The organism is Micromonospora rifamycinica (assembly GCF_900090265.1).
In the GTDB taxonomy this organism is placed as follows: domain Bacteria; phylum Actinomycetota; class Actinomycetes; order Mycobacteriales; family Micromonosporaceae; genus Micromonospora; species Micromonospora rifamycinica.
In genome coordinates, this window is the sequence record NZ_LT607752.1 from 4,780,001 (window position 1) to 5,691,170 (window position 911,170).

Below are 911,170 nucleotides of genomic sequence, written 5' to 3' on the forward strand. Positions count from 1 at the left end.
TGTCAAGGGCGAACGGTGGATGCCTTGGCACCAGGAGCCGATGAAGGACGTGGGAGGCCGCGATAGGCCTGGGGGAGCTGTCAACCGAGCTGTGATCCCAGGGTGTCCGAATGGGGAAACCTGGCACCAGTCATGTGGTGTCACCTGCATCTGAACACATAGGGTGTATGGGGGGAACGCGGGGAAGTGAAACATCTCAGTACCCGTAGGAAGAGAAAACAAATAGTGATTCCGTGAGTAGTGGCGAGCGAAAGCGGATGTAGGCTAAACCGGTTGCGTGTGATACCTGTCAGGGGTTGCGTGGTCGGGGTTGTGGGACCCTGCTGAACAGGCTGACACTTGTTCGAGGAGTTATCAAGTTGGTGGCTAGCCGAACAGTCTGGAATGGCTGACCGTAGGCGGTGAGAGTCCGGTAGGTGAAAGTTGCTGACCTTCTGTGGGTGTTCCCGAGTAGCGGCGGACTCCTGAAATCTGCCGTGAATCTGCCAGGACCACCTGGTAAGCCTAAATACTTCCTGGTGACCGATAGCGGACGAGTACCGTGAGGGAATGGTGAAAAGTACCCCGGGAGGGGAGTGAAATAGTACCTGAAACCGTTCGCCTACAATCCGTCGGAGCCTTGCGGGGTGACGGCGTGCCTTTTGAAGAATGAGCCTGCGAGTTAGTGGCATGTGGCGAGGTTAACCCGTGTGGGGTAGCCGTAGCGAAAGCGAGTCTGAAGAGGGCGTTGTAGTCGCATGTTCTAGACCCGAAGCGGAGTGATCTAGCCATGGGCAGGCTGAAGCGCGGGTAAGACCGCGTGGAGGGCCGAACCCACCAACGTTGAAAAGTTGGGGGATGATCTGTGGTTAGGGGTGAAAGGCCAATCAAACTCCGTGATAGCTGGTTCTCCCCGAAATGCATTTAGGTGCAGCGTCGTGTGTTTCTTGCCGGAGGTAGAGCACTGGATGGTCTAGGGGGCCTACAAGCTTACCGAAATCAGCCAAACTCCGAATGCCGGTAAGTGAGAGCGCGGCAGTGAGACTGCGGGGGATAAGCTTCGTAGTCGAGAGGGAAACAGCCCAGATCACCAGCTAAGGCCCCTAAGCGTGTGCTAAGTGGAAAAGGATGTGGGGTCGCATAGACAACCAGGAGGTTGGCTTAGAAGCAGCCATCCTTTAAAGAGTGCGTAATAGCTCACTGGTCAAGTGGTTCCGCGCCGACAATGTAGCGGGGCTCAAGCACACCGCCGAAGCTGTGGCACTCACATGATACTTCGTCAGGCATTTTGGTGTCTGGTGCAGGTGTGTGGGTGGGTAGGGGAGCGTCGTGCCGGGGGTGAAGCAGCGGGGTGACCTAGTTGTGGACGCGGCACGAGTGAGAATGCAGGCATGAGTAGCGAAAGAAGGGTGAGAAACCCTTCCGCCGGATGACCAAGGGTTCCAGGGCCAGGCTAATCCGCCCTGGGTGAGTCGGGACCTAAGGCGAGGCCGAGAGGCGTAGTCGATGGACAACGGGTTGATATTCCCGTACCCGCGAAGGAGCGCCCGTGATGAACCTTGCTGTGCTAACCACCTGAACTGTTGGCGGTTTTCGGACCGAGAATGGGGAGGCTGGGAACCTGGTGGGTAGTAGTCAAGCGATGGGGTGACGCAGGAAGGTAGCTGAGCCCGGCCGGTGGTTGTGCCGGGGTAAGCGTGTAGGCCGTGCCGTAGGTAAATCCGCGGTACACAGGGCTGAGACGTGATGCCGAGCCGATTCAGGTGAAGTCAGTGATCCTATGCTGCCGAGAAAAGCCTCTAGCGAGTTCTTAGCGGCCCGTACCCCAAACCGACACAGGTGGTCAGGTAGAGAATACCGAGGCGATCGGGCGAACTGTGGTTAAGGAACTCGGCAAATTGCCCCCGTAACTTAGGGAGAAGGGGGGCCGGAGACGTGAAGCCCCGTGCGGGTGGAGCGTTGTATGGCCGCAGAGAGCAGGGGGAAGCGACTGTTTACTAAAAACACAGGTCCATGCGAAGAAGTAATTCGATGTATATGGACTGACGCCTGCCCGGTGCTGGAACGTTAAGGGGACCTGTTAGCTCCTTTTGGGGGCGAGGCGGAGAACTTAAGCGCCAGTAAACGGCGGTGGTAACTATAACCATCCTAAGGTAGCGAAATTCCTTGTCGGGTAAGTTCCGACCTGCACGAATGGCGTAACGACTTCCCCACTGTCTCAACCACAGGCCCGGCGAAATTGCAGTACGAGTAAAGATGCTCGTTACGCGCGGCAGGACGGAAAGACCCCGGGACCTTTACTATAGCTTGACATTGGTATCTGAATGGGCTTGTGTAGGATAGGTGGGAGCCGGTGAAACCTGTACGCCAGTATGGGTGGAGGCAATCTTGAAATACCACTCTGGTTGATTTGGGTATCTAACTTCGGACCGTTATCCGGTTCAGGGACAGTGTCTGGTGGGTAGTTTAACTGGGGCGGTTGCCTCCTAAAGGGTAACGGAGGCGCCCAAAGGTTCCCTCAGCCTGGTTGGCAATCAGGTGTTGAGTGCAAGTACACAAGGGAGCTTGACTGTGAGACTGACAGGTCGAGCAGGGACGAAAGTCGGGACTAGTGATCCGGCACTTGCGTGTGGAAGCGGTGTCGCTCAACGGATAAAAGGTACCCCGGGGATAACAGGCTGATCTTCCCCAAGAGTCCATATCGACGGGATGGTTTGGCACCTCGATGTCGGCTCGTCGCATCCTGGGGCTGTAGCAGGTCCCAAGGGTTGGGCTGTTCGCCCATTAAAGCGGTACGCGAGCTGGGTTTAGAACGTCGTGAGACAGTTCGGTCCCTATCCGCCGTGCGCGTAGGATACTTGAGAAGGGCTGTCCCTAGTACGAGAGGACCGGGACGGACGAACCTCTGGTGTGCCAGTTGTCCCGCCAGGGGCACGGCTGGTTAGCTACGTTCGGAAGGGATAACCGCTGAAAGCATCTAAGCGGGAAGCCTGCTTCAAGATGAGGTATCCCATCCCACTTTGTGGGGGTAAGGCCCCCAGCTAGACGACTGGGTTGATAGGCCGGAAATGTAAGCTCGGTAACGGGTTCAGTTGACCGGTACTAATAGGCCGAGGACTTGACAACAAGGCTGCTACGCGTCCACTGTGCAACTCTGAACAAATACCAGACAACCCCCCGCACGCTGGGTGTGGGTGTGTGTGTTGTTTGATATGTTCATAAGGTTACGGCGGTCATGGCGGAGGGGAAACGCCCGGTTACATTCCGAACCCGGAAGCTAAGCCCTCCAGCGCCGATGGTACTGCACTCGGGAGGGTGTGGGAGAGTAGGACACCGCCGGACAATCATTGTGGAATGCCCACCCCTCACGGGGGTGGGCATTCTGCATTTCCACTCCTGGTCCCGTGGAGGTTCACGTAGCCCGGCCGCGAGCGGCACCGCCCTCCCATGGATACGGCCGGCGTCGAGATCCCGCCGGCCAACCAGCTGCTCCGGCAGTCCGCGGTCCCGCCGGCCCGGCATCACACCGGCCCGGAACCCCGGCCGCCCATGCCAGCCCGCCCTGCCGGCCCGCGTTCGGTGAACCGCCCCGGGCAGCCGCCGTCACCTCGTACCGTCGATGCGGTACCGGTTTTTCCCGGCGTCCTCGCACCGTCCGGCGAAACGTGACGTGGGGTACGCCTCGTCCGCAATCGGAGCGGACCAGGCGGGGTACCTGCTGAGCGGAGAACCGGAACTGACCGTCGGAAGCGGCGGAGGCAGGAGTGGTCATGAAGATCGGAATCATCGGCTCGGGGCACATCGGCGGCACCCTCACCCGGCGGCTGCGGTCCCTCGGGCACGACGTCACCGTCACGAACTCGCGGGGGCCGGCCAGCCTGACCGACCTTGCCCAGGAGACCGGGGCGGTCGCCGGCACCCTGGAGCAGGCCGTCCAGGACGCGGAGCTGGTCGTGGTGGCGGTCCCGCTGCTCGTGGTGCCCGAGCTGCCGGCCCCGCTCTTCGACGGCAAGATCGTCGTGGACGCCGACAACTACTACCCGCAGCGCGACGGCGACATCGCCGAGCTGCTCGACCGCAGCCTCACCTCCAGCCGGTGGACCGCCGACCACCTCAAGGGTGCCCGGGTGGTGAAGACCTTCAACAACATCCAGGCCGCGCACCTGATGGACCGGGGGCGACCCGCCGGTGCCGGGGACCGGATCGCGTTGCCGGTGGCGGGTGACGATGCCGAGGCCAAGCAGCTGGTCATGCAGCTCGTCGACGCGCTGGGCTTCGACCCGGTGGACGCGGGCACCCTCGACGAGAGCTGGCGGCAGCAGCCCGACACCCCCGTCTACGGCACCGACCGGGACGCCGAGGGGGTCCGTCAGGGACTCGCCGAGGCCCGCCCCTGACCACCCGCGCAACCACCCCGACCGCCGCCGGGCGTCGGAATCCCGCCCGCGGTACGACCGGGCGTACCCGGAGAGCACAGAGCCCCGTCGGCGATCGGCCGGCGGGGCTCACGCGTGCGTCGGGACTCGGGGCGGGGCCGACCCCGGGTCGTGGCGGTCGGGCTCAGGAGGGTTTGGGACCGCAGACGAAGTTCGGTTCCGGGTCGTAGGTCCAGCTGAACTTCTCCCGCTTGACGACCTTGCCGTCCTTCTTGATGACCCGGTAGGCGTCCTGGCTGAAACCGTTGCTGCCGGCGGCGGCGATACACGTCGGGCCGGGCTCCAGGTGGACCGTCTTCGGCGTGGTGATGTTACGGCGTGGGCCGTACTCGGTCTTGACGCTGTCGTAGATCTTCGTGCTCCACATCGACACGGTGATCGTGTCCGAGGTGTACGCGGTGTCGATCAGCACCCCGTGCGGGGTGTTGTTACGGAACTTGAAGTCCAGGTCCGGCCAGAAGATGGTCGACTCGATCACCGCCGGGTAGCGGCTGAAGTAGAACGAGTGCGGCTTGTGCTCGACGTCCTGGAGACCGGCGTAGTAGCTGGCGTTGAAGAGCGTGGTGGTGAACTGCGAGACGCCGCCGCCGACCCCGGGGACCAGCTTGCCGCCGACGATCACCGGGGCGTCCTTGTAGCCCTGGGCGTAGCCGCGCTCACCGGTGTGCGCGTTGAGCGAGAAGGTCTCCCCCGGCTGCACGATCGTGCCGTCCACGTCCTTAGCGGCCTGGATGATGTTCTGGCTGCGCGGCGAGGAGAGGCCGCCGGGGAACTTGGTGGAGAAGGTGGAGACCCGTTCCTTGATGCCCAACTCGGCGAGCTTCGCCTCGGTCAGCTCCGGCTCGGCCGCCTTCAGCTCCCCGGTGACCGTCCGGCCGTCCGCCTTCGGCAGCACCGCGAGCAGGTCCCGGCCGAGGGCCGCCGAGTCGAGCTGCTGCCCGGCCCGGCCCGGCACCACCTTCGGCTTGCCACCGGAGATGGTCAGGCCGGCGTCCTTCGGCGTGGACTCGATCGCGGCCAGCTTGCTGCCGAGCGCCGTCCGGAGCCGCTTCACGTCGATCTTCGGGGTCAGCTTCCCCTCGTCGTCGGCCGAGAAGCGCAGCGCGCGGGCGATCGCCGCCGGCGGGACGCTGACCGACCCCTTGCTGGAGGTGATCGTGACCGGAGCGGCGACAGCCGGCTTCGCCAGCTCGGCGACCATCCGGTCCACCTCCTCCCGGGTGGTCGCGGGGTTCTTCTCCACCACCGGCACGGTCACCGGCTGCCCGGCCAGCCAACCCGCGCGGACCACCCGGGCGGACTGCTCCGCGTCCAGCGTCAGGCTCGGCTTCGGGTAGACCGGTTTCGGGGTGGTGCCGGTGAAGATGATCGCCGGCATCGTCATGTCCCGACCCTGGCTGCCGAGGACCGTCCGTAGCGCCGCGTCCAGCTTGGCGGCGTCCACGGTCACCACCGGCTCGACCGACCGGGAGCCGAACAGCCGGTCCACCGGGTGCGCCTGCGCGGAGGTGGCGGCGGCGACGGTGGCGTCCACGTCCACGGCCAGGCCGACGTCGGAGGGGTTGATCTCCGCCCGGTTCTCGCCCACCAGCACGGTCAGCGGGGCGTTCAACGCACCGGCCCGCTTCTCCAGCTCGGCCCGGAGCTCCTTTGCCGCCTCGGTGCGGCTGCGACCCCCCAGCTCGGTGCCGAGCACGCTGGTGCCGCGGGGGACGTCCCCGGCGTACGCCCAGGCGCCCGTGCCGACCATCCCGGCCAGCACCGCGGCGGTCACCCCACCGGCGAGCAGCACCCGCCCGCGTCGCCACCACGGCCTGCCGCCTGCCGGGCGGGGCGAGCCCGCGGCCCCGCCGGCCGTGGTGGGCTCCTCCTCGCCCGGCCAGCTCACCGCGGTGACCTGCACCGTGGGGCGGTCGTCGGAGACCTGGTTGTCGCCGTACAGCGTCACAGCCACCTCGATCGGACGTACCACGCGGGGGGTTGCGGCCCCCGGGGACACCTACGGTAGCCAACCGGACGGTCAGCCGACAGCGTGCGTCCGGCCATCCTCACCACCGCGTGTCGTCGCCGGTCACACGGTGTATGGCCGTTCGTGGCACGGTGTCCGGGTGGAGGGACCGGGCCGGCCGGCACGGGCGTGCGGGCGAGCCGTACGGGCGGTGGTGCCGTGCGGTGGGACACGGCCGGCCGTGTGTCACGAGGCGGGACGTGCCGAAGCCGGCCGGTACGGCGTTCCGTGGTTCAGGCGGCACGGCCCGGCGTGCTCCTGGCGGGTTCCGACAGCGCTGGTGGACGTGTTCACGAAGCGCGCCGGTCGGTGAACGGTCGGCTGACCAGGGCATCCCTGCCTCGTTGTCGATCGGCCGTTGGTGCGGAAATGACGACCGCTGCGCGTCTGGCCGATCCGTCGGGCTCTGCCATGCTCGTGATCATGAATATCCACGGGGGATCTTCGTCTGTTGCCATGCTCACAAGACGCTGGCAGGCGGCGATCACAGCGGTACTGATCATGCTCGGTCTGGCCTATCAGGCCGAGCCGGCCCGAGCGGCGGTCACGACCTTGACAGCGGCACAACTCAACACGGCGTTCAACGCCTACGGAGATGCCGGCAACCACTGGACCGGCGCCGACGGCACCACCTCGGTGGCCCTGCCGGACGGCCGGGTGATCTGGCTCTTCTCCGACACCTTCCTCGGTACGGTCAACACCGACGGCAGCCGTCCCGCCAACTCTCCGATGATCAACAATTCGGCGATCGTGCAGAGCGGCACCTCGCTCGGCGCGACCCTGACCGGCGGCAGCGCGGTCGCACCCACCGCGCTGGTCGTACCGGCACAGTCCGGAGAGTTCTTCTGGGTGGGGGACGCGGTCGTCGAGTCCGGCGAACTGCGGGTCATCTACAACCGCTACCGGCGCAGCGGCACCGGCGTCCTCGACTTCACCCTGACCGGGGTGTCGCTGGCCAGGTTCGCCCTCCCCGCCCTCACCCTGACCGCGGTGACCGACCTGCCGGTCGGCTCGGACGTCAACTGGGGCGCGGCGATCACGCCGGACGGGGCGTACACCTACATCTACGGCACCTCGACCGCCCCCGGGCGAATGAAGTTCGGCCATGTCGCCCGGGTCAGCACCGGGGCGCTCGACGGCCCCTGGCAGTTCTGGACCGGCACCACCTGGTCGGCGGACCGCACCACCGTCGCGCGGCTGCTCAGCGGGGTCGGCACCAGCTACTCGGTGCAGAAGGTGGGCAGTGAGTACGTCCTGGTCACCCACGAGAACAACCTGCTCTTCGACCCGCAGATCGTGGCCTACCGGGCCACCTCACCGACCGGTCCGTGGACCGGGCCGGTCCCGCTGTACCAGGCGCCGGAGATCACCGCCGGCGGGAAGAAGATCGTCTACGACGCGCGGCTGCACCCCGAACTCGCGACCACCGGCAAGCTGCTGATCTCGTACAACGTCAACAGCCTGGAGTTCGCGGACACGTTCGCCGACGCGCGGCTCTACCGGCCCCGGTTCGTGGACGTCAGTTGGCCACCGCCGTCGCCCGGCACCGGGCTGCCGGCCGCACCGACCGGTCTCACCGTCACCGGGCAGGACGACCACGCCGACCTGACCTGGGCGGCGGCCAGCGGAGTGACCTCCTACCGGGTCTACCAGCGGGACGTGACCGGCGGTCAGACCCACTTCGCCCGGCATGCGACCACCGCGACCACCACCAGCCGCCGCGCCGGACTGCTCATTCCCGGGCACCGTTACGAGTTCAAGGTGGCCGGAGTCAACAGCGCGGGTGAAGGACCGACCGGTGCGACCGTCTCGGTCACCCCGCAGAGCAGCGTGCCGGTGGCCGACGCGGTCCGGGGCGCCAACCGGGCCGACTCCGTCCCGGGCAGCTACCTGGTCCGGCTCAAGGAGGGCGCCGCCCAGCCGGAACGGGTGGCCAGCTACGCCGCGCAACTCGTCGCGCAGGCCGGCGGCACCCTGGGGCCGGTGCTGCCCCGGACGCTGCGTGGCTTCGGTGCGACGCTGACCCAGGCCCAGGCGGTGAACCTGGCCGCCCATCCGGACGTGCTGGACGTCGAGCAGAACGCCACCTACCGGGTCAGTGGCGAACAGGCCAATCCCTACTGGCACCTGGACCGGATCGACCAGCGGGAGGCGACTCCGGACAAGAGGTACGTCTATCCGAATGACGGAGCGGTGCGGGCGTACGTGGTGGACTCCGGGATCCGGGCGACCCACGAGGAGTTCGGCGGCCGGGTGGACACCGGCTTCAACGCCTTCGACGGAAGCACCAGTACGCCGGACTGCGGTAAAGGGCACGGGACGGCGGTGGCCAGTCTGCTCGGCGGAACCGACTACGGTGCGGCCAAGGCGGCAGGGCTGGTGCCGGTCAAGGTCTTCAACTGCACCACCACCGGTGAGACCGTTTCCGACACCCTCACCGTCGTGCGGGGGATCGACTGGGCGATGGGGGACGCCGAAGGCCGCCTGCCGGCGGTGATGAACCTCAGCCTCACCAGTGGTGCCGACCGGCCCTACGCGGACAGTCTCGACCACGCCACCCGGGCGGCGGCGGGCTCCGGCATCGTGGTCGTCGCCGCAGCAGGTAACCAGGGCGGAGACGCCTGCGACTACTCCCCGGCCCGGACCGGGAAGGACTCGGCGGTCATCACCGTCGGCGCCAGCGACATGGACGACTCCCGGCTCTCCACCAGCCAGGTGACCAGCAACCTCGGGCAGTGCGTCAACCTCTTCGCTCCGGGGGCGGACATCGTGGGAGCCGGGATCGGCGACGACCTGGACGTCTCGTACAACTTCGGCACCTCGATGGCGGCGCCCCTGGTCGCCGGTGCCGCCGCGATGCTGCTCCACGCCCACCCCGACTACGGTCCGGCCGACGTGAAGACGGCCCTGACCCGGGCGGCAACCGTCGGCAAGCTGTCCAATATCGGCACCTCACCGAACCTGTTGCTCTATGTGGAACGGCCGCCGACGGTCGCGCCGGCCGACCTCACCGCCACCGCCCGCGACGATGGCACCATCGCCCTGGACTGGGCACCGGTCGCCGACCAGAATCTGCACTACCTGGTCTCCCAGCGTGATGTCACCGCCGGGGAACCCGCCGCCACCCGCTGGCCGTCACCGGTCTTCGACGCCACCGACGCCGTCGCCCGCAACCTGATCGAGGGGCACCGGTACGAGTTCACCGTGGCGGCGGCGAACAGCGCCGGCACCGGGCCGGAGTCGAACGTCGCCGCCGCGACCACCCATCTGGCGGTGCCGGCGGCACCCACCGGCCTGGCGGCGTCCCCACAGGCCGACGGCTCGATCAGCCTGACCTGGAACTCTCTCGGCACCGACGTCTCGTACTGGGTCCACCAGCGGGACGTGACCACCGGCGAGACCGATTTCACCCGGCTCGACCTGCCGGTCACCGACTGCTGCACCCACACCGCCGGGTACCTCCTGCACGGGCACCAGTACGAGTTCAAGGTCAGTGGGCTCAACGCGGGCGGGGAGGGGCCGACCTCGACCCCGGTACGCGCGACCTCGACCTATCCGAAGCCGGCCCCACCGACCGGGCTGACCGCGGCCCCCGGTGCCGCCCAGGTGGTGCTGAACTGGACGGCGAGCACCACACCCAACGTCTGGTACCTGGTCAGACAGCGGGACGTCACCGCCGGGGAGACCGACTTCACCACCCTGGAGCTGCCGGTCACCACCTGCTGCACGTTCACCGCCGGCCTGCTGGCCAACGGGCACACCTACGAATTCACGGTGACCACGACCGGCCAGGGCGGGGAGTCGACACCGTCCAACCTGGCAACCGCCAAGCCGATGCCACCCCTGCCCCCTCAGGTCACCGGTCTGACCGCGACGCCCCGGTCCGACGGCGGGATCACCCTCACCTGGGCCGCACCGGCCGGCGACGACTTCTTCTACGACGTCTACCAGCGGGACGTCAGCGCCGGACAGGGCTTCAGCAAACTGCCGCTGCCGATTACGACCTGCTGCACGATGACCGCCGGCCTGCTGGTCCACCAGCACGTGTACGAGTTCAAGGTGGCGGCCACCAACGCGGCCGGCGTCGGGCCGCAGTCGACGGTGGCCGGCGCCACCTCCCGCTACACCGTGCCGGGCGCTCCGGCGAACCTGCGCGGGACCACCGGCGGGAACGGCACCGTCGATCTCGACTGGGACGCGCCGGGACCGGCGAGCAACCTCTACTGGATCTACCGGCGGGATGTCACGGCGGGGGAGGCGTTCGTCAAGCTGCCGTACCCGACCGAGGACACCCACGCCTCCATCGGTCTGCTGGTGCACAACCACGTGTACGAGTTCAGGGTGGCGGCGGAGAACCAGGGCGGCCAGGGGTCGAACTCGAACACGGTGCAGGTGACGGCCAGGGGCGGGCTGCCGGGTGCGCCGAGCGGATTGACCGCCGGCGCGGGGGACGGGAAGGTGACCCTGAGCTGGACAGCCAGCGCGACGTCCGGGGTCAGCTATCAGGTCTACCAACGGGACAGGACGCAGGGGCAGTCCTGGCAGAAGCTGCCGCTGCCGGTGACGGGCACCTCGTTGACGGCAAACTATCTGGTCAACGGGCACACCTACGAATTCAAGGTCGCCGCCTCGAACGTGTCGGGGGACAGCGTCGCCTCGAACGTGGCGAGTGCGCGGCCGATGCCGCCGACGCCGCAGGCGCCGACGGGTCTCACGGCGACGGCTGGCGATGCGAAGGTGACCCTGCGGTGGACGGCGAGTCCGACGGCGAACGTGTCGTACTGGATCGAGTCGCGGGCCAGCGGGGGTAACTGGACGACGCTGCCGGTGGCGGTGGGGTGTTGTGCGTACACGGTGAACCTGTTGTTCAACGGCACGACGTACGAGTTCCGGGTGCGGGCGACGAACCTCAGCGGCGACTCGACGGCCTCGAATGTGGCGAGTGCGCGGCCGATGCCGCCGACGCCGCAGGCGCCGACGGGTCTCACGGCGACGGCTGGCGATGCGAAGGTGACCCTGCGGTGGACGGCGAGTCCGACGGCGAACGTGTCGTACTGGATCGAGTCGCGGGCCAGCGGGGGTAACTGGACGAGACTGCCGGTGGCGGTGGGGTGTTGTGCGTACACGGTGAACCTGTTGTTCAACGGCACGACGTACGAGTTCCGGGTGCGGGCGACGAACCTCAGCGGCGACTCACCGGCCTCCAGCGTGGTGAGTGCGCGGCCGTGGCCGCCGCTCCCACAGGCCCCGACCACCCTGAAGGCCACGGTGGGGCAGAACTCGGTCCTCCTGACCTGGCTGGCCAGTCCGTCGCCGCGGGTCACCTACCGGGTGTACATGCGTAACGTCACCCGGGGCGCGGGATGGGGCACCGAAGCCGCCTACCTGACCGGCACCTCGGCCCACGTGCCGATGCTGACCGGCGGGAACCGGTACGAGTTCAAGGTCGTGGCGGAGAACGTCGCCGGCCAGAGCGCGGCCACCAACACCGTCAGTGTCCGCGTACACCATGTCTTCGCCACGGTCACCTGCACGGACTACTACGTCCCGATCAAGGATGTCCCGGTCGGCTGGACGTCGGTGAAGTCCAGTGCGCTCGGTGTGGCGGGCGGGGAGAACCAGCGGATCAGGGTGCAGCTGCGGGTCTGGAAGAACGATGTGCTGTGGACCTGGTCGGACTACTGGGTGACGACCGGGAGCGACGGATCCTGGGGTGTGCCGGTGAACGAGCACGAGAGTAACGGGGTCGCCGACTACGACCTCTTCGCCAGCGTCTACGGCCCGAACGGTGAGGACTGGGGCCGTGCCAGCGACTCCGACCATTGCGACGGGGGACGCGGCTAGGAGTGCCAGGTTCCGGTGCCGGTCGGCGGTTCGCGGAGGACCGTCGGCCGGCACCGGGTCCTTCCTGCGCCAGGCCCGGCGGCTGCGTGTGCGGCGTGACGGCCGGTGCCGCTGTGCGCCACGATCGTCACCCACAGACAACCCTCAGGCCAGCGTTATCAAAAGGTGATGTTTGTGAGCGTGTGTCTACCCAGGGTGGCGGAGCCGGGCTCGGCTGCTGCGTTCTGGGCGAATTGAGGGAGCTTGCCGGTCCATCGATGTTAACCGTCGGTAACATTCGGACATCCCCAAGATTTTTGCCCGTTACCCGCCGGTAGCAAGGGGTCTTGTGAGGTAGGTCGCTTCGCGGGAACATCCAATCCGCGTGCTGCAGCGGCCACCGGACCGGTGACAGCCTGCACGCGGCCACCGGCCCGGTGGCAACCGCAGCACCCTCCACCTCCTCCCGAACCGCGACCGCGTTCGGTGCTGACCCCTCGTCAAGGAGAACCCCGTGAGTGAAACGGAAGGCCGCCAGCTCGGCGGCGGGACACGGTGGCGTCGCTTCGCCGCGATGATGGTGCCGGCCACCGCGGTGGCCGGGGCGATCGTCTTCGGCATGTCCAACGGCGCGATCGCCGCGTCGTTCGCCGTCTCCGGACAGACCTTCAAGGTCGGTGCCACCAAGCTGGAGGGCACCGGCTTCAAGCAGTACGGCGGCTTCGTGAAGGAGAAGGACGGGACCGCGCACCCGGTGGCCGTCTCCGAGATCACCAACGCCAAGCTCTACGACCTCTGCCAGTCGGTGAAGGTGCCGGACATGCCGATCGTGCTCACCATCAACGCCGGTGGCGACGGCAAGCCGGCGACCGCCGAGGGCCTGCTCATCGACATGGACTCGCTCGGCGGTGACGCGGAGTTCACCAACATCAAGATCGGCCGGGACGCCACCGACCTGAACGCCGGGGCCACGCCGAAGTCCTTCGGCCAGAGCGCCGACAAGGTCGTCATCAAGGACCTGGAGCAGGTGGCCCGCTCCACCAGCGCCGGTGTCTTCACCCTCAACGGCCTCAAGTTGAAGATCAACGTAGGGGCCGCCGCCAAGGAGTGCTTCTGAGCTGAGGACCGGGCCCGTGGCGGCCACCCGCGACGGGCCCCGGCCCGGTACCACCCACGTCAGAATCGCCAGGAGGACACGTGACATCCGCCCACGAGCGGCCCGCCCCACAGAGCCGGATCGGCCAGGCCTGGCGTGCCTTCCGCCGGTGGCGGCGGTCGCGGCCGTTCTGGGGCGGCCTCCTCACCGCGCTGGCCGGTCTGGAGATCTTCGCCACCACCCAGATGAGTCTCGGTGGTCTGACCTTCCAGATGGGGCCGACCGGCTTCCTGTCCTGGCTGATCCCGGTCATCCTGGTCACCTGCGGGATGCTGATGTGGTTCACCCCGCAGCAGCGCCTCTTCTACGCTGTCATCGCGGCGGTGACGGCGGTCTATTCGCTGATCGGGGTCAACCTCGGCGGGTTCTTCATCGGGCTGCTCCTGGGCATGGTGGGAAGCGCGCTGGGCTTCGCCTGGGTTCCGGCCCGCGCCCCGGCATCCCCACCCGCCGGGAACGGCACCGCGGCGGACGAGGAAGCGGCCGAGGCGGAGCCCCTCGTCGACGAGCTGATGCCGCCGTGGCAGGAGGAGCACACCACCGGTCCACTGACCGACACGCTGCCCCCACCGCGCAATCCGCTCCGGGAGCCGGTCCGGGGTGACCGGGCGGGAGCCGCCGACACCACGCAGATCCTGCCGACCGTCGACCCGGGTGCCTACCGCCCGGACCATCGGGATCCGCGGTCGTACGCGATCCTGCTGGTGCTGACCATCACCGCCATGGCCGCGCTGCTCGCGGTCCGGGGAGCGCAGCCGGCGCTCGCGGAGCCGGCCTGCCCCGGGCCGACAAAGACCGCGACCGCACCCTCCGTCCGTCCGTCCGTCCCGGCCGGTCCCAGCCCCACGCCGTCCGAGACGCCCGACGGCAACCTGCTCACCGACATCCTCGACGGCATCACCGACCTGTTCACCGGCGACGACGACACCGCGCCGGCGGCGGCGTCCCCCACCCCCGAGCCCAGCGCCAGCAGGGCGGTCATCGGTTCCGGGGTCCGGCCGGGGCCGAGCGTGACCGCAACGGCCACCGGGTCGACCCCACCGTCCCCGACGGCGTCCGCCCGGCCCGGCCGGGGAACCTGCGGGAAGCCGGTGCCGCGCGCGGCCAAGCGGGTCGAGGTCGGCAAGCCCCTGCCGAGGATCGCCCCCGAGCAGGGGCAGCCGACGGTGGCCCGGCAGCCGTCCAAGCTGACCGGCACCAAGGTCACCATGACCGGGCTGCGGTTCGAGGGGATCGTCGACCTGCCGACCGCGGACGGCACGCTGACGACGCTGAAGTTCAGCATGGCCAAGGCGGTCACCGCCGACTTCACGCTGCTCGCCGACGGGCCGGCGGGCCGCCACCAGCGGTACGTCACCGACGAGCTGACGGTACGGGGCGACGTCGCGTTCTACGCCACCCGGTTCGTCGGCAAGCTGCTCGGCATCACGATCACGCTGACTCCGGACCTGCCGTTTCCCGACGGCATCCCGATCACCTCACCGGTCCCGATCACCTTCACCGACCCGGTGATCGACCTGGCCTTCGTCGAGTCCGACTCGCTGACCGCCCGACCCGCACTGGACCTGAGCCTCTCCTGACCTCACTCCACCCCCGGGTGCGTCGGGGGCGGGCATCCGCCCGCCCCCGACCACTGATCCCGAGCCGCCTCAGAGGCGGGCCAGCGCCCGGCGCAGCGGGTCGAGCCCGAGCGCGCCCAGGTCGAGCGCCTGCCGGTGGAACTCCCTGAGGTCGAAGTCGGCACCCCGGCGGGCCTTCGCGTCCTCCCGGGCCTGCAGCCAGATCCGCTCGCCCACCTTGTACGACGGCGCCTGCCCCGGCCAGCCCAGGTAGCGGTTCAGCTCGAACCGCAGGTTCTCCTCCGGCACCCGGCAGTGTGCCCGCATGAACTCCCAGCCCAGTTCCGGCGTCCAGCGCTCGCCCGGGTGGAACCCGAACGGGTTGTCCCTCGGGATCTCCAGCTCCAGGTGCATGCCGATGTCGATGATCACCCGGGCCGCCCGGAACGCCTGCCCGTCGAGCATGCCGAGCTTGTCGCCCGGGTCCTCCAGGTAGCCCAGATCGTCCATCAACCGCTCCGAGTAGAGCGCCCATCCCTCGCCGTGGCCGGACACCCAGCACAGCAGCCGCTGCCAGCGGTTGAGCAGCTCCGCCCGGACGGCGGTCTGGGCGACCTGGAGGTGGTGGCCGGGGACACCCTCGTGGTAGACCGTGGTCACCTCGCGCCAGGTGGAGAAGTCGGTGACCCCCTGCGGCACCGCCCACCACATCCGGCCCGGACGGGAGAAGTCCTCGCTCGGCCCGGTGTAGTAGATCGCCCCGTCGCTGGTCGGGGCGAGGCAGCACTCGATTCGACGGACCTGCTCGGGGATGTCGAAGTGGGTGCCGTGCAGCTCGCCGATCGCCTTGTCGGCCAGCGCCTGCATCCAGTCCCGGAACGCCTCCTTGCCCTGGATGGTCCGGGCCGGGTCGGCGTCCAGGACGGCCACCGCCTCGTCGACGCTGGCGCCCGGCCCGGCGATCCGCCCGGCGACCGTCCGCATCTCGGCCTCCAGCCGGGCCAGCTCCGCGAAGCCCCAGGCGTACGTCTCGTCCAGGTCGACCTTGGCACCGAGGAAGTACTGCGAGGCCAGTTCGTACCGTTCCCGGCCGGCGGCCTGCTTGTCCCGCCCCCGGGGGACCAGTTCGGTGCGCAGGAACTGGGCGAACTCCGCGGTCGCCGCGGTCGCCGCCGCCGCGCCCCGGCGCAGGTCGGCACCGAGCGTGCCGTCGGCGTCCAGCCGCTGCACCAGGCCGTGGAAGAAGTTGTCGCCGTGCGGGTCGGTCCACGTGTCGCACTGCTTGGCCACCTCGGTCAGCTGCACCTTGGAGCTGACCCGGCCGGTGGCGGCGGCCTCGCGCAGGGTGGTCTTGTAGCCCTCCAGCGCGCCGGCGAAGCGGTTGAGCCGCGCGGCGACGTCGGCCCGCTCCTGCTCACTCCCGGTGGGCATCAGGTCGAAGACCAGGCGGATCTCGTGCAGGCCGCTGGCGATGACGTTCACCTCGCTGGTCAGCTCGCCCGCGTCGTGCCGGGCCAGCTCCAGGCCGAGGCGTTCCTGCATGGCCTCCTTGGCGGTCCGTTCCGCCTCGGACTCCGGCGCGGTGGCGTCCAGCTCGGCGAGGGTACGGCGGGTCAGCTCGGCCCGTGCCTCGTAGCCGGCGGGGGAGAGGTCGTCGAGCTGGTCGTCGTAGCCGGTGATGCCGACGTAGGTGGCGCCGGTCGGGCTCAGCGGTGCCCAGTCGGCCACGTACCGGTTCGCGAGGTCATCGATTCGTCCCACGATGCGACCCTACGTGATCGTCGGGTCGGGTTGTCCACCGTCTTTGCCGGGCTCCGGGCGGCAGGTCACCGGGACGGGGGTCGATGGGGACGGATGGCTGGTGTGGCCGTGGACACGGTGGCCGGAATTCCGGCGACGTCGGCGTGCCGCTACGGCAGAGTGCAAGGGGTGACACGGCCTACCACTCCTGACCAGCCGGCGCTGCGTAGCTGGTTGCCGGGCTTCCTCGCCCTGGCGGCGATCTGGGGATCCAGCTTCCTGTTCATCAAGGTCGGCGTCGCCGAACTGCACCCCCTGCACCTCACCCTCTACCGGGTGGCGACCGGCGCGGCGACGCTGCTGGTGGTGTTGGTGCTGCTGCGGGACCGGCTGCCCGGCGGAGGCCGGGTCTGGGCGCACCTGGTGGTGGTCGCCACGTTCGGGGTGACCATCCCGTTCACCCTGTTCGGCTACGGCGAGCAACGGGTCGAGTCGATGCTCGCCGGCATCTGGAACGCCACCACACCGCTGTTCGTGCTGCCGCTGGCGGTGCTGGTGTTCCGTACCGAGCGGTTGACCGCGCGGGCCGCCGTCGGGCTCGGACTGGGCTTCCTCGGGGTGCTGGTGGTGCTCGGCGTCTGGGCGGGGGTGGGCGGGGCGCACTTCACCGGCCAGTTGATGTGTTTCGGCGCGGCGGCCTGTTACGGCGTGGCCATCCCGTACCAGAAGAGGTTCGTCGCCGGCAGCGCCCACTCCGGGCTGTCGCTCTCGACGGCGCAGCTGCTGGTGGCCACCGCCCAACTGGCGGTCGTCGGGCCGCTGGTGGCCGGAGCCCCACCGGCACCGGCCAGCCTGTCGGCGCCGGTGGTCGGCAGCGTGCTGGCGCTCGGTGCGCTCGGCACCGGGCTGGCCTTCGTGATCAACCTGCGCAACATCCGGGTGGTCGGGGCGAGCACCGCCGCCACGGTGACGTACCTGGTGCCGATCTTCGCGGTGCTGCTCGGCGCGCTGGTGCTCGGCGAGCGGCTGACCTGGCACCAGCCGGTCGGCGCGCTGGTCGTGCTGCTCGGCGTGGCGGTCGCGCAGGGCCTGGTCGGCCCCCGCCGGACGCGCGCCGCCGAAGCGCCGCCCGCCGACGCCGCCCCGCCCGCCACGGGGGCGGTGGCGGGAGCCGCCGTCCGCTGATCCGGCTCCGGCGGGGTCAGGCTCGGGCGCGGGTCCAGTCGACCAGGCGGTCCGCCGGCCAGGTGTTGACCACCCGGTCGGCGGGGACGCCGCACTGCGCGGCCCGGACGCAACCGAACCGCTGCCAGTCCAGTTGCCCGGGGGCGTGCGCGTCGGTGTCGATGGCGAACCGGCAACCGGCCTCCAGCGCGCGGCGGATCAGCCGCTTCGGGGGGTCCTGCCGCTCCGGCCGGGAGTTGATCTCCACGGCCACGTCGTGTTCGGCGCAGGCGGCGAAGACCGCGTCCGCGTCGAAGTCGCTCTCGGCGCGGGTCCGCGCCCGGTGCCCCTTGTCACCCGGGCCGGTCACCCCGGCCGGACGGGACGACACCATCCGCCCGGTGCAGTGGCCGAGGATGTCCAGGTGCGGGTTGGCGATCGCGGTGAGCATCCGCCGGGTCATCCGGGCACGTTCGTCGCGCAGGCCGCTGTGCACCGAGCCGACCACCACGTCGAGCCGGGCCAGCAGCTCCTCGTCCTGGTCGAGGGTGCCGTCGGCGAGGATGTCCACCTCGATCCCGGTGAGGATGCGGAACCCCCGGGGCAGCGCCGCGTTCACCGCCGCCACGTGGTCTAGCTGCCGGCGCAGCCGGTCGGCGGTGAGGCCCCGGGCCACCGTCAGCCGGGGCGAGTGGTCGGTCAGCACCACGTACTCGTGGCCGAGCTCGACAGCGGCGAGCGCCATCTCCTCGATCGGTGACCCGCCGTCGGACCAGTCCGAGTGGGTGTGGCAGTCGCCGCGCAGCGCGGCCCGCAGCGCACCGGCCGCCTCGTCGAGGTCGGTGCCCTCGGTGGCGACCAGCCGGCGCAGGTAGACCGGCTCCTCGCCGGCCAGCGACTCGGCGACGCACCGGGCGGTGACGTCACCGACGCCGGGCAGCGTGGTGAGGGTGCCGGCCCGGGTCCGCTCGGTCAGCTCCGCCGCCGGCAGCGCGGCGAGGGCCGCCGCCGCCGAGCGGAACGCGCGTACCCGGTAGGTGGCCTCGTTGGCCCGCTCCAGCAGGAACGCGATCCGGCGCAGGTCGGCGACGGGGTCTCTGGCGCTCATGCCTGGCAACCTACGCGCCCGCGCCGCCGGTCGGGTGACGACCGGCGGCGCGGGGATTGGCGGTGTGGGCCGGATCAGGAGTACGGCAGCCGTACCACCGACTGGTTGCCGATGCCGAGGGTGGACGGGTTGACGCCGATCGCCGACCACACCTCCACCCGGACCGTGCCCCGGGAGAGGTTGCCCAGCGTGCCGGCGGCGGAGAACAGGCCGGCGTTCTGGGTGTAGTGCTCGTAGCCGGGCACCGGATCGGTGGCGAAGTACCGGTACGTCTCCACCCGGTCGAAGGTTCCGTCCCCGGTGAGGTCGTAGGAGATCCGGGCCTGCACCCCGTTGCCGACCGACTGGCCGGCGTCGAGGAACAGGTCGAATCCGGTCTGGCCCCCGGTGTGGGTGAGGGTGAGGCCGGTGGCGGTGAAGACCACCGGGTTGGCCGGGGTGCCGTCGTGGTTGACGCCGCCGCTGCCGGGCACCGTGGCCGTCGCCGCGCTGCCGGCGGCCCCGAGTCCGCCCCCGGCCAGCAGGAACCGGGTCGGCGAGCCGGCCGGCGGGGTGGTCGGCGGCGGGGTCGGGCTGGTCGGGGTCGGCGACGGCCCGGTCGGCGTGGGGGTCGGGGTGGGCGAGGTGGTCGGCGTCGGGCTCGGGTTGGCGCCGCCGGCCGCGTTGCCGCCACTCCAGGTGTACGCCCCGCTGGTGGCGGTCTTCCCGGCGGCCACGGTGAGGCTGGTGCCGTCGGAGAACCGCACGGTCAGCGGCGCGGCGGTGATGTTGCTGGCCACGTAGGTGCGGACGCCGTTGCGGCTGAACACGGCGGCCAGCGGGTGGCTGGCGGTGACCGTGGTGTCGACCTGGCCGAGCGCGGCGAGGTTGCGGACCCAGTGGAAGGTGTGCGCCCGGCTCTCCCCCTCCTCCGGGGTGTAGCCGGGGTTGGCCCGCAGCTTGGCCAGCGCCGCGTCCGGGTCGCCGAGGGCGAGGAACTGCCAGTGGATGTCCTGCCACACGCTGGGTTCGCCGCCGTTGTTGCGGACCAGCTCGGCATAGTTCGCCCGGTTGTAGGCCGGTCGGTAGCCGAGGTAGAGGTGCCCGCCGGTGACCGGGAGCATGTTGATGCCCTGGATCATCTCCGGCTCGGCGCTGAACCAGGTCGCGTACGCCCCGCCGTCGCCCCAGACCATGCCGACGGTGGAGTGCCCGAACGTCTCCGGGTAGTTCTCGTCGTCGACGTCGAACCAGTACTCCTGGATCGCGGCGGCCTGGGTGGTGTACATGAACACGCCCGCGTCCCGGACGGCGGTGTTGCCGGTGGCCTGCCCCCACTGGATCAGCGCGTTGGCGAAGTTCATCCCCTCGGACGAGGACTCCTGGTTGTTGCCGGCGTTGAACGAGCCGTGCCCGGAGGCCCAGTCGTGCCCGGCGTAGATGTCGAAGTCCCGCAGGTAGGGGAAGCGGGTGTCGGAGCGCTGGTAGTTGTTGGCGTCCCGGATGAGCAGGTCGACCATGCCGCCGTACTGGCCCTGCGCGGCCCACGCCGGGTCGAACTTGGCCAGCGTCGCCGCCGCCGCGATGAAGTACCCGTAGTGGAAGTGGTGGTCGTTGAGTTCCTGGTCGGACCCGTACGACGCGGGGTAGCCGATCAGGGTGCCCCAGTTGCGGTCGTAGTAGAAGATCTTGGCGGTTTTGCCCGGGGTGGCGGTGAACCAGTCGGTCAGGGTGCCGCGGATGGCGCTCAGCGCCGCGTTACGGGTCTCGGTGTCGCCGACCTGGTCGGCGATCTCGGCGATCCGGGCGGCCCGGCCGAGGCCCTTGCCGGTCCAGTAGGTGTCGCCGCCGCGCTGGTCCATCGGGTTGCCCCGGACGGCGGCGAGCTGCTCCCTGAGCTGGGCGAGGTCGCTGCCGGATCCGGTGGCCACGGCGGGCACCTCGGGCAGCACCCCGTGGAACCTCATCGCGGTACGGAAGGAGGACACCCCGGTCAGCACCTTCATCCGACCGCGCGCCGACGGGTAGGTCTGGCTGAGCGGGGTGCTGCCGGCGAGCGCCTTCCACTGGTGCGGGTAGAGGCTGACCACGGTCTGGCCGGCGGTGCCCTCCCGGGCGGTGGTGGTGAACGAGTAGGTGGTGTTCACGGTGCTGGTCGCCGGGTCGTAGGTGTAGCCGACCCGGGTGCCGGTGACGTGCGCGTGGGCGTACCGGCCGTAGCTGGTGGCGAGGGTGGCGCGGGCGGTGGCGTCGGCGGTGGGCGGCAGCAGGGCGAGCGAGAAGTAGCCCTTGCCGGCCAGGGTGGAGGTGATCCGTCCGTTGGCGACGGTCCAGGTCGCGCCGGTCGGGGCGTACCCGACGTAGTCGTGGCCCCGGACGGTGAAGCCGATGGTGCCGCCGCTGTTGGACCAGACGGTGGCCGCGCCGCCGGTCGGGTTGATCTGGGCGTTTCCGCCACTGGCCTGGAAGTAGGCGAACGGCAGGCCGTGGCCGATGGTGGCGCGCAGGGTCCGGGCGCCGTCACTCCAGTACGGGGTGACCGTCCAGTCGGACCAGTCGTCGACCTTCACCACCGGTGCGCCGAGCGCGGCCACGCCGACCCGGATGTCCTCGGTGTAGGTGTACTTGAACTCGCCCACGCCGGTCGGGCTGCCGGTGACGGTGGCGGTGGACGGCGCCGAGAAGCCGAGCCCGTCGCTGAACGTCTGGTACGACAGCGGGTGGGCGTGCAGCGGTTCGCCGTAGGAGCAGTTGGTCTTCTTCCACAGCAGCGACGACCACCAGTCGTTGGTGGGGACCGGCCCGGCGGGGGCGTTGGCGGTGGCGTACTGGCGGGGGTTGGTGGACAGGTCGCCGCAGCCGACGGGGAGCGGGCCGACCGGGTCGGTGGTGTAGCTGCCGGCACCGACGCTGGCGGCCTCGGCGGGGGTGCCGGCGGTGCCGAGGGTGAGTCCGCCGACGAGGACGGTGATCGCGGTGGTGGTGGCGAGCACCCAGGGGGTACGGCGCCGGGGGACGGGAGGTGTCATCGGGCCTCCTCCGCGCGGGGCCGCCGGGACGACCAGCTACACGCGGTTCGTCGGAATTAGGGAGGATAGTTATTCCAGAGAGCGCTCTCTCATTCCGGGACGTTAACCGACGAGTAATACCTACGTCAATGCGTACCGCCGGTCAGCCGGCGTTCGACCCGCGGCCGGGCGCACGGGGGCAGCCGTGCTCCCGCTCCCAGGCGGTCACCGCCGCGACCGGCGACCGGTTGCCTTTGCTCCGCCAGGAGTCCAGGTACTTCGCCGGCCACACCACGCCCCGCCGGATCCACCAGTCGTCGTGCCCGGTGCACTTCGGCGACAGCCCGAAGTGCAGGTGACAGACGTTGTTGGCGTTACCCGTCCGACCCACCTCGCCGAGCTGCCGCCCGGCGGACACCCGGACGCCCGCGTCGATCCCCGCGCTGACCGCGCTCAGGTGCGAGCCGTAGTAGCGCACCCCGTCGTCGCCCAGCAGCGACACCGACAGGCCCCCGTTGTACGGACCCAGCGGTCCCTTCCGGTCGAACCGGTCCACCCGGCTGACCTCCAGGATCGTCCCGTCGGTGACCGCCACCACCGGCTCGCCGCAGTCGGCGAAGATGTCCGTGCCCGGGTAACCCGAGTGCGTCGGGTGGTAGGAGACGTTGCCCGCCCGTACCGGAAAGACCCGGCGCAGAGCGGCGGGGGCCGGGGTGGCCGACGGCGACCCGGTCGGGGCCGGCGTGGCCGAGGGCGAACCCGTCGGGGTCGCCGGCACCGTCGACCCGCCACTCGCCGTTGCCGTCGGATCGTCCCAGACCGGGGGCGCGACCGGTCGGTCCGTCCCGCAGCCACCCAGCAACGCCGCCACGAGCAGCAGGACGGGGTACGCCGGACGGGTGCGCCGTCGGTCGGGCCGGAGCGAGGACATTCGGCCATCCTGGCAGACGGCTACGGTGGAGGTCACACCGACAGCGGCCCCGGCCGACCCGCCGGCCCGGCCCGGCGTCGCCGGTGCGGCGCGGTCCGGTCGGCCGGAGGGGGAGCAGTGATCACGACGAACCAGCAACCCGGACCCCTGCCGCCCCGGCTCCCGTACGTCCCGTCGGGTCTCTTCCCCGCCGGGCCGCCCCGCCGGCCGACCTGGCGGGAACCGCACCCGGTCACCGGTGCGGCGGTGGCCGCGGGGGGCGCGCTCGCCGCCGCCTGGCTGGCACTCTTCGGCCTGCTCGGCCGGGACGTCAGCGGGTACGCCTGGTGGACGTTCGTCGCCGGCGCGCTGGCCTGGCTGGTCGCGCTGGCCCTGATCCGGTACGGCGACCGGGGGGCCGGCACCGGCGTCGCGATCGTCACCGCGGGTGGATGGAGCATCGCGTTCGCGGTCGTCGTCACGCGGTGGGCGGTGAGCGCGGACTGGCCGATGTGGTGACACCGTGTCATCGCACGGCTTCGTTTGCCGCACCATCTTGACGTACTCGCTGTGACTGGGGACGCTCTTGGTATGGCCTGGAACACCCCGCGGCTCGACTCCGAGCGGAGCCGCCGCCGCCTGCAGATTCTCGCCGAGCTGGCGGGAGCCCGCGCGGTACGCCAGCGGGAACGGCCGCAGCGGGAACGTACCGAGCGGCTGCGCCAGCTCATCGCCACCCGCCGCCGCGTCGCCGGCTGACGAATTTCCCGGATTGCCGGCCCTTCGGGGCGTTGACCGCTCGGCTGCCGACCCGACCGGTTAACGTGCACGCGTAACGAGTCGGCTGTGCCGAGGTCTTTTTTGGGGGAACCATGTCGTACTTCGCTGCCGCCGCAGTGCGCGTCGAGGGCGGCTGGAGTGCCGCCGAGGTGAACCTGCGCGGCGCCACCGACGTCGACGAGGTCGCCGACCGGCTGCGCGACGTCGCACCGGACGCCGAGGTGTCGCTGCTCTTCGTCGAGGCCGACGACGCGTACCTGGTGCTGCTGCGCCTCGACGAGGGGGAGGACCTGCGGGTCTTCGGCTCCGACTCGGCGTACGCGGAGGAGTCCCGGCTGGGCGCGCTGCTCGTCGGCGACCTCAAGACCTCGGTCACCGACCTCGACGACGTCGACGAGCCGCCGTCGACCACCGTCGGCGGGGGCGACGAGGAGAGCGGGCAGCAACCGGTCGTCGACCCGGAGGCCGACCCGGTGGGCGAGGCCGACATCCTCGCCGACCTGGGCGTCTCCGCCCAACGTCTGCTCAAGCTCTGCGCCCACGAGGGGATGCTCCCGGCCGACGTGACCGCCGAGGTGTGCCAGGTGCTCGGCTGCGCCGACGAGGTCGAGGAGCTGCGTGAGGTCTGACCGACCTCCCCCCTCCCCGGCCGCCCACGACCCGGCACGGCCGTCCGACCCCGACCCGGCCCCGCTGCCCGGTCCCGGCCCGGCGCGGCTGATCGACCCCGCCCCGGCTCTGCTACCCGACCCCGCCCCGGCTTCGCTCGCCGACCCCGGCCCGACCGATCGCCGTCAGCGGCACGAGCGGTGGATGCGCCGCGCGCTGGAGATCGCCGTCACCGGTCCCGAACCGCCCACAGGTGGCCCCGGTGACGGGACGACGCAGGACGACGTGCCGGTGGGCGCGGTCGTCTACGGCCCGGACGGCACCGAGCTGGCCGTCGGCCGCAACGAGCGGGAGCTGACCGGCGACCCCACCGCGCACGCCGAGGTGCTGGCGCTGCGCCGGGCCGCCGCCCGGTTGGGCCGGTGGCGGATGGACGACTGCACGCTGGTGGTGACGCTGGAGCCGTGCACGATGTGCGCGGGCGCGCTGGTGCTGGCCCGGATCTCCACAGTCGTCTTCGGGGCGTGGGAGCCCAAGACCGGGGCCGCCGGCTCGCTCTGGGACGTCCTGCGCGACCGTCGGCTCAACCACCGCCCCGAGGTCTACGCCGGGGTCCTGGAGACGGAGAACGCCGCCGTCCTGCGCGCCTTCTTCCGCTGACCCCGCGTCGGGCCGACGGGGCCGGGCGGGTCGGGTCGGGGTTGGTTGGGTTGGGGCGACGGGGCCGATGTCGCGGTATCGCCGGGGTGGGACACCGCAACATCGGCCCCGTCGAGCCGTCGAGCCGTCGAGCCGTCGAGCCGTCGGGGCGGCGGTCAGCGGGTGACGGCGGTGTCCAGGGCGATCTCCACCATCTGGCCGAAGGTCTGCTCGCGTTCCTGCGCGGTGGTCTTCTCGCCGGTCTTGATGTGGTCGCTGACCGTCAGCAGGGTCAGCGCGCGGGCCTTGAACCGGGCGGCGATCGTGTAGAGGGCGGCCGACTCCATCTCCACCGCCAGCACGCCGTAGTCGGCCAGGGTGTCGTACAGGTCCGGCCGGTCGGTGTAGAAGGCGTCGGCGGCGAGGATCGGGCCGACGTGCATGGTGACACCGCGCCGCTCGGCCACCTCGACCGAGGTGCGCAGCAGCCCGAAGTCGGCCACCGGGGCGTAGTCGATCAACCCGTCGAAGCGCATCCGGTTCATGTTCGAGTCGGTCGACGACCCGATCGCCGCGATGACGTCGCGCAGCCGGAGGTCCTCGGTGAGCGCGCCGCAGGAGCCGACCCGGATCAGGGTCTTCGCCCCGTACTCGTTGATCAGCTCGTGGGCGTAGATGGAGGCGGACGGCATGCCCATGCCGGAACCCTGGACGGAGACGTCCACGCCGTTCCACCGCCCGGTGAAGCCCAGCATGCCCCGCACCGTCGAGTAGCAGGTGGCGTCCTCGAGGTAGGTCTCCGCGATCCACTTGGCCCGCAGCGGGTCGCCCGGCATCAGGACCCGCTCGGCGATCTCGCCCGGCTTCGCGCCGATGTGCGTACTCATGGCAAAGATCCTGCCAGGCCGCCCGGAGCGATACCGGTGCGGCATCGGAACCGGGGTTCCTGTACCCTCGTCGGCGGTGGCGTGTCCGAGTGGCCTAAGGAGCACGCCTCGAAAGCGTGTGAGGGTTTACGCCCTCCGCGGGTTCAAATCCCGCCGCCACCGCTCGCGAACAGGCGAAACGCCCGGGCGATCCGTGAGGATCGCACCGGGCGTTTCGCTTGTGGCCCCAGTTCCGGTCTCGGTTGTCCGGGCCGGGTCGGCGGGTCGGCCCGGGGTGCCCTCGTGGCCGGGACTACCGGTGGTCGGTCAGCCGGTCCAGCACCGCGTAGACGGCGACGGCGGTGAGCATCGGGTTCACCGTCCCCGGCACCTGCCAGGCGAGCATGCCGAGCAGGGCGGAGACCGCCAGGATGACGAGAATCCGGAGCGGAAGGTCCGGTGCGGAGTACGGCGTTCCGGCGGGCTGACGTAGCCTCATCTGCGGATGTCCTTTCTGGTGGGAGATCCCAGACGGCACCCGTGGCAGCGGGTGCCGTCGCGCTTTCGGGCCTTCCTCAGCGCGACGGTCGACGTCTTGGGACCGTGCATATGCACGTGCATATGCACGTGCATATTGATGATAGGGCACCGGGCGTCACAGTGGGATCCCCCGTGCGTGATCGACACGAAGCAGGCCGGCGGAACCGGGGCGCGCCGGAACGCGCCGGCCCACCACGCGGGGTCACCCGGCCGGCGCGTGGGTGATCCGGTAGCTCGCGTCGAGCGCGTCCGACTCCAGCAGCACGGTGACCGGCCCGGCCGGCAGCGAGCAGGTGATCGTCCGCCCCACGGAGTAGCCGCTCGGGCCGCAGTAGCGGACGCCCTGGGCGTCGAAGACCGACAGCCGCGCATCGCCGGCACCGGCCGTCCGGGACCAGGTGAAACTCTGCCGGGCGGCGTGCTGGTCGGCCGGCACCGAGAGGCAGACCGCGAACCGGTCCGGGCCGGTGGTCACCGTGGACCCCGCCGCGTCGCCGGCCAGCACCGGGCAGGCCGGCGGGCCGTCCACCCGGGCCACCCCGAAGGTGTACGACGTGGAGGGGTAGCCGTCACGGGCACTGAGCAGCACCGAGTGCGGGGCCGGTCCGGTCAGCGCGCAGGCGTACTGACGTAACGAGTAGTAGTCGCACACCTCGTCGCCGGTCGCGTCGACCACGCTCATCTCCGGCGTGGTCGCCTCCGTCGCGTCCCCCGGCAGCAGCCCGACCACCCGCGCCCCGGCCGGGCTGGGCAGCCGCAGGCAGCGGTACTGCGCGGGGACCTCGAAGGTGCCCTGCTGCGGCGCGTCCCGCCAGCCGGTGTCGGAGACGGTCGGGCAGCCGGTGACCTGCCAGGGCAGCAGCGCGAAGGCGTGCTGGGCGTCGTTGTCGATCACCGTCCGGGTCATGCTGCCGTCGAGGACCAGGGTGTACCGCCCCGCCGCCGGCACCGCGCAGGAGATGCCGGTGCAGAGCTTGTGCCCGGTGCTGTCGTAGACGTTGCCGTACCGCCGGTAGTTGTCGTCGGTCATCGCCTTGACCCGGTAGGTGCCGGCGGCGGGCAGGTCGAGGATCCGGCACCGGATGCCACCCAGCGCCCCGGCGGGCGCGGCGTCGTACCCGCCGGGCGTGATCGTCGGGCAGCCGGCCGGGTCGGAGAGCCGGCGCACCTGCAACCGGTACGTCAGGTCGACGCTGTCGGTCTGCCACCAGCTCAGGTACGCGATCACCCGGTAGGTGCCGGTGGCGGGCAGCACACAGCCGTCCTCCTCCTCATCCGACGACCCGGTGCAGATCGCCGTGCCGGCGGAGTCGACCAGCCAGGCCCATGCGTCGTTGTACCTGTCGGGCGCGACGTAGGTGACCATCCGCTGGCCGGCGGTGCCGGTGAACGGCTGGCAGTTGGTCTGCACCTGGGAGGTCTGGTGCAGCCGGAGGGCGGCCTGGTCCCAGGAGGTGCCGGTGGTCGGCGCGCAGCCGTCGGTGTGGTCGAGACGGGTCACCGCCACCTGGTAGTCGATAGCGGTGCCGAAGTCGTTCCGGTTGAGCATCAGCAGCGTGTACGACCCGGCGGCCGGGACCGGGCAGCCCCGGCCGGGGTCGTACTCGGAGCAGACCTGGTCACCGGCGGCGTCGTACATCGTCCAGGCGAGGTACTGGTCGTGGTACTGGTTGAGCCGGACCAGCAGCGGACCGGCGGCCGGGGTGGTCACCACGTGGCAGCCGACCTCCTCCTGCTGGCTCACCGTCCCGCTGCCCACGGCCGCACCGGGATCACCGAACGGGGCCAGCGGCACGGCCGGGCAGCCGACCGGGTGCGACAGCCGGGGCATCCGCAGGGTGTACGCGCTGGCGGTGCCGTACTGCTCCCGGAGCAGGATCCGGTACGGGCCGCGCCGGTCCAGGGTGCACCGGTCGACGTACCGCACCTCGCACAGCGGCTGGAAGTCGGCGTCGAGGACCTGCCCCCGCACGTCGAACTCGCCACTCGGGTCGTACGTCCGCAGCACCGAGTGCACCGGCTGGTCGAAGCGGAAGCAGTGGGCCGCCGTGCCGGCCGCCAGGGTGCCGGTGACCCCGGGGGAGGCGAACGAGAAGAACGACTCGGGCAGTTCCCGACACGTCGACGGTGCCCGGGTGGACTCGACGGCCAGGGTGTAGTCGCCGCGGCCGGTGGGGTAGGGCAGCTTGACGGTGACCGTGTAGGTGCCGGCCGGGCCGAGCTGGCAGCTGTCCGAGTCGACGCCGAACCAGCAGACGTGCGCGCCGGCGGAGTCGGTGACCCAGCCCTGGGCGTGGTCGCCGCTGCCCCGGGTGAGCTGGGTGACCAGGATGTCCTGGTCGGCGGGGGTGGTGACCGTCCACCGGTGCTGCTGCGTGTCGACGATCGCCGCGCACGTCACCACGGTGCCCAGCGGCAGGACCCCGCCGCAGGTGCGCCCGGGGCGGGGCGCCTGCGGGGGCGCGGTGCGGGTGGAGGTGCGTACCGGCGGTTCGGTCTCCTCGGCCGCGGGCTTTCCGGGGGGTGCCGGACGCCCGACCGTCCTGCCCGGCGTGGTCGCCGCCGCCCCGGGGCGACCCGTCGCCGTTCCCGGTCCGACCGGTGCCGATCCGGCTCCGACCGGTGCCGTTCCCGGTGCGGCGGGCGCTGGTGCCGGCGCCGGCGCTGCCGGCCGTGCACCGGTCGCGGTGTCGCCGTTCGACGGGTTCGTCGTGGGGCCGGCCGCCAGGGTGGCCGCCGGTCCGATCAGGATGGTCGCGGCGACGGTGGCGACGACCGCCAGCCACCTCGCGCCCGGTCGGCGGTGCGGGCGTGTGGACAGCGTCGTTCTCACCATGACTCCCCGTGGGCTGCCGCGCCGCTGCGCGGGCGAGCAGATGATTCCACGGTGGTCGATCATGGGCCATCGGATACTCGGCTGGTCCGCCGGATTCTCGCCCGGTCCGCGACGTCGGCTCAGCAGGGGCCGTAGCCCTCGGCTCAGCAGGGACCGTAGCCCTCGTCGAAGAGGCGACGGGCCCAGTCGGCGTACCCGGCGATGATCTCCCGGACGGCGGTGCCGTCGTGCAGGAAGAGGTAGCCCCGCTCGCCGTCGCGGGCCAGCAGCCCGTCGAACCGGTACGTCCGCGGTGGCGCGTGCAGCCGGACCGCCGACGGGTAGCGGCTGAGCACCTCCCCGACCGGGGTGCCCACGGTGATCCCCTCCGGGGTGCTCATCGGGTCGTCGAGCCAGAGCAGCACCAGCCGGTCGTCGACGAAGATCGGGCTGGCCGTCCCGTGCCCGGCCAGCGTCGTACCGCAGGTGTCGGCGGCGGTACGGAGCATCCCGCGCCGGGTCAGCTCCGTCTCGCTGTCGCCGAACTCGGCCCCGGACAGGCCGTGCAGGCCGACCACCTGGCCGGGGCCGATCGGCCGCGCCGGGATGTCGGGTCCGGACGGATGGGTGCCGCTGCCCGATGCCGAGGCAGCTACCAGTAACGCCGCGAGCACGGCGAATTGTCGCAATTTCATAGAATCCCCCAGTCCACAACGGGACCGGGGCGTTCAGGTTGCTGGTCAGCCGGGAATTGCCGCTCCTCCCATTCCTCGGCCAACTCGTCCCAGTAGTCGGCGGTCAGCCCGCGCCGGCCGTGGGCCAACCAGCCGGCGGTGTTCCGCTCCAGGTGCAGGCCCAGCTCGGCGAACGGGTCGAGCCACCGCCCCGGCTCCGCGCCGAGCCGGACCAGCGCCGCGTTGATCGGCCACTCCCCACGCGGCAGCGTGAACGTGTGGTCGAAGCGCGGACCCCAGCTCAGCCGGCCGCCCAGCCAGACCGCCGAGGCCTGACGGCCGAGGCCGCCGGCGAACTCCGCCTCCAGGTACGCCACCGGACCGCGCCGGGACCAGCTGTCGAGCAGTGCGCCGAGGGCCGGCGAGAAGACCAGCTCGAACGGCTGCTCGGCGGTCGGCTCCTCGGGGTGGAAGTCCGGCAGCGCGCCGGTCAGCTCCTCGACCAGCTGCGGGGTCACCGGCAGCAACGCGAAATCCTGCCGCAGCGCCGCCAGCACCGCGTGATCCAGGTCGGCGATCTGCTCACGCAGCAACTCGACATCCGCGACGACCGCGCTGAGCTGGTAACTCATCCAATCCCCCCGCCGTCCACAGCCTGTGGATAGCACATGTGTACGACGGGTCCCGGGCCGCCGTGAGTGCCCGTACGGTACTGGTTCGGTGCGGCAATTCAGCCGATGCGCTCGGTCACCCGCGCGATGTCGACCCCTGGTCCATGCCGTCGACCAGATAGCGCGGACAGCCGTCCTCGGCCGCGTCGAGGGCATGGCGGAGCCGGCTCCAGAGGTAGGGCCGCAGGAGTGTCCGGGCCCGATCGGCGGGGAAGAAGCCAGATCCGCGCAGCTCCCCGTCCGCCGGGGTCGGTTCGGCATCGAGCAGCCCGCCGTCGAAGACGAACATCAAGCTGTCGTCCCAGGGGCCGTGTGGCGCGACCCAGTCCACGACCAGCAGGCGACCGACCCGCCGCCGGAGGCCCAGTTCTTCGTGCAGTTCCCGTTCGGCCGCCGACTGGGGTGCCTCGTTGGCCTCGACCATCCCGCCCGGAAGATCCCAGTCCGGCTTGTAGTCCGGATCGACCAGCAGGACGTCACCCCGTTCGTTGCGGAGCAGCACGTCTGCGCCGACCCGCTTCCGGGCCTGCTTCGCGTTGCCTTCCGCAAGGTACGCCTGCCAGGCGTCCGGATCGCGTTCGTAGAGCGGGCGCTGATCGGCCATGACAGCTATTGTGGGCGGGTCTCAGGCATTCGGCAGCGGGGTGGCCAACCAGTTCCTCTCCTGGAACGTCTGCTGGAGCCGGTCCAGCAGCGGCGGCACCTCCGCGCAACGGCGGACGTGCGAGCGCAGCAGCAGAGCGACCTGCCGCATGTGGTCGACGACTACCGCCGAACCGAGCCCGGTGCTCTGCTCCATCGCCTGGTGCACCACCGGGCAGGCTTCGTCGGCCCGCCCCTGGCCGATCATCGCGGCGGCGAGCAGCAGCCGAGCGAGCGCCTGACTACGCACCCGTCCGACAGGTTGTTCGTCAATGATGCCGTCAAGCACATCGACCGCTGCTGTCAGATCGCCGAGTCGGAGCAGGCAGCGGGCCACGTCGACCTGTAGCGAGTTGGCGTCGAACGGGCTGAACCACTCCGCGCGCGGGGCGTGGGGTGCGGTCAACGCCCGCTCGGCCTGCTGAAGCGCAGCGTGGCACTCATCGGTCCTGCCCGCCAATGCCAAGCCGCGCGCGTGGAGTGCGAACAACCGGGCACGGGTCGAGCCGGCGGTGCGATCGTCGGCGAGGACGTTCAGCCCGCTGACCGCGTGGGAGATCGCGGCTACCGCCTCGCCCTGATGACTGGCCAGGTGGCTCAGGCTTCCCCGGATCTGACCGGCGAGACCGGTTTCGCCGCTGCGTTCGGCCAGCCCCAGCGCGTCCCGGAAGTGACGGTCGGCCAGCCTCGGTGATCCGGAGTCGTGTGCCATCCACCCCGCCATCTCGTGCATCGAGGCGGCGACGGCGAATGCTCGGCGTGGCCAGGAACCGCCCTCTAACGCACGTTGGGAGAAACGGTCCAGGTGTGCCACGACGGTGGCGTACAGGTGCCTGCCCCCGATCTGCCGGTCGGCCGACCGAAGCGCTTGCAGCAGATGGGAGTCGGGCACCGCGTCGTCGCCGATGACGACCGATTCCGTCCTGGGCTGAGGAAGCCGGAACCAGAGCTGGGCAGCGGGCACCTGAAGCAGACGCGCCCAACGGACGAGCCGATCCAGGTGTACGACCGGTGCGCCGGTCTCCACCCGGCTGAGCTGCGCCTGAGTCAGTCCGAGCCAGCCGGCGACGATCGTCTGGGGCAGCGGTTGTCGACCGTGATAGGGATGGTGGCGGTAGGCGCGCAGTAGCCGCCCGAAATGTCGTTCGGTCAGGGCGCGGCGAACCGGCCCGTGCTCCCAGAACCTGCCCGGGACCTCCGGCGGAGCGACCAGCCGACCCCGCTCCGCCGTATGACAGGGCGCACACCTGCCGGTGTGGTTGTCCCGGGCGAGGCGACCACCGCACCGCGCGCAGCCGGTGGTCGTCGACGGCTCGGACACAGGTGGCTCCCCTCCGTAGGCGCTGGATCGGCCCATTCCACCTCCCCGGCCGATGAACGGTATGCGCCCCGCGCATACGTCGTCAGTCGGGTTCAGCGACGATCTCCCACAGCAGCGCGGCGAGCAGCTCCGGGTGGGAGAGCATCGGGTGGTGTCCGGTGGCCAGCTCCACGGTCCGTCCCGCCCGTGCCGCCTGGGCGCGCTGCACCTCGGGCGGGGTGGCCCGGTCCCCGGCGCAGACCACCGCCGTGGACGGGATCGACCGCCAGCCCGCGTACCGGGCAGGGGTGGTGAGCACGGCGGCGTCCTGTCGGACCAGCCGGGCCATGGCGCCCTCCACTGCCGCCGCATCACAGTCGTGCAGGAACAGCGGCGGGACCAGCCCGGCCCGGGCCGTGAACGTCCTGTCGGCGAAGAATTCCAGGTGGGGCGCAGGTCCGGCGGGCCCGAGATCGGCCAGGGACTCACCCACGTCGGGCAGGAACGAGCTGACGTAGACGAGATGCCGGACGTCCCCGGCGTCGGCCGCCGCAGTGGCGACCACCCCACCGTAGGAGTGGCCGACGAGGATCGTCGGCCCGCCGTCGCGCAGGACCCGGCGGGTCTCCTCGACGTCGTCGTCCAGCCCTGCCGGCCGCCGTGCGTCCGGCAGTTCGCCGCAGCTCGGTAGCCGCACCGCGACGCTCGTCGTCCCGCCGGCCGCGAGCAGCGCGTCGACCCGGGACCACCACCACGCCCCGTCGCGTACGCACGCCCCGTGCACGAAGACGATCCGCATCGCTGCCTCCTCACCGGGCGACCGGCCTGCCACCCCACCTGCGGTGACCCTAGAGACGGGGACGGGGCGCGGTACGCCCGTTCTGCCACGGGCATAGCGCAGCGGAACCGGGCGCTGCCGGCGGGCGGGCGTCCGGACGTCGCGGGAAACGACGGAGGGCCGGCTCCCGATCGGGGCCGGCCCTGTCGTTTTTCCTGCTCAGGCGAGCGGAGGATACGAGATTCGAACTCGTGAGGGTTTTATCCCAACACGCTTTCCAAGCGTGCGCCCTAGGCCTCTAGGCGAATCCTCCGCGAGCCAGGATACAGGTCCCCGCCGGCCCGGCCACCCCACCACCCCCCGAAGATCCACCAGGGGTCGGGTAGGGTGGTGCCTACCTCCCGTGCGGCGGTATCTCGTGAACCTCCCCAGGGCCGGAAGGCAGCAAGGATAAGCGAGCTCTGCCGGGTGCACGGGAGGCCTTTTCGTCTCCCCCCACCGGTACCGTACCTGCGGGTCTGGTCCGGGGTGGTGGGTGGTCACCCGCGCCCGACCGGCGCAGAATGGCTCGGTCGAGAGGAGGCGGGGCGAGTGACGCTGGCGCTCTACCGCAAGTACCGGCCGCGCACCTTCGCCGAGATCATCGGCCAGGAGCACGTCACCGAGCCGTTGTCGCAGGCGCTGCGCAGCGGGCGGCTCAACCACGCCTACCTCTTCTCCGGTCCCCGGGGCTGCGGCAAGACCTCCAGCGCCCGGATCCTGGCCCGCTCGCTCAACTGCGAGCAGGGTCCGACCCCGGAGCCGTGCGGGCAGTGCGACTCCTGCCGGTCGCTGGCCACCGACGGGTCCGGCTCGATCGACGTCATCGAGATCGACGCGGCCAGCCACGGCGGTGTCGACGACGCCCGTGAGCTGCGGGAGAAGGCCTTCTTCGCGCCGGCCCAGAGCCGCTTCAAGATCTATGTCATCGACGAGGCGCACATGGTCTCGTCGGCCGGCTTCAACGCGCTGCTCAAGCTGGTCGAGGAGCCGCCGGAGTACGTCAAGTTCATCTTCGCCACCACCGAGCCGGAGAAGGTCCTCGGCACGATCAAGTCGCGGACCCACCACTACCCGTTCCGGCTGATCCCGCCGAAGGTGCTCCGGCCGTACCTGGAGCAGCTCACCCAGGCCGAGGGGGTGAAGGTCGATCCGGCGGTCTTCCCGCTGGTGGTGCGCGCCGGGGGCGGCAGCGCCCGGGACAGCCTCTCCGTGCTCGACCAGCTCATCGCCGGTGCCGGCCCGGAGGGGGTCAGCTACCCCCGGGCCGCCGCGCTGCTCGGCGTCACCGATGCCGCGTTGATCGACGAGATGTGCGACGCGCTGGCCGCCGGGGACGGCGCGGCGGCGTACGCCACCGTCGACCGGGTGGCCGAGGCCGGGCACGACCCGCGCCGCTTCGCCGCCGACCTGCTCGAACGGCTCCGCGACCTGATCGTGCTCCAGCAGGTGCCGGACGCCGCCGGCAAGGGCCTGATCGACGGCCCGGCCGACCAGACCGAGCGGATGGCCGCGCAGGCCCAGCAGCTCGGCCCGGCCACCCTGTCCCGCTGCGCCGACATCGTGCACAACGGCCTGGTCGACATGCGCGGTACCACCGCGCCCCGGCTGCTGCTGGAGCTGATCTGCGCCCGGATGCTGCTCCCCGGGGCCGACGACTCCACCGGCGGCCTGCTCCAGCGCCTGGAACGGCTGGAGCGCCGGCTCACCCTGGGTGGCGGGGAACTGCCGCCGGCCCCCGCCGGCTCCGCACCCCCCACCACCTCCCCGGAGGTACGCCCCACGGCCCCCGCCCCGGGGGCGGCGGCCGCCGCGTCCGACCCGGTGACCGCCGGCCCGCCGGCGGCTGCCGGTGGGCTGACCGGGGCGGCCGCCGCCCGTGCCGCCGCCGCGGCGGCGGGTGCCCGGCCCACCTCGCCCGGCCCGCGTCCCGCTCCCGGCGATCCTGCCGGCACGGCGGACACCCGTCGGGATCCGGCCGCCGGCATTGGGGTAGGCGGTCCGGCTGCCGACGTTCCCGCCCGGGGTGGCCCGACCGGCCCGGCCTCCGCTCCTCCCGCCGGGTCGACGGGCTCCGGGGCGGCCGCTGCCGGCCCGACCGGCGCCGACCCGGCCTTCGCCGGCCCGACGGGCTCCGGGGCGGCCTCTGCAGGCCCGATGGGCTCCGACCCGGCCTCCGTCAGGCCGACCGGATCCGGTGGTCCCGCCGTCGGTCAGCCGGGTGTCGAAGCGCCGGTCCGCCGTTCGGTGCCGGCCTCGGCGGTGATGCCCGACCCGGCGACCCCGGAGCCGCCTCGGCCCGGTGCCGCCGCGCCCGGTGCCCTCGACGCGGTCGCGGTGCGCCGGGTGTGGCCCGAGATCGTGGCCAAGGTCAATCGGGTCAAGAAGCCGGCCGCTGCGCTGATGCGCGACGCGGTGGTCCGCGACGTGGACGGGGACGTCCTGGTGCTGACCGTCAAGTCGCCGGTGCTCGCGCAGATGATGGGCGCGCACACCTCGGTCCTGGCCGATGCGCTCTACGAGGAGTTCGGCGGTCGCTGGCAGATCCGCTGCGAAGTGGCCGGTGAGCGGGGCGGCTCCGCGCTCGGCGGCCCGGCCCGGCAGTCCGCCCCGCCCCGCCCGGCGGCCGTTCCGGGTGCCGACGCCGGTGGCCCGCCCCGTCCGGCGGCCGGTCCGGGCGCCGAAGCCGGTGGTCCGGGTGGTGCGGGCGGCCCGGCGGTTGCCGGCGGTGGTTCGGTGGGGCCGGCGGTTGTGGTGGGCGTCGGGGTGGAGCGGGGCGGTCCGGCCGGTGCCGCGTCGACCCCTGCTGCCGGGCGGGCGGATGCGGGCGAGCCCCGGTACTCCGGCGTGCCGGCAGCCGGGGAGGCCGCGTCGGGCACTGCTCCGGCTGAGGACGAGGAGGACTGGCCGGAGGCGGCCCGTCCGGGCGGGGCCACGGCCACCGCGACGGCGGCTCCCGCCGTACCGGAGCCGGCTCCTGCCGTGTCCAGGCCGGCTCCCGCCGTACCGCAGCCGGTCGGACCGCCGGCCAGCCCGGCACCGCCCGCGGCGGGTGCGTCCGGCGGGCCGAAGAGCAGTGCGATCGCGGCGGCCCGGGCGGCTGCGGCGGCGGCTGCCGCCGGCACCGCCAAGGGGCCGCGCTCCGCCCAGCCGGCCCGGAAGACGGCCGACGCGGACTGGGCCGGTGAGCCGCCGTACGACCCGGACTACGACGGGCCGGTGCGTGGCGGTGGCCGGGTCGCCCCGGCCGCCCCGGCCTACGAGGGGTTCGATCCGGGCGACGAGCCGCTGGACGAGGTGATCGACGAGCGGACCGCCCGGCAGTCCAGCGAGGAGCAGGCGGTGCAGCTGCTCCGGGAGGCGTTCGGCGCCGAGACGATCGACGAGGTGGACGCGCGCTGACGCGCCGTTCCCCGGACGGGACCACCGGCCGCCCCCGACTAGGCTGGGCGCGGCCGAGCAGACGAGTGCGAGAAGGAGCCCTCCGTGCGCCCAGGTGGACAGCCGAACATGCAGCAGATGCTGAAGCAGGCGCAGAAGATGCAGCAGCAGATCGCCAAGGCGCAGGCCGAGTTGGCCGAGGCCGAGCTGACCGGCACCGCCGGTGGCGGTCTGGTCACCGCGACCGTGTCCGGCTCCGGCGAGATCAAGAGCATCAGGATCGACCCGAAGGCGGTCGACCCGGAGGACGTCGAGACCCTGGAGGACCTGGTCGTCGCGGCCCTGCACAACGCGGCCGAGGCGGCGAAGGAGCTGACCGACCAGAAGATGGGTCCGGTGGCCGGCGGCATGGGCGGCCTCGGCCTGCCCGGATTCTGACCCGCGGATGTACGAGGGTGCCATCCAGGACCTGATCGACGAGCTGGGGCGGCTGCCGGGCGTCGGCCCGAAGAGTGCCCAGCGGATCGCCTTCCACGTCCTGTCGGCGGATCCGGCCGACGTCAACCGGCTGGCCGGCGCGCTGCGCAAGGTCAAGGACCTGGTCCGGTTCTGTACCACCTGCTTCAACGTCGCCGAGTCGGAACAGTGCCGGATCTGCCGCGATCCGCGCCGCACCGACGAGGTGATCTGCGTGGTCGAGGAGCCCAAGGACGTGGTGGCGATCGAGCGGACCGGTGAGTTCCGGGGCCGCTACCACGTGCTCGGCGGGGCGATCAACCCGCTGGAGGGGATCGGCCCGGACAACCTGCGCATCCGGGAGCTGATGAGCCGGCTCAGCGCGGGCACGATCCGCGAGCTGATCCTCGCCACCGACCCGAACACCGAGGGCGAGGCGACCGCGACGTACCTGGCGCTGATGGTCAAGCCGATGGGGATCGCGGTCACCCGGCTGGCCAGTGGCCTGCCGGTCGGCGGCGACCTGGAGTACGCCGACGAGATCACCCTGGGCCGGGCCTTCGAGGGGCGCCGCGCGGTCTGAAACCCCCTGCGCCCGGTGGGTGGTCCGGCGCTGCCCACCGTCGCCGGGTAGGTGGTCGCTGCGTTCCGCCGTCCCATGTTCGTGGAGAGTTTTTGCTGCTGGGGCGGCAACAACTCTCCACGATTCACTGCGACATGCCGCTGGCCGGCACCCACGGTGGGGTGCCGGCCAACGACGTCTTTCGAGGGTGCGGGGTGGGTCAGCTGTTCCAGTGCTGGGTGACGAGGTCGGCGGCCTGCTGTTCCCACTGGGCGTAGTGGTCGGGGTAGGCGGAGACCTGGACGGTCTGGGCGGCCTTGGTCAGGGGCATGTCCTGCCAGCCGTCGACCTGCTTGAGGCCCTTGAGGAACGCGGTGGTGGCGTACTCGGGGTCGGTGATCTGCTCGACGGTGCCCCAGCCGGAGGAGGGGCGCTGTTGGAACAGGCCCTGGGAGTCGTGGTCGTTGCGGTCGCCGAGGTGGCCGAGGTTCTCCAGCTTCGACTCCTGTAGGGCGGTGGCGATGGACACGACGGCGGCGCGTTCGTCCATGCCGGTCTTCTTGGTGGCGGCGATGATGGCCTTGACGTTGGCGGTCTGCTCGTCGTCGAGGTCGATGCGGGACTGCTCGCCCTGCACACCGTGCGGGATGAGCTTGTCCTTCGCGGACTTGTCGGCCTGGACGGTCGTGGTGCCGGCGGTGGGGGTGGTGGCGTGGGCGTGGGTGGTGGGGCCGGCGAGGATGCCGCCGGTGAAGGCGAGGCCGGCGATGCCGAGGGCGGTCTTGCGCAGGATGGTGGTGTTCATGGGGGGCTCCTTCGGGGGTCGACACCCTGGCTCCCGGCCGGCGGGGGTCGGGGTGCGCCGGTCCGGGGGGACTGGCGCGGCGGGTGTGGGCACCACGTCGGGCGCTCGTGCGGGGGTGGGGTGCGGGGGTGCGGCGGGGCCTGCCCGGGGGCGGCCTCTCGTGCCGAGTCAGGTGTAACGACCGGCGGCCCCGGGTCATTCCACCGGGGGTGACGGGACCTGCCAGGCGGGGGTGGGACCTGCCGGGTTGGGGATCCGCCGGCTGGGGAGCCGCCGGCGGGGGTGCTGCTGCGGTCGTACGCAGGGTGTAACGCCGTCGACCCGGCCGGGATTCCGACCCGTAGGTGCCGCCGGTCACCGGACACCGACCCCTCCGCGCTCGGAGCCGGCGAAAACCCCCGTGGGCAGCCGCCGGACCGGACATCCGGGGGTCTGTCGGGCACCCGGGTGGCCCGCGCGGAGCGGGGGAGGGGGCGGGGTGACGGTGGGTGAGCAGCGTCGGCAAGCCGTTTCGGATTATCCGCCGATTTCCCCACATCGCGCCGCAGCGTCGCTGTGACAGTCCCGTTTGTTGCGGGATCTGCCGGTGTCAGACAAAGCGGTTGGTGTCGGCTTGGTAGCGATTGCCTAACGGCCGTTCCGCTTCGGTGTGTCGTGTCATAGCCTCCCGCTCACGGACCGAGCCATGGACCGGCGTTGTTCAGGCGGATGACAGAGGTGAGAGATGCAGGCGAGAAGGCTAAGGACGGCCGTGAGCCTCGTGGCCGTTGCAGCCCTGGCGGTCGGCGCGGCCGGCTGTGCGGAGAGTGACCGCGGCGATGACAGCAGTGGCGAGGCCAAGACGGGCGGCACCTTCATCTTCGCCGGTGCCGGTGACCCGAAGAACTTCGACCCGATCTTCAACGACGACGGTGAGTCGTTCCGGCCGGTCCGGCAGATGTACGACACCCTGGTCCAGCACAAGCCCGGCACGGCCGACCTGGTAGGTGGCCTGGCCGAGAGCTGGGAGCACGACCCCGACGGCAAGGTCTGGACCTTCAAGCTCCGCCAGGGCGTGAAGTTCCACGACGGCACCCCCTTCAACGCCGCCGCGGTCTGCTACAACTTCGACCGCTGGTACAACATGAAGGGCGCCGCCGCCCAGTCGCAGATGATCTACTACCAGGACGTCTTCGGCGGGTTCGCCAAGAACGAGGCCGAGGGTGCCGGCGAGGCGCTCTACAACAAGTGTGAGGCCAAGGACGACGGCACCGCCGTGGTCACCCTCAACAAGTACAAGGGGGCGTTCCCCGGCGCCTTCGCGTTGACCGCGCTCTCGATCGCCAGCCCGGAGGCCCTCAAGAAGGGTGACGCCGACACGGTCAAGCAGAACGGCGACTCTTTCGAGTACAGCTCGTTCGCGACCACCACCCCGGTCGGCACCGGCCCGTTCACCTTCGGCGGCTGGGACAAGGCCAAGAACGAGATCACCCTGAACCGGAACCCCGACTACTGGGGCGAGAAGGCCAAGGTCGACAAGGTCATCATCAAGGTGATCAAGGACGAGAACACCCGTAAGCAGGAGCTGCGGGCCGGCACCGTCCAGGGCATCGACTTCCCGGCCCCGGCCGACCGCAAGGCGCTCTCCGGTGAGGGCTTCCAGGTCCTCGACCGCCCGGCCTTCAACATCCTCTACCTGGGCATCAACCAGAAGAACCCGAAGCTGAAGGACCTGCGGGTGCGGCAGGCGATCGCCTACGCCCTCAACCGCGAGCAGCTCGTCCAGACCAAGGGCCCGGGTGGCACCAAGGTCGCCGACGAGTTCATGCCGGACACCGTGCTCGGCTACGCCCCGGACGTGCAGAAGTACGAGCACAACCCGGACAAGGCCAAGCAGCTGCTCAAGGAGGCCGGCGCCGAGGGGCTGACCCTCAACTTCTACTACCCGCCGGACGTCTCCCGGCCGTACATGCCGAACCCGCAGGAGATCTTCACCGTTCTCGCCAACGACCTGCAGGCCGTCGGCATCAAGGTCAACGGTGTGCCGCGTCCGTGGAACGGTGGTTTCAAGGACGACGTGCAGCAGTTCGGCAAGCAGGACCTGCACATCCTCGGCTGGACCGGTGACTACAACGACCCGGGCAACTTCGTCGGCACCTTCTTCGGCCGGGGCAAGGTCGAGTTCGGCGACCAGGCCATGACCGAGATGTTCGACGCGATCGCCAAGGCCGACGGCACCGTCGACGAGGCGGGCAAGAAGGCGGCCTGGGAGCAGGTCAACCGGGACATCGCCGCCAAGTGGCTGCCGGCCGTGCCGGTCTGGCACGCCCCGCCGGCCATCGTCGTCACCAAGGACGTGCAGGGGATGATCGCCAGCCCGTTGACCGACGAGCGGTTCAACACGGTCAGCGTCAACAAGTGACGTCAGTCGGCTGACGCCGTAGGCGTGCATCGGCCCGGGTCGGGAGCAAGTGCCGACCCGGGCCGATGCCGCGACCATCGAGAGTCTGGTGTGTGAGAGATGTTGCGAGTCATAGTCCGCCGCCTGCTGCAGCTGGTGGTGACGCTGATAGCGCTGTCCGCGCTGATCTTCGTCTGGCTGCGGAACCTGCCCGGTGGGCCGGTCGAGGCGCTGCTCGGCGAGCGGGCCACCCCGGAACGCCGGGCGCTGCTGATCAAGGCGCTCGGCTACGACCAGCCGATCCTCGTGCAGTACGGCAAGTTCATGCAGCGGGTCCTCACCGGGGACCTGGGCAACTCGATCCGGACCGGTGACCCGGTCACCGACGTCATCGCCCGCGCCTTCCCGGCCACCATCGAACTGGCCGTCGCCGCCATGATCATCGCGGTCGGTCTGGGCGTGCCGCTGGGCTACCTCGCCGCCCGCTACCGGGGCCGTCTCCTCGACAACCTGACCATCGCCGGCACCCTGCTCGGCATCTCGATCCCCATCTTCTTCCTGGGCTACCTGCTCAAGGACGTACTCACCCAGGACATCCACTGGTTCCCGCCGTCCGGGCGGATCAGCACCGGGATGGACAACACCAGTGTGACCGGGTTCTACGTCCTGGACGGCCTGCTCACCCGGGAGTTCGACGCCAGCGCCGACGCGCTCTGGCACCTGATCCTGCCGGCGATCACGCTGGCCACCATCCCGCTGGCGGTGATCGTGCGGATCACCCGGGCCAGCGTGCTCGACGTGCTCAACGAGGACTACGTGCGGACCGCCGAGGCGAAGGGCCTGCGGCACCGCACCATCCGGGGCCGGCACATCCTGCGCAACGCCCTGCTGCCGGTGGTCACCACCATCGGCCTCCAGACCGGCGCGCTGCTCTCCGGTGCGGTGCTCACCGAGAAGGTCTACAACTGGGGCGGCCTCGGCACCCTGATCACCGACTCGATCAGCGGCGGCCGGGACTACCCGGTGCTCCAGGCGATCATCCTGCTCGCCGCGCTGGTCTTCGTGGTGGTCAACCTGCTGGTCGACCTCTCCTACGCCTTCATCGACCCGAGGGTGCGTGTGCGATGAGCGATCCGACCACCCGTCCCGGCGTGGGCAAGCCCCGCACCGGCGACAGCCCCGTCGACCACCCGGCCGGCACCCCCGCCGACCACCCGGCCGGCACCCCCGCCGACCACCCGGCCGGCACCCCCGCCGACCGGTCCGGCGGCAGTCCGGCCGAGCTGCGGGAGCGCAGCATCGGCCGGCTCGGCGACCGCAAGCGGGCCCGGCTCGACGAGCTGGCCCGGGCCACCGCGGACCAGGGCGGGGTCAGCCTCTACCGGGACGCGCTGCGCCGGTTGCGCCGCAACCCGGTGGCCATCGTCGGCTTCGTCATCGTCGGGCTGTTCGTGCTGGTGGCGCTCTTCGCCCCGCTGATCGCCCCGCACGACCCGGTGCAGCGCTTCGACGAGCTGACCCGGGACCTGACGGTGGACAGCATCCCGGGTGCCACCGCCGGGCACCCGTTCGGCTCGGATCCGCTCGGCCGGGACTTCCTCTCCCGGATGATCCACGGCAGCCGGCAGACCCTCTTCGTCGGCGTGCTCGCCACCCTGATCGGCCTGACCCTGGGCGTGCTGCTCGGCGCGGTCGCCGGGGCCTTCGGCGGTTGGGTCGACGTGGTGCTGATGCGGCTCACCGACGTGATGCTGGCGCTGCCCAGCCTGCTGCTGGCGATCACCCTGGTCGCGATGGCGAGCCGGTCGAGCCAGTGGACGGTCATCTTCGCGGTGGCCATCGTCAGCGTGCCGATCTTCGCCCGACTGCTACGCGGCTCGATGCTGGCCCAGCGGGAGAGCGACCACGTCCTCGCCGCGCGGGCGTTGGGCGTCAAGGAACGCAACATCGTGCTGCGGCACATGCTGCCCAACTCGTTGACCGCGGTGATCGTGCAGGCCACCCTGACCTTCGCGGTGGCGATCCTGGACGCGGCGGCGCTGTCCTTCCTCGGCCTCGGCGACCCGGACATCAACCGGGCCGAGTGGGGCCTGATGCTCGGTGTCGACGGCCAGCGCTACTTCGAGGTCCGCCCCGAGCTGGCCTACTACCCGGCGTTGGCGATCATCGTGGTCGCGCTCGGCTTCACCCTGCTCGGTGAGGCGATGCGCGAGGCGATCGACCCGAAGAACCGGCGGTGACGGCGGTGCGGCGGGCCGGGGTACGACCCGGACGACCGGCCGTACGGCGGGCCGGGGTGGCCGGTCGCCCCGGGCCGGGCGGGAGCCCGGCGGGCCGGCGACCGCGGTCGGGAGCGAACCACCAGCACAGTGAGGAAGTGACCCGATGAGCCTGCTCGACGTACGCGACCTGAGCGTGGTGTTCCAGCGGCGGGGCGAACGGCCGTTCACCGCGGTCGACCAGGTCAGTTTCACCGTGGAGCCGGGGCAGACCGTGGGCCTGGTCGGTGAGTCCGGCTGCGGCAAGAGCGTGACCAGCCTGGCGATCATGGGGCTGCTCCCCAAGCGGGGCAACCGGGTCACCGGCGAGGTGCTGTTCGAGGGCACCGACCTGCTCGGGCTCCGCCCGGACGACCTGCGGGACCGGCGGGGCCGGGACATCGGCATGATCTTCCAGGACCCGCTCTCCTCGCTGAACCCGGTCATCCCGATCGGGGTGCAGGTCGCCGAGGTGCTGGAACGGCACCGGGGAATGGACCGGCGCAAGGCGCTGCGGGAGGCCCGGGAGCTGCTCGACGCGGTCGGCATCCCGGACCCGGACCGCCGGCTGACGGAGTTCCCGCACCAGATCTCCGGCGGCATGCGGCAGCGCGCCCTGATCGCCATCGCGCTGGCCTGCAAGCCCCGGCTGCTCATCGCCGACGAGCCGACCACCGCGCTGGACGTGACCATCCAGGCGCAGATCCTCACCCTGCTCAAGCAGCTGGTGGACGAGACCGGCACCGCGCTCATCATGATCACCCACGATCTCGGGGTGGTGGCGGGCCTCTGCGACACGGTCAACGTGCTCTACGGCGGCAAGGTGGTGGAGCGGGCCGCCCGGCACGACCTGTTCGCCCGGCCCCGGCACCCGTACACGCACGGGTTGCTCAGCTCGGTGCCCCGGCTCGACTCGGTGCGGGGCGAACGGCTGCACGCGATCCGGGGCTCGGTGGCCGACAACATCCCGTGGGTCGAGGGCTGCGCCTTCGCACCCCGCTGCGACAACGTGGTGGACGCCTGCCTGGACGGCCCGCCACCGTTGGAGCCCACCGCCTCCGGCGGCGACCTGCGATGCAACAACCCCGTTTCGGAGGAGGTGGCGGTGCCGTGACCGAGCGGACCGGACCTGAGGACGACACCGTGGCCGAGCCGACGGCAGCCGCACCCGCCGCGACCGCGCCGACCGGAGCGCGGGAGGACACCGGAACCGGGCGGGCCGGGGCGGAGCGGCCGCTGATCGAGTTGCGCGACGTCAAGGTGCACTTCCCGATCAAGAGCGGCCTGCTCTTCGACCGTACCGTCGGATACGTCTACGCGGTCGACGGCGTGTCGTTGTCGATCAACGCGGGTGAGACGTACGGGCTGGTCGGCGAGTCGGGGTGCGGCAAGTCGACGCTCGGCCGGGGCCTGCTCCGGCTGGTCGAACCGACCGACGGCGAGATCGTCTTCGACGGCACCGACGTCCGGGCGCTCAAGGGCGAGGCGATGCGCCGGACCCGCCGCCGGATGCAGATGATCTTCCAGGACCCGTTGTCCAGCCTGGACCCCCGGCAGTCGGTGGAGTCGCTGCTGGTGGAGGGGCTCAAGGCGCACGGGCTGGCCGACGACAAGGAGGCGACCAGCCAGCGGCTGCGGGACACCCTGAAGGCGGTCGGCCTGCCCGCCTCGGCGTTGAGCAAGTATCCGCACGAGTTCTCCGGCGGGCAGCGGCAGCGGATCGGCATCGCCCGTGCGCTGGTGCTCGACCCGGATCTGATCGTCGCCGACGAACCCGTCTCCGCCCTGGACGTGTCGATCCAGGCCCAGGTGCTCAACCTGCTGGAGGACCTCCAGAACGAGCGCGGGCTGACGTACCTGATCATCGCGCACGACCTGGCGGTGGTCCGGCACATCGCCGACACGGTCGGGGTGATGTACCTGGGCGGGCTGGTGGAGGAGGCGACCAGCGACGACCTCTACCGGGAGCCGATGCACCCGTACACGAAGGCGCTGATGTCGGCGGTGCCGGTGCCGGATCCGCTGGTGGAGGACCGCCGGGAGCGGATCCTGCTCGCCGGTGACCTGCCGTCGCCGACCAACCCGCCGCCCGGCTGCCGGTTCCACACCCGGTGCCCGTGGGCGCAGCCGACCCGCTGCGCCGACGAGCGACCGGCGCTGCGCGAGGTGGTCGGCGGGCACCGGGTGGCCTGCCATTTCGCCGAGGACATCGCCGCCGGTCGGCTCCGCCCGCACGAGGTGGAGCCGGAGCTCGTCCGACCGGACGACGGCGGTGCGCCGGGTGACCCCGGGGAGCTGATCCCCACCCCCTGAGCACACGACGGGGGCCGCCTTCCCCGGGTCCGGGAAGGCGGCCCCCGTCGTCGTGTCCCGCCCGGTCGGCGCGGTGTCACCCGCGCCGACGGTGAGCACGGTGCCGGTCAGCCCTCGGGGCGGTGCAGCAGGGCGACCGCGACGGTGTGCACCGCGTCCAGGTCGGCCGGGTCGGCCAGCTTGGCGGTCCCGCCGGTCACCGCGTACCACTCGTCGGCGTCCTTGTACTGCACGGTGAGGGTGACCTGGCCGTCGGCGTACCGGGTGAGCAGGGTCAGCTCGCCGGTGACCACGCCCACCTCGTCGGTCATCACCCCGCCGGGGCCGGGGACCAGGTCGGCGGTCAGCTCCCGGGGCGTGCCGGTGCCGCCGGCGTCGGCGGTCATCCCCGCGCCGGGCACCCCGGCCGACGCGGCGGGTCTGCCGTCGGCGGTCATCCCGGCGGTGGTCGCCCCGGTCGCCGGTGCGGCCCGGTCGACCCCGCCCCCGTCCGCCCCGGAACCGCCCCCGGTGTCGGCGGCCGGCCCGGCGTCGCCGTCCGGACCGGTCGGTGTCACCGCTTGCTCGCCCATGTGCACCCCCCCAACATGTCGCTGATGGCGGCCTTCTCGGCGCTGGTCACCGTCAACCGCCAGTGGTGCTTCACCGCTACCCAGTGTTCCGCGTACGTGCACCAGTAGGCGCGGTTCGGCGGTTTCCACTGCGACGGGTCCTGGTCACCCTTGGACCGGTTGGAGCTGGCGGAGACCGCGAAGAGCTGCGGCCGGGTCAGGTCGTTGGCGAAGTCACCCCGCTTGGCGTCGTCCCACTCGTCGGCGCCGGAACGCCACGCGTTGGCCAGCGGCACCATGTGGTCGATGTCCACGTCGGAGGGGTCGGTGAAGGTCCGCCCGTCGTAGACGCTCTCCCACCGCCCACCGACGACGTTGCAGCCGGAGAGACGGATGTCCTTGCCGTCCCGCTGGAGCACGCTGTCCCGGACGTCGCAGTTCTTGCCGGTGTCCCGCCAGTGCGGGAAGCGGTTCCGGCTGTAGCCCTTCATCGAGCCGGCCTCGGCGACGGTCAACTCCGAGAGTTGCTCACCGACGTTGCCGGAGTTGGCGGGAGGGGCCTCCGGCTCCTCCACCGAGACGTCACAACCACCCACGCCGAGGGCGAGCAGCGCGGCAAGGGCCGCCGCCACCGCCGCGCGGCCTCCTGATCTGGTACGCACAGACGACACCTCTCCAGCTTGCGGGCTTCCGGCGATCCCGCACAGTACCCAAGCACGGTTTCCGCGTTTCGTGGCGTCTCCGGCCCGGCCCGGGCAGATTGGTACCCATGACCGCACCGGCTCACGCACTGCGCATCCGTACCCCGGCCGGGCGGGGGACACTGCTCGCCGCCATCCTCGCCTCGGGCATGGTCTTCCTGGACAGCACCGTGGTCAACGTGGCGCTTCCCCGGCTGGGTGCCGAACTCGACGCCACCGTGGCAGGTCTCCAGTGGACGGTCAACGGGTACGCCCTGATGCTGGCGGCCTTCGTCCTGCTCGGCGGGTCGCTGGGGGACCGGTTCGGCCGGCGGCGGATCTTCCTGATCGGAGTGGTCTGGTTCGCGGTCGCCTCGGTGCTCTGCGGGCTCGCCCAGGACACCAGCCAGCTGATCGCCGCGCGGTTCCTCCAGGGCGCGGGTGGCGCGCTGCTCACCCCGGGTTCGCTGGCGGTGCTCCAGGCGAGCTTCCACCCCGACGACCGGGGCCGGGCGATCGGCACCTGGTCCGGGCTGTCCGGCGTGTCCACCGCGCTCGGGCCGTTCGTCGGCGGTTGGCTGATCGACGCGCTCTCCTGGCGGTGGATCTTCTTCATCAACCTGCCGCTCGCGGTCGGCGTGCTGCTGGCGGCGGTGCGCTGGGTGCCGGAGAGCCGGGACGAGAACGTCTCGCGCAGCGCCGGTCGACGGTTCGACATCGCCGGTGCGCTGCTCGGCGCGGCGGCCCTGGGTGGGCTCACCTACGCCCTGATCGACGCCCCGGTACGCGGGGCCGGCTCCTGGCCGGTGCTGCTCGCCGCCGGTGCCGGTGTCCTCGCCGCGGTCTCCTTCGTGCTGCTGGAACGGCACCGGGGCGAGGGGGCGATGCTGCCCACCACGATCTTCGGCAGCCGGCTCTTCTCGGTGCTGAACGTCTTCACCGTGCTGGTCTACGCCGCGCTGAGCGGGTTCACCTTCTTCCTCTCCGTCTACCTGCAGAACGTCGTCGGCTGGTCGGCGCTGCGGACCGGGCTGGCCACCGTGCCGATGACGGTGCTGCTGCTGCTCGGTTCGGCGCGGGCCGGGGCGCTGTCGGCGCGGATCGGCCCCCGGCTGCTGCTGACCGTCGGCCCGGTCGTCGCCGCCGCCGGCCTGCTGCTGCTGCGCCGGGTCGGGCCGGGCGCGTCGTACTGGTGGGACGTGCTGCCCGGGGTGCTGCTGTTCGGGATCGGGCTGACCCTGGTGGTGGCGCCGCTGACCGCGTCGGTGCTGGCCGCCGTGGCGGACCGGTTCGCCGGGGTGGCCAGCGGCTTCAACAACGCCGCGTCGCGTACCGGCGGCCTGCTCGCGGTGGCCGCGCTGCCACTGCTGGTCGGCCTCTCCGGCACCGGCTACGAGCAGGCCGCCGCCCTCACCGGGGCGTTCCGGGGCGCGATGGCCTGGTGCGCCGGCCTGCTGCTCGGCGGCGCGCTGCTGGCGGCGCTGCTGGTCCACCGTCCGCCCCGCGCCGAGCCTGCCGCCTAGCCGGGCCTCCTGCCTAGCGGGTCTGCCGCCTAGCTGTGCCGGCAACTGCCGGCCCCCTGCGGGATCGCCGCCCCGCAGGGGGCTCTGGAGTCAGTGTCGGGCGCGGTTGGTGGCGCTGGTCACGGCCTTGATGGAGGCGGTGACGATGTTGGGGTCGGTGCCGACGCCCCAGACCGTCCGGCCGTTGATGTCGCACTCCACGTAGGCGGCGGCCCGGGCGTCGCCGCCGGAGGAGAGCGCGTGCTCGTGGTAGTCGAGCACCCGTACCGCCACCCCCACCGACTGGAGTGCGTTGACGTACGCGTCGATGGGGCCGTTGCCGATGGCGGTGAGCGTGCGCGCCGTGCCGTCCACGGTCACCTGGGCCTCGATCTCGACCTTGCCGTCGACCGTGGAGATCGTGTAGCCGGCCAGCGTCAGGACCGGGTCGACCTGGTGGTCGAGCAGGTAGTTGCGGGCGAAGATCTGCCACATGGTGCCCGGCTCGACCTCGCCACCGTCGTGGTCGGTGACCTGCTGGACGACGCCGGAGAACTCGATCTGGAGCCGGCGCGGCAGGTCGAGCTGGTGCTCGGACTTCATGATGTACGCCACGCCGCCCTTGCCGGACTGCGAGTTGACCCGGATGACCGCCTCGTAGGTGCGGCCCAGGTCCTTGGGGTCGACCGGCAGGTAGGGCACCCCCCAGGTGAAGTCGTCGATCGGCACCCCGGCGGCCTCGGCATCCCTGGCCAGCGCGTCGAGGCCCTTCTTGATGGCGTCCTGGTGGGAGCCGGAGAAGGCGGTGTAGACCAGATCCCCGGCGTACGGGTGGCGCTCGTGCACCGGCAGCTGGTTGCAGTACTCGACAGCCCGCTTGATCTCGTCGATGTTGGAGAAGTCGATCATCGGGTCGATGCCCTGGGAGAACAGGTTCAGGCCCAGGGTGACCAGGTCGACGTTGCCGGTGCGCTCGCCGTTGCCGAACAGGCAGCCCTCGATCCGGTCGGCGCCGGCCAGCAGGCCCAGCTCGGCGGCGGCCACCCCGGTGCCCCGGTCGTTGTGCGGGTGCAGGCTCAGCACCAGGCTGTCCCGGCGGGGCAGGTGCCGGTGCATCCACTCGATCGAGTCGGCGTACACGTTGGGGGTGGCCATCTCGACGGTCGCCGGCAGGTTGATGATCAGCTTGCGGTCCGGCGTCGGGTCGATCACCTCGATGACCTTGCCGCACACCTCCACCGCGTAGTCCAGCTCCGTGCCGGTGTACGACTCGGGCGAGTACTCGTAGTAGATGTCGGTGTCCGGGGTGTGGATCTCGGCGTACTTGCGGCAGAGCCGGGCGCCCTGGGTGGCGATGTCGGCGATGCCGTCGCGGTCCAGGCCGAAGACCACCCGCCGCTGGAGGGTGGAGGTGGAGTTGTAGAAGTGCACGATCGCCCGGCGGGCACCGCGCAGCGACTCGAAGGTCCGCTCGATCAGGTGCTCCCGGCACTGGGTGAGCACCTGGATGGTGACGTCTTCGGGGATCAGGTCCTGCTCGATGAGCTGCCGGACGAAGTCGAAGTCGGTCTGGCTGGCCGACGGGAAGCCGACCTCGATCTCCTTGTAGCCCATCTGCACCAGCAGCTGGAACATCCGGCGCTTGCGCTCCGGTGACATCGGGTCGATCAGCGCCTGGTTGCCGTCGCGCAGGTCGACGGCGCACCAGCGGGGGGCGGCCTCGACGTGCCGGGTGGGCCAGGTGCGGTCCGGCAGGTCGATCCGGAACTGCTGGTGGTAGGGCTGGTAGCGCTGGTACGGCATCCGGCTGGGACGTTGCCGGGCGATCGGGTCGGTCTCGACGTCGGTGAAAGGTTGAGCCATGACGGAGTGCTCCCGTGGGTCAGGTGGCGTCAGCATGCGAAGGTGTCGGCGCCGGGCGGCGGTGCCCGGACGGCTGCCGAGAAGTGGTTCGGATCTGCTGGACGGCGCGGTTCGACTCCGCGACGGGGTGCCGGCCGGTCAGGCCCCGTCGCGGCGACCAAGGAGAAGGTACGCCCGCCACATGACAGGGTGACCCTACGTGATGAGACGGGGGGTGGGAAGGCGGGTCCGGACTATGAGATGGGAATCGCACCCAGAGGTCTCCAGCCCTGGTCAGGATGTCCCCGGGCTGGGCGCGGACGCCGCCTGCTGCCCCAGCGGCTCGCCGGCCACCACCGGCCCGGCCAGCGGCACCGTGTCCGGAGCCGGGCCGGGCGGTCCGGCCAGGGTCAGCGTGCCCAGCGCCGCCCGGACGAAGGTGAGGGTGCCGTCCGGCGCGAAGCAGTAGATCCCGACGTCCAGCGGCGGGGTCAGCGAGGCGGCGGTGCTCTCCACCGCGTAGCACCTTCCGGGCACCCCGGCCGGTGCGGTCGCGGCCGAGACCGACAGCGCGGTACGCCGGTCGGTGAGCACCGCCAGCCAGTCGGTGAACGGGTGCTGCACCCGGGGATCCAGCCGGCGCGGCACCGCGTCGTCGCGGTCGCCCAGCCGTGCGCAGGTCGCCGGATCGGGACGGCCGGCCGAGGGCAGCGCGCACTGGAACAGCCCGGCCGGGGTGGCGGCGAGCGCGATGTCGGCCGTCCCGCCGAGCGCGCCCCCGGGCACGTCCACCCGCCAACTGCCGTCGTTCGCGCTGGTCACCGTGATGTCGCGGGTCGGTCCGCCGGTGCCGGACAGGGTGTACCGGGCGGTCAGGTGCCGGTCCCGGGCGGCGGCGGCCAGCGCGGCCAGCTCCTCCCGGGCGGTGTCTCCCGGGGCGGGGGCCGGATCGGAGACCGGCGCGGTCGGCGGCGCGCCCGGGCCGTCGGCGGCGCAGCCGGTCAGCAGCACCAGCAGCACCAGCAGCGCCGGCAGCACCGGTGGTAGCGGCAGCACCGGCCGGAACGGGGTCGGGACGCCGGTCGGCCGGCGGAGAAAACGACGCGGGCGGTCATGCACCGGGTCATTCTGCGCCGGGCGGCCGGGCGTCACCGCCCCGTGCGTGACGGGTACGCGCCGGCGTCACCGCCCCGCGCGTGACGGGTGCGCGCCGGTGTCACCGCCCCGGACGCGACGGGTGCGGGCCGGGTGCGGGCCGCTGCCGACCCCGCCTGCGACGCCGTCCAGATCGGCGACCTGCGCCGGATGGTGGGATCACCTGACCCGCACTCGCGTACCGCCCGATACCCTGGGGTGGTCTGACACGCGCCGCCGGACTTCAGCCGGCGGCGTCGGCACGCTCAGGGTCGTCGCTGGGAGGGAGTGCGCCGTCGTGGCACTCGTGGTGCAGAAGTACGGCGGGTCCTCCGTCGCCAACGCCGAGCGGATCAAGCGGGTGGCCGAGCGGATCGTCGCCGCCCGCAAGGCCGGCGACGACGTCGTGGTGGTGGTCTCCGCGATGGGCGACACCACCGACGAGCTGCTCGACCTGGCCAACCAGGTCAGCCCGCTGCCGCCGGGCCGTGAGCTGGACATGCTGCTCACCGCCGGGGAGCGGATCTCGATGGCGCTGCTGGCCATGGCGATCCACAACCTGGGGTACGAGGCCCGCTCGTTCACCGGTTCGCAGGCCGGTGTGATCACCACCTCGGCGCACGGCCGGGCGCGGATCATCGACGTCACCCCGGGCCGGCTCAAGGGAGCGCTCGACGAGGGCGCGGTGGTGATCGTGGCCGGCTTCCAGGGGGTCTCGCAGGACACCAAGGACGTCACCACGCTGGGCCGGGGCGGCTCGGACACCACCGCCGTGGCGCTCGCCGCCGCGCTGCACGCCGATGTCTGCGAGATCTACACCGACGTGGACGGCATCTTCACCGCCGACCCGCGGATCGTGCCGAACGCCCGGCACATCAAGCACATCACGTACGAGGAAATGCTGGAGCTGGCCGCCTGCGGCGCGAAGGTGCTGCACCTGCGCAGCGTCGAGTACGCGCGCCGCGCGGGGCTGCCGATCCACGTCCGTTCGTCATACTCGACCAACACCGGCACCATGGTCACCGGATCGATGGAGGACCTTCCCGTGGAACAGGCGCTGATCACCGGGGTTGCCCACGACCGCAGCGAGGCGAAGATCACGATCGTGGGGGTGCCCGACGAGCCGGGGGCCGCCGCCAGCATCTTCGACACCGTGGCCGGTGCCGAGATCAATATCGACATGATCGTGCAGAACGTCTCCACCGAGGGGACCGGCCGCACGGACATCTCGTTCACCCTGCCCAAGGCCGACGGGCCGACCGCGATGGCCGCGCTCAGCAAGATCCAGGAGCCGGTCAAGTTCAAGGGCCTGCTCTACGACGACCACGTCGGCAAGGTGTCGCTGATCGGCGCGGGTATGCGCTCGCACCCGGGTGTCGCGGCCGGTTTCTTCGCCGCCCTCGGCGCGGCCGGGGTGAACATCGAGATGATCTCCACGTCGGAGATCCGGGTCTCCGTCGTCTGCCGGGACACCGATCTCGACCGGGCGGTCCGGGCCATCCACGACCAGTTCGAGCTGGGCGGCGACGCCGAAGCCGTGGTGTACGCGGGGACCGGGCGGTAGCCCCGGTGGCGTCGCTGCCCACCCTGGCCGTGGTCGGGGCGACCGGGGCCGTCGGCACCGTGCTGTGTGACCTGCTCTCCTCCCGGCGCAACGTCTGGGGCGAGATCCGGCTGATCGCCTCGGCCCGCTCGGTCGGGCGCACGGTGCGCTGCCGGGGGGAGGAGCTGACCGTCGGCGCGCTCACCCCGGAGGCGTTCGACGGCGTCGACGTGGCGGTCTTCGACGTGCCCGACGAGGTGTCGGCGCACTGGGCGCCGATCGCGGTCGACCGGGGCGCGGTGGTGGTGGACAACTCCGGTGCCTTCCGGATGGAGCGGGACGTCCCGCTGGTGGTGCCCGAGATCAACCCGGACCAGGTGCGCCACCGGCCCCGGGGGATCCTCGCCAACGCCAACTGCACCACGCTGACCATGATCGTGGCGATCGCCCCGTTGCACCGCGAGTACGGCCTGCGTGAGCTGGTGCTCGCGTCCTACCAGGCGGTGTCGGGGGCGGGTCAGGCCGGGGTGGACGCGTTGCAGCGGCAGCTCGGCAAGGTCGCCGGGGACCGGGTGCTCGGCTCCCGACCCGGCGACGTCCGGCAGGCGGTCGGCGACGAGCTGGGGCCCTTCCCGGCGCCGCTGGCGTTGAACGTGGTGCCGTGGGCGGGTTCGCTGGTCGACCAGGGATGGTCCTCCGAGGAGATGAAGATCCGCAACGAGTCCCGCAAGATCCTCGGCCTGCCCGACCTGAAGGTCTCCGCCACCTGCGTACGGGTGCCGGTGGTCACCGGCCACTCGGTCGCGGTGCACGCGGTCTTCGGCGTCGAGGTGGACGCGGAGAGCGCCCGGGAGGCGCTGCGCAACGCCCCCGGCGTGATCCTGGTCGACGACCCGGCGGCCGGTGAGTTCCCGATGCCGATCGACGCGGTCGGCACCGACCCCTCCTGGGTCGGCCGGATCCGTCGCGCCGTCGACGACCCGCGCGCCCTCGACCTCTTCGTCACCGGCGACAACCTCCGCAAGGGGGCCGCCCTCAACACCGCCCAGATCGCCGAACTCGTCGTCCGGGACCGCTCCCGCTGACCGGCCCGCCGGTCCCTCGCGGTCACCGGGACGTGCCTGTCGCCCGCCGGTGCCCTGCCGTCACCGGGACCGGCCCGCCCGTGCCTGGCGCTCACCGGGACCGGCCCGCACCGCCTCACGGGGTGGCGAGGTGCACGGTGTCCCGCCCCCGGCTCTTGGCGGCATAGAGGGCCTGGTCGGCGCGGTGCAGGGTGCGGTCCGCCGGCTCGCCCGGGTGGGGGAGGGCCACCCCCACACTGATCGTCCGGCCGGTACGGCGGGCGGCCTCGACGAGCCGTCCGGCGATCCGGACCGCCTCGTCGGGGTGGCCCACCTGGATCACCGCGACGAACTCGTCGCCCCCGGTGCGGTACAGCTCGTCGCCGTGCCGCAGGGCCGCCTCCAGGGCGCGGGCCAGCCCCACCAGCAGCCGGTCCCCGGCCTGGTGACCGTAGGTGTCGTTGACCGTCTTGAAGCCGTCCACGTCGATGGCGAGCAGCGCGGTGCTGCCGGGGCTGGCCGCCGCGATCCGCCGCCCGAACGTGCCGGTGTGCGGCAGCCCGGTGAGTGGATCGAGGCTGGCCTGCTCGCGGAGCTGGGCCAGGGTGCGCAGCCGCTCCAACGCGCCCCACGCCTGGCCGGCGAGCAGCTCCATCAGGTTGACCGTGGTCGGGTCGGGGCGCAGCAGCCGGTCGTCGGCGACCAGCAGCACCCCGCCGCCGTCCGGCGGGCCGACCGGCACCGAGACCAGGGTGCGGACCCCGGCGCGGGCCAGGGCGGCATGCTCCTCGGTGGGCGGGCACCCCGCCTCGCCCAGCGTGTACGCCGCGCCGTACCGGTGTGCGCGTGCGACGAGCCGACCGAGCTGCTCGGCCGGTGCGTCGGCCAGGGCGGCCCGCACCCGCGACTCCAGCTCCCCGGGGGTGCCGGTGGGTGCGCCGAGCCGGGGACCGCGTCGACCGGCGAGCACCAGCACGGCGGCGGAGAGGGTGGAGACCTCGCGGGCGGCGGCGAGCGCGGCGGTCATCAGGTCCCAGTCGGTGGGGGCGGAGGTCATCGCGGTGGCGTGCCGGAGCAGCTTCTCGCTGCGGCTCTCGGCGGGTGGCCCGCCCATTGCGGTGATCCGGGCACCGAGGCGTTCGGCGACCCGCTCGGCGGTCTCCCGCCACGGGGCGAGCTCCACCGGCCCGCTCCACTGCAGGTCGAGTACGCCGACCGGTCGGCCCGCCGGGTCGCGTACCGGCACGCAGACCTCGGCGGTGACGTCCGGGCGCAGCGGCAGGTAGTCGGGGTCGGCGCCGACGTCGGCGACGGTGGCCCCCGCGCCGGAGGCGTACACCCGGCCGACGATGCCCGACTTGGGCGGGACGGCGGAGAAGACCTGCCAGGCGCCGGTCGCGGCGACACAGCGCAGCCGGTCGTGGACCTGGAGCAGGACGGCGACCGTGGCGGGGACGTACCGGGCGAGCGCGGTCACCGTCCACCGGCAGGCCTCGGCCGGGGTCGACGCCATCGGCAGCCGGACCGTGACGTCCCGGAGGACTCGCTCGTGATCCACGTTCTTCCCAGGTGCGCAGGACCCGGCGGATGCCGGGAGCTGCGACCAAGCGTACTCAGCAGGGAACGGACCGCCCATGACAAGATCATTTACGGTACGCGTGCCCCGGCCGCCGGTCGATAGCGTGGGAACCCGGGCGCGCGGGGAGGAGCCGGGGTGGAGTTGCTGTGGTACGTCGCCTACGGCTCGAACCTGCACGCCGCCCGGCTCGGCTACTACCTCGCCGGTGGCCGGCCGCCCGGCGGGCTGCGGTCGTACCCCGGCTGTCGGGACCGGCGACCACCGCGCCGGACCGTGCCGGTGCGGATTCCCGGCGGCGTCTACTTCGCCGGGGAGTCCCGGGCCTGGACCGGTGGGATGGCCTTTTACGACCCGGCGCTGCCCGGCGAAGCGGCGGCCCGGGGCTACCTGCTCAGCCGGGCACAGTTCGCCGACCTCGCCGCCCAGGAGATGTACCGCCCACCCGGCGACGACCTGCCCGCGCTCGACGTGGCGGTGGCCGACGGCCGGGCCGCCCTCGGGCCGGGACGCTACGAGACCCTGCTGCGGGTCGGCACCCGCGACGGGCTGCCGATGCTCACCTTCACCGCGCCGTGGCGGGCGGCCGACGTGACGTGGACCCCGCCCGCGCCGGTCTACCTGCGGATGATCGCCGACGGGCTGCGGGAGGCGCACGGCTGGTCGCCGGCCGGGACGGTCGACTACCTGGCCGACCGGCCGGGGATCGCCGGCCACTGGACCCGCCCCCGGCTGGCCGCCCTGCTCCACCCGGCGGGGGAGTGCGGGTCGGTGGAAGGGACGCCGCCGCCGGACGATCGCGTCGTCCATGATCGCCATTAAGGTCCCACTGCCGGGACTGGCGGACCGGTTTGCCGGCGCGACGCCTTTCGAGTCCACAGTTGACGGTCGGCACCGATAGCCTCGGCCCACTTTCCGCGGTCGGCGTCCTCCGACACCGGCCCGTGAACCTGTGGGGGTACGTGTGAAGAACAACAGGCTCGTCGGATTCACCGCAGCGCTCGCCGTCGCCGTCGGCTGCTCGCTCGCCGTCGCCGCGCCGGCCCAGGCCGCCACGCCGGCCGTGGAGATCACGAAGGTCTACTACGACTCCCCGGGCACCGACAACCGCTCCAACACCAGCCTGAACGCCGAGTACGTCAAGCTGACCAACCGGCGCAGCAGCACGCTCAACCTGAAGTCCTGGACGGTGCGCGACAAGTCCAACCACGTCTACACGTTCTCCGGCGACTTCCGGCTCGCCAAGGGCGCCAGCGTTTACCTCCACACCGGTAAGGGCACCAACACCGCCGCGCACCGGTACTGGGGCTCCGGGAACTACGTCTGGAACAACACCGGGGACACCGCCTACCTGCGCAACTCCGCCGGCAGCAGGATCGACTCCTGCAGCTGGGGGAGCAAGGGCAGCTACACGTACTGCTGACCACCGGGGCCGGTGACGGCCCGCACGGTACCCACGGTGACCGGAGCGTTGAGGGGCGTACTCCGGACATCGTCCGACCGTCCCGGGAAGGTGGCCGGCGACTCCTCGCACCGGGGGTCGCGGGCCGGTTCCCGGGGCGGTCGACCCGTCTCCACCTTCCGCCGACCCCGCCCGGGCCTCCCCGCCGGCCCTACCCGGGCCTCGGGCCTCCTCGCCGACCCCACCCTGGCCTCCCCGCCGGTCCTGCCCCGGGCCTGCGGGCCGGTGCGTATCGGTCGTTTCTGCCATGCTGGGCGGGTGACGGTGACCTGGCGACACCTACCCACTCCGGCCCGCGAGATCGCGGTGGCCGCCACCGAAGCGGTGGAGGCCGCACAGGCCCACGACGGCGCGACGTACGACCGGGCCGTGCTCCGGCTCGCCGGTGCCGACCGCGCCGGGCTGGTCCTCGGCGGGATGGTCCGGCTCCTGCTGGAACAGGCGCACCCCGACGGGCTCGACGGCAGCGACATCCGGCGGGTGCTGGAGCACTGCATCCGGTCGGCCGAGACCTGGCAGCCCGACGTCGATCCGCACGTCGTGCTGGTGCTGCTGGCCGGCGCGCTCGGGATCTACGATCCGGCTGACGGCGACGCCTCGCCCGATCCGGTGACCGTCGCCCGGCACGCCCCGCTGCTGGTGACCGACCTGCTCGAGGTGACCGGGATCCCGTTCGCCGGTTGTCTGGAGGCGGCGTTCAGCGAGGTGGCCCGCACCGAACGCCACGACGACTGACCGCAGGCCGGGCGGTACCGCCCGGCCGCTGCGGCGTCACCGCCGGGTCAGGGGCTGGCGGCGAGGAAGACGAACGCCGCGAGCAGCACCAGGTGCACCCCGCCCTGGAGGACGGTGGCCCGGCCCGGCACCACGGTCAGCACCCCGGTGACGACGGTCAGCGCCAGCAGGGTCAACTGGGTGCCGCCGAGGCCGAGCAGCAGCGGCCCGTCCAGCCAGATTGAGGCGAGCGCGATCGCCGGGATGGTCAGGCCGATGCTCGCCATCGCGGAGCCGAGCGCGAGGTTGAGACTGATCTGCACCCGGTCCCGCCGGGCCGCGCGGGCGGCGGCGAGGGTCTCCGGCAGGAGCACCAGCAGCGCGATGACCACCCCGACGAAGGCCTGCGGCAGGTTCGCCGCCGCGACCCCGGCCTCGATGGTCGGGGAGACGGTCTTCGCGTCGCCCACCACGGCGACCAGGGCGACCAGGAGCAGCACCAGACTCGTCACGGCGGTCCGCGTCGACGGCGGATCGGCGTGCCCGTCGCCGTCGGAGTCGGGCGCGCTGCCGTCACCGGTCACCGGGAGGAAGTAGTCCCGGTGCCGGCCGGTCTGCACCATCACGAACAGCCCGTACAGCGCGAGCGACGCCACGGCGGCGAAGGCGAGCTGGGCGGGGGAGAACTCCGGGCCGGTCTTGCTGGTGGTGAAGGTCGGCACCACCAGGCTCAGGGTGGCGAGGGTCGCCACCGTGGCCAGCGCCCCGCCGGTGCCCTCCGGGTTGAACACCGCCACCCGCCGCCGGAGCGCGCCGAGCAGCAGGGAGAGCCCGAGGATGCCGTTGCAGGTGATCATCACGGCGGCGAAGACGGTGTCCCGGGCCAGCGCCTGGGTCTTGTCGCCGCCACTGATCATCAGGGTGACGATCAGGGCGACCTCGATGACCGTCACCGCCACCGCGAGCACCAGTGAGCCGTACGGCTCACCGACCTTGTGCGCCACCACCTCGGCGTGGTGCACGGCCGCCAGCACCGCGCCGGCCAGGAAGGCGGCGACCACCGCGACCAGCGGACCCGGCAGTTCGCGGTTCCAGGTGACGAGCAGCAGCAGCACCGCGAGGACGGGCACCACCACCGTCCAGTCGGACATCCGGGGGCGGAGCAGCGCGGGCATGCCGTACACCTTGCCAGGAAAACCGGGTCGTCGCGCCGTGCCGGGCGGCGGACGCCGCCACGCGCGTGGTGGTCCGCGCGGTCACCGCCCCGGCTCGACCACCGCCGCCTCGCCCGGGACGCCCCGGTCGACCTCGACCGGCGGGTCACCCGGTCGCCGCCACGACCGGTAGTGCCGGAAGGCCATCGGCAAGCCCCGGGCGGCGTACGGGTCGGCGGCGTCCATCACCTGTAGGTGCAGGTGCGGCTGGGTGGAGTTCCCCGAGTTGCCGCAGTCGCCCAGCTCCTGCCCGACGTCGACCGGGTCGCCCACCGCCACCCGGACCGACCCGGCGCGCAGGTGGGCGAGCAGGACGTACCCCTGACGCCCGGCCAGCTCGACGATCACGTGGTTGCCGGCGACGGCGCCCGCGCCCCGGCGGACCCGGGCCGCCTGGGTCAGCGCGTAGGCCAGCAGCGTCGTCGGCGACCGCCGGGCCTCGTGGTCGACCTCCCCGTCGTGCACCGCGACCACCCGGCCGGCGGCGGGGGCGAGGACCGGCCGCCCGAAGGCGAGGAACCGCTGCGGCGGCTCGGTCGCCAGCAGCGTCCGCCAGTCCCGGACGGTCGCCGTCCGTCGCCCCCGCACCGCCACGAAATCCATCGCGTACGTGGTGGCGAAGAGGTCGGTGCCGTGGCTGGGCACCCGCCGGGCGGGGCTGTTCTGCACCAGCCAGGTGCCCCGGAACGGCAGGGCGAGCACGACCGGATCGGGGATCGACATCGGGCTCCTCCACGGGTGGGACGCCCACGGTACGACGCCACGGCCACCGGCATCCCGGGGGCGAATCCGGCCCGTTCGTGACGTTCCACATCGGCCGGACAATTCCTTCGGCGAAAACAGTACGCGCGTTCCGAATGGTCGGGCCGGTGCGGTGGCGTTCAGTCCATCACCCGACAGGCGGACGTATTGCCTGACGTAAATCAATAGATGATGCTCTCGATGGCGGGCAATCGCCATTTATCGAGAGGGTGCAGATGAACAATTCGCTCCGAAGAATCATTGCCCTGGTGGGCGTGGGTGTCGTACTGCCGTTCATGGCCGTGCCGGCCAACGCGGCAGCACCGAGACCGCTGAGCGTCGCGGCGGTGGCGGCCATGACGCCGGAACGACAGGCCACGGTGCTCGAACCGCTGCGGCTGGCGGCCGACGCCGTGGCCCAGGTCGGGCAGGGCACCCGGGCGGACATCTACACGCAGGTCGAGATGGCCGCCGACTACCGGTCGATCAACGTCTACCTGACCGACGTGCGGCAGGGACGCGCCTTCATCGCCGCGGTCCGCCGGGTCAACCCCAGGGTGGACACCCGGCTGATCAACGTGGTGCAGAGCAGGAAGTCCCGGCAGCAGCTCCGGCAGGAGATCACCGCCCTCACCGAGCGCACCGACCTGCCCTTCACCGTCGGCCTGGCGGGCAGCTCGGTCGACGGCAGCGTCATCGAACTCGCCGTGGACGACACCGAGGCCGCGCACGCCTACCTCGCCTCGCCGGCCGTCACGCAGCGGCGAGCCACCGCCGACGCCACCGAGATCCGCATCCGGCAGGCGCCGCCGTCGAAGCCGCTGAGCCGCTGGAACGACACCTCCCCGTTCTATGCGGGAGCAGCCCTCGGGCCGGCCTACGGGAGCGAGTCCTACTGCACCAGCGGCATCCCCGCCGTCAGCACCTGGGACGGCCGGCAGTGGCTGGTCACCGCCGGTCACTGTTACAACGTCGGCGACAACGTGTCGGCGGCCGGCGGCAATTACATCGGCCAGGTCAAGTACAAGCGGGCCGATCTCGACTCGCTATTCATCGAGGCGCCGACGAACCGGTACACCTGGGACGGCCTCGACGCGACCGGCTACTCCCGCTATCTCAACGGCGTACGCAATGTGGCGGTCGGCGATTTCCTCTGCCAGCTCGGATACAACTCGAAGGTCGTCTGCAACATCAGGACGGTGTACGCGGGCAATGCCAGCTGGGTCGTGAACGGCACCACCGTCTGGGGCAGCTACGGCGTACCGAACGCCGGCGGCATCGTCGGTCGCGGTGGCGACAGCGGCGGGCCGGTCATCTACCTCAACGACCCCAACTCCCGCCAGCTCAACGGCATCGTCAGCTACGGCTACGGCTGCAACGCGTCCGGGTGCACCACCGGGCTGGCCTGGGTCGACGTGTGGTCGATCTTCAACGGCTTCGCCATCAAACTGAACCCGTCCTGACCTGACCGACGGGGTCCGGCGGGCACGGGTGACCGTGCCGCCGTCGTCCCCGACCGGGCCGGGGCCACTCTCTGTTGCCGGGAGTGGCCCCTGACCGTCTCACCACGGCACCTTCCCGTCGTCGTCGAAGAACCCGCCGCTGGGGCACTCCCGCCCCAGCGTGGCCAGCCGCACCACCACCGCCGCGCCCTCGGCCGGCGTCCGGGACAGCTGAAAGGGCAGCCCCTTGGCGAAATCGGTGTCGCACGGGCCCGGTGCGATCGCGTTCACCAGGATCCCGTCCCCGGCCAGCGCCTTCGCATACTGCACGGTCAGCATATTCAACGCCGCCTTGGACACCGGATAACCCAGCGACGCCGGCATCCGGCTCAGATAGTGCGTCGCGTCGGTCATCCACGCCATCGACGACGTGCCACTGGACACGTTCACGATCCGCGCCCCGGCCGAGCGGCGCAGCAGCGGCAGCATCGCCTCGGTCACCGTCACCACCCCGAACAGGTTCGTCTCGAACACCTCACGGATGCCGTCCAGCCGGGCCGCCCCCGGTGCCTGCGCCGTCAGGTCACCGCCGAGCCCCGCGTTGTTGACCAGGATGTCCAGCCGGCCGAACCGGGCCCCGATCTCCTCCGCAGCAGCGGCGACCCCGGCCGGATCGGTCACGTCCAGCCGGACCGCCGACGCGCCCCCGATCGTCGCCGCCGCCTCCGCTCCCCGCTCCGGGTCCCGGGCACCGACCAGCACGGTGATCCCCAACTCGGCGAGGCCCTCGGCGACGGCCCGCCCGATCCCCTTGTTCGCCCCGGTCACCAGCGCGATGCGTGCTCCACTCATGCACCCAGCCCAGCACCGGCAGCGCCTGCGGACCAGGACCGAACCGATCCGTGGCGATACCTTGGCGGTATGGATGACGTCGAGACGCGCGAACTGCGTTACTTCGTCGCGGTCGCCGAGGAACTGCACTTCGGCCGCGCCGCACAGCGCCTCGGCATCGCCCAGCCACCCCTGTCCCGAGCGATCCGCCTGCTCGAACGCCGGATGGGCGTCACGCTGCTGGAACGCACCAGCCGCGCGGTCCACCTCACCCCGCCCGGCGAGGTGCTGCTCACCGAGGCCCGCAGCGCGCTCGACGCAGTCGAGGCGGCGATCCGGCGTACCCGAAAAGCCGCCCGAACCACCCCGCGCCTGACCCTGGCCCTCAAACCCGGCGGCGACGCCGGACTGCTGCGGACCATCCTCGACCGCTACGCGGCATCTCCCGACGCCGTCCCGGTCGACCTCGACTTCCGGGTCGGCGGACGCGCCGCCATGGTCCGCGACGGCCGCGCCGACCTCGCCCTGCTGCACCGGCCGCAGAACGACCTGACCGGCCTGGACAGCGACGACCTGCACACGGAGGACCAGGTCGTGCTGCTGCCCGAGGGCCACCGGCTCGCCGAACGCGCCACAGTATCGATGGCCGACCTGCACGGCGAGCCGATGCCCCGCTGGCCCGAAGCCCGCCCCGGCGTCACCGGCCACCCGGTCGCCGACGGCAACCAACTGCTGCACCTGATCCAGCTCGGCCGCCTGATCGCGGTCGTCCCGGAATCGGTAGGCGAGTACCTGCCCCCGGGCCTGATCAGCCGGCCCGTCCTGGACGCCGACCCGGCCACCCTGGTCCTCGCCTGGTCGCAGACCAGCACGTCGCGCGAGGTCGCCGCCTTCGTCCGCGCGGCGGTTGCAGCCTGACACCGGCTCACCGCCGCAGCAACGCGCAGCACCTGCCCGCCGGCCGCGCCCAGCACCATGGACCCGCTTTTACGTCACTGCTGTACATAAGCACTTGAGGGCACATCCATGGATCGGATGTGCCCTCTGACCTCTGTCGGGGTGGCCGGATTCGAACCGACGACCTCTTCGTCCCGAACGAAGCGCGCTACCAAGCTGCGCCACACCCCGAGGCGTGCGGTGAAATAGTAGCCCACCCGCTCCGCCGATCAAACTCGGTACCCCCCGGCCCCGGCCTCTCGGGGCCGGGGGTGTCTCTGATGGCCCTCCGTCGCCCGGTTCCGCCCTGCTGCCGACCGGGTCACCCCACCGGCTCCATGATCAGATTGCGATTTCGCGCAGTGTTGACGGCGTGTCGTCTGCATTTCGGCAATCTGATCATGGAGTGGGCGAGAAGGCGTAGCAGGGCAGGAGGCGGTGGGGGCAGCAGAGCAGGGGGTCAGCGGGGGGTGAGGGTGAGGATGCTGGCCTCGGGGGGGCAGGCGAAGCGGACCGGGGCGGTGGGGTGGGTGCCGAGGCCCGCCGAGACGTGCAGCCAGGAGTCGGAGCCGGGCCAGCGGTGCAGGCCCTTCGCCATCGACCGGGGCAGCCCGCAGTTGGTGACCAGCGCCCCGTAGCCGGGCACACAGACCTGGCCGCCGTGGGTGTGCCCGGCGAGCAGCAGGCCGAAGCCGTCGGCGGCCATCTGGTCGAGCAGGGCCGGTTCCGGGGCGTGGGCGAGCGCGATGGACAGGTCGGCGGTGGTCGGGACCGGGCCGGCCACCGCCGGGTAGTCGTCCTGCCCGATGTGCGGGTCGTCCACGCCGACCAGCTCGACGAGCCGGCCACCGGCCTTGATCGAGGTCCGGGCGTTGTTGAGGTCCGCCCAGCCGGCACCGGTGAGGACGTCGCGCAACTCCTCGTACGGCAGGGCCGCGCCCTCGGTGTACTCCCGGTCGGGCAGGAAGTAGGTGAACGGGTTCTTCAAGACCGGCCCGGTGTAGTCGTTGGAGCCGAAGACGAACGCGCCGGGGTAGTCGAGCAGCGGTTGCAGGGCGCGCAGCACCCCGGGCACCGCGTCGGGGTGGGCCATGTTGTCCCCGGTGACCACCACCAGGTCCGGGTCGAGGGCGGCCAGCGACGCCACCCACTGCTGCTTGCGCCGCTGGTCGGGCATCATGTGCAGGTCCGACAGGTGCAGCACGCGCAGCGGCTCGGCGTCGGCCGGGAGCACCGGCACGTCGAACCGGCGCAGGGTGAACATGTTGCGTTCGACGAGGGACGCGTACGCCAGGGTGGCCGCTCCGGCGGCGACGGTCCCGGCGGCGAGGCCGAATAGTGTGCGCTTTCGCATGCCGACCAGGGTAGTTTGACCGTCCATGAGCACGCTGAAGGACCGCCTGACCGCAGACATGCGCGCCGCTCTCAAGGCGCGCGACGAGCTGACCACCTCCACGTTGCGGATGGCCCTGGCCGCCGTCGGCAACGCCGAGGTCGCCGGCAAGGCCAAGCGCGAGCTCTCCGACGACGAGGTGCTCGCGGTGCTGACCAAGGAGGCGAAGAAGCGCCGGGAGGCGGCTGCCGCCTTCGCCGACGCCGGTCGCGCCGAGCAGGCCGAAAAGGAGACCGCCGAGGGTGCGGTGCTGGACCGCTACCTGCCGGCCCAGCTCTCCGGGCAGGAGCTGACGGAGCTGGTCGCGGGGGCGTTGGCCGCCGGCGGCTACACCGAGAAGTCTCAGATGGGCCCGGCGATGAAGGCGGCCCAGGCCGCGGTGGCCGGCCGGGCCGAGGGCGGTCGCGTCGCCGCCGAGGTACGCCGACAGCTCGGCCTCTGACACCGAGGATGTAGGAGTGGATCACCCGGCTGGTCTGACTCGGCCGCTGACAGCTCGGCGGTTCTGACACCCGTACCGCGGTTGGTCCTGTCGATCGGGTGCGGTGGATGTGCGACGGGCGGGCACCCCCGGTGGGGTGCCCGCCCGTCGGCGTCGGTGCGGGGTCAGTTACCCGGTGGGCGGCCCGGTGGGTTGCCGGGCGTGTTCCCGGGGGTGCTGCCGCCCCCGCTGCTCACCTCGATGGTGACCACGCCGCCCTTGATGGTGCGGCCGTCGGGGCTGGTGCCGGCGGCGGTGCCGGCCGGGCAGTCCGAGCTGACCTTGTTGTCGGAGACGACCACCGAGAAGCCGGCCTCCTTGAGTTCGCCCCGGGCGCTGTCCACCGACTGGCACTTGACGTTCGGGATGGAACGTTGGTCACCGTTTATGATCTTGCCGTTGGGCGGGGTGAACTCGATGCCGGGCTTGCCCTTCATGGCGTCCCGGAGCGTCTGGTAGACCGCCGGGTTGATGCCGGTGGGCGTGTCGTGGCCCATCTGCTGGGTGGTCTGCGCCCAGTCCGGGTCGGCCATGATGCCGGCGACCGCGAACTGCTTGGTCATCGCCACCAGGGACGAGGTCTTCTCGCCGTCGGTGGTGCCGGACTTGCCGGCCACCGGCTTGCCGACGATGCCCCGGACGTTGCGGGCGGTCGCCCCGGAGCACTTCGAGACCGACGAGCGGTCACCGAGCGGGCAGCGGGCCGCGTCCACGGCGGCCCGCGCCACCTCGGTGCTGATCCGCTGCTCGCAGCGCGGGTTGGCCACGTCGAGCTTGTTGCCCTCCGGATCCTTGATCTGCTGCACCGGGATCGGCTCGCAGAACTTCCCGTCGGCCGCCAGGGTGGCGTAGGCGTTCGCCAGCTCCAGCGGGGTGGTCAGGGAGACGCCCAGGGTGAACGCGCCCCACTGGTTGGCGCCGCCCTCCTTGGTGGCCCGGCGGGCGTCGTCGCTGCTACGGAAGGTGATGCCGAGCTTCTGCGCCGCCTTGATCACGTTCTCCGCGCCGACCTGCTGCTCCAGCGGGACGAAGTAGGTGTTGACCGAGTTGCCGAAGGCGGTCCACATGTTGTGCACGCCGGCCATGCTCGCCGAGGCGTTCTTGGGGCAGTAGAAGTGCGTCCCCGGGCAGGCGGCCGGTGAGCCCTGCTCGACGATGTACTCCGACTTGAACTCCGCCGGCGAGTTGATCTGGTAGGCGAGCGGGACGCCCTTCTCCAGCGCGGCCACCATGGTGAACATCTTGAACGTCGAGCCGGCCTGGTAGCCGGTGATGCCCTGACCGCCGCTGAGCAGCGGGTTCACCGTGTTGGGGTAGTTGCCCCGGATCTTCTTCTTGGCCTTCTTGGGGTCGCTGGAGAGCTTGTTCTGCGGCTTCTTCGGGTCATCGATCTTGAAGTTCCGGTTGACCGACAACGCCCGTACCCGACCGGTGCCGGGCTCGATCGCGGCGACCATCCGGGCGGCCTTGCTGTTCACCCCGAGGTTCTTGCGGACGGCCCGGTCGGCGCCGTTCTGCGCCTGCACGTCCAGCGTGGTGGTGATGGTGTAGCCGCCGCTCTTGAGCCGCCGCTCCCGGTCGTACGTGGTGGAGCCGAAGGTCTCCTGCCCGAGCCACCAGCGGTAGAAGTAGTCGCAGAAGAAGCCCCAGTCCTTCTGGTTGGTGGCGACGCAGCCGTTCGGGGTGCGCTTGTCCTTCACCACCAGCTTGACCGCCTTGGCGGCGTCCGCCTCCTGCTGGGTGATGGCGTTCGTCTTGACCATGTTGTCGATGACGTAGTTGCGTCGGTCGAGCGCCAGCGGGTAGCCGCTGCGGGTGGTCGGATCGTTGGTGGTCGGCGCCTTGACCATGCCGGCCAGCAGCGCCGCCTCCTCGATCTTGAGGTTCTTGGGGGACTTGCCGAAGTAGACCTGGCTGGCGGCGAAGATGCCGTACGCGCCGTTGCCGAAGGAGGCGAGGTTCAGGTAGCGGGTGAGGATCTCGTCCTTCGAGAACTCCTTGTCGACCTGGAGGGCCAGCTTCATCTCGCGCAGCTTGCGCTCGCTGGTGTCCTCGGTCGCGGCGACCACGTCCGCCGGGTGGGTGGCCGAGTAGGCGATGGCCAGCCGGACGTACTGCATGGTCAGCGTCGACGCGCCCTGCTGGGAGTTGGCGCCGGACTGGTTGTTGACGAAGGCCCGGGCGATGCCGTTCAGGTCCACGCCGTTGTGCTTGTAGAAGTCGTGGTCCTCGGCGGCGATGATCGCCTTCTGCATGAACGGGGAGATGTCCGCCAGCTTGACGTCGCGCCGGTTCTCGTCGTAGAGGGTCGCCAGCGGCGTCTTGCTGTCGTTGGCGAGCAGGTAGCTGATCTGTGGCGCGCGGGCCACGGTCAGCTCCTTGGGTAGTGCGCCGAACGTCTCGGCGCCGGCCTTGGCCGCCAGGCCGGACATCGCCACCGCGGGGAAGGCCGCCGCCGCCACCACCACACCGGCCAGCAGGCCGCAGATCAGTAGCGATGCGGCGTTGGTGAAGACATTGTGGTCACGTTTCCGCATCCAGGTCACCTCGACAGGGTACGCGAGTAGGGAACGAGGGGCGCCGGGGCGTTCTTTCCCCATTTCCTGCGTGCGCCGACCTCGTTGTGCTAAACGCACGACCCCCGGTGCGTGGTTGCGTGTGACCCGCGCCGAGTCTCCACCGATCGGTGGAGCCCGCGCAGCGTTTTCACGTACTTCGGCGGGGTAAGCGGCGGGCGATCGCCCGGGACGCCGGGACTGTCCGTAATGTTCAATTTGGCCGACAACGTTGCGTAATCGTGTGACTACAGAGCATGATGGTGGCGGCGACAGGGCCACACGTCGTCCGTGCCTCCTTGGGGAAGGAAGGGCCGGACGACCGGGGGGATCGACGGCTGGTCGCACGAGGTCGGTAGGTACTGCAAGGGGGGACGGGAACAGATGGGGATGATCACTGACTGGCCGTCGCTGGCGGCGTGTCAGAACGGGGATCCGGACGCGTTGTTCGTACAGGGCGCCGAGCAGAACGTGGCCAAGCGGATCTGCCGCAGCTGCCCGGTGCGGTACGAGTGCCTGGCCGACGCGCTCGACAACCGCATCGAGTTCGGCGTGTGGGGCGGCATGACCGAGCGGGAACGTCGCGCGCTGCTGCGCCGGCACCCACAGGTGGCGAGCTGGCGCAAGATGTTCGAGGCGGCGATGAAGAAGAACGCCAAGGACAAGCCCGGCAAGGACAAGATCCTGGTCACCGCCGCCGGCTGAGACGCCCACCGACCCGGTGGGTGGCCGGCCCGGTGGGCCGGTCACCGGTCAGGGCCGGCTGATCGCCGCGCCGATCGTCCGCAGCCCGTCGACGTCGTGCACGTCGGCGGGCTGCGCGGTCACCGACACCGTCGGCACCGCCGGGAACGCCTCGGTGAACCGCAGGGCCACCTGCTCCTCGCGGGCCGCCTGCTGGGCCAGGGCCGCGTGCGCCCGCAGCACGTCGACCACGGCGTCGTGCCCGCCCAACCCGGCCAGCCGGTCGGCCGCAGCCCGGCTGTCCGCCGCGTCCAGGGCCACCGCCGGCCGGTGCACCCGGTTGAGCACCAGCCCGGCCAGCGGCATCCGCTCCGCGCCCAACCGCCCGGCGAAGTAGGCCGCCTCCCGGACCGCGTCCGGCTCCGGCGTCGCCACCAGCAGGAACGCCGTCTCCCGGGCCTGCAGGATCCGGTACGTCTGCTCGGACCGCTGCCGAAAGCCGCCGAACATCGAGTCCAGGGCGGCGACGAAGCCGGAGAGATCGGTCAACAACTGCGCCCCGAGCACCTTCTGCACCACCCGGGAGAACATCCCGAAGCTGGCGGTGACGAAGCTGAACATGCTCCGCCCCCCGCTGCGGGCCGGGGCGAGCAGCAGCCGCAGCATCCGGCCGTCGAGGAAGCGGGAGAGCCGGGCCGGCGCGTCCAGGAAGTCCAGCGCCGACCGGGACGGCGGGGTGTCCACCACGATCAGGTCCCACTCGCCCCGGGCGTGCAGCTGGCCCAGCTTCTCCATCGCCATGTACTCCTGCGTGCCGGCGAAGGTCGAACTCATGGCCTGGTAGAACGGGTTGGCGAAGATCTCCGCCGCCTTCGCCGGGTCGGTGTGCTGGAGCACCACGTCGTCGAAGGTGCGCTTCATGTCCAGCATCATGGCGTGCAGCTCACCGCCGCCGGCCTCGACGTCGATCCCCTTGACCCGGCGGGGGGTGTTGTCCAGCTCGGTGAGGCCGAGCGACTGGGCCAGCCGGCGGGCCGGGTCGATGGTGAGCACCACCGTGCGCCGGCCGTGCCGCTCGGCCGCCCGCAGCGCCAACGCCGCCGCGGTGGTCGTCTTGCCCACCCCGCCGGCGCCACAGCAGACCACGATCCGCACGCCGGGGTCGGCGAGGATCTGGTCGACGTCCAGCACGGGCGCCGCGTCTTCGGAAGGCACCAAACGAGCGTATCGGGCCGGTGGGGTCCGTGCGTCCGTGCCGACGTGAGGTGTGCGTCAATCCGCCCGGCGGAGGATCTCGGCGAACGCCCTCAACCCGGCCGAGTCCACCCCGTCGGGCAGCAACGGCAGCTCGGTCAACGGCCGTCCGAGCTCCGCCAGGTCGGTCCGCAGGGAATCCTCCAGCTCCCGTCGGACCTGCTGGTCCCGGGCCTCGCCGGCCAGCCCGGCCACGGTCGCCGGGTCGGTCGGCAGCCCGGCGGCGGCCAGCCCGCGCTTCAGCTCCGCCCGGGTCACCTCCCGGCCGGTGGTCAGCGGCGGGCGGGCGGCGTTGACGATCACCCGGCCCACCGGGAAGCCGAGCTGGGTCAGCTCGGCGATGGCGTCCACCGTCTCCTGGACCGGCATCTCCTCCAGCAGCGTCACCACGTGCACCGCGGTCATCGGGGAACGCAACAGCGCGGACACCCCGTCGCTCTGGGTCTTGATCGGGCCGACCTTCGCCAGTCGGGCGGTCTCCGCGGTGACGTTGAGGAAGCGGCCGATCCGGCCGGTCGGCGGCGCGTCCAGCACCACCGCGTCGTACACCCGGCGCTGGCCGACGGTGCGGGTGGTGGCCTCCTTGACCTTGCCGGTGAGCAGCACGTCCCGCAGACCGGGCGCGATGGTGGTGGCGAAGTCGATCGCGCCGAGCTTGCGCAGCGCCCGGCCGGCCGCGCCGAGCTTGTAGAACATGTCGAGGTACTCCAGCAACGCCTCCTCGGCGTCCACGGCCAGGGCGCGCACCTCGCCGCCGCCCGGGGCGTCGGCGAGGTGACGCTCGGCGTACGGGAGGGGCTCGACCCCGAAGAGCTGGGCGATGCCCTGCCGCCCCTCCACCTCGACCAGCAGGGTGCGCCGGCCGTCGGTGGCCAGGGCGAGCGCCAGCGCCGCCGCCACGCTCGTCTTGCCCGTGCCGCCCTTGCCGGTCACCACGTGCAGGCGGGACGGCCACCCGGTGCCGGCCGGGTCGGCCGGCCGCTCAGCTGCTCGCACCGGTCGAGCCTATCCACCCCCCGGGGTCAGCCGACCTCGCAGACCCACCAACCCGTCTTCCGTACCACGGTGAACCGCAGCTGCTGCTCGGCGATCTTCTCGTCGGCGGTGGTCATGGTCAGCTTGGTGGAGACCGTGGCCCGGTCACCGTTCTGGTTGTCGACCGTCGGGGTGGACCAGCGGAACCGCGGGCTGGTGTAGGTGGTCGCGTACTTCTGCACCTCGGCCACCTTCGCGCTGATCTTCTGCTGGTCGCGTGCCTCCGCGCAGACGAAGTCGGCCGCCCTGCCGGCGTCCCGGTCCTGGTAGACGGCGGTGAGGAAGCCGTCGACCGCCACCGTCGGCTCCTTGGCGCCCGCACCGCTCTCGCGGTCGCGCAGGGCCAGGAAGGCGAGCGTCCCGCCGCCGCAGAGCACCACGGCCGCGGCCAGCGCGAGCGAGGCGACCAGCGCCCCGCGTCGCCGTGCCGGTGCCCGGTACGCCGGGTAGCCCGGCGGGGTGTCGGACGCGGAGCTGCGGGGGGTGGTCGTACCACCCTGGTCTGCTGGGTCGTGCCGCGACGCCGGGACGCCTGGCGATCCGCTCGGGCCACCGAACGGTGGTTGGGTCATGTGGTCCCCCGGGGAATGGGGCGCCGTCGCCGCCCCTGGCGACGACGCGGGTACGGGCGCGGCGGGCGACCCCTGATCGCCCGTCCGAGGCGCAAGGGTAGCGGTCGATGGGCGGCCCGTGGCGGACTGCTCACGACCCGCGAGGGAACGCGGTCAGCTTGCGGACCACGCGAGTGTCGCATATGTGACTTGAGGTGTTCGGCCGTGCGCGTCCCGTTGTCCCCCGCACCGGCGGGTCCTACGTTCGTCCGGGTGTGGGGGAGCGGATCGGGTCGGCGCCCGGTCCGGTCGGTCATTCACGGTACGAGGCCGGAGGCAGGTACATGCGCGACGCGGAGAACATCGCCCGAGCCCAGTTCTCACCGGGGGACCGGGGGAGGCGGGCCGGTTCGACCGGCGACGCGGACGGGCTGGGTGGTGGACTGCCGGTGAACGAGCGGTCCTACCGGCGTTGTGCCGAACCCGCCGAGGTGCTGCGGCTGCTCGGCCGCTCCGCCGAGCGGGGCCGCGACGACGACGACCCCGGCTACGTCATCCACCTGCCGATCCGGGTGGCCGACCTGACGGCGGCGACCGCCCTGGCCGGCACCGTGGCCACCTCGCTCGGTTTCCTGGTCGAGCTGGACGCCGGCGAGACGACCGTCTCCACCGTCGACGACCAGAACAACCGGCACCGGGTCTTCTGCGACCTGCTGCTGCCCGACCGGTCCCGCTGCCCCCAGCCGTACGACCACGCCGGGCAGTGTGGCGAGCTGCCGACCACCCCGGAGCAGCGTCCCGCGCCCCGGTCGTAGCCCGGACCGTAGGCTGTCGGTGGAACAGTCCTCGTCAGGCAAGGGAGCCCTCCACCGATGCAGAAGTGGGAATACGCCACGGTCCCGCTGCTGGTCCACGCGACCAAGCAGATCCTCGACAACTGGGGCGAGGACGGCTGGGAACTCGTCGCCGTGGTCCCCGGCCCGAACCCGGACCAGTTGGTCGCCTACCTCAAGCGCCCCAAGGGCTGAGGGTCCGACGATGAGCAACGGACCCCACGCCAAGCTCGCCGAGCTCGGCCTGACCCTGCCCGACGTGGTGCCGCCGGTGGCCAGCTACGTCCCGGCCGTGCAGTCCGGCCAGCACGTCTACGTCTCCGGCCAGCTGCCGGTGGCCGAGGGCAAGCTCCTCGCCACCGGCCAGGTCGGTGCGGGTGTCTCGCCCGAGCAGGCCAAGGATCTCGCCGAGCGGTGCGCGCTGAACGCCCTCGCCGCGGTCGACTCGCTGGTCGGCCTGGAGAACATCGTCAAGATCGTGAAGCTGACCGGTTTCGTGGCGTCCGCGCCGGGCTTCCACGGCCAGCCGGCCGTGATCAACGGGGCGTCCGACCTGCTCGGCGCGGTCTTCGGGGAGGCCGGGCGGCACGCCCGTTCCGCCGTCGGGGTGGCCGAGCTGCCGCTGGACGCCCCGGTCGAGGTCGAGCTGATCGTCGAGGTCGGCTGAGCCACCGAGCCGTCCCCCGTCGCGCCGCGCGGCAACGAGCCACCGTCGCGCCGCGCGGCAACGAGCCACCGTCGCGCCGCGCGGCAACGAGCCACCGTCGCGCCGCGCGGCACGAGCGGCTCGTTGCCGCGGTGCGTCGTTCCCTGGTCCGCCGGCCCGGTGGGCACCACGCCCCCGGGCCGGTCGGCCGGTGGAAAGCCGCGAACAGCCACGAACCGGATGCACCGACTCGGCAAGATCGCGGGGAGTGGCGGGCGGGGTCGTACGATCGCAGCCATGACCGGGCATGTGACGGCACCGCCGGCCGCGCTGGCCGACCGGCTGCCGGACTGGGTGACGTTGCTGCGTGCCCCCAACCCTGGGCCGATGACCCTGGAGGGGACCAACACCTGGCTGCTGCGCGCCCCCGGCGCGGAGCACGCCGTCGTCGTCGACCCGGGGCCGGCGGACGAGGCGCACCTGGCCGCCGTCGCGGCGTGCGGGCCGGTCGGGCTGGTGCTGATCACCCACGGGCACCCGGACCACACCGAGGGCGCCCCCCGGCTGAGCGAACTGCTCGGCGGGGCACCGGTACGCGCCGCCGACCCGGCGCACACCATCGGCGGTGCGCCGCTGACCGGGGCGGCACCGCTCGACGCGTCCGGCCTGACGGTCGACCTGGTGCCGACCCCCGGGCACACCGCCGACTCGCTCTGCTTCCTGGTGTCGTACGGCACCGAGCGGGTGGTGCTGACCGGGGACACCATCCTCGGCCGGGGCACCACCGTCGTCGCCCACCCCGACGGCGACCTCGGCGACTACCTGGCCAGCCTGGAACGGCTCGGCGCGTACCGGGGGACCGCGGCGCTGCCCGGGCACGGCCCGGCGCTGGCCGACTGCGGCGCGGCGGCCGATTTCTACCTGGCCCACCGCCGGGCCCGGCTCGACCAGGTGCGGGCCGCCGTCGCCGCGGGCGCCCGCACCGCGCCCGAGGTGGTGGCGACGGTCTACGCGGACGTCGACCGGTCGCTGTGGTGGGCCGCCGAGTGGTCGGTCCGCGCCCAACTGGAGTACCTGGGAGTGGAGCAGCCGTGACCTGCCCGGTGTGCGGCACGCTCGCCGTCCCCGGCGCGCGGTTCTGCCACAACTGCGGGGCGGCGTTGCCGGCCGCCGCCACCCTGCCGACCGCCGAGCGTCGGGTGGTCACCGTGCTCTTCGGTGACCTGTCCGAGTTCACCTCGTGGTCGGAGGACCTCGACCCGGAGCGGGTCGGCGCGGTCACCGACCGGGTGCTCGCCGCGCTCGCCGGTGCGGTCAAGACGTTCGGCGGGCACGTGGACAAGCTCACCGGCGACGGGATCATGGCGGTCTTCGGTGCCCCGGTGGCCCACGAGGACGACGCCGAGCGGGCCGTCCGGGCCGCCCTGTCGATGCAGCGGGCGGTCCGCCGGGTGCTCGACGACGAGCGCGGCGGCGGAGCGCCGCTCGGCCTGCGGGTCGGGCTGAACACCGGGGACGTGATCGCCGGCATCCAGGCCGCCATCGAGTACACGGTCATCGGGGACACCGTGAACACCGCCGCCCGGCTGGCCGACGCCGCCGCCGTCGGCGCGATCTACGCCGGTGCCCGGACCTCCTCGGCCACCCGGCACGTCGCCTCCTGGCGGGTGCTGCGCCCGCTGCGGCTCAAGGGCAAGCGCGAGCCGGTCGAGGCGTACGAGCTGCTGGGTCTGCTGGACGCCCCGGGCACCCGGTCGGGGCTCGGCGACGAGGCGCCCTTCGTCGGGCGGGAGACCGAGATCGGCCGGGTCGCCGGCCGGCTCGCCGAGGTGATCGACCGGGGCGAGCCCCGGGTGCTGCTGATGACCGCCGAGGCGGGGATCGGCAAGTCCCGGTTCGCCGCCGAGGTGGAGCGCCTCGCCGCCGGCTACGACGTCGGCGCGGGCCGGTACGCCGCCCACAGCGGCGCCCGGGTGCTCTCGGTCCGCTGTGCGGCCTTCGGCGAGCGACGTCGGCTGGCGCCCCTGGCCGACCTGGTCCGGGCCGCCGTCGGCCTGCCCAACGACACCTCCACGGCGCTCACCCGGCCGGCCGTGGAGGAGCGGCTGCGCCGGCTCGGCCAGCGCCTCGGCCGGCTGCGCGCCGACGCACCGCCGATCGGCGCCGACCAGCTGCTGGCCCTGCTCGGCTACGCCGAACTGCCCGCCGGCAGCCCGGGTGAACAGGGCGGATGGGGGGCCACCCCGCCGGCCGCCGACGCCGAGGCGGTGCCGGTGGCGGTGGCCGGGCTGCTCAGTGCCCTGGCCGCCGAGGCGCCGCTGGTGATCGTCGTCGACGACCTGCACGACGCCACCGCCGAGACCATCGACGCGCTCGGGGCCACCCTGTCCCGGCTCACCGGGCCGGTGCTGGTGATGCTGCTGGGCCGCCCGGAGCTGGTCCGGACCGCGGGGGCGTTGACCTGGATCGCCGACGCCGAGGTGCAGCCGCTGCCGCCGCTGCGCGGTGCGGACGCCTCCCGCCTGCTCACCAGCTACCTCAACGGCGGCCGGCTGCCCCAGGCCGACGCCGACCGGTTGCTCGCCACCGCCCAGGGCAACGCCTTCTACCTGGCCGAGCTGGTCACCCTGCTGCGGGAGCGGGGAGCGCTGACCGCCGGCCCGGACGGCGGCTGGCGGCTGGTGCCCGGCTCGCTGGGCAGCCGGCTGCTCTCCCGCGACCTCGCCGCCGTGCTGGCCGCCCGGATCGACGCCCTCCCGCCGGAGGCCCGTTCGGCCCTGCGGGACGCCGCCGTGGTCGGTGACGTGGTGCCGGCCGGCGCGTTGGAGGCGTTGCGCGAGCAACGGGCCGGGCGGGACGGCCGGCCCGCCGCGGTGGCCGCGGTCGAGCTGGAACGGGCCGTGGAGGAGCTGCTGCAACGCCGGATGCTGCACCGCACCCGCAGCGGCTTCGCGTTCGCCACCCCGCTGATGCGCGAGGCCGCCTACACCGGGGTGAGCAAGGCGGAGCTGGCCGAACGGCACGCCGCGCTGGCCCGCTGGGCCACCGAAGCGCCCGGCTCGTCGGTCGCCCCGCCGGGCGGGTTCACCGACGCGGCCCGGGACGACTTCGTGGCCGAGCAGGTCGAGCGGGCCGTCGCCCTCGCCGACGCGGTGAAGCTCCGCCCGGATTCGCCGGCCCGCACGGTCGCCCCGCTGGGGGTGGCCGCGCTGGGCCGGGCCGCCCGCCGGTCCCTCCAGGTCGGTGAGCCGGCGTTGGCCGTCGAGTACGCCGAACGCGCCGCCGAGCTGGCCCGCGAGGGGATGCCCCCGGCCGACCGGGTGGCGCACGCCCGCGCCCTGCTCCAGGTCGGCCGGGCCGGTGACGCGCTCGCCTTCGCCGAGAAGATCGCCGCCAACGCCGGTGACGACGCCGGCACCCGGGCCAGCGCCCTGCTGCTCGCCGGCCAGGCCCACCAGACCCTGGGCGACCAGGGCCGGGCGGTGGCCTGCTGGCAGGAGGCGTTGCAGGTGGCCACCGCCGGTGAGGTGACCAACCTGCGCGCCTCGGCGATGCGCCGGCTGGGGATGGCCGACTTCGTCGCCGGCCGGCTCGGGCAGGCCAGCAGCCGGCTCGCCGCCTCCTACCAGATCAGCCTGGCCGCGAAGGACCTGCGCGGGCAGGCCTGGGCGTTGCAGAACCTCGCCTGGGTCACCACCACCCGGGGTGACTTCGCCGGCACCGACGCGGTGCTCGGCCGGGCCGCCCGGCTCTTCGCCGAGTTGAAGGACCCGTACGGGCGGGCCTGGCTGCGCGGCACCACGGCCTTCGCCCGGCTGTTGGCCGGGCGGCTCGGGGAGGCCTGCCGGCTGGCCGGGATCTTCCTGCCGTTCGGGGAACGGGTCGGCGAAGCGTGGGCGGTGGGCACGTTGCGCGCGGTCGAGGCGTTCGCCGGGGCCGAGCTGGGCGAGGTGGCCGAGGCGGACCGGGCGGCCCGCCGGGCGTACCGGGACTTCGCGGCGGTCTCCGACGACTGGGGGCGTGGGTTCGCCCTGGTCGTCCGGGGGGTGGTGGCGCGCGGGCTGGGCGAGCCGGAGCACGCCGCCGACCTGTTCACCGACGCCCTGGCGTACGCCGGCCGGACCTCGCACCCGCTGCTCACCGGGATGGCCGGTACGCTGCGGGGCTTCGTGGCGTTGGACATGGGCGACTGCGAGACCGCCGAGCGGGACGCCCGCGCGGTGCTGACCGCCGTCGAACCGCACAACCCGCAGGCTCCGGCGCAGGCCGCGCCCCGGGTGCTGCTGGCCACCGCCCGGCTCGCCGCCGGGGATCCGGCCACCGCGGTCGGGTTGCTCGCCCCGGTGGCGACGACCGCCGCGAAGACGGCGACGCTGCTCTTCTCCCGCCGGCAGACGTTGGCCCGCTACGCGTCCGCGCTGCTCGCCCACGGCCAGTCGGAGCAGGCGTTGGACTGGGCGCGGCGGGCGGTCGCCGCCCCGGCGGAGGACGTCCGCAGTCAGGTGATCGGGGCGTGCGTGCTGGCCGAGGCGCTGGCTGTCGCCGGTCGTCCGGTCGAGGCGCTGGCCAGCGCGCAGGAGGCGGTGCGGCTGGCCTACGCGACCGAGCAGCGCAGTGAACGGGCCAGTGCCGATGCCCTGCGGGACCGGCTGGCCGCCGGGGTCTGACGGTGGTCGGGGCGGCCGTCGGGTGGGCGCGGGTCGGTGCGGGCAGGTCGGGGCGGTCGGTCGGGGCCGGAGGGCAGGTCTGTCGGTTCCGGTGATGTGCCCGTCGGTGGGGACGGTTAGCGTGTCACTTCACGCGACCGCCCCTCGGTGCCGGTCGTGCCGTCGGGGTGGGGGGACAGATGAGGTTGCCGCGTTCGGGTGCCGGCTGGACGATCGCGGTCTTCGGGGTGCTGGCGGTGCTGCTCGGCGCGCTCGGCCTGGTGTGGCCGGAGGCGCAGCTGCGGATGCTCGGCTTCGCGGTGCCGCAGACCCGGGCGGCCGGCGACTACACCGGCACGTTCCTCACCGCGTCCTCGATGGCCTCGTTCAACATGGGGGTCTACTACCTGCTCGCGGTGGCGACCGAGTGGCGGGCGTTCTACCGGTTCACGGTGGTCTTCCGGTTGGTCACCTTCACCGTCTTCACGTTGACCGTGCTGGCCGACGTGGCGCCGGACCGGTTCATCGGGGTGGCGCTCTGGGAGGGGGCGGGTGCGGTGGCGACCGCGCTCGGTCTGCGGTGGGACGCCCGTCGATCGGTGACCGTCGTCGCCGAGGGGGACGGTAGCGCTCCCATCTCTCCGGCGGGGTCGACGAAAGGCCAGGTCAGCGACGTTTCCGAGGATGCGGAGATCGGGTCGGCCGCTGCCGGCCCGGCCGCTCCCGCCGGTACGGACCGCTGAGCGGCCCGGCGGAACAGGTATTTTCGAGCCGTGACCGAGACCCCGCCCGGCGCCGCCAGGCTGCCCATTGTGCCCGGTCTGACCGACTTGCAGGTCTTTGCCCGTGGCGGGTACGCCACCGTCTACCGGGCCACCCAGATCTCCGTCGGTCGGGAGGTCGCCGTCAAGGTGGAGAACCGCACCCTGGACAACGAGCGTGACCAGGCCCGGTTCCTGCGGGAGGCGCGGGCGGCCGGTCGGATGTCGTCGCACCCGCACGTGGTGGACCTCTTCGACGTCGGGGTGACCGTCGACCGGCACCCGTACCTGATCATGGAGCTCTGCGACGGGTCGTACGCCGAACGGATGCGGACCTCGCCGCTCGACGCCTCCGAGACCCGCGACCTCGGCATCAAGATCGCGGATGCGTTGGCCCACTCGCACGCGGCCGGGGTGCTGCACCGCGACGTCAAGCCGGCCAACATCCTGCACTCGCACTTCAACTCGGCGGTGCTGGCCGACTTCGGGCTGGCGGTGCTGGCCGAGGCGCGGGACGCCTCGGTCACCCTGGAGGTGCTCACCCCGGCCTACGCGCCGCCGGAGATGTTCAACCACAGCCCGCCGTCGCCGGCCGTCGACGTGTACGCCCTCTGCGCCACCCTCTACGCGGTGATGACCGGCCGCCCCCCGCGCTGGCAGACCGAGCGCAACCCGAGCCTGGTCACCGTGCTGGAGATGTTCCACCAGCCGATCCCCGACCTGCCCGGGGTGCCGAACGAACTCGTCGACGTGCTCCGCGCCGGGATGTCCAACGACCCCGACGCCCGCCCCTCCGCGCTCGAACTGCGTGACCTGCTCACCGCGCTGCCCCTCGACCCGGCCCCCGCCCCGGTCAGCGGTGCGCCGGTCTCCGGCGGGCCGTCGGGCGGCGGTGGGCCGTACTCCCCCGGGTGGACCACCGGCCATCCCGGATGGACCACCGGCCAACCCGGGCGGACGACCGGCCAGCCCGCACCGCGCCCACCCGCCCAGGACGACCAGCCGACGGTGGCGCACGGCGAACGTCGGCGGCGGCGCTGGTTCTTCGGCGGGGCAGGGGTGCTCGCGCTGGCCGCCTCGGCGAGCGCCGGGGCCTGGGTCGCCGGTGGTGCGCCGCCGGTGGCCGGGCCAACCGCCTCCCCGACGACGGTCGGCTCGTCCAGCCCGGCCGCCCGCTGGGGAACCCTGCCCGGCTGCGCGGCCGACGGCACGGCCGCGACCCTGCCGCCGGGTGCCCGGTGCGCCCCGGTGCTGGAGTGTTTCGGCCCGGTGCGGCTGCGTGCCGACCGGGCGGAGGCTCCGCAGCTGTCCTGCGAGGGGCGGCACACCTGGGAGACGTACGTCGAGGGGCAGCTACCGGCCGCGCTGGCCGGAGCCGGGCACGCCGTGATCAGCGCCGACCCGACGGTCCGGGCGGTGTGCAACGCGCGGACGTTCCGGCTGACCAGCGGGATCGACTACACCAACGGCTGGCGGCTGGAGGTGTTGCCGCCCGCCGAGCAGGATCCCGACCGGACCTACCGCTGCCTCGCCGGGCGGGGGGTGGACGCGCTGGTCGCACCGACCCTCACTGGTCGCTGACCTCGCGCACCGACACTGACTGGTCGCTGACCTCGCGCACCGACACTGACTGGTCGCTGACCTCGCGCATCCGATTCAGCCGGCTGAGCACCGCGGCGGTGTCGAGCGCGTCCAGGGTGTCCGCGTCGAGGAACGAACCCGCCGCCAGTTGACCGGGGACGGGCACGGCGACCGGTGCCTCCCCGGGGTCGCGCTCGCGCAGCGCGGCCAGCGCGGTGCCGGTCACTGTCGCGAACACGACACCGAGCAGGGCCAGCCCCACCGTCAGGATGCCGGCCGGATGCCGGAAGGCCAGCACCACCAGCACCACGCCGGTTGCCAACGCGCCGACCGTCGCCACGGTCCGCGCGCCCGGTCTCAGGATTCGCCTCACCCGACAAGCATGGCCCGGATGGGCGCGCTGTCAATCCGTACGGCTCGGTGTGGTTGACCGTTCTGCCGACAGTGACGCCGTCGGGGTGGCGACACCGGCCGGCCGGGCGGCGGGGCGGGGATGGATACGAGCGGCTACTCTCGGTGTCCCCCAGGCTGTCCGTCAGCGAGGTGCGCCGATGAACGACACGTCCGCCCGCCACCGGGTCCGATCGGTCGCCACCACCCTGGCGGTGGCGCTGACCCTCACCCTGGCCGCCGCCGCGGGCTGCGACAACCGCCGCGAGCCGTCCCTGCCCTCGGTGCGCGACAAGCTGCGGGAGTCGCACATCGACGGTCAGTCGAAGATCAAGATCGGGGTGGCCACCACCGAGCCGCTGATGGGCGAGCTGCGCAACGGCGCACACGTCGGCTTCGACGTGGAGATCGCCCGCTACGTCGCCTCCTACCTCGGCTACGAGGGCGACCAGCGCATCGAGTGGGTCTCGGTCACCACCGAGGACCGGATCCCCGCCCTCCAGGGTGGCGTGGTCGACCTGGTGGTCTCCAGCTTCTCGATCACCGAGGAGCGGGAGAAGCTGGTCAGCTTCGCCGGGCCGTACTTCGTCACCACCCAGGAGGTGATGGTGCCGACCCGGCTCAAGGACAAGATCCGCACCATCGAGGACCTCCGTGAGCCGGCGTACAAGGTCTGCACCAGCGGTGGCTCCACCACCGAGGCCGAGCTGGCCAAGCACGACGTGAAAGCCCTGGTGGTCAAGGAGGTCGGCGACTGCGTCAAGGGCATCCGGGAGGGCCGCTACGACGCGGTCAGCTCCGACGAGACGATCCTCGCCGGTTTCCTGTCCCTCTACCCGACCGAGTTCGAGATCGTCGACATGCCCTTCGGCACCAGTGAACTGCTCGGCATCGGCGTGCCGATCGGTGACCCCGCCCTGCGTGACCTGGTGGCCTTCGCGCTCCAGAAGAGCTACCTTCAGGGGCGCAGCGGGATCAGCAGCCCGTGGCTCACCGCGTACAACCGGACCCTGGGCCCATGGCTGAAGGCGGAGAAGGCCCAGCCGCAGCCGCTGAACGTGCCGGACCTGGTCGACTTCGACGACAAGGCGCCGACCCGGTGACCGCCCCGGCCGTACCGCAGGAGCGGGGTGGCACCACCGTCGCGGTGCGTGACGGCTGGGATCCGGCGGTGGAGCGGCGGGCCCGGGCCAGCCAGTCGTTCTGGACGGCGGTGGTGGGGGTGCCCGCCATCTTCTCCGTGCTGCGCCTCGGCGTCGAGGCGGGCGGCGAACTCCAGACCACGCTGCTGCTGGTGGCGAACGTCGGGCCGGTGAACCTGCTGGCCGGCTTCCTCACCACCGCCGCCCGGCTGCTCTCCACCGGCCTGGTCGCGGTCTTCGCACTCGGCGCGGTGCTGCGGGTCAGCGTCGAACGGATGCCGCCCACCGTGCGTCGCCCGCTCTTCGTCCGCTGGGCGGACCTCACCCCGGCCTGGTTCGTGCTGGCCAGCTTCCTCACCGCCCTGGTCACCTGGCAGCTGCTCTACCTGCCCCTGCTGCTGCCGGCGTTCGTGGCCGCCTTCCAGCTCACCCCGGCGCGACTGCACGAGCACCCGCTGCCCCGGGTGCTGATCGTGGTGGCGCTGCTCGTCGGCTACGGCTGGCTGCTCGCCCCCACCCTGGTCGACGCGTGGCAGCAACGGGAACTGCTCGCCCTGACGCTGCTCGTCGTCCCGCCGCTGCTCGCGCTCACGGTGACCGGCCCGCTGCCCGGGGCGGTGATCCGGCCGCTCGCCTCGGTCACCGAGGCGGCGGTGCTGGCCATGCTGGTCTGGGCGGCGCTGCCGGTGATCACCACGCCGGTGCTGCCGCTCACCGTGACCACCGTGGAGTCGAGCCCCGGTGTCACCGAGGACGTCCGGGGGCACGTGGTCACCGTGGACGACGTCAACATGGTGCTGCTCCAGGAGCGGGGCGGCGTCCGCTACGTGCCGGTGGACGACGTCCGCGCCCAGGTGCTCTGCCCCAGTGAGGAGGAGCTGCCCCGGCACCGGCTGCGGATCCGGGACTACCACGTCGAGGACTCGCTGCTGGAGGGGCTGGGTCGGCGGGTGCGGCCGGTACACCGCACCGACGCTGCCTGCCGCGCGGTGAACTGACCCCCGGGTCAGTAGGACTTCTCCTGACCGAGTACGTGCTGGGCGACGAAGTTGAGGATCATCTCCCGGCTGACCGGGGCGATCCGACCGGCCCGCACCGCGCCGAGCAGCGTCGCCACGCCGTACTCGGTGGTCATGCCGGCCCCGCCGAGGGCCTGCACGGCGGTGTCCACGGCCAGTGCGGCGGCCTCCCCGGCGGCGTACTTGGCCATGTTGCCGGAGACCCCGGCCTCCAGGTCGCGGCCCGCGTCGTACAGGGTGGCCGCCTTGGCGATCATGAGCCGGGCCAGCTCCACCTGCACCGCCGCGTGCGCCAACGGATGGGACACCCCCTGGTGCGCGCCGATGCTGCGGCCACCCCAGACCTTGCGGGTGGCGGTGTAGTCGGTGGCCCGCTCGATGGCGTACCGGCCGGTGCCGACACCCATCGCGGCGACCGTGATCCGCTCCGGGTTCAGCCCGGCGAACAGCGCCGGCAGGCCGGCGTCCAGCGACCCGCCGACCAGCGCGTCGGCGGGCAGCCGGACGTCGTCCAGGTAGAGCAGGAACTGGTTCTCCGGGGAGACGATCTCCATGTCCAGCCGGGACCGGGTCAACCCGGCCGCATCGGTCGGCACCAGGAACAGCGCCGGCTTCAGCTTCCCGGTCGCCGCGTCCTCCGTCCGGGCGACCACCAGCACGTACTGCGCCTCGTCCACGCCGGAGATGTAGCACTTGCGGCCGGAGAGCAGCCAGTCGTCGCCGTCGCGGCGGGCCACCGTGCCGAGCCGGTGGAAGTTCGACCCGGCGTCCGGCTCGGTGATCGCGAAGACCACCTTCAGCGAGCCGTCGGCGAACCCGGGCAGGAAGCGCTTGCGCTGCTCCTCGGTGCCGTGCCGGTTGATCACGGTGGCGGCGATGGCCGGCGACACCACCAGCAGCAGCAGTGGGCAGCCGGCGGCGGCCAGCTCCTCGCAGACGATGGCCAGCTCGGTCAGGCCGCCACCGCCGCCGCCGTACTCGGTGGGGACGTTGACGCCCAGGTAGCCGAGCCGACCGGCCTCGTCCCACAGCTCAGTGGTGTGCCCGCCGGATTTCGCCTTCTCGACGAAGTAGGAGTGGCCGTACCGGCGGCCCAGCGCGCGGACGGCATCCCGGAGCTGGTCCTGCTCCGGGGTGAGGTCGAAGTTCATCAGGGTGCCTCCTCGGGATCGACCACGGCCAGCACCGCGCCCGTCTCGACCTGCCCACCGGCGGGCACCGGCAGGTCGGCGACCACACCGTCGGTCGGGGCGAGCACGGGGTGTTCCAACTTCATCGCCTCCAGGGTCAGCAGCAGGTCACCGGCGGCGACCCGCTGACCGACCCCGACGTGCACCCGGGCCACCGTGCCGGGCAGCGGTGCGAGCAGCGACCCGACCGCCAACGCCGCGCGGGGCAGCGGCAAGCGGGGCAGCCCGGTCAGCTCCGTCGCGCCGTCCGGGCCGTCCACGAAGACCACCGACCCCGCCCGGTGTACGCGGAACGCCCGCCGCACCCCGGCCACGTCGAGCAGCACCCGGTCCGGCGCCACCGTCACCAGCGCCACCACCGGCCCCGGTCCCGTGGTGGACGGGTCGTCCGGTGCGGCACCCGTGCCGTCGGGGGACGTCGGGCCGGGCTCGGCGACGGTCCGGTCGGGCTCGGTGACCGTCGGGTCCGTGGACCAGTCGGCGAGTGCGCCGGACCGGTCCAGCCGGTAGCGCACCTCGATCTCGTTCCCGGTCGCGGTGGCGTACCGGACGACCTGGGGGACGGCCGGCACGTTGCGCCAGCCCGAGGGGAGACCGGCGAGCACCGGGGCGGTGGCCCGTCGCGCGGCGGCGCAGGCCAGCGCGGCGGCCAGCGCCGCCTGCGGGAGGCGCTCGGGCGGCAGCAGCGGCGCGAAGACCCCGGGGTGCGCGGCCAGGAACCCGGTGTCAACCTGTGCCGACCCGAACTCGGGACTGCGCAGCACCCGGACCAGCAGGTCCCGGTTGGTGGCCACCCCGTGCAGCTCGGCGCGGGCCAGCGCCCCGGCGAGCAGCCGGGCCGCCTCCGCCCGGGTCGGCGCCCAGGCCACCAGCTTGGCCAGCATCGAGTCGTAGTGCACGCCCACCGTCGAACCGGTGTGCACCCCCGAGTCGAGCCGCAGGCCACGGGTCGGGGCGAACTCGCCGGCCACCCCGGGGACCGCGAACCGGTGCAGGGTGCCGGTGGCCGGGCGGAACCCCTGCGCCGGGTCCTCCGCGCAGAGCCGCACCTCGATGGCGTGACCGTCGGTGGGCGGGGTCGCCGGCACCGGCAGGGCACCACCCTCGGCGACCAGCAGTTGCAGCCGTACCAGGTCCAGCCCGGTGACCGCCTCGGTGACCGGATGCTCCACCTGGAGCCGGGTGTTCATCTCCAGGAAGAAGAACTCGCCCGTCGGGGCGAGCAGGAACTCCACCGTCCCCGCCCCGACGTAGCCGACCGCCCGCCCGGCGGCCACCGCCGCGGCGTGCAGCCGCTCCCGGACCCCGTCGGGCAGCACCGCAGGGGCCTCCTCGACGAGCTTCTGGTGCCGCCGCTGGATCGAGCAGTCCCGCTCACCGAGCGCCACGACCGTACCGGCGGTGTCGCCGAAGATCTGCACCTCGACGTGCCGGCCGTGCTCGACGTACCGCTCGACGAAGACCGTGCCGTCGCCGAACGCGGCGGCGGCCTCGCGGCGCGCGGATTCCACGGCCGCCGGCAGGTCGGCGGGGTCACGGACGAGGCGCATCCCCCGCCCGCCGCCCCCGGCGGACGCCTTGACCAGCACCGGAAAGTCGGTGATGTCGTCGTCGGTCCAGGAGGGCAGCATCGGCACCCCCGCCCCGGCCAGCAGTTCCTTCGCGGCGATCTTGTCGCCCATCGCCGCGATCGCCCCGGCCGGCGGGCCGACCCAGGTCAGGCCGGCGTCGGTCACCGCCGCCGCGAACCCGGCATCCTCGGCGAGGAAGCCGTAACCCGGGTGGATCGCGTCCGCGCCCGTGCGGCGGGCCGCGGCCAGGATCAGCTCGATCCGCAGGTACGTCTCGACCGGCGTGTTCCCCGGCAGGCGGACCGCCTCGTCGGCCTCGACCACGTACGGCGCGTCCACGTCGGCGTCGGAGTGCACGGCGACCGTCGCCACACCCAGCGCCCGGCAGGTGGCGAAGACCCGCCGGGCGATCTCCCCCCGGTTGGCCACCAGCAGTTTCCGAATCACCCGTGCCCCCTGGCTTTCGTTCGCGACTGCGGGACTCCGCTGCGCTGCGTTCCTCGCGCTCACGGGGCCTGCTCTTCGTTCGCGGCTGCGGGACTCCGCTGCGCTGCGTTCCTCGCGCTCACGGGCACTACATCCGGAAGACACCGAAGCTGTCGGCGCCCTTCACCGGTGCGTTGTGGATCGCCGACAGGCAGAGCCCGAGGACGGTACGGGTGTCCCGCGGGTCGATCACCCCGTCGTCGTAGAGCCGGCCGGAGAGGAACAGCGCCCCGGACTGCGACTCGATCTGCTGTTCGACCATCATCCGCATCGCCGCGTCGGAGTCCTCGTCGTAGTCCCGGCCCCGGGCGGCGGCGGCCTGCCGGGCGACGATCGACAGCACCCCGGCCAACTGCGCCGGCCCCATCACCGCCGACTTGGCGTTGGGCCAGGTGAACAGGAACCTCGGCTCGTACGCCCGGCCGCACATGCCGTAGTTGCCGGCCCCGTACGAGGCGCCCAGGTTGACCGTCAGGTGCGGCACCGTCGAGTTCGCCACCGCGTTGATCATCAGGGCGCCGTGCTTGATGATGCCGCGCTGCTCGTACTCGGTGCCGACCATGTAGCCGGTGGTGTTCTGGAGGAAGACCAGCGGGGTGTCGGTGGCGTTGGCGAGCTGGATGAACTGGGCCGCCTTCTGCGCCTCCGCGCTGAACAGCACCCCCCGGGCGTTCGCCAGCACGCCGACCGGGTAGCCGTGCAGCTCGCCCCAGCCGGTGACCAGGGCGGTGCCGTACGCCGGCTTGAACTCGTCGAACTCGCTGCCGTCGAGCACCCGGGCCAGCACCTCACGCGGGTCGAACGGCACCTTCAGGTCGGCGCTGACGATGCCGAGCAGCTCCTCCGGGTCGTGTCTCGGCGGGCGGGGGGCCGGGTCGCGCGGCGGCGGCCCCTGCTTGCGCCAGTTGAACCGGCGGACGCACCGTCGGGCCAGCCGGATGCCGTCCCGCTCGTCCTCGGCGAGGTGGTCGGCGAGGCCGGACGTGCCGGCGTGCATCGCCGCGCCGCCCAGCGACTCGTCGTCGGTGACCTCGCCGGTGGCCATCCGCACCAGCGGCGGCCCGGCGAGGTACACCTGTGACCGGTCCCGGATCATGATCACGTGGTCGGACATCCCCGGCACGTACGCGCCTCCGGCGGTGGCGTTGCCGAAGACCACGCTGACCGTGGGGATCCCGGCGGCGGAGAGCCGGGTCAGGTCGCGGAACACCCGGCCGCCCGGAATGAAGATCTCCGCCTGGGTGGGCAGGTCCGCACCGGCGCTCTCCACCAGGTTGACCATCGGGAGCCGGTTCGCCAGGGCGATCTCACCGGCCCGTCGGGTCTTCGCCAGCGACCACGGGTTCACCGCGCCGCCGCGTACCGTCGGATCGTTGGCGACGATCAGGCACTCCACACCCTCGACCACGCCGATGCCGGTGACCACGCTCGCCCCGACCGGGAAGTCGGTGCCGTACCCGGCGACCGGTGACAACTCCAGGAACGGGCTGTCCCGGTCCAGCAGCAGCTCGATCCGCTCCCGGGGCAGCAGCTTGCCGCGCCCGTGGTGCCGGGCCACGTACTTCTCCCCGCCGCCGGCCCGGGCCTGGTCGAGCGCGGCGTCCAACTCGGCGAGACGTTCCCGAAGCGCTTCCCGGTTGGCCACGAAGGCCGGCGCGGCCGGGTCGACCGCACTCTCCAGTGTCGTCATAGGCCCAGACCCTTCGCGATGATCTCGTTCATGATCTCGGTGGTGCCGCCGCCGATGCCGAGGATCCGGGCGTCCCGGTAGTGCCGCTCGACCTCGGCGTCACGCAGGTAGCCGAACCCGCCGTGCAGTTGCAGCGCCTGGTCCACCACCTGGTCGCAGGCGGCCACCGCGACGTTCTTCGCCATCGCCACCTCGGTCACCACCGGCTCGCCCGCCGCCACCCGGGCGGCCACCTGGTGCACGTAGGCGCGGGCCGCCTCGGCGCGGGTGTGCATCTCGGCCAGCCGGTGCCGGACCAGCTGCCGGCTGACCAGCGGACGGCCGAAGGTGGACCGGTCCCGGCACCAGCGGGTCGAAAGCTCCACGCAGCGCTGCGCGGTCGCGTACGCCTGGGTGGCCAGGGAGAGCCGCTCGGTGGCGAAGTTCTGCATGATCGCCAGGAAGCCGGTGTCCTCCTCGCCGATCCGGTTGGTCACCGGCACCCGCACGTCGACGAAGGACAGCTCGGCGGTGTCCGAGCAGTGCCAGCCGAGCTTGTCCAGCTTCCGGTCGACGGTGAACCCGGGGGTGCCCTTGTCGACCACCAGCAGGTGCAGCGACCCACTGCCGGGGAAGTCGCCGCAGACCGCCGTGGTGACGAAGTCGGCGCGTACCCCGCTGGTGACGTACGTCTTCGATCCGTTGACCAGGTAGTGGTCGCCGTCGCGGCGGGCGGTGGTGCGGATCGCGGCGACGTCCGAGCCGCCGTCCGGTTCGGTGATCGCCAGCGCGCCGATCAGCTCGCCCGCCAGCGTCGGCCGGACGTACCGGGTGACCAGGGGATCGTCGGCGGCGGACCGGTGCGCGGAGAGCCGGCCGCCGAGCGTCCCGCCGGTGCGCGCCCCGGCCGCCGCGACGATGTGCGGCAGCGCGATGCCGTGCGTGAACAGGGCGGCGACCAGCCCGGACGAGCCACCGGAGCGGATGATCTCCTCGGTGACCACGATCGCGTCGAGCAGGTCGCCGCCGCTGCCGCCGACCGACTCGGGGAAGCCGACGCCGAGCAGGCCGATCTTCGCGGCGGTGGCGTGCAGCGCGCGCGGCACCTCGCCGGCCCGTTCCCAGTCGGCCAGGTGCGGCAGCACCTCCCGGGTCACGAAGGCCCGGGTCAGCTCCCGCAACTGCCGCCGCTCGGGTGTGTCCACGATGGTCACCGGTCCGCCTCCCCGGCTGCCGGCGGGCCGGGGGTGAGGACGGCGGGCAGGTCGACGACGCGGGAACGGAGGAGTTCGCCGAGCGCCTTGGCCTGCGGGTCGAACCGGGTGGAGGCGGCCACCCCCGGCCCGAGCAGGCCCCGGATGACGAAGTTGACCGCCCGCAGGTTCGGCAGCTCGTACCGCTCGACGGTCGACGTGGCCGTCTCCGGCAGCAGGTCGGCCAGCCGCGCGACGGTCAGCCACTCCCGAAGCCACCCCCAGGTGGCGTCGCTGCGCGCCCAGACGCCGAGGTTGGCGTCGCCGCCCTTGTCGCCCGACCGTGCCCCGACCAGCTCGCCCAGCGGCCCGCGCCGGGTCGGCCCGGGTGCCGGTGCCGCCCACGCGGGCTCCGGCCCGGCCAGGGCCCGCTCTGCTGCCGGTGCCACGGTCCGTGACGGCGGGGGGACCGCCAGCCGGGTGCCGTCCGGCAGGACGGCCACGTGGGGCACGTCGGCCTGCGGCACGGCGTCGGTGGTGAACACCCCGTAGGGGGTGGCGTCACCGGGCAGGGTGGTCAGCGTGCAGCCCGGGTAGGAGGCCAGGGCCAGCTCCACCGCCGCCGCCGAGAACGCCCGCCCGGCCCGCGCCCGGTCACCGTCGCGCAGGTGTACGTGCAGCAGCGCGCTCGCCGTCTCGGTGTCGGCCGCGTCGGGATGGTCGGTACGGGCCAGGGTGAACTCCAGCCCGTCCGCGCCGACCGCCGCCTCGACCTGCCCCCGCACCAGGGCGGCCTTGGCCGGGATGTCCAGCCCGCAGAGCACGAAGGTCATCGAGTTGCGGAAGCCGCCCAGGTTGTTGACGCCCACCTTGAGGGTGGCCGGCGGCGGGGTGCCCCGCACCCCGTCCACCCGGACCCGGTCCGGTCCGTCCTGCCGCAGCCGTACCGTGTCCAGCCGGGTCACCACGTCCGGGCCGAGGTAGTCGGGGCCGGCCACCTCGTACAACAGTTGGGCGGTGACCGTTTCGACGGTGACCGCGCCGCCGGTGCCGGGGTGCTTGGTGAGCACCGACGAGCCGTCGGGATGGATCTCGGCGATCGGGAAACCGGGCCGGTGCCCGCCGTCGGGCAGCTCGGTGAAGAAGCTGAAGTTGCCGCCGGTGACCTGCGCCCCGCACTCGATCAGGTGCCCGGCGACGGTGGCTCCGGCCAGCCGGTCCAGGTCGTCGGGTCGCCAGCCGAACCGGGCGATGGCCGGCCCGACCGCCAGCGAGGCGTCGGTGACCCGCCCGGCGACCACCACGTCGGCTCCCGCGTCCAGGCAGGCGGCGATGCCGAACGCGCCGAGGTAGGCGTTGGCGGTGAGCGCGTCCGGCCGGGGCAGGGCGTCGCCCTCGACGTGCCCGACCCGGACGCCGAGGCCGAGCCGGTCGGCGAGCGCGCCGATCGCGGTGGCCAGCCCGGCGGGGTTCAGCCCGCCCGCGTTGGTGACGATCCGTACGCCCCGGTCCAGGGCGGTGCCGAGGCAGCCTTCGAGCTGGCGGAGGAAGGTCCTGGCATAGCCGAGGCCCGGGTCGCGCAGCCGGTCCCGGCCGAGGATCAGCATGGTCAGCTCGGCCAGGTAGTCGCCGGTCAGCACGTCCAGCTCACCGCCGTCGAGCATCTCCCGCCAGGCGGTGAACCGGTCGCCGTAGAAGCCGGAGGCGTTGCCGACCCGCAGGACGCCGGTCATGCGGCGGCCCCCGGGCGACCGGTGTGGCGGGTTGAGCCGGTGGGAGCGGGCGGGTCCGGTTCCGGGGTGAGCAGGGTGGCGAGCTGGCGCTTCCAGGTGTGCAGCAGGGCGGTGCGGCGGGCCGAGTCGTCGTTGAGCAGGTTGGCCACGCCGAGCCCGCGGAGCAGGTCGAGGGTGGCCTGCACCGCCTCCCGGACCCCGGGCCGGCGCTCGTCCACGTCGAGCAGCGCGACGGTGAGCCGGTGCATCTCCCGCCCCACCCGGGCCTCCAGCGGCACCAACGCGTCGCGTAGCTCCGGGTCGGTGCGGGCGGCCACCCACAGCTCCAGCGCGGCCACGAAGAGCGGCCCGGTGAAGGCGACGCCGAGCAGGTCGATCACCCGGTCGAGTCGCTGCGGCCCGACCGGCAGCGCCTCGGCCTCGATCCGCAGCTCCTCGGCGCGTCGCTCGGCGAGGTGGGCGACGGCGGCGGTGACCAGCGCCGCCCTGGTCGGGTAGTGGTGCAGCTGGGCACCGCGGGAGACCCCGGCCCGGGTGGCCACCACGGTCGTGGTGGTGCCCGACCAGCCGTACCGCACCAGACAGTCGACCGTCGCCTCCAACAGCCGGGCGCGGGTGGCACGGCTGCGCTCCTGCTGGGGGACGCGGGTCGATCCGGTGGCCATGGGGACAGCGTGCCGCCGCCGAAACAAACAGTCAAGCCTGACTTTTTCTGCCCGGTGTCCCGTCCCGGCGGTCCGCCGGTGTCCGGCCCGGTGCCCTGCCCGGGGATGCGGTCCGCTGGCCCCTGCGGCCCGCTGGCCGCCGGGCCGTCCGGTCGCCGGTCAGCGGCCGTCGCGGGGGGCGAAGGCGGTCAGCGCGTCGAGGTCACTGTGCCGGGAGCGCAGGTACTCGTCGGCCCAGGCAGCGGCCTCCGGATAGGTCGACCCGGTGGCGACCCGGGCGCACGCCGCGTCAACGTCGAACGTCGTCCGGCGCAGCTGTACCCCCGGGCCGAGCAACGCCCAGTACGCCCCCGGCCCGCCGTACGGCATGCCCACGCTGCCCGGATTGACCACCAGACGGCGGTCGACCAGCCGGGTGAACGGCATGTGGGTGTGCCCGCAGACCACGGTGTGCACCTGCGCCGGCAGCCCGGCGAACACCTCCGCCCAGCGGGCCGGCCGGGAGTCGACCAGCACCACCTCCGTGTCGTCCCGGGGCGTGGCATGGCAGAAGAGCACCGGGCCGAGGCCGACGACGGGGAGGGTGAGCGTCAGCGGCAGTCCGGCCAGCAGGGCCACCTGGTCGGCGCGGAGCTGGTCCGCCGCCCAGTTCGACACGTCGTGCTCCGACGGTCGGCCGGCGCGGGCCTGGACCAGCTCCCGGTCGGCGTTGCCGCGTACCCAGCGGACCCGGTCACCCAACCCGACCAGCACGTCCAGCACCTCGACCGGCTGCGGGCCGGCCGCCACGTCACCGGTCACCACGATCAGGTCGGCCGTGGCCACCTCCGGCTCGGCCAGCACCGCCTCCAGCGCGGGCAACGCACCGTGGACGTCGGAGAGCACCGCGACCCGTTCCAGCATCCGTCCACGGTCACCCGGCGGCACCGCGTTGTCGAGACATTCTGCGTCGGGCAGACACCGGGCCACCGGCGACCCGGCCGGTACGCGCACCGGCCCGGGACCGCCGGTCGCGGCGGCCTCGGGCCGGTGTTCACCTGGGTTCCCGGTCAGGCCCGGGGCCGGTACGTACGCGGGTGTCGGGTCAGACCCGGGCGCGGCGGGCGAGACGCTCCGGGTCGAGGATGATGATGCTCTTGCCGTCCAGGCGCAGCCAGCCACGGGAGGCGAAGTCGGCGAGCGCCTTGTTGACCGTCTCGCGGGAGGCGCCGACGAGCTGGGCGATCTCCTCCTGGGTCAGGTCGTGGGTCACCCGCAGCACGCCACCGTCGCGGGTGCCGAACCGGCCGGCCATCTGGAGCAGGTTCTTGGCGACCCGGCCCGGCACGTCGGTGAAGATCAGGTCGGCCAGCGAGTCGTTCGTCCGGCGCAGCCTGCGGGCCAGCACCCGGAGCAGTTGCTCGGCGATCTCGGGCCGGTTGTTGAGCCACGGGCGCAGGGCCTGCTTGCGCAGCCGTACCAGCCGGGTGTCGGTGACCGCGGTGGCGGTGGCCGTACGCGGACCGGGGTCGAAGAGCGACAGCTCGCCGACCATGTCCGACGGACCCATCACGGCGATCAGGTTCTGCCGGCCGTCGGCCGCCCGTCGCCCGACCTTGATCTTGCCTGACAGGAGGATGTAGAGACTGTCGCCGGGCTCGCCCTCGTTGAAGACGATCTCGCCCTTGCGGACGTCGATCGTCTCCATCTCCTTGGCGAGCGCCTCGGCAGCCTCCGGGTCGACACCCTGGAAGATCCCGCTGCGAGCCAGTACCTCATCCATCGCGCACCTCCGGTTGCGCGTTGCCGTCCCTCGGCCGGGTCCGCCGTCCGCTGATCCCTCGCGCGCCGCCAAGTCTAGGCGCATGTGAGGACGAATCAGAGCTGCACCCCTGGAAACTTGATCGTTGGGCGTAACCTCGGCGACCCGATCGGCCATTACCATCGTCCGCCCGAACCACCTGGTCACCGGTAGTCGGCGCCGCTGGTCGTAGGGTGTCCGGGTGCTGAGCGACCCGGTGCTGACCCACCGCCCCGAGGACGGACAGGACATCCCGCTCCTCGTCTGGCGGGCGCACCCGCCGCTGCGGGCGGTCAGCTCCGGCCCGCTCGGCGGCGGTGTGGGCGTCCGTCACTGGGTGGTCAACGCGACAGTGCCGATGTCGTACCGCCGGGACGACCCGGCGGCCCACCTGACCGCGCTCGCCGACCGGCTCGGCCTCGACGGGCCGGGGGTCGGCCTGCTCACCGGCGTGGACGTCGCCGAGGTGACCGCCCGGACCGACACCGGGGTACGGGCCTGGGCCACCGTCGGCCTCGGCATCCCCCTCTGGGCCGCCGCCCCCGACCCCGCCCATGCCCCGGCGCAGCGGGTCGGGACGGTCAACATCGTCGTCTACGTGCCGGCGGCGCTCGGGGACGCCGCCCTGGTGAACGCCGTCGCCACCGCGACCGAGGCGAAGTGCCAGGCGATCCGGGAACTGGGCCTGCCGGGCACCGGCACCCCCACCGACTCGGTGACCGTGCTCTGCCCGACCACCGGGCCGCCGCAGCCCTACGGCGGTCCCCGGTCCGCCTGGGGTGCCCCGCTCGCCCGCGCGGTCCACGCGGCGGTCCGGGCCGGCGGGTCGGAGCCCTGCGTCCCGTGGTCGCAGCGGCGGACGTGCTGAACTTCCGTCCGATCGGCCGTCGTCGGTCGATTACCCGCCCGGTAGCGTCGCGGGCGATGTACTCTGCCGCCTTCCCCCAGCCCCGTCCCCGCCGCCGCGCCGTGCTCGCCTCCGGTGCGCTGCTCGCCGTGCTCCTCGCCGGGTGCGCCCAGCACGACACCCCGGACCCGGTCTGGCGACCGGGCGGCGGCGGTGGTGCCAGCGGCTCCCCGGTGCCGACCACCGGGCCGGCCGGCAAGGACGAGGCGGTCACCCTGTCGGCCACCGGGGACATCGTGATGGGGATGGCACCGTCCCGGCTGCCCGCCAACGGCGGCAAGGGCTTCTTCGACGAGGTCAAGGGCGCGCTCAAGGCCGACCTGGTGATGGGCAACCTGGAGGAGCCGCTCACCACCGACACCGGCACCGGCAAGTGCGGCGCGAACGCCAGCAACTGCTACCAGTTCCGCGTCCCGCCGGAGTACGCCGGGCACCTCAAGGACGCCGGGTTCCAGCTGCTCAACCAGGCCAACAACCACGGCTACGACTTCGGCCCGCAGGGCTACGAGAACACCCGGCAGGCGCTGGAGAAACACGGTCTGAAGCACACCGGAGCGCCGGACCAGATCACCGTGGTCGAGGTCGGCGGGGTGAAGGTCGCGGTGGCCGGCTTCTCGTCGTACCCCTGGTCCAACAGCCTGGTCGACATCGACGCCGCCAAGGGGGTCGTCGAGAAGGCCGCCACCATGGCCGACCTGGTGGTGGTGCAGGTGCACATGGGTGGCGAGGGGTCGGACAAGACCCGGGTCCGCCCCGGCACCGAGATGTTCCTCGGCGAGAACCGGGGCGACCCGGTGAAGTTCTCCCACGCCATGATCGACGCGGGGGCCGACCTGATCGTCGGGCACGGCCCGCACGTACTGCGCGGGATGGAGTTCTACCAGGGCCGGCTGATCGCCTACAGCCTGGGGAACTTCGCCGGGGGCGCCCGCTCGCTCAACCCGACCGGCCGGCTCGGCTGGGGCGGGGTGCTGAAGGTCTCCCTCAAGCCGGACGGCAGCTTCGCCGGCGGTTCCTTCACCTCCACCCGGATGAGTTCGGTGGGCAAGCCGGGGCTGGACTCCGCCGACCAGGGGCTCGGCCTGGTCAAGCAGCTCAGCGGCAACGACTTCCCGCGTACCGGGGCGCGGTTCGACGGCAAGGGGAAGATCAGCCCGCCCGACGCCGGCTGACCGGGCGGCGTGGCCCGGCGGCGCGTCGGGGCGGCGACGTAGGCTGGCCGGCGTGACCATCAGCTCTCCCGGCCGGGGCGAGACGGACCTCGGCCGTACCCGGCGTGCCCGGCGGATCGGTCGGGCGTTGACCGAGGCGCACCCCGACGCCCACTGCGAACTCGACCACTCCACCGCGTTGGAGCTGGCCGTCGCCACGATCCTCTCCGCCCAGTGCACCGACAAGAAGGTCAACGAGGTCACCCCCAAGCTGTTCGCCCGCTACCCGACGGCGGCCGACTACGCCGGGGCGGACCGGGCCGAGCTGGAGGAGCTGATCCGGCCGACCGGTTTCTACCGCAACAAGACCGACTCGCTGATCAAGCTGGGTCAGGCCCTGACCGAGCGGTACGACGGCCGGGTTCCCGGCCGGCTGGCCGACCTGGTGACGCTGCCCGGGATCGGCCGCAAGACGGCCAACGTCATCCTGGGCAACGCCTTCGACGTGCCGGGGATCACCGTCGACACCCACTTCCAGCGGCTGGTGCAGCGCTGGGGGCTGACCGTCCAGACCGATCCGGTCAAGATCGAACACGAGATCGGGGCCATGTTCCCCAAGCGGGAGTGGACCATGCTCTCGCACCGGATCATCTTCCACGGCCGGCGGGTCTGCCACGCCCGCAAGCCCGCCTGCGGGGCGTGCACCCTGACCCGGCTCTGCCCGTCGTACGGGCTCGGGCCGACCGAGCCGGCCGCCGCCGCCAAGCTGCTCAAAGGTCCCCGCGCCCGGGAGCTGGCGGTCGCCGCCGGGGTCGACCCGGAGCTGGTGCCCGCCCAGGCCACCGTCGCGGAGGCACCGTGAGGCGTCGGCTCGCCGCGCTGGCCGTGCCGGTGCTGCTGGTCCTCGCCGGCTGCACCGCCACCACCGGCCCGCAGGACGCCGCCGCCGGTCCCGAGCGGGGGCGGCCCACCCGCCCGTCGCCGTTCGCCGACTGCGCCACCCTCACCGCCCCGCCGGCCACGCCCGTTGCGTCCGGGTCCGCCGGGGCCGGTGACGGCGGGGGTACGCCCGGCAGCCCGGCCCCGGCCGACGACGGCAGCCGCCTGCCCGAACTGGTGCTCTCCTGCTTCACCGGCGGTTCCCCGGTGGCGTTGCGCGACATCCGCGGCCCGGCCGTGATCAACGTGTGGGCCTCCTGGTGCCCGCCCTGCCGCAAGGAGCTGCCCGCGTTCCAGCGGCTCAGCGTCCGCGCCGCCGGTCAGCTCCAGGTGATCGGGGTGAACAGCCGGGACAGCCGGGACGGCGCGCAGGCCATCGGCGAGGACTTCGGCATCCGCTTCCCGGTGCTCTTCGACCAGGGCGAGGCCCTGCAACGCGAGCTGCGCCGCTCGGCTGTCCCGTTGACCCTGCTGGTCGACGCGCAGGGGCGGGTCCGGCACACCGACACGTCCGGCGCACTCGACGACGCCCGCCTCGCCGACCTGGTCCGCCGCCACCTCGGCCTGGCGGTGCCCGCGTGACCTCCCACCCCCGGGTGGCCCCCGGTCTCCGGCCCACGGCGTCGGCTTCCGGTTTCCGGCGCGCGGCGTCGGTCCCCGGTCTCCGGCCCGCAGTGTCGGTCGCCAAACCCAGGCGCGTGGCGTCGGCTCCCGTCGCCCGCCCGGAGCCGGGCCGGTGAATCCCCGTCCGCCGTCCTGGCTCGACCCGCTGGTGGACCGGCTCGGCACCGCGCGGGCCGAGGACTTCACCCGGCTGACCACCCCCGAGGAGGGTGGCCGGGAGAGCGCGGTGCTGGTGCTGCTCGGTGAACAGCCCGGCTCCGGCCCCGACGTGCTGGTCCTCCAGCGGGCCGCCACGCTGCGCAACCACGCCGGCCAACCGGCCTTCCCCGGCGGCGCGGCCGACCCGGGGGACGCCGACGCGCAGGCCACCGCGCTGCGCGAGGCGAACGAGGAGGTCGACCTCGACCCGGCCAGCGTGACCGTCCTCGCCGAGCTGCCCAGGCTGTGGATCCCGGTCAGCTCCTTCGTGGTCACCCCGGTGCTGGCCTGGTGGCACAGCCCGCACCCGGTGCACCCCCGCGAACCGGCCGAGGTCGCGCACGTCGCCCGGCTGCCCGTCGCCGAGCTGGTCGACCCGGCCAACCGGATGCGGGTCCGGCACGCCAGCGGTTGGATCGGGCCGGCCTTCTCCGTCCGCGGCATGCTGGTCTGGGGGTTCACCGCCGGGGTGCTGGACGCCCTGCTGGAGATGGGCGGCTGGGCCCGCCCGTGGCCCTGGTCGCGGGTGGTCGAGCTGCCGCCGACCGGGGCGACCCCGGCCCCCTCGGCCGGCACCGAGGAGGCCGACGAACTGGCCGGTCCCCGGACCTGACCGTCACGTTCCGCAGCCGCGGCGCCGTACCGGTGTCCGGTGCACGTACCCTTGACCGGTGTCGGCCGTGGATCTCGTTCTGCTCCTGCTCATGCTCGTGTTCGCGATCAGCGGATACCGTCAGGGCTTCGTCATCGGGGCGTTGTCGTTCTCCGGGTTCTTCCTGGGCGCGCTCATCGGCCTCCAGCTCGGGCCGATGCTGGCCCGCCAGTTCATCGACAGCGGGACGAGGGTGCTGGTCTCCCTGGTCGCCGTCTTCGGGCTCGCCGTCCTCGGTCAGGCGCTCGCCGGCTGGCTCGGCTCCCACCTGCGTCGCACGATCACCAACGACACCGCCAAGCGGGCCGACGACATCGGGGGCGCGTTCGTCTCGATCCTCGCGGTGATGCTGGTGGCCTGGCTGGTCGCCGTCCCGCTGGGCTCCTCGTCGCTGCCCTGGCTGGCCGCCTCGGTCAAGAACAGCGCCCTGTTGACCGTGGTCGACCGGGTCCTGCCGGACCAGGCACAGGAGCTGTCCACCGCGCTGCGGGACACCGTCGACACCAACGGGTTCCCCGACGTCTTCAACGGCCTGGGCCGTACCTCGGCGCGCCAGGTCGCCCCACCGGACCCGGCGCTGGCCGGCTCCCAGGTGGTGGCGAACAGCCAGCGGGCGGTGGTCAAGGTGCTGGGTTCCGCGCCGAGCTGCTCGCGCCGGATCGAGGGCTCCGGCTTCGTCTACGCCGACGACCGGGTGATGACCAACGCGCACGTGGTGGCCGGCACCCGCTCGGTCGCGGTCGAGCTGCGCGGCGAACGGTACGACGGCGAGGTGGTCGTCTACGACCCGGACCGCGACCTGGCCGTGCTGTACGTGCCGGGGCTGCCCGGCCCGTCCCTGCGCTTCGCCGCCGGGCAGGCCGGCAGCGGCGCGGACGCGATCGTGCTGGGCTTCCCCCTCGACGGCCCGTACGACGCCCGCCCGGCCCGGATCCGGGACGTGGACCGGATCGAGGGCCCGGACATCTACAACGCCAGCAAGGTGAACCGGGAGATCTACACGATCCGGGCGCTGGTCCGCAGCGGGAACTCCGGTGGCCCGCTGGTCTCCTCCAACGGCCTGGTGCTCGGGGTGATCTTCGCGGCGGCGGCGGACGACCCGAACACCGGGTTCGCGGTGACCGCCGAGGAGGCCCGACCGGTGGCGCTGGCCGGCGCGGAGCGTACCCGCGGGGTGGGCACCGGCGACTGCACCTGAGCCCCGCCGACGAGCCGACCGGGCGCGGGAGCCGGGCTCAGCCGGCGGCCGGGGCGGGGGCGGGCGGGGTGTCCCCGCCCGCCGGGGTGAGGCCCGGCAGCTTGGCCCGGCCCCAGGTCAGGGAGCGGTCGAGCACCGCCCGCGCCATGATCGCCACACAGGTGCCGCCGTTGACGAAGGACGCCACCACGTCGCTCGGGTGGTGCATGCCCCGGTACATCCGGGTCAGCGCCACCCCGAGCGGGACCAGCACCAACAGCGTCCACCAGGTGACCTTCCCGGCGGTGCTCCTCGCCCGCAGGGCCAGCAGCAGGGCGATGCCGACATAGAGGGCGACCGCCGCCGAGGTGTGGCCGGACGGGAAGCTCGACGTCGGCGGGGAGACGTCCATGTGCTCCACGGCGGGCCGACGCCGGTCGATGGCCATCGTGGTGAGCAGGAAGACCAGCGCCTGGGCGGTCACCGCCGCGCACAGGAACAGCGGCTCCCGCCAGCGGTGTAGCACCAGCCGCAGCACCAGCGCCACCAGCACGGTGACCGTGACGATCAACTGGGTGCTGGCCAGCGTGCTGAACACCAGCGAGACGTCGTTCCACCCGCTGGTGCGGTCGGCGGCCAACTCCCGGTTGACCGCGTCCTCCACCGTGAACGGCCAGACGTCCGGGAGCACCCGGGTCACCAGCAGCCCCAGCAGGACCATGGCGGAGAGCAGCAGGGACACCGGAAGGAGGACCCGCTTGGCGACCTGCGCGACGATGGTGGACATGGGCCGCCCAGTACCCCGGACGGCGGCCGGCTACGCGTGCGGGTCGACCAGTTCCGGCGCGACCCCGTCGACGGTGGTGCGGCCAGCGGGCAACCCGGCCTGCTCCCGCCAGGTCCGGAACGCCGCCGCGGTGGCCGCCACCACCGCGCCGCCCAGCAGCCAGCCGCCGAGCACGTCGCTGGCCCAGTGCACGCCCAGCGCCACCCGGCTCAGCCCGGTCACCCCGACGAGCAGCACGGCGACCGTCCAGAGCAGCAGCCGGCCCCCCGGGCGGCCCCGGGCGAACGGCAGGAACACGAGCAGCAGCACGCCCGCCGCGAGGGTCGCGTTCAGCGCGTGCCCGGAAGGGAACGAGAACCCGGCGGCCCGGGCCACCGGGTCGAGCAGCTCCGGCCGGTCCCGCCCGACCAGCAGTTTCAACAGCGCGCCGAGCGCCCCGCCGACGGCCATCGTGGTGACCACCCAGAGCGCCAGCCGCCGCGAGCCGCGACGCCACACCCACACCACCACGGCCAGCGCGGCGACCCGCAGCGGACCCGGTGAGAAGACGTGCGTCCACGCCTTCATCACCCGTACCCAGCCCGGATGGTCGGCAGCGAACCGGTGCAGGGCCGCGGTGACCGCCGCGTCCAGCTCGTGCAGCGGGGTCCACGACCCGACCACCAGCACCGCCAGCAACGCGAAGGGCACCAGCACCAGGAACGCCGCCACCGCCGCCAGGGTCAACCGCAGCCCGAGCGAACCGTCCCGGTCCAGGCGACGGTCCCGCCAGGACCGACCCGACGGGGACACCGAGGAACGCGGACCGGGGGAACTCATGCGGTCTGCTCTACCCACCCGTACGGGAAATCAGGCCCGCTTCAACGACCCCACAGCCGGAACCGGCGGACCATCAACGCCACCCCGATGACCAGGGCGACCGTCACGGCGACCCCGGTCCACAACCGGCGCGGGGCGGCGTCGTCCGCACCGCCGGCCGGCTGGGCCGTCCACCGGGTGTGCTGCCGGGGCGCGGTGAAGCCGAGCGGGTCGCTGCCGGTGCCGCCGGCCCGGGTGTCCGCGACGGAACCGGGGGCCGGGCCGAACCCGGCCACGCCGGGGGAGTCGTTGTCGTCCAACGGGTTGCGGTGGATCAGGGGCAGGTCGGCGGTGAGCGCGGCGACCGGGTCGACCATGCCGTACCCGAAGCGGTCGTCCCGGCCGGGGGGGCCGATGTCCTTCGCGGTGCCCAGCAGCCGGTTGACCACGTCGCCGGCGGACATGTCGGGGTAGCGGGAGCGGACCAGGGCGGCGGTCGCCGCGACCAGCGGCGCGGCGAAGCTGGTGCCCTGCACCCCCCAGTAGTTGCTCGGCGGGCGGGCCCCGACCAGGCCGGTCGCCGGGGCGGTCAGCGTGGTCGGGTGGCCGGTGATCGAACCGGACCAGAGGTTCTCGCTGTCGCGTTCCAGGCCGGCCACCGCGATCACCCCGGGCTCCCGCGCCGGATACCAGACCTTCGACGTGGTGGACGTGGCGACGTTGCCGGTGCAGGCGACCACCACCACGTCCCGGGCGAACGCGTAGTCCAGCGCGGCCGCCAGGGCCGGACTGTCACCGCTGCCGCCCAGCGACAGGTTGATCACGCGGGCGCCGTTGTCCACCGCCCAGCGCACCCCCCGGGCGACGATCATCGCGTCGTCGTAGCGGTTCTCGTCGTCGAGCACCCGGACCGGCAGGATCCGGGCGTCCGGGGCGAGCCCGACCACGCCCCGCCGGTCGTCGCCGCGCCCGGCGATCAGACTGGCCACCGTGGTGCCGTGCCCCACCGGGTCCGGCTCGTCCGTGCCGCCGGGGGAGACCAGGTCCATCCCCGGCAGCACCTGGCCGACCAGGTCGGGATGGCCACCGTCCACCCCGGAGTCGATCACCGCCACCGTGACACCGCGGCCGGTCGAGGTACGCCACGCGGTCGCCGCGTTCAACGTGTCGAGCTGGAACTGGTCGTCGCGGACCCGGTCGGCGCGGGCCTCCACCGGGGCGAAGTCGGGCTCGGACAGCGGACCGGCGGCGCGCGGCACGACCACCGTGGCCGGCTGGCCGGCGAGCACGGCCGGTCGGGCCGGCGTCCCGGCGACCGACGGCCGGTGCCCCGGGACGACCGACGGCGGGGCCGCCACGACAGCCGGGGCCGCGCCGAGCACGCTGACGGTGGTCGCCGCGACACCGAGCAGCGCCCGCCCGGCGAACCGGTGCAGCGCGGTCGGAGAGCCCTGCCGAACCCTTGTCACATCGTCAGCCATTCATCGCGCGGGACACCTGCTGCTCGGAGATTACCGGTTCCCCCTGCCGAGACGGCACGTTCCGACACACCCGGATCACGGCGGCGGCAGATGTGCCAGCTGCACGAGGCGTACGCCCTCGCGCCGGGTGACCAGCCGACCACGCCCCGCCGGCAACGGTCCCGGCCGCACCGCGCCGACCAACGGCCCCTCGTCCGGGCTGCCGCTCATCACCAGACCGGCGGTGGACAGCTCCCGCAACCGCTGCACGATCGGCTCGTACTGGGACCGGCCGGCGCCACCGCAGCGGCGGGCCAGCACCAGGTGCAGGCCGACGTCGCGCGCCTGGGGCAGGTGTTCCTCCAGCCCGTGCAGCGGGTTCGCCGGACCACTGGCCACCAGGTCGTAGTCGTCGACCAGGATGAACAGCTCCGGGCCGGACCACCAGGAGCGGTCGCGCAACTGCGCCGGGGTGACCCCCGACCCGGGCAGCCGGTCCCGCATGTAGCCGGCGACCGACTCGATCAGCTCGGTGGTGTGCGCCGCCGCCGTGCCGTACCCGATCAGGTGGTCGGTCTCGACGGTGCCGAGCAGGCTGCGCCGGTAGTCGACCAGGATCACCCGGGCCTGCTCCGGGGTGAACCGCTCGACGATCGAGGTGGCCAGCGCCCGCAGGAACGACGACTTGCCGCACTCGGCGTCGCCGAAGACCACGAAGTGCGGCTCGGTGGCGAAGTCGAGCAGCACCGGTCGCAGGTCGGCCTCGGCGATCCCGACCGGGAACGCCAGGCCGGTGCCGGCGGTACGGTCCAGCTCGGCGTAGGGCAGCACCGGCGGGAGCAACCGGACCCGGGGCGCGACCGGCCCCGACCAGGCAGCCCCGACCGCCTTCACCAACTCCGCCGGATCCCCGCCGGCGAGCTGCGGCAGGGCGGTGAGGAAGTGCAGGCTCTGCGCGGTGATCCCCCGCCCCGGCTGCTCCGGTACGCCGGCCGCCGCCGCCCGCTTCACCACCGAGTCGGACGGGTCACCCAGGCGCAGCTCCAGCCGGGAACCGAACAGGTCCCGGATGCCGGGCCGGAAGTCCAGCCAACGCACCGCGCTCGCCACCACGTGCACCCCGTACGACAGGCCCCGGGTGGCCAGGTCGGTGATCAGGGGTTCCAGGTCGTCGTACTCGCCCCGCAGGGTGGCCCAGCCGTCCACGACGAGGAACACGTCACCGAACGGGTCGTCGGTGGGCTGACCGGCGGCGGCGAGCGCCCGACGCCGCTCACGCCAGGCGGCCGTCGACTCCAGCCCCAGCTCGGTGAAGCGGCGTTCCCGCTCGGCGAGCAGGGTGGCGATCTCGCCCACGGTCCGCCGGACCACCGTCGGGTCGGCCCGGCCGGCGACCCCGCCCACGTGCGGCAGCTCCCGCAGCGCGGTCAACCCGCCGCCGCCGAAGTCCAGGCAGTAGACCTGCGCCTCGGCCGGGGTGTGGGTGAGCGCGAGCGCGCAGACCAGCGTCCGCAACGCCTGCGACTTGCCGCTCTGCGGAGCACCGACCACGGCCACGTGCCCGGCCGCGCCGCCGAGCGCCAACCACAGCAGGTCGCGGCGCTGCTCGTACGGCTTGTCGACGACCGCCACCGGCACCTGGAGACCACCGTGCAGCTCCGGATTGGCGAAGCACAGGCCACGCTGCGGGTCGACGACGGGTGGACCGAGCAGCTCGTCCAGGGTGGGCGCGTGCTCCAACGGCGGCAGCCACACCTGGTGGGCCGGCGGTCCCTGCCCGGCCAGCCGGCCGACCAGTGCGTCGAGCAGACTCTCGGCCTCCTCCTCGACGGCCGGTGGGGGCACCGCGACGGCCGGTTCCGGCACCGGCACGACATGGGTGGAGAAGGCGAGCAGCCGGGCCGCGCCGCCCGCCCCACCGGTGGCCGTCGCACCCCGGCGGCGGACCGGACCGGAGACGTACGCGGCCCGGAACCGGACCAGCGGGTCGGTGCCGGCGCGCAGGTAACCGTGCCCGGGGGAGCGCGGCAGCTCGTGGGCGTCCGGCACCCCGAGCACCGTGCGGGACTCCAGCGCCGAGAAGGTGCGCAACCCGATCCGGTACGACAGGTGGGTGTCCAGCCCGCGCAGCCGCCCCTCCTCCAGCCGCTGGCTGGCCAGCAGCAGGTGCACGCCGAGGGACCGGCCCAGCCGGCCGATCTGCACGAACAGGTCGATGAAGTCGGGCTTGGCCGACAGCAGCTCGGAGAACTCGTCGCAGACCAGCAGCAGCGACGGCAGCGGGGCGAGCGGGGCACCGGCCGTCCGGGCCCGTTCGTAGTCCCGCAGGCCGGCGAAGTTGCCGGCCCGGCGCAGCAGCTCCTGGCGGCGCATCAGCTCGCCGTTGATGGCGTCCACCATCCGGTCGACCAGCGGCAGTGCGTCGACCAGGTTGGTGATCACCGCGGCGGTGTGCGGCAGCCGGTCGAACGAGGCGAAGGTGGCCCCGCCCTTGAAGTCGACCAGGACGAAGTTGAGCTGCTCCGAGCTGTGCGTGGCGGCCAACGCCAGGACCAGGGTGCGCAGCAGCTCCGACTTGCCGGACCCGGTCGCCCCGATCAGCAGCCCGTGCGGGCCCATCCCGTCCTGCGCCGACTCCTTGAGGTCCAGCTCGACCGTGCCGCCGTCCGCGCCGACGCCGATCGGCACCCGCAGCCGGTCCCGGGGCGAGCGGGGCAGCCAGCCCTGGTCGGCGGTGAACCCCTCCGGATCGCCCAGCCCCAGCAGCTCGGGCAGGCCGGGTTCGGCCCCCGGGGCGGCCTCGGTGCCCCGGGCCGCGGCGGCGAGCCGCAACGGGGCGAGCCGCCGGGCGACCGCCTCGGCGTCGGCGACGGCCAGCCGGTCGGCGGTGCCCACCTCGGCGTGCCCCTCGGCCGACCAGGAGTGCAGCCGGCCGGCGCGGACCTCCAACAGCAGGGCGAAGCGGTCCAGCAGGCGCGGTGCCGGGGTGTCCAGGTCGAGCACGGTCACCGCGTCGATGCCGCCGTCGCCGGTCAGCTCGGTGGCGTCGGTCAGGTCACCGCCGTCGAGGAGCACCACCACGTGCGGGCCGTCGGTGGCCGGCCCGGCCGGGCTGAACCGGGAGCGGCTGGCGAGCACCTCGTCGAGGAGCCGTTCCAGCTCGACCGCGGAGCTGGTGACCAGCCGGACCGGGCCGAGCGCGTCGACCCTGCTCGGGTGGTGGGCGTGCGGCAGCCACTTCACCCACTCCCAGTGCCGACGCCGTTCCGGGCCGGCGCAGACGGCGACGAGCAGCTCGTCGGGGGCGTGGAAGACGGCGAGCTGGGTGACCATGGCGCGGGCCAGCGCCTGCGCGTCGGGCGATCCGGTGCCGCCGCTCTGCGCCGCCCCGCCGGTGCCGCCCGGCGGCCCGCCCCGGACGAAGACCCGGGCGAAGCTGCGCAGCGACAGCGCCACCGGCAGGTCCGGCACCACCGAGTACGCGTCGAGGAAGCGCCGCAGCGCCCCGGCGGTCATCGGCTCCAGCTCCTCCAGGGGGCGGGTGACCGGCGGGACCAGCGGGGTGGCCAGCGTCTGCGGCCCGACGGCGACCCGGGCCACGCCGAAGTCCGGGTCGCCGGGGCGACGTTCCCAGACCCGGTGACTGTCCACCGTCGACCAGAGCCGCCCCGGGTCGGGATGCCGGTAGTACAGCCCGGCCCGCTGCTGCCGGGCGGTCTGCCGGACCCGTCGCCGCAGCGCGGCCAGGTGCCGCAGGTACTCCCGGCGGGCGGCCATCATCTCCGACTTCTTCGGCGTGCCCGAGGCGCTCCCCCAGGAGGTCATCAGCATCGCCACCGAGGAGAGCCCGAACATCCCGCCGACCACGTACGAGTAGGCGCCGCCGCCCCGGCCGAACATCATCGCCATCGCCACCGTGCCACCCAGCATCGGCAGCACCATCAGCGCCTGCTGCCAGCGTCCGCCGGTGACCACCGGGATCTCCGGCGGACCCTCCACGGGCAGCTCGCCGACCGGGATCTCCGGCGCGGGCCGGCGCGGTGGCCGCTTGATGACGACAGTGGACAAAAAGCACCTCCCTGTGGCGCTCGGTAACCCGAACCTGGCTCATCGTAGGTAAAGTGCGCGTCGTCCGTCAGCCACCGCTCCCGAACGAGATGGAGTCCAGTCGATGACCATCGGGCTGGCCAGGGTCACCATCAGCGCCCCGGGGCGACGCGTCGACGTGGCCCTGCCGGAGCAGGTCCCGCTGGCCGAACTGCTGCCCGAGGTGCTGCGGCACGCCGGGGAGGGGCTGGCCGACGACGGCGAGCGGCACGGCGGCTGGGTGCTGCGGCGTACCGACGGCGCGGTGCTGTTGACCGCCCAGCCACTGCTGCCGCAGGGGGTGCGCGACGGCGAGGTGCTGCACCTGGTGCCCGCCCGGGACCAGTGGCCCGAGCTGGAGTACGACGACGTGGTCGAGGCCATCGCCGAGGGCGCCCGTCGACGGGGCGCCGCCTGGTCGCCGCCGGCCACCCGGGCCGCCGCGCTGGCCGGGGCCGGGGTGCCGCTCGCCGTGGGACTGCTCGCCGTGCTGCTGGCCGGGCCGGGGGAGACCGCCGGCTGGGCCGCCGGAGGCACGGTCGCGCTGCTGCTCACCCTCGCCGGCACGATCGCCTCCCGGGCGTACGGCGACGGCCCGACCGGGGCCACCCTCGGCGGCTACGCCCTGCCGTACGCCGCGGTGGCGGCCGCCCTCGCGGTCAGCTCCGGCGACCCGGTCGGGGTGTTCCGGCCGCTGCCCTGGCTCGGTGCGCCCGAACTCCTCGCCGGTGCGGTGGGGTTGCTCCTGGCCGCCGTGCTGGGGCTGTTCGGCGTCGCCACCCGGCTCCGGGTCTTCGTGGCCGGCGCGACGGCCGGCGCGGTGGGCGCGCTCGCCGGCCTGACCGGGCTGCTGCTCGCCCCGGCCGGCACCGCCGCCGTCCTGCTCTGCGTGCTGGTCTTCGCCCTCGGGGCGGTGCCGCTGCTGGCGATCCGGCTGGGCAAGGTGCCGCTGCCCCCGATCACCCTGCCCGACGGCCCGACGGGTGGCCCGGACGGGGTACGGGACCTACCGGACCGGGAGCGGGTGCACGCGGCGGTGGCCCGCAGCGAGGAGATGCTGACCGGGATGCTGATCGGGCACGCCGTGCTGGTCGTCGCCGCGGTGCTGGTGCTCGCCGCGAGCCGCGGGGTCGCCGGGCCGGTGCTGGTGGCGGTCGGCTCGGCGGTGCTGGTGCTACGTTCCCGGCTGTTCGTGGCCGTCCGGCACCGGGTGCCCCCGGTGACGGCCGGGCTGGCCGGGTTCGCGGTGCTCGGCGCGGTGCTCGCCGGCCGGGCCGGGGCGGCGGGGCTGCTGGCGTTGAGCGGGGGCGGACTGCTGCTCGCGCTGGTCGCCGTCACCGCCGGCACGTCGTACGCCCGGCGGCCGGTCTCGCCGTACCTCGGTCGGTTGGCCGACCTGACCGACACCGCGCTGGTGGTCTCGGTGGTGCCGGTGGCGTGCGCGGTGCTGGACCTCTACGACGCCGCCCGGGGCCTGCTGGGCTGACCGCCCCCGCCCGGTCGGTCCGGTGGGCGGGTGGCCGCCGCGCCCGGTCGGTCCGGTGGGCGGAATGGTCGAGCGGCCCGGACCGACGGGTCCGGGCCGCTCGGTGGAACGGGTGGTTCAGTGTCCGGTGCCGCCCTGCGCCTCGGCGTCGCGGGCGCGCTGGTAGGACGCCCGCACCTCGGCCTCGGCCTCGACCCGGCCGACCCAGGTCGCGCCCTCGACCGACTTGCCCGGTTCGAGGTCCTTGTAGACCTCGAAGAAGTGCTGGATCTCCAGCCGGTCGAACTCGCCCAGGTGGTGGATGTCGCGCAGGTGCTCCTGGCGGGGGTCCTCGTAGGGCACGCAGAGGACCTTGTCGTCGCCGCCCTTCTCGTCGGTCATCCGGAACATGCCGATGGTGCGGCAGCGGATCAGGCAGCCCGGGAAGGTGGGCTCGGGGACCAGCACCAGGGCGTCCAGCGGGTCGCCGTCCTCGCCGAGGGTGCCCTCGATGAAGCCGTAGTCGGCCGGGTACTGGGTCGACGTGAACAGGGTGCGGTCCAGCCGGATCCGGCCGGTCGCGTGGTCCACCTCGTACTTGTTGCGGTGACCCTTCGGGATCTCAACCGTGACGTCGAAATCCATCTCCCACGCTCCCTCGTCTGCCCACGCTGGCTGAACGGAACCACTGACGCCCCCGGAGCGGATGAATGGCCACCCGCCGGCTCCGGACGCCGCATAGTCTTCGGACCGAAGTAGTGTCACCCAGGCGAGTTCGGCGGCGGGAGGAGGGGGTCGTGGGGAGGGAAGATTCACACTACCGCCCGGAGGGGGTTGACGGGCGGGGATCGGGCCGGTCCGTGACCGGCGGGGCCACCGGCCGGGTCTCGGTGCCCGACGCGAGCGTTCCCCGTCGCCCCGACTCGGCTCCCGTGTCGCCGTCCGCCGCTCCGGCCTCGGGGCCGCCGCTCGTCGGTCCGGCCTCCGGGCCGCCGCCGGCCTGGCGACCGCCGTCCGCGACCACCGCTGGTCGGGCGGCCGTCGGGTCCGCCCCGGTCGCCGCGTCGCCGAACGGCGGTGGCCCGCCCCCGCCCGCCGCGCCCCTGTCCACCGCACCCCCGCCCGCCGCGCCGCCGCGCCGACGTCGGCGGTGGCTGCCGGTGCTGCTGGTCGCCGTGCTGCTGGTCGGCCTCGCCGGGGCGACGGTGGTCCTCCGCCCGGGTCCGGTCGCCGGCTGGCTGGGAGCGGAGGCCGGCACCCCGTCGGCCGCCGCACCGCCCCCCGAGCCCGCCCCCGCCCCGGTGCTCGCCGGCCCGGACGCCGCCGCGCCGCAGCCGACCGCCGCCGGGGTACGCGCCGCGGTGGAGCCGCTGACCAGCGCCGCCGCCCTGGGTAGCCGGGTCAACCTGTCGGTGGCCGACGTGGTCACCGGTGAGTCGTTGTACGCCAAGGGGGGCGACGACGCGACCGTCCCCGCGTCGGTCACCAAGCTCGCGACCGGGGTGACGGTGCTGAAGGCACGCGGTCCCGGCCACCGGATCGCGACCCGGGCGCTCGCCGGGGCGAACCCGGGCGAGGTGGTGCTGGTCGGCGGCGGCGACCCGACGCTGGCCGTCGACAAGAACGGCTTCTACCCCGGCGCGGCCCGGCTCGACACCCTCGCCGCGCAGGTCAAGCAGGCCCTCGGCGGCACCGCCCCGACCAGGGTGATGGTCGACTCCACGCTCTTCCCCGGCCCGGTCCACGGCCCCGGCTGGGACGCGGACATCCCGACCGGCGGGTTCGGTGCGTCGATCACCGCGCTGATGACCGACGGAGCACGCCGGGATCCGGTGCGGGCGCGGAAGAACTTCGCCGACTCCCACGGCGCGGCCGAGCGGTACGCCGAACCGGACCTGGCCGCCGGCCGCTCGTTCGCCCGGCTGCTCGGCCTGCCGCAGAGCGGGGTGGTCCGGGGCACCGCTCCGGCGGCCGGCGGCACGTCGGCGACCGGTGCACCCGCGCCCGGTACCGAGCTGGGCAGGGTCGAATCGCTGCCGATGGTCCGGCTGGTCGACCTCATGATCAGCGACAGCGACAACGTGATCGCCGAGGCCCTGGCCCGGCAGGTCGCCCTGGCCCGCAACCAGCAGGCCTCCTTCGGCGGCGGGGCGGCGGCGATGGACGAGGTGATCGGCGAGCTGGGTCTGCCGGCCGACGAGATCAGCCTCGCCGACGGCAGTGGGCTGTCCCGCAGCAACCGGATCAGCCCCTCGCTGCTCACCGACCTGATCGCGACGGCCGGCAACGGCACCCATCCGGAACTCACGGCGATCTTCGGCGGCCTCCCGGTGGCCGCCTGGTCGGGCACCCTCGGTACCCGGTACGAGTCGACGGCCACCGCCGCGGGGGCCGGCGTGGTCCGGGCCAAGACCGGCACGCTGACCGGGGTGCACGCCATCGCCGGCCTGGTGACCACCCGCGACGGCCGGCTGCTCACCTTCGCCGTGCTCACCGACCAGGCACCGGCGGGCGACCCGGAGGTCACGCGGGCGGCGCTGGACCGGATCGCCGGCGCCCTGGCCGGCTGCGGCTGCCGCTGACCTGACCGGCTGCGAGTGCCGCTGCCGGGCTGCCGTCGGGCGGCCGGGCACGAGGTGCCCCACCCCGCGCGACCGGCCGGGGTGTCGCGGCGCGGGTACGGTGGGTGCCATGGCGCAGTTCGTGGACTGGGATCTGGCCGCCGCCACCGCGGGGGCGCTGAGCAAGTCGGGCCCCCGCGTGTCGTACGCGGAGGCCACCGAGGTGGTCGGCGAACTACGCCGGCTCACCGACGAGGCGGCCGGGCACGTAGCCGACTACACGGGGCTGCGCGCCCAGGTGGATCATCCGCCGGTACGGGTGGTGGACCGGCGGGACTGGGCGGCCACCAACATCGCCGGCCTGCGTGAGGTGATCACCCCGCTGGTCAGCAGGCTCTCCGGGGACAAGCCGCCCGGCGTGCTCACCGAGGCGGTCGGCTCCCGGCTCACCGGGGTGCAGGCCGGCACCGTGCTGGCGTACCTGTCCGGCCGGGTGCTCGGCCAGTACGAGGTCTTCTCGGCCGACCCCGGGCAACTGCTGCTGGTCGCGCCGAACATCGTCGAGGTGGAACGGAAGCTGGGGGCCGACCCGCGGGACTTCCGGCTCTGGGTCTGCCTGCACGAGGTCACCCACCGCACCCAGTTCACCGCCGTACCGTGGATGCGGGCGTACTTCCTCGGCGAGGTGCAGGCGTTCGTGGACGCCTCACAGGGCACCGAGCACCTGGTCGAACGACTGCGCCGGGGGGTGTCCACGCTCTCCGACGCGGTGAAGGACCCGGACAGCCGCACCAGCGTGCTGGACATCGTGCAGACCCCGGCGCAGCGGGCCGTGCTGGACCGGCTCACCGCGCTGATGACCCTGCTGGAGGGGCACGCCGAGTTCGTGATGGACGGCGTCGGCCCGCAGGTCATCCCCAGCGTGGAGCGGATCCGGGCGGGGTTCGACCGACGTCGTGCGGCGGGCAATCCGCTGGAGAAGGCGATCCGCCGGCTGCTCGGCGTGGACGTCAAGATGCGCCAGTACGCCGAGGGCCGCAAGTTCGTGCACGGCGTGGTCGAGCAGGTCGGGATGGCCGGCTTCAACAAGATCTTCGGTTCGCCGCTGACCCTGCCCCGGCTGGACGAGCTGGGTGACCCGGCCGCCTGGGTGGCCCGGGTGCACGGGCCGACCGGCGCCACCCCGACCGCCGGCTGAGCGGTGGGCGGCCGGCGTACCCCCGCTGTCCCGGAGGTGGCCGGGGGGCGGCCCGGGGTGGCGCCCGCCCCGTCGGTGGCCGCCGTCCGGGTCGCGGTACGCCGCGCGCTGGCCGGGCTGCCCGCCGACGGACCGGTCCTGGTGGCCTGCTCGGGCGGGGCTGATTCGTTGGCTCTCGCCGTGGCCACCGCCTTCGTGACGGCCCGCCTGGGCCGGTCGGCGGGACTGGTGACCGTCGACCACGGGTTGCAGGCCGGGTCGGTCGAGCGGGCCGCCGCGGTCGCCGAGTGGGCCGGGCGGGTCGGGTTCGATCCGGCCGAGGCGGTGCCGGTGACGGTGGCCGGGCGTCCCGGTGGCCCCGAGGCGGCGGCCCGGCAGGCCCGCTACCAGGCGTTGACGGACGCCGCCCGACGGCACCGGGCCGTCGCCGTCCTGCTCGGGCACACCCGCGACGACCAGGCCGAGACGGTGCTGCTGGCGCTCGCCCGGGGCGCCGGCCCGCGTGGGTTGGCCGGGATGCCCACCCGGCGGGAGGTGGCCGGGGTGCCGCTGCTGCGCCCACTGCTCGACGTCACCCGCGAGCAGACCCGTGACGCGTGTGCGGCGCTGGGCCTGGTCCCCTGGCAGGATCCGCACAACACCGATCCGTCGTACGCCCGGGCACGGGTCCGCGCCGACGCGCTGCCGGCGCTGGTCGCCGCCCTCGGCCTGGGGGTGCGGGACAACCTGGCCCGGACGGCCCGGCTGCTGGCCGCCGACACCGCCGCGCTGGACGACCTGGCCGCCGCCGCCCTCGCCACCCCCCGGGCCGGATCCGACGGGTCCGCGTCCGACGCTTCCGCGCCGGACGGGTCTACGTTCGACGGTTCCGCGCTGGACGGTTCCGCGCTGGACGGTTCCGCGCTGGACGGTTCCGCGCTGGACGGTTCCGCGCTGGACGGTTCCGCGCGGGGCGGTCCGGCGCGCGACGGTTCCGCGCCGGACGGGTCCGGGGTGCGGGCAGGGGGCGGGCTGTCGGTCGCGGCGCTGGCCGGGCTGCCGGGTGCGGTACGTGGCCGGGTGCTGCACGCCTGGGCGCGGGAGCTGGGCGCCACCCCCGGCGCGCTGTCGCACCGGCACGTCGACGCGCTGGACGCGCTGGTCACCGCCTGGCGTGGCCAGGGGCCGACCGCCCTGCCGGGCGGCCGCCGGGTGGGTCGCCGCGACGGTCGGCTGCTGCCCGTCGACTGATCCCCGCCGACTCCCGGCGGCGTTCCCGGCCGGCGCGAGAGATCGGCCGGCGCGGGTGGTCGGCCGGTCCGGTGCGGTAGACATGGCGGGTGACGTACCCCCGGCGTGCCCTGTTCGCCCCGCACGGTGCCGTCTCGACCAGCCACCCGCTCGCGGCGGCCGCGGGCCTGGCCGTGCTGCGGCGCGGCGGCAACGCCGTCGACGCGGCGCTGGCCACCGCGATCACGTTGACGGTGGTGCAACCGCCGTCCAACGACATCGGCGGTGACCTGTTCGCCATCGTCTGGGACGGCGACCGGCTGCACGGCCTCGCCGCCGCCGGGCGGTCACCGGCCGCGTTGACCCGGGAGTTGGTGCTGACCGCCACCGCCGGGGTGCCGGTGGCGGCGGTGGACGCGCTCGGCGGCGCGCAGGCGGCCGGTCCGGCGATGCCCGCCCGGGGCTGGCTGCCGGTGACCGTGCCCGGTGCCCCGGCGGGCTGGCGGGACCTGCACGACCGGTTCGGTGTGCTGCCCTTCGCCGACCTGTTCACCGACGCGATCGGGTACGCCGACGACGGACATCCGGTCTCCGCCGGCACCGCCGCCACCTGGGCGCGGGCCGTGGCCCAGCCCACGCCGACCGACGCCGAGTACGCCGAGTTCAACCGGGTCTTCACGGTGGCGGGTCGGGCGCCGCGCCCCGGTGAGCACTGGCGCAACCCGGCGGCGGCCCGCACGCTGCGGCTGATCGCCCGGACCGGCGGGGACGCCTTCTACCGGGGCACCATCGCCGAAGCACTGGACCGGCACGCCGCCCGTACCGGCGGCTTCCTCACCGCCGCCGACCTGGCGGCCCACACCTCGACCTGGGTCGATCCGGTCAGCGTCCGCTACCGGGACCACGAGGTGTGGGAGCTGCCGCCGCCGGGGCAGGGGCTCGCCGCGCTGTCGGCGCTGGGCATCCTGGACGGCCTCGACCCGGCCGGTGACCCGGTTGAGCGGGTGCACCGGCAGGTGGAGGCGGTCAAGCTCGGCTTCGCCGACGCGCACGCGCACGTGGCCGACCCGGAGCGCGTCGACGTACCGACGGCCGGCCTGCTCGACCCGGGCTACCTGGCGGCCCGGCGGACGCTGCTCACCGACCGGGCCGGTGCCCCGGTGGCCGGCGACCCGGAGCGGGGCGGCACCGTCTATCTGTGCACGGCCGACGCCGACGGCCTGATGGTCAGCCTGATCCAGTCCACCTACCTGGGGTTCGGCTCCCGGGTGGTGCTGCCCGGGTACGGCTTCGCCCTGCAGAACCGGGGTACCGGGTTCCGGCTCGATCCGGGTCACCCCAACGTGGTCGGACCGGCCAAGCGGCCGTTCCACACGATCATCCCGGGCTTCCTGACCCGCGACGGCGCCCCGGTCGGCCCGTTCGGGGTGATGGGCGGGCACATGCAGCCGCAGGGCCACCTCCAGTGGGTCGCCGGGACCGTCGACGGCGGCCTCGACCCGCAGGCCGCCCTCGACGCCCCCCGTTGGTACTGGCACGCCGGCCGGACGCTGCTGGTCGAGCCGGCCCTGGCGGCCGTGCCCGGCCTGGTCGCCGGGTTGCGCGCCCGGGGCCACCAGGTGACCGTCGCGGCCGAGCCGTCGGTCTTCGGGTACGGGCAGGCGCTGCGGCGGGCTCCGGCCGGCGGCTGGGTGGTCGGCACGGAGCCCCGGGTCGACGGCGCGGCGGTGGGCTACTGACCTCCGACCGGGGACGCGGCGCGGGGGGTCAGCCGGCGGCGGGGACGCGGTCGCGGAAGGTGGTGCGGTAGCCCTGCGGGGTGGTGCCCACCCGGCGGGCGAAGTGGTGGCGCAGGGCGGCGGCGTCGGGGAAGCCCGAGTGGTCGGCCACACTCTCCACGCTGAGGTGGGTCTCCTCCAGCAGCCGCCGGGCCAGCAGCACCCGCTGGTTGGTCAGCCAGTCGTGCGGGGTGGTGCCGGTCTCGGCCCGGAACCGGCGGGCGAAGGTGCGCGGGGACATCCCGGCGCGGGCGGCCAGCTCGTCCACCGTGGTCGGCCGGTCCAGGTGCCCCACCAGCCAGCTCAGCACCGGTTCGAGGGTGGGGGCGTCGGGGGTGGCGGGGATCGGCGCCTCGACGTACTGGGACTGGCCGCCATCGCGGTGCGGGGGGACGACCATCCGGCGGGCCAGCCGGGTGGCGGTGCCCGAGCCGTGTTCCTGCCGGACCAGGTGCAGGCAGGCGTCGATGCCGGCGGCGGTGCCGGCGCTGGTCAGCACCGTTCCGTCGGCCACGTAGAGGCTGTTGCAGCGGACCCGGGCCGACGGGTGCCGGCGTTGCAGCTCGTCGGCGTATTTCCAGTGGGTGGTGCACTCCCGGCCGTCGAGCAGGCCGGCCGCGCCGAGCACGAAGGCCGCGGAGCAGACGCTGAACACGTAGGCCCCCCGGTCGGCGGCCCGGCGCAGCGCGGCCAGCACCGCCTCGGGGATCTCGCCGCCCCGGGTGTAGGCGGGGACGGCGACCAGGTCGGCCTCGTCGACGGGGGCGAGGTCGGCCTGCGGGGTGAGGCCGAAGCCGGACGCGGTACGGACCGGGCCGCCGTCGGCGGTGCAGACGGTGAACCGGTAGCCGGGGAAGCCGTCCTCGGTGCGGTCGGTGCCGAACACCTCGGTGAGTACGCCGAGCTCGAAGACGGCCACCCGGTCCAACGCGATGACGGCTACCGATCGAATCATGTGACGAGGGTAACCGCAGTGGTGGCAGAAAATCGAGGAGGTATGGCATTTCTGCCACTGTTCCGGTGCCCGTGGACGGCGGAAACTGGAGTCAGTCCGGTGCGCGCCGGCGGCGAAAACCACTCAGATGATCAGAAAGTGAGCGCCGCCATGGAGTTCCTGCTGCTTCTGCTCCTCCTCGCCGTGCTGGCCGCCGCCCCGGCGTCCGGCCTGACCGCCGACACCCGCGACTCCGCCGACTGGAAGCCCACTGACGAGGGGCGCCGCTGGCGATCCCGGGTCTGCTGACGTGATTGCTCCCGGTCTGTCGGAAAAACCCGTGGCGGGGCCGCGCCGAAAGGTGTGGCCCCGCCGACGGGAGCCGGCCGGCGTACGGCAGGCTAGGAGCATGGCTGACGGCTCCTGGTACGACGCCGACATCGATCACGTGATCATCTCCGAGGCGCAGATCCGCGAGAAGACCGCGGAGCTGGCCAAGCAGGTCTCGGCGGACTACGCCGGAGTCACCGACGGACTGCTGCTCGTCTGCGTGCTCAAGGGCGCGGTCATGTTCATGGCCGACTTCGCCCGCGCGCTGGGCCGCCAGGGTCCGCCCGTCGAGCTGGACTTCATGGCCATCTCCTCGTACGGCCAGGGCACCACCTCCTCCGGGGTGGTACGCATCCTGAAGGACCTGGACCGAGACATCGCCGGCCGGCACGTGGTGGTCGTCGAGGACATCGTCGACTCCGGCCTGACCCTGTCCTGGCTGCTGCGCTACCTGGAGTCCCGGTCGGCCGCCAGCGTCGAGGTGGTGGCCCTGTTCCGCAAGCCGGACGCGGTGAAGGTCACCGTCCCGGTGAAGTACGTGGGCTTCGACATCCCCACCGAGTTCGTGGTCGGCTACGGCCTCGACTTCGGCGAGCGCTACCGCGAACTGCCGTACGTGGGCGTGCTCAAGCCCGAGGTCTACGCCCGCGCCTGACCCGCCCGACCGGTCATCGAGCCGACGTACAGCGGGCTCCCAGCCAACCCGGCTACCGTGGGGTCCGGTGGCGTGGAGCAGTTCCGCGTCCGGCACCCCGACCCGCACGACCGGGCGGTCGGCGGGGTCGGTGCGCAGTTCCCGTCACGCCGGCTGAACCCGGTACGCCGTCCGTGGGGCTCCGGGCTGGCAGGCCCGCCATTGCGGGGGCTCGCAAGCTCGCTCCTCGCGCGCACGAGGTCACGAATGTGCCCGACTGCGGGGGCTCGCAAGCTCGCTCCTCGCGCGCACGAGGTCACGAATGTGCCCGACTGCGGGGCTCGCAAGCTCGCTCCTCGCGCGCACGAGGTCACGAATGTGCCCGACTGCGGGGCTCGCAAGCTCGCTCCTCGCGCGCACGGTGTACCGTCGAATGACCGCGGTGCGGCAGTTTGCGCGCCTCGGGGTCGAGGCCGGCCCGCACGGCGGCTCGACGCCGCCATCGGCGGCGACACCATTCAGACGGTCAGGACGTCGATCAGGAGGATGCGGGCGCCTCGGCGCTCGACAACAGCATGGAACGTACGCGTTTCTTCCGCCGACCGGTGGTCTGGATCATCCTGGTCATCCTCGGCGCCGTTGTGCTCAGTCAGCTGTTCACCGCTGGTCCCAGCTACCACCGGGTGGACACTTCCGTTGCGCTCGACCAACTGCACACCGCCAAGATCAACAAGGTCGTCTTCCAGGACAAGGAGCAGACGCTCCAGCTCAACCTGGCCGAGAAGACCAAGTTCGGCGACACCACGACCGACCGGATCGAGGCCCAGTTCCCGTACCAGGCCGGCGAGCAGGTCTGGAACGAGGTCCTCGAGGCCAAGGCGGCCAACCGGGTCACCGGCCCGGCCGACGCCAAGGTGTCGTCCGACAGCATCTGGGTGAGCCTGCTGGTCAACCTGCTGCCCATCGCGCTGCTCGTGCTCCTGCTGCTCTTCTTCATGTCGCAGATGCAGGGCGGCGGCTCCCGGGTGCTCAACTTCGGCAAGTCCAAGGCGAAGATGATCACCAAGGACACCCCGAAGACGACCTTCGCGGACGTGGCCGGGGCCGAGGAGGCCGTGGAGGAACTCCACGAGATCAAGGACTTCCTCCAGAACCCGGCCAAGTACCAGGCCCTGGGTGCCAAGATCCCGAAGGGCGTGCTGCTCTTCGGGCCGCCCGGTACCGGTAAGACGCTGCTGGCCCGCGCGGTCGCCGGCGAGGCCGGGGTGCCGTTCTACTCGATCTCCGGCTCCGACTTCGTCGAGATGTTCGTCGGTGTCGGCGCCAGCCGGGTCCGGGACCTCTTCGAGCAGGCCAAGGCGAACGCCCCGGCGATCGTCTTCGTCGACGAGATCGACGCCGTCGGCCGGCACCGTGGCGCCGGCATGGGCGGCGGTCACGACGAGCGCGAGCAGACCCTCAACCAGCTGCTCGTCGAGATGGACGGCTTCGACACCAAGGGCGGGGTCATCCTGATCGCCGCCACCAACCGGCCGGACATCCTCGACCCGGCGCTGCTGCGTCCGGGCCGGTTCGACCGGCAGATCCCGGTCGACGCCCCCGACATGGAGGGCCGCAAGGCGATCCTGCGGGTGCACGCCAAGGGCAAGCCGTTCACGCCCGACGTCGACCTCGACGCGGTCGCCCGGCGTACCCCCGGCTTCTCCGGGGCCGACCTGGCCAACGTGATCAACGAGTCGGCGCTGCTCACCGCCCGCAAGGAACAGCGGGCGATCAGCAACGACTCGCTGGAGGAGTCGATCGACCGGGTGATCGCCGGGCCGCAGCGCCGGACCCGGGTGATGAGCGACCAGGAGAAGAAGATCACCGCGTACCACGAGGGTGGGCACGCGCTGGTGGCCTGGGCACTGCCACACGCCGCACCGGTGCACAAGGTGACGATCCTGTCCCGGGGTCGCTCGCTGGGGCACACCCTGGTCCTGCCGACGGAGGACAAGTACACCCAGACCCGGGCCGAGATGATCGACACCCTGGCGTACGCGCTGGGTGGTCGGGCCGCCGAGGAACTCGTCTTCCACGAGCCCACCACCGGGGCCGGCAACGACATCGAGAAGGCAACCCAGCTGGCCCGCGCGATGATCACGCAGTACGGCATGAGCTCGAAGCTCGGCGCGATCAAGTACGGCACCAGCGGGGACGAGCCGTTCCTCGGCCGCAACATGGGCCACGAACGGGACTACTCCGACTCGGTGGCCGCCGAGATCGACGGCGAGATGCGGGCGCTGATCGAACTGGCCCACGACGAGGCCTGGGAGATCCTGGTGGAGTACCGGGACGTCCTGGACAACATGGTCCTGGAGCTGATGGAGAAGGAGACCCTCTCCACCGCCGACATGGCCCGGATCTGCTCCCGGGTGGTGAAGCGCCCGCCGATGGCCCCGTACAACGGCTTCGGCAAGCGCCTGCCCTCCACCGAGCCGCCGGTGCTCACCCCGGCCGAGAAGGAGAAGCTCACGGCGCAGGCGACGGCCGACGGCATCTCCGTCGGTGGCTCCTCGAACAACTCGGACGGTCTGCACTGAACACCGACGCCGCGGCCAGCCCCGACCAGTCGGGGCTGGCCGCCTCGTCCACCGAGCCCGGTGACGAGGCGCTCGACTACGTCGCCGCCCGACTGATCAGCGGAAAACTCAACGGCCGCCCGATCGAGGACACCATGGACCTCGGCCGGATCGAGAAGGCGGTCCGCGAGATCCTCATCGCGGTCGGGGAGGACCCCGACCGGGACGGCCTCCAGCAGACCCCGGCCCGGGTCGCCCGGGCGTACGCCGAACTCTTCGCCGGCCTCCGGGTCGACCCGGCCCAGGTGCTCAGCACCACCTTCGAGGCCAACCACGAGGAGCTGGTGCTGGTCCGGGACATCGACGTGATGAGCCTCTGCGAGCATCACCTGCTCCCGTTCCGGGGCAGCGCGCACATCGGCTACATTCCCGGCCCGGACGGCCGGATCACCGGCCTGTCCAAGCTGGCCCGGCTGGTCGAGGTCTTCGCCCGCCGCCCGCAGGTGCAGGAGCGGCTCACCGCACAGATCGCCGACCTGCTGATGAGCAAGCTGCAACCACGCGGTGTCATCGTGATACTGGACTGCGAGCACATGTGCATGGCGATGCGCGGCATCCAGAAGAGCGGCGCCAAGACCATCACCTCGGCGGTCCGCGGCGTGCTCCAGCACGACGCGAAGTCCCGCGCCGAGGCGATGTCGTTGATAATCCCCCGCTGATCCAACGCCCGACGTCGGCGCGGGGCAGCCACCGCGCCGGGTCAGCCGGTCAGCAGCGCCAGCATGAGCCCGGCGGCGGTCACCACCGCCGGCACCAGACAGGTCAGCAGCCCCAGCCGGGGCGTGCGGTCCCACCGGCCGTCGGCCCCCGGCGGGAACAGCCGCCCCACCCCCACCCAGCCGGCCGCGAACGCCACCGCCGGCATCGGCAGGCCCACCAGCAGCGCCGCCACACTCGCCGGCCCGGGGCCGGCAGCCAGGAACACCAGGAGCTGCACCACCGGTACGACCAGCGCCAGCGGGCCGTAGACCAGCAGGTTGCGCAGCCGGGGCGGCCAGCCCGCGGGACGCCGCGGACCGCGGGCCGCCAACGCCGCGTCGGCACCCGCCACCCACCCCTGCGCCGCCCGAAGACCGGTCAGCACCGCGGCCGGGCCACCCCCCATCGACCGGGCGGCCTCGGTCACCTCCGGTGGCGTGGGGACCAACGAGATCGCCGGTACGCCCAGGTCCCGCAGCCGGGCGTGCTGCGACGCCAGCCGGGCGCGTACCCCGGTCAACTCCGTGCGGGCCGTCTCCACGGCGTGGGACTGTGCGGCGGCGGCCGTCGCCGCTCCCCGGCGTACCCCGTCGAGCTGGCGGGCGGCGGCCAGGTAGTCGGTCCAGGCGGCGGCCACCGACGGAGCCGGCCCGCCACCGCCGCGCTGCCGGACCGGCACCGCCGTCACGGCGTCGTCGATGCTCATCCCCGGTCCTCCCCACGGCCGACCCGGCACGTCCCCGGCCGGCTCCTCCTGCGGTCGGTCATGGCTGGTCCTGGCCCGGATCTCCCCGTGGTCGGTGCCGGCTGGTCCTGGTCCCGGGCGGATCTTCCTGCCGTCGGCCCTGGCAGGTCCTTCCCGCTGCCGGTCATGGCTGGTCCTGACGGCGGTCGGCCGGGTCCGGTTCGGCCTCCGGCCGGTCGGGTCCGGGCTCGTCGGCGGCGGGGCGCGCCGGATCCGCCTCGTCGGCGAACGGCACCAGCACGGTGCCACGGTCGTCGGGGGAATCCCAGAGGACCACCCGGTCCGGCCGGGGACGCCACGGCACCGGTCGACCGAAGACCGGGGCGAGCTGGGCACCCGGTACGTCGACCGCGGCCACCGCGGCCAGCTTCCCGACCTCGCCGTCCGGCTCCACCAACCCGGCGAACGGTGGCACCGTCCGCCACCAGCCCAGCAGGTGCCGGCCCGCCGCCGGCCCCTCCCGCAACAGCGCCCGCAACCGGTCCGCTGGCAGCTCGGCCGCCGACGGCGCGTCCACCCCGAACACCACCAGGTAGGCGGGGCCGGCACCGTCGACCACAGCCGGCAACCCCGGACCGTCGACCATCGACACCCGCTGGCAGCCGGCCAGCTCGGCGGCGAGCGCGGCCGCCAGCGGGGTCGACCCCTCGTCCAGCGGGGCGATCACGAACTCCACGGTGCCCGGCAGGTGGTGCGCGGCGGTGCTCCGCGCCGCCGTCGCCAACAGCGAGGCCGCCGCCCGGCCCGGGCCGAGGACGGCCAGGTTCCGCCCCGCCACCGGACCCAGCGGCACCGCGACGGTCGTCCGGGCCACGTCCACCGCCCGCCCCAGCAGAGCCGCCGGGGCACCGGAGCGGCCAGCCACCGCCGCCCGCATCCGTGGATCGTTGCGGAGCAACGGTCGGGCCCAACCGGCGAACACCACCGGCGGTACGGCATCCTCCGGCCGGGCCGCGAACAGCCGGTGCCGCAGTTGCTCGACGACCTCCGGAGCATCGTGCGGGTCGGGGAACCGGACCAGCCGCTCGTGCCCACGCGTCGCGCCGCGCGGCCCACCGAGCCCGCCGGCGGTGTTCACCACCGCACTGCCCACCGCCAGGCCGGCGGCGGCGTCGTTGGTCGGCATCAACACGGGGCTGCCACCGGCGAGCGCCACCCGCACCGGGAACTGCCCCAGCACCGAGTCCCGGGGCGCCGGCCCCGCGCCGACGCCCAGGTCACCCGCTCCGGCCAGGACCAGATGGACACCGTACCCGCGCCCCGACCGGGCCAGCCCGTCCAGCCGGGCCAGCACCTCGGCGGCCACCGGATCGCGATCCGACAGCAGCAGCGAAAAGTTGTCGACGACGCAGACCACGCGCGGCAGTGTCTGGTGGTCGCGCAGCTCCGCGAAACGCTGACCGCCGCCCCGGGCCGCCGCCTCCTCCCGCCGGTGGATCTCCGCCGTCAACTGGTCGAACAGGTCCCGGACGTATTCCGGGTCGGCGGCCATTCCGGCCGCCCGGACCTGCGGCAGCCAGGACCGGTCCCGCTCGGTCTGGAGGAACTCCACGAACGACTCGCCGTCGCCCAGGTCCACCAGGTACAGGGCCAACTCGTCCGGGCCGTAGCGGGCGGTGAGGCCGAGCAGGGCGTTGGTCAGGAACGCCGACCGGTCCGCGTCCGACCGGCCGCTGACCAGCCAGTGCGGGGTCAACTCGGTGAACCCCACGGTGACCGGCCGGCCGCCGGCGTCCCCGACGGTGGTGGACAGGCCGTCGACCGACGTCGTCGTCCACAGCTCCGCGTCGGCGGGTGGCAGAAGCTCGGCGAGACCCAACCGGGAACCCGCCTCCACCCGATCGGCCAGCCGACGGCAGACCGCCCCGATCAGCTCCGGACCGGGATCGTCGTCCACCAGGACAGGACAGTTCAGACCCCCCGGCGCATCGGTGCCCGGCCCGCTGAACGAACTGCCCGGCGGATCCCCCAGCAGCGCGTACGAGGTGCGCAGCCGGACCGGCGTGGCCTGCGGCAACGGCGGCCGGTCGGCCACCGGCCAGCCGGCGACCACCAGATGCAGGCCAGCCCCCCGCCCCCGCTCGGCCAGTGCCACGATCCGGTCCAGGTCGCTCGCACCGGTGGACTCGGGCAGCCCGGCGATCACCAACAGCAGCGTCCGGTCATGTCGGCGGGGCCGGCCGGTTCCCGGAGAGACCCACTGCTCGGCCTCGGTGAGCACCGCCCGCAACCCGGCCACGTCGGTCGCCGGTGGCGGCAACAGACCAGCATCGGCCAGCGCGGCGAACGGGGCGAAGGTGCCGACGGTGAAGTCGACGCCCCGGGGGTCCGGCTGAGCGGTATCGTCGGTGCCCCGACTGTCCGGCTCGACGGAGGCGCCGGTGCGGGGCTCGGCAGGGGTGCCGGTGCCGGGGGTCTGATGGTCGGCGGGGGCGCCGGTGCTCCGGGTGTGGTGGTCGGCGGGGGCGCCGGTCTTCCTGGTGGGGGGCTCGGCGGAGGTGCCGTCGACGGCGCGCACCAGGAGGCAGCCGGCCGGGGTAGCCGCCAGCAGGCGTAGCAGCACGGCCCGCAGCAGGCCGACCACCCGGAGGTCCCGGACGTCAGCGTCGATCGTCAGATGTCCCGAGCCGAGCAGTGGCACCAGCGCCGGGAAACAGGCGTTCTCGAGCGCTGCCCCGGTGCCGATCCGGACGAAGGGCGGATTCTCCTCCCCACAGGGAGCGTCCGCCGCCAGGTTCTCCAGGTCGCTGCCGGCCCACCCCGGAGCGAGGAGCGCGGCAGCGGAGCGCAGCCGGTCCGCCAGCTCGTACTGGCGACGCTGGTCGGCAGGGGCCGGACGGATCTCGTCGAGGACCGCTGCGGCAGCGGCGGAGCTGGCAGCGGCGCGGCGGTGCAGGGCAGCGGCGCGGTTGGTACGAGCCCTCGGACCGGCCACCGCGTCCACCCCTCTTTCCGAGGTTGGAAACCTCCCCGACTGCAGACCGTATCCCAGCCGGGGCCGGTGTCCCGGGAAGCACGACGGCGATGCGCCGGGCTTGTCGCACATGGCGATGAATTCTCACCTCGCGAGGTTGTCCTGTCACGATCCGCAGCTTCCGGGGCATTGGGTACGGGGCGCACAGCCGATAGCCTCAGGGGGTGGAATCAGTGCAGCCCTCCGCCGGTTCCCAGGTGTCCCGTGTACCGGCGCAGCGGACCTCGCCGGACCAGCCGGCACCCCCGGTGCCGCTGCCGGCGCCGGTGCGTCCACCCCGTCGGCTCCGGACCGTCCTCACCGTCGTCGCCGGGGTGCTGGCGTTGCTCTGCGTGGGGGGCGGGGTGACCGGCTACCTGCTGTACGACCGAGCCACCACCCCCGACCGGAGCGCTCCCGATGTGGTGGTGGTCAGCTATCTGCAGGCCGTTCTAGTCGCTCGCGACGACAACAGAGCAAGGCTTTATACCTGCGGCGGCTCGTTGCCATCGATTGATGAATTTCGAAACCAGATGATGTACCGGGAACGACAGCTCGATGCCGTTTTCTCGATCAATATCGAGGATGTCCAAGTCACTATGACTGGTCGCTCGTCGGCCGTTGTGCGAGCAGTGGTCAGGCGGAGCGCCACGATCGATGGTGTGCAGCAGAGTTTGGCAGATACTTGGCGCTTCGCGGTTGCAGATCAGGAAGAAGGCTGGCGAGTCTGCACAGGCGAACGCGTCCAGTAGGAATCACTCGATCCACAGCAGATGGACTGGTACCTCCAGTGTGGTGGGCGGTTGCCCGCGCCAGGCCCACCGGTACCACTCCAGTTCCGGCGTGACCCGGACACAGATGTCGCCGTCCGCGCCCGAGTAGGACTCGGTCACCGCGCGAAGGTCACGGTGTTCGACGGAGTCCTCGACATGCACCACTCGACGGCCGCTGACGGCATCCGTCTCGAAGACAGGAGTTGGGGGGCGGTGTGTGGGTCCGTCCAGGGAAACCAGCCGGATGGCCTGTTCGCGTGTGGAGCCGGCGGCGGCAGCGGGCCGGTCGGCCAGGGTCTCCACCCAGACCCTCTCCACCGGGACTAGTGGCGCGAAGACCTCCACCTGGTCGGACTCCGCACGGTACCACTCGTGTTCGGGGATGATCGGCACGTACGTGCGGCTGCCCTGCACCACCCGTTCGTCAGCGCGTAGGTCCCCCCGCCAACCGAGGCCGGGCAGCCCGACGAGGACGCGACGGCCACGCAACTCGACCCGGCCGGTGGCGGGAACGATCTCGATCGGCCGTGGTGGCAGGGGTGCCCAGTCGGGCTGACCGGCGAAGGGGTCCGGCAGCGGTCCGGTCATCGTTTCGAGGGCCTCATGCCGACCCGTTCAGCGGTGCCCCGCGCTGACGCATGAAAGGCACCGGATTGATTCCACCAGCGAAGCTGCGGTCACTGTCTACGTGCACCTCGAAGTGCAGATGTGGGCCGGAGGAGTTCCCACTGCTGCCGACCAGTCCGATCACTTCTCCAGCCTTGACGAGTTGCCCAGGGACCACCCGGGGCTTTTCGATCATGTGACAGTAGCGGCTGATGTAACCGCCGGCGTGCAGGATGTCGACGAACCAGCCACATCCACCTTTTCCGGGGAAGCCGTCGACATCGCAGGTGCGGTTCCCGTCATGGTCCGGGTCGCAGCGGGCGACCAGCACCCGACCGGTGGCGGCCGCGTGGATCTCGGTTCGCTTGCGGGCACCGATGTCCACCCCGTTGTGCCGCGGCCGGCTGGCGGTACGGAACCCGGAGCCGACCCCGCCGTCGATCGGAGCGGTCCAGCCGGAAGCGGCGATGGCTCGCGCGGAAGCACGGTCGCATACCGAGCGGTCGGCGATCTGGACGGTCCGCGCGGCACCACCGGCGAGCGCGTTGACGATCTGACTGGCGATGTCCTCGTGCTTCGCGTAAGCATCGGGATAGGCGCTGATCTGCACCTTCTGGGCTGCCCGGGTGAGGGGCATCCGCTCCCAGCCGTCGACCTTCAGGAGCTTCTCGTAGAACTTGCGGGCGGCGTAGTCAGGGGACATCCGTTGTGCGACGCTGCCCCAGCCGGCGCGCTGCTGGAACAGGCCTACGGAGTCGTGGTCCGAACCGACGCCTTCGTTGGGGATTCCGCGGGAGCCGGCGACGGTACTGTTGGACAGGTTGCGCAGGGCCGACTCCTGCATCGCCGTGGCCACCGCGATCACCCAGCCTCGGGGCGGCACCCTCATATCCTGCCCGACTTTGATGATGACCGCCGCATTGCGCATCTGTGTTTGGCCGTAGGAGCCTAGTCGAGGAATATTTCCAGACAGGCGAACTTGATGATCTTCTTCGCAATTCGCCTCAGCGGCTATCAGGTCTTGACGGTCTACACTGAGAGTGGTTAGGAAAAAAGCAACAGTTCCTCCACCGCAGCAGAGAATTGACGCGAGTGCTGCCGAAACTCCGAGGGCGACACCAGCCCGGATTCGGCGACGAGGTTCCTCCTTGGTGCTCATCCTCGCTCCCAGTCTACGACATCCACCAACCATCGTCCGTGTGTCGCTACCAGCTCGAGGCGAAGTTTCCCGGCATCTAGTGGTATCAACACTTCAGTAAATGTTGAACTTCGTGGCCGAACCGCTGGTTCGCCAGTGATGCGGGCTTTGGGAACGTTGTCGGGGCCTGCGTCTGCGAGCTTCTCAATGAGATCCGGGGTTGAAATCGTGCTTAAATAATCGCGCCAACTTCTAGCCGGTCGTGTCTGATCTAACCAGAGTGCGGTGAATTTGGAAGCTGTTTGTGCTGGAGTTAGTTGACCGGAACCAGTGATCGGTGGCTCTGGAGTGAGCGTTGCTATAACCCCATCATCGCCTTCGCCGGGATCGACAGTCGTGATGGGGTCATCGGGTCTGTTAAAACCGTTGCTGAAATCATTTGGGCTGGCTACCAAGCGGGCCGCCCCGACCACGCCAAGAACCAGTACGGCGATTACGAGCCCTAGGCCGATCCGAGACCGGATAATTCGGGTGAAGAGGGCTTCAATTCCTCGTCGCATCGCTGTCACCTGGCCTCGGACCGTACGCGAGGAGTTGGCTTGACTGCCGCCGGAGCTGGTGCAGCGGAGTCGGGCCGGTAGACGACAAACGAGGGTGCTTCCTCCGGCACATCCGGCTCGGTCCAGGATGCCGCCGACCGCCGACGGGGGCGGGGTGCGACCGTGGGGCGGCCGCTTTCGCGCGGCGGCGAAGTCGGCTCGGTCTCCTCGGTGTGCTCCCGGCCGTCCGGCCGTTCCTGCGGGGCTGGTGAACCGACGGAGGAGTGGCTGGGATCCTCCCGTCGGGCCTCCGGTCGCAGCGTTGCCGGCTCCAGGGCCGCGCCCTGCCGCCGCGTGCTCTTCGGCTCGGCCGTGCCGCCGGGTTCGGCGACGTCCAGCCGGGCGGCGACCCGCATGTCCCGGAAGAACCGGCGGTGCCACGACCCAGCGGAGCCCACCGCCTCGCTGCTGTCCTTGCCGCCCAACTGGGTGATCCGGCGATACGGCCGAAGCAGGAGCCAACCGACCACACCGCAGAGCCATACCAGTACCACCTGGAGCCAGCCGGGCAGGGTGGGGGTGCTCATGATTAGGTCCACGGCGAACAGGTAGATCGCCGCTCCCGTACCGAAGATGGCGATGTTGAAGACGGCAGCGACCACGGCGTTCGCCAGCCGCCGCAGCCCGGCACTGGCCGGGCGGAGCAGTCCGATCGTGCCCAGGATCGGGGCCGCTATGACCGCCCATCGGAAGATCATGAAGCCGAGCAGGACCAGCAGGGATGCGGTGAGGTCGAACATGGCGAAGAGTAGCGAGGCGAGAACGGCAATGAACCCGGCACCAATTCGGTCCATGTCCCTCTTGCCTTGCAGGTATTCATATGCTTCAGGGTCTTCGACCTTGATCTGCTCCGAAACCTTCATCCATTGTTGCTTCTTCGCCTGAACCGTGGCTTCGCGGGTCGCTGGGTTGCTGCGAATCGACTTTGCTTCACCCCATGTCAAGGAGCGGGCGTCATACAAGGCGGGACCGTACTTCTTCGCGGTCTCGCTGTCGGCAGATCCAAGGACGCCACGTAGCCAGTTGCGATACAGCATGGTTTCCGTAGCTGTGTCACTTGCCCGAACGGCTGGAGGTCGAAGGTCCTTGCATCGGTCTGGATTCGGATCGATGCAACGGCCTGGTTCTGGGTCCTTTGCCTCTGGCCCGACCGCATCGTGCACAACGCCGAGCGAGGTAATGAGCGTGCCGTCGGCTATGTTGGCGGATTTGACCGGCCAGGCTGCAAGAGCGGTTACTGCCACCATGACGAGTAGTGCCCAGCCTGCAGTGGTCATTGCGCTGCTCATGTCTGATTGGCGGGATCGCCAGAGAAGGTACAGACCCACCACGCAGAGTGTCACGATTCCGAAGACACTAAAGACTTTTTCGTAGACTGCCTTGGTTGCCTTCTCTACGAGTGGATCTGCCCAACCCCACATCGAGCTTGGATCCCAGGCGCGTTCACGTAGTGCGTTCGAAGCACCTATGATGGCAGTAGCGAACATGAACTCACCGTTTGTTACTGTGGTGGTGAATTTATAGTCCGCATGAAGGACAGTGGCTCCGCACCCGAGATCATAGGTGTTATAGTCATATCCTGCATATCCGTAAAGGCTGTACCGCCCAGCAACGCCTCCAGTTGCCGAGCTGGAGGGTTCACTGGCGAACCAACCGGCAAGTCCGGAGTCAGGAGTGCTAGGTGTAGGCGGCTCCAGGCAAGCAGCTCTGTCGGAAGTTACGTCTTCGAGCTTCTTGACGCAGGTGCGGAAGTCGGCCTGCCACTCCTTGGTCGTACAGAGATCCGCGGCGGCCTGTGCCGTCGCGGGTGGCCGGGCGTACGCCGGTGTGGCCCCGATCACCGGCCAGGCGATCGTGGCACCGGCGAGTACGCCGAGTGCGAGGAGGAGCGCCGTGATCCGTGCCCGGGTCCTCGCCATAGTCACGCCTCCAGATCAGCCAGGACGGTCGGCAGTATCCCGGCGGCCTGGGCGACCGCGGCGGGGGTGGTGTCGAGGTGGTCGAGCAGCCCCTCGACGTACGACACGTCGACCCGGACCTTCTGCACCCGGCCGTCCACGTCGCGCATGACGAATTCGCGGAAGCCGAGCCGGGTGGCGGAGGTGGTGTCCACGGCGGACAGGGAGGCGAGGGTGGCCTCGTAACCGTCGTCGACCGGAACCCGGAGCAGCCGGAGCGCCTCGGAGGCGATCTCGGTGTCCTCGGCGATCCGGCCGACGAAGACGGTGGAGACGAGGTTCTGGACGTCGAGGCCGAGGATGTCCTTCGGGTTCTGCGAGGCGACCAGGGCGGCCAGGTTCCACTTGCGGGAGTCGCGGGCGAGCCGGACCAGGAAGGAGCGGCCGGAGCGCCAGCCTTCCATGAAGTGCGCCTCGTCGAGGCCGACGAGTTTGCGGGACGACATCGATCCGCCGTAGCAGCGGCGTACGGCGAGACGGTGCGCGGTGTGCAGCATCGGCAGGGCGAGTGCCTCCTCGGCCGACCAGTACTCGCGTTCGATCTTGAGGTCGGGCAGCCGGAGGCCGGCCATGGTGATCACGGTGAGCGCCGCCCCCGCGCCGAGCAGCCCCTCCGGCGGGCGGCCGAAGAAGAGCATGGCCAGGGGCATCTCGGCGGTGTCGAGCAGCAGGTGGGCCAGTTCCCGCCCGGCGTCGTCGTCGAGCCCCTGGAGGCAGGTGACCACGTCGTCCAGGGTGGAGGTCTCCTCGGCCGGCACCTGGCGTACCGCGTGCCGGAACAGGGTGGCGGTGGACGCCTCCCGGGCCACCTGCGGCGGGACCAGCATCATGCAGATGTCCTGCACCAGCATGCGCCGCTCGGCCCGGGCGTTGGAGACGGCGATCTCGAACTCCCGGTCGCCCGCCGCGCCGGTGCTGAACTCGCTGCGCAGCGGGGTGGGGATGAGCGCGTACGGGGCCAGCGTCCCCGGTTCCGAGCCGGTCAGGTTGAGCACCCGGGCGTAGGGCTTGAGCTCGGGCATGGCGCAGAGCCGGGCCAACGGGCCGGACGGGTCGAGCAGGGTGACCTGAACGCCCCGACGGGCCGCCAGGTAGCCGAGCGCGCCGAGCAGCGTCGACTTTCCACCGCCGGGTTCGGCGACGAACACGGCGAGCCCGGAGCGTTCGCGTACCTCCATCGGGAAGTGCAGGTCGAGGAAGACCGGCCGACGGCAGGTCCCGGCGGTACGCCCGATCAGGTCGCCCCGGCGGTCGCCGACGGTCGACGCCGCCTGGGGAAGCGCGGCGGCCAGCAACGGCACTGGCATCCGGCGGACGTAACCGGTGTTGGCGATCGGTTCGCCGGGGATGAACTCCCGGGCCAGCCAGTCCTGGTTCTTGGGGTGTTGCAGCGAGATGCGCAGTTCCCGGGAGTAGAGCTGGATGAGCCGGCGGGCCCGTTCCATGCACTCCTCGCGGGTCCGGCCGCCGACGGCGATCCGGTGCCAGCCGTGCGCCCGCGCGGAGTCCACCGGTAGGCCGGTGGTCATCTCGTCGCCGATCACCAGCGCCCGCTTGGCGAGCCGTTCCAGCTCCGGGGGGGCGTCGATGCCGTGCTCGGCGTAGTCGAGCTGCTGCGACCGGATCATGCGCAGCCGGTGTTCGAGGTTGCGGAAGGAGTCGCCCGAGCCGAGGATGTCGACCCGGGTGGAGATCTCCATCGGCCAGGGCAGCCGCTCGTGGAAGTGCAGCCAGGGCTCGTGTCGCTCGGGGATCTCCAGCGGCTCCATCCGGCCGACCGCGAGTACGGCGACGTGCCGCTCCTCGCCGGTCATCCGGTTGACCAGCTTGACCGTCGTGCCGTACGGGGTGCGGTAGCGCTCGACCTGTTCGGTGAGGGCGAGCAGGTCACCGCGTTCCCACCGGCCATTGGTCACCGGGGATAGCGTGCCGGGCGGGGCCATGCAGAGGGCGACCGAGCGGTAGAGCAGCCATTCCAGCTCCTGGGCGGTGACCCGCCGGCCGCGCATGCCGAAGCTGCCCAGCACCTCGTCGAACTGTTCGACGGTGCGGCCCAGTTTGCGGCGTTCCCCGTCGGCGGTGCCCTTGCCGAAGGCCCGCAGCAGCCGTTCGGTGAGGGAGTCGCCGAGGGAGCGGCGGGCGAAGGTGACCCCGAGGTAGGTCTGCCCCTCGGCGTGGTTGACCGACATCAGGTGCTGCTGGGCAGCGACCAGGTGGTCGGCCCAGCCGTGCGTGCCGGGGACGTCGGGCAGCGGTGACGCGGTGTGCGCGTCGATGGTGCGGGCCCACTCGTCGGCGGGGAACGGCCGGGTGGTGCGGCGCAGGTGCAGCCGGAAACCGGCCAGACCGGCGTACTGCTCGGAGATCGCCGAGAGCAGCGCCTCACGTTCGGCGTCCGGGCGGAACGCCCACCGGACCTCGGGGAGCCAGTACCAGGCGGTCACCGTGTTGGGGGTGAAGGTCAGGTGACCGGCGATCTCGGTGATCGCCAGTTCGATGGAGGGATCCCGGTCACCGAACTTGATCTTCGGTGGGCGTACCCGGACCGGTTTGGTCGGAGCGTTGCGGCGGCTCGCCGCGCGCTCCCGCGGCGTGACCAGGTCCCGGGGGCCGGGGTCGGTGCGCCCGGTCCGCTCGGGCTCGACGAGGTCGCGGGGGGCGGGCTCGGCGGCCAGCGCGCCCGCCGGGCCGGTCACGGCCTCCACCCGGATTGGTTCGACGGTCTCCGGCCAGGCCGCCGGTGCGGTCTCCACCGGGCCGGGCCGGGGCCGGGCGGTCAGGATCCCGTCCCGGTGGGCCTGGTCGGCACTCTCCCGCCGGGCCGTCTCGGCAGCCTTCCGCCGGTCCCGCTCGTCGGCGTCGCGCCGGGCGGCCTCGATGGCGTCGCGCCGGGCCGCTTCGATCGCCTCCCGGCGGGCGGCTTCGGCCGCCTCCCGGCGGGTCTGTTCGGCGGCGTCGCGGCGGGCTGCCTCGGCGGCGTCGCGGCGGGCGGCCTCGACGGCCTCCCGGCGGGTCTGTTCGGCGGCTTCCTGTTCGGCTGCTGCACGCCGGGCCTGCTCGGCCGCCGTGCGGCGGGCCGTCTCGGCGGCGTCGCGGCTGGCGGCTTCGGCGGCGTCGCGGCGGGCCTGTTCGGCGGCCTCGCGCCGGGTGCGGTCGGCGGCCTCCCTGGCCCGCTCGGTGGCCTCGCGGCGGGCCCGCTCGGCCGCCTCCCGGGCGGTCAGCGGCTCACCGGTGTCCCGGGGGAACAACTCGGCCGGGACGATCCGGCGGGGCGCCCGCTGCGGCTTCTCGGCGTTCCGGTCGGTGGTCGGCGTCGTGGCCAGCCGGTCGCCCTGCTGGTGCGGAACCCGGGTGCGGGCGGGCCGCTCGGTCGGCGGGGCCGCCTCGATGGCCGCCGGGGGCGCCTGCGCCTCGATGGCCGCCGGTGGGATCGGCCCTGTTGGTTGATGCGGGACGGGCGGGTGCTCCCGGCCGTTGCCGCGTCGCGTCGGGGTGCCCGGGGTCGGGGCGCCACCCGGGCGCGGGCCGCCGCCGAAGAGGTCGAGGAAGGGGGAGTCGATGTCGGTGCCGTCACCGATCAGCATCGGCGGGGCGGGGGCCGGCTCGACCGGGGGGGTGGCGCCACGACCGGGGGCGGGTCGGGGCGGCTGGAAGACGCCCACGCCGCCCTGACCCGGGCCGGTGAGCAGGGCCGGATCGTACGGCTCGTCGTCCGGCAGCTCCTCCTGGGGGTAGTCGAACGACCGCGCACGGTTACCGTGCGGGGCGCTGTGTCGTCCGGCCGGGAAACCCGGCGTGGAAGAGCGACTCATTCGACCGCCTCACCCATCTGGTCCGACTGCCCGATTCGGGTACGCCCGGTCATGCCAGTTCCTCCCGGATCCTGATCCGGCTGCCGACCAGGCGGGGATCCCGCAGCTCGGCGGCCGGTTCCCGGGTGCGTCGCCAGTCGGTGAGGGCGGTGCGGATGACCATCCGCGCCGGCCGGTCCGGGTCGACGTACCGGAAGATGAACGAGGTGCTCACGATGGCGAGGGCGATCTCCCAGGCGGGGAAGAGCTCGACCTGCAACGTGAACAGCCAGTGGATGAACATGTAGAGGGGCACGAGCAGCATGAACAGTCCGTACTGGGCGTACGGCAGGTGGACCGGAAGGGTGTAGCCGGGCGGCCCGAGGTAGACCAGGCGGGCCCGGTAGATGTCGTCGTCGGTGCGCAGCCGCATGTCTCGCCCGCGCCTATTCGAAGATCAGGTCGATCAGGTAGTCACCGATGAAGAAGAGTGTGGCCGCGCCGGCGATGAAGGCCAGCCCGACGATCGCGATCGCGGAGCTGGTGAGCACCTTGGAGATCTCGCCCCGGCTGGCCCGGCCGATGAAGATGACCCCGAGCACGGCGAGCAGGATGGGTGCGATCTTGCTGGCGAAGAAGGTGACGACACCGTTGGTGTCGATGCCCTTGGGGGCCGGTTCGGCGAGTGGCGCCGTCGCCAGGGTGTGCAGCACCTGCGCGACGCCGGACGACGTCGTCTCCACGAGCTGGTAGGCGATCACTGGAACCTCCCCATAACGCGGCCGGCGGTGCCGCGGTGGTGCAAAAGGTAAGCCTGGCGGGAATGTGCTCGATCTGGGCAGCGCGATTGACGCCCTGCTGGTTTCTCGCCACGCAGAGTGGCGAGATTTGGGGGGATTCTCCCGCTTTGGCCCTCCCTCCATGCTTCGCCGACTCTTGATGCTGGGCAATTCCACAGCGTACGGGCCGCCCCCCTTTGCGACAAGCCGCGAAGACTCGACCCGATTCTGCCCCGACGATCGATAGTACACCTGTGCCAATCAGCACGTCAGTGCCCGCGTGGAGCGGCCGGTGGGGGTCCGCTGGGCACGGCGGCGCGACCGGTACCGTCTAGTCGTGACCGATCTGGTACGGACGCGGAATCCGGTGGTGATGGGCGTCCTCAACGTCACGCCCGACTCTTTCTCCGACGGTGGTCGGTACGCCGATCTCGATGCCGCCGTCGCACACGGGGTGCGACTGCACGGCGAGGGCGCGCACCTGGTGGACGTGGGCGGCGAGTCCACCCGGCCGGGTGCCGACCGGGTCGACCCACGGACCGAGGCGGGCCGGGTGCTACCGGTGATCCGGGAACTCACCGCGGCCGGGGTGCCGGTCAGCATCGACACCACCCGGGCGTCGGTGGCCGAGGCGGCCGTCGCCGCCGGTGCCGTCGTGGTCAACGACGTCTCCGGTGGACTGGCCGATCCCGACATGGCCCGGGTGGCCCGTGACGCCGGCTGCCCCTGGGTGCTGATGCACTGGCGGGGGCACTCACGCGGGATGCGGGAACTGGCCAGCTACACCGACGTGGTCGTCGACGTCCGGACCGAACTCGCCCAGCGGGTCGACGACGCGCTGGCCGCCGGGGTGGCCGCCGACCGCCTCGTGATCGACCCCGGGCTCGGCTTCGCCAAGACCGCCGCGCACAACTGGGAACTCAGCGCCCGCCTGCCGGAGCTGCTCACCCTCGGGCTGCCACTGCTCTTCGGCGCCAGCCGCAAGTCCTACCTTGGCCGGCTGCTCGCCGACCCGGACGGCACCCCGCGGGACACCGACGGCCGGGCGGCCGCCACCGTCGCCACCAGCGTGCTCGCCGTCGCCGCCGGCGCCTGGGGGGTCCGCGTGCACGACGTCCGGGGCACCGTCGACGCGCTCGCCGTCTGGTCGGCCACCGGCCGCCCCCGGCTCGCCGCCCCCACCGGCACCCCCGGAGCGGATCCGACCGGCCGGGCCGTCGGACCGTCGGAGGCCGGCCGGGCCACCGGGGCGCTGGACCACGCCGGTTCGCCGAACGATGCCGGGTGGCCGGACCACACCGGGTCACCGGACAATGCCGGGCGGCCGGACAGCGCAGGGCGGCCCCCGCCGGACGGTGGGAACGACCCGGACCGGACCGTCCGGGGGAGGGCGGAGCGATGACCGACCGGATCACCCTGACCGGGCTGCGAGCCCGGGGCCGGCACGGCGTCTACGACTTCGAGCGGACGCAGGGCCAGGAGTTCGTGGTCGACGCCGTCCTCGAACTCGACCTCGCCCCGGCCGCCCGCTCCGACGAGGTGACCGACACCGTGCACTACGGCGAACTGGCGGAGCGGCTGGTCACGGTGCTCACCGGCGAGCCGGTCAACCTGATCGAGACGCTCGCCGACCGCCTGCTCGCGGTCTGTCTCGCCGAGCCGCTGGTCGCCGCGGCCACGATCACGGTGCACAAGCCCGAGGCCCCGATTCCGCACACCTTCGCCGACGTGGCGGTCACCCTGCGGCGTACCCGGTGACCAGGGCGGTGCTGTCGATCGGCAGCAACCTGGGCGACCGGCTGGGCCACCTGCGCGCCGCGGTGACCGGCCTCGGCGAGGCGGTGCTGGTCGTCTCCGGCGTCTACGAGACGCCCCCCTGGGGGGACGCCGAGCAGCCGGCGTACCTGAACGCGGCGGTCATGGTCGCCGACCCCGCCGCGGCCCCGCGCGACTGGTTGGCCCGTGCCCACGCCGCCGAGCGGTCCGCCGGCCGGACGCGTGACCCGGCCCGCCGGTTCGGGCCGCGTACCCTCGACGTGGACGTCGTGGCCGTCTGGGACGACGCCGGTCGACCGGTGCTCAGCGACGAGCCCGAGCTGATCCTGCCGCATCCCCGCGCCCACCAGCGCGCCTTCGTGCTCCGACCGTGGATCGACATCGACCCGCACGGCCGGCTGGCCGGGCACGGCTGGCTCACCGACCTGCTCAACGCCGAACCGGTCGCCGGGGACGCCCTCGAACTGACCCCGCGTCCCGATCTTTCGTTAGAGTCGGATGTATGAACCAGTGGAGCCGGCCGGCATGACGCAGCCCCGACCGCCCCGTGACCAGGAGCCGGACGGACCGAGGATGGGGCCCACCCGGTTCTCGACCCTGCTGGTCGCCGCGCTCGCCGCCGCCGCGGTGGCCTGGCTGCTGATCAGCAGCTTCTACTACAGCGGTACTCCCCGGCTGCCCTGGCTGCCGGTGGTCACCCTGGCGGCGCTCGCCGTGCTGGAGGCGTACGCGGCGGTCAACACCCGCAGCCGGATCGAGCGCAAGCCCGGCCGGGAACCGGTCAACCCGTTGCTGGTCGCCCGGTTCGTGGTGCTGGCCAAGGCGTCCGCGCTGGCCGGGGCGATCTTCCTCGGTTTCTACGCCGGGCTGACCGGCTGGCTCTTCGCCGAGCCGACCAACGCCGCGATCGAGGACCGGCCGGCCGCCGGGGCCGGCGCGCTCGCCTCCCTGGCGCTGGTCGCCGCCGCGCTCTGGCTCGAACGCTCCTGCCGGGTTCCCGAGTCCGAGGACGACGTCGACGACCGGCAGGACCGCCCCGGGCGCTGACCGAGGGGTTACGTCCGGCCCTGCGCGCAGGTACGGTGCCTGGCGACCGGAGAACAGTCAGCCGTCGCCGGGGACGGCCGGTCACCTGGGAGGCGCACCGCATGGTGTACGACGATCCGGGCCGGGCCGCATCGGCAGAGGTGCCCGGGGCCGCGGCGGAGAACGTCTTCGACGATCCGGCGCAGGGCGAACCGGGCCGGGACCGGCTCGGCGTGCACGTGGCCTGGGAACTGGTCCTGCTGGTGGCGCTCGCGGCGCTGGCGTACCTGCTCTGGCGGGAGGACCCCGACGCGCTGCGCGGGGACGGTCTGCGGCGGCTGCTCGTCGACGCGGTCGCGCTCGGTCTGCTGGTCGTGGCCGCCGGGCTGAGCCTGCGCACCGCCGCGGTGAACCTGGCCATCGGTCCGGTCGCCCTGGCTGCCGCGCTGCACTTCGCCGAGCAGGGCGACCGGGGCATGTCGACGGCGCTCGTCCCGGCCCTGGTCGCCGCCGCCCTGGGCGGGCTGGCCCTGGCCTGGACGGTGGTGGTGCTGCACGTCCCCGGCTGGGCGGCCAGCCTCGCCGCCGCCGCCGGGATGATCGTCTGGATCGAACGGTGGAAACTGCCGGTGGCGGTGCAGGCCGACTACGACCCCCGGCGCAACGCCTACTACCTCTTCGCCGGCTTCGCCGCGGTGGCCGTCCTGCTCGGAGCGTTCGGCGCGATCCGGACGGTGCGCCGGCTGGTCGGCCGGTTCCGTCCGGTCGCCGATCCGGCCCGGCGGCGCGGGATGGCCGCCGCCCTGGTGACCGCTGCCGCGTTGACCACCTCCACCGTGCTCGCCATGCTCGCCGGGGTGCTCGTCGCCGCCAACGGGACCGGGCCGGTGACACCGGGGTCGGGACTGGACTGGACGGTGCTCGCGGTGGGCGCGTCCCTGCTCGGCGGTACCAGCGCGTACGGCCGGCGCGGTGGCATCTTCGGTGCCCTGCTCGCGGTCGCGCTGGTGGTGACCTATCTGGCCTGGGCGGCCGAGACCGGTGCCGCGACCGACCGCTGGGCCGTCGGTGGGGTGGCGCTGGCCGCCGGCCTGCTGGTAACCCGGATGGTCGAGACGTACGGCCGGCCGCGTACCGCCCGGGGCGAGCCGGTCGAACTGCCGCCGGTGCGGGACGGGGCGATCAGCTCCGGTTGGTCGATGCCCCCGGCGGGTGAGGCGCGCAACTGGACCCCGGCGCTGCCGGAGCGGACGGCCGACACCGACACCCCGCCCGACCCCTGGGAGGCCCCCCGGTGGCAGCGTGACCCGCCCCGCTGGGACACCGGCGACCGGTGATCCGCCGCCGTCCGGTGGATGCCCGGGCGGGTCGGTCCGCGCCCCCGGCCGGGCCGCGCCCGGTGACCGGGCGGCGGGGACGCGGTGCGCCCGGGCGCGGACGACGGGCCGGGGAGGATCTCGCCGGTTAGGCTCGCGGGCATGACCGAGACTCCTTCCGCCGGCACCGGCCACACCTTCGACCAGCTCGACGTACTCTCCACCGAGGAGTTGCGGGAGCGGGCCTTCGCGCGGGCGCGGGAGCGACGCGACGTCGGGTTCTTCTGGTCGGTGCTGCGGCACCTGCCGAACGCCGACGAGGCCGCCGCCCTGGACGGGGCGCCGAACTCGGTCGGACCGACCATCGACGAGGCGGCGGCGTTGTGGCGGGAGCTGACCGGCCACGGTTACGAGGAGTCCGCGCCGCTGCTGCGGGCGGCGTTCATCGACTACCTGATGAAGCACTGACCGGCCGCGCCGCCGGTTGGCGGGAGAGGTTCGCCGGCCGGGACGGGTCGGGAACCTCCCGCCGCACGGCCCGCACCCGACGCCCCCGGACCGTGCGGGGCTACGGCACCGCCGCCGGCACCGGCACCGTCGCCGCACTCATCCTCGTCGGTGTCTGCGGCAGTCCCTGGTACGTCGGCTGGGCCGAGGACCACACCGACCCGAACTCCGCCGGTGGCTGGTACCTGCGGCTGCTCGCCTGGCCGGCCTGGCGGGTCGACCCGGCGGACCCGGACCACGGGGTGCTCGCCACCGACCTGCGGGCCATCCTGTTGCTGGTGTCCGCCGCGGCGCTGCTCTACCTGCTGCCGGTCGGCCAGGTGGCCCGGGTGCCGGGTTCGGCCAGCCAGTTCTTCTCCGGCTGGGCGGCGTACACCCTGGCCGGGGCGGCGGCCACCCTGCTGGCGGCGCTGCTCACCGCGGACGGCCCGCTCCAGGCCGCCTTCGAGACCACCGCCACCGGTGCCGGCTACGGCTTCTTCGCCGGCTGGATCATCGGCCTGGCCAGCCTGGGAGGCCGGGCCTGAGCCTGCCGGTCCCGATGCGCGGGCCGCCCGGGGGGCGATCCGTGCTGCCGCTGCCGGACCGGGCATCCGGACCCGGCCGGCACACCGACCCGGACGCCGACCGGCCGGCTAGCTGCCGGGCTGCCCGAGGTCGAGCACCCGGGCCCGGCTGAGCGTGCCGGCGGGGCGACCGTCGGCGGTGACCACGACCGCGTCCGTGCCGGCGGTCAGCATGGCGGCCAGCGCGTCGTACGCCGACCGGCCCAGCGGCAGCTCCGGCAGGGTGGCGTCGGTGACGGTGGCGTCGGCCTCCCCGTCGAGCACCTCCCGGGTGACCGGGGTGACCGCCAGCCGGCGGATGCCCCGGTCCGCGCCGACGAACTCCCGGACGAACGGCGAGGCGGGCGTGCCGAGCAGGGCCGCCGGGGTGTCGTACTGCTCCAGCCGCCCCCCTTCGGAGAGCACCGCGATCCGGTCACCCAACCGGACCGCCTCGTCCAGGTCGTGGGTGACCAGCACGATGGTCTTGCGGACCTCGGCTTGGAGCCGGAGGAACTCCTCCTGCAACCGGGTCCGCACGATCGGGTCGACGGCGGAGAACGGCTCGTCCATCAGGAGCACCACCGGGTCGGCGGCCAGTGCCCGGGCCACCCCGACCCGCTGCCGCTGCCCGCCGGAGAGCTCGTGCGGGTAGCGGCGTCCGAACTGGGCCGGGTCCAGCCCGACGAGCTCCAGCAGCTCGCCGCTGCGCCGTCGGATCCGCTCCTTCGGCCAGCCGAGCAGCCGGGGTACGGTGCCGACGTTGGTGGTCACCGTCTGGTGCGGGAACAGCCCCACGTTCTGGATCACGTAGCCGATGCGCCGTCGCAGTTTCACCGGGTCGACCCGGGTGATGTCCTCGTCGCCGAGCAGGATCCGGCCGCCGGTCGGCTCGATCAGCCGGTTGACCATCCGCAGCACTGTCGACTTGCCGCAGCCGGACGGGCCGATCAGCACCACCAGCTCGCCGGCGGTCACCTCCAGGCTCAGTTCGCGGACCGCCTCGGTGCCGTCCGGGTACCGCTTGCGGATGCCGTCCAGCCTGATCGAGGCGGCGCTGTGTCCTGCGTCGCCGGTGCCCCCGGGGGTAACGTCCACGTGTGTCCTTCCACCTGAGTTACCGGGCCGAGCCGGGTAATCCGTGGTTCTCCTGGCAGTACGTGCGGGACAACTCTGACACCATTCTCGCTGCGGTGCGCGAGCACGCCTCGTTGACCGGTCGGGCGGTGCTGCTCGCCGCCCTGGTCGCCCTGCCGCTGGCGGTGCTGGCCTACTGGTACCGGCGGCTGACCGGCCCGATTCTCGCACTGGCGGGGGTGCTGTACACGGTCCCCTCCCTGGCCCTGTTCGCGTTCATCGCCCCCTACCTGGGCATCGGCGCGGTGACCGTGCTGACCGTGGTGGTGCTGTACGCCCTGCTGGTGATCGTCCGCAACGCGGTGGCCGGGCTGAACCAGGTCCCCCCGGAGGTCCGCGACGCCGCCGAGGGCATGGGGTACGGCCGGTGGGCGCGGTTGTTCCGGGTCGACCTGCCGCTGGCCCTGCCCGGCATCCTCACCGGCGTACGACTGGCCACCGTCTCGACGGTGGCGCTGGTCACCGTCGGGGTGGTGATCGGTCGGGGCGGCCTGGGGCAGTTGATCTTCGCCGGGTTCCAGAACAACTTCTACAAGGCCCAGATCATGACGGGTACGGTGCTCTGCGTCCTGTTGGCCCTGGTGCTGGACCTGATCCTGGCCGGCGTGGGTCGCCTACTCACCCCCTGGCTAAGGAGCCGACCCCGATGACCCCCGCAGTGGCGAAGGGAACGGTCCGGTGAATCCGGTGCAGCAGGCGGTGGTCTGGCTCAACGATCCGCTGAACTGGACCAACCCGGGTGGCGTGCTGGACCGGATCGGGGAGCACCTGAGCATGTCCGCCGCGGCGGTGCTGCTGGGTTGCCTGGTGGCCTGGCCGGTCGGCCTCTGGCTGGGGCACTCGGGACGCGGCGGTGGCGCGGTCGTGCTGATCTCCAACCTGACCCTGTCCATCCCGACCCTGGCGCTGTTGACCATCCTGCCGTTGACCTTCCTCGGCTTCGGCCGTCCCTCGGTGGTGGTCGCGCTGGCCGTCTTCGCGGTGCCGCCGCTGCTGGCCAACGCGTACACCGGGGTGCGGCAGGCCGACCCGGAGGCCCGGGACGCGGCGCGCGGGATGGGGTTGTCCGGGTGGCAGGTGCTGCACCGGGTGGAGCTGCCACTGGCGGTGCCGTACCTGGCCGCCGGGTTCCGGACGGCTGCCGTGCAGGTGGTGGCGACGGCGGCGCTGGCGTCGTTCGTCAACGGCGGCGGCCTGGGGCAGATCATCCGGGCCGGCTTCGGGCTGGACATCGCGGCCGGTGGCGGGCAGATCATCGCCGGTGGGGTGCTGGTGGCCGGGCTGGCGCTGGCGGCGGAGGGGGTGTTGGCGCTGGTCGAGCGGGTGGTGACGCCGCGACCGCTGCGGCGAGCCCGCCCGGGGGCCGACCGCCGGGCGGCGGACGCCACGGCGGGAAATTGATCTGCCGCGTGACGATCAGGTGACGAAAGTCCCGCTGAGTTTGTCGGTCGGTCCTGGAGGATATTGGCTGGAACTTGCGGGCGGCGACCGTCGCCCGTCGGACACGCGGCCGGCCCTGTTCGGGCCGCGCCGGGACACGGAAGGCGGGCGCGATGCGCGCACGGACACGGCTGGCGGTAGGCGCGGTGGGCGCCCTGACCATGGCGGGTCTGTTGACCGGGTGCGGGGACGCCGGTTCGTCCGGCACCGACGCTCCGGAGCAGGGGGCGAGCGGCGCGGGCTGTGCCCCGGTCGCCGGTGAGCAGCTGGTCGTCCTCGACGACGACAAGAAGCTCCAGAACACTGACAACATCATCCCGGCGGTCAACGCCAAGGTGGCGAACCCGCAGCTCCTCGCCGCTCTGGACAAGGTCTCCGCCGCGCTGGACACGCCGAAGCTGATCGCCCTCAACAAGGCGGTCGACGTGGACCGCAAGACGCCGAAGTCGGCGGCCGAGGAGTTCGCCGCCACCACGGGCCTGACCACCGGCATCGCCAAGGGGCCGGGCGGGCCGATCGTCGTCGGGGCCGGCAACTTCTCCGAGAGCCAGACCCTGGCCGAGCTGTACAACATCGCCCTGACCGCGGCCGGCTACCAGGTCAAGGTGCAGCAGATCGGCAACCGCGAGCTGTACGGGCCGAGCCTAAAGAAGGGCGAGATCCAGGTCGTCCCGGAGTACGCGGCGACCATGGCCGAGTTCCTGAACACCAAGGCCAACGGCAAGGACGCCACCCCGGTCTCCTCGCCGGAGCTGGACAAGACGGTCAGCGCGCTGAAGTCCGAGGGCGACAAGGCGGGCCTGACCTTCGGCACCCCGTCCGCCGCCCAGGACCAGAACGCCTTCGCGGTGACCAAGGCGTTCGCCGACAAGTACGCCCTGAAGACCCTCTCCGACCTGGCCGCCAAGTGCTCCGGCAAGGAGACCGTGCTGGCCGGCCCGCCGGAGTGCCCGCAGCGGCCGAAGTGCCAGGCCGGTCTGGTCGAGGTCTACGACTTCAAGGCCGGTTCCTTCAGCTCGCTGGACGCCGGTGGTCCGCAGACCAAGAACGCGCTCAAGACCGGCACGGCCAGCGTCGGCCTGGTCTTCTCGTCCGACGGCGCGCTCGCGACCGGCTGAGCCTGTGCCCGGTCGCGGTCGGGGCGTTGCCTACCGACCGCGACCGGGGCGGTCCGGGGGTGGCCGGTCGTCCACGGTCGGCGGGGCGGTGCGATGGCCTGTCGACACGCCCGCCCCGGCCACGTCGTACCGGCTGAGATCGGGGCATTTCTGCCGTGGGACCGTTTCCACTCCGCTTACTTCTCGGTAGGCTGCACAGCCATGCCCTCCCCGGTGGTCTCCGAGAAGCGCAGTCCGCAGCTACTGACCGTGCTGTTCTGGGTCGGTGTGGCGTTCGCGCCGGTGGCCGCCCTGATCCTGCTGTTCGCCGACGGCAACGGTCCGCTCCGGTTCGCCGCGGTCCTGGCCATCGCCGCGGTGGTGCTGATCGGTCTGTCCATCGCGCTGCGGGCCGACGGCGGCACCCGGTCGTCCGGTGCCGAGGTGCAGGACGAGTTGGCGCAGCTCCGACGCGAGTTGCGTAGTGAGATCGTCGCCGCCGCCCAGCGGGGCAATCAGGCGTTGGACCAGTCCCAGCGGGCCGAGGAACAGGTCACCGCGTTACGGCGGCGGCTGGACGCGGCCACGGCCGTGATCGCCGCTCCCGACGGTGGCCCGCCGGTCGCCGACGAACGGGCCGGCGGGGCGGGCCGGGCCCGGATTCCGGCCGTCGAGCCGGAGCCGGAGGCCCCGGTCGGTCGTCGCCGGGCGGTCGCCGAGGAGGCCCCGGCGGACTGGGAACGGCCGGAGGCCGCCGAGCCCGCCGTGGCGGGCCGGAGCCGGGTCGCCGCCGACCCGGAGGCTGTCGCGCCGGCCGCCCGTCGGCACGCCCCGGAGCGCCCGGCCACCGGCCGGACCGGCGTGTACGGCGCGTCCACCCGGGAGCGTGGCACGGTGCCGTCGGCGGCCGGCTCGGCGGCGCGTCCCCTCGGGGTGGTGCGGCACACCGAGACCGTGCACGTCACCACCCGGCACACCGTCGTCGACGGGGCCGATCCGGCGGGCGGTGGCTACGGCGGGTACGCCGGCCGGTGGGCGGCCGGCTCGCCAGAGTCCTCCTGGACCGGCGGGGAGCCGGAGCGCTCCTGGTCGGGCCAGGTGGAGTCGGACGACCGGGGTTGGTCGACTCCGCCGGACGAGCGTGCCCGGCCGGCCCGCCCGGCGGCCCGCGACGAGCGGGCCTGGCCCGCCGCCGACCCGTCCTGGCGGGCGCCGGACGCCGACGGGCACTGGCGGGCGCAGGCCACTGACGCGCCGCCCTGGCGGGCGTCAGCCGCCGATCCCTCCCGCGGTGGTTCGACCGACGTCGGCCCTTCCCGGGGCGGGCGGGTCGACGACCGGCCGGAGCCGGCCCCGTCGGAGCGTCCCCCGGTCGGCGGGGAGACCGACGGCTGGCTCGGCGGCCGGGCCGGATGGACCGCCAGCGCCGAGCCGCCCTCGCGTACGGGATGGGCCGGGGACCGTGCCGAGCCGTCCCCGCATGCGGTCCGCGCCGGTGACCGGTGGGCCGAGGTCCGCGACGACGGGCACGCCCGGGAGCTGCGGGTCGGGGAGCGTCAGGCGGAGGTGCGTGCCGACGGTGCCGGCTACCACTACGCCGACCGCTGGGCCTCGGTCCGGCGAGAGGACCCGCACCGGGACGCGCCGCACCGGGACGCGCCGCACCGGGACGCGCCGCACCGAGACACGCCGGAGCGGGGCGGCGAACAGTGGGGTGCGGGCCGCCCGGCGCGGGACGAGCGTCCGGCGCTGCCGGCCGGTGGCGTTCCGGTACCGCAGCAGTGGCGGGAGGCGTCCCGTGGTCAGCGGCCCGCCGAGCAGTGGCCCGACCGGCCCGCCGAGCAGTGGCCCGCCCCGCCCACCGGTGAGTGGCCCGCCCCGCCGGCCGAGGAGTGGCCGGCGCGCACCGCCCAGGCCACCCCGCACCGGTCGGCGCGTGAGCCGGCCCAGGAGTGGCCGGCCCCGGCCGGGCAGCCGGCGGCGGAGCGGTCCGCGCGGGTGGCCCCGCCGACGCCGGACTGGCCCGCGCAGGCCGATGGTCAGCGGTGGGGAGGGCAGCCGACCGAGTCGCGGCGGGACCGGGCGCCGGTGGTGTCCTGGCGTACCCCGGAGCCGGAGCCGGATGACCGTCGGCAGTGGGACGGCGAGCAACGCTACGGCTATCCGCCGCAGGACGACGCCCCGCGCGCCGGTGGCCACTGGCGCTGACCGGTCGGCGGACCCGCGCCGCGCGGGATCCGGCGGTTCACTTGTCGATGTCGCCGACCACGAAGAACATCGAGCCGAGAATGGCGATCAGGTCGGGGACCAGGCAGCCGGGGAGCAGGGTGGCCAGCGCCTGCACGTTGGCGTACGACGCGGTGCGCAGCTTGAGCCGCCACGGCGTCTTCTCCCCCCGTGACACCAGGTAGTAGCCGTTGATCCCGAGCGGGTTCTCCGTCCAGGCGTAGGTGTGCCCCTCGGGGGCCTTGACCACCTTGGGCAGCCGGGTGTTCACCGGCCCGGTGAGCCGGTCCACCCGGTCGAGGCACTGATCGGCGAGGTCGAGCGAGGCGTACACCTGGTCGAGCAGCACCTCGAAGCGGGCGTGGCAGTCCCCGGCGGTGCGGGTGACCACCGGCACGTCGAGCTGGTCGTACGCCAGGTAGGGCTCGTCGCGGCGCAGGTCCAGGTCGAGTCCGGAGGCGCGGGCGACCGGCCCGGACGCCCCGAACGCGGCGGCGTCGGCGGCCGACAGCACCCCCACCCCGACGGTGCGGGCCAGGAAGATCTCGTTGCGTCGGATCAGGTTGTCCAGGTCGGGCATCCGGCGGCGTACCTCGGCGATGGCGGCGCGGGCCCGGCCGGTCCAGCCGGCGGGGACCTCCTCCTTGAGCCCGCCGACCCGGTTGAACATGTAGTGGATCCGGCCGCCGGAGACCTCCTCCATGACCGCCTGGATGGTCTCCCGCTCCCGGAACGCATAGAAGACCGGGGTGATCGCGCCGATCTCCAGCGGATAGGAGCCGAGGAACATCAGGTGGTTGAGCACCCGGTTCAGCTCGGCCAGCGCCATCCGCAGCCAGGTGGCCCGCTCGGGCACCTCCATGCCCATCAGCCGTTCCACGGCGAGCACCACGCCCAGCTCGTTGGAGAACGCCGACAGCCAGTCGTGCCGGTTGGCCAGCACGATGATCTGCCGGTAGTCGCGGACCTCGAACAGTTTCTCCGCGCCGCGGTGCATGTACCCGACGATCGGCTCGGCGGCGACCACCCGTTCCCCGTCGAGCACCAGCTTCAGCCGCAGCACGCCGTGCGTCGAGGGGTGCTGCGGGCCGATGTTGAGCACCATGTCGGTGCCGAGCTGCTCCCCGCCGGCCCCGGTGCCGACGGTCAGCTCGCGCAGTTCACCGGTGTCCGTGGTCATGCCGGTCATCGTGCCATGAGGGGGGCGACGGCGACGCCGACCGGCTGGAGCAGCCAGTGGTGCCCGCCGAGTCCGGCCGGGTCGGTCAGCTCGGCCACCGCCGACGCGGTGGCCAGCGCCCGCAGGTATCCGGCCGGGTCGGTGCCGGCCAGGCTCAGCGGCGGTCGGCCGCCGTCGGCCCCGAGCGCCCGCAGCGCCTCCCGCTGCGACACCAGGGTGTACGCACACCCGGCGACCCCGGCCCCGGCGGCGGCGACCGCGTCCACGGCGACGTGCGCGGTGATGTCACACGACCCGTCCGGCACCGGCGGCACCTGTCGTCCACCCCGGTACCCGGTCAACGTGCCGTCCACCGGCCGCGCCTGCCGCAGGTGCCCGTAGTCCACGGCCAGCGCCAGCCCCCGTGCCACCCGTCGTACGGCGTCCGCCCACGCCTCGTCCCGGCTCCGTCCGATCTCCACCCGGCCGACCGGGAGGTCCGGGTCGTCCGGTGTCCCCCCGGCCGTCGGGGGGTCGGGCCACCACCGGGCCAGCCAGGCGGCGTCCTGGCCGGTGACCCGGGGGCCGACGGACTCGACGCCGGTGCCGGGGTCCACCAGGCGGTAGCGGTGGGTGGACGTGGTGGCACCGGGGGCGGGGGCGGCCAGGTCCAGCGGGACGTTGTCGAGCCACTCGGTGGCGACGAGCAGACCGGTCAGCGGGTCCGGGAGCGTCGTCGTCCAGGCGACGTGCGGTGGGAGGGTCGGGGGGCGGGGGGCCAGTTCGACGGCGGTGAGGCGGAGACGCCGGACCAGCGGCACCGGCCCCGGGCCGGCCGGGCCGGTGTGGACCAGGGTGGCCAGGGTGTGCAGCAGTTCGCCCCGGCCGGCCCCGACGTCGACCACGTCGAACGGGGTGGGGAAGCCGAGGGCGGCGTCCAGGCGCGACACCAGCCGGTGCACCGCCGCCGCGAACGCGGGGGAGGCGTGCACGCTGGTCCGGAAGTGGTCGGCCGGTCCCGCGCCGGAGACGAAGAAGCCGTCCGGCCCGTACAGGGCGGCGTGCATGGCGTCCCGCCAGCGGATCGGGTTCGTCCCGGGTCGAGGGTCCGTCACCGGGCCGACCCTACGGTCTGCGGGCCGGGGACGGGTGGCACCGGGGTCGGTGACCTGCACACCGTGCCGTGGTGCGCCACCGGGCGGACGGGTGGTCGCGGTCGGTGAAGGTTTTCACACATCCTTGTTCGGGTTCCCTAGCCCCGGCGCATACTTGCCATCGACCGGTACCCCCTTTTCGAGGACTGGATCGTAGCCATGAGCGCACCGCTGCGCCCGCGTCCGGCCGCCCCCGCAGGGGCCGCCGTACCGCCGGCCCCTGTCGTACCCGGTGTCCCGTTCGTCCTTCCCCGGCGTCTCACCGTGGGCGTCGTCGGCGCCGGCCGGGTGGGTGCCGTGCTGGGGGCGGCGCTGGTCGCCGCCGGGCACCGGGTGGTCGCCGCCTCCGGTGTCTCCGGAGCCGCGACGGCCCGGATCGCGCTGCTGCTGCCGGAGGCCGTGAACCGGTCGCCTATCGCGGTCGCCCGGGACGCCACCGACCTGCTGGTGGTCGCCGTGCCGGACGACGCGCTGGCCGGGGTGGTCGCCGGGCTGGCCGACACCGGGGCGCTGCACCCCGGCCAGGTGGTCGCGCACACCTCCGGCGCGCACGGCCTGGCCGTGCTGGCCCCGGCCGTCGCCGTGGGTGCCCGGCCGCTGGCGCTGCACCCCGCGATGACCTTCACCGGTACGCCGGACGACCTGTCCCGGCTGGCCGGGATCTCGTACGGGGTGACCGCCCCGGCGGAGCTGAGGGCGGTGGCGGCCCGACTCGTGGCCGACCTGGGCGGGGTGCCGGAGTGGGTGGGCGAGACCGACCGGGTGCTCTACCACGCGGCCCTGGCCCACGGCGCGAACCACCTGGTGACCCTGGTCAACGAGGCGGCCGACCGGCTGCGGGACGCCGGTGTGACACAGCCGGAGAAGGTCCTCGCGCCGCTGCTGCGGGCGGCGTTGGAGAACGCGCTGCGGCTGGGCGACGACGCGCTCACCGGCCCGGTGTCGCGCGGTGACGCGGGCACCGTACGGCGGCACCTGGACCGGCTGGCGGAGGCCGCCCCGGAATCCGTCGCCCCCTACCTGGCGTTGGCCCGACGGAGCGCGGACCGGGCGATGGCGGCGGGCCGGCTGCGCCCGGTGGACGCCGGCTCGCTGCTGGACGTCCTGGCGGGCGTCCACCGCGAGGTGGCGGCGTGAGCCGGTGTTGCGAGCCCCGCAGTCGCGAAACGGAGGGCGGGGTGGTGAGCGCGAGGAGTGAGCCGGTGTTGCGAGCCCCGCAGTCGCGAAACGGAGGGTGACACGGTGACGGAGTTGGTGCACACACGGTCGGAGCTGGCGAAGGCCCGGACGGGGCTGACCGGCACGGTCGGCGTGGTGATGACGATGGGCGCGCTGCACCCGGGGCACGAGACCCTGATCCGGGCGGCCCGGGAGCGGGCGGACCACGTCCTGGTGACGATCTTCGTCAACCCGTTGCAGTTCGGCCCGAACGAGGACTTCGACAGGTACCCGCGCACCTTGGACGACGATCTCGCGGTGTGCCGGCGGGCCGGCGCGGACCTGGTGTTCGCCCCGTCCGTGACGGACATGTACCCGGGCGGGCAGCCCCTGGTCCGGATCGCCCCGGGGCGGCTCGGGGAGGAGCTGGAGGGGCAGAGCCGGCCCGGTTTCTTCCACGGGGTGCTGACCGTGGTGCTGAAGCTGCTCCAGCTGACCAGGCCCGATCTCACCTTCTTCGGGGAGAAGGACTACCAGCAGCTCACCCTGGTCCGCCGGATGGTCCGGGACCTGGACGTGCCGGTCGAGGTGGTCGGGGTGCCGACCGTACGGGAGCCGGACGGTCTGGCGCTGTCGAGCCGCAACCGCTACCTGTCGGCGGACGAGCGACGGGTGGCGCTGAGCCTGTCCGGCGCGTTGCGGGCCGGGGCGGCCGCCGCCGGGCGGGGTGCCGACGCCGGTGACGTGCTGGCGGCCGCGCACGTGGTGCTCGCCGAGGTGCCCGGCGTCGAGCTGGACTACCTGGTGCTCACCGATCCGGACCTGGAACCGGGGCCGGTCGCCGGGCCGGCCCGGCTGCTGATCGCGGCCTGGGTGGGCGGTACCCGCCTGATCGACAACCTGGCCATCCGGCTGGCCCCCCGCTCCTGACCACGCACATCACCATCCGAGAGGCACGCCGATGTTCCGGACCATGCTCAAGTCGAAGATCCACCGGGCGACGGTGACCCAGGCCGATCTGCACTACGTCGGTTCGGTGACGGTGGACCAGGACCTGCTCGACGCCGCCGACCTGCTCCCGGGTGAGCAGGTGGCGATCGTGGACGTGACCAACGGGGCCCGGCTGGAGACGTACGTGATCCCGGGGGAGCGGGGCAGCGGCGTGATCGGCATCAACGGCGCGGCGGCGCACCTGGTGCACCCGCAGGATCTGGTGATCCTGATCTCGTACGGTCAGATGGACGACGTGGAGGCCCGGACGTACCGGCCCCGGGTGGTCCACGTGGACGCCGACAACAGGGTGGTTGAGCTGGGCGGCGATCCGGCCGCGGCGGCTGTCGGGACGGCCGGCGACCCGGTGCCGAGTCCGCTCGCGGTCGTCGGCTGACCAGAATTCCGGTCTGTTACCGGAAGGTCATTTTTGGTTACCCTGGGCTGACCGTCGGATTGACGGTCGTCGGCTGGGGGAGGCCGCGTTGCGCCGTGCGATGAGGGTCCGCCGAGCGGTGACGCTCGTGGTCGCCGCCGTGGCGGCGGGAGCGGTCCTGTCGGCCTGCGGTGCCCCGGGGGGTCTCGACGGCGATCTCACCGACGACTGGGCGGCCCTGCCGACGGCCGGGCCGTTCACCCCCGTCGCGGGGGTGTGCCAGGTCGCCGACTTCACCGACACGGTCGCGCTGGCGGCGTACGCGCCGGTGGACTGCGCGGTGCCGCACCGGGTGGAGACGGTGCACGTGGGCGCGTTGCCGGGGGAGCGGGCGACCGCCCCGGCCACCGGTTCGCCCGAGTTGCGGGGCGCGTTCGCCGAGTGCGACACCCGGGCCGCCGGGTACCTGGGTGACGACTGGCGGGCGGGCCGGCTGCGGCTGGCGGTGGCGCTGCCGACGACGCCCGGCTGGGCGGCGGGTGCCCGCTGGTTCCGGTGCGACCTGAGCGAGGTGACCACGGTCGAGGCGGCGGCCACCGTCGTCACCCGGACGGGCAGCCTGCGGGACGCGTTGAAGGGGCCGTCCCCGCTGCGGTTGGGCTGCCAGCGGGCGAAGAGCGGCCGGGGCGCCGGGGTACAGGTGCTGGTGCCGGTGGAGTGTTCGGCCGTGCACGAGGCGGAGTTCGTGGGCGCCTGGAAGGCCCCCGATCGGCCGTACCCGGCGAAGGACGCCGACTGGCTGCCGCTGTACGCCGGCTGCCGTACCCTGCTGGGCCGCTACGTGGGTGTGCCGGACGATGTTGACCTGCGGTTCCGCAGCGGTGTGGTGGTGCGTCCCCCCGGTCCGGGCCGGTGGCGGGTCGGCGACCGGGGCGTCCGCTGCTACCTGTGGCTGAGCGACCGGACGGTGACCGCCTCGCTGAAGGGTGGTGGCCCGGCCGCCCTGCCGGTCCGGACGAAGTAGCGGACGGGGTAGTCGAAACCACTCGTCCCGCCCCCGCCGCCCGGGGTGAGAATCGTTCGGGTTGACTGTGGGTATGGAACTTCCGTCGACCGTCGAGTTGCCGGCCCTGCCCAGCCTGTTGGCTGCTCCCGCGCCCGGTTGGGTGGAGACCACCGACGTGATCGTGGTCGGCTCCGGGGTGGCCGGGCTGACCGCCGCACTGCACCTGCGCGAGGCGGGCCTGCACGTCACCGTGGTCACCAAGGTCAACATCGACGACGGCTCGACCCGCTGGGCACAGGGTGGGATCGCCGCCGTGCTCGATCCGGCCGACTCGCCCGCCGCCCACGCCCGGGACACCGAGGTCGCCGGGGTCGGGCTCTGCGATCCGGCGGCCGTCCGGCTGCTGGTGGAGGAGGGGCCGCTGCGGTTGCGGGAGCTGATGCGGATCGGCGCGGAGTTCGACCGCAACCCGGACGGTTCGCTGATGCTCACCCGGGAGGGCGGGCACCGGGCCGACCGGATCGTGCACGCCGGTGGCGACGCCACCGGCGCGGAGGTGCAGCGGGCGTTGCACGCGGCGGTCCGCCGGGATCCGTGGATCCGGCTGGTGGAGCACGCTCTGGTGCTGGATCTGCTGCGCGCCCCCGGTGCCGGTCCGGGCTCGCCCGGCCGGGCCTGCGGCATCACCCTGCACGTGCTGGGCGAGGGCAGCGAGGACGGCGTCGGCGCGCTGCTGGCCCGCGCGGTGGTGCTGGCCACCGGCGGGATGGGGCAGGTCTTCTCGGCCACCACCAACCCGGCGGTCTCCACCGGGGACGGCGTGGCGTTGGCGATGCGGGCCGGCGCGGCGGTCACCGACGTCGAGTTCGTGCAGTTCCATCCGACCGCGCTGATCGTGCCGGAGCAGGCCCGGGTGCCGGGCGCGGGCCTGGCCCAGCAGCCGCTGGTCTCCGAGGCGCTGCGCGGCGAGGGCGCCCACCTGGTCGACGCCGACGGCAAGCGGTTCATGCTCGGCCAGCACGAGCTGGCCGAGCTGGCCCCCCGCGACGTGGTGGCCAAGGGCATCCACCGGGTGCTGCTGGCCACCGGCGCGGATCACGTGTTTCTCGACGCCCGGCACCTCGGCGGCGACTTTCTGGCCGGGCGGTTCCCGACCATCGTCGCGTCCTGCCTGGCCATCGGGGTCGACCCGGCGACCGACCTGATCCCGGTCGCCCCGGCCGCCCACTACGCGTCCGGCGGCGTCCGTACCGACCTGCGCGGCCGGACCTCCATCCCCGGTCTGTACGCCTGCGGCGAGGTCGCCTGCACGGGTGTGCACGGTGCGAACCGGCTGGCCAGCAACTCGCTGCTGGAGGGGCTGGTCTTCTCCCGCCGGATCGCCGAGGACATCGCGGGCGGGCTGCCCGAGCAGGCGCAGCCGGCCGAGACCGGCGCCTGGGTGGGCGGCGGGGGCGGGGTGCTGCCCGCCGAGGGGGTGCCGGCGCTGCAACGGGCGATGACCCGGGGCGCGGGGGTGCTGCGGTCGGCGTCGACCCTGGCCGCGACCGCCGCCACCCTGACCGAGCTGGGCCGGGGGCTGGGTCGGCCGGGCACCGCCGGTTGGGAGGCGACGAACCTGGTCACCGTGGCGTCGACACTGGTCGCCGCCGCGTACGCCCGGCAGGAGACCCGGGGCTGTCACTGGCGGGAGGACTTCCCGACGGCCGACGAGCGGTGGCGCGGGCATCTCGTCGCGGCCGTCGGCCCCCGGGGCGAACTGACCGAGCGGTGGGAGGCACTGTCCTGACCACCCGGCAGCGGGGTTTGCGAGCCCCGCAGTGGCGAACGAGAGGATCACAGTGCAGGAATCGACGCGGCAGGCGCTGACGGCGGGTGGGCTGGACCCGGAGCGGGTACGGCGGGTGATCGTCGACGCGCTGACCGAGGACCTGGGGGCGGACTTCCTCGACGTCACCAGCGTCGCCACCATCGCGGCCGGGCAGACCGACACCGCCGACCTGGTGGCGCGGGCCGACGGGGTGGTGGCCGGGCTGGCGGTGGCCGCCGCGGTCTTCGAGCTGGTCGGCGAGGTGACCGCTGCGGAGCGTACCGTCGAGGTGTCGGTGGTGGCCCGCGACGGCGCGCGGGTGGCCCGCGGCGAGGTGCTGGCCACGGTGACCGGCCCGACCCGGTTGCTGCTCACCGCCGAGCGCACCGCGCTGAACCTGCTCTCCCGGATGTCCGGGGTGGCCACCCACACCCGGGCCTGGGCGGACGCCCTGGCCGGCACCAAGGCGACCGTGCTGGACACCCGCAAGACCACACCCGGCCTGCGGATGCTGGAGAAGTACGCGGTCCGGGCCGGCGGCGGCACCAACAAACGGATGGGCCTGTACGACGTCGCCATGATCAAGGACAACCACAAGCTGGCCGCCGGGGGCGTCGGGGCGGCCTTCCGGCGGGTTCGGCGGGCCTTCCCGGACGTGCCGGTGCAGGTGGAGGTGGACACCCCGGCCGAGGCGGTGGAGGCGGTCGAGGCCGGAGCCGACTTCCTGCTGCTGGACAACATGTCCCCGGCGACCCTGCGGGAGGTGGTCGCGGCGGTCGGCGACCGGGCCGAGCTGGAGGCGACCGGCGGGCTGACCCTGGAGGTGGCCGCCGAGTACGGGGCGACCGGGGTGGACTACCTCTCGGTGGGCGCGCTGACCCACTCGTCGCCCATCCTGGACATCGCCCTGGACCTGCGCGAGCGGTGAGCAGAGGGCCGACCGGGCGGGCCGGCGTCTAGGCTGCGAGCGTGCTGCTCTGCATCGACATCGGAAACACCAACACCGTGCTGGCGACCTTCGACGGCGACAAGCTGGTGCACTCGTGGCGGATCAAGACCGATGCCCGTTCGACGGCGGACGAGCTGGGTCTGATGTTCCGGGGGCTGCTGGCCGGCGACGCGGTGGAGATCACCGGGGTGGCCGCCTGCTCGACGGTGCCGGCGGCGCTGCGCTCGCTGCGGACCATGCTGGCCCGCTACTACGCCGATCTGCCGAGCGTGGTGGTCGAGCCGGGGGTCCGTACCGGCGTGCAGCTGGCGATCGACAACCCGAAGGAGGTGGGCGCGGACCGGGTGGTCAACACGCTGGCCGCGTACACCCTCTACGGCGGGCCGTCGATCGTGGTGGACTTCGGCACCACCACCAACTTCGACGTGATCAGCGGTCGGGGCGAGTTCCTCGGCGGGGCGTTCGCGCCGGGCATCGAGATCTCCTTCGACGCGCTGGCGGCCCGCGCCGCCCAGTTGCGCAAGGTGGAGGCGAACAAGCCGCGCTCGGTGATCGGCAAGAACACCGTGGAGTGCCTCCAGTCGGGCCTCTATTTCGGCTTCGCCGGGCAGGTCGACCGGATCGTCGAGCGGATGACCGAGGAGCTGGGCGAGGTCCGGGCGGTGATCGCCACCGGTGGGCTGGCCTCGGTGGTGATCGGTGAGTGCCGGACCATCACCCACCACGAGCCGATGATCACCCTGATCGGCCTGCGGATGGTCTACGAGCGCAACACCTGAGCGGCCGTCCGGGCCGCCCGGCTGCCGGTCGGCCCCGGGCCGGGGTGGGCTGGACCACGGTGGGCGGGTTATCCCGTAACGGCCGGCCGGGTGCGTGAGTACGCTCATGGGCTGACCCCGCCGAAACTCCCTTAGCCGAGGAAGCGTGCCGTGACCGAGCAGAGCGCCGTGCCAGTGGACCCCGCCGACGACCTTCCCGAGCAGATGAAGGTCCGCCGGGAGAAGCGGGACCGGATGCTCGCCGAGGGCGTCGAGCCCTACCCTGTCGGGTTCCTCCGGACCACCACCCTGGTCGAGGTCCGCGAGCGGTACGCCGACCTGCCCACCGACACCGCGACGGGGGACCGGGTCGCGGTCACCGGGCGGGTGATCTTCGTACGGAACACCGGCAAGCTCTGCTTCGCGACCCTGCGCGACGGCGACGGCACGGAGTTGCAGGCGATGCTCTCCCTGGACCGGGTGGGAGTGCAGCGGCTCGACGACTGGAAGCGCCTGGTCGACCTGGGCGACCACGTGGGTGTCACCGGCGAGGTGATCACCAGCCGGCGGGGCGAGCTGTCGGTGCTCGCCGACGAGTGGGCGGTGACCGCCAAGGCGTTGCGGCCGTTGCCGGTGGCGCACAAGCCGCTGAGTGAGGAGGCGAGGGTCCGGCAGCGTTACGTGGACCTGATCGTCCGCCCGCAGGCCCGGCAGATGGTCCGGACCCGGGCCGCGGCGGTACGCAGCCTGCGTGATTCGTTGCACGGCCAGGGATTCATCGAGGTCGAGACGCCGATGCTCCAGTTGCTGCACGGCGGCGCGGCGGCCCGCCCATTCGTGACCCACAGCAATGCGCTGGGTACGGATCTGTATCTTCGAATCGCGCCTGAACTGTTTCTCAAGCGCGCTGTGGTCGGCGGGGTCGACCGGGTGTTCGAGATCAACCGCAACTTCCGCAATGAGGGAGTCGACTCGTCGCACTCGCCGGAGTTCGCGATGCTGGAGACCTACCAGGCCTACGGCGACTACGACACGATGGCCGAGCTGACCCGCAATCTGGTACAGCAGGCGGCGGTGGCGGTCAGCGGCTCGACCACGGTGACCCACGCCGACGGCCGGGAGTTCGACCTGGGCGGCGAGTGGCGCTCGGTCACCCTCTTCGGGGTGCTTTCCGAGGCGCTCGGCGAGGAGGTCAGCGTCCGCACCGACCGGACCCGCCTGGTGGAGTACGCCGACAAGGTGGGGCTCGCGGTCGACCCGAAGTGGGGTCCGGGCAAGCTGGCCGAGGAGCTGTTCGAGGAACTGGTGGTGCCGAGCCTCCAGGCGCCGACCTTCGTGCGGGACTACCCGGAGGAGACCAGCCCGCTGACCCGGGCCCACCGCAGCGAGCCGGGGCTGGCCGAGAAGTGGGACCTCTACGTGCTCGGTTTCGAGCTGGGTACCGCGTACTCCGAGCTGGTGGACCCGGTGGTGCAGCGCGAGCGGCTGGTGGCCCAGGCGCAGCTCGCCGCCCGGGGGGACGACGAGGCCATGCGGCTGGACGAGGACTTTCTCCGGGCGATGGAGTACGGAATGCCGCCGGCCGGGGGTATGGGAATGGGAATCGACCGGCTCCTGATGGCGCTGACCGGCCTGGGAATTCGGGAAACCATCCTCTTCCCCTTGGTCCGCGCCGAGTAGCCGTCGGGGGACCTTTGCCGGGTCGTTACGGCATCCTATTGACGTGGCAAGCATCGGGCGGGTTATCGTGCTCCTATTGCAGGAGCACCCTGCTCGAAAGGAATGTGGGACGTGGCCAAGCAGATCATTCACAAGCTGGTCGATGACCTGGACGGCGGGGACGCGGACGAGACCGTCAAGTTCGCGCTCGACGGCGTTCAGTACGAGATCGACCTGTCGAACTCCAACGCCGACAAATTGCGGGATGTTTTCGCGCCCTACGTGGCCGCCGGCACCCGGGTCGGTCGGGGCGGCGTGGTCGTGGGCGGCCGGGCCGCCCGGGGCCGGGGCGGGGCGACCGCCGACCGCGAGCAGAACAAGGCGATCCGGTCCTGGGCCAAGAAGAACGGCAAGGACATCTCCGACCGGGGTCGCATCCCGCAGGAGATCGTCGACGAGTACCACGCGACCCGCTGAGCCGTCGGCGGCGAACCGACGCCGGGCCGGAGCATCCCTCCGGGCCGGCGTCGCCGTCTCCGGGCGGGAAGATCTCCGGGCGGGAAGGTCTCCGGGGCCGGGGGCGTTGTCCACAGCCGGTGGAGAGCTCGTCCACAGCCTGTGGACGACCCACGGGGGCACCGGAGGGCGGTCTGCGCCCCGGGTGAATTTCGCTCTGCGCGTACAGGCTGGGGTGCCGGAACACCTCCTGAGCGCGGATGGTTGGTCAAAACGACGTCGGAACGGCCCGGTACGAGGAGACACGACCTCAGCGGAGTCGGTCAGCGGCGATAGAGTAAGGAGGCACGGACGCCCGTCCCGGACGTCCGCGCACCGGCCCCGCCAAGATCTCGCAGTCGAGGCGCACGGCACGTGAGGAGCACGAGGGCATGTTCGAGCGGTTCACCGACCGAGCGCGACGGGTTGTCGTCCTGGCCCAAGAAGAGGCCCGGATGCTCAACCACAACTACATCGGTACGGAGCACATCCTGCTGGGCCTGATCCACGAGGGTGAGGGCGTCGCGGCCAAGGCCCTGGAGAGCCTCGGCATCTCCCTGGAGGGCGTCCGCCAGCAGGTCGAAGAGATCATCGGCCAGGGCCAGCAGGCGCCGAGCGGGCACATCCCGTTCACGCCCCGGGCCAAGAAGGTGCTGGAGCTGTCCCTGCGCGAGGCGCTGCAGCTCGGCCACAACTACATCGGCACCGAGCACATCCTGCTCGGGCTGATCCGCGAGGGCGAGGGCGTCGCCGCCCAGGTGCTGGTGAAGCTGGGCGCCGACCTCAACCGGGTCCGCCAGCAGGTGATCCAGCTCCTCTCCGGCTACCAGGGCAAGGAGCCGGCCGCCGCCGGCACCGCGCCGGGTGAGGCCGCCCCGTCGACCAGCCTCGTGCTGGACCAGTTCGGTCGTAACCTGACCCAGGCTGCCCGCGAGGGCAAGCTCGACCCGGTGATCGGGCGGGAGAAGGAGATCGAGCGGGTCATGCAGGTGCTGTCCCGCCGCACCAAGAACAACCCGGTCCTGATCGGCGAGCCCGGGGTCGGCAAGACCGCCGTGGTGGAGGGCCTGTCCCAGAAGATCATCAAGGGCGAGGTGCCCGAGACGCTGAAGGACAAGCAGCTCTACACCCTCGACCTCGGTGCCCTGGTCGCCGGCTCCCGGTACCGCGGTGACTTCGAGGAGCGCCTCAAGAAGGTGCTCAAGGAGATCCGCACCCGAGGCGACATCATCCTGTTCATCGACGAGATCCACACCCTGGTCGGCGCGGGCGCCGCCGAGGGCGCGATCGACGCGGCGAGCATCCTCAAGCCGATGCTGGCCCGGGGCGAGCTGCAGACCATCGGCGCGACCACCCTCGACGAGTACCGCAAGCACCTGGAGAAGGACGCCGCGCTCGAGCGCCGTTTCCAGCCGATCCAGGTGGGTGAGCCGTCGCTGGCGCACACCATCGAGATCCTGAAGGGCCTGCGGGACCGCTACGAGGCGCACCACCGGGTCTCGATCACGGATGCGGCCCTGGTGGCCGCCGCGACGCTGGCCGACCGGTACATCTCCGACCGCTTCCTGCCGGACAAGGCGATCGACCTGATCGACGAGGCCGGTGCCCGGATGCGGATCCGCCGGATGACCGCGCCGCCGGACCTGCGCGACTTCGACGAGCGGATCGCCCAGGTGCGCCGGGACAAGGAGTCCGCGATCGACGCGCAGGACTTCGAGCGGGCCGCCCAGCTGCGCGACAAGGAGAAGCAGCTCCTGGGGCAGAAGGCGCAGCGGGAGAAGGAGTGGAAGGCCGGTGACCTGGACGTCGTCAGCGAGGTCGACGACGAGCAGATCGCCGAGGTGCTCGGCAACTGGACCGGCATCCCGGTCTACAAGCTGACCGAGGAGGAGACCTCCCGGCTGCTGCGGATGGAAGACGAGCTGCACAAGCGCGTCATCGGCCAGGAGGACGCGGTCAAGGCGGTCTCGAAGGCGATCCGGCGTACCCGGGCCGGCCTGAAGGACCCGAAGCGGCCGTCCGGCTCGTTCATCTTCGCCGGCCCGTCCGGTGTCGGTAAGACCGAGCTGTCCAAGGCGCTCGCCGAGTTCCTGTTCGGCAGCGAGGACGCGCTGATCCAGCTGGACATGTCCGAGTTCCACGACCGGTACACGGTGTCCCGCCTGGTCGGTGCCCCTCCCGGCTACGTCGGTTACGACGAGGGCGGGCAGCTGACCGAGAAGGTCCGCCGTCGGCCGTTCTCGGTGGTGCTCTTCGACGAGATCGAGAAGGCCCACCCGGACGTGTTCAACACCCTGCTCCAGATCCTGGAGGACGGTCGGTTGACCGACGGTCAGGGCCGGATCGTGGACTTCAAGAACACGGTCATCATTCTGACCACCAACCTGGGCACCCGGGACGTGGCCAAGGCGGTGTCGCTGGGCTTCCAGCAGTCGGAGGACTCCGAGTCCACCTACGACCGGATGAAGCAGAAGGTCAACGACGAGCTGAAGCAGCACTTCCGGCCCGAGTTCCTGAACCGGATCGACGACACCATCGTCTTCCACCAGCTGCGCCAGAACGAGATCCTCTCGATCGTGGACATCATGATCCAGCGGATCGAGGGCCAGCTCCGCAACAAGGACATGGGCCTGGAGCTGACCGAAAACGCCAAGAAGTACCTGTCCAAGAAGGGCTTCGACCCGGTGCTGGGCGCCCGTCCGCTGCGTCGGACGATCCAGCGCGACATCGAGGACAACCTCTCCGAGCGGATCCTGTTCAACGACCTGACCCCGGGTCAGATCGTGGTGGTGGACTGCGAGGGAGACCCGGAGGACATCGACAAGTCGAAGCTGGTCTTCCACGGCTCCGACCGTCCGGCCGCGGTGCCGGACGCCGTTCCGGCCGACCTCGGTGGCACCGCCGCCGCAGGCGAGTAGGCAGGACAGAGCACCAGGGCGACGGCCCGGTGGCGCGAGCCACCGGGCCGTCGCCCGTTCGTTTATGCCGTGTGCCGTGCGGACCGTGCCGAGCCGGTGGTCGGTCGCACCGGTGGTCCGGCGGGCACGCCCGATCGCCGTCAACGGCACCCGCCGCCGGTGCCTGCGGGTCAGCCGGGGAGCGGCTGAACGGCGGGGCCGTCGCCGACGAGCCGGAAGTTCTCCTCGCCGACCGGTTCGACCAGGCCGTCCTTCACCAGCCCGGCCAGCGCCCGGGCCCGCTGCACGTCGTCGTGCCATACCTGGTCGAGCCGCTGGTGCGGCACCGGGCCGGTGGTGTCCCGGAGGACCTCCAGCAGCAGCCCCCGCACCTGACGGTCGGTGCCGGCGTACCGCTGGGTCTTGCGGGTCGGGCCGCTCGGCGCCACCTGACCGGAGGCCCGCCAGGCACAGACCGACTCGACCGGGCAGACCGGGCAGCGCGGGGAGCGGGCGGTGCAGACGATCGCGCCGAGTTCCATGAAGGCGGCGCTGGCCAGCGCGGCGGCACTCGGCTCGGTCGGCAGCAGCTCCGCACAGGCGACCAGGTCGGCCGGGGTGGTGGCCGGCCCGGCGTCCGGTTCCCCGGCGACGGCCCGGGAGACGACCCGCCGGACGTTCGTGTCGACCACCGGGTGCCGCTGACCGAACGCGAACGCGGCGACCGCCCGCGCCGTGTACGTCCCGACCCCGGGCAGCGCCAGCAACTGCTCCAACTGGTCGGGCACCCGCCCGCCGTGCCGTTCCACGATCGCCACCGCGCAGTCGCGCAGCCGTACCGCCCGGCGGGGGTAGCCGAGCCGGCCCCACATCCTGATCGCCTCGGCCTGGGTGTCGGCGGCGAGGGCGGCGGGATCGGGCCAGCGGGCGAGCCAGGCGTGCCAGGCGGGCAGGACCCGCACCACCGGCGTCTGCTGGAGCATGACCTCGCTGACCAGGATCGGCCAGGCCCCGATCCCCGGCACCCGCCAGGGCAGGTCACGGGCGTTCTGCACGTACCACCGGCTGACCAGGGTGGTGAAGGTCTGTTCAGTCATCGCGTCGACGATGATGTCACGCGACGACTTCCCGCTGGATGGGCGGGCCGGGCGGGGCGTCGCCGGGCCGTCGGGTGGATCGGGCAGAATGCCCGGATGAGCGAGCTCGCGATCACCGTCATCGGTCGGGACCGGCCCGGCATCGTGGCCGACGTCGCCGAGGTGCTCGCCGGGCTCGGCGCGAACCTCACCGACTCCACCATGACCCGGCTACGCGGTCACTTCGCCATGACGTTGATCTGTGTGGGTCCGGCCGCCGCCGAGGTCGAGGCCGCCCTGACACCGCTGGCCGCCGACGGTCAACTGCTGGCCACCGTACGCGCGGTCACTCCGGACGGCGCTGCGGCCCCGACGGGTGAGCCGTACGTGCTGGCGGTGCACGGCGCGGACCGGATGGGCATCGTGGCGGCGATGACCCGGGTGATCGCCGAGGCCGGCGGCAACGTGACGGACCTGAGCACCCGGCTGGCCGGCCCGCTCTACGTGGTGGTGGCCGAGGTGGACCTGCCTCCCGGCAGCGCCGCCGGGTTGACCGGCCGGCTCTCCGAGGTCGCCACCGACCTGGGCGTCGGGGTGTCCCTGCGCCCCGCCGACCCGGAGCTGCTGTGAACGCGAGGAGCGAAGCGGGTTTGCGAGCCCCGCAGTCGCTCACCGGGGGGAATCCGTGGAGCGCGAGGAGTGAGCCGGGTTTGCGAGCCCCGCAGTCGCCCACCAGGGGGAATCCGTGAGTGGGGCGCCGCCCGTGGGGCTCGGCGGCTGGACCCCGGCGGCGCTGGGCGTGCCGGGGGAGGTGCGCCGGGTGGTCTGTGCCCCCGAGCAGGTGCTGAGTCGGCCGGGGCCGGAGGTGGACCCGACGGCCGCGGAGACCGTCCGGCTCGCGGCCGACCTGGTGGCCACCATGCGGGTCTCGCCCGGGTGCGTGGGTCTGGCGGCGCCGCAGGTGGGGGTGGGCGCGCAGGTGTTCGCGGTGGACGTGACCGGCCATCCGAAGGCGGTGACGGTGCACGGCACGTTCGTGCTCTGCAACGCCCGGGTGGTGGAGGCGAGCCGGTGGAAGCCGGGCCGGGAGGGCTGCATGTCGGTGCCCGACCTGACCGGCGACGTGAAGCGGGCCAGCCGGCTGGTGGTCGAGGGGGCGTTGCCCGGTAGCGGTGCGCCGGTCCGGCTGGTCACCGACGGCTTCGAGGCCCGCGCCCTGCAACACGAGATCGACCACTGCGCCGGGCTGCTCTTCCTCGACCGGGTGGCCGGCGCGCACGCGGTCTACCAGCGCAAGGTCTACCTGTGATCCACCGGCCCGCGACGGTGACACCCGCGGTGCGGGGACGGCCCGGTGCGGGCGGGACGGACGACGACCGGCGGGGACGCGGTGCGCCGGCTGTGCCGGTTCCGCGTCGCGGTGCGCCGGCTGTGCCGGGTCGGGGTCGCGGTGGACGGTGGCGGCCGGACCGGGGCGTGCTCCGCTCGACCGTCGTGTGTGGAGTGTTGTTTGCGGCCCGGCGGTGGACGTCCGGCGAGTCGTGGTCGGTCCTCGTGCGTCGCGCCGCTACGGTGGGGGCATCATGCGTCTGACGGTCGGTCCCCTGCCATCCGCCGTGTACTGGCGGCGTCGTGCCGTCGTACTCGGAGCGGGGCTTCTGTTCTTGATTGTCCTGCTCTACTCGTGCACCAGGTCGGCGGACACCAGCACCACACCGGATGCCGGTGCCTCGTCGTCGGCTCCCGCGGCGGGTGGTCCGTCGCCGACGGCCTCCGGGTCCGCGTCGCCGCCGGGGCCGTCCGACGCGCCGGACTCGTCGGCCGGGCCGGGCACCGAGTCGGGTACGAGCACCACGCCGCCGGCCGATCCGCCCGCACCGCCGGTCAACCCGGCCGGGGTGGACGACGGCACCTGCACCGACAGCGAGATCGCGGTGACCCCGGTGGCGCTCCCGTCCGAGGTCCGGCGGGGTGCCCCGGTGGACCTCAGCCTCAAGGTCCGGAACAAGTCCGGGCGGACCTGCAGCCGGGACGTCGGCGCCGACGTGCAGGAGTTGTTCATCAAGTCCGGCGCGGAGAAGGTCTGGTCGTCGGACACCTGCGGCACCGGCAAGGGCTCCGACGTGCAGTCCTTCACCCCTGGTTTCGAACGCTCCTACCAACTCACCTGGAACGGCATGGACGCCAGCCGGTGCAGCCAGGGGGTGGCCTCGGGTCCACTGCCGCCGGCCGGCAACTACCAGGTCTTCGCCCGGGTGGGCACCAAGCTGAGTGAGCCGGTCAAGTTGGTCGTCGTCGGCTGACCCGCCCCGGTCGGGTCGACGACCCGTCGCCGGTCAGACGTAGCGTTCCAGGATGGATGCCTCGGCCAGCCGGGAGAGCCCTTCCCGGACGCCCCGGGCCCGCGCGTCACCGACCCCCTCGACGGCCTGGAGGTCCTCCACGGTGGCGCCGAGCAGCCGCTGGAGGCTGCCGAAGTGCAGCACCAGCCGGTCGACGATCGCCGCCGGCAGCCGGGGCACCTTGGCCAGCAGCCGGAACCCGCGCGGGCTGACCGCCGCGTCGAGCGCGTCGGAGGCGGCCGGGTAGCCGATCGCCTTGGCGACCGCGACCAGGTCGATCAGCTCGGTCGCGCCGAGCAGGTCCAGCTCGACCAGGGCCTCGTCGAGGGTGCGCGACTTGCGGCCGGTGGGCAGGTAGTCCCGGATGACCAGGGTACGGTCGGCGTCGACGCCGGCCATCAACTCGTCGAGCTGGAGGGCGAGCAGCCGGCCGTCGGTGCCCAGCTCGACCACGTACCCGGCGATCTCGTCGGCGATCCGGCGGACCATCTCCAGCCGCTGCACCACGGCGACCGCGTCCCGGACGGTGACCAGATCCTCGATCTCCAGCGCGGAGAGGGTGCCGGAGACCTCGTCGAGGCGGAGCTTGTAGCGCTCCAGCGTGGCCAGGGCCTGGTTGGCCCGGGAGAGGATCGCCGCCGAGTCGTCCAGCACGTGTCGCTGCCCGTTGACGTAGAGGCTGATGATCCGCATCGACTGGCTGACCGAGATGACCGGATAGCCGGTCTGCCGGGCCACCCGCTCGGCGGTGCGGTGCCGGGTGCCGGACTCCTCGGTGGGGATGGACGGGTCGGGCATCAGGTGCACGCCGGCCTGGACGATCCGGGTGCCGTCGCTGGAGAGCACCACCGCGCCGTCCATCTTGCACAGCTCCCGGACCCGGGTGGCGGAGAACTCGACGTCCATCGGGAAGCCGCCGGTGCAGATCCCGTCCACGACCTTGTCGTAGCCGAGGACGATCAGCGCACCCGTACGGCCGCGCAGGATGCGTTCGAGCCCGTCACGCAGCGCGGTGCCCGGTGCCATCAGGGCGAGATTGGCCCGCAGCGGATCACCGGCGCTGCCGGTCGCTCCGGTCACGCTCACGCTGATCGGACGGGCGGGCGAACCCACGGCTGCGGCGCGGGTGTGGGGCGTCGCGCCGGCAGGCTTGGCGGCGTCGCGGTCGGTCGGCACGTGCACAGTCTACGGACTGCCCTGCGGTGGGTGCTCCCGTGGTTACTGTGATGTGTCGCGGCGTCGGATTCTTCCCACCCGCCAGGCCGTGACGGACTTTGCTCGGTATGGCCCGATCGGTCCGTGCGCTTCGCCACCCGGATTCACTCCGCAGAGGCCCGGGCGACCGCCTGGAGCGCGGATCGCACGTCCGTGACCTCGGTCACCTGCATCCGGTCCGGGCCGGCACCGGTGCTGTCGGGGCCGCAACCGGGTGGCACCAGGGCCACCCGGAAGCCGAGCCGGGCCGCTTCGGCCAGCCGGCGGGGGACCGCGCCGACCCGGCGTACCTCACCGGTCAGCCCGACCTCGCCGATCGCCACCAGGTGCGGCGCGATGGCCAGGTTGAGCCCGCCGGAGGCGACCGCCAGGGCGACCGCGAGGTCGGCGGCCGGCTCGACCACCCGGATCCCGCCGACGGTGGCCGCGAAGACCTCCCGGTCGTGGAGGGTGAGCCGTTCCGTGCGGCGCTGGAGCACCGCCAGCACCATGGCCAGCCGGGCACTGTCGAGCCCGGACACGGTACGCCTCGGCGAGCCGGCCACCGTCGCCCCGATCAGCGCCTGCACCTCGGTCAGCAACGCCCGCCGCCCCTCCATCGCGACGGTGACACAGGTGCCCGGCACCGGCTCGGAGTAGCGGGTGAGGAAGAGCCCGGACGGGTCGGCCAGGCTGCTGATGCCCCCCTCGTGCATCTCGAAGCAGCCCACCTCGTCGGCCGCGCCGAACCGGTTCTTGACCCCCCGCACCATCCGTAGCGAGGAGTGCTTGTCGCCCTCGAAGTGCAGCACCACGTCGACCAGGTGCTCCAACACCCGGGGACCGGCCACCTGACCGTCCTTGGTGACGTGGCCGACCAGCACGGTGGCGATGCCGCGCTCCTTGGCGACCGCGACCAGGGCGGCGGTGACGGCCCGGACCTGGGTCACCCCGCCCTGCACCCCCTCGGTGCCGGTGGTGGAGATGGTCTGCACCGAGTCGAGGACCAGCAGGCCCGGCTTGACCGCGTCGAGGTGGCCCAGCACGGCGCTCAGGTCGCTCTCGGCGGCCAGCCAGAGCTGCTCGTGCAGGGCGCCCATCCGCTCGGCACGCAGCCGGACCTGGCTGACCGACTCCTCGCCGCTGACCACCAGCGACGGGCTGCCGGCGGTGGCCGCCCACTGCTGTGCGACGTCGAGCAGCAGGGTGGACTTGCCCACGCCCGGCTCGCCGGCCAGCAGGACCACCGCGCCGGGCACCAGCCCGCCGCCGAGGACCCGGTCGAGTTCGCTGACCCCGGTGGGACGGGCCCGGGCCGGCGCGGCGCTGATGGTGGCGATCGGCCGGGCCGGCTCGGCCGGCATCCGGGAGCTGACCACCCGGCCGGAGACGACCGGCCCGGTGACCGTGGACTCGACCACGGAACCCCACTCGCCGCACTCCGGGCAGCGCCCCACCCACTTGGGCGGTTGGTGGCCGCAGGCGTCGCACTCGTAGGCGGGACGGGGCTCACGGGCGGCCCGGCCCCGGGACACGCCGGACGCGCCGCGGGCGGGCGTGGATCGGGAGGTGGTCACCCCAGGACGCTAACCCCCACCGGTGACGAAAACACCGTCGGCGTGGTGGTCACCACGCCGACGGTGTCGTCGGTACACAGGATTGCCGCTGGTTCAGCCGCCGTGGCCGGAGGTGCCCTCCTGGCCGCTCTCCTCGCCGCCCTCGCGGTGCACGATCGGCGAGGCCGGGGCGCCCGGGCTCAGCGGCACGCCGACCGGGACCGGGGTGCTGACGGTACGACCGCCACCGAAGTCGAAGGTCAGGTCGACCTGCTGGCCGCTGCGCAGCTCCTCGTTCAACCCGACGAGCTGGAGGTGTCGCCCGCTCTGCACGTTGAGCAGGACGTAACCGAGCGCCGGGATCTCGATCCGGGCCGGCTCACCGGCCGGTGCGGACGGACCGCCACCCTCCGACGGCGAAGCGCCCTCCGACGGCGAAGCGCTGCCCGACGGGGAGGCACCCTCGGACGGGGAGGCGCTGCCGGACGGCGAAGCGCCCTCGGACGGGGAGGCGCTGCCCGACGGGGAGGCACCCTCCGACGGGGAGGCGGAGGCCGACGCGCCGGCCGTGCCGGTGAGCACGATCTGCCGGGCGCTGTCGGTGGTGACGGTGACGGTGACCGGATCCCGCGTGTCGTTGTAGATCACCGTGTTGATCGCGGCGTTCCCACCGGCGGCGAAGCCGTCCTCGCCGGGGTACTCGACGTAGAGGCCGCGCACCTTGTACGCGTTGTCCGGCGTCTGGACGTTGACGCCCTGGACCGACGGCTGCTTGTTGGCGGTCTCGGACACCTGGCCCGCCCCGCAGCCCGTCGCCAGCAGGGCGGTCGCCGCCAGGCCGGGCAGCAGCAGGGCGGCCCGCCGGGAACCCCTGATCGAGCGCGTCACGTCGGTCCTCCTCGTCACGATCCCCACCCGGTGCGGATCATCCCCCGGGCACGGGGTGGTCATACCCGCGCAGACCGCGCTCCAGGGTAGTTGGAGCTGATCGAGGGCCGCACACGGACCCGGTGCCGCCACCCGCGCGGGTGCCGGTCAGACCACCCGACCGCTCGCCACCAGCAGGACCACATCGATCAGGGCCACCACCAGCACGGCCCGGAAGGCGGCCACCGAGCGGCCCCCGCCCCGGGTGGCGCCGCGTCCCGCGTACCAGCCGACGGCCGGCACCGCGACGGCGGCCGCGACGGCCGACCAGCCGACCCACGACGGCGGCCCGGGTGGCCCGACGACCAGGGCGACGGTGGCGGCGAGCAGCAGCCCGGCGGCGGCCAGCCGGCTTCCGGTGGCACCGAGCAGGTGCGGCAGCCCGCGTACCCCGGTGCGGGCGTCGTCGGCCAGGTCGGGCAGCACGTTGGCGAAGTGCGCGCCGGCGCCCAGGCAGGCCCCCGCGACGACCAGCCAGACCGGCGGTGCGGGTGCCCCCGGCAGGGCGAGCACCACGAAGGCGGGCAGCGTGCCGAAGGAGACCGCGTACGGCAGCACCGAGACCGGGGTGGACTTCAACGGCCAGTCGTAGAGCAGCGCCGAGATCAGGCCGACGGTGTACCAGAACGCGGCGACCGGGTTGGTGGTCAGCGCCAGCAGCGGGGTGGCGAGCGCGGCCAGCCCGGCGGCCACCGCCACCGTACGGCGGCTCACCGCCCCGGCGGCGACCGGCTTGTCGGCCCGGCCCACCGTGGCGTCCCGCCCGGCGTCCACCGCGTCGTTGGTCCACCCGACGGCCAGCTGGCTGGCCAGCACGGTGAGTACCACGGCGACCGTCCCGGCCGGACGGTGGCCGACGCCGACGGCGAGCAGCCCGGCCACCGTGGTCACCGCCAGGCCGGGCTCCGGATGACTCGCCCTGACCAGCCCTAACACCCTCCGCGACATATGGGAAGTCTGGTCGTTACCGGCCGGTCGTGCCACGCTCGGTGCCATGCGTGACGGTGCGGTCTCCAGCGGTGTCCGGGTGCTGCCCCCCAACGACCCCCGCCAGTACGACGACCTGGCCGGGGAGTGGTGGCGGCCCGACGGCGCGTTCGCGATGCTGCACTGGCTGGCCCGCGCCCGCGCCGCCCTGGTGCCGCCGGCGGCCCGGCCCGACGCGGTGCTGGTCGACCTGGGCTGCGGTGCCGGGCTGATGGCCCCCCACCTGGCCGGCCGGGGCTACCGCCACGTCGGGGTGGACCTCACCCGGTCCGCCCTGGTGCAGGCGGCGGCGCACGGGGTGACAGTGCTCGCCGGTGACGCCACGGCGGTGCCGCTCGCGGACGGTTGCGCCGACGTGGTGGCGGCCGGCGAACTGCTGGAACACGTGCCGGACTGGCGGGCGACGGTCGCCGAGGCGTGCCGCCTGCTGCGCCCCGGTGGACTGCTCGTGCTGGACACCCTGAACGACACCGTGCTGGCCCGGCTGGTCGCGGTGGAGCTGGGCGAGCGGCTGCCCACCGTGCCCCGGGGCATCCACGACCCACGGTTGTTCGTGGACGACCGGGAGCTGGTCGCCGAGTGCGCCCGGCACGGCGTCGACCTGCGGGTGCGGGGCATCCGGCCGTCGCTGCCGGCAACGGTGGGCTGGCTGGTGCGACGCGGCACCGGCGGTGCCGGCCCCGGCGGGCGGGGACGGGCCCCCCGGATCCGGCCGACCTGGTCGACCGCGGTGCTCTACCAGGGCCGCGGCGTCCGGCGCGGGTAGCCGGCCAGCTTCGGGGTACCAGGAAGTCCCAGGAAGGGGAACGGATGACTGTGGACGCGGTGGCGGCGGCCCGCCGGTTGGCGCCGAGGTTCGCCGCGCGGGCGGCCGGACACGACCGGGACGGCACGTTCCCGGTCGACGACTTCGCCGACCTGCGGGCGTCGGGACTCTTCGGGCTGATGGTCCCGGCCGGGCTGGGTGGCGCGGAAGCCACCTTCGCCGGGTACGCGGCGGTCGCCACCGAGCTGGCCCGGGGCAACGGCGCGACCGCGCTGGTGTTCAACATGCACGCCTCGGTCACCGGCGCGCTCGGGGCGGTCACCGAGGAGTTGGCCGAGGCGTTGGGCGTACCGGACGAGGCGCTGGCCGCCCGGGACCGGCTGCTCCGGGCGGCGGCCGGGGGCGCCTGGTACGCGGTGGCGATGAGCGAACGCGGCGCGGGTGCCCGGTTGTCCCGGCTCAGCACGGTCTACGAACCGGTCGACGGCGGCTTTCGGATCAAGGGGAGCAAGACGTTCTGCTCCGGCGCCGGTCATGCCGACGGCTACCTGGTGGCCGCCCGCAGCGCCGCCGACCCGTCGGTGGTCTCCCAGTTCCTGGTGCCCGCCGGGGAGGGGGTGACGATGGAACCGACCTGGGACGCCCTGGGCATGCGGGCCACCTCCTCGCACGACCTGCACCTGGACGTGACCGTGCCGGCGGACCGGCTGCTCGGCGGGGTGGAGGGGTTGGCGCTGGTGGTCGCCCAGCTCATGCCGCACTGGCTGGTGGCCAGCTATGCCGCCGTCTACGTGGGGGTGGCCCGGTCGGCGGTGGACGCCGCCGCCGAGCACCTCAATGCCCGGGAGCTGGGTGGCCTGCCGGCGGTGCGTGCCCGGCTCGGCCGGGCGGACGCGGCGGTGGCGGCGGCGGAGCTCGTGGTGGCCGAGGCGGCCCGCCGGGTCGACGACGCCCCCGGCGACGCCGAGACGAACCGGTGGGTGTGGCGGGCGAAGCTGCTCGCCGGCAGTACGGCGGCAGAGGTGGCGGCGTCCATGCTGGAGGCGGCCGGCACCTCGGCGACGCGTCGGGGGCACCCGCTGGAACGGCTCTACCGGGACGCCCGCTGCGGCTCGCTGCACCCGGCGACGTCGGACGTGTGCGCCGACTGGCTCGGGGTGGCGGTGCTCGGGGGCGACCCGGACCGGGACGGAACGGCCCCTCGTTGGTGAGGGTGACGGAGGTCGGGGCGACCGCCGGACGGGCAGTGTGGACGAGAGGTGGGGACGGATGGCCGTGCCGTTGATCGCGGGGTTGGGGACGGCCCACCCGCCCGGCGCCAGCCAGGACGAGCTGTGGACGGGTCACTTCGCGAAGCACTTCTCGGGCACCACCCACGCGCTGGCCGAGCGGATCTTCGCCAACTCGGGGGTGTCCCGTCGGCAGGCGGCGGTCAACCCGCTGCTGGAGGACGTCTCCGACTGGCCGACCGAACGGCGGATGCGGCGCTACCAGGTGGAGGCGTTGCCGCTGGGCAAGGAGGCGGTGGGCCGGGCGTTGACCGCAGCCGGGCTCGCGGCGGGTGACCTGGGGCTGTTCGTGGTCTGTTCCTGCACCGGCTACGCCACCCCCGGGCTGGACATCCTGCTCGCCCGGGACCTGGGCATGGCCCCGGACACCCAACGGATGTTCGTCGGGCACATGGGCTGTTACGCCGCCCTGCCGGGGTTGGGTGCGGCGAGCGACTTCGTGGCGGCGCGGGGCCGGCCGGCGCTGCTGCTCTGCGCCGAACTGACCAGCCTGCACATCCAGCCCGCATCGGCCCGGATGGACACCCAGCAGATCATCTCGCACGCCCTCTTCTCCGACGCCGCGGTGGCCGCCGTGGTGGTCCCGGAGGCGGGGGCCGGCACGGCGGGGTACGCGCTGCGCGAGGTCGCCTCGGTCACCGACACCTCGACCGCCGACCACATGACCTGGGACGTCACCGACACCGGTTTCCGGATGGGCCTGTCGCCGAAGGTGCCGCAGGTGCTCTCGACGCACGTCCGGGGGCTGACCGCCGACCTGCTGGCCCGGCACGGCACGACGATCGACGAGGTGGACGGCTGGGCGGTGCATCCGGGCGGACCGCGCATCCTGCAGGTGGTGGAGCGGGAGCTGGCGCTGCCCGCCGACGCGCTGACGACCTCCCGGACGGTCCTCGACCAGCACGGCAACTGCTCGTCGCCGACGGTGCTGCTGATCCTGGACCGGTTGCTCCGGGCGGCGGTGCCGCCCCGCAGGATCGTGCTGCTCGCCTTCGGCCCGGGGCTCACCCTCTACGCCGCCCTGCTCGAACGCCGGTCCTGATCCGCCACGCCGGCCGCCCTGCGCCACGCGGCTTCCGTGGGTCGTGTCGGCCTCCGGAGGGGCCGTGCGGCAGGCTGCGCGGCCCCTGGAGGCCGTCGACGGGGCTGCGCGGGCTGTGTGCGTAGGCACCCGGTCGGGATGAAGTGCCTGGTCGGGGTGGCCGGGGTCGGCGCTGCGCCGCGCGTCGTCGCCGGCTCCTGGTTACCCTCGCCGGGTGGGGGTCGAGGTGGGCGGTGGGGACCGGCTGCGCGGTGCGGTACTGGCCGGCGCGGCCCTGGTCGCGCTGCTCACCGGCGGTTGGTGGTGGTCGGCGACCGCTCCGACGACCGCCCCCGCCGGGGCGGTACGGGCGGTGACGCCGAGGCCGTCGGCCGGTGTGGAGGCGACCCGACGGGTGGTGGTGGTCGACCTCCGGACCGGGCGGGTGCTGGAGTCGACGGAGCTGGCCGGTGGGTCCGGTGACCCGGACGTGGGCCTGCCGACGTTCACCGACACCCAGTGGCGGGAACGGATGACCCTGGGGTCCGGTGGCGTGCCGGTCCGCCGGGAGTCGGCGGCCGACGGCGCGCGGCACCTCCTCCAGTACCGCTGCTCGGGCGACGGGACACTGCTGGTCTCGGTCCTGCACGACGATCCGCCACACCGGCGACAGGCCGACTGCGACGGTGAGCTGGTCGCGTGGGAGCTGACCGGGCCGGACGGGCGTACCCGGTTGGAGTTCTCGGCGGTGGGGCCGGGGCCGGTGGAGCTGGAGGCGCAGGTCGTCGCGCTGCCCTGAGCGACGCCGTGGCGGGCCGGCCGGGTCAGCCGGCGAGCCGGGCCAGGTCTTCCCGGTAGTCGGCGGTGCCACCCAGCTCGGGCAGGACCCGGACCACCGTGCCGGCGCGGTCCACCAGCAACGCCGGGGCGGCACCGGGCCGGGCGGGCAGGTGCACCGCGGCGCGGAGTTCGCCGGTGGGGTCGGCGAGGGCGCGGACCCGGCCACCGACCGGTGGGGCGGGGGTGACCTCGCGTCCGCCGGCCACGCTGACCACCTGGACGCCATCGGGCGCGGCACCGGCGGCGGCGGCCAGCTGGGCGGCGCAGGCGCAGCTGTCCACCAAAATGATCATCGCGGGTAGCAGGCCGCGCAACGGCACCGGGGTCTGGTCGGCATCGACCAGGTCGAGCGCGGGCAGCGACCGCCCGACCAGCGGGACCGGCGTGGTCGACTGTGGCAGCACGGTGGGCCGGTCGGTGCCCCGGGACGACCGGGGCCAGGTGACGGTGACCAGGCCGGCGGCGGTGGCGAGCACCGCCACCAGGAGGATCAGCAGGGGTAGCCCGAGCGGTGGCCGGCCGTCCGGGTGCCCGGTCAGCCCCAGCCGTCGCCACCGGGCGGCCGAGGCGCGGCGGCGCAGCTCGCGTCGGAGCTGGGCGGCCTCGTCGGCGAGCGCGGACGCGTCGTCCGGCACGACCACCCGACCCCACTCCGGTGGGAGGCCGGGTAGGCCGTCGGATGGGCCGTGGCCCTCTGCGTCAGGCATGCCCATCGGACCCCCGGTGAGTGGTGCGGCGAGCGGTGTGCGGTGCCCCTCCAGCGTCCCGCACGTACCCTCCTGCCGCCAGACCTGGGCGGCCGGGACGCCGCCGGGCTACCATGGGAGGAGCGCATAGCCCGAGAAATCCACGCTCCGATCACCCGTGCCGGGGTGTCATCCGCTGCTCACGGAGCGTGTTTGAACCATTGGTTTGGCCGCCTGTCAAGCTGAAGAAAGACCTCTCACAGGGCCCCTGAGCTGCGCCAACGGTCAGGACGGCAGCGGGACATTGGTGCCTGAGCGTGTTACCCTAGACACAGCGAAAGGGGTTTCGAACCTATGGTTTTCAGCGTCGGCGAGACCGTTGTTTACCCCCACCACGGGGCCGCACTCATCGAGGCAATCGAGACTCGGGTCATCAAGGGCGAGCCCAGGGAGTACCTGGTCTTGAGGGTCGCGCAGGGTGACCTGACGGTTCGGGTGCCCGCCGAGAACGCCGAGATCGTGGGTGTGCGTGAGGTGGTCGGCGAAGAAGGCCTGGGCAAGGTCTTCGACGTGCTCCGCGCACCGCACACCGAGGAGCCGACCAACTGGTCGCGGCGTTACAAGGCGAATCTGGAGAAGCTGGCCTCCGGCAACCCGCTGAAGGTCGCCGAGGTCGTGCGTGACCTGTGGCGCCGGGAGCGGGAGCGGGGCCTCTCCGCGGGTGAGAAGCGCATGCTCGCCAAGGCCCGCGACATTCTCGTCGGCGAGGTCGCGCTGGCGGAGAAGAGCACCAAGGACGAGGCGGAGACGCTGCTCGACAAGGTCCTCACCGAGGCCTGATCCGACCGCATCGTCGTCCCGACCCTGTAGCGAAGATTCCCGAGGACCGCGACGTGACCGCGCAGCTCAATCCGCGCGGTGACGTCGCGGTCCTCGTTCCTGCGGCCGGTGCCGGGGTACGCCTCGGTCCGGGCGGCCCCAAGGCGCTGCGGCTGCTCGGCGGCGAGCCCCTGCTGGTGCACGCGGTACGCCGGATCGCCGCCGCGCCGTCGGTGCACACCGTGGTGGTGGCCGCGCCGGCCGCCGAGGTCGACGCGGTCCGGCGGCTGCTGGACCCGGTGGCCCCGGTCCTGGTCGTGGCGGGCGGCGCCGAACGGCAGGCGTCGGTGGCGAACGCCCTGGCCGCGGTGCCCCCCGGTCCGGCCATCGTGCTGGTGCACGACGCGGCCCGCGCGCTCACCCCGTCCGCGCTGGTGGAGGCGGTGGCGGCGGCGGTCCGGGCCGGTCACCAGGCGGTCATCCCGGTGCTGCCCGTGGTCGACACGATCAAGGAGGTGGACGCCGACGGCGTCGTCCTCGGCACCGTCGACCGGTCCGCCCTGCGGGCCGTGCAGACCCCGCAGGGGTTCCGTCGGGAGGTGCTGGCCGCCGCGCACGCCGCCGCCGGTGATCCGCTCACCGACGACGCCGGCCTGGTCGAGCAGCAGGGCGTGCCGGTGTTCTGCGTCCCCGGCTCCGAGTACGCGTTGAAGGTCACCCGCCCGTTCGATCTGACCCTGGCCGAGCAGCTGCTGGCCGCGGGGCATTGACGCGTACCCTCGATTCATGATCGTTCCCAGGGTCGCCGTCGGCACCGACATCCACGCCTTCGCCGCCGGCCGGCCGTGCTGGCTGGCCGGCCTGCACTGGCCCGGCGAGGACGGCCTGGCCGGGCACTCCGATGCCGACGTGGTCGCGCACGCCGCCTGCAACGCGTTGCTCTCCGCGGCCGGGCTCGGCGACCTCGGGGCGAACTTCGGGGTCGACGAGCCGGAGTGGGCCGCCGCCTCCGGGGTGACGCTGCTCACCGAGTCCGCCCGCCGGGTCCGCGCGGCCGGGTTCGCCATCGGCAACGTCTCGGTGCAGGTGGTCGGCAACCGGCCCCGGATCGGGCCGCGACGCGACGAGGCGCAGCAGGTGCTCTCCGCGGCGGTCGGCGCACCGGTCACCGTCACCGCGGCCACCAGCGACGGCCTCGGCTTCACCGGGCGCGGCGAGGGCCTGGCCGGCATCGCGGTGGCCCTGGTCTACGACGCGGCGGCCGGGTAGGGCCGCGATGACCGACGACGAATCGCCCCTCGACGGCTACCGGCAGCGGTCCCAACTGCTGGCCGAGCTGGGCCGTTACGACGAGGCCGCCGAGGAGCTGGGCTTCGCGCTCGCGCTGGCCCCGGCCGACCCGTCCGCGCTGACGTTGCTGGCCCGGCTGCACCTCGCCGCCGGTCGGCCCGGTGCGGCGATCGCCGCCGCCGGTGCGGCGATCGGCGGCCCGCCGGATCCGCCGGAAGCATCGGCGGCATTCGCCCCGCCGCCCCCATCCGGATCGCCAATACCGCCGGCCCCGGCGGCCCCGGCGGCCCCGTCGGAGCTGCCGGGCTCGCCGGGGGGATCGCAGCCGGTGGGACCGCCCGGCCCGCCGTCGAGCCGGCCCGGGCCGGCGGTCGGTTCCGGTCCGCCCGGGGAAGCCCCGGCGGTGGTGCCGACCGCCGCGCTGGTCATCCGGGCCATCGCCCTGGCCGACCTGGGGGAGTACGCCGAGTCGGCGCGTACCGCCGATCGGATTCTGGCGGCCGGGCCGACCGACGCGTACGCCCAGCGGAGCGCGGCGGCGATCCTGGCCGAGGCGCGCAACGGCCAGCCGGCGCTGGACGCGGCCTGGCGTGGGGTGGAGCTGGCCCCCGACGAGCCGCAGGCGCATCTGGTGCTGGCCCTGGTCGCCGGCCGGCTGGAGCTGTTCGACCTTGCCGAGCGGGCCTACCGGGAGGCGTTGCGGCTCGACCCGGAGCTGGCCGGGGCGCGGGACGACCCGGGGGTGCTCCGGCTGGAACGGCGTCGCTGGGTGCTGGCGCTGGAACAGGTCGCCGCGTTGGCGCCGGTGCACCCGACCCGGGCGGAGAAGGTGCCGGTCTGGGCCGGGCTGCGGCGGCTCGTCCTGATCGGCTGCGGCTGGTCGCTGGTGGCCAGTCTGCTGGTCGCGGTCCTGGCCGCCGGTGGGGCGGGGGCGAGCCGGCTGGTGGCGGTGCTGGCGGCGGCCGGGGGCGGTCTGCTGGCCTGGCGGCTGGCGAGGCAGGTCCCCGGGCTGGGCCGGGTGGTGCTGCCGGTGCTGCGCCGGGAGGACCGCCCGCTGGCGCTCGCGGTGTACGCGGTCCCGGCCGGGCCGGCCCTGCTCCTGTTCTTCGCCCTGGTGGGCAGCCCGTGGCCGCTGGTGGCCGCGATCGCCGTCGCGGTGCCGGCCACCATGGTCGCCGGCACCCGAGCGGGCGTCTCCTAGCGCCGCACCCGCCGACCGGGGCGGCACCGTCGGCGGGCTGGTCAGGGTGCCGGTCTGTCAGGGGCGGCGGTTCCAGGTCCAGGCGTAGCCTGGGTCCTCGCACTCCACGGCCGCGTCGCAGAGGTCGAGCGGGCGGAAGGTGTCGACCATGACGGCCAACTCGTCGAAGAAGTCGACGCCGATGGACCGCTCGGCCGCGCCCGGCTGTGGGCCGTGGGTGAAACCGGACGGGTGCAGCGAGATCGAGCCCTGCTCGATGCCGGAGCCGCGCCGGGCCTCGTAGTTGCCGCCGGTGTAGAAGAGCATCTCGTCGGAGTCGACGTTGTGGTGGTGGTACGGCACCGGGATGGCGTCCGGGTGGTAGTCGACCTTGCGGGGCACGAACGAGCAGATCACGAAGTTCGGCCCGGCGAAGGTCTGGTGCACCGGCGGCGGCTGGTGGAGGCGGCCGGTGATCGGCTCGAAGTCGTGGATGGAGAACGCCCACGGGTACTGGTGCCCGTCCCAGCCGACCACGTCGAACGGGTGGTGGGCGTAGACGTGCCGGGTCCAGGCGGTGCCGGTGGCCGTCCGGGCCCGGTGGCGGACCAGCACCTCGACCTCGGTGCCGTCGACCAGCAGGGGCGCGTCCGGCCCCCGGACGTCCCGCTCGCAGTACGGCGAGTGTTCCAGGAACTGGCCGCGCGCCGAGAGGTAGCGCTTGGGCGGGCCGATGTGCCCGGTGGCCTCGATGGTCAGCAGCCGGACCGGGGTGTCGCCGGTGGGGACCAGCCGGTGGACCGTCGAGGTGGGGATCACCGCGTAGTCGCCGGCGACCAGGTCGAGCGCGCCGAAGCTGGACTCCAGCCGCAGCGTGCCCGCCTCGACGTAGAGGCACTCGTCGCCGGTGGCGTTGCGGTAGAGCGGGGACGGCCGGTCGGCCAGCGCGTACCCGATCCGGACGTCGTCGTTGGCGAGCAGGTGACGCCGGCCGAGCACCGGGTCGGCCCCCGCGCCGTCGAGCTTGTGGGTGCGCAGGTGGCGCGGCTTGAGCGGAAGGTTCGGCAGCCGGGTGTACCCGGGTGGGGTGAACTCCTCGGCGGCGACGATCGCGGTCGGCGGGTACCGGTGGTAGAGCAGGGACGAGTCGGCGGAGAAGCCCTCCTGGCCCATCAGCTCCTCGGTGTAGAGGCTGCCGTCGGGCTGGCGGAACTGGGTGTGCCGCTTGCGGGGCACCTCGCCGACGCTGCGGTAGTACGGCATGTCGCCTCCCGTATTGTCCCGATATCCGGCCGGCGGCGTCCGGTAACCGGACGGCACTGTCCGTTCCTTGACAGCGTCCCGTAGATTCTTGTCTCGTGTCAACGCAGGTCCCCCGCCTCCTCGCCGGACTCGTCGACGACGCCGCCGTCTTCCCACCCGGTAGCGCGTCGCTGCCCGACGCGGTCGCCGCGCACCACGAACACCGCGTCTCCTGGTACGCCGACCTGGTGGGCCCGCTGCTGGTGCCCGCCTCCGCCGTCGCCGCCGGCGAGCTGGACGGCCTGGCCGGGGGCGTCGTGACCGGGCTGATCGGGGACACCGGCCTCGACCGGCTGCCCACCGCGCTGGCCCGCCTCGACGCCGCCGGCACCACCGTCCGGCAGGTCGAGGTGGCGGTCGCCCGCCGCGGCGAGGACCCCCGGCCCGGCCTGACCGCGCTGCACGACCTGGTCACCCGGCGCGACGACCTCGACTGGTACGCCGAACTGCCGCTCACCTTCGGGTTGACCAGCGCACTGGACACCCTCGCCGAGGCCCGCGCCACCGGCCTGCCGGTCGCCGCGAAGTTCCGCACCGGCGGGTTGGCCGCCGAACTCTTCCCCACCCCGGTCGAGCTGGCCGCGGTGATCTGCGCCTGCCGGGACCGGGGCCTGCCGTTCAAGCTGACCGCCGGGCTGCACCACGCGGTGCGCCACCTCGACCCGGAGACCGGCTTCACCCACCATGGCTTCGGTAACGTGCTGGCCGCCACCCTCGCCGCCGTCGACGGGGCCGAGGTGGACGAGGTGGCCGTCCTGCTCGCCGCCACCGACGCGGCACGGCTGGTCGAGCCGGTCCGGGCGGCCGGCGACGCCGACCGGCGGCTGTGGGGCGGGTTCGGCTCGTGCAGCGTCCGGGAACCACTGACCGATCTGATCCGGCTGGGGCTGGTGAACGGGGGATTCGACCGATGAGCTGGGTACCGGGCGTGGACGGGTCGCCGTACGGGGTGACCAACCTGCCGTACGGGGTGTTCCGGCACGACGGGCGACCGCCCCGGATCGGGGTACGCGTCGCCGATCTGGTGTTCGACCTGGCCGGCGCGGAGGCGGCGGGGCTGGTGCTCGCCGCCGGGGCGTTCGGCCGGTCCTCCCTCAACGACTTCATGGCGCTGGGCCGCCCGCAGTGGACCGCGGTCCGGCAGCGCCTCGTCGAGCTGCTCACCGACCCGGCACACCGGCCCGCCGTCGCGCCGCTGCTGGTGCCGCTGGCCGAGGTCGAGCTGCTGCTGCCGTTCGCGGTGGCCGACTACGTCGACTTCTACTCCTCGGAACACCACGCCGGCAACGTCGGGCAGATCTTCCGTCCCGGTCAGCCACCGCTGCTGCCGAACTGGCGGCACCTGCCGATCGGCTACCACGGCCGGGCCGGCACGGTGGTCGTCTCCGGCACCCCGATCGTCCGCCCGACCGGGCAGCGCCCCTCCGGCCAGGGTCCGACCGTCGGCCCGTCGGCACGCCTCGACATCGAGGCCGAGGTGGGCTTCGTGGTGGGGGTGCCGAGCACGCTGGGTGACCGGGTGTCCACCGCCGACTTCACCGACCACGTCTTCGGGGTGGTGCTGGTCAACGACTGGTCGGCCCGGGACATCCAGGCCTGGGAGTACCAGCCGCTCGGGCCGTTCCTCGGCAAGTCCTTCGCCACCTCCGTCTCCGCCTGGGTGACCCCGCTGGACGCCCTGGCCGACGCGTTCGTGCCGGCCCCGACGCAGGAGCCGCCGGTGCAGGACTACCTGCGACAGACCCCGCACCTGGGGCTCGACCTGCGACTGGCGGTCGAGTGGAACGGCGAGCGGGTCACCGAGCCGCCGTTCGCCGGCATGTACTGGACCCCGGCCCAGCAGTTGGCCCACCTGACCGTCAACGGTGCGTCCCTGCGCACCGGCGACCTGTACGCCTCGGGCACGGTCTCCGGCCCGGAACGTGGGCAGGTCGGCTCGTTCCTGGAACTGACCTGGGGCGGCGCCGAACCGGTGACCGTCGGCGGCGAAGCCCGCACCTTCCTGGCCGACGGGGACACGGTCACCCTGCGGGCCACCGCCCCCGGCCCGGACGGCACCACCGTCGCCCTCGGTGAGGTCACCGGGCGGATCCTGCCCGCCCGCTGACCACCGGTCCGGCCGGATTCCGGTCCGCCGGTCTGCTCGTTGGCCAGCCGTGCTGTCGGTCCGCTCGGGTCCGCCCGGCTCCGGCCCTACGGTCGGCGCCGGTTCGCGCCGGTCGCACCGGCTGTCCGATCGTCAGCGTCCCCTGCCGCGTTGGTTCCACCGATTCCGTCGACACACCCCGCGCCGCCCGCCTCCCGTCGGCGACGTGGGGTCTGCCGGCGTGGCACGACCCAGTGGACAGGAGGTACGAGCATGAACGATCTCGTCGGCGCGGTGTGGCGCACCAGTAGCCGCTCGAACGACCAGGGGCTCTGTGTGGAGGTGGCGGACAATCTCGCCCGTACCCGGGCAGTGGTCGGGGTACGCGACTCCAAGGACCCGTCGGGTCCGGCCCTGGTCATCGGCCCGCCGGGCTGGACGGCGTTCGTCGACGCCGTGCGGGAGGGGCTGTTCCGCCCCTGAGTGACCGGTCACCGGTGCCCCGCCCGGGGCGCCGGTGACGGAATTTTCGCCGACCGGCCCCCCGGGGACCGCTCACCCCCCGTACGGTGGACGACACGGGAGGTGTCATGTCGACGGTTGCGGTCACCGAGTTCGTCGAGGCGTCGGCCGTCGACGTGTGGGCACTCCTGACCGACCTGCCGGTCCGCGTCGACTGGCTCTGCACGGTCAGCGCCGTCGAGCTGCTCACCCCCGGGCGGCTCGCCCCGGGCACCGCCTGGCGGGAGACCCGCACCCGGCCGGACGGCGGCGACCAGCCGGAGGAGTTCGTCGTGCTGGCCGCCGAGCCGCCGCACCGGCTGGTGCTCAGCTCCCCCGGCATCGGGGTGGACTACCGGATCACCTGGACCCTGCGTGCCGTGCAGCGTCGCCGCCGGGGCCGTACCGCCGTCACCGTCGAGCACCGGGCGGTGCCGACCGCCCCGTACGGCCGGATGGTGGCGCTGCTCTTCGGCGGCCTGGCGGCCCGGACGGTGGAGGGCGCGATCCGGCGGGACCTGACCGCCCTGGCCGGCACCGTGCACCGTGTCGGCCGGGCCACCGCCGCCTGACCCGGATCCGGCGGTCGGCCCCGCGACTCCTCCACCCCCCGGTGGCGACCGGCCCGGGGGATTCGGGACGGCCGTCCACGCGACGCGGTGTGACCTGACCGGTCACCCGGAGAGAAGCCTGGGTAGGGTGCCGGGCGGAGGTGGGCATGGGATTCCCAGAAGGGCGACGGCGACCCGTGGTCGCGGTCGCCACGCTGCTCACCCTCGCGGTGGTCGTCGGCATCGGCTACCGGGTGCTCGCGCCCGCCGAGGTCAGCACGCCCGCCCGGGGCGCACCCCCGGCGGCGGGCACCCCGGCGATCGGGGTGGTGGGCCGGCTGCCGGTCGCGCCGTTGGTGGTCGCGGGACGGCTCCGGGTCTACGCCGCCGAGCGTCAGCTCTACGCCGACCAGCCCGCCGACGGCCGCAACCGGGTCACCCCGTTCTGGTCGTACCGGCGCTGGCCCGCCTCGCTCGACGGGGTGCTGGCGACCGGCACGACGGTGCTCAGCCGCTGGTCGGACGGGAAGCTGGTGGCGCTGGACGCGCTCACCGGCCGGGTCGCCTGGCGGGCCGACGGGCCGACGCCGGTCGACGCCCCACCCGCCCGACGCACCGGGGCGGCCACCGTCTGGGATCCGCGCGGGATCTCCGTCACCCCCGCCCCGGCGGGCCGGACCGTCCTGGTGGTCTCCGGGTCGGGTGGTCCGCGCGGTTACGACCTCGCCGACGGGCGGCCGCTCTGGCGGGTCGACGGCGACCGGGACTGCCGCACCGACCTGGGTACCACCGCCGCCGGGCAGGTCTTCTCCGTCGACTCCTGCGACGGCCGGACGGCGGTCGAGTTCCGGGACGGGGTCACCGGCACGGTCGCCACCCGCTGGCGACCACCGGACGCCCCCGCCCGGTTCACCGTCACCCCGGTCGGTTGCCTCACCCCCCGGTCGCAGTGCCGGGGGCTGCGCACCGACGACGGCTCCGGCGGCCGGGGCTGGCAGGTCGGCCCGGGTGCGCCGATGGCCGCCCCCGCGCTGGACGCCGCCGACACCACCCTGGTCGGCGAGCTGGCCGTCGGCGACGACGGCGGGGTGCTCAAGGGGTGGGAGGCGCGCAGCGGCAAGGAGCGCTGGCAGCGCGGCGACCTGGGGCCGGTCCGGGTCCTCGCCACCGAGGCCGGACGGCTCTACGTGCTGACCGAACGACGGGAACTGATCACCCTCGACCCGGTCACCGGCGCGCAGCGGTCCCGGTTCCCGATGACCCCCGGCCGGGACGGCATCGGTTGGAAACCCGGCCGGGCGTACGCGGCCGGCGGTTACGTCGCGGTGGAGCGGCTGCGGGAGCGCGCCGACCCGGACGACGACGACCAGGCGTACTTCCTGATGGCCGAGCCGGTGGTGCTCGCCGCGACCTGATCCCGGGCACCCGGCGAGCCCCGGCCCGACCGGCCGCCGGCCGGCACCCGGATCCGGCGAGCCCCGGCCCGCGCGTGGCCTGGCCGGGACCTGACCGGCGGCTCAGGACAGCGCGGCCTCGGCCGCGGCCAGGAAGGCGTCGTTCTCGGCCGGGGTGCCGATGGTGACCCGTACGCCGTCCCCGGCGAACGGCCGCACGATCACGCCGCGCGTCTCGCACGCCCGGCCGAACGCCACGGCACGCTCGCCCAGTGGCAACCAGACGAAGTTGGCCTGGCTGGTCGGCACGTCGGGGACGAGCTTGCGCAGCGCCTCGGTGACCCGGTCCCGCTCGGCGACGACCAGCGCGCAGCGTCGCTCCACCTCGTCGGCCTGGGCCAGCGCGGCCAGCGCGCCCGCCTGGGCGGCGGTGCTGGTGGAGAACGGGGTGACCACCTTGCGTACGGCGGCGGCCACCTCGGGGGCACCGACCAGCCAGCCGATCCGCAGCCCGGCCAGCCCCCACGCCTTGGACAGGGTGCGCAGCACCACCACGTTGGGCCGGTCCAGGTAGGTCAGGCCGTCCGGCACCGCCGGGTCGGTGACGAACTCCCGGTACGCCTCGTCGATGACGACCAGCACGTCGTCGCCCACGGCGTCGAGGAACCGGTCCAGCTCCGGCCGGTGCACCGCCGTGCCGGTGGGGTTGTTGGGGTTGCAGACCAGCACCATCCGGGTCCGGTCGGTCACCGCCGCGGCCATCGCCGCCAGGTCGTGCCCGTGGCCGGCGTCGTTGGGCACCCGCACGCTGCTCGCGCCGCTGGTCGCCGCGATGATCGGGTACGCCTCGAACGAGCGCCACGAGTAGAGCAGCTCGTCGCCGGGCAGGCAGGTGGCCCGGACCAGGTGCTCGGCCAGCGCCACCGACCCGCAGCCGGTGGCGACCCGGTCGGGGTCCACGCCGTACCGTTCGGCGAGCGCGGTGCGCAGCGCCACCACGCCCATGTCCGGGTAGCGGTGCGACCCGGTGACCGCCTCGGTGACCGCCTCGACCACCCCGGGCAGCGGCCCGTACGGCACCTCGTTGCTGGCCAGCTTGATCGCCTCGGCCAGGCCCAGCTCGCGGGCCAGGTCGGCGGGGCTGCGCCCGGGAACGTAGTTCGGCAGGGCGTCCAGGTCGGCGCGGGTCAGCCGCAGCGGGGGCTGGTGACGTCCGGTGTCGGTCATGCGGTGTCTCCCGGGGGTTCGGGGTCGGTGGGGGTGTCGGCGTGGTCGGAGCGCGGCACCCGCACCACGACCGTCTGGGCCCGCTTGTCGTGCAGCGCCTGGCGCAGCGGGTGGTCGAAGAGCGCGGAGACCGCGTCGACGAACTGGAGCAGCAGGCCGAAGCCGCAGCAGAACCAGAGCAGGGTGGGCATGCCCATGGTGCTCCACCGCCGGGTGGCCCGGCCGAAGCCGAGCGGCTGGTCGGCGTCGACCGGCACGGCCCGGATGCGCAGCAGCCGCTTGCCCAGGGTCTGCCCGCCGGCGGCCGTCGTCGGCACCTCGTAGGCGAACCAGAGCGCGGTCGCGATGACCAGGATGGCGATCTGGAGGCCGCCGGCCTGCTCACCGATGGCGGGCAGCCCCTCCCGGGAGGAGTCGCCGGCCATCGCCCGGCGGAGCGCCTCGCGCAGGTAGGGCGCGGTCTCCTCGAAGTACCGCCAGACGAACCAGCCGTTGACCACCGCGTTGAGCAGCAGGACGACGCCGAAGTCGACCAGCCGGGCGAGCAGCCGGGCGCCGTAGCCGGCCAGCGGCACGCCGTGCGGACGCGGCTCGGGCGGACGCCCCGGCCAGGTCGGGTACGGCCAGCCGGGCGGCGGCCCGCCGGGCTGTCCGACCCCGTGTCCCGGATACCCGGGCTGCCCGGTCCAGGGCTGTCCCGCGCCCGGCTGGCCGGTCCAGGGCTGCCCTGCTCCCGGCTGCCCCGCCCAGGGTTGTCCCGCTCCCGGCTGCCCGGAGGGCTGTCCGGCCCAGGGCTGGCCGGCAGTGCCCGCCGCTGCGCCCGGCGGCCGACCGGCCGTCGTCGGGCTGCCGGCGGCGGGGGAGGTCGGGGCGGGCGGCTCGGCGGCGGGCTCCGGCTCGGGCGGCGGCGGGCCGTCCGGCGGGGTGGCGTCGACCGGGATCGGGGCGCCGATCCAGCCCTCGCCGTCCCACCACCGTCGGGTGGTCGGGTCGGCCGGGTCGACGTGCCACCCTGGTTGCACGCTCACTGTCGCGCCCTGCGCTGTCCGGTACGGTCGCTCTGCTCGCTCACCCGGCAACCTTAACGACGACGGTGCCGGCGAACTTGTCGTGGAGGCACTGCTGCCACGGCTTGTCCCAGAGCTGCCACAGCCCGTCGAGGTAGCTGAAGACGGGAATGACCGCCCCGCCGATCTGGTAGACGGCCCACCGCTTGGCCGCCGCCGCGCGGGTCAGGGTGGCGGCCGGGTCGAGCGGCACCACCTGGATCTTCATCGCCCGCTTGCCGATGGTCTGCCCGGTCTTGAACATCATCTCGACCTGGTAGACGTAGCTCAGGGCGAACGCCACCACGAAGATCACGCCCTGCAGCACCAGCATCGGAATCAGGAAGTTGGTGAACGGGTCGGAGGTGGGCCGGCCGTCGGCCGTGGTGGTCAGGTCGGGCAGGACCATCTGGAAGAAGACGATGAGGGCCGGCACGATGAAGACCAGGCTGGCCGCGCCGACCACCAGCCCGTCGATGAGCAGGGCGAGCAGCCGGTCACCGAAGCTGGCCAGCGGCAGGCCGCGCGGCGACATCCCCGGGAAGCCGGGCGGCGGCGTGCCGGGTGCCGGCGGCGGGTACCCGGGCAGCCCGGCGTACGGGCCGGGCGGCGGCGGATAGCCGCCGGGGCGGGCGGCGTACGGGCCGGGTTGCGGCGGCACGGGGTACCCCTGCGGGTGCGGGCCGGCGGGCGGGGCGAAGCCGCCGGCGGCGGGCCCGGGCCCACCGGCCGGCGGTGTCAGGTAGCTCGGAGGTTGCGTCACGCGAGACAGTGTTACAAATTGCCGCGCGCTTCCTGCTCACGCTCGATGGCTTCGAACAGCGCCTTGAAGTTGCCCTTGCCGAAACCGAGCGAGCCGTGCCGCTCGATCAGCTCGAAGAAGACCGTCGGCCGGTCCTGCACCGGCTTGGTGAAGATCTGGAGCAGGTAGCCGTCCTCGTCCCGGTCGACCAGGATCTTGCGGGACTTCAGCTCCCCGATCGGCACCCGGACGTTGCCGATCCGGGCACGCAGCTCCGGGTCGTCGTAGTACGAGTCGGGGGTGTCGAGGAACTCGACGCCGGCCGCCCGCATCGCGTCGACGCTGGCCAGGATGTCGTTGGTGGCGACGGCGATGTGCTGCGCGCCGGGGCCCTGGTAGAACTCCAGGTACTCGTCGATCTGGGACTTCTTGCGGGCCACCGCCGGCTCGTTGAGCGGGAACTTCACCTTCCGGGTGCCGCTGGCGACGACCTTGCTCATCAGCGCCGAGTAGTCGGTGGCGATGTCGTCGCCGATGAACTCCGCCATGTTGGAGAAGCCCATCACCCGCTTGTAGAACTCCACCCACTCGTCCATCCGGCCGAGTTCGACGTTGCCGACCACGTGGTCGACGGCCTGGAAGAAGCGCTTCGGCTGGAGGCCGGCGGCGATCATCGGCTGCCGGTCGACGATCGGTCCCCGGGCCACGAAGCCGGGCAGGAACGGGCCGGTGTAGCGGGACCGGTCGACCAGGCTGTGCCGGGTGTCGCCGTACGCGGCGATGGTGGCCAGCCGGACCGTGCCGTGCGCGTCGGTCACGTCGTGCGGCCCGATCAGGCCGGTCGCGCCCTGGGCCACCGCGTGCGCGTAGGCGGCGTCGACGTCCGGCACCTCCAGCGCGATGTCGTCGACCCCGTCGGAGTGCTTCGCGACGTGCTCGGCGCCGGCCGCGTCGGGGCGGACCGCGCCGGTCAGCACGAACCGGGCCGAGCCGCTGGTCAGCACGTACTCGGCGTGGTCGCGGTAGCCCTGCTCCGGCCCCCGGTACGCCACGCAGGTCATGCCGAACGCGGTGGAGTAGTAGTGCGCGGCCTGCTTGGCGTTGCCGACCAGGAAGTGCACGTGGTCGAGGCCCTTGACCGGGAACGGGTCACGGGTGATGTCGTGGTCGACTGCGCCGACGAGCGTGTCGACGTCGATGTCCTCGGTCGACTGGGGTCGGTCGATCGCCTGGGTCACGGTGGCCTCCCTCGGTTGCGGCCGGCGTCGTGGGCCGGTGGTCCGTCAGCTCTTTCCGGAAGCATCGCGGGGGCGTGGCGGCTGGGCAACAGTCACCCTTTTCCCTGGTCAGGTTGCGCAATCGGTAGGGTGTACAGGCATGAGTGCTGGGCAGGGTGTACAGCTCGACGCGCTGGACGGCAGGCTGGTCCAGCTCCTCGCCGAGGAACCCCGGATCGGGGTGCTGGAATGCTCCCGCCGGCTCGGGGTGGCCCGGGGCACCGTCCAGGCCCGGCTGGACAAGCTCGTCGACCGGGGGGTCATCGGCGGGTTCGGCCCGGAGATCAGTCCGGCGGCGATCGGGTTCGCGGTGACCAGCTTCGTCACCCTGGAGATCAGCCAGCGGCACGGCCACGACACGGTGACCGCCCATCTGGCGGCGATCCCGGAGGTGCTGGAGGCGCACACCATCACCGGGGCGAGCGACCTGCTCTGCCGGATCGTGGCCCGCTCCAACACCGACCTCCAGCGGGTGATCGACCAGATCGTCTCGTCGGAGGCGATCCGGCGGGCCTCCACGATCATCGCGCTGGCCGAGCAGATCCCCTACCGCACCCTGCCGCTGCTGCGTTCCGCCGCCGGCTCCTGACCCATCTTTGCGCTGATATAGCGGCATCCGAAGGCTCTTTGGGAGCTATATCGGCGATGTTGTGATGCGTCCGATCTGCCCGACGGATGCGTCGTCGGCGGGGGAGAAAGCGGGGCGACACTCCGGCGCGGGGGCGGGACGGGCTGGTGAACGTCGCTACGGTGTGCGGTGTGAAGGGGCTCGGGGGGGTGCGGGGAGGGCTGCTGCTCGGGCTCGTCGTCGTGATCGCGCTCGCCGTCACCGGGGTGTGGAACCCCTTCCCCGGCGTGTGGGACTGGGTCGACCGCAGCGAACCGATCTCCGAGCCGGACGTGCTCTGGCAGCAGCGGATCGGCGGCACCCCGAAGAGCGTCACGATCGTCGGCGACACCGTCGTCGTCGAGCAGCGCACCCGGACCGAGGTCCGCAGCCTCGCCACCGGCGCTGCGCTCTGGGAGCGCAAGGCGGACTGGTCGGCGGTGGCCGGCGGTGACCGGGACGCCGTCGTCGCCGTGGGCAAGCTCCTGGTCAAGGGGTACGAGCTGCTCGACCCCACCACCGGGGCGGTACGGCGGCGCGACGGCGACGCGGTGGCCGTCTGGACGTACCGGAACATGCTGCTGGACGCCCGGTGCGTCGCCGCCACCGACTGCACCCTGAGCGCCTGGGATCCGCGTGGCACCCGCCCACTGTGGACGGCCTTCCTGCCCGGCGTCAGCAGCGGGCTCTTCGCCGACAACCCGGGCCTGCTCGGCACCCGGCGGCTCACCGCGCAGCGGATCGACGAGGCGGTGGCCGGGCCGGAGGCGGTGCCGCCGCTGCTCGGCTTCCCGGTGGACGGCCGGGTGCACGTGGTGGACACCGCCACCGGGCGGGTGGTGCAGAACGTCGAACCGGGCCGCGACGAGCGGTTGTCCGTGATCGGCGGCCGGATGCTGCGGATCACCGCCGTCTCCGTGGACGGCAGCTGCCAGTACGCCGTCTCCGGCCGGGATCCGGCCACCGGGCAGGAGGTGTGGCGGCGGACCGGGCTCAACCTGCGCACCGCCGACAGCGCCGGGTGCGTGCAGCGGGAGGACCCGCAGGGCGCCCGGAACGTGCTGACCGGGGTGGCCCCGGACGGCCGGGAGACGGTCCTCGACGGGTACGACGGCCGGCTGCTGCTGGTCGACGCGGAGGGGGAGAAGCTGCTCGCCGTGGACGACCGGTACGCCCTGGTGCGCAGCGCCGACAAGGAGTCGGTCATCGCCCGGGAGCTGGGCACCGGCAAGGCCCGCTGGACCCGCCCGGCCGGCGCGAAGGCGGGCGCGGCGCTCACCCCGTACGCGGCGGTGCTGACCGGGGACAAGCCGAGCCGGCTGGTCGCCGTGGACCCGCGTACCGGGCGGGAGCTGGTGGTGCTGCGGACCAGCGCCAACGCGCTCGCCGTCGGGCCGCACGGCATGGTCGTCGGCGAGGGCCGGGAGATCGGGTACGTCCGGTTCGGCGCGGGTGCCGGTGCGCCGCCGCCCGCCGCGCCACCGGCCGGCCCGGACGGTGCCGGCGGCCCCGGGCCGGGGCGTACCGGTGGTGCCGGCGAGGTCGCGGACAGCTGCGGACCGAAGCGGGAACTCTGCCCCGACGGCGACGGGTGAGAGCGGCGTCCCACGACCCACCCGGCGGGTGTCACCGATCGACCGGTCTGCCCTAGGCTTTTCCGTCATGAGCAGTGCCGCCGCGTTCTCGTACGCCCCCTTGCTGCCGACCGGTCCCGACCAGACGGAGTACCGCCTGGTCACCGACGAGGGCGTCGACGTCGTCCACGGGCCGGGGGGCCGCCGCTTCCTGACCGTGGAGCCGGCGGCGCTGACCGCGCTGACCGCCGAGGCGATGCACGACATCGCCCACTACCTGCGACCGGCGCACCTGGCCCAGCTCCGGTCGATCATCGACGACCCGGCGGCCTCGCCGAACGACCGGTTCGTCGCGCTGGACCTGCTGCGCAACGCCAACATCGCCGCCGGTGGGGTGCTGCCGATGTGTCAGGACACCGGCACCGCGATCGTGATGGGCAAGCGGGGCCGGCACGTGCTCACCGACGGCGCCGACGCCGAGGCCATCTCGCGCGGGGTCTACCAGGCGTACACCAGGCTCAACCTGCGGTACTCGCAGCTCGCCCCGCTGACCATGTGGGACGAGCGGAACACCGGAAGCAACCTGCCCGCCCAGGTCGACCTGTACGCCGAGGATCCGGACGGCCACCCGGACGCCTACAAGTTCCTGTTCATGGCCAAGGGTGGCGGCTCGGCCAACAAGTCCTACCTCTACCAGGAGACGAAGGCGCTGCTCAATCCGACCCGGATGATGCAGTTCCTGGAGGAGAAGCTGCGGCTGATCGGCACCTCGGCCTGCCCGCCGTACCATCTGGCGGTCGTGATCGGCGGCACCTCCGCCGAGTACGCCCTCAAGACCGCCAAGTACGCCTCGGCGAAGTACCTCGACACGTTGCCCACCGCCGGCTCGATGGCCGCGCACGGCTTCCGGGACCTGGAGCTGGAGGCCGAGGTGCTGGAGCTGACCCGCAACTTCGGCATCGGCGCGCAGTTCGGCGGCCGGTACTTCTGCCACGACGTGCGGGTGGTCCGGCTGCCCCGGCACGGCGCGTCCTGCCCGGTGGCGATCGCGGTGTCCTGCTCGGCCGACCGGCAGGCGGTCGCCAAGATCACCCCGTCGGGGGTGTGGCTGGAGCGCCTGGAGACCGACCCGGCCCGCTACCTGCCGGACGTCACCGACGAGACCCTGGACGCCTCCGACGTGGTGCGCGTCGACCTCAACCGGCCGATGGACGAGATCCGGGCCGAGTTGTCGAGGTACCCGGTGAAGACCCGGCTCTCGCTGACCGGCCCGCTGGTGGTGGCCCGGGACATCGCCCACGCCAAGATCGCCGAGCGGCTCGACGCGGGCGAGCCGATGCCGCAGTACCTGCGCGACCACGCGGTCTACTACGCCGGCCCGGCCAAGACCCCCGAGGGGTACGCCTCCGGATCGTTCGGCCCGACCACCGCCGGCCGGATGGACGCCTACGTGGCGAAGTTCCAGGCGGCCGGCGGCTCCCAGGTGATGCTGGCCAAGGGCAACCGCTCCGGCCAGGTGACCCGCTCCTGCCAGCAGCACGGCGGCTTCTACCTGGGCTCGATCGGCGGCCCGGCGGCCCGGCTCGCCCAGGACTGCATCCGGCACGTCGAAGTGCTGGAGTACGCCGAGCTGGGCATGGAGGCGGTCTGGAAGATCGAGGTGGAGGACTTCCCGGCCTTCATCGTGGTCGACGACAAGGGCAACGACTTCTTCGCCGAGGTCACCAAGCCGGTCCTGACCGTGGGCCGCCGCTGAGCGACGACACGTGCTGCTCAACTTTCTTAATCGATTCACCTCCTCTCCTGATGGTGTTAGCCTATTCGGGAGATCACGGAGGTTCCTTTGCCGCACGTAGATGTGGATGAAGCCACGGACAAGTACCTTGCCTTCGCCGCCAGTATTGCTGGGTTGACCAAAGGGGAGGTGGTGGCGCGACTGGTGTTACAGGCTCAGGCAGCGACTGCTCTCCCCCTCGGTGAGGGGGACAACGAGGAGCCCGCGTCCGTGCGGGTCTATGCCGACTACGCCGGCCACCGTACCTACGCGTCCTTCGTGCCCGGACCGGGACGGATCGATATCACCTCTGGTCCGCTGGCCGGGCAGTCTTTTCGGACCCCGAGCCAGGCGGCCCGGGAGATCGTCAGGCACTACAACCCCAACGTAAGCCCGCACCGGAACGGCTGGAGCTTCTTCTTCCTGGCGACCACCGGCGCACCGCTTCAGAGCCTCCGACACCGGGCAGTGTGAGGCAGTCGGATGGGGTCGCACATCTACGTGGACGAGACCAAAGAGCGAGGGTTCCTGCTCGTGGCGGCCACGCTGGATACCTCGTATCTCACGGCTGCTCGGGCCACCGTCGGCCGCCTGGTGTTCCGTGGACAGCGCAGTATCCACTTCTGTAAGGAACGGGACGAGCGGCGGCGGCAGATTCTCCGCGCTTTTCGAGATCTTCCTGTGGAGATCGTGATCTACGACGCCACGGCGTATCGGAATGTCAAACGTGCTCGTGACGCGTGCCTGCGCGGCCTCGTTTCCGATGCTGCCAAGGCGGCGGCCGAGCGGCTCGTACTGGACCTCGACGAGTCGTGTCTCGGCTCCGACAGGAGTCTCCTCGGACGCGAGTTGGGGGCGGTAGGCATGGCGGGTCGGCTCCGCTACGACCACCTTGATGCCCACGCGGATCATCTGCTCGCGATCCCGGACGCTGTGGCGTGGTCATGGGCCAAAGGTGGGCAGTGGCGTGCCATGGTCCGACGCATGATCGGGGAGGTGCGGAACGTGTGAGTTGCGCCGAAACGCGCGAAACCCGGCCCACCCACCGTCCGGAAGGCTGCCGGGTTCACTTCCTGCAGCTAATGCCGCAGACAACTGGATGGTAACTCAGCTGCAGGAGATTCGGCAAGTCGTCCCGACTTGCCTGTGGGTGTCCTGCGCACGGTGCCCACGCCTGAGGGGCCGGCCTCGTCGCGCCGCCTTTCGGCTGTCACACGTGCGCTACAGCATGCCCTGACCTTGGCCTAGGCGTCGTTCCTGCCCCAGTTGTCGAGTGCGACGATCGCCTCGCGCAGGGCGAACCCGCGATCGGTCAGCGCGTAGGCCCGGGTGTTGTGTCGAAGGGGCAGGCGGCACAGCACGCCGGCCGCTTCGAGTTCGCGTAGGCGTGTCGCGAGCATGTTCGTGGGCGCGCCGAGGTCGCGCTGCAGATCGCCGTAGCGTTGTGGCCCGTCGAGCAGCCGTTCCACGATGAGCAGCGCCCAGCGTGCTCCGACGATGTCGAGGGCTGCGGCGAGGTGGCTCACGCGGCCGGATCGGTGTCCGTCTTCATCCAGAACGGCGAGTAGTGGTAGCCGTCGGGGTCGTCGAATTGGCGCTGGTACATGAAGGGGTAGTCGTCGGTGTCACCGATCCGCCCGCCAGCGGCGCCGGCGCGGTCGATGAGCTCGTCGACCGCCTCGCGGCTGCCCAGGTCGAACGAGACAGTGACCTTCGAGGGCGTGTGAGGTCCGCCGATCAGTTCTTCGACTCCGCCGACGCTCGCGTACATCTCGCGGCTGCCGAGCATGACGTACTGCTCGGGAGCGATCGCGAAGCACGAGACGTTGTGGTCGGACATCTCGGCGTTGAGGGTCCAGCCGAGGGCGGTGTAGAAGGCGGTTGCGCGCTCGACGCTCTCGACCGGGCAGGTGATGAAGAGGCTCATGCGGGCCATGCTTGCAAAATGCAAGTGGTCCGTCAAGCGGCATCGTCCCGCACCAGGGTGGGTTGCTGTCTGCGTCTGACATTGACGGTCGGCTACCGCGTTCGGCATCAGGGTCCGCCTGCGCCGCGGTCATTGGGTCCTGCAGGTGCGTCGGCCTGTTCACCGCCCGGAGGACTGTCTAGTGTCGCTGGATGTTCCGGCCGACGTACCCGATTCGTACGGCGCGGCTCACCCTGCGCCCGGTCACGCTGGACGATCTCGATGACGTCTACTCATGGCAACGTCGACCGGACGTCTTCCGCTGGACGCTCGGCGAGCCGCGTACCCGCGAGGAGTCGCGGTCGTCGGTGCTCGCCATGGCGGGCGAGGACGCGCTCCGCGCCGAGGGGGACTGCTTGACCTTGGCTGTGGCCACCGACGCCGGGGTCATCGGCACGGTGGAGCTGGTCTGGCGCAGCCGGACCGACCGCACGGCTGAACTCGGGTACGTCTTCCATCCCGGCCACGGCGGTCGCGGGTTGGCCACGGAGGCCGCCGCGGCGTTGGTGAACTGGGGGTTCACCGGGTTCGGGCTGCACCGGGTCTACGCCCGGTGTCACGGGCGCAATGCTGCGTCCGCCCGGCTGATGGCCCGGCTCGGCATGCGTCAGGAGGCGCGCCACGTCGAAAGCTACCTGTTCCGAGGAGAGTGGGCCGACCAGATCGTCTACGCCATCCTGGCCAGCGAGTGGGCCCGACGCCCGTGACGTATGAGGTTGCCGCACACTGTGTGCGTTGCCGTACATTCGCCGTACAGTAGGTTCGGGAGCGGCACACGACCGGATGGAGTCTCCGATGAGCGCCAAGACCGAGCGCATCGAGGTGAGAGCGGACGAGGCCAGTAAGTCGCGAATCGCCGAGGCGGCCGAGATGCTCGGCGAACCGGTGTCGGCCTTCATGGTGCGTTCTGCCCGTGCGGAGGCGGACAAAGTACTCGCAAGGGCGGAGCGGACCATCATGCCTGCAGAGCAGTTCGACCTGCTCATCGCGGCACTCGACGAACCTGACGAGGCACCGGTGCTTACCGAGATCGCCAACCGTCCCCGGCGATTCCGGCGGGTGTGAGTTGTTCCTTTCCAGCCGACTCAAAGACCAACACCACCTCGCCCGGTTCGACTGTGGCGAGCCCTCGCTGAACACCTGGCTTGCCGAGCAGGCCCGCCGTGCTCAGCGCGCCGGGACGTCCCGCACCTATGTCTGGACCCCGGAGGGCAGCGACGACGTGGTGGCCTACTACTCGATCGCGCCGACGCAGGTCGAACGGGCCGGCTTGACCGGTGGCCAGGCGGGCGGTTTCAGCGTCATTCCGGCCTACCTGCTGACCCGGTTCGCCCTCAATCGCTCCATCCAGGGACAGCGACTCGGCGACGATCTTCTGCTGGACGCCGTAGAGGTCATCACCAGGGCGGCGAGTGCAGCCGGCGGTCGTCTGATCATTGTCGACGCGATCAACAGCCGGGTGGCGGCCTACTACCGGCAGCGGGGCTTTCAACCGGTCAAGGGCGACGCCCTGCGGCTGGTCATGAAGGTCGAGACCGCCAAGCGGGCACTGAGCACGGGCAAGATGACGGTGAGCGCCGGTGGCGGTCTGGGTGTGGCAGGAATCGTCCTGTCCACCCCGCGCGGTGAGGCGGCGTCGGTCGTCGCTTCGCCGGACGAACTGCGGGCGATCGCCAGCGAGCTGGAGAACCGCGCCGACCTCGCGGAACCCTTCACCATGGATTCCCTGCGACAGGCCATCAAGGTGGCGCTCGGCCGGGATCCCTTCAACGAGGTCTGAGAACTGGTTCCTCGTGCGCCGCCAGGCGGGCCTCGGTAGTCGTGATCGAGTGGCCACAAGGCGGGCGACCTTGAGACAGCGGGGAGGCGTACCGGGCGGGCTCGCGGAGGTCGCTGCAGCTCGCGTCGATGCTCCGAAGGTGCGCGAACGGCTGGTCGTAGCGATCGTGGCGGCTTACCAGAACGGCGTGCGGGGCGGTGAGATCGCCCGGGACGCTGGCTACAGCCCGAACAGATTCGGCGGATCCTGCGGGTCAGCCCAGGCAGTAATGCCTTCGGAGGGCGTAGAGCGCGGTCGTGCCCTCCCCTCGGTCCTGCTCGGCGACTCGGAGATCTTGCACGGCGACCACGATGTGCTGTCCCGTTGTGCCACTGCCGGCGTCCATCCATACCCGCACGCTTCCGTGTTCAGGTAGCTCACGCGGTCCCACCGCCAGAACCTCGGATCTTAGCATGGAGAGCTCCTCCTGTAGCGGGCTTCCTGATGCCAAATGCTAAACACTGGAGTTGGCATTACTTCAAGTAGTTGTTTGGCCTACTTGCTGGATGCATGGGTTGGCCTACTGTCTGGCCAGGGACGATGGCTCTGTGGCCAACTTGGAGTCAGCGGTACGGAAGCTGCGCGCGGCGCAGACCGGCGTGCCCCGCGCCGAGGAGCGGGCCGCCAAGCTCATCGCCGAAGCCCGCGCCCAGGTGAAAGCTGCGCGTGCCGAACTGGCCGAGGCGATCCGCGCCGCCGACCGGGACGGCACACGTCAGGTCGACATCGTGGCGGCCACCGGCTACAGCCGGGAGCGGATCCGGCAGATCATCCGCAACGCGGAAGACTGATTGTCTGGCCGTGAAGGTTTCGGGCCTGGGCTGGCACGTCCCGCCCGAGGTTGCCGGTAGCCCCGACGCCTAGAGCCTGTGTCGAAGGCGGGGGTCGCCAGCCGAAGATCGTGCTCGATCCTGGAAAGAGTGGCCTCCGGCGGTGGGTGACACCACTCTTTCCCTGATCGAGCACGATCTTGCTCGTCCGGTGACGGCGCGATCGTGCCCGCCCACCCGCTTTCTCGCGGGCATCCCTGCAGGTGGCCGCTGGCCGGGGCAGGATGGGACGGGTGACGACTCCAGAGGCAGCGGGCTACCGGATCGAACGCGACTCGATGGGCGAGGTGGAGGTGCCCGCCGAGGCGCTGTGGCGGGCGCAGACCCAGCGCGCGGTGCAGAACTTTCCGATCTCCGGCCGGGGTATCGAGCCGGCCCAGATCAAGGCACTGGCCCAGATCAAGGGGGCCGCCGCCCTGGTCAACGGAGAGCTGGGGGTGATCGGCGAGGACGTCGCCGAGGCGATCGCCACCGCCGCCGCGCACGTGGCCGACGGCGGGTACGACGACCAGTTCCCGATCGACGTGTTCCAGACCGGCTCGGGCACCTCGTCGAACATGAACACCAACGAGGTGATCGCCACCCTGGCCACCCGGGAGCTGGGCCGGGACGTGCACCCGAACGACGACGTGAACGCCTCGCAGTCCAGCAACGACGTCTTCCCGTCCTCGATCCACCTGGCCGCCACCCAGTTCGTGGTGGAGGACCTGCTGCCGTCGCTGCGGCACCTGGCGGAGGCGTTGGAGGCGAAGGCGGCCGAGTTCGAAACGGTGGTCAAGGCGGGGCGTACCCACCTGATGGACGCCACCCCGGTCACCCTGGGGCAGGAGTTCGGCGGGTACGCCGCGCAGGTCCGCTACGGGGTCGAGCGGTTGGAGTCGGCGCTGCCCCGGCTGGCCGAGCTGCCGTTGGGCGGCACCGCCGTGGGCACCGGCATCAACACCCCGCTCGGCTTCGCCGGCAAGGTGATCGACAGGCTGCGCGCGTCGACCGGGCTGCCGTTGACCGAGGCCCGCAACCACTTCGAGGCGCAGGGGGCGCGGGACGCGTTGGTCGAGACGTCCGGCCAGCTGCGTACCGTCGCGGTCGGGCTCTACAAGATCGCCAACGACGTACGCTGGATGGGGTCCGGCCCCCGGGCGGGCCTGCGGGAGCTGCGCATCCCCGACCTCCAGCCCGGCTCGTCGATCATGCCGGGCAAGGTGAACCCGGTGGTCGCCGAGGCGGTCCGGCAGGTCTGCGCCCAGGTGGTCGGCAACGACGCGGCGGTCGCCTTCGCCGGTTCGCAGGGCGACTTCGAGCTCAACGTGATGCTCCCGGTGATGGGCCGCAACCTGCTCGAATCGATCAAGCTGATCTCGGCGTCCAGTCGGCTGTTCGCCGACCGCCTGGTGGCCGGCCTGGTCGCGGACGCCGAGGTCTGCCTGGCGTACGCGGAAGGCTCGCCGTCGATCGTCACCCCGCTCAACCGCCACCTCGGGTACGACGAGGCCGCCTCGATCGCCAAGGAGGCGCTGGCGAAGCAGGTCTCGATCCGTGAGGTGGTGCTCTCCCGGGGGCACGTCGACTCCGGCAAGCTGACCGAGACCCAGCTCGACGAGGCCCTCGACCTGCTCCGGATGACCCACCCCTGACAGTGAGGTGACCGACCGGCGGGGCGTGGCGGTGTCGGGTGGGTACGACACCGCCACCGGCCCCACGCGGTCGGGACCGCCGGGTCACCGCTGCCCGGTGGGCGGGCGGGTGCGGGGTACCCAGGCGAGGAAGCGGGTGAACAGGGCCGCCGGATCGGGGCCGGTGTCCGGGCGCAGCCGGTACAGGTCGGCGGCGGCGTCGTGCAGCACGGCGCAGAGGTGGACGTGCAGGGCGGTGCGGTCGTGGGCGTACTCGGCGACGAGGGCGAGGCGGGCGGTGCCGCAGGGCCAGGGCGCGGCGCACACCCGGCACAGCCAGAGCGGACGCAGCGGCAGGTGCCGGCGCGGATGCCCGACACCATCCACCGGCCCGTCCGGGCTGGCTGGCCCACCTGGACCGGCGGGGCTGCCCGGGCTGGCCGGGCTGCCCAGGCTGGTTGGCAAAGCTGGACTGGCCGGGCTGACCGGATCGGTCGGGTTGGTCGGTGCGTTCACCAGCGGCCTCCGTTGGCCCGCCACTCCTGTGCCCGGGTCAGCCACCCGGTGCGACCGACCCGGGGGAACGACACGGTGGTGTCCTCCCACCCGGGAGCCGGCATGTCGGGGCTCGCGTCGGTGGCCGGTCCCGGCGCTTCGGGACGGCCAGCAGGGTCGGGGCGGTCGGGTGCGGGTGCTCGGCGTCGTCCGGTGAGTCGGAACATCAGGGCAAGCCGGTGTCGCCAGGTGGGCCGGGGCATCGCGTCGCCTCCATGAGGGGTCGGCTGGTCGTCTCCCCCGGCGACGGGACCACCGGCCGGGAGGCGAGCGGTCCCACCACGACACCGTCGCGCCCGGAGGGGTGGGGCGGTCGATGTCGCACTGCACAGTCTGCTGACGGGACCACTACCGTGTGAAGGCTCGTGTCGGCTTCCGGTGTGGTCCGATGTGGTGGAGGCGGCGGGCGTCCCCGGGTGTGGAGCGCTCCGGCTCAGGGGCGGCGGGCCGCCCTGCGGGCCCGGTAGGCGCTGACCGCGACCCGGTTGCCGCAGCCCGCCTCGCAGAACCGCCGGGACCGGTTCTTCGACAGGTCGACCAGCACGTTGGCGCATTCGGGACGGGCGCAGTGCCGCAGCCGGTCCAACTCGTCGCCGCGGACCAGGTCGGCGACGGCCATCGCCGCCTCCACGGCCATCCGGCTGGCCAGCGGGGCGTCCCGGGGTACGGCGTGCACGTGGTACGGCTGGTCGTCGTGCCGGATCAGCTGCGGCAGCGCCCGGTACTCCTGGAGCAGGTCGTTGACCACGGCCACGACGGTGTCCAGGTCGTCGTCCCAGAGGCGGCGCAGGCGCGGGCGCAGCGCCCGGACGGCCCGTAGCTCGGTCTCGGTGTGTTCGTGCCGGCCGCTGAACCGGTGGGTGGCGACGAACCGGTCCAGCGCGGCGATGTCCGGTAGCCCTTCCCGGGTCGCGCCGTCGGTGTTGACCAGGGCGGCCGCAGCAGTCAGTCCACACTCGGTGTCATGAGTGAAAAGCAACTTGACCCCTGTCGTCGCCGGCCGCTAGCGTCACCGGCGTAATGCTACTTTGCTGATGTCGTACCGGAGGAATCCCGATGCCGCACCGCTCCACCACCGGCGTCGGCCTGGCCCTCGCCCTGCTCTCCGCCGTCACCTTCGCCACCTCCGGCACCTTCGCCCGCTCCCTGATCGAGGCCGGTTGGTCCGCCGAGGCCGTCGTGGTGGCCCGGGTCGGTCTCGCCGCCCTGGTGCTGGCCCTGCCCGCGGCGCTCGCGTTGCGTGGCCGGGCGACGGTGCTGCGCCGCAACCTCGGCCCGGTAACCGTCTTCGGCCTGCTCGGCGTCGCGACCGCCCAGGCCTGCTTCTTCAACGCCGTCCGCTACCTGCCGGTCGGGGTGGCCCTGCTGCTGGAGTATCTCGGCATCGTCCTGGTGGTGGGCTGGATGTGGCTGGTGCACGGGCAGCGGCCCCGCCGGCTCACCGTGGCCGGTTCACTGGCCGCCCTGAGCGGGCTCGGCCTGGTGCTCGACCTGACCGGCACCGGCCGGCTCGACCCGGTCGGCGTGCTCTGGGGGCTCGGCGCGGCCGTCGGGCTGGCCGGCTACTTCGTCCTCGCCGGCCGGGTCGACCCCGACCTGCCCTCGGTCACCATGGCCAGCGGCGGGATGGCCGTCGGCGCGGCCGTGCTGGCGCTGCTCGGCCTGGTCGGGGTGCTGCCGTTGCGGGCGACCTTCGGTGCCGTCGACTTCGCCGGGCAGCGGACCAGCTGGCTCGTCCCGATCGCCGGGCTGTCGCTGGTCGCCGCGGTGGTGGCCTACCTGGCCGGGATCGCCGCGACCCGCGTTTTGGGTGCCCGGCTGTCGTCGTTCATCGGGCTGACCGAGGTGATGTTCGCGGTGCTCATCGCCTGGTTGGTGCTGGGGGAGCTGCCGGTGCCGGTGCAGCTCGCCGGGGGCGCGCTGATCGTCGCCGGGGTGGCCCTGGTCCGCCTCGACGAGCTGCGCGAGGGCCGCACCGGGCCGACGCCGACCCGGGTCGAGGACCCGGCACTGGCGGCATGCTCGGCGGGGTCGGGAAAGCCGACGTGAGAAGGTGTCGGACATGCTCAGCGTGGTGGTGTTCGACGCCGACGAGACCCTGATCGACCTGCGCCCGGCGGTCACCGGCGCCCTGGCGGCCGTCCTCGACGAGATGCGTCGCCGCACCCCGGTGGCGGCCGGGGTGACCCTCGCCGAGGTGGAGTCCGACTGGCAGGCGGTCTTCGGCTCGATGACCGCCGCCCCGGTGATGGAGATCCGGCGGGCGGCGCTGGCCCGGTCGCTCGACCGGGCCGGGCTGGTCGGTCAGCTCGACGAGTTCGCCGAACTCTTCTTCGCCCGGCGGTACGCGCTCAGCCACCCGTACCCTGACGTCCTGCCGGCGCTGGCCGCGTTGTGCGCCGACTTCACCCTCGGCTACGCCACCAACGGCAACAGCCGGGTCGAGCGCTGCGGCCTGCCCGACGTGTTCGCCTTCGCGCTGTACGCCCACGAGGGCGGCCTGCCCAAGAAGCCCGACCCGGCGTTCTACGCCGCGATCGTCGACGCCGCCGGAGTGCCGGCGGAGCGGATCGCGTACGTCGGCGACTCGATCGCCCACGACGTGCTCGGCCCCCGGCAGGCCGGGCTGCGCGGCATCTGGCTCAACCGGCACGGTCTGCCGCTCCCACCCGGGGTACGCCCCGACGCCGAGGTAGCGACACTCACCGATCTACCTGCGGCGCTGCGCAGCCTGCACCCGACGAATGCCTGATGCGGGACTAAATCCGACTTGTATCTGGCGGAATCGTCGCCGGTGCTATGGGATGGCTGCCACGTCCCTCAACGAGAGGATCTGATGTGGTGAGCAAGCGCTTCACCGCCGGAGCCGTCGCGACCGCGGCGGCCCTGGCACTTACGGTGACCGGCCTGACCGTCCCGGCGAACGCCGGGCCGACCACCAGCCGGACGTTCACCGTGGTGGCCGAGGACGGCGTCTCGGCGGACGCGGCGATCGCCGCGATCCGCGCCGCCGGTGGCACCGTCGTGTCCCGTACGGACGACGTCGGTCTGTACCAGGTCACCAGCGACCGGGCCGACTTCGCCGGCCGGGTCACCGCCGCCTCCGCGCTGGTCGGCGCGGCCGAGCAGCGGGCCATCGGTCGTAAGCCCAAGCTGGACCGGGTGGAGCAGGAGAACCTGCTGAACCGGACCAAGCAGGCCGTCAAGGCCAAGGGCAACGCCAACGGCAAGAAGCTGGACCCGCTCGACGACAAGCTCTGGGGCCTCGGCATGATCGGCGCCGACAAGGCGCGCAAGGTCATGCCGGGCGACAAGCGGGTCACCGTCGGCATCCTGGACACCGGGGTCGACGCCAGCCAGCCCGACCTCGCGCCCAACTTCAACTGGGCGCTGTCGCGCAACTTCGCCCCGGACATCGCCGACATCGACGGTCCCTGCGAGGTGGCGAGCTGCCTCGACCCGGTCGGCACCGACGACGGCGGGCACGGCACCCACGTCGCCGGCACCATCGGTGCCGCGGCCAACGGCTTCGGCCTGTCCGGCGTGGCCCCGAACGTCTCGCTGGTGGAGCTCAAGGGCGGCCAGGACTCCGGGTACTTCTTCCTCAACCCGGTCGTCAACGCCCTGGTGCACGCCGGCAAGTCCGGCCTCGACGTGGTGAACATGTCGTTCTACGTCGACCCGTGGCTCTACAACTGCACCGCCAACCCGGCCGACTCGCCCGAGTCGCAGGCCGAGCAGCGGGCGGTCATCAAGGCGATGAAGCGGGCCCTGAACTTCGCCCACAACAAGGGCGTCACCCTGGTCGGCTCGCTCGGCAACAACCACGAGGACCTCGGCGCACCCCGCACCGACGTGTCCAGCCCGGACTACGGCGCCGACCCGTACCCGCGCCCGATCGACAACGACAGCTGCTGGGACCTCCCGGTGGAGGGTCCGCACGTGATCGGCGTGTCCGCCGTCGGCCCGTCCGGCAAGAAGGCCGACTACTCCAACTACGGCACCGAGCAGATCTCGGTCGCCGCGCCGGGTGGCTGGTTCCGGGACGGCTTCGGCACCGACACGCACCGCACCGACGGCAACATGATCCTCTCCACGTACCCGAAGAAGGTGCTCCAGGAGGAGGGCTCGGTCGACGAGAACGGCAACGTCGTGCCGGGCTTCGAGAACTCGGTGCTCAAGCAGTGCACCACCGCCGGTGAGTGCGGCTACTACACCTACCTCCAGGGCACCTCGATGGCGTCGCCGCACGTCAGCGGGGTCGCCGCGCTGATCGTCAGCAAGTGGGGCAAGAAGGAGGGCAAGGACGGCTACGGCCTCGCACCGGCCAAGGTGGAGCAGCACCTCTACCGGACCGCCGCCGAGCACGCCTGCCCGGAGCCGCGCCTGCAGAGCTACGCCAACGAGGGCCGGTCGGCCGAGTTCGACGCGTACTGCGCCGGCTCGCTGAACTTCAACGGGTTCTACGGCTACGGCATCGTGGACGCGAACGCCGCGGTCCGCAGCCCGCTCAAGCCGAACGTCACCCCCTGACGCGTCGGCTCGACGACCCGGGCTGACACCCGACAGGTCAGCAGAGGCCCGGACGACCTCGGTCGTCCGGGCCTCTGCCTGTCCCGCGTAGCGCCGCGCAGGACGGGATGAGCGAGACCAAGGGGCCGATGTCGCGGTACGACCGCGTCAGGACAGGGCGGCGGCGATCGTGGCGGCGGCGGTGGTGACCTGCGGGCCGACCGTGTCGACCGGGAGCGGGGCCAGTGCGATCACCCCGACACTGGCCTCCAGGCCGGGCACCCCGAGCACCGGCGCGGCCACCCCGTACGCACCGGCCTGGAGCTCCCCGGCGGTGCTCACCGGCCCGGTGACGCCGGCCCGGCCGGCGAGGACGGCCCGCCCGGCGGCCCCGCGGTCGAGCGGGTGCCGGCTTCCCGGCCGGTACGCCACGTGGAACGACGTCCAGCTCGGCTCGACCACCGCCAGCGCCACCCCCTCGTCGCCTTCCACCACCGTCAGGTGCGCGGTCGCCCCGGTCTGTTCGGCGAGGCGGCGCAGCGCGGGCAGCGCGCCCTCGGCCAGCAGCGGCTGCGCCCGGCGGGCCAGGTGCAGCACGCCGACGCCGAGGCGCAGCCGACCGTCGTCGCCCCGGCGCAGCATCCCGTGCCCGGTCAACGCGCCGACCAGCCGGTAGACGGCGGCCCGGCCGATGCCGAGCCGGTGGGCGGCCTCGGTGACGGTCAATCCGGCCGGCGCATCGGCCACCAGGTGCAGCAGGCGCAGCCCTCGGTCCAGCGTCTGCGCCGTCTCCCCGCCCGCGGGTGCCGGTTCGCCCGCCGCCGTCGTCTCCACAGCAGGCAGCGTACGGCCCGGCTCGGGCCGACCCGGCGGAGTGCGGACAGCTACCCTGGTGAGGTGACGCTACGCTTGTATGACACCGCCACCCGATCGGTGCGGGACTTCGTCCCGCGGGAAGCCGGCAAGGTGGGGGTCTACCTGTGTGGTCTCACCCTCCAGGCGCCGCCACATATCGGCCATCTTCGCTCCGGGGTCAACTACGACGTGTTGCGGCGCTGGCTGACGGCCGCCGGCTTCGAGGTCACCTTCATCCGCAACGTGACCGACATCGACGACAAGATCCTCGTCAAGGCGCAGGAGCAGGGTCGTCCGTTCTGGTCGATCGCGTACGCCAACGAGCTGATCCTGGCCCGGTCCTACCGGGCGTTGAACGTGCTGCCGCCGACGTACGAGCCGCGGGCGACCGGGCACATCCCGGAGATGCACGAGCTGATCGCCCGGCTGATCGAGACCGGTCACGCCTACCCGGCCACCGACGGGTCCGGTGACGTCTACTTCGACGTGGCCTCCTGGCCGGCGTACGGTTCGCTGTCCGGGCAGTCGCCGGACGACATGCAGTCCGCCGGGGACGCCCCCGAGCGGGGCAAGCGGGATCCCCGGGACTTCGCGCTCTGGAAGGGCGTCAAGCCGGACGAACCGGCGGACGCGTACTGGCCGTCCCCGTGGGGTCGGGGCCGCCCCGGCTGGCACATCGAGTGCTCGGCGATGTGCCTGCGCTACCTCGGCGCGGAGTTCGACATCCACGGCGGTGGGCTCGACCTGACCTTCCCGCACCACGAGAACGAGATCGCCCAGTCGCAGGCCGCCGGGCTGCCGTTCGCCCGCTGGTGGGTGCACCACGGGCTGCTCAGCATCGGCGGGGCCAAGATGGGCAAGTCGCTGGGCAACGCCCTCGACCTGGGGTACGTCGACTCGCTCGGGGTACGCCCGGTGGAGCTGCGCTACTACTACGCGGCGGCGCACTACCGGTCCCGGATCGACTACTCGGAGGACGCGCTGCGCGAGGCGGCGGTGGCGTACCGGCGGATCGAGGGGTTCGTCCAGCGGGCCGCCGAGCGGGTCGGCGGCGGGCAGCTCGGGGAGTTGCCGGCCGCGTTCGTCGCCGCGATGGACGACGACCTCAACACCTCCGCCGCGCTCGCCGTCCTCCAGGCCACTCTGCGGGACGGCAACACGGCGCTGGCGAACGGCGACGATGTGACCGTCCGCACCACCCTCGCCGCCACCCGGGCGATGCTGGATATCCTCGGGGTGGACCCCCTCGACCCGGCCTGGACCTGTGGTGGTCGCGTCGACGACCTACGCGGTGTGGTGGACTCCCTGATCGCGTTGGCCCTCGAGCAGCGCGCCCAGGCCCGCGGCCGGCGGGACTGGGCCGCCGCGGACGCCGTACGCGACCAGCTCAAGCAGGCCGGTGTCGTGGTCGAGGACACCCCCCAGGGCCCCCGTTGGACTATTGGAGAGCAGGACTGATGGCCGGCAACTCGCAGCGCCGTGGCCGGCGACTGACGTCGAAGGCAGGTGCCCCCAAGGGCTCCGGCGGCAAGAACAGGGACTCCCTCGCGGGCCGGGGCAAGACCCTGCCCGCCGACGAGCGGCCCTGGCACAAGGCGTACTCGGGCACCGAGAAGCTGCCCCAGCGCACCGCCTGGAAGCAGGACAAGGAGCGCCGGGCGGCGGCCGAGGAGGGCCGGGCTCCCAAGATCGGCCAGCCCGGCACCAAGGACACCACCTGGGGCAGGGGCACCCGGGGCGTGGCCCCCGCCCGGGCCGGCGGCGGTGGCCGGGGAGGCGCGGGCGGCCGGGGAGGCGCGGGTGCGGGTCGTAGCGGCCCCCGGGTCGCGCCGGGGCGCAAGTCCAACCCGTCCCGGGACACTCCCGAGCTGCTGGTCGGCCGGAACCCCGTACTGGAGGCGCTGCGCGCCCAGGTGCCGGCGACCGCGCTCTACACCGCGCAGGGCATCGACGCCGACGACCGGATCAACGAGATCACCCGGACGGCCGCCGACAGGGGCATCGCCATCCTGGAGGTCAGCCGGGCCGAGCTGGACCGGATGACCGGTGGGGTGCTGCACCAGGGCGTCGGCCTCCAGGTGCCGCCGTTCGCCTACCGGCCCTTCGAGGACCTGCTGGACGCCGCACTGGAGCAGACCGCCCCGCTGCTGGTCGCGCTGGACGGGGTGACCGACCCGCGCAACCTGGGTGCGGTGATCCGCTCGGCTGCCGCGTTCGGCGCGCAGGGTGTGTTCGTACCGGAGCGTAGGGCCGCCGGGATCACCGCGACCGCCTGGCGGACCAGCGCCGGTGCGGCGGCGCGGGTGCCGGTCGCCCAGGTCACCAACCTGACCCGGTCGCTGAAGGCGTGTCAGGAGGCCGGCTTCATGGTGGTCGGCCTGGACGCCGACGGCGACACCGATCTGTACGACCTGGAGGCGGCCGTCGGTCCGCTGATCGTGGTGGTCGGCTCCGAAGGGCGCGGGCTGTCCCGGCTGGTCGGGGAGACCTGCGACCTGACCGTCAGCATCCCGATGATCTCGGAGGTGGAGTCGCTGAACGCCAGCGTGGCCGCCGCGGTCACCCTCGCCGAGGTGGCCCGCCGCCGCGCTGCGGAGGGCTGACCGGCACCCGCGCGGCCCGGCGACGAACCGGTCCGCGCGGGTGGACGACTAACCGGTCCGCGCGGGTGGACGACTAACCTGCCCGCGTAGCCGGCGACGAACCGGCCACGAGCCCGGTCGACGACGAACCGGAAAGGGGCGGCCCGCCGAAGCGGACCGCCCCTTTCGGACGGGTGGATCAGATCCGGTGGCCGGTGGCCGCGTTGAACACGTGGCTGCGGCCGGCCCGCGGCTTGACGAACACGGTGTCACCCATGTTCGGCATGGTCCGCCGGTCGGTGCGGACCACGAAGCGCTCCTCGTGGCCCTCCAGCGCGGCGTGGCCGTAGACGTTGGCGTCCGAGCCGAGGTCCTCGACCAGTTCGACGACGACGGGCATGCCGCCCTCGGTCGGGCTGACCAGGTCGCAGTCCTCCGGGCGGAAGCCGACGGTGACCCGGTTGTCGCCACCCTCGCTGCGGGCCGCCTCGACCTGCTCGCGGGTCAGCGGGATGTGCATCTCGGCGAAGGCCGCGCCCCGCTCGTTCAGCGAGACGGTCTTGATGTTCATGGCGGGGGAGCCCATGAAGCCGGCGACGAAGACATTGGCCGGGGTGTCGTAGAGCGCCCGCGGGGTGTCCACCTGCTGGAGGACGCCGTCGAGCATGACCGCCACCCGGTGCCCCATGGTCATGGCCTCGACCTGGTCGTGGGTGACGTAGACCGTGGTGATGCCGAGCTTCGCCTGGAGCGAGGCGATCTGGGTACGGGTCTGCACGCGGAGCTTGGCGTCGAGGTTCGACAGCGGCTCGTCCATGAGGAAGACCTGCGGCTCGCGGACGATCGCCCGCCCCATCGCGACCCGCTGGCGCTGACCGCCGGAGAGCGCCTTCGGCTTACGGCTGAGGTACTCCTCCAGCTGGAGCAGGCCCGCCGCCTCCTTGACCCGCCGGTCGATCTCGGCCTTGGGGGTCTTGCGCAGCTTGAGGGCGAACGCCATGTTCTCGTACACCGACATGTGCGGGTAGAGGGCGTAGTTCTGGAAGACCATCGCGATGTCGCGGGCCTTCGGCGGGAGGTGGGTGACGTCCCGGTCGTCGATGTAGATCGCGCCGTCGTCGACGTCCTCCAGGCCGGCGAGCATTCGCAGGCTGGTGGACTTGCCGCAGCCCGACGGACCGACCAGGACGAGGAACTCCCCGTCGCCGATCTGGAGGTCGAGCTGGTTGACCGCGGGGCGCTCGGTGCCCGGATATATCCGGGAGGCCTTCGCGTACGTGACCGTAGCCATGGTGGTGCGCTTCCTTTCACCGGCAGGAACGTGCCGGACGATCCGAGTGAAGGAGCTGTCGACGCCCTCGGCGTCGACCTACGGACCGCATCCGGGGCACGGCCGTGGCCGGACCCGGGTGTCATCCGTGTCACTGCACGGTAAACGGGATTTCCACCACTGCCAAGGTCGGATGCACCGAGTGGGACGGACGGCATACGCATTTCGGTCAGGCAGGCACGGCCGGGCATCAATCCCCTCGGTCGAGGGGGGTCCGCCTCACCGATTCGTCGGCGGTACGGGCGTGAAATTGACGTTTTCCATGCTCGGGGCCCCTGCCGGCCGGGATTTCCCGACGTCAGTCGCTATGCTGACCTCGCACCACGCGCCCCTGTAGCTCAGCTGGCCAGAGCACTCGCCTTGTAAGCGAGATGTCGCCGGTTCGATCCCGGCCGGGGGCTCCAATTCCACAGCACGGCCGCCACTGGCGTTGCCGCCTGTCGATCCGTCCTCAGCGGCCGGGCGTACGCTCCCGCCGCCGACATCCGGGCCGCTCCCGGAGTGTGTGACCGGACGGTCACTTCCGGTAGGCGAATCGGGCTGGTTGAGTGGGAGGACCCCACCCTACCGACTGGAACGGGCTGCCTCATGACTCGCACCGCCCCGCGTCGACTCGCTGCCGGTCTCACCGCCGGCCTGCTGGCGGCGACACTTGTCGCGCCCGGCGTCGCCATGGCCGCGCCGAGGACGGACAGCGCCCCGGCCTGCCTGATGCATCCGCTGCCCCTGCCGGCCGACGCGAGCCTGGCCTGGGCCGCGATGCTCGTCGACCCGGCCGGCCGGTTCATCGTCGGCACCGGCAGGCGGGTCACCGATCAGGGGCAGGAGTCGCTGCTGCTGCGGTGGGACGGCCCGCGCGTCACCGTGTTGACGAGATCACCCGGTCTGCTGGTGGCCGTCAACCGGCACGGCGTCCTGGTCGGCGACAGTTCCACCAGCACCGGCAACCGACCGTGGCGCTACCGGGACGGCCGGGTGGAGTGGCTGCCCCTGCCGCCGAACGGGATCGGCGGCTATGTCACGGCCGTCAACAGCCGAGGGGACATCGTCGGCTACGGCGGTTACCTGGAGGAGCCGGTGACCCTGCGCTGGCCGGTCGACCGGCCGGACACCGTCGAGGTTCTCGAGCCCGGCGGCATACCGGTGGCGATCCTCGACGACGGCACCATCGTCGGTGAGGTCCCCGCCGAGGAGGACCGCTCGTCGCACGATGCCGGGGCGCGTGCTGCCGCCGGGCGCGGGGTCACCCCGCCGCCCGTCGCCTGGGTGCGTCGTCCCGACGGGCAGGTGGACCGGCTCACCGCGCCCGGGGCCGTGAAGTCGACGGTGCGGGCGGCCCGGGGAAACTGGGCGGTCGGCCTTGTCGCCGACACGGCGGACGGTCAGTACTGGCGGATGGTGCGCTGGGACCTGCGCACCGGGGCGGCGACCCCGGTCAGACCGGGATTGATCGGCATGACGGGCGTCAACGCCGCCGGTAGCCTGCTCTCCTACTCGGAGGTCGATCACCTTGATCGCCGGGTGCCGCTGCGCAGCGTCGTCTCGGACCCGGTGAACCGCGTCGCCGCCGAGGCGATCGCCGACAACGGTCTGGTCGTCGGCAGGACCGCCGGCCTCCAGGTCACCTTTCCGGTCCGGTGGAGCGGCTGCTGAGCGTTCCGGATCTCCGCAGGGCCCACCGTCGCCGGCCGCGGCGGGACCACGCCGGTCGGTCAGGCTGGGTAGCCTGGTCGGCGCGGAACTGGGACGACGGGCGGGGGCCGATGAGTCGTGCGGTGGAGCAGTCGAACCGGGCCATGTTGCGCGCCCGGGACGCGATGGACCGGGCCTACGCCGAGCCGCTGGACATCCCGGCGCTGGCCCGGATCGCGCTGGTCTCCGAGGCGCACTTCATCCGCACCTTCCGGGCCACCTTCGGCGAGACCCCGCACCGCTACCTGCAACGACGTCGGGTGGAACGGGCGATGTCGATGCTGGTGGAGACCGACCGGGACGTCACCGGCATCTGTTTCGCCGTCGGGTTCAGCAGCCTCGGTTCGTTCAGCCGTACCTTCCGCCAGATCGTCGGCGAGTCGCCCAGCGAGTACCGCAGCCGCCGGTCGGCCGGTGGCACGCCGGTGCCGAGCTGCTTCGCCAAGGCCTGGACCAGACCCAGCAGTTTTGGATAAGCAGCAGGTCAGCGGCCTGGCATAGCGTTCACGGCATGACGATGAACGCGATCACCCGCTCCCAGCTGTACGTCCTCGACCAGGACGAGGCGCTCGACTTCTACGTCGGCAAGCTGGGTTTCGAGGTCAACACCGACCAGGATCTGGGCTTCATGCGGTGGCTGACGGTCAACGTCCCCGGCGACCCGCAGCGCGAGGTGCTGCTGGAGAAGCCCGGCCCGCCTGCTCTGGACCCGGCGACCGCCGAGCAGGTCAGGGAGCTGCTGACCAAGGGGGCGATCGGCGGCTGGCTGAGCATCACCACCGACGACGCCCGCAAGACGTACGAGGATCTCCTCGGTAAGGGGGTGGACATCACCGACGAGCCGACCGAACGTCCGTACGGTATCGACTTCGGCATCCGCGACCCGTTCGGCAACCGGATCCGGATCGGCCAGATGTTCCCCCGGGGCTGACCGGGTCACCGCCGCGACGGGAGCCCGGACGCCGGGCTACCGTCACCCGGTGACCACACCGCGCTTTCCCGACCTGCCGACGTGCGAGTTCGCCTTTCCCGGTCCCCTGCGTGACCGGCTGGTGGCCGCCGTGCTCAGCGGGGCGAAGACCGCGACCACCGGCCTGCTCCAGGACTACGAGCGTACCGGTGAGCCGCTGCCCGCGGTGGGTGACCGGAGCGTGGTGGTCGACTCCGCCGCCCGCCCGGTCGCGGTGATCGAGGTGACCGGGGTCCGGGTGGTCCGGCTCGGTGACGTCGACCTCGACCATGCCCGGGACGAGGGGGAGGGGTACGACTCGGTGGCGGCCTGGCGGGCCGGCCACGAGGGGTACTGGCACGGGCCGGACTACCTCGGCTGGATCGACGACCCCGGGTTCCGGGTGGACGACGACACGCTCGCCGTCGCCGAGCGCTTCCGCCTGGTCGGGTGAGGACGGTCAGCCGGCGGGTCGTTCCAGCTCGTCGCGGATGGCGAGGAAGTCCTCCTTGCGGTCGGGCTGCCTGGCGGGGGTGAGGAAGACCACCACGCCGGCGACCTGCGGGTCGGCCCAGGCGCAGGCGGTGAGGTGACCCTGGTCCGCGGTGCGTCCCCGCCCGCACCGGGCCTCGCCGCCGAACCGGCCGAACTCCACCGATTTCGGCTTGGGGATCCGGTACGGCTTGAGCAGCCGGGCCAGGGTGGCCTGCGGATCGGCGACCGTGCCCGAGACGGCGCTCACGACGATCGTCTCGGCGGTGGGTCGGCTGCGCCCGTACGTCGCCTCGACGGTGCTGGTGGCGGGGGTGGCCTCCCGGGTGAGCTCGTCGAGCCGGAACCGGGGCAGCCCGGCCGGCAGGGGGACGGCCGAGCGGGGCATCGCCAGCAGGGTGTCCGGGGTCTTCAGGGTCCGGGCCGGCGGGGTCGGGACGGGGGCCGCCGGCCGTTCGTCGTCGATCGCCGCGCAGCCGGTGGCCAGGACGGTGGCGGCCACCGCCGACAGCACGCCGGCCGCGCTGAGCGGGCGGCGCGGACCGGCGGGTCGACAGTTCGGCACAACGCTCCTCGCGGGATTCGGAGCGGGTAGGTTATCCGATCGACGCCGTCCGGCTGCCGGCTGCCGGCTGCCGCCGCTTCCTGCCGCCCGCCACCCCTTCTGCCCGCGCTGGCTGCCCGCTACCTGCGCCGCCTGCCTGCGGCCGGCCCGCTCTGCCGCCGGCCCGCTCTGCCGCCGCCCCGCTCTGCCGCCGGCCTGCTCTGCGGCCGGCCGGCGCGCTCAGCCGGTCGTGGTGGTCTGCAGCAGGAGGGTGGCCAGGTCGTGCGCGGCGGCCGGCGGTGGGGGGCCGCTCGGGCAGTCGGTCCAGTCGACGCTGTGCGTCCCGATGGTGAGCCGGTAGGCGAAGGTGTCCGCGCACGCAGCGTCGGGCGGGCTGTCGCGCTCCCGGGCGGCCGGGCCGGCGAGCGCCCGGAGCCGGTCGAGCTGTGTCGGCTCCAGCCGGCCGGTCCGTGTCGCGCCGGCCCGGTCGGTCGTGGTCCAGCGGCCGTCGGGCTCGACGGTCACCGTGTCGCGGTTGCCGGCGAAGCCGCCCGACCGGGTCAGGGTGATCCGCAGGGCGGCGGTGCCGTCGGTCGGGCCGCCGGCGGTGGGGGCGGTGCCGCTGACGCTCGGGCCGCCGACGCTCGGCTCGCCGGCGGTGGGGACGGGGCTGCCGGTGGTCGCGGCCGGTGAAGGCGCAGGTGAGTCCGGGTCCGCCGCTGAGCAGCCAGTCAGCAAACCGACGACGACGGCGACCGCGGCGAAGGCCGGACCCAGTGCTCTCATCCCTCTGGGACGCGCATCGACACCGTTCGGTTCCCTCAGTAGCACCCATCCCCCGTTCGGGCAGTGTCGTGTCATGGAACCGCTCCACCCCTTCTCTTTTCTTCGATGTATCGCTATATCTACATGCGTGACCACCCCCGTCACATCTTTCCCTTGCCAGGAGGGCACGTGAAAAGACCCCTCGCCGCCGTCAGCGCAGCTCTGCTCACCAGCGGATTGCTGACCTGCGTCGCCACCGCAGCGCAGGCGGCCCCGGCCGCCCCTGCCCCGGACACCGCCCCTGCCGCCCGCGCCGAGAGCCTGCTGCGCAGCAACCCCGGTGCCGTGCAGGGTGTCAGCGGAGAGGCCTACCGGGCCGTCCGTACCAAGGTCGACGCCAACGGTGCGGCGCACGTCCGCTACACCCGTACCTACCAGGGTCTGCGGGTGTACGGCGGTGACTTCGTCATCCACACCGCACCCGACGGCACCCTCGCCGGCACCTCGGTCGGTCTGGCCGCCCCGCTGACCCTCGGCACCACCGCCAAGATCAGCCCGGCGGCGGCCGCCGCGACGGCCCGCAAGGCGTTCTCCGGCAAGATCACCGAGGTGGGTACGCCGGAGCTCTTCGTCGACGCCACCTCCGGCAAGGGCCGACTCGCCTGGGAGACCGTGCTGTCCGGCTGGAAGGCCGACCAGCAGACCCCGTCGAAGCTGCACGTCATCACCGACGCCAGCACCGGCCGGGTCATCGGCGCGCACGACGAGATCGAGTCCGTGGTCGGCAGCGGCCAGGGCATCTACACCGGCTCGGTCAGCATCGACACCACGCTCTCCGGCAGCACGTACCAGATGATCGACCCGTCGCACGGCAACGGCCGTACCTGCGACATGAACAACGGCACCACCACCTGCACCACGTTCACCGACGCCGACAACGCCTGGGGCGACGGCACCAACGCCAACCGGCAGTCGGCCGGCGTCGACGCCCACTTCGGCGCGGCCAAGACGTTCGACTACTTCAAGAACGTGCACGGCCGCAACGGCATCTTCGGCAACGGCACGGGTGTGCCGAGCCGGGTCCACTACGGCCGCAACTACATCAACGCCTTCTGGGACGGCGCCCAGATGACCTACGGCGACGGCGCCAGCAACTCCCGGCCGCTGGTCTCCCTCGACGTGGCCGGCCACGAGATGAGCCACGGCGTCACCGAGGCCGTCTCCGGCCTGGTCTACTCCGGCGAGTCGGGCGGTCTCAACGAGGCCACCAGCGACATCTTCGGCAACATGGTCGAGTTCTACGCCGCCGCGCCCAGCGACCCGGGCGACTACCAGGTCGGCGAGAAGATCAACATCAACGGCAACGGCACCCCGCTGCGCTACATGTACAACCCGTCGCTGGACGGTTCGTCCGACTCGTGCTGGACCACCAGCACCAAGAACAAGGACGTGCACTACTCCTCCGGCGTCGGCAACCACTTCTTCTTCAACCTCGCCGAGGGCACCGGCGCGACGTCGTACGGCACCTCGCCGGTCTGCGGCTCCGCCCCGGCGGTCACCGGTATCGGCCGGGAGAAGGCCGAGAAGATCTGGTTCCGCGCCCTGGACGTGTACTTCACCTCCAACACGTCGTACGTCAACACCAGCACCCCGGCCAACACCGCCCGCGCGTACAGCCTCAAGGCGGCGACCGACCTGTACGGCAGCTGCTCCACCGAGTACAAGGCCGTCCAGGCGGCGTGGACCGCGGTCGCCGTCTCCGGCAGCGACGCCCCCTGCTCCTCGACCGGTAACGACTTCTCCGTCACGCTCTCCCCGACCTCCGGCTCGGTGACCGCGGGCGGTTCGGTCGCCACCACCGTCGCCACCGCGACCACCAGCGGCACCGCGCAGACCGTGACGTTCTCCGCGTCCGGCCTGCCGACCGGCGCGACCGCGACGTTCAGCCCGGCCTCGGTGACCTCGGGCGCGTCGTCGACCCTGACCATCGCCACCTCGGCCGGCACCCCGGCCGGCAGCTACCCGGTGACGGTCACCGGCACCGGCGCGGTGGCCCACTCGGCCAGCTACACGCTGGTCGTGAGCAGCGTCGGTGGCAGCTGCACCGCCGGCCAGCTCCTCGGTAACCCCGGCTTCGAGTCCGGCAACACGGTCTGGTCGGCCAGCACCAGCGTCATCGGGCAGCACGGGGCCAGCCAGCCCACCCACGGGGGCACCTGGGACGCCTGGCTGGGCGGCACCGGCGGCACCCTGACCGAGACGCTCTCCCAGACGGTGAGCGTGCCGGCGGGCTGCTCGACGTACAACTTCAGCTTCTGGCTGCACATCGACTCGCGGGAGGTCTCCAGCACCACCGCGTACGACAAGCTCACCGTGCAGGTGCTCAACTCCTCCGGCACCGTGCTGGCGACCCTGGCGACCTACTCGAACCTGAACAAGGCCACCGGGTACACCCAGCGCTCGTTCTCGCTGGCGGCGTACGCCGGCCAGAGCGTGACCCTCAAGTTCACCGGCACCGAGGACGCCTCGCTGCGGACGTCCTTCGTGGTCGACGACACCGCGCTCGACGTCTCCTGACCTGATCCCTGCGTCGGCGGGCCCGGCGGCCACCCCTCGTGGGTGGTCGCCGGGCCCGCGCCGTTATGGTCGCCGCACCGGTGACACGACGAGAGGGGTGCGACCGTGTCGGACGCGGAGTTGACCGTCGGGGTGACCGGCGCGGTGGCGACGGTGACGATCCGTAACCCCACCCGGCGCAACGCGATGACGCCGGCCATGTGGCGACGGCTGCCCGTGCTGCTGGACGGGCTGGAGGCCGACCCGGCGGTGCGCGCCCTGGTGCTCACCGGCGCCGACGGGGCGTTCTGCGCCGGTGCCGACCTCGGCGACCTCGACGAGCTGCTGGACGCCAACGGGGACGCGGGCATCGCGGTCGCCGCCGAGGAGCGGCTGGCCGCGTTCGCCAAGCCCACCGTCGCGGCGGTGCAGGGCCCCTGCGTCGGCGGTGGCTGCCTGCTCGCGGTCGCCTGCGACCTGCGGATCGCCGCCCCGGACGCCCGGTTCGGGGTGCCGCCGGCCCGCCTCGGCCTGGTCTACCCGGCACCCTCCACCCGGCGGCTGGCCCGCCTCGTCGGCCCGTCCACCGCCAAGTTCCTGATCTTCACCGCCGAGTTGATCGACGCCGACCGGGCGCTGCGGGTCGGCCTGGCCGACGAGGTGGCCGACGACCTGACCGGCCGGGTCGCCGCCATCACCGCCGCCGTCGCGGCCCGCTCCCAGCTCAGCATCGCCGCCGCCAAGGAGATCATCGACGACCGGGCCCAGCCGGCCCGGATCGCCTGGTGGCACCGGAAGGTACGGGACAGCGGCGAGGCCCGCGAGGGTATCGCGGCCCACCACGAACGCCGTCCCCCCGACTTCCCCTGGTCCCCGTCCGCCCCTCAGTGACCACCCCCAGCGACCTCACCCACCCACCCCACCCACCTCACGACACCTCACCCCACATTGCGGCTGCCTCACATCTCCTGCCCCGCTCCACCCTCCCGCCCGTTCCCGCCTCGCCGCCCTCCCGCTCCCCTTGGCGATCTTGGTGGCAAATGGCCCCCCTGGGGGCCGAAATCTTCCAAGATCTACCGGGGGGCGCCGGCGGGGGCAGGACCGGGGCGGGGTGGGGGCGGGGGCGGGGCAGGGGCCGTGAACTGCCGCGCTGGCGCAGGTGGGCTGCCGCACGGGCGGTGGTGCCGGGTGGATCGTGCCGGGTTACGAGCGGACCGACCAGACGGTGACGTCGACCGAGGGCGGCGTCGCCTGGTAGCGGTTGCGGTCGATCCGGACGTAGTTGACCACCGTCGGGTCGCCCGGGTCGGGCTGGCAGTAGGTGACCGGGGTGGGTTCGAGCTGTTCGAGGTCGATGCTCGCGTACCGCTGCGCCTTCGGGTTCCGGCACCCCTCGTAGCTGAGGTCGGTCGGGTCGTCGGTCCAGTCGTAGAGGGCGAGCTGGTGGTGCTGGGCCTGGAAGATCAGGGTGCCCGCGCCGGTGCCCTTCGCCAGTCGGGGCTTCGGCAGGAAGTAGACCGCATCGTCGGCGTGCAGGGTCCAGTGCGGTGCGCCCGGCGGAGGTACCCAGTCCGGCCCCGCCGGGCCCCTGGTCGGCGTCGGTCTGGCCGTGGGGTTCGGCGCGGGGCCGGTCGTCGGCCCGTCCGGGCCGGGGGCCGGCGTCGCCGGGGTGCCGGTGGGCGTCGCCCCGGACGGATCGGTGGTGGGTGTCGGCCCGGCCGGGGTCGACGTGACGCCGGGGCCGGCCGATGCGGCGTCGACGGAGGTCGTGGGGGAGGCGTTCCGCGCGTCCGGCGTGCGGTCCGTCGGCCAGGAGAGCAGGGCCACCGTACCGACGATCACCAGCAGCAGGACCGCGATCCCGGCCGGCAGCCGCCAGCGTCGCCAGCGGTGGCGCGGCGGCGGGGTCGACCCGGTGGCGGCGGCCGGTGCGTCGGGCGCGGGCGGGGTCGCCCCCGCCGGCAGGGCGGCGGACGCCGCCTGGGACGACCGTGGGTCGATCGCGCTGACCAGGGACAGCAGCCCGATCGCGCTCGCGGCGAAGGCACCGGCCAGGCCCACCAGGGCGTTCGCCTTGTCGACCCCCATCCGCCACGCCAGCACCGCCACCCCGACAGCGGCCACGGCGAGCAACGTGTAGGCCTTTCGCGGTCCCGTCATGGGCATCATGGTGGACGCGGACGGCGTGACCCGGTGTCGGGTAGGCGACCCGGCCCGGCCATCGCGCGACATCGGGACCTTCGGCTGACCGGGCCCAGCCCGGCCGGCGCGAGGACGGGACCTTCGGCCACCGTCGGAGGGGTCCTTGCGCCCCACCGCCGAGACGGCTGTCGATGGAAGCTGAGGGTGTCCGAGACGCCGCCCGAACCGCCGAGGTGAAACATGTCGACCGCCCTCGCCACCACGATCGACGCCCTGGTCGCCGACGGCCTCAAGGCCCTGGCCGACTACGACCGGTACGACCAGGAGCAGATCGACCACATCGTCCGGAAGGCGTCGGTGGCCGCGCTGGACCGGCACGCCTCCCTCGCCCAGCTCGCCGTCGCCGAGACCGGGCGGGGGGTGTTCGAGGACAAGGCGGTGAAGAACATCTTCGCCTGTGAGCACGTCACGCACAGCATGGCGAAGACCCGTACCGTCGGGGTGATCGCCCGGGACGAGATCAGCGGCATCGTCGAGATCGCCGACCCGGTGGGGGTGGTCGCCGGGATCACCCCGGTCACCAACCCCACCTCGACCACCATCTTCAAGGCGCTGCTGGCGCTCAAGACCCGCAACCCGATCATCTTCGCCTTCCACCCGGTGTGGCCCAGCGGTGCAGCGTCGAGGCCGCCCGCACGGTACGCGACGCGGCGGTCGCCGCCGGAGCGCCCGAGCACTGCGTGCAGTGGATCGAGGAGCCGTCGGTCGAGGCGACCACCGCGCTGATGCACCACCCCGGGGTCGCCACCATCCTCGCCACCGGCGGCAACGCCATGGTGCGGGCCGCGTACTCGGCGGGGAAGCCGGCGCTCGGCGTGGGCGCGGGCAACGTGCCGGCCTGGATCGAGGCGACCGCCAAGCTCAAGCGCGCGGTCAACGACATCGTGCTGTCCAAGTCGTTCGACAACGGCATGATCTGCGCCTCCGAGCAGGCCGTCATCCTCGACGCGGCGATCCACGACGCGGCCATCGACGAGTTCCGCACCCTGCACGCCCACCTGGCCACCCCGGCCGAGAAGGCCAAGCTGGAGGCCCTGCTCTTCCCCGCCGGCAAGCTCAACCCCGACGTGGTGGGCCGCACGGCCGCCTGGATCGCCGACGCCGCCGGGATCACCGTCGCCCCGGACACCTCGATCATCCTGGTCGCGGTCGACCGGGTCGGCCCCGACGAGCCGCTGACCAGGGAGAAGCTCTGCCCGGTGCTGGCCGTGCTGCGCGCCGACAGCCGCGAGCAGGGCCTGCGGTACGCCGAGCAGATGGTCGAGTTCCACGGGCTCGGGCACAGCGCGGTCATCCACACCGCCGACGAGGAACTGGTGGAGGAGTTCGGCCGCCGGGTGAAGGCCGTCCGGATCATCTGGAACTCGCCGGCCTCGCAGGGCGGCATCGGCGACATGTACAACGCGTTCCTGCCGTCGCTGACGCTGGGCTGCGGCAGCTACGGGCGTACCTCGGTGTCCGACAACGTGTCGGCGGTGAACCTGCTCAACATCAAGCGGATCGGCCGGCGGAACAACAACATGCAGTGGTTCAAGGTCCCGTCGAAGATCTTCTTCGAGGCGAACGCGATCCGCTACCTGGCCGAGATGCCCGACGTGCACCGGGTCACCGTGGTCACCGACGCCACCATGACCCGGCTCGGCTTCGTCGACCGGATCAACCGGGTGCTGCAACGTCGTCCCGGGCGGATCGCCCTGCAGATCATCGACGACGTGGAGCCCGAGCCGAGCGTCGAGACCGTCGACCGGGGGGCGGCGCTGATGCGGGCCTTCCGCCCCGACACCATCGTCGCCCTCGGCGGCGGCTCGGCGATGGACGCGGCCAAGGTGATGTGGCTGCGCTACGAGCACCCGGACGTGGTCTTCGACGACCTGCGGGAGAAGTTCTTCGACATCCGCAAGCGGGCCTTCACCTTCCCGACCCTCGGCGCGCTGGCCCGGCTGGTCTGCGTGCCGACCACGTCGGGCACGGGCGCCGAGGTGACCCCGTTCGCGGTGATCACCGACCACCGGACCGGCAAGAAGTACCCGCTCGCCGACTACGCGCTCACCCCGACCGTGGCGATCGTCGACCCGGTGCTGACCGCCAGCATGCCGGCCACCATCGCCGCCGACAGCGGCTTCGACGCGCTCACCCACGCCATCGAGGCGTACGTGTCGGTGTACGCGAACGACTTCACCGACGGGCCGGCCCTGCACGCCGTCCGGCTGATCTTCGCCAACCTGGAGCGGGCGGTGGTCGACGCCGACCCCGAGGCGCGGGAACGGATGCACAACGCGGGCACCATCGCCGGGATGGCGTTCGGCAGCGCGTTCCTCGGCATCGTGCACGCCATGTCGCACACCCTCGGCGCGACGTTCCACATCGCCCACGGTCGGACCAACGCGGTGCTGCTGCCGCACGTGATCCGCTACAACGGCACCGTCCCGGCGAAGCTGTCCGGCTGGCCGCGCTACGAGAGCTACCGGGCGCCGGAACGCTTCGCCGAGATCGCCGCCCAGCTCGGCCTGCCGGCCGGCACCCCGGCGGAGGGGGTGGCGTCGCTGGCCGACGCGGTGGAGCGGCTGCGTGACGCGGTCGGCATCGAACCGTCGTTCGCCGCGATCGGCGTCGACCGGGCGGCGTTCGAGGCGGCGCTGCCGCAGCAGGCCCTCAACGCCTACGAGGACCAGTGCGCCCCGGCGAACCCCCGGATGCCGATGCTCGACGACATGCAGCAGCTCATGCGGGCCGCCTACCACGGCACCGCACGCTGACCGGCCGGCCCGCCCGGCCCGGCACCCCGGTAGCCGGCCCGACCAGGCGGGCCGGCTACCGGGCGGTTCACTTCCCGGCGAGCAGCCCCCGGGGGCGGATCGAGCGGACCGGCTCGGCGGCGGCCCCCGCGGCCCGCAGGATGTGGTTGGCGGCGATGATCCCGGTCGCCGCCGACCGCTCCATCAACGCGCTGGGGAAGTCGGTGCCGATGCCGTCCCCGGCCAGGTAGAGGCCGTCGGCGTCGGTGCGTACCCCGGGACGGCCGGCGTGGCTGCCCGGGGTGAACGCCGGGGCCTGCGCCTCGACCCGGGCGCGCAGCTCACGCACCCGCAACCCACCGACCTCCGGCCAGAGCGCGGTCAACTCGACCCGCATCCGCTCGGCCAGTTCCTCCGCCGGCACCCCCTCGTCACAGGCGTACGCGTGCAGCTCCACCACCGCGCCACCGGTGCGCTGCGCCCAGCGGCGGGACTCGTTCTCCAGCCGGTGGTAGAGGGTCACCGAGTCCAGGGTGGGCTGTCGGGACACCCCGCTGAACACCGCCCGGTCGGCCCGGACGTCCCCGTCGAGCCAGTACCGCGCCACCGCGTACGGCGGGCCGGGCCGACCGAACGCGGGCATCCGGGCCACCAGCTCCGGTGCCGCCGCGACCAGGCCGGGGGAGGCGGCGACCAGCGCGGCCAGCGCGGGCGGGTCGACGGCCAGCACCACCTGCCCGGCGGAGTGGACGGTGCCGTCGACGGTGGTCACCCGCCAGCCGTCCGGTTCCCGGTCCAGCCGGCTGGCGGCGACGCCGGTGCACACCCGGCCGCCGTGCTGCTCCACGTGCCGGGTCAGCGGCTGCCAGATCGCCGTGGCGTAGTCCTCGTCGGGGCAGTCGAACGCCAACCCCTCCGGGTTGCCCAGCAGGTAGAAGTGGAACTGGGCGATCATCTCGGCGGCCGACATCTCGGTCTCGTGGTTGAAGAACGAGTGCGAGAAGACCTCGAACAGCATCGCCCGCGCCCGGTCCGGCAGCGTCAGCGAGGCGAGCAGCGCGTCGGCGGTGGTGTCGTCGAACTCGGCGTAGGTGCGTACCGGGTCGTAGCTGAGCAGCGGCAGCGCGGCGTCCCGGTCCATCGTGCGCAGGTCGGTCAGGCGCAGGCTGGGGCTGCGCAGCAGTAACGCCAGCAGGTTGGCCGGCGGGGCAGGGGGCAGCCTGCCGAACTCCTCGGTGGGCCACTGCGCGGACAGGATCGGGTAGCCGGGGATCGGCTTGAGGAAACCGAGCGTCGGATCGACCCGCCGCAGGATCGACCGCCAGTTGTAGTACTGCCGGAAGAACGCGTGGAAGCCGTGCTCGTTGACCTGGCTGCCGTCGGCGAGCGCCTCCGGCCACGCGCCGAGCCGGCCACCCAGCGTCGGCGCGGCCTCCAGCACGGTGACCTCCACCCCGCGTTCGGCGAGCACCACCGCCGCCGACATGCCGGCGATCCCGCCGCCCACCACCACGGCAGTGGTCGGCCGGGTCACCCGGGGGGCGCCACCACCGCCCGGGTCCACCTCGTGCTCGCGTACGCCGATGAGCCGACCCAGCTTCTGCGACAGCGCCATGTGCACCTTCCGACCCGAGGGGCCTCCAGTCTGCCCGACCAGGCGGAATCCGGCCCGGTCAGGAAGCCGCGCCCTCGCCGCCGGTGGGGTGTCCGGCGGCGAGCGGGGGACGGTCGGACGGGGGCCAGACGTACTCCAGGTCGGACGGCACGTCGCCGAACCGCGGGCGGTAGTGCTCCGGGTCCTTGCGCAGCAGCGCCGACCGGTGGCTGCGGTGCAGGTCGTCCCGGCCCAGCCAGGGCGGCAGCTCACCGGCGGCGGCCAGCTCGGCCTGGGTGCGTACCCGACCCGTGCCCCGGGCGGTGGTCAGGTCGGTGACCAGGGTCGCCGCGCAGGTGTCCGCCCGGCCCGCCGCCGCCCAGACCGCGCACACGTCCAGCCCGTACCGGGTCAGCGCCTCCTCGTAGCCGGCCCACATCCGCACCGCCGGGTGGTGACGCCAGCCGTATCCCGGCCGGGTCAGCCCGCGCAGCACCTGGAGCGCCTCCACCCGCTGCTTGCCCAGCCGCCGCTGGTCGAGGACCCGCGCGCTGGCCAGGAAATCCGGGTACGGCAGGAACGTCTGCACGACACCGCTCTACCCGCCGCCACGCGCACCATGCCTGACCGACCGTCCGCACCCCCCGGCGCGGTCACCCGCACCACCCCGACGCCGTCGCGGCGCGGTGACCAGGGCTGCGCCGGTGGCGACCGGCTGACTACCATCCGGGCATGGCCGAACCCCTGCGGGACCGGGCCCGGCGGGCGACCGGCTGGCGGCTGCGGATGAACGGCGACTCCCGTCCGCACTACGTGGTCTGCGGCGACGACCCGTTGACGTACTGGGTGGTCCGGGCGTTGCTCGGCACCGAGCTGGCCCACGGCCGGGTCCGGATCACCCTGGTCGTGCCGGAGCGCCGCCGCTCCGAAGGCCCCGACGGCCGGGACGTCGACGGGGTGCAGGTGGTCCGGGCCGACCGGCTCGACGAGGCCACCTTCCGCCGGGCCGGGCTGGCCGGCGCGGACGGGCTGGCCCTGCTGCACCAGGACGACGTGGGCAACATGCACGCCGCGCTCTGCGCCCAGGAGGTCGAACCGCAGCTGCGCCTGGTGGTCCGGATGTTCAACACCAGTCTCGCCAACGGCCTGCGGCAGCTCTTCCCCGACTCGGCGGTGCTCTCCGACGCCTCGATGGCCGCTCCGGCGTTCGTCGCCGCCGCCCTGGGCGAGGTCGCCCCGACCCACTTCCGGCACGGCGGCCGTACCCTCTACGTGGCCCGCCGCGACGACGTCCGCCCCGCCGACGTGGTCTGCGGGCTGGCCGTCACCACCGACCCGGAGCTGGTCCGGGTGCTGCCCGCCGACGAGTCCGCCGCCGACGTGGTGCTCGCCGAGGCGACCGGCCAGCCGGCTGGCACCGAGCTGGCGGCCCGTCGGCTGGTCCGTGCCCGGCGTCGCCGGCAGCCGCTGGCGGTGCTGCTCCGGGCGGTCCGCAGCTTCGCCACCCGCAAGATCGGTATCGCGGTGCTCACCCTGCTCGGGGTGATCGCGCTGCTCGGCTGGCTGAACGCCCGCGCGGTCGAGGTGAGCTGGACCGAGGCGCTCTACCTGACGCTGGTGACCACCCTGAGCGGTCAGGACCCGGACGTCGCCAAACCGGCCGCCGCCCAGATCATGCAGGTGGTGCTCAACCTGGCCGGGCTGGCGCTGATCCCGCTGATCACCGCCGTGGTGGTGGACGGCATCGTGAACGCCCGGCTGGCCCTGCACGCCGGCCGGATCCAGCCGGAGCGCACCGGACACGTGGTGGTCGTCGGGCTGGGCAACATCGGCACCCGGGTGATGGCCCAGTTGAACGACTTCGGTGTCGAGGTGGTGGCGATCGACCGGACGGCGGAGGCCCGCGGCGCGGCGCTGGCCCGACGGCTGGGCGTACCCCTGATCGTCGGGGACGCGGCCCGCGAGGAGACGCTGCGCTCGGCCTCGGTGGAGCACTGCCAGGCGCTGGTGGTGGTCTCCACCGACGACGGGGTGAACCTGCGGGCCGCGTTGAACGGCCGGGCGCTCAACCCGGAGCTGCGGGTGGTGCTGCGGCTGTTCGACGGTGACTTCGCCGAGCGGATCCAGCGGGCGTTCGGCATCGGCATCTCGCGCAGCGTGTCCTACCTGGCCGCCCCGTCGTTCGCCGCCGCCCTGCTGGACCGGGCGGTGATCGCCACCATCCCGGTCGACCGGCACGCCCTGCTGGTGGTCGAGGTGCCGGTGGTGGCCGGTGCCGCCCTGGACGGGCGTCCGCTCGCCGCGGTGGCCCGGCCCGGCGAGGTGCGCCTGCTGGCCCACTCCCGGGCCGGTCAGAAGACCGACTGGCGGGCCGACCCCCGGATGGTGATCAGCGCAGGGGACCGGCTGACCGTGGTGGCCCGCCGGGCCGGGCTGAGCGCCCTGCTCCGCGAGACCACCCCGCCCCCACCGCCGGCCGCCCCGCCGACGTCCACCGGCGTCCCGACGTCACGTGACCCGCAGGACTGACCGGCGGCGGCGCGGGGCGTACCAGAGCGCGCCGAGGGCGAGCACGCCGGAACCGGTCAGGACACGGGCGGGCGGCCGCGGCGGCGTCAGGAGCAGATGCTGAAGTTCGCGTAGGTGTACGAGAGGAGCTGCCACTCCAGGTCGGGGCCGAGGCTCATGTCCCACCTGCCGTCGGTGCGGCGACCGAAATAGATGACGTTGGTGCCGGCACCGTCGTAGGAGAACCACGACTCGTACACGCTGAGGCGGGTCGCCGCCTTGGTCAGGGTGGCGGAGCCGACGACACCGTCGCCGCGTAGGCCCCGGTCGCTCTGCCACCTCGTCGTGGCGGCGGTCGTGACCGGCCCGAACCGACAGTCGATTCCGGAGCGGTCGAGATAGCCGTCGGCCCACAGGATCATCTGCCACATGGCGACGACGTTGCTGTGCGGGCGCGTCGAGGCGGAGACGGGGCCCTCATCCGCCCAGTCGTCCGTCCAGGCCCCCGCGCCCGCGACGTACCCCTGGCTGACGGAAGCCGACGCGGGCGCTGCGGACATGGCGGGAGCGCCGAGCACGGCGACGACCACCGCCGTCGCGACGACCCTGATGCGCAGAAACATGGGCATCCCCTCTGACTGCCGGACGGGCTCCGCTGGACACAGGCTCGACGATTTCTCGTCCCCCGTCAGGCAGCCTTCCGTCGCCAGGAAGGCGGAAAGCGGACACTCGGCCCGGGGCAGGGTGGGCGCGGCCCGGCTAGGCGTCGGAGGTGAACGGGCGGTCCCGGCCGCGCAGCCGGGCCGGTAGCGGCAGGTCGTCCCAGGGGACGCGGCGCAGCAGCCGGTCCAGCAGCAGGCCCAGCAGCAGCCCAGCCACCGAGTCGGTCAACCAGTGCCAGCCCAGGTAGGTGGTGGTGCCGAGGACCACCAGCGGCGGCACCACCCGGACGGCGGTGACCAGCGGCCGGGGCATCCGCCGGTCGACGGTGCGCAGCAGCGGGGCGAGCAGCAGGGCGATCACCCCGTACCAGACGATCGCGTTGGCCACGTGCCCCGACGGGTACGACTGGGCGTAGCCGACCGGCAGGTCGTGCTGGAACAGCGGCAGGGTCTGCTCCGGCGGCAGGAACGGCTCCTTGACGCTGGCGGTGGGGGCCGGGCGGGCCGTCCACACCTTGAGCGGGCCGATGGTCAGCAGGGTGAGCCCGAAGGCGACCACCGGCGGCAGCAGCGGACGCACCGAGCGGAGCCGGACGGCCAACAGCACCCCCAGGGCGGCGGCCAGCAGGGTCAGCGGGCTGCCCTGGCCGAGCAGGTTGAGCACCCGGGCGATCCAGTACGCCGCGGTCGGCCGGTGCGCGTCCGCCCAGTCGACGACCGCCCGGTCGACGGCGAACAGGTGATCGGTGGCGAGGGCCACGGTCAGGCCGACCAGGGCGGCGAGCAGCAGCAGGTCGTACCACCAGCCGGCCGGGCGGACCGGCCTGAGCCGCGCCCGGCCGCGTACCGTCGTGGTGGTCTGCCGCACGCGATCACGCTACCCCGGCCGACCGCGGGGGCCGTGGTGGCGAGGGGCGTGGTCGGCCCTGGCATGGCCCGCACGGGTCGGTGGCGTGGCCGGCGGGGGCCGGTGGCGCGGCCCCGGTCGATGTGTGTCGAACCACGAAGGGGGGCGCCCGCCGGGGAGCACCCGGCACACTTGTCCCCGTGCGGATCACCTCGGCCCTCGTCGACCCGGCGCTGCTCGACCTTCCCTGGTCGACCCCGCTGGAGCAGTGGCCTGCCCGGCACCTGGTGGCGTTGCCGCAGGGCATCTCCCGGCACATCGTCCGGTTCGTCCGCCTGGGCGACTACGTGTACGCGGTCAAGGAGACCGGGGAGCGGGTCGCCGAACGCGAGTACGACCTGCTGCGGGCACTGGAACGGATCGACTTCCCGTCGGTGGAGGCGATCGCGATCGTGGCCGACCGGCAGGCCGACGACGGCACCCCGCTGGACCCGGTGCTGATCACCCGGCACCTCCAGTTCTCGCTGCCCTACCGGGCGCTGTTCTCCCGGACGCTGCGCCCGGAGACGATGGGCCGGCTGCTCGACGCCCTCGCCGTGCTGCTGGTCCGGATGCACCTGACCGGTTTCTTCTGGGGCGACTGCTCGCTGTCCAACACCCTGTTCCGGCGGGACGCCGGGGCGTTCGCCGCCTACCTGGTCGACGCCGAGACCGGTGCGCTGCACCGTTCGCTGTCCAACGGGCAGCGCGGCGAGGACCTGGAGATCGCCCGGGTCAACATCTTCGGCGAGGCGCTGGACCTCCAGGCGGCCGGGCTGCTGCACGAGTCGATCGACCCGGAGGTGGTCTGCGAGGAGGTCGTGCAGCGCTACGAACGGCTCTGGCACGAGATCACCTACGAGCAGCAGGTCGAGCGGGAGGCCCGGCACGACATCGAGGGCCGGATCCGCCGCCTCAACGAGCTGGGCTTCGACGTGGCCGAGGTGGCCCTGTCGACGGTCGACGACGGGCGGTACCTGGTGCGCCCGAAGGTCGTCGACGCCGGGTACCACACCCGGCGGCTGATCCGGCTCACCGGCCTGGACGCCGAGGAGAACCAGGCCCGCCGGCTCCTCAACGACCTGGACGCCTACCGGGTGGAGAGCGACCTGACCGACGAGCAGCAGGCGGCCCACCGCTGGCTGACCGAGGTCTTCGAGCCGGTCGTCCGGGCGGTCCCCGCCCACCTGCGGCACAAGCTGGAGCCGCAGGAGATCTTCGCGCAGATCATCGAGCACAAGTGGCTGCTCTCCGAGCGGGCCCGCCGGGACGTGGGGATGGGGCCGGCGGTGCAGTCCTACCTGTCCGAGGTGCTGGTGCACCGCCCCGACGAGCAGGCCGTCCTGGGCGTCGAGGTCCCGACCGGCTGATCTGCCCGCCCGCTGCGTCGAACGGGGTCAGTCGAGCCAGCTGCCGGCACGCATGACCCGGACCACGGTCAGCTCGTCGTCGAGCACCACCAGGTCGGCGCGCCGGCCGCTCTGGAGCGCGCCGACCCGGTCGCCGAGGCCGATGGCGCGGGCCGGGGTGGTGGCGACCATCCGTACCGCGTCGGTGATCGGGACGCCGGCGGTGACGGCGTGCCGCAGCGCCGCGTCCATGGTGAGGGTGCTGCCGGCGATCGCCCCGTTGCCGGCCAGCCGGGCCACCCCGTCGGCCACGGCGACCGGCTGGCCGCCCAGCTCGTAGTCGCCGTCGGGCATGCCGGCTGCGGCCATCGCGTCGGTGACCAGCGCGACCCGTTCCGGGCCGGCCACGGCGGTGACGAAGGTGAGCATCCCGTCGTGCAGGTGCACCCCGTCGGCGACCAGCTCACAGACCACGTTCGGGGCCTCCAGCAGGGCCACCACCGGGCCGGGCTCGCGGTGGTGCAGCGGGCGCATCCCGTTGAACAGGTGGGTGCCGACGCTCGCCCCCGCCGAGACGGCGGCCCGGGTCTGCTCCCAGGTGGCGTCGGTGTGGCCGACGGCGGCGACCACCCCGTGCGAGGTGAGCAGCTTGATGGCGTCCAGCGCGCCGGGACGCTCGGGGGCCAGGGTGACCATGCGTACCGTCCCGTCGCCGTCGGCGATGAGCCGGCCCAGCTCGTCGGTGGACGGGTCGCGGAGGAACTCCGGGTTCTGCGCCCCGCACCGGGCCGCCGACAGGTACGGCCCCTCGAAGTGGACGCCGGCCAGCACGCCCTCGCGGACCAGCGGCGCGAACGCGGCGGTGGCCGTCCGCATCAGCTCGAACGGGGAGCTGACCAGGCTGGCCAGCAGGGTGGTGGTGCCGTGGCGCAGGTGGAACGCGGCGGCCTCGCGGGCGGCGGCGGCGTCGCCGGTGGTGAAGGTGTGGCCGCCCCCGCCGTGGGTGTGCATGTCCACGAAGCCCGGCACGATCCAGTGCCCGTCGCGCTTGGCCGGGTACTCGGCGACGGCGGTGATCCGCTCGCCGTCCAGCTCCACGCACCCCTGCCGGATCACGCCGGTCGGGGTCACCACCTTGCCGGTCACCCGCTGGGTCATCGTCTCTCCAGACTGTCGAGGGCGAGCAGGGCCGCGCCGAGGCAACCGGCCTCGTCGCCCAGGGCCGCCGCGACCAGGCGCGGCTCCCGATGGAAGGTCATCCGTTCGTGCAGGGCGGCCCGGAGCGGGCCGAGCAGTTGCTCGCCGGCCCGGGCCAGGCCGCCGCCGATCACCATGGTGTCCACGTCGTAGAGGGCCTGCCCGGTGGCGAGCCCGTCGGCGAGCGCCTCGACGCTCTCCCGCCACACCCGGCCGGCCAGCTCCTCGCCGGCCGCCGCCCGCCCGGCCACGTCGGCCGCGCTCACCGCGCTGCGGGCCGGCGCGGTGTCGGCGGGGGCCGCCCCGGGACCGGTTCCGGCCGCCCCGGGTCGGGGGCCGTCGGCGAGTGCGGCGTAGCGGCGGGCGACGGCCGAGGCGGACGCGAGCGCCTCCAGGCAGCCGGTCCGGCCGCAGCCGCAGCGCGGCCCGTCGGGGCGTACCAGGATGTGGCCGATCTCGCCAGCCGCACCGTGCGCCCCCACGGCGGCCGACCCGGCGACCACGTGGGCGGCGGCGATGCCGGTGCCGATCGCGACGAAGAGCACGTGCCGGGCGTCCCGGCCGGCGCCGAGCCGGGCCTCGGCGATCCCGCCCACCCGCACGTCGTGGCCGAGCACCGCCGGCAGTCCGAGCCGCGTCGCCACCAGGTCCCGCAGCGGTACGTCCCGGAAGCCGACGTTCGCCGACCAGACCGCCACCCCGGCGGCCTCGTCGACCACCCCGGGCACGGCGACGCCACACGCCACCGGGGTCGCCCCGGCGGCACGCGCCCGGTCGGCCAGCCCTCCGGCGACCGCCAGGACGGTCGCCACCACGGCGTCCGGGCCGCGCCCGGCGTCGGTCGGGTGGCGTTCGGCGTGCGCCGTGCTGCCGTCCGGGCGGACCAGGGCGCACTTCATCCCGGTGCCGCCGACGTCCAGCGCGACGACGAGACGTTGGTCGTCGTCCGGCCCGTCGGTCACGCCAGCACCACGGAACGGGTCAGGTGCCGGGGCGCGTCCGGGTCGAGGCCGCGGCTGGTCGCCAGGGCCACCGCGAAGCGCTGGGCCAGGATCAGGTCGGCCATCGGGTCGACCGGGGTGCGGCCGGCCGCCCAGCTGCCCAGCACGGTGTGGCAGCCGTGGTGGCGGCTGTGCACGAACGCCGCCCCGGTGGCCGCCACGTCCTCCGGCAGTCCGTCGGGCAGCTCCCCGAACGCCCAGACCAGCCGGCCGGGTGCGGCGATCGAGATGGGACCGTGCCGGTAGTCCATCGCCGGGTACGCCTCGGCCCAGAAGGTGGCCGCCTCGCGGCACTTCAGCGCGGCCTCCTGGGCCAGCCCGACCGTCCAGCCCCGACCGAGGAAGGTGGCCTGGTCGACGCGGGCCGGGTCGAGCGGCAGCGGAGCCCGGACGGCCACCTCGGCGTCGGCGGCCAGCGCCTCGACGTTGTCGCCGAGGTGGCCGCGGAGCAGCGCCAGGGCGGTGGTGGCGAACCGGGTCTGCACCACCGAACGCTCGTCGGCGAAGGGCATCGGCACGGCCGTGCCGGCCAGCGCGACGGCGGGCGAGCCGGGGTCGCCGACGAGGACGGTGGTGGGTGTCCGACCGCGGTGCGCGGCGAGCAGGTCGAGAACCTCGGTGGTGGTGCCCGAGCGGGTGACCGCGATCAGCCGGTCGTAGCGGCGGTCGGCGGGGAACTCGCTGGCCTGGAAGGCGTCGGTCTCGCCGTGACCGGCCCGCTCGCGTAGCCCGGCGTACGCCATGGCCATGAACCACGACGTGCCGCAGCCGACGACGGCGACCCGCTCGCCGGGCCGGGGGAGGCCGCTGGCGACGGTGCCGGCGAGCCGGGCCGCCTCCCGCCAGCAGTCGGGTTGGCTGGCGATCTCCGCGTCGACGTACGCCATGGGGAACTCCTCGCACAGGGGAGGGAGGTGCGCAATACGGCTCATTACCACCGTCTTTCGCGCGTTATTCTGCGCGAAACGGGGTGGGTGTGGCAACCTGCCCCCGGATCGCGCAGAGCAGGGTTTTGCGCACCATCAGTTTCGCGCACTACTGTGCACGCCATCAATCACCGTTCGGGCAGAGTCATCGGAGGCCCCTCGTGGACCGGTACGCCAGGTGGAACGCTCTGCTCGAGATGCTCACCGGCAGTGGCCGGGTCAGCGTCGAGGAGGCCGCCGACCGGCTGGACGTCTCCCAGGCCACCATCCGCCGCGACTTCGACCAGCTCGCCCAGCAGCAGATGATCACCCGGACCCGGGGCGGCGCGGTCGCCAACGGTGTCTCCTACGACCTGCCGCTGCGCTACAAGACGGCCAAGCACTCGGCCGAGAAGCAGCGGATCGGCGCGGCCGCCGCCGCGCTCGTCTCCCCGGGCACCGTGGTCGGCCTCAACGGCGGCACCACCAGCACCGAGGTGGCCCGGGCCCTCGCCGTCCGGCCGGATCTGAACACCAACGCCGAGGGCGCCCAGCTCACCGTGGTCACCAACGCCCTGAACATCGCCAACGAACTGCTGGTCCGCTCCCGGATGAAGGTGGTGGTCGCCGGGGGTGTGGTGCGGCCGAAGTCGTTCGAGCTGGTCGGGCCGCTCGGTGGGGCGCTGCTGCGTGAGGTCACCCTGGACGTCGCCCTGTTGGGCGTGGACGCGCTCGATCCCCAGCTGGGTGCCGCCGCCCACCACGAGGGGGAGGCGGCGATGAACAACCTGATGGTGGCCCGGGCCAAGCGGGTGGTGATCATCGCGGACTCGTCGAAGCTCGGCGGCCACGCGTTCGCCCGGATCTGCCCGGTGGAGCGGGTGGAGACCCTGGTGACCGACTCCGGGGCGGCCCCGGAGCTGGTCGCTGCGTTCCGTGCCGCCGGAGTGGCCGTCATCTGCGCCTGAGTGACCCCTCGGTGCACCGTCGGTAGTAATCGAGCGCCGATGCATACCGGGTATTGCCACCCGGGGCATACCGAGTATGGTGACCGCTGTCATCAGCCACCATCGGGGGAGGCGCAGCTTGTCGGCTGTCCTGGAGATCGAAGGTCTACGTAAGACGTACAAGAGCCGCAGGCGTGGTGTCCGCAACGCGCTGGACGGCTTCGACATGCGGGTGGAGGCCGGTCAGGTGCACGGCTTCCTCGGCCCCAACGGGTCGGGCAAGACCACCACGCTACGCACCCTGCTCGGGCTGATCCGGCCGGACGGCGGGCGGATGGCGATCCTCGGCCACGAGGTGCCCGCCGCGCTGCCCACCGTCGCCGGCCAGGTCGGCGCGATCGTGGAGAGCCCGCAGTTCTTCCCGCACTTCTCCGCCCGGGACACCCTGTCCCTGCTGGCCGGGGCCGGCGACGTCCCCGCCGTCCGGGTCGACGAGGTGCTCGAACTGGTCGGGCTGCGGGACCGGGCCGGCGAGCGGGTCAAGACGTACTCGCTCGGCATGAAGCAGCGGCTCGCCGTCGCGTCCGCCCTGCTCAAGAACCCGAAGCTGCTGATCCTGGACGAGCCGGCCAACGGCCTCGACCCGGGCGGCATCCGGGAGATGCGTACCCTGATGCGTACCCTCGCCGAATCCGGGATGACGGTGGTGCTCTCCAGCCACATCCTCGGCGAGATCCAGCTCATCTGCGACGAGGTCACCATCATCTCGCTGGGCCGTCGGGTCGCCGCCGGCCCGGTGGAGCAGGTGCTCGCCCAGCACTCGCACGGCGGGGTACGGGTGCGGCTGGACGCCGCCGAGGACCTCGCCGCCGCGGCCGACCTGCTCGGCCGGGCCGGGGTCGCGGTCACCCGGCACCCCGACCACCTGATGCTGGCCGGCGTCGACAAGCCGGCCACGGTCAGCCGGCTCCTCGCCGAACAGCACCTGTACGTCAGCGAGCTGGCCCCGGTCTCGGTGGACCTGGAGAGCGTCTTCCTGGAGATCACCGCCACCGCGCCGGTCCCCGGCCAGCACCGCCAGGTCGACGAGTCCACGAAGGTCGGCGAGCCGGGCCACACCGGCGGCACCACGGGAGGGTGGGGCGCATGAGCCTGTACGTCACCGAACTGCGTCGGCTGGCCAAGCGTCGGCTCACCCGGGTCATGCTGGTCCTGCTGGTACTGGGCCTGGCCGGCATCGTCACCGCCTTCGGCTTCTCCAGCCACAAGCTCTCCCCGGCCGTGATCGCCGAGGCCCAGGCCGAGTCGGACGCGAACTTCCGGCAGGCCGTCCGGGACTGGGAGCGTTCGATCGCCGACTGCGAAGCGGCCAAGGCCCGTGGCGAGCAGACCGAGGACCGGTACGGCCCGAACTGCGGCCGGGACTGGCAGCCCACCCCGGACATGTTCGACCCGAAGTGGAACCTGCCCTACCAGTTCGACTTCCGGGCCGAGTTCGAGATTTTCATCGCCGTCTTCGCCGGGGCGGTGGCGCTCTTCGCCTTCCTGATCGGCGCCTCCTTCGTGGGTGCCGAGTGGAGCAGTGGCGGAATGATGAACCTGCTGCTGTGGCGGCCGAAACGGCTCGCCGTGCTCGGCACCAAACTGGCCGCCGTGTCGACCATGCTGACCGTGGTGACCGTGGTGCTCGGCGCACTGTGGACGCTGGCCTTCTGGCTGATCGGCACCTACCGGGGGACCACCGCGAAGGTCACCTCCGGGGTCTGGCAGTCCACCGGGATCAGCGGCCTGCGGGCGCTGGCGCTGATCCTCGCCGTCGGCGGGGTGGCCTTCGCGCTGGCCTCCCTGGGCCGGCACACCTCAATGGCGCTCGGCGTCGCCGTCGGCCTCGGGGTGATCAGCGAGATCGGCATCCGGATCGCCACGAGCATCGCCGGGGTCCGGTTCGGGGACCGTTGGGTGCTCTCCACCTACGCGCTGGCCTGGTTCCAGAAGCAGTGGACGCTGATCGACTACCGCTCCTGCGAGTTCGTCCAGGGCGAGTGCACGCCGAAGGAGATGCTGGTGACCTGGCAGGACTCGGCGTTGGTCTTCGGCCTCGGCACCGCGGTGGTGGTGGCTGCCGCGTTCTGGTTGATGCGTCGGCGCGACATCACCTGAGCCGGGCCACCCGGCACCGGATGCGGCGGGTCCGGCTCGACCGACGGTCGAGCCGGACCCGCCGTGCGTCGTCAGTGCCGGCCGACAGCCGTCGGGCGGAAGCGTCGCCCACCCTGGTTAAGCTGGGTTTCCCCGGCCGGCCCGCCCGGTCGTCCACCCTGCCGAGGAGCGCCATGCCGCCCGCCGACGCCATGCCGCCCGCCGACGCCATGCCGCCGGTCAACGCCGAGCCGCCCGCCAAGCCCGTGGCGTCCGCCAAGCCCGTGGCGTCCGCCAAGCCCGTGGCGTCCGCCAAGCCCGTGGCGTCCGCCGACGCCGAACTGTCCGCCGACGGCATGGCCCGGTCCGGGGCATCGCCGGAGCCGGTCGACGCGCCGCAGCAGGCGCCGTCGGTGCCGTCGCCCCGAGCGGCTCCGGACGACGAGCGGACCGGTGCGCGGGCGGCTCCGGCCGGTGCCGACGAGCTGACCGAACGGGAACAGCGGATCCTCGCCTTCGAACAGCAGTGGTGGCGGCACGCCGGGGCCAAGGAACAAGCCATCCGGGACACCTTCGGGCTCTCGGCGACCCGTTACTACCAGCTGCTCAACGGTCTACTGGATCGCCCCGCCGCGCTGGTCGCCGAGCCGCTGCTGATCGGCCGGCTTCGCCGCCTGCGCGCCTCCCGGACCCGCAACCGACGTCGCTGAGCCTTCCGCCCGAGCCCGCCGCCGGCACCATGGGTGAATCCGGGCCGACCGGCCGAGACGTCCGGCCGGACCGGCAGTCGCCGCCCAAAGGGGTGGACGGCCGTCCGTGCGGGCGGCAGACTGCGGCACGTGGCAGGCGCGGTACGGCTGGAGCCGGTGGACGAGGCGAACCTGGAGTCGTTGCTCTCCGTAGCGGCGGCCGAGGCTGAGCCGAGTGACGTCATGCCCCCGGTCGAGGCCCCCGCCGGCTGGTCGCACGCCCGCCGGGAGGCGTTTCGGAACTTCCACCGGGCCAGCTTCGACGGCCTGGACGGCCCGAGCCGCACGCTGATGTTCGCTGTGTGTGTCGGTGGCGAGGTGGTCGGCATGATCAGGATGACCCGCTGCGCCGCCCCCGGCGTGGTGGAGACGGGCATGTGGCTCGGCCGGTCGGCCCGGGGGCAGGGGCTCGGTGCCGCAGCCCTGCGGGAACTGCTGAACACCGCCGCCGCAGCCGGTATGCACTCCGTCGTCGCGGAGACCACCCCCGACAACGTGGGTGCTGTCTCGGTGCTGCGCAACTGTGGCGCGAAACTACGCGAAGAGGGCGGAAAGGTGCACGCGGAGATCTCTCTCGACGCGACCCCACCCGCCGTCGGCTGATCCGCCGCCCGCTCCGGAGCGATCGTCGCCACCCGGCCTCGCCGGGGCGATGACACGCGTCAGCGCAGTGGCACGCGTCAGCGCAGTGGCACGCGTCAGCGCAGTGGCACGCGTCAGCGCAGTGGGCAGAGCGGCATGCCGCTACGGCATACGGCGGCGCCATGCGGCGAGGACATCCGACGCGGCGGGCGCGGCGACGGCACCCCCAGCCGGGCAGGCGGGACCGGTAGCCGGGCAGATGATAGCGGCAGCCGCTGCAAAGGCAGACGGCAGCGGCAGCCGCGGCGACGGCCTCCGGATGAGGCGGCGTGTCGCGGACACTTGTGCTTCCCGCGACGAGTGCTATGCCCAGCAGTCATATTTATGCCTCTCAGGCATAACGCTCGCTGCCTGACTACTGGTGTGCGCCGACACGCCCGGACGGCACCCGAGCACCCGGCACCGGCACCCGAGCACCCGGCGCCCGAGCACCCGTCGACCCGCAGCCACCCGCCGTCCCGTCGGGCGGCCCGCGGTCAGCCCGCGTGTTTGTCGGCGTACGCGGCGAGCCAGGCGACCTGCGTGGGGTCCAGGGACGGGCGGACGCGACGGCGGGCGGTGGCGACGTGGGCGGCGGTGACCGTGGCGGCCGACAGGGACTCCCGCATCGCGGCCAGCGCCGCCTCCCGCACCAGCGCCGCGCAGTCCGCCGCCGAGAAGCCGCTCAGCTCCTCGCCGAGGGCCGGCAGGTCCACGTCCCCGGCGAGCGGTACGGCACGGGACGCGGCGCGCAGGATCTCCGTGCGGGCCGGGCCGTCCGGCGGCGGCACGTACACCAGCCGTTCCAGCCGGCCGGGGCGCAGCAGCGCCGGGTCGACCAGGTCCGGGCGGTTGGTCGCGCCGATCACCACCACGTTGCGCAGCGCCTCGACCCCGTCCAACTCGGTCAGCAGCGCGGCCACCACCCGGTCGGTGGTGCCGCCGTCGGTGGCCTGGCCGCGCACCGGGGCCAGCGCGTCCATCTCGTCGAGGAACACCAGCGTCGGCGCGGCCTCGCGGGCGCGGCGGAACAGCTCCCGGACCGCCCGTTCGCTCTCGCCGACCCACTTGGAGAGCAGTTCGGCACCCTTCACCGACAGCACGTTCGCCCGCCCGGTTCCGGCCAGGGCGGTCACCAGGTAGGTCTTGCCGCACCCCGGCGGCCCGTACAGCAGCACCCCCCGGGGCGGCTGCACCCCGAGCCGGGCGAAGGTGTCCGGGTAGGTCAGCGGCCAGAGCACCGACTCGGTGAGGGTCTGCTTCACCTCGCCGAGACCACCCACGTCGTCGAGGGTGACCGTGGCCAACTCCAGGGTGGAGGCCGCCATCGTGGTCGGCCGGACCACCTCCAGCGCCGCCGAGAAGTCGGCCATCGCCACGGTGGGCTGCTCGGCCGTCTTCTGCCGCAGCGCCGCCCGTACCCCGGCCTCCCGGACCAGCGCGGCCAGGTCGGCGGCGACGAACCCGGGCGTACGACCGGCCACCTCGTCCAGCCGGACGTCCGGGGCCAGCGGCACCTGCCGGGTCAGCACGGTCAACTGCTCACGGCGCAGCGCCGGATCGGGCAGCGGCACCGTGATCCGTAACGACAGCAGGTCGGGCGCGCGTAGCCCCGGGTCGACCGACTCCGGGCGCGAGGTGGTGCACACCACCGCCGTACCCGATCGGACGGCCCCGGCGACCACCTGCCGGAACACGGTGGCCAGCGGCCCGGCGTCCTCGGCCGGGGCCAGCGCCTCCACGTCGGTGACCAGCAGCACCCCCGGCCCGCCGTCGGCCAGCCCGGCGGCGGCCTCGCGGAGCCGGCGGGCCGCCGCGTCGTTGGTCAGCGCGGCGAGCTCCGGCGCCCACAGCGGACGTACCCGGGCACCGACCGCCTTGGCCACCGCCCGCACCAGTGCCGACTTGCCCGAGCCGGCCGGGCCGCTGAGCAGCACGCCGAGCGAGACCGTGGTGCCCAGCCGGCCCAGCACCTCCCGATGGTGGAAGCCCAGGTCCAACAGCTCGGTCAGCTCCTCGGCCTGGCCGCGCAACCCGGGCAGCTCGTCCACGTGCGGTACGTCGTCGTCCGCGGGTTCGTCGTCCGCTCCGGCAGCCGGCGGGCCACCGGCCACCGGCCCCGGACCCGTCGAGGCCCCCGCCGTCGAGGCGTCGGTGGTCCGGTCGCCGGACCGGGGACCGTCGGCCCCTGTGGTCGTCCCCCGGTGCGGCCGGGACGGGCCGGAGGAGCCGTGGGTGACCTGGCCGTGTTCCCAGCCGACCACGGTGTCCATGGTCACCAGGGCACCGGTCGCCGGTTCGGCGGCGACCACGGTGAGCAGGCTGCTCGTCCAGGCGTACCCGACGCTGTTGGCGAGGCTGCGTCGGGCGGCCTCGACCAGACCGCGTACCGACGCGTCGGGGAGGACGTCCTGGGGCAGCAGCGAGACGTCGTCGCCCTCGGTGACCATCTTGCCCAGCAGCGCGAGCCGGAGCATCTCCGGGGACACCGCGGCGAGCACCGGCACCGGGCCGCTCAGGGTCACCCGTCGGGCCGGGGTCAGCGGGACCGGGCCGACCGTCACCTGACCACCGTCACGGACCCCGAGATTACCCAGGGTGAGGTCATCGGCGTAGAGCAGCGCGGCGCTGGCGGTCGGCTCGGCGGGCGCGACGATCCCGGCGGTGACCCGTCGACCGGCCAGCCGCACCGGGTCACCGGGGCGCAGCGCCAGGGCGGTCAGCACCTCCGGGTGCAGCCGGACGATGCCGCGTCGGGCGTCCAGAGCGGCCGGGCGCAGGCTGGCGGTCAGGGTGAGGTCCGGTGCGGGCATCGCCCGACAGTAGCCGCCCGGTGCCGCCGGCACCCCTCAGCCGTTGTTGTCGAGCAGCGTCGGGTCGCGTCGGATCAGCTCGGCCAGCCGGGCCGCCGGGTCGACGCCGGGCATCTCCCGGGCCGGCGTCCATACCGGTGGCGTCCTGCCCGCCGGAGGCCAGCCGGGCGGCGGTGCGGCCGGAGGATCGGGGGCGGCCCGTACCTCGGCCCCGGCCCGCTCGTCGGCGGCGTCCGCACGCTCGACGCGTAGCGGGTACGTCCGCCCGGCGTACTCCACCCGCAACCCCACCGACAGGCCCGGCCATCCGGCGACCACCCGGCGGACCGCCTCGGCCACGGCCTCCACCGGGTCGACGTCGGCCGGTACGGCCACCGCCCCCGGCTGCCCGGCTGCCGGGCCGGTGGCCTCGAAGGCCACGGTCGGCGTGCCGTCGTCGACCTCCGCGCCCTGGTCGACCGACCGGCGGCGACGGGCCTCCTCACGGCGTGCCAGCCGGGCCAGTGTCTCGTCCAGACCACCTCTCATGACGTCCCCCTCTCCGAATGGAACGGTCCCGGGCGCCGATTCGTTCAGACGCCCTTCTCCCGCACCGCCCGGTCCAACGCCCGGTCCAGGACGACCAGCAGGGCGTCCCGCACCGACAGCCGGTCCCGGGCGTCGAACTGCACCAACGGCACGTGGTCGCCGATCGCCAGCGCCCACCGGATCGCCCCCAGCTCGTGGGTGAGCCGGCCGTCGAAAGCGTTCACCCCGACCACGAAGGGCAGGCCGGCCCGCTCGAAGAAGTCGATCGCCGGGTAGCAGTCGTCCAGCCGGGAGCTGTCCACCACCACCAGCGCGCCGAGCGCCCCCCGGGCGAGGTCGTCCCACATGAAACCGAAGCGGTGCTGACCGGGCGTGCCGAACAGGTACAGCTTCAGGCTCCGGTCGATGGTGACGCAGCCGAAGTCCATCGCCACCGTGGTGGTGGTCTTGGCGCTGCCCAGCCCGGGATCGTCCACCCCGATGCCGGCGCTGGTCATCTCGGCCTCGGTGGTCAGCGGGGCGATCTCGGAGATTGCCCCGACCGTGGTCGTCTTGCCCACCCCGAAACCACCGGCGATGAGAAGTTTGACCGGGATGGGTGGGGCGGCGCCCGCACCGGTCCGGGTGGTGGGGACCGGTGCGGTGGCCGCCGGGACCGCCGGCGGCCGGTACGGCGGTGGCGGTGGCGGGTGCTGAGCCGGGGTCGGAGGGCCGCCCACCGGCTGGCCGTAACGGGTGGAGGCACTGTTCGCGGCGAGCCCGCCGAGCGGGGCGACCGGCCATTCAGGAGATCGCACGGAGTCCATCAATCACTCGCAGGATGAGGTCGGGGTCAAATGCGTCGTCGACGGCGCCGACGTGCACGTCGAGGTGGCCGGCGGCCCGCAGGTCACCGACCAGCACCCGGGTCACGCCGAGTTGCAGCCGCATCCGGGCGGAGATCTCCGCGACCGAGATGGGTTCGCCGCACAGCGCGACGATCGCCTGCAACTCGGGCGCGAGCAGGGCCACGACGGCGGCCCGGCCCGGCTCGGACCGGGCGGTGACCTGGGTCTCCAGGCCGATCGCCGGGTCCGCGCCGGCCACCCGTCCGGCCGTCAGCACGAACGGGCGGGGGCTGCTGGTCGGCCGGTCGGCCTCCGGCTCGGGAGCGGGTGTCGCCGCCCCGCCCCCCGGCGGGGTCCGCAGGTAGGGGCGGACCCGGACCGACGGTTCGGGCTCCGATTCCTCGCCGGCGGCGTCCCGGGTCATTGCTGAACGGCGTTCTTCAGCTCGGCGATCAGTCTCGGTGTCAGCGCGCCGCCGGCCCGCCCGGCGAAGAGCGTCATCTCGTACGCGACGGTGCCCAGGTTGGCCGACCGGTCGGCGATCACGCCGAGGACCGAGCCGCTGCTGATGGCGGTGATCAGCAGGTAGCCGTCGGCCATGTCGACGATCACCCGGTTGAGCCCGCCGAGGGCGTACCAGCTCGCCGCGCCGCCGGCCAGGCTGGTCATGCCGGAGACGACGGCGGCGAGGCGTTCCGCGTTGGACCGGTCCTTGATCGACGACATGGCCATCAGCAGCCCGTCGGAGGAGACCGCGATGGCCTCCAGGACGCCGGCCGTGCTGGAGGTGAACGAGTCCAACAGCCAGTTGAAGGTGCGCGCCTCCGGGCTGAGATCACCGGCCGGGTGGTTCTGGTAGTCGACGTTCTCGTGTACGTGCGGGCTGGTCACCGTGTCGTTCCTTCTTCAGTGCGGCGGTCGGTGCGGACTTCGCGCAGAGCACGGGCGACGCCCGTCTCGAACGCGTTGATGAGATCGCGGACCTCGCCCGGATCTCCCGGGTGCTGGCTGGGTGGTTGCCGGGGCGGCGAGACGGTCAGGTTGGCACCCGGGATCCGCCGGGTCAGTCGGGGCGTCGCCGGTTCGGCGGGGTGGTCGGCGGCCGGTACGGCCTGTTCGGCCCGTTGTACCCCGGACTGGAACTGCTCGACGAGGGCACGGGCGGCGGCCGGGTCGGCGTGGGTGGCGTCCACCGGACCGACGACCGGGGCGGTGCGGGGCAGGCTCGCGCCGGGTACCCGCTGCCGGATACCGGTCAGCGGGGCCGGGGGAGCGGCCGGGGCGGTGCTGGCCGGCGGGGCAGCCCGGCCGGCCGGGACGGTGTCGGCCGGCAGGGCGGCCGTCCGGCTCGGGTCCGCGTCGACCGGGGCCACCGTGGCGGTTCCCCGGACCGGCAGGACGGGTGCGTCGGCCGGCTGCCCGGCGGGCCGGACCGGAAGACCGTCCGGACCGGCCGGCAGGGTCGGCTCCGGCGCGGCGGGCACGGTGCCGAAGGCGTCCCAGGGGCCGGTGGCCGCCATGCTCCGGGTCGCCTTGCCGACCAGCGTCGGGTCGAACCCGGGCAACGCCGCGGGATCGACCAGCGGCCGGGCCGGGCCGGCGTCGACCGTGACCGGTGTCCGACCGGTCCGCAGGGGGCTGTCGGGTTCGCCCGTCCCGACCGGGATGCCGACTCCGGGCCGGTCCCGCGACGGCAGCGCGGCGGGAGCGGTGGTCCCGGCCCGGTCCCGCGACGGGAGTACGGCGGGGGCGGTGGTCCCGGGCCGGTCGCGCGACGGCAGCGCGGCGCGGGCGACGGGTTCGCCGTGCCGGCCGCTCGTGGCCTGGACCAGGGCGGAGCCGGGGATCGTCAGGGTGGCGGTCACCCCGCCGCCGGGGGTCGCCGCGAGCTCCACCGTCCAGCCGTGCCGGCGGGCCAGCCGGCCGACCACGAAGAGCCCGAGCACCTCGGACGGGGCCAGGTCCAGCCGCTCCCGGCGGGTGAACCGGGCGTTCTCTTCGGCCAGCCGCTGCGCGCTCATGCCGATGCCCTGGTCGATCACGGCCAGCCGCGCGCCGTCGTCGGTCGGTTCGCCGGCCACGACGACCCGGGTGTGCGGCGGGGAGAAGATGGTGGCGTTCTCCATCAGCTCGGCCAGGGCCAGCACCAGGTCGCCGATGATCGCCGGTGCGGCGACCACCTGGGGTGGGACCTGCACGTCCACCCGGGTGTAGTCCTCGATCTCCCCGAGTGCCAGCCGGACCACGTCGGCCACCGGGACCGGTGCCACGTGCGCGTCGTCGCCCGTCGCGCCGGAGAGCACCACCAGGCTGCCCGCGTTGCGGCGCAACCGGCTGGAGATGTGGTCGAGCCGGTACAGGTGCTCCAGCCGGCCCGGTTCGGTCTCCTGCTGCTCCAGCCGGTCGATCAGGGCGATCTGCCGGCCGACCAGGTTCTGGGTACGCCGGCCCACGTGGCCGAACATCTGGGCCACGTTGCGCCGGCTCGCCACCTGCCGTTCCACCAGCCGGGCAGCGGTGTTCTGCACCCGTTCGAAGGCGCGGGCCAGGTCGCCGATCTCGTCCCGGGCGCCCACGTCGACGGGGTCGAGGCGTACCGGTGAGCTGGTTTCCGACTCGTCGTCGGCGACCCGGACCAACTCGGACTCGGCGACCCGGGCGACCCGGTCGGCGGAGCGGGTGAGCCGGGTGAGCGGCCGGGCCACCGCGCGACCGACGGCCATGGTGAGCAGGATGACCGCGATCAGGATCGTCACGATCAGCAACGTCACCCAGTACGCACCGGCGAGCGCCACCTGCCGGTCGGCGCGCACCTCGGCGGTGACGTCGGCGGCCAGCTTCTTCTCCACGAACTGACCCAGGGTGATCATCGAGGAGACGGTGGGGAAGAGGGTCGCCACGTCCAGCGAGCCGATCGCCGTGGCCGGGTCCAGGGCGCTCTGGTTGATGAAGTCCGGGCCGGTGCGGTTGGCCACCGCGACTTCCTCAAGGGTGAGCAGGTCGAGCTGCTCGGGGGTGACCAGAGCCTGGAGCCGGGCGCTCTCCTCGGAGAGGACGGCGAAGTTGGCCACGTAGGCGGTGACGGTCTGGGCGTTGGGCCGGGCGGCGACCAGCACGATCAGGGTGGCGCCGGCGCTGAGGCTCTCGCCGGTGCGCAGCAGACCGTCCAGGGCCAGCACCTGCCGCCCGGTGGGGGTGCGGGTGTCCGCGTTGAGCCGTAGTCGGAGCGAGTCGATCAGGGTGGTGTTCACCGGCCCGTACCCGGCCATGATCTGGTCCGGACCGGTCTGCCCGGCCACCGCGGCGGTGCGGAGGGCGGCCAGTTGCCGTACCCCGTCGAGGGCGGTGTCGACCTCCGCCGGCAGGTCGTCCCCGGCCTCGGCGCGCAGGTCGGCGATCCGGTCGTCCACCTCGGCGATCTTCTGCACCAGGTCGGTGCGCCCGACCTGGCCGAGCAGCAGACCGATGGCGAGCAGGCGTTCCTGCTGGAGGTGTTGGAGGATCGTGCCGACCCGGCTGGCGATCCGCACCCGGTCGGCGAGGTCGCCGGCCCGCTGGGCCACGGTCGCCCGGTCCCAGACCACCGGCACCGTGAGCCCGGTCATGCAGAGCAGCGGGACCAGGACCAGCAGGGCGAGCTTGCCCCGGATCCGCAGCCTACCGAGCAGCATCGAAGGGCCTCCACCGCTCGGGTCCGGCGCTCTGCCCCGCCGGCTGGAGCACCGGGACCGACCCGTCCGGTCGGCGGTCGGGCCGGGCCGGCGGCTCCCACGGGACAGCCTCGGTCGCCTCGGCCGGCCCGCCCGGGGCGGTGCGCCGACCCCCCGGGGTGTCACTCCGGCGGGACAGCCAGCCGCTGGCGGCGAACGCGACCAGGAGCAGCCCGGCCAGCCCGCCGGCACCGAGGATCAGCAGGCCGTCGCGGTCGAGCTGGTCGAGCCGCTGCCGGAGCACCCGGTCCAGCTCGTCGAGGATGACCGGCTGGAGTTCCCGGACCGCACTCTGGGCCTGGGTGCGGGCACCGGCGAGCTTGGTCAGGTCCAGCTCCTGGGTGCGGCCGGTGGGCCGGGACAGCGCGGCCAGCGCCTCGACCGCCCGCTGGTAGTTGTCCAGCGGGGTGAGCACCTCCGCGCCGATCGCGGCGCTCTCCGAGGTGTCGACCACCGTCTGGAGGTCGTCGACCAGGTCGCCTGCGGGTTGCAGGGCGGCGAACCGGAGGGCGGCCAGCTCCCCCACGGTGCGGGCCTGCTCGGCGGCGGGTCGCCGCTGGGCCAGGACGGCCAGGTCGACCAGCCGTCCGGTGGCGACCATCGCCTCGGGCATCTCCTCGCCGACGCCGTCCTGGAGGAAGTACGAGTCGGAACCCGGGTCGCGGATCAGGCCGGAGGTCTCCCGTACCTTGCCGTGCAGCGCGAGCAGCAGGTCGGTGACCTCGCCGTACGCCGTGAAGGCCGCCTCCGGGTCGGTGAGCGACCGGCTGGGCAGGCCCTCCAGTTTGGCCCGGAGCCCGGCCCACCGTTCGGTGCTGCGCAGCTCGCCGCCGATCCGGCTGTCGACCGTCGCGGCCTGCTCCACCGCCCGGTCCAGGGCGTCCCGGGAGACCGGGCGGCCGGCGACGGCGGCGCTCTGCGCGTCCATCAACGCCTCGGTGACCGGGCCGAGGGCGCGCAGGTACTCGACGCCGAGGCGTTCCCGTGCGGCCAGCTCGCGGTCGGCGTCCACCAGCCGGTGGCCCCGTACGACGAGGAACGCCACCGGCAGCAGCAGCGCGGTGGCGAGTAGCAGCGGCAACAGGCGGCCCGGTGTCCTGGGCCGTCGACGGACCCGCGAGGCGGGAACGGTCATGGTTGTCTCCTCCGGCGGCGGCGCAGGGGTTCGGGGATGGCGGGAAACTTCGGTCCCGTGCGTCGGACCGGAACCTAATCGAAGGTCGATGCCTGGCCGGAGCTCTGCACCCGTCAGTTTTGCGTCACTTCGAGTGATGTGACGCGACATCGACCTGCTCGCCACGCTGCGTACTGTTGTCGCGGTGACATGCTCGTTTCCATAGCGGTATCGCGCCTTTGGTGTGAATTCACGAATTCCGAATTCGGTCTAGGTGAACGCCGGGTGACCCTGTGCGGTTTGCCCTGTCGGGCCGACGATCGGCTGAGCGGGACGGACGTACGGCGGATCTCAGCCAACGCTCAGCTTGCGGGCCGTACCGTGAGCCGAATGACATCGCCGTTGTCGGTCGCGCGGATCCGTCGCGCCCTGCCCACCGGCCGCCGGGCGGTCGCCGCGTCGGTGGCCGTCGTCCTGGTGGCGGCGCTCGTCGGGTGGGCGGTGTGGCCGGACCGGCCGGGCTTCCGCACCGAGTCCACCATGCTGACCGTGCGCTCCGGGCCGACCGGCGACGAGCCCGTCGACCTGGACACCACCCTCTACCTGCCGCGGGACGCCTCGACCGACCGGAAGGTCCCGGCCGTGCTGCTTGCCCACGGCTTCGGTGGCACCAAGGACTCGGTCCGGGCCGACGCCGAGGACCTGGTGGGACAGGGCTACGCGGTGCTGACCTGGACGGCCCGGGGCTTCGGCCGCAGCGGCGGCCAGATCCACCTGGACAGCCCCGACCACGAGGTGCGCGACGCGCAACGGCTGCTGGACTGGCTGGCCGCCCGCCCCGAGGTGCGTACCGATGCCGCCGGTGACCCCCGGGTCGGGGTGGTCGGCGGCTCGTACGGCGGCGGCCTGGCACTGCTGCTGGCCGCGCAGGACCCCCGGGTCGACGCGATCGTCCCCATGATCACCTGGAACGACCTGTCCCGGGCCTTCCTGCCGGAGAGCACCGGCAAACCGGCCACCGAGGGCGTGTTCAAGAAGGGCTGGGCCGGCATCTTCTTCGGCGGCGGCGGCAACGCCGGTTCCGGACCGGCCGGCCTCTCCGGCGACACCGCCGCCGCCCAGCCGGAGGGTGCCCCCGCGTCGGCCGGTGCACCCAGCCCGCAGCCGGGCAACGGGCCGGGCAGCCGGTCGTCGCGTGCCCCGGGGGCCGCCGCCGACCCGTCCTGCGGCCGGTTCGCCGCCGACGTCTGCGCCGCGTACCTGCGGATCGCCACCACCGGTCGGGCCGACCAGGCGGCGGTGGACCTGCTGCGGCGCTCCTCCCCGGCCGACGTGCTGGGCCGGATCAAGGCCCCCGCCCTGCTGGTGCAGGGCGAGGCGGACACCCTCTTCCCGCTCACCGAGGCGGACGCCAACGCGCGCGGCATCGCCGCCGCCGGCACCCCGGTGCGGGTGGCCTGGTTCACCGGCGGCCACGACGGCGGCTCCGGGCCGACCAGCGACTCCGACCGGGTGAAGTACCTGACCGTGCAGTGGCTGGACCACTACGTCAAGGGCACCGGCGCGGCCCCCGGCGACGACTTCACGTTCTCCCGGATCGCCGGCTTCGACGCCCTCGACCGGGGCCTGGTCGCCACCGGTTACCGCACCGGCGACTACCCCGGGGTGACCGGGGACGCCCGGCGGGAGGTGCCGGTCGACGGGCCGGCGCAGCCGGTGGCCAACCCGCCCAACGGCAACCCGGCGGCGATCTCGGCGATCCCGTTCGCCGGGTCGCTCGGCTCCCTGCTCGACGGGGTGGCCGGTGACGTGCCCGGCCAGCACGCCCGGTTCGAGTCCGCGCCGCTGGCCGAGGCGGTGGACGTGGTGGGCGCACCCACCGTCACCGTCCGGGCCGCGTCGGCGACCGGCGAGGCGGTGCTCTTCGCCAAGCTCTACGACGTCGACCCGGCCGGCGCGGCGACGCTGCCCTCCGGGTTGGTCGCCCCGATCCGGTTGACCGGGCTGCCGGCCACCATCGACGCGGCGCGGCCGGTGCAGGTCACCCTGCCGGCGATCGTCCGGCGGGTTGAGGCCGGGCACCGGCTGCGGGTGGTGCTGGCCACCGCCGACCAGGCGTACACCACACCGGCCGCGCCGGCCGTCCACACGGTGGCGGTCGACGGCGCGGTGAGCCTGCCGACGGTCACCGCCACGCCGATCCCGACCACCGCCACCGTGTGGCGCTGGGGGCTGGCCGGCCTGCTGGCCGCGATCGTGGTCGGGCTCGCCGTGGTCGTCGCCGTGGTCCGCCGCCGGCAGCGTCGCCAGGACGACTCCGTCCACCCCGAGTACGCGGGCATCCCGCTGGCCGTCCGCGACCTGCGCAAGGAGTACGCGGACGGGTTCGTCGCGGTGTCCCGGGTGGACTTCGAGGTGCACCCCGGCCAGGTGATGGGGCTGCTCGGCCCGAACGGCGCCGGCAAGACCACCACCCTGCGGGTGCTGATGGGGCTGACCCAGCCGACCGCCGGGGAGATCTACGTCTTCGGGCACCGCCTGGTACCCGGCTCACCGGTGCTGTCGCGGATCGGCGCGCTGGTGGAGGGGCCCGGTTTCCTGCCGCACCTGTCCGGCCTGGAGAACCTGAAGGCGTACTGGCGGGCCACCGGACGGCCGTGGGTCGACGCGCACTTCGACGAGGCGTTGGAGATCGCCGGCCTGGGTGACTCGGTGCACCGGCGGACCAGGAAGTACAGCCACGGCATGCGGCAGCGGCTGGCCATCGCGCAGGCCATGCTGGGTTTGCCGGAGCTGCTGGTGCTCGACGAGCCGACCGACGGGCTGGACCCACCGCAGATCGCCGAGATGCGCCGGGTGCTCCAGCGCTACGCCACCGACGGCCGGGCGGTGCTGGTCTCCAGCCACCTGCTGGCCGAGGTGGAGCAGACCTGCACGCACGCGGTGGTGGTGAACAAGGGCCGGATCGTCGCCGCCGGCCCGGTCGAGGAGATCGTCGGCGAGTCGCCGAGCACCCTGTTCGAGGTGACCGACCATGCCGCCGCGCGGGCGGTGCTGAGCCGGCTCGACACGGTGCAGGTGGTGGCCGACGACGACGGTGGCGGGTTGGTGGTGGACACCAACGGGACGGCCCGCAGCGAGGTGGTGGCCGAGCTGGTCCGGGCCGGGATCGGGGTGGACCGGGTGGTGCCACGGCGTCGCCTGGAGGACGCGTTCCTCGCCCTGGTGGGCGAGAACTCTCGGGGAAGCGGTGACCGGTGATGACGGGTTCTGCGGCGGCTTCGGCGTCGGGCGCTGGCCCGAACGGCGGTGCGGTTCCGTCCGGTGCGGCGTCGGGCGGCGCGGCCCCGGACGGGAGCGCGACGAGGGCGTTCGGGCCGGGTGGGGCGGCGGCCGGGTACCGGCCGGGGGCGACCCTGCCGTTCGGGGCGGAGTTCCGCCGGCAGGCGTCGCGGCGGCGTACCCAGTTGGCGCTCGGGTTCATGGTGCTGCTGCCGCTGATCATCCTGGTGGCGTTCCAGTTCGATTCCGGGGACGACGACGGCGGTGGGCGTGGCGAGTTCTCCAGCCTCGCCGACCTGGCCACCTCGGGCGGGCTCAACTTCACCCTCTTCTCGATCCTGGTGTCGGCGTCGTTCCTGCTGGTCGTGGTGGTGGCGCTGTTCTGCGGTGACACGGTGGCCAGCGAGGCGAGCTGGGGCAGCCTGCGCTACCTGCTGGCGGTGCCGGTGCCCCGGGCGCGGCTGCTGACGGTGAAGCTGCTGGTGGCGCTGGCGTACTCGGGGCTGGCCCTGCTGCTGCTCGCCGGCACGGCCCTGCTCGCCGGCACCCTGCGCTATGGCTGGTCGCCGCTGACCAGCCAGGTCGCCGCCGAGCTGACCCCGACCGAGGGGCTGCTGCGGCTGCTGGCGGTGCTGGGCTACCTGGCGGTGGTGCTGCTGGTGGTGGCCGGGCTGGCGTTCCTGCTCTCGGTGCTCACGGATGCCGCGCTGGGCGCGGTCGGCGGCGCGGTGCTGCTGTGGATCCTGTCCAGCATCCTGGACCAGATCACCGCGCTGGGGGTGCTGCGCGACTTCCTGCCGACCCATTACAGCAGCGCCTGGCTGGGCCTGCTCTCCACCCCGATGCAGACCGACGACGTGGTGCGGGGTGCGATCTCGGCGATCAGCTACGCCACCCTGTTCTGGGGCCTGGCCTTCTGGCGCTTCACCCGCAAGGACGTCACCAGCTGACCCGCTGGCCGCCCTGCTCGCAGGCCCGCACCCGCAAGATCGTGCTGTATCCACGATGTAGTGGTCTGACCGCGACGGGATGCCACTGCATCCTGGATCGAGCACGATCATGTGGCGTTCTCCACGGCTGCCCGAGCGGTGGCGCTGTCGTGTGACCAGGACGGGGGCGGTGACGACGTGCGACCACCGCGCCCGGTGTCGGTCGGACACCGCCGGAGACGACTGCGGCGGGCGCGGAGCCGGGTCAGCCGGGGGTGGGGAGGGAGACGGTGACCACCAGGCCGCCCTCGGGGCGGGGGGTCGCCCGTACCGTGCCACCGTGCGCGCGGGCCACCGCCCGGACGATGGACAGCCCCAGGCCGAAGCCCCGCTGACCGGCGACCCGCTCCCGGTTGAGCCGGCGGAACGGCAGGAACATCGTCTCGATCTCGTAGCCGGGCACCACCGGCCCGCTGTTGCGGACCGTCAGGGTGGCCCGACCGTCGACCACGGCGGTGGCGACGGCGAGCCAGCCACCCTCGTCGACGTTGTGCCGGACGGCGTTCTCCACCAGGTTCTGGGTGAGCCGTTCCAGCAGGACCGGATCACCGACGGTGAGGGCCGGGGCCAGCTCACGGGTGACGCGCAGCGTGGTGGACCGGGCGGTCTGCTCCGCGACGTGCCCGGCGACCTCGGCGAGGTCCACGTCGGTGCGTTCGGCGAGTTCGTTCTCCGAGTCGGCGAGGGTGAGCAGCCCGTCGATCAGCCGCTCGTGGCGTTCGTTGACCGCCAGCAGGGTCTCGCCGAGCTGCCGCAGCTCGGGCGGGGCGTCCGAACGGGTGATCGCCAGCTCGACCAGGGACCGGTTGATCGCCAGCGGGGTACGCAGTTCGTGGGAGGCGTTGGCGACGAAGCGCCGTTGCCCGTCGAAGGAGCGGTCGAGCCGTTCGAGCATCAGGTCGAAGGTGTCGGCCAGCTCCTTCACCTCGTCGGTCGGACCGACCAGGGCGATCCGCTCGTGCAGCCCGCGGCCCGCGCCGTCCGCCCCGGCGATTCGGCGGGCCGTGCCGGTGATCTGCTGCAACGGCTGCAACGCCCGGCCGGCGACCAGCCAGCCGAAGGCGACCGCGGCGATGGTCACCACGGCCAGCGCCACCCCACCCTGGGTGAGCAGCGAGTCCAGGGCGTCCCGCCGGGCGTCGTCCTGCACCTGCCGGACGATGGTGCGCAGGTGTTCGGCCTGGCTGGTACTGATCTGGGTGCCCTGCGGCAGCGAGATCGACTCCTGGCCACCGCTGCCGCGCAGGTTGAACCCGAGCCCATGGGCGAGCCGCTGGTCGACCAGCACGTACGTCACGGCGAGCAGCACCGTGCCGGCGAGCAGGAACAGGCCGCCGTAGATGATGGTCAGCCTGGCCCGGATGGTCGCTTTCCTCATCGGATCTGGTACCCCACTCCGGGCACCGTCTCGATGACCGGCGGGTCACCGAGCTTGCGTCGCAGCTTCATCACGGTGACCCGCAGCACGTTGGTCATCGGGTCGATGTGCTCGTCCCAGGCCCGTTCGAGCAGGTCCTCGGCGGAGACCACCGCGCCGTCGGCGCGCAGCAGCTCGGCCAGCACGCTGAACTCCTTGCGGGACAGCGGCACGAAGTTCCCGTCCCGGGTGACCTGCAACCGGGACGGGTCCAGGACGATCCCGGCCCGGGTGAGCTGCGGCGGGGCCGCCGGCCGGGTGCGCCGGGTCAGCGCGTGCACCCGGGCGCTCAACTCGACGAACGCGAACGGCTTGGTGAGGTAGTCGTCGGCGCCGATGGCCAGGCCGGCGACCCGTTCCCGGACGGCGGCGGCGGCGGTCAGCATCAGGATCCGGGTGTCCCGCTCGGCCCGGACCAGCGCCCGGCACACGTCGTCGCCGTGCACCACCGGCAGGTCCCGGTCGAGCACCACCACGTCGTAGCCGTTGACGCCGATCCGTTCCAGGGCCGCGTCACCGTCGTACGCGACGTCGACCGCGAACGACTCCCGGCGGAGCCATTCGGCGATCGCGTCCGCGAGCAGCTTCTCGTCCTCGCACACCAGTACGCGCACCGTTACATCCTCGCCCACGCCGGGATAACCACCGCGTTAACGCCACCGCTTATGCCCTGGATACCGCCTCAGGAGTTGAGTTATCCCTAATGCCGGCTCTCTGCCGGCCGGAAGGGAGACCGACGATGCGACGAAATCCGCTGAGCCTGCTGCTGGCGCTGCCCGTGGTGGCGGCACTGGCCCTGAGCGGCTGCCAGTCCGACGGCGACGACGATCCCGGGGTGGCCACCGCCGGTGGCGGCGGCGCGGAGCCCTCGGTGTCCGCCGCCGGGCTGAGCGACGAGCAACGCCAGCTCAAGTTCACCGCGTGCCTGCGGGAACAGGGCCTCGACGTGCCGGACCCGCAGCCGGGGCAGAAGGGGCCCCGGTTCGACTCCGGGTCGGACATCGACCTGGGCAAGGTGCAGGCGGCGCTCCAGCAGTGCCGCGAGTACGCCCCCAACGGCGGGCAACCCCGGCAACTCGACGCCGAACAGACCGAGCAGGTCCGCAAGCTGGCCGGCTGCATGCGGGAGAACGGCGTGCCGGACTTCCCGGACCCCGCTGCCGACGGGCGTATCCAGCCCGGCAAGGCCAACATCGACCTGAAGGACCCGAAGGTGCGGGCCGCGTTCGACAAGTGCCGGGAGATCATGCCCAACCTCGGTGAACGCCGGAGGACGTCATGAGCACCACGGCCCGCCCCGCCGAGTCGACCGCCGCGGCACCCGACGAGCCACCGGCCCGGCGGCGACGCCCACGGGTCGGGGTCCTCCTCGGCGCGGTGGCGTTGCTCGTCGTGGCGGTGGCGGTCGTCGCGGTCACCTCCGCCTCCGACGGCCGGGCCGACCGGTCCGCCGCCGTCGACCGGCCGCCGGCGACCGCCACCGTGACCCGGCAGACCCTGGTCGACCGGGAGACCAAGAACGGCGAGCTGGGGTACGGCACCCCGCGTGCCCGGGAGAGCCGGCTGGCCGGGACGGTCACCTGGCTCGCCGCGGGTGGCGCGACGGTCAAGCGGGGCAAGGCGCTCTACCGGATCGACGACGAGCCGGTGGTGCTGCTCTACGGCGGCCTGCCCGCGTACCGGATGCTGCGCTCCGGGGTCAGCGGCACCGACGTCAAGCAGTTCGAGCAGAACCTCGCCGCGCTCGGGCACACCGGCTTCGACGTCGACGAGGACTTCACCTCGGCGACCGCCGACGCGGTCCGCGACTGGCAGGAGGACCTGGGCCTGCCGGAGACCGGCCAGGTCGAGCCGGCCCGGATCGTCTACGCCCCCGGCGAGGTCCGGGTGGAGAGCCACGGCGTGGAGGTGGGCGACACGGTCGGCGCGGGCAAGGTGGTGCTGTCCACCACCGGGACGGCCCGGCTGGTCACCTGCACCCTGGACGTCGAGGACCAGCGGCTGGCCCGCAAGGGCGCGGAGGTGACCATCACCCTGCCGGACGGCACCCGCAGCACGGGCCGGGTCGACACGGTCGAGACCGTGGTGCAGACGTCGGCGGCGTCCGGTAAGGACCCGGAGACCGAAACCAAGATCGAGGTCACCGTCACCGGGGACGACCCCAAGGTGCTGGCCGGCTACGACAAGGCGGCGGTGGATCTCGGGCTGATCGCCTCGGAACGCCCCGACGTGCTCTCCGTACCGGTCGCGGCGCTGCTCACCCTCGCCGAGGGCGGTTACGGGCTGCAGGTCGTGGAGGAGACCGGCACCCGGATCGTCGCGGTGCGTACCGGCCTCTTCGCGGCCGGTCGGGTGGAGGTCTCCGGCGAGGGGGTCACCGCGGGGCTGACCGTGGGGATGCCCGGTGACTGAACCGGCCCGGGTCGCCGGCCCCGACCACGTGGTCGAGCTGCGCGACGTCACGAAACGGTACGGCGACACGGTCGCCGCCCTCGGTGGGGTGTCGATGACCGTCGACCGGGGTGCCCTGGTGGCCATCGTCGGCCCGTCCGGGTCGGGGAAGTCCACCATGCTCAACGTGATCGGCACCCTGGACCGGCCCAGCTCGGGCGCGGTCCACATCGACGGGTACGACGCGGCGCGGTTGTCCGACCGGGAGCTGTCCGCGTTGCGGGCCAGCCGGATCGGCTTCGTGTTCCAGCAGTTCCACCTGGCTGCCGGCGTACCCCTGGTGGAGAACGTGGCGGACGGCCTGCTCTATGCCGGGGTGCCCCGGCGGGAGCGGCGGCGGCGGGCGGAGACGGCGCTGCGCCGGGTCGGCCTGGGCCACCGGCTGGACCACCGGCCGCACCAGCTCTCCGGCGGGGAGCGGCAGCGGGCGGCGATCGCGCGGGCGGTGGTCGGTGAACCGCCGCTGCTGCTGGCCGACGAACCGACCGGCAACCTCGACTCCAGCTCCGGCGCGGGGGTGATGGAGCTGCTGCACGAACTGCACGCGGCCGGCACCACCGTCGTGGTCATCACCCACGACCGGGAGATCGCGGCGAGTCTGCCCCGGCAGGTGCAGATGCGTGACGGGCTGATCGTGGCGGACTCCGCCGCGCCGACCGGGGGGGTGCTCCGATGACCACGAGCCCGGTGCGGTCGGTGCGGCAACAGGCCGACACCGGGCGGCCGGAGCGGCTGCGACCGGCCCGGATGAGCCCACGGGACGTGCTGCGGGTCGGCGGCGTGGGGCTGCGCACCCGGCCGCTGCGGGCGTTCCTGTCCGCTCTGGGCATCGCCATCGGCATCGCGGCGATGATCAGCGTGGTCGGCATCTCGTCGTCGTCCCGGGCCGACCTGGACCGGACGCTGGCCGCCCTCGGCACCAACCTGCTCACCGTCGCGCCGGGCAGCACCCTCTTCGGGGCCGACGCCCAGTTGCCGGTCGAGGCGGTCGGCATGATCAGCCGGATCGGCCCGGTACGCCAGGTGTCGGCCACCGCGCAACTGGCGGACACCCCGGTCTACCGGTCGGACCGCATTCCGGTGGCGGAGACCGGTGGGCTGGGCACCCAGGCGGTGGAGCTGGACCTGCTCGACACCGTCGGCGGCACACTGGCCAGCGGCACCTGGCTCAACGAGGCGACCGCGCAGTATCCGGCCACGGTGCTCGGGTCGGTCGCCGCGCAGCGGCTCGGCCTCGGCGCGGCCGGGCCGGACATCCAGGTGTACGTCGACGGGCGGTGGTTCACCGTGATCGGCATCCTGCGGCCGGTTCCGCTCGCCCCGGAACTCGACTCGTCGGCGCTGGTCGGCTGGTCGGCCGCGACCACCTACCTCGGCCTGGACGGGCATCCGACCCGGATCTACACCCGCTCGGTCGAGCAGCACGTCGAGGCGGTCCGGGCGGTGCTGGCGGCGACGGCCAACCCGGAGCAGTCCAACGAGATCCAGGTCTCCCGGCCGTCGGACGCGCTCGCCGCCCAGCAGGCCACCGACGAGGCGTTCACCGGCCTGCTGCTCGGGTTGGGCGCGGTGGCGTTGCTGGTCGGCGGGGTGGGGGTGGCCAACACCATGGTCATCTCGGTGATCGAGCGGCGGGCCGAGATCGGGCTGCGGCGGTCGCTGGGCGCGACCCGGGGGCAGATCCGGACCCAGTTCCTCGCCGAGTCGCTGCTGCTGTCCGCCCTGGGCGGGGTCGGCGGGGTGCTGCTCGGCGGCCTGGTCACCGCCGGTTACGCCAGCTCGCAGGGGTGGCCGACGGTGGTGCCGCTCTGGGTGGTGGCCGGCGGCATCGGGGCGACCATCGTCATCGGCGCGGTGGCCGGGCTCTACCCGGCGATCCGGGCCAGTCGGCTCTCGCCCACCGAGGCGCTCGCCGCCCCGTGACCCGCCCGGTCCGGCCCGGCACCGCCCGGCCGGTGACCTGCCGACGGACGACCACCGGCCCGCGCGTCACAACCCTCACCAGGGATGTGGCGCGCGGGCCGGGGTGGCCCGGCGGCCGTCGGGGACCACCCCGGCCGCCGGGCCACGGTCAGCGGGCCGGAGTCACCGGCGGCTGACCCGGATCAGCTCCCAGCCCCCCTTGGGGACGCCGGGCGTCGGGTCGGTACGCAGGTTCATCGGGTTCGCCATCCCGACGTAGAGCGTGGAACCGTCCACGATCATCGTGCGGACCCCCTGGTTGAGCGGGTTGCCGAAGCCGCCGGTGTCGACCGCGCGGGCGGGCCGGTTCGGCGCGTCGAACGCCCAGAGGTCGGAGCCGAAGGTGGGCGGGGTGGTGGTGGCACCGGCGGGCGGCGTCGGCATCTGCCCCTCCAGGGAGATGTACGCGAAGTCCATGGTGCCGATGTAGAGCCGGCCACCGGCCACCGCCATCTTCCAGGCGTACAGGTTGAACGGGTCGCCGAAGCCGGAGCCGCCGTAGACCGGGGTCACCCCGGTGGATGCCGGCGCCCAGGCGCCCACGCCGTTGTTCGCGGTCGGGTCGAAGGCCGGCAGCGTCGACTCGCCGTAGAGCGTCTCGATCCGTTCGTGCGACCCGCCGAGGTTCTGGCCCTGGAAGACGGCGAACGCCCGCTGGGTGTTCTGCACGGTGGCCTGGAGCTGCGCCTGGGTACGCGGCGGGTACACCGAGACGTGCAGGGCGGTCGCCTGCAGCGGCACGTGCATGGTGCCCCAGTACAGCCGGCCGCCGAAGGAGGCGAGCCCACCGAGGGCGTACGCCCGGCGGACCACCGGGTCCGGCTCGTACTCGGCCGCCGACCAGACCTGCTTCCAGTTCCCGGCGTCCTCCGGGTTGAGACCGGGTGCGCCGACGGCGAGCAGCGGGCTCATCCAGATGCTGGCCAGGTCGTTGACGTCGTCGGCCGGGGGCGGTGCCAGCGGGGTGCCGCTGTCGCCGGAGGCCGGGGCCACCGTGCTGACCGGGGACGGCGCGACCGCGCCCTCGACGATCGCCTTGGGCCAGGTGGAGACGTAGAGCCGGCCCTGGTGTTCGGTCAGGTCGGCGACCTGGGTGGGCAGGTCGGCGACCTCGGTGAAGGTGAACGGGCTGGTGCGGTCACCGGTCCAGCGCAGCACCTTGCCCGACTCGCCGCCGTTGATGCCCACGCCGACCCCGGCGTAGAGCACACCGCCGGCCACCACCCAGTGCCGGATGTTCTCGTACGCGGAGAGGTTGGTCGAGCCGAGGTACCGGCCGGTGACGCCGTCGAAGGCGAACACGTTCACCCCACCGACCACGCTCGGGCCGGCGAGCAGCACGACCCCCTGGTGGGAGGCGGCGCTGCGCAGCCCGGCCGTCGTGTTCAGCAGGTCGGCGTCCGCCGGGGAGGCCGACGTGATGTCGGCGGTGCGCTCGGTGAGCCGCTCGGTGGCCAGGTCGTAGGTGTAGACCTCGGGGGCACGGTGGTCGCCGAGGGTGGCCGGCCAGGCCGGGTTGTTCCGGGCCGGCTGGCTCTGGTTGAACTCGCAGACGTAGTCGTCGTTGAGGATCGGTTCCCGGACCTGGTAGCCCTTGGGCTTCAGGCAGAGCACGTTCGCCCCGGTGCCGAACCAGAGCCGGCGGCCGGCCTGGGCGAGGCCCCAGACGTACGACTGGTTGACCTTGGGCTGCCCCACGGCGCAGGGCGGTCCGGCCGGGTAGTCGACGCCGACCCCGGCGAAGCACTCGTCGGCGGCGGCCTTGGCGAGCAGGCGCACCGACTCGGGCGGGACGTCGGCGCCGGCCGGGGTGGGGAAGGCGGGCAACAGAATCAGGGCGGCCAATGCGGGTAGTAGTCGTCGGGGCAGCGGGTTTCGACGTTGCACGGTGGTCCTTTCCGGGAATGGCCGATCGGTGTGGCGGTGGCCGGGACGAGGTGGACCGGACCGCCTCCGACCAGCGGATGGATGATCGACGTCGGGCACGGGAATGCAGGTCAGGCCGATGATGTGCGTCGACTGACCGGAACGGGAATTGCCGGCACAGGGGCCGGGCCGGCGCGGCGGGATGGGGTGGGGGTGAGGCGGTGATCCGGAGAATGGTGCCGTGGTCCGGACCGATCTGCCGACGAGGTTAACGCATTTCAATGCCGCTCATTACGGTGAGACTTGTTAAGGATTATTGAACCGCCAGGATCGCTGGCCGACCGGGCCGGCGCGTCCCGGAATGCGCGTCGGGACGCCTCCGGCGGGCACAATGGAAATTGCTGATGCGTGGGACGCTTGAGGGTGTCCGGGGCATATCGTGCCAACTGGTCGCTGTCGCCGGAATTCGCCGTGGGCGGGGGGACGGGAGCTGATCCGGGCCGGTGACGGACGGCTCCGGGGCGGCCCGTTCCGGCACCCGGGCATCACCACTGCGAGCAGCGGGAACCCGGGCCGCGTCCGGGTGCCGTGCCGGTGGGGTGACGGAGTACGGCGCGGGCCCCCGGGCCGGGTCGGCGACATCGGCATCGGCAGCGCGCCCGCACCGGTCGGCCCGGTGGGTCTGCCGGGCCATCCCGGCGGGTTGCCGGGCGACCCCAACGAATTGTGTGCATGTTTATTTTCCATAAACACGGGCTATGAACTTGATGACAGTTAATGCAAATTTCTCAATCACTTCGTCAGGCGGTGGCACGGTGACGCGTCGCCGGGTGGTGGCGCGGTGGCGTCGGATGGCTCGGGGTGGCTCGAAGCGTCGTTCGGCGGTGCGGCCGGGGGATGGCGGCGTGGGTGCGGGCCGGGCGGGTGGACCGGGGGCCGGGGTGGATCGGGCCGGTCGGGCCGGTCGGGCACCCATGTCGAGCAGCTCGGCCGGCAGGTGGGGGCGGTGGGTCGGGGCGGGCCGTCAGGCCGGCGTGCGGTAAAGTTTTCTAGCGGGATGTTCCCAGTTACAAAGTTTTCACGAACTTCTATGCTCTGATGCCTCATGATGGATGGATCGATCCCCATCAATGGAGGTATCCCCATGAACGTGTCTCGGCTCGGCGGGCCGACACTGTCGCTGTACCGCATCGTCATCGGCCTGCTGTTCATGCTGCACGGCCTGTCCTCTGTCTTCGGGCTGTTCGGCGGCAACCCGATGACCGGCAAGGCCATCCCGGTCGGCACCTGGCCGGGCTGGTGGGCGGCGCTGATCCAACTGGTCTGCGGCGCGCTGGTGCTGGCCGGTCTGTTCACCAGGCCCGCCGCGCTGCTCGCGTCCGGCTCGATGGCGTACGCCTACTTCGTGGTGCACCAGCCGGACGGCCTGCTGCCGCTGCGCAACGGCGGTGAGCTGTCGGCGCTCTTCTGCTGGTCGTTCCTGCTGATCGCGGTGCTCGGCCCGGGTTCCTGGGCGCTCGACACGCTGCTCACCCGGCGGCGTGCCGACGCCCCGCCGGCCCCGGTGGCCGAGCACGAGCGCAACTCCGTGCCGGCCTGACCGACCGGTCCGCGCCGCCGGAGCCTCGACGAGGCGGCCCCGGCGGCGCCCCCGGTCAGGGGTGGTGGACCACGAGGGTGGCGTCCGTTCCGTCGGCGCGGTCGGGCGCTACTCCCGTCAGGGGTTGTAGGGGGCGTCGGTGTGGCTCACCTCGGTGAGCTTGGAGCCGGAGAGCTTGTAGACCGACGTCCGCTTGATGTTCAGCTCGGCCATCCCCCGGCCGGGGCCACGGGTCAACCAGACCACGGTGGCCCGGCCGTCGGCCACGGTGATCGACACGACCGGCGTCCGGTCGCCGAGGTCGGCCAACGCCCGGAACGTCGGCGTGCCGCCGCTGTTGCGCCACGCGGCCAACGTGTAGAAGGTGCCGGTGCCCCCGGAGTTGATCGCCACCGCGCCCACCGCGTCGTCCGCGCCGTCCCCGTCGAGGTCGCCGATGCCGCACGGCTTCTGCAGTGTGACGGTGGCACCGTCCTCGCCCGACCACTGCCCGTCGGCCAGTGGCAGGTAGTCCGGATAGCCGTTGTAGGGCACCTTGCTGCTGCCGAGTCGGGCCTGGGCGAGGTGGGCACAGGTCATCGGCTTCTTGGCCGGGGCGGCGGCGGGGGTGGTGCTGATCGCCGATGCGGTGGGGGAGGCGCTCTTCGGCTGTGGCGCGGGTGTCTCGCTGGTCGGACTCGCCTCGGGCGTGGTCGCGTTCAGCACCGAGGCGGTGGAGGGCTCGGCGGACGGGCCGACCGTGGGAGCCGCCCCGCTCTGCTCGGCCTGTCCACCCCCGCAGGCGGCGAGCAGGCAGAGCAGGGTGAGGGCCGTGAGGGCCGACGGGATCCGTCGCATGGTCGGGGGTCCTCTCTCGACGTCAGATGCCCGCACCGTACTGATCGATGGCAATACCGGTCATCGGCTCGACGGCCGGGCCGCACCGGCCTGTCGGAGCGGTGTCAGGGGCCGACCGGCGGGCCGGTGTACGGGTGTCCGGGATCGGTGGGCGCAACCGTCCTGAGCTGGAAACCTGCCCGTAACATCGGCCGCCGCCGTCGCTGCCGGGAGCGGATGGGCCGAGGGCTGGCTCACACCGTGGGAGCGGACTGGGCGATGGCGGCGAAGCTGCCTAGACTCGACCTCACAACTGCATACCTCATCCAGAGGGGCTGAGGGATACGGCCCGACGACGCCCCGGCAACCACCCCACGCGCTCATCGCTGAGCGTCCCGTGGGGCAGGTGCCAATTCCGTCCCCGCCGCAGGGTGCGATGTGGGGAAAGATGAGAGGAATCCGACATGACGTCGACGCTCGCCGCCCCCGGTATCGACACCACCGCCAGCCCCGCCCGCGCCCTGGTCTGCCGGGCCTGCTCCGCCCGCTACCCGCTCGCCGCGCAGCACGCCTGTTACGAGTGTTTCGGCCCACTGGAGGTCGACTACGACGCCGCCGCGCTGGCCGCCGTCACCCGGGAGCAGATCGAGGCCGGTCCGCAGAACATCTGGCGGTACGCCGCCCTGCTGCCCGCCGGCCAGGACCCGGCCACCCGGGTCACCCTCGACCCGGGGCTCACCCCGCTGGTCGCGGCCCCGCACCTCGCCGCCGAGCTGGGCATCAGCGCGCCGCTCTGGGTCAAGGACGACAGCGCCAACCCGACCCACTCGTTCAAGGACCGGGTCGTCTCGGTGGCGCTGACCGCCGCGCAGGCGCTCGGGTTCCGCCGGTTCGCCTGTGCCTCGACCGGTAACCTGGCCAACTCGGTGGCCGCCCACGCCGCCCGTGTCGGAGCGCCCTCGGTGGTCTTCATCCCCGGTGACCTGGAGCAGGGCAAGGTGATCACCACGGCCGTCTACGGCGGCGACCTGGTGGCCATCGACGGCTCGTACGACGACGTGAACCGGCTCTGCGGCGAGCTGGTGGAGACCGACGAGTTCGAGGACACCGCCTTCGTCAACGTCAACGTCCGGCCGTACTACGCCGAGGGCTCCAAGACCCTCGGGTACGAGGTGGCCGAGCAGCTCGGCTGGCGGATCCCGGCCCAGGTGGTCATCCCGATGGCCTCCGGCGAACTGCTCACCAAGATCGACAAGGCGTTCACCGAACTGGTCGAGATCGGCCTGGTCGAAGCGCCGGCCGGGGGCTGGAAGGTGTTCGGCGCCCAGTCGGCCGGCTGCAACCCGATCGCCACCGCCCTGCACGCCGACACCGACGTCATCACCCCGGTCCGGCCGACCGGCATCGCCAAGTCGCTCAACATCGGCGACCCGGCCGCCGGCCTGTACGCCCTGGAGGCGGTCCGGCGGACCGGTGGCTGGATGGAGTACGTCGACGACGACGAGATCCGCGCGGGCATCCGGCTGCTGGCCCGGACCACCGGCGTCTTCGCCGAGACGGCCGGCGGGGTGACCGTGGCGGTGCTGCGCAAGCTGGTCGAGTCCGGCCGGCTCGACCCGGCCGCCGAGACGGTCGTCTTCAACACCGGCGAGGGTCTGAAGACCATCGACGCGGTAGCGGGTCAGGTCGGCCCCACCCACCGGATCAAGCCGTCCCTGCGGGCCGCCCGCGACGCCGGTCTGCTCTCCTGAACCCCACGGAGTTGATCTTTGGGTGACCGGGTTTTCGCGGTGCGTGGCGAAAACCCGCCGGGAAGGACTTGACGGCAGGAACCGGACGGCGCAAGATGCTCCGTGCGGGAGGGCTTTCGCCGGAGACTTTTCAAGCCTTGCGACCCAACGCCGGAGGCGTTGTGCGAACGTCCCTCCCGACCAACCTCCGAAGGGGGCCAGCGGAAATCCGCTGGCCCCCTTCGCTCGTCAGCGCCGGCCGGACTGTGACACGCCCCTACTGATCTGGGCGTCATCTGTTGCATGATGGCGGGCATGACGGAGACCCCGCACCCGCTGTACGACAGGCACGCCGACACCCTGCACCGCGCGCTGACCGCGATCGCGGAACGCGGGTACTGGTCCGCCTACCCCGAATCGCCCAGCCCCCGGGTGTACGGCGAGACCGCCGCCGCCGACGGGAAGGCCGCCTTCGAGGCGTACCTCGGTGGTGACTTCCCGCTCGACCAGCCCGGCGCGGCCGACCGGGTGGCCACCGAGACGAGCCCGTTCGGGGTGGCCCTGGACGTGCGGTACCCGCACCCGGGCGCGGACGAGGCGGTCGCCGCCGCCTCCGCCGCCCTGCCCGCCTGGCGCGACGCCGGCCCGCAGGCCCGGGTGGGGGTCTGCCTGGAGATCCTCGACCGGCTGCACAAGCACATCTTCGAGCTGGCCAACGCGGTGCAGTTCACCAGCGGCCAGGCGTTCGTGATGGCCTTCCAGGCCGGCGGCGCGCACGCGCTGGACCGGGCGCTGGAGGCGCTCGCCTACGGGTACGCGGAGATGACCCGGCACCCCGCGACGGCGGGCTGGGAGAAGGCCGCCGGCAAGGGCGACCCACTGCGGATGACCAAGACGTTCCACGTGGTCCCGCGCGGGGTGGCGCTGGTGATCGGCTGCAACACCTTCCCGACCTGGAACTCGTACCCCGGGCTGTTCGCCTCGCTGGTCACCGGCAACCCGGTGGTCGTCAAGCCGCACCCGCGCGCGGTGCTGCCGCTGGCGATCACCGTCAGGTACGCCCGGGAGGTGCTCGCCGAGGCCGGCTTCGACCCCGACCTGGTGCTGCTCGCCCCCGAGGCACCCGGCGAGAAGCTGGCCTCGACCCTGGCCCTGCACCCGGCCGTGAAGATCGTCGACTTCACCGGCTCCACCGAGTACGGCGACTGGCTGGAGGCCAACGCCCGGCAGGCGGCCGTCTACACCGAGAAGGCCGGCCTCAACACCGTCGTGATCGACTCCACCGACGACTTCGCCGGGATGTGCCGCAACCTGGGCTTCACGCTGACCCTCTACAGCGGTCAGATGTGCACCACCTCGCAGAACATCCTGATCCCCGCCGCCGGCATCACCACCGACCAGGGGCACAAGAGCTTCGACGAGGTGGCCGCCGGCATCGCCGCCACCATCGGCAAGCTCACCGCCGACCCGGCCCGGGGCGTCGAGCTGACCGGCGCGATCGTCAACGACGGGGTGCTGGAGCGACTGGACGAGGTGACCAAGGTCGGCCAGCCGGTGCTGGAGTCGCGTACCGTCGCGCACCCCTCGCTGCCCGACGCGGTGATCCGGACGCCGACCATCGTCAAGCTCGCCGCCACCGACACCGAGGTCTACGGTCGGGAGTGGTTCGGGCCGATCTCCTTCGTCATCGCCACCGACTCCACCGCGCACAGCATCGAGATCATGCGGACGACGGTCGGCGGCTGCGGCGCGTTGACCGCCGCCGTCTACTCCACCGACGAGGCGGTGCTGGACGCCGTCGAGGCCGCCGCGATCGACGTCGGGGTGCACCTGTCGGCCAACCTCACCGGCGGGGTCTTCGTGAACCAGTCCGCCGCCTTCTCCGACTTCCACGGCAGCGGCGCGAACCCGGCCGCCAACGCCGCCCTCACCGACGGCGCCTACGTGGCGAACCGGTTCCGCATCGTCCAGTCCCGCCGCCCCGCCTGACCCTCCCGGCCCGCCCCCGCCCCCTCGACGCGGGGGCGGGCTCCCCGTCGTGCGCGCTCCCCGTCGTGCGCGCCGGCTCCGCGGTGTGCGCGGGGCTGCTCGGTGTGCGCGGGGCTGCTCGGTGATCAAGAGGTTTACGTCATGCGCGGGCTTTCAGGGTGACCTGAATCTCTTGATCACCGGGGCGGGCCGAGGTGGGCACGCAGCATGGGTGCCAGGCTCCTCGGTGATCAAGAGGTTTACGTCGTGGGCGGGTCTTCAGGGTGACCTGAATCTCTTGATCACCGGGGCGGGGTGGATTGGGCTCCTGGCCCGACGGCGGGCTGTTCGGTGATCAAGAGGTTTATGTCATGAGCGGGCCTTCGGATGACTTGAATCTCTTGATCGCGGAGGTGGGGTGGGGTGGGCTTGCGGGCTGTTTGGTGATCAAGAGGGTTACGTCGTGGGTGGGTCTTCGGGGTGACTTGAATCTCTTGATCACCGGGGCGGGGCAGAGCGGGGCAGGGCTGGGCGGGGCAGGGCTGGGTGGAGCGGGGCGGGGCAGGGCGGGGTGGGGCGGGGCGGGAGTGGGTGAGGAGGGGAAGAGGGCGGGGAGTCAGGCGGGGCGGCGCATCTGGAGTTCGCGTAGGGCGGGGAGTTTGGGGTGGGGGACGCGGACTCCCGTGTCGGTGAAGCCCAACCGGTGGTAGGCCCGGCAGGCCCGGTCGTTGCCGACCACCACTTCCAGCATGAGCTGCGGTCGGCCACAGGCACGGGACCAGGCGGCCACCTCGTCGATCAGCGCGCCGACCAGGCCGGTGCCGCGCCACGCGGGGGCCACGTAGACCGCGTAGACCAGGGTCAGGTCCGGCTCGTCGGGGGAGGCGGTCCCGCCGGCGTGGCCGACCAGTCGGCCCCCGGGGTCGGCGACGAACTGGGCGGTGTGACACCCCTGGGAGACGTACGCGATCCGGGCCGCGTACTGGGCGTGCGGGCGGGCGGCGGCCTCGGCCACGGTTTCCAGGAAGGCCAGCGGCGCGTCCGCGAGCATCTCCAGCCGCAGCGCCCGCATCCGGGCCGTGTCGTCCGGGCGCACCCGTCGCACGGGGGCCGTCCGGGTCGCCGGAGAGGCCGGGGCGGAGGTCATGCAGGCATGCATAGCGCAGTGATGGTTGGCGATGGGTGGCCGGGTCGATACCCGTCTGATTTAGCCCTATTTGTGGTCGTGCGCAGTCGTCACTCCTCGTGTAGCGTGCGATTTCGGTCACCGATTCAGCGGCCTTCACCGATCGCTGAAACGGGTGGTTCTCCGCTGTCGGCCAGCCGGCATCCCGGGGTTGTGGAACGCCGCGCAGAGTGAGGAAGTGCACCGTGGCACAGGGCACCGTCAAGTGGTTCAACTCCGAAAAGGGTTACGGCTTCATCGCCGTCGACGGCGGGCAGGACGTCTTCGTCCACTTCTCCGCCATCGAGATGGACGGCTACAAGGCGCTGGACGACGGTCAGCGGGTGGAGTTCGAGATCGCCCAGGGCCAGAAGGGTCCGCAGGCCGAACGGGTCCGCGTCATCGCCTGACCTGCCCCGGCGGTCCCATCGCCCGGATGTCGGTCCTGTCGGTGGACCGTCCGGTCCCACCTGTCGGGGCGTCCGCGGGACGGATGGCGGTGGGGGTGCGTGCCAGGAAAGATCGTGAACCGTCCAGGCGTCCCCGCTGAGGAGGGTTCATGTCCGACCAGTCACCTTCGGGTCCGCCCGACCCCGCTGCCGGGTCCTCGGGCGGGCCGTGGGGGTCGCCGTCCGGGCCGCCACCCTCGGGGCCGCCGCAATGGGGGCCGCCGCAATGGGGGCCGCCACCCTCGGGGTCGCCGCAATGGGGACCGGCCGGGACCGGCCCGCCGGCCTGGGCCTACCCGTACCCCGGCAACCCGCAGCCCTCCGCAGGGCCCCACCCGGGCTTCCCGCCGGGCGGTACCGGCGGTTTCCCGCCGGGTGGGGTCGGCTTTCCGCCGGGTGGCGGCTTTCCCCCGGGTGCGGGCGGTTTCCCGCCGTACGCCGGGGGCGGGGCCTGGGGTCCGCCGGACCCGCTGGTCAATCCGCCGTACGCCGGGCTGGACGGTTGGTTCGCCCGGTGCACCGGGGCGCTGCGCCGGGGGTGGCGGATCCTGCTTCCGCTGATGCTGCTCACCCAGGCCGTGCCGGCGGTGGCGGTGTCGCTCCTCTCGTTCGGCACCGGACCGGATGCCACGGAACTGCCCGCCGACGGCTCGATTCCGGAGGGCTACCTCACCGACCTGGCGGTCTACGGGGCCTCAGTGGCGCTGATCGCGCTGGCGTTCGGGGTGGTGCAGGGCATCGGCTGGGCGGGCGGTACCTGGGTGGTGACCCGGCAGGCCGCCGGCCAGCCGGCCGACCTGCCCGGCGCGCTGCGCTACGGTGCCCGCCGCTGCCTCGGACTGTGGGGCTGGATGGTGGTGATGGGCGTGCTCATCGGGGTCGGCTTCTGCTTCTGCCTGCTGCCCGGCATCTATCTCGCCCTCGCGCTCGCCCTCGCCGGCCCGGTCTACCTGTTCGAGGGGCAGAGCCCGATCGGGCGTTCGTTCCGCATGTTCCACGACCGGTTGGGCATGGTGCTCGGCCGGGTGTCGTTGGTCGCACTGGCGGTGTTCCTCGGCAGCGCGCTCGGTGCCGTGGTGGAGTCGGTCGGCACCCTGCCGTTCGGCACCGACCCGTTCACCGCGCCGGGCACCGCCGTGGGCGCGGTGGCGGTGATCCTGGTGAGCGCGGCGCTGGTGGCCCCGGTCTACCTGGTGCAGCTCGTGGGTCTGGTGGTGACGTACGCCGAGCAGCGGGCACAGGAGGGGCCGGTGAACGCCGCGCGACTGGTGGCGGAACTCGGCTGACCGGCCCCATCGTGCTTGCACTCGGCAGGGGAGAGTGCTAAACAAGTCATTGGCACTCGCATACGATGAGTGCCAATGGTCGGGGCGGTAGGGCCACGGTCACACCGACGTCTCGATGGCGTCGGGTGGCACGAGGCCGGTCGTCGCGGGCTGTCCGGCCCGACCGAGGAGGACGTCGTCGTCGCCAGGTGGCGACGTCCCCAAGGTGCGTACACCAGGCGGCCCGTCCGGGGCACAACACCCGGGTGGCCCGTGAGTGTCCAGGAGGACAACGCCGTATGGCCAAGATGATCGCGTTCGACGAAGAGGCTCGCCGCGGCCTCGAGCGGGGCATGAACCAGCTCGCCGACGCCGTGAAGGTGACCCTCGGCCCCAAGGGCCGCAACGTGGTGCTCGAGAAGAAGTGGGGCGCCCCCACCATCACCAACGATGGTGTGAGCATCGCCAAGGAGATCGAACTCGAGGACCCGTACGAGAAGATCGGCGCCGAGCTGGTCAAGGAGGTCGCCAAGAAGACCGACGACGTCGCCGGTGACGGCACGACGACGGCGACCGTCCTGGCCCAGGCCCTGGTGCGCGAGGGTCTGCGCAACGTGGCCGCCGGTGCCAACCCGATGGCCCTGAAGCGGGGCATCGAGACTGCCGTGGCCAGCGTCTCGGAGGAGCTGTCCAAGCTCGCCAAGGACGTCGAGACCAAGGAGCAGATCGCCTCCACCGCCTCCATCTCCGCCGGTGACAGCACCGTCGGTGAGATCATCGCCGAGGCGATGGACAAGGTCGGCAAGGAAGGCGTCATCACCGTCGAGGAGAGCAACACCTTCGGCCTGGAGCTCGAGCTCACCGAGGGCATGCGCTTCGACAAGGGTTACATCTCCGCGTACTTCATGACCGACCCGGAGCGTATGGAGGCCGTCTTCGACGACCCGTACCTCCTGATCGCCAACAGCAAGATCTCGTCGGTGAAGGACCTGCTCCCGATCCTGGAGAAGGTCATGCAGTCGGGCAAGCCGCTGCTGATCATCGCCGAGGACCTGGAGGGCGAGGCCCTCGCCACCCTGGTCGTCAACAAGGTCCGGGGCACCTTCAAGTCGGTCGCCGTCAAGGCGCCGGGCTTCGGTGACCGTCGCAAGGCCATGCTGACCGACATCGCCATCCTCACCGGTGGCCAGGTCATCAGCGAGGAGGTCGGCCTCAAGCTCGACGCCGCCAGCCTCGACATGCTGGGCCGCGCCCGCAAGGTCGTGGTCACCAAGGACGAGACCACCATCGTCGACGGTGCCGGCGACGCCGACCAGATCCAGGGCCGGGTCAACCAGATCCGGGCCGAGATCGACAAGAGCGACTCCGACTACGACCGCGAGAAGCTGCAGGAGCGGCTGGCCAAGCTGGCCGGTGGCGTTGCGGTGATCAAGGTCGGCGCGGCCACCGAGGTCGAGCTGAAGGAGCGCAAGCACCGCATCGAGGACGCCGTCCGCAACGCGAAGGCCGCCGTCGAGGAGGGCATCGTCCCGGGTGGTGGTGTCGCGCTGGTGCAGGCCGGCAAGACCGCCTTCGACAAGCTGGACCTGACCGGCGACGAGGCGACCGGCGCGCAGATCGTCAAGATCGCGCTGGACGCCCCGCTGCGGCAGATCGCCGTCAACGCCGGCCTCGAGGGTGGCGTGGTCGTCGAGCGCGTCCGCAACCTGGACGCCGGTCACGGCCTCAACGCCGCCAGCGGTGAGTACGTCGACCTGCTGGCCGCCGGCATCATCGACCCGGCCAAGGTGACCCGGTCGGCGCTGCAGAACGCCGCGTCGATCGCGGCGCTCTTCCTCACCACCGAGGCCGTCGTGGCGGACAAGCCGGAGAAGACCCCGGCCGCCCCGGCTGGCCCGGGTGGCGGGGACATGGACTTCTGAGTCCAGCTCCAACGCCGAGAGGGGCGGGCCGCGCAAGCGGTCCGCCCCTCTCCGTATCCATGGCCCGCTTCCCGCCCGGAGCAGGGGTGGTCAGGGCCGGGCCGCCCGGACCGCCGCGAACGCGTCGACCAGGCCGGCTCCGGTCGACGCCGCCGCCGGGCCGCAACTGAGGTCGGCGGGTCCGGCCGGCTGCGCGGTGTCCCGCAGGATGCCCCTGGTCCGGGCCAGGTCACCGACGAGCGCCGGGTTCGCCGACCACATCAACGCCACCACCCCCGCCACCTGCGGGGTGGCCATCGAGGTGCCGTCCAGGGTGGCGTAGCCGCCGCCGGGCATCGCGGACAGGATCCCCGCCCCGGGGGCGACCAGGTCGGGTTTGCCCGCCCCGCCAGCGGCGGGACCACGGCTGGAGAACTCGGTCACCGTCCGGTCGCGGCCGACCGCGCCCACCGTCAGCACGTCCGGGTACGGCGCGGGCGGGTCGACGATCGACCCGCAGTCCGGCCCGGTGTTGCCGGCGGCGGCCACCACCAGGATGCCGGCGGCCTCCAGCGCGGCCGTCGCCGGACGCAACGCACCCGGGTCGCAGCCCTCCACCGGTGGACACCCCCACGAGTTGGTGAGCACGTCCGGCGCCCGATCCGGTCGACCGTCGGTGAACGGGTCACCACCGGCCGGGAACGGGGCCAGCATGAACTGCAGGCAGTCCAGGTAGCGCGCCGGGCTGCCCAGGTTGCGGTCGAGGTTGACGCAGCCCACCCACTGCGCGCCCGGGGCCACCCCGATACCGTCGCGCCCCACCGCGCTGCCCGTGGTGTGGGTGCCGTGACCTCCGGTGTCGGTCGGGGCGCGGGTGTGGTCCCACGGGTCGTACCAGGAGTCGTCGCCGCCCCGGAAGCCGGCGGCCAGCGCCGGGTGGGTGCCGTCGACCCCGGAGTCCGAACTGCCGATCACGACCCCGGTGCCGGTGACACCCAACTCCGACCAGACCCGGTCGGCACCGAGCATCCGGATGTTCCACTCCGGGCCGGTCGGGGCGGGCTGGTCACCCCGGCTGGCCGGTGCCGGTGCGGGCAACGGCCGGAGCCGCTGGCTGACCAGCACCCGGGCCACCTCGGGCCGGGTGGAGAGCCAGGCCCGCACCGCCGGTCCGCCGTCGGTCTCGATCGCGTTGACCAGGTAGTACGGCGTCGGGTCGAGGCGTAGCCGGGTGAGGTCCCGGCGCAGCGCGCCCTGGGTGCGCTCGGCGGTGGCCACCAGCCGGCGGTGGACCTCGGCGGTCCGTGCCGCCCGGCCGGCGCGACCGGGCGTACCAGCGGGTAGGTCGGAGAGGTCGGCCTGCTCGCGGAGCACCACCAGCAGCCGCTCGCCGTACAGGCCGGGGCGGCCGGCGGTCACCTCCACCACGCCGACGGTGAGGAGCAGGACGGCCGCGCTCGACGCGGCGACCAGCCGGCCGGGGGCACGCCCGTGTGGCCGGGCGAGCAGCACCCCGTACCCGATGGCCAGGACGACCGCGACGGCGAGCCCGACGCCGGTCGCCACCGCGACCCAGTACGGCACGTCGCGGGTGGTGGCCAGCAGGATCGAGATCTCCTCCGGGTCGGTGAGGGCCAGTGGACCGAACACCGCCAGGCCGACCAGCCAGCGGACCGGCGCGGCCCCGGCCGGTGCGCCGGCCCGCCGGGCCGCCACCTGGCACGCGCCGAGCACGAAACCGAGCGGTGGCACGTACAGCAGCGCGGGAAGCTGGGCGCCGGACTGGCCGGTGCCGGCGACGAGCAGCAGCAGGACGATGCCGGCGACCAGGCCGCCGACCAGCACGGTACGGGCGGCCCGGGGCGGCCCGTCGCCGGTGAACGGGGACCAGAACCGGTCGCCCAGCAGCGCCCCGGCCAGCACGCCGAGCGCCGTCGCGGCGAGCCCGGCGAGCACCGTCTCCAGCAGCCCGCCGAGCGCGCCGAACCAGACCCACGGCACCAGTAGGGCCAGCCCGGCCGCCACCGCCAGCAGGGTGACCGCCCGGGGTCGGCCGGCACCGCCCGCCACCCCGCGCGGACCGTGCCCGGCCTGCCGGTCCGGCGTGAGCTGCGGGTCCGGGCCGGGCTGCGGGTGCGGGTGCGGGCCAAGCTGCCAGGGCGGGCCGGGGTGCCGGGTCGCGGTGGTCGGGGCGGGCAGGCGGGTGGCCAGCGCCGCGAGCAGAGCCGCCGTCGCGGCCAGCACCGCCAGGTACAGCTCGTGGTGCACCGGCGGAAGCGCCCGCAGGGAGCCGAGGGCGATCAGGGCGAGCCCGGCGCTGAGCCAACCGCGCCCGGCCGCCCGGACCCCGGCCGAGCGGGGCAGCAGGGCCAGCAGCACCGCGGGCAGGCCTGCCAGCAGGGCCGTGACCAGGCTGAGCACCGGCCAGAGCCACCCCCACCGGTCCCACCCGGCGGCCACCTGCAACTGCTCGACCGACCACCCGACCACCTGGAGCAGCGCGGCGAGGGCGACCGTCCAGCCACCGGCGAGCGCGGCGGCCACCACCGGCCACGGGCCGGGCGGACGGCCGGTGCCCGGCGGGAAGCCGTGACCCGGCGGAGGAGGTGCGTCGGCCAACATCCGGAAACAGTACGACGCGGCCCGTCCGGTGGGAGCGTTCGGCCCTGCCGCAGGTCACCGGCGGCCCCGGTGGCTCCGGTTGCGTCGCCCGGCCGGCCCGTCGCCCGGCGGCACCGCGCCGGTGGATCGGATCCCGGTCGCCTCCGAACCTGCTGTCCGTGGGTCCGGGCGGATACGGTGGACGGGTGCGTGACCCCAACGTGACCCGAGTCGCCGCCGGCCAGCTCTCTCCGGTGCGCCGTGCCGCGGACCTGCGCCGGCTCCGGGCCGAGCGGTTCGACGTGCTGGTCATCGGCGGTGGGGCGACCGGCGCGGGTGCCGCGCTCGATGCCGCCTCCCGGGGGCTCAAGGTCGCCCTGGTCGAGGCCCGCGACTTCGCCGCCGGCACGTCCAGCCGGTCCAGCAAGCTGATCCACGGCGGCCTGCGCTACCTGGAGCAGCTGGAGTTCCACCTGGTCCACGAGGCGTTGACCGAGCGGGGGCTGCTCGCCACCCGGCTCGCCCCGCACCTGGTCCGGCCGGTCCCGTTCCTGATCCCGCTCCCCGCCGGCAAGGGCCTGCGGGACCTGCCGGCCCGGCTGTTCCGGCGCTCCTACTACGGCGCCGGGGTGGCCGCCTACGACGCGTTCGCCGGGATCTTCGGCACCGGTCGGGGAATGCCGCTGCACCGGCACCTGAGCCGTGAGGGGGCCCGCCGGGTCTTCCCCAGCCTGCGCGCCGACGCGCTGGCCGGGGCGATCCGCTACTACGACGGCCAGGTCGACGACGCCCGGCTGGTGGTGACCCTGGCCCGTACCGCCGCCAGCATGGGCGCCACCGTGGTGAGCAGTGCCCGCGCCGTCGGGCTGGTGCGGCAGGCCCGGGAGGTCACCGGGGTCAGGGTCCGCGACCTGGAGGCCCCCGCCGGCTCCCCGGACGCCGAGTTCGAGGTACGCGCCCGTACCGTCATCGCCGCCACCGGCGTGTGGAGCGACGACATGTCCCGGATGCTCAACGACGTCGGGCTGCGCCCCGGCATCCGGGTCCGGGCCTCCAAGGGGGTGCATCTGGTGGTGCCCCGCTCGGCGATCACCGGTGAGACCGGGCTGATCGTGCGTACCGCGACGAGTGTGCTGTTCGTCATCCCCTGGGGCGGGCACTGGATCATCGGGACCACCGACACCGACTGGCAGCTGGACCGTTCCCACCCGGCCGCCTCCGCCCGGGACATCCGGTACCTGCTGGACCAGGTCAACACCGTGCTGGACCGTCCGTTGTCCAGCGCCGACATCGAGGGCGTCTACGCGGGGCTGCGCCCGCTGCTGGCCGGCGAGGCCGACTCCACCTCCAAGCTCTCCCGGGAGCACGCGGTCTTCGAGCCGATGCTCGGGCTGCTGCTGGTGGCCGGCGGCAAGTACACGACCTACCGGGTGATGGCCGCCGACGTGGTCGACCGGGCCGCCCACCGGCTCGGCGGCGTACGACCGTCGCGCACCGCCGACCTGCCGCTGCTCGGCGCGGACGGGTACGCCGCCATGTGGCGGGACCGCGCCGACCTGGCCCGCCGGCACGGGGTGCCGGTGGGTGTGGTCGAGCACCTGCTGGAGCGGTACGGCACGCTCACCCTGGAACTGCTGACGCTGATCGCCGCGGATCCGCTGCTCGCCTCGCCGCTGGCCGGCGCACCCGAGTACCTGGCCGCCGAGGTGACCTACGCCGCCCGCTCCGAGGGCGCGCTGCACCTGGAGGACGTGCTGACCCGGCGTACCCGGATCTCCTTCGAGACGAGCCACCGGGGGCTCGACTCGGCCGGGCACACGGCGGAGCTGATGGGCGCGGTGCTCGGTTGGGACGCGACCACCCGGGAGCGGGAGGTCGCGCACTACCGCGCCCGGGTCGAGGCGGAGCGGGAGTCCCAGCTCATGCCGGACGACGCGACCGCCGACGCGGCCCGGCTGGGTGCCCCCGACGTCCGGGGATTCGCCGCCGACCGGGGGGTGGACGGCGGCGCGGGTGGCCCGATCGAGCTGCCGACGCCCCTGCGCTGACCGGTCCGGGGTGGTCCCCGCTCACCGGCGGCGGGCCGGTCGGGGGTGCCCCCTTCGTCGCCGCCGGGCCGGTCGGAGGTGCCCCGGCCCACCCGTGCCGGGCCGGCCCCCGTGCCGGTGCCGGGCCGGTCGGTGGGTTCCGGACGGCATTGCGGTGGGATAGGTTCCGGCGCGTGGTTCCCCCTCAGTGGTCACGCGCGTCCGTCGTCCCCGCCCTCGTCGTCCTGACGATCGCCCTGGCCGGCTGCGCGATGGTCGACCGGGACGGCGGCTCCACAGCGGAGGGCGGCCGGGGGACGCCGTCCCCGGTGGCGACCGCCAACCGGGTCAGCCTGGTGCAGAAGCTCGGTGACGATGGTCCACTGCGGACGCTGACCATCGAACCGGACGGCCGGTGGGAGTGCGACGACTGCGCCGGAGACGGGGTCACCTCGACCGGTTTCCTGGACGTCGAGCAGGTGCAGCGGCTGCACGGGCTGCTCGCCGACCCGCGACTGGCCCAGGAGACCGACCAGGCGCGGCGGTACCGGGCGAGCTGCATCGACGCGCTGACGTCCAGCCTGGTCACCTCGACCGGGCTGATCACCTCGCAGGACTGCCCGGGTGAGGAGCGGCCGGCGGTGGCCGGGGAGATCCTGCTCCTGCTCACCCAGGCCACCCCGGCCGAACCCACCCGCTGAGCCGCCCCGCGTCCGCCGGTCCGCGCCGTCACCCCGCGTCCGCCGTCCGGCCCGCGCGGCGGTGGGCCGGCGGGCGGGGTCAGAGCACCTTGCCCGGGTTGAGCAGGCCGGTCGGGTCGAGCGCCGCCTTGATCGCCTGATGCACCCGCATGCCGACCGGGCCGACCTCCCGGGCCAGCCAGTCCCGCTTGAGCAGCCCGACGCCGTGTTCGCCGGTGCAGGTGCCGCCCAGCTCCAGGCCGAGCCGGATGATCTCGTCGAAGGCCCGCCGGCCCCGCGCCAGGCTCGCCGGGTCGGCCCGGTCCACCACGATGTTCGGGTGCAGGTTGCCGTCCCCGGCGTGGCCGACCACACCGATCGGCACCGCGCACTCGGCGGCGATCCGGTCCACCCCGTCCAGCAGCGTGGCGAGCGCGCCCCGGGGCACCGCCACGTCGTCGATGATCAGGCCACCGTTGCCGTCCGGGTAGGTGTCGGCGGCGAACCTCTCCATCGCCGGGTGGGCCAGCCGACGGGCCTGGAGCAGCGCCGCCGCCTCCACCGCGTCGGTGGCCGTGTAGACCTCCCCGGCACCGGCCGCCGTGCAGACCTCGGCGATCCGGGCCAGGTCGGCCGCCGCCCGGGGGCCGGTGTCGACGGCGGCGAGCAGCAGCGCACGGGCATCGGTCCGCAACCCCATCGGCCGGTACGTCTCGATCGCCCGCAGGTGCGTCCGGTCGAGCAGCTCCAGCAGGCTCGGGGTGAGCCCCCGGGCGGCGATCCCGGCCACCGCCGTCCCCGCCCCGGCGGTCGAGTCGAAGACCGCCACCATGGTCAGCGACTCCTCGGGCGTCGGCCGGAGCGCCACGGTGACCTCGGTGATCACGCCGAGGGTGCCCTCCGCGCCGACGAAGAGCCGGGTGAGGTCGTACCCGGCGACCCCCTTGGCGGTACGCCGACCGGTGCGCAGCACCTCGCCGGAGGCGAGCACCACCTCCAGCCCCAGCACGTACTCGGCGGTCACCCCGTACTTGACGCAGCACATGCCGCCGGCGTTGGTGGAGACGTTGCCGCCGATGGTGGAGGACTCCCAGGAGCCCGGGTCCGGCGGGTAGTACAGCCCGTGCCCGCGGACCGCCCCGGCCAGCGTGGCGTTCACCACGCCCGGCTGCACCACGGCGATCCGGGCCACCGGGTCGATCTCCCGGATCGTGGTCATCGCGACGGTGCTCAGCACGACCGCGCCGTCCACCGCGTTCGCCGCGCCGGCCAGGCCGGTCCGCGCCCCCTGCGGCACCACCGGTACGCCGTGCCGGGCCGCCGCCCGCACCACCGCCGCCACCTGTGCGGTGTCCCGGGGACGGACGACCACCAGCGGGGTGCCGGCGGCGCAGAGGTCCGCCTCGTCGCGGCGGTGCAGCCGGAGCAGGTCCGGGTCGGTGAGGACGGCCTCGTCGCCGAGGGCCGCCCGTAGGTCGTCGAGGAGGGGGGAGCCAACCATGCGGCCGAGGCTAACCGGCGGCTAGATTGGCCGCCATGCTCTACCTGGACCGGCCCGCCTGGCCGTGGCGCGGTCGGCTCTGGTCGCACCTGATCAGCGATGTCTCCCCGGCCGAGCTGCACGCCTTCGCCGAGATGCTCGGGGCGCCCCGGCGGGGTTTCGACCGGGACCACTACGACATCCCCGCCGACCGGTTCGCGGTGGCGGTGTGGCTCGGCGCCCGGGTGGTGCCCAGCCGGGAGATCGTCCGCCTGCTGTACGCCGCCGGCCTGCGCCGCCCGAAACACCTCGCCGGCTCCGGGGACCTCATCCGCCCCTGACGCCGGCCCGGGACGCGGGGCGGGCGGTCGGCGGGCAGCCTCGCCCTCGGCGCAGGGTCGCCAGCTCGCGGCGCAGGTTCGCGCGGGCGGGCGCCTCCCACCGGTCGGCCAACGGGGGCAGCCGGAAGAGGGCGGGCAACGCGAGCAGCCCGTCGAGGACCTTCGCCCGGCCGGCGCGGAAGTCCGGCTCGGGCACGTGGGAGTACTCGGCGCGGATCGCGGCGGTGTACCCGTCGTAGATCTCGGGGGGTGTGGCCAGGATCGCCAGGTCGGCGTCGCAGAGCAGGGCACCGTCGCGGTCCCCGGGGGTGACCGCGTGCCCCGCGGTGAGCAGCACCAGCCGACGGACCTCGGCCACCGTGGCGGCCGGCACCCCGAGGCCGGTGAGCAGGACGCCGGCCAGCTCGGCGCTGGCCCGTTCGTTGGCGTCCCCGGCGGCGCGCGGGTCGTACACGGCATCGTGCGTCCAGGCGGCGAGCGCGACCCGTTCCGGCCGGTCGGCGAGGTCGGCGTGCCGGTCCACCAGATCCAGCACCGCCCGCAGGTGGTGGGTGGTGTGGTAACGCCGGTGCGGCTCTGCCCAGCGGGCCAGCAGCGCGGCACCGGCGGCGGCCAGCGGCCGGTCGTCGGCGGCCCCGGCGGCCCCGGCGGCCCGTGCCGCCACCCGCCAACGGTCGATCAGCTCGGTCACCGGGACGATTCTGCCGCACCCGGGCGGGATGAACTGGCCCGGCGCGGGTAGTCCCCGCCATGGCCGTGGCCCGGGACCGACGACCGTCGCTGCGGCGTCGCGTCGGGCTGGGCGACGACCGGGACGACGTCGACTCCGCGCGGATCGCCGAGGCGATGGACTATCTGCGTCACCGGGGCCGGGCGACCCTGCACGACCGGTTGCACCAGGTCCGGATGGCGCTGGGCCTGGCCGTGCAGGCGGGGCTCGCCGCCGCCCTGGCCTGGATCGTGTCGCACCACCTGCTGGGCAATCCGCAGCCGGTCTTCGCGCCGATCTCGGCGGTGGGCACCCTGGCCGCCTCGGTGGGCCAGCGGCTGCGGCGGACCGTGGAGCTGATCGTCGGGGTGGCGGTCGGGGTGTTCCTCGGCGACGTCCTGATCTACTTCCTGGGCACCGGTGGTTGGCAACTCGGGCTGGTGGTGACCGCGGCCATCCTGCTCACCACCTTCTTCGGGGCGAGCGTGGCGGTGGTGATCCAGGCCGCCGCCACCGCCGTGCTGATCGTCACCCTGAGCCCGTCCACCGACGATCTGGAGCTGCCCCGGTTCGTCGACGCGTTCGTCGGCGGCGGCATCGCCCTGCTGGTCACGGCGATCCTGTTGCCGCTGAACCCGCTCCGGGTGATCAACCGGGCGGCCCGGCCCGCGTTGGACCTGCTCGCCGGCCAGCTCGACGCCTGCGCCCAGGCGCTGCGCGAGCGGGACCGGGCCGCCGCCCAGCGGGCGTTGGACCGGCTCCGGGAGAACAAGGAGGAACTGGCCACCCTGGCCGAGGCGATCGAGGGGGCGAAGGAGACCAGCACGCTCTCCCCGGCCCGGTGGCACCGGCGCAGCGAACTGACCCACTACGCCGAGGCGGCCGAGCCGATCGACCGGGCGATGCGCAACAGCGGCACCCTGATCCGGCGGTCGGTCACCATGATCGAGGACGGGGAGGCGGTGCCGGAGCCGATGCCGGACGCGGTGGCCCACCTGGCCGAGGCGGTTCGTCTGCTGCGGCACGAGTTCGCCGCCGGGGAGGAGCCGGAGCAGGCCCGGGAACGGTCCCTGCGCGCGGTCAGCGAGGCGGGTCGGGCGTACGACCAGGGGGTCGGGTTCTCCGGCAGCGTGGTGGTCGCACAGGTGCGGACCACCGCAAGCGACCTGCTGGTGGCGTCCGGCATCGACCAGGAGGAGGCCAACCGGCTGATCCGGCAGGCCTTCGGCGGCCAGGGTGCGCCGGACCGGGGACCGGCCGCGCCGGACTCCGCTGCGAAGACCCCGAGCGCCCCGCCGCTCGGCTGACGCTCCGCTGGCCCGGTGCGGTCCGGCCTGTTCCGGTCGGGTCGCCGACCGGCGGGGAGCCCTGCAGGTGGGAGAGCCCGGCCGAACGGGCCGGCGATGACTACGCTGATCCGCATGGCCGACACCCCGCCGCCCGCGCCCGCCGTACCCTCGCCGGAGGCCGCCGCGCCCGGGATGCCGCTGCGCCGCGTCGGCTGGCGGCGGGTCCTGGCGCTGGCCGGGGTGGTGCTGCTGATCGCGGCCTGCGCGGTCTACATGCTCTACACGCTCGGCTCCAACCTGGGCCTGGACGCGCTGCTGGTCGGGGTGACCGCGGCGATCCTGCCGGTGCCGGTCCTGGTGGCCTGCTTCCTCTGGCTCGACCGGTACGAGCCGGAGCCGCTGAAATACCTGATCTTCTGTTTCGCCTGGGGCGCGTTCGTCTCGACCGCCGCCTCGCTGACCGTCAACAACAGCTTCGCCGCCCTGTTCAAGGAGTGGGGGGTGTCGTCGTCGCTGACCGGGGTGCTGGTGGCCCCGTTCATCGAGGAGCTGACCAAGGCGCTCGGCCCGATCCTGCTGCTGATCTTCCGTCGCCGGGAGTGGTCCGGGATCACCGACGGCCTGGTCTACTGCGGGCTCTCCGCGGTCGGGTTCGCCATGGTGGAGAACATCCTCTACCTGGGCGGTCTCGGGTACGCCTCGGGTGTCGACCAGTGGGGGCCGGCGACCGGCGTCCGCAACGTGATCGTCATCTTCATCTCGCGGATCCTGTTCTTCGGCTTCGCCCACCCGCTGTTCACCTCGATGACCGGGGTGGGGCTGGGCATCGCCGCGCGGACCGCCGACCGGCGGGTCCGGGTGTTCGCCCCGATCGCCGGCCTGCTGCTGGCGATGATGCTGCACGGCACCTGGAACCTGATCCCGACGCTGGTGCAGGCCACCGGCCAGGCGGTGATCTTCTTCTACGGCATGGTCGCGGTGATGGTGCCGATCTTCTTCGGCATGGTCGGCTTCGCGGTCTGGCTGCGGGCCTGGGAGGGGCGGCTCACCGAGCGGACCCTGCCCGACTACGTGCGGGCGGGCTGGTTGAGCCCGCCCGAGGTGGCCGCCCTGGGCAGCCTGGGCCGTCGGCACGCCGCCCGGACCTGGGCGCGGCGGGTCGGTGGGGAAGCCGGGTTACGGGCGATGCGCGGTTACCAGTTCGCCGCGACCCGGTTGGCGTTGCTGCGCGACGGGATGCGGCGTGGCCTGGACCGTAAGCCCGCCGAGCGGGACCGCACGCTGCGGGAGGAGCGGCAGTTGCTGGAGACGATCGCGGCCTACCGGTCGTTCTTCGTCGGCCGGGATCCGCAGACGCCGGTGGGGGTCTGGGACGGGCAGCGCTACCACCTGCGGTTCCCGGACGGCACGCAGCGTGTGGTCGAGGCCCCGGACTCCCCGGTGGTGCCGATCCCGGTGGTGCTGGCCCCACCGCCTCCGCCGGCCCCGGCCGGCTACGGCCCGCCCGGGTGGTACGGCCACCGTCCCGCCGCCCCGTGGTCGCCCGGCCCGCATTACTGACCGCCGCCTCGTGGTCGCCCGGCCCGCATTACTGACCGCCGCCTCGTGGTCGCCCGGCCGGCACCGACCGGCGGGCGGCGCGGCGTACCCGGTGGTGGTGCGCGCCGCCCGGGTGCCCGCCGGGGTCAGCTCATCAGGCTGGTGAGGAAGTCGCCGAGGCCCTGGGCCATCGCCATCAGGGCGGCCCCGATCCCCTTGAACAGCTGCGCCGCCCCGTCCGGGCGGAACGCCATGAAGTAGATCAGGAAGGCGACGCTGCCCCAGAGCAGCACCTTCTTCACGAGAATCGGCATCGTCCCTCCCCAGGGCGTCCGGACGCCCCTGGCTTCCCGCCGGGAAGCAGGGCAAACCGGAAAGCCGGGGACGGGGACGGGCCGCCGGCCGGACGCGGTGGAGCCCGGCGTCCTACAGGTAGAGGCCGGTGTTACCGGTGGGCTCGTGCTCCACCCGCTCGGCGGCGACGGCGTGCACGTCCCGCTCGCGCAGCAGGACGTACCCCCGGCCGTGCAGTTCGACCTCGGAGCGGTCGTCGGGGTCGAAGAGCACCCGGTCGCCGGCCACGACGGCGCGGACGTGCGGTCCCACCCCCACGGCGGTGGCCCAGGCCAGCCGTTTGCCGACGGCGGCGGTGGCGGGGATGACGATGCCTGCGGTGGAGCGGCGTTCGCCCTCGCTGCCGTCCACCTTCACCAGCACCCGGTCGTGCAGCAGGCGGATCGGCAGGCCGGTGTCGAGGTTCGGGTCGACGGTCACGCCACGACGCTACCGTGTGGCCCGGGGGCGGCTACCCGGTGGTTGAGCCGATGCGGCTCGGGGCAATGTGTGGCGGAACTGCCCTACGGTGGCGGGCACATGGACGTACCCTGTCCGGACCGTCGTCGTGGGCGGCCCGGTGTCGTTTTCAGGAGGTGCGCTTGAGCCGCTTCGAGCGGGTACGCGGCCGGCTCCGCCGCGCGTACGAGTCCGGACGGGAGTCGGTCCGGGCGGGGCGTGCCGATCCGGCCGACGCCCCGGAGGGGGTCGGGGTGGCCACGCCGGCGTCGCCCGGCCCGGCGGCGGCGCCGTCGGCGACGGTGGTCGGGGCCGAGCCGCCGGCGGCCATGCACAACTCCACCTCCAGCCGGGACGACGCGGACGTGCCGCACGCGCTGCGGATCGCCGCCGCCTGGTCGTGGCGGCTGATCGTGATCGGCGTGGTCACCTGGGCGCTGCTCAGGATCGTCGGGACGATCAGCATCGTGATCATCCCGCTGGCGGTGGCGCTGCTGCTCTCCGCGCTGCTCGCCCCGGCGGTGGGTTGGCTGCTGCGGGTGCGGTTCCCCCGGTCGCTGGCGACGGGCGTGGTGATGGTCGGCGGCCTGGTCGCGGTCTTCGGCACGCTGACCCTGGTGGTCAACGAGTTCATCCAGGGTGTGCCGGAGCTGAGCGCGAAGTCGTCGCAGGGCGTGCGGCAGATCCAGGACTGGCTGAAGACCGGCCCGTTGCACCTGTCCGACAGCCAGCTCAACCGCTACATCGAAGAGGCGCAGGGCTGGATCAACGGCAACACCGAGAAGTTCACCAGCGGGGCGCTCGCCACCGCCGCCACCCTGGCCGAGGTGCTGACCGGCGCGGTCCTGGTGCTCTTCGCCACCTTCTTCTTCCTGCGCGACGGCAACCGGATCTGGCGTTTCCTGGTCCGCCTGCTGCCGGTCGCCGCCCGGTGGAAGGTCGACGACGCCGGCCGGGCGTCCTGGGCGACGCTCGGCGCCTACGTCCGGGCGACCGTGCTGGTGGCGTTCATCGACGCGGTGGGGATCGGCATCTTCCTGGTCGTCTTCGACATCCCGTTCGCCTTTCCGCTGGCCGCGCTGGTCTTCCTCGGCGCGTTCATCCCGATCGTCGGCGCGTTCCTCTCCGGGGTGGTGGCGGTGCTGGTGGCGCTGGTCGACAGCGGCCCGGTGACCGCCCTGATCATCCTCGGCGTGGTGATCGGGGTGCAGCAGGTCGAGGGGCACCTGCTGCAACCGTTGATCATGGGTCGGGCGGTGGCCATCCACCCGCTGGCGGTGATCATCGGGATCGCGGCCGGCGTGGTGCTCGCCGGCATCACCGGCGCGCTGGTCGCGGTGCCGCTGATCGCGGTGCTCAACACCGCCGTCCGCCGGCTGTCGGCCCGCAGCGTGCCGGACACCCCACCGGACGCCGTGGTGGTCGCCTCCCAGGCGCCCTGACCACGGCGGAAGGACCGGCCCGTCCGGTCACCCCACGACCCGCGGAAGCCGCCCGTTCCCCCTCGGGGGCGGGCGGCTTCCGGGTAGGTCACGCCTTGGCCAGGCGCTCCAACGCGCCCTGGGCCACCTCGGGGCGGGTGGTGTACCAGAACGGGGGCAGCGAACGGCGCAGGAACGGCCCGTAGCCGCGCGCCGTCTCCAGCCGCGAGTCGAGCACCGCCACCACCCCCCGGTCGCCGGTGGCCCGGATCAGCCGGCCCACCCCCTGGGCCAGCCGGACCGCCGCGATCGGCACGCTGACCGCCGAGAAGCCGGAGCCGCCGCCCGCGTCCACCGCCGCCGCGCGGGCCGCCGCCAGCGGCTCGTCGGGGCGCGGGAAGGGCAACCTGTCGATCACCACGAGCTGGCACGAGTCGCCGGGCACGTCCACCCCCTGCCAGAGCGACATCACCCCGAACAGGCAGCTCGACCGCTCCTCCCGGAACCGGCGGACCAGCAACGGCAACGCCTCCTCGCCCTGTAGCAGCACCGGCAGGTCGGTTTGCGCCCGGAGCAGCTCCGCGGCCTGCTGCGCTGCCCGCCGGGAGGAGAACAGCCCGAGGGTACGGCCACCGAGCGCGCCGACCAGCCGCAGCAACTCCGCACCGGCAGCCTCGGGTAGCCCGGAGACGCTGGGCCGGGGCAGGTGCGCGGCGACGTACAGGATGCCCTGGCGGGCGTAGTCGAAGGGTGAGCCGACGTCCAGCGACGTCCAGCCCGGCCCCGAGGTGGCCGGCACCATGCCGGTGGCGGGTCGGCTGCCCGGGGCGGCGGCCACCCCGCCGGTGCCCGGGTCGCCGGCGGCGGTCCCGGCCGCCGTCCCGCCGCCGAGCACACCGGTGGACCGGCCGGCGGCGGCGGTGGCCAGCGCGGCGGCGGCCGGGGACGGCGGGGCGGGCGGCGGCGCCTCCAGCCCGAGCGCCCGCGCCACCGTGTCGAACCGGCCGCCCAGCGCCAGCGTCGCCGAGGTGGCGACCACCGTGCGCTCGTCGTACAGGTGGGCGGCGAGGGTGCCGGCGACCGACAGCGGCGCGACCACCAGCGCCCGCCGGCTGCCGTTGTCCGGCTTCTCCACCCAGGCCACGTCGTGGTCGGCCTCCTCCAGCAGCCGCTGCGCGGTGGTCGACAGCTCGTCGAGCACCGACTTGGCCTGCTGCTTGCGGACCGGGTCCGGGTCGTCGGCCTTGACGTCGCCGATCGCGTCGAGGGCGGCCCGGGTGGCCGCGTCGAGCAGGGTGCAGGCCTCCCGCAACGGGCCGGGCAGGCCGCCGGTGAGCCGGCCGGACGGGGCCTCGGCCAGCCCGACGGCGAGCGCGTCGCCGGCCTCGGTGAGCCGGTCGGCGACGTCCGGCCGCAGCAACGGCCGGGCGCGGCGGGCGGACCGGTCGATCAGCTCCGGCACCAGCTCGGCCTGGGCCGCCGAGGAGACCCGGTCGGCCAGCTCGTGCGCCTCGTCGACGATCAGCAGCTTGTGCGGCGGGACGATGTGCCGACCGGCCAGCATGTCCACCGCGAGCAGGCTGTGGTTGGTGACCACGATGTCGGCCTCCCGGGCGCGGGCGCGGGAGGCCTCGGCGAAGCACTCCTGACCGAACGGGCAGCGGGACGCTCCCACGCACTCCCGGGCGGGCATCGAGGCCAGCCGCCACGCCTGGTCGTCGACGCCCGGGTCCAGCTCGTCCCGGTCGCCGGTGTCGGTCTTCTCGGCCCAGTCGCGCAGCCGCTGGATCTGCTTGCCCATCCGACCGGCCTCACCGAGCCACTTCGTCCCGCCCCCGGGCCGGGCGGCGGGGGCGTCGAAGAGGGTGTCCTCCGGTTCGTCCTCGGTGGAGTTGTCCAACCGGGCCAGGCAGAGGTAGTGGTGCCGGCCCTTGAGCACGGCGAAGGTGGGGCGGCGGCCGAGCAGCGGCTCGACCGCGTCGGCGAGCCGGGGCAGGTCGTGCTCGACCAGCTGGGACTGCAACGCCAGGGTGGCGGTGGAGACCACCACCGGGCCGTCCACGGTCAACGCCGGGGCCAGGTAGGCCAGCGACTTGCCGGTGCCGGTGCCGGCCTGCACCAACAGGTGCTCCCGGGCGGCCACGCTGCGCTCGATCGCCTCGGTCATCTGCTGCTGGCCCGGCCGGGCCGCGCCGCCGGGCACCGCGCCGACCGCCGCCGCGAGCAGTTCGGTGCCGCTCGGCCGGCCGCCACGCCGCCGTCCGGAGCGGGCCGAGGGGGTGCTGGGGCCGGCGGCGGTACGGGACGCAGTCACCGTGCGACGGTACCCGTCGCCGCCGACACGCCGCCCGCCGCTGCCCCCGCGTGGCGCGGTCACCGTGCGGATTGTCGTCACTGCTGACCGGTCACCTCCCTACGGCGACGGATGGGCGGAATCGGCTAGGGTGCGACTCATGCCGAGCGACACGGTCCGCGTGATCTACCGCAAGTACGACGGCAGCGCCCACCGTGACTACCCGGCCCGCCTGCTGACCGAGGACGACCTCGGGGTGTGGCTCGGGGTGACCGCCGGTACCGCGTCGGTCTACCACGGCCGACCCTCGGTGGAGCAGATCCCCTTCGTCCTGCTGGTGCCGCATCAGGCCTGGTGGACGGGCATGTTCAACCCGCCGCCGAGGACCAGCGAGGTCTACTGCGACATCACCACCCCGGCCCGCTGGGAGGGCGACGACACGGTCCACCTGATCGATCTCGACCTGGACGTGGTGCGTCGCCGGGCCACCGGCCTGGTGGAGTTGCGCGACGAGGACGAGTTCGCCGAGCACCGGGTGCGGTTCGGCTACCCGGACGAGGCGGTGGCGCAGGCCCGGGCGGCGGCGACCCGGCTGCTCACCGCCCTCGGCGACGGCACCGAACCGTTCGCCTCGGCGTACCGCACGTGGCTGGCCCTGGTGGTCTGACCCGACGGCCCGGGTGCGGCGGCGGGATCGGTCGGGGTCGGGGTCACCAGCGTGGCGGCCAGGTGGCGGCCGGGTCGAGGTCGGGCAGCCGGTGCAGCTTGTCCGGGTTGAGCTGGTTGAACAGGCCGCTGATCCGGCCGTCGTGCACGGCGAAGCCGGTGACCATCCGTAGCGGGCGGCCGTCGGGCGTGACCGTCTCCAGGTGCAGCCCGAGCACCCCGTCCACCAGCACCGGCTCGGCCCGGAGCCGCTGGCCGTAGCGGCCGGCCCGGGTGAAGAGGCCGAGCAGGAACCGGGCCACCGGGTCGGCCCCGACGACCGGTCGGCGGGCCGCCGGAAAGTGCCCCCCGCCGTCGCCGATCAGCACCACGTCCGGGGCGAGTACCCGCACCAGCGTGTCCAGGTCGCCCGACTCGGTCGCGGCGGCGAAGGCGGCGAGCACCTCGCGCTGCTCGGCCGGGCCGGCGGTGTGCCGGGGCGCGTCGGTGGCGGTGACCGCCCGACGGGCCCGGGAGGCGAGCTGGCGGGCCGCCTCGGGGGTGCTCGCCAGCACCTCGGCGACCCGGGCGAACGGCACCGCGAAGACGTCGTGCAGGACGAAGGCGACCCGCTGCTCGGGGGTGAGCCGTTCCAGGACGACCAGCAGCGCGGTGCCGAGCCGGTCGCGCCGGACCGCCCGGTCGGCCGGGTCGGGGGCGAAGCCGTCCGGCTCCGGCCCGCCGGCGCGCCACGGCGTGACCACCGGCTCCGGCAGCCACTGACCCGGGTACGTCTCCCGGCGGACCCGGGCCGAGCGCAGCACGTCGAGGCAGATCCGGGCGCAGGTGGTGGTGAGCCAGCCGCCCAGGTGCCGGATCTCGGCGCGGCTGCGCGGATCGGCGAGCGCCCCGGAGTACCGCAGCCAGGTCTCCTGGACGGCGTCCTCCGCCTCGCTGCGGCTGCCCAGCATCCGGTGGGCCAGCGCGGTCAACCGCCCGCGTTCGGCCTCGAACTCCGCCACCAGGTCCACCGTCACCACGATCCCTCCCGTTCGGCCGGTCCCCGACGGAACCGGATCCTCCCCGCCCACCGGACGGCGGGGCGCCCCGAAACGTGACATCCGAGCCGCGTCCCGTCCACCCCCCGGAGCCCGGGAGGCGGGGAGGGCGGGGGTGGGCGAGGATCGGGGAATGCGTGCAGACGAGGAGACGGAGATCGTCGTACCCGCTGGTGGGCCGGTACGGCGGTGGTTGCGGGTGGCGTCGGACGGTGGGCCGGTCGATCTCGGCGCGGTGGATCCCCGGTCCACCCCGGGCCTTCCGGCGGCGGGTGAGGGGAAGGAGCGCAAGCTCTGGGCGCGGCGGCAGGTCGAGCTGATCGGTGCCGGGCTGGCCCGGCAGCAGGAGATGCTCTTCGCCACCGCGGCGGCCGGGGCGCACGCGGCCCAGGCCTCGACCCCGACCAGGGGCGGTGCCGGGCTGGGCCGGGGTCGGCCGGGTCGGCTGCTGCTGGTGCTCCAGGCGATGGACTGCGGGGGCAAGGACGGCACGGTCAAGCGGGTGGCCGGGGCGATGAACCCGCTCGGCCTGCACATCCGGTCGTTCGGCCCGCCGACCCGGCAGGAGCTGCGGCACGATTTCCTGTGGCGGATCCGCCGGGCGTTGCCGCCACCCGGCTACGTCGGCGTCTTCAACCGCTCGCACTACGAGGACGTGCTGGTGGCCCGGGTCGACGCACTGGTGCCGGAGCGGACCTGGCGGTCCCGGTACGACCAGATCAACGCCTTCGAGCGGGAGCTGGTCGACGGGGGCGTGACAGTGGTGAAGGTGATGCTGCACATCTCCCCGCAGGAGCAGGCGCGGCGGTTGGCGCAGCGGCTGACCGACCCGACGAAGCACTGGAAGTACCAGCCGAGCGATCTCGACTCCCGGGCGCGGTGGGACGACTACCAGGCGGCGTACGCGGAGGCGCTGGGGCGGTGCGACACGGACGCCGCGCCCTGGTTCGTGGTGCCGGCGGACCGTAAGTGGTACCGGGACTGGGCGGTGGCGCACCTGCTGCGGGAGACGTTCGAGGGTCTTGATCTGGGGTATCCGGCTGCCGGTTTCGACGTGGAACGGGAGCTGCGGCGGTTGGCGAGTGGCGGCGGGGACGGCTGAGGTGAACGGCAGGTGAACGAGTGGTGAATCGGGTCTGACCGGGGGTAGGCCGGCGACGACCCGCCCCGGTGGGGTACCTAGCATGCTTCAGCGGACGCCCCCTGGGGCGGCGGCCACCCTTCTACCGACACGACGAGGTCCGTGCTGTGAAGTTTTCCTTCCGTCCCACCGAGGGCGCTTTCTACGAGCTCTTCACCAGGGCCGCGCAGAACCTGGTGAAGGGCACCGAGCTGCTCAACGAGCTGGCCCTGCCCGGCGTCGACGTGCAGTCGGTCAGCGAACGGCTGACCGAGGTCGAGCACGACAGCGACCAGATCACCCACGATCTCTACAAGAAGATCAACTCCACCTTCATCACGCCGTTCGACCGGGAGGACATCTACCGGTTGGGTTCGCTGCTCGACGACGTGATGGACCACCTGGAGGCGGTCGGCAACCTGCTCTACCTGTACGGCCTCACCAAGCTCCCGTCGCTGCCGCGCGAACTGCACGAGCTGGTCAACGTGCTCGACCTCCAGGCCAAGCTGACCGCCGAGGCGATGCCCCGGCTCAAGTCGATGAAGGACCTGGAGGACTACTGGATCGAGTGCAACCGGCTGGAGAACGACGGCGACCAGGCGTACCGGATGCTGCTGGTCCGGCTCTTCTCGGGCGAGTACGACGCGCTGACGGTGCTGAAGATGAAGGAGGTCGCCGACGAGCTGGAGGCCGCCTGCGACGCCTTCGAGCACGTGGCGAACACGGTCGAGACCATCGCGGTCAAGGAGTCCTGATCCTGTGAGTCCCGAACTCATCGCCGTGTTGGCGGTGATCGCGGTGGCCCTGGCGTTCGACTACACCAACGGCTTCCACGACGCCGCCAACGCGATCGCGACAAGCGTCTCCACCCGCGCCCTGACACCCCGGTTCGCCCTCGGGCTCGCCGCGGTGGGCAACTTCGTCGGCGCGCACTTCGGTGCCGGCGTGGCCAAGACCGTCGGCGACGGCCTGGTCACCCTCCCCACCGGCGTGGGCAGTCTCGGGGTGGTCTTCGCCGGGGTGCTCGGCGCGATCGCCTGGAACCTGATCACCTGGTACTTCGGCCTGCCGTCGTCGTCCTCGCACGCGCTGTTCGGCGGGCTGGTCGGGGCGACCCTGCTCTCCACCGGCGGTGTCGTGCAGTGGGTGACCATCGGCGAGAAGGTCATCCTGCCGATGGTGCTCTCGCCGATCATCGGCCTCACCCTCGGTTACCTGCTGATGCTGGCCATCCTCTGGACGTTCCGCAAGGGGCAGCCGGGCAAGCTCAACCGGGGCTTCCGCTGGGCGCAGACCGCCTCGGCGGCGGCCATGTCGGTCGGCCACGGCATGCAGGACGCCGCCAAGACCATGGGCATCGTGGTGCTGGCCCTCTACACCGGTGGCTTCCAGGACGACAAGACGCACATCCCGGGGTGGGTCTTCTGGACCTCGGCGACCATGCTGGCGCTCGGCACGTACGCCGGTGGTTGGCGGATCATCCGGACCCTCGGCCGCAAGATCATCGATCTGGGTCCGCCGGAGGGCTTCGCCGCCGAGACGGTAGCCAGTGCGGTGCTCTACTTCAACGCGCTGGTGCTGAAGGCCCCGATCTCCACCACCCACACGATCACCTCGGCGATCATGGGGGTGGGTGCCACCAAGCGGCTCTCCGCGGTCCGCTGGAACGTGGCCGGCAACATCGTGCTGGCCTGGATCATCACCTTCCCGGCCGCCGCGCTGATCGCCTGCCTGACCTACCTGGTGGTCCGCCCGCTGTTCTGAGCCGTGCCGGGAAGGGCACTCGGCACCGCCCCGCGCGGTCGCGCCGGTGCCCTTCCCGACAGCTCAGGAGTAGTCGACGCCGATCTGCGCCCGGATGTCGTCCAACAGCGCCATCACCTCCAGCGTGACCGCGTGCGGCACCAGGGGGCTCTCGGTCAGCCCGGCCGCCAGGCAGCGCTGCACCTCGGCGGCTTCGTACTGGTACCCGCCGCCGGCCGGGTCGTCGGTGAGCGTCTCGGGCTCGGCCCCGGCCCGGTGCAGCACCGCCGACCCGGGGCGGAAGAACGGCTCGGGCAGCTCGATCCGGCCGGTGCTGCCGGTGATCGCGGCGGTCAGCGGGGTCGCCCCGACCATCCCGCAGCCGAGCGTGGCGACCGCCCCCGAGTCGTACCCGAGGACGATGCCGGTGTTCTCGTCCACCCCCTCCGGGCTGAGCCTGGCCCAGGCCCGCACGTGCTGCGGGACGCCGAGCAGCAGGTGGGCCAGGCTGACCGGGTAGACGCCCAGGTCGAGCAGCGCGCCGCCGCCGAGCGCCGGATTGCGCATCCGGTGCTCAGGCGGGAACGGCCCGGCCACCCCGAAGTCGGCCCGGACGCCGGTCACCTCGCCGATCGCGCCCGCCCGGACCAGCTCGACCAGGCGCAGGATCAGCGGGTTGGTCCGCATCCACATGGCCTCCATCAGGAAGACCCCCCGGGACCGGGCCAGCTCGACCAGCTCGGTGCTGGTGGCCAGGTCGAGGGTGAACGGCTTCTCCAGCAGCACCGCCCGGCCGGCCTCCAGGCAGACCCGGGCGGCCTCGTGGTGGGCGGCGTGCGGGGTCGCCACGTAGATCGCGTCCAGCTCGTCGTCGGCCGCCAGCTCCGCCCACGAGCCGTGGGCGCGGGTGGCCCCGTAGCGGGCGGCGAACCGTTCGGCGCTCTCCGCCGTCCGCGAGCCGACCGCGACCAGCTCGGCCCCCGGCACCAGGCGTAGATCCTCGGCGAACCGGCCGGCGATGTGGCCGGTGGACAAAATCCCCCAACGTGTCATGCGTTCACGCTAACCCGCTGGCCCCGGCCTCCGGCGCGGTGGCCGGTCGGTCGGACGGGCCGTCCGACGGGACTAGGCTCGGCGCATGACGATCGACAGTCCCGGCTTCCCCGCCCCGCCGGCCCTGGTCGAGCACGCCCGTCGGTTCCTCGCCGAGGGCGGCGTCCCGGCGACCCCCCGGGTCGCGGCCACCGTGCTGCTGCTCCGCCCGGCCGGCACCGACTTCGAGGTGTACGTCATCCGCCGGGTCGCCGCGATGGCCTTCGGCGGGATGTACGCCTTCCCCGGTGGGGGCGTCGACCCGTCGGACTCGCAGGCGCACCTGGACTGGGCCGGTCCCGACCCGACGGCCTGGGCGGACCGGCTGGGAGTCGCGCCGCGGGACGCCCAGGCGGTGGTGTGCGCCGCCGCGCGGGAGGTCTTCGAGGAGGCCGGGGTGCTGCTGGCCGGTCCGGGCGACGACGCGGTGGTGGGGGACGTCAGCGGCGACGACTGGGAGGTCGCCCGGCAGGAGCTGGAGGCGCACCGGCGGGGCTTCGCCGGGCTGCTCGCCGGGCGGAAGCTCACCCTCCGGTCCGACCTGCTGCTGCCGTGGAGCCGGTGGATCACCCCGGACTTCGAGCCGCGGCGCTTCGACACGTACTTCTTCGTGGCCCTGCTGCCCGAGGGGCAGCGGACCCGGGACGTCTCCGGCGAGGCCGACCACACCCTGTGGATCCGCCCGGCGGACGCCCTGGCCCGGTCACGGGCCGGTGAGCTGACCATGCTCCCGCCGACACTGGTCACGCTGGCCGAGGTGGCCGCCGCCGGTGACCTGGCCGGGGTGGCCCGCGCCGCGGCGGGCCGGGACGCCAGCACGCCGGTGATACCCCGCCTGCACCTCCCCGAGGACGGCACCCCCCACTTCACCCTCACCTGACAGCACCCGCCCACCCGGCGGGATCCTGGGCGGGCGGTGGCCGGTGGGGCGGGGCAGGGGTCAGCCGAAGCGGCCGGTGATGTAGTCCTCGGTCTTCTTCTGCCCCGGGTTGCTGAAGATCTTCTGGGTGTTGTCGTACTCGATGAGCCGGCCGGGGTCGCCGGTCTTCTCGATCGAGAAGAAGGCGGTGCGGTCGGAGACCCGGGCCGCCTGCTGCATGTTGTGGGTGACGATGATGATGGTGAACTTGTCCTTGAGCTGGAACATCAGGTCCTCGATGGCCAGCGTCGAGATCGGGTCCAGCGCCGAGCAGGGCTCGTCCATCAGCACCACCTGCGGCTCGACGGCGATGGTCCGGGCGATGCACAGCCGCTGCTGCTGACCGCCGGACAGGCCCGCGCCGGGCTTGCCGAGACGGTCCTTGACCTCGTCCCACAGGTTCGCCGAGCGGAGCGCCTTCTCGGCCGCCTCGTCCAGGATGGACTTCCTGCGGACCCCGTTGAGCCGCAGCCCGGCCACCACGTTCTCGAAGATGCTCATGGTGGGGAACGGGTTGGGGCGCTGGAACACCATGCCGATCATGCGGCGGACGGCGGTCACGTCGACGTCCCGGTGGTAGACGTCCTGGCCGTCGATGGTCAGGCTGCCCTCGACCCGGGCCCCGGGCAGCACCTCGTGCATCCGGTTGATCGACCGCAGGAAGGTCGACTTGCCGCAGCCGGACGGGCCGATCAGGGCGGTGACCGTCTTCGGCTCGACCGTCAGGTTGATGTTCTCGATCGCCTTGAAACCGCCGTAGTAGGCGGTCACGTCGGTGGCGTCGATGCGCTTGGCCATGGTGGTACCTCCGGGGTTCATCGGCCGAGCCGGTTACGGCGGGCCAGCAGCTTCGCGGCGACGGTCAGGACGAGCACGAGGACGACCAGGGTCAGCGCCGCGGTCCAGGCCCGTGCCGGGGAGTACTTCGACGCCTCGCCGGCCTGCTGGTAGACGAAGAGGGCCAGCGACGACTGGTTGTTCTCGAACGGGTTGAAGTTGATCGCCGCGCCGCCGCCGGCGACGAGCAGCACCGGGGCGGTCTCCCCGGCGGCCCGCGCGATGGAGAGCATGATGCCGGTGACGATGCCGGGCAGCGCGGTGGGCAGCACCACCCGCAGGATGGTCTTCCACTTCGGCACGCCGAGCGCGTACGCCCCCTCGCGCAGCGGCGCGGGGACCAGCCGCAGCATCTCCTCGGTGGAGCGGACCACCGTCGGCAGCATCAGCACGGCCAACGCCAGCGCGGCGGCGAAACCGGAGAAGCCGGGGCGGCCGTCGTTGAACCACGGCGACACGATCAGCACCCAGAAGGCCAGCACGAACAGGCCGGTGACGATGGACGGGATGCCGGTCATCACGTCGACGAAGAACCGGATGGTGAAGGCGAACCGGCCCCGGCCGTACTCGACGATGTAGATCGCGCAGAGCACGCCGAGCGGGACGGTGATCGCGGTGGCGATGCCGACCTGCTCCAGGGTGCCGATGATGGCGTGGTAAGCACCGCCGTTGGCGTCCCGCGCCCCGATGTTGTTCATCGAGCTGCCGAAGAAGTCGCCGTCGAGCCGGGCGGTGCCCTTGCTGACCAGGGTCCAGACCACCGAGGCCAGCGGCAGCACGGCCAGCACCAGGGCGGAGTGGATCAGGGCGCTCCAGACCCGGTTGCGGGCCGACCTGCGGCCCTCCACCGCGTTCGCGGCGGCGAACAGACCGGCCAGGTAGAGCAGGGCGCCGAGCACCACGACCAGGACCGGGCCGCCGAGGTCGAGGCCGTAGACGAGGCCGACGGCGACCAGCAGGGCGAGCACCGCGAGGGCGGGGGCGGCGTACCCGGGCAGCCGCTTGGCGCGCAGGCTCTCCGGCTGGGCCGGCGGGCGGGAACGGTGGGAGGTGAGCGTGGTGGTCATGCGGCCGACTCCGTGAACTCGCGGCGGCGGTAGATGATCGCCCGCGCGGTGATGTTGACGATCAGCGTGATCGCGAAGAGCACCAGGCCGGAGGCGATGAGCGCGCCCCGGCCGGTCTCGTTGGCCTCCGCGAACCGGTTGGCGATGTTCGCCGCGATGCTGTTGCCGCCGTTGGCCAGGATGTTGAACGAGATGGCGTACGTCGAGCCGAGGGTCAGCGCGAGCGCGATGGTCTCGCCGAGCGCCCGGCCGAGGCCGAGCATGACGGCGGCGATGATGCCCGGCCGGCCGTACGGCAGGACCGCCGTGCGCAGCATCTCCCAGCGGGTGGCCCCCAGGGCGAGGGCGGCCTCCTCGTTGGCGGTCGGGGTCTGGAGGAACACCTCGCGGGAGAGCGAGGTGATGATCGGCAGCACCATGATCGCCAGGACGAGCGAGCCGAGCAGGATCGAGTTGCCGTACGGGCCGTCGCCGAAGATCGGGATCCAGCCGAAGTACCTGTTCAGCCAGGCGGACAGGTCGGCGACCGGCCCGACCAGGTAGTCCCGGCCCCACAGGCCGAACACCACGCTCGGCACGGCGGCCAGCAGGTCGATCACGAAGCCCAGCCCGGTGCCGAGCCGGCGCGGCGCGTAGTGGGACAGGTAGAGGGCGATGCCCAGCGCCACCGGCACCGCGATCAGCAGCGCCAGCAGGGCGGTGAGCACGGTGCCGAAGGCGAGCGCGCCGATGCCGAACGTGGGTGGGTCGTCGTTGGGGAACCAGCCCTCGAAGGTCCAGAAGTTCGCGCTGTTGGCCCGCAGCGCCGGGACGGCCTTGGCGATCAGGAAGACCGCGATGGCCGCGATGACGACCAGCACGGTGACGCCGGCCGCCAGGGTCACGCCGCGGAAGGCCCGTTCCGCGCCGAACGCCTGCGCCCGGGGCAGTCCGCCGCCTCCGCCCAGACCGTGGTCCTCGTCGGGGGTACGGGTGCTGACTGGTGCCTCGGCAACACGCGCCGAGGCACCGGCGGACCGCTCGTGACCCTGGGTCACGGGTTGCCCGCCGGTGCCGGCGTGTGCCGAGCGGGGAGGGGTTTCACCCATCTGCTCGCTCGCTTCGACTTGAGGGGTTGTCGCTCGGACGGGTCAGCCGAGGTTCTTGACCGCGGCCTCGACCTTGGTCCGGACCGAGTCGGGCAGCGGGGCGTAGCCCAGCTCCACCAGCTCGGCCTGGCCCTCGGCGCTGGCGGCGTGGCCCAGCAGGCCCTTGACCAGCGGCAGCTTGTCGGCGGCGAGGCCCTTGCTGCACACGATCTCGTAGGTCACCAGGACGATCGGGTAGGCCCCGGCCTCCTTGGTGGCGTAGTCGATCGACATCTTGAGGTCGTCGCCCTGGCCCTCGATCTTGGCCCCGGCGATGGTCTTGCCGGCCGACTCGGCGGTCAGCTCGGTGTACTCGCCGGCGCCGTTCTGCACCTTGGCCTTCTTGAGGCCGGAGTTCTCGGCGTACGACCACTCGACGTAGCTGATCGTGCCGTCGGTGCTCTTGACCTTGGCGGCCACCCCGTCGGACTTGGGGGCGCCGAGCCCGCCCGGGGCCTTCCACGCCTTGTTGTTGCCGAAGGTCCAGTCCGTCGCGGCGGTCTTGGACAGGTACTTGGTGAAGTTGTCGGTGGTGCCCGACTCGTCGGAGCGGTGCACCGTCTGGATCGTGGTGGCCGGCAGCGTGGCGTCCGGGTTGTCGGCCTTGATGGCCGGGTCGTTCCACTTGCTGACCTTGCCGGCGAAGATCTGCGCCAGGGTGGCCGGCTTGAGCTGGAGGTTGTCCAGGCCGCTGACGTTGTAGACCACCGCGACCGGGCCGATCACCATCGGCAGGTTGAGCGCCGCGCCGCCGGTGCACTTGGCGTCGGCCTGCGGCTGCTCCTCCGGCTTGAGGGCGGAGTCGGAGCCGGCGAAGTCGGCGGTGCCGGCGATGAACGCCTGGATGCCCGCGCCGGATCCGGAGGACTCGTAGTTGATCGTGGTGCCGGCGCACTTCTGCTGGTAGGCCTTGATCCACTCAGCCATGGCGTTCTTCTGCGCGGAGGAGCCCTGCGCGTTCAGGGTGCCCTTGCCGCAGTCCGCCGCGCTGGCCGAACCGGAGGCGGAGGTGCCGGCCGGCTCGTTGTTGTCCGAGCCGCAGGCGCTGAGGCCGAGGACCGCGGTAAGAGCGAGGCAGGCAATGGCGCCGTGCCGCTGGAGCTTCACCTGAGGGGTTTCCCTTCACGTCTTTGCTCAGGTCGCCCGGATGGGGCCCGAGTGCCGGCGCTGACCGGCTGACTCGAAAGCTAGAAGTGCCAGGTAGACGGTTTGCCGGTCGGAAGTGAACGGAGCATGAACAGCCCCGGCCGGGCAGGTGACCGCTGCCTGAGGAAGGGTTGTCCGTTAGGTGAACTGCCGTCCCAGTATCCGCATTAATGCGATATATCCGGGCAGTCGTTATCTCGGCGTGGCCCCGCCGTTACCACGCGGAGACCGCGCTGCTCCCGGCCCCGGCCGGTCGCCGGCCGGGGCGGCGTGGCCGGGGAGCGTCAGCCCAGGTGGTAGTTGACGTGCCCGCACCAGCGGGCGAAGCCGAGCCGTTCGTAGAGCGACACGGCGGCGGTGTTCGACTCGTCCACGTAGAGCATCACCCGGTCCAGCCCGCGCCGGTCCCGCAGGTAGGCCAGCCCGGCGGTGGTGAGCGCCCGGCCGAGGCCGCCGCCGTGCGCGGCCGGATCCACCCCCACCACGTAGACCTCGCCGATCCGGGCCGCGCCGGGCCGCTCGTGCACCTTGGTCCAGTGGAAGCCGAGCAGCCGACCGTCGGACGGGTCGACGGCGAGCAGGAAGCCGGCCGGGTCGAACCACGGCTCGGCCAGTCGGGTCCGCAGGTCGTCCATGGTCCACCGGCCCTGCTCGGGGTGCTCGGCGAAGGCGCGGGCGTTGAGCGCGAGCCAGTCGGCGTCGTCCTCGCCGGGGCGGAAGGAACGCAGTGTCACCCCGGTGGGCAGGCGGGGGGCCGGCACCGGCTCGGCCAGCGGCCGGCGGAACTGCCAGAGCACCCGGGCCCGGGTGAGGCCGAGGTCGACCGCGAGCGCCGCGGCGGACGGGTGGTCCCCGTGCGCCCAGGCCCGCACCGGGCCGGTGGCCGCCGCGAGCACACCCTGGGCCAGCGCCCGCCCGGTGCCCCGCCGTCGGAAGCCGGGGCGGACCACCAGCTCCACCCCCACCCCCGAGGCCGGGTCGGTGGTGTCCAGGTGGGCGTACCCGGTCAGGGTGCCGTCGGCGGCGTGGGCGGTCAGGTGCGCGGCGGGGGCCTGCGGGTCACGCAACCGCAGCAGGGTGTGCTCGTCGAACGGGTCGGCGCCGTCGGTGTCGCCCGCCAGCCGGGCCATGGCCAGCACCTCGGCGACCTCGGCCGGGGTGAGTCGGTCGGTACGGTCCACCTGGTCGGTCGTCGGCTCGGCGCTGCTCATCCCGCCACCGTAGTCGGCTCCGGCTCAGCTGGCCCCGTCGACCGGTAGCGCCGCCAGCCGGAACCGGCTGGTCAGGTCGGGCAGGATCCGGCGGAGGGCGTCCACCGTGCCCTGCCGGTCGCCACCGGCGTCGTGCATGAGCACGATCGCGCCGGGCCCGGTCTCCCCGGTGACCGTGGCGGTGATCTTGGCGGCTCCGGGGAGCTGCCAGTCGTTGGGGTCGACGGTCCAGTGCAGCGGGGTCATCCCCAGCCCCTCGGCGACCGACACCACCGGGTACGTCCAGGCTCCGCCGGGCTGCCGGAAGTAGCTGATCCGGGCGTCCGGCACGGCGGCGTGGATGGCCTCGTTGGTGCGGATCAGGTCGGCCCGGATCAGGGCGGGGGAGCGCTTGCCGAGCAGCACGTCGTGGTGCCACGAGTGGTTGCAGAGGGTGTGCCCGTCGGCCACGATCGCCCGGACCAGGTCCGGGTGGTCCTGGGCGTTCTCGCCGACCACGCAGAACGTCGCCTTGACACCGTACTCGCGGAGCGCGTCGAGCACCTGCGGTGTGTACGTCGGGTCCGGCCCGTCGTCGAAGGTCAGCGCGACCTCGCCGGAGCCGGTGCTGGCGTGGCTGCCGAACGGCCCGTCGCCGCCGCCGGCCTGTTGCGGGACGTCCGGGTCGGGGCCGGCGCCGTCCGGGTCAGCCGGTGGGGCGACCGGATCGGCGGGTTGATCGGCGTAATGGACGCCGTTGACCTGTGCCGACGTGCCGGTGGGTGGCCGGGAGTGGTCGGGGAGCATGCTGCGGCCGAGCGCGTACGCGGACCCGAGCAGGGCGGCCAGCACCAGGGTGACGACGCCGACGGTCCCGATGGTCCCGCCGGTCGACCGGGCGCGCATCAGTGCCGCCACCGGTCCGGATCGCGGGACGGCCCTCTCGTCGCCCCCGTGGTCAGTGCACGCACCGTCGCCCCTCTCACTCCTGCTGATTCCGGCATTAAGAATAGAACCGGCATCAGGAGCAAAAGGGGCGTATCGGAAATAGTCCTAGGTTGGTGTGACCGGGTGCGCGGGTCAGACCGGCAGCGGCGCGTGCTCGGCTTCCGGCAGCGACCGGGACGTCGGCGGGACCACGAACTTGTAGCCCACCTGGCGGACCGTGCCGATCATCGACTCGTACTCCGAGCCGAGCTTGGCCCGCAGCCGCCGCACGTGCACGTCGACCGTACGGGTGCCGCCGAAGTAGTCGTAGCCCCAGACCTCACGGAGCAACTGGTCTCGGGTGAACACCCGGCCCGGGTGCTGGGCGAGGAACTTCAGCAGCTCGAACTCCTTGTAGGTGAGATCGAGCGGCCGACCCTTGAGCTTCGCCGCGTAGGTGTCCGGGTCGATGTTCAGCTCGCCGGCCCGGATCGAGCCGCCGGCCCCGGAGGTGGCGTTGGTCAGCCGGCCCACCGCGAGCCGCAGCCGGGCCTCCACCTCGGCCGGGCCCGCGCCGGCCAGGATCACGTCGTCCACGCCCCAGTCGGCGTTGAGGGCGATCAGGCCGGCCTCGGTGACCACCGCCACCAGCGGCACGCCCAGGCCGGTGGCGTGCAGCATCCGGCAGGTGGCCCGGGCCTCGCTCAACTCCGATCGGGCGTCGACCAGCACCGCGTCCGGGCTGGGCCCGGACACCAGGGTGCGGACGTCACGCGGTGCGGTACGCACCGAGTGCGGCAACAGGTCGAGTGCCGGCAGCACCGCCGAGGGCTCACCTGCACGCGCGGTCACCAGCAGCAGGAGCTCCACACGATCACCTCCGTCCCGGCGGCTCTACGGCCGCACGCGACCAGCTGCCCCGACCGTGGGCGGGGCGCTGAGAACTTGCGTGGGTCCCGGCGTCGCTGACGGGCGGGTAACGGCTTGAGCGTAACCGATCGCCCGGCTGTCACCTCGGCGTCCTTTCCTGTTTGTCGGATCTGCCCGTGATCGCCGCTCAGGTTTTAACGTGGTGGAAACCGGAGCCGACGTGATCCCCGCCGGAGCGCGCCGGTCTGGCACGATCGGGGCGTGTTTCCCTCCACCTCGCCCGAGACCGGCCGTGACCCCTGGGTCGACGACGCCCCCGACGGCCCGGCCGGCGGTCCCGCACCCGGGCCGCGCCCGGCCCAGGACGACGACGCCGGGGGCCGACGCGAGCGCGGCCCACGCCGGTTCCGCAAGGGCGGGGCACCACGCCGCAGCGAGGACGAGGACGTCGAGCCGGACGAGGAGCCGATCGAGCCGGTCGAGGTCCGCCGGCCGCTCTCGCTGACCATCGCCGGCTTCGCCGCGCTGCTCGGCGTCGGTCTGGTGCTCGGCGCGCAGACCGCCGGCCCCGGGCACCGGCTGCCGTTCGCCCTGGTCGTCTTCGCGGTCCAGCTCTTCTTCGTGCTGGCCTGGACGATGGCCATGCGCCCGCCCGCCCTGCTGATGGTGGCGCTGACCAGCGTCGCGGTCGCCGCGGCGGCCGACGTCGCCGCCGTGCAGACCGACGTCGCCGGCCTGGCCCCGCTCGGCTTCGTGGCGCTGGGTGGCTTCCTGCTCGGCGTGGTCGGTCAGCTCGTCCGCCGGGTGGACCGGGTGCGGGTGACCGACTCGCTCGGCACCACCCTGCTGATCGTGGTCGGCGTGGTGGCGTTCGCCACCCTGATCACGCTGAGTCGGATTCCGGCCGGCACCCAGGCGATCACCGTCTGCCTGGTCGCCACCGGCGTCGCGCTCACCGTGGCCCGGCTCACCGACGCCGTGCTGGCCTGGCCGAGGCTGGCGCCGCAGGTGCCCCGGGGGGCCGCCGGGGTGGTCGTCGGCGCGATGGCCGGTACCCTCACCAGCGCCCTGCTCGGTAGCTACCTGGTCGGCTTCACCCCGACCAGTGCCGCGGTGATCGGGCTGGTCGCGGCGGCCACCGCCGTCCTGGCCGACCTCGCCGTCGGGTACGCCGAGGCGGGCCGGCTGATGGCCGGTGAGCCGCCCACCATGTGGATCGCCCGGCACATGCAGGGTCCGCTGGGCGGGTTCGCGTTGTCCGCTCCGGCGGCGTACGCGATGTGTGTGCTCTTCCTCTGACGATCCGCCCCGCGCGCCGGATGCGGCGGTTGGGCGCGGCGGCGCTCGGGTAGTAGCGGTGCGCCGCGACGGCGGCATCGATGACGGTACGTCGCGCGGACCGCGACGGCGAGGACGGTACGTCGCGGACCGCGACGGCGAGGACGGACGGAGACGGGTGTGGCGCAGACGTACGAGGAGCGGCCCCGGCGGCGCGGGCGCAGGTGGCTCGTCGTACTGGTCGTGCTGGTGCTGATCCTGGGCGGGCTGCTGGTGGTGGCCGACCGGGTGGCGGCCGGCCTGGCCGAGCGGGCGATCGCCGACCAGGTGCAGCAGGAGCTCACCAAGCAGGACGCCAGCTCCGCGCCGCCGCAGGTGGACGTGGGGGGTTTCCCGTTCCTCACCCAGGTGGTCGACGGGCGGTACGAGCGGATCTCCATCGTGCTGACCGACGTGCGGGGTTCGGTGGAGGGCAACACGGTCAGCCTGCCCCGGCTCGACGTGGACGCCCGCAACGTGCGCGCCTCGCTGGACACCATCCGGTCCGGTCAGGGCGAGGTGGTGGCCGAGACGGTGGCCGGCACCGGCACGGTCACCTACGACAGCCTGGCCAAGCTGCTGGACCGGCCGGGGCTCAAGCTCGGTGAGCAGAACGGCAAGCTGGCGGTGACCGCGCCGGTCGACATCCTCGGCCAGAAGCTCACCGTCACCGGCACCGCCGACGTGACGGTGGCCGAGGGCGGCAAGGTGGCGCTGAAGTTCAGCGACCTGAACGCCCAGGGGCTGCCGGCGGTGCCGCTGGCCCGCACCCTGCTGAACAACTACGCCCGCGGGATCTCGGTCGACGTGCCCCTGCCGGAGCTGCCGTTCCAGCTCAACGTGCGCAAGGTCGAACCGCGCCCGGAGGGGCTGACGGTGACCGCCGACGCCAGGGACGTCCCGATCAACTCGGCGGGCTGATCCGCCGTCGGGTGCTGAGCGCGCCCGGTAGCCGACGCGACGCGGCCCGGCCTGACGGGGCTTCCCGGCAGGTGGGGCCGCGTCTCGCATGGTGGTCGGCCCCTGGCACTCTCCGGGAGGGCTGGTAGGCTCCGTGACCATGGGGACGCACCTCACCAAACGGCGCGCGGTCGACCTGTGCCGCGTGGCCACCTGCCTGTGTCGCTCCGTCATCTGACGGCGGGGCTGTCTCCGGCCGCTTAGCGGCAACCGCACCCGAGCTCTCCTGATCTCCGGTGCCACCCTCCGAAAAAACGCCCGGCAGCGGCGCCGTCGCACGAACCCGTGATCCGTTCCTCTATGGGTCCTGCGCATGGTGCGACATCACCGATCTCCGCCCGCGCTGGCTCACCACCCATCCTCACCAGGGAGTGATCTGATGAGTCGCGACACCGCACTCGTTTCGGCCGAATGGGCCGAGAAGAACCTCGACGCCCCGGGCGTCGTCTTCGTCGAGGTCGACGAGGACACCTCCGCCTACGACACCGGTCACCTCGCCGGTGCCATCAAGCTGGACTGGAAGACCGACCTCCAGGACCAGGTCCGCCGGGACTTCGTCAACAAGTCCCAGTTCGAGGCGCTGCTCTCCGAGCGGGGCATCGGCAACGACGACGTCGTGGTCCTCTACGGCGGCAACAACAACTGGTTCGCCGCGTACGCGTACTGGTACTTCAAGCTGTACGGCCACCGCGACGTCAAGCTGCTCGACGGCGGTCGCAAGAAGTGGGAGCTGGACGCCCGTCCGCTGGTCAAGGACACGGTGACCCGCCCGGCCACCCGGTACGTCGCGCAGGAGCCGGACACCTCGATCCGGGCGTTCCGCGACGAGGTGGTCGCCGCGATCGGCACCAAGAACCTGGTCGACGTGCGCAGCCCCGACGAGTTCGCCGGCCGGCTGCTGGCCCCCGCCCACCTGCCGCAGGAGCAGGCGCAGCGGGCCGGGCACATCCCGACCGCGATCAGCGTGCCGTGGTCCAAGGCGGCCAACGAGGACGGCACCTTCAAGTCCGACGACGAGCTGCGCAAGATCTACGCCGACGCCGGGCTGGACGACGGCAAGGAGACCATCGCCTACTGCCGGATCGGCGAGCGCTCCTCGCACAGCTGGTTCGTCCTGCAGGAGCTGCTCGGCCACACCAACGTGAAGAACTACGACGGTTCGTGGACCGAGTACGGCTCGCTGGTCGGCGTGCCGGTGGCGCTCGGCGACGAGCCCGGGGAGGCCTGAGCCATGACCGCTCCCACCGCTTCCACCGCGGCCGGCTGCGCCGCCCCGGACCAGTCCGCGCCGCTGCCGGCCAGCCTGGACCTGGAGAAGGAAACCGTCATCACCGGGCAGGTGCTGGCCGCGTCGGGCGAGCCCGTGGCCGGCGCGTACGTCCGGCTGCTCGACTCGACCGGTGAGTTCACCGCCGAGGTCGTCACCTCCCCGGCCGGTCAGTTCCGGTTCTTCGCCGCGCCCGGTAGCTGGACCCTGCGGGCGCTGTCCCGGCACGGCAACGGCGACACCGCCGTGACCGCCAACCGGGGCATCAACGAGGTCTCCGTCACGGTGGCCTGACCCACGCTCTCGATCGGCCCGGGGCCGGTCACCCCACCCGGGGTGACCGGCCCCGGGCCGTCACCCCCGCCGCCCGCCGCCGTCACGCCGGTTGTCCGCCGCCCGGCGCCGTCACCCCCGCCGCCCGCCGCCCGGCAGTCGACCGGGAGGTCGCCCGGCCGGCGGCGTCACGAGGTGCAGCCGCCCTGGTGGCCGACCCGCCGGACGCAGCGGCGACGCCCACCGAGCCGCCGGTCACAGAAGACCTGATGCTGCGCTTCCGACCCGCCCTCCTCGGAGACGGTCGTCTCGCCGAGCACCAGCTCCGGCAGGAACGCCAGCGCCCGGCCGATCGCGCGGGCCAGCAGCCGCGCCGCCGGCAGGTCGTCGGCGGCGACAGTCAGGTGTACGACGTACCGCTCGCGCTCGGTCGTGGCGGTCACCGGTACACCACGCGCGGCCCGAACCGGGACTGCCAGTCGCGCAGCGCACCCTTGATCCGCGCGTTCTCCTCCCGGGTACGGGCCAGCTCGGCGTGCAGCACGGCCAGCTCGTCGGCGACCCGGTGCAGGAACCCGTCCACCTCGCCCGGGTCGAGCCCGTCGCGGGACCGCCCGAACCACTGCCGCCGCACCTGGGTCGGGCAGAGCGGCCGGTACGCCACCGTCCGGTGGTGCTGCCCACCGTTGCGCCGGCCCGCCGGCCCGGACCGCCCGGCGCCATGACCGTCGCCCCGGCCGCCCGGGGCCTGGTTGGTCGAGTGCCGGCTGTTCGAGGGCCTGTCGCTGCTGGGCTGGTTGGTGGAGGGCCTGTCGCTGCTGGGCTGGTTGGTGGAGGGCCGGTTGCTGCTGGGCTGGTTGGTTGGGGGTCGGCTGTTCAGGGGCCGGTTGGTGACGCGGTGCCGGGCGGAGGGCCGCCGGGCAACCGTGGGTCGCTCGGCCGGCGCGGGCCGTCCTGTTGTCGGGGGCCGGTCGGTTGCCGTCGACCGGGACCGGGGCCGGCGGAACAGCCGGAGGAACCTGCACACGATGGGACCACCTCTCCGCAGGGGCAGCGGGGATCGCGCTGCCGTGGAAGGCGGCCGGGGCGGGCGGGTTCCCTTCCGCTTCGGCACCCGCCCCGACCGGGGGAAGAGCCCAACTCGTTGCCACGCGAGGAGGCGCTCGCCGATTAACTTATGTGTGGAGGTGACCCTCGTCAAGATGGTGACCCAAGTTGACTTCCTCTTGTCTCGCGCATGTGTCTCGTGATCGAATCGGAGTGCCACGCGAGGAGTGCCATGCCTGCATTGCCTGACTACCTCAGAGTCTCTGATTCGATCATTTCGGACACGCGGAGTGGCCGACTCAAGCCGGGGGACAAGCTGCCCTCGATCGCTGAGCTGTGTGAGCTGCACCGGGTGAGCGCATCGACGATCCGGCAGGTCTTCATTCGGCTTGAAGCGCTTGGAGTGATCGACCGCCATCAGGGTAAGGGTGTCTACGTGACCGACCCGGCAACCTGGCTGCGGAAACCCTGATGCTGTTGGCGCTTCCCGGGGATCGCCTGCCACCCCCGGATGGCCGCATCCGGCTCGGAGGTTGATGATCCGGCTCAGTGTGATGCTCCGGATCGCCCGGTGTTCTGCCTGCCTGTGAGATCTTGGAAGATTTCGGCCCCCAGGGGGGCCATATTGCTCCAAGATCTTCTATGTCATCCACGCAAAGCCTTGAATCGGGCGTGCCGACTGAGCTGAACCACGCTCGGAAGTTGTGCGGCGGAAATCTGCCGGCTGGTCGAGGGTCGTCGCGGGGGACGCATTGCCCTCGAATTGCCGAGTTGTGCGAGCCGCGCCGGGTGAGCGTGTCAGCGATCCGGACGGTGTTCGTGCGCCGTGCGGCGCTGGAAGCGATCGACCGCCATCAGGGCAAGGGTGTCCATGTCACCGACCCCGCGACCTGGCTGCGGAGACCCTGACTGCGGAGACCCTGACGGCGGTCGACGCCTCCTCGGGTGTGCGATGTTCCTCCATGATCAACTCAACATCATGGTTGTAGTGGCATCCCTTCGCTCCGATGCCACTACAACCATGAAGTAGTGGTACCCGAGCCGCGAGCCGCCACGAACGGGTGTTCCCGGGTGGTCGGCGGAAGGTGGAGGGGCGGGCCGGCGGTCGGGGTGGCGGCCCCTTGTCAGTGGACATGGCGGTGGCCGCCGACCCCGGGCGGGGTCGACGGCCACCGTGTGGTGCGTCTCGGCCGGTCGGCTACCGTCTCGGCCGGTCGGCTACCGTCTCGGCCGGTCGGCTACCGTCTCGGCCGGTCGGCTACCGTCTCGGCCGGTCGGCTACCGTCTCGGCCGGTCGGCTACCGTCTCGGCCGGTCGGCTACCGTCTCGGCCGGTCGGCTACCGTCTCGGCCGGTCGGCTACCGTCTCGGCCGGTCGGCTACCGTCTCGGCCGGTCGGCTGTTGGCTCAGCCGGTCGGCTATCGGGTTAGCTGTCGGAGATGCGGGCTCCCGCGCAGGTGGACGTGGGTGCCAGGCGGAAGTCGAGGGTGCCGACGATGCCGGCCTCGACGACCGTCCGCTGGGCCTGGGGCACCCAGCCGTCCTTCGCCACGATCACCTCGTACCGCCCCTTCGGCAGCCACCAGGCGTAGCGGCCCTGACCGTCGGCGGTGAGCGTGACGCCGGTGGTCGACCCGACCAGGTTCAGCCGGATCGTGGCCGGGACGCCGACGGTCTGACCGCCGCAGGTCACCCCGGTCACCGTGCCCTGGATCTTGCCCCAGTTGTTCGGCGGCGAGACGTTCATCTCGACCCCCACCGCCGACACCGGGTAGGGCGTGTTGGAGGTGAAGCCCAGCTCACCCGAGTAGACCCCGGGCTGGTCCACCCCGGCCGCCGCCGTGGCGGTCAGCGTGACGGTGACCGTCTGGGACGCCCCCGGGGCCAGCGTGAAGCTGGCCGGTGCGGTGGACAACCACGGCAGGTCGGCGGCGTCCGAGCAGCCTTCCAGCCCGCCGAGCCGCTCGCTGTCCGCCGAGCCGACGAACGAACTGGGCGAACCACCGATCTTGTACGCCCCGCAGGCGGCGGCACCCCGGTACCTGCTGAACTGGGCGTTCGGCAGGTTCTTCCAGGCCCCGGCCACCGGGTCGAAGCCGACCGTCCGGTTGGTCACCGACGTCGAACCGGCCGTCACCCCGCCGGCCAGCACCAGCATGCCGCCGGCCGACGCGTACTGGGAGCCCCACAGCTCGACCGGGAGGTTGGGCAGCGCGCTCCAGGCGTCCGACGCCGGGTCGTACCGCCAGGCGTCGGTGTACTCGTCGGCGGCGACCCCGCCGGCACAGTAGACCTGTGCGCCGATCCCGCCGCACGACAGCCAGGAGACCGGGTGCGGGTAGGCCGCGCCGGCCCGGAACGTCCCGGTGCGCGGGTCGAACACCGTCACCTTGGCGGACTCCGTGCAGGTGGTGTCGACACAGCCGCCGACCAGGTAGACCTTGCCCCCGGCCACGGCGGTGCCGGCCGCAGCGGCGGGGGCCGGGTTGACCGCCCCGGGCAGGGTGCTCCACGCCCCGACGCCCGGGTCGAAGACGTCAACCGTCGGGTCGGCACCGGCACCGTCGCCCCAGCCGCCGAGCACGTACAGCTTGCCGCCGATCCCGACGGCGGACGGCTTGGACCGGGCGTGCGGCAGGTCGGGCAGCGCCGTCCAGACGCCGGTGGCCGGCTCGAACACCCAGGCCTTCCGCTCGTTGCCGGTGTCCCCACCGCCGCCGACCGAGTAGACCTTGCCGTCCAGGTTGGCCGCCGCGTTGTCGTAGATCGCGGCGGGCAGGTTGGCGATCCGGGTCCAGGCGTCGTCGGCCTGCGGCGCGGCGTCGGCGTTCCCGCCGCCGTACCGGACCCCGGTACGCCCGGTGCTGATCCCCTTGACCACCTGCTCCCGCAGCGGAGCGCCGGCGGTCGACAGTACCTCGAACCCGCCACCGCGTTCCAGCAGCTCCACGGTCGCCGGGGCGGAGCCGGTGTTGCGGACCGTCACCTTGGCGTTGCGGGTGCTGCCGTACGGCTGGTGGGCCTCGATCGTGGTGGTGCTGACGGTGAGCCGCCCCGCGGTCAGGGCCAGGTCGGCCCGGCGGGTGCTGTCGGCCACCACCGTCACCTGCTGGGTGACCGGGGTGTACGGCGGCTTGGCGGCGGTGAACGGGTGGGTGCCGGTCAGCCCGGAGAAGAGGTGGTAGAAGCCGTCCGGCAGGTTCGGGTCGTCCGGGGTGGCCGCCGAGACGGCCGTGTCGGTGGGCCGGTCCACACTGGTCACCGTCACCCCGTTGACCGGTGCGCCGGTGTTGCGGTCGGTGGTGTTGCCGACCACCAGACCACCCGGCACGGGGGTGCAGTCCCGGTTGACCAGCTGCACGTCGTCCACCTGCCACCACCAGGCGAAGGTGCCCTTGAACCGGAACCGCACCAGCGCGGCGGTCGCACCGGCCGCCGGGGTCAGCGGCACCTCCTCGACCCGGGGGCCACGGCGGCTCGCCGTCTGGTGCCAGACGTTCGTCCAGCTCGTCCCGGCGTCGGTGGAGACGTCCACGTCGGCGGTGTCGGTGATCCCGACCGCCCGCCAGTCGCTGCGGAAGCGCAGCAGCGGCGCGGCCGAGGCGGACAGGTCGACCGGCGGGGTGACCAGGTCGGTGTCCTGGGTGTTGCCGGTGCCGAGCTTGTCACTGTCGACGATCGCGAACCCGCCGGTGCCGCCGGTCAGGTTGCCCCGCGCGCCCGGGTCGTTGAAGACCCAGCCGCCCTTGTCGGTGCGGTTGCGCACCGTCCAGCCCTCCGGCGTGGTGGTGCCGTCGAAGCTCTGGGTCAGCAGCGGCGCGCTCAGGCTGCCGGTGTAGCCGGCGGCGGCACAGGCCGCCTCGACCGGGACCGGGATGTCGGCCGTGGCGCCCGTCGCGCCGACGGTCAGGTCCTTCGTCACCGTCCGGTAGCCCGGGTAGTTGGCGGTGACGGTGAGCTTGTAGTCGGAGTTGCCCGCCACGGTGAACGAGTACCGGCCGGTCACCGGGTCGGTGAAGACCGGTGCGCCGGGGCGGCCGGCGACCTCGATCCTGGCGTACAACGGCCAGCCGTGCCCGGAGCCGTCGGTGACCCGGCCGGAGACGGTGACCGTCGGCGTGGCCGTCAGGGCGAAGTCGCGGGTCACCGTGCCGTCCTCCGGGACGGTCACGGTGGCGGTCGCCGTGCGGAAGCCGTACGCGGAGACGGTCAGCGTGGTCTCGCCGGCCGGCACGGTCAGCGTGTACCGGCCGTCCGTGCCGGTGCCGACGCTGCGGGCGCCGACGGCGACGGTGGCGCCCGCCACCGGGTCGCCGGTCGCCGCGTCGGTCACCCGGCCGGCGACCTGCCCCACCGGCCCGCGCGGGGCCTGCCGGACCGCCTCGTACGCGTTGAGCCGACCCTCGCCGAAGACGTTGTTGTCGGCGGCGGTGCCCCCGCAGGTGGTCGCGTCGACGTCGGTCGCGGTGCGGTCGAGCAGCGTCTCGGTGCCGGCGACGTCCCCGCGCAGGCTGGGCGCGGCCGACCAGATCAGGGCGACCGTGCCGGCCACGTGCGGGGCGGCCATCGAGGTGCCGCTGAACGCCGCGTAGCTGTTGTCCGGCACGCTGGAGCGTACGTTGCTGCCGGGCGCGGCGATGTTCGGCTTCAGCCCGGCCGGGTCGGTGGCGTTCCCCCGGCCGGAGAAGCCGGAGATGGTGTTGTTCACGTCGTACGAGCCGACCGCGTAGGCGTTGGGGTTGTCCCCGGGGGAGCCGGCGCTGCCGCAGGCCGGGCCGTCGTTGCCGGCGGAGAAGACCGGGAACATCCCGGCGGCCCGCCAGGCGGCCACGGTCTGCTGGTACCACGGATCGCCGCCGTCGCCGCCCCACGAGTTGTTGACGATGTCGGGGCGCAGGTCGGGGCGGGGGTTCTGGCCGTTGAGGTCGGTCGGGGCGAGCACCCACTGACCGGCGGCCAGCAGCGAGGCGTCCGAGCAGCTGTTGGACTCGCAGCCCTTGGCGGCGATCCACTTCGCGCCGGGGGCGACCCCGACCTGGTTGGCCCCGTCGGCGCCGACCATGGTGCCCATGGTGTGCGTGCCGTGGTCGTTGTTGTCGCAGGGGGCGTCCTGTGGGCAGACCCCGGCCGGGTCGAACCAGTCGTAGTCGTGGTTGAAGCTGCCGCCACCGAGGTTGCCCCGGTAGGACCCGACCAGCGCCGGGTGGTCGTACTGCACGCCGCTGTCGATGTTGGCGACCACCAGGCCCTCACCCCGGTCGCCGAACTCGTCCCAGACCCGGGGTGCGCCGATGTTGGTCAGCCCCCACTCGACCGCGTCCGTGCCGGCGCGGGCGGCCGTGCTGCGGACCGGCCGGACCAGCGGGTAGCTGCGGGTCGGCGCGATCCGGTCGACCTCCGGCCGGGCGGCGATGGTGTCCAGCAGCGCCCGGTCCCCGGTCACCCGCAGCGCGTTGGCGATCCAGTACGCCGTGTAGGTCGCCTTCCGCTCGTCCAGCACCGCCCGCAGGCCCTGCTGGGTCCGCTCGGCGGTGGTGGTGAGCAGCCGGTGCACCTCACCGGCGCGGACGTCCGGGTCGGGCAGCCGGGCGGCCTGCGCGAGCGGGGCCTGCTCGCGCAGGTAGACCAGGAAGGTCCCGGTGCCGTCGGCGAGCCCGTCGAGGACCTGCCGGTCCACGGTGGCCCGGGGCGCGGCCGGCGCGGCCCCGGCGGGCAGTGCGGGCTGGGCGGTGAGGCCCAGCAGTCCGGCCGCGAGCGCGGCCACCAATCGCCACCGGGACGGTCGTCCGGTCGGTCGTCTGAGCACGTTTCCTCCCCACTGAGCGGACCCGATCGGTTCGGGTCCGGCCGCGTGTGCCGGGGTCGCGGCCACGCGGAGCGGCTGAGGAGGTGGCCGGTGGTGGGTGCTGGTCGACCAGCCCCGCGGCCGCTGTGCATCATGCTCAGCCGGGGAACCAAGCTGATCAATGGATCGGGTCGGTCAGTATTCGGTCAGTAACCTGACGCCATCCTGACCGTTAGGCTGGCATCCAGCCGCGTCGACACCTGTCGTGGGCAGACGGGAACGTCGGGAGCGGGCGGCAGGTGCGGTCCTGGGGAGGACGTGTGACCGGTGTCGACATCCCGTTCGTGGTCTGTGTCAGCGCCGACGTCTCCGTCCGGGAGCGGGTGGTCCGTCAGCTCGACGACCTGGGGCCGGTGGTGATCTGCGCCGACCTGGCCGAGCTGCGCGCCATGCTCTTTCCCGGCCCCGCGCTGCCGCCCGCCGCCGCGCCCCCGGCTGCCGCGCCACCCGGCCCCGCGCTGCCGGCCGCCGCGCCCCCCGGCTCGGTGCGCTGCGGCGATCTCGTCGTCGACCCGGCCGGTCACCTGGTCACCTGGCGGGGGGAGCCGTTGGCGCTGACCCGGCTGGAGCGGGAGCTGCTGGCCCGGCTGGCCGGTGACCCGGGGGTGGTCTGGAGCTACGAACGGATCTTCGGCTCGGTCTGGGGCGGGGCCTGGCTGGGCGACGCGGCGATCCTGCACTCGGCCGTCAAGCGGCTGCGCCGCAAGTTGCGCGCGGTGTCCGGCGGCCCCCAGGTGCAGACCGTGCGCGGGGTCGGCTACCGCCTCGCCACCCCGTGCGGCTGACGGGCGGCCGGCGCGGGCCGGTGCGGTGCCGGCGGTGCGGGCCGGCGCGGTGCGGGCCGCCGTGGTGTGGTGCGGGCCGGCGCGGTGCGGGCCGCCGTGGTGTGGTGCGGGCCGCCGTGGTGTGGTGCGGGTCGGTGCCGGCCGGTGCGGTGCGGGCCGACGGTGGGGCCGTGACACGATGAGCGGGTGAGCGGTGCCGTCCACCCGGGGTACGCCCCACCGACCGGTCCGTCCGCGCCGCGTCGCCGGCTGCCCTGGCTGCTGGCCGCGACGGTGGCCTGGGCGGTGCTGCTGGGCGTGCTCACCTGGTGGTCGGCGCGGGAGGACCCGCCGACCGTGCGCGAGCAGCGCACCCTCACCCAGGCCGGCCCGGTGGTGGACCGGGCGCTCGGTCGCCTGGTCGCGGCGGTCGGTGACGACGCCTGGGTGTTGACCGTCCCGGAGGTCGAGCGCGGTTGCCGGCTCACCCCGATGGCCGACGGCGCGACCCTCAGCCGGGGGCTGGACGTGCTGGTCGCCGAGGGCGGCGAGCGGGCGTTGCTGGAACGCGTCGCCGACCGGTTGCCGGCCGACTGGCGGGCCGGGGTACGGGCCGGTGCGTCAGGCCCCCGGCTGCGCGCCGACGCCGGGGAGTTCGTCGCCGTGCAGGGGCGGGTCACCAGCGGCGGCCGGGTCCGGTTCACCGCCGACACCGGCTGCCGCCCGGTCGGCGACGGCTACCCCGGGCCGTCGGCCGCCCCGAACGGTTCGAAGGTCCCCCCTGCCTCGTCGTTCCCCCCTGGCTCCCCTGCTACTTCTGCCTCCTCTGCCCCGGCCACCTCGTCGGCTGCGGCGTCAGGCTCGGCGGTACCTGCTGCCTCGGTCGAATCGATGTTGGACGGGGCGTTGCGGGCGTTGGGGCGCTCCGCGCGGTCCGCCCCGGAACCGGTGAGCGCCCCCTGCCCCGGGGGCGGCACGGCCCGTACCGTCGCGGTGTCGGCCGGCGACGCGCCGGTCGCGTTGACCGGCCTCCGCCCGCTGGCCGCCGGCTCCCCGGTGGTCGACCTCCCCGAGGTGTACGCCTACCGCAGCGGCCCGGCGACCGTGCTGGTCGACGGCACCGGCGCACAGGTACGCCTCTCCGCCTCCACCGGCTGCCCCGCCTGACCGAACGCCTCCACCCTGTCCCGCCTGCACCCCGTCACCTATGCGTGCCAACCCGCCACCGTGACTCGTGCGGCGACCTGAGGGCAGCCAAGATCGTGCTCGATCCACGATGTAGTGGCCTCGAAGCCATCGAGAGGCCACTACATCGTGGATCGAGCACGATCTAGCGGGGTGCGGGGTGCGGGGTGCGGGGTGCGGGGCGGGGCGGGGTGGGGCGGGGCGGGGTGGGGCTGGGTGGGGTGGGACTGTCGGGGTCAGAGCCGGCGGCGGTCGTCGTAGGGGGTGCGGCTGCGGCCCAGGGCGTCGACCCGGCCCCACCGGCCCGGGATGTCCAGCAGCTCGACCCGGCCCATCCCCTCCGGCACCATCGGGTCGATGATGAGGTGTTCGCCCTGCGGTTCGAGGCCGAGGAGCACCCGGAGCAGCAGCAGCGGGGTGCCGGCCGACCAGGCCTGCGGGCTGCACGCCGTCGGGTACTGCACCGGATAGTCGGTGAGGTCGCGCTCGTAACCGGCGAACGCCTCGGGCAGCCGGCCCTCGAAGAAGCGGGAGGCGGCGAGCATCGCCTCGCAGATCCGCCCGGCCTCCTCGCGGAAGCCGTACCGGCTCAGCCCCCAGGCGATGAAGGCGTTGTCGAACGGCCACACCGTGCCGACGTGGTAGCCGATCGGGTTGTAGCGGCCCTCGCCGGTGGCCAGGGTGCGTACCCCCCAGCCGGAGAAGAGCCGGGGGCCGAGCAGGTGCTCGGCGACCGCGGCGGCCCGGGGCTCGTCGACGATGCCGCTCCACAGCAGGTGGCCGATGTTGGAGGTGAGCGAGTCGACGTGCCGGCCGTCCGGATCGAGAGCGAGGGCGTAGTAGTTCTTCTCGGGGATCCAGAAGTCCCGGTTGAAGCGTTCCTTGAGCGCCGCCGCCTCCCGGTCCAGCCGGTCGGCGTACTCCGGGTCGTTCCAGAACAGCCGGGCCATCCGCGCGCCGCGCCGCTTGGCGTCGTAGGCGTACCCCTGGATCTCGCAGGTGGCCCGGGGGAAGCCGGGCAGCCGGCCGTCGGCGTAGGAGATGGCGTCCCAGGAGTCCTTCCAGCACTGGTTCTCCAGCCCGGTCTCCGGGTTGCGGCTGCGGTACCAGACGTAGCCGGTGCCGAGCAGGTCGCCGTAGGTGTCGATCCAGTGCAGCGCGGCCCGGGCCGGGGTTTCCAGCTGCTTGACCAGCGCGGCGTCGCCGGTCCAGCGCTCGTACTCGTCGAGCAGGATGACGAAGAGCGGGGTCGAGTCGGCCGCGCCGTAGTAGGGGGAGTGGGGCTGCTCCTCGAAGCCGGCGGTCTCGCCGTACCGTAGCTCGTGCAGGATCTTGCCGGGCTCCTCGTCGCGGAAGTCGTCGAGCCGGTAGCCCTGCAGCCCGGCGAGCATCGTGATCGTCGGCGGGACCAGCTCCGGCAGGAACGGCAGCACCTGCAACGAGGTGAGCATGCTGTCCCGCCCGAACAGGGTCATGAACCAGGGCAGCCCGGCGGCGAGCAGCCGGACGCCCAACGTGATCGACTCGTACCGGAGCGCCGCCAGGTCGTGCAGGCTCTGCTGGTACGCCCCGGCGAGCGGTTCGCAGTCGCAGCCGAGCTGCGGCGCCCGGGCGACCAGCTCCTCCTGCTCGTCGCGGATCATGGCCGGGCCGCGCGCGGCGCCCAACGCGGTGATCGCCCGCACGTCCTCGCCCCGGGCGCCGTGGATGACCGGTGTCACGGTCAGCCGGGTGCTCCACTCGGCGTGCGGCCCGACGACGACCGCCCAGGTCATCCCGGCCTGGTCGACGTGGGCGTCGGTGCTGCTGGTGACGGTGGCCTCCCGGTGGAAGGCGTCCCGGCGGTAGGTCAGCCGCAGCGCGTTCTCCCCCACGACGGCGCTGGTGCGGCCCTTCTTGGGCCGCTGGTGCTTGATCTCGAAGAGGTCGGCGAAGTCCGAGCCCATCTCCAGCCGCAGGTTGAACCGCATCTCCCGGCCGGAGTGGTTGAGCACGGTGAGTTCCTCGACGAGGTTGCCGCCGATCGACCGGCTGCGGATCACCGACACCTTGGCGTCGAGGTAGTGCGTCGGCTCGCCGGGGACCAGGAAGAAACGGGTCCGGTAGGAGTGCGCGTCGTCGACGGAGAGCGGGTGCAGGCGCTCCCCGTCGAGGGTGAGCAGCCAGGTGGAGAGGAACCGGGTGTCGAAGGAGAACATGCCGGTGGGGAAGTCGAAAGACGGTTCGACGTCGCCACTGCGGTCGCAGACCAGGAAGGTGTTGCCGTCGAGGATGCTGACCCGCTGTTGCATCATGCCCGTCCGGCCTGTTCACGGGCGGTCTCCCGGGGATCCCGTACCCCGGGCGGGGTGGGGAAGAAGCGCCGGAAGACCAGGAACAGCATCACGTTCCCGCGGAACGTGGACTCGTTGCGCAGCACCGCCGAGACGGCCTGCGCCCGGCCGGTGACCAGCCGCTCGAACAGGTCGGCGCTGCTGCTCCAGACCGCGTCCGCCGGGCCTCGGCTGCGCTCCACCGTCGCCGCGCCGGGGCTGAGCCGCACCAGCCAGTGCTCGGTGCGGTTGCCGGAGGCGAGATCGATCTGGAGCGTTCCGGTGACGGGGGCGCGCAGGACGGCCGGGGCATGCGACGGCAGTGCTGCGAAGAACTCCTCCGTCGCCTGGGTCACCCCAGAATGGTAGGAAAAATGCGAACAGGCAGGGGCGTTATCGGCGGCATGCCCGGTCGGTCGGCAGACGGGACGCCCGGCAGGTCAGTAGACCAGCGCCTGGGCTCCCTCGGCCGTCGCCTCCTCGACGAAGACGGCCGCACCGGCGATCCGGACGCCGGGCAGCACGTCGTCCGGGCCGATCTCCCGGCGGGCGGCACACTGCGTGCAGGCGGTCACCTGCCCGGTGGCGAGGACGACACCGAGCAGATCGGCCAGCGGCGCGGAGTGCGGCAGCGTGAACTGCTCGGCCCGGCCGGGCACGGCGAACCAGGTGGACTCACCGGTCAGCCAGAGCGACACCGGCACCCCGGCGGCGACGGCCGTGGCGGCCACCGTGAAGGCCTGCGCGCACCGCTCCGGGGCGTCCGCCCCGGCGGTGGCCTTGACGACGAGAGTGCGGCCCATGGAGCCCAGCATAGGATGACCACGATGGTCACCGAGATCGGGTTCGTCAGCCTGTTGGTCGCCGGCCTGGGCGCGCTCGCCGGTGGCCTGGTCTACCTGGCCGTACGCCTGTCGAGAGGTAAATGGTGACAACCGAGGTGAACCGGTGAGCGACGAGAATCCCCTTCAGCCGCCGTGGTTGAACGCGCCTCCGGTCGAGGAGTACCCGTACCAGGAGAGCCACGACCTGCGGGTCGGCCCGAAGCTGCACCCGTCGCTGGACGGTCTGCTGCCGTACGTCGGGGTGTGGCGTGGGCGGGGCCGGGGCGGTTTCCCCACCATCGAGGATTTCGACTACGCCCAGGAGATCCGGATCAGCCACGACGGCCGACCGTTCCTGTTCTACGAGTCGAGGGCCTGGCTGCTGGACGACGAGAGCCGCCCGGTCCGCCCGGCCGGGCGTGAGGTGGGCTGGTGGCGTCCGGTGCTGGACGGTGAGCGGGTCACCGACGAGCTGGAGGCCCTGATGACCACGCCGACCGGGATCATGGAGCTGCACATCGGCAAGCGCACCGGCACCCAGATCGAGTTCGCCACCGACGCGGTGGTGCGGACCGCCACCGCCAAGGAGGTGACGGCGGGCGCCCGGCTCTTCGGCATCGTCGAGGGGGCGTTGCTCTACGCGCAGGAGATGGCGGGCATGGGCCACAGCCTCTCCCCGCACCTGTCCGCCCGGCTGATCCGGGTCGCCGGCTGACCGGTCGAGCGGGGTGGCCCGCCGGTCAGGCGAAGCCCAGCAGCTCCTGGAGGCGGGAGGTGTGGGGGGCCGGTGGGCGGGGAGTGGCGTCGAGGGTCCTGACCTCGACCGGGCCGCGTACCGAGGAGGTCAGCCACACCCCGGCGGCGGCGTGCAGCCCGGCCGGGGTGACCAGGCGCTCGGCCCGGCCCAGGCCCAGCTCGGCGGCGTGGTCGAGCAGCCAGCCGGCGGTGGTGCCGGGCAGGACGCCGGTGGGACCGGCCGGCACGGTGCAGAGGGTGTCACCGTCCAGCCAGACGACGTTCGCGCTCGGTGCCTCCAGCACGTGGCCGTCGGCGGAGACCCACAGCACGTCGTCCACCCCGGTGCGGGCGGCCCAGCGGCGGGCGGCGCTGCTGGCGGCGTACGAGATGGACTTGACGCCGGCCGGCAGCCAGGCCAGTTCGGGGCGGGCGGTCGCCGGCACCCCGAGGGGCAGGGTGGCGACGGTGACCCCGGTGCGACGCAGGCGCTTCGCGGTGGCCGGCACCTCGGACAGGGTGGCGTAGACGGTGGGCAGCCCGCCGCCCTCCGGCCCCCGGGTGCAGACCAGCCGCAACGCGCCCTCGACCTCGGCCGGCCAGCCGGCGGCGATGCTGTCCAGCAGCTCCACCAGCGCCCCGTCGGCGGGGAGCGGGAGTTCCAGGGCGGCGGCCCCGGCCCGCAGCCGGGTCAGGTGGGCGGTGCGCAGCCAGGGGCGTCCGCCGCGCAGGTGCATGGTCTCGAAGAGCCCGTCGCCGTGCAGTACGCCGAGATCGTCCCCGCGCAGCACCGGCTCCGTCGCGGGGACGACGCCCCGGCCGAGCACGGCGATCCTCGACGCCACCATGACCGCCGAGCCTAGCGGTGTGCCCCCCGGCCCGGCGGTGGGCGGGCGGCGATCGGCGACCACCGAACTATGATCGGACGGTGTCCGAATCCTCCCTGGCGGAAATGCTCCGCTCCCGTGGGTTGCGGCTGACGGCGCAGCGGCAACTGGTCCTGCAGGCGGTGCTCGATCTGGGGCACGCCACACCGGAACAGGTGCACACCGCCGTCCGGGAGGTGGCCGCCGGGGTCAACATCACCACCATCTACCGCACGTTGGAGCTGCTGGAACGGCTCGGCCTGGTGACCCATACCCACCTGTCGCACGGCTCGCCGACCTATCACGCGGCCGGTGAGCACCAGCACATCCACCTGGTCTGCCGGGAGTGCGGCGCGGTCGACGAGATCGACCCGGAGCTGATGCGCCCGTTGGCCGACCGGCTCGCCTCGGAGCGGAGCTTCCGGGTGGACATCGGGCACGTGGCGCTCTTCGGCGTCTGTGGCAACTGCGAGGACGGGGAACCGACATGATCGACATCGCGGGAGCGGTGGCCGTCGAGGCGATCGACGAGGCCAGCCGGGACCAGCCGGACGCCGAGCACCGGGCGGCCGGGGTGCGGGGTGTCGCCGCGCACTACGGTGACCCGATGCGCGAGCAGCGCACCCTGGCCACCGCGGTCGGCCTGGTGGACCGTTCGCACCGGGGCGTCGTCGCCGTCGCCGGCCCGGAACGGATCGGCTGGCTGCACACCCTGACCAGTCAGCACCTCGCCGCGCTCGGCCCCGGCCAGGGCACCGAGCTGCTGGTGCTCAGCCCGCACGGGCACGTCGAGCAGCACGCGATGGTCGCCGAGGACGGCACCACCACCTGGCTGGACACCGAGCCGGGGATGACCGCCGGTCTGCTGACGTACCTGGAGAAGATGCGGTTCTTCAGCCAGGTGGAGCCCCGCGACGCCACCGCCGGCCACGCGCTGCTGTCGCTGGTCGGGCCGCAGGCCACCGACGCCGTGGCGAGCCTCGGCGTGACCGGGCTGGCCGCGCCCGAGGTGCTCGCGGTGCCGGGGCCGAAGTTCCGCTCCGGCGAGCTGCCCCCCCGACCCACCGTCTCCTACGACGTACGGCCGCTGCCCGGGGGCGGTTGGGCCCGTCGGGTGCCGCTCGGGGTGGACCTGCTGGTGCCCCGCCCGGCCCTGGACCAGGTGGCCGCGGGGCTGCGCGACCATGGGGTGCCGGCGGCCGGGCTGTGGGCGTACGAGGCGGTGCGGGTGGCCGCCCGCCGGGCCCGGGTGGGGGTGGACACCGACCACCGGACGATCCCCGCCGAGGCGGGCCTGATCTCCCCGGCGGTGCACCTGGACAAGGGGTGCTACCGGGGGCAGGAGACGGTGGCCCGGGTGCACAACCTGGGCCGGCCGCCGCGCCGGCTCGTCCTGCTGCACCTGGACGGGGTGACCACCGACCAGCTGCCGGCGGCCGGAACCCCGGTCACCCTGGACGGCCGGACGGTCGGTTTCGTCGGCACCGCCGTACACCACTTCGAGCTGGGTCAGGTCGCGCTCGCCGTGGTCAAGCGCAACCTCGCCGACGACGCCCGGCTGTCGGTGGGCGGGTCCACCGCCGCCATCGATCCGGAGTAGCCCTACCCGCCGGTGTTCCGGTCGGCCTCCGGCCCTGGGCTCGTCGGCCTCCGGCCCTGGGCTCGTCGGCCTCCGGCCCTGGGCTCGTCGGCCTCCGGCCCTGGGCTCGTCGGCCTCCGGCCCGAGGCTCGTCGGTCTCCGGCCCTGGGATCGCGGAGCAAGGATGCCCACGATTCACGCCATGGGCGGGAATTTCTCCGGGGTCAACCCGCACATCGTGCGGTTCTTCCTGCCGTGCTGGCGCTGCGCCATCGACCGCAGGGGCCGGGGCGGCTACCATCGCCGGCATGACGACAGGGACGTTGATCACGGTTGCCCCGACCGGCGCGGAGTCGGCCAAGGCGGAGGTGCCGGCGCTGCCGGTGACCCTCGACGAGTTGCTGGTGACCGCCAAGGAGTGCGAGGCGCTCGGCGCTTCCGTGATCCACGTCCACATCCGCGACGACCAGGCCCGGCCCACCCTCGACCAGGGGCGGCTGCGGGAGACGGTGGCGGCGCTGCGCGACGCCACCGACCTGATCGTGCAGCTCTCCTCCGGCGGCGCGGTGACCGACCCGGAGGCCGACCGGCTGGCCGTGCTGGACGCCGCGCCCGACATGGCCTCCTGCACCATGGGCACCGTCAACTTCGGCGACGACGTCTTCCTCAACCGGTGGGAGTTCATCGTCGACCTGCACACCCGGATGCAGGAGCGCGGCATCCTGCCCGAGTACGAGATCTTCGACCTCGGTCACCTGTCCGCCCTGTACCGCCTGCTCGACCGGCACGGCCTGCCGCACGGCGGCCACGTGCACGTCGACTTCGTGATGGGGGTGCCGGGCGGCATGCCGGGCACCACCGCCACCCTGGTCGCCGCCCAGCAGATGCTGCGCGACCTGCCGGCGGGCACCACCTTCTCGGCCACCGGGGTCGGCCGCAGCACCATCCCGGTGATGCTGGCCGCGCTCTCCACCGGCGGCCACCTCCGGGTCGGGATGGAGGACACCGTGACGTACGCCAAGGGGCGGCCGGTGGAGTCGAACATGCAGCTGGTGGCCCGGGCGACCGGTTTCGCGCAGCTCGCCCAGCGCCCCCCGCTGACCACCGCCGAGGCCCGTCGGCTGCTCGGCCGTTAGCCCGCCCGCCGGCCCCGCCGGGCGGTAAGCCGCGCTCGGCCCGGCGCTCCCTACGTCGTAGGCTGACGTCCCAGGTCACCCGGGTGTCGGGCGGATCGTCCGGCGTCGGTACCTTGCCAGGGTGGCCAAGACGTACGAGGGTGGCGAGGCGCTCGCCGAGGTGGTCCGGTCCGGGTTCGTGGAAGGCGTGCACCGTGGCTCGGTGGTGGTGCTCGACGGCTCCGGCGCTCCGGTCGCCGGTGCCGGGGACGGTACCGCGCCGGTCTTCCCACGGTCGGCCAGCAAACCGTTACAGACCCTCGGGATGCTCCGCGCCGGGCTGGCGCTGACCGATCCCGCCGACGTCGCGGTGGTCTCGGCCAGCCACGCCGGCGAGGAGTTCCACCTGGCCCGGGTGGCGGCCCTGCTGCGGTCCGCCGACCTTGATCCGGCGGCCCTGCACTGCCCGCCCGACCTGCCGTTCGGCGAGGCGGCCCGGGAGGCCGTGCTGCGGGCCGGCGGCGGCCCGAGCCGGTTGGCGATGAACTGCTCCGGGAAGCATGCCGGCATGCTGCTGACCTGCCTCGCGGCCGGCTGGCCGCTGGACGGGTACTGGCGGCCCGAGCACCCGTTGCAGCAGCGGCTGACCGCGACCATCGAGGAGTGCGCCGGTGAGCGGGTGGCGGCGGTCGGGGTGGACGGCTGCGGAGCGCCGGTGTCGGCGGTCTCGCTGACCGGGCTGGCGCGGGCGTACCTGCGACTGGTGACCGCCGGACCCGGGTGCGACGAGAGCAGGGTGGCGGACGCCATGCGGGCGTACCCGGAGGTGGTCGGCGGCACCGTGGCGGACGACACCCGGCTGATGCGGGGCGTACCCGGGATGCTGGCCAAGATCGGTGCGGAGGGGGTGTTCGCCGCGGCGCTGCCCGGCGTCGGCGCGGTGGCCCTCAAGATCGACGACGGGGCGACCCGGGCGCGGATGCCGGTGCTGGTCTCCGCGCTGCGCCGGCTCGGCGTGCGGGCGCCCATTCTCACCGAGTACGCCGAGTTTCCCCTGCTGGGTGGGGCGCTTCCGGTCGGCGGTGTGCGTCCCGTCTGGTGATGTCGGCCCGGTGCGCGCAGTAGGCTGCTCCGCCGCCCCGGTCTGCCCGGTGGCTGCTTTGCCGGCCCGGCGGTAGGGGGGCGTAGGGCCGGGGTCGGGGCGGTCAGGGCAGGAAGGCGCGGAGGGCCGCGGCGACCGGGGCGGGGCGTTCCAGCGGGACCAGGTGCGCGGCGTCGGGGATGTCGGGCAGGCGGACGGCCCCGGGTGCCTCGGCGGCGATCCGGTCGGCCAGCCGGATGATGTCCGGGATGTCGACGGCGCCGGCGGTGACGAGGACCGGTAGGCGCAGTTCGTCGAGCCGGCCGATGGCGGGTGGGTCGAGGTCGACGACGTCCACCGCGCTCAACGCCTGCTCGGCGGCGAGGGCACGCCGGTCCAGCTCCTCGGCGTAGGCGATGAACGCCGGGTCGAGATCCTCCGGGCGGCGGTGCGGGCCGACCACCCAGAACCGGACCTCACCGGCTGCGCTGGCCGCCAGGTCCTCCTCGTCGACCTCGCCGACCAGCCGGTCCCACAGCTCCTCGGTGTCCGGCGACCACTCGTGCCCGGAGACGGCGGTGCCGAACAGCGCCAGTGCCGAGACCCGCTGCGGGTACGCCAGCGCGGTGTCGATCGCCACCGCCCCGCCGAACGAGCAGCCGACCAGGGCGGCCCGTTCGACGTCCAGCGCGTCCAGCACCGCCACCACGTCGTCGTGGTGGGCGAAGGACCCCGGCGGAAGCGCCGAGTCCCCGTAGCCCCGCAGGTCCAGCGCGATCGTCCGGTGCCGGTCGGCGAGGGCGTCGCCCACCGCGCGCCACATCCGCCGGTCGGCGATTCCCGCGTGCAGCAGGAGCACCGGGGTGCCACTGCCGGCCTCGTCGTACCCGAGGGTGGTGCCGTTGACGGCGATCTCCTTGGTCACGCCGTGCAAGCTACGACCGGACATCCCGGTCCGCAACGCACTTTGACCCCTGTTACCTTGCTAACTCTGGCTAGCGTTTTGCTTGCTGGAGCTAGCAGCGCGGACTACCGTAGGGATATGGCCGCACCCAAGGATCTACCCGACGTCGGCGGATTCATCCGTGACCTGCGGCGGAACGCCAAGATCTCGCTCCGCCAGCTCGCCGAGCAGGCGGGGGTCAGCAACCCGTATCTCAGCCAGATCGAACGGGGCCTGCGCAAGCCCAGCGCCGAGGTGCTCCAGCAGCTCGCCAGCGCGTTGCGCGTCTCCACCCCGGCGATGTACCTGCGGGCGGGGCTGCTCGACGACAAGGAGGGCCAGGGTGTGCTCGCCGCGATCGCGGTGGACCCGGACCTGACGATGGCCCAGAAACAGTCGCTCAGTCAGATCTACGAGACCTTCCGCCGGGAGAACACCCGCCTGGCCGAGGCCACCGCCGCCACTCAGCCCGCCCCGGACCAACCGGCCCCGGCCGCCCCGACCGAGCCCGTCGGCACGGACCGCCCTGTCGTCACGGATCAGCCGGTCGTCACGGATGGGCCGGTGGGTACCGATCGGCCGGTCGGCACGGACCAGCCGGTGGTCACGGACCGGACGGCCGCCACGGCGGACCGGTCCGGGACGCCGGCCGGGCCGACGGAAGCGGCGGCCGTGGTCACCCCGGCCGCCACCGGCCCCACCACTGCGGAGGGCACCCCGACCGAGGCCGTCCTCGAATCGGTCGCCGTGACCGAGGCGGGCGGCGCATCCGCCCCCGGCACACCGGGCGGTACGCCCACGCCCGGCGGAGCGACCGGCACGCCCGCACCCGCCGGAACGGACACCGCGCCCGCCACCGCCCCCGGCACCCGCGCCACGGATGCCGCGCCCACGACCAGCAACAGCAGGGCCGCCGCGGCGGCCGAGGAGGAGTTGTCATGACCCAGCCGAAGACCAACCGCATCCCGGCCCCCGTCTACGCCGCTGCAGGCGCCGGTGAGCTGGCGTTCCAGCAGCTGCGCAAGCTGCCGACCGTGGTGACCGAGCTGGGCAACCGGGTCGTCGCCGACGGCACCAAGGTCGTCACCGAGCTGGGTGGCCGGGCCGTCGTCACCGGTGTCGAGCTGCGCCAGAAGGCCACCGAGACCTTCCGTACCGCCAACCTGACCGCCTCCGGCCTGCGCGACCGGGCCACCCCGGCCGAGCTGAACCTCGACAAGCTCCGCACCGAGCTGAGCCTGGACAAGCTGCGCACCGAGCTGGACCTGGACAAGCTCCGGGCCGAGCTGGACCTGGACAAGCTGCGCGGTGCCGCCACCCGCAACGCCGCCGTGGTGCTCGCCGGGGCGCACGCCGCCCAGGAGCGGGCGCTGGCCGCGTACGGCGCGTTGATCGCCCGGGGCGAGCGGGTGGTCGGTGCCGGGGTGCTGGAGGCCGCCGACACCGTCAACGCCGACATCGAGGCCACCGACGCCACCGTTGCGGCCGAGGTGCGGGCGGTGGCCGCCCCGGACCGGACGCCCACCCCGACCGAGGTGGCCCGGGCCGGCGCGGAGCACCCGCCCACCCCGGCCGACGTGGCCGAGGTCGTCGGGGCCAAGCCGGCCGCGGCCGGGACGACCCGCCGGCGGGCCACCAAGGCCGCCGCCAAGCCGACCGCCGCCGCCAAGGCTGCCGCCAAGCCGACCGCCGCCGGGACGGCGAAGGCGCCGAAGGCCACGAAGCGGACCCGCCCGACCGCCGAGTGACCAATGCCGACACCGGCCCCGGAGGCGTCCTGACGGACGTTTCCGGGGCCGTCGGCATATGCTGGCCGGCATGGCCATCGCCGCGCCGATCTTCGTCTTCGACGCCGTCTTCATCATCGACCGCGTCCTGCTCTTCTTCGCGCTCGTCGTGCAGGGCATCTCGCTGGTGCACGCGATCACCCAGCGGTCGGACGCCTTCGCGGCGATCGGTACCCTCCCCAAGGGGGGCTGGATCGCCATCCTGGCCGTCTGCCTGCTGCTCACCCTGCTCGGCTTCGGCGCGCTGAGCATCTTCGGGCTGATCGGCATCGCGGCCGGTCTGATCTACCTGCTCGACGTCCGGGTCGGGCTGCGTGACCTGCACGACGGCAAAGGGTTCTGGTGAGGGGTTTCCGCTGGCCGCCACCACCGGACGGCGGACCCCGCACCTGGGGGCCGGGCCCCGGCGCACCGCGTACCGGGCGACCCGCCCTGCCGGAGCCGGAGACCGAGCTGGTCGACACCCCGCACGGCGTGCAGTTGGAACGCCTGGTCACCGGCGTCGGTGAGCCGGTCACCGTGTTCGCCCACGGGTTCGGCAACGGCATCGCCACCACCCGCCCGTTCGGCAGCGCGGTCACCGGCCGTCGGGTCTTCTTCCAGTTCCGGGGGCACGGTCGCTCCGACGTGCCGCCCGGCCCGTGGAGCTACCTGGACCTGGCCCGTGACCTGCGGGCCGTGGCGGACCTCAGCGGCGCCACCCGGGCGTTCGGGGCCAGCCTGGGCGCGGGGGCGCTCTGCCGGCTGCTCGTCGAGAGCCCGGACCGGTTCGAGAAGCTGGTCTTCCTGCTGCCCGCCGTCCTCGACCGGCCGCGCGGCCCGATCGCGCAGCAGCGGCTGACCGACCTGCTGGACGCGGTGGCCGGGGGCGACGCCTCGGCGGTGGCGGACGTGGTCGCCCTGGAACTGCCGCCGTCGGTACGCAACACCCCGGCCGGCTGGTCCCACCTGCGCCAACGGCTCGACCAACTGCTCCGCGACGGGCTCGCCGCCGGCCTGGCCGACCTGGTGGAACAGTCCCCGCTGCCGGACGTCGCCGCCCTGGCCGGGGTCACCGCTCCGGCGTTGGTGATCGGCTGCGTCGGCGACGACCTGCACCCCACCCACATCGCCGCGGAGCTGGCCGCCGCGCTGCCGGCCGCCACCCTGCACGTGTACGACCGCCCCGGGTTCGCCTGGACCGACCGCGCCGACCTGCGGGAACGGATCTCGACCTTCCTCAACGACTAGGCCGTGTTCCGTAGCGGTTGGCGGCGTGGTGGTGGTCGCTAGGCCCGCGCCCGCCCGGTGCGGATCGCGGATCCCCGGGCCGGGATCCGGCCGACCGCCGTACCCGTGACGTGGTGACAGCGGATCACGTCTGGGCGGGTGTCCGTCCCCCCCCCGCCCTCGACCGGCCCTACTGCCGGCACCGTGTGTTGTCCGGGCGGCAGCTCCAACGACGACGCCGTGCGCTGTCCGGGCGGCAGGCCCACCGCGTCGGCACCCGACCGTACGGGTCGGCCCACCAGCTCACTCTGCCATCGGGATTGACGCCAACTCACTTCAGTTATAGCTTGTAACGGCAGTAAGTAGTCATCACTTTGATGGGAGTCCTCATGAACCGCGTGTCCACCGCCACCCTCACCGCGTTGCTGATCGGCGGCTCCGTCCTCACCGGTGGCGGCGTTCCCGCGCTGGCCGGCGGCGCGGCCATCAGCCACCCGCAGTCCGACCGGCACGACGACGCCCCCGGGGCGCAGGAGCGGGTGGTCCGCGCTTGGGTCCAGCTCTGGAACGGCGACTACGCGCTGGCCGGGCGCATCGTCTCGCCGGACGTCCGGGTCCGGGCCGCGCTGCTCGACGGTGGCGACGGCAGTGCCGTGCGGGGTCCGGCCGGCATGGTCGACCTGATCGGCCAGATCCGGGGTGCCTTCCCCGACCTCCGCTTCACCGTCGAGGTCGGCCCGATCGTCGACGGCGACCACGTGGTCGTGCGGTGGGTCGCCGACGGCACCTACGGTGGAGGCTTCCCCGGGGCGACCGCCGCGCCCGGCACCACGGTCCGCTTCACGGGCACCGACATCCTGCGGGTGCGGCACGGCCTGATCACCGACTACTGGCTCAACGCCGACACCCTGCTGCTCACCACCCAGCTTGGGGTGAAGGCCGGCTGACCGTCCGGCCGCGGCGCCGGCAGCACTCGGCCACGGCTGCCGTGGGTCAGTCCGACGACGGCAGGTGGGCGGCGCGCACGTCGTGCAGCCAACGCTCCACCGTGACCTCGTCCGGCCGGTCGGGCAGCGGGGTAGGGAGCCGCTCGAAGTCCCGTTCCGCCGCGGCGACCAGTTCCTCCGCCGCGCCCAGCGCACCCTCCGCGACCTGCTCGCCGAACGTCCGGAACCATCCCGGGTCGGCCAGCCGGATCTCCAGGAACCCGGTGGCGTAGAGCCTGCGCCCCTGGTGCAGCAGCCGGGCCAGGTGCCGGGCGTGCTTGGCCGAGCGGCGTCTCCCGTCCACCGTCGCGTCGCGGGTGGTCAGCTTGCGCAGCTGCTGGCTCGCGTACCCGAGGTAGGCGTCCCGGACGCGCGGCGCGCTGAGGAACGCCGACCGGATGGCGATCAGGCGCTCGCCGAACGGCGTCCGGGTCTCGTAGCAGTCGGCGGGAAGCCACATCAGCTCGGTGGCCGTCGGGTTGCCGCTCAGCGCCAGCCGGGCGTACTTGCCGGCCTCGTGCAGGGTGACGTCCGGGTCGGTGGTGACCACCGACTCCCGGGGTGGCCGCAGCCCGTGGAAGTCCACCGTCGGGGCGGCGAAGACGCCGATCCGGTCCACGTCGGAGCCGGGGCCGGCCAGCCCGTAGGCGACCGAGCCGACGATCCCGGAGAGCAGCAGGTGCATGCCGGGAGCATGCCGGACGGAACCGCTCCGCGAAACCGGACTTCGGTTGTCAGGTATCGCTGCCACCCTCGACGGTATGACGACGACACCGCTGGAAGGAAAGGTCGCGCTGGTGGCCGGCGCGACCCGGGGCGCGGGCCGGCAGATCGCGGTCCAGCTCGGCGCGGCCGGGGCGACGGTCTACGCCACCGGGCGCAGCAGCCGGGCCGGCCGCTCGGAGCTGGACCGCCCCGAGACCATCGAGGAGACCGCCGAGCTGGTCACCGCCGCCGGCGGCACCGGTATCGCGGTACGGGTCGACCACCTGGTGCCCGACCAGGTGCGTGACCTGGTGGCCCGGATCGACTCCGAACAGGGCCGGCTCGACGTGCTGGTCAACGACGTGTGGGGGGCCGACCCACTGATCACCTGGGACAAGCCGGTCTGGGAGCAACCGTTGGACGCCGGGTTCCACACCCTGCGGCTGGCGGTGGACACCCACATCGTCACCAGCCACTTCGCGCTGCCGTTGCTGATCCGCCGCCCCGGCGGGCTGGTCGTCGAGGTCGGCGACGGCACCCGGGCGTACAACGACACGCACTACCGGCTGTCGGTCTTCTACGACCTGGCGAAGGTGTCGGTGGCCCGGCTCGCGTACTGCTGGGGGCACGAGCTGAAGCCGCACGGGTGCACCGCGGTGGCGCTCACCCCCGGCTGGCTCCGCTCCGAGGCGATGCTGGAGCACTTCGGGGTGACCGAGGACCGGTGGCGCGACGGCGCGGCGCAGGACCCGCACTTCCTCATCTCGGAGACCCCGGCCTTCGTCGGGCGGGCGGTCGCCGCGCTGGCCGCCGCCGAGGACCGGGACCGCTGGAACCAGGCGTCCGTCTCGGCCGGCGAGCTGGCCCGGGTGTACGGCTTCACCGACCTCGACGGCAGCCGGCCGGACGCCTTCCGCTACCTCGCCGAGGTGGTCGACACGGACCGCCCCGCCGACGTCACCGGCTACCGCTGACGCCGTGTCGGCCCGGTCGCCTGACCGGTACGCCGTCAGTGGGGGGCGGGGTCCGGGCTGACGCCGTAGAGGGCCGCCGAGCGGGCCGCCGCGTCGACGAGGCGGGCGCGCAGCACGGCCGGTTCGAGCACCTCCACCTCGGGACCGAGGCCGAGCAGCTGCGCGTACGCCACCTCGACGGACTCGACGGGCAGCCGGGTCACCACCCACCCCTGCCCGTCGGGTACGCCGAGACCGGCCATCGCCTCCTCGTACGCGAAGGGGGTGTCGGCGAGGAAGCGGAGCCGGCGCAGGCCTTCGGGGCTGACCCGGATGGTGGCCCGTTCGGCGAGCATGCCCCGCAGGAACGCCCCGGCCTGCTCCCGCCAGTAGCCGCCCAGGTCGAAGCCGTCGTCCCGGACGAAGGTCGCCGGGTCGGCGGCGACGTGCAGCACCCGGTCCACCCGGTAGGTACGCATCGCCTCGCCGACCCGGCCCACGAGATACCAGGTGCCGCTCTTGAGCACCAGCCCGTACGGCTCGACCCGGCGGGCCACCTCCCGGTCGCCGCGCCGGTACCGCAGCTCGACCACCCCGTCCCGCCACACCGCGCGGGCCAGCTCGGACAGCCAGCGGGGCGGGGTGGCGTCGCGGAACCAGCCCGGCACGTCGAGGTGGAACCGCCGCCCGGTGCGGGCCGGCGCGTCGCGCAGGCTCGGCGGCAGCGCGGCGAGCACCTTCAGCTCGGCGGACGCCACCGCCTCGGCCAGCCCCAGGTCACCGGCGGGGCCGGGCAGCCCGGCGAGGAAGAGCGCCTCCGCCTCGTCCCGGGTCAGCCCGGTCAGCCGGGTCCGGTAGCCGCCGAGCAGCCGGTAGCCGCCGGAGCGGCCCCGGTCGGCGTAGACCGGCACCCCGGCGGCGGAGAGCGCCAGCACGTCCCGGTAGACGGTCCGCTCGGAGACCTCCAGCTCGCGGGCGAGTTCGGCGGCGGTCATCGTCTCCCGCGCCTGCAACAGCAGCACCAGGGAGATCAACCGGGCGGCGCGCACCACCGTATCCTGCCGCCCCGACCCACCGGCCGGCGCCATCGGGTGCCGGGCGGCGGTGGCCGGTGGCCAGTAGGCTCTGCGGTCGTGGACGGACCCCGTACCCTCGCCGCGCCGGTGACCGGCGCGGCCCGTCGCTTCTTCGGCGGCGTCGGCCTGCTGTTGCGCGGCCTCGGCCTGTATGTCCGCAGCCCGGGCCTGATGCTGCTCGGCGTGGTGCCGGCGCTGCTGTCCGCGGTGCTCTTCGTCGCCGCGTTCGCCACCCTGGTCTACTTCGTGGACGAGCTGGCGGCATGGGTGACCCCGTTCGCCGACGACTGGTCGGACACCCCGCGCAGCCTGGTCCGGGTGATCGCCGGGCTGGCCTTCCTGGGGCTGGGCGGGCTGTTGACCGTGGTCGGCTTCACCGCCGTCACCCTGGTCATCGGGGATCCGTTCTACGAGAAGATCTCCGAGCGGGTGGAGGACCGGCTCGGCGGCACCCCCGGCGCGGTGGAGGTGCCGTTCGGGGCGTCGCTGCGGCGCAGCATCGTCGATTCGCTGCGGCTGGTCGGGCTCTCGGTGCTGTTCGGCATCCCGCTCTTCGTGGCCGGGTTCATCCCGGTGGTCGGGCAGACCGTGGTGCCGGTGGTCGGCGCGGCGGTGGGTGGCTGGCTGCTCGCCGTGGAACTGGTCGGAGCGCCGTTCTCCCGGCGCGGGCTGCGGCTGCCGGACCGGCGGGCCCGGCTGAAGGCGGACCGGGCCACCTCGCTGGGCTTCGGCGTGGCGGTCTTCCTCTGTTTCCTGGTCCCGTTGGGCGCGGTGCTGGTGATGCCGGCGGCCGTCGCCGGGGCGGCGTTGCTCGCCCGTCGGTCGTTGGGGCAGCACATCGAGGAGAGCTGAGCGGCTGGTCAGCGTAGGTCGCGTAGGCAGGACCAGCCGGACGCCACCGGCCGGTAGCCGAGCCGTTCGTTGACGGCGAGCATCGGCGCGTTGGCCTCGTCGTTGGAGGTGTAGGCCGTCCGCACCCCGTTGCCGGCGGCCCGGTGCAGCGCGGTCTGTTTGGTCAGCCGGGCCAGTCCCCGACCCCGGTATTCCGGGCGGGTCGCGGTGAAGTCGGACCACATCCGGTCGCCGTCCCGCTTGACCAGGCTGAGCGCGACCAACGCGCCGTCCGTCTCGGCGACCGTGCTGGCGTCCCGGTCCAGCCCCGGGTTCTCCCAGGACGCGAACCGCCAGTAGGCGTAGCTGGTCGCGTCCACCGGCACGTCCCCCGGCTCGCCCGCGGCGGCAGCGACGTCGAGGAGATAGATCTGGTACGGGTCGAGCCCGGTGAGCGGGAGCAGCCGCACCCCGGCGGGCGGCTCGGGCAACGGTGGGGCCGGGCGCAGGTCGAGCGCCGAGTAGCGCAGCTCCCGGCTGGGGGTGAACCCGTGCCGCCGGGCGTACGACAGCGAGCCGGTCCGCACCCAGGTCCGCACCCGACGGATCCGGAGCGATTCGAGGTGGGCCAGCGCGGCGGCGAGCAGTGCGGTGCCGGTGCCCCGGCCCCGGTGCTCCGGGTGCACGTGCAGGAGGGAGACTTCCCCGAAGTCCGGCACGGAGGTCTCCGTGTTCCGGTATGCCGAGGCCCAGCCGACGATCTGGCCGTCCGCCTCGGCCACCCAGGCCGTCCACTTCTCCTCGGGTGGTGGCTGGGCGATCATCTGCCGGGTCGACGCGACCCCCCGTACCAGGTACGGATGGACCAGCGACCGCAGTGCCACCACCCCGGGCGCGTCGTCCGGTCGGGCGGTACGGATCAGCACCCGCGCCGCCCCGCCCCCGGCCGCTGCTTCCCGGCGGTGGGCGGCACGGCGGTGGGCGGCACGGTGGTGCAACGACACGACGGGGCAGGGTCAGCCATGCCCGCGAGGGTAGGCGTCGGTCGGAGCCGACTGCCACGGCTTTTCCTTGCCCCGCCGAAACAATGTAACTCTCGGTGACATCAGTCCTTGATGTCGAGGCCGATCACAATCAGTGATATCCATTCCACCCCTGTCACCTCACCCCCGCCACCTTTGCTCTGCTGCCCTGGGCGCGACACGCGATTGAACTGCTGTTTCAGGGTGGGCGGCGTGGGACGTCGTCGTTCCCATCGATCACTATGGGTGCCTGTCGCCTGCATGGCGGCAGAGCAAAGGGAGTGAGGGGGTGATGGTGAGGTCGGCGGCCTTGTTGCTCAAGGTGGTGGTTCGGGTCGGCCGGTGGGCTGGTGCCCGCCAGGCGGGCGCACCCGTCCCGGGGCTGGGCCCGCCACGTGAGCAAGGGGGTCAGGCGGACTGCCGGATCACCAGCTCGGTCGGCAGCACCACGACCCGCTCGACGTCCGCGCCGTCGGCGAGGGCCAGCAGCAGCCGGGTCATCTTCCGGCCCAGCTCGACGATCGGCTGCCGCACGGTGGTCAGCGGCGGCTCGGTGTAGGCGGCCGTCTCGATGTCGTCGAAGCCGATCACCGCGACGTCGTCGGGCACCCGCCGGCCCGCCTCGTGCAGCGCCCGCAGGGCGGCGTGCGCCATCAGGTCGGAGGCGGCGAAGACCGCGTCCAGATCGGGGTACGCGGCGAGCAGCCGACGCATCGCCGTGGTGCCCGACTCGCGGGTGAAGTCGCCGTACTCGATCATCTGGGGTAGGCCGGCGGCGACCACGGTGTCCCGGTAGCCGGCCAGCCGTTCGATGCCGGCGACCATGTCCTGTGGGCCGGCGATGGTGGCGATCCGGCGGCGACCGTTGTCGATCAGGTAGCGGGTGGCCGTGGCGACCCCGCCGACATGGTCCACGTCGATGTAGGGCACGTCGGCGGCGTCCAGCGGCCGACCGCTGCACACCACCGGTATCCCCAGCCGGGCGAGCCGGCCGGGGAGCGGGTCCTTGCCGTGCAGCGAGGCGAAGAGCACCCCGTCGACGTGCCGGCCGGTGGTGTAGCGGGCGACCCGGTCGTGCCCGGCGGGCGAGCCGGCCAGCATCAGCACGAGTTGCTTGTCGGCCGCCTCCAGCTCCTGGGCCGCACCCCGGATGATCCCGGGGAAGACCTGGTCGTCGGAGAAGACCCGGGTGGCGACCTCCGGCAGCACCAGGGCGACCGAGTCGGTCCGCTGGGTGACCAGGCTGCGGGCGGCCAGGTTCGGCACGTACCCCAGCTCGGCCACCGCCCGGCGGACCGCCTCCTGGATCGGCTCGGCGACCGTGGTGGAGCCGTTCACCACCCGGGAGACCGTCGCCCGGGACACGCCGGCCTGCCGGGCGACCGCCTCCAGGGTGGGCCGCTGCGCCGCCGTCATACCCGCTACCACCGCCTCGTCACAGCCCGTTCCGGGAGATCACCTCCTGGTACCACCGGGCGCTCGACTTCGGGGTGCGCCGCTGGTCCAGATAGTCGACGTGGACGATCCCGAACCGCTTCCGATAGCCCTCGGCCCACTCGAAGTTGTCCAGCAACGACCATACGAGATAGCCGCGCAGGTCCACCCCGCGGGAGATGGCCTCGTGCGCGGCCCGCAGGTGCCCGTCCAGGTAGGCGATCCGGTCGGCGTCGTCGATCCGGCCGTCCCCGTCCGGGAGCCGGGTGTCGTCGGGGAACGCGCCGCCGTTCTCGGTGATCATCAGCGGTAGCCCCGGGTAGTCGGTGGCGATCCGCTCCAGCAGCCGGGTCAACCCGGCCGGCTCGATCTGCCACCCCATCTCGGTCACCGGGCCGGCGGCCGGGAGGAACTCTACCGCGCCCTCGGTGCCCGGGTAGGCGCTGCTGCCGGCCCCGTCCGGGCGGCCCGCGACGTAGGTGGGGGAGTAGTAGTTGATCCCGAGCAGGTCCAGCGGCGCGGCGATGACCTTCTCGTCGCCCTCCCGGACGAACGTGGGCTCCACCATCCGGGCGACGTGTTCGAGCACGTCGGCCGGGTAGCCGGCCCCGGTCAGCGGGTCCAGGAAGATCCGGTTCTGGAGGCCGTCGACCAGGCGTACCGCGGCGGCGTCGGCGGCGCTGCCCGGGTCGGCCGGCGCGACGTCCGCCGGGTTGAGGGTGATCCCGATGGTCCGCGCGCCCGCCGCCCGCAGCGCCCGTGCCGCCAGGCCGTGCCCCAGCAACAGGTGGTGGACTGCCCGGAAGGCCGACCCGGCGTCCTGCTCGCCGGGGGCGTGCACCCCGTTGCCGTAACCCAGGTAGGCCGAGCACCACGGCTCGTTGAGCGTGGTCCAGGTGTGCACCCGGTCGCCGAGCCGCGCGTGCACGGCGAGCGCGTAGTCGGCGAAGTGCTCGGCGGTCTCCCGGCTGGTCCAGCCGCCCCGGTCCTGCAACGTCTGGGGCAGGTCCCAGTGGTAGAGCGTGATGATCGGGTCGATGCCCCGGTCGAGCAGCGCGTCGGTCAGCCGGTCGTAGAAGTCCAGGCCGCGCGGGTTGACCGGGCCGGTGCCGTCCGGCCGGATCCGGGGCCAGGCCACCGAGAAGCGGTACGCGGCCAGCCCCAGCTCGGCCATCAGCGCCACGTCGTCGGCGTACCGGTGGTAGTGGTCGCAGGCGACGTCACCGGTGTGCCCGGCGAACACCTTGCCCGGCGTGCGGCTGAAGGTGTCCCAGATGGAGTCGCCGCGGCCGTCGTCGCGGGCCGCCCCCTCGATCTGGTACGCGGCGGTCGCCGCGCCCCACACGAAGTTCTCCGGGAATCGACGTTCGCTCACGCGGTTTCCTCCTTCGTTCGCGCCGGTGGGGACGGCCCACCGGCACCGGCTTGACGCCGTGGCCGCACCCGGCCCGGTGCTCCGGTCGTCGGGCACAGCGTACGGCCAGCGAGGGTCGTTCCAGGGGCGGAGAGCGCTCCTCCGCCAGCGTCGTCGCTGGGCGGAACCGCTGTCAAGAGAGCGCTCTCTGAGAATCCGGCCGGACCTCGGCACCCCGACGGGAGCGGTCGTCCCCGGACGGGGCGACCGCTCCCCGTGCGCGGTTCGCCGTGCTACGTGGTGCGCGTGACGGTCAGCCGACGCGCAGGCCCTCCAGCAGGGAACGGTCCCCGGTCACCCCGAGGGTGTCGAAGCTGATCCGGCCCCAGAGCGCCAACAGCAGGTCGCTGGCCGAGCCCGTCACCTGCACCCGGGCGTGGTGGTCGTCGTGCCCGAAGACCGTGGCGGTGTCCAGCAGCGCCACCCCCTCGCCGCGCATCCGCAGGTACCAGTCCTGCGCGGCGTCGGCGGCGGTCAGGTGTACCACCCCCTGCCACTGCCCCGAGGCCCGCCGCCGGCCGGCCGGCAGCCAGGTGTCCAGCACCTCGCTGACCCCGTCGGCGGCGAGCTTCGCCTCGACCGGGTCACCGGCGGCGATGGCGAGCTGGGCGTCCCACCGGTGCACCGCGGTCTCGTGGGCCATCCGGCGCGGCCAGAAGCCGGCCTTCTTGGGCTGCGGCATCGGGTTCCAGGCCGGGGCCTCCGGGTCGAGCGTGTCGAAGAGCGTCATCAGCTGGTCGTACTGGTGCTGCCAGAGCTGGAGCGCGGACACCCCGGCGGGCAGCTCGGCGACGTGGTCGCGGCGGGCTGGCTGGGCGGTGTCCCCGGAGCCGACGAAGGAGTGCACCCAGTGGTAGACCCCGGCGAGGTGCAGGGTCAGGTCGGCCACCGTCCACCCCGGGCAGGACAGCACGGGTGTCTCCGGCGGGGCCTCGGCGACGGCCGCGGCGAACGCCGGGCCGTCGACCCGGAGCGCTCCGATCCAGAAGTCCTTCGTGGCGTGCAGTCTGCTCATCGCAAATCCTCCCCGGGGTGACCCGGCGACCAGTGGGTGCCGCGGCTACCCCTCAGCCTAGGGTGAAAGGCGTGTCGAACGTCTACGCCAAACCGACAACGGACGCCGAACCCGCCGATCCGGCCGTCCTGGCGGAATACACCACCCTCCGGCTCGGCGGCCCCGCCGCCCGCCTGGAGACCGCCACCAGCGCCGACGAGATCGTCGCCCGGGTCCGCGCCGCGCGCCGGCGCGACGAACCGGTGCTGGTCCTGGCCGGCGGCAGCAACGTGGTCGTCGGGGACGCCGGATTCCCCGGCACCGTCGTGCTGGTCCGGTCGCGGGGCCACACCGTGGTCGCCGAGGACCCCGACACCGTGACCGTCCGCGTCGAGGCCGGCGAGCCCTGGGACGACCTGGTCGCCACCGCCGTCGGCAACGGCTGGTCCGGCCTGGAGTGCCTCTCCGGCATCCCCGGCTCGGCCGGCGCCACCCCGATCCAGAACGTCGGCGCGTACGGGCAGGAGGTCGCCGAACGGATCACCGGCGTCCAGGTGTACGACCGGGCCGACGACCGGCTGACCACCATCGACGCGGCGGACTGCGGCTTCGCGTACCGGGGCAGCATCTTCAAGTACAGCGACCGGTGGGTGGTGCTCTCGGTCGACTTCCGGCTGGACCGCTCGCCACTGTCCGGGCCGGTGCGCTACGCCGAGCTGGCCCGCTCGCTCGGGGTGCAGGTCGGCGACCGGGTGCCGCTGGCCGCCGCCCGGGACACGGTGCTCGCGTTGCGCGCCGGCAAGGGCATGGTGCTCGACCCCGCCGACCCGGACACCTGGTCGGTCGGCTCGTTCTTCACCAATCCGGTCCTCGACCGGGCGGCGTACGAGCTGCTGCGCGAGCGCGCCGCCGACGTCGGGGAGCCGCCGTCCTGGCCCTGCCCGGGTGACCTGGTGAAGGTGAGCGCCGCCTGGCTGATCGACCGGGCCGGCTTCGCCAAGGGGCACCCGGGGCCGGGGGGCACCGCCATCTCCGGCAAGCACACCCTCGCCCTGACCAACCACGGGGGCCGTGCCCGCACCGCCGACCTGATCACCCTCGCCCGGGAGATCCGCGACGGCGTGCACGCCCGGTTCGGCGTCCCCCTGCACCCCGAGCCGGTGCTGGTGAACTGCGCCGTCTGACCCGCCGGTCAGCCGCTCAGCGGCCGACCCGGTGCACCTTGTGCTGGGCCGCCTGGGCCAGCGGGCGGACCACCAGCCGGTCCACGTTGACGTGGTGCGGGAGGGTGGCGCACCAGGCGATGCACTCCGCGACGTCCTCGGCCACCAGCGGCTGCGCCACCCCGGCGTAGGTGGCGTCGGCCTTCGCCGCGTCCCCGCCGAAGCGGTTCAGGCCGAACTCTTCGGTCCGGACCATCCCGGGATCGATCTCGACCACCCGGACGGGTCGACCGCACAGCTCCAGGCGCAGGGTGCCGGCCACCGCGGTCTGGGCGTGCTTGGCCGCGGTGTAGCCGCCGCCGCCCTCGTACACGGTCAGGCCGGCGGTGGACGAGACCACCACGACGGTCCCCGCGGCGGAGCGTTCCAGGGCCGGCAGCAGGGCCTGGGTGACCCGCAGCGTGCCGAGCACGTTCACGTCGTACATCCACTGCCAGTCGGCGATCGCGCCGGTCTCCACCGGGTCCAGCCCGCGCGCGCCACCGGCGTTGTTGACCAGCAGGGTGACCGGGCCGGGTGCCCCGGCGGCGGCCCGCGCCAGCCCGGCCACCGACTCGTCCGAGGTGACGTCGCAGGGCACCGCGGTGGCGCGGCCGCCGGCCGCCGTGATCTCGGCGACCAGGGCGGCGAGCCGGTCGGTGCGCCGGGCGGCGGCGAGCACGTGGAAACCCGCGGCGGCGAGCCGGCGGGCGGTGGCCGCGCCGATCCCGCTGGACGCCCCGGTGACGATCGCGACAGAGGTCATCAGGCCATTCTCGCCCCGCCGCGAGGTCCCGCCCCCAGGGTCCGGTGATGAGGTCCGTCACGCCCGCGACCCGGGGTGACGCATTTCCGAAGCCCGATGGGGAAGATGACACGCGGCGCGCGGGTTGACCGAGGAGCGCCGGTCGTGCGGGACGGCATCAACCGTGACAGAAGGAGCGGACGTGGCGGATCAGCACACCGGTGTCGGTCGTCAGCGAGGTGCCCTGCCGTGGCCCCGGCCCCGCCGGATCGCCACCCTGTCGGTGCACACCTCGCCGCTGCACCAACCGGGCACCGGCGACGCGGGCGGCATGAACGTCTACATCCTGGAGGTCGCCCGCCGGCTCGCCGAGGCGAACGTCGAGGTGGAGATCTTCACCCGGGCCACCTCCGGTGACCTGCCGCCGGTGGTGGAGATGGCCCCCGGGGTGCACGTCCGGCACGTCACCTCCGGCCCGCTGGAGGGGCTGACCAAGGAGGAGTTGCCCGGACAGCTCTGCGCCTTCACCGCCGGGGTGCTGCGGGCCGAGGCGGCCCGCCCACCGGGGCACTACGACCTGATCCACTCGCACTACTGGCTCTCCGGGCAGGTCGGCTGGCTGGCCAAGGAGCGCTGGGGGGTGCCGCTGGTGCACACCGCGCACACCCTGGCCAAGGTCAAGAACGCCCGGCTCGCCGCCGGTGACCGGCCGGAGCCGAAGGCCCGGGTGATCGGCGAGGAACAGGTGGTCGCCGAGGCCGACCGGCTGGTGGCGAACACCCGGGTGGAGGCGACCGACCTGATCGACCGGTACGCCGCCGACCCGGCCCGGGTCGCGGTCGTCGAGCCGGGGGTGGACCTGGACCGGTTCCGCCCCGCCGCCGGGGACCGGGTCGCCGCGTCCCACGCCGCCCGCCGCCGGCTGGGCCTGCCCACCAGCGGGTACGTCGTCGCGTTCGTCGGCCGGATCCAGCCGCTGAAGGCCCCCGACGTGCTGGTCCGCGCGGTCGCGGCGCTGCGGGAGCGGGATCCGGCGCTGGCCGACCAGGTGACCGTGGTGATCTGCGGTGGCCCCAGCGGCAGCGGCCTGGACCGGCCCACCTCGCTGATCGAGCTGGCCGGCTCGCTGGGCGTCGCCGACCGGGTGCGTTTCCTGCCCCCGCGTACCGGTGACGACCTGCCGGCCCTCTACCGGGCCGCCGACCTGGTGGCGGTGCCCTCGCACAACGAGTCGTTCGGCCTGGTGGCCCTGGAGGCGCAGGCCTGCGGCACCCCGGTGGTCGCCGCCGCGGTGGGTGGCCTGGTCACCGCGGTACGCGACCAGGTCAGCGGCGTGCTCGTGCACGGCCACGACCCCACCGACTGGGCTCGTGCGCTGGCCCGGCTGCTCCCCGACCGGGCCGGTCGGGAGGCGTTGGGGCGGGCCGCCGCCCGGCACGCGCAGGGGTTCTCCTGGGAACGCACCGTCTCCGGGCTGCTCGCCGTCTACGGCGAGGCGGTCACCGGGCACCGGGAGCGGCTGGCGGCCCGGCTGGCCGGGGGTCCGGCGCTCACCGGCTCGTGGTGACCCCGGCCACCCCGGCGTCGTCCGGTGGGCTCGCCAGCCCGCCCGTACAGTGGGTGCGATGAGCCCGAAGAGCGAGCTGGCGGCCCTGATCGAGTCGTTCTGCACCGAGCGGGAACTCGACTGGGAAGCCACCGGCGAGGGCTCGTACGCGGTCACCCTGCCCGGCACCCACAAGCTCAAGACGATCTGCAACCTCTTCGTCGGCGAGCACGCGCTGCGGATCGAGGCGTTCGTGATGCGCCAGCCCGACGAGCGGCGCGAGGAGCTGTGGTCGTGGCTGCTCCAGCGCAACGCCCGGATGTACGGGGTGGCGTTCTCGATCGACGCGGTCGGGGACGTCTACCTCACCGGCCGGGTCAACCCGTCCGGCGTCGACGCCGACGAGCTGGACCGGCTGTTCGGGGCGGTGCTCAGCTACGCCGACGAGTCCTTCGACACCATGCTGGAGATCGGCTTCGGCAGCTCCATCCGCCGGGAGTGGGAGTGGCGGGTCAAGCGGGGCGAGTCGACCGCCAACCTCGCCGCCTTCGCCCACCTCTTCGAGCCGTCCCCCGGAGGTTCGGACCGGTCCTGACGGGTATGCCGCACCGCTGCGGTGCGGCAGTGTGGAGACCCGCCGCAGGCCGAGGACGGACTGTCGAGGAGCGTGTGATGGCTCAGCGGAACAGCTCAGGTCGCGGTGCGACGGCGACCTCGACCACGCGTCGGACCGGCAACCGGACCCCGAACACGCCGGGCATCTCCGAGGCGGAGATCTCCCGGATGAAGGTCGAAGACCTTCGGGGCCAGTTGCGTCGGCGGGGGATCTCCGGGATCTCCGCGCTGCGCAAGCCGGAACTGGTGAAGACCCTCGTCCGGACGTTGCGTTCGGAGGTCCGGGGCGGCGGCGCGGCGCGGCGCAGCACCGGCCCGTCCGGTCGGGCGCCCACCCGCCGGAACACCGCCCGCACGAGCGCGGGCGCGACGACCGCCGCCGGCAGGGCCGCCCCGGCCCGCCGGAGCGCCGCGGCGCGGGCAAAGACGACCTCGGCGCGGGCCAAGGCGGCCCCGGCGCGGGCCAAGGCGGCCCCGGCGCGCAGGGCCGGCCCGGCGCGGTCGGCGGCGAAGGCGGCACCGGCGGCGCGGGCCACCCGCTCCCCGGGTGTCCGTACCGGGCGGTCCACCTCCCGGTCGGTCCGGTCGGCGCAGCTCATCTCCTCGCCGGCGGACCGGCCGGAGCGTCCCGGGCGCAGCCTGGTCACCACCAACCACCAGGTGATCCGGAACTGGGCCGCGGCCCGGGGGGCCAGGCCGGCGACCATCGCCGGCACCGAGCGCGACGGCCGGCCGGGGGTGCTCACCTTCGACATCCCGGGTTACCGGGAGAGCCGTCGGGTGCAGGTGGTGAGCTGGAACGACTGGTTCCGGACGTTCGACGGCCGCCGGCTCAACCTGATCTTCCAGGAGCAGTTGCGGGACGGCCGGCAGAGCAACTTCTTCCGGACCGAGTCACCCGATCGGGAAGACGGTTGAGGCGTTTACCGGAATGGCTGCCGGGTAGCCGCGTGTTGGCAGTCAGGTGACCCGGAACGGCGACACCCCAGCTCGGACCAGGGGTGTTGTGACCGGCGAAACAGTGCTCGCGGGTTGTATCCGGAAACCGGGCGAACTAACTTTATTGCACCGCGCCACGCTCGGAAACGTTCGGGGGAGCGGCGGATCGATCAGATCCGTGCACCGGGCGAGGCGCACATGGGTGGAGCACACCGTTGGGGGACGGTGCCACCCGGGAACCGGCGGCGCGAGCGGGCGACGCTTACGGGGGTGAGGGTCGCCCGCCGCCGCCGGGCAGGCGGTACGAGCGCCCACCGCGACGTTCCGGTCGACGGTGGGCGCTCGGCCGTTTTTTCCCGGCTTTGCCGGGTCTGCCACCCTGCCCTCTCGGGTCTGCCCTGCGGGGTGTCCCCGCTCCCCGTCGGCGTCAGCCGGGGGTGCGGGCCGGAGCCGGCGCGGGGGGTACGGTCACCGCGGCCTCGGCGGCCTGGGGGACCGGTGGCGCGATGTCGGTGACCGGCGCGGCGGAGCCGCGCAGCAGGCTCGCCCGGCGTTCCCGGGCCGGCCCGGAGAGCAGGTGGCCCAGCGCGGTCACCACGCCCAGCCCGGCGCAGCCCAGCCAGAGCGTGGCGTTGCCGGCGTGTTCCCGGACCAGCCCGCCGAGCACCGGGGCGATCGCGCCGGCCAGCTGCCAGGAGAGCGAGAAGACGCCCTGGTAGCGACCGCGCAGCTCGGCCGGGGAGAGTTCGGCGATCAGGGTGGCGTGGGACGGGGAGTTGAGCATCTCGCCGAGCGTCCAGATCAGCACGGCGAGCCCGAAGAACCAGGCGGCGTCGGCGAACGCGGTCAGCCCGAAGCCGACCCCCATCACCACCGCGGCGAGGGCGAGCACGTGGGACCGGCTCCGCCCCCGGATCAGCCGGGGGATGAAGAGCTGGCCCGCCACGATCAGCACGCCGTTGAGCGCGATCACCGCGCCGTAGGTGGCCGGGGAGAGCCCGGCGTCCCCCATCGCGATCGGCAGCATCGAGATGTGCTGGAGGAAGACCAGCGCGCCGAGCAGGTTGAGCACGACCAGCCCCAGGAACACCCGGTCGGCGGCGATGGTGCGCAGCGCGCCCGCCCGCGGCGGCCCGCCGGCCGGCTGCCTGGCCGGCCCGGTCGCCGGGGTACGGCGGGTCTCGCCGACCCGGACGAAGACGATCAGCGCGGCGACCAGGGTGGTGGCCGCGTCCACCACGAACAGCAGCAGGTAGCCGGCCTCGGCGGCCAGCCCGGCGAGCACGGCGGCGCAGGCGAAGCCCAGGTTGATCGCCCAGTAGTTCAGCGAGAAGGCCCGCAACCGGTCCCGCTCCGGCACCACGTCGATCATCATGGCCCCGAAGGTGGGGCGGGCCGCCTCGGCGAACGTACCCAGCAGCAACGCGCCCGCCGCCACCGCCCAGAGCGGCCGGGCGAAGCCGAGCGCGAGCATCATGGTGGCCGCGCCCAGGTGGGCGGTGAGCAGGGTGGGCCGCCGCCCCCACCGGTCGGCGAGGGTGCCGCCCACGGTGGTGCCCACCGCGCCGCCGACCCCCCACAGGCCGATCACCAGGCCGGCCTGGGCGGCGGAGAAGTCACGGGCCTGGGTCAGGTAGATGGCCAGGAAGATCAGCACGAAGGAGCCGAGCCGGTTGATCAGGGTGCCGGCCCAGAGGTACCAGAAGGCCCTCGGCAGCCCGCCGGTGGTCTCCCGGAACCAGCTTCCCACCCCGCGCACGCCCGTCCCCCGCTCCGGTAATGACCGTCTTCCTAGCAGCGCCTTACAACCTAGTTTCGGGGTCCGATCCCGGTCACCGGGTTTTCCACGTGGTGGTCGTCACCGGAACCGCCCGCGTGTCCCCGCGCCGGGTGCGGCAGGATGATCGGCATGACTGCGAGCGAGGGGCCCACCGTCGGGACGCTGGTCCTGCTGCGGCACGGCGAGAGCGACTGGAACGCGAAGAACCTCTTCACCGGCTGGGTCGACGTCGACCTGACGGCCAAGGGGGAGGCGGAGGCACGCCGGGGCGGCGAGTTGCTGCGTGAGCACGGCCTGCTGCCGGACGTGGTGCACACCAGCGTGATGCGCCGGGCGATCCGCACCGCCGAGCTGGCGCTCAACGCCGCCGACCGGCACTGGATCGCGGTGCGCCGGTCGTGGCGGCTCAACGAGCGGCACTACGGCGCCCTGCAGGGCAAGAACAAGAAGCAGACCCTGGACGAGTACGGCGAGGAGCAGTTCATGCTCTGGCGTCGCTCGTACGACACCCCGCCGCCGCCGATCGCCGACGACGACGAGTTCTCGCAGGTCGGTGACCCGCGGTACGCGCTGCTGCCGACCGACCTGATGCCGCGCACCGAGTGCCTCAAGGACGTCGTGGCGCGGATGCTCCCCTACTGGTACGACTCGATCGTGCCGGACATCCTCGCCGGCCGGACGGTGCTGGTGGCGGCGCACGGCAACTCGCTGCGCGCCCTGGTCAAGCACCTCGACCAGATCTCCGACTCCGCGATCGCCAAGCTGAACATTCCCACCGGCATCCCGCTGCGCTACGACCTCGACCCGCAGCTGCGCCCGATCACCCTGGGCGGCGCCTACCTCGACCCCGACGCCGCCAGGGAGGCCGCCGCCGCGGTCGCCAACCAGGGTCGCTGACCTGGCTGAAGGGCTCCCGGCCCGGCGGCGGTCGCCGGGCCGGGAGCCCTTCCCGTCGCCGGGCCGGGAGCATGGCCCCCTCGGCGGGCCGGGAGCACTGCCCCGTCGCCGGGCGGTGGGGGTCAGCTCGTGGCGGGGGCGGTCTCCCCGGTGATCAGGTAGACCACCCGCTCGCCGGCGTTGACCGCGTGGTCGGCGAACCGCTCATAGAAGCGGCCGAGCAGGGTGGCGTCGATGGCCGTCTCCACCCCGTACGGCCAGTCGTCGCCGAGCAGCACACCGAACAGGCTCTTGTGCAGGTCGTCCATCACGTCGTCGTCGCGGTCCAGCTCGGCGGCGATGTCGGCGTCGGGGGTGGCCAGCACCTTGCCGATCTTCTCGGCCATCCGGTCGGCGACCGAGGCCATGTCGGTGAAGACCGGCCGCAGCTCGGCCGGCACCGCCGGTGACGGGTGCCGGCGCAGCGCGGTCTTCGCCACGTGGTCGGCCAGGTCGCCCATCCGCTCCAGGTCGGCCGCCACGTGCAGGGCGGTGATCATCGCGCGCAGGTCGGAGGCGACCGGGGCCTGCCGGGCGAGCAGGTCGCAGACCCGCTCCTCGACGTGCTGGTAGAGGTTGTCGATCTCGGCGTCCCGCGCGATCACGGTCTCGGACGCTTCGCGGTCGGCGGTGAGCAGGCCGCGGGTGGCCTGGCGCATCGCGGCGCGCACCGCCTCCGCCATGTCCACCAGCAGTTGGCTGACAATCTGCAGGTCGGCCCGGAACTCGTCGCGCATCGTCACTTCCTGGGGTCGGTGCCGCCGGTGGCCACCAGGACCGTCGGCGTACGGGTTGAGCAGGTGCGGAACCCACCGTAGGCGGGCGCGACGGACCCGAGATGAACCCGGATGAACGGCACGGGGACCACGGGTGAACTTCTTCCGAAGCGAGTGTCTTTCGTCCCGTTCTGGGCGATAGCCAGGTTAACAATGACCCTACGATCGCCGGGTGGAATGGGCGGTGGCGATCGTGGTGGCTCTGGTGACCGGACTGGTCGCCGGGCTGCTGCTGCCGGGATCCGTCCGTGACCGGCTACGCCGGGCGGCGTCGGCCGGGGGCGAGAGCTCCCGCCGCAACATGGGGAGGCCTGCGATTCCCGACGACCAGTCCGGTGGGCTCAGCGGACTCGGCCGCAAGACCATCGACTCACTGCGCGCCGGCGTCGTGGTGCTCGGCCCGGACGACGTGCCGGTGCTGGTGAACCCGGCCGCGCGGGCGATGGGCCTGCTCCGAACCGGCGCCACCCCCGGCTCCATCGCGGCCCATCCGCTGATCCGTACCCTCGCCGGGCAGGTGCGGCGGACCGGGGTGCGCCGCGAGATCGAGCTCGACCTGCCCCGGGGCCGCGACAACGCGGGGGAGAACCCGCTCGGCGTGCACCTGCGGGCGATGGGCATCGGCGGCGGATACATCGCCGTCGAGGCCGCCGACGTCACCGAGTCGCACCGGCTGGCCCGGGTGCGGCGGGACTTCGTGGCCAACGTCAGCCACGAGCTGAAGACCCCGATCGGGGCGTTGCAGCTGCTCGGCGAGGCCCTGGTCGACGCCACCGAGCCGACCGACGGTGCCCCGGAACTCTCCGAGGACATGCTGGCCGCCCGCCGGTTCGCCGAGCGGATCCAGCACGAGTCCACCCGGCTCGGGCGGTTGGTGCAGGAGCTGCTGGAGCTGACCCGGCTCCAGGGCGCCGAGCCGCAACCCGCGCCGGAACCCGTCGCTGTCGACTGGGTGATCGCCGAGGTGCTCGACCGGACCCGCACCTCGGCCACCGCCCGCCGGATCCAGGTGGTGACCGAGGGGGAGCGCGGGCTGACCGCCTACGGCAGCGACAGCCAGCTCGCCACCGCCGTGTCCAACCTCGTGGAGAACGCGATCACCTACTCCGGCGAGGACACCGTCGTGCGGGTCACCGCCCGGGCGGACGCCGACCACGTCACGGTCTCGGTCACCGACCAGGGGATCGGGATCGCCCCCACCGACGTCGACCGGATCTTCGAGCGGTTCTACCGGGCCGACCAGGCCCGGTCCCGCGCCACCGGTGGCACCGGCCTCGGCCTGGCCATCGTCAAACACATCGCCAGCAACCATGGCGGCCGGGTGGAGGTGGCGAGCACGCTGGGAGGGGGGTCGACATTCACCCTCCGGCTACCCGCCAGCCCTCCGGACGACCTGGAGACGATACTGCCGTCCGCTGGTATCGAGCCCGGCCCGGCCGAACTGCGCCAGGCCTGACCGTAGGAAAGGAAACACCCCCTGTGAGCCGCGTACTGGTGGTCGAGGACGAGGAGTCGTTCTCCGACGCCTTGTCGTACATGCTCCGCAAGGAGGGTTTCGAGGTGTCCGTCGCCGCGACGGGCACCTCTGCCCTCACCGAGTTCGACCGGACCGGCGCGGACATCGTGCTGCTCGACCTGATGCTCCCGGAGATGTCCGGGACGGAGGTCTGCCGGCAGCTGCGACAGCGCTCGCACGTGCCGATCATCATGGTCACCGCCCGGGACAGCGAGATCGACAAGGTGGTCGGGCTGGAGATCGGCGCCGACGACTACGTCACCAAGCCGTACTCGCCCCGGGAGCTGGTGGCCCGGATCCGGGCCGTGCTGCGCCGGCAGAGCCCCGAGGTGACCGAGTCGGGAGCGCCGACGCTGGCCGCCGGCCCGGTCCGGATGGACATCGAACGGCACGTGGTGACCGTCGACGGGGCGGCCGTGCAGCTCCCGCTCAAGGAGTTCGAGCTGCTGGAGCTGCTGCTGCGCAACGCCGGCCGGGTGCTCACCCGGGGGCAGCTCATCGACCGGGTCTGGGGTGCCGACTACGTCGGCGACACCAAGACGCTGGACGTGCACGTCAAGCGGCTGCGTTCCAAGATCGAGCCGGAGCCGTCCGCCCCCCGGTTCATCGTCACCGTGCGGGGGCTGGGCTACAAGTTCGAGCCGTAGGCCGTCCGGTGCGCCGGGGCGACGGACCGTCGCCCCGGTTCACCCCTGGCCGCTGGCCGGGTGCGGGGCGATCTGGCCCTGGCGCAGCCGGGCCGCGCACAGCTCGGCCAGCTTCGCGTACGCGGGCTCGCCGATCAGCGCGGTCAGCTCCGGGGCGTACGACAGGTACATCGGCTCGGCGCCCACGTGCGCGTCGGTCGAGGAGGTGCACCACCAGTCCAGGTCGTGCCCGCCGGAGCCCCAGCCCCGCCGGTCGAACTCCGCCAGCGTCGAGACCAGCACCTTGGTGTCGTCGGGCCGGGTGGTCCACTCCTGGTCCCGACGGACCGGTAGCTGCCAGCAGACGTCCGGCTTGTACTCCAGCGGGTGCACCCCGTCGCGCAGCGCCTGGCCGTGCAGCGCGCAGCCGCCCCCACCGGGGAAGTCGGCGTCGTTGAGGAACACGCAGGGCGCGTCCTCGCCCCGGGTGGCGGTCCGCCGGGCCGGGTTCTTGCCGTCGATGGTGTCGGTCGCGGTCCAGTTCTTCGTACCCCGACGGAAGTGCTGCCAGGTCTGCGGGGTGAGCCGCTTGACCGCGGCCCGGACCCGCTTCTCGTCGTCGGTGTCGGTGAAGAACGCGCCGTGCGAGCAGCAGCCGTCGGCGGCCCGGCCGGCGACGATGCCGTGGCAGCCCCGACCGAAGATGCACGTCCAGCGGGACAGCAGCCAGGTGAGGTCGGCGCGGACCAGGTGCCGCCCGTCGGCCGGGTCGACGAATTCGATCCACTCCCGGGGGAAGTCCAGCGCCACCTCCCGGCTCCGCGGATCGCCGGGGTCGTCCACCAGCACGTGCAGCTCAACCTGGCTCGTCACCCGGACCAGGGTACGCGGGGCCGGTCGGCCGGGCCGGCGAGCCGGGGAAACGTCTTGGCCCTAGGGTCTTCTCATGCGGCTGGGTGTGCTCGACGTCGGTTCCAACACGGTCCATCTCCTCCTGGTCGACGCCCACCACGGCGCGCATCCGTGGGCGGCGCACTCCGAGAAGGTGGTGCTGCGGCTGGCCGAGCAGATCGGACCGGACGGCGCACTCACCCGGGCCGGGGCCGACGGGCTGGTCGAGGCGGTCGGCGCGGCCCGGGCGGCGGCCACCGCCCTGGCCGCCGACGACCTGCTGGCCTTCGCGACCAGCGCGGTGCGTGACGCCACCAACGCGGCCGAGGTGCTGACCCGGGTCCGGGAGGAGACCGGCGTACGGCTGGAGGTGCTCTCCGGTGCGGACGAGGCGCGGGCGACGTTCCTCGCGGTCCGGCGGTGGTTCGGCTGGTCGGCGGGGCGGCTGCTGGCGATGGACATCGGCGGCGGTTCGTTGGAGCTGGCCGCCGGCATCGACGAGGACCCGGAGGTGGCGGTGTCGCTGCCGCTGGGGGCCGGCCGGCTCAGCCGGGAGCGGCTGCACGTCGACCCGTCCGGGTCGACGCCACCCACCGCCGAGGCCGTGGAGGAGCTACGGGAGTACGTCGACGCGCAGCTCGACCCGGTGGTGGAGAAGCTGGCCGGGGTCGGCTGGGACCGCCCGGTGGCCAGCTCCAAGACGTTCCGGACGCTGGCCCGGCTGGCCGGGGCGGCACCCTCCTCGGCGGGCCTGTGGACCCGTCGCAGCCTCACCCGGACCGGGGTACGGCAGGTGCTGGGGTTCGTCCGGCACATCCCGCCGGCCCAGCTGCCCGAGCTGGAAGGGGTGAGCGCCGGCCGGGCGCACCAACTGCTGGCCGGCGCGGTGGTGGCCGAGGCGGTGCTGCGCCGGTTCGACCTGCCGGCGGTGGACATCTGCCCATGGGCGCTGCGTGAGGGCGTCATCCTCAGACGGTTGGATCAGCTCGTACCGATGTGACGTACGCCGGTGGTCGCGGGGCTTTTGCGGTTGCTCGTCCCGAAGCGTGGTGACACCCCGGGCTACCCTCGGGGGGTGACTTCCCGCGTCCCGGTGCTCCTGTCCAGTTCCTCGGTCTTCCCCGAACGGACCGCGGCGGCGTTCCAGCTCGCCGCGACGCTCGGCTACGACGGCGTCGAGGTGATGGTCTGGACCGACGCCGTCAGCCAGGACGCCGGCGCGCTGCGCGGGCTCGCCGCGCACTACGGCGTGCCGGTGCTCTCGGTGCACGCCCCCTGCCTGCTGGTCACCCAGCGGGTGTGGAGCCCCGACCCGTGGGAGCGGCTGCGGCGGGCCGCCGAGCTGGCCGACACGCTGGAGGCGCCGACGGTGGTGGTGCACCCGCCGTTCACCTGGCAGCGCGACTACGCCCGGCACTTCGCCGACGGGCTGGACACCGTCGCCACCCGGTTCGACGGGCTGCACTTCGCGGTGGAGAACATGTACCCGGTCCGGATGGCCGGACGGCAGTTCGTGCCGTACGCGCCCGGCTGGGATCCGACCGAGGTCGGCTACCCCGCGTACACCCTCGACCTGTCGCACTGCGCCGCCTCGCACAGCGACCCACTGGCGATGGCCGACCGGATGGGCGCCGGCCTGGCCCACGTCCACCTGGGCGACGGCACCGGCGAGGGCCGCGACGAGCACCTGGTCCCCGGCCGGGGCACCCAGCCCTGCGCCGAGCTGCTCCGCTCCCTGGCCGGGCGCGGCTTCACCGGCTCGGTCGCGGTGGAGGTCACCACCCGGGGCGCCAGGAGCCGTGGCGTCCGCGAGGCCGACCTCCGTGAGTCCCTCGCCTTCGCCCGCGCCCACCTCACCGCCACCACCCCCCTCAACGCCTGACCCGCACGCCCTCCCGGCTCCCCTTCCCCCTCCGCGCGCCCCCTGCGCCCCTGCCCTCGTCCCTCCGCGTGCCGCCTCCGCCGCCGGCCCGCTGCCGGCCCCCCGCTGCCGGCCTGCTGCCGGCCGGCTCCGGCCGGCCCGCCCCGGCCGGCCCGCCCCGGTGATCAAGAGGTTTGGGTCATGTGATCAAGAGGTTTGGGTCATCCGCCGCAGTGAATCTGACCTGAATCTCTTGATCAACGCCCCCGAATCAACGCCCCCGAGGGGAGGCCGTGGGGAGGGGTGGGGTGGGAGGTTCGGGGGTTGGGGGTGGGTCAGGGGACGGGGGTGAGGGTGGGTTGTTCGGCGGCGCGTTTGCGGGCGCGGTGGGCGGCCACGTGGGAGCGGGTGGCGCAGCGGTCCGAGCAGAACCGGCGGCAGCAGTTGGACGAGGTGTCCAGGTAGACGTTGCCGCAGCGGTCGTCGGCACAGACCCCGAACCGGGCGCTGCCGTACTCGCAGAGCCAGACCGACAGGCCCCACACCGCGCCGGCCAGGTACTCCGACGAGACCGAGGCGCCGCGGCTGGTCACGTGCATGTGCCAGTCGCTGGAGTCGTGGCCGGAGATGCGCGGTTGCACCGGGAACGCCTCCAGCATGGCGTTCAGTTCCGCCACCGCCTGGGCGTCGCGGCCCGAGGTGCCGTACTCGAAGACGTCCCGCAGCCGTTTCTGCGCCCGCCGGAAGACCGCCAGGTCCCGGTCGGCGACTTCGTCGCGCATCCAGGCGTTGTCGTCCGGGAAGAGGGCACGCAGGTCGTCGAGGTCGTCCAGCCGGGAGTTGACGAGGTCGACCCCGGTCCGGGCGTACGCGTCGAAGTTCACCCGACCAACGGTAGACGACTCACGGAACACGCGGCGCGTCGATGTAGTGCGGCACGAAGCGCGCGTAACCGTCGGTGATCAGACTTTCGCTCTCCCGGATGCCGACCCCGGCCGACTCGCCGTCGACGATCCAGCTTCCCAGCACCATGCGACCCCCGTCGAACTGCGGCAACGCCCGGAACTCCTGATAGCAGAAGCCTTCGTCGCCATAGATCCCCGGGTTGCTGATCTCGGTGTCGCCGGTGACGATGCGTACCGAGCCGCCCTCCCGGCCGAGCAGCGGCTTCGCCACGTACTCCGGCATGCCGCGCGGCGAGTCCAGGTAGGCCGGCAGCAGGTACTCGTGCCCCGGGAACAGCTCCCAGAGCACGGCCAGCAGCGCCTTGTTCGACAGCAGCAGCTTCCAGGCCGGCTCGATCCAGGTGGTCGGGGTGCCCGGGTCCAGCGCCGGGCGGCCGTACGGCTCGGCCAGCATCCACTCCCACGGGTAGAGCTTGAAGCAGGTGGTGACCGGCCGGTCGGCGGCGTCGACGAAGCGCCGGCCGTCCCAGCCGACGTGCTGGATCGGCAGCAGCGTCACGTCCAGCCCGGCCTGCCGGGCCGTCTCGGCCAGGTAGCCCGCGGTGATCTGGTCCTCGCCGGAATCCTCCTCGTTGGACCAGCACACGTGCACCCGCCGGTCGTGCAGGCCGGCGCCGATCTTCGCCCACGCCCCCACCAGGCGCTCGTGCAGGCTGTTCCACTGGTCCGCGTGCGGGCGGGTCTCCTCCAGCCAGTACCACTGCACGATGCTCGCCTCGACCAGCGCGGTCGGGGTGTCGGCGTTGTACTCCAGCAGCTTCGGCGGCCAGCAGCCGTCGTAGGCGAGATCGAACCGGCCGTACAGGGTGGGCGGACGTTCGTGCAGCGACCGGGCCACCGCCTGCGCCGCCCAGTCCGGGATGCCGAACTCGGCGTACCGGTGGCGGGCCACCACGTGCTCGGCGGCGGCCACCGACATCCGGTGCAGCTCCTCCGTCGCCTCCTCCAACCGCAGCACCTCGTCGAGGTCGAAGGCGTACGCGGCGGTCTCGTCCCAGTACGACATGATCTCGCCGTCGGGCAGCTCGGTGTCGACGTACACCAGGCCCTGGGTGCGGATCACGGCGTCGAAGTCCGGGCGGGGGGTGACCTGCTCCCGATGCACCGTCAGCCTCCGCAGGAGGCGAGGTGGGTGCCGAAGCCGCCACGTTCGGGCAGCACGCCGGCCCCCGGGTCTCCGGCGGCGGCCCGGGGCTGGACGCCGGCGGTCGGCACCCGCATGGCGAGCGCGACGGTGTCCCCACCGCCGACCGGGCCGAGGGCGCAGTCGTCATCGTCGTCGTCGGAGGTGAGATTACAGCCGGACAGGGCGAGCGCCAGGGCGGTGAGCGCCCCGAGCTGCACGGAGGCCGACCGCAGCCGGCGACGGGGGTGTCGTTCCACGTTCATGGTTGTAACCGATCGGTGCCATCCGCGCGCCCCCGGACCGGAGCCTGTGACGCGGTTGGAACCTGACCGGCGCGCCCCGATGTGGCGGTGGGCACCCGGCCCGGCGCGGACCGGCCGCCGCCGGGCGTCGTCGTGCCGACGGGCGTTACGCTCGGCTCATGCTCCGTTCCATCATCCTCGCCGCCGCCCGGTCATCCCAGGTCGAGCGGCTCGTCGCGACGGCCCCGCTCACCCGGGACGTCGTCCGCCGGTTCGTCGCCGGCACCGGCACCGACGACGCGCTGCGCGCGACCCGCGCACTCGTCGCCGACGGCCTCGCGGTCACCCTCGACTACCTCGGCGAGGACACCGTCACCGCAGAGCAGGCCGTCGCCACCCGGGACGAGTACCTCACCCTGCTGCGGGCGCTCGCCGCCGCCGGGCTGACCCCGGCCGCCGAGGTGAGCGTGAAGCTGTCCGCCCTCGGCCAGCGCTTCGACGAGCAACTGGCGTACGACAACGCGCGGGCGATCTGCGTGGCGGCCGACCAGGCGGGCACCACGGTCACCCTGGACATGGAGGACCACACCACCACCGACTCGACCCTGGACGCGCTGACCAAGCTGCGCAAGGACCACCCGTCGACCGGTGCGGTGCTCCAGGCCTACCTGCGGCGTACCGAGTCGGACTGCCGGGAGCTGGCCGGCGTGGGGTCGCGGGTGCGGCTGTGCAAGGGCGCGTACTCCGAGCCGGAGTCGGTGGCCTACCAGTCGGCCCGCGAGGTGGACAAGTCGTACGTGCGCTGTCTCAACGTGCTGATGTCCGGCGCCGGCTACCCGATGCTGGCCACCCACGATCCGCGCCTGATCGCCATCGGCGAGGACCGGGCCCGCTGGTTCGACCGGGGGCCGGGCGAGTTCGAGTTCCAGATGCTGTACGGCATCCGCCCCGACGAGCAGGCCCGACTGGCCGGCGAGGGCTACACGGTGCGTACCTACCTGCCGTACGGGGACGACTGGTACGGCTACCTGATGCGCCGCCTCGCCGAGCGGCCGGCGAACCTGGCGTTCTTCGGCCGGGCGCTGGCCTCGAAGAAGTGAGCTGGCGGGTGCCCGCCGGCCGGTGCCCGGCGGGTGCCCGCCCGCCGGTGAGCCGGGAACGGACCGATTTTTCGGACGTATGACGCACCCCAGCGGAAAAGGCCAGGTCACGACCGGGTGAACGCCGGCTCTCCCGGGATCAGTTGCCGGAAGGGATCGCGCAGGTCACAGACGTCCCGCTACCGTACTGGTAACACGCGCGTTGCCGGCCCGCACGGGAGCTCCGTCGGGTGGCGCGCGCCGGGCATGGGATGGGTCGGGTGAGCCATGGCCGGGTCGCAGTCCGCCGACGGTCGGTTGTCGGACGTCAGGTTCCTCACGGTCGCCGAGGTGGCCTCGGTGATGCGGGTGTCCAAGATGACGGTCTATCGCCTGGTGCACAGCGGTGAACTCACCGCGGTCCGGGTGGGCCGGTCGTTCCGGGTGCCCGAGCACGCGGTGCACGACTATCTGCGCGGGGCGTTCCAGGAGACCGCCTGACCCCGCCGAGGGTGACGTAACGGGCATCGACGGGGGCGCGTTGGTCCGGCTGACGCTCTGCGGCTACCCTGGAGCCGATCCTGACCGTCCGCCGGTGCGCCCCGCTGCCACCACGCTGGTCCAGGTCCGTTGTCCGCAAGCGGCCACCGGCGTCACCATCTCGACGCCGAGGGTCCGCCCCGAACGTTGCATTGAAAGGCTGTCGTATGGGCTCGGTGGTCAAGAAGCGCCGCAAGCGCATGGCTAAGAAGAAGCACCGCAAGCTGCTGCGCAAGACCCGCGTCCAGCGTCGCCGTCTCGGCAAGTGACCCGCCGCCGGGCCACCACCCGGCGCGCGGTGCCGCTTGCCAACTGTCGACCCTCGGAGGCTCAGGTGATCAGGCCGCGGACATCCCGGCTCGGTCCCTCCTGCCGGTCAGGGCGTGCGCGATGACCCCCGGAGGCACCTCAGGTGCCCCGGGGGTCGTCGTCGTGACCGGGGTCGGCCGCTACCTGGGCGCGCACGTCGCCGCCCGGCTCGCCACCGACCCCCGCATCGAACGGGTCATCGGCGTCGACCCGGTCACCCCCGGTCCCGAGATCACCGGCCTGCTCGACCGGGTCGAACGGATCCGTCTGGACCTCGACTCGCTCGGTGGGCTGCTGGCCGACCTGGACGTCGACGCCGTAGTCCACCTGGCCCTGGCGACCGCCCCCGACCCGCAGCACGGCGGCCGGCCGGCGATGAAGGAACAGAACGTCATCGGCACCATGCAGCTGCTCGCCGCCTGCCAGCGGGCACCCCGGCTGCGCAAACTCGTGGTCCGGTCGTCGACTGCCGCCTACGGGGCGTCCTTCCGCGACCCGGCGGTCTTCACCGAGGAGACCGAGCCGCGCGAGGTGCCGCGCGGCGGTTTCGGCCGCGACATCCTCGACATCGAGGGGTACGTGCGCGGCTTCCGTCGCCGTCGCCCCGACGTCACCGCGACCGTGCTGCGGTTCGCCCCGTTCATCGGCTCCACCGCCGACACCACGCTCACCCGCTACTTCTCCCGGCCGGTGGTGCCCACCGTCTTCGGCCGTGACCCCCGGCTCCAGTTCGTGCACTTCGACGACGCCCTGGAGGTGCTGCACCGGTCCGTCGCCGAGGACCACCCGGGGACGTACAACGTGGCCGGGCCGGGGGTGCTCTCGCTGTCCCAGGCGATCCGCCGGGCCGGTCGGGTGGCCGTGCCGGTGTGGGAGCCGGGCTTGTCGGGAGCCGCCGCGATCGCCCGCAACCTCGGGTTCGGCCGCTACGGCCTGGACCAGGTCGACCTGATCGTGCACGGCCGGGTGGTCGACACCAGCCGGCTGACCCGGGAGTACGGCTTCACCCCGCGCTCCACGGCCGTCGCGTTCGACGACTTCATCCGCGCCCACCACGGCGGGGTCGTGGTCGGCCGGGAGCAGCTCGCCGCGGCCGAGCAGGCGGTGCTGGAGAGCATCAGGCAGATCCGCTCCGCCGTCCGGGACCGCACGTGACCGAACAGAACGGCCACCGCCGGCTCACCGCGCCACCCGTGGCCACCCCACCGGCCCACGACGGGTCGACCCGCAACGGGTCGGCACCCGTTCCGCCGCCCGTGCCGGCCGCTGCCGGTCCCGCTGCCGTCGATCCGGCCGCTGCCGTCGATCCGGCCGCTGCCGTCGATCCGGCCGCTGCCGGGGAGGCCGTCGCGGACCGGCCCGGTGACGTGTGGGACCGGCGGGTCGCCACCGGTCTGGCGTTCCTGCGCCGCCGCCTCTCCGGTCAGTACGAGGTGGACGAGTTCGGGTTCGACCCGGAGCTGACCGGGGCGGTCTTCCACCCGCTGCTGCGACTGCTCTACCGCGACTGGTTCCGGACCGAGGTAACCGGCCTGGAGCACGTGCCCACCGACGGGGCCGGCCTGGTGGTCGGCAACCACTCCGGCACGGTGGCCCTGGACGCGTTGATCCTCTCCGCCGCCCTGCACGACCAGCATCCCGCCCGCCGCTACCTGCGGTTGCTCGGCGCGGACCTGGTCTTCCGAATGCCGGTGGTCTCCGAGCTGGCCCGCAAGACCGGCGGTACGGTCGCCTGCAACCCGGACGCCGAACGGCTGCTCGGCAACGGCGAGCTGGTCGGCGTCTTCCCGGAGGGCTTCAAGGGCATCGGCAAGCTCTACGCCGACCGCTACAAGCTGCAACGCTTCGGGCGGGGCGGTTTCGTCTCGGCGGCGCTGCGCACCGGCACCCCGATCGTCCCGGTCGCCATCGTCGGCGGCGAGGAGATCTACCCGATGCTGGCCGACATCAAGCCGCTGGCCAGGCTGCTCAAGCTGCCCTACTTCCCGGTGACGCCGACGTTCCCCTGGCTGGGGCCGCTGGGCATGGTGCCGCTGCCGAGCAAGTGGCTGATCGAGTTCTGTCCGCCGATCCCGACCGCCCACCTGACCGACTCGGCGGACGATCCTCTGGTCGTGTTCAACCTCGCCGACCAGGTCCGCGAGACCATCCAGCAGACCCTGCACCAGCTGCTCGAACGCCGCCCCGACCCGTTCGGCCCCTGACCGGCCCTCGGTCGGCCGCCCCGGGTGCCCGGGTCAGGCCGTGCGGCGGCGTCGGTGCAGCGCGAGGCCGGCGGAGACCGCGCCGGCCAGCAACCCGAGCGCGGCGGTCGACGGTACGGCGATCCGTGCCGCCCGGCGGCCGGTCCGGAAGTCACGCACCTCCCAGCCCCGTCGCCGGGCGGTCCGCAGCAGCGCGCCGTCCGGGTTGATCGCCACCGCCCGACCCACCGCGACGAGCATCGGCAGGTCGTTGCGGGAGTCGCTGTAGGCGGTGCAGCGGGCCAGGTCCAGCCCCTCGACCGCGGCGAGCCGGGTGACCGCCTCGGCCTTGGCCGGACCGTGCATCAGGTCTCCCACCAGCCGGCCGGTGTACGCCCCGTCGACGATCTCGGCGACCGTGCCGATCGCACCGGTCAGGCCGAGCCGGGCGGCGATCACCCGGCCGATCTCCACCGGCGCGGCGCTGACCAGCCAGACCCGCTGGCCGGCGTCGAGGTGGCGCTGGGCGAGCCGACGGGTGCCGGCCCAGATCCTCGGGGCCATCAACTCGTCGAAGATCTCTTCGGCGAGCCGTTCGACGTCGTCGACCCGCCAGCCCTCGACGAAGGCGAGCGCGGCCTGCCTGGCCCGCGACATGTCACCCGCGTGCTCGGTGGCCAGCAGCCGGAACCGGGCCTGCTGCCAGGCGAACCGGGCCAGGTCACCGGTGGTGACGTAGCTGCGGGCGGCCAGCCCGCGGGCGAACCAGTAGATCGACGCGCCCTGCATCATCGTGTTGTCGATGTCGAAGAACGCGGCGGTGCGGGCATCCGGGGGCACCGGTGGCGTCGTGACGTCCGCCCAACCGGCGGTGTGTCCGTGGACGTCGGTGCTGACGGTGACCCTGCGGTTGCTGGCCATCGCACCTCCCTCCGACGACGGGACGACCCTGCGGTATCGAGCCTAGTCCGGGGCGAACCCCGGTCGACCGGCCGAAGCGGGAAGTGTGGCGGGCGGCTCCACCGTCGGACGGGCGCGGGCGGGGCTCCCCGTCGCTCAGCGGCCGAGGGGGCAGGCGGCCGGGGTGGGGCCGAGGGCGTCGCTGCCGACCGGGGCGGGCAGCGCGCAGGTGATCGCGGCACGCAGCGCGTCGGAGCGCCGGCGGATCGTGTCGAGCAGGGCGAGAGACTGCCGGGTACGGTCCCGCTCGGCGGAACCGGCCCCGTCGAGCAGGCCACCGACGGCTCGGCGCTGCCCGGCGACGAAGGCGTTCACCGCGTCCAGCGCCGCCGGGTCGGCGTGCTGCGTGGCCGCGGTGGTGAGCAGCCGGACGCCCTGCCGGGTGTCGGTGTCCATGTCGTCGAGCACGGCGCTGAACCCGGTCGGGTCGTCGCGCAGGGTGGCCGCCTCGTCGAGCCGGGTCCGGGCGAAGTCGAGGAAGAGCTGCCCCCGGCTGACGTCCGAGCTGGCCAGGGCGAGCTGGGCCCGTTCGGTCGAGCGCTTCATGCCGTACAGGGCGTCGCCCGGGACCGCGTTCTCGCTGGCGGCGGAGATGCCGGAGACGGCGACCGCCCCGGCCGCGATGCCGACCAGGATGGCACCTCGGGCGCGGGCCCGTCGGGCGGTCACCCCGCCCAGCAGCGCACCCCGGGCGGTGGTCTTCGGGGCCGCCCCGGTGACCGGGTCGGCGGCGTCGTCCCGGTCGGCCGCGGCGACCAGCATGGCCCGCAGGCCGGCCCGGAACTCGGCGTCCACCTCGACGACGGGTCGTTCGGCGACGAGCCGACGTCCGACCGCGACGAGCGCGGTGAGCTGGGCGTCGGCGCGGGAGCGGACGTGGTGGCGTGGGCCGCCGTTGGCCTCGTCGAGAAGCTGGGCGAAGCGTACGGCCCGACGACGGGAGAAGAGGTCGCTGTCCACCGCAGGCACCCCCTCTCGCTGGTGACGGCCGGTCGGCCGCGGTGGTTCCCCACGACCGGTGGCGGCGTACGCCGTCGTACCCGGGTCATGGTCGGCGGCGCTGCTCCGGACCGGGACGGGTCCGGAGGCGCCGGACAACCACCGGTCGCATCCGGAGAAACGCTCCGCGCCGGGCAGCGGTTACGGGGCGGCCGGGGGCGAAATCACGAAGAGTGAGCATCGTCGCAGGTCAGGGCTGGAAACCGGCCGGCAGGAGCCGGGCCAGCGCCCGGACCGCCCGGTACTGCAAGGCCTTGATCGCGCCCTCGTTCTTGCCCATCGCGCGGGCCGTCTCGGCCACCGAGAGGCCCTGGAGGAAGCGGAGCACGATGCACTCCTGCTGTTCCGGGTTGAGCCGGGTGACGGCGGTGAGCAGCGCCACGTTGGTGATGTGCTCGACCACGGCCGCCTCGGGACTGCCCTCCGGCCCCCGGTCCTCCCGGTCGGCGTCGAGCACGTCGCCGGTGGTCACCTCCAGCCGGTAGCGACCGGACTTGAAGTGGTCGGCGACCAGGTTGCGGGCGATGGTGACCAGCCACGCGCCGAGGTCGCGGCCCTGCCAGGTGAAGCTGCCGATCCGCTTGAGGGCGCGGAGGAACGTGTCGGAGGTGAGGTCCTCGGCCAGTTGGCGGTTGCCGACCCGGAAGTAGACGAACCGGAAGACCGTGTCGACGTACCGGTCGTAGATCAGCCCGAAGGCCTCGGACTCGCCGGCCTGCGCCCGCTCGACCAGCATCCAGACCTCGGTGGCCGGGTCGGACGGGTCGGGGCGGCTGGGGAAGCCGGTGGGCGGGGTACCGGTGGGCGGTGGCCCGGTGGCGGGTGGGCCGGCGGCCGGCCCGTCGGCCGGAACCGCCGGGATCAGCGCGGTGCCGTCGGCCGGAACCGCCGGGATCAGCGCGGTGCCGTCGGCCGGAACCGCCGGGATCAGCTCGGTGTCGTCGGCCGGGACGACGGGGAGCAGGGTGGTGTCGGGCGGGTCGTCCCCGGTCGGTACGGCCGGGATCACGGCGGTGTCGTCGGCCGGGACGACCGGGATCACGGCGGTCTCGCCGCTGGTCGGGTCGGCCGGGGCGGGTGGCTCGCCGACCCGTCTGCTCTGCGTCGGCATGGTTGGCTGCCGGGCGGGCAGGGTCGTCCGGCCGCCCGGTGTGGCGTTGCCGCCCGGCGCGGTGGACCGGGGCGCCGCCTCGTTGTGGTGCGGGCGTGGGTGGATCCGACGGGAGGCCGGGTCCGGGCGGGGTGGGTCCGTCCGCTCGTTGACCGACGCCCGGGGCGCCGGTCCGGTCAGACCGGTGGGACGGTCCGCGTAGCCGAAGGCGGTCACCGGGCCTCCCCGGGGTGCGCCACGACCGGGACCGGGTGGCGGCGGGAGGCCGCCGCGCCGGGTCTGCCCCTGACGGGCAGGGCCGTGTGGGGGTGTGCCGACGCGCGGCAGTTCCCCTTGAGGTGCTGGTCCAATGCGCGCACAGGCACGGGGGCCTCCTCGGGCTGAGGGGTGTCGACTCACGGCAAATGGGGTGAGCCGACCCGAGTGATGATAGGGCCAACGTCACCCGCGCGTGGCAAGTCCGTTACACAGGGCCAAAGTATTTGCGTGCCCTGCGCACACCTGGCGGACCGGTTGTCCGTCGCCGTCGGTTGACTTTCACGTCGCGGCTTGCTGGGGGACGAATGACCAGTTCAGGGTGGGGTCTTCCGGGCGTCGGCGCGGCCGGTGACGGGTCCGGTCGACGGCGTTTCCCGGCCCCGCGCGGGGGTGTCGGGCGGTCGGTCGGCCGGGTCGGCGGGACGTCCCGGTTGACGCAGGGTGACCGTACGGTGTGCGGGTCTGGTCGGGCGGCCGGCGGCGTGTCAGACTCAGCCACCGCGCGGCGGCGGGTCGGCGCCCCGGCTCGGCCGTCCGGGGTGTGCCGCATCCGGGGACGGGCGAGACTGGGCGGGCGTGGTGCGAAGCTGTGCACCCGGTGCGCCCGGTATCCCACTCCAGCGCGCCCCCAGTCGCGGCCGAGCCCGGCCGCCCTCACCCGGAGGTCCCGATGTCCACTGACGCCCGGCTCGCCCTGATCACCCGGCCCGGTTGCCACCTGTGCGAGGACGCCAAGGCCGCCCTGGAGCGGGTGGCCGCGGTGACCGGTGACCGGTGGGTGGAGAAGGACGTCACCGGCGACGTCGAGCTGGAGCGCGAGTACGGCGACCGGCTGCCGGTGGTGCTGCTCGACGGCAAGGAGCACGGCTACTGGCGGGTGGAGGAGGAGCGGTTGCTGCGGGACCTGACCACGCCTCAGCTCTAGGGTGGCGCGGATCACCCTCGGTCAGCGGCTGCGCGCGATTGGTGAGCGAAGTCGGGATTGAGCAATAATCGCGCGGTGGCCCGCTGCGGTGCCCGATCGATCTTGTGGAATGGAGGATCCGGTGGAGGGGTGCCGCGAGTCGGCAAGATCGCGATTTGTGCACGTCTTCACAAGCGCCTACTCTGTAGTTCCAACGCGCCCTGCTAGCACGGCCGGTTCTCCCGGCCTCCGGCGGGGGTCCCCCACGGGCCGGGCACCGGAGTCGGCCGAGGATCGCACCGCACGGAGTCTCATGAGTCAGCACCGTCACCCAGGCGCGTCCGATCGCGCCGGTGCCGTACCGGCGCTCCCGGACCTCCCGGAGGCGACCGTCGCGCGGCTCCCCGAGTATCTCCGCGCCCTGCACAACCTGGCCGACGCCGGTCACGAGACGGTGTCCAGCGAGGGCCTGGCCGGTGCCGCGGGGGTCAACTCGGCCAAGCTCCGCAAGGATCTCTCACACCTCGGCTCGTACGGCACCCGGGGGGTCGGCTACGACGTCGCCCTGCTGGTCGACCAGATCGAGTTCGTGCTCGGGCTCACCCAGCGCCGGGCGGTCGCCCTGGTCGGGGTGGGTAATCTCGGTCACGCTCTGGCCGGCTACGACGGCTTCGCCAGCCGGGGTTTCCGGATCGCGGCGCTCTTCGACGCCGACGCCTCCCGGGTCGGCGAGATGATCAGCGGGCTGGCCGTGCGGCACATCGACGAACTGCCCCGGGTCGCCGCCGAGGAGGCGATCTCCATCGGCGTGATCGCCACCCCCGCCCCGGCCGCCCAGGCGGTGGCCGAGCAACTGGTCGCCGCCGGTGTCACGAGCATCCTCAACTTCGCGCCGTGCGTACTCTCGGTGCCGGACGGGGTCGACGTGCGCAAGGTGGACCTCGCCATCGAGCTGCAGATCCTGTCCTTCCACGAGCACCGCAAGGCGTCGTTGACCGCGTTGCCCGCCGCCGGCGGCTCCGCCCTCACCGCCCTGCCCGGCGGGCTCGTGACCCCCGACACCCAGGAGGCGATCGGCACGTGAAGCTGCTCGTCGTCGGCGCGTCCTACCGCACTGCTCCCGTGGTCACCCTGGAGCAGCTCGCGGTCTCCCCGGCCGACCTCACCCGAACCCTGGACCGGCTGGTCGCCCAGCCGTACGTCGCCGAGGCGGTGCTCGTCTCCACCTGTAACCGGGTGGAGGTGTACGCCGCGGTGTCCGGCTTCCACGGCGGCCTCGGCGACATCTGCGCCGTCCTCGCCGAGCAGGCCGGTGCCCCGCCCGCCGCGTTCGCCAGCCACCTCTACGTGCACTACGACTCGGCCGCCGTCGACCACGTCTTCCGGGTCGCCGCCGGGCTGGACTCCATGGTGGTCGGCGAGGCGCAGATCCTCGGCCAGCTCCGGGACGCCTACCACTGGGCCTCCGGCGCGGACACCGCCGGGCGGCTGCTGCACGAGCTGATGCAGCAGGCGCTGCGGGTCGGCAAGCGGGCGCACGCCGAGACCGACATCGACCGGGCCGGGCAGAGCGTCGTCACCGCCGCCCTGGACCTCACCGCCGAGCTGCTCGACGGCGACCTCGCCGGCCGGCCGGCCCTGGTGGTCGGCGCGGGCGCGATGGGCGCGCTGAGCGTGGCGACGCTGGCCCGTCGGGACGCCGGCCCGCTCACCGTCACCAACCGGGGGGCCGACCGGGCCGTCCGGCTGGCCGAGTCGTACGGGGCACACGCCGTGCCGCTGGCCGAACTCGTCCCCGCGCTCTCCACAGTGGACATCGTAGTGGCCGCCACCGCGGCCACCGAACCGGTCCTCACCGTCGACGTGGTGACCGGGGCGCTGGCCCGCCGTGACCCCGCCCGGGGGCCGCTCGTGCTACTCGACCTCGCCGTGCCCCGGGACGTCGCACCCGAGGTGGCCGCGCTGCCCGGCGTGGAGGTGATCGACATCGACCGGATGGCCACCCTGCTCGCCGGCGGCCCGGCCGCCGCGGACGCCGCCGAGGTCGGCCGGATCGTGGCCGCCGAGGTCGAGGCGTTCCTGAGCTGGCTGCGCGGGGCCGACGTGGCACCCACCGTGGCCGCCCTGCGCGGCCGGGCCGACGACGTGGTCAGCGCCGAGCTGCGCCGGCTCGCCCAGCGTCGCCCCGACCTCAGCGACGACCAGCGCGCCGAGGTCGCCCGGACCGTACACCGGGTGGTGCAGCGGCTGCTGCACCAGCCGACCGTCAAGGTCCGTCAGCTCGCCGCCGAGCCGGGCGGCGACCAGTACGCCGCACTGCTGCGCGAGCTGTTCGACCTGCAGGTGCCGCAGACCTCCGGGGTCGGCTCGGTGCCGGAGGTGGTGGAGACCGTCGACGGCCGCGCGTCGTTCGAGGTGGCCGGCGTCCCGACCACCGGCACCGACCAGCCGTCCAGCGGAGGTGAGCGATGAGCGGCCCCCTGCGCCTGGGCACCCGGGGCAGCGCCCTGGCCATGGCCCAGTCCGGCCACGTCGCCGCGGCGATCACCGCGGCAACCGGCCGCGCCGTCGAACTGGTCGAGGTGGTCACCGCCGGTGACCGCTCGTCCGCGCCGGTGCAGCGGCTCGGCGTCGGTGTCTTCGTCTCCGCGCTGCGCGACGCGTTGACCGCCGGCACCATCGACCTCGCCGTGCACTCGTACAAGGACCTGCCCACCGCCCAGGCGGACGGGTTGACCGTCGCGGCGGTGCCACCCCGGCAGGATCCGCGCGACGCGCTGGTCGCCACCGGTGGCCGTACCCTCGCCGAGCTGCCGCCCGGGGCCGTGGTCGGCACCGGCGCGCTGCGCCGCATCGCCCAGCTGCACGCCCTCGGCCTGCACCTGGAGGTCACCCCGATCCGGGGCAACGTCGACACCCGGCTCGGCCGGGTGCTCGGCCCGGACGCCGACCTCGACGCGGTCGTCCTGGCGCGGGCCGGACTGGCCCGGCTCGACCGGGCCGACGTGATCACCGAAACGCTCGACCCGATGCTGATGCTGCCCGCGCCCGCCCAGGGCGCGCTGGCGGTGGAGTGCCGGATCGACGACTCCGACCTGGTCGAGCTGCTCGCCGCACTCGATCACGCACCGTCCCGGGCCGCGGTCACCGCGGAGCGGGCGTTGCTGGCCACCCTGGAGGCCGGGTGCTCCGCCCCGGTCGCCGCCTATGCCGTCATCGCCGAAGGCGAGCCGACCGGCTCGGATGCCGAAGGCGATGTCGTCCACGAGATCTACCTGCGCGGGGCGGTGATCAGCCCGGACGGTTCCCGAGACCTCCGGCTGTCCCGCACCGGAACGCCCGCCGACGCGGCGGAGATCGGCAAGGCACTCGCCGCCGAACTCCTCGACCTCGGCGCCGACTCGATCCTCGGCCACGAAGGAACCACCGGCCCGAGGACCCAGCAATTTGGGAGCACAGAATGACCCGCACCCGTAAGCCCGTCGGCCGCATCGCGTTCGTCGGCGCCGGTCCCGGTGACCCGGGCCTGCTGACCCGCCGCGCCCACGACGCCCTGGTCGACGCCGACCAGGTGGTGTACGACCGGGGAGTCCCCGAGTCGCTGCTCGACGTCGTGCGCGCCCAGGCCCGGTCCGACGCCCAGTTCAGCCCCGCCGAGGGCGTGCCGGGCGACGTGGCCAAGATGCTCATCAGCGCGGCCCGCTCCGGGCTCAACGCGGTGCACCTGGTCGCCGGAGACCCGTTCGGCCACGACTCGGTGGTCAAGGAGGTGCAGGCGGTCGCGCGTACCGCCGCGCACTTCGAGGTGGTGCCGGGCGTCGGCCAGGCCGAGGGCGTCGCCACCTACGCCGGGGTGCCGCTGCCCGGGGTACGCACCGCCGCCGACGTCGAGGACGTCGGCACGCTGGACTTCGACGCGCTCGCCGCCGCCGTCGGCCGGGGGTCACTGGCCCTGGCGGTCGACGCCGGTGACCTGGCCGCCGTCCGGGACGGGCTGCTGGCCGCCGGGGTGGACGGCACCACCGGGGTCGGGGTGACCGGCGACGGCACCGGCGAGACGCAGTACACCACCACGTCGAGCGTGGACTCGTTCGTCGCGGCGGCACTCGGCTTCACCGGCCGGGTGGTGCTCACCGTCGGCGAGGGCGTCGGCCAGCGGGACAGGCTGAGCTGGTGGGAGAACCGCCCGCTGTACGGCTGGAAGGTGCTCGTCCCCCGGACCAAGGAGCAGGCCGGGGCGATGAGCGCCCGGCTGCGCGCGTACGGGGCGATCCCGTGCGAGGTGCCGACCATCGCGGTCGAGCCGCCACGGACCCCGGCCCAGATGGAGCGGGCGGTAAAGGGCCTGGTCGACGGCCGGTACGCCTGGGTGGTCTTCACCTCGGTCAACGCGGTCCGGGCGGTCTGGGAGAAGTTCGCCGAGCACGGTCTGGACGCCCGGCACTTCGGCGGCGTCAAGATCGCCTGTATCGGTGAGGCCACCGCCGAGGCGGTGCGCGCGTTCGGCATCCAGCCGGAGCTGATCCCCGCCGGGGAGCAGTCCTCCGAGGGGCTGCTGGCCGAGTTCTCCCCGCACGACGAGATCCTCGACCCGGTCGGTCGGGTACTGCTGCCGCGCGCCGACATCGCCACCGAGACGCTCGCCGCCGGGCTCACCGAACGCGGGTGGGAGGTCGACGACGTGACCGCCTACCGGACGGTCCGGGCCGCCCCGCCGCCCGCCGAGATCCGGGACGCGATCAAGTCGGGCGGATTCGACGCGGTGCTCTTCACCTCGTCCTCGACTGTACGCAACCTGGTAGGTATCGCCGGCAAGCCGCACGCGCGTACCGTGGTGGCGGTCATCGGTCCCAAGACGGCGGAGACCGCGACGGAGTTCGGCCTGCGGGTCGACGTGCAGCCGCCGCACGCCTCGGTGCCCGACCTGGTCGAGGCGCTCGCCGCCTACGCCGTCGAACTGCGCGAGAAGCTCGCCGCCATGCCGGCGAAGCAGCGTCGCGGTTCCAAGGTGCAGGGGCCGACCGCCCTGAGGTTCCGCTAGCCGCACTGGGAGGCCCAGCATGCCGTACCCCGAGATCCGGCCCCGCCGGCTGCGCCGTAGCGCGGCGGTGCGGCGGCTGGTCTCCGAGACCCGGGTCGACCCGGCCGAGCTGGTCGTGCCGATGTTCGTCAAGGAGGGGCTGACCGAGCCACGTCCCATCGCGTCGCTCCCGGGGGTGCTCCAGCACTCCCGGGACTCGCTGCGCAAGGCGGTCGTGGAGGCGGTCCGGGCCGGGGTGGGCGGAATCATGCTGTTCGGGGTGCCCGAGCGGCGGGATCCGACCGGCTCCGGCGGCATCGACCCGGCCGGCATCCTGAACGTCGCCATCCGCGACGTGGTGGCCGAGGTCGGGGACGCCACCGTGGTGATGAGCGACCTGTGTCTGGACGAGTTCACCTCGCACGGGCACTGCGGCCTGCTCACCCCCGACGGTGCGGTGGACAACGACGCCACCCTGGCCGCGTACGCCGAGATGGCGGTGGCCCAGGCGGACGCCGGGGTCGGCATGGTCGGCCCGTCCGGGATGATGGACGGCCAGGTCGGGGTGGTCCGCCGGGCGCTGGACGCCGCCGGTCACACCGACGTGGCGGTGCTGGCGTACGCGGCGAAGTACGCCTCCGCCTTCTACGGCCCGTTCCGCGACGCCGTCGAGTCGGCGCTCGACGGTGATCGGCGCACCTACCAGCAGGACCCGGCCAACCTGCGGGAGTCGCTGCGCGAGGTCGAGCTGGACGTGGCCGAGGGCGCCGACCTGGTGATGGTGAAGCCGGCCCTGCCCTACCTCGACGTGGTGGCGGCGGTCCGGGCCGCCGTCGATGTGCCGGTCGCCGCATACCAGGTCTCCGGCGAGTACGCGACTGTCGAGGCGGCTGCCGCGAACGGCTGGATCGACCGCGAGCGGGTGATGCTGGAGACGCTCACCTCGATCCGCCGGGCCGGCGCGCAGATCATCCTCACCTACTGGGCGGTCGAGGCCGCCGGCCTGCTCCGCCAGCGCCACTGATCCCCGGGGCGGGCTGCGTTCCACGACCGGCGTGGCCCACCCTCGTCCACGTCACCCGGGTTCTGCTCCCAGCCCTGCCACCCGCCCCTGGCTCGCGGCTCCTGGCCTCTGCTCCCGGCCTCTGCTCCCGGCTTCCGCCCCCGGCCTCTGCTCCCGGCTTCCGCCCCCGGCCTCTGCTCCCGGCTTCCGCCCCCTGGCCTCCGCGCCTCGGCCTTGGCCTGCGGTCCCCTGCCTTGGACCCGGTCCCCGCCCCCGCCTCGACCCCGGTCGACGACACCGCCCCGGCCGTGCCCCGGCCCGTGGCGACGCCGGCACCGGCGCCGACCTGAACCCGAACCGTCGGCGGGCTGCTGCTGCCGGCGATGCTGGTCCCATCGGCGGCGACCATCCGTTCGGCGGACAACCGCTCTAGTTACTCTCCGCATTTTATGGCTCTCCTCCCTCCATTCCCACTCGCACACTTTGCTCTGCTGCCACTGATGCGACACTCACTGTGAGTGTCTGTCGCGGATGAGGCAGCAGAGCAAAGCTTCGGTGGGGTAGTGGGGCGGAGTGGGGAGGCGCGTGTGTTTTAGCTGCTCAGAGCGCATTTGTGGATCTTGGCGGCGAGAGGGTTGTTCGGGCTGGCGTTGCTCGCAGTAATTGAGGCGATGGTGGGGTGAAGTAACTCCATGTGATCGAGTGGAGTCCGCGAAGCGTGGGGGTTTTCCACAGGTCGCGGCGTTGTCCACAGGTGACGACGGTGGGGTTGCGGCGAGGCCCGGCCGGGCGCGACGGTGGCGGCATGACCGACCCCGCGCTGCCACCCGCACCCGACGCTCACCCCACCCCGGCTGCCGGTCCGGCCCCCGCAGCCCCGCGCGCCCCCGCAGCCCCGCGCGCCCCTGCTGCCCCGCCCGGCCCCGTATCCCCGCCCGGCCCCGCTGCGGCCTCCCGTCCCGCTCCGGACAGGGAAAGGGACGAGCCGCCGACCTTCCCCGGCAGACCGTACGACCTGCCCTGGTCGGCCGGCGGGATCGTGCGGGCGATCCGGCGGCGTGCCGACGCGAGTCAACGGGAACTGGCGCGCTGGGCGGGGGTGCACCACGGCACGGTGGGGCGGATCGAGGCGGGTGTGCTCACCCCGAGCATCGCCCTGCTGCGTCGGATCATCGCGGTGGCCGGTTTCCAGCTGGCCGTGGTCGACGGGTCCGGTCGGGTGCTCACCCCGATGCGGGACAGCGACGACACCCGGGACGGTGCGGGCCGCCGCTACCCGTCGCACCTGGACACGATCCTCGACCCGGAACCCGGTGAGTGGTGGGCGGACGTCTACGGGCTCGCCCGGCCACCGGAGACGTTCTACCGCAACCGGGCCGTCCGGGACGCGATGCGCCGCCGGAGCCAGTGGGAGGTGCGGGTGGCGAAGTACCGCAACGTGCCACCCCCGCCCCGGGTGGTACGCCCGCAATGGTGACGGCCCGCCGGCCCGGCGGGGAAGCCGGGTCGACGGGCCGTCGGACGTGCGGGACCGTCAGTCGTCGTCGGTGATGGTGCCGGTCGCCACCGGATCGGCGAACCGTAGGTTCAGCGACCCGGCTACCGCGAACGCGATCTTCTCGTCCGACTCGCGCCGACGGTCACCGCGCACGGTCACCGGGAACGCCAGCGAGGTCTGGCCGGCGGGCAGGACCCGGCAGCCGATGTACGGGTCGAAGTCCAGCACGACCGTCGCGGTCAGCCCCACCGTGGCGGCGCAGAGCGTCGTCAGCTGGGACAGCGGGCGGGACACGGTGACCTGGAACGTCATCGTGCTGGTGCCCCGGTCACCCTCCACCACCGTGGCGTCGGCCACCCGCAGCGACGGCTGGCTGCGGAACCGGGCCACCTGCGGGTCGTGGTCGCTGGCCCCCCGGGTGCCGTCCCCGGTGAACTCCGCCGGCCAGTCCGCGTTGACGTGCGCCGCCCGGATCTGCACCAGGTCGGCGTGCAGCGCGTCGTTGACGAACAGGTTGTCCAGCGTCTGCGCCGACCCCTGGAAGCTGTACGAGTACGCCGCCGAGGGCACGTCGGCCACCAGGTCGTCCCAGAGGTTGCGCAGGCCGGCCCGGTAGAGCGGGCCGAGCTGATCCGACGGGGTCGGGTTCGCCCCGGTCGCGATCGGGTCGTCCGGGCGGGGGAAGACGTTCAGGTCCCCGCCGTACACCACCCGGGCGTCCGGGTCGGCCGCCTCGATCGCGGTGACGATCGCCGCCCCGTACGCGGCCTGCTCGGTGCGCTGCCCGACCCGGCTGTCCGGCCCGGACGAGTAGTGGTTGCTCAGCGCGTACAGCAGGTAGGACTCCGACCCGCCGGGCGTCGCCTTCACCACGAACTTGCCGAGCTGCGGTGCCCGGGTGAAGACGTTGTCGCCGTCCTTGCCGGTCGAGGTGTCGGTGTCGGCCGGCAGCACCGCGTTGAGCGCCTTCGGGTTCTGCACGTCCGCGTTGGACGCCAGCCCCGCCGACCGGTACCGCACGGTGGGCGCGGAGCCGAGCAGCGGGTCGGTGGCGGTCGCCCCGGCCAGCGACAGCCGGTCGGTGCGGTAGAGGAACGCCGAGGTGATGCCCCGGGCGTCCGCGCCGGTGCGGTCGTACGCCGCCGTGTAGGCGGGACCACCGGCGGCCCGGATCGCCAGCGCCAGGTCCTGGAGGGTGTCCGGCGCGCCGTCGGCGTTGTCGGTGGTGCCGCAGACCAGGCTGCCGCCGGAGACCGAGCAGATGTCCTGGTCCTCGGCCTCCTGCACCAGGATCAGATCCGGGGCGTGCAGGTCGGTGCGGATCTGCGCGGCCAGCTCCGACAGGTGCTCCCGGTAGTCGGCCTCGCTCGCCGGCACGTAGTCGAACGGCGGGGACACCCCCGGGCAGCCCGCGTTGCCGGTGAAGTCGCAGCCGTCGAACGGGTCGTCGCGGAAGTCGTACAGGTTCTCCACGTTGTAGGTCGCCACCGCGACCTCCCGGGCCCGGTCCGCCGGCCGCGGCGGGTTGTTCGCCGCCGGGTCCACCCCGGCGGTCAGGGCCAGCGACTCCGGCTGCACACTGAACTTGCTGAAGCCGTACGACACCGCGCCGAACGCGTCGGCGGTGAGGGTGTCGAAGGCACGGGCCGGCGGGAGGAGCGCCGTCGAGTTCCCGGCGGTGGCCTTCACACCGCCGCCGCCGAGCAGGATGCGCTGCCCGTTGCCGTTGTCGAAGACCTGCCCCGGCACGTCGTCCAGCGGGTGGGCGTCCCGGAAGACCCGGCGGGCGTACGGGTCGGCCCGCTTCAGCAGCGGGTCGTCCCGGTCGACCACCCACACCTCCGAGTCGGCGGTGGAGCCGAACACGTCCCGGGGACCGGTGACGCCGGAGCCGCTGCGGACCCGCAGCCGGGCACCCTCGTGCCGCTCCCAGAACCGGTCGGCCGCCGTCGCGTCGGCCGGCGGGAGCGCGTCGTCCACCGTCACGGCGGTGTTCACGTCCAGCCCGGTGTCGAGCCGGCGGACCAGCGAGGCACCGGAGAGCTGGGTCTGGTCGAAGTACTCCGACACCCGGCCGCGCAGCAGCACCTCGTCGCCGACGGTCGGCGCGTAGCCGCCGATCAGCGTGGTGAACGCGCCCATGAAGACGAAGATCCCGTCCGAGCTGAGTGGGTCGCCGTCCTCGGTGCCGGTGCGGCTCTGCAGGTAGAAGCCGTACTGGTCGGCGCCGGCCGAGGTACGGGTCAGCGACTTCTGGGTGATCACGCCCCGGACGTCGTACAGCAGCGGGCTGGTGCCGGTGCCGGAGGGCGGGGCGAGCGGCGACCGGTCGGTGCGCGGGTTCTCGTCGTCCCGGGTCTGGCCCTGCACCTGGCCGACCGACAGCACCCCGTTGGCCTGCACGGTGAGCGCACAGGTGGCGGTGCCGCCGTCGGCGTCCGTCGCGGTCACGGTGACCGTGTACGTGCCGGCGGGCAGGCCGGTGGCGGTGACCGTCGCGGTCGCCGTGCCTCCCGGCACGGTCGCCGGGGTGAACGCGGTACGGCTGACCGAGCCGCTCGCCGGGGCCGGGCTGACCGCGGTGACCGCCAGGTCGACGATCGTGTCGTCCGGGTCGGTGCCGGTGACCTCCCGGGTGCCGGTCGCGCCGGCCTCGACGGTCAACGCCCCGCCGCAGGTCAGGACGGCCGGCTGGTTCACCGGGCCGCCACCGTCGACGGTGTGCGCGCCCAGCCCGTCGACGGTGTCGGTGGCGTAGCCGGCCCACTGGGCGGCCGGGACGAACGCGTCCGACGGGTCGGTGTCACCGGCCGAGACCGACGGCAGCCGGCGCAGCGTGTTGTCGGCGGTGCTGGTCAGCCCGCTGCCCCACTCGGTGCCCGGGTCGACGCCGACCTGGCCGATCGCGTCGAGCACGGTGTCGCCGCGGCGCAGCACGATCGCGTCGTCGCCGTTGAACAGGCTCGCGCCGGTGGTCTGGTCGGCCTGGGCGAGGATCGCCGGTGCGGCCGAGGCGGCGGCGAAGACGAAGACGTCCCCGGCGGCGACGGTGCCGGTGAGGGCGATGGTGGTGGCCGTGGTGGACCCGTTGAAATAGAGCTGGAGCTGGTAGCCGCCGGCGGTCAGGTCGACCGCCGCGCCGGTGCCGTTGTACAGCTCGATCGCCTTGTTGTTCGACGAGCCTTCGACGTACTCGGAGATGAACAGGTCGGTGGGCGCGGCGGTGGCCGCGGTGGGAGCGACGCCGAGCACCGGTACGGCGACGGCGGCGACGGTGGCGAGCGCGGCGAATCTGCGGCGCAGGCGCATGGGGCCTCCACGATGGGTGGACGGGAACCAACGCACGTTAAGGTGCGCCGCTGGCCGCCGTCCATCCCCCGGGCGGCGCTGTGGTGAATTCACGACAGTGCCCGACGCGACCGTCCCCGGTGGCCCGACACGGCACCCCGCCGGCGGCCGGCGCGACGGGTCAGCGGTGGGCGTCGAGCCGGTGGACCAGTTCGGCCACGTCCACGCTGTACTCGCACCAGTCCCGGTCGGGTTGGTAACCCAGCTCGGCGTTCACCTTGAGCATCGCCTCGTTGGTCTGGGTGTTCCAGGTCTGCACCTCGGCCAGCTCCGGCTCGGCGGAGCGCAGCTCCAGCAGCATCCGCGCCTTGATCGCCCGGTCGATGCCGTAGCCCTGGTGGTCCCGCGTCACGATGGTGTCGTACTGGTCGGCGCGGGTGGGGTGCTGGACCGGCACCACCACCTCGGTCAGGCCGGCCACCGCTCCGGTGCGCTCGTGCAGGGCGAGCACGATGTACGGCTTCATCCCCCGGCGGTGCAGCGTGTCGAGGCTGTCCCGCAGCCGCTGCGGATCGTACGAGCTGGGGCGCAGGTCGCCGTCCTCGACGTCGCGCACCTCGGCCTTCGCCCGCGCGTACGCCTCGATCAGGTCGTCGGACGGCCCGCCCGGGTAGAACTCCAGGTGGTAGCCCGGGCCGACCCCGGCGGCCATCTCGGCGAGCGCCGTCCAGTCGACAGTGCCCAGGTCGAGCACGCTGCGGGTCTCGACGTACTCGCGGGTGAAGCCCAGCGACGAGTAGAAGCCGATCGCCGGGGTGTCGCCGACCACCTCGACCCCGAGCGACCGGAAGCCCTCCTGGTAGACCCGGCGGGCGGCGATCAGCACCAGCTCCCGGCCGAGCCCGGTCCGGCGCACCGTCGGGTGCACCAGCACCTCCAGCACGCCGATGTCGCCGAGCAGCAGCACGTGCACGTGACCGAGGATCGCACCGGGCACCCCGTCGGCCGGCTGGTCGGCCTGGGCCACCCAGGAGATACGTCGTTCGCCGGGCATCACCTCGGAGAGGTACTCCCGCAGCGAGTCCTCCCGCCAGGGCGGATCCTGCGGGAGGTCGACCGCGAGGACCGCGTTCAGCGTGTCCAGTACGGAGCCGATCTCGGCGGACGACGCGGTTCGAGGATCCCACTCGCGCACCATCACACGCCTAGCTTGCCGTCAACGGCTTCCCGGGGGAAGTGTCCGGTCCGGCAATGTATGCGAACGATCACCTCACGTACGGCTTGCGCGTCCGTACTCCTGGGCCTTGTCGAAGACGTCCTGGGCGTACCGGCGTACATCGTTGTAGGAGAGGATCGCGCCCCACCAGTCGCCGGGGATGGTCATGTTGCGGCCACCCTGGCAGAGGTAGTTGCCGGCGGCGAGCGCGGTGTCGTCCAGGTCGTGCGGATCCTTGCGGCCGTCGTTGTCGGCGTCCGCGCCGACCTGCTCCCAGGTGGTGGGGATGAACTGCATCGGCCCGATCGCCCGGTCGTAGACGGTGTCCCGGTCGAACAGCCCACCGTCGGTGTCCCGGATCAGGGAACGCCCGCCCTGGCCGTCGAGCGGATCACCGATGATCTCCGGTACGGCCCGGCCGTCCGGCCCGAGCGTCGCCCCGTTGGCCTGCCCGTGCCGGGACTCGACGTAGCCGATCGCGGCGAGCGTGGTCCAGCTCAACTGGCAGCTCCGGTTGGTCTGGGCGAGCACCAGCTCGGCGTAGCCGTACGCCTGCATGGCGATCGGGGAGATGCCCACCTTGCTGCCGGTGACCCGGGCCCAGTCGCCCAGCGCGTCGGCGGGACGGCCGCCGACGGTCGGGCCGGTCGGCCCGGTCGGCACTGTTCCGCCCGGCGGCAGGCTGCCCAGCGGCGGCGTGGGCACGGTCGCGCCCGGCACCACCGGCACCGGGGTCGCCCCGCCCGTCGGGGCGCCGGAACCGGCGGCGGTCTCGTCCACGGCGACCGGGCGGGGTGCCCGGACGGCGTTCGGCACCACCACCGCGCCGACCGCCGCGGTCGCCGCGACCAGCCCGAACAGGAACAGGCCGGGCAGGGTCAGCCGACCGCTCGGACGGCGGGACCACGCCCGGGTGGCCCGGGTCGCCGCCCCCACCGCCTGCCGGGGCGGCGGCAGCCGGACGGCGTGCGCGAACGGTATCCGTCGCCGCCGGCCCACCGCCGTGCCGCTGCCCGCCTCGGTCTTCGAGTCGGGCTCGCCGTCCGGGTCGGTCGCCGCTTGCGGCGGTGGCCGGTCCGCGGTGGGCTCCGGTTTTCCATCCGGGCCGGCCGCCGGGGCCGGTTGCGGTGTGTCGCCGGGCGTGGGGCCGCCCACCTGCGGTGTGTCGCCGGGCGTGGGGCCGCCCACCTGCGGGGCGTCGTCGGTCGGGGCGGCCGGCGGGACGGCGGGATCGCGCCGGGGCCGGCGGGGGCGGGGAATCCAGCCCCGACGCGGCGTGACGGGCGCATCCTCGGGCGGAGTCGCTGCCCGCAGGGGCCGTACCGTCGAATCTTCGCCGCTCACCACCGTTTGAGTATCACCCATGGCGGTCCAGGAGTCAGGTCCGGCCGTAGGGTGGAGACATGCCCCGGTACGAGTTCCGCTGCCGCGCCTGCGGCGACACCTTTGAGGTCAACCGACCGATGGCCGAGGCCGGTGCGCCGGCCGACTGCCCCCAGGGTCACGCCGACACGGTCAAGCTCCTGTCGGCGGTGTCGGTCACCGGCCGGGGTGCCGGCGTCGTGCCCGGGAGCGCCCCGGCCGCGCCCGCCGGTGGTGGCTGCTGCGGTGGTGGCTGCGGTTGCTGAACGGCCCCGGCCACCGGCCGATGTAACGGCACGGCGCACCGGTGCGCCGGAATCAGTGACCCCTTGGGTCTGATATCGCCCGACCGTTCTCACGATGCGTGACCGGTTGACCATAGGGCAGCATGAACCCGACGTCAGGGCGGAGGTGCCACGTATGTCGCCACGGATCCACCTCCCGAGCGGTTGGGTGACCTTCGTGTTCACCGACATCGAGGGTTCCACCCGGTTGGCCCAGCTGCTCGGGCCGGACTACCGCCCGGTGCTCTGGGAGCACCGCCGGCTGCTCCGCGACACCCTCGCCGAGACCGACGGCGCGGAGCTGCTGACCGAGGGGGACTCCTTCTTCCTCGCCTTCCCGGACGCGTCGGCGGCGCTCACCGCCTGCCTGACCGCGCAGCGGGCACTGTCCACCCACGACTGGCCCAACCCGGAGGCCGCGCCGAGGGTGCGGATGGGGCTGCACACCGGCTACGCCGAACCCCGCGACGGGGAGTACGCCAGCCCCGAGGTGCACCGGGCCGCCCGGGTGGCCGCCGCCGCACACGGCGGGCAGGTGCTCTGCTCGGCCTCGACCGCCCGGCTGGCCGACCCGCTGCCCGCCGGGGCCGCCCTGCTCGACCTGGGCCTGCACCGGCTCCGGGGCTTCGACGACCGGGAGCGGCTGTTCCAGCTCGTCGCGCCCGGGCTGGAACGGCAGTTCCCCCGCCCGCGTACCGCCCAGGCGTTGGCGCACAACCTGCCCACCCAGGTCACCTCGTTCGTCGGCCGGGAGACCGAACGGGTCGAGCTGGACCTGCTGACCCGCCGGCACCGGCTGGTCACGGTGGTCGGCGCGGGCGGCGCCGGCAAGACCCGGCTCGCCGTGGAGGTGGCGTCCGGCCAGGTGGAGGCGTACCCGGACGGGGTGTGGTTCGTCGACATCGCCACGGTGACCGACCCGGGGCTGGTGGCCTTCGCGATCGCCGCCGTCCTCGGGCCGCGTCCGGAACCGGGCCGCCCGATCGTGGACACCCTGGTCGAACACGCGGCCCTGCGCCGGATGCTGCTGGTCCTCGACACCTGTGACGCCCAGCCGGCCGCCTGCGCCGAGGTGATCTCCCGGCTGCTGGCCGGCGGCGTCGGGGTCCGGGTGCTGGCCACCAGCCGGGAGGCGTTCGGTCTTCCCGGGGAGCTGGTGTGGCGGATTCCGCCGCTGGCGGTCGACCCGCAGCCGGGCCGTACCGAGAGTGACGCGGTGGCGTTGCTGCTGGACCGTACGGCGGCGGCCCGGGGTGGTCGTCCGCCGGAATGGACGGAGGCCGCCGACCTGCGTCGGGTGGTGCAGCGGCTGGACGGGTTGCCGTTGGCGATCGAGCTGGCCGCGGCCCGGTTGCGGGTGCTGTCCGCCAGCCAGTTGGCCACCCGCCTCGACGACGTGCTGGGCACCCTCGACGCCGGTCGGGACGCTCCGGAGCCCCCCGCCGACCGGGGCTGGGCGGCCAACCAGCAGGACACCGTGGATCTGGTCGCCGCCGCCTCCGGCCAGACGCCGCCGAGCCCGGCGCACCGGGCGGTGCAGCGGTCCGCCACCGAACGGCACCTCACCATGCAGGCCACCGTCACCTGGTCGTACCGGACGTTGGGGCCCCGGGCGTCCCGACTGCTGCGCTGGTTGGCGGTCTTCTCCGGGCCGGTGGACCTGGCCACGGTGGAGTGGATGCTCGGCGACGACTCGCTCGACCCGCTGTCGGTGCTGGTGGACAAGTCGATGATGCTGGCCGAACGGCACGCCTCCGGCAGCACCTACCGGATGCTCGACCCGATTCGGGCGTACGCCGCGCGGCGGCTGGTCGAGACCGGCGAGGAACACGCCGCCCGGGACCGGCACGTGGCCTGGGCGCAGCACGCGCTGCACCGGGCGCACCTCGGGGCGGACGGCCGCCCGGTCACCCTGTCGCTGTACGCGTTGGACCCGCTCGCCGGTGAGCTGCGGGCGGCCCTGCGCTGGTCGGCGACCGGGGGCAGTGCCCGGGCCGGGCTGCGGCTGGCCCGCGGGCTGGACCAGTGGTGGCGGGAGCGGGGGCTGTCCCGGGAGGCCCGGCTGTGGCTGTTCCGGCTGTACGGGCGGATCGCCGAGACCGGCGAGGCGATTCCCGAGGCGGAGCTGGCGGCGGCGTACCACCTGCACTCGCTGCACGCCGGTGCGGACGGCGAGTTCGGCGAGGAGCTGCGGTTCTCCCAGCGGGCGGAGGCGGCGGCCCGGCAGGCGGGTGACGCGGGGCTGCTGGCCCGGGTGCTCGCCGGGCGGGCCGTTCCGTTGATCGACATGGGGCAGTTCGCCGAGGCGGAGCGGATCTGCCGGGAGGTCATCGACTGGGCCGACGAGCAGGGGGTCAGCGGGGACGCGCTGCTGGCCAGCTACAACCTCGCCGAGCTGCTGTGGCGGCGGGGCGCGTTGACGGAGGCGGCGGAGCTGCTCGGGGCGGTCCGGCTGGTGGAGGCCACCCGGCCGGTGGAGCGTGGTCGCCGGTCGGTGGACATGCTGCTCGGCATGGTGGCGCTGGCCCGGCGTGACCTGGTGGCCGCACACGATCACCTGCTGGTGGCGTTGCGGGCGCGGATGGGGCACGGCTACCACGGGCGGGCCTGCGACACGGTGAACGCGGTGGCGGTGCGGTGCGCGTTGGGTGGGGAGCCGCTGACGGCGGCCCGGCTCTTCGGCGCGGCCCAGGCCACCCGGGCCCGGCTGCGCGGCACCCCCGGCATCTTCGGGGCGTACTGGCTCGAACGGCAGGCCGACCTGCGGCGGGTCCTCGGCGACGCGGCCTTCGACGCCGCGTACGGCGAGGGCGGTGAGCTGGGCCTGGAGGAGGCGGCGGCGTTGGCGTTCGCGGTGGAGCACCCGGACATGGCCGCGGACTCGGTGCGGTTCCGGACGACCGGCCCGCTGATGCCCCGCCCCATGACGCCCCGCCCGATCAGCCGGCGGGACGCGGACCGTCGGGAGGAGTGGGCCTGACCCGCCGCGTCGCCCGCTGACCCGGAAACGGCGCGGCCGGTCAGGGGCTGGTCGGGCGAGCCGCAGCACCCGGCGGCCCGCCCGGTGGCGGCACTCCGGCGGGCGGGCCGGTCGGGGCCGGTGCGTCCGACGCGGTCAGCGGACCGTGCGGGTCGCCGAGGCGGCGCTCTCGTTCCACAGCCGGTCCAGGGCGGTCACCTGGTAGGTGTACGTCCGGCCCGGCTCGGCGGTGGCGTCCACCCAGGACTGCGACCGACCCGGCGCGGCCCGGACGGTGCCGACGAGATGCGCCGCGTCGGCCCGGTCACACGCGTCGACCCGGCCGGGGCCGTCGAAACGGTAGACCGCGTACGACGTGGCGGTGCCGAGTGGACCTCTCCCGTCGGCCGGTTGACGCCAGCGCAGCCGTACCCCGTCGGTGGTCCGCTCGGCCCCGGTGAGCGCCGGTCGCAGCAGCGGCCCGGCCGGCAGGTGCGGCATGGGTGGCACCAGTGCCGGGCGGGAGTAGTGCGCGGCGGCGTAGGCGCTCGTCGCGCCGAGCCGGTCGGCCCGCACCTGGACGGCGGAGAAGTGCACGTTGCCGAGCACCTCCGGGTAGGACCGGTTGAGTGTCAGGTGGTCGGACAGCTCCTGCGGGTTCATCCAGTACGTGCCGTAGGCCGGGTCACCGCTCTTGTAGTCCGCCTGGCCGATGTAGAGCTGCACCCGGGTGCCGCGCACCGTCTGCGCCCACCAGGGCACCAGCCGGGCGTAGTCGGCGGCCGGATACTGGCCGATGTACCAGTAGAGCTGCGGCACGATGTAGTCGATCCACTCCTGCTTGACCCACCTGCGGGTGTCGGCCGAGACGATGTCGTAGGACTGGCTGCCGGTGGTGTCCGAGCCGTCCGGGTCGGCGCTGGCGTTGCGCCAGATGCCGAACGGGCTCACCCCGAACTTCACCCACGGCTTGACCGCCCTGATCCGGGCGCCCATCTCCTGGATGAGCAGGTCGATGTTGTCGCGCCGCCAGGCGGCCCGGTCGGTGAACCCCCGGTGGTACGCGGCGAACGTGGCGTCGTCGGGCACCGGGTAGGTGCCGCTCGGATACGGGTAGAAGTAGTCGTCGAAGTGCACCCCGTCGATGTCGTACCGGGATACCGCGTCCATCATCGCGGTCTGCACGAACTCGCGTACCTCCGGGACGCCCGGGTCGTAGTAGAGCCGGCTGCCGGCGACACCGGCCGGCGGGTAGGCGAACGCCCACCCGGGGTGCTGCCGGGCCGGGTGGTCCGGGGCGAGCTGCCCGAGATCCGCGCCCGCGCCGCCGGGCGCCGGCATGGAGATCCGGTACGGGTTGAACCAGGCGTGGAACTCCAGGTTCCGCCGGTGCGACTCGGCGACCAGAAAGGCCAACGGATCCCAGCCCGGGTCCTGCCCCCGCACCCCGGTCAGGTACTCCGACCACGGCTCGTACCGGGACGGCCAGAATGCGTCGGCGGTCGGGCGGACCTGGACCACCACCGCGTTGTGGTGCAGCCGCTGCGCCAGGTCGAGCCAGCCCCGGTACTCGGCCTGCTGGGCGGCGACCCGGTCCGGGGCGGTCCGGGAACCCGCGCTCGGCCAGTCGATGTTCACCACCGACGAGATCCACATGGCCCGGAACTGCCGCTTCGGCACCGCCGGATCGACCTCGCACGCCACCGCGTCGGCCCCGCCGCTGATGGTGGCACCGGTTATGGCCCCGCTGGCTGTGGCCCCGCCGGAGGGGGTGGTCCCGCCCGCGCTGGCCGCCGCCACCGGACCAACACCACCAAGCCCCGCGACCAGCCCCAGCACCAGCCCGACCCCACCCAACCGACTCACCCGCATACCCCACACCCCTCCCTCATCTCCCCTCCCACCCCCACCCCCACCCCCCTTCCACCACCCCCCCGTGCGCCCCACTGGCCCCCTCTGTCGCCCCGGTGATCAAGAGGTTTGCGTCAACTTCAGGCGGAACGCATGACGCAAACCTCTTGATCACCGGGGCGAGGCGAGGCGAGGCGAGGCGGTGTGAGGCGGGGGTCGGGGTGGGTGGGGGATCGGTTGGGGTGGATGGGGTGCTGGTGGGAAATTTCCATATCCGGGTGGGTGGGCGCAAGGGGTGACCGGGAGGGGGCGGGTGACCGAAAGTGGTCAGGCTGGGGACTCAGGGTCAGGGAACCGTGGTGGGGGTGGGTGATTGGCGGGGGTTCGGGATGGGTAGCAACGCCCGGCACCGGCCCCAGCAGGGTGGTCGCGGTGGTGGGAGGGGTGAGCGCAGTGTCCGTGCTGCGAACCAAACCGATCAAGGACGTGGTTGCCCAGGGCAACGCCGACGGCAGTGACGGTGGCCCCGGCCTGAAACGGCGGCTGGGCGCACGGGACCTCACCGGATTCGGCATCGGCATCGTGATCGGCACCGGCATCTTCACCCTCACCGGCATCGAGGCGCGGGACAGCGCCGGGCCGGGCGTGGTGATCTCGTTCGCCATCGCCGGGGCGGTCGCCCTGCTCGCCGCGCTCTGCTACGCCGAGCTGGCGTCGAGTGTGCCGACCGCCGGCAGCGCCTACACCTACGCGTACGCCACGATGGGCGAGATCGTCGCCTGGATCATCGGCTGGGACCTGCTGCTGGAGTTCGCCCTCGGGGCGGCGGTGGTGGCCCGGGGCTGGTCCGGTTACCTGGCCGAGCTGTTCGGCCTGCCGAGCGCCTGGTTCGCCGAAGAGGGCAGCGTGGTCAACCTGGGCGCGATCGGCATCGTGCTGCTGCTCGGTGTGATCGCCATCGTCGGCATCCGCGAGTCGGCCCGGATCACCAACCTGCTGGTCGTGGTGAAGGTCGCGATCTGCGTCTTCGTCGTGGTCGCCGGGCTGTTCTTCGTGAAGGCCGCCAACCTCAGCCCGTTCATCCCGCCGGCCGAACCGGCCGGGGCCGGCGACGACGGGATCAAGCAGCCGGTCATCCAGGCGCTGTTCGGGCTGGAGCCGTCCATCTTCGGTTTCGTCGGGGTGCTCAGCGCCGCCGCGGTGGTCTTCTTCGCGTACACCGGGTTCGAGGCGGTGGCCAACCTGGGTGAGGAGACCCGGCGGCCCAAGCGGGACCTGACCCTGGGCCTGTTCGGCACCCTGTTGATCTCCACCGCGCTCTACATCGGCGTCTCGCTGGTCGTGGTCGGCATGGTGCCGTACGGCGAGATCGACCGGGGTGCTCCGATCGCCGCGGCCTTCAACGCGGTCGGCGCGAGCTGGGCCGGGGTGCTCGTCTCCATCGCCGCCGTCGCCGGCCTGACCAGCGTGATCCTGGTGGACCTGGTGGCCATGGGCCGGATCGGCTTCGCCATCTCCCGGGACGGCCTGCTCCCGCCCTCGGTCGCCCGGATCCACCCGCGCTGGGGCACCCCGTACCGGATCTCCGCGCTGATGACCGTGGCGGTGGCGCTGCTGGCCGGATTCCTGCCGCTGTCGGCGTTGGCCGACCTGGTGAGCGTCGGTGCGCTCTGCGCCTTCATGATCGTCTCGATCGCGGTGCCGATCCTGCGCCGTAAGCGCCCCGACCTCGAACGGCCGTTCCGGGTTCCGTTCTCCCCGGTGCTGCCGATCTTCACCGCGCTGGCCTGCCTCTACCTGACGCTCAACCTGTCGATCGAGACCTGGATCAGGTTCCTCATCTGGATGGCGCTCGGCGGGATCATCTACTTCTGCTACGGCTACCGCCACAACCGTCTCGCCACCGGCGAAGCCGTCGAGGACCGCGACTCGGAGCCCACACCGGCCTGACCACCGACCGGGTGCCGGCCCTGTCGTTCCGCCGGCCGGCACCCGAGTCGTCGACCCCGGATGCCGGTCAGGCCAGGGGGGCGAACCGCAGCACGTTCCAGGAGACCGCCGGCAGGCGTACGGCGCAGCGGTCGCCGTCGACCGTGCCGGTAGGGAGTTCCCGGGGGGTGACCCGGTCGGGCTCGGCCTCGGTGTTGACCCCCTCCGGGTCGTCCCCGGCGACGAGGCTGAGGTGCTGCACCGGGCGCAGCCCGGACAGGCCGCGCAGGTCGAGGTCGAGCGGGAGGTCGTCGGTGCCCCGGTTGACGGCGAACACGGTCAGCCCGCCGGACTCCTCGTCGTGCAATGCGACGGTGTCCAGCACCGGCACGTCGCCGTACCGCTTCGTCGGGTAGGTCGGCGAGACGGGCTCGGTGCGCAGCACGGTGCCCCTGGCGTACCGGGCGGTCAACGCGAACGGGTGGAAGATGGTCTGCCGCCAGGCCGGCCCGCCGGTGCGGGTCCGGATCGGGGCGATCACGTTGGCGAGCTGGGCCTGGGCGGCGACGCCGACCCGGTCGGCGTGCCGGAGCAGGGTGATCAGCAGGTCGCCGACGACCACCGCATCGACGGCGGTGTAGTCGTCCTCGAGCAGCGCCGGTGCCTCGACCCAGCCGCGTCCGTCCAGGTCGCCCTGGACGCGGGACTGGTACCAGACGTTCCACTCGTCGAAGGAGACCTTCAGCTTGCGGGTCTGCCGTAGCCGGGCGGCCACGTGGTCGGCGGTGGCGACCACCTCGCTGATGAAAGCGTCCATGTCGACGGCCGAGGCCAGCAGGCTGGCCCGGTCACCGTCGGTCGGGTCGTAGTAGGAGTGCGCGGAGATGTAGTCGACGTGCTCGTAGGTGTGTTCCAGCACGGTCGCCTCCCAGGAGGCGAAGGTGGGCATGCCCCGACCGGAGCTGCCGCAGGCGACCAGGCTGACCGAGGGGTCGATCAGCTTCATCGCCCGCGCGGTCTCGGCGGCGAGCCGGCCGTACTCCTCGGCGGTCTTGTGGCCGACCTGCCAGGGGCCGTCCAGCTCGTTGCCGAGGCACCACAGCCGGATCCCGTACGGCTGCTGGGCGCCGTGGGCGCGGCGCAGGTCGGACAGCCGGGTGCCGCCCGGGTGATTGGCGTACTCCAGCAGGTCGCACGCCTCCTGCACGCCCCGGGTGCCGAGGTTGACAGCCATCATCGGCTCGACCTGCGCGGCGGCGGCCCAGGCCATGAACTCGTCGAGGCCGAACGTGTTGGGCTCGATGGTCTTCCAGGCCAGGTCCAGCCGGCGGGGGCGGTCGTCGACCGGGCCGACGCCGTCCTCCCAGCGGTAGCCGGAGACGAAGTTGCCGCCGGGGTAGCGGACCATCGAGACGCCCAGCTCCCGGGTCAGCGCCAGCACGTCGCGGCGCAGGCCGAGCGGGTCGGCCTCGGGGTGGCCCGGCTCGTGGATGCCGCCGTACACGCAGCGGCCGAGGTGTTCGACGAAGGAGCCGAAGAGCCGTCGGTCCACGGCTCCGATCGCGAAGGCCGGGTCGATCGTCAACCGGGCTGTACGCACGGGGGTGCCACCTTTCCTCGACCTGCTCCGTGACGGCGGTCACGCCGCCACCCGTGTTTCTACAACGTTGTAACCAACGTTGTAAAGGCTCGTCGGGTGCGCGATAGAGTCCGGGGTCGGAGGCGGGAGGTGGCCGATCGTGCGGCACACACTGAAGGATGTGGCCGAACGGGCCGGGGTGTCGGTCAAGACCGTGTCGAACGTGGTCAACGGCTACCAGCACGTACGACCGGACACCCGCGCGCGGGTCGAGGCGGCCATCGCTGAACTCCGCTACCGGCCCAACCTGTCCGCCCGCAACCTGCGCAAGGGGCGTACCGGCGTGATCGCCCTCGCCGTCCCGGAGCTGGACATCCCGTACTTCGCCGAGCTGGCCCGGCACGTGGTCGCCGCCGCCGCCGACCACGGCTGGACCGTGCTCATCGACCAGACCGGCGGCGGCCCCGAGCGGGAACGGGTCGCCGCCGCCGGCATCGGCGACCACATGATCGACGGTCTGATCTTCAGCCCGCTGTCCCTGACCGCCGACGACCTCACCGGCCTGGACGGCATGCCGATGGTGTTGCTCGGTGAGCGGGCGGACCACGGCACCGCCGACCACGTGGTGATCGACAACGTGACCGCCGCCCAGGAGATGACCGCCCACCTGATCGGCCTCGGCCGTCGCCGGATCGCCGCCGTCGGCGCGCAGCACACCCCCGAGGGCGCCGGTGCCCGCCTCCGGCTGGCCGGCTACACCGCCGCCCTGACCGAGGCCGGTATCGGGTACGACGAACGCCTGGTCGCCGCCACCCCGGCCTGGCACCGCGCCGACGGGGCCGCCGCCACGCGTCACCTGCTCGCCTCCGGAGCCCGCCCGGACGCGGTCTTCTGCTTCAACGACACCCTCGCCCTCGGTGCGCTCCGCGCCCTGCACGAGGCCGGGCTCCGGATCCCCGCCGACGTGGCCGTCGCCGGCTTCGACGACATCGAGGACGGGCGGTTCAGCGTGCCCACCCTGACCACCGTCGCCCCGGACAAGGAACGGATCGCCCGGCTCGCGGTCGACCTGCTCGCCGGCCGGCTCGCCGGCGACCGGGACGCGCCCGCACGGGAACTCACCGCCCCGCACCGCCTGACCCCCCGCGAGAGCACCGGCTGACCCCGGGCCGCCGTTGCGTCGGAGCGGTCGGGTCGTCGGCACCGCCGACCGGTAGTCAGTCGAAGAAGCGGGCCAGGTGGGCCGGGGCGACCGGTGGCGCGTCGGCGGGCAGCGGGGTGAGGTCGGCGAAGATGGACGCGCCGTCGCAGCCGGCGTGCAGCGGATACCAGCGCGGGGTGCCCGGCGGGCGCTGCCCGCAGACCCCCTTGATCGTCTGTACGTCCAGCAGCCGGACGTGGGTCGGGTCGGCCACCGCGTTCACATGCCCCCACCAGGGGCTCATCACGTGCAGCACGCCGCCCGGCCGGAGTACCCGGTGACACTCGTCCAGCAGCGGCAGGAAGTCGATCAGGTGCTCCAGGATGTGCACGGTGAAGATGACGTCGACGCAGGCGTCGGCCAGCGGCAGCGACCCGGACAGGTCCGCCACCGCGTCCACCCCGGGGGCCGGGAAGATGTCCAGCCCCAGGTTCGTCGGGTACTGCTTCTGACCACCGCAGCCCAGGTCCACCACCACCGGATCCCGACCGGAGACCCGCACCCGCCCCCACACGCCGTACACCCCGGCCAGCCGACCGACCAGCTCACGGACCAGCCGCAACTGACCCGGCTCGGCCACCTCGCCGGCCAGGTGGGCGACCCCCCGGTCGAACCGCACCTCGACCGCGAGCCCGCGTAACCGCTCGTCGTGGCGGGCCTGCTCGGCCCAGGCCGCGTCGAGGAACCCGTCGAGCGCCCGCAGCCGTTCGGCCGAGGGCGGTGCCTGCGCCAACGCGACCATGGCCACCTCCCGCCGGCCGTTACCCGCTCTCCGGCCCGGCACACCACCCGATCGGGTGCACCGGCGTCCGCCGGGTCAGCCACCGGCACCGGCCGGGTCTCAGCCAGCGCCAGCCGGGTCAGCCGCCGGTACGTCGGGTGGGCCGGCCGACGGCCCGGATGCGCTGGCGGGGCGCGCCTGCCGCCTTCGGGCGCTTGAGGTGGTAGCGGTGCAGCTCGTTGTGGCCCGCCAGGGACGGGTCCTCACTCATCCCGACGAGTTCCCACCCCTGGTCGCCGGCCCGGTTCAGGTGGGCCAGCGCGGTGTCCCCGTAGGCGGTCACGTCGATCATCGATCCGTCCGGGCCGTACCAGACGAAGACGACCTCCCAGCTGAGGTCGGAGGCGGTCGGCTGGCGACGCCGCACCAGCAGCGCGTACTCCCACTTGAGCATGACCCATTGTCATCCCGCCGCTGCCGGACGGCGCGGATCAGTCCTCGGCGATCCGCCCGTCGGCGACCCGCAGCCGCCGGTCGACGCTGACCGCTTCGAGCATCCGCCGGTCGTGGGTGACCAGCAGCAGCGTCCCCGGATAGCCGGCCAACGCCGACTCCAACTGCTCGATGGCCGGCAGGTCGAGGTGGTTGGTCGGCTCGTCCAGCACCAGCAGGTTGACCCCCCGGCCCTGGAGCAGCGCCAGCGCCGCCCGGGTCCGTTCGCCCGGCGACAGCGTCGCCGCCGGCCGCAGCACGTGCGCGGCCCGCAGGCCGAACTTGGCCAGCAGCGTCCGCGCGTCCGCCGGCATCATCTCCGGTACGGCGGCCCCGAACGCCTCCAGCAGCGGCTGGTCGCCGAGGAACAGCCCCCGGGCCTGGTCGACCTCGCCGACCACCACCCCGGGGCCGAGCGCGGCGTGCCCGGCGTCGAGCGGCAGCCGACCCAGTAGCGCGCCGAGCAGGGTGGTCTTGCCGGAGCCGTTCGGGCCGGTGATCGCCACCCGGTCGGCCCAGCCGATCTGGAGGTGCACCGGCCCGAGGGTGAAGTCGCCCCGACGGACCACCGCGTCGCGCAGCGAGGCCACCACCGCACCGGCGCGGGGCGCGGCGGCGATCTCCATCCGTAGTTCCCACTCCTTGCGCGGCTCCTCGACCACGTCGAGGCGTTCGATCAGCCGTTCGGTCTGCTTGGCCTTGGCCGCCTGCTTCTCCGTCGACTCGGCCCGGAACTTCCGGCCGATCTTGTCGTTGTCGGTGGCCTTGCGGCGGGCGTTCTTGACGCCCTTCTCCATCCAGGCGCGCTGGGTGCGGGCGCGGGCCTCCAACGCGGCCCGGGTGTCGGCGTACTCCTCGAAGTCGGCGCGGGCGTGCCGGCGGGCCACCTCCCGCTCCTCCAGGTAGGCGCGGTAGCCGCCGCCGTAGTGCCGGGTCTGCTGCTGCGCCAGGTCGAGTTCGAGCACCCGGGTCACCGTCCGGGTGAGGAACTCCCGGTCGTGGCTGACCAGCACCGTCCCGGCGCGCAGCCCGGTGACGAACCGTTCCAGCCGGTCCAGGCCGGCCAGGTCCAGGTCGTTGGTGGGCTCGTCGAGCAGGAAGACGTCGTAGCGGCTGAGCAGCAGCGACGCCAGCCCGGCGCGGGCCGCCTGGCCGCCGGAGAGGGCGGTCATCGGGTGGTCCAGCTCGACGGTGAGCCCCAACTCGGCGGCGACCTGGGCGGCGCGTTCGTCGAGATCCGCGCCGCCGAGATCGAGCCACCGCTCCAGCGCCCCGGCGTACGCGTCGTCAGCCCCGGCCGTGCCCGCGGTGAGCGCGTCGGTGGCGGCGTCCAGGGCCGCCTGCGCGCCGGTCACCCCGGTCCGGCGGGCCAGGAAGTCGCGGACCGTTTCGCCCGTCCGCCGCTCCGGCTCCTGCGGCAGGTAGCCCACCGAGGCGCCCGGCGGGCTGACCGAGACGGTGCCCTCCTCCACGCCCTGCAACCCGGCCAGCGTACGCAGCAACGTCGACTTTCCCGCTCCGTTGACGCCCACCAACCCCACCACGTCACCGGGGGCGACCACCAGGTCGAGGTCACTGAAGAGCATCCGCTCCCCGTGCCCGGCGGCGAGTCCTTTGACGATCATCGTGGCGCTCATGAGGCCCCGAGCCTATCGCCCGCCGGTCCGGGTGCGGACGCCGCGCGGCCCGCCCTGCTGCCGTCCCGGCCACCGGCTCGCGGTCTGTGCTGACTGGGTCGTGGTCTGTGGCGGCCGGTTCGCGGCCTGTGCTGGCTGGGTCGTGGTGTGCGCCGGCTGGGTCGTGGTGTGTGGTGGCTGGGTCGTGGTGTGCGCCGGCTGGGTCGTGGTGTGCGCCGGCTGGGTCGTGGTGTGTGGTGGCTGGGTCGTGGTGTGCGCCGGCTGGGTCGTGGTGTGTGGTGGCTGGGTCGTGGTGTGCGCCGGCTGGGTCGTGGTGTGTGGTGGCTGGCCGGTTCGCGGTGGGTGGATGCGGTGGCCGTGGGATTCGGGTCGTGGCCGGCAGCCGACGGGCACGGTCGTCCGTGCTCCGGATTGTGGAGAGTTCTTGCGGCTATGGCGACAACAACTCTCCACAAACCCGCACACCGCCGCCTGTCACCTCTGCCGTCGGGTCTTCCGGGCCGGAAAGCCGGGTCGGTGGTCGGGGTCGGGTTGCCGGGTCGGTGGTCGGGGTGGGACTGGCCCGGGGGCGGTGGGTGGGCTCGATGGGTGGGGTGGGCTGGCGTGGGGTCGGTGGGCGGCACGGTGGCCGGGATCGGGCTGGCCGGTCCCGGTCGGCGAAAGGTGGGGGAGGGGCGGGAGGAACGGGGCGGGTGGGGCAAGGTGAGGGGGTGGGACTGACGTTGGCGGTGGACTGTGGGGGCGGCGGCATCAAAGGCTCGGTGCTGGACGGGGACGGCACCCTGCGGGCGCCGGTGATCCGGGTGGACACCCCGTACCCGTTGCCGCCTGAGCTGTTCGTCAAGACGCTGGTGGAGCTGGCCGGGCGGTTGCCCCGGGCGGACCGGGTCACGGTGGGGATGCCGGGCATGATCCGGCACGGGGTGGTGGTGGCGACACCGCACTACGTGACCCGGTCCGGGCCGCGCAGCCGGGTCGACCCGGACCTGCTCGCCGAGTGGTCCGGGTACGACGCCCGTCGGGCGGTCACCGAGGCCTTCGGGATGCCGGCGCTGGTGCTCAACGATGCCGAGGTGCACGGTGCCGGGGTGGTCGCCGGGACCGGCTGCGAGCTGGTGCTGACCCTGGGCACCGGGTTGGGCAGTGCGCTCTTCGACGGTGGGCGGCTCGCCCCGCACCTGGAGCTGTCGCACGCCCCGGTCCGCTGGGGCACCACCTACGACACGTACGTCGGGGAGCCGGAGCGGCGGCGGCTCGGCGACGCCTTCTGGTCCCGGCGGATCCGGCAGGTGGTGGACGGGTTGCGCCCGGTGTTCCGCTGGGACCGGCTCTATCTCGGCGGCGGCAACTCGCGGCTGATCCGCCCCGAGCAGGTGGCCCGGATGGGCGACGACGTGGTGATCGTGCCGAACACGGCCGGGATCGTCGGCGGTGTCCGGGCCTGGCAGTTGACCGGGGAACGGAACGACCCGGCCTCCTGAGCCACAAGTCCACCCCCAGGAACACTCGCGGTACGCCCGGTGTTGTGCCAGCGTCGGAGCAATGACGACGTGACGCGAGGGGGTGGGTCGGGATGGATCTTCTGGCGGAGTACCGGCGGGCGACCATGTACTTCGAGATGGGTGACCCGAGCGGAGCGGTCCGGCTGCTGGAGCCGATCGTGGCGGCCGAGCCCGGCAACTCCTCCGTGCGTCAGCTGCTGGCCCGGGCGTACTTCCAGACCGCCCAGCTCGGCCGCGCCGAGGAGCAGTTGCGGGAGCTGGTCGACCGCGACCCCAGCGACCACTACGCCCACCACGTGCTGGGTCGGACGCTGGAGCGGCTGAACCGCTACCCGGACGCGTTGCGGCACCTGCGCATCGCGGCGGCCATGCACTCGACCAATGACGACTACGTGACCGCGCTGCGCCGGGTGGAGAGCCGGGTCGGCAACGATCGCTGAGTCCCTGATCGCGCCGGGCCGGGGGAGGGCTTCTACCCTTCCCCCGGCCCGGTTCTGCGTCTCGTCCAGGCCAGGAACCTGTCGAACAGCTCCGCCGGGGCCGGGACGGCGTTCGGGTTGAGGGTGACCAGGTCGCCGGTAGCGTCGAACAGCCGCCCCGCCATGTAGACCGACAGCCCCACCCGGTCCCGCCGGTAGTCCCTGGTCAGCATCAGCCGGGCGGGCTGACACGGCCACGGCGCGGCACACACCCGGCACCGCCAGAGCGGCCGCATCGGTACGTGTGGCCGCACGGCCCCGCCGGGGCGGGCGTGGACCGGCGAGGCGTTCGAGCTTCGTTGCGTTTCGGTGCCGAACCGGTCACGCGGTCTGCTGGGACTGCTCCGGCTGAGGTCCATCGAATTCTCCGTGGCGTCGGCCACCAGCGCGTGGGCCGAGGGGGTCGCGGGGGACTGCTGTGACATCACCCCAGCGTGTTGGCCCGCTCGCCGCTTGTCAAGGTGCAAGGGTGCATTAGGCAAGGTGTAGTTCGGCTAGCTGCGGTTTGACCACTGGCGGTCTGGCTACTCTCGCGCCGTGCCACGCCACCTCTACGGGGCAGGCGAGATCACGACGCGGCTCGGCGTCAGCCGACAACGAGCGCGCCAGATCATCGACCGGCCCGACTTCCCCCAGCCGTACGACCGGCTCGGGATGGGTGCTGTGTGGCTCAAGGCAGAGGTCGAGGCGTGGATTCGTGAACACCGCCCCCACCTCGGCGAGGCAGACGACGAGGAACAGCCCGCCTGACTCCAGTACGCCGGGCAGCTATCTGGCTGACCACTCGTCACTGAGAGTGGCCAGCCCGCCCGGTAGCCTCCGTTCATGGGCCGGCATCTCATGGGCGCGTACGAGATCCGGATGAGGCTGGGCGTGAGCAGGCAACGCGTCGAGCAGTTGATGAAGCGCCCCGACTGGCCGAAGCCCTACGAGTCGCTCGCCACCGGTCGGATCTGGCGTACCGAGGACATCGAGGCCTGGATTCGCGAGCATCGGCCGAACCTGCCCGACGAAGCCTGAGCCTCGCTCCGACGCGTGCCGGCCTACGATGGGCCTGCCATGGCGGCTGCGCAGGTGGGGGAGGCGGGATGAAGCTCAAGCTGGACCTGCACGACATCTTCAACAAGGGTCACGACATCGACCGTGCCCTGCGCGGGATCATGGACGAGGCGGTGGCGAAGAAGGCCACCCTGGTCGAGATCATCCCCGGCAAGGGCTCCGGCCAGCTCAAGAAGAAGGTGCTGCGCTTCCTCGACCAGAAGGACGTCAAGCAGCTCTACCACCGGGTCGAGAAGGACTCCAAGAACTTCGGCCGCCTCTTCGTCCACTTCCGCTGGAAGTAGCGTGCCCTAGAAGGACCGGTACACCTCTCTGCGGTGGGCGATTCGCGCGACTGCTATCAGAACCTGGTCATCCAGGATCAGGTAGACGATCCGAAAATCACCTACCCGGATGCGCCACTTGGTATCGCCACCGGACAGCTTCACGCAGCCGGCGGGCCGAGGGTCAACTGCCAGCTGATCGATCGCGGAACCGATGCGGACCTGGGTGGAGCGGTCGAGCTTGGCCAGTTCGCGCGCCGCAGCATTGGTGAGCTCAACCTTCCATGTCACAGGTCGAGCTCCCGCTTGACCGCGCTCCAAGGCTGCGTCGACTCACCAGCACGCATCGACGCCAGTGCGTCGTCGCATGCCTGGGCGTCCTCCTCGTTGATCGCCTGTTCGATGATCTCGTCAAGCCGCGCGAGCTGCTCACGAGCCGAGGCGCGTAGAGCGTCCGTCCGGTTCGGGTTTCTGGCTATCCCTTCCAGATACTGTCTGATCTTCTCCAGCCCCTGCGGATCGAGCGCCGTCGGTGGCCCGATCGCCGCCACCCGCTGCCCCTGGCGGGTGAGGTAGACGACGTTGCCATTCTCAGCCGCCTCGACAGCTTCAGACGGCGGACCGGCATGAGGCGGAACCTCATACTCGAACGCGTGTGCGGCGGTCATGGAGGTCATGGTAACGCTGGACTGCCCCGGAGCCGGACAACCAGCTGAGGCGGTGTCGGCCGGAATCCATTAGAGGGTGACGCGGGCGGCTGGGTGACCCGTTCCCACATCAGCACTGTCAGAGGTCCAGGACGGCGACCGTTTCCCCGTCGCTCTGCTCGCCCGTCGGCCGGAAGCCCAGCTTCAGATAGAAGTCCTCCGGCCCGCCCTCCCGGGGCACCCAGGTGACGTACGCCCGGTTGCCGCCCCGGGCGCGGATCTCCGCGCACACCGCCTCGACGGCGAACCGACCGTAGCCCTTCCCCTGGGCGTCGGCCGCGATGTTGAGTCGCCAGAGGCCGGACCGGACGTCATCGGGGTTGTCGCCCCACGCGTAGTCGAGGAAGGCCATCAGGAAGCCGACCAGCCGGTCGCCGTCGAAGATCAGCCTCGGCCAGGCGATGTCCGGGAAGACGTACGCCTCGGCCAGGGACTTGACCACCGGTCCGACCAGATCCTCCTGGTCGGGGCGTACCGACAGCTTGAGCGCCGCCTCGTAGTTCTCCGGGGTGACCTTCTCCAGCCGCATCCTGCGGACCGTAGTCCGCCCCGCCGGTCCGGGCGACCGGTTATCCATGGCCACGGATGACCGACCGCCTCCGGCCACGTCGTCAGAGCGGGTAGGTGCGGGCGACCGCCAGCATCTCCGAGGTGTGCGAGCCGACCACCCCCACCCCCGCCGGCCGCTTCCGGAACCCCGGCAGCGCCTCCAGCCCGTCGCTGGCGTCCATCGCCCGCAACGCGACCTGCCCGGCCCGGGGTCGTACGGTCAGGGTGATCTCGACGCCCTCCGTAGGCGGGGCGTGGAAGACTATCCCGAAGCCCCACCGGTCCAGCGACGCCTCCTCGACGGTCAGTTGCCGTCCGACCGGCACCTCCCGGCCGGCCACCTCGGCCCGGGTCACCTCGGCGGTGTTCGCATCCACGTGCAGGGTGGCCAGCCGGACGGTGCGCTGGGGGAGCAGCCGCAGCCGCAGGGTGCGCAGCCCACCGGCGGTGGTGTCGGCGAGCACCTGCACCGTCGGCGCGGGCAGGTTCGCCGCCGGGGCCACCCCGGTAAATACCGACTCCCTACCCAGGCCGGGAAATGCTGCGCCCAGGTACTCGGTGAAGTGCGAACCGGCGTGTTCCTTGGTCCACGGCTGAGGTTCCCCCTCCCGGGTGATCCACTGCGCCTCGTTGGTGTCGGCGTCCAGGGCGTACATCAGGTGGGTGGGGACGGGGTGGTCGGCGTCGAAACGGTCGACCGCCAGGCCGACCCCGGCGAACACCGTGGCGGCGAGCGCGGCGGCGACGGCCGGCAGCGCGCCGAGCCGGCGCGCCCGGGCGGCGACCGGGCCGGGCTCGCCGCCGGGGGCCGGGTCGCGCTCGTCGCCGGCGACCGGGCCGCGCTGGCCGCCGGCCGCCGGGTGCAGCAGGTCGAGCACCGGCAGTGCGGCCAGCCCCAGCAGCACCGCGAACAGCGCCGCGACCCCGCCCATCGCCATCCCCAGCGCGGGGAAGAGCAGCACCACCGTGGGCAGCAGGATCACCACGGCGACCGCCCCGGCCAGGGTCACCGCGGCCACCGGCCACGGGCCGTCGATCCGGGTACGCAGCGCCACCAGGCCGGCGAGCGCGCCGGCCAGCGCCGGCAGGGTGGCCAGGTACGCCCCACCGGGCACCAGCGCCGCCAGCACCACTCCGAGCACGGCCAACCAGCCCAGCCCACCGACGGCCAGCGCCGCCGGGCCGACCCGGCGGCGGGCCAGCGCGTACCAGGCGAGCAGGATCGCGGCGGCGAGCGCCACCACCGCCAGCCGGTACCAGACCGGCCGGTACGGGTCGAGCAGCTCGGCGTAGCCGGGGCGCAGCGCGGTGATCCCCGCCCAGAGCAGTTGGGCGGCGACCGGGGCGGCCACGATCGGCACCAGCGCCAACCCGAACCCGGCGACCAGCCGGCCGGTGCGCCGGACCTGCCAGCCCAGCGTCAGCACCCCGAGCAGCGCCAGGGCGGCCAGCGGCCAGGTCAACCAGCCGGGGTAGCGGACCAGCCCGCCCGGCACCGGGAAGTAGGTGGCGTCGTGCCCGGACCGCAGCGCCGTCAGGTCGGTGCGGCCGAACTCCCGGGCCAGCCCGAGAGCGTTGTCACCGTGCATCTGGAGGCTGCCCCGGTCCAGCGCCGCCGGGGTGTCCAGCGGGGTGTGGTAGATCGCGCCCCCGTCGATGTACGCCGCGTTCAACCCGACGAAGTCGTGGTCGAGGAAGGCGGTGAAGTCGGTGTCGTTGGGCAGCGCCCGGTAGATCTCCACGGCGAACGAGGTGCCCACCGGGTGCGGTGCGCCCCGGCCGAAGGCGGCCACCAGCCCGGCGTTGTCCCGGGACGTCTCGAACATGATCACCGGCCCGGTGGAGCCCCGGGCCTCCAGGTTGAGCACCACCCCGCCGTCGGCGGCGAGCGGGTGGCTCGCCGCGAACGCCGCCGCCCCGCACAGGCACGCCTCCTCGGCGTCGGTCAGCACGAACACCACGTCGTTGCGGAGCCGGGGGCCGGCGGCCAGCGCGCGGGCCACCTCCAGCACGGTGGAGGTGCCGGCCGCGTCGTCGTTGCCACCCGGGCCGGTCTGCACCGAGTCGTAGTGCGCCACCAGGAAGACCCGGCCGGTGGAGGCGGTGCCGGGCAGCCTGGCCACCACGTTACGGACCCGGGCGACGGTGGCCCCGCCGGCCGCGCCGCTGAGCTGCCCGGCCTCCGGGGCGACGGTGTCCTGCACCTCGGTCTGAAGGCCCAGCCCCCGCAGCGCCCCGACCAGGTGCTCACGGACCTGGTCGTTGGCGGCGCTGCCGGCCGGGTGCGGGCGCTGCGCCACCGTCTGCACCGTCCGGTAGGCCCGTGCGGCGCTGAACTCGTCGGCCGGGGCGTCCGCCGGCCGGGGCGTCGGGGTGGCCAGGGTGACCAGCATCGCGGCACCCACCGCGACCAGCGCCAACAGGGCGGCCAGGGCGGCGAGCAGGCGACGCGGGGGCCGGGTCAGCGCCCGGTCGGCGGCGGAGGCGGGGGGTACGCCCACGGGGAACTCCTCGGAGGTGGTGCGGGGGTGGGCATCATCCTGCCCCGGCCGGGAAGGAGCGGGGGCGTACCGGGACCGAACCGTGACGCGCGGGGCTGACCGGACGCTCATCCGGTGGAGGCCCCACCCGGTGACGGCCTTGCCCGGGTACGCCCTGGACCGGGCGGACCGTGTTGTGTGCGACCGTTGTCTAATACAGGATCAGCAGGGCACTCGGAAGGAGCCCGACATCACCAGCGAACTCCCGCGTCTCGCGGCGGTGACCCGGTCGCACCGGGGGCCCGGCCTGGCCGGGCCCTCCGTCGCGCCGTACCCGCACGGCGGGCTCGGGCACAACCCCAACCTGCCGCCGGGCGAACGGCTGCGGGTGCTGCTGGTCGAGGACGACGAGGGCGACGCCTTCCTGGTCGGTGAGCTGCTCGCCGAGACCAACTCGATGATCGACCTGCTGGTCGCCACCAGCCTCAGCGAGGCCCGGCAGCGCATCGCCGGCGTCGACTGCGTCCTGCTCGACCTCGGGCTGCCCGACGCGCAGGGCCTCGACGGCCTGCGCCGGGTGCTGGAGATGTCCAGCGGGGCGGCGGTCTGCGTGCTGACCGGCCGCTCCGACGAGCACCTCGGCATCGTCGCGGTCGCCGAGGGCGCCCAGGACTACCTGGTCAAGGGCCAGGTCGACGGGGTGCTGCTGACCCGTGCCCTGCGGTACGCGGTGGAACGCAAGCGGGCCGACGAGAACGCCCGCCGGCTGCGCGAGGTCGAGCTGCGCCAGGCCGAGTCGGCCCGGCTGGAACGGGGCCTGCTGCCCCAGCCGCTGATGACCACCGACGAGGTGGCGGTGCACACCTTCTACCGACCGGGCCGGCACGCGGCGCTGATCGGCGGGGACTTCTTCGACGTGGTGCAGACCCGGCCGGACCGGGTCGACCTGATCGTCGGTGACGTCTGCGGGCACGGGGTGGACGAGGCGGCCCTCGGCGTCGAGCTGCGGGTGGCCTGGCGGGCGTTGATCCTGGCCGGGGTGCCCGACGACGAGGTGCTGCCCGCCCTGGAGCAGGTGCTGATGAGCGAGCGCCGGCTCCAGGAGATCTTCGCCACCGTCGCCACCGCCCGGCTCGACCTGGCCGCCAACCGGGCCACCGTCCGGCTGGCCGGTCACCCGCCGCCGCTGCTGCTGTCCGGCGGCAAGGTCGCGCCGGTCCCGGCCCGTGGGGGCCTGTTGCTCGGCGTACGACCCCGCCGTCCCGTCGCGTTCGATCTGGAGTTCGACACCGATGACTGGTCCCTGTTGATGTACACCGACGGCCTGATCGAGGGGCGGGTGGGTGACGGCGACGACCGGTTGGACGTCGACGGGCTCACCGGCCTGCTCCAGGAGCGGGCCAACCACGCCGTGCCGCTGTCCGAGCTGCCCGCCTGGCTGGTCGGTCGGGCCGAGCAGATCAACGGTGGGCCGCTCGCCGACGACGTGGCCATGCTGCTGGTCACCCGGGGCGGTGGCCGGTGAACACGTACCGCCGGGGGTGGACCCTGCGTCGTCGGGTGCTGGCGCTGCTGGCCGTGGTGGGCGTGCTGCTGGTCGGGCTGGCCGTGGCCGAGGCGGCGGTGGCGGCGAAGAACCGCGCCTACACCGACACGCTGCTCACCCGGACCGGCCCGCTGCGGGTGCAGGGGCAGGAGCTGCTCAACGTGCTGCTCGACCAGGAGACCGGCGTCCGTGGGTACGCGGTCAGCGGCAACCGCGCCGACCTGGCCCCGTACGAGCAGGGGGTGCGGCAGGAGCGCGACGTGGCCGCCACGATCGCCGACCTGGGCCGTGACTACCCGGCGATCGTGGATGCGCTGCGCACGGCGCAGCAGCAGGCGGCGGACTGGCGGCGGACGGTGGCCGAGCCGGTGATCGCGACGACCGGGAGCAGCGGCACGGCCGCCGGCCAGGCGTTGATCACCGCCCAGGCGCGGCAGCAGTTCGACGAGATCAGGGCGTCGGTGGGTGACCTCCAGACGGCGATCCTGGCCGAGCGGGAGAAGGGCGCCCGGGACATCGAGCGGACCGGCAACATGCTGGTGATGCTGCTGATCGTCGCGGCGGTGGTGGTGGTCGTCGCCGGCACCCTGATGCTGCTCTCCCTGGAGCGGATGGTGATCCGGCCGCTGACCGGCCTGGCCCAGCAGGTGCGGGAGGTCGCCGCCGGTGACTACCAGCACCACATCGCCGGGTCGGGGCCGCCGGAGTTCCGCCGGCTCGCCGACGACGTGGACGTGATGCGGCAGAAGATCGCCAAGGACCTGGCCGAGGTGCGGGCCGCCCGGGAGAACATCGAGTGGGTCAACAGCCAGTTGCAGAAGCAGGCCGAGGAGCTGACCCGCTCCAACCGTGACCTGGAGCAGTTCGCCTACGTCGCCTCGCACGACCTCCAGGAGCCGCTGCGCAAGGTGGCCAGCTTCTGCCAGCTGCTCCAGCGTCGGTACGCGGGGCAGCTCGACGAGCGGGCCGACCAGTACATCGCCTTCGCGGTGGACGGCGCGCAGCGGATGCAGCGCCTGATCAACGACCTGTTGGCGTTCTCCCGGATCGGCCGGCTCACCACCGGCTTCGTCGACGTCGACCTGAACCGGGTGATGGCCGACGTGGCCAGCCAGACCGAGCCGGGCCGCCAGTACGCCGACGCCGAGCTGACCTGGAGCGAGCTGCCGGTGATCCGCGGCGAGGAGCCGCTGCTCACCAACCTGCTGGTCAACCTGGTGAGCAACTCGGTGAAGTTCCGCCGGCCGGACGTCCCGCCGAAGGTGCGGGTCTCGGCCCGGCTGGTCGACGCCGAGTGGGAGATCACCTGCCAGGACAACGGCATCGGCATCGAGCCCGAGTTCGCCGACAAGATCTTCGTGATCTTCCAGCGGCTGCACGCCAAGGACGCCTACCCGGGCACCGGCATCGGCCTGGCCATCGTCAAGAAGATCGTCGAGTACCACGGCGGTCGGGTCTGGGTGGACACCGACCAGGCCGAGGGGACCGCGATCCGGTTCACCCTGCCGGCCCGGCCGGAGGACGTCGAGGCGGCGAAGGCGGCGGCCGCCACGGCCGACGCGACCGCCCCGACCGACGGGGACGGCACCACGACGACGGGGACGGACGACACGGCGACCACCGGCCCGGACGACACGGCGACGACCGACCGCCCGGTCGGGGAGTCGCCGGTGCCGGTCGGTGAGGCCGCCGGGGACGGGCCGACGGTCGGGCGGCAGCCGGCCAGCGGGCGACACGAGGACCCACCCGGCGGGCCGCCGGGGCAAGGCACCACGGGTGGTACGAAGGAGAGGGTCGGATGACCGCGCCGGCGGACGGCAAGAGCCCGATCGAGGTCCTGCTGGTCGAGGACGACCCGGGCGACGTGCTGATGACCCAGGAGGCGTTCGAGGAGCACAAGCTGCGCAACCGGCTGACCGTCGTCTCCGACGGCGCCGAGGCGCTGGCCTACCTGCGGCGCGAGGGCCGGTACGCGGACGCGGTGACCCCGGACCTGATCCTGCTCGACCTGAACCTGCCGCGCCGGGACGGCCGGGAGGTGCTGGAGGAGATCAAGAACGACGAGCAGCTGCGCCGCATCCCGGTGGTGGTGCTCACCACCTCCCAGGCCGACGAGGACATCCTGCGCAGCTACCAGCTGCACGCCAACGCCTACGTGACCAAGCCGGTGGACTTCGAGCGCTTCATCTCGGTGGTCCGGCAGATCGACGAGTTCTTCGTCAGCGTGGTCAAGCTGCCGCCGCGTGGCTGACCACCTGCTCGCCGACGTCGACACGCTGCTGCGGGAGACCGCGGCGGACGTGGTGTTGCCGCTGTTCCGCCGGCTCGACGACGCCGACGTCACCGAGAAGGCACCGGGTGACCTGGTCACCATCGCCGACCAGCGGGCCGAGGAGCGGATCTCGGCCGAGCTGCGCCGGCTGCTGCCGGGGTCGCTGGTCGTCGGCGAGGAGGCGGTGGCCGAGGACGGGTCGTTGCTGCGGCACCTGCGCGACGGCGGCGACGTCTGGGTGGTCGACCCGGTCGACGGCACCGGCAACTTCGCCGCCGGTCGCCGGCCGTTCGCGCTGATGGTGGCCCTGCTGCGGGCGGGTGAGCCGACCGCCTCGTGGGTGTTCGACCCGCTGGCCGCGACGATGGCCGTGGCCAGCGCCGGTGCCGGCACCCGGCTGGACGGCCGACCGGTGCGGGCCGCCGCCGCCGTCGCGCCCGGCCGGCTGCGCGGCACCGCGATGGTCCAGTACCTGCCGCAGGCCACCCGGGACCGGGTGGCGGCCGGTGAGGGCCGGATCGGGGAGCTGCTGCCCGGCCAGCACTGCGCCGGCCGGGAGTACCTCGACCTGCTCACCGGGGCGCAGCAGTTCGTCATGTTCTGGCGCACCCTGCCCTGGGACCATGCGCCCGGTGCGCTGCTGGTCCGCGAGGCGGGCGGGGTGGCCCGCCGGTTCGACGGCACCGAGTACCACCCGGCCGACGACGGCCGGGGGCTGCTGGTCGCCGTCGACGAGCAGACCTGGCACGAGGTGCGGGCCGCCCTGCTCGGCGACTGACGGCCGCCTCCCGCCGGACCGGCGGTGCAGCACCACGGTCGGGCCGGTGCTGCGGGTCGTGGTGCCGGCCGTTGCCCGCCCCGCCGGGTGGTGCGGCAGGCCGGTGGGGCATCGACGGACCGGACCCTCGGCGACCGGCTCGACACGCCGCGTCGAGCGTTGCCGTCCGGTGTCGTCACGGGCCGGGGCGCCGGGCCTGGTTGCGGTATCGTGACCGGCGGTCTCCGCCCCCAGGCCGCCAACCGGGGCCGGCGGGACCGCCGCCGGACCGGCCTGTCGCCGGGCGTCGGCGGCAGAGGGAAGGACACCCCCGTGCCCAGGACCAGCCTGACCCGGCCCCGCCTGCGGCGGCCGCTGACCGTGCTGCTCGCCGCGCTGGCGCTACTGCTCGGTGCCGGCGCGGTGCCCGCCTCGGCGGAGCCCGGCGAGGGCGGCACCAAGCAGCTCAAGGACGCGCTGACGGCGGCGGCGAAGGGGCACATCGAGGCCAAGGCCAAGCTGGACAGCTCCAAGCGGCGGCAGACCGAGCTGGCCGCCCAGCTGAAGGTGTTGGAGGGTCGGCTGGGTGAGCTGACCAACCAGGTGGGCGAGGTGGCCGCGCAGTCGTACCGGGTGGGCCGGCTGACGCCGACGTCGATGCTGCTCAACACGGCCAGCCCGGAGGCGTTCCTCAAGCGGGCGGCCGACCTCGACATGATGGCCCAGCGGGACGGCAAACAGCTCCGCGCGCTCGCCGAGGCGCGGCACGAGGCCGCCCAGGCCACCCTCGACATCAACGCCGAGGTCCGGGAGCAGCAGAAGCAGCTCGCCACGCTGGCCAAGAAGAAGCGGGACGCCGAGCGCGCCCTGGCCACGGTCAGCTCGGGCAGCAGCGCCGGTTTCAGCGGCGGGTCGAGTTCGGCGAAGCCGGCCCCGCGCAACTCCGACGGGTCGTGGCCCAGCGAGTCGTGTTCGGTGAACGACCCGACCACCTCCGGCTGCATCACCCCGCGCACCCTGCACGCCATGCAGCAGGCCAAGGCAGCCGGCTACAAGCGGTTCGTGTCCTGCCACCGCAGCGGCGGGGGCGGCGAGCACCCCAAGGGCCGGGCCTGCGACTTCTCGGCCGCCACCAGCGGCTTCAAGGACGAGACGGCCACCGGCGGGGACAAGGCGTACGGCGACAGCCTGGCCAACTACTTCAAGAACAACGCCAACCGGCTCGGCGTGCTCTACGTGATCTGGTACCGGCAGATCTGGATGCCGAACACCGGCTGGCGGGCGTACAGCGGGTCGGGCAGCCCGGCCGCCGACCACACAAACCATGTTCACCTTTCGATGTACTGACCGTCCGGCCCAGGTACGGGACGTAGCATCGCGACGGTGAGCAGCTCATCGTCCGACATCGTGACCGCGCCGACACCCTCCGCGTCGGTCCCCTCCCGTGCCCTGCCCAACGGGCTCGCCGCGTTCCTGGTCTTCTTCTCCAGTGGCGCGGTGCTGGTGCTGGAGACGGTTTCGTTGCGCCTGGTCGGCCCGTACGTCGGGGTGACCCTCCAGGTGACCAGTTCGGTGATCGGCATCGCGCTGGCCGCCATCGCGTACGGGGCCTGGTCGGGCGGCTGGCTGGCCGACCGGCGGGATCCGCGTGGCCTGCTCGCCCCGGCACTGATCCTGGCCGGCATCGCCGCCGCGGTCACCCTGCCGGTGGTCCGGTACGCCGGTGAGCTGCTGCGCGGCGGGGCGGTCAGCGGCATCCTGCTGCTCACCGCGTTGGCCGTGTTCGTGCCGGCGGCGTTGCTGTCGGCGGTCACCCCGCTGGTGGTGAAGCTGCAACTGGCCGACCTGCGGCGGACCGGCCAGGTGGTCGGGCGGCTCTCCGGCATCGGCACCCTCGGCGGCATCACCGCCACCCTGGCCACCGGGTTCGTGCTGGTGGCGGCGCTGCCCAGCACGGTCATCCTGATCGGGTTGGCGGCGTCGCTCGGCGTGGTCGGGTTGGCGCTCGGGGTCTACCTGCGCCGGCAGGAGTCCGCCGGGCTGCCCGGTCCGGCCCGGCTGAAGGCCACCCTGGCGGTACTCGGGCTGGTCGCGGCGGGGCTGAGCGCGGTCGCGCCGAACCCGTGCGACGTGGAGACCGCGTACCACTGCGCCCGGGTGGAGCGTGATCCGGACCGGGCCGGTGGCCGCACGCTCTATCTCAACTCGGCCCAGCACTCGTACGTCGACCTGGACGACCCGACGCACCTGGAGTACGAGTACACCCAGTGGATCGGCGCGGTCGCCGACGTGGCCGCCCCGAAGGGGCAGCGACTGGACGCGCTGCACCTGGGCGGAGGCGGGTTCACCATGCCCCGCTACCTGAGCGCCACCCGGCCGGGCACCGACAACGTGGTCTTCGAGATCGACGGTGAGCTGGTCGAGCTGGACCGGCGGGAGCTGGGCGTCCGGACCGGTCCGGGGCTGCGGGCGACGGTGGGGGACGCCCGGATGCTGGTCGGCGGGGAGCCGGCGGACAGCCGTGACCTGGTCGTCGGGGACGCCTTCGGGCACCTGGTGGTGCCCTGGCACCTGGCCACCCGGGAGATGGCGGCGGAGGTCGACCGGGTGCTCCGCCCCGGCGGGATCTACGTGCAGAACGTCATCGACTACCCGCCGGGCCGGTTCATCCGCTCGGAGCTGGCCACGGTGGCCGCCGAGTTCGACCACGTGGCGCTGGTCGCGCCACCGGAGGCGATCGCCGGGCAGCAGGGCAGCAACTTCCTCATCGTCGCCTCGGACGCCCCGCTGCCGCTGGACGCGCTGCGGACCCGGCTGGGCACGGTGGCGAAGATCCCGGATCTGCTCGCCGGCAGCGAGGTCACCCGGTTCGTGGACGGTGCCCTGGTGTTGACCGACGACTACGCTCCGGTGGACCAACTGCTCGCGACCGCCTGATCGGGTGACTTTCCTGACCGATTACGCCCAGCGAGGTGTAGCGGGGGCCTACCCGGGCAACTCGGTCGACCATGGGTGCAGGAGTGCGCAACGCCGCCCAGCTCCTCGGTGAGCGGTACCGGCTGATCGAGCAGCTCGGCGCGGGCGGGATGTCCGTGGTGTGGCGCGGCTACGACCAGGTGCTCGGCCGTCAGGTCGCGGTGAAGGTGCTCGCCTCCCGGCTGGCCACCGACCGGGCCTTCCGGCACCGGATCCGGATCGAGGCGCAGGCCGCCGCCCGGCTCTGCCACCCCAACATCACCAACGTGTACGACTACGGCGAGTCCGAGCAGGTCGGGCTGACCGTGCCGTACGTGGTGATGGAGCTGGTGGACGGCGGCCCGCTCACCGCGCGGCTCGGCCGCGACGGGCAGCTGCCCTGGCGGGAGGCGGTGACCATCGGGGCCGAGGTGACCTCGGCGCTGGCCACCGCGCACGCCCGGGGGGTGGTGCACCGGGACGTCACCCCGGGCAACGTCATGCTGACCGCCACCGGGGTGAAGGTGGTCGACTTCGGCATCTCCGCGCTGGTCGGGGAGAGCGAGAAGGGGCCGGACGGCACCCTGCTCGGCACCCCCGCCTACCTCGCCCCGGAACGCCTCGACAACGGCCAGGTCTCCCCGGCCACCGACGTGTACGCCGTCGGGCTGCTGCTCTACCGGATGCTCACCGGGCGGCTGCCCTGGCAGGCCAGCACCACCACCCAGATGCTGCGGGCGCACATGTACCACGACCCGGAGCCGATGCCGCCGGTGCGCGGGCTGCCCGACGAGGTGGTCGAGCTGGTCGGCCGCTGCCTGGCCAAGCGTCCCGAGGACCGGCCGGCGACGACCGAGGTGGCGCGTACCCTCGCCGGCGCGGCCGGGATGGTCGCGGCCGTGCCGGTGTCCCCGGCCCCCGGGCGGGGAGATCCGGCCCTGCTCGCCAACGCGGGCACCACGATCCTGCCCTGGTCGGCCGACACCGACGCGCTGCCCTTCTCGGGCCGGACCCGCAACCGCCGGGCCGCCGCGCGCCGCCGCCGGATCGAGGCCGGGGTGGTCGCGGTGGGTCTCGTCGCGGTGACCGCGGCGATCTGGGGGGTGACCTCGCGCAGCCCGGCCAGCGGCGGGGTCGACCGGCCCACCGAGGCCCGGATGGGGTTGGCCGAACCCACCCCGTGCGAGGTCGAGTACGCGCTGCGCAGCGACTCCGGCAGGGACTTCGCCGCCCAGCTCACGCTGACCAACACCGGCCCCCGGGAGCTGCGCGACTGGACGATGAGCTTCGCCTTCCCCGGCCAGCAGACCGTCACCACGACCACCCCGGGAGTACGCCAGGAGGGGCGCACGGTCCGGGTCACCCCGGCGGCCGGACGCGCCGCGCTGGCCCCGGGCGCGTCCGAGAAGGTCGCGCTGACCGGCCGGTACACCGGCGGCAACCCGCTGCCGCTGGAGTTCACCGTCGGCGAGTCGAGCTGCGGGGTGCGGGTCTCCGGGGTCGCCGGCAGCGCCCCGGTGGTGAAGCCGCCGACGGTGAAGAAGCCGGCGGCGAAGAAACCGGCGGTGAAGAAGCCGGCGAAGGCGTCCGGCAAGGGCGGTTCCGGCGGTGGGGCCGCCCCGGCGAAGCCCAAGCCGAAGGCCGAGAAGCCCGGCAAGGGGCCGGGGTCGGCCGCGGGCAAGGGGCCGGCGGGCAAGGGGCCGGGTGGGGCGGCGGGCAAGCCGGGGCGGTGACCGGGCGGGGCTGAGCCTCAGCGCAGGGCCGCGAACTGTTGCACCTGGGCGATCCCGCCCTCGACGACCAGGATGCTGCCCGGCCCCAGCAGGGTGTCCGGCTCGGCGTACCGGAAGGGCTCCCCGGCCGGTTTGGCGCCGACCACCATCACCCCGTACCGCTCCTGCAGGGCCAGCCCGTCGAGGCGGTGGCCGACCAGCGGCGGGGGGACCGGCACCTTGGCGATGGCGAAGTCGTCGCCGAACTCCATGAAGTCGAGCATCCGGCTGACGATCAGGTGGGCCACCCGTTCGCCGGTCTCCGCCTCGGGGAAGACCACGTGGTGGGCGCCGACCGAGGCCAGGATCTTGGCATGCTTCCGGGAGGTCGCCCGCGCCCAGATCTGCGGTACGCCCACCTCGGTCAACGCCAGCACGGTGAGCACGCTGGCCTCCACCGAGGCGCCGATGGCGACCACCACCCGGCGGAAGTCACCGATGCCGAGCTGCCGCAGCGCCTGTTCCTCGGTGGCGTCGGCCTGCACCACCCGGTCCAGCGAGGCCGACCAGCGTTGCACCCGTGCGGCGTCGTGGTCCACGGCGAGCACCTGGTGGCCGAGCCGGGCCAACGCCCCGGCCAGGTGGCAGCCGAACCGGCCCAGCCCGATCACGGCGATGTCGCCGCTGTCCTCGCTCCTAGCCGACAACGGGTTGCTCCTTCGGGTAGCGGTAGAGCCGACGTCGGGTGTTCAACGCGATCGCCGAGCCGAGGGTGAGCGGCCCGATCCGGCCGATGTACATCAGCACGGTCAGCACCAGCTGGCCCGACCAGGACAACCGCTCGGCGAGCCCGACGGTGAGGCCGGTGGTGCTGAACGCGGAGACCACCTCGAACACCGTGTCGTTGAACCGGACGCCGGTGGTGAGCACGGTCAGCCACAGCGTGCCGACGGTCACCAGCGCCACGCTGAGCAGCGTCACGGTCAGCGCCTGGCGCTGGCTGGCCACGGCGATCCGGCGGCGGCCCACGGTGACGTCGGGTTCGCCGCGCAGTTCGGCCCAGATGACGAATCCGAGCAGGAAGAACGTGGAGACCTTGATGCCACCGGCGGTGCTGGCGCTGCCGCCGCCGATGAACATCAGGGCGACGAGCAGGGGAAAACTCTCCTCGCTCAACGCCGACACGTTGATCACGTCGAAGCCGCCGGTACGGCTGAGCGCGATCTGGGTGAAGGCGGCGAGCAGCTTGCCGGCGGTGTCGTAGGTGCCGATGGTGAACGGGTTGGCCCACTCGGCGGCGAGCAGGCCGACGAACCCGGTGGCCAGCAGCGCCAGGGTGCCCCAGACGGTCAGCTTGGTGGCCACCGTCCAACGGGCCGGGCGACGCCGCTGCCGGAACGCCTCGAACAGGGCGGGGAAGCCCAGCCCGCCGACGACCGCGCCGAGGGCCAGCGGCAGCGTCACCCACGGGTCGCGGGCGAAGGCGACCAGGCCCTCGGAGTAGAGGCTGAACCCGCCGTTGTTGAACGCCTGGACCGAGTGGAACACCCCGGACCACAGCGCCCGGCCCGGCGGATAGTGGTAGGTCAGCCAGAGCCGTCCGGTGACCACGACGGTCATCACCAGTTCGCAGCCGAACACCGTGCCGGCGATGTGCATCAGCAGGCGGCGGATGTCGCCGATGCCGTAGTCGGTGGCCTCCGCCTGCACCAGCAGCCGGTTACGCAGCCCGAGCTGGCGGGTCACGGCCAGGCTGACCAGGGCCGCGCCGGTGAGGATACCGAGGCCGCCGACCTGGGTGAGCACGGTGATCATCACCAGCCCGAACCCGTTCCAGTAGTTCGGGGTGTCGGTGACGTTCATGCCGGTGACCGAGACCGCCGAGGTGGCGGTGAAGAGGGCGGTGACCAGCGGGGTGTAGTGGTGCGCGCTGGTGGCCCAGGGCAGCATCAGCAGGCCGGTGCCGATCACGATCGCCACCAGGAAACCGAACGGCACCAGCCGGACGGGGTGACGAAGGAACCGGCGCACCAGACAATCCTGTCGATTCCGGCGCGATCGGGCCGGTGAATCGCGTATCCCGGGTCGCCCCGGTTTTCCCGCCGGGTTTCCACCTGGCGGCCTTCCCGCCGGTCTCCCCGCAGGGTTCACCTGGCGGCCAGGCGACGGGCAACTGGCGGTCAGCCGCGCCCGGTCTGCTGTGAGCACCACTCGACACCCGCTGGGGCGTACCGGTGCTGGGCCGGAAGCCCATCGACCAAGGAGATCGCGTTGCGACGTACCCTTTCCGCCCTCGGTGTGGCCGGCGCGCTGCTCGCCGTGGCCGTCGCCGTCCCGGTGGCCGTGCCCGGCGCGGCCTCGGCCCGCGAGGACGACGCGGACCGCTCCGACCGTGCGGACCGGGCCACCCACCGGCCCGTGGTGATCGGCCACCGGGGGGCCAGCGGCTACCGCCCGGAGCACACCCTGGAGGCGTACCGGTTGGCGATCCGGATGGGGGCCGACTACATCGAGCCGGACCTGGTCTCCACCCGGGACCGGGTGCTGGTCGCCCGGCACGAGAACGAGATCTCCGGTACGACCGACGTGGCCGCCCGCCCCGAGTTCGCCGGCCGCAAGGCCACCAGGACCATCGACGGGGTGCCGGTCACCGGCTGGTTCACCGAGGACTTCACCCTGGCCGAGCTCAAGACGCTGCGGGCCAAGGAGCGGCTGCCCCAGGTGCGGGTGGCGAACACCGCCTTCGACGGCCGGTTCGAGGTGCCCACCTTCCAGGAGGTGCTGGACCTGGCCCGCGCCGAGTCGAAGGCCCGGGGCCGCACCATCGGCGTCTACCCGGAGACCAAGCACCCCAGCTACTTCGCCTCGATCGGGCTGCCGCTGGAGGAGCCGCTGGTCGCGGTGCTGCGCCGCAACAAGCTCACCCACCGTGGCGACCCGGTCTTCATCCAGTCCTTCGAGACCGCCAACCTGCGCAAGCTCGACAAGATGACCGACGTGCCGCTGGTCCAGCTCCTCGACGCCACCGGCCAGCCGTACGACTTCACCGCCGCCGGTGACCCGCGCACCTACCAGGACCTGGCGACCGCCGCCGGCCTGCGCGGGATCGCCCGGTACGCCGACGGGGTGGGCCTCAACAAGAACCTGATCGTCCCCCGGGACGCCACCGGCAAGCTGCTCGCCCCGACCAGGGTGATCCGCGACGCGCACCGGCACAACCTCGTGGTGCACGCCTGGACCTTCCGCGCCGAGAACCAGTTCCTCCCGGTCGACTTCCGGATCGGGGCCGACCCGAACGCCCGGGGCGACATCACCGCCGAGTACGAACTCTTCCTCGGCCTCGGCCTGGACGGCGTCTTCGCCGACCAGCCCGACACCGCCGTCGCCGCCCGCGCCGGCCTGGCCACCCGCTGACCGCTCGCGCCCGGTCGGGCGCCTGATCACCTCAATGTGGCCGGGGTAGCGGTATCCGGGTCGTCCGGACACCGCTACCCCGGCCCACAGGAGTCACTCCCGTCAGCTGGGCCTACAGTCGGGCCATGGGCATCGACGGGCCGTCGGCAGGAAGCTCCGGTAGGGTGCGTGCCGTCTACCCCGGCAGCTTCGACCCCTTCACCCCCGGGCATCTGGACGTGGTGGACCGGGCGCGCAGGCTCTTCGACGAGGTGGTCGTGCTCGTCGCGGTCAACAGCGCGAAGCATCCCGGCCTCGACGAACACCAGCGGGCCGCCGCCGTCCGGACGGGCCTGCCGGCGGGATGGACCTCCGTCACGGTCGCCGCCTGGCGCGGGTTGACGGCCGACTACTGCCTCCGCCACGGGGCGGCAGTAATCGTCCGGGGTGTGCGGAACACGACAGACCTCCAGGCCGAGTGCCGGCTCGCCGCGATGAACGAGTCACTGGGTGTCCCCACGGTTTTCCTGCCCGCCCAGCCCGAACTGGCGGCGATGTCGTCGACCGCCGCCCGCACGCTGGGGACGTCGCTGCCGCGATCGGGGTAGCGCGGACGTCGGGGTCCAGGCCGCCAGCGTGGTCGGGGTAGCCCGGGCGGGCGGTCCAGGTCGCCGGATTGTGGAGAGTTGTTGCCGCCCTGGCGACGATAACTCTCCACAATCCAGCGACTGAGCCGGTGGGGATCCGCCCGGACGGTCAACGGGTGCGGGGTGGCGCGGATGCAGGGTGGGTCAGGTCGTCGTGCAGCGCCTGGAGCCGGTCCCGGCAGCGCAGCACCAGGCCGGCGATCTCGTCGAAGGTCGCCGCGTCGACGCGGTTACCGTCGAGCCACAATGCGCGTACGGCCGTCCGGCCCTGCACGAGGTACGTCGCGGCCGCCTCGACCAGCCCGACGAACTCGGCACGGTGGGCCGGGGGAGCGAGGTGGGCGGCGCGTCGCGCCACCTGCACCGGCTCGCCGGGACCGGTGAAGATCGTGGGAAGGTCGCCGCCCTCAGCCTGACCGGTGCCGATGCTGGCGAGGAGGTACTCCAGCTCGGTCGCGGCCAGCGTCAGCCTGCCGACGGCCAGGACGGTCTCCTCGGTGAGTCGCCGCATCGGCCCACCCTAACGAACCGAACACCGGCGGTCGGCCCATCGACGATCCGCAAAGCCTGGCCGCTCTGCTGCTCACCGCCGGAGGTCCCCGGGTCACCGCGTTGCCGGGCGGTCGGGCTGCTACGTGGAGGGTTCGGCGACGTAGGTGCCCCGGCCGGGCTGACCGGTGATCAGCTCCCGGTCGTGCAGCAGTGACATCGCCCGATAGGCGGTATTCATGCTGACGTCATATTGGTCGGCGATCTGACGGGTCGAGGGCAGCTTGTCGCCCGGCTTCAGTTCACCGCTCTTGATCTTCGCAGTGAAGTCATTGGCGATCACCTTGTAGGGCGCAGGCGCAGTGGGCATGGTAAGGACTCCGGTTGGTTCGGCATCCCTGATCTTGCCCTACCTGCACAAGTAACTGCAACAAGTTGTCGACACCCCGGTAACTGGGGGTCGACTATCGCTAGATACTGGTGTAGGTTTTGGCTGTCTCGCTCCGGTTGGTTCGGCAGACCTCGGGGGCGGACACCAGGGGTTGGCTCCGGGGCCGTACCGCCGCACAGGGCTGCGGTCCCGACGCCGGTGACCCGGCCCGCGTCCCCTGTCCGCGGGCCGGGTCACCTTCCACGGCACCGAATGGAACGCGACCCGGAAGGTGACCCATGCACATCCTGCTGTCCCTGCTCCGCCGGCTGTCCGGTCGCCGCCCGTGGCGCGGCCGGGAACCTGGTGCGCAGCCCAGCGGGTCGGAACGACACTGGCCGGAGCGCCCGCCGAACGGCGGTTGGTACCGGTCGCGGGCGTGCCGGCCGCTGACCGCCGGAGAGGTCCGGCGACGACAGTTCCGGCTGGTCAAGCGGGGGCTCGATCCGGTGGAGGTGGACGCCTTCCTGCACCGGGTCGCCGCCGACCTGGCAACGGCGCGGCGCGACCTCGCCCTGACCCGGGAGGAGAACCAGCGGATCAAACAGGCGTTGCGCTCCTGGCGTACCCACTTCACCTCGGACGTGCGGTGGTGACCCGGGAGCGGTTCGTCGTCCACCTACCGGTGGCCGCCGACGACCTGGCCGCCGCCCAGGGACTCGCCCGCGCGATCACCCGGGCACTCGCCTCCCTGCCCGACGTCGACCCGGGCACCACCACCGTCTCCCACGAGGACGACCAGCCGACCACCACGGCGACTGCGCGCCCAACCGGCGGTGGCGGGGGGCGAGCGCAGCCGGCACCGGACAACCCGCCGGTTCGTCGTCCGGCGGTGGACGGTAGGTAGGGCACCGGGCGGGGCGCGGCCCCCCGTGTGGCCGCGCCCCGCCCGGTGCCGGTACCTGTGGATCAGCCGTTCAGCAGCTCGTACGCCGAGGCCGGTGCCGTCTGCACCTGGTCACCGCTCGGTGCGGCGAGGCTCGGCGCCTTGCCGAAGTCGTAGTAGCGGGTGACCACCGTGTGGGCCTTCGCCTTGCCTGCCGCCGGGACCTTCAGGGTCAGCGAACCGAGGTTGCCGTCCGCTCCGACGACCGCGGTGAACGGCACCTGCCTGGCAGCCGGGCCGAGCGCGGCCACGTCGACGTCGTCCACCGCCTGGGCCGCCTGGTCGCTCGCGGTCAGATCGATGAAGCCGGTGTACGTGCCGGAGCCCTTGTCCTGCACCGTTGACGCGCTCTCGATGAGCACGCCGGTGTTGCCCGGGTCGGCGCCCTCGTACACGAGGTTGTCCGCCTCGTCCTTGATCTTGGACGGGTCCAGCTTCATCCAGCGCTTCGGCAACTTCATCGCCTCGTGCAGGCCGTCGATGCCGGTCAGCTTCACCCGCATCCAGACCCGGTCGTCGATCACCCGCATCGACATGGTCATCGTGAAGGCGGGGTCGGTGCTCCGCTGCGAGAAGGTCAACTCCGTCGCCTCGGCGGCCGGGTCGACCACCCCGGAGACCTTGTCGGCACCCCCGGAGTGGGTGAACCGGAAGCGCGGGTCGTCGTCGTCCGGCACGGCGGCCAGCAGGGCGGTCTTGGGATCGGGCGAGGGGGACGTCGACGGAGCTGGCGGCGTCGCCCCGGCGGAACTCCGGTCGGGTACGGCGCAACCCGTGAGGAGGACGGTGGCGGTCAGCAGGGCGCTCCCGGTGGCTGCGACCCGCCGGATGCTCCCGGTGGTGCCGGTTCGCTGTGTCATGTCGTTGACTCACTTTCACTGCGCTGGCCGATTGCTGGCGAGATCCTGCATGGACAGCACCGCCGTACCGCTGCCGTTATGCTGCCGTCCGGCTGCCGTGCACTGCCGTGCCGCACGGCCGGGGGCGTCAGGAGCGGAAACCGCGTGTCAGAGCCGTTGCGTTTCCAGGTGCTCGGGCCGCAGCTCGCCTGGTGCGGGGAGCGGCTGGTCGATCTCGGTCCCGGAAAGCAGCGCGCCGTGCTGGCGGTCCTGCTCCTCTCCGCCGGTCGACCGGTGCCCACCTTCCAGATGATCGACGCGGTCTGGCCGGAGGACCCGCCCGCGAACGGACCCAACGTGGTGCAGAAGTACGTCGCGGGGTTACGCCGGGTGCTGGAGCCGGAACGGTCACCCCGGGCGCCCGGACAGGTGATCACCCGCACCGATGCCGGCTACCTGCTGCGGGTGGATCCGGCGGCGGTGGACGCGTTCCGTTTCGAACGGGGCGTACGGCAGGCGGAGCAGCACCGGGCTGCGGGCCGTACCGGTGAGGCGGCAGCCGAGCTGCGGGCGGCGCTGGAGCTGTGGCACGGCGAGCCGTTCGGCGGACTCACCGGCCCGGTGCTGGAGGCGGCCCGGCAGCGCCTGGTGGAGATCCGGGCCGGTGCGCTGGAGTCATGGGCTGAACTCCGACTGGACCAGGGGCGGCATCGGGAGCTGGTCGGTGAGCTGGTGGAACTGGTGGCCGAGTTCCCGGTGCGGGAGCGGCTGCGGCACCAGTTCATGTTGGCGCTGTACCGCAGCGGTCGGCAGGCCGAGGCGTTGGCGGCGTACCGCGAGATCGACGACCTGCTCCGGGAGGAACACGGCATCGAACCGGGGGAGGCGCTGCGCGACCTGCACCGACGAATCCTCCGCGCCGACCCGGCGCTCACTCCCCCCGCCGCCCGCAGCACCGACCCTTCCGGCACCGAGGCTCCCGGCACCGACCCTTCCGGCACCGACCCTTCCGGCACCGAGTCTCCTGGCCCTGGAGGTGATGGTGCGTGTGATGTCGGCGGCGGGCGGGCTGGCTGGCCGGCGGCGCGGGCCGAGGAGCCGCTACCGCCTGCTCCGGTGCCCCCGGTGGCGGACGGTCGGCCCGCCGGCAGCACGCCGGCGTCGTGGGCCGCCGCCCCACCGCTGCCTGGTCCGTCCCCACTGCCGCCGCCCTTCGCCCTGCGGCCCCCACATCTCGACACGCCGCACCGGCGTCGGCCCGGCCCCCGCGACCCGGTGCCGCGCTGGATGAGCAACACCGCCACAGCGGTCGGTACCGCGCTGGTGTTGCTCTCGTTCGGCTGCGTGACGTGGCTGGTGATCCTCGGGTACGCGATCTGGCGGCGCAGTTGGCGGCTGGCGGTGGCGGGCGTCGGATACCTCGCCGCGACCTCCTGGCTCGTGTACGACATCGCCCGGTTCGACCCTGCGGTGGAAGGGCCGGGGTGGCAGGCGTTCCTGGGCCTCAGCCTGGTGCTCCTCTGCTGGCCGGTGGGCGCCGGGCACGTGCTCCTGCTCAGCAGGCGGGTGTGGGGGGCGATCACCAACCGGGCCGCCGGCCTCCAGCTACGCGCCGAGGAGCAGCGGGTACGCCGCGAGCAGGCCCGCTACCTGCTGCACCACTACCCGGCCAGCCGGTACCAGTTCGCCATCGGCCGCCCCGACCTGTTCCGCACCTTCGACGACGGTGGTCTGATCGATGTCAACGCAGTCGCCGACCAGGTGCTCCTCACTCTTGCCGGATTGACTGAACGGCAGGGCCGCCAGGTGGCCATGGACCGGTGGCTCCGTGGGCCGTACGGGTCGATGGAGGAGTTGGCCGGGCGTTGCGCGCTGCCACTCGCGAGGACTGAAGCACTCCGTGACGTCCTGGTCTTCCTTCCGCCCGGCGTGCCTGCCTCCACCCCACCCGACAGGCCGGTGCCGACGGCGGATGGTTGACCGGTGGAAGGGTCGGTCAGGGCTGGTAGACATGTCGGATGAGTGGGGACCGGGTGGCGGTGCGGGAGCGGGCCGAGGCGGTGTTGCGCCGGCTGGCCGGTGAGCACGCCCGGCTGCGGGAGGACCAGTGGCGGGCGATCGAGGCGCTGGTGGTCGACCGGCGTCGGGTGCTCTGCGTGCAGCGCACCGGGTGGGGCAAGTCGGCGGTCTACTTCGTGGCCACCGCCCTGCTGCGTGAGCACGGTGAGCACGGGCCGACGGTCATCGTCTCGCCGCTGCTGGCGTTGATGCGCAACCAGGTGGAGGCGGCGGCCCGCGCCGGCATCCGGGCGCGCACCATCAACTCGGCCAACCTCGACGAGTGGGACGAGATCACCGCCGAGATCCACGCGGGCGCGGTGGACGTGCTGTTGATCAGCCCCGAGCGGCTCAACAACCCCGACTTCCGGGACACCGTGCTGCCGAGGCTGGCCGCCACCACCGGCCTGCTGGTGGTCGACGAGGCGCACTGCGTCTCCGACTGGGGGCACGACTTCCGGCCCGACTACCGCCGGCTGCGCACTTTCCTGGGCAACCTGCCGGAGCGGACGCCGGTGCTCGCCACCACCGCCACCGCCAACGAGCGGGTGACCCGGGACGTCGCCGAGCAACTCGGCACCGAACAGGATTCGGCGCCCGACCGGGCCGCGCGACGGGCCGACGTGCTGGTGCTGCGGGGCACGCTGGACCGGGAGTCGCTGCGGCTGGGCGTGCTCGACCTGCCCAGCCCGGCACACCGGCTGGCCTGGCTCGCCGACCACCTGGACGCGCTGCCCGGCTCCGGGATCGTCTACACGCTCACTGTGGCGGCGGCCACCGAGACCGCCGAGTTCCTCCGGGCGCGCGGCTGGTCGGTGGCCTCCTACACCGGCCAGGCCGAGGACGCCGACCGCCGCGCCGCCGAACAGGACCTCCTCGACAACAAGATCAAGGCGCTGGTGGCGACCAGCGCGCTCGGGATGGGGTTCGACAAGCCCGACCTCGGTTTCGTGGTGCACCTCGGTGCGCCGCCCTCGCCGATCGCCTACTACCAGCAGGTCGGCCGCGCCGGCCGGGCCGTCGAACACGCCGAGGTGCTGCTGCTGCCGGGGGTCGAGGACGCCGCCATCTGGCGCTACTTCGCCTCGCTGGCGTTCCCGCCCGAGGAGCAGGTGCGTGCCGTGCTGGCCGCCCTGCACACCGACCGGCCGCTCTCCACCCAGGCCCTGGAACCCATCGTCGACCTGCGGCGGACCCGCCTGGAGTTGATGCTCAAGGTGCTCGACGTCGACGGCGCGGTCCGCCGGGTGCGCGGCGGCTGGCTCGCCACCGGCGAGCCGTGGACCTACGACGAGGCCCGGCTGCGTCGGGTCGCCCAGGCCCGCACCGCCGAACAGCAGGCCATGCGCGAGTACGCCGGCACGACCGGCTGCCGGATGCGCTACCTGCGGGAATGCCTGGACGACAGCGGGGCGGACGACTGCGGCCGGTGCGACCGCTGCGCCACGCCGCTGTTCACCGCCGAGGTCTCCGGCCCCGCGTTGACCGCCGCGCAGAGCTTCCTCGGCCGTCCCGGGGTGCAGATCGCCCCCAAGAAGCTCTGGCCGACCGGGCTCGACGCGGTCGGCGTACCGCTGAAGGGGCGGATCCCGCCCACGGAGCAGGCGCTGCCCGGCCGGGCCGTGGGGCGGCTGTCCGACCTCGGCTGGGGTGGCCGGCTGCGCGGCCTGGTCGGCCCGGACACGGCCGACGGCCCGGTCCCCGACGACGTGGCGGCGGCTGTGGTGGAGGTGCTGAAGGCTTGGGCGCACGGTGACGACCCGTGGCCGCGCCGCCCGGCCGGTGTGGTCGCGGTCGGCTCCCGCAGCCACCCGGCCCTGGTCGCCTCGCTCGCCGAGCGGATCGCCACGGTCGGCCGGCTGCCGCTGCTCGGCGCGGTCACCCCGGTCGGCCCGGCCGGGGCCGGCGGGCCGCGCGGCAACAGCGCCCAGCGGGTACGCGCCCTGCACGACGCCTTCAGCCTCCCCGACGAGGTGGCCGGGGCGCTGGCCGGACTGGACGGCCCGGTACTGCTCGTCGACGACCTGGTCGACTCCGGCTGGACGATGACGATGGCGGCCCGCCTGCTGCGCCGGGCCGGCGCCCCCGACGTCCTCCCGCTCGCCCTCGCCCTCGCCGGCTGACCCCCTCGCCCTCGCCCGGCTGGCCCGCTCGCCCGGCTGGTCCGCTCGCCCGGCTGGTCCGCCCTCGCCGGCGGGCCGGTCCGCCGCCGGTCGAATCACCGCACCGCCGACCGCCGCGAAGTTCCCCGGCCGGCGGTAATGCGACCGGCGCCACGGTGACCGGCCGCTGCCCGGTCGCCGACGGCGGCGGCGGTACGGTGGGCGGATGGCCGACCAGCGATCCGTCACCCGGCCGGCCGACCCGGCGGACCAGGGTGCGTCGGCCGCCGACGAGGGTGCCGCCGTGCCGGCCGGACCCGCAGTGCCGGCCGGACCCGCCGTGTCGGCTGCCGGGGCACGAGCCCCGGCGCCGGTGGACCGCCGCGACTCGACCGACGACCGGGAGGCCCCGCAGCCCGCCGGGCGGGCGCTGTCCGGGGGACCGACATCCGCCGGGTGGGCGCTGTCCGGGGGGTCGACGTCCGCCGGGGCGCGGTCGGCGGGGCCGGCGGTCGGACCGGACCGGGCCACGCTGCGGCTGGCGCTGGTGGTCGGTGGACTGGCGCTGGCCGTCCTGCTCGGCTTCGGTCTCGGCCGGGCCGACGGAAGGCCGATCGACCGTACGGCGGCGACCGTCGGGACCGCCGCCGGGGACCACAGCCACGCTCCGGGCACCGGCGCGCACCAGCACGACGCCACTGCCGGGCAGCCGGCCGGCGACGGGGCCACCGGCCTGTCGGTCACCTCCGACGGCTACACGCTCACCCCGTCGGGCGGGGAGTTCGTCGCCGGGCGGGCGGGTGAACTGCGGTTCCAGATCCGGGACGCCCAGCGGCGACCGGTCACCCGGTTCGCGGTCGTGCACGACAAGCCGATGCACCTGATCGTGGTACGCCGCGACCTCACCGGATTCCAGCACCTGCACCCGACGATGGCCGCCGACGGCACCTGGTCGATCCCGCTGACCCTGCCGCAGCCGGGCGTCTGGCGGGCGTACACCGATTTCACCGTGGTCGCCGACGACGGGCGGCAGACCCCGGCGACGCTGGGCGTGGACCTGGTCGCACCGGGGGACTACGCACCCCGCCCGCTGCCCGCCCCGGCCACCCGCGCGAACGTGGCCGGGTTCACCGTCGACTACACGGGCACCCCACAGGTGGGTGCCGCCGTACCGCTGCGGTTCCAGGTCCGCGACGGGGCCGGGCGGCCCGCCGCCCTGGAGCGCTACCTCGGCGCGTACGGGCACCTGGTCGCCCTCCGCGAGGGCGATCTGGGCTACCTGCACGTGCACCCCGAACCCGGGCCGACCGGTGACACGGTGACCTTCTGGCTGACCGCGCCCGGCCCCGGCAGCTACCGGATGTATCTGGACTTCCAGGTGGCGGACGTGGTGCGGACCGCGGAGTTCACCCTGAGCGTCCGCTGACCCCGGCTCAGCCGGCCCGGCGGACCGGGCGGCGGGCCAGGTAACGCAGCAGATCCCGGATGTGGTGCTTCTCCTCGGCGGGCACCGACGGGTCGGCCAGCCGGTCGAGGATCACCCGGACGTCCGCCTCCACCGGGCCGTCGTCGGCGCGGCGGCGGGGCACCGGCCCCGAGTCGGGCAGGCCGAGCGCCCGGAAGGCCGCCGCCACCGGCAGATCGAGGGCGGCGCAGAAGCCGCGCACCTTGGCCAGCTCGGGGTAGTCCTGCCAGTCACCGGCGAGCCACCGGAAGACGGTGGACCGGCCGACACCGGTGTGGGCCGCGAGGTCGGTCACCGTCCAACCCCGCTCGTCACGGGCGTCGTCGATGGCCCGCCGCACGAAACGGGCGAACGCCATCTGTGGTGAGACCTCGGTCGAAGCCATGCCGGTGAGATCGTCCCCTCTCCGGGGAGGTCGGGTGTCCGGTGTGCCCTTCGAGGGTAGTACGACCGCCGGCCGGCGTGACTCCCCGACCGGCCGTCCAGGTCGACGACAGGCCCGTCGTGGGACCGCGCCGCAGGTGGCAGTCGTTCCGGGTGCGGTCGGCGAGCGGCGACGATTGCCGTCCGTCACCTAAAATCGACGGGTCACCGACCTGTCCCGGCAGTATCGACGGGTCACCGACCTGTCCCGGCAGTATCGACGGGTCACCGACCTGTCCCGGCAGCACCGAGGAGGAGCAGGATGGCCGAACCCGATCGTCCGGTGCCGCACCGCCCGGGTGCGGTCAGCCTCTTCTTCGTCGCCAAGGCGGGCGTGTTCGCCGTGGGCTTCTGGAGCTGGCTGCTGGTGCTGGTGACGACCGGTGACCGGGTGACCGGGGCGCACGTGCTGGCCGCCGCCGGCGCCGTCACCACCTCACTGGTGGGGGTGGTGCTCGGCGTCCGGTTGGCGCTGCAACGCAGCGCCGCGGCCCGGCACGCCGAACTCAAACGGCTCCTGGTCGACATCTCCTGGAACGCCTTCACCGCCGCCGGCAACGCCGAGACGTCCGGCACGGTGGTGCCGTTCCCCACGCTGTCCGGCGACGACGAGCGGGGCACCCGCGAACGGGTCTCCCCGGTGTTCGACCGGTCCACCGGGGAGCGGCCCGGCGGTCGGGGCGGCAACCGGCGTCGCTGAGCCCGGCCATTCCCGCCGGTCGGGGCGGCGGTCGACCCTGCTCCGGTCGGTCGGGGCGGCGGCCTGCCTTGCTCCTGCCGGCCGGGGCGGCGGTCGGCGTCGCTGAGCCGTGCCTCAGTGCCCGGCGGTCGGCGTGGGGTGGTCGGCCAGCAGGGTCGACAGGCGTGGGGTGACCTGCCACTGGTCGACCAGCTGCCGGTACTCGGCCGCCACCCCGTCGTCGCCCGGGTCGCCGGGTGCCCGCTGCGGGCGGGCGGTACCGCCGCCGGTGCCCGGGTCGCCGCCGGAGCCGTTACGGCGGGCGCGGATCAGCAGGTTCCGGGGGGTGTGCCGGGAGTCGACGAACTCGACCACCTCGGCCCGGTAGCCGTGCGTCCGCAGCAACCCGGCGCGCAGCGCGTCGGTGAGCACGTCGGCGAAGCGTTCCCGCAGGATGCCCTGCCGGGTCAGCAGTTCGTAGGGCGCCGGGGCCGGTCGGGCGCGCAACTGCGCCGCGAGGTCGTGGTGGCAGCACGGGGCGGCGAGGATCCAGCGGGCCTGCCAGCGCACCGCCCGGGCCAGCGCCTCGTCGGTGGCGGTGTCGCAGGCGTGCAGCGCGAGGACCAGGTCGGGGGCGGGCTCCACCACGGCGTCGGCGATGGTGCCGGCGACGAAGGACACCCGGTCGCCCCAGCCGAGGCGCTCGGCCAGCTCGGTGTTGCGCCGCCGCTGGTCCTCCCGGACGTCCACCCCGACGAGGTCCACGTCCAGCCCGCGGCCGGTCAGGTACCGGTACGCGGCGAAGGTCAGGTAGGCATTGCCGCAGCCCAGGTCGACCACGCGCAGTCGGCCGGTGAGGTCGTCGGGGAGAGTGGCGGCCAACGCGCGCAGGAAGGCGTCCACCTGTCGCCGTTTGGCGGCGCTGCCACCGATCTCCGCGAAGATCGGGTCTCCCGGGTCGAGGAGGTACTCCTTGGCCCGGTCGTGGCCCTCCGGCCCGGCCGCCGGACGGCTGGCCGCCGCCCGGTGCACCTGGGCGTCGCCGGACTTGGTCACCCGGAGCTGGAGGGTGGCCCTGGCGGTCTCCACGTGCCAGTTGCCGAACGGCTCGGCGAGCAGCGCGTCGACCGCCGCGTCGGCGTCCGGGCCGCCCGGCACCACGTTCTGGGTGTACGGCCGTACCCCGTCGGAGGTGGAGATCTGCAACCGGGTGCCGGCCTTGAGGGCGACCGGGCGGAGCTCGGCGCGTACCACGGAGGGACGTTGCCCCCGGCGTCGGCCGGCGGCGACGGCGCGGGTCAGGGCGGGGTCGAGCAGCAACGCCCGCACCTCGGTCAGGGCGACGTCCAACGGTTCCGGCATCCTGCCATCATCCTTCCCGCCCGACCGGTGCCGCGGCCGGGCCGTCCCCGGGTGTCCCGCGCCGCACCGGTGCCCACCCGCAGCATCCCGCTGCAAACCGCGACTCAGAGTGGCCTCAAGATCAGATTGCAGTTTTGCAGACGACACGCCGATGCAAGTACGCGAAATCGCAACCTGATCATGGTGCCCCCACCAGCAAGCGTCGTTCGGACGCCGACCGTCCCTCAAACTCCCGGGGTGACGTCGGTTGCTCGTGTCCGGGGGCCAGACGAGGGCCGACGGCCTCCGGCCTGGCTCCCGCCTCGCTCCGGACCTGGCTCCGGGCTTGGACGGTGGGGTGGCGTTCGTGCACACCGCCGACGTCCGCACCGGGTGCGAGCGAGACATCCCCCGGACCGTCAGCGCGGGCCGGGGGATGTCGGTGTTGCCTGTCAGTCGGCGGTGGCCTCGGCCGGCGTGTCCGTGCCGGAACCGCCGCCACGGCGACGCCGACGGCGACGGGGCCGGGTCGACTCGCCCTCGATGGCCGGCCCTGCGGCCGAGGTGGCCGTGCCGGTGGTGCCGGTGGTCGTGCCGGTGGTGCCGGTCGTCGTGCTGGCGGTGCCGGTGGTCGTGCCGGTGGTGCCGGTGGTCGTGCCGGTGGACTCCCCGCCGGTCACCGTGGTCGACTCGCCCGCGACCACCTCGCCGGCCCGGCGACGACGCCGGTGACGCGGGGTGCGGGTGCCCTCCTCGGCCGTCTCCACGGCTGCGGAGGGGGCATCCGGCGCGTCGGTGCCGGGGCGACCCCGACGCCGCTCGCCCCGACCGCCGCCGGTGCCCCGGCCGCCGCTGTCGCCACGACCGCGGCCCTCGCCGCGCCGGGAGCCCCGGCCACCGCCCTCACCCCGGCCGGACCGGCCACCCAGGTCCTCCTCGACCTCGGCGGAGAGCCCGGCGCGGGTCCGCTCGGCGGTCGGCAGGGTGCCCGTCATCTCGGGCGAGATGTCCAGGTCGGTGTAGAGGTGCGGGGAGGTGTGGTACGTCTCCGGCGGCTCGGGCATGTCCAGGCCGAGCGTCTTGTCGATGATCCGCCAGCGGGGCATGTCGTCCCAGTCGACGAAGGTGACCGCGACACCGGTCGCCCCGGCCCGGCCGGTACGGCCGATCCGGTGGGTGTAGGTGTCCTGGTCCTCGGGGCAGTCGTAGTTGATGACGTGGGTGACGCCGCTGACGTCGATGCCCCGGGCGGCCACGTCGGTGGCGACCAGGGTGTCGATCTTGCCGGCCCGGAACGCGCGCAGCGCCCGCTCCCGCGCGCCCTGACCCAGGTCACCGTGCACGGCGGCCACCGCGAAGCCCCGGAAGTCGAGATCCTCGGCGACCCGGTCGGCGGCCCGCTTGGTGCGGGTGAAGATCATGGTGAGCCCGCGTCCCTCGGCCTGGAGGATCCGCGCCACGATCTCGATCTTGTTCATCGAGTGGGTGCGGTACGCCAGCTGCTGGGTCTGCGGCGACGGGCCGGTCTCGGCGGTGTGCCCGGCGTGGATCGTCACCGGTCGGCGCAGGAACCGCCGGGAGAGGGTGACGATCGGGTCCGGCATGGTGGCCGAGAAGAGCATGGTCTGCCGGTCCTCCGGCAGCATCGCCAGGATCTTCTCGACGTCGTCGAGGAAGCCCAGGTCGAGCATCCGGTCGGCCTCGTCGAGCACCAGCGCGCGGACCCGGTCCAGCCGCAGGTGCTTCTGCTTCTGCAGGTCCATCAGCCGGCCCGGGGTGCCGACCAGGATCTCCACGCCCTTGCGCAGCGCGTCGATCTGCGGCTCGTACGCCACCCCTCCGTAGATCGGCAGCACCCGTACGCCCCGGGTGCGGCCGGCGGCGGCGAGGTCCTTGGCCACCTGGATGCCCAGCTCACGGGTGGGGACGACGACCAGTGCCTGCGGCACGCCGTCGCTGCCCTCGCCCGGTGCCAGCACCCGCTCCAGCAGCGGCACGCCGAAGCCGAGCGTCTTGCCGGTGCCGGTCGGCGCCTGGCCGATCATGTCGGTGCCCCGAAGCGCGATCGGGATGGCGTACTCCTGGATCGCGAAGGCACGGGTGATACCCGCTGTGGCCAGGGCCTCGACGGTTTCGGGCCGCGCGCCCAGCGCGGCGAAGGTGGGGGCCTCCGGACGGACCGGGGCGGTGGGGACCAGTTCCTGGCCCTCCAACTGATCGAGAATCTGTTCGCTCATCTGGATCTGGGGGTGCCCTCTCGTGGTGCGCCCCGTTTTGTCCTCAGGGCGCGTTCGGTATGGCGCGGGCCACGCGATCGGCGGCGGAGAATCGCCGCGCCGGACCGGGCCGCACGCGCGCCGCAGGCAGGACTTCGATCAGATCGGCGCCCACGGCAACTACCCCATCTTACCCGAGCAGGCCGGTGCACGCCCCTGACCTGGATGACCGGCTTTCGCCGGGGGTGATAAATGTGACCTGGGCCACTGCTGCCGGGCCGGGCGGGACTTCGCCCCGGGCGAGGGTGGCGGGGCTGGCGTTGGTCGGTCCGGCCTGCGGCGGGAGTGCCCGCCGCAGGGGCCGGACCGGCTCAGCGAACGGTGAAACCGACCGCGCGGGGGGACGCCTCGGCGATCTCGACGTAGGCGACCTTGCCGACCGGCACGATCACCCGTCGACCCTTCTCGTCGGTCAGGGACAGCGTCCCCTCGGCCGTGGCGAAGGCGTCGGTCACGATCTGCTCGATCTCGGCCGGCGACTGCGCGCTCTCCAGAACCAGCTCGCGCGGCGCGTACTGCACGCCGATCTTGACCTCCACTGTGCCTCCTCAGGTGGGCGAGATAGCCGCCGATCGGAAGGCTATCCGATCTCGGGGCCGGATGTTCAGGTCGACTCACCCTGGAGCGGGAAGCTCGCGATGCCCCGCCAGGACAGCGCCGCGACCAGCGCCTCCGCCTCGGCCTTCGGCACCTGCCGGCCACCGGCCAGCCAGAACTGGGCGGCGGTCTCGGCCGCCCCGACCAGACCGGAGGCGAGCAGCTCGGCGTGCGCCCGGCTGACCCCGGTGTCCGAGATGATGGTGTCGGTGATCGCCGCGATGCAGCCCTGCTCCACCCGCTCCACCCGCTGCCGGACCGCCGGGTCGTTGCGCAGGTCGGATTCGAAGACGAGCCGGAACGCCTCGCTCTCGTGGTCGACGAAGTCGAAGTACGCCCGCACCGATGCGCCGACCCGTTCCTTGTTGTCCTGGGTTCCGCGCATCGCGTCGTGCACCTTGGCGACGATGGCGTCACAGTGCGTGTCGAGCAGCGCCAGATACAGATCCATCTTTCCGGGGAAGTGCTGGTACAGCACCGGCTTGGAAACCCCGGCCCGCTCGGCGATGTCGTCCATCGCGGCGGCGTGGTACCCCTGCGCTACGAACACCTCCTGCGCTGCGGCGAGTAGCTGCTTACGGCGTGCTGAACGGGGTAGCCGGGTAGGCCGGCCGGTAGTCTGCGCACCGTTCCCCACAGCGGTCACGGGAACCTCCGAGTTTCGTCGTTCCAGCCGGCACTTTTACCCCGTACCGGTCAGGACACTCACCCGGCCCCGGAATTGGCCCGCCGCTGTAACTTATCGCCACTGTCACCACACGGTAGCCTCAGCGGGGGCGACCAAGGAGCGCGCGGTGAGTGAATCAGGGCAACCCGGTGCCGCCACCCCGGGAGAGCATGACGACGGTACGGGTCAGCAGGACGACCTGGCCCGTTCCGTCAGTGGGTGGGCGCCTGCGACCGGGTGGTCCGACGGGGCCGACGCCCCGGGTTACCGGGAGACCGGCTCACCGTGGAACCGGGCCGACCCCGCCGCGGGCTGGAGCGGGTCGCCCGCGCGGCACGGTGACCTGCCTGCACCGTTCGTCTCCCCGCCGGGCGGTGTGGACGCCCCGCGCAACGGCCGGGCACCCCGCAATGGTCACGACTCGGCACCGGATTTCCCGGCCCCTGCCCGTCGCCCGGTGAGCGCCCCACCCGGCGACCCCCGTCACCCCGCCGACGACCTGCGGACCGACGGCGACGACCGGCTCGTCGTCCCCGCCCAGCGGCCGATGCCGCCGACTGGGCAGCAGCACCACCCGGAGTCCGCCCGGCACTCCTCGGACGACCCCTCCGCGCCCGGCGGCGGGCGCTGGCCCGGGAGTGACCTGCCCTCCTCGGCCCCACCGGCGATGCAGGTCCCCCCGGTGGGCACGGCCGCCTCCGGATTCGAGGTGCCACCCGGTTTCCACGCCCCGGAGCGGGGCGCGGCCGAGTCGTCCCCGACCGGCGACCCCCGCGACTGGGACGGTCGCTTCCCGGCCGAGGGTGATCCGCCCGGCGGGGCCGACCGCTTCCCCCCGGGGGAGTCGACCGCCGACGCCCGGCCGGGTGCCGCCGAGCCGCCCGGCGGGAGCGGCGAATCCCGGGCCACCGAGCCGCGGGGTGTCGAGCCGCGGGGTGGGGACCGGCTGTCCGCCGAGCGTCGACCGGCCGCCCCCGGTGAGGAACCGGACTGGTCCGGCCCGAGTTGGAACCGGCCGAGCTGGGGCGGGACCTGGGCGCCCTCCTGGTCCCGGGACGAGGACCCGGCGGCCGGGCGACGTGGCCGGGCCGACCGGGCGGTGGAGTGGTCGGCCGAGCCGGCCCGCCCCTACGAACCGGTACGTGCCGAGCCGGCCCGCCCCTACCAGCCGGTACGCGCCGAGCCGGCCCGCCCGTACGAGCCGGTGCGCTCGGAGGTGCCCCGCCCGTATGAGCTGACCCGTTCCGAACCGGTCACCCCTCCCGCGTTGCCGGAGCCCACGCCGTCGGTGGCCGATCGGCCCGGCCGGGACGGGCCGACCGCTGACCGGGCGGCCCCGGGCCGCCCCGGTGCCGACCGCCCCGACCGGGATCGGCCGACGCGTGCCGGCCGTGACGACGAGCACCCGGATCCGGGCTGGCCCGCGCGTGTCGGCCGTGACGACGAGCCCGCCGAGTCGGGCTGGCCCGACCGTGCCGCCGACCGCCCCGAGTCGGGCTGGCCCGACCGTGCTGACGACCGCCCCGACCGGGATCGGCCGACGCGTACCGGCCGCGACGACGACCGCCCCGGGCGGGGCTGGCCCGCGCGTGCCGCTCGCGACGACGACCGGCCCGAGCGGGACTGGTCGGAGCGCGGCGGTCGACCGGAGCGGTCCGAACGGGACTGGTCCGATCGTGCCGGGGCGACCTGGTCCGACCGGGCCGACCGGGGTCGGGCGGGGCCGGGCTGGCCCGAGCGGGGCTGGTCCGAGCGGGCCGACGGCGACTGGTCCGACCGCTCGGAGGGGGACCGCGCCGAGGCCGACCGGGCGGAGCGGAGCTGGTCCGACCAGGCACAGCGGCCCGACCGTGACCGGTCGTCGGGTGTACAGCCCGCCCCGGAGCGCGTCCGCGCGGTGGACCGGGCTGCCGAACCGCCCCGGTGGACCACGGACCGTCCCACCGGCACACCATCCCCCGCGCTCTACGACGCGTCGGTCACCCCGCCGCCGCTGTCCCGCGACGAGTCGATCGGATCGCCACTGTCCCGCAACGATCCCGCCGCGCCGTCGTCGTCCCGTGTCGACCCGGCCGCGCCGCTGTCCCGTGTCGAGCCTGCCGGAGCGCCGTCGGCCCGCGACGAGCCGACCGGAGCGTCACCCTCCGGTGCCGGGCCGGTCGGGGCGCCGTCGGCGTCCGGCGGTGAGCGGAGCACCGGGCTGCCGGGCGTCGGCCGCGCCGACCAGCCGTTCCGGCTGCCCCGGGACGAACCCGCCGCGCGACCGGTCACCCCGCCGGCCGGCCGCGCCGATCAGCCGTTCCGGCTCCGGTCGGTGCCGGCCGAGCCGGTCAGCCCCGCCACCCCTCCCGGCCATCCGCCGGAGCCCCCCGTCGCCGCCCTCGGCACCCCCGCCATCGGCGGGCCGCGCCGGCTGGGCCAGATCCCGCCCGCGCCCGCACCGGTGGGCGTGCCCTCCTACGCGGCCCGCCGCTCCGCCCCCGACCCGCTGACCACGACCGAGCCGGTGGCGGACCAGCGGAGACCGGACCGGGGCACGGCGGTGCTGCCGCAGCGCGTCCCCGCCGAACCGGACGTGCCCGTCGTGCCGGAGCCGCCAGCCGTGGAGCCCCCCGCCGAGACCCCGGAACTCGCCCGCATCGCCACCCACCTGCGCCGGGACGACGAGCCCGCCCCGCTGCGGGAACGTCCCGAGGGCTTCGACGTCAACGCGATCCTGGACGCCGTACGCGAGGTGGCCGGTGTGCGGGACGCGGCGCTGCGTCGTACCCCGGCCGGGGCGCACAGCCTGCGGCTGGACCTGTCCGACGGGGCCGACCCGGCGGAGGTGAGCCGGCTGGTGGCCCGCCTGCTCCAGGAGCGGATGGGCCTCGCCGCGGCCCCGCAGAACCTGCCCGGTGAGCCGAGCGCCGCGGTGCCGCCACCGCTGCGCCGCCGTACCGGCGAACCGCGCCCGGGGGACGCGCGGGGCCGCGACGAGTCCGTCCCGTCGGCCCGCCGGGAGCCGAACCGTGGCGCACCGACCGGCCCCCGGCCGGTCGGTGCAGGTGAGCCGCCGGTCCCCGCCGGGGACCGGCCGGGCGGTGGTGCCGGGCCGCTGGCAGGGCAGCCGTCGGCCGGCCGGGAGGCCCTCACCGGCGGACCGGGCCGGGACGCCGAGGAAGCGCCGGCCGAGCAGTCGCCGACGGTGTCCGGGGTGCCCCGCCGACGTAGGCAGCCGACCGCCCACCGGGGTCGGGCCAGCGTGGAGGACGTCCCCGGCGCGCTGCTGCCGCCCACCGGGAGCCCGGCGACGCTCAACGCGTCGTACTCGGGCGGTGGGCAGATGACCACGACGGAGACCGCGCCCTCGCGACCGCTGGACACCGGCGGCGTGCCGGGGCCACGGGTGGTGATCGACCACGTCCAGGTCAGCACGTTCGGCCTGGACGCCAACGTCGAGGTACGCCTGCTCGCCGCCGGTGAGCCGGCGGCCGGGCACGCCACCGGACCGGCCGTGGACGGGTACGTGCTGCGGCTCTGCGCGGTGGCCGCCGCGGCGGCGGTGGACGAGCTGCTGCGGCACGCCGAGCGCACCGCCGAGCGGGGACGCTGCTTCGTCGAGCACGTCGCCGTGGTGCCGTTCGGCAACTGCGAGGTGGCGACCGTGGTGGTGCTGCTGGTCTGCGACGGCTGGGTGGAGCAGCTGGCGGGTTCGGCGCTGGTCGCCGGGGATCCGCGGCAGGCGGTGGTCCGGGCGACGCTGGCGGCGGTCAACCGTCGCCTCGAAGCGCTGCTCGCCTGAGCGGCACGTTGTCGGTACGGGGACGGGACGGGAACACTGCCGGTATGAAGCGCGCCGCCCTCTGGCCCGAGGAGCACCTGCCCCCGCACCGGCTGCCCCCACCCTGGCCCGGCCGGGCGGTACGGCTCGACGGCACGCTCACCTACGTGCGGGACACCCCGGCCACCGGGCCGGACGCGGAACCCGCGCTGTACGTGCACGGGTTGGGCGGCTCGTCACAGAACTGGACGGACCTCGCCGGCCTGCTCGCCGGCCGCCTCGACGGCCAGGCGATCGACCTGCCCGGCTTCGGTCGCAGCGAGCCGGGGCTGAGCTACACCATCCCGGCGTTCGCCGACCGGGTGGTGCGCTGGATCGAGCACTCCGGCCGGGGGCCGGTGCACCTGTTCGGCAACTCGTTGGGCGGGGCGGTCTCGGTGTACGTCGCCGGTCGCCGGCCGGACCTGGTGCGTACCCTGACCCTGATCTCGCCGGCCCTGCCGTTTTTGAACTTCGGCCGCTCGTTGCAGGGGCGGATGCTGCCGCTGCTGGCCATTCCGCGCGGGGAGCGGCTGGCCGCCTGGCGGCTGGCCCAGCTCGCCCCGGAGGTGATGGCACAGCAGGCGATGGAGGCGTGCGTGGCCGACCTCAGCCGGATCAGCGAGCAGCGCCGGCAGGAGGCGCTGGAGGAGATCCGGGTCCGTTACGAGGCGACCCACTACGCCGCCGCCTACGTGCGGACGTTCCGGGGGCTGGTGGCCAGTTTCCTGCGGTCGTACCTGCCGGGGCCGGGGTCGCTGTGGCGGATCGCCGCCGCGATCCGGGCGCCCACGCTGGTGGTGGGGGGCATGAAGGACCGGCTGGTGGACGTCCGGGTGGCCCCGCAGACGGCCCGGATCATCCCGGACAGCCGGTTGATGATGCTGGCCGGCGTCGGGCACGTGGCGCAGCTGGAGGTGCCGCGTACGGTGGCCCGCGCCGTGCTGCACCTGCTCGCCGAGGTGGCGGACGCGCCGCGGTCCGGCGGTGACGCGGAGTTGCGGCCCGACGTGGCAAGCTGACCCGAATGTCTGCGTTGCTGCGTAGTGGTCCGTGGTCGGTGCGCCTCGCCCGTCACCGGTCCGTCCTCTCCTGGTTCGCGTCCCTCGCCACCCGCCGGTGGCGTCCGGCGGCGCTGACGGCCGTGTTGCTGCTGGTCTCCGGTGGGCTGGCGGTCACCGCCGCTGCGGGGTCGGACGCCGGCCGCCTGGTCGCCCGGCCGGTGGCCACGTCGGGTGGTCCCGCCGGTGGCGTCGGATCCGCCGGTACCGGCTACGCCTCCGGGGTGGCCGGCGGCCCTGGTGACCTGGCTGTCGCCGGGCCGGGCGGCGGCTCCGGGCCGGTCGGCCCGGCCGGTGCGGCGACACCCGGTGCGCCGGCGGCGCAGGTGGCCGGTGGTGCGCAGGTGACCGGTGGTGCGGTCCCGACGACGACGGTGCCGGCGTTGGCGGTGTCCGGGCCGGTGCCGGCGAGCGGCCGGGGCACCCTCCGGTACGACGACCGGGCCGGGGTGACGCTGGGCCGGTCCGGCGGGGTGCAGCGGTACCGGGTGGCGGTGGAGAACGGCTCCGGCGAGGACGTCCGGGACTTCTCCGACCAGGTGCAGGCGGCGTTGGCCGGGCCGGGCAGCTGGGTGGACGGCGGCGGGTTGCGGCTGCGGCGGGTGCCGGGGAACGCGCCGTACGACTTCACCGTCCAGTTGGTGACCCGGAACACGGCGGCCCGACTGTGCCGGGCCGGGGGTGTGGACATCCGGGTCGGCGGTGTGCCGTACACGTCGTGCCGCGCGCCCGGCAAGGTGATCGTCAACCTGGACCGGTGGCGGTTGTCGGTGGCGCACTTCGTCCGGGCCGGGGTGCCGCTGGAGCGCTACCGGACGTACGTGGTGAACCACGAGGTGGGGCACCAGTTGGGGCATCGCCACGAGGACTGCCCGGGGCCGGGTCGGCCGGCGCCGGTGATGCAGCAGCAGTCGCTGTTCCTGGGGGGCTGCACGGCGAACCCGTGGCCCTACCTGAACGGCAGGCGGTACGCCGGCCCGGCCCGCTGAACCGTCCCGGTAGGGGGTGGTGGGGTTCGTCCCCCCGGCGGCGGCCCGGGGTACCCGGTGCGTCTTCCGACGGGTGGGACGGTTACCGACAACGTGAAACATCTTCTCGTAAGATGCGGCAATAGCGGGTATATGCCCGATTAGTCTGCCATGCTGGTCGGGTGAGCACCCCGACCGACTCCGCCGGCCACCCGGAGGCACCCGCCACCGAACGGCCCGACCCGTGGCACGGCGGGCCTGATGCCGACCCGTGGCACGGCGGGCCGTGCGCCCACCTGGAGGCCGGGCCGTGCGCCGACCCGTGGCACCGCGACCCGTGCGCCGACCGGGAGGTCGGGCCGTGGCGGGCCGACCCGCAGGCCGGGCCGGGGTGTGCCGGGCCGCGCCGCGCCGCCGCCCGGCACGGGAACCCGTACCGTCGGCGGCGGTTGCGGCGTCGTCGCCGGACCGTGCTGCTCGGCCTAGCCCTGGTCGGCCTCGGCGTGGGCGGGTTCGTCACGCTGCAGCCGGACGACCGGCCGGAGGACCCGGCGCGGGTCGCCGGGCGGTTGGCCGACGGGGCGGGCGGTGGCCGGCTGGCCGGCGGGGTGGCGGCGGAGCCGACCGGCGACCGCTATCCGCGCAGCGGCCCCGGCCGGTTCACCGCCGCCGACGGCCGCTCCGAGGTGGCCGGCTTCGACGGTCCGCTGTACCGCTACCGGGTCGAGGTGGAGCAGGGCAGCGGCCAGGACGTGGCCGGGTTCGCCGCCGCCGTGGACGCCACGCTGGGCGACCCGAACAGCTGGATCCGCTCCGGCGAACTGCGGTTCCAGCGGGTGCCGGAGGCCGTCGCCGCCGACTTCACCGTCTATCTGGCCACCCCGGCCACCTCGGAGCGGATGTGCGCCGAGGGCGGGCTGGACACCGAGGGCTACACCTCCTGCCGGCTGCCCGGCCGGGTGGTGATCAACCTGGCCCGCTGGATGGACGCGGTGCCGGACTACGGGGCGCCGCTGGCGGTCTACCGGACGTACGTGGTCAACCACGAGGTCGGCCACGAACTCGGCGAGGAGCACCAGGCCTGCCCCGGCCCCGGCGAGCCGGCCCCGGTGATGCAGCAGCAGACCTACGGGCTGGACGGCTGCGTGGCGAACGCCTGGCCGTACGTGGACGGCTCCCGCTACTCCGGCGACCTCGTCCCGGGTAGCTGAGATATTCCCGCTCCCGCATGTCGGACGGGGTGTCCCTGCTCATGGCCGAGGGGCCTCCCGGCGAGCGACAATGGCCCGGTTCGCCACCAGCCGATCCCGGGGAGTCCACCGTGTCGTTGCCCCCGCTCGTCGAACCCGCCGCCGAGCTGACCGTTGACGAGATCCGCCGCTACTCCCGCCACCTGATCATCCCCGACGTCGGGGTGCAGGGGCAGAAGCGGCTGAAGAACGCCCGGGTGCTCTGCGTCGGCGCCGGTGGTCTCGGCTCGCCGGCCCTGATGTACCTGGCCGCGGCGGGCGTCGGCACCCTCGGCATCATCGACTTCGACACCGTCGACGAGTCCAACCTCCAGCGCCAGATCATCCACGGCGTCTCCGACATCGGCCGGTCCAAGGCCGAGTCGGCAGCCGCGTCGATCCGCGAGATCAACCCGCTGGTCAACGTCGAGATCCACAACACCGCGCTGGACCGGGACAACGTCCGGGACATCTTCTCCGGCTACGACCTGATCGTCGACGGCACCGACAACTTCGCCACCCGCTACATGGTCAACGACGCGGCGGTGCTGCTCGGCAAGCCGTACGTCTGGGGGTCGATCTACCGCTTCGACGGCCAGGCGTCGGTCTTCTGGGCCGAGCACGGCCCCTGCTACCGCTGCCTCTACCCGGAGCCCCCGCCGCCGGGCATGGTGCCGTCCTGCGCCGAGGGCGGCGTGCTCGGCGTGCTCTGCGCGTCGATCGGCTCGATCCAGGTCAACGAGGCGATCAAGCTGCTCGCCGGGATCGGTGAGCCGCTGGTCGGCCGGCTGATGGTCTACGACGCGCTGGAGATGGAGTACCGCAAGATCAAGGTCCGCAAGGATCCGAACTGCGTGCTCTGCGGCGAGAACCCCACGGTCACCGACCTGCTGGAGGACTACGAGGACTTCTGCGGCGCGGTCTCCGAGGAGGCCCAGGAGGCGATCGTCGACTCGACCATCACCGCCGGCGAGCTGAAGGAGTGGCAGGACGCCGGCAAGGACATCTTCCTGGTCGACGTGCGGGAGCCCGCCGAGTACGAGATCGTCCGGATTCCCGGCTCCACCCTGATCCCCAAGGGCGAGATCATCTCCGGCGAGGCGCTGGCGAAGTTCCCGCAGGACCGGCAGGTCGTGCTGCACTGCAAGTCCGGGGTCCGCTCGGCCGAGGCGCTCGCCGCGCTGAAGGCGGCCGGGTTCCGCGACGCGGTGCACGTCCAGGGCGGGGTGCTCTCCTGGATCAAGCAGATCGATCCCTCGCTGCCCGCGTACTGAGGCCGGCGCCGGGGCAGGCGCTGCCCGCGTACTGAGGCCGGCGCTGCCCGGTTACCGACCGGCGACGGCGGGGCGCAACGGCGACGGGCCGGGGCCGGGGGCGGCGACGAACCGTCCCCGGCCCCGACCGATTCCCCGAGGCGGGATCGCCTTCGCGCCGGTAGCGTCTGCGGCGTGGTCGACTTGGATGCCGCGATCGGCTTCGTCGTGGCGCACGGTGACGCGGTGGACCGGGCCCGGCTGTCCCGGCTGCGCACCGGTGCGCCCGTACCCGATGAACTGCTCGACGCCGCTGAGGTGGGGCAGACCGCCGACGGCGGCTGGCCCGCCCTCCTCGGCGGCGACGTCCCGTCCGTGGACGCCACCTGCTTCCGCCTCAGCGAGCTGGACGATCTCGGGGCGCTCGGCCGACCGGCGGCCCGGCACGCGCTGGACTGGCTGGCCGCCCGGCAACTGCCCGACGGCGGCTGGGACGAGGACCCGCGGCTGGCCGGCAGCGCCCCCGAGTGGGCCACCCCGGGCGACCCGGAGGCCCGGCTCTACCTGACCGCCAATGCCGCCTTCTGGCTCAGCGTGGCCGGTCGGGACGCCCGTGCCGCCGGCCCGCTGGACCACCGCGTCGGCGGGGCGTACGCCGGGGTGGTGCAGGCGGCGGCGCAGGCCCTGGCCGGGCGGCTCGCCCCGGACGGCACCTGGCCGTCCTTCCTGGCCGCCGGCTGGCTCAGCGCGGCCGTGCTGCACCGTCAGCAGCTCTACTACGAGTCGGCCCGGATCCAGGCGGTGCTGGCCGAGCGGATGCCGGGGCTCTCCCCGGCCGACGTGGCCGCGCTGGCCGCCACGCTGCGCCGGGTCGAGGTGGGCGAGGAGCAGTGGGTGCTGGTGTCGGCCCGCAAGCGCCTCGCCGAGACCCAGCGCAGCGACGGCGGCTGGGACAGCGACGACGGCCACCAGTTCGACGTGCACACCACGCTCACCGCGATCCGCGCCTGCCGCCCGGTCGGGCCGGTCGCCCCGCCGGGGTCACCGGTCGCCCCGCCGGGGTCGCCGGTCCTCCCGCCGGGGTCACCGGTCGCCCCGCCGGGGTCGCCGGTGGTCCGGCGGCACCGGGTGGCCCCGCCGGCCGGCGACGAGGAGCCCGGCACCTGGTGACCCGGGGCGCGCGGGCGGCTCAGCGCAGGTGGCCGTCGCCGGTCACCACGTACTTGGTGGAGGTCAGCTCGGGCAGCCCCATCGGCCCCCGGGCGTGCAGCTTCTGGGTGGAGATGCCGATCTCCGCGCCGAAGCCGAACTCGCCGCCGTCGGTGAACCGGGTCGAGGCGTTCACCATCACCGCCGCCGCGTCCACCCGGGCCACGAACTCCCGGGCGGCGGACTGCGAGTCGGTGACGATCGCCTCGGTGTGGCCGGTGCCGTAGCGGCGGATGTGCGCCACCGCCGCGTCGAGCGAGTCGACCACGGCGACGGAGATGTCGGCCGAGAGGTACTCGGTGGCGAAGTCCTCGTCGGTGGCCGGCACCACGGCGGGGGAGTGGGCGGCGACCTCGGGGGAGCCGTGCACGGTCACCCCGGCCTCGGCGAACGCGGCCAGCACGACCGGCAGGAAGGTGTCGGCGACATCGGCGTGCACCAGCAGCGACTCGGCGGTGTTGCAGGTGGAGAGGCGCTGGGTCTTGGCGTTCAGCGTGATCGCCACCGCCTTGGCCGGGTCGGCGGCGGCGTCCACGTAGACGTGGCAGTTGCCCACCCCGGTCTCGATCACCGGCACCGTCGACTCCTCGACCACCGTCCGGATCAGCGACGCGCCGCCGCGCGGGATCAGCACGTCGACCAGGCCCCGGGCGCGCATCAGCTCCTTGACCGAGTCCCGCGAGCCGGCGTCGAGCAGCTGCACCGCGTCGGCGGGCAGCCCGGCCCCGGCCACCGCCTCGCGCAGCACCGTCACCAGCGCCGCGTTGGAGTGCGCGGCCGACGACGAGCCGCGCAGCAGGGCCGCGTTGCCGGACTTCAGGCAGATGCCGGCGGCGTCCACCGTCACGTTGGGGCGGGCCTCGTAGATGATGCCGACCACCCCGAACGGCACCCGGATCTGCCGTAGCTCCAGCCCGTTGGGCAGGGTCGAGCCGCGGACCACCTCGCCCACCGGGTCGGGCAGCGCCGCCATCTCGCGCAGCGCGTCGGCGATGCCCGCCACCCGGCTCGCGTCGAGCGCGAGCCGGTCCAGCACGGCCGCGCTCAGCCCGGCCTCCCGCCCGGCCGCCAGGTCCGCCTCGTTCGCGGTGAGGATCTCCGGTGTACGCGTCACCAGCGCGTCGGCCATCGCGACCAGCGCGCCGTCCTTGACGGTACGGGTGGCGACCGCGAGGGCCTCTGCCGCGTCCCGGGCCCGTCGGGCCTGCTCGACGACGCTCATTGCGTACTCCTTGGGAGGTCCGGAAGCGCCCGTGCCCCGGGCGCCTGATGTCACAGCAGTACCAGGTCGTCGCGGTGGACGACCTCGCGTTCGTACGCCGGGCCGAGCGCCGCGGCGAGTTCCCCGGTGGACCGGCCGAGCAGGCCGGGCAGCTCCACCGCGTCGTAGTTGACCAGCCCCCGGGCCACCGACGCGCCGTCGACGTCGACCAGGTCCACCGGATCCCCGGCGGTGAAGGTGCCGTCCACGGCGGTGATCCCGGCCGGCAGCAGCGACTTGCGCCGGCCCACCACGGCCTGCACCGCGCCCGGGTCGAGGTGCAGCCGGCCCCGGGGCGCGGTGGCGTGCGCCAGCCAGAACAGCCGGGCCGCCGGGCGTCGCCGGGCCGGGTGGAAGAACGTGCCCACCGGCGCGCCGGCCAGTGCGTCACCGGCCAGCGGGGCGGCGGTGAGCACCACCGGGATGCCGAAGCCGGTGGCGATCCGGGCGGCCTCCACCTTGGTGACCATGCCGCCGGTGCCGACGCCGGCTCGACCCGCGCCGCGGATGTCGATGCCGGCCAGGTCGGCCTCGCCGCGTACCTCGGTGATCCGGGTGCTGCCGGGGCGGGTCGGGCTCCCGGTCCAGAGCGCGTCGACGTCGGAGAGCAGGACCAGCAGGTCGGCGTCGACGAGGGCGGCGACCAGGGCGGCCAGCCGGTCGTTGTCGCCGAACCGGATCTCCTCGGTGGCGACCGTGTCGTTCTCGTTGACGATCGGCACCGCCCGCAGGTCGAGCAGCTTGCGCAGGGTCCGGTACGCGTTGCGGTAGTGCGTGCGCCGGGTCACGTCGTCGACGGTGAGCAGGACCTGTCCGACGGTGAGCCGGTGCCGGGCGAAGCCGGCCGCGTACCGGCCGATCAGCAGGCCCTGGCCGACGCTGGCGGCGGCCTGCTGGGTGGCCAGGTCCCGCGGGCGGCGGGGGAGCCCGAGCGGGGCGAGCCCGGCGGCGATCGCCCCGGAGGAGACCAGCACCACCTCGCGGCCGGCGGCGACGAGTGCGGCGAGGGCGTCCACCAGGGTGGCCACCCGGGCTTCGTCCAGGCCGCCGGTCGCGGTGGTCAGCGAGGACGAACCGATCTTGACGACGATCCGCCGGGCCTGGGTGACTGCTTCACGCACCCGCCCATTCTGCGTGGTCGGCCCCGACCGACCCCGCCGCGTTCCCATATCCTGGCCGGTCGGGACGCCTGAGGAGGCCGCTGGTGACACCTGAGGAGTACGTCGAGGCGGTGCTCGCGCTGGTCGAGCGGATTCCGCCGGGTCGGGTGATGTCCTACGGGGCGGTCGCCGACGCGCTCGCCGAACGGTCCGGGCGGGCCTCGGCCCGGCTGGTCGGCTCGATCATGGCCCGGCACGGGGCTGCGGTGCCCTGGTACCGGGTGGTGAACGCGGCGGGTCGGCTGCCACCCGGCCACGAGGTGCGGGCGCGGGCGCTGCTGCGGGCGGAGGGCTGCCCGCTGCGGGGTGCCGGGGTGGATCTGGATGCCGCCAAATGGTGGCCGGGTGAGGGGCGGTGACCAGGCGAGAACGTGAGTAACATTCGGCCGCATGGACGTGTCGCCGGCCGAGCCCGGCTCACCCCCCGCCGGCCCCCCACCGGCCGCTACCGGCGTGCCCGGGTCAACCGGCGCGGCGTTCCCCGCCGGCCCGCCGTCGGCCGGTGCGGCGTCCTCCGGCGTTCTGCCGCCGGTCGGTGCGGCGTCCTCCGGCGTTCTGCCGTCGGCTGGCGCGGTGTCTCCCGCCGCCCCGCCGTCGGCCGGCGCGGCCCTGCCGCGTCGGGTGCACGCCGGCTACGCGCTCGGCTCGCTGGCCACCGGGGCGTTCGGCACCGTGCCCGGGTTGCTGCTGCTGCCCTATCTGACCGACACCCTCGGGGTGGCCGCCGGGCTGGCCGCCCTGCTGGTGCTGCTGCCCAAGGCGTGGGACGTGCTGGTCAACCCGGTGGCCGGGCGGATCTCCGACCGGACCCGCTCCCCGCTGGGGCCGCGCCGGCCATGGCTGCTCGGTGCCGGGCTCGCCCTGGCGGTGCTCTTCGCCGCGATCTTCGCGGCCCCGTTCGGGGTCGGGCCGGCCGCCGGGGCGTACGTGGCCGTGGCCTTCCTCGCCACCGCCACCGCGTTCGCCTTCTTCCAGGTCCCGTACGTGGCGATGCCGGCCGAGCTGACCGACGACGCGGCGGAGCGTACCCGGCTGATGAGCTGGCGGGTCGCGGTGCTGGCGCTGGCCATCCTGATCTCCGGCGCGGTGGCCCCGATCGTGGTGACGGCGGGCGGCGAGGGGCTGGCCGGGCACCGCTGGATGGGGGTGTTCGTCGCCGCGCTGATCGCGCTCGGCGCGCTCGGCGCGTTCCTCGGCACCCGCTCGGCGGCGACCGGCACGGTGACCGCGACCGAGCCGACGCTGCGCGCCCAGCTCGCCGTGGTCGCCGCCGACCGCCCGTTCCGGGCGCTGCTGCTCTGCTTCGTGATCCAGTCCGCCGGGGTGGCGACGATCCTGGCCGGGGTCAGCTACTTCGCCGCCCAGATCCTGCGGGATCCGACCACCGGCCCGACCGTGCTGTTCGCCTGCTTCGTCGGGCCGGCGCTGCTGGTGATGCCGCTGTGGACCCGGCTCGGCGCGCGACTGGGCAAGAAGACCGCGCTGGTCGCCGCCTCGCTGCTGCTGGCCGCCGGCGCGGCGGTCCTGGTGGCCGCGCCGGTGCTGCCCGCCGCCGCCGTCTACGCGGTGGTCGCGCTGCTCGGGGTCGGGTACGCCGGCCAGCAGGTCTTCGCGCTCGCCCTGCTCCCCGACTGTGTGGCCGCCTCGACCGCGCGCACCGGCCGACGCCAGGCCGGCGTCTTCACCGGCCTCTGGACCGCCGGCGAAACCCTGGGTCTGGCCCTGGGCCCCGGCATCTACGGCCTGGCCCTGGCCCTGTCCGGCTACGTCTCCTCAGCCACCGGCACCGCCGCCCCCCAACCCCCCACCGCCCGCCTGGGCGTCCTCCTGGCCTTCACAGTCCTCCCAGCCCTCCTCATCGCCCCCGCCACCCTCCTCCTCCGCCCCCACCCCTACCTCCCCACCCCCACCCCTCCCACCCCCACCCCTCCCACCCCCACCCCTCCCACCCCCACCCGCCCCGTCGATCAAGGACTTGTGGCGGGGACGAAAGCCGCGAAAATCCACGGAAAGGCCACCACAAGTCCATGATCGACGAAACCGGGGTGCCTGCGGAGCGGGTGCTGGATGAGATTCGGCAGTTGCGGGCGGGGGATCGGCCGGTGCATGGGGGGCGGTTGTTCGCCTATGTGTACGACTCGGGGGTCGGGGGGCTTGATGCGTTGGCGGGGGCGGCCTATGCGGAGAGCGCGCATGTCAACGGGTTGGATCCGACGGCGTTCCCGTCTCTGCTGGCTATGGAGAACTGGCTGGTGGGGGCGGCCGGCGGGCTGCTCGGGGGTGGGCCGGGCAGCGCCGCACCGGACATGGTGGGCAGTGTCACCAGCGGCGGGACCGAGTCGCTGATCCTGGCCGTCAAGGCGGCCCGGGACGCCCGCCCGGAGCTGACCGCACCCCGGATCGTGGTGCCGGCCAGCGGGCACGCCGCCTTCGCCAAGGCCGCCCACCTGCTCCGGGTCGCCCTCGACACGGTCGCCGTCGACCCGGTGACCCTGCGCCCGTCGGTGGCCGACGTGGCCGCCGCGATCCGCCCGGAGACGGTGCTGGTGGCCTGCTCCGCCCCGTCGTACGCGCACGGGGTGGTCGATCCGGTCGCCGGGATCGCGCGGGTCGCGGCGGCAGCCGGGGTGCGCTGCCACGTGGACGCCTGCTTCGGCGGCTGGACCCTGCCCTACCTGCGTCGCCTCGGCGTGCCGGTGCCGCCGTTCGACTTCACCGTCGCCGGGGTCACCTCGATCTCCGTCGACCTGCACAAGTACGCGTACGCCCCGAAGGGCGTCTCGGTGCTGCTGCACCGGGACGCGACGCTGCGCGCCCCGCAGTTCTTCGCGTACGCCGACTGGCCCGGCTACACGATGGTCAACCCGGTGCTCGCCTCGACCCGCTCGGGTGGCCCGATCGCCGCCGCGTACGCCACCCTGCGGCACCTCGGCGACGACGGCTACCTGCGGCTCGCCGCGGCGACCCGGGAGGCGGTCGACGCCCTGGCCGCGGCCGTCCGTGGGGTCGACGGGTTGCGGCTGATGGCCGAGCCGGAGGCCACCGTGGTCTGCTTCACCGGCACCGATCCGGCGCTCGACCTCTTCGTGCTGGTCGACGAGCTGACCGCCCGGGGCTGGCACACCCAGCCCCAGCTCCGGTACGCCGACCTGCCCGCCAGCGTGCACCTCACGGTGACCGCCTCGGTGACGCCCCGGGTGGCCGAGTTCGGCCCGGACCTGGCCGCCGCGGTGGCCGCCGCCCGCCGGGCCGGGCCGGTCGAGCTGCCCGCCGAGCTGGTCGCCCTGGCCGGGTCGCTGACCCCGGAGGCGCTCACCCCGGAGCTGGTCGCCGGGCTCGCCGCCGGCCTGGGGCTCGGTGCCGGGCCGCCGGACCGGACGGCGGTGGTGAACACCCTGCTCGACGCCGCCCCCGCCGCGCTGCGGGAGCGCCTACTGGTGGAGTTCGTCAGTCTCCTGCAACACCCCACCTGGTAACCCACCCCACCCCACCCACCCACCCCACCCGGTTTAGCTCGGTGATCAAGAGGTCTGGGTCAACGTTCGGTGTGGAGGTGACACAAACCTCTTGATCACCGGGGCCAGCCGGGGCGCCGGAGGAGCGCCGGCCAGCGCGGGGGGCTACGTCGGGCGGCTACGTCGGGCGGCTGTGGTTGACTGTTCGTCGGGGAACGGGTGTGGTCGGACGGGACGGGAGGCGGTCGTGCAGGTGCCGGGAGTGCTCGGCGAGCCGATCCGGTTCGTCCTCAACTGGGGCCGCCGCTACTCGCTCTGGGTGTTCAACTTCGGCCTGGCCTGCTGCGCGATCGAGTTCATCGCCACCAGTATGGGCCGGCACGACTTCATCCGGCTGGGCGTGATCCCGTTCGCCCACGGCCCCCGGCAGGCCGACCTGATGGTGGTCTCCGGCACGGTGACCGACAAGATGGCCCCGGCGATCAAGCGGCTGTACGACCAGATGCCCGAGCCGAAGTACGTGATCTCCTTCGGCGCCTGCTCCAACTGCGGCGGCCCGTACTGGGACTCGTACTCGGTGACCAAGGGGGTGGACCAGCTCATCCCGGTCGACGTCTACGTGCCCGGCTGCCCGCCCCGGCCGGAGGCGCTGCTGCACGGCATCCTCCGCCTCCAGGAGCGGATCGCCGCCGAGCAGTCCGGCATCGGCGGCGTGGACCGCACCGACCCGCTGGCCCCACCCGCCGACGTCACGCCCGCCGACGGCGGCCCGCCGCGCCCGGTCGAGTCGCTCACCGCACCCCCGGTCCGCCCGCCGGCCGGCTGACTGGTCGCCCTGGTCACCGGTCCTCGGCCGGCTGACCGTTCCGCCCGGTCACCGACCCGCCCGAGGTGTCCCGGTCCCCGGCCGCCATCGGGAGCCGGGCGGCGATCCGGCGACGGCCACGGATCGCGGCCGACCGGTGCCGCGGACGAACCGACAGGATGATCTTCAATGTCGGCGGTCGTCGCTATCTTGCGGGGCATGATATCGATGCGAGCCACGGGGGCCGCTCTCCTTGCGGCGCTCGCCACCGCCACACTCCTGGCGGCTCCGGCCGCCGCCGCCACCGCCGGGTACACCGGGGTGGTCAGCGATCCCGACGGCGTGCCCGTCCCGAACGCCTGTTTCGCCGTACACACCTCACCCACCGACGTCGTCGCCGAGCACTGCACGGACGCCGACGGCCGGTACACCCTCCCCAGCCCGGGCGGCACCGCGACCTACAAGGTGCGGATGCACGCCGCCGGCCTGCGCACCGAGTGGTGGTACCACGCCCCCGACCATCTGAACGCGGACTCGGTCTACTTCCCCCCGGACGAGCTGATCGAACGGAACTTCACCCTCGGTCGCGGCTCGGCCGGCATCAGCGGCACGATCACCGACGAGAACGGCGTGGCCACCGACGCCACCGTCACGGTGTACGGGGTGGACTTCTACTACGAGGCCATCGCCTACACCTGGGACCTGGGCGCGGGCCGGTACGCCCTGCGCGACCTGCCGCCCGGCCGCTACCGGATCTCGGTGTCGGACAACGTGCGCGGCTTCCAGTGGGTGCCGGGGAAGGAGAGCCAGGAGGAGGGGACGGTGTTCACCCTGGCCGACGGGGACGCGCTGGTGGTGGACGAGAGCTTCCTGCCGATGGGCTCGGTCGAGGCGCGGGTCACCGACGCGGTGACCGGCCTGCCGGTGCCCCGGCCCTGCCTGAGCGTGCTGTCGACCGGTGGCAACGACGCGGACGCCTGTGGCGTCGACGGGGTGGTCCGGGTGCCCCGGGTCCGGCCCGGCTTCTGGAAGCTCTCCGTCACCGGCGGGGCGTCGTACTTCAGCCTCGACGAGACGCCGGACTACTACGAGATCACCCGGGGGCAGCTCACCCGGGTCGCGTTCCAGCTGCGTCCCGGTGCGGCGGTCACCACGTCCGTACTGGACGCGGCGACCGGCGAGCCGGCCGAGGACATCTGCGTCCGGACGGTCCGGCCGAGGGGCGGCGGCCAGTCCGCCCGGATGGGCAGCACCTGCGCCGGGGACGACGGCCGGCTGGCGATCGGCCCGTTCTCCACCGCGGAGACCTTCCAGCTCTACGCCTACCAGGCGGTCCACCCGTGGGTGCCGCCCACCAAGCGGTACGGGAGCCAGTGGGTCACCGCCGACGGGGGCAGCGGGGACCAGCGGGAGGCGCTGACCGTCACCCTGAAGCCGGGGCAGACGATCACCATTCCGACGATCCGGATGGACCCGCCGGGCAGCCTCACCGGCACGGTCCGCAACCCGGCCGGCGCGGCGGTCCCCGGGATCTGCACCTACCCGTTCGCCTTCCACCCCGGCCAGGGCTCGGCCTTCGGCGCGAACTGCACCAACGCGCAGGGCCGGTACACGATCACCGACCTGGGGCCGTACCGCTGGCCGGTGGAGTTCACCCCGCTGGCCAACACCGGGTACGCCTGGCAGTGGTCCGGGGACGTCGCGGACCGGTTCTCCGCCACGCTCACCCCGGTCACCGCCGGGGGCACCGCGACCATGGACGCCACGCTGGCCGCTGGTGGCGTGCTGGCCGGGCGGGTGACCGAGGGCACCGGCCCGGTGGACGCGGGCTACGTCTGGACGTACCACGCGCGGACGGGGGACATCGCCAGCCCGTCGTACGCCTATGTCTCAAGGGACGGCACCTTCAGCCTCCCCGGCCACCGCACCCAGGACGTCTACGTCGAGTACGCGGACACCGAACGGAGCTGCTGGTACGGCGCCCCGGGCCGTAACCCGATTCCGGTCGCGGTACGGGCCGGGGCGACCACCACCGTCACGGCCGACATGACCCGTACCTGCGCACGCGCGCCGCTGGTGGCGTCCCAGACGAGGGCGGCCGACAGCCTGCGCTGAGCGTCGGCCGGCCGGGTGGCCAGGTGGGTCCGTCCCGCCGTCCCGGGCCACCCGGCCGGCTGAACGCCCTCCCGGGCCACCCGGCCGGCCGAGCGCCCCGCTGGCGGGCGGGGATTAGCGTGCGCTTCATGACCGACTCTGCGGACAAGCGTTCCGCCTTCATCGTCGACGTGCTGACCGAGGAGTTCGGCGCGTCGATGGCGCTCGACCCGGCGGCGTTCCGCCGCAAGTTCCGCAAGATGGCCGCCTCGCCGTTCGCCTTCTACCGGGGCAGCGCCGCCCTGTTCTACGCCGACCAGCGCGGCGGGTTCGCCGACGACGCGTTCCTCGACGAGCGGACCAGCCGGGTGTGGATCCACGGCGACCTGCACGCGGAGAACTTCGGCACCTACATGAACGGCTCCGGGCACCTGGTGTTCAACGTCAACGACTTCGACGAGGCGTACGTCGGGCCGTTCTCCTGGGACCTCAAGCGGCTGGCCGCCAGCGTGGCGCTGCTCGGCTACGCCAAGGCGCTGTCGGACCGGGCGATCGGCGAGCTGGTCACCGGGTTCGCCCGGTCCTACCTGACCGAGCTGCGGGCCATCGCCGCCGGTGGGGACGACGCGATCGGCTCGATCACCCTGGACAACGCCGACGGGGTGCTGCGCCGGGTGCTCCAGCAGGCCCGGCTGAACACCCGGGTCGACCTGCTGGCCGCGCAGACCACCGTCGACAACTACGAGCGGCGGTTCGCCCTCGGCGACGGGGTGTACGAGATCGACGGGGAGACCCGGGAGCGGGTCTGCGCCGCGTTCACCGGGTACCTGGACACGCTGCCCGAGGCGACGGCCCGGCTGCGTCCGGTCGCCACCCAGATCAAGGACGTGGTGCTGCGCAAGGGGGTGGGCATCGGCTCGGCCGGGCTGCCGTCGTACAACCTGCTGCTGGAGGGGCACACCGAGGCCCTGGAGAACGACGTGGTCATCTACATGAAGCAGGCGCAGGTGCCGGCGGTGGCCCGGCACATCGACGACGAGCGGGTCCGGGGCTACTTCCGGCACCAGGGGCACCGGACGGCCGAGTCGCAACGGGCGTTGCAGGCGCACGCCGACCCGTGGCTGGGCTTCACCGAGCTGGACGGGGCCGGTCAGCTCGTCGCCGAGGTCTCCCCGTACGCCGCCGACCTGGACTGGTCGGACGTCAACGAGCCCGAGGAACTGGCCGGGGTGCTCGCCGACCTGGGCCGGGCGGTGGCGCGGATGCACTCGGTGGCCGACGACGAGTCCAGCCACGACCTGGTGGACTACTCCACCGAGGAGGCGATCGTCGCGGCGGTCGGCGACGACACCGACGGCTTCGTCGGGCACCTGGTCGAGTTCGCCCACCGGTACGGCGTGCAGGCCCGCACCGATCACCAGCTCTTCGTCGACCTGTTCCGCAACGGCCGGCTGCCCGGCATCTGAGCCGGCCCGGTGCGGCGCCCGGTGCACGTCGGGCGGTCGCCGGTCGACGTTCACCGGTCGAACTCCAGCACCACCTTGATGTCGTCGTCGGTGTGGGCGTACGCCTGGGCGTACGCCGACACCGGCACCCGGCGGGTGATCAGCGCGTTCAGCCAGGACTGGTCGGCCCGGGTGAGGGCCTGGGCGGCCGTCTCCCAGTGCCGCCGGTTGGCGTTGACCGAGCCGAAGACCACGTTGTTCTCCAGCACCAGCGCCCGGTTGAGCGCCCCGGCGTCGAAGTCGATGGTCCGGCCCCCGCTGGAGACGCCGGTGAGGCAGACGATCCCGGCCGGGCCGACCTTGCACATGGCGTCCAGCACCACCGTCGGCGCTCCGGTGCACTCGACCACCACGTCCGGCTCGAAGTCCAGGTCGTTCACCGGCACCGCGTGGTACGTCGCACCGAGCGCCCGGACCAGGTCCGGCTTCGGCCCGGTGGTGTTGCGGTCCAGCACGTGCACCGACAGCCCCCGCTGGACGGCCAGCAGGGCCGCCAGCAGCCCGATCGGCCCGGCGCCGGTGACCAGCACGGTCTGCGGTTTCCACTCGGCGCGGGTGCCGATCCGGGAGATGTGGTCCCACGCCTTCGCCACCACGCTGGCCGGTTCCAGCAGCATGCCGACCGGGGTGAGGACCGGGTCGAGCCCGACCGCGAACTTGGGCTGCACCCGCCAGCGGTCCCGGGCGAAACCGGAAAGCCCCTTGATCCCGTGCTCGGTGTACCGGCCGTTGCGGCACATGTCCCACTCGTCGACCGCGCAGTTCGGGCAGGGCACCGGGTCGGGGTGCCGGACGATGCCGGCCACCAGGTCGCCGGCTTGCAGGGTGCCGGACGGGTCCTCCAGCACCCGGCCGAGCGACTCGTGGCCGAGCACCAGCTCCCGCTGGCCGGGCGGGGCCTCGCCGTAGTCCCCGGAGATGATCTCCTGGTCGGTGCCGCAGATGCCGACGGCGAGCGCCTCGACCAGGATGGCGCCCTCCTCGGCCGCCGGCTCCGGCCAGTCCTGCACCAGCCGCAGCGAGTCGCGGACCCCGGGAGTCACCGTCACAGCGCGCACGGTCCCATCTTTCCCCGCCCCGCCCCGGCCCGCCCGGCAAAGCGGCAGATGCCGGGCCGCTCACCTCATCCAGGCACCCGTCGGGCGCGGACGACCGGACGGGCGCACCCGGGGCCGGGGTGGCGGCCATAGGATCGACCGCATGACTCCGGAAGAGGTCGGTCGGCGGGTGGTCGCGCTGCTCGCGCCGGTCGAGGCGACCGCGTCGGTGTCCGGTGGGCAGGCCCATGCCCGGGGCACCGTCGACGTACCCCCGACGGCCTGGGCGGACACGCTCCGCGCGGTCCGCGACGACGCCGAGCTGGCCTGTGACTTCTTCGACTGGCTCTCCGCGGTCGACGAGCTGGCCGGCGGCTTCGACATCGTGGTCCACCTCTGGTCGACCCGGCACCGGCACGGGGTGCTGCTGCGGACCCGGGTGCCCAGGGAGACCCCGACGGTGGCGTCGGTGGTCGACGTCTTCCCCGGGGCGGCCTGGCACGAGCGGGAGACCCACGAGATGTTCGGCGTGGATTTCTCCGGCCACCGGGGGTTGACCCCGCTGCTGCTTCCGCCGGAGTTCGAGGGTCACCCGTTGCGTAAGGAGTTCGTGCTCGCCTCCCGGGTGGCGAAGCCGTGGCCGGGGGCGAAGGAACCGGGCGAGTCGGAGGCCGGTGGGGGTCGCCGGGCGGTCCGCCCGCCCGGGGTGCCCGCCCCGGGCGAGTGGGGCACGGTGCCGGCCCCGGCCGGGCCGGTGACAGTGGGTGACGGGCCGCGCGGCGGTCCGGCCCGCACGCCCCGGGAGCGGCCGGCCCGGCCCGCGGGGGCCGCCCCGCCGCGTACCCCCGGCTCCGACGCGGCCGGCGACGGCCCGGCACGCGACGACCGGGGCGGCGACGAGGGGGGTACGGCCTGATGCCGACCTGGTTGGAGCTGGTGATCCGGATCGGCGGGGTGCTGGTCGCGTTCCTCACCCTGCCGCTGATCGTCGGCCAGGCCGAGCACAAGGTGATGGCGCACATGCAGGGCCGGCTCGGTCCGATGTACGCCGGGGGCTTCCACGGCTGGGCGCAGCTCGTCGCCGACGGGATCAAGTTCGTCCAGAAGGAGGACATCACCCCGCGCGAGGCGGACCGGGCGGTGTTCCGGCTGGCCCCGGTGGTGGCCCTGGTGCCCTACCTGCTGGTGCTGCTGGTGATCCCGCTCGGCCCGGGCGACCTGGTCGGGCAGCCGCTGGACATCGGCCTGTTCTTCGTGCTGGCGGTGGTCGGCGTCGGCGTGGTGGCGGTGCTGATGTCGGCGTGGGCCTCGGCCAACAAGTACAGCCTGCTCGGCGGGTTGCGCGGGGCGGCCCAGCTGCTCGGCTACGAGCTGCCGCTGGTGCTGGCCGCCGCCTCGGTGGCGATGGCGGCCGGGACGCTGAGCCTCGGCGGGATCGTCGAGGCGTGGCAGCCGTGGTGGCTGTTCTGGCAGGCCCCCGCGATGATCGTGTTTTTCGTGGCCGGGCTGGCCGAGATCCGCCGGCCCCCGTTCGACATGCCGGTCGCCGACTCGGAGCTGGTCTTCGGCTACATGACCGAGTACACCGGGCTGCGGTTCGCGTTCTTCCTGCTCGCCGAGTACGTCGGCATCGTGGTGATCGCCGCGCTGACCACCGTGCTCTTCCTCGGCGGCTGGCAGGGGCCGTTCGCCGACGCGCAGCTCGGCTGGTTGTGGACCCTGCTGAAGGTCTTCGCCGTGTCGTTCGTGATCATCTGGCTACGGGTGTCGTTCCCCCGGCTGCGGGAGGACCAGCTCCAGCGGCTGTGCTGGCTGGTCCTGGTGCCGGCGGCCCTGGCCCAGCTGGTCCTCACCGCCGCGGTGCGTCTCACCCTGAACTGAGCGTCGGCCCGGAGGGGCCCCGGGCGGGGCCCCTCCGGCGCGCTCACGGCGCGGCGTAGAGCAGGCGGTTGGGGGAGCCGGTCCCCGGGTTGACCACCTTGCCGGTGGTGGCCGCGCTGATCAGCGCGCTCTTGGCCGTGGCGAGGGTGGCCGACGGGTTGGTCTGCCGGTAGCGGGCCAGCCAACCGGTGACGTGCGGGGCCGCCATCGAGGTGCCGGACCAGCCGCTGGCCACGGCGGTGTTCGAGGCGATGCCGGCGGAGGTGATGTCCACCCCCGGGGCGAAGATGTCGACGCAGGTCCCGTAGCTGGAGAACGAGGCCCGGTTGTCGTTGATGTCGGTGGCCGCGACGGTGATCCCCCGGCTGGAGCGGGGCCCGTTGGTGCAGGCGTCGGTGTTGAAGTTGTTGGCGATGAAGACCGGGTACACCCCGTGGTCGATCAGGTTCTCGATCGAGGTGTTCGCGGAGGTGCCGTAGCCCTGGAGGCTGAAGTTCGCCACCGAGACGGTCGCGTGGTTGGTGGCCAGCCAGTCGACCCCCTCGATCAGGTCGGTGCTCCACCCGGAGTTGTCACACTGGAGGACGCGGACCGCCCGGATGGTCACCGACTTGGCGACCCCGTAGGTGCTCCCACCGATGGTGCCGGCGACGTGGGTGCCGTGGCCGTGGCAGTCGTTGGTGCCGTTGCCGTCGCCGACCGCGTCGTAGACCCCGGCGGCCCGGGTGCCGAAGTCGACGTGGGTGGCCCGGATACCGGAGTCGACCACGTAGGCGGTCACCCCGGAACCGGTCGTGGTGTAGCCGAAGCTGTTGCTCAGCGGCAGGTTGCGCTGGTCGATACGGTCCAGCCCCCACGACGGCGGGTTGCTCTGCACGGCCTGAATGGATCCGCCCCGGGCCTGGGCCCGGCCGGTCCGGGCGGTGGCCGGTGCGGTCAACTCCGGCCCGGTGGCGGTCAGCCCGCCGTGGATGCGGGTGTCCCGCTCCACGTACTGCACGGCCGGGTCGCTGCGGACGGCGGCGAGGGCGGCCGGCGGCAGCACCGCGGCGTACCCGTCGAGGACCTGGGTGTAGCGGTTCAGCACGGTGCCGCCGGCCCGCTCGGCGGCGGCGGCCGACTGGGAGGTGCGGGCGAGGCGGGCGGTGCGCTCGCCGCTGACCGGCTTGTCGTTAAGGACGACGATGTACCGGTCCGGCGCGGCCTCCTCGCCACCGGCCAGCAGCGGCGCGGGCGCGGCCCGTCCCGGGCCGGGGGTGCCCGGGGCCGCGACGGCGGCGTTGGTGGTGGTGGCGAGCGCGCCGACGAGAACACCGGCGAGTACGCCCAGACGTGCGGCTGTGCTACCCAGCTTGCGCAAGGCTCGTTCCTCTCGACAGGGGAGTCCACAGAGGGACCGTGCTGCCCGATGCCACCCGTGGATCACGGCACCGAACCCCCATAGTCGACCAGCTCATATTGACCACCGTGTTAACTCTTGAACACCCCACGTGAATGTGTGGCACCTCTCAGTGTCTGACGTGGGGGCTGTCGCGGTGGCCGCTGTGTGATGACCAGCCCCGCCGGCTGTACGAAGATCGACCGGCGCGCGACGGCGTCTCCTTTGGCGTTGAGCTGGTAACCCTCCAGCCAGACCCAGCCGTCGTAGGTCGGCCAGTCGAGCACGCGGATGACTCGGAAAGCGATCGGGTTGATGCACTGCACGCTTGCCGCTCGGGTCACGTGGAGTAGGTCGCCGGATCGGAGGTTGTTCGGTGGGATGGGGCCGTGCGTGCTCATCTGCCCTCACCCGGCCAGTGCCCCCGGTTGATCGGCACCCGGTGCCGGCCGCTGCATGGTAGTTCGCTGCCGCAGCGGCAGACGATCCGTTTCCGGTCGACGGACCACGCTGGCCGGTGCCTGCGGCGCAGTGTCAGCGCGACGGCGGTCAGATACTCGTCGTAGGTCACGTGCGTGGGCATGGCGTCTCCTCGGTGGGCTGTTTGAGTCACTCTAAGTGTTGTATTGACGTAAGCACAACAGTAGGGCAGCCTGACATCACCTAGCGTGCGGATGTGAGCAGTGAGAGCGGCTTCGATCCAGATGTCGCCACCTGGAAACAACTCGCGGACCGGCTGCGACAGGCCATCCGTTCAGGCAGGTTCGCCCCTGGTCAGCGAGTGCCCACCGAGCTGAGCCTCACCCAGGAGTTCCAGCTCAGCCGACTCACGGTCCGCCGCGCGCTCCAGCAGTTGCGAAGCGAGGGCCTGATCGTGGTCGTACAGAGTCGCGGAACCTTCGTCCGGGGAGAACAGGATCGCGTCGAAGTGATCCTGAGTAAAGGCGATCGGGCGCACTCACGGATGCCCGACCCCGAGGAGCGGCGCAGGCTCACCCTCCATGAGGGTGAGCCTGTCATCCTGGTGACCAGGGCGGACGGCACGGTGGAGAGTTACGGGGCGCACCGCGTGAGCATCGTGGTCGGATGAACGCGCGCCCCACCCACAGGTCGGGCGGGGCGCGCGTGGTCGGGGCGGTGGCTCAGCCGATCGGGGTGTGCTCCGGCGGCACCTGCTCGCCGGGCGGCGGGGGCGGCGGGGGAGTGCCGTCGCCGAACGGTCGGCCGCCGAGGGCCTCCCGCCCGTGCGGGCTGAGCCAGTTGACCAGGTCCGGGCCGAGCGGCACCACCCCGGTCGGGTTGATGTCCCGGTGCACCTCGTAGTAGTGCCGCTTGATGTGGTCGAAGTCGATGGTGTCGCCGAACCCGGGGGTGGCGAACAGGTCCCGGGCGTACGCCCACAGCACCGGCATCTCGCTCAGCTTCTGCCGGTTGCACTTGAAGTGACCGTGGTAGACCGGGTCGAAGCGGGCCAGCGTGGTGAACAGCCGCACGTCGGCCTCGGTGATGGTGTCGCCGACCAGGTAACGCTGGCCGGCCAGCCGGTCGCTGAGCCAGTCCAGCCGGTCGAACAACCGCCGGTACGCCTTCTCGTACGCCTCCTGCGAGCCGGCGAAGCCGCACCGGTAGACGCCGTTGTTGACGTCGGCGAAGACCACGGCGTTCACCTCGTCGATCTCGGCGCGCAGGTGCTCCGGGTAGAGCTGCGGGGCGCCCTCGCGGTGGTACGCCCCCCACTCGGTGGACAGGTCCAGGGTCATCTGCGCGTAGTCGTTGGTGACCACCTGCCCGGTCGGCACGTCGACGATCGCCGGCACGGTGATCCCCCGGTCGTAGTCGGGGTAGCGGGCGAAGAACGCCTCGGCCAGCCGCTCGATGCCGAGCACCGGGTCGCGCCCGCCCGGGTCCAGGTCGAACGTCCAGCTCCGGGCGTCGTGGGTGGGCCCGGCGACCGCCATCGGCAGCGCCTCCTCCAGCCCGAGCAGCCGCCGTACGATGATCATGCGGTTGGCCCACGGGCAGGCCCGGCTTACCACCAGGCGGTAGCGGTCCGGCTCGACGGGGTAGCCGTCCCGCCCGTCGGCGGTGATCCGGGTGGCGATGTAGCGCTGGTCCCGGGTGAACTCGCCGCCCGGCTCGACGTACTTGCCGCCGCTCTGGGTCGCCGTCGTGCCGTTGCTCTCCGCCATGGTGTCGCCCTTCGTCCGCTTCGGCTCCCATCATGGCGGTTCTTCCGCCCCGGGGCAGCACAACGGCGCCCGGGGCGGCTGGCTGGCCGGATCGGCGTGCCCGGGCGACGAGGACCGATGCGCCCAGCCTGACGCTCGACACGCCGCCGTACCCTCCCGGCGCGTCAACCAGCAGGTGAGGCGCCATGATCAAATTGCGATCTGAACATGCTTCCCCGGCGTGTCGTCCACATTTTCGTCATCTGATCAAGCTCGCCGCATGGACCGGGCGCACGCACTCGCGTGCACGGACCCAGGTGCACGCACTCGGGCGCTCGCCCCCGTTTGGGCCGGCCCGCGCCGGGAGCGACGCGCACCTCGACGCGCACCTCGACCGGCTGGCCCCGGGCGGTCCGCCTAGGCTGCCCACATGATCGACGTTGCGGCGGTGGCCCGGCGGTTCGTAGTCGACGTGTGGAACGCCGGCCGCGAGGAGTCGGCGTACGAGCTGGTGGCCGAGGAGTGCCCGGGGCTCGGCGGCACCGGCCCGGCGGCGGTGCTGGCCTGGCACCGGGACCGCCGGGCCGCCTTCCCCGACCTGCGCTACAAGCTGGTGGACGTGGTGGCGGCCGGGGACCGGGTGGCGCTGCGCTGGCGGGCCGCCGGCACCCAGGCGGGGCAGTTCGGCCCGGTGCCGCCGACCGGGCAGGTGGTCAGCTACTCCGGGGCGACGTTCCTGCGGTTCGACGCCGCCGGGCGGATCGTCGACGTGTGGAGCGTCAACGAGCTGTTCCAACTGCTGCAACAGTTGGGTGTGGAGATGCTGCCGCCGCTCACCGACGCCGGGGCGTGATCCGGGCGATCGACAGGTTCACCGGGAACGGCTCGCCGGTGTCGACGAACTTCGTCCACCGCCCGGTCTCCCGGTAGACCTCGTTCACCGCGTCGATCCGGTAGGTGTGCACGACCAGGCCGTCGTCCTCCACCTCGATCCGCCAGTAGAACGGGATGCCGGCCTGTGCGTAGAGGGTCGGCTTGAGCACCCGGTCGATGGAGCGGGTGCTGGGGGAGACGATCTCGACGGCCAGCACCACCTCGTGCGGCTCGTAGCGGGACGGTTCGCGGGCGGCGGCGGTGGACGTGGTCACCAGCACGTCGGGGATGAAGGAGCGGGTCCGGTTGATCCGCACCTCCACCGCCTGGGTCACGTCGTAGTCGTCGGGACACTCCTCTTCGAGCGCGACGCCAAGTCGCATCGCGATGGTCTGGTGGATGCGGGTGGGGGAGGGGGACACGAGCAGCACTCCATCGAGAAGTTCGCGGCGGCGGCCGTCCGCGGGCAGCGCGTCCAGATCGTCGGTCGTCCAGCCGCCCTCGGGCGGATAGTCGTTCTGCAACGCGGCAGTCATCGGTCGGTCCTTCCCGGTGCGTCGTTCTCCCCGCCCGTCAGGGTAACGCCGGCAAACGCCGGGTGGTGGTCGCGCACGCCGTGGCCACAGGGCAGGATGACCCCATGAGCGAGCGCGGCGGGCGAATCGGGGCGACACGGTGAGCGAGCGCGGCGGGCTTCCCGGCGAGGGGCTGGTGAAGGGGCTGGCGGTCACGTTGAAGACGATGACCCGCCGGTCGACCACCCAGCAGTACCCGGACGTCGCCCCCGAGCTGCCGCCCCGCTCCCGGGGCGTGATCGCGCTGCTGACCGAGAACTGCACGGTCTGCATGCTCTGCGCCCGGGAGTGCCCCGACTGGTGCATCTACATCGACTCGCACAAGGAGGAGGTGGCGGTGGCCGGCGCGGCCCGCCCCCGCCAGCGCAACGTCCTCGACAAGTTCGACATCGACTTCTCGCTCTGCATGTACTGCGGCATCTGCATCGAGGTCTGCCCGTTCGACGCCCTCTACTGGTCGCCGGAGTTCGAGTACGCCGAGTACGACATCAAGGACCTGCTGCACGACAAGGACCACCTCGGCCAGTGGATGGCCACGGTGCCGCCACCGCCCGCGCACGACCCGCACGGCGAGCCGGCCAAGGAGGAGACCACCGCCGCGCGCAAGTCCGCCGCCCCGACCAGCTCCGCGGCCCGCCCCACCGTGGTACGCCCCGAGCCCGCCCCCGCCACCCCCCGCGCCTCCGGCCCGGCCGCCCCGCGCACTGCCGGCCCGGCCGCCGCCCGCGACTCCGACCCGGCCGGGTCGGGCGTCGAACCGGCCGCCCCCGAGCCCGGCCCCGCCGACGACGGAGGTGCCCCCCGGTGACCGGTGCGGACGTGCTGCTGCTCGCCCTGGGCGCGGTGGCGGTCGGGTCGGGGGTGCTGGTGGTCGCCACGAAGCACCTGGTCCGGGCCGGCCTCTACCTGGTGCTCTGCCTGGGCGCGCTGGCCGGCGACTACCTGGTGCTCACCGCCGAGCTGGTCGCCTGGGTGCAGGTGCTGATCTACGTGGGCGCGGTGGTGGTGCTGCTGCTGTTCGCGGTGATGCTGACCCGGGCCCCGATCGGGGCCTCCGACGACCTGGACCGGCCGGGCTGGCCGGCGGCCCTGATCGGCGGCGGCGTCGGGTTGGGCCTGACCGCGCTGCTGGTCGACGCGTTCCGCTGGTCGACGGTGGACCTGCCGGCGGCGGGCACCGCCGAGGGCATCGGCGAGCAGGTGTTCCGCTCCTGGGTCCTGCCCTTCGAGGTGCTGTCGGTGCTGCTGCTGTCCGCCCTGGTCGGCGCGGTCGTCCTGTCCCGTCCCGACATCGGAGCTGGTGGCCGGTGAGCGCGAGGAGTGAGCCGGGTTTGCGAGCCCCGCAGTCGCGAACGAAAGACGGGCCGGTGAGCGCGAGGAGTGAGCCGGGTTTGCGAGCCCCGCAGTCGCGAACTGAGGTATTCCGGTGAGGCCGGTCATCCCCTATGTCACCGCCGCGCTGCTGTTCGGCCTGGGCGTCTACGGCGTGCTGCGGCGACGCAACGCGGTGCTGGTGCTGATGGCGGTGGAGCTGATGCTCAACGCGGTCAACCTGATCCTGGTCACCGCCGACACCACCGTGCGGGCGGTGCTGCCGCACTCCGGGCAGGTATTCGCGCTCTTCGTGATCGTGCTGGCCGCCGCCGAGATCGGTGTCGGGCTGGCCATCGTGCTCCAGCTCTACCGGCTGCGGGCCAGCGTCACCGTCGACGACGTGCCGCTGACCGAGCCGGCCGCCGACCTGGCCAGGTCCGGATCGTCCGTCGGCCGCCTCGGGGGCGGGCCGGGCGTGGACCGGGCCGCGTCGTCCGTCGACCGGGCCGGGGTCGGGCCGGGCGGCGAGCGGACTGGGGTCGACCGGTGACCGGGCTGCTCGGGGCGGCGCTGCCGGCCGTACCCATGGTCGCGGGGTTGCTGGGGTTGCTGCTGCCGCCGGCACCGCGTGGGGCGACCACCGGGGAGGGCGCGGCCCGGCGGGCGGCGGTCGGCCTCGGGGTGGCCGGCGCGGCCGGCGCGCTGCTGGTCGCGGTGCTGCTGCTGGTCCGGCTCGGCGACCCGGTGGAGACCAGCACGACCTGGATCGACCTGGGCGGGCTGCAGGTCACCCTCGGGGTACGGCTGGACGGCGTCGCCGGGCTGGTCGCGGTCGCGGTGGCGGCGGTGGCGCTGGCGGTGCAGGTCTACTCGGTGGCCTACCTGCGGCGCGGCCCGCACGACGACGTCGAGGTGGACCACCGTTACCCGCCCTACGCCGCGCAGATCAGCCTGTTCACCGCCGCGATGCTGCTGGTGGTGGTCAGCGGGGACCTGATCCTGCTGCTGGTCGGCTGGGAGGTGATGGGCCTCTGCTCGTACCTGCTGATCGCCCACGACCGGCGGCTGCCCGAGGCGCCGGCCGCCGCGATGAAGGCGTTCCTGGTCACCCGGGTGGGTGACGTCGGGTTCCTGCTCGGCATCGCGCTGCTCGGCGTCTCGGCGGGCAGCTTCCGGATCGCCGACGTGCTCGCCCACGACCATGCCACCGGCACCCTGACCGCCGCCTGCCTGCTGCTGCTCGCCGGGGTGGCGGGTAAGAGCGCCCAGTTCCCGCTGCACACCTGGCTGCCGGACGCGATGGCCGGCCCGACCCCGATCTCCGCACTGATCCACGCCGCGACCATGGTCGCCGCCGGGGTGTACGCGGTGACCCGGCTCTACCCGCTGTTCACCCGGGCGTCGGTGGCGCTGGCGGTGCTCGGGGTGCTCGCCTCGGTCACCCTGCTGCTCGGCGCGTTCGCGGCCACCGCCCAGGACGACCTGAAGCGGGTGCTCGCCTGGTCGACGGTCTCCCAGCTCGGCTACATGACCGGCGCGCTCGCCGTGGGCGCCCCGGCTGCCGCGCTGTTCCACCTGCTCACCCACGCCGCGTTCAAGGCGCTGCTGTTCCTGGCCGCCGGTGCGGTGATCCACGCCGTCGGCACCACCCTGCTGTCCCGGATGGGTGGGCTGCGCCGGAGCATGCCGGTCACCTTCTGGTGCACCCTGATCGGCCTGGGCGCGCTGGCCGGGGTGCCGCCGCTGTCCGGTTTCTGGAGCAAGGACGGCGTGCTCGCCGCCGCCGGGGCCGCCGCGCTCGACGGCACCGGTCCCGCCCCGGCGTGGGTCGGCTGGCTGGTCTGGCTGGCCGGTCTGCTCGGGGTGCTGCTGACCGCCGCGTACGCCACCCGGCTGCTGCTGCGCGCCTTCTTCGGTGCGCCCCGGCTGCCGCTGCTGCACCCGCACGACCCGCCGGCTCTGATGCGTTGGCCGGTGCTGCTGCTGGCCGTCCCGGCGGCGCTGCTCGGCCTGGCGGCGTTCTGGCCGCCGTTCGCCGACCGGCTGCGCGGCACCGCCGCCGACGTCGAGCTGGTCCACCTCGCCCCGGCGGTGCTGCTGCCGCTCGTGCTGCTGCTGGCCGGGGTGGGGCTGGCCTGGGCCGGCTGGCGGCGGGATCCGGCCGCCGACCCGGCGCGTGTGCTGGGTCCGCTGCGGCCGGTGTTCGCCCGCGCCTTCCGCCTCGACGACCTGCAACACACCCTGGTGGTACGCCCCACGACGGCGCTCGCCCGGGTGACGCGCACCGGCGACGAGGTGGGGGTGGACGGGCTGGTCGAGGGGATCGGCCGGGGCGCCACCACGCTGGGTGCCGGGCTGGCCGCGCTGCACCGGGCGGCGCTGCCCCGCGCGACGGCGGCGGTGCTGGCCGGCACCCTGCTGATCGGCCTGGCCGCCGCCCTGATCGGAATTTCCCTATGAGCGCGAGGAGTGCAGCGCAGCGGAGCCCCGCAGTCGCGAACGAGAGGTCGGTCCGGTGAGCGCGAGGAGTGCAGCGCAGCGGAGCCCCGCAGTCGCGAACGAAAGGTCAGTCCAGTGAGTGCGGGGCAGGTGCTTTTGGTCGCGGTGTTGGCGCTGCCGGCGGTGGGGGCGGCGCTGGTCGCCGTGGTCCCCGGGGAGCGGACGGCCCGGCTGCTGGGAACGGCGGTCGCCGGGTTGACCCTGGTCGGGGCGGTGCTGCTGGTGCTCGGCGACCACGGCTGGTTCGGCTACGGCCCGGCCCCCGCCGTGCAGCCCTGGCACGGGGTCGACCTGCCCTGGGTGCCCGGCCTCGACCTGCGTTTCCACCTCGGTGTGGACGGCATCTCCTGGCCGCTGGTGGTGCTCACCGCCCTGCTCACCCTGCTCTGCTGCGGCTACACGGTGCGCCGGGTGCCCGAGGGCGGTGGCAGCGGCCGGGCGCTGGTGGCGCTGCTGCTGGTGGTCGAGGTGGGCATCCTGGGCACCTTCCTGGCGCTCGACCTGGTGCTGTTCTTCGTCTTCTTCGAGATCGTCCTGCTGCCGATGTACGCGATCATCGCCGGCTGGGGTGGTACCGGTACGGCCGGCTCGTCGGCGCGGGACGCGGCCCGCGCGGCGGCCCGCAAGTTCGCCCTCTACACGCTCTTCGGCTCGGTGCTGCTGCTGGTCGGCGTGTTCGTGGTGGTGGCCGCCGCCGGCACCGCCGACATCGTGGCGCTGACCGGTGGGGCGGGGCTGTCCCGGGGCACCCAGTTGGCCGCGTTCACGCTGCTCGGGTTGGCGTTCGCGGTGAAGGCCCCGCTCTGGCCGCTGCACTCGTGGCTGCCCGACGCGCACACCCAGGCACCCACCGTCGGCAGTGTCGTGCTCGCCGGGGTGCTGCTCAAGATGGGCACGTACGGCCTGATCCGGGTGGCGGTCGGGGTGGCCCCGGAGGGCGCCCGCTGGGCCGCGCCGGTCCTCGGGGTGCTGGCCGTCGCGGCGATCCTGGTCGGCTCGCTGGTCTGCCTGGCCCAGGACGACCTGAAGCGGCTGATCGCCTATTCCAGCGTCGGGCACATGGGGTTCGTGCTGCTCGGGGTGGCGACGCTGACCGCCACCGGCATCCAGGCGGCGCTGATCGGCAACGTGGCGCACGGGGTGATCACCGGGCTGCTGTTCTTCCTCGCCGGGGCGGTCAAGGACCGGGCGCACACCGGGGCGCTGGCCGAGCTGTCCGGGCTGCGGGAGACCGCGCCCCGGCTGGCCGGGCTGCTCGGGTTCGCGGCGGTCGCCTCGCTCGGCCTGCCCGGGTTGGCGGGCTTCTGGGGTGAGGCGTTCGCCGTGGTCGCCGCCGTCGAGCGGGGTGGGCCGCTGTGGACCACGCTGGCGGTGCTGGCGGCGGTCGGCGGGGCGCTCACGGCCGCGTACTTCCTGCGGTTGTTGCGTCGGGTGACCCACGGTCGGCCGAGTCCCGTCGTCGGCCGGTTCGGCCCCGGCCTGGCCGGGGTGGAGCTGACCGCCTGGGTGCCGCTGGTCCTGCTCGCCCTCGCCGTCGGCCTGGTGCCCACCCTGGTGCTCGGCTACGCCACCGGCCCGGTGGACGCCCTGGTGGCGGTGGTCCGGTGACGTCCGCAGTCACGAACGGAGGTGGGCACCGGTGAGTGTCGTGCAGAGCGTCGACAATGTGGTGTTGCTGCCGGCGTACCTGGCGGCCGGCACCGCCGTACTCGTGCTGCTGGCCGATCTGCTGGTGGGCCGGGCCGGCGCGACGGTGGCCGTGGCCGGCGCGGGCGTCGCCGCCACCGGGGTCGGCGCGGTGGTGGTGGGCGCGGCCGGCACCCGGCGGACGTTCTGTGCCGGTGCCGACTGCTCGTGGGTGTTCGACGGCCGGGCGGCCCTGATCGCGGGGGTCTTCGCCCTGCTCACGCTCGGTGTCCTCGGGCTGTCCGGTCCACTGCTGCGCGGCGGTCCGACGCCGGTCGGCGAGTACTGCTTCCTGCTGGCCTGCTCGATGACCGGTGGCGTGGTGCTCGGCGCGGCCGGTGACCTGATCACCCTGATCGTCGCCCTGGAGACCCTGACCCTGCCGCTGTACGTGCTGGTGGGCCTGCGTCGGGGCAGCCTGGCCAGCGCCGAGGCGGCGGTCACCTTCTTCGTGGTGAGCGTGGTGGCGACGACGGTCACCCTGCTCGGCGCGGCCCTGCTCTACGCGGCGACCGGCGGCCTGCACCTGGACCGGCTGGGCGGGCTGCTGGCCGAGGCACCCGACCTGCCGCTGGTCCCGGCGGCGGTGGCGCTGGTGGTGCTCGGGCTGGCCTTCAAGGTGGCCGCGGTGCCGTTCCACGCCTGGGCGCCGGCCACCTACGACGGCGCTCCGCTGCCGGTGGCGGCGTACCTGTCCACCGCGTCGAAGCTGGGTGGGGTGGTGGCCCTGCTGGCGGTGGTGCAACGGGCACTGCCGGCCGAGGTGACCGGCCCGGTGCTGGCCCTGCTGGCGGTGCTCACCATGACCGTGGGCAACCTGGTGGCGCTGCGCCAGCGGCGTACCGTCCGGTTGCTCGCCTGGTCGTCGGTGGCCCAGGCCGGCTACATCCTGGCCCCGCTGGGGGCGCTGGCACTGGCCGCCGGCCGGGCCGGGGAGGCCCGGACCGGGGCGTACGCGGCCACGGTGACGTACGCGGTCTTCTTCGTGGTGGTGGAGCTGGCGGCGTTCGCGGCGCTGGTGGCGTTGCGCCCACCCGGGGCGGACGGCGGCACGGTGGCGGACCTGCGCGGGGCGGCCCGGCGGCGGCCCTGGGTCGGGGCGGCGCTGGCGCTGGCCCTGGTCGGGCTGGCCGGGCTGCCACCGGGGCTGGCGGGGCTGTTCGCCAAGGTGACGGTGGTCCGGGCGCTGCTGGACGGTGGAGCCGGCTGGCTGGCTCTGGTGGTGGCGCTGAACGCGGTGCTCGGCCTGGCCTACTACCTGCGCCTCGCCGCCACCCTGTACGCCGATCCGGCCCCGCCGCAGCCGTCCCCGACCCCCGCCCGAGAGCCGGCCGGTCGGGTGGCCTGGCCGGTCACCGTGGCGCTGGCCGGGGCGACCGCGCTGGCCGTGGTGATCGGTGTCGTCCCCCAGGTGGTGCTGGACCTCGCCGCCCGCTGACCTGGTGTCCCGGGTCGTCCCCGGTGTCCGGTCCGTCCAGCCGGTTCACAGCTTCTTTCAGGTCAACTGCCAGTCATGAGCAGGATGGTTGACGGGTACCGGTGACGTTGTACCGGTCAGCGGGTCCAGCGCGACCCGCGCACCGAAGGAGCGATCGTGCATCACAACCGTCTGAAGACCGCCGCGTTGCTGGGCCTGCTGACGTCGCTGATCCTCGCGGTCGGCTACTGGTTCGGCGGGAGCGGCGGCCTCGTCATCGCCGTCGTCGTCTCGTTGCTGATGAACGGTGTGACCTATTTCTTCTCCGACAAGCTGGCGTTGCGCTCGATGAAGGCGCAACCGGTCAGCGAGGCACAGTTCCCCGAGCTGTACCGGATGGTCCGCGAGCTGGCCACCGAGGCCGGGCAGCCGATGCCCCGGCTGTACGTCAGCCCCACTTCGCAGCCCAACGCGTTCGCCACCGGTCGTAACCCGGCGAACGCGGCGGTCTGCGTCACCCACGGGATCACCGAGATCCTGGACTACCGCGAGCTGCGCGGGGTGATCGGTCACGAGTTGTCCCACGTCTACAACCGGGACATCCTGATCTCCAGCGTGGCGGCTGGGCTGGCGGGCATCATCACCATGCTGGCGAACCTGGCGTTCTTCATCCCGCTCGGCAGCAACGACGAGGACGGCCCGAACCCGGCGGTGCTGCTGCTCACCATCATCCTCGGCCCGATCGCGGCCACCGTGATCCAGTTGGCGATCAGCCGGAGCCGGGAGTTCCAGGCGGACGCCTCGGGCGCGCAGCTCACCCGGGATCCGTTGGCCCTGGCCAGTGCCCTCCGCAAGATCCACCTGGGTACCCAGGCCCGGCCGTTGCCCGCGCAGGGTCAGCTCACCAGCACCGCGCACCTGATGATCGACAACCCGTTCAAGCGGGGTGGCGGCATCGCCGCGCTGTTCTCCACCCACCCCCGGATGGAGGAGCGGGTGGCCCGGCTGGAGCAGATGGCCCGCAACGCCGGCCCGGTGCAGTTCCAACGCTGACCGGGGCCTGCCGCCCTGCGACGAACGACACCGGCTGCGCCCGCGTCCACCCGGACGCGGGCGCAGCCGCCTCGTCGGCGGTGCCGGGGAACAGGGACAGGGTGCCGGGGAAGTGCGGTCAGTGGGCGGAACGGGTCGCCTGCGGGCCGGCGTCGACCGGCAGCCGGTCCGGGCGGGTCAGCAGCACCACGACCAGCAGCACCACCCCGGCCAGCAGGTACGCCACGGCGGGGCCGAACAGCGCGGCCGTCGCGCCGAGCACGAAGATCCCGCAGCCGGCGACGACGATGTTGGCGGCCACGATGGTCGCCTCCACCTGCCCCATCCGTTCCACCGGGGCCAGCCGGGCAAAGGTGGCCTGTGCGCCGATCAGCCACCCGCCACCCGCGCCGATCAGCGCGTTGGCGCAGGCCAACGCCCAGACCGGGGCGTGCGCGGCGACCAAAACGCCGGCCAGCAGCAGCGCCCCGGCCAGCGCGGCGACCATGGCGACCTGCCCGGCCAGCCGGCTCAGCCAGGCGCACCGCCCCACCACCAGCACGAAGACCGCGCCGCCCAGCGCCGACGAGGCCAGCACCACGGGCCGCCAGCCGCCACCGGCGAGGTCCGGGGCCAGCGTCTCGGGCAGCGCCCCGGAGAGCACCGTGCCGAGGGTGAGCAGGGCGATGCCGCGCAGCACCGGGTGGCCGGCGATGGTCCGGATGCCGGCGGTGGCCGGCGGGCGGCTGCGGTGCCGCTGCTGCCCGGTCGGCAGCCCGGCGAGCACCACCGCCGCGACCAGGAACGACACCAGGTCGATCAGGAGCGCCACCCGGGGGCCGAGCGCCACGGTGATGCTCGCCCCGGCGAGTAGGCCGGTCACCTGGCCGACCTGGTTGGCGAAGGCGGACAGGCCGAACAACGGCAGCCGGAGCGGGGCGTCCACCGCCTCGGCGGCGACCGCCACGTTGACGCTGGAGTAGGCGGCCCGGACCGCGCCGAGCAGCCCGGCGGCGACGATCGCCGGCACCGGCCGGGGCACCGCGAGGGGGACCGCGATCAGCACCGCGCCGGCCACCGAGAGCCAGACCAGCAGGGTCCGCCGGGCCGGCACGTCCAACCAGCCGCTGAACACGGTGGCGACCAGCAGGGCCGGCAGGGCCCGGGCGGCGTACACGGCGGCCGGGCCGAGGACCGACTGCGTCTGGTCGTACGCGAGCAGCAGCAGCGCGGCGAGCCCCACGAAGTCGCCCAGCTCGGAGATGCCCCGGGCGGTGACCAGCCGGGAGGCCACCGGATGGCGGAACAGGGCCAGGTAACCGGGTGTCGGCGCGAGCCGTTCGTCGGCGTCGGTCATCGGCTCGGCCGGACCTCCCTGCGGCGTGGGGGACGATGGAAAACGGCACATCTATCTGGCTCGATCAGCAAATTACCCTCTCGTCGCCACCGGATCAGCGGCCCGGGGTGTGAGTGAATCGACCATTCGCGGAGCGACCTGCGGCGTTAGGGTCTACGAGGTTCCGAGTCGTTACCTGATCGTCTCCTTGGAGGTGTCCCCGTGGCCGCACTGCGCCAGTACCTGGGCGTCTGGCGGATTCCCGGGGCACCGCTGCTGCTGCTCCTTGGCGTCGTCGGCCGGCTCGGCATCGGGATGACCCCGCTGGCGTTGCTGCTGGTCGTGGAGCAGGTGACCGGCCGGTACTCGCTGGCCGCCGTGGCCGGTGGCATCTACGCGCTGTCCGGTGCCGCGCTGAGCCCGGTCGCCGGCCGGATCGCCGACCGGGTCGGCCCCACCCCGGTGCTGCTGGTCACCGCCGTGGCGCACCCGCTGGCCCTGTTCGGGCTGCTCGGGGCGAGCCGTGCCGACGATGCCGACCTGCGTCTGATCTACCTGGCCGCCGGGCTGGCCGGGGCCACCTACCCGCCGTTGACCGCCGCGATCCGGGGGGCCTGGAACGAGCTGACCGGCTCGACCACCGGCCGCTACCAGTTGCGCAACACCGCGCTGGCCGCCGAGACGACGCTGTTCGAGGTGGTCTTCGTGCTCGGCCCACTGCTGGTGGCCGCCTTCGTCCTGCTGGCCGACGCCGCCGCCGCACTGCTCGGCGCGGCCGTCGTGACACTGGTCGGCACGGCCGGGGTGGCACTGGGTCGGGTGATGCGCGCCTGGCGGCCACACGCCCGGGAGCACCACGCCCGGGGGCTCGGCCCGCTGCGGGTGGGTGGCTTCCCGGCCCTGCTGGTCTGCGTGGCGAGCCTCGGCATCGCGTTCGGCGCGGCCGGGGTGATCGTGCCGGCGTTCGCCGGCAACCAGCCCACCGGCGACCCGGAGAGCCTGGCCGGTCTGCTGCTCGCCGTCTGGGGGGTGGGCAGCGCCGTGGGCGGCTTCTGGTTCGGGGTACGCCGCCCGGCGGCCAACATGACCCGCCAGTTCGCCTGGCTGCTCGCGGCGGTGGCCGGCACCCTGGCGATCTTCGCGGTGATGCCCGGCCCGGTGTCCCTCGGCATCGCCCTGGTGATCGGCGGGGCCACCATCGCCCCCGCGCTGACCCTGGAGAACACCCTGGTCGGGCGGATCACCCCGACCGGCATGCTGAACGAGGCGTACACCTGGGTGGTCACCATGTCGGTGGCGGCGAGCGCGGCCGGCGGCGCGGTCGCCGGCCTGATCGTCGACCATGCCGGCGGGGTGCCCTGGGCGTTCCTGTTCGCCGCCGGGGCGGTCGGCGTCGGGGCCGCCGTCGCGGCCCTGCCCGGCGGCCCGATCGCCCGCGCCGAGGCCGCCGCCACCCGCGCCGAACACCCCGTCACGGTCTGACCGCACCCGTCGGGGGTACGCGGTCCCGCCGTCTTCCGGGGTTGGCGTGTACGCCGAGCGGCCGTCCCCGTGAGGGGACGACCGCCCGGTCCGGTGGTGTCTGGGCTACCGGGTCAGCGGTAGTTGGTGAACTGGAGGGCCACCCCGAAGTCCTCGCCCTTGAGCAGCGTGATGACGGCCTGGAGGTCGTCCTTCTTCTTGCCGGTGACCCGGAGCTGGTCGCCCTGGATCTGCGCCTGGACGCCCTTCGGACCCTCGTCGCGGATCTTCTTGCTGATCGCCTTGGCCTTGTCCGACTCGATGCCCTGGATCACCTTGGCGTCGATCTTGAAGATCTTGCCCGAGCCCCGGGGCTCACCCGCGTCCAGGGACTTCAACGAGATGTTCCGCTTGACCAGCTTCTCCTTGAACACGTCGAGGGCGGCGGCGACCCGCTCCTCGGTCTCCGCCTGGAGGCTGATCGCCTCCTCTCCCGACCAGGAGATCTCGGCGCCGGTGCCACGGAAGTCGAACCGCTGGGCAAGCTCCTTCTCCGTCTGGCGGAGGGCGTTGTCGACCTCCTGCCGGTCGACCTTGCTCACGATGTCGAACGACGGGTTCGCTGCCATGCTGATGCTCCTGCTTGTCCGGCGGTCTGTCAGGGTCGTCGCCGGGCTGACCAGCCCCACGACCCTCTGACGGTACCCGGTTGCCACGCCCCCGGGGGTGACCGCTATCCTTGCTCCGCTGCCGCGTTACGGCGTGGTGGCACGCCCTGGCGGGTTGCCCGAGCGGCCAATGGGAGCGGACTGTAAATCCGTCGCGAAAGCTACAGAGGTTCGAATCCTCTACCCGCCACCAGGCATTGATAGAGCCCCTGACCAGTTGCTGGTCAGGGGCTCTATCAGCATGCCTTATCGGGTTCTGCGTGCGCCCGTCCCGGGGGTGTGCACCGACGGCGGGCGGCCGAGCCGGAGCAGGAAGTCGTCAGGGCCTGTGAGGGTGGGCAGACCACGGCGCGACACGTCAGCGCGGGCGGTAGACGACCGCGTGGGCGGTACCCGGCACCAGGCGGATCGTGGCGGCGATGCCACCGCGGTCATCGAGGTCGACGACCTCGCCTTCCGTGCTGATCCCGGCGAGGCTGAGGTCGTACATGACACCGTTGCGCCACAGTGCCGGGCGGGCGTAGTTGCTGGTGTTGTGGGACTTGGCCAGGATCTCCCCGCGGTTGTTGATGGCCAGCGGCTCGGTGGTGTTGCCGCCGAGGGTGCCGATGTCCAGGGCGCGGCCGTGCCGCCACAGGATGCCGCGCGGGTACTGGTCGGGCGAGAACTGCCAGCCGATCACCCAGCCGCTGTCGTTGAGGCCGTAGGTGTTGCTGCGGTTGAAGGGGCCGGCACCCAGGTCGGTGGTCCGGCGACCGTGCCACAGAGCGGCGTGGAAGCCGTCCGGCGACAGACTGACACCGCCGGAGACCTGGCCGCGGTCGTTGACGTCGGACACGTCGTCGAGAGGCAGGGGTTGGGTGCGGCCGTCCGTCCACAGGACGGGGCCTGCGGCGGCCTGACCGAGAACCTGGCCGCGGTTGTTGATCGCCACGGGCCGGATGTACAGGCCACCGAGCGGCCGGAAGATGCCGCGGTGCCAGACGTACGCGCCGGAGCCGTCGTCGCGGGCACCGACGACCTCACCACGGTCGTTGACGTCGATGGGGTTGAAGGCACCCAGGTTGATCATCCGACCCCGCTGCCAGAGGAAACCCTGGTGGACGCCGCTGGCGTCCTGGGCGCGGCCGATCACGTCACCGCGGTCGTTCATGGCGTGGGCGTAGCTGTCGTCACCGCCGAAAGTGCCGAGGTCCACCATGAGATAGCTGGGCGGAGCGCCAGGTGCGGCAGACGCGGCCATAGGAGGGGCGGGTGCGGCCATCAGGGCCACGGAGAGGAGCGCGGTGGCGAGCAGGGACGACATGGGACGGCACCCTCCGGATCGTCGGCCGGGCGAGAGGCGAACCGAGCCTAGGCCCGCCCTGCCGGTCCGGCGGCCTGTCGTCGTATGACCGACAGTCTTTTTTCCGCTACTCCGCGCGATTGCCGGGAGGGGTGGCGACCGGTTCACCACCGGTCGTCGCGAGCGACGGTGCGGACCGCTGCCGGGTGAGGATCACGCCGGTGAGGACCAGGGCTATCCCGGCCACGATCGCGGTCGTCACGGCCTCGCGGAGGACCACCCAGCCGAGGAGTACGGCGACGACGGGCAGCAGGTAGGTGACCACCGAGGCGGCGGTCGGCCCCTCGTCGTCGATGATGCGGTAGTTCAGCACGTAGGCGGCCCCGGTGCCGAGTACCCCGAGCACGAGCAGGCTCACCACCGCGTCGAGCCGCCATTGCGGCGACTCCAGCCCGGTGAACGGCAGCGCCGGGACCAGCAGCACGGTGGCCGCGCCGAGTTGAGCCGCCGACAGCAGGATCGGCGGGATTCCGCGTCCGGTCAGGAAGCGGCCCATGTAGACGTACCCGAGTCCGTAGCTGGCCGCTGCGGCCAGGCACGCGATGCCGCCCCAGCTGGCGATCTCGCTCGCGGACTCCCACGGCGAGAAGATGACCACGACGCCGAGGAAGCCGAGGGCGAAGCCGGCGGCCTTCTTCGCGGTGACGGCCCGGTCGACACCGACGAGGAACGCCAGTAACAGCGTCCACAGCGGGGTGGTGGCATTGAGCACCCCGGCCACGTTGGACCCGATCGTCTCCTCGGCGAGGCTGAACAGCAGATACGGTACGGCGTTGGCGACCAGGGCCGCGACGAACAGGTGACCCCAGAGCCGGCCTTGCCTCGGAAAGCGGAGCCCCCGGGACAGGGCGATCGGGGTCAGGACCAGGAAGCCGAGCAGGAGCCGGGCGAACACGATCTGCACGGGGTTGAAGCCCCGCAACGCGAGCTTGATCCAGAGGAAGCCGGAGCCCCAGAGCAACGCGAGAGCGGCTATCCGGGCGACACCGGCCCGGCTGATCCGCTGCCGGTCAGTCTTCAACGGGCACCTCGTAGTCCAAGCTGTTCGCATCGGCGCGCATACGGGTGTCCTCGGTCGGGGCAGCGAACATGTGGTGTCGTGCAGGGGCTTGAAGCGGTAGCCGTGCGATGGAGGACCACTCGTACATCTGCCGGTCCCGGTGCATGTCGATGACGTCGACATGGGCGATCCGGACGGAGGCGGGTCGGGCCTCGGCCGCCGTGGCGGCCTGGATATAGGGCGCTGCCGGACCGCTGGTGGTCAGGTAGGCGACGCTGATGTGCGGGCGGTACCGGCGAGGATCTTCGGGAACGTTGTCGTTGCCCAGGACGTGACCGAGGGCAGCCCGGGTGGTGGCGCGAAGCTCCTGGACGGCATCGGCGGGCGTCGCCGGCATGACGATGGCCTCGTCCGCGACGATGACTTCACTGAACTCGGTATCGACCGGCCCCAGGCGGGCAAGCCGCTTCCTGGCCTCCTCGATGATCGCGGCCAGAGTCTCGTCGGCCACCTCGTCGGTGAAGCCGATGCCCTGCATGGTGAGGTGCAACCACCGGTCAGGGATGAGAGTCAGGGCAGGTGCCGCGCTCAGCGCCGACCGGTAGGAGTCGGCCAGCCGGTACAGCTCGGGTTGGTTCTCGAAGGTGACGTGGAAAGCGAAGAAGCGCCTGCCCACGCGCCACCCGGGTCGCCACCACCAGTGGTTACGGACCCGATCGGCGTGCTGCCCGGGTGGAAGGTCGGCGAGCGCCACGGCGTACTCCTGTCAGGCGTCGGACGGCGCGTCCGGCGCGGCCCAATTGCGGCCTGCCTTGGTTCTTAAGTCGTCAGTGCGGCGATGTGCGCGGCTGTGGTGAGTCGCAGCAGTGCCACAGCCTTGTCGTCGTGAAGCTTGTTGCGTGGCCAGCGTCGTCCGTCCATGTCGTCTTCCTCGGCCTCGTGCACGGTCTCAACCAACCGTGCCGGGTGCTGGTTGGCAAGTGCGATCGCCGCTCGCCAGGTGGCAGGCGTCCGGTACTTGTCGATTCCGTCTGAGACGCCGTCGGTCATCGTCAGGACGACCGCGAAGTCACTGGCGGGCCACGTCGCCCGGACGGCGTGACGAGCGGCCTCCGGCTCTGCCTCGACGATCCAGTAGCCGCCAGCGCTGTTGCGGGCTCGTCTCTGCGCGTCGACCAGTGCGGCCCACTCGGCGGCGTGGTGAAAGCCGAATCCGCCTCGTTGCCGTATGGCTCTGTGCAGGTCCATGTGCTGGTCGAGCGCTACCTGTGCGAGCCGTTCGTCGCGGACCTGGTGGATCTCGCCGGTACGAGTGAGCAGGACGACGGGACTGTCTCCGAGAACCAGGACGTCGATGTCGTTTCCGCACCATCGGACGATGCTCACCGTCGTTGACGGCGAGGCGTAGGGTCGGAGACCGTGCAGGTCGCGGACGTGTTGGATCGTTTCGGCCAGCGCGTCGGCCAGGTCGGCATCGGGGTGCTCGGTGAGGAGCTGTTGGAGGTGCCGCCCGACCTGCTCGGCGAGCCACCCGCCGTCTCGGGTGCTCGCCTGAGGTTGAGACGCACCGTCGAGCACGATGACCGCATTGGACGTGGTGAAAATGCGGTCCTCGGTGGGGCGGTTCCGGCCGGGCCGCTCGGCGGTGACTACTTCTGGTCGTGGATTCGTGGCGGACATACGAGTTCGCTCCTGGTCACGGTGTCGCCGTCGTGTTCGCTGCGGACGACCATCGAGAAACGCTGAGTGCCGACGTGGGCGTAGAGGTCGGGCAGGTTGCGGGCGAGGTAGTCGATTGCGCCGACCGAGCCGAGCGCATGCACTCCCGCGACGATGAAGATGGTCTCTTCGTCGCTCAGGGCGAGGCGGCCGACGTAGGCGACATCGGCCCATCGTGGCGCGGCGGGGTCGTCCATCGGTGACTCGTAGACGCGGCTGCCGTCGCGTTCACGGATGGTCCACCGGCCGGTGTCGTCGGGCTCGAACGTCAGCGCGGGGTCGGACGCGATGGCCTGGGCGGTGACCGGTGACGACTTCGGCCCGCAGATCGCGGCGACATCGCCTCGGGGCTGCCAGTTGCCGTCCGGCGCAATGTGGAAGTGCTCCACCTGGAATGCCAGGTCGGCGAGGAGCTTCGTCAGTAGATCGGCGGCGCGGGTGTCTTCCGACGAGATCACCGGCAGCGCGCGGCCGGGTACCGCCCGCAGCGGCACGGCGACCGTCACCGGGCCGACACCGAAGAATGCCCGCTCGGCAGGGGGTGCGGTCTGCCGGATCTGGGTGATGCGTCCTCGGGTGAGCCCGAGTTCCTTGGCGATGGAGCTGAACGAGAGACCCTGGTCGGCCGCCGCCCGGTTGATCGCCTCGCGACGCAACCTTGCCAGCTCGACCGCTCGCTGCTGGTAGACGGACATGAGTTCGCCGGCGAGCTTGGCCTGCCGGAGCGGGTCGGCTTCACGCCGTACGCGCTCGAAGCCGTCGTCACGAGTCTCCACGTGCGAAGTTTAGGACCCCTTGACAGGCGTCGGCGGGCGAGTAACCTTGCTTACACCCGCTAAGCGCTCAAGCGGTTTCGGTGTGGAGCACTTGTTTAGAGGGGGTAAGCGTGGGAGCTGCGTTTCGTAGCTGCGGGCTTCAGCTCATGAGACCAGCGGCATCTGTCCAGAGCGCGAGCCTCCGACCTGGAGTCTGAGGCGATCTGGAACGCGTGGCACCGGTGCCGCTGGCACCAAGATCCGGGCCTGTCGGTCCCCCGTTACCTGTGGAGGTGTGATGTCCGGCACTCATCGTCGATGCGGTTGGTTCTCGTCCTGGCGGGCTCGAAGGCGTGCACCGTCGCGACCCGGCCGGCACAGCGCCCCGACGAGTCCGCCCAGGGCCGCTGCCCCGCCCGCGCCGTGGTGGTCGGTCGGGGTGACCCGAGAGCTGCCCACACTGCGGTGCGCTCCGCTGCTGACGGTCGGCCAGGCACGTCGGGGCAACGTCGGGCGGTGGCCGCGATGACCCGTACCGGAGGATCGGTCACCGCCACCACCCACCCACGGTGGTGTGCCCCCGAGCGCTGCGGTCATCTGGTCCCGCCGGTGGTGCCGCACCTGGCCCGCCGCCATCGTGGCCCGATGCTCCGGGTCGGCCGGAGTCGGGCGGCCGGCCTCGTCGCGACGTACCTCATCAGCGGGGCGGTCCCGGGTGCGCCGCTGGTGGCCGTGCACGTGGCGTGCCGGGCCGGCAACGCCTGGGCCGAGTTGTCCCTGGCCCAGGCCACCGAACTGGCCGGGCAGCTGGGTGACCTGCTGAGCCGGGCGGCCGACGACCCGGACGCCGACCGGACCCATCCCGACCCACAGGGGCACGACGGGCAGGGGGACGGCGGTGAGTGAGGTGGGGCGGCCGGTGGTCTGCCCGGCGTGGTGCCGGGGGTGCGGGCCGAACGACCCGATGCACCGGGGGTACCTCGCCACGGTGGGGCGGGAGCGGACCGGCTGGGTGAGCCTGCAACTGCTCGTCGACCGGTTCGTCCGGCGCGAGGCGGCGGTCAAGCTGGACGCGACCCGGTACGGCATGAACCAGACCGTGCTGCTGTCGCCCGGTCAGGTCGACCGGCTCGTCGAGGAGCTGGCCCAGGCGCGGCGGCTGATGCGGGCACCGGTCGGCAGGGCGGGGGAGGGGCGGTGAGCGGGGGCGGCCCGTAGCCCCGGGTGCCGGGGGCGTCGGCGAGGATCGCGGGCATGTCCAGCGACCGCTTCATGCGTATCCACAGCCCCGAGTTCCAGGCGATGGCCGCCCGGGTCCTGCGGGTCACCCAGCTCACGTCCCGGCTGAACAGCCTTCCGTTCGACGACGAAGCAGGCAAAGCGGAGTTGTTCGCGCAGATCCTCGGCCGACCGCTGCCGCCGAGGGTCACCATCTACCCGCCGTTCTACACCGACCACGGCCTGCGCCTGGAACTCGCCGAGCGGGTGTTCGTCAACCAGAACTGCACGTTCCTGGACTATGCCGGCATCCGGCTCGCCGAGGGTGTGCTGGTCGGCCCGAGGGTCACCTTCATCACCGGCGGTCACCCGGTCGATCCGCAGGAACGGCGGGAGTGGCTGACCGGTGCGCCCATCGACGTGGCCGAGAACGTGTGGATCGGGGCCGGCGCGACGATCCTGCCGGGCGTCAGCATCGGCCGGGACGCCGTGGTGGCGGCCGGCGCGGTGGTCGCCGACGACGTCCCGCCCGCCACCCTGGTCACCGGCCCCAAAGCGTCGGTACGCCGCCAGTGGTGATCCCCGGCCCGCCCCCGGTGTCGCCGGGTCGGGGGCGGGCCGGTCGCGTGGCCCGGCGACGTCGGCCCGGTCAGCGTCCGTCCCGGCCGGGTCGCGTCGCTGCCGGGGTGGCCTCGTGGCCGGGCATTCCGTGGGTACGCCGCCGCTGCTTCATCTCCGCCTCGTAGATATGCCGTCGGCCGCCGGCCAACGCGTCCCGGGCGTACCGCTCGATCTCCTGGAACGTGGCGTAGTAGCCGTCGTCGAACTCCTCCACGATCTGGAACGTCCACCGGCCGGGCAGCAGGTTGCGCCCCAGCAGCTCCCGCGCGACCCGGTCGGCCACCTCGTCGTGCCCGGCCCCGCGCAGCAGCTCCACCACCCGGTCCAGGGTGAGATCCGCGCCGCCGACGAGCTGGTGCGCCGAGTAGAGGTGCCCGCGCACCCGGTGGACCGCCTCCAACGCCTCGCTCAGCTTGCCCAGCGCCTCGACCGTGGCGTCGTCGACCCCCGCCGGCCGGGCGTGCTCCTCGTCCACCGCACCGTTCTGACCTGCCATAACCCCCGACATACCCCCAAACCACCCCGACTATCCCGCTCCGGCGCGGGTGGCCGTCCCCGTCAGTCGGCCAGCCGGAACGCCAGTTGCGTCTCCCAGGTGTTCCGGTCGGGGTTGTCGTCCGGGCCGCTGTGGTAGATCTCCAGCCGGCAACCCCAGCGCTCGCCCGCGTCGGTGTCGTGGGCGTCCCAGCGCATTCCGTGCTGCTCCGCCCACGCCAGGAACGCCCCGGTCACCGCCACCAGGTCGTCGGGGTCGCCGACGTGGGTGGTGGTGAGGTAGCGGCCGGCGGGGAGCACCTCGATGTGCATCGGCGCCTCGACGGCGACCTCGGCTCCGGCCGGCAGTGGCACCCCCGCCTCGATCTCCAGCTCACCGGCCATGTCGATCACGTGGTACCGGATGAAGTCCGGGCCGGGCGGGATGACCCCCTGGGCGGCCACCCACGCGATCAGCTCGGACAGGGTGCCGAAGAACCCGCCGATGGTCCGCATGGTGACCGACCGCCTGATCCCCACGTACGGCTGGGCGGCCCGCTCGACGATCACCGGCGTCACCGATGGCTGCGATGTCATGGATTTACGACACCATCCCGGTACGACAAACATGGGGCGCGGCCTTCTCCGGAGGTGTTTCGCCTGGTCGCGCCGGCTCGCCACCGTACGCGCGTTTTGTCGTTGATCTGGTGCGGAGTCCGTCGGCTCCCGACAGGCCGCTTCCGTACCCGCCGAAATGAGCTATGGTGATCGATGTGACGGTTCCGGGAGCGGTGGTTGCGGCCCTTCGGTGGGATGGTCGCCCGGCTACCTGGAAGGCGGCTCCGCGCCGCTAAAGATCGGGTTTGCGTCGATAGTGACATTGAGCGATTCGTGGAGGCTGTTACCCGTCCTGGTGCCGGTGATCTGGCACGGGGAGGTGACGGCGGTGGTCCGAACGGCGGAACCTGCCCGCTGCTCGGCCCAGCGCCGCTCTTCCCGCTTTTCTGGGTACCCGAGGTGTGGCACGATCGTGGAACCTCCACCATCCCCCGTGAACACTCTCTCGACAGGAGCAATCATGTCTGGTCGAAGGCTGGGCCGGCTGTTTGGCTCGCTCCTCGTGCTCGCCACCATCCTGGGTGGACTTGCCGTCAACGGCATCACCTCCGCCGACGGCAGCGCGCAGATGGCCGACGTCGTCTGGACCATGGGCAGCGCGCGCTAAGCCTCTACGTCGTCCCCGCTCCCGGTGCCCTGGGGGCGACGTCTCTCAGGGAGAGGGTGGCGGATGGCCAGTCGAGATCAGCGGCGTAAGTCCACCGAACGCGCCTGGTTCATCACCGCACCCCTGGCCCTGTTGGCCATCGTCTTCAGCACCGCGATCGGCGTCCTGCGCCCCGAATTCGGGGAGTGGGGCCTGGCGTTCGTTCTGTTCGTGGCGATGACGGGGATCAGCATCCCGGTGCTCAACGTCATCGTCCGGCGTCAGTCGGTCGGGGTGACGTTGACCGAGGTGCCCCTCGTCGTCGCGCTCTTCTTCCTGCCACCACTGATCGTGGTGTTGATCTATACGCTCTCCGTGCTGATCTGGAGCGCGTCGCACCGTTTCGCCCCGGCCAAGCTGTGGTTCAACGTGGCCAAGGCGGCGGCGGCCACCTCGCTGGCCGGGCTGCTCCTGCTGGCCCTGCCCCCGCTGGCCGGGGTCGGGCCGGGCACCTGGGGCATCCTCTTCCTCGCGGTCAACACGATCACCCTGGTCAGCCTGCTCTCGGTGGCCGGGGTGCACGTGCTGCTGCAGGGGTGGCAGGCCGGCCGGGAGGCGCTGCGCACCGCGCCCTCGGTCTTCCTCACCACCTCCATCAACGCCTCGGTCGGCCTGCTCGTCCTGATCGCCCTGAAGACCACCTGGTGGTCGGTGCTGCTGCTGGCCGCGTTGTTTGCGGCGCTATTCCAGGTCTACCGGTCGTACTCGCAGTTCTTCCGGCAGCACCGCACCCTCACCGGCATGTACGACCTCACCCGGCTGCTCACCAACAGCGCCGAGGGGGCGATCGCCGACATCCTCCTCGACCGGGTGCGCGGGCTGATGCAGGCCGAGTACGCCACCCTCTGGCTGCCCGCCCAGCGGCGGCACCCGGAGGTGCTGCTGACCGCCCGGGTGGACACCCCGGGCCTGCTCGACTTCGCGCCCACCCCGACGGTCTTCCGGGAACAGGCCCGCGAGCTGGGCAAGACCCTCTCCATCGGCCGGCTGCTCGGCGACGACACCGCCCTGCGCCGCGAGGTGGGCGCCAAACAGGTCAAGGACGCCATCGTGGTGCCGCTGCGCTCCGGCCAGGCGGTGATCGGCACCCTGGAGGTCACCAACCGGCTCAGCGACATCGGGCACTTCACCACCAGCGACATCCCCGTCTTCGAGACCGTGGCCGCGCACGCCGCCGTCGCCCTGGAGAATTCCCGGCTGGTCGACCGGCTGCGGCACGACGCCTACCACGACGCGCTGACCACGCTGCCCAACCGGCGACGGATCACCGCCGCGCTGGCCGAGGCGGTCAAGATCCGTGCCCCCGGCGAGGTGGTCGCCGTGCTGCTCTTCGACGTGGACGGGCTGCGCCAGGTCAACGAGTCGTTGGGGCACGCGGCGGGCGACAAGGTCCTCGTCGAGGTGGCCGAGCGGCTGCGCGCCTGCGCCCCGTCGTCCGCCCTGGTGGGTCGGGCCGGCGGCGACGAGTTCCTGGTCACCCTGCGGCTGGAGAACGCCGAGGCGGCGCTGGAGCTGGCCGCCCAGCTCCGGGAGCAGATCCGCGACGAGATCGTCTTCGACGCGCTCACCCTCGACGTGGACACCGCGGTCGGGGTGGCGGTGCACCCGGACCACGGCAGCGACGCCGCCGTACTGCTGCAACGGGTCGACCTGGCGGCCACCGCGGCCAAGGCGGTGCCGGGCAGCGTGCAGCTGTTCAATCCGGCGCTGGAGTCGCGGTCGCTGCGCCGGCTCGGGCTCGCCGGCGACCTGCGCCGCGCCCTCGACGAGGGCGAGCTGGAGGTCTACTTCCAGCCGAAGGTCACCCTGCGGGACCGCCGGCTGCTCGGGGTGGAGTGCCTCGCCCGCTGGGAGCACCCGGCGCACGGCACGGTCTCCCCGGAGGACTTCGTCGCGGTGGCCGAGCACACCGGCCAGCTGGGTCGGCTGACCGAGTTCGTCCTCCGCGAGGGGCTGCGGCGCAGCCGGGACTGGAGCCACACCGGGCAGCCGCTGGCGGTGGCGGTCAACATCGCCGCCCGCTCGCTGACCGACCGGCGCTTCCCGGACCGGGTGGGCGAGCTGCTGACCGAGTACGGCGTCCCGCCGCAGCTGCTCACCGTCGAGATCCCCGAGGCGGCGGTGCTGGACGGCACCGAGCGGCCGATCCCCACCCTGCGTCGGCTGCGGGACCTCGGGGTCCGGCTCGCGGTGGACGACTTCGGCACCGGTAACTCGTCGCTGGCCCAGCTGCGCCGGCTGCCGGTGCACGAGGTGAAGGTGGACCGGTCGTTCGTGCAGGGGATGGCGACCGATCCGGGCGACCTGGCGATCGTGAACGCGGTGGTGTCGCTCTCCCAGCAGTTCGGCCTGGCGGTGGTGGCCGAGGGGGTGGAGAGCGAGCTGACCCTCGAACTCCTCCAGGACATCGGCTGCGAGATCGGCCAGGGCTTCCTGTTCAGCCGGCCGCTGCCGTACGAGCGGCTGGAGGCCTGGTTCGGTGCCCAGGTGGACCAGGAGGCGACCGGGTCGGGAGTGCTCCCCAGGCTGCGTGCCGTGCTCTGAGCTGCGCTGATGCGGCACCCGGGGATCCGGTTTCACCCCCGGCGCGGTGCCGTGTAATGTATCCCCTGCGCGACGCCCTCCGGGGTGATCGGGTAGGCCCCCTTAGCTCAGTCGGCAGAGCGTCTCCATGGTAAGGAGAAGGTCTACGGTTCGATTCCGTAAGGGGGCTCAGAGGGTCCGGCTGGACCCGCCTGCGGCGGTGTAGCTCAGATGGCAGAGCAAGCGGCTCATAATCGCTGTGTCGCCGGTTCAAGTCCGGCCACCGCTACTCTCGTCCTCCGGGCTCATCCCCGGCGGCCGGTGGGACGGGCGCCACTGGCGCCCGCTTTGCATGTCCAGGCATCGTCCGCGTAGGCTGATGCGCTGTAGTTGATATCCGTAGCGAGGAAGGCACTCCGCCGTGGCGAAGGCGACCGATGTCCGGCCGAAGATCACTCTGGCGTGTGTGGAGTGCAAGGAGCGCAACTACATCACGCGCAAGAACCGCCGTAACGACCCCGACCGCATCGAGCTGAAGAAGTTCTGCCCCCGGGACGGCAAGCACACGATCCACCGCGAGACCCGCTGACCCTCGGCCGGCGACCGCCGGCCCGGTCCGCAGCGACCACCCGAACGCCGATCCGCACGGATGGCACGGCCGCAGAGCCGTCTGCCCGTACGGGTCGGCGTTCGCGCGTCCCGTGTAGGGTTCGGCGGCATGTCCCTGGACCCGTCCTTCGTCGGCCGGACGTATCCGCCGACCGCCCCCTACCAGGTGGGCCGAGAAAAGATCCGTGAGTTCGCCACCGCCATCGGCGCGACCGACCCGGCCCACCACGACCCGGCGGCGGCCCGCGCCCTCGGCCACCCGGACGTGGTCGCCCCGCCCACCTTTCCGATCGTGCTCACCATGGCCGCCAGCCGGCAGATCGTCGACGACCCGGCGCTCGGGGTCGACTACCGCCGGGTGGTCCACGGCGACCAGCGCTTCGCCTACACCCGCCCGGTGGTCGCCGGGGACGAGCTGGTCTGCGTGAACACCATCGAGGAGATCACCACCCGGAGCGGGCACGGCTTCCTGACCACCCGCACCGACGTGACCACCGTGGCCGGCGAGCCGGTGGTCGCCGTCTGGTCCAAGCTCGTCGTACGTGGGGAGTCCTGACGTGGAACTGTCGACCCGGACGTACCGGGTGACCCGGGCGGACCTGGTCCGCTACGCGGGCGCCTCGGGCGACTTCAACCCGATCCACTGGAACGACCGGACGGCCACCGCGGTGGGCCTGCCGGGGGTCATCGCCCACGGCATGTTCACCATGGCGCTGGTCGGCCGGGCGGTCGCCGAGTGGGCCGGAGCGCCCGACGCGGTGGTCGACTTCGGGGTGCGGTTCACCCGGCCGGTGGTCGTCCCGGACGACGACGAGGGTGCCGAGATCACCGTCGACGCGGTGGTCAAGGAGGTCACCGAGGCGGGACTGACCAGGCTCGATATCACCGCCCGGTGCGGCGATGAGAAGGTGCTCTCGCAGGCGCGGGCGACCGTCCGGACGGCCGGCTGACCGGTCGGCGGAAGCTGTCGGGCGGGACCGGTTGGGAAAGTCGGGGCGCTACCCGTACACTGGTCCGCCGTGGGGCAAGTAACCCCTGTTCGGCCTGTTGGGGCCGGATGGGGCGAGCGTTGCCGCACAGGGGTGTAGCTCAATTGGCAGAGCAGCGGTCTCCAAAACCGCAGGCTGCAGGTTCAAGTCCTGTCACCCCTGCGCCTCAGGCCTGACCGTTCCCGTGGGTCGCGCCGCCGCAAGGCGGCGTCCGGCCCGTGGTGGTGGCACCGGCGGGGTGGTTCCGAGGCGACTCGGGGCACTTCGTCCGGTCCGCCGGCCGCGGCCCGTCGCGGGACGGTTCGGCCCGGCCGGCGTGACCAACGCGCCGCGTGCGCCGCCCGGCGTACGAACCGACATCCCGCGACGGAGGGCGAAGTGGCCGACAACAAGCGGCGCGGCGAGGACGCCGGCGACGACGGTCTGCGCGACGAGCGTGACGAGGTCGTCGACGAGGTGACCGCCGACAGCGACGCCACCGACGACGACGCCACCGACGCGGACGAGCCGGTATCCCGGGGCGGCACCGCGACCCGGTCGCGGACCCGCGCGGGCGCGGCCGACAGCAAGCCGAAGACCCGGAACGAGACCGACCGGGTGGGGCCGTTCGCCCGCGTCGCGCGTTTCTTCCGCGAGGTGGTCGCCGAACTGCGTAAGGTCATCTGGCCGACCCGCAAGGAACTGCTGACCTACACGGCCGTGGTGGTCACCTTCGTCGCGGTGATGCTGACGATCGTGGGCCTTCTCGACTTCGCGTTCGCGAAGGGTGTGCTGTGGGTCTTCGGCAGCCCCAGCTGACCGGCCGACTGAGCCGATAGTGACGGAAGTGAGCAAGCGTGCCTGAGTACGACGAGACCGCCGAGACCACGGACGACCAGTCCACGGTCGCGACGGCGGCGAGTGACGAGTCGGTCGAGGCCGCCAGCGAGCCGGAGTTCCCGACCACCGAGCCGGAGCCCGACGAGGACTACGACCCGGTCGCCGAGCTGCGCCAGAAGCTGCGCTACGCGCCCGGCGACTGGTACGTGGTGCACTCGTACGCCGGCTACGAGAACAAGGTCAAGACCAACCTCGAGACCCGGATCATCTCCCTCGACATGGAGGAGTACATCTACCAGGTCGAGGTGCCGACCCGGGAAGAGGTCGAGGTCAAGAACGGCAAGCGTTCGCAGATCCAGGCCAAGGTCTTCCCCGGTTACATCCTGGTCCGGATGGAGCTGACCGCCGAGTCCTACTCGTGCGTGCGCAACACGCCGGGGGTCACCGGCTTCGTGGGGGCCACCGACCGGGCCGACCGGCCCGCGCCGCTGAGCCTCGACGAGGTGATCAAGTGGCTGGCCCCGGCGGTGGAGACCGAGCAGAAGAAGGCCAAGCCCGAGGTCCGGGTCCTCGACTTCGAGGTCGGTGACTCGGTCACCGTCACCGACGGCGCGTTCGCCTCGCTGCCGGCGACGATCAGCGAAATCAACGCCGATCAGCAGAAGCTCAAGGTGCTGGTGTCGATCTTCGGTCGGGAGACCCCGGTCGAGCTGAACTTCAACCAGGTCGCCAAGATCTGACGACGTTCCCCGTCGCCGGCGGTGGGCAGCGGCCCGCCGCCGGCGACGGCGTTTCCACCCCGCGTGGACCTCGGCGCAGAGGGTCACCGGGCGCTGCGCTACTCTTGAACGTCGCCGCTGTGGCACCGCGCTGACCGTGCGCGCCCATGGCCGGCACCTTTCCCAGTTCCAAGCCCCAGGAAGTGACATGCCTCCGAAGAAGAAGCTCGTCAAGACGTTCACGCTTCAGCTGAAGGCGGGCCAGGCGACTCCGGCCCCGCCGGTGGGCCCCGCGCTCGGTCAGCACGGCGTGAACATCATGGAGTTCTGCAAGTCCTACAACGCGCAGACCGAGTCCCAGCGGGGCGACATCGTCCCCGCCGAGATCAGCGTGTACGAGGACCGGTCCTTCACCTTCGTCCTCAAGACCCCGCCCGCCGCCCGGCTGCTGCTCAAGGCCGCCGGTGTGGAGAAGGGCTCCGGCGTGCCGCAGAGCCAGAAGGTCGGCTCGGTGAGCCAGGCCCAGGTGCGCGAGATCGCCGAGAAGAAGATGGTCGACCTCAACGCCAACGACATCGACCAGGCTGCGAAGATCATCGCCGGTACCGCCCGGTCGATGGGCATCGTCGTCAACGACTGACCCCGCGGTCGGTCCTCAAGATCAGTTCGTGGGAGGGCGCGCGTCGACCGCGGCCCGCCAGAGACCACAGGAGTAACCCGAGATGCAGCGCAGCAAGACGTACCGCAAGGCCGCCGAGGCCATCGACAAGTCCAAGCTCTACACCCCGGCCGAGGCGGTCAAGCTCGCCAAGGACACCACCAACGCCAAGTTCGACGCCACGGTCGAGGTCGCCATGCGCCTCGGCGTCGACCCCCGCAAGGCGGACCAGATGGTCCGTGGCGTGGTCAACCTGCCGCACGGCACCGGTAAGACCGCCCGCGTGATCGTCTTCGCCGCCGGTGCGAAGGCCGAGGAGGCCGTCGCCGCCGGTGCCGACGAGGTGGGCACGGACGAGCTGGTCGCCCGGATCCAGGGCGGCTGGCTGGACTTCGACGCGGCGATCGCCACGCCGGACCAGATGGCCAAGATCGGCCGGATCGCGCGGATCCTGGGCCCGCGCGGTCTGATGCCGAACCCGAAGACCGGCACGGTGACCATGGACGTCACCAAGGCCGTCTCGGACATCAAGGGCGGCAAGATCACCTTCCGGGTGGACAAGCACTCCAACCTGCACCTGATTATCGGCAAGGCCTCGTTCTCCGAGACCCAGCTGATCGACAACTACGCCGCGGTGCTCGACGAGGTCATCCGCGTCAAGCCGTCCGCCGCCAAGGGCAAGTACCTCAAGAAGGTCACCCTGGCCACCACGATGGGTCCGGGCGTCCCGGTCGACCCGAACGTGGTGAAGAACTTCCAGGAGACCGGCGTCGAGGGCTGAGCCCGGCTTCTCCCGCGAAGGTGCCCCGCCACGGACAGTGGCGGGGCACCTTCCGTCTGTCCGGATGTGGCAGGGTCGCCCCATGAGACTGGAGGACGTGCGGCTCCGCTACCGCCGGGGCGGCCCCTGGGTCCTGCGCGGCGTCACCGCCCGGCTCGACCCGGGCGAGGTGGCGGTGGTGCTCGGCCGCAACGGCGCGGGCAAGTCGACCCTGCTGCAACTCTGCGCGGGGGTGTTGCGGCCGGTCCGGGGCCGGGTGGTCGACCGCCCCCGGCACGTGGGTTGGGTGCCCGAGCGGTTCCCCGCCGACCAGCCCTTCACGGTCTCCCGCTACCTGGTCGGCATGGGCCGGGTCGCCGGCCTGGGCCGGGCCGACGCCGACCGGGCCGCCGACCGGTGGACCGACCGGCTGGGGCTGGCCGCGTTCCGCGGGGTCCGCCTGCCCGACCTGTCCAAGGGCACCGCGCAGAAGGTCGGCCTGGCCCAGGCGATGCTGCGCACCCCGGGCCTGCTGGTCCTCGACGAGCCCTGGGAGGGGCTGGACGCCGCCGCCCGGGGCCTGGTCCCGGAGCTGGTCGACGAGGTGCTGGCCGGCGGGGGAGCGGTGCTGGTCAGCGACCACCGGGGCGAGACGGTCCGGCTCCCCGACGCCCGGCACTGGGCGCTGGCCGACGGCGTGGTCACCGAGGAGCCGACCACCGCAGCGCCGTCCGTCGCGGTGGTCGAGGTCGCGGTGCCGGCCGCGCGGCTGGCCGGCACCGTCGCCCGGTTGCGCGCCGACGGCCACCACGTCCTGCGGGTACGCGAACCCGCCGCCCCGCCCCCGCGGGCGGCTGCGCCGCCGGTCCCCGCCCCGCCCTCGCGCGCGGCTGCGCTGCCGGTCCCCGTCCCCCCGTCGCCTCCGCAGGATCCGCTGCCGCCCGCCGCCCAGACGGGTGGTGACCCGGTACGGGACGACCGGCCGGGTGGTGATCCGGTGCGGGACGGTCGGCCGGGTGGTGACCCGGTGCGGGACAGCGGGCCGGGTGGTGGCCCGGTGCGGGACGGTCGGCCGGGGGAGGTGGCCCGGTGAGCGCGCTGGTCCGGATGCGGTTGGCCGGCTTCCTGCGTACCGGACGGGCGCTCGCGCCGCTGCTGGCCGGCCTGCTCGTCCTCGGCATCCTGTACGGCGGCGGCCGGGCCCGGCCTGCGGAGGGGTACGGCGTCTGCGCCGTGGTGCTCTTTCCGGTGCTGGCCTGGCAGACCAAGATCCTGCTGGACGTCGAGCCGGACGTGCAGCGCCGGATGGCCCAGGTCCTCCTCGGCCCGGCCCGGGAGCGGGCTGCCGGGCTGCTCGCGGCGGTGGTCGCCGGGGCGGGCACGGTGCTTGTGGCATTGGTCTTCCCATGGCTGGTCGGCGGGATGGCCGTGCCGGGTCCGGACGACCTGCCGCTGTCTGTCGCGCTCACCCTCGGGCTCTGGGCGCACCTGCTTGCTCTGCTGCCCGCCACAGCGGTGGGCGCACTCGCCAGCCGCGCCCTGACCCGCAGCGCAGGGTACGGCGTCGCGGTGCTCTCGGTGGCCGTGGTCGGCACCCTCGCGCTGGGCCTGCGTGACTCGGTGGCGCCGTGGCTCGTGCCGCCGGTGCTGGCGACCGCCCGGGCACTCGGCGGGCCCCTGTCCGCCGGAACCGCCCTGTTCCTCTCCGGCTGGGCCATCGCCTGGACGGGGCTGGCACTGGCCGGCTACGCCTGGCGGCGGCGGACCAACCCCTGACACCGACCTGGCCGACCCGGCAGGCGCCGGCCAACCACCTCGCCAAGCGCTCCCTGGTCCGGGTCGCCCGGTCCGGGCCAGGGACTGGGTCACCTGGCCATGCCACCGGTCGAGGCGTCTCGCCGGCCCGCCCCGACAGTCTCGGTCGTGCGCCCGTACCAAGGTCGTGCTGGATCCAGGATGTAGTGGTGTCCGCCGTCGATGAAGGCCACTACAACCATGAAGTTGTGCGATCTTGCCGGGGCGAGGTCGGGGGTGAGGGGTGCAGGGCGGGGTGGTGGCGGTGGTGGCGGGGGTGATTTGGCGTTGGGGGGCACGTCGCGTAACCTGGGCGGGTAGTTCCACCCAGAGACCGCTGGTCACCGTGCTCCGGCACGGTCGAAGGCTCCGCGACGACGGGCGACCCGCGCAGGGCGGTAAGCGTAATACGGTTCCTTTCCGTGGTCCGCCGACCACGATGATCGGCCGGCCCTCGCCCCGCGCGCCCTGCGCCGGGGCTTTTTCGTTGTCGTGACGCCTCCGATGTCGTCGCAGAGCCCCGTGCCGCGCGACGGCGACCAGCTCCGAGTAACGAGAGAGGAGGGACATGGCGGACAAGCCGATCCGGGCCGACAAGGCCACGGCCGTCGCTGAGCTGACCGAGAGCTTCCGTACCTCGGGCGCTGCGGTGCTCACCGAGTACCGTGGTCTGACGGTTTCCCAGCTCACCCAGCTGCGGCGCTCGCTCGGCAAGGAGACCACCTACACGGTCGCGAAGAACACGCTGGCCAAGCGTGCCGCGACCGAGGCGGGCATCTCCGGCCTCGACGAGCTGTTCACCGGTCCTACCGCGCTGACTTTCGTTTCGGGCGACGTCGTCGAGGCGGCGAAGGGTCTTCGCGACTTCGCGAAGGCCAACCCGAAGCTCGTCATCAAGGGCGGCGTCTTCGAGGGCCGGGCCATTTCCGCGGCCGAGGTCACGAAGCTCGCCGACCTGGAGTCCCGTGAGGTGCTGCTGGCCAAGCTGGCCGGCGCGATGAAGGGCAACCTGAGCAAGGCCGCGGCCCTGTTCCAGGCGCCGCTCTCCAAGGCCGCCCGTGCGGCGGCCGCCCTGGCGGACAAGAAGCGCGAGCAGGAGGGCGCCGAGGCGGCCTGAGGCCTTCCCGGCGCACCACGTTCTTAATTTTCATTGCGAGAAAGGACGCCAGACATGGCGAAGCTCAGCACCGACGAGCTGCTCGACGCGTTCAAGGAGATGACGCTGATCGAGCTCTCTGAGTTCGTGAAGCAGTTCGAGGAGACCTTCGAGGTCACCGCCGCCGCTCCGGTCGCGGTCGCCGCCGCCGGTGGCGCCGGTGGCGCCGCCGCTGCCCCGGCCGAGGAGGAGAAGGACGAGTTCGACGTCATCCTCGAGGCCGACGGTGGCAAGAAGATCCAGGTCATCAAGGTCGTGCGTGAGCTGACCGGCCTGGGCCTCAAGGAGGCCAAGGACGCGGTCGAGGCCGCGCCCAAGGCGATCCTGGAGAAGGTCAACAAGGACACCGCCGAGAAGGCGAAGGCCAAGCTCGAGGGCGAGGGCGCCAAGGTCACCCTCAAGTGACCTGAGGCCGGCCTCGGGTCGGCTTCGGCGCGTGCCCGGCTCGGGTGAGTTGTGGCACACCGCATCATGGCGGGCGGTGATCCGGGAACGGATCACCGCCCGTTGCGCTTGGTGACTCCGGGTATCAGTGGTGTGAGCAGGGTGTTCGCACTCGTGGTGCGACACGGTGGTCACGCCACGCATAGTCCGTCTGTGGGAAACCCAGCGGTCAGCCGGGATGAGGCTCTTGACGTGGCCCGACCTGCCAGGCACGCTGACACCAGCAAGACCTTCCGCGCTTGCGACGGCCACCTCTTGGGTATGGCAGCGGCAGCACCGTCAGCCGCTCCGACCCGAGCGGCCCGACAGGAACTCGCGTTCCGAGCGGCCCGGTTCGACCCCGGTTCAGGGGTGCCGAGGCACGTTCCGCGACGACCTGCGGGATGGGCTGGACAGCGGTTAGCCTCTCGGCTACACTGCTAGTTTGCGCTGCCTTCCGACGTGGCCCCTGCTCGGAAATGTCCGATTATGGATATTTTTGGTGGGGTCATTGGAGTGCACGCATACCAGCCGTTCTGCAGCACCGGTCCTCGGAAGGACGCATCTTGGCAGCTTCCCGCCCTGCGAAGACCAGTCGTACGTCGAGCGCTTTCGCTCCCCGCCGAGTTTCTTTCGGCAGGATCACCGAACACCTCGAGGTCCCCAACCTCCTCGCCATTCAGAACGAGTCCTTCGACTGGCTCGTCGGCAACGAGGCTTGGCAGGGCCGGTCGGCGGACGACCCGCACGCACGCTCGGGTCTCGCGGAGATCCTCGATGAGATCAGTCCCATTGAGGACTTCTCCGGCACCATGTCGCTCTCCTTCTCGGCGCCGCGCTTCGACGAGGTCAAGGCCTCGATCGAGGAGTGCAAGGAGAAGGACCTGACCTACTGCGCGCCGCTGTTCGTGACCGCGGAGTTCACCAACAACACCACCGGCGAGATCAAGAGCCAGACGGTGTTCATGGGTGACTTCCCGATGATGACGCCGAAGGGCACCTTCATCATCAACGGCACCGAGCGCGTCGTGACCAGCCAGCTCGTCCGCTCCTCCGGCGTGTACTTCGACAAGCAGCCGGACAAGACGTCCGACCGCGACCTGTCCAGCGTCAAGGTGATCCCGAGCCGGGGTGCCTGGCTGGAGTTCGACATCGACAAGCGCGACACCGTCGGTGTCCGGATCGACCGTAAGCGCCGTCAGGCCGTCACGGTCGTCCTCAAGGCCATCGGTTGGTCGGCCGAGCGCATCCGCGAGCGGTTCGGCTGGTCCGAGCTGATGATGACCACGCTCGAGAAGGACCACATCGCCGGTCAGGACGAGGCCCTACTCGACATCTACCGCAAGCTCCGCCCTGGCGAGCCGCCGACCCGGGAGAACGCCCAGACCCTGCTCGACAACCTCTTCTTCAACCCGAAGCGGTACGACGTCGCCAAGGTCGGTCGGTACAAGTTCAACAAGAAGCTCGGGCTGGACGTGCCGATCACCACCGGCACGCTCACCGAGGACGACATCGTCTCGACCGTCGAGTACCTCTGCCGGCTGCACGCCGGTGAGGAGGGCTACGAGGCGGACGACATCGACCACTTCGGCAACCGCCGGATCCGGACCGTGGGTGAGCTCATCCAGAACCAGGTCCGGGTCGGCCTGTCGCGGATGGAGCGGGTCGTCCGGGAGCGGATGACGACGCAGGACGTCGAGGCGATCACGCCGCAGACCCTGATCAACATCCGCCCGGTGGTGGCGGCGATCAAGGAGTTCTTCGGCACGTCGCAGCTGTCCCAGTTCATGGACCAGACCAACCCCCTGGCGGGGCTCACCCACCGGCGGCGGCTCAACGCCCTCGGCCCGGGTGGTCTGTCCCGGGAGCGGGCCGGCTTCGAGGTCCGGGACGTGCACCCGTCGCACTACGGCCGGATGTGCCCGATCGAGACGCCCGAAGGCCCGAACATCGGCCTGATCGGCAACCTGTCGACGTTCGCCCGGGTCAACCCGTTCGGGTTCATCGAGACGCCGTACCGCAAGGTCGTCGACGGCCGGGTCACCGACCAGGTCGACTACCTGACCGCGGACGACGAGGACCGGTTCGTCAAGGCCCAGGCCAACGCGCCGTTGAACGCCGACGGCACCTTCGCCGAGGACCGGGTCCTGTGTCGCCGTAAGGGTGGCGAGACCGAGGACGTGATCCCGAGCGCGGTCGACTACATGGACATCTCGCCGCGGCAGATGGTCTCCGTCGGCACCGCGATGATCCCGTTCCTGGAGCACGACGACGCCAACCGTGCCCTGATGGGCGCCAACATGCAGCGTCAGGCGGTGCCGCTGGTCAAGGCCGAGGCCCCGCTGGTCGGCACCGGCATGGAGTACCGCGCGGCCGTGGACGCCGGTGACGTCGTCGTCGCCGAGGTCGGCGGTGTGATCGAGGACCTCTGCGCCGACTACATCACCATCCACCAGGACGACGGCCACCGCCGCACGTACCTGCTGCACAAGTTCCGCCGCTCCAACTCCGGCTCCTGCGTCAACCAGAAGCCGGTGGTCTTCGAGGGCGACCGCGTCGAGGCCGGTCAGGTCATCGCCGACGGTCCGTGCACCGACGAGGGCGAGATGGCGCTCGGACGCAACCTGCTGGTGGCGTTCATGTGCTGGGAGGGCCACAACTACGAGGACGCGATCATCCTGTCGCAGCGCCTCGTGCAGCAGGACGTGCTCACCTCGATCCACATCGAGGAGCACGAGGTCGACGCCCGGGACACCAAGCTCGGCCCGGAGGAGATCACCCGCGACATCCCGAACGTCAGCGAGGAGATGCTCGCCGACCTCGACGAGCGCGGCATCATCCGGATCGGCGCCGAGGTCGTCCCCGGCGACATCCTGGTCGGCAAGGTCACGCCCAAGGGTGAGACCGAGCTGACCCCGGAGGAGCGACTGCTCCGGGCGATCTTCGGTGAGAAGGCGCGGGAGGTCCGGGACACCTCGCTGAAGGTGCCGCACGGCGAGACCGGCACGGTCATCGGGGTGCGTACCTTCTCCCGCGAGGACGGCGACGAGCTGCCGCCGGGCGTCAACGAGCTGGTCCGGGTCTACGTCGCCCAGAAGCGCAAGATCCAGGACGGCGACAAGCTCGCCGGCCGGCACGGCAACAAGGGCGTCATCTCGAAGATCCTGCCGATCGAGGACATGCCGTTCCTGGAGGACGGCACCCCGGTCGACATCGTGCTGAACCCGCTGGGTGTGCCTTCCCGGATGAACATCGGGCAGGTGCTGGAGACCCACCTCGGTTGGGTCGCCAAGACCGGTTGGAAGGTCGAGGGCGACGACGCCGAGTGGAAGCGCCAGCTCCGCTCGATCGACGCGCACGAGTCCGAGGGCGACACGAACGTGGCGACCCCGGTCTTCGACGGTGCCCGAGAGGAGGAGATCTCCGGTCTGCTCTCGTCGACCCTGCCCAACCGGGACGGCAACCAGCTGATCGGCTCCTCCGGCAAGGCGCGGCTGTTCGACGGCCGGTCCGGCGAGCCGCTGCCGGACCCGATCGCGGTCGGCTACATCTACATCCTGAAGCTCAACCACCTGGTCGACGACAAGATCCACGCCCGGTCGACCGGTCCGTACTCGATGATCACGCAGCAGCCGCTGGGTGGTAAGGCGCAGTTCGGTGGCCAGCGCTTCGGCGAGATGGAGTGCTGGGCGATGCAGGCGTACGGCGCCGCCTACGCCCTGCAGGAGTTGCTCACCATCAAGTCCGACGACGTCCTGGGCCGGGTCAAGGTCTACGAGGCGATCGTCAAGGGCGAGAACATCCCCGAGCCGGGCATCCCGGAGTCGTTCAAGGTGTTGCTCAAGGAGCTCCAGTCGCTGTGCCTGAACGTCGAGGTGCTCAGCAGCGACGGTGTCGCCCTGGAGATGCGCGAGACCGACGACGAGGTGTTCCGGGCCGCGGAGGAGCTGGGCATCGACCTGTCCCGGCGCGAGCCGAGCTCGGTCGAAGAGGTCTGAGGTGGCGGTTCGGGGCAGGGTGACCCGCTCTGGGCGGTCAGGCTTGATCCCGCCGCGGGTCACCCTGCCCCGAACCCCACTGGTTAGCTAGCAGTACAGACGACGACATAGGGGACATAGTGCTCGACGTCAACTTCTTCGACGAGCTGCGTATCGGCCTCGCGACCGCGGACGACATCCGCCAGTGGTCGCACGGTGAGGTCAAGAAGCCCGAGACCATCAACTACCGCACCCTCAAGCCGGAGAAGGACGGGCTCTTCTGCGAGAAGATCTTCGGCCCGCAGCGGGACTGGGAGTGCTACTGCGGTAAGTACAAGCGGGTCCGGTTCAAGGGCATCATCTGTGAGCGCTGCGGCGTCGAGGTGACCCGGTCCAAGGTCCGGCGTGAGCGGATGGGGCACATCGAGCTGGCCGCTCCGGTGACCCACATCTGGTACTTCAAGGGCGTGCCGAGCCGGCTGGGCTACCTGCTGGACCTCGCCCCGAAGGACCTCGAAAAGATCATCTACTTCGCCTCGTACGTCGTGACGAGCGTGGACGCCGAGGCGCGTCACCGTGACCTCTCGACCATCGAGAACGAGATCCTCGCCGAGAAGCGGCAGTCCGAGAACAGCCGCGACTCGGAGATCGAGAAGCGGGCCGCCAAGCTCGAGGCCGACCTGGCCGAGCTGGAGGCCGAGGGCGCCAAGGCGGACGTCCGGCGCAAGGTCAAGGAGGGCGGAGAGCGCGAGATGCGCCAGATCCGCGACCGGGCCCAGCGCGAGATCGACCGCCTCGACGAGGTCCTCGACACCTTCCGCAAGCTCGACTCCAAGCAGCTGGTCACCGACGAGCTGCTCTACCGTGAGCTGCGCGACCGGTTCGGCGAGTACTTCACCGGCGGCATGGGCGCCGAGGCGATCAAGGCGCTGGTCCAGAACATGGACCTCGACGCCGAGGCCGAGAACCTCCGCGAGACCATCCGGTCCGGCAAGGGCCAGCGCAAGATCCGGGCGCTCAAGCGGCTGAAGGTCGTCGCGGCGTTCCTGAACACCCGCAACTCGCCGCTCGGCATGGTGCTGGACTGCGTCCCGGTCATCCCGCCGGACCTGCGTCCGATGGTGCAGCTCGACGGTGGCCGGTTCGCCACCTCCGACCTGAACGACCTGTACCGCCGCGTGATCAACCGGAACAACCGCCTCAAGCGGCTGATCGACCTCGGTGCTCCCGAGATCATCGTCAACAACGAGAAGCGGATGCTCCAGGAGGCAGTCGACGCGCTGTTCGACAACGGCCGTCGTGGTCGTCCGGTCACCGGCCCGGGCAACCGGCCGCTGAAGTCGCTGTCCGACATGCTCAAGGGCAAGCAGGGCCGGTTCCGGCAGAACCTGCTGGGCAAGCGCGTCGACTACTCCGGCCGTTCGGTCATCGTGGTCGGCCCGAAGCTCAAGCTGCACCAGTGCGGCCTGCCCAAGCAGATGGCGCTGGAGCTGTTCAAGCCGTTCGTGATGAAGCGGCTGGTCGACCTCAACCACGCGCAGAACATCAAGTCCGCCAAGCGGATGGTCGAGCGGCAGCGGCCGGTCGTGTGGGACGTGCTGGAAGAGGTCATCGGCGAGCACCCGGTGCTGCTCAACCGGGCACCGACCCTGCACCGCCTGGGCATCCAGGCCTTCGAGCCGCAGCTGGTCGAGGGCAAGGCGATCCAGATCCACCCGCTGGTCTGCACCGCGTTCAACGCCGACTTCGACGGTGACCAGATGGCGGTGCACGTGCCGCTGTCCGCCGAGGCCCAGGCCGAGGCGCGGATCCTGATGCTGTCGTCGAACAACATCCTCAAGCCGGCCGACGGCAAGCCGGTCACCATGCCCACCCAGGACATGGTCATCGGTCTCTACCACCTCACCCACCTCATCCGGGGTGGCCAGGGCGAGGGCCGGGCGTTCAGCTCGGACGCCGAGGCGCGGATGGCCTTCGACGCTGGGGAGCTGCACCTGCAGACCCCGGTGAAGATCCGGCTGCGCGACGTGGTGGGGGTCGACAACGGCGCCGGTGCCGAGCCGTGGGTCGCGCCCGAGGGCTGGACCGAGGGCGACTCGGTGACCGTGGAGACCACGCTGGGCCGGGTCCTGTTCAACGAGACGCTGCCGCAGGGCTACCGCTTCGTGAACTACGAGATCCGCAAGGGCCAGCTCTCCGCGATCGTCAACGACCTCGCCGAGCGCTTCCCGAAGGTGGCCCTGGCGGCCACCCTGGACGGCCTCAAGGAGGCCGGCTTCCACTGGGCCACCTGGTCCGGCGTCACCATCGGCATGGAGGACGTCATCCCGCCGCCGCGCAAGCGGGAGATCCTGGAGCGGTACGAGAAGGAAGCCGACCGGATCGACAAGCAGTACCAGCGTGGTCTGATGACCGCCGAGGAGCGCCGTGGCGAGCTCATCGAGATCTGGACCAAGGCGACCAACGAGGTCGCCAAGGAGATGGACACCGCGCTGCCGCAGGAGAACCCGCTGTGGAAGATGATCAACTCGGGTGCCCGCGGTAACCTGCTCCAGCTCCGGCAGATCGCGGCGATCCGTGGTCTGGTGGCCAACCCGAAGGGCGAGATCATCCCGCGGCCGATCAAGGCCTCGTACCGGGAGGGTCTGTCCGTGCTGGAGTACTTCATCTCCACGCACGGCGCCCGTAAGGGGCTGGCCGACACCGCGCTGCGGACCGCCGACTCGGGTTACCTGACCCGTCGTCTGGTGGACGTCTCGCAGGACGTCATCATCCGCGAGGAGGACTGCGGCACCGACCGGGCGATCCCGATGCAGATCGGCGAGCGCCTGGAGGGTGGCCGGCTGGTCGTCCACGAGCACGCCGAGACCAGCGTGCACGCCCGGACCCTGGCCGACGACATCAAGGGGCCGGACGGCACCGTGGTGGCCCACCGGGGCCAGGACGTCAACTCCATCGGGGTCGACCAGATCGTCGCCGCCGGGGTGGAGACGATCCGGGTGCGCAGCGTGCTCACCTGCGAGTCGAAGCTGGGCGTCTGCGGTGCGTGCTACGGCCGCTCGCTGCCGACCGGCAAGACCGTGGACGTCGGCGAGGCGGTCGGCATCATCGCCGCCCAGTCGATCGGTGAGCCGGGTACCCAGCTGACGATGCGTACCTTCCACACCGGTGGTGTCGCGGGTGAGGACATCACCCAGGGTCTGCCGCGTGTCCAGGAGATCTTCGAGGCCCGGATCCCGAAGGGCAAGGCGCCCATCGCCGACACCCCGGGCCGGATCCGGATCGAGGACGGCGAGCGGTCCCGGAAGATCATCGTGGTGCCGGACGACGGCAGCGACGAGATCGTCTACGACAAGATCTCCAAGCGGGTCGGGCTGCGGACCCACGACGGGGACCACGTCGAGGTCGGCGAGAAGCTCACCGAGGGCACCATCGACCCGCACGAGCTGCTGCGCATCCTCGGCCCGCGCGCGGTCCAGGTCCACCTGACCCAGGAGGTCCAGGAGGTCTACCGCTCGCAGGGTGTGCTCATCCACGACAAGCACATCGAGATCATCATCCGCCAGATGCTCAAGCGGGTGACGGTCATCGACTCCGGCTCGACCGAGTTCCTGCCGGGCGTGCTGGTCGACCGGGCGCTGTTCGAGTCGGAGAACCGCCGGCTGGTCGGCGAGGGTGGCGAGCCCGCCGCCGGTCGTCCGGTGCTGATGGGCATCACCAAGGCCTCGCTGGCCACCGACTCCTGGCTCTCGGCGGCCTCCTTCCAGGAGACCACCCGGGTGCTGACCGACGCGGCGATCAACTCGCGCAGCGACTCGCTGGTCGGCCTCAAGGAGAACGTGATCATCGGTAAGCTCATCCCGGCCGGTACCGGCATCAGCAAGTACCGCAACGTCCGGGTCGAGCCGACCGAGGAGGCGAAGGCCAAGGTCTACTCGATGACCGGGTACCCCGAGACCGACTACGGCTTCGGGCCGGCCAGCGGGCAGGCTGTTCCGCTGGACGACTTCGACTTCGGGTCGTACCGCTAACAGGCAGCACCGACGACGGCCCCCGGCAGCACGCCGGGGGCCGTCGTCGTGTCCGAGGTTTGAGATGGCTGTCGGGCGGTGGTCCGGCGGGGAGTGCCCGGCGGCGGAGGCGGCCGGGCATGATGGTGGGTATGACGACCGCTCCGGGGCAGGCGCCGGTGACGCACCAGCCGCCACGTCATCCGCTCGATCCCGACCCGGTACGCGCGACCAAGGCGCGGGCCGTCTTCGCGCTCGGCCTGATCGGCGCGTTGACCGGGCTGTTCGTCGGTGGGGTGGTGCCCGCCACGGTCGCCCTGCAGTTGGCGCGGCAGGCCCGCCGCGAGGCGTACGCCTCCGGTGGTTTCCTCACCGGTGCGGCCTGGTTGCGGCGGGGGGAGCGGTTGGCCTGGATCGGGCTGGTGCTGGTCGCGGTCGCCCTGGTGACGTTGGTGGTGATCGGCGTGGTCCGGTTGGCCGGCTCCCCGTACGGGCAGGACTTCGCCCCGAACATGGACTGACCCGTCGGGGTGATGATCCGGCGGGGAGCACCCGCGGTGCGTGGCGACGGTAGCCTGGCCGGTGTCCGTCGGGTGACGGTGGACCCAGCTCGTGACAGGAGGACACCGTGACGGAACCGGCGTCGCCGGGCGGTGACCCGGACAGGCCGCCCGCCGGCTCCCCGGAGCCCGGCCCGGCCGGTTGGGCCCGTCCCGACCAGGGCTCCGGTGCTGCGGCCCGCCCCGATCCGTGGGCCGTCGACCCGTGGCGGTCGCCGTCGAGCCCCGGGCCGGGTCACCCCGCCGGCGTCCCGTCGGCTGCCGGCAGCGGTGGGTACGGCCGGCCGCCGGCCCCCGGTGTGGCCGCCGCCCCGCCCGGGGCCGCCGCTCCGCCCGGGGCCGCCGCTCCGCCCGGGGGCGGTCCGTATTCCGGGATGGGGGCCGGGGGAGGCCACCCGGCGGGGCCGCCTGGGTCGTACCCGGGGCAGGCGTCGGGGGCGCAGGGCTGGTCGGCCCCCTCCGGGTCGGTGCCCCCGCCACCACCGGACGCCCCCCGCGCCCCGAAGCGGGTGGACCCGGTTCCCGGTACGCCCTTCGGCGTGGTGTACCTGGACGTGCCGGCGGTCACCTCCGGCCCGGCGGTGGGCTCGTTGATCGCCGGGGTGGTGTCGATCCTGGTCTCCTTCCTGGTGATCTGCTTCGGCATCGGGGGCGCGCGACTCGGCGGGGCCTGGGCGGCCGGCGCGTTCACCGTGCCCGGGATGCTGGCCGGCGGGGCGGCGATCGTCGCCGGGCTGCTGGCCCGCCGGCAGGTCCGTCGGGCCGCGCCGCCACCGGCGGTACGGTTCACCGGCCGGGGCCTGGCGACGGCCGGGATTAGTTGCGGCGGGGTGGGGCTGCTGCTGAGCCTGTCCGGGCTGGGACTGGCGCTGCTGGTGCAGTTGGCGTGAGCCCGTCGCCCGGGGGTGACGGGCCGCGGCGCGCGGCAGCCGGTACACTGGAACACCTGAGAGGCCTGGCACGGGCGAGCAGGCACACGGTGCGACCGACGGGGAGCGACGAGACCCGGCGGACCGATCCGTTTTGACCTGTGCGGCTGTGGTAGGTACTCTTTTCCCCTGCGCCCTGGCATGCCTGGGCGGCTCGTGCGTGCGCGGGATTCGGATTGATCCGGAGATCGAGCGGCCGTACGACACAGTCGAAGACCCGGTGCGTGGTGTTCACGCGCCGGTGACAGAAGAAGCCGGTGCGCGCGTGAGCGACGGCACCGGGACCGTGGATCGGGCGACACACCCGACCGCGGGTGCCGGGATCTCCGCGAGGCGGTGCCGGTCGGAATGTAGGAGAGTCGACCATCAGGTCGGCTAACGAGCAGACGGCGCGGTCGCGTGACGCGGCCGAAGGGAGCGGAGAAACCCGGTGCCCACCATTCAGCAGCTGGTCCGAAAGGGCCGCCAGGCCAAGACGACCAAGACCAAGACCCCGGCGTTGAAGGGTTCCCCTCAGCGGCGCGGCGTGTGCACCCGTGTGTACACCACCACCCCCAAGAAGCCGAACTCGGCGCTCCGCAAGGTCGCTCGTGTCAAGCTCAGCAGCCAGATCGAGGTGACCGCCTACATCCCGGGCGTGGGTCACAACCTGCAGGAGCACTCGATCGTGCTCGTTCGCGGCGGCCGGGTGAAGGACCTCCCCGGCGTGCGTTACAAGATCGTCCGCGGTTCGCTGGACACCCAGGGTGTCCGCAACCGCAAGCAGGCGCGCAGCCGTTACGGCGCGAAGAAGGAGAAGAGCTGACATGCCGCGTAAGGGACCTGCTCCGCGGAAGCCGCTCGTCGCTGACCCGGTGTACAACTCGCCGCTGGTCACCCAGCTGGTCAACAAGATCCTGATGCGCGGTAAGCGTCAGCTCGCCGAGCGCATCGTGTACGCGGCCCTGGAGGGCTGCCGCGAGAAGAGCGGCACCGACCCGGTCGTCACCCTCAAGCGGGCGATGGACAACGTCAAGCCCACCCTGGAGGTGCGCAGCCGCCGGGTCGGTGGCGCCACCTACCAGGTGCCGGTCGAGGTCCGTCCGTCCCGGGCGACCACCCTCGGTCTGCGCTGGCTGGTGACGTACTCCAAGGCCCGTCGTGAGAAGACCATGATCGAGCGGCTGATGAACGAGCTGCTGGACGCGAGCAACGGTCTGGGCGCCGCCGTCAAGCGGCGCGAGGACACCCACAAGATGGCGGAGTCCAACAAGGCCTTCGCGCACTACCGCTGGTAACAGCCTGGTTCCGGCGCCGGACCGGCGCCGGGACCGCCATCGGTCGAGTCGAGACGACGATAAGTAGGGATTGAAGTGGCCGCCGCAGACGCGCTCGCCAACGTACGCAACATCGGCATCATGGCGCACATCGATGCCGGTAAGACCACGACCACCGAGCGGATCCTGTTCTACACCGGTATCACCTACAAGATCGGTGAGGTCCACGAGGGCGCTGCCGTCATGGACTGGATGGAGCAGGAGCAGGAGCGTGGCATCACGATCACCTCCGCTGCCACCAAGTGTGAGTGGAAGGGCCACACGATCCAGATCATCGACACGCCCGGTCACGTCGACTTCACGGTCGAGGTCGAGCGGTCGCTGCGGGTGCTGGACGGTGCGGTCGCGGTCTACGACGGCGTCGCCGGCGTCGAGCCGCAGACGGAGAACGTCTGGCGGCAGGCCGACAAGTACCACGTCCCGCGGATGTGCTTCGTCAACAAGCTCGACCGTACGGGCGCGGACTTCTTCCGCTGCGTGCAGATGATGATCGACCGGCTCAACGCCACCCCGCTGGTGCTCCAGATCCCGATCGGGCTCGAGGGCGACCACATCGGCGTCGTCGACCTGATCGGCATGCGTGCCCTCACCTGGCGCGGGGAGACCCAGAAGGGTGAGGACTACGCGATCGAGGAGGTGCCGGCCGAGCTGGCCGACGCCGCCGCCGAGTGGCGCGACAAGCTGCTGGAGACCCTGGCCGACGTCGACGACGCGGTGATGGAGAAGTACCTGGAGGGCGAGGAGATCTCCGTCGAGGAGATCAAGGCCGCCATCCGGCGGGCCACCATCGCCAGCAAGGCCAACCCGGTGCTCTGCGGCTCGGCGTTCAAGAACAAGGGCGTGCAGCCCATGCTCGACGCCGTGGTCGACTTCCTGCCGTCGCCGCTGGACGTCCCCGCGATCGAGGGCACCGCGACCGACGGCGAGACGCCGTTGCAGCGGAAGCCGTCGAAGGCGGAGCCGTTCTCCGGCCTGGCTTTCAAGATCCAGACCGACAAGCACCTCGGCAAGCTCACCTACGTCCGGGTCTACTCCGGCGTGGTCGAGACCGGCACCCAGGTGGTCAACTCCACCAAGGACCGCAAGGAGCGGGTCGGCAAGATCTACCAGATGCACGCCAACAAGCGGGAAGAGCGCGGCTCGGCCCAGGCTGGCGACATCATCGCGGTGCAGGGTCTCAAGCAGACCACCACCGGCGACACCCTGTGTGACCCGGCGAACCCGGTGATCCTGGAGTCGATGACCTTCCCCGAGCCGGTCATCGAGGTCGCGATCGAGCCGAAGACCAAGGCCGACCAGGAGAAGCTCAGCACCGCCATCCAGCGGCTGGCCGAGGAGGACCCGACCTTCCGCGTCAAGCTGGACGAGGAGACCGGCCAGACGGTCATCTCCGGCATGGGCGAGCTGCACCTGGACATCCTGGTCGACCGGATGCGCCGCGAGTTCAACGTCGAGGCGAACATCGGCAAGCCGCAGGTGGCGTACCGTGAGACGATCCGCCGCAAGGTGGACAAGGTCGAGTACACCCACAAGAAGCAGACCGGTGGTTCGGGCCAGTACGCCCGGGTCATCGTGAGCGTCGAGCCGCTGCCGCTGGACAACGACTCGCCGACCTACGAGTTCGCCAACGCGGTCAGCGGTGGTCGTATCCCGCGGGAGTTCATCCCGTCGGTCGACGCCGGCGCGCAGGACGCCATGCAGTACGGCATCCTGGCGGGCTTCCCGCTGGTCGGGGTCAAGCTGACCCTGCTCGACGGTCAGTACCACGACGTCGACTCGTCGGAAATGGCATTCAAGATCGCCGGTTCGATGGTGATGAAGGACGCGGCCCGCAAGGCCGACCCGGCATTGCTCGAGCCGATGATGGCCGTTGAGGTCACCACTCCTGAGGAGAACATGGGTGACGTCATCGGCGACCTCAACTCCCGCCGCGGGATCATCCAGGCGATGGAGGAGCGCAGCGGCGCCCGCATCGTGAAGGCTCTGGTGCCGTTGTCGGAGATGTTCGGCTACGTCGGCGACCTGCGGTCGAAGACCCAGGGCCGGGCTAGCTACAGCATGCAGTTCGACTCCTACGCCGAGGTGCCGCAGAGCGTGGCGAAGGAGATCATCGCCAAGGCGACGGGTGAGTGACGCTCACCTGCCGCTGATCCGGTGAGCCGGGGCCGGTCGCGGGTGGGAGTCCCGCCCGCGACCACCTCGGTCGGGTTGTGTGAATCCGGGCCTGTAGGCTTCATCGCCGCAGAACCCACCAAGCTCTCCGGCCGTCGGTCGGAAAGGCTGTCGACAGAGTCCTAAGCGCCGTCCGGCGCGCCGGGGCGAGAAGAACCAAGAAGTCCACAGGAGGACACCAGTGGCGAAGGCTAAGTTCGAGCGGACTAAGCCGCACGTCAACATCGGCACCATTGGTCACATCGACCACGGTAAGACGACGCTGACGGCGGCCATCACGAAGGTCCTGCACGACCAGTACCCGGACCTCAACCCGTACACGCCGTTCGACGAGATCGACAAGGCGCCGGAGGAGAAGGCCCGCGGCATCACGATCTCGATCGCGCACGTCGAGTACCAGACCGAGGCGCGGCACTACGCGCACGTCGACTGCCCCGGGCACGCCGACTACATCAAGAACATGATCACCGGTGCCGCCCAGATGGACGGCGCGATCCTGGTGGTCGCGGCGACCGACGGCCCGATGCCGCAGACCCGCGAGCACGTGCTGCTGGCCCGTCAGGTCGGTGTGCCGTACATCGTCGTGGCGCTCAACAAGAGCGACATGGTCGACGACGAGGAGCTCCTGGAGCTCGTCGAGCTCGAGGTGCGCGAGCTGCTGTCGGCGCAGGAGTACCCGGGTGACGACCTGCCGGTCGTCCGGGTCTCGGCGCTGCGGGCGCTCGAGGGTGACCCGGAGTGGACCGGTCGTCTGCTGGAGCTGATGAACGCGGTCGACACCGCGATCCCGCAGCCCGAGCGCGAGACCGAGAAGCCGTTCCTGATGCCGATCGAGGACGTCTTCACGATCACCGGTCGTGGCACGGTCGTCACCGGTCGCGCGGAGCGCGGCATCCTCAAGCCGAACGAGGAGGTGGAGATCGTCGGTATCCGCGAGAAGTCGCAGAAGACGGTCTGCACCGGTATCGAGATGTTCCGCAAGCTGCTCGACGAGGCCCGCGCGGGCGAGAACGTCGGTCTGCTGCTGCGGGGCATCAAGCGCGAGGACGTCGAGCGCGGCATGGTGGTCGTCAAGCCGGGCACCAGCACCCCGCACACGGAGTTCGAGGCGACGGTCTACATCCTCTCCAAGGAGGAGGGCGGCCGGCACACCCCGTTCTTCCAGAACTACCGTCCGCAGTTCTACTTCCGGACCACCGACGTCACCGGTGTCGTCACCCTCCCCGAGGGCACCGAGATGGTCATGCCGGGCGACAACACCACGATGGCCGTCAAGCTCATCCAGCCCATCGCGATGGAGGACAACCTCAAGTTCGCGATCCGCGAGGGTGGTCGTACGGTCGGCGCGGGTCGCGTCACCAAGATCATCAAGTGAACTAGGTAACCCCGATTAGCGTTGCCGCCGGTCGTGCGGCATACTGGTCAGGTTGCGTAACGACGGTTAGTCGCCCGTGTCCGGCGTAAGTTGGACCTCCGGGAAGACCAACAGTCGCGCGTAGGGTGGTTGATCGCCCCTGGCGGTCAACCACCCTCGCACGGCGTCCAGATCGCTGTGATGCGATCGGCGCCTTGACCCACCGCGTGGTCAGAGAGCCGCTCCGGAGTCCCGGGGCGGAGCCTGGTCCACGGGCGCGACACGCCCGACCGCGGGGGTCGGCGAAGTGGGCCTGTGCCAGCCGGTACAGGTGCCCGCAACACAGCGGCATCGAGAGAAGGAACAGAAGCCACCATGGCGGGACAGAAGATCCGCATCCGGCTCAAGGCCTATGACCACGAGGTCGTCGACTCCTCGGCGCGGAAGATCGTCGAGACGGTGACGCGCACCGGGGCGCAGGTCGCGGGCCCGGTGCCGCTGCCCACGGAGATCAACCGTTTCTGCGTCATCCGCTCGCCGCACAAGTACAAGGACTCGCGCGAGCACTTCGAGATGCGTACGCACAAGCGGCTGATCGACATCATCGACCCGACTCCGAAGACGGTCGACTCGCTCATGCGCCTCGACCTGCCGGCTGGCGTCGACATCGAGATCAAGCTGTAGGGACCGGACAAATGGACAGGCAAGTCAAGGGGATCCTGGGCGCCAAGCTCGGTATGACCCAGGTCTGGGACAACAACAAGGTTGTGCCGGTGACCGTGGTTCAGGCCGGCCCGTGCGTCGTCAGCCAGGTGCGTAGCGCCGAGAAGGACGGTTACTCCGCGGTCCAGCTCGCCTACGGCACGATCGACCCGCGCAAGGTCAAGAAGCCCGTCAGCGGGCACTACGCCAAGGCGGACGTGGCGCCGCGCCGGCACATGGTCGAGCTGCGCACCGCGAACGCGGCGGACTACTCGCTGGGCCAGGAGGTCACGGTCGAGGAGTTCCCGGCCGGCGTGACCATCGACGTCACCGGCAAGACCAAGGGCAAGGGCTACGCCGGCCCGATGAAGCGGCACGGCTTCCACGGCCTGCGCGCCAGTCACGGTGTCGAGCGCAAGCACCGCTCGCCGGGCGCCATCGGTGCCTGTGCGACCCCGGGTCGCGTCTTCAAGGGCACCCGGATGGCGGGTCGGATGGGTGGCGTGCGCTACACCGTCCAGAACCTGACCGTCCAGGCGGTCGACACCGAGAACAACCTCCTGCTCGTCCGTGGTGCCATCCCCGGCCCCAAGGGTGCGCTGGTCCTGGTCCGCACCGCGGCCAAGACGAAGGTGAAGAAGGGCGGTGTGGCCAAGTGACCACCGTTGACGTCCACAATGTCGAAGGTGCCAAGAGCGGCTCCGTCGAGCTGCCGGCCGACGTCTTCGACGTGCAGGCCAACATCGCGCTGATGCACCAGGTCGTGGTGGCGCAGCTCGCGGCGGCCCGCCAGGGCACCCACAAGGTCAAGACCCGCGGCGAGGTCGCCGGTGGCGGCAAGAAGCCGTACAAGCAGAAGGGCACCGGCCGGGCCCGGCAGGGCTCGATCCGCGCGCCGCAGTTCGCCGGTGGCGGTGTGGTGCACGGCCCCGTGCCGCGTGACTACAGCCAGCGGACCCCGAAGAAGATGAAGGCCGCCGCCCTGCGTGGCGCCCTCTCCGACCGGGCGCGTGCCGGCCAGCTGCACGTCGTCGAGGCGTTCGTCTCGGGCGAGAAGCCGTCGACCAAGGCGGCCCTGGCCACGCTGGCCAAGCTGACCGAGGCCCGCCGGGTGCTGGTCGTGCTGAGCAGCACCGACGAGCTGAACTGGGTGTCGCTGCGCAACGAGCCGCGGGTGCACCTGATCGAGTCCGGCCAGCTCAACACGTACGACGTGCTGGTGGCCGACGACGTGGTCTTCACCAAGGACGCCCTGGACGAGTTCCTGGGTGTGCCCGCGGAGGCCGGCCCCGCGGCCGAGTCCGCCGAGACCACCGAGGAGGGTGGCAAGTGAGCACGATCGCCGACCCGCGGGACGTCATCGTCGCGCCGGTCGTCTCGGAGAAGAGCTACAGCGAGCTGAACCGGAACTGGTACACCTTCCTGGTGCACCCGGACGCGAACAAGACCGAGATCAAGATCGCTATCCAGCAGATCTTCAACGTCCGCGTCCTGACGGTCAACACGCTCAACCGCCAGGGCAAGCGCAAGCGCACCAAGACCGGCTTCGGTCAGCGCAAGGCGACCAAGCGGGCGATCGTGAAGCTGGCTGACGGTGACCGTATCGAGGCCTTCGGCGGCCCGGTCAGCTGAGGGGTGTAGACAATGGCTATCCGTAAGTACAAGCCGACGACGCCGGGCCGACGCGGCTCCAGCGTCGCCGACTTCGCCGAGATCACCCGGTCCACGCCGGAGAAGTCCCTGCTGGCCCCGCTGCCGAAGAAGGGTGGGCGCAACGCCCACGGCCGGATCACCACCCGGCACCACGGCGGCGGCCACAAGCGGCAGTACCGCCTGATCGACTTCAAGCGGGTCGACAAGGACGGCGTGCCGGCGAAGGTCGCGCACATCGAGTACGACCCCAACCGGACCGCGCGCATCGCGCTGCTGCACTACGCCGACGGCGAGAAGCGCTACATCCTCGCGCCGAAGGACATGAAGCAGGGCGACCGGGTCGAGTCCGGTCCGGGCGCCGACATCAAGCCGGGCAACAACCTGCCGCTGCGCAACATCCCGGTCGGTACCACCATCCACAACGTGGAGCTGCGTCCGGGCGGCGGCGCCAAGCTGGCCCGCTCGGCCGGCGTCGGCATCCAGCTGCTCGGTCGGGAGGGCGCGTACGCGACCCTCCGGATGCCGTCCGGTGAGATCCGGCGGGTCGACGTGCGCTGCCGCGCCAGCGTCGGCGAGATCGGCAACGCCGACCAGTCGAACATCAACTGGGGCAAGGCCGGCCGGATGCGGTGGAAGGGCAAGCGCCCGACCGTCCGTGGTGTCGCGATGAACCCGGTCGACCACCCGCACGGTGGTGGTGAGGGTAAGACCTCCGGTGGTCGCCACCCGGTGAACCCGCAGGGTAAGCCCGAGGGCCGCACCCGTCGTAAGGGCCAGCCGAGCGACCGGCTGATCGTCCGCCGCCGCTACGCCACGCGTAAGCGCGGCTGAGGGAGATAGAGCATGCCTCGCAGCCTGAAGAAGGGCCCGTTCGTCGACGACCACCTGCTCAAGAAGGTGGAGACGCAGAACGACAAGGGCTCGAAGAACGTCATCAAGACCTGGTCGCGGCGCTCGACGATCATTCCCGAGATGCTCGGGCACACGATCGCCGTGCACGACGGACGCAAGCACGTCCCGGTGTTCGTGACCGAGGCCATGGTCGGGCACAAGCTCGGCGAGTTCGCGCTGACCCGCACCTTCAAGGGTCACGAGAAGGACGACCGGAAGAGCCGCCGGCGCTGAGCCGCGGGCATACGGATAGAGGAACAAGGGGTTACAGCGATGCCAGGAAAGGGCGACGCTCCGGTGCTTCCGGGCGCGCGGGCGGTTGCGCGACACGTGCGCATCTCGCCGATGAAGGCGCGCCGGGTGGTCAACCTCGTCCGCGGCCTGCCCGCGAAGGAGGCGCTCACGGTGCTGCAGTTCGCGCCGCAGGCGGCGAGTGAGCAGGTCTACAAGGTGCTCGCGAGCGCGATCGCCAACGCGGAGAACAACGAGCGGCTGGACCCCGACGCGCTGCTCGTCAGCGAGGCGTTCGTCGACGAGGGCCCGACCATGAAGCGGTTCCGGCCGCGGGCGCAGGGCCGGGCGTACCGGATCCGCAAGCGCACCTGCCACATCACCGTGGCGGTCGAGGCGGTCGCGCCGGCCGCGCCGAAGAAGTCCGCGGCGAAGAAGGCCGCCCCGGCGCAGCAGGCCGGGGCCGCGGCGACGGAGAGCAAGACGGAGGGCGCCGAGTAATGGGTCAGAAGGTTCACCCCACTGGATTCCGGCTCGGCATCTCGACCGACTGGAAGTCCCGCTGGTTCGCGGACAAGCTCTACAAGGACTACATCGGCGAGGATGTCAAGATCCGCCGGATGATGTCCAAGGGTCTTGAGCGGGCCGGCATCTCCAAGGTCGACATCGAGCGCACCCGGGACCGGGTCCGGGTCGACATCCACACCGCCCGGCCGGGCATCGTCATCGGCCGTAAGGGTGCGGAGGCCGACCGGATCCGCGGCGAGCTGGAGAAGCTCACCGGCAAGCAGGTGCAGCTGAACATCATCGAGGTGAAGAACCCCGAGTCGGACGCGCAGCTGGTCGCCCAGGGCGTCGCCGAGCAGCTCTCCAGCCGGGTCAGCTTCCGTCGGGCCATGCGCAAGTCCATGCAGTCGGCGATGAAGAACCCCGTCTGCAAGGGCATCCGGGTGCAGGTCTCGGGCCGTCTCGGCGGCGCCGAGATGAGCCGGACGGAGTTCTACCGCGAGGGTCGGGTTCCGCTGCACACGCTCCGGGCCAACATCGAGTACGGCTTCTTCGAGGCCCGTACCACCTTCGGCCGGATCGGCGTGAAGGTCTGGATCTACAAGGGCGACGCCGTGCCGGGCCGGGAGGCTCCGGCCGAGGCCGGTCCGTCCCGCCCGCGTCGCGGTGAGCGTGGCGACCGCCCCGAGCGCCCGCGTCGTGGCCGGTCGGGTTCGTCGGGTACGACCGCCGGTGGTACCGAGGCCGGCCGGGCCGCCGCGACCACCATCGCGCAGCAGGCCGAGACGCCGAGTGGCGACCCGGTCGACAGCTCCGCTGTCGCCGAGGCCGTCACCCAGCCGGCAGAAACGCAGCAGGAGGGCTGACAGATGCTGATGCCGCGCAAGCCCCCGAAGGGCTTCCGCAAGCCGCACCACCCGGACCGCCACGGCGCGTCCAAGGGCGGTAACCGGGTGGTGTTCGGCGAGTTCGGAATCCAGGCTCTCGAGCCGGCGTACGTGACCAACCGGCAGATCGAGTCGGCACGTATCGCCATGACCCGGCACATCAAGCGTGGTGGCAAGGTCTGGATCACGGTCTTCCCGGACCAGGCCCTCACCAAGAAGCCGGCCGAGACCCGGATGGGTTCCGGCAAGGGCTCGCCCGAGTGGTGGGTCGCGAACGTCAAGCCGGGGCGGATCCTCTTCGAGATGTCCTTCCCCAACGAGCAGGTCGCGCGAGAGGCTATGCGTCGCGCGGTCCACAAGCTCCCGATGAAGTGCCGCATTGTTACGCGCGAAGTGGGTGAATCCTGATGGCAGCGGGCGTCAAGCCTTCCGAGCTGCGTGAGCTCTCCGAGGAGGAGCTGGTCGCGAAGCTGCGCGAGGCCAAGGCGGAGCTGTTCAACCTCCGCGTGCAGGCCGCGACCGGTCAGCTGGACAACAACCGGCGGTTGCAGGTCATCCGTCGGGAGATCGCCCGGATCTACACGATCATGCGTGAGCGCGAGCTGGGTCTCTCGGCCGCGCCGACTGAGGTGACTGCATCATGAGCGAGACCGAGAACACCACCGCCACCGTGCGGGCCCGCCGTAAGGTCCGTGAGGGCCTGGTGGTCAGCGACAAGATGGACAAGACCGTCGTGGTCGAGGTCGAGGACCGGGTCAAGCACGCGCTGTACGGCAAGATCATGCGCCGTACCCGCAAGCTGAAGGTGCACGACGAGCAGAACGCCGCCGGCATCGGCGACCGGGTTTCGATCATGGAGACCCGGCCGCTGTCCGCCACCAAGCGTTGGCGGATCGTGGAGATCCTCGAGAAGGCCAAGTAGCGAAGGCTCGAGCTCGGCCGGTTTCGGTCGGGCGCAGGTTCCGCCAGGCTCCGGCCGCCCGCGAGGGCGGCCGGAGAACCGGCAGACATAGGAGATAGACGTGATTCAGCAGGAGTCGCGACTGCGCGTCGCCGACAACACGGGTGCCCGGGAGATCCTGTGCATCCGGGTTCTCGGTGGCTCCGGTCGGCGCTACGCGAGCATCGGCGACGTCATCGTGGCCACCGTCAAGGACGCGATCCCGGGTGCCGGTGTGAAGAAGGGCGACGTCGTCAAGGCCGTCGTCGTCCGCACCGCCAAGGAGAAGCGGCGGCCGGACGGCTCGTACATCCGTTTCGACGAGAACGCCGCCGTCATCATCAAGGACGGCGGGGACCCGCGCGGTACCCGTATCTTCGGCCCGGTGGGGCGGGAACTGCGGGACAAGCGGTTCATGAAGATCATTTCCCTCGCGCCGGAGGTGTTGTGACCGTGAAGGTCAAGAAGGGCGACACGGTCATCGTCATCGCCGGCAAGGACAAGGGTGCCAAGGGCAAGGTCATCGCGGCCTACCCGCGGCAGGACAAGGTCCTCGTCGAAGGCGTGAACCGGGTCAAGAAGCACACCCGTATCAGCACCACCCAGCGCGGCGCCAAGACCGGTGGCATCGTCACCCAGGAGGCCCCGATCCACGTCTCGAACGTGCAGGTCCTGGACTCCGACGGGAACCCGACCCGGGTCGGTTACCGGTTCGACGACAACGGCCAGAAGGTCCGCATCGCGCGTAGCACCGGTAAGGACCTGTGATGACCACGGCTACCGAAACCAAGACCCTGCCGCGTCTCAAGGAGCGGTACCGCAACGAGATCGTGGCCAAGCTGCAGGAGCAGCACAGCTACGGCAACCCCATGCAGGTGCCGCGGCTGGTCAAGATCGTCGTCAACATGGGTGTCGGCGAGGCCGCTCGCGACGCCAAGCTGATCGACGGCGCCGTCCGCGACCTGGCCACGATCACCGGCCAGAAGCCGCAGGTGCGGCGGGCCACCAAGTCGATCGCGCAGTTCAAGCTGCGTGAGGGCATGCCGATCGGCGCGAAGGTCACCCTGCGCGGCGACCGGATGTGGGAGTTCCTGGACCGGCTGCTGTCGATCGCGCTGCCGCGTATCCGCGACTTCCGCGGCCTGGACGGGCGCAAGCTCGACGGGCACGGCAACTACACGTTCGGCCTGACCGAGCAGTCGGTGTTCCACGAGATCGACCAGGACCGGATCGATCGCCAGCGGGGCATGGACATCACGGTGGTCACGACCGCCACGACCGACGACGAGGGCCGGGCGCTGCTCAAGCTCCTGGGCTTCCCGTTCAAGGAGAACTGAGATGGCCAAGAAGGCGCTGATCATCAAGGCGGCCGCGAAGCCGAAGTTCTCGGTTCGCGCGTACACCCGCTGCCAGCGGTGCGGGCGTCCGAAGGCGGTCTACCGCAAGTTCGGTCTCTGCCGGGTGTGCATCCGGGAGATGGCCCACCGCGGTGAGCTGCCCGGCGTGTCCAAGGCTTCCTGGTAATAGCCCGGCGCGCCTCGCGCGTCAGCTGAACTGTCTCTTCGCCGTAGGCCCCGGGCCGTGCCCGGGGAACCCCGGCGAGAAAGGTTGACGAATTTCATGACGATGACCGACCCGATCGCAGACATGCTCACGCGTCTGCGTAACGCCAACCAGGCGTACCACGACCGGGTGACGATGCCCTACTCGAAGATCAAGGCGAACATCGCCGAGGTCCTCAAGGCCGAGGGTTACATCGCCACCTGGTTGGTCGAGGAGCCCGAAGAGGGTGCCGTCGGCAAGCGACTGGTCGTCGAGCTGAAGTACGGCCAGAACCGGGAGCGGAGCCTGGCCGGCATCAAGCGCGTGTCCAAGCCCGGTCTCCGGGTGTACGCCAAGTCGGACGGGCTCCCGCGGGTGCTCGGCGGGCTGGGCGTGGCGATCATTTCGACGTCCCAGGGGCTGCTCACCGACCGGCAGGCCCGCAAGCGGAGCGTTGGCGGGGAAGTCCTCGCCTTCGTCTGGTAACGGGAGACAGGTAGAAATGTCGCGTATTGGACGTAAGTCGATCCCGGTGCCTTCCGGCGTCGACATCACGATCGAGGGCCAGACCGTCAAGGTCAAGGGTCCGAAGGGCGAGCTGTCGCACACGCTCGCCGAGCCGATCAGGGCGGAGCGGGGCGAGGACGGCCAGCTGCACGTCAACCGGCCGAACGACGAGCGCAAGGCCAAGGAGCTGCACGGCCTGAGCCGTACCCTGGTCGCCAACATGATCGTCGGGGTGACCGAGGGCTACCGCAAGAGCCTGGAGATCGCCGGCACCGGTTACCGGGTCACGGCCAAGGGCAAGGACCTCGAGTTCGCGCTCGGGTTCTCGCACCCGGTCCTGGTCCCCGCCCCGGACGGCATCACCTTCACGGTGGAGCGGCCGACCCTGTTCCACGTGGCCGGCATCGACAAGCAGCAGGTCGGTGAGGTCGCCGCCAACATCCGGAAGATCCGCCCGCCGGAGCCCTACAAGGGCAAGGGCGTCAAGTACCAGGGCGAGGTCATCCGCCGCAAGGCCGGAAAGGCAGGTAAGAAGTGAGCGCCACGCTGCTCAAGCGCCGCCGCGGCGTCGCCGCCAAGCGCGCCGTCGGCCGTGCGCGTCGACACTTCCGGGTCCGCAAGAACGTCAGCGGCACCGCCGAGCGCCCCCGTCTCGTGGTCACCCGCTCGCTGCGGCACATCGTCGCCCAGGTCGTCGACGACACCAAGGGTCACACCCTGGCGTCGGCCTCGACCCTGGACGCGTCGCTGCGCGGTGCGGAGGGCGACAAGAGCGCCCTGGCCGGCAAGGTCGGCAGCCTGCTCGCCGAGCGGGCCAAGGCCGCGGGTGTGTCCAAGGTCGTCTTCGACCGCGGTGGCAGCCGGTACGCGGGGCGGGTCGCCGCGCTGGCCGACGCCGCCCGCGAAGCCGGGCTCGAGTTCTAGAAACCCCGTCACGAGAGATAAGGAAGGCTGCTGATGCCAGGTCAACAGCGCCGTGGCGGCGGGTCCGGTGGCAACGAGGGTGGTCGCCGCGACAACCGCCGTGAGGGCGGCCGCGGAAACGCGCCCGTCGAGAAGACCCCGCACATCGAGCGGGTCGTCGCGATCAACCGCGTCGCCAAGGTCGTGAAGGGCGGTCGTCGCTTCAGCTTCACCGCCCTGGTGATCGTGGGCGACGGCGACGGCACGGTCGGCGTGGGCTACGGAAAGGCCAAGGAGGTGCCCGCGGCGATCGCCAAGGGTGTCGAGGAGGCCAAGAAGCACTTCTTCAAGGTGCCGCGGATCGGTCAGTCGATCCCGCACCCGATCCAGGGTGAGGCCGCCGCCGGCGTCGTGCTGCTCAAGCCGGCCTCCGCCGGTACGGGCGTCATCGCCGGTGGACCGGTGCGTGCCGTACTGGAGTGCGCGGGCATCCACGACGTGCTCTCCAAGAGCCTCGGCTCGTCCAACCCCATCAACATCGTGCACGCCACGGTGGCGGCGCTGAAGGGGCTCGAGTCCCCGGAGGCCGTCGCGGCCCGTCGTGGCCTGCCGGTCGAGGACGTCGCGCCGGCCGCCATGCTGGCGTCGCGGGCGGGGGTGGCGTCCTGATGGCACGTCTGAAGGTCACCCAGCTCCGGTCCGCGATCGGGCGGAAGCAGAACCAGCGGCACTCGCTGCGTTCGCTCGGCCTGAAGCGGATCAACGACGTGGTGGTCAAGGAGGACCGTCCCGAGATTCGGGGCATGATCTTCGCGGTCAGCCACCTCGTGAAGGTCGAGGAGGTCGAGTAATGACGATCAAGGTTCACCACCTGCGCCCCGCTCCGGGTGCCAAGACCGCGAAGACCCGGGTGGGTCGCGGTGAGGGCTCCAAGGGCAAGACCGCCGGTCGCGGCACCAAGGGCTCGAAGGCCCGTAAGAACATCTCGGCGGCGTTCGAGGGTGGGCAGATGCCCATCCACATGCGGCTGCCGAAGATGAAGGGCTTCAAGAACAAGTTCAAGGTCGTCTTCCAGGTGGTCAACCTGGACCGGCTCGCCGAACTGTTCCCCAACGGCGGCCAGGTCGGCCCGCTGGAGCTGGTCGAGGCCGGCGCGGTCCGCAAGGGCCACCCGGTCAAGGTGCTCGGGACCGGCGACCTCGGCGGCGTGACCCTCCAGGTGTCGGCGCAGGCGTTCAGCGCGTCGGCCAAGGAGAAGATCACCGCTGCCGGTGGCTCGGTCACCGAGCTGTAGGTCAGGCGATCCATGGCGCCCGCTCAGTTCTCTGTGACTGGGCGGGCGCCCTGGTCTACCCGGAGCGTGTGCGCCGGGTAATATCGGATTCGGTTTATGTAGCCGGGCACACCTGCCCGGAGCGGGATCGGGCTGTTAGAGTCCCTTCCCAGCCATGGATATCGGGCACTCGCCCGGCACCCACCCCGACCCGCCAGGGACCACCACCGGGCGGCCCGCGCGCAGGAGGAAGAAGTTGCTGTCCGCCTTTCTCAGTGCGTTCCGTACGCCTGACCTGCGCAAGAAGCTGCTGTTCACAGTAGGCATCATCGCGGTCTACCGGCTCGGCGCCACTCTGCCCAGCCCCGGCGTCTCGTACGGCAACGTGCAGAAGTGTCTCGACAGTCTGCAGGGCCAGAACACGGGCGTGCTCAACCTGCTCGACCTGTTCTCCGGCGGCGCGCTGTTGCAGCTCTCGGTCTTCGCGCTGGGCATCATGCCCTACATCACCGCGTCGATCATCCTGCAGCTGCTGACAGTGGTCATCCCCCGGCTGGAGCAGCTCCGCAAGGAGGGCCAGGCCGGCCAGGCAAAGATCACCCAGTACACCCGCTACCTGACCCTCGGCCTGGGCATCCTCCAGTCCTCGGCGTTCGTGGCGCTGGCCCGTTCCGGCCAGCTCTTCCAGAACCGCTGCGACCAGTTCCCGATCGTGCCCAAGGGCACCGGCATCCCGGACTGGCTGACGCTCGGCATCCTGGTCATGACGATGACCGCCGGTACCGGCATGGTGATGTGGCTCGGTGAGCTCATCACCGACCGCGGCGTCGGCAACGGCATGTCCGTCCTGATCTTCACCTCGATCGCGGCCCGGCTCCCCAGCGAGGGCTGGAAGATCAAGACCAACGAGGGTTGGGGCAAGTTCGCCCTGGTGCTCGCGCTGGTCCTGGTGGTCATCACCGCGGTCTGCTTCATCGAACAGGCACAGCGCCGGATCCCGGTGCAGTATGCCAAGCGGATGATCGGCCGGCGGATGTACGGCGGCACCTCCACCTACATCCCGCTGAAGGTGAACCAGGCCGGTGTCATCCCGGTCATCTTCGCCTCGTCGCTGCTCTACCTGCCGCAGCTGGCGCTCCAGTTCTTCGACCAGACCGACCCGGGCAAGACCCAGGCCTGGATCCAGAACAACATCGTGCAGGCCGACGCGCCGCTGCACATCGTGATCTACTTCCTGTTGATCATCTTCTTCACCTACTTCTACGTGTCGATCACGTTCAACCCGACCGAGGTCGCGGACAACATGAAGAAGTACGGCGGCTTCGTGCCGGGCATCCGCCCCGGCAAGCCGACCGCCGACTACCTCGACTTCATCCTCAGCCGGATCACCCTGCCGGGCGCGCTCTACCTGGGTATCGTGGCGGTCCTGCCGAACTTCTTCTTCATCTGGCTGAACAGCCAGCAGTTCCAGAACTTCCCGTTCGGCGGCACCGCTGTGCTCATCATGGTCGGCGTCGGTCTGGAGACCGTGAAGCAGATCGAGAGCCAACTCATGCAGCGGAACTACGAAGGGTTCCTGCGGTAGATGCGACTCGTTCTGGTTGGCCCGCCGGGCGCGGGCAAGGGCACACAGGCGGAGTTCGTCGCCGCACACCTCTCGGTGCCGAAGATCTCGACCGGTGACATCTTCCGGGCCAACGTCTCCCAGGGGACGCCGCTGGGGGTCGAGGCGAAGCGGTACATGGACGCCGGCAAGCTGGTCCCGGACGAGGTGACCATCAACATGGTCCGGGACCGGCTCGCCGAGCCGGACGCCTCCGAGGGGTTCCTGCTCGACGGGTTCCCGCGCACCACGCCGCAGGCCGCCGCGCTGGACAAGCTCCTCGCCGACCTGGGTACCGCGTTGGATCTGGTGCTCGAACTGGTGGTCGACGACGACGAGGTGATCCGGCGGCTCTCCGGCCGGCGTACCTGCCGGGGCTGCGGCAAGATCTGGCACGTCGAGTTCGACGCGACGACCAAGGACGGCATCTGCGACCGGTGCGGCGCCGAGCTGTTCCAACGCGACGACGACAAGCCGGAGACCATCGCGGCCCGGCTGCGCGAGTACGCCGAGAAGACCGCGCCGTTGGTGGACTACTACGGCGCCCAGAACAAGCTCGTCGGGATCGACGCCACCGGCCCGGTGGAGGACGTCACGGTGCGCGCGATCGACGCGCTGCGCTCGTACGGCGGCTGACTTCCCGGCGAGGCCCGGCGGATAGAGTGCGAACAGCGGGGTACGTCACGTGCCCCGCTGTTTCGCTGTGTGTCGGCAACGAAAGGTGACCGCTCCATGCGTCGTACCCAGCTGGACATCCAGCTGAAGACCCCTGAACAGATCGAGAAGATGCGGGCCGCCGGGCTGGTGGTCGCCGAGGCCCTGCGTCGGATGAGCGCGGCGGTCGCGCCCGGGGTCAGTACGGCCGACCTCGACGCCATCGCCGAGGCGACCATCCGGGAGGCCGGGGCGATCCCGTCCTTCAAGGGCTACCACGGTTTTCCCGCGTCGATCTGCTCGTCGGTCAACGAGCAGGTGGTGCACGCGATCCCGGCAGCCGACCAGGTGCTCCGCGAGGGCGATCTGATCTCGATCGACTGCGGCGCGGTGCTGGACGGCTGGCACGGCGACGCGGCGGTCACCGTCGGGGTCGGCGAGGTCGATCCGGCGCTGCTGAAGATGGCCGCGGTCGCCGAGGACGCCATGTGGGCCGGGATCGCCGCCGCCGCACGGGGGGCCGCCAACGGCCGGGGCCGGCTCACCGACATCTCGCACGCGGTCGAGACCGCGGTCCGCCGGGGCGGCCGGTACGGCATCGTCGACGGCTACGGCGGGCACGGCATCGGCACCGAGATGCACCAGGACCCGCACGTGCTCAACCACGGCCGCCCCGGCAAGGGGCCACGCCTGGTGCCCGGCATGGCGTTGGCGATCGAGCCCATGATCACGATGGGCTCGCCGCGTACCGTCGAACTGTCCGACGGGTGGACGGTGGTCACCCGGGACCGGTCGATGGCGGTGCACGTCGAGCACTCGATGGCGCTGTTGGAGGACGGGGTGTGGGTGCTGACCGCCTTCGACGGCGGCCGGGGCCGGCTCGGTGATCTGGTGACCGCCCGGCAACGGGCCGACTCGCCGGCCGGCTGACCCGCCGGTCGGCGCAGGTGGCTCCCCGGTGTCATGCTTGCCGGCATGGAGGGGCGGGAGCGGATGCGGGCGGCGGACACCGACCGGGAGGCGACGGCGGAACGCCTCCGGGTCGCCCTGGAGGAGGGTCGGCTCGACCTGCACGAGTACGACGAGCGCCTGCAGCAGACGTACGGGGCGAAGACCTACGCGGAGCTGGACGTTGTCCTGGCGGACCTGCCGGGACCGGCGTCCGCCCAGCGGTCCGCCCTGGCTCCGGCCGGACCCGGCCCGGGGGTGCCGCCGGGGCCGGTCGACCCGGATCCCACGGCGGTCGCCGGACAGCGGACGACACCCGGGCGGCCCGTGGACGGGGAGCTGGTGGGTGGGGAGTCGGCCGGAGCCGGCTCCGGGCGTTGGCTGGCCGAGGTGTGGGTGCCCTGGTTGCGGGTGGCGGCCATCCTCACCGTGGTCTGGGCGATCTCCGCGCTCGGCAGCCGGGACCTGCCGTTCTACTGGCCGGTCTGGGTGCTCGGCCCGTGGGGGGCGATGCTGGTCTTGCGTACCGTGGGTGGGTTCGGCACCGGGTCGGCCGGGCGGGACGCGGCCCGCCGGGAGCGGCTGCGGGCGGTCCGGGCGCGGCGTCGGGCGCGGCGTCGGCGCGGTCGGTGAGGCCGCGCGGTCGGGCTGGTGTGTCGCGGACCCGATGTCCGCTTTCGTCCTAGTGGGTGACGCCACGGGTGGCCGGTTTGGCGACAGCCCGTGGGCGGGCGTAGACTTTCAGATCGGCGCACAGCGTCCACTCCGGCATGCCCACCTCGCGCTTCGGTGGGAGCCCGGAGCCGCGGCTGGCGCGGGCACCCGATGACCATCGGAAGGCCCGTGTAAGACGTTGTGGGCCGTCCGGAGCAACCGACGTCAGGACAGCGGAGTACATGCCGAAAAAAGACGGAGCCATCGAGATCGAGGGTCGGGTCATCGAGCCTCTGCCGAACGCCATGTTCCGGGTGGAACTCGCGAACGGCCACAAGGTGCTGGCTCACATCAGCGGCAAGATGCGGCAGCACTACATCCGCATCCTGCCGGAGGACCGGGTCGTCGTCGAACTCTCGCCGTACGACCTGACCCGCGGGCGCATCGTCTACCGCTACAAGTAAGCCTGACGGCGGCCGGGAAGTCCCCGTGTCCGTCTTCGACGTCCGGAGTCGCGGTCACCGCGTCGCCGGGCCAGATGGGAAGTAAGGCAACCGTGAAGGTCAAGCCGAGCGTCAAGAGGATCTGCAACAAGTGCCGGGTTATCCGCCGGCACGGCCGGGTCATGGTGATCTGCAGCGACCCGCGCCACAAGCAGCGCCAGGGCTGATCCGATCCCGCCGTCCGTCACCACGGAGGGCGGCGGACCGGTCCGGGTCGCGTAGATCCGACGACACCACGTCACCAGCTCGTCCCAGCCGCGGAACGTACGCATGCGTATCTTCTCGTGGCCAACCCCCGGTCGGAGGCCGGGGCCCGCTCGGGCAGCGGCCGTTCGGTCCGGCGCACAACGCGCCGGAGACGGACGGTCGGTAGCGGGATGGGACGGGTCCACACCTCCGCCACACATCACGAGGAGTACGCCCGCACATGGCACGTCTAGTCGGCGTGGATCTCCCCCGCGAGAAGCGGATGGAGATCGCGCTCACCTACATCTTCGGGGTGGGTCGCACCCGCTCCCTGGAGACGCTCGCCGCCACCGGCATCTCGCCGGACAAGCGCGCTCGGGACCTCACGGACGAGGAGCTGGTCCAGCTCCGCGACCACATCGAGGCGAACTACAAGGTTGAAGGCGACCTGCGCCGCGAGGTCGCCGCTGACATCCGCCGCAAGGTCGAGATCGGCTGCTACGCCGGCATCCGGCACCGCCGGGGTCTGCCCGTGCGTGGCCAGCGGACCCGGACCAATGCCCGGACCCGCAAGGGCCCGAAGCGGACTGTCGCCGGCAAGAAGAAGCCCGGCAAGAAGTAGATTTTGACCGGAATCCGGGTCGATGTCGGTGCTGTGAAGACCGGATCGCGCGGCCCGTCCGGACAGTCAACTAGGAGCGCACAGACTTATGCCACCGAAGGCTCGTGCCGGAGCCGCTGTCAAGAAGGTCCGGCGCAAGGAACGCAAGAACGTCGCCCACGGGCAGGCGCACATCAAGAGCACGTTCAACAACACCATCGTGTCCATCACGGACCCGACCGGTGCGGTCATCTCCTGGGCCTCCGCCGGCCAGGTGGGCTTCAAGGGCTCCCGCAAGTCGACCCCGTTCGCCGCGCAGCTGGCCGCCGAGGCCGCCGCGCGTCGGGCGATGGAACACGGCATGCGCAAGGTCGACGTGTTCGTCAAGGGCCCCGGCTCCGGCCGGGAAACCGCCATCCGCTCCCTGCAGGCCGTCGGGCTGGAGGTCGGCCAGATCGCCGACGTCACCCCGCAGCCGCACAACGGGTGCCGTCCGCCGAAGCGTCGTCGGGTCTGAGAGGTTAGAGAGAGATGGCTCGTTACACCGGTGCTGACTGCCGCCGTTGCCGGCGGGAGAAGATGAAGCTGTTCCTCAAGGGCAGCAAGTGCGATGGCCCGAAGTGCCCGTTCGAGTCCCGGCCCTTCCCGCCCGGACAGCACGGCCGTGGCCGCACGAAGGAGACGGAGTACCTGCTCCAGCTCCGCGAGAAGCAGAAGGCCCGTCGTGTGTACGGCGTGCTGGAGAAGCAGTTCCGCGGTTACTACGAGGAGGCCGTGGCCAAGCAGGCCAAGACCGGTGAGGTCCTCCTGCAGATCCTCGAGTCGCGCCTCGACAACGTGGTCTACCGGGCCGGTTACGCGCACTCGCGGGACATGGCCCGCCAGCTTGTCAAGCACGGTCACTTCACCGTGAACGGCAAGAAGGTCGACATCCCGTCGTACCGCGTCAAGGAGCACGACATCATCGAGGTCCGGGGCAAGAGCAAGGAGCTCACCCCGTTCATCGTGGCGCAGGCCCAGGCCGGCTCGAAGACCGTCCCGGCGTGGCTGGAGGCGATCCCGAGCCAGATGAAGGTCCTGGTGCACTCGCTCCCGGCCCGTCAGGTGATCGACACCCAGGTCCAGGAGCAGCTGATCGTCGAGCTCTACTCCAAGTAGGGCCCGTTGCGGTGGCCCGTCCCGTCGGGCGGGCCACCGGAACAGTTCGTGTCGTGGGCGTCATATAGCGGGCGTCCCGGAAGAGAAGAGAAGAAATGCTCATCAGCCAGCGACCGTCTCTCTCCGAAGAGTCGATCAACGAGACCCGCTCCCGGTTCACCATCGAGCCGCTGGAGCCCGGCTTCGGCTACACCCTGGGCAACTCGCTGCGGCGTACGCTGCTGTCGTCCATCCCGGGTGCCGCGGTCACCTCGATCAAGATCGACGGTGTGCTGCACGAGTTCACCACGATCCCCGGGGTCAAGGAGGACGTGGTCGAGCTCGTCATGAACATCAAGGAGCTCTGCGTCAGCTCCGAGCACGACGAGCCGGTCAGCATGTACCTGCGCAAGCAGGGGCCGGGCGACGTCACCGCCGGTGACATCCAGCCCCCGGCCGGTGTCTCGGTGCACAACCCGGACCTCAAGCTCGCCACCCTCAACGGCAAGGGCCGGCTCGACATGGAGCTGACCGTCGAGCGGGGTCGCGGCTACGTGACGGCGGCGCAGAACAAGCAGGCCGGCGCCGAGATCGGCCGGATCCCGGTCGACTCGATCTACTCGCCGGTGCTGAAGGTGACGTACCGCGTCGAGGCGACCCGCGTCGAGCAGCGGACCGACTTCGACCGGCTGATCATCGACGTCGAGACCAAGCCGTCGATGGGTCCGCGCACCGCGCTGGCCTCCGCCGGTTCGACGCTGGTGGAGCTCTTCGGGCTGGCCCGGGAGCTGGACGAGACCGCCGAGGGCATCGACATCGGGCCGTCCCCGCAGGACGCCCAGCTGGCGGCGGACCTGGCCCTGCCGATCGAGGAGCTGGACCTCACCGTCCGCTCCTACAACTGCCTCAAGCGCGAGGGCATCAACTCCGTTGGTGAGCTGATCGGGCGTACCGAGGCCGACCTCCTCGACATCCGGAACTTCGGGCAGAAGTCGATCGACGAGGTCAAGATGAAGCTCGCCGGGATGGGTCTCGGGCTGAAGGACTCGGCCCCGAACTTCGACCCGGCACACGTCGTGGACGCCTTCGGCGAGGCCGACTACGACACCGACGACTATCGCGAGACCGAGCAGCTCTAGTCCGCGCTGCCGCCACACCTGAGGAGCACCAAGCATGCCCACGCCCACCAAGGGCCCCCGCCTCGGCGGCAGCCCCGCGCACGAGCGGCTGATGCTGGCCAACCTGGCCACCGCGCTGTTCCAGCACGGCAAGATCCAGACCACCGAGACGAAGGCCCGGCGGCTGCGTCCGCTGGCCGAGCAGCTCATCACCAAGGCCAAGCGGGGCGACCTCGCCTCCCGCCGCCGGGTGCTGGGCGTCGTCAAGGACAAGGACGTGGTCTACTCCCTGTTCGACCAGATCGCGCCCCGGTACGCCAACCGCAACGGTGGCTACACCCGGATCGTGAAGACCGGTCCGCGCAAGGGTGACGCCGCTCCGATGGCGATCATCGAGCTGGTCGAGGAGCTTCAGGTCGCCGAGCCCAAGGCGAACAAGAAGACCGCGGCCCGCAAGAGCGCCCAGCAGGACAAGGTCGAGGCGCTCGCCCCGGCCGAGGAGACCCCGGCGGCCCCGGCCGACCAGGACTCCGAGGCGCCGGTCTCGGCGTCCGGTGACACCGCCGCCGCCCGCGAGGACAGCGACGAGGCCACCGAGACCAACGAGGCCACCGAGAACAAGGCCTGAGCACCACGGCACCGTCGGGCCCGGCATCCCTTCCTGGGGTGCCGGGCCCGATGTCGTGAACGGGAGGTACGAGGTGGACGAGCGGACCCGGCTACGGCTGGACGTCTCGTACGACGGCACCGAATTCTCCGGCTGGGCGGCCCAGCCGACCCGGCGCACCGTCGCCGGTGTGCTGGTCGGGGCGCTGGACCTGGTGCTCGGGGCGGGCACGGTGACCGGGTTGACGGTAGCCGGCCGGACCGACGCCGGCGTGCACGCCACCGGCCAGGTCTGCCACCTCGACCTCCCGGCCACCGTCTGGCGGAAGCACCGGGAACGGCTGCTGCGCCGGCTGGCCCGGCTGCTCCCCGGTGACGTGCGGGTCCGGGCGATGACCGAGGCGCCCGTCGACTTCGACGCCCGCTTCTCGGCGACCTTCCGGCGGTACGAGTACCGGGTGACCGACGCCCCGTGGGGTGCCGAGCCGCTGCGCCGCCGGGACACCCTGGCCTGGCACCGACCACTGGACCCGGCCGTGTTGACCGCCGCGGCGGCCGGCCTGGTGGGGGAGCACGACTTCGCCGCGTACTGCCGGCGCAAGGAGAACGCCACCACGATCCGTGAGGTGACCCGGCTGGACTGGCGGCGTGACCCGGACGGCATCCTGGTCGCCACCGTGCAGGCCGACGCGTTCTGCCAGGCGATGGTGCGCAGCCTGGTGGGGGCGATGCTGACCGCCGGGGACGGCCGACGCCCGGTGGACTGGCCGGCGGGCCAGCTGGCCCGGCGGGAACGGTCGAGTGAGGTGACCGTCGCACCGGCGCACGGGTTGACGCTGGTCGCCGTCGGTTATCCGGAGGACCCGGCCGAGTACGCCGCCCGCGCCGACCGTACCCGCCGGCTGCGCCTGCCGGTGGAGTCCTAGGGTCCTGAGTCCTCGGTCCGTCGTCAGGGTGCCGGGTCCGGCTGGTGCCGCCGGCAGCTCCGTACCGACGGGTGACCAGCCCCACCCGGGCGGCCGATACGCTACCGGCGGGCGGCGGCGCTGCGCTGGCGTGCCGATTCGTAGAGCACGACGGTCGCGGCCGCCGCCGCGTTCAGGGAGCTGGCGGCCCCGGACATCGGCACCCGGACGAGGTGGTCGCAGGCCGCACGCCAGCCGACGCTGAGCCCGGTGGTCTCGTTGCCGATCAGGGTCAGCGTGGGCTGCGTGAAGTCGTACTCGGCGGCGGCCAGGGCGCCGCGCTCGTCGGCACCCACGATGCCGAGGCCGACGCCGACGCCGCGCACGTCGGCGACCCAGGACAGCACGCTCTGGTGTGCGGGCACCCGGACGACGGGCAGTGCGAACAGCGAGCCGGTGCTCGCCCGCACCGCCTTCGGGTCGTACACGTCGGCGGCATGGCCGGTGACGATGACGCCGGACGCGCCGAAGGCGTCGGCGGACCGGATGAGCGTCCCGATGTTGCCGGGGCTGGTGGGCCGGTCGAAGACGACGGTGAGCATGGTCGGCCCGGCCGGAATGCGGCGCAGGTCGTCCGCCGGCAGCGCGACCACGGCCAGCAGCTCCGGAACGGTGTCCGCCTTGCCGCCCAGCTCGTGCATCAGCTCACGGGACACCGCGAACTTCTCGGCCGGGACCGTGTCCAGGGCCTGGCGTGCCCAACCCGACAGCGGACCGTCGGCGTCGTGGAGCAGCTCCCGGATCTGCCAGCCGTGTTCGATCGCCATGGTGATCGGGCGTACGCCCTGCACGAGGAACTCGCCACGACGCTGCCGCTTGGTCCGGTTGCGGAGCAGCGCCTCCCACTGCTGGAACCGCGCGTTGCGGCCGCTCACCCGAACCCGCACCGGCGTCACCGCGTCCCCCGCCCGTCGGGGCCGGGGGTGTCCCGCCCGAGGCCCCGGCGGATCGCGATCTCCACAGGCGAGTACGCACCGTCGGCCCGTTCCAGGTCGTACGGCGCGGCCGGCAGCAGTGGCGGCTGGGCCATGAAGCGCGGCCGCGTCCCGTGGTGCGGTTGCGCCGCGTGCACCAGGAACGGGTGGCAGAGGAAGACGTCACCCGGGGATCCGGTGGCCAGGGCGAGTGGCCGGTGGTCGGACGCCGCCACCAACTCGGGCGCGAGGTCCAGCCCGCTCGCCCCGTCCTCCCCGTGCTTCGCCAACACCTTCGGCACGTCGAGGTGCGAGCCGACCCGGATCCGGGTCGGGGCGTCCTCCGCACCGACCTCGCTGAACAGGAACAGCATCAGCAGCGCCCGCCCCCGGGAGCGGACGTTCGTGAAATACCAGCTCGCCCCCTCGGGCAGGTAGCTGCCCTCGATGTGCCAGCCCGCGTCGTCCGGCTCGTCGGGGTGCGGGAAGCGCAACGGGAACGTGCCCAGTGAGTAGCGCGGCTCCCAGCGTCCCGCGCCGACGAGCAGGTCGTACGCGTGATGGAGGCACGGCGAGTTGGGTGCGGCGGCGAACGGCCCCTGCGCCATCCCGGGCACCCAGTGCACCGGCTTGTTCCAGGTGGCCGGGTCGTCCGGGTCGCAGCCGGTCTCCCGCCACAGCAGCCGCGCGCAGTCCGCGGCCACCCGCGGTGCGACGGCGCCCGCCACCTTCACGAAACCGTCGCGAAGGAACCGGGATACCAGTGTCGTGTCGTCCATGGCCCCATCGTGTGGCGGCGCCGGGCCCGGTCGCCCGACACTTTCCGCTCCGCATCCGTCGGGAGCGCCGCGACAGCGCCGGTCACGCTTCGGAGGCCCTGTCGCACCACACCACAGCTCACGTCCCGCCCGACTGTCGAAGGGAGCGAACGCATGCTGACCCGCATCGTCGACCGTCCCGCGTTCCGGCTCGTGGGGCACGCTGCCCGGGTTCCACTGATCCACCGGGGAGTCAACCCGTACATCCGGCAGCACGTCGCCGCGCTACCGGCGGAGGAGCATCTGCGCCTGAAGGCACTCGGCGACGTCGAGCCCGGTGGCCTGCTCGCTGTCTGCGACGACCTCGACGCCGACTACGACGAGGGCAGCGAGCTGACCTACCTGCACGGGGTCGCCGTGTCCCCGGGCACACCGGTCCCGGGCGACCTCGACGTGATCGAGGTCCCGGCGGGCCACTGGGTGGTCATCCGGGCCGTGGGGCGGGATCCGCAGGCCCTGCAGAAGACCTGGGCCACGGCCGCGACCGAGTGGTTCCCCTTCAACCCGTGGCGGCTGCGGCCGGGTCCGGAGATCGTCGCGGTGCCCGAGCCGACGGCCGACCTCAGCACCGCGATCCGCGAACTCTGGCTGCCCGTCGAGCCGGCGTAGCGGCCGGGTGGAACGTCCGGGTGCCGGCTCCGACGGCGGCAGACCGGGTGGCCATGCGGCGTACCGGCCCCGGCGGTGGTCAGTCGCCGGGCAGGTCGTCGGTGTCCGGGTCGTCGGAGCGGGGGCTCGCGGACGGGGTGGTGGTCTTCCGGTCCCCGGCACGCGGGCTGGCCGGGGCGGTGGTGGTCTTCGGGTCGGGCTGGTCCACGCTGACGCCGGCTGCCCGACGGTCCAGCACGCTCTTGTCGAGGTGCAGTTCGAGCAGGTCGTAGATGATCTCGCGGATACCGGGGTCGCCGGCCGGCACCGCGCCGCCGTCGTCCCGGGTGACCAGGCAGTAGGCCACGTAGTGGCCGCGTACCTGCCAGGCGACCCGGGCGGCGGCGGTGGCGATCGACTCGGTGCCGTCCCCGGCGGGCATGCCCCGGAACCGGCCCCGCCGGTCGTCGAGCAGCGGCCGGACACGGTCCCGGACGCGTTGCGCGGTCGCCAGGTCGGTCAGGTTGAGCAGGCCGGTGGTGACCAGGTGGTCGCCGTCGGGGGAGCGCAGCGTGGCCCGGACCACCTGGCTGCACCCGAGGGTGGTCAGTAGGTCGGCGATCTCGCCGGTGGCCGCGACGGCGCAACTGCCACTGGCGTGGGTCTTGAGCACCGGGTACTCGTGCCGGTCGGTGCCGATGACCAGCTTCTTGTCCGGGAAGACCTCCTTGACGGTCAGCGGCTGCCGATCGGTCTCCCGGGAGTCCAGCGGACCGGTGGCGGCGTCGTCCGGGCCGGCGGTGGTCGGGTAGCCGGTCGGGGCGGCCTGCCCGTTCTGGGTGGGATCGTCGGTGCCGGTGCGGTCGATGAGCAGGACGGCCCCGGCGAGCCCGCAGAGACCGAACAGCACCAGCACGGCGGCGCCCCCGACGACGACCTTCCAGAGCCGACCGCCCCGACCGTCGGCCGCGCGGCGGGACCGTGGTCCGGCCGGCCCGGACGGGGAGGCGTGGTCGTGGGTGGGCACCTGGACGGAGGAGCGGATCGGCACCGGGTCGGCGGCCGGGGGTGCCGGTCGGGTGGTCCGGGGCAGCGAGGGGACCGGGAAGCGGGACGGGGAGGGTCCAGCCGGCGCGGGCGGGACAGGCTGGAACAGCGGCAGGTCCGTCCCGGGCTGCGGGTTCTCCTCAAACGCGTCCTCAGGGGACTCATACCGATATACCATGTCGCCCAGAGTAGGGTTCATCGCCCCTTTAAGGGATAAAAACCGGAAAAGTGTGCATGGGCGCGTCGACCGGCACCGCACCGGCCGGCCCTGCTCCGGCCGGCGGCGGCTCCGCGGCGGGCCGGTGGAAGAATGCCCCGGTGACCGGCGACCACTACTTCACCGCGGAGCCCAGCGCCCCGGCCCGTCCCCACGAGGTCGAGTTCCACGTCGCCGGACGCGACTACGCACTCACCTCCGCCAGCGGCGTCTTCTCCGCCACCCGGCTCGACCCCGGCACCGCCGTCCTGCTGCGCAAGGCGGACCTGCCGACCGCCGGCACCGACGGCCACCTGCTCGACATCGGCTCCGGGTTCGGGCCGATCAGCTGCGTGCTGGCCGACCTCGCACCGGCCGCCACCGTCTGGGCGGTCGACGTCAACGAGCGGGCCCGCGCGTTGACCGCGGCCAACGCCGCCCGGATCGACGCCGCCGACCGGGTCCGCGCGGTCGCCCCGGCCGAGGTGCCGGCCGAGGTCACCTTCGCGCAGATCTGGTCCAACCCGCCGATCCACATCGGCAAGCCGGAGCTGCACGCGCTGCTGCGCCGCTGGCTGCCCCGGCTCGCCCCGGACGGCGTCGGCTGGCTGGTGGTGGCCCGGCACCTCGGTGGCGACTCGCTGCACCGCTGGCTGCTCGACGAGGGGTTCGCGGTCACCCGGCACGCCAGCCAGAAGGGCTACCGGGTGCTGCGGGTCACCCGGTAATCCGGTGTCGCCCGGCCCCGCGCCTCGGGCAGGATGCCGGCGTGGGATACGTGGACGTGGCAGCCGTGGGGCACATCCTTCCGGACGGTCGGGAGCTCTTCGCCGACGTGTCGTTCCGGGTCGGCGAGGGTGCCAAGGTCGCCCTGGTCGGGCCGAACGGCGCGGGCAAGACGACGCTGCTGCGGATGGTCGCCGGTGACCTGCCGGTACGCACCGGCACGATCGCCCGCTCCGGCGGGCTCGGCGTGATGCGGCAGTTCATCGGCATGATCGGTGACGAGTCGACGCTGGCCGACCTGGCCCTGTCCCTGGCCCCGCCGGCACTGCGCGACGCCGGCCGGCGGCTCGCCGACACCGAGCAGGCCATGCGGGCGGCCGAGCTGCGCGGCAAGTACAGCACCGCCGCCGGCAAGGCGCAGCTCGCGTACGCCGACGCGCTGGCCGCCTGGGGCGAGGCCGGCGGGTACGACGCCGAGGTGCTCTTCGACACCGTCACCACCACCGTGCTCGACCTGCCCTGGGAGGCGTCCCGGGACCGCCCGGTGCGGACCCTGTCGGGAGGGCAGCAGAAGCGCTTCGCCCTGGAGCTGCTGCTGCGCGGCACCGACGAGGTGCTGCTGCTCGACGAGCCGGACAACTTCCTCGACGTGCCCGGCAAACGCTGGCTGGAGCAGCGGCTGCGCGAGTCCGCCAAGTCGGTGCTGTACGTCTCGCACGACCGGGAGCTGCTGGCCCGCAGCGCCGACCGGGTGGTCGCCGTCGAGGGCGGTAGCGCCTGGGTGCACCCGGGCGGCTTCGCCAGCTGGCACGACGCCCGCACCGCCCGGCACGCCCGCCTCGACGAGCTGCGCCGCCGCTGGGACGAGGAGCACCAGAAGCTGCGGGAGCTGATGCTGATGTACAAGCAGAAGGCCGCGTACAACGACGGGCTGGCCTCCCGCTACCAGGCCGCGCAGACCCGGCTGCGCAAGTTCGAGGAGGCCGGGCCGCCGCCCGTACCGCCGAAGGACCAGGACATCCGGATGCGGCTGGCCGGCGGGCGGACCGGCAAGCGCGCGGTCATCTGCGAGCGGCTGGAGCTGGAGGGCCTGACCTACCCCTTCGACCTGGAGCTGTGGTACGGCGACCGGGTGGCGGTGCTCGGTGCCAACGGCACCGGCAAGTCGCACTTCCTGCGCCTGCTGGCCCGGGGCGGCACCGACCCGGACCCGGCCAACGGCCCGGTCGACGGGGCCGCCGCGCTCGCCCCGGTGGCCCACGGCGGGGCGGTCCGGCTCGGCGCGCGGGTCCGGCCGGGGCACTTCTCGCAGACCCACGACCGGCCGGAGCTGATGGCCAAGACCCTGGTCGAGGCGTTGTGGCGGGGCGACGAGCACCGGGAGGGGATGGACCGGCACGCGGCGATGGCGGCGCTCAGCCGCTACGAGCTGGCCGGTCAGGGCGACCAGCGCTTCGGCACCCTCTCCGGCGGTCAGCAGGCCCGGTTCCTGGTGCTGCTGCTGGAGCTGTCCGGGGCGACCCTGCTGCTGCTCGACGAGCCGACCGACAACCTCGACCTGGCCTCGGCCGAGGCGCTGGAGGCCGGGCTGACCGCGTTCGCCGGGACGGTGGTCGCGGTCACCCACGACCGCTGGTTCACCCGGTCGTTCGACCGGTTCGTGCTGTTCCGGTGCGACGGGGACGTGGTGGAGACCCCGGAACCGGTCTGGGACGTGGGCTGAGCCGGCCACGCGGAACGTGCGGTGACGACCACGCCCGGTCACCGGGCGTGGTCGTCGCCGGTCGGAGCCGGTCCGGCCGGCATAGGGTGGATCTCGTGACTGAGATGACCTACCGCCGGCTGGGCGACTCCGGGCTCGTGGTGTCCGTGGTCGGCATCGGCTGCAACAACTTCGGCCGCAAGCTCGACCTCGACGGCACCCGGGCGGTGGTCGACGCCGCGCTCGACGCCGGGATCACCCTCTTCGACACCGCCGACATCTACGGCGAGCCCCCGGGCGGCTCCGAGGAGCTGCTCGGGCAGGCCCTCAAGGGCCGCCGGGACGACGTGGTGCTGGCCACCAAGTTCGGCATGTCGATGGGCGGGCGCAACGGGCGCGACTTCGGGGTACGCGGCTCCCGGCGGTACGTGGTGCGGGCGGTCGAGGCGTCGCTGCGCCGGCTCGACACCGACCACATCGACCTCTACCAGCTGCACGAGCCCGACCCGGACACCCCGATCGACGAGACGCTCGCCGCGCTGGACGACCTGGTCCGCGCCGGCAAGGTCCGCTACCTGGGCAACTCCAACTTCTCCGGCTGGCAGATCGCCGACGCCGACTGGACGGCGAAGACCCGGGGGCTGACCCGGTTCGTCAGCGCGCAGAACCACTACAACCTGCTCCACCGGGACGCCGAGGTGGAGATCATCCCGGCCTGCGAGCGCTTCGGACTGGGCCTGCTGCCCTTCTTCCCGCTGGCCAACGGGCTGCTCACCGGCAAGTACCAGCGCGACACCGCCCCGCCCGCCGGCAGCCGCCTCGCCGGCGGTGGCCGGTACGCCGAACGGCTGGCCGCCGCCCGCTGGGACACCATCGAGGCGCTCGGGGCGTACGCGGCACAGCGGGGGCTCACCCTGCTCCAGGTGGCCATCGGCGGGCTGGCCGCCCGGCCGGCGGTGGCCTCCGTCATCGCCGGGGCGACCACGCCCGAGCAGGTGCGGGCGAACGCCTCCGCCGGCGGCTGGCAGCCCACCGACGCCGACCTCGACGCCCTGGACGCCCTGCTCTGACCGTCCGGTCGGCCCGGCCGCCGCGCCGCGTGGCACATCCAGGCGGGGCCGGTCGGAGGCTGACCCGACCGGGGCGGTTCCGGCCCGGTCCGGGGTTGACGCGCGTCGGCCCCGGACACCGGTGGTGTCCGGGGCCGATCGGTCGCCGGTGGATGGCGGGAACCGGTGCCGGGACGTCAGCCGCCCAGACCGGCCGGCTGTTCCCCGGGGCCGGGGTCGGCCCGGCGACGACGCCACAGCAGCGCCGCCGCGGCGACGACCACCACGAGTCCGCCGGCCAGCCACGGCCACCACCGGACCCCGGCCGGATCCGCCCGGTCCGCCGGGCGCGCGGCGGCGACCGGCGACGGCGACTGGGCCACCCGGGCCTGCACCTGGGCGGTCGCCGTGCTCTGGTACGGGGCGGGCGCGCTGACCGTCACCCGCCAGTCGCCGGGGGCCAGCAGCGGGCCGCTGCTGTAGAAGCCCTGCCCCTCGCCGGCCGGGGCGATCTGCACCGGACCGGCCGTCCGGCCACCCTCGCCCTCGGCCGTCACGGTGAGCCGGACCGGCTGGTCCAGCCGGTGCCCGTCGGCGTACACCGCCATCACGGTGACCCCGCCGGCACCGTCACCGGCCACGGTCAGCTTGACCTTCCCGCCGTGCGCCGCCGCCGGACCCGCCGGCAGGGCCACCAGGCCCGCCACGACCAGCGCGGCGGCGAGAGCTCTGAAGCTACGCATCGACGTCTCCTTCCGATGTGGAGGGGCCGCCCCCACCGTCGGTGTCGACGGTGGGAGCGGCCCCGTGGTGGTGCTCCTTACAGCGAACCGCCCTTGGCGATCCGGGTGGGGTCGGCACCGAGCCGGCCCGCCCCGTCGACCGACTTGTTGCTGTTCGCCTTGACGCCGGCCTTGGTGGCCGCGCCGCCGAGCCGGACGATCATGGCGTCGGCGTCCCGGACCAGCACGTCCCGGACATCGGTGTCGGTCACCACCGCGGTGTCGGTGGCCAACGCCTTGAAGGCGGTCAACTGCTGCACCGCCCGCTTGTCGTTGCCCGCCGCCTCGGACTCCCGCACCGCGTCCAGCTTGTTGGACAGCTGACGGTGCGCCTTGGTGGTGAGTCGTCCGGTGGCCTTGAACCGGTCCAGCAGGTTCTGCATGTCCCGGAACGAGGTGGTGACGAAGAACCGGACCGTCGAGGTGGTGGAGTTGCCCGCCTTGTCGGTCGCGGTCACCGTCAGCTCGTGCAGGCCGAGCGGCAGCTCGTACAGCGCCTGGAGGGTGCCGCTGGCGTACGCCCGACCGTCCAGCACGCCGGAGGTCGTCTTGATGCCGGAGGTCGGGTCGACCGCCTGCCACGAGATCCGGACGTCCTGGCTGTCACCGTAGAGCTGGCCGTCGGCGATGCCGGAGACCAGCAGCGTCGGCTTGGTGCCGTCGATCTTCACGACCGCCGACTTCAGCGCCTCGACGTTGCCGGCGGCGTCGGTGGCCCGGTACAGCAGCTCGTGCGTGCCGTCCCCGGTCACCTCGACCGGCGTGGTGTACGCCGTCCAGGCGCCGCCGTCGAGCGACCACTCCAGCTTCTTCACCCCGGAACCGGCGTCGGTGGAGGTGATCACCACCGGGACGGTGCCGTTGTGCCAGCCGTCGTCGTTGGCCGGGGCGAACGACGCCGAGCTGACCGGCGCGGTGGCGTCGATCTTCACGGCGACCTTCTTCGTCGCCTCCACGTTGCCGGCCGCGTCCGTCGAGCGGAACCGCACCTCGTGCGTGCCGTCCCCGGTGACCTGCACCGGCTCGGTGTACGCGGTCCAGGTGGTGGCCCCGTCGAGCTGGTACTCGGTGCTCGCCACCCCGCTACCGCCGGCCTCGTCGGCCGCCGCCAGCGTCACGGTGACCGGGCCGGTGTACCAGCCCTCGGTCGGGGTGCCGGAGACGGTGGCCGTGGTCACCGGGGCGGTCGTGTCGGCCGCCTTGGTGGAGAGCCGGAAGTAGTCGAACGAGGCCGTCTTCGAGGTGGCCGCGTTCGCGCCGAGGGTGAACAGACCGATCTTCGGGGTGGCCCCGACGGCGGCGTTCGTCACCGTCTCGAACGTGGTCCACTCCTGCCCGTCGGCCGAGTAGGACGCGGTGAAGGTGTCACCGGCCCGGGCCAGCCGCAGGTACCACACCGCCGAGGTCAGGTTGGAGACCTGCGGCTGCGGGTTCTGCGTCACCCCGGCGAGCTCGCCACGGAACTCGATCCGCCGCGACGGCGTCTGACCCGCCTGGTTGTCCACGATGAAGTCCAACTTGACGTAGTTGTCGTCGTCGGCGTGGACGATCAGACCGGCCTGCTGGTACTGCTCGGCCAGCGCGCTGCCGTCGACCTTCGTCTCCAGGGTCCAGTCGCCGCTCGGCGCGGTCTGGAGGATGAAGTTCGTCGGACCGGTGTTGCTGGTGCCGTAGATGTCACCCTTCGGCACGTCGATCTTCAGTGCGCCGTCGGCCACCCGGTAGGCGGCCGGGTCCTCCCGGAGCACCGCGTTCCACCGGCACTTGTCGAGCGTGGTGCCGGTGAACTCGTCCGACGGGACGACCGGGCCGGCCGGGGCGTCCGGCGAGACCAGGAACGACTCGAACACCGCGTCCACCACCGGGGCGGTGGTGCCGCCGTTGAGGGCGAGCAGACCGATCCGCGGGTTGGTGATGCCGGCCAGCGCGGCGGACCGGCCGACCGGGGTGAACGTGGCACCGTCGGTCGAGAACTGCGCGGTCAGGTTGGTGCCGTCGCTGATCAGCCGCAGCCAGATGGTGTCACCGGCCGGTGCGGCCACGGCGTCCGCCGCGTCGTTGCGGGGCGTCCCGGCGGTCTCCCGGATGAACTCCACCTTGCGCGACCCGCCGTAGAGCAGGTCCACCTTGGCGTAGTTGTCGTCGTCGCCGTAGATCAGCAGGCCGGCCTGCTGGTAGTCGGCGGTGACGGGCACGGTGACCTTCGTGGTGGCCTGCCAGGCCCCGCTGGGTGCGGGCTGGAGCACCAGGTTGGTCGCGTCGTTGCGGGAGCCGTACAGGTCACCCGAGGAGGTGGGCAGCCGCAGCGCGCCGCCGGAGACCGAGTAGAGCTGGTTCTCCCGGACCACCGACCAGCGGTCCTTGTCGAGGGTGTTGCCGGTGAACTCGTCCGACCGCGCTCCCAGGCAGGAGTTGGTCGGCGCGTCCACCTTGACCGGGACGGTCGCGTAGGACTTCGCGCCCCGCTTGTCCGTCACCGTCAGGGTGGCGGTGAAGGTGCCCGGGGTGGTGTAGGTGTGGGTGGCGTTCAGGGTCGTCGCCGTCCCGCCGTCACCGAAGTCCCAGGCGTACGTCAGCGGAGTGTCACCCTCGGTGTCGGTGGCCGTGCCGGTGAAGGTCACGGTGACCGGCGCGGTGCCGGTCGCCGGGGTGGCGGTGGCCGTCACCTGCGGCGGCGCGTTGTCGGTCACGCCCCGTCCGATGAAGTCCATCCAGTTGACGTTGAACAGCGAACCGGTGCCACCGGCCGGGTCCTTGGCGACGAAGTACAGCGCACCCTCCGCACCGGCCGTCACCGGCGCGGTCACGTCGACGAACTGCTGCCAGCCACCAGTGCTCGGCACGGTGGCGGTGGCCACCACCGGACCGTCGACGGCACCGGCGTGCACGTCGATCCGGCCGCCCTGGGCCTCGGAGGCCACCCGGAACCGGATCTGCTCGACCCCGGTCAGGTTGGCCGGGACGAGCGACCACCAGTCGCCGTCCTCGATGAAGCCGATGTTCTGGCCGCCACCGGCGGGGTCGGTGGTGGTCTCCTTCTGCACGCCCGGGTCACCGCCGCCGGTGCTGCCCGGGGCCCGCCCGGTGGCCGTGTAGTACTCGGCCTGCTTGCGCTTGGGCTGGAGGATCTCGATCGCCCGACCGGTCAGCGGGCCGGCGCCGCCGGTGCCGCCGTCGTCGGTGTAGGTGGCCTCGAAGACCGCGAAGACGTTGGCCTCCGCGCCGTGCCCGGACGCCAGCGAGGTCTGCACGGTGCCGGTGCAGCCGGTGTGCTGCTCCAGCGGGTGGGCGTGCTCGTCGTGGCCGAGCAGCACCTGCAGCTGCACCCGGTCACAGTCGACGGTGCCGTCCTCCGGGTCGGTCACCTTGATCGTGTACTTGACCTGGTCACCCCAGTCGAAGAAACCGCCGCTGGGCGGGAACTCGATGGTCACCGTCGGGGCGGTGTTGCCGACCGTCACCGGCACGTTCGCCACGGCGGTCCGGCCCTTGGGGTTGGTGACGGTGAGCTGCGCGGTGTAGTCGCCGGCCGTGGTGTAGGTGTGGGTGGGGTTCGCCTCGGTGGAGGTCTGCCCGTCGCCGAACTTCCACGCGTAGGTCAGCGTGCCGCCGTCCGGGTCACGCGACCCGGCGCTGGAGAACTTCACGGTCAGGGGCGCGGCCCCGGAGGTGGGGTCGGCGCTGGCCTCGGCGATCGGGGCGCGGTCACCGGCGGTGTAGTCGATCCGGTAGACCCCGGAGTCGTCGTTGTTGCCGCCGAAGCCGGTGCCCCACTCGATCATGTAGAGCGCGCCGTCCGGGCCGAACTCGAAGTCCATCGGGCGGATCATCGGCATGCCGGTGAGCAGCTGGTTGATGTCGATCAGCGTCTTGCCGTCCTGGCTGACCTGCATCGTGTACATCTTCGACTGGTTCCACTCGCCGAGCAGCGCCTTGCCGTCGTAGTACGCCGGCCACTTGCGGGTGGAGTTGCTGTCGGCGTCGTAGCGGTAGACCGGGCCGCCCATCGGGGCGCCACCGCCACCGATCTCGGGGAAGCGCGGGTCGCCGGCGTAGCCGTAGTCCACGGTCGCCGGGACGACCGGCGGGAGGTTGGTCAGGCCGGTGTTGTTGGGCGAGTCGTTGACCGGTGCGGCGCAGTCGAACTTCGCCCCGCTCGGCCCGGACGGGAAGGTGTAGTCGTTGTACGCCCGGTTGTTGCCGACGCAGTACGGCCAGCCGTAGTTGCCGGCCGTGGCGACGATGTTCCACTCCACCAGGCCCTCGGGGCCCCGGTTCGGGTTGGCCGCCGAGGCGTCCGGGCCGTAGTCGGCGACGTAGAGGGTGTCGGTCTTCTGGTCGACGCCGATCCGGAACGGGTTGCGGAAGCCCATACCGAAGATCTCGGGGCGGGTCTTCGCGGTGCCCGGGGCGAACAGGTTGCCCGCCGGGACGGTGTAGGTGCCGTCGTCCTCCGGGTGGATCCGGATCACCTTGCCGCGCAGGTCGTTGGTGTTGCCGGCGCTGCGCTGCGCGTCGTAGTCCTGCCGGCCGGCCCGCTCGTCGATCGGCGTGAAGGCGCTCGACTCGAACGGGTTGGTGTTGTCGCCGGTGGCCAGGTAGAGGTTGCCCTGCGAGTCGAAGGTCATGCTGCCGCCGGCGTGGCAGCAGGTGTTGCGCTGCGTGTCGACCTGCAGGACGACCTTCTCGGTGGCCTTGTCGATGGTGTCACCGTTGACGGTGAACCGGGACAGGTAGTTGCGCGGGGCGCCACCGGCCGGTGCGTAGTACAGGTAGATCCACTTGTTGGTGGCGAAGTCCGGGTCGAGGCGCAACCCGAGCAGGCCGTCCTCGTTGCCGGTGAAGACGTCCAGCCGGACGGCGGTGACCGTGTTGCCGGTGTCCGGCTTCACGATCTGCACCCGGCCGTCGCGCTCGGCGTAGAACACCCGGCCGTCCGGAGCGATGTCCAGCTCCATCGGGTTGTTGGTGTTGCTGTCGAGGGTGACCTTCTCGAAGTTCGCGGTCTTGGAGGCGCCGCAGTCGGCGTTCTCCACCCCGGCCGCGGTACGGATGCCGCCGAGCAGGTGGCTGAGGAACTCCGGCTCGGTGTACGACGCCTGGGTGTGGCCGCCGCCGGTGTACCAGGACCGGCCGCCGTCGTAGTCCTGGCACCAGGCGGTGGGGTGGTCGGCGCCCATCGCGCCGGCGCCCGGGCTGTAGGACTTCTCGTCCAGGCTGGCCAGCACGTGCACCTTGGAGCGCGGGTTGGTGCGGAAGTTGTACCACTCGTCGAAGCGGGACCAGCGGTCCGGCAGGTCGGCGGTGGACGGGTGCGCGTGGTCCTCGACCTTGACGGTGGCCTGCTGGTTGGCCGGGTGGCCGGAGAAGTACGCGCCGACCAGGTTGCCGTACCAGGCCCAGTCGTACTCGGTGTCCGAGGCGGCGTGCACGCCGGCGTAGCCGCCGCCGGCCTTGATGTAGCGCTCGAACGCGGCCTGCTGGGTGGCGTCGAGGACGTCACCGGTGGTGGAGAGCCAGATCACCGCCTGGTACTTGGCCAGGTTGGTGTCGTTGAAGGCGGCCCCGTCCTCGGTGGTGTCGACGGTGAACCCGTTGTCGGTGCCGAGCTTCTGGATCGCGGCGATGCCGGCCGGGATGGCGTCGTGCCGGAAGCCGGCGGTCTTGGAGAAGACCAGGACGGAGAACGGTTCGGCGGCTGCCGCCGCCGGTGCCGGGGCGGCCTGTGGCCGGGCCGCCGCGACGGGAGCGGCCTGGGCGGGGGTGCCGCCGATCAGACCGCTGGCGAGTAGGGAGAGGGCCAGTAGACCGGCGCCCAGTGGGCCGCGACGTGCGCGGCGATGGCGGGATGGAGACACTCCATGCTCCTTTTGTCCGTGCTGGACAGTGGTGGGGGCATGGGGACGACTCGCCGCAGACCGTCCCCGGTCGGATGGGTGCGGGCCCGCCGAGGTCCGCATCGGTGGCGATCAGGTGCCGGCCTCGTCGAGGCCGCGCACCGGAATAATGTCGATCGGTTGAACAAATTAGCGCCGCTGGATTGGTTTCCGGCAAGGCATGAGCATGTAACGATTCGGTATCGTCGACTCACCTTTCCGGCTTATGTGGAGAGAGGGGGCAAAAGACAGTCATCGATAGGCTTGGATCAATCTAACACCCCTTGGCGGATCAGCGGATCTGTCGTACGGTCACAGACACGTGACCCACGGGAGCCCGGTACACCGGGCTGAGAGGGGGGCTGAGAGCCCCCGACCGTCGAACCTGATCCGGATAATGCCGGCGCAGGGAGGAGAGTTGCCGTGCCGTCCCTCGGCCGACTGCACCTGATCACCGACACCCGACCCGGGTGCGACCCGCTCGCCGTCGTCCGGGCCGCCCTCCCGGTGGCCCGCGCCGAGCTGGTCGTCCAGGTCCGGGTCACCGACGGGACCACCGACCGGCAGGCCTACGACCTGGCCCGCCGGGTCCGCGCCCTCTGCCTGCCCTACCGGGCCACCTGCCTGGTCAACGACCGGCTGCACGTGGCCCTCGCGGTGGACGCCGACGGCGGCCACGTCGGCGCGGACGACCTGCCCGTGGCGGCGGCCCGCCGGGTCCTCGGCGTCGACGCCGTGCTCGGCGCGACCGCCCGGGAACCCGGCGGCGCGGCCCGGGCGGTGGCCGCCGGGGCCAGCTACCTGGGCGTCGGCCCGTGCCACCGGACCACCACCAAGACCGGCCTGCCCGACCCGATCGGCCCTGCCGGGGTACGCGCCGTCGCCGAGGCCGTCACCGTGCCGGTGATCGCCATCGGCGGGGTCACCGCCGCGACGGTGCCGGCGCTGCGGGCCGCCGGGGCGTACGGGGTGGCCGTGGTCGGGGCGCTCTCCACCGTCGCCGACCCGGGCCGGGCCACCGCCGGGCTGATCGCGGCGCTGACATGCTGACCGGGCCGGACGTCGCCGTGGTCGGGGCGGGACCGGTCGGGTTGGCGATCGCCTGGCGCTGCGCCGCCCGTGGCCTGCGGGTGGTCGTGCACGATCCGGCCCCCGGCTCCGGTGCGTCGCGGGTCGCCGCCGGCATGCTCGCCCCGGTCGCCGAGGCCTACTTCGGGGAACGGGAGCTGACCGGGCTGCTCGTCGACTCGGCCGCCCGCTGGCCGGGCTTCGCCGCCGACCTCACCGCCGTCGCCGGCACCGGCTTCGGCCACCGCACCGACGGAACCCTGGTCGTCGGGCTGACCGGGGACGACCTGGCCGAGGCGCGCCGACTCTGGACGTACCAGCAGGGGTTGGGACTGCCGATCAGCGCGCTGCGCCCGTCGCAGCTGCGGGACCGCGAGCCGGCGCTGACCCCCCGGCTGCGCGGCGGGGCGGTCGCCCCCGGCGACCACCAGGTCGACCCGCGCCGGCTGGTCGCCGCGCTGCGGGTCGCCGCCGAACGGGCCGGCGTGACCCTGCTCCCCGGCGCGGTGACCCGGCTGGCCGACCTGACCGCGCCGGTCGTCGTGGTCGCCGCCGGGTGCGGCGCCGCCGCGCTGACCGGGCTGCCGGTCCGCCCGGTCAAGGGCCAGGTGCTGCGGCTGCGCGCGCCCGACCACCGCCCGCCGTGCTTCCGGCACGTCATCCGGGGGTACGCCGACGGCGAGGCGGTCTACCTGGTCCCCCGGGACAGCGGCGAGGTGGTGGTCGGGGCGACCGTGGAGGAGCGCGCCGACACCGAAGTGACCACCGGGGCGGTGCTGCGGCTGCTCCGGGCCGCCGTCGACCTGGTCCCCGAACTCGCCGAGTACGAGCTGGTCGAGGCGACCGCCGGGCTGCGGCCCGGCACCCCGGACAACGCGCCGGTCCTCGGGCCACTGCCCGGCCGGCCCGGCGTGCTCGCCGCCACCGGCCACCACCGGCACGGCATCGTGCTCACCCCGGTCACCGCCGACCTGATCACCGAGCTGATCGTCACCGGCCGGCCGGACCCGCTGCTCACCCCCTTCACCGCCGACCGGTTCCACTGAGGAGGACACGTGCGACTGATCGTCAACGGCGTCGGCCGTGAACTGACCGGCGGCGCGACCGTCGCGGACCTGGTCGCCACGGTCACCGAGCAACGCCGCGGGCTCGCCGTCGCGGTCAACGGCGAGGTGGTCCCCCGGGGCGGCTGGCCGGCGACCCTGCTGCGCGACGGTGACCGGGTCGAGGTGCTCAGCGCCGCGCAGGGCGGGTGACCGGGATGCCCCTCACCATCGCCGGGCAGACCTTCACCTCGCGGCTCATCCTCGGCACCGGCGGCGCGGCCAACCTGCACGTGCTGGAGCAGGCGATCCGGGCCTCCGACACCGGACTGGTCACCCTGGCCCTGCGCCGGGTCGACACCGCGCCCGGCACCGCCGGGGGACTGCTCGACCTGCTCGACCGGTGTGCGGTACGGCTGCTGCCCAACACCGCCGGCTGCTACACCGCCGCCGACGCGGTGAAGGTGGCCCGGCTGGCCCGGGAGGCGTTCGACACCGACTGGGTCAAGCTGGAGGTGATCGGCGACGAACGCACCCTGCTCCCCGACGGGGTGGAGCTGCTGCGGGCGGCCGAGGAACTCGTCGCCGACGGCTTCGTCGTGCTGCCGTACACCTCCGACGACCCGGTGCTGGCCCGCCGGCTGGCCGACATCGGCTGCGCGGCGGTGATGCCGGCCGGTGCCCCGATCGGCTCCGGGCTGGGCGTGACCAACCCGCACCACATCCGGCTGATCCGGCAGAGCGTCGACGTGCCGGTGATCCTCGACGCCGGGATCGGCACCGCCTCCGACGCGGCGCTCGCCATGGAGCTGGGCTGCGACGGGGTGCTGCTGGCCAGCGCCGTCACCCGGGCCGCCGACCCGACGGCGATGGCCACCGCCATGCGGTACGCCGTCCGGGCCGGGCGGCTCGCGTACACCGCCGGTCGGATTCCCCGCCGCTTCCACGCCCTCGCCTCCACTCCCGACGACGGACGGCCGGACCTGTGAACCGCCCCCGCCACCACCGTCTCCCCTGCCCCTTCCCCTGCTTCCTCCACCGCCGCCGCCCCCGCCTCTGCCCCCACCGCCCGCCCGGGCCTGCGTCCCCGCCCTCTGCTGTGTCTACGCCTGTGCCTGTGCCTGCGCTCTCACCTGCGCTTGTGCCTGCTTTCGCGCCTGAGCCTGTGCCTGTGCTCGCGTCTGCGTCTGTGCTCGCGCCTGAGCCTGTGCCTGTGCTCGCGTCTGCGCCTGCGGCCGGGGCGGAGGCTAGTAGATCTTGGAAGAAATCGGCCCCTCAGGGGGCCACTTGCTTCCAAGATCTCTGTACTGGCACTGGCACTGGCACTGGCGTCGGCACCGGTGTCGGTGTCGGTGTCGGTGCAGAGGCCGGAGGGGGTGCCGTCGGGGGGTGGGTCGGTTGGTGACCGGGACGGTACGGACGGGTCCGGGGTCAGGGCGGGGTGACAGTCGGCCGTCGGGGGTGCTGCTGCTGACCGACCGACGGGCGGCGCGGACGGACCTCGTCAACGTGGTCGCGGGGGCGGTGCAGGGTGGAGTCCGCTGGGTGGTGCTACGGGAGAAGGACCTGCCCCGCGCCGAGCGGGTCGCCCTCGCCGTCGATCTACGGGCGGTCCTGGCCGGGACCGGCGGCACCCTGATCGTCGCCGGCCCCGACCCGCTCGACGACGGGTCCGGCGGCTCCGGCGGCTCCGACGGCTCCGACGGCTCCGGCGGCTCCCGCGGCTCCGACGGGTCCGACGGCTCCGACGGCTCCGGCGGCTCCGACGGCTCCGGCGGCTCCGACGGCTCCCGCGGCTCCGACGGCTCCGACGGGTCCGACGGCTCCGACGGCTCCAGCGGCTTCGGCGGCTCCGACGGGTCCGATGGCTTCGGCGGCTTCGGCGGCTCCGATGGCTTCGACTCGGCCGGCCCGGACTCGGCCGGCCCGGACTCGGCCGGCCCGGACTCGGCCGGCCCGGACTCGGCCGGTGCCGGTGCCGGTGCTGGTGCCGGTGGGGCAGTGCATCTGGCCGCGGCCGGGCCGTACCCGCCGCCGGCCGTGCGGCTCGTCGGCCGGTCCTGTCACGACCCGGCCGAGCTGGCCCGGCTCAGCACCGAGCACTACGTGACGCTCTCGCCGGTCTGGACCACCCGCAGCAAACCCGGCTACGGCCCACCCCTGCACCCGGACGGGCTGCGCCGGCTGGTCCGGCTCAGCCCGGTGCCCGTACTCGCGCTGGGTGGCATCGAGACCCCGCAGCAGGTGGCGGCCTGTGTCGAGGCGGGCGCGGTCGGGGTGGCGGTGCTCGGCGCGATCATGCGGGCCGCCGACCCGGCCGAGGTCGCGGCGACCCTCACCGGTGTCTTCGCCACGCGCCCGACGGACCGCACCCCGATCAGCGACACGTGGCCCGAGGAGGGGACATGACACCGACGACCGTGCTGACCATCGCCGGCTCCGACTCCGGCGGCGGCGCCGGCATCCAGGCCGACCTGAAGGTCTTCGCCGCCCTCGGCGCGTACGGCACCAGCGTGCTGACCGCCGTCACCGCGCAGAACACCCGGGGCGTGGACGCCGTGCTGCCGCTGCCCCCGCGCACCGTCACCGAGCAGCTCGACAGCGTGCTCGCCGACTTCGCGGTCCGGGCGGTGAAGACCGGGATGCTCGGCACCCCGGCGGTCGCCGACGTGGTGGCCGAGGCGGCGAAGGCGGGTCGGCTGCCGCACCTCGTCGTCGACCCGGTGCTCGTCGCCACCAGTGGACACCGGCTCGGGGTGGTGGCGGCGGTCGAGCGGCTGCTGCCGTACGCACGGGTGGCGACGCCGAACTGCGCGGAGGCCGCCGCCCTCACCGGACATCCGGTGACCACGGTCGGGGAGATGGTCGAGGCGGCGCGGGCGCTGACGGCCGGCGGCCCGGAGTTCGTGGTGGTCACCGGCGGCGACGTCGACGCGGACGGCGAGTCGGTCGACGTGCTGGCCGGCGGCGGGACGACCACCCTGCTCCGCGCGCCACGGGTGGACACCCGGCACAGCCACGGCACCGGCTGCTCGTTCTCGGCCGCCATCGCCGTCCGGCTGGCCGCCGGCGACCCGGTGCCGGTCGCGGTCGCCACCGCCAAGGAGTACGTCACCCGTGCGCTGACCGGCGGGCGGGGTTGGGAACTGGGCGCGGGACGCGGCCCGTTGGATCACTTCGGCTGGTCCCGATGACCGTCAGGGAGGCTGTCATGCAGGCACGTCGCAAGGTCTACGTCGAGGGATCCCGGCCGGACGTCCGGGTGCCGTTCGCCGAGGTGGAGCTGAGCGGGGACAATCCGCCGGTCCGCCTCTACGACACCTCCGGCCCCGGCTCGGACCCGGCGGTGGGGCTGCCGCCGCTGCGTGGTCCGTGGATCGCCGAGCGGGGCGACGTCGCGCCGAGCCGGGGCGCGGGCACCCCGCTGGCCGGCGTCGACGCCAAACGACCCACCCAGCTCTGGTACGCCCGCGCCGGGGTGGTCACTCCGGAGATGGAGTTCGTGGCGATCCGCGAGGGGCTGCCGCCGGAGCTGGTCCGGGACGAGATCGCCGCCGGGCGGGCGGTGCTGCCGCTCAACGTCAACCACCCCGAGTGCGAGCCGGCGATCATCGGCAAGGCGTTCCTGGTGAAGGTGAACGCCAACATCGGCACGTCGGCGGTGACCTCGTCGGTCGCCGAGGAGGTGGAGAAGCTGACCTGGGCCACCCGGTGGGGCGCGGACACCGTGATGGACCTGTCGACCGGCAAGCGGATCCACGAGACCCGGGAGGCGATCGTCCGCAACTCGCCGGTGCCGATCGGCACCGTGCCGATCTACCAGGCGCTGGAGAAGGTCGGTGGCGACCCGGTGAAGCTGAGCTGGGAGATGTTCCGGGAGACCGTCATCGAGCAGGCCGAGCAGGGCGTGGACTACATGACGGTGCACGCGGGGGTGCTGCTGCCGTACGTGCCGCTGGCGGTGGACCGGGTCACCGGGATCGTCTCCCGGGGCGGTTCGATCATGGCGGCCTGGTGCCTGGCGCACCACGAGGAGAACTTCCTCTACACCAACTTCCGGGAGCTGTGCGAGATCCTCGCCCGGTACGACGTGACCTTCTCGCTCGGCGACGGCCTGCGGCCCGGCTCGATCGCCGACGCCAACGACGAGGCCCAGTTCGCCGAGCTGCGCACCCTCGGTGAACTGACCAGGATCGCCTGGGAGTACGACGTGCAGGTGATGATCGAGGGTCCGGGCCACGTGCCGATGCACAAGATCAAGGAGAACGTGGACCTCCAGCAGGAGTGGTGCCACGAGGCCCCGTTCTACACCCTCGGCCCGCTGACCACGGACATCGCACCGGCGTACGACCACATCACCTCGGCGATCGGGGCCGCGATGATCGGCATGTTCGGCACCGCGATGCTGTGTTACGTCACCCCGAAGGAGCACCTCGGGCTGCCCGACCGGGACGACGTGAAGGCCGGCGTGATCGCGTACAAGATCGCGGCGCACGCGGCCGACCTGGCCAAGGGGCACCCCGGCGCGCAGGCCTGGGACGACGCGCTGTCGAAGGCGCGGTTCGAGTTCCGCTGGGAAGACCAGTTCAACCTGTCGCTGGACCCGGAGACCGCCCGCTCCTACCACGACGCGACGCTCCCGGCGGAGCCGGCGAAGACCGCGCACTTCTGCTCGATGTGCGGCCCGAAGTTCTGCTCCATGAAGATCACCCAGGAACTCAAGGAGTACGCCGCCCAGGGCATGCAGGGCAAGTCGGCCGAGTTCCGCTCCACCGGCAACCGCCTCTACCTCCCCCTGGCCTGACCCCGGCGCCCCCGCCCCGCCCTCCGCGCCCCCGCCCCGCCCTCCGCCGCCCCCCCGTGCTTCACCGCGGTGATCAAGAGGTTTGCGTCAACTTTGCGCCGGACCCTGACGTAAACCTCTTGATCATCGAAGCGAGGGCGAGGGCGTGGGCGTGGGCGGGCGTGGGCGCGGGCGCGGGGGAGGGGGCGCGGGAGGGGAGGGTGCGCGGGTGTGCGGGCTGGGGCGTCGGGTGGGTAGGGTCAGTCGCGATGGTGGCGGCCGCTGGTGCGTAGCGAGCGGCGGCCGCTCTCCCGTTCCGGTTCGTTGTCGGCCAGGGGCTTGCTCAGGCCGGCGACCCAGTCGACGTACTCGTCGTCAGGGGTCGCCTGCGCTGCGTCTCGGCCTTCCGCCTGCTCGGCCTCGGGCGGCCGGTTGCGCCGGAACAGCCCGCGCCGACCCTTGGTCTTTCCGGCTGCCTTCCGATCGTCGCTGCCAGCTGTCGTGTGATCGTCGCTGCCGGCAGGCGCGGGGGCGGCGGAATCCGAGCCGGCGGGAGGGCCGGCGGGATCCGGGGCGGCGGAGTTCGGGGCGGCGGGCTTCCTCTCCAGCGGGGTGTCGGCGGGGGAGCTGCCCGCCTCCCAGCGGAGGTTGACCGGTCCGGGGGTGTCCGTCCGTTCGGTGGTGTCCGGCTCCGGGAACGGCAGGACGGCCGGGGCCGGTACGGGGCGGCCGGCGTCGGTCGGTCCACCGGTGCCGCTCAGGTCCGGCAGTTGGTGGCGGGGGCGGGGCATGCCGTCGACCCCGCCCGGCGTGACGTGACGCAACCCGACGACGGGCGGTACCGGGCCGGCGGCGGGGCCACCGGTGGCCCGCGCACCGGGACGGGTGCTGTCCGGCTCGGCGCTGTCCAGGGTGGTGCTGTCCAGGGTGGTGCCGTCCGGCTCGGTGCTGTCCGGTGCTGCGGCACCGGAAAGCCCGGACCGGGTGGCGGCCGGCCGCCTCCCGCCGGTGTCGCCGACCTCGGTCGGCGAGGCAGGGGCGGATCGGGTGGCGGCCGGTCGTTCGCCCTCGGTGTCGCCGACCCCGGCTGCCGAGGTGGGGGCGGGTCGCGCGGTGGAACCGACCGGGGCGCCGGTGGTGGCGGCCCGGGTCCTCGGGGTCCGCTTCGGTCGGGACTTGGCGGCGGGGGCGGGTTCGTCCCCGGTGGCCGGTCCGGCGGCCAGCCCCTGCCCGGCACCGGTGCTCTCGGCCCGGGGCAGACTGCCCGGAGCCGGAGCCGGAGCCGGAGCCGGAGCCGGAGCCGGAGCCGGGCGGATCGTCGGTCGGTCGGTGACGGTGGCGGCGGGATCCGGCCAGTCCCAGTGGGCTGGGGTGCCACCCGATCCCGATGCGTCGGGGTCGGGGCTCTGGCCGACAGCACCGAGATCCACGGTGACCGGCTCGTCCGCCACGGTGCCGTCCCAGGCGGTCCCGACCGCCGTGGTTCCGGCCGGAACGGTCCTGTCCGGGGCGGTTCCGTCCGTCGTGGCCGGGGCCGGGCCGGGCACGGCGGGCAACGGCGCGAGGATGTCGGTCGGCTCGATCGCCCCGTCCGGGTCACCGGCGGCGGGGCGGGCGGGCAGCAGCGGCCAGCGCACCAGCGCGGCGGTGGTCGAGCCGAGCGCGCCGGTGACGACCGCGATCAGCGCGCCGTAGTACGGGCCGAGCTGGTAACGGTCCGCCGGGTCGCCGGGCCCTGCGGTCAGGTAGGCGAAGGCGAGCAGCACCGGGCCGGCCGCGCCGGTGGCCCCGCCGATCAGCGGGGCCTGGCCGCGCCGTCGGGCGAGCACCCCGGTCACCGCGCCGGCCACCAGCGCGACCACGGGCAGCAGCACCGTCGCCAGCCACCGCGCTTGGTCCGGGCCGAGCCAGGCCGGCTCCAGCACCCCCAGTCGTACGGTGCGCAGCGGCTCGGTGGACAGCACCCCCGGCGTGGCCGAGACCGCCGCGAGTAGCCAGACCGTGCCCGCCAGCAGGGCGACGTTCCAGCCCAGCGGGGGGCGGAGCAGGACGGCCGAGGCGGCAGTCGCGCCGAGCACCGCCCCGGCGACCGCACAGATGCCGGCCGCCCGGACCGGGTCGACGCCGCCGAGTTCGGCGGCCCGCGCGGGCTGCATGCAGAGCGGGGCGACGACCAGCGCGCCGAGCGCGGCGGCACCGGAGACCGCCAGGCGTACCGCGGTGGTCTCCGGTAGCCCCTCGCGGCGGGCGAGCCGGTCGGTGAGGACCGCGCCGACCACGGCGGCGGTCGCCGCGAACCAGCCGACCCAGGCGAGCTGGGCCAGCCACCGGTTGACGTCGGGGAAGTCGCCGGCGAGCCGGACGATGCCGAAGCCGTACGCGATGCCGAGCTGGCCGGCCCCGGCCAACATGCTCACCCCGAATGCGGTGAGCAGCAGTCTGCCCCACGTCCGAAAGGCCATGTCGGGCACGTTACGGCCCGGTGCGCCCGATCGCCACTGCGGCGCGGCGTGGCCGGGACCAGCTGTTACCCAAGCTCTACCAGCGACTACTTGAGTTCCACCAGACGGGCCAGGTAAGTCGTGTCCCCGACATTGGTGAGCATGTGGACGGCGCCCGGATCCCGGTAGACCACGCCGCCGGTGGGTTCGTCGGCGTCGATCCGGGTGCCGTCGATCGTCTGCACCACGTTCTTCGCACCCTCGATCGCGATCACCAGGTACGGGTGGTCGTGCCGGTGCAGCGGCTGCCGCTCGCCCGGGGCCAGCCGGATGTGCCAGACCCGCACCCGGTCGTTCTCGTAGACGATCTCCTGGCCGACCGGGCCGAGTTCGAGGTCGTGCGTCACGTCGGTCATCAGGATCCGTCCAGTTGGGGGAGCACTTCGGCGGCGATGAGCTCCAGCTGGTCGAGGTCGTCGAGGTCGATCAGCCGGAGGTGGACCCGGGTGGCGCCGACCGCCGCGAACTCGCCGATCCGGTCGACCAGCTGGGCGGGGGAGCCGACCACCGGGTCCTCGGGCGGCAGCGCGCTCTTGACGTGCAGCGGCGCGGCCCGGCGCTGGGCTTCGACGTCGGTCCGCCCGATCGCCACCACGATCCCGGCGGAGTACACCAGTGGCGCCCGTCCCGAGTCGGCCCGGCCGGCCCGGTCGCAGGCCTCCCGTACCCGGTCGTACGCCTGGGCGGTCTCCCCGACCGACGTGAACGGCACGTTGAACTCGTCGGCGTACCGGGCGGCCAGGTCGGGGGTGCGTTTCGGGCCGCGGCCCCCGACGATCACCGGTGGCCCCGGCTGCTGGACCGGTTTGGGCAGGGCCGGGGCGTCGACCAGCCGGTAGTACTCGCCGGCCCAGGTGTAGCTCTCGCCGACCGGGGTGCGCCACAGGCCGGTGACGATCTCCAGCTGCTCGGCGAGCCGGTCGAAGCGCTCGCCGACGCCGGGGAAGGGGATGCCGTACGCGGTGTGCTCCCGCTCGTACCAGCCGGCGCCGATGCCCAGCTCGACCCGGCCGCCGCTCATCTGGTCGACCTGGGCGACCATCACGGCCAGCGGGCCGGGCAGCCGGAAGGTGGCCGAGGTGACCAGGGTGCCCAGCCGGATGCGGGAGGTCTCGCGGGCGAGCGCGGCCAGGGTCAGCCAGGCGTCGGTGGGGCCGGGCAGCCCGGGTTCGTCGCTCATCGCCCGGTAGTGGTCGGCCCGGAGGAACCCGTCGAAGCCGCCGGCCTCGCAGAGCCGGGCGAACCGGAGCTGGTCGTCGTAGCTCGCGCCCCGGTGCGGCTCGGTGAAGACGGCCACCCGCACGGTCATCGTCCCTCCACCCCGGCCGCCGCCGGCAGGTCCCGTTCCATCAGCAGCTCGTGCAGGTCGGCACTGACCCGGGCGACGTCGGCGAGGTGCGCGTTGCGGCCGAGGGTGCGGGGGCGGGGGATGTCCACCTCGACGATCTTGCGGATCCGGCCGGGGCGGGGGCTGAGCACGACCACCCGGTCGGCCAGCAGCACCGCCTCGTCGATGGAGTGGGTGACGAAGACGACGGTCGCGCCGGTCTCCATGTGCACCCGTTGCAGCTCACCGGAGAGCTCCTCCCGGGTCAGCGCGTCCAGGGCGGAGAAGGGCTCGTCCATCAGCATCACCCGGGGCTGGCCGATCAGCGACCGGCACAGCGACACCCGCTGCTGCATGCCGCCGGAGAGTTCGTGCGGCAGCCGCTTCTCGAAGCCGGCCAGCCCGGAGAGTTCCAGCAGCTGCCGGGCGCGGTCGCGGTGCTTGGCCCGGCTCCAGCCGAAGATCTCGGCGGGCAGCAGCACGTTGTCGAGCACGGTGCGCCAGGGGAGCAGGGCGGGCTTCTGGAAGAGCATCGCGACGTCGCGGCGGGGCCGGGTGATCGGGCTGCCGGCGACGGTGATCTCGCCACCGGTGACCGGCAGCAGCCCGGCGATCATCCTGAGTAAGGTGGACTTGCCGCAGCCGGAGCGGCCGAGCACGGCGACGAACTCGCCCTCGGCCACGTCGAGATTGATCCCGCGCAGCGCCTCGACCCGCCCCGAACGGCCGTCGAAGGTACGCGACACATCGGACAGTCGGATCATCGCCGTCGGTCTCCCCTGAGTCGGCGGTCAGGAATCTGACAAGGGTATCCCCAGCGTGCTGGCTGGTCACCGTCCGGGGTGGAGTGCAGTTGTTTCCGTTCCGCAACCCGATCCGCCTGGTGTGGTGACGGTAAGTGTCTCGTACGCTGTGCCAGCGAAGAGTCCCTTCACGACGGCGGCATCGGTGCCCCCTCACGCCGGTTGCCGCCGGAACGACAACCCCCTCCGGGTACACCGCCCGGTCGGAAAGGACATGGTGCACAGATGACAAGGCTGACCCGCACGGTCGCCGCGGCCACCCTGGCCACCGCCCTCGCCCTGGTCTCCGCCTGCAGTGGCGGGTCCGACTCGGCGGACGCAAAGGCCGGCGACGGTACGTCGCTGGAAAAGGTGACCTACCTCACCTCGTTTGGTAACTTCGGCCGTGACTCGTACGCCTGGGTGGCGAAGGAGAAGGGCTTCTTCAAGGAGGCCGGCTTCGACGTGGAGATCAAGCCCGGTCAGGGCACCGGCGCGGTCATCCAGACCATCGTCGGCGGTCAGGCCGACTTCGGCCCGATCGACCTGACCGGTGGCCTGCTCCAGGTCGGCAACGGGGTGGCCAAGGACTTCGTGGCGGTGGCCGCGATCCAGCAGCGCACCATGGCCGCCATCGTCTCGGTCGAGGGCAAGAACATCGCCACGCCGAAGGACCTGGAGGGCAAGAAGCTCGCGGACACCCCCGGCTCCGTCGTGCGCAACCTCTTCCCGACGTACGCCCGGATGGCCGGGGTGGACTACAGCAAGGTGACCTGGGTCAACGGTGACGCGCAGGGGCTGATCGGCCAGCTCGCCGGCGGCCAGGTGGACGGCATCGGCCAGTTCGTCGTCGGGCAGCCGACCGTCGAGGCGGTCACCAAGAAGAAGCCGGTCGTGCTGCCGTACAGCAACGTGATGCAGGACCTCTACGGCAACGCGCTGATCACCTCCAGCAAGATCGCCAAGGAGAACCCGGAGAAGGTGAAGAAGTTCACCGCGGCGCTGCTCAAGGGTCTGGAGTACGCCCTGGCCAACCCGCAGGAGGCGGCCGAGCTGCTGAAGAAGAACGTCGACGCCACCAACCCGGCGGCCGCCGCCGCCGAGCTGCAGCTGATGGCCGGCTACGTCCGCTCCAGCAACTCCGGCACCGCCATCGGCACGTTGGACAGCGACCGGGTCGCCAAGAGCATCGCGATCCTCCAGGGTGCCGGCGCGCTCAAGTCGAACATCACCCCGGACCAGGTCATCGACTTCAACCTCGTGCCGAAGGCCTGACCGACACCGACGGTGCCACGGGGGTGCGACCCAGCGGGACGACCGGTGGGCGCACCCCCGTCGCGTGCCGGCCAGCGTGCCGGCAGGAGAGGAGGACCCTGTGACGGAGTCGATCCGGACCCGTCCCGTACCCGGGTCGGCCGGACCGCCGACCGCCGCGGGCGGCACCGCGCCGACCGTCCCCCCGGCGGCCGGCCGGTCACCCCGGTCCCGGATGCGTCCCGCGACGGTCGGTCTGCCGCTGCTCGGCCTGGTGGTCACGGTGGCCGTCTGGTGGGCGGTCACCTCCGGGCTGCACCTGGTACACCCGGCGTCCCTGCCGCCGCCGCAGGCGGTCTGGTCGTCGCTGACCGCATCCGCGGACGTACTCTTCCCGGCGCTGGGCACGACCACCCTGATGACGCTGCTCGGCTTCCTGCTCTCGACGGTCGCCGGGGTGCTGATCGGGATGGCGCTGGCCGCCTCCCGGCGGGTCGAACGGATGTTCGCCCCGCTGCTGGTGGCGGTCAACGCGGTGCCCAAGATCGCGCTGGGGCCGCTGCTGGTGGTCTCGGTCGGCTGGGGTGCCAAGCCGATCCTGACCATGGTGTTCCTGCTCTGCTTCTTCCCGATCGTGCTCTCCACCGCCACCGGGCTCACCACCACCCCGGCTGACCTGGCCGAACTGGCCCGGTCGCTGAACGCCTCCTGGTGGCAGTCGTTCCGCAAGGTGCGGTTCCCGGCCGCGTTGCCGCAGATCTTCGTCGGCCTGAAGGTGGCGATGCCGCTGGCCGCGATCGGCGCGGTGATCGGGGAGTTCTACTCCGACAAGCCGGGCCTGGGTTACCAGATCCTCCAGTACAACGGGGTCGGCGACACCGCCACGGCGTGGGCGGCGATCGTGCTGATCGCGACGATGAGCATCGTGCTCTACTCGGCGCTGTCGCTGGTCGAGCGGCTGGCCCTGCCCTGGGTCCGGGCCACCACCTCGGCCCGCTGACCCCGGGGACGCCCGGCCACGGAGCACCGACGGGCCGACCCCACCTCGGGGGTCGGCCCGTCGGTCACGGCGGACACCCGGGCCGCCCCCACGGTGGAGACACCGGGGGCGGCCCGGCCGGTCAGCGCGGAAAGTCCGGCCCGTGGGCGCGGCCCGTCAGCGCGGCGAGCCCGGCCCGTCAGCCGGCCAGCCGCCATCGGCCGCCCCGGGCCACCAGCGTGGTCAGCGCCTGCGGCATCAGGCCGGAGTGGTTGTCCGGGGTCATCCGGATCGGTCCGGACAGGCCGTCGAGCTGGGACGTCTCCAGGACGTCGCGGAGGCCGTCCCGGTTGACGCTGCCGGTCGGACCGCCGGCCCGCAGCGCGGAGTCGGCGATCAGCTGGACCGCGTCGGCGGCGAACGACGAGAGTCCGTTGTAGCCGCCGAACCGGGCGGTGTAGTCCTGGAACCACTGCCGGCGGGCGGCCTTGGCCGGGGTGGTGGCGATGACGTCGTCGATCACCATGGTCTGGGTGAAGATCAGGGTGGCCCGCTCGGTGGCCCGGCCGGAGCCGCCCAGGAACAGGTCGCCGGCGGCGGCGGCGTCGAAGAAGAGCGACCCGGCGTAGCCGGACTGGTCGGCGGCGGTGGCGGCGAGGGCGGCCTGCTCCGGCGGGGTCCAGATGATCAGGCCGGCGGGGTCGCGGTTGGCGAGCCGGCGGATCGGCTCGCCGAGTTCGGTGTCGGTGGTGCGGACCGCCTCGGCCCGGACCCGCTTGATGCCGACCTTGCGGAACTCGTCGTCCAACGCGGCCAGGCCCTCCCGGCCGTAGTCGTCCGCGCTGTGCAGGATGCCGACCTCGGTGATCCCGCGCCGGCGCAGCTCGACGGTGAGGGCGGCGGCGCTGTCGGCGGCGTTCGGCGCGAGCTTGAACACGTACCGGCGTTCAGGGGCCGGGCTGGCGACCGCCCCCGACGGGGCGAGCGCGATCGTCGGGATCTTCCGCTCGTTGATGGTGCGGACGGCGCCGACGGCGCACTCGTTGCAGCCACCCATGATGATGGCGTGGACCTTGGCGTCGTTGCTGAAGTCGCCGACGTTGCGCAGCGACTCGTTGACGTCGGACCGGTTGTCCTTGACCGTCAGTCTGACCTTCCGCTTGCCCAGTGCGCCGGAGGCGTTCAACTGGTCGACCTTCAGTTCCAGGGCGCGCTGGTACGCCTTGCCGACCGGCGCGGCGGCACCGGAGAGTTCGAGGTCGGCGCCGATGGTGATCGGGCTGTCGTCCTCCTCTGCCGCCCCGAACGAGCAGCCGGTGAGCGTGGTGGCCAGCACGGCCGATGCGAGCGCCACGATGGTCGCGGAGCGGATGGGGCTCAACTCAGTCCTCCATGTGCGGCGTGGGGCAGGCCCCTCACCGCCGCTAGTCCGTCCTCAGTGGAGAAACGGGATTGGGTGCCGTACGGTGTGCGCGAAAGCCTGCAAAACCTTGCCAATGCGGGGGCGCTGCGGTCAAGCGCGGAGCTGTCGGCGGTTTCGGGACGCGAATCTCACATCGTGGGGACATCAGATATTTACCGATGCTCACTCATCAGAGGCGAACGAACACTCTGGAGTGACATGCCCTGTTCAGGGGTGGCCTGCTAATGAGGGCAAAAGGCGACCGACGTGTCGGCCGACCGATTTCTGCCTCGTTGCCGACTTCCCAAACAGGATCTTCTCTGATGAAATCGCGGCCGTGCCGCGCATGGCGCTGTCCGTTGCACCAGGCGCGGGTCGGCGGGTCAGGCGTGTGGAAGATACGACGGAGGCGATGTCGTGAGCACCGGACCGACGGCCCTGCCCGAGCCAGGCGAAAGCGCCGGACCTGAACGGGGACGCCGACTGCCCCGGCTGCGGGACGCGCGCATTCGCTCCAAGCTCGCCCTCATTCTGGTCGTGCCGGTCGCCGCAGTCGTCCTGTTGGCAACAATGCGACTGGTGTCCACTACCGAGGGTGCTGTAGACGCTACTCAGATCCGGTCACTGACGGCACTGTCCATCGAGGTTTCCGCGCTGACGCAGGATCTGCACAAGGAACGGATGGCCGCCGCAGCTTTTCTGGCCAACCCCCAGCTGCGCCCGGACGACTACAACCTGCGGGTGCGGGCCACCGGTGAGCGGGTCAACAGCTACCGGGCCGAGCGCACCGACCTCGGCGAGGTGCCGACCGCCGTGCGGGACCGGCTCACCGTGATCGACGACCACCTGCGGACGCTCGACGCGACCCGCCAGGAGGTGCTCGACCGCCGGCAGATGCCGGTCGCCGAGGCCACCCTGCGGTACGGCGTGATCCTCACCGACCTGGTCTCGTACGGCGACACCCTGGCGCAGCTGTCCGGGCAGGAGAGCCTGGCGGACGCCCGCCGCGCGGTGGCCGCGTTCAGCCGGGCCAAGGCCGCCGTCGCCGAGGAGGAGGCGGTCGCCTACACCGCGCTGGTCGGTGGACGCCTGGACGAGGAGCAGTTCTCCTCCTTCGTGGCGACCCTGACCAGCCAGCAGGAGGCGCTGCTCGGCTTCTCCCTCGCCGCCGACCCCACCCAGCGGGCGCTGGTCGACGGCGCGGTCTCCGGGGACGCCGTCGGTCTGGCCGACCGGGTGGCCGCCGACATCACCCGCTCGGTCGGGCAGCGCAGTCCGGTCAGCGCGGGCGACGCCAGCGCCTCGATCGGCGCGGTCAACGACCTGATGCGGTGGACCGAGATCCAGCTCCAGGACACCCTGCTCGCCCGCTCCGAGCAGGCCCGCAGCGACGTGATCCAGCAGGCCGTCATCGAGTCGGTGCTGGTGCTGCTCACCCTGATCACGGCGATCACCCTCGCCGTGGTGCTGGCCCGCTCGCTGAACCACTCGCTGCGCCGGCTGCGCGAGGGTGCCCTGTCGGTGGCCAACCACGACCTGCCGGACGCGGTCAAGCGGCTGCAGAACATGGGCAGCGTCAGCGACGGCGGCGTGGAGGAGATCGTCCGGCAGGTACGGGATCCGATCCGGTTGACCAACCGGGACGAGGTCGGCCAGGTGGCGCTGGCCTTCAACGTGGTCCACCGGGAGGCCGTCCGGGTCGCCGCCGAGCAGGCGGCGCTGCGGACCAGCGTCTCGGCGATGTTCCTGAACCTGGCCCGGCGCAGTCAGACCCTGGTCGACAAGATGATCGGCGAGCTGGACGCGATCGAGCGCGGCGAGGAGGACCCGAAGCGGCTGGCCCAGCTCTTCGAACTCGACCACCTCGCCACCCGGATGCGCCGCAACGACGAGAACCTGCTGGTGCTGGCCGGTGCCGACTCGGCCGTACCGCGTCGCGACGACGCGTTGCTGGTCGACGTGCTGCGGGCCGCCCAGTCCGAGGTGGAGCTCTACAACCGGATCGAGTTCGGCACCGTCGACACCGACATCTCGGTCGCCGCCCACGCCGTCAACGACGTGGTACGGCTCGTCGCCGAGCTGCTGGACAACGCCACCCGCTTCTCCTCGCCGACCACCACCGTGGTCGCCGACGGCCGACGCATCCGCGACTACGTGCTGATCCAGATCGAGGACCGGGGACTGGGCCTGACCGACGAGCAGTTGGACTCGCTCAACCGTCGGCTCGCCGCGCCGCCCACCGTGGACGTGGCCGCCTTCCGGCTGATGGGTCTCGCCGTGGTCAGCCGGCTCGCCGGTCGCTACAGCATCCGGGTGGAGCTGCGCCGCAACGTCGAGGGCGGCACCGTGGCGCAGGTGACGCTGCCCAACGCCACCGTGGTGCTCCCCGCCCACCGGGGTCGGGACCAGGCGGTCAACCGGCCGCGCCAGCCGCTGGCGGTCGAGCAGCCCGCGCCCGCCACGACCGGTATCGGCAACGCCTTCGCCGGTGCCCGCAGCGCCGCGGCGACGTTGACCGACCAGTGGCGGACCACCCCGCCGGCGCCGGCCGCCTGGCAGTCGCCGGTGGACGCCCGGGACACCGCCCCGGCCGTGCAGTTCGGCGGCCCGGTCTCCGCGCCCCCGCTGACCCCCGTCTCCGCCCCCGCTGCCGACTCCGGGTTCTCCGCCTTCTCGGCCGGCAGCCCCACGGTGGCGAACCCGACCATCGACCCGCTGCCGAGGCGGGCCGCGCCGGCCGAGGCCACCCCGGTGCTCCCGGTCGGCCCGGTCGCCGGTGCGCTGGCCGCCCCCACCACCGCGGATTCCTACGGTGGCCCGGCGATGCCGTTCGCCGGCACCCCCGCCGCCGGTCCGTACGCGGGTGCCCCCGCCGCTGCTCCCTACGCGGGTGCCCCTGCCGCCGGTCCGTACGCGGGTGCCCCCGCTGCGGGTCCGTTCGCGGGTGCCCCCGCCGCCACCCCGTTCGCGGGTGCCCCCGCCGCCACCCCGTTCGCGGCACCGGCTGCGTCGTCGTACGCCGCCCCCGCCGCGCCGTACAGCCCTCCGGCGGCGTCGTACGCGCCGCCGACGCCGGCTGCGCCGGTGGTGGCCCGCCCGGACCGGCCGGCCGACTCGCCGATCTTCCGGGAGATGGAGGCGGTGTGGTTCCGGTCCCACGGGGACGACGCCACCGCGATCTTCACCCGGCCCCGCTTCGACGACGAGCCGCCCGCCGCACCGGCCCGGTCGAACGGCGCGGCCCGGCCGTCCCGCCCACCGCTGCCGACCCGGGTACCCGCCGCGCCCACCGCGGCCGGCACCCCGACCGTCACGCCCGCCCCGGCCCCTGCGGAGGCGCCCGCCGTGACCGTCCCCGACACGCCGGCCGCCACCGTGCCGCCGACATACGCCACCACCGACGCGCCGCCCGCGCCACCGCACGCCGCCACCGAGGCCCCGGCGGCCCCGGCCGGTGGCGACTCCGAGGCCTGGCGGACGGCGGCCGACGAGGGATGGTCCCGGGCCAGCCAGGCGGCCGAGCCCGCCAGCGCCGGCACCACCCGCTCGGGCCTGCCGAAGCGGGTGCCGCAGGCCCAGCTCGTGCCCGGCGGGATCGAGCCGAAGGGCGGCCGGGACCGCAGTCGCCGTACCCCCGACGAAGTACGCGGCCTGCTCTCGGCGTACCACCGCGGTGTGCAGCGCGGACGCACCGCGGGCGCGGACCTCAACAGCACCTCGACCAAGGAGACGAACCGATGAACAGGCCAGCTGCCATGCAGGACATGGGTTGGCTGCTCACCAACTTCGCCGACAGCGTGGCGGGCATCGCCCACGTGGTGGCGGTGTCCGCGGACGGGCTGCTGCTCGCCTCCTCGCGGGACCTGCCCACCGACCGGGCCGACCAGCTCGCCGCGATCACCTCCGGCGTGGTGAGTCTGACCGAGGGTGCCGCCCGGATGTTCAGCGCTGGCGGGGTGCTGCAGACAGTGATCGAGATGGACAGCGGTTACCTGTTCCTGATGTCGATCAGTGACGGCTCGTCGATGGCGGTGCTCGCGGCCCGCAGCTGCGACGTCGGCCAGGTCGGTTACGAGATGGCGTTGCTGGTCGAGCGGGTGGGCGCGGCGCTGGTGCCGCTGCCCCGGGACGCCGTGCGTTCGTAGCACGCCGGAGGGGTGGCCGGGCGCGACCGCGTCCGGCCGGGGACGAGGCGACCGGGGCGGACCCGGGCGGGAGGAGGTGATCGCGGCATGGACCCCCGACGGGATCCCCGTGGAGCACTGGTCCGTCCGTACGCGGTCACCCGGGGCCGCACCGAGCCGAGCCGGGACATCGCGCTGGAGGCGGTGCTCACCTCCAGCGCGACCCAGGTGGCCGAGTCCCGCTTCGCCGGGCACGACAAGTACCGCATCGCCACCGTCTGCGAGGGTCGGGCGCAGTCGCTGGCGGAGATCGCCGCGTACACCCGGATGCCGTTGGGCGTCGCCCGGGTGCTGGTCGCCGACCTGGTCGCCGACGGTCTGCTCACGCTACACACTGCCGCTCCCGCCGAGGGGTTCGAGGAGCGAATGGAAATCCTTGGAAGGGTGCTAAGTGGACTTCGCAGGCTATGACCCCGTCGGGTCGCGCCAGAGCCGGGGAATCGTCTCCGCGAAGATCGTGGTCGCGGGCGGCTTCGGCGTGGGCAAGACGACCCTGGTCGGAGCGATCTCCGAGATCACTCCGCTGACCACAGAGGCGTTGATGACCGCCGCGGGCGTCGGGATCGACGATCCGTCGAAGGTGCCCGGCAAGGAGACCACCACGGTCGCCATGGACTTCGGCCGGATCACCATGGCGCAGGACCTGATCCTGTACCTCTTCGGCACCCCCGGGCAGACCCGGTTCTGGTTCATGTGGGACGAGATCATCCGGGGGGCGGTGGGGGCCGCCGTCCTGGTGGACACCCGGCGGATCACCGACGCCTTCGCCCCGCTGGACTACTTCGAGAACCGCAAACTGCCGTACGTGGTCGCGCTGAACCGGTTCGACGGCTCGGACCTGTACGAGCCGGAGGAGGTCCGGGAAGCGCTCGCCATCTCGGCGGACGTGCCGCTGGTGATGTGCGACGCCCGGGACCGGGAGTCGGTCAAGCAGGTGCTGGTGACCGTGGTCGAGCACGCCATGCTCCGGCTCCAGGCCGAGCACGGCCGGGGCTTCCCGACCCCGGTGGGCTGAGCGCGGGCGGGTCGCCGGTGGTGACGGCGCAGGCCCCGGGCCGGGTCGTCACCACCGGCGACCCCGGCCGCCACCGTGCGCCGCCCGGGGTCAGCCGTGCCGGGCGCGGGGCCGGCCGCACTCTGCCCGGGGTCAGCCGTGCCGGGTCCGGGGCCGGCCGCACTCCGCCCGGGGCCGGCCTCACTCCACCCGGAGCCGGTAGCCGCGCTTGACGACGGTCTGCACCACCCGGGGTGCCCGCAGCCCCACCCGCAGCCGGGCCACCGCCATCTCCACCGCGTGCTCGTCGGCCCCCCGGGGCAGCGTGCGCAGCAGTTCGGTCCGGGACAGCACCCGGCCGGGCTGGGCGGCGAGCGCCCGTAGCACCGCCATCGGCGCGGGGGCCAGGGGCCGCAACTCCCCGTCGATGACGGCCGCGTGCCCGCGCAGGGTCAGCAGGTGCCCGGCCGCCTTGACGGTGAGGGTACGGCGCGGCAACTCGTCCACGATGGTGCGGACCAGTGCGCCGAGCCGCGCCCGGCTCGGCGCACTGACCGGCACCCCCCGGCGCACCAGCGGTTCGGCGGTGACCGCGCCGACGCAGCTGACCAGCACGTCCCCGCGCAGGGCGGCGAGCACCGTCTCGGTGCGGTCGCCCGCGGCGCGCAGCAGCGCCTCCGCCGCCGGGGCCGACGTGAAGGTGACGGCGTCGACCAGCCGGCCGGCGACCAGGTCGATCAGCCGGTGCAGCGGGGCCGGGTCGGTCGGCGGGGCCCACCGGTAGACGGGCACCTCGATCACGGTGGCTCCGGCGGCCTCCAGCGCCTCGGTGCACTTCGGCTGCCGGTCGCCGTGCAGCTGCATGGCGATCACCTGCCCGGCCACCCCACGCCGGCACAGGTGCTCGACCACCTCCTCGCAGCTCTCCGAGACGGGCGACCACTGGTCGTGCAGGCCGGCGGCGCGGATCGCGCCGCGCGCCTTGGGACCGCGGGCCACCACGTACGCCCGGGACAGCACGGCCTTCAACGGCTCGGCCAGCCCCCAGCCCTCGGCGGCCTCCAACCAGCCGCGCATCCCGATGCCGGTGTTGGCCATCAGCACGTCCGGTGGCCGGTCCAGGCAGGCCCGGGTGGCGTCCCGCAGATCGGTGTCGTCGGCCAGCGGCACGATCCGCAGGGCCGGGGCGAGCACCACCCGGGCACCGCGTCGTTCCAGCAACGCGGCCAGTTCGTCGCGTCGCCGGTCGGCGGTCACCCCGATGGTGAAGCCGGCCAGTTCGTCCCGCATCACTCCTCCTGTCGCAGCCGCACCTCGACCAGGCCGTCCCGGCAGCGGACGTCGTACCGGGGCAGGGTCACCCCGGGCAGGTCCAGGCAGAGCCCGGTTCGCAGGTCGTACACCTGCTTGTGCAGGGGGGAGGCGACGGTGGGCACCCCGCCCCGGCTGCCGACGATGCCCCGCGACATCACGTACGCGCCGCTGAGCGGATCGAGGTTGTCGACCGCGAACAGCTCGTCGTCGAGCCGGAAGAGCGCCACCTGCACCCCGTCGACCAGGGCGGCGACGCCCCGCTCGGGCTCCAGCCGGTCCAGTGGGCAGACCGGGGTCCAGCTGACGGTGGCCGTGTCGCTCATCGCCGTACCTCCGGCAGACCGAGGGCGACCGGCTGGCGGCGCCGGGCGGGCGTCCCGTCGGGTGGCGCGGCTCCCCCGGGTGGCGCGATGCCGACGGTGGCGCGGGCGTCGCGCGCCGGCACCGGCTGGCCGCGTTCCACCGCGAAGGTGATCGACGGGTCGGGCACGTCGGGGGCGTTGACGAAGGAGGTGAAGCGACGCAGCCGTTCCGGGTCGTCCAGCACGTCGCGCCACTCGTCGGAGTAGGACGTGACGTGCCGGGCCATCGCCGAGTCGAGTTCGGCGCAGAGCCCGAGCGAGTCGTCGACGATCACCGACCGGAGGTGCTCCAGCCCGCCGTCCATCGCCTCGATCCAGGCGGCGGTGCGTTGCAACCGGTCGGCGGTGCGGACGTAGAACATCAGGAACCGGTCGATCAGCGTGATCAGCTCGTCGGTGGACAGGTCGGTGGCGAACAGGTCGGCGTGCCGGGGGCGGAAGCCGCCGTTGCCGCCGAGGTAGAGGTTCCACCCGGTGTCGGTGGCGATGATGCCGAAGTCCTTGCTGCGGGCCTCGGCGCACTCCCGGGCACAGCCGGAGACCGCCGACTTGAGCTTGTGCGGGGCACGCAGTCCCCGGTAGCGCAGCTCCAGCGCGACGGCCAGGCCGACCGAGTCCTGGACCCCGTACCGGCACCAGGTCTCGCCGACGCAGGACTTCACCGTGCGCAGCGCCTTGCCGTACGCGTGGCCGGACTCGAAGCCGGCGTCGACCAGCCGCCGCCAGATCTGCGGCAACTGCTCGACCCGCGCGCCGAACAGGTCGATCCGCTGCCCGCCGGTGATCTTGGTGTAGAGCTGGAAGTCGCGGGCCACCTCCCCGATCACGATCAGCTTGTCCGGGGTGATCTCGCCCCCCGGAATCCGGGGCACCACCGAGTAGCTGCCGTCGCGTTGCAGGTTGGCCAGGAAGTGGTCGTTGGTGTCCTGCAACGACGCCTGCTCGCCGTCGAGCACGTGGCCGGCACCCAGCGAGGCGAGGATCGACGCCACCACCGGCTTGCAGACGTCGCAGCCGCGGCCCCGGCCGTGCTCGGCGACGAGCTGCGAGAACGTCCGGATGCCGCGCACCCGGACGATGTCGAACAGCTCCTGGCGGCTGGCGTCGAAGTGCTCACAGAGGGCGGTGGACTGCTGCACCCCGGCCGCGTCGAGCAGAGACTTGAGCATCGGCACGCAGGAGCCGCAGCTCGTCCCGGCCCGGGTGCACGCCTTCAGCGCCGGCACGTCGCACGCCCCGCCGGCGATCGCCGCGTCGATGTCGTCCCGGGTCACCGCGTTGCAGGAGCAGACCTGCGCCGCGCCGGGCAGCGCGGTCACCCCGCCGCCGCCCTCACCGGCCGGGGCGAGCAGCGCCAGCGGGGGAGCGGGCAGCGGCCCGCCGACACTGGCCCGCAGCGTCGGGTAGGCGCTCGCGTCCCCGACCAGCACCCCGCCGAGCAGCGTCCGCGCGTCGTCGGAGAGGACCAGCTTCGCGTACGAGCGGGTGGCCGGGTCGGTGAACGTGACGTCCAGGCAGCCCGGCGTGGTGCCGTGGGCGTCACCGAACGACGCCACGTCGACACCGAGGAGCTTGAGCTTGGTGGCGCTGTCCGCGCCCGGGAACGTGGCCGCGCCGCCGAGCAGCCGGTCGGCCACCACTTCGGCCATCGCGTACCCGGGGGCGACCAGCCCGTGGCAGGCGCCGTCGACGGCCGCGCACTCGCCGACCGCCCAGATCCGCTCGTCGTCGCTGCGGCAGCTCCCGTCGACCAGCACCCCGCCGCGCGGGCCGAGCGACAGCCCGGCGGCGCGGGCCAGCTCGTCGCGGGGACGGATGCCGGCGGCCACCACCACCAGGTCGGCGGCGACCGTGCCGCCGTCGGAGAGGTCCAGCGCGGCGACCGTGCCGTCCGGGCCGGGCCGCAGCGCGGTGGTGCCCACCCCGAGGTGGGTGGTGACGCCCAGCTCCTCGACGTAGCGCCGCAGCATCGCGCCGCCCGCCTCGTCGACCTGCACCGGCATCAGCCGGGGGGCGAACTCCACCACGTGGGTCCGCAGCCCCAGCAGCCGCAGCGCGTTGGCGGCCTCCAGACCGAGCAGGCCACCCCCGATCACCGCCCCGGTGGCCCGGCCGCGGGCGTGCGCCCGGATCGCCTCCAGGTCGTCCAGGGTGCGGTAGACGAAGACGCCGGGCAGGTCGGTGCCGGTCACCGGGGGCACGAACGGGTACGACCCGGTGGCCAGCACCAGCGCGTCGTACGGGTGCTCCCCGGCCGCGGTGGTCACCACCCGCCGGTCCCGGTCGATCCCGGTCACCGGGTCGCCGAGGCGCAGCTGCACCCCGTCGTCCGGGGTGTGCAGGTTCAGCTCGTCGGCGGTCACCCCGTCGAAGAACGCGGACAGCCGGACCCGGTCGTACGCCGGGCGGGGCTCCTCGGCGAGCACCGTCACCTGCCAGCGCCGGTCGTGGTCGCGGGCGCGCAGCGCCTCGACGAACCGCTGGCCGACCATGCCGTTGCCGACGACGACCAATCGTCCACCGGTCATCGGGTCACCTCCTCGTGGTGTCATCACGGTCATCGGGTCGTCCCCACCGAGTCCACCTCGGACAGCCAGTCGACGATCCCGCCGACGGCCTGCCGGCAGCCTCCGCAGCCGGTGCCCGCCCGGGTCGCGGCGACCACCTCGTCGACCGTCCGGGCACCGGCCCGCCAGCAGCGGACCAGGGTGCCCTTGTCGACGTCGTTGCACTGGCAGACGGTCGCCGCGTCCGGCATCAGCGCCGGGGAGGCGGCGGGCGTCGCGGGGGCGACCCCGAGCGACCGGCCGAGCAGCAGCGCCCGCCGGTCGGTGGGGACCGGGCCACCCCGGTCGAAGAGCTGCACGACCGTGCCGACCGACGGGTTGTCACCGAGCAGGATCGCCCCGGTCAGCCGGTCGTCGTCGATCCGCAGCCGGGCGTACGTCCCCCGGGCCGGGTCGGCGAAGGTCAACTCCTCACCCGGCCCGCCGGTCGGGTCGCCCATCGCGGCCAGGTCGATCCCGGCGGCCTTGAGCCGGGTCACCACCGGCCGGGGCCGGTAGCGGGCCGTGTCGTCCTCGCCGGTGAGCAGCCGGGCCACCACCCGGGCCTGGGCCCAGGCCGGGGCGACCAGGCCGGTCGGACCACCGGCGGGGCGGGCACAGTCGCCGATCGCCGAGATCGCCTCGTCACCGGTGCGCAGCCGGTCGTCGACCAGCACCCCCCGGTCGACGGCCAGTCCGGCGGCGGCGGCCAGCCCGGTATCGGGGCGGACCCCGCAGGAGAGCACCAGCAGGTCGGCGTCGAGGTGGGTGCCGTCGGCCAGGTGCAGCCGGACCCGGTCGGCGTCAGCGGCCAGCCCGGTGGCCGGCACGCCCAGCCGGCTGGTGACGCCGAGCCCGGCCAGGGTGTCGGCGAGCACCGCGCCGGCGGCCGGGTCGAGCTGCCGTTCCATCAGGTGCGGGTGGGGGTGGACCACGGTCACCGTCAGCCCCCGGGCGGCCAGCCCGCGGGCCGCCTCCAGGCCGAGCAGACCGCCACCGAGCACCAGTGCGGTGCGGGCGGTGCGGGCGGCGGCGAGAATGCGGCGGCAGTCGGCCAGGGTGCGGAAGACGGCCACCCGGGCCGGCAGGGCGGCCGGGTCGAGGCCGGGCAGCGGCGGCACCACGGCCCGGCTGCCGGTGGCGAGGACCAGGTGGTCGTAGTCGATCCGCTCGCCGTCGGTGGTGCGGACCGTCCGGGCCGCCCGGTCGACCGCTTCGGCTGCCACGCCGGTCCGCACGTCGGTGCCCTGCCCGGCGACCTCGGCCAGCTCCACGTCGGGCTCGTCGATCTTGCCGGCCAGCAGCGTGGAGAGCATGATCCGGTTGTACGCCCGGTGCGGTTCCGCCCCCAGCACGGTGACCTTCCGGTCGCCGTTGCGGGCGTGCAGCTCGGTGGCGAGCCGGGAACCGGCCATCCCGTACCCGACGATCACGATCCGCCCGGTCATGCCCGCTCCACCCGGACCGCGCAGATCTTGAACTCGGGCATCCCGGAGACCGGGTCGACGGCGTCGTTGGTGACCGAGTTGGCGCGGGCCGCCCCGGGCCAGTGGAACGGCGCGAAGACGGTGTCCGGCCGGATCGTCGGGCTGAGCCGGGCCGGTGCCAGCAGCTCACCCCGGCGGGAGGCGACCCGTACCTCGTCACCCTCGGCGACCCCGAGCCGGGCGGCCAGGTCGGGGTGCAGCTCGACGAAGCCCCGTGGGGCGGCCCGGCGCAGCGCGGCGACCCGCCGGGTCTGCGTGCCCGACTGGTACTGGGCCAGCACCCGCCCGGTGGTGAAGTGCAGCGGGTAGTCGGCGCAGACCTCCTCGGCCGCCGGCCGGTGCTGGACCGGATGGAACCGGGCCCGGCCGGACGGGGTGGGGAAGGTGTCGGCGAAGAGCCGGGGGGTGTCCGGCCCCTCCGGGTCGGGGCACGGCCAGAAGACGCCGTCGGACGACTCGATCCGGTCCCAGGTGACCCCGGCGTAGTCGGCGACGCCCCCGGCGGAGGCCCGCCGCAGCTCGGCGAAGACCACCCTCGGGTCGGTCGGGAAGCGGGCCGGGACGGTGCCGTCCGCCACCCCCGCCGGATCACCGCCGGTCGGGGCGGTCCCGTCCGGCATCCCCGCCGGACCGCTGCTCGTCGGCTCGCCGCCGGTCGGGCCGGCCGCGCCCCCCGGGGCGGGGTCGTCGAGGCGGGCGGCGAGGGCGGCGAGGACCGCCAGGTCGGTGCGGACGCCGGGGGGTGGCTCGCGCAGCGCGCGGCGACGCAGCACCCGACCCTCCAGGTTGGTCATCGTGCCGTCCTCCTCGGCCCACTGGGCGACCGGTAGCACCACGTCGGCCAGCTCGGCCGTCTCGGAACGCAGGAAGTCGGCCACCACCAGCAGGTCCAGCCCGCGCAGCCGGGACTCGACCCGGGCCGCCCGGGGCGCGGAGACCACCGGGTTGGAGCCGAAGACCAGCAGCGCGCGGGGACCGCCGGGGGTGCCGAGCGAATCGAGGAGCTGATAGGCCGGCACGCCGGGACCGGGCAGCTCGGCGGGGTCCACCCCCCAGACCGCGGCGACGTGGGCCCGGGCCGCCGGATCGTCGATCTTGCGGTAGCCGGGGAGCTGGTCGGCCTTCTGGCCGTGCTCGCGTCCACCCTGGCCGTTCCCCTGGCCGGTGAGGCAGCCGTACCCGGAGTAGGGGCGGCCGGGCAGACCGAGGGCGAGGGCGAGGTTGACGTACGCGCTGACCGTGTCGACGCCCTTGGCGTGCTGTTCGGCGCCCCGGGCGGTGAGGATGACCGCCGAGCCGGCGGTGCCGAGCGCGCGGGCGGTCTCCTCCAGGTCGGCCACCGGCACCCCGGAGAGCCGCTCCACCTCGGCCGGCCAGTACCCGGCGACGGTACGGCGTACCGCGTCGAAGCCCTCGGTGCGGGCGGCCACGTACTCCCGGTCGACCAGGCCCTCGGTGAGCGCGATGTGCAGCAGCGCGTTGGCGACCGCGAGGTCGGTGCCGGGCAGCGGTTGCAGGTGCAGGTCGGCCTGGCGGGCGGTGGCGGTCAGCCGGGGGTCGACCACGATCAGCCGGCCGCCCCGGGCCTGCTGGTCGGCCAGGTGCCGCATCAGCGGCGGCATGGTCTCGGCCGGGTTCGCGCCCACCAGCAGCAGGGTCTCCGTGCGGCCCAGGTCGGTCAGCGGGAAGGGCAGTCCCCGGTCGACGCCGAAGGCGCGCAGCCCGGCCGCGGCGGCCGAGGACATGCACCACCGGCCGTTGTAGTCGATGTGCCGGGTCCGCAGCGCCACCCGGGCGAACTTGCCGAGGGCGTACGCCTTCTCGTTGGTGAGCCCGCCGCCGCCGAAGACCGCGACCGCGTCGCGCCCGTGGTCACGTCGGACGGTGCGCAGCCCGGTGGCGATCCGGTCCAGCGCGACGTCCCAGTCGGCCGGGCGCAGTTCGCCGGACGGGTCGCGGACCAGGGGGGTGGTCAGCCGGTCGGGGTGGTCGAGCAGCTCGGCGGCGGTCCAGCCCTTCTGGCACAGCCCGCCCCGGTTGGTGGGGAACTCCCGGGGCCGGACCTCGATCCCGCCGCCCCCGTCGTCCCGCAGGACCATGCCGCACTGGAGGGCGCAGTACGGGCAGTGCGTCTCCGCCTCCCGGGGAGGTGGCCCCGTTCGCGTCGCGGCGCGTGCACCGTCTGTCATGTCGGGAAAGCGTGCCGCCGGGCGGTTTCCGACCCGCGTCCCTTCTGTTTCGGTCCTGTCAAGAGCGGCTCACACCGCACAGGGGAAACGTGTCGGCCGGCAGGGTCTATACTGTGAGACAGTTTTCCCATGATGTGAGAGGAGCTGAGCATGGACGTGACGGCGGCCTTCGATGCGGTGGCGGGCTCGTACGACCAGGCCCGTCGCCGGCTCGTCCCCTGCTTCGACGACTTCTACGCCGCCGCCGTCGAGGTGGCCGCCCCACCGCTGCGGGCCGCGCTCGCCGCCGGGCGTACCCCCGAGGTGCTCGACCTGGGCGCCGGCACCGGGCTGCTCTCGCTGCTGCTCACCGCCGCGCTGCCCGGCGTGCGGGTGACCCTGGTCGACGGGGCCGCGCGGATGCTCGCGGTGGCCGCCGAGGGGCTGGCCGCCCGGGGGGTGGCGCACCGCACCGTGCTGGCCGACCTGGCCGGCCCGCTCCCGCCCGGCCGGTACGACGCGGTGGTCTCCGCGCTGGCCGTGCACCACCTCGACGACGACGGCAAGCGGGCGCTCTACCGCCGGGCGGCCGACGCGCTGCGGCCCGGCGGGGTGTTCGTCAACGCCGAGCAGGTGGCCGGTCCCACCCCGGCCCTGGACCGCCGGTACGACGAGGTCTGGCTGGCGCAGACCGCCGCGCGCGGCTCGGACGACGCCGAGATCGCCGCCGCCCGGGAGCGGATGCGGCACGACCGTCCGGCGGCGGTGGCCGACCAGTGCCGTTGGCTGGCCGACGCCGGCCTGGTCGACGTGGACTGCTTCTACAAGGCGTGGCGGTTCGCCGTCTTCGGCGGCCACCGCCCGGTCGCCTGACCCGCCTGGCCGGGTTGCCCGCCCGGCTGTCTGGCCGCCCGCCTCGTCGGCTGGCCCACCCGTCCGGCTGGTCCGGGCGGGGAATGACCGGTGGTCATACCAGGGGTAGGATCGGTGGCATGACTGCGAAGGTGACTCTCTCGTTCTCGGACGAGACGATCGAGCAGGCCCGCCGGTTCGCCAAGCGGGAAGGTCTCTCCCTGTCCGCCTGGATGGACCAGGCCGCCCGGGAGAAGGCGCTACGGGAGGTCTTCACCGCCCACGCCGAGGCGGTCGGCCGGGCCGGGCTCGACCTGGAGTCCGCCGCCCTCGCCGACGCCCGCGAGGTGGGGATGGTCGCCGACGTGCTCTTCGGTGGTCGCCCACGTGCTGCGTAGGGGAGAGGTCTGGCGCATCGAGGGCGCCCGGGAACGGCTCGGGCTGGTGATCAGCTCCGACGTCTACAACTCCACCGACGTGCCGATCGTGATCGTCGCCGAGGTGGTCGAGACCGCGCTGCTGCGTGACTCTCCGCTCGCCGTGCCGATGGGCGCGAACGTGGTGATGCCCGACCGGCTGTCGGCGCCGATGAAGAAGTGGTTCACCGAGTGCGTGGACGTCGCCGACACCGAGACCATGCGCCGGGTCACCCGGGCGCTGCGTATCCTCCAGGAACTCTGACCGCCCGGCTGCCGCTCCGCCGGGCCGTTCGGCCGCCGTCCGGTCCGGCCGTCGTGTCGTCCGGCCGCTGCTCCGTCCGGTCGCCGGGCCGTTGCGTTCCGTGGGCCGTCTCACCACCGGATCCGGGCCGAGGTGCGATCTCCGTTTCCGGAACGACCCGGAGGAGGCACCCTCCGGGAAACCAGGCCTGCCTAGCGTTCGGCTCACCACGACCAGCAGGAGGAGTCGCCGTGAGCACGCTCGCCCGCAGCACCGCCGCCGATCCGCCGGCCACCGGCACCGACCCGCAGGCCCCGGCCGCCGACCCGCAGGCCCCGGCCATCGCCACCCACGGGACCATCGCGTCCGACGGGACCATCGCGTCCGACGGGACCATCGCGTCCGACGGGACCATCGCGTCCGACGGGACCATCGCGTCCGACGGGACCGCCGTGACCGGGGCGGCCATGACCGGGGCGGGTCGGCGGCACCGGATCGACGACTGGCGTCCCGAGGACCCCACCTTCTGGCGGACCACCGGAGCCCCGATCGCCCGACGCAACCTCTGGGTGTCGATCTTCGCCGAGCACGTCGGGTTCTCGGTGTGGAGCCTCTGGTCGGTCACCGTGCTCTTCCTCGGCCCAGCGTACGGCATCGACCCGGCCGGGAAGTTCCTGCTCACCGCCGTGCCGGCCGCGCTGGGGGCGGTGCTGCGGCTGCCGTACACCCTGGCGGTGGCCCGCTTCGGCGGGCGGAACTGGACGATAGTCAGCGCGCTGCTGCTGCTGGTACCGGCGGTGCCGATGGCGGTGCTGCTGGAGCCGGGGGTGTCGTACTCGACGCTGATGGTGCTGGCCTGCCTGACCGGGGTCGGCGGCGGCAACTTCGCCTCGTCGATGGCGAACATCAACCTGTTCTTCCCGGACCGGCTCAAGGGCCGGGCGCTCGGGCTCAACGCCGGTGGCGGCAACCTCGGCGTGCCGGCCGTGCAGCTGGTCGGGCTGGCGGTGCTGGCCACCGCCGGGGCGGCGTACCCCCGGTTGGTGCCGGCGGTCTACCTGCCGCTGATCGTGCTGGCCGCGCTCGCCGCGGCCCGCTGGCTGGACAACATCCCGGACGCCCACAACGAGCCCGGCGCGCTGCGCGAGGCCGCCCGCGACCGGCACACCTGGGTGATGTCGCTGCTCTACGTGGGCACCTTCGGCTCGTTCATCGGCTTCGGCTTCGCCTTCGGCCAGGTGCTCCAGCTCCAGTTCGCCGAGCGGTTCCCCACCCCGGTCGACGCGGCCTGGCTGACCTTCCTCGGGCCGCTGATCGGCTCGCTGATCCGGCCGCTCGGCGGGCAGCTCGCCGACCGGCTGGGCGGGGCGCGGGTGACCTTCTGGAACTTCGTCGCGATGGCCGCCGGGGCCGGGCTGGTGCTCTACGCCGCCCGGGAGCGGTCGTTCCCGCTCTACCTGGCCGGGTTCCTGGCGCTGTTCGTCTTCTCCGGCATCGGCAACGGGTCGACGTACAAGATGATCCCGGCGATCTTCCGGGTCCGGGCGGTGGCCGAGGCGGAGCTGACCGGCGACCCGGCCGCGGCGCAGCGCCGGGCGCGACGGCGCTCCGGGGCGCTGATCGGCATCGCCGGCGCGGTCGGCGCCTCGGGTGGGGTGCTGGTGAACGTGGCCTTCCGGCAGTCCTTCCTCACCTCGGGCAACGCGGACGCCGCCTACCTGGCCTTCATCGGCTGGTACGCGCTCTGTTTCGTGGTCACCTGGGCGGTCTACCTGCGGCCCGGCCCCGGGAAGCTGGTCGGTGTGTGACCCTCGTCATGCGGTGGAATCGTCGGCCACGCCGGCCGACCCCCCGTTTTGACCAGCCGCTGGGGTGCCGGGTATCGTTGCCTGCTGTTGTACGACATCCAGAGGCGTGCCGCTCAGGTACGCTTGGTCGTTCGTGCGCGCTGGTCCGGCCGGGAAGCCTCTGGTCACCTCGGCGCGCGACCCCAGACCGACGACGAGACAAGGTAGACCTGTGCGTACGTACAGCCCGAAGCCGGGTGAGATCGAGCGTCAGTGGCACGTTATCGACGCCTCTGATGTCGTGCTGGGCCGCCTGGCCACCCACGCCGCCACGCTGCTGCGCGGCAAGCACAAGCCGACTTTCGCGCCGCACGTCGACACGGGCGACTTCGTCGTCATCGTGAACGCGGGCAAGGTGGCGCTGACCGGCAACAAGCGGCAGACCAAGGTCGCCTACCGGCACTCCGGTTACCCGGGCGGCCTCAAGCAGGTCGGCTACGACGAGCTGCTGACCAAGCGGCCCGAGCGGGCCATCGAGCTGGCGGTTAAGGGGATGCTCCCGCACAACAAGCTCGGCCGTCAGCTGATCAAGAAGCTGAAGGTCTACGCCGGTGCCGAGCACCCGCACCTGGCGCAGCAGCCGGTGCCGTTCGAGATCAAGCAGATCGCGCAGTGAGCGAGGGCGAAGGAAACAGCATGACCGACATCATCGAGACCGAGGTCGCCCCCGAGGCCACCGAAGCGCCCGCGCCCGTCGCCCGCGCGCCGCATGGTGACCGGCCGATCCAGACCGTCGGCCGCCGCAAGGAGGCCATCGTCCGGGTCCGTATCGTCCCGGGCAGCGGCAAGATCACCTGCAACGGCCGCGACCTCGAGGCCTACTTCCCGAGCAAGGTGCACCAGCAGCTCATCAAGGACCCGCTGGTCACCGCCGAGAAGCCCGAGATGTTCGACGTCATCGCCAACCTGCGGGGCGGCGGCACCACCGGCCAGGCGGGTGCGCTGCGGCTGGCCATCGCCCGCGCGCTGATCGTCAGCGAGCCGGACGACCGCCCGGCCCTGAAGAAGGCCGGCTTCCTCACCCGGGACGCCCGGGTCAAGGAGAGCAAGAAGTACGGTCTCAAGAAGGCCCGTAAGGCTCCGCAGTACTCGAAGCGCTGATCACCAACGGCGCGTTGTACTTCTGACGAACGGCCGGGTCCGCCTCCCCTCCGCGGGAGGTGGCCCGGCCGTCGCGCTTTCTCCACTCATCGCAGTTGCACCGGAGGTTGGCGGGTATGGGGCGGTTGTTCGGCACGGACGGCGTACGCGGGCGGGCGAACGTCGATCTCACCCCGGAGTTGGCGCTCGCCGTGGCGGTGGCCGCCGCGCACACGCTGGCCGAGTCGGACCGCAGCCACCCGCCGCTGGCGGTGGTCGGGCGGGACACCCGGGCCAGCGGCGAGATGCTGGAGGCCGCCGTGGTCGCCGGCCTGACCAGCGCCGGAGCGAGCGTGGTCCGGGTCGGCGTGCTGCCCACCCCCGCCGTGGCGTTCCTGACCGCCGAGGCCAAGGCGGACCTGGGTGTGATGCTCTCCGCGTCGCACAACCCGATGCCGGACAACGGGATCAAGCTGTTCGCCGCCGGAGGGCACAAGCTGCCCGACGAGATCGAGCTGCGGATCGAGGCGGCCGTCGAGGCGAACGCCACCACGGCCTGGGACCGCCCGGTCGGCGCGGGGGTCGGCCGGGTGCACGACCTGCTCGACGGCGCCGACCACTACGTGCAGCACCTGGTCGGCACCGTGCCGCACCGCCTCGACGGCATCAAGGTCGTGGTCGACTGCGCCAACGGCGCCGCCGCCGAGGTCGCCCCGGTCGCCTACCGGGAGGCCGGCGCCGAGGTGATCGCGATCCACGCCGAGCCGGACGGCCTCAACATCAACGACGAGTGCGGTTCCAACCACCTCGACGGGCTGCGGGCCGCCGTGGTCGAGCACGGCGCGCACCTGGGCCTCGCCCACGACGGCGACGCCGACCGGTGCGTGGCGGTCGACGCCGACGGCGCGGAGGTCGACGGTGACGAGCTGATGGCGATCCTCGCCCTGGCCCTGCGGGACGCCGGCGAGCTGACCCGGGACACCCTGGTCGCCACCGTGATGAGCAACCTCGGCCTGCGGCTGGCCATGTCCGCGCAGGGCATCCGGCTGGTCGAGACCAAGGTCGGCGACCGGTACGTGTTGGAGGAGCTGCGCGCCTCCGGCCTCGCCCTCGGCGGCGAGCAGAGCGGCCACCTGGTGATGCCCGCGCACGCCACCACCGGGGACGGTGTCCTCACCGGCCTGCACCTGATGGCCCGGATGGCCGCCACCGGCCGCTCCCTGGCCGAGCTGGCCTCGGTGGTCACCAAGCTGCCCCAGGTGCTGATCAACGTGCCGGTCGGCGACCGGACGGTCGGGGCCGCCGCGCCCGCCGTGCGGGCCGAGGTCGAGCGGGCCGAGGCCGAGCTGGGGGAGACCGGCCGGGTGCTGCTCCGCCCGTCCGGCACCGAACCGCTGGTACGGGTGATGGTCGAGGCCGGCACCGAGGAGACGGCCCGGTCGGTGGCCGAGCGGATCGCCGAACACGTCCGTACCGCCAGCCCTGCCAGCTGAGCCGGCACCGGTCAGGCCTGCCGGTGCGGGTGTGCCGGTCGCCGGGTGATCGCCGCCGCGCGGTCCGCCGCCGTCGACGGGCGACCAGGGTGCCGGTCAGTGCGGGTCGGCCGGGGTGACCAGGGTGCTGGTCAGTGCTGGTCGGCCAGCGTGCGCAGCCGGGTGACCGCCTCGCTCAGCACCTCGGGACGCTTGCAGAAGGCGAACCGGACCAGCCGGCGACCGGCCTCGACGTCGTCGTAGAAGACCTGGGTGGGTACGCCGACCACGCCGCAGCGCTCCGGCAGGGAGCGGCAGAACTCCAGCCCGTCGCGACCGCCGAGACCGGTGATGTCGGCGGTGACGAAGTACGTCCCCTCCGGGGTGAGCACCGTGAAACCGGCGTCGGTCAGGCCGTCGATCAGCAGGTCCCGCTGCCGCTGGAGGGCGTCTCGGAAGCCGGTGTAGTAGTCGTCGGGCAGGGCCAGTGCCACGGCGACCGCCGGTTGCAGCGGTGCCGCGTTGACGAAGGTGAGGAACTGCTTGACCCGCAGCACCGCCGAGACCAGCGCGGCGGGGCCACTGACCCAGCCCACCTTCCACCCGGTGCAGGAGAACGTCTTGCCGGCCGACGAGATGCGCAGGGTGCGTTCCCGCATCCCGGGCAGGGTGGCCAGCGGTAGGTGAGCGGAGGCGGCGTCGGTGAAGACGAGGTGCTCGTACACCTCGTCGGTGACCGCGTACACGTCGTGCTCCCGACAGAGGTCGGCGACCAGCGCCAACTCCGGCGCGGTGAAGACCTTCCCGGTCGGGTTGTGCGGGGAGTTCAGCAGCACCAGCCGGGTACGCGGCCCGAACGCGGCCCGCAACTCGGCCGGGTCGAAGGCGTACCGGCCGTCGTCGCCGGGGCGCAACGTCACCGGTCGCCGTACCGCGCCGGCCAACGCGATCGACGCCGCGTACGAGTCGTAGTACGGCTCGAAGCAGACCACCTCGTCGCCCGCCTCGCAGAGCGCCAGGATGCTCGCGGCGACCGCCTCGGTGGCCCCGGCGGTGACGATCACCTCGCCGTCCGGGTCGTACGTCAGGCCGTGGAAACGGTGCTGGTGCTCGGCGACGGCCCGGCGCAGCACGGGGATCCCCGGACCGGGCGGGTACTGGTTCTGCCCGGAGCGCAGCGCCTCGGCGGCGGCGGCCAGCATCTCCGGCGGCCCGTCGGTGTCCGGGAAGCCCTGGCCCAGGTTGACCGCCCCGGTCCGGACGGCGAGCGCGGACATCTCGGCGAAGACGGTCGTCCCGAACGGGCGCATCCGGGCCACCAGCGGGTCGACATCGGTCGGCGTCGTCACGCCCGTCAGCCTACGGCTCGGGCACGCCCGGTTCCGCACGGCGCGGGGTCGCCATGTCCGGGACGGTCGCGGGGCTGCGCCCGCCCGGCGTGCCCCGGGCCGGTGGGCGGGTCAGCGGACCGGGCCGGCATGGCGTGGCACCGGTCAGCCGGCGGAACCCACCGTACGGTGTGCCCCGCCGGACCGCGGGTGGGCACGGCGACGGGCGTGGCCGGTCGGTGCGGCTGCGGTGGCCAATCGGGCTCGGGATCGTCGTAGTCGTAGTCGTCCCCGGTCGTCGACTCCGGCACGAGTTGACCCAGCAGCGCACCGCCCCCGCAGGCGCAGGCGCAGAAGCCCAGGACGAGCAGCACGACCACCGCCACCACGATCGCCACCACCTGACCGGTGGAACTCCGGCCGCCCGGCGGCGGGTACCCCGGGTGGGCGAACGGCGGCGGGTAACCCGGGGGCGGCCACCCGTGGCCGGGTAGTCCACCGGGCATCGCGCCGGGCCTGGTCGGGTCCACGCCGGCCCAGCCCACGGCAGGTGGCCTGCCGGGCATCCCGCCGGGCGGAACCGGGGCCATGCCCGCCCAGCCCCCGGCGGGCGTGCCGGGAGGAGCCGGGGCGGCCCGACCACCGGTCGACGGCGGCCCGGGCCATGGGTCGGGGGCCGCCCAGGGTGGTGGCACCGCGAGCGGATCCGGCGCAGGCCAGGCGGACGCGCCAGCCGCCGCGTCGGCGGGGGGCGGCGTGTCGCCGGCCGCGGGTGAGGGGTCGCCGGGTGGGGGCGCGTCGGACATGGTCGCTCCGGGGACGCGAGGGTGGGAAAGGGGGCGAGCGGGCCGTCCCTGGGCGTCCCAGGGTCGCCGAGAGACTGTCGTACGGTCGGGCGGTCCGCAAGCCCGCGTCGTCGAACGGGTGGGGCGGGCGTCCGGTTGTCGCCGGTCACCATCCGTTCGCTCAATTTCGGTGATTGTTTACCCGGCTTCTGCGCACGCGCGATGAGCGAAACTGGGTTAGGCTGCGGACCATGTGTGGAATCGTGGGTTACGCCGGCTCGCGCCCGGCGCTCGGCATCGTGCTCGACGGGCTGCGCCGGCTGGAGTACCGGGGGTACGACTCGGCCGGGGTCGCGATCGTGTGCGACGACGAGCTGCTCACCGAGAAGAAGGCCGGCAAGCTGGCCAACCTGGAGAAGGTGCTCTCCGAGCGGGCCGCCAGCAACCCGGAGGACTGCGCCGCCAGCCCGGTCGGCATCGGCGACGGCACCACCGGCATCGGGCACACCCGGTGGGCCACCCACGGCGGGCCGACCGACCGTAACGCCCACCCGCACGTGGCCCCCGACGGCCGGGTCGCCGTGATCCACAACGGCATCATCGAGAACTTCGCCAAGCTCCGCGCCGAGCTGGAGGACGACGGGGTCCAGTTCACCAGCGACACCGACACCGAGTGCGCCGCTCACCTGCTCGCCCGTGCGCTCGCCGAGCTGCGCGCGGCGGGTGGGACCGACGGCCCCCAGCTGCTCGCCGCCGGGATGCGGGTGGTGTGCCGACGGCTGGAGGGCGCCTTCACCCTGCTCGCCGTGGACGCCGCCGTCCCCGGTGCGGTGGTCGGCGCGCGGCGTAACTCGCCGCTGGTGGTCGGCCGGGGCGACGGGGAGAACTACCTGGCCAGCGACGTCGCGGCGTTCATCGAGCACACCCGCGAGGCGGTCGAGCTGGGCCAGGACCAGCTCGTCCTGATCACCGCCGACAGCATCGAGATCACCGACTTCGACGGGGAGCCGGCCACCGGCAAGGACTTCCACATCGACTGGGACTCGTCGGCCGCCGAGAAGGGCGGTTACGACTGGTTCATGCTCAAGGAGATCGAGGAGCAGCCGCAGGCCATCGCGGACACCCTGCTCGGCCGGCTCACCGAGACCGGGGAGATCGCCCTGGACGAGGTCCGCCTCAGCGACCAGGACCTGCGCGACGTCGACAAGATCTTCATCGTCGCCTGCGGCACCGCGTACCACTCCGGCATGGTCGCCAAGTACGCCATCGAGCACTGGACCCGGATCCCCTGCGAGGTGGAACTGGCCAGCGAGTTCCGCTACCGCGACCCGGTGCTCGACCGGTCCACCCTGATCGTGGTGATCTCGCAGTCCGGCGAGACGATGGACACCCTGATGGCGCTGCGGCACGCCAAGGAGCAGAAGGCCCGGGTGCTGGCCATCTGCAACACCAACGGCTCCACCATCCCGCGTGAGTCCGACGCGGTGCTCTACACCCACGGCGGCCCGGAGATCGCGGTCGCCTCCACCAAGGCGTTCCTCACCCAGCTGGTCGCCTGCTACCTGATCGGCCTGCACCTGGCCCAGGTACGCGGGATCAAGTTCGCCGACGAGGTCGGCGCGGTGGTGGCCCAGCTCCAGGAGATGCCGGACAAGCTGCGCGAGCTGCTCGGCCGGATCGAGCCGGTGCGGGAGCTGGCCCGGGAGCTGAAGTCCGAGCCGACGGTGCTCTTCATCGGCCGGCACGTCGGCTACCCGGTCGCCCTGGAGGGTGCGCTCAAGCTCAAGGAGCTGGCGTACATGCACGCCGAGGGGTTCGCCGCCGGTGAGCTGAAGCACGGGCCGATCGCCCTGATCGACAAGGGCACCCCGGTGATCTGCGTGGTGCCGTCGCCGGTCGGCCGGGGCATGCTGCACGACAAGGTCGTCTCGAACATCCAGGAGGTCCGGGCCCGGGGGGCACGGACCATCGTGATCGCCGAGGAGGGCGACCAGGCGGTCGTCCGCTACGCCGACCACCTGATCTACGTGCCGCGTACGCCCACCCTGCTCGCGCCGCTGGTCACCACCGTCCCCCTGCAGGTGCTCGCGGCCGAGATCGCCGCCGCCCGGGGGCACGACGTCGACCAGCCGCGCAACCTGGCGAAGTCGGTCACCGTCGAGTAGGACGCCGGTCATCGGCCGAGCACGATCCGGGCCATCCCGTCCAGGGCGGGGTTGCCGGGCTCCCAGTAGCCGGTGTGACCGTACCGGCCACTGGGGAAGGTCCGGCCGCCGAAGCCCGGATCGCTCGGGTCGTGCCCGAACCACAGCTGGTGGTCGTCCGGGCGGAGCAGCCAGGCGGCGCTGGCCAGCGGCGAGGTGGCCAGCACCGCCCGACCGGCCAGGTCGCGGGGCGGCTCGACCAGCGCGATCACGTCGTCGCGGGCGGTGCTGGCCCAGACCCGGTCCGGCGGTAGACCGAGCGCGTCGGCCCGGTCCACCCCGACGCCGGGTGAGCCGACGAAGGCCAACGCGTCGGCGGCCAGCCCGTGGTCCCGGGCGGCGCTGCCCACCACCAGCGAGCCGTAGCTGTGCCCGAGCACGGTCTGCCGGGCCGCCGGCCCGTCGTGGGTGGCGCGCAGCCCCTCCTGGAACCGGTGCAGCGCCGACCCGGCGTCCCGGGCCTGGGCCGGCGAGGAGGCCTCGGGCAGGAAGTCGGGGGCGTCGTAGTCCAGCCAGAGCACCGCCGCCGTCTCCTCGCCCGGGGCGATGGCGGTGCACCGGGCCTGGACCCGGGCGGCCCGGCCCAGTTCGCCGGGGACGTCGGCGAGGTCGCTGGTCATCCCCGGCACGTAGGTCAGCACCCGGGCGGCCCGGTCCGGGTTGCCCAGCGCGACGATCGCCCGCCCGTCGCCGGCCGGGTCGAGCCCGAGCAGGTAAGCCCTGGGCGTCCCCGTCGAGGCCAGCCGGCCGGCGAGCCGGTCCAGGACGGCCAGCGCCCGGTCGATCCGCCGTAGCGCGGCGCGCTCGCCCGGCCGGCGGGCCGACAGCGACCGCCGTTCGGCCAGCAGCGCCTCCCGGTGCCCCGCCAGCAGCAACCGGTTCGCCTGGTCCCGCGCCGCCGCCGGCACCCCGTCACGCGGCCCGGTCCGGGCCGGCTCGTGCAGCACCAGCCAACGCCGCTGGGCCGGGGTGAGGCCGGCCCACCAGGCGCGGACCGTCGCCGGGGTGGCGTCGTCGGCCGGTCGCCCGGGTGGCGGCGGCTCGACCCAGCCGGTACGGGCCGCCCCGGCCAGCTCGGTCAACCGGGCGGTGGCCTCCCGGTCGGCCGCGTCGGCCTGGGTGAGCGCCTCCCGCAGGGCCGCCGCCACCTGACCCACCGCCGCCGGGGAGACCGTCCCCGCCCCGGCGGGTCGTGGGTCGGGGTGGCCCGGCAGCGCGCCGGACTCCGGGCCGTGCCAGGCCTGCGGGGCCGCCCGTGCCCCGCCGTGCCGGTCGACCGCCACTCCGGTGCGGTCGGCGACCGCCACCGCCTCGGCGAGGCGGGCCTTCGCCACCCGGAGCCGACCGGCGAACTCGGCGAGCGCCTGCTCGGTCTCGACCAGCGCCGGCAGGATGGTCGTCAACTCCGCCCGCAGCCCGCCGAGCCGGACGTCGGCCGCCGTGGCCGCCGTGCCGCGCCAGCCCGTGCGTAGCGCCGCCGCCCGGTCGGCCAGCCCGGCCCGCCGCCGCCCGACGGGCGCGTCCACCCCGCGCCAGGCCACCCCCGCGGCGTCCCAGTCACCGGGGGAAGCGGTCCAGAGCTGGGCGTACCCGATCATCGGAGTCGGCCGACCAGCCGCCCGGCGGCCCGGTCGTCGGCCGCCGCGTACGCCTCGGCGGCGGCGCGCAGGGCGGCGCCGGTCTCCGCCACCCGGACGCCGAGCGCCCCGTGCCAGGCGTGCACCGCCGACTCCAGCCCGGCCAGCGCCGTGCCGGCCCGCCATCCCGGCGCGGACGGCACCAACCCGGGCCGGCCCATCAGCCCCTGCGCCAACGCGTGCGCCTCGTCGGCCAGCCCGCCGGCCGCGACCCGCAGCACCGACACGTCGACCTCCACCGGTTCGTTCGTCATCGCCCGCCTCCCGTGCCCACCTCGTCGGCCCCCACCGGTGACCGTGCCCCGACGCTAGGTGACCCGGCGGCTGCCGGCGCGGCCCTGTGGACGACGGGCGGCGGTCGTACCCGGGGGTCGTCCACAGGACTTGCCTGCCGCGCCGCCGATGGCTAACCTGCCGCCCCCACCGTCGGTAGGGTGATGCCGGCCAGGACGGGGGCGCGTCGACCGCGACGGGCGGGTCGTCCGGGTGATCGACGGGCCGTCGGTGCGGACGGACCGGCCGGCGGGAGGACGGGGGCGGGATGAAACCGGTGTGGCGGGTGGCGGACGTACGCGCGGCGGAGGCCGGTCTGATGTCCACCGTGGCGCCCGGGACGCTGATGCAGCGGGCGGCGGCGGGGCTGGCCCGGCGCTGCGCCCTGCTGCTCGCCGACCGGGGCGGGGTGTACGGCGCGCGGGTGCTGCTGCTGGTCGGCTCCGGCGACAACGGCGGCGACGCGCTGTACGCGGGCGAGCGGCTGGCCCGGCGCGGCGCGCAGGTCGCCGTGTTGCCGACCAGCCCCGGCCGGGCGCACGCCGAGGGCCTGGCCGCGCTGCGGGCCGCCGGGGGACGGTTGGTCGACGCCCCGCCCGCCGTGGTCGACCTGGTGCTCGACGGGATCGTCGGGATCGGGGGCACCGGCGGCCTGCGGGAGAATGCCGACCGGATCGTCGCCGACCTGCCCGCGCTGCGGGGTCGCGACGGCGGCCGGGCCACCGTGGTCGCGGTGGACGTGCCCAGCGGGGTGGCGGTGGACACCGGGGACGTGCCGACGGACGACACGGGTCGGCCCCGCGCCGTGCGGGCGGACGTCACGGTGGCGTTCGGCGCGCTGAAGCCGGCCCTGGTGGTCGGCCCGGCGGCCCCGCTCGCCGGTCAGGTGGAGCTGGTCGACATCGGGCTCGGTCCGTGGCTGCGCGGGGATCCCGCACTGCGGGTCACCGAGTGGTCGGACGTGCGGGCCTGGTGGCCCCGCGCCGGGGCGTCGGCGGAGAAGTACAGCCGGGGCGTGGTCGGGGTGGCCACCGGGTCGCGGACCTACCCGGGGGCGGCGGTGCTCTCGGTGGGTGGCGCGCTGGCCGGCCCCACCGGCCTGGTCCGGTACGCCGGTGGGGCCCGGGACGAGGTGGTCCGCCAGCACCCGTCGGCGATCGCCACCGACCGGGTGGCCGGGGCGGGCCGGGTGCAGGCCTGGGTCTGCGGCTCCGGCCTGGGCACCGACGAACAGGCCGGTGCGGAGCTGCGCGCGGTGCTGGCCGCGCCGGTGCCGGTGGTACTCGACGCGGACGCGCTGACCCTGCTGGTGGACGGCTCGCTCGCCGACCGGCTGCGCCACCGGGACGCCCCGATCGTGGTCACCCCGCACGACCGGGAGTTCACCCGGCTGTGCGGCGAGGAGCCGGGGGCCGACCGGGTCGCCGCCGCGCTGCGGCTGGCCGCCTGGATGAACGCGACGGTGCTGCTCAAGGGGGACCGCACGGTCGTCGGCACGCCGGACGGCCGGGCGTACGTCAACCCGACCGGCAGTCCCGCGCTGGCCACCGGGGGTACCGGGGACGTGCTGGCCGGGCTGCTCGGCGCGCTGCTCGCCGCCGGGTTGGCCCCGGAGCGGGCGGCGGCCGTCGCGGCGTATCTGCACGGGCTGGCCGGTCGGGAGGCGGCCCGGGGCGGCCCGGTGACCGCGCCGGACGTGGTGGCGGCGCTGCGCCCGGTGGTCGCTCCGCTGCTCTGACGGCATGGGTGCGGCGGTCGGGGTCGGCGTCCGGCGACCGGGTGATCACCGACGCCAGTAGGCTGGGCGCATGTGGCAGGCCGAGGTACGCGTCGATCTGGACGCGATCCGTGCGAACGTGACCCGGCTCCGGTCGGGCACCGGCGCCGAGCTGATGGCGGTGGTGAAGGCCGACGGGTACGGCCACGGCATGGTCCCGTCGGCGCGGGCCGCGCTCGACGCGGGGGCGGACTGGCTGGGGGTGTGCACCCTCGACGAGGCGTTGACCCTGCGCCGGGCCGGGATCACCGTGCCGGTGCTCGCCTGGCTGCTCACCCCGGGGCTGCCGCTGCACGAGGGGGTGGCGGCCGGGGTGGACCTGGCCGCCGCGAGCCTGGCCCAGCTCGACGAGATGGTCGAGGCGGGTCGGGTCGCCGACCGGCCGGCCCGGCTGCACCTGAAGATCGACACCGGGCTGTCCCGGGGCGGGGCCACCGTCGCCGACTGGCCCGCCCTGCTGGAGGCCGCCGCGAAGGCCCAGGCCGACGGCCTGGTCGAGGTGGTCGGCGTGTGGAGCCACTTCGTGTACGCGGACTCGCCCGGCCACCCCACCACCGACCGGCAGTTGGCGGTCTTCCACGAGGGGCTGGCCATGGCCGAGCGGGCCGGACTGCGCCCCCGGTACCGGCACCTGGCCAACTCGGCGGCCACCCTGACCCGGCCGGACACCCACTTCGACCTGGTCCGGCCCGGGCTCGCCGTGTACGGGCTGTCGCCGATCGCCGGGCAGCAGTTCGGGCTGCGCCGGGCGATGACCGCGCGGGCCCGGGTGATGCTCGCCAAGCGGGTTCCCGCCGGCACCGGTGTGTCGTACGGCCACACCTACACCACGGCCGAGGAGGCGAACCTGGCGGTGGTGCCGCTCGGCTACGCCGACGGGGTGCCCCGGCACGCCTCCAACGTCGGCCCGGTGCAGCTCGGCGGGAAGCGGCGGACCATCTCCGGCCGGGTCTGCATGGACCAGTTCGTCCTCGACTGCGGCGCCGACGAGGTGGCCGCCGGTGACGTGGCGACCCTCTTCGGCAGCGGCGACGACGGGATGCCGACCGCCGACGACTGGGCCGAGGCGGTCGGCACGATCAACTACGAGATCGTCACCCGGTTCGGCGGGGTCCGGGTGCCCCGGGTCTACGACGGCGAGCGACAGTGAGCGCGGTCAGCCGGTTCCGGGTGCCCCGGCCGAGGACCGCCGCCGGGCGGGTGGCCGGCGTGGTCGGGGCCGCGGTGGGGGTGGCCGCCGCCGGGCTGGCCGCCGGGGTGGCCACCGAGCGCGCCCTGGTCCGCCGGCTCAAGGCCGACCCCGCCGACCCGTACACCGGGGAGGACTTCGGCGCGCAGCGCTACGACGAGGCGTACCGGCTGCAGTTGCCGGACGGCACCGACATCCACGTCGAGGTGGTCGAGCCGACCCGACCGGTGCCGGGGCACCCGACGGTGGTGCTGGTGCACGGCTTCTGCCTGGACATGGGGACGTTCCACTTCCAGCGTCAGCTGCTGGCCGAGCGGGGCGACTACCGGATCGTCGCGTACGACCAGCCGGGGCACGGCCGGTCGGGCCGGTTGGAGACCGGCGAGTACGACCTCGCCGCGCTCGGCCACACCCTGCGCCGGGTGATCGACCGGACCGCCCCGGAGGGGCCGTTGGTGCTGGTCGGGCACTCGATGGGTGGGATGACCATCATGGCGTTCGCCGAGGCGTACCCGGAGCTGTTCGGTGACCGGGTGGTCGGCACGGTGCTGATGGCCACGTCGGGCGGGTTGCTCGCCGAGACGAAGCTGGTCGCCCCGGCCCTGCTCGGCCGGGTCGGCTCGCCGGTGCTGTTCATGATGAACAACGCCACCCGGTACGGCGGGATCGTGATCGACCGGGCCCGCAGGTCCACCTCCAACGTGGCCTGGCTGCTGACCCGCCGGTACGGCTTCGGCACCCCGAAACCGAGCCCGGCGCTGGTGTCGTACGTGGAGCGGATGAACTCCCGGACGTCGGCCGACACGGTGACCCGCTATCTGCGGACCCTGGCCACCCACTCCCGGTTCCCGGCGCTGGCCGCGCTGAGCGGCACGCCGGTGCTGGTCGTGGTGGGCGACAAGGACATGATCACGCCGGTGGTGCACTCGGACGAGATCGTCCGCCGGCTGCCGCACGCCGAGTATCTCAAGATCCAAGACAGTGGGCACGTGGTGATGCTGGAACACGCCGACGAGGTCAACGCCGCGCTGGAACGTTTCCTGGAGGCGCTGTGACGGTGCGCGTCACGTTGCCCACCGTCGAGGACACCCGGGACTTCGGCCGGCGGCTGGCCGCCGTGCTGCGCGCCGGTGACCTGCTGCTGCTCACCGGCCCGCTGGGGGCCGGCAAGACCGCGCTCACCCAGGGGCTCGGCACCGGCCTGGGGGTACGCGGCGACGTCACCTCGCCGACCTTCGTGATCGCCCGGGTGCACCGGCCGGATCCGGCGCGCGGCGGCGCGGTGGCCATGGTGCACGCCGACGCGTACCGGTTGGGCGACGCGACCGACCCGCGCGCCGAGATCGACGACCTGGACCTGGACGCCTCGGTGGACGACTCGGTGACCGTGGTCGAGTGGGGCGAGGGGCTGGTCGAGCAGCTCGTCGACGCCCACCTGCGGGTCCGCATCGACCGCCGCGACGACGACACCCGGGTGGTCGAGTTGGAGCCGGTGGGCGGGGACTGGGCGCGGCGGCTGGCCGCCCTGGGCTGAGGGGTGTCGTACCCGCTGCCTAGAGTTCCGGGGACTTCGTTGCGAAAGGTTGCCGATGCCCGACGACACCCCCACCCTCGACCTGCTGGCACTGCTGCCGCCGGCGTGGCGTGCCGTGCTCACCCCGCACCTGGATCCGGCCCGGACGGCGGCGCTGGCCGACTACGTCGCCCGCGAGTACGCCACCCAGACCGTCTTCCCGCCGGTGGAGGATCTCTTCTCCGCCTACCGGTTGTGCGAGCCCGAGCAGTGCCGGGTACTGATCCTCGGTCAGGACCCTTACCACAAGGCGGGGCAGGCGCACGGGCTGAGCTTCAGCGTCCGCGAGGGGGTGTCCGTGCCGCCGTCGCTGCGCAACGTCTTCAAGGAGCTGAGCGAGGACCTGGGGGTGCCCAAGCCGCGCAGCGGGAACCTGGACGGGTGGGCGGCACAGGGGGTGCTGCTGCTCAACGCGGTGCTCACCGTCCGGCAGGCCAGCCCGGGCTCGCACGGCAACAAGGGGTGGGAGGAGTTCACCGACGCGACCATCCGCGCCCTGGACGCCCGGGACGAGCCGGTGGTCTTCCTGCTCTGGGGCGGCTACGCCCGCAAGAAGGCGGCCCTGGTCACCAACCCCCGGCACGTGGTGCTGGAGGCGGGTCACCCGAGCCCGATGAACCCGCGTGGCTTCCTCGGCAGCCGCCCGTTCAGCGCCACCAACAAGGCCCTTGCCGATGCCGGTCTGCCCCCGATCGACTGGGAGCGCTCGGCCGGCTGATTCACCCGCCGCCTCACCCCTCACCACCCGCCGCCTCGCCACCCACCCCTCGCACCCCACCCCTCGCGCCCCACCCCTCGCGCCCCACCCCTCGCGCCCCACCCCTCGCCCCTCACTCCCCACCCTCTCGCCACCGCGCATCGCCGGCTGACGTCGGCGGTGTGCGGTGGCGGAGCCCCCGGCACGGGGCAGCAGCGTCGACGCCTACCGCCCGGTTCGCGCGCCGGGGCCGACGGCCGAGGCCGGGTCGTGGGCCGAGGTGGGGTCGTCGGTCGAATCGCGGTCGTCGGGTGTGGCGCGGTCGTCGGGTGTGGCGCGGTGGTCGGCCGAGCGGCGGCGGTGCCGGCGCAGCAGGGCGGCGGCCTGCGGGTCGGTCAGCTCCACCGTGACCAGCGGCACCACCCGGTAACTGTGCTCCCCGTGCCGTACCTCGATCGCTGCGGGAAGCTCGTCGCACATCTGGGCGCGGATATCGCCGTACCGGGTCGACCAGTAGTGCTCGCCCGGCTCCTCCGGGGCCAGGTACAGCCCGCCGAACTCACGCCACCGGGCGTTCCACCGCTGCCCGTAGGCGGCCTGCAGCCAGGCGGTGAACCGGGCGGAGTCGCGCCACCGCACAGCGATCTCGACCGCGTCGGCGGGGACCGGGGCACCCTGGAGCAGGGCGGCGGTGGCGCCGGTCAGCAGGTGGGGCAGGTCACCCAGCCGGTCCAGCAGCCGGTCCAGCCCGAGTTCGTCGATCCGGTCGGCGAGCGACCGCGTGGCGAGGGCGTCGATCCGGGCGTCGAGGTGGCTGTCCAGCTCCTCGACGGTCACGGTGAGCTGCCGACCCAGGGCGGCGAAGAGGCGTTCCACCAGCGGCATGCCCGGCACCCGTTCCCCGCGCTCGATCCGGGCCACCGCGCTCTGACTGGTCCCGGCCCGATCCGCCAGTTGCTGCTGGGTGAGCCGTTGGGCGCTGCGCTCCCAGCGCAGCATGGCGGCGATCTCCGTGGTGAGGCGACTACTCTCAGGCATCCCCGCATGATGCAGTGATGGGAGTGAGTGGTATGCCTGGCTGTCATATTTATGACGCACAGGCATACCACTGAACATCGGATATAACTTCCCGTCGCCCGTCGCCCGTCGCCCGTCGCCCGTCGCCCGTCGCCCGTCGCCCGTCGCCCGTCGCCCGTCGCCCGTCGCCCGGCGGGGACGGCGGCCGAGGGGCGGGGCGGGCTGTGACCGGGTGGCCCAGGTGGACGGCTAGGCTGGCTTACCGTGCTCGTACTGGTGGTGGACTCCTCGACTCCCGCGGTCACCGCGGCCCTGGCCGAGGTCACGGCGGACGGCGTCGCGCTGCGGGCGCACCGGTGCACGGTCGACGCCCGCGCCCACGGTGAACTGCTCGCCCCGCAGGTGGAGACGGTGCTCGCCGATGTCGGCGCGCGGCCAGCCGACCTCGGGGCGATCGTCGCCGGGCTCGGCCCCGGCCCTTTCACCGGGCTGCGGGTCGGGCTGGTCACCGCCGCCACCATGGGCCAGGTGCTCGGCATCCCCACCTACGGCGTCTGCTCCCTCGACGGTATCGGCCACCCGACCGCGACACCCGCGACCGTCGCCCCCGGGACCGAGGCATCCGGGACCGAGGCGCCCGGAACCGCGACACCCGCGACCGCCGCATCTTCGGCCACGGCACCCGCGACCGCCGCATCTTCGGCCACGACACCCGCGACCGCCGCATCTTCGACCGCGGCAGCCTCGACCGAGGCAGGCCCGGTGGCGCCCGGGGACGCTCCCGCCGGCCGGGCCACAGCGGGGGTGGGGCGGGTGCTGGTCGCGGCCGACGCCCGGCGGAAGGAGGTCTACTGGGCGGTCTACGACGAGAGCGGCCAGCGGATCGCCGGGCCGGCAGTGGACGCCCCGACGGTCGCCGCCGCCCAGGCTCGGGAGCTGGCGGTCACCGTGGCGGCCGGGGACGGCGCCCACCGCTACGCCGACGTGCTCGGGCTGCCGCTGCGCGTCGTACCCCGGTATCCGGACGCCGCCGCCCTGGTCGCCCTGGCCGCCGAACGGATCCGGGCGGGTGCCCCGGGTGAGGCGCTCACCCCGCTCTACCTGCGCCGGCCGGACGCGGTGGCGGCGACCAGCCGTAAGTCGGTGCTGCCGTGACGGTACGACTCGACCGGTTCCGCTGGTGGCACATCGGCGAGGTGCTGCTGATCGAGGCGGACCTGTTCGGCGCGGAGCAGTGGTCGCCGGCGATGTTCTGGAACGAACTGGCCAGCGGCCACCACTACCGGGTGGCCCTGGACGCCGACGGCTCGCTGGTGGGCTACGCGGGCCTCACCGTCGATCCGGCCGGTGAGTCGTGGGTGCAGAACATCGCGGTCCGCCGGGACGCCCAGCGGCGCGGGATCGGCCGGGCGCTGCTGGAGGACCTGCTGGCCGAGGCCGCCCGACGCGGGATCGACAGTGTCCTGCTGGAGGTGGCCGTCGACAACGCCCCCGCCCAACGGCTCTACGCGACGTACGGGTTCGAGCCGATCGGCGTACGACGGGGCTACTACCAACCGAGCAACACCGACGCGCTGGTCATGCGGCGCGACGCGGCACCGGTCGCAGACGGGACGGACCATGGGTGACGAACCGCTGATCCTCGGCATCGAGACCTCCTGCGACGAGACCGGGGTGGGCATCGTCCGTGGGCACACCCTGCTCGCCGACGCGCTGGCCTCCAGCGTGGACGAACACGCCCGGTTCGGTGGGGTGGTGCCGGAGGTGGCCAGCCGGGCACACCTGGAGGCCATCGTGCCGACCATGGACCGGGCGCTGCGCGAGGCGGGGGTGACCATCGCCGACATCGACGCGATCGCGGTCACCGCCGGCCCCGGTCTGGCCGGGGCACTGCTGGTAGGGGTGGCCGCCGCCAAGGGCTACGCGGTGGCCGCCGAGAAGCCGGTGTACGGGGTGAACCACCTGGCCGCGCACGTCGCGGTGGACACCCTGGAACACGGCCCGCTGCCGGCACCGGCGATCGCCATGCTGGTCTCCGGCGGGCACTCCTCGCTGCTGCTCGTCGACGATCTGGCCCGGGGGGTCACCCCGTTGGGCGCGACCATCGACGACGCGGCCGGGGAGGCGTTCGACAAGGTGGCCCGGCTGCTCGGGCTGCCGTTCCCGGGCGGCCCGTACATCGACCGGGAGGCGCGGGCCGGCGACCCGGCGTCGATCGGCTTCCCGCGCGGCCTCACCGCCGCCAGGGATCTCGCCGCCCACCGGTACGACTTCTCCTTCTCCGGGCTGAAGACGGCGGTGGCCCGCTGGGTGGAGGGCCGGCGGCGTGCCGGTGAGCCGGTGCCGGTGGCCGACGTGGCCGCCTCCTTCCAGGAGGCGGTCTGCGACGTGCTCACCGGCAAGGCGCTGGCCGCCTGTCGGGCGCACGGGGTGGACACCCTGGTCATCGGTGGGGGAGTGGCGGCCAACTCCCGGCTGCGGGCGATGGCCGAGCAGCGGGCGCAGCGGTACGGCATCCGGGTCCGGGTGCCCCGCCCGGGGCTGTGCACCGACAACGGGGCGATGGTCGCCGCGCTCGGGGCGCACCTGGTGGCGGCCGGGGTGGCACCGAGCCGGCTGGACCTGCCGGCCGACTCGGCACTGCCGCTGACCACTGTCAGCGTGTGACGGAGGGGAGCCGACATGATCGTCCGGATGTGGGAGGCGCGGGCAGAGGCGTACGGCGTCGCCGACCTGATCACCTGGGTGTGCGACACGGCGCTGCCCGAGTTCGAACACGACCCGCTGCACGTGTCCAGTGAGGTCTTCTCGTCCACCGACCACCGGGTGGTGGTCGTCTCGAAGTGGCGCAGCAGCCCCCGGGCGCTGCCGGAGCCACCGGCCATCCTGGTCGCCCGGCCCCCGCACTCCTGGGACTTCACCCAGGTCGACCGCTGACCGCACGCCGCCGGACAGCCGAACGGCCCGCCTGCGGTGAGGCCGGCGGGCCGTCGTCGCACGTGGAGGGTCAACTGCGGCGCATGACCCGCCAGGTGGCGTAACCGCCCGCGCCGAGCGCGAGCAGGAAGACCGCCCAGACCACTGTGGTGCTGACCCCGACCGACGGGCCGGAGGCGGCCCCGGCCTGGGCGGCGGCGACCAGCGAGTCGTTCTGCGCGGCCGGGATCGCGGCCGGCGGCATCTGCTGCCAGCGGACCAGCCCGGTGCTCTCCAGCATGGCCATGTGGTCGCCCACGAACTTGTTGGCCTCGTCGGCGAGCTTGCGTACGGTGTTGTCCCGGGTGCTGGCCCGTACCGCGCCGATCACCGGGAAGATCTTGCCGTGCGCCAGCCGGAGCCGGGTCACGAAGATCTGGTCGAACTGAGCGCCGGAGGCGTTCTGCATCTCGGTCAGCCACCCCTTCTGCTCGGTGGTGGGATCGGTCGGCAGCGTCGCGCCCAGCTTGTTGGCGGCCTGCACCACCAGCTCGTCGAGGACGCCGTGCTGACGGGCGATCTCCGCGCCGACCTCCCGTACCCGCGCGGACTGGCCCTTCTCGGCGGCCATCGTGCCGGCCGGCATCTCCCACAGGCCAGCCAACCGGACGCCGTTGAGCAGCGTCATGTCGGCGGCGTTCAACTGGACGCCGGGTGCGGCGACCGCCATGCCGGGTAGCACGACCAGACCAGCCAGGAAGGTGACGAGCAGCACCGCCACCCGGTGGGTCCGGTGCCCTCGCCGACGACGTACGGAATCCAGCGGTGCCATGCTGCGGTGCCTCCTCGATCCGGGCCGACCTGTCGCGCCGGGCAGCGAACCGCCCGGCTGCCCTCCGCCCACTGGTACGGACCGTCGGGCCGATCGGTTCATCCGGCCGGTCAACTCGCCCGGACGGGGCCGGACCGGGGCGGTGGGGACGGCCGGCGGGACGCCGCGCGGCGGCAGCTCAGCCCACGTCGAGGGGGTCGGCGAGGAGCCGTTCGAAGGCGAGTTCGGCCGCGCCGATCAGCGCCGCGTCGTCACCGAGCTTGGGGGTGCGCAGCCGGACGTGCTCCAGGCAGGCGGGCAACCCGGTCTCGTTGAGCCGGCTGCGGACCTGGGCGGCGGCGGCCAGGTAGAGGTCCCGCATGGTGCCGCCGAAGATGACCATCTCGGGGTTGAAGATGTTGACCAGGTTCGCCACCCCGAAACCGAGCCAGTCACCGGCGTGTCGTACCGCGGTCTGGGCGCGGGCGTCGCCCCGGTCGGCGGCGTCGAAGACGGCCAGCAGCGCCTCGCGGCCCCGGGCGTCGGACCGGCCGGCGGCCCGGAGCAGCCCGTACTCGCCGATCTGGGTCTCCCAGCAGCCCCGCGAGCCGCACTCGCAGGGGGTTCCGTCGCGCACCACCACCATGTGCCCGACCTCGCCGCCGTACCCGCCGTGACCGGTCAGCCGGCGGCCCCCGGCGATGATGCCGGCACCGACGCCGACGTCCCCGTAGAGGTAGATCACGTTGTCGCAGCCGGCGGCGACGCCCCGGGCGTGTTCGGCGAAGGCGGCGACGTCGGCCACGTTGCCGACGGTGACCGGCAACTCCACGCCCACCTCGGCGGCGAGCGCCGCGCCGATCGGCTCGTCCACCCATCCGGTGGTCGGGCCGAGCCGGACCAGCCCGTCGGCCTTGCGGACCATGCCGCAGACGGCGACGCCGGCACCGACGCAGATGGACCCGGCGGGCACCCGTTCCCGCATCTGTTTCAGCGCGCCGGCCAGCATCGGGGTGGTCTCCGCGGCGTCCAGGTCGCGCGGCCGGTCCAGTTCACGGCGGTCGAGCACCTCGCCGCCGAGTCCGACCCGCGCGGCCCGCAGCCGGTCCACCTCGATCGAGTACGCGTACGCGTAGACCCGGGCCGACTCGGGCCGGACGACCAGCGACGGTCGTCCGGCCCGGCCGGTCTCCTTCGGCGTCCCCTCGCTGACCAGCCCGGCGCCGGCCAGGTCGGCGGTGAGCGCGCCGATGGTGCTGCGGTTCAGCCCGAGGGCGGTGGTGAGTTCCGCGCGGGAGGTGGCGCCGTGCACGTGGACGTGCCGGAGCAGCGCCCCGAGGTTCTGCCGCCGGATCTCGTCCTGGCTCGGTCCTACCCGCATCGTCGCTGGCACCCCATGTCCCGCCGGTGGCGTCCGCGGATCAGCGGGTGCCGGAGGCGGCGGCCCGGCGGCGCGACAGCGCGTCCACGCTGGCGGCGAGGAGCAGCACCACGCCGGTGACCACGTACTTCACCCCGGCGCTGTAACCCATCAGGCCCATCCCGTTGTCGATGACGGCGACCACCGCGCCACCGAGTACGGCGTCGAGGACCCGGCCCTTGCCGCCGAAGAGGCTGGTGCCGCCGATCACCGCCGCGCCGACGGCGTAGAGCAGCACGTTGCTGCCGCCGGTGTTCGGGTCCACCGAGTTGGCCCGGCTCGCCGCGACGATGCCGCCGACGGCCGCCATGGACGAGCAGATCACGAAGACCGAGATCCGGATCCGGTCGACGTTGATGCCGGCCCGGCGGGCGGCCTCCTTGTTGCCGCCGACGGCGTAGACGTGCCGGCCGTAGCTGGTGCGCTGGAGCACGAAGGTCCAGACGATCAGCAGCACCGCGATGACCGGCACCACGATCGGCACGCCCTTGAGCGAGTTGATCAGGACGTTGCGGCTGCGCTCCTGGTTGAGGATGTAGACCGCGATGCCGAGGATCAGGGTCAGCCCGCCGATCCGGGCGAGCACCACCGCCATCGGGTCGGCGGTGAGGCCCCGGGCCAGCCGCTTGCGGTGCCGCAGCAGCTGCACGGCCGCGTACCCGCCGACCGCGATGGCGGCCAGCGCCCAGCCGAGGGTGGGCGGGAGGTTGCGGTTGGCGATGGCCACCAGCACCTCGTCGTTGACGGGGATGTTGGAGCCTCCGCTGATCAGCATCAGCACGATGCCCTGGAAGGCGAGGAACCCGGCCAGGGTGACCACGAAGGACGGGATGCCGATCTTGGCGACCAGGAAGCCGAGCACGGTGCCGATGAGCACGCCGGTGAGGATCGCGGCGAGCACGGCCACGTACCAGGGGTAGCCGGCCTTGGTGGCGACGTTGGCCAGGACGGCCGCGCAGACCCCGCTGGCGAAGCCGGCGGAGAGGTCGATCTCGCCGAGTAGCAGGACGAAGACCAGCCCCATGGCGATCAGGGTGACCGCCGCGCCCTGGGTGAACAGGTTGGCGAAGTTGCCGGCGGTGAGGAACGACGGCCGCATGACGGAGAAGACCGTGCAGAGCACGATCAGTCCGAGCACGGCCGGCAGCGCGCCGATGTCGCCGCCGCGTACCCGGCCCCAGTAGCCGCGGAGGTGGCTGCCGACGGTCGGCGACGGCGTGACCGCCGCCGGGCCTTCCTTGCGCACGGCGGTGGTGGTCATCGAACGCCTCCTGGAGTGGTGTCGGCGGGGGCCGCGCCGGTGCCGTTGCCGGCGGTGACCGGCTCGCCGGTGAGGCCGAGGTTGCCGGAGCGGCCGGCGGTGATCAGCTCGACGACCTGCGAGTGGGTGATGTCGGTGGTCTTCACCTGGGCGACCATCTGGCCGAGGTAGAGCGCGGCGATCCGGTCGGAGACCGCGAAGACGTCGTTCATGTTGTGCGAGATCAGGACCACGGCCAGGCCGTTGTCGGCCAGCCGGCGGACCAGTTCGAGGACCTGGGCGGTCTGTGCCACGCCCAGCGCGGCGGTCGGCTCGTCCAGGATGACCAGCTTGCTGTTCCAGAGCACCGCCTTGGCGATGGCGACGGTCTGCCGCTGGCCGCCGGAGAGGCTGGAGACGTGCTGGCGCAGCGACTTCACCGTCCGTACGGAGAGCCCGGCCAGGGTCTCCGCCGCCATCTGCTCCATGGTCGGCTCGTCGAGCACCAGCCCGCTGTGCTTCTCCCGGCCGAGGAACATGTTCTGCACGATGTCGAGGTTGTCGCAGAGCGCGAGGTCCTGGTAGACGACCTCGATGCCGAGCGTGGCGGCGTCCCGGGGGCTGTTGATGCTCACCGGGCGGCCGTCGAAGAGGAACTCGCCGGCGTCGGCCGGATAGATGCCACTGATGCACTTGACCAGGGTGGACTTGCCGGCGCCGTTGTCGCCGACCAGTGCGGTCACCTCTCCGGCGTGGGCGGCGAGGGCGACGTCGCGCAGGACCTGGACGGGACCGAAGCTCTTGTCGATCCCGCGCAGTTCCAGCAGGGGGGTCGCGGACACGGGGGTCTCCTTCGGACGGAGGGAAGGTCTCGGAGCCCGTCCGGCGGCGAGCGCCGCCCGGCACGAGGTTCCGTGCCGGGCGGCGTCGCGTCGACGGGGTACGACGCTCGTCGTACGGGTCAGCTGATGCCGTTCGCCGTGCAGAGCGCGGCGTACGCGCCGGTGCAGAGCTTGGCCTTGTCGACGTAGCCGTCGGCCACCACGTCCTTGACGGTCGACTTGTCGATCGCCTTCGGCTCCAGCAGGACGGACGGGACGTCCCGGCCGCTCTCCGGGTCCTTGACGGTCTGCCCGGTCTCCTTGCGCTCGCCCTTCGCCACGGCGATGGCCAGCTCGGCGGCCGCGTCGGCCTCCTTCTTGACGGCCTTGTAGACGGTCATGCACTGGTCACCGGCGAGGATGTTCTGCAGGCCGGTCACGTCGGCGTCCTGGCCGGTCACCGGGACCTTGCCGTTGAGCTTGTTCTTCTTCAGCACCGAGATGGCCGCGTTGCCCAGGCCGTCGTTGGCGGAGAGCACACCGTCGATCTTGCCGCCGGTCTGGGTGAGCATCTGCTCGAAGATCGTGGCACCCTGCGCCGGGTCCCAGTCCGGCACCGACTGGTCCGGGCCCTTGGTGTATTCCTTCGACTCGAACTTCGGCTTGAGCACCGAGTCGTAGCCGTTCTTGAACAGGGTGGCGTTGTTGTCGGTCGGCGAGCCGTTGAGGTAGGCGACCGTCGGGTTCTTGACGCCCTTCTCGGTCAGGCACTTCGCCAGGCCCTCGCCCTGGAGCTTGCCGACGGCCTCGTTGTCGAAGCTGACGTAGTACTGGGCCGAGCCGCCCAGGGTGAGCCGGTCGTAGTCGATCGTCGCGACACCCTGCGACTTCGCCTTGTCCAGCACGGCCTTGCCGGTGCCGGAGTCCAGGTTGACGATCATCAGGGTGGTGACCCCACCGGTGATCATCTGGTCGGCGATGGTCTGGAAGGCGTTCTTGTCGTTCTGGGCGTTCTGGATGTCCGATTCGACACCGGCGGCGTCGAACGCCTCCTTGAGGAACCTGCGGTCAGCGGTCTCCCAGCGGGCGGAGGACTTGCTGTCCGGCAGGATCACGCCGATCTTCGGCTTCTTGTCGGTGCTGCCGCCGGCCTCGTTGCTCTTGGAGTCGTCGCCACAGGCGGCCATGCTGCCGGTGGCCAGCAGGCCGACGGCGGCGAAGGTGAGGAAGCCCTTGCGCATGTCTGCACGGGTCCTTTCGAGGGTGGGGGAAGGAGTGGTCGGTGTTTTGTTGTGTCCGGCAACGTATTCCCGCTCACATCCCGGGCGCAAGGGTGCCGAGGTCAGAAGTTTGTTGGCGGCGGTAACAATTCAGCAACGCGGTTGTCACCTCCGGGACACCCGTCCGGTAATCACGCTTCGTGTCCGGTCCGCAACCGTCGCCCCTGGCCGGTCCGCGACCGCCGCCGCCCGGTCAGCCGGCGGCGATCCGGGCGGTGCCGGCCCCGCTCAGGGCGACCAGGTCGGCCGGGGCGAGTTCGAGCTGCAACCCCCGGCGGCCGGCCGAGACGTAGACGGTCCCGTGGGCCAGCGCGGAGACGTCCACCACCGTCGGCAACCGGCGTCGCTGACCGAGCGGGCTGATCCCACCCCGCACGTATCCGGTGCTCCGCTCGGCCACGGCCCGGTCGGCCAGCGCGGCCCGTTTGCCGCCCAGCGCCGCCGCCAGCGCCTTGAGGTCCAGCTCGCCGGTGACCGGGACGACCGCCACCGCCAGCGCCCCGTCCACCTCGACGACCAGCGTCTTGAACACCCGCTCCGGCGGCACCCCGAGCGCCGCCGCGACCAGTGCGCCGTAGTCGGGCGCGTCCGGGGAGACGTCGTACGGATGGGTGCGGTGCGCGATCTTCCGCTTGGTCAGCAGCGCCGTCGCCGCGGTGGCCCGTCCCGCCATGCCGGTCACGCTAGCCGGGCGCACCCTCATCCGCACCCGCGACCGGTCTGCCGATCAGCACCGTCGGCGCCCCGGCCACCCGGGTCAGCACCAGGCTGGCCGGGTTCTCCCCGGCCAGCCTGAGGTCCCGGCGCAGCTGTTCGGGCACCAGCGCCGAGCCCCGCTTGAGGATCTCCACCCGGCCGATCCGCCGCTCCCGCAGTAGCGCCCGCAGCCGCTTCAGCGAGAACGGCAACACGTCGACGATCTCCAGGCAGCGGCCGAACGGTGTCGGCCGCGGGGTGTCGGCGTACAGGTAGGCGATGCTCGGGTCGGCCAGGGTCGCGTCCAGCGTGCCGGCCAGCTCGGCGACCAGGTGTGCCCGGACCACCGCCGGATCCGGGTCGTACAGGTAGCGGCGCACCGGTCCGACCGTCGCCTCCGTGTCGCCCGCGCCGGTCAGCTGGTGGCTGCGCGTCGTCGGTTCGCCCGGGCCGCCCGGCGGGCGCTGCCGGGCGGCGGGCCGCTCCGACCGCAGCACGGTCGCCCGGCGGGGCACCCCGGCGAGCGGGCCACCCCAGAGGGCCGCCTCGACCAGGTCGCCGTCGACGCTGACCCACTCCGCTTCGGTCCCGGCCGGGATCCGCGCGTGGTCGAGGCCGGGGGCCACCTTGACCACCGTGTGCGGCACCCGCCCGGCCAGCCCGGTGACGAAGTCCCACGGTGGCGAGTAGGCGTCCGGTTCGAAGATCCGTCTCCCGGTGCCGGCCCGCCGGCGGGCCGGGTCGCAGAAGACGGCGTCGACCCGGGTCACGTCGAACGCGGTCGCGTCGCCGCACTCCACGGTGAACATCGCGGCCAGCCCGGCCGCCTCGGCGTTCGCGGCGGCCAGCGCGGCGGTGACCGGGTCGGCCTCCACCCCGTACACCCGGATTCCGGCGCGGGCGGCGGCGAGTGCGTCGGCGCCGAGGCCGCAGCCCAGGTCGGCGAGGGTGTGCACCCCGGCGGCGGCGAGCCGGGCGGCCCGCCGGTCGGCGACCACGCGGCGGGTGGCCTGCTCCAGGCCGGGGCGGGTGAGGAACATCCCGGCGGCCTCCGGGCCGAACTTGCCGACCGCCCGGCGGCGCAGCTCGGCCTGGGTCAGCGCGGCGGCGGCCAGCCCGGCCGGCACCCCGCGCGAGCGCAGCGCCGCCGCCGCGACCAGCGGGTCGCCGCCGGCCACCTCGGTCGCCGCGGCGAGCACGGCCGACCCCTCGGGGGTACGCAGGGCGGCGAACTGGTCCAGATCCACCCGCCCATTGTCCGCTCCGGTGCCGGACCGGGGCGACACGGGGAGGTGTCTCGTTGGCACTCTCCTTGACGGAGTGCTAGCCGAGGAATAACCTGCGATTAGCACTCTCACCCCGAGGGTGCCAGCGTCCGGGCCATCCGGTCCGGGTGCTGAACGCCAGGCGGACCGGCACCCGCGACGACGGCCCCGCCCGGTGGCATGTGGCAATTGACGCCGGTCGGACTCTCGGCCGGCAACGAAACCAAGTACCCCAGGAGGGTATGCCCGTGACTACCGCGACCAAGGTTGCGATCAAGCCGCTCGAGGACCGCATCGTGGTCCAGGCGAACGAGGCTGAGACCACCACGGCGTCGGGCATCGTGATCCCCGACACCGCCAAGGAGAAGCCGCAGGAGGGCACCGTCCTCGCCGTCGGCCCCGGCCGGATCGACGACAAGGGCAACCGCGTGCCGCTCGACGTCAAGGTCGGCGACACCGTTCTCTACTCGAAGTACGGCGGCACCGAGATCAAGTACGCCGGCGAGGAGTACCTGGTGCTCTCCGCCCGCGACGTTCTCGCGGTCATCGAGAAGTAACCAACCGATTCCAGTGTCGTCGCCCCGGTCCGGCTCGCCGGGCCGGGGCGACGTCGCTTCGAAGGGACATTCATGGCGAAGATCCTGAGCTTCTCGGACGACGCCCGGCACCTGCTGGAGCACGGTGTCAACGCCCTCGCGGACGCGGTCAAGGTCACCCTCGGCCCGCGCGGGCGCAACGTCGTCCTGGACAAGAAATTCGGTGCGCCCACGATCACCAACGATGGTGTGACCATCGCCAAGGAGATCGAGCTCACCAACCCGTACGAGAACCTCGGCGCGCAGCTGGTCAAGGAGGTGGCGACGAAGACCAACGACGTCGCCGGCGACGGGACCACCACCGCGACCGTGCTGGCCCAGGCGATGGTGCGCGAGGGCCTGCGCAACGTGGCCGCCGGGGCCAACCCGACCGGCCTCAAGCGGGGCGTCGACGCGGCGGCCACCAAGGTCTCCGAGGCGCTGCTCGGCCGGGCCGTGGAGGTGGCCGACAAGGAGTCGATCGCGCACGTCGCGACGATCTCCGCGCAGGACGCCACCATCGGCGCGCTGATCGCCGAGGCGATGGAGAAGGTCGGCCGTGACGGTGTCATCACCGTCGAGGAGGGCTCCACCCTCACCACCGAGCTGGAGGTGACCGAGGGTCTCCAGTTCGACAAGGGCTTCATCTCGCCGAACTTCGTCACCGACGCGGAGTCGCAGGAGTCGGTGCTGGACGACCCGTACATCCTCATCACCACGCAGAAGATCTCGGCGATCGAGGAGCTGCTGCCGCTGCTGGAGAAGGTCCTCCAGAACAGCAAGCCGCTGCTGATCGTCGCCGAGGACGTCGAGGGCCAGGCGCTGTCCACCCTGGTGGTCAACGCGCTCCGCAAGACCATCAAGGTCTGCGCGGTCAAGGCCCCCGGCTTCGGCGACCGGCGCAAGGCGATGCTCCAGGACATGGCGATCCTGACCGGAGCCGAGCTGGTCGCCCCGGAGCTGGGCTACCGGCTCGACCAGGTGGGCCTGGAGGCGCTCGGCACCGCCCGGCGGGTCGTGGTCGACAAGGAGAACACCACCGTCGTCGACGGCGGCGGCAAGTCCGCCGAGGTCACCGACCGGGTCGCCCAGATCCGCAAGGAGATCGAGGCGTCCGACTCCGACTGGGACCGGGAGAAGCTGGCCGAGCGGCTGGCCAAGCTCTCCGGTGGCATCGCGGTCATCAAGGCCGGCGCGGCGACCGAGGTCGAGATGAAGGAGCGCAAGCACCGCATCGAGGACGCGATCGCCGCGACCAAGGCCGCGGTCGAGGAGGGTACGGTCCCCGGCGGCGGTGCCGCGCTGGCCCAGATCCGCTCGGTGCTCGACGACGACCTCGGCCTGACCGGTGACGAGAAGGTCGGCGTCTCGATCGTGCGCAAGGCGCTGGTCGAGCCGCTGCGCTGGATCGCCCAGAACGCCGGCCACGACGGTTACGTGGTGGTGGAGAAGGTCGCCGGCCAGGACTGGGGCCACGGCCTCGACGCCGCCAAGGGCGAGTACGTCGACCTGGTGAAGTCCGGCATCATCGACCCGGTGAAGGTGACCCGCAACGCGGTCACCAACGCCGCGTCGATCGCCGGCCTGCTGCTGACCACCGAGAGCCTGGTGGTCGAGAAGCCGGAGCAGCCGGAGCCGGCCGCCGCCGGTGGGCACGGCCACGGCCACCAGCACGGCCCCGGTTTCTGACCCCGCGCCAGATCCGGTTCAGGGCGCACCGTCGTACGTCGGCGGTGCGCCCTGACGCATGCGGGGCACCTGCTTACGGAACGGTGACGTGGTTGGCGGCCGGGGCGGTCGATCGACGACACTTGCCCGATGAGCACCCCCCGCGGCTTCGCCGCGCTGGCCGGGGTCACCGCCGCCGTGGTGGCCATCGGTGTCGCCGAGCCGGTCGCCGTCCTCACCGGTCCGCGTTCCGCGCCGCTGATCGCGGTCGGCGGGGTGGTGGTCGACGTGGTGCCCGAGCCGCTCAAACAGTTCGCCATCGACGTCTTCGGCCGGTACGACAAGATCGCCCTGCTGGTCGGCACGGCGGTGCTGCTGGCGGCCTTCGCCGCCGGGATCGGCGTGCTGGCCGCGCGCCGGCTCGCCGTCGGGCTGGCCGGTATCGCGGCGTTCGCCGGTGTCGGTGCCGCCGCCGCGCTCACCCGGGCCGGCGCGGATGCCGCCGACGCGCTCCCCGCCCTGGTCGGCGGGGGGTTGGGCGGGCTGGTGCTCTGGGCCTTCGTGGCCGGTCCCTGGCAGCTCGACCCGTGGCCCTGGCAGCCGCCCACCCCGCTACCGGCCGCCCACCCCGGGCCGCTTCCGGCCGGCGGGCCGCCCGTCGGGTCGGAGCCGTCGGAGTCGACCGACCCGGAGTCCCGGCGGCGGTTCCTGCACGGGGCCGGCCTGCTCGCGGGCACGGCGACGGTGGTGGGGCTGGGTGGGCACTGGCTCGCCGGCCGGCGGGGTGTCTCGGCGGCCCGGGAGGCGGTCGCCCTGCCCACCCCGGCGGTGGCGGCGCCGCCGGTGCCGCCCGGCGCGGACCTGTCCCTGGCCCAGCTCGCCCCCTACACCACCCCGAACGGCGGGTTCTACCGGATCGACACGGCGCTGGTGGTGCCGCAGGTCGACCCGCAGACCTGGCGGTTGCGCATCCACGGTCGGGTGCGCAACCCGATCGAGCTGACCTTCGCCGAGTTGCTGGCCCGGCCGATGGTCGAGCGGTACGTGACCCTGGCCTGCGTCTCCAACGAGGTGGGCGGGGACCTGATCGGCAATGCCCGCTGGCTGGGGGTGCCGATCAGGGAGCTGCTGGACGAGGCCGAGCCGGAGGAGGGGGCCGACCAGGTGGTCGGCCGCTCGGTCGACGGTTGGACCTGCGGCACCCCGACGGCGGTGCTGCGCGACGGCCGGGACGCCCTGCTGGCGGTGGGGATGAACGGCGAGCCGCTGCCGGTCGAGCACGGGTTCCCGGTGCGGATGGTGGTGCCCGGCCTCTACGGGTACGTGTCGGCCTGCAAGTGGGTCACCGAGCTGGAGCTGACCAGCTTCGCCGACTTCGACGCGTACTGGGTGCCGCGGGGCTGGTCGGCGCAGGGGCCGGTGAAGACGCAGTCGAGGATCGACACCCCGCGTCCGCGCAACCGGCTGACCGCGGGTGAGGTGGTGGTGGCGGGGGTGGCCTGGGCACAGCACCGGGGGATCAGCCGGGTGGAGGTGCGGGTGGACGGCGGCGCCTGGCAGCAGGCGACCCTCGCCCCGGCGGTGTCGGTGGACACCTGGGTGCAGTGGTCGTGGCGGTGGCCGGCGACCCCGGGCGAGCACACCCTCCAGGTGCGGGCGACCGACCGGAACGGTGAGACCCAGACCGCGCTGGCCGCGCCGGTGGCCCCGGACGGGGCGACCGGCTGGCACCGGGTCACGGTCACCGTCCGCTGATTCTCCACCACCTGTCAGTCATCAAGCATGATCAATATGTTGATGGATGGAAAATCCTCCGCGGTATCGAGGGTTGAGGCTGTGGGAGCGCTCCCGTAACATCCCTGATGCGACTGTTAACGTTCACCTAACACCGACCACCACCAATGTGCACGTCCCGTCCCGTCAGGAGGATGTTTTATGTCCAGATCCAGATCGGCCAATGTCGGCCTGGTCTCGGCCGGTGTCGCAATGCTGGCATCGGCATCGATCGTCACCGCGTTGCCGGCGGGTGCCGCAGCGGCGGGTTGCTCGGTGAACTACACCGTGTCCTCCGAGTGGGGTGGCGGCTTCGGTGCCAACGTCGCGATCACCAACCTGGGCGACGCGCTGAGCAGCTGGACCCTGACCTGGTCCTTCGGCTCCGGGCAGTCGGTGACGCAGGCATGGAACGCCACCGTGACGCAGAGCGGCTCGGCGGTGACCGCCAAGAACGTCAGCTACAACGGCGCCATCCCGACCAACGGCTCGGTGTCGTTCGGCTTCAACGGCGCGTGGACGTCCAGCAACCCCGTCCCGACGAGCTTCGCGCTCAACGGGGTGGCCTGCAACGGGGGGACGAACCCGACCACCCCGCCTCCCACCACCCCGCCCCCCACGACCCCGCCGCCGACCACCCCGCCCCCCACCACCCCGCCGCCGACCACGCCCCCGCCGACCACCCCGCCGCCGACGGGCAACTGCTCCCTGCCGACGACCTACCGCTGGTCGTCGACCGGCCCGCTGGCGCAGCCGAAGTCCGGCTGGGCGTCGCTCAAGGACTTCACCATCGCCCCCTACCAGGGCAAGCAGCTGGTGTACGCCACCACCCACAGCAGCAGCGCCACCGGCGGCTGGGGTTCGATGAACTTCGGCCTGGTCGACAACCTCAACCAGCTCGCCACGGCCCCCCAGAACACCATGAGCCAGAGCACCGTCGCGCCGTCGCTGTTCTACTTCGCGCCGAAGAACATCTGGATCCTCGCCCACCAGTGGGGCCCGACGTCGTTCTCGTACCGCACGTCGACCAACCCGGCCAACGCCAACGGCTGGTCGGCCGCGCAGACCCTGTCGACCGCGAAGATCACCGACTCCGGCACCGGCGTGATCGACCAGACGATCATCGGCGACGACCAGAACATGTACCTGTTCTTCGCCGGTGACAACGGCAAGATCTACCGCCAGATCATGCCGATCGGGAACTTCCCGGGCAGCTTCGGCTCCAACTACACCACCATCATGAGCGACACCTCGGAGAACATCTTCGAGGCGCCGCAGGTCTACAAGGTCGCGGGCCGCAACCAGTACCTGATGATCATCGAGGCCAGGACCAGCGGCTGGGAGCGCTACTTCCGCTCGTTCACGGCGACCAGCCTGGGCGGCACCTGGACGCCGAACGCGACGACCTACAACAACCCGTTCGCGGGCAAGGCCAACAGCGGTGCCACCTGGACCAACGACATCAGCCACGGCGAGCTGCTGCGCACCAGCGCGGACCAGACCAACACGATCGACCCGTGCAACCTGCAGCTGCTGTACCAGGGCCGCGCCACGAACTCGGGCGGTGACTACGGCCTCCTGCCGTACCGGCCGGGTCTGCTGACCCTGCAGCGCTGACGGCGTGACGCAGGTGCGACCCCGCTGTTCCTGACCTCCGCGACCGGCGGCGAACGCCGCACCGGGTGAGCCGCACGACGGCTCGGAGCAGGATCGGGTGGCATGAAGGGGCGGGTCCGGCTGTGCCGGGCCCGCCCCGCTTCTCGTGCATGTCGGCCCGACGGCGGACCATGGGCCGGGAAACGACGAGGCCGCGCTCCGGAGATCGGAGTGCGGCCTCGTCGAGGTGTGCTGGGTCGGTCAGGCGATCTTGCGCTGGGCCGGCACGGCGGTCTTGTGCGGAGCGCCGAGGCGGGCCTCCATGCGGGCGATGTCGACCCGGGTCTGCCGGCGGTCGGCCAGGTCCTCCCAGCCGAGGGCGAGCAGCCGCAGCCGCTCCGACTCGCTGAGCCCGCCCCAGACGCCGTACGGCTCGCGGACGGACAGGGCGTGGGCGGCGCACTCGGCCCGGACCGGGCAACCCCCGCAGACGGACTTGGCGCTGGACTCCCGGCGCAGGCGGGACGACCCCCGCTCACCGTCCGGGTGGAAGAACTGGGCGCTGTCCCGGCCCCGGCAGGCACCGAGACGCTGCCAGTCCCACAGGTCGACGATGGGACCGGGCAGTCTGCGTACGTTCGACATCAGCACCCCTCCTCCCGCGCGGCACCGCGGAGATCCTCGTTGAACCGGCGTCCGGGCTGTGGTCCGCGCTGGCGTACCGCGCTTCCGGCGTGCAGCCTCGGTACCCGAACCCTCGCCGACTCACACGTGTTGAGATCGAAAAGCCGAACAGCTTGCGCCAGATGCCCCAAATGTCGGAAAAGTTCGGAGGATTGCCGGGAACCTCCTCCCCGGTGGAGCCCGTCATGGTCTGCTCGTGTCCGGAGAGGAGAACACCGTGCGTACCGTTCTCGTATGCGTTCGGACACCGATCGCCGCGCAGCAGTTGACCAACGCGGCGGCGCGACTCGGCCTGGCTTCGGTCGTCCGGACGGCTGTCTCCGATCCCGAGGCGATGCTGCGGCTCGCCGAGCGCCCGGTCGACGTGGTGCTCGCCGACACGGCGCTCACCCGGCCGGACAGCGCCGGCTTCGTCCGCCGGGTGCTCGCCCGCGCCCCGCAGGCCGCGGTGCTGCTGCTCGGCACCGAGGAGTCGGAGGCGGCGGCGGCCACCATCAACGCCGGTGCGCGGGGCCTGATCCAGGGCGCCGACCATGACCTGACCAGCGCGGTGGCCAAGGCCCTGCTGCTGCTCTCCGCGCCCGGCCGGCCCGCCCGGCACCGGGTCGCCGACCCGGCCCGGGACACCGCCGCGGTGGGCGCGCCACCCCGGCCCGCCGCCGGTCGACCGCCGGCAGCGGGCTGGTCGCCGCCGGCCGCCGAGGGGCCACCCGGAGCGCCTTCGGTGGTGCCCGTGCAGCGCGGGGACGACGAGGTCGAGGGGGAGCCGGACGCCGGCGCGGCCGAGCCGCCACCGACCGGCACCCTGCCGCGCCCGACCTCCGGCGCCCGTGGCGGCCGCAGCTCCGTCGGGCTGACCGAACGGGAACTCCAGGTGCTGCTCGGCATGGCCGAGGGCAAGAGCAACGCCGAGATCGGTCGGGAGCTGTTCGTCTCGGAGGACACCGTCAAGACACACGCCCGCCGGCTGTTCCGCAAGCTCGGTGCCCGCGACCGGGCGCACGCCGTGGCCGCCGGCTTCCGCGCCGGCCTGGTGGCCTGAACGCCCCTGCGACCGACCCGGCCCCGACCGGATGGCCGGCCCCGACCGGATGGCCGGCCCCGACCGGATGGCCGGCCCCGACCGGATGGCCGGCCCCGACCGGATGGCCGGCCCCGACCGGATGGCCAGCCCCGGTGCCGGCCCGTTCGCGGACCGGCCCGGTGGACGCGGTCCGGTGGGTCAGTCGTCCGGGTCGGCCTCGTCGCCGGTGGACTCGGTCAGCGTGTCGTGCACCCCGTCGGCGTAGCCCCGCGCGTAGTCCCAGGTGACGTAGTGGTCGGGGTCGGGGTCGTAGGCGGGCTCGTGCACCCGGGGCCGACCGGAGCTGAGCAGGTGCCGCAGGTTGCCCCGGAGCAGGTCCCAGTCGAAGTAGTGCGGCTCGCGGCAGTCCTCGCACTCGATGACCAGCCCACGGACCCCGATCGGGGCCAACAGGGCCTGGTAGATCTCCAGGTCGGCGAGGTCTTCCAGCACGTCCTGCCGCTCGACCTCGGTCAGCGGGTCGAGCGGGGCGTCGTCGCCCGGGTCGTCCAGCCCCGCAGCCGGATCGGCCGGGTCGCCGTTGAACGGGTCGATGGGCTCGTCGTGCACCCCCTCACCGTAGACCCAACGCCCGCGGCACGCGCCCCCCGGCGGTCGCGGGGGCCGCGCCGGCGTCGACCGGTCGCCGGCGAGGGCGGCCCAGGTCACTGGGTACGATGAGACGACTCGCCGTCACCCCGGCGTGCGCCGGTCGCCGCGTGCGCCGCCTCGCTGAATCCCGTTCGAGCAGCTCAGGGGAGCAATCGTGGAGAATTCGCCCAGCACCGATCTTCCGGCCGGCGTCGACAACGGCGAGTTTGCGGGCCATCTGCCGGAGCTGCCCGCCGGCTCGGCCCGGGTGGTGCCGCTCGGTCTGACCTTCGACGACGTGCTGCTCCAGCCGGGCGAGTCGGACGTGGTGCCCAGCCGGGTGAACACCCGCACCCGGCTCACCCGCAACGTCGAGCTGACCATCCCGCTGCTGTCCAGCGCGATGGACACCGTCACCGAGGCCCGGATGGCGATCGCCATGGCCCGCCAGGGCGGTATCGGCGTGCTGCACCGCAACCTCTCCCTGGAGGACCAGGCGCTCCAGGTCGACCTGGTCAAGCGCTCCGAGTCCGGCATGATCACCAACCCGGTGACGGCCAGCCCCGAGGACACCCTCCGCGAGGTCGACGAGCTGTGCGGTCGCTACCGCATCTCCGGCGTCCCGGTGGTCGACGGCGACGGCCAGCTGGTCGGCATCGTCACCAACCGGGACATGCGCTTCGTCTCCGACCCGACCACCCCGGTCCACGCGATCATGACCCGGACGCCCCTGGTCACCGCCCCGGTGGGGGTCAGCAAGGACGACGCGCTGGCGCTGCTGCGTCAGCACAAGGTCGAGAAGCTGCCGATCGTGGACGACTCGGGCCGGCTGCGCGGCCTGATCACCGTGAAGGACTTCACCAAGAGCGAGCAGTACCCGGAGGCGACCAAGGACGACGCCGGCCGGCTGCGGGTCGCCGCCGCCATCGGCGTGGGCGAGGACGCCTACAAGCGGGCCCGCACCCTGGTCGACGCGGGCGTCGACGTGCTGATCGTGGACACCGCGCACGGCCACCAGCGGGCCGTGCTGGACATGGTCCGCCGGCTCAAGGCCGACGTCACGATCGACATCGTGGGCGGCAACGTGGCCACCTATGCCGGGGCGAAGGCCCTGGTCGACGCCGGTGCCGACGGGGTCAAGGTCGGGGTCGGCCCGGGTGCCATCTGCACCACCCGGATCGTGGCCGGGGTCGGTGTGCCGCAGGTGACCGCGATCATGGAGGCGGCCCGCGCGGCCCGCCCGGCCGGTGTCCCGGTGATCGGTGACGGCGGCATCCAGTACTCCGGCGACATCGCCAAGGCCCTGGTGGCCGGCGCCGACACGGTGATGCTCGGCAGCCTGCTGGCCGGCTGCGAGGAGAGCCCCGGCGAGCTGATCTTCGTCAACGGTAAGCAGTTCAAGGCGTACCGGGGGATGGGGTCGCTGGGCGCGATGCAGTCCCGGGGCCAGGCCAAGTCGTACAGCAAGGACCGCTACTTCCAGCAGGACGTGCTCAGCGACGACAAGCTGGTCCCGGAGGGCGTGGAGGGCCAGGTGCCCTACCGGGGGCCGCTGTCCCGGGTGGCCCACCAGCTCGTCGGCGGGCTGCGGCTGGCGATGGGGTACGCCGGCGCGGAGAACATCGTCGACCTGCACCACCGGGGCCAGCTCATCCGGATCACCGCGGCCGGGCTCAAGGAGAGCCACCCGCACGACATCCAGATGACCGTCGAGGCGCCCAACTACCACACCCGCTGACCCACCACCCCCAACCATCTGGAGTCCCTCATGCGTGACGTGGTCGAGATCGGGCTGGGCAAGACCGCGCAGCGCGGTTACCACCTGGACGACATCGCCATCGTGCCCAGCCGGCGGACCAGGGACGTCGACGACGTCTCCACCGGCTGGCAGCTCGACGCCTACCAGTTCGACATCCCCTGTGTCGGTCACCCGTCGGACGCCACCATGAGCCCCGCCTCCGCGGTGCGGCTCGGCCAGCTCGGCGGCCTCGGCGTGCTCAACGTCGAGGGCCTCTGGACCCGTTACGAGAACCCGACCAAGGTGCTGGAGGAGCTGGCCGGGCTGGGCGAGGACGCCCGCGCGACCAAGCGGCTCCAGGAGGTCTACGCCGAGCCGATCCGCCCCGACCTGATCGCCGAGCGGGTCCGCGAGCTGCGGGCCGGTGACAGCACGGTGGCCGTCCGGGTCTCCCCGCAGCACACCCTGGCGCTGGCCCCGGTGATCCTGGACGCGGGCGTCGACATCCTGGTCATCCAGGGCACCATCGTCTCGGCCGAGCACGTCTCGACCACCGACGAACCGCTGAACCTCAAGGAGTTCATCGCCGACCTCGACCTTCCGGTGGTCGTCGGCGGTTGCACCGACTACAAGACGGCGCTGCACCTGATGCGGACCGGGGCGGCCGGGGTGATCGTCGGCATCGGCGGCGACGACTGGTCGACCACCGAGTCGGTGCTCGGCATCCGGGTGCCGATGGCCACCGCGATCGCCGACGCCGCCGCGGCCCGCCGCGACTACCTCGACGAGACGGGCGGACGCTACGTCCACCTGATCGCGGACGGCGACATCCAGACCTCCGGCGACATCGCCAAGGCGCTCGGCTGCGGCGCGGACGCGGTGATGCTCGGCGAACCGCTGTCGCTGTGCGAGGAGGCCCCGGCCGGCGGTGCCTGGTGGCACTCGGCGGCCAGCCACCCGTCGCTGCCGCGCGGCGCGTTCGAGGTGGCCGGCGAGTCGCTCGGTTCGATGGAGCGGCTGCTCTTCGGCCCGGCCGACGAGCCGGACGGCCAGCTCAACCTCTTCGGCGGGCTGCGTCGGGCGATGGCCAAGTGCGGCTACCGCGACCTGAAGGAGTTCCAGCGGGTCGGCCTGGTCCTGGACCGCTGATCCGCCCCGGTGACCGGCCGGTCCCGCCCGGGTCCGGCCGGCCGCCACAGGTCCCGCCCGCCGGTCCGCTGTTCGGGGTACGTGGGGCCGGAGCGCTCGGTAGGCTGCGCGCACGACGGGGTGGGCGAACGGGGGTGTGCAGGGTGGCCATGAGCCGGCACCGGCGCGGCCTCGCGCTGCTGGTGGCCGTGTCGCTGGCGCTGGCCGGCTGCACCGCCGACCGCAGGCCGGGGGCGGGCTCCCGGTCGACGCCGACGTCCAGCCCGAGCCCGACCCCCGGCCCGGCCGGCGTCGGTGACCCCTACTTCCCGACCGCCGGCAACAGCGGGTACGACGTCGACCGGTACACCCTCAGGGTCCGCTACGACCCGGCCACCGACGAGCTGCGCGGCACCACCACCGTGCGGGCCACCGCCACTGCCGAGCTGCCCCTGTTCCACCTCGACCTGGCCGGCCTGACGGTGCGGCGGGTGACCGTGGACGGCACGCCGGCCCGGCACGCCCGCGAGGGAGCCGAGCTGGTGGTCACCCCGGCCGCGCCGGTCCGCGCCGGGGCGGTCTTCACCGTCGAGGTCGGCTACGACGGTCGGCCGGTGCCGCTGCGCAACGAGACGATCGGTGAGGGCGGTTGGCTGCACACCGCCGACGGGGCGGTCGCGCTCGGCCAACCCGAGTCGGCGAGCACCTGGTTCCCGGTCAACGACCACCCCTCCGACAAGGCCACCTACGACGTCGAGATCACCGTGCCGCAGGGGCTGGTGGCGGTCGCCAACGGCGTGCCGCAGGGGCAGCGTCCGGCGGCCGGCGGCTGGACCACGTGGCGCTGGTCCGAGGCCACCCCGATGGCCAGCTACCTGAGCACGGTGGTGATCGGGAAGTACCGCACCACCACCGGCGAGCACCGGGGCAGACCGGTGTTCAGCGCGGTGGCCAGCAGCCTGCCCCGGGGGGCCGCCGACGCGTCGGTCGCCCGCACCCTGGAGGTCGCCGACCACCTGGAGAGCATCTTCGGGCGGTACCCGTTCGGGGCGTACGGCGGGGTGGTGGTCGACGAGCCCCGGATCCGGTACGCGCTGGAGACGCAGAGCCGGCCGGTCTACTCGGCCAACTTCTTCCGGGCCGGCGAGAACACCGGGGTGGTGGCGCACGAGCTGGCCCACCAGTGGTTCGGCGACAGCATCACGGTGGCCCGCTGGGAGGACATCTGGCTCAACGAGGGGCTGGCCACGTACGCCGAGTGGCTCTGGGCCGAGCACCAGGGCGGGGACACCACGCAGGCCGCCTTCGACCAGGAGTACGTCTCCTCCGACGACCAGCTCTGGCGGGTGCCGCCCGGTGCGCCCGGGGTGGCGAACCTGTTCAGCAGCTCGGTCTACCAGCGGGGTGCGATGACCGTGCACGCGCTGCGGGTGACGGTCGGCGACGACGCCTTCTTCCGCATCCTGCGGACCTGGGTGGCGGAGAAGCGTAACGGCAACGCCACCACCGCCGAGTTCGTGGCCACCGCCGAGCGGGTCTCCGGGCAGCAGCTCGACGACCTCTTCGCCGCCTGGCTGTACGGCACCGAACGCCCCCCGACCCCCACCCGGGCCGGCTGAGCCCGCCGCCCCGCGTCGGCCTGCCACCCTGCACCGGCCCGCCGCCCGGTGACCGCCGGGCCGGGTCGGGTGGCCGGACCGGTCAGTTCTTGACCCGCAGCTCGGGGTGGGCGTCCAGGTAGCTCTCGGCCCGGCCGGCCTTGAGTGCGGGCAGGAAGCCCTTACCGACCTTGGTGAGCTGCTCGCCCCGGTAGCTGCTGCCCTTGCCCACCCCGTCGCCGGGCAGCCCGACCAGGGTGATCCGGTCGGCGCTCAGCCCGCCCAGCGCGTACGCCAGGTCGACGATGCGCGGCCCGCCCGCGTAGACCAGGGTGTCGCCGAGCGCCGCCACCACCTGGTCCACCCGCTCGGGTTCGCGGGCCAGGTTCTCGCCGAGGATCTTGGCGGCCAGCGCCCGGAGGAGCTGCTGCTGGTGCCGCTGCCGGGCGTAGTCGCCGCCGGTGATGTAGCGCTGCCGGGCGTAGTCCAGCGCCTGCCAGCCGTTGAGGTGCCGCTCGCCCTTCTCGTAGACCATCTGCGGGCCGGTGTACCCGCCACCGCCGGGGGCCGGGTCGCGGTACCTGCCGTCCGGCCGGCGGTGCAGCGAGGGAACCCGCTGGTCGACGTAGAGGTCCACCCCGCCGAGGCTGTCGACCAGCCGGTCGAAGCCGTTGAAGGTGATCACCGCGCCGGCGTCGAAGCGCAGCCCGGTGTACCCGGCGACGGTGCTGCGCAGCAGCTCGTACCCCTGGGCGGCGCTGGGGTTCTTGGGCTTGCCCGGCACCCGGCTGCCGTAGCTCATCGCATGGGTGAGCTTCGTCCGACCGCCCCGGTAGCCCGACTTGGGGAACGCCGGGATGTCGACGACCAGGTCGCGGGGGAGCGAGAAGAGGTACGCCCGGTCCAGCCCGGCCGGCACGTGCAGGATCAGCACCGCGTCGCCGTGCGGTTCCCAACCGGGCACGCTGACCCGGGTGTCCACCCCGACCAGGAGCAGGTTGAGCGGGCCGGTGATGGCCGCGCCGGGGGGCGGGGTCGGGCTGGGGGTGGGGGTCGGCGTGGGGCTGGCGGTCGTGGCGACCGGCCCGGCCGTACGCCGTGGCCCGTCGTCGCGGACCTGCCGGGTCACCACCAGGGCGACCACCGCCACCAGTACGACACCGACCAGGGCGGCCAGCCCCCACACCCACCGCGGGCGTCCCGTTCCGGTTTCCTGAGTCATCGCTCGCCACCCCCGTCTGCACAACGCTCCGACCGGCCCTGCGGGTTGCGGTCGGCGACGGTCAGCATGATCGCGCGAAATCCGGCACTGGCGCGATGGCTACCCGCCGGTAATGATGCGTTCATGCGGTACGACGTGCTCGTCATCGGCTCCGGCTTCGGCGGCAGCGTCGCCGCGCTGCGGCTGGCCGAGAAGGGCTTCGCCGTCGGGGTGCTGGAGGCGGGTCGACGGTTCGCCGACGACGAGTTCCCGCAGACCTCCTGGCGGCTGCGCCGGTTCCTCTGGGCGCCCCGGCTCGGCTGTTACGGGCTGCAACGGATCACCCTGCTCCGCCCGGCCGACCGCAAGGCCGGCGGCGGCGTGCTGGTGCTCTCCGGGGCCGGGGTGGGCGGCGGCTCACTGGTCTACGCCAACACCCTCTACGAGCCGCCGGAGGCCTTCTACACCGACCCGCAGTGGCGCGACGTCACCGACTGGCGGGCCGAACTCGCCCCGCACTACGACCAGGCCAGCCGGATGCTCGGGGTGGCGAGATACCCCCGGCACACCGCGGCGGACCGGGCGATGCGGGCGGTGGCCGAGCGGATGGGGGTCGGGCACACCTTCGGGCCGACCCCGGTTGGGGTGCACCTGGGCCGTCCCGGCCAGCGGGTGGCGGACCCGTACTTCGGTGGCGCGGGGCCGGCTCGCACCGGCTGCACGCACTGCGGCTCGTGCCTGACCGGCTGTCGGCACGGTGCCAAGAACACCCTGGTCAAGAACTACCTGTGGCTGGCCGAACGGCTCGGCGCGCGGGTCCACCCGCTGACCACGGTCACCGCCGTCCAGCCGGCCGACGGTGGGGGCTACCGGGTGCACGCCGTACGCACCGGGGGCTGGTCGCGGCGTCGTCAGGTGTTCCACGCCGACCAGGTGGTCTTCGCGGCCGGTGCGCTCGGCACCCAGCGGCTGCTGCACGAGATGCGGCAGACCGGCGCGCTGCCCCACCTGTCGGAGCGCCTCGGCGCGTTGACCCGGACCAACTCGGAGGCGATCCTCGGCGCGTCGGTGGGCCGCCGGCAGGCCCGGCGGCGCGGCCTGGACTTCACCGACGGGGTGGCGATCACCAGCTCGTTCCACCCCGACCCGCAGACCCACGTCGAGCCGGTCCGCTACGGCCGGGGCGCCAACGCGATGGGGCTGCTCCAGTCGCTGCTGGTCGACGGCGGCCCGCACCGGTTCCGGCGCTGGCTGGGGGCGATCGTGCGGCAGCCACGGCTGGCCGTCCGGCTGCTCTCGGTACGCCGCTGGTCGGAGCGGACGGTGATCGCGCTGGTGATGCAGTCGGCGGACAACTCGCTGACCACCCACTGGCGGCGGGGCTGGCTGGGCCGGCGGCGGCTGGTCTCCGGCCCCGGGCACGGCGCACCCAGCCCGACCTGGATCCCGGCCGGCAACGAGGCGGTCCGGCTGCTCGCCGAGGAGATCGACGGCACCCCCGGCGGGGCGCTGACCGAGCCGTTCGACATCCCGCTGACCGCGCACATCCTCGGCGGGGCGGTGATCGGCGTCACCCCGGCCGACGGGGTGATCGACCCGTGGCACCGGGTGCACGGGCATCCGGGGCTGCACGTGGTCGACGGGGCGGCGGTCTCGGCCAACCTCGGGGTGAACCCGTCGCTGACGATCACCGCGCAGGCGGAACGGGCGATGTCGTACTGGCCGAACAAGGGTGAACCGGACCCCCGGCCGCCGCTCGGGTCGGCGTACACCCGGGTGGTGGCGGTGCCGCCGCGGCACCCGGCTGTCCCGGCGGACGCCCCCGGCGCGCTGCGCTCCGGTCCGCGGTGACGTGGCCCGGCTGGTCCGGGGCGGCCCGCGCCCGGGCCGGGGAGTGACTGTCGGTAGGCTTTGCGCGCATGAGCACGCCTCGCCCCGTCCTCGTGGTGGACTTCGGAGCCCAGTACGCCCAGCTCATCGCGCGCCGGGTGCGCGAGGCGAAGGTCTATTCGGAGATCGTCCCGCACTCCATGCCGGTCGCCGAGATGCTGGCGAAGGACCCGGCCGCGATCATCCTGTCCGGCGGCCCGTCCAGCGTCTACGCCCCGGACGCCCCGCAGATCGACGCCGGGCTGTTCGACGCGGGCGTGCCGGTCTTCGGCATCTGCTACGGCTTCCAGGCGATGGCCCAGGCGCTCGGCGGCACGGTCGCCCGGACCGGCAACCGGGAGTACGGCGGCACCCCGCTGCGGCCCCGGCTGCTCGACCCGGGGGTGCTGCTGCGGGACCTGCCGGCGGACCTGCCCGTCTGGATGAGCCACGGCGACGCGGTGACCGAGGCCCCGGCCGGTTTCACGGTGACCGCCGAGTCGGCGGGCGCCCCGGTCGCCGCCTTCGAGGACCTGGCCGGCCGCCGGGCCGGTGTGCAGTTCCACCCCGAGGTGGGGCACACCGCGCAGGGCCAGGAGATGCTGCGCCGTTTCCTCTACGACATCGCCGGCATCGAGCCCACCTGGACGCCGCAGGGCATCATCGACGAGCAGGTGGCCCGGATCCGCGCCCAGGTCGGCGACAAGGAGGTCATCTGCGGCCTGTCCGGCGGGGTCGACTCGGCGGTCGCCGCCGCGCTGGTCCACCGGGCGGTGGGGGACCAGCTCACCTGCGTCTTCGTCGACCACGGCCTGCTGCGCGCCGGTGAGGCCGAGCAGGTGGAGAAGGACTACGTGGCGGCCACCGGCATCAAGCTCAAGGTGGTCGACGCGGCCGACCGGTTCCTCGGCGCGCTGGCCGGGGTGACCGACCCCGAGCAGAAGCGGAAGATCATCGGCCGGGAGTTCATCCGGGTCTTCGAGGCCGCCGCCCGTGAGGTCGCCGCGCACGGCGACGTCGAGTTCCTGGTACAGGGCACCCTCTACCCGGACGTGGTGGAGTCCGGCGGCGGCACCGGCACCGCCAACATCAAGAGCCACCACAACGTCGGCGGCCTCCCGGACGACCTGAAGTTCGCCCTGGTCGAGCCGCTGCGCACGCTGTTCAAGGACGAGGTCCGGGCGCTCGGGCTCCAGCTGGGCCTGCCCGAGGCGATGGTCTGGCGGCACCCGTTCCCGGGGCCGGGCCTGGCCATCCGGATCATCGGCGCGGTCGACCGGGAGCGGCTGGCCCTGCTGCGTCAGGCCGACCTGATCGCCCGCGAGGAGCTGACGGCCGCCGGCCTGGACCGGGGCGTCTGGCAGTTCCCGGTGGTGCTCCTGGCCGACGTGCGCAGCGTCGGGGTGCAGGGTGACGGGCGCAGCTACGGGCATCCCGTGGTGCTGCGCCCGGTCTCCAGCGAGGACGCGATGACCGCCGACTGGTCCCGGCTGCCCTACGAGGTGGTGGCCCGGATCTCCACCCGGATCACCAACGAGGTCGCCGAGGTCAACCGGGTGGTCCTGGACGTGACCAGCAAGCCGCCGGGCACCATCGAGTGGGAGTGAGCCGGGCTCAGCCGGCCGTCGGCGGGGTCGTCGGCCCGCCCGGCTGGACCCCGGTGGTCGGGGCCGCCGGCTGCGGCCAGGTGGTGGCCGTCTCCGCCGGCTGCGGCCAGGCGGTCGGCGCGGCTTCCTGCGGCCAGGCGGTCGGAGCCGTCCCCTGCGGCCAGGTGGTCGGACCCGTCGGCGGCTGTGCCGCCGGGTCCGTCGGGTGCGGCCAGGCCGGTGCGCCGGCCGGCTCCTCGGGCATCAGGAACCACATGATCGGGTACGCCAGCGCGGCGAGACCGCCGGTGACCAGGGTCGCCACCGCGAACAGCACCCGGACCAGGGTGGGGTCGACGGCGAAGTAGCGGCCGAGGCCGCTGGCGACGCCGGCCACCATCCGGTCGGTGGTCGGCCTGCGGAGCTGCTTGTACGGGGCGTGGGAGGTGCTCGTCGAGGTCATGTCTCCACGGTCCGCGCCGGCCGCCCCGCCGACCTCGGTGACCGCCCGGAGGCTTACCCTGATCGGTCCCTGAGTAGCCAGCCCTGAGTCAGGAATCCGACTCTTTTCCGCGTCGGTAACGCGACCCGGGGAGAATTTGGCTCCGTGACCACCTTGCTGGAGCCGCTCCGCAGGATCGCGGCATATGCAGTCTGTGCAGATTCAGTCGGCCGAGTGTTGCTGGTCCGCGCATCGGAGCGCTCCGGCACCCCCGGCGTATGGTCCCTGCCCGGTGGGGCGGTAGACCATGGCGAGGACCCGAACCACACCGTCGTCCGGGAGACCGCCGCCGAGACGGGCCTCTCGGTCGCCGTCGCCGGCCTGGCGGACGTCCTGGCGGACATGCGCGCCCTGCCCGAGCGGCGCATCACCATCCACACCGACCGCCTGATCTACCAGGTCTCGGTGCGCGGCGGCACCCTCACCGACCGGGTGGACCGCTCCACCGACCTGGCCCGCTGGCACACCCTCGACGAGGCGCGGCAGCTGCCGTTGCGGGCCTTCACCGCCCGCGCCCTCGGGCTGCCGGCCTCCTCGGCCGACGTGGTCCCCGACGAGGCCCCCGAGTTCCCCTCCTTCTACGCCGTGCCCGGCCCGGACGGGCTGCACCGGGCGCAGCGCTTCGCCGCGTACGCGGTGGCCACCGACCCGGCGGGCCGGGTGCTGCTGACCCGGGTCTCCGACGGCTACCCGGGCGCGGGCTGCTGGCACCTGCCCGGCGGCGGCACCGACTACGGCGAGCAGCCGGGCGCGGCGCTGATCCGTGAGCTGGTCGAGGAGACCGGGCAGACCGGCCGGCTGGTCGAGCTGCTCGGGGTGGCCAGCCACCGGGACGCCGCCTCGCTCGGCCCCGAGGGCTACCCGATCGACTGGCACGGCGTACGGGCCTTCTACCGGGTGATGGTCGACCAGCCCGCCCCGCCGACCGTCACCGACGTGGGCGGCTCCACCTGTGAGGCCCGCTGGTTCGCCCGGGAGGAGCTGGGCGCCCTGCCCACCGACCGGCTCACCGAGGTCACCGCCGAGGCGGTGCAGGCCGCCCGCCTCACCTGACCTGACGGCTCCCGCACCTGACCCGACGCCCGGCCGGTGCCGAACCGGCCCCCGCCCTGGGCGGTGCCGAGCCGGTCGCCGCCCCGGCCGGTGGCCCGGGCGCCGCCGCGGTCGGTGGCCCGGTCGCCGCCCCGGTCGGCGACCGCCGGTCGCCTCCACGCCGTCCGATCCGGGCCGGCGACCGCTAGCCTCATGATCGACGGGGCGGCCGGGACGGGGAGCACGACATGCGGGAACGGCGACGGATCGCGGCGTACGGCCGGGGTGTGGACGACACCGGCCGGGTGCTGCTGGCACGCGGAGCGGCGGCCGACCCGTACCCGGGGATCTGGCGGCTGCCGGGCGCGGTCGTGCGGCATGCGGAGCACCCGGCCGACGCCGTGGCCCGCGGGTTCACCCACCGCGCCGGGCTGGACGTGACGGTGGGCGGGGTGCGCGCCGCGGTCGCCGACGTGACCGTGCACCGGGCCGGGGACGCCGAGGTGTCGATGCACACCGACCGGTTGGTCTTCGACGTCACGGTGCGGGACGACCGTCCGCGCTCCCGGGCGGGCGGGGACGCCGACGGGCTGGCCTGGTGCACCCCGGAGCAGGCGGCGGCGCTGCCGCTGCTGCCGTTCACCGCCGAACTGCTCGGCCTGCCGGTCACGTCGCCGCCCGTCGCCCCGCGGCCCTTCATCGCCCCGCCCGGCGAACCGCCGGCCGGGTCGGCGGAGGCGACAGCTCCACCGGTCGGGTCGGCGGGCGCGACGGTTGCGCCGACCCGACCGACGGATACGACAGATCTGGGCGGCGGATCGGCGGACGCGACGGAACCGGCACCCGGATCGGTCGATGCGCCGGATCCGGCCGGCCCGGCGGTTGACCGCAGGCAGCGGTTCGCCGCGTACGGCCTGGTCACCGCGCCCGACGAGCGGCTGTTGCTCACCCGGATCGCCCCCGGTTATCCGGGGGCCGGCAAGTGGCACCTGCCCGGCGGCGGCACCGATCACGGTGAGCGGCCGGTCGACGGGCTGTTACGGGAATTGGTCGAGGAGTCCGGTCAACTGGGTCGGGTCGATCGGCTGCTCCTGGTCGACAATCTCCACAATGCGGCCGCAATGGGTCCGGAGGGGCGACCGCTGGACTGGCACGGAGTGCGGGTGATCTACCGGGTGCTGGTCGACGAGCCCGGTGAGCCGGTGGTCACCGAGCAGCCGGGTGGATCGACGGCGAGCGCCGCATGGTTTGCATTTTCCCAGCTCAGTGGCCTTGATCTGACTGATGTCGCCATTCTGGCAACCGGACGTACGGTCGGATGACGGTCGCTCGACGAGCCGGTCGGGGCGGGCTCCGGTAAAGTCAGGCCTGCGGTTGGCGAAGAAAACAGGTGATGAAGCCCGAGATGGGAATAAGAGGGCGGTTCGCGCGGTTTAAGGGATATGGAACACCGCCGGCAGCTATCGCCAATCACCACGCCCCTGTGCAATGGTGTACTCCGCTTGAACGGCTGCCGGGCCAAGAGCGGTCCGGCACGAGACAGCCGGACACCCGCCCGCACGGGCGGCCAGCCGATCCGGTGATGGAGGAAATCGTGCCGAGAGCCCCATGGCGCCGGCGTCGTACGACCGACAGTCCGCGCCCCGCAGGACGTCGCTGGGCGGGCCGGTTGCGCCGCAGCAGCACATTCGCCCGCCAGGTTCTGCTGGTGCGGGTGGGGCGTCGCGACGGTGACCAGCTCAACGGTACCGACCTGGTCCTGCCCGAGCACCGCGTCGACCGTCAGCGTCGCCGGTACGGGTTCGACCGTCGGGGGATCGGCCTCGACCGCGCCGAGATCGAGGCGGTCGTGCCGGTCAGCCCGGCGCTCGCCCCGGCCACCCCGGTCGACGACGCGCCGGCGATGGCGGTCCCGCTGCTCCCCGGCGCGCGTACCCCCGCCCGCCGGATGAAGTTCGCGCTGGTCAACGCCTGCACCCTGGCCAGCCTGGTGCTCGGCATCAACGCCATCTTCGTCGCCATGAACGGCCAGGCCCGGATCGCGGCCCTGCTGCTGATCGCCTGTGTCGTCTTCGACGGTCTCGACGGCGCGCTGGCCCGCAAGTTCGGCGTGTCCAGCCCCTTCGGTGCGCAGATGGACTCGCTGGCCGACATGTGCTCCTTCGGCCTCGCCGCCCCGGTGGTGGTCTACGCCTCGCTGGCCGGGGCGGCCCCCACCGCCGCCGCGGCGGTCGCGGCGGCCCTCGTGGCGTCCTGCGCCGCGATCCGGCTCGCCCGGTTCAACGTCTCGCCCAAGGACGGCCGGTTCTTCTGCGGCGTGCCCACCACCATGGCGGCGGCGGTGCTCGCGCTCACCGTGGCCATCGGGCTGCCGCTGCCGGCGACCGTGCAGATCGGCGGGGTGGCGCTGCTGGCCTTCGCGATGGTCTCCAGCTTCCCGTACGCCAAGCTGGCCCGGCTGGTCAAGCTGCCGCCGTGGCTCTGGCTGGCCCCGGCCGTCGGCGCGCTGGTCGACATCCGGCTCACCTTCGCCCTCGTGGTGGTGGGCTACCTGGTCAGCGGGCCGCTGCTCTGGCTGCACCAGCGTCGGGCCGCCTGACCGTCCCCCGCTACGAACAGGGGCGCCGCGATCCGCGGCGCCCCTGTTCGCGTGGGTGTCGGCTCAGCTCCAGCGGGCGATGACCGTGGACCCGCCGACCACCTTGTCGCCCGGGCCGACCAGCGGCTCGGCGGCGTCGGCCGGCAGGTAGACGTCGGTACGGGAGCCGAACCGGATCAGCCCGAACCGCTCACCCCGGGCCAGCAGCGCCCCCACGGGTGCCCGCTGCACGATCCGGCGGGCGATCAGCCCGGTCCGCTGCGCCACCACCACGGTGCCGTGCGCGGTGTCCAGCACCGTGTAGGCGGCGACGTTGTGCTCGGCGTCCGGCTTCATCGCGTTGACGAAACCGCCGTCGGCGACGAAGTAGTCCACCACCTTGCCGGCCACCGGCGTGCGGTTGACGTGCACGTCCAGCACCGACAGGAAGACCGCGATCCGCAGCCACTCACCGTCGCCGAACCGCTCGTCGTGCAGCCGCTGCACCGACAGCACCCGGCCGTCCGCGGCGGCGACCACCGCCGAGGGGTCCTCCGGCACGTCCCGCTGCGGATCCCGGAAGAAGGCGGCCACCGGTGCGGCGGCGAGCGCCGGCACCAGCCACAGCTTCGACTTGGGCCGGACGACCCGGGCGACCGCCGCCAGACCCAGCGCGATGCCGGCCGCCGCGACCCCGTTCGAGTCGATGTGCATCCCTCGGGTCAGCGGCACGCTCGACGGCCGGTACGCCGGGGCGAGCTGGGCGGCCGAGGCGGCGCCGGCCGGGGTGAACCGCAGGTGGTGCACCCGTACCGGCGGGGAGTTACGCAGCACCAGGTCGGTGCGGACACCGTGCAGCACCCCGTACCGGTCGAGTTCGGCGGCGGACCCGTCGGTGCGGAACACCGGTGCGGCCACGCTCAGCACCGCGCCCCCGGTCAGGTACTTGGTGAGGCCGTCGATCGCGTCGCGGGTCTGCTCACCGGTGCCGGTGAACGGCTCGGCGGCGATGACCAGCTCGGCGGCGTCCGCCTCGACGAGGGAGTCGACCACCCGTACCCGGTCGGCGACCCAGCGGCCCTGGGCCGTCACGTGCTCGCGCAGCGCGGCGGCGTCGGTCGTCGGGGCGGGCACGACGGTCAGCGTGTCCCCGGGCAGCAGCGCGTCGATCGCCGCGGCGAGGACCGCGGCCCCGGGGGCCGCGCCCACCAGCAGGGCGGCCTTCGGGTCGTTGCGTCGGGCGAGTTCGGCGACGAGGGTACGGGCGGCACGCTCGCCGATGCGGACCGGACCGGTGGGACCGGAGGGGCGCACGGCGGGGGACTGGGTCATGTCGGGCGGACTCCTGACGGGGTAGGGACGGACGTCGCGGCGGGACCGCCTCGGGTGCGCCCCGGGCCGGGCGCCCCGGCGCAGCCACCGGCGGACCCGACAACAGGGCGGCCGGGCGGAGGCGGGATCTCCCCGGCCAGCATACGAGCCGGCGGACGCCACCCGCACCGGTGCGGGTGGCGTCCGCCGGCTCGTCCGTTCAGCGGGACGGCGGTGGCGGGTCCAGCCGGTCCGGGGTCGAACCCGGGCCGGTGGCCGGTGCGCCGGGGTCCGGCCGGGCCACCGCGTCACCCGCCGAGAGCCGACCGTCGCCCGGCCCGGGGGTCTCGTCTGCCTCGCCCCGGTCGTCCGGCCCGCCCGGCCGGTCGGGGCGGAAACTGTCGTGCAGCTCGGCCGTCTCCCGGCTGCCCAGGTGCAGCTCGGCCGTGTCCCGGGTGCCGGGGCTCGGCTCGGCCGTGTCCCGGGTGCCGAGGTGCAGCTCGGCCGTGGGGGAGCTGGTCGTGGGGGCGGCGTCGGCCGCGGGCTGCCGGTCCTGGTTGCGGGCCGACCGTACGGCCCCGACCAGTCCGAGCAGCCCGATCAGCACCAGCGCGCCGGCCAGGAACCAGCCCACCGCCGGCAGGGCCAACCCGAGGATCTGGGCCAGCAGCCACCAGAGGGCGAGCCCGACGAAGATCAGTCCGAACACGAACGAGACCAGATCGGTGCGGTGGGCCTTCACCGGGTCACCTCCAGGTTGCCCGCGTTGACCTGGACGGTGAGCCGCAGCGTGCCGCCACCGGGTCCGTCCTGCCCCAGGTCGGTGAGCTGCCGGGCCCGCCCCTCCAGGCCGGCGGTACGCCGTCCGAACACGGTGGCCTCCCCGGCCTTGACGTTGGTCACCGCGGTGACGTCCACGTTCGGCGGCACCACGATGAGGGCCTCGCCGAAGTTCACCACCACGGTGAGGTCGGTGTCCTGCTTGTCGAAGTCCACCGCGCGCAGGTCCAGGGTCGCGTCACCGAAACTGTTCTCGTAGCGGTCGGCGAGTTCCCGGTAACTGGTCGGCGCCCAGGTGACCGCCCCGTCGACGCCACGGACCCGGTCGTAGGACTCGGCGACGGTGGCGACGCCGAGGGCGGCAGCGGCGACCAGGCCGAGGGCGATCAGCCAGCGGGCCCGGCCGAACCAGGTGCCCACCAGCAGGCCGAGCCCGATGGTGGCGAGCACCGCGGCGAAGTAGCCGGCCGCGCCGATCGGGAAGACGTCGAGCAGGTCCAGGATGGCGACCACGCCGACGACCAGGAAGATCAGCGAGAAGGTCGCGGCACCCAGCGCCGACCGTTCCCGGGGCTTCTTCGGTGGCTTGACCCGGGGTGCGGGCCGTGCCACCGGTGCGCCTCCGCCGGCGTACGGGCCGTGCGGGGCGAACGGCGGTCGGTAACCCGCACCGGGTGACGGGGGGACCACCACCGGCGGGGTGGCCGGGCCACCCGGCTGTGGGGGGCGGGGCGGCCAGGTCGGCGTGTCCGCCCGGGGCGGGGTGATCTCCATCGGCCCGGCCGCGGGCCAGGCCGGCGGCGGAGCGGTGCGGGCCGGCGCGGGCCAGCCCGGCGACCCTTCGGCACGGGTCGCCGGCCACCCCGTCGGGGCACCGGTACGCCCCGACGGAAACGGCACGGCGGGCGCGGCCGGGGCGGGGGACGGGTAGCCGACCGGGGTGACCGGCCCGAATGGTGGGCCGCCCGGCCCGGCGGCCGGGACGGCGTCCCGGCTCTCCCGGTTGAGCAGCAGCGCGCCGCCGATGAGGATGGCCGCTCCCAGCAGCACCGCCCGGAACGCGTCGGTGACGATGTACCCGAAGCTGACCGCGACCAGGATGGTCAACACGATCACCGTGATCGGGGACATGCTCGACCGGCCCCGGCCGAGCATCGACTCCAGCGGCGAGGCGCTGTCGCCCTCGCCCGGGATGATCAGCCAGGCGGCCACGTAGACCAGGATGCCGACCCCGCCGAAGAACCCGAGCACGGCGAGCAGCACCCGCCACAGCACCGGGTCGGTGTTGGTGGCCCGGCCGATCGCCGCGCAGACCCCGGCGAGGTAGCGGCCGTCGCGGGGCCGGACCAGGCCGTACCGTGAGGTGAAGCCGGCACCGCCGGACGGCGGGGGATAGCCTCCGGGCGGTCTCGGCGCGTCGTCGCCCCCCGTGGGCGGCGTGGGCGCCGTCGGCGGTGGCCCGGCGGCGGAGCCGGGCGGTGGCGTGCCACCCGGTGCGGCCACCGGAGGGTACGGCGGCGGGGCGGGGTCCTCGGTCATGACTCGATCCTGCGGCGTCCCCGGGCCGAGTTGCCTCCGGAACCGACCCTGACCCCACCCTGAGATCCCGGCGGGCGGATGTCCGGGGCGTCCCCGTGGCCGGTGCCGTCCCCCACGTGTGACGATCGGAGCGGCACCGCACCGCACGGTGTCCGTCCGCCACCCACCGTGACCAGGGAGCCTCTGATCAGCGTCGTGACCCCGCCACCGCGTCTGTACCGGGCGCCCGAGCACCGGCTGGCCGCCGGTGTGGCCGCCGGCATCGCCGACCACCTCGGCATCTCGGTGCTGCGGGTCCGCGTCGCGTTCATGGTGCTGCTCGGGCTCAGCGGCCTGGGCCTGCTGTTGTACGCGGCGTTCTGGGCGGTGGTGCCGCTGCGGCCCGGGGACACCGCCTCCCCGCCCCGGCGCGATCCCGGGCAGCTCCTGCCGTTCGTGGCGATCGGCCTCGGTGTGCTGCTGGTCCAGGTGCTGGTCTTCGACTCGGTCGGCGCGGCGGGCACCGCCGGCTGGCTGGTGGCGATCATCGCGGTCGGGGCCGGGGTGATCTGGCACCAGTCCGCGCCGGAGCGTCGCCGGCAGTGGAGCGGGTCGATGCCGGTGCCGTGGCTCGGGGCGGTGGTGGAGGAGAGCGACCGACGGGCCTTCCTGCTCCGCTTCGCCGGCGGTGCGGTGCTGGTCGCCGTCGGCATCATCGGCGTCGCCGCGGTCTACTCCCCGGTGCAGAACCTCGACGCGGTGGTCAACGGTGTGATCTTCGCGCTGGTCGGGCTGGTCGGTGTCGGGGTGGTGGCCGCCCCGCTGCTGTGGCGCACCTGGAACCAGCTCCGTTCGGAGCGGGAGGGGCGCATCCGGGAGCAGGAGCGTGCCGAACTGGCCGCCATGGTGCACGACCAGGTGCTGCACACCCTCGCCCTGATCCAGCGCAACGCCAGCGACGTCAAGACGGTGCAGCGACTCGCCCGGGGTCAGGAGCGGTCGTTGCGCAACTGGCTCTACAAGCCGACCGCCTCACCGACCGAGCGGTTCGCGGCGGCGCTGGAACAGGCCGCCGCCGAGGTGGAGGACACCTTCGCGATCACCGTCGAGGCGGTGGTGGTGGGTGACCGGGAGACCGACGAGCGGGTCGGCGCGCTGGTGGCGGCGGCCCGGGAGGCGCTGGTCAACGCCGCCCGCCATGCCGGGGTGCAGACCGTGTCGCTCTATGCCGAGGTGGAGCCGGAGCAGGTGAGCGTCTTCGTCCGGGACCGGGGGAAGGGCTTCGACCCGGCTACCGTGGAGGATCACCGGCACGGGGTCCGGGGGTCGATCATCGGGCGGATGAAGCGGCACGGTGGCCGGGCGGAGATCCGTTCCGAGCCCGGGGAGGGCACGGAGGTCCGGTTGATGCTGCCCATCACCAACACCGGTACCGGCACCAACGCCGGCACGGGCACCGGCACCACGGCGGAAAGGGACAGCTGAGATGGCGGAGCAGTCGATGGATCCGGGCGCGGACGCCCCGGCCCGGGTGGAGCGGTTGCGGGTCTTCCTCGTCGACGACCACGCGATGTTCCGGGCCGGGGTCCGGGCCGAGCTGGGCCGGCACGTCGAGGTGGTGGGAGAGGCGAGCACGGTGGCCGAGGCGGTCACCCGGATCGCGGTGACCGGGCCGGACGTGGTGCTGCTCGACGTGCATATGCCCGACGGCGGCGGCCGGGCGGTGCTGGACGCGATGCGTCGCAGTCACCCGCAGGTGAAGTTCCTGGCGCTGAGCGTGTCCGACGCCGCCGAGGACGTGATCGGGCTGATCCGGGCGGGTGCCCGGGGGTACGTCACCAAGACCATCTCCCCGGACGAGCTGACCGACGCGATCCGCCGGGTCGCCGACGGGGACGCTGTGTTCAGCCCCCGGTTGGCCGGTTTCGTGTTGGACGCCTTCGCGGCCCGGCCGGACACCCCCGTCGCCGACCCCGAGCTGGACCAGCTCACCAACCGTGAGCGCGAGGTGCTGCGGCTGCTCGCCCGGGGGTACGCGTACAAGGAGATCGCCAAGGAGCTGTTTATCTCGATCAAGACGGTCGAGACGCACGTGTCCAACGTGCTGCGCAAGCTCCAGATGTCCAACCGGTACGAGCTGTCCCGCTGGGCGGCGGACCGACGACTCGTCTGACACCCCTCATTCCGGGAGTATCGCCCCAGGGGCTGACAAGAGATCAATTCGTGTCGGATAATGCCCCGTCGCCTTCGCGCGTGCGGTGCCCACGGCCCCGCGGGACGGCGACGCACGCCGGCCCGCCGGGAGCGGGCCGGCCCACCCCTGGGGAGAGGTGCACGGAACTGATGTTCGTTGAACGAGGACGACGCTGGGCGGGTCTCGCCGCGGCGCTCGTCACCGGTGGCGCGCTGGTGCTCGCCGTAGCCGGTCCGGCCGCCGCCGAGCCGACCGTCAAGGGTGTGGCGCGGGCGGTGCCGGGCACCAGCGTCACGCTGAAGCTGGACGGCCGGGCGCAGAAGACCTCGGCGCTGGCCCTGGAGCTGAAGGACGGCACGGTGCCGGTCTTCTGCATCGACTTCCACACCCCGGTGGCCCGCGACGGTGAGTATGCCGAGGGCACCTGGAGCCAGTCGGAGGTCAAGAACCTCGGCCGGGTGCAGTGGGTGCTCACCCACGGTTACCCCAACGCCGACCGGGCGAAGCTGCTCGCCGCCGCCGGGGCCACCCTGCCCGCCGGGCTGTCCGACACCCGGCGCGACACCCTGCTCTACTTCGGCACCCAGACGGCGGTCTGGCACTTCAGCGACGGCGTCGCCCTGGGCGAGTGGACGCGCGGGCTGACCGCCGCCGCCGAGTACGACGTGATCCGGCGGGTCCACGACTACCTGGTGCGCAACGCCACCGACCAGCCGGAGCCGAAGGCCGAGCTGAGCCTGGACCCGGCGTCCGCCACCGCGACCACCGGCGGGCGGGCCGGGCCGTTCACCGTGCACGGGCCGTCCGGGGAGATCGCGCTGAAGGTCGACGGTGGGACGGCCGTCGACGCCGACGGTCGTACGGTCGGCACGACCACCAACGGTGGCCGGTTCTGGCTGACCGCCACCGCCGCCGGCCGGGTCACGGTGACCGTCTCCGCGCCGGACTCGGTCTCCTTCGGGCGGGTCTTCCTCTTCTCCGGCGGCAAGAACGCCAAGCAGAAGCTGATCCTGGGCGGGAGCACCGGCACCTCGGTCACCGCCGCCGCGGCGGCGAGCTTCGCCGCCGCCCCCGCCTCGCCGTCGCCGTCGGCCACCCCGTCCGGGTCGCCGTCGCCGTCGCCCTCCCCGTCGGCCTCGGTGGAGTCGCCGTCGCCGTCCGCCCCGGCGGAGTCCTCGTCGCCGGCGAGTCCGGCCCCGTCGACCTCGCCGGCCAGCAACGGAGGCGGGCTGCCGTTGACCGGTTCGCCGATCGCGATGGCCGCCCTGGCCGGGCTGGCGCTGCTCGCCTTCGGCGCGGTGGCGGTGCTGCTGGTCCGCCGTCGCAAGGTCCGCTTCACGGTCTGACGTACCGGTACGGTCGGCCCCGGCACCCGGTGGTGTCGGGGCCGACCCGTTTCCGGCTCCCCGCGCCGGGTGTGCCGGGGTGTCCCCGCTGTCCCGGTAGCGCGGGCCGGAAGGGGGAGGGGCGGGGGACCGGAAGGTGCTGGCCGGCTGGCCGGCAGCCGTCTCCGCCCGGCCACGTCGGCATCATCCGGATGGGCAAAAACGGCCAACGCTCGGTGGACGTCGGGACGCCCCAACCGGGACGCGGGAAAGCTCACACCGCTCGTCCCCTGGTCGCGGCCTGTCGGAGCTGACTTGCTGTCTTTCCTGCTCAGAGCGGTACGACCAGGGCATCTCATGATCTTTTCTCAAGTATCGGCAACGCGGCACCCGATTAACGGCTTGATAACGGCACCTTCACGTCATGGGCCGGTTGGTGTCACAGTTGCAGCACCTCACCCTTGAAGCGAGGCGCCCCGCACGTCCCGCCTGCCACGCTGCCGTACCCGCGCGTGGTCGTCGGTCCTGCGCGGCGTCGCGTGTGAGAGGTGGGGTGGCCCGGCGGATCGGCCCCCCTGGGGTGTCCCGATTTCTCTGCGGTAAACCGGTGACCTGCGACAACGGGGTCGTCGGCGGCGTCACCCCCCATACGTGCGTGAAACCCACGACGGAACTGGTTAGAAAGAGGAGGCCCCTCGGAATGAGAGTCTCGAAGCGGGCAACCGGCGTCATCGCGGCCGGCATGGCCGCCGCGCTGGTCGCCAGCGGTTGCTCCAGCAGTGAGGGCGGCGGTGAGAGCGACTCCGGCGCGACCGCCGACGGTTCGATCACCATCCACGGCGTCCAGCCCGAGAACCCGCTGGTTCCGGCGAACACCACCGAGACCGGTGGCGGCAAGATCATCGACGACCTGTGGACCGGCCTGGTCGAGTACCCGAACGACGGTGGGGCTCCGCGTAACGCGCTGGCCGAGTCGATCGAGACCAAGGACTCCAAGGTCTTCACCATCAAGATCAAGAAGGGTACCAAGTTCCACGACGGTACCGAGGTGAAGGCGGAGAGCTTCGTCAAGGCCTGGAACTGGGCCGCCTACTCCCCGAACGGTGCGGCGAACGGCAGCTTCTTCGCTGACATCGCGGGCTACGACCAGGTGACCGCGGTGGACCCGGACGACGACGGCCCGAAGAAGGCCCCGGAGCCGGCCGCCAAGGAGATGTCCGGCCTCAAGGTCGTCGACGACCAGACCTTCGAGGTCACCCTGTCCGCCCCGACCGCGGTCTTCCCGACCAAGCTCGGCTACAGCGCGTTCATGCCGCTGCCGGACGTGTTCTTCACCCAGAAGCCCGAGGAGTTCGGCAAGAAGCCGATCGCCAACGGCCCGGTGAAGTTCGTGTCCTGGGAGGACAACGTCTCGATCAAGCTGACGCGGTTCGACGACTACAACCTGCGCGACAAGGTCAAGGTCAAGGACGTCAACGTCAAGCTGTACCAGGACGAGAACGCCGCCTACGCGGACCTGCTCTCGGGCAACCTGGACTTCCTGGAGTCGATCCCCACCTCGGCGCTGGCCGGCGAGAAGTACAAGGCCGACCTGGGTGCGCGGGCGCTGAACACGGTCACCCCGACGACCGCGTTCATCGCGTTCCCGATCTACGACAAGCGCTTCCAGGACCCGAAGCTGCGTCGTGCCGTCTCGCTGGCGATCAACCGGCAGGACATCTCGGACAAGATCTTCTTCGGCACCCGCAAGCCGGCCGACAGCTGGGCCAACCCGCTCACCCCGGGTGCCCCGGCCGGTAACTGCTCCTCCTGCAAGTTCGACCCGACGCAGGCGAAGCAGCTGCTGACCGAGGCCGGTGGCTTCACCGGCGAGATGGTCTTCTACTACAACGCCGACTCCAGCCACAAGGACTGGATGGAGGCCGTTGCCCAGCAGGTCAAGACCAACCTGGGTATCGAGGCGCGGGCCGAGGGTGTCCCCACCTTCGCGGTGTTCCGTCAGAACATCAACGCCCACAGCATGAAGGGCCCGTACCGCGCTGCCTGGCAGCAGGACTACCCGGACATCGAGAACTGGGTGAACCCGCTCTTCGTCAAGGGTGGCTCCTCCAACGACGGCCTCTACAGCAACCCCGAGGTCGACGCCGGCGCCAAGGCCGCCAGCGGCGCGCCGAGCCTGGAGGCCTCGCACCAGCAGTTCGCCGAGGTGCTCAAGAAGGTCGACGCTGACGTCCCGACCATCCCGATCTACTTCTACGGCCAGCAGTCCGGCCACTCGGAGAAGATCAAGAAGATGGAGCCGAACAACGTCGGTGAGCTGGACCTTTCCTCGGTCGAGCTCTGATCGATCCGCGCTGACCCCGGGTCGGGCCCGCCACATCCGGCGGGCCCGGCTCGGGGCAGTTCCGCGAGCAGGGTGTCACCACATCCGCCTCGCACGTCGTCGCCACCGTGTCGGCCGTCCGACGCGCCCCCTGTCTGGAGGACCACCCCATGGGCCGCTATCTCTTGAGACGGCTGCTCCAACTCGTGCCGGTGTTCATCGGCACCACATTCATGATCTACGCACTCGTCTGGGCCGTGCCGGGCGACCCTTTCGCGGGCAAATGCGGTGAGCGGAAGTGTCCGCAGGCCTACGTCGACTTCATGACGGAGAAGTACAGCCTCGACGAGAACGTGTTCGTCCAGTACGCGATCTACATGCAGAACCTCCTCAAGGGCGACTTCGGGCAGACGTACAGCGGCCAGTCGATCAACGACATCATCGCGACGGCGTACCCCAACACGATGAAGCTGGCCCTGGTCGCGCTGGTCATCGAGGCGGTCATCGGCCTCACCGCCGGCGTGCTGACCGGTCTGCGTCGCAACGGCTTCCTGGACAACCTGGTGCTGGTCTCCACGCTGTTCCTGATCGCACTGCCGGTCTTCGTGGTCGGTTTCGTGCTCCAGTGGCTCTTCGGCGTGCAGTGGGGCCTCGTCAAGCCGACCGTCTCCAGCGAGATGCTGCTCTCCGAACTGATCATCCCCGGCTTCGTGCTGGGTAGCGCGTCGACGGCGTACATCGCCCGGGTGGCGCGGACGAGCATCGCCGAGAACCGGCGGGCCGACTACGTGCGTACCGCGATCGCCAAGGGTCTGCCGATGCGCCGGGTGGTCGGGGTGCACCTGCTGCGCAACTCGCTGATCCCGGTGGTCACCCTGCTCGGCACCGACCTCGGTGCGCTGATGGGCGGTGCGATCGTCACCGAGGGCATCTTCGGCATCAACGGGATCGGCCGGCAGGTCTACCGGTCGATCGTCACCAAGGAGAGCGCTACCGTTGTCTCCATCGTGGTGGTGCTGGTGCTGGTCTACCTGCTGATGAACCTGCTGGTCGACCTGCTCTACGCCGCCCTGGACCCGAGGATCCGCTATGAGTGACCCCTCTACCGCCTCGATCGTCAGCACCCCCCGTGCCGAACAGCCCGGCCAGATCGGCGCCCCCGCGGACGCCGGTCTGCCGGAGAGCGCCCGCAAGGAGAAGCCCCGCGGTCTGCTCGGCGACGCCTGGCGCGACCTGCGCCGCAAGCCGCTGTTCTGGATCTCGGCCTTCTTCATCCTCCTGTTCATCGCGATGGCGGCCGTCCCGTCGCTGTTCAGCTCCGGCGACGCGGTGAACGGCACCCTCGACAACAGCCTGGGCAAGCCCTCCTCGACGGCCTGGTTCGGCTACGACGTGCAGGGCCGCGACGTCTACGCCCGGGTCATCTACGGCGCCCGCGCCTCCGTCGTGGTGGCGCTGCTGTCCGTGGCCGGCACGCTGCTCTTCGGTGGCCTGATGGGGGTCGTCTCCGGCTACCGCGGCGGCTGGGTGGACGCGCTGCTCTCCCGGATCGCCGACGTCTTCTTCGGCCTGCCGTTCGTACTCGGTGCGATCGTCATCCTGACCACGTTCAACGGGTCCGGGACGAGCAACAGCAAGTGGCAGATCATGGGCCTGGTGATCGCCTCGTTGGTGCTGCTGAGCTGGCCGGTCGTGATGCGACTGATGCGCTCCTCGGTGCTGTCCACCAAGGAGGCCGACTACATCATGGCGGCCCGCGCGCTGGGTGCGGGGACGGGCCGGATCATCCTCAAGCACCTGCTGCCGAACTGTCTGGCTCCGCTGCTGGTGTACGGGACGATCATGGTCGGCTCCTTCATCGGCGCCGAGGCGACGCTCTCCTTCCTGGGTGTCGGCCTGAAGAGCCCGGTGGTGTCCTGGGGCATCATGATCAGTGAGGCGCAGAACTACATCCGCGTCGCGCCCTACCTGCTCTTCTTCCCCGCCGCGTTCCTCGTCACCGCCGTGCTGAGCTTCGTCATGCTCGGTGAGGCCGTCCGCGAGGCCCTCGACCCGAAGCTCCGATAGGGGAACTGAGTTGTCCGAGATTCTCGTTTCCGAGCAGTCCGCGCCGGGCGCCGACGGACCCGGCCGCCCCTCGGGCCGACTGCTCGAGGTCGACGACCTGCGGGTGGAGTTCCGCACCCGGGACGGCGTCGCCAAGGTCATCAACGGGGTCACGTACCACGTCGACGCGGGGGAAACCCTCGCCGTGCTCGGCGAGTCCGGCTCCGGCAAGAGCGTCACCGCGCAGACCGTCATGGGCATCCTGGACATGCCGCCCGGCTTCGTCACGGGTGGTCAGGTCCGCTTCCACGGCAAGGACATGCTCACCATGTCCGCCGAGGAGCGTCGCCGCATCCGCGGCGAGGGCATCGCGATGATCTTCCAGGACTCGCTCTCCGCGTTGAACCCGGTCTTCACCGTCGGTTTCCAGATCGCCGAGCAGTTCCGGGTACGGCGCGGGATGAGCCGCTCGGACGCCAAGAAGCGGGCGATCGAGATGCTCGACCAGGTCAAGATCCCGAATGCCAAGGGCCGGTTCAGCAACTTCCCGCACCAGTTCTCCGGCGGTATGCGGCAGCGCGCGATGATCGCCATGTCGCTGGCGCTGGACCCGGAGGTGCTGATCGCGGACGAGCCGACCACCGCGCTGGACGTGACCGTGCAGGCCCAGATCATGGACCTGCTCGGCGAACTCCAGCGGGAGCGCCGGATGGGCATGGTCCTGATCACCCACGACCTCGGCGTGGTGGCCGACGTCGCGGACCGGATCGCGGTCATGTACGCCGGCCGGATCGTCGAGGAAGCCGACGTCTACGACCTGTACGCCAAGCCGGCGCACCCGTACACCCACGGCCTGCTCAACTCGATCCCCCGGCTCGACGAGAAGGGCCAGCAGCTCCGGACGATCAAGGGCCTGCCGCCGAACCTGATGAACATCCCGCCGGGCTGCCCGTTCAACCCGCGTTGCCCGATGGCGCAGCCGGTGTGCCGGGAGAAGCTCCCCCCGCTGCTGCAGATCCGCCCCGGCCGGGCCAGCGCCTGCCACTTCGCCGAGGAGCTGGTGAACCGTGACTGATCCCATCATCGAAGTCCGTGACCTGGTCAAGCACTACCCGGTCACCCGGGGCATCGTGCTCAAGAAGACCATCGGCCAGGTCAAGGCGGTCGACGGCGTCTCGTTCGAGCTGAAGGCCGGCGAGACGCTGGGCGTGGTCGGCGAGTCGGGCTGCGGCAAGTCGACGCTGAGCCGGGTCCTGATGAACCTGGAGAAGCCGACCTCCGGCAGCGTGTACTACAAGGGTCAGGACATCTCCAAGCTCTCCGGTGGCGCGCTGCGGCGGCTGCGCCGGCAGATCCAGCTGGTGATGCAGGACCCGTACACCTCGTTGAACCCGCGGATGACGGTCGGTGACCTGATCGGGGAGCCGTTCGAGATCCACCCGGAGGTGGCGCCGAAGGGCAGCCGCCGGGACAAGGTCCGGGAACTGCTCGACCTGGTGGGCCTCAACCCGGAGCACATCCACCGGTACCCGCACCAGTTCTCCGGTGGCCAGCGGCAGCGCATCGGCATCGCCCGCGCGCTCGCCCTGCGTCCCGAGGTGATCGTCTGCGACGAGCCGGTCTCCGCCCTGGACGTCTCGATCCAGGCCCAGGTGATGAACCTGCTGGAACAGCTCCAGAACGAGTTGGGCCTGTCCTACGTCTTCATCGCGCACGACCTGTCGGTGGTCCGGCACCTCTCCGACCGGGTCGCGGTGATGTACCTCGGCAAGATCGTGGAGATCGGCACCGAGGACGAGATCTACGAGCGGCCGACCCACCCGTACACCCAGGCGCTGCTGTCGGCGGTGCCGGTGCCGGACCCGACGCTGCGGGACAACAAGGCGATCATCCGGCTCACCGGTGACGTGCCGTCGCCGATCAGCCCGCCCTCGGGCTGCCGGTTCCGCACCCGGTGCTGGAAGGCGCAGGACCTCTGTGCCGAGCAGCCGCCGCTGCTGGAGATCCGCTCCGGCTCGGACCACCCGAGCGCCTGCCACTTCGCCGAGAAGCGCGAGATCGTCGCCACCCACGAGGCGTGAGACACCCGGGCCGCCTGCCACCGTCAGCCCGACGGTGGCAGGCGGTTCGTCATGCCCCGTCCCCGGAGGGCTACAGCGGTCCGCGCCCGGCCCGCAGCAGCAGCAGCGCGAGCTGGGTGCCGTCGGCCCCCAGTTCGCTGCGGAAGCGCTCCAGGATCTCCCGTTCCCGGGAGAGCACCAGCCGGGTGCCCCCGGAGGCCATCCGGGTCACCCCGACCTCCTGGGAGAGCGCCGCACGCTCCTGCCAGAGCGCGATGAGCGTACGGTCGATCTCGTCGATCCGTTGCCGGATCGCGACGATCCGTTCGGCCGCCGCCGTGTCACCGGTACCGGTGCGGGCCGCGACGTCGCCCGGATCGGCACCCGCCGGGCCGGCACCGATCGGGCCGACGTCACCTGGGCCGGCATCCACCGGGCCAGCCTCTCCCGGGCCGGTGCCGATCAGGCCGGCGTCTCCCGGGTCGGTGCCGATCGGGTCGGCCGGAGCCGGGTCGTCGTGCCGCGCGGGGACACCGCTGGACTCCACCACGTCAGTCATCATCGTCGTACCCCTCGGGTCTCGGGCCCGGTGTTCGGATCCCGGGACGAAAAAGCCCCGGGCTCTCCGAGCCCGGGGCTTTCGTAGGTCCTGTCGATCAGGCGCGACCCACGGCAGCCGGACTCCCGGTGCCGTAGTAAAAGTAGGAACGCCGATCGGACACGCCGTCGAGTATGCCGACCGGTGGCCGTTGCGCGCAAGCACATCCCGGCCACCGGTGGGAGGGATCCCTGGTCGGCGCGTACGCGCGATGACCAGGGATCCCTCCCGTCCGGTCAGCCGAGGCGGGTGATGCGGTCGGCCGCGGTGGGGGCCACCGGCTCCCCGGCGGCCAGGTACGCCACCAGGGCGTCCACGTCGAAGCCGGGCGCCGTGGTCCGACCCGCGCCGCCCGCCAGCTCGGAGAACCCGTCCCCGCCGTTGGCGAGGAAGTCGTTCGTGGTGACCCGGTAGCTGCCCGCCGGGTCGACCGGGGTGCCGTTGAGGGCCAGCGCGCTGACCCGGGAGCCGGCCGGGGCGGTGCTGTCGTACGAGTAGGTCAGCCCCGCCGACGGCTGGAGGATGCGCTGGGTGGTCTGCCCGTTGAAGCCGACGAACTGCTGCTCCAGCACGTTCTTGAGCTGAGTACCGGTGAACGTCTGGGTGACCACCAGGTTGTTGAACGGCTGCACGGTGAACGCCTCACCGTAGGTCACCTCACCCGGTGCCTCGCCACCGATCGACGCCCCGTACGACAGGGAGGCCCGGACGCCGCCGGGGTTCATCAGCGCGAGCTGCGCCCCGTCGCCCTTCGTGTACGCCAGCTGCGCGTCGGCGATCACGTCGCCCATCGGGCTCTCCCCGTTGGGCCGGGCGTCCCGGACGATGTCCGCGCTGATCTTCCCGACCACCCGGTTGGCGATCGGGGCGACCGCCGTGCGGTACTTGTCGGCCAGCGTCTTCGCGCCCGGGTCGACCAGGGCCGGGTTCTTGGCGAACACGCCCCCGGTCTGCTGCCAGGTGCCGTCGGCGTTGCGCACGCCGTTCTCCACGACCACGTTCTTCGCGGTGATGCCGGTGAACCGGCCGGTACGCCGGTCCAGCGAGTAGTCGATGTCGGTGACCAGCTGGCCGTTGTTGCCGGCGCTGGTGACCACGCTCGGCTTGCCCGAGGAGTTCGGCAGCGAGCAGGAGTAGAAGCGGTGGGTGTGCCCGGAGACCACCACGCCGAACTCCGGCCGCAGGCCCTTGACGATGTCGACGATCGGGCCGGAGAAGTTGGCGCAGTCGGAGACCCCCGGGGTGGTCGGCGGCGCGGACTGGGTGCCGCCCTCGTGCACCAGCAGGACCATCGCCTTGACCCCGAAGAGCTTGAGCACGGCGCCCCACTTGTTGGCGGTCTGCACCTCGTCGGCGAAGGTGACGTCCTTGATGCCGGCCGGATTGACGATGCCCGGGGTGCCCTCCAGGGTGACCCCGACGAAGCCGACCGGCACGCCGCCGACGAACTTCACGTCGATCGGGGGCAGGATCGGCAGCTTGGTCTTCTTGTTGATGGTGTTGGCGGCGAGGTAGGTGAACTTCGCCCCGGCGAAGCCGTCGCCGTCCTGGCAGCCGTCGACCGGGTGGCAGCCGCCCTTGTTGATCCGGAGCAGCTCCTTGACGCCCTCGTCGAACTCGTGGTTGCCGACCGAGCTGACGTCCAGGCCGATCTGGTCCATCAGCTCGATGGTGGGTTCGTCGTGGAACGCGGCGCTGACCAGTGGGGAGGCCCCGATCAGGTCACCGGCGCCGACGGTGGTGGTGACCCGGCCCTCGGCCTTGGCCTCGGCGCGCAGCTTCTTGAGCCAGGTGGCGAGGTACTCCACCCCACCGGCCGGGGTGCCGTTGACGGTGGCGCCACTGCCACCGGGCGGGTCGATCGCCCCGTGGAAGTCGTTGTAGCTGAGGAACTGGCCCTTGACCTCGCCACCGGTCGTGGTGGCGTACGAGACGGCGACCGGGGCGAGACCGGCCCCGAACGCGGCGTCGGCCGGCGGCGTGGTGGTGCGGCCGGTGCTGGGCAGGCTGGCCACGACAGCCAGGGCGAGGGCCGGCGCGGCGAGGTGACGCAGCACGGCCCGACCGCGCGAGCGCGGTTGACTCATGGTTGTTCTCCCAAGTCGTCTTCGGGGGAGCAGGTGGGGATTTCCCGCGTCATCGTCGCGCCTTGGGGACGAAGATGCCAGTGGGGCCACCGTGACAGCTTCGTCTCAGTCCGGGTCGGTGCCGCCGTCGGGCGGCGGCGGTGGCGCTCCGGCGGGTGGGCGGTGTCCCCGCGGGTCGCCGAACCAGGTCTCCACCGCGGCGAGCAGATCGTCGTCGCCGTCCGGGCCGCGCGCCCACGCGACGTAGCCGTCCGGTCGGACGAGCAGGGCGTCGGCGGGTGGCGCCGGTGCGTGGCCGGTGACGAATGCGATGCGGTCGCGCCACGGTTCGGTCAGTTCGGCGAGGCCACCGACGCCGGTGAGGTCGACCAGCAGCGGCCGGCCCGGCCGCAGGAGCTCGGCCAGCCGGGTGTCGCGGGAGCCGATCCGGAGCGCGAGGTCGGGAGCGAACCGTCCGGTCAGCGCATGGGGGGTGCCGGGGTGCATCCGGTAGCGGACGTCCGAGCCGGCCAACAGGTCGGCGAGTTGTCCGGTGACGACGGGGTTGTCCAGCAGTTCGGCGACGACCTGACGCAGGGCGGTGACCGCCGATCCGGGAGCCATGAGCGCCAACTGTGCCCGGGTCTGCATGGTGACCCGCTCGGCGGCGGGACGGCGCTCGGCCTGGTAGCTGTCGAGCAATCCGGATGGTGCCCAACCGTGCACCTGCGCGGCGAGTTTCCAGCCGAGGTTGGCCGCGTCCTGGAGCCCGAGGTTGAGGCCGGGTGCACCGACTGCGGGATGCACGTGGGCGGCATCTCCGGCGAGGAACACCCGGTCGCGTCGATACTGGTCCGCGACCCGGGCGTTAGCGGCGTACCTGCGGCGCAGCAGGTGCGGCCCCGCGGTGGCCGGCGCGGCGAGGGGCAGGTCCCGGCCGAGGACCCGGTGCAGGCTGGCGCGTACCTCCCCGATGCTGACCGGGATGTCGTCGGTGGCCGGGGGACCGTCCCACTCGATCACCGAGACCATCGACACGCCGGGTCCGTGCGGCACCACGACGTAGGCACCGCGCTCGGTGCGGTGCCAGGCGTACATGCCGATCCGGTCACCGTCGGGCAGCACGATCGTGGCGGTGGCGGTGTCGATCGACGAACCCGGCACGGTGACGTGCGCGGCGCGTGAGACGACGCTCGGATCGGTGGAACCGGAGAACGGCACACCGATCCCGTGGCGTACCTCGCTGCGGGCGCCGTCGCATCCGACGAGATACCTGGCGCGTACCTGGTAACCGCCGTCGGGCCCCTGCACCTGCACGGTCACCGCGGTGTCGTCCTGGTGCAGCTCCCGCAGTCGGTGCCCGCGTCGGACATCCACACCGAGATCGCGCGCCCACTGTTCCAGTGACGATTCGAGGCGTTCCTGAGGGATCTGCAGGCCGTACAGGGGGTTCTCGGCGATCCCGGACAGTTTCAAAGGCAGCGCGCCGAACAGGAACGCCGCGGCCGGTTGCGGCCGGTCGCCACGGCCACCGAGCGACCGGTACAACCCTCGGTGGTCGAGGAACCGGACCACCTGGCCGATCAGGGCGTTGGCCCGGTAGGCGGTGCTGCGCTCGGGCAACTGTTCGAGCACCACCGGCTGGACACCGGCGAGCACCAGTTCGGCGGCGAGCAGCAACCCGACCGGGCCGCCGCCGACGATCAGCACATCGACGTTCTCCTGGACATCGGCAAGCATGCCGGGCACCGTAGCGACGACCGGGCCGGCCGGTCGCCGCGACCCCTGATGATCCACGACAACGCCGGTGGGATAATGGGCAGGACACCGGGTCTGCGGTGAACCGGGTGGCGGGCTCGACGACCTTCCGGGTGTGCGTGGCGGGAAGTGTCCGGCCCACGGCATAGACTCGCCGGGCGATGCATCCTCTCTTCGACATCCCCGCGTCCCCCGCCGAGCCCGAGCCCGCGTCGGTCCCGCCGCGCCGCCCCGGCCCGGCCCGCCGTCTCGACCCGCAGGAACTGGTGGAGGGCCTGAACAGCCCGCAACGGGACGCGGTCACCCACGCCGGCTCGCCGCTGCTGATCGTGGCCGGGGCCGGCTCCGGCAAGACCCGGGTGCTCACCCACCGGATCGCCTACCTGCTCGCCGCGCGGGACGTCCACCCCGGCGAGATCATCGCGATCACCTTCACCAACAAGGCCGCCGGTGAGATGAAGGAGCGGGTGGCCCATCTGGTCGGGCCGCGCGCCCGGCTGATGTGGGTGTCGACGTTCCACTCCGCCTGTGTCCGCATCCTGCGGGCCGAGCACGAGCACGCCGGCCTCAAGTCGACCTTCTCCATCTACGACGCCGACGACTCCCGCCGGTTGATGCAGCTGGTCACCCGGGAGCTGGATCTCGACCCGAAGCGCTACCCGGCCCGAGGGCTGGCCGCCCAGGTGTCCAACCTCAAGAACGAGCTGGTCGATCCGGAGGAGTTCGCCGGCCGGGCCAAGGGGCCCAACGAGCGGGCGCTGGCCGAGGCGTACACCCTCTACCAGCGGCGGCTGCGCGAGTCGCACGCGTTGGACTTCGACGACCTGATCATGACGACGGTGCACCTGCTCCAGTCGCACCCGCACGTCGCGGAGAGCTACCGTCGCCGGTTCCGGCACGTCCTGGTCGACGAGTACCAGGACACCAACCACGCGCAGTACACCCTGATCAAGGAGCTGGTCGCCGGCACCGAGGGGATCGCGCCGGCCGAGCTGTGCGTGGTCGGCGACGCCGACCAGTCGATCTACGCGTTCCGGGGCGCGACGATCCGCAACATCCTGGAGTTCGAGCGGGACTTCACCGACGCCCGGACGATCCTGCTGGAGCAGAACTACCGTTCCACCCAGACCATCCTCAACGCGGCCAACGCGGTGATCGACCGGAACACCTCCCGCAAGCCCAAGCGGCTGTGGAGCGACGCCGGTGCGGGCGAGCAGATCGTCGGCTACGTCGCCGACACCGAGCACGCCGAGGCCGACTGGGTGGGCCGGGAGGTCGACCGGCTGGTCGACGCGGGGGAGACCCGCCCCGGTGACGTGGCCGTCTTCTACCGCACCAACGCCCAGTCCCGGGTCTTCGAGGAGGTGTTCATCCGGGTCGGCCTGCCCTACAAGGTGGTCGGCGGGGTGCGCTTCTACGAGCGCAAGGAGGTCCGGGACGCGCTGGCCTACCTGCGCGCGGTGGTCAACGAGGACGACACGGTCAGCCTCCGCCGGGTGCTGAACACCCCCCGCCGGGGCATCGGCGACCGGGCCGAGGCGTGCGTCGAGGCGCTCTCCGGCCGGGACCGGATCTCCTTCGGCGCGGCGCTGCGCCGGGCCCGGGAGGCGCCGGGCATCTCCACCCGGGCCGCCAACTCCATCGGTGAGTTCGTCGCGCTGCTCGACGGTGCCCGCGAGCTGGCCGAGGAGGGCACCCCGGAGGAGGTGCTGGAGGCGCTGCTGACCCGTTCGGGCTACCTGACCGAGCTGGAGGAGAGCCTCGACCCGCAGGACGCCGGCCGGGTCGACAACCTCCAGGAGCTGGTCAGCGTCGCCCGGGAGTACACCGAACGGATCGAGGCGCTGGGCGGCGAGGACGAGCGGGCCACCCTGGCCGGCTTCCTGGAGCAGGTGGCGCTGGTCGCCGACGCCGACCAGATCCCTGTCCAACCGGGCTCGTCACCTGACGACGCCGAGGCGGACGACGCCGTCCCTCACCAGGGCGTGGTCACCCTGATGACCCTGCACACCGCCAAGGGGCTGGAGTTCCCGGTGGTCTTCCTGACCGGCCTGGAGGACGGCGTCTTCCCGCACCTGCGCTCGCTGGGCGACACCCGGGAGCTGGAGGAGGAGCGCCGGCTGGCGTACGTGGGGATCACCCGGGCCCGGCAGCGGCTCTACCTCTCCCGGGCGGTGACCCGTTCGGCCTGGGGGCAGCCGTCCTACAACCCGCCGTCCCGGTTCCTGGAGGAGCTGCCGCCGGAGCTGGTCCGCTGGGAGCGCACCGAGGGCACGTACACCTCGTGGGCCGGTGGAGGCGGTGGCGTCGGCGGCCGGGCGGACCGTGCGCCCGGCGGGCGCGGCGGTTTCACCGGGGGTACGCCGAGAGCCGCCGAACTGGCGAAGCGACTCGGGGTGGACGCCAGCCGGCTGGCCACCGCCAGCGAGCTGCCACAGGGGCCGAAGGTATCGGCCGGCGACCGGGTCAACCACCAGCGCTACGGGCTGGGGCGGGTGCTCGCGGTGGAGGGGCACGGACCGAGCGCCCGGGCGCAGATCGACTTCGGCGACCAGACCATGTGGCTGGTGCTGCGGCACGCCCCGCTCGACAAGCTCTGATCGGTCGGCCCCGCCCCCGACCGGGCGGGGCCGACCACCTCGGCGGGCCGGCTCAGCAGGCCACGTCGATGCCCCGGGCGCGCAGGAACGGCGCCGGGTCGATCTGGTTCCACATCTGCCCCTGGTGCACCTCGAAGTGCAGGTGCGGGCCGGTGGAGTCGCCGGTGGAGCCCTCGTAGCCGATCACCTCGCCGACGCCGACGCGGTCCCCGACGGCGACCTTCACGCTGCTCTGGTGGGCGTAGTGGGTCAGGTAGCCGTTGCCGTGGTCGAGGAAGACCGAGATGCCGTAGCCGTCCCCCGCGTCCCCGGCCTTGACCACGGTGCCCGCCGCGGCGGCGTGGATCGGCGTGCCGGCCGGCATGGCGAAGTCGATGCCGGCGTGCAGCGCGCCGCCCCGTTGCCCGTAGCAGGAGGTGATCGCGGCACCGGCCATCGGGATCACCCAGGACGGCTTCGGCTTCGGCGTGGTCGCCTGCCTGGCGGTGACCTTCGGCTTCGCGGTGACCTTCGGCTTCGCGGCGGCCTTCCGGGTCGCCGTGGCCGTCGGGGTGGGGCTGGCGGTGGTGGGGGTCGGCCCGGCGGTGGGGCTGGCCGGGGTGGCCGACTCGCGGGCGGACCGGTCGGCGCGGGCGGCGGCCTCGGCCCGCTCCCGGGCGTCGAGCGCGACGGCCGCCGGTTCGGGGGCGCCGTCCCGGTCGAGGGTGGTGACCGTGGCGACCCCGGCCAGGCCGAGGCCGACCAGCGCGGCGACGCCGACGGCCAGGGTGCGTACGCCCCGCGGGTGACGCCGTCGGTGCCGGACCACGGCGGCCGAGATCCGGGCTCCGGGGCCGGTGCGGGTGGGCTTCTGGTCACGGGTGGTGCCGTCGTCCGGGCGGTTGTTGTCTTCCTGCACGGTGGACCTTCAACTACTCAGGGGGTTTCGGACCCGGACCATCCTGGGTGTCGAAGTGCGCCGGGCCGGGTAGGGGTACCAACTGGTAACCCGGGTGCCGCGGCGGCCTGTCCAGCTATGTCCCGCCCGGGGGGCGTCTGACCTGTTGCAGGGTAGGACCCTGACGTGCCCTCGGTCACACTGCGGCGTGTGACGCAGCAGACTTGGCCACAAACAGAACCGCCCGGATCCGTAGATCCGGGCGGTGAACAGGCGTTACCGAGCGTCAGGAAGCGGCTGCTTCGGTGTAGTACGCCTCGACTTGCAGCTTGATGTCCACTCCGCGCTCCTGGAGCCACGGCACCGGGTCGAGGGGCTGCCCCTTGACATGGACCTCCAGGTGCAGGTGGGCGCCGTACGAGTGACCGGTGTTGCCGACCAGGCCGAGCTGGTCACCGGCCTTGACCTGCTGGCCCTCGTGCACGCTCACCGCCGAGGAGTGCCCGTAGATGGCCTCGCTGCCGTCGGCGTGCTGCACGATCACCGCGTTGCCGTAGCCGCCGAACCAGCCGGCCTTGGTGACCGTGCCGGCGTGGATGGCCACGTACGGGGTGCCCTCCGGGGCGACCAGGTCGATGCCGGTGTGCAGCTTGCCCCACCGCACGCCGTACGGGGAGTTGAAGTCGTAGCCCTGCATGGGCAGCAGCCACGGGTCCTGCGCGGTGGTGCCCGCCTCGGCGCCCCGGGCGTCGCTCCGGGTGGCCCGGTCGGCGGCGTCGGCCCGCGCGGCGGCGTCCTGGCTGGTGATCGAGGCCTGTCGGAGCTCGTCGAGCACCGAGGGGCTGACGCTCTTGGCGTCCGGCATCGCCCCCGCGCCGAGCGCGACGATGCCGGCACCGACGAACGCGCTGGTGACGACCGCCGCGTAGCGGCTCCGTGGCGGGGTGGGTACACGGCGACGGCCGCGATATCTATCGGGCTCAGACGACAGGCGCTGGCGCACGCACACCCTCCGTTGTCGGGGATCCGATGCGATCTCCGTCCGTTCGGTGTTGCCGGTCGAACGGTCGGCGGTCGCGTCATCACCCGTCCGTGGACCTGATGACAACCGTGGACACGTTAGCCCTCCGCCGCTTCGGTCACAAGCGGCAGCGCCGGGGCGTCGATGCAAAATGTCCGCTTCCGTGCTGCATTGTCATAGCCCGAGGCACCGGACGGCCGTCCCTCTTCCTGCCCGTTCGTCGCGCACTGTGACCGTTCGGCGGAGGCGTCCGGCTTCCGGTCGACGCGCCCGGACGGTAGGCGTCCCGGCCCGGCTCCGGTGCCCCCGTGGGGTGGGTTACCGTTCGTTCAGCTGGTAGCCGCGAAGCCGGGAAAGGTGTGCGCCTGATGAGCTCTCGCATTCGGGTAGTCGTCGCGAAGCCGGGCCTCGACGGGCACGACCGGGGTGCCAAGGTGGTGGCCCGGGCGCTGCGCGACGCCGGCATGGAGGTCATCTACACCGGGCTGCACCAGACCCCGGAGCAGATCGTCGAGACCGCCATCCAGGAGGACGCCGACGCGGTCGGCCTCTCCGTGCTCTCCGGCGCACACATGACGCTCTTCCGCCGGGTGCTGGAACTGCTCGCCGAGCGCGACGCGCGGGACATCGTCGTCTTCGGTGGCGGCATCATCCCCGACGCCGACATCCCCGAGCTGGTGGAGCTCGGCGTCGCGAAGATCTTCACCCCGGGCGCCACCACCCAGGCGATCGTCGAGTGGGTCCGGGCCAACGTGGCGCAGCCGGTCTCCTGACGAGCCCGGGGCGTGCCCGCGTCCTACCGAATCGGTGGGGGTGCGGGTTCCGGGGCGTCGCCGCGCGGTCGCCCGGGGGGGCTGTGCCGGCGAATCCGGGCAGGGTGAAGGGCCGGACGCACCCCTCACACGCCCGGCCCTTCTATGCACGATGCCCCGCCGCCACCCCTCGACCGACAGGGCATCGGCCGCTCCCGTCTTCGCGCTGATCAGCGCTCCGACATCAGACTCAACGACGCCCGTACGGTGGGGTTACGCGTCACGCGGGACAACCTGTGGACGGTTCTGTGCCGTCGGCGAGTCGCCCACGGCGCGCTGTGCATTACCGCACACCGCGCACCCGCTCGGTTGCCGCCGGTGCCCACCTCGCTAGGCTGCGGCCAATGGCCTGTTTCAACTGATGACAGGCGTCAACGGAGTTTCACAACGCTGGCGGCGGCGCGACGGCGCGCCGCGGAGACGGGACGGGACGCGCAATCGTGGACCTGTACGAGTACCAGGGGCGGGACCTGTTCGAGCGGCACGGCTTGCCCGTGCTCGCCGGCGGCGTCGCCACGACCCCGGAGGAGGCCCGCGCGATCGCCGAACGCCTCGGCGGTCGGGTGGTCGTCAAGGCGCAGGTGAAGGTCGGTGGCCGAGGCAAGGCCGGCGGCGTCAAGCTGGCCGAGGGCGCCGACGAGACGGTGGCCAGGGCCACCGACATCCTCGGCATGGACATCAAGGGTCACACCGTCCACAAGGTCATGATCACGGTGACCGCGGACGTGGCCGAGGAGTACTACTTCTCCTACCTGCTCGACCGGGCGAACCGTACCTTCCTCTGCATCGCCAGCGTGGCCGGCGGCATGGACATCGAGCAGGTCGCCGCCGAGACCCCCGACAAGGTGGTCAAGGCCCCGATCGACGCGGTCGAGGGCGTCGACGAGGCGAAGGCCCGGGAGATCGTCGACGCGGCCGGTTTCCCGGCCGAGGTCGCCGACCAGGTGGTGTCGGTCGCGGTGGGGCTGTGGAAGGCGTTCGTCGCCGAGGACGCCACCCTGGTCGAGGTGAACCCGTTGGCCAAGACGGGTGACGGCACGCTGCTGCTGCTCGACGCCAAGATCACTCTGGACGAGAACGCCGGCTTCCGGCACCCGGACCACGAGGCCCTGGTCGACCAGGCCGCGGTGGACCCGCTGGAGCAGGCCGCCAAGGAGAAGGACCTCAACTACGTCAAGCTCGACGGCGAGGTCGGCATCATCGGCAACGGCGCGGGTCTGGTCATGTCCACCCTCGACGTGGTGGCCTACGCGGGTGAGCGGCACGGCAACGTCAAGCCGGCCAACTTCCTCGACATCGGCGGTGGCGCGAGCGCCGCGGTGATGGCCAACGGCCTGGAGATCGTGCTCTCCGACCCGTCGGTGCGCAGTGTCTTCGTCAACGTCTTCGGCGGCATCACCGCCTGCGACGAGGTCGCCAACGGCATCATCCAGGCGCTGGCCCTGTTGGAGGAGCGCGGCGAGAAGGTCACCAAGCCGCTCGTGGTCCGGCTCGACGGCAACAACGCGGAGGCCGGTCGGGCGATCCTCGACGGCGCCGAGAACCCGCTCGTGCAGCGGGTCGACACCATGGACGGCGCGGCCGAGCGGGCCGCCGAGCTGGCAGCTGCGGGGGTCTGACGATGGCGATCTGGCTGACCAAGGAGTCCAAGGTCATCGTGCAGGGGATGACCGGCTCCGAGGGTTCCAAGCACACCCGACGGATGCTCGCCGCCGGCACCTCGGTCGTCGGCGGGGTGAACCCGCGTAAGGCCGGTACCACCGTCGACTTCGACGGCACCGAGCTGCCGGTGTTCGCCTCCGTGGCGGACGCGATGCGGGAGACCGGGGCGGACGTCACGGTGATCTTCGTACCGCCGCAGTTCACCAAGGGGGCGGTGGTCGAGGCGATCGACGCCGGGATCCCGCTCGCCGTGGTGATCACCGAGGGCGTGCCGGTGCACGACACCGCCTCGTTCTGGGCGTACAACGTGGCCAAGGGCGAGCAGACCCGGATCATCGGGCCGAACTGCCCCGGCATCGCCTCGCCGGGCGCCGCCAACGCGGGCATCATCCCGGCCGACATCACCGGCACCGGCCGGATCGGCCTGGTCAGCAAGAGCGGCACGCTGACCTACCAGATGATGTACGAGCTGCGCGACATCGGCTTCTCCACCTGCGTCGGCATCGGCGGTGACCCGATCATCGGGACCACCCACATCGACGCCCTCGCCGCGTTCGAGGCCGACCCGGACACCGACGCGATCGTGATGATCGGCGAGATCGGCGGCGACGCCGAGGAGCGGGCCGCCGACTTCATCAAGGACAACGTCACCAAGCCGGTGGTCGGCTACATCGCCGGCTTCACCGCGCCCCCCGGCAAGACCATGGGGCACGCCGGCGCGATCATCTCCGGCTCGGCGGGCACCGCGGAGGCCAAGCAGCAGGCGCTGGAGGCGGTCGGCGTCAAGGTCGGCAAGACCCCGACCGAGACCGCCAGGCTGATGCGGGAGCTGATGTCCGGCCGCTGAGCCGCCGACCACACCGCCCGGCCGAACCGGCCACCCCGACCGGCCGGGCGGCCCGACGGTGACCGGGCTGTCCGCCCGGCCGGGGTCGGGCACACCACCGAGGCCGGTCCGGGACCGGGGCGCACCATCGAGGGGGCCGACCGTCGACGGTCGGCCCTCAGTCGTTCCAGAGCGGGTACGTCCCGCTGGCCCGCCAGATCGCCGTACCGATGATGTTGATCACGCCGAACGCGATGGCCAGGTAGCCGAGGACCGGCGACTGGCCGTACCGCTTGGCGTCCCGGATCGACAGGTAGCCGAAGATGATGCCCAGGATGCCGCAGCAGATCAGGCCGAGGACGATGCCGAGCACCCCCCAGAGCGTGGTGCGGTCCCGCCCGGCCGCAGCCGGCGGCGGGGGAGGTGGGTACGAGGCGTTCACGGCTTCCTCCGGGCGATCGGTGCCACGACTTCGGTCATGTCCCTGCGCCGAGGCTAGACCGGATCGGCGGCCGGGGTCGGTGGATCACGGAACTCGCCGGCTCCGCGCGGCCCGGACGGGCAGCCGCCACCGGGCTAACGTGCCAGAGTAGACCCGATGTCCCCGACCACCCCTGATCAGCCACGCCGTCCCGCCGGTGTCCGTGCCGGCGGGCGGCCGCCCGGTCGTGCCGGCGGGCCGCCCCGGGTGTCCGCCGCCCGCGCGCCGGAGCGGTCCGGGCGTTCCCGGGCACCGCTGCCGGTCGCCGCCGGGGTGGCCGCCGCCGGAGCCGCCGTCACCTCCTACCTGCCGGTGGCGCTGGTGCTGGGGTCGGCCCAGCTCAGCGAGGACGCCGGCTCGGTGCCGGGTGCGCTGCGCGCCGGGCTGGCCGGATGGCTGCTCGGCCACGGGGTGCCGTTGCAGACCACCGCCGGCCCGCTCGGTCTCGTCCCGCTGACGCTCGCCGTGTTCGCGTTCTGGCGGCTGTGCCGGGCCGGGGTGCACGCCAGCCGGGCGGTGGGCGCCCGGGGTGGCCGGTCCCCCCGGCAGGCGGTCGCCGTCGCGGTCGCCGTCGGCACCGGGTACGCCCTGCTCGGCGTGCTGGCCGCGCTGCTGGTCGACGATGCCGGCCTGCGGGTGTCCCCGCTGCGGGCCGGGTCGACCCTGCTGTTCTTCGGCACGCTGGCCGCCCTGCTCGGGGCGGCGCGCACCACCGGGGTGGCCGCCGTGGTCGCGGCCCGTGCGCCCGCGGTGCTGCGCGAGGGCGTCCGCACCGGCCTGGTCACGGGTCTGCTACTGCTCGGGGCCGGGGCCGGGGCGGCCGGGTTGGCGGTGGTGAGCGCCGGGGGAGACGCCGCCGACCTGATCGGGGCCTACCGGACCGGGGTCGCCGGCCAGGCCGGGATCACCCTGGTCAGCCTCGCCTACGTGCCGAACGCCGCCGTCTGGTCGACCGCCTACCTGCTCGGTCCCGGGTTCGCCGTCGGCACCGACACGGCGGTACGGCTCAGCGAGGTCTCCGTCGGGTCGTTGCCGGCCGTGCCGCTGCTCGCCGGGCTGCCCAGTGGCCCGGTCGACGGGCTCGGGGCGGCGCTGCTGGCGGTGCCGGTGCTGGCCGGCATGGCGGCCGGTTGGCTGCTCGGCCGCCGACTACTCCGCCCGGACGCCGCGGACGGCCCCACCGCAGGCTGGGCGGCGCTGCTCGGCCCGGCGGCGCTCGCCGGCCCGGTGGCCGGCCTGGTCCTCGGACTGGCCGCGGCGGCCTCCGGTGGCCCGCTCGGTGGCGGCCGGCTGGCCGAGATCGGCCCGGTGCCCTGGCAGGTGGCGGCGGTGGCGGCCTCTGTGGTCACGGTCGGCGCGCTACTCGGGGCCGCCGCCGCCAAGGCGCTCGACCGCCCCTCGACCGCGCCCCGCCCACCCGCCCGGCCACGGCCACCCGTCGGCCGCCCCCGGCCGCCCCAGGACCGGCCCGGCGCGACCGGGGACAGGCTCCCCCCGACCGGGGACCGACGCCACCCGCCCGGGGACCGACCGGCACGCCCGGTGCCCGACTGAGCGGCCCGCCGGCCGGCTGAGTCGCCGCGCCCGATGTCCGGCTGGGCGGCCGAGTCGCCACGCCCGTGTCCCGCTGGGCGGCCGAGTCACAGCGCCCGGTGCGAGACCCTCGACCGGGCCGATCCGTGCACCGACCCACCGTGGTCTCGCGGCGCCCTCACCGTGGTCCCGCAGCGCCGGCCGATACGGCGAGGGGCGCCCCGGACGGTGCCGGGACGCCCCTCGATGTCGCGCCCGGTCAGGGCGAGGTGGGCAGCGTGAAGGAGCCGACGATATTGAGGAGCACCAGCAGGAGGCCCAGCCCGACCGCCACCGCGCCGCAGATCAGACCGGCCTTGGCCTGGCCGCCGTTGCTGGCCAGACCCTGGTTCGCCTTCTGCATGCCCAGCCAGCCGGTGACCGCCGCGCCGATGCCGACCGGGATGCCCAGGAAGGCGCAGCAGACCAGCGGGATCGAGGCGATACCGAGGATCAACGACACCAGGCCCAGGGTGTTCTGCTGCCCCTGGGGCGCCGGGTAGCCGGCCCCCGGGTACGAGGCCGCGCCGTACGGTTGCGGCCCGTACGGGTCCTTTCCGACGGGCTGGCCGTACGGGTCGGGTTGGCCGTACGGCTGGCCCGACGTGGGCTGGGGGCCGTACGGGTCGTGCGGCTGTTGCCCGTATGGCGCCGGCGGCTGTTGCCCGTACGGAGCCGGCGGCTGCTGACCGTACGGCGCCGGCGGCTGCTGACCGTACGGCGCCGGCGGCGCGGCGTACGGGTCCTGCGGCTGGCCCGGGGCAGGCTGCTGCCCGTACGGGTCGTGCGGGGGCTGCTGGCCGTACGGGTCCTGGCCGGGGTTTCCGGGCTGCATGGCGGGTGCTCCTCAGTCGTGGTCCGTCAGTAGCTGCTCGTGCTGGTGCTGCCGTCGATTGCGCCCATCACACCACCGAAGATGCAGCAGAGCAGCACGATGACGAGCCAGACCCCACCGATGATGAAGGCCAGCTTCGACCACTTCTTGGATTCCCGGGCGGCGGCCTCGGCGCCCGCGTAGTCGCCCTGCTGGAGGGCCGGGTTGACCTTCGAGGCGTTGATGATGGCGGGGATGGCCAGCGGCCAGAAGAAGAAGATGGCCACGATCGACGCGGTCATGTTGTTGTTGATCGGCTGCTGCGGGTTGGGGTAGCCGGGCTGCATCGTGGTGCTCCTCGTTAACGTCGGTACGGCGTCCGTACCTGATCATTGGTAAGAGTGCGGCGGCCGGACGTGGCCCGGCCACCGGGCGACCGGCAGCGTATCGTGCCGGAGCGACATGCGTGATCACCCGAAACGTCGCTGCCCGCCAGATGGGCGTCCCGACCTGCCCGCTAGGGTGGCCCGGTGACCGAGCCCGCGTCCGTCGCCCGCCTCGTCGTCCTCGTCTCCGGCTCCGGCAGCAACCTCCAGGCGCTGCTGGACGCCGCCGCCGACCCCGCCTACGGTGCCCGGGTGGTGGCCGTCGGCGCCGACCGGGACGGCATCGCCGGCCTGGACCGGGCCGCTGCGGCCGGGGTTCCGACCTTCGTCGAGCGGGTGAAGGACCACCCGACCCGCGCGGACTGGGACGGCGCCCTCACCGCCCGGGTCGCCGCGCACCGGCCCGACCTGGTCATCTCCGCCGGCTTCCTCAAGCTGGTCGGGCCGGAGTTCCTGGCGGCCTTCGGCGACCGCTACCTGAACACGCACAACACCCTGTTGCCGGCGTTCCCCGGCATCCACGGTCCCCGGGACGCGCTGGCCTACGGCGTCAAGATCACCGGGGCCACCCTCTTCTTCGTCGACGCCGGGATGGACACCGGCCCGATCGTCGCGCAGGTCGCCGTGCCGGTCCGCGACGACGACGACGAGGAGACGCTCACCGAGCGCATCAAGGAAGCCGAGCGCCGCCAGCTCGTCGAGCAGGTCGGTCGGCTGGTTCGTGCAGGTTGGACGATCACCGGAAGAAAGGTCACCGTTCCGTGAGTGCCCCGCAGGACTCCCGCCGCCCGATCAGGCGGGCGCTGGTCAGCGTCTACGACAAGAGTGGCCTGGTCGAGCTGGCCCGTGCGCTGCACGAGGCCGGGGTGGAGATCGTCTCGACCGGTTCCACCGCGTCGACGATCTCCGGCGCGGGCGTGCCGGTGACCCCGGTCGAGCAGGTGACCGGCTTCCCCGAGATCCTCGACGGCCGGGTCAAGACCCTGCACCCCAAGATCCACGGCGGTCTCCTGGCCGACCTGCGCAGGGACGCGCACGCCGCCCAGCTCGACGAGCACGGCATCGCCGGGATCGACGTCCTGGTCTCCAACCTCTACCCGTTCCAGGCCACCGTCGCCTCCGGCGCGTCGCCGGACGAGTGCGTCGAGCAGATCGACATCGGCGGGCCGGCGATGGTCCGGGCCGCCGCCAAGAACCACGCCTCGGTCGCCGTGGTGACCGACCCGGCCGCGTACCCGACGCTGGTCGCCGCGCTGGCCGAGGGCGGGTTCACGCTGGCCCAGCGCCGGGCGCTCGCCGCCCGCGCGTTCGCCGACATCGCCGAGTACGACGTGGCGGTCGCCGACTGGTTCGCCACCACCCTGGCCCCGGCCGCCGAGGGCTGGCCGGACTTCGCCGGGCTGGCCCTGCGCCGGCAGGCGACGCTGCGCTACGGCGAGAACCCGCACCAGGGCGCGGCCGTCTACGCCGACCCGGCCAGCCCGGCCGGGCTGGCCCAGGCCGAGCAACTGCACGGCAAGGAGATGTCCTACAACAACTACGTCGACGCGGACGCCGCCTGGCGGGCCGCGAACGACTTCCCCGACCAGCCGGCGGTGGCGATCATCAAGCACGCCAACCCGTGCGGCATCGCCGTCGGCGCGGACGTCGCCGAGGCGCACCGCAGGGCGCACGCCTGCGACCCGGTCTCCGCCTTCGGCGGCGTGATCGCCGTCAACCGGCCGGTCTCGGTGGAGCTGGCCGGGCAGGTCTCGGAGATCTTCACCGAGGTGCTGGTGGCACCGGAGTTCGAGCCCGGCGCGGTGGAGATCCTCCAGGGCAAGAAGAACATCCGGCTGCTGCGCGCCCCGGCCTTCGCCCCGCTGCCGGCCGAGTGGCGGCAGGTCACCGGCGGCGTCCTGGTGCAGCAGCGGGACCAGCTCGACGCCGCGGGCGACGACCCGGCCAACTGGAAGCTCGCCACCGGCGAGGCGGCCGACGAGGCGACCCTGCGGGACCTGGCCCTGGCCTGGCGGGCGGTCCGCGCCGTCAAGAGCAACGCGATCCTGCTGGCGAAGGACGGTGCCTCGGTCGGGGTCGGGATGGGCCAGGTCAACCGGGTCGACTCGGCCCGGCTGGCGGTCAGCCGGGCCGGTGCGGAGCGCGCCCGGGGCGCCGTCGCCGCCTCCGACGCCTTCTTCCCGTTCGCCGACGGCGCGCAGATCCTGATCGACGCCGGGGTGAAGGCGATCGTCCAGCCCGGCGGCTCGATCCGCGACGAGGAAGTTGTCGCCGCCTGCCAGCAGGCCGGCGTCACGATGTACCTGACCGCCACCCGCCACTTCTTCCACTGATCCACCCCGGTCGGACGGGCCGCCACCGCCCGACCCGGCGCACCGCCTGCGTGACCACCTACGGCCGAGCGGCACCCCTGGTGTGCTCGGCCGCAGGTGTGTCCGCCAGCGGCGAACCGACGCCCCGGTCACCGCCCGGGCCGGCCCAGGTGTGTCCGCCCGCGGCGACCGTCGGTCAGCCCCCGTCCCGCGGCTCACGCAGGGCGGCGAAGTGGCAGGCGCTGGGGTGCGGGTCGGCGGGGCGGGGGACGGTCGGGGGGTCCTCGCGGGCGCAGATCTCCTCGGCCTTCCAGCAGCGGGTGCGGAAGTGGCAGCCCGACGGCGGGTCGGCCGGGCTGGGCACGTCGCCGGTCAGCCGGATGATGCCGGTGGCGTCGCGCGCGTCCGGGTCGGGCACCGGCACCGCCGACAGCAGCGCCTGGGTGTACGGGTGGGTGGCCCGTTCGTAGACCTCCTCCTCGGTGCCGGTCTCGACGATCCGGCCCAGGTACATCACCGCCACCCGGTCGCAGATGTGCCGGACCACCGACAGGTCGTGCGCGATGAAGACGTAGGAGAGCCCGAACTCGTCCTGGAGCTGCTCCAACAGGTTGATCACCTGGGCCTGGATCGAGACGTCCAGGGCGGAGACCGGCTCGTCGCAGACGATCACCTCGGGACGCAGGGCGAGCGCGCGGGCGATGCCGATGCGCTGCCGCTGGCCGCCGGAGAACTGGTGCGGGTACCGGTTGACGTGTTCGGGGTTGAGCCCGACCACGTCCAGCAGCTCCTGGACCCGGCCGCGCTTGCTGCCCTTCGGGGCGGCGTCCGGGTGGATGTCGAACGGCTCCCCGATGATGTCGCCCACCGTCATCCGCGGGTTCAGCGACGTGTACGGGTCCTGCATCACCATCTGCATGTTGCGCCGCAGCCGGCGCAGCTCGCCCCCGGAGGCGGAGAGCAGGTCCCGGCCCTCCAGGGTGGCCCGGCCGGAGGTCGGTGTCTCCAGCCGCATCAGCACCCGGGCGAGGGTCGACTTGCCGCACCCGGACTCGCCGACGATGCCGAGCGTCTCGCCCCGGCGCAGCGTGAAGCTGACCCCGTCGACGGCCCGCACCGCGCCGACCTGCCGGGGGAAGAGCACGCCCCGGGTGATCGGGAAGTGTTTGACCAGCTCGTCGACGGCGAGGATGGTCTCCCCCCGGACCTTGGCGGGGCTAGCGTGCCCGGTCATCGTGCACCTCCTGGGCGAAGTGGCACGCGCTGGTCCGGCCGTCGGCGAGCACCAGGTCGTCCGGCACCACGTCCACGCAGACCTGCCGGGCGTACGGGCAGCGCGGGTGGAACGGGCAGCCGGTGGGGATCCGCATCAGGTTCGGTGGCAGTCCCCGGATGGTGGCCAGTTCCCGGCCGCGCACGTCCAGCCGGGGGATCGAGGCCAGCAGCCCCTTGGTGTACGGGTGGGCGGGCGCCCGGTACAGCGCGCGGACGTCGGCGTGCTCGACGATCCGGCCGGCGTACATGACGGCGATCCGGTCCGCCACGCCGGCCACCACGCCCAGGTCGTGGGTGATCAGGATCATCGCCATGTCGAGGTCGCGCCGCAGGTCGGCCAGCAGGTCCATGATCTGGGCCTGCACGGTGACGTCGAGGGCGGTGGTCGGCTCGTCGGCGATCAGCACCTTCGGGTCCAGCGCCAGCGCCATGGCGATCATGACCCGTTGCCGCATGCCGCCGGAGAACTGGTGCGGATGGTCGCCGAGCCGGCCGGCCGCCCCGGGGATCCGCACCAGGTCCATCAGCTCGACGGTCCGCCGTCGGGCGTCGGCGCGGGACATCCCGTCCCGGTGCCGCAGCGTCTCGCCGATCTGCCAGCCGACCGGGAAGACCGGGTTCAACGCCGACAGGGCGTCCTGGAAGATGATCGCGATCTCCTTGCCGCGCACCTGTCGGCGCTGTTCCTCGGGCAGGGTGAGCAGGTCGCGGCCCCGGTAGCGGATCTGACCGGAACGGATCACCGCCGGCGGGGTGTCCAGGATGCCCATGATCGCCTGGGCGGTGACCGACTTTCCGGAGCCGGACTCGCCGAGTACGGCCAGCGTCTCGCCCGGATCCAGGTGGTAGGAGACCCCGTTGATCACCCTGGCCACCCCCTCACCGGTGCGGAACTCGACGTGCAGGTCCCGTACCTCCAGCAGGTGACCGCCGGGCGGGGTGGGGGAGGCCGGCGTGGGCCGGGCCGCGGAACCGGTCACCATGGCCGCCTCTCACCCGCGACCGCGGGACACACCGCGCCCGGCCGGGGCGCGCGGGGGACTCGTCCTCCGCCCACGGTGGTGGTCACGGCGCTCACCGGAGCTTCGGGTCGAAGGCGTCACGGATGGCGTCGCCCAGCATGATGAAGGCCAGCACGGTCAGCGCGAGGAAGGCGGACGGGACGACCAGCGGAACGGCCGACTCGCGCATGTGCACCCGGCCGGCGTCGATCTCGATGCCCCAGGAGATGGTGGGGGCCTTCAGGCCGATGCCGAGGAAGCTCAGGGTCGCCTCGGCGGCGATGAACGACCCGAGCGCGATGGTCAGCACCACGATCGCCGGGGCGAGCGCGTTGGGCAGGATGTGCCGCCACATGATCCGCCCGTGGCCTGCGCCGAGCATCCGGGCGGCGGCCACGTAGTCCTGCTCCTTGGCGGTGATCACCGAGGAGCGGACCACCCGGGCGGCGGTGGTCCAGCCGAGCACCGCCAACACGAAGATCACCGCGAACAGCCGGACCGTGTCGCTGCCGGTGCTGACCCGCTTGAGCAGCACGATCGCGGCGAGCAGCAGCGGGATGCCGAGCACGATGTCGATCACCCGGGAGAGCACCGCGTCGACCCAGCGGCCGAAGTACCCGGCCAGCATCCCGACCACCAGCGCGATGATCCCGGTGAGCAGCGCGGAGAGCGCGCCGACCAGCAGCGAGGCGCGGGCCCCGTAGACGGCCCGGGCGTACGTGTCGCAGCCCTGGAAGTCGTACCCGAAGACGGCCCCGCCGGACGCGGCGGCGTGCTGGCGGGAGAGCACGCAGTCGCGCGGGTCGTTCGCGGTGAACAGCGACGGCACGGCGGCCATCGCGGCGACCAGCACGACCAGCACCAGACTGATCCAGAAGACCGGCTTGCGGCGCAGGTCGCGCCAGGCGTCCCCGGCCAGGCTGCGGGGCTTCTGGGGTACGCCCACCCGGTCGGGGGTGCCGGGCTCGCCGGAGACCCCCCGTCGGGCGGACTGGTCCTCCGTCGCCGCCACCGTCTCGAAGTCGCTCATGCCGGCACCCCGTCGCGTTCACTCATAGCGGATCCTCGGGTCGAGGACGGCGTACAGCACGTCCACCATCAGGTTGGCGACCAGGTAGACCACGACGAGGACGCTGACGATGCCCACCACCAGCGGGCCGTCCTCGGTGCGGATGCCCCGGAACAGGTTGAAGCCCACCCCCGGGATGTTGAACACGCCCTCGGTGATGATCGCGCCGCTCATCAGGTTGCCCAGTTCGACGCCGAGGAAGGTGATCACGGGGATGAGCGAGTTGCGCAGCACGTGCACCCCGATGATCCGGCGCCGGGCCAGGCCCTTGGACCGGGCGGTGCGGACGTAGTCGGCGCGCAGGTTCTCGGCGACCGAGGTGCGGGTCAGCCGCAGCGCGGTGGCCAGCGACAGCGAGCCGAGCACGATGCCGGGCAGCAGCAGGGCGTACAGGTCGGGGTCGGCCCCGGCGGTGGGTGGGAAGACCGCCCACCGGACGCCGAGCAGGTACTGCGCGAGCGGGGCCAGCACGATGGTGGGGATGCCCAGCACCAGCAGGGTGAGCACCAGCGTGGCGTTGTCGAAGACGCCGGTCCGGCGGATGCCGGCGAGCACCCCGGCGGTGACCCCGAACAGGATCGTCACCGCCATCGCGATCACGGCGAGCTTGACGGTGACCGGCCAGGCGGCGGCGAGGACGTCCCCGATCGACCGGCCGGTCAGCGACTGCCCGAGGTCACCCTGGAGCAGGTTTTTGAGGTAGTCGAGGTAGCGGTAGAAGAAGCCGCCGACGCCGGTCCGGTCGAGGTGGAACTTCTCCGTCAGGTACGCCCGCTGGGCCGGGGTGACCGGCCGTTCGCCGGCCAGCGCCTGGATCGGGTCGCCCTGGCCGGCGAACATCAGGGCGTACACGATCAGCGTGGTCCCGAAGAAGGCGAGGACCATCTGGAGCAGACGCCGCAGAACGAAGCGGAACATACTGTGCAGTCTTGCCCAAAAGTAGCGGAGACGGAGGCGGGTCGGGCCACCGTCCACCGATGACCCGACCCGTCGCCCCCGCCGACGGCTCCGCTGCCGCCGACGCGCCGGACGGCCGACGGCTCCGCTGCCGCCGACGCGCCCGGACGTGCCGGCGGCCCGCTCGCCGCCGACGTCCTCACGGACTCAGCTGACCGCCTCGATCTTCAGCAGGTCGACCCGGTCGAAGAGGTCCATCTGGACGTTCTTCACCTTGGTCGAGTGGCCGAAGTTGTTCTGGCCGTAGCGCAGCGGGATCACCGGCATGTCCTTGGCCAGCAGGTCCTCGGCCGCCTGGTACTTGGCGATCGCGGCCTCCTCGTTCGGCGCCTTGGCACCCTCGGCGAGGAGCTTGTCGAACTCGGGGTTGCTGTAGCCGTAGTAGTTCGACGAGCCGTTGGTGCTGTACAGCGGGCCGAGGTAGTTCTCCATCGACGGGTAGTCCATCACCCAGCCCATCCGGAACAGGCCCACCGGCTGCTTCGCCTTGACCTTGGTCAGCAGGTCGGCGAACTTGGGCTCGGCGGTGCCGACGCACTCCACGCCCAGGTTGGCCTTGAGCTGGTTGCAGGTCGCGTCGATCCAGTCCTTGTGCCCGCCGTCGCCGTTGTACGACAGCTCGATCTTCTTCGGGCCGCCGGCCGCCTCGTACGCCGCCTTCGCCCTGGTCGGGTCGAACTCGCCGGCCGCGCCGATGGTGTTCTCCCGGTAGCCCGCGACCACCGGCGAGACGAACGAGCGGGCCGGCTGCTGCGAGTCCTTGAAGATCGACTTGGTGATCTCGTCCCGGTCGATCGCCATCGAGATCGCCTTGCGCACCTCGGGCTTGCTGAACTCCTTCTGGAAGGTCGGGAAGGCCAGCACCTGCAACGACGAGGCGGGGCTCTGCCGGAACCGGTCACCCAGGTCGGTGCCGGCGGTGGACAGGTTCTCGGTCGGGATCGTCTTGATCACGTCGAGGTTGTCCGACAGCACGTCCGCGTACGCGGCGGTGAGCTGCTGGTAGATCCGGAACTCGACCCCGCCCACCTTCGGCCGCTCGCCGGGGAAGGCGTCGTAGCGCTCCACCTCGACCTTGGCGTCGTGCTGCCAGGAGCCCTTCATCCGGAACGGGCCCTGCCCGATCGGGGCCTGCTCGTAGCCCTCCCGCAGCACGCCCGGCCCGGAGAAGGCGGCCTTGGGCAGCGGGTAGAAGGCGGTGTAGCCGAGCATCGTCTTGAACTCGCTGTACGGCTCGGTCAGCGTGACGGTGAAGGTGAGGTCGTCGACCTTCTTCAGCCCGGACAACCGCTCGGCCTGCGCCTTCTCACCCTGGAGGTCGGCGTACCCGGCGATCTTCTCGAAGAAGTAGCTGGAGTTCTGCCCGTTCGGGGCGTACGCGCCGTAGTTCCAGGCGTCGAGGTAGTTGTCGGCGGTGACCTTCTCGCCGTTGTGGAAGGTGTAGCCGTCCTTGAGCTTCACCGTCCAGACCTTGTTGTCCGACGAGCTGACCGACTCGGCGGCCACCTCGTACGGCTTGTTGGCCTCGTCGTAGTCGACCAGCGGGCTGAACAGGGCGGCGAGCACCTGCGAGCCGCTGGTCTCGTTGGTGTTGGTCGGCACCAGGTGCTGCGGCTCGGCGATCTCGATCCGCACGGCCGCGTCGGGGTCGGACTGGCCGGAACCACTACCGCCGCCCGAGCCGCAGGCCGCCAGGCCCAGGGTCACCGCGAGCGGGAGGGCGGTCCAGGCAGCGAGCCTGCGTACACGCATGGGGGTCTCCTCATCTCATCACGAAGCGCAGCCGTACCCGACGCTGGGTCACTCTGAGCAACGTTCGGCAACGGTAGGTCAGGGTCGGTCCATCGACAACGCGCGGGTTGCGAACGAGTAACGGATCGCGCCTGCGCCACTTGTCGCCGGCGCTCTCCGCTGGTAGTGACTTCGGCCTGATCTGCTGCTCATGGTGGGTGTGCTCGGGGGTTCTCCGTGGGGTGGTGTGGTCGGACGGGTGCTGCCGTCCGGTAGGGGCACCGGTCGTCCGCTTCGTGTCCGATGCGGTGCCACCCTCCGGCGCGGGTGGTGACCCGCTCCACAATCTGTTACTCAGAGTGACCAACGGCACGTCACGGAACGTCACGGTTCCCCGTCGCCGGTCCGCCGTCCGCGCGCCATGAGACGATCAGGTCGTGACGGCGATCATCCTGGACGGCAAGGCGACCGCAGCCCAGATCAAGGAAGAACTGCGGGTACGGGTCAAGGCGTTGGCTGAGCGGGGGGTCACCCCCGGCCTGGGCACCGTCCTGGTCGGGGCGGACCCCGGCTCGGAGGCGTACGTCAACGGCAAGCACCGCGACTGCGCCGAGGTGGGCATCGCCTCGATCCGCCGGGAGCTGCCCGCCGACGCCACCCAGCAGCAGCTCGACGACGTGCTCGCCGAGCTGAACGCCGACCCGGGCTGCCACGGCTACATCGTCCAGCTGCCGCTGCCGGCGCACCTGGACACCCAGCGTGCCCTGGAGCTGATCGACCCCGACAAGGACGCCGACGGCCTGCACCCGGTCAACCTGGGCCGGCTGGTGCTCGGCTACGACGGCCCGCTGCCCTGCACCCCACGCGGCATCGTCGAGCTGCTCCGCCGGTACGACGTGCCGCTGCGCGGCGCCAACGTCGCCCTCGTCGGCCGGGGCAACACCGTCGGCCGACCGCTCGGCCTGCTGCTCAACCGGCGCAGCGAGAACGCCACCGTCACCCTCTGCCACACCGGCACCCTGGACCTCGCCGCGCACACCCGCGCCGCCGACATCGTCGTCGTCGCCGCCGGGGTACCCGGCCTGCTCACCGCCGACATGGTCACCCCGGGCACCACCGTGGTGGACGTCGGCATCACCCGGGTGATCGGCGACGACGGCAAGGGCCGCTACACCGGCGACGTGGACCCGGAGGTGGCCCAGGTCGCCGGTCGGCTGGCGCCGATGCCGGGCGGCGTCGGGCCGATGACCCGGGCCATGCTGCTCACCAACGTCGTCGAACGCGCCGAGCGGGGCTGAGTCGACCGGTCAGGCCCGGACCACCCGCGCAGGGCGGAGCGCGACGCGGCGGGGCCGGTCCGTCCGAGCCGGCCTGCGCCGGTGGGCCACCCTGGAAGACTCCGCTGCTCGGCGGTGTCCACGGTGGTGCCGTCCGGCCGTTCCGCCCCGGGGAACCGTGCGGTGGTGACGTTGGCCCCATCCCGGGGATGCTCGCCGCCCCTGGCCTGAACAGTGCCAGGTTGACTGTTACGGTCTGGAAAACCGACTGGTAGCAGGGAGTGGGACGACCATGGGTAAGAAGGTCACTGTCGTCGGGGCCGGCTTCTACGGCTCCACCACCGCACAGCGCCTGGCCGAGTACGACGTCTTCGACACCGTCGTCATCACCGACATCGTGGAGGGCAAGCCGGCGGGCCTCGCGCTGGACCTCAACCAGTCCCGCGCCATCGAGGGCTTCGAGACCACGATCGTCGGCGTCACCACCGGCCCCAACGGCGAGGGCTACGAGGCCATCGAAGGCTCGGACGTCGTGGTGATCACCGCCGGTCTGCCCCGCAAGCCGGGCATGAGCCGGATGGACCTGCTGGGGACCAACGCCAAGATCGTGCGGCAGGTCGCCGAGAACGTCGCCAAGTACGCCCCGAACGCCGTCGTCATCGTGGTGTCCAACCCGCTCGACGAGATGACCGCGCTGGCCCAGCTCGCCACCCAGTTCCCCAAGAACCGGGTGCTCGGCCAGGCCGGCATGCTCGACACCGCCCGGTTCACCAACTTCGTCGCCGAGGCCCTGGACGTGCCGGTGAGGTCGGTGACGACGCTCACCCTCGGCTCGCACGGTGACACGATGGTGCCGGTGCCGTCCAAGAGCACGGTCGACGGCAAGCCGCTGCGCGAGGCCATGCCGGCCGCGCAGATCGAGGAACTGGTCGTCAAGACCCGCAACGGCGGCGCCGAGGTCGTCGCGCTGCTCAAGACCGGCTCGGCGTACTTCGCCCCGTCGGCCGCCGCTGCCCGGATGGCGAGGGCGGTCGCCGAGGACTCCGGTGCGGTCATGCCGGTCTGCGCCTGGGTGGACGGCGAGTTCGGCATCTCCGGGGTCTACCTGGGTGTCGAGGCCGAGATCGGCGCGGAGGGCGTCAAGCGGGTCGTCGAGACCGAGCTGGACGCCGACGAGCTGGCCAGCCTCAAGGAGGCCGCCGAGGCCGTCCGCGCCAAGCAGGCCGACGTAGCCAACATGTGATCCGCTGAACCATCCGCCGCAGGGGCGGGACGGCTTCCGCCGTCCCGCCCCGGTGATCGCCCCCCGCCCCGGTGATCGCCCCCCGCCCCGGTGATCGCCCCCCGCCCCGGTGATGTCGCCTCGCCCGGGGTGATCGCCCCCCGGCCCCGGTGAGTGCCCCCCCGCCCCGGTGATGTCGCCTCGCCCGGGGTGATCGCCCCCCGGCCCCGGTGATCAAGAGCTTTCGGTCAAGAGACCGCCCTGACGCGACCAAAACTTCTTGATCACCGCCGGAACCGGGGCGCTGACGGCGGTGATCAAGAGGTTCAGGTCAGGAGATCGGCCTGGCGTGACCTGAACCTCTTGATCACCCGGGGCGGGGCGCGATCACCGGGGGCGGGGCGCGATCACCCGGGGCGAGGCGCGATCAGTGGGGCGAGGCGCGATCAGTGGGGCGGGGCGCTTCGGGGCGGGGCGGTGCTGATCAGCGTCGGGGCGGCGTGGGGGCGGGCGGGGAGAACGAGGGGTGGACGACGGGGGAGTGGGGAGCGGGTGGGGGGTGAAGGGGTGGGTGAGGTGGGGGGTGGCCAGGAGGGTGGGGGTGCCGGCGAGCTGGTCGAGCAGGGTGGTGCGCGAGTGGCGGGCGGTCGCCGGGTCCGCCTCGTGGGCGTACGCCAGGTCCGGGTCGACCAGCTGCACCACGTGCACCAGCAGGTCGCCGGTGAACAGCACCCGCTCGTCGCCGGTGTCGAGCAGCACGGACTGGTGGCCCGGGGTGTGCCCGGGGGTGGGCAGCAGTCGTACCCCGGGGGTGAGGGCGGTGTCGCCGTCGACCAGGCGGAGCTGGCCGGTGGCGCGTAACGGGGCGATCAGCCCGGCCGGCAGCCCGGGGTTGATGCTCTCCACGGCGGCCAGCTCGGATCGCTGGAGCAGGTAGGCGGCGTTGCGGAAGTAGGGGCGGCCCGGGGTGCCGGTGACCGCCCAGCCGATGTGGTCGCTGTGCAGGTGGGTGAGGACCACGGTGTGCACGTCCGCCGGGTCGATGCCGGCGGCGGCCAGTTCGGCCGGCAACCGGCCGGGGACCGGTGCCCAGCTCGCGGCGGGGGAGCCGGCCGGTCCGATACCGGCGTCGACCAGGGTGACCGGCCCGTCCCCGACGCGCAGGGCAAAGGCGCGGAACGGCAGCCACCACCCGCCGTCGGCGGTGACCGAGCCGGGTTCGCGCCGGTCCGCCTCGTGCCAGTGTGCGGCGGTCGCCCCGGGGAATGCCTCTGCCCGGGGCTGGAAGAATGGTCCCTCACCGTCGGTGAGGGCGGTGACCGTGATAGACCCGAGGATGCGGCTCAGTGGCATCCGGTGATGGTGCCAGGGTCCGCCGTGGCCCGGGCGGTGGTTCCGGCCGTCCGGGGCTGCCGGGTCGAGGCCGGCTCGGTGTCGCGAACCGGTTTCCAGTACGCTCGTACTGCTAGAGCACGTGTCCCCCGAGAGGAGCGCCGGCCGATGGCGAAGATCAAGGTAAACAACCCGGTCGTGGAGCTCGACGGCGACGAGATGACCCGGATCATCTGGAAGCAGATCCGGGAGCAGTTGATCCTGCCCTACCTCGACGTCGACCTGCACTACTACGACCTGTCGATCCAGCACCGGGACGCCACCGACGACCAGGTGACCATCGACGCCGCGAACGCCATCGCCGAGCACGGCGTCGGCGTCAAGTGCGCGACCATCACCCCGGACGAGGCCCGGGTGGAGGAGTTCGGCCTCAAGAAGATGTGGCGGTCGCCGAACGGCACCATCCGCAACATCCTCGGCGGCGTCGTCTTCCGCGAGCCGATCATCATGTCCAACGTGCCGCGGCTGGTCCCCGGCTGGACCAAGCCGATCATCATCGGCCGGCACGCCCACGGTGACCAGTACAAGGCCACCGACTTCGTGGTCCCCGGGCCAGGCACCGTCACCATCAGCTACACCCCGGCCGACGGCGGCGCCCCGATGGAGCTGGAGGTCGCCAACTTCCCGGGCGGCGGCATCGCCATGGGCATGTACAACTACGACGAGTCGATCCGGGACTTCGCCCGCGCCTCGTTCCGGTACGGCCTGGACCGGGGCTACCCGGTCTACCTGTCCACCAAGAACACCATCCTCAAGGCGTACGACGGCCGGTTCAAGGATCTCTTCGCCGAGGTGTTCGAGACCGAGTTCGCCAGCGAGTTCGCCGCCGCCGGCATCACCTACGAGCACCGGCTCATCGACGACATGGTCGCCGCCGCGCTCAAGTGGGAGGGCGGCTACGTCTGGGCCTGCAAGAACTACGACGGCGACGTGCAGTCCGACACCGTCGCGCAGGGCTTCGGCTCGCTCGGCCTGATGACCTCCGTGCTGCTCTCCCCGGACGGCCGTACCGTCGAGGCGGAGGCCGCGCACGGCACGGTCACCCGGCACTACCGGCAGTACCAGAAGGGCGAGAAGACCTCGACCAACCCGATCGCGTCGATCTACGCCTGGACCCGGGGCCTGGCCCACCGGGGCAAGCTGGACGGCACCCCGGCGGTCACCGAGTTCGCCGACACCCTGGAGCAGGTCATCGTCGACACCGTCGAGAGCGGCAAGATGACCAAGGACCTCGCGCTGCTCATCTCGCGGGACGCCCCGTGGCAGACCACCGACGAGTTCATGAACACCCTCGACGAGAACCTGGCGCGCAAGCTCGGCGCCTGACCCTCGCCCGCATCCACGGAACCCGCCGGCAGTCCGCCGGCGGGTTCCGTCGTACCACCCCCGGGGTCCGAGGCGTCGCTGCCAAGGATCCGGGGGTCAGCCGGCGCGTAGGAGTTCGGCGGCCCGCTCGGGGGCGATGTCGTTGATGAACACACCCATCCCCGACTCGGAGCCGGCCAGGTACTTGAGCTTGTCCCTGGCCCGGCGCACGGTGAACAACTGCAGGTGCAGGTGGCCCAGTCCCCGGTCGATCCGTACCGGTGCCTGGTGCCAGGCCGAGATGTACGGCATCGGCAGGTCGAACAGCCCGTCGAAGCGGCGCAGCACGTCCAGGTAGAGCGGGCCGAAGGCGTCCCGTTCGGCGTCGTCGAGCGCCGGGATGTCCGGCACCGGCCGGTGCGGTGCGACGTGCACCTCGAACGGCCAGCGGGCCGCCGCCGGGACGAACGCCGTCCAGTGGTCGTTGGCCGCGACCACCCGGTCGCCGGTGGCCCGTTCGGTGGCGAGCACGTCGGCGTAGAGGTTGCCCCCGCCGGTACGGTCAGCGTGCCGGCGTGCCGCCGCCAGCAGTGACCGGGTGCGTGGCGTGACGAACGGGTACGCGTAGATCTGGCCGTGCGGGTGGTGCAGGGTGACCCCGATCTCCACCCCCCGGTTCTCGAAGCAGAACACCTGTTCCACGCCGGGCAGCGCGCCGACGGCCTCGGTCCGGTCGGCCAGCGCGTCCAGGACCAGCCGGACCCGCCGGGGGGAGAGGCTGGCGAAGGAGGCCTGGTGGTCGTCGGTGAAGCAGACCACCTCGCAGCGGCCCTGACCGGGGCGGACCGGGGTGAACCCGGTGATCTCGGCCGGTTCGTCGGCGATCCGTTGGCTCAGCGCGGGGAACCGGTTCTCGAAGACCGCCACGTCGTAGTCGGGCGCGGGGATCTCGCTGTGCCGGTCGCCGCGGGACGGGCACAGCGGGCACTGGTCGGCCGGGGGGAGGAAGGTCCTGGTCTGCCGGTGCACCGCCACCGCCACCCACTCGTCGGTGAGCGGGTCGTACCGGAGCTGGGAGGCCGGTGGGGGCGGGGGGAGTTCCCGCTGGTCCGGTTGGTCCCGGACGGCGTCGTCCCGCTCGTCGAAGTAGATCAGCTCGCGGCCGTCGGCCAGCTCGATCGCCGTACGCTTCACCGCGTCGTCTCCTGCCCGGCCGCCCGGCCCGTGCCTGTCACGATCACCAACTCGCCCACCTTCTCGTCGATCACCTGGCGCGCTTGCGGGGCCAGCCGGTCGTCGCTGACCAGCACGTCGGCGGCGCCCAGGCCGACGATGGAGGAGATGCCCACGGTGCCCCACTTGGTGTGGTCGGCGAGGACGACCAGCCGGTCGGCGGCCTCCACCAGGGCCCGGTCGGTCTCCGCCTCCATCAGGTTGGGGGTGGTGAAGCCGGCCCGCTCGGTGATCCCGTGGACGCCGAGGAAGAGCAGGTCCAGGTGGAGCGAGCGGATGGCCTCGACGGCCAGCGGCCCGACGAGCGCGTCGGACGGGGTGCGTACCCCGCCGGTCAGCACCACGGTCTGGTCGGGGCGGCCGGCGGTGTGCAGGATCTCGGCCACCGGCAGCGAGTTGGTCACCACGGTCAGCCCCGGCACGTCGACCAGGCGGCGGGCCAGCTCGGCGGTGGTGGTGCCGGCGGAGAGGGCGATCGCGGCACCCGGGCGGACCAGGCCGGCGGCGTGGCCGGCGATGGCGGCCTTCTCGGCGGACTGCCGGACGGACTTGGCGTGGAAGCCCGGCTCGTCGGTCGAGCCGGTGGCGGTGGCGCCGCCGTGCACCTTGGCCAGCAGCCCCTGCTCGTGCAGGGTGTCCAGGTCACGCCGGATGGTCATGTCGGAGACACCGAACTCGGCGGCCAGCTCGGTGACCCGTACGCCACCGGCGGCCCGGACCCGGTCGAGGATGGTGGCCTGCCGCTGCCGCGCCAGCATCCGCCGCACCTCCCCGGTCCCCGCACCTGCACGCGCTCGAACGTGTTCCAACAAGATTGAACACTAGCGCGCAGCAGGCAACGGTGGAAGTGGAAACCCCGGGATCAGGCGGACGGCAGGCGCGGCTCCACCCACCCGGTCTCGGTGAGGTGGTTCAGCACCGCCTGCACCGCCTCCTCGATGCTCTGGTCGGTGGTGTCGACCACCAGGTCGGCATCGGTCGGGGCCTCGTACGGGTCGTCGATCCCGGTCATCCCGGTGAGCAGGCCGGCGCGGGCACGGGCGTACAGGCCCTTGCGGTCGCGCTGCTCGCAGACCTCCAGCGGGGTGGCCACGTGCACCAGCAGGAAGCCCGCCCCGGCCGACCGGGCCATCTCCCGGACGGCGGCCCGCGCCTGGGCGTACGGGGCGATCGGGCAGCAGATGCCCACCCCCCGGTGCCGGGCGATCTCGGCCGCCACCCAGCCGATCCGCCGGACGTTGGCGTCCCGGTCGGCCCGGCTGAAGGTCAATCCGGCCGACAGTTCCCGGCGCACCACGTCGCCGTCGAGCAGGGTGATCGTCCGCTCGCCCTGCTCGCGGAGCAGGTCGGCCAGGCCCCGGGCGATGGTCGACTTGCCGGAACCGGAGAGCCCGGTCAGGAAGACCACCAGCCCCCGGTGCCGGCGCGGCGGGCGGGCCCGGGCGAGTTCCTTGGCCACCGCCGGCGGGGTGTGCCACTCGGGCAGCGGGAACCCCCGGTCGAGCAGGTCGTCGATCTCCGCCTCGCTGAGCGCCAGCTTGCGGTTGCGCGGCGGGATGTCGTCCCGCCAGCGCCACTGGCCGTCCCGGCTGTCGTAGGCCAGCTCGCGGGGGACCAGCACCCGCAGCCCGGCCCCGGAGAGCATCCCGCCGGTGGACAGCAGGTGGGTGACCCCGTAGGCGGCGGAGATCCGGGCCCGCAGCAGGGCGTCGCTGATCTCGTCGGTACGGCGCGGCAGCGGCACCGCGACCAGGGTCGCCGGGGGCATCCGGTCCCGGGCGGCGAAGACGCTGCGGACCAGGGCCTCGGTGGGCAGCCCGCCCGCGCCGTCCTCACCGACCGGGATCATCACCAGCAGGTGTGCGCCGAGGGTACGGGCCGCGTGCGCGATCTGGGCGAGCTGCGGCCGGTGCAGCGGCCGGTCGGCGATCACCCCGAGCACCCGGCCCGGGGGCAGCAGCGGGCGTACCTCCTCCGGGCCGCGCCGGAGCCGCTGGAACGGGCCGTGCCCGCCGTCACCGAGCCGGCGGACCGGGCCACCCAACCCGGCCACGCCGTCGCGGACGGGCCAGACGTCGGTCACCTCCAGCGCGGCCACCGGGGCACCCTCGCCGTCGGTGAGCACCAGCGTCCGGCGGCCCGGATCGGCCGGGTCCAGCCCGTCGGCGACCGGGGTGGGCACCTGGAGGGTCACCGGCACCGGCCAGGACGTGCCGTCGTCCAACCGGCCACGCCGCTGCAACGACACCAGGTCGGCGCGGGTCATGAAGCCGGCCAGCGGGGTGTACGCCCCACTCAGCAGCAACTCCAGATCGGCCAGCTCACCGGGGCGTGGCGCGTACGCGGGAGCATCCCGTAGCACGTCCTCGGGCAGCACTGAACCGTTGCTCATCCGTACCCCTCACTCGCCGGCCGGCTCACAGTTTCTCAGCCGGCCGGCGATCGGTCGAGAGCGCCACTCCACCCCCCGGCCCGGAAGTGGATCAACGGTTGGTGTGCCGGTCGCCCGACAGGGCTGGTCAGCCGCCCGCGACCAGGGGCGCGGCCCCGAACGAGACGGCGAACCGTGCACACCAGATCGTGACGCTGGTCAGCCCGGTGAGGTCGGTGCCGGCCGGAATGGCGTACGCCTGGTCGCCCCGGTTGCCCTTGAGCCGGCCCAACTCCACCCGGCGACCGTCGTCGAAGACGCCCCAGCCGGCCCGGCTGGTGTGCACCGGCCGGTCGGTCAGCCAGACCTTCAGATCGGGGCCGTTGGAGGTGTCCAGCCCGACCAGCTCCAACCGGTGCCGGCCGTCGGTGGTCCGGACGATCCGGGCATCGCCCGAGGTGTCGTGCTTGTGGCTGACGAACGCCCCCCGGCTGACCACCACCGGCCGGCCGGTGGTGGGGCTGCCGGCGGGGGTCGGTTCCCCCGGGACGGGCGGCACGGTGCCGGTGGGCGTGACACCGGCGGGCGCGGTGCCGGTGGGCGTGCCACCGGTCGGGGCGGCGTCCACCGCGGAGAGCTGTTCGTCGACCCGGTTGTCGGTGACCACCTTCCAGGGCTGGAACCAGTAGAGGCCGAAGGCGGCGCCGACACCGAGGACGGCGACGGCGACCCAGGTCAGCGGGGCACGGAACAGACGACGGGACATGCGGCCCAGTCTCGCCGGACCACGGCGGCCGGGCACCGGCCGGCGGCGTTACGAAAGCCTTACCGCCGTCGGACATCCACGATCCATAGCTCGTTCATAGGTCGTTCACATCGACTTTCCGGTCCGGTCACCTTAGCTGCCGGCGACCCTTCCGCGACCAGAGAGCACCCACCGCATGCGACCACGATTCCCCCGCCGGACCCCCGGATCCGATCCGTCCACCGTCGCCGAACCCTCCGCCGGAGGGCATCGCGAGTCGTCGCCCCCTCCCGGCGACACCGACCACGCCGGCCACGCCCTCCGGGCACCGAGCAAACTGCACGCGTTCAACCGGTACGAGATCAAGTACCTGGTCGAGACGACGAAGGTGCCGGCGTTGCGGGCCGCACTCGCCGCCCGGATGACGCCCGACGCGCACGGCGGTGACGGTGGCTACGGCGTCTGGAGCGTCTACTACGACACCACCGACCTGCGTTTCTACTGGGAGAAGATCGAAGGACTGAAGTTCCGTCGCAAGCTGCGGGTACGCCACTACGGCGACCGCTCCGGCGTGACCGACGACGGGACCGTGCACGTCGAGATCAAGCAGCGGGTCAACCGGGTCACCCAGAAGCGCCGGATCGCCGTGCCCTACCGGGTGGCCCGCCAACTCTGCGACGAGCGCGTCATGATCGGACACGATCCCTCCCAGCGCGGTTTCGTCGAGGAGGTGCTGGGACTCGTCTCCGGCCTCGACCTGCGTCCGGTGGCGATGACCGGCTACCAGCGTGAGGCGTTCGTCGGCCAGGCGGCCGACCTGGGCCTGCGGGTCACCCTCGACCACCGGGTACGCGGCCGGGACCGCGACTTCCACCTCGGCGCGGACGCCGAGAACCGCCTGATCATTCCGGCCTCGAAGTCGATCGTCGAGGTCAAGGCGAACGAACGGGTTCCGTACTGGCTCACCGACCTGGCCGGCCGGGCCGAGCTGTCGGTGGTGCGGGTCTCCAAGTACTGCCAGAGCGTCGAGGCGTTCGGTCGCGTGCCGCGCTCGATCTTCCACGTCCAGGATGCCGATCCCGCCGCCGACCTGGTGGCCCCCACCCCGAGAAACGAGGCCTGAACCCCGATGGACATCACGTTCCAGGACCTGTCCGGCACCTTCAGCACGGGCGACATCGCCCTCACGCTGTCGTTGTCCTTTCTGCTCAGCGCTATGATCGGCTGGGTCTACCGGGCCACCCACCGCAACGTGTCGTACAGCCAGTCGTACGTCCAGACGCTGATCATCCTGGGCATGCTGATCTCGCTGATCATGCTGGTGGTGGGCTCCAACATCGCGCGGGCCTTCGCCCTGGTCGGCGCGCTGTCGGTGGTGCGGTTCCGCAACGCCATCAAGGAGACCCGCGACGTCGGCTTCATCTTCCTGGTGATGGGCGTCGGGATGGCCTGCGGCACCCGGTTCTACAGCCTGGCCGTCGCCGCCGCCGTGGCGATCAGCCTGATCATCGTGGTGATGTACCGGTTCAACTGGTTCGCGCTCAACGTGCAGCGGCAGGTCGTCAAGGTCCAGGTCCCGGCCGGCGGCAACCACACCGCTGACATCCAGGACGTGCTGGTCCGGTACACCACCGAGTTCGAACTGGTCAGCATGGAGACGATCCGGGCCGGTGCGCTCACCGAGATGACGTACACGGTCCGGTTGAAGAAGGGCGGCGAGCCGGGCGACCTGATCAGCGCGCTCAGCGAGCGGACCTCGGGCCAACGGGTGACGGTGCTGACCGGCTACGACCAGACGGACCTGTGATGGCGCGCTCCCTGCGTACCCGGTCGGTGCTGCCGCCCCGGCTGCGTCGTCGGCTGCCGGTCCGGGTGCGGCAGAACTGGAAGCTGCTCACCACCTGCGCGGCCTTCCTCGCCGTGCTGACCCTGGTGCTGGGGACGGAACGGATCCGCCCCTACGTGACCAGCACCGGGGACTCCGGGGGCGACGTGGTGAGCGTGGACATCCCCGGCACCGTCGACCTCTTCGACGCCGGTCGCGCGCACGAGATCTCGCTGACGTTCCGGAACGCGGACTACGAGCGGATGCTCGACGTCTACTGGAAGGAGGGCGAGAAGGGGTACGTCGAGGCCGACCTGACCGTCGACGGGACCACGATCCCCAGCGTGGGCATCCGACTCAAGGGCAACTCGACGCTCGGCCAGCTCAGTTGGAAGGGTGAGACGCGGCCCTCCGGGGGCCGGGGTGAGGACGGCGGTGGGGCGCGACCGGGCGGCGGGTTCCCGGGCGGGCGACCCGACGGCGGGCCGCCGCAGGGCGCCAGGTTCCCCGGCGGCGGGATGCCGGACGGCGCTGCTCCCGGCGCTCAGCAGCCCGGAGCGGGCGAGCAGGCCGGCGGCGGTCAGCAGGCGGGTGGTGGTCAGCAGGCGGGTGGTGGTCAGCAGGCCGGCGGCGGTCAGTTCCCCGGTGGGATGACCCGGACGGGGTTGAAGGCCGAGGAGCCGGAGACGTTGCCGTGGCTGCTCAGCTTCGACGAGTTCGTCGACGGCCGGCGCTACCAGGGGCACCGGGAGGTGGCCGTCCGGGTGGGCGGCATGGGCGGCGGTTCGACGGTGCTCAACGAGGCCCTGTCGCTGTCGCTGCTCGACGCCACGGGTGAGGCCGCGCAGCGGTACGCGTACTCCTCGTTCAGCGTCAACGACCGGCCCACCACCGCCCGGCTGCTGGTCGAGCACCCGGACGAGCACTTCGCCGATCAGATGGACGGCACCGGGGTGCTCTACAAGTCGCTGGCCAGCGGCAGCTTCACCGACCAGGGCGACGACCCGACCGAGTACGCCGACGACTTCAAGCAGATCACCATGAAGGGCAGTCAGGACCTGCAACCGGTGATCAACCTGATCCGGTGGGTGACGTCGGCCAGCGACGAGGAGTTCGCCGCGCACCTCGCCGACAAAGTCGACGTGGCGTCCTTCGCCCGGTACGTCGCGTTGCAGAACCTGCTGCTCAACTTCGACGACATGGCCGGCCCGGGCAAGAACTACTACCTCTGGTACGACCTGGGGACGAAGAAGTTCAGCGTGATCAGCTGGGACCACAACCTGACCTTCAGCGGCAACGCCAGCCAGGGCCCGCACGACAGCGGCGGGTTGGGCACGGGCCGGGGCGTCCCCGGCGCGGCCGGTCCCGACGGCGCGGGCCAGGCAGCACCGGGCGGGACCGGTCAGCAGCCCGGTCGGCCCGCAGGCCAGGCCGGACAGCCGGCGGGGCCGGACGCCCGGGACACGGAGAACGGGGATGGTCCGCGCGGCGGGATGATGACGGGTCACCAGCTCAAGGAGCGCTTCCTCGCCAGTGCCGCCTTCACGGGGACCTACGAGGACGCCTACCGGGAGCTGTACCAGCAGGTGTACGGCAGCGGGAAGGCGGCCGGGTCGCTCACCGCCATCAGCACGGTGCTCAAGGGCGTCGAGGGGGCGGACGACGCCACCGTCGACGCCGACGCGGCCCGGCTGCGTACCCTCATCGGCCAGCGGACCGAGGCCCTGGCCAAGCACGAGGTCATCGCCCGGGGCTGAACCCGGTGGGACGCGGGACCTGCGGGCCCGCGTCCCACCGCCGACCTCAGGGATGTCCCCGGGCGATTCCGGATGCCCCCCAGGGTGGCGGCTCCCTAGGCTGGCGGGCGTGACACTGATCGCGACCGAGTCGCTGACCAAGACGTACGGAGGCCGGGTCACCGCGTTGGCCGACCTCACCGTCGCGGTCGAGCCGGGGATCATCGGACTGGTCGGCGCGAACGGCGCCGGCAAGTCGACCCTGATAAAGATCCTGCTGGGCCTGCTCCCGCCGACCAGCGGACGGGTCTCCGTGCTCGACCTCGACCCCACCACCGACCCGGCGGCGGTCCGCGCCCGGGTCGGCTACATGCCCGAACACGAGGCGCTCCCGCCCGACCTCTCCGCCGCCGAACTCGTCACCCACCTCGGGCAGATGAGCGGGCTGCCCCGGACGGTGGCCCGCGAGCGCGCCTCCGAGACGCTGCGCCACGTCGGCCTCTACGAGGAGCGGTACCGGCCGGTGGGCGGCTACTCCACCGGGATGAAGCAGCGGGTCAAGCTCGCCCAGGCGCTGGTGCACGATCCGGACCTGCTGCTGCTCGACGAGCCCACCAACGGGCTCGACCCCGCCGGCCGGGACGCCATGCTGGCCCTGGTCCACCGGATCGGCACCGAGTTCGGCATCTCCGTCCTGGTCTGCTCGCACCTGCTGGGCGAGGTGGAGCGGATCTGCGACACCCTGATCGCCATCGACGGCGGCCGGCTGCTGCGCGCCGACCGGATCGACGCGATGACCTCGGCCACCGACGTGCTCGCCGTCGAGGTCAGCGAGGGCACCGACGAGTTGGCCGGCCGGCTCGCCGCGCTCGACCTGCCGGTGACCCGGGACGGCCGGATGCTGCTCGTCCCGCTCGTCGACGAGCGCACCTACGACCTGATCCTCGGCGCGGTCGCCGAGCTGGACCTGCCGCTGCACCGGCTGGACCAGCGCCGGCACCGGGTGGCCGAACTCTTCGCCCCGAGGGAGCCCAGCAATGCCTGAGCCGACCGGCGTCATCCACGACATCGGCTACCAGCGCTACACCGGCCCGAGGCTGGGCCGCCGGCACGTCTTCGGCGCGCTCTACCTGCACGGCCTGCGGACCGTCTTCGGGTTGGGCCGCAGCGCCAAGGCGAAGATCTTCCCCTGGCTGGTGGTCGGCATCGTGACCGTGGTGGCCGCCGGCGTCACCGCCGTGCGCAGCCAGCTCGGCCAGGTGGTGATGACGTACGCCCAGTTCGCCGACTCGATGAGCTGGCTGGTCATCTTCTTCGTCGCGGTGGCCGCCCCCGAGCTGGTCTCCCGGGACCTGCGCAGCGGCGTGCTCCCGCTGTACTTCTCCCGGCCGCTGCCGCGCGACGACTACGCGCTGGCCAAGCTGCTCTCCCTGATCAGCGCGATCTGGCTGCTGCTGGGCGGGCCGCAGCTGGTGATGTTCCTGGGGGCGGCGTTCACCACCCCCGACGGCCTGCGCGGCACCTGGAACGAGCTGCTGGACCTGCTGCCCGGGTTGCTCTACGCCGGGCTGTGGGCGGTGGTCTTCGCCTCGATCGGCCTGTTGATCGCCTCGCTCACCGGCAAGCGGGCGTTCGCCGCCGGGGGGATCGTGGCGGTCTTCCTGATGACCACCCCGGTCGTCGGCGTGCTGTCGATCCTGCCGTCCCGCGCGGTCAACGAGCTGGCCTTCCTCGCCTCGCCGTCGACACTGGTCGGTGGAGTGGGCACCTGGGCGCTCGGCGACCTGCTGGTGCCCGCCGACCAGGGCGGCGGAATCCCGATCGGGAGCTTCGGCCCGGTCTACGCGATCGTCGCCGTGCTGCTGGTCTCCGCCTGCACCGCCCTGCTGCTGCTGCGATACCGGAAGGTGGCCGCCCGATGACCACACTCGACACCGACGCCCGGCCGGCGGTCACCACCAGCACCCTGGATCTCGCCGGGGTCTCCCGCTGGTACGGCAACGTGGTGGCGGTCAACGACGTCACCATGCGGCTCGGCCCCGGGGTGACCGGCCTGCTCGGCCCGAACGGCGCGGGTAAGACCACCCTGCTGCACATGATGGCCGGCTTCCTCGCCCCCTCCCGGGGCACGCTCACCCTCGACGGCGAGTCCACCTGGCGCAACCCGGCCGTCTACCGCCGGCTCGGGCTGGTCAGCGAGCGCGAGGCGGTGCACTCCTTCCTCACCGCCAAGGAGTTCGTGCTGGCCAGCGCCAAGCTGCACCGGCTGACCGATCCGGAGGCCGCGACCCGCCGGGCGATCGAGCTGGTCGAGATGACCGACGCGCAGGACCGCCGGATCGGCACCTACTCCAAGGGGATGCGGCAGCGCACCCGGGTGGCCGCCGCGCTGGTGCACGACCCGCAGGTGCTGCTGCTCGACGAGCCGTTCAACGGGATGGACCCGCGCCAGCGGCTGCACATGATGGGCCTGCTGCACTCCCTCGGTGACGCCGGGCGGACGATCTTGTTCAGCTCGCACATCCTGGAGGAGGTCGAGCAGGTCTCCGGCACGGTGCAGGTGATGGTGGCGGGCCGGCTGGCCGCCTCCGGCGACTTCCGGACCATCCGCCGGCTGATGACCAACCGGCCGCACGTCTTCGCGGTCCGCTCCACCGACGACCGGGCGCTGGCCGTGGCGCTGATGGCCGACCCGTCGGTCGCCGGCGTCGAGCTGGACAAGACCGGCCTGACCGTACGCGCCGGCGACTACGGCGCGTTCACCCGGGCGCTGCCCAGGATCGCGCTCGCCCGGCAGATCCGGGTCCGGCAGTTGACCCCCGAGGACGAGTCCCTGGAGAGCGTCTTCTCCTACCTGGTGGAGGCCTGATGTCGACCGTTTCCTGGATCACCGCGCGCGGACTCTTCGGCCGTCGCCGGTTCCTCATGCTGCTGCCGCTGCCGGCGGTGCTGGTGCTGCTCGCCGTCCTCTGCCGGTCGCTCGGGGTGGACCCGGGCGAGTGGGCGCCGCCGGTGCTGGTCGGCCTCGGCCTGGCCGTGGTGCTGCCGGTGGTGGCGCTCATCGTCGGCACCGGCGTGCTGGGCGCGGAGATCGACGACGGCACGGTGGTGCACATCCTGACCAAGCCGCTGCCACGCTGGCAGATCGTGCTGCCGAAGCTCGCGGTGGCCGCCGGGGTCAGCGCGGTCACCGTCGCCGTGCCGCTCTACGTCGCGGGCGTGCTGGCCGACTCGGTACGCCTCGGTCTGGCCCTCGTCGTCGCCTCGGCGGTCGGCGCGCTGGCCTACTCGGCGCTGTTCCTGGCGCTCAGCCTGGTCACCCGGCGGCCGGTGCTGCTCGGCCTGGTCTACGTGCTGATCTGGGAGGGGCTGCTGGGCAACTTCGTCAGCGGCACCAGGGTGCTGTCGATCCAGCAGTGGGTGATCGCCCTGGCCGACCGGATGGCCCCCACCGCGCTGCTGTCGACCACCGTGTCGGTGCCGGTCGCGCTGGTGCTGACCGCCCTGGTGAGCGTCGGCTTCACCGTGCTGGCGATCGACCGGCTCCGCTCCTTCAGCATCGCCGGCGAAACCAGCTGACCGACCCGTCGGGGTGGCGGTGTCCGCACGGGCACCGCCACCCCGACGTCGGCGGGTGGCCGCCGACGGTCAGAAGGCGCTGGCGATGACGAGTTCGGGGGTGCGGTCGGGGAGCAGGTCGAGGGTGGTGATCCGGCCGGCGGCGCGCACGTCGTCGGCGATCAGGGTGAGCTGGTCGAGCAGGGCGGCCGGCCCCAGCGCCTCGGCCAGCGGGATCTCCGCCCGCATCGACAGCTTGCGGTCGGACTTGGCCCGCCGGACCTGGGCCAGGGCGTCCCCGGCCAGCCGGAGCAGGGCCGGGTCACCGGTGCCGGTGATCGCCCGGTCCACCTCGTAGGTGGTGGGCCAGGTGGCCCGGTGCACCGAGCCGTACCGCCACCACGACCAGACCTCCTCGGTCACGTACGGCAGCACCGGGGCGAAGAGCCGTAGCTGCACCGACAGGGCGGTGGCCAGCGCCGCACGGGCCGAGTCGGCCCCCGGCCCGGTCCCGTAGGCGCGTTCCTTCACCAACTCGATGTAGTCGTCGCAGAACCGCCAGAAGAACGCCTCGGTGGCCTGCAACGCGGCGGTGTGGTCGTACCCGTCGAAGGCGGTGGTGGCGGCGGTGACCACGGTGGAGAGTTCGGCGAGCATGGCGGTGTCCAGTGGGGCGGTGGCGGGGGCGCGCAGCGCGTCGGCGGCGCCCAGCCCGAGCGCGAACTTCGACGCGTTGAGCAGCTTGGTGGCCAGCCGCCGGCCCACCCGGATCTGCGCCGGGTCGAAGGCCAGGTCCATGCCGGGCCGACCGTTGGCCGCCCAGTAGCGGACCGCGTCCGAGCCGTGCTGCTCCAGCAGCGCCATCGGGGTGACCACGTTCCCCTTGGACTTGGACATCTTCTTGCGGTCCGGGTCGAGGATCCAGCCGGAGAGCACCGCGTCCCGCCAGGGCAGCACCCCGTGTTCCAGGTGGGCGCGGACCACGGTGGCGAAGAGCCAGGTCCGGATGATCTCCTGCCCCTGCGGACGCAGGTCCATCGGGAAGACCCGGTCGAACAGCTCCGGGTCGGTCTCCCAGCCGCCGACGATCTGCGGGGTCAACGACGAGGTGGCCCAGGTGTCCAGCACGTCCGGGTCGCCGACGAAACCGCCGGGCACGCCGCGCTGCGACTCGTCGTAGCCGGGCGGCGGTTCGCTGGACGGGTCGATCGGCAACGACGCCTCGTGGGGTGTGAGAGGGTTGGCGTGGTCCGGCTCGCCAACGGCGTCGAGCCGGTACCACACCGGCACCGGCACCCCGAAGAAGCGCTGCCGGCTGACCAGCCAGTCGCCGGTCAGCCCACCCACCCAGTGCGCGTAGCGGTGCGCCATGTGCTCCGGCACCCAGCGCAGCTCGTCGCCCCGGGCCAGCAGCTCCGCCCGCAGCCCGGCGTCCCGCCCGCCGTTGCGCAGATACCACTGCCGGGTCGAGACGATCTCCAGCGGCCGGTCGCCACGCTCGTAGAACTTCACCGGGTGGGTGATCTCGCGCGGCTCGCCGACCAGGTCGCCGGTCTCCCGCAGCAGCTCCACCAGGGTCCGCCGGGCGGCGTTGACCGGCTGCCCGGCCAGCGCCGCGTAGGGTGCGGCCGGCACGCCGGCCGGTGGCTCGGCCAGCAGCCGACCGTCCCGGCCGATCACCACCCGGGTCTCCAGGGTGAGGTCCCGCCACCAGGTCACGTCGGTCAGGTCACCGAACGTGCAGACCATCGCGACGCCGGTGCCCTTGCCCGGGTCCGCCAGCGGATGCGCCCGCACCGGCACCTCGACCCCGAACACGGGGGTACGCACGGTCGCGCCCACCAGATCGGCGTACCGCTCGTCGTCCGGGTGGCAGACCAGCGCCACGCAGGCCGGCAGCAGCTCAGGCCGGGTGGTGTCGATCAGCACCTCCCGCCCGCCCGGCCCGGCGAACCGCAGCCGGTGGTACGCCCCCGGGCGCTCCCGGTCCTCCAGCTCCGCCTGCGCCACGGCGGTGCCGAAGCCGACGTCCCAGAGCGTCGGCGCCTCCGCCTGGTACGCCTCGCCCCGGGCCAGGTTGCGCAGGAACATCCGCTGCGAGGTGGCCCGGGCGGCCCGCCCGATCGTGGTGTACGTCAGCGACCAGTCCACCGACAGCCCGAGCCGCCGCCAGAGCGCCTCGAAGACCTGCTCGTCGTCGGCGGTCAACCGCTCGCACAGCTCGACGAAGTTGCGGCGGGAGACCGGGGTCGGCTCCCGGCGGCGGGCCTCGGTGACCGGGGCGTCGGGCGGCTGCCACGCCGGGTCGTACGGCAGGGACGGGTCACAGCGCACCCCGTGGACGTTCTGCACCCGGCGTTCGGTGGGCAGGCCGTTGTCGTCCCAGCCCATCGGGTAGAACACGTTGCGGCCCCGCATCCGTTGGAACCGGGCCACCGTGTCGGTGTGCGTGTACGAGAAGACGTGCCCCATGTGCAGCTCGCCGGAGACCGTCGGCGGCGGGGTGTCGATGGAGTACACGTCGTCGCCCCGGCCCCGGCGACCCGGCGTCCCGGCGGTCGCCCCGCGACCCGCTACGGTCGCCCCCGCCCGGTCGAACGCGTACGTGCCCTCCTCCTGCCAGCGACGCGCCCAGCGCTCCTCGATGCCGTCCAGGGTGGGACGTTCGGGAACACCGGCGCGGGCCGTCCTCGCCGTGTCAGTCATCGGTCGATCGTAGGCAGCCACCGACCGCCCGCCCACCGGCTTTACCCGGTGTGGTCGGACGGGTCCTGTCGGGTGGGCGTCCCTACCGGCGGGAGGAGGTGGTCGGCGGGGCGAGCAGCGGCCCCTTGGTGGCGATCTGGAAGTCGAGCCCGGTGCGGTCGTTGACCCGGTCGAGGATCACCGAGACCGCCGCGTAGGTGTTCTTCTCGTTCGGGTTGGTGCAGGGGCCCTCGCCGGGGTCGCCGTTGTTGAGGATGCCCAGCGCCCGCCCGTCGGACTCGGTGAACAGCGGGCCGCCGCTGTCGCCCGGCCGGGCGCAGACCCGCACGTCGATGCCGCCGCTGGTCTTGCCGATGACCTCGCCGCAGCGGGTGCCCGGCAGGTAGCCGGCCCCGGCCCCGGAGTCGACGTACTGCTCGCCGGCCTTCGGGGTGTACGCCGATCCGGTGGCGCAGACCACCCAGCCGGCCTGCACCGAGGCGTACGGCGTGACACCGGTGACCGGCACGTCCCGGCTACCCTTGCCGGCGCAGGCCGGATTGTCGGCCACGCACCAGTAGTTGACCAGGCTGGGCGTGCTGCCGACGCTGCGCCTCGGGTACGCCCACCGGGTCGCCGCACCCTCGGCGTACGGCAGGATCGAGTAGTCGTAGGGGAAGTCGTTCTCGGCCAGCACCGGGTTGGTCGACTCGACGCCCACCGGCACCTTCGGCCCCAGGAACTGGTGCCAGGTGTCGTCCACGCGCTGGTGCCGGCCGCCGACCACGCAGTGCCCGGCGGTCAGCACGTAGTACCGCCCGGACTTCGCCCGGACGTTGAACCCGCTGGTGCAGCCGCCGACGCTGCCGTCGTCGCGGGGTACGTCCAGCCGGATGCCGCCGCGCATCGGCGGCTGCGGGCAGTAGCGCGGGTCGCACGCCTTGGGGATCGTGGCGCCGTCGAGGCGGGCCTGGGCCCGGACCGGCACCCCGGCCGAGCCGAGCGCACCGGCCAGCCGGGCGTCGTCGGCCGGCACCGCGTCGCCGGTGAGCACCAGCACCGTGTTGGCCCGCTCGTCGACCAGCACGTCCCGACCGGCGGTGACGCCCAGCGTGCCGGCCAGCCGGGTCGCCGCCGCGTCGAGGTCACGCCGCGAGTGGCGGACCGGGACGACGGTGACGTGCCGGGCGTCCGGCAGCCCGGCGACCGCCGCGGCGACCGGCGTCGGATCGGTGGCGGCGATGGTGAGCACCCCGCCGCCCGCCTGGTCCAGCCACATCCCCGCGTACGAACCGGGGAAGCGGGCGGCGAGCGTGTCGGCCAGCGGCGCGGACAACTCCTGGAGGGCGAGTCGGCGGGCGGCCTCGCCCGGGGTGACCCGGTAGCGACCGCTCAGGTAGCCCACCGAGGCGGGCGCGGCCTGCGCCACCTGCGCCGCCGGACGGGTCACCACCGGCGCCGGGGGCGGGGCGGCCGACGCCGCGGCCCGCCCGGCGGTGCCGGCGCGGGTCGCCGCCGGAACCTCCGCGGCGACCGGGACCGACCCGGCGGACCAGGCCCCGCCGGTCGAGCCGGTGGCGACGGCCGGGCCGGCGGGCCTACCGACGGCCAGTGCCACCCCCGACGTTCCCACCGTGCCCAGCGCCAACGCCGCTGCCAGCACCGCTCGCCCACGAATCCGCACGCCGCAACCTCCCCGTATGCCCGGCGATCCGACCGGCCCTGCCCGGCCGCCCCGGGTGTACCGGGAGGTGGACGGGGTGCGGCCGATCGACGAGAGCCGAGTCTAACCGCCGTCGGGGCTCCCGGACGCCCCGCCCGGGCGCCCTCAGACCAGCGAGTCGCGCCACTGCCGGTGCAGCGCGGCGTACCGGCCGTCGGTGGCGGCCAGCCGGGCCGGCGGGCCGTCCTCGACGATCCGTCCGCAGTCGACGACCAGCACCCGGTCGGCGGTCTCCACGGTGGAGAGCCGGTGTGCGATCACCAGCGCCGTCCGGTCCCGCAGCACGGTGGCCAACGCCCGCTGGACGAGCCGCTCGGTCGGCACGTCGAGCGACGACGTGGCCTCGTCCAGGATCAGCACCCGGGGGTCGGCCAGGAACGCGCGGGCGAACGCGACGAGCTGTCGTTGCCCGGCGGAGAGCCGGCCACCGCGCCGGTGCACCTCGGTGTCGTACCCGTCGGGCAGGGCGGCGATGAAGTCGTGCGCCCCGATCGCCCGCGCCGCCGCCTGCACCGCCGCGTCGGTGGCGTCCGGCCGGCCGAACCGGATGTTCTCCGCCACCGAGCCGCCGAACAGGTGGTTCTCCTGGGTCACCAGCACCACCGCGCGCCGCAGGTCGGCGTCGGCCACCTCCCGCAGGTCGACGCCGTCCAGCTCGATCGTGCCGTCGTCCGGGTCGTGGAAACGGGCGAGCAGCTTCGCCACCGTCGACTTGCCCGCGCCGGTCGGGCCGATCAGGGCCACCGTCTGCCCGGCCGGCACGACCAGGTCCAGCCCGGCCAGGATCGGCGTCTGCGGCCGGTAGCCGAAGGAGACCGAGCGGAAGGTCACCGCGCCCCGCCCCGGCCCGGCCGGCAACGGCACCGGCGACGTCGGTTCGGGCACCCCGGGCCGCTCGTCGAGCACCCCGGCCAGCTTCTCCAGGGCGGCGGTCGCCGACTGCAGGGAGTTGTAGAACTGGCTCAGCTCCTGCATCGGCTCGAAGAACCGGCGCAGGTAGAGCAGGAACGCGGCGAGCACCCCCACGTCGGTGTCACCGCCCAGCACCCGCCAGCCGCCGTACCCGAGCACCGACGCCACGGTGACGTTGCCGATCACCTTGATCCCCGGCGAGTAGGTGGCGATCAGCCGGAACCCGTGCAGGCTGGCCTGCCGGAACTCGTCGTTGACCGCCACGAAGATCTGCTGGTTGCGCGGCTCGCGGCGGAACGCCTGCACCGCCCGGATACCGCGCAGCGACTCCACGAAGTGGACGATCACCAGGGCCATCGCCTCCCGACTGCGCCGGTAGGCGTGCGCCGAGGAGCGGGCGAACCAGCGGGACAGCCAGAACAGGAAGGGGAACGCCAGCAGGGTCACCGCCGCCAGCGGCAGGTCCAGCCAGAGCAGGATGGCGGCGACCGACAGCACCGACAGCGCGGCGGCGACCAGGGTGTCGATCCCGCCGTCGACCAGCTCGGCGATGGAGTCCACGTCACTGGTGAGCCGGGACACCACCCGACCCGAGGTGTAGCGCTCGTGGAAGCCGACGGAGAGGGTCAGCAGGTGGCCGTACACCCGCTGGCGGAGCTGGAGCAGGACGGCCTGGCCGATCCGGGCGGAGCGGACGAGGTAGCCGCGGCGGGCGGCGTACTCGGTGACGGCCGCGACGGTGAACGCGCCGGCGACGGCGGCCAGCGGACCCGGGTCACCGGCCCGCAGCGGCGGCACCGCCCTGTCGATACCGAGCATGACCAGGTACGGCCCGGCCATCGCGGCGGTGTTCTGGGCGAGCAGCAGGGCCACCGCCACACCGAGCGGTCGGCGGTGCGGGCGGAGCAGGTCCCGCAGCAGCGCCCGACTGCGCCGACGCAGGCGGGCCACCGCCTCGGGCGAGTCGTCCTCGGCGTGGCTGCGGTCGGCGTCCGGATCGGTGGCCAGCCCCCGCCAGTGGGACAGCGCGGCGGTGGTCCGTTCGTCGCCCCCGGCGGTGCCGTGCTGCCGGTGCGGGTGGTCGCCGCCTCCGGCGGTGCCGTGCTGCCCGTGCGGGTGGGGGCTCACGAGCGCACCAGGCCCGGCGTCGCCGACGGGTCGGCGGCGAGCACCGCCCGGTACGCCGGCACCGTGGCCAGCAGCTCGGAGTGCCGGCCGACGGCGGTGATCCGACCACCGTCGAGCAGCGCCACCCGGTCGGCCAGCGCCACGGTCGACGGCCGGTGCACCACCAGCAGCGCGGTCGTGTCCCGCAGCACCCGGCGCAGCGCCGCCTCGACCAGCGCCTCGGTCTGCACGTCCAGCGCGGAGAGCGGGTCGTCCAGGACCAGCAGCGCCGGTCGTCCGAGCACCGCCCGCGCCAGCGCCAGCCGCTGCCGCTGCCCGCCGGAGAGCGACAGGCCCTGCTCGCCCACCCGGGTCGCCAACCCCCACGGCAGGTCGTACGCGAAATCGGCCTGGGCCAGCGTCAACGCTGCCCGGACCTCGTCGGCGTCGGCATCCGGCCGGCCCAGGGTGAGGTTCTCCCACACCGACATGGAGAACAGGGTGGGCTCCTCGAAGGCCACCCCGACCAGCCGGCGCAGCGAGTCCAGGCGTACCGCCCGTAGGTCGTGCCCGTCCAGGGTGATCCGGCCGTCGGTCACGTCGTGCAGCCGGGGCACCAGGGAGAGCAGGGTGCTCTTGCCGCAGCCGGTCGCCCCGACCAGGGCCAGCGTCTCGCCCGGCTCGACGGTCAGCTCGATCTCCCGCAGCACCGGCCCGGCGCTGCCCGGGTAGCCGAAGGACACCCGCTCGAAGCGGAGCCGCCCGCGCACCTGCGACCGGGCCAGCGGTACGGCGTCCGGGGCGTCCACGATCGACGGCGGGGTGTCCAGCACCTCCTGGATCCGGTCCGCCGCGGTCGCCGCCTCCTGCCCGTTGGCGATGATCCAGCCGAGCGACTGCACCGGCCAGATCAGCATGAGCTGGAGGCTGACGAAGGCGACCAGCTCGCCGATGGTGAGCGCGTCCCGGGCGACCAGCGTCGCCCCGCCGACCAGCACCGCGCCCAGGGTCAGGTTGGGCACCAGGTCGAACAGTGCCGAGGCGCGCGACTGGAGGACGCCCTTGCCGACCCCGGTGTCGTGCAGCGTGCGGGTCCGCCGGGCGAACCGGTCGGCCAGCTCCGGCCCCCGCCCGTAGGCCTTCACGGTGCGCAACCCCTGCGCGGTCTCCTCGACCAGGGTGGCCACGTCGCCCTGCTGGTCCTGCATCCGCCGGGAGGCCGCGTGGTAGCGCCGCCCGAACCGGCGGCTGATCACGAACAGCGGCACCGCGCTGGCCGCCACCAGCAGGCCCAGCGGCCCGTGCAACCGGACCAGCAGGATCACCACGGCGACGTAGGTGACCAGGTTGAGCACCAGGAAGAGCAGGCCGAAGGAGAGGAACCGGCGGAGCACCGAGAGGTCGCTGGTGGCCCGGGACAGCAGCTGCCCGGACTGCCAACGGTCGTGGAAACCGACCGGCAGCCGTTGCAGGTGGGCGTAGAGGTCGGCGCGGATGGTGGCCTCCATGCCGACCGAGGAGGAGGACTGGCTCCACCGGCGGATGAAGATCAGCACCGCCTCGACCAGCCCGAGCAGCAGGGCCAGCCCGCCGAGCCGCACCAGCCCGGCCGGGTCGTGCCGGGCGACCGGCCCGTCCACCACCCGCTGCACCACCAGCGGTACGGCGAGACCCGCGCCGGTGGCGGCAAACGCGGCCAGCAGGAGCAGGGCGTACGCGGGGACGTACGGGCGCAGGTAGCGGCGCAGCCGCCAGAGGTTGCGCAGCGGCCGGACCCGGCCGTCCGCCCTCGGGGCCGGGTCGCCGTCACGCTGCGCAGGCACTACCCGACGGTAGCGTCGATCCGCGTCGATGCGGTTGTCAGGTTGCCGTCAGCCGGCGCTCGTGACCGAGCAACCACGCCTTCACCGCCAGCCCGTACCGGTAGCCGCCCAGGGTTCCGTCGGTGCGCAGCACCCGGTGACAGGGGACGAAGAGGGCGGCGGCGTTGCGGGCGCAGGCCGCGGCGGCCGCCCGGACCGCGGCGGGTCGGCCGGCCAGCGCGGCGTAGGCGGTGTAGGTGACCGGCTCGCCGGGGTCGACGTCGCGCAACACGTCCCAGGCGTGGGTCAGGAACACCCCGCTGCTGTGCTGCGTCACCGGCACCTTGTCGATCGCGGTCAGCTCCCCGTCGAGATAGGCGTGCACGGCGGCGGTCACCGGGCCGAGGTCGGCGTGCGGTCGCAGCGGGCCGCGCAGGGTCGGGTGCACCAGCGGCAGCAGGCTCTCCGGCGCGGCGGTGAAACCGGCGGCCCGGACCGCGCCGTCCGGGTCGACCAGCACGCTGAGCGGGCCGGTCGGGGTGTCGATGGTGGTGGTGTCGATGGTCGTCATGCCGCTCTCCAGAGTCTGATCACCGCGTACGACCGCCAGGGTCGCCAGCGGTCCGCGTACGTGTCGAGGAGGGTGGGGGAGTCGGGCAGGCCGAGGGCGGCGGCGCCCCGGCGTACCGCCAGGTCGGTGGGGAGCAGCACGTCGGGGTCGCCGAGCGCCCGCATGGCCAGGTAGCCGGCCGTCCACGGGCCGATCCCGGGCAGCGCGGTCAACCGTCGTACGGTCTCCGCCCGGTCCCCGCCCGGGTCCAGGTCCAGCTCACCGGCGGCGACCGCCCGGGCCAGCGCCCGGATCGTCTCCCGCCGCGCGACCGGCATCCCGAACGCCGCGTCCGGCAACCCCAGCACCTCCTCCGCCCCCGGGAACCCCCGCAACCCCCCGCCCGCCCGGCTCGCCCGGCTCGCCTCCCCTGCCTCCCCCGCCTCCCCCGCCCCGCCCGGCTCGCCCGCTCTGCCGGCCCCGCCCGGCTCGCCCCGGTGATCAAGAGGTTTGCGTCGTGCGGGAGCGCTCTCCGTGACCGAATCCTCTTGATCACCGGGGTCAGCGGCGGGGGTGGGGCCGGGGGTGGGGTCGGGGGTGGGGTCGGGGGTGGAGGTAGGAGCAGGGAGGTGGGTGAGGAGGGTGGTGAGGGTGGTGGTGGCGGCGCGGAGGGAGATCTGTTGGCCGATGACGGCACGTAGGACCATCTCGAAACCGTCCACCGCCCGGGGGAGTCGGATGCCGGGCTCGGCGGCGACGGTCCGGGCGAGGGCCGGATCGGCGGCCAGCGTCTGGTCGGCCGCCGAGGGGTCGGCGTCCAGGTCGAACAGGCGACGGCAGCGGGCCACCGCCGGAGCCAGGTCACGCAGGTCGGCCAGCCTCAGCGTCGCCGCGACGTACCCGGTGGTCGGGGTCAGCGCGATCTCCGCCGGGCCGTGCGGCAACCGCAACCCCCGGCGGTACGTCCCGTCGCGTACCTCCTCCACGCCGGGCAGCGCCCGGTCGCCCAGGAACTCCAGTAGCGCGGCGGCGTGCAGCGGCGGCCGGTACGCCAGCCGGAGCGTGATCGTGCCCGGCCCGCCCTGTCGGCCCGGCCCGCCCGGCGTCGGCCGGCTGCCCCGGGCGGCGCGCAGCTGTGACGGCACGGTGCCGTACACCTCGCGGACGGTCTCGTTGAACTGCCGCACGCTGCCGAACCCGGCCGCGAACGCCACCTCCGCCAGGCCCAGCCCGGTGGTCTCGATCAGCGTCCGGGCGGTCTGGGCGCGTTGCGCGCGGGCCAGCGCCAACGGCCCGGCACCCAACTCCGCCCGGAGCATCCGGTGCAGGTGCCGCTCGGTGTAGCCCAGCCGGGCGGCCAGCCCCGGCACGCCCTCCCGGTCGACCACCCCGTCGGCGATCAGCCGCATGGCCCGACCCACCACGTCGGCCCGGACGTCCCACAGCGGTGAGCCGGGTGCGGCGTCCGGCCGGCACCGGCGGCAGGCCCGCAGCCCGGCCCCCTGCGCGGCGGCCGCCGACGGGAAGAACCGGACGTTGGGCCGCTTCGGCGTCATCGCCGGGCAGGACGGCCGGCAGTAGATCCCGGTCGAGGTGACGCCGGTGTAGAACCAGCCGTCGAAGCGCTGGTCGCGGCTGTCCACGGCGCGGTAGCACCGTTCGAAGTCCAACTCCACGCCACCGATCATGCCCGCAGCTCACCGGCGGTGGCTCGCGGGAATCGGACCTGAGCGTGCGGGTGGCGGGGCCTCCCCACCCCGGACGGTCCCGGGGTGGGGAGGCCGTTGGGTCAGCGCGCGGGTACCGGGGCTGCCGCGGCCGTCCGGCCGGTCGCGGGGGCCTGGTCGACGGGCGATGCGGTGCGTGCGGGGGCCGGTGCGGTGACCGGGCCGGTCCGCGGCCCGTCGACGCGCGGCGCGGGCGAGGCGGGGACGGGCGAGGCCGGGATGGGTGAGGCCGGGATGGGCGAGGCGGGGATGGGTGACGCCGGGATGGGCGAGGCGGGGATGGCGGTCGAGGCCGGCTTGCCCGGCGATCCGGGGACGGTGCTCCGGGCCGGTACGGGTGGCGGCGGGGCACTGTGGCGACCGGTGCGGGCGTCCTGGTCGACGGGGGGTGCGGTCACCCCTGCCGGGGCGGGTGCGGCGGGTGGCCCGCTCGGCGTCGAGGCCGGTGCGGCCGGCGGGGCGTCCCCGCTGCTGGTGGCGGCCATCGCGAGCGGGGTGGCGATCAGCATGGCGGCGAGGACCCCCGCCGCGCTCATCGTGATCGTGGCGCGGCGGCGGGACCGGGCCCGGCGTTCCGCGCGGTTCAACTGGTCGTGCACTGTCGGTGCCTCCTCGGCGAGGTCGGAGAGGGTGGTGCGGATGAGGTTCTCGAGGGGCGTGGTCACCGCCGTACCTCCAGCAGTTCGATGTCCGGCAGGAGTTGCCGCAGCCGGGCCACGGCCCGGTGGGTGCGGCTGCGCACGGTCCCGACCGAGCAGCCGAGCGCGGCGGCCACCTGGGTCTCGGTCAGGTCCTCGTAGTAGCGCAGGACCACGACCGTGCGCTGGGCCGCCGGCAGGGCGCGCAGCGCGGCCCGCATCGCCAGCCGTACGTCGGTGCCGCCGAACAGGTCCGGCCCGGCCCGGTCGTCGCCGCCGGTGAGCAACGTCTCCCGGTACCGGCGCAGTCGCCGCCACCAGCTGACCTGCTCCCGGTACATGACCGTGCGCAGGTAGCCTTCCGGATCGGTGTGGCGCAGATCACGCCAGCGCGGAATGGTCTTGGCCAGCGCCGACTGGAACAGGTCCTCGGCGGCGTGCCGGTCCCCGGTGAGCAGGTACGCGACCCGCATCAGGGCCGGTGCCCGGCTGGCCACGAACTCGGCCAGCCGGGCTCGATCGTCCTCGTCCACCCACCCTCCCCGTCGTTGTCTGTCACCGATACAGACGCCCCGGGCCACTCCGCCTATCCCGGCAGCCGGGGACGTTTCCGGTTCGGAAAGTGTCGGTAGTGGTCGGTAGCGTCCCGGCACCAACTCCAGAAAGGGTGCGGCGATGGCGAGCATGACCGGGCGGGGCGACCCTCGGTCAGGGCGGGGGCAGCTGGACGACGCCGCCGCGCAGGGCCTCTACGACCGGATGCGGGTGGTCGCGCCGGCCGCCTTCGGCGCGATCGAGCGGGACCGGGCCGACGATCCGGCGCGGCCGTTCGCCGACACCGCCTGCGGCCGGCTGGCCGGCTCGCTCGACGGGGCCGGCCTGCGGGCGCTGGGCATGTGGGCGCACCACTGGTGCATGCGGTTCTACGATGACGACACCCGGGTCGGTCGACGGCTGGTCCGGGAGATCGCCGGCCGGCGCGGGCTGGGCTGGACGCCCGACGAGGTGCGGTGGATGCTCGGCGAGTCCGAGCGGGCCGGGCCGGCGGCGCGGGAACGACTCACCCTGCCGCTCGCGGCGGCCGGCGAGCTGCCCGGCGCGGTGGACGGCAGAGCGGCGGACACCGGAGCGCTCGACGGCGGCACGGTGGACGGCAGAGCGGCGGACGGCGCGGTGCCCGACGACGGCGCGGCGGACAGCGGGGCGGGCTGGCGGCTCGCCGGCTGAGCTGTCCCGACGGGGCTGCCTGCCGGGTGCCGGTGGCCGACGGCGTAAGCTGGCCCGTCGTGAGTCTCACCATCGGCATCGTCGGCCTGCCCAACGTCGGCAAGAGCACCCTGTTCAACGCGCTGACCAAGAACGACGTGCTCGCGGCGAACTACCCGTTCGCCACCATCGAGCCCAACGTCGGGGTGGTGGGGCTGCCGGACGCGCGGCTCGACAAGCTCGCCGAGATCTTCTCGTCGCAGAAGGTGCTGCCCGCGCCGGTGTCGTTCGTCGACATCGCCGGTCTGGTGCGGGGCGCGTCGAAGGGACAGGGCCGGGGCAATGCGTTCCTGGCGAACATCCGGGACGCCTCGGCCATCTGTCAGGTGGTGCGGGCCTTCTCCGACCCGAACGTGGTACACGTCGACGGCAAGGTCTCGCCCGCCGACGACATCGAGACGATCAACACCGAGCTGATCCTGGCCGACCTGCAGACCCTGGAGAAGGCGCTGCCCCGGCTGGAGAAGGAGGCCAAGCTCCGCAAGGACCGGGCCGCCGCCGTGGCCGCCGCGAAGCAGGCCGTCGAGGTGCTCGACGGCGGCACCACCCTGTACGCCGGGGCCGCCGCCGCCAAGATCGAGCTGGAGCACCTGCGGGAGCTGCACCTGCTCACCACCAAGCCGTTCCTGTACGTCTTCAACGTCGACGAGGCCGAGCTGGGCAACGCCGGGTTCCTCGACGAGCTGCGCGCCCTGGTGGCTCCCGCCGAGGCCGTCTTCATGGACGCCAAGATCGAATCCGAGCTGGTCGACCTGCCCGAGGACGAGGCCCGCGAGCTGCTGGAGTCGATCGGGCAGTCCGAGCCGGGGCTGGACCAGCTCGTCCGGGTCGGCTTCCGCACGCTCGGGCTCCAGACGTACCTGACGGCGGGGCCGAAGGAGGCGCGGGCCTGGACCGTGCCGGTCGGCGCGACCGCCCCGGAAGCCGCCGGGGTGATCCACAGTGACTTCCAGCGCGGCTTCATCAAGGCCGAGGTGGTCTCCTACGACGACCTGGTCACGGCCGGTTCGATGGCGGCGGCGAAGGCCGCCGGCAAGGTCCGGATCGAGGGCAAGGAGTACGTCATGCAGGACGGGGACGTGGTGGAGTTCAGGTTTAATGTCTAGTTCCGGTTCAACGTGCAGCGGGCCGGCCCGCCGGTAATACCGTGGTGTGGTCACGACATGGCGAAGACGAGGAAGGTCACGATCACGCTTCCGGTCGAGCTGCTGGAAAGCATGAAGACGCACACCGACAACGTCTCCGGCTGGGAGCCGCGTCGGGCGGCCCCGGCGCCCGAACCGCGTTGTCAGGTCGATTGACCGGATCTACGGTGGTCCGATGCTGATCCGAGACGCCGAGGACGGCGACTGGCCCGCGATCTACCCCTTCTTCAGCGAGATCGTGGCGCAGGGGCGCACGTACGCGTTCCCCGAGAACCTGTCGCTGGAGCAGGGTCGCGGGTGGTGGATGGAGTCCCCGCCGGGGTGCACCGTCGTCGCGGTGGACGGGTCGACCGTTCTCGGAAGCGCGAAGATGGGCCCGAACCGGCCCGGTCGGGGCGCACATGTGGCGACGGCCAGTTTCATGGTCGATCCACGGCATGCCGGCCGTGGTGTCGGTCGTGCTCTCGCTGAGCACGTCGTCGACCGGGCGCGGGCCACCGGTTACCGGAGCATCCAGTTCAACGCGGTCGTCGAGACGAACGAGGTCGCGGTGCGGCTGTGGCGTTCGCTGGGCTTCGAGGTGCTCGCCACCGTCCCGGAGGCGTTCGACCACCCCGAGCACGGCCTGGTGGGGCTGCACGTGATGTTCCTGGATCTGGGGTCGACCGGCCGCGCCGTCGAGCGGTGACGGAACGCGGTGGGGTTCCGCGTCGACGTCCGACCCTCCCGGTACGGTCGCGCCATGGTCACGACGTTGACGCCCGCCCTCCCGGACGGCCGCAGCGGCGGGCGCATCGGCGGCGCACCGCCGGTGGCGATCGAGTCCGATCCGGTGCTGGCGACGCACCGCTACCTCCTCACGCTCCCCGCGGACTGCGCGTCCTGGACAGGTGGTCGTGAGGTGTCGGTGCTGCTGCGCGAAGGGTTCGAGATCACCGACGACGATCTCGAATATCCGGGCATGGCGATGCGGGCCGTCCTGCACCGGCCGTCGCCACGGGGCTCGCGTACGGAGCTCGGCTGGCCCGGGCTGCGCTGCGCCGCGTTGACGGAGTGCGACGGCGACGTCGTTCCGTTCGTGCGCCTCGGCACCGAACCGGTGCTCATCCAGAACGAACCGGGTTACGCGGACGCGGTGCTCGCCGACGGGCACGTTTTCCTCTTCCAGATCGACGAGGAAGGGTGGCCGGTGGCCGGCGAACTGGCGGACATGGTCGACTCGTACCTCTGGGGATACGGCTCGGTGTACTTCTACGGCACGCCGCGCGACGACGGCACCGTGGACGAGGTCGTAGCCGGGTTCATCGACTTCTGACCACCGCCCCGGTGACCTGCCGGGCCGGGTGGCGACGCACCGCCCGACCTCGGGCAGCGGGCCGGGGCGGTGCTGGCCTACCGTGGCTGCGTGACCCTGCGACTGGCACCGATGACCGACGAGCAGTACCTCCGTTACCGGGAGCGCGCCGAGGAGGAGTACGCGCGGAACATCGCGGCCTCCGGGGCGATGCCGCTGCCGGACGCGCAGGAGAAGGCCCGGCAGGACTACCGGAACCTGCTGCCCGACGGGTTGGCCACCGAGGGCCACCGGCTGTGGACGGCGTACGCCGACACCGACGAGGTCGGCATGCTCTGGCTGCACCTGGAGCAGAAGTCCGACGGCCTGCACGCCTTCGGCTACGACTTCGAGGTACGCGAGGAGCTGCGTCGCCGGGGCTACGGCCGGGCGATGATCGAGGCCGCCGAACGGGTGTGCCGGGAGTTGGGCGTGGTCGCCATCGGGCTGAGCGTGTTCGGGTTCAATACCGGCGCGCGGGCGCTCTACGAGCAGATGGGGTTCGAGGTCACCGCCATCCGGATGACCAAGCGGTTGTAGCGCGGCGGGCCGGTCAGCCGGCGCGCAGCGCGTCGTCCACGCCGGTCTCCCGGCGGCCGAGGTGCACCGGGTCACGCCCGGACAGCAGGTCGAGCGCGGCCTTGACGCACGCGCCGTACTCGCGGGTGGAGCTGATCCACCACGTCCGGTCGTCCGCGCGGGCGGTGTCGTCGCCCACCCCGCTGGCGTCGATGCCGAGCCGCCGGCACACCGCGACGGCGCGGGGCAGGTGGAAGGACTGCGTCACGACGGTGGCCCGGTCCACCCCGAAGATCCGCTTGGCGCGGGCGCAGGAGTCGTAGGTGTCGAAGCCGGCGTAGTCGAGCACCACCCGTTCCGCCGGCACGCCGTGGGCGAGCAGCCAGCGCCGCATCGCGGTGGGCTCGTCGTAGCCCGGGTGCATGTTGTCGCCGGAGAGCAGGATGGCGTGCACCCGGCCGGCGGCGAGCAGCCGGCGTGCGATCTCCAGGCGGGCGGTGAGGAACGGCGACGGTGTGCCGTCGGACTCCACCATGGTGCCCAGCACCAGGGCGACCGGTGTCTCGGGGACGTCCTGCTCGGCGAAGAGGTGCCCGTCGGCGTCGGCCCGGATCCAGGCGACGCTCGCCACGGTGGCACCGGTCAGCAGCACCGTGCCGACGAGGGCCGTCACGACGGCGCGGCGGAGCCAGCGGGCTCGCCGGCCGTCGGGACGGCGCAGTCGTCGGACCACAGTGGAGAGGCTGCTCCGCATGCGGACGAGTATCGCAGGGCCGCCGGTCGCCGGGCTCAGCCGGAGCGGACCGGTGTGAGGAACCGGGCCAGTCGGGCGAGTCCGTCCTCGCCGTGGCCGGCGGTGACGGCCCGCGCGATGACCGACCGGGCGGCGCGCAGCACCGCGGAGTCGATCCCGTGGGTGTCGGCGGTCTCGATGACGTGGGTGATGCCCGAGTGGGCCGAGGCGACGGTGGACAGGTCGCCGGGGAACCGCTCCTCGGTGAGCTGGTCGGCGAAGCGGGTCGTCATCTCGCCGAGCATCGGGGCGATGCCGGCGGCGTACCGGGCGAACGACCGGGGGTCGATGCCCTCGGCCGAGGCCAGGGCGAAGGCGTGGGTGAGTCCGCTGACCGCGGTGCCGAACAGGTCGAGCAGCGCCATGTCGTACGCCGCCGCCGCGCCCGGGTCGGCGCCGAGGTGGGCGGGGGTACCGCCGAAGGTCGCCAGGGCGGGCAGGGCGGCGTCGAAGGCGGGTCGGTCGCCGCACCACAGCGTGATGGCGGCCGGTGTGCCGATCGTCGGGGTCGGGGTCAGGATGGCGCCCTTCACCAGGTGGACGCGGTGGCCGTCGGCCCAGTCCGACAGCCTGCGGGCCTCGTCCGGCCGGCTGGTGGTGACGTCGACGACCGTCCGTCCGGCCCAGTCGTCGTGGCCGGCCAGCACGCTGTCGACGGCCGCCGGGTTCCGCAGGCAGGTGATCACGAGGGTGGCGGCCCGGACCGCCCCGGTGACGGTCGGCGCGGCCGTCGCGCCGCGCGCGACCAGGGCTTCGGCCCGGTCCGGGGTACGGTTCCAGACGGTCGTCGGAACCCCGGCGGAGATCAGGGTGGCGGCGAGCGCCCGGCCCATCGGACCCAGGCCGAGCACCGCCACCGGGTCGCGGTACGTGAGTTGTGGATCGCTCATGCCGAGGACGCTAGACCTTCACGTTGACGTGAAAGTCAAGTCCGCGGTCTGCTGTCCGCATGCGAATCGGTGAACTGGCCCGGCGGGCCGGGGTGAGCACCCGCGCCCTGCGCTACTACGAGGAACAGGGCCTGCTGCGGCCCGACCGGCGGCCGAGCGGCTACCGCGACTACGGCGAGCAGGCCGTGACCACCGTGCGGCACATCCGGTTGCTGCTCTCGGCCGGGCTCGGCACGGCGGTGATCGCCGAGATCCTGCCCTGCGTGCCGGACGACACCACGGTGCTCGCCCCGACCTGTCCCGAACTCCTCGACGGCCTGGCCGAGGAGCGGGCGCGGATCACCGCGTCGATGCAGCGGCTGGCCGCGGCCCGGGACATCCTCGACGCCCTGATCGCCACCGGGGCTCCTCCCGCCGACCGGCAGCCGGCCGCCCTGGCCGCCCCGGCCGCCACGGCCGCCCCGGCCGGTGCTGCCGGGCGGGGCGCGGGTCAGGAGATGTAGTGCAGGATCACGTTGTGCACGTGGTGGCTCTTCTGCGCGCCCCGGAACTCCACCTCGTAGGTGTGGGTGCCGACGTGCACCGCGATCGAGCCGGTGGAGAAGAACTCCCCGCCCCATGACTTGTTGCTCACCACGCTCACGCTGGTGATCTTCGAGTACGGGATGCTGGTGATCGCGTACCGCTTGCCCACGAAGGAGCGGTCCTGGATGATCACGCGCCGGTCGGTCAGGCCGATGAACCCGGTGCCGGTGCCGACGGCGTCGTAGACGGCGATGATCTGTTCCCCGTCGAGCAGTCCACTCTGGATCTGCTGGAACTGCTCCTTGCGGTCGTACGTCACATTTGCCATGGATCCCACGGTAGGAGGTGCCCGCCAGCCTCCGCAGTTCCCCGTCGGTTGGTCCGGTCGACTAGTCTCGCCATGCCTGGCCGGACGCGGGCGACGGGGGAGGGCGGCGGCGTGACCAGCGAACATTCCAAGACACAACCCGGCGACGAGCCGCAGGGGCAGTCGACGTCGACCGGTGACGGGGAAGCGGCCCCGACCGGTGCCGGGGAGGCGGCCCCGACCGGTGCCGGGGAGGCGGCCCCGACCGGTGCCGGGGAGGCGGCCCCGACCGGTGCCGGGGAGGCGGCCCCGACCGGTGACGGAGAGGCGGCCCCGACCCCTCCCGCACGCCCCGCCGCCGTCGGGGACTGGGAGCCGTGGCCGCAGCGGTCGGCCGACCGGGGCCGGCTGAACCGGCTGGCCGTCGTCACCCTCGTCCTCGGCCTGCTCGGCGGCGTGCTCGCCCTGGTCACCGCCGGGTTCGCGCTGCGCCGGATCCGGCGCGACGGCGAGCGGGGGAAGGGCCTGGTGGTCGCCGGGCTGGTGTTGTGCGGTGGGTGGCTGCTGGCCGGGCTGGTGGCGTGGGGCGTCACCTGGACGGGCTCCGCGCCGGACACCGGGCTGCGCGCCCTGCGGGTGGGCGACTGCTTCCGGGTTCCCACCGGGGCCACCGCCAGCCGGACCGCGCCCGAGCAGGTCACCCGGGTGCCGTGTGACACCCCGCACCAGGCCGAGTACGTCGACGACTTCCCCGCGTACGAACGGTCCGCCGACGAGCGGTACCCCGGTGCGGCGGTGCTCTCCCAGCGGGCGGAGGCGCTGTGCCGGCAGCGGCAGCGCAGCTACGTCGTGGATCCGCTGGGGCTGCCCGCCGAGGTGCGGTTGAGCTGGTACCTGCCGACCCGGGTCGACTGGTCCACCGATCCCACGATCACCTGTTACCTGACCGCGCCGGAGGCCCTGTCCCGGCCGCTGCGGATGGACGGCACGGTGCTCGACCCGGCCCAGCTCGGCTACCTGCTGGCCACCCGGGACTGGGTCGAGACCCGGGCCGCGCTGGTGGCACAGGCGCCGGCGGCTCCCCCGGCCACCCTGCGGGACGCGGTCCGGCGGGCCGAGACGACGCACACGGACATGTGGTTCCGGCTGCGCCGGGAGCCCTGGCCGGAGCCGGTGCGGCCGGCGATGGAACGGATGCTCACCGAGATGGAGCAGGCCGAGCCGGCCTGGCGGAACGCCGACGGGGAACCCGACCGGGGCAAGCTTCTCCAGATCGTGGCGCAGGCCGGGCAGCACCCCGACCCGGCCACCGAGCTGGCGGTACGCCAGGCGCTGGGACTGCCCACCGCGCAGGGCGAGCCGATGCGGTGACGAGCCCGCTCAGCCGATACGGTGACCGGTGCGCTCAGCCGACGCGGTGACGAGCGCGCTCGGCGGGCACGGTGACCGGTGCGCTCAGCCGACGCGGTGACGAGCGCGCTCGGCGGGCACGGTGACCGGTGCGACAGCCGACGCGGTGACGAGCGCGCTCGGCGGGCACGGTGACCGGTGCGACAGCCGGCGCGGCGACCGGGGTCAGTCCTCCGTCACCGTGCGGTACGCGTCCTCGATCCGGGCGGCGAGGAGCACCTCACCCTCGGTGAGCGGCTCGCCGTCGCCGTGGCCGACCCGGATGCGCGTCTCGGTGTCCCGCCGGCTGATGTCCGGCCGCAGCCGCAGCGCGTCGGCGACCACCTTGATGCGTTCGGTCAGCGCCGCGTGCTGGGAGTCGTCCATGACCAGGGTGCGGCGGATCTGCTCACCCTCGCGGGTCCACCCGTGCAGGAGCGTGAGGGCGTCAGTGAGATAATCGTGCTTGGCTCGGCTGGTGAACAGCACGCGCATCACCGCACCTCCCAGGCGCCGTTGCCGGCTTGTGGCCAAATCGTCGCCGTCCCGTGTCCTCGTGGTGCTAACAGTCTGTCGACCCGATGGCGGTGTGTCCACGCCCACACTTCCGTCTCTTATTGGCCTACCGGTCGGCCACGGTACCCAAACCGACGATTGATCTGGCACGCTGGATGCCCGTGCAGACCGAACGGCGTAGCGGTAACGGACAGACCGACCGGCGCGAGCCGCGGGTGGTCGTGGGCGCGGCGATCATCTCCGCCGGGCGGGTGCTGGCCTGTGCCCGCACCGCACCGCCCGAGGTCGCCGGCATGTTCGAGTTCCCCGGCGGCAAGGTCGAGCCCGGGGAGAGCGAGACGGCCGCGCTGATCCGCGAGTGCGCCGAGGAGCTGGCCGTCCGGGTCGAGATCGGCGAGCGGGTCGGCCGGGACGTCCGGATGGCCCACGGCCGTTCGGTGCTCAAGGTGTACGCCGCCCGCCTGCTGCACGGTGACCAGCCCCGCGCGCTGGAACACTCCGCGATGCGCTGGCTCACCGCCGGTGAGCTGCACAGCGTCACCTGGCTCCCGGCCGATGCCCCCATCGTCGCCGCCCTCGGCCCGCTGCTGGCCTCCGACTGACCGGTATCGGACACCCGGCTGGGAAACGCCGACGGGGGCCGACGGCTCTCGCCGTGGCCCCCGTCGCGTGTCGTGCCGCCCGGCGCCGGTCGCGCTGGGTCAGTGCCGTGCTACCTCGTTGCCCGACCCCGTCGTGCTCTACCTCAGTGCCCGTCGCCGTGGCTCGTCGGCTTGTCGTCCTGGCTCGGGTGGGCGAAGTTGAGGTGCTCCGGCGGCAACGGGAAGGTCACGTCGTCACCGAACGGCGACGGGGCCGCCGCCCGGTCGAAGGTCAACTCGGTCAGCGGGAGCCGCCCCCGGTCGTCGACCGCCGGCATGGTCGGGTGCGGGACCTCGCGGTGCCAGTTCACACCCTGCTGCGCCTGGGCCTCCGCAGCCGGGTCGCCGGAGCCTCCGGCGTGCGAGTGGACTCCGGTCTGACGAGTTCCGCTGTGCACCACGGACCCCTTTCCCGCGCTGTTCGCGGTGCTCTGGGGCGTCTCACCCCGACGGAAGATCTTGCTACCGAGCCATACCAGGGGATCGTACCTGCGGTCGACGACCCGCTCCTTCATGGGGATGATCCCGTTGTCGGTGATCTTGATGTGCTCGGGGCAGACCTCGGTGCAGCACTTGGTGATGTTGCAGAAGCCGAGACCCTGCTCCTGCTGCGCGTACTGCTTGCGGTCGGTCTTCGCGTCCAGCGGGTGCATGTCCAGCTCGGCGGCCCGGATGAAGAACCGCGGGCCGGAGAAGGCCGGCTTGTTCTCCTCGTGATCGCGGATCACGTGGCAGACGTTCTGGCACAGGAAGCACTCGATGCACTTGCGGAACTCCTGCGAGCGCTCCACGTCGACCTGCTGCATCCGGTACTCGCCCGGGGCCAGGTCGGCCGGCGGGGCGAAGGCCGGCGTCTCCCGGGCCTTCTCGTAGTTGAACGAGACGTCCGTGACCAGGTCCCGGATCACCGGGAAGGTCCGCAACGGGGTGACCGTGACCGTCTCGGACTCCTCGAACGTCGACATCCGGGTCATGCAGCTCAGCCGGGGCTTGCCGTTGATCTCCATCGAGCAGGAGCCGCACTTGCCGGCCTTGCAGTTCCACCGGCAGGCCAGGTCCGGCGCGTCGGTGGCCTGGAGCCGGTGGATGACGTCAAGGACGACCTCGCCCTCGTTCACCTCGACCGAGTAGTCCTGGAGGTCACCGCCGGTCTCGTCGCCCCGCCAGATGCGGAACTCCCTCTTGCTTCCCATCAGTTCGCCTCCTCGCCGACGACGTCGAGGTCGGCCAGCTCCTCGTCGGTCAGATACTTGGCCAGCTCGGTCCGGTCGAAGAGGCCGATCAGCTCGGCCCGCATCGTCGGCAGCGGCTTGTGCTCCAGCCGGACGGTGTCGCCGTCCAGGGAGCAGACCAGGTTGACCCGACGCCAGGCCGGGTCCATGGTCGGGAAGTCCTCCCGGGTGTGCCCGCCGCGCGACTCCTGGCGCTCCAGCGCCGCCTTCGCGGTGCACTCCGAGACGACCAGCATGTTGCGCAGGTCCAACGCCAGGTGCCAGCCCGGGTTGTAGCGCCGGCCACCGACCGCGCTCACCTTCGCCACCCGCTCCCGCAGCTCGGTCAGCCTGCGCAGGGCGTCGACCAGCTCGCCCTCCCGGCGGATGATCCCTACCAGATCCCCCATCACCGCCTGGAGGTCCTGCTGGAGGGTGTACGGGCTCTCCCCGGTATCCCGCTGCAACGGCGCCAACGCCGTCTCCACGGCGGTCTCCACCGCACCCACCGGCACCTTCGGCCGCGCGGTCAGCTGATCGGTGTACGACGCCGCGTGCCCGCCGGCCCGCTTGCCGAAGACCAGCAGGTCGGACAGCGAGTTGCCACCCAACCGGTTGGAGCCGTGCATGCCACCGGAGACCTCACCGGCGGCGAACAGCCCCTGCACGGTGCCGTGCGCCGCGCCGGAGTCCGGGTCCACCTCGACGCCGCCCATCACGTAGTGACAGGTCGGCCCGACCTCCATCGGCTCGGCGGTGATGTCGACGTCGGCCAGCTCCTTGAACTGGTGGTACATCGACGGCAGTCGGCGACGGATCTCCTCGGCCGAACGCCGGGAGGCGATGTCCAGGTAGACGCCGCCGGCCGGCGTACCCCGACCGGCCTTGACCTCGCTGTTGATCGCGCGGGCGACCTCGTCGCGGGGGAGCAGCTCCGGCGGACGCCGGTTGTTGTCCGGGTCGGTGTACCAGCGGTCCGCCTCCTCCTCGGTCTCCGCGTACTGCTTGCGGAAGACGTCGGGGACGTAGTCGAACATGAACCGCTTGCCGTCGGAGTTCTTCAGCACGCCGCCGTCGCCCCGCACCGACTCGGTGACCAGGATGCCCTTCACCGAGGGCGGCCAGACCATGCCGGTCGGGTGGAACTGGAGGAACTCCATGTTGATCAGCGTGGCCCCGGCCCGCAGGGCCAGCGCGTGCCCGTCCCCGGTGTACTCCCACGAGTTCGAGGTGACCTTGTAGGACCGGCCGACGCCACCGGTGGCCAGCACCACCGCCGGGGCCTCGAACAGGATGAACTCGCCGGACTCCCGGTAGTAGCCGAACGCCCCGGCCACCCGGTCCCCGTCGAGCAGCAGCTCGGTGATGGTGGTCTCGGAGAACACCTTGATCCGCGCCTCGTAGTCGCCGAGGTCGCGCTTGTCCTCCTGCTGGAGGGAGACGATCTTCTGCTGGAGGGTGCGGATCAGCTCCAGACCGGTGCGGTCACCGACGTGCGCCAGCCGGGGGTACTCGTGACCGCCGAAGTTGCGCTGGGAGATCTTCCCGTCCTTGGTCCGGTCGAAGAGCGCGCCGTACGTCTCCAGCTCCCAGATCCGCTGCGGCGACTCCTTCGCGTGCAGCTCGGCCATCCGGAAGTTGTTGAGGAACTTGCCGCCGCGCATGGTGTCGCGGAAGTGCACCTGCCAGTTGTCCCGGCTGTTCACGTTCCCCATCGCGGCCGCCGCGCCGCCCTCGGCCATCACGGTGTGCGCCTTGCCGAAGAGCGACTTGGAGATGATCGCGGTCTTCTTGCCGGCGAGCCGGGCCTCGATCGCCGCGCGCAGGCCGGCGCCGCCGGCCCCGATCACGACGACGTCGTAGTGGTGTCGTTCGATGCGAGTGGTAGTGGTCATGTCGCGCGCCCTCTAGTTGATGAACCGCAGGTCGTCGAACCATCCGGCGGCGACGGCCATCACGTAGAAGTCGGTGAGGGCCAGCGTGCCGAGGGTGATCCAGGCGAGCTGCATGTGCCGGGTGTTGAGCTTGGACACGAACGTCCAGGCGCGGTAACGCACCGGGTGCGCGGAGAAGTGCTTCAGCCGGCCGCCGATGATGTGCCGACAGGAGTGGCAGGAGATGGTGTACGCCCAGAGCATCACCACGTTGAGCAGCAGGATGACGTTGCCCAGCCCGAAGCCGAAGCCCTCCGGTGAGTGGAAGGCCAGCACCGCGTCCCAGGTGTTGATCAGCGAGATGATCGCGGCGGCGTAGAAGAAGTAGCGGTGCAGGTTCTGCCCGAGCAGCGGGAACCGGGTCTCCCCGGAGTAGGACCTGTGCCCGTCGGGAACCGCGCAGGCCGGCGGCGACAGCCAGAACGACCGGTAGTACGCCTTGCGGTAGTAGTAGCAGGTGAGCCGGAACAGCAGCAGGAACGGCAGGGTCAGCGCCGCGTCCGGGATGATCCACCAGCCGGGCAGGAAGCTGCCGAAGTGCGACGATCCCTCGACACACCGGTCGGTCACACAGGGGGAGTAGAACGGCGTCAGGTAGTGGTACTGCTCCACCCAGTACCACTTGTGCATGAAAACCCGGACGGTCGCGTACGCCACCCAGGCGGTGAGCCCGACGACGGTGATCAGGGGGGCGAACCACCAGCGGTCGGTTCGCAACGTCTTCGCCGTGATGGCGGCGCGCGCCCGCGCCCCCCGCGGCTTCGTTGCCGTTGATGTCATTCGAGTTGTCTTCCTGACGGGACGGGCCCTCGCGGGCGGCGGTTCACGTTCCGTGCGGTCAGCGGACCGGCCGGACCGTGTCCACTGCCACGTCTTGCGGCACGCAGGCGACCGCGCCGGGACATCGGCGCAGCTAAGTGACACACGTTACGCCGATCTCCACGGTCGGGCCGCGCAACGCAGTGTCCCGTGTGTCCCGCACCTTGGAAAGCCCCGCGCCACGATCAGTTCCGGCCGGCACCGCGGGGCGGCCGGACCGGTGCCCCGGCGGTGACCGCTCAGCCCGAGGCGCCGCCGGTGAAGTTCCACGAGGCCAGCCGCAGCGGCGGCGCCTCCCACCAGCCGCCGTCGGTCCGGTCCGGCTGGCGGACCGGCGACCGGCCGAGCCCCAGCACCGCACCCGGCCCCAACGCCCGTGGGTACGCCTCGGTGAACCGGAGGTTCCGGACCGCCCGGGTCGGCACGCCGTCCTCCACCAGCCACACCCCGTTACGGGTCAACCCGGTGATCACCAGACTCTTCGGGTCCAGCACCCGGGTGTACCAGAAGTCGCTGACCAGCAGCCCCCGGGCCATCGGCGCGACCAGCGCGGCGGTGTCCGCATCGGCCACCGCCCCGGTGCCGTCGCCGGTCGGGGCGGGACCGGCGTCGCCCGCCCCGGCCCGGCCGAGCAGGCGCACGGTACGCGGGACCGGGCCGAAGGTGGACCCGCCCGGGGCACCGTGGCCGGTCGACGTGGCGCCCGCCCCGGCGGCGCTGCGCCGGTCGTGGGCCACCGCCAGGGTGGTGCCCGCCTCGACCAGGGTGAGTGCCCGGCACGGGGTGCCCTCCAGGTCGAACGGCATCGCGCCGCCGTACGTCGGGTCGTCGACCAGGGTCACCGCCGGATCGAACTGGGCGGTGCCGGGGCGGGCGAACGACTGACCTTCGGCGTGCCGCTTGCCGTTGAAGCCGTACCAGGCGAGGTTCTGCAACAGGTCGGCCACGGCGGCCGGTTCGAGGACCACCTCGTACCGGCCCGGTGGCAGCTCGACCGGGTCGGCGGCGGCCCGCGCCTTGGCCGCCGCCCGCCGGCCGAGGGCCGCGCCGTCCAGCCCGTCGAGGCGGCCGGCGCAGATCCGGGCCACCCCGTCCGCGCCGTCCGCCCGGGCGATGCCGTCCATCGCCGCCTCGGTGGTCCGCCCCTGCGCCGACTGTCCGAGCGAGTTGGCGAACGCCCCCGACCGGTACGAGGTACGGCAGTAGCCGGCCGCCTCCAGCCCGCCCACCGCGTCGACGAAGGCCCGGACCCGCTCGGCGCGGGCCGCCGGCTCGGCGGTGGCGGTGGCCTCGTCGAGCAGGCCGTTGGAGTGCACCGCCGACGGTGGGGTCAACCCCGGCCAGGCCGGGTCGGGTGGGCAGAGCCGGGCCGCGGCGAGGGTGCGCCCGACCAGGGCGCGCAGCCCGTCCGCGTCGACCAGGCTGCCGCCCCCGGCGGCCGTCCGGCCGTCGACGTGCACCCGCAGCCGGACCCGCACCCCGGACTCGGCGACGTTCTGGTGGATGAACGAGTTGGCGAACCGGGTCAGCGCCAGCTCGTGCCGGACGACGGTCACCTCGGCCTGGGCCGACGGACCGGCGACCTGGTGGACCAGCTCCACCACCCGGGCGGCGACGTCCAGCTCGGTCGCGCCGGTGTCCCCCGGGCCGGTCATGCGCGGACCCCCACCCGGACGCCCCGGAACCGGGCCGGCGCGGCCGGATGGCCGGTGTGCCCGATCTGGCCGGGCTGGCCCTTTCCGCAGTTCGGGGTGCCCCACGGGACGATCTCGGAGGAGAGCATGTCCATCGACCGCCAGAACAGCGGCCCGATGCCGGTGTAGGTGGGGTTGCGCAGCATCCGGCCCCGCCGGCCGTTGCGCACCTCCCAGGCGATCTCACAGCCGAACTGGAAGTTGAGCCGCCGGTCGTCGATCGACCAGGACCGGTTGACGTCCATCAGCACCCCGTCGTCGGTGGCCGCGATGATCTCGTCGAGGGTGTGCGGGCCGGGCTCCAGGCCCACGTTGGTCATCCGCACCATCGGCAGCCGGGCCCACCCGTCGGCCCGGACGCTGCCGCCGTGGTCCAGGCCGGCGACGGCGGCCGAGTCCCGGCCGGCGAGCACCCCGACCCAGCGGCCCTCGCGTACCGCGTCGCGTTTGACCGCCGGGGAGCCCTCGTCGTCGAAGCCGAAGCTGCCCAGCGCCCCGGGGATCGTGGGGTCGATGGTGATGTTCATCAGCTCGGAGCCGTAGCGCAGCGACCCGAGCCGGGCCAGGTCGAGCCAGGAGGTGCCGGCGAACGCCGCCTCCCAGCCGAGGATCCGGTCCAGCTCGATGGCGTGCCCGACCGACTCGTGGATCTGCAACGCGAGCTGCTCGTCGCCGAGGATCAGGTCGGTCTCGCCGGCCGGGCACTCGGGCGCGGTGAGCAGCGCCCGGGACTCGTCGGCGATCCGGGCGGCGTGCCCGGTCAGGTCCAGCGACTCGACCAGCTCCCAGCCGGTGGTGCCGTACTGGCCCCGGTAGCTCGGCCAGGAACGGCGCTGCGTCTCGTGTTCGCCGATCGAGGTGGCCGAGATGCCGCCGCCGCACTCACGGATGTGCTGGTCGATGCGGTGCCCCTCGCTGGAGACGAACCACTTGCGGGTGTCCCAGATCTGGTAGAGCCCCTCGGCCAGGTCGGCCCCCTGCCCCCGGGCCGCCCCGGTGGCCCGGACCAGCAGGTCGCCCTTGTCGGACAGCGCCACGCCCAGCGGATCGACCGCGCAGCCGGACGCCCAGCTCGCCACCGTCGGCTCGGCCGGGGTCAGCGTGATCGGTGGACCGGGCACCCGGGCGCTCGCGGCGGCGACCTCCGCGGCCCGCCGGCCGGCCGCCCGCGCCGCCGCGTCGGACAGCTCGGGTACGGCGTGGAAGCCCCACCCGGACCCGACCAGCGCGCGTACGCCCAGGCCGAGGCTCTCGTCCTGGGTCAGCTCCTCGATCTCGCCGTTGCGCGCGGACATCGACTCGTAGCGCAGGTGCATCACCCGGGCGTCGGCGTACCGGGCGCCCGCGTCGAGGGCGGCCTGGACGGCGGCGGACGCCGCATCGAACTCGGTCATGGACCGACCCTAGGCCAGTCCACCGACATCCGTCAGGGCACCAGATCCTCGGGCCGGATCGTGGCCCGCACCGGCTCGAGTAGGTGCAGGGCCTCGCCCCGTTTGGTGGCGGAGTGTTCCGTGTAGTGGCGTCCCCGCCGACGGTAGGGGCGTAGCGCGCCGGTTCCCTGCTCCACCAGCAGATACCACCCGATGCCGGCGGCCGCGTAGTAGTGCATCTTGAGGACCTTGTCGGTGGACGCGTTGCTCGGCGAGATGATCTCGCAGACGAGGTGTACCTCGTCCGCCTCGATCATCGGCTCGTCCAGATTCACGGGGTCGGTGATGACGAGGTCGGGGATGGGGATGCGGCCGGGGCGAAGCCGGACGTTCACCGCCTCCAGCAGTTCCAGACCGGCCTGCTCGGCCGCCGGTTCGAGTATGTTGCCCAGTCTGCGCGAGATGCGCTGGTGGCGGGGGGTGGGGGCAGGGGTCACGTGGAGGCTCCCGTCGAAGAGTTCGACGCGTTGAGATGTCTCGTCGAGGGAGAGGTACTCCTCTTCGGTCCACGGTCCGTCGTGGCCGAACACCGCTGCGGTCATGGTCGGTCACCTCCACCTCGTGTCGTCCGGCATCCTCCGTCGGGCACCAGGGCCATGCTCGCACCCCTGGTGCGACCGGCGGGCGACGACACCGCACGACGACGCGGGCCGCGACGGTCCGGGCCGGTTCGGACGGGGCGGTCGAGGGTGCGCGGCGGAGTCATCGACTCGCTACGCTGTGGTCCGGCGCCAGCTCGCTGTCCGTAGCTTATTTTCAGCCTCGGCTGTTTGTTGTAGGTTCCCTACAACCCGAGGGAGGCGGTCGTGGACAGTCCGCAAGCAGCGCCGCCCGGCCCGCCGGACACCGGCCCGGCCGTGCCGGAGCCGCGCGGTGGCGACGACCCGTACCTGCGGGTGGACGACCTACGGGTACGGTTCGACACGGCCGACGGCGTGGTGCGCGCGGTCGACGGGGTGTCCTTCGCCGTGCCGCGCGGCCGGACGCTCGGCATCGTCGGTGAGTCGGGCTCCGGCAAGAGCGTCACCGCCCTGGCCGTGCTCGGCCTGCACGACCCCCGGCGGAGCACCGTCACCGGCGGGATCGCCGTCGGCGGCCGGCAACTCGTCGGCCTGGCCGAGGAGCAGGTACGCCGGCTGCGTGGCCGGGACCTGGCGATGATCTTCCAGGACCCGCTCTCCGCGCTGCACCCCTACTACAGCGTGGGGCGGCAGATCGCCGAGGCGTACCGGGTACACCACCCCCGGACGGGGCGGCGGGCGGCACGGACCCGGGCGGTGGAGATGCTCGACCGGGTGGGCATCCCGCAGCCGGCCCGCCGCTACGACCAGTACCCGCACGAGTTCTCCGGCGGCATGCGGCAGCGGGCGATGATCGCGATGGCGCTGGTCAACGACCCGGCCCTGGTCATCGCCGACGAGCCGACCACCGCGCTGGACGTGACGGTGCAGGCCCAGATCCTCGACCTGCTCGCCGACCTCCAGGCCGAGTTCCGCACCGCGATCGTGCTGATCACCCACGATCTGGGGGTGGTCGCCCAGGTCGCCGACGACGTGCTGGTCATGTACGCCGGGCGGGTGGTCGAGCAGGGCAGCGCGGCGCAGGTGCTCCGCCGGCCGCAGCACCCGTACACCTGGGGGTTGCTCTCCAGCGTGCCGTCGCTGCACGGCGACCCGGACGCGGACCTGGTGCCCATCCCCGGCAACCCGCCCTCGCTGATCGACGTGCCGTCCGGCTGCGCGTTCCACCCGCGTTGCCGGTACGCAGGCGACCGCTCCCGCACGGTGGTGCCGGCGCTCGGCCCGGCGGGCGCGGGCGGCCACCTGGTCGCCTGCCACCTTCCCGCCGACGACCGCGCCGCCCTCTCCCACCAGGCCGTTCCCGGGGCGGGGGTGTCCCGGTGAGCACGACGGACGTGCCGCGGTCGCGAGCGGAGGGCGGGCCGGTGAGCGCCGCTGAGCCGTTGTTGCGGGTACGGGGTTTGACCAAGCACTTCCCGGTCCGCACCGGCCTGCGGTCCCGGGGGCTGGTGCGGGCGGTCGACGGGCTGGACTTCGAGGTGCGGCCCGGTGAGACGCTGGGGCTGGTGGGGGAGTCCGGCTGCGGCAAGAGCACCACCGGCCGGCTGCTGGTCCGGCTGCTGGAGCCGACCGCCGGGACGATCGAGTTCGCCGGCCGGGACATCACCCACGCCCGCCGTCGTGAGCTGCGCCCGCTACGGCAGGACCTCCAGATCATCTTCCAGGACCCGTACGCCTCGCTGAACCCCCGGCACACCGTCGGGCGGATCGTGGCGATGCCGTTGCAGGTCAACGGGATCGACCCGCCCGGCGGGGTGAAGCAGCGGGTCCGCGAGCTGCTGGAGCTGGTCGGGCTCAACCCCGAGCACTACAACCGCTATCCGCACGAGTTCTCCGGCGGGCAGCGGCAGCGGGTCGGGATCGCCCGCGCGCTGGCTTTGCGGCCGAAGCTGATCGTCGCCGACGAGCCGGTCTCCGCGCTGGACGTCTCGATCCAGGCGCAGGTGGTGAACCTGCTGCGGGACCTGCAACGCGACCTCGGGCTGGCGTTCGTGTTCATCGCGCACGACCTGGCCGTGGTGCGGCACTTCTGCCAGCGGGTGGCGGTGATGTACCTGGGCCGGATCGTGGAGATCGGGGACCGGGAGGACGTCTACCGGCGGCCCCGGCACCCGTACACCCGGGCGTTGCTGTCGGCGGTCCCGGAGGTGGCGGCGTCGGGTCGGGCCGGGCGGATCCGGCTGACCGGGGACGTGCCGACGCCGTTGGATCCACCGTCGGGCTGCCGGTTCCGTACCCGGTGTCCCCGGGCGCAGAACGTCTGCGCCCGGGAGGAACCGGCGCTGGTGGTCGACGCCGGGGGTCGGCACGCCACCGCCTGCCACTTCCCGGAGACCGGACCGCCGACGGCCGGGCGGGGTGCCGTGGCGGCTGCCGGCACGGGCCGGGTCGGCGACGACGACGGAGAGGTGGCGGGATGAGCGTGTCCCCGGTCGACCCGACGACGCTGGCCGGAGCCGGAGCCGGAGCCGGGGTCGGGGCCGGGGTCGGAGCGGCAGGCGGCGGGCCGGAGAGCGGCGGGCCGGCGGCCGGTGCGGATATCGTCGGGCGGTCGCCCGGCCGGCTCGCCTGGACCCGGCTGCGGCGCGACCGGACCGGGATGGTCAGCGGCGGCATGCTGGTCTTCTTCGTGCTGGTGGCGCTCGCCGTCCCGCTGATCGAGTGGGCGTACGGGACCGGCCCCCGGGAGCAGTTCCAGTCCCGGCTGGACGGCTTCGGCATGCCGCTGGGCTATGCCGGCGGGGTGACCGGGGAGCACTGGTTCGGGCTGGAGCCGGGGCTGGGGCGGGACATCTTCATCCGGATGGTGCACGGGCTGCGCACCTCGCTCTTCATCGCCTTCGTGGCGGCGGTGGTCACGGCGACGATCGGTGTCGTGTTGGGCACCGTCGCCGGCTACCTGGGCGGCTGGGTGGACGCGGTGGTCAACTGGGTCACCGACCTGACCCTGGCGATGCCGTTCCTGATCATCGCGTTGGCGTTGACCCCGACCGTCGCGCTGCGCTTCTACGGCCAGCGGGAGGAGGTGCCGGCGGCGTTCCAGGTCGGGGTGCTGATCGCCGTCTTCGCGCTGTTCGGCTGGACGAGCACCGCCCGGCTGGTGCGGGGGCAGGTGATCGCGTTGCGCGAGCGGGAGTTCGTGGACGCGGCGCGGGCCAGCGGCGCGGGGCTGGGGCACATGCTGTTCCGGCAACTGCTGCCGAACCTCTGGGCGCCGATCCTGGTGTCCTTCTCGCTGGCGGTGCCGGCCTACATCACCGGCGAGGCGGCGCTGTCGTTCATCGGGGTCGGGCTGACCGACGCCACCCCGAGCTTCGGCCGGATGATCTACCGCAGCCTGGACTACCTCCAGACCGACCCGGCGTACGTCTTCTTCCCCGGCGTCACGATCTTCGCGCTCGTGTTCGCCTTCAACCTCTTCGGTGACGCGCTACGCGACGCGCTCGACCCGAAGTCGTCCCGGTAGGAGGTGCGGCGGTGGCGCGGTTCCTGCTCAAACGGCTCTTCTCCGCGACGTTGACGCTCTTCGCGGTCAGCGTGCTGAGCTTCCTGATGTTCTTCGCCCTGCCCCGGGATCCGGTCAGCGGCATGTGCCCCAAGAACTGCAACCCGGAACGGCTGGAGCGGGTCCGCCAGGAGCTGGGCCTGAGCGATCCGCTGCTCAGCCAGTACGCCGGCTACATGAAGGGCATCGTGACCGGCCGGGACCTCGGCAGCGCCCAGGGTGGCCGGTGTGACGCGCCCTGCCTGGGCTGGTCGTACGTCGCCAACGAGGCGGTCAGCGACACCGTCGCCCGGGTGCTGCCGGTGACGGTGAGCATCGTCGTCCCGGCGGCGGTGCTCTGGCTGCTGATCGGGGTCGGCCTGGGCATGCTCTCGGCGCTGCGCCGGGGCAGCTGGCTGGACCGGGCGGCGATCGGCTTCTCGCTGGCCGGGGCCTCGTTGCAGCTCTACTTCGTCGGTGCGGTGCTGCTGCTGGTGTTCGTCTACACGCTGCGCTGGCTGCCGGTGCCGAGCTACACACCGCTGCTGGACGACCCGGTGCGCTGGGCCAGTGGGCTGGTGCTGGCCTGGCTGTCGCTGGCGTTCCTGTTCTCGGCGATCTACGCCCGGCTGTCCCGGGCGCAGATGCTGGAGACGCTGTCGGAGGACTTCGTCCGGACCGCGCGGGCCAAGGGCCTGGCCAGACGCACGGTGTACGGCCGGCACGCGCTGCGCGCGGCGATCACGCCGGTGGTCACCATCGCCGGGCTGGACGTCGGCGGCGCGCTCGGCGGAACGGTGATCACCGAGACGACCTTCGGCCTCAACGGCCTGGGGCGCACGGCGGTCGACGCGGTCCGCGCCGGTGACCTGCCCACCATCATGGCCACCGTGCTGATCGCGGCGGTCTTCGTGGTGCTGGCGAACGTGCTGGTGGATCTGCTGTACGCGGCCATCGACCCCCGGGTGCGGCTGCGCTGAGCCGGCGGCCGGTCGGCCGGTTGCTCCGGTACCGCGGACGCCGGCCCGTCGGGCGGCAAGAGTTGTCGATATCTGTTAGACAGTCCGAAGTTTTTCTTCTTGACGGTCCTCGGGGCGTCGGCGTTCACCGCCCGACCGTGACGGGGTGGAGGAGGTAGGGATGCGACCACGCGCAGCAGCCGCCGCAGGCGGCGCGATCGCCCTGGTGGTGGCGTTGGCCGCCTGTTCGGAGAACACGGGCGGGGGCACCACCGTGGACACCGGCCGGCAGCAGACCGGGGTGATCGCCACCGATCCGAAGGACTCGCAGGGGCCCGCCGCCGAGGTGGCCGGCGCGGCGAAGGGCGGCACCTTCACCGTCATCCGGGAGACGCCGATCTCGCATCTGGACCCGCAGCGGACGTACTCGTTCGCCGGTCTGATGGCCAACCCGCTCTTCGCCCGCTACCTGACCACCTGGAAGGACGACGGCAAGGGCGGCCTGGTGCTGGTCGGTGACCTGGCGCAGACCCCCGGCAACAACGTGAACAGCGACTGCCGGGTGTGGGAGTTCACCATCAAGGACGGGGTGAAGTTCGAGGACGGCAGCCCGATCACGTCCAGGGAGATCGCCTACGGCATCGCCCGCTCCTTCGACCCCGACCTGACCGGCGGCCCCACCTACCTCCAGGAGTGGCTCGCCGACACCCCGCAGTACGACACGAAGTGGGACTTCCGGAAGAACAAGGGGTCGCTGCCGCCGGGGTTGACCATTCCGGACCTGAAGACGCTGCGGTTCGAGTTCGCCAAGCCCCGGTGTGACCTGCCGTTCGCGGTCTCGCTGCCGACCACCGCGCCGCTGCGGCCGGACCGGGACACCGGGGTCAACCTGGACCAGAAGCCGTTCTCCTCCGGGCCGTACAAGATCGCCAAGAACCAGGCGGGCGTGCAGCTCACCCTGGACCGCAACCCGCACTGGGACGCCGCCACCGACCCGGTCCGCCACCAGTACCCGGACCGGTTCGTCTGGACCTTCGGGCCGACCGCCGACGCGGCCGTCAACCGGGTGATCGCCGACAACGGCGCCGACCAGAGCGCGCTGGCCTGGAACTACGTGCCGGCCTCGCTGGTCGCCCGGGTCGCCCAGGACCAGGCGCTCAAGGCGCGCAGCGTGCTGTCCCCGACACCGAGCGCCAACCAGCTCGTCATCAACAACCAGCGGGTCACCGACCTGGCCGTCCGCCGGGCGCTCAACTACGCCGTCGACCGCGACGGCCTGGTCAAGGCGCTGGGTGGGCAGACCGTCGCCCAGCCGATGACCACCCTGATGCCGCCGTCCACCATCGGCTACCAGGCGTACGACGCCTATCCGGCCGGCGCCAACGGCGACGTCGACAAGGCCAGGGAGCTGCTCGCCGGCAAGACCCCGGAGCTGGTCCTCGGGGTGGCCGACAGCACCACCGAACAGCAGATCGGCACCCAGCTCAAGGCCAACCTGGAACGCGCCGGCTTCAAGATCACGGTGCGCAACATCCCGGACGACGCGAAGCTCGACGAGATCAAGAAGAAGAACAACCCCTGGGACCTCTACATCGGCAACTGGGCCGCCGACTGGCCCAGCGGCGCGTCGATCCTGCCGGTGCTCTACGACGGCCGCACCATCAGGGCCGAGGGCAACAGCAACCAGGCGTACTTCAACGACCCGGCGGTCAACGCCGAGATCGACCGGATCCAGGCCATGCCCCCGGCCGACCAGGGGCCGGAGTGGGGCAAGCTCGACCGGCGGATCATGACGGAGTACGCCCCCGTGGTGCCGCTCTTCGTCGACGTGGCCTACACGGTGCACGGCTCGAAGGCCGGCGGCGTCTTCATCTCCAGCGTCTTCGGCTACCCCTCCTTCGTCAACGCCCACGTCAAGCAGTGACGTCACCCTGAGCTGGATCGGGGCTCCCTCCCGGCCCGCGTCGGGAGGGAGCCCGTCAGCTCGTGGGCGCGCGGCGCGGTACCGGCCGCGCCCGTAGCCGCTGGTACGACTCGTACGAGTGGTGCGATCGGCACCATGAGCGAGCCCGCCGCTGAACTGCCGATCCCCGATGCCCGCGACAGCCTGGCGGACGTCGTCTCCCGCGCCCACTACGCCGGGTGGATCACCTGCGTCACCCGGCGTGGGCAGCGACTGACCGCCATCGTCCCCGCCCCGTCCCCGCCCGAGATCGTGCTGGATCCAGGATGTAGTGGGCTTCCGGCGACTCCGAGGCCACTACATCCTGGATCCGGTATGACCTTGGGTGACTCGGGTGACGACTCCGGTGTACGGGTGGGCTCCATCGGCGGGCTGGGCTCTACCGCCCGGGAGCCTTCGCGCTCGTCCCCGGCCTCTGTCGGTGCTTCGGCCGCCCGTTCGGCAACTGGCTGGCCTGATCCACCCCGTGGGGCCGATGGTGCGGTGTCCGCGTGCCGGGGCACCGCACCATCGGCTCCTTACCTTTCCGGCATGACGCGGACGCCGCCCAGACTGGCAGGACGATTTCCAAGGTTTCTGAGAAGAACGCCGGGAAAATGGTCACCCGTGGCGCACCGCCCCGCCTCCGGAGACCCGGCCGGCACCGCCACCCGTGCCGACGGTCAGCCAAAGACGTATATCGATTGACCCCCCGGTGGGTCGGTCGGGACAGTTCGGGGTATGGATCCGATCTCGCGAGCCAACCGGACCGCCTGGGAACTGGCCCACCAGGAGCGGGTCTGGGCCGACGGCGAGATGCTGGCCGAGGCGGCGGCCGGCGGCACCCTCGTCGCCAGCGAACGCGCGCTGCTCCGGGACATCCTGGCGGCCCGACCGCTGGTGGTGCACCCACAGAGCGGCAACGGTCAGGACGACATCGCCCTGGTCCGGGCCGGTGCCCGGATGGTGGTCGGGGTCGACTACAGCGAGAACGCGATCACCGGCGCGCGGGGCCGCGCCGACGCCCTCGGTGCCGCCTGCCACTACCTGGTCGGGACGGTCCCCGGGGTGCCGCTGCGCGACGGCTGCGTCGATCTCGTCTACACCGGCAAGGGCGCGCTGATCTGGATGCCCGACATCGACGCCTGGGCCGCGGAGCTGGCCCGGCTGCTGCGCCCTGGTGGCCACCTGTTCGTCCACGACGGGCATCCGGCCACCGACCTGTGGACCTGGGACCTGGACGAGCCGCGCATCCGCCCCGACCGTAGCTACTTCGGCCGCTCGTTCGTCTGCGCCGACGACAGTTTCCCGGCCCACGGGGCGGTGATGTTCCAGTGGACGCTCGGCCGGATCGTCACCGCCGTGGTCGACGCCGGCCTGGAGGTCCGGCAGCTCGCCGAGTACGCGGAGCCGTTCTGGCGGATGGGTGACGTCGACGCGGCGGCCTTCCATGGCCGCCTGCCGAACGCGTTCGCCCTGCTGGCCCGCCGCCCCGCCGGGGAGTGAGCTGGCCGTCGTCCCGCCGGGGAGTGAGCTGGCCGTCGTCCCGCCGGGGAGTGAGCTGGCCGTCGTCCCGCCGGGGAGTGAGCTGGCCGTCGTCCCGCCGGGGAGTGAGCCCGTCCACCGCCCGCTGAGCCAGGCTGCCGGCCCGACGGGCGGTGAGTGGTCCGCACCATGGCCCGGCCCGCCCGGGGACTCGGCTCAGCCCAGGTGGGTGCGGAGGAAGTCGAGTTCCAGGCGGAGCAGGCGTTCGGACAGGCCACCCGCCGCCAGGTGGGTCGCCCCGGTCAACGGCAGCACCGCGTGCGGCCGGCCGGTGGACAGCAGCGCCGCCGACAGCCGCAGCGTGTGCGCGGCCACCACGTTGTCGTCGACCATCCCGTGCACCAGCAGCAGCGGACGCGCCGGCTCACCGGGGTACAGCGGCTCCGCCGCCAGCTCCACCAGCGAGTGGTGGCCGTACACGTCGATGCCGTCGTCGGGCAGGCCCAGGTAACGCTCGGTGTACGCGGTGTCGTACAGCGCCCAGTCGGTGACCGGGGCACCGGCGATACCGCACCGGAACAGCTCCGGATGCCGCAGCACCGCCAGACCGGCCAGCCAGCCGCCGAACGACCACCCCCGGACCGCCACCCGGTCCAGGTCCAGGTCGGGATGTTTGCCGGCGAGCGCGGTCAGCGCGTCCACCTGGTCGGTCAGGATCACATCGGCCAGCCGCCGGTGGATCGCCTTCTCGAACGACGGCGCCACGCCCGGCGTACCCCGGTTGTCGACGGTGACCACGGCGAACCCGTTGTCGGCCCACCACTGCCGCTCCAGCCAGGCCGACCGGGCGGCCACCACCTCCTGGTGACCCGGACCGCCGTAGACGTCGAGCAGCACCGGCAACCGGGTGCCCTTGACGTGCTCGGTGGGGTAGAGCACCGCCGTCGGTAACCGCCGGTCGGTCACCCGGACCAGCATCGGCCGGGGCGCGGACGACGGGGTGGCCGCCAGCGACCGCAGCCGGGCCACCTCCCGGTCACCGCGCCACACCGACCAGACCGTCCCCGCCTCGTCCAGCGACGCCGTGCCGACCACCAGCGTGTCCCCGCCGACGATCGCCGTGTGCCAGCCCGGGGCGCTGCTCATCCGGCGGGTGTCCACCCCGCCGCCGATCACCGTGCGGACCCGGTAGAGGTGCCGCTGGCTCGGTTCGCCCTCGCTCGCCTCGACCAGCAGGTCGGCCGGGCCGGAACCGGTGGGCAGCCGGCCCACCACCCGCCGCACGTAGAGCGAGGGCGGGGTGAGCAGGGTGCCGTCGGCGAAGAGGCAGCGGGCGTCGTACCCGTCATGGGCCAGCTCGCCGCCGACCAGCACCCGGCCGTCCGGCAGGTGCGCCGGGGTGCCCGGGATCGGCTCCACCCAGCGCGGGTCGGCCAGCTCGGCGTGCACCTGGGTCTCGCCGGTACGCGGGTCCACCGCCAGCACCAGGCCGTGCTGCTGCGACCGGCGCAGCACGGTGATCAGCGGGTTGCCGTCGGCCCAGTCGGCCGAGGCCAGGTAGGGGTAGGTCTCCCGGTCCCAGTGCACGTCGACCCAGCCGTCGTCCAGGTCGAGCAGGTGCAGGCTGACCTCGGCGTTCGGGCCGCCGGCCCGGGGGTACGCGACGACGGTCGGCGGGGTCGCCGGGTCCGCCGGGTCGTGCAGGTGCCACCGGGGCAGCCGCGACTCGTCGACCCGGGCGGCGAGCACCATCCGCCCGTCCGGCGCCCACCAGTAGCCCCGGAACCGGCCGAACTCCTCCGCCGCGACGTGCTCGGCGAGGCCCCAGCTGACCCGGCCGTCCTCGCCGGCCAGCAGGGTGTCGGTGCCGTCCGGGTCGATCACCCGCAGCTCGCCCCGGCGCACCCCTGCGGCGGCGTCGGTGACGTACGCCAGCCGCTGCCCGGTGGGGTCGGGGCGCGGGTCGACCACCGGGCCGACGGTGGTCACCTCGATCACGTCGCCGTGCACCAGGTCGGCCCGGAACAGCCGTCCGGCCAGCGCGAACACGGCCACCCGGCCCGCGCCGTCCAGGGCGTACGAGCCGATGCCGGCGGCGCTGAGCCGGCGTCGTTCGCGCAGCGTCCGCTCGCCCGGGGCCAGCGCCACCGGCTCGGCGTCCTCGCCGAGCAGCACGGCCGGGTCGGCGATCAGCCGCTCCTCGCCGGAGGCGGTTTCCAACGCCCAGAGCGCGTCGGCCGGGTCCTCCGGGCCGCCGGAGCGCAGGAAGACCACCCGGGAACCGTCGTCGGCCACGGAAACGGCACGCGGCGCCCCGTGGCTGAACCGACGGGTACGGGCGGCCAGCTCGGGAAAGTCCACAACCCGGATCGTAGAGCGGTGTCGGGCGTGATGTGGCCGACCTGCCTGGACGCGTACGCCCCGGGGCACCCGGACCGCCGGTTAGAGTGACCGTCGTGACGACGCTGCCCGACCGACGCCTGCTGCTGGTCCACGCGCACCCCGACGACGAGTCCATCGGCACCGGGTCGACGATGGCGCACTACGCCGCCGCCGGTGCCCACGTCACGCTGGTGACCTGCACTCTCGGCGAGGAGGGCGAGATCCACGTGCCGGCGCTGGCGCAGCTCGCCGCCGCCGAGGCCGACCAGCTCGGCGGGTTCCGGATCGGGGAGCTGACCGCCGCCTGTGCCGCGCTCGGCGTCAGCGACCACCGCTTCCTCGGCGGCGCGGGCCGCTACCGGGACTCGGGCATGATGGGCATGCCCACCAACGGGCACCCGCGGGCGTTCTGGGCCGCCGACCTCGACGAGGCCGCCGGTCAGCTGCTGGACGTGATCCGGGAGGTCCGGCCGCAGGTCATGGTCACGTACGACCCGAACGGCTTCTACGGGCACCCGGACCACATCCAGGCGCACCGGGTGGCGATGCGGGCGCACGAGCTGGCCACCGCGGAGGGCGTCGCCCCGGCCAAGGTCTACTGGACGGCGCTGCCGCGTACCGTCCTGGAGGCCGGGATGAGCCACTTGACCGCCTCGTCGGACAACCCGTTCGACGGTGTCGACAGCATCGACGACCTGCCCTTCGGCACCCCGGACGACCAGATCGCGGCCCGGATCGACGGCACCGGGCAGCATGCCGCCAAGGAGGCGGCGATGCGGGCACACGCCACCCAGATCCCGGCCGACTCGTGGCTCTACGCGATCGCCGGGAACTTCGGTGCGGAGTTCATGGGGGTGGAGTACTTCACCCTGGCGGTGGGGGAGCGGGGGCCGGGCGGCGGGCCGAACGGCTGGGAGGACGACCTCTTCGCCGGCATCGACGTCACCGCCCCGCAGTGGGCCGTCCGGCTGCCGGAACAGCCCGGCCACGACCTCGCCGACCCGGCGTCGGCCGGGGACGGGCCGCAGCGGGCCGCCGCGACGGCCGGGCTCCGGTGACCCTGCCCGCCACGCCGGTGCCGGTCGTCGAGGAGGAGCCCGCCGCCGAGGCCCCGCCACCCGGCCGGGTCCGCCGGCTGCTCGACGTCGTGCTGCGGGTCGTCGGTGGGCTGGTGGCGGTGGCCGGTGGGGTGCTCACCGCGCTGATCGCCCTGCTGCTGTCCACCGTCCGGGTCGGCGGTCAGTTGATCGGGGTGTCGGTGGTGGTCACCATCGCCGGGGCGGTCGCGGTGAGCTGGTTCGCGTACGCCACGGTCGGCCGCCGGTGGGCGGTGGCGTTGCCGGCGCTGCCGTGGTTCGTGCTGATGGCGGTGGCGGCGGTCCGCACCGACGAGGGTGACCTGCTGGTCGCCGGGGAGAACTGGGTCGGGCTGGCGATGATCACCACCGGGGCGATGACCTTCGCGGTGATGGCGTTCCGGCAGATCCTCAGCCCGCAGCCGCGCCGGCACGACGGGTGATGACGACACTCGGTCGGCGGTGGTAGATATTCCTGCCAGGAGACCCGCCGACCGGGCGGGCGGTACGGCGGGAGGCGTGTGATGACGCAGCGGTGGCGGGCGGTCGGGGTACTCGCGGCGGCCCTGTTCGCGGTCAACGTGGTGGCCCGGCTGATCATCAAACTCGGCTTCGACGGCAACGACACCGCCGCCGACCGGGTCTCGCTGGGGATGTTCGTCGTGGTCGGGCTGATCCTGGCCGGGGTGGTGTTCACCTGGGGTAAGGCTGTTCCGGCGGCGCGGTGGGGTGCCGACGCGTCCGCCGCGGTGGCCGTGGCGCTGCTGCTGACGGTGCTCGTCGGCCCGTTGCTGGTCGGGAACGACCCGTTCGGCGGGGGTGCGGGGCTGTTCTTCGCCCAGATCTGGCTCTACCTCGTCGCCGCGGCGGCCGGCGTGGCGCTCGGCTACCTGGTGCTGATCACGCTCGGCCGGGACCACCGCTCGCAGCAGCTGCGGCGGTACGCCGAGCGCAACGTGGGCAAGCCGCGCCGGGTGGTCCGGCGCTGACCGCCGCTCACGGCGACGGGCCGGGTCAGGCCGACGGGGCGACCCGGGTCAGGTAGGTGTGGTGGGTGGTGAAACCGAGCTTGCGGTAGAGCGACACCGCCTCGGTGTTGCGCTGCTCCACCTGGAGGAAGGCGTGGGTGGCGCCCTCGGCCGCACCCCAGCCGGCCAGCTCCCGGACCACCCGGGCGGCCAGCCCCTGCCGGCGTGCCGACGGGGCCACCTCGATCAGGCTGAGCCCCAGCCAGCGGCCCTGCCCGGTGACCGTGCCCCGGGCCGTGGCGACCAGCGCGCCGTCGGCGTACACCTGGGCGAAGCGGACCCGGTCCACGGCGGTGAGGACGTGCCGGGCGGCGGCCGGCAGGCCACCCTTGCGGCCGGCGGCGACCGCGAGCCACTCCTCGGACGGCGCGTCGGCCAGGGTGACCGGCGGGCCGTCGGCCGGGGTGGGTTCCGGCGGTCGCAGGGTGGTCAGCGGGACGGTCTGGACCAGGGTCAGCGGCCGGGCCGTCCAGCTCCGGGCGTCGAGCTCGGCGCCGACCGGCACGGCCAGCGGCAACGGCGTGTTGACGAGGGCGGGCTGGCCGCGCTCGGCGTACCAGCGTTCGATCGCGTCCACGGCCGCCGGCAGCGGACGGTCCGGGTCGCCGACCGGCAGCGCCGAGTTGGCCCGCCCGGTCCAGCCGTCGGCGGAGCGCAGCAGCCAGTCGCCGAGCCGGCCGCGGACCGGTGCGGGCCACGCCTCGTCGGCCGCCAGTTCCAGCTCGACCACGGCGGTGGCGGTGGGCCGCCGGGTGGGGGGCACCCGTTTGGCCCGGTGCACCTCGGCCACCGGCACCCGGACCCGACCCTGGGCGGTAGCGATGGTGAGATGGGTCTCGCTCAGCTCCACCAGCTCGCCGAGGGCGTCCGAGAAGAGGGGCCGGCCCTCACGAATCCCCACAATGCGGCGAACCACGATCCGGTGTCCCACATCCTGCTGTCTGAGCACGATCGACCTCCTCCCCGGCGAGATACTAGGCTCTTAGCGTCGCGGGTGATCGCGACGAGTCTTGCGGAGGAGAAGACCGGTGACCTACATCATCGCCGAGCCGTGCGTGGATGTGCTCGACAAGGCATGCATCGAGGAATGCCCGGTCGACTGCATTTACGAGGGCAACCGGATGCTCTACATCCACCCCGACGAGTGCGTCGACTGTGGTGCCTGTGAGCCGGTCTGCCCGGTGGAGGCCATCTTCTACGAGGACGACGTCCCGGAGCAGTGGAAGGACTACACCGGGGCCAACTACGAGTTCTTCGAGGACCTGGGCTCGCCGGGCGGCGCATCGAAGATCGGCAAGGTGGACAAGGACGCCACCTTCGTCGTCGGCCAACCGCCGCGCGGCGAGGACAGCTGAACCGGCCGGTGGCGCCGGGGCCGACGGTCGGGTCCGCGCCGGGGCCGACGGTCGGCTCCGCCGCGGTGTCGGCCCGGTTGCCCGAGTTCACCTGGGACGCCCTGGACGCCGCGGCCACCCTGGCCGCGGCGCACCCGGACGGCCTGATCAACCTGTCCATGGGTACGCCGGTCGATCCGGTGCCCCCGGTGATCCGGCAGGCGCTGGCGGACGCTTCCGACGCGCCGGGCTACCCGCTGACGGCGGGCAGCCCGGCGCTGCGGGACGCCATCGCGGGCTGGGTGGGCCGGGCCTGCGGTGCCGGCGTCGACGGGCTCGGGGTGCTGCCGACGATCGGCTCCAAGGAGCTGGTCGCCTGGCTGCCCACCCTGCTCGGGATCGGTCCCGGTGACGTGGTCGTGGTGCCCTCGATCGCCTATCCGACATATTCCGACGGGGCCGCGCTGGCCGGCGCGACCGTCGTCCGCGCCGACTCGCTGACCGCGGTCGGCCCCACCTCCCGGGTACGCCTGGTCTGGGTCAACTCGCCCGGCAACCCGACCGGTCGGGTGCTGCCCGCCGCCCACCTGCGCAAGGTGGTCGACTGGGCGCGGGAACGCGGCGCCGTGGTGGCCAGTGACGAGTGCTACCTGCCGCTGGGTTGGACGGCCGACGCCACGCCGGTGTCGGTGCTCGCGCCGCAGGTGTGCGGCGGGTCGTACGACTCGGTGCTGGCGGTCCACTCGCTGTCCAAGCGGTCCAACCTGGCCGGCTACCGGGCCGGGTTCGTCGCCGGGGATCCGGCGCTCGTCGCCGAGCTGCTCAAGATCCGCAAACACGCCGGCATGATCGTCCCGGCCCCGGTGCAGGCCGCGATGGTGGCCGCGCTCGGTGACCAGACGCACGCCGACGAGCAGCGGGAACGCTACCGGGCGCGGCGGGCGACGCTGCTCGCCGCGTTCACCGGGGCGGGGTTCCGGCTGGACCACTCCGAGGCGGGCCTCTACCTCTGGCTCACCCGCGACGAGGACTGCTGGCGCACCGTCGACTGGCTGGCCCGGCGGGGTGTCCTGGTCGCCGCCGGCGCTTTCTACGGCCCGGCCGGGCAGCGGCACGTCCGGGTGGCGCTGACCGGCTCCGACGCCCACGTCGCCGCGGTCGCCCAGCGGCTCGCCCAGCCGTAGGGCGAAGCGGTGGGGGGCGACGTGGGCCGGCTCCGGGCCGCCGTGGTGGGCACCGGCCTGATCGGCGGTTCGATCCTGCTGCGGCTGCACGAGGCCGGCCTGCGGGTGGTCGGCTGGGATCCGGATCCGGCGACCCGGGCCGCCGGCCGCCGACGGGGGCTGACCTTCCCCGACGACCTGGCCGACGCCGTCCGGGACCGGGACGTGGTGTTCCTCGGCGGCCCGCTGCCGAGTCTGCCGCAGACCCTGCTCACCGTGGCCGGGCTGACCGACGACCGGTGTGTCGTCACCGACGTGGGCAGCACCAAGGCTGCGGTCGCCGAGTTCGCCGGGGCGCACGGGCTGACCGGCCGGTTCGTCCCCGGTCATCCGATGGCCGGCGCGGAGCGGGCCGGGCTCACCGCCGCGCTGGCCGGGCTCTTCGTCGACGCGGCCTGGGTGCTCTGCCCGAGCGTCGACGGGCTGGGGCCGTTCCGGTCGCTGGTGGGGCTCGTCGTCGACGTCTTCCACGCGCATGCCGTACCGATGTCGCCGGGGGTGCACGACTCCGTCGTCGCGCTCTCCTCGCACGTGCCGCACCTGCTGGCCGGCAGCCTGGCCGGGGCCGCCGCCGACTCGGCGGTGCGCGACGCGGTGGTCCGGCTGGCGGCGGGCAGTTTCCGTGACGGCACCCGGGTCGCCACCACCCCGGCCCGGCGCACCGCCGACATGCTGCTGGCCAACCGGGCGCAGGTGCTCCGGCAACTGGCCGAGGTGCGGGCCGCGCTCGACGGCCTGGCCGAGGCGGTCCGCGCCGACGACCTGCCCACGCTGGTGGACCGCTACGAGCGGGCGGCGGCGGTACGCCGGCCCCGGCCGGAAAGCGCGCCACCCGTGCGCCGGGAGTTCGCGCTCGACGGCGACCCGGCCGACGAGCTGGCGTTCGTACGGTCGATCGGCGAGTCGGGCGGGCACCTCACCGGGTGCACCGTGGCGGGAGGGCGGGTGACGTACACCGGTGTGCGCCCCGCCGACGCCCCGGCCTGACCGCGCGGAAACCGGCGGCGGCCCGGTCGCGCCGTTAGGGTGGGTGCGTGGCGGACGGACCGGTGGTGGCGGTACGCGGCGAGGCGTACCGGGAGGTGGCACCCGAGCTGGCCCGGTTCGAGGTGACCGCGACGGCCCGGGAACGGGACCGTCAGGTCGCCCTGACCCGGCTCGCCGAGCGGGCCGCCGCCGTCCGGGTGCTGCTCGACGAGCACGAGCCGGCGGTGGACCGCCGGGAGGCCGGTGAGCTGCGGGTACGCCCCGAGACCAACAGGTCCGGCGAGCGGGTCGTCGGCTACCTGGGCAGCGTCTCGACCACCGTCACCGTCACCGACTTCGGCACCCTCGCCGAGCTGATGCTGCGACTGGCCGAGCTGGACCAGGTCGAGGTCGCCGGCCCATGGTGGTCACTGCGTCCGGACAGCCCGGTCCACCGCGACGCCCGGCACGCGGCGATCACCGACGCGCTGCGCCGGGCCCGGGAGCACGCCGAGGCACTCGGTGCCCGGGTGACCGCGCTGGTGGAGCTGGCCGACACCGACGAGGGCTTCGGCGGGGGCGGGGCGATGTACGCCCGCCAGGACCGGATGGCCGGCTCGCCGGAGCTGGAACTCGACCCCCGTCCGCAGCCGGTGCACGCGGTGGTGCGGGCCCGGTTCACCATCAGCGAGCCGGACCTGGCCTGATGCCCGGGGCGCGTCCGTTCTCCGTCGACGACCTGGTGGCCCGGGCACGGTCGCTGGCCGACGCCGGCCCCCGGCAGCTGCTGGGGATCGCCGGTGCGCCCGGCGCGGGCAAGTCCACCCTGGCCGAGCGGGTCGTCGCGGCGGTCGGCCCGACCGCCCGGCTGGTGCCGATGGACGGCTTCCACCTCGCCCAGGCGGAGCTGGTCCGGCTGGGCCGGGCCGACCGCAAGGGCGCGGTGGACACCTTCGACGCCAACGGGTACGTGTCGTTGCTGCGCCGGTTGCACCGGTTGGAACCGACCGCCGTGTACGCGCCGCTGTTCCGCCGTGACCTGGAGGAGCCGGTGGCCGGGGCGGTGGAGGTGCCGCCCTCGGTCCGGCTGGTGGTGACCGAGGGCAACTACCTGCTGCTCGACGATCCGCCCTGGGACGAGGTGCGGTCGCTGTTGCACGAGGCATGGTTCCTCGACCTGGACGTCGAGCTGCGGCTGCGCCGGTTGGTGGCGCGGCACGTCGCGTACGGGCGGTCGCCGGAGGCGGCGCAGGCCTGGGCGTACGGCAGCGACGAGGCGAACGCCGCCCTGGTGGCGGGCACCGCCGGCCGGGCCGACCTGGTGATCCGGTCAACCGACCCGGGGTGACGGGATGCCACGCCGCAGCAGCCGGGCCGCCACGGTCCGTTCCCGGTGGAACTCCAGCGCCTCCGGGTAGCCGCTGTGGTTGCGGATCGGCGGGTCGGCGACCTCGCCCCCGCTGGGGTGCAGGGCCTCCGGGTCGCTCACCGGCACGTCCCGTTCCCCGGCGTCGACCTGCCAGCCGAGCGGGTCGGTGCCGCGCCAGAAGTTGGTCCACGCGACGTAGCCGGAGGGCCAGGTCAGGGCGTCGGCGAGCACCCGGAGCCGGTCCGGCCCGAAGTAGGCCGGGAAGATCCGTCCGTAGAGCCGGGTGAGCTGGCAGCCGTAGGACAGGAACCAGATCCGCCGCCGCCACCGGGTGGGCAGTTGGAGCAGCATCGCCGCGCAGAGCACGGTGCCCTGGCTGTGCCCGGAGAGGATCACCCCGTCCATCCTGCGCGGGTCGGGCTCGGCCAGCGCGAGGATGCCGGCGACCCGGGTCTGCAGCTCGGGGACGGCCCGCTCGGCGTAGCTGGGCGGGGCGAGCGGATGGGCGGCGCGGGGCCAGAACGTGCCGATGTCCCAGAGCACCCCGACGCTGCGCCGGACGGTGTCGTTGCGGTAGACCAGCATGCCCAGGCCGGCGACCACCAGGGGGAGCCAGCCCAGCATGGTGTCGCCGAGGTCGGCGGCGGCGTGCACCAGACCCGCCCAGCCGGACGCCCCGGCCGGCGCGGGCCGGGTACGGCTGAGCATCGCCACGCAGGAGAGGGCGACCAGCACCGCCGAGACGGTGGCGTAGCAGCCGGTCAGCCGTACCGCGTGCTCGCCGACCAGGCGGTGCAGCGCGCGGTAGGTGCTGACGTCCCGGCAGCGCCGCAGGTCGTGTGCGGAGACGGCCTGCCCGTCGGTGGTGAGGCGGGCGTACTCGACGCGGCGCAGCCGGTGCAGGATCACCCCGGCGTGGATCAGCGTGCCGATCAGGGCGGCCGTGGTGACGGTGCAGGCCAGCCCGGCCCAGAGCGCCGGCAGCGGCGGCACGATCGGCGAGTAGCCGCTGGGCGAGGAGGGGCCGTTGAGCCGGTCGGTGATCCAGTAGTGCAGGCCGGCGCAGTAGGCGATGGCCATCATCCACCCGAAGCCGGCGATCACCGCGGCCCCCCGGCCGCCCCAGGCCATGGCGGTGTGCCCGGCGGCCGGTCGCCGGTCGACGTCGGCGCGGGGCAGCAGCAGGCCGGTCGCGGCGAGCGCGATGGTCGCCGTGGCGAGCAGCCAGATCCGCAGCCCGTCGGGGGCGGCGGGGAGGCCGGGCAGCCGGCCGTCGAGCCAGGCCGTCCCGAGGGGGAGCAGTACGCCGGCGGCGGCGGGGGCGAGCAGGGCGCGGCGCCCGGACCGGGCGACCGCGCCGATGGCGATCAGCAGCAGCACCTGGTAGGTGGCGAGCCAGGCGACGATGCCGTCGTAGCCGGGCAGGGAGCGGTCGGCGAGGCAACCGGCGGGGGTCGGGTCCAGGGTGCAGCCGGCCGGTGGGCGGAACTGCGCCAACGGGGGGCCGGCGGGGCCGTCCGGCAGCAGCAGGAGGGTGAAGGTGCCGGCCAGGGCGAGGCCGGTGAGCACCCCGACGGCGAGGCTCCACCGGCCGAGCGGGGTGGCGCCGCTGCGCCGGGTCAGCCAGGGCCGTCCCACCGCCACCACCGCGATCGCCACGACCGCGACCAGGGCCGCGACGGTGGGGACGGCGATCATGGCCCGGACCCCCCGGGGCGGGTCCATCACCAGCACCGCGCCGACGGGCACCGCGGCGGCGAGGGCCACGCCGACACACAGGTGCAGGACGGCGGCGCGGCGCAGCTGGCCCTCCCCGCACCAGAAGGTGGGGTCCTGGAGGGGGTTCGCCAGGGGCGTCGGCCCGGCGGGGCGTTCCCCGTCGTCCGGCACCGGGTGGCGCGGGCGGGGCTCGGCGGGCATCTCGGCCTCGTACTGGTAGGTGCGCCAGGCGACGACCCCGAGCACCAGCAGGACGGCCAGCGGCAGCAGCAGGCCGACGGCGAGCGCACGGGCGTCGGTGTGCCACCAGCCCTGGCCGAGGAACTCCCACGGGCCGGGCAGTTGCCGCAGGCACGCCTGGTCGACGCACTGCCAGGCGATCAGGTCGACGCCGATGCCGGTGGCGGCGATCACCAGCGTGCCGGTGAGGCTGAGGCAGAACAGCCGGATCAGCCAGGCGGTGATGCCGGAGCGGCTGCCCCAGCGTTCGGTGTCCGGGTCGGACGGGATGCCGGGGCGGGCGTGCAGGGCGACGTTGGCCAGGGTGAACGGCAGCAGGAACGTCCACAGCGCCCGTTCGACGTCGCGCGCGGTCCGCGCCCCCGAGGTCAACTGCCCCCAGCTGTACGCCTCCACCACGACCGGGTCGTCCGGGGTGGAGGTGGCGGCGCGGTAGAAGCCGGTGACGTCACCGCCGGAGACCCGTCGGGGCGGCGGGCCGGCACCGGTGGTGTCGGGGGGCAGCCCGAGGATCTGGTCGGGCGGGGTGTTGGACACGCCATGCACCCGAAGTTCGAGTACCCGCTCGGCCATCGGTGCTCCCTGGTGACGTATTCACTACCCAGAGTGCATCGATTTTCTCGGTTCGCCCACCGATTTCGGTATCGTTTTCGCAGCTCAAGGCATTTATTCCAGGGTGCGGATCACCCGGGCGGGGTTACCCACGGCGACCACGTTGGGTGGTAGGTCGCGGGTGACCACCGCGCCCGCGCCGACCACGGTGTTCTCGCCGACGGTCACCCCGGCGAGAACGATCACCCCACCGCCGAGCCAGACGTTGTCGCCGATGGTGATCGGTCGGGCCGCCTCCCAGCCGGCCCGGCGGGGTTCCGGCTCGACGGGATGGGTGGCGGTGAGCAGCTGCACGTTCGGTCCGATCTGGACGTCGACGCCGATGGTGATCCGTGCGACGTCGAGCAGCACGGCGTTGAAGTTCACGAAGCTGCGGGCACCGAGATGGACCTGCCAGCCGTAGTCGCAGTGCAGCGGTGGGCGGATCCAGGCGTCCTCGCCGAGTGTGCCGAGCAGCTCGCGCAGGGCGGCGAGTCGACCGTCCGGGTCGTCGGCGCTGCTGCGGTTGAAGCGTTCGGTGAGTCGGGCGGCGCGGTCCAGGTCGGCGGTGATCTCGGGATCGTCGGCGCGGTACGGCTCGCCGGCGAGCATGCGTTCCCTCATGGACGTCACCGGCTGATCGTCGCCGATCGGCAGGTCCGATGCGGTGACGACGGGGTGGTGTCTCGACAATGTGGTCGGAAGGTCATCATCCGGACTTCTTTTTGCATACCGAGTATGCAATTCTAGGGCGTCGATATGACTCCTGTCATGGAGACGTCCCAGAAGGAGGGATCCGTTGCACAGAACCAGAAGAACCGCCACCGGCGGCCTCGTGCTCGCCCTGGCCCTCGGCCTACCGGCGACGAGCGCGGCGGCCGCGCCCGGCACGCCGGCCATGCCCCGGTCGGCCGCGCCGGCCGTGGGCTCCACCACGGTCACCCTGATCACCGGTGACCAGGTCACCGTCACCCGCGCCGGAGGGACCGCCATCCGCCCCGGCGCCGGCCGGGAACACCAGCAGTTCCTGGTCCGCCGGGAACGCGGCCACCTCTCCGTGGTGCCCCGCGACGCGGTGCCGCTGGTGCGCTCGGGGCAGGTCGACCGGCGACTGTTCGACGTCACCGGCCTGATCGCCGCCCGCTACGACGACGCCCACCGCGACAACCTGCCGCTGCTGGTGTCGTACCGCGAGGGGCAGGCCCGGCGCGGCGCGGCCGTGCTGCCGGGCACCCGGGTGACCCGCGACCTGCCGGCGATCCGGGGCGCGGCCCTGACCGCCGGCAAGTCCTCGGCCGGCACGGTCTGGTCGACGCTCACCGACCGTGCCGGCGGTGCCCGGCTCGACGCGGCAGGGGGCGTCGAGCGGATCTGGCTGGACGGCCGCCGCACGGTCTCCCTCGACCACAGCGTGCCCCAGATCGGCGCACCCACCGCCTGGGCGGCCGGCTGGACCGGCAAGGGGGTGAGCGTCGCGGTGCTCGACACCGGTGTCGACGCCACCCACCCCGACCTGGCCGGCAAGGTGGCCGAGGCGCGCAACTTCAGCGACACGCCGGACCAGAAGGACACCGTCGGGCACGGCACCCACGTGGCGTCCACCATCGCCGGCAGCGGTGCCGCCTCCGGCGGGAAGTACCGGGGCGTCGCGCCGGACGCGACGCTGCTCGACGGCAAGGTCTGCGAGGAGTTCGGCTGTGCCGAGTCGGCGATCCTGGCCGGCATGCAGTGGGCCACCGTCGACAAGAAGGCCGCCGTGGTCAACATGAGCCTCGGCGGCGGGGACACCCCCGAGGTCGACCCGCTGGAGGAGGCCGTCCAGACGCTGACCGCCCAGACCGGCAGCCTCTTCGTCATCGCCGCCGGCAACGACGGCCGGGACGGCTCGGTCGGCTCACCGGGCAGCGCCGACGCCGCACTCACCGTCGGCGCGGTCGACCGGGACGACGAACTCGCCGACTTCTCCAGCCGGGGCCCCCGGGTCGGCGACGACGCGCTCAAGCCCGACATCACCGCCCCCGGCGTCGACATCGTGGCCGCCCGCTCCGCCGACGGCCAGATCGGCGACCCGGTGGGGACGCAGTACGTCGCGCTCTCCGGCACCTCGATGGCCACCCCGCACGTCGCCGGCTCGGTGGCGTTGCTGGCCCAGCAGCACCCCGGCTGGAAGGCCGGGCAGCTCAAGGCGACCCTGATGGCCGCCGCCAAGCCGCACCCCACGCAGACCAGCTACGAGCAGGGCGCCGGTCGGGTGGACCTGACCCGGGCCATCACCGAGCAGGTCACCACCGACCCGGTCAGCGTCTCGTTCGGCCGGACCCTGTGGCCGCACGGCGACGACGCCCCGGTCACCCGGACGGTCGCCTGGCGCAACGGCGGCGCCACGCCGCTCACCCTCGACCTGACCGTCGAGGTCAAGGGGCCGGGCGGGGCCGCCGCGCCGGCCGGCATGTTCACCCTCGGCGTCGACCGGATCACCGTCCCGGCGGGCGGCCGGGCCGAGACCACCGTCACCGCGGACACCCGGCTCGGCGTCGACGGCTACTGGACCGGCCGGGTGGTGGCCCGCTCCGGCGGCACCGTCGCGGTGACCCCGCTGGCCGTGCACCGGGAGGTGGAGAGCTACCCCGTGACGCTCACCCACCTCGACCGCAGCGGCAAGCCGGGCGGCGACTACTCGACGAGCCTGGTCGACCTCGCCGACGGCGACGTGCGCGACGTGTTCGAGGCCGACGGCGTCGTCGAACTCCGGCTCCCCAAGGGCCGGTACGGCCTGAGCAGCGTCTTCTTCGAGCCGGGACCGGACGAGGAGTCGGGTGGGCTGGGCATGCTCGCCCAACCGGAGCTGGTGGTCGACGGCGACACGGCGGTCACCGTCGACCTGCGGAAGGCCAAGCCGGTACGGATGACCGTCCCGCAGGCCGACGCCACCGTCGCCCTGGTCGACATCAGCGCCAACTACCTGCTGCCCGACGACGGCAGTTACGGGTTCGGCATCGTCTCCTTCGACACCTTCGACGGGCTGTCCACCGGGCAGCTCGGCCCGGCGGTGTCGGACGACGAGTTCGTCGCCACCTTCAACAGCCAGTGGGCCGACACGGAGGCCGAGTCCAGCCCCTACCTGTACGCGCTGGGCGAGGTCGTGCCGGGCAAGCTGCCCAGCGGGCTGGTGCGCGACTACCGGCGGGGCGACCTGGCCACGGTGGTGCACACGTTCCGTGACCCGTACCCGAAGATGACGGCCGAACGGATGGTCTTCCCGGACAGCGGCCACAACCTCGGCGGCTGGGCGGTCGTCCTGCCGACCGACCTGCCCGGCCAGCGCACCGAGCACTACAGCACCAGGGGCGTGCGCTGGGAGTCCGAGCTGGACTTCGGCGTCCGTGACCCGGAGGCGGGCTGGCTCGACGTCCAGGCGGTCCTGGTGGGCCTGCCCACGAAGTACCCGGCCGGTCGCCGGACCACCGAGACCTGGGGGGCCGCGCCGCTCGGGCCGTCGCTGCCCGCCCCACGCTGGCCGGGGGACGGTGTCACCCGGCTCGGGGACACCATCATGGTGAGTGTGGCGCTGCACAGCGACGCGGCCGGGCACCCCGGCGGGTCGCTGACCGACAGCGCCCGTACCGCCCTGTGGCGCAACGGCAAGCTGGTGGCGGAGCTCGACAACCCGGGGTACGGCGAGTTCACCGTGCCGGCCGGGGCCGCCGACTACCAGCTGACCGTCGGGGCCGGGCGGGACCTCACCGACCTCGGCACCGAGGTGGAGGCGAGCTGGACCTTCCGCTCCGGGCACGTGGCCGGTGACACGCCGAAGCGGCTGCCGCTGTCGGAGATCCGCTTCACCCCGCGGCTGAGGGCCGACAACACCGCCCCGGCCGGTCGGGTCTTCGCCGTCCCGGTGCAGGTGCGGCGGCAGCCGGACACCGGCACCGCCAAGCTGGTGAAGCTCGGCGTGGACGTGTCGTACGACGGCGGGAAGACCTGGCGGCGGGCGACCGTGGTGAAGGTGCCGGGCCAGGGCACGGTGGCGCTGGTCGACCACCCGGCCGGTGCCGGGTACGTGTCCCTGCGGGCGACCGCCCGGGACGCCGACGGCAACACCGCGAGCACCCGGATCATCCAGGCCTACCGCCTGAGGTGAACCGACGTCCGGGCCCGCGACGGTCTCGTCGCGGGCCCGGACCCGTGCGCCCACCGACGGTGCGACCCGGCCCCGCGGTCGGTGGGCGGGGCGGCTCAGTCGGCGGGGGCCGGGGCGGCTCAGTCGTTGGCGTGCAGGGCGGCGTTCAGGGTGATGCCCCGACCGGTGCGCGGCTTCGCCTCCAGCGCGCCGGTGACCGAGTTGCGCCAGAACAGCAGCCCGTCGACACCGGACAGTTCCCGGGCCTTGACCACCCGGCCGTCCGGCAGGGTGATCTTCGAGGCGGCGGTCAGGTAGCAGCCGGCCTCCACCACACAGTCGTCGCCGAGCGAGATGCCGACCCCGGCGTTCGCGCCGACCAGGCTCCGCTCGCCGATCCGGACCCGGTCGGTGCCGCCCCCGGAGAGGGTGCCCATGATCGACGCGCCGCCGCCGATGTCGGAGCCGTCGCCGACCACCACGCCCTGCACGATCCGGCCCTCGACCATCGAGGTGCCCAGCGTGCCGGCGTTGAAGTTGACGAAGCCCTCGTGCATCACGGTGGTGCCGGTGGCCAGGTGGGCGCCGAGCCGGACCCGGTCGGCGTCGGCGATCCGCACCCCGGCGGGGACCACGTAGTCGGTCATCCGGGGGAACTTGTCCACCCCGTACACCGCCAGGTGGCGGCCGGCGGCCCGCTCGATCACCCGTAGCTCGTCCACCCGCTCCGGCGGGCACGGGCCGGCCGAGGTCCAGGCCACGTTCGCCAGTTTGCCGAAGATGCCGTCGAGGTTCAGCTCGTTGGGCCGCACCAGGCGGTGGGAGAGCAGGTGCAGCCGCAGGTACGCGTCGGCGGCGTCCTTGATCGGCTCGTCCAGCGCGCCGATCACGGTGACCACCTGCACCGTACGCAGGCCGGGCAGGGACCGCTCGCCGACCGCGCCCGGCGGCAGGTCGAGCACGTCGGCCTGGTCCTCGCCGGGGACCAGCGGCAACTCGCCCAGCCCCAGCTTGCCGGTCGGGTACCAGGTGTCGAGCACCTGCTCGGCGGCGGTCACGGTGGCCAGGCCGATACCCCAGGCGGATTCCGACGTCACTGTTCTACCCTCTCGTTCGCGGCTGCGGGCTCACCCCTCGTGCCCACCGTTCAGGACGGTACCGTGCGAACCATGGAGAACCCGCTTACCCCCGAGGTCCTGGCCGACCCGGTGGCGCTCACCCGTGCCCTGGTCGACATCGAGTCCGTGTCCCTCGACGAGAAGGCCATCGCCGACTGCGTCGAGGAGGTCCTGCGCCGGGTGCCGCACCTGAGCACCTTCCGGCACGGCAACACGGTGATGGCGCGTACGGACCTCGGTCGGGGCTCCCGGGTGGTGCTCGCCGGGCACCTGGACACGGTGCCGCACAACGACAACTTCCCGTCGACCATGCGCGGGGACCTGATGTACGGCTGCGGCACCTCCGACATGAAGTCCGGGGTGGCCTTCGCGCTGCACCTGGCGGTGACCCTGCCCGACCCCCGGTACGACGTGACGTACTTCTTCTACGAGGCCGAGGAGATCGAGTCGCGGTACAACGGGCTCACCCTGGTCGCCGAGGCGCACCCGGAATGGCTCCAGGCCGACTTCGCGGTGCTGCTGGAGCCGACGTACGGCATCGTCGAGGCCGGTTGCCAGGGCACCATGCGGGCGGTCGTCAGCACCCACGGGGAACGCGCCCACGCGGCCCGGTCCTGGCACGGGGTCAACGCCATCCACGGTGCGGGCGAGGTGCTGCGTCGGCTCGCGACCTACCAGGCGCGGCGGGTCACCATCGACGGTTGCGACTACCGCGAGGGCCTGAACGCGGTACGGATCCAGGGCGGGGTGGCCGGCAACGTGGTGCCCGACCGCTGCGACATCGAGGTCAACTACCGGTACGCCCCGGACCGTGACCCGGCGGCGGCCGAGGCGCACCTGCGGGAGGTGCTGGACGGTTTCGAGCTGACGGTCACCGACGCGGCGGCCGGTGCGCGTCCCGGGCTCGACGCGCCGGTGGCGCAGGAGTTCCTGGCGGCGGTGGGCGCGGCCCCGATCGGCAAGCTGGGCTGGACCGACGTGGCCCGCTTCGCGGCGATGGGCATCCCGGCGCTGAACTTCGGCCCGGGCGACCCCAACCTGGCCCACCACCGCGACGAGCACGTCGAGCTGACCAAGATCCGCGACGGCGCCGCCACCCTCCACCGCTGGCTCACCCCGGCCTGACCCAACCACCCCCCACCCCCCAACCCCCACCCCCGCCTCCCGCCGCCGCACCCCGCGCCGAGCCCGGTGATCAAGAGGTTCAGGTCACCCGGGGGCTCGCGGATGACGTAAACCTCTTGATCACCGGCCGGTGCGGCGGATGGCGGGCGGGGAAGGGGTCGGGGACGGGTTGGGGGTCAGGCGGGGGTGAGGTGGGAGGTGTCGGGTTCGGCGGCGGGGTCGAGGGGCTGGGCGGCGGGCTCTGCCGGCACCTCGAGCTGCCGGGCACGCCGGCGCTCGGCCACCACCTCGTTGATCCGTCGCTGCATCTGCCGGCGGATCCGCATCCGCTCGTTGTTGCTGATCACGCTTGCTCCTCCCCCGAAGGCGCGCGCCGGGCCATACCCGGTATGTGAATAGTAAGACGTACGGGCGACAGAATTAGTTGCCCAAGATCGCGAACTTTTTCCTCGGCCCGCCGGCCGCCACCGGCGTGACGTGCGCCTCCACTACGGTGGCTGTCATGAGTCAGAGCAACGGGCGGCAGTCGGGCCGCGATCCGGAGCGGCACCGGGGAGCGGTCACGCTGCGCCGGGGCGCGATCCCCACCAGCACCGCTGACCAGCGGTTGTTGGACTCCCGGGGGCGTGGCGACTGGAAGACCAAGGACGCCTGGCGGGCGCTGCGGATCCTCTCCGAGTTCGTCGAGGGGTTCGACACGCTGGCCGATCTGCCCTCCGCGGTGAGCGTCTTCGGCTCCGCGCGTAGTAAACCCGACAGTCCGGAGTGCCGGTTGGCCGAGGAGTTGGGTGCCGCCCTCGCCCGGGCCGGTTACGCCGTCATCACCGGCGGTGGTCCCGGCGTGATGGAGGCGGCCAACCGGGGTGCCCGTGAGGCCGGTGGCCTCTCCGTCGGGCTGGGCATCGAACTCCCCTTCGAGCAGGGGCTCAACGACTGGGTCGACCTGGCCATCGACTTCCGCTACTTCTTCGCCCGCAAGACCATGTTCGTCAAGTACGCCCAGGCGTTCGTCGTGCTGCCGGGCGGCTTCGGCACCATGGACGAGCTGTTCGAGGCGCTCACCCTGGTGCAGACCGGCAAGGTGACCCGCTTCCCGGTGGTGCTCATGGGCACCGACTACTGGCGCGGGCTGCTCGACTGGCTGCGGGACAGCATGGCCGCCGAGGGCAAGATCGGCCCGGTGGACCTGGAGCTGATCTGCCTCACCGACGACGTCGACGCGGCGGTGCGGCACATCGTCGCCGCCGAGGCGGCGCTCGCCACCGACCAGGAGGAGGTCCGCGAGGAGGCGGTGGCCCGGACCGCCGCCGACCAGCAGGCCGCCCGCCGGGCCGCCGACGCCGGCGCGCCTACCGGCGGTCCGGGCCGGTCCGCCGGCGTGGGTGCCGGCGACCCGGGACCGGACGACACCGGGGCCGGCGGCCCGGGTCGGGGCGACGCCGACGGACGGGAGGGCTGAGGCGATGGCGGCGATCTGTGTCTTCTGCGCGTCCTCCCGTACGCTCGACCAGCGCTGGCTGGACCTGGCGGCCGAGACTGGGGCGGAGCTGGCCCGGCGCGGGCACACGCTGGTCAGCGGTGGTGGCTGCGTCGGGATGATGGGCGCGCTCGCGGACGGGGCGCGGGCGGCCGGCGGGCGCACCGTCGGGGTGATCCCGCAGGCGCTGATCGACCTGGAGGTCTCCGACCGGGACGCCGACGAACTGCTGGTCACCGACAGTATGGCCAGCCGCAAGACCCTCATGATCGACAAGTCGGACGCGTTCCTCACCCTGCCCGGCGGCCTCGGCACCCTGGACGAGCTGTTCGAGGTCTGGACCACCGCCACGCTGGCCATGCACGCCAAGCCGATGGTGCTGGTCGACACCGACGGCTTCTACCGGCCGCTGCTCGACTGGCTCGCCACGATCACCGACCAGACCTTCCTCAAGCCCGCCGGTCTGGAGCTGCTCACGGTCGCCCCGACCGTCGCCACCGCGCTGGACACGCTGGAGTCGCGGCTGCCCTGATCCCCGGGGACCGGTCCGGGGGTGTGTCGTACCGACATGGTGGGATGTGGGGGTGCAGGGGTACCGGCTGGTGCGCCGACCTGCCGGACCTGGCCCCGACGACGGGCGGTCCGCCGCGGACGTCCGGGGGGACGGCCGGCACGGCGGGGCGACCGGGGGGCCGGGCCGGGCCGGGCCGGACGTCGAGGGGGAGCCGCGGCCCGGGGGGTCGACGGATGACGCCGCGCGCCCCGACGCGACCCGTACCCCGAGCCACCGGGCACCCGGCCGGGCGGGTCCGGGTCGGACGCGCAGCGGCGGGCGTGACGACCAGGCGTCAGCCGGAGCCGTCGGACGGGCCGGTGGCCGGCGGCGCGATCCGCTCCAGGACGAAGTGGTGGCGCACACCGACGGGCCGATGCTGGTCCTCGGGGGGCCGGGCACCGGCAAGACCGGCACCCTGGTCGAGGCGGTCGCCGCCCGGGTCGCCGAGGGGGTCGACCCGGAACGCCTGCTGGTGCTCACCTTCGGCCGTCGGCAGGCCACCGGGCTGCGGCACCGGATCGAGGCCCGGATCGCCGCCGACGGCCACCGGGTGCTGCGGGAACCGCTGGTACGCACCTTCCCGGCGTACGCCTTCGGGCTGCTGCGCCGGGCCGCCGCCGAGCGGGGTGAACCGTCCCCCCGGCTGCTCACCGGCCCCGAACAGGATCTGATCATCCGCGAGCTGCTGGACGTCGTGGGCACCGCACCCGACGACGACCCGGTCGGCTGGCCGGACGACCTGCTCCCCGCCCTGCGTACCCGGGCGTTCGCCGCCCAGCTCCGCGACCTGCTGATGCGGGCCGCCGAGCGGGGGGTCGGCCCGGTCGAGCTGGCCCGGCTGGGGGAGAAGCTGGGCCGCGCCGACTGGCCGGCCGCCGCCCGGTTCCTCCGCGAGTACGTCGCCGTCCTCGCCCTGCGCGACGTCGGCAACCGGGGTTCCGTGGCGTACGACCCGGCCGAGCTGGTGCGCGCCGCCACCGGGATGCTCCTCGACGATCCGGAGCTGCTGGCGGCCGAGCGCCGCCGACTGGCCCACGTCTACGTCGACGAGCTGGCCGACACCGACCCGGCCCAGCAGGACCTGCTGGCCGTCCTGGCCGACGGCGGCCGGCCCCTGGTCGCCTTCGCCGACCCGGACTCCTCCACCTACGCCTTCCGGGGCGCCGACCCGGCCGTGGTGGCCGCCTTCCCGCACCGGTTCCGGACGGCCTCCGGGGCACCGGCGGCGCAGGTCACCCTCACCACCTCCTACCGGGCCGGCGCGGTGCTGCTGGGCGCGACCGGCCGGCTGGCCCGGCGGCTGCGCGGCCCGGCCGGGCACCGGCGGCTGCGCCCACTGCCCGACGCGCCGCCCGGCAGCGTCGAGGTGCGTACCTTCCGCTCGGCCACCAGCGAGGCCGCCTGGCTGGCCCACGCGCTGCGCTCCGCCCACCTGCTCGACGGGGTGCCCTGGTCGGCGATGGCGGTGCTGGTCCGCTCGACGCACCTGCACCTGCCCTCGTTGCGCCGGGCGTTGCACACCGCCGGGGTGCCCACCGTCGTGCACGGCGAGGACCTGCCCCTGCACCTGCAACCGGCGGTGGCCCCGCTGCTGCTCCTGCTGCGCTGCGCGCTCGAACCGGCCCGGCTGGACGAGGAGTCCGCGATCGCCCTGCTGCACTCCCCGCTGGGCGGGGCCGATCCGCTCGCCGAGCGGCGGTTGCGGCAGGGGCTGCGGGCGCTCGCGCTGGCCCGCGGCGACCGGCGGCCCTCCGGCGAGCTGATCGTCGAGGCGCTGGCCGACCCGGCGGAGCTGGCCGGCATCGAACGGCGCTGGGTCGCACCGGCCCGTACCGTGGCGGAGCTGCTGGCCACCGCGCGGACGGCCGCGGCCGTGCCCGGCGCGACCGCCGAGGACGTGCTCTGGGCGGTGTGGAGCGCCAGCGGCCTGGCCGAACGGTGGGCCGGGGCGATCACCCGTGGGCAGGAGGCCACCGGCGAGCACGAGACCGCCCAGCGCTGGCGGGCCGAGGCCGCCGACCGGGACCTCGACGCGGTGCTGGTGCTCTTCGACGCGGCGGCCCGGTTCGTCGACCGGTTACCCGGCGCCCGGACGGAGGTCTTCCTCGACCACGTGCTCGGCCAGGACCTGCCGGCGGACACCCTGGCCGCCAGCGCCGACCGGGGCGAGGCGGTCCGCCTGCTCACCGCACACGCCGCCAAGGGGCTGGAATGGGACCTGGTCGCGGTGGCCGGCGTGCAGGAGGGCGTCTGGCCCGACCTGCGGCTGCGCGGCAGCCTGCTCGGCTCGGAGCGGCTCGTCGACGTGCTGGTCGGCCGGGCGGACGGCACCGGTGTCCGGGCCGGTCTGGTCGGGCAGACCTCCGCGCTGCTCGACGAGGAACGTCGGCTGTTCCACGTCGCGGTGACCCGGGCCCGGCGCCGGCTGCTGGTCACCGCCGTCGCGTCGGCGGCCGTCGGCGGCGACGACCACGAGGAGCAGCCCAGCCGTTTCCTGCACGAACTCGGCGTCCCCGACCAGGACGGCAACGCCCCCGCCGCACATGGCCCCACCGGCAACGCCCCCACCCCACCCACCCCCGATGGCAGCCCCACCCCCACCCCACCCACCCCCACCCCACCCACCCCCACCCCACCCATCCCCACCACCCCGCCCGTCGCCGTCGGTGTGGGCGACCAGAGATCTTGGCGGGAAACGGCCCCCGGAGGGGCACTTTCCCTCCAAGATCCGCTGGCTGCCCACGGCGGCGGGGTCGGTGGGGGCGATAGGCCGGCTGAGGTGCTGTCCGGAGGGCCGGGGGAGCACCCGTCCGGAGGGCCGGCTGGGGAGCTGTGCCGGGGGGCCGGGCCGGGGGAGGAGTCGTCCCGGGAGCTTCCGGTCGGGCGGGTGCCCCGGGCACTGACCCTGTCCGCGCTGGTGGCGGAGCTGCGTACCGCGATCGTCCAACCGGGGGCGTCGGTGGCCCGGCGGCGCGCGGCGGCGGCCGAGCTGGCCCGGCTGGCCGCCGCCGGCATCCCGGGCGCGCACCCCGACGACTGGTGGGGGTTGCGCGGTCTCTCCGACGACCGGCCCCTGGTGGACGAGGGCGAGGCCGTCCGGGTCACCCCGTCGGGGATGGAGAGCGCCCTGCGGTGCAGCTTGCGCTGGCTGCTCGAACGGCACGGCGGCAGTGGACCGGCCAGCGCCGCCCAGGGGGTCGGCAACCTGGTGCACGCCGCCGCGATGCTGGCCGAGGACGCCAGCGCCGACCGGACCGCCCTGCTGGAGTACGTGGCCGCCCGGTTCGACGCGATCGAGCTGGCCGCCCGCTGGATGGTCGGCCCGGAACGGGAACGCGCCGAGGCCATGGTGGACAAGCTCCTGCGCTGGCTGGCCGGCAACCCGCGCCGGCTGCTCGCCATCGAGCACGAGTTCGCGGTCCGCCTCGACGACCCGACCCGCCCGGTCGAGCTGACCGGACGGGTGGACCGGTTGGAGGTCGACGCCGACGGCCGGCTCGTGGTGATCGACCTCAAGACGGGCAAGTCGACGACGGTCACCGAGCGGGAGGTGGCGGAGCATCCGCAGCTCGGGGCGTACCAGGCGGCGGTGGAGGCGGGCGGGTTCGCCGAGTTCGGCGACGAGGCCGGGGGCGCGGCGCTGGTGCAGCTCGGCACCGGCGCGCGGGACGCCCGCGAGCAGACCCAGGCCGCCGCCGGGCAGGGCCCCGAGGCCGGCTGGGCCACCGCCCTGGTCCGGCGCACCGCCGATACGATGGCCGCCTCGACCTTCGCCGCCGTCGCCAACGCGAAGTGCCGGGTCTGCCCGGTGCGGACCAGCTGCCCCGTCTCCGGTCAGGGCCGGCAGGTCGTCGAGCCGCCGGCCGCCGGCGACCAGCGGGCGGGTGAGCAGTGAACGTGCCGGTCGTGCCACCGACGGCCGGGCGGCCGGCGTCACGGTGCGGGACGAGGGGGCAGCGGTGACCCAGCCGACCCTGTTCGGCACCGGCACCCCCGCGCCGCGTGCCGCCGACGCCGGCCCGCGCTACACGCCGGTGGAGCTGGCCCGGCTGCTCCGGCTGCCCGCCCCGACCACCGAACAGGCCGCGATCATCTCGGCACCGGTCGCCCCGCTGCTGGTGGTGGCGGGCGCCGGGTCGGGCAAGACCGAGACGATGGCCGCCCGGGTGGTGTGGCTGGTCGCCAACTCGTACGTCCGTCCGGAGCAGATCCTCGGGCTGACCTTCACCCGGAAGGCGGCCGGCGAACTGGCGCACCGGGTGCGTACCCGGCTCGACCAGCTCGTCCGGCGGCTCGGCCGGCGCTCCCGCAACCCGCTGGACGATCCGCTGGCCGGTGAGCCCACCGTCGCCACCTACCACTCGTACGCGGGGCGGATCGTCGCCGAGCACGGGCTGCGGGCCGGCTACGAACCGACCACCCGGCTGCTCACCGAGGCGTCCCGCTGGCAGCTCGTCGACCTGCTGGTGCGCAACTACGACGGCGACATGTCCGAGGTCGACCGGATGCCCAGCACCGTCACCGACGCGGTGCTGGCCCTGGCCGGCGAGCTGGACGAGCACCTGGTCGACCCGGACGAGCTGGCCGCCTGGACGGGCCGGTTCTTCGCCGAGGTGCAGGCCCATCCCGGCCGGGTCTACGCCGACGTCCGCAAGGCGCTCCAGCTCCAGCGGACCCGGCTGAAGCTGCTGCCCCTGGTGCGGGCGTACACCCGGCGCAAGGACGACTTCGAGGCGATGGACTTCGCCGACCAGCTCGCCCGCGCCGCCCGGGTGGCCCGGGACCACCCGGCGGTCGGCGCGGTCGAGCGGGACCGCTACCGGGTGGTGCTGCTCGACGAGTACCAGGACACCAGCCACGCCCAGGTGGTGCTGCTCAACCACCTGTTCGGCGGCGGCCATTCGGTCACCGCGGTCGGCGACCCCTGCCAGTCGATCTACGGTTGGCGCGGGGCCAGCGCCGGCACGCTGGACCGGTTCCCCACCGACTTCGCCCGCGCTGACGGCACCCCCGCCGGGTCGGTGACCCTCACCACCAGCTGGCGTAACCGGCCGGAGATCCTCGGCGTGGCCAACGCGCTGTCGGTGCCGCTGCGGGCCGCCGGCGCCCGGGTGCCGGAGCTGCACGCCGCGCTGAGCGTCCGGGATCCGATCCCGCACCGTAGCCCGCGCGGGCGGGCCGCCGGCACCGTGCACTGCGCGCTGCTGCCCACCTACGTCGACGAGGCGGACTGGATCGCCGACAGCGTGCTCGCCGCCTGGCGGGGGGCGGCCCGGATGCCGGGCGCGCTGCCCGAGCACATCCCGGTGCCGCAGCGCCCCGCCACCGCCGTGCTGGTCCGGCTGCGCAGCCAGATCCCGGCGATCGAGGCGGCGCTGCGGGCGCGGGGGCTGCCGGTCGAGGTGGTCGGTCTGGGCGGGCTGCTGGACACCCCCGAGGTACGGGACGTGGTCTGCACCCTGCGGGTGCTCGCCGACCCGACCGACGGCGCGTCGCTGCTGCGCCTGCTGACCGGGGCGCGCTGGCGGATCGGGCCGCGTGACCTGGTGGCCCTGCACCGGCGGGCCCGGGTCATCGCCCGGTCCCGCCGGGAGCTGACCGGCGACGACGGGCCGGAGATCGTGGTGGACACCCTCGACGAGGCGACCCTGGTGGAGGCGCTGGCCGACCTGGGGCCGGCGCAGGCGTACTCGGCGGAGGGGTATGCACGGCTGCGGTCGTACGGGATGGAACTGGCCCTGCTGCGGTACCGGCTGGACCAGACGCTGCCGGAGCTGATCGCGGACGTCGAACGCACCATCGGCCTGGACGTCGAGGTGGCGGTCCGGGCCGGCCGGGACGGCACCGGCGACGCCGGGCTGGCCCGGGGGCACCTGGACGCGCTCGGTGACGTGGCGGCCCGGTTCAGCGGCGAGACCCCGGCGGCGACGCTGGCCGGTTTCCTGGCCTACCTGGCCGCCGCCGAGGACGAGGAGCGCGGGCTCTCCCCGGGGGAGGTCGAGGTGGTGGCGGGTGCGGTGCAGGTGCTCACCGCGCACGCGGCCAAGGGCCTGGAATGGGACGTCGTCGCGGTCGCCGGGCTGACCCGGGGCGGCTGGCCCGGCCAGGTCCGCAACTCCGACCACTGGCTGGGCGGGCTGGGGGTGCTGCCCTTCCCGCTGCGCGGCGACGCCGACGGGCTGCCCGTGCTCGACCTCACCGAGGTGGCCGACCAGCGCGGGGTGGCCCGGTCGATGGCCGACTTCACCGACGCCTGGCGGGCGCACGACGAGCGCGAGGAGCGCCGGCTGGCGTACGTGGCGGTGACCCGGCCCCGCCGGCTGCTGCTCTGCTCCGGCTACTGGTGGGGCGAGGGGACCAAGCGGTTCCGGGGGCCGTCGGTGCTGCTCCGCGAGGTGTACGACGCGTGTCTGGCGGGTGGGGACGGGCTGCTGGTCGACGAGTGGGCGCCCGAGCCGGCCGGTGACGCGGTCAACCCGACCACCGAGCTGGTGCTACGGGCCGACTGGCCGGCCGACCCGCTCGGGCCGCGACGACCGGCCCTGACCGAGGCGGCGGCGCTGGTCCGCCGCTACCTCGCCGACCCCGACGCGGCCCGCCGGGAGGCCACGACCGATCTCGGGGAGGCCGGCGGGGCGGCCGCCACCGGCTTCGACGCGGCCGGGCGGGAGGCCGCCACCGATCACGACGGGGCCGGCGGGGAGGCCGTCACCGATCCCGACGCGGCCGGGCGCGCAGCCGGGCCGGAGGCGGTGGATCCGGAGCCGGTGCGGTGGCGGCGGGAGGCGGACCTGCTCCTGGCCGAGCGGGCGGAGCTGCTGCGGCGGGCCGAGGCGGTCGAGGTGCTGCTGCCCGACCATCTGTCGGTGACCCAACTGGTGGCGCTGCGCCGGGATCCGGCCACGCTGGCCCGTACGCTGCGCCGACCGATGCCCGGCCCACCCAGCCCGTACGCCCGGCGGGGCACGGCGTTCCACGCCTGGCTGGAGACCCGGTTCGGAGCCGACCGGCTGCTCGACCTGGACGAGTTGCCGGGTGCCGCCGACGCTGACGCCGCACCCGACGCGGCGCTGGCCGAGCTGCAGGAGCGCTTCCTGGCCAGCGAGTGGGCCGACCGGGTGCCGGTGGAGGTGGAGGTGCCGTTCGCCACGGTGCTGGGCGGTGTGGTGGTCCGGGGCCGGATGGACGCCGTCTTCGCCCGTCCCGGCGGGCGGTACGACGTGGTCGACTGGAAGACCGGGCGACAGCCGACCGCCGGGGAGGCCGAGGTGGCCGCGGTGCAGCTGGCCGTGTACCGGCTGGCCTGGGCAGAGCTGGCCGGGGTGCCGGTGGACCGGGTGGGGGCCGCCTTCCACTACGTCCGGGACGGGGTGACGGTGCGGCCGGCCGACCTGCTGGACGCCGACGGGCTGACCGCGATCATCGCCGGGTTGCCGGAAAATCCGGTGGGGGGTGGCGTGGCGGAAGATCCGTGGTAGGTTGTTCTTGTTGCAGTTTTGGTTTCCAGAGACTCTGTGTGCGCCTGGCGGATTGTGGCCCCAGGCGCTCTTTGTTGTGTCCGGAGTTCTCCGGGCGGGGCGACCAAAAACAACAGGCGATTCGCGCATCCCGCGCGGAGCGCTCCTCTTCGGGTCCGCGAGGTGCGGGCTCGACGTTCCGTCAAGGAGACGAAACAGATGGCAATTGGCACCGTCAAGTGGTTCAACGCTGACAAGGGCTTCGGCTTCATCACCCCGGACGGCGGCGGCGCTGACGTCTTCGCCCACTTCTCGGCGATCCAGTCCTCCGGCTACCGGAGCCTGGACGAGAACCAGCGGGTCGAGTTCGAGGTGACCCAGGGCCAGAAGGGCCCGCAGGCGGAGAACATCCGCCCGCTCTGATCTTCGGATCGTCCGGTAACACCCACCGGGTCCACCGGACCCGGTGACGGGCCGGTCCGCCGCGCCGCCCCCCGCTCCGGCGGGACGCGGCGTGCTGCGGCGGACCGGCCCGTAACCCATCGGTTCGTGCTTGTGAGTCCCGACGGCCAGTCCGTCGGAGACCGCGCCGGCTCTCGGCGCCCTCCCTCGACACGTGCCGCGTCGAGGAAGGCATTCCGCATGACCATGACCGTTCCCACCTTCGCCGCGACCGGCCTCGCGCCGGCGCTGCTCGCCGAGCTGACCGCGCAGGGCATCACCGAGCCGTTCCCGATCCAGACGGCCACCCTGCCCGACTCGTTGGCCGGTCGGGACGTGCTCGGCCGGGGGCGCACCGGCTCGGGCAAGACCCTCGCCTTCGGGCTCCCGCTGCTGCACCGCACCGCCGGCCAGCGGGCCCGCCCCGGCCGCCCGCTCGCCCTGGTGCTGGTCCCCACCCGGGAACTGGCCGCCCAGGTCACCACGGCCCTGACCCCGTACGCCCGGGCGCTGGGGTTGCGCTGCGCCACCGTGGTCGGTGGCCTCTCCCTCCAGCGGCAGGCGGACGCGCTGCGCGTCGGCGCCGAGGTGCTGGTCGCCACCCCCGGCCGGCTGCACGACCTGATCAACCGGGGTGACGCCCGGCTCGACCAGGTCGCCATCACCGTGCTCGACGAGGCCGACCAGATGGCCGACATGGGCTTCCTGCCGCAGGTGACCAAGCTGCTGGAGCAGGTCGCCCCGAACGGCCAGCGGATGCTCTTCTCGGCGACCCTGGACGGCGGGGTGGACCGGCTGGTCCGCCGGTTCCTCAGCAACCCGGTGTCGCACTCGGTGGACCCGGGCACCGCCACGGTGACCGCGATGACCCACCACGTGCTGCACGTCGACGCGGCGGACAAGCCCACCGCGCTCACCCAGATCGCCGCCCGCGAGGGCCGCACCATCCTGTTCATGGCGACCAAGCACCGCGCCGACCGGATGGCCCGGCAACTGCTCGCCAAGGGCGTACGCGCGGCGGCGCTGCACGGCGGGAAGTCCCAGCCGCAGCGCACCCGGATCCTGGAGCAGTTCCGGACCGGGCAGGTCACCGCGCTGGTCGCCACCGACGTGGCGGCCCGGGGCATCCACGTCGACGGGTTGGACATGGTGGTCAACGTGGACCCGCCCACCGAGGCGAAGGACTACCTGCACCGCGGTGGCCGGACCGCCCGTGCCGGGGAGGCCGGCCAGGTGGTCACCCTGGTCCTGCCCGAGCAGCGTCGGGACGTCTCCCGGCTGATGAGCGTGGCCGGCATCAAGCCGCAGTCCACCCAGGTACGCCTCGGCGACGGGGCGCTGGCCCGGGTGACCGGCGCGCGTGAGCCGTCCGGCGTGCCGGTGACCATCGTCGCCCCGGCCCCCGCTCCGGCCGCCCGCCCGCGGGCCGCCGTCGGTGGCGGTAACGGTGGCGAGGGCGGCCGGTCGCACCGGGCGTCGGGCCGCTCCCGTCGGCCGCGTCGCCCCCGTACCGCCTGACCGACGCACCGTCCCCCCGGCGGCCGACACCGAACGCCTGGACCGACCCGACGGGACCGCTGGTGTGGTGTCGGCGTGCTGCCGGTGCCGCACCGTCGTCCGGTCGGGTCGGTCCCGTTGCGGGGTCGTCACCTCGTGCCGACCGGGAGTGGGTGGCCGCGCGCCCCGTCGGTCGGGAGCGGATCCCGGCCGTCGGATGGACGCTGCGGGGTCGTCGGAAGACCCTCGGTGATCATGCTGGCTGATGGGTCGGTTTGCCGGCTCGATTGCGTCCGATCGGTGACTGTTCCACCGGGTGCGGCTGGTCGAAGCTAGCTGCCGGGGGAAAGAACCGGCCGGCACGGCCGGGCACGGGAGGGGTGACCATGGCGGGGGACGCCGATTCGGGGGCGGGGCGCGAGCTGCTGGTGGTGTTCGCCGTGGCGGGTGCCGGGCTCCTGCTCGCCATGGTCGCGGCGTTCGCGCCCTGGCACCCGAGGCCGGGACGGGCCGCCCCGGCCGGGTTGGTCGAGCTGCACACCCCTGACGAGGTACGCCCGTCCACGGTCGAGCTGACCGTGGGTTGAGTCGGGCCGGCGGTCCGGGCGGCCGTCCGAGCGTCGGATCCTGGGGGGTCGACGGTCGGACGGCCACCCGGGTGGCCGCCGTCCACGGGTCAACGGGCCGCGGTCTGCTCCCGGTGGACCAGCAGGTCGGTCAGCGTGGTCCGGTCGACCACCACGGCGATCGCGCCGTCCACCGCGAGCCATACGTCGCGCAGGCCGGCAGCCACCCCGTGGTAGCCGGCGTCCTCGGCGGGCAGTCCGCGGACGGTGGTCAGTGAGCCGCCGACGGCGCGCAGCACGTCCCCGACGCTGATCTGCGCGGCGGGGCGGGTCAGCGCGTAGCCGCCCTCGGTGCCCCGGTGGCTGAGCAGCAGACCGGCACGGCGCAGGTCGAGCAGGATGCCCTGGAGGAAGCTCAGCGGGATGCCCTGCGCCTGCGCCAGGCTCGCCGCCTTCACCAGGTCCCCACCCACCCCACCGTCGGGGCGGCCGGTCCCGTCGTCGGGGCCGGCGTGCCCGCCGCCGGAGGCGGCGACGGCGAGCATGGCCCGGAGCGCATAGTCGCTGCGCGCGGAGATGTACACGTCACTGACCAGCCTGGTCCAGGACGCCCCAGCGGCGGCGGATCGCCCGGTCCGCCGCCCCGAACGCGGCGTCGACCACCAGCCCGACCACCAGGATGACGATCATCGTGGCGAGCAGCCAGGGTGCGTCGGACAGTTCCCGGGAGTAGGTGAGCTGGGCGCCCAGCGACGTCTGGGAGATGCCGACCACCAGCAGCTCACCGGCCATCAGGCTGCGCCAGGAGAAGGCCCAGCCCTGCTTGAGCCCGGCGACGATGGCGGGCAGCGCGGCCGGCGCGATGACGTACCGGTAGAGGTTCAGCCCCCGGGCGCCGAGGTTGCGGCCGGCCCGGACCAGCAGCGGCGGCACGTAGTCGACCCCGCTGATCACCCCGTTGGCGATGGACGGCGCGGCACCGAGCACCACCACGAAGAAGATCGCCTTCTCGCTCAGCTCGAACAGCAGGATGGCCAGCGGGAACCAGGCGATCGACGGCATCGTCTGCAATGCGGTGATCATCGAGCCGATCGCCGCCCGGAGCACCGTGAACCGGGCCACCGCCAGGCCGACCAGCAGGCCGACCGCGACGGAGAAGAGATAGCCGAGCGCCGCCCGTTGCAGCGTGGTGGCGAGCCCGTCCCAGAGCTGCCGGCCGCTGGCCTGCCGGACCAGCTCCTCGGCGACGGTGACCGGGCCGGGCAGCGAGTACGGCGGCTTCCACCCGCTCCAGACCACCAGCTGCCACAGGCCGATGGCGATGCCGAGCGCGGCGAGCTTGGGCCAGGTGGACGCCCAGAGCCGGGCACCCCGGGAGACCTCCTTCTCCTGGCCGGCGATCTCCAGCGCGTCCAGCCCGGAGATCTCCGCGTCGGTGCGGGCCGCGCCGGTCAGGGTGTCATTTGCCATGGCGGCCCACCTCGGTACGGAGTCGGTCGGTGACCTCGGAGGCGATCGCGGCCACCTCGGGGGAGTCGATGCGCCGGGGACGGGCCACGTTCACCTCCGTGGACCAGATGATCCGGCCGGGTCGGCTGCTGAGCAGGATGATCCGGTCGGCGAGCCGGGCCGCCTCCCGGACGTTGTGGGTCACGAACAGCACGGTGAGCTGCCGCTCGGTCCAGATGCGTTCCAGCTCGTCGTGCAGGATGTCCCGGGTCATCGCGTCGAGCGCGCCGAACGGCTCGTCCATCAGCAGCACCGGGGTGTCCAGGGCGAGGGTGCGGGCCAGGGCGACCCGCTGCCGCATGCCGCCGGAGAGCTGGTGCGGCCGTTTGCGCCCGAAGTCGGACAGGTGGACGGTGCTCAGCAGCTCCGCCACCCGTTCCCGACGCTCGGCCCGGGGCAGCCCGCGCAGCTTCAACGGGACCTCGACGTTGGCCTCGACGGTCAGCCACGGGAAGAGCGCCGGCTCCTGGAACATCAGGCCGGGGTTCGCGTCGTCGGCCACCGTGATGGTGCCGCCCTGCGCCCGGTCCAGCCCGGCGACCAGGTTAAGCAGCGTGCTCTTGCCGCAGCCGGACGCGCCGACGAGGCAGACGAACTCGCCCGGACGGACGTCCAGGCTCACCCCGTCCAGGGCGAGGACGGCGTTCGTCCCGCGCCCGTACACCTTGGTCACCCCGGAGAGCGCGACCGCGGCGGTCGCGCTCTGCGGGGTCGTCGTGGTCGACGTCACGGCTGGGTGACCTCGGCCTGGCCCTGGGTCCTGAGCACCTCGTTGAGGTACTTCAGGTCGTACAGCCCGTCGAGGTCGACCGGCTGGGTCAGCTGCACCGCGACGGCGTGGTCCAGCCCGGTCTTGAGCGAGGACGCGATGGGGTCGTTGGTGAACAGCAGGGTCGGCCACGCCTGCTTGATCAGCTTGAGGTCCAGCGGCTTACCGGTGATCTTGCCGATGTGGTCGGAGATCGCCTGCTGGGCCTCGTCCGGCTTGGCGTTGACGAAGTCGTTCGCCGCGACCTGCGCCTCGACCAGCTTCTTCACCGTCTCGGGGTGGGCCTTGAGGAACTTGGTGGAGACGATCAGGTTGGTGATGACGAACTTCTTGTCGGGCCAGAGGTCCCGCTCGTCGACGAGGACCTTGCCGCCGGCGTTGACCAGCCGGGAGACGAACGGCTCGGGCACCCACGCGCCGTCGATCGTGCCGCTGGAGAAGGTCTCCACCGTCTGGGCGTTCTCCTGCGGGACGATCTTGACGTCGCCGCCGCCCTCCTTGGTGGTCTTCAGGCCCTTCTCCTGGAGCCAGTAGCGGATGGCCACGTCCTGGGTGTTGCCGAGCTGCGGGGTGGCGATCTTCTTGCCGCGCAGCTGCTCGACCGAGGTGATCTCCGGCTTGACCACCAGGGCGACCCCGCCGGAGGCGGCGCCGGAGATGACCCGGACGGCCTCGCCCTTGGACTTGGAGAAGGCGTTCACCGTCGGGTTCGGCCCGATGTACGTGGCGTCGAGCGCGCCGGAGAAGATCGCCTCCACGGCGGCCGGGCCGGCGTTGAACGTCTTGGTGTCGAGCTTGACGTCGCTGCCGAGCTTCTCGGCGAAGATGCCCTTCTCGACACCGACCACGGCCGGCGCGTGGGTGATGTTGGGGAAGTAGCCCAGCCGCAGGGTGACCGGGCCGGAATCGCCGCCACCGGCGCTGTCGTCGTCACCGCACGCCGCGGTGGTCCCCATCGTGGCCGCGCCGATGACGGCGAGGGTGGCGAGGGAGACCAACCGACGGAAGGGGAGCCGTCTCATCGTCCATCCAATCCGCAGTATTCCTATTTAGTTGGTAGGAAGAGTGGGGCAGGGGTCCGGCAGCGTCAAGAACAGTCCACATCGTGGGATTAACAGTCCCGGATATTGCCGGCTTACCCCTTCTCTTGGGGGTTTTCGGGCTCATCGCCGCACACCCGTCGACACCCGGAGCGGCCGCCGCACACCCCCGGCACCCTTGGCGACCCGAGGACGGCCGTGTCGCCGGTGGCGACACGCTAGGGTCGATCACGTGCCGACCCGGAGAGCGAAGATTCCCACGACGAAGTACCCGGTCGAGCGGTTCACCCTCGACAACGGCCTACGGGTGGTCCTCACCCCGGACCGCAGCGCCCCGGTGATCGGGGTGGCGGTCGTCTACGACGTCGGCATCCGCTCCGAGCCGCAGGGCCGCACCGGCTTCGCCCACCTCTTCGAGCACCTGATGTTCCAGGGCTCGGAGAACCTGGAGAAGCTGGCCCACTTCCGGCACGTCCAGGGTGCCGGCGGCACCTTCAACGGCTCCACCCACCTGGACTACACCGACTACTACGAGACGCTGCCCGCCAACGCCCTGGAACGGGCGCTGTTCCTGGAGGCCGACCGGATGCGCGGCCCCCGGCTGACCGAGGAGAACCTGCGCAACCAGGTCGACGTGGTCAAGGAGGAGATCCGGGTCAACGTGCTCAACCGGCCGTACGGCGGGTTCCCCTGGCTGACCCTGCCGCCGGTCATGTTCGACACCTTCCCCAACGCGCACGACGGCTACGGATCCTTCGACGACCTGGAGTCCGCCACCGTCGCCGACGCCGCCGACTTCTTCCGCCGCTACTACGCCAGCGGCAACGCCGTGCTCGCGGTCAGTGGGGACGTCGACGTCGCGGAGGCGACCGCCCTGGTCGAACGGCACTTCGGTGACGTGCCGGCCCGGCCGGCCCCGGAACGCCCCGACTTCACCGAGCCCGACCTGACCGCCGAGCGGCGCACCTCGTACACCGATCGGCTGGCGCCGCTGCCGGCGGTGGCCTCGGCGTGGCGGGTGCCCGATCCGGTCGGCGACTTCACCGGCTACCTCGCCTACGCGGTCCTCGCCGAGGTGCTGACCGACGGGGAGGCGTCCCGGCTGGTCGAGCGGCTGGTCCAGCGGGACCGCAGCGTCACCGGCCTCGGCGGCTACCTCGGTTTCATGGGTGACCCGTTCGACGTCCGCGACCCCACCGCGCTGCTGTTCCAGGCGCACCTGCCGCCCGGCGGCGACGTGGACAAGGTGCTGCGCACGGTCGACGAGGAGCTGGACCGGCTGGCCACCGACGGGCTGACCGACGGCGAACTGGCCCGCACCCAGGCGCGGATGGCTACCCACCTGCTGCGGGACACCGACGCGGTGCTCGGCCGGGCGCTGCGGATGGCGGTGCTGGAACAGCAGCGCGGCGAGCCGGGCCTGCTCAACGAGCTGCCCCGGCTGGTCGGCGAGGTCACCGAGGCGCAGGTCCGCGCCGCCGCCGCCACGCTGCGCCCGGACCGCCGCGCCTCCATCGAGATCATCCCCGGAGGTGCCCGGTGAGCGCGTTGACCCCTACCGTCCGGGCGCTGCCGGCGCTCGGACCGACCCGGCGGCTCAAGCTGCCCAGGCAGGCCGAGCGGCGGCTCGGTAACGGGCTGACCGTGATCGCGGTACGCCGGCCCGCGGTGCCCCTGGTCGAGCTGCGGCTGTGGCTGCCGTTCGGCCGGACCCACCTGGCCCGCAGCGCGATCCTCGCCGAGACGCTGCTCGCCGGCACCGCCACCCTCACCGCCACCCGGATCGCCGCCGAGCTGCAGAAGGTCGGCGGCGGGCTCTCCGCCGGGGTCGATCCGGACCGGCTGATGGTCTCCGGCGCGGGGCTGGTCACCGGGCTGGACCGGATGCTGGAGATCCTGGCCGACGTGCTGACCGGGGCCAGCTACCCGGCCGACTGGGTGCAGACCGAACGGGACCGGCTGGTGGACCGGATCCAGGTGGCGCAGAGCCAGCCGGCCCAGGTGGTGCGTACCGCGCTGCTCCGGCGGATCTACGGCCGGCACCCGTACGCGGTCCAGACGCCGGAGCCGGAGCAGGTCCGCGCAGTCCGTCCGGCGGCGCTGCGCCGGTTGCACGCCGACCGGGTGCACCCGGCCGAGGCGGTGCTGGTGCTGGTCGGCGACGTCCAGCCGGAGCGCGCGTTGGACGCTGCGGAGAAGGCCCTGACCGGCTGGACCGGGGACAGCCGGGGGGCCGACCTGCCGCCCGCGCCGCCGCTGGAACCGGGGCCGCTGCTGCTGGTGGACCGGCCGGGTTCGGTGCAGTCGTCGCTGCGGATCGCGTTGCCGGCGGTGCCCCGCACCCATCCGGACCACGCCGCGCTGCAACTGGCGAACCTGATCTTCGGGGGCTACTTCTCGTCCCGCTGGACGGAGAACATCCGGGAGGACAAGGGCTACACCTACGGCCCGCACTCGTCGGTCGAGCACTCGGTGGCCGGGTCGGTGCTGGTCGCCGGGGCCGAGGTGGCCACCGAGGCGACCGGCCCGGCCCTGCTGGAGACGACGTACGAGCTGGGTCGGCTGGCGTCGCTGCCGCCCGGCCCGGAGGAGCTGGAGCAGGCCCGCCAGTACGCCCTGGGCACCCTTCAGCTCGGCATCTCCACCCAGGCCGGGCTGGCCGCGTTGACCAGTGCGTACGCCGGCAACGGGTTGCGGCTGGACTTCATCGCCGAGCATGCGGCCCGACTGGCGAAGGCCACCGTGGACGACGTCGCCGAGGCGGCGGCCCGGTACCTCGCCCCGGCAGGGGCGGTCGTGGTGGTGCTCGGGGACGCCGAGCGGGTCGCCGGTCCGTTGGCCGCCCTCACCGCGGTGCGTACGGAGTCGGCGTGAGCGGTGAGACCGCTCCGCCGCTGGCCCGTTCCACGCTGGACCGGGCCGCGCACCGGCGTACCGACCCGCAGTGGTTGGCGCAGGCCTGGCAGCGGGCCCGGGTGCTGGTCCTGGACTCGACCAGGGAGGGGCGGGCGCTCGTCCGGGCCGACGTGAACCCGCCGGTGCTGGTGTTCCGCGACGCCGCCCAGGTCGAGGCGCCGGGACAGGTCGGGTCGCCGGGGCAGGTCGGGTCGCCCGGCGAGGCGTACCCGCTCTTTCTCGGGGTGGAGCCCGACGGTGTGCCGGTGTTCGCGGTGGACGCCCCGCTGCCCGAGCTGCCGGACACCCGGGCGGCCCACCTGCGGGAGATCGGCCATCTGCTCGGTGACCGGGACGCCGGGATCTTCACCACCGCGCTCGCCCTGGTCAACTGGCATCTGGGGCATGGTTGGTCACCGCGGACCGGGAAGCGGACCGAGGTCGACGAGGGCGGCTGGTCGCGGGTGGACGCGGACGGCCACCGGGCGTGGCCGCGTACCGACCCGGCGATGATCGTCCTGGTGCACGACGGGGTGGACGGTCCGGAGGGTCGCTGCCTGCTGGGCAACAACGCCACCTGGCCGCGTACCCCGGGGCAGCGGCGTTTCTCCTGCCTCGCCGGCTATGTCGAGCCGGGGGAGTCGGTGGAGGCGGCCGTGCTGCGTGAGGTCCGCGAGGAGGTCGGCGTCGGGGTCGAGCGGATCCGGTACGCGGGCAGCCAGGCCTGGCCGTTTCCCGGTTCGCTGATGCTGGGCTACCTGGCCGAGGCGGACCCGGGGGAGCCGGTGCGGCTCGATCCGACGGAGATCGCGTACGCCCGCTGGTTCACCCGGCGGGAGATCGGCGCGGTGCTGGCCGGACGGGCGGTGGATGCGGGGGACGGTGACCGGGTGCTCCTGCCGCCGCCGTCGTCGATCGCCCTGTTCCTGGTCCACCGCTGGCTCGACGGTCACTGCTGACCGCGCCCGACCGGGGGTGTCCTCCGGTCGGGCCTGACCACGTTGTGCTCCGGTCGGGCCGGACCGGGACGGTGCGGGACCGCCGGCGGTCCCGCCGACGGCCCCGCGCGGTCGCCGGATCAGTCCAGTGCGAACTGTCCGTTCTTCGTGCCCTCGATGAAGCCGAGCCAGCCGGCCCGGGGGAAGAGCAGGATCGGGCCGCCCGGGTCCTTGCTGTCCCGCAGCGCCACCGCCGCCGCCGCGGTGCGCAGCTGGGCGACCTCGACGCAGTTGGAGGTCTGGCTGCGGGTGCTCTTGTGCCAGCGGGCGTCGGCGGGCACGGTCTCCTGGATCTCGTTCATGACTCTGCTCCTGGTTTCTGGAACTGCTTCGACGAAACGAGCGGCGGTCGCCCGGCCCTGACGGCAGGTGGGTGTCACCGATCCGTCAGACGCCCGGTTTGTCGGCGGCGCTGGGCCGGCGCTGCTGTCGGACCCGGGGCCGCTGTGGACGAGGTCGCCGTCTCGGTCAGCCGTCCCGTCGCCGTGAAGAGCCAGGTAAGGGTGTCCGATGCGGAGAGCGCCGCCGAGCACAACCACTCAAATGCCACTTTATATCGATTTACCGTGGTTGCCTCGGTCGACATGACGTCGATGAAGCCTCCTTCGATCGCCAGCGTCTCCGGATCCTGGGCGTCGGCGAACCGGTAGAGCGAGAACGCCGTCGGCGGCAGGTAGAACTCCCCGATCCGGGTGTCCCGGAGCAGCAGGTGCAGCGTCACGTTCGGCAGGATGGCCAGCTCACAGAGGTGGGCGAGCTGGTCCCGCAGCACGTCGGGCGGGCAGGCCCGCCGACCCAGCGCGGCCTCCTCCAGCACCGCCGTGTACTCCGGACCGTCCGCGCGGTCGAGCAGGGACTGCCGGGCGCGGCGGGCCTTGACCTCGGTCTCCGGGTCGTGTCCGGCGGACGGCCCGGCCGACTCCGTGGCGGCGGCGTTGGCCGAGACGATCCGCAGCCGGGCGTACCCCTCGGTCTGCAACAACCCCGGCACCAGCACCGGGTTGTACTCCCGGATCTGGGCGCAGCCGGCCTCCAGCTCGGTCCAGCCCAACTGCTGCTGGGTCATCACCGGATACGACCTGCGCCAGGCGCGCATGTCGCCGGCCTCCTCGGTGATGACGAGCAGCTCGTCCCGCAGGGCGGCGCCGGCCCCGTAGAGGTCGAGCAGGATGCCGACGTCCTCCGGGTCGGGGCGGCTGCGGCCGTTCTCCAGGCGGGAGAGCTTCGACGCCGACGCCCAGCCGATCCGCTCGATCACCTGGTCACCGGTGAGTTCCGCCGCCTCGCGCAGCCGGCGCAGTTCATTGCCGAGCCTGCGTCGCCGCAGGATCGGGCTCGGTACGGCAGGAGGCACGATGTCCTCGATTCCGTCGACCGCCGCAGGACGCGACGGTAACTGTATGAAATTCGCCCCCCACGGTCAGTATGGACGGCGCGACCGGAGTCGGAGGTCCCGACGAGGGCGTGTCTTGCGACAAAAAGAGGACTGTGGAACCTGCCCACCGGGCACCGGGGACGATGCCGTCCCACCCGGCGGCAGTTCCCCCGTACGCGCCCCACCCGGGCGCCACTCCCGCCGGAGGGAACCCCATGCACACCGTCCTGCGCCGCCCCGACTTCCGTCTGCTCTTCGTCGCGCTGCTGGCCAGCATGGCGGCCGAGTCGATGCTGCTGCTCGCCCTCGCCATCTGGGTCAAGGATCTGACCGGCTCCGACGGGCTGGCCGGCGCGACCATCTTCGCGATCATCGCGCCGATGGTCCTTGCCCCGCTGGTCGGCTGGGTCGTCGACCGGTACCGTCGCCGACCGTTCTTCGTGGTCGCCAACCTCGGCACGGCACTGCTGCTCAGTCCGCTGTTCGCGGTCCGCGACCGGGATGACGTCTGGATCGTCTACCTGGTGGCGGCCTGCTACGGGTTGTCCTACCTGACACTGCACGCCACCCTGAACGGACTGCTCCGCCAGCTCGTGCCGAGCGAGCTGCTGGCCGACGCGAACGGGGCGTTGCAGACCGTGCGGCAGGGCCTGCGCCTCGGTGGTCCGCTGGCCGGCGCGGCCCTGTACGCGGCGGTCGGTGGCTGGCTGCTCACCAGCCTGGCGATGACCGGGTTCGTGGTCGCCGCCGCCGTGGTGGGCCTGCTCCGGGTGACCGAGCACCCGCCCGCCGCCGCCACCCTGCGCTGGCCCGCCGAGCTGGCCGCCGGGCTGCGTCACCTGACCCGCGAGGCGGCCCTGCGCCGGGCGCTGCTCGGGTACGGGCTGGGCTCGCTCGTGATGGGCTTCACCGAATCGCTGATCTTCGCGTACGTCGACCAGGGGCTGGACCGCGACGCCGCCTTCGTCGGGGTGCTGATCACCGTGCAGGGGGTCGGCGGCCTGGCCGGCGGTCTGCTCTCGCCGACGGTCGTCCGCCGGGTGGGTGAGCTGGGGGCGCTCGCCGCCGGGGTGACCCTCTTCGGCCCGGCCGCCCTGGCCCTGGCCTGGCCGGATCTGCGGCTCGGCGTGCTGGCGCTGCTGCTGGCCGGGCTGTCCCTGCCGTTGACCATGGTCGGGCTGAGCACGCTGGTCCAGCGGCGTACCCCGCCGGGGCTGCTCGGCCGGGTCACCGCGGCCTCCGAGGCGCTGGTCAGCGGCCCGCAGGCGGTCTCCATCGGCACCGGGGCGCTGCTCGTCGGTGCGATCGACTACCGGCTGCTCTTCGTCCTCGTCGGGGTGGTCACCACACTCGCCGGTCTCTGGCTCTGGCAGGGCCGTCGGCTGACCCCGCCGACGGCCGTCCTGCCCGTCCCGCCGAACGCCGTCCCGCCGAACGCCGTCCCGCCGAACGCCGTCCCGCCGACGGCCGTCCCGCCGACCCCGCCGACCCCGGCGACCGCCGTCCCGCCCGCCCCGGCGGTCCACGTCCCGGCCCCCGCCGGCCGCTGTCCGACCCCGCGGTCGACCGGATCCCCGGCCGGTGACCCCGACGCCGCGCGGGCGGCCCGACCGGTGGGTTGGACCGCCCGCGCGGTGGGCCGGTAGGGTCAGCCGGTGAGTGCGGCCAGGTGCTGCTTGACCTGGACGATGGACGGGTTGGTCAGCGCGCTGCCGTCGGCGAAGCGCAGGGTCGGGACGGTCTGGTTGCCGCCGTTGACGCTCATCACGAAGTCCGCCGCCTGCGGGTCCTGCTCGATGTCGACCACCTCGTATCCGATACCTTCCCGGTCCAGCTGTGACCTCAGCCGGTGGCAGTAGCCGCACCACGGGGTCGAATACATGGTCAACATCGTCGGTCCTCCAGGGGTCGCCGCATCGGCCCGGTCAGGCCAGGCTAACCGCTACAACATCAGCCGGAGCTGAGATGATTCCTGGCTGTGGGGGATCACTCGGGGGTGGAGGCGGTGCTCAGCGGGCTGGATCCGGACCAACGGTCGGCGGTCACCGCGCCGGCCGGCCCGGTCTGCGTGCTGGCCGGTGCCGGCACCGGCAAGACCCGCGCGGTGACCTCCCGGATCGCCCACCGGGTGCTGACCGGCGAGATCGTCGGCCGGCACGTGCTGGCGGTCACCTTCACCGCGCGGGCCGCCGCCGAGATGCGCAACCGGCTGGCCCTGATCGGGGTGCCGGGAGTGCAGGCGCGGACGTTCCACGCCGCGGCCCTGCGCCAGGTGCGGTACTTCGCCCCCCGGCTGCTGTCCGGGCGGGCCATGCCGGAGCTGCTGGACAGCAAGGTCCGAATGGTCACCCTGGCGGCCGCCAAGGTGGGCCTGCGGGCCGACCGGGCCGCCGCCCGGGATCTGGCCGGCGAGATCGAGTGGGCCAAGTCGTCACTGGTCGAGCCGGGGGAGTACCCGGTCGCCGCCGCCAAGGCGCTGCGCGAGACGCCCCACGACCCGGCCCGGGTGGCCGAGGTCTTCACCGCGTACGAACGGCTGAAACGGTCCTCCGGGGTGATCGACTTCGAGGACCTGCTGCGGGCCGCGGTCTGGGGCATCGAGGAGCACCGGGACGTGGCCGAGCAGGTACGGAGCCAGTACCGGCACTTCGTCGTCGACGAGTACCAGGACGTCAACCCGCTCCAGCAACGGCTGCTCGACGTCTGGCTGGGGGGCCGGGACGACGTGACGGTGGTCGGTGACGCCAGCCAGACCATCTACTCGTTCACCGGGGCCACCTCGGCGTACCTGATCGACTTCCCGCGCCGGCACCGGGACGCGACAGTGGTCCGACTGGTCCGTGACTACCGGTCCACCCCGCAGGTGGTCGGGCTGGCCAACGCGGTGATCGGCCAGGCCCGGGGCACCGAGGCGCGGCTGCGGCTGGAGCTGCACGGCCAGCGCCCGCCCGGCCCCGAACCGGACCTGCGGATCTTCACCGACGAGCCGGCCGAGGCGAACGCGGTGGCGGCCCGCTGCCGGACCCTGATCGAGGGGGGCACCCCGGCGCGGGAGATCGCTGTGCTGTTCCGCACCAACGCCCAGTCCGAGGCGTACGAGAAGGCGCTGACCGAGGTCGGCGTGCCGTACGTGGTGCAGGGGGCGGAACGGTTCTTCGAGCGGGCCGAGGTGCGCCAGGCGATGGTGGCGTTGCGGGCCGCCACCCGGTCGATCCCGGGCGAGACCCCGGTGCCGGTCGCGGCCCGGGAGGCGCTGACCGCCATCGGGTGGGCGCCCGACACGCCCCCGCCGGGTGGCGCGGCCCGGGAGCGTTGGGAGGCGCTCGCCGCCCTGGTCCAGCTCGCCGAGGAGTACGCGGCCACCCCCGAGGTGCTGCCGATCGGCGAGGCGGCGGCGGTGGAGCGCCCGGCGACCCTCACGGGCTTCACCGACGAGCTGGCCCGGCGGGCCGCCCAGCAGCACGTGCCGACCGTGGACGGGGTGACCCTGGCCTCCCTGCACGCGGCCAAGGGGCTGGAGTGGGACGCGGTGTTCCTGGTCGGCCTGGCCGAGGGCACCCTGCCCACCTCGTACGCCCGGACCCCGGAGCAGGTGGAGGAGGAGCGGCGGCTGCTCTACGTCGGGATCACCCGGGCCCGGCAGTGGCTCTGGCTGTCGTACGCCTCGGCCCGCTCGCCGGGTGGCCGGTCCCGTCGCCCGTCGCGGTTCCTGCCCCAGCTGGACCGGACCGGGGGCGGCGAACGGGCCGGCGCGGCCCGGGCGGGTGGTGCGGCCGGGGTGAAACGGGCGGTGGAGCGCCGCCGCAGCCAGGTGGTCTCCTGTCGGATCTGCGGCGCGACCCTGCTCGCCGGGGCGGACCGCAAGCTGGGGCGCTGCCCGAGCTGCCCCTCCGACATCGACGAGAACCTGTACGAGCGGCTCTGCGACTGGCGGGCCCGGGTGGCCGGGACGCAACGGGTGCCGGCGTACGTGGTGTTCACCGACGCCACCCTGGTAGCGCTGGCCGAACGGCGTCCGGCGCGGATGGAGGAGCTGATCGCGATCGCCGGCATCGGCCCCCGCAAACTCGGCCTCTACGGCGAGGCGGTGCTGGCGTTGGTGGCCGGTGCCGCGGTGGAGGACATCGGTCCGGAAAAAACTTCCCCAATCTCGTCGTAAATTCGTTTGCTCTCGCCCCGGGGCGAGGAATAGCCTCAGAACGCACCTCGGGAGCAGCGCCGTTTCGGCTGCTCACGGGGTTGGTCCCAGTCGGCACGAGGAACGTTGAGGGAGGTGGCACCCGTGGAGATCTTCACCTATGAGCGTCCGGCGGCGATGCCAGCTGCCCACGCTCCGCTGTCGGCTGTTCGGGTGGCCCCGGCTGCTCCGCGACCGTCGGCTCCGCAGGTGCACCAGGTCTCGGTTCAGGCCGAGCTGAACCTGACTGTTGTGCCCACTGCGGGAGTCGAGGGGACCAGTGGCTTCACGGGTCTGGGCATTGATGTCGCTACGAAGCGCATGGATGTCCGCGGCGTTCCACCTCGAGGGAGACCGGTCTGATCTTCAGACCACCGGCTCACCTCGAGGCCGCGGAACCCGCTCACCGGGATCCGCGGCCTCAGTTTTTTGCCCGTCGAAGTACGTCGGAATGCGATCCATGAGATCGAAGTGAGAGAGAGGTGACCGGGAGATGAGTCTGGCGTTGGCCCCCCTCGATGTGAGCGTCGAGCTGGAGGCGAACCTTCCCTGCCGGAAGTTCGACCCCGACCTGTGGTTCTCCGACTCGCCCACCGACCTGGAGCTGGCCAAGTCGCTCTGCGGGGACTGCCCGCTGCGCGTCGAGTGCCTGGCCGGTGCGGTCGAGCGGGCCGAGCCCTGGGGCGTCTGGGGCGGCGAGATCTTCGAGCGTGGCGCGGTCGTCCCGCGCAAGCGGCCCCGTGGCCGTCCGCGCAAGGAGGACCTCGCCCGGGACGCGGCCCTTCAGGTCGAGGCCGAGGCGCGACTGGCGGCCAGTGGTGTGGCCACCTCGCGTAACGCGGTCCGGTTGGCAGCCTGACACCTACCCGATCCGTTCCACCCACCCGCCGACGGTCGTCGGCCACGAGAAAGTTGACGTTGATGCTGCACCTGCCGAACGTGACCGAGATGCAACTACTCCACGAAGCGTTGTCCCGGGCTCGAATGCGCCGGCCTCAGGCCGGTCGTACCACCACGAGCACTGAGGCGCACCGCTCCGCCCGTACCGTCGCGATGGAGAGCCGCAGCCAGTCGGCTCGCGACCTGGGCGTTCTCTAGACCACCACCGACAGACGGGGGCGGTGACCGGAAATCCGGTCACCGCCCCCGCGTGCGTCAGTGGTCAGGCCCCCGCGTGCGTCAGTGGTCAGGCCACCGGTGCGAAACCGGGCAGCCACCGTTCCAGGATGCCCCGGTACGGCGCCTTCGCCTCCAGCTGGCAGAGCACCCCGATCGAGCCCAGCGTCACCCGGTGGATGAGCAGGTAGGACGGGGGCAGGTTGAGCTGCCGGCTGAGCTGGAAGGCGGGTGACTTCGGGCTGGCCAGCCGGGTCGCCTCGGCGCGGAGCCAGGCCCGGGTGAACCGGAACTCCTCCTGGGCCACCGGGTCGAGCATGGGACGGATGTAGTCCAGCAGCGCCGTGGCGTCGATCGGCTCGGTCGGCTTGACGAAGCCCTCCTCGCGCAACCCGGCGACGACCGCGTCGGCGTCACCGCGCAACGACAGCCCGAGCAGCCGGCCGATCGGCTCCGGGGTGCCCTCGGGCATCCGGGCGACCGCCCCGAAGTCGATGACGCCGAGCCGGCCGTCCGGCAGCAACCGGAAGTTCCCCGGGTGCGGGTCGGCGTGCAGCAGCCCGGCCCGTGGTGGGGCGGACAGGTGCAGGGTCGCCATCAACCGGCCGGCGGTGTTGCGCTGCTCCTCGGTGCCCTCCCGGATGATGTCCGCCAGCGGAGTCCCCTCGATCCACTCGGTGACCAGCACCCGGGGCGACGCGGAGAGCACCGCCGGGATGAAGATCTCCGGGTCGTCGACGTACGCTGCGGCGAAGGCGCGCTGCGACTCGGCCTCCAGCTCGTAGTCCAGCTCCTCGGTGATCCGTTCCCGCAGCTCGGCCAGGAGCGGCTTGACGTCCAGGCCCGGTTGGATGGCCCGGAACATCCCGCCGAGCCGGGAGAGCTGCTTGAGGTCGGCGAGCAGGGCGTCCCCGGCACCCGGATACTGGATCTTGACGGCGGCCGTCCGGGACACCCCGGTCTCCGGGTCGCGCCACACCGCCCGGTGCACCTGCCCGATGCTGGCCGCCGCGGCCGGGGTGTCGTCGAACTCCACGAACCGGTCCCGCCAGTCCGGCCCGAGCTGCTCCGCGAGCACCTTGTGCACGCTGGCCACCGGCAGCGGCGGGGCGGCCTCCTGGAGCTTCGTCAGGGCCTGCCGGTAGGGGGCGGCGATCTCGTCCGGCAACGCCGCCTCGAACACCGACAGCGCCTGGCCGAACTTCATCGCCCCGCCCTTGAGCTGCCCGAGGACGCTGAAGAGCTGCTCGGCGGTGCGTTGTTGGATCTCGGCGGAGATGACGTCGGAGGCGATGCCGGTGACGCGCTTTCCCATTCCGAGGACGGTCCGACCGGCGAAGCCGAGCGGCAGAGCGGCGAGCTTGGCGGTCCGGGACACGGCGCGGCGCGGGATGTCGGTCACCCGGCCATTGTTACCGACTTCGAGCCCTTGTTGCTGCTCGGCGGCCGGGCTGGTGGCCGCATCCCGCCTTCCGCGCCCCCCCGGGCCGGCTCGCCGGCGCTGTCCGGCGGTCACCGGCGGCGGCCGGGGTCGGCGCAGGAGCACCCGGGGTGTGGGGCCCAGGCCCGGCGACGGAACCGGCCGGCGGGCCCGATCTCCACGGCGCAGCCCACCGTCTCCGGGGTGCCGCCGTCGAGCTGGGCCAGCACCTCGGCGACGGCGTAACCCACGGCGGTGAGCAGGGTGGCCGTGCCGCAGGACTGGTCGGCTGTGCCGGTGGCGAGCTGGGCGGCCAGGCCGGGCCAGCCCGGATCCCGCTCGGTGCGGTGCAGGTCCAGACAGTTCAGGCAGGGGCCGACCGGCGGCCGGACCAGCGGGCCGACCACCGGCACCCCTTCCCGGAGGGTGAGCAGCAGGTGCGGTTGGCGACGCCGGGCGTACCCGCTGGCGAGCAGGCCCGCCGGCCGGTCCGCGCCGACCTGCACCACCAGGTCGACCCGGCGTCGGTCGACCGGGCCGGTCCGGGTGCCGGGGGCGACCCGGTCGACGGCGGCCCGGATCGCGGTGGCCAGCGGCCGCCCCACCTCGGTCGCGGCCAGCCCGGTCCCCACCAGGTCGCCGGGGTGGACCGGGCCGGTCAGCTCGGCGGCCACGTGACCGACGCCGGCCTGGGCCAGGGCCACGGCGACGGGCGCGCCGAGCCGGCCCGCCCCGGCCACCACCACCCGGGCGCCGCGTCGTCGGCGGAGCACCTGGGCCGGGGTGCCGGGCCGGGCGGCCGGCGCGGTCAGGGCGAGTGCCCCGGCCTCCGCGGCGAGCCGGGCGCGGTCCGGGCCGGTGAGGTCACGGGGAAGCAGGGTGTGCGCCGGTACGACGAGCCCGGCGGCGTGCAGCGTGTCGATCAGCCCGCGCGCCTGGCCGGGGTCGACCCGGGCTGCTGCCGCGTCCGCCAGGACGACGCGTTCGCTACGGGTGCCGTCGAGCAGGTCGAGCAGCCGGGTGATGCCGGTGCCGGTCACCTCCAGCAGCACGGCCCGGCCCGGGGTGAGCCCCAGTTGCAGGGTGTGCCGGTCACGCCAGAGCCGGGTCAGCCCGGGCAACAGGGCCGGGCGGAGCAACGTCGACCGGGCGGGTGCGGGGTGGGGCGGGCTCATGACAACAAATCGTGATCGAATCCCTGCGGTCCGTCGATCGTTGTCCACAGGTATGCAGCGCCAGATCCAGCGTTGTCCACAAGAACCGGCGAGTTATCCACAGACTACCGCCAGTGATGTCGCCTAGCTGACAGGCAGGTGGTCGCCCGCGAGCTGACCGGCGCTGTGGTCCCCTCAGCGGGCAGGTGCTGTGGTCACCCACGGCGGGCAGGTGGGTGGTCACCCGCGGTTGGGCGGGCGCTCTGGTCGGCTGCGGCAGGTCGGTGTGCGAGTCACCCACGGTGGGTCGGCGCGGGCGGGCCGACGCCCGGCGGTGGTCCGGCGTCGCCGGGCCGGACGCGCGGGAGGGGCGGCCGCGCCGGCCGCCCCTCCCGAGTCGCACCCGGACGGGTCAGACCTTGGCCTTGCCCAGGATGCGGTTCACTGTTGTGCCGCACACCGGACACTTGCCCTTGGCCATGTTCATCCCGGTCTTCGAGACCTCCACGTGCCCCTCGAAGTCCCGCTTCTCCTTGCACTTGACGCAGTAACCGTTGTAGGTCTGGGCCTGGTCGGCCACGGTAGCCTCCTCGTCTCGTCCGCCGGGCACGTCGGCCCGACGGTTCTCCCGACGGCGGGCCACGCGGGGCGCCGGCGTCGGGTCCTTCTCCGCGGCCACGCACGTGACCGCCGGTTGGCGGACCCTACCCAGCTCTGGGCGGTTCCATGTCAGCTGTACATCGACACTGTGAGCAAGTCGACGTCGAGAGTGTGCATCCCGAAATAGGCGGGATAAGTGAGTTTGCCGGGGACACGCCGTGTGGAACCCTGCCCGGGGTCACCCGGACGGGGTGCGGAGGCCCCGTCCGGGCCGCTCACCCACCGTGGAGATCACGTCCGGTGGACGCGGCGACGGTCGCCACGAAGGGTGACGACTGCCGAAGCTCATGGTCATCACCAGTTTTTTTCGGACTCCTCACCACCAAACACCATTTTCCGGGCGCGAGTCGGGGTGTTGACTCTTGCGGACCCCTGGTCAGTACGCATTAGCTTTCCCTCGTGGCAGGAAACCACGGCTGCGCGGCCCACTGATGGTGGCGGCGCGGAAGCCGGTCGTCGAGGTACGGCGCAGTCAGCGCCGGCGACGCACGGTGTCCGCCTACCGGGACGGCGAGCGGGTCGTGGTCCTCATCCCGGACCAGTTCTCCCGGGCCGAGGAGAGCGAGTGGGTCGACCGGATGCTGGCCCGGCTCGCCGCCCGCGAGGGCCGGTTGAGCCGCAGCGACACCGAGCTGCTCGACCGGGCGCTCCGGCTGATCGGCCTGTACCTGTCCGACCAGGGCGGCGACGCCCTGCCGGCCAGCGTCCGCTGGGTCACCAACCAGAACGGCCGCTGGGGTTCCTGCACCCCTGCCGACCGGACCATCCGGATCTCGCACCGGCTCCAGGACATGCCCGACTGGGTGCTCGACTACGTGCTGCTGCACGAGTTGGCGCACCTCATCGTGCCGAGCCACAACGCCCGCTTCTGGGAGCTGGTCGGCCGGTACGCCAAGACCGAGCGCGCCCGGGGCTACCTGGAGGGGGTCGCCGCCGCCTCCGCCGTCCCGGTCGCCGGTTGACCGCCCCCACTTCGGCCCACAGGAGTCGATCATCGGCACCAGGCGCACTACAGTCGGAGAATGGTCCGACGGGTGGTGGTGGCGTTGCTCGCGCCGGTGGCCTGGTCACCGCCCGGCGTCGAGCTGATGCGCTGGCGTACCGCGCTGGCCGAGGACGTGGTGGACCTGCTCGCCACCCTCGCCGAGGTGGAGACCGCGCTCGTGGTGACCCCGGCCGACCGCTGGCTGGCCGACGCGGTGCGCTGGCCCGACACCCCCGTGTACGAGGTGCCCGAGCCCACCGTCAACGCCACGCTGGCCGCCCTCGACGGGTACGACCAGGCCGCCGTGGTCGCCGCCGACGCCCCCGACCTGCCGGGACTCACCCTCGGCAAGCTGCTCCGGCCGCTGACCAGTCGACCCGTCGCCGTCGCCCCCGTCGAGGGCGGCCCGGGGCTGCTCGGCGTGGCGTGCCGGTTACCCGTACCCGCGTGGTTGCCGGCGCTGGACCTGGACGTCGCCGGGCCGGCGGACCTGCGTCGCGCGGCGTCCGCCCCGGCCGACGTGGCGGTCACCCCCGGCTGGCACCGACTGCGCGGCCCGGCCGACCTGGCCGCCCTGGACCCGGCCGTCGAGGGCTGGGAGGCGACCCGCGCCCTGCTGACCGGCCAGCGCACCTGACCGGCCAGCGCACCTGACCGGTCACCACACCTGGCCGGCCCGCGGCCAGCGGGCCTGAGTGGCTACCGGGTCTGCGTGGTCCCGGGCTGGGCCGGACGGCGGGGCCGAGCCGGCCAACGGCGACCGGCCGGCCCCCGGGAGTCGGGTGGGCCGGCCGGCGTGCCGGATGGTCCGCAGCGGTCAGGGCCGGTCGGGTTCGCCGTCGGTGTCGTCGGGGCGGGGGCGGCTGCCCGGTGCCTGCTCCTCGGGACCGCCGGGGGCGGTGAAGTCGAAGGTGGCCAGCTCGTCGTCGAGATCCGCCGAGGTGGTCGCGAACGCCACCGGGTCGGCGAAGTCGGCGTCCGAGGGGAGCAGGTCGGGATGTCCCCAGACCGCGTCCCGCCCGGCGATGCCCCGGTGCTCGGTCAGCGCGGCCCACAGCGCCGCCGCCTCCCGCAGCCGGCGCGGGCGCAGCTCCAGGCCGACCAGGGCGGCGAAGGTCTGTTCGGCGGGCCCGCCGGCCGCCCGACGGCGCCGGAACGCCTCACCGAGCCGGACCACGTTGGGCAGCCGGTCGGCGGCGGCGCTGTCGACCACGTGGCAGACCCAGCCCTCGACCAGCGCCAGCGCCGTCTCCAGCCGGGCCAGGGAGGCCTTCTGCGCCGGGGTGTCCTCCGGGGTGAAGATCCCCTCCAGGGCGATCGCCTGCATCGACTCCGGGTCGGTCGGGTCGACCCGGCCCATCGCCTCCTCGATCGCCTCCCGGTTGACCCGGATGCCGGCCGCGTAGTTCTCGACCGCGGTCAGCACGTGCCCGCGCAGCCACGGGACGTGCTCGAAGAGCCGCTGGTGGGCCGCCTCGCGCAGGGCGACGTAGAGGCGTACCTCGTCCTCGGGCAGCTCCAGACCCTCGCCGTACACCCGGATGTTGGCCGGGATCAGCGCGGCGGTGCCGGCCGGGCCGAGCGGCAGGCCGATGTCACCGGCGGAGAGCACCTCGGCGGCGAGCTGGCCGAGGGCCTGGCCGAGCTGGCCGCCGAAGAGCGCCCCGCCCAGGGTGGCGACCATCGACTGCATCGGGCCGAGCTGGGCGCGGGCCTCCGGCGGGACGAGGTCGCCCATCGCGCCGACCATCCGGCTGGCCACCGGGTCGCAGAGCTTGCGCCAGACGTCCAGCGTCTTGAAGATCCACTCGTTGCGGTTCCAGGCCAGGGAGGTGCGGATGCCGGTCGGCCAGGCCGACGCCGGCTCCAGCCAGAGGTCGGCCAGCCGCAGCGCCTCCTCCACGGCGTGCCGCTCGTACGGCGAGGCCATCGGGTCGCCCGTGGCGGCGAGCTGGCTGGCGGCCACCTGGCGGGCCAGGTCCCAGTTGACCGGCCCGCTGCCCGGCGCGGAGAGCAGGTGCTGCAACTGCGACATGAACTGCTGCATCTGCGCGGGATCGTTGGGGTCTGGTGGTTGCCCACCCGGGAGCGCGAAACCGAACGGAATATCAGGCACGACGTCTACGGTACGCGCGCCGCGCCCCTGGTAGCCGCCACTGGCGTTGCGCTGAGGGCGAAGTCCGCCGCAGCGCGCCGACCCCGCCGCCAACGGTCGGTACGCTCTGCCGCATGCGACGTCGCGGCGTGACCGTACTCCTCGGTGCTGTGCTCACCACCCTGCTGAGCATCGGCGTGCTCGGCGCACCCATCCCGTACGTGGTGCTCGGCCCGGGGCCGACGGTGAACACCCTCGGCACCTCCGACGGCCGGGAGGTGATCCAGGTCAGCGGCCGGGAGACGTCCACCTCCGCCGGTCAGCTCCGGATGACCACGGTCGGCGTGCAGCCGACGGTGAAGCTGCGCGCCGCGATCGCCGGCTGGCTGTCGAAGGACGAGGCGGTGGTGCCCCGGGAGCTGGTCTACCCGCCGGGGGAGTCGCAGGAGGAGGTCGAGAAGCGCAACGCCGAGGACTTCCAGAACTCGCAGAGCAGCGCGGAGACCGCCGCCCTGGTCAAGCTCGGCTACCCGGTCGAGGTGGTGGCGAAGGAGGTGGCCGCCGACGGGCCGGCGGCCGGCGCCCTGAAGGCCGGTGACGTGGTCACCACCGTCGACGGCGCGCAGGTCACCTCCGCGACCCGGCTGGTCGAGCTGGTCCGGGGCAAGCCCGCCGGCAGCCGGCTGACCATCGGGTACGTCCGCGACGGCACCCCCGGGACCGCCACCGTGACCAGCCGGGAGTCCGACGGCCGTCCCCGGATCGGGGTGGTCCCGGACCAGCGGCAGCCGCACCCGTTCACCCTGAAGATCGACCTGAAGGACATCGGTGGTCCGAGCGCCGGGCTGATGTTCGCCCTCGGCATCATCGACAAGATCAAGCCGGAGGATCTCACCGGCGGGAAGATCATCGCCGGCACCGGCACCATCGACGACGAGGGTCAGGTCGGCCCGATCGGCGGCATCGCCCAGAAGCTGGTCGGCGCGAAGAAGGCCGGCGCCAAGGCGTTCCTGGTCCCCGCCGACAACTGCGCCGAGGCGGTCCGCAACCCCCAGCCCGGGCTCCCCATGCTCAGGGTCGCCTCGCTGGACGACGCATTGACCGCGTTGGACACGCTGCGCGCCGGTGGCGAGCCGACCCGCTGCTGAGAGCGGGCACGCCGGACCGACCGGGCGCGACCTGACCCGACACCTCCAGGAACACCCCGTACTCTGGGTGCCTGTCCGGAGCCGATCACATCGAGCGTGCGGAGCCAAACAGTGGTCATGCGCAGCAGCCCCCTGCCGAGGATGAGTCGGCGCGGACGCGTCACCATCGGGGTCCTGGTCGGGGTGTTCCTCTTGTTCACCCTGCTCGGCTGGGGGGTGCAGGCGTGGACCGACTGGCTCTGGTTCGACGAGGTCCGCTACACCCAGGTCTTCACCGGTGTGCTGCTGACCCGGGTGCTGCTCTTCCTCACCGTCGGGCTGGGCCTGGCCGCCTTCGTGGGCGGCAACCTCTGGTTGGCGTACCGGTTGCGGCCCAAGCTGCGCCCGCACTCGCTGGAGCAGGCCACCCTGGAGCGGTACCGGGTGCTGATCACGCCCCGGATCGGCACCTGGATCAGCCTGACCGCCGTGGTGCTCGGCCTGTTCGCCGGGCTCTCCGCGCAGGGCCGCTGGACCCAGTGGCTGCTGTTCCGCAACGGCGGTGACTTCGGCGTCAAGGACCCGGAGTTCGGCATCGACGTCGGCTTCTACGTCTTCCAGTTGCCGTTCTGGCGCTACCTGCTCGGGGTCGGCTTCACCGCGGTGGTGCTGGCCCTGATCGGCGCGCTGGCCGTGCACTACGTCTTCGGCGGGGTGCGCCTGCAGGGCGTCGGCGACCGGATGACCGGGGCCGCCCGGGCCCACCTGAGCACGCTGGTCGCGGTCTTCGTCCTGCTCAAGGCGGTCGCGTACGTGCTGGACCGGCGGGCCATGCTGCTGGAGTACAACGAGGGCGCCAAGCTGTACGGCGCGGGCTACGCCGACGTCAACGCGCTGCTGCCGGCGAAGGAGATCCTGGCGTACATCTCGGTGGTGGTGGCGATCGCCATCATCGTGTTCTCCAACGCGGTGATGCGGAACCTGGTCTGGCCGGGCATCTCGCTGGCCCTGCTCGGGGTCTCGGCCGTGGCGATCGGCGGCATCTACCCCTGGGCGGTGCAGACCTTCGAGGTCAAGCCGAGCGCCCGGGACAAGGAGGCGCCGTACATCCAGCGCAGCATCGACGCCACCCGCGCCGCGTTCGACATATCCGAGGTGCAGACCAAGGGGTACGCGGCCAGCAACCTGGTGCCACCGGCCAGCCTGGCCACCGACACCTCGGTGGTGCCGAACGTCCGGCTGCTCGACCCGCAGCTGGTCTCCGAGACGTACACCCAGCTCCAGCAGGTCCGCGGGTTCTACGACTTCGGCCCCAAGCTGGACATCGACCGGTACTCGGTGGAGAACAAGACCTCCGACTACGTGGTCGGGGTCCGCGAGATCAACTACGGCGAGCTGACCGACCAGCAGAACAACTGGATCAACCGGCACACCGTCTACACCCACGGCTACGGCCTGGTCGCGGCCCCGGCCAACCAGGTGGTCTGCGGCGGGCAACCGTACTTCGTCTCCGGCTTCCTCGGCGAGAAGGCGCAGGAGGCCTGCTCCTCGCAGGCCGAGCAGATCCCGGCCAGCCAGCCGCGGATCTACTACGGCGAGCGGATGCAGCCCGACGACTACGCCATCGTCGGCCAGACCAGCGCGGACAAGGACGTGGAGTTCGACCGGCCCACCCCGACCACCGGCGGCGAGCAGTACTACACCTACACCGGCGAGGGCGGCGTCGAGATCGGCTCGTTCACCCGGCGGCTGCTCTACTCGATCAAGGAGCAGGAGACGAACTTCCTGCTCTCCGAGGCGGTCAACGACAACTCCAAGCTGCTCTACGTGCGTAACCCCCGGGACCGGGTGGAGAAGGTCGCCCCGTTCCTCACCCTGGACGGCGACCCGTACCCGGCGGTGGTGGGCGGCAAGATCCAGTGGATCATCGACGGCTACACCACGGCGGCGACCTACCCGTACGCCGAGCGGATCAACCTCCAGCAGGAGACCACCGACGAGCTGACCAACCGGGGCACGTTCCAGCTCGCCCGGGAGAACGTCAACTACATGCGCAACTCGGTGAAGGCCACCGTCGACGCGTACGACGGCACCGTCCGGCTCTACGAGTTCGACGACGGCGACCCGGTGCTCAAGGCGTGGAACAAGGCGTTCGGCGGCGACCTGGTGCTGCCCAAGAGCGCGATCCCGGCCGACCTGGCGGCGCACTTCCGCTACCCGGCCGACATGTTCAAGGTGCAGCGCAACCTGCTCACCAAGTTCCACGTCACCAACCCCGGCGACTTCTACTCCGGCCAGGACTTCTGGCAGGTGCCCAACGTGCCGGACGCGCCGGACAGCGGCCAGAAGCAGCCGCCGTACTACCTGTTCACCCAGTTCCCCAACCAGGACGCCCCCCGGTTCCAGCTCACCTCGGCGGTCACCCCGAACGGCCGGCAGAACCTCGCCGCGCTGATCTCCGGGTCGTACGTCGACGGGCAGCCGAAGCTGGAGGTGCTGGAGCTGCCGGACCAGACCCGGATCTCCGGCCCGGTGCAGGTGCACCAGCAGATGACCAACAACGCCACCATCCGGACCGAGCTGAACCTGCTCTCCTCCAACCAGGCGCAGGTGCAGTACGGCAACCTGCTCTCCCTGCCGTTCGCCGACGGGATGCTGTACGTCGAGCCGGTCTACGTCAAGAGCAACCAGCAGGACGCGTACCCGCTGTTGCAGAAGGTGCTCCTGTCGTACGGCGACGGCGGCTCGTACGTGGTGCTGGCCAACAACGTCACCGACGGCATCAAGCAGCTCGTCGAACAGGGCAAGCGGGCCGGGCAGGGGAGCACTCCGCCACCGTCGAGCGGCGGCACCCCGCCCACCCCGCCCCCGTCGGCGTCGCCCTCACCCTCGGCCTCGCCCGGGGCGAGCAGCCCGCCGCCCAGCGGCGACCTGGCCGCCGCCACCCAGCGGGTCCAGGCGGCGATCGCTGAGGTCAAGGCCGCCCAGGCTTCCGGTGACTTCGAGCGGTACGGCCGGGCGCTGAAGGCGCTGGACGACGCGATCAACGCTTTCCAGCAGGCCCAGCAGGGCAACCCGCCCAGCGGCAACCCACCCGCCACCCCGTCACCGTCCGCTGGCGGCTGACCCGCCCGTTGCGCTGTCGACGGAGCCACGATCCGGACCCCGGGTCGTGGCTCCGCGCCGTTCCGGCCCCGTTTTGCGGCTCGGGGGGGCGGTAGGCTACGGTTAACCAGTCGACGCGGGGTGGAGCAGCTCGGTAGCTCGCTGGGCTCATAACCCAGAGGTCGCAGGTTCAAATCCTGTCCCCGCTACTGTGGAGAAATGGTCCCGGAGTTCATCTCCGGGGCCTTTTCTCGTTTCCGGGCTCTTCTCGTTTCTCCCGCCGGTTTCCTGTCCACGGGGTCACGGCCGGCGCTCGGGTGCTCCGGTCCTCCGGTGCCTCCGCCGGTCGCCGGTCACCGGCCGGTCGGCACGGGACCGTCGTGCACCGCGCTGAGCTGGGCGGATGCCGGATCGAGGACCCCGCTGATCTCCGCCGCGGCGATGGGCTAGGCTTATCTAGCCGACGCGGGGTGGAGCAGCTCGGTAGCTCGCTGGGCTCATAACCCAGAGGTCGCAGGTTCAAATCCTGTCCCCGCTACTGCCCAAGAGGTCCCGGAGTTCATCTCCGGGGCCTCTCGTCGTTCGTACCCCGCCGGCCCCGCCTCCGGGCACCCGGGCGCGGGTGGGGCGGTCGGTGCTTCGGGGTGCCGGACTTGCGCTCCTCGGTCAGGATGAGGGCATGTCTACTGGGATCAACATGTCAACTCCGACCAAGTGGTGGGGCCGGCTGGCCGCGGTGTTCGGCGCGGTGGTTCTCTCGGTCTTCGTTCCGGTGGCCGCCTGGGCGTCCACCGGCACCGGTGAGCTGGTGGTGGAGGCCGCCCGGCGCCGGTCGAGGGGCGGCGGGTTCGGGGTCTTCGGGCTGCTCTGCTGCCTGGTGGTGGTCGGCGGGATCGTCCTCCTGGTGGTCCTGCTGACCCGGAACCGCCGTAACCGCCCGCCGCGCTGATCCGTCACCTGCGGCCGGGGACACGGTGACCGTCACCCGGCCCGACGGCACGGCTCGTCCGCCCCGGCACCTGCCCGTCACCGGGCCAGGGCCGCCTGGGCGCGGGCCATGAACTGCGCCGTCGCCGCTCGCGCCCCGGAGCGCCCCGCGCGGATGCTCCGGGCCGCGTCGGCGAGCAGGGTGCGTACCTCGCCGTGCCCCTTCGGGGGTGGCGCGGGGGCCGGGCCGACCTGCTGGTGCAGCGCCTCGCCGAGGGCGGCGACCCGCTTGGCCAGCGGATCGTCGAGGGTCTGGACGACCGCCTGGCGGACCGTCAGGCTGGCCGGCAGGCCCCGCTCGGTGCCGAGGAGCCGGCCCGCCTCGATGCTGCCGGTGAGGAAGTTGACCACGTTGGCCACCACCCCGGCGTGCCGGGTGCCGCGGAACCCGGCCCAGTACATCGACGCCCGGTCCCACTGGGCCGCCCGGGGGCCGGGAAAGCCGACCATCGCCAACTCGTCGTCGGAGTAGCGCTGGAGTTCGGGAAACTGGTGTGACCAGGCGAACGACGCGGCGGTGTGCCCGGTGACCACCAACTGCCGGGCCGGCTCACCGCTGTCGGCCCGGTCGACCAGGGCGGCGGCCGGAGTGGCCTGCTGGCTGCGCGCCCGCTCCCAGAACTCGAACCAGTCGAGCAGCGCCGCCGAGCCGAACCCCAGCTGACGGCCCTGGTAGAACCGGGTGCCCAACCCGCGTAGCCAGAGCCACAGTGCCCCGTGGTCCCCGGACGGGTCCATCGAGCCGGCCACCCGGCCGCTGCCGGCCCGGGTCACCCCGGCCGCCCAGCTCAGATAGTCGGCCCAGGTCATCGAGGTGGTCGGTTCGGGGATGCCGAGCCGGCGGAGCAGGTCCCGGTTGAACACCACGGCGGGGTGGGTCTGCCCGGCCGGCACCCCGTAGACCCGGCCGTCGATCGTGCCGTAGTCCGTCAGGCCGGGGGGCAGCGTGTCCAGGTCGATCCGGCCGTCGTCGACGTAGCCGCCGAGATCCAGGACGATGCCGCGCTGGGCGTACTCGCCGAGCATCGAGTCGTCGATCTGGAACAGGTCGGGCACGTTGCCGCCGCCGGCCTGGGTGGCGAGCCGGTCGTAGTAGCCGCCCTGGCTCTGCCAGGTCACCCTGAAGGTGACCAGCGGGTTCCGGGCCGAGTACAGCCGCAGGGCCTGCTCGGTGGCCTCCGCCCGCCGGGTGCCGCCGTACCAGAAGACCGACAGCTCCACCGGGCCGTCCCGGGCCGGCGTCTCCTCCCCGCCGCCGCACCCGCTGAGCCCGCCGGTCGCCAGCACCGGCAGCCCGAGCAGCCCGCCGAGCAGTCGCCGCCGGGCCGGGTCGGCACCGCGCCGGGGGAGCGGGGAACGCGCAACGGACAACGGGTGCTCCTGGGGACGGGTGGGCCGGTGGCCGGATCATTCACGCAGGTGGCGCGGGCGGGTGTCAACGGCTGGCCGGGCCGTCGCGCGCCGGCCGCCGGGTGGGCGCACCGGACGACCCGGTACCCGTGGTGTACTAGGGCGCGTGGAACTTCTGCACTCGGGCAAGGTCCGGGACGTCTACGCCGACGGCGACGACCTGATCCTGGTCGCCTCGGACCGGATCTCCGTCTACGACGTGGTCCTGCCCACCCCGATCCCGGACAAGGGCCGGCTGCTCACCGCCCTGTCGCTGTGGTGGTTCGGGCAGCTCGCCGACCTGGTGCCGCACCACGTCGTCTCGGCCACCGACGTGCCCGCCGAGTTCGCCGGGCGGGCGATCCGCTGCCGCCGGCTGGACATGGTGCCCGTCGAGTGCGTCGCCCGTGGCTACCTCACCGGAGGCGGCCTCAAGGAGTACGAGCGCACCGGCGCGGTCTCCGGCGTGCCGCTGCCGCGTGGCCTGGTCGAGGCGTCGATCCTGCCGGAGCCGATCTTCACCCCGTCGACCAAGGCCCCGGCGGGGCAGCACGACGAGCCGATGACCTTCGCCGAGGTGGTGGACAAGGTGGGGGCGGAGACCGCCGAACGGCTGCGCCAGATCACCCTGGACGTCTACCGCCGGGGCGCGGAGCTCGCCGCCGACCGGGGGATCCTGGTCGCCGACACCAAGATCGAGCTGGGCTGGACGCCGGACGGCACCCTGATGCTCGGCGACGAGGTGCTCACCTCCGACTCGTCGCGGTACTGGCCCGCCGAGTCCTACCAGCCGGGCCGCACCCAGTTCTCCTACGACAAGCAGTACGTCCGGGACTGGGCGACCAACAGCGGCTGGGACAAGCTCTCCCCCGCCCCCGAGGTCCCGGCCGAGGTGGTCGAGGCGACCCGGGCGCGTTACGTCGACGTCTACGAGCGGCTGACCGGCGAACGCTGGTCCTGACCCGTCGCCGGCCGGACCACCCCACGGTGGCGCAGAGTCGCCGTCGGCCGGCGGCGGGCGGGTTACGCTGCGACGGTGAGCCGGCGTGAGCGGTACCGGGACGAGCTGCGGGCGGCCGGCCCGGCGCGCTGGCCGGCGTTCCTGCGGGACCACTCGGGGCTGCCCGGACCCCGGGCCGACCTCGAACTCGCCCAGGCCGTCGCCGACGAGGGCGAGCCGGCCACCTTCGATCGGCTGATCGGCACCGACGACGAGTACCTGGTGCTCTGCGGGGTGCTCGGCCTCGGCCGGCTGCTGGCCGGCCAGACCCGGGCGCGGGCCAGCACCGGCATCGAGGCACGGCTGCGCGGTCACGCCACCGACCCCCGCTGGCGGGTCCGCGAGGCGGTGGCCATGGCGTTGCAGCGGCTCGGTGACGCGGACCTGCCGCGCCTGCTCGACCTCGGCACGGCGTGGGTCGCGGACCCGCACCCGCTGATCCGTCGGGCCGCCGTCGCGGCGGTGTGTGAACCACGCCTGCTGACCGCCCCGACGGCCGCCGCCCGCGCCGTCGCACTCTGCGAACGGGCGACGGCGGGCCTGGCCGCGCTGCCGGCCGACCGGCGTCGCGGCGCCGACGTCCGAGCGTTGCGCCAGGCGTTGGGCTACTGCTGGAGCGTCGCGGTGGCCGCCGACCCGAAGGTCGGCCTGCCGGCGTTCCAGGCCCTGGCCGCCGTCGATGACGCCGACGTGGCCTGGATCGTCCGCGAGAACAGCCGGAAGAAGCGCCTCGCCACGCTGCTCACCGGTGCTGGGGCGGGCACCCGGGCTCAGCCGACCCGGAAACCGGTCCGCGGGTCGGCCGCTGCGCCCGCGCGGTAGGCGGCGAGCGCCGGCCGGTCCGAGTCGATGACCCAGTCGCCGGAGCCCTTCTGGTTGAAGTAGACGAAACCGAGCAGGTCAGAACGTTTTCGGATGGCGGTGAAGAGTTCGTCGACCGCCCGGCGGCGCATCGCGCCCGGCTCGGACCCGGTCTCCACGATCAGCAGCGGCCGGTCGGTGAACCTGCGGACCTGTGTGATGGTGGGGCCGAAGAGACCGTCGAAGGTCTGCTCCCCGCGCCGGGTGAAGTAGCCGTCGATGCCGACCCAGTCGACGTACGCGTCGCCGGGATACAGCGGGGCGAGCTTCACCGACGGGACCGGGTTGACCACGTTCGGGGTCCAGGCCCAGATCACGTTCGTGGCGTCGGCCTGGGCGAAGACGGCGTGGATGTGCCGCCAGGCGGCGACGAAATCCCTGGCCCGGTTGTCGTGCGCGCCCCAGGAGTACCAGTGGCCGTTCATCTCGTGCGCGACGGTGAGCGCCACCGGCAGGTTGAGCCGGCGCACCGCGACGGCGAACTCCACCAGGTACGGATCGTGCCGCCCGGCGGCGATGTCCTTCAGCTTCACCGTGAACGGTTCCCAGCGGACGATCGGCAGTGCGCCGTACCGGTGGACCCGGCGGACCTCGGCGGCGGCGAACTCGTCGTCGAAGCTCTCGTAGATGGTGACGATGTTGGGTTTCCGGCCGACCAGGTCGGCGAACCGGTCGACCCGGCTCATGTCCTGCGGCGCCCCGTTCAACGCCACCCCGAGGTACCGCCCCGCCGGCCGGGTCAGCGGGCGGACGTCGTACGCCGGGGGCGGGCCGGTGGGCGGGGCCGCGACGCTGGGGGCGGTGGCGAGCCGGGCCGGGCGGCTGACCGGGCCGGGGGCGAGCGCGGCGTAGCCGAACACCCCGATCACGAAGATCGTCATGACGGTGAACAGCTGGCGGGAGGTCACCGGGAACCCTCCGGGCGGACGTCCCGTGTCGGCCGCACCAGCAGCGCCTGCAACGCGACGGTCAGGTAGAACGTGCCCCCGAGGAAGGCCGGGGCGAAGGTCGGCAGGTCGTCGGTGATCATCCGGTGGGCGGCCAGCCCGGTCCACAGCGCGCCGCTGCCCGCCGTGCAGACGGCCATCCCCCACCACAGCCGGGCCGTCCTGTTCTTGGGTGCCGTGCCGCCGGTGGGTTGCCAGCCCATGCTCTGCCCGCGCAGCAGGTCCCAGATCGCGAAGGCGTGCGACCAGCCGTAGATCATCTTGACGGTCCACGCCTCCACCCGGTAGGCGCACCGGTGCCAGAGCGGGAAGACCACCAGGTTGTAGACCAGGCTGGGCACGATCCACAGGTAGTTCGCGGGGGCCACCGACTCCGGGAACCGGGCCAGCAGCACGATCGGCACCAGCGGCCCGACGAAGGTGAACAGCGCCGTGTGCAGGTAGTAGCAGAACCCGGAGAGGTACGACAGCCGGGTGCGCAGCCGCATCCGGGTGTTCCAGAACTTCGTCGACCCGAGCAGGCTCATCGAGCCGGCGCACCAGCGGTACTGCTGGGTGAAGAACGAGTTGACGTCGGCCGGGCACAGGCCGGTGGCCAGCGGCACCGGCAGGTAGCGCAACCGCCAGCCACGCCGCCGCATGTCGAACCCGGTGTGGACGTCCTCCGAGTGCTCGATCAGGGTGGAACCGCCGATCGCGTCGAGCGCCTCCCGGCGGTAGAGCGCGCAACTCCCCACGCAGATCGCCGCCTCGTGCCGCTGCCGGGACACCTGCACCACCCGGTAGAACAGCTCCTGCACCGCACCGGCCCCGCGCTCCAGCCACCCCTGCCCGGCGTGCACCCGGAAGTACTGCGGGGACTGCACGATCCCGAGATCCGGCTCGGTGGCCAGATAGGGCACCAGCTCGTCGAGGATGTCGTGCCGGGGGGTGAAGTCGGCGTCCAGCACCAGGATGTACTCGCCCAGTGTGCGCTGGTACGCGTACCGCATGTTGCCGGCCTTCTTGTACCAGCCCCGGTTGGGGCGGCGTTGGTAGACGAAGCCGAAGGCGAGCGCCATCGCCTCCCGCTCGTCGGTGGCCGAGTCGTCGAGCACGTAGACGTGCACCCGGCCCGGGTAGTGGTCGACCATCCGGCTGACGTGCTCCCAGGTGTTGCGCAGCACCTCGGTCGCCTCGCCGCAGACCGGCAGGAAGACGTCGACCGACGGGTGCACGGGCGGCCGGAAGTCCCGGACCAGCCGCCGGTGCCGGTCCAGGTCGAACCCGGGCGTGCCGAGGTTCACCCAGGTCGAGACCAGGTAGTAGAGCACGGTGAAGCCGAACAGCGGCAGCAGCAGGAGCAGCCAGGGAGCCATCCGGACGAACAGCACCTGGCTGACGAGCAGCCCGCCGAAGCTGACGGACGAGGTGAGCATCAACACCGGCAACCGGCGGTGGCGGTAGGCGGCCTTCTCGTCGTCGTCCGGTGGCAGCGGCAGCGACGGATCGACGGTCGCCGGGCGGCCCGGCGTCGCCGGTGCCACCGCCCGCCGCGCCACCGTTTCCCGGGGAGCCGCTACCGCGGCGGCTTCCCGTGGGGCCGGTACCGCGACGCCCTCGCGTCGCGGCGGTGTCGCGACCGGCTCCCGTCGCGGCGGTGCCGCCGCCGGCCCACGGGGGGCGGGTACCGCCGGACGGAGGAACTCCGTGGTCTCGTCGGTGCGGCCGGTGCCGGCCCGGGTGCTCACTTCGTCCCCTCGGGCCTACGCACCAGCAGGGCGATGCTGAAGCCCCGGACCCGCCAGGTGCGCGCGACGGCGTACGGCTTGAGCGCGGCCTCCTTGGCCGGCCCGATCCGCTGCACCGGATCGTCGAGCGCTCCCTTGCGGACGATCCACACCCGCTCCGGGCGGCCCAGGCACACCGGGACGTCCCGGTCGGCGCACTCCTGCGCGCCCAGGGTGCCCTGCCGGCGGGCCGGCACGGTCATCAGCGCGTCCCGGGGCCGCCAGCTCTCGTCGACGTACCGGTTCACCGCGTCCCGGCTGGTGCGCTGGTCACCGGCGTCGAACGGGCCGTACACCAGGGTGTCGCCGGGGGCCGCGTGTGCCCGCAGCACGGCGGCGATCTCGCTGGTGCCCTGGCCGTGGCCGGTGACACCACGGATCTCCACCTGCACCGGGACGCCGAGCAGCCCGACCGCCAGCACCGCGGCGGTGCCCCGCAGCAGCGAACTGCGACGCAGCGCCAGCGAGGCGACCAGCACCCAGGCCGGCACCGTGAACAGCAGGTAGCGCGGCAACCAGAGCGGGACGAGCCGGGCGGCGACCAGCAGGCCGAGGGTGGGCAGCACCAGCCAGGCGGTGGCCACCGCCGACCGCTGCCGCATCGACATGCCGAGGAAGGCCAGGGCGAGCACCGCGCCCGCGAGCAGCGGCCCGCCGAACAGCGCCTCGGGCGTGTCGGCCAGCCGGTCCGGGGTGACCGGTGGAATCCAGGTGATCTGGGTACCGGTCTGCCGGCCGCCCAGCCAGAGCACCGGCAGGGCGGGCAGCACACCGGCCGTCGCCGCGCCGAGCCAGCCGAAGAAGGTCCGCCGCCGGTCCGCCGCCCGCCAGGCGATCAGCGCGTGTGCGGCGAGCAGCAGCAACCCGACCAGGTGCAGCAGCCCGAGCAACGCCACCGCGGCGGCGTAGCCCAGGTAGCGGACGAACCGGGGACGTTCCAGCAGCCGGAGCAGCAGCAGGGTGGCCAGTGCGGCGGCGCACACCGCGAAGGCGTACGGGCGGGCCTCCTGCGCGTACCGGGAGGTGGTCGGCAGCACCGCGAACAGCACCCCGGCGACCAGCCCGACCCGCAGCCCACCGATCCGCAGGCCGATCGCGGCGACCAGCCCGGCCGCCGCCGCCATGGCCAGCAGCGAGGGCGTCCGCAGCGCGACGTCGGAGCTGCCGGCCAGCGCCACCCAGCCGCGCAGCAGCAGGTAGTACGCGCCGAGGGAGGCGTCGACGTTGCGCAGCACCGCCACGAAGTCGTCGGTCCCGACGGTGACCATGCCCCAGGTGGCCAGCTCGTCCTCCCACAGGCCGGGCCGGTTGATCCCGATCCCGCCGAGGACACCGACGACCGCCACCGGCAGCAGCCGGGCGAGCTGCCGCAGCCAGGGCGCGTCCAGCGGCTCCGGTGGGGCCGGCCGGTCGGCCTCGGTGGGCTGCCAGGGGGCGGCCGGCTCGGGCGGCGCGTCGCGGACCCGGACGATCAGGGCGGTCGGCGCATCGCTCTTCGCGCCGCCCCCGGGAGGTGGGTTCCCGGTCACCGGGCGGCGACGACCGCGTCGTCCGGAGCGGTCTCCGGCGCACCCGCAAGGGTCGGACAGGGGGAGACGGTCAGCATGCGTACGTGGCCCCGCTCGGTCGTGGAAGGGACGGACCGGAACGTCGTCGGCATCCGGCCGAAGGGTACCGGTGGGCCGCCGTCGACCCGGCCCCCGCGCGAGGGGGTGCGGGCCGGCTCGGGGGCCGGGTCAGATGGTGAAGGTGGCCTCGCGGACGGAGGCGGCCACCTTGCGCACCTCGTCCGCGCGGTCCAGGGGAGCGGTCATCCGGAGCACCAGCTGCCGGTCGATCGCGTCCTCCGGCACGCTGCGCCAGTAGGAGAGGTAGACCAGGCCGTACCGGGGCGCACCGTCCACCCGGGAGGTCTCCGCCCAGGTGGTGAACTCGCCACTGCGTACCCACTGCAACCCCCATGCCTCTTCCTGCCGGCGCAGCGCGGTGCGCCGCTCGTCGGTGCAGAGCCGGGGGCACTGCCGCACGACCAGGTCGCCCCCGATGATCGACCCGTCGGCGGCCGGGACGCCGCACCGGTAGTGCGCCGAACCGCTGGTGCGGCCGGCTTCGGTGCAGCTCCACCCGGTGGGCACCCGGAAGCTGAAGTCCACCCCGGCCAGGCCGCTGATCTCCCGGGTCGGGTCGGTGCCGGCGAAGGTGGGCGCGGCGGTCGGCCAGCCCCCGCCGACCGGTGGTTCCACGCCCGGCTGGCGCGGCGGTGTTTCCGGCAGGCCCAGGTCGGCGCTCGGGGTCGGCGCGGCGGTGCCGGCGACGCCGCCGCGGCCGCCCTCCGACCAGCGCGCGACGCCGAACCCCCCGGCCGCGCCGACCACCGCCGCGACCAGCACGACCAGTGCGACCAGCGCCGACCAGACGCCGGTACGACCCCGGGCGCGCGGCCCGGCCGGCGGATACCCGGCTGGCGGTCCGGCCGGCGTGGGGCGCGCCCCGGCCGGCGGGTGCGGATAGGGCGCCGCCTGGTGCGGGCCGGACCGCTGCGCAAGCGGCATCCCCCGGGGCGGTGCGGGCGGTTGCGGGACGGGCTGCGGCGGGGTCGGGGGCGTGCCGGCCGGTGTTGCGGTGGCCGGTGCGGCGGTGCCGGCGGTGGCCGGGCCGGCGGCGGGGGTGGCAGCCGCCACACCCGGGCCGACGGTCGGGGGAGGGGACGTGTCGCCGCCGGGCCGCCCGGTCGGCGGGTCGGCCGCCGGCCCCGCGCCGTCCGTCGGGCGCACCGGGGCGGTCACGCCGGGCGCACCGACCGGCTGCTGCCCGGCCCCGACCGGCGGCGGCTGCCCGGCCGGGGTGAGCCGCTGGCCGAGGGCGAGGAAGACGTGTGCGGCACCGGCACCCTGGTCGGCGGCGCAGGCCACCCAGGGCACCGGGCCGGTGTGGTTGGCTCCGGTGATCGGCAGGCCGTCCGAACGGGCCAGCGTGTTCGCCGCCGCGGCGAACGCCTCCCGCCAGCCGCCCTCGGCGGCGGCCGGCGCGAGCACGGCCACGGTGAACAGCCGCTCGGCGGTGTCCCGCGCGGCCCAGACCTCACCCAGCTCGCAGAAGCTCAACTTCCGGTGCAGCGCGTACGGACCGACTGTCTGCATGTGGCATCCCCCCGACCGATCGTATCGGTCGCAGCGGCGTGGACCGATCGACCGGCGGGTCGCCGGGCGGTCAGTCGACCCAGTCGAGCGTGCGGGCGACCGCCTTGCGCCACCGGCCCAGTTCCCGCTCCCGGTGGGCCGGGTCCATCCGGGACTCCCACTGTGCGTCGGAGCGCCACTGGGCGCGCAGGGTGGCCAGGTCCGGCCAGAAACCGACCGCCAGACCGGCCGCGTACGCCGCGCCGAGGCAGGTGGTCTCGGTGATCCGGGAGCGAACCACCGGCACCGCCAACACGTCGGCGAGGACCTGCATCAGCAGCCCGTTCGCGGTCATCCCACCGTCCACCCGCAACCGGCGCAGTGCCACGTCGGAGTCGGCGTTCATCGCGTCGACCACCTCCCGGGTCTGCCAGGCGGACGCCTCCAGCGCCGCCCGCGCCAGGTGCCCCTTGGTGATGTAGCCGGTCAGCCCGGCGATCACCCCCCGGGCGTCCTGCCGCCAGTGCGGCGCGAACAGCCCGGAGAAGGCCGGCACCACGTAGCAGCCGCCGTTGTCGTCCACGGTGGCCGCCAGCTCCTCGATCTCGGCGGCCGAGGAGATCAGCCCGAGGTTGTCCCGCAGCCACTGCACCAGCGAGCCGGTCACCGCGATCGCCCCCTCCAGGGCGTACGCGGCCGGCTGGCCGTCGATCCGGTAGGCCACCGTGGTCAGCAGGCCGTGGCTGGACGGCACCGGGCTGGCACCGGTGTTGAGCAGCAGGAAGCTGCCGGTGCCGTAGGTGCACTTCGCCTCGCCGGGCTGGAAGCAGGTCTGCCCGAACAGGGCGGCCTGCTGGTCGCCGAGCGCGCTGGCCACCGGCACCCCGGCGAGCACCCCGTGGGCGGTCCCGTAGACCTCCGCCGAGCTGCGGATCTGCGGCAGCATCGCGGCCGGGATGCGGAGCGCGTCGAGCAGCTCCCGGTCCCAGTCGAGGGTCTCCAGGCTCATCAGCATGGTCCGGCTGGCGTTGGTCACGTCGGTGACGTGCCGGCCGGTCAGGTTCCAGATCAGCCAGCTGTCCATGGTGCCGAAGAGCACCTCGCCCCGCTCGGCGCGTCCGCGCAGCCCGTCGACGTCGTCCAGCAGCCAGCTCAGCTTCGGGCCGGCGAAGTAGGTGGCCAGGGTGAGGCCGGTGCGCTCGCGCAGCCTCTCCTCGCCGTACGACGTGGCCAGCTCGCGCAGCAGCGGACCGGTGCGGGTGTCCTGCCAGACGACGGCGTTGGCGACCGGGCGGCCGGTGACCCGGTCCCAGACCACGGTGGTCTCCCGCTGGTTGGTGATGCCGACGGCGGCCAGCCCCTCCGGGCCGGTGCCGGCTTCGGCCAGCGCGTCGCGGACCACCTGCTCGACGTTGGTCCAGATCTCTGCGGCGTCGTGCTCCACCCAGCCGGGCCGGGGGAAGATCTGCCGGTGCTCGCGTTGGGCGACGGCGACGATCTCACCGGCCCGGTCGAAGACGATGCACCGCGACGAGGTGGTGCCCTGGTCGATGGCGGCGACGTACTCTCCGGTCATCCCGGCACCGTACCCGGCGGGTACGCCCCGGAGCACCGCCGCGGCTCCGTACGATCTCCAGACGTGCGCGACATCGCCGTGTTCAGTGGAACCGCCCACCCCGACCTCGCCGCCGAGATCTGCTCCCACCTCGGGGTGCCGCTGCACCCGGTGCGGGTGTCCCGGTTCGCCAACGACTGCCTGGAGGTGCAGTTGCAGGCGAACTGCCGGGAGCGGGACGTCTTCCTGATCCAGCCGCTGGTGCCGCCGGTGCAGGAGCACCTGGTCGAGCTGCTGCTCATGATCGACGCGGCCCGGGGCGCGTCGGCCGGGCGGATCACCGTGGTGCTGCCGCACTACGCGTACGCCCGGTCGGACAAGAAGGACGCGCCGCGCATCTCCATCGGCGCGCGGCTGGTGGCCGACCTGCTCACCTCGGCCGGCGCGCAGCGGGTGCTGGCGATGACCCTGCACTCGCCGCAGGTGCACGGCTTCTTCAGCGTCCCGGTCGACCACCTGCACGCGCTGCGGGAGCTGGCCGCCCACTTCCGGGGACGTGACCTGGGTAACACGGTGGTGGTCTCGCCGGACCTGGGCAACGCCAAGGAGGCGGCGGCGTTCGCCCGGATGCTCGGCACCCCGGTCGCGGCCGGGGCCAAGCAGCGGTTCAGCGACGACCGGGTCACCATCAGCACGGTGATCGGCGAGGTGGACGACCGGGACGTGATCGTGCTGGACGACGAGATCGCCAAGGGCAGCACGGTGATCGAGCTGATCGCCCACCTGCGGGAGCGCAACGTCCGGTCGATCCGGCTGGCCTGCACCCACGGCCTGTTCTCCAGCGGCGCGTTGGCCCGGCTCAGCGCCACCGACGGGGTGTGCGAGATCGTCTGCACCAACACGGTGCCGATCCCGCAGGACAAGCGGGTGCCCAAGCTGGAGGTGCTCTCGGTGGCCCCGGCGCTGGCCGAGGCGATGCGTCGGATCCACAACGGCGAGTCGGTCAGCGCCCTGTTCGGCTGACCGGACGCCCGCCCGGCGGCCTGCCCCTTGCCGCCGGCCCGGTCGCCGCCTGATCAGTCGCCCCGGCCCGGTCGGTGCCGGCCCGGTCGGTGCCGGCCCGGTCGGTGCCGGCCCGGTCGGTGCCGGCCCGGTCGGTGGCGGATCAGTCGGTGGCGGTGGCGCTGATCCGGACCGTGGTGCCGGCGGCGCCGCTCTCGACCTCCATCGCGTCGCTGAGCTCCCGGGCCAGCCAGAGGCCCCAGCCGCCGGCGGTGTCCGGGGCGGGCCGGCTGCGGTCGTGGAGCTGGCGCTCGCTCAGGCCGTGACCGTGGTCGGACACCTCGCAGACCAGCTCGCCGGGGCGTCGCCAGAGTCGCAGCCAGCCCCGGCCGCCGCCGTGCCGGACGGCGTTGGTGATCAGCTCGTTGACCGCGAGCACGAAGTCGTCGAGCCGCTGCCCCACCAGCCCGGCGGCGTGCGCGCAGGAGCTGACCGAGTGTCTCAGCTCGGTCACCTGTGCCTGGTCGAACGCCTCGGCGATGAGAAGGGAAGGTTCGATGGGCACCACCGTACGCGGTGTGGGAAGCTCTGCGTTCGTCATGGGCCCTGTCCCGACAGCGATCTCGGAGTTTCGCGGTATTTCTACCGTACGTCAGGGTTGTTGACGCGGCAGCGGGCGGTCCGGCAGCCGACCGGGGCCGTTGTGGCATCGTGACGGCCATGCCGTCGTCCCCGCCGGGTGGTTTCGAGGTCCCGCTCTGGCGCTCCGTCGCGGTCTTCCGCTTCGCCTCGCTGGTCTACGTCGGCCTGCTGGTCCTGCGGGACGCCGACCGGTACGCCCACCCGATCGCCGCCGGCGGCGTGCTGCTGGTGATGCTGGCCTGGTCCGGGGTGACCGCGGTCGGCTACGCCCGGCCGGCGAACCGGGGCTGGCCGCTGCTCTCGGCCGACCTCGGTGTGGTGCTGCTGATTCTGGCCGTCACCCCGTGGGTGGTGGGCCGTCCGGCGCTGGCGGCCGGGGTGCCGGCCCTGGCCGTGGCCTGGCTGGCCGGGCCGGTGCTGGCCTGGGCGGTCTCCGGCGGGCGGCGACGCGGCACGGTGGCCGCCCTGCTGGTCGGCGGCACCGACCTGGTCACCCGGGGCCGGTTCGCCCCGTCCTCGCTGACCGGGGTGATCCTGCTGCTGCTCGCCGGTGCGGTGGTGGGGCACGTGGCCCGGTTGGCGGCGACCACCGAGGACCGGTTGCAGCGGGCGGTGGAGCTGGAGGCGGCCACCCGGGAACGGGAGCGGCTGGCCCGGGACATCCACGACTCGGTGCTCCAGGTGCTGGCGCTGGTCCAGCGGCGCGGCGCGCACCTGGACGGCGAGGCCGGTGAGCTGGCCCGGCTCGCCGGCCAGCAGGAGGCGGCGCTGCGCGCGTTGATCTCCGGGGTGCCGCCGGCCTCCGCCGCCGACCCGGTCGGCGAGCTGGACCTGCGCTCCCTGCTCACCGGCTACGCCTCGGCGGAGGTGCAGGTCTCCGCCCCGGCGACCCCGGTGCCGCTGCCCCTGCCGGTGGCCCGGGAGGTGGCCGCCGCGACGGCGGCGGCGCTGGACAACGTGCGGCGGCACGCCGACGGGCGGGCCTGGGTGCTGGTCGAGGACGAGGGGGAGGCGGTGACCGTGTCGGTGCGCGACGCCGGTCCGGGTATTCCGGCGGGCCGGCTGGTCGAGGCGGCCCGGCAGGGCCGGTTGGGGGTGGCCCAGGCCATCCGGGGTCGGATGACCGACCTGGGCGGCGAGGCCCGGATCGTCTCGACGCCGGGGGAGGGCACCGAGATCGAGCTGGTGGTGCCGAGGAGGGGCCGATGAGCGAGGGACCGACGACCGGGGTACGGGTGATGGTGGTCGACGACCACCCGATGTGGCGGGAGGGGGTGGCCCGCGACCTCACCGAGGCCGGGCATCTGGTGGTGGCGACCAGCGGTGAGGGCCGCCAGGCGGTCCGGGTGGCCGCCGCGGCCCGGCCCGACCTGGTGGTGCTCGACCTCCAGTTACCGGACGTCTCCGGGGTGGCGGTGATCCACGGACTGCGGGCCGCGCTGCCCCGGGTGCGGGTGCTGATGCTGTCGGCCAGCGGCGAGCAGCAGGGCGTGCTGGACGCGGTGAAGGCCGGGGCCACCGGCTACCTGCTGAAGTCGGCGGCCCCGGCGGAGTTCCTGGACGCGGTGCGCCGGACCGCCGCCGGGGAGCCGGTGTTCACCCCCGGCCTGGCCGGTCTGGTGCTGGGCGAGTACCGGCGGCTCGCCGCCGGCCCCCCGGCCGCCGGCCCCGGCGACGGCGGGGCCGGCACGGCACCCCGGCTCACCGAACGGGAGACCGAGGTGCTGCGGCTGGTGGCCAAGGGGCTGTCCTACAAGCAGATCGCCGGCCGGCTCGGGTTGTCCCACCGCACCGTGCAGAACCACGTGCAGAACACCCTGGGCAAGCTCCAGCTGCACAACCGGGTGGAGCTGACCCGGTACGCGATCGAGCAGGGCCTCGACGGCTGAGGTCAGTGCGCCCCGGGCGGGCGGGTCTCGTGGATGGCCAGCTCCTCGGCGCTCGCGCCGCCGCCGGCCGCGCCCGCGTCGTACGCGATGCTGTCGGTCTCCTGGTCGGTGCGGGCGCCCTCGTCCGGTTCGACCAGGCGGCCCACCTGCGCGTCGGCGACCGTGCCGAGCTGACCGTGGTCGTAGATCGAGACCGGGGAGTTCGGGTCCGAGGTCGGCCCCGGGTCCAGCACGTCGGCGTCGAGCTGGGCCTGGGCGGCGGCCTCCTCGTTCTCCGCCTCGGCGGCGATGTCCGGGTCGACCGGTCCGGCCAGCGGGTCGTCGGCCCGCCGCTCGTACTGCTCGCGGTCGAGCTTGTAGTCCAGCGACTCCCCGTCGAGCTGCTCCTCGGCGGTGGTGCCGAAATCGTCGACGGCCACCGGGGTGCGGTCCCCGGGCAGCTGCGCCGGGTCCGGACCGTCCGCCTCGCGGCCGGTCAGGACGTCGTCGTGGGCGGTGGAGTCGTCGTCGGCGGTGTCGGGCAGGCCGAGCGCCTCGGGGTCGGACACGGGGGTCGGGAACTCGTCGTCGCGCATGGCTGAGCACTACCCACTGCCACGGCCCGGGTAACCGGGTCCAGCCTCCCGGATCGGGACGAAGGCACCGAAATCAGTCGCGGTACCCGGGTGACTCGTCCTCGGCGTGCAGCACACACCAGATCACCTTGCCGTCCGGGAGCGGGGTGCTGCCCCAGCATCGGGCCACCGTGTCGATCAGCAGCAGCCCCCGGCCGCCGGCCGAGGTGAGCGGTGCCGGCCCCGCGTACCAGGGCTGCCGTGGGCTGTGGTCCCGGACGGCCAGGTGCAGGGTGCCGTCCGCCGGGGCCAGCCGCAGCGTCATCGGGGTGCCGGCGTGCGCCACCACGTTGTTGACCAGCTCGGTGACCGCGATACAGGCCGGCTCGGTCAGCTCCGGCACCCCCCACCGGTCGCAGCCGTCGGTGACCAGTTGCCGTGCCCGGCGTGCCGCCCCGACCGTCGGCGTGAACTCCTCGGTCAGCACCGCCGCCATCGGCTTGCGGGCCAACGCGGCCAGTGCCTCGTCCGCGGTGCGGAAGACCGCCAGCTCACCCGCGGCCACCCCGGTGACCGCCCCGGCCGGGTCGATCACCAGCAGCTCGGCGGCGGGCCAGTCGACCACCTCCTGCCGTACCCCGGCCAACAGCCGGCCGACGGTCGGTCCAGCGCCCCGCAGCCCGGCCAGGTCGACCACGATCGGACCGGGCCGGTCGACGAGGCGGGCGAGCAGCGCGTCGCGCACCCCGTCGAGATCCGTCGGGGCCAGCTCCCCGCTGAGCCGGACCAGCGCCGAGGTGTCGTCGGCCACTACCCGGCAGCCCGCCCCGGCCGGGCGGACCGTCGCGGCGGAGCCGGGCCGGGCCGGCGGCCGGTCAGCGACGCTCACCGTCGTTCCCCTCGTCGCGGCCGCAGGCGGACGGCCGCCGTGGGGCACCGGGCGACGCCGGGCCGGGCGAGGGGGTACGTCGTCGCGGTGTCGGTCCCGCCGGCCACCGTGGCGGCCCCGGCGGGGATGCGGGTCATCGGCATCTCTGCCCGGTACCCCCGAGCGGGCCGGGTCATACCGGGGCGGGACCACGGATCGCGGTGGAGCGTCACCGCCCACACCCGGCCCGACCAGCGCTGACCGGTTCCGATCTGCGAGGTTTCGGGGTGTAGGCCCGAGGTTAATGGGACGCTCTGACCGGACCATCCCTCGCAGATCGCATGGAGGTGCACCATGCGCGTCGGCCTCGTCTGCGCGCACGCCGGGCCGTCCCGGCCCGCGGAAGGACCACCCGTCGGCACCCACGAGCACGTCGCGCGGGTCGCCGGGGAACTGGCCGTGCGTGGCCACGACGTCCGGGTGTACGAGCGCCGCGACGACCCGGCCCTGCCGGCGAGCGCGGAGATCGACGGCTACCGGGTGGAACGGGTGCCCGTCGGCCCGGCCCGGCCCGCCGGCACCGCCGAGCTGGTCGGGTACGTCTCCGAGTTCGGCCGCTGGCTGGCCGACCGCTGGGTCGGGGAGTGGACGCCGGAGGTGGTGCACGGGCACTACTGGGTCGGTGGCCTGGCCGCCGCGCACGCGGTCCGCGAGACGGACATCCCGGTGGTGCAGACCTTCCACTCGCTCGGCATCGAGCAACGACGCCACCTCGGCCGGGAGTACGACGGCCCCGGTGAGCGGATACCGCTGGAACGGGCGCTCACCCGGGCGGTGGACATGGCCGTCGCCCAGTGCAGCGACGAGGTCGACGAGCTGACCCGGATGGGGTTGCGACGCGCCTCGGTGGCGATGGTGCCGACCGGGGTGGACATCGAGCGGTTCCACCCCGACGGCGAGGCGGCCCCCCGGGACCAGCGGGCCCGGATCCTCTCCGTCGGCGGGCTCTCCGCCGGGCACGGCCAGGACGACCTGATCCGGGCGATGCGGCTGGTCGGCGACGCGGAGTTGGTGATCGCCGGTGGACCGCCACCGGACCAGTTGGCCACCCACGCCGAGGCCCGGCGGCTGCGCGAGCTGGCCGAGCGCGCCGGGGTGGGCGACCAGGTCACCCTGGTCGGTGCGGTGCCGCACGACCAGTTGGCGACCTGGTACCGCTCCGCCGACGTGGTGGCCTGCACCCCGCACTACGCGTCCGCCGGTCGGGTCTCCCTGGAGGCGATGGCCTGCGGGATACCGGTGGTCGGCTACGCCATGGGCGGGATCGCCGACGCGGTGGTCGACGAGGTCACCGGCCGGCTGGTCCCGCCGGGCGACATCCGGACGCTCGGGATGACGCTGCGGCGGCTGCTCGCCGACAACGCCGGACGGTTCGCGTACGGGCACGCGGCGGTGGACCGGGTCCGGTGCAGCTACACCTGGGAACGGACGGCGGGTGCCCTGGAGCGGCTCTACGAGCGGGTGGTGGGCCGGCGGGCACCGGCCGAGGTGCCCGTCGAGGTGCCCGACACGGTGCCGGTCGACACCGACACCCCGGTCGAGGGGACGACCGCCGGCCCGGTCGGCGTCTGAGCGGTCCGCCCGGCCCGCGGTGTTCGGCCGGGCGGGGTGGCCGCTGGGCGCGGGGCCGGCCTACGACCGGCGGTTGGCTGCGGCGGTACGCGGGCCGGCCAGGTGCGCCGGTCGGTCGGGTGCGGGGACGACACCCACCATGACGCGTTCCGGCGCCCGGGTCACCGCCTGGTGGTGGTGCTGGGGCGCGGCGTACCGGGTGAGCCCGATCACCGAGGCGAGGGTGATCAGGAAGCCGACGGCGGCCAGCCATTCCCGGCCCGGCCAGATCTTGTCGTCCAGCAGGAGCAGCCCGACGATCGCGGCGGGCACTGCCCCGGCGGCGTCCATCGCGGCGACGGCCGCCGTGGTCGAACCGCGCTGCATCGCCAGGCCGAGCAGCAGCTGACCCACCAGCGAGTGGACGATCAGCAGGTAGAGCAGCGGATCACGGACGAACGCCTCGGCCGACGGGGCGGAGGCGAGCGGTCGGGCGGCCACCGCGGCGGCGGAGAACGCCAATCCGGCCAGTGAGCCGAGGGCCACCGAACCGGGCGCCCCGTGCAGCCGTACCGCGAAGAAGCCGAGCAGCCCGATCCCGCCGAGGGCCGCCGTCAGGGCGATCAGGCCGGCGGTGCCGAGCCCCTTGGAGGGGGCCGGTTGGGCGGAGAGCACCAGCGCGGTGATCCCGGCGAAGAGCAGCACCAGCAGCGCCACCTCGGCGGCGGGCAGCCGCCACTTGAGCACCACCACCCCGAGCAGCGCGGTCACCCCCAGCCCGGCCGCCACGCTCGCCTGGACCAGGAACAACGGCAGATCCCGGCGGGCCAGGAAGGCCAGCACGAAACCGATGACCTGGCAGAGTAGCCCGACCAGGTACGTCCGGTGCCCGGCCAGCCGCAGCAGCAGACCCGGGTCGAAGGTGTGGTGCACGGTCGTCCGGGCGGCGGCGACCGACTGGAGCATGTTGGCGAAGCCGTACGCGACGATCATCGCCGCGAGGAAGCACCAACCGGAGGACACCACCTGGCGAGGATAAGGGGTTGCGTGGGTTCAGCGCGCGGTTGGCCGACCCAGCCGGGACAGGACGTCGGTGTGCAGCAGCCCGTTGGTGGCGATCGCGCTGATCTCGCCGGATGCCGTCCCACCAGGGGCGGGAACCCCCTCGCGGGTGGTCACGGTACCCCCGGCGGCGGTGACGATCGGCACCAACGCGGCGACGTCCCAGAGCGAGAGTTCCGGCTCCACCATCACGTCCAGTGCCCCCTCGGCCAGCAACATGTAGCCGTAGAAGTCGCCGTACGCGCGGCTGCGCCAGGTGTCCCGCATCAACTGGAGCACCGCGTCCAGCCGGCCGGCCGCCTCCCAGCCGGTCAGCGAGGAGTAGCAGAAGCTGGCGTCGGCGAGGTCGCCCACCCCGGAGACCCGGATCGGCTCGCCGGAGGAGGCGTCCGGGCCGGCGTACGCGCCCATGCCGGAGGCGCCCCACCAGCGCCGGCCCAGGGCAGGGGCGGAGACCAGGCCGGCCACCGGCCGGTCCCCTTCCAGCAGGGCGATCAGGGTCGCCCATACGGGTACCCCCCGGACGAAGTTCTTGGTGCCGTCGATGGGGTCGATCACCCAGCGCCGGTCGTCCGGGCCGGTCGCCGGCTGTTCGCCGTACTCCTCGCCGAGCAGCCCGTCGCCGGGCCGGTGGGTGGCCAGCAACGCCCGGATCGCCCGCTCCACCGAGGTGTCCGCGTCGGAGACGGGAGTGAGGTCCGGTTTGGCGGTCACCCGCAGATCCAGCGCCCGGAACCGGGCCATGGAGATGGCGTCGGCAGCATCCGCGAGCCGATGAGCAAGATCGATGTCCGCCGCATACCCCGTCACCCCGAAACCCTAACCCCCCACCTCTCCTACACCCCCGCCCCTCCCCTCCCACCCCCGTCTTTCCCGCCCACCCCCACCTCCCGCCCCTCTCCCGCCCCCACCCCCTCTTCCGCCCCTCCTGCCCCTCCGCCCCTCCTGCCCCTCCGCCCCTCCCCGGTGATCAAGAGGTTCAAGTCACCGGCAAGCGCGCCCCCCACCCCAAACCTCTTGATCACCGACCGCCAACGTGGTCTCGCCCGTCTGCCCGGCTGATGGGTCCGGTGATCAAGAGGTTTGGGGCATCGGGTGGCCGGTGGGGTGACGCGAACCTCTTGATCACCGGGGTGGGTCGACTACGTGCGGAGCGTCGGGGTGGGGGGTGCGGGGGAGGGGGCGGGGTCAGGAGCCGGCGAGGGGGTCGCCGGGGTTGCGCTCGGGCTCGCGGGGGTCGCCGTCGCCGGACCGGGAGGCCAGCAGCCGACGGTACGAGGCCAGCCGGCGTTGGTCAGCCTTGCCGGTGGCCACCCACGCGTCCAGCGCGCAGTCCGCCTCGTCCGGGGTGTGCGGGCAGTTCGGTGGGCAGTCCACCGTCCCCTCCACCAGATCGGGGAAGCCGTGCAGCAGGCTCTCGGCCGAGACGTGGGCCAGCCCGAAGCTGCGGACCCCTGGGGTGTCCACGATCCAGCCGGGGTCGCCGTCGGCGTCCGGGGTCCGGGGCAGCCGCAACGCCACCGCGCTGGTCGAGGTGTGCCGGCCCCGGCCGATCGCGCTGACCACGCCGACCGTCCGCAGCGCGTCCGGCACCAGCCGGTTGACCAGCGTCGACTTGCCGACCCCGGAGTGTCCCACCAGCACCGACACCCGGCCGGCGAGCAGGGTGCGCAGCGCGTCCAGGTCGGAGTCCGGCCGGACCAGCACGTACGGCAGCTCCAGCTCGGCGTAGTAGCCGACCACCTGGTCCGGGCCGGCCAGGTCGGCCTTGGTCAGGCAGAGCAGCGGCTCGATACCGGCGTCGTACGCGGCGACCAGGCAGCGGTCGATGAATCCGGTCCGGGGCGGCGGGTCGGCCAGCGCGCTGACGATCACGAGCTGGTCGGCGTTGGCGACCACCACCCGTTCGTGCCGCCCCTCGGCGGTGTTCTCGTCGTCGTCGGCGGTGCGCCGCAGCGCCGAGCGCCGTTCGACGATCCGGACGATCCGGGCCAGCGCCCCGTCCGCGCCGGACACGTCGCCGACCAGGCTCACCCGGTCGCCGACCACCACCGACTTGCGGCCCAGCTCGCGCGCCCGCATGGCGGTGACCGCGCCGTCGTCGGGGGTGTCCGGGAGCACGCAGGTGTACCGGCCCCGGTCGACGGCGATCACGAACCCGTCCACCGCGTCGTCGTGCCGGGGGCGGGTCCGGGTACGCGGACGCGAGGACCGGCCGGGCCGGATCCGTACGTCGTCCTCGTCGTACTCCCGTCGTCTGGTCGTCAGGACCTGCCCCCTCCGCCGTCAGCTCTCGCCGGTCACCATCGCCGACCATAGTGCCGGGAACTCCGGCATGGTCTTCGAGGTGCACGCCACGTCGTCCACCTCGATGCCGCCGACGACGAGCCCGGCGACCGCGGCGGCGTGTGCCATCCGGTGGTCGGCGTAGGTGCGGAAGGCACCCCCGCGCAGGGGCCGGGGCCGGATCTCCAGCCCGTCGGCGGTCTCGGTGAGGTCGGCCCCGAGGGCGGTGAACCCACGGGCCAGGGCGGCGAGCCGGTCGGTCTCGTGCCCCCGGATGTGCCCGACCCCGGTGAAGGTGGACGGCGAGTCGGCCAGCAGGGCCAGGGCGGTCAGCACCGGGGTCAGCTCGCTGACGTCGGACAGGTCGGCGGACAGGCCGTGCACGGTGCCGGTGCCGCGGACGGTGAGCCCGGCGGTGGTCAGGGTCACCTCGCCGCCCATCCGGTGCAGCAGGGAGCGGAGCTGCTCGACCGGCTGGACGCTGCTGTGCGGCCACCCCTGCAACGTCACCTCACCGCCGGTGAGCAGGGCGGCGGCGAAGAACGGCACCGCGCCGGAGAGGTCGGGCTCGATCTCCCAGCTCCGGCCGGCGAGCGGTCCCGGCTCGACCACCCAGAGATCGGCGACGCTGTCGTCGACGGCCGCCCCGGCGGCCCGCAGCATCTGCACCGTCATCCGCAGGTGCGGCGCGGACGGCACCGGCGGCCCCTCGTGCCGGACCACCACGCCCCGGTCGAAGCGTGCCCCGGCGAGCAGCAGGCCGGAGACGAGCTGACTGGAGGCGGAGGCGTCGATCACCACCTCGCCGCCGGTGACCCGGCCGCCGCCCTGCACCACCAGGGGCAGGCTGCCGGTGGCCGGCGTGTCGATCCGGACGCCGAGGGAACGCAGCGCGCCGATCAGCGGGCCGAGCGGCCGGACCCGGGCCTGCGGGTCGCCGTCGAAGGTGACCCGGCCCTCGGTGAGGCCGGCGACCGGCGGGACGAACCGCATCACCGTGCCGGCGAGCCCCACGTCGACGTGGGCCGGGCCGACCAGCCGGTGCGGCCGGACCAGCCAACGCTCGTCGTCGGAGACCGACACGTGCGCGCCCATCGCGCGCAGCCCGCCCGCCATCAACTCGGTGTCCCGGGCGCGCAGCGGCCCATGCAGCGTCGACGGGCCGCCGGCCAGGGCGCTGAGCACCAGGGCGCGGGCGGTCATCGACTTGGAGCCGGGCAGGCGGAGCGTCGCCGTCACCGGGTCACTGGCGGTCGGTGCGGTCCAGGGCTGTTGCGCACGGGTGGCGGTCAGGTTTCCCACGGTCACATTCTGCCAACCCGGCGGGGGCGTCGGGTCGGCCGTCGGTCGACTCCCGGCTGTCGGGACAGCCGCCGGTGGCGCGGCGGGTTACCGTGGGCGCCATGTGCGGCAGGTACGCGACGACCCGGAGCGCCGGGGACCTGAGCGCCGTCTTCGAGGCGTCGGACGACACCGACGGCGGGCTCCGGCCCGACCACAACGTCGCGCCGACCGACCCGGTGCCGGTGGTCCGGGTCGACCCGGACCGGGGGCGGGTGCTCTCGGTGGGCCGCTGGGGGCTGGTGCCGCACTGGGCGACGTCGGCCGCCGGAGCCGCCCGCATGATCAACGCGCGGGTCGAGACGGTCGCCACCAGCCGGGCGTACGCCGTGCCGTTCGCCCGCCGCCGCTGCCTGGTCCCGGCCGACGGCTGGTACGAGTGGGTGCGCCGGCGCGACGGTGGCAAGCAGCCGTACTTCATGACCCCGCGCGACGGGTCGGTGCTGGCGCTGGCCGGTATCTGGTCGGGCCGGGAGTCGCTGACCTTCAGCGTGCTCACCACGGCGGCGGTGGGCGAGCTGGCCGAGGTGCACGACCGGATGCCGCTGCTGCTGCCCGCCGACCGGTGGGCGGACTGGCTGGCGCCGGCCGACGATCCGGCGGCGCTGCTCGTCCCCCCGTCGCCGGGGTGGCTGGCCGGGCTGGAGATCCGGCCGGTCGGTCGGGCGGTGGGCGACGTCCGTAACGACGGTCCCGGGCTGACCGAGCGGGTGGCGGTGGACCGGGAACGCTCCCACGGGGAGAGCGCCCTGTTCTGATCGCAATAGGTGACATTGGCGCGCACGAATTAGCCGAGTTGTAGATGAAAAGTCGCTCGGACCTTTCGTCATCTTTCCGGCACACCTCTTGTCCCGGTAGCCGACAGTGCGATAGAACACAGCGCTGGCACTGAGAGCGTCTTCGCGCGGTGCGAACGACGCCGGTCGATCTTGCCGGTCCCACGGGGGAGGTGGGTGTCATGACCCGGGCGCGTATGCCCCGACCACACGAGGTGGCCGCCGCACGACGAGATCCGCGACTGCTGCGGGCACTGCGGGACCGCCGTTCCGACGAAGCCTGGCGTACCAGGGGAACCTGTCAGAGCGTGGATCCGGAGACGTTCTTTCCGGCACCCAACGAACCGGCCGACGCGGCGGTCGAGCTGTGCCGAAGCTGTGACGTCCAGGGATCCTGCCTGGCCTGGGCACTGGAGGTGGGCGACACCCACGGGGTGTGGGGCGGCACCACGCCCCGCGAGCGCCGGGCGATGCTGGTCGCCTGGCGCGGCGAGGTCGAGTCCGACCCCGACGCCGCCGACGCCGCCGGCCCACCGGTACGGGACCGCCTCCTCACCCTGGTGCCGTTGAGCTGAGCCCTGGCGTCGTCGAGCCGGCCCCTGGCGTCGTCGAGCCGGCCCCTGGTGCTGTCGAGCCGGCCCCTGGTGCCGTTGAAGCGACCTCTGGCGCGGTCGAGCTGAGCGCTGCGCCGGGGGCGGCGCAGAATGACCGGGTGCCGCACCTCGCGCAGTTCGACACCCCCCGTGGCCCGGCCCGGATCGACACCGACCTGCCGGTGGGGCCACCGGTGTCCCTGCTCGTGCTCGGTCACGGGGCGGGCGGGTCGGTGGACGCGCCCGACCTGCTGGCCCTGCGGGACACCGCCTGCGCCGCCGGGGTGCTGGTGGCCCGGATGACCCAGCCCTACCGGGTGGCCGGTCGCCGGGCGCCGGCCCCCGCGCCGCACCTGGACGAGGCGTGGACGGCGGCCCTGACCGTGCTGCGCAACCGGCATCCGGACGTACCGCTGCTGGTCGGTGGGCGGTCCAGCGGTGCCCGGGTGGCCTGCCGGACGGCACGTACGGTGGGCGCGGTCGGGGTGGTCGCGCTGGCCTTCCCGCTGCACCCGCCCGGCCGCCCGGAGCGGTCCCGGGCCGACGAGTTGGCCACCGGGCTGCCGACGCTGGTCGTCAACGGCGACCGGGATCCGTTCGGGGTGCCCACCGCCGGTGGCCCGGTCGAGGTGGTGGTCCGCCGTGGCGAACGTCACGACCTGCGCCAGGATCCGAGCGGGGTGGCCGGCGCGGTGCTCGCCTGGCTGCGCGACCGCCGGTGGGCGCGCTGACCGGTTCCGACCCCTGGGCGGGCCGGCCGGCCTCCGCACGCCGGGCGGCCGACCGGCGCTGCGCCAGGGTCGGCCGGCGCTGCGTCGTGGGTCGGCCGGCGCGCTGGCCACCCGTTTCCGCCCCGGCGGAGCCGTCGTTGCATCCGATGGTGTCGGCCTTCCGGTTCGGGTGGTCGGGACCGTCCCTCCCAGGCCCTTCCTGGTCCCAGCTCCCCGGTAGCCGACCGGTCGGGCCGGGACCAGGAGCGGGGGCCGGTGGAATGCCCGGCCCACGGGCGGGCGTTACGACTCCCGGACGAGCAATCTGGCGAGGGGGGTGTGACCGGTGCCGACCGAGACACGGAGCCGGGAGCGTGACGAGCGGGGCGCGCGGCGGCTCAGACGGCTACTGGACGGCCCGGACTGGCCGGCGGTGGGGGACGGCGCCGCGGCGGTGAGCACCGGCACACCCGGCGGAACCGAAGCTGCGGACCGGTTCGTCCGCGTATCCTCGGCGGGACAGCATCCGACGCGAGGGGATGTGCGGTTGACCACCGAGAAGACGGACGAGCGCAGGGCCCGCTTCGAGCGGGACGCAATGCCCTTCGTCGATCAGCTCTACGCTGCCGGGCTGCGGATGACGCGGAACCCGGCCGATGCCGAGGATCTGGTCCAGGAGACGTACCTGAAGGCGTACGCCGCCTTCCACCAGTTCGAGCAGGGTACCAACCTGAAGGCCTGGCTCTACCGGATCCTGACCAACACCTACATCAACTCCTACCGCAAGCGGCAGCGGCAGCCCATCCAGGCGCCGACCGAGGAGATCACCGACTGGCAGCTCGCCGAGGCCGAGTCGCACACCTCCAGCGGGTTGCGGTCGGCGGAGACCGAGGCGCTGGACCGGCTGCCGGACAGCGACGTCAAGGACGCGCTCCAGCAGCTGCCGGAGGAGTTCCGCCTGGCGGTCTACCTCACCGACGTCGAGGGCTTCTCGTACAAGGAGGTCGCCGACATCATGGGCACGCCGATCGGCACCGTGATGTCGCGGCTGCACCGCGGACGTCGTAATCTGCGCAAGCTGCTTGAGCGGTACGCCGCCGAGCGCGGGTTCAGCGCCGCCCAGCCCGCGAAGGGCTCCACCGCCGCTGCCAGCCGGGAGGTGTGACGTGAGCTGTGGGAAGCCGCACGAGACGGACTGCCGGGAAGTGCTCGCCGAGGTCTACCTCTACCTGGACCTGGAGTGTGCCGAGGAGCGGCGCTCGCTGATCCGCTACCACCTGGACGAGTGCGGGCCGTGCCTGCGGGAGTACGGCATCGAGCAGGAGGTGCGGGCGTTGGTGGCGCGGTGCTGCGGCAACGAGACCGCCCCCGACCAGCTGCGGGAGCGGCTGCGGGTGCGCCTCACCGAGCTGGTGGTCTTCGAGGCCAGCGAGTCGCGCGAACTCGCCGAGTAGGGCACGTGACGACGGTGGCCCGGGTCGGTTCGACCCGGGCCACCGGCCTGTCCGGCTCCGGGCCGGACCTGGTGTCGCGACGGATGCCCGTCGGGAGACTCAGGAGTTGGGGCGCTTGCCGTGGTTCGCGCTGCTCTTCTTGCGGGCCTTCTTCTTGCGGGCCTTCTTCGCCATGCTGACCTCCTCGTGATCGGTCCGACCCCTGCCGCGGCGACCCTCGGCACCGGTGCCGCCGCCGGTCCGCCCGGCGTCGGGGTCCGACCCGATGATGCTAGTGCGACCGCCCCCTGCCACCGCGCCGGGGCGGCGACGGTACCCCGGTCGGTGCGCGGACACCGGTGGATCCGGTGCCGCGCTCACCGCGCCCGGGTCCGCACTCCGCTGTCGCGCTCCCTGCCCGTGCGGGGCCGGCACGTGATTGGATACCGACGCAGACACACCCGGTGGAGAGGGAGGGCCGTGATGGCCGAGGAGATCCGCGCCGAGATGGTGGCCAACGTGTGGAAGGTCGTGGCGTCGACCGGGGACAGCGTGTCGGAGGGGGACACGCTGGTGATCCTGGAGTCGATGAAGATGGAGATCCCGGTCCTCGCCGAGTCCGACGGCGTGGTCGAGCAGCTCGCGGTCAACGAGGGCGACGTGGTGCAGGACGGTGACCTGATCGCGGTGATCGGTTGATCCCCGGCGACCGGTCGGCCGGGCTGCTGGTCCGGCGGGCGGTGCCGGCCGAGTTCGCGGCGGTGGCCCGGCTGACCGTCGCCGCGTACGAGGCCGACGGCCAGCTCAAGGGCGAGAACGGCTACGGGGTGACGCTGGCCGACGTGGCGACCCGGGCGGCGGAGGGTGAGGTCCTGGTCGCCGTCGACCGGACGACCGGGGTGGTGCTCGGCTCGGTCACCTTCGTGCTGCCCGGCAGCCCGTACGCGGAGTTGTCCGCGCCGGGCGAGGCGGAGTTCCGGATGCTGGCGGTGGACCCGGCCGCCCAGGGGCGGGGTGCGGGTGTGGCGCTGGTCCGGGCCTGCCTGTCCCGGGCCGCCGCACAGGGCTGCTCGGCGGTGGTCATCTGCGTCCGTAGCGGGCTCGCCGAGGCCGCCCACCGGTTGTACGCGGGGCTCGGCTTCGCCCGCACCCCGGACCGGGACTGGTCGCCGCTGCCGGGCGTCGACCTGCTCGCCCTGCGCTACGACCTGACCGGCGGGCCGGCCTGACCGGCGGGCCGGCCTGACCGGCGGGCCGACCTGACCCGTCCGCCCCGGGGCACGCCGGCCGGTGCCGGTCTAGTCGTCGAAGCCGGCCAGCAGCTCGTCGGCCACCTCAAGGGCGATCGCCTTGCGTTCGTCGTCGGAGATGTCCGGATTCCGGACGGCGAACCAGCTGCTGTGCACGGCGAACAGGAGCAGGGCGGCCCGGATCTGGGCGCGGGGCGAGTCGTCGCCGAGGCAGATGGCGTCGGCCAGCCGGTACATCCGTTCCCGCATCTGCTGGCCGGCGGTGAGGCTCTTGAGCACCGTCTGGTTCTGCTCGAAGAAGCGCATCACCGGGGGCTGCCCGGCGGCGAACATCGTGTCGGCGTACTGGCTGACCAGGGCACGTCGGGTGGCCCGGGTGGCCGGTTGCCCGTGCGCCCAGTCGATCAGCTCGTCCATTCGGTACAGCCGGTCCTCGACGTAGCTGTTGACGATCTCCTCTTTGCTCTTGAAGTGGTAGTAGAGGGCGGCCTTGGTCACGCCGAGCCGTTCGGCGATCTCCCGCAGCGAGGTCTTCTCGTAGCCCTGCTCGGTGAAGAGCTCCAGTGCGACGGCCCGGATGCGCTCCCGTGTGCCGCCTGTGCTCTGACTCACCTGCACCACCCAACTCACTTGACGGGCCACTGCTGCCCAACTTACCGTGCGGCTAGTAAGGTGACTAGCCGGGCGGCAAGTAAGTGTGACAGATCTCCGGGGGAGCTTACCCATGACTCAGGAAACTCAGGCGACGGCGAAACCCAACATCAGGGTGGTGCTGTTCGGTCTGATGATCGCGATGATGCTCGCGATGCTCGACAACATGATCGTCAGCACGGCCCTGCCGCGGATCGTCAGCGAGTTCGGCGGCGTCAACCACTTCACCTGGGTGGTCACCGCGTACGTGCTGGGCACCACGGTCTCCACCCCGATCTGGGGCAAGCTGGGTGACCTGTACGGCCGCAAGGCGGTCTTCCTGACCTCGGTGGTCATCTTCCTGATCGGGTCGATGCTCTGCGGGATGTCCGGTTCGGAGCTGCTGGGCGGCACCGGCAACGGGATGGTCGAGCTGATCGCGTTCCGCGCCCTCCAGGGCCTCGGCGCGGGTGGCCTGATGGTCGGCGTGATGGCGATCATCGGCGACCTGGTGCCACCCCGGGAGCGGGGGCGTTACCAGGGCATGATCGCCGGGATCATGGCGGTCGCCATGGTGGCCGGCCCGCTGGTCGGCGGCTTCATCACCGACAACCTCTCCTGGCGCTGGGCGTTCTACGTCAACCTGCCGCTCGGCGGCCTGGCGCTGCTGATCCTGGCCACCACCATGCACCTGCCGAAGTACCGGACCGAGCACAAGATCGACTGGCTGGGTGCGGCCTTGCTCTCCGTCGGCATCACCGCCATCGTGCTGGTCACCACCTGGGGCGGCAACGAGTACGACTGGACCTCCCCGCAGATCCTCGGGCTCGCCGTGCTGGCGCTGGTCAGCCTGCTCGTCTTCGGCCTGGTCGAGCGGCGGGTCGTCGAGCCGATCCTGCCGCTGGGCCTGTTCGCCAACCGCAACTTCACGCTGATCTCGGCGATCGCCTTCCTGCTCGGCTTCGCGATGTTCGGCGCGATGAACTTCCTGCCGCTCTACCAGCAGACCGTGCAGGGGGCGTCGGCCACCAACAGCGGCCTGCTCCTGCTCCCGCTGATGTTCGGGATGCTGGTGGTCTCCCTGGTGGTCGGCCGGGCCATCACCAAGACCGGTCGCTACCGGATGTACCCGATCGCCGGCGGCGTGCTGATGGCCGCCGGGATGGCGCTGCTGTCCCGGCTGGAGGTCGACACCGGCAAGGTCGAGACGTCGCTGTACATGCTGGTCCTCGGGGCCGGCATGGGCTTCCTGATGCAGACCTCGATGCTGATCGCGCAGAACAGCGTGGAGCAGAAGGACCTCGGCGCGGCCAGCGGCGCGGCCACCTTCTTCCGGTCGATCGGTGGCTCGTTCGGCATCTCGCTGTTCGGCGCCATCTTCGCCAACCGGCTCGCCGGCTCGACCGCCGGCGGCGCCTTCGGTGGCGGCACCGGCGAGGGCCGGGGGCTGGATCTGGAGAAGCTCGGGGAGTTGCCGGCGCAGGCCCGCGCGGCGGTGCTCGGTGGCCTCTCCGACGCCATCTCACACGTCTTCTTCTGGGCGATGATCATCACGATCGCGGTGCCGGTGCTCGCCTGGTTCATCAGGGAGATCCCGCTCCGTACGGCGAACGACGTCCCGGCGGCGGACGCCACGCCCGAGGAGAAGGCCGAGGTCGCCCTCGGTAAGGCCCCGGTCTGACCGACCCACCCCACCGACCCGTTCGTCGCGGCCGGTCCGCTCCCAGCCGGGGGTGGACCGGCCGCGCGCCGTTCCCGACCCCACCCACTCCATGATCGACTCGCCTGGGCCGATGTGGCGGCGTTCCGGCGCGGCGGATACCGCTACCTCGCCTCCCGAGAGTGGATCATGCGGCGCGGCGACGGCGCAGCACGGCGGTGAGGCGACGCCAGGCGCGGGCCAGCCGACCGCGCCGGCCGGGCCGGGCCGGCGCGACGAGCAACCGGTGGGCCAGCGCGGTGGTGGTCGGATCCACGGCCGGGGTGGCCAGCGCCAGGTGGGCCAGGGAGACGGCGATCGGCACCGGCCGGCCCTGCGCGACGGCCGCCACGTCGGCGAGGCGCTCGGCCACCAGCCCGGCCACGTCGGCGCGTACCTCCGGGTCCACCCAGGCGGCGGTGACCAGCGCGAACAGCGCCGCCTCGGTGATCCAGTCCTCGACGCCCCAGATCAGTTCGACCAGCACCCGGCGGCGGGTCGAGCTGGCCCACGCCTCGTCGGTGCGGTGGTGCAGCAGGCCGAGGCAGGCCCAGACCTGCACGCAGCGCACCCAGAGCGACGGATCCTGGCCGGTGAGCACCCGGCCCAGCGCGGTGGGCGGCGCCTCGGGCGGGTGCACCAGCAGGCCGAGTAGGTCGGTCAGCTCCAGGGTGGCCAGCCCGACCGCCGCGTCGTACGCGGCCGGCGGGTGCGGCCACGCCGGGTGGGCGAGCTGGCGTACCCGGTCGGCGGCGGCGGTGGACGGGGTCGGCAGGGTGGGTGCGGCGGTGGTGCCGTCGTAGCGCCAGAGCCGGCACTCGGTGGCCCGGCGCGGCTCCCGCGGATCCGGGTCGGCGACCCCGGTCACCTCGACGTAGAGGCCGGGCACGGCGGCGGTGACGGTCCGCATCGCGCTCGGCGGCTCCAGCGTGTCGAGGTGGACCGCCGCGTCGGGGAGGCCGTCGGCGGCGAGCGCCCGGCGCAGCGCGTCGACCATGGCGCCGGTGGCCGGGGTGACCTGACCCAGCCAGGGGCGGCTGCGGCAGGATTCGGCGAGGTCGGTGTGCTCGTGGCTGTCGTCGGGGTGGTCCCGGGTGAAGTCGGCCAGGGCGACCAGGTGGCCGACGTCGCCGTCGCGCAGGAAACGCAGCCGGTGCGCGGTGTGCACCGCGCAGTCGAAGGTCGGGTCGCGGGCCAGCGCCCGGTCGATCCAGGCGAGGGCCTGGTCGAGCCGGCCGTGGTCGGCCAGGGTGCCGGCGATGTCCGCGTAGACGGCGAGGTCGTCGGGGTCGTGCCCGACGGCCCGTTCCAGCGCGGCCAGGGCCTCCCGGGTCCGGCCGGCGCTGCGGTACGCGTACCCGAGCCAGACCTCGCCGAGCTTGGACGGCGCGAGGCGTACCCCCCGGCTGGCCCAGGTGACCGCCAGGGTGACCTCGCCGAGCCGCCGGGCCAGCGCGGACGCCGCGCCGAGCAGGAGGGCGTGCCGGGGGTACGCGGCGACCGCGTGCCGGGCGAGGGTGAGGTAGGGCTGTAGCGGCGCCCGCCCGATCCGGGGTACCGGGTCCGGCGCGGCGGCGCAGACCTGCATCAGGATCCGGGCGCACCGGTCCGGATCGAGCCGGCCGGCGAGGTCGGGATCGGTCACCCAGGGCACCCCGGCCCAGTCGACGCCGGGCGCGTGACCGGTGGCGGCGACCAGCAGGTCGAGCCCCTCGGCCGGGCGGCCGGCGGCGGCGAGCAGATGGGCGCGGGCGACCACGGCCCCGACGTGTGCGCGCTGGCCGAGCGGGAAGAGGTCGAGGTCCCCGCCGGAGGCGGCGGCGATCCGGGTGAGCGTCTCGTGCGTGTCGGGCAGGGTCGGTGCCAGCACCAGCGCGGCGGCGAGGTGGTCGGCGGCGTGGGTCAGGTCGCCCTCGTCGAGGGCGAGCCGGGCGAGGGCGAGTTCCTCCGCCGCGGTCAGCGCGGGTGGCTCCTCCGACACGTCGGCCTCTCGCTCGCAGGGGGTTGCCAGGGCTGGGCAAGCGTAGGGGATGCCGGCAACATGTGTGGATCTTCTGCGCGTTACTGCTCACATGGATGGTGAGGGCGACTGGATCGTGCAAGAATGAACACGGATTGCGCGTCGATCGCGCAGCGAGAGGAGTCCCCGTGACACAGCCAGGGGCCGGGATGGCCGCCGACATCGACGAGCAGCCCGCCGGTTACGCCCGCCTGCTCTCTGCCGGGCCCGCCGGGGAGATCGCCCGGGTCGCGGCGGTCGTCGCGCGCCGCCGCCCCCGGCACGTGGTGTTCACCGCCCGGGGCACCTCGGACCACGCCGCCCTCTACGGGGCCTACCTCACCGAGATCCGGCTCGGACTGCCCGCCGGCCTCGCCTCGCCCAGCGCGGTCACCGTCTACGGCGCCCGCCCCGACCTGTCCGGGGCGCTGGTGGTCGGGGTCAGCCAGAGCGGCGGCTCACCCGACCTCACCGAGGTGCTGCGTACCGCCCGCGAGGCCGGGGCGCTCACCCTGGCGGTCACCAACGCCCCCGACTCGCCGCTGGCCCGGGCCGCCGAGCTGAGCGTGGACATCGCCGCCGGGCACGAGCGGGCGGTCGCCGCCACCAAGACGTACACCGCCGAGCTGCTCGCCCTGCTGCTGCTGGTGGAGGGGATCCGGGCCGGCGACGGTGTGCTGCCGACCGACCAGCGGGCCGCCCTGGAGCGCCTGCCCGAGCTGGCCGGGCGCACCCTGGCCGACCCCACCCCGACCCAGCTCGCCCCGCGCTACCGGTTCGCCGGTCAGCTCGTCACCACCGGCCGGGGGTACGCCTACCCGACCGCCCGGGAGGCGGCGCTGAAGCTGATGGAGACCAGCTACCTGCCGGCGCTCGCCTTCTCCGGCGCCGATCTGCTGCACGGTCCGCTGGCGATGACCGACCCGGACGTCCCGGTGCTGGCCGTGGTCGGCTCCGGCCCCGGTGGCCGGTCGATGGGCGAGGTGCTGCCCCGGCTCGGCGAGCGGCGGGCCGACGTGGTGGTGGTCGGCTCGGCCGAGGTCGAGGGGGCCACCCGGATGGCGGTGCCCGAGGTCGACGAGCGGTACGCCCCGCTGCTGGACATCCTGCCCCTGCAGCGCCTCGCGCTGGCCCTGGCGCTGGCCCGGGGTGAGGACCCGGACGCCCCGCGCGGCCTGAAGAAGGTCACCGCGACGATGTGACGGGTCGGCCAGCGGGACGGGACACCGGCGGCCGTGGCACGCTGTGTCCGTGTCCACGCTGCGCGACCTCGCCGAGGAGCACACCAAGCTCCGCCCGGCCGACATCGACCACCTGCACCGGATCGCCGGCGACTGGCAGTTGCTGTCCGACCTGTCCTTCGCCGACCTGCTGCTGTGGGTGCCGGTGGACGACGACGGCACGTTCCTCTGCGTCGCCCAGGTCCGCCCGACGACCGCCCCGACGGCCTACCTGGACGACCAGGTGGGGCGGATCGTGGGCGGGCCGGAGGTGGCCCACCTGGAGGTGGCGTACCGGCAGGGCCGGATCTGGCGGGAGGGCGACCCGGTCTGGTACGGCGACGTGCCGGCCCGGCACGAGGCGATCCCGGTCCGGCTGCGCACCGCCGAGGGGGAGGCCGGCGAGGTGATCGCGGTGGTCGGCCGGGACACCAACCTGTCCACCGCCCGCACCCCCAGCCAGCTGGAGCTGAACTACCTCACCACCGCCGACGACCTGGCCCAGATGATCGCCGACGGCACCTTCCCGCCGCCCCGGCACCCGGGCGAGACGACCTCCGCGCCCCGGGTCGGCGACGGGCTGGTCCGCCTCGACGCGGACGGCAAGGTCACCTACGCCAGCCCGAACGCGCAGTCGGCGTACCGCCGGTTGGGTTACGCCTCCCACCTGGTGGGCGAGGACCTGGCCAAGCTGCACCGCCGGCTGGCCAGCGACCCGCTGGACGGCACCGAGGCGGCCAACGGCATCCTCGCCGCGCTGCGCGGCGAGGGGCCGCCGCGCCGGGAGATCGACGCCCGGGGGGCGACCATGCTGACCCGGGCACTGCCGCTGATGCCCGCCGGGGTGCCGATCGGCGCGCTGGTCCTGGTCCGCGACATCACCGAGGTACGCCGCCGCGACCGGGCCCTGATCACCAAGGACGCCACCATCCGGGAGATCCACCACCGGGTGAAGAACAACCTCCAGACCGTCGCCGCGCTGCTGCGCCTGCAGGCCCGCCGGGTGTCGATGCCGGAGGCCCGGGTCGCCCTGGAGGAGTCGGTACGCCGGGTCGCCTCCATCGCCCTGGTGCACGAGACGCTCTCCATGTCCAGCGACGAGGCGGTCGAGTTCGACGGGATCGTCGACCGGGTGGCGAGCGCGGCGACCGAGGTGGCCGCGACCGAGGTGAGCGTCGGGATGCGCCGGACCGGCAGTTTCGGGGTGCTGCCCGCCGAGATCGCCACCTCGCTGGTGATGGTGCTCAACGAGCTGCTGCTCAACGCGGTCGAGCACGGCTTCCCACCGGTCGAGGAGGGCGGCGAGGCGGCCGAGCCGGACGTCCGGCCGGAGGTGGTCGTCTCGGCGCACCGGCAGCGCAAGCAGTTGCACGTCTCGGTGACCGACAACGGGCGCGGGCTGCCGGCCGAGTTCGACGCCGACCGGGGCGGGCGGCTCGGGCTCCAGATCGTCCGGGCGCTGGTCACCGGGGAGCTGCGCGGCAGCATCGAGCTGCGCCCCGGTCCGACCGGCGGCACCGAGGCGGTGCTGGTGCTCCCGCTGGCCAAGGTCTGAGCCGGGCCGTCCGACGGCCCGGTTGCCTGCCGGTGACGCCGGGATGAATGTGAGTGGATTGACGTGTGATCTGCGGTCCGATACGCCTTTCAGGCGATTCGCGGGCATTGACACCTTGCGGCCGACTGAATAGTTTTCTAGCTTCACCACCAAGCAGACACGGCCAGTTCACCGTGCCCGGCTTCCCTGGACGCGTCCGGCGACATCCCGCTCGCCCTGTCGGGGGAGTGCGTGCGGCCGGCGGACGGGGGAGACGAAGCGATGACCTCACCACCTGCGGTCGATCCGGCTGCGGTGCTGTCGCCGACCGCGGAGTTCCGGGTTCCGCGCCAGGTCTCGAAGTGGACCCCCCGCAAACCCTCCGACGCGACGCACCGGCCCGCGTACGCCCCGGTGCCGCTGCCGCCGACCGACGCCGAGCTGGTCTCGTACCGCAAGCGGCGGCTGGCCGCCCTGATGGTGCCGTCGCTGGTCAGCTTCGGCTGCCTGATCACCAGCCAACTGCTCTTCGTCCGGCTCACCCCGTGGCTCTGGCTGCTCGCCCCGCTCCTGTTCTTCACCATCGCCTACTACCTCGTCTCGCTGGCGGTCAACCTCTTCACCCCGGGCTTCGACCTGGCCCGCCACCAGGAGCTGGTCCGCACCTGGCGACCGGCCCGCTACCCGAGCGTCGACGTCTTCCTGCCGGTCTGCGGCGAGCCCGCGCACGTGCTGCGCAACACCTGGGAGCACGTCCGGGCGATGGGCCGCCACTACCGGGGCGAGGTGACCGTCTACGTGCTCGACGACTCGCCCAACGAGGCGATGGAACGGATGGCGCTCGCCTTCGGCTTCGTCTACCAGCGGCGACCCAACCGGGGCTGGTTCAAGAAGGCCGGCAACATGCGGTACGCCTTCGAACGCACCATGAGCGACTTCATCCTGGTGCTGGACGCCGACTTCGTCCCCCGTGCGGACATGCTCGACCAGATGCTGCCCTGGTTCGACGCCGAGCCGCGGGCGGGCATCGTGCAGTCGCCGCAGTACTTCCGGGTGCACCTGGGGCAGACCTGGGTGGAGCGCGGGGCCGGCGCGGTGCAGGAGCTGTTCTACCGGTCGGTGCAGGTGTCCCGGCAGGCCCACGACTCGGCGATCTGCGTGGGTAGCTGCGCCGTCTACCGCCGCGACGCGCTGTTCTCCATCGGCGGGTCCACCCTCATCGAGCACTCCGAGGACGTGCACACCGGCTTCGACCTGCGGATGAAGGGGTGGAACCTGCGTTACATCCCGGTGGTGCTGGCTGCCGGGTTGTGCCCGTCGGACGTGGACTCGTTCTTCACCCAGCAGTACCGCTGGTGCGCCGGTTCGATGAGCCTGCTCGGGTCGCGGAAGTTCTGGTCGACGAAGCTGCGGCTGCGGGCCCGGCTCAGCTACGTCTCCGGGTTCTGCTACTACCTGCACACCGGGCTGTTCACCTTCGTCGCGCCGGTCATCCCGGTGCTGATGCTGACCGCGTTCGCGCACCGGATCGCGCTCGCCAACTACCTGCTGATCCTGCCCAGCGTGGTCTACAACATGGTCATCTTCCCGCTCTGGCACCGCAGCCGCTACGGCCTGGAGAGCTGGACGGTCAAGATGATCTACGGCTGGGCGCACGCCTTCGCCATCATCGACATCGTCCGGGGCCGGCGGATGGGCTGGCAGCCCACCGGCGGCACCGCCAAGAAGAGCAAGACCCGGCGGCTGTGGACCGGCATGACGGTCTGGACCGCCGGCACCGGGCTGGTCTGGGCCGGCGTCGCCGGCTGGCGGATGCTCGTCGAACCGGAACCGTGGATCTTCGTACCGGCCCTGCTCAGCGCCGTGTTCTACCTGGCCGTCGTCGGGCAGGCGCTGCTGGTCGACCCGGCACGCGACGTCGAGGTCGTGCGGTGAGGACGAAATACTTGGTCACCTTCCTGCTGGTGCTCGCGCTGGCCTTCACCGAGTTCGCTGTGCTGCGCCGGGTCGACATCACGGTCGCCGGGGCGGTCGGCGGACCGGGCGGGGCCGCCGCCGAGGAGCCGGTCCCGGCGTACGACGTCACCGCGCTGAAGGCACCGAAGGGCAGGTACCTCGGCGTCACCGTGGCCGGCGGCGCGGAGATGGAGCTGGTGCGCAAGTTCGCCGCGGAGACCGGCAAGCCCCCGAACCTGGTGGCGATCTTCGAGAGCTTCGACGACAGGTTCGCCGCCAGCGAGGTCCGTGAGCTGCACAACTACGGCGCGCTGGCGGTGATCCGCTGGGAGCCGTACGACGTGCCGCTGCGGGACATCGCCGCCGGTAAGCACGACGCGTACGTCAAGGAGTTCGCCGCCGCCGTCCGCACCCTCAACCTGCCGATCGCCCTCACCTTCGCCCACGAGATGAACGGGCACTGGTACTCCTGGGGGACGAAGCAGACCAGGGCCGCCGAGTACGTCGCCGCCTGGCGGCACCTGCACGACATCTTCACCCAGCAGGGCGCCACCAACGTGATCTGGACCTGGACCCCGAACGTCGTCAACTACCTGCGCAAGGTCAGCATCAGGGCGCTCTACCCCGGGGACGAATACGTCGACTGGGTCGGCATGGACGGCTACTACACCAACCGGGGGCCCAAGACGTTCCAGGACCTCTTCGTCCCGACGATCACCCAGATCCGCACCTTCACCCGGCGTCCGCTGCTGATCGTGGAGACCGGGGCCGAACCGAGCAGCCGGCGGCCCGCCCAGATCACCGACCTGCTCACCAACGTGGCCCGGCGCAAGGACCTGCTGGGGGTGGCGTACTTCAACATCAACGGCTCCGGGAAGTGGAACATCGACCGGGACGACGCGGCGCTGCGCGCGTTCCGCCGCTCCGCCGCGAAGGACACCTTCGGCTTCGACATCCGGACCGCGAAGTGACCGCGCCGACGATCCAGTGGACCGGGCGGGCCGACCCGGCGGAGGTCACCGGCCGGGCCGTGCCGGTGCGGGCCGGGGGCCGGGGCGGCTGGTGGGCGCTGCTGCCGACCGTCGTCGCGCTCGGCCTCGGCTGGTGGCGGCTGGACGCCCGGGACCTGTGGAACGACGAACTGGTCACCTGGCACGTCACGTCGCTGTCGGTCGAGCAGTTCCGGATGCTGGTCGGCAACATCGACCTGGTGCACGCCGGCTACTACCTGGTCATGTCGGCGCTGACCACGGTGACCGGGGACTCGACGACCGCCCTGCGGCTGCCCTCGGTACTCGCGGTCGGGCTCACCGCCGGGCTGGTCACCCTGATCGGGCGGCGACTCTTCGACACCCCGGTCGGGGTGCTGGCCGGGCTGGTCCTCGCCCTGCTGCCCACCGTCTCCCGGTACGCCCAGGAGGCCCGGTCGTACGCGCTGGTCACCCTGGCGGCGGTGGCGGCCACCTGGCTCTTCCTGCGCGCGGTGGACCGGCCGACCCGGGGCCGCTGGTGGGCGTACGGCGTGCTGCTGGTGCTGGTCGGCTGGCTGCACTTCGTCGCGCTGCTGGTGCTGCCCGCGCACCTGTTCCACCTGTGGCGGTCGGTGCGCGGCGAGGAACCGCGCTGGCGGTGGGCGGCGTCCACCGCGATCGCCGGGCTGTTCGTCCTGCCGGTGCTGATCCTCGGCAGCCGGCAGTCCGGGCAGATCTCCTGGGTGGAGAACGACGCCGACGCCGTGCTCCGCTTCCTGGCCAACCTCACCGGCACCACGGCCGTGCTGGCGCTGGTCGCGGCGCTCGCCGTCCTCGCGGTGGCGGTGGCCGGGGCCGACCGGCGGGCCACGGTGCTGATGCTGCTGGTCTGGGCGGTGCTGCCCCCGGTCGCCGGCTACCTCACCGCCGGCACGCTGCACCTCTTCCTGGCCCGGTACTTCCTGTTCACCGTCCCGGCGTGGGCGCTGCTCGCCGCGTTCGCGGTCTGCCGCACCGCGCGGCTGGCCACCCGGGAACGGTTGCCGGCGGCCTGGCTGGCCGGGGCGCTGGTGCTGCTGCCGGTGCTGGCCTGGCAGACCCTGCCGGCCCAGGAGCGGGTGCGGTCCAACGAGGCCGACGGGCAGCCCCGCTACCTCGACGCGGTGCGCTACCTGGGGACTCAGGTCGAGCCGGGCGACGGGGTGGCGTACAACGACGGGTTCGGCGGCTCCAGTGACGTGGCCCGCAAGGCCACCGACTACGGCCTGCGCGACCAGGCGCGTCCCCGGGACGTCTTCGTGGCCGTGCCGGCCCGGCAGACCGGTTGGCTGACCGCCCGCGAGTGCCGGGAACCGCTGCCCTGCCTCGGCGACACCCGGCGGATCTGGCTGGTGGAGACCGGGCACCTCGACGACCCGCTGGCCGGTCTGCCGCCGGCCCGGGAGGCGCTGCTGCGGCAGCGTTTCCTGATCCGGCACGTCGAGCGGTTCGACCGGGTCCGGGTGGTCCTGCTGGAGCGCAAGCCGGCCTGACCGGTGACCGTGCCGCTCAGCCCCGGCGGACGAGCAGCGCCACGGTCACCCCCGGCCGGGGCCGGACCTCGTCGACACTGAAGCCGGCCCGCAGCGCCTCGCCTCTCGCCCCGGGCACCGCGGCGAGCGGATCGTCACGTCGCCCGGCTACCACCAGCCAGACCCGGTCGACGCCGGCCAGGCACTCGGCGGGTCGGGCGCACTCGCCGACCCACAGGTCGGCCCGCTCCCGTCGTCCCTCGGTGACCAGGACGTCCCGGGGGTGGACCCCGCCGGCCGGGTCACCGGCCGTCCGGGCCAGGTGGTAGTCGACCCCCAGGTCGAGGAAGAGCCAGCCGTCGCGGGGGGCGTAGACCACCGCGTCACCGGGCCGCTGGCCGGCGGCGATCACCGCCGCCGCCCCCCGGTAGTCGACGGTGGCGCTGCGCGGCCAGCCGTGACCGTGCCGTACCGCGGCCTGGTCCGGCAGTCCGAGCAGCCCGGCCAGCGCCACCACCGCCAGCCCCGCACCGGCCGCCGGCCGCCACCCCGTCGGCGGCGGCCCGGTCGGCACCGGCCCCGGCGGCGGCCCAGGCGGTCCCGGCGTCGGCCGCAGCGGCCCCGGCGGGCCGGGCGAGGGTCGGGCCGCCGGGGTCGGCCCGGCCAGGGCGGCACCGGCGAGCAGGCAGCCGAAGGGCACCGTGAAGAACAGGTAGCGCGGCACCCACAGCGGGACGGCCAGCGCGGCGACGAAGAGCAGCAGTACCGGCAGCAGCGCACCGGCCCCGGGCAGCAGGCCGCGCCGTCCCGCCCGGGCCGCCCCGAGCGCGGCGAGCCCGACCAGCATCCCGCCCACTACACCGCTCTGCGCCAGTCCGCCGGGCAGGGCCGCCAGGTCCGCCGGTCGGGCCGGGGCGATCCAGTCGAGTTGGTGCGACCGCTGTCCCGCCGCGGTGACCAGCAGCGGTGTCAGCAGCAGGGCGGCGACCAGCACGGCCAGCGCCCAGCCGGCCGACCGGCGGTCCCGCCACCGCCCGCCCGGGGTGCCCCCGCCGGGCTGGCCCGGCTCGGCTGTCCCGCCCGGGCGGGCGGGGTCGGCGGCCGGTCGGCCGGTCAGCACCGCCACGGCGTGCGCGGCGACCAGGCCCAGGGCGAGCAGGTGCGCCAGGCCGAGACCGGCCACCGCCGCCGCGTAACCGGCCCAGCGCCACCGGCCCGGGCGGTCCAGCGCGCGGACCAGCAGCACGGTGGCCAGCACGGCGAGGAGGGTGACCAGCGCGTACGGCCGGGCCTCCTGCGCGTACCGGGAGGTGCCCGGGAGGACGGCGAAGAGCAGGCCGGCGAGCAGGCCGGCAGCCGACCCGAACAACCGTCGACCGAGTACGGCGGTGAGGCCGGCCGCCGCCGCCATGGCCAGCACCGAGGGCAGCCGCAGCGCCGCCTCGGAGTCGCCGGCCAGCCCCGTCCAGGCGTGCACCGACAGGTAGTACGGGCCGCTCGCCGCGTCGATGGTGCGGGTGAGCCGCAGCAGGTCCCCGATCGGTCGGGTGGCCGCGCTCCAGGTGGCCAGCTCGTCGCGCCAGAGCTGGGCCCGGCCGATCCCGTAGCCGCCGAGGAGCAGGGTGGCCAGCAGCGGAACCAGCCAGACCAGTACCCGCGACAATACCGACGAATAACTTTTTCCGGACATTGCGCCCACTGATCGAGGATTCCACACCGAGTGGCGACGGTCACGGCGGGGATGCGGCCCGTGATGTGGGATGCCGCACCTAGTCATTGGCCGGTCTCCGGTGGGTGTGGGAGCATAGGCCCATGACCGCCGCTGTCGTCCGCCGCTTCGTGGCCCGCCGCCACGTCGACTACGGCCGCGTACGCAGCGCGCTCTGTCCGGCCTACTGACGACGCCCGACCCATCCGTCTCGGGCGCGCACTCCGCGCCGGCCGTTCCGACACCGTTGTCCTCGGCCCTCCCCGGGCCCAGCCGCCGCGCCCGCGCTCCCACGAGGCACCGCAGAGACAACGGAGGACGCCGCGATGGCGGTCAGCAGCACCCCGGCCCGCCCCGGGAACCCGACGCCCACCGCCGGCCCCGTCACCCGTGCCCCCCGACGTCCCCGTGGCGAAGGACAGTGGGCACTCGGGCACCGTGAGCCGCTCAACCCCAACGAGCGGATCAAGAAGGACGACGACCCGCTGAACGTGCGGGCCCGGATCGAGAACATCTACGCCCACGGCGGGTTCGCCTCCATCGACCCGCAGGACCTGCGCGGCCGGTTCCGCTGGTGGGGCCTCTACACCCAGCGCAAGGCCGGCATCGACGGCGGGCGCACCGCCGTGCTGGAGCCGCACGAGCTGGAGGACGAGTTCTTCATGCTCCGGGTCCGGGTCGACGGCGGTCAGCTCTCGCTGGCCCAGCTCCGGGTGATCGCCGACATCTCCCGGGAGTTCGCCCGGGACACCGCCGACATCACCGACCGGCAGAACATCCAGTACCACTGGATCCGGGTCGAGGACATGCCGGAGATCTGGCGTCGGCTGGAGTCGGTCGGCCTGCAGACCACCGAGGCCTGCGGCGACTGCCCCCGGATCGTGCTCGGCAGCCCGGTCGCCGGGGTGTCCGAGGACGAGGTGCTCGACCCGACCCCGGCGCTCGACGAGATCGTCCGCCGGTACGTCGGCGACAAGGCGTACTCGAACCTGCCCCGCAAGTTCAAGACCACCATCTCCTGGCTGGTCGACACCCCGTACGAGGCGAACGACATCGCCTTCCTCGGGGTCGAGCACCCGGAGCACGGCCCCGGCTTCGACGTCTGGGTCGGCGGCGGCCTCTCCACCAACCCGATGCTGGCCAAGCGGCTCGGCGTCTGGGTGCCGCTGGCCGAGGTGCCGGACGTCTGGGCGGGCGTGGTCGGCATCTTCCGCGACTACGGCTACCGCCGGCTGCGCAACCGGGCCCGGTTGAAGTTCCTGGTCGCCGACTGGGGCGTGGCGAAGTTCCGCGAGGTGCTGGAGAAGGAGTACCTCGGGCGCACCCTGCTCGACGGCCCCGCCCCGCAACTGCCCGACAAGCCGGTCGACCACATCGGCGTGCACCGGCAGCGCGACGGGCGTCACTACGTCGGGGCCGCCCCGGTGGTCGGGCGGGTCTCCGGCGGGCAGCTCGCCAAGCTCGCCGACGTGGTCGAGGCGCACGGCAGCGACCGGGTGCGGCTCACCCCGTACCAGAAGCTGCTGGTGCTGGACGTGCCGTCGGAGCGGACCGAGTCCCTGGTCGACGAGCTGCGCGGGATCGGTCTGGAGGCCCGGCCGTCGGCGTGGCGGCGCGGCACCATGGCCTGCACCGGGATCGAGTTCTGCAAGCTGGCCATCGTCGAGACCAAGGCGCGCGGCGAGGAACTGGTCGCCCGGTTGGAGGAGCGGCTGCGCGACTTCGACGCGGACATCTCCATCCACCTCAACGGCTGCCCGAACGCCTGCGCCCGGACCCAGGTCGCCGACATCGGCCTCAAGGGTCAGCTGGTGGTCGGCCCGGACGGCCGGCAGGTGGAGGGCTTCCAGGTGCACCTGGGCGGCGGGCTGGGCATGGCCCAGGGACAGACCGCCGGGTTCGGCCGCAAGCTGCGCGGCCTGAAGACCACCGCCGACGAGCTTCCCGAGTACGTGGAACGACTGGCCCGCCGCTACCTGGCCGGCCGGACCGAGGGCGAGACGTTCGCCAACTGGGTGATCAGGGTCGACGAGGAGGAACTCCGATGAGCGAAACCCGATCCGCGCCGCTGCACTGCCCGTACTGCGGCGAAGAGGACCTGCGACCGAACGAGGCCGGACACGGCGCCTGGGAGTGCCACGCCTGCGCCCGGGTCTTCACCGTGAAGTTCAACGGCCTGCTCAGCCGGGCGGTGGCCCGATGACCGGCCTGCTCTCCGCCACCGATCTGGGTCTGGTCGGCCCCGGCGGGCCGGTGTCGGCCGATCCGGCCCGCCGGGACCGGGCCGAGCTGCGGGCGTTGGCCGAGCGGGCCGGCCGTGAGCTGGAGGGCGCTCCGGCGCTGGAGATCGCCCGCTGGGCGGCCGACACCTTCGGCGACCGGCTCTGCGTGACCAGCTCGATGGCCGACGCCGTGCTCGCCCACCTGGTGTCCCGGGTGGCTCCCGGCGTGGACGTGGTCTTCCTGGACACCGGGCTGCACTTCCCGGAGACGCTGCGGGTCCGCGACGAGGTGGCCCGCCGGCTGCCGGTGAACGTCCGGTCGATCCGACCCCGGCAGACCGTCGGCCAGCAGGACGGCGAGTACGGCCCCCGGCTGTTCAACCGCTCGCCGGACGACTGCTGCCAGCTCCGCAAGGTCGAGCCGCTGGAGCGCGCCCTGTCCGGGTACGACGCCTGGGCCGCCGGGCTGCGTCGGGACGAGTCGCCGACCCGGGCGAACACGCCGGTGGTCACCTTCGACCCCCGGCGCGGCAAGGTGAAGGTGAACCCGATCGCCGCCTGGTCCCAGGCCGACGTGGACTCCTACATCTCCCGCTACGACATCCCGGTCAACGAGCTGCTCAGCCGGGGCTACGGCTCGATCGGCTGCTGGCCCTGCACCCGTCGGACCAAGGCGGGGGAGGACCCGCGCGCCGGCCGGTGGGCCATGTTCGAGAAGACCGAGTGCGGTCTGCACGTCTGACCGGGCCGGAACACGTCCCGGCGACCGGCGCGGTGACTGCCGTACCGGCCGCCGGGCCGGCGCTACCCGGCTCCGGCGTGCCGGTGGTGCCCGACTGCGGCGGGTCGGTGGCACCCGACTCCGGCGTGCCGGCGCTGCCCCGTTCCGGCGTGCCGGTGGTGCTGGTGGCGCACGGCAGCCGGGATCCGCGCGCGGCGGCGGCGACCCGGGCGCTGGCCCGGGCCGTCGAGGCGGCCCGTCCCGGTACGCCGGTGCTGCCCAGTTGGCTGGACCACACCGATCCGGGGCCGACGGAGGTGCTGCGGGGGCTGGCCGCCACCGGTCACCGTACGGCGGTGGTGGTGCCGTTGCTGCTCACCGCCGCGTACCACCGGCGGGTGGACGTCCCGGCGGCGGTGGCAGCCGCCCGGGAGGCCGCGCCGGAGCTGACGGTACGGGTGACCGACGTGCTCGGACCGGCCGACGGCACGGTGGACGCCGGGCTGCTGGCCGGGCTGGGGCACCGGCTGGCCGAGGCGGGGCCGGGACACGTCGACGCGCTGGTGCTGGCGGCGGCGGGGACCAGGGACGCGCGGGCGCGTGGTTCGGTGGGGCGGGTCGCCGCCGCCCTCTCCGCCGGGTTCGGGGTGCCCTGCACGGTGGCGTACGCCTCGGCCGCCCCGCCGGTGGCCGGGGTGGCGGTGACCCGGTGGCGCGCGGCGGGCGCCCGGCGGGTGGCGGTGTGCGCCTACTTCCTCGCGCCGGGGCTCTTCCACGACGCGGTGGTGACGGCGGCCCGGCGGGCGGGTGCGGTGGCCGTCAGTGCTCCGCTGAACGACTCGCCGGACCTCGTGGACCTGGTGCTGCGGCGGGTCGACGTGACGGTCGGCGACAACCGGGAGTAACCGGGCCAGTATTACTGTGCGTGAATGTTTCGCCACGCGTACCGGTCGGGTTGCGGTAACGGTGAGTAGGGAATGCGGAACGCCCCGGCAGGGTGGACCCGGCCGGGGCGAACAGCGTGTGGGATCGGTTTTTCAGGCGGAGTGAGCGCGCAGCACCCGGAGACCGCCACGGCGCTTGACCGCGCGGCGCTCCTCTTCGCTCATCCCGCCCCAGACGCCGGCGTCCTGACCGGACTCCAGTGCCCACTGGAGGCACTGGTCGGTCACGGAGCAGCGCCGGCAGACGGCCTTGGCCTGCTCGACCTGCAGGACAGCCGGACCGGACGTCCCGATCGGGAAGAACAGCTCCGGGTCCTCGTCGCGGCAGACGGCATTGTGACGCCAGTCCATGGCGGCAACACTCCTCATTCTGGATGGGCGGCAGATAACGCTGGTGCTTTTCTTATATCCGTCCGCAGTGCCAATCGTGACGGTTCGCGTACGACTATTCAGCATTGCGTGAGCAGACTCGTTCAGCGCCTGGGCCTGCTGGAACAGCTCGGCCCGCCGAGCGTATCCAGGCAATGTCCCGGTAACTCAAGTTCGCTTGTGAATACTTTCACGAACGAACGCGATGTCAAGGGGTGACGCGCGGAAAAACTCCGCTCGGTGAGCAAGCTCACGACCCTTTTGTCCGTTTTCCGGGCTTCCCCGTTACCCGGCGTACCACAGTCGAGGATCAATATAGTACAGTCCGCGTGACATTGCTGACATTTCCGGCACTACCTCCTCGGTGTGGCGGCCACCGCGCCGCGCGGTGTCCCGACCGCTCGACCTAGGGCGTTACCCGAGACCTAACAGATTACTCTCAGTGCGCCGGAAACGGAGGTGAATCTGACTTTGTGTCGCTCGCCGAGGTAGTCCCCGTCCAGCTGGAAGGCCTGCGGACGGGCCGAGACCAGCGTGAACTCCTCCAGATCGTGCAGTCGGAGCACCTGCTTGCCGTGCGGGTCGGGGTGTCGGGACAGGAGCTGGGTCACTGTGCGTGTGGTGCTGGCGACGCGTAGCTGACGAAGTGCCAGCACGTCCAGCCCGAGATCGAACGACGCCTCCGGGTTCGGGTTGACCTCCCGGTCGCCCAGGTACGTCCACGGCGCGGTGTTCTGGATGATCACCGTGCCCAGCTCACCCTCGGCCGGCTCGCCGGGCCGCTCCAGGCTGATCGCCGGATGACGGCGGTGCGCGCCGAGGAAGTAGTGGCTCAGGGTGGACCGGAAGTAGAGCGACGGTGACGACACCCGCCCCCGCCGCCGGGCCTGCTCCACCCGGTTGATCACCGCGGCATCCAGGCCGAAGCCGGCGCAGAAGGTGAAGTAGCGGTCGTCGGCCCGGCCCAGCCCGATCGTCCGGGACCGGCCCAGCCGCAACCCCTCCAGGATCATGCTGGTGCCGTCCGCCCACTCCCGGGGCAGGCCGAGGGCGCGGGCGAAGACGTTGGTCGAGCCGCCCGGCACGGTGGCCAGCGCCGGCAGCCGATCCGCCGGGGAACCACCGGTGCGGATCGTCGGTGGCTCGGCGGTCATCAAACCGTTGACCACCTCGTTGACCGTGCCGTCACCACCCAGGGTGACCACCAGGTCGACGCCCTCCTGGGCGGCCTCCCGGGCCAGGTCGGTGGCGTGACCCCGGCGACGGGTGTACCGCACCGACAGGTCTACTTGGCTGCGCAGTGCCCGGACCAGGACGTCCCGGCTGCGTTCGCTGGTGGTGGTGGCCTTCGGATTGACCACCAGGACGGCCCGCATGGCCGGCACTTTACGTGATGGGGCAGCGGTATCGTGGCCCGCGTGACGATCGACTCCGCGCCGGTTCCCGACACCCTGCGGTGGGCGGTACGCCTGCTGCGGGCCGAAGCGGTCGCCCTGGCGCTGCTCTCCGGATGGCTGGTCTGGGCCGACCTCACCGCCACCAAGACCGACCTCGTCTCGGCACTCTTCGTGACCGGCTTCGCCGTCGCCGGTGCCGTCGCCCTCTGGGCGCTGGGCGGGGCGCTGACCCGCCGTCGGGCCGGTGCCCGGGCCCCGGCGATGGTGCTGGAGCTGATGCTGCTGCCGGTCGGCTGGTTCATGGTCTCCGGCGGGCTGGGCTGGCTCGGCGTACCCCTGATGGCGCTCGGCCTCGGTGTCTGCGCGCTGCTGGTCAGCCCGCCCACCACCCGGGCGCTGGGCTTCGACTGACCCTCGGCCACCGGCCCGGGACGGCCGGGCGGCCGGGGGTCAGTAACCGGCGGAGCGGCGGGTCAGCAGCGAGATGGTGGCCCGCCCGTCGGCCGATTCGGCCGCCGCCGAGGTGGTCAGCGCGGTGAGCACCTTCCAGGCGAACGAGGACTCGCCCGGCAGGGCCGCGCCGCGCACGGTGGGCACCGTCACCTCGACGGTCAGCGCGTCCTCGGTGACCGAGAAACGGCACTCCAGCTCGGCGTCGCGGGTGGCGATGGCGAGCAGCATGGCGCACGCCTCGTCGACCGCGATCCGCAGATCCTCGATCTCGTCGAGAGCGAACTGGAGGCGGGCCGCGAGCCCCGCCGTGGCGGTGCGCAGCACGCCCAGGTAGCCGCCGTCGGCGGGCACGGTGAGGTGCACGACGTCGTCGTCGGTCGCTGGCTGGCCGGTCAGTTGAGTCACGCCTCATCCCCCCGGTCCGGGACTCTACCCGGCCGGGCCGACACGTGCGTGGCCGCCGTCACCCCGCGCCCGGCGAGGCCGCGCAGGGCCGCTCCACTGAGCCGGTACGGCACCCACTCGGTCATCGGATCGGCGTCGACCGAGGCGTAGAACCGGGCGGCCGGATTCCAGTGGATCATGGACCAGTCCAGCCGCTGGTAGCCGCGCTCCACACAGATCCCGGCGAGCGCGGCGAGCAGCGCCCGGCCCGCCCCGGTGCCCCGATGGGCCGGGCGGACGTACAGGTCCTCCAGGTAGATGCCGTGCACACCGGCCCAGGTGGAGAAGTTGAGGAACCACAGCGCGAAGCCGACCGGCCGGTCGTCGTCGTCCACCGCGACGTGACCGAACAGCGCCGGAGCCGGACCGAACAGTGCCCGGTCGAGCTGCGCCACGGTGAGCAGGCACTGGTCGGCGGCCCGCTCGTAGTCGGCCAGTTCGTGCACCATCGTGACGACGGCCGGCACGTCCCCGGGACGTGCCGGCCGGATCGCCGGTGCCGTGGCGGGCAGGGTCACGCCTGCTTGGTCTCCCAGAAGATCTTGGAGATCTCGTCGATCTTCTGAAGCAGCTCGTCGGCCTTGGCCGGGTCGGTCGCGCCCTTGGCGCCGGCCGCGCCGGCGGCCTTGGTGGCCTCGTTGAAGAGCTGGTGCAGGTGCGGGTACTTCTCGAAGTGCGCCGGCTTGAAGTAGTCGGTCCAGAGCACCCACAGGTGGTGCTTGACCAGGTCGGCGCGCTGCTCCTTGATCAGGATGGCCCGGGTGCGGAACTCCGGGTCGGTGTTCGCCTGGTACTTCTCGCAGATCATTTTGACCGACTCGGCCTCGATCCGGGCCTGGGCCGGGTCGTACACGCCGCACGGCAGGTCGCAGTGGGCGCTGGCGGTCACACGGGGCGAGAGGATGCGGGCAAGTCGCATCAGGGTCCTCCATGGGATGTTTGCGATGATCCGAGACGACACTACTCCTGAGGACGTCCCCGGCAGGGGCGGAGGGGAAACCTCGTGACGGTCGGCGGGCCCGGTTCCATCCCACGGCTGTGTGCCCCGGTCACCGCCGTCGGCGTCGTCGGCCCGTCCATGTCGCCGACGCTGCGCCACGGCGACGCCGTGCTGGTCCGCCGGGGTGGCCGACCGGTCCGCCCCGGCGACGTGGTGGTGGCCGTTTTCCGCAGCCGCCCGGAGCTGCTGGTGGTCAAGCGCGCGATCCGTCGGCAGGACGACGGGTGGTGGTTGCGCGGTGACAACGAGTTCGGCACCGACGACTCCCGGGCGTACGGGGTGGCCGACGTGCTGGGTCGGGTGGTGTTCCGCTACTGGCCCCGCCCCGGCCGGCTGCCGGTGTCGATATGACCCTCCTCACATGCGGCACCGGTGGGCTGACTATGCTCGGGAGGTGCCCGGGTGACCCCCGTACCGCGTACCCGCGTGTCGCCGCTCCGCCTCACCTCGCGCCATCGCGCCGGCCGCTCCGTCTGCTTCGACAGATCCTGGAGTCACCATGTCCGCATCCACAGTGGATTCCGCCGATCCCGTCTTCCGACTGCACCGCGGCGGCAAGCTGGCCGTCACCTCGACGGTGCCGCTGACCACCCGGGAGGACCTGTCCCTCGCGTACACCCCGGGGGTGGCCCGGGTGTGCGAGGCGATCGCCGCCGACCCGGTCCTGGTCGACGACTACACCTGGGTGTCGCACACCGTCGCGGTCGTCACCGACGGCTCCGCCGTGCTCGGCCTCGGCAACATCGGCCCGCGCGCGGCGCTGCCGGTGATGGAGGGCAAGGCGGTGCTGTTCAAACAGTTCGCCGACGTGGACGCGGTGCCGATCTGCCTGGACACCCAGGACGTCGACGAGATCGTGGCCACGGTGCGCGCCCTCGGCCCGTCGTTCGGCGGGATCAACCTGGAGGACATCAGCGCCCCCCGCTGCTTCGAGGTGGAACGGCAGCTCGACGAGGCGCTGCCCATCCCGGTCTTCCACGACGACCAGCACGGCACCGCGATCGTGGTGCTCGCCGCGCTCCGCAACGCGGCCACCCTGCTCCACCGCAAGCTCGGCGACCTGCGGGTGACGGTCAGCGGGGCCGGTGCCGCCGGGATCGCGGTCACCCGCATGCTGGTCGCCGGGGGAGTGGACCCGGAGCAGGTGGTGGTCTGCGACTCCCGGGGCATCATCGGCCGGCACCGGTCCGATCTGACCGAGACCAAGGCGCACCTGGCCGGGACCACCAACGCCCAGGGCCGCCGGGGCGACGTCACCGAGGCGCTGCGCGGCGCGGACGTGCTGATCGGCGTCTCCGGCGGGCGGATCGACGAGGCGGCGGTCGCCGGGATGGCCCCCGGGGGGATCGTCTTCGCCCTGGCCAACCCGACCCCGGAGGTGGACCCGGCGGTGGCCGCCCGGTACGCGGCGGTGGTCGCCACCGGGCGCAGCGACCATCCCAACCAGATCAACAATGTGCTCGCCTTCCCCGGGGTGTTCCGGGGCGCGCTGGACGCCCGGGCCACCCGGATCACCGACGGGATGAAGGTGGCCGCCGCCGACGCGATCGCCGGGGTGGTCGCCGGGTCGCTCAGCGCGGACGCCGTCGTGCCGTCCCCGCTCGACCCCCGGGTCGCCCCGGCGGTGGCGGCGGCGGTCGCCGGAGCCGCCCGCCACGACGGCGTGGCCCGCGCCTGAGCCGGCGGGTGGCGCGTCGCCGGCCGGCTGTGCGCCACCCGCTCCGGTCGGCGGCGGATCGGCGTCGCCAGCCGGGCAGTGGACGGCCGGAACCCTTCATGAACGATCGTTCCGCTGTTACGGTGCGGATCATGCGTGCCGCCTATGCCTCCCGGTTCGACGCCGACAACCCGCTCGCCGCGCTCACCGTCGGCGACCGTCCCGAGCCCGCCCACCCGGACGACGGCTGGGTGACGGTGCAGGTCCGGGCCAGCTCGCTCAACCACCACGACCTGTGGTCGCTGCGCGGGGTGGGGCTCGCCGACGGCCAGCTGCCGATGATCCTCGGCTGCGACGCGGTCGGCACCGACCCGGACGGCAACGAGGTGGTCGTCTACCCGGTGCTGCCCACCCCGGGCGACCCGCGCGGCGTCTCCATCCTCTCCGAGCACTACCAGGGCACCCTCGCCGAGCGGGTGGCCGTACCCCGGATGAACCTGCTGCCGCTGCCGACCGGCCTGTCGGCGACCGACGCGGCCTGCCTGCCGACCGCCTGGCTCACCGCCTGGCGGATGCTCACCACCCGCGGCCGGGTCGCCGACGGCGAGTCGGTGCTGGTGCAGGGGGCCGGCGGCGGCGTCGCCACCGCGGCGGTCGCGCTCGGCGTGGCCCTGGGCAAGCGGGTGTACGCCACCAGCCGCGACGCCGGCAAGCGGGAGCGCATCGCCGCGCTGGGGGCGACCGCGGTGGAGCCCGGCGCCCGGCTGCCGGAGCGGGTCGACGTGGTGATCGAGACGATCGGCGCGGCCACCTTCGACCACTCGTTGAAGTCGGCCGCTCCGCTGGCCCGGATCGTGGTCGCCGGGGCGACCTCCGGGCACCTGCCGGCGGTGAACCTGCGGCGGGTCTTCGCCATGCAGCTGGAGATCCTCGGCACCTCGATGGGCACCCCGGACGAGCTGACCGAGCTGCTCGCGTTCTGCGCCGAGCACGAGGTGCGCCCGGTGGTGGACAGCGTGGTCCCGTTCAGCCGGGTGGCCGACGCCTTCGCCCGGCTGCACTCCGGTGGGGTCTTCGGCAAGGTCGTCGTCGACCACACCGCCTGACCAGGGGTCAGAGCCGGTCGTCGAGGGTGGCGATGTCACCCCGGGCCGCCGAGGCGGGGAGCCGGCCCTTGGCGGCCTCGTCGCCGTAGAGGGACCAGCGGAGGAACTCGATCGTGGTGTCGGAGACCACCCGCAGGGCCGCCCCGTCGCCGAGCAGCGCGCGGCCGTGGTCGCCCCGGGGCAGGCTGAGCATCGCCTTCGGCCAGGGCACCGCGTCGTAGGCGGCCTTGCCGGCGGCGTAGTCGACCACCTCGTCGGCCCGGCCGTGCACGAAGAGCTGCGGTGCGGCGGTCCCGGCGAAGGCGGTGCCCACCCCCAGCCCCGTCCCGGCGAGCACCACCCCGGCGCGCAGCCGCTCGTCCCGCCCGGTGGTGAACAGGCCGATGGTGGTCACCCCGCCGGCCGAATGCCCCGCCGCCGCCACCCGGTCGGTGGCGAGCCGGCCACGCAGCGGGTCACCGGCCCGCGCGTCCAACGCCAGCACCTTGTCCAGCACGTACGACACGTCGGCGGGCTGGTTGAGCACGTCGAGGACGCTGCCGTCGGTGCCCTTGCCGGTGTGCGGGAAGGTCGGCGCGGCCACCACGAAACCGGCCGCCGCCCAGCGGGTCAGCAGCGCCTGGTAGTCGGCCGGCCGGCCGTCCAGGCCGTGGCTGAACGCCACCACCGGGAACCGTCCGGTGGCCACTGTCGCGTCGCGCTGCGCCGCCGCACCGGCGTCGCCCCGGGCCGGGTACCAGAGGGTCACCGGCAGCGGGCGGTCGCCGCCCCGGTTCAGCTTGAGCTGTCGTACGCCGACCGCGAACGCCTCGGCCGGCGCGGTGCCGGCGGGCACGCGCGGAGCCGGCGTGGTGGCCTTCGGTGGCGTCGGCGGTGCCGCGGTGGGGGCGGGAGCCGGCGTCGAGCAGCCGGCGAGGCCGCCGACGAGCAGCGCGGCGGTCAGCAGGACCGGGGTACGGCGACGGAACATGAATCCGATTGTGCCCGGCCGGGCGGCGGTCACGGACCCGGGCCGGCCAGCCGGTCGTCGAAGGTGGTGACGCCGGGTTGGGCGGCGTCGGCGCGCAGCCGGCGGCCGGCGTCCCGGTCGTCGTAGAGGGTCCAGCGGAGGAAGTCGGTGGTGGCGGCGAGGACCTGGTCGAAGCCGGGCCGGCCCGGGGTCAGGTAATCTCCGTGGCCCTGCCCGAGCAGGCCGAGGAACGCCTTCGGGCCGGTCGCCCGCCGGTAGCCGGCCTGCCCGACGGTCAACGGCACCACCGGGTCGGCGGTGCCGTGCACGAAGAGCAGCGGGGCGGCCGGGCCGGCGAAGGCCCCGGCCAGCCCGCCCCCGGCGATGATCACACCGGAGCGCAGCCGGGCCGGGTGGCCGGAGGTGAACATGCCGGCGGTCGTGAAGCCGCCCGCCGAGTGGCCGGTCGCGGCGAACCGGCCGACGTCCAGGTGCCCGGCCAGCGGGTCACCGGCGCGGGCGTCCAGCCGGACCAGGTGCCGGATCAGCCGCCAGGCGTCGGCGGGCTGGTTGCGGACGTCGGCGCGGCTGAACCGGGTCGCCCGCCGGCTGGTGTACGGGTAGGCCGGCGCGGCCACCACGAACCCGGCGGCGGCCCACCGGGTGGCCAGTGCGGCGTGCAACTCGGGCAGGCTGAGCAGGCCGTGGCTGTGCACCACCACCGGGAACCGGCCCGGGGCGACCCTGCCGCGTTCGGTCGGGTACCACAGCGTCACCGGCAGCGGGCGCGGCCCGGTCGGGTCGACGGTGAGGGTACGGACCGCGACCGGCCGGGCCTGGTCCGGGGCGTGCCGGGCCGGCGGCGGCTCGGTGGCGGCGGTGGCCGGGGCGCAGCCGGCGAGCGACGCGGCCAGCAGCACGACGCACAGCCGCCTCACCCCCATCCCCCGACGGTAGGTGGTCGGTGGCCCGTCCCGGCCCGGCCGTCCGGACCGGTGGTGGTCACCACCCCGGTCGGTCCGCCTCCACCGGTCAGTCCCCGCCGGACAGCACCGCACGGGCCTGCCGGGCGATCTCCCGTTCCTCGTCGGTGCCGACCACGCAGACGCTGACCGCCGCGCCGGCCGGGGAGATCACCCGGTCGCCGGTGCCGGCGTTGCGCTCCGGGTCGACGGCGATGCCGAGCCGGTCCAGCCCGGCCAGGGCGGCGGCCCGCACCTCGGGGGAGTGCTCACCCACCCCGGCGGTGAAGGTGATCGCGTCCGCCCCGCCCAGCAGCGCGTGGTACGCCCCGACGTAGCCGGTGATCCGCCGGCAGTAGACGTCGAAGGCGAGGACGGCGGCGGGATCCCCGGCGGCCCGGCGGGACTGCACCTCCCGCATGTCGTTGGCCCCGGTCAGCCCGAGCAGCCCGCTGCGGTGGTTGAGCAGGTCGTCGATCTCGTCGACGCCCAGCCCGCCCTCGCGGCGCAGGTGGAAGATCACCGTCGGGTCGAGGTCCCCGCTGCGGGTGCCCATCACCAGCCCCTCCAGCGGCGACATCCCCATCGAGGTGGCCACGCTGCGGCCACCGTCCACCGCGCAGGCGCTCGCCCCGTTGCCCAGGTGCAGGCTGATCGTGCGCAGCCGGTGGTACGGCCGGTCGAGCAGCTCGGCGGTGCGCCGCGACACGTACCCGTGGGAGGTGCCGTGGAAGCCGTACCGCCGGATGTCGTGGCGGCGGGCGGTCTCCAGGTCGATGGCGTAGGTGGCGGCGGCCTCGGGCAGGGTGTGGTGGAACGCGGTGTCGAAGACCGCCACCTGGGCGACGTCCGGCAGCAGTTCCCGGGTGACCTCGATGCCGGCCAGGTTGGCCGGGTTGTGCAGCGGGGCCAGCGGCACCAGCTCCCCGATGGCGGCGAAGACCGCGTCGTCGATCCGGACCGGCGCGCTGAACCGCCGGCCGCCGTGCACCACCCGGTGCCCCACGGCGGTCAGCCCGGTCAGGTCGAGCCGGCCGAGGACGTCCCGGACGGCGGTGGCGTGGTCGGCCGGTCCCCGGCCCGGCTCACCGACCCGCTCGACGGTGCCGGAGTCGACGGTCGACCCTCCGGCGTAGAGCCGGTACTTGACCGACGACGATCCGCAGTTGAGCACCAGCACCCGGTCGGTCACGACCCCTCCTCCGGCGATCCGGCCGCCTGGATGGCGGTGATCGCCACCGTGTTGACGATGTCGGCGACCTTCGCGCCCCGGGACAGGTCGTTGACCGGCCGGCGCAGGCCCTGCATCACCGGCCCGACGGCCACCGCCCCCGCCGACCGCTGCACCGCCTTGTAGGTGTTGTTGCCGGTGTTGAGGTCCGGGAAGACGAACACGGTGGCCCGGCCGGCGACCGTGCTCTGCGGTAGCTTCGTCGCCGCGACCTGCGGATCGATCGCCGCGTCGTACTGGATCGGCCCCTCGACCAGCAGGTCGGGCCGGCGCTCGCGGACCAGCCTGGTGGCGGCGGCGACCTTCTCCACGTCGGCTCCCGCGCCGGAGTCCCCGGTCGAGTACGACAGCATCGCCACCCGGGGTTCGATGCCGAACCGGGCCGCCGTGTCGGCCGAGGAGATGGCGATGTCGGCGAGCTGGGCAGCGTCCGGGTCGGGGTTGACCGCGCAGTCGCCGTAGACGAGCACCCGGTCGGCGAGCAGCATGAAGAAGACGCTCGACGCCACCGAGACGCCCGGCACGGTACGGATGATCTCGAAGGCGGGGCGGATGGTGGCGGCGGTGGTGTGGGTGGCCCCGGAGACCATCCCGTCGGCGTGCCCGGTGGCCACCATCATGGTGCCGAAGTAGTTGGGCTGGGCCACGATGTCGTGCGCGATCTCGGCGGTGACGCCCCGGTGGGCGCGCAGCGCCGCGTACCGGATGGCGAACTCGTCCCGCCAGGCGCTGCCGGCCGGGTCGACCACCTGCGCGCCGGTCAGGTCGATGCCCAGCTCACGGGTGCGGCGGGCCACGTCGTCCGGGCGGCCGAGCAGGATCAGGTCGGCCACCCCCCGGCGGAGCAGGATCTCGGTCGCCCGCAGGATGCGCTCGTCGGTGCCCTCCGGCAGCACAAGCCGGCGGCGGTCGGCGCGGGCCCGGTCGATCAGGTCGTACTCGAACATCAGCGGGGTGACCCGCTCGGAGCGGCTGACCCGCAGCCGGCGGGCCAGGTCGACGGTGTCCACGTGACCCTCGAACGCGCCGAGGGCGGCCTCCACCTTGCGCGGGTTGGCCGGGCCGGGCCGGCCCTCGATGTGGCTGGACGCCTCGACCGTGGCGTAGCTGTCGCTGGTCACCGAGAGCACGGCGAAGCCGGTGTTGAGCCGTTCGACCAGGCGCATGACCCGGGGGTCGGGCTGCTCGCCGAGGGTGAGCACCACCCCGGCCAGCGAGACCTGACCGGCGACGTGCGCGGTGCTCGCCGCGACCAGCAGGTCGGCCCGGTCGCCAGGGGTGATCACCAGCGCCCCCTCGGTCAGGTGGTCGAGCAGGATCGGCACGTGTGCCGCGCCGACCACGTAGTCGAGCACGTCCCGGCCGAGGGCGGCGTCGTCCCCGGCGAGCAGGGTGGCGTCGAGGGCCGCCGCCACCTCGGCCACCGTCGGCGCGGACACGCTCGGCACCTCCGGGATGGCGTACGCGGGGACCGGCAGCTCCGGCAGGGTCAGCGCCCCGGTCACCCGGTTGGCGATCACCGCCAGCACCGTCGCGCCCAGGTCGGCCAGATCGTGGTACGCCCCGCGTGCCGCCGCCGTGACGGCCTCCGGCTGTTGCCCGAAGCCGTCCACCACCGGCACCACCACGCTGCCGAACTCGGTGGCCAGCCGGGCGTTGAAGGCCAGCTCCCGGGGGCCGGCGGTGTCCCCGCCGTCGGTGAAGTCGCTGCCCACCACGATCACCGCCGGGCAGCGTCGTTCCACCGCCCGGTACCGCTCGACGATCCGGGAGATCAGCTCCTCCCGTCGTCCGTCGGCTACCAGGGCCGCCGCCTCGGCGTACGTCACGCCGGTCAGGTCGGCCTCGGGCAGCTCGATCCGGTAGCGGTCGTGCAGCAGGGCGAGGATCGGGTCGGGGCCGGTGTCGGAGACCAGCGGCCGGAACACGCCGATCCGTTCGACCTGCCGGGAGAGGAGTTCCGCGAGGCCGAGGGCGATGGTCGACTTACCCCCGCCGGACCCCACGCTGGTCAGGTAGACGCTGCGGGCCACGCCCCCACCCTAGAAGATCAGGTCGCGCCCCGCCCGGGACCTTCGCCCCGAACCGGCCCGGCCCGACGGTGCCGGCCCGGTGCGGGCCAGACGGTGCCGGTCCGGTGCGACCCGACGGTGCCGGTCCGGTGTGCGTCAGCGCGACGGCGAGCGTCCGCCAGTGCGACCCGAGTCTCATTAGTGGGACGGGCTAGGAGCTGAGTGATCCTCGTGCCTAGACTCGCATCCCATGGCTGCCGACCGTCTGAGCAGGAAAAATGCACACTCCGGGAAATCGAAGCCGGCAGGTGCAATCGGCGGTCAGTCTGCTGCTGATCCACATTGTATCGACGGCGTGACGGAATTCGATGGGCCGACCGTGGTGATCAGCCGCGCCGACGGCCCCACCGCGACGATCGCCGCCGTCACCCCACCGACCCCGGTCTTCGTCGACCCCAGCGGCCGACGCCACTCCCGGCTGCGCTGGTTCGCGTACGCCCTCGGGCTGGTGGGCCTGATCTACACCGGGCTGGTGGGCGTCAGCTTCGCGGGCGGCATCGCGCCGCACGCGGTGCTCCCCTTCGTCGACGAGGTGGCGCAGCCCGAACGGTCGCCGGCACCGTCGGCCGAGGCGACCACCCGCGCTCCCGCCACCACTCCCGCCGCCACCGCCGTCGCGCCGCCGACCGTCGCCTCCCGGACGCCGGGGGTGGGCACCCCGGCCGCCGTCCCGGTCACCCCGTCCACGGTCCGCTCCACCGGCACCCCGTCGCCGTCCCCGAGCGCCAGCCGGTCGCCGAGCCGCAGCCCGGCCACCGGATCGGCCTCGCCCCGGCCGACCCGGCCCGTCCCGACGACCACGACGCCGCCGGCACCGGAGCCGACGGACGAGCCGCCGACCCTGCCCGACCCGGTGCCCGGCGCGGGCGACGGCGGACGCGTCGATGGGTGAGGCGCCCGTCCGGGCGGCCCGCCGCCGCGTGGTCGGGTCGGCCCGCCGCCGCCGGGCGGTGCCACCACCGAGCTGGATCCTGCTCGGCACGGTGCTGTCGCTGCTGGCCGGCGTGCTGCTCGTCGGCGCGTACGCCAACGCGTCCTTCGCTCCGGACCGCCGGCAGAGCACCGGCGGGCAGCGGGAGGTGCCCACCTCGGTGGTGACCGGGGGGCCGATCATCAGCGCCAGCAGCGAGATGGTCCGCTCCTACCGGCTGCCGCCGCGCACCATCGCGTTGACCTTCGACGACGGCCCCGACCCGGTCTGGACCCGCGAGGTGCTGCGGGTCCTGGACACCCACCAGGTCAAGGGGACGTTCTTCGTGCTGGGGTCGCAGGTCGCCCGGCACCCCGGGGTGGCCCGGGAACTGGCCGACGGCGGGCACCAGCTCGGTGTGCACACCTTCACCCACCCCGACCTCGCCGAGCTGCCCGGATGGCGGCAGCGGCTGGAGTACGCCCAGACCCAGCTCGCCGTGGCCAGCGCCACCGGCCTGCGGACCTCGCTGGTGCGGTTCCCCTACTCCTCGCACCCGGGGGCGATCGACAACCGGGACTGGCCGGTGCTCACCGCCGCCGGTGACCTGGGCTACCTGACGTTCCTCAACGACACCGACAGCCAGGACTGGTCGCTGCCCGGGGTGGACCGGATCATCGAGAACGCCGCCCCGGAGGGCGACTCCGGCGCGGTCACCCTCTGGCACGACGCCGGTGGCGACCGCTCACAGACCGTCGCCGCCCTCGACCGGTTCATCCCGATGATGAAGCAGCGGGGATACCGGTTCGTCACCGCCACGGAGGGGCTGAACCTCGCCTTCGCCGCCGCCGGGGTGGACCACCGGGTGGACGCCGCCGTGCCCGCCTCCGCCGCCGACCGGTGGCGCGGCCGGATGCTGATCTGGGCGGTGCAGGGCGCCGACGACATGCTGACCGTGTTCGGCGGGCTCTTCGTCGTCGTCGGCCTGCTCACCGTCGGCCGTACGTTCGTGCTGTTCGTGCTGGCCGGGCGGCACGCCCGCCGTCGACGGCGCAGGGACTGGAGCTGGGGGCCACCGGTCACCGCCCCGGTCTCGGTGATCGTCCCGGCCTACAACGAGAAGGAGGGGATCGCCGCCGCGGTCCGCTCGCTGGCCGGTGGCGACCACCCGGGCGGGATCGAGGTGGTCGTCGTCGACGACGGCTCCACCGACGGCACCGCCGACATCGTGGACGCGCTCGGCCTGCCCAACGTCCGGGTCGTCCGCAAGCCCAACGGCGGCAAGCCCAGCGCCCTGAACACCGGTCTGGCGCTGGCCCGCCACGACCTGGTCGTGATGGTCGACGGGGACACCGTCTTCGAGCCCGACGCGGTCCGCCGGCTGGTGCAGCCCTTCGCCGACCCACAGGTGGGCGCGGTGGCCGGCAACGTCAAGGTCGGCAACCGGCGCAGCCTGATCGCCAAGTGGCAGCACATCGAGTACGTCATCGGGTTCAACCTGGACCGGCGGCTCTACGAGACGCTGCGCTGCATGTCGACGGTGCCGGGCGCGATCGGCGGGTTCCGGCGGGAGGCGCTGCGCTACGCCGGGGGGATGACCGACGACACCCTGGCCGAGGACACCGACATCACCATCGCCCTGGGCCGGGCCGGCTGGAAGGTGGTCTACGAGGAGACCGCCCGCGCCTGGACGGAGGCCCCGGCGACCATCGGTCAGCTCTGGAAGCAGCGCTACCGGTGGAGCTACGGCACCATGCAGGCGATGTGGAAGCACCGCCGCTCGGTGTTCGACCGGGGTGCGTCCGGCCGGTTCACCCGGCGGTGCATGTTCTTCCTCAGCCTCTTCGGGGTGCTGCTGCCCCTGCTCGCGCCGGTGATCGACCTGCTGGCCCTGTACGGCCTGTTCTTCCTCGACCGTAAGGCCACGGCGGTGGCCTGGCTGGCCATGCTCGGGGTGCAGACCGCCACCGCCGTGGTGGCGTTCCGGCTGGACCGGGAGAAGCTGGGGGTGCTCTGGGTGCTGCCCCTGCAACAGTTCGTCTACCGGCAGCTGATGTACCTGGTGCTGGTCCAGTCGGTGGTCACCGCGGTGACCGGGGGCCGGCTGGGCTGGCAGAAGCTCCGTCGCACCGGCCTGGAACCGGCCGTCCGCAGCGGCTGACCCGTCGGGGGGTTTCCGTGGGCGGTCCCGGCCGCTGGGTAGGCCGTGGGCGGTCCCGGCCGGCGGTACGCCCGACGGTACGCCGTGGGCGGTCCCGGCCGACGGTACGCGGTGGGCGGTGCCGGGCCGTGGGCGGTACCGGGCGGTGGGTACGCCGTGGGCGGTCCCGGCCGACGGTACGCGGTGGGCGGTGCCGGGCCGTGGGCGGTACCGGGCGGTGGGTAGGCCGTGGGCGGTGCTGGGCGGTAGGCCGTGGGCGGTCCCGGCCGACGGTACGCCCGGCCGGGATCAGTCCTCGTCGAGGTCGTCGAGGCGGGCCAGCCAGGTGGCGAAACGCTCGACCGGCGTCTCGAACTCGGGGTTGAGGTCGACGAAGTCGCGCAGCCGCTCGCCGAGCCACTCCAGGGTGACCTGCTCGTCACCCCGCCGCTGCACCAGTTCCTCGATCCCACGATCGGTGAAGTACATCGTGCCTCCTCACTGCTGAGTTCCGGGCCTCGGGCCAACCCGGAAATGGACATGATCCCTCCCGCTCGGGATTGCTTCGCCACCCGGGTGGCGAAGCAATCCCGAGCGGTCACCCTGCACCACCCGCCACGTCCACCGCGCAGCGGGTTCGGCCCTTTCGGGGAGAGTTGTTGTCGCTGGGGCGACAACAACTCTCCCCGAAACTGTGGTCCGTGCCGACCGCCCCACGGGGGAGCCTCGCCCGGTGCGGTGCGGTGCGGTGCGGTGCGGTGCGGTGCGGTGCGGCAGTGCGGCGGTGTGCCGGTGCGGGGTGGTGCGGTGCGGGGTGGTGCGGTGCGGCGGTGCAGGGCAGGACAGGGCGGTGTGGGGCGGTGCGGCAGTGCGGCGGTGTGCCGGTGCGGTGCGGCGGTGCAGGGTGGTGCGGTGCGGGGTGGTGCGGTGCGGCGGTGCAGGGCAGGACAGGGCGGTGTGGGGCGGTGCGGCCAGGGCGGGGTGGTGCGGGCAGGGCGGTGCGGCCAGGCCAGGGTGGGGCGGCACGGGACGGCCCGCGCCCCCGGGGAGGGGCGCGGGCCGGGTGGATCGAGTCGGGACGGTCGCGGTCAGGGGCGGGGGAGGGCGGCGTCGATCAGCGCGGTCTGCTCCACCTCGTGCATCTTGGCCGAGCCGACCGCCGGGGCGGCGGCGGCGGGCCGGGAGATGCGGCGCAGCCGGACGTCGGCCAGGTGCTCCAGCAGGTTGAGCGCGACGAAGCTCCACGCCCCCTGGTTGGCCGGCTCCTCCTGCACCCAGGCGAAGTCCTCCGCGTTGGGGTACGCCGCCAGCGCGGCCCGGATCTCCTGCACCGGCAGCGGGTAGAGCTGTTCGAGCCGGACGATCGCGGTGTCGGTGACCCCCCGCTCCTGCCGAGCCTGGAAGAGGTCGTAGTAGACCTTGCCGGAGCAGAGCAGCACCCGCTTGACCTGCTCGGGCGCGGGCGCGGCGGTGTCGGCGAGCACCGGGGCGAAGGTGCCGGTGGTGAAGTCCTCCACCGGGCTGACGCAGAGCTTGTGCCGCAGCAGCGACTTCGGCGTGAAGACCACCAGTGGCTTGCGCTTCGGCGACAGGGCCTGGCGACGCAGCAGGTGGAAGTAGTTGGCCGGGGTGGTCGGGATGGCCACCCGCATGTTGTCCTCGGCGCACATCTGGAGGAACCGCTCGGGGCGGCCGGAGGTGTGGTCCGGACCCTGTCCCTCGTGGCCGTGCGGCAGCAGCAGGGTGACCGCGGAGCGCTGGCCCCACTTCACCTCGCCGGACGAGATGAACTCGTCGATCACCGACTGGGCGCCGTTGACGAAGTCGCCGAACTGGGCCTCCCAGCAGACCAGCGCGTTGACGTTCTCCACCGAGTAGCCGTACTCGAAGCCCATCGCGGCGTACTCGCTGAGCAGCGAGTCGTGCACGAAGAACCGGGACCGCTCGCCGTCGGCGGTGAGCGACTTGAGCGGGAGGTGGTCCTCGCCGGTCTTCGCGTCGACGATCGAGGCGTGCCGCTGGACGAAGGTGCCCCGGCGGGAGTCCTGACCGGCGAGCCGGACGGTGATCCCGTCGTGCAGCAGCGAGCCGAACGCGATGATCTCGCCGTACCCCCAGTCGATGTTGCCCTCGACGGACATCTTGGCCCGCCGGTCGAGCAACTGCTGGATCCGCTTGTGCGGGGTGAAGCCCTCGGGCAGGTTGACGTGCGCCTCGCCGATCGCCTTGACCACGGCGGCGTCGGTGGCGGTCTCCACCTGCGGCTCCGGCTGGTCCTCGCGGCTCGGCCGGCTCACCTGGCGGGGGGTGGTGGCGGCGTCCCGGGTGGCTTTGAAGACCCGCTCCAGCTGCGCCTGGTAGTCGCGGAGCAGCTCCTCGGCGTCCTCGACGGTGATGTCGCCCCGGCCGATCAGCTCCTCGGTGTAGAGCTTGCGGACCGAACGCTTCGAGTCAATGATCTTGTACATCTGGGGGTTGGACATCGACGGGTCGTCGCCCTCGTTGTGCCCGCGCCGGCGGTAGCAGACCATGTCGATCACGACGTCCTTGTTGAACGCCTGCCGGTACTCGAAGGCCAGCCGGGCGACCCGCACGACGGTCTCCGGGTCGTCGCCGTTGACGTGGAAGATCGGTGCCTGGATCATCCGGGCCACGTCGGTGCTGTAGAGGCTGGACCGGCTGTACTCGGGCGCGGTGGTGAAACCGACCTGGTTGTTGACCACCACGTGAACGGTGCCGCCGGTGCGGTAGCCGCGCAGCTGGGAGAGGTTGAGCGTCTCGGCGACCACGCCCTGGCCGGCGAAGGCGGCGTCACCGTGCACCGCCAGCGGCAGCACGGTGTAGCCCTCCAGCTTGAGGTCGATCCGGTCCTGCTTGGCCCGGACGATCCCCTCCAGCACCGGGTCCACCGCCTCCAGGTGCGACGGGTTCGCCACCACCGAGACCTTGACCGAGTGGTCGCCGCCCGGGGTGGTGAACTTGCCGTTCTGGCCGAGGTGGTACTTCACGTCGCCGGAACCCTGGGTGGAGCGCGGGTCGAGGTGGCCCTCGAACTCCGAGAAGATCTTCTCGTACGGCTTGCCGACGATGTTGGCCAGCACGTTGAGCCGGCCCCGGTGGGCCATGCCGATGACGACCTCGTCCAGCCCGTCCTCGGCGGACGCCTCCAGCACCTCGCCGAGCAGCGGGATCAGCGACTCGCCGCCCTCCAGCGAGAACCGCTTCTGGCCGACGTACTTGGTCTGCAGGAAGGTCTCGAAGGCCTCGGCGGCGTTGAGTCGGTTGAGCACGTGCTTCTGCTCGTCGGCGGCCGGCTTCTCGTAGCGGCGCTCGATCCGCTCCTGGATCCAGCGGCGCTCCTCCGGGTCCTGGATGTGCATGTACTCGATGCCGAGCCGCCGGCAGTACGAGTCGCGCAGCACGCCGAGGATCTCGCGCAGCTTCATCCGCTGCTTGCCGGCGAAGCCGTTGACCGGGAAGGTGCGGTCCAGGTCCCACAGGGTCAGCCCGTGCTGGAGGACGTCCAGGTCGGGGTGCTTGCGGATGGCGAACTCCAGCGGGTCGGTGTCGGCCATCAGGTGGCCCCGGACCCGGTAGGCGTGGATCAGCTCGTGCACCCGCGCGGTCTTGTTGATCTGGCCCTCGGAGTCGACGGCCACGTCCCGTACCCAGCGCACCGGCTCGTACGGGATGCGCAACGAGGTGAAGATCTGGTCGTAGAAGCCGCGCTCGCCGAGCATCAGCTCGTGCATGACCTTGAGGAACTCGCCGGACTGCGCGCCCTGGATGATCCGGTGGTCGTAGGTGCTGGTCAGTGTGATGATCTTGCTGACCGCCAGCTCGGCCAGGGTCGCCTCGCTCATCCCCTGGTACGGCGCGGGGTACTCCATCGCGCCGACCCCGATGATCGCGCTCTGCCCCTGCATCAGCCGGGGGATGGAGTGGACCGTGCCGATGCCGCCCGGGTTGGTCAGCGAGATCGTCGTGCCGGCGTAGTCCTCCATGGTCAGCTCGTTACGGCGGGCCCGCCGGACCACGTCCTCGTACGCCTGCCAGAACTGCCGGAAGTCCATCTGCTCGCAGCCCTTGATGGACGGCACCACCAGGTTGCGGGTGCCGTCGGGCTTGGTCAGGTCGATGGCGATGCCCAGGTTGACGTGCTCCGGGCGGACCATCGCCGGCTTGCCGTCGACCTCGGCGAAGGAGTTGTTCAGCTCCGGGTGCTCCACCACGGCCCGGATCAGCGCGTACCCGATCAGGTGGGTGAAGCTGACCTTGCCGCCGCGCCCCCGGGCGAGGTGGTTGTTGATCACGATGCGGTTGTCGACCAGCAGCTTGGCCGGGACGGCGCGCACGCTGGTGGCGGTCGGGACCGAGAGCGAGGCGTCCATGTTCTGCACGATCCGGGCGGCGACCCCCCGCAGCGGCGTGGTGCCGGCGGCGCTGGCCGTCGGGGCCTTCGCCGCAGGCTTGGCCGGGGCGGGCTTGGCGGTCGTGGCCGGCTTCGCGGTCGCGGCGGGCTTCGCGCTGGTGGCCGGCTTGGCCGGGGCGGCCTTCGTGGTCGTGGTCGCCTTCGTGGTCGCGGTCGGCTTGGCGCCGGCCGCCGGTGCGGCCGGCTGCTCCGGGGCGGCGGCCGGCTGCTGCGGCTCGGCCGGCTCCGGTGTGGCGGCCGGCGTGCCCCTACCCTCGGCCGGGCGCGGGGTCGTGGTGCCGGGGCGGTAGTCGGCGAAGAAGTCGTGCCAGGCCGAGTCGACGCTCGATGGGTCGGCGAGGTAGCGCTGGTACATCTCCTCGACGATCCACTCGTTCGGGCCGAAACCCGCCAGTGGGTTCTCCTGCGAAGTCTGCTGGGTCGACACGGCCGGTAATCGCCTCTTTCACGCGGGTTTGTGTGTCACGCGGTGTCCGCCGTCGTCCGGAAGTGCGCGTGGGCGGGGGACGGCTCCCAGGCTACGCCGTGAGATTACGGTAGGCATTTCCACCTCCATGGGGTGGCCGGATTCACAGAAGATGCCAGAAGTCAATCACCTCTTCGTGTCCTGTCGACTCCGGGGCGGAGCGGGGTCCGGGATGCCGGACCGGCGCCGGGTCGGCCGGCGGCACCCCGGACACCCGCGGCACCCCGGACAGCGGCCGGCCCGGCGCGACAGTCGTCACGCCGGGCCGGCACGGTCCGCGGGCGGGTCGGGTCAGGAGATGTCCCGCCGCCGCATGGTGAGCGTGCCGATCGCGCCGGCCACCACCGCGTACCCGATCAGGACCACCGCACCCGCCCAGCGCGGCGGGTTGCCCGGGATCTCGGTCCCGCTGACCATCAGCGACGACGCCAGCGACGGCACCAGCACCTGGAGGTCGTTGATCCAGTCGCCCCACCGGGCGGCCAGGATGCTGATCGCGATGGCCGCGCCGACCGCGCCGCCCAGGTAGAGCAGGATGCCGGTGACGGTGGCGCCGATCTGGCTGCGGATCAGCACCCCGATCCCGACGCCGAGCACCGACCAGAGCAGGTAGGCCAGGCCGTTGAGCGCGGTGGCCCGCCAGACCGCGCCGCTGCCGAGCTGGGATCCCAGGTCGACGCTGTTCATCACCAGGGCACCGAAGGGCAGGTTGAACAGGGTGGTGACCAGCCAGAACAGCACGGCCAGAATGGCCGCGGCGGCCAGCTTGGCCAGCATCACCGCGGTGCGGTGCGGCACGGTGAGGAAAGTGGTGGTGACCGTCTGGTGGAAGAACTCGCTGGTCACCACGATGATGCCGAGCAGCATCACGATCATCAGACCGAAGAACTGCCCGTTGGTGTAGACGTTGGCGGCGAGGCTGTCCACCGACTGCGCGGCCTGGATCTGGTCGGCCTGGTCGGCCGGCACGTCACCGAAGTTGTTGCTGGCCAGCGCGTCGGTCTGCAACCAGTTGATCAGGGCGGTCAGCGCCCACAACGGCAGCGTGATCAGCCCGAAGATCCACCAGGTGCTGGTGGTACGGATCTTCAGCAGCTCGGATCGGACCAGGTTCATCGGATGCCCGCCTTCCCGGCCGTCAGCTCCAGGAAGACCCGTTCCAGGTCGGGCCGTTCCGGGGTCAGTTCGTGCAGCTCGACCTTCGCGGCCAGCGCGGCCCGGCCGATCGCCGGGGCCTCCAGCCCGCTGACCAGCAGCACGCCGTGCTCGTCGGTCTCCACCGTCGCGGACTGCTCGCGCAGCGCCACGGCCAACTCCTCGGCCTGCGGAGTGCGTACCCGCACCCGGCCGCCCTGCGCCATCGAGCCGAGCACCTGCTCCACCGGCCCCTGCCGGATCAGCTTGCCGGCCGCGATGATCACCACGTCGTCGGCGAGGAGCTGCATCTCGGAGAGCAGGTGGCTGGAGACCAGCACCGTGCGCCCCTCGTGGGCCAGCCCCTTGAGGAAGCCCCGCATCCAGCGGATGCCCTCCGGGTCGAGACCGTTGGCCGGCTCGTCGAGGATCAGCACCCGGGGGTCACCGAGCATCGCGGCGGCGATACCGAGCCGCTGCTTCATGCCCAGCGAGTAGCCCTTGAACTTGCGCTTCGCCGCCGGGGTGAGCCCGACCAGGGCCAACGCCTCGTCGGCCCGGCTCCTGGGCAGACCGGCCGCCGCGCAGATCACCCGCAGGTGGTTGATGCCGGTACGGCCCTTGTGCGCGCTGGACGCCTCCAGCACCGCGCCCACGTGCCGCAGCGGGTCGGTCAGGTCGGCGTACCGCCGGCCGCCGATGGTCGCCGTCCCACCGGACGGGGTGACCAGGTTCAGCAGCATCCGCAGGGTGGTCGTCTTGCCTGCCCCGTTCGGGCCGAGGAAGCCGGTCACCCGACCGGGCTCGACCGTGAAGGACAGGTTGTCGACCGCCCGTACGTTCTTGTACTGCTTGGTCAACCCGGACACGACGATCTGGCCGGTGCTGGGGCTCCACTGCCCGTCGGACATCGTTCTCCTCCCGTGCGGCGGCGCGTCGCGCGCCGCATCCTGCGGCGCCGTTGCGGAACGCGCCGCTGCCAGCCTGGCTGGTCAGGTCAAGTTACGCCATCAGCCCCGGTCGGTAGGTCCTACTCCGCCTCAGGCAGGAGCGGGTCGTCCTCAGGGACGAGGCGTGGGCGGCAGCGCGACCCAGGTGGCGCGGGCCCGGCCGAGCAGCCGGCCGGCGTCGTCGTGGAGGCTGGTGTGCACCACCGCCAGGCGTCCCTCGGCGCTGACCACCGCCCCGGTGACCACGCACTCCTCACCCGGCCCGGGCAGCACGTCGAGGGTCACCGCGATCCGGCCCAGCACGTACGGCCGGCCGGGAGCGATCACCGCCCAGCCGCCGGGGCAGTCCAGCGCCGCCCAGACCGTCGGCGCGGTCACCCGCGGCGGTGTGCGCCACGCCGCGGCCGTCCGGCCGTCCGGCAGCCGGCCGGGGAAGATCCGCAGGCCGTCCGGGTGCTCCGGGCCGCAGACGTAACAGCCGGGGAAGGGGTGGTCGCGCAGGCCCGGGTAGCCGGCCGAGGCGGCGCGTGCGGTCGCCGGGTCGACCGGGGGGACCGGGGCGGGCGGGTCGCCGGCCGGGCGCACCTCGGCGACCAGCTGCCCGTCCGGGTCGTACACGTCGCCGTCGGTGAGGGTGAGCGGGGTGTCCAGCGGCGGCGGGCGACGCAGCGTCACCTCGACGGGCCGGTCCGGGTCGTACGCCCCGGCGAAGACTCCGGCGCTCCAGCCGCCGTTGCCCGAGCCGGGCGGCCCGTTGTACCGGGATTCGACGATCATCGCCCCTCCACTGCCTCATCGTCCGGCCCCGGGACGGCCGGACGCCCGCAGGCAGCCTCGCATGTGCCCACGCAGGTCACCGTGGGGGGCCGGTCCGCCGACCGGCGTTCACCGGATCGACACCCGTCCCCGGGCACCCGGCAACCCGGGGCACCTACACAGGTCCCATGGCTGTTCTGCATGCCGCTGGCGCACCCCTGACGACCAGTGGATACACCCTGCTGATCGCCGACGACCCGACCCAGGTCGCGGCCGCGCAACGCCTGCGCCACGAGGTGTTCGCCACCGAACTCGGCGCGACCCTGCGCCCGGGCGTCGCCGGACTCGACGCCGACGACCTCGACGTCCACTGCGACCACCTGATCGTCCGGGAGGAGCGCACCGGCGCGGTGGTCGGCACCTACCGGCTGCTGCCACCGGGCCGGACCGACCGCCGGTACGCCGCCGGTGAGTTCGACCTGACCGCGCTGGACCCGCTGCGCGACCTGCTGGTCGAGACGGGTCGCTCCTGCGTCCACCCGGACCACCGCTCCGGCGCGGTGATCAACCTGATGTGGGCCGGGCTGACCCGCTACCTGCACCTGCGCGGCTCCAACTGGCTCGGCGGCTGCGCCTCGGTGCCGGTCGACGACGGCGGCCGGGCCGCCGCCGAGGCGTGGGCGCTGGCCCGGGCCGGGCAGCTCGCGCCGCCGTTGCTGCGGGTCCGCCCGCTGCGGCCCTGGTTCGCCGAGCCGGGCGCGGCGGCTGCGGAGACCGCCGTCGGGGATTCCGCCGGTCGGGCGCGGATCCCGTCCCTGCTGCGCGGTTACCTGCGGCTGGGCGCGTGGATCGCCGGTGAGCCGGCGTACGACCCGGATTTCCGCTGCGCGGACTTCTACGTGCTCTTCTCGCTGGACCGGATGAACCCGCGCTACCTGCGGCACTTCCTGGGCGGGGCGGCGCGGTGAGCGCCGAGTTGTGGCGGCCGACCGCCGGCTGTGGCCCGGCCTGCCTGCCCGGGGTCCGGCGGGCGCAGGTGTCGCCGGCCCGCCGGGTGGCCCGGTTGCTGGGGGTGCTCGGCATGGTGCTGGTCGGGGCCGGCGTGGTCGTCCTGCTGCCGGTGCTGCCGGCGGCGGAGCGGGCGGCGGTGGTCCGGAGCTGGGCGCGGGGGACCGCCGGGGCGCTCGGGGTGCGGCTGGCGGTGCGCGGGCGGCTGCCCCGGCGACGGGCGCTGCTGGTCGCCAACCACGTCTCCTGGCTGGACATCCTCGCGGTGCTGGCGGTCGCGCCGGCCCGGCTGCTGGCCAAGCGGGAGGTCCGGCGCTGGCCGGTGCTGGGGCTGCTGGCCCGTGCCGGCGGCGCGCTCTTCGTCGACCGGTCGCGGCCCCGGGAGCTGCCGCACACGGTGGCCCGGATCGCGGCCACCCTGCGGGCCGGTCACCCGGTCGCCGTCTTCCCCGAGGGTACGACCTGGTGCGGCGTCGCGCCGTCGGCCGACTGCCGGCCGCGCCGGGGGTTCCGCCCGGCGGTCTTCCAGGCGGCGATCGACGCCGGGGCACCGGTGGTGCCGCTGCGGATCAGCTACCGCTCTGCTACCACCGGGGCGACGACCACCACCGCCGCCTTCCTCGGCGACGAGACCCTGTGGCGCTCGGTACGGCGGGTGCTGGCCGCCCGGGACCTGGTGGTCGACGTCGCGGTGACCGCCGCCCTGCACCCCGCCCCCGGCGCGGACCGCCGGTTGCTGGCCCGGACCGCCGAGTCGGCCGTGCACCTGCTCCCGCCCCGCCTGATCCCCGGCCGCCCCACCCTGGCCGTAGTCGGCCCGGTGGGCGTGCCCGGTTCGGTGTCCGCGCCGGCCGCCGGGGCGGGCCTCGGCCTGGCCGCCTGAGGGTCGGCGGGGTGCGGCGTGCCGTCGAGGCGGGTGGTGGTGATCGTCCGTCCGTAGGCGAAACGGGCCGCCAGGTGCGGGGACGACCCTGGCCACTCCGCCGCGCGGGGTGACCCTGACAGGTCTGCCTCCGAGTCAGGTATGACGCTGCGGCATGAATATGACGGACAGGAATACTCGTCCGCCGGATAGGACCCTCTGCTGAATGCGGGTCGGGTCGCCGGACGGAACACGCAAGGGACCACCCGGCAGCGTGCCGGGAGGTCCCTTCAGCGTCGGTCGGTCAGTGCCGCTTGGCGAACCCGACGAAGGACCGCCAGGTCTCCGGATCGAAGGCGAGCACCGGGCCGGACGGGTCCTTGCTGTCGCGGACAGCCACGATGCCAGCCAGGTTGTCGGCCACCTCGACGCAGTCGCCACCGTTGCTGCCACTCTTGGTGCTCTTGCGCCACTGCGCGCCGGTCAGGTCCATGCTCTTGCCGCTTCTCTCAGGAGTTCCACGGATCGCCCTCGGGGTAGAGCCTCGCTGCGAATGCGCTCCCAACGTCGTTCAAGGGTACCAAGCTGCGATGGCTGCTCAATGATCTGCGCATGTGCCTGGCTGTCTACATGCGCCACTCGTGTGCCGTCGGAGAGGTCGGCGATGGTGAAGGGTCCATTCAGCCCCGGGTACGCCGTTGTCTCGCGCGGCACGATGTGGAACTCAACGCTCGGCAGGTCGGCGCACTCACTCAGATGGGCGAGCTGGGCTGCCATGACTGATCGGTCTGTGGTGATGGGGCGATCAAGCACGGCTTGATCCACTACTGTCACGAGCAGGGGTGCGCGTTCACGGGTCAGGATCGCTTGTCGGGCCATGCGGGCGGAGACCAGGTCGTCCACCTCGGAGGGTGTCAGTGCCTCCCAGGCCAGCGTCGCTCGCGCGTACGCCTCGGTCTGGAGCAGGCCGGGTATCCAGGCGAGTTGGAAGGCGCGCAATGCGACGGCCTCGCGCTCCACGTCGACCCACCGACGGAACCACGCCGGTTCTCGCCGCTTGAGTACGTCCGGCCACAGGTGTTCCACCTCGCGTTCGAGGATCGATGCGACCTGGGCGCGGTGGCGTGTCTGCGGGATACGTCCGGGGTTCGCCCACTTGGCTGCTGTCTTCGGGTCGACGCCGATCTGAGCTGCGAGGCTATCTGCCGTCTGGCCCGTCGCCGCCATCGCCTCGACCACCGCGTGGTTCATCCGCTGCCTTCCTGAAACGTTCTGAACGTCTACAGAAGATATTGCAACGCTGTGTGATGATTCCGCAACCCTGGGCAAGGTGGGTGGAGAACGGCGCGGTCGGTGGAGGTGGAGTCCGGTGGCCGCGTACGTCGGGGCTGGTTCCACACCGTGGGGTGTCGGGGCCGGCTTCGCGGGGGGACGCTCCTCTCCCTCACGAGGAGCGTCCTCCCTTTCCTGTCGCGCGAGGAGGTCGACATGGTGGGTCCGGTGACATGGTGGAGGGCGAGCGGGGCCGGCGGGGCGTCGCCTGGCCGGGTGTCCGGGGACTGGCCTTCGTTCGGGGCCGCCGGGCCGGGGGTGTGGTGATGGTGGTCCGTCCGCCGGTTCCGCACGTGGCCATGCGTCCGTTGTGGCGGTGTCGTAACTGTGGTCGGGAGTGGCCGTGCCAGCCGGCCAAGCTCGCCTTGCTCACCGAGTACCGGGGTGACCGGATGTCGTTGCTGATCTATCTCGGAACCCTGATGCACGAGGCGACGAACCAGCTCGCCCAGCTCCATCCGGAGCATCCGCCGACCGGGATGACCGAGCGTTTCCTGTCCTGGGCCAGGGCACGGGGCTGACCGGCGCCGGCCCGCTGCGCACCCGGTCGGTGTGGTGGCCGGCGGGGTGCGCGGGTTGGACGGGTTCACGACTCACGACAGTCTTGTTCTATCGCGATGTATCGCGTTACGATTCCTCCGTGCAGTGGCGCGGCCGTCGGCCGCGACCCATCGAGGGGAGTCGCCATGACCAACTGGACGGTCGACAGACCACAGCAAATCACCATCGAGGAGCCGGTCGCCCGACTCGACGTACGACTGGTCACCGGTCGGCTCAACGTGGTCGGCACCGACGGCCCGGCCCGGGTCGACGTCACCCGGGTCAGCAGCCGGCCGGTCATCGTCGAACACCGCGACGGCGTGCTCCGGGTCGGCCACGAGCGCCACCCCCGCTGGCCCGGCTTCCTCTGGTGGCTCGGCCAGCTCGGTCGCCGGTTCCGGGCCGAGGTGTCCATCGCCGTCCCGGCCGACATCCTGGTCAACCTCAACCTGGTCGACGGCGCGCTGGTCGCCTCCGGGCTGGTCAACGACACCAACGTCAACGTCACCTCCGGGCAGATCACCCTGATGGGCCTGGCCGGGCGCACCAACGCGCGGATCGTCTCCGGCCCGGTCGAGGCGCTCGGGGTCACCGGTGACCTCACCCTGGACACGGTCTCCGGTGAGGTGACCCTCGCCGAGAGCTCGGCGGGCCGGGTGCACGCCAACACCATCTCCGGGGCGATCACCTGCGACCTGGACAACCCCCGGCGCAGCGAGATCCGGCTCAGCACCATCTCCGGGCCGATCACCGTACGGGTCCGCGAGGACAGCGACCTCGCCGTCCACCTGCACACCGCCTCCGGCCGGATCACCAGCGGCTTCCCCCAGATCTCCGGCGGGATCGGCGCCGGCCCGGTCAAGGACAGCCACGGGGTGCTCGGCGCGGGCGCGGGTAAGCTCTGGGCGTCCGCGACCTCCGGCAGCATCGCGCTGCTCGCCCGGCCGGTGGACGACGACCTGGAGGAGCTGCCGTGACCGCCGTGTTCAGTCACGGGCGGCTCCGGCTCTATCTGCTCCGGCTGCTCGACGACGGCCCCAAGCACGGTTACGAGCTGATCCGGCTGCTGGAGGAGCGCTTCCTCGGCCTCTACGTCCCCAGCGCCGGCACCATCTACCCCCGGCTGCAGCGGCTGGAGGCCGACGGCCTGGTCACCCACACCGCCGCCGGGGGCCGCAAGGTCTACGAGATCACCGGGGCGGGCCGGGCCGAGCTGCGCCAGCGCGCCGACGAGGTGAGCACCCTGGAATCCGACATCACCGCCTCGGTGGAGGATCTCTCCGCCCTGGCCGGGGAGATCCAGACCGAGGTACGCGGCTCGGTGCGCGACCTCAAACGCGAACTGCGCGAGGCCACCCGGCAGACCCGGCAGACCCGTTGGGACCGGTCGGCCCCCACCCCGCAGCCCCACCCGGCGACCCCCACCCCGCCGTCGCGCCCGGCGAGCCCCGCCGACTCCCCGCTGCTGGCGGAGTTCGACCGGCGACTGGCCGAGTTCACTGTCGAGGTCGGGTCGCTGGTCCGGGCCGGACGGCTCAGCGACACCCAGCTCCGTACCGCGATCCGGGTTCTCGACGGCGCGTTGGACGGGCTGAGCCGGCTGCTGCGCTGACGGCCACCCGTCGCGGGCACCGCCCCGGTCGCCGGCCACGACCGGGGCGCCGGACAGCTTCACAGGAATTTTGCAGGAACCGTCCAGCGCCGCCGCAGCGACGTCACGGATGATGGCCAGCATGGCCGCTACCCAAACCGAGGCGCGACTGCTCGTCGTCGAGGACGATCCCAACATCCTCGAACTGCTTTCTGCCAGCCTCCGCTTCGCGGGGTTCGACGTGGCGACCGCCACCAACGGCAGCGCGGCCCTGCACGCGGCCAAGGACCACCGCCCCGACCTGGTGGTGCTCGACGTGATGCTGCCCGACCTCGACGGCTTCGAGGTCATCCGGATGCTCCGCGAGGGCGGCACGCGTACCCCGGTGGTGTTCCTGACCGCCCGGGACGCCACCGACGACAAGATCCGTGGGCTGACCCTGGGTGGCGACGACTACGTCACCAAGCCGTTCAGCCTGGAGGAGCTGACCGCCCGGATCCGGGCGGTGCTGCGGCGTACGGCCACCGGCGAGCACGCCCCGTCCCGGCTCACCTTCGCCGACCTGGAGCTGGACGAGGAGACCCACGAGGTGCACCGGGCCGGCCAGCGGGTGCAGCTCTCGCCGACCGAGTTCAAGCTGCTGCGCTACCTGATGCTCAACGCCAACCGGGTGCTGTCCAAGGCGCAGATCCTCGACCACGTGTGGAACTACGACTTCCGGGGCGACGACAACATCGTCGAGTCCTACATCTCCTACCTGCGCCGCAAGGTGGACAACACCCAGCCCCGCCTGATCCACACCCTGCGTGGCGTCGGCTACGTCCTGCGCAAGCCGGCGGCGTGAGCCCGCTCGACGAGGCGAAGGGGCGGATCCGGAGCGTCCCGCTGCGGGTGAAGCTGGTCGCGGCGGTCCTCACCCTCGTCGCCGTCGCGCTGGTGGTGATCAGCTCGCTGACCACGTACTTCCTGCGTGAATACCTGATCGGGCAGGTCGATGGGGAGTTGCAGTCGGCCAGCGTCCAGGTCGGTCGGCAGCTGCCCAACCTGGAGGCCGGGCTGGTCAGGGCCACCCTGCCCACCGACTACGTCGTGGCGCTCGGCGACGGGGGCAGCTCCCGGTTCATCGGTTACGACCCGGCCCTCGAACCGGACGACCTGCCACCGATCCCCGCCGACGTGGCCGGTTTCCGCAGCGCGGAGGGCGAACCGTTCACGGTCCGGTCCCAGGACGGCCGGGAACGGTGGCGGATGCTCTACCGGGAACTGCCCGACGGTCGGGTGCTCGCCGTCGGGCAGCACCTCACCGACGTCGACCTGGCCGTCAAGCGGCTGATCTGGATAGACATGCTGGTCGGCGGGGCGGTGCTGATCCTGCTCGCCTCGATCGGCGCGGCCATCGTGCGGACCAGCCTGAAACCGCTGGTGGAGATCGAACGGACCGCCGCCGCGATCGCCGGTGGTGACCTGACCCGTCGGGTGCCCGACCCGGAGGAGGGGCAGGAGTGCGCCACCTCCGAGCTGGGCCGGCTCTCCCGGGCGTTGAACGCGATGCTGGCCCAGATCGAGGCCGCCTTCACCGCCCGCGCCGCCTCCGAGATGGCGGCCCGGACGGCGGAGGCCGGTGCCCGGGACGCGGCCGACGCGGCGATGGCGTCCGAGGCCCGCGCCCGGCGGTCGGAGGAGCGGATGCGGCAGTTCGTCGCGGACGCCTCGCACGAGCTGCGGACCCCGCTGACCACCATCCGGGGCTTCGCCGAGCTGTACCGGCAGGGTGCGGCCCGTGCCCCGGAGCAGACCGCCGACCTGCTGCGCCGCATCGAGGACGAGGCGTCCCGGATGGGGCTGCTGGTGGAAGACCTGCTGCTGCTCGCCCGGCTGGACCGGGAGCGTCCGCTGTCGCTCGCCCCGGTGGAGCTGCCGGTGCTCGCCTCCGACGCGGTCGAGGCGGCCCGGGTGGTCGCCCCGCAACGGCGCATCGAACTGGAGATCGCCCCGGGATCCGGCCCGCTGGTGGTGCACGCCGACGACGCCCGGCTGCGGCAGGTGATCGGCAACCTGATGACCAACGCGCTGACCCACACCCCACCGGAGGCGTCGGTGACCCTGCGGCTGCGGTCGGAGACCGGGCACCTGGCCGTGATCGAGGTGGCGGACACCGGGCCGGGGCTCGCCCCGGAGCAGGCCGAGCGGGTCTTCGAGCGGTTCTACCGGGCCGACGCGGCCCGGACCCGGCGGGCCAGCGGAATCACCAGCACCGGCCTGGGGCTGGCCATCGTCGCCGCGCTGGTCACCGCGCACCAGGGCACGGTGGAGGTGGACGAGACGCCGGGCGGCGGGGCCACCTTCCGGGTCCGGCTGCCGCTGCTGCCCGAGCCCGACGGTGACGCCGAGTGAGGTTCCGCCGGCAGCGGTGTGACTTTCAGAAAACTTCCAGGCAGGATCCAGGCTGGTGACAGTGCCGCGGGGAAAACTAGGGTCATGACCGAGTTCGAGACCGACCCGCAGCGTCGGCCGGCTGCCACCGACGCCGAGCCGTCGCACCCCTCCGCCGAGCCGTCCCGCGCCGCGCGCGGCGAGTCCGACACCACCCCCACCACCGCCGGCACCGAGCAGGCCGGCAGCGGATCGCCGTACGCGCCGCCGCAGTCGTCGTCGCCGTACGCGCCGCCCGCGTACCCGCAGTCCTCGTACCAGCCGGGTGGCCAGGGCTACCGGCCCGGCTATCCGGCGTCCACCGGCTACCCGGGTTACCCGCAGGCGGGTCAGTACCCGTCAACCGGTCACCCTCAGCCCGGCCAGCAGCAGCCCGGCTCCGGGTGGTCCGCCGGGCAGTCCGGCCAGCACCACCCCGGCACGTCGGGTCAGCCGGGTGCCGGCACGTCGTCCGCGGGTTACCCGGGTCAGCCCGGTGCCGGCACGTCGTCCGCGGGTTACCCGGGTCAGCCGGGTGCCGGCGGCACCGGGCAGCCGGGCGTCGGTTACCCGGGCCAGCACGGTCAGCCGTCCGCCGGGTATCCCGGGTCGGCCGGTCCCGGCGGCCCGCAGCACCCCGGCCAGCACCAGCCGTGGGCTCCCGCCCCCGCGCCGCAGGCCGGCAGGGTGGCCAAGTTCGTCGGCGCCGGGGTGGCGGTCTTCGCCCTGATGCTCGGCTCCGGTGTGGCCGGCGGCGCGCTGGCCCTGGCGGTGGACGGCGACCGGGGCGGCATCACCCGCACCTACTCCGCCGCGCCGGTGATCAACAGCGCCGATCTTCCCAAGATCGCGGCGTCGGTCCAGGACAGCGTCGTCTCGATCATCACCGACAACGGTGAGGGGTCGGGCGTGATCCTCAGCTCCGACGGCTTCGTGCTGACCAACAACCACGTGGTCGCCTCCGCCTCCGGGGACGCCGTCCGGGTGGTCTTCGCCAACGGCAAGTCCGCCCCGGCCAAGATCGTCGGTACCGATCCGAAGACCGACCTCGCGGTGGTCCAGACCAGCGGCATCAGCGACCTCAAGGCGGCGAAGTTCGGCGACAGCGACGCCATGCAGGTGGGTGACCAGGTGCTCGCCCTGGGCAGCCCGCTCGGCCTCCAGGGTTCGGTGACGGCCGGCATCCTCAGCGCCCGGGACCGCACCATCCAGGCCGGCAGCGGCAACAGCCCGCAGCAGTCCCCGCAGGGCGGTGCCAGCTCGATCGCCGGCCTGCTCCAGACCGACGCCCCGATCAACCCGGGCAACTCCGGCGGCGCGCTGGTCAACACCCGGGGCGAGGTGATCGGCATCAACACCGCCATCGCCACCGCCGGGCAGGGCAGCACCGGCAACATCGGGGTCGGCTTCGCCATCCCGAGCAACAAGGCCAAGGACGTCGCCGAGAAGCTCCAACGGGGCGAGAAGATCAGCCACCCGTCCCTCGGCGTCAGCGTCAACGCGGCCGAGGACGGCGGAGCCCTGGTCGCCGCCGTCACCGGGGGCAGCGCCGCCGAGAAGGCCGGTATCCAGCGGGGCGACGTGATCACCAAGTTCGGGGACAAGGTGATCAACGACTCCAACGATCTGGTCGGCGCGGTGCAGGCCGGCAAGGTGGGCGACCGGGTCCAGGTGACCTACAAGCGAAATGGTGCCGAGGCGACGGCAACCGTAACGCTCGCCGAAACGTCATAGCCATCAGACCTGCCTCCTCCGGGGCGGCGGGCGGCGGAGCCAAGGGGGTTGGCTCCACCGCCCGCCGCCCTTCTTCCTGCCCGGGGTGCCCCACCCCGGCCGGGCGCGTTTGACCGCCGGGTCGACGGGAAATCGCCGCCGGTCCCGCTTCACCGGGACGACGGGAGGATCCGTGACCGTGACCCACCGCCTGTCGGAGCGGCCGCCGCCGGAGCGACCGTTGCGGATAGCGATGCTGGTTCCGCCGTGGCTTTCGGTGCCGCCACCCGGGTACGGCGGGCTCGAACAGGTGGTGCACGGACTGGTGGACGCGCTCGTCGGGCACGGCCACGAGGTGACCCTCTTCGGCGCCGGACGGCAGCACGGGACGGCTGCCGAGTACGTCTGGACGATCGACGAGCTGCAGTACGACCGGCTGGGCGAGTCACTGCCCGAACTGGCCCACCTGGCGCGCGTCCGGCAGTTGATCTCCGCTGCCGACTTCGACGTGATCCACGACCACACCACGATCGGGCCGCTGATCGCCGGTCGGCGCGCGGTGCCCACCGTGGCCACCGTGCACGGCAACCCGGTCGGGGAGTACGGGGCGGTGCTCGGCGACACCGACCACGGGGTGGGCCTGGTGGCGATCTCGCACGCCCAACGCCGGGCCAACCCCGGCCTGCCCTGGGTGGGCACCGTGCACAACGCCCTCGACGGCCGGGACGTGCCGGCCAAGCGGGAACCCGGTCGCGGCCCGGTGCTCTGGCTGGCCCGGTTCAGCCCGGACAAGGGTCCGGACCTGGCGATCCGGGCGTGCCGGGCGGCCGGGTTGCCGCTCACCCTGGCGGGCAAGTGCAACGAGCCCGCCGAGCGCCAGCACTTCGCCGAGGCGGTCCAGCCGATGCTGGGTGAGGACGTCAACGTGATCCTGAACGCGGACCGGGAGGCGACGCTGCGGCTGCTGGTCGACGCCCGGTGCCTGATCATGCCGATCCAGTGGGAGGAGCCCTTCGGCATGGTGATGGTGGAGGCCATGGCGACCGGCACGCCGGTGGTGGCGCTGCGCCGGGGGGCGGTGCCGGAGGTGGTGGTCGACGGGGTGACCGGGCTGATCTGTGACGGTGCCGAGGAGCTGCCGGCGGCACTGCGCGAGGTGGATCGGCTCGACCCGGCGGCCTGCGTCGCGCACGTCGCCGAGAACTTCTCCACCGAGCGGATGGCGCGCGGCTACGAGGCGATCTACCGGGCCGTGGCGCACTCGGCCCGCCGCCCCCACCACACCACCGGGTCCGTCCCGTTGCGCACCCGCTGACCGACCGCCGGGCGGCCGGAGGAGCACCCGGGCCGGTGGGCGCACTCGGGCCGGTGGGCGCACCCGGGCCGGTGGGCGCACCCGGGCCGGTGGGCGCACCCGGGCCGGCGGGCGGCCGGTGACGGCAGCGCCACGGCCGGCGGGTCGACCCGGGTGGCGTGGGGGGTCAGGTGGTGGTCGCGGCGAGGTCCCGGGCGGCGGATTCGAGCTGACGGCCGTACGTCGCGGTGATGCCGCCCTCGTCGACCCGCCGGGTGACCTTCTCCCGGAGCGCGACCGCCTGGGCGGGCACGTCCGGGCTCCCCGCGGCGGCGGCGCGGGTCAGGTTGGCCAGTACGTTGCGCAGGTCGATGCCGACGTCCTCGCGGATCTCACCGGTGCGGACCCCGTCGTCGACCAGCCGGCGCATCCGGTCGGCCGCCTCGGTCAGCCCACCGGCGCCCTGCCCGCCGTCCGGGGGCGACGTGGTGCGGGGTGGCGTGGGCGTGCCGGTGGCCCGGCGGGGCGCCGGTGGCGGGGTGGGGTCCGCCGGTGGCTGGGTGCGCGGTGGCGGCGGTTCGGTCGTCGGGCTCTCGGTGGGCCGGGCGACCGGCGGGGTGTGGGTTCCCGGCTCCAGGAGCGGGGCGAGCAGCAGGACCGCCGCGACCGTGAACACGACCAGCGCACCCACCGCCACCAGCGGCCGCCGCGACGGTGGCAACTCCGGCTCGGGGGGCGGGCCGCCGTCACCGGCACCGCCCGCGCGGCCGGTGGGCCGACCGCCGCCCACCACCCCGACACCCGCCGTCGCGTTGCCCGTGGCCCGGTCGCCGGCACCGCCGGCCCCCGCGACACCGCCGCGCCCCGCCCCGGCACCGGCTGTCGTGCCGGCACCGGAGCCGGCCGCCGGCACGGCACCGGCGTCCGCCGCGACCCGGGCGGTGGCGGTGGTCCGGGCGCCCGTGCCGGCTGCCGCGGCCCCCGGCGCGCCGGGTGGACCGGCGAGCGCCGGCAGGCTGACCGTCGGGGAGAGCATGGTGGCCGCCTGCGGGTCGCCCGGCAGCAGTTGGTCGCGGAGCGCGGTGGCGACCTGGTGCGCGGTCGGCCGTTCGTGCGGATCCCGGGCCAGGCAGCGCAGGCAGACGTCGACCACCAGCGGCGGCAGCCCCGGTACGCCGTCCAGCGACAGCGGTGTCTCGTCGGTGATCGCGGCGGCGAGCTGTTCCCAGGTCTCCGCCGGGTAGGGCGGCTGGCCGGTCAGCGTCTCGTAGAGCAGCACCCCGAGGGAGTAGACGTCGGTCGACGGCTGGGCCGGTGCGCCGTCCAACCGCTCCGGTGCCACGTACGCCGGGGTGCCGAAGGTGCCCCCGTCCTCGTCGTCGTCGGGGGTGCCGACCTGGGTGGCGATGCCGAAGTCCAGCACCTTCGCGCCGACCCGGGTCATCATGACGTTCGCCGGGGTGATGTCCCGGTGCACGATGCCCAGCCGGTGCGCCGCCGCCAGCGCCTCGGCCACCTGGGCACCCACCTCGACCGCCTCCGGCCAGGGCAGCGGCCCCTCGGAGAGCCGGTGCTCCAGCTCCTCACCGGTGAGCAGCTCCATCACCACGAACGAGGTGATCTCGCCGTCCGGGGCGAGCGCCTCGCCGTAGTCGTGCACCGCTGTCACGTGCGGGTGGACCAGTTGCGCGGCGGAACGTGCCTCCTCGCGGACCATGTCGCGGAACCGGGCGTCGGCGGCCAGCGACGGCGCGAGCACCTTGACCGCGACGACCCGGTCGAGCACCTCGTCGCGGGCCCGCCAGATCACCGACATCCCGCCGGCCCCGATCCTGTCGAGGAGCCGGTACCTGCGGGCCAGCAACCTACCGGCGTTCAGGGTTGCCATCAGTGTTCGCACCTGCCTGAGGGTCGGGGTGGTGTCAGGTTGCGGGAATGTGTCCTCACTGTCAACGGTTGTCCAGTTGCCCGGTGACCCTGTGCGACGGCGTGTGTTCCCACCGCCACGCGGCGGCGGTCCGGGTCGGCGGCCAGCGGCTGCGCCGCAGGTGCGGGCGGCGGCGTGCCAGGATGAACGGCATGAGTGGCGGTCCGGTGGCGTTCGTGCTCGGCGGCGGGGGAGTGCTCGGCGCGGTCGAGGTGGGCATGCTGCGCGCCCTCTTCCGGGCCCGGATCCGCCCCGACGTCGTGCTCGGCACCTCGATCGGCGCGGTCAACGGCGCGCTGGTCGCCGCCGACCCGTCCGAGGCGGTCACCGACCGGCTGGTCCGGCTCTGGGCCTCCCCGGAGGCGAGCGAGGTGTACGGCGACTCGGTGGCCCGGCAGCTGCGCCGGTTCGCCGCCCGTACCCACCTGCACTCGCCCCGGCCGCTGCGCAAGCTGTTGGAGGGCGAGCTGGGCGCGGACACCACATTCGCCGACCTGAAAGTCCCGTTCCGCTGCTGTGCGGCCAACATCGAGCGGGCCGCCGAGCACTGGTTCCACACCGGACCGCTGGTGCCGGCGGTGCTCGCGTCGGCCTCGGTGCCCGGTCTGCTGCCCCCGGCCCAGATCGACGGCCAGCACTACATCGACGGCGGGATCGTCAACTCGATCCCGATCGGCGAGGCGGTGGCGGTCGGCGCGACGCAGATCTTCGTCCTCCAGGTGGGGCGGATCGAGCGGGAGCTGACGCCGCCCCGACGGCCCTGGGAGATCGCCCAGGTCGCGTTCGAGATCGCCCGCCGGCACCGGTTCGCCCGGGAGCTGGCCGCGCTGCCCGAGGGGGTACGGGTGCACGTGCTGCCGACCGGTGGGCTGGAGCCGCGCGACGACAGCCCCTGGGCGTACCGGGACATGGCGGCCGTGGGGCGGCGGATCAGCCGCGCCTACACCGCGTCCCGGGCGTACCTGGCGACGCTGGACCGTTGATGCCGTTGCCCCCACGCTGGGTACGCCGGCTGCTGTTCGCCCCCGCTGTGGTCCTGCTCGCGGTCACGGTGCTGACCACCGTGCCGGTGTGGGCGCTGCTCGCGCTCGCCGTGTCGCCGTTCGTGCCGGGCCGGCTGCGCCCGCTGCGGCTGCTCTGGATCGGCTGCGTCTACCTGGTCTGGGATGCCGCCGCGCTGGTCGCGCTCTTCGTGCTCTGGCTGGCCTCCGGGTTCGGCCGGTGGAAGCGGTCGCCGGCCTTCCAACGGGCGCACTACGTGCTCGCCGGCTGGTTCCTCCGGGCGCTGTTCTGGCAGGCCCGTTGGACGCTGCGGCTGAGCATCGACGTGGTCGGCACCGACCCGGACACCGCGCTGCCCGGCCGGCCGGAGCTGGTGCTCTGCCGGCACGCCGGCCCGGGTGACTCGTTCATCCTGATCCACTCGCTGGTCAACTGGTTCCAGCGGGAGCCCCGGATCGTGCTCAAGGAGGCACTCCAGTGGGATCCGGCGATCGACGTCCTGCTCAACCGGCTGCCCAACCGCTTCATCGCCGCCGGTGACGGTCGGGATGCGGCGGTCCGGCAGATCGGCCACCTCGCCACCGGCCTGGACGACGACGACGCCTTCGTGATCTTCCCGGAGGGCGGCAACTTCACCCCCGGCCGGCGGGTACGGGCCATCGACCGGCTCCGCGCGCTCGGCCTGGAGCGGATGGCGGTGCGCGCCGAGCGGATGCAGCACGTGCTCGCCCCGCAGCCCGGCGGGGTGCTCGCCGCCCTGGACGCCGCCCCCGAGGCCGGGGTGATCTTCGTGGCGCACACCGGTCTGGACCGGATGCTCACCGTCGCCGACGTCTGGCGCGAGCTGCCGATGGACAAACGGATCGTGATGCGCTTCTGGTCGGTGCCGCCGGAGGACGTCCCGACCGGCCGGCAGGAGCGCATCGACTGGCTCTTCGACTGGTGGGACCGGATCGACAGGTGGATCGCCGCCAACCGGGACGGGGTGACCACCGGATGAACGTAGCGTCACGGTCAACCGGTTCGACGCCAATCCCACGTAGGGTGCGCAGGTGGACCAGATCTGCGTGGTGACGACGGTGGTGGACTCGCGCTCCGTCGCGGACCTCATGGCGGCCGCCGCGGTGGCCGGGCGACTGGCCGCCTGTGCGCAGGTCGGCGGCCAGGTCGACAGCACGTACTGGTGGCGGGCCGGGGTGGAGACCAGCACCGAGTGGTCGGTGCAGTTCAAGACCGCCCCCGACCGGGCCACGGCGCTGGTCGGCCAGATCCGCGCCAACCATCCGTACGAGGTGCCCGAGATCCTGGTCACCCGGGTGGAGAGCGGCGACCCGGCGTACGCGCTCTGGGTGCACGAGAACACCCGTACCTAGGTACGGGCACTCTGGCCTGCGGTTGCGGCCCACCGGCAGGATGGCCGCGTGGAGAACACCGGTTACCCCTGCCCCCGCTGCGGTGCGCCCGCCGAGCTGACCCGGGGGTGTGCCCGCTGCGGGCTCGGGCCGTACCCGCCCGCCGCCGAGGTGGTCCGGTTGGACCGGGAGATCGTCACCCTCGGCCGTGAGGTCGAGCGCGCCCGGGAGGCGTACCAGGGGCTCGGCACGCGGCTGCTCGCGGCGCAGCGCCGCCGGGCGGAACTGGCGGCCGGCATCCGCCGCGAGATCCCCGCCCCGACCCCGGTCGGCGCGGCTGCCCGCCCGGCCGTGCCGACCACCCAGACTGCCCACCCCGCCGGGCCGGCCGCGCACCCCGCCTATCCGGTGCCGTCGGTGCGTCGGGCCGGGAGTGGCGCGGCCGGTGGGACCGTGCCGCCGGCCGGGTTCGGAGCCCCGCCCGCGGCGGGGGAGACGCCGGGTCGGCCGGAGGCCTCGACCCGGACGATCCAGTGGCTGCTGTTCGTCCTCGGTGGCCTCCTGCTCGGTACGGCGGCGGTGGTCTTCACCGCGGTCGCCTGGGCGGCGGTGGGGGTGGGCGGACGGGCGCTGATCCTGGCCGCGTTCACCGTCCTCGCCCTGGCGCTGCCGCTGGTGGCGAGGTGGCGTGGCCTGCGCGGCACCGCCGAGACGTTCGCCGCGGTGGGTCTGCTGCTGGTGGTCCTCGACGGGTACGCCGCCTGGTCGGTGAACCTGCTGGGCACCGCCGACTGGCCGGGCACCCGCTACGCCGCCCTGGTCGGCGGGGTCAGCGCGGCGGTCGCCGCCGGATACGCCCTGCTCAGCCGGCTCACCGTGCCGTGGTTCGCGGCGTTGCTCGTGGTCCAGCCGGTGCTGCCGCTGGCGGCGGCCCAGGCCCGGCCCGGTGCCACCGGCTGGACGCTGGTGTTCCTCGGGGTGGCGCTGCTCGACCTCGCGGTGGTGGCCGCGCTGCGCCGCCGCTCGCCGGTGCCCGCCGCGGCGGGCACGGGGGGAGAGGTGGTGGTGCCCGCCGGGGGGTCGGGCACCACCACCGCCCCGGGGGCCGGCGGAGCGGTGGGAGCGGTGGCCGGTGGGGGACCGGCCGTCGGTGGGGAACCAGCCGTCGGGCCGGCCGGGTCCACCGCCGCGCTCGCCGGCCGGGTGCTCGGCTGGCTCGGCTTCGGCGCGGCGGTGACGGTCGCCGCGAGTTGCGCGCTGGTGCCGCTGGCGCTGGGCCGGGCCGGCGGCCAGCCGCTCCTCGCCGGCCTGCCGCTGCTCCTCGTCGGTCTGGTCCTGGCCGGCGCGGCACGGGTCGCCGGTGCCCGGGTGTTCCAGCAGATCACCGCCGGCTTGCTGGTGCCGTTGCTGGCGGTCGCGCTGCTGCGGCCGGTGGGTGAGCTGCGGGCCGGGTTCCTACTGCTCGCCGTGGGCCTGGTGGCGGCCGTCCTGGCCGGTGCCGTCCGGATGCTGCCGCAGCGGCACCGCAGCGGTCCCCGGATCGGCGCGCTGCTGGTCGCGGCCGGGGCGGCCCAGGTCGTCGTGCTCGCCACCGGGGGCGTCGCGGCGCTCGCGGTGGACCGGTCGCTGCCCGCGTGGCGGGGTGCCGCAGCCGGCCCCGACCTGGCCTGGGGCTGGCAGCTCCCGTTCGCCGTGCTGCTCACCGTCACCGCCGGGATCCTGCTGCTGCCGAGGGCGGCCCGTCCGGTGACCGTGTTGCTGGGGGTGGCGGTCACCGCCATGGCGTTGCCGGCGGTGACGGTCACCCCGTGGCCGGCGACCCTCGCGGTCGACCTGGCCGTCGGTGCGGCGCTGCTGCCGGTCGCGGTGCTGCGCGGCCGGCGTACCGCGACCGTGCTGGTCGGTGCCGGAGGCGCGGCGGCGCTGCTCGGGCACGGGCTGCTGGTGGCGGCGGCCGACCCGGTGGGGCTGCTGGTGGCGCTCGGGGTGGTGCTGGTCGTCGGGCTGGCGGTGGCGCTGCCCGGCCGCCCGGTGAACGCCGCCGCGCGCCGGGTCGCCGGGCTCGCGCTGGCGGTCGGGCTGCTCACCGTGCCGGCCGGTGCGGCGGTTGCGCTGCGGGCCGCCGGGTCACCGCCGTGGTGGCAGCTGCGGGCCGGGCTCGTCGCCGCCGTGCTGCTGCTGGTCCCGCTGCTCGCGCTGCGTCGCCGCCGACCCGACCTCGACGGGTACGCCGGCACCGCGCTCGCCCTGGCGCTCGCCGCCGTGGTGCTGCCGACGGCCGTTCCCGGTGGGGAGCCGGTGGCGCTCTACGCCGCTCTGGCGCTGGTCGCGGTGGCGCTGGCCGACCGGGGTACCGAGCCGGTGACCCCGGGGCGGGTGGTCGGCGTCGGGCTGGCCGGGTGCGCCGTGCTCGCCGCCGCCCCGGTGACCCTGACCGCGCTGTTCGCCCCCTACGGTGGGCCGGTCCGCCCGTGGGCGGGGGCGCCGACGGGGGACGGACCGGCCGCCGCCCCGGTGGTCGGGGTGGCGCTGCTGGTCCTCGCCCTCACCGCCGCGCTGGTCACCCACCGGAACACCGGTGGCCGGTCCGGTCCGGCCGTCGCCACGCTGCCGTTCGCGGCGGCGGCGCTGCCGGTACTGCTGCTCGGCACGCCCGTCGGCTGGCCGCTGGTGCCGGCGGTGGCGCTGCTCGTCGGGGTCGCCGCCCTGCTCACCGCCGCGCTCGGCGGCCCGGGTACGCCGGTGACCACCCCGGTCGGTCTGCTGTGGACCGCCGCCGGTCTGCTCGGGCTGTTCGCCACCCGGGCCGGCACGCTGGCCGGGCTGGCCCTGCTGGTGACCGCGGCGGCCGTCGTCGGCGCGGTCGGCCGGTGGGCCGGGGTGCGGCTGCTCGGCTGCCTGACCACTGTCGCGGCGGCCACCTGCTTCGCGCTCACCGCGACGCTGGCCGCCGGCCTGCCCCTGCGGACGGCCGGTCTCCCGGTGCTCGGGGTGGCGGTGGCGGTGCTCCTCGGCGCCCCTCTGCTGACCCGGCGCGGGCCGCTGACCGTACGGGCGTTGGAGGCGGCGGCGCAGGCGGTGGCCGTGCTCGCCCTGCTGCTCACCATCGGCGCGATCCGGCACGCGGCGGTGATCTGCGTGCTCTGGGGGGCCGCCGCCGCGCTGCGGGTGCTGTACCCGGGCCAGTCGACCGGCGGCCGGTGGGTCATGGGTGCGGTGGCCGGTGGCAGTGAGCTGCTCGGGGCGTGGCTGCTGCTGGTCAGCGGCGAGGTGGTGCTGCTGGAGGCGTACACCCTGCCGGCGGCCGGGTTGACGCTGGTCGCCGGCCTGCTGGCGCTGCGTGCCCGACCCGGGTTGACCAGCTGGCTCGCGCTCGGCCCCGCGCTCGCCGCCGGTCTGCTGCCCAGCCTGGTGTCGGTGCTGGTGGCCCCGGACCCGCAGCCCTGGCGGCGGCTGCTGCTCGGCGCGGCGGCCCTGGGGGTGGTGCTGGTCGGGGCGGTGCGGCGCTGGCAGGCCCCGGTGGTGCTGGGCGGCGGCAGCCTCGTCCTGCTCGCGCTGCACGAGCTGGTCCGGGGCTGGGACCTGCTGCCCCGCTGGATCTACCTGGCCGTCGGCGGGCTGACGCTGATCACCCTCGCGGCCACCTACGAGCGACGTCGGCGCGACGTGACCCGGCTGCGGGCGGCGGTGGGCCGGATGAGTTGACCCGGCCACCGGTAGGGTCGTGCCAAGGCAGCGCCTGCCCACCGCCGAGCCGGCGCGGGCGCTGGTCGGGCCGGCGGTGGCGGCCCGGCAGAGCGACGAGATCCCCCGGAGCGCGCGATGAGATTCGAGATCAGCAAGGTGCTGGACGCCATCGAGGGGCGGGTCTGCACCGACCCGTCCCTGGCCCGAGCCGTCCTGGACCTGGCCGAGGTGATCCGCTACCAGGACCTCGACGGGGGCCGTCCGGCGAGCCTGCTGCGGCTCGGCATGGTGATCGACGCGCTCTCCCGCGAGCTGGCCGAGGACAGCGTCCCGGTCTACGCGGTCGTGCACCGGGCGCTGCTCTCCGACGCCGACCTCACCTCCAACGAGCGGATGGTGGTCCGTCGCTGGGCCGACGACGGCCTGGTCGAGGTGCTCGACAACCCCGGTGACCGGATGCTGGAGGTGGCCGACCTGCTCGGTCTCCCGGTCGTCAGCCGGGTCCGGTGGGACGGCCTGCGCGGTCGGTTCCCGTGGCTGGTGGAGCAGCCGGGGCGGGTGGTCGCCCCGGTGCCCGGTGCCGGCGGTCCGGCCTTCGTCGCCCACGTCGGCGGCGGGCACACCCCGGTCGAGGGCGACCGCTCCCCGACCGGCGGGCAGTTGCTGGCCCGGCAGTGGCGCTGCCCCGAGCCGGGGTGCGCGCTGTTCGGCGGCGGCGGTGGCGGTGGCGCGTTCGCCGACCTGGCCCGGGTGGACCGCGCCCCGGCCGGTCAGCCGCCGCCGGCCCTGCGCAACGGTGTGCCGACCTGCCCCCGGCACGGGGTCCGGCTCTCCGACGCCGGCCCCCGGCCGCGCAGCGAGGTGCTGGCGATCCGGATCGGCGGCCTGATCCGCCGCCGCTTCGTGCTGACCGAGGACCAGCCGGTGACGGTCGGCCGGGCACCCGAGGAGTCCGGCGGCGTGATGCTCGGCCAGTGGCTCAACGACGAGGCGCGACGCTGGATCAGCCGGGCCCACGTCCGGTTCGAGCTGCGGGTCGGCGAGGTGATCGTCACCGACGTCAGCACCAACGGCTCCGGCATCCGGCCGAACGGCTCGATGACCGAGGCGGAGCGGGTCGCGTTGGCCCCGAAGCAGTCCCGGGTGCTCGGCGGCGCGGACATGGTGGAGCTTTATCCCGGGGTGCAGATCGGCCGGGCCCGCGAACTGCCCACCGGCGCGGCGTTCACCCCGACGTCGGTGATGGCCGAGGCCCCCACCATGGCGATGCGGCTGCCGCGTAACTGACCGGCACCGCTGCCGGGGGTGCGCCCCCGGCACGTGTCCGGAGCCCCGCCACCGTCACCGCCCCTGCCCGTCGGGCGGCGGCGTCCCACCGGGCGCGGGTCCAGTAGGGGTAACACCACCCCGGAATCGGGGGCTGACAGGATTGTCCGACGCGGTCGATGTGGCGAGGATTGGTCACGGAGGGTGGCACACCGAGTGCTTCCCGCGTACCGGAGGGCGACATCAGATGAGTTCTTCGACGTTGGCAGCGTCGACCGCCCGGCGGGGCAGCGACTACGCGCGCCTGTCCCGCCGGGTCGCCGAGGCGGGGCTGTTGGATCGGCGTCCCAGCCGGTACGCGGTCCGCATCGTCGGAACCCTGGGCGCTTTCCTGGCCGGCTGGGTCCTGGTGGCAATGGTCGGCGATTCGTGGTGGCAGCTGGCGACGGCGGTCGTGATGGCGGTGGCCACCACCCAGGTGGCGTTCCTCGGCCACGACGCCGGGCACCGGCAGATGTTCCGCCGCCGCGGTCCCAGCGAGGCGGCCGGCCTGATCGCCGGCAATCTCGCCGTGGGCCTCAGCTACGGCTGGTGGGTGGACAAGCACAACCGGCACCACGCCAACCCGAACCACGCCGACGACGATCCGGACGTCGGCGCAGGCGTGCTGGTCTGGACGGACGAACAGGTGATGGCGACCCGGGGCCTCGGCCGGTGGATGGCCCGCCGGCAGGCATGGCTGTTCTTCCCGCTGCTCCTGCTGGAGGGGCTGGCGCTGCACGTGGCGAGCATCCGGGCGCTGACCGACCGCGGGCCGGACGGTAGCTGGCGGGTGCCGATGCGGCACCGGGTCGTGGAGGCGCTGCTGCTGGTGGTGCACACCGTCGGCTACGTCGGCCTGCTGCTGGCGGTGATGTCACCGGGGAAGGCGCTGGTCTTCGCCACCATCCACCAGGCGCTCTGGGGGCTCTACATGGGGTGCGCGTTCGCCCCCAACCACAAGGGCATGCTGATGCCGACCGACGAGGACGACCTCGACTACCTGCGCAAGCAGGTGCTGACGTCGCGCAACGTGGCGGGCGGCCGGCTCGTCGACCTGGCACTGGGCGGCCTCAACTACCAGATCGAGCACCACCTGTTCCCGAACATGCCCCGGGGCAACCTGCGCCGGGCCCGGCCGCTGGTCCAGGCGTACTGCGCCGAGCAGGGCATCCCGTACGCGGAGACCGGGCTGATCGACTCGTACCGGCAGGGGCTGGCGCACCTGCACGCCGTGGGGCGACCGCTGCGCGAGGGCTGAGCCCGGGGACGTCGGCGGAAGGGCGCCGGGACCACCGCGGTCCCGGCGCCCCTCCCGTGGTACGGGGTCAGCCGGCCAGCACCGCGGCGAGCTGCGCCACCGCGTGGTCGATCTCGTCGGCGGTGATCACCAGCGGCGGGGCCAGCCGGATGGTCGAGCCGTGGGTGTCCTTGGCGAGCACCCCCCGCTCCATCAGCCGCTCACAGGCCTGCCGGCCGGTCATCAACGCCGGGTCGATGTCCACCCCGGCCCACAGCCCGCGTACCCGCACCGCCACCAGACCCTTGCCGAGCAGCCCTTCCAGCCCGGCCCGCAACCGTTCCCCCAGCTCGGCGGAGCGGCGCTGGAACTCGCCGGTGGCCAGCAGCCGGACCACCCCGGTGCCGACCGCGCAGGCGAGCGGGTTGCCGCCGAACGTGGAGCCGTGCTGGCCCGGCTTGAGCACGCCGAGCACGTCGGCGTCCGCGGCCACCGCGGAGACCGGCACGATGCCGCCGCCGAGCGCCTTGCCCAGCAGGTACATGTCCGGCACGACGCCCTCGTGGTCGCAGGCGAAGGTACGCCCGGTGCGGCCCAGGCCGGACTGGATCTCGTCGGCGACGAACAGCACGTTCCGCTCGGTGCAGACCCGGCGTACGCCCGGCAGGTAGCCCTCCGGCGGCAGCACGACCCCCTGCTCGCCCTGGATCGGCTCCAGCAGCACGGCGACGGTGTTCCCGTCGATCGCCGCCTCCAGCGCCGCCAGGTCCCCGTAGGGGACCACGGTGAACCCGGGGGTGTACGGCCCGAAGTCGGCGCGGGCGTCCTCATCGGTGGAGAAGCTGACGACGGTGGTGGTCCGACCGTGGAAGTTACCCTCGGCGACGATGATGTTCGCCCGCCCCGGGGCGACCCCCTTGACCTGGTAGCCCCACTTGCGGGCCACCTTGATGCCGGTCTCCACCGCCTCGGCGCCGGTGTTCATCGGCAGCACCAGCTCCTTGCCGCAGAGCGTGGCCAGCTCCCGGCAGAAGTCGGCGAACTGGTCGTGGATGAACGCCCGGCTGGTCAGGGTGAGCCGGTCGAGCTGCTCGTGGGCGGCCCGGATCAGTTCCGGGTGCCGGTGGCCGAAGTTCAGCGCCGAGTAGCCGGCGAGGCAGTCCAGGTAGCGGCGGCCGTCGACGTCGGTGAGCCAGGAGCCCTCGGCGGAGGAGATCACCACCGGCAGCGGGTGGTAGTTGTGCGCGGTGTACCGCTCCGCGTCCCGGACGGCGGACGGGGTCCGCAGCATGTCGTCGATCACTGGCTCGCCTTTCCCTGACGGAGTCGCAACGTGCAGCACTTCGGTCCGCCGCCGGCCTTGCGCAGCTCGGACAGGTCGACACCGATGGTCTGGTAGCCCCGGTCGCGCAGCTGCGCGGCCAGCCCGGTGGCCTGCGCGGGCAGCACCACGTGCCGGCCGTCGCCGACCGCGTTGAGGCCCAGCACCTCGGCGTCGGCCATGTTGGCGTGGACCGCGTCCGGGAACAGCCGACGCAGCACCGCGCGGCTGCCGGGGGAGAACGCCTCCGGCAGGTACGCCACGGTCCGCTCGTCGAGCACGGTCAGCGCGGTGTCCAGGTGGTAGAAGCGCGGGTCGACCAGTTGCAGGGTGATCACCGGATAGCCGAAGACCTCCTGCAGTTGGGCGTGCGAGGCGTGCGCGGTGCGGAACCCGGTGCCGGCGAGCAGGCGGTCGCCGACCAGCAGCACGTCGCCCTCGCCCTCGTTGACGTGCTTCGGGTCGTACACCTCGAAGCCGGCGGCCTCGAACCAGGCCCGGTAGGCGGGGGCCTCGTCGGCGCGCTGCGGGTCGCGGAACTGCACCGCCATCGCCCGGTCCCCGATGACCGTGCCGCCGTTGGCGGCGAAGACCATGTCCGGCAGGCCGGCGACCGGGTCGATCAGCTCGACGGTGTGGCCGAGGTCGAGGTAGGTGCGGCGGAGCTGCTCCCACTGCCGGACCGCCAGCGCGGTGTCGACCGGCGCGGTCGGGTCCATCCACGGGTTGATGGCGTAGTCGACGGCGAAGTACGTCGGCCGGCACATCAGGAAGCGCTGGCTGGTGGCGTCCATCGGCATTGTCCTGCTCCCGGGTTCGGGCGCGCCCGGCCTCCGTGGCCCACGGGCTGGCGCCGTGGCTCAACGGTATGCGGGCCGGGGGTACGACAACCACCGCCGACACTTGCGTCCGGCGGTGGTTCGTTGCGTCTGGGCGGTCACTGGTGGCGATCCGTTGCGTGGAGCACGCGCGAAGGGGCCGCCACCCCGGCGGAGGTGACGGCCCCTGTACGCATCGGTGGCGGCGAACCGCTGCCCCCGAACGAGTGGGTGCCCGGCTGGTGAACCACCAGACTGGTCGGGCGGTGCCGGCGAGCCGGCTGGTCCAACATCGCCGGCGAACCGCCGGCGAGATCAAATGTGCCCTCAGAACCGGTCCACAAACTGTGAGTCAAGCCACTCGCGGAACCGGGCCACCCAGTCGCCGTCCGTGGTCGGCCAGTCGAACTGCCCGGTGAAGGCGAGCACCCCCAGCACCACCGCGGTCAGGCCGACCAGCACGCCGAGCAGCGCGTCCGTGGTGCCGGCCACGTGCCGCCGCCGGGTCGCGACCAGGCCCAGCACCGCGAAGACCGCACCGAGCGCGCCGAGCGCGATGCCGTACCCGGCCAGGGTGCCGGTGAGCACGAACGCCGCACCCACCACCGAGACGACCAGGCCGAGGGTGGCGAGCAGGCTGGTCCGCGCCTTCGGACCGGCCGCCACCGGGGGCTCCGGGCGGGCCTCGTCGGCGGCCACCCGGTCCCGGTCGGCGGGGCGGGCGGCGACAACGGCCGGTGCAACGACACCGGCGGGTGCGGCGGGCGTCGTCCGGTCCCGGTCGGTCAGGCGGTCGGCGTCCACCGGGCGCGGTGCGGTCCGGACCGGAGCGGTGTCGGCGACCCGGATCGGGTCGGTCGGCGTACGCGGCTCGTCGTCGACGGGTGCGGGCCGGGTGGCAGCGGCGGCGCTACGGGTGCCGTCGACGGCGCTGCGGGCGGTCGCCGCCCGCGCCAGCGCGGCGCGCTCCGCCGCCCGCTGCTCCGCGTCGCCGTCGCGCTGGCCGTCGGTGCGTCGCGCCACGTCGGCGTCGCGCTGGCCGTCGGCGGCCGGCGACCCGCTGCGGTACGTCGTCCGGTCGCCGTCCCGGTCCGTCACCACCGGCTGGCCGTCGCGCGCGTCGACCACCCCGTCACCGTTGCTGTCCTGCGCCGTACGACGCCGCAGGAGCGAAGGAACGTTCACCACCACACCTCCTTGTCGATGCGTGCAGCCCTCGGAAGGGTCGGTGGCCGCCACGCGGGAACGACCGGTATGTACCCCGTGCGCCGATCGACCACACGCCGACCATCGGGGGTGGTCGGCCGTGGTGGTGTGAGCCCGGTGGCCGGCGACCTCGACCGGCCCACCCGGACCCGTCACGTCGGGCAGGTTCGCCCATGCGGGCTACGTCCTGTCGGCGACGAACGTTCCTCGGGCGTGAACGGTGACGACCAGGCCGCGTTCGCGCAGCTCACGCATTGCCATCCGGACGGTTCCCCGGGCGACGCCGTACGTCTGCTGCAGGTGCAGTTCGCTGGGCAACGGCTGGCCGGGGCGCAGCTTGCCCTCTTCGATCTCCCTGGCGAGCACGTCCGCCAACTGCCGGTAGAGCGGCACGTTGTTCAGCGGGCTCGTCATGGGCGGAGCGTAAACACGCACAGGATCTATACGTGTTCAGGGATGTCCAGCCTATAGACGTCTAGAAACTAGACGTACATGGACTGTACATTTGTCGTGCCCCGCACGAAGGCGGCCCCCGACCAGCGATTGCGCCGCTGGCCGGGGGCCTTGATCGCCGAGCTAGGAGGCGACCATGAGCACCCTACCTACCCTGGCCACCTGCGGAGACCCTGCGACGGTCCGGATCGAGCTGTACACGCCCGGCTCCTTGGACGCCTGTGCGTACACCTGCGCGGCGCACACCGTCCGCGCGAGCGCAGCGGTCGCCCAAGCCGGTCTGGCGGCCCACGTGACGGGTATGGCACCGGACATGAAACGGTCCTGCGGTGACGTGTTCGTCTACCCGACCGGTGCCCTTGGCGGCGCTCCGGCCGACCTGACGCACCCGCACTGGTGCAACCGGGACGACTGCGAACGTCGGGGTCGGCACCGTTCCCGCATCCTCCGCTCGGACACCAACCGACCAGAAGCATTCATCGTCGGCGTGGCCCTGGTGCAGGCCCTTCACCCGGCTGCCGAGCCGACGGTGCGCTTGACGAGCGTGGAGGGCGGCGCGGAAACGAGCCTGGTCCTGTCGGTCGGGCAGTCGCGGGTCCTGCGGTACCGGCTGGCCAATCTGCTCGACATGGCCAGGGCGGGACGCAACGGGGGGCGCTGGGCGTAGTCCACCCGGTAGGGGGCCGCCCGAACCCGGTGTTCCGCGACGCCTGACTACCCTTGGTACCCGTGCCAGAGGGACACACCATCCACCGCCTGGCGGCCCGGCACGCCGAGCTGTTCGCCGGGGACAAGGTCACCGCCAGCAGCCCGCAGGGCCGCTTCACCGAGGGCGCCGCCGTGCTCTCCGGCACCGTCCTCGACGGCACCGAGGCGTACGGCAAGCACCTGCTGCACCACCACGCCGATGAGCGCACCCTGCACGTCCACCTCGGCCTGTACGGCAGGTTCACCGACGGGGACGGCGAGCCGCCCGTACCGGTGGGGCAGATCCGGTTGCGGCTGGCCAGCGACCGGCACTGGCTCGACCTGCGCGGACCCACCGCCTGCGAACTGCTCACCCCGCCCGAGGTGGCGGCGCTGCGCGACCGGCTCGGCCCGGACCCGCTGCGCGCCGACGCCGACCCCGACCGGGCGTACGCCCGCATCCGGCGCAGCCCCACCCCGCTCGCCGCGCTGCTGCTGGACCAGTCGGTGGTGGCCGGAACCGGCCTGATCTTCGTGACCGAGGCGCTGTTCCGGGCCGGCCTGCGGCCGACGCTGCCCGGCCGGCAGTTGACCCCGGCGGGCTGGGTGGCGCTCTGGGCCGACCTGGTGGCGCTGATGACCCTGGCGGTGGGCAGCGGCCGGATCGACACCGTCCGCGACGCCCACCTGCCCGAGGCGATGGGCCGCCCCGCCCGCGTCGACCGGCACGGCGGCGAGGTGTACGTCTACCGCCGCCCCGGCGAACCCTGCCACGTCTGCGGCAGCCCGGTCAGCCGGGGCGCGCTGGCGGGTCGCAACCTCTACTGGTGCCCCACCTGCCAACCCTGACCCCGGCCGGGGCGGCTACGGGCCGTCGACCAGCCAGCTGGCCACCTCGACCTGGTTGGTGAAGACCTTGTCGCCGTCCAGGCTCCACGCGAGGCAGTGCGCGACCGTCCAGTCGGCCACCCGTTCCCGGTCCAGCCCGAGCGCGCCGGTGATCCGGTCCAGCCGCCGCCGTACCCCCGCCGGGGAGTGCCCCAGCTCGACGCCGCGCACGATCGGCACCACCGCGAACTCCCGCTCACCCAGCAACGGCTTCGGGTCGATCACCAGCCACGGTTCGCGGGTGGCCCGCAGCACGTTGCCGGCGTGCATGTCCTGATTGACCAGGACCTGCTCGCCCTGGGTGTCGACCAGCCGGTCGAGCCGGTCGAGCGCCGCGTCGACCAGCCGCCGCCCGTACGGCCGGCCGGCCCGTTCCCACCGCTCGGGTAGCCGGTGCCGCCAGCCGGCGGCCTCCTCGGCGAGCGGGGTGAACGGCCCGGCCGCCCGCCGCCACAGCCGGGGCAGCAGCGCGGCGACCACGTCCACCGCCTCGTCGGCGGGCAGCTCGTGCAGCGGCGAGCCGGGTCGGCACCGCTCCACCAGCAGCGCCCGCCGCCGCGGGTCGTGGGCGAGCAACCGGACCGCGGCCTCGCCGTCCCAGTACGCCAGCGCGTCTGCCTCGTGCCTGCTGTCCGGGTCGGGGTACTGCAACTTCAGCACCGCCGCTGTGCCGTCGGGCAGCTCGGCCGGCATCGCCAGCGAGGCGAACGCGTACGGGAAGGGCTCGCCGAGCCGCAGCGACCACTGCCGCGCGCACTCGTCCCGCCACCGGGGCAGGGTGGCCAGCCACTCCCGCCCCTCCGGCGTCTGCCGCACCCACGACAACCCGGCCGGAATCTCCACCGCCCCATTGTGGCGACCGTGGAGAGTTGTTGCTGCCCTGGCGACAACAACTCTCCACACAGAACGCGACGACCGGATGCGCCGGGGCTGGTCAGGGGTGCCAGCCAGCGGCGGTGAGGGCGGCGCGGAGCTGGGCCGCCACCTCGTCGGGGCGGTGGCGGACGTCGAACGCGGTGAACCGCAGGATCCGGTCCCCGGAGATCCACACCCCGTTCTGCCGGCGCAGGTCCGCCGCCCACTGCCGGACGTCCATGTGGTGTGCCCCGTCGACCTCGACGTGCAGCCCCCACCGCCGCCAGTAGGCGTCCAGGTAGCGGGTCCGCCCGTCGGCGTCGAGTCGCCGTTCCTGCAGCTCGGGCCGGGGCAGCCCGTACCGGCGACAGAGCCGGACCAGGTCGATCTCGGACAGCGCCTCCGCGCCGCCGGCCAGGTCGGCGACGGTGTGCCGGATCAGAGTCGACCGGCGCAGGCGGGGCAGTCGACGGGACACCGCGTCGAGTTCCCCGGGGGTGACCCGGCGCTGCTGGCAGCCGGCCGCCAGCACCGCCTGGGCGTCGTCGTCGCTGCGCATCCACTGAGCCGCGTCGATCAGCGAGCGGGCCATCGTGGTGCGGTCCGGCCGCCCCCGTTGCCGGTCCTCGTCGCCCAGGTGCCGGGTCCGTCGTACCCGCACCGCCGGCATGCCGAGCGGCAGCCGGCGCAGCAGGTCGGGAGCCTGCCGTTGGTACGGGATCAGCACGTCCACCGCCTCGTGCCGCCACCGCCCGCGCAGGCCCCCCGCCTGGGCCGCCGCGAGACCGGCCAGGACGGCGTCGGCACCGGCGGCCAGCACCGCCACCCAGCGCGACTGGTCGATAGTCACCGGGCCACCGCCGACCCGCAGGATGCCCCGGCACACCCGCTCCCAGCGGCCGGTGGCCAGCAGGTGGCGGACCCGGGAAGGGGTGAGTTCGGCGGTGGCCTGCGCCCAGCTCACCACCCCGGCCTGCGTGAAGAGCAGCCAGTCGAGGGCGGCATCGTCGTCGCCGGGCATCCGCATCCGACGAGCAGACCATGCTTTGTGGAGAGTTGTTGTCGCCCCAGCGACAACAACTCTCCACAAAGGGACGCGTGCCGACGCACCGTCACGCGATGGTGCGGCGTGCGGCGCACGGTGGAGCGGTATGGCGCGCCTTGCGCGGCGGTGCGGCGCAGAGCGGGGCGGGGCGGCGCGGGTGGTCGGTGGGGGTGGGCGGTAGGCGGTGCGGGTCAGCGGTCGAGGGCGTCGACGGCCTTGCGGGCGGCGATCAGCACCGGATCCCAGACCGGGGCGTACGGCGGGGCGTAGCCGAGATCGAGGGCGGTCATCTCGTCCACCGTCATCTCGTTCCACAGCGCCACGGCCAGCGCGTCGATCCGCTTCGCCGCCTCCGAACGGCCGACGATCTGTGCGCCGAGCAACCGGCCGGTGGGCCGCTCGGCGATCAGCTTCACCGTCATCGGTTGGGCCCCCGGGTAGTAGCCGGCCCGGTTCGTCGACTCGGCGATCACCGAGACGAACTCGAACCCGGCCGCCCGGGCGTCCCGTTCCCGCAGCCCGGTACGCCCCACCTCCAGGTCGCAGACCTTCGTCACGGCGGTGCCGATCACCCCGGGGAAGGTGGCGTACCCGCCGCCGATGTTGATCCCGGCGACCCGGCCCTGCTTGTTGGCGTGGGTGCCGAGGGGGACGTGCACCGACATGCCGGTGACCCGGTGCAGGGTCTCCACGCAGTCGCCGGCCGCCCAGACGTCGGGCACCCCGACCACCCGCATCCGCCGGTCCACCAGCACCCCGCCGGTCTTGCCGAGCGGGAGGCCGGCGGTGGCGGCGAGCGCGGTGTTGGGGCGTACCCCCAGGCCGAGGACCACGACGTCGGCCGGCACCGGGCCGGCGGAGGTGACCACCGCGGACACCCGACCGTCGCGCTGCTCGACCCCGCTGACCGTGACGCCGGTACGGATCTCGACGCCCAGCCCGCGCATCGCCTCGGCGACCAGGCGGGCCATGTCCTCGTCGACCGTGGCCATCGGCTGCTCGCCCCGCTCGACCAGGGTGACGGCGAGCCCGCGCTGGATCAGCGCCTCGGCCATCTCCACCCCGATGTAGCCGCCGCCGACCACCACCGCCCGGCGGGGCTCGGGGGTGCCGTCGAGCCAGGCCCGCAACCCCGCCGCGTCGTCCAGCGTCTGGATGCCGAAGATGCCGTCGACGTCGTCGTCCGCCCAGTCCGGCAGGTTGGGGACCGCGCCGGTGGCGTACATCAGGGTGTCGAACCGTTCGCGGACCTCGCCGCCGTCGTCGAGCCGGCGGGCGGTGACCTCCCGCCGGTCGAGGTCGATGCCGGTGACCTCGGTGCGCAGCCGCACGTCGATGGCGAAGTCGTCGCGAAAGGTGGCCGGGTCGCGGGCGATCAGCGCGTCCCGCTCCTCGACCAGCCCACTGATCCAGTACGGGATGCCGCACGCCGAGTACGACGTGAAGTGTCCCCGCTCGAACGCCATGATCTCCAGGTCGTCGACGCCCCGGCGACGACGGGCCTGGGAGGCCGCCGCCATCCCGGCGGCGTCCCCTCCGACGACGATCAGCCGCTCTGCCACGACGCCCACTCTTCCACGCACCGGCCGTCCCCGGGCGGCCCACCGACACCCCGGCCACTGTCGGGTCGGCCCGCACCACGACGGTCACCGACACCCCGGCGACTGTCGGGTCGGTCCGCACCACGACGGTCACCGACACCCCGGCGACTGTCGGGTCGGTCCGCACCACGACGGTCACCGACACCCCGGCGACTGTCGGGTCGGTCCGCACCACGACGGTCACCGACACCCCGGCGACTGTCGGGTCGGTCCGCACCACGACGGTCACCGACACGCCGGTCGCCGGAACGACGACCGGCGTCGGGTCGGCCGGCCCGACGGCGGCCAGTCCCGGGCCGGTCAGCCACGGGTCTGCCGGGCGACCTCGGCGACCACGTCCTCCAGCCGGCCCGACCGGGCGAACACGGCCCGCTGCCGGGCGGCCCCGGTGCCGTGCCGACGCAGCCCGGCCAGCAGGTCGGTCACCTCGGCCAGGTCGTCGTGCGCCACCAGCGCCGGGCGGACCCGCTCGACCAGCCGGTCCACCAGCTCCCAGGCCGGGCACAGCTCACCGTTGGCCAGGTCGACGCCGTCGCCCTCCAGCCCGTCGTGGGCGGCCCGCCAGTGCGCGGCGACCAGCAGGTGGTGGTCGGTGTTGACCGCCGGGCGGCCCGCCGCCACGTCCGCCATGGCGGTGGCTACCAACGCCCGGACCAGGGCGGCCACCAGCACCGCGTCGTCGACCGACGGGCAGACGTCGCCGATCCGGACCTCCACCGTCGGGTACTTCGCCGACAGCCGGGCGTACCAGTAGAGCATCCCCTCGTCGAGCATCACCCCACTGGAGATCAACTGCCGGATCAGCCGCTCGTAGTGCTCGTGGGACTCCAGGTAGGGGGTGGGCGCCACCGACGGCCAGCGTTCCCACTCGACGGACCGCCAGCTCGCGTACCCGGTGTCGACGCCCTCCGAGAACGGCGAGTTGGTGGTCATCGCGTGCAGCACCGGCAGCCACGGCCGGATGTGGTTGAGCACCTGCACCCCGGTGTCCGGGTCGGGGACACCCACGTGCACGTGCATGCCGTTGTTGCCGGGGCCGGGCACCAGCAGCCGGAACCGCTCGATCATCCGGTCGAAGCGGGGCTTGTCGACCACCGCCGGCACCGGTCCCGCCGCCGGCCCCGTCCCGATGGCCAGCACCCGGACGCCGGCCCGCTCGGCGGCGTCGGCCAGCGCGCCGCGCAGCACGCCCAGCGAGTGCCGGATCGACGCCAGCTCCAACCCCGGCGGGCTGCCGATCTCGATCTGGCTGGTCTGGAACTCCCGCTCCACCTGCCCGCGCAGCTCGGCCGGCACCTGCTCCATGACCAGGTCGACGGCGGGCACCGCGGCACCGGTGTGCGGATCGACCAGGAGGAACTCCTCCTCCACCCCCACCGTGAGCCGGTCGACCCCGGTCCGCTCCGGAGTCACCTCCCCGGCCGCCACCCCACTGGTCATCGCCATCACCGTCCGTCCGTCCGTCCCGGCCGCGGCGGGTCCGCTGCGGTCCTGCCCGGCCCATTACCCGCGGTGTCCGGCGGAGAAAACGCGACACGGCGAGCCGTCGCGCCGGATGCTTACCATGGCCCGGTCCGCCGACCGGTGCCGTGCCGCACCCCCGCCCCGGCCGGGGCGGGTCGGGGCGGCGAGGGAGGGAGGCCAGGTGACCCCGACGACGGTGGCCCGGGAGGCGTCCCCGCTGCCCGTCCGGCCCGGCCAGCCCGTCCGGCCGCCCGCGCCGGACTGGCGGCGGCAGGTGCCGAGGATGTTCGCGTCGCTGCTGTGGTTCGTCGCCGCGATCTGCGCGCTGGCGGCGGTGAGCAGCGCGGCCAACGCCGAGTTCCAGCCGGTCCGCAGCACCATCGACACGTTGCTGGTGCCGGCCCCCGCCAACCTGGCGTACGCCGTCTTCCTCGGCACCCTCGCCGCGGCGGTGCTGCGTCGCAAGCGGCTGGCGTACTGGGTGCTGGTCGTCTACCTCATCCTCAGCCTGGTCGTCGGCGTGCTGACCGGCCTGCTGCTGGTGACCGTCGGCGCGGACCGGCTCACCGACGACGCCGGCCGACGGCTGTTCACCCTGGTCGAGACCGTCGGCGTCTGGGTGGGGATCGGCTTCGCCGCCGTCGCGCTGGCGCTGCTGCGGGCCGCCCGACGGGAGTTCTACGCCCGGGTCCGCAGCGGCAGCACCCGACGCGCCCTCGGGGTGTTCTTCGGCCTCGCCACGGCGGCCGTCGGGCTGGGCTACCTGCTGCTCACCGCCGTGCCCGGCAGCCTGCACAGCTGGCTGGACCGGGTCGGGTACGCCATCGAGAAGGTCTTCGGCGGCGCGATCACCCTGGACGTCACCCGGCAGGGTCAGGCCCCCGGCTGGGTCAACCTGCTGCTCGGCGGGATGGGCGCGGTGGCCTTCCTGGCCGGCCTGTTCACCCTGCTGCGCTCGCAGCGCGCCGCCGCCGTGCTGCACCCCGACGAGGAGCAGCGGATCCGGGAGCTGCTGGCCCGCTACGGCGACCGGGATTCGCTCGGCTACTTCGCCACCCGGCGGGACAAGGCGGCGATCTTCTCGGCCAGCGGGAAGGCGGCGCTGACCTACCGGGTGGTCAACGGGGTGAGCCTGGCCAGCGGCGACCCGGTCGGCGACCCGGAGGCGTGGGGCCCGGCGATCACCGCCTGGCTGGACCAGGCCCGGGAGTACGCCTGGACCCCGGCGGTGATGGGGGCCAGCGAGATCGGCGCGCGGGCCTACCACCGGCACGGGCTGAAGGTGCTGCAACTGGGCGACGAGGCGATTCTGCTGGCCCGGGAGTTCGACCTGGGCGGGCGGGACATGCGGCCGGTCCGGCAGGCGGTGCACCGGGCCGAGCGGGCCGGGTACACCGCCGCCGTCCGCCGGCACGCCGACATCCCGCCGGCCGACCTGGCTGACCTCGCCGCGCTGGCTACCCGCTGGCGGGACACCGAACACGAGCGCGGCTTCTCGATGGCGCTGGGCCGGCTCGGCGACCCGGCCGACGGCGACTGTGTGCTGGTCGAGGCCAGGGACGGCAGCGGCCGGGTGCGGGCGCTGCTGTCGCTGAGCCCGTGGGGGGCCGACGGGTTGTCGCTGGACCTGATGCGCCGGGACCGCACCGCCGACAACGGGGTCACCGAGTTCATGGTGGCCGCGCTGCTCGGTGCCGCCCCCCGGCTGGGCGTCGAGCGGGTGTCGTTGAACTTCGCCGTGTTCCGGTCGGTCTTCGAGCAGGGCGCGCGGATCGGCGCCGGCCCGGTGATCCGGTTGTGGCGGCGTACCCTGCTGTTCTTTTCCCGCTGGTGGCAGTTGGAGTCGCTGTACCTGTCCAACGCCAAGTACCAGCCGCACTGGACGCCCCGCTACCTGTGCTTCGGCGAGCGGCGGGAGCTGGCCCGGGTGGGGCTGGCCGCCGCGGTCGCGGAGGGCTTCCTGGCGTTGCCCGGTGGCCGGCCGTCCCCGCTGCACGGGGTGCCCCCGGCCGGGGGCGGGGTGGGTTTCGTGCCGCCGGACGCCGGTGCGGTGCAGGCGGTCAGCCCGGAACCGGCCCGCGAGCAGCTTCCCGAGCAGGTCCGGGTCCGGCGGGCGAAGCTGGACCGGCTGCGGGCACAGGGCGTCGAGGCGTACCCGGTGGGGTGGCCGCGGACCGACGACTGCGCGGCGGTGCGGCGGCGGCACGCCGGGCTGGCCCCGGACACCGGGACCGGGGAGACGGTCTCGGTGGCCGGGCGGGTGCTGCTGGTCCGCGACCACGGCCGGATCTGCTTCGTCACCGTCCGTGACGGCAGCGGCGACCTGCAACTGGTGCTGGAGAAGGAGCTGGACCGGTGGCGGGCCACCGTCGACATCGGTGACCACGTCGGCGCGACCGGCGAGGTGTACGCCACCCGGCGCGGCGAGGTGTCGGTCCGGGTGGCCGACTGGCGGCTCACCGCCAAGTGCCTGCGCCCGCTGCCGGACAAGCACCACGGCCTGGCCGACCCGGAGGCGCGGGTCCGCCGCCGCTACCTGGACCTGGCGATCAACCCGCAGGCGCGGGAGCTGCTGCGGGCGCGCAGCGCCACCCTGACCAGCCTGCGGCGGACCCTGGTGTCGCGGGACTTCCTGGAGGTGGAGACGCCGATCCTGCAACGGGTGCACGGCGGTGCCAACGCCCGCCCGTTCGTCACCCACAGCAACGCCTACGACCTGCGGTTGACCCTGCGGATCGCCCCCGAGCTGTATCTCAAGCGGCTCGCGGTGGGCGGTGTCGAGCGGGTCTACGAGCTGGGCCGGGTGTTCCGCAACGAGGGCGTCGACTTCAGCCACAACCCGGAGTTCACCGTGCTGGAGGCGTACCAGGCGTACGCCGACTACCACGACATGCGGGAGCTGGCCCGGGAGTTGATCGTGGCGGCGGGGGTGGCGGTGCACGGCGCTCCGCTGGCCCGTCGACCCGACACCGGTGAGCTGGTGGACATCGGCGGGCCGTGGCCGGTGCACACCGTGCACGGGGCGGTCTCCGCCGCGCTGGGCGAGGAGGTCACGGTCGACACCGACGTCGCCGCCCTGCGCCGCCTCGCCGATGCGGCCCGGGTGCCGTACGACCCGGCCTGGCAGCGCGCCGAGCTGCTGTCGGAGCTGTACGAGCGGCTCGTCGAGGCGGCCACCGACCTGCCCACCTTCTATCTGGACTTCCCGACCGAGGTCTCGCCGCTGACCCGCCAGCACCGGGCCGATCCCCGGTTGGCCGAGCGGTGGGACCTGGTGGCGTTCGGGATGGAGCTGGGCACCGCGTACTCGGAGCTGGTCGACCCGACCGAGCAGCGACGGCGGTTGACCGCCCAGTCGCTGAAGGCGGCCGGCGGTGACCCGGAGGCGATGGAGCTGGACGAGGACTTCCTCACCGCGCTGGAGTACGCGATGCCGCCGACCGGTGGTCTGGGGCTGGGCGTGGACCGGCTGGTGATGCTGCTGACCGGCCGGTCCATCCGGGAGACCCTGCCGTTCCCGATGGTCCGCGAGTCCTCGTGAGCCGCCCCCGCCCGCACTCTGACCCGGACCCGGCGTCCGGGTCGGCGGGCCGTGCGGGCGACGGGCACCGGGCCGCCCGGACCGGGGCGGCGGTGGCGTTGCTGGCGGCGGCGGTCTGCTACGCCTCCTGGCTGCTCGCCCCGGTGCTCAATCCGGGGCTGCGGCCGGTGCGGAGCTACCTGAGCGAGCTGGCCGCGCGGGACCAGCCGTACCACCTGTTCTTCCAGCTCGGCGACGTGGTGACCGGGCTCTGTGCGGTGGTGGCCGGGGTGCTGCTGGGCCGGGTGGCCCGGGAGGTGCCCCGGGTGGCCCGCTGGGGGCTGGTGGTCTTCGGGGTGGCGACCGCCGTGGACGGCGGCTGGACCACGATGGACTGCGCCCCGTCGGTGGACGCCCGCTGCGCGCGGCTGGAGGAGCTGGGTGAGCTGTCCTGGCGGCACCAGGCGCACACCGTCACCTCGTCGGTGGCGGTGGCCGGGGCGTTGCTCTCCCTGGTGGCGCTGCTCGCCGTGCTGCGCGGCCCGGCCCGCCGCCGGACCGGCCTGGTGGTGGCGGTGGTGCTGGCGGTCGGCACGGTCGGGACGCTGGTCGCCTCGGTCCACCCGGGGTACGGGCTGGGCCTGTGGCAGCGGACCCAGCTGGCCGGGCTGTCCGGCTGGCTGCTGCTGGCCGCCGCCGTCGCCCTCCGGGGGACCGGCTCCCGCCCGGAGCGGTCCCGGTGACCGGCCCACCCGCCGACCGGCCCGCCGCCGGCGCCGACCGGGCGGTCCGGCCCGCGGCCCACGACGACCGGGCGGCCCGGGCCGGCGGGCCGGGGGTGCTGCTCTGCCCGGGGATGGGGGAGGGGGCGTCGACCTGGGACCGGCTGGTCCCGCTGCTGACCGCCGCCGGCTGCCGGGTACGCCGGCTGGACCGGCCGGACGACGGCCGGGTGCCCACCCTCACCACCGAGCTGGGCCGGATCGACGTGGCCGTCGCCGAGCTGGGCCGGATCGACGTGGCCGTCGCGGGGCTGGGCCGGCCGGTGCTGGTGGCGCACTCGGCGGCGGCGTTGCCCGCCGAGGCGTACGCCCGGCGGCATCCGGGCCGGCTGGCCGGGCTGGTGCTGGTGGATCCGAGCCTGGTGGATCCGGGCGGGGCGACGCGGTGGGGGTGGTGGTCGGCGCGGTCGGCCGGCGCGGCGGCGGCGCTCGCCCCGGTGCTGGCCGGAGGGCTCGACCGGTCCGGGCTGGCCCGTCGGTGCGGCCCGTGGGCGTGGCGGCGGGCGGTGCACCGGATGAGCGTCCGGCCGCCCGACCCGGCGTCGGCGGTGCCGTGGGGTTCGGGGGCGGTGCTGGTGGGGGCGTTGACGCAGTGGCTGGCGCATTCGGCGGTGGCGGCGGAGCTGCTGGCGTTGCGGGCGGTGACACCCGCGCCGGTGCTCCCGGTGCGGGTGCTGACCGCGCTCGGCGACGTGACCACCCCGGCGGGCCGGGCGGCGTGGCGGGTCGGGCACGCCCGGTTGGCGGCGAGCTTCCCGGCCGGTCGGCAGGAGGTGTTCCGGGATGCCCGGCACCTGGTGCACGTGGACCAGCCGGCGGTGGTGGCCGCCGCGGTCGCGGCCGTCCGGCGTGACAGCGGGTCCTAGTCTGGGGCGCGTGTCGGGGCTGCGGGTGGTGACGGGTCTGTGGGCGTACGCGCTCGTCGGGCTGACGTTGCTCGCGGACCGGCCGGGCGACCTGCTGGCCGGGGCGGCGGTGGTGGCCGCGCTGCTGCTGGTCGCCCTGCTGGCGGCCCGGCCCCGGCCGGCGGTCGGGTCGGGCGGCGGTCGGCGGCAGGCGGTCGGGTTACGGGCCCGGCGTCGGGACGTGCCCCGCCAGGTCGATCCGGACGCGCCGGGTCGGCCGCGTCCCCGGGCACCCGGGGGTTCCCCGCCGGTCGGCTGGTCCCCGGTCGCGGGCTGATTCCGCGCCCCGCCGACCCCCGACCGGTTCCGTCGTCATCCGTCGCACTGTGGAGCACCGGCAGCCCTGACGGGCGGCCGGCAGCCGTCCCGTGCGGACCACCGGAATTCGGCCCGAGGGGTTTCATCATGCTCGCCTTCTCACCTGTGCACGACGCGGCCGCCGCCGCGGGTTCCGTCGTCGGCTGGCTCGCCGAGCTGCTGACGCCGCTGGCCGGCGGGGCCGCCACCGCCGCCGCGATCGTCGCCTTCACCATCGTCGTCCGCCTGTTGATCTCACCGCTCACCGTCGCCCAGGTCCGCGCGGAGCGGCGTCGCGCGGCGCTCGCCCCGCAGCTGCGCCAGCTCCAGCAGCGGTACGCGGGCGACCCGGCGACGTTGCAGTCGGAGGTGTTCGCGCTCTACCGCCGGGCCGGGGCGTCGCCGGTGGCGGGGTGCCTGCCGGCGCTGCTCCAGGCACCGTTCTTCCTGGTCATGTACCGGCTCTTCGGCACCGGTGACGGTGCCGTCGGGCTGCTCGACGCGCGGTTGGCCGGGGTGCCGCTGGGCTGGCACCTGGGCGACGGGTTGTCGCCGTCGGTGCTGCTGGTCTTCGGGGTGCTGCTGGCGACCCTGGCCGGCCTGGCCACGGTGCTGTCCCGGCGGGCGGCGGCGTCGGCCGCCGTCCCGGGTGACCAGTCGGGGGCGGCACTGCTGGCCCGGGTGCTGCCGCTGCTGCCGTACGGCACGGTGCTGCTGGCGTTGGTGGTGCCGTTGGCGGCGGTGCTCTACCTGGTCACCACGACCGGGTGGACGGTCGCCGAGCACGTGCTGCTGCGCCGGCCGCTACCGGAACCGGTCGAAGCCATCGACGAGCGTTGACAAGTGCGGGGACGGGAGCGTAGAAAACCGCTCAGAGAGCGCTCTCTAAGCTCCCGTCCCCGATGGAGAGGCACCCCCGATGAACGCTGTCCCGGCGGCTCCGGTCGCCCCCACCGCCCCGCGCCGGTCCCGTCGCCGGCTCGCCCTGGCGGTCACCCTCGCCGCCGCCACCGCGCTGACCGGCGTCTCGGTCGCCGCGCAGGCCGCCGTCCCGACGCCGCCGTCGGGGTGGAGCCTGGTGTGGAGCGACGACTTCACCGGCGCGGCCGGCACCCTGCCGTCCTCGGCCAACTGGATCGTCGACACCGGCACCAGCTACCCCGGCGGCCCGGCCAACTGGGGCACCGGCGAGATCCAGACGTACACCGGCAGCACCGCCAACCTGGCCCACGACGGGTCCGGCAACCTGCGGATCACCCCGCTGCGCGACTCCGGCGGCCGGTGGACCTCGGCCCGGATCGAGACGGTCCGCACCGACTTCAAGCCGCCGGCCGGCGGGGTGCTGGCGATCGAGGGGCGGATCCAGATGCCCAACGTCACCGGCGCGCAGGCGGCCGGCTACTGGCCGGCGTTCTGGGCGCTCGGCTCGCCGTACCGGGGCAACTACCAGAACTGGCCGGGCATCGGTGAGATCGACGTGATGGAGAACGTCAACGGGCTCAACCAGGTGTGGGGCGCGCTGCACTGCGGAGTCGCCCCGGGCGGGCCGTGCAACGAGTTCAGCGGGCTGGGCGCCACCCGGGTCTGCCCCGGCAGCGCCTGCCAGGCCGCCTTCCACACCTACCGCACCGAGTGGGACACCTCGGTCAGCCCGCAGCAACTGCGCTGGTACGTCGACGGGCAGCTGTTCCACACCGTCACCCAGACCCAGGTCGGGGCCAGCTACTGGGCGCAGATGACCGGCCACGGCGGCTACTTCCTGCTGCTCAACGTGGCGATGGGCGGCTCCTTCCCGGACGGCGTGGCAGGTGCCGTCACGCCGACCGGCTCGACCGTCTCCGGCCGGCCGATGGTGGTCGACTACGTCGCGGTCTACCGCCGGGGTGGCGGGTCCACCCCGACGCCGACCCCCACCACGCCGGCCCCGACCACGCCGCCCCCGTCGGGCACCGTGGACGCCTACTCGACGATCCAGGCCGAGGCGTTCTCGGCGCAGAACGGGGTGGCCGTCGAGACGTGCGCCGAGGGCGGGCAGAACATCGCCGCGCTGCGCAACGGCGACTGGGCCCGCTACGACAACGTGGACTTCGGCACCAGCGGGCCGCGCGACTTCCTGGCCCGGGTGGCCTCCGGCGCGGCGGGCGGGGTGAGCGGCCTGGTCGAGGTGCGGCTGGACAGCCCGACCGGCACCCCGATCGGCAGCTTCGCGCTGGCCAACACCGGAGGCTGGCAGAGCTGGCGGTCGGTGCCCGGCAACGTGTCGGCGGTGACCGGCCGGCACAGCGTCTACCTCACCTTCAGCAGCGGCCAGCCGGCCGACTTCGTCAACGTCAACTGGTTCACCTTCCGCCGCTGACCGGGCGGTGCGGGGTCCGTGCCGGGGTGCGCGGACCCCGCACCCATGCGCCGGGCCGGCTCGCGCCCCGGCGACCGCCCGTGCCGGGGTGGTCGGGAGGCGGCGGGGAGCGGGCGGCCGGAACGGGCTCTGGACATTAACAGTTAAGAGTCTTAATAATGAGCGCGGACGTGGACGACCGTGGATCGGTTCCCCGGTCGTCCCGGCGGTCCCACCCCCGGACCGCGCCCCCGGCCCGCGCAGGCGGACCGGTCGCACCCCCCGCCCCGGTCCCTGGAGGCCACCCGTGAGACTCCGCTCCCCCCGCGCGGCCACCCTCGCCGCCGCGCTCGCCGCAGCCCTGGTCACCGGCACGATCGTGGCCCCGCCGGCCGCGTCCGCCGCCACCGCCGCCTTCGTCCGCACCGCCAGCTGGAGCAGCGGGTACGAGGCGAAGTTCACCGTCACCAACGACACCTCGACCGCCGTCAGCTCGTGGAACGTCCAGTTCGACCTGCCGTCCGGCAGCACCGTCGGCTCGTTCTGGGACGCCCGGCTCAGCAGCTCCGGCCAGCACGTCACCGCCCTCAACCAGAGCTGGAACGGCAGCCTCGCGCCGGGTGCCAGCACCACCTTCGGCTTCGTCGTCGCGGGCACCGGCGACCCGGTCAACTGCACGGTCAACGGCGCGGCCTGCACCGGCGGCGGCCCCGGCAACCCGACCGGCCCGGCCACCCCGGGCGGACTGCGGGTCACCGGCACCACCGCGTCGTCGGCCACGCTGGCCTGGAACGCCGTCTCCGGCACGGTCACCGGCTACCGGGTCTACGAGGGCGGCACGGTGAAGGCCACCGTCACCGGCACCTCGACCACCGTCTCCGGGCTGGCCGCCTGCTCCACGCACAGCTGGACCGTCACGGCGTACAACGCGGCCGGCGAGTCGGCGAAGTCGTCCCCGGTGTCGGCCACCACCACCGGCTGCACCGGCGGCACCGGCACGATGGCCGCCGCCCCCTACCTCTACCCGGGCTGGGGTGACCCGCCCGCGCCGGCCACCGTGATGGGGGCGACCGGGGTGAAGTGGTTCACCATCGCGTTCGTGCTCTCCGGCGGTGGCTGCACCCCGGCCTGGGACGGCTCCGGGCCGCTCACCGGGGGCGCGCACGCCAGCACCATCGCCGCGATCCGGGCGGCCGGCGGCGACGTCATCCCGTCGTTCGGCGGCTGGAGCGGCAACAAGCTCGGCCCGAACTGCGCGTCGGCCAGTGCGCTCGCCGGGGCGTACCAGCAGGTGATCAACGCGTACGGCCTGAAGGCGATCGACGTCGACATCGAGAACAGCGACGAGTTCGAGAACGAGGTGGTGCAGGACCGCATCCTCGGCGCGCTGAAGATCGTCAAGCAGAACAACCCGGGGATCAGGACGATCGTCACCTTCGGTACCTCGACCACCGGGCCGTCGTACTACGGCACCCGGCTGATCAACCAGGCCGCCGCGCTCGGCGCGAACATCGACACCTTCACCATCATGCCTTTCGACTTCGGCGGCGGGGCGAACATGTACCAGAACACCGTCAACGCCGCCGAAGGGCTGAAGACCACGCTGAAGTCGGCGTTCGGCTGGTCGGACGCGACCGCGTACGCGCACATGGGCATCAGCGGCATGAACGGGCTCTCCGACCAGCAGGAGCTGACCTCGCCGGCCACCTGGACCCAGATCCGGGACTGGGCCAAGGCGCGGGGGCTGTCCCGCTTCACCTTCTGGTCGGTCAACCGGGACCGCCCGTGCCCGGGGGGCGGGGTGGTCGCCAACTGCTCCGGCATCGCCCAGAACCTGTGGGAGTTCACCTCGATCACCGCGCGGTACTGAGCACCACCGCCCGGTGGGGCCGGCCGGTCCGGGCCTCCCGGGCGGGCCGGCTCCCGGTCAGCGGCCGGTGGTCACCGACCGCCGGTCGTCCCGGTCGCGTCGGGAGCGGATCTTCCTGGCCGCCCAGCTCCCGATCATGACGGCGAAGACCGCGAAGATGGCGTAGTTGAACCAGTCGCTGTACTTCTCCACGTCCTGCCAGCGCGAACCCAGGGTGTAGCCGAGGCCGACGACCAGTGCGTTCCACACCCCGCTGCCGAGCGTGGTGAGCAGCACGAACTCGCCCATCGGCATCCGGTTCGCGCCGGCCGGGACGGAGACCAGGCTGCGTACCACCGGCACCAGCCGGCCGATCAGCACCGCCCACCGGCCGTGCCGCTCGAACCAGCGGTCGGCCTTTTCCAGGTCGTCCCGGTCGACCAGCGGGATGCGGTCCAGCCAGTGCTTGAGCCGCTCCTCGCCGATCGCCGCGCCGAGCCAGTAGAGCACCAGCGCGCCGACCAGCGAACCGACCGTGGCGGCGGCGACGATCACCACCAGGTTGAACCGGCCCTCGGCGGCGAGGTAGCCCGCCATCGCCAGCACGATCTCGCTGGGGATCGGCGGGATGATGCTCTCCAACGCCACCAGGAAGGCGACGCCGACCGCCCCGAGGGAGTCGATGACGCTCGCCACCCAACCGGTCAGCCCGGTGAACTTGTTCGGGTCGACGTCCTGGGCGAGAGCCATTGTCGTCCTTTCCACGGGGCCGGTGGGATCGGACAGTGTTACCCGCCGGGCCGCCGCTCACACCTGGTCGTGGGCGATCCCACCCGCCGACGCCCGGCCTGCTGACCCGGCCGACCCCGGGCGCGGCCGGACCGTCCCCGACTGATCCGGGGGTCAGTCCGTCGGGTGCAGCGCCGGATCCGCCGGCCCCTGCCGCCAGCCGGTGAACCGGACGGTCAACCCGCCCCGGGAGGGCGAGCAGCAGAACGGCCCGGCCAGCGCGACCACGTCCGGGGCGAGCGGGGCGAGCCGGACCAGCCGCCACGGCGTACCGGCGGTGCGCGCCCGGACGGTCAGCGCGTCGCCGTCCCGGCTGACCCGCACGGTCACCTCGTGCCCGCTCCAGTCCGGCACCGGGGCCACCGACCAGTCCGAGACCTCCCGGGTGACCACCGCGCCGACCTGCGGCAACCCGTCGCTGATCTCCACCCCGGCCTTCACCCAGTTCCGTTCGTCCACCCGGACCAGCACCCCGGCCTGGTCGAACTGCGCCGTGTAGTCCAGCACGAAGGTCACCTCGACCGCGGTGTCGACGGGGAACCCGGCGAGCAGCGCCGACCCGTCGTCGTGGACGAAGCCGTAGCCGGTGTGCCGCCACAGGTCGCTCTCCGCCCCCGGCTCCACCAGCAGGCCACCGTCGTCGGTCCGCTCCACCCGCACGGGTGGGTGCAGCCACCGGCCCTCGTCCCAGTCCACCACGCGGGCGCCCACCGTCGGATGATCAGCCATGCCGGCACCGTACCCCGGCCGGCGGCGCGGGGGCGGTGACCCGGATGCCCGGCGCGGGAGGGTGACCCGGTGCCCGCCTGTGGGGAGGGTGACCCGGGCGCCCGCTGCGGGAGGCGGTGACCCGGATGCCCGGCGCGGCCACCGGAGGAGGGTTCGCGTTTGCGGGGCGGGCGGATCGGAGACATTAGGCCGGCATGGGTGACAGGTGGTACTCCGAGGCCGTCGTCTACTGCCTCGACGTCGACACGTACGCGGACTCCGACGGTGACGGGATCGGTGACTTCCGGGGCCTGATCGGGCGACTCGACTACCTGGCGCGGCTGGGGGTGACCTGCCTCTGGCTCAACCCGATCCATCCCTCGCCCAACCAGGACGACGGCTACGACGCGACCGACTTCTACAACGTCGACCCGCGACTGGGAACCCTCGGTGACTTCGCCGAACTGCTGCACCAGGCCCGGAACCGGGGCATCCGGGTGATCATCGATTTGGTGGTCAACCACACCTCCGACCAGCACCCGTGGTTCCAGTCCGCCCGCTCCTCGCCCGACTCGCCGTACCGTGACTGGTACGTCTGGGCCGACCACGAGCCGGCGGACCGGCACCAGGGCATGGTCTTCCCGGGTGAACAGCACGAGACGTGGAGCTACGACCGGACCGCCAAGGCGTGGTACTACCACCGCTTCTACCGGTTCCAGCCGGACCTGAACATCGAGAACCCGAAGGTCCGCGCCGAGATCAAGAAGATCACCTCGTTCTGGCTCCAGCTCGGTGTCTCCGGGTTCCGGATGGACGCCGTGCCGTTCATCATCGAGCAGACCGAACCGGGCAACCCGAACGCGCCCAAGGACTTCGACTTCCTCACCGACCTGCGCCAGCACGTGCAGTGGCGACGCGGCGACGCGGTGCTGCTGGCCGAGGCGAACGTCGAGCCCGACCAGCTCCCGGTCTACTTCGGCGACGGCAGCGGCTCGGGCAACCGGATCCACATGCTCTTCGACTTCATGCTCAACGGCCGGCTCATGCTCGCCCTCGCTCGGGAGGACCCGGAGGCGATCATCGACGCGCTGCGCGACACCCCGAAGCTGCCCACCGGCGGCCAGTGGGCCACCTTCCTGCGCAACCACGACGAGATCGACCTGTCCCGGCTCACCGCCGACCAGCGCAACGACGTGCTGGCGAAGTTCGGCCCGGACGAGAACATGCAGCTCTACGGCCGGGGCATCCGCCGGCGGCTCGCCCCGATGCTCGGCAACGACAGGCGGCACATCGAGCTGGCGTACGCGCTCCAGTTCTCGCTGCGCGGCACGCCGGTGCTGCGCTACGGCGAGGAGATCGGGATGGGGGAGAACCTCGCGCTCGACGGGCGGGATGCGATCCGTACCCCGATGCAGTGGTCGTACAAGGAGAACGCCGGCTTCTCCACGGCGGACCCGGAGAAGCTGATCCGCCCGGTGATCGACCAGGGTGACTTCGGCTATCAGAAGGTCAACGTCACCGCCCAACGGGGCGACGCGACGTCGCTGCTGGCGTGGTTCGAGCGGATGATCCGGACGCTGCGGGAGGCCCCGGAGATCGGCTCCGGCTCGACCTCGCACATCGACGTGCCGATGCCGGCCGGGGTGCTCGCACACCGCGCCGACGGCCCCACCGGCACGATGGTCTTTCTGCACAACCTCGGCACCGAGGACGTCGAGGTGGATCTGAGCAGCGTGGCCCCCGAGGCGGACCTGCCGATCGACGTCCTCACCGACCGGGGTTACGGCGACGTGGGCAAGCTGGACAGCCTCAAGCTGGCCGGGCACGGCTACCGCTGGATCCGGCTCTGCCGCTCCACCGGCTACTGACCCGCCACCACTGACCCGCACCCGTCGCCGGCCGGCAGCGTCGCCGGCCGGCGACGGGTCCGTCCGGGCCGCCGTTGCGTTAAGCTCCTCCGATCGAGCCACAAGTTACCGGGAGGTAATCGTGTCGGAGGAGACCCGCGTCGCCATCGTGACCGGAGCCGCGCGCGGCATCGGCGCGGCCACCGCCCGGCGGTTGGCCGCCGACGGCATGGCTGTCGCCGTGGTCGACATCGAGGAGTCGGCGACCGGGCAGACGGTGGACGCGATCACCGCCGCTGGCGGCCGGGCGCTCGGGGTCGGCGCGGACGTCGCCGACCGGGCCCAGGTGGAGGCCGCCGTCGCGCGGGTCGCCAACGAGCTGGGCGAGCCGACCGTCCTGGTCAACAACGCCGGGGTGCTGCGGGACAACCTGCTGTTCAAGATGACCGACGCCGACTGGGACACCGTGCTGGGCGTGCACCTGCGCGGTGCGTTCCTGTTCAGCCAGGCCACTCAGCGGCACATGGTGGAGCAGAAGTACGGCCGGATCGTCAACCTTTCCAGCACCTCCGCGCTGGGCAACCGGGGCCAGGCCAACTACGCGGCGGCGAAGGCGGGCCTCCAGGGCTTCACCAAGACCCTCGCTATCGAGCTGGGGCCGTTCGGGGTCACCGTCAACGCGGTCGCCCCCGGCTTCATCGTCACCGACATGACCGCCGCCACCGCCGCCCGGATGAAGGTCGACTTCGACGCCCTCCAGAAGCACGCCGCCGCCGAGATCCCGGTCCGCCGCCCCGGCCGACCGGAGGACGTCGCGCACACCATCTCGTTCCTGGCCAGCGAGGGCGCGTCCTTCGTCTCCGGGCAGGTCATCTACGTCGCCGGCGGGCCGAAGGACTGACCAGCCCGCCTGTCGCCTGTCGCCTGTCGCCTGCCGCCTTGGGGGCCTCAGGCGTGGGGGCGGGTGGCGGCGCGGGTACGCCAGAGCCAGAGCAGCCCCAGCACCGGCAACACCAGCGGAATGTAGCCGTACCCGCTGCCGAAGCCGGACCAGACCGTCTCGTCGGGGAAGAGTTCGGCGTCGACCAGGCTGAGCACTCCGACGCCGACCACCCCCACCAGCTCCACCGAGCAGCAGACCAGCGCGACCCGGCGGCCGGCGTGCCCGGCGCGGGCCAGCCCGACCGCTGCCACGATGTAGATCACCGCAGCCATCGCCGAGAGCAGGTACGCCACCGGCGCCTCGTCGAACTTCGTGGCGATCTGCAGCCCGGCCCGGGAGGTGGCGGCGATGGCGAACAGGATGTAGACGGCGATCAGCAGCCGACCTGGTCCCGCGTTGGTGGCGGGGTGCGCCGTCCGGGTGTCAGCCACCGGCGACCTCCCAGGTCTGTTGCAGCCGGACCACGACCACCGGCAGGACCAGGCAGACCGCGCAGACGATCGCCGACCCCCACCGGGTCGGCTCCATCCGGGCCAGCACCCAGGCCAGCGGAGGCAGGCAGACCAGCGTCACCAGGTATCCGAAGAACGCGCCCGGCTCGCCGGCCCGCTCACCCCCGGCGACGGCGACCAGGGCCAGCACGGTCAGCACCAGCAGCGCCACCTCCAGCAGGCCCAGGCCGACGGACTGCGCGAGGTCCGGCGGCCGGTGCCGGACCGCCGCCACCAGAGCCCAGAGCGCGAGTACGAGCGACAGGACGATCGTCACCGTGGCGGGGACGCCGTCCACCGGCGAACCGGCCGACGCCGCACCGGTCATCGCGGACGTCCGATGGGTGTGTCGTTCACCGGCACAGCCTACTGACCGCCACGGCACGCCCGGACGGCCATGTCGGCTGCGGCCTGCGGTACGGCGCGTCGGCTGCGGCCCGCTGGGTGGCGTGCATCGCTGCGGCCCGTGGTGCGGCGTGCATCGCTGCGGCCCGCTGGGCGGGCGACTAGCGTGGGCGTCGGCCACGGGCTCCCGTGGCCGACGACGACACCGGGGGTTCCTCGTGCTGCGGTTCGGCCTGTTCGGCACCGGTCACTGGGCGGCGCAGACGCACGGCACCGGGCTGGCCGCGCATCCGCGCGCCGAGGTGGTGGGCGTCTGGGGGCGCAACCCGGAACGGGCCGCCGCGTTGGCCGCCCGGCACGGCGTACCGGCGTTCGACGACGTCGACGCGCTGCTCGACGCCTGTGACGCGGTGGCCGTGGCGCTGCCCCCGGACGTGCAGGCCGAGATCGCCGTCCGGGCCGCCACCGCCGGCCGGCACCTGCTGCTGGACAAGCCCCTGGCGCTGGCGACCGCCGACGCCGACCGGGTCGTCGCCGCCGCGCAGGCCGCCGGGGTGGCCTCGGTCGTCTTCTTCACCCAGCGGTTCCTGCCCAACATCGACGCTTTTCTCGCCGCCACCGCCGCGGCCGGCGGTTGGCAGCACGCCCGTGCCGTCCAGCTCGCCTCGATCTACCAGCCCGGCAATCCGTACGCCGACTCCGCCTGGCGGCGGGAGCAGGGCGCGCTGTGGGACCTCGGCCCGCACGCGTTGTCGATCGTCCTGCCGGTGCTCGGCCGGGTCACCCGGGTGGCGGCGGTGGACGGCCCCCGGGGCCTGGTGCACCTGCTGCTCACCCACGACGGCGGTGCGACCAGCGCACTGTCGCTGACCCTGGACGCGCCACCGGCGGCGGTCACCCGGGACTACACCTTCTACGGCGAGAACGGCACCAGTTCCGTCCCACCGGGCGACGGCAGCGCGCTGGCCGCGTTCGGCACCGCCGTCGACCAGCTCCTGGCGCAGGTCGACGCGGGTACCCGGGACCACCGGTGCGACGTCCGGTTCGGCCGGGAGGTGGTGGCCGTCCTGGCGGCGGCGGAGACCGCCCGCGCCGAGGCCCGCACCGTCGACGTCTGACCCGGCCCGCCGAGGTCGGTGCCGCCGGCCGGGTCGCCCCGCCTACCGGCCGCCCGCGCTGTCCGCCTCCCGGCCGTCCGTGGTCAGGTGAGGGTGCCGAGGGCCTCGTGCAGCGCGGCCGGGTCGTCGAACCGCTCGACGGGCAGGGTACGCAGCGCCTGGAGCAGTTCGGTGCTCGCGCCGTTCTCCTGCCCCCAGCGGACCAGGTCCTCCCGGGAGACCGGATAGTCGAGTCCGGCCAGGTACTCCTGCAACCGCATCCCGGTGCCGCTCATGACCGTCCGGCTACCCGTTCCGGTCGCCGCCACACCGCCGACACCGAACGGCACGGGAATGGGCGGCCCCGGACCGGGATCGGGGCGGCCCGGGTCGGGACCGTCCGGGTCGGGGCGGCGGTTCGGGCGGGACCTCCGGGTCGGGCGGCGGGGTCGGGATCGTCCGGGGCGGCGGGACGGTCCGGTCCGGGCGGCGTTTGTCCGCCGACGCTGCCGGGTAGCCCCGCCCATGCTGGTACAGCGGCTCGGTACGCCGGGCGACTTCGACCCGCTGCTGAGCCGGGTCCGGGGCGCCCGTGTGGTCATGATCGGCGAGGCGACGCACGGCAGCCACGACTACTACCGGTTACGCGAGCAGCTCACCCGGCGGCTCGTCGCCGAGCAGGGGGTCGACTTCGTGGCGGTGGAGGGGGACTGGCCGGCCTGTGACCGGGTGCACCGGTCGGTGGTCGGCGCACCCGGCGGGGCACCGGACCCGCGTACCGCACTGGGGTGTTTCACCCGGTGGCCGACCTGGATGTGGGCCAACGCCGAGGTGGACCGGTTCTGCCGCTGGCTGCGGGCGTGGAACCTGCAACGTCCCGAGGGGGAGCGGACCGGCTTCCACGGGCTGGACGTCTACAGCCTCGGGGAGTCCATGCAGGCGATCTTCGACTATCTCGGCGAGGAGGACCCGGCCGCGATGGAGGCGGCGCAGGACGCGTACCGGTGCTTCGAGCCGTACGGCGGGCGGGTCGAGGAGTACGGCGCGGCCAGCCGGTTCGTCTCGGCGCGCTGCGAGGAGGAGGTGGTCCGGCTGCTGGCGCGTACCCGGGCGCATGTCCTCTCGGACGGCCCGGAGGCCTTCGCGGCCTGGCAGAACGCGGAGGTGGTGGCCGGTGCGGAACGGTACTACCGGGCGATGGTGCACGGCGGGCCGGATTCCTGGAACGTGCGGGACATCCACATGGCGGACACCCTGGACCGGTTGCTGGACCGCTACGGCCCGGGAGCACGTGGGATCGTCTGGGCGCACAACACCCACATCGGGGACGCCCGCGCCACCGACATGGCCGGCGACGGGATGGTCAACATCGGGCAGCTGGCCCGGGAGCGGTGGGGCCGGGACGCGGTGGCGTTGATCGGCCTCGGCGGCTACCGGGGGACGGTGATCGCGGCCCCGCACTGGGGTTCACCGGCCGAGGTGATGACGGTTCCGCCGGCCCGGGAGGGTTCGGTGGAACACCGGCTGCACGAGTTGCTGCCGGAGCGGGCGGTGCTCGTCTTCGGGGGTGCCGACCAGCCCGCCTGGTTCACCGGTGTGGCCGACCACCGGGCCATCGGGGTGGTCTACGACCCGGCCGCCGAGCGCTGGGGCAACTACGTGCCCACCCGGCTGGCCGACCGCTACGACGCCTTCGTCTGGTGCGACGACTCCACCGCCCTGCACCCGCTCCCTGCCGTGACCACCGTCGGCGAGCTGGAAACCTACCCCTCCGGCCTCTGACCACCCCACGCACCGCCCGGACCCCACCCTGCTGGCCGGACCCCACCCTGCTGGTGGATCATGGGGTTGTGGTGCCCGGTCGGTGGGTTTCTGCCACCATTGTCCGGCACCACAACCCCATGATCGACAGAGGGCGGGTGGGGGTCAGGCGTTGACGGGGTGCTTGTCGAGGTGGGCGCGGAGGCCTTCGCCCTCGATGTCGACGTTGGGCAGGGCCCGGTCGAGCCAGCGGGGGAGCCACCAGGCCCGGGTGTTGAGCAGCGACATCACCGCGGGCACGATGGTCATCCGGACCACGAAGGCGTCGATGGCGACACCGACCGCCAGCGCGAAGCCCATCGACTTGATCACCGGGTCGTCGAGGAACACGAAACCGCCGAAGACCGACATCATGATCAGCGCGGCGGCGGTGACCACCCGCGCCCCGTGCCCCATCCCGTTGATGGTGGCCTGCCGGGCGGTGTCCCCGTGCACGAAGTCCTCCCGCATCCGGGAGACCAGGAAGACCTCGTAGTCCATGGCCAGGCCGAACAGGATGCCGATCAGCAGGATCGGCAGGAAGCTGATCAGCGGGGCCGGGCTGTCCAGGCCGACCAGACTGGCCAGGTGGCCCTGCTGGAACACCGCGACGGTGATGCCGAAGGTGGCGGCGACGGTGAGCAGGAAGCCCAGGGCGGCCTTCACCGGCACCAGGATCGACCGGAAGACCAGCATCAGCAGCAGGATCGACAACCCCACCACCAGCAGCAGGTAGACCGGCATCGCGTCGGCGAGCTTCTCGGACACGTCGATGCCGATCGCGGTCACACCGGTCAGCAGCACCTCGGCGTTACCGACCGAGCCCACCCGGTCCCGGATGTCGTGGACCAGGGTCTCGGTGGCGGCGTCGGTCGGACCGCTCTTCGGGATCACCCCGATCAGCGCCGTGCGCCCGGACGGGTCGAGCTGCGGCGGAGCCACCGCCAACACCCCTTCGGTCCGCTGGACCAGCGCCGTGACCTGCGGCACCGCGGTCGCGGTGTCCTGCGGGGAATCCGAGGTGACCACCACGGCGAGCCGGCCGGTGAACCCCGGACCGAAGCCCTCCCGGATCAGGTCGGCGCTGGTCCGGGCCGGGCTGCCCACCGGGGCGGTGCTGGCGTCCGGCAGGGCGATCCGCATGTCCTGGGCCGGCAGGGCGAGCAGCCCCAGGCCGAGCAGGCCGACCAGGATGACCGGGACGCGCAGCCGGGTCACCCAGTGAGCCCAGCGGAAACCGAAACCGGAGCGGTCCTCGGCTGCCGGCGCAGCCCGGTGGGCGGCCCCGGTCGCCTCGGTGACCTCGGTCGCCCCGGTGGTCTCGGTCGCCCCGGCGGCGGGCGCGTCCCCGGCCCTGCGCAGCTTGCGGGGGAGCACCCGGCGGCCGGCGAAACCGAGCAGCGCCGGAGCCAGGGTGACCGCCACCAGCACCGCCACGCTGACCGTGCCGGCGGCGGCCAGACCCATCACGGTGAGGAACGGGATGCCGACGACGGCGAGGCCGGCGAGCGCGATGACCACGGTGGCGCCGGCGAAGAGGACGGCGGAACCGGCGGTGCCGACGGCCCGGCCGACCGCCTCCTCGGGGGTGAGTCCTTCGAGCAGGTGCTGCCGGTGCCGGGAGGTGATGAACAGCGAGTAGTCGATGCCGACAGCCAGACCCAGCATCAGGGCCAGGATGGGCGCGGTGCTGGTCAGCTCCACTGCGCCGCTGAGGGCGAACAGCCCGGCCATGCCGACCCCGACGCCGATCAGCGCGTTCAGCATGGTCATCCCGGCGGCGACCAGCGAGCCGAAGGTGATGATCAGGACGATCGCGGCGACCAGCACACCCAGCGCCTCGGTCGAGCCGACCTCCGGCTCGGCGTTGAGCACCTCACCGCCGGGGGCGATCTGCCAGCCCTGCGCCTCGGCCTTCGCGCCGACCTTCTCGTACGCCTCGCGCTGGTCGGCGGTGACGTCGTCGCCGCCGGTGGCGAACTGCACCTGGATCAGCGCGAACCGGCCGTTGGGGGTGATCGCCTGGGACTGGTACGGGTCGACCGCGCCGACGACGCCGGGCAGCGTCGCCGCCTCCTGGACGACCTCCTTGACCACGGCCTGCCCCTCGGGGGTGGTCAGCTGGCCGTCCGCGGGGGCCTTCACCGCGATGGTGCCGGTGGCGCCGCTGGCCGCCGGGAACCGCTCGGCGAGCAGGTCCAGCGCCTGCTGCGACTCGGTGCCGGGCATGGTGAAGTTGCTGGCCGTCGGTCCCTTCAGGGTGGCGGCGGCGATGCCGAGGCCGACGAGTACGACGAGCCAGACGGCGACGACGAGTCGCCGGCGGCGCAACGATGCCCGGCCTAGCCGGTACAGCAGGGTCGCCATCAGATCCTTGTCCTCAATCCTGGTGTTGGTGGTCGGGAGTTGGCGGTGGTGGCGGCGGTGCGGGAGTCACGAGGACCCGCTGGGCGACGGCCAGCAGGGCGGGACGCAGTTCGTCGTCGGCGATGTCGGCGAACGCGCCGCACCCCTCGGCGATGCCGGCGAGCAGCACCAGCGCGGCGACCCGCGCGTCCTGCCCGCCGTCGGGGCCGGTCATCGCCTCGATCAGCCGTTCCGAGATGCGCTGGATGTGGGCGAAGGCGGGCTGGGCGAGCAGCTCCGGGAACTCTCCGCGGAGCAGCGTGATCTCGCCCCGGAACCGCACCGCGAGGTCGACGAAGCCCTCCGCCGCCGCCCGCTGCGCCGCCGCCCCGGACAGTGCCGAGATCCGCTCGTCCAGCTCGCAGAGCGCCGAGATGGGCCCGGCCATCAGCTCGGCGAGCAGGGTCTCCTTGCCGGCGAAGTGGTAGAGCACCGCCGCCTTGGAACAGCCCACCTCGCGGGCGATGTCCTGCAACGAGGTGCCCTTGTAACCGGTCACCGCGAACCGTCGGGCCGCCGCGGCGAGGATCTCGCCGTGGGTGCGGGGGGCGCGTCGGATCATGCGTTCCAGCATGCCTGACCGATCGGTCAGACACTGACCGATCGGTCAGAGAAAGAGCGTGGCGTTCACCACAGACCCGCCTCCGCGCCCGGTGGACCGTCCGCGCCGCACACCGTGCTCCGGGGACCGCCGGCCTCCCGGAGTCGCGGCGGGGACCTCACGGCCTGTCGGGCCTCACGGCCGGTCGTGCCCGCGGTCGTAGGTGGCCCGTGCCTCGCTGATCGCCGCGCGGTGCCGCTGCGCCCAGGCGGTCAGGGCCAGCAGCGGCTCGTACAACTCCATCGCCATCGGGGTGGCCCGGTACTCGACCTTCGGCGGCACGGTCGGATAGGCCCGGCGGTGCAGCAGTCCGTCCCGTTCCAGGTTACGCAGGGTGAGGGTGAGCATCCGTCGGCTGATCCCCTCCACCCGCCGCTCCAACTCGGAGAAGCGGACCGGTCCCGGGGAGGCGGCCAGCAGGATGCCGATGCTCCACTTGCCGCCCACCCGGTCCAGCGCCTCCCGCAGCGTGCAGCCGTCCTCCCGCCCGCCGACGGCGCAGCCGTCGCCGCTGGCTTCCGCGTCGGTGTGGCCGTCGCCGCTGGCTTCCGCGTCGGTGTGGCCGTCGCCGCTGTCCGCCGCGTCGGCGCAGCCGTCGCCGTGTTCCTGGGACACGAGGCTCCTCCTTCCGCCGGTGCCATCGTCACAGACGAACGTCGGGGCGACGGATCCGTGGGTCGCCCGGGTCGGGGTTGCGCCGGGCCGGTGCGGCCGGGAGGGTGGACGGATGGCCGGGGCACAGGAGACGCGGGACGGGGTCGGCCTGACCAACCTGGGTCAGCCCCTGCTCGCCGGGGGCGAGGTGACCAAGCGGGACCTGGTCGACTACCTGGACGCCGTGCGCGACCGCATCCTGCCCGGCCTGCGCGACCGGCCGCTGTCGGTGGTCCGGCTGCTGCGCGGGCAGGAGCCGTTCATGCAGAAGAACCTGCCGACGTACACCCCGGAGTGGGTACGCCGTACCGCGATCTGGGCCGAGACCTCCCACCGCCAGGTGTCGTACGCGCTCTGCGACGACCGGCGCACCCTGCTCTGGTTCGCCAACCAGCGGGCCGTCGAGTACCACCCGGCGCTGGTCACCGCGACCCACCCGGAGCAGCCCACCCATCTCGTGCTCGACCTCGACCCGCCCGAGGGGGACGCCTTCCCGGCGGTGGCCCGGGTCGCCGGGGCGGTGCGTCGGGCACTCGCCGACGTCGGGCTGGCCGGCGCGGTGAAGACCAGCGGCGGCAAGGGGCTGCACATCTTCGTCCCGGTGCACCCCGACACCAGCGCCGAGGAGGTGGCCGCCGCCACCCGGGCGCTCGCCGTGCACACCGAACGCCTCGATCCGGAATCCGCCACCACGGCGTTCATCCGCGAGGACCGGGGTGGGCGGGTGTTCGTCGACCCGACCCGGTCCGGCGGGGCGACCGTGGTGGCCGCGTACAGCCCCCGGCTGCGCCCCGGGCTGCCGGTGTCGTTCCCGGTGGCCTGGGACGACCTCGACGCCGTCACCCCCGGCGACTTCACCGTACGGACCGTCCCCGCGCTGCTCGGCGAGCGGGATCCGTGGGCCGGGGCGATGCCCGCGCCGCAGCGGCTCCCGGCCGACCTGGTGGCCGAGGGGCGTACCATCCCGGTGCCCCGGGTGCAGGCGATGCACGAGGGGAAACGCCGCGCCAAGGCCCGCCGCGAGACCGGCCACTGACGGCCCGCCGCCCGGCCGCCGACGGTCCTGCCCCGCCTGCCGCCCGGCCGCCGACGGTCCTGCCCCCGCCTGCCGCCCGGCCGCTGAGGGTCCTGCCCCGCCTGCCGCTGAGGGTCCTGCCGGCGGCTGACGGCCGGACGCAGCCGGATACACGACGAAGGCCGCTGATCGGGTTTCCCCTGGTCAGCGGCCTTCTCGTGCTGGTCGTCCGTGGTGCCCCCGGCAGGATTCGAACCTGCGCCCCCGCCTCCGGAGGGCGGTGCTCTATCCCCTGAGCTACGGGGGCTCAGCGACCTGAGAAGAGTAGCAAACCCCTCCGGGATCACCGAATCGCCACCCGGCTCCCACCGGCACACCCCGCTGACCTGCGTGATCATGGCAGCGGGCAGGTCGGGGCCGACCGCGACGACCGTCGGCGGCGGATCGCCACCGGCAGCCGGACCGGTCAGACTGGTCACCGCCCGTGCCGGTCGGGACGGCTGGTCGCCGGCCGCGGGCAGCGCCGCCACCCGGTGGCCGGGCGGGTGGTCAGGCGGCGGCCAGGGCGCGACCGCAGCTCGGCAGCGGGTGCAGGGCGATGCGCCGGGGGAGCCGGCGCGGCCATTCGTTGCGGGGCCAGGAGCCGTCCACGATCAGGTGCACCGGGTGCTGGTCGGCGCCGCTGAGCCGGAACACGAAGTCGCGGGGCAGCGGCGGGTCCACGCTCGGTGTGGTCACCATGAACCGGACCCGGCCCCGGGACGACACCGCCGAGACGACCTCGGCGGCCGGCATGGTGCCCCGCAGCCGTACCCGGCCGATCCAGTAGACCTCCGCGTCGTGTTCCTGGGCGGCCCGGGTGATGGCCGGGTACTCGCCGCGTACCCAGCGCTCGACCGCGCCGACGCAGAGCCCGCAGGCCCGTTCGCGCGGCTCCCGGGGGCCGAGCCCCCAGGCCCGCAGGTACGCCCCGACCATGCCGGCGTCGATCGTCAGGTCGAAGCGGCGCTGGATCAGCGCGGCCAGGCTCTGCCGCGTCCACAGCTCCTCGTCCAGCCCGAACTCGTCGGGGTGGACGCCCCGCAGTACGTCGATCAGTTCGAGTTCCTGTTCCCGGCTGAGCGCTCCCGACTCGCCCTGCCGGTGTCCGCGACGGGCGGCTGCCACCGCTCCGTCACCGCCGATGGTGTGGCGTCGGCACCAACTGGTGACCGAGCGCCGCGCGTCTCTGAGTGCAACCCCCACGTCCTGCGCAACGAGCACGAATCACAACTGGTCACGATATGTAGGTAGAAAAGTCTCTTAGGTATTCAAAGGTGCGACGCACGCTAAAAACGCAAAACACCCATAACTCTCATTAGGTGTCAGGGCGTGCGTGCCGACTCCGGGGGAGGGCGCGGGGAAGGTCTGGGGCAGGCCCGCGGACGCGCGCAGGCCCGCGGACGCGCGCAGGCCCGCGGACGCGCGCAGGCCCGCGGACGCGCGCAGGCCCGCGGACGCGCGCAGGCCCGCGTCCGCCGGAGCGGGACGCGGGCCTCTCCCGGCACGCACGGGGGGCGGGTCAGCCGCCCAGGCGCTTCAGGGCGTTCTGCAGGTTGGTCAGGTCGGTCTGCTGGGTGTTCTTCATGGTCTGCGCCACCGTGCGGACGTCGTCGTCGCCACCGGCGTCGAGGATGCCCTGGATCATGTGGATGCCGCCGAGATGGTGCTTGATCATCATCTGGAGGAAGAGGACGTCCAGCTCGCGCCCCTGGGCGACGCGTAGCTTCGCCATCTCCTCCGGGGTCGCCATGCCCGGCATCAGACCGTTTTCGATCTTGCCGGTGCCGTCCGGCATCCAGGCCATTCGGGGCTGGTCGCCGGTCGGGTCGAGCCCCCACGACCGCAGCCAGGTCTGCATGGTGCCGATCTCGCCCTGCTGGCCGGTGGCGATGTCGCCACCGATCTGGCGTACCTCCGGGTCGGTGCCCCGGTCGAAGGCGATCAGCCCCATCTCCACCGCCTGGGCGTGGTGGGTGGTCATGTCCCGGGCGAAGCCCGCCTCCGCGGAGTCGTTACCCGGCCGGGTCAACGTCGGGGTCAGCAGGCCGCCCGCGTACCCGAGGAGGAGGCCGACCACGACGGCTGCGGCCAGGGCGAGCACGCCGTAGCGGCCGGCGGGCCGCCGGTCACCGGAACCGGTGACCGAGGGCTCGGCCGACGGGGTGCTGGTCGTCACGGAGGCGGTCATCGCCACGTCCTCACTGGGTGGGGGGCTGCTGCTGTTGCTGCGGGACGTTGTCGCGCGGGGCCGTGCCGGTGGCCGTGATGCCCTGGCCGCAGTTGGCGTTCGGACCCTCGACCGAGGCGTTCACCCGCAGCGTCTTGATGAACTCGTCGATCCGGCTGTCGTCGGCGTTGTCGACCTTGAGCTGGTAGCCCCACGCCTGGAGCGAGATCGGCTTGTCCAGCCCCTCGAACGGGCTGAGCATCGCCTTCTCCACGCCCTGCACCTTGCTCCGGAGCTTGCTGACCTGGTCGGCCGGCAGGTCGGGGCGGTAGGTGACCCAGACGGTGCCGTGCTCCAGGCTGTGCACCGCGTGCTCGTTGGCGATCGGGGCGTCGTAGACGTCACCCATGCAGTTCTGCCACGCCGGGTTGTGCGGGCCGGCGACCGGCGGGAGGACGTCGTACTTGATCGCGCCCTGCTGGTGCTGACCGCCCTGGACGAGCTTGGGGTCCTTCTCCCGGAAGTCGACGATGCCGTCGATGTCGGCGGCCCGCTGCTCCCAGGACTTGGAACCCTGGAAGGCGGCGTACGCGCCGTAGCCGATGATCGAGACGGCGAGCACACCCACGGCGACGAACAGGGCGATCGGACCCCAGGAACGGCCCTGGCTGACCTTCACCGGGGTGATCGGCTTGCGGGGGCCCTTGCCGCCCGACGTCTGCCGGGGTGCGGCGGACTTGGCTGCCCCGGGCTTGGCGCCGGACGCGGGCCGGCCCGCCGCCGGCTTCTTGCCGGTGCTGACCACGGTCGGACGGCGCTCAGGGCCGCCCGGGGTGCTGATGCTCATCGTGCCTCGTCAGGTCGGTCGGTCAGGGGATCTGGCGGGCCGGGTGACGCTCAGGGTCGCCGCCGAGTGCCCGAGTCTACCCCCGATAACATGGTTCGGTGACTCCCGCAGAACTCGCCGAGGTCGTCCTCTCCGCAGCCCACGCCGTTTTCACCGAGCGCGGGCTCGACCCCGCCGCGCTTCCGGGGCGTACGACGGTGGAGCGACCGCGTAACCCCGACCACGGCGACTACGCCTCGACGCTGGCCCTCCAGCTCAGCAAGAAGGTCGGCGTCCCGCCCCGGGAGCTGGCCGCCGCGCTGGCCGGGCAGCTCGGCCGGGCGGCCGGGGTCAAGTCGGTGGAGATCGCCGGCCCCGGGTTCCTCAACATCCGGCTCGACGCCGCCGCCGCCGGCCAGCTCGCCCGGGTGATCGTCGAGGCCGGCGGGGAGTACGGCCGCAGCGACCGGCTCGCCGGCCAGCGGATCAACCTGGAGTTCGTCTCGGCCAACCCGACCGGCCCGGTGCACATCGGCGGGGTCCGCTGGGCCGCCGTCGGCGACGCGCTCAGCCGGCTGCTGCGGGCCGCCGGCGCCGAGGTCGGCACCGAGTACTACTTCAACGACGCCGGGTCGCAGATCGACCGGTTCGCCCGGTCGCTGCTCTGCGCGGCGAAGGGCGAGCCGGCCCCCGAGGACGGCTACGGCGGGGCGTACATCGCCGAGATCGCCGAGCAGGTCCGGGCGGTCCGGCCGGACGTGCTCGACCTGCCCGACGGCGAGGCCCAGGAGGTTTTCCGGGTCGAGGGCGTGACGCTGATGTTCGCCGAGATCAAGTCGTCGCTGCGTGGCTTCGGGGTGGAGTTCGACACCTACTTCAACGAGAAGGACCTGCACGACCGGGGCGAGCTGGCCCTGGCCCTGGACCGGCTGCGCACGCAGGGCCACCTGTACGAGGCCGACGGGGCGACCTGGCTGCGCACCACCGACTTCGGTGACGACAAGGACCGGGTGCTGCGCAAGTCCAACGGCGAGTGGACGTACTTCGCCGCCGACTGCGCCTACTACCTGGACAAGCGGGAGCGCGGCTTCGAGCGGGTCGTGATCATGCTGGGCGCCGACCACCACGGCTACCTCGGACGGATGAAGGCGATGTCCGCCTGCTTCGGCGACGACCCGGCGGTCAACCTGGAGATCCTCATCGGCCAGCTGGTCAACCTGGTCCGCGACGGCGTGCCGGTACGGATGAGCAAGCGGGCCGGCACCGTGGTCACCCTGGAGGACCTGGTCGACGCGATCGGGGTGGACGCGGCCCGCTACGCGCTGGCCCGCTACTCCAGCGACTCCCCGATCGACATCGACGTCGAGTTGTGGACCCGGGCCACCCGCGACAACCCGGTCTACTACGTGCAGTACGTCGCCGCCCGGACGGCCAGCGTCGGCCGCAACGCCGCCGAGGTCGGCCTGGGCCGGGGCGACGGGGCCGGGTTCGACCCCGGGCTGCTCGACCACGACAAGGAGAACGAGCTGCTCAAGGCGCTCGCCGAGTTCCCCGCCGTGGTCGCCGCCGCCGCCGAGCTGCGCGAGCCGCACCGGGTGGCCCGCTACCTGGAGGACCTGGCCGGGGCGTACCACCGGTTCTACGACAACTGCCGGATCCTGCCGCGCGGCGACGAGGAGGTCACCGACCTGCACCGGGCCCGGCTCTGGCTCAACGACGCCACCCGCACGGTGATCGCCAACGGGCTGCGCCTGCTCGGCGTCTCCGCCCCGGAGAGGATGTAGCCCTGATGCGTACCCGAGGAACGGGCCTGCGTCCGCAGGTCGACGGCGCGGGCCGGCGGTCGCCGCGCCCCCGGGGCGGCGGTCGCTGATGCGCGCCCACGAAGCCGGTGCGATGCACGGCGACATCGGGGACCGGGGGCCGGGCTGGCTGCGGCCCCCGGCCGACGTGAACGCCCTGGTCCCGCAGCTCTGGCCGCGCCAGGTGGAGCGCGGCGTGGACGGCGCGCTGACCGTCGCGGGGCTCGACGTGCGCGAGCTGGCCGCCGGGTACGGTACCCCGGCGTACGTCCTCGACGAGGACGACCTGCGCTCGCGCGCCCGGGACTTCCGGGCCGCCTTCCCCGACGTGGACGTCTACTACGCCGGCAAGGCGTTCCTCTGCCGGGCGGTGGTCCGGATGATCGCCGAGGAGGGGCTGCACCTGGACGTCTGCTCCGGGGGCGAGCTGGCCACCGCGCTGTCGGCCGGGATGCCGGCGGAGCGGATCGGCTTCCACGGCAACAACAAGTCGGTCGCCGAGCTGACCCGGGCGCTGGACGCCGGGGTGGGCCGGATCATCCTCGACTCGTTCACCGAGATCGACCGGCTGACCGCGCTGGCCCGGGAGCGCGGGGTCCGCCCCGGCGTGCTGATCCGGGTCACCGTCGGGGTGGAGGCGCACACCCACGAGTTCATCGCCACCGCCCACGAGGACCAGAAGTTCGGCTTCTCGCTGGCCGGCGGGGCCGCCGCCGCAGCCGCCTTCACGGTCCTCGACGAGGGCGTGCTGGACCTGCGCGGGCTGCACTCGCACATCGGCTCGCAGATCTTCGACACCAGTGGTTTCGAGGTCTCCGCCCGCCGGGTGCTCGCCCTGCAGGCGCAGATCCGCGACGCGCGTGGGGTGGAGCTGCCCGAGCTGGACCTGGGCGGCGGCTTCGGCATCGCGTACACCACCCAGGACGACCCGGCCACCCCGGACGAGCTGGCCAAGCGGCTCCGCAAGATCGTCGACTCGGAGTGCGCGGCGGAGAACCTGGCCGTCCCGCACCTGTCGATCGAGCCGGGCCGGGCCATCGTCGGCCCCGCCGTGTTCACCCTGTACACGGTCGGCACCGTCAAGGACGTCGACGGGCTGCGGACGTACGTCAGCGTGGACGGCGGGATGAGCGACAACATCCGGACCGCCCTCTACGACGCGTCCTACTCGGCGACGCTGGCCGACCGGGCCTCGACCGCCGAGCCGCTGCTGGCCCGCGTGGTGGGAAAGCACTGTGAGTCCGGGGACATCGTGGTGAAGGATGAATTCCTGCCCGCCGACGTGCAGCCCGGAGATCTTGTCGCGGTCCCCGGCACGGGGGCGTACTGCCGCAGCATGGCCAGCAACTACAACCACGTGCCCCGCCCCCCGGTGGTCGCGGTGCGTGACGGCCGAGCCCGGCTGATCGTTCGACGGGAAACCGAAGAAGACCTGCTCGCCTTGGATGTGGGATGACGTCACCTGTGCGCTTGGCCCTGCTCGGCTGTGGAACGGTGGGCAGCGAGGTGGTCCGGCTGCTGCACACGCAGGCCGCCGACCTGGCCGCCCGGATCGGCGCTCCGCTGGAGATCGCCGGCATCGCCGTCCGCCGGGTCGGCCGGGACCGGGGTGACCTCCCCGTCGACCCGGCGCTGTTCACCACCGACCCGCTCGGCCTGATCAAACGCGACGACGTGGACGTGGTCGTCGAGGTGGTCGGCGGCATCGAGCCGGCGCGGAGCTGGCTGGTGGAGGCGCTACGCGCCGGTAAGAGCGTGGTCACCGCCAACAAGGCGCTGCTCGCCGAGGACGGGGCGGCCCTGCACGACGCGGCGGCCGAGGGCGGGGCCGACCTCTACTACGAGGCGTCCGTGGCCGGGGCGATCCCGCTGCTGCGCCCGCTGCGCGAGTCGCTGCACGGCGACCGGATCAACCGGGTCACCGGCATCGTCAACGGCACCACCAACTTCATCCTCTCCGCGATGGACGCCACCGGCGCCGGCTTCGCCGAGGCGCTCGACGAGGCGACCGAGCTGGGGTACGCCGAGGCCGACCCGACCGCCGACGTGGAGGGCTTCGACGCCGCCGCCAAGGCCGCCATCCTGGCCTCGCTCGCCTTCCACACCCGGGTCACCGCCGCCGACGTGCACCGCGAGGGCATCACCGAGGTCACCGTCGCCGACATGGCCAGCGCCAAGGCGATGGGCTGCACCATCAAGCTGCTCTGCATCGCCGCCCGGGGCACCGACGCGGCCGGCGGGGAGACGGTCAGCGTCCGGGTGCACCCCGCGATGATCCCGCTGACCCACCCGCTGGCCAGCGTCGGCGACGCGTTCAACGCGGTCTTCGTCGAGGCCGAGGCGGCCGGGCAGTTGATGTTCTACGGCCGGGGGGCGGGCGGGGCGCCGACCGCCAGCGCGGTCCTCGGCGACGTGGTGGCGGTGGCCCGCAACCGGCTCGCCGGGGCGTACGCGGCCAGCGAGTCCGCCTACGCCGACCTGTCGGTCCGGCCGATGGGCGAGGCGCTGACCCGCTACCACATCAGCCTCGACGTGGTCGACCGCCCGGGTGTGCTCCAGGCGGTGGCCGGGGTGTTCGCCCGGCACGACGTCTCCATCGCCACCGTCCGGCAGGGGCCGGCCGGGGGCGGCCCGGCGGGGCGGGGCGAGGACGCCGACCTGGTGATCGTCACCCACGTCGCCCCGGACGCCGCGCTCGCCGCGACGGTAGGGGAGCTGCGCGGGCTGGACATCGTCCGCTCGGTGGCCAGCGTGCTGCGGGTCGAGGGCGGGGCGTGACCCGGCGTCTCGCCTGATGGTTATCAGTGGGTGTGCCGGGGCCCGGTCGGCGAGGCTGGTCCAGGCTGGCAGGGGCTCCGGCACGGCCGGGGCGGCAGAGGCGAGGAGAGCGACATGTGGCGGGGCCTGATCGAGACCTACCGGGACCGGCTGCCGGTCACCGACGCCACGCCCGTGGTCACCCTGCACGAGGGGAACACCCCGCTGCTGCCCGCGCCGGCGCTCTCCGCCCGGCTCGGCGCCGACGTCTACCTCAAGGTCGAGGGGGCCAACCCGACCGGGTCGTTCAAGGACCGGGGCATGACGGTCGCCGTGTCCAAGGCCGTCGAGGCCGGCGACAAGGCGATCATCTGCGCCTCCACCGGCAACACCAGCGCCTCCGCCGCCGCGTACGCGGCCCGCGCCGGGATCACCTGCGCGGTGCTGGTGCCGCAGGGCAAGATCGCGCTGGGCAAGCTGGCCCAGGCGCTGGTGCACGGGGCCAAGCTGCTCCAGGTGCAGGGCAACTTCGACGACTGCCTCGCGCTGGCCTCGAAGCTCGCCCAGGACTTCCCGGTGGCCCTGGTCAACTCGGTCAACCCGGACCGGCTGCACGGCCAGAAGACGGCCGCCTTCGAGATCGTCGAGGCGCTCGGTGACGCCCCCGACATCCACTGCCTGCCGGTCGGCAACGCCGGCAACATCTCCGCCTACTGGATGGGCTACTCGGAGGACCTGCGGGCCGGCAACGCCACCCGCGCCCCGAGGATGTTCGGCTTCCAGGCCGCCGGGGCGGCCCCCATCGTCAGCGGCCAGGTGGTGCCGGAGCCGTCGACCATCGCCACCGCCATCCGGATCGGCAACCCGGCGAGCTGGACCAAGGCCCTCGACGCCCGGGACGCCTCGCAGGGGCTGATCGCCGCGGTGACCGACCGGGAGATCCTCGCCGCCTACCGGCTGCTGGCCCGGGAGGTGGGGGTCTTCGTCGAGCTGGGCAGCGCGGCCAGCGTGGCGGGCCTGCTCCAGCAGGGGGCCGAGGGCCGGGTGCCCGCCGGGGCGACGGTGGTCTGCACGGTCACCGGCCACGGCCTGAAGGACCCGGAGTGGGCGATCTCCACCGCGCCCGCCCCGATCACCATCGCCAACGACGCCCTGACCGCCGCCCGCTCCCTCGACCTGGCCTGATCCCGATCCCGGCCGGGGCGGCGGTGCCGGCCGGCGTGCCGTCCCCGTCGACCCGGCCGGCGGGTGACCACCCCGTTACGGGTGGGGGAGACCGGGTCGGGCAGACTTTCCTACGCCTGTCCCCTCTCCCAGGAGTGAGCCACGCCGATGTCGCTGCTCGCCAGATCAAGCCTCGCCAACCGGGGGCTCGTCGCCCTCATCGCGGTGGTGACCGCGGCGTTCGGGGCGTTCACCGTCCCCTCGCTCAAGCAGCAGCTCCTGCCGTCGCTGGAGTTCCCCGGGGCGTTCGTCGTCGCGGTCTACCCGGGCGCGTCGCCGGAGATCGTCGAGGCGCAGGTCACCGAGCCGATCGAGAACAGCCTCCAGGGCATCGCCGGGCTGGAGAAGGTCACCTCCACCTCGCGCGAGGGGTCCGCGACGATCGCCGTGGAGTTCGCCTTCGGCACCGACATCGACGACGCGGCCAACAAGATGCAGACCGCGCTGAGCCGCGTCGACGCGCAGCTCCCGGCCGACGTCGACCCGCAGGTCCTCACCGGCAGCACCGACGACCTGCCGGCGGTGGTGCTGGCCGCCACCGGTGGCGGTGACGAGCGGGCGCTCGCCGAGCGGCTGCGCGCCACCGTCGTACCCGAGCTGGAGGGGATCGACGGCGTCCGCACGGTCGCCGTGACCGGCACCCGCGAGCAGGTCGTGACGATCGTGCCGGACCCGGCGAAGTTCGCCGCCGCGAAGCTGACCCCGACCGCGATCGCCACCGCGCTGAAGACCAACGGCATCGCCGTCCCGGCCGGCGCGGTCGTCGACGGCACCAGCACGCTGCCGGTGCAGGTGGGAGCCCCGGTCACCACCCTCGACCAGTTGCGCGGCATCGCGCTCACCCCGAGCGCGCCGAAGGCCCCGGCGGTCCGGCTCGGCGACGTGGCGACGGTGGAGCAGCAGCTCGCCCCGGCCACCGCGATCACCCGCACCAACGGTAAGGAGAGCATCGGGATCCAGGTCACGGCGGCCCAGGACGGCAACGCCGTACGCGTCTCGCACGACATCCGGGACCGGCTCGACGACCTGCGGTCCGCCTCCGGTGCCGAGTTGACCATCGTGTTCGACCAGGCCCCGTTCGTGGAGAAGTCGATCGAGAGCCTGACCACCGAGGGACTGCTCGGCCTGCTGATGGCGGTCGTGGTGATCCTGGTCTTCCTGCTCTCGGTCCGCTCCACCCTGGTCACCGCGGTCTCCATCCCGCTGTCGGTGGTGGTGGCGCTGCTCGCCCTCTGGATCGGCGACTACTCGCTCAACCTGCTCACCCTGGGCGCGTTGACCATCGCGGTCGGGCGGGTGGTCGACGACTCGATCGTGGTGTTGGAGAACATCAAACGCCACCTGGAGTACGGTGAGCCGAAACAGGACGCCATCGTCACCGCCGTCCGCGAGGTGGCCGGGGCGGTCACCGCGTCGACCCTCACCACGGTGGCGGTGTTCGCGCCGATCGCCCTGGTGGGTGGCTTCGTCGGGCAGCTCTTCGCGCCCTTCGCGATCACCGTCACGGTGGCCCTGCTCGCCTCGCTGCTGGTGTCGCTGACGGTGATCCCGGTGCTGGCGTACTGGTTCCTCAAGCCGCCGCGCGACGGGGCGGACGAGGCGGTGCGCCGGGCCGCCGAGGCCAAGGAGCTGCGCAGCCCGTTGCAGCGGGCGTACCTGCCGGCGATCGGGTTCGCCACCCGGAGCCGCCGAACCCGGTGGATCACCGTGGCGGTGGGCATCCTGCTGCTGTTCGGCACGTTCGGGCTGGCCCAGAAGCTGGAGACCAACTTCCTGGACGACTCCGGCCAGGACACCCTCAACATCAGCCAGAAGCTGCCGGCCGGGGCGGGGCTGGCCGCCACCGACCAGGCGGCCCGCCTGGTGGAGGGGGTGCTGGGGCGTACCGACGGGGTCGAGTCGTACCAGGTGAGCGCGGGCGGCAACGACCAGCCGTGGCTGGCCGGCGGCGGCAACAACACCGCCCAGTGGTCGGTCGCGCTGGACGGTGACACCGACGCCAAGGAGATGCGGCAGGTCCTGCGCGGGGAGTTCGACCGGCTCGGTGCCGCCGCCGGGGAGCTGAGCTTCGGCACCGGGCAGGGTGCCACCTCGGGCAACCAGCTGGAGGTGGTGGTCAAGGCCGCCGACACCGACACCCTGAACCGGGCCGCCGAGCAGGTCCGGGCCGCGATGGCCGGCATTTCCGGGGTCGAGGACGTGGCCACCAGCCTCTCCGAGCGGGTGCCCCGGGTCGACGTCACCGTCGACCGGTTGGCCGCGGCCCGGGTGGGGCTCAGTGAGGCGGCGGTCGGACAGCTCGTGTCGCAGGCGTACCGGGGCAGTCCGCTGGGCCGGGTGACGCTCGACGGCGGTCAGCAGGACGTGGTGCTCCGTACCACCGCCACCCCGCCGACGACCGAGGAGCAGTTGCGGGCGCTGCCGGTGGGTCCGGTGAAGCTGGACGACATCGCCGACGTGAGCCGGGGGGAGGGGCCGCAGCAGGTCACCCGGATCGACGGTGAGCGCAGCGTGTCGGTGACCGGGACGGCCACCGGCTCGAACCTCGGCGCGACCACCGCGGAGCTCAAGAAGCGGCTGGCCGACGTGGACGTGCCGGGGGCGACGGTCGCCGTGGGCGGGGCCAGTGCCCAGCAGGAGGACGCCTTCGGTGACCTGGGCCTGGCCGTGCTGGCCGCGATCGCGATCGTCTTCCTGATCATGGTGGCGACGTTCCGGAGCATCACCCAGGCGCTGATCCTGCTGATCTCCATCCCGTTCGCGGCGACCGGCGCGATCGGTCTGCTGCTGGCCACCGGGACGCCGTTGGGCGTGCCCGCGCTGATCGGCGTGCTCATGCTGGTCGGCATCGTGGTGACCAACGCGATCGTGCTGCTGGACCTGGTCAACCAGTACCGGGCGCAGGGGATGGGCGTCACCGAGGCGGTGGTCGAGGGCGGTCGGCGGCGTCTGCGACCGATCCTGATGACCGCGGTGGCCACCATCTTCGCGTTGCTGCCGATGGCCCTCGGGCTCACCGGGGAGGGTGGCTTCATCTCCCAGCCGCTCGCGGTGGTGGTGATCGGCGGCCTGCTCAGCTCCACCCTGCTCACCCTGGTCCTGGTGCCGACCCTCTACACGATGGTGGAGCGCACCAAGGAGTCGCTGCGGGCGCGGCGGGCCGCCCGGCGGGGCGACGCCCCCGCCGACGGTGACCCGACCGGCACCCCCGACGACCGGGACGCCGAGGTCCCGGTCCCGGTGGGTGCCCCGGCCGCCGGGGCGTCGGCCGAGGCACCGGGCCGCCCGGCCCCCTCCGCGGCGCTGGTGGACGGCACCGACCAGTTCGAGGTGCTGCGGCTGCCGAAGAGCCGCCGGTCGCCGCTCCCGCCGGCCGAGTAACCTCCGCCGTCGCGCGTGCCGCGCCCCCGGTCCGGGTGTCCCCGGCCGGGGGCGCGTCGCGTCGGGGTCGGGACATCGGGCCTATCGGCGGGTACGGTCAGCCCGTGGATATCGACTTTCCGTCATCGTCGTCCCACCCTGGGTGATGGCGCGCGAGGCGGGGCCGGCCGGTCCCGACGGCGGACGGTGGAGCCGGCGGCGGGTGCTGGGCGGCGGGGCGCTGCTGGCCGGGGGCGTCGCCCTGGGGGCCGCCGGGATGTCGCAGGGCACCTGGCTCGCCGACCGGCACCTGCCGTTGTCCACCGGCCCGGCCAGCGCCACCGTCGGCAACCGGCGGCAGGACGTCGGCTCGGGCGGGCTCCAGGTGGTCTGGCACGTACCGACCACCGAGCGGCTGGTCGCGCTCACCTTCGACGACGGGCCGCTGCCGCAGTGGACCCCGACGGTGCTGGACACCCTCGACCGGTACGCGGTGCCGGCGACCTTCTTCCTGGTCGGTAGCCGGGTACACCGGCACGCCGACCTGATCCGGGGTCGGCTGGCCCGGCACGAGGTCGGCAACCACAGCTGGCGGCACCGGGACCTGGCCAGGCTGGCCGCCGCCGCCGTGCACGACGACCTGCGCCGCTCGCACGACGCCATCGCCGAGGTCACCGGGGTGCCGCCCCGGCTGGCCCGGCCGCCGTACGGGCACCTGGGCGGTGGGGTGCTGCACGCCGCCGTACGCCTCGACTACCGCATCGTGCTCTGGTCGTTGCAGATGGTGGAGGGCGAGTTCCCGGACGACCCGGCCGGCCACGCCCGGCGGATCGTGGCCGACGTGGTGCCGGGCACCATCCTGCTGGCCCACGACGCCGGCCCGGCGAACCGGCAGGTGGCGTTGCGCGGTCTGGGCGAGATGATCACCGGGCTACGGTCCCGCGGCTATACCTTCGTCACGGTCTCCCAGCTCCTGGGCCGCATGACCGCCCCCCGACCGGGCGGGTAGGGTCCGGGCACGTGTCGTCTCCGCTCTCGGTCCTGGTCCGCAACCGGGACTTCCGCAACCTCTTCCTGGCTGAGCTGGTCGTCTTCGGTGCCGACTGGTTCGTCATGGTGCCGCTGCTGGTGCTGTTGCCGGAGCTGACCGGCAGCGGGGTGTGGGGTGCCCTGGTGCTGGCGCTGGACACCGGGGTGCTGGCGTTGCTGCTGCCGTACACCGGGACCATCGCCGACCGGTTCGACCGCCGGAAGGTCATGATGGCCGCGAACGGCCTGACGCTGCTCGGCGTGCTGCTGCTGCTCGGCGTCCGGAGCGCCGGTACGGCCTGGCTGGCCATGGTGGCGATCAGCCTGGTGGCGGTCGGCAAGGCGTTCTACTCGCCGTCGGCGCAGGCCGCCCTGCCCAACGTGCTCGACCCCGCCGACCTGGCCGCGGGCAACGCCGTGGCCGGGTCCGCCTGGGGGACGATGACGGTGGTCGGCGCGTCCCTCGGCGGCGTGTTGAGCGCGGCGGTCGGGCCGTACGCCTGCTTCTGGGTGGGGGCGGTCGGCCTGGTGCTGGCGGCGGGCCTGGCCGCCCGGATCCGCCGCCCGTTGCAGGCGGCCCGGGAACCCGACCGGGCGGTGCCGCGCACCTGGGCGGCGATCGGCGAGGCGTTGGGTCACATCCGGCACCGGCCGAGGGTGCTGGCGCTGGTGACGGTGAAGTCGGCGGTGGGGCTGGGCAACGGCGTGCTGACCGTCTTCCCCCTGCTGGCCGCCCTGTACGGGGTGGGTCCGGTCGGCACCGGGCTGCTCTTCGCGGCACGTGGGGCGGGGGCGCTGGTCGGGCCGATCCTGATGCGTCGGGTGCTGACCAACCGGGCCTGGCTGCTGCCCGGTCTGGCGCTGTCGATGTCGCTGTACGGGCTGGCCTATCTGGGCGCGGCGGTGACGCCCTGGTTCCCGCTGGTGGTGGTGCTGGTCTTCGTGGCCCACTTCGGTGGTGGCAGCAACTGGGTGCTGTCGAACTTCGCGCTCCAGGGTGAGGTGCCCGACCGGCTGCGGGGCCGGGTGTTCGCCACCGACATGATGCTGGCGACCCTGGCGATCTCGGTCAGCCAGCTGGTGGTCGCCGGCGTGGTCGACCGGGTGGACGAGCGGCTGGTGCTGGCCGGCTGCGGCCTGGTCACCCTGGTGTACGCGGTCGGTTGGCGGATCGCGACCCGCCGGCTCTCGCTCACCGACCCGGTCACCGGCACCGACCCGCTGCCCGCCCGCTGACCGCCGGCCGGGACTCAGTCGGCGCGGTCGGCCTGCGGCGGCGTCCAGGCCCCCCACGGTCGGCCGGGTACGGGGGCCGGGGTGCGGCCGACGAACACGGCGGCGGCGATGAGCCCCAGGCCGACGGGGTAGCCGAGCCAGCGGACCACGTTGACGGTGAGGTTCATCAGCTCGAACTGCCGCATCCCGCCGGAGAGGGAGCGCGACCGGAGCAGCTCCGGCAGCGCGGTCACCCAGGCGGCGCCGAGCAGCTCCAGCAACAGCAGGATGACGGCCCCGGCGAGCAGCAACGACCGGACCCGGCCCGGCAGCCGGCGGCGGGCGGTGGCGGCGAGCACCACGATGCCGAGCAGGGTCAGCAGCACGGGCAGGTGGCCCAGCAACTGGGTGAGCCGGTAACCGAACATGTCCATCCGTCCTCCCGACCGGGGTGGGGTCGGCGTCAGGCTAACCGAGGTGATCCAGTCCCACCGTCCGGGCGAGCGGACGCGACGTCGGCCCCTGGCCCTAGCATGGGTCGGTGCCGACGACTTTCGCCTCCGGGCCGGTGCGGGTGCGGGTGCCCGCGACCAGTGCCAACCTGGGCCCCGGGTTCGACGCCCTCGGGCTGGCCCTCGCCCTGCACGACGACGTGGCCGCCGAGGTGGTCCCGGCCGGCGTCCGGGTGACGGTGGCCGGCGAGGGCGCCGGTGAGTTGCCGCCGGACGACCGGCACCTGGTGGTGGTCGCCATGCGGGCCGCCTTCGAGCAGCTCGGTGGGCAGCCGCCGGGGCTGGCGCTGGAGTGCGTCAACCGCATCCCGCAGGCCCGCGGCCTGGGCTCCTCCTCGGCGGCGATCGTGGCCGGGGTGCTGCTGGCCCGCGCGTTGGTCACCGACGGCGAACGGCGGCTCGACGACGACGCGGTGCTCCGGCTGGCGGCCGGGATCGAGGGGCACCCGGACAACGTCGCCCCCTGCCTGCTGGGCGGGTTCACCATCGCCTGGACCGAGCCGGCCGGCGGTCGGGCGGTCTCGCTGCCGGTCGCGGCCGGGGTACGGCCCACGGTCTTCGTGCCGGCCGGGCGGGGGCTGACGGCCACCGCGCGGGCGGCGCTGCCGTCGACGGTGCCGCATCCGGACGCGGCGTCGAACGCGGGCCGGTCGGCGTTGCTGGTGCACGCGTTGACCACCGAGCCGGCGTTGCTGCTGCCGGCCACCGTCGACCGGCTGCACCAGGATTACCGCGCGGCGGGAATGCCGGCGACCGCGGCCCTGGTTGGTGAGCTGCGTGCGGCTGGTGTGGCCGCCGTGGTCAGTGGGGCGGGACCGACGGTGCTGGCGTTCGACGCGCCGCCCGAGGGGTTCACCCCGGGAACAGAATGGGAAGTCTGGCGGTTGCCGGTAGAGGTGCGCGGAGCGACGGTCGCACGGGGTAGACTTGGACACGCCGAGCGGGGCCCTGTTGCCGCAGGTCGGAAGAGTTGATTACGCTCTAGACTCAGCACAGCCGCGAAGCACGCGATCTCTCTGCGGGTCGGCGCACCCCGAAGCTCTCGGCGGTCAGCCCGTCACCCCTGCCAAAGGCCCACGCCGCACCGCAGTTTCCGCAGGTCGCCGCAGACGGCGAGACCTGCTCACCGACGTTGGTGAGTTGGGAAACCGCCCGGCTGCTGTGCCACAGACTCCCGCGACGCGTCATGCGAGGCGGGTGCACCGAGGCCGCCCGGCCACCTTGCTTGTCGATCCCGGGCAGTCCCGGCCTATCGAGGGAAGGAATCCATTGAGCGACACCACCGACGTGACGTCGGATGTTTCCAACGTCGCTGGCGATGCCACCACCGCCGCCCCCGCCCGCCGTCGGCGCAGCGGCACCGGCCTGTCGGCGATGCTGCTGCCGGAGCTGCAAAGCCTGGCCGCGTCGCTCGGCATCTCCGGGACGGCTCGCATGCGTAAGGGCGAGTTGATCAGCGCGATCTCCGAGCGGCAGCAGGGCGGCGCCGCGACCGGCACCCCTCGACCGCGGGCCGAGGTGGCCGCCGCGGCTGCCCCCGTCCGGGAGGAGGTGCGCGCCGAGGTCGCCCCGGAGCGGGTGACCGAGCCGGCGGCGACCCCTGCCGTCACCGGCGAGACCGAGGGCCGGACCAGGACCCGGCGCAGCCGGGCCAGCACCGCCGAGGCGCGACCGGTCGCCGAGGCGCGGCCCGTCGAGGCCCGTACCGAGGAGCCGCCGGTCGAGACCGGTGAGCGCCCCGAGCGGGCCGAGGGACGCGGCGGTCGGGACCGTGGCGAGCGGGCCGGCGGCGACCGGGCCGAGCGCGGCGAGCGGGCCGGCGGCGACCGGGCCGAGCGGACGGACGGCGACCGGGCCGGTCGCGCCGGCAACGAGCGGTCCGGTGGCGACCGGGCCGAGCGGTCCGGTAACGAGCGGTCCGGCGCTGACCGGGCCGAGCGGGCCGGCAACGAGCGGTCCGACCGGGCCGAGCGGGCCGACCGTAACGACCGGGCCGAGCGGTCCGACCGTAACGACCGGGGTGACCGGGGTGACCGGGTCAGCGACCGGGGTCAGCGCGACAACCGGGACGACTCGGACGACGACGGCGAGGGTGGCGGCCGGCGCGGCCGGCGCAGCCGGTTCCGGGACCGTCGGCGTGGCCGGGGTGACCGGGTCGAGGGCGGCAACGACAACGGTGGTGGCCGCGAGCCGCAGGTCGGCGAGGACGACGTGCTGGTGCCGGTCGCCGGCATCATCGACGTGCTCGACAACTACGCCTTCGTCCGGACCACCGGCTACCTGGCCGGCCCGAACGACGTCTACGTCTCGATGTCCCAGATCAAGAAGCACGGTCTGCGCCGCGGTGACGCGATCACCGGTGCCGTCCGGGCCGCCCGGGACAGCGGCGGCAGTGGCGACCAGCGGCGGGACAAGTACAACCCACTGGTCCGGCTGGACACCATCAACGGCATGGAGCCGGAGGAGGCCCGTCGCCGGCCGGAGTTCTACAAGCTCACGCCGCTCTACCCGCAGGAACGGCTGCGGCTGGAGACCGAGCCGCACATCCTCACCACCCGGGTGATCGACCTGGTGATGCCCATCGGCAAGGGGCAGCGCGCGTTGATCGTGTCGCCGCCCAAGGCGGGCAAGACGATGGTGCTCCAGGCCATCGCGAACGCCATCACCCGGAACAACCCGGAGTGCCACCTGATGGTGGTGCTGGTGGACGAGCGGCCGGAAGAGGTCACCGACATGCAGCGGTCGGTGAAGGGCGAGGTCATCGCGGCCACGTTCGACCGTCCGCCGCAGGACCACACCACGATCGCCGAGTTGGCGATCGAGCGGGCCAAGCGCCTCGTCGAGCTGGGCCACGACGTGGTCGTCCTGCTCGACTCGGTGACCCGGCTCGGTCGGTCGTACAACCTGGCGGCGCCGGCCTCCGGCCGGATCATGTCCGGTGGTATCGACTCCACGGCGCTCTACCCGCCGAAGCGGTTCCTGGGCGCGGCCCGCAACATCGAGAACGGCGGCTCGCTGACCATCCTCGCCACCGCGCTGGTGGAGACCGGGTCCATGGCGGACACGGTCATCTTCGAGGAGTTCAAGGGCACCGGCAACGCCGAGCTGAAGCTGGACCGGAAGATCGCCGACAAGCGGGTCTTCCCGGCGATCGACATCAACCCCTCCGGCACGCGCAAGGAGGAGGTCCTGTTCGCGCCGGAGGAGCTGGCGATCATCCACAAGCTCCGCAAGGTGCTGCACTCGCTGGATTCGCAGGCCGCGCTGGATCTGCTGATCGACCGGCTCAAGCAGTCCCGCACCAACATCGAGTTCCTGATGCAGATCGCCAAGTCGACGCCGGGGGAGTGACCCCACCCGGATGAGACCGCCACGAAGGGCACGGCCGCTGCGGCCGTGCCCTTCGTCGTACCCGGAACTGCTGTTGTGGGGAAATTCCACCATAGAACTTTTTTTCAATGGGATTCCTGCTCTTGAAAATCCTGTGCGCGGCCGGGTTGACTGGGACACACGGGTTCGCGGTCATCCGGCCGGGGCGCGATCACCGAGGGCGGCGGGAGAGACCTGGGGAGGCGTCCGCCGCCCGGCTGCCCCGTCGGGCGGGCTCCTGAAACTGGGGGAGGAGCCCGCCCGTTCCCGCCCGGTCGCCGCGCCCGGCCCACCGCCCGGTGGCCGCGCCCGGCCCATGGCGCCCTGTCCGCCGCGCCCGGCCGCTCGCGCCGGTCTCCGCGCCGGGTGAGGAATGCGGGTCGGGAGCGGCGGGAATGCGACCCGGTGAGCGGGCGTTACCACTGCCGGACCGATCGTGTGGCCCGCCCGTCGGGCCGGCTCACGCCCATGGCACACTGGTCAATCGGCCACCGGTTCCGGTTCACGCCCGAGTCCGTCGCGCACCAGGCGGCGGGGGATCAGCGGCGACCCGGCGACCACCTGACGAAAGGACCGAGGCGACATGAAGCCCAACATCCACCCCGAATACGTGACCACCGAGGTCAAGTGCTCGTGCGGCAGCTCCTTCACCACCCGCAGCACCGCCAAGGGTGGCGCGATCAGCGTCGAGACCTGCAGCGCCTGCCACCCGTTCTACACCGGTAAGCAGCGCGTCCTCGACACCGCCGGCCGGGTCGCCAAGTTCCAGCAGAAGTACGCCAAGGTTCAGGCGAAGAAGGCCAAGTAGCTTCACCGACGACGCCCGTGTCCGGCCCCGTGCCGGACGCGGGCGTTCGTCCGTTCCGCCTACTTTCGCCGTCCTGTGACCTGCCGTCCCGTACCCGTCGAAGGAGTATCCCGTATGAGCAGCGAGCGCCTGGCCGCCCTCCTCGACGAGTACGCCGAGCTGGAGAAGCGGCTGGCCGACCCGGCCATCCACGCCGACCAGAACACCGCCCGTCGGGTCGGCCGCCGCTATGCCGAGCTGGTCCCACTGCACAAGGCCGCAGGCGAACTGGAGCAGGCCCGGGCGGATCTGGTCGCGGCCCGGGAGCTGGCCGCCGAGGAACCGGCCTTCGCCGAGGAGGCGGAGTCGATCGCGGCGACCCTGCCGGTGCTCGAGGAACGGCTGGCGGAGCTGCTGATCCCCCGGGATCCGCACGACGCCAAGGACGTGATCATCGAGATCAAGGCCGGTGAGGGCGGGGAGGAGTCGGCGCTCTTCGCCGGGGACCTGCTGCGGATGTACACCAGGTACGCCGAGCGGCACGGCTGGCTGACCGAGGTGATCGACGCGCAGGACTCCGACCTCGGCGGGGTCAAGGACGTCTCGTTGGCGATCAAGACCAGGGGAGTCCCGGACGCCGGCAACGGGGTCTGGTCCCGGCTCAAGTGGGAGGGCGGCGTGCACCGGGTGCAGCGAGTCCCGGTCACCGAGTCGCAGGGGCGCATCCACACCAGCGCGGCCGGCGTGCTGGTGCTGCCCGAGGCCGAGGAGGTCGACGTCACCATCGACCCGAACGACCTGCGGATCGACGTGTTCCGGTCGTCCGGGCCGGGTGGGCAGTCGGTGAACACCACCGACTCGGCGGTCCGGATCACCCACCTGCCGACCGGCGTGGTGGTCTCCTGCCAGAACGAGAAGTCCCAGTTGCAGAACCGGGAGCAGGCGATGCGGATCCTGCGGGCCAGGCTGCTGGCGGTGGCCCAGGAGCAGGCCGACGCCGCCGCCTCGGACGCCCGCAAGGCGCAGGTCCGCACCGTGGACCGCTCGGAGCGGATCCGCACCTACAACTTCCCGCAGAACCGGATCACCGACCACCGGATCGGCTACACGGCGTACAACCTCGACCTGGCCCTCGCCGGGGAGCTGGACGGCGTCCTGGACGCCCTCACCGAGGCCGATCGCGCCGCCCGGCTCGCCGGCGACACCGAACTGACCCGCCACTGACCCGGGGCCGGGGGCGGGTCAGCAGACGCGGGGGCGGGTCTTGGCCCGCAGCATCTCCCGGTCGGCGATCTCGAACGCGGTGCCGAGGGCGTCGCGCACCGCGGTGCCGCCACCGCCGCCGTGGACCTCGGCGAAACCGATGCTCACCCCGACCGGGGTGCCGGGCACCAGCGACTCCCAGTCCTCGGTACGCACGGCCGCGTCGATCCGGCGGGCCACCTCGGCGGCCTCGGTCATGCCGGCCCCGGAGAGCACCACCACGAACTCGTCGCCGCCGTAGCGGGCCACGACGTCGCCGCGGCGCATCACCCGGTTGATCACCCCGGCGATGCGTTGCAGCACCAGGTCGCCGGAGTGGTGGCCGTGGGTGGTGTTGACCGCCTTGAAGCCGTCCAGGTCGCAGACGCCGATCACCACCCGCTCGCCCCGGGACACCACCGAGGCGACGTGCCGCTCCAACTGACGCCGGTTGGCCAGGCCGGTCAGCGGGTCGGTCAGCGCCTCGCCCTCGTAGCGGGCCGCCTCCCGGCGCATCTCCTCGTGGTCGATCCGGGCCGCGATGCCGTCGATGTAGACGTCCCGCAGCCGGTCGTTGCGCTGTGCGGCCAGCCGGAACGCCCGCCGGTCGGCGCGGTGCGCGGCGGCGTGGTCACCGGCCCGGGAGAGGGCGATGCTGCGCAGCCGGGACGCCTCCGCCGCACCGAGCGTCTCGGCCGACACCCGGGCCGAGTCCAGCCGGGTGATCGCCTCGATCGGGCGTTCGTCGGCGACCGCCAGGCACACGTGGCCGAGCTGGCGCATGTCCCGGGCCCGGGCGCTGTCACCGCCGTAGCCGAGCAGCCGGGCCGGTTCCGGGCCGACCGGGGCCGGGTCACCGAGCGCGGCCCGGCGGACGGCCGCGTAGCCGTACGCGGCGAGACTGCTCGGGCGCAGCCGGTCGGCCCGGCCGTCGGCGGTGAACCGGGACAGGTCGGCCGCGATGTCGCGGAGCACCCGCAGGCAGCCGTCGCTGTCGCCGTTGTGGTCCAGCGCGACGGCGTTGCGCAGCCGGATGCCCGGTGCGGCGAAGGTCTCCTCCGGGATGCCGGCGGCGGCGCCGTGCTGGCGGGCCCGTTCGATAGCGCCCAGCGCGTAGCCGTGGAAGCTGAGGTAGGAGTACGCCATCGCCAGGTCGTGCCAGCCCCAGGCGGTGTCCCGGTCGCGGTCCTCCGCCGCGCCGAGCGCGCGGGCCGCCCGGACCAGGTGGGTGACGCACCGGTCCAGCGCGCCCTGGTGGTGCGCGGCCAGCGCCGCCAACGCGTTGAGGTGCCCGTGCAGGTAGGGCTCGGGGAGGTCCCGGACGGCGCCGGAGGCGTCCTCGATGGCCCGGGTGAACTCGGCGGTCCGGCCGAGGTTGATCAGCGCGCAGAGCCGCTGCACCAGGGCGTCGGCCCTGGTGTACGGGTCGGTGGAGGTGCGCAGCACCCGGTCGAGCACCACGATCGCCTCGGCCGAGCGGCTGGCCTCCTGGAGGTGGCGGGCGTGCGTCAGGGCGTCAACCTGGTCGTCGACCCGGTCGAGCCACCCCACCTGGCGAACCTCCTGTCGGCGCGCGATCGGACGATCCGTGTCACCACCGGGACGGCGCGGTGACCTACCCGCACGTGTACGGCCGGCGACGCCTCATGATTATGTCGTGACCTCACTTCCACGCCACCCGTCCGAAGGGACAGAACGCGAGCGGCCCTCGCCGGTGGTGGCCCGTGCCGCCCGTACCCTCGCCGCCGCCGGGGTGGCCTCGGCCCGTTCCGAGGCGGAGCAGCTCGCCGCGTACGTGCTGGAGGTGCCCCGGGGGCGGCTGGCCCTCGCCGACGGCTTCACCCCGGCCCAGCGGGACCGGTACGACGCGCTGGTGGCCCGGCGGGCCGACCGTGAGCCGTTGCAGCACCTGACCGGGCGGGCCGGCTTCCGGCACCTGGAGCTGGCGGTCGGGCCGGGGGTCTTCGTGCCCCGCCCGGAGACGGAGTTGCTGGCCGGCTGGGGGATCGAGCGGGCGTCGACCCGACCGGCTCCGGTGGTGGTCGACCTGTGCAGTGGTTCCGGGGCGGTCGCGCTGGCGGTGGCCCAGGAGGTCCCGACGGCCCGGGTGGTGGCGGTGGAGCGGTCCCCCGCCGCGCTGGCCTGGCTGCGGCGCAACGCGGCGGGTCGGGCCGCCGCCGGGGACCGGCCGGTCGAGGTGGTGGCCGCCGACGTCACCGATCCGGGGCTGCTCGCCGACCTGGTCGGCGCGGTGGACGTGCTGCTGTGCAACCCGCCGTACGTGCCGCGTGCGGTGGTGGTCCCGCCGGAGGTGGCCGGGTTCGACCCGGACGAGGCGGTGTTCGGCGGGGCGGACGGGCTGGCGGTGGTCCGGCCGGTGCTGCGCCGGGCGGCCGACCTGCTGCGCCCCGGCGGTGACCTGGGTGTCGAGCACGACGACACGCATGGCGCGGCAGTGCCGGCGTTGCTCGCCGCGGACGGCCGGTACACGGCGGTGCGGGCGCACCGGGACCTGGCCGGCCGACCCCGGTTCGCCACCGCGTCCCGCGGGTCGGACGGCCCGCACGCCGTCCGCGGGCCGGCGTGGCAGACTGGCTCCTCGTGATGCTCTACGACTGTCGGTCGCCCGCCGACCGGGACCGCGGGGTGGCCGCGGCGATCGAGGCGGTCAAGAACGGCGAGCTGGTCGTTCTGCCCACCGACACGGTCTACGGGATCGGCGCGGACGCGTTCACCCCGTACGCGGTGCGGGCGCTCTCCGATGCCCGGGGCGGCAGCCAGCAGGCGCCGCCGGTGCTGATCGGCTCCCGGCACACCCTCGACGGCCTGGTCTTCTCGCTGCCCAAGGCGGCCCGGGACCTGGTGGAGGCGTTCTGGCCGGGGGCGTTGACCATCGTGGTGGAGCACTCGCCGAGCCTCGCCTGGGACCTGGGCGACGCCAGCGGCACGGTCGCGGTGCGGATGCCGCTGCACCCGGTGGCGCTGGAGGTGCTGCGGGAGACCGGCCCGATGGCGGTGGCCGCCGCCAACAAGGTGGGCCAGCCGGCCGCGGTGACCGCCGAGGAGGCCCGCGACCAGCTCAGTTACTCGGTGCGCGTCTATCTGGAGGCTGGCGCGTGCCCCGACCCGGTGCCGAGCACCATCGTCGACCTGACCGGTGAGACGCCCCGGCTGCTCCGGGCCGGCGCGATCGACCTGGACCAGCTCCGGGAGGTCGCGCCGGACGTCCTCGACGAGCGGAGCGCCTGAGTGCCGCCGTTCACCGTCCTGCACGTCTGCATGGGCAACATCTGCCGGTCCCCGATGGCCGAGCGGCTGCTGGTGCTGGCCGTCCGGGAGCGGCTGGGCCGGCTCGGTGTCGACCCGGCCGGCTCGGACGCGCTACTGCACAGCCACAGCGCCGGGACGGGCGGCTGGCACGCGGGGGAGGAGATGAACCCGCCCGCGGCAAGGCAGGTGCTGGGCCGGGGCGGTGACGTCGAGGGCTTCGCCGCCCGCAAGCTGCGCTCCGACCTGATCGACGCCGCCGACCTCGTCCTCACCGCCACCGCCGACCAGCAGGAGTACGTGGTGGCGTTGCGCCCGGACGCGGCCTCGCGCACCTTCGTGCTGAGGGAGTTCGGCCGGCTGCTCGGCGTGCTGGACACCGCCGCCCTGCCGCCGGCCCGGGCCGTCCCGGAGGCGGTGTACGCCCGGGGGGTCGCCCTGGTGGCGGCGGCCGACGCGGCGCGGCAGGGTGCGGCCGCGGTGCACTCCGACGACCTGGACGATCCGTGGGGCCGGGGCGACCAGTGCTTCAGCCGGGTGGCCGACGAGATCGAGGAGACGGTGCACCCGCTCACCTCGGCCCTGCTGCCCTGATTCGCCGCCGTTTCCACCCCGGTCGGTGGCCCTGGTGGCGGTGCGGTCTCGTCCGGGTGACCGGGGCGGCGTGTCCCGCTCCGCGCGCCGTGTCCGCCCCGCGCGCTTAATCCGTTTTTGCGGAAAGATGAGAGTTCGGGTGGTTTTGCGGGTCATGCTGAACGGGTCCTGACGACTCCGGCGGGGAGTACCGATGATCCGGACCCACCTCGACAAGGCGTTCACCGTGTTGCTCGCCGGCGTGCTCGCCGGACTGGTGCTGGCGGCGGCGGCCCTGCCGCTCGCCCTGGTGTTCGGCATCGGCTTCGGCGGGCTCGCGTCCTCCTACGCCGAACTGCCCAACACCCTGCGCGCCCCGCCCACCGCCCAACGCTCCACCCTGTACGCCGCCGACGGCGTCACCCTGATCACCTCGTTCTACACCGAGGACCGGGTGGACGTGCCGCTGACCAAGGTGGCCCCGGTGATGCGGCAGGCCATCGTCGCCGCCGAGGACGCCCGCTTCTACCAGCACCGGGGCGTCGACCCGCGGGGCGTGGTGCGGGCGTTCACCGCCAACCAGCGCGACGGCCGGGCCCGGCAGGGCGCCTCCACGCTGAGCATGCAGTACGTCCGCAACGTGCTCAGCAACGATCCCCGACTGACCAAGGAGCAGCGGAAGAAGGCCACCGAGATCAGCACGGCCCGCAAGCTCCAGGAGATGCGGTACGCCCTGGCGCTGGAGCGCGAGCTGAGCAAGGACGAGATCCTCACCCGCTACCTCAACATCGCCTACTTCGGCGCTGGGGCGTACGGCATCGCGGCGGCGACCAAACGCTACTTCTCCACCACCCCGGCCAGGCTGACCCTGGCCCAGGCGTCGCTGCTGGCGGGGCTGGTCCGGTCCCCGGACACCGACGACCCGATCAACGGCGACGCCGACGCGGCGCTGACCCGCCGGTCGTACGTGCTGGACCGGATGGTGGCGCTGGGCCAGGTGCCGCCGGCCGACGCGGCGGCGGCCCGGGACGCCCCGCTGGCGCTACGGCCCAGCCGGACACCGAACGACTGCACCGCCGTGCCCGAGCAGCGCAACGACTGGGGTTTCTTCTGCGACTGGTTCACCCAGTGGTGGAGCGACCAGCCCGCCTTCGGCGCCACCGCCGCCGAACGGCAGGACAACCTGCGCCGGGGTGGATTCCGGATCGTCTCCTCGCTCGACCCGGCCGTGCAGCGGGCGGCCGTGCGCCAGGTGGCCGACATCTACGACGTCGACGATCCCCGGGCCGCGCCGGTGGCGGTGGTCCAGCCGGGCACCGGACGGGTGCTCGCCCTGGCGGTGAACCGCAACTACAGCGTGGACCCCAACCCGGCCGGGCAGCGCAACCATCCGAACACGGTCAACCAGCTGATCGCCGGTGGCAACGGCATCGAGGGCTATCAGGCCGGCTCGACGTTCAAGCTGTTCGCCCTGCTGGCGGCCCTGGAGTCCGGGCTGCCGCTGGAGACCGGCTTCGCCGCGCCGAGCCGGATCGTGACCCGGTTCCCGACCGACGACGCCCGGTCCGGCTGCGGCGGGCGGTGGTGTCCGGCCAACGCCACCCCCGAGTGGATGGACGGCTACCGGACCATGTGGACCGCCTTCGGCCGCTCGGTGAACACCTACTTCGCCTGGCTCACCGAGAGGGTCGGCGCGGACCGGGTGGTGGAGATGGCCGAGCGGCTGGGCATCCGGTTCCGCGCCTCCGACGACGCCGCGCTGGCCCGGCACAGCGCCCGGGACTGGGGGGCTTTCACCCTCGGGGTCTCCTCCACCACCCCGCTCGACCTGGCCAACGCGTACGCCACGGTGGCCGCCGAGGGGACCTGGTGCGCGCCGTTGCCGGTGGTGTCGATCACCGACAGCGCCGGCCGGGAGGTGGCCGCCGCCCGGCCCGACTGCCGGCAGGTGATCGACACCGAGGTGGCCCGGGCCGCCGCCGACGCGGCCCGCTGCCCGGTCGGCGACCAGTCGATGTACCGCCGCTGCGACGGGGGCACGGCGGAGAAGCTCCGGCCGGGGCTGGGTCGCCCGGTGGCCGGCAAGACCGGCAGCTCGGAGCGGAACGAGACCGAGTCGGTGGTGGCCTTCACCCCGCAGCTCGCGGTGGCCCAGATCGCCGCCAACCCGGACGATCCGCGGGACGCCGTCGGTGCCGCCGTCCAGTCCCGGATGGTCGACGCGGTGGGCCGGATCCTGGCCGACGCCCTGTCCGACACCCCGGTCCGGGACTTCGTCCCCCCCGGCGAGTCGATCACGTACCGCCTCGCCCCCACCCCCCGCAACGGCAACTGACCCACCCCACCCCCGCCCCGCCCCCGCCCTCGCCCCACCCCCGCCCCGCCCTCGCCCCCACCCCCACCCCGCCCTCGCCCCACCCCCGCCCGTCGATCATGGAGTTGTGGTGCCCGCAGAACGGGTCAAAGCGGTCTGATCCGTCCACCACAACTCCATGATCGACAGGAGCCGGGGGTGGGGGTGGGGGCGAGGGCGAGGGCGAGGGCGGGGTGGGGTGGGTGGGGGATTAGGGGGTGGGGGTGTGGCGGGCGATGTTGCGGGCCATGCCGCCGAAGATGACGGCGTGGAAGGGGGCCACCGAGAGCCAGTAGAGGTGGCCGGGGAGGCCGCGTGGCAGGAAGACGGCGCGTTGGACGTAGCGGCTGCGGCCGTCGCCGAGAGGTTCGGCGCGCAGCTCCAGCCAGGCCCGGCCGGGCAGGCGCATCTCGGCGCGCAGCCGGAGCAGCGTGCCGGGGACGATCTCCTCGACCCGCCAGAAGTCCAGCGCCTCGCCCACCTGGAGCCGGTGCGGGTCGCGGCGGCCCCGGCGTAGCCCCACCCCGCCGACCAGCCGGTCCAGCCAACCGCGCACCGACCAGGCGAGCGGGAACGAGTACCAGCCGTGCTCACCACCGACGCCCTCGATGGTCCGCCAGAGCGCGGCCGGTGGCGCGTCGACCTCCTGCTCGCGCAGGTCGGTGTAGACCGTTCCGCCGGACCACTCCGGGTCCGTCGGCAGCGGCTCGGCCGGCGCGTCCGGACCGCTCGCGTTCGACCAGCGGGTCTCCACCTGGGCGTCGCGCACCCGGCTCAGGGCCAGCGCCACGGCGTCGTCGAAGCCGGTCAGTCCGCCCGGCGGGTCGGGCAGCCAGCGGGCGATGTCGTGCTCGTGGGTCACCGCCTCGTGGATCAGGCTCTCCACCAGGGGGCGGGCGATGGCGTTCGGCACCGGGGTGATCAACCCCACCCAGTGCGAGGAGAGCGCCGGGGTCAGCGGGCGCACCGGCACGATGATCCGGCGACGCAGCCCGGCGACCCGGGCGTACCGCTGCATCATCTCCCGGAAGGTCAGCACGTCCGGGCCGCCGATGTCGAAGGCCCGGTCCACCTCGGGCGGCAGGGTGGCACAGCCGACCAGGTAGCGCAGCACGTCCCGGACGGCGATCGGCTGGATCCGGTTGCGCACCCAGCGGGGGGTGACCATGGCCGGCAGGCGTTCGGTGAGGTAGCGCAGCATCTCGAACGAGGCCGACCCGGACCCGATGATCACGGCGGCCCGCAGCACCACGGTGGGCACCTCACCGGCCAGCAGGATCCGCGCCACCTCGGCCCGGGACCGCAGGTGCGGCGAGGCCACCCCGCCGTCCGCCGTCGGCTCCGGTCCACCCAGGTAGACGATCCGGCGTACGCCGGCCGCCGCGGCGGCCTCGGCGAAGTGGGCGGCGGCCTCCCGGTCGGCCGCCTCGAAGTCGGCCCGGCCGAGCGAGTGCACCAGGTAGTACGCGACGTCGACGCCCGCGAAGGCGGCCGGCAGCGTCTCCGGTCGGCGCAGGTCGCCCTCGACCACCTCGGCCTCGGCGGCCCAGGGCACGTCGCGGAGCCGCCCGGCCTTGCGGGCCAGGCAGCGCACCTGGTGCCCCTCGGCGAGCAGTCGGGGCGCGAGTCGTCCACCGATGTAACCGGTGGCGCCGGTGACGAGGCATCTCACGGTCACCAGTGTGCGGCTCCGTAGACTTCTTCGCTGTGGAGAACGCGAAGCGCATCTCGTGGGGGCCGTGCCCGGCGTGGCCCGGCACCGGTCCGGAGCACGTCGACCGGGCCGGCGGCTGCCGGGCGTACCGGCGTGGCTGAGCCCGGGGTGCGCGCAGCCGTGGCGGCCGACGACCGGGGCTGGCGGCTGCGCCACCTGCCGGTGCTGCTGGTCGCCTCGGCGGTGCTGGGCGCGGTGGCGGCGCTGGTCGGCGCGGTGACCGGCGGTGGTACGGCGGCGGCCGGCGCGGCGGCCGGGGTGGCGGTGACGGTGCTCAGCTACACCCTGAGCACCGTGGTGCTGGCCCGGGCCGACGCGATCAACCCGCAGCTGGTGCTTCCGCTCGGGCTGGGCCTGTACGCCGTGAAGTTCACCGTCCTGGGCGTGGTGATGGTGGCGGTGGCGTCGGCCGGGTGGGACGGGCTGGTGCCGCTCTGTGTCGGCATCGTGGCCGGGGTGGTGGTCTGGACCGGAGTGCACATCTGGTGGCTGACCAGGGTGTTTTCCCATCGACCCGGGAGCTGACCGTCCCAATTGGTGGACATCCGCGCGACTGTGGGCGTGCGGTCATTCTCTCACTGGCCGAAGGGGAGTACCGTGCCCCCAGACGAAGGAGCCCGCCCGACGCCCACACAACGACGGTTGTGCGGGGGGTGAGGCACAGCCTCGTCTCTCCGGCTGATATCGTTCGCCCCGTCATGGCTGATGACCGAACCCCCCAACCCACCGGCGGTCCGGGCGACGTTCCGACCGGCGCCGGTCAGGGCTGGACCGCGCTCTCGTACCTCATCGGGGGCATGCTCGTCTGGGGTTTCATCGGCTGGCTGGTCGACCAGTGGCTCGACTCCGGCGGCATCGCCACCGGGATCGGTGTCGTGCTCGGCATGGCCGGGGGGATCATCCTGGTCGTCCGCCGGCTCGGCACGCCTACATAGGAAGGGACGCGGTGTTCGGACAGGCGAACGTCCTGGCAGCGGGCCAGGCGGCATTCCCACCCAGCGTGGAGGACTTCTACCTGCCCAGCATCCTGCCCTGGGGTGCACACGACTCGTACTGGTTCACCAAGATCACGGCGATGGTGTGGGTCGCCGCCGGCATCCTGATCATCTTCTTCCTGGCGACCTACCGGAAGCCGCAGCTGGTCCCGACCAAGAAGCAGTGGCTCGCCGAGTCGATCTACGGCTTCGTGCGGAACAACATCGCGGTCGACATGCTCGGGCACCGGGGGGTGCGGTTCGCGCCGTACTTCACCACGCTGTTCTGCTTCGTGCTGCTGACCAACTTCTTCGCGATCGTGCCGCTGTTCCAGATCTCGCCGAACTCGCACATCGCCTTCCCGGCGATCCTCGCGGTGATCAGCTACGTGCTGTTCAACTACATCGGCATCCGGCAGCACGGCTTCGTGAAGTACTTCAAGAACTCTCTGGTTCCGCCGGCGCCCTGGTTCATCCTGCCGCTGCTGATCCCGATCGAGCTCTTCTCGACCTTCATCGTCCGGCCGTTCTCGCTGGCCGTACGTCTGTTCGCCAACATGTTCGCCGGGCACATGCTGCTGCTGGTCTTCACCCTCGGCGGCTTCGCGATGCTCAGCGCCAACGCCTGGCTGGCACCGGTCTCGGTGCTGTCCTGGGTGATGACCATCGCGCTCACCTTCCTCGAATTCCTGGTCATCTGCCTGCAGGCCTACGTCTTCACCGTCCTCACCGCAAGCTACGTGCAGGGCGCGCTCGCCGACGAGCACTGATCCACCGGGCGGGGGTTCGCCAGCGAACACCGGTCCACGGGCGGGGGCTCGCGAGCGAGCACTGGTCCACCGCAACAACCCGTTGTCGTCCCGCGTGAGAGTCACGCGAGATACCCAGGAGGAACCACACCCATGGACGCTAGCGTTCTCGCCGAGGTCACCGGCAGCACCGCCGCCATCGGCTACGGCCTCGCCGCCATCGGCCCGGGCATCGGCGTCGGCCTGGTCTTCGCCGCCTACATCCAGTCGACCGCCCGCCAGCCGGAGTCGTCCCGGATGACCCTGCCGTACGTCTGGATCGGCTTCGCCGTCATCGAGGCGCTCGCGCTGCTGGGCATCGCCTTCGGCTTCATCTGGGCCGGCTGACCCAGTCCCGCAGACCAGGAGGTCATCCATGTACTTCCTCGCCGCTGAGGGTGGTGAGTCGACGCACAACCCGATCCTTCCGATCTGGCAGGAGATCGTGGTCGGCAGCGTCGCCTTCGCCGTGCTCTGCTTCGTACTGATGAAGTTCGTCTTCCCGCGCATGGAGCAGACGTTCCAGGCCCGGGTGGACGCGATCGAGGGCGGCATCAAACGTGCCGAGGCCGCCCAGGCCGAGGCCAACCAGCTCCTCGAGCAGTACCGCGCGCAGCTCGCCGAGGCGCGTACCGACGCCGCCAAGATCCGGGACGACGCCCGGGCCGACGCGGAGGGCATCCGGCAGGACATCCTCGGCAAGGCGCGGGAAGAGTCCGACCGGATCATCGCGGCCGGCAAGGAGCAGCTCGCCGCGGAGCGGGCCACCATCGTGCGCGAGCTGCGTACCGAGGTGGGCACGATCGCGGTCGACCTGGCCAGCAAGATCGTCGGTGAGTCGCTGGCCGACGAGGCCCGCCGCAAGGGCACCGTCGACCGGTTCCTGAGCAACCTCGAGAGCACGGGGGCCCGCTGATGCAGGCCGCCAGCCGGGAGTCGTACGCCGCCGCGGCCGAGCGCCTCGACGCGTACGTCCGCGGTGCGGAGCCGTCGGCGGTGGCCACCACCGCCGACGACATCCTCGCCGTCGCCGCCCTGCTGCGGGGCGAGCCGCGGCTACGCCGGGCGCTGTCCGACCCGGCCCGCAGCGGTGCCGACCGTTCGGCGCTGCTCGACGGCATCCTGGCCGGCAAGATCGGCGCGGACGCGCTCGGCCTGCTGTCCGGCCTGGTGTCCGGCCGTTGGTCGACGCCGTCGGAGCTGCTCGACGGCACCGAGCGACTCGGGGTGGAGGCGTTGCTGGCCAGCGCCGACTCCGCCGGTGACCTCGGTGAGGTCGAGGACGAGTTGTTCCGCTTCGGTCAGGTGGTCTCCGGTCAGTCCGCGCTCTCCGCGGCGCTGGCCGACCCGGTCGCCCCGGCCGGGCAGCGGGCCGCGCTGGCCCGCGAACTGCTCGCCGGCAAGGCCCGTCCGGTCACCGTCCGCCTCGTCGAGGTGGCCCTCGGCGGGTTCGGGGGACGCTCCTTCACCGGGGCGCTCACCCGGCTGGTCGAGCTGGCCGCCGACCGGCGGGACCGCCAGGTCGCGTACGTGACCGTGGCCGCCCCGTTGAGTGAGGCCGACGAGCAGCGGCTCGGTGCCCGGCTTTCCGCGATGTACGGTCGAGAGGTTTCCGTCAAGCAGACGGTCGACCCGGAGGTGCTCGGTGGGGTGAGCGTGCGGGTCGGTTCCGACCTGTACGACGGCACCGTCCTGCGCCGCCTCAACGAGACCCGCAACGCGCTCGTGAAGCGCTGACCAGCGGCCTCGCCGCCCCTTTGATCGACGCCATTCGGACCGGTCGGTACTAGGTATCCCGGGCCCCTGATACTTAAGGAAGCAGAGGATGGCCGAGCTGACCATCTCGACGGAGGAGATCCGCGGCGCCCTGGAGCGCTACGTCTCCTCCTACTCGACCGACGTCTCCCGCGAGGAGGTCGGCACCGTCGCCGACACCGGTGACGGCATCGCCCACGTCGAGGGCCTGCCCTCGACCATGACCAACGAACTCCTGGAGTTCGAGGACGGCACGCTCGGCGTGGCGTTGAACCTCGACGTCCGGGAGATCGGTGTCGTCGTTCTCGGTGACTCCGCCAAGCTGGAGGAGGGGCAGCGCGTCAAGCGCACCGGCCGGGTGCTCTCCGTACCGGTCGGCGACGCCTTCCTCGGCCGCGTGGTCAACGCGCTCGGCCAGCCGATCGACGGCCTCGGCGACATCGCCGACGAGGGCTACCGCGAGCTGGAGCTCCAGGCCCCCAACGTGATGTCCCGGCAGTCCGTCGACGAGCCGCTGCAGACCGGTATCAAGGCGATCGACGCGATGACCCCGATCGGTCGGGGCCAGCGGCAGCTGATCATCGGCGACCGGAAGACCGGCAAGACCACCGTCGCGCTGGACACCATCCTCAACCAGCGGGACAACTGGCGCTCCGGCGACCCGAAGAAGCAGGTCCGCTGCATCTACGTCGCCATCGGCCAGAAGGCCTCCACGATCGCCTCGATCAAGGGCATCCTGGAGGACGCGGGCGCGCTGGAGTACACCACCATCGTGGCCTCCCCGGCGTCCGACCCGGCCGGCTTCAAGTACCTCGCCCCCTACACCGGCTCGTCCATCGGGCAGCACTGGATGTACGGCGGCAAGCACGTCCTGATCGTCTTCGACGACCTGAGCAAGCAGGCCGAGGCGTACCGGGCCGTGTCGCTGCTGCTGCGTCGCCCGCCGGGCCGTGAGGCGTACCCGGGTGACGTCTTCTACCTGCACTCCCGCCTGCTGGAGCGCTGCGCGAAGCTCTCCGACGAGCTGGGCGGCGGCTCGATGACCGGCCTGCCGATCATCGAGACGAAGGCCAACGACATCTCGGCCTTCATCCCGACCAACGTCATCTCCATCACCGACGGCCAGATCTTCCTGGAGTCCGACCTGTTCAACCAGGGCGTCCGGCCGGCCATCAACGTCGGTACCTCGGTCTCCCGGGTCGGCGGCGCCGCCCAGATGAAGCCGATGAAGAAGGTCTCCGGCTCGCTGCGGCTCAACCTGGCCCAGTTCCGTGAGCTGGAGGCGTTCGCCGCCTTCGCCTCCGACCTGGACAAGGCCTCACAGGCCCAGCTGAACCGGGGTTCCCGGCTGGTCGAGCTGCTCAAGCAGCCGAACTACTCGCCGTACCCGGTGCAGGAGCAGGTCGTCTCGGTCTGGGCCGGCGTCGAGGGCAAGCTGGACGACGTCCCGGTCGGCGAGATCCGGCGCTTCGAGTCGGAGTTCCTCCAGTACCTGCGGCACAAGCACGAGGGTGTGCTGGCCTCGATCGCGGACGGCAAGTGGGGCGACGACCTCTCGTCCTCGCTCGACTCGGCCATCACCGAGTTCAAGCAGGTCTTCCTCGGCAAGGCCGACGAGCACCGGGTCAACGACGCGCCGGCGAAGCCGCTGGAGGGCGAGTCGGACCGGGAGACGGTCACCCGCTACTCCGGCGGCGACGCCGAGAAGCAGTAGGGCTGACTCATGGCGGCCCAGGTACGCGTTCTTCGCCAGCGGATCCGTTCGGCGAAGGGGATGAAGAAGATCACCAAGGCGATGGAGCTCGTCGCGACGAGCCGCATCGCCAAGGCCCAGGCCCGGGTGACGGCGTCCCTGCCGTACGCCCAGGCGATCACCGGCGTGCTCACCGCGCTGGCCTCGAACGCCCGGATCGACCACCCGCTGCTCACCCCGCGCGAGCGGGTGCGGCGGGCGGGCGTCCTGCTGGTCACCTCGGACCGGGGCCTGGCCGGTGGGTACAGCTCCAACGCGATCAGGACCGCCGAGTCGCTGATCGCCCGGCTCACCGCCGACGGCAAGGAGCCGGTGCTCTACGTCATCGGGCGCAAGGGCCTGACGTTCTACCGGTTCCGCAACCGGAAGATCGCGGCGAACTGGACCGGCTTCTCGGAGCAGCCCACCTTCGCCGACGCCCGCGAGGTCGGCGAGACGCTGATCGCGGCGTTCACCGCCGGGGCGGACGACACCGACGGTGACGCCGGGCCGGACGGCGTGCTCGGCATCGACGAGCTGCACATCGTCTACACCGAGTTCCACAGCCTGATGACCCAGAACCCGGTCACGAAGATCATCGGTCCGATGCAGGTCGAGGACCGGCCGCGCTCCGAGGGGCTGCTGCCGGCGTACGAGTTCGAGCCGGAGGCGGAGTCGCTGCTCGACGCGCTGTTGCCGAAGTACATCAACACGCGGATCTACGCGGCGTTGCTGGAGTCGGCGGCGAGCGAGTCGGCGGCCCGGCGGCGGGCGATGAAGAGCGCCACCGACAACGCCGAAGAGATGATCGAGAAGTACACGCGTGAGATGAACTCGGCCCGCCAGGCCGGGATCACCCAGGAGATCAGTGAGATCGTCGGCGGCGCGAACGCGCTGGCCGCGTCGGGAAGTGAAGTGTGATGACTGTATCCGCAGTTGCCGGGGGACCGGCAGAGACCAGGACGGCCACCGGTCGTGTGGTCCGGGTCATCGGCCCGGTCGTCGACGCCGAGTTCCCGCGCGACGCCATGCCGACCCTGTTCAACGCCCTGCACGTCGAGGTCAACCTGTCCGGCGGTGAGAAGACGCTGACCCTGGAGGTCGCCCAGCACCTGGGTGACAACCTGGTCCGGGCCATCTCCATGCAGCCGACCGACGGTCTGGTCCGGGGCGCCGAGGTGGTCGACACCGGCTCCCCGATCACCGTCCCGGTGGGCGACGCGGTCAAGGGCCACGTCTTCAACGCCATCGGCGAGTGCCTCAACCTCACCGAGGGCGAGACGCTCGACGCGGACGACCGGTGGGGCATCCACCGCAAGGCCCCCGCCTTCGCGGACCTGGAGCCGAAGACCGAGATGCTGGAGACCGGCATCAAGGTCATCGACCTGCTCGCCCCGTACGTCAAGGGCGGCAAGATCGGCCTGTTCGGCGGCGCGGGCGTGGGCAAGACGGTGCTCATCCAGGAGATGATCACCCGGGTGGCCCGGAACTTCGGTGGTACCTCGGTCTTCGCCGGTGTGGGTGAGCGCACCCGTGAGGGCAACGACCTCATCGCCGAGATGACCGAGTCCGGCGTCATCGACAAGACCGCGCTGGTCTACGGCCAGATGGACGAGCCGCCGGGCACCCGGCTGCGGGTGGCGCTCTCCGCGCTGACCATGGCCGAGTACTTCCGGGACGTCAAGAAGCAGGAGGTGCTGCTCTTCATCGACAACATCTTCCGCTTCACCCAGGCCGGCTCCGAGGTCTCCACCCTGCTCGGCCGGATGCCGAGCGCGGTGGGCTACCAGCCGACCCTGGCCGACGAGATGGGCGAGCTCCAGGAGCGGATCACCTCCGTCCGGGGCCAGGCCATCACCTCGCTCCAGGCGATCTACGTGCCCGCCGACGACTACACCGACCCGGCGCCGGCCACCACCTTCGCCCACCTGGACGCGACCACCAACCTGGAGCGGTCGATCTCCGACAAGGGCATCTACCCGGCCGTGGACCCGCTGGCGTCCTCGTCCCGGATCCTCGCCCCGGAGTTCGTCGGCGAGGAGCACTTCACGGTGGCCACCGAGGTCAAGCGCATCCTCCAGCGCTACAAGGACCTCCAGGACATCATCGCCATCCTCGGTATCGAGGAGCTCTCGGAGGAGGACAAGCTCACCGTCGGCCGGGCCCGTCGGATCGAGCGCTTCCTCTCCCAGAACACCTACGCCGCCGAGCAGTTCACCGGTGTGCCGGGCTCGACGGTCGCGATCGCCGAGACCATCGAGGCGTTCAAGAAGATCAGCGAGGGTGAGTACGACCACTTCCCCGAGCAGGCCTTCTTCATGTGCGGTGGTCTGGAGGACCTGGAGCGCAAGGCGAAGGAGCTGATGTCGGAGGGCTGAGTCCCCCGACGGTCTCCACGAAGGCCACCCCGGTGCATCCGGGGTGGCCTTCGGCGTCGTCGTGGCTGGTGGGGGCCGGTGTCCGGTTACCGGGCACGCGGCTCCCAGGCGGGCGAGGTACCGTTTCGAGCGCGACACCGGAAAACAGGTGTCGATCGGAGGCAACTTTTCGGCGGTGTACGCCCGTCTTCTGTTCGTGGGCGTGACGAATCTTCGTGACTCGTGACGAGTCCTCGTGGCGCGACGAATGGAGCTGCTCGTGGGTAAGACCGGCAAGGACGGCCGTAGGTCGTCCATCTGGTCGGGGGTGCCGCGCTGGGCCCGCGTCTGCACCGTCTTCGGGGTCGTGCTGATGCTGCTCAGCGGTGCGGTCCTGGTCGGCTACGAGACGCTGCTGTCGCGCTACGAGGGCTCGGTGGGCAAGGCCGACCTCTTCGGCGACAAGGCGGCCGGGGCGCAGGAGCGCAAGAGCAACGTCAAGGGTCCGCTGAACATCCTGCTGGTGGGGATCGACCCGCGGGACGCGAAGACCCCGCCGCTGGCCGACTCGATCATGGTGTTGCACGTGCCGGCGTCGCTGGACCGGGCGTACATCTTCTCCGTTCCGCGTGACCTCTACGTCGACATCCCCAAGTTCGACAAGGCCGGCTACCGGGGCGGCTCCGGCAAGATCAACGGCGCGATGTCGCACGGCAGCATCGTCGAGGGCAAGAACCCCAGCGCAGCGCAGGGCTTCGAGCTGCTCGCCAAGACCGTGCAGAAGGCGACCGGGATCGACCGGTTCGACGCCGGCGCGATCATCAACTTCACCGGCTTCCAGAAGATCGTCGACGCGATGGGCGGCGTCGACATGTACATCGAGCGGGAGGTCAAGTCCGAGCACCGCGAGCCGAACGGCAAGCACCGCAAGGGCAACCCGTACGGCGAGGGCTACATCGGGCCACAGGCGGTCTACAAGAAGGGCAACCAGCACCTCAGCGGCTGGCAGGCGCTGGACTACGTGCGGCAGCGCTACCCCAAGAACGGCGTCCCGGACGCCGACTACGGCCGGCAGCGCCACCAGCAGCAGTTCATCAAGGCGATGGTCAGCCAGGCGTTCAGCGCCGACGTGGTGACCAACCCGATCAAGCTGGACCGGGTGATCCGGGCCGCCGGCCAGTCGCTGACCTTCAACGGCCGGGGCAGCAGCGTGGTCGACTTCGCCATCGCGCTCAAGGGCATCCGCTCGGAGAACGTCGAGCTGATCAAGCTGCCGGGGGAGGGGATCGGCACCGGCAACGGCTACCGGGGGGAGCGGCTGCTGCCCGCCGCCGACGACTTCTTCACCGCCCTCGGCAAGGAGCAGTTGGACGCCTTCCTGCTGGAACACCCGGAGTTCCGTAACAAGGCCAAGTGATTCCCGCCCGGCGCGGACGCCACCCCCCGGTGAAGCGACACGCCGGGGGTGGCGTATGTCTCGGTACCCGCGTTGGGGTGGTCACCACGGTCCGACTAGACTTTCGACAATCCGTCGCCGCAGCAAGGAGACAGCGTGGCACAGCAGCTTCACGTCGACCTCGTAGCCGTCGAGGAGAAGGTCTGGTCCGGCGAGGCCGAGATGGTCGTCGCCCGCACGACCGAGGGTGAGCTGGGTGTGCTGCCGGGGCACGCGCCCCTGCTCGGCCAGCTCGCCGAGCCCAGCCAGGTCCGGATCAAGCAGGCCGGCGGCCAGCAGGTCGCCTACGACATCACCGGCGGGTTCCTGTCGGTCGGCGCCGAGAGCGTGACAGTGCTCGCCGAGAGCGCCACCCCGGCCACTCCGGCCCGCTGAGCCCACCCGCCGATGGAGATCGTCGAAGGGATCGGAATCGGCATCGCGGTGATCCTGGTCGCGGTCCTGATCCTCTTCGTCCGGCGGGCACTGGTCACCCGTAGCGGTGGCATCATCCGGCTGAGCGTCCGGGTGACCACCGTCCTCGACGGTCGGGGCTGGTCACCGGGCTTCGCGCGGTTCGTCGGCGACCAGCTCCGCTGGTACCGGATGTTCAGCTTCGCCCTGCGGCCCAAGCGGGTGCTCTCCCGCAAGGAACTGGTGGTGGAGCGTCGGCGGCTCCCCGAAGGGCAGGAACGGCTCTCCATGCCGTCCGACTGGGTGATCCTCCGCTGTACCAGTCAACACGCACCGGTCGAGATCGCCATGGCGCGATCCACGGTGACCGGCTTCTCGTCCTGGCTCGAGGCCGCCCCACCCGGGGCGGCCTCGCCGCGTATGGCCTCCCAGGACTGGCCCGCCGCCTGATCCACCCCGCGCGCCGCGCGGCCTTCCCCGGCACGACTCCCGTGCGGCCTTCCCGCGCGCCGTGCGGCCTTCCTCAGCACTCCCGTGCGCCGCGGCGTGGACCTCCCGCCCGCCGAGCGGAACAACTTCCCTACGCCGTGCCGGCTGCGGCGTCGCTCCCGTCGCCGGCCGGATCCGGGCCGGCCCACCGCGCCGCCGCCCCCGGCGGGGCTTGGCGGCGGCCGGGCCGGGTATCCGCACGCCGGTGCGGGGCAGCCCGGCCGGGCTCAGCGCTTGCCGCCCGGCACCCATAGCACATCGCCGCCCGGGTTGGCCGTTCTTGACAGGATGAACAGCAGGTCGGAGAGGCGGTTGAGATACTTTGCCGGCAGGGAGCTGGTGCGATCCGGATCGTAGGCGAGCAGTGCCCAGGCCGTCCGTTCGGCCCGCCGGGCGATCGTCCGTGCCACGTGCAGCAGCGCCGCGCCAGCGGTGCCGCCGGGGAGGATGAAGGAGTCGAGCTTGCCCAGACGCCCGTTGAACTCGTCGCACCAGCCTTCGAGGCGTTCCACGTACTCCTCCGTGACCCGCAGCGGCGGATACGCCGGTTCCGGCTCGACGGGGGTGGCCAGGTCGGCGCCCACGTCGAACAGGTCGTTCTGGATCGACTCCAGCACGGTCCGCAGCTCGTCGTCGAGCTGTCCCAGGGCGAGCGCCACGCCGAGCGCGGCGTTGCACTCGTCGACGTCGGCGTACGCGGCGATCCGGGGATCGGTCTTCGGCACCTGCTCGTTGTTGCTCAGCCTGGTCATGCCGGCGTCGCCGGCCTTGGTGTAGATGCGCGTGAGGTGGACAGCCATGACGCACAGCCTACGGATAGCGGACCTGACGCTCCCGGCCCGGACGGTCCCGGCCGGTCGGCCGGTGGGGACGGGCCCGGGTGACGCCGGTGACCCGGCGGTCGACGACGTCGACGTCATCCGGGTCGGTGGGAACGCCCGGCTGGCCGGCACGGTGCACGTCGTCGGGGCGAAGAACTCGGCGTTGAAACTGATGGCGGCGGCGTTGCTGGCACCGGGGCGGACGGTGATCACGAACGTGCCGCGGATCACCGACATCGCCATCATGGGCGAAGTGCTGCGCCGGCTCGGCTGCGCGGTGCGCTTCGAGGCGGACGACCCGGTGGACCCGATGGTCGGGTACGGCGGTCAGGCCCGGTCCCGCTCGGTCGTCATCGACGTGCCCGAGCAGCCCGGCGCGGACGCCGACTACGACCTGGTCCGCCGGCTGCGGGCGTCGATCTGCGTGCTCGGCCCGCTGCTGGCCCGCCGGGGGTACGTGCGGGTGGCCCACCCGGGCGGCGACGCGATCGGCTCCCGGGGGCTGGACATGCACGTCGCCGGGCTGGCCCGGATGGGCGCGGACGTCTCCGGTGAGCACGGCTTCGTCATCGCCGCCGCTCCGGACGGTCTGCGGGGCGCCGACATCGTGCTGGACTTCCCGAGTGTGGGCGCGACCGAGAACCTGGTCATGGCGGCGGTGCTGGCCCAGGGCGTGACGACGATCGACAACGCGGCCCGGGAGCCGGAGATCGTCGACCTGTGCACCATGCTCAACCGGATGGGCGCCCGGATCTCCGGCGGCGGCAGCTCCACCCTGCGCATCGTCGGGGTGCCCGCGCTGCGGCCGGTGCGGCACGCCACGGTGGGGGACCGGATCGTGGCCGGCACCTGGGCGTTCGCCGCGGCGATGACCCGGGGGGACGTGACGGTCACCGGGATCGATCCGGCCTACCTGGAGGTCGCGCTGGACAAGCTGGTGTCGGCCGGCGCGCTGGTGGAGACCCGGAGCGACGCCTTCCGGATCCGCGCCGACGCCCGGCCCGCCGCCGTCGACGTGGTGACCCTGCCGTACCCGGGGTTCGCCACCGACCTGCTGCCGATGGCGATCGGCCTGGCGGCGGTCAGCGACGGGGCCTCGCTGATCACCGAGAACATCTTCGACGGCCGGTTCATGTTCGCCAACGAGATGATGCGTCTCGGCGCGGACATCAAGACCGACGGCCACCACGCCGTGGTCCGGGGCCGGGACCAACTCTCCGGCGCACCGGTGCGGGCCACCGACATCCGGGCCGGTGCCGGGCTGATCATCGCGGGGCTCTGCGCCGACGGGGTCACCGAGGTCTCCCACGTGCACCACGTGGACCGGGGCTACCCGGATTTCGTGGCCGATCTGCGGGCGCTCGGCGTGGAGGTGGAGCGCGGCACCGTCCCGGAAGCGCCCGAGGTGACCATCTGATCCGCCCGCCGTCTCCCGTCCCCGGCCCGACCGTCAGGGGCTTAGCGTTCGTTCAGGCTCGCCGACTAGGGTGCTGGCAGACACTCAATCGCAGCGAGGGAGAAGCAGATGGCGGGTCGACTCGCGGTCGTCGGGGCCGGGCTGATGGGTTCCGGTATCGCCCAGGTGGCGGCGCAGGCGGGCTGGCAGGTGACCCTGCGGGACGTCGACGACGCGGCGACCGCCCGGGGCCTGGCCGGCATCCGGACGTCGCTGGCGAGGTTCGCCGAGAAGGGGAAGATCGACCCGTCCGACGTCGAGGCGACGCTCGGCCGGATCACCCCGACCACCGAGCTGGAAGCGGCGGCCGACGCGGACGTGGTGGTCGAGGCGGTCTTCGAGAAGATCGAGATCAAGCATGAGGTGTTCCGCGCGCTGGACAAGATCTGCCGCCCCGACGCGGTGCTGGCGACCAACACGTCGGCCATCCCGGTGACCCAGATCGCCGCGGTGACCGAGCGGCCGGAGGCGGTCGTCGGCACGCACTTCTTTTCCCCGGTGCCGATGATGAAGCTCTGCGAGCTGGTCCGTGGCTACAAGACGAGCGACGCGACCATCGCCACCGCGAAGGCGTTCGCGGAGGAGATCGGCAAGACGGTCGTGGTGGTCAACCGGGACCTCGCCGGCTTCGTCACCACCCGGCTGATCTGCGCGCTGGCCATGGAGGCGGTGCGGCTGGTCGAGTCCGGGGTGATGTCGGCCGAGGACCTGGACACCGCCTGTCGGCTCGGCTTCGGTCACGCGATGGGTCCGCTGGCCACTGTCGATCTGACCGGCGTGGACGTGCTGCTGAACGCGACGAGGAACATCTACACCGACACCGCCGACGAGAAGTTCTTCCCCCCGGAGCTGCTCCAGCGGATGGCCACCGCCGGGGACCTGGGCCGCAAGACCGGCCAGGGCTTCTACTCCTACTGAGCCTGCCCTGGCGGGCCGGTGCGCCGTGTCGCCGATGTTGCGGTATCCCCACCAGCGGATACCGCAACATCGGCACACCTGGGCCGGCCCCGGCCGGGCCGGCGTGCCCCTGGGCCGGCCCCGGCCCGGACAGCGTGACCCGGGCCGGCGGCCCGGCGTGTTGCGGGGCGGCGGGGTCAGCCGTCGCGCTTGGTGGTCCAGCGGAAGGTGGTCAGGCAGAGGACCAGGCCGATCACGCACCACAGGGCGAGGACCAGGGCGACCCGGCCCAGCTCGAAGGAGCCGCCGGGCTCCTGGGCGCCGAAGCTCTCCGGCAGGAACACCGCGCGCAGGCCCTGGCACATCCACTTGAGCGGGAAGAGCGCCGCCACCTGCTGCATCCAGCTGGGCAGGTCGGTGAAGACGAAGAACACCCCGGAGATGAACTGGAGCACCAGGGAGACCGGGGTGACCACGGCGGACCCGCTGCGGGCGGTGCGGGCCAGCGACGAGATGGCGATCCCGCACAGGGTGCAGGCGGTCACCCCGAGCACGGCCACCCAGCCGAAGGTGAACCACTTCCCGGCGGTGGCCGGCAGGTCGAGGTCGAACAGCGCCACGGCGACCGCCAGCAGCAGGGCGGTCTCGGCGATGCCGATGGCCACCACCATGATCACTTTGCCGGCGAACCAGACCCACTTCGGCATCGGGGTGCCCCGGTAGCGCTTGAGCACGCCCCGGTCCCGCTCGATCGGGATCCAGATGCCCAGGTTCTGGAAGCTCACCGTCATCAGGCCGGTGGCGATCATGCCGGTGATGAAGTACTGGGTGAACTTCACCCCGCCGCCGATCGTCCCGTCGAAGATCGACGCGAAGATCAGGATCATGATGATCGGGAAGCCCATCGTGAAGACGACGGACTCCCGGCTGCGCAGGAACTGGGTGATCTCCAGCCGGCCCTGGCGCAGGGCGAGCGCCCCCGGCCCGATCCGTCGGCTGCCGGTGGCGGCGACCGGGTCGCCCGGCCTCGTGGTGGTCGTCATCAGTGTCCGATCATGCTGAGGTAGACGTCTTCCAGGGTCGGTCGGGTCACCGTCAGGCCGGGCACCTCGCCACCGAAGCGCGCGGCCAGCTCCGCCACCAGCGCCGTCGGCGTCGCGCTCTGCGCCGACTCCGGCGTCCCGTCCGGGGTACGCCAGGAGACCGTCGCCAGGGCATCCTGCCGGTTGCCGAGCCGGTCGGGTGGGGCCACCTCGATCACCCGGCCGGCGGCGATCACCCCCACCCGGTCGGCGAGCGACTCGGCCTCGTCCAGGTAGTGGGTGGTGAGCACGATGGTGGTGCCGGCGGCGGCGAGGTCCCGGATCAGCTCCCAGAACTCGCGTCGGGCCTCCGGGTCGAAGCCGGTGGTGGGCTCGTCGAGGAAGAGCAGCTCGGGGCGGCCGATGATGCCCAGCGCCACGTCGAGCCGGCGCTTCTGCCCGCCGGAGAGAGTGTGTGTGCGGGCGTTGGCCTTGGCCCCCAGCCCGACCCGCTCGACGACGCTCGTCGGGTCGTCCGCGCCCGGGTAGAAGCCGGAGAAGTGCCGCACCACCTCGGCCACTGTCAGCTCGTCGAACTCCCCGGTGCCCTGAAGCACGATGCCGACCCGGGAACGCCAGTCGGCCGTCCGGTGCCGGGCGGTGCCGGGGGAGCGGGCCGGCGAGCCCCGCCGTCGTGGGCCGAGGGCGAGCCCGGGGTCGATACCGAGCACGCTCACCTCGCCGGCGTCGCGCTGGCGGTAGCCCTCCAGGATCTCCACCGTGGTGGTCTTGCCCGCGCCGTTCGGGCCGAGCAGGGCGAACACCTCGCCCCGGCGGACGTCGAGGTCCACCCCCGCCACCGCGACGTTGTCGCCGTACGCCTTGCGCAGTCCCCGTACGGAGATCGCGAGCTCGTCATCCATGACGTCCAGTGTGCGACCAGGCCGGCCGGCGCGGCGGCCGGGGGTGCGCCGGTGCGGCCGGCACGGGTCGGGACGCTCCGGTCGCCCCGGCCCGGGCCGGGTGCGCCGGGTCGGTCACCGGCGGGCGGCCGGGGTGCCGTACCGCCCGTCGTGGTGGGGCGGGCCGGGGCGGGGTCGGGAGCGGCCGGTCAGCGGCTCTGGTAGGTCATGCAGTCGGCCAGGTCGTTGTCGGGGCCGACGGTGATCGCCGGGGCGCGGCACTCCAGCTCGGCGTTGTGCCGGCAGTCAGCGCGGCTGCACGCGCCGACCTGGGCGATCAGCCGGTCGAGGCCACCGCGCACGGGCAGCTCGACGAAGGTGTGGCAGTGGGCGTGGTCGGTGCTGCCGATGGTGATGGCGAACGCGTGACAGTCGTTGGTGTGGTTGTAGGCGCAGGACGAGGCCGCGCACTCCTGGACCCGGGGCATTTCCATCGCTGCGGTCATGACACTCTCCCTGTAGACGGATTCGCCCCAATAGTTAGGTATGTGATGGGTGGCCGCGCGGGTTTCCGCCACCGGTCACCCCGTCGTGTGCCGCCCGCCAGGGGGACGCGGCGGGCATCCCGGGTCGCGCGGAATGTCCGGTTCATCCGACGGGATGCCGGGTGCGCGAGGTGTCCGGACCGGGCCGGGCGGGTCGTGCGTCGGTGGGCCGGTCCGGGCGGTCCGGGTGCCGTGTCCCGTGACCGGCGGCACGCCGACGGCGGAATCCCGGCCGACCCCCGGTCGTTACACCCTCTGTACGACCGCAGCAGGATCCCCGCCCGGCCAGCCCGGGACGCGGGCAGTGCCCCGGAATGACCCGGCGCCCCCGGTCGTTACACCTGGCTCCGGCGCAGGCAGGACCCGCCGGAGAGCGCAGAGACCCCCTCATGAGCGCCTCGTCGTGGTGCTTACGCCCCCACCGCCGGCCACGGCCGGTGGCCCGGTCCCCCGACCGGCCGGGTGGCGTCGACCCCCTCGAAGGAGCATCCCCCATGAAGACCACCATGCTGCGTAAGAGCGTCCTCGGTATCGCCGGTCTGGCGGTCGCCGGTGGCCTGGCCGCCGGCCCGCTGAACCACGGCACCGTCGAGTCGGGCACCACCGACCGCCCGGTGGCCGTGGTGCAGGCCGACAAGCCGGCGATGGACAAGCTGATCCCGCACGGTGTGCAGGGCGAGCAGTCCCGCATCGACCTCGACGACGAGCAGACCGCCAACGTCAAGGCCATCATCGCCGCCACCAAGAAGACCGGCATGGACGAACGCGCCGCCGTCGTGTCCATCGCCACCGCCCTACAGGAGTCGAAGCTGGAGAACCTCGGCCACCTCGGCGACCGCAACGACCACGACTCCCAGGGCCTGTTCCAACAGCGCCCCTCCTCCGGCTGGGGCACCGTCGAGCAGATCACCGACCCCGAGTACGCCACCACCGCGTTCCTCAAGGGCCTCAAGCAGGTCGACGGCTGGCAGGACATGCCCCTGACCAAGGCCGCCCAGACCGTCCAGGTCTCCGCCTACCCCGACCACTACGCCCAGTGGGAACAGCAGGCCGCCGACCTCGTCACCCAGCACTGGAACAGCTGACCGCGCACGACCACCCGCACGACACGACGGCCGGCACCCCCACCCGGGGTGCCGGCCGTCGGCGGCTGCGGGTCAGACCCGGTAGCCGGCGGCGCGGGCCGCCTCGCGTTCCCGGCGGCGGCCCCGCCGCCGACGCAGGAACCAGACCACGAACGCCGCCATGCCCAGCAGGAACGCCAGCACCAGCACCGGCAGGATGATCGCCACCAGGGACATCAGCACACTGGTCGCGTCCTCGGCGGTGCTGGCCACCGGTGCGCCGAAGCCCGCCGTGGTCGCGTTGACCACCGGCCGGGCCGCCGCCTTGAACAGGTGCACCCCGAGCGCGATGGCCACCCCGGCGACCACCGGTGCCCACTGGTGGGAGGTGAAGAACCCGCCCGGGTCGCTCACCGTCACCGTCTCCGAGCCCGAGCCGGCACCGAAGGCGAGGCCGCCGGCGGTGGGGCGGACCACCGTCTGCACGACGTCGTTGACGTGGTCGACCACGGGCACCTTGTCGGCGACCACCTCGACCGCGAGCAGCGCCGCCAGGATCGCCAGCACCCACCCGTTGCCCAGCCACTGCCAGCCGCTGGGCAGGTCGATCAGACTGGTGTAGCGGGCGAGCAGACCCATGGTGAGCAGGGGAATGTAGGCGTTGAGGCCCGCCGAGGCGGCGAGACCGGTACCGGTGAGGACTTCGAGCACCATCTCAGCATCGCACCGGCACGCCAGTGCCGCGCGACGGTGACCGGCCGGTCCTCGGCTACCCTCGTCGGGTGCGTCTGGTGATTGCGAAGTGCTCGGTGGACTATGTCGGACGGCTCTCGGCACACCTGCCGCTGGCCACCCGCCTGCTCATGGTGAAGGCGGACGGGTCGGTGTCGATCCACGCCGACGACCGGGCGTACAAGCCGTTGAACTGGATGAGCCCGCCCTGTCGGCTGGAGGAGGCACCCGGCGTCTGGCGGGTGGTCAACAAGGCCGGCGAGGAGCTGCGGATCAACCTGGAGGAGATCCTCCAGGACACCTCGTACGAGCTGGGGGTGGACCCGGGGCTGCGCAAGGACGGCGTCGAGGCGCACCTGCAGGAGCTGCTGGCCGCCAACCCGGAGACCCTCGGCGAGGGCTTCACCCTGGTCCGGCGCGAGTACATGACCGCGATCGGCCCGGTCGACCTGCTCTGCCGGGACGCCAACTCCGGTGCGGTCGCCGTCGAGGTCAAGCGGCGCGGTGAGATCGACGGGGTGGAGCAGCTCACCCGCTACCTCGAACTGATGAACCGGGATCCGCTGCTCGCCCCGGTGACCGGTGTCTTCGCCGCTCAGGAGATCAAGCCGCAGGCCCGGGTCCTCGCCACCGACCGGGGCATCCGCTGTGTGGTCGTCGACTACGACCGGCTGCGCGGCATCGTCCGCGACGAGCTGACCCTCTTCTGACCGGCCCGGCCGGCACCCGCCCCTGATCGATCCCCGCCCCTGCCCGGCCGGTCTGACAGCGGGGCGGGTAGTCCGGCAGCCGAAAGCCGGCCCGGCAGCCGGGCGGGTGGCCCGGGGTGGCACCCGCCCGGCTGCCGGGCCGGGTCAGCGTCGGCCGTAGAGCGCCTTGGTGACCTTGACGAGGCGGGCCACGTCGGTCGGGGTCCGCTCGAAGGTCATCGACGGCAGCAGCGACCGGGCCCGCCGCCTGGTGATCGACTTGGCCCGGCCGAACTCGCGCAACCCGTCCTCGCCGTGGATCCGGCCGAAGCCCGAGTCGCCCACCCCGCCGAAGGGCAGCGTGGACATCCCGGCGAAGGTGAGCGCCGAGTTGATCGACGCCATCCCCGAGCGCAGCCGTCGGGCGATCGACACCGCGTCGCGCCGGCCGAACACCGAACCCCCCAGGCCGTACGGCAGGGCGTTGGCCCGGCGGACGGCCTCGTCGGCGTCGGCGACCCGGCTGATGGTCACGGTGGGGCCGAAGGTCTCCTCGCGGACGGCCGAGGCGGACTCGGGGACGTCCACCAGCACCGTCGGGTGCACGTACGGCGGCTGCACGGCGCCGGGACCGCCCACCACCGCCCGCCCGCCGGCGGCGATGGCCTCGTCGATGTGCCGGCGGATCACGTCGAGCTGGCTCGGCATGGTGATCGGGCCGAGGTCGGCCCCGTCCGCGCCGACCGTCAGCCGTTCGGCGCGGGCGACCACCTTGCCGACGAACTCGTCGTAGACCGGTGCCACCGCATAGACCCGTTCGATGCCGATGCAGGTCTGGCCGGCGTTGGTCAGCGCGCCCCAGACGCAGGCCTCGGCGGCGGCGTCCAGGTCGGCGTCGGCGGCCACGATCATCGCGTCCTTGCCGCCGGCCTCCAGCAGCACCGGGGTCAACGACTCGGCGCAGGCCGCCATCACCCGGCGGGCGGTCGCGGTGGAACCGGTGAACGCCACCTTGTCCACCCCCGAGCGGCACAGTGCCGCGCCGACGTCGCCGAGGCCGTGCACCGCGGTGAAGACCGGTTGCTCCGGCACCACCTCGGCGAACGTGTCGACCAGCCACTGGCCGACGACCGGGGTGTACTCGCTGGGCTTGAGGACGACCGCGTTGCCGGCGGCCAGCGCGTACGCGGCGGAGCCGACCGGGGTGAAGACCGGGTAGTTCCACGGGCCGATCACCCCGACCACGCCGTGCGGCTGGTATTCGAGGTGGCCGGAGAACTCGGCGAGGATCACGCGGGACCGGACCCGGCGGGGGCCCAGCACCCGGCGGGCGTTGCGGGCCGACCAGTCGATGTGCTCGACGGCGGTGAGGACCTCGACGACCGCGTCGCCGACCGGCTTGCCGCCCTCGACGTGGACCAGTTCGGCCAGTTCCTCGATCCGCTGGGCGAGCAGTGCCCGCCAGCGCAGCAGCCGCGTACGGCGGCCGTCGAAGCCGAGCCCGGCCCACCACTGCCCGGCCGTCCGGGCGGCGGTGACCGCGGCGGCCACCTGTCCGGCGGTGGCGACCGGTAGGCTTCCGGCTTCGCGGCCGGTGGCGGGACTGGTCGACACCAGTCGACCCTCGGCGATGACCGGGACACCCGGGACCTGCACAGCCGTCATGGCGGAAGTCTAGACCCGGAGGCTACCGGCCGGTAGTTGTGAGCAGTCCTCGTCTATGGCTCGCCGGCCGCCTGTTCGGTGGACGACAGGTGTCCGCCAGGGGTCGCGGAGATGACCGGGCGGGTGGTGAGGTGGTCACGCGGAGCTGGCAGGCTGACGGCGGGCGACTCTGGGAGAGCGGACTGTTCATGCAGGATCATCCGGAACTCATGCCGCTGTTGACGGTGGCCGGTGGGCCGATGCGGGGGGCGAGCTTCCGCGTCCGGCCCCAGCCACAGGTGATCGGCCGGGCTCCGACCGCCGACATCGCGGTCGCCGACGCGCACCTGAGCCGGCGGCACGCCGAGGTGCGGCTGACCGACGCCGGGGTGGTCCTGACCGACCTGGCGTCGACCAACGGCACCTGGCTGAACGACCGGCGGATCACCGGATCCGAGCCGCTCACCGACGGCGACGTGATCCGGCTGGGCCGTACCGAGCTGCGCTACTTCGACCCCGGGCTGGCCACCACCGACCCGGTCGGCCTGCGTTTCAGTGGGGGCACCGGAGGGCGTCGGGACCACCGGCCGACGCTGCCGTTGCCGCCGCGCGTCCCCGGCCCGACCGATGCCCTGCCGGCCGCCCCGGTCGGCGGCGGCACGCAGGCCTGACCGCGCCGGTACCGGGTACGGCCGTACCGCCCACCCGCGCCGCCCCGCACCCCGCCGGACCGTGCGGACCTGCCGTCCCTCGTCCCCGTGGCGGGACTTGGTGGCCGCACCCACCCCGGATGACCCGACGATGGGTCGGCGGCCCATCCGATCTCGTCGGCACCCCGACCACCCCGGACTTCGCCGGCACCGGGGCGGGCGCCGCCAACGCCGACTTCGTGTCCCGGCTCGCCGCCGGTGACCGGGGTGTGGACACCCCGACCAGCCCCCGCGCCGTGCTCCGGGCCGCCTACGTGGCGGATCCGGCCCGGCTGGCCGGGCGGACAGGCGTGCCCACCGCAGCCGATGGTCGGTCAGACCCGGGCGGTGCTGGAGCGGTACGCCGCCGCCGGCGGCCGGTACCGGGAGGCGGCCCTGCCGGACGGCGGGCACAGCCCGCACCTGGAACGCCCGGCCGAGTTCGTCGCCGAACTCCTGGCCCCGGCCGAGGCGGTCACCGTGCCCTCACCGAGGGCCGGTGTGGCGTGGCGTGGCAGAATCCGGCGGACAACCTTAGCGTTCGTTAACGTCGGCGACGGAGCGTTCGTCGCCGTCGGCGACGGCGGAGTCAACCAGGGAGGCCTGTCGTGGCGCGGGAGTTCACCAGGGTGGGCGTGGTGGGTCTGGGCACCATGGGTGCCGGCATCGTCGAGGTGTTCGCCCGCAACGGCGTCGACGTCGTCGCGGTGGAGATCTCCGAGGCGGCCCTGGCGCGTGGCCGGGCCACCCTCGCCCGGTCGACCGACCGGGCGGTGGCGAGGGGCAGGCTGGCCGAGGCCGACCGGGATGCCCTGCACGCCCGGGTCGACTTCCAGGTCGGGCTGGACGCGCTGAACGCGGTCGACCTGGTGGTCGAGGCGGTCCCCGAGCAGCTCGACCTCAAACGGCGGATCTTCGCCGAGCTGGACCGGGTCTGCCGGCCCGACGCCATCCTCGCCACCAACACCTCGTCGCTGAGCGTCACCGACATCGCGGTCGCCACGAACCGGCCCCGGCAGGTCGTCGGCCTGCACTTCTTCAACCCGGCACCGGTGATGAAGCTGGTCGAGGTGGTCCGCACGGTGATCACCGCCGACGAGGTGGTCGACGACGTCGAGGCGCTCTGCGTCCGGCTCGGCAAGGTCGCCGTCACCATCGGCGACCGGGCCGGCTTCATCGCCAACGCCCTGCTGTTCGGCTACCTCAACCACGCGGTGAGCATGTTCGAGGCCCGGTACGTCACCCGGGAGGACCTCGACGCGGCGATGCGGCTCGGCTGCCGGCTGCCGATGGGTCCGCTCGCCCTGCTGGACCTGATCGGGCTGGACACCGCGTACGAGATCCTGAACACCATGTACCGGCGCGGCGGGCGGGACCGCCGGCACGCCCCGGCGCCGCTGCTGCGGCAGCTGGTCACCGCGGGGCTGCTCGGCCGTAAGTCCGGACGCGGCTTCTACACCTACGACAGGCCCGGCTCGTCGACGGTCGTACCCGACGAGTGGACCCCGGCCGCGACCCCCGCCGGTGCCGACGGCGCGCGGGAGGTCACCCGGGTCGGCGTCGTCGGGGCGGGGGCACTGGCGGCCGGCCTCGTCGGTCTCTTCGGCCGGGCCGGCTACCAGGTGGTCTCGGTGCCCGGCGGTGCGCAGGAGCCCGCCGGGACCGGCGCAGGGGAGTCCGCCGGGATCGGCGGGGCGGTCCGGGACTCGCTCGACGAGGAGGTGCGGCGGGGCGGCCTCGACGGGGCCGACCGGGACGCCGCCCTGGCCCGGATCACCTGGTCGGCGACCCTGGAGCAGCTCGCCGACGTCGACCTGGTGGTCGAGGCGGTCGCCGGGGGGCCGGGCGTCGAGCAGACACTGTTCACCAGCCTCGACGAGATCTGCAAGCCGGGCGTGCTGCTCGCCACCACCGGCTCGTCGCTGCCGGTGATCGAGGTGGCGATGGCCACCGGGCGCCCCGCCGACGTGCTCGGCCTGCACTTCGTCGACCCGACGGCGGCGGTGCCGCTGGTAGAGGTGGTCCGCACGGTCCGTACCTCGGCGGAGGCCACCGCCACCGCCCGCGCGGTCTGCGCCGCGCTCGGCCGGACCGCTGTGGTCTGCGGCGACCGGGCCGGCTTCGTGGTCGACGCGCTGCTCTACCCGTACCTCAACGACGCGGTGCGGATGCTGGAGGCCGGCTACGCCACCGCCGACGGCATCGACCACGCGATGACCCTCGGCTGCGGCTACCCGACGGGTCCGTTCGCGCTGCTCGACGCGATCGGCCTGGACGTGGCGCTGGCCGCGCAGCGGGCGCTCTACCGGGAGTCGCGCGAGCCGGGCCTCGCCCCCGCGCCGCTGCTGGAGCACCTGGTGACCGCCGGCTACCTGGGCCGGGGGACCGGCCGGGGCTTCCGCGACCACACCCGGCGCTGATCCGGATCCCGGCGGCGGTGCCGGCCGACGACCTCACCCGGCCGGCGACCTGGAGGTGACCGTAACCTTGGCAAGGTGAGCCCCCGTCGCAACCGTCCCCGCCGCGAGGACCCCACCCAGCTGGACGCCGACCGGGCCCGGCAGGGCGTGGAATCGGTGCAGCAGTGGCGCGACGGCGAGTGGCAGGTCCGCGGGATCAGCGGCGGGGCCTCGGTCAAGACGTACCGCTGCCCCGGTTGCGACCAGGAGATCCGCCCCGGGGTGGCGCACCTGGTGGCCTGGCCGGCCGACGGCGCGGGTGACCTGACCGACCGGCGGCACTGGCACCGTGGCTGCTGGCGGGCCCGGGACCGCCGGGGGCCGAACCTGCTGCGTGGCCGGGGCGCTCCCCGGTACGGGTGACCCGGTTTGCGGCCGGACGGGCGACCTGGATCACGTCGTTTCCTACCCGGGCGAGCGACCGGCGCGACTTCACGTCAGACTTGGGTGGTGAGCACACCGATCCGCGCGTCGTCGATCCTGCCCGGCCACCGGGAGGACATCGAGCTGCACACCGCCGACGGCCTGCGGCTCGTCGGTGAGCTGTCCCGCCCGGTCGACCGGCCGCCGGTGGGCACCCTGGTCTGCCTGCACCCGCTGCCCACCCACGGCGGGATGATGGACAGCCACATCTTCCGCAAGGCGGCCTGGCGGTTGCCCGCCCTGGCCGACCTGGCGGTGCTCCGGTTCAACACCCGGGGCACCAGCAGCGTCCGGGGCACCAGCGAGGGAGCCTTCGACAACGCGGTGGGCGAGCGCTTCGACGTGGCCGCCGCGATCGAGTACGCCGAGTTCCACGAGCTGCCCAACATCTGGCTGGTCGGCTGGTCGTTCGGCACCGACCTGGCCGTCAGGTACGGCTGTGACCCGGCGGTGGCCGGGGCGATCCTGCTCTCGCCGCCCCTGCGTTTCTCGAAGCCCGAGGACCTGGCCGTCTGGGCGGAGTCGGGTCGGCCGCTGGTCGCGCTGGTGCCCGAGTTCGACGACTACCTGCGCCCCGACGAGGCCCGGGAACGCTTCGCGGTGGTGCCGCAGGCCGAGGTGGTCGGCGTGCCGAAGGCCAAGCACCTCTGGGTGGGCGACGCCGAGCGGGTGCTCGACGAGATCGTCCGGCGGGTGAACCCGGCGCTGCCGCTGCCCCTGCCGACCAGCTGGGACGGCCCGGTCGAGACCGGCAACGTCAGCGCGTACGCCGACCGTACGGTGGCCGCCTTCGCCGACACCCCGGTGCCGGGCCCCGCCACCGACTGAGCGAGCCGCCGTCGCCCCGGTACGGCGTGAGCCGTCGTCGCCCCGATGGGGCGCAAGCCGTCGTCGCCCCGGTGGGGCGCGAGTCGTCGCGGCCCCCGGTGGGGCCTCAGCGGCGTTCCTGGCGGGGGAGCACCACCTCGCGCAGGA

806 protein-coding genes, 11 tRNA genes, 2 rRNA genes, 1 other RNA gene, 15 pseudogenes and 2 riboswitches (2 of these 837 cut by a window edge) are annotated in these 911,170 nt (G+C 73.1%); of the genes and pseudogenes, 512 read left to right on the forward strand and 323 right to left on the reverse strand.

The window, feature by feature from the left end:
• The 3 genes from GA0070623_RS19870 to GA0070623_RS19880 all read left to right on the forward strand — a co-directional run.
• A 23S ribosomal RNA gene (locus GA0070623_RS19870) occupies window positions 1–3,105 on the forward strand; it begins 8 nt to the left of the window's first position.
• 99 nt (window positions 3,106–3,204) lie between these two features.
• Window positions 3,205–3,321: ribosomal RNA gene (gene rrf / locus GA0070623_RS19875) — 5S ribosomal RNA — on the forward strand.
• A 428-nt stretch (window positions 3,322–3,749) separates the two neighbouring features.
• On the forward strand, window positions 3,750–4,376 hold the full coding sequence (locus tag GA0070623_RS19880; protein ID WP_067314953.1) for an NADPH-dependent F420 reductase: 627 nt from the start codon (window positions 3,750–3,752) through the stop codon (window positions 4,374–4,376).
• Window positions 4,377–4,539: 163 nt separating this feature from the next.
• On the opposite strand, the gene GA0070623_RS19885 is transcribed toward GA0070623_RS19880, so the two are convergent.
• Window positions 4,540–6,369 (reverse strand): VanW family protein, encoded by a 1,830-nt coding sequence (locus GA0070623_RS19885; RefSeq protein WP_067314958.1) that lies wholly within the window; start codon window positions 6,367–6,369, stop codon window positions 4,540–4,542.
• A gap of 510 nt (window positions 6,370–6,879) precedes the next feature.
• Between GA0070623_RS19885 and GA0070623_RS19890 the strand changes: the two genes are divergently transcribed.
• The 3 genes from GA0070623_RS19890 (at window position 6,880) to GA0070623_RS19900 (ending at window position 14,982) form a co-directional block, all read left to right on the forward strand.
• Window positions 6,880–12,267 carry a fibronectin type III domain-containing protein gene (locus tag GA0070623_RS19890; protein WP_157746985.1) on the forward strand — a complete coding sequence of 1,796 codons (5,388 nt, stop codon included), beginning with the start codon at window positions 6,880–6,882 and terminating at the stop codon, window positions 12,265–12,267.
• A gap of 553 nt (window positions 12,268–12,820) precedes the next feature.
• Window positions 12,821–13,363 carry a DUF6230 family protein gene (locus GA0070623_RS19895; RefSeq protein ID WP_084261376.1) on the forward strand — a complete coding sequence of 181 codons (543 nt, stop codon included), beginning with the start codon at window positions 12,821–12,823 and terminating at the stop codon, window positions 13,361–13,363.
• A gap of 80 nt (window positions 13,364–13,443) precedes the next feature.
• Window positions 13,444–14,982 (forward strand): DUF6114 domain-containing protein, encoded by a 1,539-nt coding sequence (locus GA0070623_RS19900; RefSeq protein ID WP_084261375.1) that lies wholly within the window; start codon window positions 13,444–13,446, stop codon window positions 14,980–14,982.
• A 69-nt stretch (window positions 14,983–15,051) separates the two neighbouring features.
• Here the strand turns inward: GA0070623_RS19900 and GA0070623_RS19905 are convergent, their stop codons facing one another.
• A complete protein-coding gene (locus GA0070623_RS19905; protein ID WP_067309905.1) occupies window positions 15,052–16,722 on the reverse strand; it encodes a DUF885 domain-containing protein in 1,671 nt (556 codons plus the stop codon).
• 168 nt (window positions 16,723–16,890) lie between these two features.
• On the opposite strand from GA0070623_RS19905, the gene GA0070623_RS19910 reads away from it, so the two are divergent.
• Window positions 16,891–17,886, forward strand: coding sequence for a DMT family transporter (locus GA0070623_RS19910; RefSeq protein WP_231932484.1), 996 nt, complete (start codon window positions 16,891–16,893; stop codon window positions 17,884–17,886).
• A 16-nt stretch (window positions 17,887–17,902) separates the two neighbouring features.
• On the opposite strand, the gene GA0070623_RS19915 is transcribed toward GA0070623_RS19910, so the two are convergent.
• The 3 genes from GA0070623_RS19915 to GA0070623_RS19925 form a co-directional block, all read right to left on the reverse strand.
• Window positions 17,903–18,973 carry a PHP domain-containing protein gene (locus GA0070623_RS19915; protein WP_067309900.1) on the reverse strand — a complete coding sequence of 357 codons (1,071 nt, stop codon included), beginning with the start codon at window positions 18,971–18,973 and terminating at the stop codon, window positions 17,903–17,905.
• A 74-nt stretch (window positions 18,974–19,047) separates the two neighbouring features.
• Window positions 19,048–21,981, reverse strand: a complete 2,934-nt coding sequence (locus GA0070623_RS19920) for a glycosyl hydrolase (RefSeq protein WP_067309897.1) — start codon at window positions 21,979–21,981, stop codon at window positions 19,048–19,050.
• A gap of 142 nt (window positions 21,982–22,123) precedes the next feature.
• A complete protein-coding gene (locus GA0070623_RS19925) occupies window positions 22,124–22,891 on the reverse strand; it encodes a M23 family metallopeptidase (protein ID WP_067309894.1) in 768 nt (255 codons plus the stop codon).
• Between the two features lie 120 nt (window positions 22,892–23,011).
• Here GA0070623_RS19925 and GA0070623_RS19930 point away from each other — a divergent pair, with 120 nt between their 5' ends.
• From GA0070623_RS19930 to GA0070623_RS19940, 4 genes are all read left to right on the forward strand, one after another.
• On the forward strand, window positions 23,012–23,389 hold the full coding sequence (locus GA0070623_RS19930) for a hypothetical protein (RefSeq protein WP_231932850.1): 378 nt from the start codon (window positions 23,012–23,014) through the stop codon (window positions 23,387–23,389).
• Between the two features lie 72 nt (window positions 23,390–23,461).
• A complete protein-coding gene (locus GA0070623_RS30425) occupies window positions 23,462–23,629 on the forward strand; it encodes a hypothetical protein (RefSeq protein ID WP_168222581.1) in 168 nt (55 codons plus the stop codon).
• Between the two features lie 113 nt (window positions 23,630–23,742).
• Window positions 23,743–24,279 (forward strand): tRNA adenosine deaminase-associated protein, encoded by a 537-nt coding sequence (locus GA0070623_RS19935; protein ID WP_067309891.1) that lies wholly within the window; start codon window positions 23,743–23,745, stop codon window positions 24,277–24,279.
• A gap of 184 nt (window positions 24,280–24,463) precedes the next feature.
• Complete coding sequence (locus tag GA0070623_RS19940) at window positions 24,464–24,919, forward strand: nucleoside deaminase (protein ID WP_084261377.1); 456 nt, start codon at window positions 24,464–24,466, stop codon at window positions 24,917–24,919.
• Window positions 24,920–25,074: 155 nt separating this feature from the next.
• On the opposite strand, the gene deoD is transcribed toward GA0070623_RS19940, so the two are convergent.
• Window positions 25,075–25,785 (reverse strand): purine-nucleoside phosphorylase, encoded by a 711-nt coding sequence (gene deoD / locus GA0070623_RS19945; RefSeq protein WP_067309886.1) that lies wholly within the window; start codon window positions 25,783–25,785, stop codon window positions 25,075–25,077.
• Between the two features lie 75 nt (window positions 25,786–25,860).
• On the opposite strand from deoD, the gene GA0070623_RS19950 reads away from it, so the two are divergent.
• Window positions 25,861–25,947, forward strand: a tRNA-Ser gene (locus GA0070623_RS19950).
• A 130-nt stretch (window positions 25,948–26,077) separates the two neighbouring features.
• Here the strand turns inward: GA0070623_RS19950 and GA0070623_RS19955 are convergent.
• From GA0070623_RS19955 to GA0070623_RS19990, 8 genes are all read right to left on the reverse strand, one after another.
• On the reverse strand, window positions 26,078–26,263 hold the full coding sequence (locus tag GA0070623_RS19955) for a hypothetical protein (protein ID WP_067309883.1): 186 nt from the start codon (window positions 26,261–26,263) through the stop codon (window positions 26,078–26,080).
• Window positions 26,264–26,506: 243 nt separating this feature from the next.
• On the reverse strand, window positions 26,507–29,140 hold the full coding sequence (locus tag GA0070623_RS19960) for a hypothetical protein (protein WP_157746986.1): 2,634 nt from the start codon (window positions 29,138–29,140) through the stop codon (window positions 26,507–26,509).
• A 143-nt stretch (window positions 29,141–29,283) separates the two neighbouring features.
• Complete coding sequence (locus GA0070623_RS19965) at window positions 29,284–29,778, reverse strand: hypothetical protein (RefSeq protein WP_407938004.1); 495 nt, start codon at window positions 29,776–29,778, stop codon at window positions 29,284–29,286.
• A gap of 32 nt (window positions 29,779–29,810) precedes the next feature.
• Complete coding sequence (locus GA0070623_RS19970; protein WP_067309874.1) at window positions 29,811–30,425, reverse strand: hypothetical protein; 615 nt, start codon at window positions 30,423–30,425, stop codon at window positions 29,811–29,813.
• Window positions 30,426–30,540: 115 nt separating this feature from the next.
• Window positions 30,541–31,068, reverse strand: coding sequence for an NUDIX domain-containing protein (locus tag GA0070623_RS19975; protein WP_067309871.1), 528 nt, complete (start codon window positions 31,066–31,068; stop codon window positions 30,541–30,543).
• 21 nt (window positions 31,069–31,089) lie between these two features.
• Complete coding sequence (locus tag GA0070623_RS19980; RefSeq protein ID WP_231932486.1) at window positions 31,090–32,427, reverse strand: helix-turn-helix domain-containing protein; 1,338 nt, start codon at window positions 32,425–32,427, stop codon at window positions 31,090–31,092.
• Window positions 32,428–32,509: 82 nt separating this feature from the next.
• Window positions 32,510–33,205 carry an alpha/beta hydrolase gene (locus GA0070623_RS19985; RefSeq protein ID WP_067309864.1) on the reverse strand — a complete coding sequence of 232 codons (696 nt, stop codon included), beginning with the start codon at window positions 33,203–33,205 and terminating at the stop codon, window positions 32,510–32,512.
• 207 nt (window positions 33,206–33,412) lie between these two features.
• Window positions 33,413–33,497 (reverse strand) — tRNA-Ser (locus GA0070623_RS19990).
• Between the two features lie 82 nt (window positions 33,498–33,579).
• Between GA0070623_RS19990 and ffs the strand changes: the two genes are divergently transcribed.
• The 4 genes from ffs (at window position 33,580) to recR (ending at window position 37,643) form a co-directional block, all read left to right on the forward strand.
• Window positions 33,580–33,669: signal recognition particle sRNA small type (gene ffs, locus GA0070623_RS19995), an RNA gene on the forward strand.
• A 106-nt stretch (window positions 33,670–33,775) separates the two neighbouring features.
• Window positions 33,776–36,625 (forward strand): DNA polymerase III subunit gamma and tau, encoded by a 2,850-nt coding sequence (locus GA0070623_RS20000; protein WP_067309861.1) that lies wholly within the window; start codon window positions 33,776–33,778, stop codon window positions 36,623–36,625.
• 108 nt (window positions 36,626–36,733) lie between these two features.
• Window positions 36,734–37,042 carry a YbaB/EbfC family nucleoid-associated protein gene (locus tag GA0070623_RS20005; protein WP_067309858.1) on the forward strand — a complete coding sequence of 103 codons (309 nt, stop codon included), beginning with the start codon at window positions 36,734–36,736 and terminating at the stop codon, window positions 37,040–37,042.
• 7 nt (window positions 37,043–37,049) lie between these two features.
• The gene (gene recR / locus GA0070623_RS20010) at window positions 37,050–37,643 is read left to right on the forward strand and encodes a recombination mediator RecR (protein ID WP_067309855.1); all 594 of its coding nucleotides are present in this window, start codon (window positions 37,050–37,052) and stop codon (window positions 37,641–37,643) included.
• A gap of 199 nt (window positions 37,644–37,842) precedes the next feature.
• On the opposite strand, the gene GA0070623_RS20015 is transcribed toward recR, so the two are convergent.
• Window positions 37,843–38,427: a hypothetical protein gene (locus tag GA0070623_RS20015; RefSeq protein ID WP_089004135.1), complete on the reverse strand. Its 585-nt coding sequence runs from the start codon at window positions 38,425–38,427 to the stop codon at window positions 37,843–37,845.
• A gap of 724 nt (window positions 38,428–39,151) precedes the next feature.
• Here GA0070623_RS20015 and GA0070623_RS20020 point away from each other — a divergent pair.
• From GA0070623_RS20020 to GA0070623_RS20040, 5 genes are all read left to right on the forward strand, one after another.
• On the forward strand, window positions 39,152–40,828 hold the full coding sequence (locus tag GA0070623_RS20020) for an ABC transporter substrate-binding protein (protein ID WP_089004136.1): 1,677 nt from the start codon (window positions 39,152–39,154) through the stop codon (window positions 40,826–40,828).
• 99 nt (window positions 40,829–40,927) lie between these two features.
• A complete protein-coding gene (locus tag GA0070623_RS20025) occupies window positions 40,928–41,935 on the forward strand; it encodes an ABC transporter permease (protein ID WP_067308141.1) in 1,008 nt (335 codons plus the stop codon).
• Window positions 41,932–43,047 carry an ABC transporter permease gene (locus tag GA0070623_RS20030; protein ID WP_231932493.1) on the forward strand — a complete coding sequence of 372 codons (1,116 nt, stop codon included), beginning with the start codon at window positions 41,932–41,934 and terminating at the stop codon, window positions 43,045–43,047. The genes GA0070623_RS20025 and GA0070623_RS20030 overlap by 4 nt, the downstream gene beginning before the upstream one ends.
• A 145-nt stretch (window positions 43,048–43,192) precedes the next feature.
• Complete coding sequence (locus GA0070623_RS20035; protein WP_067308143.1) at window positions 43,193–44,179, forward strand: ABC transporter ATP-binding protein; 987 nt, start codon at window positions 43,193–43,195, stop codon at window positions 44,177–44,179.
• 122 nt (window positions 44,180–44,301) lie between these two features.
• On the forward strand, window positions 44,302–45,378 hold the full coding sequence (locus GA0070623_RS20040) for an ABC transporter ATP-binding protein (RefSeq protein WP_067308207.1): 1,077 nt from the start codon (window positions 44,302–44,304) through the stop codon (window positions 45,376–45,378).
• Window positions 45,379–45,485: 107 nt separating this feature from the next.
• Here the strand turns inward: GA0070623_RS20040 and GA0070623_RS20045 are convergent, their stop codons facing one another.
• Both GA0070623_RS20045 and GA0070623_RS20050 read right to left on the reverse strand, forming a co-directional pair.
• Window positions 45,486–45,950, reverse strand: a complete 465-nt coding sequence (locus GA0070623_RS20045; RefSeq protein ID WP_067308146.1) for a hypothetical protein — start codon at window positions 45,948–45,950, stop codon at window positions 45,486–45,488.
• The gene (locus tag GA0070623_RS20050) at window positions 45,932–46,591 is read right to left on the reverse strand and encodes an HNH endonuclease family protein (RefSeq protein WP_067308149.1); all 660 of its coding nucleotides are present in this window, start codon (window positions 46,589–46,591) and stop codon (window positions 45,932–45,934) included. The genes GA0070623_RS20045 and GA0070623_RS20050 overlap by 19 nt, the downstream gene beginning before the upstream one ends.
• A gap of 107 nt (window positions 46,592–46,698) precedes the next feature.
• Here GA0070623_RS20050 and GA0070623_RS20055 point away from each other — a divergent pair, with 107 nt between their 5' ends.
• On the forward strand, window positions 46,699–48,132 hold the full coding sequence (locus GA0070623_RS20055) for an MFS transporter (protein ID WP_067308152.1): 1,434 nt from the start codon (window positions 46,699–46,701) through the stop codon (window positions 48,130–48,132).
• A gap of 90 nt (window positions 48,133–48,222) precedes the next feature.
• Here GA0070623_RS20055 and leuA read toward each other — a convergent pair whose 3' ends face one another.
• Both leuA and GA0070623_RS20065 read right to left on the reverse strand, forming a co-directional pair.
• Window positions 48,223–49,974 (reverse strand): 2-isopropylmalate synthase, encoded by a 1,752-nt coding sequence (leuA, locus tag GA0070623_RS20060; RefSeq protein WP_067308155.1) that lies wholly within the window; start codon window positions 49,972–49,974, stop codon window positions 48,223–48,225.
• 273 nt (window positions 49,975–50,247) lie between these two features.
• A complete protein-coding gene (locus tag GA0070623_RS20065) occupies window positions 50,248–51,072 on the reverse strand; it encodes a hypothetical protein (RefSeq protein WP_231932494.1) in 825 nt (274 codons plus the stop codon).
• A 313-nt stretch (window positions 51,073–51,385) separates the two neighbouring features.
• Here GA0070623_RS20065 and GA0070623_RS20070 point away from each other — a divergent pair, with 313 nt between their 5' ends.
• Both GA0070623_RS20070 and GA0070623_RS20075 read left to right on the forward strand, forming a co-directional pair.
• Window positions 51,386–52,651 carry an aspartate kinase gene (locus GA0070623_RS20070; protein WP_067308157.1) on the forward strand — a complete coding sequence of 422 codons (1,266 nt, stop codon included), beginning with the start codon at window positions 51,386–51,388 and terminating at the stop codon, window positions 52,649–52,651.
• Window positions 52,652–52,656: 5 nt separating this feature from the next.
• Complete coding sequence (locus tag GA0070623_RS20075; RefSeq protein WP_067308160.1) at window positions 52,657–53,715, forward strand: aspartate-semialdehyde dehydrogenase; 1,059 nt, start codon at window positions 52,657–52,659, stop codon at window positions 53,713–53,715.
• A gap of 115 nt (window positions 53,716–53,830) precedes the next feature.
• Here the strand turns inward: GA0070623_RS20075 and GA0070623_RS20080 are convergent, their stop codons facing one another.
• Window positions 53,831–55,207, reverse strand: coding sequence for a diguanylate cyclase domain-containing protein (locus GA0070623_RS20080; protein ID WP_407938005.1), 1,377 nt, complete (start codon window positions 55,205–55,207; stop codon window positions 53,831–53,833).
• Window positions 55,208–55,408: 201 nt separating this feature from the next.
• Here GA0070623_RS20080 and GA0070623_RS20085 point away from each other — a divergent pair, with 201 nt between their 5' ends.
• The 3 genes from GA0070623_RS20085 to GA0070623_RS20095 all read left to right on the forward strand — a co-directional run bounded on the left by GA0070623_RS20085 (window position 55,409) and on the right by GA0070623_RS20095 (window position 57,467).
• On the forward strand, window positions 55,409–56,092 hold the full coding sequence (locus GA0070623_RS20085) for a histone deacetylase (RefSeq protein ID WP_231932496.1): 684 nt from the start codon (window positions 55,409–55,411) through the stop codon (window positions 56,090–56,092).
• 142 nt (window positions 56,093–56,234) lie between these two features.
• A complete protein-coding gene (locus tag GA0070623_RS20090; RefSeq protein ID WP_067308166.1) occupies window positions 56,235–56,693 on the forward strand; it encodes a lamin tail domain-containing protein in 459 nt (152 codons plus the stop codon).
• Window positions 56,694–56,990: 297 nt separating this feature from the next.
• Complete coding sequence (locus GA0070623_RS20095; protein WP_172898431.1) at window positions 56,991–57,467, forward strand: hypothetical protein; 477 nt, start codon at window positions 56,991–56,993, stop codon at window positions 57,465–57,467.
• A 47-nt stretch (window positions 57,468–57,514) separates the two neighbouring features.
• Here the strand turns inward: GA0070623_RS20095 and GA0070623_RS20100 are convergent, their stop codons facing one another.
• Both GA0070623_RS20100 and GA0070623_RS20105 read right to left on the reverse strand, forming a co-directional pair.
• Window positions 57,515–58,621, reverse strand: coding sequence for a calcium:proton antiporter (locus tag GA0070623_RS20100; protein WP_067308217.1), 1,107 nt, complete (start codon window positions 58,619–58,621; stop codon window positions 57,515–57,517).
• Window positions 58,622–58,702: 81 nt separating this feature from the next.
• Window positions 58,703–59,383 carry a M23 family metallopeptidase gene (locus GA0070623_RS20105; protein WP_067308168.1) on the reverse strand — a complete coding sequence of 227 codons (681 nt, stop codon included), beginning with the start codon at window positions 59,381–59,383 and terminating at the stop codon, window positions 58,703–58,705.
• Between the two features lie 254 nt (window positions 59,384–59,637).
• On the opposite strand from GA0070623_RS20105, the gene GA0070623_RS20110 reads away from it, so the two are divergent.
• Entirely contained in the window at window positions 59,638–60,864 is a 1,227-nt protein-coding gene (locus tag GA0070623_RS20110) for a chymotrypsin family serine protease (protein WP_157517538.1), read from the forward strand.
• A gap of 99 nt (window positions 60,865–60,963) precedes the next feature.
• On the opposite strand, the gene GA0070623_RS20115 is transcribed toward GA0070623_RS20110, so the two are convergent.
• Window positions 60,964–61,695, reverse strand: coding sequence for an SDR family NAD(P)-dependent oxidoreductase (locus GA0070623_RS20115; RefSeq protein WP_067308174.1), 732 nt, complete (start codon window positions 61,693–61,695; stop codon window positions 60,964–60,966).
• Between the two features lie 69 nt (window positions 61,696–61,764).
• Here GA0070623_RS20115 and GA0070623_RS20120 point away from each other — a divergent pair, with 69 nt between their 5' ends.
• On the forward strand, window positions 61,765–62,592 hold the full coding sequence (locus GA0070623_RS20120) for a LysR family transcriptional regulator (protein WP_067308176.1): 828 nt from the start codon (window positions 61,765–61,767) through the stop codon (window positions 62,590–62,592).
• A 136-nt stretch (window positions 62,593–62,728) separates the two neighbouring features.
• Here the strand turns inward: GA0070623_RS20120 and GA0070623_RS20125 are convergent.
• Together GA0070623_RS20125 and GA0070623_RS20130 are read right to left on the reverse strand one after the other, a co-directional pair.
• Window positions 62,729–62,802, reverse strand: a tRNA-Pro gene (locus GA0070623_RS20125).
• 268 nt (window positions 62,803–63,070) lie between these two features.
• Window positions 63,071–63,964: a metallophosphoesterase gene (locus GA0070623_RS20130; RefSeq protein ID WP_067308179.1), complete on the reverse strand. Its 894-nt coding sequence runs from the start codon at window positions 63,962–63,964 to the stop codon at window positions 63,071–63,073.
• 25 nt (window positions 63,965–63,989) lie between these two features.
• Here GA0070623_RS20130 and GA0070623_RS20135 point away from each other — a divergent pair, with 25 nt between their 5' ends.
• Window positions 63,990–64,445, forward strand: a complete 456-nt coding sequence (locus GA0070623_RS20135; RefSeq protein ID WP_067308182.1) for a GatB/YqeY domain-containing protein — start codon at window positions 63,990–63,992, stop codon at window positions 64,443–64,445.
• 164 nt (window positions 64,446–64,609) lie between these two features.
• Here the strand turns inward: GA0070623_RS20135 and GA0070623_RS20140 are convergent, their stop codons facing one another.
• Complete coding sequence (locus tag GA0070623_RS20140) at window positions 64,610–67,021, reverse strand: penicillin-binding protein (RefSeq protein ID WP_067308220.1); 2,412 nt, start codon at window positions 67,019–67,021, stop codon at window positions 64,610–64,612.
• Between the two features lie 402 nt (window positions 67,022–67,423).
• On the opposite strand from GA0070623_RS20140, the gene GA0070623_RS20145 reads away from it, so the two are divergent.
• On the forward strand, window positions 67,424–67,744 hold the full coding sequence (locus GA0070623_RS20145; protein WP_089004137.1) for a WhiB family transcriptional regulator: 321 nt from the start codon (window positions 67,424–67,426) through the stop codon (window positions 67,742–67,744).
• Between the two features lie 48 nt (window positions 67,745–67,792).
• Here GA0070623_RS20145 and GA0070623_RS20150 read toward each other — a convergent pair whose 3' ends face one another.
• The 3 genes from GA0070623_RS20150 to GA0070623_RS20160 are packed head-to-tail and all read right to left on the reverse strand — an operon-like array spanning window position 67,793 to window position 70,584.
• Window positions 67,793–68,941 carry an ArsA family ATPase gene (locus GA0070623_RS20150; RefSeq protein WP_172898432.1) on the reverse strand — a complete coding sequence of 383 codons (1,149 nt, stop codon included), beginning with the start codon at window positions 68,939–68,941 and terminating at the stop codon, window positions 67,793–67,795.
• 54 nt (window positions 68,942–68,995) lie between these two features.
• Window positions 68,996–69,973, reverse strand: coding sequence for an ArsA-related P-loop ATPase (locus GA0070623_RS20155; protein WP_067308192.1), 978 nt, complete (start codon window positions 69,971–69,973; stop codon window positions 68,996–68,998).
• A 26-nt stretch (window positions 69,974–69,999) separates the two neighbouring features.
• The gene (locus GA0070623_RS20160; protein WP_067308195.1) at window positions 70,000–70,584 is read right to left on the reverse strand and encodes an Rv0361 family membrane protein; all 585 of its coding nucleotides are present in this window, start codon (window positions 70,582–70,584) and stop codon (window positions 70,000–70,002) included.
• A gap of 323 nt (window positions 70,585–70,907) precedes the next feature.
• Here GA0070623_RS20160 and GA0070623_RS20165 point away from each other — a divergent pair, with 323 nt between their 5' ends.
• From GA0070623_RS20165 to GA0070623_RS20195, 7 genes and pseudogenes are all read left to right on the forward strand, one after another.
• Window positions 70,908–71,378, forward strand: a complete 471-nt coding sequence (locus tag GA0070623_RS20165) for a hypothetical protein (RefSeq protein WP_067308198.1) — start codon at window positions 70,908–70,910, stop codon at window positions 71,376–71,378.
• A gap of 57 nt (window positions 71,379–71,435) precedes the next feature.
• Window positions 71,436–71,591: a hypothetical protein gene (locus tag GA0070623_RS30430; RefSeq protein WP_088959894.1), complete on the forward strand. Its 156-nt coding sequence runs from the start codon at window positions 71,436–71,438 to the stop codon at window positions 71,589–71,591.
• Window positions 71,592–71,601: 10 nt separating this feature from the next.
• Entirely contained in the window at window positions 71,602–72,063 is a 462-nt protein-coding gene (locus GA0070623_RS20175; protein WP_067308201.1) for a RidA family protein, read from the forward strand.
• Window positions 72,064–72,339: 276 nt separating this feature from the next.
• Window positions 72,340–73,137 (forward strand): MBL fold metallo-hydrolase, encoded by a 798-nt coding sequence (locus tag GA0070623_RS20180; protein WP_067306617.1) that lies wholly within the window; start codon window positions 72,340–72,342, stop codon window positions 73,135–73,137.
• Window positions 73,134–76,709, forward strand: a complete 3,576-nt coding sequence (locus GA0070623_RS20185) for an adenylate/guanylate cyclase domain-containing protein (protein WP_067306615.1) — start codon at window positions 73,134–73,136, stop codon at window positions 76,707–76,709. The genes GA0070623_RS20180 and GA0070623_RS20185 overlap by 4 nt, the downstream gene beginning before the upstream one ends.
• Window positions 76,710–76,888: 179 nt before the next feature.
• Window positions 76,889–77,287 (forward strand): annotated as a pseudogene (locus GA0070623_RS20190) (hypothetical protein); the annotation flags it as partial.
• A gap of 174 nt (window positions 77,288–77,461) precedes the next feature.
• Window positions 77,462–79,030, forward strand: coding sequence for a serine/threonine-protein kinase (locus GA0070623_RS20195; RefSeq protein ID WP_067306613.1), 1,569 nt, complete (start codon window positions 77,462–77,464; stop codon window positions 79,028–79,030).
• On the opposite strand, the gene GA0070623_RS20200 is transcribed toward GA0070623_RS20195, so the two are convergent.
• Window positions 79,017–79,403 (reverse strand): hypothetical protein, encoded by a 387-nt coding sequence (locus GA0070623_RS20200; RefSeq protein WP_157517512.1) that lies wholly within the window; start codon window positions 79,401–79,403, stop codon window positions 79,017–79,019. The two genes, GA0070623_RS20195 and GA0070623_RS20200, sit on opposite strands and share 14 nt — an antisense overlap.
• 178 nt (window positions 79,404–79,581) lie before the next feature.
• Between GA0070623_RS20200 and GA0070623_RS20205 the strand changes: the two genes are divergently transcribed.
• The gene (locus GA0070623_RS20205; protein WP_067306607.1) at window positions 79,582–80,523 is read left to right on the forward strand and encodes a transporter substrate-binding domain-containing protein; all 942 of its coding nucleotides are present in this window, start codon (window positions 79,582–79,584) and stop codon (window positions 80,521–80,523) included.
• Complete coding sequence (locus tag GA0070623_RS20210) at window positions 80,520–81,560, forward strand: hypothetical protein (protein ID WP_067306605.1); 1,041 nt, start codon at window positions 80,520–80,522, stop codon at window positions 81,558–81,560. The genes GA0070623_RS20205 and GA0070623_RS20210 overlap by 4 nt, the downstream gene beginning before the upstream one ends.
• An 8-nt stretch (window positions 81,561–81,568) precedes the next feature.
• On the opposite strand, the gene GA0070623_RS20215 is transcribed toward GA0070623_RS20210, so the two are convergent.
• From GA0070623_RS20215 to GA0070623_RS20250, 8 genes are all read right to left on the reverse strand, one after another.
• Complete coding sequence (locus GA0070623_RS20215) at window positions 81,569–82,732, reverse strand: acyl-CoA dehydrogenase family protein (RefSeq protein ID WP_067306602.1); 1,164 nt, start codon at window positions 82,730–82,732, stop codon at window positions 81,569–81,571.
• A complete protein-coding gene (locus GA0070623_RS20220) occupies window positions 82,732–84,789 on the reverse strand; it encodes an ATP-binding protein (protein ID WP_067306599.1) in 2,058 nt (685 codons plus the stop codon). The genes GA0070623_RS20215 and GA0070623_RS20220 overlap by 1 nt, the downstream gene beginning before the upstream one ends.
• Window positions 84,790–84,916: 127 nt before the next feature.
• On the reverse strand, window positions 84,917–86,518 hold the full coding sequence (locus GA0070623_RS20225) for an acyl-CoA carboxylase subunit beta (RefSeq protein WP_067306597.1): 1,602 nt from the start codon (window positions 86,516–86,518) through the stop codon (window positions 84,917–84,919).
• The gene (locus GA0070623_RS20230) at window positions 86,515–87,711 is read right to left on the reverse strand and encodes an acyl-CoA dehydrogenase family protein (RefSeq protein ID WP_067306594.1); all 1,197 of its coding nucleotides are present in this window, start codon (window positions 87,709–87,711) and stop codon (window positions 86,515–86,517) included. The genes GA0070623_RS20225 and GA0070623_RS20230 overlap by 4 nt, the downstream gene beginning before the upstream one ends.
• Entirely contained in the window at window positions 87,708–89,423 is a 1,716-nt protein-coding gene (locus GA0070623_RS20235) for an acyclic terpene utilization AtuA family protein (protein ID WP_067306591.1), read from the reverse strand. Before GA0070623_RS20235 ends, GA0070623_RS20230 begins: the two co-directional genes overlap by 4 nt.
• A complete protein-coding gene (locus tag GA0070623_RS20240; RefSeq protein ID WP_067306588.1) occupies window positions 89,420–90,088 on the reverse strand; it encodes a TetR/AcrR family transcriptional regulator in 669 nt (222 codons plus the stop codon). The genes GA0070623_RS20235 and GA0070623_RS20240 overlap by 4 nt, the downstream gene beginning before the upstream one ends.
• Window positions 90,089–90,247: 159 nt before the next feature.
• Window positions 90,248–90,991 (reverse strand): metallophosphoesterase family protein, encoded by a 744-nt coding sequence (locus GA0070623_RS20245; protein WP_067306586.1) that lies wholly within the window; start codon window positions 90,989–90,991, stop codon window positions 90,248–90,250.
• 181 nt (window positions 90,992–91,172) lie between these two features.
• The gene (locus tag GA0070623_RS20250) at window positions 91,173–91,850 is read right to left on the reverse strand and encodes a Crp/Fnr family transcriptional regulator (RefSeq protein WP_067306583.1); all 678 of its coding nucleotides are present in this window, start codon (window positions 91,848–91,850) and stop codon (window positions 91,173–91,175) included.
• A 220-nt stretch (window positions 91,851–92,070) separates the two neighbouring features.
• On the opposite strand from GA0070623_RS20250, the gene GA0070623_RS20255 reads away from it, so the two are divergent.
• The 6 genes from GA0070623_RS20255 to GA0070623_RS20280 all read left to right on the forward strand — a co-directional run bounded on the left by GA0070623_RS20255 (window position 92,071) and on the right by GA0070623_RS20280 (window position 97,537).
• Window positions 92,071–92,736 carry an adenosylcobinamide amidohydrolase gene (locus GA0070623_RS20255; protein ID WP_067306579.1) on the forward strand — a complete coding sequence of 222 codons (666 nt, stop codon included), beginning with the start codon at window positions 92,071–92,073 and terminating at the stop codon, window positions 92,734–92,736.
• Window positions 92,737–92,792: 56 nt separating this feature from the next.
• The gene (locus GA0070623_RS20260; RefSeq protein WP_067306576.1) at window positions 92,793–93,947 is read left to right on the forward strand and encodes a CapA family protein; all 1,155 of its coding nucleotides are present in this window, start codon (window positions 92,793–92,795) and stop codon (window positions 93,945–93,947) included.
• A gap of 52 nt (window positions 93,948–93,999) precedes the next feature.
• On the forward strand, window positions 94,000–94,788 hold the full coding sequence (gene nth / locus GA0070623_RS20265) for an endonuclease III (RefSeq protein WP_067306572.1): 789 nt from the start codon (window positions 94,000–94,002) through the stop codon (window positions 94,786–94,788).
• Window positions 94,785–95,447: a TlpA family protein disulfide reductase gene (locus tag GA0070623_RS20270; RefSeq protein ID WP_067306569.1), complete on the forward strand. Its 663-nt coding sequence runs from the start codon at window positions 94,785–94,787 to the stop codon at window positions 95,445–95,447. Before nth ends, GA0070623_RS20270 begins: the two co-directional genes overlap by 4 nt.
• 154 nt (window positions 95,448–95,601) lie before the next feature.
• On the forward strand, window positions 95,602–96,300 hold the full coding sequence (locus GA0070623_RS20275; protein ID WP_067306565.1) for an NUDIX hydrolase: 699 nt from the start codon (window positions 95,602–95,604) through the stop codon (window positions 96,298–96,300).
• A gap of 58 nt (window positions 96,301–96,358) precedes the next feature.
• Entirely contained in the window at window positions 96,359–97,537 is a 1,179-nt protein-coding gene (locus GA0070623_RS20280; RefSeq protein WP_067306561.1) for a MarP family serine protease, read from the forward strand.
• Between the two features lie 37 nt (window positions 97,538–97,574).
• Here GA0070623_RS20280 and GA0070623_RS20285 read toward each other — a convergent pair whose 3' ends face one another.
• The 4 genes from GA0070623_RS20285 to eccCa form a co-directional block, all read right to left on the reverse strand.
• A complete protein-coding gene (locus GA0070623_RS20285) occupies window positions 97,575–98,303 on the reverse strand; it encodes a phosphatase PAP2 family protein (protein ID WP_067306558.1) in 729 nt (242 codons plus the stop codon).
• A 30-nt stretch (window positions 98,304–98,333) separates the two neighbouring features.
• Complete coding sequence (locus GA0070623_RS20290; RefSeq protein WP_067306555.1) at window positions 98,334–99,122, reverse strand: phosphatase PAP2 family protein; 789 nt, start codon at window positions 99,120–99,122, stop codon at window positions 98,334–98,336.
• Window positions 99,123–99,163: 41 nt separating this feature from the next.
• Window positions 99,164–100,582, reverse strand: coding sequence for a type VII secretion-associated serine protease mycosin (gene mycP / locus GA0070623_RS20295; RefSeq protein ID WP_067306552.1), 1,419 nt, complete (start codon window positions 100,580–100,582; stop codon window positions 99,164–99,166).
• Window positions 100,583–100,657: 75 nt separating this feature from the next.
• Entirely contained in the window at window positions 100,658–104,629 is a 3,972-nt protein-coding gene (gene eccCa / locus GA0070623_RS20300) for a type VII secretion protein EccCa (protein WP_067306549.1), read from the reverse strand.
• A gap of 103 nt (window positions 104,630–104,732) precedes the next feature.
• On the opposite strand from eccCa, the gene eccD reads away from it, so the two are divergent.
• Entirely contained in the window at window positions 104,733–106,133 is a 1,401-nt protein-coding gene (gene eccD / locus GA0070623_RS20305) for a type VII secretion integral membrane protein EccD (RefSeq protein WP_067306545.1), read from the forward strand.
• A 117-nt stretch (window positions 106,134–106,250) separates the two neighbouring features.
• Here the strand turns inward: eccD and GA0070623_RS20310 are convergent, their stop codons facing one another.
• A complete protein-coding gene (locus GA0070623_RS20310) occupies window positions 106,251–106,757 on the reverse strand; it encodes an inorganic diphosphatase (protein ID WP_067306541.1) in 507 nt (168 codons plus the stop codon).
• Between the two features lie 518 nt (window positions 106,758–107,275).
• Between GA0070623_RS20310 and dacB the strand changes: the two genes are divergently transcribed.
• The 5 genes and pseudogenes from dacB (at window position 107,276) to GA0070623_RS20330 (ending at window position 112,819) form a co-directional block, all read left to right on the forward strand.
• The gene (dacB, locus tag GA0070623_RS20315) at window positions 107,276–108,694 is read left to right on the forward strand and encodes a D-alanyl-D-alanine carboxypeptidase/D-alanyl-D-alanine endopeptidase (RefSeq protein WP_407938006.1); all 1,419 of its coding nucleotides are present in this window, start codon (window positions 107,276–107,278) and stop codon (window positions 108,692–108,694) included.
• A gap of 109 nt (window positions 108,695–108,803) precedes the next feature.
• Complete coding sequence (locus GA0070623_RS20320; RefSeq protein WP_067306535.1) at window positions 108,804–109,871, forward strand: zinc-dependent metalloprotease; 1,068 nt, start codon at window positions 108,804–108,806, stop codon at window positions 109,869–109,871.
• Window positions 109,872–109,928: 57 nt separating this feature from the next.
• Window positions 109,929–110,828, forward strand: a pseudogene (gene tilS / locus GA0070623_RS31555) (tRNA lysidine(34) synthetase TilS); the annotation flags it as partial.
• A gap of 30 nt (window positions 110,829–110,858) precedes the next feature.
• Window positions 110,859–111,101: pseudogene (locus GA0070623_RS31560) on the forward strand (TilS substrate-binding domain-containing protein); the annotation flags it as partial.
• 89 nt (window positions 111,102–111,190) lie between these two features.
• Complete coding sequence (locus tag GA0070623_RS20330; protein ID WP_067302276.1) at window positions 111,191–112,819, forward strand: gamma-glutamyltransferase family protein; 1,629 nt, start codon at window positions 111,191–111,193, stop codon at window positions 112,817–112,819.
• A 28-nt stretch (window positions 112,820–112,847) separates the two neighbouring features.
• On the opposite strand, the gene GA0070623_RS20335 is transcribed toward GA0070623_RS20330, so the two are convergent.
• On the reverse strand, window positions 112,848–113,813 hold the full coding sequence (locus GA0070623_RS20335) for a GlxA family transcriptional regulator (protein WP_067302273.1): 966 nt from the start codon (window positions 113,811–113,813) through the stop codon (window positions 112,848–112,850).
• Between the two features lie 138 nt (window positions 113,814–113,951).
• Here GA0070623_RS20335 and GA0070623_RS30090 point away from each other — a divergent pair, with 138 nt between their 5' ends.
• The 4 genes from GA0070623_RS30090 to folE all read left to right on the forward strand — a co-directional run bounded on the left by GA0070623_RS30090 (window position 113,952) and on the right by folE (window position 118,036).
• The gene (locus GA0070623_RS30090) at window positions 113,952–114,101 is read left to right on the forward strand and encodes a hypothetical protein (protein WP_157517444.1); all 150 of its coding nucleotides are present in this window, start codon (window positions 113,952–113,954) and stop codon (window positions 114,099–114,101) included.
• Between the two features lie 100 nt (window positions 114,102–114,201).
• Entirely contained in the window at window positions 114,202–114,777 is a 576-nt protein-coding gene (hpt, locus tag GA0070623_RS20340) for a hypoxanthine phosphoribosyltransferase (RefSeq protein WP_067302270.1), read from the forward strand.
• A gap of 554 nt (window positions 114,778–115,331) precedes the next feature.
• Window positions 115,332–117,338 carry an ATP-dependent zinc metalloprotease FtsH gene (ftsH, locus tag GA0070623_RS20345; RefSeq protein WP_067302267.1) on the forward strand — a complete coding sequence of 669 codons (2,007 nt, stop codon included), beginning with the start codon at window positions 115,332–115,334 and terminating at the stop codon, window positions 117,336–117,338.
• Window positions 117,339–117,373: 35 nt separating this feature from the next.
• Window positions 117,374–118,036: a GTP cyclohydrolase I FolE gene (gene folE, locus GA0070623_RS20350; protein ID WP_067302263.1), complete on the forward strand. Its 663-nt coding sequence runs from the start codon at window positions 117,374–117,376 to the stop codon at window positions 118,034–118,036.
• A gap of 41 nt (window positions 118,037–118,077) precedes the next feature.
• Here the strand turns inward: folE and GA0070623_RS20355 are convergent, their stop codons facing one another.
• Window positions 118,078–118,782, reverse strand: a complete 705-nt coding sequence (locus GA0070623_RS20355; protein WP_067302260.1) for a hypothetical protein — start codon at window positions 118,780–118,782, stop codon at window positions 118,078–118,080.
• A 163-nt stretch (window positions 118,783–118,945) separates the two neighbouring features.
• Window positions 118,946–121,765 (reverse strand): FtsK/SpoIIIE domain-containing protein, encoded by a 2,820-nt coding sequence (locus GA0070623_RS20360; protein ID WP_231932498.1) that lies wholly within the window; start codon window positions 121,763–121,765, stop codon window positions 118,946–118,948.
• A gap of 203 nt (window positions 121,766–121,968) precedes the next feature.
• Between GA0070623_RS20360 and GA0070623_RS20365 the strand changes: the two genes are divergently transcribed.
• Window positions 121,969–122,526, forward strand: coding sequence for a hypothetical protein (locus GA0070623_RS20365; protein ID WP_084261051.1), 558 nt, complete (start codon window positions 121,969–121,971; stop codon window positions 122,524–122,526).
• 3 nt (window positions 122,527–122,529) lie between these two features.
• Here the strand turns inward: GA0070623_RS20365 and GA0070623_RS20370 are convergent, their stop codons facing one another.
• The 6 genes from GA0070623_RS20370 to GA0070623_RS20400 form a co-directional block, all read right to left on the reverse strand.
• Window positions 122,530–123,135 carry a hypothetical protein gene (locus tag GA0070623_RS20370; protein ID WP_089004138.1) on the reverse strand — a complete coding sequence of 202 codons (606 nt, stop codon included), beginning with the start codon at window positions 123,133–123,135 and terminating at the stop codon, window positions 122,530–122,532.
• A gap of 13 nt (window positions 123,136–123,148) precedes the next feature.
• Window positions 123,149–124,312, reverse strand: coding sequence for a M23 family metallopeptidase (locus GA0070623_RS20375; protein WP_067302252.1), 1,164 nt, complete (start codon window positions 124,310–124,312; stop codon window positions 123,149–123,151).
• A 544-nt stretch (window positions 124,313–124,856) separates the two neighbouring features.
• Window positions 124,857–126,809, reverse strand: coding sequence for a hypothetical protein (locus GA0070623_RS20385; protein ID WP_067302249.1), 1,953 nt, complete (start codon window positions 126,807–126,809; stop codon window positions 124,857–124,859).
• A 2-nt stretch (window positions 126,810–126,811) separates the two neighbouring features.
• Window positions 126,812–130,660: an ATP-binding protein gene (locus GA0070623_RS20390; RefSeq protein ID WP_231932501.1), complete on the reverse strand. Its 3,849-nt coding sequence runs from the start codon at window positions 130,658–130,660 to the stop codon at window positions 126,812–126,814.
• 49 nt (window positions 130,661–130,709) lie between these two features.
• Complete coding sequence (locus GA0070623_RS20395; RefSeq protein ID WP_067302246.1) at window positions 130,710–131,072, reverse strand: hypothetical protein; 363 nt, start codon at window positions 131,070–131,072, stop codon at window positions 130,710–130,712.
• Window positions 131,073–131,085: 13 nt separating this feature from the next.
• Window positions 131,086–131,400 (reverse strand): hypothetical protein, encoded by a 315-nt coding sequence (locus tag GA0070623_RS20400; RefSeq protein ID WP_067302242.1) that lies wholly within the window; start codon window positions 131,398–131,400, stop codon window positions 131,086–131,088.
• 355 nt (window positions 131,401–131,755) lie between these two features.
• Between GA0070623_RS20400 and folP the strand changes: the two are divergent.
• The 7 genes and pseudogenes from folP to GA0070623_RS20435 form a co-directional block, all read left to right on the forward strand.
• Window positions 131,756–132,607, forward strand: a pseudogene (folP, locus tag GA0070623_RS20405) (dihydropteroate synthase); the annotation flags it as partial.
• 209 nt (window positions 132,608–132,816) lie between these two features.
• Window positions 132,817–133,176: a dihydroneopterin aldolase gene (folB, locus tag GA0070623_RS20410; RefSeq protein WP_067302239.1), complete on the forward strand. Its 360-nt coding sequence runs from the start codon at window positions 132,817–132,819 to the stop codon at window positions 133,174–133,176.
• Window positions 133,173–133,700, forward strand: coding sequence for a 2-amino-4-hydroxy-6-hydroxymethyldihydropteridine diphosphokinase (folK, locus tag GA0070623_RS20415; RefSeq protein ID WP_067302236.1), 528 nt, complete (start codon window positions 133,173–133,175; stop codon window positions 133,698–133,700). Before folB ends, folK begins: the two co-directional genes overlap by 4 nt.
• Window positions 133,701–133,719: 19 nt before the next feature.
• A complete protein-coding gene (locus GA0070623_RS20420) occupies window positions 133,720–134,241 on the forward strand; it encodes a DUF3180 domain-containing protein (protein WP_067302285.1) in 522 nt (173 codons plus the stop codon).
• Between the two features lie 101 nt (window positions 134,242–134,342).
• Complete coding sequence (locus GA0070623_RS20425; RefSeq protein WP_067302232.1) at window positions 134,343–135,557, forward strand: ABC transporter permease; 1,215 nt, start codon at window positions 134,343–134,345, stop codon at window positions 135,555–135,557.
• 141 nt (window positions 135,558–135,698) lie between these two features.
• A complete protein-coding gene (locus tag GA0070623_RS20430; RefSeq protein ID WP_067302229.1) occupies window positions 135,699–136,004 on the forward strand; it encodes a hypothetical protein in 306 nt (101 codons plus the stop codon).
• 92 nt (window positions 136,005–136,096) lie between these two features.
• Window positions 136,097–136,570: a hypothetical protein gene (locus tag GA0070623_RS20435; RefSeq protein ID WP_067302225.1), complete on the forward strand. Its 474-nt coding sequence runs from the start codon at window positions 136,097–136,099 to the stop codon at window positions 136,568–136,570.
• Window positions 136,571–136,678: 108 nt separating this feature from the next.
• Here GA0070623_RS20435 and GA0070623_RS20440 read toward each other — a convergent pair whose 3' ends face one another.
• Window positions 136,679–137,686 (reverse strand): ABC transporter ATP-binding protein, encoded by a 1,008-nt coding sequence (locus GA0070623_RS20440; protein WP_067302222.1) that lies wholly within the window; start codon window positions 137,684–137,686, stop codon window positions 136,679–136,681.
• 2 nt (window positions 137,687–137,688) lie between these two features.
• Here GA0070623_RS20440 and GA0070623_RS20445 point away from each other — a divergent pair, with 2 nt between their 5' ends.
• From GA0070623_RS20445 to GA0070623_RS20460, 4 genes are all read left to right on the forward strand, one after another.
• Entirely contained in the window at window positions 137,689–138,375 is a 687-nt protein-coding gene (locus tag GA0070623_RS20445) for an ABC transporter permease (protein ID WP_067302219.1), read from the forward strand.
• A gap of 28 nt (window positions 138,376–138,403) precedes the next feature.
• Window positions 138,404–139,126 (forward strand): ABC transporter permease, encoded by a 723-nt coding sequence (locus GA0070623_RS20450; RefSeq protein ID WP_067302216.1) that lies wholly within the window; start codon window positions 138,404–138,406, stop codon window positions 139,124–139,126.
• Between the two features lie 152 nt (window positions 139,127–139,278).
• Window positions 139,279–140,283 (forward strand): glycine betaine ABC transporter substrate-binding protein, encoded by a 1,005-nt coding sequence (locus GA0070623_RS20455; protein ID WP_067302214.1) that lies wholly within the window; start codon window positions 139,279–139,281, stop codon window positions 140,281–140,283.
• A 201-nt stretch (window positions 140,284–140,484) separates the two neighbouring features.
• The gene (locus GA0070623_RS20460) at window positions 140,485–142,470 is read left to right on the forward strand and encodes a hypothetical protein (RefSeq protein ID WP_067302211.1); all 1,986 of its coding nucleotides are present in this window, start codon (window positions 140,485–140,487) and stop codon (window positions 142,468–142,470) included.
• 37 nt (window positions 142,471–142,507) lie between these two features.
• Here GA0070623_RS20460 and GA0070623_RS20465 read toward each other — a convergent pair whose 3' ends face one another.
• The gene (locus tag GA0070623_RS20465; RefSeq protein WP_172898433.1) at window positions 142,508–143,677 is read right to left on the reverse strand and encodes an NADH-quinone oxidoreductase subunit D; all 1,170 of its coding nucleotides are present in this window, start codon (window positions 143,675–143,677) and stop codon (window positions 142,508–142,510) included.
• Window positions 143,674–144,714: an SAM-dependent methyltransferase gene (locus GA0070623_RS20470; protein WP_067302209.1), complete on the reverse strand. Its 1,041-nt coding sequence runs from the start codon at window positions 144,712–144,714 to the stop codon at window positions 143,674–143,676. The genes GA0070623_RS20465 and GA0070623_RS20470 overlap by 4 nt, the downstream gene beginning before the upstream one ends.
• Before the next feature lie 246 nt (window positions 144,715–144,960).
• Between GA0070623_RS20470 and GA0070623_RS20475 the strand changes: the two genes are divergently transcribed.
• The 10 genes from GA0070623_RS20475 to GA0070623_RS20520 all read left to right on the forward strand — a co-directional run bounded on the left by GA0070623_RS20475 (window position 144,961) and on the right by GA0070623_RS20520 (window position 156,920).
• Window positions 144,961–145,938 (forward strand): Rossmann-like and DUF2520 domain-containing protein, encoded by a 978-nt coding sequence (locus GA0070623_RS20475; RefSeq protein ID WP_067302205.1) that lies wholly within the window; start codon window positions 144,961–144,963, stop codon window positions 145,936–145,938.
• Window positions 145,939–146,043: 105 nt separating this feature from the next.
• Entirely contained in the window at window positions 146,044–146,889 is an 846-nt protein-coding gene (gene panC, locus GA0070623_RS20480; protein ID WP_067302202.1) for a pantoate--beta-alanine ligase, read from the forward strand.
• A 31-nt stretch (window positions 146,890–146,920) separates the two neighbouring features.
• Window positions 146,921–147,346 carry an aspartate 1-decarboxylase gene (gene panD, locus GA0070623_RS20485; protein ID WP_067302199.1) on the forward strand — a complete coding sequence of 142 codons (426 nt, stop codon included), beginning with the start codon at window positions 146,921–146,923 and terminating at the stop codon, window positions 147,344–147,346.
• Between the two features lie 100 nt (window positions 147,347–147,446).
• A complete protein-coding gene (locus tag GA0070623_RS20490; RefSeq protein WP_067302196.1) occupies window positions 147,447–148,349 on the forward strand; it encodes a septum formation family protein in 903 nt (300 codons plus the stop codon).
• Between the two features lie 73 nt (window positions 148,350–148,422).
• On the forward strand, window positions 148,423–150,120 hold the full coding sequence (locus GA0070623_RS20495) for an L-aspartate oxidase (RefSeq protein ID WP_067302192.1): 1,698 nt from the start codon (window positions 148,423–148,425) through the stop codon (window positions 150,118–150,120).
• A 52-nt stretch (window positions 150,121–150,172) separates the two neighbouring features.
• Window positions 150,173–151,069: a carboxylating nicotinate-nucleotide diphosphorylase gene (nadC, locus tag GA0070623_RS20500; protein WP_067302189.1), complete on the forward strand. Its 897-nt coding sequence runs from the start codon at window positions 150,173–150,175 to the stop codon at window positions 151,067–151,069.
• Between the two features lie 41 nt (window positions 151,070–151,110).
• A complete protein-coding gene (locus GA0070623_RS20505; protein ID WP_067302186.1) occupies window positions 151,111–151,869 on the forward strand; it encodes a type III pantothenate kinase in 759 nt (252 codons plus the stop codon).
• Window positions 151,870–152,019: 150 nt separating this feature from the next.
• Window positions 152,020–153,528, forward strand: coding sequence for a lysine--tRNA ligase (gene lysS / locus GA0070623_RS20510; RefSeq protein ID WP_067302183.1), 1,509 nt, complete (start codon window positions 152,020–152,022; stop codon window positions 153,526–153,528).
• Between the two features lie 111 nt (window positions 153,529–153,639).
• A complete protein-coding gene (locus GA0070623_RS20515) occupies window positions 153,640–153,984 on the forward strand; it encodes a histone-like nucleoid-structuring protein Lsr2 (protein ID WP_168222573.1) in 345 nt (114 codons plus the stop codon).
• A gap of 410 nt (window positions 153,985–154,394) precedes the next feature.
• Window positions 154,395–156,920, forward strand: a complete 2,526-nt coding sequence (locus tag GA0070623_RS20520) for an ATP-dependent Clp protease ATP-binding subunit (RefSeq protein WP_067302176.1) — start codon at window positions 154,395–154,397, stop codon at window positions 156,918–156,920.
• Between the two features lie 170 nt (window positions 156,921–157,090).
• Here the strand turns inward: GA0070623_RS20520 and GA0070623_RS20525 are convergent, their stop codons facing one another.
• Window positions 157,091–157,996, reverse strand: coding sequence for an HhH-GPD family protein (locus GA0070623_RS20525; RefSeq protein WP_067302173.1), 906 nt, complete (start codon window positions 157,994–157,996; stop codon window positions 157,091–157,093).
• A 96-nt stretch (window positions 157,997–158,092) separates the two neighbouring features.
• Here GA0070623_RS20525 and GA0070623_RS20530 point away from each other — a divergent pair, with 96 nt between their 5' ends.
• From GA0070623_RS20530 to GA0070623_RS20540, 3 genes are all read left to right on the forward strand, one after another.
• Window positions 158,093–158,605, forward strand: a complete 513-nt coding sequence (locus GA0070623_RS20530; RefSeq protein WP_067302170.1) for a glycine cleavage system protein R — start codon at window positions 158,093–158,095, stop codon at window positions 158,603–158,605.
• A gap of 115 nt (window positions 158,606–158,720) precedes the next feature.
• On the forward strand, window positions 158,721–159,284 hold the full coding sequence (locus GA0070623_RS20535) for a peptide deformylase (protein WP_067302167.1): 564 nt from the start codon (window positions 158,721–158,723) through the stop codon (window positions 159,282–159,284).
• A gap of 274 nt (window positions 159,285–159,558) precedes the next feature.
• Window positions 159,559–160,278 carry a hypothetical protein gene (locus GA0070623_RS20540; protein ID WP_067302164.1) on the forward strand — a complete coding sequence of 240 codons (720 nt, stop codon included), beginning with the start codon at window positions 159,559–159,561 and terminating at the stop codon, window positions 160,276–160,278.
• A gap of 33 nt (window positions 160,279–160,311) precedes the next feature.
• Here the strand turns inward: GA0070623_RS20540 and disA are convergent, their stop codons facing one another.
• The 4 genes from disA to GA0070623_RS20560 form a co-directional block, all read right to left on the reverse strand.
• Complete coding sequence (gene disA, locus GA0070623_RS20545; protein WP_067302160.1) at window positions 160,312–161,493, reverse strand: DNA integrity scanning diadenylate cyclase DisA; 1,182 nt, start codon at window positions 161,491–161,493, stop codon at window positions 160,312–160,314.
• A gap of 143 nt (window positions 161,494–161,636) precedes the next feature.
• Entirely contained in the window at window positions 161,637–163,088 is a 1,452-nt protein-coding gene (radA, locus tag GA0070623_RS20550) for a DNA repair protein RadA (protein ID WP_067302157.1), read from the reverse strand.
• Window positions 163,089–163,181: 93 nt separating this feature from the next.
• A complete protein-coding gene (locus GA0070623_RS20555) occupies window positions 163,182–163,955 on the reverse strand; it encodes a copper chaperone PCu(A)C (RefSeq protein WP_067302154.1) in 774 nt (257 codons plus the stop codon).
• A gap of 147 nt (window positions 163,956–164,102) precedes the next feature.
• A complete protein-coding gene (locus GA0070623_RS20560) occupies window positions 164,103–164,942 on the reverse strand; it encodes a UbiA family prenyltransferase (protein WP_084261048.1) in 840 nt (279 codons plus the stop codon).
• Between the two features lie 46 nt (window positions 164,943–164,988).
• Between GA0070623_RS20560 and GA0070623_RS20565 the strand changes: the two genes are divergently transcribed.
• The 4 genes from GA0070623_RS20565 (at window position 164,989) to GA0070623_RS20580 (ending at window position 168,856) form a co-directional block, all read left to right on the forward strand.
• Entirely contained in the window at window positions 164,989–165,747 is a 759-nt protein-coding gene (locus GA0070623_RS20565) for a methyltransferase domain-containing protein (RefSeq protein ID WP_067302147.1), read from the forward strand.
• 44 nt (window positions 165,748–165,791) lie between these two features.
• Window positions 165,792–166,958, forward strand: a complete 1,167-nt coding sequence (locus tag GA0070623_RS20570) for an acyl-CoA dehydrogenase family protein (protein ID WP_067302144.1) — start codon at window positions 165,792–165,794, stop codon at window positions 166,956–166,958.
• A 58-nt stretch (window positions 166,959–167,016) separates the two neighbouring features.
• The gene (locus GA0070623_RS20575) at window positions 167,017–168,078 is read left to right on the forward strand and encodes a type III polyketide synthase (RefSeq protein WP_067302141.1); all 1,062 of its coding nucleotides are present in this window, start codon (window positions 167,017–167,019) and stop codon (window positions 168,076–168,078) included.
• Window positions 168,079–168,292: 214 nt separating this feature from the next.
• Window positions 168,293–168,856 (forward strand): hypothetical protein, encoded by a 564-nt coding sequence (locus tag GA0070623_RS20580; protein ID WP_067302137.1) that lies wholly within the window; start codon window positions 168,293–168,295, stop codon window positions 168,854–168,856.
• Window positions 168,857–168,881: 25 nt separating this feature from the next.
• Here GA0070623_RS20580 and GA0070623_RS20585 read toward each other — a convergent pair whose 3' ends face one another.
• On the reverse strand, window positions 168,882–169,610 hold the full coding sequence (locus GA0070623_RS20585) for a hypothetical protein (RefSeq protein ID WP_067302134.1): 729 nt from the start codon (window positions 169,608–169,610) through the stop codon (window positions 168,882–168,884).
• Between the two features lie 327 nt (window positions 169,611–169,937).
• Here GA0070623_RS20585 and GA0070623_RS20590 point away from each other — a divergent pair, with 327 nt between their 5' ends.
• From GA0070623_RS20590 to GA0070623_RS20605, 4 genes are read left to right on the forward strand one after another with little or no spacing between them, the layout of a single operon-like run.
• Complete coding sequence (locus tag GA0070623_RS20590; RefSeq protein WP_013288937.1) at window positions 169,938–170,423, forward strand: CarD family transcriptional regulator; 486 nt, start codon at window positions 169,938–169,940, stop codon at window positions 170,421–170,423.
• 53 nt (window positions 170,424–170,476) lie between these two features.
• Entirely contained in the window at window positions 170,477–171,172 is a 696-nt protein-coding gene (gene ispD, locus GA0070623_RS20595) for a 2-C-methyl-D-erythritol 4-phosphate cytidylyltransferase (RefSeq protein ID WP_067302131.1), read from the forward strand.
• A 16-nt stretch (window positions 171,173–171,188) separates the two neighbouring features.
• Window positions 171,189–171,671 (forward strand): 2-C-methyl-D-erythritol 2,4-cyclodiphosphate synthase, encoded by a 483-nt coding sequence (gene ispF, locus GA0070623_RS20600; protein WP_067302128.1) that lies wholly within the window; start codon window positions 171,189–171,191, stop codon window positions 171,669–171,671.
• Between the two features lie 7 nt (window positions 171,672–171,678).
• Window positions 171,679–172,893 (forward strand): tetratricopeptide repeat protein, encoded by a 1,215-nt coding sequence (locus tag GA0070623_RS20605; RefSeq protein WP_067302125.1) that lies wholly within the window; start codon window positions 171,679–171,681, stop codon window positions 172,891–172,893.
• Window positions 172,894–172,950: 57 nt separating this feature from the next.
• On the opposite strand, the gene GA0070623_RS20610 is transcribed toward GA0070623_RS20605, so the two are convergent.
• Entirely contained in the window at window positions 172,951–174,135 is a 1,185-nt protein-coding gene (locus tag GA0070623_RS20610; protein WP_067302121.1) for a homogentisate 1,2-dioxygenase, read from the reverse strand.
• A gap of 95 nt (window positions 174,136–174,230) precedes the next feature.
• Between GA0070623_RS20610 and GA0070623_RS20615 the strand changes: the two genes are divergently transcribed.
• The 5 genes from GA0070623_RS20615 (at window position 174,231) to GA0070623_RS20635 (ending at window position 178,727) form a co-directional block, all read left to right on the forward strand.
• Window positions 174,231–175,088 carry a hypothetical protein gene (locus GA0070623_RS20615; protein ID WP_067302118.1) on the forward strand — a complete coding sequence of 286 codons (858 nt, stop codon included), beginning with the start codon at window positions 174,231–174,233 and terminating at the stop codon, window positions 175,086–175,088.
• Window positions 175,085–176,281 (forward strand): fumarylacetoacetase, encoded by a 1,197-nt coding sequence (gene fahA, locus GA0070623_RS20620; RefSeq protein ID WP_067302114.1) that lies wholly within the window; start codon window positions 175,085–175,087, stop codon window positions 176,279–176,281. Before GA0070623_RS20615 ends, fahA begins: the two co-directional genes overlap by 4 nt.
• Before the next feature lie 252 nt (window positions 176,282–176,533).
• A complete protein-coding gene (locus tag GA0070623_RS20625; protein ID WP_067302111.1) occupies window positions 176,534–176,743 on the forward strand; it encodes a DUF397 domain-containing protein in 210 nt (69 codons plus the stop codon).
• A gap of 107 nt (window positions 176,744–176,850) precedes the next feature.
• Window positions 176,851–177,333, forward strand: coding sequence for an SRPBCC family protein (locus tag GA0070623_RS20630; RefSeq protein ID WP_067302107.1), 483 nt, complete (start codon window positions 176,851–176,853; stop codon window positions 177,331–177,333).
• Window positions 177,334–177,479: 146 nt separating this feature from the next.
• Window positions 177,480–178,727 carry an outer membrane protein assembly factor BamB family protein gene (locus GA0070623_RS20635; RefSeq protein WP_067302104.1) on the forward strand — a complete coding sequence of 416 codons (1,248 nt, stop codon included), beginning with the start codon at window positions 177,480–177,482 and terminating at the stop codon, window positions 178,725–178,727.
• 102 nt (window positions 178,728–178,829) lie between these two features.
• Here the strand turns inward: GA0070623_RS20635 and hisC are convergent, their stop codons facing one another.
• Genes hisC through hppD form a run of 4 tightly spaced genes read right to left on the reverse strand, consistent with a single transcriptional unit; the run spans window position 178,830 to window position 182,959 of the window.
• Window positions 178,830–179,933 (reverse strand): histidinol-phosphate transaminase, encoded by a 1,104-nt coding sequence (hisC, locus tag GA0070623_RS20640; RefSeq protein WP_067302102.1) that lies wholly within the window; start codon window positions 179,931–179,933, stop codon window positions 178,830–178,832.
• The gene (locus GA0070623_RS20645) at window positions 179,930–180,961 is read right to left on the reverse strand and encodes an RDD family protein (protein WP_089004139.1); all 1,032 of its coding nucleotides are present in this window, start codon (window positions 180,959–180,961) and stop codon (window positions 179,930–179,932) included. The genes hisC and GA0070623_RS20645 overlap by 4 nt, the downstream gene beginning before the upstream one ends.
• A gap of 40 nt (window positions 180,962–181,001) precedes the next feature.
• A complete protein-coding gene (locus tag GA0070623_RS20650; protein WP_067304758.1) occupies window positions 181,002–181,742 on the reverse strand; it encodes an RDD family protein in 741 nt (246 codons plus the stop codon).
• An 11-nt stretch (window positions 181,743–181,753) separates the two neighbouring features.
• Window positions 181,754–182,959: a 4-hydroxyphenylpyruvate dioxygenase gene (hppD, locus tag GA0070623_RS20655; RefSeq protein ID WP_067304761.1), complete on the reverse strand. Its 1,206-nt coding sequence runs from the start codon at window positions 182,957–182,959 to the stop codon at window positions 181,754–181,756.
• A 139-nt stretch (window positions 182,960–183,098) separates the two neighbouring features.
• Here hppD and GA0070623_RS20660 point away from each other — a divergent pair, with 139 nt between their 5' ends.
• From GA0070623_RS20660 to GA0070623_RS20680, 5 genes are all read left to right on the forward strand, one after another.
• On the forward strand, window positions 183,099–183,587 hold the full coding sequence (locus tag GA0070623_RS20660) for an Lrp/AsnC family transcriptional regulator (protein ID WP_067304764.1): 489 nt from the start codon (window positions 183,099–183,101) through the stop codon (window positions 183,585–183,587).
• Window positions 183,588–183,787: 200 nt separating this feature from the next.
• Window positions 183,788–185,200: an outer membrane protein assembly factor BamB family protein gene (locus tag GA0070623_RS20665; RefSeq protein WP_067304874.1), complete on the forward strand. Its 1,413-nt coding sequence runs from the start codon at window positions 183,788–183,790 to the stop codon at window positions 185,198–185,200.
• A 67-nt stretch (window positions 185,201–185,267) separates the two neighbouring features.
• Window positions 185,268–186,935, forward strand: a complete 1,668-nt coding sequence (locus tag GA0070623_RS20670; protein WP_067304767.1) for a fumarate hydratase — start codon at window positions 185,268–185,270, stop codon at window positions 186,933–186,935.
• An 87-nt stretch (window positions 186,936–187,022) separates the two neighbouring features.
• On the forward strand, window positions 187,023–187,427 hold the full coding sequence (locus GA0070623_RS20675) for a hypothetical protein (RefSeq protein WP_197700006.1): 405 nt from the start codon (window positions 187,023–187,025) through the stop codon (window positions 187,425–187,427).
• 27 nt (window positions 187,428–187,454) lie between these two features.
• Window positions 187,455–187,964 (forward strand): hypothetical protein, encoded by a 510-nt coding sequence (locus GA0070623_RS20680; protein ID WP_157517489.1) that lies wholly within the window; start codon window positions 187,455–187,457, stop codon window positions 187,962–187,964.
• 233 nt (window positions 187,965–188,197) lie between these two features.
• Here GA0070623_RS20680 and GA0070623_RS20685 read toward each other — a convergent pair whose 3' ends face one another.
• Both GA0070623_RS20685 and GA0070623_RS20690 read right to left on the reverse strand, forming a co-directional pair.
• Window positions 188,198–188,479, reverse strand: coding sequence for a winged helix-turn-helix transcriptional regulator (locus tag GA0070623_RS20685; RefSeq protein WP_067304777.1), 282 nt, complete (start codon window positions 188,477–188,479; stop codon window positions 188,198–188,200).
• Window positions 188,476–188,880 carry a VOC family protein gene (locus GA0070623_RS20690; protein ID WP_067304877.1) on the reverse strand — a complete coding sequence of 135 codons (405 nt, stop codon included), beginning with the start codon at window positions 188,878–188,880 and terminating at the stop codon, window positions 188,476–188,478. The genes GA0070623_RS20685 and GA0070623_RS20690 overlap by 4 nt, the downstream gene beginning before the upstream one ends.
• Before the next feature lie 191 nt (window positions 188,881–189,071).
• Here GA0070623_RS20690 and GA0070623_RS20695 point away from each other — a divergent pair, with 191 nt between their 5' ends.
• From GA0070623_RS20695 to GA0070623_RS20715, 5 genes are all read left to right on the forward strand, one after another.
• Window positions 189,072–189,626: a GNAT family N-acetyltransferase gene (locus tag GA0070623_RS20695; RefSeq protein ID WP_067304781.1), complete on the forward strand. Its 555-nt coding sequence runs from the start codon at window positions 189,072–189,074 to the stop codon at window positions 189,624–189,626.
• An 88-nt stretch (window positions 189,627–189,714) separates the two neighbouring features.
• Complete coding sequence (locus tag GA0070623_RS20700; protein ID WP_157746987.1) at window positions 189,715–189,984, forward strand: type II toxin-antitoxin system TacA family antitoxin; 270 nt, start codon at window positions 189,715–189,717, stop codon at window positions 189,982–189,984.
• 1 nt (window position 189,985) lies between these two features.
• Entirely contained in the window at window positions 189,986–190,699 is a 714-nt protein-coding gene (locus tag GA0070623_RS20705; RefSeq protein ID WP_197700007.1) for a hypothetical protein, read from the forward strand.
• Between the two features lie 587 nt (window positions 190,700–191,286).
• The gene (locus tag GA0070623_RS20710) at window positions 191,287–191,529 is read left to right on the forward strand and encodes a hypothetical protein (RefSeq protein ID WP_067304787.1); all 243 of its coding nucleotides are present in this window, start codon (window positions 191,287–191,289) and stop codon (window positions 191,527–191,529) included.
• 272 nt (window positions 191,530–191,801) lie between these two features.
• Window positions 191,802–193,202 (forward strand): class II fumarate hydratase, encoded by a 1,401-nt coding sequence (locus GA0070623_RS20715; protein ID WP_067304791.1) that lies wholly within the window; start codon window positions 191,802–191,804, stop codon window positions 193,200–193,202.
• 84 nt (window positions 193,203–193,286) lie between these two features.
• Here GA0070623_RS20715 and GA0070623_RS20720 read toward each other — a convergent pair whose 3' ends face one another.
• Both GA0070623_RS20720 and GA0070623_RS20725 read right to left on the reverse strand, forming a co-directional pair.
• Window positions 193,287–193,568 (reverse strand): hypothetical protein, encoded by a 282-nt coding sequence (locus GA0070623_RS20720; protein WP_067304794.1) that lies wholly within the window; start codon window positions 193,566–193,568, stop codon window positions 193,287–193,289.
• Between the two features lie 601 nt (window positions 193,569–194,169).
• Entirely contained in the window at window positions 194,170–194,715 is a 546-nt protein-coding gene (locus tag GA0070623_RS20725) for a CGNR zinc finger domain-containing protein (protein WP_067304797.1), read from the reverse strand.
• A 77-nt stretch (window positions 194,716–194,792) separates the two neighbouring features.
• Here GA0070623_RS20725 and GA0070623_RS20730 point away from each other — a divergent pair, with 77 nt between their 5' ends.
• From GA0070623_RS20730 to GA0070623_RS20740, 3 genes are all read left to right on the forward strand, one after another.
• A complete protein-coding gene (locus GA0070623_RS20730) occupies window positions 194,793–195,785 on the forward strand; it encodes an EamA family transporter (protein WP_067304800.1) in 993 nt (330 codons plus the stop codon).
• 13 nt (window positions 195,786–195,798) lie between these two features.
• On the forward strand, window positions 195,799–196,488 hold the full coding sequence (locus GA0070623_RS20735; RefSeq protein ID WP_067304804.1) for an HAD family hydrolase: 690 nt from the start codon (window positions 195,799–195,801) through the stop codon (window positions 196,486–196,488).
• An 89-nt stretch (window positions 196,489–196,577) separates the two neighbouring features.
• Window positions 196,578–198,269, forward strand: a complete 1,692-nt coding sequence (locus GA0070623_RS20740; protein ID WP_067304880.1) for a S8 family serine peptidase — start codon at window positions 196,578–196,580, stop codon at window positions 198,267–198,269.
• Window positions 198,270–198,416: 147 nt separating this feature from the next.
• On the opposite strand, the gene GA0070623_RS20745 is transcribed toward GA0070623_RS20740, so the two are convergent.
• Window positions 198,417–199,082 (reverse strand): IclR family transcriptional regulator, encoded by a 666-nt coding sequence (locus GA0070623_RS20745; protein ID WP_084261164.1) that lies wholly within the window; start codon window positions 199,080–199,082, stop codon window positions 198,417–198,419.
• A 63-nt stretch (window positions 199,083–199,145) separates the two neighbouring features.
• Here GA0070623_RS20745 and cysS point away from each other — a divergent pair, with 63 nt between their 5' ends.
• Entirely contained in the window at window positions 199,146–200,561 is a 1,416-nt protein-coding gene (cysS, locus tag GA0070623_RS20750; RefSeq protein ID WP_067304810.1) for a cysteine--tRNA ligase, read from the forward strand.
• Window positions 200,561–201,706: a 23S rRNA (guanosine(2251)-2'-O)-methyltransferase RlmB gene (gene rlmB / locus GA0070623_RS20755; protein WP_067304813.1), complete on the forward strand. Its 1,146-nt coding sequence runs from the start codon at window positions 200,561–200,563 to the stop codon at window positions 201,704–201,706. The genes cysS and rlmB overlap by 1 nt, the downstream gene beginning before the upstream one ends.
• Window positions 201,707–201,884: 178 nt before the next feature.
• Here rlmB and GA0070623_RS20760 read toward each other — a convergent pair whose 3' ends face one another.
• A complete protein-coding gene (locus GA0070623_RS20760; RefSeq protein WP_067304815.1) occupies window positions 201,885–202,976 on the reverse strand; it encodes an ABC transporter ATP-binding protein in 1,092 nt (363 codons plus the stop codon).
• Between the two features lie 366 nt (window positions 202,977–203,342).
• Between GA0070623_RS20760 and GA0070623_RS20765 the strand changes: the two genes are divergently transcribed.
• From GA0070623_RS20765 to GA0070623_RS20785, 5 genes are all read left to right on the forward strand, one after another.
• Window positions 203,343–203,419, forward strand: a tRNA-Thr gene (locus tag GA0070623_RS20765).
• Between the two features lie 184 nt (window positions 203,420–203,603).
• Window positions 203,604–204,668, forward strand: coding sequence for a hypothetical protein (locus tag GA0070623_RS20770; RefSeq protein WP_067304818.1), 1,065 nt, complete (start codon window positions 203,604–203,606; stop codon window positions 204,666–204,668).
• A 110-nt stretch (window positions 204,669–204,778) separates the two neighbouring features.
• Entirely contained in the window at window positions 204,779–205,183 is a 405-nt protein-coding gene (locus GA0070623_RS20775) for a helix-turn-helix domain-containing protein (RefSeq protein WP_067304821.1), read from the forward strand.
• A 35-nt stretch (window positions 205,184–205,218) separates the two neighbouring features.
• Entirely contained in the window at window positions 205,219–205,638 is a 420-nt protein-coding gene (locus tag GA0070623_RS20780) for a VOC family protein (RefSeq protein ID WP_067304824.1), read from the forward strand.
• A 49-nt stretch (window positions 205,639–205,687) separates the two neighbouring features.
• Window positions 205,688–206,110, forward strand: a complete 423-nt coding sequence (locus tag GA0070623_RS20785; RefSeq protein ID WP_067304827.1) for an ASCH domain-containing protein — start codon at window positions 205,688–205,690, stop codon at window positions 206,108–206,110.
• 6 nt (window positions 206,111–206,116) lie between these two features.
• On the opposite strand, the gene GA0070623_RS20790 is transcribed toward GA0070623_RS20785, so the two are convergent.
• Complete coding sequence (locus GA0070623_RS20790) at window positions 206,117–206,713, reverse strand: hypothetical protein (RefSeq protein ID WP_157517490.1); 597 nt, start codon at window positions 206,711–206,713, stop codon at window positions 206,117–206,119.
• Window positions 206,714–206,932: 219 nt separating this feature from the next.
• Window positions 206,933–207,478: a hypothetical protein gene (locus tag GA0070623_RS20795; protein WP_067304832.1), complete on the reverse strand. Its 546-nt coding sequence runs from the start codon at window positions 207,476–207,478 to the stop codon at window positions 206,933–206,935.
• Between the two features lie 168 nt (window positions 207,479–207,646).
• On the opposite strand from GA0070623_RS20795, the gene GA0070623_RS20800 reads away from it, so the two are divergent.
• Both GA0070623_RS20800 and GA0070623_RS20805 read left to right on the forward strand, forming a co-directional pair.
• Window positions 207,647–210,034, forward strand: a complete 2,388-nt coding sequence (locus GA0070623_RS20800; RefSeq protein WP_067304835.1) for a M4 family metallopeptidase — start codon at window positions 207,647–207,649, stop codon at window positions 210,032–210,034.
• A 105-nt stretch (window positions 210,035–210,139) separates the two neighbouring features.
• On the forward strand, window positions 210,140–210,904 hold the full coding sequence (locus tag GA0070623_RS20805; RefSeq protein ID WP_067304838.1) for an enoyl-CoA hydratase/isomerase family protein: 765 nt from the start codon (window positions 210,140–210,142) through the stop codon (window positions 210,902–210,904).
• A gap of 312 nt (window positions 210,905–211,216) precedes the next feature.
• Here the strand turns inward: GA0070623_RS20805 and GA0070623_RS20810 are convergent, their stop codons facing one another.
• Entirely contained in the window at window positions 211,217–212,173 is a 957-nt protein-coding gene (locus GA0070623_RS20810; protein ID WP_067304841.1) for a hypothetical protein, read from the reverse strand.
• Window positions 212,174–212,395: 222 nt separating this feature from the next.
• Between GA0070623_RS20810 and GA0070623_RS31460 the strand changes: the two are divergent.
• Both GA0070623_RS31460 and adhE read left to right on the forward strand, forming a co-directional pair.
• Window positions 212,396–212,743, forward strand: a pseudogene (locus GA0070623_RS31460) (bifunctional acetaldehyde-CoA/alcohol dehydrogenase); the annotation flags it as partial.
• A gap of 74 nt (window positions 212,744–212,817) precedes the next feature.
• A complete protein-coding gene (adhE, locus tag GA0070623_RS20815; RefSeq protein WP_269458964.1) occupies window positions 212,818–214,971 on the forward strand; it encodes a bifunctional acetaldehyde-CoA/alcohol dehydrogenase in 2,154 nt (717 codons plus the stop codon).
• 67 nt (window positions 214,972–215,038) lie between these two features.
• On the opposite strand, the gene GA0070623_RS20820 is transcribed toward adhE, so the two are convergent.
• Together GA0070623_RS20820 and GA0070623_RS20825 are read right to left on the reverse strand one after the other, a co-directional pair.
• On the reverse strand, window positions 215,039–216,565 hold the full coding sequence (locus GA0070623_RS20820) for an FAD-dependent oxidoreductase (RefSeq protein ID WP_067304844.1): 1,527 nt from the start codon (window positions 216,563–216,565) through the stop codon (window positions 215,039–215,041).
• A 58-nt stretch (window positions 216,566–216,623) separates the two neighbouring features.
• Complete coding sequence (locus GA0070623_RS20825; RefSeq protein ID WP_067304847.1) at window positions 216,624–217,133, reverse strand: MSMEG_6728 family protein; 510 nt, start codon at window positions 217,131–217,133, stop codon at window positions 216,624–216,626.
• Between the two features lie 143 nt (window positions 217,134–217,276).
• Between GA0070623_RS20825 and GA0070623_RS20830 the strand changes: the two genes are divergently transcribed.
• Window positions 217,277–219,073: a potassium channel protein gene (locus GA0070623_RS20830; protein ID WP_172898435.1), complete on the forward strand. Its 1,797-nt coding sequence runs from the start codon at window positions 217,277–217,279 to the stop codon at window positions 219,071–219,073.
• An 86-nt stretch (window positions 219,074–219,159) separates the two neighbouring features.
• Here GA0070623_RS20830 and GA0070623_RS20835 read toward each other — a convergent pair whose 3' ends face one another.
• The gene (locus GA0070623_RS20835; protein ID WP_157746988.1) at window positions 219,160–219,675 is read right to left on the reverse strand and encodes a peptidoglycan-binding domain-containing protein; all 516 of its coding nucleotides are present in this window, start codon (window positions 219,673–219,675) and stop codon (window positions 219,160–219,162) included.
• A gap of 136 nt (window positions 219,676–219,811) precedes the next feature.
• A complete protein-coding gene (locus GA0070623_RS20840; RefSeq protein ID WP_067304852.1) occupies window positions 219,812–220,582 on the reverse strand; it encodes a phosphatase PAP2 family protein in 771 nt (256 codons plus the stop codon).
• Between the two features lie 179 nt (window positions 220,583–220,761).
• Here GA0070623_RS20840 and GA0070623_RS20845 point away from each other — a divergent pair, with 179 nt between their 5' ends.
• The gene (locus GA0070623_RS20845) at window positions 220,762–221,970 is read left to right on the forward strand and encodes a DUF4032 domain-containing protein (protein ID WP_067304856.1); all 1,209 of its coding nucleotides are present in this window, start codon (window positions 220,762–220,764) and stop codon (window positions 221,968–221,970) included.
• A gap of 27 nt (window positions 221,971–221,997) precedes the next feature.
• On the opposite strand, the gene nagA is transcribed toward GA0070623_RS20845, so the two are convergent.
• From nagA to GA0070623_RS20860, 3 genes are read right to left on the reverse strand one after another with little or no spacing between them, the layout of a single operon-like run.
• Window positions 221,998–223,107, reverse strand: coding sequence for an N-acetylglucosamine-6-phosphate deacetylase (gene nagA / locus GA0070623_RS20850; protein WP_067304859.1), 1,110 nt, complete (start codon window positions 223,105–223,107; stop codon window positions 221,998–222,000).
• A complete protein-coding gene (locus tag GA0070623_RS20855) occupies window positions 223,104–224,045 on the reverse strand; it encodes an ROK family protein (RefSeq protein ID WP_067304887.1) in 942 nt (313 codons plus the stop codon). The genes nagA and GA0070623_RS20855 overlap by 4 nt, the downstream gene beginning before the upstream one ends.
• A 59-nt stretch (window positions 224,046–224,104) precedes the next feature.
• Entirely contained in the window at window positions 224,105–225,034 is a 930-nt protein-coding gene (locus tag GA0070623_RS20860) for an SIS domain-containing protein (protein ID WP_067304861.1), read from the reverse strand.
• 200 nt (window positions 225,035–225,234) lie between these two features.
• On the opposite strand from GA0070623_RS20860, the gene GA0070623_RS20865 reads away from it, so the two are divergent.
• The 5 genes from GA0070623_RS20865 (at window position 225,235) to GA0070623_RS20885 (ending at window position 229,490) form a co-directional block, all read left to right on the forward strand.
• Entirely contained in the window at window positions 225,235–226,020 is a 786-nt protein-coding gene (locus tag GA0070623_RS20865; protein ID WP_067304864.1) for a DeoR/GlpR family DNA-binding transcription regulator, read from the forward strand.
• Window positions 226,021–226,225: 205 nt separating this feature from the next.
• Window positions 226,226–227,149, forward strand: coding sequence for an ATP-binding cassette domain-containing protein (locus tag GA0070623_RS20870; protein ID WP_172898534.1), 924 nt, complete (start codon window positions 226,226–226,228; stop codon window positions 227,147–227,149).
• Complete coding sequence (locus tag GA0070623_RS20875; protein ID WP_067304870.1) at window positions 227,146–228,159, forward strand: ABC transporter permease subunit; 1,014 nt, start codon at window positions 227,146–227,148, stop codon at window positions 228,157–228,159. Before GA0070623_RS20870 ends, GA0070623_RS20875 begins: the two co-directional genes overlap by 4 nt.
• 173 nt (window positions 228,160–228,332) lie before the next feature.
• Window positions 228,333–228,848, forward strand: coding sequence for a DUF3263 domain-containing protein (locus GA0070623_RS20880; RefSeq protein ID WP_231932502.1), 516 nt, complete (start codon window positions 228,333–228,335; stop codon window positions 228,846–228,848).
• Window positions 228,849–228,977: 129 nt separating this feature from the next.
• Window positions 228,978–229,490, forward strand: a complete 513-nt coding sequence (locus tag GA0070623_RS20885; RefSeq protein ID WP_067315933.1) for a GNAT family N-acetyltransferase — start codon at window positions 228,978–228,980, stop codon at window positions 229,488–229,490.
• Window positions 229,491–230,005: 515 nt separating this feature from the next.
• On the opposite strand, the gene GA0070623_RS20890 is transcribed toward GA0070623_RS20885, so the two are convergent.
• From GA0070623_RS20890 to GA0070623_RS20920, 7 genes are read right to left on the reverse strand one after another with little or no spacing between them, the layout of a single operon-like run.
• A complete protein-coding gene (locus tag GA0070623_RS20890; RefSeq protein WP_067305317.1) occupies window positions 230,006–232,321 on the reverse strand; it encodes an AAA family ATPase in 2,316 nt (771 codons plus the stop codon).
• Between the two features lie 36 nt (window positions 232,322–232,357).
• The gene (locus tag GA0070623_RS20895; protein ID WP_067305314.1) at window positions 232,358–232,849 is read right to left on the reverse strand and encodes a hypothetical protein; all 492 of its coding nucleotides are present in this window, start codon (window positions 232,847–232,849) and stop codon (window positions 232,358–232,360) included.
• 44 nt (window positions 232,850–232,893) lie between these two features.
• Window positions 232,894–233,655 (reverse strand): GTP-binding protein, encoded by a 762-nt coding sequence (locus GA0070623_RS20900; RefSeq protein WP_172898436.1) that lies wholly within the window; start codon window positions 233,653–233,655, stop codon window positions 232,894–232,896.
• Window positions 233,633–234,100 (reverse strand): DUF742 domain-containing protein, encoded by a 468-nt coding sequence (locus GA0070623_RS20905; protein WP_067305311.1) that lies wholly within the window; start codon window positions 234,098–234,100, stop codon window positions 233,633–233,635. Before GA0070623_RS20905 ends, GA0070623_RS20900 begins: the two co-directional genes overlap by 23 nt.
• Window positions 234,097–234,567, reverse strand: a complete 471-nt coding sequence (locus GA0070623_RS20910; protein WP_067305308.1) for a roadblock/LC7 domain-containing protein — start codon at window positions 234,565–234,567, stop codon at window positions 234,097–234,099. The genes GA0070623_RS20905 and GA0070623_RS20910 overlap by 4 nt, the downstream gene beginning before the upstream one ends.
• Window positions 234,564–237,347, reverse strand: a complete 2,784-nt coding sequence (locus GA0070623_RS20915; protein ID WP_067305306.1) for a nitrate- and nitrite sensing domain-containing protein — start codon at window positions 237,345–237,347, stop codon at window positions 234,564–234,566. The genes GA0070623_RS20910 and GA0070623_RS20915 overlap by 4 nt, the downstream gene beginning before the upstream one ends.
• Window positions 237,334–238,521, reverse strand: a complete 1,188-nt coding sequence (locus GA0070623_RS20920) for a hypothetical protein (RefSeq protein WP_067305303.1) — start codon at window positions 238,519–238,521, stop codon at window positions 237,334–237,336. The genes GA0070623_RS20915 and GA0070623_RS20920 overlap by 14 nt, the downstream gene beginning before the upstream one ends.
• A gap of 369 nt (window positions 238,522–238,890) precedes the next feature.
• On the opposite strand from GA0070623_RS20920, the gene GA0070623_RS20925 reads away from it, so the two are divergent.
• Both GA0070623_RS20925 and GA0070623_RS20930 read left to right on the forward strand, forming a co-directional pair.
• Window positions 238,891–241,761 (forward strand): alpha/beta fold hydrolase, encoded by a 2,871-nt coding sequence (locus tag GA0070623_RS20925; protein WP_067305301.1) that lies wholly within the window; start codon window positions 238,891–238,893, stop codon window positions 241,759–241,761.
• A complete protein-coding gene (locus GA0070623_RS20930; protein ID WP_067305298.1) occupies window positions 241,761–242,732 on the forward strand; it encodes an ABC transporter permease in 972 nt (323 codons plus the stop codon). The genes GA0070623_RS20925 and GA0070623_RS20930 overlap by 1 nt, the downstream gene beginning before the upstream one ends.
• Before the next feature lie 244 nt (window positions 242,733–242,976).
• Here the strand turns inward: GA0070623_RS20930 and GA0070623_RS20935 are convergent, their stop codons facing one another.
• Both GA0070623_RS20935 and GA0070623_RS20940 read right to left on the reverse strand, forming a co-directional pair.
• Window positions 242,977–244,149, reverse strand: a complete 1,173-nt coding sequence (locus GA0070623_RS20935) for a sensor histidine kinase (protein ID WP_067305295.1) — start codon at window positions 244,147–244,149, stop codon at window positions 242,977–242,979.
• Window positions 244,146–244,802 (reverse strand): response regulator transcription factor, encoded by a 657-nt coding sequence (locus GA0070623_RS20940; RefSeq protein WP_067305293.1) that lies wholly within the window; start codon window positions 244,800–244,802, stop codon window positions 244,146–244,148. Before GA0070623_RS20940 ends, GA0070623_RS20935 begins: the two co-directional genes overlap by 4 nt.
• 125 nt (window positions 244,803–244,927) lie before the next feature.
• Between GA0070623_RS20940 and GA0070623_RS20945 the strand changes: the two genes are divergently transcribed.
• Genes GA0070623_RS20945 through GA0070623_RS20960 form a run of 4 tightly spaced genes read left to right on the forward strand, consistent with a single transcriptional unit; the run spans window position 244,928 to window position 248,562 of the window.
• Window positions 244,928–245,470 carry a hypothetical protein gene (locus GA0070623_RS20945; protein WP_067305290.1) on the forward strand — a complete coding sequence of 181 codons (543 nt, stop codon included), beginning with the start codon at window positions 244,928–244,930 and terminating at the stop codon, window positions 245,468–245,470.
• Window positions 245,467–246,600, forward strand: coding sequence for a peptidoglycan-binding protein (locus GA0070623_RS20950; RefSeq protein ID WP_084261181.1), 1,134 nt, complete (start codon window positions 245,467–245,469; stop codon window positions 246,598–246,600). Before GA0070623_RS20945 ends, GA0070623_RS20950 begins: the two co-directional genes overlap by 4 nt.
• A gap of 28 nt (window positions 246,601–246,628) precedes the next feature.
• Window positions 246,629–247,315 (forward strand): ABC transporter ATP-binding protein, encoded by a 687-nt coding sequence (locus GA0070623_RS20955; protein WP_067305344.1) that lies wholly within the window; start codon window positions 246,629–246,631, stop codon window positions 247,313–247,315.
• Window positions 247,312–248,562: an ABC transporter permease gene (locus GA0070623_RS20960; protein WP_067305286.1), complete on the forward strand. Its 1,251-nt coding sequence runs from the start codon at window positions 247,312–247,314 to the stop codon at window positions 248,560–248,562. Before GA0070623_RS20955 ends, GA0070623_RS20960 begins: the two co-directional genes overlap by 4 nt.
• Before the next feature lie 162 nt (window positions 248,563–248,724).
• On the opposite strand, the gene GA0070623_RS20965 is transcribed toward GA0070623_RS20960, so the two are convergent.
• On the reverse strand, window positions 248,725–250,488 hold the full coding sequence (locus GA0070623_RS20965; RefSeq protein WP_231932504.1) for a hypothetical protein: 1,764 nt from the start codon (window positions 250,486–250,488) through the stop codon (window positions 248,725–248,727).
• A gap of 1,123 nt (window positions 250,489–251,611) precedes the next feature.
• On the opposite strand from GA0070623_RS20965, the gene GA0070623_RS20970 reads away from it, so the two are divergent.
• Window positions 251,612–252,067, forward strand: coding sequence for a DoxX family protein (locus GA0070623_RS20970; RefSeq protein ID WP_067305282.1), 456 nt, complete (start codon window positions 251,612–251,614; stop codon window positions 252,065–252,067).
• 117 nt (window positions 252,068–252,184) lie between these two features.
• On the opposite strand, the gene GA0070623_RS20975 is transcribed toward GA0070623_RS20970, so the two are convergent.
• Window positions 252,185–252,904, reverse strand: a complete 720-nt coding sequence (locus tag GA0070623_RS20975; protein ID WP_067305278.1) for a hypothetical protein — start codon at window positions 252,902–252,904, stop codon at window positions 252,185–252,187.
• Window positions 252,905–253,202: 298 nt separating this feature from the next.
• A riboswitch (SAM riboswitch) is annotated at window positions 253,203–253,338 on the forward strand.
• A 9-nt stretch (window positions 253,339–253,347) separates the two neighbouring features.
• On the opposite strand from GA0070623_RS20975, the gene thrC (GA0070623_RS20980) reads away from it, so the two are divergent.
• Window positions 253,348–254,634 carry a threonine synthase gene (gene thrC / locus GA0070623_RS20980; protein ID WP_067305275.1) on the forward strand — a complete coding sequence of 429 codons (1,287 nt, stop codon included), beginning with the start codon at window positions 253,348–253,350 and terminating at the stop codon, window positions 254,632–254,634.
• A 294-nt stretch (window positions 254,635–254,928) separates the two neighbouring features.
• On the forward strand, window positions 254,929–256,602 hold the full coding sequence (gene paaN / locus GA0070623_RS20985; protein ID WP_172898437.1) for a phenylacetic acid degradation protein PaaN: 1,674 nt from the start codon (window positions 254,929–254,931) through the stop codon (window positions 256,600–256,602).
• 595 nt (window positions 256,603–257,197) lie between these two features.
• Here the strand turns inward: paaN and GA0070623_RS20990 are convergent.
• Entirely contained in the window at window positions 257,198–257,728 is a 531-nt protein-coding gene (locus GA0070623_RS20990; protein ID WP_067305337.1) for a GNAT family N-acetyltransferase, read from the reverse strand.
• Between the two features lie 224 nt (window positions 257,729–257,952).
• Here GA0070623_RS20990 and GA0070623_RS20995 point away from each other — a divergent pair, with 224 nt between their 5' ends.
• From GA0070623_RS20995 to groL (GA0070623_RS21005), 3 genes are all read left to right on the forward strand, one after another.
• Window positions 257,953–258,156 carry a cold-shock protein gene (locus tag GA0070623_RS20995; RefSeq protein ID WP_067305333.1) on the forward strand — a complete coding sequence of 68 codons (204 nt, stop codon included), beginning with the start codon at window positions 257,953–257,955 and terminating at the stop codon, window positions 258,154–258,156.
• Window positions 258,157–258,755: 599 nt separating this feature from the next.
• Window positions 258,756–259,481 (forward strand): hypothetical protein, encoded by a 726-nt coding sequence (locus GA0070623_RS21000; protein WP_067305268.1) that lies wholly within the window; start codon window positions 258,756–258,758, stop codon window positions 259,479–259,481.
• A gap of 278 nt (window positions 259,482–259,759) precedes the next feature.
• A complete protein-coding gene (gene groL, locus GA0070623_RS21005) occupies window positions 259,760–261,382 on the forward strand; it encodes a chaperonin GroEL (RefSeq protein WP_067305265.1) in 1,623 nt (540 codons plus the stop codon).
• A 90-nt stretch (window positions 261,383–261,472) separates the two neighbouring features.
• On the opposite strand, the gene GA0070623_RS21010 is transcribed toward groL (GA0070623_RS21005), so the two are convergent.
• Complete coding sequence (locus tag GA0070623_RS21010; RefSeq protein WP_084261178.1) at window positions 261,473–263,983, reverse strand: S8 family serine peptidase; 2,511 nt, start codon at window positions 263,981–263,983, stop codon at window positions 261,473–261,475.
• Window positions 263,984–264,168: 185 nt separating this feature from the next.
• On the opposite strand from GA0070623_RS21010, the gene GA0070623_RS21015 reads away from it, so the two are divergent.
• Both GA0070623_RS21015 and GA0070623_RS21020 read left to right on the forward strand, forming a co-directional pair.
• Window positions 264,169–266,010, forward strand: coding sequence for a glycerol-3-phosphate dehydrogenase/oxidase (locus GA0070623_RS21015; protein WP_407937944.1), 1,842 nt, complete (start codon window positions 264,169–264,171; stop codon window positions 266,008–266,010).
• A 173-nt stretch (window positions 266,011–266,183) separates the two neighbouring features.
• Window positions 266,184–266,690 carry a hypothetical protein gene (locus GA0070623_RS21020; protein WP_067305258.1) on the forward strand — a complete coding sequence of 169 codons (507 nt, stop codon included), beginning with the start codon at window positions 266,184–266,186 and terminating at the stop codon, window positions 266,688–266,690.
• A gap of 79 nt (window positions 266,691–266,769) precedes the next feature.
• On the opposite strand, the gene GA0070623_RS21025 is transcribed toward GA0070623_RS21020, so the two are convergent.
• Window positions 266,770–268,170, reverse strand: coding sequence for an FAD-binding oxidoreductase (locus tag GA0070623_RS21025; RefSeq protein WP_067305254.1), 1,401 nt, complete (start codon window positions 268,168–268,170; stop codon window positions 266,770–266,772).
• A gap of 35 nt (window positions 268,171–268,205) precedes the next feature.
• Between GA0070623_RS21025 and GA0070623_RS21030 the strand changes: the two genes are divergently transcribed.
• Window positions 268,206–268,490 carry a DUF4031 domain-containing protein gene (locus GA0070623_RS21030; protein WP_067305251.1) on the forward strand — a complete coding sequence of 95 codons (285 nt, stop codon included), beginning with the start codon at window positions 268,206–268,208 and terminating at the stop codon, window positions 268,488–268,490.
• Here the strand turns inward: GA0070623_RS21030 and GA0070623_RS21035 are convergent.
• Complete coding sequence (locus GA0070623_RS21035) at window positions 268,477–269,181, reverse strand: HD domain-containing protein (protein WP_231932506.1); 705 nt, start codon at window positions 269,179–269,181, stop codon at window positions 268,477–268,479. The genes GA0070623_RS21030 and GA0070623_RS21035 overlap by 14 nt on opposite strands.
• A gap of 65 nt (window positions 269,182–269,246) precedes the next feature.
• On the opposite strand from GA0070623_RS21035, the gene GA0070623_RS21040 reads away from it, so the two are divergent.
• Both GA0070623_RS21040 and GA0070623_RS21045 read left to right on the forward strand, forming a co-directional pair.
• Window positions 269,247–270,506, forward strand: coding sequence for an FUSC family protein (locus GA0070623_RS21040; RefSeq protein WP_407938007.1), 1,260 nt, complete (start codon window positions 269,247–269,249; stop codon window positions 270,504–270,506).
• Between the two features lie 77 nt (window positions 270,507–270,583).
• Window positions 270,584–272,048, forward strand: a pseudogene (locus tag GA0070623_RS21045) (PrsW family intramembrane metalloprotease); the annotation flags it as partial.
• A gap of 125 nt (window positions 272,049–272,173) precedes the next feature.
• On the opposite strand, the gene GA0070623_RS30435 reads toward GA0070623_RS21045, so the two are convergent.
• On the reverse strand, window positions 272,174–272,341 hold the full coding sequence (locus GA0070623_RS30435; RefSeq protein WP_172898438.1) for a hypothetical protein: 168 nt from the start codon (window positions 272,339–272,341) through the stop codon (window positions 272,174–272,176).
• 112 nt (window positions 272,342–272,453) lie between these two features.
• Window positions 272,454–272,801, reverse strand: coding sequence for a GroES family chaperonin (locus GA0070623_RS21050; protein WP_067305245.1), 348 nt, complete (start codon window positions 272,799–272,801; stop codon window positions 272,454–272,456).
• A 161-nt stretch (window positions 272,802–272,962) separates the two neighbouring features.
• On the opposite strand from GA0070623_RS21050, the gene GA0070623_RS21055 reads away from it, so the two are divergent.
• The gene (locus GA0070623_RS21055; RefSeq protein ID WP_084261184.1) at window positions 272,963–274,261 is read left to right on the forward strand and encodes an AI-2E family transporter; all 1,299 of its coding nucleotides are present in this window, start codon (window positions 272,963–272,965) and stop codon (window positions 274,259–274,261) included.
• Window positions 274,262–274,349: 88 nt separating this feature from the next.
• On the opposite strand, the gene GA0070623_RS21060 is transcribed toward GA0070623_RS21055, so the two are convergent.
• Window positions 274,350–276,626 (reverse strand): ATP-dependent DNA helicase, encoded by a 2,277-nt coding sequence (locus tag GA0070623_RS21060; protein ID WP_407938008.1) that lies wholly within the window; start codon window positions 276,624–276,626, stop codon window positions 274,350–274,352.
• A 67-nt stretch (window positions 276,627–276,693) separates the two neighbouring features.
• Here GA0070623_RS21060 and GA0070623_RS21065 point away from each other — a divergent pair, with 67 nt between their 5' ends.
• Complete coding sequence (locus tag GA0070623_RS21065; RefSeq protein WP_067311393.1) at window positions 276,694–277,200, forward strand: DUF402 domain-containing protein; 507 nt, start codon at window positions 276,694–276,696, stop codon at window positions 277,198–277,200.
• Between the two features lie 43 nt (window positions 277,201–277,243).
• On the opposite strand, the gene sigJ is transcribed toward GA0070623_RS21065, so the two are convergent.
• Window positions 277,244–278,149, reverse strand: coding sequence for an RNA polymerase sigma factor SigJ (sigJ, locus tag GA0070623_RS21070; RefSeq protein ID WP_231932853.1), 906 nt, complete (start codon window positions 278,147–278,149; stop codon window positions 277,244–277,246).
• Window positions 278,150–278,369: 220 nt separating this feature from the next.
• Between sigJ and GA0070623_RS21075 the strand changes: the two genes are divergently transcribed.
• The 3 genes from GA0070623_RS21075 (at window position 278,370) to GA0070623_RS21085 (ending at window position 281,120) form a co-directional block, all read left to right on the forward strand.
• Window positions 278,370–279,338, forward strand: a complete 969-nt coding sequence (locus GA0070623_RS21075) for a PPK2 family polyphosphate kinase (protein WP_067311396.1) — start codon at window positions 278,370–278,372, stop codon at window positions 279,336–279,338.
• Window positions 279,339–279,484: 146 nt separating this feature from the next.
• Window positions 279,485–280,111, forward strand: a complete 627-nt coding sequence (locus GA0070623_RS21080; RefSeq protein WP_067311399.1) for a DUF47 domain-containing protein — start codon at window positions 279,485–279,487, stop codon at window positions 280,109–280,111.
• A gap of 4 nt (window positions 280,112–280,115) precedes the next feature.
• A complete protein-coding gene (locus GA0070623_RS21085; protein WP_067311401.1) occupies window positions 280,116–281,120 on the forward strand; it encodes an inorganic phosphate transporter in 1,005 nt (334 codons plus the stop codon).
• Between the two features lie 63 nt (window positions 281,121–281,183).
• Here GA0070623_RS21085 and GA0070623_RS21090 read toward each other — a convergent pair whose 3' ends face one another.
• Window positions 281,184–282,152, reverse strand: coding sequence for a Gfo/Idh/MocA family protein (locus GA0070623_RS21090; protein WP_067311406.1), 969 nt, complete (start codon window positions 282,150–282,152; stop codon window positions 281,184–281,186).
• A gap of 85 nt (window positions 282,153–282,237) precedes the next feature.
• Between GA0070623_RS21090 and GA0070623_RS21095 the strand changes: the two genes are divergently transcribed.
• Window positions 282,238–283,071, forward strand: a complete 834-nt coding sequence (locus tag GA0070623_RS21095) for an NUDIX hydrolase (protein WP_067311410.1) — start codon at window positions 282,238–282,240, stop codon at window positions 283,069–283,071.
• 60 nt (window positions 283,072–283,131) lie between these two features.
• On the opposite strand, the gene pstB is transcribed toward GA0070623_RS21095, so the two are convergent.
• From pstB to GA0070623_RS21130, 7 genes are all read right to left on the reverse strand, one after another.
• Window positions 283,132–283,908, reverse strand: coding sequence for a phosphate ABC transporter ATP-binding protein PstB (pstB, locus tag GA0070623_RS21100; protein WP_067311413.1), 777 nt, complete (start codon window positions 283,906–283,908; stop codon window positions 283,132–283,134).
• A 17-nt stretch (window positions 283,909–283,925) separates the two neighbouring features.
• A complete protein-coding gene (gene pstA / locus GA0070623_RS21105) occupies window positions 283,926–285,014 on the reverse strand; it encodes a phosphate ABC transporter permease PstA (RefSeq protein ID WP_067311416.1) in 1,089 nt (362 codons plus the stop codon).
• Window positions 285,011–286,102, reverse strand: a complete 1,092-nt coding sequence (pstC, locus tag GA0070623_RS21110) for a phosphate ABC transporter permease subunit PstC (RefSeq protein ID WP_067311419.1) — start codon at window positions 286,100–286,102, stop codon at window positions 285,011–285,013. Before pstC ends, pstA begins: the two co-directional genes overlap by 4 nt.
• A gap of 42 nt (window positions 286,103–286,144) precedes the next feature.
• Window positions 286,145–287,248 (reverse strand): phosphate ABC transporter substrate-binding protein PstS, encoded by a 1,104-nt coding sequence (gene pstS / locus GA0070623_RS21115; protein ID WP_067311421.1) that lies wholly within the window; start codon window positions 287,246–287,248, stop codon window positions 286,145–286,147.
• A 323-nt stretch (window positions 287,249–287,571) separates the two neighbouring features.
• A complete protein-coding gene (mshD, locus tag GA0070623_RS21120) occupies window positions 287,572–288,498 on the reverse strand; it encodes a mycothiol synthase (RefSeq protein ID WP_067311424.1) in 927 nt (308 codons plus the stop codon).
• A gap of 24 nt (window positions 288,499–288,522) precedes the next feature.
• Window positions 288,523–289,383, reverse strand: coding sequence for a polysaccharide deacetylase family protein (locus tag GA0070623_RS21125; RefSeq protein WP_067311427.1), 861 nt, complete (start codon window positions 289,381–289,383; stop codon window positions 288,523–288,525).
• Between the two features lie 174 nt (window positions 289,384–289,557).
• Window positions 289,558–290,274, reverse strand: coding sequence for a winged helix-turn-helix transcriptional regulator (locus GA0070623_RS21130; RefSeq protein WP_067311430.1), 717 nt, complete (start codon window positions 290,272–290,274; stop codon window positions 289,558–289,560).
• A 261-nt stretch (window positions 290,275–290,535) separates the two neighbouring features.
• On the opposite strand from GA0070623_RS21130, the gene GA0070623_RS21135 reads away from it, so the two are divergent.
• The 5 genes from GA0070623_RS21135 (at window position 290,536) to GA0070623_RS21150 (ending at window position 294,112) form a co-directional block, all read left to right on the forward strand.
• The gene (locus tag GA0070623_RS21135) at window positions 290,536–291,573 is read left to right on the forward strand and encodes a hypothetical protein (RefSeq protein WP_067311433.1); all 1,038 of its coding nucleotides are present in this window, start codon (window positions 290,536–290,538) and stop codon (window positions 291,571–291,573) included.
• Between the two features lie 159 nt (window positions 291,574–291,732).
• Window positions 291,733–292,512, forward strand: a complete 780-nt coding sequence (locus GA0070623_RS21140; RefSeq protein WP_067311436.1) for an LmeA family phospholipid-binding protein — start codon at window positions 291,733–291,735, stop codon at window positions 292,510–292,512.
• Between the two features lie 139 nt (window positions 292,513–292,651).
• On the forward strand, window positions 292,652–292,729 hold the full coding sequence (locus GA0070623_RS31565; protein ID WP_323135737.1) for an Ms5788A family Cys-rich leader peptide: 78 nt from the start codon (window positions 292,652–292,654) through the stop codon (window positions 292,727–292,729).
• A 201-nt stretch (window positions 292,730–292,930) separates the two neighbouring features.
• On the forward strand, window positions 292,931–293,779 hold the full coding sequence (locus tag GA0070623_RS21145) for a sulfurtransferase (protein ID WP_067311439.1): 849 nt from the start codon (window positions 292,931–292,933) through the stop codon (window positions 293,777–293,779).
• A gap of 3 nt (window positions 293,780–293,782) precedes the next feature.
• Window positions 293,783–294,112: a DUF1416 domain-containing protein gene (locus GA0070623_RS21150; RefSeq protein ID WP_067311442.1), complete on the forward strand. Its 330-nt coding sequence runs from the start codon at window positions 293,783–293,785 to the stop codon at window positions 294,110–294,112.
• 167 nt (window positions 294,113–294,279) lie between these two features.
• Here the strand turns inward: GA0070623_RS21150 and GA0070623_RS21155 are convergent, their stop codons facing one another.
• Together GA0070623_RS21155 and GA0070623_RS31105 are read right to left on the reverse strand one after the other, a co-directional pair.
• On the reverse strand, window positions 294,280–294,534 hold the full coding sequence (locus GA0070623_RS21155) for a hypothetical protein (protein WP_089004140.1): 255 nt from the start codon (window positions 294,532–294,534) through the stop codon (window positions 294,280–294,282).
• The gene (locus GA0070623_RS31105; RefSeq protein ID WP_157517582.1) at window positions 294,531–294,755 is read right to left on the reverse strand and encodes a DivIVA domain-containing protein; all 225 of its coding nucleotides are present in this window, start codon (window positions 294,753–294,755) and stop codon (window positions 294,531–294,533) included. Before GA0070623_RS31105 ends, GA0070623_RS21155 begins: the two co-directional genes overlap by 4 nt.
• Window positions 294,756–295,370: 615 nt before the next feature.
• Here GA0070623_RS31105 and GA0070623_RS21165 point away from each other — a divergent pair.
• Entirely contained in the window at window positions 295,371–295,610 is a 240-nt protein-coding gene (locus tag GA0070623_RS21165; RefSeq protein WP_067311448.1) for a winged helix-turn-helix domain-containing protein, read from the forward strand.
• Between the two features lie 230 nt (window positions 295,611–295,840).
• On the forward strand, window positions 295,841–296,047 hold the full coding sequence (locus GA0070623_RS31110) for a hypothetical protein (protein ID WP_084261442.1): 207 nt from the start codon (window positions 295,841–295,843) through the stop codon (window positions 296,045–296,047).
• 517 nt (window positions 296,048–296,564) lie between these two features.
• Here GA0070623_RS31110 and GA0070623_RS21175 read toward each other — a convergent pair.
• Window positions 296,565–300,944 (reverse strand): S8 family serine peptidase, encoded by a 4,380-nt coding sequence (locus tag GA0070623_RS21175; protein ID WP_067315459.1) that lies wholly within the window; start codon window positions 300,942–300,944, stop codon window positions 296,565–296,567.
• A gap of 299 nt (window positions 300,945–301,243) precedes the next feature.
• Between GA0070623_RS21175 and GA0070623_RS21180 the strand changes: the two genes are divergently transcribed.
• Entirely contained in the window at window positions 301,244–301,768 is a 525-nt protein-coding gene (locus GA0070623_RS21180) for a winged helix-turn-helix domain-containing protein (RefSeq protein ID WP_067315457.1), read from the forward strand.
• Window positions 301,769–302,017: 249 nt separating this feature from the next.
• Window positions 302,018–302,914 (forward strand): hypothetical protein, encoded by an 897-nt coding sequence (locus GA0070623_RS21185; protein WP_067315098.1) that lies wholly within the window; start codon window positions 302,018–302,020, stop codon window positions 302,912–302,914.
• A gap of 254 nt (window positions 302,915–303,168) precedes the next feature.
• On the opposite strand, the gene GA0070623_RS21190 is transcribed toward GA0070623_RS21185, so the two are convergent.
• The 3 genes from GA0070623_RS21190 to GA0070623_RS21200 form a co-directional block, all read right to left on the reverse strand.
• Window positions 303,169–305,223, reverse strand: coding sequence for an amylo-alpha-1,6-glucosidase (locus GA0070623_RS21190; RefSeq protein ID WP_067315093.1), 2,055 nt, complete (start codon window positions 305,221–305,223; stop codon window positions 303,169–303,171).
• Window positions 305,223–305,600 carry an SCP2 sterol-binding domain-containing protein gene (locus tag GA0070623_RS21195; RefSeq protein ID WP_067315091.1) on the reverse strand — a complete coding sequence of 126 codons (378 nt, stop codon included), beginning with the start codon at window positions 305,598–305,600 and terminating at the stop codon, window positions 305,223–305,225. The genes GA0070623_RS21190 and GA0070623_RS21195 overlap by 1 nt, the downstream gene beginning before the upstream one ends.
• An 84-nt stretch (window positions 305,601–305,684) precedes the next feature.
• Window positions 305,685–306,059 carry a DsrE family protein gene (locus GA0070623_RS21200; protein ID WP_067315089.1) on the reverse strand — a complete coding sequence of 125 codons (375 nt, stop codon included), beginning with the start codon at window positions 306,057–306,059 and terminating at the stop codon, window positions 305,685–305,687.
• 12 nt (window positions 306,060–306,071) lie between these two features.
• Here GA0070623_RS21200 and mtfM point away from each other — a divergent pair, with 12 nt between their 5' ends.
• Window positions 306,072–306,176 carry a small membrane protein MtfM gene (gene mtfM / locus GA0070623_RS31465; protein ID WP_067315095.1) on the forward strand — a complete coding sequence of 35 codons (105 nt, stop codon included), beginning with the start codon at window positions 306,072–306,074 and terminating at the stop codon, window positions 306,174–306,176.
• 16 nt (window positions 306,177–306,192) lie between these two features.
• The gene (locus GA0070623_RS21205) at window positions 306,193–306,783 is read left to right on the forward strand and encodes an FABP family protein (protein ID WP_067315086.1); all 591 of its coding nucleotides are present in this window, start codon (window positions 306,193–306,195) and stop codon (window positions 306,781–306,783) included.
• A gap of 25 nt (window positions 306,784–306,808) precedes the next feature.
• On the opposite strand, the gene GA0070623_RS21210 is transcribed toward GA0070623_RS21205, so the two are convergent.
• Window positions 306,809–307,651 carry an aminotransferase class IV gene (locus GA0070623_RS21210; protein WP_067315084.1) on the reverse strand — a complete coding sequence of 281 codons (843 nt, stop codon included), beginning with the start codon at window positions 307,649–307,651 and terminating at the stop codon, window positions 306,809–306,811.
• A 104-nt stretch (window positions 307,652–307,755) separates the two neighbouring features.
• On the opposite strand from GA0070623_RS21210, the gene GA0070623_RS21215 reads away from it, so the two are divergent.
• The 4 genes from GA0070623_RS21215 to GA0070623_RS21230 all read left to right on the forward strand — a co-directional run bounded on the left by GA0070623_RS21215 (window position 307,756) and on the right by GA0070623_RS21230 (window position 311,465).
• Window positions 307,756–308,160 (forward strand): Fur family transcriptional regulator, encoded by a 405-nt coding sequence (locus GA0070623_RS21215; RefSeq protein ID WP_084261621.1) that lies wholly within the window; start codon window positions 307,756–307,758, stop codon window positions 308,158–308,160.
• Window positions 308,157–309,269 carry a CAF17-like 4Fe-4S cluster assembly/insertion protein YgfZ gene (ygfZ, locus tag GA0070623_RS21220; RefSeq protein ID WP_067315080.1) on the forward strand — a complete coding sequence of 371 codons (1,113 nt, stop codon included), beginning with the start codon at window positions 308,157–308,159 and terminating at the stop codon, window positions 309,267–309,269. The genes GA0070623_RS21215 and ygfZ overlap by 4 nt, the downstream gene beginning before the upstream one ends.
• A 287-nt stretch (window positions 309,270–309,556) precedes the next feature.
• The gene (locus GA0070623_RS21225) at window positions 309,557–310,384 is read left to right on the forward strand and encodes a BKACE family enzyme (RefSeq protein WP_067311778.1); all 828 of its coding nucleotides are present in this window, start codon (window positions 309,557–309,559) and stop codon (window positions 310,382–310,384) included.
• A 121-nt stretch (window positions 310,385–310,505) separates the two neighbouring features.
• Window positions 310,506–311,465: an asparaginase gene (locus tag GA0070623_RS21230; RefSeq protein ID WP_067311781.1), complete on the forward strand. Its 960-nt coding sequence runs from the start codon at window positions 310,506–310,508 to the stop codon at window positions 311,463–311,465.
• A gap of 103 nt (window positions 311,466–311,568) precedes the next feature.
• Here GA0070623_RS21230 and GA0070623_RS21235 read toward each other — a convergent pair whose 3' ends face one another.
• A complete protein-coding gene (locus GA0070623_RS21235) occupies window positions 311,569–312,369 on the reverse strand; it encodes an alpha/beta fold hydrolase (protein ID WP_231932508.1) in 801 nt (266 codons plus the stop codon).
• 117 nt (window positions 312,370–312,486) lie between these two features.
• Between GA0070623_RS21235 and GA0070623_RS31570 the strand changes: the two are divergent.
• The 5 genes and pseudogenes from GA0070623_RS31570 to GA0070623_RS21260 form a co-directional block, all read left to right on the forward strand.
• Window positions 312,487–313,119 (forward strand): annotated as a pseudogene (locus tag GA0070623_RS31570) (helix-turn-helix domain-containing protein); the annotation flags it as partial.
• A gap of 206 nt (window positions 313,120–313,325) precedes the next feature.
• A complete protein-coding gene (locus GA0070623_RS21245) occupies window positions 313,326–314,135 on the forward strand; it encodes a hypothetical protein (RefSeq protein ID WP_067311786.1) in 810 nt (269 codons plus the stop codon).
• A gap of 70 nt (window positions 314,136–314,205) precedes the next feature.
• Window positions 314,206–314,520: a DUF2516 family protein gene (locus GA0070623_RS21250; protein WP_067311829.1), complete on the forward strand. Its 315-nt coding sequence runs from the start codon at window positions 314,206–314,208 to the stop codon at window positions 314,518–314,520.
• A complete protein-coding gene (locus GA0070623_RS21255) occupies window positions 314,517–315,404 on the forward strand; it encodes an alpha/beta fold hydrolase (protein WP_067311789.1) in 888 nt (295 codons plus the stop codon). Before GA0070623_RS21250 ends, GA0070623_RS21255 begins: the two co-directional genes overlap by 4 nt.
• Before the next feature lie 368 nt (window positions 315,405–315,772).
• Complete coding sequence (locus tag GA0070623_RS21260; protein ID WP_084261454.1) at window positions 315,773–316,330, forward strand: ester cyclase; 558 nt, start codon at window positions 315,773–315,775, stop codon at window positions 316,328–316,330.
• A 46-nt stretch (window positions 316,331–316,376) separates the two neighbouring features.
• On the opposite strand, the gene GA0070623_RS21265 is transcribed toward GA0070623_RS21260, so the two are convergent.
• Window positions 316,377–317,054: a nucleotidyltransferase domain-containing protein gene (locus GA0070623_RS21265; RefSeq protein WP_067311792.1), complete on the reverse strand. Its 678-nt coding sequence runs from the start codon at window positions 317,052–317,054 to the stop codon at window positions 316,377–316,379.
• Window positions 317,055–317,130: 76 nt separating this feature from the next.
• Here GA0070623_RS21265 and GA0070623_RS21270 point away from each other — a divergent pair, with 76 nt between their 5' ends.
• Window positions 317,131–318,048, forward strand: coding sequence for an SDR family oxidoreductase (locus GA0070623_RS21270; protein ID WP_067311795.1), 918 nt, complete (start codon window positions 317,131–317,133; stop codon window positions 318,046–318,048).
• Window positions 318,049–318,083: 35 nt separating this feature from the next.
• On the opposite strand, the gene GA0070623_RS21275 is transcribed toward GA0070623_RS21270, so the two are convergent.
• The gene (locus GA0070623_RS21275) at window positions 318,084–319,076 is read right to left on the reverse strand and encodes a helix-turn-helix transcriptional regulator (protein WP_067311836.1); all 993 of its coding nucleotides are present in this window, start codon (window positions 319,074–319,076) and stop codon (window positions 318,084–318,086) included.
• 84 nt (window positions 319,077–319,160) lie between these two features.
• Between GA0070623_RS21275 and GA0070623_RS21280 the strand changes: the two genes are divergently transcribed.
• The gene (locus GA0070623_RS21280) at window positions 319,161–319,955 is read left to right on the forward strand and encodes an EI24 domain-containing protein (RefSeq protein WP_067311798.1); all 795 of its coding nucleotides are present in this window, start codon (window positions 319,161–319,163) and stop codon (window positions 319,953–319,955) included.
• A gap of 8 nt (window positions 319,956–319,963) precedes the next feature.
• On the opposite strand, the gene GA0070623_RS21285 is transcribed toward GA0070623_RS21280, so the two are convergent.
• The 4 genes from GA0070623_RS21285 to GA0070623_RS21300 all read right to left on the reverse strand — a co-directional run bounded on the left by GA0070623_RS21285 (window position 319,964) and on the right by GA0070623_RS21300 (window position 324,819).
• Window positions 319,964–320,860 carry a GNAT family N-acetyltransferase gene (locus tag GA0070623_RS21285; protein WP_067311839.1) on the reverse strand — a complete coding sequence of 299 codons (897 nt, stop codon included), beginning with the start codon at window positions 320,858–320,860 and terminating at the stop codon, window positions 319,964–319,966.
• 504 nt (window positions 320,861–321,364) lie between these two features.
• Complete coding sequence (locus tag GA0070623_RS21290) at window positions 321,365–322,372, reverse strand: LacI family DNA-binding transcriptional regulator (RefSeq protein WP_067311802.1); 1,008 nt, start codon at window positions 322,370–322,372, stop codon at window positions 321,365–321,367.
• A gap of 19 nt (window positions 322,373–322,391) precedes the next feature.
• Window positions 322,392–323,765 (reverse strand): GH1 family beta-glucosidase, encoded by a 1,374-nt coding sequence (locus GA0070623_RS21295; RefSeq protein WP_067311806.1) that lies wholly within the window; start codon window positions 323,763–323,765, stop codon window positions 322,392–322,394.
• Window positions 323,766–324,057: 292 nt separating this feature from the next.
• Entirely contained in the window at window positions 324,058–324,819 is a 762-nt protein-coding gene (locus tag GA0070623_RS21300) for a maleylpyruvate isomerase family mycothiol-dependent enzyme (RefSeq protein WP_067311809.1), read from the reverse strand.
• A 71-nt stretch (window positions 324,820–324,890) separates the two neighbouring features.
• On the opposite strand from GA0070623_RS21300, the gene GA0070623_RS21305 reads away from it, so the two are divergent.
• Window positions 324,891–325,982: a UDP-N-acetylmuramate dehydrogenase gene (locus GA0070623_RS21305; RefSeq protein WP_067311812.1), complete on the forward strand. Its 1,092-nt coding sequence runs from the start codon at window positions 324,891–324,893 to the stop codon at window positions 325,980–325,982.
• Window positions 325,983–325,998: 16 nt separating this feature from the next.
• Here the strand turns inward: GA0070623_RS21305 and GA0070623_RS21310 are convergent, their stop codons facing one another.
• The gene (locus tag GA0070623_RS21310; RefSeq protein ID WP_067311815.1) at window positions 325,999–326,766 is read right to left on the reverse strand and encodes an SDR family NAD(P)-dependent oxidoreductase; all 768 of its coding nucleotides are present in this window, start codon (window positions 326,764–326,766) and stop codon (window positions 325,999–326,001) included.
• Between the two features lie 181 nt (window positions 326,767–326,947).
• Between GA0070623_RS21310 and mshA the strand changes: the two genes are divergently transcribed.
• From mshA to GA0070623_RS21325, 3 genes are all read left to right on the forward strand, one after another.
• Entirely contained in the window at window positions 326,948–328,312 is a 1,365-nt protein-coding gene (gene mshA / locus GA0070623_RS21315; RefSeq protein WP_067311819.1) for a D-inositol-3-phosphate glycosyltransferase, read from the forward strand.
• A 58-nt stretch (window positions 328,313–328,370) separates the two neighbouring features.
• Window positions 328,371–328,886: a type III secretion system chaperone family protein gene (locus GA0070623_RS21320; protein WP_067311823.1), complete on the forward strand. Its 516-nt coding sequence runs from the start codon at window positions 328,371–328,373 to the stop codon at window positions 328,884–328,886.
• Between the two features lie 77 nt (window positions 328,887–328,963).
• Window positions 328,964–329,824: a hypothetical protein gene (locus tag GA0070623_RS21325; protein WP_089004141.1), complete on the forward strand. Its 861-nt coding sequence runs from the start codon at window positions 328,964–328,966 to the stop codon at window positions 329,822–329,824.
• 448 nt (window positions 329,825–330,272) lie between these two features.
• Here GA0070623_RS21325 and GA0070623_RS21330 read toward each other — a convergent pair whose 3' ends face one another.
• On the reverse strand, window positions 330,273–331,604 hold the full coding sequence (locus GA0070623_RS21330; RefSeq protein WP_067314791.1) for an MDR family MFS transporter: 1,332 nt from the start codon (window positions 331,602–331,604) through the stop codon (window positions 330,273–330,275).
• 150 nt (window positions 331,605–331,754) lie between these two features.
• Between GA0070623_RS21330 and GA0070623_RS21335 the strand changes: the two genes are divergently transcribed.
• Entirely contained in the window at window positions 331,755–332,522 is a 768-nt protein-coding gene (locus tag GA0070623_RS21335; protein WP_067314796.1) for a phosphoglyceromutase, read from the forward strand.
• A gap of 122 nt (window positions 332,523–332,644) precedes the next feature.
• On the opposite strand, the gene phoU is transcribed toward GA0070623_RS21335, so the two are convergent.
• Window positions 332,645–333,298 (reverse strand): phosphate signaling complex protein PhoU, encoded by a 654-nt coding sequence (phoU, locus tag GA0070623_RS21340; RefSeq protein WP_067314789.1) that lies wholly within the window; start codon window positions 333,296–333,298, stop codon window positions 332,645–332,647.
• 211 nt (window positions 333,299–333,509) lie between these two features.
• Here phoU and GA0070623_RS21345 point away from each other — a divergent pair, with 211 nt between their 5' ends.
• Both GA0070623_RS21345 and GA0070623_RS21350 read left to right on the forward strand, forming a co-directional pair.
• On the forward strand, window positions 333,510–334,793 hold the full coding sequence (locus GA0070623_RS21345; protein WP_067314786.1) for a sensor histidine kinase: 1,284 nt from the start codon (window positions 333,510–333,512) through the stop codon (window positions 334,791–334,793).
• Window positions 334,794–334,816: 23 nt separating this feature from the next.
• Entirely contained in the window at window positions 334,817–335,500 is a 684-nt protein-coding gene (locus tag GA0070623_RS21350; RefSeq protein ID WP_067314784.1) for a response regulator transcription factor, read from the forward strand.
• A 39-nt stretch (window positions 335,501–335,539) separates the two neighbouring features.
• Here the strand turns inward: GA0070623_RS21350 and GA0070623_RS21355 are convergent, their stop codons facing one another.
• Complete coding sequence (locus GA0070623_RS21355) at window positions 335,540–336,352, reverse strand: hypothetical protein (protein WP_067314781.1); 813 nt, start codon at window positions 336,350–336,352, stop codon at window positions 335,540–335,542.
• A gap of 73 nt (window positions 336,353–336,425) precedes the next feature.
• On the opposite strand from GA0070623_RS21355, the gene GA0070623_RS21360 reads away from it, so the two are divergent.
• Both GA0070623_RS21360 and GA0070623_RS21365 read left to right on the forward strand, forming a co-directional pair.
• Window positions 336,426–337,370 (forward strand): Ppx/GppA phosphatase family protein, encoded by a 945-nt coding sequence (locus GA0070623_RS21360; protein WP_067314778.1) that lies wholly within the window; start codon window positions 336,426–336,428, stop codon window positions 337,368–337,370.
• A gap of 75 nt (window positions 337,371–337,445) precedes the next feature.
• Window positions 337,446–338,252, forward strand: a complete 807-nt coding sequence (locus GA0070623_RS21365; protein WP_172898440.1) for a sugar phosphate isomerase/epimerase family protein — start codon at window positions 337,446–337,448, stop codon at window positions 338,250–338,252.
• A gap of 314 nt (window positions 338,253–338,566) precedes the next feature.
• Here GA0070623_RS21365 and GA0070623_RS21370 read toward each other — a convergent pair whose 3' ends face one another.
• From GA0070623_RS21370 to GA0070623_RS21380, 3 genes are read right to left on the reverse strand one after another with little or no spacing between them, the layout of a single operon-like run.
• Entirely contained in the window at window positions 338,567–339,115 is a 549-nt protein-coding gene (locus GA0070623_RS21370) for a CGNR zinc finger domain-containing protein (RefSeq protein WP_067314612.1), read from the reverse strand.
• A gap of 19 nt (window positions 339,116–339,134) precedes the next feature.
• Window positions 339,135–340,301, reverse strand: a complete 1,167-nt coding sequence (locus tag GA0070623_RS21375) for a glutathionylspermidine synthase family protein (RefSeq protein ID WP_067314609.1) — start codon at window positions 340,299–340,301, stop codon at window positions 339,135–339,137.
• A 2-nt stretch (window positions 340,302–340,303) separates the two neighbouring features.
• Window positions 340,304–340,585 carry a hypothetical protein gene (locus GA0070623_RS21380; protein WP_231932509.1) on the reverse strand — a complete coding sequence of 94 codons (282 nt, stop codon included), beginning with the start codon at window positions 340,583–340,585 and terminating at the stop codon, window positions 340,304–340,306.
• A gap of 158 nt (window positions 340,586–340,743) precedes the next feature.
• On the opposite strand from GA0070623_RS21380, the gene GA0070623_RS21385 reads away from it, so the two are divergent.
• The 5 genes from GA0070623_RS21385 (at window position 340,744) to GA0070623_RS21405 (ending at window position 344,696) form a co-directional block, all read left to right on the forward strand.
• The gene (locus GA0070623_RS21385) at window positions 340,744–341,664 is read left to right on the forward strand and encodes a proline dehydrogenase family protein (protein WP_067314607.1); all 921 of its coding nucleotides are present in this window, start codon (window positions 340,744–340,746) and stop codon (window positions 341,662–341,664) included.
• A gap of 267 nt (window positions 341,665–341,931) precedes the next feature.
• On the forward strand, window positions 341,932–342,144 hold the full coding sequence (locus GA0070623_RS21390) for a helix-turn-helix domain-containing protein (RefSeq protein ID WP_067314605.1): 213 nt from the start codon (window positions 341,932–341,934) through the stop codon (window positions 342,142–342,144).
• Window positions 342,145–342,350: 206 nt separating this feature from the next.
• The gene (locus GA0070623_RS21395) at window positions 342,351–342,452 is read left to right on the forward strand and encodes a 30S ribosomal protein bS22 (RefSeq protein ID WP_007465623.1); all 102 of its coding nucleotides are present in this window, start codon (window positions 342,351–342,353) and stop codon (window positions 342,450–342,452) included.
• Window positions 342,453–342,573: 121 nt separating this feature from the next.
• Window positions 342,574–343,647, forward strand: a complete 1,074-nt coding sequence (locus GA0070623_RS21400; RefSeq protein WP_067314603.1) for an NAD-dependent epimerase/dehydratase family protein — start codon at window positions 342,574–342,576, stop codon at window positions 343,645–343,647.
• A gap of 212 nt (window positions 343,648–343,859) precedes the next feature.
• Entirely contained in the window at window positions 343,860–344,696 is an 837-nt protein-coding gene (locus GA0070623_RS21405; protein ID WP_067314615.1) for a lysophospholipid acyltransferase family protein, read from the forward strand.
• Between the two features lie 33 nt (window positions 344,697–344,729).
• Here GA0070623_RS21405 and GA0070623_RS21410 read toward each other — a convergent pair whose 3' ends face one another.
• The 3 genes from GA0070623_RS21410 to GA0070623_RS31695 form a co-directional block, all read right to left on the reverse strand.
• Window positions 344,730–345,596 (reverse strand): HAD family hydrolase, encoded by an 867-nt coding sequence (locus GA0070623_RS21410; RefSeq protein ID WP_067314601.1) that lies wholly within the window; start codon window positions 345,594–345,596, stop codon window positions 344,730–344,732.
• Window positions 345,597–345,731: 135 nt separating this feature from the next.
• Window positions 345,732–346,595, reverse strand: coding sequence for a DUF5667 domain-containing protein (locus GA0070623_RS21415; protein ID WP_067314599.1), 864 nt, complete (start codon window positions 346,593–346,595; stop codon window positions 345,732–345,734).
• 229 nt (window positions 346,596–346,824) lie between these two features.
• Complete coding sequence (locus tag GA0070623_RS31695) at window positions 346,825–347,961, reverse strand: ECF subfamily RNA polymerase sigma factor, BldN family (protein WP_231932511.1); 1,137 nt, start codon at window positions 347,959–347,961, stop codon at window positions 346,825–346,827.
• A gap of 712 nt (window positions 347,962–348,673) precedes the next feature.
• Between GA0070623_RS31695 and GA0070623_RS21425 the strand changes: the two genes are divergently transcribed.
• The 7 genes from GA0070623_RS21425 to GA0070623_RS21455 all read left to right on the forward strand — a co-directional run bounded on the left by GA0070623_RS21425 (window position 348,674) and on the right by GA0070623_RS21455 (window position 356,407).
• Entirely contained in the window at window positions 348,674–348,928 is a 255-nt protein-coding gene (locus tag GA0070623_RS21425; protein ID WP_067315007.1) for a glutaredoxin family protein, read from the forward strand.
• Window positions 348,929–349,220: 292 nt separating this feature from the next.
• On the forward strand, window positions 349,221–349,991 hold the full coding sequence (locus GA0070623_RS21430) for a redox-sensing transcriptional repressor Rex (protein WP_067315005.1): 771 nt from the start codon (window positions 349,221–349,223) through the stop codon (window positions 349,989–349,991).
• The gene (locus tag GA0070623_RS21435) at window positions 349,988–351,379 is read left to right on the forward strand and encodes a glutamyl-tRNA reductase (protein ID WP_067315003.1); all 1,392 of its coding nucleotides are present in this window, start codon (window positions 349,988–349,990) and stop codon (window positions 351,377–351,379) included. Before GA0070623_RS21430 ends, GA0070623_RS21435 begins: the two co-directional genes overlap by 4 nt.
• Window positions 351,376–352,371 carry a hydroxymethylbilane synthase gene (gene hemC, locus GA0070623_RS21440; protein ID WP_067315001.1) on the forward strand — a complete coding sequence of 332 codons (996 nt, stop codon included), beginning with the start codon at window positions 351,376–351,378 and terminating at the stop codon, window positions 352,369–352,371. The genes GA0070623_RS21435 and hemC overlap by 4 nt, the downstream gene beginning before the upstream one ends.
• Complete coding sequence (locus tag GA0070623_RS21445) at window positions 352,368–353,948, forward strand: bifunctional uroporphyrinogen-III C-methyltransferase/uroporphyrinogen-III synthase (protein WP_067314999.1); 1,581 nt, start codon at window positions 352,368–352,370, stop codon at window positions 353,946–353,948. Before hemC ends, GA0070623_RS21445 begins: the two co-directional genes overlap by 4 nt.
• Window positions 353,949–353,967: 19 nt before the next feature.
• Window positions 353,968–354,951 carry a porphobilinogen synthase gene (hemB, locus tag GA0070623_RS21450; protein WP_067314997.1) on the forward strand — a complete coding sequence of 328 codons (984 nt, stop codon included), beginning with the start codon at window positions 353,968–353,970 and terminating at the stop codon, window positions 354,949–354,951.
• A gap of 784 nt (window positions 354,952–355,735) precedes the next feature.
• Complete coding sequence (locus GA0070623_RS21455; protein WP_067311767.1) at window positions 355,736–356,407, forward strand: helix-turn-helix domain-containing protein; 672 nt, start codon at window positions 355,736–355,738, stop codon at window positions 356,405–356,407.
• Window positions 356,408–356,464: 57 nt separating this feature from the next.
• Here GA0070623_RS21455 and GA0070623_RS21460 read toward each other — a convergent pair whose 3' ends face one another.
• From GA0070623_RS21460 to GA0070623_RS21470, 3 genes are all read right to left on the reverse strand, one after another.
• Window positions 356,465–359,737, reverse strand: a complete 3,273-nt coding sequence (locus GA0070623_RS21460) for a lamin tail domain-containing protein (RefSeq protein WP_067311764.1) — start codon at window positions 359,735–359,737, stop codon at window positions 356,465–356,467.
• A 160-nt stretch (window positions 359,738–359,897) separates the two neighbouring features.
• Complete coding sequence (locus tag GA0070623_RS21465) at window positions 359,898–360,914, reverse strand: GNAT family N-acetyltransferase (RefSeq protein ID WP_067311775.1); 1,017 nt, start codon at window positions 360,912–360,914, stop codon at window positions 359,898–359,900.
• A gap of 72 nt (window positions 360,915–360,986) precedes the next feature.
• Window positions 360,987–362,279 (reverse strand): lytic transglycosylase domain-containing protein, encoded by a 1,293-nt coding sequence (locus GA0070623_RS21470; protein WP_084261451.1) that lies wholly within the window; start codon window positions 362,277–362,279, stop codon window positions 360,987–360,989.
• A gap of 56 nt (window positions 362,280–362,335) precedes the next feature.
• Here GA0070623_RS21470 and GA0070623_RS21475 point away from each other — a divergent pair, with 56 nt between their 5' ends.
• Both GA0070623_RS21475 and GA0070623_RS21480 read left to right on the forward strand, forming a co-directional pair.
• Window positions 362,336–362,560 carry an FmdB family zinc ribbon protein gene (locus tag GA0070623_RS21475; RefSeq protein ID WP_067311758.1) on the forward strand — a complete coding sequence of 75 codons (225 nt, stop codon included), beginning with the start codon at window positions 362,336–362,338 and terminating at the stop codon, window positions 362,558–362,560.
• A 154-nt stretch (window positions 362,561–362,714) separates the two neighbouring features.
• Window positions 362,715–365,558, forward strand: a complete 2,844-nt coding sequence (locus GA0070623_RS21480; protein ID WP_067311755.1) for an ATP-binding protein — start codon at window positions 362,715–362,717, stop codon at window positions 365,556–365,558.
• Window positions 365,559–365,693: 135 nt separating this feature from the next.
• Here GA0070623_RS21480 and GA0070623_RS21485 read toward each other — a convergent pair whose 3' ends face one another.
• A complete protein-coding gene (locus GA0070623_RS21485) occupies window positions 365,694–367,409 on the reverse strand; it encodes a glycoside hydrolase family 10 protein (protein WP_067311751.1) in 1,716 nt (571 codons plus the stop codon).
• Window positions 367,410–367,832: 423 nt separating this feature from the next.
• On the opposite strand from GA0070623_RS21485, the gene GA0070623_RS21490 reads away from it, so the two are divergent.
• The gene (locus tag GA0070623_RS21490) at window positions 367,833–369,338 is read left to right on the forward strand and encodes an amino acid permease (RefSeq protein WP_231932513.1); all 1,506 of its coding nucleotides are present in this window, start codon (window positions 367,833–367,835) and stop codon (window positions 369,336–369,338) included.
• A 67-nt stretch (window positions 369,339–369,405) separates the two neighbouring features.
• Here the strand turns inward: GA0070623_RS21490 and arfA are convergent, their stop codons facing one another.
• On the reverse strand, window positions 369,406–370,917 hold the full coding sequence (gene arfA, locus GA0070623_RS21495) for an arabinosylfuranosidase ArfA (RefSeq protein WP_067311748.1): 1,512 nt from the start codon (window positions 370,915–370,917) through the stop codon (window positions 369,406–369,408).
• Between the two features lie 139 nt (window positions 370,918–371,056).
• Between arfA and GA0070623_RS21500 the strand changes: the two genes are divergently transcribed.
• Window positions 371,057–372,058: a LacI family DNA-binding transcriptional regulator gene (locus GA0070623_RS21500; protein WP_067311746.1), complete on the forward strand. Its 1,002-nt coding sequence runs from the start codon at window positions 371,057–371,059 to the stop codon at window positions 372,056–372,058.
• 55 nt (window positions 372,059–372,113) lie between these two features.
• On the opposite strand, the gene GA0070623_RS21505 is transcribed toward GA0070623_RS21500, so the two are convergent.
• The 3 genes from GA0070623_RS21505 to GA0070623_RS21515 all read right to left on the reverse strand — a co-directional run bounded on the left by GA0070623_RS21505 (window position 372,114) and on the right by GA0070623_RS21515 (window position 374,947).
• Window positions 372,114–372,839 (reverse strand): methyltransferase domain-containing protein, encoded by a 726-nt coding sequence (locus tag GA0070623_RS21505; protein ID WP_067311743.1) that lies wholly within the window; start codon window positions 372,837–372,839, stop codon window positions 372,114–372,116.
• 118 nt (window positions 372,840–372,957) lie between these two features.
• Window positions 372,958–373,272, reverse strand: a complete 315-nt coding sequence (locus GA0070623_RS21510) for a hypothetical protein (RefSeq protein WP_067311740.1) — start codon at window positions 373,270–373,272, stop codon at window positions 372,958–372,960.
• Between the two features lie 37 nt (window positions 373,273–373,309).
• Entirely contained in the window at window positions 373,310–374,947 is a 1,638-nt protein-coding gene (locus GA0070623_RS21515) for an ABC-F family ATP-binding cassette domain-containing protein (RefSeq protein WP_067311736.1), read from the reverse strand.
• 710 nt (window positions 374,948–375,657) lie between these two features.
• Here GA0070623_RS21515 and GA0070623_RS21525 point away from each other — a divergent pair.
• Complete coding sequence (locus tag GA0070623_RS21525; protein ID WP_067315495.1) at window positions 375,658–376,428, forward strand: ROK family protein; 771 nt, start codon at window positions 375,658–375,660, stop codon at window positions 376,426–376,428.
• 92 nt (window positions 376,429–376,520) lie between these two features.
• Window positions 376,521–376,889 carry a tetratricopeptide repeat protein gene (locus tag GA0070623_RS21530; protein WP_067315493.1) on the forward strand — a complete coding sequence of 123 codons (369 nt, stop codon included), beginning with the start codon at window positions 376,521–376,523 and terminating at the stop codon, window positions 376,887–376,889.
• A gap of 32 nt (window positions 376,890–376,921) precedes the next feature.
• Here the strand turns inward: GA0070623_RS21530 and GA0070623_RS21535 are convergent, their stop codons facing one another.
• The gene (locus tag GA0070623_RS21535) at window positions 376,922–377,101 is read right to left on the reverse strand and encodes a hypothetical protein (RefSeq protein ID WP_231932515.1); all 180 of its coding nucleotides are present in this window, start codon (window positions 377,099–377,101) and stop codon (window positions 376,922–376,924) included.
• A 364-nt stretch (window positions 377,102–377,465) separates the two neighbouring features.
• Between GA0070623_RS21535 and GA0070623_RS21540 the strand changes: the two genes are divergently transcribed.
• The 3 genes from GA0070623_RS21540 to GA0070623_RS21550 all read left to right on the forward strand — a co-directional run bounded on the left by GA0070623_RS21540 (window position 377,466) and on the right by GA0070623_RS21550 (window position 378,271).
• Window positions 377,466–377,678 carry a helix-turn-helix transcriptional regulator gene (locus tag GA0070623_RS21540; RefSeq protein ID WP_067315490.1) on the forward strand — a complete coding sequence of 71 codons (213 nt, stop codon included), beginning with the start codon at window positions 377,466–377,468 and terminating at the stop codon, window positions 377,676–377,678.
• A gap of 75 nt (window positions 377,679–377,753) precedes the next feature.
• On the forward strand, window positions 377,754–377,948 hold the full coding sequence (locus GA0070623_RS21545; RefSeq protein ID WP_067315487.1) for a helix-turn-helix transcriptional regulator: 195 nt from the start codon (window positions 377,754–377,756) through the stop codon (window positions 377,946–377,948).
• A gap of 68 nt (window positions 377,949–378,016) precedes the next feature.
• A complete protein-coding gene (locus GA0070623_RS21550) occupies window positions 378,017–378,271 on the forward strand; it encodes a Smr/MutS family protein (protein ID WP_067315484.1) in 255 nt (84 codons plus the stop codon).
• A gap of 6 nt (window positions 378,272–378,277) precedes the next feature.
• Here the strand turns inward: GA0070623_RS21550 and GA0070623_RS21555 are convergent, their stop codons facing one another.
• The 4 genes from GA0070623_RS21555 to GA0070623_RS21570 all read right to left on the reverse strand — a co-directional run bounded on the left by GA0070623_RS21555 (window position 378,278) and on the right by GA0070623_RS21570 (window position 382,007).
• Complete coding sequence (locus GA0070623_RS21555) at window positions 378,278–378,541, reverse strand: type II toxin-antitoxin system RelE family toxin (RefSeq protein WP_067315482.1); 264 nt, start codon at window positions 378,539–378,541, stop codon at window positions 378,278–378,280.
• A complete protein-coding gene (locus tag GA0070623_RS21560) occupies window positions 378,538–378,918 on the reverse strand; it encodes a hypothetical protein (protein ID WP_157517672.1) in 381 nt (126 codons plus the stop codon). Before GA0070623_RS21560 ends, GA0070623_RS21555 begins: the two co-directional genes overlap by 4 nt.
• A 118-nt stretch (window positions 378,919–379,036) precedes the next feature.
• Entirely contained in the window at window positions 379,037–379,486 is a 450-nt protein-coding gene (locus GA0070623_RS21565) for a GNAT family N-acetyltransferase (RefSeq protein WP_067315478.1), read from the reverse strand.
• Window positions 379,487–379,568: 82 nt separating this feature from the next.
• Window positions 379,569–382,007 (reverse strand): M28 family peptidase, encoded by a 2,439-nt coding sequence (locus GA0070623_RS21570; protein WP_089004142.1) that lies wholly within the window; start codon window positions 382,005–382,007, stop codon window positions 379,569–379,571.
• Window positions 382,008–382,266: 259 nt separating this feature from the next.
• On the opposite strand from GA0070623_RS21570, the gene GA0070623_RS21575 reads away from it, so the two are divergent.
• The 7 genes from GA0070623_RS21575 (at window position 382,267) to GA0070623_RS21605 (ending at window position 391,249) form a co-directional block, all read left to right on the forward strand.
• Window positions 382,267–383,511 carry a PP2C family protein-serine/threonine phosphatase gene (locus GA0070623_RS21575; RefSeq protein WP_172898441.1) on the forward strand — a complete coding sequence of 415 codons (1,245 nt, stop codon included), beginning with the start codon at window positions 382,267–382,269 and terminating at the stop codon, window positions 383,509–383,511.
• Window positions 383,508–385,334, forward strand: a complete 1,827-nt coding sequence (locus GA0070623_RS21580; protein WP_067310478.1) for a sensor histidine kinase — start codon at window positions 383,508–383,510, stop codon at window positions 385,332–385,334. The genes GA0070623_RS21575 and GA0070623_RS21580 overlap by 4 nt, the downstream gene beginning before the upstream one ends.
• A complete protein-coding gene (locus GA0070623_RS21585; RefSeq protein ID WP_067310481.1) occupies window positions 385,331–385,783 on the forward strand; it encodes a response regulator in 453 nt (150 codons plus the stop codon). Before GA0070623_RS21580 ends, GA0070623_RS21585 begins: the two co-directional genes overlap by 4 nt.
• Entirely contained in the window at window positions 385,776–386,582 is an 807-nt protein-coding gene (locus GA0070623_RS21590; RefSeq protein ID WP_067310485.1) for an inositol monophosphatase family protein, read from the forward strand. Before GA0070623_RS21585 ends, GA0070623_RS21590 begins: the two co-directional genes overlap by 8 nt.
• 312 nt (window positions 386,583–386,894) lie before the next feature.
• The gene (locus tag GA0070623_RS21595; protein WP_067310529.1) at window positions 386,895–387,908 is read left to right on the forward strand and encodes a coiled-coil domain-containing protein; all 1,014 of its coding nucleotides are present in this window, start codon (window positions 386,895–386,897) and stop codon (window positions 387,906–387,908) included.
• A gap of 36 nt (window positions 387,909–387,944) precedes the next feature.
• Window positions 387,945–389,498: a fused MFS/spermidine synthase gene (locus GA0070623_RS21600; RefSeq protein ID WP_067310488.1), complete on the forward strand. Its 1,554-nt coding sequence runs from the start codon at window positions 387,945–387,947 to the stop codon at window positions 389,496–389,498.
• 71 nt (window positions 389,499–389,569) lie between these two features.
• A complete protein-coding gene (locus tag GA0070623_RS21605) occupies window positions 389,570–391,249 on the forward strand; it encodes a serine/threonine-protein kinase (protein ID WP_067310491.1) in 1,680 nt (559 codons plus the stop codon).
• Window positions 391,250–391,266: 17 nt separating this feature from the next.
• On the opposite strand, the gene GA0070623_RS21610 is transcribed toward GA0070623_RS21605, so the two are convergent.
• Complete coding sequence (locus tag GA0070623_RS21610; protein ID WP_089004143.1) at window positions 391,267–391,935, reverse strand: potassium channel family protein; 669 nt, start codon at window positions 391,933–391,935, stop codon at window positions 391,267–391,269.
• Entirely contained in the window at window positions 391,925–393,259 is a 1,335-nt protein-coding gene (locus tag GA0070623_RS21615) for a TrkH family potassium uptake protein (protein WP_067310497.1), read from the reverse strand. Before GA0070623_RS21615 ends, GA0070623_RS21610 begins: the two co-directional genes overlap by 11 nt.
• Window positions 393,260–393,499: 240 nt before the next feature.
• On the opposite strand from GA0070623_RS21615, the gene GA0070623_RS21620 reads away from it, so the two are divergent.
• Complete coding sequence (locus GA0070623_RS21620; RefSeq protein WP_067310500.1) at window positions 393,500–394,642, forward strand: glycerophosphodiester phosphodiesterase; 1,143 nt, start codon at window positions 393,500–393,502, stop codon at window positions 394,640–394,642.
• A 164-nt stretch (window positions 394,643–394,806) separates the two neighbouring features.
• Entirely contained in the window at window positions 394,807–395,229 is a 423-nt protein-coding gene (coaD, locus tag GA0070623_RS21625) for a pantetheine-phosphate adenylyltransferase (protein WP_231932520.1), read from the forward strand.
• Window positions 395,230–395,377: 148 nt separating this feature from the next.
• On the opposite strand, the gene GA0070623_RS21630 is transcribed toward coaD, so the two are convergent.
• Entirely contained in the window at window positions 395,378–395,779 is a 402-nt protein-coding gene (locus GA0070623_RS21630; protein ID WP_067310506.1) for a hypothetical protein, read from the reverse strand.
• 120 nt (window positions 395,780–395,899) lie between these two features.
• A complete protein-coding gene (locus GA0070623_RS21635; RefSeq protein ID WP_067310509.1) occupies window positions 395,900–396,127 on the reverse strand; it encodes a winged helix-turn-helix domain-containing protein in 228 nt (75 codons plus the stop codon).
• A gap of 299 nt (window positions 396,128–396,426) precedes the next feature.
• Between GA0070623_RS21635 and GA0070623_RS21640 the strand changes: the two genes are divergently transcribed.
• Window positions 396,427–396,783: a DivIVA domain-containing protein gene (locus tag GA0070623_RS21640; RefSeq protein WP_084261398.1), complete on the forward strand. Its 357-nt coding sequence runs from the start codon at window positions 396,427–396,429 to the stop codon at window positions 396,781–396,783.
• A complete protein-coding gene (locus GA0070623_RS21645) occupies window positions 396,780–397,034 on the forward strand; it encodes a hypothetical protein (protein ID WP_157517570.1) in 255 nt (84 codons plus the stop codon). Before GA0070623_RS21640 ends, GA0070623_RS21645 begins: the two co-directional genes overlap by 4 nt.
• 62 nt (window positions 397,035–397,096) lie before the next feature.
• On the opposite strand, the gene GA0070623_RS21650 is transcribed toward GA0070623_RS21645, so the two are convergent.
• Window positions 397,097–397,933 carry a hypothetical protein gene (locus GA0070623_RS21650; RefSeq protein WP_067310515.1) on the reverse strand — a complete coding sequence of 279 codons (837 nt, stop codon included), beginning with the start codon at window positions 397,931–397,933 and terminating at the stop codon, window positions 397,097–397,099.
• 144 nt (window positions 397,934–398,077) lie between these two features.
• On the opposite strand from GA0070623_RS21650, the gene GA0070623_RS21655 reads away from it, so the two are divergent.
• The 3 genes from GA0070623_RS21655 to GA0070623_RS21665 all read left to right on the forward strand — a co-directional run bounded on the left by GA0070623_RS21655 (window position 398,078) and on the right by GA0070623_RS21665 (window position 403,498).
• A complete protein-coding gene (locus GA0070623_RS21655) occupies window positions 398,078–399,892 on the forward strand; it encodes an AfsR/SARP family transcriptional regulator (protein ID WP_067310518.1) in 1,815 nt (604 codons plus the stop codon).
• Window positions 399,893–399,930: 38 nt separating this feature from the next.
• Window positions 399,931–402,093, forward strand: coding sequence for a RecQ family ATP-dependent DNA helicase (locus GA0070623_RS21660; protein ID WP_067310521.1), 2,163 nt, complete (start codon window positions 399,931–399,933; stop codon window positions 402,091–402,093).
• A 205-nt stretch (window positions 402,094–402,298) separates the two neighbouring features.
• On the forward strand, window positions 402,299–403,498 hold the full coding sequence (locus GA0070623_RS21665; RefSeq protein WP_331715187.1) for a hypothetical protein: 1,200 nt from the start codon (window positions 402,299–402,301) through the stop codon (window positions 403,496–403,498).
• A 7-nt stretch (window positions 403,499–403,505) separates the two neighbouring features.
• On the opposite strand, the gene GA0070623_RS21670 is transcribed toward GA0070623_RS21665, so the two are convergent.
• Entirely contained in the window at window positions 403,506–403,922 is a 417-nt protein-coding gene (locus GA0070623_RS21670; protein ID WP_067310523.1) for a helix-turn-helix domain-containing protein, read from the reverse strand.
• Between the two features lie 300 nt (window positions 403,923–404,222).
• On the opposite strand from GA0070623_RS21670, the gene GA0070623_RS21675 reads away from it, so the two are divergent.
• Entirely contained in the window at window positions 404,223–404,660 is a 438-nt protein-coding gene (locus GA0070623_RS21675) for a hypothetical protein (protein ID WP_067315188.1), read from the forward strand.
• Between the two features lie 114 nt (window positions 404,661–404,774).
• On the opposite strand, the gene GA0070623_RS21680 is transcribed toward GA0070623_RS21675, so the two are convergent.
• From GA0070623_RS21680 to GA0070623_RS21695, 4 genes are all read right to left on the reverse strand, one after another.
• On the reverse strand, window positions 404,775–406,001 hold the full coding sequence (locus GA0070623_RS21680) for a class I SAM-dependent methyltransferase (RefSeq protein ID WP_067315190.1): 1,227 nt from the start codon (window positions 405,999–406,001) through the stop codon (window positions 404,775–404,777).
• Window positions 406,002–406,432: 431 nt separating this feature from the next.
• Window positions 406,433–408,217, reverse strand: a complete 1,785-nt coding sequence (locus tag GA0070623_RS21685) for a DEAD/DEAH box helicase (protein WP_067315192.1) — start codon at window positions 408,215–408,217, stop codon at window positions 406,433–406,435.
• Window positions 408,218–408,567: 350 nt separating this feature from the next.
• On the reverse strand, window positions 408,568–408,795 hold the full coding sequence (locus GA0070623_RS21690; RefSeq protein ID WP_067315195.1) for a DUF3107 domain-containing protein: 228 nt from the start codon (window positions 408,793–408,795) through the stop codon (window positions 408,568–408,570).
• 65 nt (window positions 408,796–408,860) lie between these two features.
• A complete protein-coding gene (locus GA0070623_RS21695; protein WP_067315197.1) occupies window positions 408,861–409,499 on the reverse strand; it encodes a TetR/AcrR family transcriptional regulator in 639 nt (212 codons plus the stop codon).
• Between the two features lie 2,032 nt (window positions 409,500–411,531).
• Between GA0070623_RS21695 and GA0070623_RS31700 the strand changes: the two genes are divergently transcribed.
• The 6 genes from GA0070623_RS31700 (at window position 411,532) to GA0070623_RS31470 (ending at window position 419,003) form a co-directional block, all read left to right on the forward strand.
• A complete protein-coding gene (locus GA0070623_RS31700) occupies window positions 411,532–413,304 on the forward strand; it encodes a hypothetical protein (protein ID WP_407938009.1) in 1,773 nt (590 codons plus the stop codon).
• Between the two features lie 44 nt (window positions 413,305–413,348).
• Complete coding sequence (locus tag GA0070623_RS21705; protein WP_067314112.1) at window positions 413,349–414,344, forward strand: alpha/beta fold hydrolase; 996 nt, start codon at window positions 413,349–413,351, stop codon at window positions 414,342–414,344.
• Window positions 414,345–414,349: 5 nt separating this feature from the next.
• The gene (locus GA0070623_RS21710; protein WP_067314110.1) at window positions 414,350–415,372 is read left to right on the forward strand and encodes a DUF3152 domain-containing protein; all 1,023 of its coding nucleotides are present in this window, start codon (window positions 414,350–414,352) and stop codon (window positions 415,370–415,372) included.
• Window positions 415,373–415,533: 161 nt separating this feature from the next.
• A complete protein-coding gene (locus GA0070623_RS21715; RefSeq protein ID WP_331715188.1) occupies window positions 415,534–416,562 on the forward strand; it encodes a DUF3152 domain-containing protein in 1,029 nt (342 codons plus the stop codon).
• 41 nt (window positions 416,563–416,603) lie between these two features.
• The gene (gene moeZ / locus GA0070623_RS21720) at window positions 416,604–417,854 is read left to right on the forward strand and encodes an adenylyltransferase/sulfurtransferase MoeZ (protein WP_172898537.1); all 1,251 of its coding nucleotides are present in this window, start codon (window positions 416,604–416,606) and stop codon (window positions 417,852–417,854) included.
• A 174-nt stretch (window positions 417,855–418,028) separates the two neighbouring features.
• Window positions 418,029–419,003, forward strand: a complete 975-nt coding sequence (locus tag GA0070623_RS31470; protein WP_157517639.1) for a prenyltransferase/squalene oxidase repeat-containing protein — start codon at window positions 418,029–418,031, stop codon at window positions 419,001–419,003.
• A gap of 19 nt (window positions 419,004–419,022) precedes the next feature.
• Here GA0070623_RS31470 and GA0070623_RS21730 read toward each other — a convergent pair whose 3' ends face one another.
• Together GA0070623_RS21730 and proB are read right to left on the reverse strand one after the other, a co-directional pair.
• Window positions 419,023–420,264: a glutamate-5-semialdehyde dehydrogenase gene (locus GA0070623_RS21730; RefSeq protein WP_067314106.1), complete on the reverse strand. Its 1,242-nt coding sequence runs from the start codon at window positions 420,262–420,264 to the stop codon at window positions 419,023–419,025.
• Between the two features lie 50 nt (window positions 420,265–420,314).
• Window positions 420,315–421,472 carry a glutamate 5-kinase gene (gene proB, locus GA0070623_RS21735; RefSeq protein ID WP_067314104.1) on the reverse strand — a complete coding sequence of 386 codons (1,158 nt, stop codon included), beginning with the start codon at window positions 421,470–421,472 and terminating at the stop codon, window positions 420,315–420,317.
• Window positions 421,473–421,507: 35 nt separating this feature from the next.
• Between proB and GA0070623_RS21740 the strand changes: the two genes are divergently transcribed.
• The 6 genes from GA0070623_RS21740 (at window position 421,508) to GA0070623_RS21765 (ending at window position 429,283) form a co-directional block, all read left to right on the forward strand.
• Window positions 421,508–421,822, forward strand: coding sequence for an MGMT family protein (locus GA0070623_RS21740; protein WP_067314102.1), 315 nt, complete (start codon window positions 421,508–421,510; stop codon window positions 421,820–421,822).
• A 214-nt stretch (window positions 421,823–422,036) separates the two neighbouring features.
• Window positions 422,037–423,494 (forward strand): MFS transporter, encoded by a 1,458-nt coding sequence (locus GA0070623_RS21745; RefSeq protein WP_407937945.1) that lies wholly within the window; start codon window positions 422,037–422,039, stop codon window positions 423,492–423,494.
• On the forward strand, window positions 423,491–424,939 hold the full coding sequence (locus GA0070623_RS21750) for a pyridoxal phosphate-dependent decarboxylase family protein (RefSeq protein WP_067315906.1): 1,449 nt from the start codon (window positions 423,491–423,493) through the stop codon (window positions 424,937–424,939). The genes GA0070623_RS21745 and GA0070623_RS21750 overlap by 4 nt, the downstream gene beginning before the upstream one ends.
• A gap of 226 nt (window positions 424,940–425,165) precedes the next feature.
• Window positions 425,166–425,744, forward strand: coding sequence for an NADH-quinone oxidoreductase subunit B (locus tag GA0070623_RS21755; protein ID WP_067315337.1), 579 nt, complete (start codon window positions 425,166–425,168; stop codon window positions 425,742–425,744).
• A 207-nt stretch (window positions 425,745–425,951) separates the two neighbouring features.
• Window positions 425,952–427,838: a carboxypeptidase-like regulatory domain-containing protein gene (locus tag GA0070623_RS21760; RefSeq protein WP_067315335.1), complete on the forward strand. Its 1,887-nt coding sequence runs from the start codon at window positions 425,952–425,954 to the stop codon at window positions 427,836–427,838.
• A 128-nt stretch (window positions 427,839–427,966) separates the two neighbouring features.
• A complete protein-coding gene (locus tag GA0070623_RS21765) occupies window positions 427,967–429,283 on the forward strand; it encodes a DUF2252 domain-containing protein (RefSeq protein WP_067315339.1) in 1,317 nt (438 codons plus the stop codon).
• 50 nt (window positions 429,284–429,333) lie between these two features.
• Here the strand turns inward: GA0070623_RS21765 and GA0070623_RS21770 are convergent, their stop codons facing one another.
• Window positions 429,334–430,380, reverse strand: coding sequence for a glucose 1-dehydrogenase (locus GA0070623_RS21770; protein ID WP_067315333.1), 1,047 nt, complete (start codon window positions 430,378–430,380; stop codon window positions 429,334–429,336).
• Window positions 430,381–430,522: 142 nt separating this feature from the next.
• Here GA0070623_RS21770 and GA0070623_RS21775 point away from each other — a divergent pair.
• Both GA0070623_RS21775 and nuoH read left to right on the forward strand, forming a co-directional pair.
• A pseudogene (locus tag GA0070623_RS21775) lies at window positions 430,523–431,113 on the forward strand (NADH-quinone oxidoreductase subunit C); the annotation flags it as partial.
• 161 nt (window positions 431,114–431,274) lie between these two features.
• Window positions 431,275–432,240, forward strand: a complete 966-nt coding sequence (gene nuoH / locus GA0070623_RS21780) for an NADH-quinone oxidoreductase subunit NuoH (protein WP_067301300.1) — start codon at window positions 431,275–431,277, stop codon at window positions 432,238–432,240.
• A 43-nt stretch (window positions 432,241–432,283) separates the two neighbouring features.
• Here nuoH and GA0070623_RS21785 read toward each other — a convergent pair whose 3' ends face one another.
• The 3 genes from GA0070623_RS21785 to GA0070623_RS21795 form a co-directional block, all read right to left on the reverse strand.
• Window positions 432,284–433,600, reverse strand: a complete 1,317-nt coding sequence (locus GA0070623_RS21785; protein ID WP_172898442.1) for a S8 family peptidase — start codon at window positions 433,598–433,600, stop codon at window positions 432,284–432,286.
• A 110-nt stretch (window positions 433,601–433,710) separates the two neighbouring features.
• Window positions 433,711–434,019 carry a hypothetical protein gene (locus GA0070623_RS21790; RefSeq protein WP_084261005.1) on the reverse strand — a complete coding sequence of 103 codons (309 nt, stop codon included), beginning with the start codon at window positions 434,017–434,019 and terminating at the stop codon, window positions 433,711–433,713.
• Complete coding sequence (locus tag GA0070623_RS21795) at window positions 434,016–434,201, reverse strand: hypothetical protein (RefSeq protein WP_084261006.1); 186 nt, start codon at window positions 434,199–434,201, stop codon at window positions 434,016–434,018. Before GA0070623_RS21795 ends, GA0070623_RS21790 begins: the two co-directional genes overlap by 4 nt.
• 93 nt (window positions 434,202–434,294) lie before the next feature.
• On the opposite strand from GA0070623_RS21795, the gene GA0070623_RS21800 reads away from it, so the two are divergent.
• On the forward strand, window positions 434,295–434,708 hold the full coding sequence (locus GA0070623_RS21800) for a GntR family transcriptional regulator (protein WP_067301307.1): 414 nt from the start codon (window positions 434,295–434,297) through the stop codon (window positions 434,706–434,708).
• A gap of 52 nt (window positions 434,709–434,760) precedes the next feature.
• On the opposite strand, the gene GA0070623_RS21805 is transcribed toward GA0070623_RS21800, so the two are convergent.
• A complete protein-coding gene (locus GA0070623_RS21805; protein WP_067301311.1) occupies window positions 434,761–435,807 on the reverse strand; it encodes a glutathione S-transferase family protein in 1,047 nt (348 codons plus the stop codon).
• Between the two features lie 409 nt (window positions 435,808–436,216).
• On the opposite strand from GA0070623_RS21805, the gene GA0070623_RS21810 reads away from it, so the two are divergent.
• Window positions 436,217–436,639 carry an ester cyclase gene (locus GA0070623_RS21810; protein WP_067301314.1) on the forward strand — a complete coding sequence of 141 codons (423 nt, stop codon included), beginning with the start codon at window positions 436,217–436,219 and terminating at the stop codon, window positions 436,637–436,639.
• Here the strand turns inward: GA0070623_RS21810 and GA0070623_RS21815 are convergent.
• A complete protein-coding gene (locus GA0070623_RS21815) occupies window positions 436,620–437,195 on the reverse strand; it encodes a Uma2 family endonuclease (protein WP_067301317.1) in 576 nt (191 codons plus the stop codon). The two genes, GA0070623_RS21810 and GA0070623_RS21815, sit on opposite strands and share 20 nt — an antisense overlap.
• Before the next feature lie 139 nt (window positions 437,196–437,334).
• Between GA0070623_RS21815 and GA0070623_RS21820 the strand changes: the two genes are divergently transcribed.
• From GA0070623_RS21820 to htpX, 7 genes are all read left to right on the forward strand, one after another.
• On the forward strand, window positions 437,335–438,042 hold the full coding sequence (locus tag GA0070623_RS21820; protein ID WP_231932522.1) for a NuoI/complex I 23 kDa subunit family protein: 708 nt from the start codon (window positions 437,335–437,337) through the stop codon (window positions 438,040–438,042).
• The gene (locus tag GA0070623_RS21825) at window positions 438,039–438,545 is read left to right on the forward strand and encodes an NADH-quinone oxidoreductase subunit J family protein (protein ID WP_067301321.1); all 507 of its coding nucleotides are present in this window, start codon (window positions 438,039–438,041) and stop codon (window positions 438,543–438,545) included. The genes GA0070623_RS21820 and GA0070623_RS21825 overlap by 4 nt, the downstream gene beginning before the upstream one ends.
• A 115-nt stretch (window positions 438,546–438,660) precedes the next feature.
• A complete protein-coding gene (gene nuoK, locus GA0070623_RS21830) occupies window positions 438,661–439,098 on the forward strand; it encodes an NADH-quinone oxidoreductase subunit NuoK (protein ID WP_231932523.1) in 438 nt (145 codons plus the stop codon).
• Window positions 439,099–439,133: 35 nt separating this feature from the next.
• Complete coding sequence (locus GA0070623_RS21835; RefSeq protein ID WP_067301506.1) at window positions 439,134–441,008, forward strand: NADH-quinone oxidoreductase subunit 5 family protein; 1,875 nt, start codon at window positions 439,134–439,136, stop codon at window positions 441,006–441,008.
• 114 nt (window positions 441,009–441,122) lie between these two features.
• The gene (locus GA0070623_RS21840; protein WP_067301324.1) at window positions 441,123–442,655 is read left to right on the forward strand and encodes a complex I subunit 4 family protein; all 1,533 of its coding nucleotides are present in this window, start codon (window positions 441,123–441,125) and stop codon (window positions 442,653–442,655) included.
• 31 nt (window positions 442,656–442,686) lie between these two features.
• The gene (locus GA0070623_RS21845; protein WP_067301327.1) at window positions 442,687–444,171 is read left to right on the forward strand and encodes an NADH-quinone oxidoreductase subunit N; all 1,485 of its coding nucleotides are present in this window, start codon (window positions 442,687–442,689) and stop codon (window positions 444,169–444,171) included.
• Window positions 444,172–444,327: 156 nt separating this feature from the next.
• The gene (gene htpX, locus GA0070623_RS21850; RefSeq protein ID WP_067301329.1) at window positions 444,328–445,203 is read left to right on the forward strand and encodes a zinc metalloprotease HtpX; all 876 of its coding nucleotides are present in this window, start codon (window positions 444,328–444,330) and stop codon (window positions 445,201–445,203) included.
• Between the two features lie 118 nt (window positions 445,204–445,321).
• Here the strand turns inward: htpX and GA0070623_RS21855 are convergent, their stop codons facing one another.
• Complete coding sequence (locus GA0070623_RS21855) at window positions 445,322–446,539, reverse strand: MFS transporter (protein WP_067301332.1); 1,218 nt, start codon at window positions 446,537–446,539, stop codon at window positions 445,322–445,324.
• Window positions 446,540–446,740: 201 nt separating this feature from the next.
• Between GA0070623_RS21855 and GA0070623_RS21860 the strand changes: the two genes are divergently transcribed.
• Window positions 446,741–448,000, forward strand: a complete 1,260-nt coding sequence (locus GA0070623_RS21860; RefSeq protein WP_067301334.1) for an MFS transporter — start codon at window positions 446,741–446,743, stop codon at window positions 447,998–448,000.
• Window positions 448,001–448,113: 113 nt separating this feature from the next.
• Here the strand turns inward: GA0070623_RS21860 and GA0070623_RS21865 are convergent, their stop codons facing one another.
• Window positions 448,114–448,608: a YajQ family cyclic di-GMP-binding protein gene (locus tag GA0070623_RS21865; protein ID WP_067301337.1), complete on the reverse strand. Its 495-nt coding sequence runs from the start codon at window positions 448,606–448,608 to the stop codon at window positions 448,114–448,116.
• A 148-nt stretch (window positions 448,609–448,756) separates the two neighbouring features.
• Between GA0070623_RS21865 and GA0070623_RS21870 the strand changes: the two genes are divergently transcribed.
• Window positions 448,757–448,840, forward strand: a tRNA-Tyr gene (locus GA0070623_RS21870).
• A 165-nt stretch (window positions 448,841–449,005) separates the two neighbouring features.
• Here GA0070623_RS21870 and GA0070623_RS30625 read toward each other — a convergent pair.
• The 5 genes from GA0070623_RS30625 to GA0070623_RS31125 form a co-directional block, all read right to left on the reverse strand.
• Window positions 449,006–449,953: a hypothetical protein gene (locus GA0070623_RS30625; protein WP_084261007.1), complete on the reverse strand. Its 948-nt coding sequence runs from the start codon at window positions 449,951–449,953 to the stop codon at window positions 449,006–449,008.
• Between the two features lie 106 nt (window positions 449,954–450,059).
• Window positions 450,060–451,013, reverse strand: a complete 954-nt coding sequence (locus GA0070623_RS21880) for a DMT family transporter (RefSeq protein WP_197700008.1) — start codon at window positions 451,011–451,013, stop codon at window positions 450,060–450,062.
• Window positions 451,003–451,746 carry a 2'-5' RNA ligase family protein gene (locus GA0070623_RS21885; RefSeq protein ID WP_084261009.1) on the reverse strand — a complete coding sequence of 248 codons (744 nt, stop codon included), beginning with the start codon at window positions 451,744–451,746 and terminating at the stop codon, window positions 451,003–451,005. The genes GA0070623_RS21880 and GA0070623_RS21885 overlap by 11 nt, the downstream gene beginning before the upstream one ends.
• Window positions 451,747–451,811: 65 nt before the next feature.
• Window positions 451,812–452,672, reverse strand: a complete 861-nt coding sequence (locus GA0070623_RS21890) for a protein phosphatase 2C domain-containing protein (protein WP_067301342.1) — start codon at window positions 452,670–452,672, stop codon at window positions 451,812–451,814.
• On the reverse strand, window positions 452,642–453,487 hold the full coding sequence (locus tag GA0070623_RS31125; RefSeq protein ID WP_231932524.1) for a hypothetical protein: 846 nt from the start codon (window positions 453,485–453,487) through the stop codon (window positions 452,642–452,644). The genes GA0070623_RS21890 and GA0070623_RS31125 overlap by 31 nt, the downstream gene beginning before the upstream one ends.
• 504 nt (window positions 453,488–453,991) lie before the next feature.
• Between GA0070623_RS31125 and GA0070623_RS21900 the strand changes: the two genes are divergently transcribed.
• Genes GA0070623_RS21900 through GA0070623_RS21910 form a run of 3 tightly spaced genes read left to right on the forward strand, consistent with a single transcriptional unit; the run spans window position 453,992 to window position 455,263 of the window.
• The gene (locus tag GA0070623_RS21900; RefSeq protein WP_157517428.1) at window positions 453,992–454,372 is read left to right on the forward strand and encodes a hypothetical protein; all 381 of its coding nucleotides are present in this window, start codon (window positions 453,992–453,994) and stop codon (window positions 454,370–454,372) included.
• Window positions 454,365–454,667, forward strand: coding sequence for a precorrin-4 C11-methyltransferase (locus GA0070623_RS21905; protein WP_231932525.1), 303 nt, complete (start codon window positions 454,365–454,367; stop codon window positions 454,665–454,667). Before GA0070623_RS21900 ends, GA0070623_RS21905 begins: the two co-directional genes overlap by 8 nt.
• A gap of 53 nt (window positions 454,668–454,720) precedes the next feature.
• Window positions 454,721–455,263 (forward strand): DapH/DapD/GlmU-related protein, encoded by a 543-nt coding sequence (locus GA0070623_RS21910; protein ID WP_067301344.1) that lies wholly within the window; start codon window positions 454,721–454,723, stop codon window positions 455,261–455,263.
• 70 nt (window positions 455,264–455,333) lie between these two features.
• Here the strand turns inward: GA0070623_RS21910 and GA0070623_RS21915 are convergent, their stop codons facing one another.
• Both GA0070623_RS21915 and GA0070623_RS21920 read right to left on the reverse strand, forming a co-directional pair.
• A complete protein-coding gene (locus GA0070623_RS21915) occupies window positions 455,334–455,801 on the reverse strand; it encodes a hypothetical protein (protein ID WP_172898443.1) in 468 nt (155 codons plus the stop codon).
• Window positions 455,802–455,863: 62 nt separating this feature from the next.
• Complete coding sequence (locus GA0070623_RS21920; protein WP_067301350.1) at window positions 455,864–456,376, reverse strand: GyrI-like domain-containing protein; 513 nt, start codon at window positions 456,374–456,376, stop codon at window positions 455,864–455,866.
• Window positions 456,377–456,857: 481 nt separating this feature from the next.
• Between GA0070623_RS21920 and GA0070623_RS30440 the strand changes: the two genes are divergently transcribed.
• From GA0070623_RS30440 to truA, 57 genes are all read left to right on the forward strand, one after another.
• A complete protein-coding gene (locus GA0070623_RS30440; protein ID WP_172898444.1) occupies window positions 456,858–457,004 on the forward strand; it encodes a hypothetical protein in 147 nt (48 codons plus the stop codon).
• 63 nt (window positions 457,005–457,067) lie between these two features.
• Window positions 457,068–459,587, forward strand: a complete 2,520-nt coding sequence (locus GA0070623_RS21925) for a putative bifunctional diguanylate cyclase/phosphodiesterase (RefSeq protein WP_067301353.1) — start codon at window positions 457,068–457,070, stop codon at window positions 459,585–459,587.
• Between the two features lie 96 nt (window positions 459,588–459,683).
• Window positions 459,684–459,756, forward strand: a tRNA-Thr gene (locus GA0070623_RS21930).
• Window positions 459,757–459,782: 26 nt separating this feature from the next.
• Window positions 459,783–459,855: transfer RNA gene (locus tag GA0070623_RS21935), tRNA-Met, on the forward strand.
• Between the two features lie 132 nt (window positions 459,856–459,987).
• On the forward strand, window positions 459,988–460,155 hold the full coding sequence (gene rpmG / locus GA0070623_RS21940) for a 50S ribosomal protein L33 (RefSeq protein ID WP_067301359.1): 168 nt from the start codon (window positions 459,988–459,990) through the stop codon (window positions 460,153–460,155).
• A 129-nt stretch (window positions 460,156–460,284) separates the two neighbouring features.
• Window positions 460,285–460,731: a MaoC family dehydratase N-terminal domain-containing protein gene (locus tag GA0070623_RS21945; protein ID WP_067301363.1), complete on the forward strand. Its 447-nt coding sequence runs from the start codon at window positions 460,285–460,287 to the stop codon at window positions 460,729–460,731.
• Between the two features lies 1 nt (window position 460,732).
• On the forward strand, window positions 460,733–461,125 hold the full coding sequence (locus GA0070623_RS21950; protein WP_067301366.1) for a MaoC/PaaZ C-terminal domain-containing protein: 393 nt from the start codon (window positions 460,733–460,735) through the stop codon (window positions 461,123–461,125).
• A gap of 128 nt (window positions 461,126–461,253) precedes the next feature.
• A tRNA-Trp gene (locus GA0070623_RS21955) sits at window positions 461,254–461,326 on the forward strand.
• A gap of 216 nt (window positions 461,327–461,542) precedes the next feature.
• A complete protein-coding gene (gene secE / locus GA0070623_RS21960) occupies window positions 461,543–461,962 on the forward strand; it encodes a preprotein translocase subunit SecE (protein WP_067301368.1) in 420 nt (139 codons plus the stop codon).
• A 38-nt stretch (window positions 461,963–462,000) separates the two neighbouring features.
• A complete protein-coding gene (gene nusG, locus GA0070623_RS21965; protein WP_067301371.1) occupies window positions 462,001–462,723 on the forward strand; it encodes a transcription termination/antitermination protein NusG in 723 nt (240 codons plus the stop codon).
• Between the two features lie 187 nt (window positions 462,724–462,910).
• The gene (gene rplK / locus GA0070623_RS21970) at window positions 462,911–463,342 is read left to right on the forward strand and encodes a 50S ribosomal protein L11 (protein WP_067301374.1); all 432 of its coding nucleotides are present in this window, start codon (window positions 462,911–462,913) and stop codon (window positions 463,340–463,342) included.
• 82 nt (window positions 463,343–463,424) lie between these two features.
• On the forward strand, window positions 463,425–464,141 hold the full coding sequence (gene rplA / locus GA0070623_RS21975; RefSeq protein ID WP_067301377.1) for a 50S ribosomal protein L1: 717 nt from the start codon (window positions 463,425–463,427) through the stop codon (window positions 464,139–464,141).
• Window positions 464,142–464,223: 82 nt separating this feature from the next.
• Window positions 464,224–465,213 carry an ABC transporter ATP-binding protein gene (locus GA0070623_RS21980; protein WP_084261010.1) on the forward strand — a complete coding sequence of 330 codons (990 nt, stop codon included), beginning with the start codon at window positions 464,224–464,226 and terminating at the stop codon, window positions 465,211–465,213.
• Window positions 465,210–465,896 (forward strand): hypothetical protein, encoded by a 687-nt coding sequence (locus GA0070623_RS21985; protein WP_067301381.1) that lies wholly within the window; start codon window positions 465,210–465,212, stop codon window positions 465,894–465,896. Before GA0070623_RS21980 ends, GA0070623_RS21985 begins: the two co-directional genes overlap by 4 nt.
• Window positions 465,897–466,482: 586 nt before the next feature.
• Window positions 466,483–467,031 carry a 50S ribosomal protein L10 gene (gene rplJ / locus GA0070623_RS21990; protein WP_067301385.1) on the forward strand — a complete coding sequence of 183 codons (549 nt, stop codon included), beginning with the start codon at window positions 466,483–466,485 and terminating at the stop codon, window positions 467,029–467,031.
• 54 nt (window positions 467,032–467,085) lie between these two features.
• Entirely contained in the window at window positions 467,086–467,475 is a 390-nt protein-coding gene (gene rplL, locus GA0070623_RS21995; protein ID WP_067301388.1) for a 50S ribosomal protein L7/L12, read from the forward strand.
• Between the two features lie 584 nt (window positions 467,476–468,059).
• A complete protein-coding gene (rpoB, locus tag GA0070623_RS22000; protein WP_067301392.1) occupies window positions 468,060–471,491 on the forward strand; it encodes a DNA-directed RNA polymerase subunit beta in 3,432 nt (1,143 codons plus the stop codon).
• 119 nt (window positions 471,492–471,610) lie between these two features.
• A complete protein-coding gene (locus GA0070623_RS22005; protein ID WP_067301395.1) occupies window positions 471,611–475,501 on the forward strand; it encodes a DNA-directed RNA polymerase subunit beta' in 3,891 nt (1,296 codons plus the stop codon).
• Between the two features lie 131 nt (window positions 475,502–475,632).
• Window positions 475,633–476,001: a hypothetical protein gene (locus GA0070623_RS22010; RefSeq protein WP_067301519.1), complete on the forward strand. Its 369-nt coding sequence runs from the start codon at window positions 475,633–475,635 to the stop codon at window positions 475,999–476,001.
• Window positions 476,002–476,549: 548 nt separating this feature from the next.
• Window positions 476,550–476,930: a hypothetical protein gene (locus tag GA0070623_RS22015; RefSeq protein ID WP_067301398.1), complete on the forward strand. Its 381-nt coding sequence runs from the start codon at window positions 476,550–476,552 to the stop codon at window positions 476,928–476,930.
• Window positions 476,931–477,399: 469 nt separating this feature from the next.
• Window positions 477,400–477,774 (forward strand): 30S ribosomal protein S12, encoded by a 375-nt coding sequence (gene rpsL / locus GA0070623_RS22020; protein ID WP_007465318.1) that lies wholly within the window; start codon window positions 477,400–477,402, stop codon window positions 477,772–477,774.
• 1 nt (window position 477,775) lies between these two features.
• A complete protein-coding gene (gene rpsG, locus GA0070623_RS22025) occupies window positions 477,776–478,246 on the forward strand; it encodes a 30S ribosomal protein S7 (RefSeq protein WP_067301402.1) in 471 nt (156 codons plus the stop codon).
• A 75-nt stretch (window positions 478,247–478,321) separates the two neighbouring features.
• Complete coding sequence (gene fusA, locus GA0070623_RS22030; protein WP_067301405.1) at window positions 478,322–480,418, forward strand: elongation factor G; 2,097 nt, start codon at window positions 478,322–478,324, stop codon at window positions 480,416–480,418.
• A gap of 220 nt (window positions 480,419–480,638) precedes the next feature.
• Window positions 480,639–481,832, forward strand: coding sequence for an elongation factor Tu (gene tuf, locus GA0070623_RS22035; RefSeq protein ID WP_067301408.1), 1,194 nt, complete (start codon window positions 480,639–480,641; stop codon window positions 481,830–481,832).
• A gap of 354 nt (window positions 481,833–482,186) precedes the next feature.
• The gene (gene rpsJ / locus GA0070623_RS22040; RefSeq protein WP_007073037.1) at window positions 482,187–482,495 is read left to right on the forward strand and encodes a 30S ribosomal protein S10; all 309 of its coding nucleotides are present in this window, start codon (window positions 482,187–482,189) and stop codon (window positions 482,493–482,495) included.
• Between the two features lie 11 nt (window positions 482,496–482,506).
• Window positions 482,507–483,172, forward strand: coding sequence for a 50S ribosomal protein L3 (rplC, locus tag GA0070623_RS22045; protein ID WP_067301411.1), 666 nt, complete (start codon window positions 482,507–482,509; stop codon window positions 483,170–483,172).
• Window positions 483,169–483,846: a 50S ribosomal protein L4 gene (gene rplD, locus GA0070623_RS22050; RefSeq protein ID WP_067301414.1), complete on the forward strand. Its 678-nt coding sequence runs from the start codon at window positions 483,169–483,171 to the stop codon at window positions 483,844–483,846. The genes rplC and rplD overlap by 4 nt, the downstream gene beginning before the upstream one ends.
• Entirely contained in the window at window positions 483,843–484,145 is a 303-nt protein-coding gene (rplW, locus tag GA0070623_RS22055; protein ID WP_067301418.1) for a 50S ribosomal protein L23, read from the forward strand. Before rplD ends, rplW begins: the two co-directional genes overlap by 4 nt.
• 12 nt (window positions 484,146–484,157) lie before the next feature.
• Window positions 484,158–484,997: a 50S ribosomal protein L2 gene (gene rplB, locus GA0070623_RS22060; RefSeq protein ID WP_053653944.1), complete on the forward strand. Its 840-nt coding sequence runs from the start codon at window positions 484,158–484,160 to the stop codon at window positions 484,995–484,997.
• 12 nt (window positions 484,998–485,009) lie between these two features.
• Window positions 485,010–485,291 carry a 30S ribosomal protein S19 gene (rpsS, locus tag GA0070623_RS22065; RefSeq protein WP_007073032.1) on the forward strand — a complete coding sequence of 94 codons (282 nt, stop codon included), beginning with the start codon at window positions 485,010–485,012 and terminating at the stop codon, window positions 485,289–485,291.
• A gap of 39 nt (window positions 485,292–485,330) precedes the next feature.
• Window positions 485,331–485,789 (forward strand): 50S ribosomal protein L22, encoded by a 459-nt coding sequence (gene rplV / locus GA0070623_RS22070; RefSeq protein WP_067301421.1) that lies wholly within the window; start codon window positions 485,331–485,333, stop codon window positions 485,787–485,789.
• On the forward strand, window positions 485,789–486,661 hold the full coding sequence (gene rpsC / locus GA0070623_RS22075) for a 30S ribosomal protein S3 (protein WP_067301424.1): 873 nt from the start codon (window positions 485,789–485,791) through the stop codon (window positions 486,659–486,661). The genes rplV and rpsC overlap by 1 nt, the downstream gene beginning before the upstream one ends.
• A 3-nt stretch (window positions 486,662–486,664) precedes the next feature.
• Complete coding sequence (gene rplP, locus GA0070623_RS22080) at window positions 486,665–487,090, forward strand: 50S ribosomal protein L16 (RefSeq protein WP_067301427.1); 426 nt, start codon at window positions 486,665–486,667, stop codon at window positions 487,088–487,090.
• Window positions 487,090–487,326 (forward strand): 50S ribosomal protein L29, encoded by a 237-nt coding sequence (rpmC, locus tag GA0070623_RS22085; RefSeq protein WP_067301431.1) that lies wholly within the window; start codon window positions 487,090–487,092, stop codon window positions 487,324–487,326. The genes rplP and rpmC overlap by 1 nt, the downstream gene beginning before the upstream one ends.
• Window positions 487,323–487,604, forward strand: a complete 282-nt coding sequence (rpsQ, locus tag GA0070623_RS22090) for a 30S ribosomal protein S17 (protein WP_067301434.1) — start codon at window positions 487,323–487,325, stop codon at window positions 487,602–487,604. Before rpmC ends, rpsQ begins: the two co-directional genes overlap by 4 nt.
• A gap of 100 nt (window positions 487,605–487,704) precedes the next feature.
• Window positions 487,705–488,073 (forward strand): 50S ribosomal protein L14, encoded by a 369-nt coding sequence (rplN, locus tag GA0070623_RS22095; protein ID WP_007073026.1) that lies wholly within the window; start codon window positions 487,705–487,707, stop codon window positions 488,071–488,073.
• Window positions 488,070–488,390, forward strand: a complete 321-nt coding sequence (rplX, locus tag GA0070623_RS22100; RefSeq protein ID WP_172898445.1) for a 50S ribosomal protein L24 — start codon at window positions 488,070–488,072, stop codon at window positions 488,388–488,390. The genes rplN and rplX overlap by 4 nt, the downstream gene beginning before the upstream one ends.
• On the forward strand, window positions 488,390–488,959 hold the full coding sequence (gene rplE, locus GA0070623_RS22105; RefSeq protein WP_067301437.1) for a 50S ribosomal protein L5: 570 nt from the start codon (window positions 488,390–488,392) through the stop codon (window positions 488,957–488,959). Before rplX ends, rplE begins: the two co-directional genes overlap by 1 nt.
• Window position 488,960: 1 nt before the next feature.
• Window positions 488,961–489,146 (forward strand): type Z 30S ribosomal protein S14, encoded by a 186-nt coding sequence (locus tag GA0070623_RS22110; protein WP_007465272.1) that lies wholly within the window; start codon window positions 488,961–488,963, stop codon window positions 489,144–489,146.
• A gap of 96 nt (window positions 489,147–489,242) precedes the next feature.
• On the forward strand, window positions 489,243–489,650 hold the full coding sequence (gene rpsH / locus GA0070623_RS22115; protein ID WP_067301438.1) for a 30S ribosomal protein S8: 408 nt from the start codon (window positions 489,243–489,245) through the stop codon (window positions 489,648–489,650).
• A 16-nt stretch (window positions 489,651–489,666) separates the two neighbouring features.
• Window positions 489,667–490,209 (forward strand): 50S ribosomal protein L6, encoded by a 543-nt coding sequence (gene rplF / locus GA0070623_RS22120; protein WP_067301442.1) that lies wholly within the window; start codon window positions 489,667–489,669, stop codon window positions 490,207–490,209.
• Window positions 490,206–490,595, forward strand: coding sequence for a 50S ribosomal protein L18 (gene rplR, locus GA0070623_RS22125; RefSeq protein ID WP_067301445.1), 390 nt, complete (start codon window positions 490,206–490,208; stop codon window positions 490,593–490,595). Before rplF ends, rplR begins: the two co-directional genes overlap by 4 nt.
• A 33-nt stretch (window positions 490,596–490,628) precedes the next feature.
• The gene (rpsE, locus tag GA0070623_RS22130) at window positions 490,629–491,243 is read left to right on the forward strand and encodes a 30S ribosomal protein S5 (protein WP_089004147.1); all 615 of its coding nucleotides are present in this window, start codon (window positions 490,629–490,631) and stop codon (window positions 491,241–491,243) included.
• Window positions 491,243–491,425, forward strand: coding sequence for a 50S ribosomal protein L30 (gene rpmD / locus GA0070623_RS22135; RefSeq protein ID WP_067301451.1), 183 nt, complete (start codon window positions 491,243–491,245; stop codon window positions 491,423–491,425). The genes rpsE and rpmD overlap by 1 nt, the downstream gene beginning before the upstream one ends.
• Entirely contained in the window at window positions 491,425–491,868 is a 444-nt protein-coding gene (gene rplO, locus GA0070623_RS22140; RefSeq protein ID WP_067301456.1) for a 50S ribosomal protein L15, read from the forward strand. The genes rpmD and rplO overlap by 1 nt, the downstream gene beginning before the upstream one ends.
• Before the next feature lie 235 nt (window positions 491,869–492,103).
• Window positions 492,104–493,432 carry a preprotein translocase subunit SecY gene (gene secY, locus GA0070623_RS22145; protein ID WP_067301459.1) on the forward strand — a complete coding sequence of 443 codons (1,329 nt, stop codon included), beginning with the start codon at window positions 492,104–492,106 and terminating at the stop codon, window positions 493,430–493,432.
• Window positions 493,433–494,086, forward strand: a complete 654-nt coding sequence (locus tag GA0070623_RS22150) for an adenylate kinase (RefSeq protein ID WP_067301462.1) — start codon at window positions 493,433–493,435, stop codon at window positions 494,084–494,086.
• Window positions 494,087–494,182: 96 nt separating this feature from the next.
• Entirely contained in the window at window positions 494,183–495,034 is an 852-nt protein-coding gene (gene map / locus GA0070623_RS22155) for a type I methionyl aminopeptidase (protein WP_067301465.1), read from the forward strand.
• A 45-nt stretch (window positions 495,035–495,079) separates the two neighbouring features.
• A complete protein-coding gene (locus GA0070623_RS22160; RefSeq protein ID WP_231932526.1) occupies window positions 495,080–495,685 on the forward strand; it encodes a DUF1707 SHOCT-like domain-containing protein in 606 nt (201 codons plus the stop codon).
• Between the two features lie 263 nt (window positions 495,686–495,948).
• On the forward strand, window positions 495,949–496,170 hold the full coding sequence (gene infA / locus GA0070623_RS22165; RefSeq protein WP_007073013.1) for a translation initiation factor IF-1: 222 nt from the start codon (window positions 495,949–495,951) through the stop codon (window positions 496,168–496,170).
• A 92-nt stretch (window positions 496,171–496,262) separates the two neighbouring features.
• On the forward strand, window positions 496,263–496,376 hold the full coding sequence (rpmJ, locus tag GA0070623_RS22170) for a 50S ribosomal protein L36 (protein ID WP_043965539.1): 114 nt from the start codon (window positions 496,263–496,265) through the stop codon (window positions 496,374–496,376).
• Window positions 496,377–496,636: 260 nt separating this feature from the next.
• The gene (gene rpsM / locus GA0070623_RS22175; protein WP_067301467.1) at window positions 496,637–497,017 is read left to right on the forward strand and encodes a 30S ribosomal protein S13; all 381 of its coding nucleotides are present in this window, start codon (window positions 496,637–496,639) and stop codon (window positions 497,015–497,017) included.
• An 88-nt stretch (window positions 497,018–497,105) separates the two neighbouring features.
• Window positions 497,106–497,513: a 30S ribosomal protein S11 gene (gene rpsK, locus GA0070623_RS22180; RefSeq protein ID WP_030329919.1), complete on the forward strand. Its 408-nt coding sequence runs from the start codon at window positions 497,106–497,108 to the stop codon at window positions 497,511–497,513.
• Window positions 497,514–497,527: 14 nt separating this feature from the next.
• Entirely contained in the window at window positions 497,528–498,154 is a 627-nt protein-coding gene (gene rpsD / locus GA0070623_RS22185) for a 30S ribosomal protein S4 (RefSeq protein ID WP_067301470.1), read from the forward strand.
• Window positions 498,155–498,249: 95 nt separating this feature from the next.
• Window positions 498,250–499,272: a DNA-directed RNA polymerase subunit alpha gene (locus tag GA0070623_RS22190; RefSeq protein ID WP_007073009.1), complete on the forward strand. Its 1,023-nt coding sequence runs from the start codon at window positions 498,250–498,252 to the stop codon at window positions 499,270–499,272.
• Between the two features lie 34 nt (window positions 499,273–499,306).
• Window positions 499,307–499,879 carry a 50S ribosomal protein L17 gene (gene rplQ / locus GA0070623_RS22195; RefSeq protein WP_067301474.1) on the forward strand — a complete coding sequence of 191 codons (573 nt, stop codon included), beginning with the start codon at window positions 499,307–499,309 and terminating at the stop codon, window positions 499,877–499,879.
• Between the two features lie 73 nt (window positions 499,880–499,952).
• On the forward strand, window positions 499,953–500,783 hold the full coding sequence (gene truA, locus GA0070623_RS22200; protein ID WP_067301528.1) for a tRNA pseudouridine(38-40) synthase TruA: 831 nt from the start codon (window positions 499,953–499,955) through the stop codon (window positions 500,781–500,783).
• 101 nt (window positions 500,784–500,884) lie between these two features.
• Here truA and GA0070623_RS22205 read toward each other — a convergent pair whose 3' ends face one another.
• Window positions 500,885–501,709, reverse strand: coding sequence for a TrmH family RNA methyltransferase (locus tag GA0070623_RS22205; protein WP_067301531.1), 825 nt, complete (start codon window positions 501,707–501,709; stop codon window positions 500,885–500,887).
• A gap of 5 nt (window positions 501,710–501,714) precedes the next feature.
• Window positions 501,715–502,515: a phytanoyl-CoA dioxygenase family protein gene (locus GA0070623_RS22210; RefSeq protein ID WP_067301477.1), complete on the reverse strand. Its 801-nt coding sequence runs from the start codon at window positions 502,513–502,515 to the stop codon at window positions 501,715–501,717.
• Between the two features lie 153 nt (window positions 502,516–502,668).
• On the opposite strand from GA0070623_RS22210, the gene GA0070623_RS22215 reads away from it, so the two are divergent.
• Window positions 502,669–503,163 (forward strand): GyrI-like domain-containing protein, encoded by a 495-nt coding sequence (locus tag GA0070623_RS22215; RefSeq protein WP_084261011.1) that lies wholly within the window; start codon window positions 502,669–502,671, stop codon window positions 503,161–503,163.
• Between the two features lie 79 nt (window positions 503,164–503,242).
• On the opposite strand, the gene GA0070623_RS22220 is transcribed toward GA0070623_RS22215, so the two are convergent.
• Complete coding sequence (locus tag GA0070623_RS22220) at window positions 503,243–504,367, reverse strand: hypothetical protein (RefSeq protein ID WP_084261012.1); 1,125 nt, start codon at window positions 504,365–504,367, stop codon at window positions 503,243–503,245.
• A gap of 140 nt (window positions 504,368–504,507) precedes the next feature.
• Here GA0070623_RS22220 and GA0070623_RS22225 point away from each other — a divergent pair, with 140 nt between their 5' ends.
• The 3 genes from GA0070623_RS22225 (at window position 504,508) to GA0070623_RS22235 (ending at window position 507,883) form a co-directional block, all read left to right on the forward strand.
• Window positions 504,508–505,113 carry a class I SAM-dependent methyltransferase gene (locus GA0070623_RS22225; protein ID WP_067301534.1) on the forward strand — a complete coding sequence of 202 codons (606 nt, stop codon included), beginning with the start codon at window positions 504,508–504,510 and terminating at the stop codon, window positions 505,111–505,113.
• Between the two features lie 41 nt (window positions 505,114–505,154).
• A complete protein-coding gene (locus GA0070623_RS22230) occupies window positions 505,155–506,834 on the forward strand; it encodes an ABC-F family ATP-binding cassette domain-containing protein (RefSeq protein ID WP_067301482.1) in 1,680 nt (559 codons plus the stop codon).
• 86 nt (window positions 506,835–506,920) lie between these two features.
• Complete coding sequence (locus GA0070623_RS22235) at window positions 506,921–507,883, forward strand: aldo/keto reductase (protein ID WP_172898446.1); 963 nt, start codon at window positions 506,921–506,923, stop codon at window positions 507,881–507,883.
• Between the two features lie 176 nt (window positions 507,884–508,059).
• Here the strand turns inward: GA0070623_RS22235 and GA0070623_RS22240 are convergent, their stop codons facing one another.
• Both GA0070623_RS22240 and GA0070623_RS22245 read right to left on the reverse strand, forming a co-directional pair.
• A complete protein-coding gene (locus tag GA0070623_RS22240; protein ID WP_067301488.1) occupies window positions 508,060–508,605 on the reverse strand; it encodes a hypothetical protein in 546 nt (181 codons plus the stop codon).
• 77 nt (window positions 508,606–508,682) lie between these two features.
• Window positions 508,683–514,502 carry a ThuA domain-containing protein gene (locus tag GA0070623_RS22245; RefSeq protein ID WP_089004148.1) on the reverse strand — a complete coding sequence of 1,940 codons (5,820 nt, stop codon included), beginning with the start codon at window positions 514,500–514,502 and terminating at the stop codon, window positions 508,683–508,685.
• A gap of 337 nt (window positions 514,503–514,839) precedes the next feature.
• Window positions 514,840–514,949: riboswitch (TPP riboswitch) on the forward strand.
• Between GA0070623_RS22245 and GA0070623_RS22250 the strand changes: the two genes are divergently transcribed.
• The 8 genes and pseudogenes from GA0070623_RS22250 (at window position 514,944) to thiC (ending at window position 521,435) form a co-directional block, all read left to right on the forward strand.
• Window positions 514,944–515,570: a thiamine phosphate synthase gene (locus GA0070623_RS22250; RefSeq protein ID WP_067301494.1), complete on the forward strand. Its 627-nt coding sequence runs from the start codon at window positions 514,944–514,946 to the stop codon at window positions 515,568–515,570. It overlaps the preceding riboswitch by 6 nt.
• Window positions 515,564–516,634 carry a glycine oxidase ThiO gene (gene thiO, locus GA0070623_RS22255; RefSeq protein ID WP_067301497.1) on the forward strand — a complete coding sequence of 357 codons (1,071 nt, stop codon included), beginning with the start codon at window positions 515,564–515,566 and terminating at the stop codon, window positions 516,632–516,634. Before GA0070623_RS22250 ends, thiO begins: the two co-directional genes overlap by 7 nt.
• 9 nt (window positions 516,635–516,643) lie before the next feature.
• Entirely contained in the window at window positions 516,644–516,844 is a 201-nt protein-coding gene (gene thiS, locus GA0070623_RS22260) for a sulfur carrier protein ThiS (RefSeq protein ID WP_067301500.1), read from the forward strand.
• A 5-nt stretch (window positions 516,845–516,849) separates the two neighbouring features.
• A complete protein-coding gene (locus GA0070623_RS22265; RefSeq protein WP_084261014.1) occupies window positions 516,850–517,620 on the forward strand; it encodes a thiazole synthase in 771 nt (256 codons plus the stop codon).
• Between the two features lie 526 nt (window positions 517,621–518,146).
• Window positions 518,147–518,293 (forward strand): annotated as a pseudogene (locus tag GA0070623_RS31705) (thiamine phosphate synthase); the annotation flags it as partial.
• Between the two features lie 288 nt (window positions 518,294–518,581).
• Window positions 518,582–519,040, forward strand: a pseudogene (locus tag GA0070623_RS22280) (thiamine phosphate synthase); the annotation flags it as partial.
• The gene (gene thiD / locus GA0070623_RS22285) at window positions 519,037–519,825 is read left to right on the forward strand and encodes a bifunctional hydroxymethylpyrimidine kinase/phosphomethylpyrimidine kinase (protein ID WP_067313339.1); all 789 of its coding nucleotides are present in this window, start codon (window positions 519,037–519,039) and stop codon (window positions 519,823–519,825) included. The pseudogene GA0070623_RS22280 and the gene thiD, both read left to right, overlap by 4 nt.
• A 17-nt stretch (window positions 519,826–519,842) precedes the next feature.
• Window positions 519,843–521,435 carry a phosphomethylpyrimidine synthase ThiC gene (thiC, locus tag GA0070623_RS22290; RefSeq protein ID WP_084261527.1) on the forward strand — a complete coding sequence of 531 codons (1,593 nt, stop codon included), beginning with the start codon at window positions 519,843–519,845 and terminating at the stop codon, window positions 521,433–521,435.
• A 239-nt stretch (window positions 521,436–521,674) separates the two neighbouring features.
• Here thiC and GA0070623_RS22295 read toward each other — a convergent pair whose 3' ends face one another.
• From GA0070623_RS22295 to GA0070623_RS22310, 4 genes are all read right to left on the reverse strand, one after another.
• Complete coding sequence (locus tag GA0070623_RS22295) at window positions 521,675–523,876, reverse strand: hypothetical protein (RefSeq protein ID WP_067313335.1); 2,202 nt, start codon at window positions 523,874–523,876, stop codon at window positions 521,675–521,677.
• An 86-nt stretch (window positions 523,877–523,962) separates the two neighbouring features.
• Entirely contained in the window at window positions 523,963–524,271 is a 309-nt protein-coding gene (locus tag GA0070623_RS22300) for a cupin domain-containing protein (RefSeq protein WP_067313332.1), read from the reverse strand.
• The gene (locus GA0070623_RS22305) at window positions 524,271–525,218 is read right to left on the reverse strand and encodes an LLM class F420-dependent oxidoreductase (protein WP_067313340.1); all 948 of its coding nucleotides are present in this window, start codon (window positions 525,216–525,218) and stop codon (window positions 524,271–524,273) included. The genes GA0070623_RS22300 and GA0070623_RS22305 overlap by 1 nt, the downstream gene beginning before the upstream one ends.
• 2 nt (window positions 525,219–525,220) lie before the next feature.
• Window positions 525,221–526,006, reverse strand: coding sequence for an ABC transporter ATP-binding protein (locus tag GA0070623_RS22310; protein WP_067313330.1), 786 nt, complete (start codon window positions 526,004–526,006; stop codon window positions 525,221–525,223).
• 264 nt (window positions 526,007–526,270) lie between these two features.
• Here GA0070623_RS22310 and GA0070623_RS22315 point away from each other — a divergent pair, with 264 nt between their 5' ends.
• Complete coding sequence (locus GA0070623_RS22315) at window positions 526,271–527,299, forward strand: ABC transporter substrate-binding protein (RefSeq protein ID WP_067313328.1); 1,029 nt, start codon at window positions 526,271–526,273, stop codon at window positions 527,297–527,299.
• A 100-nt stretch (window positions 527,300–527,399) separates the two neighbouring features.
• Window positions 527,400–528,278, forward strand: coding sequence for an ABC transporter permease (locus tag GA0070623_RS22320; protein ID WP_067313326.1), 879 nt, complete (start codon window positions 527,400–527,402; stop codon window positions 528,276–528,278).
• A 178-nt stretch (window positions 528,279–528,456) separates the two neighbouring features.
• On the opposite strand, the gene GA0070623_RS22325 is transcribed toward GA0070623_RS22320, so the two are convergent.
• A complete protein-coding gene (locus GA0070623_RS22325; RefSeq protein ID WP_067313324.1) occupies window positions 528,457–529,638 on the reverse strand; it encodes an ABC transporter substrate-binding protein in 1,182 nt (393 codons plus the stop codon).
• 438 nt (window positions 529,639–530,076) lie between these two features.
• Here GA0070623_RS22325 and GA0070623_RS22330 point away from each other — a divergent pair, with 438 nt between their 5' ends.
• The 4 genes from GA0070623_RS22330 (at window position 530,077) to GA0070623_RS22345 (ending at window position 534,858) form a co-directional block, all read left to right on the forward strand.
• Window positions 530,077–533,400 (forward strand): sensor histidine kinase, encoded by a 3,324-nt coding sequence (locus tag GA0070623_RS22330; protein ID WP_067313322.1) that lies wholly within the window; start codon window positions 530,077–530,079, stop codon window positions 533,398–533,400.
• Entirely contained in the window at window positions 533,397–533,804 is a 408-nt protein-coding gene (locus GA0070623_RS22335; RefSeq protein ID WP_067313320.1) for a roadblock/LC7 domain-containing protein, read from the forward strand. The genes GA0070623_RS22330 and GA0070623_RS22335 overlap by 4 nt, the downstream gene beginning before the upstream one ends.
• An 87-nt stretch (window positions 533,805–533,891) precedes the next feature.
• Window positions 533,892–534,254, forward strand: a complete 363-nt coding sequence (locus tag GA0070623_RS22340) for a DUF742 domain-containing protein (RefSeq protein ID WP_067313317.1) — start codon at window positions 533,892–533,894, stop codon at window positions 534,252–534,254.
• Window positions 534,235–534,858: a GTP-binding protein gene (locus tag GA0070623_RS22345; RefSeq protein ID WP_067313315.1), complete on the forward strand. Its 624-nt coding sequence runs from the start codon at window positions 534,235–534,237 to the stop codon at window positions 534,856–534,858. The genes GA0070623_RS22340 and GA0070623_RS22345 overlap by 20 nt, the downstream gene beginning before the upstream one ends.
• Before the next feature lie 180 nt (window positions 534,859–535,038).
• Here the strand turns inward: GA0070623_RS22345 and GA0070623_RS22350 are convergent, their stop codons facing one another.
• Genes GA0070623_RS22350 through GA0070623_RS22370 form a run of 5 tightly spaced genes read right to left on the reverse strand, consistent with a single transcriptional unit; the run spans window position 535,039 to window position 542,735 of the window.
• On the reverse strand, window positions 535,039–536,127 hold the full coding sequence (locus GA0070623_RS22350) for a uroporphyrinogen-III synthase (protein ID WP_067314538.1): 1,089 nt from the start codon (window positions 536,125–536,127) through the stop codon (window positions 535,039–535,041).
• Window positions 536,127–536,474, reverse strand: coding sequence for a nitrite reductase small subunit NirD (gene nirD / locus GA0070623_RS22355; RefSeq protein ID WP_067314540.1), 348 nt, complete (start codon window positions 536,472–536,474; stop codon window positions 536,127–536,129). The genes GA0070623_RS22350 and nirD overlap by 1 nt, the downstream gene beginning before the upstream one ends.
• The gene (nirB, locus tag GA0070623_RS22360; protein ID WP_067314542.1) at window positions 536,471–539,041 is read right to left on the reverse strand and encodes a nitrite reductase large subunit NirB; all 2,571 of its coding nucleotides are present in this window, start codon (window positions 539,039–539,041) and stop codon (window positions 536,471–536,473) included. The genes nirD and nirB overlap by 4 nt, the downstream gene beginning before the upstream one ends.
• A 29-nt stretch (window positions 539,042–539,070) precedes the next feature.
• Window positions 539,071–540,507 (reverse strand): FAD-dependent oxidoreductase, encoded by a 1,437-nt coding sequence (locus GA0070623_RS22365; RefSeq protein WP_067314544.1) that lies wholly within the window; start codon window positions 540,505–540,507, stop codon window positions 539,071–539,073.
• Window positions 540,504–542,735: a molybdopterin oxidoreductase family protein gene (locus GA0070623_RS22370; protein WP_084261584.1), complete on the reverse strand. Its 2,232-nt coding sequence runs from the start codon at window positions 542,733–542,735 to the stop codon at window positions 540,504–540,506. The genes GA0070623_RS22365 and GA0070623_RS22370 overlap by 4 nt, the downstream gene beginning before the upstream one ends.
• A 150-nt stretch (window positions 542,736–542,885) precedes the next feature.
• On the opposite strand from GA0070623_RS22370, the gene GA0070623_RS22375 reads away from it, so the two are divergent.
• The 7 genes from GA0070623_RS22375 to glmM all read left to right on the forward strand — a co-directional run bounded on the left by GA0070623_RS22375 (window position 542,886) and on the right by glmM (window position 548,646).
• Window positions 542,886–543,587, forward strand: coding sequence for a class I SAM-dependent methyltransferase (locus GA0070623_RS22375; RefSeq protein ID WP_067314548.1), 702 nt, complete (start codon window positions 542,886–542,888; stop codon window positions 543,585–543,587).
• 119 nt (window positions 543,588–543,706) lie between these two features.
• A complete protein-coding gene (locus GA0070623_RS22380; protein WP_067314550.1) occupies window positions 543,707–543,964 on the forward strand; it encodes a DUF6364 family protein in 258 nt (85 codons plus the stop codon).
• Window positions 543,942–544,247 (forward strand): type II toxin-antitoxin system PemK/MazF family toxin, encoded by a 306-nt coding sequence (locus GA0070623_RS22385; protein ID WP_172898447.1) that lies wholly within the window; start codon window positions 543,942–543,944, stop codon window positions 544,245–544,247. Before GA0070623_RS22380 ends, GA0070623_RS22385 begins: the two co-directional genes overlap by 23 nt.
• Window positions 544,248–544,693: 446 nt before the next feature.
• Window positions 544,694–546,034, forward strand: a complete 1,341-nt coding sequence (locus GA0070623_RS22390; protein ID WP_067313521.1) for an MFS transporter — start codon at window positions 544,694–544,696, stop codon at window positions 546,032–546,034.
• A 211-nt stretch (window positions 546,035–546,245) separates the two neighbouring features.
• Complete coding sequence (gene rplM, locus GA0070623_RS22395) at window positions 546,246–546,689, forward strand: 50S ribosomal protein L13 (RefSeq protein ID WP_007465158.1); 444 nt, start codon at window positions 546,246–546,248, stop codon at window positions 546,687–546,689.
• Between the two features lie 20 nt (window positions 546,690–546,709).
• Entirely contained in the window at window positions 546,710–547,174 is a 465-nt protein-coding gene (gene rpsI / locus GA0070623_RS22400) for a 30S ribosomal protein S9 (protein WP_067313518.1), read from the forward strand.
• A 116-nt stretch (window positions 547,175–547,290) separates the two neighbouring features.
• Entirely contained in the window at window positions 547,291–548,646 is a 1,356-nt protein-coding gene (gene glmM / locus GA0070623_RS22405) for a phosphoglucosamine mutase (protein WP_067313514.1), read from the forward strand.
• 131 nt (window positions 548,647–548,777) lie between these two features.
• On the opposite strand, the gene GA0070623_RS22410 is transcribed toward glmM, so the two are convergent.
• Window positions 548,778–549,974 carry a pyridoxal phosphate-dependent aminotransferase gene (locus GA0070623_RS22410; RefSeq protein ID WP_084261535.1) on the reverse strand — a complete coding sequence of 399 codons (1,197 nt, stop codon included), beginning with the start codon at window positions 549,972–549,974 and terminating at the stop codon, window positions 548,778–548,780.
• Window positions 549,975–550,989: 1,015 nt separating this feature from the next.
• Here GA0070623_RS22410 and glmS point away from each other — a divergent pair.
• Window positions 550,990–552,903, forward strand: coding sequence for a glutamine--fructose-6-phosphate transaminase (isomerizing) (gene glmS / locus GA0070623_RS22420; protein ID WP_067313510.1), 1,914 nt, complete (start codon window positions 550,990–550,992; stop codon window positions 552,901–552,903).
• An 8-nt stretch (window positions 552,904–552,911) separates the two neighbouring features.
• On the opposite strand, the gene GA0070623_RS22425 is transcribed toward glmS, so the two are convergent.
• Both GA0070623_RS22425 and GA0070623_RS22430 read right to left on the reverse strand, forming a co-directional pair.
• Window positions 552,912–554,540 carry an alpha/beta hydrolase gene (locus tag GA0070623_RS22425; protein WP_067313508.1) on the reverse strand — a complete coding sequence of 543 codons (1,629 nt, stop codon included), beginning with the start codon at window positions 554,538–554,540 and terminating at the stop codon, window positions 552,912–552,914.
• Window positions 554,537–554,833: a hypothetical protein gene (locus GA0070623_RS22430; protein WP_067313505.1), complete on the reverse strand. Its 297-nt coding sequence runs from the start codon at window positions 554,831–554,833 to the stop codon at window positions 554,537–554,539. The genes GA0070623_RS22425 and GA0070623_RS22430 overlap by 4 nt, the downstream gene beginning before the upstream one ends.
• Before the next feature lie 287 nt (window positions 554,834–555,120).
• Between GA0070623_RS22430 and GA0070623_RS22435 the strand changes: the two genes are divergently transcribed.
• The 5 genes from GA0070623_RS22435 to ung all read left to right on the forward strand — a co-directional run bounded on the left by GA0070623_RS22435 (window position 555,121) and on the right by ung (window position 560,109).
• Entirely contained in the window at window positions 555,121–556,590 is a 1,470-nt protein-coding gene (locus GA0070623_RS22435; protein WP_067313503.1) for an NAD(P)H-hydrate dehydratase, read from the forward strand.
• Window positions 556,591–556,660: 70 nt separating this feature from the next.
• The gene (gene alr / locus GA0070623_RS22440) at window positions 556,661–557,779 is read left to right on the forward strand and encodes an alanine racemase (RefSeq protein WP_067313501.1); all 1,119 of its coding nucleotides are present in this window, start codon (window positions 556,661–556,663) and stop codon (window positions 557,777–557,779) included.
• Window positions 557,776–558,873 carry an alpha/beta fold hydrolase gene (locus GA0070623_RS22445; protein ID WP_067313499.1) on the forward strand — a complete coding sequence of 366 codons (1,098 nt, stop codon included), beginning with the start codon at window positions 557,776–557,778 and terminating at the stop codon, window positions 558,871–558,873. Before alr ends, GA0070623_RS22445 begins: the two co-directional genes overlap by 4 nt.
• Window positions 558,870–559,352, forward strand: a complete 483-nt coding sequence (gene tsaE / locus GA0070623_RS22450) for a tRNA (adenosine(37)-N6)-threonylcarbamoyltransferase complex ATPase subunit type 1 TsaE (protein ID WP_067313497.1) — start codon at window positions 558,870–558,872, stop codon at window positions 559,350–559,352. The genes GA0070623_RS22445 and tsaE overlap by 4 nt, the downstream gene beginning before the upstream one ends.
• 55 nt (window positions 559,353–559,407) lie before the next feature.
• A complete protein-coding gene (ung, locus tag GA0070623_RS22455; RefSeq protein ID WP_067313494.1) occupies window positions 559,408–560,109 on the forward strand; it encodes a uracil-DNA glycosylase in 702 nt (233 codons plus the stop codon).
• Window positions 560,110–560,313: 204 nt separating this feature from the next.
• Here the strand turns inward: ung and GA0070623_RS22460 are convergent, their stop codons facing one another.
• Complete coding sequence (locus GA0070623_RS22460) at window positions 560,314–561,126, reverse strand: helix-turn-helix domain-containing protein (RefSeq protein WP_084261679.1); 813 nt, start codon at window positions 561,124–561,126, stop codon at window positions 560,314–560,316.
• A 243-nt stretch (window positions 561,127–561,369) separates the two neighbouring features.
• On the opposite strand from GA0070623_RS22460, the gene tsaB reads away from it, so the two are divergent.
• The 4 genes from tsaB to GA0070623_RS22480 are packed head-to-tail and all read left to right on the forward strand — an operon-like array spanning window position 561,370 to window position 564,042.
• The gene (gene tsaB / locus GA0070623_RS22465) at window positions 561,370–562,260 is read left to right on the forward strand and encodes a tRNA (adenosine(37)-N6)-threonylcarbamoyltransferase complex dimerization subunit type 1 TsaB (protein ID WP_067313428.1); all 891 of its coding nucleotides are present in this window, start codon (window positions 561,370–561,372) and stop codon (window positions 562,258–562,260) included.
• Window positions 562,257–562,733 carry a ribosomal protein S18-alanine N-acetyltransferase gene (gene rimI, locus GA0070623_RS22470; protein WP_067313430.1) on the forward strand — a complete coding sequence of 159 codons (477 nt, stop codon included), beginning with the start codon at window positions 562,257–562,259 and terminating at the stop codon, window positions 562,731–562,733. The genes tsaB and rimI overlap by 4 nt, the downstream gene beginning before the upstream one ends.
• Complete coding sequence (tsaD, locus tag GA0070623_RS22475; RefSeq protein ID WP_067313432.1) at window positions 562,726–563,772, forward strand: tRNA (adenosine(37)-N6)-threonylcarbamoyltransferase complex transferase subunit TsaD; 1,047 nt, start codon at window positions 562,726–562,728, stop codon at window positions 563,770–563,772. Before rimI ends, tsaD begins: the two co-directional genes overlap by 8 nt.
• A gap of 15 nt (window positions 563,773–563,787) precedes the next feature.
• Window positions 563,788–564,042, forward strand: a complete 255-nt coding sequence (locus GA0070623_RS22480; protein WP_067313435.1) for a hypothetical protein — start codon at window positions 563,788–563,790, stop codon at window positions 564,040–564,042.
• Window positions 564,043–564,112: 70 nt separating this feature from the next.
• Here the strand turns inward: GA0070623_RS22480 and GA0070623_RS22485 are convergent, their stop codons facing one another.
• The 7 genes from GA0070623_RS22485 to GA0070623_RS22515 all read right to left on the reverse strand — a co-directional run bounded on the left by GA0070623_RS22485 (window position 564,113) and on the right by GA0070623_RS22515 (window position 571,536).
• A complete protein-coding gene (locus GA0070623_RS22485) occupies window positions 564,113–564,853 on the reverse strand; it encodes a DUF4142 domain-containing protein (RefSeq protein WP_067313437.1) in 741 nt (246 codons plus the stop codon).
• A gap of 178 nt (window positions 564,854–565,031) precedes the next feature.
• On the reverse strand, window positions 565,032–566,213 hold the full coding sequence (locus GA0070623_RS22490) for an ROK family protein (protein ID WP_067313439.1): 1,182 nt from the start codon (window positions 566,211–566,213) through the stop codon (window positions 565,032–565,034).
• 40 nt (window positions 566,214–566,253) lie between these two features.
• On the reverse strand, window positions 566,254–567,513 hold the full coding sequence (locus tag GA0070623_RS22495; RefSeq protein ID WP_067313441.1) for a sugar ABC transporter permease: 1,260 nt from the start codon (window positions 567,511–567,513) through the stop codon (window positions 566,254–566,256).
• Complete coding sequence (locus GA0070623_RS22500) at window positions 567,510–568,334, reverse strand: ATP-binding cassette domain-containing protein (RefSeq protein ID WP_067313444.1); 825 nt, start codon at window positions 568,332–568,334, stop codon at window positions 567,510–567,512. The genes GA0070623_RS22495 and GA0070623_RS22500 overlap by 4 nt, the downstream gene beginning before the upstream one ends.
• 119 nt (window positions 568,335–568,453) lie before the next feature.
• Entirely contained in the window at window positions 568,454–569,554 is a 1,101-nt protein-coding gene (locus GA0070623_RS22505; protein ID WP_067313446.1) for a sugar ABC transporter substrate-binding protein, read from the reverse strand.
• A gap of 232 nt (window positions 569,555–569,786) precedes the next feature.
• Window positions 569,787–570,266: a Cys-tRNA(Pro) deacylase gene (gene ybaK, locus GA0070623_RS22510; protein ID WP_067313455.1), complete on the reverse strand. Its 480-nt coding sequence runs from the start codon at window positions 570,264–570,266 to the stop codon at window positions 569,787–569,789.
• Between the two features lie 10 nt (window positions 570,267–570,276).
• Window positions 570,277–571,536 (reverse strand): THUMP-like domain-containing protein, encoded by a 1,260-nt coding sequence (locus GA0070623_RS22515; protein ID WP_067313448.1) that lies wholly within the window; start codon window positions 571,534–571,536, stop codon window positions 570,277–570,279.
• Window positions 571,537–571,796: 260 nt separating this feature from the next.
• On the opposite strand from GA0070623_RS22515, the gene groES reads away from it, so the two are divergent.
• The 4 genes from groES (at window position 571,797) to GA0070623_RS22535 (ending at window position 577,187) form a co-directional block, all read left to right on the forward strand.
• The gene (gene groES, locus GA0070623_RS22520; RefSeq protein ID WP_084261531.1) at window positions 571,797–572,111 is read left to right on the forward strand and encodes a co-chaperone GroES; all 315 of its coding nucleotides are present in this window, start codon (window positions 571,797–571,799) and stop codon (window positions 572,109–572,111) included.
• A 72-nt stretch (window positions 572,112–572,183) separates the two neighbouring features.
• Entirely contained in the window at window positions 572,184–573,818 is a 1,635-nt protein-coding gene (gene groL / locus GA0070623_RS22525; RefSeq protein ID WP_067313450.1) for a chaperonin GroEL, read from the forward strand.
• Between the two features lie 129 nt (window positions 573,819–573,947).
• Window positions 573,948–575,552, forward strand: a complete 1,605-nt coding sequence (locus GA0070623_RS22530) for a molybdopterin-dependent oxidoreductase (RefSeq protein ID WP_067313453.1) — start codon at window positions 573,948–573,950, stop codon at window positions 575,550–575,552.
• 180 nt (window positions 575,553–575,732) lie between these two features.
• Complete coding sequence (locus GA0070623_RS22535) at window positions 575,733–577,187, forward strand: non-reducing end alpha-L-arabinofuranosidase family hydrolase (RefSeq protein ID WP_089004149.1); 1,455 nt, start codon at window positions 575,733–575,735, stop codon at window positions 577,185–577,187.
• 240 nt (window positions 577,188–577,427) lie between these two features.
• On the opposite strand, the gene GA0070623_RS22540 is transcribed toward GA0070623_RS22535, so the two are convergent.
• The gene (locus GA0070623_RS22540; protein WP_067315890.1) at window positions 577,428–577,811 is read right to left on the reverse strand and encodes a WhiB family transcriptional regulator; all 384 of its coding nucleotides are present in this window, start codon (window positions 577,809–577,811) and stop codon (window positions 577,428–577,430) included.
• Between the two features lie 256 nt (window positions 577,812–578,067).
• On the opposite strand from GA0070623_RS22540, the gene GA0070623_RS22545 reads away from it, so the two are divergent.
• Window positions 578,068–578,892 carry a helix-turn-helix domain-containing protein gene (locus tag GA0070623_RS22545; RefSeq protein ID WP_089004351.1) on the forward strand — a complete coding sequence of 275 codons (825 nt, stop codon included), beginning with the start codon at window positions 578,068–578,070 and terminating at the stop codon, window positions 578,890–578,892.
• 180 nt (window positions 578,893–579,072) lie between these two features.
• Here GA0070623_RS22545 and GA0070623_RS22555 read toward each other — a convergent pair whose 3' ends face one another.
• On the reverse strand, window positions 579,073–579,483 hold the full coding sequence (locus GA0070623_RS22555) for a DUF5319 domain-containing protein (RefSeq protein ID WP_067309774.1): 411 nt from the start codon (window positions 579,481–579,483) through the stop codon (window positions 579,073–579,075).
• Window positions 579,484–579,679: 196 nt separating this feature from the next.
• Between GA0070623_RS22555 and guaB the strand changes: the two genes are divergently transcribed.
• The 3 genes from guaB (at window position 579,680) to GA0070623_RS22570 (ending at window position 583,989) form a co-directional block, all read left to right on the forward strand.
• A complete protein-coding gene (guaB, locus tag GA0070623_RS22560; RefSeq protein ID WP_067309723.1) occupies window positions 579,680–581,242 on the forward strand; it encodes an IMP dehydrogenase in 1,563 nt (520 codons plus the stop codon).
• Window positions 581,243–581,272: 30 nt separating this feature from the next.
• Window positions 581,273–582,391 carry a GuaB3 family IMP dehydrogenase-related protein gene (locus GA0070623_RS22565; protein ID WP_067309727.1) on the forward strand — a complete coding sequence of 373 codons (1,119 nt, stop codon included), beginning with the start codon at window positions 581,273–581,275 and terminating at the stop codon, window positions 582,389–582,391.
• 149 nt (window positions 582,392–582,540) lie between these two features.
• Complete coding sequence (locus GA0070623_RS22570; RefSeq protein ID WP_067309730.1) at window positions 582,541–583,989, forward strand: M1 family metallopeptidase; 1,449 nt, start codon at window positions 582,541–582,543, stop codon at window positions 583,987–583,989.
• 82 nt (window positions 583,990–584,071) lie between these two features.
• Here the strand turns inward: GA0070623_RS22570 and GA0070623_RS22575 are convergent, their stop codons facing one another.
• Window positions 584,072–585,190 carry an LCP family protein gene (locus GA0070623_RS22575; RefSeq protein ID WP_067309733.1) on the reverse strand — a complete coding sequence of 373 codons (1,119 nt, stop codon included), beginning with the start codon at window positions 585,188–585,190 and terminating at the stop codon, window positions 584,072–584,074.
• 123 nt (window positions 585,191–585,313) lie between these two features.
• On the opposite strand from GA0070623_RS22575, the gene GA0070623_RS22580 reads away from it, so the two are divergent.
• Window positions 585,314–587,020, forward strand: a complete 1,707-nt coding sequence (locus tag GA0070623_RS22580) for an FAD-dependent oxidoreductase (protein WP_067309736.1) — start codon at window positions 585,314–585,316, stop codon at window positions 587,018–587,020.
• A 68-nt stretch (window positions 587,021–587,088) separates the two neighbouring features.
• Window positions 587,089–588,645 carry a glutamine-hydrolyzing GMP synthase gene (gene guaA, locus GA0070623_RS22585; RefSeq protein WP_067309739.1) on the forward strand — a complete coding sequence of 519 codons (1,557 nt, stop codon included), beginning with the start codon at window positions 587,089–587,091 and terminating at the stop codon, window positions 588,643–588,645.
• Window positions 588,646–588,652: 7 nt separating this feature from the next.
• On the opposite strand, the gene GA0070623_RS31710 is transcribed toward guaA, so the two are convergent.
• Window positions 588,653–589,087 carry a PspC domain-containing protein gene (locus tag GA0070623_RS31710; protein WP_084261371.1) on the reverse strand — a complete coding sequence of 145 codons (435 nt, stop codon included), beginning with the start codon at window positions 589,085–589,087 and terminating at the stop codon, window positions 588,653–588,655.
• 144 nt (window positions 589,088–589,231) lie between these two features.
• Between GA0070623_RS31710 and GA0070623_RS22595 the strand changes: the two genes are divergently transcribed.
• The 3 genes from GA0070623_RS22595 to GA0070623_RS22605 all read left to right on the forward strand — a co-directional run bounded on the left by GA0070623_RS22595 (window position 589,232) and on the right by GA0070623_RS22605 (window position 592,757).
• On the forward strand, window positions 589,232–590,179 hold the full coding sequence (locus tag GA0070623_RS22595) for an NUDIX hydrolase (protein WP_067309742.1): 948 nt from the start codon (window positions 589,232–589,234) through the stop codon (window positions 590,177–590,179).
• A gap of 227 nt (window positions 590,180–590,406) precedes the next feature.
• Window positions 590,407–591,480 (forward strand): NUDIX domain-containing protein, encoded by a 1,074-nt coding sequence (locus GA0070623_RS22600; protein ID WP_067309746.1) that lies wholly within the window; start codon window positions 590,407–590,409, stop codon window positions 591,478–591,480.
• Between the two features lie 347 nt (window positions 591,481–591,827).
• The gene (locus GA0070623_RS22605) at window positions 591,828–592,757 is read left to right on the forward strand and encodes a CDP-alcohol phosphatidyltransferase family protein (RefSeq protein ID WP_067309749.1); all 930 of its coding nucleotides are present in this window, start codon (window positions 591,828–591,830) and stop codon (window positions 592,755–592,757) included.
• Between the two features lie 63 nt (window positions 592,758–592,820).
• Here the strand turns inward: GA0070623_RS22605 and GA0070623_RS22610 are convergent, their stop codons facing one another.
• The 3 genes and pseudogenes from GA0070623_RS22610 to GA0070623_RS22620 all read right to left on the reverse strand — a co-directional run bounded on the left by GA0070623_RS22610 (window position 592,821) and on the right by GA0070623_RS22620 (window position 596,366).
• Window positions 592,821–594,068: a phosphatidylserine decarboxylase gene (locus GA0070623_RS22610; RefSeq protein ID WP_067309752.1), complete on the reverse strand. Its 1,248-nt coding sequence runs from the start codon at window positions 594,066–594,068 to the stop codon at window positions 592,821–592,823.
• Between the two features lie 487 nt (window positions 594,069–594,555).
• Window positions 594,556–594,789: pseudogene (locus tag GA0070623_RS30445) on the reverse strand (hypothetical protein); the annotation flags it as partial.
• A complete protein-coding gene (locus GA0070623_RS22620; protein WP_067309756.1) occupies window positions 594,786–596,366 on the reverse strand; it encodes a PspC domain-containing protein in 1,581 nt (526 codons plus the stop codon). The gene GA0070623_RS22620 and the pseudogene GA0070623_RS30445, both read right to left, overlap by 4 nt.
• A 168-nt stretch (window positions 596,367–596,534) precedes the next feature.
• Between GA0070623_RS22620 and GA0070623_RS22625 the strand changes: the two genes are divergently transcribed.
• From GA0070623_RS22625 to GA0070623_RS22660, 8 genes are all read left to right on the forward strand, one after another.
• Window positions 596,535–597,830: an ATP-binding protein gene (locus GA0070623_RS22625; RefSeq protein ID WP_067309776.1), complete on the forward strand. Its 1,296-nt coding sequence runs from the start codon at window positions 596,535–596,537 to the stop codon at window positions 597,828–597,830.
• A 1-nt stretch (window position 597,831) separates the two neighbouring features.
• Window positions 597,832–598,518 carry a response regulator gene (locus GA0070623_RS22630; protein ID WP_067309759.1) on the forward strand — a complete coding sequence of 229 codons (687 nt, stop codon included), beginning with the start codon at window positions 597,832–597,834 and terminating at the stop codon, window positions 598,516–598,518.
• A gap of 170 nt (window positions 598,519–598,688) precedes the next feature.
• Window positions 598,689–599,885: a thioester domain-containing protein gene (locus GA0070623_RS22635; protein ID WP_067309762.1), complete on the forward strand. Its 1,197-nt coding sequence runs from the start codon at window positions 598,689–598,691 to the stop codon at window positions 599,883–599,885.
• A 679-nt stretch (window positions 599,886–600,564) separates the two neighbouring features.
• Window positions 600,565–602,208 carry a peptide ABC transporter substrate-binding protein gene (locus GA0070623_RS22640; protein ID WP_067309765.1) on the forward strand — a complete coding sequence of 548 codons (1,644 nt, stop codon included), beginning with the start codon at window positions 600,565–600,567 and terminating at the stop codon, window positions 602,206–602,208.
• A gap of 149 nt (window positions 602,209–602,357) precedes the next feature.
• The gene (locus GA0070623_RS22645; RefSeq protein WP_067309768.1) at window positions 602,358–603,284 is read left to right on the forward strand and encodes an ABC transporter permease; all 927 of its coding nucleotides are present in this window, start codon (window positions 602,358–602,360) and stop codon (window positions 603,282–603,284) included.
• Complete coding sequence (locus GA0070623_RS22650) at window positions 603,277–604,254, forward strand: ABC transporter permease (protein ID WP_067309771.1); 978 nt, start codon at window positions 603,277–603,279, stop codon at window positions 604,252–604,254. The genes GA0070623_RS22645 and GA0070623_RS22650 overlap by 8 nt, the downstream gene beginning before the upstream one ends.
• A 19-nt stretch (window positions 604,255–604,273) precedes the next feature.
• Window positions 604,274–605,308, forward strand: a complete 1,035-nt coding sequence (locus tag GA0070623_RS22655; RefSeq protein WP_067309779.1) for an ABC transporter ATP-binding protein — start codon at window positions 604,274–604,276, stop codon at window positions 605,306–605,308.
• Complete coding sequence (locus GA0070623_RS22660; RefSeq protein ID WP_089004152.1) at window positions 605,301–606,314, forward strand: ABC transporter ATP-binding protein; 1,014 nt, start codon at window positions 605,301–605,303, stop codon at window positions 606,312–606,314. Before GA0070623_RS22655 ends, GA0070623_RS22660 begins: the two co-directional genes overlap by 8 nt.
• 70 nt (window positions 606,315–606,384) lie before the next feature.
• Here the strand turns inward: GA0070623_RS22660 and GA0070623_RS22665 are convergent, their stop codons facing one another.
• The 3 genes from GA0070623_RS22665 to GA0070623_RS22675 form a co-directional block, all read right to left on the reverse strand.
• Entirely contained in the window at window positions 606,385–606,696 is a 312-nt protein-coding gene (locus tag GA0070623_RS22665; protein WP_231932857.1) for a chorismate mutase, read from the reverse strand.
• A gap of 431 nt (window positions 606,697–607,127) precedes the next feature.
• Window positions 607,128–608,978 (reverse strand): bifunctional metallophosphatase/5'-nucleotidase, encoded by a 1,851-nt coding sequence (locus tag GA0070623_RS22670; RefSeq protein WP_067312389.1) that lies wholly within the window; start codon window positions 608,976–608,978, stop codon window positions 607,128–607,130.
• A 105-nt stretch (window positions 608,979–609,083) separates the two neighbouring features.
• On the reverse strand, window positions 609,084–610,697 hold the full coding sequence (locus tag GA0070623_RS22675; protein WP_084261475.1) for an FAD-dependent monooxygenase: 1,614 nt from the start codon (window positions 610,695–610,697) through the stop codon (window positions 609,084–609,086).
• A 179-nt stretch (window positions 610,698–610,876) separates the two neighbouring features.
• Between GA0070623_RS22675 and pcrA the strand changes: the two genes are divergently transcribed.
• Window positions 610,877–613,315, forward strand: a complete 2,439-nt coding sequence (pcrA, locus tag GA0070623_RS22680; RefSeq protein ID WP_089004153.1) for a DNA helicase PcrA — start codon at window positions 610,877–610,879, stop codon at window positions 613,313–613,315.
• 52 nt (window positions 613,316–613,367) lie between these two features.
• On the opposite strand, the gene GA0070623_RS22685 is transcribed toward pcrA, so the two are convergent.
• Complete coding sequence (locus tag GA0070623_RS22685; protein ID WP_089004352.1) at window positions 613,368–614,135, reverse strand: M23 family metallopeptidase; 768 nt, start codon at window positions 614,133–614,135, stop codon at window positions 613,368–613,370.
• Window positions 614,136–614,478: 343 nt separating this feature from the next.
• Window positions 614,479–615,195 carry a M23 family metallopeptidase gene (locus GA0070623_RS22690; protein ID WP_067312395.1) on the reverse strand — a complete coding sequence of 239 codons (717 nt, stop codon included), beginning with the start codon at window positions 615,193–615,195 and terminating at the stop codon, window positions 614,479–614,481.
• Window positions 615,196–615,581: 386 nt separating this feature from the next.
• Between GA0070623_RS22690 and GA0070623_RS22695 the strand changes: the two genes are divergently transcribed.
• The 3 genes from GA0070623_RS22695 to sucD all read left to right on the forward strand — a co-directional run bounded on the left by GA0070623_RS22695 (window position 615,582) and on the right by sucD (window position 618,534).
• Entirely contained in the window at window positions 615,582–615,986 is a 405-nt protein-coding gene (locus GA0070623_RS22695) for a cobalamin B12-binding domain-containing protein (RefSeq protein ID WP_067312423.1), read from the forward strand.
• Window positions 615,987–616,465: 479 nt separating this feature from the next.
• Window positions 616,466–617,644: an ADP-forming succinate--CoA ligase subunit beta gene (gene sucC / locus GA0070623_RS22700; protein WP_067312399.1), complete on the forward strand. Its 1,179-nt coding sequence runs from the start codon at window positions 616,466–616,468 to the stop codon at window positions 617,642–617,644.
• 2 nt (window positions 617,645–617,646) lie between these two features.
• Window positions 617,647–618,534 carry a succinate--CoA ligase subunit alpha gene (gene sucD / locus GA0070623_RS22705; protein ID WP_067312402.1) on the forward strand — a complete coding sequence of 296 codons (888 nt, stop codon included), beginning with the start codon at window positions 617,647–617,649 and terminating at the stop codon, window positions 618,532–618,534.
• 157 nt (window positions 618,535–618,691) lie between these two features.
• Here the strand turns inward: sucD and GA0070623_RS22710 are convergent, their stop codons facing one another.
• Window positions 618,692–618,955, reverse strand: a complete 264-nt coding sequence (locus tag GA0070623_RS22710; RefSeq protein WP_067312405.1) for a hypothetical protein — start codon at window positions 618,953–618,955, stop codon at window positions 618,692–618,694.
• Between the two features lie 156 nt (window positions 618,956–619,111).
• Here GA0070623_RS22710 and GA0070623_RS22715 point away from each other — a divergent pair.
• Window positions 619,112–620,389 (forward strand): annotated as a pseudogene (locus tag GA0070623_RS22715) (cell division protein PerM); the annotation flags it as partial.
• 397 nt (window positions 620,390–620,786) lie between these two features.
• Here the strand turns inward: GA0070623_RS22715 and GA0070623_RS22720 are convergent.
• Window positions 620,787–621,401: a DUF4190 domain-containing protein gene (locus GA0070623_RS22720; RefSeq protein ID WP_067312409.1), complete on the reverse strand. Its 615-nt coding sequence runs from the start codon at window positions 621,399–621,401 to the stop codon at window positions 620,787–620,789.
• Window positions 621,402–621,427: 26 nt separating this feature from the next.
• A complete protein-coding gene (locus GA0070623_RS22725) occupies window positions 621,428–621,727 on the reverse strand; it encodes a CD225/dispanin family protein (RefSeq protein ID WP_067312412.1) in 300 nt (99 codons plus the stop codon).
• A 183-nt stretch (window positions 621,728–621,910) separates the two neighbouring features.
• Between GA0070623_RS22725 and purN the strand changes: the two genes are divergently transcribed.
• Window positions 621,911–622,531 (forward strand): phosphoribosylglycinamide formyltransferase, encoded by a 621-nt coding sequence (gene purN, locus GA0070623_RS22730; RefSeq protein ID WP_067312415.1) that lies wholly within the window; start codon window positions 621,911–621,913, stop codon window positions 622,529–622,531.
• Window positions 622,528–624,099 (forward strand): bifunctional phosphoribosylaminoimidazolecarboxamide formyltransferase/IMP cyclohydrolase, encoded by a 1,572-nt coding sequence (purH, locus tag GA0070623_RS22735; RefSeq protein ID WP_089004154.1) that lies wholly within the window; start codon window positions 622,528–622,530, stop codon window positions 624,097–624,099. The genes purN and purH overlap by 4 nt, the downstream gene beginning before the upstream one ends.
• Before the next feature lie 175 nt (window positions 624,100–624,274).
• On the opposite strand, the gene GA0070623_RS22740 is transcribed toward purH, so the two are convergent.
• The 5 genes from GA0070623_RS22740 to GA0070623_RS22760 all read right to left on the reverse strand — a co-directional run bounded on the left by GA0070623_RS22740 (window position 624,275) and on the right by GA0070623_RS22760 (window position 630,132).
• Window positions 624,275–625,312 (reverse strand): ABC transporter ATP-binding protein, encoded by a 1,038-nt coding sequence (locus GA0070623_RS22740; protein ID WP_089004155.1) that lies wholly within the window; start codon window positions 625,310–625,312, stop codon window positions 624,275–624,277.
• Entirely contained in the window at window positions 625,296–626,336 is a 1,041-nt protein-coding gene (locus GA0070623_RS22745; RefSeq protein ID WP_172898448.1) for an ABC transporter ATP-binding protein, read from the reverse strand. The genes GA0070623_RS22740 and GA0070623_RS22745 overlap by 17 nt, the downstream gene beginning before the upstream one ends.
• A 91-nt stretch (window positions 626,337–626,427) precedes the next feature.
• Window positions 626,428–627,384: an ABC transporter permease gene (locus GA0070623_RS22750; protein ID WP_067314932.1), complete on the reverse strand. Its 957-nt coding sequence runs from the start codon at window positions 627,382–627,384 to the stop codon at window positions 626,428–626,430.
• Window positions 627,385–627,402: 18 nt separating this feature from the next.
• The gene (locus GA0070623_RS22755; protein WP_067314929.1) at window positions 627,403–628,341 is read right to left on the reverse strand and encodes an ABC transporter permease; all 939 of its coding nucleotides are present in this window, start codon (window positions 628,339–628,341) and stop codon (window positions 627,403–627,405) included.
• 186 nt (window positions 628,342–628,527) lie between these two features.
• Window positions 628,528–630,132: a peptide ABC transporter substrate-binding protein gene (locus tag GA0070623_RS22760; RefSeq protein ID WP_067314927.1), complete on the reverse strand. Its 1,605-nt coding sequence runs from the start codon at window positions 630,130–630,132 to the stop codon at window positions 628,528–628,530.
• A gap of 416 nt (window positions 630,133–630,548) precedes the next feature.
• Here GA0070623_RS22760 and GA0070623_RS22765 point away from each other — a divergent pair, with 416 nt between their 5' ends.
• Window positions 630,549–631,409, forward strand: coding sequence for a bifunctional methylenetetrahydrofolate dehydrogenase/methenyltetrahydrofolate cyclohydrolase (locus GA0070623_RS22765; RefSeq protein WP_067314925.1), 861 nt, complete (start codon window positions 630,549–630,551; stop codon window positions 631,407–631,409).
• 271 nt (window positions 631,410–631,680) lie between these two features.
• Window positions 631,681–632,631, forward strand: coding sequence for a malate dehydrogenase (locus GA0070623_RS22770; protein WP_067314923.1), 951 nt, complete (start codon window positions 631,681–631,683; stop codon window positions 632,629–632,631).
• Between the two features lie 366 nt (window positions 632,632–632,997).
• Here the strand turns inward: GA0070623_RS22770 and GA0070623_RS22775 are convergent, their stop codons facing one another.
• On the reverse strand, window positions 632,998–633,963 hold the full coding sequence (locus GA0070623_RS22775) for an MBL fold metallo-hydrolase (RefSeq protein WP_084261496.1): 966 nt from the start codon (window positions 633,961–633,963) through the stop codon (window positions 632,998–633,000).
• 147 nt (window positions 633,964–634,110) lie between these two features.
• Here GA0070623_RS22775 and GA0070623_RS22780 point away from each other — a divergent pair, with 147 nt between their 5' ends.
• Window positions 634,111–635,328, forward strand: coding sequence for an NADP-dependent isocitrate dehydrogenase (locus GA0070623_RS22780; protein WP_067312788.1), 1,218 nt, complete (start codon window positions 634,111–634,113; stop codon window positions 635,326–635,328).
• Window positions 635,329–635,424: 96 nt separating this feature from the next.
• Here the strand turns inward: GA0070623_RS22780 and galT are convergent, their stop codons facing one another.
• From galT to GA0070623_RS22800, 4 genes are all read right to left on the reverse strand, one after another.
• Window positions 635,425–636,501: a galactose-1-phosphate uridylyltransferase gene (gene galT / locus GA0070623_RS22785; protein WP_067312785.1), complete on the reverse strand. Its 1,077-nt coding sequence runs from the start codon at window positions 636,499–636,501 to the stop codon at window positions 635,425–635,427.
• A complete protein-coding gene (locus GA0070623_RS22790; protein WP_067312790.1) occupies window positions 636,498–637,298 on the reverse strand; it encodes a DeoR/GlpR family DNA-binding transcription regulator in 801 nt (266 codons plus the stop codon). Before GA0070623_RS22790 ends, galT begins: the two co-directional genes overlap by 4 nt.
• A 104-nt stretch (window positions 637,299–637,402) precedes the next feature.
• Window positions 637,403–638,932 (reverse strand): adenylyl-sulfate kinase, encoded by a 1,530-nt coding sequence (gene cysC, locus GA0070623_RS22795; protein WP_067312783.1) that lies wholly within the window; start codon window positions 638,930–638,932, stop codon window positions 637,403–637,405.
• 127 nt (window positions 638,933–639,059) lie between these two features.
• A complete protein-coding gene (locus GA0070623_RS22800) occupies window positions 639,060–639,677 on the reverse strand; it encodes a DM13 domain-containing protein (protein WP_067312781.1) in 618 nt (205 codons plus the stop codon).
• A gap of 175 nt (window positions 639,678–639,852) precedes the next feature.
• Between GA0070623_RS22800 and GA0070623_RS22805 the strand changes: the two genes are divergently transcribed.
• The 7 genes and pseudogenes from GA0070623_RS22805 to GA0070623_RS22835 all read left to right on the forward strand — a co-directional run bounded on the left by GA0070623_RS22805 (window position 639,853) and on the right by GA0070623_RS22835 (window position 646,796).
• Window positions 639,853–640,779, forward strand: coding sequence for a polyphosphate polymerase domain-containing protein (locus tag GA0070623_RS22805; RefSeq protein ID WP_067312778.1), 927 nt, complete (start codon window positions 639,853–639,855; stop codon window positions 640,777–640,779).
• A 6-nt stretch (window positions 640,780–640,785) separates the two neighbouring features.
• A complete protein-coding gene (locus tag GA0070623_RS22810) occupies window positions 640,786–641,463 on the forward strand; it encodes a DUF4956 domain-containing protein (protein WP_067312776.1) in 678 nt (225 codons plus the stop codon).
• Complete coding sequence (locus GA0070623_RS31475; RefSeq protein ID WP_067312774.1) at window positions 641,463–643,238, forward strand: CotH kinase family protein; 1,776 nt, start codon at window positions 641,463–641,465, stop codon at window positions 643,236–643,238. Before GA0070623_RS22810 ends, GA0070623_RS31475 begins: the two co-directional genes overlap by 1 nt.
• A 202-nt stretch (window positions 643,239–643,440) precedes the next feature.
• A pseudogene (locus tag GA0070623_RS22820) lies at window positions 643,441–644,262 on the forward strand (ABC transporter ATP-binding protein); the annotation flags it as partial.
• Window positions 644,255–645,139 carry an ABC transporter permease gene (locus GA0070623_RS22825; protein WP_067312769.1) on the forward strand — a complete coding sequence of 295 codons (885 nt, stop codon included), beginning with the start codon at window positions 644,255–644,257 and terminating at the stop codon, window positions 645,137–645,139. The pseudogene GA0070623_RS22820 and the gene GA0070623_RS22825, both read left to right, overlap by 8 nt.
• Window positions 645,136–646,086 (forward strand): ABC transporter ATP-binding protein, encoded by a 951-nt coding sequence (locus GA0070623_RS22830; protein ID WP_067312767.1) that lies wholly within the window; start codon window positions 645,136–645,138, stop codon window positions 646,084–646,086. Before GA0070623_RS22825 ends, GA0070623_RS22830 begins: the two co-directional genes overlap by 4 nt.
• Entirely contained in the window at window positions 646,086–646,796 is a 711-nt protein-coding gene (locus GA0070623_RS22835; RefSeq protein WP_067312765.1) for an ABC transporter permease, read from the forward strand. The genes GA0070623_RS22830 and GA0070623_RS22835 overlap by 1 nt, the downstream gene beginning before the upstream one ends.
• A gap of 69 nt (window positions 646,797–646,865) precedes the next feature.
• On the opposite strand, the gene valS is transcribed toward GA0070623_RS22835, so the two are convergent.
• From valS to GA0070623_RS22875, 8 genes are all read right to left on the reverse strand, one after another.
• Entirely contained in the window at window positions 646,866–649,481 is a 2,616-nt protein-coding gene (valS, locus tag GA0070623_RS22840; protein WP_067312762.1) for a valine--tRNA ligase, read from the reverse strand.
• Between the two features lie 82 nt (window positions 649,482–649,563).
• Window positions 649,564–651,144 (reverse strand): trypsin-like peptidase domain-containing protein, encoded by a 1,581-nt coding sequence (locus tag GA0070623_RS22845; RefSeq protein WP_157746990.1) that lies wholly within the window; start codon window positions 651,142–651,144, stop codon window positions 649,564–649,566.
• A 144-nt stretch (window positions 651,145–651,288) separates the two neighbouring features.
• On the reverse strand, window positions 651,289–653,223 hold the full coding sequence (locus tag GA0070623_RS22850) for an ABC transporter ATP-binding protein (protein WP_407937946.1): 1,935 nt from the start codon (window positions 653,221–653,223) through the stop codon (window positions 651,289–651,291).
• Complete coding sequence (locus tag GA0070623_RS22855) at window positions 653,220–655,025, reverse strand: ABC transporter ATP-binding protein (RefSeq protein ID WP_067313692.1); 1,806 nt, start codon at window positions 655,023–655,025, stop codon at window positions 653,220–653,222. Before GA0070623_RS22855 ends, GA0070623_RS22850 begins: the two co-directional genes overlap by 4 nt.
• A 37-nt stretch (window positions 655,026–655,062) precedes the next feature.
• Complete coding sequence (locus tag GA0070623_RS22860) at window positions 655,063–655,575, reverse strand: methylated-DNA--[protein]-cysteine S-methyltransferase (RefSeq protein ID WP_067313694.1); 513 nt, start codon at window positions 655,573–655,575, stop codon at window positions 655,063–655,065.
• A complete protein-coding gene (locus GA0070623_RS22865) occupies window positions 655,572–657,230 on the reverse strand; it encodes a DNA-3-methyladenine glycosylase 2 family protein (protein WP_067313714.1) in 1,659 nt (552 codons plus the stop codon). Before GA0070623_RS22865 ends, GA0070623_RS22860 begins: the two co-directional genes overlap by 4 nt.
• Before the next feature lie 113 nt (window positions 657,231–657,343).
• Window positions 657,344–657,946 carry a hypothetical protein gene (locus GA0070623_RS22870; RefSeq protein ID WP_067313696.1) on the reverse strand — a complete coding sequence of 201 codons (603 nt, stop codon included), beginning with the start codon at window positions 657,944–657,946 and terminating at the stop codon, window positions 657,344–657,346.
• A complete protein-coding gene (locus GA0070623_RS22875) occupies window positions 657,943–658,452 on the reverse strand; it encodes a SigE family RNA polymerase sigma factor (RefSeq protein ID WP_067313699.1) in 510 nt (169 codons plus the stop codon). Before GA0070623_RS22875 ends, GA0070623_RS22870 begins: the two co-directional genes overlap by 4 nt.
• Window positions 658,453–658,594: 142 nt before the next feature.
• On the opposite strand from GA0070623_RS22875, the gene GA0070623_RS22880 reads away from it, so the two are divergent.
• From GA0070623_RS22880 to GA0070623_RS22900, 6 genes are all read left to right on the forward strand, one after another.
• The gene (locus tag GA0070623_RS22880) at window positions 658,595–659,146 is read left to right on the forward strand and encodes a hypothetical protein (RefSeq protein ID WP_407937947.1); all 552 of its coding nucleotides are present in this window, start codon (window positions 658,595–658,597) and stop codon (window positions 659,144–659,146) included.
• Between the two features lie 59 nt (window positions 659,147–659,205).
• Complete coding sequence (gene ychF / locus GA0070623_RS22885; protein ID WP_067313716.1) at window positions 659,206–660,291, forward strand: redox-regulated ATPase YchF; 1,086 nt, start codon at window positions 659,206–659,208, stop codon at window positions 660,289–660,291.
• A 57-nt stretch (window positions 660,292–660,348) separates the two neighbouring features.
• A complete protein-coding gene (locus tag GA0070623_RS30105) occupies window positions 660,349–660,486 on the forward strand; it encodes a hypothetical protein (RefSeq protein WP_157517624.1) in 138 nt (45 codons plus the stop codon).
• A 19-nt stretch (window positions 660,487–660,505) separates the two neighbouring features.
• On the forward strand, window positions 660,506–661,018 hold the full coding sequence (locus GA0070623_RS22890) for a GNAT family N-acetyltransferase (protein ID WP_067313702.1): 513 nt from the start codon (window positions 660,506–660,508) through the stop codon (window positions 661,016–661,018).
• Window positions 661,019–661,072: 54 nt separating this feature from the next.
• A complete protein-coding gene (locus tag GA0070623_RS22895; RefSeq protein WP_067313719.1) occupies window positions 661,073–661,645 on the forward strand; it encodes a hypothetical protein in 573 nt (190 codons plus the stop codon).
• A 90-nt stretch (window positions 661,646–661,735) separates the two neighbouring features.
• Window positions 661,736–662,203, forward strand: a complete 468-nt coding sequence (locus tag GA0070623_RS22900; RefSeq protein WP_157517625.1) for a GNAT family N-acetyltransferase — start codon at window positions 661,736–661,738, stop codon at window positions 662,201–662,203.
• A 13-nt stretch (window positions 662,204–662,216) separates the two neighbouring features.
• Here GA0070623_RS22900 and GA0070623_RS22905 read toward each other — a convergent pair whose 3' ends face one another.
• Window positions 662,217–662,936 carry a SanA/YdcF family protein gene (locus GA0070623_RS22905; protein WP_067313706.1) on the reverse strand — a complete coding sequence of 240 codons (720 nt, stop codon included), beginning with the start codon at window positions 662,934–662,936 and terminating at the stop codon, window positions 662,217–662,219.
• Between the two features lie 35 nt (window positions 662,937–662,971).
• Window positions 662,972–663,865 carry an NAD(P)-dependent oxidoreductase gene (locus tag GA0070623_RS22910; RefSeq protein ID WP_067313708.1) on the reverse strand — a complete coding sequence of 298 codons (894 nt, stop codon included), beginning with the start codon at window positions 663,863–663,865 and terminating at the stop codon, window positions 662,972–662,974.
• Between the two features lie 59 nt (window positions 663,866–663,924).
• Here GA0070623_RS22910 and GA0070623_RS22915 point away from each other — a divergent pair, with 59 nt between their 5' ends.
• Window positions 663,925–664,368, forward strand: a complete 444-nt coding sequence (locus tag GA0070623_RS22915) for a MerR family transcriptional regulator (protein ID WP_067313710.1) — start codon at window positions 663,925–663,927, stop codon at window positions 664,366–664,368.
• On the opposite strand, the gene GA0070623_RS22920 is transcribed toward GA0070623_RS22915, so the two are convergent.
• The gene (locus tag GA0070623_RS22920; RefSeq protein ID WP_067313722.1) at window positions 664,356–664,718 is read right to left on the reverse strand and encodes a PH domain-containing protein; all 363 of its coding nucleotides are present in this window, start codon (window positions 664,716–664,718) and stop codon (window positions 664,356–664,358) included. The genes GA0070623_RS22915 and GA0070623_RS22920 overlap by 13 nt on opposite strands.
• A 111-nt stretch (window positions 664,719–664,829) precedes the next feature.
• Here GA0070623_RS22920 and GA0070623_RS22925 point away from each other — a divergent pair, with 111 nt between their 5' ends.
• Window positions 664,830–666,068 (forward strand): DUF4190 domain-containing protein, encoded by a 1,239-nt coding sequence (locus GA0070623_RS22925; RefSeq protein ID WP_089004157.1) that lies wholly within the window; start codon window positions 664,830–664,832, stop codon window positions 666,066–666,068.
• Window positions 666,069–666,272: 204 nt separating this feature from the next.
• On the opposite strand, the gene GA0070623_RS22930 is transcribed toward GA0070623_RS22925, so the two are convergent.
• Complete coding sequence (locus GA0070623_RS22930; RefSeq protein ID WP_067313230.1) at window positions 666,273–666,581, reverse strand: 4a-hydroxytetrahydrobiopterin dehydratase; 309 nt, start codon at window positions 666,579–666,581, stop codon at window positions 666,273–666,275.
• Window positions 666,582–666,763: 182 nt separating this feature from the next.
• Between GA0070623_RS22930 and GA0070623_RS22935 the strand changes: the two genes are divergently transcribed.
• Entirely contained in the window at window positions 666,764–667,204 is a 441-nt protein-coding gene (locus GA0070623_RS22935) for a (deoxy)nucleoside triphosphate pyrophosphohydrolase (RefSeq protein WP_067313231.1), read from the forward strand.
• Between the two features lie 143 nt (window positions 667,205–667,347).
• Here the strand turns inward: GA0070623_RS22935 and GA0070623_RS22940 are convergent, their stop codons facing one another.
• The 6 genes from GA0070623_RS22940 to GA0070623_RS22965 all read right to left on the reverse strand — a co-directional run bounded on the left by GA0070623_RS22940 (window position 667,348) and on the right by GA0070623_RS22965 (window position 674,876).
• Complete coding sequence (locus tag GA0070623_RS22940; protein ID WP_067313228.1) at window positions 667,348–668,436, reverse strand: succinate dehydrogenase/fumarate reductase iron-sulfur subunit; 1,089 nt, start codon at window positions 668,434–668,436, stop codon at window positions 667,348–667,350.
• Window positions 668,436–670,349 (reverse strand): fumarate reductase/succinate dehydrogenase flavoprotein subunit, encoded by a 1,914-nt coding sequence (locus GA0070623_RS22945; RefSeq protein ID WP_089004158.1) that lies wholly within the window; start codon window positions 670,347–670,349, stop codon window positions 668,436–668,438. The genes GA0070623_RS22940 and GA0070623_RS22945 overlap by 1 nt, the downstream gene beginning before the upstream one ends.
• Window positions 670,350–670,361: 12 nt before the next feature.
• Window positions 670,362–671,168: a hypothetical protein gene (locus GA0070623_RS22950; protein ID WP_067313224.1), complete on the reverse strand. Its 807-nt coding sequence runs from the start codon at window positions 671,166–671,168 to the stop codon at window positions 670,362–670,364.
• A gap of 278 nt (window positions 671,169–671,446) precedes the next feature.
• Complete coding sequence (locus GA0070623_RS22955; protein WP_067313222.1) at window positions 671,447–672,862, reverse strand: metallopeptidase TldD-related protein; 1,416 nt, start codon at window positions 672,860–672,862, stop codon at window positions 671,447–671,449.
• Complete coding sequence (locus tag GA0070623_RS22960) at window positions 672,859–674,295, reverse strand: TldD/PmbA family protein (RefSeq protein ID WP_067313220.1); 1,437 nt, start codon at window positions 674,293–674,295, stop codon at window positions 672,859–672,861. The genes GA0070623_RS22955 and GA0070623_RS22960 overlap by 4 nt, the downstream gene beginning before the upstream one ends.
• A 32-nt stretch (window positions 674,296–674,327) precedes the next feature.
• Window positions 674,328–674,876: a Uma2 family endonuclease gene (locus GA0070623_RS22965; RefSeq protein ID WP_067313218.1), complete on the reverse strand. Its 549-nt coding sequence runs from the start codon at window positions 674,874–674,876 to the stop codon at window positions 674,328–674,330.
• Window positions 674,877–675,140: 264 nt separating this feature from the next.
• Between GA0070623_RS22965 and GA0070623_RS22970 the strand changes: the two genes are divergently transcribed.
• From GA0070623_RS22970 to GA0070623_RS23000, 6 genes are all read left to right on the forward strand, one after another.
• Window positions 675,141–676,238 (forward strand): ABC transporter ATP-binding protein, encoded by a 1,098-nt coding sequence (locus GA0070623_RS22970; protein WP_067313216.1) that lies wholly within the window; start codon window positions 675,141–675,143, stop codon window positions 676,236–676,238.
• A 41-nt stretch (window positions 676,239–676,279) separates the two neighbouring features.
• Entirely contained in the window at window positions 676,280–677,335 is a 1,056-nt protein-coding gene (locus tag GA0070623_RS22975) for an ABC transporter ATP-binding protein (RefSeq protein WP_084261520.1), read from the forward strand.
• Window positions 677,332–678,381, forward strand: a complete 1,050-nt coding sequence (locus GA0070623_RS22980; RefSeq protein WP_067313214.1) for an ABC transporter permease — start codon at window positions 677,332–677,334, stop codon at window positions 678,379–678,381. The genes GA0070623_RS22975 and GA0070623_RS22980 overlap by 4 nt, the downstream gene beginning before the upstream one ends.
• An 11-nt stretch (window positions 678,382–678,392) precedes the next feature.
• Complete coding sequence (locus GA0070623_RS22985) at window positions 678,393–679,379, forward strand: ABC transporter permease (protein ID WP_067313212.1); 987 nt, start codon at window positions 678,393–678,395, stop codon at window positions 679,377–679,379.
• 160 nt (window positions 679,380–679,539) lie between these two features.
• Window positions 679,540–681,282, forward strand: coding sequence for an ABC transporter substrate-binding protein (locus tag GA0070623_RS22990; protein ID WP_067313210.1), 1,743 nt, complete (start codon window positions 679,540–679,542; stop codon window positions 681,280–681,282).
• 759 nt (window positions 681,283–682,041) lie between these two features.
• Window positions 682,042–682,806, forward strand: coding sequence for a class I SAM-dependent methyltransferase (locus GA0070623_RS23000; protein WP_067313208.1), 765 nt, complete (start codon window positions 682,042–682,044; stop codon window positions 682,804–682,806).
• A 195-nt stretch (window positions 682,807–683,001) separates the two neighbouring features.
• Here the strand turns inward: GA0070623_RS23000 and GA0070623_RS23005 are convergent, their stop codons facing one another.
• Window positions 683,002–685,146 carry a S9 family peptidase gene (locus GA0070623_RS23005; protein ID WP_067310808.1) on the reverse strand — a complete coding sequence of 715 codons (2,145 nt, stop codon included), beginning with the start codon at window positions 685,144–685,146 and terminating at the stop codon, window positions 683,002–683,004.
• A gap of 86 nt (window positions 685,147–685,232) precedes the next feature.
• Between GA0070623_RS23005 and mshB the strand changes: the two genes are divergently transcribed.
• From mshB to GA0070623_RS23020, 3 genes are all read left to right on the forward strand, one after another.
• Window positions 685,233–686,225 (forward strand): N-acetyl-1-D-myo-inositol-2-amino-2-deoxy-alpha-D-glucopyranoside deacetylase, encoded by a 993-nt coding sequence (gene mshB / locus GA0070623_RS23010; RefSeq protein WP_089004159.1) that lies wholly within the window; start codon window positions 685,233–685,235, stop codon window positions 686,223–686,225.
• Entirely contained in the window at window positions 686,222–686,686 is a 465-nt protein-coding gene (locus GA0070623_RS23015; protein ID WP_067310805.1) for a hypothetical protein, read from the forward strand. Before mshB ends, GA0070623_RS23015 begins: the two co-directional genes overlap by 4 nt.
• Window positions 686,687–686,767: 81 nt before the next feature.
• Complete coding sequence (locus GA0070623_RS23020; protein ID WP_067310802.1) at window positions 686,768–687,232, forward strand: hypothetical protein; 465 nt, start codon at window positions 686,768–686,770, stop codon at window positions 687,230–687,232.
• 25 nt (window positions 687,233–687,257) lie between these two features.
• Here the strand turns inward: GA0070623_RS23020 and GA0070623_RS23025 are convergent, their stop codons facing one another.
• Complete coding sequence (locus tag GA0070623_RS23025; protein ID WP_067310798.1) at window positions 687,258–688,220, reverse strand: GNAT family N-acetyltransferase; 963 nt, start codon at window positions 688,218–688,220, stop codon at window positions 687,258–687,260.
• Window positions 688,221–688,299: 79 nt separating this feature from the next.
• Between GA0070623_RS23025 and fdxA the strand changes: the two genes are divergently transcribed.
• The 5 genes from fdxA (at window position 688,300) to GA0070623_RS23050 (ending at window position 692,142) form a co-directional block, all read left to right on the forward strand.
• A complete protein-coding gene (gene fdxA / locus GA0070623_RS23030; RefSeq protein ID WP_067310795.1) occupies window positions 688,300–688,626 on the forward strand; it encodes a ferredoxin in 327 nt (108 codons plus the stop codon).
• A gap of 65 nt (window positions 688,627–688,691) precedes the next feature.
• The gene (gene dapC, locus GA0070623_RS23035) at window positions 688,692–689,789 is read left to right on the forward strand and encodes a succinyldiaminopimelate transaminase (RefSeq protein WP_231932527.1); all 1,098 of its coding nucleotides are present in this window, start codon (window positions 688,692–688,694) and stop codon (window positions 689,787–689,789) included.
• Window positions 689,790–689,798: 9 nt separating this feature from the next.
• Window positions 689,799–690,815 (forward strand): prephenate dehydrogenase, encoded by a 1,017-nt coding sequence (locus tag GA0070623_RS23040; RefSeq protein ID WP_089004160.1) that lies wholly within the window; start codon window positions 689,799–689,801, stop codon window positions 690,813–690,815.
• 47 nt (window positions 690,816–690,862) lie between these two features.
• Window positions 690,863–691,501, forward strand: a complete 639-nt coding sequence (locus GA0070623_RS23045; RefSeq protein ID WP_067310791.1) for an SIMPL domain-containing protein — start codon at window positions 690,863–690,865, stop codon at window positions 691,499–691,501.
• A complete protein-coding gene (locus tag GA0070623_RS23050) occupies window positions 691,501–692,142 on the forward strand; it encodes a nucleoside/nucleotide kinase family protein (protein WP_067310788.1) in 642 nt (213 codons plus the stop codon). The genes GA0070623_RS23045 and GA0070623_RS23050 overlap by 1 nt, the downstream gene beginning before the upstream one ends.
• On the opposite strand, the gene GA0070623_RS23055 is transcribed toward GA0070623_RS23050, so the two are convergent.
• Together GA0070623_RS23055 and GA0070623_RS23060 are read right to left on the reverse strand one after the other, a co-directional pair.
• Entirely contained in the window at window positions 692,125–694,695 is a 2,571-nt protein-coding gene (locus GA0070623_RS23055; protein WP_067310785.1) for a hypothetical protein, read from the reverse strand. The two genes, GA0070623_RS23050 and GA0070623_RS23055, sit on opposite strands and share 18 nt — an antisense overlap.
• 93 nt (window positions 694,696–694,788) lie before the next feature.
• Window positions 694,789–695,346: a sugar O-acetyltransferase gene (locus tag GA0070623_RS23060; RefSeq protein WP_067310816.1), complete on the reverse strand. Its 558-nt coding sequence runs from the start codon at window positions 695,344–695,346 to the stop codon at window positions 694,789–694,791.
• A 166-nt stretch (window positions 695,347–695,512) separates the two neighbouring features.
• On the opposite strand from GA0070623_RS23060, the gene GA0070623_RS23065 reads away from it, so the two are divergent.
• The gene (locus GA0070623_RS23065; RefSeq protein WP_084261414.1) at window positions 695,513–698,854 is read left to right on the forward strand and encodes a S8 family serine peptidase; all 3,342 of its coding nucleotides are present in this window, start codon (window positions 695,513–695,515) and stop codon (window positions 698,852–698,854) included.
• A gap of 119 nt (window positions 698,855–698,973) precedes the next feature.
• On the opposite strand, the gene dapD is transcribed toward GA0070623_RS23065, so the two are convergent.
• Window positions 698,974–699,930, reverse strand: coding sequence for a 2,3,4,5-tetrahydropyridine-2,6-dicarboxylate N-succinyltransferase (dapD, locus tag GA0070623_RS23070; RefSeq protein WP_067310779.1), 957 nt, complete (start codon window positions 699,928–699,930; stop codon window positions 698,974–698,976).
• A 72-nt stretch (window positions 699,931–700,002) separates the two neighbouring features.
• Between dapD and dapE the strand changes: the two genes are divergently transcribed.
• Entirely contained in the window at window positions 700,003–701,076 is a 1,074-nt protein-coding gene (dapE, locus tag GA0070623_RS23075; protein WP_089004161.1) for a succinyl-diaminopimelate desuccinylase, read from the forward strand.
• Window positions 701,077–701,252: 176 nt separating this feature from the next.
• On the opposite strand, the gene GA0070623_RS30110 is transcribed toward dapE, so the two are convergent.
• Window positions 701,253–701,423, reverse strand: a complete 171-nt coding sequence (locus GA0070623_RS30110) for a hypothetical protein (RefSeq protein ID WP_157517574.1) — start codon at window positions 701,421–701,423, stop codon at window positions 701,253–701,255.
• Between the two features lie 155 nt (window positions 701,424–701,578).
• Here GA0070623_RS30110 and GA0070623_RS23080 point away from each other — a divergent pair.
• The 7 genes and pseudogenes from GA0070623_RS23080 to GA0070623_RS23110 form a co-directional block, all read left to right on the forward strand.
• A pseudogene (locus GA0070623_RS23080) lies at window positions 701,579–702,421 on the forward strand (LOG family protein); the annotation flags it as partial.
• A 118-nt stretch (window positions 702,422–702,539) separates the two neighbouring features.
• Window positions 702,540–703,085: an LOG family protein gene (locus GA0070623_RS23085; RefSeq protein WP_067310813.1), complete on the forward strand. Its 546-nt coding sequence runs from the start codon at window positions 702,540–702,542 to the stop codon at window positions 703,083–703,085.
• 52 nt (window positions 703,086–703,137) lie between these two features.
• Window positions 703,138–707,004: an ATP-dependent helicase gene (locus GA0070623_RS23090; protein WP_089004355.1), complete on the forward strand. Its 3,867-nt coding sequence runs from the start codon at window positions 703,138–703,140 to the stop codon at window positions 707,002–707,004.
• 64 nt (window positions 707,005–707,068) lie between these two features.
• Window positions 707,069–710,587, forward strand: coding sequence for an ATP-dependent helicase (locus tag GA0070623_RS23095; protein ID WP_067308525.1), 3,519 nt, complete (start codon window positions 707,069–707,071; stop codon window positions 710,585–710,587).
• 198 nt (window positions 710,588–710,785) lie between these two features.
• The gene (cspE, locus tag GA0070623_RS23100) at window positions 710,786–710,989 is read left to right on the forward strand and encodes a transcription antiterminator/RNA stability regulator CspE (RefSeq protein ID WP_007464836.1); all 204 of its coding nucleotides are present in this window, start codon (window positions 710,786–710,788) and stop codon (window positions 710,987–710,989) included.
• 219 nt (window positions 710,990–711,208) lie between these two features.
• The gene (locus GA0070623_RS23105; RefSeq protein WP_067308519.1) at window positions 711,209–712,525 is read left to right on the forward strand and encodes a DEAD/DEAH box helicase; all 1,317 of its coding nucleotides are present in this window, start codon (window positions 711,209–711,211) and stop codon (window positions 712,523–712,525) included.
• Between the two features lie 365 nt (window positions 712,526–712,890).
• The gene (locus GA0070623_RS23110; protein ID WP_067308522.1) at window positions 712,891–713,091 is read left to right on the forward strand and encodes a hypothetical protein; all 201 of its coding nucleotides are present in this window, start codon (window positions 712,891–712,893) and stop codon (window positions 713,089–713,091) included.
• 89 nt (window positions 713,092–713,180) lie between these two features.
• On the opposite strand, the gene GA0070623_RS23115 is transcribed toward GA0070623_RS23110, so the two are convergent.
• Genes GA0070623_RS23115 through GA0070623_RS23130 form a run of 4 tightly spaced genes read right to left on the reverse strand, consistent with a single transcriptional unit; the run spans window position 713,181 to window position 716,370 of the window.
• Entirely contained in the window at window positions 713,181–713,654 is a 474-nt protein-coding gene (locus GA0070623_RS23115; RefSeq protein WP_067308516.1) for an RrF2 family transcriptional regulator, read from the reverse strand.
• 1 nt (window position 713,655) lies between these two features.
• Window positions 713,656–714,540, reverse strand: coding sequence for an ABC transporter permease (locus GA0070623_RS23120; RefSeq protein ID WP_067308513.1), 885 nt, complete (start codon window positions 714,538–714,540; stop codon window positions 713,656–713,658).
• Window positions 714,530–715,309, reverse strand: a complete 780-nt coding sequence (locus tag GA0070623_RS23125; protein ID WP_067308510.1) for an ABC transporter ATP-binding protein — start codon at window positions 715,307–715,309, stop codon at window positions 714,530–714,532. Before GA0070623_RS23125 ends, GA0070623_RS23120 begins: the two co-directional genes overlap by 11 nt.
• Window positions 715,306–716,370, reverse strand: a complete 1,065-nt coding sequence (locus GA0070623_RS23130; RefSeq protein WP_067308507.1) for an ABC transporter substrate-binding protein — start codon at window positions 716,368–716,370, stop codon at window positions 715,306–715,308. Before GA0070623_RS23130 ends, GA0070623_RS23125 begins: the two co-directional genes overlap by 4 nt.
• 250 nt (window positions 716,371–716,620) lie before the next feature.
• On the opposite strand from GA0070623_RS23130, the gene GA0070623_RS23135 reads away from it, so the two are divergent.
• Genes GA0070623_RS23135 through nudC form a run of 3 tightly spaced genes read left to right on the forward strand, consistent with a single transcriptional unit; the run spans window position 716,621 to window position 720,242 of the window.
• Window positions 716,621–717,931, forward strand: a complete 1,311-nt coding sequence (locus GA0070623_RS23135; RefSeq protein WP_067308503.1) for a M16 family metallopeptidase — start codon at window positions 716,621–716,623, stop codon at window positions 717,929–717,931.
• Entirely contained in the window at window positions 717,928–719,262 is a 1,335-nt protein-coding gene (locus GA0070623_RS23140) for a M16 family metallopeptidase (protein WP_067308500.1), read from the forward strand. The genes GA0070623_RS23135 and GA0070623_RS23140 overlap by 4 nt, the downstream gene beginning before the upstream one ends.
• Window positions 719,259–720,242 (forward strand): NAD(+) diphosphatase, encoded by a 984-nt coding sequence (gene nudC, locus GA0070623_RS23145; RefSeq protein WP_067308497.1) that lies wholly within the window; start codon window positions 719,259–719,261, stop codon window positions 720,240–720,242. Before GA0070623_RS23140 ends, nudC begins: the two co-directional genes overlap by 4 nt.
• Before the next feature lie 119 nt (window positions 720,243–720,361).
• On the opposite strand, the gene GA0070623_RS23150 is transcribed toward nudC, so the two are convergent.
• Entirely contained in the window at window positions 720,362–720,583 is a 222-nt protein-coding gene (locus GA0070623_RS23150) for a DUF397 domain-containing protein (RefSeq protein ID WP_067308494.1), read from the reverse strand.
• Between the two features lie 74 nt (window positions 720,584–720,657).
• Window positions 720,658–721,635, reverse strand: a complete 978-nt coding sequence (locus tag GA0070623_RS23155; protein ID WP_067308491.1) for a helix-turn-helix domain-containing protein — start codon at window positions 721,633–721,635, stop codon at window positions 720,658–720,660.
• Window positions 721,636–721,871: 236 nt separating this feature from the next.
• Here GA0070623_RS23155 and GA0070623_RS23160 point away from each other — a divergent pair.
• Window positions 721,872–723,074: pseudogene (locus tag GA0070623_RS23160) on the forward strand (MFS transporter); the annotation flags it as partial.
• A gap of 230 nt (window positions 723,075–723,304) precedes the next feature.
• Here the strand turns inward: GA0070623_RS23160 and GA0070623_RS23165 are convergent.
• Window positions 723,305–723,547 (reverse strand): mycoredoxin, encoded by a 243-nt coding sequence (locus tag GA0070623_RS23165; RefSeq protein ID WP_067308489.1) that lies wholly within the window; start codon window positions 723,545–723,547, stop codon window positions 723,305–723,307.
• Window positions 723,548–723,634: 87 nt separating this feature from the next.
• Between GA0070623_RS23165 and GA0070623_RS23170 the strand changes: the two genes are divergently transcribed.
• The 3 genes from GA0070623_RS23170 (at window position 723,635) to GA0070623_RS23180 (ending at window position 726,692) form a co-directional block, all read left to right on the forward strand.
• Window positions 723,635–725,815: an ATP-dependent DNA helicase UvrD2 gene (locus GA0070623_RS23170; protein WP_067308486.1), complete on the forward strand. Its 2,181-nt coding sequence runs from the start codon at window positions 723,635–723,637 to the stop codon at window positions 725,813–725,815.
• A 123-nt stretch (window positions 725,816–725,938) separates the two neighbouring features.
• A complete protein-coding gene (locus GA0070623_RS31145) occupies window positions 725,939–726,196 on the forward strand; it encodes a hypothetical protein (RefSeq protein ID WP_084261306.1) in 258 nt (85 codons plus the stop codon).
• Window positions 726,197–726,326: 130 nt separating this feature from the next.
• Entirely contained in the window at window positions 726,327–726,692 is a 366-nt protein-coding gene (locus GA0070623_RS23180; protein WP_067308483.1) for a WhiB family transcriptional regulator, read from the forward strand.
• Window positions 726,693–727,019: 327 nt separating this feature from the next.
• Here the strand turns inward: GA0070623_RS23180 and GA0070623_RS23185 are convergent, their stop codons facing one another.
• The 3 genes from GA0070623_RS23185 to GA0070623_RS31150 all read right to left on the reverse strand — a co-directional run bounded on the left by GA0070623_RS23185 (window position 727,020) and on the right by GA0070623_RS31150 (window position 730,103).
• Window positions 727,020–728,351, reverse strand: coding sequence for an ABC1 kinase family protein (locus GA0070623_RS23185; protein WP_067308480.1), 1,332 nt, complete (start codon window positions 728,349–728,351; stop codon window positions 727,020–727,022).
• A gap of 110 nt (window positions 728,352–728,461) precedes the next feature.
• The gene (locus tag GA0070623_RS23190; RefSeq protein WP_067308477.1) at window positions 728,462–729,544 is read right to left on the reverse strand and encodes a ThiF family adenylyltransferase; all 1,083 of its coding nucleotides are present in this window, start codon (window positions 729,542–729,544) and stop codon (window positions 728,462–728,464) included.
• A 391-nt stretch (window positions 729,545–729,935) separates the two neighbouring features.
• Window positions 729,936–730,103: a DUF5679 domain-containing protein gene (locus tag GA0070623_RS31150; RefSeq protein ID WP_007464795.1), complete on the reverse strand. Its 168-nt coding sequence runs from the start codon at window positions 730,101–730,103 to the stop codon at window positions 729,936–729,938.
• A 511-nt stretch (window positions 730,104–730,614) separates the two neighbouring features.
• On the opposite strand from GA0070623_RS31150, the gene GA0070623_RS23200 reads away from it, so the two are divergent.
• Window positions 730,615–731,145: a M48 metallopeptidase family protein gene (locus tag GA0070623_RS23200; protein WP_067308470.1), complete on the forward strand. Its 531-nt coding sequence runs from the start codon at window positions 730,615–730,617 to the stop codon at window positions 731,143–731,145.
• Window positions 731,146–731,205: 60 nt separating this feature from the next.
• Window positions 731,206–731,805: a hypothetical protein gene (locus GA0070623_RS23205; RefSeq protein ID WP_067308467.1), complete on the forward strand. Its 600-nt coding sequence runs from the start codon at window positions 731,206–731,208 to the stop codon at window positions 731,803–731,805.
• Window positions 731,806–731,985: 180 nt separating this feature from the next.
• Here the strand turns inward: GA0070623_RS23205 and GA0070623_RS23210 are convergent, their stop codons facing one another.
• Window positions 731,986–733,215: a zinc-dependent metalloprotease gene (locus GA0070623_RS23210; RefSeq protein WP_067308465.1), complete on the reverse strand. Its 1,230-nt coding sequence runs from the start codon at window positions 733,213–733,215 to the stop codon at window positions 731,986–731,988.
• 182 nt (window positions 733,216–733,397) lie between these two features.
• Between GA0070623_RS23210 and GA0070623_RS23215 the strand changes: the two genes are divergently transcribed.
• The 5 genes from GA0070623_RS23215 to GA0070623_RS23235 all read left to right on the forward strand — a co-directional run bounded on the left by GA0070623_RS23215 (window position 733,398) and on the right by GA0070623_RS23235 (window position 738,444).
• A complete protein-coding gene (locus GA0070623_RS23215) occupies window positions 733,398–734,411 on the forward strand; it encodes a YlbL family protein (protein ID WP_084261305.1) in 1,014 nt (337 codons plus the stop codon).
• Window positions 734,412–734,528: 117 nt separating this feature from the next.
• Complete coding sequence (locus GA0070623_RS23220) at window positions 734,529–737,516, forward strand: UPF0182 family membrane protein (protein ID WP_172898450.1); 2,988 nt, start codon at window positions 734,529–734,531, stop codon at window positions 737,514–737,516.
• Window positions 737,517–737,630: 114 nt separating this feature from the next.
• Window positions 737,631–737,704 (forward strand) — tRNA-Met (locus GA0070623_RS23225).
• 255 nt (window positions 737,705–737,959) lie between these two features.
• A tRNA-Met gene (locus GA0070623_RS23230) sits at window positions 737,960–738,033 on the forward strand.
• Between the two features lie 159 nt (window positions 738,034–738,192).
• On the forward strand, window positions 738,193–738,444 hold the full coding sequence (locus GA0070623_RS23235; protein WP_067314130.1) for a hypothetical protein: 252 nt from the start codon (window positions 738,193–738,195) through the stop codon (window positions 738,442–738,444).
• A gap of 77 nt (window positions 738,445–738,521) precedes the next feature.
• Here GA0070623_RS23235 and GA0070623_RS23240 read toward each other — a convergent pair whose 3' ends face one another.
• Window positions 738,522–739,853, reverse strand: coding sequence for an ABC transporter substrate-binding protein (locus GA0070623_RS23240; protein WP_067314128.1), 1,332 nt, complete (start codon window positions 739,851–739,853; stop codon window positions 738,522–738,524).
• Between the two features lie 145 nt (window positions 739,854–739,998).
• Between GA0070623_RS23240 and GA0070623_RS23245 the strand changes: the two genes are divergently transcribed.
• Window positions 739,999–740,832: a phosphoribosylaminoimidazolesuccinocarboxamide synthase gene (locus GA0070623_RS23245; protein ID WP_067314126.1), complete on the forward strand. Its 834-nt coding sequence runs from the start codon at window positions 739,999–740,001 to the stop codon at window positions 740,830–740,832.
• A gap of 75 nt (window positions 740,833–740,907) precedes the next feature.
• A complete protein-coding gene (locus GA0070623_RS23250) occupies window positions 740,908–741,693 on the forward strand; it encodes a HEAT repeat domain-containing protein (protein ID WP_197700009.1) in 786 nt (261 codons plus the stop codon).
• On the opposite strand, the gene GA0070623_RS23255 is transcribed toward GA0070623_RS23250, so the two are convergent.
• The 5 genes from GA0070623_RS23255 to glpK all read right to left on the reverse strand — a co-directional run bounded on the left by GA0070623_RS23255 (window position 741,642) and on the right by glpK (window position 749,143).
• Window positions 741,642–742,640: a glycoside hydrolase family 26 protein gene (locus GA0070623_RS23255; RefSeq protein ID WP_067314124.1), complete on the reverse strand. Its 999-nt coding sequence runs from the start codon at window positions 742,638–742,640 to the stop codon at window positions 741,642–741,644. The genes GA0070623_RS23250 and GA0070623_RS23255 overlap by 52 nt on opposite strands.
• A complete protein-coding gene (locus tag GA0070623_RS23260; protein ID WP_197700010.1) occupies window positions 742,637–744,205 on the reverse strand; it encodes a glycosyltransferase family 2 protein in 1,569 nt (522 codons plus the stop codon). Before GA0070623_RS23260 ends, GA0070623_RS23255 begins: the two co-directional genes overlap by 4 nt.
• 200 nt (window positions 744,206–744,405) lie before the next feature.
• Window positions 744,406–745,977, reverse strand: a complete 1,572-nt coding sequence (locus GA0070623_RS23265; RefSeq protein ID WP_067314122.1) for a glycosyltransferase family 39 protein — start codon at window positions 745,975–745,977, stop codon at window positions 744,406–744,408.
• Window positions 745,978–746,184: 207 nt separating this feature from the next.
• Window positions 746,185–747,588 (reverse strand): hypothetical protein, encoded by a 1,404-nt coding sequence (locus tag GA0070623_RS23270; protein WP_067314120.1) that lies wholly within the window; start codon window positions 747,586–747,588, stop codon window positions 746,185–746,187.
• Window positions 747,589–747,658: 70 nt separating this feature from the next.
• Window positions 747,659–749,143, reverse strand: coding sequence for a glycerol kinase GlpK (gene glpK, locus GA0070623_RS23275; protein ID WP_067314133.1), 1,485 nt, complete (start codon window positions 749,141–749,143; stop codon window positions 747,659–747,661).
• A 63-nt stretch (window positions 749,144–749,206) separates the two neighbouring features.
• Between glpK and GA0070623_RS23280 the strand changes: the two genes are divergently transcribed.
• Window positions 749,207–750,145, forward strand: coding sequence for a ribose-phosphate diphosphokinase (locus GA0070623_RS23280; protein WP_067314118.1), 939 nt, complete (start codon window positions 749,207–749,209; stop codon window positions 750,143–750,145).
• A gap of 142 nt (window positions 750,146–750,287) precedes the next feature.
• Here GA0070623_RS23280 and GA0070623_RS23285 read toward each other — a convergent pair whose 3' ends face one another.
• The gene (locus GA0070623_RS23285; RefSeq protein ID WP_067315119.1) at window positions 750,288–750,725 is read right to left on the reverse strand and encodes an ATP-binding protein; all 438 of its coding nucleotides are present in this window, start codon (window positions 750,723–750,725) and stop codon (window positions 750,288–750,290) included.
• 119 nt (window positions 750,726–750,844) lie between these two features.
• On the opposite strand from GA0070623_RS23285, the gene macS reads away from it, so the two are divergent.
• Both macS and GA0070623_RS23295 read left to right on the forward strand, forming a co-directional pair.
• A complete protein-coding gene (macS, locus tag GA0070623_RS23290) occupies window positions 750,845–751,975 on the forward strand; it encodes a MacS family sensor histidine kinase (RefSeq protein WP_067315116.1) in 1,131 nt (376 codons plus the stop codon).
• Window positions 751,972–752,655, forward strand: a complete 684-nt coding sequence (locus GA0070623_RS23295) for a response regulator (protein ID WP_067315113.1) — start codon at window positions 751,972–751,974, stop codon at window positions 752,653–752,655. The genes macS and GA0070623_RS23295 overlap by 4 nt, the downstream gene beginning before the upstream one ends.
• A 2-nt stretch (window positions 752,656–752,657) precedes the next feature.
• Here GA0070623_RS23295 and GA0070623_RS23300 read toward each other — a convergent pair whose 3' ends face one another.
• The gene (locus tag GA0070623_RS23300; RefSeq protein ID WP_067315111.1) at window positions 752,658–753,230 is read right to left on the reverse strand and encodes a DUF5709 domain-containing protein; all 573 of its coding nucleotides are present in this window, start codon (window positions 753,228–753,230) and stop codon (window positions 752,658–752,660) included.
• 73 nt (window positions 753,231–753,303) lie between these two features.
• Complete coding sequence (locus GA0070623_RS23305) at window positions 753,304–754,098, reverse strand: ATP-binding protein (protein ID WP_067315109.1); 795 nt, start codon at window positions 754,096–754,098, stop codon at window positions 753,304–753,306.
• A gap of 333 nt (window positions 754,099–754,431) precedes the next feature.
• Here GA0070623_RS23305 and GA0070623_RS23310 point away from each other — a divergent pair, with 333 nt between their 5' ends.
• Window positions 754,432–755,709: a glycosyltransferase gene (locus tag GA0070623_RS23310; RefSeq protein ID WP_067315105.1), complete on the forward strand. Its 1,278-nt coding sequence runs from the start codon at window positions 754,432–754,434 to the stop codon at window positions 755,707–755,709.
• 60 nt (window positions 755,710–755,769) lie between these two features.
• Here the strand turns inward: GA0070623_RS23310 and GA0070623_RS23315 are convergent, their stop codons facing one another.
• The 4 genes from GA0070623_RS23315 to aroA form a co-directional block, all read right to left on the reverse strand.
• Window positions 755,770–756,681 carry a hypothetical protein gene (locus GA0070623_RS23315; protein ID WP_172898541.1) on the reverse strand — a complete coding sequence of 304 codons (912 nt, stop codon included), beginning with the start codon at window positions 756,679–756,681 and terminating at the stop codon, window positions 755,770–755,772.
• A 60-nt stretch (window positions 756,682–756,741) separates the two neighbouring features.
• Window positions 756,742–757,560 carry a histidinol-phosphatase gene (gene hisN, locus GA0070623_RS23320; protein WP_067315101.1) on the reverse strand — a complete coding sequence of 273 codons (819 nt, stop codon included), beginning with the start codon at window positions 757,558–757,560 and terminating at the stop codon, window positions 756,742–756,744.
• Between the two features lie 378 nt (window positions 757,561–757,938).
• A complete protein-coding gene (rsgA, locus tag GA0070623_RS23325) occupies window positions 757,939–758,832 on the reverse strand; it encodes a ribosome small subunit-dependent GTPase A (protein WP_089004356.1) in 894 nt (297 codons plus the stop codon).
• A gap of 204 nt (window positions 758,833–759,036) precedes the next feature.
• A complete protein-coding gene (gene aroA / locus GA0070623_RS23330; RefSeq protein WP_067312112.1) occupies window positions 759,037–760,338 on the reverse strand; it encodes a 3-phosphoshikimate 1-carboxyvinyltransferase in 1,302 nt (433 codons plus the stop codon).
• Window positions 760,339–760,439: 101 nt separating this feature from the next.
• On the opposite strand from aroA, the gene GA0070623_RS23335 reads away from it, so the two are divergent.
• The 5 genes from GA0070623_RS23335 to rsrA all read left to right on the forward strand — a co-directional run bounded on the left by GA0070623_RS23335 (window position 760,440) and on the right by rsrA (window position 763,910).
• Window positions 760,440–761,135: an SOS response-associated peptidase gene (locus tag GA0070623_RS23335; RefSeq protein WP_067312068.1), complete on the forward strand. Its 696-nt coding sequence runs from the start codon at window positions 760,440–760,442 to the stop codon at window positions 761,133–761,135.
• A gap of 200 nt (window positions 761,136–761,335) precedes the next feature.
• The gene (locus GA0070623_RS23340) at window positions 761,336–761,728 is read left to right on the forward strand and encodes a WhiB family transcriptional regulator (protein ID WP_067312072.1); all 393 of its coding nucleotides are present in this window, start codon (window positions 761,336–761,338) and stop codon (window positions 761,726–761,728) included.
• A gap of 137 nt (window positions 761,729–761,865) precedes the next feature.
• On the forward strand, window positions 761,866–762,477 hold the full coding sequence (locus tag GA0070623_RS23345) for an alpha/beta hydrolase family protein (protein WP_067312075.1): 612 nt from the start codon (window positions 761,866–761,868) through the stop codon (window positions 762,475–762,477).
• A gap of 325 nt (window positions 762,478–762,802) precedes the next feature.
• Entirely contained in the window at window positions 762,803–763,621 is an 819-nt protein-coding gene (locus tag GA0070623_RS23350) for a sigma-70 family RNA polymerase sigma factor (protein WP_089004164.1), read from the forward strand.
• 1 nt (window position 763,622) lies between these two features.
• A complete protein-coding gene (rsrA, locus tag GA0070623_RS23355; RefSeq protein ID WP_067312082.1) occupies window positions 763,623–763,910 on the forward strand; it encodes a mycothiol system anti-sigma-R factor in 288 nt (95 codons plus the stop codon).
• A 99-nt stretch (window positions 763,911–764,009) separates the two neighbouring features.
• Here rsrA and GA0070623_RS31715 read toward each other — a convergent pair whose 3' ends face one another.
• Window positions 764,010–764,084 carry a 50S ribosomal protein bL37 gene (locus GA0070623_RS31715; protein ID WP_369752275.1) on the reverse strand — a complete coding sequence of 25 codons (75 nt, stop codon included), beginning with the start codon at window positions 764,082–764,084 and terminating at the stop codon, window positions 764,010–764,012.
• Window positions 764,085–764,372: 288 nt separating this feature from the next.
• Between GA0070623_RS31715 and GA0070623_RS23365 the strand changes: the two genes are divergently transcribed.
• Complete coding sequence (locus GA0070623_RS23365; RefSeq protein ID WP_067312089.1) at window positions 764,373–764,588, forward strand: biotin/lipoyl-binding carrier protein; 216 nt, start codon at window positions 764,373–764,375, stop codon at window positions 764,586–764,588.
• On the forward strand, window positions 764,588–765,118 hold the full coding sequence (locus GA0070623_RS23370; protein WP_067312119.1) for a GNAT family N-acetyltransferase: 531 nt from the start codon (window positions 764,588–764,590) through the stop codon (window positions 765,116–765,118). Before GA0070623_RS23365 ends, GA0070623_RS23370 begins: the two co-directional genes overlap by 1 nt.
• A 69-nt stretch (window positions 765,119–765,187) precedes the next feature.
• Here GA0070623_RS23370 and GA0070623_RS23375 read toward each other — a convergent pair whose 3' ends face one another.
• On the reverse strand, window positions 765,188–765,751 hold the full coding sequence (locus GA0070623_RS23375) for a TetR/AcrR family transcriptional regulator (RefSeq protein WP_067312122.1): 564 nt from the start codon (window positions 765,749–765,751) through the stop codon (window positions 765,188–765,190).
• Between the two features lie 112 nt (window positions 765,752–765,863).
• On the opposite strand from GA0070623_RS23375, the gene GA0070623_RS23380 reads away from it, so the two are divergent.
• Complete coding sequence (locus tag GA0070623_RS23380; protein WP_067312092.1) at window positions 765,864–767,450, forward strand: MDR family MFS transporter; 1,587 nt, start codon at window positions 765,864–765,866, stop codon at window positions 767,448–767,450.
• Window positions 767,451–767,616: 166 nt separating this feature from the next.
• Here the strand turns inward: GA0070623_RS23380 and GA0070623_RS23385 are convergent, their stop codons facing one another.
• Window positions 767,617–769,449, reverse strand: coding sequence for a tetratricopeptide repeat protein (locus tag GA0070623_RS23385; RefSeq protein ID WP_067312096.1), 1,833 nt, complete (start codon window positions 769,447–769,449; stop codon window positions 767,617–767,619).
• Between the two features lie 188 nt (window positions 769,450–769,637).
• On the opposite strand from GA0070623_RS23385, the gene GA0070623_RS23390 reads away from it, so the two are divergent.
• From GA0070623_RS23390 to GA0070623_RS23410, 5 genes are all read left to right on the forward strand, one after another.
• Window positions 769,638–770,669 carry an SIS domain-containing protein gene (locus GA0070623_RS23390; RefSeq protein ID WP_067312099.1) on the forward strand — a complete coding sequence of 344 codons (1,032 nt, stop codon included), beginning with the start codon at window positions 769,638–769,640 and terminating at the stop codon, window positions 770,667–770,669.
• Window positions 770,670–770,718: 49 nt separating this feature from the next.
• Entirely contained in the window at window positions 770,719–772,242 is a 1,524-nt protein-coding gene (locus GA0070623_RS23395) for a sensor histidine kinase (protein ID WP_067312125.1), read from the forward strand.
• Window positions 772,243–772,503: 261 nt separating this feature from the next.
• On the forward strand, window positions 772,504–774,156 hold the full coding sequence (locus tag GA0070623_RS23400; protein ID WP_084261467.1) for a glycosyltransferase family 2 protein: 1,653 nt from the start codon (window positions 772,504–772,506) through the stop codon (window positions 774,154–774,156).
• Window positions 774,153–775,148, forward strand: a complete 996-nt coding sequence (locus GA0070623_RS23405; protein WP_157517589.1) for a glycoside hydrolase family 26 protein — start codon at window positions 774,153–774,155, stop codon at window positions 775,146–775,148. The genes GA0070623_RS23400 and GA0070623_RS23405 overlap by 4 nt, the downstream gene beginning before the upstream one ends.
• A complete protein-coding gene (locus GA0070623_RS23410) occupies window positions 775,145–776,680 on the forward strand; it encodes a glycosyltransferase family 39 protein (RefSeq protein ID WP_067312106.1) in 1,536 nt (511 codons plus the stop codon). Before GA0070623_RS23405 ends, GA0070623_RS23410 begins: the two co-directional genes overlap by 4 nt.
• A 16-nt stretch (window positions 776,681–776,696) precedes the next feature.
• On the opposite strand, the gene GA0070623_RS23415 is transcribed toward GA0070623_RS23410, so the two are convergent.
• Window positions 776,697–778,358, reverse strand: coding sequence for a glycosyltransferase family 39 protein (locus GA0070623_RS23415; RefSeq protein ID WP_407937948.1), 1,662 nt, complete (start codon window positions 778,356–778,358; stop codon window positions 776,697–776,699).
• 335 nt (window positions 778,359–778,693) lie between these two features.
• On the opposite strand from GA0070623_RS23415, the gene GA0070623_RS23420 reads away from it, so the two are divergent.
• The 4 genes from GA0070623_RS23420 (at window position 778,694) to GA0070623_RS23430 (ending at window position 782,215) form a co-directional block, all read left to right on the forward strand.
• Window positions 778,694–780,415 (forward strand): nitrite/sulfite reductase, encoded by a 1,722-nt coding sequence (locus tag GA0070623_RS23420; RefSeq protein WP_067311938.1) that lies wholly within the window; start codon window positions 778,694–778,696, stop codon window positions 780,413–780,415.
• The gene (locus GA0070623_RS30450) at window positions 780,412–780,570 is read left to right on the forward strand and encodes an IS1 family transposase (protein WP_172898451.1); all 159 of its coding nucleotides are present in this window, start codon (window positions 780,412–780,414) and stop codon (window positions 780,568–780,570) included. Before GA0070623_RS23420 ends, GA0070623_RS30450 begins: the two co-directional genes overlap by 4 nt.
• A complete protein-coding gene (locus tag GA0070623_RS23425) occupies window positions 780,567–781,331 on the forward strand; it encodes a phosphoadenylyl-sulfate reductase (protein WP_067311941.1) in 765 nt (254 codons plus the stop codon). The genes GA0070623_RS30450 and GA0070623_RS23425 overlap by 4 nt, the downstream gene beginning before the upstream one ends.
• Window positions 781,332–781,456: 125 nt before the next feature.
• Window positions 781,457–782,215: a sirohydrochlorin chelatase gene (locus GA0070623_RS23430; RefSeq protein ID WP_231932861.1), complete on the forward strand. Its 759-nt coding sequence runs from the start codon at window positions 781,457–781,459 to the stop codon at window positions 782,213–782,215.
• Between the two features lie 132 nt (window positions 782,216–782,347).
• On the opposite strand, the gene GA0070623_RS23435 is transcribed toward GA0070623_RS23430, so the two are convergent.
• Together GA0070623_RS23435 and GA0070623_RS23440 are read right to left on the reverse strand one after the other, a co-directional pair.
• Window positions 782,348–782,605: a WhiB family transcriptional regulator gene (locus GA0070623_RS23435; protein WP_067311984.1), complete on the reverse strand. Its 258-nt coding sequence runs from the start codon at window positions 782,603–782,605 to the stop codon at window positions 782,348–782,350.
• Window positions 782,606–783,048: 443 nt separating this feature from the next.
• Window positions 783,049–783,999, reverse strand: a complete 951-nt coding sequence (locus tag GA0070623_RS23440; protein WP_067311944.1) for a diacylglycerol/lipid kinase family protein — start codon at window positions 783,997–783,999, stop codon at window positions 783,049–783,051.
• A 42-nt stretch (window positions 784,000–784,041) separates the two neighbouring features.
• Here GA0070623_RS23440 and GA0070623_RS23445 point away from each other — a divergent pair, with 42 nt between their 5' ends.
• Window positions 784,042–784,431, forward strand: coding sequence for a hypothetical protein (locus GA0070623_RS23445; RefSeq protein WP_067311987.1), 390 nt, complete (start codon window positions 784,042–784,044; stop codon window positions 784,429–784,431).
• A 39-nt stretch (window positions 784,432–784,470) separates the two neighbouring features.
• Here the strand turns inward: GA0070623_RS23445 and GA0070623_RS23450 are convergent, their stop codons facing one another.
• The 3 genes from GA0070623_RS23450 to sodN are packed head-to-tail and all read right to left on the reverse strand — an operon-like array spanning window position 784,471 to window position 785,836.
• A complete protein-coding gene (locus tag GA0070623_RS23450) occupies window positions 784,471–784,878 on the reverse strand; it encodes an ATP-binding protein (RefSeq protein ID WP_067311948.1) in 408 nt (135 codons plus the stop codon).
• Window positions 784,875–785,435 (reverse strand): GNAT family N-acetyltransferase, encoded by a 561-nt coding sequence (locus tag GA0070623_RS23455; protein WP_067311952.1) that lies wholly within the window; start codon window positions 785,433–785,435, stop codon window positions 784,875–784,877. Before GA0070623_RS23455 ends, GA0070623_RS23450 begins: the two co-directional genes overlap by 4 nt.
• Window positions 785,432–785,836 carry a superoxide dismutase, Ni gene (gene sodN / locus GA0070623_RS23460; protein WP_067311955.1) on the reverse strand — a complete coding sequence of 135 codons (405 nt, stop codon included), beginning with the start codon at window positions 785,834–785,836 and terminating at the stop codon, window positions 785,432–785,434. Before sodN ends, GA0070623_RS23455 begins: the two co-directional genes overlap by 4 nt.
• Before the next feature lie 159 nt (window positions 785,837–785,995).
• Between sodN and GA0070623_RS23465 the strand changes: the two genes are divergently transcribed.
• From GA0070623_RS23465 to GA0070623_RS23475, 3 genes are all read left to right on the forward strand, one after another.
• Window positions 785,996–786,268: a S24 family peptidase gene (locus GA0070623_RS23465; RefSeq protein ID WP_084261459.1), complete on the forward strand. Its 273-nt coding sequence runs from the start codon at window positions 785,996–785,998 to the stop codon at window positions 786,266–786,268.
• 148 nt (window positions 786,269–786,416) lie between these two features.
• Window positions 786,417–787,595, forward strand: coding sequence for an NAD(P)-dependent malic enzyme (locus GA0070623_RS23470; RefSeq protein ID WP_067311961.1), 1,179 nt, complete (start codon window positions 786,417–786,419; stop codon window positions 787,593–787,595).
• A gap of 122 nt (window positions 787,596–787,717) precedes the next feature.
• A complete protein-coding gene (locus tag GA0070623_RS23475) occupies window positions 787,718–788,680 on the forward strand; it encodes a zinc-binding dehydrogenase (RefSeq protein WP_172898452.1) in 963 nt (320 codons plus the stop codon).
• A gap of 7 nt (window positions 788,681–788,687) precedes the next feature.
• Here GA0070623_RS23475 and GA0070623_RS23480 read toward each other — a convergent pair whose 3' ends face one another.
• The 4 genes from GA0070623_RS23480 to pta form a co-directional block, all read right to left on the reverse strand.
• Window positions 788,688–789,650 carry an alpha/beta hydrolase family protein gene (locus tag GA0070623_RS23480; RefSeq protein WP_067311994.1) on the reverse strand — a complete coding sequence of 321 codons (963 nt, stop codon included), beginning with the start codon at window positions 789,648–789,650 and terminating at the stop codon, window positions 788,688–788,690.
• 29 nt (window positions 789,651–789,679) lie between these two features.
• Window positions 789,680–790,573 carry an alpha/beta hydrolase family protein gene (locus tag GA0070623_RS23485; RefSeq protein WP_067311964.1) on the reverse strand — a complete coding sequence of 298 codons (894 nt, stop codon included), beginning with the start codon at window positions 790,571–790,573 and terminating at the stop codon, window positions 789,680–789,682.
• Window positions 790,574–790,661: 88 nt separating this feature from the next.
• On the reverse strand, window positions 790,662–791,783 hold the full coding sequence (locus tag GA0070623_RS23490) for an acetate/propionate family kinase (protein ID WP_067311967.1): 1,122 nt from the start codon (window positions 791,781–791,783) through the stop codon (window positions 790,662–790,664).
• Complete coding sequence (gene pta / locus GA0070623_RS23495; protein WP_067311970.1) at window positions 791,780–793,855, reverse strand: phosphate acetyltransferase; 2,076 nt, start codon at window positions 793,853–793,855, stop codon at window positions 791,780–791,782. The genes GA0070623_RS23490 and pta overlap by 4 nt, the downstream gene beginning before the upstream one ends.
• Window positions 793,856–794,189: 334 nt before the next feature.
• On the opposite strand from pta, the gene GA0070623_RS23500 reads away from it, so the two are divergent.
• Window positions 794,190–794,786 (forward strand): hypothetical protein, encoded by a 597-nt coding sequence (locus GA0070623_RS23500; RefSeq protein WP_067311973.1) that lies wholly within the window; start codon window positions 794,190–794,192, stop codon window positions 794,784–794,786.
• Window positions 794,779–796,965, forward strand: a complete 2,187-nt coding sequence (locus GA0070623_RS23505) for a bifunctional polysaccharide deacetylase/glycosyltransferase family 2 protein (protein ID WP_067311976.1) — start codon at window positions 794,779–794,781, stop codon at window positions 796,963–796,965. Before GA0070623_RS23500 ends, GA0070623_RS23505 begins: the two co-directional genes overlap by 8 nt.
• A 288-nt stretch (window positions 796,966–797,253) precedes the next feature.
• Here GA0070623_RS23505 and GA0070623_RS23515 read toward each other — a convergent pair whose 3' ends face one another.
• The 5 genes from GA0070623_RS23515 to GA0070623_RS23535 form a co-directional block, all read right to left on the reverse strand.
• Window positions 797,254–797,433: a DUF6104 family protein gene (locus GA0070623_RS23515; protein ID WP_088645992.1), complete on the reverse strand. Its 180-nt coding sequence runs from the start codon at window positions 797,431–797,433 to the stop codon at window positions 797,254–797,256.
• Window positions 797,434–798,032: 599 nt separating this feature from the next.
• On the reverse strand, window positions 798,033–801,803 hold the full coding sequence (locus GA0070623_RS23520; protein WP_067312681.1) for a multifunctional oxoglutarate decarboxylase/oxoglutarate dehydrogenase thiamine pyrophosphate-binding subunit/dihydrolipoyllysine-residue succinyltransferase subunit: 3,771 nt from the start codon (window positions 801,801–801,803) through the stop codon (window positions 798,033–798,035).
• A 330-nt stretch (window positions 801,804–802,133) separates the two neighbouring features.
• Window positions 802,134–802,958 carry an ABC transporter permease gene (locus tag GA0070623_RS23525; protein ID WP_067312679.1) on the reverse strand — a complete coding sequence of 275 codons (825 nt, stop codon included), beginning with the start codon at window positions 802,956–802,958 and terminating at the stop codon, window positions 802,134–802,136.
• On the reverse strand, window positions 802,955–803,887 hold the full coding sequence (locus tag GA0070623_RS23530) for an ABC transporter ATP-binding protein (RefSeq protein ID WP_067312677.1): 933 nt from the start codon (window positions 803,885–803,887) through the stop codon (window positions 802,955–802,957). The genes GA0070623_RS23525 and GA0070623_RS23530 overlap by 4 nt, the downstream gene beginning before the upstream one ends.
• 150 nt (window positions 803,888–804,037) lie before the next feature.
• Entirely contained in the window at window positions 804,038–804,703 is a 666-nt protein-coding gene (locus GA0070623_RS23535) for a PaaI family thioesterase (protein WP_067312675.1), read from the reverse strand.
• Between the two features lie 167 nt (window positions 804,704–804,870).
• Between GA0070623_RS23535 and GA0070623_RS23540 the strand changes: the two genes are divergently transcribed.
• On the forward strand, window positions 804,871–805,650 hold the full coding sequence (locus GA0070623_RS23540; RefSeq protein WP_067312673.1) for a GNAT family N-acetyltransferase: 780 nt from the start codon (window positions 804,871–804,873) through the stop codon (window positions 805,648–805,650).
• Complete coding sequence (locus GA0070623_RS23545; RefSeq protein ID WP_067312671.1) at window positions 805,647–806,573, forward strand: lysophospholipid acyltransferase family protein; 927 nt, start codon at window positions 805,647–805,649, stop codon at window positions 806,571–806,573. The genes GA0070623_RS23540 and GA0070623_RS23545 overlap by 4 nt, the downstream gene beginning before the upstream one ends.
• A gap of 283 nt (window positions 806,574–806,856) precedes the next feature.
• On the opposite strand, the gene GA0070623_RS23550 is transcribed toward GA0070623_RS23545, so the two are convergent.
• Together GA0070623_RS23550 and GA0070623_RS23555 are read right to left on the reverse strand one after the other, a co-directional pair.
• Entirely contained in the window at window positions 806,857–807,045 is a 189-nt protein-coding gene (locus GA0070623_RS23550) for a DUF397 domain-containing protein (RefSeq protein ID WP_067312669.1), read from the reverse strand.
• Window positions 807,036–807,803 (reverse strand): DUF5753 domain-containing protein, encoded by a 768-nt coding sequence (locus tag GA0070623_RS23555; protein ID WP_067312667.1) that lies wholly within the window; start codon window positions 807,801–807,803, stop codon window positions 807,036–807,038. The genes GA0070623_RS23550 and GA0070623_RS23555 overlap by 10 nt, the downstream gene beginning before the upstream one ends.
• 254 nt (window positions 807,804–808,057) lie before the next feature.
• Here GA0070623_RS23555 and GA0070623_RS23560 point away from each other — a divergent pair, with 254 nt between their 5' ends.
• The 7 genes from GA0070623_RS23560 (at window position 808,058) to GA0070623_RS23590 (ending at window position 815,455) form a co-directional block, all read left to right on the forward strand.
• On the forward strand, window positions 808,058–808,405 hold the full coding sequence (locus tag GA0070623_RS23560) for a flavin reductase (protein ID WP_231932530.1): 348 nt from the start codon (window positions 808,058–808,060) through the stop codon (window positions 808,403–808,405).
• A gap of 165 nt (window positions 808,406–808,570) precedes the next feature.
• The gene (locus GA0070623_RS23565) at window positions 808,571–809,401 is read left to right on the forward strand and encodes a DUF4097 family beta strand repeat-containing protein (protein ID WP_067312665.1); all 831 of its coding nucleotides are present in this window, start codon (window positions 808,571–808,573) and stop codon (window positions 809,399–809,401) included.
• Complete coding sequence (locus tag GA0070623_RS23570) at window positions 809,398–810,036, forward strand: PadR family transcriptional regulator (RefSeq protein WP_067312663.1); 639 nt, start codon at window positions 809,398–809,400, stop codon at window positions 810,034–810,036. Before GA0070623_RS23565 ends, GA0070623_RS23570 begins: the two co-directional genes overlap by 4 nt.
• 121 nt (window positions 810,037–810,157) lie before the next feature.
• Window positions 810,158–810,859, forward strand: coding sequence for a response regulator transcription factor (locus tag GA0070623_RS23575; RefSeq protein WP_067312683.1), 702 nt, complete (start codon window positions 810,158–810,160; stop codon window positions 810,857–810,859).
• Window positions 810,856–812,409: a sensor histidine kinase gene (locus tag GA0070623_RS23580; RefSeq protein ID WP_067312661.1), complete on the forward strand. Its 1,554-nt coding sequence runs from the start codon at window positions 810,856–810,858 to the stop codon at window positions 812,407–812,409. The genes GA0070623_RS23575 and GA0070623_RS23580 overlap by 4 nt, the downstream gene beginning before the upstream one ends.
• Window positions 812,410–812,493: 84 nt before the next feature.
• The gene (locus tag GA0070623_RS23585; RefSeq protein WP_067312659.1) at window positions 812,494–814,161 is read left to right on the forward strand and encodes a S1C family serine protease; all 1,668 of its coding nucleotides are present in this window, start codon (window positions 812,494–812,496) and stop codon (window positions 814,159–814,161) included.
• Window positions 814,162–814,393: 232 nt separating this feature from the next.
• Complete coding sequence (locus tag GA0070623_RS23590) at window positions 814,394–815,455, forward strand: glycosyltransferase family 4 protein (RefSeq protein ID WP_089004167.1); 1,062 nt, start codon at window positions 814,394–814,396, stop codon at window positions 815,453–815,455.
• 166 nt (window positions 815,456–815,621) lie between these two features.
• On the opposite strand, the gene GA0070623_RS31155 is transcribed toward GA0070623_RS23590, so the two are convergent.
• Window positions 815,622–817,322: a serine/threonine-protein kinase gene (locus GA0070623_RS31155; protein ID WP_231932531.1), complete on the reverse strand. Its 1,701-nt coding sequence runs from the start codon at window positions 817,320–817,322 to the stop codon at window positions 815,622–815,624.
• A gap of 191 nt (window positions 817,323–817,513) precedes the next feature.
• On the opposite strand from GA0070623_RS31155, the gene GA0070623_RS23605 reads away from it, so the two are divergent.
• The 6 genes from GA0070623_RS23605 to GA0070623_RS23630 all read left to right on the forward strand — a co-directional run bounded on the left by GA0070623_RS23605 (window position 817,514) and on the right by GA0070623_RS23630 (window position 825,968).
• Window positions 817,514–818,344 carry a patatin-like phospholipase family protein gene (locus GA0070623_RS23605; protein ID WP_067313969.1) on the forward strand — a complete coding sequence of 277 codons (831 nt, stop codon included), beginning with the start codon at window positions 817,514–817,516 and terminating at the stop codon, window positions 818,342–818,344.
• A complete protein-coding gene (locus GA0070623_RS23610) occupies window positions 818,344–819,363 on the forward strand; it encodes a 1-acyl-sn-glycerol-3-phosphate acyltransferase (RefSeq protein WP_067313971.1) in 1,020 nt (339 codons plus the stop codon). Before GA0070623_RS23605 ends, GA0070623_RS23610 begins: the two co-directional genes overlap by 1 nt.
• Window positions 819,364–819,415: 52 nt before the next feature.
• Window positions 819,416–819,736 (forward strand): divalent-cation tolerance protein CutA, encoded by a 321-nt coding sequence (gene cutA / locus GA0070623_RS23615; protein WP_067313973.1) that lies wholly within the window; start codon window positions 819,416–819,418, stop codon window positions 819,734–819,736.
• 48 nt (window positions 819,737–819,784) lie between these two features.
• The gene (locus GA0070623_RS23620; RefSeq protein WP_067313975.1) at window positions 819,785–823,420 is read left to right on the forward strand and encodes an SCO7613 C-terminal domain-containing membrane protein; all 3,636 of its coding nucleotides are present in this window, start codon (window positions 819,785–819,787) and stop codon (window positions 823,418–823,420) included.
• 117 nt (window positions 823,421–823,537) lie between these two features.
• Entirely contained in the window at window positions 823,538–824,689 is a 1,152-nt protein-coding gene (locus GA0070623_RS23625) for an FHA domain-containing protein (protein ID WP_067313977.1), read from the forward strand.
• A 226-nt stretch (window positions 824,690–824,915) separates the two neighbouring features.
• Window positions 824,916–825,968 (forward strand): fatty acid desaturase family protein, encoded by a 1,053-nt coding sequence (locus GA0070623_RS23630; protein WP_067313978.1) that lies wholly within the window; start codon window positions 824,916–824,918, stop codon window positions 825,966–825,968.
• 67 nt (window positions 825,969–826,035) lie between these two features.
• On the opposite strand, the gene rocD is transcribed toward GA0070623_RS23630, so the two are convergent.
• The 4 genes from rocD to GA0070623_RS23650 all read right to left on the reverse strand — a co-directional run bounded on the left by rocD (window position 826,036) and on the right by GA0070623_RS23650 (window position 829,706).
• Window positions 826,036–827,250: an ornithine--oxo-acid transaminase gene (gene rocD / locus GA0070623_RS23635; protein WP_172898453.1), complete on the reverse strand. Its 1,215-nt coding sequence runs from the start codon at window positions 827,248–827,250 to the stop codon at window positions 826,036–826,038.
• Complete coding sequence (gene ddaH / locus GA0070623_RS23640; protein WP_172898454.1) at window positions 827,247–828,062, reverse strand: dimethylargininase; 816 nt, start codon at window positions 828,060–828,062, stop codon at window positions 827,247–827,249. Before ddaH ends, rocD begins: the two co-directional genes overlap by 4 nt.
• A gap of 351 nt (window positions 828,063–828,413) precedes the next feature.
• On the reverse strand, window positions 828,414–829,274 hold the full coding sequence (locus tag GA0070623_RS23645; RefSeq protein WP_089004359.1) for a DMT family transporter: 861 nt from the start codon (window positions 829,272–829,274) through the stop codon (window positions 828,414–828,416).
• A 198-nt stretch (window positions 829,275–829,472) separates the two neighbouring features.
• Window positions 829,473–829,706: a GntR family transcriptional regulator gene (locus GA0070623_RS23650; RefSeq protein WP_067315389.1), complete on the reverse strand. Its 234-nt coding sequence runs from the start codon at window positions 829,704–829,706 to the stop codon at window positions 829,473–829,475.
• A gap of 175 nt (window positions 829,707–829,881) precedes the next feature.
• Between GA0070623_RS23650 and GA0070623_RS23655 the strand changes: the two genes are divergently transcribed.
• The gene (locus GA0070623_RS23655; protein WP_067315380.1) at window positions 829,882–830,412 is read left to right on the forward strand and encodes a hypothetical protein; all 531 of its coding nucleotides are present in this window, start codon (window positions 829,882–829,884) and stop codon (window positions 830,410–830,412) included.
• Between the two features lie 62 nt (window positions 830,413–830,474).
• Window positions 830,475–831,281 carry an Fpg/Nei family DNA glycosylase gene (locus tag GA0070623_RS23660; protein WP_067315377.1) on the forward strand — a complete coding sequence of 269 codons (807 nt, stop codon included), beginning with the start codon at window positions 830,475–830,477 and terminating at the stop codon, window positions 831,279–831,281.
• 15 nt (window positions 831,282–831,296) lie between these two features.
• On the opposite strand, the gene GA0070623_RS23665 is transcribed toward GA0070623_RS23660, so the two are convergent.
• From GA0070623_RS23665 to GA0070623_RS23680, 4 genes are all read right to left on the reverse strand, one after another.
• Complete coding sequence (locus GA0070623_RS23665; RefSeq protein ID WP_067315374.1) at window positions 831,297–832,163, reverse strand: aminoglycoside phosphotransferase family protein; 867 nt, start codon at window positions 832,161–832,163, stop codon at window positions 831,297–831,299.
• A gap of 91 nt (window positions 832,164–832,254) precedes the next feature.
• On the reverse strand, window positions 832,255–833,202 hold the full coding sequence (locus tag GA0070623_RS23670; protein WP_084261637.1) for a PDDEXK family nuclease: 948 nt from the start codon (window positions 833,200–833,202) through the stop codon (window positions 832,255–832,257).
• 209 nt (window positions 833,203–833,411) lie between these two features.
• Window positions 833,412–834,782: an FAD-dependent oxidoreductase gene (locus GA0070623_RS23675; protein WP_067315392.1), complete on the reverse strand. Its 1,371-nt coding sequence runs from the start codon at window positions 834,780–834,782 to the stop codon at window positions 833,412–833,414.
• A gap of 339 nt (window positions 834,783–835,121) precedes the next feature.
• Complete coding sequence (locus tag GA0070623_RS23680; RefSeq protein ID WP_172898455.1) at window positions 835,122–836,261, reverse strand: carboxylate-amine ligase; 1,140 nt, start codon at window positions 836,259–836,261, stop codon at window positions 835,122–835,124.
• Between the two features lie 205 nt (window positions 836,262–836,466).
• On the opposite strand from GA0070623_RS23680, the gene lysX reads away from it, so the two are divergent.
• From lysX to GA0070623_RS23715, 7 genes are all read left to right on the forward strand, one after another.
• Window positions 836,467–839,826 (forward strand): bifunctional lysylphosphatidylglycerol synthetase/lysine--tRNA ligase LysX, encoded by a 3,360-nt coding sequence (gene lysX / locus GA0070623_RS23685; RefSeq protein ID WP_231932532.1) that lies wholly within the window; start codon window positions 836,467–836,469, stop codon window positions 839,824–839,826.
• Window positions 839,823–840,548, forward strand: a complete 726-nt coding sequence (locus GA0070623_RS23690; RefSeq protein ID WP_067310197.1) for a DUF998 domain-containing protein — start codon at window positions 839,823–839,825, stop codon at window positions 840,546–840,548. Before lysX ends, GA0070623_RS23690 begins: the two co-directional genes overlap by 4 nt.
• Window positions 840,545–841,453, forward strand: coding sequence for an alpha/beta fold hydrolase (locus GA0070623_RS23695; protein ID WP_067310199.1), 909 nt, complete (start codon window positions 840,545–840,547; stop codon window positions 841,451–841,453). The genes GA0070623_RS23690 and GA0070623_RS23695 overlap by 4 nt, the downstream gene beginning before the upstream one ends.
• A 10-nt stretch (window positions 841,454–841,463) precedes the next feature.
• Window positions 841,464–841,769 carry a DUF6412 domain-containing protein gene (locus GA0070623_RS23700; protein WP_067310203.1) on the forward strand — a complete coding sequence of 102 codons (306 nt, stop codon included), beginning with the start codon at window positions 841,464–841,466 and terminating at the stop codon, window positions 841,767–841,769.
• A gap of 128 nt (window positions 841,770–841,897) precedes the next feature.
• Window positions 841,898–842,629 carry a YidC/Oxa1 family membrane protein insertase gene (locus GA0070623_RS23705; protein ID WP_067310206.1) on the forward strand — a complete coding sequence of 244 codons (732 nt, stop codon included), beginning with the start codon at window positions 841,898–841,900 and terminating at the stop codon, window positions 842,627–842,629.
• 79 nt (window positions 842,630–842,708) lie between these two features.
• Window positions 842,709–844,145, forward strand: a complete 1,437-nt coding sequence (locus tag GA0070623_RS23710) for a carbohydrate-binding protein (RefSeq protein ID WP_067310209.1) — start codon at window positions 842,709–842,711, stop codon at window positions 844,143–844,145.
• A gap of 286 nt (window positions 844,146–844,431) precedes the next feature.
• Window positions 844,432–845,994 (forward strand): cellulose binding domain-containing protein, encoded by a 1,563-nt coding sequence (locus GA0070623_RS23715; RefSeq protein ID WP_067310213.1) that lies wholly within the window; start codon window positions 844,432–844,434, stop codon window positions 845,992–845,994.
• 57 nt (window positions 845,995–846,051) lie between these two features.
• On the opposite strand, the gene GA0070623_RS23720 is transcribed toward GA0070623_RS23715, so the two are convergent.
• The gene (locus tag GA0070623_RS23720; protein WP_067310215.1) at window positions 846,052–846,723 is read right to left on the reverse strand and encodes a DedA family protein; all 672 of its coding nucleotides are present in this window, start codon (window positions 846,721–846,723) and stop codon (window positions 846,052–846,054) included.
• Window positions 846,724–846,876: 153 nt separating this feature from the next.
• On the reverse strand, window positions 846,877–847,491 hold the full coding sequence (locus GA0070623_RS23725; protein ID WP_067310221.1) for a DUF1349 domain-containing protein: 615 nt from the start codon (window positions 847,489–847,491) through the stop codon (window positions 846,877–846,879).
• Between the two features lie 194 nt (window positions 847,492–847,685).
• On the opposite strand from GA0070623_RS23725, the gene GA0070623_RS23730 reads away from it, so the two are divergent.
• Both GA0070623_RS23730 and fabG read left to right on the forward strand, forming a co-directional pair.
• Window positions 847,686–849,338: an alpha-amylase family protein gene (locus GA0070623_RS23730; RefSeq protein ID WP_067310224.1), complete on the forward strand. Its 1,653-nt coding sequence runs from the start codon at window positions 847,686–847,688 to the stop codon at window positions 849,336–849,338.
• A gap of 121 nt (window positions 849,339–849,459) precedes the next feature.
• The gene (gene fabG, locus GA0070623_RS23735; RefSeq protein WP_067310227.1) at window positions 849,460–850,218 is read left to right on the forward strand and encodes a 3-oxoacyl-ACP reductase FabG; all 759 of its coding nucleotides are present in this window, start codon (window positions 849,460–849,462) and stop codon (window positions 850,216–850,218) included.
• Window positions 850,219–850,265: 47 nt separating this feature from the next.
• On the opposite strand, the gene GA0070623_RS23740 is transcribed toward fabG, so the two are convergent.
• Both GA0070623_RS23740 and GA0070623_RS23745 read right to left on the reverse strand, forming a co-directional pair.
• A complete protein-coding gene (locus GA0070623_RS23740; RefSeq protein ID WP_067310230.1) occupies window positions 850,266–850,691 on the reverse strand; it encodes a hypothetical protein in 426 nt (141 codons plus the stop codon).
• Window positions 850,684–851,079 carry a hypothetical protein gene (locus tag GA0070623_RS23745; protein ID WP_067310233.1) on the reverse strand — a complete coding sequence of 132 codons (396 nt, stop codon included), beginning with the start codon at window positions 851,077–851,079 and terminating at the stop codon, window positions 850,684–850,686. Before GA0070623_RS23745 ends, GA0070623_RS23740 begins: the two co-directional genes overlap by 8 nt.
• 235 nt (window positions 851,080–851,314) lie before the next feature.
• Between GA0070623_RS23745 and GA0070623_RS23750 the strand changes: the two genes are divergently transcribed.
• Window positions 851,315–852,214 (forward strand): Gfo/Idh/MocA family protein, encoded by a 900-nt coding sequence (locus GA0070623_RS23750; protein WP_172898456.1) that lies wholly within the window; start codon window positions 851,315–851,317, stop codon window positions 852,212–852,214.
• Window positions 852,215–852,297: 83 nt separating this feature from the next.
• Here GA0070623_RS23750 and GA0070623_RS23755 read toward each other — a convergent pair whose 3' ends face one another.
• The gene (locus GA0070623_RS23755) at window positions 852,298–852,489 is read right to left on the reverse strand and encodes a DUF2795 domain-containing protein (protein WP_067310263.1); all 192 of its coding nucleotides are present in this window, start codon (window positions 852,487–852,489) and stop codon (window positions 852,298–852,300) included.
• 229 nt (window positions 852,490–852,718) lie between these two features.
• Between GA0070623_RS23755 and GA0070623_RS23760 the strand changes: the two genes are divergently transcribed.
• Complete coding sequence (locus tag GA0070623_RS23760) at window positions 852,719–853,975, forward strand: erythromycin esterase family protein (RefSeq protein ID WP_067310235.1); 1,257 nt, start codon at window positions 852,719–852,721, stop codon at window positions 853,973–853,975.
• A 144-nt stretch (window positions 853,976–854,119) separates the two neighbouring features.
• On the opposite strand, the gene GA0070623_RS23765 is transcribed toward GA0070623_RS23760, so the two are convergent.
• The 3 genes from GA0070623_RS23765 to GA0070623_RS23775 all read right to left on the reverse strand — a co-directional run bounded on the left by GA0070623_RS23765 (window position 854,120) and on the right by GA0070623_RS23775 (window position 857,468).
• The gene (locus GA0070623_RS23765) at window positions 854,120–856,360 is read right to left on the reverse strand and encodes an MMPL family transporter (RefSeq protein ID WP_067310237.1); all 2,241 of its coding nucleotides are present in this window, start codon (window positions 856,358–856,360) and stop codon (window positions 854,120–854,122) included.
• 13 nt (window positions 856,361–856,373) lie between these two features.
• Window positions 856,374–856,961 carry a TetR/AcrR family transcriptional regulator gene (locus GA0070623_RS23770; RefSeq protein ID WP_067310266.1) on the reverse strand — a complete coding sequence of 196 codons (588 nt, stop codon included), beginning with the start codon at window positions 856,959–856,961 and terminating at the stop codon, window positions 856,374–856,376.
• A 174-nt stretch (window positions 856,962–857,135) separates the two neighbouring features.
• Window positions 857,136–857,468, reverse strand: coding sequence for a winged helix-turn-helix transcriptional regulator (locus tag GA0070623_RS23775; protein ID WP_067310269.1), 333 nt, complete (start codon window positions 857,466–857,468; stop codon window positions 857,136–857,138).
• A 259-nt stretch (window positions 857,469–857,727) separates the two neighbouring features.
• Between GA0070623_RS23775 and ligD the strand changes: the two genes are divergently transcribed.
• On the forward strand, window positions 857,728–858,690 hold the full coding sequence (gene ligD, locus GA0070623_RS23780) for a non-homologous end-joining DNA ligase (RefSeq protein WP_067310239.1): 963 nt from the start codon (window positions 857,728–857,730) through the stop codon (window positions 858,688–858,690).
• A 211-nt stretch (window positions 858,691–858,901) separates the two neighbouring features.
• Here ligD and GA0070623_RS23785 read toward each other — a convergent pair.
• The 4 genes from GA0070623_RS23785 to GA0070623_RS23800 all read right to left on the reverse strand — a co-directional run bounded on the left by GA0070623_RS23785 (window position 858,902) and on the right by GA0070623_RS23800 (window position 861,725).
• A tRNA-Arg gene (locus GA0070623_RS23785) sits at window positions 858,902–858,976 on the reverse strand.
• 242 nt (window positions 858,977–859,218) lie between these two features.
• Window positions 859,219–859,914, reverse strand: coding sequence for a winged helix-turn-helix domain-containing protein (locus GA0070623_RS23790; protein WP_067310241.1), 696 nt, complete (start codon window positions 859,912–859,914; stop codon window positions 859,219–859,221).
• A gap of 316 nt (window positions 859,915–860,230) precedes the next feature.
• Entirely contained in the window at window positions 860,231–860,899 is a 669-nt protein-coding gene (locus GA0070623_RS23795) for a DUF305 domain-containing protein (RefSeq protein WP_067313548.1), read from the reverse strand.
• A gap of 10 nt (window positions 860,900–860,909) precedes the next feature.
• Window positions 860,910–861,725 (reverse strand): DUF3105 domain-containing protein, encoded by an 816-nt coding sequence (locus GA0070623_RS23800; protein ID WP_067313545.1) that lies wholly within the window; start codon window positions 861,723–861,725, stop codon window positions 860,910–860,912.
• Between the two features lie 98 nt (window positions 861,726–861,823).
• Between GA0070623_RS23800 and argS the strand changes: the two genes are divergently transcribed.
• From argS to GA0070623_RS23835, 7 genes are all read left to right on the forward strand, one after another.
• Window positions 861,824–863,488 (forward strand): arginine--tRNA ligase, encoded by a 1,665-nt coding sequence (gene argS, locus GA0070623_RS23805; protein WP_067313543.1) that lies wholly within the window; start codon window positions 861,824–861,826, stop codon window positions 863,486–863,488.
• An 88-nt stretch (window positions 863,489–863,576) separates the two neighbouring features.
• Window positions 863,577–864,962, forward strand: coding sequence for a diaminopimelate decarboxylase (lysA, locus tag GA0070623_RS23810; protein WP_067313540.1), 1,386 nt, complete (start codon window positions 863,577–863,579; stop codon window positions 864,960–864,962).
• Between the two features lie 8 nt (window positions 864,963–864,970).
• Window positions 864,971–866,284 carry a homoserine dehydrogenase gene (locus tag GA0070623_RS23815; protein WP_067313537.1) on the forward strand — a complete coding sequence of 438 codons (1,314 nt, stop codon included), beginning with the start codon at window positions 864,971–864,973 and terminating at the stop codon, window positions 866,282–866,284.
• A 114-nt stretch (window positions 866,285–866,398) separates the two neighbouring features.
• Window positions 866,399–867,448, forward strand: coding sequence for a threonine synthase (gene thrC / locus GA0070623_RS23820; RefSeq protein WP_067313535.1), 1,050 nt, complete (start codon window positions 866,399–866,401; stop codon window positions 867,446–867,448).
• Between the two features lie 147 nt (window positions 867,449–867,595).
• The gene (locus tag GA0070623_RS23825) at window positions 867,596–870,868 is read left to right on the forward strand and encodes an efflux RND transporter permease subunit (protein ID WP_067313533.1); all 3,273 of its coding nucleotides are present in this window, start codon (window positions 867,596–867,598) and stop codon (window positions 870,866–870,868) included.
• Between the two features lie 145 nt (window positions 870,869–871,013).
• Window positions 871,014–871,856 carry a polysaccharide deacetylase family protein gene (locus GA0070623_RS23830; protein ID WP_067313531.1) on the forward strand — a complete coding sequence of 281 codons (843 nt, stop codon included), beginning with the start codon at window positions 871,014–871,016 and terminating at the stop codon, window positions 871,854–871,856.
• Window positions 871,857–871,867: 11 nt separating this feature from the next.
• Window positions 871,868–873,112: an MFS transporter gene (locus GA0070623_RS23835; protein ID WP_067313528.1), complete on the forward strand. Its 1,245-nt coding sequence runs from the start codon at window positions 871,868–871,870 to the stop codon at window positions 873,110–873,112.
• A gap of 14 nt (window positions 873,113–873,126) precedes the next feature.
• Here GA0070623_RS23835 and GA0070623_RS23840 read toward each other — a convergent pair whose 3' ends face one another.
• The gene (locus GA0070623_RS23840) at window positions 873,127–873,525 is read right to left on the reverse strand and encodes a hypothetical protein (protein WP_067313525.1); all 399 of its coding nucleotides are present in this window, start codon (window positions 873,523–873,525) and stop codon (window positions 873,127–873,129) included.
• 107 nt (window positions 873,526–873,632) lie between these two features.
• On the opposite strand from GA0070623_RS23840, the gene thrB reads away from it, so the two are divergent.
• The 4 genes from thrB to prfA all read left to right on the forward strand — a co-directional run bounded on the left by thrB (window position 873,633) and on the right by prfA (window position 878,983).
• Window positions 873,633–874,577, forward strand: coding sequence for a homoserine kinase (gene thrB / locus GA0070623_RS23845; protein WP_067313523.1), 945 nt, complete (start codon window positions 873,633–873,635; stop codon window positions 874,575–874,577).
• A gap of 295 nt (window positions 874,578–874,872) precedes the next feature.
• A complete protein-coding gene (gene rho / locus GA0070623_RS23850) occupies window positions 874,873–876,954 on the forward strand; it encodes a transcription termination factor Rho (RefSeq protein ID WP_089004170.1) in 2,082 nt (693 codons plus the stop codon).
• 601 nt (window positions 876,955–877,555) lie between these two features.
• The gene (gene rpmE, locus GA0070623_RS23855) at window positions 877,556–877,780 is read left to right on the forward strand and encodes a 50S ribosomal protein L31 (protein ID WP_067314506.1); all 225 of its coding nucleotides are present in this window, start codon (window positions 877,556–877,558) and stop codon (window positions 877,778–877,780) included.
• A gap of 114 nt (window positions 877,781–877,894) precedes the next feature.
• Entirely contained in the window at window positions 877,895–878,983 is a 1,089-nt protein-coding gene (prfA, locus tag GA0070623_RS23860) for a peptide chain release factor 1 (RefSeq protein ID WP_067314508.1), read from the forward strand.
• A gap of 18 nt (window positions 878,984–879,001) precedes the next feature.
• Here prfA and GA0070623_RS23865 read toward each other — a convergent pair whose 3' ends face one another.
• The gene (locus GA0070623_RS23865; protein WP_067314510.1) at window positions 879,002–880,552 is read right to left on the reverse strand and encodes a GGDEF domain-containing protein; all 1,551 of its coding nucleotides are present in this window, start codon (window positions 880,550–880,552) and stop codon (window positions 879,002–879,004) included.
• 106 nt (window positions 880,553–880,658) lie between these two features.
• Between GA0070623_RS23865 and prmC the strand changes: the two genes are divergently transcribed.
• The 4 genes from prmC (at window position 880,659) to GA0070623_RS23885 (ending at window position 885,176) form a co-directional block, all read left to right on the forward strand.
• Complete coding sequence (prmC, locus tag GA0070623_RS23870) at window positions 880,659–881,606, forward strand: peptide chain release factor N(5)-glutamine methyltransferase (RefSeq protein ID WP_172898457.1); 948 nt, start codon at window positions 880,659–880,661, stop codon at window positions 881,604–881,606.
• Window positions 881,606–882,250 (forward strand): L-threonylcarbamoyladenylate synthase, encoded by a 645-nt coding sequence (locus tag GA0070623_RS23875; RefSeq protein ID WP_067314514.1) that lies wholly within the window; start codon window positions 881,606–881,608, stop codon window positions 882,248–882,250. The genes prmC and GA0070623_RS23875 overlap by 1 nt, the downstream gene beginning before the upstream one ends.
• Complete coding sequence (locus GA0070623_RS23880; RefSeq protein ID WP_067314516.1) at window positions 882,251–882,862, forward strand: arsenate reductase/protein-tyrosine-phosphatase family protein; 612 nt, start codon at window positions 882,251–882,253, stop codon at window positions 882,860–882,862.
• Between the two features lie 193 nt (window positions 882,863–883,055).
• Window positions 883,056–885,176 carry a transglycosylase domain-containing protein gene (locus GA0070623_RS23885; protein ID WP_067314518.1) on the forward strand — a complete coding sequence of 707 codons (2,121 nt, stop codon included), beginning with the start codon at window positions 883,056–883,058 and terminating at the stop codon, window positions 885,174–885,176.
• 229 nt (window positions 885,177–885,405) lie between these two features.
• Here the strand turns inward: GA0070623_RS23885 and GA0070623_RS23890 are convergent, their stop codons facing one another.
• Window positions 885,406–886,866 carry an SDR family oxidoreductase gene (locus GA0070623_RS23890; protein ID WP_067312883.1) on the reverse strand — a complete coding sequence of 487 codons (1,461 nt, stop codon included), beginning with the start codon at window positions 886,864–886,866 and terminating at the stop codon, window positions 885,406–885,408.
• Between the two features lie 135 nt (window positions 886,867–887,001).
• On the opposite strand from GA0070623_RS23890, the gene GA0070623_RS23895 reads away from it, so the two are divergent.
• The 12 genes from GA0070623_RS23895 to GA0070623_RS23950 all read left to right on the forward strand — a co-directional run bounded on the left by GA0070623_RS23895 (window position 887,002) and on the right by GA0070623_RS23950 (window position 896,813).
• Window positions 887,002–887,433 (forward strand): hypothetical protein, encoded by a 432-nt coding sequence (locus GA0070623_RS23895; RefSeq protein ID WP_067312842.1) that lies wholly within the window; start codon window positions 887,002–887,004, stop codon window positions 887,431–887,433.
• A 173-nt stretch (window positions 887,434–887,606) separates the two neighbouring features.
• Window positions 887,607–887,843, forward strand: a complete 237-nt coding sequence (locus GA0070623_RS23900; protein WP_067312844.1) for an AtpZ/AtpI family protein — start codon at window positions 887,607–887,609, stop codon at window positions 887,841–887,843.
• Between the two features lie 11 nt (window positions 887,844–887,854).
• Complete coding sequence (gene atpB / locus GA0070623_RS23905) at window positions 887,855–888,652, forward strand: F0F1 ATP synthase subunit A (RefSeq protein ID WP_067312847.1); 798 nt, start codon at window positions 887,855–887,857, stop codon at window positions 888,650–888,652.
• Window positions 888,653–888,784: 132 nt separating this feature from the next.
• A complete protein-coding gene (locus tag GA0070623_RS23910; RefSeq protein ID WP_067312849.1) occupies window positions 888,785–889,018 on the forward strand; it encodes an ATP synthase subunit c family protein in 234 nt (77 codons plus the stop codon).
• A 28-nt stretch (window positions 889,019–889,046) separates the two neighbouring features.
• The gene (locus tag GA0070623_RS23915; RefSeq protein ID WP_067312851.1) at window positions 889,047–889,586 is read left to right on the forward strand and encodes a F0F1 ATP synthase subunit B; all 540 of its coding nucleotides are present in this window, start codon (window positions 889,047–889,049) and stop codon (window positions 889,584–889,586) included.
• Window positions 889,586–890,407, forward strand: a complete 822-nt coding sequence (locus GA0070623_RS23920; RefSeq protein ID WP_067312854.1) for a F0F1 ATP synthase subunit delta — start codon at window positions 889,586–889,588, stop codon at window positions 890,405–890,407. The genes GA0070623_RS23915 and GA0070623_RS23920 overlap by 1 nt, the downstream gene beginning before the upstream one ends.
• An 88-nt stretch (window positions 890,408–890,495) precedes the next feature.
• Window positions 890,496–892,139, forward strand: coding sequence for a F0F1 ATP synthase subunit alpha (gene atpA / locus GA0070623_RS23925; protein WP_067312856.1), 1,644 nt, complete (start codon window positions 890,496–890,498; stop codon window positions 892,137–892,139).
• A gap of 9 nt (window positions 892,140–892,148) precedes the next feature.
• Window positions 892,149–893,078 carry a F0F1 ATP synthase subunit gamma gene (locus GA0070623_RS23930; RefSeq protein ID WP_067312858.1) on the forward strand — a complete coding sequence of 310 codons (930 nt, stop codon included), beginning with the start codon at window positions 892,149–892,151 and terminating at the stop codon, window positions 893,076–893,078.
• The gene (atpD, locus tag GA0070623_RS23935) at window positions 893,078–894,535 is read left to right on the forward strand and encodes a F0F1 ATP synthase subunit beta (protein WP_067312860.1); all 1,458 of its coding nucleotides are present in this window, start codon (window positions 893,078–893,080) and stop codon (window positions 894,533–894,535) included. The genes GA0070623_RS23930 and atpD overlap by 1 nt, the downstream gene beginning before the upstream one ends.
• Window positions 894,536–894,788: 253 nt before the next feature.
• Window positions 894,789–895,931 (forward strand): LCP family protein, encoded by a 1,143-nt coding sequence (locus GA0070623_RS23940; protein ID WP_067312885.1) that lies wholly within the window; start codon window positions 894,789–894,791, stop codon window positions 895,929–895,931.
• A 135-nt stretch (window positions 895,932–896,066) separates the two neighbouring features.
• Window positions 896,067–896,345 carry a F0F1 ATP synthase subunit epsilon gene (locus GA0070623_RS23945; protein WP_067312863.1) on the forward strand — a complete coding sequence of 93 codons (279 nt, stop codon included), beginning with the start codon at window positions 896,067–896,069 and terminating at the stop codon, window positions 896,343–896,345.
• A gap of 12 nt (window positions 896,346–896,357) precedes the next feature.
• Window positions 896,358–896,813, forward strand: a complete 456-nt coding sequence (locus GA0070623_RS23950; protein ID WP_067312866.1) for a DUF2550 domain-containing protein — start codon at window positions 896,358–896,360, stop codon at window positions 896,811–896,813.
• Between the two features lie 266 nt (window positions 896,814–897,079).
• On the opposite strand, the gene GA0070623_RS23955 is transcribed toward GA0070623_RS23950, so the two are convergent.
• A complete protein-coding gene (locus tag GA0070623_RS23955) occupies window positions 897,080–897,652 on the reverse strand; it encodes a cob(I)yrinic acid a,c-diamide adenosyltransferase (RefSeq protein ID WP_067312868.1) in 573 nt (190 codons plus the stop codon).
• Here GA0070623_RS23955 and murA point away from each other — a divergent pair.
• Window positions 897,651–899,090: a UDP-N-acetylglucosamine 1-carboxyvinyltransferase gene (murA, locus tag GA0070623_RS23960; protein ID WP_067312870.1), complete on the forward strand. Its 1,440-nt coding sequence runs from the start codon at window positions 897,651–897,653 to the stop codon at window positions 899,088–899,090. The genes GA0070623_RS23955 and murA overlap by 2 nt on opposite strands.
• Window positions 899,091–899,198: 108 nt before the next feature.
• Window positions 899,199–900,047 carry a 3-hydroxyacyl-CoA dehydrogenase family protein gene (locus GA0070623_RS23965; protein ID WP_067312873.1) on the forward strand — a complete coding sequence of 283 codons (849 nt, stop codon included), beginning with the start codon at window positions 899,199–899,201 and terminating at the stop codon, window positions 900,045–900,047.
• Window positions 900,048–900,223: 176 nt separating this feature from the next.
• On the opposite strand, the gene GA0070623_RS23970 is transcribed toward GA0070623_RS23965, so the two are convergent.
• From GA0070623_RS23970 to GA0070623_RS23980, 3 genes are all read right to left on the reverse strand, one after another.
• On the reverse strand, window positions 900,224–901,069 hold the full coding sequence (locus GA0070623_RS23970) for an ABC transporter permease (protein ID WP_067312875.1): 846 nt from the start codon (window positions 901,067–901,069) through the stop codon (window positions 900,224–900,226).
• Entirely contained in the window at window positions 901,069–901,971 is a 903-nt protein-coding gene (locus GA0070623_RS23975) for an ABC transporter ATP-binding protein (protein ID WP_067312877.1), read from the reverse strand. Before GA0070623_RS23975 ends, GA0070623_RS23970 begins: the two co-directional genes overlap by 1 nt.
• Before the next feature lie 188 nt (window positions 901,972–902,159).
• Window positions 902,160–902,456 (reverse strand): DUF1540 domain-containing protein, encoded by a 297-nt coding sequence (locus GA0070623_RS23980; protein ID WP_067312880.1) that lies wholly within the window; start codon window positions 902,454–902,456, stop codon window positions 902,160–902,162.
• A gap of 533 nt (window positions 902,457–902,989) precedes the next feature.
• Here GA0070623_RS23980 and GA0070623_RS23985 point away from each other — a divergent pair.
• Entirely contained in the window at window positions 902,990–903,580 is a 591-nt protein-coding gene (locus tag GA0070623_RS23985; RefSeq protein WP_089004171.1) for a hypothetical protein, read from the forward strand.
• A 72-nt stretch (window positions 903,581–903,652) separates the two neighbouring features.
• Here GA0070623_RS23985 and GA0070623_RS23990 read toward each other — a convergent pair whose 3' ends face one another.
• Window positions 903,653–904,270, reverse strand: coding sequence for a DUF4126 domain-containing protein (locus GA0070623_RS23990; RefSeq protein WP_067315883.1), 618 nt, complete (start codon window positions 904,268–904,270; stop codon window positions 903,653–903,655).
• Between the two features lie 71 nt (window positions 904,271–904,341).
• On the opposite strand from GA0070623_RS23990, the gene nucS reads away from it, so the two are divergent.
• Window positions 904,342–905,001 (forward strand): endonuclease NucS, encoded by a 660-nt coding sequence (gene nucS / locus GA0070623_RS23995; RefSeq protein ID WP_067315881.1) that lies wholly within the window; start codon window positions 904,342–904,344, stop codon window positions 904,999–905,001.
• A gap of 144 nt (window positions 905,002–905,145) precedes the next feature.
• Here the strand turns inward: nucS and GA0070623_RS24000 are convergent, their stop codons facing one another.
• Window positions 905,146–906,645 carry an aldehyde dehydrogenase family protein gene (locus tag GA0070623_RS24000; protein WP_067314960.1) on the reverse strand — a complete coding sequence of 500 codons (1,500 nt, stop codon included), beginning with the start codon at window positions 906,643–906,645 and terminating at the stop codon, window positions 905,146–905,148.
• Window positions 906,646–906,776: 131 nt separating this feature from the next.
• On the opposite strand from GA0070623_RS24000, the gene GA0070623_RS24005 reads away from it, so the two are divergent.
• The 4 genes from GA0070623_RS24005 (at window position 906,777) to GA0070623_RS24025 (ending at window position 911,023) form a co-directional block, all read left to right on the forward strand.
• Window positions 906,777–907,295: an FHA domain-containing protein gene (locus GA0070623_RS24005; protein WP_231932534.1), complete on the forward strand. Its 519-nt coding sequence runs from the start codon at window positions 906,777–906,779 to the stop codon at window positions 907,293–907,295.
• A 626-nt stretch (window positions 907,296–907,921) separates the two neighbouring features.
• Window positions 907,922–909,733 (forward strand): 3-hydroxyacyl-CoA dehydrogenase family protein, encoded by a 1,812-nt coding sequence (locus tag GA0070623_RS24015; protein WP_067314964.1) that lies wholly within the window; start codon window positions 907,922–907,924, stop codon window positions 909,731–909,733.
• A 75-nt stretch (window positions 909,734–909,808) separates the two neighbouring features.
• Complete coding sequence (locus GA0070623_RS24020; protein WP_067314966.1) at window positions 909,809–910,135, forward strand: ATP/GTP-binding protein; 327 nt, start codon at window positions 909,809–909,811, stop codon at window positions 910,133–910,135.
• Window positions 910,136–910,222: 87 nt separating this feature from the next.
• Window positions 910,223–911,023 carry an alpha/beta hydrolase gene (locus GA0070623_RS24025; RefSeq protein WP_067314968.1) on the forward strand — a complete coding sequence of 267 codons (801 nt, stop codon included), beginning with the start codon at window positions 910,223–910,225 and terminating at the stop codon, window positions 911,021–911,023.
• A 106-nt stretch (window positions 911,024–911,129) separates the two neighbouring features.
• On the opposite strand, the gene GA0070623_RS24030 is transcribed toward GA0070623_RS24025, so the two are convergent.
• Window positions 911,130–911,170, reverse strand: partial view of an AI-2E family transporter gene (locus tag GA0070623_RS24030; RefSeq protein WP_084261614.1) — the end only. 1,189 nt of this gene lie beyond the right edge of the window; the window shows 41 of its 1,230 coding nt (coding positions 1,190–1,230); its start codon lies off the right edge, out of view; its stop codon occupies window positions 911,130–911,132.

Coding starts and splice junctions, on each gene's coding strand:
- GA0070623_RS19940 (WP_084261377.1), top strand. CDS start 24,464: ATGCGCCGCGCGCTGGAGATCGCCGTCACCGGTCCCGAACCGCCCACA.
- GA0070623_RS20970 (WP_067305282.1), top strand. CDS start 251,612: ATGAACGTGTCTCGGCTCGGCGGGCCGACACTGTCGCTGTACCGCATC.
- rplF (WP_067301442.1), top strand. CDS start 489,667: ATGTCGCGTATTGGACGTAAGTCGATCCCGGTGCCTTCCGGCGTCGAC.
- GA0070623_RS20760 (WP_067304815.1), bottom strand. CDS start 202,976: ATGGCTACGGTCACGTACGCGAAGGCCTCCCGGATATATCCGGGCACC.
- map (WP_067301465.1), top strand. CDS start 494,183: ATGCGTCGTACCCAGCTGGACATCCAGCTGAAGACCCCTGAACAGATC.
- GA0070623_RS20175 (WP_067308201.1), top strand. CDS start 71,602: ATGAGCAACGGACCCCACGCCAAGCTCGCCGAGCTCGGCCTGACCCTG.
- GA0070623_RS20475 (WP_067302205.1), top strand. CDS start 144,961: ATGAGCGCACCGCTGCGCCCGCGTCCGGCCGCCCCCGCAGGGGCCGCC.
- GA0070623_RS21125 (WP_067311427.1), bottom strand. CDS start 289,383: ATGCGCGCCCGGTCGACCGGCGGGACCATCGGGACCGTCGGCGTCGTC.
- GA0070623_RS21260 (WP_084261454.1), top strand. CDS start 315,773: ATGAACCGCGTGTCCACCGCCACCCTCACCGCGTTGCTGATCGGCGGC.
- GA0070623_RS22650 (WP_067309771.1), top strand. CDS start 603,277: ATGAGTGACCCCTCTACCGCCTCGATCGTCAGCACCCCCCGTGCCGAA.
- GA0070623_RS23875 (WP_067314514.1), top strand. CDS start 881,606: ATGCTCTACGACTGTCGGTCGCCCGCCGACCGGGACCGCGGGGTGGCC.
- GA0070623_RS22530 (WP_067313453.1), top strand. CDS start 573,948: ATGAGCACCCCCCGCGGCTTCGCCGCGCTGGCCGGGGTCACCGCCGCC.
- GA0070623_RS20630 (WP_067302107.1), top strand. CDS start 176,851: ATGTCGACGGTTGCGGTCACCGAGTTCGTCGAGGCGTCGGCCGTCGAC.
- rplJ (WP_067301385.1), top strand. CDS start 466,483: ATGGCGGACAAGCCGATCCGGGCCGACAAGGCCACGGCCGTCGCTGAG.
- GA0070623_RS23915 (WP_067312851.1), top strand. CDS start 889,047: ATGTACTTCCTCGCCGCTGAGGGTGGTGAGTCGACGCACAACCCGATC.
- GA0070623_RS23825 (WP_067313533.1), top strand. CDS start 867,596: ATGTCGCTGCTCGCCAGATCAAGCCTCGCCAACCGGGGGCTCGTCGCC.
- GA0070623_RS21325 (WP_089004141.1), top strand. CDS start 328,964: ATGGCTCAGCGGAACAGCTCAGGTCGCGGTGCGACGGCGACCTCGACC.
- thrC (WP_067305275.1), top strand. CDS start 253,348: ATGACGTCGACGCTCGCCGCCCCCGGTATCGACACCACCGCCAGCCCC.
- GA0070623_RS21025 (WP_067305254.1), bottom strand. CDS start 268,170: ATGGTTGGCTCCCCCCTCCTCGACGACCTACGGGCGGCCCTCGGCGAC.
- GA0070623_RS23470 (WP_067311961.1), top strand. CDS start 786,417: ATGTCCGCATCCACAGTGGATTCCGCCGATCCCGTCTTCCGACTGCAC.
- GA0070623_RS23480 (WP_067311994.1), bottom strand. CDS start 789,650: ATGTTCCGTCGCCGTACCCCGGTCCTGCTGACCGCCGCGCTGCTCGTC.
- dapE (WP_089004161.1), top strand. CDS start 700,003: ATGGAGAACCCGCTTACCCCCGAGGTCCTGGCCGACCCGGTGGCGCTC.
- GA0070623_RS23950 (WP_067312866.1), top strand. CDS start 896,358: ATGGAGATCGTCGAAGGGATCGGAATCGGCATCGCGGTGATCCTGGTC.
- GA0070623_RS23655 (WP_067315380.1), top strand. CDS start 829,882: ATGAGCACCCTACCTACCCTGGCCACCTGCGGAGACCCTGCGACGGTC.
- GA0070623_RS20780 (WP_067304824.1), top strand. CDS start 205,219: ATGACGATGAACGCGATCACCCGCTCCCAGCTGTACGTCCTCGACCAG.
- GA0070623_RS22940 (WP_067313228.1), bottom strand. CDS start 668,436: ATGGGAAGCAAGAGGGAGTTCCGCATCTGGCGGGGCGACGAGACCGGC.
- GA0070623_RS19985 (WP_067309864.1), bottom strand. CDS start 33,205: ATGCGGATCGTCTTCGTGCACGGGGCGTGCGTACGCGACGGGGCGTGG.
- GA0070623_RS22340 (WP_067313317.1), top strand. CDS start 533,892: ATGGACCCCCGACGGGATCCCCGTGGAGCACTGGTCCGTCCGTACGCG.
- GA0070623_RS20425 (WP_067302232.1), top strand. CDS start 134,343: ATGGTGTACGACGATCCGGGCCGGGCCGCATCGGCAGAGGTGCCCGGG.
- GA0070623_RS21090 (WP_067311406.1), bottom strand. CDS start 282,152: ATGACACGTTGGGGGATTTTGTCCACCGGCCACATCGCCGGCCGGTTC.
- GA0070623_RS19935 (WP_067309891.1), top strand. CDS start 23,743: ATGTCGTACTTCGCTGCCGCCGCAGTGCGCGTCGAGGGCGGCTGGAGT.
- GA0070623_RS20025 (WP_067308141.1), top strand. CDS start 40,928: ATGTTGCGAGTCATAGTCCGCCGCCTGCTGCAGCTGGTGGTGACGCTG.
- GA0070623_RS23590 (WP_089004167.1), top strand. CDS start 814,394: ATGCTGGTTCCGCCGTGGCTTTCGGTGCCGCCACCCGGGTACGGCGGG.
- GA0070623_RS23020 (WP_067310802.1), top strand. CDS start 686,768: ATGACGCAGCGGTGGCGGGCGGTCGGGGTACTCGCGGCGGCCCTGTTC.
- GA0070623_RS23670 (WP_084261637.1), bottom strand. CDS start 833,202: ATGCGGATGCCCGGCGACGACGATGCCGCCCTCGACTGGCTGCTCTTC.
- GA0070623_RS20310 (WP_067306541.1), bottom strand. CDS start 106,757: ATGGATTTCGACGTCACGGTTGAGATCCCGAAGGGTCACCGCAACAAG.
- GA0070623_RS23525 (WP_067312679.1), bottom strand. CDS start 802,958: ATGAACCTGGTCCGATCCGAGCTGCTGAAGATCCGTACCACCAGCACC.
- GA0070623_RS20835 (WP_157746988.1), bottom strand. CDS start 219,675: ATGTTTCTGCGCATCAGGGTCGTCGCGACGGCGGTGGTCGTCGCCGTG.
- GA0070623_RS21545 (WP_067315487.1), top strand. CDS start 377,754: ATGGGCCGGCATCTCATGGGCGCGTACGAGATCCGGATGAGGCTGGGC.
- GA0070623_RS23680 (WP_172898455.1), bottom strand. CDS start 836,261: ATGACCAGTGGGGTGGCGGCCGGGGAGGTGACTCCGGAGCGGACCGGG.
- GA0070623_RS22960 (WP_067313220.1), bottom strand. CDS start 674,295: ATGACCGAGTTCGATGCGGCGTCCGCCGCCGTCCAGGCCGCCCTCGAC.
- GA0070623_RS21145 (WP_067311439.1), top strand. CDS start 292,931: ATGAGTCGCGACACCGCACTCGTTTCGGCCGAATGGGCCGAGAAGAAC.
- GA0070623_RS20005 (WP_067309858.1), top strand. CDS start 36,734: ATGCAGCAGATGCTGAAGCAGGCGCAGAAGATGCAGCAGCAGATCGCC.
- GA0070623_RS22150 (WP_067301462.1), top strand. CDS start 493,433: ATGCGACTCGTTCTGGTTGGCCCGCCGGGCGCGGGCAAGGGCACACAG.
- GA0070623_RS23770 (WP_067310266.1), bottom strand. CDS start 856,961: ATGATCCGACGCGCCCCCCGCACCCACGGCGAGATCCTCGCCGCGGCG.
- GA0070623_RS23760 (WP_067310235.1), top strand. CDS start 852,719: ATGCTGGTACAGCGGCTCGGTACGCCGGGCGACTTCGACCCGCTGCTG.
- infA (WP_007073013.1), top strand. CDS start 495,949: ATGCCGAAAAAAGACGGAGCCATCGAGATCGAGGGTCGGGTCATCGAG.
- recR (WP_067309855.1), top strand. CDS start 37,050: ATGTACGAGGGTGCCATCCAGGACCTGATCGACGAGCTGGGGCGGCTG.
- GA0070623_RS23130 (WP_067308507.1), bottom strand. CDS start 716,370: ATGAGACGGCTCCCCTTCCGTCGGTTGGTCTCCCTCGCCACCCTCGCC.
- GA0070623_RS31155 (WP_231932531.1), bottom strand. CDS start 817,322: ATGGCAACCCTGAACGCCGGTAGGTTGCTGGCCCGCAGGTACCGGCTC.
- GA0070623_RS20180 (WP_067306617.1), top strand. CDS start 72,340: ATGACCGGGCATGTGACGGCACCGCCGGCCGCGCTGGCCGACCGGCTG.
- GA0070623_RS19895 (WP_084261376.1), top strand. CDS start 12,821: ATGATGGTGCCGGCCACCGCGGTGGCCGGGGCGATCGTCTTCGGCATG.
- GA0070623_RS20890 (WP_067305317.1), bottom strand. CDS start 232,321: ATGCCCGCACCGGACCTCACCCTGACCGCCAGCCTGCGCCCGGCCGCT.
- GA0070623_RS22835 (WP_067312765.1), top strand. CDS start 646,086: ATGTCGACCGTTTCCTGGATCACCGCGCGCGGACTCTTCGGCCGTCGC.
- GA0070623_RS20235 (WP_067306591.1), bottom strand. CDS start 89,423: ATGACCGGCGTCCTGCGGGTCGGCAACGCCTCCGGCTTCTACGGCGAC.
- GA0070623_RS21680 (WP_067315190.1), bottom strand. CDS start 406,001: ATGCCGGAACCGTTGGACGTCGCCCTGACCGAGGTGCGGGCGTTGCTG.
- GA0070623_RS23310 (WP_067315105.1), top strand. CDS start 754,432: ATGCGCGTCGGCCTCGTCTGCGCGCACGCCGGGCCGTCCCGGCCCGCG.
- panD (WP_067302199.1), top strand. CDS start 146,921: ATGTTCCGGACCATGCTCAAGTCGAAGATCCACCGGGCGACGGTGACC.
- GA0070623_RS20700 (WP_157746987.1), top strand. CDS start 189,715: ATGAGCGCCAAGACCGAGCGCATCGAGGTGAGAGCGGACGAGGCCAGT.
- GA0070623_RS21980 (WP_084261010.1), top strand. CDS start 464,224: ATGAGACTGGAGGACGTGCGGCTCCGCTACCGCCGGGGCGGCCCCTGG.
- rpmE (WP_067314506.1), top strand. CDS start 877,556: ATGAAGCCCAACATCCACCCCGAATACGTGACCACCGAGGTCAAGTGC.
- GA0070623_RS21480 (WP_067311755.1), top strand. CDS start 362,715: ATGTCGCCACGGATCCACCTCCCGAGCGGTTGGGTGACCTTCGTGTTC.
- GA0070623_RS23380 (WP_067312092.1), top strand. CDS start 765,864: ATGACTCAGGAAACTCAGGCGACGGCGAAACCCAACATCAGGGTGGTG.
- GA0070623_RS20490 (WP_067302196.1), top strand. CDS start 147,447: ATGAGGGTCCGCCGAGCGGTGACGCTCGTGGTCGCCGCCGTGGCGGCG.
- GA0070623_RS21075 (WP_067311396.1), top strand. CDS start 278,370: ATGCGTGCAGACGAGGAGACGGAGATCGTCGTACCCGCTGGTGGGCCG.
- GA0070623_RS21410 (WP_067314601.1), bottom strand. CDS start 345,596: ATGGCCAGCAACCGCAGGGTCACCGTCAGCACCGACGTCCACGGACAC.
- GA0070623_RS20570 (WP_067302144.1), top strand. CDS start 165,792: ATGACTGTGGACGCGGTGGCGGCGGCCCGCCGGTTGGCGCCGAGGTTC.
- GA0070623_RS22580 (WP_067309736.1), top strand. CDS start 585,314: ATGCGGTACGACGTGCTCGTCATCGGCTCCGGCTTCGGCGGCAGCGTC.
- GA0070623_RS20495 (WP_067302192.1), top strand. CDS start 148,423: ATGGAACTTCCGTCGACCGTCGAGTTGCCGGCCCTGCCCAGCCTGTTG.
- GA0070623_RS20975 (WP_067305278.1), bottom strand. CDS start 252,904: ATGCGACGGATCCCGTCGGCCCTCACGGCCCTCACCCTGCTCTGCCTG.
- GA0070623_RS22860 (WP_067313694.1), bottom strand. CDS start 655,575: ATGACGACCATCGACACCACCACCATCGACACCCCGACCGGCCCGCTC.
- macS (WP_067315116.1), top strand. CDS start 750,845: ATGCCGTCGTCCCCGCCGGGTGGTTTCGAGGTCCCGCTCTGGCGCTCC.
- rpsQ (WP_067301434.1), top strand. CDS start 487,323: ATGAGCGAGACCGAGAACACCACCGCCACCGTGCGGGCCCGCCGTAAG.
- GA0070623_RS20465 (WP_172898433.1), bottom strand. CDS start 143,677: ATGACCGGCATGACCACGGACACCGGTGAACTGCGCGAGCTGACCGTC.
- rplB (WP_053653944.1), top strand. CDS start 484,158: ATGGCTATCCGTAAGTACAAGCCGACGACGCCGGGCCGACGCGGCTCC.
- moeZ (WP_172898537.1), top strand. CDS start 416,604: ATGGCCGAGGGGCCTCCCGGCGAGCGACAATGGCCCGGTTCGCCACCA.
- GA0070623_RS21245 (WP_067311786.1), top strand. CDS start 313,326: ATGACCCAGCCGAAGACCAACCGCATCCCGGCCCCCGTCTACGCCGCT.
- GA0070623_RS22895 (WP_067313719.1), top strand. CDS start 661,073: ATGGTCACGACGTTGACGCCCGCCCTCCCGGACGGCCGCAGCGGCGGG.
- GA0070623_RS23120 (WP_067308513.1), bottom strand. CDS start 714,540: ATGGCAAATGACACCCTGACCGGCGCGGCCCGCACCGACGCGGAGATC.
- GA0070623_RS22315 (WP_067313328.1), top strand. CDS start 526,271: ATGACAAGGCTGACCCGCACGGTCGCCGCGGCCACCCTGGCCACCGCC.
- GA0070623_RS21335 (WP_067314796.1), top strand. CDS start 331,755: ATGACTGCGAGCGAGGGGCCCACCGTCGGGACGCTGGTCCTGCTGCGG.
- GA0070623_RS20605 (WP_067302125.1), top strand. CDS start 171,679: ATGACCGACGACGAATCGCCCCTCGACGGCTACCGGCAGCGGTCCCAA.
- GA0070623_RS23390 (WP_067312099.1), top strand. CDS start 769,638: ATGGCCGCCGACATCGACGAGCAGCCCGCCGGTTACGCCCGCCTGCTC.
- GA0070623_RS20795 (WP_067304832.1), bottom strand. CDS start 207,478: ATGAGAGCACTGGGTCCGGCCTTCGCCGCGGTCGCCGTCGTCGTCGGT.
- GA0070623_RS21550 (WP_067315484.1), top strand. CDS start 378,017: ATGAAGCTCAAGCTGGACCTGCACGACATCTTCAACAAGGGTCACGAC.
- GA0070623_RS21925 (WP_067301353.1), top strand. CDS start 457,068: ATGGCCAGTCGAGATCAGCGGCGTAAGTCCACCGAACGCGCCTGGTTC.
- GA0070623_RS20260 (WP_067306576.1), top strand. CDS start 92,793: ATGTACTCTGCCGCCTTCCCCCAGCCCCGTCCCCGCCGCCGCGCCGTG.
- GA0070623_RS20925 (WP_067305301.1), top strand. CDS start 238,891: ATGACATCGCCGTTGTCGGTCGCGCGGATCCGTCGCGCCCTGCCCACC.
- GA0070623_RS23720 (WP_067310215.1), bottom strand. CDS start 846,723: ATGGCTCTCGCCCAGGACGTCGACCCGAACAAGTTCACCGGGCTGACC.
- GA0070623_RS21640 (WP_084261398.1), top strand. CDS start 396,427: ATGCACATCCTGCTGTCCCTGCTCCGCCGGCTGTCCGGTCGCCGCCCG.
- GA0070623_RS23910 (WP_067312849.1), top strand. CDS start 888,785: ATGGACGCTAGCGTTCTCGCCGAGGTCACCGGCAGCACCGCCGCCATC.
- GA0070623_RS21165 (WP_067311448.1), top strand. CDS start 295,371: ATGCCTGCATTGCCTGACTACCTCAGAGTCTCTGATTCGATCATTTCG.
- GA0070623_RS21250 (WP_067311829.1), top strand. CDS start 314,206: ATGGCCATCGCCGCGCCGATCTTCGTCTTCGACGCCGTCTTCATCATC.
- GA0070623_RS20375 (WP_067302252.1), bottom strand. CDS start 124,312: ATGAGCACCAAGGAGGAACCTCGTCGCCGAATCCGGGCTGGTGTCGCC.
- GA0070623_RS20165 (WP_067308198.1), top strand. CDS start 70,908: ATGCGCGACGCGGAGAACATCGCCCGAGCCCAGTTCTCACCGGGGGAC.
- GA0070623_RS20100 (WP_067308217.1), bottom strand. CDS start 58,621: ATGCCCGCGCTGCTCCGCCCCCGGATGTCCGACTGGACGGTGGTGGTG.
- GA0070623_RS23515 (WP_088645992.1), bottom strand. CDS start 797,433: ATGTACTTCACCGATCGTGGGATCGAGGAACTGGTGCAGCGGCGGGGT.
- GA0070623_RS21010 (WP_084261178.1), bottom strand. CDS start 263,983: ATGTTGGCCGACGCACCTCCTCCGCCGGGTCACGGCTTCCCGCCGGGC.
- GA0070623_RS21425 (WP_067315007.1), top strand. CDS start 348,674: ATGTCCACTGACGCCCGGCTCGCCCTGATCACCCGGCCCGGTTGCCAC.
- GA0070623_RS21670 (WP_067310523.1), bottom strand. CDS start 403,922: ATGGCTTCGACCGAGGTCTCACCACAGATGGCGTTCGCCCGTTTCGTG.
- GA0070623_RS23800 (WP_067313545.1), bottom strand. CDS start 861,725: ATGAGCATCAGCACCCCGGGCGGCCCTGAGCGCCGTCCGACCGTGGTC.
- GA0070623_RS23840 (WP_067313525.1), bottom strand. CDS start 873,525: ATGGACATGTTCGGTTACCGGCTCACCCAGTTGCTGGGCCACCTGCCC.
- GA0070623_RS20775 (WP_067304821.1), top strand. CDS start 204,779: ATGAGTCGTGCGGTGGAGCAGTCGAACCGGGCCATGTTGCGCGCCCGG.
- GA0070623_RS21945 (WP_067301363.1), top strand. CDS start 460,285: ATGTCCCTGGACCCGTCCTTCGTCGGCCGGACGTATCCGCCGACCGCC.
- GA0070623_RS23440 (WP_067311944.1), bottom strand. CDS start 783,999: ATGCGGGCCGTCCTGGTGGTCAATCCGAAGGCCACCACCACCAGCGAA.
- GA0070623_RS22800 (WP_067312781.1), bottom strand. CDS start 639,677: ATGTCCCGTCGTCTGTTCCGTGCCCCGCTGACCTGGGTCGCCGTCGCC.
- GA0070623_RS23710 (WP_067310209.1), top strand. CDS start 842,709: ATGAACGCTGTCCCGGCGGCTCCGGTCGCCCCCACCGCCCCGCGCCGG.
- GA0070623_RS20855 (WP_067304887.1), bottom strand. CDS start 224,045: ATGAAGTGCGCCCTGGTCCGCCCGGACGGCAGCACGGCGCACGCCGAA.
- GA0070623_RS22375 (WP_067314548.1), top strand. CDS start 542,886: ATGGACGTGACGGCGGCCTTCGATGCGGTGGCGGGCTCGTACGACCAG.
- GA0070623_RS20080 (WP_407938005.1), bottom strand. CDS start 55,207: ATGGCGTCGACCCCGGCCGAGGCCTGCCGGTGGACGGTGACCGCGCTC.
- GA0070623_RS23055 (WP_067310785.1), bottom strand. CDS start 694,695: ATGGCCGAGCGGGTACTCGAACTTCGGGTGCATGGCGTGTCCAACACC.
- GA0070623_RS23550 (WP_067312669.1), bottom strand. CDS start 807,045: ATGGACCTGACCGGCGCGCAGTGGCGCAAGAGCACCAAGAGTGGCAGC.
- GA0070623_RS22720 (WP_067312409.1), bottom strand. CDS start 621,401: ATGCAGCCCGGAAACCCCGGCCAGGACCCGTACGGCCAGCAGCCCCCG.
- GA0070623_RS21385 (WP_067314607.1), top strand. CDS start 340,744: ATGCTCCGTTCCATCATCCTCGCCGCCGCCCGGTCATCCCAGGTCGAG.
- GA0070623_RS19890 (WP_157746985.1), top strand. CDS start 6,880: ATGCTCACAAGACGCTGGCAGGCGGCGATCACAGCGGTACTGATCATG.
- GA0070623_RS30105 (WP_157517624.1), top strand. CDS start 660,349: ATGGCGAAGACGAGGAAGGTCACGATCACGCTTCCGGTCGAGCTGCTG.
- rpsH (WP_067301438.1), top strand. CDS start 489,243: ATGACGATGACCGACCCGATCGCAGACATGCTCACGCGTCTGCGTAAC.
- GA0070623_RS20385 (WP_067302249.1), bottom strand. CDS start 126,809: ATGGCGAGGACCCGGGCACGGATCACGGCGCTCCTCCTCGCACTCGGC.
- GA0070623_RS22390 (WP_067313521.1), top strand. CDS start 544,694: ATGACCGGGGCGGGTCGGCGGCACCGGATCGACGACTGGCGTCCCGAG.
- rpsC (WP_067301424.1), top strand. CDS start 485,789: ATGGGTCAGAAGGTTCACCCCACTGGATTCCGGCTCGGCATCTCGACC.
- GA0070623_RS21190 (WP_067315093.1), bottom strand. CDS start 305,223: ATGCAACAGCGGGTCAGCATCCTCGACGGCAACACCTTCCTGGTCTGC.
- GA0070623_RS20935 (WP_067305295.1), bottom strand. CDS start 244,149: ATGAGGAAAGCGACCATCCGGGCCAGGCTGACCATCATCTACGGCGGC.
- ispF (WP_067302128.1), top strand. CDS start 171,189: ATGATCGTTCCCAGGGTCGCCGTCGGCACCGACATCCACGCCTTCGCC.
- phoU (WP_067314789.1), bottom strand. CDS start 333,298: ATGCGCGACGAGTTCCGGGCCGACCTGCAGATTGTCAGCCAACTGCTG.
- GA0070623_RS21890 (WP_067301342.1), bottom strand. CDS start 452,672: ATGTCCGCCACGAATCCACGACCAGAAGTAGTCACCGCCGAGCGGCCC.
- GA0070623_RS21605 (WP_067310491.1), top strand. CDS start 389,570: ATGGGTGCAGGAGTGCGCAACGCCGCCCAGCTCCTCGGTGAGCGGTAC.
- GA0070623_RS23955 (WP_067312868.1), bottom strand. CDS start 897,652: ATGGCTGTCCACCTCACGCGCATCTACACCAAGGCCGGCGACGCCGGC.
- lysA (WP_067313540.1), top strand. CDS start 863,577: ATGCGCGCCCACGAAGCCGGTGCGATGCACGGCGACATCGGGGACCGG.
- GA0070623_RS22480 (WP_067313435.1), top strand. CDS start 563,788: ATGATCGTCCGGATGTGGGAGGCGCGGGCAGAGGCGTACGGCGTCGCC.
- rpsM (WP_067301467.1), top strand. CDS start 496,637: ATGGCACGTCTAGTCGGCGTGGATCTCCCCCGCGAGAAGCGGATGGAG.
- glpK (WP_067314133.1), bottom strand. CDS start 749,143: ATGACCGGAGAGTACGTCGCCGCCATCGACCAGGGCACCACCTCGTCG.
- mycP (WP_067306552.1), bottom strand. CDS start 100,582: ATGGCTGACGATGTGACAAGGGTTCGGCAGGGCTCTCCGACCGCGCTG.
- GA0070623_RS22740 (WP_089004155.1), bottom strand. CDS start 625,312: ATGACCGGGCACGCTAGCCCCGCCAAGGTCCGGGGGGAGACCATCCTC.
- GA0070623_RS21920 (WP_067301350.1), bottom strand. CDS start 456,376: ATGACATCGCAGCCATCGGTGACGCCGGTGATCGTCGAGCGGGCCGCC.
- GA0070623_RS22920 (WP_067313722.1), bottom strand. CDS start 664,718: ATGGCAAATGTGACGTACGACCGCAAGGAGCAGTTCCAGCAGATCCAG.
- GA0070623_RS20695 (WP_067304781.1), top strand. CDS start 189,072: ATGTTCCGGCCGACGTACCCGATTCGTACGGCGCGGCTCACCCTGCGC.
- cspE (WP_007464836.1), top strand. CDS start 710,786: ATGGCAATTGGCACCGTCAAGTGGTTCAACGCTGACAAGGGCTTCGGC.
- GA0070623_RS21200 (WP_067315089.1), bottom strand. CDS start 306,059: ATGCTGGGCTCCATGGGCCGCACTCTCGTCGTCAAGGCCACCGCCGGG.
- GA0070623_RS22495 (WP_067313441.1), bottom strand. CDS start 567,513: ATGACCACCACCGCCGTGCGCAAGGAAGGCCCGGCGGCGGTCACGCCG.
- GA0070623_RS20660 (WP_067304764.1), top strand. CDS start 183,099: ATGAGTGCTGGGCAGGGTGTACAGCTCGACGCGCTGGACGGCAGGCTG.
- GA0070623_RS21475 (WP_067311758.1), top strand. CDS start 362,336: ATGCCCCGGTACGAGTTCCGCTGCCGCGCCTGCGGCGACACCTTTGAG.
- GA0070623_RS20130 (WP_067308179.1), bottom strand. CDS start 63,964: ATGCGAAAGCGCACACTATTCGGCCTCGCCGCCGGGACCGTCGCCGCC.
- GA0070623_RS20250 (WP_067306583.1), bottom strand. CDS start 91,850: ATGGATGAGGTACTGGCTCGCAGCGGGATCTTCCAGGGTGTCGACCCG.
- GA0070623_RS23920 (WP_067312854.1), top strand. CDS start 889,586: ATGCAGGCCGCCAGCCGGGAGTCGTACGCCGCCGCGGCCGAGCGCCTC.
- GA0070623_RS22265 (WP_084261014.1), top strand. CDS start 516,850: ATGCCCCTCACCATCGCCGGGCAGACCTTCACCTCGCGGCTCATCCTC.
- GA0070623_RS21805 (WP_067301311.1), bottom strand. CDS start 435,807: ATGGCGGAGAGCAACGGCACGACGGCGACCCAGAGCGGCGGCAAGTAC.
- GA0070623_RS20860 (WP_067304861.1), bottom strand. CDS start 225,034: ATGGCGTACGTCGACGCGGAGATCGCCAGCCAACCCGACTGCTGGCGG.
- GA0070623_RS19975 (WP_067309871.1), bottom strand. CDS start 31,068: ATGGCCGATCAGCGCCCGCTCTACGAACGCGATCCGGACGCCTGGCAG.
- GA0070623_RS20045 (WP_067308146.1), bottom strand. CDS start 45,950: ATGGGCGAGCAAGCGGTGACACCGACCGGTCCGGACGGCGACGCCGGG.
- GA0070623_RS22190 (WP_007073009.1), top strand. CDS start 498,250: ATGCTCATCAGCCAGCGACCGTCTCTCTCCGAAGAGTCGATCAACGAG.
- rpsI (WP_067313518.1), top strand. CDS start 546,710: ATGACCGACATCATCGAGACCGAGGTCGCCCCCGAGGCCACCGAAGCG.
- groL (WP_067305265.1), top strand. CDS start 259,760: ATGGCCAAGATGATCGCGTTCGACGAAGAGGCTCGCCGCGGCCTCGAG.
- rpsK (WP_030329919.1), top strand. CDS start 497,106: ATGCCACCGAAGGCTCGTGCCGGAGCCGCTGTCAAGAAGGTCCGGCGC.
- GA0070623_RS30440 (WP_172898444.1), top strand. CDS start 456,858: ATGTCTGGTCGAAGGCTGGGCCGGCTGTTTGGCTCGCTCCTCGTGCTC.
- GA0070623_RS21390 (WP_067314605.1), top strand. CDS start 341,932: ATGGCCGGGTCGCAGTCCGCCGACGGTCGGTTGTCGGACGTCAGGTTC.
- GA0070623_RS20015 (WP_089004135.1), bottom strand. CDS start 38,427: ATGAACACCACCATCCTGCGCAAGACCGCCCTCGGCATCGCCGGCCTC.
- GA0070623_RS20455 (WP_067302214.1), top strand. CDS start 139,279: ATGCGCGCACGGACACGGCTGGCGGTAGGCGCGGTGGGCGCCCTGACC.
- deoD (WP_067309886.1), bottom strand. CDS start 25,785: ATGAGTACGCACATCGGCGCGAAGCCGGGCGAGATCGCCGAGCGGGTC.
- GA0070623_RS22575 (WP_067309733.1), bottom strand. CDS start 585,190: ATGACTCAGGAAACCGGAACGGGACGCCCGCGGTGGGTGTGGGGGCTG.
- GA0070623_RS21515 (WP_067311736.1), bottom strand. CDS start 374,947: ATGAGCGCCACGATGATCGTCAAAGGACTCGCCGCCGGGCACGGGGAG.
- GA0070623_RS22640 (WP_067309765.1), top strand. CDS start 600,565: ATGAGAGTCTCGAAGCGGGCAACCGGCGTCATCGCGGCCGGCATGGCC.
- GA0070623_RS23535 (WP_067312675.1), bottom strand. CDS start 804,703: ATGATCGTCGAATCCCGGTACAACGGGCCGCCCGGCTCGGGCAACGGC.
- GA0070623_RS22240 (WP_067301488.1), bottom strand. CDS start 508,605: ATGCGTAGCTTCAGAGCTCTCGCCGCCGCGCTGGTCGTGGCGGGCCTG.
- GA0070623_RS20055 (WP_067308152.1), top strand. CDS start 46,699: ATGACCGCACCGGCTCACGCACTGCGCATCCGTACCCCGGCCGGGCGG.
- GA0070623_RS20575 (WP_067302141.1), top strand. CDS start 167,017: ATGGCCGTGCCGTTGATCGCGGGGTTGGGGACGGCCCACCCGCCCGGC.
- GA0070623_RS31710 (WP_084261371.1), bottom strand. CDS start 589,087: ATGACCTCGACGAGCACCTCCCACGCCCCGTACAAGCAGCTCCGCAGG.
- GA0070623_RS21585 (WP_067310481.1), top strand. CDS start 385,331: ATGACCGCGCCGGCGGACGGCAAGAGCCCGATCGAGGTCCTGCTGGTC.
- GA0070623_RS23200 (WP_067308470.1), top strand. CDS start 730,615: ATGGTGGCGGCGCGGAAGCCGGTCGTCGAGGTACGGCGCAGTCAGCGC.
- GA0070623_RS23830 (WP_067313531.1), top strand. CDS start 871,014: ATGGCGCGCGAGGCGGGGCCGGCCGGTCCCGACGGCGGACGGTGGAGC.
- GA0070623_RS23050 (WP_067310788.1), top strand. CDS start 691,501: ATGCCCGGGGCGCGTCCGTTCTCCGTCGACGACCTGGTGGCCCGGGCA.
- GA0070623_RS22460 (WP_084261679.1), bottom strand. CDS start 561,126: ATGCCTGAGAGTAGTCGCCTCACCACGGAGATCGCCGCCATGCTGCGC.
- GA0070623_RS23530 (WP_067312677.1), bottom strand. CDS start 803,887: ATGTCCGACGGGCAGTGGAGCCCCAGCACCGGCCAGATCGTCGTGTCC.
- GA0070623_RS20160 (WP_067308195.1), bottom strand. CDS start 70,584: ATGACCCAACCACCGTTCGGTGGCCCGAGCGGATCGCCAGGCGTCCCG.
- GA0070623_RS20810 (WP_067304841.1), bottom strand. CDS start 212,173: ATGACGGGACCGCGAAAGGCCTACACGTTGCTCGCCGTGGCCGCTGTC.
- GA0070623_RS23730 (WP_067310224.1), top strand. CDS start 847,686: ATGGGTGACAGGTGGTACTCCGAGGCCGTCGTCTACTGCCTCGACGTC.
- GA0070623_RS20960 (WP_067305286.1), top strand. CDS start 247,312: ATGACCACGAGCCCGGTGCGGTCGGTGCGGCAACAGGCCGACACCGGG.
- rplE (WP_067301437.1), top strand. CDS start 488,390: ATGACCACGGCTACCGAAACCAAGACCCTGCCGCGTCTCAAGGAGCGG.
- rplV (WP_067301421.1), top strand. CDS start 485,331: ATGCCAGGAAAGGGCGACGCTCCGGTGCTTCCGGGCGCGCGGGCGGTT.
- GA0070623_RS22600 (WP_067309746.1), top strand. CDS start 590,407: ATGCGGGAACGGCGACGGATCGCGGCGTACGGCCGGGGTGTGGACGAC.
- GA0070623_RS22830 (WP_067312767.1), top strand. CDS start 645,136: ATGACCACACTCGACACCGACGCCCGGCCGGCGGTCACCACCAGCACC.
- GA0070623_RS21910 (WP_067301344.1), top strand. CDS start 454,721: ATGTCCAGCGACCGCTTCATGCGTATCCACAGCCCCGAGTTCCAGGCG.
- GA0070623_RS23705 (WP_067310206.1), top strand. CDS start 841,898: ATGCTCGCCTTCTCACCTGTGCACGACGCGGCCGCCGCCGCGGGTTCC.
- GA0070623_RS22010 (WP_067301519.1), top strand. CDS start 475,633: ATGACGACCGCTCCGGGGCAGGCGCCGGTGACGCACCAGCCGCCACGT.
- GA0070623_RS20635 (WP_067302104.1), top strand. CDS start 177,480: ATGGGATTCCCAGAAGGGCGACGGCGACCCGTGGTCGCGGTCGCCACG.
- hemC (WP_067315001.1), top strand. CDS start 351,376: ATGAGCGGCCCCCTGCGCCTGGGCACCCGGGGCAGCGCCCTGGCCATG.
- GA0070623_RS23400 (WP_084261467.1), top strand. CDS start 772,504: ATGACCTCACCACCTGCGGTCGATCCGGCTGCGGTGCTGTCGCCGACC.
- nagA (WP_067304859.1), bottom strand. CDS start 223,107: ATGACCCAGCGGGTGACCGGCAAGGTGGTGACCCCGACCGGCGTGATC.
- rlmB (WP_067304813.1), top strand. CDS start 200,561: ATGGCCGGCAACTCGCAGCGCCGTGGCCGGCGACTGACGTCGAAGGCA.
- GA0070623_RS22930 (WP_067313230.1), bottom strand. CDS start 666,581: ATGCGCGTGCTGTTCACCAGCCGAGCCAAGCACGATTATCTCACTGAC.
- GA0070623_RS23335 (WP_067312068.1), top strand. CDS start 760,440: ATGTGCGGCAGGTACGCGACGACCCGGAGCGCCGGGGACCTGAGCGCC.
- GA0070623_RS23975 (WP_067312877.1), bottom strand. CDS start 901,971: ATGGATGACGAGCTCGCGATCTCCGTACGGGGACTGCGCAAGGCGTAC.
- GA0070623_RS23540 (WP_067312673.1), top strand. CDS start 804,871: ATGGCTGTTCTGCATGCCGCTGGCGCACCCCTGACGACCAGTGGATAC.
- GA0070623_RS20945 (WP_067305290.1), top strand. CDS start 244,928: ATGCGACGAAATCCGCTGAGCCTGCTGCTGGCGCTGCCCGTGGTGGCG.
- GA0070623_RS22725 (WP_067312412.1), bottom strand. CDS start 621,727: ATGCAGCCCGGCTACCCCAACCCGCAGCAGCCGATCAACAACAACATG.
- GA0070623_RS22350 (WP_067314538.1), bottom strand. CDS start 536,127: ATGCGGGACGAACTGGCCGGCTTCACCATCGGGGTGACCGCCGACCGG.
- GA0070623_RS21400 (WP_067314603.1), top strand. CDS start 342,574: ATGACCCCCGGAGGCACCTCAGGTGCCCCGGGGGTCGTCGTCGTGACC.
- GA0070623_RS22750 (WP_067314932.1), bottom strand. CDS start 627,384: ATGAGCGACTTCGAGACGGTGGCGGCGACGGAGGACCAGTCCGCCCGA.
- rpsG (WP_067301402.1), top strand. CDS start 477,776: ATGCCGCGTAAGGGACCTGCTCCGCGGAAGCCGCTCGTCGCTGACCCG.
- GA0070623_RS23210 (WP_067308465.1), bottom strand. CDS start 733,215: ATGCAGCAGTTCATGTCGCAGTTGCAGCACCTGCTCTCCGCGCCGGGC.
- GA0070623_RS22675 (WP_084261475.1), bottom strand. CDS start 610,697: ATGCTTGCCGATGTCCAGGAGAACGTCGATGTGCTGATCGTCGGCGGC.
- GA0070623_RS19915 (WP_067309900.1), bottom strand. CDS start 18,973: ATGAGCGCCAGAGACCCCGTCGCCGACCTGCGCCGGATCGCGTTCCTG.
- GA0070623_RS22635 (WP_067309762.1), top strand. CDS start 598,689: ATGTTCGTTGAACGAGGACGACGCTGGGCGGGTCTCGCCGCGGCGCTC.
- proB (WP_067314104.1), bottom strand. CDS start 421,472: ATGGGAACGCGGCGGGGTCGGTCGGGGCCGACCACGCAGAATGGGCGG.
- GA0070623_RS20205 (WP_067306607.1), top strand. CDS start 79,582: ATGAACGACACGTCCGCCCGCCACCGGGTCCGATCGGTCGCCACCACC.
- GA0070623_RS21030 (WP_067305251.1), top strand. CDS start 268,206: ATGCTCTACCTGGACCGGCCCGCCTGGCCGTGGCGCGGTCGGCTCTGG.
- GA0070623_RS20225 (WP_067306597.1), bottom strand. CDS start 86,518: ATGACGACACTGGAGAGTGCGGTCGACCCGGCCGCGCCGGCCTTCGTG.
- GA0070623_RS20035 (WP_067308143.1), top strand. CDS start 43,193: ATGAGCCTGCTCGACGTACGCGACCTGAGCGTGGTGTTCCAGCGGCGG.
- GA0070623_RS23900 (WP_067312844.1), top strand. CDS start 887,607: ATGGCTGATGACCGAACCCCCCAACCCACCGGCGGTCCGGGCGACGTT.
- rsgA (WP_089004356.1), bottom strand. CDS start 758,832: ATGCGGGCGCGCGAGCTGGGCCGCAAGTCGGTGGTGGTCGGCGACCGG.
- GA0070623_RS20105 (WP_067308168.1), bottom strand. CDS start 59,383: ATGTCGATCCCCGATCCGGTCGTGCTCGCCCTGCCGTTCCGGGGCACC.
- GA0070623_RS23220 (WP_172898450.1), top strand. CDS start 734,529: ATGCGCAGCAGCCCCCTGCCGAGGATGAGTCGGCGCGGACGCGTCACC.
- GA0070623_RS20905 (WP_067305311.1), bottom strand. CDS start 234,100: ATGACCCGGGACGCCGCCGGCGAGGAATCGGAGCCCGAACCGTCGGTC.
- GA0070623_RS23745 (WP_067310233.1), bottom strand. CDS start 851,079: ATGACCGGTGCGGCGTCGGCCGGTTCGCCGGTGGACGGCGTCCCCGCC.
- sodN (WP_067311955.1), bottom strand. CDS start 785,836: ATGCGACTTGCCCGCATCCTCTCGCCCCGTGTGACCGCCAGCGCCCAC.
- GA0070623_RS20335 (WP_067302273.1), bottom strand. CDS start 113,813: ATGATTCGATCGGTAGCCGTCATCGCGTTGGACCGGGTGGCCGTCTTC.
- GA0070623_RS22425 (WP_067313508.1), bottom strand. CDS start 554,540: ATGATCGGGTACGCCCAGCTCTGGACCGCTTCCCCCGGTGACTGGGAC.
- GA0070623_RS20355 (WP_067302260.1), bottom strand. CDS start 118,782: ATGAGCATCGACGACGCCGTGACGGCGGTGCCGGTCCGGCAGCGCGGC.
- GA0070623_RS20990 (WP_067305337.1), bottom strand. CDS start 257,728: ATGACCTCCGCCCCGGCCTCTCCGGCGACCCGGACGGCCCCCGTGCGA.
- GA0070623_RS23755 (WP_067310263.1), bottom strand. CDS start 852,489: ATGAGCGGCACCGGGATGCGGTTGCAGGAGTACCTGGCCGGACTCGAC.
- GA0070623_RS20875 (WP_067304870.1), top strand. CDS start 227,146: ATGAGCCTGTACGTCACCGAACTGCGTCGGCTGGCCAAGCGTCGGCTC.
- GA0070623_RS20820 (WP_067304844.1), bottom strand. CDS start 216,565: ATGGCGCTGTCGCAGAAGCTGGGTCGGCTCATCGGCGTACGCGAGCAC.
- GA0070623_RS21710 (WP_067314110.1), top strand. CDS start 414,350: ATGTCTGCGTTGCTGCGTAGTGGTCCGTGGTCGGTGCGCCTCGCCCGT.
- rpmC (WP_067301431.1), top strand. CDS start 487,090: ATGGCAGCGGGCGTCAAGCCTTCCGAGCTGCGTGAGCTCTCCGAGGAG.
- GA0070623_RS20610 (WP_067302121.1), bottom strand. CDS start 174,135: ATGCCGTACTACCGCAGCGTCGGCGAGGTGCCCCGCAAGCGGCACACC.
- GA0070623_RS23285 (WP_067315119.1), bottom strand. CDS start 750,725: ATGACGAACGCAGAGCTTCCCACACCGCGTACGGTGGTGCCCATCGAA.
- GA0070623_RS21510 (WP_067311740.1), bottom strand. CDS start 373,272: ATGCTCAAGTGGGAGTACGCGCTGCTGGTGCGGCGTCGCCAGCCGACC.
- GA0070623_RS22435 (WP_067313503.1), top strand. CDS start 555,121: ATGAAACCGGTGTGGCGGGTGGCGGACGTACGCGCGGCGGAGGCCGGT.
- GA0070623_RS21310 (WP_067311815.1), bottom strand. CDS start 326,766: ATGACCTCTGTCGCGATCGTCACCGGGGCGTCCAGCGGGATCGGCGCG.
- GA0070623_RS21290 (WP_067311802.1), bottom strand. CDS start 322,372: ATGACGGCGGCGCAGCGGCCCACCCTGGAGGCGGTCGCCCGGCAGGCC.
- GA0070623_RS20730 (WP_067304800.1), top strand. CDS start 194,793: ATGCCGCACCGCTCCACCACCGGCGTCGGCCTGGCCCTCGCCCTGCTC.
- GA0070623_RS23605 (WP_067313969.1), top strand. CDS start 817,514: ATGAGTGGCGGTCCGGTGGCGTTCGTGCTCGGCGGCGGGGGAGTGCTC.
- GA0070623_RS20245 (WP_067306586.1), bottom strand. CDS start 90,991: ATGCTGGAACGGGTCGCGGTGCTCTCCGACGTCCACGGTGCGTTGCCC.
- GA0070623_RS22950 (WP_067313224.1), bottom strand. CDS start 671,168: ATGACATCAACGGCAACGAAGCCGCGGGGGGCGCGGGCGCGCGCCGCC.
- sigJ (WP_231932853.1), bottom strand. CDS start 278,149: ATGCTGGGCAGCCGCAGCGAGGCGGAGGACGCCGTCCAGGAGACCTGG.
- GA0070623_RS20830 (WP_172898435.1), top strand. CDS start 217,277: ATGGCCGAACCCCTGCGGGACCGGGCCCGGCGGGCGACCGGCTGGCGG.
- GA0070623_RS19880 (WP_067314953.1), top strand. CDS start 3,750: ATGAAGATCGGAATCATCGGCTCGGGGCACATCGGCGGCACCCTCACC.
- groES (WP_084261531.1), top strand. CDS start 571,797: ATGCCCGTGACTACCGCGACCAAGGTTGCGATCAAGCCGCTCGAGGAC.
- GA0070623_RS21560 (WP_157517672.1), bottom strand. CDS start 378,918: ATGACCGCCGCACACGCGTTCGAGTATGAGGTTCCGCCTCATGCCGGT.
- GA0070623_RS20320 (WP_067306535.1), top strand. CDS start 108,804: ATGGCGCAGTTCGTGGACTGGGATCTGGCCGCCGCCACCGCGGGGGCG.
- rpsJ (WP_007073037.1), top strand. CDS start 482,187: ATGGCGGGACAGAAGATCCGCATCCGGCTCAAGGCCTATGACCACGAG.
- GA0070623_RS20565 (WP_067302147.1), top strand. CDS start 164,989: ATGCGTGACGGTGCGGTCTCCAGCGGTGTCCGGGTGCTGCCCCCCAAC.
- GA0070623_RS23725 (WP_067310221.1), bottom strand. CDS start 847,491: ATGGCTGATCATCCGACGGTGGGCGCCCGCGTGGTGGACTGGGACGAG.
- GA0070623_RS22955 (WP_067313222.1), bottom strand. CDS start 672,862: ATGACCGGCCCGGGGGACACCGGCGCGACCGAGCTGGACGTCGCCGCC.
- rpsD (WP_067301470.1), top strand. CDS start 497,528: ATGGCTCGTTACACCGGTGCTGACTGCCGCCGTTGCCGGCGGGAGAAG.
- GA0070623_RS23435 (WP_067311984.1), bottom strand. CDS start 782,605: ATGGACTGGCGTCACAATGCCGTCTGCCGCGACGAGGACCCGGAGCTG.
- GA0070623_RS23965 (WP_067312873.1), top strand. CDS start 899,199: ATGGCGGGTCGACTCGCGGTCGTCGGGGCCGGGCTGATGGGTTCCGGT.
- GA0070623_RS22770 (WP_067314923.1), top strand. CDS start 631,681: ATGGGTAAGAAGGTCACTGTCGTCGGGGCCGGCTTCTACGGCTCCACC.
- GA0070623_RS22880 (WP_407937947.1), top strand. CDS start 658,595: ATGGCGAGCATGACCGGGCGGGGCGACCCTCGGTCAGGGCGGGGGCAG.
- GA0070623_RS23575 (WP_067312683.1), top strand. CDS start 810,158: ATGGCCGCTACCCAAACCGAGGCGCGACTGCTCGTCGTCGAGGACGAT.
- GA0070623_RS22980 (WP_067313214.1), top strand. CDS start 677,332: ATGAGCGTGTCCCCGGTCGACCCGACGACGCTGGCCGGAGCCGGAGCC.
- GA0070623_RS20930 (WP_067305298.1), top strand. CDS start 241,761: ATGACGGGTTCTGCGGCGGCTTCGGCGTCGGGCGCTGGCCCGAACGGC.
- GA0070623_RS23425 (WP_067311941.1), top strand. CDS start 780,567: ATGACCGGCCTGCTCTCCGCCACCGATCTGGGTCTGGTCGGCCCCGGC.
- GA0070623_RS23420 (WP_067311938.1), top strand. CDS start 778,694: ATGGCGGTCAGCAGCACCCCGGCCCGCCCCGGGAACCCGACGCCCACC.
- GA0070623_RS21445 (WP_067314999.1), top strand. CDS start 352,368: ATGACCCGCACCCGTAAGCCCGTCGGCCGCATCGCGTTCGTCGGCGCC.
- GA0070623_RS20145 (WP_089004137.1), top strand. CDS start 67,424: ATGGGGATGATCACTGACTGGCCGTCGCTGGCGGCGTGTCAGAACGGG.
- GA0070623_RS31565 (WP_323135737.1), top strand. CDS start 292,652: ATGGGGACGCACCTCACCAAACGGCGCGCGGTCGACCTGTGCCGCGTG.
- GA0070623_RS21630 (WP_067310506.1), bottom strand. CDS start 395,779: ATGCGGCGACTCACCGAGGAGACCGTCCTGGCCGTCGGCAGGCTGACG.
- GA0070623_RS23585 (WP_067312659.1), top strand. CDS start 812,494: ATGACCGAGTTCGAGACCGACCCGCAGCGTCGGCCGGCTGCCACCGAC.
- GA0070623_RS21810 (WP_067301314.1), top strand. CDS start 436,217: ATGATCGACGTTGCGGCGGTGGCCCGGCGGTTCGTAGTCGACGTGTGG.
- GA0070623_RS22160 (WP_231932526.1), top strand. CDS start 495,080: ATGGAGGGGCGGGAGCGGATGCGGGCGGCGGACACCGACCGGGAGGCG.
- GA0070623_RS30430 (WP_088959894.1), top strand. CDS start 71,436: ATGCAGAAGTGGGAATACGCCACGGTCCCGCTGCTGGTCCACGCGACC.
- GA0070623_RS21855 (WP_067301332.1), bottom strand. CDS start 446,539: ATGACCGACGCCGACGAACGGCTCGCGCCGACACCCGGTTACCTGGCC.
- GA0070623_RS20120 (WP_067308176.1), top strand. CDS start 61,765: ATGGATGACGTCGAGACGCGCGAACTGCGTTACTTCGTCGCGGTCGCC.
- pstA (WP_067311416.1), bottom strand. CDS start 285,014: ATGACCACCACGCTCACCTCCCACCGTTCCCGCCCGCCGGCCCAGCCG.
- GA0070623_RS23000 (WP_067313208.1), top strand. CDS start 682,042: ATGGATCCGATCTCGCGAGCCAACCGGACCGCCTGGGAACTGGCCCAC.
- GA0070623_RS20690 (WP_067304877.1), bottom strand. CDS start 188,880: ATGAGCCTCTTCATCACCTGCCCGGTCGAGAGCGTCGAGCGCGCAACC.
- GA0070623_RS21565 (WP_067315478.1), bottom strand. CDS start 379,486: ATGCGGCTGGAGAAGGTCACCCCGGAGAACTACGAGGCGGCGCTCAAG.
- hpt (WP_067302270.1), top strand. CDS start 114,202: ATGGCTGACGGCTCCTGGTACGACGCCGACATCGATCACGTGATCATC.
- GA0070623_RS23565 (WP_067312665.1), top strand. CDS start 808,571: ATGACCAACTGGACGGTCGACAGACCACAGCAAATCACCATCGAGGAG.
- GA0070623_RS23300 (WP_067315111.1), bottom strand. CDS start 753,230: ATGCGCGACGACGAGTTCCCGACCCCCGTGTCCGACCCCGAGGCGCTC.
- GA0070623_RS20895 (WP_067305314.1), bottom strand. CDS start 232,849: ATGAGAGGTGGTCTGGACGAGACACTGGCCCGGCTGGCACGCCGTGAG.
- rplK (WP_067301374.1), top strand. CDS start 462,911: ATGCCTCCGAAGAAGAAGCTCGTCAAGACGTTCACGCTTCAGCTGAAG.
- GA0070623_RS20880 (WP_231932502.1), top strand. CDS start 228,333: ATGCCGCCCGCCGACGCCATGCCGCCCGCCGACGCCATGCCGCCGGTC.
- GA0070623_RS22335 (WP_067313320.1), top strand. CDS start 533,397: ATGAACAGGCCAGCTGCCATGCAGGACATGGGTTGGCTGCTCACCAAC.
- GA0070623_RS21685 (WP_067315192.1), bottom strand. CDS start 408,217: ATGAGCGAACAGATTCTCGATCAGTTGGAGGGCCAGGAACTGGTCCCC.
- atpD (WP_067312860.1), top strand. CDS start 893,078: ATGACTGTATCCGCAGTTGCCGGGGGACCGGCAGAGACCAGGACGGCC.
- GA0070623_RS23315 (WP_172898541.1), bottom strand. CDS start 756,681: ATGATCGTCGCGTACGGCTTCGCCAACATGCTCCAGTCGGTCGCCGCC.
- GA0070623_RS22805 (WP_067312778.1), top strand. CDS start 639,853: ATGCGACCACGATTCCCCCGCCGGACCCCCGGATCCGATCCGTCCACC.
- GA0070623_RS22825 (WP_067312769.1), top strand. CDS start 644,255: ATGCCTGAGCCGACCGGCGTCATCCACGACATCGGCTACCAGCGCTAC.
- GA0070623_RS22620 (WP_067309756.1), bottom strand. CDS start 596,366: ATGACCGAGGACCCCGCCCCGCCGCCGTACCCTCCGGTGGCCGCACCG.
- GA0070623_RS22430 (WP_067313505.1), bottom strand. CDS start 554,833: ATGACGAACGAACCGGTGGAGGTCGACGTGTCGGTGCTGCGGGTCGCG.
- GA0070623_RS20625 (WP_067302111.1), top strand. CDS start 176,534: ATGAACGATCTCGTCGGCGCGGTGTGGCGCACCAGTAGCCGCTCGAAC.
- GA0070623_RS20540 (WP_067302164.1), top strand. CDS start 159,559: ATGCGTCTGACGGTCGGTCCCCTGCCATCCGCCGTGTACTGGCGGCGT.
- GA0070623_RS22210 (WP_067301477.1), bottom strand. CDS start 502,515: ATGGACGACACGACACTGGTATCCCGGTTCCTTCGCGACGGTTTCGTG.
- ygfZ (WP_067315080.1), top strand. CDS start 308,157: ATGATCGACATCGCGGGAGCGGTGGCCGTCGAGGCGATCGACGAGGCC.
- GA0070623_RS20525 (WP_067302173.1), bottom strand. CDS start 157,996: ATGACTGAACAGACCTTCACCACCCTGGTCAGCCGGTGGTACGTGCAG.
- GA0070623_RS23165 (WP_067308489.1), bottom strand. CDS start 723,547: ATGTTGACCATGTATTCGACCCCGTGGTGCGGCTACTGCCACCGGCTG.
- GA0070623_RS20215 (WP_067306602.1), bottom strand. CDS start 82,732: ATGAACTTCGACCTCACCCCGGAGCAGGACCAGCTCCGGGATGCCGTC.
- pstC (WP_067311419.1), bottom strand. CDS start 286,102: ATGGGTGAAACCCCTCCCCGCTCGGCACACGCCGGCACCGGCGGGCAA.
- GA0070623_RS20915 (WP_067305306.1), bottom strand. CDS start 237,347: ATGCTGCTCGGTAGGCTGCGGATCCGGGGCAAGCTCGCCCTGCTGGTC.
- ddaH (WP_172898454.1), bottom strand. CDS start 828,062: ATGGACGCCACCAGCCAGCGCTTCCTGATGTGCCGGCCGACGTACTTC.
- GA0070623_RS23270 (WP_067314120.1), bottom strand. CDS start 747,588: ATGCAGACAGTCGGTCCGTACGCGCTGCACCGGAAGTTGAGCTTCTGC.
- GA0070623_RS23205 (WP_067308467.1), top strand. CDS start 731,206: ATGGTCCGACGGGTGGTGGTGGCGTTGCTCGCGCCGGTGGCCTGGTCA.
- GA0070623_RS21360 (WP_067314778.1), top strand. CDS start 336,426: ATGCGGCTGGGTGTGCTCGACGTCGGTTCCAACACGGTCCATCTCCTC.
- GA0070623_RS23885 (WP_067314518.1), top strand. CDS start 883,056: ATGATCCGGACCCACCTCGACAAGGCGTTCACCGTGTTGCTCGCCGGC.
- valS (WP_067312762.1), bottom strand. CDS start 649,481: ATGACTGACACGGCGAGGACGGCCCGCGCCGGTGTTCCCGAACGTCCC.
- GA0070623_RS21455 (WP_067311767.1), top strand. CDS start 355,736: ATGACCGACCCCGCGCTGCCACCCGCACCCGACGCTCACCCCACCCCG.
- GA0070623_RS22630 (WP_067309759.1), top strand. CDS start 597,832: ATGGCGGAGCAGTCGATGGATCCGGGCGCGGACGCCCCGGCCCGGGTG.
- GA0070623_RS20560 (WP_084261048.1), bottom strand. CDS start 164,942: ATGTCGCGGAGGGTGTTAGGGCTGGTCAGGGCGAGTCATCCGGAGCCC.
- GA0070623_RS23180 (WP_067308483.1), top strand. CDS start 726,327: ATGAGTCTGGCGTTGGCCCCCCTCGATGTGAGCGTCGAGCTGGAGGCG.
- GA0070623_RS22915 (WP_067313710.1), top strand. CDS start 663,925: ATGCGAATCGGTGAACTGGCCCGGCGGGCCGGGGTGAGCACCCGCGCC.
- GA0070623_RS30435 (WP_172898438.1), bottom strand. CDS start 272,341: ATGCCGATTCTCGTGAAGAAGGTGCTGCTCTGGGGCAGCGTCGCCTTC.
- GA0070623_RS21865 (WP_067301337.1), bottom strand. CDS start 448,608: ATGGCAGCGAACCCGTCGTTCGACATCGTGAGCAAGGTCGACCGGCAG.
- leuA (WP_067308155.1), bottom strand. CDS start 49,974: ATGGCTCAACCTTTCACCGACGTCGAGACCGACCCGATCGCCCGGCAA.
- folB (WP_067302239.1), top strand. CDS start 132,817: ATGACCGACCGGATCACCCTGACCGGGCTGCGAGCCCGGGGCCGGCAC.
- GA0070623_RS23985 (WP_089004171.1), top strand. CDS start 902,990: ATGAAGACCACCATGCTGCGTAAGAGCGTCCTCGGTATCGCCGGTCTG.
- mtfM (WP_067315095.1), top strand. CDS start 306,072: ATGGTCACCGAGATCGGGTTCGTCAGCCTGTTGGTCGCCGGCCTGGGC.
- rplO (WP_067301456.1), top strand. CDS start 491,425: ATGACGATCAAGGTTCACCACCTGCGCCCCGCTCCGGGTGCCAAGACC.
- GA0070623_RS21915 (WP_172898443.1), bottom strand. CDS start 455,801: ATGGCAGGTCAGAACGGTGCGGTGGACGAGGAGCACGCCCGGCCGGCG.
- glmS (WP_067313510.1), top strand. CDS start 550,990: ATGTGTGGAATCGTGGGTTACGCCGGCTCGCGCCCGGCGCTCGGCATC.
- GA0070623_RS21530 (WP_067315493.1), top strand. CDS start 376,521: ATGGATCTTCTGGCGGAGTACCGGCGGGCGACCATGTACTTCGAGATG.
- cysC (WP_067312783.1), bottom strand. CDS start 638,932: ATGAGCAACGGTTCAGTGCTGCCCGAGGACGTGCTACGGGATGCTCCC.
- GA0070623_RS22695 (WP_067312423.1), top strand. CDS start 615,582: ATGAGCTCTCGCATTCGGGTAGTCGTCGCGAAGCCGGGCCTCGACGGG.
- GA0070623_RS21535 (WP_231932515.1), bottom strand. CDS start 377,101: ATGCTGACCAGGGACTACCGGCGGGACCGGGTGGGGCTGTCGGTCTAC.
- GA0070623_RS22570 (WP_067309730.1), top strand. CDS start 582,541: ATGAGCCGGCACCGGCGCGGCCTCGCGCTGCTGGTGGCCGTGTCGCTG.
- GA0070623_RS30425 (WP_168222581.1), top strand. CDS start 23,462: ATGGCCTGGAACACCCCGCGGCTCGACTCCGAGCGGAGCCGCCGCCGC.
- GA0070623_RS21790 (WP_084261005.1), bottom strand. CDS start 434,019: ATGAGCACGCACGGCCCCATCCCACCGAACAACCTCCGATCCGGCGAC.
- GA0070623_RS21815 (WP_067301317.1), bottom strand. CDS start 437,195: ATGACTGCCGCGTTGCAGAACGACTATCCGCCCGAGGGCGGCTGGACG.
- GA0070623_RS22780 (WP_067312788.1), top strand. CDS start 634,111: ATGGCGAAGATCAAGGTAAACAACCCGGTCGTGGAGCTCGACGGCGAC.
- nirD (WP_067314540.1), bottom strand. CDS start 536,474: ATGAGCGACACGGCCACCGTCAGCTGGACCCCGGTCTGCCCACTGGAC.
- GA0070623_RS23555 (WP_067312667.1), bottom strand. CDS start 807,803: ATGAACCACGCGGTGGTCGAGGCGATGGCGGCGACGGGCCAGACGGCA.
- GA0070623_RS22670 (WP_067312389.1), bottom strand. CDS start 608,978: ATGAGTCAACCGCGCTCGCGCGGTCGGGCCGTGCTGCGTCACCTCGCC.
- GA0070623_RS21750 (WP_067315906.1), top strand. CDS start 423,491: ATGATCGACGAAACCGGGGTGCCTGCGGAGCGGGTGCTGGATGAGATT.
- thiD (WP_067313339.1), top strand. CDS start 519,037: ATGACACCGACGACCGTGCTGACCATCGCCGGCTCCGACTCCGGCGGC.
- groL (WP_067313450.1), top strand. CDS start 572,184: ATGGCGAAGATCCTGAGCTTCTCGGACGACGCCCGGCACCTGCTGGAG.
- GA0070623_RS20135 (WP_067308182.1), top strand. CDS start 63,990: ATGAGCACGCTGAAGGACCGCCTGACCGCAGACATGCGCGCCGCTCTC.
- GA0070623_RS23215 (WP_084261305.1), top strand. CDS start 733,398: ATGCGACGTCGCGGCGTGACCGTACTCCTCGGTGCTGTGCTCACCACC.
- GA0070623_RS21465 (WP_067311775.1), bottom strand. CDS start 360,914: ATGGTGCGCGAGTGGGATCCTCGAACCGCGTCGTCCGCCGAGATCGGC.
- GA0070623_RS23365 (WP_067312089.1), top strand. CDS start 764,373: ATGGCCGAGGAGATCCGCGCCGAGATGGTGGCCAACGTGTGGAAGGTC.
- GA0070623_RS22300 (WP_067313332.1), bottom strand. CDS start 524,271: ATGACCGACGTGACGCACGACCTCGAACTCGGCCCGGTCGGCCAGGAG.
- GA0070623_RS20735 (WP_067304804.1), top strand. CDS start 195,799: ATGCTCAGCGTGGTGGTGTTCGACGCCGACGAGACCCTGATCGACCTG.
- nuoH (WP_067301300.1), top strand. CDS start 431,275: ATGCCGACCTGGTTGGAGCTGGTGATCCGGATCGGCGGGGTGCTGGTC.
- GA0070623_RS22365 (WP_067314544.1), bottom strand. CDS start 540,507: ATGACCGGGCGGATCGTGATCGTCGGGTACGGGATGGCCGGTTCCCGG.
- GA0070623_RS22310 (WP_067313330.1), bottom strand. CDS start 526,006: ATGATCCGACTGTCCGATGTGTCGCGTACCTTCGACGGCCGTTCGGGG.
- nirB (WP_067314542.1), bottom strand. CDS start 539,041: ATGACCGGTGGACGATTGGTCGTCGTCGGCAACGGCATGGTCGGCCAG.
- rplA (WP_067301377.1), top strand. CDS start 463,425: ATGCAGCGCAGCAAGACGTACCGCAAGGCCGCCGAGGCCATCGACAAG.
- GA0070623_RS20530 (WP_067302170.1), top strand. CDS start 158,093: ATGAGCGAGCTCGCGATCACCGTCATCGGTCGGGACCGGCCCGGCATC.
- thiO (WP_067301497.1), top strand. CDS start 515,564: ATGCTGACCGGGCCGGACGTCGCCGTGGTCGGGGCGGGACCGGTCGGG.
- fahA (WP_067302114.1), top strand. CDS start 175,085: ATGAGCTGGGTACCGGGCGTGGACGGGTCGCCGTACGGGGTGACCAAC.
- GA0070623_RS20390 (WP_231932501.1), bottom strand. CDS start 130,660: ATGAGTCGCTCTTCCACGCCGGGTTTCCCGGCCGGACGACACAGCGCC.
- atpA (WP_067312856.1), top strand. CDS start 890,496: ATGGCCGAGCTGACCATCTCGACGGAGGAGATCCGCGGCGCCCTGGAG.
- GA0070623_RS20950 (WP_084261181.1), top strand. CDS start 245,467: ATGAGCACCACGGCCCGCCCCGCCGAGTCGACCGCCGCGGCACCCGAC.
- GA0070623_RS21065 (WP_067311393.1), top strand. CDS start 276,694: ATGCCGAGCGACACGGTCCGCGTGATCTACCGCAAGTACGACGGCAGC.
- GA0070623_RS23085 (WP_067310813.1), top strand. CDS start 702,540: ATGGCGGCGATCTGTGTCTTCTGCGCGTCCTCCCGTACGCTCGACCAG.
- hisC (WP_067302102.1), bottom strand. CDS start 179,933: ATGACCGACACCGGACGTCACCAGCCCCCGCTGCGGCTGACCCGCGCC.
- murA (WP_067312870.1), top strand. CDS start 897,651: ATGACGCACAGCCTACGGATAGCGGACCTGACGCTCCCGGCCCGGACG.
- GA0070623_RS20585 (WP_067302134.1), bottom strand. CDS start 169,610: ATGGGCATGCCTGACGCAGAGGGCCACGGCCCATCCGACGGCCTACCC.
- GA0070623_RS22890 (WP_067313702.1), top strand. CDS start 660,506: ATGCTGATCCGAGACGCCGAGGACGGCGACTGGCCCGCGATCTACCCC.
- GA0070623_RS21705 (WP_067314112.1), top strand. CDS start 413,349: ATGAAGCGCGCCGCCCTCTGGCCCGAGGAGCACCTGCCCCCGCACCGG.
- GA0070623_RS23560 (WP_231932530.1), top strand. CDS start 808,058: ATGGTGGAGGGCGAGCGGGGCCGGCGGGGCGTCGCCTGGCCGGGTGTC.
- GA0070623_RS21395 (WP_007465623.1), top strand. CDS start 342,351: ATGGGCTCGGTGGTCAAGAAGCGCCGCAAGCGCATGGCTAAGAAGAAG.
- GA0070623_RS21660 (WP_067310521.1), top strand. CDS start 399,931: ATGAGTGGGGACCGGGTGGCGGTGCGGGAGCGGGCCGAGGCGGTGTTG.
- sucD (WP_067312402.1), top strand. CDS start 617,647: ATGGCGATCTGGCTGACCAAGGAGTCCAAGGTCATCGTGCAGGGGATG.
- GA0070623_RS23970 (WP_067312875.1), bottom strand. CDS start 901,069: ATGACGACCACCACGAGGCCGGGCGACCCGGTCGCCGCCACCGGCAGC.
- GA0070623_RS21730 (WP_067314106.1), bottom strand. CDS start 420,264: ATGAGCGTCGTCGAGCAGGCCCGACGGGCCCGGGACGCGGCAGAGGCC.
- GA0070623_RS22380 (WP_067314550.1), top strand. CDS start 543,707: ATGACTGCGAAGGTGACTCTCTCGTTCTCGGACGAGACGATCGAGCAG.
- GA0070623_RS22295 (WP_067313335.1), bottom strand. CDS start 523,876: ATGGCCTTTCGGACGTGGGGCAGACTGCTGCTCACCGCATTCGGGGTG.
- GA0070623_RS22645 (WP_067309768.1), top strand. CDS start 602,358: ATGGGCCGCTATCTCTTGAGACGGCTGCTCCAACTCGTGCCGGTGTTC.
- GA0070623_RS21765 (WP_067315339.1), top strand. CDS start 427,967: ATGACCGACTCTGCGGACAAGCGTTCCGCCTTCATCGTCGACGTGCTG.
- GA0070623_RS23795 (WP_067313548.1), bottom strand. CDS start 860,899: ATGACCGCCTCCGTGACGACCAGCACCCCGTCGGCCGAGCCCTCGGTC.
- GA0070623_RS22905 (WP_067313706.1), bottom strand. CDS start 662,936: ATGCGGAGCAGCCTCTCCACTGTGGTCCGACGACTGCGCCGTCCCGAC.
- GA0070623_RS20920 (WP_067305303.1), bottom strand. CDS start 238,521: ATGACCGTTCCCGCCTCGCGGGTCCGTCGACGGCCCAGGACACCGGGC.
- GA0070623_RS20460 (WP_067302211.1), top strand. CDS start 140,485: ATGCCCTCCCCGGTGGTCTCCGAGAAGCGCAGTCCGCAGCTACTGACC.
- GA0070623_RS23625 (WP_067313977.1), top strand. CDS start 823,538: ATGAGATTCGAGATCAGCAAGGTGCTGGACGCCATCGAGGGGCGGGTC.
- ybaK (WP_067313455.1), bottom strand. CDS start 570,266: ATGGCGGGACGGGCCACCGCGGCGACGGCGCTGCTGACCAAGCGGAAG.
- GA0070623_RS20520 (WP_067302176.1), top strand. CDS start 154,395: ATGTTCGAGCGGTTCACCGACCGAGCGCGACGGGTTGTCGTCCTGGCC.
- GA0070623_RS21380 (WP_231932509.1), bottom strand. CDS start 340,585: ATGAACGTGGAACGACACCCCCGTCGCCGGCTGCGGTCGGCCTCCGTG.
- GA0070623_RS20115 (WP_067308174.1), bottom strand. CDS start 61,695: ATGAGTGGAGCACGCATCGCGCTGGTGACCGGGGCGAACAAGGGGATC.
- GA0070623_RS22910 (WP_067313708.1), bottom strand. CDS start 663,865: ATGAGCGATCCACAACTCACGTACCGCGACCCGGTGGCGGTGCTCGGC.
- GA0070623_RS20900 (WP_172898436.1), bottom strand. CDS start 233,655: ATGGACTCCGTGCGATCTCCTGAATGGCCGGTCGCCCCGCTCGGCGGG.
- GA0070623_RS22565 (WP_067309727.1), top strand. CDS start 581,273: ATGCGTGACGTGGTCGAGATCGGGCTGGGCAAGACCGCGCAGCGCGGT.
- GA0070623_RS22215 (WP_084261011.1), top strand. CDS start 502,669: ATGCTGACCCGCATCGTCGACCGTCCCGCGTTCCGGCTCGTGGGGCAC.
- GA0070623_RS23105 (WP_067308519.1), top strand. CDS start 711,209: ATGACCATGACCGTTCCCACCTTCGCCGCGACCGGCCTCGCGCCGGCG.
- GA0070623_RS23340 (WP_067312072.1), top strand. CDS start 761,336: ATGACCCGGGCGCGTATGCCCCGACCACACGAGGTGGCCGCCGCACGA.
- GA0070623_RS23295 (WP_067315113.1), top strand. CDS start 751,972: ATGAGCGAGGGACCGACGACCGGGGTACGGGTGATGGTGGTCGACGAC.
- GA0070623_RS21095 (WP_067311410.1), top strand. CDS start 282,238: ATGACGATCGACAGTCCCGGCTTCCCCGCCCCGCCGGCCCTGGTCGAG.
- rplC (WP_067301411.1), top strand. CDS start 482,507: ATGGACAGGCAAGTCAAGGGGATCCTGGGCGCCAAGCTCGGTATGACC.
- GA0070623_RS23980 (WP_067312880.1), bottom strand. CDS start 902,456: ATGACCGCAGCGATGGAAATGCCCCGGGTCCAGGAGTGCGCGGCCTCG.
- GA0070623_RS19925 (WP_067309894.1), bottom strand. CDS start 22,891: ATGTCCTCGCTCCGGCCCGACCGACGGCGCACCCGTCCGGCGTACCCC.
- GA0070623_RS22990 (WP_067313210.1), top strand. CDS start 679,540: ATGCGACCACGCGCAGCAGCCGCCGCAGGCGGCGCGATCGCCCTGGTG.
- GA0070623_RS21485 (WP_067311751.1), bottom strand. CDS start 367,409: ATGCGGGTGAGTCGGTTGGGTGGGGTCGGGCTGGTGCTGGGGCTGGTC.
- GA0070623_RS19970 (WP_067309874.1), bottom strand. CDS start 30,425: ATGAGTTACCAGCTCAGCGCGGTCGTCGCGGATGTCGAGTTGCTGCGT.
- GA0070623_RS22535 (WP_089004149.1), top strand. CDS start 575,733: ATGTCCAGATCCAGATCGGCCAATGTCGGCCTGGTCTCGGCCGGTGTC.
- alr (WP_067313501.1), top strand. CDS start 556,661: ATGTGGCAGGCCGAGGTACGCGTCGATCTGGACGCGATCCGTGCGAAC.
- GA0070623_RS22760 (WP_067314927.1), bottom strand. CDS start 630,132: ATGCGTGTACGCAGGCTCGCTGCCTGGACCGCCCTCCCGCTCGCGGTG.
- ung (WP_067313494.1), top strand. CDS start 559,408: ATGCCCGACGACACCCCCACCCTCGACCTGCTGGCACTGCTGCCGCCG.
- GA0070623_RS22755 (WP_067314929.1), bottom strand. CDS start 628,341: ATGTTCCGCTTCGTTCTGCGGCGTCTGCTCCAGATGGTCCTCGCCTTC.
- GA0070623_RS22220 (WP_084261012.1), bottom strand. CDS start 504,367: ATGGTATATCGGTATGAGTCCCCTGAGGACGCGTTTGAGGAGAACCCG.
- GA0070623_RS20770 (WP_067304818.1), top strand. CDS start 203,604: ATGACTCGCACCGCCCCGCGTCGACTCGCTGCCGGTCTCACCGCCGGC.
- GA0070623_RS22965 (WP_067313218.1), bottom strand. CDS start 674,876: ATGACCGCAGCGGTGTTCGGCCACGACGGACCGTGGACCGAAGAGGAG.
- GA0070623_RS20140 (WP_067308220.1), bottom strand. CDS start 67,021: ATGCGGAAACGTGACCACAATGTCTTCACCAACGCCGCATCGCTACTG.
- eccD (WP_067306545.1), top strand. CDS start 104,733: ATGACCATCGGGCTGGCCAGGGTCACCATCAGCGCCCCGGGGCGACGC.
- GA0070623_RS23930 (WP_067312858.1), top strand. CDS start 892,149: ATGGCGGCCCAGGTACGCGTTCTTCGCCAGCGGATCCGTTCGGCGAAG.
- pstB (WP_067311413.1), bottom strand. CDS start 283,908: ATGGCCAAGCGCATCGACGCCACCGACGTGACCGCCTACTACGGCGGT.
- GA0070623_RS22775 (WP_084261496.1), bottom strand. CDS start 633,963: ATGCCACTGAGCCGCATCCTCGGGTCTATCACGGTCACCGCCCTCACC.
- paaN (WP_172898437.1), top strand. CDS start 254,929: ATGACGGAGACCCCGCACCCGCTGTACGACAGGCACGCCGACACCCTG.
- GA0070623_RS20020 (WP_089004136.1), top strand. CDS start 39,152: ATGCAGGCGAGAAGGCTAAGGACGGCCGTGAGCCTCGTGGCCGTTGCA.
- GA0070623_RS20870 (WP_172898534.1), top strand. CDS start 226,226: ATGCGGGTGGAGGCCGGTCAGGTGCACGGCTTCCTCGGCCCCAACGGG.
- GA0070623_RS21430 (WP_067315005.1), top strand. CDS start 349,221: ATGAGTCAGCACCGTCACCCAGGCGCGTCCGATCGCGCCGGTGCCGTA.
- GA0070623_RS30625 (WP_084261007.1), bottom strand. CDS start 449,953: ATGTCGTCCCTGCTCGCCACCGCGCTCCTCTCCGTGGCCCTGATGGCC.
- pcrA (WP_089004153.1), top strand. CDS start 610,877: ATGCATCCTCTCTTCGACATCCCCGCGTCCCCCGCCGAGCCCGAGCCC.
- GA0070623_RS21265 (WP_067311792.1), bottom strand. CDS start 317,054: ATGCACCTGCTGCTCTCCGGGATCGTCGGCTCGGTCGCCTACGGGCTG.
- GA0070623_RS23765 (WP_067310237.1), bottom strand. CDS start 856,360: ATGGCGACCCTGCTGTACCGGCTAGGCCGGGCATCGTTGCGCCGCCGG.
- GA0070623_RS20590 (WP_013288937.1), top strand. CDS start 169,938: ATGGTTTTCAGCGTCGGCGAGACCGTTGTTTACCCCCACCACGGGGCC.
- GA0070623_RS23465 (WP_084261459.1), top strand. CDS start 785,996: ATGTCGCCGACGCTGCGCCACGGCGACGCCGTGCTGGTCCGCCGGGGT.
- GA0070623_RS22610 (WP_067309752.1), bottom strand. CDS start 594,068: ATGACCCAGTCCCCCGCCGTGCGCCCCTCCGGTCCCACCGGTCCGGTC.
- GA0070623_RS21150 (WP_067311442.1), top strand. CDS start 293,783: ATGACCGCTCCCACCGCTTCCACCGCGGCCGGCTGCGCCGCCCCGGAC.
- GA0070623_RS22745 (WP_172898448.1), bottom strand. CDS start 626,336: ATGGTGACCGGTTCCGCGGCCCGGCCCACGCCGGCCTCCCCCACCCCG.
- GA0070623_RS19960 (WP_157746986.1), bottom strand. CDS start 29,140: ATGGTGAGAACGACGCTGTCCACACGCCCGCACCGCCGACCGGGCGCG.
- GA0070623_RS21835 (WP_067301506.1), top strand. CDS start 439,134: ATGGTCGCGGGGTTGCTGGGGTTGCTGCTGCCGCCGGCACCGCGTGGG.
- GA0070623_RS20670 (WP_067304767.1), top strand. CDS start 185,268: ATGAGCAGTGCCGCCGCGTTCTCGTACGCCCCCTTGCTGCCGACCGGT.
- GA0070623_RS21675 (WP_067315188.1), top strand. CDS start 404,223: ATGGCCGAACCCGATCGTCCGGTGCCGCACCGCCCGGGTGCGGTCAGC.
- GA0070623_RS21300 (WP_067311809.1), bottom strand. CDS start 324,819: ATGAGCAGACTGCACGCCACGAAGGACTTCTGGATCGGAGCGCTCCGG.
- GA0070623_RS22505 (WP_067313446.1), bottom strand. CDS start 569,554: ATGCGCAAGGGCTTCCTCACCTTCGCCGCCGTCGGCCTGCTGGCCACC.
- glmM (WP_067313514.1), top strand. CDS start 547,291: ATGGGGCGGTTGTTCGGCACGGACGGCGTACGCGGGCGGGCGAACGTC.
- GA0070623_RS23150 (WP_067308494.1), bottom strand. CDS start 720,583: ATGAACGAGATCCAGGAGACCGTGCCCGCCGACGCCCGCTGGCACAAG.
- GA0070623_RS21000 (WP_067305268.1), top strand. CDS start 258,756: ATGCTGCTCACCCAGGCCGTGCCGGCGGTGGCGGTGTCGCTCCTCTCG.
- GA0070623_RS21270 (WP_067311795.1), top strand. CDS start 317,131: ATGACGACGACACCGCTGGAAGGAAAGGTCGCGCTGGTGGCCGGCGCG.
- GA0070623_RS20470 (WP_067302209.1), bottom strand. CDS start 144,714: ATGCACGCCGCCCTGTACGGGCCGGACGGCTTCTTCGTCTCCGGCGCG.
- ftsH (WP_067302267.1), top strand. CDS start 115,332: ATGGAACGTACGCGTTTCTTCCGCCGACCGGTGGTCTGGATCATCCTG.
- GA0070623_RS21635 (WP_067310509.1), bottom strand. CDS start 396,127: ATGCCCACTGCGCCTGCGCCCTACAAGGTGATCGCCAATGACTTCACT.
- ligD (WP_067310239.1), top strand. CDS start 857,728: ATGGCCGGGGCACAGGAGACGCGGGACGGGGTCGGCCTGACCAACCTG.
- GA0070623_RS22810 (WP_067312776.1), top strand. CDS start 640,786: ATGGACATCACGTTCCAGGACCTGTCCGGCACCTTCAGCACGGGCGAC.
- GA0070623_RS23235 (WP_067314130.1), top strand. CDS start 738,193: ATGTCAACTCCGACCAAGTGGTGGGGCCGGCTGGCCGCGGTGTTCGGC.
- GA0070623_RS21795 (WP_084261006.1), bottom strand. CDS start 434,201: ATGCCCACGCACGTGACCTACGACGAGTATCTGACCGCCGTCGCGCTG.
- GA0070623_RS21320 (WP_067311823.1), top strand. CDS start 328,371: ATGAGCCCGAAGAGCGAGCTGGCGGCCCTGATCGAGTCGTTCTGCACC.
- GA0070623_RS20395 (WP_067302246.1), bottom strand. CDS start 131,072: ATGCGGCTGCGCACCGACGACGACATCTACCGGGCCCGCCTGGTCTAC.
- GA0070623_RS21215 (WP_084261621.1), top strand. CDS start 307,756: ATGCTCCGCTCCCGTGGGTTGCGGCTGACGGCGCAGCGGCAACTGGTC.
- GA0070623_RS20285 (WP_067306558.1), bottom strand. CDS start 98,303: ATGTCCACCATCGTCGCGCAGGTCGCCAAGCGGGTCCTCCTTCCGGTG.
- rplP (WP_067301427.1), top strand. CDS start 486,665: ATGCTGATGCCGCGCAAGCCCCCGAAGGGCTTCCGCAAGCCGCACCAC.
- GA0070623_RS19955 (WP_067309883.1), bottom strand. CDS start 26,263: ATGAGGCTACGTCAGCCCGCCGGAACGCCGTACTCCGCACCGGACCTT.
- GA0070623_RS21665 (WP_331715187.1), top strand. CDS start 402,299: ATGGCCGACCAGCGATCCGTCACCCGGCCGGCCGACCCGGCGGACCAG.
- GA0070623_RS23110 (WP_067308522.1), top strand. CDS start 712,891: ATGGCGGGGGACGCCGATTCGGGGGCGGGGCGCGAGCTGCTGGTGGTG.
- GA0070623_RS21760 (WP_067315335.1), top strand. CDS start 425,952: ATGCGAGCCACGGGGGCCGCTCTCCTTGCGGCGCTCGCCACCGCCACA.
- GA0070623_RS22370 (WP_084261584.1), bottom strand. CDS start 542,735: ATGACAGACGGTGCACGCGCCGCGACGCGAACGGGGCCACCTCCCCGG.
- GA0070623_RS23610 (WP_067313971.1), top strand. CDS start 818,344: ATGCCGTTGCCCCCACGCTGGGTACGCCGGCTGCTGTTCGCCCCCGCT.
- GA0070623_RS23190 (WP_067308477.1), bottom strand. CDS start 729,544: ATGAGCCCGCCCCACCCCGCACCCGCCCGGTCGACGTTGCTCCGCCCG.
- GA0070623_RS21650 (WP_067310515.1), bottom strand. CDS start 397,933: ATGACACAGCGAACCGGCACCACCGGGAGCATCCGGCGGGTCGCAGCC.
- hemB (WP_067314997.1), top strand. CDS start 353,968: ATGCCGTACCCCGAGATCCGGCCCCGCCGGCTGCGCCGTAGCGCGGCG.
- GA0070623_RS20420 (WP_067302285.1), top strand. CDS start 133,720: ATGACGCAGCCCCGACCGCCCCGTGACCAGGAGCCGGACGGACCGAGG.
- GA0070623_RS20430 (WP_067302229.1), top strand. CDS start 135,699: ATGACCGAGACTCCTTCCGCCGGCACCGGCCACACCTTCGACCAGCTC.
- GA0070623_RS23630 (WP_067313978.1), top strand. CDS start 824,916: ATGAGTTCTTCGACGTTGGCAGCGTCGACCGCCCGGCGGGGCAGCGAC.
- thrC (WP_067313535.1), top strand. CDS start 866,399: ATGTGGCGGGGCCTGATCGAGACCTACCGGGACCGGCTGCCGGTCACC.
- GA0070623_RS21505 (WP_067311743.1), bottom strand. CDS start 372,839: ATGGTCGCGTTGGCGCAGGCACCGCCCTCGGCCGAACGGCTGCGGGCG.
- GA0070623_RS22485 (WP_067313437.1), bottom strand. CDS start 564,853: ATGGCACCGCTGGATTCCGTACGTCGTCGGCGAGGGCACCGGACCCAC.
- GA0070623_RS24000 (WP_067314960.1), bottom strand. CDS start 906,645: ATGACGGCTGTGCAGGTCCCGGGTGTCCCGGTCATCGCCGAGGGTCGA.
- rpmD (WP_067301451.1), top strand. CDS start 491,243: ATGGCACGTCTGAAGGTCACCCAGCTCCGGTCCGCGATCGGGCGGAAG.
- GA0070623_RS21210 (WP_067315084.1), bottom strand. CDS start 307,651: ATGGTGGCGTCGAGGATCGCCGTGCTCGGCCGGGGCGTCGTCCCCGCG.
- GA0070623_RS30450 (WP_172898451.1), top strand. CDS start 780,412: ATGAGCGAAACCCGATCCGCGCCGCTGCACTGCCCGTACTGCGGCGAA.
- GA0070623_RS23650 (WP_067315389.1), bottom strand. CDS start 829,706: ATGACGAGCCCGCTGAACAACGTGCCGCTCTACCGGCAGTTGGCGGAC.
- GA0070623_RS23505 (WP_067311976.1), top strand. CDS start 794,779: ATGGGTGAGGCGCCCGTCCGGGCGGCCCGCCGCCGCGTGGTCGGGTCG.
- mshD (WP_067311424.1), bottom strand. CDS start 288,498: ATGAGCAGCGCCGAGCCGACGACCGACCAGGTGGACCGTACCGACCGA.
- GA0070623_RS22945 (WP_089004158.1), bottom strand. CDS start 670,349: ATGACCACTACCACTCGCATCGAACGACACCACTACGACGTCGTCGTG.
- guaA (WP_067309739.1), top strand. CDS start 587,089: ATGAGCACGCCTCGCCCCGTCCTCGTGGTGGACTTCGGAGCCCAGTAC.
- GA0070623_RS20110 (WP_157517538.1), top strand. CDS start 59,638: ATGAACAATTCGCTCCGAAGAATCATTGCCCTGGTGGGCGTGGGTGTC.
- GA0070623_RS21460 (WP_067311764.1), bottom strand. CDS start 359,737: ATGCGCCTGCGCCGCAGATTCGCCGCGCTCGCCACCGTCGCCGCCGTC.
- GA0070623_RS20370 (WP_089004138.1), bottom strand. CDS start 123,135: ATGACCGGACCGCTGCCGGACCCCTTCGCCGGTCAGCCCGACTGGGCA.
- GA0070623_RS22790 (WP_067312790.1), bottom strand. CDS start 637,298: ATGCTGGCGCGGCAGCGGCAGGCCACCATCCTCGACCGGGTCCGGGCC.
- rplQ (WP_067301474.1), top strand. CDS start 499,307: ATGCCCACGCCCACCAAGGGCCCCCGCCTCGGCGGCAGCCCCGCGCAC.
- rpsE (WP_089004147.1), top strand. CDS start 490,629: ATGCCAGGTCAACAGCGCCGTGGCGGCGGGTCCGGTGGCAACGAGGGT.
- GA0070623_RS21900 (WP_157517428.1), top strand. CDS start 453,992: ATGACCCGTACCGGAGGATCGGTCACCGCCACCACCCACCCACGGTGG.
- prfA (WP_067314508.1), top strand. CDS start 877,895: ATGAGCAGCGAGCGCCTGGCCGCCCTCCTCGACGAGTACGCCGAGCTG.
- GA0070623_RS19920 (WP_067309897.1), bottom strand. CDS start 21,981: ATGACACCTCCCGTCCCCCGGCGCCGTACCCCCTGGGTGCTCGCCACC.
- GA0070623_RS31475 (WP_067312774.1), top strand. CDS start 641,463: ATGGCGCGCTCCCTGCGTACCCGGTCGGTGCTGCCGCCCCGGCTGCGT.
- tsaD (WP_067313432.1), top strand. CDS start 562,726: ATGGGTGACGAACCGCTGATCCTCGGCATCGAGACCTCCTGCGACGAG.
- GA0070623_RS21225 (WP_067311778.1), top strand. CDS start 309,557: ATGACGACAGGGACGTTGATCACGGTTGCCCCGACCGGCGCGGAGTCG.
- GA0070623_RS23485 (WP_067311964.1), bottom strand. CDS start 790,573: ATGGGGGTGAGGCGGCTGTGCGTCGTGCTGCTGGCCGCGTCGCTCGCC.
- GA0070623_RS20290 (WP_067306555.1), bottom strand. CDS start 99,122: ATGAGTTCCCCCGGTCCGCGTTCCTCGGTGTCCCCGTCGGGTCGGTCC.
- GA0070623_RS20030 (WP_231932493.1), top strand. CDS start 41,932: ATGAGCGATCCGACCACCCGTCCCGGCGTGGGCAAGCCCCGCACCGGC.
- thiC (WP_084261527.1), top strand. CDS start 519,843: ATGCAGGCACGTCGCAAGGTCTACGTCGAGGGATCCCGGCCGGACGTC.
- GA0070623_RS22110 (WP_007465272.1), top strand. CDS start 488,961: ATGGCCAAGAAGGCGCTGATCATCAAGGCGGCCGCGAAGCCGAAGTTC.
- GA0070623_RS22490 (WP_067313439.1), bottom strand. CDS start 566,213: ATGCGGGTAGGACCGAGCCAGGACGAGATCCGGCGGCAGAACCTCGGG.
- GA0070623_RS20240 (WP_067306588.1), bottom strand. CDS start 90,088: ATGGCCACCGGATCGACCCGCGTCCCCCAGCAGGAGCGCAGCCGTGCC.
- rpsS (WP_007073032.1), top strand. CDS start 485,010: ATGCCTCGCAGCCTGAAGAAGGGCCCGTTCGTCGACGACCACCTGCTC.
- rplL (WP_067301388.1), top strand. CDS start 467,086: ATGGCGAAGCTCAGCACCGACGAGCTGCTCGACGCGTTCAAGGAGATG.
- GA0070623_RS22540 (WP_067315890.1), bottom strand. CDS start 577,811: ATGTCGAACGTACGCAGACTGCCCGGTCCCATCGTCGACCTGTGGGAC.